837 protein-coding genes, 5 tRNA genes, 1 other RNA gene, 5 pseudogenes and 4 riboswitches (2 of these 852 only partly in view) are annotated in these 920480 nt (G+C 71.5%); of the genes and pseudogenes, 429 read left to right on the top strand and 419 right to left on the bottom strand.

The features are described 5' to 3' along the window. The 3 genes in view from KY5_RS13285 to KY5_RS13275 are tightly spaced (at most 47 nt apart) and all read right to left on the bottom strand, a layout consistent with a single transcriptional unit that may run on beyond the window. Positions 1-161: the beginning of a dipeptide/oligopeptide/nickel ABC transporter permease/ATP-binding protein gene (locus KY5_RS13285; RefSeq protein WP_098242443.1), read on the bottom strand. The gene continues 1906 nt to the left of window position 1, outside the view; only the first 161 of its 2067 coding nucleotides appear in the window; the start codon lies at positions 159-161; the stop codon falls past the left edge of the window. After that, positions 161-1120, bottom strand: coding sequence for an ABC transporter permease (locus KY5_RS13280; protein ID WP_098242442.1), 960 nt, complete (start codon positions 1118-1120; stop codon positions 161-163). The genes KY5_RS13285 and KY5_RS13280 overlap by 1 nt, the downstream gene beginning before the upstream one ends. Positions 1121-1167: 47 nt before the next feature. Beyond that, a complete protein-coding gene (locus KY5_RS13275; RefSeq protein ID WP_098242441.1) occupies positions 1168-2811 on the bottom strand; it encodes an ABC transporter substrate-binding protein in 1644 nt (547 codons plus the stop codon). Between the two features lie 149 nt (positions 2812-2960). Between KY5_RS13275 and KY5_RS13270 the strand changes: the two genes are divergently transcribed. Next, positions 2961-3689, top strand: coding sequence for a FadR/GntR family transcriptional regulator (locus KY5_RS13270; RefSeq protein WP_199843562.1), 729 nt, complete (start codon positions 2961-2963; stop codon positions 3687-3689). Positions 3690-3743: 54 nt separating this feature from the next. On the opposite strand, the gene KY5_RS13265 is transcribed toward KY5_RS13270, so the two are convergent. Next, the gene (locus KY5_RS13265) at positions 3744-5831 is read right to left on the bottom strand and encodes an ATP-binding protein (RefSeq protein ID WP_098242439.1); all 2088 of its coding nucleotides are present in this window, start codon (positions 5829-5831) and stop codon (positions 3744-3746) included. A gap of 444 nt (positions 5832-6275) precedes the next feature. On the opposite strand from KY5_RS13265, the gene KY5_RS13260 reads away from it, so the two are divergent. Then, entirely contained in the window at positions 6276-7331 is a 1056-nt protein-coding gene (locus KY5_RS13260; RefSeq protein WP_098242438.1) for a PP2C family protein-serine/threonine phosphatase, read from the top strand. Between the two features lie 12 nt (positions 7332-7343). On the opposite strand, the gene KY5_RS13255 is transcribed toward KY5_RS13260, so the two are convergent. Together KY5_RS13255 and KY5_RS41770 are read right to left on the bottom strand one after the other, a co-directional pair. Beyond that, entirely contained in the window at positions 7344-8024 is a 681-nt protein-coding gene (locus KY5_RS13255) for an AIM24 family protein (protein WP_098242437.1), read from the bottom strand. A 14-nt stretch (positions 8025-8038) separates the two neighbouring features. Then, entirely contained in the window at positions 8039-8326 is a 288-nt protein-coding gene (locus KY5_RS41770) for a hypothetical protein (protein WP_159072522.1), read from the bottom strand. Here KY5_RS41770 and KY5_RS13250 point away from each other — a divergent pair. Then, entirely contained in the window at positions 8325-9149 is an 825-nt protein-coding gene (locus tag KY5_RS13250) for an isocitrate lyase/PEP mutase family protein (protein ID WP_098247226.1), read from the top strand. The two genes, KY5_RS41770 and KY5_RS13250, sit on opposite strands and share 2 nt — an antisense overlap. Here KY5_RS13250 and KY5_RS13245 read toward each other — a convergent pair. Next, positions 9143-9532: a hypothetical protein gene (locus KY5_RS13245; RefSeq protein WP_199843058.1), complete on the bottom strand. Its 390-nt coding sequence runs from the start codon at positions 9530-9532 to the stop codon at positions 9143-9145. The genes KY5_RS13250 and KY5_RS13245 overlap by 7 nt on opposite strands. Positions 9533-9772: 240 nt before the next feature. On the opposite strand from KY5_RS13245, the gene KY5_RS13240 reads away from it, so the two are divergent. Continuing rightward, complete coding sequence (locus KY5_RS13240) at positions 9773-10504, top strand: alpha/beta fold hydrolase (protein ID WP_098242436.1); 732 nt, start codon at positions 9773-9775, stop codon at positions 10502-10504. A gap of 11 nt (positions 10505-10515) precedes the next feature. Here the strand turns inward: KY5_RS13240 and KY5_RS13235 are convergent, their stop codons facing one another. The 4 genes from KY5_RS13235 to KY5_RS13220 all read right to left on the bottom strand — a co-directional run bounded on the left by KY5_RS13235 (position 10516) and on the right by KY5_RS13220 (position 13107). Then, complete coding sequence (locus KY5_RS13235) at positions 10516-10905, bottom strand: hypothetical protein (RefSeq protein ID WP_098242435.1); 390 nt, start codon at positions 10903-10905, stop codon at positions 10516-10518. 162 nt (positions 10906-11067) lie between these two features. Continuing rightward, entirely contained in the window at positions 11068-11478 is a 411-nt protein-coding gene (locus KY5_RS13230; protein ID WP_098242434.1) for a hypothetical protein, read from the bottom strand. 352 nt (positions 11479-11830) lie between these two features. Beyond that, positions 11831-12400, bottom strand: a complete 570-nt coding sequence (locus KY5_RS13225; protein WP_098242433.1) for a hypothetical protein — start codon at positions 12398-12400, stop codon at positions 11831-11833. A gap of 254 nt (positions 12401-12654) precedes the next feature. Then, complete coding sequence (locus KY5_RS13220) at positions 12655-13107, bottom strand: hypothetical protein (RefSeq protein ID WP_159072521.1); 453 nt, start codon at positions 13105-13107, stop codon at positions 12655-12657. Positions 13108-13886: 779 nt separating this feature from the next. On the opposite strand from KY5_RS13220, the gene KY5_RS13210 reads away from it, so the two are divergent. Further along, on the top strand, positions 13887-15359 hold the full coding sequence (locus tag KY5_RS13210; RefSeq protein ID WP_098242430.1) for a membrane-associated oxidoreductase: 1473 nt from the start codon (positions 13887-13889) through the stop codon (positions 15357-15359). Positions 15360-15401: 42 nt separating this feature from the next. On the opposite strand, the gene KY5_RS13205 is transcribed toward KY5_RS13210, so the two are convergent. Continuing rightward, complete coding sequence (locus KY5_RS13205; protein ID WP_098242429.1) at positions 15402-15596, bottom strand: DUF397 domain-containing protein; 195 nt, start codon at positions 15594-15596, stop codon at positions 15402-15404. Further along, positions 15578-16420 carry a helix-turn-helix domain-containing protein gene (locus KY5_RS13200; RefSeq protein ID WP_098247225.1) on the bottom strand — a complete coding sequence of 281 codons (843 nt, stop codon included), beginning with the start codon at positions 16418-16420 and terminating at the stop codon, positions 15578-15580. Before KY5_RS13200 ends, KY5_RS13205 begins: the two co-directional genes overlap by 19 nt. 115 nt (positions 16421-16535) lie before the next feature. Between KY5_RS13200 and KY5_RS13195 the strand changes: the two genes are divergently transcribed. Further along, positions 16536-16760, top strand: coding sequence for a hypothetical protein (locus KY5_RS13195; protein WP_159072520.1), 225 nt, complete (start codon positions 16536-16538; stop codon positions 16758-16760). Then, on the top strand, positions 16757-16978 hold the full coding sequence (locus KY5_RS13190; protein ID WP_098242427.1) for a hypothetical protein: 222 nt from the start codon (positions 16757-16759) through the stop codon (positions 16976-16978). The genes KY5_RS13195 and KY5_RS13190 overlap by 4 nt, the downstream gene beginning before the upstream one ends. A gap of 17 nt (positions 16979-16995) precedes the next feature. Here the strand turns inward: KY5_RS13190 and KY5_RS13185 are convergent, their stop codons facing one another. Together KY5_RS13185 and KY5_RS13180 are read right to left on the bottom strand one after the other, a co-directional pair. Continuing rightward, positions 16996-17400, bottom strand: a complete 405-nt coding sequence (locus KY5_RS13185; RefSeq protein WP_199843057.1) for a PIN domain-containing protein — start codon at positions 17398-17400, stop codon at positions 16996-16998. Further along, on the bottom strand, positions 17397-17666 hold the full coding sequence (locus KY5_RS13180; protein WP_098242426.1) for a hypothetical protein: 270 nt from the start codon (positions 17664-17666) through the stop codon (positions 17397-17399). Before KY5_RS13180 ends, KY5_RS13185 begins: the two co-directional genes overlap by 4 nt. 116 nt (positions 17667-17782) lie before the next feature. On the opposite strand from KY5_RS13180, the gene recO reads away from it, so the two are divergent. Together recO and KY5_RS13170 are read left to right on the top strand one after the other, a co-directional pair. Further along, positions 17783-18532: a DNA repair protein RecO gene (gene recO / locus KY5_RS13175; RefSeq protein WP_055549887.1), complete on the top strand. Its 750-nt coding sequence runs from the start codon at positions 17783-17785 to the stop codon at positions 18530-18532. Positions 18533-18558: 26 nt separating this feature from the next. Beyond that, complete coding sequence (locus KY5_RS13170) at positions 18559-19380, top strand: isoprenyl transferase (protein ID WP_098242425.1); 822 nt, start codon at positions 18559-18561, stop codon at positions 19378-19380. Positions 19381-19504: 124 nt separating this feature from the next. Here KY5_RS13170 and KY5_RS13165 read toward each other — a convergent pair whose 3' ends face one another. The 4 genes from KY5_RS13165 to KY5_RS13150 form a co-directional block, all read right to left on the bottom strand. Beyond that, positions 19505-19906 carry a Fur family transcriptional regulator gene (locus KY5_RS13165; protein WP_055549890.1) on the bottom strand — a complete coding sequence of 134 codons (402 nt, stop codon included), beginning with the start codon at positions 19904-19906 and terminating at the stop codon, positions 19505-19507. Positions 19907-19984: 78 nt separating this feature from the next. After that, the gene (locus KY5_RS13160) at positions 19985-20875 is read right to left on the bottom strand and encodes a metal ABC transporter permease (protein ID WP_098242423.1); all 891 of its coding nucleotides are present in this window, start codon (positions 20873-20875) and stop codon (positions 19985-19987) included. A gap of 11 nt (positions 20876-20886) precedes the next feature. Beyond that, on the bottom strand, positions 20887-21669 hold the full coding sequence (locus KY5_RS13155; RefSeq protein WP_098242422.1) for a metal ABC transporter ATP-binding protein: 783 nt from the start codon (positions 21667-21669) through the stop codon (positions 20887-20889). 32 nt (positions 21670-21701) lie between these two features. Beyond that, positions 21702-22664 (bottom strand): metal ABC transporter substrate-binding protein, encoded by a 963-nt coding sequence (locus KY5_RS13150; RefSeq protein ID WP_098242421.1) that lies wholly within the window; start codon positions 22662-22664, stop codon positions 21702-21704. A 232-nt stretch (positions 22665-22896) separates the two neighbouring features. Here KY5_RS13150 and KY5_RS13145 point away from each other — a divergent pair, with 232 nt between their 5' ends. Together KY5_RS13145 and KY5_RS13140 are read left to right on the top strand one after the other, a co-directional pair. Beyond that, complete coding sequence (locus KY5_RS13145) at positions 22897-24279, top strand: glycine--tRNA ligase (RefSeq protein ID WP_098242420.1); 1383 nt, start codon at positions 22897-22899, stop codon at positions 24277-24279. A 93-nt stretch (positions 24280-24372) separates the two neighbouring features. Further along, positions 24373-24579: a hypothetical protein gene (locus tag KY5_RS13140; protein WP_098242419.1), complete on the top strand. Its 207-nt coding sequence runs from the start codon at positions 24373-24375 to the stop codon at positions 24577-24579. Here KY5_RS13140 and KY5_RS13135 read toward each other — a convergent pair. Continuing rightward, entirely contained in the window at positions 24549-25379 is an 831-nt protein-coding gene (locus KY5_RS13135) for a helix-turn-helix domain-containing protein (RefSeq protein ID WP_098242418.1), read from the bottom strand. The two genes, KY5_RS13140 and KY5_RS13135, sit on opposite strands and share 31 nt — an antisense overlap. A gap of 78 nt (positions 25380-25457) precedes the next feature. Here KY5_RS13135 and KY5_RS13130 point away from each other — a divergent pair, with 78 nt between their 5' ends. The 3 genes from KY5_RS13130 (at position 25458) to KY5_RS13115 (ending at position 27630) form a co-directional block, all read left to right on the top strand. Further along, entirely contained in the window at positions 25458-25883 is a 426-nt protein-coding gene (locus tag KY5_RS13130) for a hypothetical protein (RefSeq protein ID WP_098242417.1), read from the top strand. Between the two features lie 255 nt (positions 25884-26138). Then, the gene (locus KY5_RS13120; RefSeq protein WP_234362717.1) at positions 26139-26789 is read left to right on the top strand and encodes a class I SAM-dependent DNA methyltransferase; all 651 of its coding nucleotides are present in this window, start codon (positions 26139-26141) and stop codon (positions 26787-26789) included. 271 nt (positions 26790-27060) lie between these two features. Beyond that, positions 27061-27630, top strand: coding sequence for a VOC family protein (locus KY5_RS13115; protein WP_098242416.1), 570 nt, complete (start codon positions 27061-27063; stop codon positions 27628-27630). 16 nt (positions 27631-27646) lie between these two features. On the opposite strand, the gene KY5_RS13110 is transcribed toward KY5_RS13115, so the two are convergent. The 5 genes from KY5_RS13110 to KY5_RS13090 form a co-directional block, all read right to left on the bottom strand. Further along, the gene (locus tag KY5_RS13110; protein ID WP_098242415.1) at positions 27647-28132 is read right to left on the bottom strand and encodes an isochorismatase family protein; all 486 of its coding nucleotides are present in this window, start codon (positions 28130-28132) and stop codon (positions 27647-27649) included. Between the two features lie 19 nt (positions 28133-28151). Next, positions 28152-28736: a TetR family transcriptional regulator gene (locus KY5_RS13105; RefSeq protein WP_098242414.1), complete on the bottom strand. Its 585-nt coding sequence runs from the start codon at positions 28734-28736 to the stop codon at positions 28152-28154. Positions 28737-28760: 24 nt separating this feature from the next. Further along, entirely contained in the window at positions 28761-29777 is a 1017-nt protein-coding gene (locus KY5_RS13100) for an aldo/keto reductase (protein WP_098242413.1), read from the bottom strand. A 111-nt stretch (positions 29778-29888) separates the two neighbouring features. After that, positions 29889-31358, bottom strand: coding sequence for an MFS transporter (locus KY5_RS13095; RefSeq protein WP_098242412.1), 1470 nt, complete (start codon positions 31356-31358; stop codon positions 29889-29891). Between the two features lie 68 nt (positions 31359-31426). Then, positions 31427-31912, bottom strand: a complete 486-nt coding sequence (locus tag KY5_RS13090; protein WP_234362716.1) for a hypothetical protein — start codon at positions 31910-31912, stop codon at positions 31427-31429. A gap of 106 nt (positions 31913-32018) precedes the next feature. Here KY5_RS13090 and dusB point away from each other — a divergent pair, with 106 nt between their 5' ends. Beyond that, the gene (dusB, locus tag KY5_RS13085) at positions 32019-33152 is read left to right on the top strand and encodes a tRNA dihydrouridine synthase DusB (protein WP_098242411.1); all 1134 of its coding nucleotides are present in this window, start codon (positions 32019-32021) and stop codon (positions 33150-33152) included. A 68-nt stretch (positions 33153-33220) separates the two neighbouring features. Here the strand turns inward: dusB and KY5_RS13080 are convergent, their stop codons facing one another. Beyond that, on the bottom strand, positions 33221-34495 hold the full coding sequence (locus tag KY5_RS13080) for a cytochrome P450 (RefSeq protein WP_098242410.1): 1275 nt from the start codon (positions 34493-34495) through the stop codon (positions 33221-33223). 31 nt (positions 34496-34526) lie between these two features. Continuing rightward, entirely contained in the window at positions 34527-35915 is a 1389-nt protein-coding gene (locus tag KY5_RS13075; RefSeq protein WP_098242409.1) for a glutamine synthetase family protein, read from the bottom strand. Between the two features lie 375 nt (positions 35916-36290). Here KY5_RS13075 and KY5_RS13070 point away from each other — a divergent pair, with 375 nt between their 5' ends. After that, the gene (locus KY5_RS13070) at positions 36291-37082 is read left to right on the top strand and encodes an acetoacetate decarboxylase family protein (protein ID WP_098242408.1); all 792 of its coding nucleotides are present in this window, start codon (positions 36291-36293) and stop codon (positions 37080-37082) included. Positions 37083-37095: 13 nt separating this feature from the next. On the opposite strand, the gene KY5_RS13065 is transcribed toward KY5_RS13070, so the two are convergent. Beyond that, positions 37096-38610, bottom strand: coding sequence for an APC family permease (locus tag KY5_RS13065; RefSeq protein ID WP_098242407.1), 1515 nt, complete (start codon positions 38608-38610; stop codon positions 37096-37098). Positions 38611-38804: 194 nt separating this feature from the next. Here KY5_RS13065 and KY5_RS13060 point away from each other — a divergent pair, with 194 nt between their 5' ends. Next, complete coding sequence (locus KY5_RS13060; RefSeq protein WP_098242406.1) at positions 38805-39383, top strand: MarR family winged helix-turn-helix transcriptional regulator; 579 nt, start codon at positions 38805-38807, stop codon at positions 39381-39383. A 129-nt stretch (positions 39384-39512) separates the two neighbouring features. On the opposite strand, the gene KY5_RS13055 is transcribed toward KY5_RS13060, so the two are convergent. Both KY5_RS13055 and KY5_RS13050 read right to left on the bottom strand, forming a co-directional pair. Beyond that, positions 39513-40280 (bottom strand): gamma-glutamyl-gamma-aminobutyrate hydrolase family protein, encoded by a 768-nt coding sequence (locus tag KY5_RS13055; protein WP_098242405.1) that lies wholly within the window; start codon positions 40278-40280, stop codon positions 39513-39515. Further along, positions 40277-41791 carry an aldehyde dehydrogenase gene (locus tag KY5_RS13050; protein ID WP_098242404.1) on the bottom strand — a complete coding sequence of 505 codons (1515 nt, stop codon included), beginning with the start codon at positions 41789-41791 and terminating at the stop codon, positions 40277-40279. Before KY5_RS13050 ends, KY5_RS13055 begins: the two co-directional genes overlap by 4 nt. Positions 41792-41925: 134 nt before the next feature. Here KY5_RS13050 and KY5_RS13045 point away from each other — a divergent pair, with 134 nt between their 5' ends. The 6 genes from KY5_RS13045 to KY5_RS13020 all read left to right on the top strand — a co-directional run bounded on the left by KY5_RS13045 (position 41926) and on the right by KY5_RS13020 (position 48143). Further along, the gene (locus tag KY5_RS13045; protein ID WP_098242403.1) at positions 41926-43449 is read left to right on the top strand and encodes an aldehyde dehydrogenase; all 1524 of its coding nucleotides are present in this window, start codon (positions 41926-41928) and stop codon (positions 43447-43449) included. Continuing rightward, entirely contained in the window at positions 43442-44362 is a 921-nt protein-coding gene (locus KY5_RS13040) for a 3,4-dihydroxyphenylacetate 2,3-dioxygenase (protein ID WP_098242402.1), read from the top strand. The genes KY5_RS13045 and KY5_RS13040 overlap by 8 nt, the downstream gene beginning before the upstream one ends. Then, positions 44359-45222: a fumarylacetoacetate hydrolase family protein gene (locus KY5_RS13035; RefSeq protein WP_098242401.1), complete on the top strand. Its 864-nt coding sequence runs from the start codon at positions 44359-44361 to the stop codon at positions 45220-45222. Before KY5_RS13040 ends, KY5_RS13035 begins: the two co-directional genes overlap by 4 nt. Before the next feature lie 41 nt (positions 45223-45263). After that, a complete protein-coding gene (locus tag KY5_RS13030; protein ID WP_098242400.1) occupies positions 45264-45455 on the top strand; it encodes a ferredoxin in 192 nt (63 codons plus the stop codon). Positions 45456-45458: 3 nt separating this feature from the next. Next, positions 45459-46658 (top strand): NAD(P)/FAD-dependent oxidoreductase, encoded by a 1200-nt coding sequence (locus tag KY5_RS13025; protein WP_098242399.1) that lies wholly within the window; start codon positions 45459-45461, stop codon positions 46656-46658. A gap of 120 nt (positions 46659-46778) precedes the next feature. Continuing rightward, on the top strand, positions 46779-48143 hold the full coding sequence (locus tag KY5_RS13020; RefSeq protein WP_098242398.1) for a vanadium-dependent haloperoxidase: 1365 nt from the start codon (positions 46779-46781) through the stop codon (positions 48141-48143). 107 nt (positions 48144-48250) lie between these two features. On the opposite strand, the gene KY5_RS13015 is transcribed toward KY5_RS13020, so the two are convergent. From KY5_RS13015 to KY5_RS12910, 23 genes are all read right to left on the bottom strand, one after another. After that, the gene (locus KY5_RS13015; protein ID WP_098242397.1) at positions 48251-49477 is read right to left on the bottom strand and encodes a tyrosine-type recombinase/integrase; all 1227 of its coding nucleotides are present in this window, start codon (positions 49475-49477) and stop codon (positions 48251-48253) included. 78 nt (positions 49478-49555) lie between these two features. Continuing rightward, on the bottom strand, positions 49556-49744 hold the full coding sequence (locus KY5_RS13010) for a helix-turn-helix domain-containing protein (RefSeq protein ID WP_098242396.1): 189 nt from the start codon (positions 49742-49744) through the stop codon (positions 49556-49558). Positions 49745-50109: 365 nt separating this feature from the next. Then, complete coding sequence (locus tag KY5_RS13005; RefSeq protein WP_098242395.1) at positions 50110-51657, bottom strand: YfjI family protein; 1548 nt, start codon at positions 51655-51657, stop codon at positions 50110-50112. A 118-nt stretch (positions 51658-51775) separates the two neighbouring features. Then, positions 51776-52690 carry a DNA primase gene (locus tag KY5_RS13000; RefSeq protein WP_199843055.1) on the bottom strand — a complete coding sequence of 305 codons (915 nt, stop codon included), beginning with the start codon at positions 52688-52690 and terminating at the stop codon, positions 51776-51778. 87 nt (positions 52691-52777) lie between these two features. Continuing rightward, positions 52778-53284, bottom strand: coding sequence for a single-stranded DNA-binding protein (locus KY5_RS12995; protein WP_098242394.1), 507 nt, complete (start codon positions 53282-53284; stop codon positions 52778-52780). Between the two features lie 12 nt (positions 53285-53296). After that, the gene (locus KY5_RS12990) at positions 53297-53608 is read right to left on the bottom strand and encodes a hypothetical protein (RefSeq protein ID WP_098242393.1); all 312 of its coding nucleotides are present in this window, start codon (positions 53606-53608) and stop codon (positions 53297-53299) included. Continuing rightward, the gene (locus KY5_RS12985) at positions 53608-53943 is read right to left on the bottom strand and encodes a hypothetical protein (RefSeq protein WP_199843054.1); all 336 of its coding nucleotides are present in this window, start codon (positions 53941-53943) and stop codon (positions 53608-53610) included. The genes KY5_RS12990 and KY5_RS12985 overlap by 1 nt, the downstream gene beginning before the upstream one ends. Further along, the gene (locus KY5_RS12980; protein WP_098242392.1) at positions 53940-54140 is read right to left on the bottom strand and encodes a hypothetical protein; all 201 of its coding nucleotides are present in this window, start codon (positions 54138-54140) and stop codon (positions 53940-53942) included. Before KY5_RS12980 ends, KY5_RS12985 begins: the two co-directional genes overlap by 4 nt. Positions 54141-54144: 4 nt before the next feature. Beyond that, positions 54145-54750 (bottom strand): hypothetical protein, encoded by a 606-nt coding sequence (locus KY5_RS12975; protein ID WP_098242391.1) that lies wholly within the window; start codon positions 54748-54750, stop codon positions 54145-54147. An 11-nt stretch (positions 54751-54761) separates the two neighbouring features. Beyond that, positions 54762-54956: a hypothetical protein gene (locus KY5_RS12970; protein ID WP_098242390.1), complete on the bottom strand. Its 195-nt coding sequence runs from the start codon at positions 54954-54956 to the stop codon at positions 54762-54764. Positions 54957-55086: 130 nt separating this feature from the next. After that, positions 55087-55299 (bottom strand): hypothetical protein, encoded by a 213-nt coding sequence (locus KY5_RS12965; protein WP_098242389.1) that lies wholly within the window; start codon positions 55297-55299, stop codon positions 55087-55089. 53 nt (positions 55300-55352) lie between these two features. Beyond that, positions 55353-55604 carry a hypothetical protein gene (locus KY5_RS12960; RefSeq protein WP_098242388.1) on the bottom strand — a complete coding sequence of 84 codons (252 nt, stop codon included), beginning with the start codon at positions 55602-55604 and terminating at the stop codon, positions 55353-55355. A 141-nt stretch (positions 55605-55745) separates the two neighbouring features. Continuing rightward, positions 55746-58004, bottom strand: a complete 2259-nt coding sequence (locus tag KY5_RS12955; protein WP_098242387.1) for a cell division protein FtsK — start codon at positions 58002-58004, stop codon at positions 55746-55748. A gap of 141 nt (positions 58005-58145) precedes the next feature. Then, positions 58146-59633: a DNA cytosine methyltransferase gene (locus KY5_RS12950; protein ID WP_098242386.1), complete on the bottom strand. Its 1488-nt coding sequence runs from the start codon at positions 59631-59633 to the stop codon at positions 58146-58148. A 28-nt stretch (positions 59634-59661) separates the two neighbouring features. Further along, on the bottom strand, positions 59662-59994 hold the full coding sequence (locus KY5_RS12945) for a hypothetical protein (RefSeq protein ID WP_098242385.1): 333 nt from the start codon (positions 59992-59994) through the stop codon (positions 59662-59664). Then, complete coding sequence (locus KY5_RS12940; RefSeq protein ID WP_098242384.1) at positions 59991-60977, bottom strand: DUF2637 domain-containing protein; 987 nt, start codon at positions 60975-60977, stop codon at positions 59991-59993. The genes KY5_RS12945 and KY5_RS12940 overlap by 4 nt, the downstream gene beginning before the upstream one ends. Next, positions 60974-61177 carry a hypothetical protein gene (locus KY5_RS12935; RefSeq protein ID WP_098242383.1) on the bottom strand — a complete coding sequence of 68 codons (204 nt, stop codon included), beginning with the start codon at positions 61175-61177 and terminating at the stop codon, positions 60974-60976. The genes KY5_RS12940 and KY5_RS12935 overlap by 4 nt, the downstream gene beginning before the upstream one ends. Beyond that, entirely contained in the window at positions 61174-61467 is a 294-nt protein-coding gene (locus KY5_RS12930) for a hypothetical protein (RefSeq protein WP_098242382.1), read from the bottom strand. The genes KY5_RS12935 and KY5_RS12930 overlap by 4 nt, the downstream gene beginning before the upstream one ends. A gap of 97 nt (positions 61468-61564) precedes the next feature. Beyond that, on the bottom strand, positions 61565-62338 hold the full coding sequence (locus tag KY5_RS12925; protein ID WP_098242381.1) for a DUF4097 family beta strand repeat-containing protein: 774 nt from the start codon (positions 62336-62338) through the stop codon (positions 61565-61567). A gap of 96 nt (positions 62339-62434) precedes the next feature. Beyond that, positions 62435-62605 carry a pRL2-8 gene (locus tag KY5_RS12920; RefSeq protein WP_098242380.1) on the bottom strand — a complete coding sequence of 57 codons (171 nt, stop codon included), beginning with the start codon at positions 62603-62605 and terminating at the stop codon, positions 62435-62437. Beyond that, positions 62605-62781 (bottom strand): hypothetical protein, encoded by a 177-nt coding sequence (locus KY5_RS41765; RefSeq protein WP_159072519.1) that lies wholly within the window; start codon positions 62779-62781, stop codon positions 62605-62607. The genes KY5_RS12920 and KY5_RS41765 overlap by 1 nt, the downstream gene beginning before the upstream one ends. Positions 62782-62860: 79 nt before the next feature. After that, positions 62861-63043 carry a hypothetical protein gene (locus KY5_RS12915; RefSeq protein WP_098242379.1) on the bottom strand — a complete coding sequence of 61 codons (183 nt, stop codon included), beginning with the start codon at positions 63041-63043 and terminating at the stop codon, positions 62861-62863. A gap of 92 nt (positions 63044-63135) precedes the next feature. Next, positions 63136-63597, bottom strand: coding sequence for a hypothetical protein (locus KY5_RS12910; RefSeq protein WP_098242378.1), 462 nt, complete (start codon positions 63595-63597; stop codon positions 63136-63138). A gap of 572 nt (positions 63598-64169) precedes the next feature. Here KY5_RS12910 and KY5_RS12905 point away from each other — a divergent pair. Further along, complete coding sequence (locus KY5_RS12905; RefSeq protein WP_098242377.1) at positions 64170-64940, top strand: XRE family transcriptional regulator; 771 nt, start codon at positions 64170-64172, stop codon at positions 64938-64940. Continuing rightward, positions 64937-65410: an NUDIX domain-containing protein gene (locus tag KY5_RS12900; protein ID WP_098242376.1), complete on the top strand. Its 474-nt coding sequence runs from the start codon at positions 64937-64939 to the stop codon at positions 65408-65410. Before KY5_RS12905 ends, KY5_RS12900 begins: the two co-directional genes overlap by 4 nt. On the opposite strand, the gene KY5_RS12895 is transcribed toward KY5_RS12900, so the two are convergent. From KY5_RS12895 to KY5_RS12880, 4 genes are all read right to left on the bottom strand, one after another. Beyond that, a complete protein-coding gene (locus KY5_RS12895) occupies positions 65398-65967 on the bottom strand; it encodes an HD domain-containing protein (RefSeq protein ID WP_199843053.1) in 570 nt (189 codons plus the stop codon). The genes KY5_RS12900 and KY5_RS12895 overlap by 13 nt on opposite strands. Positions 65968-65978: 11 nt before the next feature. Further along, positions 65979-66425 (bottom strand): GntR family transcriptional regulator, encoded by a 447-nt coding sequence (locus KY5_RS12890; protein WP_098242374.1) that lies wholly within the window; start codon positions 66423-66425, stop codon positions 65979-65981. A gap of 296 nt (positions 66426-66721) precedes the next feature. Further along, positions 66722-69457, bottom strand: coding sequence for a pyruvate, phosphate dikinase (gene ppdK, locus KY5_RS12885; RefSeq protein WP_098242373.1), 2736 nt, complete (start codon positions 69455-69457; stop codon positions 66722-66724). Between the two features lie 417 nt (positions 69458-69874). Continuing rightward, on the bottom strand, positions 69875-71143 hold the full coding sequence (locus KY5_RS12880) for an ROK family protein (protein WP_098242372.1): 1269 nt from the start codon (positions 71141-71143) through the stop codon (positions 69875-69877). Positions 71144-71264: 121 nt separating this feature from the next. Between KY5_RS12880 and KY5_RS12875 the strand changes: the two genes are divergently transcribed. Then, positions 71265-72719 carry an MGH1-like glycoside hydrolase domain-containing protein gene (locus KY5_RS12875; protein ID WP_418952766.1) on the top strand — a complete coding sequence of 485 codons (1455 nt, stop codon included), beginning with the start codon at positions 71265-71267 and terminating at the stop codon, positions 72717-72719. After that, on the top strand, positions 72716-74680 hold the full coding sequence (locus tag KY5_RS12870; protein ID WP_098242371.1) for a glycogen debranching N-terminal domain-containing protein: 1965 nt from the start codon (positions 72716-72718) through the stop codon (positions 74678-74680). The genes KY5_RS12875 and KY5_RS12870 overlap by 4 nt, the downstream gene beginning before the upstream one ends. A 25-nt stretch (positions 74681-74705) precedes the next feature. Here the strand turns inward: KY5_RS12870 and KY5_RS12865 are convergent, their stop codons facing one another. From KY5_RS12865 to KY5_RS12855, 3 genes are read right to left on the bottom strand one after another with little or no spacing between them, the layout of a single operon-like run. After that, positions 74706-75542: a carbohydrate ABC transporter permease gene (locus KY5_RS12865; RefSeq protein WP_098242370.1), complete on the bottom strand. Its 837-nt coding sequence runs from the start codon at positions 75540-75542 to the stop codon at positions 74706-74708. A 5-nt stretch (positions 75543-75547) separates the two neighbouring features. Further along, the gene (locus KY5_RS12860) at positions 75548-76465 is read right to left on the bottom strand and encodes a carbohydrate ABC transporter permease (protein ID WP_098242369.1); all 918 of its coding nucleotides are present in this window, start codon (positions 76463-76465) and stop codon (positions 75548-75550) included. Between the two features lie 5 nt (positions 76466-76470). Further along, positions 76471-77727 (bottom strand): ABC transporter substrate-binding protein, encoded by a 1257-nt coding sequence (locus KY5_RS12855; RefSeq protein ID WP_199843052.1) that lies wholly within the window; start codon positions 77725-77727, stop codon positions 76471-76473. Positions 77728-77919: 192 nt separating this feature from the next. Between KY5_RS12855 and KY5_RS12850 the strand changes: the two genes are divergently transcribed. Beyond that, positions 77920-78504 carry a hypothetical protein gene (locus KY5_RS12850; protein ID WP_234362715.1) on the top strand — a complete coding sequence of 195 codons (585 nt, stop codon included), beginning with the start codon at positions 77920-77922 and terminating at the stop codon, positions 78502-78504. A 51-nt stretch (positions 78505-78555) separates the two neighbouring features. Continuing rightward, the gene (locus KY5_RS12845; protein WP_098242368.1) at positions 78556-78993 is read left to right on the top strand and encodes a group III truncated hemoglobin; all 438 of its coding nucleotides are present in this window, start codon (positions 78556-78558) and stop codon (positions 78991-78993) included. A gap of 75 nt (positions 78994-79068) precedes the next feature. Here KY5_RS12845 and KY5_RS12840 read toward each other — a convergent pair whose 3' ends face one another. From KY5_RS12840 to KY5_RS12815, 6 genes are all read right to left on the bottom strand, one after another. Then, positions 79069-79992 (bottom strand): oxidoreductase, encoded by a 924-nt coding sequence (locus KY5_RS12840; RefSeq protein ID WP_098242367.1) that lies wholly within the window; start codon positions 79990-79992, stop codon positions 79069-79071. Positions 79993-80106: 114 nt separating this feature from the next. Then, positions 80107-80883 (bottom strand): SDR family NAD(P)-dependent oxidoreductase, encoded by a 777-nt coding sequence (locus KY5_RS12835; protein WP_098242366.1) that lies wholly within the window; start codon positions 80881-80883, stop codon positions 80107-80109. Between the two features lie 85 nt (positions 80884-80968). Then, a complete protein-coding gene (locus tag KY5_RS12830) occupies positions 80969-81553 on the bottom strand; it encodes a TetR/AcrR family transcriptional regulator (RefSeq protein WP_098242365.1) in 585 nt (194 codons plus the stop codon). Between the two features lie 33 nt (positions 81554-81586). Next, a complete protein-coding gene (gene nirD / locus KY5_RS12825) occupies positions 81587-81937 on the bottom strand; it encodes a nitrite reductase small subunit NirD (RefSeq protein ID WP_098242364.1) in 351 nt (116 codons plus the stop codon). Further along, positions 81934-84522 carry a nitrite reductase large subunit NirB gene (gene nirB / locus KY5_RS12820; protein ID WP_234362714.1) on the bottom strand — a complete coding sequence of 863 codons (2589 nt, stop codon included), beginning with the start codon at positions 84520-84522 and terminating at the stop codon, positions 81934-81936. Before nirB ends, nirD begins: the two co-directional genes overlap by 4 nt. 1 nt (position 84523) lies before the next feature. Further along, a complete protein-coding gene (locus KY5_RS12815; RefSeq protein WP_098242363.1) occupies positions 84524-85741 on the bottom strand; it encodes an NAD(P)/FAD-dependent oxidoreductase in 1218 nt (405 codons plus the stop codon). A 494-nt stretch (positions 85742-86235) separates the two neighbouring features. Here KY5_RS12815 and KY5_RS12810 point away from each other — a divergent pair, with 494 nt between their 5' ends. From KY5_RS12810 to KY5_RS12805, 3 genes are all read left to right on the top strand, one after another. Continuing rightward, positions 86236-87615, top strand: a complete 1380-nt coding sequence (locus KY5_RS12810) for a ferric reductase-like transmembrane domain-containing protein (RefSeq protein ID WP_098247215.1) — start codon at positions 86236-86238, stop codon at positions 87613-87615. Between the two features lie 70 nt (positions 87616-87685). Beyond that, positions 87686-87877: a hypothetical protein gene (locus KY5_RS41760; RefSeq protein ID WP_159072518.1), complete on the top strand. Its 192-nt coding sequence runs from the start codon at positions 87686-87688 to the stop codon at positions 87875-87877. A gap of 87 nt (positions 87878-87964) precedes the next feature. Further along, complete coding sequence (locus tag KY5_RS12805) at positions 87965-88747, top strand: sulfite exporter TauE/SafE family protein (protein WP_098247214.1); 783 nt, start codon at positions 87965-87967, stop codon at positions 88745-88747. Positions 88748-88756: 9 nt separating this feature from the next. Here the strand turns inward: KY5_RS12805 and KY5_RS12800 are convergent, their stop codons facing one another. The 4 genes from KY5_RS12800 to soxR all read right to left on the bottom strand — a co-directional run bounded on the left by KY5_RS12800 (position 88757) and on the right by soxR (position 91747). Beyond that, entirely contained in the window at positions 88757-89452 is a 696-nt protein-coding gene (locus KY5_RS12800; RefSeq protein ID WP_098242362.1) for a class F sortase, read from the bottom strand. Positions 89453-89572: 120 nt separating this feature from the next. Further along, positions 89573-90124, bottom strand: a complete 552-nt coding sequence (locus KY5_RS12795) for a hypothetical protein (protein WP_098242361.1) — start codon at positions 90122-90124, stop codon at positions 89573-89575. A 306-nt stretch (positions 90125-90430) separates the two neighbouring features. After that, positions 90431-91228 carry an aminotransferase class IV gene (locus KY5_RS12790; protein ID WP_098242360.1) on the bottom strand — a complete coding sequence of 266 codons (798 nt, stop codon included), beginning with the start codon at positions 91226-91228 and terminating at the stop codon, positions 90431-90433. A gap of 9 nt (positions 91229-91237) precedes the next feature. Then, the gene (gene soxR, locus KY5_RS12785) at positions 91238-91747 is read right to left on the bottom strand and encodes a redox-sensitive transcriptional activator SoxR (protein WP_098242359.1); all 510 of its coding nucleotides are present in this window, start codon (positions 91745-91747) and stop codon (positions 91238-91240) included. A 63-nt stretch (positions 91748-91810) separates the two neighbouring features. Between soxR and KY5_RS12780 the strand changes: the two genes are divergently transcribed. Further along, the gene (locus KY5_RS12780) at positions 91811-92485 is read left to right on the top strand and encodes an NADPH-dependent FMN reductase (protein ID WP_098242358.1); all 675 of its coding nucleotides are present in this window, start codon (positions 91811-91813) and stop codon (positions 92483-92485) included. A gap of 6 nt (positions 92486-92491) precedes the next feature. Here KY5_RS12780 and KY5_RS12775 read toward each other — a convergent pair whose 3' ends face one another. Both KY5_RS12775 and KY5_RS12770 read right to left on the bottom strand, forming a co-directional pair. Then, a complete protein-coding gene (locus KY5_RS12775; RefSeq protein WP_098242357.1) occupies positions 92492-93877 on the bottom strand; it encodes a sensor histidine kinase in 1386 nt (461 codons plus the stop codon). Beyond that, complete coding sequence (locus KY5_RS12770; protein ID WP_098242356.1) at positions 93877-94611, bottom strand: hypothetical protein; 735 nt, start codon at positions 94609-94611, stop codon at positions 93877-93879. The genes KY5_RS12775 and KY5_RS12770 overlap by 1 nt, the downstream gene beginning before the upstream one ends. A 326-nt stretch (positions 94612-94937) precedes the next feature. Between KY5_RS12770 and cutA the strand changes: the two genes are divergently transcribed. The 3 genes from cutA to KY5_RS12755 all read left to right on the top strand — a co-directional run bounded on the left by cutA (position 94938) and on the right by KY5_RS12755 (position 96246). Then, a complete protein-coding gene (cutA, locus tag KY5_RS12765; RefSeq protein WP_098242355.1) occupies positions 94938-95294 on the top strand; it encodes a divalent-cation tolerance protein CutA in 357 nt (118 codons plus the stop codon). Continuing rightward, positions 95291-95737 (top strand): gamma-glutamylcyclotransferase family protein, encoded by a 447-nt coding sequence (locus tag KY5_RS12760; RefSeq protein WP_234362712.1) that lies wholly within the window; start codon positions 95291-95293, stop codon positions 95735-95737. The genes cutA and KY5_RS12760 overlap by 4 nt, the downstream gene beginning before the upstream one ends. Before the next feature lie 218 nt (positions 95738-95955). Then, positions 95956-96246 carry a DUF6355 family natural product biosynthesis protein gene (locus KY5_RS12755; protein ID WP_098242354.1) on the top strand — a complete coding sequence of 97 codons (291 nt, stop codon included), beginning with the start codon at positions 95956-95958 and terminating at the stop codon, positions 96244-96246. Between the two features lie 40 nt (positions 96247-96286). Here the strand turns inward: KY5_RS12755 and KY5_RS12750 are convergent, their stop codons facing one another. Then, complete coding sequence (locus KY5_RS12750; RefSeq protein WP_098242353.1) at positions 96287-98560, bottom strand: molybdopterin oxidoreductase family protein; 2274 nt, start codon at positions 98558-98560, stop codon at positions 96287-96289. A gap of 683 nt (positions 98561-99243) precedes the next feature. Continuing rightward, positions 99244-99855 carry a SanA/YdcF family protein gene (locus KY5_RS12745; RefSeq protein ID WP_418952866.1) on the bottom strand — a complete coding sequence of 204 codons (612 nt, stop codon included), beginning with the start codon at positions 99853-99855 and terminating at the stop codon, positions 99244-99246. A 315-nt stretch (positions 99856-100170) separates the two neighbouring features. On the opposite strand from KY5_RS12745, the gene KY5_RS12740 reads away from it, so the two are divergent. From KY5_RS12740 to KY5_RS12720, 5 genes are all read left to right on the top strand, one after another. Then, entirely contained in the window at positions 100171-101061 is an 891-nt protein-coding gene (locus KY5_RS12740; protein WP_098242351.1) for a sirohydrochlorin chelatase, read from the top strand. A 57-nt stretch (positions 101062-101118) separates the two neighbouring features. Next, positions 101119-102438: a deoxyguanosinetriphosphate triphosphohydrolase gene (locus KY5_RS12735; protein ID WP_098242350.1), complete on the top strand. Its 1320-nt coding sequence runs from the start codon at positions 101119-101121 to the stop codon at positions 102436-102438. 135 nt (positions 102439-102573) lie between these two features. Then, positions 102574-103836, top strand: a complete 1263-nt coding sequence (locus tag KY5_RS12730) for an NAD(P)/FAD-dependent oxidoreductase (RefSeq protein ID WP_098242349.1) — start codon at positions 102574-102576, stop codon at positions 103834-103836. A 43-nt stretch (positions 103837-103879) separates the two neighbouring features. After that, on the top strand, positions 103880-105778 hold the full coding sequence (dnaG, locus tag KY5_RS12725; RefSeq protein ID WP_098242348.1) for a DNA primase: 1899 nt from the start codon (positions 103880-103882) through the stop codon (positions 105776-105778). Positions 105779-105896: 118 nt separating this feature from the next. Further along, complete coding sequence (locus KY5_RS12720; RefSeq protein WP_098242347.1) at positions 105897-107186, top strand: RNA polymerase sigma factor; 1290 nt, start codon at positions 105897-105899, stop codon at positions 107184-107186. A gap of 99 nt (positions 107187-107285) precedes the next feature. Here KY5_RS12720 and KY5_RS12715 read toward each other — a convergent pair whose 3' ends face one another. The 4 genes from KY5_RS12715 to KY5_RS12700 all read right to left on the bottom strand — a co-directional run bounded on the left by KY5_RS12715 (position 107286) and on the right by KY5_RS12700 (position 113185). Then, complete coding sequence (locus KY5_RS12715; protein WP_098242346.1) at positions 107286-109205, bottom strand: ABC transporter ATP-binding protein; 1920 nt, start codon at positions 109203-109205, stop codon at positions 107286-107288. Further along, positions 109205-110938, bottom strand: coding sequence for an ABC transporter ATP-binding protein (locus KY5_RS12710; RefSeq protein ID WP_098242345.1), 1734 nt, complete (start codon positions 110936-110938; stop codon positions 109205-109207). Before KY5_RS12710 ends, KY5_RS12715 begins: the two co-directional genes overlap by 1 nt. A gap of 165 nt (positions 110939-111103) precedes the next feature. Then, positions 111104-112543, bottom strand: coding sequence for a xylulokinase (locus KY5_RS12705; protein ID WP_098242344.1), 1440 nt, complete (start codon positions 112541-112543; stop codon positions 111104-111106). 339 nt (positions 112544-112882) lie between these two features. Next, a complete protein-coding gene (locus KY5_RS12700; protein WP_055545590.1) occupies positions 112883-113185 on the bottom strand; it encodes a YtxH domain-containing protein in 303 nt (100 codons plus the stop codon). A gap of 214 nt (positions 113186-113399) precedes the next feature. Here KY5_RS12700 and KY5_RS12695 point away from each other — a divergent pair. The 3 genes from KY5_RS12695 (at position 113400) to KY5_RS12685 (ending at position 113800) form a co-directional block, all read left to right on the top strand. After that, positions 113400-113472 (top strand) — tRNA-Asn (locus tag KY5_RS12695). A gap of 5 nt (positions 113473-113477) precedes the next feature. Further along, positions 113478-113550: transfer RNA gene (locus KY5_RS12690), tRNA-Asn, on the top strand. 176 nt (positions 113551-113726) lie between these two features. Beyond that, positions 113727-113800 (top strand) — tRNA-Ile (locus KY5_RS12685). 142 nt (positions 113801-113942) lie between these two features. On the opposite strand, the gene KY5_RS12680 is transcribed toward KY5_RS12685, so the two are convergent. Genes KY5_RS12680 through KY5_RS12670 form a run of 3 tightly spaced genes read right to left on the bottom strand, consistent with a single transcriptional unit; the run spans position 113943 to position 116883 of the window. Continuing rightward, on the bottom strand, positions 113943-114140 hold the full coding sequence (locus tag KY5_RS12680; RefSeq protein ID WP_098242343.1) for a hypothetical protein: 198 nt from the start codon (positions 114138-114140) through the stop codon (positions 113943-113945). Positions 114141-114176: 36 nt separating this feature from the next. Beyond that, complete coding sequence (locus KY5_RS12675) at positions 114177-115703, bottom strand: FAD-dependent oxidoreductase (protein WP_098242342.1); 1527 nt, start codon at positions 115701-115703, stop codon at positions 114177-114179. A gap of 28 nt (positions 115704-115731) precedes the next feature. Beyond that, positions 115732-116883, bottom strand: coding sequence for an FUSC family protein (locus KY5_RS12670; RefSeq protein WP_098242341.1), 1152 nt, complete (start codon positions 116881-116883; stop codon positions 115732-115734). A 380-nt stretch (positions 116884-117263) separates the two neighbouring features. On the opposite strand from KY5_RS12670, the gene KY5_RS12665 reads away from it, so the two are divergent. Further along, complete coding sequence (locus KY5_RS12665) at positions 117264-118745, top strand: aminotransferase class I/II-fold pyridoxal phosphate-dependent enzyme (RefSeq protein ID WP_098242340.1); 1482 nt, start codon at positions 117264-117266, stop codon at positions 118743-118745. 51 nt (positions 118746-118796) lie between these two features. Here the strand turns inward: KY5_RS12665 and KY5_RS12660 are convergent, their stop codons facing one another. After that, entirely contained in the window at positions 118797-119837 is a 1041-nt protein-coding gene (locus KY5_RS12660) for a YihY/virulence factor BrkB family protein (protein WP_098242339.1), read from the bottom strand. A gap of 196 nt (positions 119838-120033) precedes the next feature. Between KY5_RS12660 and KY5_RS12655 the strand changes: the two genes are divergently transcribed. The 3 genes from KY5_RS12655 to KY5_RS12645 are packed head-to-tail and all read left to right on the top strand — an operon-like array spanning position 120034 to position 123266. Next, the gene (locus tag KY5_RS12655; RefSeq protein WP_098247212.1) at positions 120034-120435 is read left to right on the top strand and encodes a TOBE domain-containing protein; all 402 of its coding nucleotides are present in this window, start codon (positions 120034-120036) and stop codon (positions 120433-120435) included. 60 nt (positions 120436-120495) lie between these two features. Further along, complete coding sequence (gene modA / locus KY5_RS12650; RefSeq protein ID WP_098242338.1) at positions 120496-121293, top strand: molybdate ABC transporter substrate-binding protein; 798 nt, start codon at positions 120496-120498, stop codon at positions 121291-121293. A gap of 32 nt (positions 121294-121325) precedes the next feature. Continuing rightward, entirely contained in the window at positions 121326-123266 is a 1941-nt protein-coding gene (locus KY5_RS12645; RefSeq protein WP_098242337.1) for an ABC transporter permease, read from the top strand. Between the two features lie 30 nt (positions 123267-123296). Here the strand turns inward: KY5_RS12645 and KY5_RS12640 are convergent, their stop codons facing one another. From KY5_RS12640 to KY5_RS12625, 3 genes are all read right to left on the bottom strand, one after another. Continuing rightward, complete coding sequence (locus tag KY5_RS12640) at positions 123297-123851, bottom strand: hypothetical protein (RefSeq protein WP_098242336.1); 555 nt, start codon at positions 123849-123851, stop codon at positions 123297-123299. A gap of 82 nt (positions 123852-123933) precedes the next feature. Continuing rightward, complete coding sequence (locus KY5_RS42510; protein WP_234362710.1) at positions 123934-125901, bottom strand: GAF domain-containing protein; 1968 nt, start codon at positions 125899-125901, stop codon at positions 123934-123936. 47 nt (positions 125902-125948) lie between these two features. Next, the gene (locus KY5_RS12625) at positions 125949-126986 is read right to left on the bottom strand and encodes a rod shape-determining protein (RefSeq protein WP_098242335.1); all 1038 of its coding nucleotides are present in this window, start codon (positions 126984-126986) and stop codon (positions 125949-125951) included. Between the two features lie 494 nt (positions 126987-127480). Between KY5_RS12625 and KY5_RS12620 the strand changes: the two genes are divergently transcribed. Next, positions 127481-131152: a S8 family serine peptidase gene (locus KY5_RS12620; RefSeq protein ID WP_098242334.1), complete on the top strand. Its 3672-nt coding sequence runs from the start codon at positions 127481-127483 to the stop codon at positions 131150-131152. A gap of 107 nt (positions 131153-131259) precedes the next feature. Here KY5_RS12620 and KY5_RS12615 read toward each other — a convergent pair whose 3' ends face one another. Continuing rightward, positions 131260-132711 carry an acyl-CoA synthetase gene (locus KY5_RS12615; RefSeq protein ID WP_098242333.1) on the bottom strand — a complete coding sequence of 484 codons (1452 nt, stop codon included), beginning with the start codon at positions 132709-132711 and terminating at the stop codon, positions 131260-131262. Between the two features lie 226 nt (positions 132712-132937). Between KY5_RS12615 and KY5_RS12610 the strand changes: the two genes are divergently transcribed. Both KY5_RS12610 and KY5_RS12605 read left to right on the top strand, forming a co-directional pair. Then, complete coding sequence (locus KY5_RS12610; protein WP_098242332.1) at positions 132938-135364, top strand: glycosyltransferase; 2427 nt, start codon at positions 132938-132940, stop codon at positions 135362-135364. Then, complete coding sequence (locus KY5_RS12605; protein WP_098242331.1) at positions 135361-136617, top strand: acyltransferase family protein; 1257 nt, start codon at positions 135361-135363, stop codon at positions 136615-136617. Before KY5_RS12610 ends, KY5_RS12605 begins: the two co-directional genes overlap by 4 nt. A gap of 357 nt (positions 136618-136974) precedes the next feature. Here KY5_RS12605 and KY5_RS12595 read toward each other — a convergent pair whose 3' ends face one another. The 4 genes from KY5_RS12595 to KY5_RS12580 all read right to left on the bottom strand — a co-directional run bounded on the left by KY5_RS12595 (position 136975) and on the right by KY5_RS12580 (position 140834). After that, a complete protein-coding gene (locus KY5_RS12595) occupies positions 136975-138093 on the bottom strand; it encodes an epoxide hydrolase family protein (RefSeq protein ID WP_098247211.1) in 1119 nt (372 codons plus the stop codon). A gap of 78 nt (positions 138094-138171) precedes the next feature. After that, entirely contained in the window at positions 138172-139248 is a 1077-nt protein-coding gene (locus KY5_RS12590) for a YeiH family protein (RefSeq protein WP_098242329.1), read from the bottom strand. Continuing rightward, positions 139248-139817, bottom strand: coding sequence for a cysteine dioxygenase family protein (locus KY5_RS12585; protein ID WP_098242328.1), 570 nt, complete (start codon positions 139815-139817; stop codon positions 139248-139250). Before KY5_RS12585 ends, KY5_RS12590 begins: the two co-directional genes overlap by 1 nt. Before the next feature lie 111 nt (positions 139818-139928). Beyond that, entirely contained in the window at positions 139929-140834 is a 906-nt protein-coding gene (locus KY5_RS12580; protein WP_098242327.1) for a LysR family transcriptional regulator, read from the bottom strand. Positions 140835-141065: 231 nt separating this feature from the next. On the opposite strand from KY5_RS12580, the gene KY5_RS12575 reads away from it, so the two are divergent. Beyond that, positions 141066-141362, top strand: a complete 297-nt coding sequence (locus KY5_RS12575) for a hypothetical protein (protein WP_098242326.1) — start codon at positions 141066-141068, stop codon at positions 141360-141362. Here the strand turns inward: KY5_RS12575 and KY5_RS12570 are convergent. From KY5_RS12570 to KY5_RS12525, 10 genes are all read right to left on the bottom strand, one after another. Further along, positions 141352-141960 carry a hypothetical protein gene (locus tag KY5_RS12570; RefSeq protein WP_098242325.1) on the bottom strand — a complete coding sequence of 203 codons (609 nt, stop codon included), beginning with the start codon at positions 141958-141960 and terminating at the stop codon, positions 141352-141354. The genes KY5_RS12575 and KY5_RS12570 overlap by 11 nt on opposite strands. Beyond that, positions 141941-142744: an FkbM family methyltransferase gene (locus KY5_RS12565; protein WP_098242324.1), complete on the bottom strand. Its 804-nt coding sequence runs from the start codon at positions 142742-142744 to the stop codon at positions 141941-141943. The genes KY5_RS12570 and KY5_RS12565 overlap by 20 nt, the downstream gene beginning before the upstream one ends. A 10-nt stretch (positions 142745-142754) precedes the next feature. Then, positions 142755-143006 carry a Trm112 family protein gene (locus KY5_RS12560; RefSeq protein ID WP_098242323.1) on the bottom strand — a complete coding sequence of 84 codons (252 nt, stop codon included), beginning with the start codon at positions 143004-143006 and terminating at the stop codon, positions 142755-142757. Further along, a complete protein-coding gene (locus KY5_RS12555) occupies positions 143003-143911 on the bottom strand; it encodes a hypothetical protein (RefSeq protein ID WP_098247210.1) in 909 nt (302 codons plus the stop codon). The genes KY5_RS12560 and KY5_RS12555 overlap by 4 nt, the downstream gene beginning before the upstream one ends. 17 nt (positions 143912-143928) lie before the next feature. Next, complete coding sequence (locus KY5_RS12550) at positions 143929-144675, bottom strand: class I SAM-dependent methyltransferase (protein WP_234362709.1); 747 nt, start codon at positions 144673-144675, stop codon at positions 143929-143931. Continuing rightward, positions 144672-146054 (bottom strand): condensation protein, encoded by a 1383-nt coding sequence (locus KY5_RS12545; protein WP_098242322.1) that lies wholly within the window; start codon positions 146052-146054, stop codon positions 144672-144674. The genes KY5_RS12550 and KY5_RS12545 overlap by 4 nt, the downstream gene beginning before the upstream one ends. Further along, on the bottom strand, positions 146051-150448 hold the full coding sequence (locus tag KY5_RS12540) for an alpha-(1->3)-arabinofuranosyltransferase (RefSeq protein WP_098242321.1): 4398 nt from the start codon (positions 150446-150448) through the stop codon (positions 146051-146053). The genes KY5_RS12545 and KY5_RS12540 overlap by 4 nt, the downstream gene beginning before the upstream one ends. Further along, positions 150445-151173: a class I SAM-dependent methyltransferase gene (locus KY5_RS12535; protein ID WP_199843051.1), complete on the bottom strand. Its 729-nt coding sequence runs from the start codon at positions 151171-151173 to the stop codon at positions 150445-150447. The genes KY5_RS12540 and KY5_RS12535 overlap by 4 nt, the downstream gene beginning before the upstream one ends. After that, positions 151170-152336, bottom strand: a complete 1167-nt coding sequence (locus KY5_RS12530; protein WP_098242320.1) for a glycosyltransferase family 4 protein — start codon at positions 152334-152336, stop codon at positions 151170-151172. Before KY5_RS12530 ends, KY5_RS12535 begins: the two co-directional genes overlap by 4 nt. Positions 152337-152600: 264 nt before the next feature. Further along, on the bottom strand, positions 152601-153635 hold the full coding sequence (locus KY5_RS12525; protein ID WP_098242319.1) for a DUF3068 domain-containing protein: 1035 nt from the start codon (positions 153633-153635) through the stop codon (positions 152601-152603). Positions 153636-153861: 226 nt separating this feature from the next. Between KY5_RS12525 and KY5_RS42135 the strand changes: the two genes are divergently transcribed. From KY5_RS42135 to KY5_RS43230, 3 genes are all read left to right on the top strand, one after another. After that, positions 153862-154014, top strand: coding sequence for a hypothetical protein (locus tag KY5_RS42135; RefSeq protein ID WP_199843050.1), 153 nt, complete (start codon positions 153862-153864; stop codon positions 154012-154014). A gap of 6 nt (positions 154015-154020) precedes the next feature. Next, a complete protein-coding gene (locus KY5_RS12515; protein ID WP_098247207.1) occupies positions 154021-155352 on the top strand; it encodes a helix-turn-helix domain-containing protein in 1332 nt (443 codons plus the stop codon). A gap of 113 nt (positions 155353-155465) precedes the next feature. Further along, positions 155466-156101, top strand: a complete 636-nt coding sequence (locus KY5_RS43230) for an SCO2400 family protein (RefSeq protein WP_098242317.1) — start codon at positions 155466-155468, stop codon at positions 156099-156101. 296 nt (positions 156102-156397) lie between these two features. On the opposite strand, the gene KY5_RS12505 is transcribed toward KY5_RS43230, so the two are convergent. Beyond that, complete coding sequence (locus KY5_RS12505) at positions 156398-156865, bottom strand: MarR family winged helix-turn-helix transcriptional regulator (protein ID WP_098242316.1); 468 nt, start codon at positions 156863-156865, stop codon at positions 156398-156400. Between the two features lie 115 nt (positions 156866-156980). Between KY5_RS12505 and KY5_RS12500 the strand changes: the two genes are divergently transcribed. Together KY5_RS12500 and KY5_RS12495 are read left to right on the top strand one after the other, a co-directional pair. Continuing rightward, positions 156981-158012, top strand: a complete 1032-nt coding sequence (locus KY5_RS12500; protein WP_098242315.1) for an NADP-dependent oxidoreductase — start codon at positions 156981-156983, stop codon at positions 158010-158012. Between the two features lie 102 nt (positions 158013-158114). Beyond that, on the top strand, positions 158115-158543 hold the full coding sequence (locus KY5_RS12495; RefSeq protein ID WP_098242314.1) for an organic hydroperoxide resistance protein: 429 nt from the start codon (positions 158115-158117) through the stop codon (positions 158541-158543). A gap of 85 nt (positions 158544-158628) precedes the next feature. On the opposite strand, the gene KY5_RS12490 is transcribed toward KY5_RS12495, so the two are convergent. Continuing rightward, entirely contained in the window at positions 158629-159789 is a 1161-nt protein-coding gene (locus KY5_RS12490; RefSeq protein WP_098242313.1) for a serine hydrolase domain-containing protein, read from the bottom strand. Between the two features lie 75 nt (positions 159790-159864). Next, complete coding sequence (locus tag KY5_RS12485; protein ID WP_418952765.1) at positions 159865-162447, bottom strand: M14 family zinc carboxypeptidase; 2583 nt, start codon at positions 162445-162447, stop codon at positions 159865-159867. 145 nt (positions 162448-162592) lie between these two features. On the opposite strand from KY5_RS12485, the gene KY5_RS12480 reads away from it, so the two are divergent. Beyond that, positions 162593-163414 carry an EI24 domain-containing protein gene (locus tag KY5_RS12480; RefSeq protein WP_098242311.1) on the top strand — a complete coding sequence of 274 codons (822 nt, stop codon included), beginning with the start codon at positions 162593-162595 and terminating at the stop codon, positions 163412-163414. Here the strand turns inward: KY5_RS12480 and KY5_RS12475 are convergent. Together KY5_RS12475 and KY5_RS12470 are read right to left on the bottom strand one after the other, a co-directional pair. After that, positions 163369-164619, bottom strand: a complete 1251-nt coding sequence (locus KY5_RS12475) for a pyroglutamyl peptidase (RefSeq protein ID WP_418952764.1) — start codon at positions 164617-164619, stop codon at positions 163369-163371. The genes KY5_RS12480 and KY5_RS12475 overlap by 46 nt on opposite strands. A gap of 81 nt (positions 164620-164700) precedes the next feature. Further along, complete coding sequence (locus KY5_RS12470; RefSeq protein WP_098242309.1) at positions 164701-164955, bottom strand: hypothetical protein; 255 nt, start codon at positions 164953-164955, stop codon at positions 164701-164703. Positions 164956-165116: 161 nt separating this feature from the next. Here KY5_RS12470 and KY5_RS12465 point away from each other — a divergent pair, with 161 nt between their 5' ends. Together KY5_RS12465 and KY5_RS12460 are read left to right on the top strand one after the other, a co-directional pair. Beyond that, on the top strand, positions 165117-165707 hold the full coding sequence (locus tag KY5_RS12465) for a TetR/AcrR family transcriptional regulator (RefSeq protein ID WP_098242308.1): 591 nt from the start codon (positions 165117-165119) through the stop codon (positions 165705-165707). 361 nt (positions 165708-166068) lie between these two features. Next, complete coding sequence (locus KY5_RS12460) at positions 166069-166731, top strand: LysE family transporter (RefSeq protein ID WP_199843049.1); 663 nt, start codon at positions 166069-166071, stop codon at positions 166729-166731. Between the two features lie 65 nt (positions 166732-166796). Here the strand turns inward: KY5_RS12460 and KY5_RS43055 are convergent, their stop codons facing one another. After that, complete coding sequence (locus tag KY5_RS43055) at positions 166797-168746, bottom strand: phosphotransferase (protein ID WP_324961759.1); 1950 nt, start codon at positions 168744-168746, stop codon at positions 166797-166799. A gap of 58 nt (positions 168747-168804) precedes the next feature. Here KY5_RS43055 and KY5_RS12445 point away from each other — a divergent pair, with 58 nt between their 5' ends. Together KY5_RS12445 and KY5_RS12440 are read left to right on the top strand one after the other, a co-directional pair. Continuing rightward, positions 168805-169623: an NAD(P)-dependent oxidoreductase gene (locus KY5_RS12445; protein ID WP_098242307.1), complete on the top strand. Its 819-nt coding sequence runs from the start codon at positions 168805-168807 to the stop codon at positions 169621-169623. A 31-nt stretch (positions 169624-169654) separates the two neighbouring features. Continuing rightward, positions 169655-170080, top strand: coding sequence for a RidA family protein (locus KY5_RS12440; RefSeq protein ID WP_098242306.1), 426 nt, complete (start codon positions 169655-169657; stop codon positions 170078-170080). On the opposite strand, the gene KY5_RS12435 is transcribed toward KY5_RS12440, so the two are convergent. Beyond that, positions 169997-170620, bottom strand: a complete 624-nt coding sequence (locus tag KY5_RS12435; protein ID WP_234362708.1) for a TetR/AcrR family transcriptional regulator — start codon at positions 170618-170620, stop codon at positions 169997-169999. The two genes, KY5_RS12440 and KY5_RS12435, sit on opposite strands and share 84 nt — an antisense overlap. A gap of 144 nt (positions 170621-170764) precedes the next feature. Here KY5_RS12435 and KY5_RS12430 point away from each other — a divergent pair, with 144 nt between their 5' ends. Next, entirely contained in the window at positions 170765-173218 is a 2454-nt protein-coding gene (locus tag KY5_RS12430; RefSeq protein WP_098242304.1) for a glycoside hydrolase family 3 protein, read from the top strand. 66 nt (positions 173219-173284) lie between these two features. On the opposite strand, the gene KY5_RS12425 is transcribed toward KY5_RS12430, so the two are convergent. Together KY5_RS12425 and KY5_RS12420 are read right to left on the bottom strand one after the other, a co-directional pair. After that, complete coding sequence (locus KY5_RS12425) at positions 173285-174274, bottom strand: aldose epimerase family protein (protein WP_098242303.1); 990 nt, start codon at positions 174272-174274, stop codon at positions 173285-173287. A gap of 22 nt (positions 174275-174296) precedes the next feature. Beyond that, the gene (locus KY5_RS12420) at positions 174297-175208 is read right to left on the bottom strand and encodes an SGNH/GDSL hydrolase family protein (protein ID WP_098242302.1); all 912 of its coding nucleotides are present in this window, start codon (positions 175206-175208) and stop codon (positions 174297-174299) included. Between the two features lie 358 nt (positions 175209-175566). On the opposite strand from KY5_RS12420, the gene KY5_RS12415 reads away from it, so the two are divergent. Beyond that, complete coding sequence (locus tag KY5_RS12415) at positions 175567-176061, top strand: DUF3145 domain-containing protein (RefSeq protein ID WP_055554651.1); 495 nt, start codon at positions 175567-175569, stop codon at positions 176059-176061. A gap of 80 nt (positions 176062-176141) precedes the next feature. Here KY5_RS12415 and fabF read toward each other — a convergent pair whose 3' ends face one another. From fabF to KY5_RS12390, 5 genes are all read right to left on the bottom strand, one after another. After that, positions 176142-177404 carry a beta-ketoacyl-ACP synthase II gene (fabF, locus tag KY5_RS12410; protein ID WP_098242301.1) on the bottom strand — a complete coding sequence of 421 codons (1263 nt, stop codon included), beginning with the start codon at positions 177402-177404 and terminating at the stop codon, positions 176142-176144. Between the two features lie 69 nt (positions 177405-177473). Continuing rightward, the gene (locus KY5_RS12405; protein WP_098242300.1) at positions 177474-177722 is read right to left on the bottom strand and encodes an acyl carrier protein; all 249 of its coding nucleotides are present in this window, start codon (positions 177720-177722) and stop codon (positions 177474-177476) included. 98 nt (positions 177723-177820) lie between these two features. Further along, positions 177821-178822 (bottom strand): ketoacyl-ACP synthase III, encoded by a 1002-nt coding sequence (locus tag KY5_RS12400; protein ID WP_098242299.1) that lies wholly within the window; start codon positions 178820-178822, stop codon positions 177821-177823. A 28-nt stretch (positions 178823-178850) separates the two neighbouring features. Continuing rightward, positions 178851-179762 carry an ACP S-malonyltransferase gene (locus KY5_RS12395; protein ID WP_098242298.1) on the bottom strand — a complete coding sequence of 304 codons (912 nt, stop codon included), beginning with the start codon at positions 179760-179762 and terminating at the stop codon, positions 178851-178853. Between the two features lie 89 nt (positions 179763-179851). Beyond that, positions 179852-181084 carry a PucR family transcriptional regulator gene (locus tag KY5_RS12390; protein WP_098242297.1) on the bottom strand — a complete coding sequence of 411 codons (1233 nt, stop codon included), beginning with the start codon at positions 181082-181084 and terminating at the stop codon, positions 179852-179854. Positions 181085-181143: 59 nt separating this feature from the next. Here KY5_RS12390 and KY5_RS12385 point away from each other — a divergent pair, with 59 nt between their 5' ends. After that, positions 181144-181806: a pirin family protein gene (locus tag KY5_RS12385; RefSeq protein WP_199843048.1), complete on the top strand. Its 663-nt coding sequence runs from the start codon at positions 181144-181146 to the stop codon at positions 181804-181806. Between the two features lie 82 nt (positions 181807-181888). Here the strand turns inward: KY5_RS12385 and KY5_RS12380 are convergent, their stop codons facing one another. Together KY5_RS12380 and KY5_RS12375 are read right to left on the bottom strand one after the other, a co-directional pair. Next, on the bottom strand, positions 181889-182710 hold the full coding sequence (locus KY5_RS12380; RefSeq protein ID WP_098242295.1) for a serine hydrolase domain-containing protein: 822 nt from the start codon (positions 182708-182710) through the stop codon (positions 181889-181891). Between the two features lie 19 nt (positions 182711-182729). After that, positions 182730-183212 (bottom strand): GNAT family N-acetyltransferase, encoded by a 483-nt coding sequence (locus KY5_RS12375; protein WP_098242294.1) that lies wholly within the window; start codon positions 183210-183212, stop codon positions 182730-182732. Positions 183213-183308: 96 nt separating this feature from the next. Here KY5_RS12375 and KY5_RS12370 point away from each other — a divergent pair, with 96 nt between their 5' ends. Then, a complete protein-coding gene (locus KY5_RS12370) occupies positions 183309-183839 on the top strand; it encodes a MerR family transcriptional regulator (protein ID WP_234362707.1) in 531 nt (176 codons plus the stop codon). A gap of 6 nt (positions 183840-183845) precedes the next feature. Next, entirely contained in the window at positions 183846-184919 is a 1074-nt protein-coding gene (locus KY5_RS12365; protein ID WP_098242292.1) for an aldo/keto reductase, read from the top strand. A gap of 32 nt (positions 184920-184951) precedes the next feature. Here the strand turns inward: KY5_RS12365 and KY5_RS12360 are convergent, their stop codons facing one another. The 7 genes from KY5_RS12360 to KY5_RS12330 all read right to left on the bottom strand — a co-directional run bounded on the left by KY5_RS12360 (position 184952) and on the right by KY5_RS12330 (position 192741). Further along, positions 184952-186178 carry an acyltransferase family protein gene (locus KY5_RS12360; RefSeq protein WP_098242291.1) on the bottom strand — a complete coding sequence of 409 codons (1227 nt, stop codon included), beginning with the start codon at positions 186176-186178 and terminating at the stop codon, positions 184952-184954. Further along, positions 186175-187338, bottom strand: coding sequence for an alpha/beta hydrolase (locus tag KY5_RS12355; RefSeq protein ID WP_098242290.1), 1164 nt, complete (start codon positions 187336-187338; stop codon positions 186175-186177). The genes KY5_RS12360 and KY5_RS12355 overlap by 4 nt, the downstream gene beginning before the upstream one ends. Before the next feature lie 157 nt (positions 187339-187495). Continuing rightward, a complete protein-coding gene (locus tag KY5_RS12350) occupies positions 187496-188173 on the bottom strand; it encodes a response regulator (protein WP_098242289.1) in 678 nt (225 codons plus the stop codon). Then, entirely contained in the window at positions 188170-189537 is a 1368-nt protein-coding gene (locus tag KY5_RS12345) for a sensor histidine kinase (protein WP_098242288.1), read from the bottom strand. The genes KY5_RS12350 and KY5_RS12345 overlap by 4 nt, the downstream gene beginning before the upstream one ends. 137 nt (positions 189538-189674) lie before the next feature. Continuing rightward, positions 189675-190562 (bottom strand): DUF4429 domain-containing protein, encoded by an 888-nt coding sequence (locus KY5_RS12340; protein ID WP_199843046.1) that lies wholly within the window; start codon positions 190560-190562, stop codon positions 189675-189677. 75 nt (positions 190563-190637) lie between these two features. After that, entirely contained in the window at positions 190638-191849 is a 1212-nt protein-coding gene (locus tag KY5_RS12335; protein ID WP_098242286.1) for an alpha/beta hydrolase, read from the bottom strand. A 274-nt stretch (positions 191850-192123) separates the two neighbouring features. Beyond that, positions 192124-192741: a TetR/AcrR family transcriptional regulator gene (locus KY5_RS12330; protein WP_098247204.1), complete on the bottom strand. Its 618-nt coding sequence runs from the start codon at positions 192739-192741 to the stop codon at positions 192124-192126. Positions 192742-192944: 203 nt separating this feature from the next. Between KY5_RS12330 and KY5_RS12325 the strand changes: the two genes are divergently transcribed. The 3 genes from KY5_RS12325 (at position 192945) to KY5_RS12315 (ending at position 195560) form a co-directional block, all read left to right on the top strand. After that, a complete protein-coding gene (locus KY5_RS12325) occupies positions 192945-194561 on the top strand; it encodes an MFS transporter (protein WP_098242285.1) in 1617 nt (538 codons plus the stop codon). A 206-nt stretch (positions 194562-194767) separates the two neighbouring features. Then, positions 194768-195205: a peptidase inhibitor family I36 protein gene (locus KY5_RS12320; protein ID WP_098242284.1), complete on the top strand. Its 438-nt coding sequence runs from the start codon at positions 194768-194770 to the stop codon at positions 195203-195205. Between the two features lie 49 nt (positions 195206-195254). After that, the gene (locus tag KY5_RS12315; RefSeq protein ID WP_098242283.1) at positions 195255-195560 is read left to right on the top strand and encodes a small hydrophobic protein; all 306 of its coding nucleotides are present in this window, start codon (positions 195255-195257) and stop codon (positions 195558-195560) included. Between the two features lie 54 nt (positions 195561-195614). Here the strand turns inward: KY5_RS12315 and KY5_RS12310 are convergent, their stop codons facing one another. Next, a complete protein-coding gene (locus tag KY5_RS12310; RefSeq protein ID WP_098242282.1) occupies positions 195615-196448 on the bottom strand; it encodes a potassium channel family protein in 834 nt (277 codons plus the stop codon). Between the two features lie 109 nt (positions 196449-196557). Further along, a complete protein-coding gene (aceE, locus tag KY5_RS12305) occupies positions 196558-199290 on the bottom strand; it encodes a pyruvate dehydrogenase (acetyl-transferring), homodimeric type (RefSeq protein WP_098242281.1) in 2733 nt (910 codons plus the stop codon). Positions 199291-199660: 370 nt separating this feature from the next. Between aceE (KY5_RS12305) and KY5_RS12300 the strand changes: the two genes are divergently transcribed. From KY5_RS12300 to KY5_RS12275, 7 genes are all read left to right on the top strand, one after another. After that, positions 199661-200092, top strand: coding sequence for a DUF3052 domain-containing protein (locus tag KY5_RS12300; protein WP_055551818.1), 432 nt, complete (start codon positions 199661-199663; stop codon positions 200090-200092). 211 nt (positions 200093-200303) lie between these two features. After that, positions 200304-200771 (top strand): peroxiredoxin, encoded by a 468-nt coding sequence (locus KY5_RS12295; RefSeq protein ID WP_098242280.1) that lies wholly within the window; start codon positions 200304-200306, stop codon positions 200769-200771. A gap of 198 nt (positions 200772-200969) precedes the next feature. Beyond that, on the top strand, positions 200970-201545 hold the full coding sequence (locus KY5_RS12290; RefSeq protein WP_055545611.1) for a TerD family protein: 576 nt from the start codon (positions 200970-200972) through the stop codon (positions 201543-201545). Between the two features lie 105 nt (positions 201546-201650). Continuing rightward, positions 201651-202226 carry a TerD family protein gene (locus tag KY5_RS12285; RefSeq protein ID WP_098242279.1) on the top strand — a complete coding sequence of 192 codons (576 nt, stop codon included), beginning with the start codon at positions 201651-201653 and terminating at the stop codon, positions 202224-202226. Positions 202227-202380: 154 nt separating this feature from the next. After that, on the top strand, positions 202381-202521 hold the full coding sequence (locus KY5_RS42130; RefSeq protein WP_199843731.1) for a hypothetical protein: 141 nt from the start codon (positions 202381-202383) through the stop codon (positions 202519-202521). Between the two features lie 160 nt (positions 202522-202681). Next, positions 202682-203827, top strand: coding sequence for a DUF475 domain-containing protein (locus tag KY5_RS12280; RefSeq protein WP_098242278.1), 1146 nt, complete (start codon positions 202682-202684; stop codon positions 203825-203827). A gap of 153 nt (positions 203828-203980) precedes the next feature. After that, positions 203981-204718 carry a TerD family protein gene (locus tag KY5_RS12275; protein WP_098242277.1) on the top strand — a complete coding sequence of 246 codons (738 nt, stop codon included), beginning with the start codon at positions 203981-203983 and terminating at the stop codon, positions 204716-204718. 33 nt (positions 204719-204751) lie between these two features. Here KY5_RS12275 and KY5_RS12270 read toward each other — a convergent pair whose 3' ends face one another. Then, positions 204752-205630, bottom strand: coding sequence for a TerD family protein (locus KY5_RS12270; RefSeq protein WP_098242276.1), 879 nt, complete (start codon positions 205628-205630; stop codon positions 204752-204754). A gap of 246 nt (positions 205631-205876) precedes the next feature. Here KY5_RS12270 and KY5_RS12265 point away from each other — a divergent pair, with 246 nt between their 5' ends. The 4 genes from KY5_RS12265 to KY5_RS12250 all read left to right on the top strand — a co-directional run bounded on the left by KY5_RS12265 (position 205877) and on the right by KY5_RS12250 (position 210649). After that, positions 205877-207046 carry an HpcH/HpaI aldolase/citrate lyase family protein gene (locus tag KY5_RS12265; protein WP_098242275.1) on the top strand — a complete coding sequence of 390 codons (1170 nt, stop codon included), beginning with the start codon at positions 205877-205879 and terminating at the stop codon, positions 207044-207046. Positions 207047-207112: 66 nt separating this feature from the next. After that, positions 207113-209584 (top strand): phosphoribosyltransferase, encoded by a 2472-nt coding sequence (locus tag KY5_RS12260; RefSeq protein WP_234362706.1) that lies wholly within the window; start codon positions 207113-207115, stop codon positions 209582-209584. Positions 209585-209625: 41 nt separating this feature from the next. Further along, positions 209626-210426 carry an HAD family hydrolase gene (locus tag KY5_RS12255; RefSeq protein WP_098242273.1) on the top strand — a complete coding sequence of 267 codons (801 nt, stop codon included), beginning with the start codon at positions 209626-209628 and terminating at the stop codon, positions 210424-210426. A 10-nt stretch (positions 210427-210436) separates the two neighbouring features. Next, positions 210437-210649: an FmdB family zinc ribbon protein gene (locus tag KY5_RS12250; RefSeq protein WP_098242272.1), complete on the top strand. Its 213-nt coding sequence runs from the start codon at positions 210437-210439 to the stop codon at positions 210647-210649. Positions 210650-210740: 91 nt separating this feature from the next. On the opposite strand, the gene KY5_RS12245 is transcribed toward KY5_RS12250, so the two are convergent. From KY5_RS12245 to KY5_RS12225, 5 genes are all read right to left on the bottom strand, one after another. Continuing rightward, the gene (locus KY5_RS12245; protein ID WP_098242271.1) at positions 210741-211715 is read right to left on the bottom strand and encodes a sugar kinase; all 975 of its coding nucleotides are present in this window, start codon (positions 211713-211715) and stop codon (positions 210741-210743) included. After that, positions 211712-212368, bottom strand: a complete 657-nt coding sequence (locus KY5_RS12240) for a bifunctional 4-hydroxy-2-oxoglutarate aldolase/2-dehydro-3-deoxy-phosphogluconate aldolase (protein ID WP_098242270.1) — start codon at positions 212366-212368, stop codon at positions 211712-211714. The genes KY5_RS12245 and KY5_RS12240 overlap by 4 nt, the downstream gene beginning before the upstream one ends. A 23-nt stretch (positions 212369-212391) precedes the next feature. Continuing rightward, positions 212392-212910 (bottom strand): DUF4383 domain-containing protein, encoded by a 519-nt coding sequence (locus KY5_RS12235; RefSeq protein WP_098242269.1) that lies wholly within the window; start codon positions 212908-212910, stop codon positions 212392-212394. A 222-nt stretch (positions 212911-213132) separates the two neighbouring features. Further along, entirely contained in the window at positions 213133-214500 is a 1368-nt protein-coding gene (locus KY5_RS12230) for a hypothetical protein (RefSeq protein WP_098242268.1), read from the bottom strand. A gap of 213 nt (positions 214501-214713) precedes the next feature. Beyond that, positions 214714-215577, bottom strand: coding sequence for a DUF4097 family beta strand repeat-containing protein (locus KY5_RS12225; RefSeq protein WP_098242267.1), 864 nt, complete (start codon positions 215575-215577; stop codon positions 214714-214716). A 174-nt stretch (positions 215578-215751) separates the two neighbouring features. Here KY5_RS12225 and KY5_RS12220 point away from each other — a divergent pair. Continuing rightward, a tRNA-Val gene (locus KY5_RS12220) sits at positions 215752-215823 on the top strand. 60 nt (positions 215824-215883) lie between these two features. Here the strand turns inward: KY5_RS12220 and KY5_RS12215 are convergent. Beyond that, positions 215884-216138, bottom strand: a complete 255-nt coding sequence (locus tag KY5_RS12215) for a hypothetical protein (protein WP_098242266.1) — start codon at positions 216136-216138, stop codon at positions 215884-215886. A 151-nt stretch (positions 216139-216289) separates the two neighbouring features. Next, the gene (locus KY5_RS12210; RefSeq protein WP_098242265.1) at positions 216290-216652 is read right to left on the bottom strand and encodes a hypothetical protein; all 363 of its coding nucleotides are present in this window, start codon (positions 216650-216652) and stop codon (positions 216290-216292) included. 363 nt (positions 216653-217015) lie between these two features. On the opposite strand from KY5_RS12210, the gene KY5_RS12205 reads away from it, so the two are divergent. Next, positions 217016-217687 carry a YceI family protein gene (locus tag KY5_RS12205; protein WP_098242264.1) on the top strand — a complete coding sequence of 224 codons (672 nt, stop codon included), beginning with the start codon at positions 217016-217018 and terminating at the stop codon, positions 217685-217687. 86 nt (positions 217688-217773) lie between these two features. Here KY5_RS12205 and KY5_RS12200 read toward each other — a convergent pair whose 3' ends face one another. The 5 genes from KY5_RS12200 to KY5_RS12180 all read right to left on the bottom strand — a co-directional run bounded on the left by KY5_RS12200 (position 217774) and on the right by KY5_RS12180 (position 220258). Next, complete coding sequence (locus KY5_RS12200) at positions 217774-218148, bottom strand: peptidase inhibitor family I36 protein (RefSeq protein WP_098242263.1); 375 nt, start codon at positions 218146-218148, stop codon at positions 217774-217776. A gap of 65 nt (positions 218149-218213) precedes the next feature. Further along, the gene (locus tag KY5_RS12195) at positions 218214-218783 is read right to left on the bottom strand and encodes a hypothetical protein (RefSeq protein ID WP_234362705.1); all 570 of its coding nucleotides are present in this window, start codon (positions 218781-218783) and stop codon (positions 218214-218216) included. An 8-nt stretch (positions 218784-218791) separates the two neighbouring features. Further along, positions 218792-219172, bottom strand: a complete 381-nt coding sequence (locus KY5_RS12190; protein WP_234362704.1) for a hypothetical protein — start codon at positions 219170-219172, stop codon at positions 218792-218794. Positions 219173-219423: 251 nt separating this feature from the next. Continuing rightward, positions 219424-219756 carry a hypothetical protein gene (locus KY5_RS12185; RefSeq protein WP_098242262.1) on the bottom strand — a complete coding sequence of 111 codons (333 nt, stop codon included), beginning with the start codon at positions 219754-219756 and terminating at the stop codon, positions 219424-219426. A 142-nt stretch (positions 219757-219898) separates the two neighbouring features. Then, the gene (locus tag KY5_RS12180) at positions 219899-220258 is read right to left on the bottom strand and encodes a hypothetical protein (RefSeq protein ID WP_098242261.1); all 360 of its coding nucleotides are present in this window, start codon (positions 220256-220258) and stop codon (positions 219899-219901) included. 149 nt (positions 220259-220407) lie between these two features. Between KY5_RS12180 and KY5_RS12175 the strand changes: the two genes are divergently transcribed. Both KY5_RS12175 and KY5_RS12170 read left to right on the top strand, forming a co-directional pair. Continuing rightward, positions 220408-221277, top strand: a complete 870-nt coding sequence (locus KY5_RS12175) for a hypothetical protein (protein WP_199843041.1) — start codon at positions 220408-220410, stop codon at positions 221275-221277. A 113-nt stretch (positions 221278-221390) separates the two neighbouring features. After that, a complete protein-coding gene (locus KY5_RS12170; protein ID WP_098242260.1) occupies positions 221391-221618 on the top strand; it encodes a DUF2277 domain-containing protein in 228 nt (75 codons plus the stop codon). Between the two features lie 73 nt (positions 221619-221691). Here KY5_RS12170 and KY5_RS12165 read toward each other — a convergent pair whose 3' ends face one another. Further along, entirely contained in the window at positions 221692-222303 is a 612-nt protein-coding gene (locus KY5_RS12165) for a DedA family protein (RefSeq protein ID WP_098247201.1), read from the bottom strand. A 230-nt stretch (positions 222304-222533) separates the two neighbouring features. Between KY5_RS12165 and KY5_RS12160 the strand changes: the two genes are divergently transcribed. Further along, positions 222534-223184: a superoxide dismutase family protein gene (locus tag KY5_RS12160; RefSeq protein WP_098242259.1), complete on the top strand. Its 651-nt coding sequence runs from the start codon at positions 222534-222536 to the stop codon at positions 223182-223184. Positions 223185-223266: 82 nt separating this feature from the next. Here KY5_RS12160 and KY5_RS12155 read toward each other — a convergent pair whose 3' ends face one another. The 4 genes from KY5_RS12155 to KY5_RS12140 form a co-directional block, all read right to left on the bottom strand. Then, positions 223267-223719 carry a DoxX family protein gene (locus KY5_RS12155; RefSeq protein WP_098242258.1) on the bottom strand — a complete coding sequence of 151 codons (453 nt, stop codon included), beginning with the start codon at positions 223717-223719 and terminating at the stop codon, positions 223267-223269. A gap of 48 nt (positions 223720-223767) precedes the next feature. Next, a complete protein-coding gene (locus KY5_RS12150; RefSeq protein ID WP_234363169.1) occupies positions 223768-225714 on the bottom strand; it encodes an FAD/NAD(P)-binding protein in 1947 nt (648 codons plus the stop codon). A gap of 202 nt (positions 225715-225916) precedes the next feature. Next, the gene (locus tag KY5_RS12145; protein ID WP_098242256.1) at positions 225917-227593 is read right to left on the bottom strand and encodes an alkaline phosphatase D family protein; all 1677 of its coding nucleotides are present in this window, start codon (positions 227591-227593) and stop codon (positions 225917-225919) included. 104 nt (positions 227594-227697) lie between these two features. Beyond that, positions 227698-228345, bottom strand: a complete 648-nt coding sequence (locus KY5_RS12140; RefSeq protein ID WP_098242255.1) for an HNH endonuclease family protein — start codon at positions 228343-228345, stop codon at positions 227698-227700. 486 nt (positions 228346-228831) lie between these two features. Between KY5_RS12140 and KY5_RS12135 the strand changes: the two genes are divergently transcribed. Next, on the top strand, positions 228832-229413 hold the full coding sequence (locus tag KY5_RS12135) for a TMEM165/GDT1 family protein (protein WP_098242254.1): 582 nt from the start codon (positions 228832-228834) through the stop codon (positions 229411-229413). A 256-nt stretch (positions 229414-229669) separates the two neighbouring features. Next, positions 229670-230338, top strand: coding sequence for an HAD-IA family hydrolase (locus tag KY5_RS12130; RefSeq protein WP_098242253.1), 669 nt, complete (start codon positions 229670-229672; stop codon positions 230336-230338). Between the two features lie 59 nt (positions 230339-230397). On the opposite strand, the gene KY5_RS12125 is transcribed toward KY5_RS12130, so the two are convergent. Next, positions 230398-231369, bottom strand: a complete 972-nt coding sequence (locus KY5_RS12125) for a peptidoglycan-binding protein (protein ID WP_098242252.1) — start codon at positions 231367-231369, stop codon at positions 230398-230400. Positions 231370-231539: 170 nt separating this feature from the next. On the opposite strand from KY5_RS12125, the gene KY5_RS12120 reads away from it, so the two are divergent. Continuing rightward, positions 231540-233624 carry an MDR family MFS transporter gene (locus KY5_RS12120; RefSeq protein WP_098242251.1) on the top strand — a complete coding sequence of 695 codons (2085 nt, stop codon included), beginning with the start codon at positions 231540-231542 and terminating at the stop codon, positions 233622-233624. Here KY5_RS12120 and KY5_RS12115 read toward each other — a convergent pair. The 4 genes from KY5_RS12115 to KY5_RS12100 form a co-directional block, all read right to left on the bottom strand. Further along, positions 233607-234161, bottom strand: coding sequence for a GNAT family N-acetyltransferase (locus KY5_RS12115; RefSeq protein WP_098242250.1), 555 nt, complete (start codon positions 234159-234161; stop codon positions 233607-233609). The two genes, KY5_RS12120 and KY5_RS12115, sit on opposite strands and share 18 nt — an antisense overlap. A gap of 128 nt (positions 234162-234289) precedes the next feature. Then, the gene (locus KY5_RS12110) at positions 234290-234631 is read right to left on the bottom strand and encodes an antibiotic biosynthesis monooxygenase family protein (RefSeq protein WP_098242249.1); all 342 of its coding nucleotides are present in this window, start codon (positions 234629-234631) and stop codon (positions 234290-234292) included. Between the two features lie 60 nt (positions 234632-234691). After that, entirely contained in the window at positions 234692-235186 is a 495-nt protein-coding gene (locus tag KY5_RS12105; RefSeq protein WP_098242248.1) for a hypothetical protein, read from the bottom strand. Continuing rightward, a complete protein-coding gene (locus KY5_RS12100; RefSeq protein WP_199843040.1) occupies positions 235179-235826 on the bottom strand; it encodes a hypothetical protein in 648 nt (215 codons plus the stop codon). Before KY5_RS12100 ends, KY5_RS12105 begins: the two co-directional genes overlap by 8 nt. A gap of 289 nt (positions 235827-236115) precedes the next feature. Between KY5_RS12100 and KY5_RS12095 the strand changes: the two genes are divergently transcribed. Beyond that, a complete protein-coding gene (locus tag KY5_RS12095; protein ID WP_098242247.1) occupies positions 236116-236508 on the top strand; it encodes an FHA domain-containing protein in 393 nt (130 codons plus the stop codon). A gap of 44 nt (positions 236509-236552) precedes the next feature. Here KY5_RS12095 and KY5_RS12090 read toward each other — a convergent pair whose 3' ends face one another. Both KY5_RS12090 and proP read right to left on the bottom strand, forming a co-directional pair. Further along, positions 236553-237221: an O-methyltransferase gene (locus KY5_RS12090; protein ID WP_098242246.1), complete on the bottom strand. Its 669-nt coding sequence runs from the start codon at positions 237219-237221 to the stop codon at positions 236553-236555. A 306-nt stretch (positions 237222-237527) separates the two neighbouring features. Then, complete coding sequence (gene proP, locus KY5_RS12085; RefSeq protein ID WP_418952763.1) at positions 237528-238967, bottom strand: glycine betaine/L-proline transporter ProP; 1440 nt, start codon at positions 238965-238967, stop codon at positions 237528-237530. Between the two features lie 538 nt (positions 238968-239505). Here proP and KY5_RS12080 point away from each other — a divergent pair. Beyond that, the gene (locus tag KY5_RS12080; protein ID WP_234363167.1) at positions 239506-241557 is read left to right on the top strand and encodes a bifunctional glycosyltransferase 87/phosphatase PAP2 family protein; all 2052 of its coding nucleotides are present in this window, start codon (positions 239506-239508) and stop codon (positions 241555-241557) included. Here the strand turns inward: KY5_RS12080 and KY5_RS12075 are convergent. Both KY5_RS12075 and KY5_RS12070 read right to left on the bottom strand, forming a co-directional pair. Further along, the gene (locus KY5_RS12075; RefSeq protein ID WP_234362703.1) at positions 241508-243133 is read right to left on the bottom strand and encodes a DUF2029 domain-containing protein; all 1626 of its coding nucleotides are present in this window, start codon (positions 243131-243133) and stop codon (positions 241508-241510) included. The two genes, KY5_RS12080 and KY5_RS12075, sit on opposite strands and share 50 nt — an antisense overlap. A 192-nt stretch (positions 243134-243325) precedes the next feature. After that, positions 243326-244582 (bottom strand): cytochrome P450, encoded by a 1257-nt coding sequence (locus KY5_RS12070; protein WP_098242243.1) that lies wholly within the window; start codon positions 244580-244582, stop codon positions 243326-243328. Positions 244583-244832: 250 nt separating this feature from the next. On the opposite strand from KY5_RS12070, the gene KY5_RS12065 reads away from it, so the two are divergent. After that, on the top strand, positions 244833-246002 hold the full coding sequence (locus KY5_RS12065) for a steroid 3-ketoacyl-CoA thiolase (protein ID WP_098242242.1): 1170 nt from the start codon (positions 244833-244835) through the stop codon (positions 246000-246002). A 149-nt stretch (positions 246003-246151) separates the two neighbouring features. Then, the gene (locus KY5_RS12060; RefSeq protein WP_098242241.1) at positions 246152-247366 is read left to right on the top strand and encodes an alpha/beta hydrolase; all 1215 of its coding nucleotides are present in this window, start codon (positions 246152-246154) and stop codon (positions 247364-247366) included. A gap of 86 nt (positions 247367-247452) precedes the next feature. On the opposite strand, the gene KY5_RS12055 is transcribed toward KY5_RS12060, so the two are convergent. From KY5_RS12055 to KY5_RS12025, 7 genes are all read right to left on the bottom strand, one after another. Beyond that, positions 247453-247908: a transglycosylase SLT domain-containing protein gene (locus KY5_RS12055; RefSeq protein WP_234362702.1), complete on the bottom strand. Its 456-nt coding sequence runs from the start codon at positions 247906-247908 to the stop codon at positions 247453-247455. A gap of 363 nt (positions 247909-248271) precedes the next feature. Then, positions 248272-249108 (bottom strand): ECF transporter S component, encoded by an 837-nt coding sequence (locus tag KY5_RS12050; RefSeq protein ID WP_098242239.1) that lies wholly within the window; start codon positions 249106-249108, stop codon positions 248272-248274. Further along, on the bottom strand, positions 249105-250859 hold the full coding sequence (locus tag KY5_RS12045) for an ABC transporter ATP-binding protein (RefSeq protein ID WP_098242238.1): 1755 nt from the start codon (positions 250857-250859) through the stop codon (positions 249105-249107). Before KY5_RS12045 ends, KY5_RS12050 begins: the two co-directional genes overlap by 4 nt. After that, the gene (locus KY5_RS12040; RefSeq protein WP_098242237.1) at positions 250856-252010 is read right to left on the bottom strand and encodes an energy-coupling factor transporter transmembrane component T; all 1155 of its coding nucleotides are present in this window, start codon (positions 252008-252010) and stop codon (positions 250856-250858) included. Before KY5_RS12040 ends, KY5_RS12045 begins: the two co-directional genes overlap by 4 nt. A 19-nt stretch (positions 252011-252029) precedes the next feature. Further along, complete coding sequence (locus KY5_RS12035) at positions 252030-252707, bottom strand: SCO2322 family protein (RefSeq protein ID WP_098242236.1); 678 nt, start codon at positions 252705-252707, stop codon at positions 252030-252032. After that, positions 252704-253939: a prenyltransferase/squalene oxidase repeat-containing protein gene (locus tag KY5_RS12030; protein ID WP_098242235.1), complete on the bottom strand. Its 1236-nt coding sequence runs from the start codon at positions 253937-253939 to the stop codon at positions 252704-252706. Before KY5_RS12030 ends, KY5_RS12035 begins: the two co-directional genes overlap by 4 nt. Before the next feature lie 121 nt (positions 253940-254060). Beyond that, positions 254061-254186: riboswitch (cobalamin riboswitch) on the bottom strand. A gap of 46 nt (positions 254187-254232) precedes the next feature. Next, positions 254233-255288: an MBL fold metallo-hydrolase gene (locus KY5_RS12025; RefSeq protein WP_098242234.1), complete on the bottom strand. Its 1056-nt coding sequence runs from the start codon at positions 255286-255288 to the stop codon at positions 254233-254235. Between the two features lie 190 nt (positions 255289-255478). Between KY5_RS12025 and KY5_RS12020 the strand changes: the two genes are divergently transcribed. The 6 genes and pseudogenes from KY5_RS12020 to KY5_RS43050 all read left to right on the top strand — a co-directional run. Further along, entirely contained in the window at positions 255479-256945 is a 1467-nt protein-coding gene (locus tag KY5_RS12020) for an aldehyde dehydrogenase (RefSeq protein WP_098242233.1), read from the top strand. After that, positions 256945-257178, top strand: coding sequence for a ferredoxin (locus tag KY5_RS12015; protein WP_098242232.1), 234 nt, complete (start codon positions 256945-256947; stop codon positions 257176-257178). The genes KY5_RS12020 and KY5_RS12015 overlap by 1 nt, the downstream gene beginning before the upstream one ends. Positions 257179-257419: 241 nt before the next feature. Then, complete coding sequence (gene lanKC, locus KY5_RS12010; RefSeq protein ID WP_098242231.1) at positions 257420-260152, top strand: class III lanthionine synthetase LanKC; 2733 nt, start codon at positions 257420-257422, stop codon at positions 260150-260152. Between the two features lie 47 nt (positions 260153-260199). Then, positions 260200-260325 carry a SapB/AmfS family lanthipeptide gene (locus KY5_RS12005; RefSeq protein WP_098242230.1) on the top strand — a complete coding sequence of 42 codons (126 nt, stop codon included), beginning with the start codon at positions 260200-260202 and terminating at the stop codon, positions 260323-260325. Positions 260326-260441: 116 nt separating this feature from the next. Further along, entirely contained in the window at positions 260442-262169 is a 1728-nt protein-coding gene (locus KY5_RS12000) for an ABC transporter ATP-binding protein (protein ID WP_098242229.1), read from the top strand. Positions 262170-262561: 392 nt separating this feature from the next. After that, positions 262562-263575, top strand: a pseudogene (locus KY5_RS43050) (ATP-binding cassette domain-containing protein); the annotation flags it as partial. 309 nt (positions 263576-263884) lie between these two features. Here the strand turns inward: KY5_RS43050 and KY5_RS41750 are convergent. Both KY5_RS41750 and KY5_RS11990 read right to left on the bottom strand, forming a co-directional pair. Beyond that, positions 263885-264493: a response regulator transcription factor gene (locus tag KY5_RS41750; protein WP_159072517.1), complete on the bottom strand. Its 609-nt coding sequence runs from the start codon at positions 264491-264493 to the stop codon at positions 263885-263887. 143 nt (positions 264494-264636) lie between these two features. Next, entirely contained in the window at positions 264637-265257 is a 621-nt protein-coding gene (locus tag KY5_RS11990) for a TetR family transcriptional regulator (RefSeq protein WP_098242228.1), read from the bottom strand. A 212-nt stretch (positions 265258-265469) separates the two neighbouring features. Here KY5_RS11990 and KY5_RS11985 point away from each other — a divergent pair, with 212 nt between their 5' ends. From KY5_RS11985 to KY5_RS11975, 3 genes are read left to right on the top strand one after another with little or no spacing between them, the layout of a single operon-like run. Beyond that, entirely contained in the window at positions 265470-266888 is a 1419-nt protein-coding gene (locus KY5_RS11985) for a glycosyltransferase family 4 protein (RefSeq protein ID WP_098242227.1), read from the top strand. Further along, positions 266882-267634 (top strand): class I SAM-dependent methyltransferase, encoded by a 753-nt coding sequence (locus KY5_RS11980; RefSeq protein ID WP_055544696.1) that lies wholly within the window; start codon positions 266882-266884, stop codon positions 267632-267634. Before KY5_RS11985 ends, KY5_RS11980 begins: the two co-directional genes overlap by 7 nt. After that, positions 267631-268701, top strand: a complete 1071-nt coding sequence (locus tag KY5_RS11975; RefSeq protein WP_098242226.1) for a prenyltransferase/squalene oxidase repeat-containing protein — start codon at positions 267631-267633, stop codon at positions 268699-268701. Before KY5_RS11980 ends, KY5_RS11975 begins: the two co-directional genes overlap by 4 nt. Before the next feature lie 159 nt (positions 268702-268860). Here KY5_RS11975 and KY5_RS11970 read toward each other — a convergent pair whose 3' ends face one another. Next, complete coding sequence (locus KY5_RS11970; protein ID WP_098242225.1) at positions 268861-269160, bottom strand: hypothetical protein; 300 nt, start codon at positions 269158-269160, stop codon at positions 268861-268863. 128 nt (positions 269161-269288) lie between these two features. Between KY5_RS11970 and KY5_RS11965 the strand changes: the two genes are divergently transcribed. Further along, on the top strand, positions 269289-269834 hold the full coding sequence (locus KY5_RS11965; RefSeq protein ID WP_098242224.1) for a hypothetical protein: 546 nt from the start codon (positions 269289-269291) through the stop codon (positions 269832-269834). A gap of 7 nt (positions 269835-269841) precedes the next feature. On the opposite strand, the gene KY5_RS11960 is transcribed toward KY5_RS11965, so the two are convergent. From KY5_RS11960 to KY5_RS11940, 5 genes are all read right to left on the bottom strand, one after another. Then, complete coding sequence (locus tag KY5_RS11960) at positions 269842-270852, bottom strand: LLM class F420-dependent oxidoreductase (RefSeq protein WP_098242223.1); 1011 nt, start codon at positions 270850-270852, stop codon at positions 269842-269844. A 111-nt stretch (positions 270853-270963) separates the two neighbouring features. Continuing rightward, positions 270964-271839, bottom strand: coding sequence for a hypothetical protein (locus KY5_RS11955; protein WP_098242222.1), 876 nt, complete (start codon positions 271837-271839; stop codon positions 270964-270966). 183 nt (positions 271840-272022) lie between these two features. Then, a complete protein-coding gene (locus KY5_RS11950) occupies positions 272023-273054 on the bottom strand; it encodes an N-acetylmuramoyl-L-alanine amidase (protein WP_098242221.1) in 1032 nt (343 codons plus the stop codon). A gap of 22 nt (positions 273055-273076) precedes the next feature. Then, complete coding sequence (locus KY5_RS11945) at positions 273077-273670, bottom strand: class I SAM-dependent methyltransferase (protein ID WP_098247198.1); 594 nt, start codon at positions 273668-273670, stop codon at positions 273077-273079. 448 nt (positions 273671-274118) lie between these two features. After that, positions 274119-275873, bottom strand: a complete 1755-nt coding sequence (locus KY5_RS11940; RefSeq protein ID WP_098242220.1) for an MFS transporter — start codon at positions 275871-275873, stop codon at positions 274119-274121. A 240-nt stretch (positions 275874-276113) separates the two neighbouring features. On the opposite strand from KY5_RS11940, the gene KY5_RS11935 reads away from it, so the two are divergent. From KY5_RS11935 to KY5_RS11925, 3 genes are all read left to right on the top strand, one after another. Next, on the top strand, positions 276114-278288 hold the full coding sequence (locus tag KY5_RS11935; RefSeq protein WP_098242219.1) for an acyl-CoA dehydrogenase: 2175 nt from the start codon (positions 276114-276116) through the stop codon (positions 278286-278288). A 14-nt stretch (positions 278289-278302) separates the two neighbouring features. Continuing rightward, entirely contained in the window at positions 278303-279493 is a 1191-nt protein-coding gene (locus KY5_RS11930; protein ID WP_098242218.1) for a lipid-transfer protein, read from the top strand. A gap of 107 nt (positions 279494-279600) precedes the next feature. Next, complete coding sequence (locus tag KY5_RS11925; RefSeq protein ID WP_098242217.1) at positions 279601-281067, top strand: MFS transporter; 1467 nt, start codon at positions 279601-279603, stop codon at positions 281065-281067. A gap of 67 nt (positions 281068-281134) precedes the next feature. Here the strand turns inward: KY5_RS11925 and KY5_RS11920 are convergent, their stop codons facing one another. The 4 genes from KY5_RS11920 to KY5_RS11905 all read right to left on the bottom strand — a co-directional run bounded on the left by KY5_RS11920 (position 281135) and on the right by KY5_RS11905 (position 284860). Beyond that, the gene (locus tag KY5_RS11920) at positions 281135-281767 is read right to left on the bottom strand and encodes a response regulator transcription factor (protein WP_098242216.1); all 633 of its coding nucleotides are present in this window, start codon (positions 281765-281767) and stop codon (positions 281135-281137) included. A 167-nt stretch (positions 281768-281934) separates the two neighbouring features. Beyond that, the gene (locus KY5_RS11915) at positions 281935-283158 is read right to left on the bottom strand and encodes a sensor histidine kinase (protein WP_418952762.1); all 1224 of its coding nucleotides are present in this window, start codon (positions 283156-283158) and stop codon (positions 281935-281937) included. 32 nt (positions 283159-283190) lie between these two features. Then, positions 283191-283913: an ABC transporter permease gene (locus tag KY5_RS11910; RefSeq protein ID WP_098247196.1), complete on the bottom strand. Its 723-nt coding sequence runs from the start codon at positions 283911-283913 to the stop codon at positions 283191-283193. Further along, positions 283913-284860, bottom strand: a complete 948-nt coding sequence (locus KY5_RS11905; protein ID WP_098247195.1) for an ABC transporter ATP-binding protein — start codon at positions 284858-284860, stop codon at positions 283913-283915. Before KY5_RS11905 ends, KY5_RS11910 begins: the two co-directional genes overlap by 1 nt. A gap of 249 nt (positions 284861-285109) precedes the next feature. Here KY5_RS11905 and KY5_RS11900 point away from each other — a divergent pair, with 249 nt between their 5' ends. Genes KY5_RS11900 through KY5_RS11890 form a run of 3 tightly spaced genes read left to right on the top strand, consistent with a single transcriptional unit; the run spans position 285110 to position 288033 of the window. Continuing rightward, complete coding sequence (locus tag KY5_RS11900; RefSeq protein WP_098242215.1) at positions 285110-285964, top strand: MaoC/PaaZ C-terminal domain-containing protein; 855 nt, start codon at positions 285110-285112, stop codon at positions 285962-285964. A gap of 25 nt (positions 285965-285989) precedes the next feature. After that, entirely contained in the window at positions 285990-287066 is a 1077-nt protein-coding gene (locus tag KY5_RS11895) for a Zn-dependent alcohol dehydrogenase (RefSeq protein WP_098242214.1), read from the top strand. Between the two features lie 25 nt (positions 287067-287091). Continuing rightward, complete coding sequence (locus tag KY5_RS11890) at positions 287092-288033, top strand: 3-oxoacyl-ACP reductase (protein WP_098242213.1); 942 nt, start codon at positions 287092-287094, stop codon at positions 288031-288033. A 92-nt stretch (positions 288034-288125) separates the two neighbouring features. Here the strand turns inward: KY5_RS11890 and KY5_RS11885 are convergent, their stop codons facing one another. Continuing rightward, positions 288126-288305: a hypothetical protein gene (locus tag KY5_RS11885; RefSeq protein ID WP_098242212.1), complete on the bottom strand. Its 180-nt coding sequence runs from the start codon at positions 288303-288305 to the stop codon at positions 288126-288128. A 47-nt stretch (positions 288306-288352) separates the two neighbouring features. Continuing rightward, positions 288353-289492 (bottom strand): hypothetical protein, encoded by a 1140-nt coding sequence (locus tag KY5_RS11880; RefSeq protein ID WP_098242211.1) that lies wholly within the window; start codon positions 289490-289492, stop codon positions 288353-288355. Between the two features lie 256 nt (positions 289493-289748). Here KY5_RS11880 and KY5_RS11875 point away from each other — a divergent pair, with 256 nt between their 5' ends. The 4 genes from KY5_RS11875 (at position 289749) to KY5_RS11860 (ending at position 293869) form a co-directional block, all read left to right on the top strand. Continuing rightward, entirely contained in the window at positions 289749-290810 is a 1062-nt protein-coding gene (locus KY5_RS11875; RefSeq protein ID WP_098242210.1) for an ABC transporter substrate-binding protein, read from the top strand. Positions 290811-291013: 203 nt separating this feature from the next. After that, positions 291014-291865, top strand: coding sequence for a Nif3-like dinuclear metal center hexameric protein (locus KY5_RS11870; protein WP_098242209.1), 852 nt, complete (start codon positions 291014-291016; stop codon positions 291863-291865). Continuing rightward, complete coding sequence (locus KY5_RS11865) at positions 291862-292605, top strand: zinc ribbon domain-containing protein (RefSeq protein ID WP_199843558.1); 744 nt, start codon at positions 291862-291864, stop codon at positions 292603-292605. Before KY5_RS11870 ends, KY5_RS11865 begins: the two co-directional genes overlap by 4 nt. Positions 292606-292618: 13 nt before the next feature. Continuing rightward, complete coding sequence (locus tag KY5_RS11860) at positions 292619-293869, top strand: bifunctional RNase H/acid phosphatase (protein WP_098242207.1); 1251 nt, start codon at positions 292619-292621, stop codon at positions 293867-293869. 10 nt (positions 293870-293879) lie between these two features. Here KY5_RS11860 and eda read toward each other — a convergent pair whose 3' ends face one another. Beyond that, positions 293880-294506 carry a bifunctional 4-hydroxy-2-oxoglutarate aldolase/2-dehydro-3-deoxy-phosphogluconate aldolase gene (eda, locus tag KY5_RS11855; RefSeq protein WP_098242206.1) on the bottom strand — a complete coding sequence of 209 codons (627 nt, stop codon included), beginning with the start codon at positions 294504-294506 and terminating at the stop codon, positions 293880-293882. 110 nt (positions 294507-294616) lie between these two features. Continuing rightward, positions 294617-295423, bottom strand: coding sequence for a peroxide stress protein YaaA (yaaA, locus tag KY5_RS11850; RefSeq protein ID WP_098242205.1), 807 nt, complete (start codon positions 295421-295423; stop codon positions 294617-294619). 442 nt (positions 295424-295865) lie between these two features. On the opposite strand from yaaA, the gene KY5_RS11845 reads away from it, so the two are divergent. Beyond that, positions 295866-297311, top strand: coding sequence for an RNB domain-containing ribonuclease (locus tag KY5_RS11845; protein WP_098242204.1), 1446 nt, complete (start codon positions 295866-295868; stop codon positions 297309-297311). Here KY5_RS11845 and KY5_RS11840 read toward each other — a convergent pair. Then, positions 297293-297934: a hypothetical protein gene (locus tag KY5_RS11840; protein WP_098242203.1), complete on the bottom strand. Its 642-nt coding sequence runs from the start codon at positions 297932-297934 to the stop codon at positions 297293-297295. The two genes, KY5_RS11845 and KY5_RS11840, sit on opposite strands and share 19 nt — an antisense overlap. Further along, positions 297931-298797, bottom strand: a complete 867-nt coding sequence (locus tag KY5_RS11835) for a MerR family transcriptional regulator (protein ID WP_098242202.1) — start codon at positions 298795-298797, stop codon at positions 297931-297933. Before KY5_RS11835 ends, KY5_RS11840 begins: the two co-directional genes overlap by 4 nt. Positions 298798-298948: 151 nt before the next feature. Between KY5_RS11835 and KY5_RS11830 the strand changes: the two genes are divergently transcribed. The 7 genes and pseudogenes from KY5_RS11830 (at position 298949) to KY5_RS11800 (ending at position 303251) form a co-directional block, all read left to right on the top strand. After that, positions 298949-299380 carry a DUF4260 family protein gene (locus tag KY5_RS11830; RefSeq protein ID WP_098242201.1) on the top strand — a complete coding sequence of 144 codons (432 nt, stop codon included), beginning with the start codon at positions 298949-298951 and terminating at the stop codon, positions 299378-299380. Next, positions 299373-299930 carry a TetR/AcrR family transcriptional regulator gene (locus tag KY5_RS11825; protein ID WP_234362701.1) on the top strand — a complete coding sequence of 186 codons (558 nt, stop codon included), beginning with the start codon at positions 299373-299375 and terminating at the stop codon, positions 299928-299930. Before KY5_RS11830 ends, KY5_RS11825 begins: the two co-directional genes overlap by 8 nt. 42 nt (positions 299931-299972) lie before the next feature. Then, positions 299973-300920, top strand: coding sequence for a helix-turn-helix domain-containing protein (locus tag KY5_RS11820; RefSeq protein WP_098242199.1), 948 nt, complete (start codon positions 299973-299975; stop codon positions 300918-300920). A gap of 19 nt (positions 300921-300939) precedes the next feature. Then, positions 300940-301722 (top strand): annotated as a pseudogene (locus KY5_RS43225) (DMT family transporter); the annotation flags it as partial. A gap of 109 nt (positions 301723-301831) precedes the next feature. Next, positions 301832-302236, top strand: an RNA gene (gene rnpB / locus KY5_RS11810) — RNase P RNA component class A. 509 nt (positions 302237-302745) lie between these two features. After that, entirely contained in the window at positions 302746-303078 is a 333-nt protein-coding gene (locus KY5_RS11805; protein WP_098242198.1) for a non-heme iron oxygenase ferredoxin subunit, read from the top strand. Beyond that, entirely contained in the window at positions 303075-303251 is a 177-nt protein-coding gene (locus KY5_RS11800) for a hypothetical protein (RefSeq protein ID WP_267894272.1), read from the top strand. Before KY5_RS11805 ends, KY5_RS11800 begins: the two co-directional genes overlap by 4 nt. Before the next feature lie 365 nt (positions 303252-303616). On the opposite strand, the gene KY5_RS11795 is transcribed toward KY5_RS11800, so the two are convergent. Further along, the gene (locus tag KY5_RS11795; RefSeq protein WP_159072516.1) at positions 303617-304414 is read right to left on the bottom strand and encodes a hypothetical protein; all 798 of its coding nucleotides are present in this window, start codon (positions 304412-304414) and stop codon (positions 303617-303619) included. A gap of 72 nt (positions 304415-304486) precedes the next feature. On the opposite strand from KY5_RS11795, the gene KY5_RS41390 reads away from it, so the two are divergent. Both KY5_RS41390 and KY5_RS41745 read left to right on the top strand, forming a co-directional pair. Then, positions 304487-304657 carry a hypothetical protein gene (locus KY5_RS41390; protein WP_199843038.1) on the top strand — a complete coding sequence of 57 codons (171 nt, stop codon included), beginning with the start codon at positions 304487-304489 and terminating at the stop codon, positions 304655-304657. Between the two features lie 200 nt (positions 304658-304857). After that, positions 304858-306036 (top strand): hypothetical protein, encoded by a 1179-nt coding sequence (locus KY5_RS41745; RefSeq protein ID WP_159072515.1) that lies wholly within the window; start codon positions 304858-304860, stop codon positions 306034-306036. A gap of 359 nt (positions 306037-306395) precedes the next feature. On the opposite strand, the gene KY5_RS42125 is transcribed toward KY5_RS41745, so the two are convergent. From KY5_RS42125 to KY5_RS41385, 6 genes are all read right to left on the bottom strand, one after another. Continuing rightward, a complete protein-coding gene (locus tag KY5_RS42125) occupies positions 306396-306572 on the bottom strand; it encodes a hypothetical protein (RefSeq protein WP_199843036.1) in 177 nt (58 codons plus the stop codon). Next, entirely contained in the window at positions 306569-307306 is a 738-nt protein-coding gene (locus KY5_RS11780) for a hypothetical protein (RefSeq protein ID WP_234362700.1), read from the bottom strand. The genes KY5_RS42125 and KY5_RS11780 overlap by 4 nt, the downstream gene beginning before the upstream one ends. Then, positions 307303-309645: a hypothetical protein gene (locus tag KY5_RS11775; protein ID WP_234362699.1), complete on the bottom strand. Its 2343-nt coding sequence runs from the start codon at positions 309643-309645 to the stop codon at positions 307303-307305. Before KY5_RS11775 ends, KY5_RS11780 begins: the two co-directional genes overlap by 4 nt. A gap of 50 nt (positions 309646-309695) precedes the next feature. After that, a complete protein-coding gene (locus tag KY5_RS41740) occupies positions 309696-310241 on the bottom strand; it encodes a hypothetical protein (RefSeq protein ID WP_159072514.1) in 546 nt (181 codons plus the stop codon). A 366-nt stretch (positions 310242-310607) separates the two neighbouring features. Next, positions 310608-310733, bottom strand: a complete 126-nt coding sequence (locus KY5_RS42940; RefSeq protein WP_267894271.1) for a hypothetical protein — start codon at positions 310731-310733, stop codon at positions 310608-310610. A gap of 24 nt (positions 310734-310757) precedes the next feature. Further along, positions 310758-311258 carry a UvrD-helicase domain-containing protein gene (locus KY5_RS41385; RefSeq protein ID WP_234362698.1) on the bottom strand — a complete coding sequence of 167 codons (501 nt, stop codon included), beginning with the start codon at positions 311256-311258 and terminating at the stop codon, positions 310758-310760. Positions 311259-311665: 407 nt separating this feature from the next. Between KY5_RS41385 and KY5_RS11760 the strand changes: the two genes are divergently transcribed. The 5 genes from KY5_RS11760 (at position 311666) to KY5_RS11740 (ending at position 319681) form a co-directional block, all read left to right on the top strand. After that, a complete protein-coding gene (locus KY5_RS11760) occupies positions 311666-312877 on the top strand; it encodes a hypothetical protein (protein ID WP_098242190.1) in 1212 nt (403 codons plus the stop codon). A gap of 535 nt (positions 312878-313412) precedes the next feature. Then, entirely contained in the window at positions 313413-314066 is a 654-nt protein-coding gene (locus KY5_RS11755) for a hypothetical protein (RefSeq protein ID WP_098242189.1), read from the top strand. A 22-nt stretch (positions 314067-314088) separates the two neighbouring features. Next, entirely contained in the window at positions 314089-317184 is a 3096-nt protein-coding gene (locus tag KY5_RS11750; protein WP_098242188.1) for a hypothetical protein, read from the top strand. Further along, on the top strand, positions 317181-318551 hold the full coding sequence (locus KY5_RS11745; RefSeq protein WP_098242187.1) for a protein kinase domain-containing protein: 1371 nt from the start codon (positions 317181-317183) through the stop codon (positions 318549-318551). Before KY5_RS11750 ends, KY5_RS11745 begins: the two co-directional genes overlap by 4 nt. 71 nt (positions 318552-318622) lie before the next feature. Beyond that, the gene (locus KY5_RS11740; protein ID WP_098242186.1) at positions 318623-319681 is read left to right on the top strand and encodes a hypothetical protein; all 1059 of its coding nucleotides are present in this window, start codon (positions 318623-318625) and stop codon (positions 319679-319681) included. A gap of 80 nt (positions 319682-319761) precedes the next feature. Here KY5_RS11740 and KY5_RS11735 read toward each other — a convergent pair whose 3' ends face one another. The 6 genes from KY5_RS11735 to KY5_RS42495 all read right to left on the bottom strand — a co-directional run bounded on the left by KY5_RS11735 (position 319762) and on the right by KY5_RS42495 (position 325833). Next, entirely contained in the window at positions 319762-322194 is a 2433-nt protein-coding gene (locus KY5_RS11735; RefSeq protein WP_234362697.1) for a preprotein translocase subunit SecA, read from the bottom strand. 331 nt (positions 322195-322525) lie between these two features. Continuing rightward, a complete protein-coding gene (locus KY5_RS11730; protein ID WP_098242185.1) occupies positions 322526-322837 on the bottom strand; it encodes a hypothetical protein in 312 nt (103 codons plus the stop codon). Positions 322838-322964: 127 nt separating this feature from the next. Next, positions 322965-323795 carry a hypothetical protein gene (locus KY5_RS41735; RefSeq protein WP_159072513.1) on the bottom strand — a complete coding sequence of 277 codons (831 nt, stop codon included), beginning with the start codon at positions 323793-323795 and terminating at the stop codon, positions 322965-322967. Continuing rightward, entirely contained in the window at positions 323792-324364 is a 573-nt protein-coding gene (locus KY5_RS11725) for a ParA family protein (RefSeq protein ID WP_234362696.1), read from the bottom strand. The genes KY5_RS41735 and KY5_RS11725 overlap by 4 nt, the downstream gene beginning before the upstream one ends. Further along, on the bottom strand, positions 324327-324563 hold the full coding sequence (locus KY5_RS42500; protein WP_234362695.1) for a hypothetical protein: 237 nt from the start codon (positions 324561-324563) through the stop codon (positions 324327-324329). The genes KY5_RS11725 and KY5_RS42500 overlap by 38 nt, the downstream gene beginning before the upstream one ends. 406 nt (positions 324564-324969) lie before the next feature. Further along, positions 324970-325833, bottom strand: coding sequence for a hypothetical protein (locus KY5_RS42495; protein ID WP_234362694.1), 864 nt, complete (start codon positions 325831-325833; stop codon positions 324970-324972). Positions 325834-326322: 489 nt separating this feature from the next. On the opposite strand from KY5_RS42495, the gene KY5_RS11715 reads away from it, so the two are divergent. Next, positions 326323-326577 (top strand): DUF6332 family protein, encoded by a 255-nt coding sequence (locus KY5_RS11715; protein WP_098242184.1) that lies wholly within the window; start codon positions 326323-326325, stop codon positions 326575-326577. Between the two features lie 11 nt (positions 326578-326588). Here the strand turns inward: KY5_RS11715 and KY5_RS11710 are convergent, their stop codons facing one another. The 6 genes from KY5_RS11710 to KY5_RS41730 all read right to left on the bottom strand — a co-directional run bounded on the left by KY5_RS11710 (position 326589) and on the right by KY5_RS41730 (position 331517). After that, positions 326589-327017 (bottom strand): hypothetical protein, encoded by a 429-nt coding sequence (locus KY5_RS11710; protein ID WP_098242183.1) that lies wholly within the window; start codon positions 327015-327017, stop codon positions 326589-326591. A gap of 50 nt (positions 327018-327067) precedes the next feature. Continuing rightward, positions 327068-328519 carry an NDP-hexose 2,3-dehydratase family protein gene (locus tag KY5_RS11705; RefSeq protein ID WP_234362693.1) on the bottom strand — a complete coding sequence of 484 codons (1452 nt, stop codon included), beginning with the start codon at positions 328517-328519 and terminating at the stop codon, positions 327068-327070. Then, positions 328516-329349, bottom strand: coding sequence for an NAD-dependent epimerase/dehydratase family protein (locus tag KY5_RS11700; protein ID WP_159072512.1), 834 nt, complete (start codon positions 329347-329349; stop codon positions 328516-328518). The genes KY5_RS11705 and KY5_RS11700 overlap by 4 nt, the downstream gene beginning before the upstream one ends. 32 nt (positions 329350-329381) lie before the next feature. Next, positions 329382-330572: a macrolide family glycosyltransferase gene (locus KY5_RS11695; protein WP_159072511.1), complete on the bottom strand. Its 1191-nt coding sequence runs from the start codon at positions 330570-330572 to the stop codon at positions 329382-329384. Next, positions 330559-331275 carry a flavoprotein gene (locus KY5_RS11690; protein ID WP_234362692.1) on the bottom strand — a complete coding sequence of 239 codons (717 nt, stop codon included), beginning with the start codon at positions 331273-331275 and terminating at the stop codon, positions 330559-330561. The genes KY5_RS11695 and KY5_RS11690 overlap by 14 nt, the downstream gene beginning before the upstream one ends. Before the next feature lie 101 nt (positions 331276-331376). Continuing rightward, positions 331377-331517 (bottom strand): hypothetical protein, encoded by a 141-nt coding sequence (locus KY5_RS41730; protein WP_157877745.1) that lies wholly within the window; start codon positions 331515-331517, stop codon positions 331377-331379. Between the two features lie 340 nt (positions 331518-331857). On the opposite strand from KY5_RS41730, the gene KY5_RS11685 reads away from it, so the two are divergent. The 15 genes from KY5_RS11685 to KY5_RS11615 all read left to right on the top strand — a co-directional run bounded on the left by KY5_RS11685 (position 331858) and on the right by KY5_RS11615 (position 352126). Beyond that, positions 331858-333198 carry a macrolide family glycosyltransferase gene (locus KY5_RS11685; RefSeq protein ID WP_098242180.1) on the top strand — a complete coding sequence of 447 codons (1341 nt, stop codon included), beginning with the start codon at positions 331858-331860 and terminating at the stop codon, positions 333196-333198. Further along, positions 333195-334502, top strand: coding sequence for a macrolide family glycosyltransferase (locus tag KY5_RS11680; protein ID WP_098242179.1), 1308 nt, complete (start codon positions 333195-333197; stop codon positions 334500-334502). Before KY5_RS11685 ends, KY5_RS11680 begins: the two co-directional genes overlap by 4 nt. Then, positions 334499-335767: a cytochrome P450 family protein gene (locus KY5_RS11675; RefSeq protein WP_098242178.1), complete on the top strand. Its 1269-nt coding sequence runs from the start codon at positions 334499-334501 to the stop codon at positions 335765-335767. Before KY5_RS11680 ends, KY5_RS11675 begins: the two co-directional genes overlap by 4 nt. Next, positions 335764-336744, top strand: a complete 981-nt coding sequence (locus KY5_RS11670) for an ATP-binding cassette domain-containing protein (RefSeq protein WP_098242177.1) — start codon at positions 335764-335766, stop codon at positions 336742-336744. Before KY5_RS11675 ends, KY5_RS11670 begins: the two co-directional genes overlap by 4 nt. Beyond that, positions 336741-337631, top strand: coding sequence for an ABC transporter permease (locus tag KY5_RS11665; RefSeq protein WP_098242176.1), 891 nt, complete (start codon positions 336741-336743; stop codon positions 337629-337631). The genes KY5_RS11670 and KY5_RS11665 overlap by 4 nt, the downstream gene beginning before the upstream one ends. 12 nt (positions 337632-337643) lie before the next feature. Continuing rightward, positions 337644-338954: a macrolide family glycosyltransferase gene (locus KY5_RS11660; RefSeq protein ID WP_098242175.1), complete on the top strand. Its 1311-nt coding sequence runs from the start codon at positions 337644-337646 to the stop codon at positions 338952-338954. Beyond that, complete coding sequence (locus KY5_RS11655; RefSeq protein ID WP_098242174.1) at positions 338951-340018, top strand: glucose-1-phosphate thymidylyltransferase; 1068 nt, start codon at positions 338951-338953, stop codon at positions 340016-340018. Before KY5_RS11660 ends, KY5_RS11655 begins: the two co-directional genes overlap by 4 nt. Continuing rightward, on the top strand, positions 340015-340995 hold the full coding sequence (rfbB, locus tag KY5_RS11650; RefSeq protein ID WP_098242173.1) for a dTDP-glucose 4,6-dehydratase: 981 nt from the start codon (positions 340015-340017) through the stop codon (positions 340993-340995). Before KY5_RS11655 ends, rfbB begins: the two co-directional genes overlap by 4 nt. After that, a complete protein-coding gene (gene rfbH, locus KY5_RS11645) occupies positions 340992-342305 on the top strand; it encodes a lipopolysaccharide biosynthesis protein RfbH (RefSeq protein WP_098242172.1) in 1314 nt (437 codons plus the stop codon). The genes rfbB and rfbH overlap by 4 nt, the downstream gene beginning before the upstream one ends. Before the next feature lie 23 nt (positions 342306-342328). Next, entirely contained in the window at positions 342329-343591 is a 1263-nt protein-coding gene (locus tag KY5_RS11640; RefSeq protein WP_098242171.1) for a nucleotide disphospho-sugar-binding domain-containing protein, read from the top strand. 161 nt (positions 343592-343752) lie between these two features. Then, positions 343753-345654: a hypothetical protein gene (locus KY5_RS11635; RefSeq protein ID WP_159072510.1), complete on the top strand. Its 1902-nt coding sequence runs from the start codon at positions 343753-343755 to the stop codon at positions 345652-345654. Then, complete coding sequence (locus tag KY5_RS11630; RefSeq protein ID WP_098242169.1) at positions 345647-347677, top strand: TOMM precursor leader peptide-binding protein; 2031 nt, start codon at positions 345647-345649, stop codon at positions 347675-347677. Before KY5_RS11635 ends, KY5_RS11630 begins: the two co-directional genes overlap by 8 nt. A gap of 11 nt (positions 347678-347688) precedes the next feature. Next, positions 347689-349254 carry a SagB family peptide dehydrogenase gene (locus KY5_RS11625; RefSeq protein ID WP_098242168.1) on the top strand — a complete coding sequence of 522 codons (1566 nt, stop codon included), beginning with the start codon at positions 347689-347691 and terminating at the stop codon, positions 349252-349254. After that, a complete protein-coding gene (locus KY5_RS11620; protein WP_098242167.1) occupies positions 349251-350906 on the top strand; it encodes a SagB family peptide dehydrogenase in 1656 nt (551 codons plus the stop codon). The genes KY5_RS11625 and KY5_RS11620 overlap by 4 nt, the downstream gene beginning before the upstream one ends. Next, positions 350906-352126, top strand: coding sequence for an FAD-dependent oxidoreductase (locus tag KY5_RS11615; RefSeq protein ID WP_234362691.1), 1221 nt, complete (start codon positions 350906-350908; stop codon positions 352124-352126). The genes KY5_RS11620 and KY5_RS11615 overlap by 1 nt, the downstream gene beginning before the upstream one ends. 20 nt (positions 352127-352146) lie before the next feature. Here the strand turns inward: KY5_RS11615 and KY5_RS11610 are convergent, their stop codons facing one another. Next, the gene (locus tag KY5_RS11610) at positions 352147-352710 is read right to left on the bottom strand and encodes a LuxR C-terminal-related transcriptional regulator (RefSeq protein ID WP_159072509.1); all 564 of its coding nucleotides are present in this window, start codon (positions 352708-352710) and stop codon (positions 352147-352149) included. A 638-nt stretch (positions 352711-353348) separates the two neighbouring features. On the opposite strand from KY5_RS11610, the gene KY5_RS11605 reads away from it, so the two are divergent. Both KY5_RS11605 and KY5_RS11600 read left to right on the top strand, forming a co-directional pair. Next, complete coding sequence (locus tag KY5_RS11605) at positions 353349-354650, top strand: cytochrome P450 family protein (protein ID WP_098242165.1); 1302 nt, start codon at positions 353349-353351, stop codon at positions 354648-354650. Next, positions 354647-355735 carry a methyltransferase gene (locus KY5_RS11600; RefSeq protein ID WP_098242164.1) on the top strand — a complete coding sequence of 363 codons (1089 nt, stop codon included), beginning with the start codon at positions 354647-354649 and terminating at the stop codon, positions 355733-355735. Before KY5_RS11605 ends, KY5_RS11600 begins: the two co-directional genes overlap by 4 nt. Here the strand turns inward: KY5_RS11600 and KY5_RS11595 are convergent. Continuing rightward, on the bottom strand, positions 355710-355937 hold the full coding sequence (locus tag KY5_RS11595) for a response regulator transcription factor (protein ID WP_098242163.1): 228 nt from the start codon (positions 355935-355937) through the stop codon (positions 355710-355712). The two genes, KY5_RS11600 and KY5_RS11595, sit on opposite strands and share 26 nt — an antisense overlap. Positions 355938-356196: 259 nt before the next feature. On the opposite strand from KY5_RS11595, the gene KY5_RS11590 reads away from it, so the two are divergent. The 4 genes from KY5_RS11590 to KY5_RS11575 all read left to right on the top strand — a co-directional run bounded on the left by KY5_RS11590 (position 356197) and on the right by KY5_RS11575 (position 369495). Next, positions 356197-357483 carry an MFS transporter gene (locus KY5_RS11590; protein ID WP_098242162.1) on the top strand — a complete coding sequence of 429 codons (1287 nt, stop codon included), beginning with the start codon at positions 356197-356199 and terminating at the stop codon, positions 357481-357483. Beyond that, entirely contained in the window at positions 357480-360791 is a 3312-nt protein-coding gene (locus tag KY5_RS11585) for a type I polyketide synthase (protein WP_098242161.1), read from the top strand. The genes KY5_RS11590 and KY5_RS11585 overlap by 4 nt, the downstream gene beginning before the upstream one ends. Continuing rightward, positions 360788-368713: a non-ribosomal peptide synthetase gene (locus KY5_RS11580; protein WP_098242160.1), complete on the top strand. Its 7926-nt coding sequence runs from the start codon at positions 360788-360790 to the stop codon at positions 368711-368713. The genes KY5_RS11585 and KY5_RS11580 overlap by 4 nt, the downstream gene beginning before the upstream one ends. A 281-nt stretch (positions 368714-368994) precedes the next feature. Further along, positions 368995-369495, top strand: a complete 501-nt coding sequence (locus KY5_RS11575) for a hypothetical protein (protein WP_098242159.1) — start codon at positions 368995-368997, stop codon at positions 369493-369495. Between the two features lie 100 nt (positions 369496-369595). Here the strand turns inward: KY5_RS11575 and KY5_RS11570 are convergent, their stop codons facing one another. Then, positions 369596-370354: a hypothetical protein gene (locus KY5_RS11570; protein ID WP_159072508.1), complete on the bottom strand. Its 759-nt coding sequence runs from the start codon at positions 370352-370354 to the stop codon at positions 369596-369598. Positions 370355-370492: 138 nt separating this feature from the next. Between KY5_RS11570 and KY5_RS11565 the strand changes: the two genes are divergently transcribed. Further along, positions 370493-371437, top strand: a complete 945-nt coding sequence (locus tag KY5_RS11565; protein WP_199843034.1) for a phosphotransferase family protein — start codon at positions 370493-370495, stop codon at positions 371435-371437. Positions 371438-371458: 21 nt separating this feature from the next. Here KY5_RS11565 and KY5_RS11560 read toward each other — a convergent pair whose 3' ends face one another. Continuing rightward, positions 371459-372271, bottom strand: a complete 813-nt coding sequence (locus tag KY5_RS11560; RefSeq protein ID WP_418952761.1) for an SAM-dependent methyltransferase — start codon at positions 372269-372271, stop codon at positions 371459-371461. A 56-nt stretch (positions 372272-372327) separates the two neighbouring features. Next, positions 372328-372855, bottom strand: a complete 528-nt coding sequence (locus KY5_RS11555; RefSeq protein ID WP_098242157.1) for a DoxX family protein — start codon at positions 372853-372855, stop codon at positions 372328-372330. A 279-nt stretch (positions 372856-373134) separates the two neighbouring features. On the opposite strand from KY5_RS11555, the gene KY5_RS11550 reads away from it, so the two are divergent. Beyond that, entirely contained in the window at positions 373135-373461 is a 327-nt protein-coding gene (locus KY5_RS11550; protein WP_098242156.1) for a hypothetical protein, read from the top strand. Between the two features lie 15 nt (positions 373462-373476). Here the strand turns inward: KY5_RS11550 and KY5_RS11545 are convergent, their stop codons facing one another. The 3 genes from KY5_RS11545 to KY5_RS11535 form a co-directional block, all read right to left on the bottom strand. Then, a complete protein-coding gene (locus KY5_RS11545; protein WP_098242155.1) occupies positions 373477-374361 on the bottom strand; it encodes a PhzF family phenazine biosynthesis protein in 885 nt (294 codons plus the stop codon). Between the two features lie 103 nt (positions 374362-374464). After that, complete coding sequence (locus KY5_RS11540) at positions 374465-374935, bottom strand: lamin tail domain-containing protein (RefSeq protein WP_098247188.1); 471 nt, start codon at positions 374933-374935, stop codon at positions 374465-374467. Positions 374936-375041: 106 nt separating this feature from the next. Beyond that, positions 375042-375815: an SDR family oxidoreductase gene (locus tag KY5_RS11535; protein WP_098242154.1), complete on the bottom strand. Its 774-nt coding sequence runs from the start codon at positions 375813-375815 to the stop codon at positions 375042-375044. Positions 375816-375947: 132 nt separating this feature from the next. Between KY5_RS11535 and KY5_RS11530 the strand changes: the two genes are divergently transcribed. The 3 genes from KY5_RS11530 to KY5_RS11520 all read left to right on the top strand — a co-directional run bounded on the left by KY5_RS11530 (position 375948) and on the right by KY5_RS11520 (position 380135). After that, entirely contained in the window at positions 375948-377582 is a 1635-nt protein-coding gene (locus tag KY5_RS11530; RefSeq protein WP_098242153.1) for an alkaline phosphatase D family protein, read from the top strand. A 133-nt stretch (positions 377583-377715) separates the two neighbouring features. Next, on the top strand, positions 377716-379005 hold the full coding sequence (locus tag KY5_RS11525) for a Bcr/CflA family multidrug efflux MFS transporter (RefSeq protein ID WP_098242152.1): 1290 nt from the start codon (positions 377716-377718) through the stop codon (positions 379003-379005). Further along, entirely contained in the window at positions 378960-380135 is a 1176-nt protein-coding gene (locus tag KY5_RS11520; protein ID WP_234362690.1) for a serine hydrolase domain-containing protein, read from the top strand. The genes KY5_RS11525 and KY5_RS11520 overlap by 46 nt, the downstream gene beginning before the upstream one ends. A gap of 29 nt (positions 380136-380164) precedes the next feature. Here the strand turns inward: KY5_RS11520 and KY5_RS11515 are convergent, their stop codons facing one another. After that, a complete protein-coding gene (locus tag KY5_RS11515; RefSeq protein WP_098242151.1) occupies positions 380165-380662 on the bottom strand; it encodes a GNAT family N-acetyltransferase in 498 nt (165 codons plus the stop codon). Positions 380663-380737: 75 nt separating this feature from the next. On the opposite strand from KY5_RS11515, the gene KY5_RS11510 reads away from it, so the two are divergent. Beyond that, a complete protein-coding gene (locus tag KY5_RS11510) occupies positions 380738-381754 on the top strand; it encodes a small ribosomal subunit Rsm22 family protein (protein WP_098242150.1) in 1017 nt (338 codons plus the stop codon). A 1-nt stretch (position 381755) separates the two neighbouring features. On the opposite strand, the gene KY5_RS11505 is transcribed toward KY5_RS11510, so the two are convergent. Next, positions 381756-382256, bottom strand: a complete 501-nt coding sequence (locus KY5_RS11505; protein WP_234362689.1) for a hypothetical protein — start codon at positions 382254-382256, stop codon at positions 381756-381758. Positions 382257-382444: 188 nt separating this feature from the next. Between KY5_RS11505 and KY5_RS11500 the strand changes: the two genes are divergently transcribed. Then, complete coding sequence (locus tag KY5_RS11500; RefSeq protein WP_098242148.1) at positions 382445-384445, top strand: glycoside hydrolase; 2001 nt, start codon at positions 382445-382447, stop codon at positions 384443-384445. A gap of 4 nt (positions 384446-384449) precedes the next feature. Here the strand turns inward: KY5_RS11500 and ddaH are convergent, their stop codons facing one another. Next, a complete protein-coding gene (gene ddaH, locus KY5_RS11495; RefSeq protein ID WP_418952760.1) occupies positions 384450-385283 on the bottom strand; it encodes a dimethylargininase in 834 nt (277 codons plus the stop codon). A gap of 218 nt (positions 385284-385501) precedes the next feature. On the opposite strand from ddaH, the gene KY5_RS11490 reads away from it, so the two are divergent. Then, positions 385502-386146: a TetR/AcrR family transcriptional regulator gene (locus KY5_RS11490; protein ID WP_098242146.1), complete on the top strand. Its 645-nt coding sequence runs from the start codon at positions 385502-385504 to the stop codon at positions 386144-386146. Here KY5_RS11490 and KY5_RS11485 read toward each other — a convergent pair. Continuing rightward, positions 386121-386987 carry a glycerophosphodiester phosphodiesterase gene (locus tag KY5_RS11485; protein ID WP_098242145.1) on the bottom strand — a complete coding sequence of 289 codons (867 nt, stop codon included), beginning with the start codon at positions 386985-386987 and terminating at the stop codon, positions 386121-386123. The two genes, KY5_RS11490 and KY5_RS11485, sit on opposite strands and share 26 nt — an antisense overlap. 168 nt (positions 386988-387155) lie before the next feature. Between KY5_RS11485 and KY5_RS11480 the strand changes: the two genes are divergently transcribed. Next, on the top strand, positions 387156-387881 hold the full coding sequence (locus tag KY5_RS11480) for a bifunctional DNA primase/polymerase (protein ID WP_098242144.1): 726 nt from the start codon (positions 387156-387158) through the stop codon (positions 387879-387881). A gap of 21 nt (positions 387882-387902) precedes the next feature. Here the strand turns inward: KY5_RS11480 and KY5_RS11475 are convergent, their stop codons facing one another. From KY5_RS11475 to KY5_RS11440, 8 genes are all read right to left on the bottom strand, one after another. Continuing rightward, positions 387903-388847: a hypothetical protein gene (locus tag KY5_RS11475; protein ID WP_234362688.1), complete on the bottom strand. Its 945-nt coding sequence runs from the start codon at positions 388845-388847 to the stop codon at positions 387903-387905. Between the two features lie 119 nt (positions 388848-388966). Next, a complete protein-coding gene (locus tag KY5_RS11470; RefSeq protein ID WP_159072507.1) occupies positions 388967-389308 on the bottom strand; it encodes a hypothetical protein in 342 nt (113 codons plus the stop codon). Positions 389309-389386: 78 nt separating this feature from the next. Then, on the bottom strand, positions 389387-390244 hold the full coding sequence (gene efeU / locus KY5_RS11465) for an iron uptake transporter permease EfeU (protein WP_098242141.1): 858 nt from the start codon (positions 390242-390244) through the stop codon (positions 389387-389389). A 4-nt stretch (positions 390245-390248) separates the two neighbouring features. Then, complete coding sequence (gene efeB, locus KY5_RS11460) at positions 390249-391544, bottom strand: iron uptake transporter deferrochelatase/peroxidase subunit (protein ID WP_098242140.1); 1296 nt, start codon at positions 391542-391544, stop codon at positions 390249-390251. Positions 391545-391559: 15 nt separating this feature from the next. Further along, the gene (gene efeO, locus KY5_RS11455) at positions 391560-392726 is read right to left on the bottom strand and encodes an iron uptake system protein EfeO (protein ID WP_098247186.1); all 1167 of its coding nucleotides are present in this window, start codon (positions 392724-392726) and stop codon (positions 391560-391562) included. Between the two features lie 196 nt (positions 392727-392922). Beyond that, positions 392923-393780, bottom strand: a complete 858-nt coding sequence (locus KY5_RS11450; RefSeq protein WP_098242139.1) for a heme ABC transporter ATP-binding protein — start codon at positions 393778-393780, stop codon at positions 392923-392925. Next, positions 393777-394862: a FecCD family ABC transporter permease gene (locus KY5_RS11445; RefSeq protein WP_234363165.1), complete on the bottom strand. Its 1086-nt coding sequence runs from the start codon at positions 394860-394862 to the stop codon at positions 393777-393779. The genes KY5_RS11450 and KY5_RS11445 overlap by 4 nt, the downstream gene beginning before the upstream one ends. A gap of 5 nt (positions 394863-394867) precedes the next feature. Continuing rightward, a complete protein-coding gene (locus KY5_RS11440; protein WP_098242137.1) occupies positions 394868-395881 on the bottom strand; it encodes a heme/hemin ABC transporter substrate-binding protein in 1014 nt (337 codons plus the stop codon). A gap of 135 nt (positions 395882-396016) precedes the next feature. On the opposite strand from KY5_RS11440, the gene KY5_RS11435 reads away from it, so the two are divergent. Both KY5_RS11435 and KY5_RS11430 read left to right on the top strand, forming a co-directional pair. Then, complete coding sequence (locus tag KY5_RS11435; protein WP_098242136.1) at positions 396017-397474, top strand: HtaA domain-containing protein; 1458 nt, start codon at positions 396017-396019, stop codon at positions 397472-397474. 66 nt (positions 397475-397540) lie between these two features. After that, positions 397541-399067, top strand: a complete 1527-nt coding sequence (locus tag KY5_RS11430; RefSeq protein WP_098242135.1) for an HtaA domain-containing protein — start codon at positions 397541-397543, stop codon at positions 399065-399067. A 58-nt stretch (positions 399068-399125) separates the two neighbouring features. Here the strand turns inward: KY5_RS11430 and KY5_RS11425 are convergent, their stop codons facing one another. Beyond that, complete coding sequence (locus KY5_RS11425; RefSeq protein ID WP_098242134.1) at positions 399126-399794, bottom strand: heme oxygenase (biliverdin-producing); 669 nt, start codon at positions 399792-399794, stop codon at positions 399126-399128. 236 nt (positions 399795-400030) lie between these two features. After that, complete coding sequence (map, locus tag KY5_RS11420; protein ID WP_098242133.1) at positions 400031-400888, bottom strand: type I methionyl aminopeptidase; 858 nt, start codon at positions 400886-400888, stop codon at positions 400031-400033. A 68-nt stretch (positions 400889-400956) separates the two neighbouring features. Here map and KY5_RS11415 point away from each other — a divergent pair, with 68 nt between their 5' ends. Beyond that, entirely contained in the window at positions 400957-401190 is a 234-nt protein-coding gene (locus KY5_RS11415; RefSeq protein ID WP_098242132.1) for a hypothetical protein, read from the top strand. Positions 401191-401256: 66 nt separating this feature from the next. On the opposite strand, the gene KY5_RS11410 is transcribed toward KY5_RS11415, so the two are convergent. Both KY5_RS11410 and KY5_RS11405 read right to left on the bottom strand, forming a co-directional pair. Continuing rightward, a complete protein-coding gene (locus KY5_RS11410) occupies positions 401257-402525 on the bottom strand; it encodes an MFS transporter (protein WP_098242131.1) in 1269 nt (422 codons plus the stop codon). A 58-nt stretch (positions 402526-402583) separates the two neighbouring features. Then, complete coding sequence (locus tag KY5_RS11405; protein WP_098242130.1) at positions 402584-403186, bottom strand: hypothetical protein; 603 nt, start codon at positions 403184-403186, stop codon at positions 402584-402586. 79 nt (positions 403187-403265) lie between these two features. On the opposite strand from KY5_RS11405, the gene KY5_RS11400 reads away from it, so the two are divergent. The 3 genes from KY5_RS11400 (at position 403266) to KY5_RS11390 (ending at position 405362) form a co-directional block, all read left to right on the top strand. Continuing rightward, positions 403266-404357 (top strand): sialidase family protein, encoded by a 1092-nt coding sequence (locus tag KY5_RS11400; RefSeq protein WP_098242129.1) that lies wholly within the window; start codon positions 403266-403268, stop codon positions 404355-404357. Positions 404358-404366: 9 nt separating this feature from the next. After that, positions 404367-405095: an NADPH-dependent F420 reductase gene (gene npdG / locus KY5_RS11395; protein ID WP_098242128.1), complete on the top strand. Its 729-nt coding sequence runs from the start codon at positions 404367-404369 to the stop codon at positions 405093-405095. 78 nt (positions 405096-405173) lie between these two features. Continuing rightward, positions 405174-405362, top strand: a complete 189-nt coding sequence (locus KY5_RS11390) for a hypothetical protein (RefSeq protein ID WP_098242127.1) — start codon at positions 405174-405176, stop codon at positions 405360-405362. A 13-nt stretch (positions 405363-405375) separates the two neighbouring features. Here the strand turns inward: KY5_RS11390 and KY5_RS11385 are convergent, their stop codons facing one another. After that, on the bottom strand, positions 405376-406185 hold the full coding sequence (locus tag KY5_RS11385; RefSeq protein ID WP_098242126.1) for a site-2 protease family protein: 810 nt from the start codon (positions 406183-406185) through the stop codon (positions 405376-405378). 104 nt (positions 406186-406289) lie between these two features. Between KY5_RS11385 and KY5_RS11380 the strand changes: the two genes are divergently transcribed. Then, positions 406290-406892, top strand: a complete 603-nt coding sequence (locus KY5_RS11380) for a DUF6578 domain-containing protein (protein ID WP_098242125.1) — start codon at positions 406290-406292, stop codon at positions 406890-406892. A gap of 211 nt (positions 406893-407103) precedes the next feature. Next, positions 407104-410595 (top strand): AfsR/SARP family transcriptional regulator, encoded by a 3492-nt coding sequence (locus tag KY5_RS11375; protein ID WP_098247185.1) that lies wholly within the window; start codon positions 407104-407106, stop codon positions 410593-410595. A 44-nt stretch (positions 410596-410639) separates the two neighbouring features. Here KY5_RS11375 and KY5_RS11370 read toward each other — a convergent pair whose 3' ends face one another. The 3 genes from KY5_RS11370 to panB form a co-directional block, all read right to left on the bottom strand. Then, positions 410640-411467: an ABC transporter permease gene (locus tag KY5_RS11370; RefSeq protein WP_098242124.1), complete on the bottom strand. Its 828-nt coding sequence runs from the start codon at positions 411465-411467 to the stop codon at positions 410640-410642. Continuing rightward, positions 411464-412492 carry an ATP-binding cassette domain-containing protein gene (locus tag KY5_RS11365; RefSeq protein ID WP_098242123.1) on the bottom strand — a complete coding sequence of 343 codons (1029 nt, stop codon included), beginning with the start codon at positions 412490-412492 and terminating at the stop codon, positions 411464-411466. The genes KY5_RS11370 and KY5_RS11365 overlap by 4 nt, the downstream gene beginning before the upstream one ends. 118 nt (positions 412493-412610) lie before the next feature. Beyond that, a complete protein-coding gene (panB, locus tag KY5_RS11360) occupies positions 412611-413492 on the bottom strand; it encodes a 3-methyl-2-oxobutanoate hydroxymethyltransferase (protein WP_098242122.1) in 882 nt (293 codons plus the stop codon). 211 nt (positions 413493-413703) lie between these two features. On the opposite strand from panB, the gene KY5_RS11355 reads away from it, so the two are divergent. From KY5_RS11355 to KY5_RS11340, 4 genes are all read left to right on the top strand, one after another. Beyond that, complete coding sequence (locus KY5_RS11355; protein WP_098242121.1) at positions 413704-415299, top strand: MFS transporter; 1596 nt, start codon at positions 413704-413706, stop codon at positions 415297-415299. A gap of 89 nt (positions 415300-415388) precedes the next feature. Continuing rightward, a complete protein-coding gene (locus tag KY5_RS11350; RefSeq protein ID WP_234363164.1) occupies positions 415389-416021 on the top strand; it encodes a TetR/AcrR family transcriptional regulator in 633 nt (210 codons plus the stop codon). A gap of 227 nt (positions 416022-416248) precedes the next feature. Then, entirely contained in the window at positions 416249-417277 is a 1029-nt protein-coding gene (locus tag KY5_RS11345; protein ID WP_098242120.1) for an endonuclease/exonuclease/phosphatase family protein, read from the top strand. A 160-nt stretch (positions 417278-417437) separates the two neighbouring features. Then, the gene (locus KY5_RS11340; protein ID WP_098242119.1) at positions 417438-418652 is read left to right on the top strand and encodes an MFS transporter; all 1215 of its coding nucleotides are present in this window, start codon (positions 417438-417440) and stop codon (positions 418650-418652) included. 10 nt (positions 418653-418662) lie between these two features. Here the strand turns inward: KY5_RS11340 and KY5_RS11335 are convergent, their stop codons facing one another. The 3 genes from KY5_RS11335 to KY5_RS11325 all read right to left on the bottom strand — a co-directional run bounded on the left by KY5_RS11335 (position 418663) and on the right by KY5_RS11325 (position 422823). After that, the gene (locus tag KY5_RS11335; protein ID WP_098242118.1) at positions 418663-420420 is read right to left on the bottom strand and encodes an NAD+ synthase; all 1758 of its coding nucleotides are present in this window, start codon (positions 420418-420420) and stop codon (positions 418663-418665) included. Positions 420421-420533: 113 nt separating this feature from the next. Then, positions 420534-422174, bottom strand: a complete 1641-nt coding sequence (locus KY5_RS11330) for a multicopper oxidase family protein (protein ID WP_098247183.1) — start codon at positions 422172-422174, stop codon at positions 420534-420536. A 166-nt stretch (positions 422175-422340) separates the two neighbouring features. Next, positions 422341-422823, bottom strand: coding sequence for a hypothetical protein (locus KY5_RS11325; protein ID WP_098242117.1), 483 nt, complete (start codon positions 422821-422823; stop codon positions 422341-422343). Between the two features lie 70 nt (positions 422824-422893). Between KY5_RS11325 and KY5_RS11320 the strand changes: the two genes are divergently transcribed. The 3 genes from KY5_RS11320 to KY5_RS11310 are packed head-to-tail and all read left to right on the top strand — an operon-like array spanning position 422894 to position 425947. Beyond that, positions 422894-424360, top strand: coding sequence for an APC family permease (locus KY5_RS11320; protein WP_098242116.1), 1467 nt, complete (start codon positions 422894-422896; stop codon positions 424358-424360). 49 nt (positions 424361-424409) lie between these two features. Then, entirely contained in the window at positions 424410-425150 is a 741-nt protein-coding gene (locus KY5_RS11315; protein WP_098242115.1) for a DUF998 domain-containing protein, read from the top strand. Continuing rightward, a complete protein-coding gene (locus KY5_RS11310) occupies positions 425147-425947 on the top strand; it encodes an alpha/beta fold hydrolase (protein WP_098247182.1) in 801 nt (266 codons plus the stop codon). The genes KY5_RS11315 and KY5_RS11310 overlap by 4 nt, the downstream gene beginning before the upstream one ends. 127 nt (positions 425948-426074) lie before the next feature. On the opposite strand, the gene KY5_RS11305 is transcribed toward KY5_RS11310, so the two are convergent. The 4 genes from KY5_RS11305 to KY5_RS11290 form a co-directional block, all read right to left on the bottom strand. Beyond that, positions 426075-427130 carry a LacI family DNA-binding transcriptional regulator gene (locus tag KY5_RS11305; protein ID WP_098242114.1) on the bottom strand — a complete coding sequence of 352 codons (1056 nt, stop codon included), beginning with the start codon at positions 427128-427130 and terminating at the stop codon, positions 426075-426077. Between the two features lie 94 nt (positions 427131-427224). Further along, entirely contained in the window at positions 427225-428862 is a 1638-nt protein-coding gene (locus tag KY5_RS11300; RefSeq protein WP_098247181.1) for an extracellular solute-binding protein, read from the bottom strand. Between the two features lie 72 nt (positions 428863-428934). Continuing rightward, positions 428935-429798, bottom strand: coding sequence for a carbohydrate ABC transporter permease (locus KY5_RS11295; RefSeq protein WP_098247180.1), 864 nt, complete (start codon positions 429796-429798; stop codon positions 428935-428937). Positions 429799-429827: 29 nt separating this feature from the next. Then, entirely contained in the window at positions 429828-430682 is an 855-nt protein-coding gene (locus tag KY5_RS11290) for an ABC transporter permease (RefSeq protein ID WP_098247179.1), read from the bottom strand. 348 nt (positions 430683-431030) lie between these two features. Here KY5_RS11290 and KY5_RS11285 point away from each other — a divergent pair, with 348 nt between their 5' ends. Beyond that, entirely contained in the window at positions 431031-432002 is a 972-nt protein-coding gene (locus KY5_RS11285) for a hydroxyacid dehydrogenase (RefSeq protein ID WP_098247178.1), read from the top strand. Between the two features lie 674 nt (positions 432003-432676). Here KY5_RS11285 and KY5_RS11280 read toward each other — a convergent pair. Then, a complete protein-coding gene (locus KY5_RS11280; RefSeq protein WP_199843030.1) occupies positions 432677-433312 on the bottom strand; it encodes a DUF305 domain-containing protein in 636 nt (211 codons plus the stop codon). Next, positions 433309-433968, bottom strand: a complete 660-nt coding sequence (locus KY5_RS11275; RefSeq protein ID WP_098242113.1) for a DUF3105 domain-containing protein — start codon at positions 433966-433968, stop codon at positions 433309-433311. The genes KY5_RS11280 and KY5_RS11275 overlap by 4 nt, the downstream gene beginning before the upstream one ends. A gap of 148 nt (positions 433969-434116) precedes the next feature. On the opposite strand from KY5_RS11275, the gene KY5_RS11270 reads away from it, so the two are divergent. Then, on the top strand, positions 434117-434557 hold the full coding sequence (locus KY5_RS11270; protein WP_098242112.1) for an RrF2 family transcriptional regulator: 441 nt from the start codon (positions 434117-434119) through the stop codon (positions 434555-434557). Positions 434558-434600: 43 nt separating this feature from the next. On the opposite strand, the gene KY5_RS11265 is transcribed toward KY5_RS11270, so the two are convergent. Then, positions 434601-435818 (bottom strand): globin domain-containing protein, encoded by a 1218-nt coding sequence (locus KY5_RS11265; RefSeq protein ID WP_098242111.1) that lies wholly within the window; start codon positions 435816-435818, stop codon positions 434601-434603. A gap of 303 nt (positions 435819-436121) precedes the next feature. Between KY5_RS11265 and KY5_RS11260 the strand changes: the two genes are divergently transcribed. Further along, complete coding sequence (locus tag KY5_RS11260; RefSeq protein WP_055547224.1) at positions 436122-437483, top strand: glutamine synthetase family protein; 1362 nt, start codon at positions 436122-436124, stop codon at positions 437481-437483. Between the two features lie 126 nt (positions 437484-437609). Here KY5_RS11260 and KY5_RS11255 read toward each other — a convergent pair whose 3' ends face one another. Beyond that, positions 437610-438038 carry a VOC family protein gene (locus KY5_RS11255; RefSeq protein ID WP_098242110.1) on the bottom strand — a complete coding sequence of 143 codons (429 nt, stop codon included), beginning with the start codon at positions 438036-438038 and terminating at the stop codon, positions 437610-437612. 107 nt (positions 438039-438145) lie between these two features. Between KY5_RS11255 and KY5_RS11250 the strand changes: the two genes are divergently transcribed. From KY5_RS11250 to KY5_RS11235, 4 genes are all read left to right on the top strand, one after another. Beyond that, entirely contained in the window at positions 438146-441190 is a 3045-nt protein-coding gene (locus KY5_RS11250) for a bifunctional [glutamine synthetase] adenylyltransferase/[glutamine synthetase]-adenylyl-L-tyrosine phosphorylase (RefSeq protein WP_098242109.1), read from the top strand. 417 nt (positions 441191-441607) lie between these two features. Beyond that, on the top strand, positions 441608-442336 hold the full coding sequence (gene uppS, locus KY5_RS11245) for a polyprenyl diphosphate synthase (protein ID WP_098242108.1): 729 nt from the start codon (positions 441608-441610) through the stop codon (positions 442334-442336). A gap of 19 nt (positions 442337-442355) precedes the next feature. Next, a complete protein-coding gene (locus tag KY5_RS11240) occupies positions 442356-443402 on the top strand; it encodes a terpene synthase family protein (RefSeq protein ID WP_098242107.1) in 1047 nt (348 codons plus the stop codon). A 6-nt stretch (positions 443403-443408) separates the two neighbouring features. Further along, a complete protein-coding gene (locus KY5_RS11235; protein ID WP_098242106.1) occupies positions 443409-444785 on the top strand; it encodes a cytochrome P450 in 1377 nt (458 codons plus the stop codon). Here the strand turns inward: KY5_RS11235 and KY5_RS11230 are convergent. The 7 genes from KY5_RS11230 to KY5_RS11200 form a co-directional block, all read right to left on the bottom strand. Further along, complete coding sequence (locus KY5_RS11230) at positions 444769-445644, bottom strand: phosphatase PAP2 family protein (RefSeq protein ID WP_098242105.1); 876 nt, start codon at positions 445642-445644, stop codon at positions 444769-444771. The genes KY5_RS11235 and KY5_RS11230 overlap by 17 nt on opposite strands. A 105-nt stretch (positions 445645-445749) precedes the next feature. Then, a complete protein-coding gene (locus tag KY5_RS11225; RefSeq protein WP_267894270.1) occupies positions 445750-446775 on the bottom strand; it encodes a LacI family DNA-binding transcriptional regulator in 1026 nt (341 codons plus the stop codon). Positions 446776-446800: 25 nt separating this feature from the next. Next, a complete protein-coding gene (locus tag KY5_RS11220) occupies positions 446801-448441 on the bottom strand; it encodes a glycoside hydrolase family 13 protein (protein WP_098242103.1) in 1641 nt (546 codons plus the stop codon). A gap of 44 nt (positions 448442-448485) precedes the next feature. Then, complete coding sequence (locus KY5_RS11215; protein ID WP_098247176.1) at positions 448486-449394, bottom strand: sugar ABC transporter permease; 909 nt, start codon at positions 449392-449394, stop codon at positions 448486-448488. A 14-nt stretch (positions 449395-449408) separates the two neighbouring features. Next, the gene (locus KY5_RS11210; RefSeq protein WP_098247175.1) at positions 449409-450287 is read right to left on the bottom strand and encodes a carbohydrate ABC transporter permease; all 879 of its coding nucleotides are present in this window, start codon (positions 450285-450287) and stop codon (positions 449409-449411) included. A 62-nt stretch (positions 450288-450349) separates the two neighbouring features. Further along, positions 450350-451645 (bottom strand): extracellular solute-binding protein, encoded by a 1296-nt coding sequence (locus KY5_RS11205; RefSeq protein WP_098242102.1) that lies wholly within the window; start codon positions 451643-451645, stop codon positions 450350-450352. A gap of 135 nt (positions 451646-451780) precedes the next feature. Further along, positions 451781-453220 carry an alpha-amylase gene (locus tag KY5_RS11200; protein ID WP_098242101.1) on the bottom strand — a complete coding sequence of 480 codons (1440 nt, stop codon included), beginning with the start codon at positions 453218-453220 and terminating at the stop codon, positions 451781-451783. A 165-nt stretch (positions 453221-453385) separates the two neighbouring features. Between KY5_RS11200 and pulA the strand changes: the two genes are divergently transcribed. Both pulA and KY5_RS11190 read left to right on the top strand, forming a co-directional pair. Then, complete coding sequence (pulA, locus tag KY5_RS11195; RefSeq protein WP_324961499.1) at positions 453386-456106, top strand: pullulanase-type alpha-1,6-glucosidase; 2721 nt, start codon at positions 453386-453388, stop codon at positions 456104-456106. 89 nt (positions 456107-456195) lie between these two features. Continuing rightward, the gene (locus KY5_RS11190) at positions 456196-457803 is read left to right on the top strand and encodes a fused response regulator/phosphatase (protein WP_098247174.1); all 1608 of its coding nucleotides are present in this window, start codon (positions 456196-456198) and stop codon (positions 457801-457803) included. On the opposite strand, the gene KY5_RS11185 is transcribed toward KY5_RS11190, so the two are convergent. From KY5_RS11185 to KY5_RS11160, 6 genes are all read right to left on the bottom strand, one after another. Continuing rightward, positions 457800-458315 (bottom strand): GNAT family N-acetyltransferase, encoded by a 516-nt coding sequence (locus KY5_RS11185; protein WP_098242099.1) that lies wholly within the window; start codon positions 458313-458315, stop codon positions 457800-457802. The genes KY5_RS11190 and KY5_RS11185 overlap by 4 nt on opposite strands. 10 nt (positions 458316-458325) lie before the next feature. Then, positions 458326-459072, bottom strand: coding sequence for a TetR/AcrR family transcriptional regulator (locus KY5_RS11180; protein ID WP_098242098.1), 747 nt, complete (start codon positions 459070-459072; stop codon positions 458326-458328). A 91-nt stretch (positions 459073-459163) separates the two neighbouring features. Next, a complete protein-coding gene (locus KY5_RS11175) occupies positions 459164-460234 on the bottom strand; it encodes a PDR/VanB family oxidoreductase (protein ID WP_098242097.1) in 1071 nt (356 codons plus the stop codon). Between the two features lies 1 nt (position 460235). Beyond that, on the bottom strand, positions 460236-461141 hold the full coding sequence (locus KY5_RS11170) for a metal-dependent hydrolase (protein WP_098242096.1): 906 nt from the start codon (positions 461139-461141) through the stop codon (positions 460236-460238). Positions 461142-461202: 61 nt separating this feature from the next. After that, positions 461203-463155: a hypothetical protein gene (locus KY5_RS11165; protein ID WP_098242095.1), complete on the bottom strand. Its 1953-nt coding sequence runs from the start codon at positions 463153-463155 to the stop codon at positions 461203-461205. A 215-nt stretch (positions 463156-463370) separates the two neighbouring features. Beyond that, entirely contained in the window at positions 463371-466502 is a 3132-nt protein-coding gene (locus tag KY5_RS11160) for an alpha-N-acetylglucosaminidase (protein ID WP_098242094.1), read from the bottom strand. 141 nt (positions 466503-466643) lie between these two features. On the opposite strand from KY5_RS11160, the gene KY5_RS11155 reads away from it, so the two are divergent. After that, positions 466644-467021, top strand: a complete 378-nt coding sequence (locus tag KY5_RS11155) for a hypothetical protein (protein ID WP_234362687.1) — start codon at positions 466644-466646, stop codon at positions 467019-467021. A gap of 12 nt (positions 467022-467033) precedes the next feature. On the opposite strand, the gene KY5_RS11150 is transcribed toward KY5_RS11155, so the two are convergent. From KY5_RS11150 to KY5_RS11140, 3 genes are read right to left on the bottom strand one after another with little or no spacing between them, the layout of a single operon-like run. Continuing rightward, on the bottom strand, positions 467034-468383 hold the full coding sequence (locus KY5_RS11150) for a DUF1996 domain-containing protein (protein WP_098242092.1): 1350 nt from the start codon (positions 468381-468383) through the stop codon (positions 467034-467036). A 32-nt stretch (positions 468384-468415) separates the two neighbouring features. Next, entirely contained in the window at positions 468416-469066 is a 651-nt protein-coding gene (locus KY5_RS11145; protein WP_098242091.1) for a LuxR C-terminal-related transcriptional regulator, read from the bottom strand. Continuing rightward, on the bottom strand, positions 469051-470328 hold the full coding sequence (locus tag KY5_RS11140; protein ID WP_098242090.1) for a sensor histidine kinase: 1278 nt from the start codon (positions 470326-470328) through the stop codon (positions 469051-469053). Before KY5_RS11140 ends, KY5_RS11145 begins: the two co-directional genes overlap by 16 nt. A gap of 231 nt (positions 470329-470559) precedes the next feature. On the opposite strand from KY5_RS11140, the gene KY5_RS11135 reads away from it, so the two are divergent. Next, positions 470560-472770 carry an MMPL family transporter gene (locus KY5_RS11135; RefSeq protein ID WP_199843028.1) on the top strand — a complete coding sequence of 737 codons (2211 nt, stop codon included), beginning with the start codon at positions 470560-470562 and terminating at the stop codon, positions 472768-472770. Between the two features lie 61 nt (positions 472771-472831). On the opposite strand, the gene KY5_RS11130 is transcribed toward KY5_RS11135, so the two are convergent. The 5 genes from KY5_RS11130 to KY5_RS11105 form a co-directional block, all read right to left on the bottom strand. Further along, on the bottom strand, positions 472832-473824 hold the full coding sequence (locus tag KY5_RS11130; protein ID WP_098242089.1) for an NAD-dependent epimerase/dehydratase family protein: 993 nt from the start codon (positions 473822-473824) through the stop codon (positions 472832-472834). A gap of 62 nt (positions 473825-473886) precedes the next feature. Continuing rightward, the gene (locus KY5_RS11125) at positions 473887-474471 is read right to left on the bottom strand and encodes a winged helix-turn-helix domain-containing protein (protein ID WP_098242088.1); all 585 of its coding nucleotides are present in this window, start codon (positions 474469-474471) and stop codon (positions 473887-473889) included. Between the two features lie 385 nt (positions 474472-474856). Then, positions 474857-475885 (bottom strand): glutamine synthetase, encoded by a 1029-nt coding sequence (glnII, locus tag KY5_RS11115; protein WP_098242086.1) that lies wholly within the window; start codon positions 475883-475885, stop codon positions 474857-474859. Between the two features lie 182 nt (positions 475886-476067). Then, positions 476068-476538 (bottom strand): hypothetical protein, encoded by a 471-nt coding sequence (locus KY5_RS11110; protein ID WP_098242085.1) that lies wholly within the window; start codon positions 476536-476538, stop codon positions 476068-476070. A 164-nt stretch (positions 476539-476702) separates the two neighbouring features. Then, on the bottom strand, positions 476703-477071 hold the full coding sequence (locus KY5_RS11105) for an arsenate reductase family protein (protein ID WP_098242084.1): 369 nt from the start codon (positions 477069-477071) through the stop codon (positions 476703-476705). A gap of 168 nt (positions 477072-477239) precedes the next feature. Between KY5_RS11105 and KY5_RS11100 the strand changes: the two genes are divergently transcribed. The 5 genes from KY5_RS11100 to KY5_RS11080 all read left to right on the top strand — a co-directional run bounded on the left by KY5_RS11100 (position 477240) and on the right by KY5_RS11080 (position 481962). Further along, the gene (locus tag KY5_RS11100; protein ID WP_098242083.1) at positions 477240-477542 is read left to right on the top strand and encodes a hypothetical protein; all 303 of its coding nucleotides are present in this window, start codon (positions 477240-477242) and stop codon (positions 477540-477542) included. Between the two features lie 138 nt (positions 477543-477680). Next, the gene (locus tag KY5_RS11095) at positions 477681-478643 is read left to right on the top strand and encodes an alpha/beta fold hydrolase (protein WP_098247172.1); all 963 of its coding nucleotides are present in this window, start codon (positions 477681-477683) and stop codon (positions 478641-478643) included. A 141-nt stretch (positions 478644-478784) separates the two neighbouring features. Beyond that, positions 478785-480125: a DUF2252 domain-containing protein gene (locus KY5_RS11090; protein WP_098242082.1), complete on the top strand. Its 1341-nt coding sequence runs from the start codon at positions 478785-478787 to the stop codon at positions 480123-480125. A gap of 61 nt (positions 480126-480186) precedes the next feature. Continuing rightward, on the top strand, positions 480187-481158 hold the full coding sequence (locus KY5_RS11085; protein WP_098242081.1) for an asparaginase: 972 nt from the start codon (positions 480187-480189) through the stop codon (positions 481156-481158). A 69-nt stretch (positions 481159-481227) separates the two neighbouring features. After that, positions 481228-481962, top strand: coding sequence for a dienelactone hydrolase family protein (locus KY5_RS11080; protein WP_098242080.1), 735 nt, complete (start codon positions 481228-481230; stop codon positions 481960-481962). A gap of 18 nt (positions 481963-481980) precedes the next feature. On the opposite strand, the gene KY5_RS11075 is transcribed toward KY5_RS11080, so the two are convergent. Then, complete coding sequence (locus KY5_RS11075; RefSeq protein WP_098242079.1) at positions 481981-483132, bottom strand: HAD family hydrolase; 1152 nt, start codon at positions 483130-483132, stop codon at positions 481981-481983. Positions 483133-483343: 211 nt separating this feature from the next. Here KY5_RS11075 and KY5_RS11070 point away from each other — a divergent pair, with 211 nt between their 5' ends. The 6 genes from KY5_RS11070 to KY5_RS11045 all read left to right on the top strand — a co-directional run bounded on the left by KY5_RS11070 (position 483344) and on the right by KY5_RS11045 (position 488776). Then, a complete protein-coding gene (locus tag KY5_RS11070) occupies positions 483344-484201 on the top strand; it encodes an AraC family transcriptional regulator (protein ID WP_098242078.1) in 858 nt (285 codons plus the stop codon). Positions 484202-484206: 5 nt separating this feature from the next. After that, positions 484207-484647 carry a VOC family protein gene (locus KY5_RS11065; RefSeq protein WP_234362686.1) on the top strand — a complete coding sequence of 147 codons (441 nt, stop codon included), beginning with the start codon at positions 484207-484209 and terminating at the stop codon, positions 484645-484647. Between the two features lie 28 nt (positions 484648-484675). Beyond that, positions 484676-484863: riboswitch (cobalamin riboswitch) on the top strand. A 65-nt stretch (positions 484864-484928) separates the two neighbouring features. After that, positions 484929-485972: an ABC transporter substrate-binding protein gene (locus tag KY5_RS11060; RefSeq protein WP_098242077.1), complete on the top strand. Its 1044-nt coding sequence runs from the start codon at positions 484929-484931 to the stop codon at positions 485970-485972. Beyond that, on the top strand, positions 485972-486994 hold the full coding sequence (locus tag KY5_RS11055) for a FecCD family ABC transporter permease (protein ID WP_234363163.1): 1023 nt from the start codon (positions 485972-485974) through the stop codon (positions 486992-486994). The genes KY5_RS11060 and KY5_RS11055 overlap by 1 nt, the downstream gene beginning before the upstream one ends. 68 nt (positions 486995-487062) lie before the next feature. Beyond that, positions 487063-487848: an ABC transporter ATP-binding protein gene (locus KY5_RS11050; RefSeq protein ID WP_098247170.1), complete on the top strand. Its 786-nt coding sequence runs from the start codon at positions 487063-487065 to the stop codon at positions 487846-487848. Positions 487849-488011: 163 nt separating this feature from the next. Then, a complete protein-coding gene (locus KY5_RS11045; protein ID WP_098242075.1) occupies positions 488012-488776 on the top strand; it encodes a metallophosphoesterase in 765 nt (254 codons plus the stop codon). Between the two features lie 59 nt (positions 488777-488835). Here the strand turns inward: KY5_RS11045 and KY5_RS11040 are convergent, their stop codons facing one another. From KY5_RS11040 to KY5_RS11030, 3 genes are all read right to left on the bottom strand, one after another. Next, positions 488836-489438: an exonuclease domain-containing protein gene (locus KY5_RS11040; protein ID WP_098242074.1), complete on the bottom strand. Its 603-nt coding sequence runs from the start codon at positions 489436-489438 to the stop codon at positions 488836-488838. A gap of 24 nt (positions 489439-489462) precedes the next feature. After that, the gene (locus KY5_RS11035; RefSeq protein WP_098242073.1) at positions 489463-490206 is read right to left on the bottom strand and encodes an MgtC/SapB family protein; all 744 of its coding nucleotides are present in this window, start codon (positions 490204-490206) and stop codon (positions 489463-489465) included. A 118-nt stretch (positions 490207-490324) separates the two neighbouring features. Then, positions 490325-490822, bottom strand: a complete 498-nt coding sequence (locus tag KY5_RS11030) for an FBP domain-containing protein (protein ID WP_098242072.1) — start codon at positions 490820-490822, stop codon at positions 490325-490327. A 566-nt stretch (positions 490823-491388) separates the two neighbouring features. Between KY5_RS11030 and KY5_RS11025 the strand changes: the two genes are divergently transcribed. Together KY5_RS11025 and KY5_RS11020 are read left to right on the top strand one after the other, a co-directional pair. Beyond that, positions 491389-492360 carry an HAD-IIA family hydrolase gene (locus KY5_RS11025; protein ID WP_159072506.1) on the top strand — a complete coding sequence of 324 codons (972 nt, stop codon included), beginning with the start codon at positions 491389-491391 and terminating at the stop codon, positions 492358-492360. 142 nt (positions 492361-492502) lie between these two features. Continuing rightward, positions 492503-493066, top strand: a complete 564-nt coding sequence (locus KY5_RS11020) for a DUF3291 domain-containing protein (RefSeq protein ID WP_098242070.1) — start codon at positions 492503-492505, stop codon at positions 493064-493066. A gap of 108 nt (positions 493067-493174) precedes the next feature. On the opposite strand, the gene glnA is transcribed toward KY5_RS11020, so the two are convergent. Continuing rightward, on the bottom strand, positions 493175-494584 hold the full coding sequence (glnA, locus tag KY5_RS11015) for a type I glutamate--ammonia ligase (protein WP_055548296.1): 1410 nt from the start codon (positions 494582-494584) through the stop codon (positions 493175-493177). Positions 494585-494833: 249 nt separating this feature from the next. Here glnA and KY5_RS11010 point away from each other — a divergent pair, with 249 nt between their 5' ends. Beyond that, a complete protein-coding gene (locus KY5_RS11010; RefSeq protein ID WP_098242069.1) occupies positions 494834-495301 on the top strand; it encodes an RDD family protein in 468 nt (155 codons plus the stop codon). 103 nt (positions 495302-495404) lie between these two features. On the opposite strand, the gene KY5_RS11005 is transcribed toward KY5_RS11010, so the two are convergent. The 5 genes from KY5_RS11005 to lipB all read right to left on the bottom strand — a co-directional run bounded on the left by KY5_RS11005 (position 495405) and on the right by lipB (position 499622). Continuing rightward, the gene (locus KY5_RS11005; RefSeq protein ID WP_098242068.1) at positions 495405-496271 is read right to left on the bottom strand and encodes a maleylpyruvate isomerase family mycothiol-dependent enzyme; all 867 of its coding nucleotides are present in this window, start codon (positions 496269-496271) and stop codon (positions 495405-495407) included. A 214-nt stretch (positions 496272-496485) separates the two neighbouring features. Beyond that, complete coding sequence (locus KY5_RS11000; RefSeq protein WP_098242067.1) at positions 496486-497193, bottom strand: DUF4191 domain-containing protein; 708 nt, start codon at positions 497191-497193, stop codon at positions 496486-496488. A gap of 30 nt (positions 497194-497223) precedes the next feature. After that, a complete protein-coding gene (locus KY5_RS10995; RefSeq protein ID WP_098242066.1) occupies positions 497224-497427 on the bottom strand; it encodes a hypothetical protein in 204 nt (67 codons plus the stop codon). Positions 497428-497730: 303 nt separating this feature from the next. Beyond that, positions 497731-498696 carry a lipoyl synthase gene (locus tag KY5_RS10990; protein ID WP_098242065.1) on the bottom strand — a complete coding sequence of 322 codons (966 nt, stop codon included), beginning with the start codon at positions 498694-498696 and terminating at the stop codon, positions 497731-497733. A 128-nt stretch (positions 498697-498824) separates the two neighbouring features. Next, positions 498825-499622 (bottom strand): lipoyl(octanoyl) transferase LipB, encoded by a 798-nt coding sequence (gene lipB / locus KY5_RS10985; protein WP_098242064.1) that lies wholly within the window; start codon positions 499620-499622, stop codon positions 498825-498827. A 216-nt stretch (positions 499623-499838) separates the two neighbouring features. Here lipB and KY5_RS10980 point away from each other — a divergent pair, with 216 nt between their 5' ends. Beyond that, on the top strand, positions 499839-501284 hold the full coding sequence (locus KY5_RS10980; protein WP_098242063.1) for a regulator: 1446 nt from the start codon (positions 499839-499841) through the stop codon (positions 501282-501284). A 160-nt stretch (positions 501285-501444) separates the two neighbouring features. On the opposite strand, the gene KY5_RS10975 is transcribed toward KY5_RS10980, so the two are convergent. Together KY5_RS10975 and KY5_RS10970 are read right to left on the bottom strand one after the other, a co-directional pair. Beyond that, on the bottom strand, positions 501445-502776 hold the full coding sequence (locus KY5_RS10975) for an NAD(P)/FAD-dependent oxidoreductase (RefSeq protein WP_098242062.1): 1332 nt from the start codon (positions 502774-502776) through the stop codon (positions 501445-501447). A gap of 655 nt (positions 502777-503431) precedes the next feature. Continuing rightward, positions 503432-504340 (bottom strand): TIGR01777 family oxidoreductase, encoded by a 909-nt coding sequence (locus KY5_RS10970; protein WP_098242061.1) that lies wholly within the window; start codon positions 504338-504340, stop codon positions 503432-503434. A 60-nt stretch (positions 504341-504400) separates the two neighbouring features. Between KY5_RS10970 and KY5_RS10965 the strand changes: the two genes are divergently transcribed. After that, positions 504401-504889 (top strand): GNAT family N-acetyltransferase, encoded by a 489-nt coding sequence (locus tag KY5_RS10965; RefSeq protein ID WP_098242060.1) that lies wholly within the window; start codon positions 504401-504403, stop codon positions 504887-504889. 70 nt (positions 504890-504959) lie between these two features. Continuing rightward, a complete protein-coding gene (locus KY5_RS10960) occupies positions 504960-506105 on the top strand; it encodes a PP2C family protein-serine/threonine phosphatase (RefSeq protein ID WP_098242059.1) in 1146 nt (381 codons plus the stop codon). Between the two features lie 47 nt (positions 506106-506152). Here KY5_RS10960 and KY5_RS10955 read toward each other — a convergent pair whose 3' ends face one another. Further along, complete coding sequence (locus KY5_RS10955; protein WP_098242058.1) at positions 506153-506800, bottom strand: TetR/AcrR family transcriptional regulator; 648 nt, start codon at positions 506798-506800, stop codon at positions 506153-506155. A gap of 122 nt (positions 506801-506922) precedes the next feature. Here KY5_RS10955 and KY5_RS10950 point away from each other — a divergent pair, with 122 nt between their 5' ends. Both KY5_RS10950 and KY5_RS10945 read left to right on the top strand, forming a co-directional pair. After that, positions 506923-507717 (top strand): SDR family NAD(P)-dependent oxidoreductase, encoded by a 795-nt coding sequence (locus tag KY5_RS10950; RefSeq protein WP_098242057.1) that lies wholly within the window; start codon positions 506923-506925, stop codon positions 507715-507717. Between the two features lie 20 nt (positions 507718-507737). Further along, entirely contained in the window at positions 507738-508580 is an 843-nt protein-coding gene (locus tag KY5_RS10945) for an SDR family NAD(P)-dependent oxidoreductase (RefSeq protein ID WP_098242056.1), read from the top strand. Between the two features lie 23 nt (positions 508581-508603). On the opposite strand, the gene KY5_RS10940 is transcribed toward KY5_RS10945, so the two are convergent. Continuing rightward, complete coding sequence (locus KY5_RS10940) at positions 508604-509125, bottom strand: DUF4240 domain-containing protein (protein WP_098242055.1); 522 nt, start codon at positions 509123-509125, stop codon at positions 508604-508606. Positions 509126-509259: 134 nt separating this feature from the next. Here KY5_RS10940 and KY5_RS10935 point away from each other — a divergent pair, with 134 nt between their 5' ends. Beyond that, on the top strand, positions 509260-510186 hold the full coding sequence (locus KY5_RS10935) for an SDR family oxidoreductase (protein WP_098242054.1): 927 nt from the start codon (positions 509260-509262) through the stop codon (positions 510184-510186). Here KY5_RS10935 and KY5_RS10930 read toward each other — a convergent pair. From KY5_RS10930 to KY5_RS10900, 7 genes are all read right to left on the bottom strand, one after another. Continuing rightward, positions 510177-511148 (bottom strand): helix-turn-helix transcriptional regulator, encoded by a 972-nt coding sequence (locus KY5_RS10930; RefSeq protein WP_098242053.1) that lies wholly within the window; start codon positions 511146-511148, stop codon positions 510177-510179. The genes KY5_RS10935 and KY5_RS10930 overlap by 10 nt on opposite strands. 82 nt (positions 511149-511230) lie before the next feature. Continuing rightward, complete coding sequence (aceE, locus tag KY5_RS10925) at positions 511231-513927, bottom strand: pyruvate dehydrogenase (acetyl-transferring), homodimeric type (protein WP_098242052.1); 2697 nt, start codon at positions 513925-513927, stop codon at positions 511231-511233. 299 nt (positions 513928-514226) lie between these two features. Further along, on the bottom strand, positions 514227-514850 hold the full coding sequence (locus KY5_RS10920; protein ID WP_098242051.1) for a GntR family transcriptional regulator: 624 nt from the start codon (positions 514848-514850) through the stop codon (positions 514227-514229). 136 nt (positions 514851-514986) lie between these two features. Further along, complete coding sequence (gene sucB / locus KY5_RS10915) at positions 514987-516759, bottom strand: 2-oxoglutarate dehydrogenase, E2 component, dihydrolipoamide succinyltransferase (protein ID WP_098242050.1); 1773 nt, start codon at positions 516757-516759, stop codon at positions 514987-514989. 60 nt (positions 516760-516819) lie between these two features. Then, entirely contained in the window at positions 516820-518208 is a 1389-nt protein-coding gene (lpdA, locus tag KY5_RS10910) for a dihydrolipoyl dehydrogenase (protein ID WP_055553754.1), read from the bottom strand. 298 nt (positions 518209-518506) lie between these two features. Beyond that, entirely contained in the window at positions 518507-520054 is a 1548-nt protein-coding gene (locus KY5_RS10905) for a leucyl aminopeptidase (protein ID WP_098242049.1), read from the bottom strand. A gap of 158 nt (positions 520055-520212) precedes the next feature. Next, entirely contained in the window at positions 520213-520995 is a 783-nt protein-coding gene (locus KY5_RS10900; protein WP_098242048.1) for an adenosylcobinamide-GDP ribazoletransferase, read from the bottom strand. Between the two features lie 66 nt (positions 520996-521061). Between KY5_RS10900 and KY5_RS10895 the strand changes: the two genes are divergently transcribed. Beyond that, positions 521062-521904: a hypothetical protein gene (locus KY5_RS10895; protein ID WP_234362685.1), complete on the top strand. Its 843-nt coding sequence runs from the start codon at positions 521062-521064 to the stop codon at positions 521902-521904. Between the two features lie 634 nt (positions 521905-522538). Here the strand turns inward: KY5_RS10895 and KY5_RS10885 are convergent. Together KY5_RS10885 and cobT are read right to left on the bottom strand one after the other, a co-directional pair. Then, a complete protein-coding gene (locus KY5_RS10885; RefSeq protein ID WP_098242047.1) occupies positions 522539-524305 on the bottom strand; it encodes a phosphatidylglycerol lysyltransferase domain-containing protein in 1767 nt (588 codons plus the stop codon). A 102-nt stretch (positions 524306-524407) separates the two neighbouring features. Then, entirely contained in the window at positions 524408-525511 is a 1104-nt protein-coding gene (cobT, locus tag KY5_RS10880) for a nicotinate-nucleotide--dimethylbenzimidazole phosphoribosyltransferase (protein WP_098242046.1), read from the bottom strand. A 217-nt stretch (positions 525512-525728) separates the two neighbouring features. Between cobT and KY5_RS10875 the strand changes: the two genes are divergently transcribed. Continuing rightward, positions 525729-526799 (top strand): class I SAM-dependent methyltransferase, encoded by a 1071-nt coding sequence (locus KY5_RS10875; RefSeq protein ID WP_098242045.1) that lies wholly within the window; start codon positions 525729-525731, stop codon positions 526797-526799. Between the two features lie 28 nt (positions 526800-526827). Here the strand turns inward: KY5_RS10875 and KY5_RS10870 are convergent, their stop codons facing one another. Then, on the bottom strand, positions 526828-528042 hold the full coding sequence (locus tag KY5_RS10870) for a bifunctional adenosylcobinamide kinase/adenosylcobinamide-phosphate guanylyltransferase (RefSeq protein WP_098242044.1): 1215 nt from the start codon (positions 528040-528042) through the stop codon (positions 526828-526830). Positions 528043-528142: 100 nt separating this feature from the next. Between KY5_RS10870 and KY5_RS10865 the strand changes: the two genes are divergently transcribed. Then, complete coding sequence (locus KY5_RS10865; RefSeq protein WP_098242043.1) at positions 528143-528385, top strand: hypothetical protein; 243 nt, start codon at positions 528143-528145, stop codon at positions 528383-528385. A gap of 102 nt (positions 528386-528487) precedes the next feature. Here KY5_RS10865 and KY5_RS10860 read toward each other — a convergent pair whose 3' ends face one another. The 3 genes from KY5_RS10860 to KY5_RS10850 all read right to left on the bottom strand — a co-directional run bounded on the left by KY5_RS10860 (position 528488) and on the right by KY5_RS10850 (position 531087). Next, positions 528488-529546: a S1C family serine protease gene (locus KY5_RS10860; protein WP_098242042.1), complete on the bottom strand. Its 1059-nt coding sequence runs from the start codon at positions 529544-529546 to the stop codon at positions 528488-528490. 138 nt (positions 529547-529684) lie between these two features. Further along, positions 529685-530407, bottom strand: coding sequence for a class I SAM-dependent methyltransferase (locus KY5_RS10855; RefSeq protein ID WP_098242041.1), 723 nt, complete (start codon positions 530405-530407; stop codon positions 529685-529687). A gap of 59 nt (positions 530408-530466) precedes the next feature. Beyond that, positions 530467-531087, bottom strand: a complete 621-nt coding sequence (locus KY5_RS10850) for a DUF3043 domain-containing protein (RefSeq protein ID WP_098242040.1) — start codon at positions 531085-531087, stop codon at positions 530467-530469. Between the two features lie 291 nt (positions 531088-531378). Between KY5_RS10850 and KY5_RS10845 the strand changes: the two genes are divergently transcribed. From KY5_RS10845 to KY5_RS10825, 5 genes are all read left to right on the top strand, one after another. Further along, the gene (locus KY5_RS10845; RefSeq protein ID WP_098242039.1) at positions 531379-532173 is read left to right on the top strand and encodes a PspA/IM30 family protein; all 795 of its coding nucleotides are present in this window, start codon (positions 531379-531381) and stop codon (positions 532171-532173) included. Between the two features lie 26 nt (positions 532174-532199). Then, entirely contained in the window at positions 532200-532478 is a 279-nt protein-coding gene (gene pspAA / locus KY5_RS10840; protein WP_098242038.1) for a PspA-associated protein PspAA, read from the top strand. A 154-nt stretch (positions 532479-532632) separates the two neighbouring features. After that, complete coding sequence (locus KY5_RS10835) at positions 532633-533886, top strand: sensor histidine kinase (protein WP_199843026.1); 1254 nt, start codon at positions 532633-532635, stop codon at positions 533884-533886. Further along, positions 533883-534563, top strand: coding sequence for a response regulator (locus KY5_RS10830; protein ID WP_098242036.1), 681 nt, complete (start codon positions 533883-533885; stop codon positions 534561-534563). Before KY5_RS10835 ends, KY5_RS10830 begins: the two co-directional genes overlap by 4 nt. A gap of 175 nt (positions 534564-534738) precedes the next feature. After that, positions 534739-537885, top strand: a complete 3147-nt coding sequence (locus KY5_RS10825) for an efflux RND transporter permease subunit (RefSeq protein ID WP_098242035.1) — start codon at positions 534739-534741, stop codon at positions 537883-537885. A gap of 64 nt (positions 537886-537949) precedes the next feature. Here the strand turns inward: KY5_RS10825 and nadA are convergent, their stop codons facing one another. Beyond that, a complete protein-coding gene (gene nadA / locus KY5_RS10820; protein ID WP_199843024.1) occupies positions 537950-539146 on the bottom strand; it encodes a quinolinate synthase NadA in 1197 nt (398 codons plus the stop codon). A 246-nt stretch (positions 539147-539392) separates the two neighbouring features. Here nadA and KY5_RS10810 point away from each other — a divergent pair, with 246 nt between their 5' ends. Further along, entirely contained in the window at positions 539393-539749 is a 357-nt protein-coding gene (locus KY5_RS10810) for a HesB/IscA family protein (RefSeq protein ID WP_098242032.1), read from the top strand. A gap of 112 nt (positions 539750-539861) precedes the next feature. Here the strand turns inward: KY5_RS10810 and KY5_RS10805 are convergent, their stop codons facing one another. Further along, complete coding sequence (locus KY5_RS10805; protein ID WP_098242031.1) at positions 539862-541355, bottom strand: hypothetical protein; 1494 nt, start codon at positions 541353-541355, stop codon at positions 539862-539864. A 193-nt stretch (positions 541356-541548) separates the two neighbouring features. Then, positions 541549-541791: a hypothetical protein gene (locus KY5_RS10800; RefSeq protein ID WP_098242030.1), complete on the bottom strand. Its 243-nt coding sequence runs from the start codon at positions 541789-541791 to the stop codon at positions 541549-541551. A 136-nt stretch (positions 541792-541927) separates the two neighbouring features. Between KY5_RS10800 and KY5_RS10795 the strand changes: the two genes are divergently transcribed. Beyond that, a complete protein-coding gene (locus KY5_RS10795) occupies positions 541928-542902 on the top strand; it encodes a carbohydrate kinase family protein (RefSeq protein WP_098242029.1) in 975 nt (324 codons plus the stop codon). Between the two features lie 5 nt (positions 542903-542907). On the opposite strand, the gene KY5_RS10790 is transcribed toward KY5_RS10795, so the two are convergent. Continuing rightward, entirely contained in the window at positions 542908-544284 is a 1377-nt protein-coding gene (locus KY5_RS10790; RefSeq protein WP_098242028.1) for a cysteine desulfurase/sulfurtransferase TusA family protein, read from the bottom strand. A 344-nt stretch (positions 544285-544628) separates the two neighbouring features. Between KY5_RS10790 and coxB the strand changes: the two genes are divergently transcribed. The 4 genes from coxB (at position 544629) to KY5_RS10770 (ending at position 549098) form a co-directional block, all read left to right on the top strand. Then, positions 544629-545588, top strand: a complete 960-nt coding sequence (gene coxB / locus KY5_RS10785; RefSeq protein ID WP_098242027.1) for a cytochrome c oxidase subunit II — start codon at positions 544629-544631, stop codon at positions 545586-545588. Then, positions 545585-547321, top strand: a complete 1737-nt coding sequence (ctaD, locus tag KY5_RS10780; RefSeq protein WP_098242026.1) for a cytochrome c oxidase subunit I — start codon at positions 545585-545587, stop codon at positions 547319-547321. Before coxB ends, ctaD begins: the two co-directional genes overlap by 4 nt. Continuing rightward, positions 547318-547716, top strand: a complete 399-nt coding sequence (locus KY5_RS10775) for a cytochrome c oxidase subunit 4 (RefSeq protein WP_055550079.1) — start codon at positions 547318-547320, stop codon at positions 547714-547716. Before ctaD ends, KY5_RS10775 begins: the two co-directional genes overlap by 4 nt. Before the next feature lie 134 nt (positions 547717-547850). Next, positions 547851-549098 carry a L,D-transpeptidase gene (locus KY5_RS10770; RefSeq protein ID WP_098242025.1) on the top strand — a complete coding sequence of 416 codons (1248 nt, stop codon included), beginning with the start codon at positions 547851-547853 and terminating at the stop codon, positions 549096-549098. Between the two features lie 95 nt (positions 549099-549193). Here the strand turns inward: KY5_RS10770 and KY5_RS10765 are convergent, their stop codons facing one another. After that, on the bottom strand, positions 549194-549595 hold the full coding sequence (locus KY5_RS10765) for a hypothetical protein (protein WP_098242024.1): 402 nt from the start codon (positions 549593-549595) through the stop codon (positions 549194-549196). 181 nt (positions 549596-549776) lie between these two features. Between KY5_RS10765 and KY5_RS10760 the strand changes: the two genes are divergently transcribed. The 6 genes from KY5_RS10760 (at position 549777) to KY5_RS10735 (ending at position 556937) form a co-directional block, all read left to right on the top strand. Beyond that, on the top strand, positions 549777-550397 hold the full coding sequence (locus tag KY5_RS10760) for a cytochrome c oxidase subunit 3 (RefSeq protein WP_055566234.1): 621 nt from the start codon (positions 549777-549779) through the stop codon (positions 550395-550397). A gap of 75 nt (positions 550398-550472) precedes the next feature. Next, positions 550473-551282 carry a c-type cytochrome gene (locus KY5_RS10755; RefSeq protein ID WP_098242023.1) on the top strand — a complete coding sequence of 270 codons (810 nt, stop codon included), beginning with the start codon at positions 550473-550475 and terminating at the stop codon, positions 551280-551282. Beyond that, positions 551279-552337: a ubiquinol-cytochrome c reductase iron-sulfur subunit gene (locus tag KY5_RS10750; protein ID WP_098242022.1), complete on the top strand. Its 1059-nt coding sequence runs from the start codon at positions 551279-551281 to the stop codon at positions 552335-552337. The genes KY5_RS10755 and KY5_RS10750 overlap by 4 nt, the downstream gene beginning before the upstream one ends. Continuing rightward, positions 552334-553968: a cytochrome b gene (locus KY5_RS10745; protein ID WP_098242021.1), complete on the top strand. Its 1635-nt coding sequence runs from the start codon at positions 552334-552336 to the stop codon at positions 553966-553968. The genes KY5_RS10750 and KY5_RS10745 overlap by 4 nt, the downstream gene beginning before the upstream one ends. 160 nt (positions 553969-554128) lie before the next feature. Beyond that, positions 554129-555193 (top strand): anthranilate phosphoribosyltransferase, encoded by a 1065-nt coding sequence (gene trpD, locus KY5_RS10740; protein WP_098242020.1) that lies wholly within the window; start codon positions 554129-554131, stop codon positions 555191-555193. Positions 555194-555278: 85 nt separating this feature from the next. Continuing rightward, a riboswitch (SAM riboswitch) is annotated at positions 555279-555396 on the top strand. A gap of 164 nt (positions 555397-555560) precedes the next feature. Then, entirely contained in the window at positions 555561-556937 is a 1377-nt protein-coding gene (locus KY5_RS10735) for an aminotransferase class V-fold PLP-dependent enzyme (RefSeq protein WP_098242019.1), read from the top strand. On the opposite strand, the gene KY5_RS10730 is transcribed toward KY5_RS10735, so the two are convergent. The 7 genes from KY5_RS10730 to KY5_RS10700 form a co-directional block, all read right to left on the bottom strand. After that, positions 556886-558085 carry a glycerate kinase gene (locus KY5_RS10730; RefSeq protein WP_098242018.1) on the bottom strand — a complete coding sequence of 400 codons (1200 nt, stop codon included), beginning with the start codon at positions 558083-558085 and terminating at the stop codon, positions 556886-556888. The two genes, KY5_RS10735 and KY5_RS10730, sit on opposite strands and share 52 nt — an antisense overlap. Before the next feature lie 17 nt (positions 558086-558102). Further along, a complete protein-coding gene (locus KY5_RS10725) occupies positions 558103-559515 on the bottom strand; it encodes an SLC13 family permease (RefSeq protein WP_199843022.1) in 1413 nt (470 codons plus the stop codon). 213 nt (positions 559516-559728) lie between these two features. After that, positions 559729-560391, bottom strand: coding sequence for a response regulator transcription factor (locus KY5_RS10720; protein ID WP_098242017.1), 663 nt, complete (start codon positions 560389-560391; stop codon positions 559729-559731). After that, on the bottom strand, positions 560388-561902 hold the full coding sequence (locus KY5_RS10715) for a sensor histidine kinase (RefSeq protein WP_199843020.1): 1515 nt from the start codon (positions 561900-561902) through the stop codon (positions 560388-560390). Before KY5_RS10715 ends, KY5_RS10720 begins: the two co-directional genes overlap by 4 nt. Next, positions 561823-562125, bottom strand: coding sequence for a small secreted hydrophilic protein (locus KY5_RS10710; RefSeq protein WP_098242015.1), 303 nt, complete (start codon positions 562123-562125; stop codon positions 561823-561825). Before KY5_RS10710 ends, KY5_RS10715 begins: the two co-directional genes overlap by 80 nt. A gap of 93 nt (positions 562126-562218) precedes the next feature. Next, on the bottom strand, positions 562219-562500 hold the full coding sequence (locus KY5_RS10705; RefSeq protein ID WP_098242014.1) for an Lrp/AsnC family transcriptional regulator: 282 nt from the start codon (positions 562498-562500) through the stop codon (positions 562219-562221). After that, positions 562497-563228: a rhomboid family intramembrane serine protease gene (locus KY5_RS10700; RefSeq protein WP_098242013.1), complete on the bottom strand. Its 732-nt coding sequence runs from the start codon at positions 563226-563228 to the stop codon at positions 562497-562499. Before KY5_RS10700 ends, KY5_RS10705 begins: the two co-directional genes overlap by 4 nt. A 128-nt stretch (positions 563229-563356) precedes the next feature. Here KY5_RS10700 and KY5_RS10695 point away from each other — a divergent pair, with 128 nt between their 5' ends. From KY5_RS10695 to KY5_RS10675, 5 genes are all read left to right on the top strand, one after another. Then, positions 563357-563596, top strand: a complete 240-nt coding sequence (locus KY5_RS10695) for a hypothetical protein (RefSeq protein WP_055550048.1) — start codon at positions 563357-563359, stop codon at positions 563594-563596. A gap of 34 nt (positions 563597-563630) precedes the next feature. Then, positions 563631-564980, top strand: a complete 1350-nt coding sequence (locus KY5_RS10690; protein WP_098242012.1) for an NYN domain-containing protein — start codon at positions 563631-563633, stop codon at positions 564978-564980. A gap of 270 nt (positions 564981-565250) precedes the next feature. Further along, entirely contained in the window at positions 565251-566285 is a 1035-nt protein-coding gene (locus tag KY5_RS10685; protein WP_098242011.1) for a C40 family peptidase, read from the top strand. A 226-nt stretch (positions 566286-566511) separates the two neighbouring features. Beyond that, positions 566512-567549: an NlpC/P60 family protein gene (locus KY5_RS10680; RefSeq protein ID WP_098242010.1), complete on the top strand. Its 1038-nt coding sequence runs from the start codon at positions 566512-566514 to the stop codon at positions 567547-567549. A gap of 37 nt (positions 567550-567586) precedes the next feature. After that, positions 567587-568789, top strand: coding sequence for a hypothetical protein (locus tag KY5_RS10675; RefSeq protein ID WP_199843018.1), 1203 nt, complete (start codon positions 567587-567589; stop codon positions 568787-568789). Here the strand turns inward: KY5_RS10675 and KY5_RS10670 are convergent. Next, the gene (locus tag KY5_RS10670; protein ID WP_098242009.1) at positions 568746-569984 is read right to left on the bottom strand and encodes a glycosyltransferase family 87 protein; all 1239 of its coding nucleotides are present in this window, start codon (positions 569982-569984) and stop codon (positions 568746-568748) included. The two genes, KY5_RS10675 and KY5_RS10670, sit on opposite strands and share 44 nt — an antisense overlap. 128 nt (positions 569985-570112) lie before the next feature. Here KY5_RS10670 and KY5_RS10665 point away from each other — a divergent pair, with 128 nt between their 5' ends. Next, on the top strand, positions 570113-571255 hold the full coding sequence (locus KY5_RS10665) for a glycosyltransferase family 4 protein (RefSeq protein WP_098242008.1): 1143 nt from the start codon (positions 570113-570115) through the stop codon (positions 571253-571255). Positions 571256-571423: 168 nt separating this feature from the next. Here KY5_RS10665 and KY5_RS10660 read toward each other — a convergent pair whose 3' ends face one another. Beyond that, the gene (locus KY5_RS10660; protein ID WP_098242007.1) at positions 571424-573220 is read right to left on the bottom strand and encodes an AMP-dependent synthetase/ligase; all 1797 of its coding nucleotides are present in this window, start codon (positions 573218-573220) and stop codon (positions 571424-571426) included. A 298-nt stretch (positions 573221-573518) separates the two neighbouring features. Between KY5_RS10660 and KY5_RS10655 the strand changes: the two genes are divergently transcribed. The 6 genes from KY5_RS10655 (at position 573519) to KY5_RS10630 (ending at position 578400) form a co-directional block, all read left to right on the top strand. After that, positions 573519-574289, top strand: coding sequence for a metallophosphoesterase family protein (locus KY5_RS10655; protein ID WP_098247167.1), 771 nt, complete (start codon positions 573519-573521; stop codon positions 574287-574289). Positions 574290-574362: 73 nt separating this feature from the next. After that, positions 574363-574803, top strand: a complete 441-nt coding sequence (locus KY5_RS10650) for an SRPBCC family protein (protein WP_098242006.1) — start codon at positions 574363-574365, stop codon at positions 574801-574803. 49 nt (positions 574804-574852) lie between these two features. After that, positions 574853-576016 (top strand): ArsA family ATPase, encoded by a 1164-nt coding sequence (locus tag KY5_RS10645; protein ID WP_098242005.1) that lies wholly within the window; start codon positions 574853-574855, stop codon positions 576014-576016. A gap of 34 nt (positions 576017-576050) precedes the next feature. After that, positions 576051-576530, top strand: a complete 480-nt coding sequence (locus KY5_RS10640; protein ID WP_098242004.1) for a DUF5304 domain-containing protein — start codon at positions 576051-576053, stop codon at positions 576528-576530. A gap of 52 nt (positions 576531-576582) precedes the next feature. After that, positions 576583-577536 carry an ROK family glucokinase gene (locus tag KY5_RS10635; RefSeq protein ID WP_098242003.1) on the top strand — a complete coding sequence of 318 codons (954 nt, stop codon included), beginning with the start codon at positions 576583-576585 and terminating at the stop codon, positions 577534-577536. A gap of 102 nt (positions 577537-577638) precedes the next feature. After that, positions 577639-578400: an endonuclease/exonuclease/phosphatase family protein gene (locus tag KY5_RS10630; RefSeq protein WP_098242002.1), complete on the top strand. Its 762-nt coding sequence runs from the start codon at positions 577639-577641 to the stop codon at positions 578398-578400. On the opposite strand, the gene KY5_RS10625 is transcribed toward KY5_RS10630, so the two are convergent. The 4 genes from KY5_RS10625 to KY5_RS10610 all read right to left on the bottom strand — a co-directional run bounded on the left by KY5_RS10625 (position 578397) and on the right by KY5_RS10610 (position 581614). Beyond that, positions 578397-579392, bottom strand: a complete 996-nt coding sequence (locus tag KY5_RS10625) for a CU044_5270 family protein (RefSeq protein ID WP_098242001.1) — start codon at positions 579390-579392, stop codon at positions 578397-578399. The genes KY5_RS10630 and KY5_RS10625 overlap by 4 nt on opposite strands. Next, on the bottom strand, positions 579385-580005 hold the full coding sequence (locus tag KY5_RS10620) for an RNA polymerase sigma factor (protein ID WP_098242000.1): 621 nt from the start codon (positions 580003-580005) through the stop codon (positions 579385-579387). Before KY5_RS10620 ends, KY5_RS10625 begins: the two co-directional genes overlap by 8 nt. A gap of 177 nt (positions 580006-580182) precedes the next feature. Beyond that, positions 580183-580842 (bottom strand): hypothetical protein, encoded by a 660-nt coding sequence (locus KY5_RS10615; RefSeq protein WP_098241999.1) that lies wholly within the window; start codon positions 580840-580842, stop codon positions 580183-580185. Then, positions 580835-581614: an alpha/beta hydrolase gene (locus tag KY5_RS10610; protein ID WP_098241998.1), complete on the bottom strand. Its 780-nt coding sequence runs from the start codon at positions 581612-581614 to the stop codon at positions 580835-580837. Before KY5_RS10610 ends, KY5_RS10615 begins: the two co-directional genes overlap by 8 nt. Before the next feature lie 156 nt (positions 581615-581770). Between KY5_RS10610 and KY5_RS10605 the strand changes: the two genes are divergently transcribed. From KY5_RS10605 to KY5_RS10585, 5 genes are all read left to right on the top strand, one after another. Then, positions 581771-582547, top strand: coding sequence for a lysophospholipid acyltransferase family protein (locus KY5_RS10605; RefSeq protein WP_098247166.1), 777 nt, complete (start codon positions 581771-581773; stop codon positions 582545-582547). Between the two features lie 28 nt (positions 582548-582575). Next, positions 582576-583823 (top strand): MacS family sensor histidine kinase, encoded by a 1248-nt coding sequence (gene macS, locus KY5_RS10600; RefSeq protein WP_098247165.1) that lies wholly within the window; start codon positions 582576-582578, stop codon positions 583821-583823. 122 nt (positions 583824-583945) lie between these two features. After that, positions 583946-584590 (top strand): response regulator, encoded by a 645-nt coding sequence (locus KY5_RS10595; RefSeq protein WP_098247164.1) that lies wholly within the window; start codon positions 583946-583948, stop codon positions 584588-584590. 154 nt (positions 584591-584744) lie between these two features. After that, on the top strand, positions 584745-585773 hold the full coding sequence (locus tag KY5_RS10590; protein ID WP_098241997.1) for a 6-phosphofructokinase: 1029 nt from the start codon (positions 584745-584747) through the stop codon (positions 585771-585773). A 149-nt stretch (positions 585774-585922) separates the two neighbouring features. After that, positions 585923-586927 (top strand): 2-hydroxyacid dehydrogenase, encoded by a 1005-nt coding sequence (locus tag KY5_RS10585; protein ID WP_098241996.1) that lies wholly within the window; start codon positions 585923-585925, stop codon positions 586925-586927. Here the strand turns inward: KY5_RS10585 and KY5_RS10580 are convergent. Continuing rightward, a complete protein-coding gene (locus KY5_RS10580; protein ID WP_098241995.1) occupies positions 586870-588759 on the bottom strand; it encodes an anthranilate synthase family protein in 1890 nt (629 codons plus the stop codon). The two genes, KY5_RS10585 and KY5_RS10580, sit on opposite strands and share 58 nt — an antisense overlap. 265 nt (positions 588760-589024) lie before the next feature. Between KY5_RS10580 and KY5_RS10575 the strand changes: the two genes are divergently transcribed. Together KY5_RS10575 and KY5_RS10570 are read left to right on the top strand one after the other, a co-directional pair. Beyond that, positions 589025-590374: a class II 3-deoxy-7-phosphoheptulonate synthase gene (locus tag KY5_RS10575; RefSeq protein ID WP_098241994.1), complete on the top strand. Its 1350-nt coding sequence runs from the start codon at positions 589025-589027 to the stop codon at positions 590372-590374. Positions 590375-590553: 179 nt separating this feature from the next. Further along, positions 590554-590787, top strand: coding sequence for a (2Fe-2S)-binding protein (locus tag KY5_RS10570; protein ID WP_199843016.1), 234 nt, complete (start codon positions 590554-590556; stop codon positions 590785-590787). An 11-nt stretch (positions 590788-590798) separates the two neighbouring features. Here KY5_RS10570 and bfr read toward each other — a convergent pair whose 3' ends face one another. Beyond that, positions 590799-591278, bottom strand: a complete 480-nt coding sequence (gene bfr / locus KY5_RS10565; protein WP_098241992.1) for a bacterioferritin — start codon at positions 591276-591278, stop codon at positions 590799-590801. A 165-nt stretch (positions 591279-591443) separates the two neighbouring features. On the opposite strand from bfr, the gene KY5_RS10560 reads away from it, so the two are divergent. Beyond that, complete coding sequence (locus KY5_RS10560) at positions 591444-592076, top strand: sulfite oxidase-like oxidoreductase (protein ID WP_098241991.1); 633 nt, start codon at positions 591444-591446, stop codon at positions 592074-592076. A gap of 36 nt (positions 592077-592112) precedes the next feature. Here KY5_RS10560 and KY5_RS10555 read toward each other — a convergent pair whose 3' ends face one another. From KY5_RS10555 to thiO, 6 genes are all read right to left on the bottom strand, one after another. Beyond that, positions 592113-592607, bottom strand: a complete 495-nt coding sequence (locus KY5_RS10555) for a DUF4396 domain-containing protein (protein ID WP_098241990.1) — start codon at positions 592605-592607, stop codon at positions 592113-592115. A 92-nt stretch (positions 592608-592699) separates the two neighbouring features. Beyond that, positions 592700-593614 carry a deoxyribonuclease IV gene (locus KY5_RS10550; protein ID WP_098241989.1) on the bottom strand — a complete coding sequence of 305 codons (915 nt, stop codon included), beginning with the start codon at positions 593612-593614 and terminating at the stop codon, positions 592700-592702. Between the two features lie 60 nt (positions 593615-593674). Then, positions 593675-595621 carry a Stk1 family PASTA domain-containing Ser/Thr kinase gene (gene pknB, locus KY5_RS10545; protein ID WP_098241988.1) on the bottom strand — a complete coding sequence of 649 codons (1947 nt, stop codon included), beginning with the start codon at positions 595619-595621 and terminating at the stop codon, positions 593675-593677. Positions 595622-595756: 135 nt separating this feature from the next. Then, positions 595757-596551: a thiazole synthase gene (locus KY5_RS10540; RefSeq protein WP_098241987.1), complete on the bottom strand. Its 795-nt coding sequence runs from the start codon at positions 596549-596551 to the stop codon at positions 595757-595759. A gap of 7 nt (positions 596552-596558) precedes the next feature. Next, a complete protein-coding gene (gene thiS / locus KY5_RS10535) occupies positions 596559-596780 on the bottom strand; it encodes a sulfur carrier protein ThiS (protein WP_098241986.1) in 222 nt (73 codons plus the stop codon). Further along, positions 596777-598012 (bottom strand): glycine oxidase ThiO, encoded by a 1236-nt coding sequence (thiO, locus tag KY5_RS10530; protein WP_098241985.1) that lies wholly within the window; start codon positions 598010-598012, stop codon positions 596777-596779. Before thiO ends, thiS begins: the two co-directional genes overlap by 4 nt. After that, positions 598010-598123: riboswitch (TPP riboswitch) on the bottom strand. Its footprint overlaps the gene before it by 3 nt. A gap of 183 nt (positions 598124-598306) precedes the next feature. Between thiO and KY5_RS10525 the strand changes: the two genes are divergently transcribed. The 5 genes from KY5_RS10525 (at position 598307) to KY5_RS10505 (ending at position 602690) form a co-directional block, all read left to right on the top strand. Next, a complete protein-coding gene (locus KY5_RS10525; protein ID WP_234363161.1) occupies positions 598307-599470 on the top strand; it encodes an NAD(P)/FAD-dependent oxidoreductase in 1164 nt (387 codons plus the stop codon). A gap of 137 nt (positions 599471-599607) precedes the next feature. After that, on the top strand, positions 599608-599973 hold the full coding sequence (locus tag KY5_RS10520) for an Rv2175c family DNA-binding protein (RefSeq protein WP_098241983.1): 366 nt from the start codon (positions 599608-599610) through the stop codon (positions 599971-599973). Between the two features lie 96 nt (positions 599974-600069). Beyond that, a complete protein-coding gene (thiE, locus tag KY5_RS10515) occupies positions 600070-600738 on the top strand; it encodes a thiamine phosphate synthase (protein WP_098241982.1) in 669 nt (222 codons plus the stop codon). Positions 600739-600841: 103 nt separating this feature from the next. Then, positions 600842-601759, top strand: a complete 918-nt coding sequence (gene metF, locus KY5_RS10510) for a methylenetetrahydrofolate reductase [NAD(P)H] (protein WP_098241981.1) — start codon at positions 600842-600844, stop codon at positions 601757-601759. 52 nt (positions 601760-601811) lie between these two features. Then, positions 601812-602690, top strand: coding sequence for a hypothetical protein (locus tag KY5_RS10505; protein ID WP_098241980.1), 879 nt, complete (start codon positions 601812-601814; stop codon positions 602688-602690). Between the two features lie 18 nt (positions 602691-602708). Here the strand turns inward: KY5_RS10505 and KY5_RS10500 are convergent, their stop codons facing one another. From KY5_RS10500 to KY5_RS10480, 5 genes are all read right to left on the bottom strand, one after another. Continuing rightward, a complete protein-coding gene (locus KY5_RS10500; protein ID WP_098241979.1) occupies positions 602709-604235 on the bottom strand; it encodes a phytoene desaturase family protein in 1527 nt (508 codons plus the stop codon). A 60-nt stretch (positions 604236-604295) separates the two neighbouring features. Further along, positions 604296-604910: a DUF4126 domain-containing protein gene (locus KY5_RS10495; protein WP_098247163.1), complete on the bottom strand. Its 615-nt coding sequence runs from the start codon at positions 604908-604910 to the stop codon at positions 604296-604298. 386 nt (positions 604911-605296) lie between these two features. Next, complete coding sequence (locus KY5_RS10490) at positions 605297-605917, bottom strand: TetR/AcrR family transcriptional regulator (RefSeq protein ID WP_098241978.1); 621 nt, start codon at positions 605915-605917, stop codon at positions 605297-605299. 47 nt (positions 605918-605964) lie between these two features. Continuing rightward, entirely contained in the window at positions 605965-608049 is a 2085-nt protein-coding gene (locus KY5_RS10485; protein WP_098241977.1) for a YhgE/Pip family protein, read from the bottom strand. Next, positions 608021-608815: an ATP-binding cassette domain-containing protein gene (locus KY5_RS10480; protein ID WP_098241976.1), complete on the bottom strand. Its 795-nt coding sequence runs from the start codon at positions 608813-608815 to the stop codon at positions 608021-608023. The genes KY5_RS10485 and KY5_RS10480 overlap by 29 nt, the downstream gene beginning before the upstream one ends. Before the next feature lie 161 nt (positions 608816-608976). Between KY5_RS10480 and KY5_RS10475 the strand changes: the two genes are divergently transcribed. The 3 genes from KY5_RS10475 (at position 608977) to KY5_RS10465 (ending at position 611124) form a co-directional block, all read left to right on the top strand. Then, positions 608977-609504, top strand: coding sequence for an SAV_6107 family HEPN domain-containing protein (locus KY5_RS10475; protein WP_098241975.1), 528 nt, complete (start codon positions 608977-608979; stop codon positions 609502-609504). A 96-nt stretch (positions 609505-609600) separates the two neighbouring features. Continuing rightward, positions 609601-610437, top strand: coding sequence for a methyltransferase (locus KY5_RS10470; RefSeq protein WP_199843014.1), 837 nt, complete (start codon positions 609601-609603; stop codon positions 610435-610437). A 276-nt stretch (positions 610438-610713) separates the two neighbouring features. Further along, the gene (locus KY5_RS10465; protein WP_098241974.1) at positions 610714-611124 is read left to right on the top strand and encodes a DUF3040 domain-containing protein; all 411 of its coding nucleotides are present in this window, start codon (positions 610714-610716) and stop codon (positions 611122-611124) included. A gap of 188 nt (positions 611125-611312) precedes the next feature. Here KY5_RS10465 and KY5_RS10460 read toward each other — a convergent pair whose 3' ends face one another. From KY5_RS10460 to KY5_RS10445, 4 genes are all read right to left on the bottom strand, one after another. Then, the gene (locus KY5_RS10460) at positions 611313-613748 is read right to left on the bottom strand and encodes a transglutaminase TgpA family protein (RefSeq protein ID WP_098241973.1); all 2436 of its coding nucleotides are present in this window, start codon (positions 613746-613748) and stop codon (positions 611313-611315) included. Between the two features lie 61 nt (positions 613749-613809). Continuing rightward, a complete protein-coding gene (locus KY5_RS10455; RefSeq protein ID WP_098241972.1) occupies positions 613810-615177 on the bottom strand; it encodes a DUF58 domain-containing protein in 1368 nt (455 codons plus the stop codon). Further along, entirely contained in the window at positions 615177-616196 is a 1020-nt protein-coding gene (locus KY5_RS10450; protein WP_098241971.1) for an AAA family ATPase, read from the bottom strand. The genes KY5_RS10455 and KY5_RS10450 overlap by 1 nt, the downstream gene beginning before the upstream one ends. Positions 616197-616385: 189 nt before the next feature. Then, on the bottom strand, positions 616386-616943 hold the full coding sequence (locus KY5_RS10445) for a beta-class carbonic anhydrase (RefSeq protein WP_098241970.1): 558 nt from the start codon (positions 616941-616943) through the stop codon (positions 616386-616388). Positions 616944-617412: 469 nt separating this feature from the next. Here KY5_RS10445 and rsmH point away from each other — a divergent pair, with 469 nt between their 5' ends. From rsmH to KY5_RS10360, 16 genes are all read left to right on the top strand, one after another. After that, the gene (rsmH, locus tag KY5_RS10440) at positions 617413-618372 is read left to right on the top strand and encodes a 16S rRNA (cytosine(1402)-N(4))-methyltransferase RsmH (RefSeq protein WP_098241969.1); all 960 of its coding nucleotides are present in this window, start codon (positions 617413-617415) and stop codon (positions 618370-618372) included. Positions 618373-618435: 63 nt separating this feature from the next. After that, positions 618436-618966, top strand: a complete 531-nt coding sequence (locus KY5_RS10435; RefSeq protein ID WP_098241968.1) for an FtsB family cell division protein — start codon at positions 618436-618438, stop codon at positions 618964-618966. A gap of 4 nt (positions 618967-618970) precedes the next feature. Beyond that, entirely contained in the window at positions 618971-620926 is a 1956-nt protein-coding gene (locus tag KY5_RS10430; protein WP_098241967.1) for a peptidoglycan D,D-transpeptidase FtsI family protein, read from the top strand. A gap of 13 nt (positions 620927-620939) precedes the next feature. Next, positions 620940-622592, top strand: coding sequence for a UDP-N-acetylmuramoyl-L-alanyl-D-glutamate--2,6-diaminopimelate ligase (locus tag KY5_RS10425; RefSeq protein ID WP_098241966.1), 1653 nt, complete (start codon positions 620940-620942; stop codon positions 622590-622592). A gap of 4 nt (positions 622593-622596) precedes the next feature. Further along, positions 622597-624003, top strand: coding sequence for a UDP-N-acetylmuramoyl-tripeptide--D-alanyl-D-alanine ligase (locus KY5_RS10420; protein ID WP_098241965.1), 1407 nt, complete (start codon positions 622597-622599; stop codon positions 624001-624003). Beyond that, a complete protein-coding gene (gene mraY / locus KY5_RS10415) occupies positions 624000-625070 on the top strand; it encodes a phospho-N-acetylmuramoyl-pentapeptide-transferase (RefSeq protein ID WP_098241964.1) in 1071 nt (356 codons plus the stop codon). The genes KY5_RS10420 and mraY overlap by 4 nt, the downstream gene beginning before the upstream one ends. Next, positions 625067-626488 carry a UDP-N-acetylmuramoyl-L-alanine--D-glutamate ligase gene (murD, locus tag KY5_RS10410; protein WP_098241963.1) on the top strand — a complete coding sequence of 474 codons (1422 nt, stop codon included), beginning with the start codon at positions 625067-625069 and terminating at the stop codon, positions 626486-626488. Before mraY ends, murD begins: the two co-directional genes overlap by 4 nt. Positions 626489-626536: 48 nt before the next feature. Further along, the gene (ftsW, locus tag KY5_RS10405; protein ID WP_098241962.1) at positions 626537-627847 is read left to right on the top strand and encodes a putative lipid II flippase FtsW; all 1311 of its coding nucleotides are present in this window, start codon (positions 626537-626539) and stop codon (positions 627845-627847) included. 6 nt (positions 627848-627853) lie between these two features. Continuing rightward, entirely contained in the window at positions 627854-628948 is a 1095-nt protein-coding gene (murG, locus tag KY5_RS10400; RefSeq protein WP_098241961.1) for an undecaprenyldiphospho-muramoylpentapeptide beta-N-acetylglucosaminyltransferase, read from the top strand. Between the two features lie 14 nt (positions 628949-628962). Next, complete coding sequence (locus KY5_RS10395) at positions 628963-629754, top strand: cell division protein FtsQ/DivIB (protein WP_098241960.1); 792 nt, start codon at positions 628963-628965, stop codon at positions 629752-629754. 275 nt (positions 629755-630029) lie between these two features. After that, positions 630030-631250 (top strand): cell division protein FtsZ, encoded by a 1221-nt coding sequence (gene ftsZ, locus KY5_RS10385; protein ID WP_098241959.1) that lies wholly within the window; start codon positions 630030-630032, stop codon positions 631248-631250. Continuing rightward, positions 631247-631978, top strand: a complete 732-nt coding sequence (gene pgeF, locus KY5_RS10380) for a peptidoglycan editing factor PgeF (RefSeq protein ID WP_098241958.1) — start codon at positions 631247-631249, stop codon at positions 631976-631978. The genes ftsZ and pgeF overlap by 4 nt, the downstream gene beginning before the upstream one ends. A 6-nt stretch (positions 631979-631984) precedes the next feature. Beyond that, complete coding sequence (locus tag KY5_RS10375) at positions 631985-632704, top strand: YggS family pyridoxal phosphate-dependent enzyme (RefSeq protein ID WP_098241957.1); 720 nt, start codon at positions 631985-631987, stop codon at positions 632702-632704. Positions 632705-632828: 124 nt separating this feature from the next. Further along, positions 632829-633464 (top strand): cell division protein SepF, encoded by a 636-nt coding sequence (locus tag KY5_RS10370; protein ID WP_098241956.1) that lies wholly within the window; start codon positions 632829-632831, stop codon positions 633462-633464. Positions 633465-633532: 68 nt separating this feature from the next. After that, positions 633533-633823, top strand: a complete 291-nt coding sequence (locus KY5_RS10365; protein WP_055548024.1) for a YggT family protein — start codon at positions 633533-633535, stop codon at positions 633821-633823. A 46-nt stretch (positions 633824-633869) separates the two neighbouring features. Next, a complete protein-coding gene (locus KY5_RS10360; protein WP_098241955.1) occupies positions 633870-634982 on the top strand; it encodes a DivIVA domain-containing protein in 1113 nt (370 codons plus the stop codon). A 201-nt stretch (positions 634983-635183) separates the two neighbouring features. Here the strand turns inward: KY5_RS10360 and ileS are convergent, their stop codons facing one another. Continuing rightward, the gene (gene ileS, locus KY5_RS10355; RefSeq protein ID WP_098241954.1) at positions 635184-638315 is read right to left on the bottom strand and encodes an isoleucine--tRNA ligase; all 3132 of its coding nucleotides are present in this window, start codon (positions 638313-638315) and stop codon (positions 635184-635186) included. A 590-nt stretch (positions 638316-638905) separates the two neighbouring features. Between ileS and KY5_RS10345 the strand changes: the two genes are divergently transcribed. The 4 genes from KY5_RS10345 (at position 638906) to KY5_RS10330 (ending at position 642298) form a co-directional block, all read left to right on the top strand. Continuing rightward, complete coding sequence (locus tag KY5_RS10345) at positions 638906-639964, top strand: TraR/DksA family transcriptional regulator (RefSeq protein ID WP_098241953.1); 1059 nt, start codon at positions 638906-638908, stop codon at positions 639962-639964. Between the two features lie 78 nt (positions 639965-640042). Next, positions 640043-640786 (top strand): signal peptidase II, encoded by a 744-nt coding sequence (gene lspA / locus KY5_RS10340; RefSeq protein ID WP_098241952.1) that lies wholly within the window; start codon positions 640043-640045, stop codon positions 640784-640786. A gap of 106 nt (positions 640787-640892) precedes the next feature. After that, positions 640893-641834, top strand: coding sequence for an RluA family pseudouridine synthase (locus KY5_RS10335; RefSeq protein WP_098241951.1), 942 nt, complete (start codon positions 640893-640895; stop codon positions 641832-641834). Then, positions 641831-642298, top strand: a complete 468-nt coding sequence (locus KY5_RS10330) for a GNAT family N-acetyltransferase (protein WP_098241950.1) — start codon at positions 641831-641833, stop codon at positions 642296-642298. The genes KY5_RS10335 and KY5_RS10330 overlap by 4 nt, the downstream gene beginning before the upstream one ends. Positions 642299-642343: 45 nt before the next feature. Here the strand turns inward: KY5_RS10330 and KY5_RS10325 are convergent, their stop codons facing one another. Next, complete coding sequence (locus KY5_RS10325) at positions 642344-644710, bottom strand: glycosyl hydrolase family 95 catalytic domain-containing protein (protein ID WP_234362684.1); 2367 nt, start codon at positions 644708-644710, stop codon at positions 642344-642346. 341 nt (positions 644711-645051) lie between these two features. Here KY5_RS10325 and KY5_RS10320 point away from each other — a divergent pair, with 341 nt between their 5' ends. After that, positions 645052-646638: a Na+/H+ antiporter gene (locus KY5_RS10320; protein ID WP_098241949.1), complete on the top strand. Its 1587-nt coding sequence runs from the start codon at positions 645052-645054 to the stop codon at positions 646636-646638. Between the two features lie 45 nt (positions 646639-646683). Here the strand turns inward: KY5_RS10320 and KY5_RS10315 are convergent, their stop codons facing one another. Beyond that, positions 646684-647775, bottom strand: coding sequence for a mechanosensitive ion channel family protein (locus tag KY5_RS10315; RefSeq protein WP_098241948.1), 1092 nt, complete (start codon positions 647773-647775; stop codon positions 646684-646686). A gap of 43 nt (positions 647776-647818) precedes the next feature. On the opposite strand from KY5_RS10315, the gene KY5_RS10310 reads away from it, so the two are divergent. After that, entirely contained in the window at positions 647819-648388 is a 570-nt protein-coding gene (locus KY5_RS10310; protein ID WP_098241947.1) for a dienelactone hydrolase family protein, read from the top strand. A gap of 42 nt (positions 648389-648430) precedes the next feature. Here the strand turns inward: KY5_RS10310 and KY5_RS10305 are convergent, their stop codons facing one another. The 4 genes from KY5_RS10305 to KY5_RS10290 form a co-directional block, all read right to left on the bottom strand. Next, positions 648431-650086 (bottom strand): alkaline phosphatase D family protein, encoded by a 1656-nt coding sequence (locus KY5_RS10305; protein WP_098241946.1) that lies wholly within the window; start codon positions 650084-650086, stop codon positions 648431-648433. A gap of 124 nt (positions 650087-650210) precedes the next feature. Next, positions 650211-651029, bottom strand: a complete 819-nt coding sequence (locus KY5_RS10300; protein WP_098241945.1) for a DsbA family protein — start codon at positions 651027-651029, stop codon at positions 650211-650213. 41 nt (positions 651030-651070) lie between these two features. Further along, entirely contained in the window at positions 651071-651757 is a 687-nt protein-coding gene (locus KY5_RS10295) for a hypothetical protein (RefSeq protein WP_098247160.1), read from the bottom strand. Between the two features lie 78 nt (positions 651758-651835). Then, complete coding sequence (locus KY5_RS10290) at positions 651836-653164, bottom strand: DUF2252 domain-containing protein (RefSeq protein ID WP_098241944.1); 1329 nt, start codon at positions 653162-653164, stop codon at positions 651836-651838. A 180-nt stretch (positions 653165-653344) separates the two neighbouring features. Between KY5_RS10290 and dnaE the strand changes: the two genes are divergently transcribed. Then, positions 653345-656887: a DNA polymerase III subunit alpha gene (gene dnaE / locus KY5_RS10285; RefSeq protein WP_098241943.1), complete on the top strand. Its 3543-nt coding sequence runs from the start codon at positions 653345-653347 to the stop codon at positions 656885-656887. A 78-nt stretch (positions 656888-656965) separates the two neighbouring features. Here dnaE and KY5_RS10280 read toward each other — a convergent pair whose 3' ends face one another. Continuing rightward, positions 656966-657145, bottom strand: a complete 180-nt coding sequence (locus KY5_RS10280; protein WP_055550308.1) for a hypothetical protein — start codon at positions 657143-657145, stop codon at positions 656966-656968. Between the two features lie 329 nt (positions 657146-657474). On the opposite strand from KY5_RS10280, the gene KY5_RS10275 reads away from it, so the two are divergent. The 4 genes from KY5_RS10275 (at position 657475) to KY5_RS10260 (ending at position 661478) form a co-directional block, all read left to right on the top strand. Further along, on the top strand, positions 657475-658707 hold the full coding sequence (locus tag KY5_RS10275; protein ID WP_098241942.1) for an NYN domain-containing protein: 1233 nt from the start codon (positions 657475-657477) through the stop codon (positions 658705-658707). 117 nt (positions 658708-658824) lie between these two features. After that, positions 658825-659805: an ABC transporter ATP-binding protein gene (locus KY5_RS10270; RefSeq protein WP_098247159.1), complete on the top strand. Its 981-nt coding sequence runs from the start codon at positions 658825-658827 to the stop codon at positions 659803-659805. Between the two features lie 139 nt (positions 659806-659944). After that, on the top strand, positions 659945-660754 hold the full coding sequence (locus KY5_RS10265; protein ID WP_418952865.1) for an ABC transporter permease: 810 nt from the start codon (positions 659945-659947) through the stop codon (positions 660752-660754). Positions 660755-660788: 34 nt separating this feature from the next. Then, positions 660789-661478 carry a DUF2567 domain-containing protein gene (locus tag KY5_RS10260; protein ID WP_098247158.1) on the top strand — a complete coding sequence of 230 codons (690 nt, stop codon included), beginning with the start codon at positions 660789-660791 and terminating at the stop codon, positions 661476-661478. 355 nt (positions 661479-661833) lie between these two features. Here KY5_RS10260 and ybaK read toward each other — a convergent pair whose 3' ends face one another. From ybaK to KY5_RS10235, 4 genes are all read right to left on the bottom strand, one after another. After that, a complete protein-coding gene (gene ybaK / locus KY5_RS10250; RefSeq protein WP_098241940.1) occupies positions 661834-662337 on the bottom strand; it encodes a Cys-tRNA(Pro) deacylase in 504 nt (167 codons plus the stop codon). 52 nt (positions 662338-662389) lie between these two features. Then, positions 662390-663136 carry an LON peptidase substrate-binding domain-containing protein gene (locus KY5_RS10245; protein WP_098241939.1) on the bottom strand — a complete coding sequence of 249 codons (747 nt, stop codon included), beginning with the start codon at positions 663134-663136 and terminating at the stop codon, positions 662390-662392. A gap of 2 nt (positions 663137-663138) precedes the next feature. Next, entirely contained in the window at positions 663139-664110 is a 972-nt protein-coding gene (locus KY5_RS10240) for a hypothetical protein (RefSeq protein ID WP_098247157.1), read from the bottom strand. A gap of 636 nt (positions 664111-664746) precedes the next feature. After that, complete coding sequence (locus KY5_RS10235; RefSeq protein WP_098241938.1) at positions 664747-666321, bottom strand: oxidoreductase; 1575 nt, start codon at positions 666319-666321, stop codon at positions 664747-664749. A 163-nt stretch (positions 666322-666484) separates the two neighbouring features. Here KY5_RS10235 and hisD point away from each other — a divergent pair, with 163 nt between their 5' ends. The 10 genes from hisD to KY5_RS10190 all read left to right on the top strand — a co-directional run bounded on the left by hisD (position 666485) and on the right by KY5_RS10190 (position 674215). Then, a complete protein-coding gene (hisD, locus tag KY5_RS10230; RefSeq protein ID WP_098241937.1) occupies positions 666485-667816 on the top strand; it encodes a histidinol dehydrogenase in 1332 nt (443 codons plus the stop codon). Continuing rightward, positions 667813-668931: a histidinol-phosphate transaminase gene (locus tag KY5_RS10225; RefSeq protein ID WP_234362683.1), complete on the top strand. Its 1119-nt coding sequence runs from the start codon at positions 667813-667815 to the stop codon at positions 668929-668931. The genes hisD and KY5_RS10225 overlap by 4 nt, the downstream gene beginning before the upstream one ends. After that, complete coding sequence (gene hisB / locus KY5_RS10220; protein ID WP_098241935.1) at positions 668928-669521, top strand: imidazoleglycerol-phosphate dehydratase HisB; 594 nt, start codon at positions 668928-668930, stop codon at positions 669519-669521. Before KY5_RS10225 ends, hisB begins: the two co-directional genes overlap by 4 nt. Before the next feature lie 4 nt (positions 669522-669525). Further along, positions 669526-669690, top strand: a complete 165-nt coding sequence (locus KY5_RS42120) for a hypothetical protein (RefSeq protein ID WP_062781233.1) — start codon at positions 669526-669528, stop codon at positions 669688-669690. A 17-nt stretch (positions 669691-669707) separates the two neighbouring features. Continuing rightward, entirely contained in the window at positions 669708-670349 is a 642-nt protein-coding gene (hisH, locus tag KY5_RS10215; protein WP_098241934.1) for an imidazole glycerol phosphate synthase subunit HisH, read from the top strand. After that, a complete protein-coding gene (priA, locus tag KY5_RS10210; RefSeq protein ID WP_098241933.1) occupies positions 670346-671074 on the top strand; it encodes a bifunctional 1-(5-phosphoribosyl)-5-((5-phosphoribosylamino)methylideneamino)imidazole-4-carboxamide isomerase/phosphoribosylanthranilate isomerase PriA in 729 nt (242 codons plus the stop codon). Before hisH ends, priA begins: the two co-directional genes overlap by 4 nt. Beyond that, complete coding sequence (locus tag KY5_RS10205) at positions 671071-671472, top strand: RidA family protein (RefSeq protein ID WP_098241932.1); 402 nt, start codon at positions 671071-671073, stop codon at positions 671470-671472. Before priA ends, KY5_RS10205 begins: the two co-directional genes overlap by 4 nt. Then, complete coding sequence (gene hisF, locus KY5_RS10200) at positions 671469-672224, top strand: imidazole glycerol phosphate synthase subunit HisF (RefSeq protein ID WP_098241931.1); 756 nt, start codon at positions 671469-671471, stop codon at positions 672222-672224. Before KY5_RS10205 ends, hisF begins: the two co-directional genes overlap by 4 nt. Positions 672225-672346: 122 nt before the next feature. Further along, entirely contained in the window at positions 672347-672955 is a 609-nt protein-coding gene (locus tag KY5_RS10195) for a winged helix-turn-helix domain-containing protein (protein ID WP_098241930.1), read from the top strand. 9 nt (positions 672956-672964) lie between these two features. Then, complete coding sequence (locus tag KY5_RS10190) at positions 672965-674215, top strand: MFS transporter (RefSeq protein ID WP_234362682.1); 1251 nt, start codon at positions 672965-672967, stop codon at positions 674213-674215. Between the two features lie 10 nt (positions 674216-674225). Here the strand turns inward: KY5_RS10190 and KY5_RS10185 are convergent, their stop codons facing one another. Both KY5_RS10185 and KY5_RS10180 read right to left on the bottom strand, forming a co-directional pair. Next, on the bottom strand, positions 674226-674621 hold the full coding sequence (locus tag KY5_RS10185; RefSeq protein ID WP_098241929.1) for a VOC family protein: 396 nt from the start codon (positions 674619-674621) through the stop codon (positions 674226-674228). A gap of 10 nt (positions 674622-674631) precedes the next feature. Continuing rightward, a complete protein-coding gene (locus KY5_RS10180) occupies positions 674632-675267 on the bottom strand; it encodes a TIGR03085 family metal-binding protein (protein WP_098241928.1) in 636 nt (211 codons plus the stop codon). A gap of 82 nt (positions 675268-675349) precedes the next feature. Between KY5_RS10180 and hisI the strand changes: the two genes are divergently transcribed. From hisI to lgt, 11 genes are all read left to right on the top strand, one after another. Then, positions 675350-675736 (top strand): phosphoribosyl-AMP cyclohydrolase, encoded by a 387-nt coding sequence (hisI, locus tag KY5_RS10175; protein ID WP_098241927.1) that lies wholly within the window; start codon positions 675350-675352, stop codon positions 675734-675736. An 11-nt stretch (positions 675737-675747) separates the two neighbouring features. Further along, positions 675748-677250 carry an anthranilate synthase component I gene (locus KY5_RS10170; protein ID WP_098241926.1) on the top strand — a complete coding sequence of 501 codons (1503 nt, stop codon included), beginning with the start codon at positions 675748-675750 and terminating at the stop codon, positions 677248-677250. 7 nt (positions 677251-677257) lie between these two features. Continuing rightward, complete coding sequence (locus KY5_RS10165; RefSeq protein ID WP_098241925.1) at positions 677258-677905, top strand: TIGR02234 family membrane protein; 648 nt, start codon at positions 677258-677260, stop codon at positions 677903-677905. Positions 677906-678030: 125 nt separating this feature from the next. Then, positions 678031-678252, top strand: a complete 222-nt coding sequence (locus tag KY5_RS10160; RefSeq protein WP_098241924.1) for an HGxxPAAW family protein — start codon at positions 678031-678033, stop codon at positions 678250-678252. A 99-nt stretch (positions 678253-678351) separates the two neighbouring features. Further along, positions 678352-678777, top strand: a complete 426-nt coding sequence (locus KY5_RS10155) for a DUF2752 domain-containing protein (RefSeq protein ID WP_098241923.1) — start codon at positions 678352-678354, stop codon at positions 678775-678777. A gap of 188 nt (positions 678778-678965) precedes the next feature. Then, positions 678966-679775: an indole-3-glycerol phosphate synthase TrpC gene (trpC, locus tag KY5_RS10150; RefSeq protein WP_098241922.1), complete on the top strand. Its 810-nt coding sequence runs from the start codon at positions 678966-678968 to the stop codon at positions 679773-679775. 9 nt (positions 679776-679784) lie between these two features. Next, on the top strand, positions 679785-679931 hold the full coding sequence (trpM, locus tag KY5_RS42115; protein WP_199843006.1) for a tryptophan biosynthesis modulator TrpM: 147 nt from the start codon (positions 679785-679787) through the stop codon (positions 679929-679931). Between the two features lie 151 nt (positions 679932-680082). Further along, positions 680083-681366, top strand: a complete 1284-nt coding sequence (gene trpB, locus KY5_RS10145) for a tryptophan synthase subunit beta (protein WP_098241921.1) — start codon at positions 680083-680085, stop codon at positions 681364-681366. After that, the gene (gene trpA, locus KY5_RS10140) at positions 681363-682178 is read left to right on the top strand and encodes a tryptophan synthase subunit alpha (protein ID WP_098241920.1); all 816 of its coding nucleotides are present in this window, start codon (positions 681363-681365) and stop codon (positions 682176-682178) included. The genes trpB and trpA overlap by 4 nt, the downstream gene beginning before the upstream one ends. Positions 682179-682240: 62 nt before the next feature. After that, positions 682241-683026, top strand: coding sequence for a DsbA family protein (locus tag KY5_RS10135; protein ID WP_098241919.1), 786 nt, complete (start codon positions 682241-682243; stop codon positions 683024-683026). Positions 683027-683111: 85 nt separating this feature from the next. After that, complete coding sequence (gene lgt / locus KY5_RS10130; RefSeq protein WP_098241918.1) at positions 683112-684074, top strand: prolipoprotein diacylglyceryl transferase; 963 nt, start codon at positions 683112-683114, stop codon at positions 684072-684074. Between the two features lie 104 nt (positions 684075-684178). Here lgt and KY5_RS10125 read toward each other — a convergent pair whose 3' ends face one another. The 7 genes and pseudogenes from KY5_RS10125 to KY5_RS10095 all read right to left on the bottom strand — a co-directional run bounded on the left by KY5_RS10125 (position 684179) and on the right by KY5_RS10095 (position 691976). Continuing rightward, on the bottom strand, positions 684179-685018 hold the full coding sequence (locus KY5_RS10125) for an HpcH/HpaI aldolase/citrate lyase family protein (protein WP_098241917.1): 840 nt from the start codon (positions 685016-685018) through the stop codon (positions 684179-684181). Next, entirely contained in the window at positions 685015-686202 is a 1188-nt protein-coding gene (locus tag KY5_RS10120; protein ID WP_098241916.1) for a CaiB/BaiF CoA transferase family protein, read from the bottom strand. Before KY5_RS10120 ends, KY5_RS10125 begins: the two co-directional genes overlap by 4 nt. Next, entirely contained in the window at positions 686199-687110 is a 912-nt protein-coding gene (gene rbsK / locus KY5_RS10115; RefSeq protein WP_098241915.1) for a ribokinase, read from the bottom strand. Before rbsK ends, KY5_RS10120 begins: the two co-directional genes overlap by 4 nt. Further along, the gene (locus tag KY5_RS10110) at positions 687107-688495 is read right to left on the bottom strand and encodes an ADP-ribosylglycohydrolase family protein (protein ID WP_098241914.1); all 1389 of its coding nucleotides are present in this window, start codon (positions 688493-688495) and stop codon (positions 687107-687109) included. Before KY5_RS10110 ends, rbsK begins: the two co-directional genes overlap by 4 nt. Continuing rightward, positions 688492-689700, bottom strand: a complete 1209-nt coding sequence (locus KY5_RS10105; protein ID WP_098241913.1) for an ADP-ribosylglycohydrolase family protein — start codon at positions 689698-689700, stop codon at positions 688492-688494. Before KY5_RS10105 ends, KY5_RS10110 begins: the two co-directional genes overlap by 4 nt. Next, positions 689684-690966, bottom strand: a pseudogene (locus KY5_RS10100) (ADP-ribosylglycohydrolase family protein). Before KY5_RS10100 ends, KY5_RS10105 begins: the two are co-directional and overlap by 17 nt. After that, entirely contained in the window at positions 690963-691976 is a 1014-nt protein-coding gene (locus KY5_RS10095; protein ID WP_098241912.1) for an ADP-ribosylglycohydrolase family protein, read from the bottom strand. Before KY5_RS10095 ends, KY5_RS10100 begins: the two are co-directional and overlap by 4 nt. 257 nt (positions 691977-692233) lie before the next feature. On the opposite strand from KY5_RS10095, the gene KY5_RS10090 reads away from it, so the two are divergent. The 9 genes from KY5_RS10090 to KY5_RS10050 all read left to right on the top strand — a co-directional run bounded on the left by KY5_RS10090 (position 692234) and on the right by KY5_RS10050 (position 704910). Then, the gene (locus KY5_RS10090) at positions 692234-692965 is read left to right on the top strand and encodes a VIT1/CCC1 transporter family protein (RefSeq protein ID WP_098241911.1); all 732 of its coding nucleotides are present in this window, start codon (positions 692234-692236) and stop codon (positions 692963-692965) included. A gap of 309 nt (positions 692966-693274) precedes the next feature. Beyond that, a complete protein-coding gene (gltB, locus tag KY5_RS10085) occupies positions 693275-697846 on the top strand; it encodes a glutamate synthase large subunit (protein ID WP_234362681.1) in 4572 nt (1523 codons plus the stop codon). After that, positions 697839-699299 (top strand): glutamate synthase subunit beta, encoded by a 1461-nt coding sequence (locus KY5_RS10080; protein ID WP_098241909.1) that lies wholly within the window; start codon positions 697839-697841, stop codon positions 699297-699299. Before gltB ends, KY5_RS10080 begins: the two co-directional genes overlap by 8 nt. Positions 699300-699649: 350 nt before the next feature. Next, positions 699650-700915, top strand: coding sequence for a sugar ABC transporter substrate-binding protein (locus KY5_RS10075; RefSeq protein WP_234362680.1), 1266 nt, complete (start codon positions 699650-699652; stop codon positions 700913-700915). 48 nt (positions 700916-700963) lie between these two features. Next, positions 700964-701956, top strand: a complete 993-nt coding sequence (locus tag KY5_RS10070; protein ID WP_098241907.1) for a carbohydrate ABC transporter permease — start codon at positions 700964-700966, stop codon at positions 701954-701956. Continuing rightward, positions 701953-702786 (top strand): carbohydrate ABC transporter permease, encoded by an 834-nt coding sequence (locus tag KY5_RS10065; protein ID WP_418952757.1) that lies wholly within the window; start codon positions 701953-701955, stop codon positions 702784-702786. The genes KY5_RS10070 and KY5_RS10065 overlap by 4 nt, the downstream gene beginning before the upstream one ends. A gap of 156 nt (positions 702787-702942) precedes the next feature. After that, positions 702943-703170: a hypothetical protein gene (locus KY5_RS10060; RefSeq protein ID WP_098241906.1), complete on the top strand. Its 228-nt coding sequence runs from the start codon at positions 702943-702945 to the stop codon at positions 703168-703170. A gap of 23 nt (positions 703171-703193) precedes the next feature. After that, positions 703194-704303, top strand: coding sequence for a hypothetical protein (locus KY5_RS10055; RefSeq protein WP_234362679.1), 1110 nt, complete (start codon positions 703194-703196; stop codon positions 704301-704303). 250 nt (positions 704304-704553) lie between these two features. Next, positions 704554-704910 carry a hypothetical protein gene (locus KY5_RS10050; protein WP_098241905.1) on the top strand — a complete coding sequence of 119 codons (357 nt, stop codon included), beginning with the start codon at positions 704554-704556 and terminating at the stop codon, positions 704908-704910. A gap of 14 nt (positions 704911-704924) precedes the next feature. Here KY5_RS10050 and KY5_RS10045 read toward each other — a convergent pair whose 3' ends face one another. Next, positions 704925-705659, bottom strand: coding sequence for an SDR family NAD(P)-dependent oxidoreductase (locus tag KY5_RS10045; RefSeq protein ID WP_098241904.1), 735 nt, complete (start codon positions 705657-705659; stop codon positions 704925-704927). Positions 705660-705770: 111 nt separating this feature from the next. On the opposite strand from KY5_RS10045, the gene KY5_RS10040 reads away from it, so the two are divergent. Then, a complete protein-coding gene (locus KY5_RS10040; RefSeq protein ID WP_098241903.1) occupies positions 705771-706493 on the top strand; it encodes a VWA domain-containing protein in 723 nt (240 codons plus the stop codon). Positions 706494-706696: 203 nt separating this feature from the next. Here the strand turns inward: KY5_RS10040 and KY5_RS10035 are convergent, their stop codons facing one another. Both KY5_RS10035 and KY5_RS10030 read right to left on the bottom strand, forming a co-directional pair. Next, positions 706697-707623 carry a tyrosine-protein phosphatase gene (locus KY5_RS10035; RefSeq protein ID WP_098241902.1) on the bottom strand — a complete coding sequence of 309 codons (927 nt, stop codon included), beginning with the start codon at positions 707621-707623 and terminating at the stop codon, positions 706697-706699. Positions 707624-707828: 205 nt separating this feature from the next. Beyond that, a complete protein-coding gene (locus tag KY5_RS10030) occupies positions 707829-708308 on the bottom strand; it encodes a MarR family winged helix-turn-helix transcriptional regulator (RefSeq protein WP_098241901.1) in 480 nt (159 codons plus the stop codon). A gap of 117 nt (positions 708309-708425) precedes the next feature. Here KY5_RS10030 and KY5_RS10025 point away from each other — a divergent pair, with 117 nt between their 5' ends. The 4 genes from KY5_RS10025 to KY5_RS10010 all read left to right on the top strand — a co-directional run bounded on the left by KY5_RS10025 (position 708426) and on the right by KY5_RS10010 (position 713183). Further along, on the top strand, positions 708426-709883 hold the full coding sequence (locus tag KY5_RS10025; protein WP_098241900.1) for an MFS transporter: 1458 nt from the start codon (positions 708426-708428) through the stop codon (positions 709881-709883). Between the two features lie 244 nt (positions 709884-710127). Beyond that, entirely contained in the window at positions 710128-710331 is a 204-nt protein-coding gene (locus KY5_RS10020; RefSeq protein WP_030362889.1) for a cold-shock protein, read from the top strand. Positions 710332-710473: 142 nt separating this feature from the next. Beyond that, on the top strand, positions 710474-712090 hold the full coding sequence (locus KY5_RS10015) for a DEAD/DEAH box helicase (protein WP_098241899.1): 1617 nt from the start codon (positions 710474-710476) through the stop codon (positions 712088-712090). A gap of 244 nt (positions 712091-712334) precedes the next feature. Then, positions 712335-713183, top strand: coding sequence for a pentapeptide repeat-containing protein (locus KY5_RS10010; RefSeq protein ID WP_098241898.1), 849 nt, complete (start codon positions 712335-712337; stop codon positions 713181-713183). A gap of 170 nt (positions 713184-713353) precedes the next feature. Here KY5_RS10010 and KY5_RS10000 read toward each other — a convergent pair whose 3' ends face one another. After that, entirely contained in the window at positions 713354-714250 is an 897-nt protein-coding gene (locus KY5_RS10000; protein ID WP_098241897.1) for a hypothetical protein, read from the bottom strand. Positions 714251-714530: 280 nt separating this feature from the next. On the opposite strand from KY5_RS10000, the gene KY5_RS09995 reads away from it, so the two are divergent. Both KY5_RS09995 and KY5_RS09990 read left to right on the top strand, forming a co-directional pair. Then, on the top strand, positions 714531-715307 hold the full coding sequence (locus tag KY5_RS09995) for a S1 family peptidase (RefSeq protein WP_418952756.1): 777 nt from the start codon (positions 714531-714533) through the stop codon (positions 715305-715307). Positions 715308-715517: 210 nt separating this feature from the next. Then, positions 715518-718622, top strand: a complete 3105-nt coding sequence (locus tag KY5_RS09990; RefSeq protein WP_098241895.1) for an endo-alpha-N-acetylgalactosaminidase family protein — start codon at positions 715518-715520, stop codon at positions 718620-718622. A gap of 113 nt (positions 718623-718735) precedes the next feature. Here KY5_RS09990 and KY5_RS09985 read toward each other — a convergent pair whose 3' ends face one another. Further along, a complete protein-coding gene (locus KY5_RS09985; RefSeq protein ID WP_098241894.1) occupies positions 718736-720490 on the bottom strand; it encodes a glycoside hydrolase family 35 protein in 1755 nt (584 codons plus the stop codon). A 128-nt stretch (positions 720491-720618) separates the two neighbouring features. Here KY5_RS09985 and KY5_RS09980 point away from each other — a divergent pair, with 128 nt between their 5' ends. The 7 genes from KY5_RS09980 (at position 720619) to KY5_RS09950 (ending at position 729891) form a co-directional block, all read left to right on the top strand. Next, positions 720619-721527 carry a helix-turn-helix domain-containing protein gene (locus KY5_RS09980; protein WP_055551731.1) on the top strand — a complete coding sequence of 303 codons (909 nt, stop codon included), beginning with the start codon at positions 720619-720621 and terminating at the stop codon, positions 721525-721527. A gap of 11 nt (positions 721528-721538) precedes the next feature. After that, complete coding sequence (locus KY5_RS09975) at positions 721539-721883, top strand: chorismate mutase (RefSeq protein WP_098241893.1); 345 nt, start codon at positions 721539-721541, stop codon at positions 721881-721883. A 76-nt stretch (positions 721884-721959) separates the two neighbouring features. Then, a complete protein-coding gene (gene pepN / locus KY5_RS09970) occupies positions 721960-724488 on the top strand; it encodes an aminopeptidase N (RefSeq protein WP_098241892.1) in 2529 nt (842 codons plus the stop codon). Between the two features lie 139 nt (positions 724489-724627). Continuing rightward, positions 724628-725479 carry an SDR family oxidoreductase gene (locus KY5_RS09965; RefSeq protein WP_098241891.1) on the top strand — a complete coding sequence of 284 codons (852 nt, stop codon included), beginning with the start codon at positions 724628-724630 and terminating at the stop codon, positions 725477-725479. A gap of 156 nt (positions 725480-725635) precedes the next feature. Next, complete coding sequence (locus tag KY5_RS09960; RefSeq protein WP_098241890.1) at positions 725636-727096, top strand: pyridoxal phosphate-dependent decarboxylase family protein; 1461 nt, start codon at positions 725636-725638, stop codon at positions 727094-727096. Then, positions 727093-728532: a lysine N(6)-hydroxylase/L-ornithine N(5)-oxygenase family protein gene (locus KY5_RS09955; RefSeq protein ID WP_098241889.1), complete on the top strand. Its 1440-nt coding sequence runs from the start codon at positions 727093-727095 to the stop codon at positions 728530-728532. Before KY5_RS09960 ends, KY5_RS09955 begins: the two co-directional genes overlap by 4 nt. Positions 728533-728694: 162 nt before the next feature. Next, complete coding sequence (locus tag KY5_RS09950) at positions 728695-729891, top strand: GDSL-type esterase/lipase family protein (protein WP_098241888.1); 1197 nt, start codon at positions 728695-728697, stop codon at positions 729889-729891. A 4-nt stretch (positions 729892-729895) separates the two neighbouring features. Here KY5_RS09950 and KY5_RS09945 read toward each other — a convergent pair whose 3' ends face one another. Continuing rightward, entirely contained in the window at positions 729896-731698 is a 1803-nt protein-coding gene (locus KY5_RS09945) for a bifunctional metallophosphatase/5'-nucleotidase (protein ID WP_098241887.1), read from the bottom strand. Between the two features lie 141 nt (positions 731699-731839). Between KY5_RS09945 and KY5_RS09940 the strand changes: the two genes are divergently transcribed. Continuing rightward, the gene (locus KY5_RS09940; protein WP_098241886.1) at positions 731840-732568 is read left to right on the top strand and encodes an SIMPL domain-containing protein; all 729 of its coding nucleotides are present in this window, start codon (positions 731840-731842) and stop codon (positions 732566-732568) included. A gap of 120 nt (positions 732569-732688) precedes the next feature. Continuing rightward, complete coding sequence (gene pyk / locus KY5_RS09935; RefSeq protein ID WP_098241885.1) at positions 732689-734125, top strand: pyruvate kinase; 1437 nt, start codon at positions 732689-732691, stop codon at positions 734123-734125. A 17-nt stretch (positions 734126-734142) separates the two neighbouring features. On the opposite strand, the gene KY5_RS09930 is transcribed toward pyk, so the two are convergent. The 3 genes from KY5_RS09930 to KY5_RS09920 form a co-directional block, all read right to left on the bottom strand. After that, positions 734143-736038: an alkyl/aryl-sulfatase gene (locus KY5_RS09930; RefSeq protein WP_098241884.1), complete on the bottom strand. Its 1896-nt coding sequence runs from the start codon at positions 736036-736038 to the stop codon at positions 734143-734145. A gap of 108 nt (positions 736039-736146) precedes the next feature. After that, on the bottom strand, positions 736147-736935 hold the full coding sequence (locus tag KY5_RS09925; RefSeq protein WP_098241883.1) for a hypothetical protein: 789 nt from the start codon (positions 736933-736935) through the stop codon (positions 736147-736149). Positions 736936-737020: 85 nt separating this feature from the next. Further along, positions 737021-737103 (bottom strand) — tRNA-Leu (locus tag KY5_RS09920). Positions 737104-737196: 93 nt separating this feature from the next. Between KY5_RS09920 and KY5_RS09915 the strand changes: the two genes are divergently transcribed. Then, a complete protein-coding gene (locus tag KY5_RS09915; protein ID WP_055547609.1) occupies positions 737197-737859 on the top strand; it encodes an ANTAR domain-containing response regulator in 663 nt (220 codons plus the stop codon). A gap of 82 nt (positions 737860-737941) precedes the next feature. Here KY5_RS09915 and KY5_RS09910 read toward each other — a convergent pair whose 3' ends face one another. From KY5_RS09910 to KY5_RS09870, 9 genes are all read right to left on the bottom strand, one after another. Next, positions 737942-738658 (bottom strand): ABC transporter ATP-binding protein, encoded by a 717-nt coding sequence (locus tag KY5_RS09910; protein ID WP_098241882.1) that lies wholly within the window; start codon positions 738656-738658, stop codon positions 737942-737944. Further along, on the bottom strand, positions 738658-739479 hold the full coding sequence (locus KY5_RS09905) for an ABC transporter ATP-binding protein (RefSeq protein ID WP_234362678.1): 822 nt from the start codon (positions 739477-739479) through the stop codon (positions 738658-738660). Before KY5_RS09905 ends, KY5_RS09910 begins: the two co-directional genes overlap by 1 nt. 4 nt (positions 739480-739483) lie before the next feature. Further along, on the bottom strand, positions 739484-741328 hold the full coding sequence (locus tag KY5_RS09900) for a branched-chain amino acid ABC transporter permease (protein WP_098241881.1): 1845 nt from the start codon (positions 741326-741328) through the stop codon (positions 739484-739486). 5 nt (positions 741329-741333) lie between these two features. After that, a complete protein-coding gene (locus tag KY5_RS09895; protein ID WP_098241880.1) occupies positions 741334-742263 on the bottom strand; it encodes a branched-chain amino acid ABC transporter permease in 930 nt (309 codons plus the stop codon). Positions 742264-742427: 164 nt separating this feature from the next. Then, positions 742428-743684, bottom strand: a complete 1257-nt coding sequence (locus tag KY5_RS09890; protein ID WP_098241879.1) for a branched-chain amino acid ABC transporter substrate-binding protein — start codon at positions 743682-743684, stop codon at positions 742428-742430. Positions 743685-743975: 291 nt separating this feature from the next. Beyond that, entirely contained in the window at positions 743976-744575 is a 600-nt protein-coding gene (locus KY5_RS09885; RefSeq protein WP_234362677.1) for a Tat pathway signal sequence domain protein, read from the bottom strand. After that, positions 744566-744970, bottom strand: a complete 405-nt coding sequence (locus tag KY5_RS09880; protein WP_098241878.1) for a hypothetical protein — start codon at positions 744968-744970, stop codon at positions 744566-744568. Before KY5_RS09880 ends, KY5_RS09885 begins: the two co-directional genes overlap by 10 nt. 130 nt (positions 744971-745100) lie before the next feature. Continuing rightward, positions 745101-745595, bottom strand: coding sequence for a PaaI family thioesterase (locus KY5_RS09875; protein ID WP_098241877.1), 495 nt, complete (start codon positions 745593-745595; stop codon positions 745101-745103). Positions 745596-745670: 75 nt separating this feature from the next. Further along, positions 745671-747950, bottom strand: coding sequence for an FdhF/YdeP family oxidoreductase (locus tag KY5_RS09870; RefSeq protein ID WP_098241876.1), 2280 nt, complete (start codon positions 747948-747950; stop codon positions 745671-745673). Between the two features lie 124 nt (positions 747951-748074). Here KY5_RS09870 and polA point away from each other — a divergent pair, with 124 nt between their 5' ends. From polA to KY5_RS09850, 5 genes are all read left to right on the top strand, one after another. Continuing rightward, positions 748075-750816, top strand: a complete 2742-nt coding sequence (gene polA, locus KY5_RS09865) for a DNA polymerase I (protein WP_098241875.1) — start codon at positions 748075-748077, stop codon at positions 750814-750816. Between the two features lie 393 nt (positions 750817-751209). Next, positions 751210-752160 carry a serine hydrolase gene (locus tag KY5_RS09860; RefSeq protein ID WP_098241874.1) on the top strand — a complete coding sequence of 317 codons (951 nt, stop codon included), beginning with the start codon at positions 751210-751212 and terminating at the stop codon, positions 752158-752160. Positions 752161-752342: 182 nt separating this feature from the next. Then, positions 752343-754145: a lytic transglycosylase domain-containing protein gene (locus KY5_RS09855; RefSeq protein ID WP_098241873.1), complete on the top strand. Its 1803-nt coding sequence runs from the start codon at positions 752343-752345 to the stop codon at positions 754143-754145. Between the two features lie 172 nt (positions 754146-754317). Beyond that, on the top strand, positions 754318-754452 hold the full coding sequence (locus KY5_RS41375) for an SPW_0924 family protein (RefSeq protein ID WP_107102075.1): 135 nt from the start codon (positions 754318-754320) through the stop codon (positions 754450-754452). An 18-nt stretch (positions 754453-754470) separates the two neighbouring features. Continuing rightward, on the top strand, positions 754471-755469 hold the full coding sequence (locus tag KY5_RS09850; protein ID WP_098241872.1) for a DUF3068 domain-containing protein: 999 nt from the start codon (positions 754471-754473) through the stop codon (positions 755467-755469). Here the strand turns inward: KY5_RS09850 and hrpB are convergent. Together hrpB and KY5_RS09840 are read right to left on the bottom strand one after the other, a co-directional pair. Further along, positions 755466-758039: an ATP-dependent helicase HrpB gene (hrpB, locus tag KY5_RS09845; protein WP_098241871.1), complete on the bottom strand. Its 2574-nt coding sequence runs from the start codon at positions 758037-758039 to the stop codon at positions 755466-755468. The genes KY5_RS09850 and hrpB overlap by 4 nt on opposite strands. A gap of 4 nt (positions 758040-758043) precedes the next feature. After that, entirely contained in the window at positions 758044-758865 is an 822-nt protein-coding gene (locus KY5_RS09840) for a class I SAM-dependent methyltransferase (protein ID WP_098241870.1), read from the bottom strand. 356 nt (positions 758866-759221) lie between these two features. Between KY5_RS09840 and rpsA the strand changes: the two genes are divergently transcribed. Further along, positions 759222-760733 (top strand): 30S ribosomal protein S1, encoded by a 1512-nt coding sequence (gene rpsA / locus KY5_RS09835; protein ID WP_098241869.1) that lies wholly within the window; start codon positions 759222-759224, stop codon positions 760731-760733. 174 nt (positions 760734-760907) lie between these two features. On the opposite strand, the pseudogene KY5_RS09830 reads toward rpsA, so the two are convergent. Further along, positions 760908-761207: pseudogene (locus KY5_RS09830) on the bottom strand (sheath polysaccharide-degrading enzyme); the annotation flags it as partial. A gap of 297 nt (positions 761208-761504) precedes the next feature. Here KY5_RS09830 and KY5_RS09825 point away from each other — a divergent pair. From KY5_RS09825 to KY5_RS09810, 4 genes are all read left to right on the top strand, one after another. Then, positions 761505-762443 carry a PAC2 family protein gene (locus KY5_RS09825; protein WP_098241868.1) on the top strand — a complete coding sequence of 313 codons (939 nt, stop codon included), beginning with the start codon at positions 761505-761507 and terminating at the stop codon, positions 762441-762443. Between the two features lie 23 nt (positions 762444-762466). Next, positions 762467-763072: a dephospho-CoA kinase gene (coaE, locus tag KY5_RS09820; RefSeq protein WP_098241867.1), complete on the top strand. Its 606-nt coding sequence runs from the start codon at positions 762467-762469 to the stop codon at positions 763070-763072. 45 nt (positions 763073-763117) lie between these two features. After that, the gene (locus KY5_RS09815) at positions 763118-763501 is read left to right on the top strand and encodes a DUF3592 domain-containing protein (RefSeq protein WP_098241866.1); all 384 of its coding nucleotides are present in this window, start codon (positions 763118-763120) and stop codon (positions 763499-763501) included. Positions 763502-763578: 77 nt separating this feature from the next. Then, positions 763579-763995 (top strand): tetratricopeptide repeat protein, encoded by a 417-nt coding sequence (locus tag KY5_RS09810; protein ID WP_098241865.1) that lies wholly within the window; start codon positions 763579-763581, stop codon positions 763993-763995. Here KY5_RS09810 and KY5_RS09805 read toward each other — a convergent pair. Further along, on the bottom strand, positions 763992-764279 hold the full coding sequence (locus tag KY5_RS09805; RefSeq protein ID WP_098241864.1) for a DUF6343 family protein: 288 nt from the start codon (positions 764277-764279) through the stop codon (positions 763992-763994). The two genes, KY5_RS09810 and KY5_RS09805, sit on opposite strands and share 4 nt — an antisense overlap. A gap of 124 nt (positions 764280-764403) precedes the next feature. Between KY5_RS09805 and KY5_RS09800 the strand changes: the two genes are divergently transcribed. From KY5_RS09800 to KY5_RS09790, 3 genes are all read left to right on the top strand, one after another. Further along, positions 764404-765330: an acyltransferase domain-containing protein gene (locus KY5_RS09800; RefSeq protein WP_098247152.1), complete on the top strand. Its 927-nt coding sequence runs from the start codon at positions 764404-764406 to the stop codon at positions 765328-765330. 69 nt (positions 765331-765399) lie between these two features. Further along, a complete protein-coding gene (locus tag KY5_RS09795; protein WP_098247151.1) occupies positions 765400-766089 on the top strand; it encodes a class I SAM-dependent methyltransferase in 690 nt (229 codons plus the stop codon). A gap of 143 nt (positions 766090-766232) precedes the next feature. Next, on the top strand, positions 766233-766667 hold the full coding sequence (locus KY5_RS09790; protein WP_098241863.1) for a DoxX family protein: 435 nt from the start codon (positions 766233-766235) through the stop codon (positions 766665-766667). A gap of 26 nt (positions 766668-766693) precedes the next feature. Here the strand turns inward: KY5_RS09790 and KY5_RS09785 are convergent, their stop codons facing one another. Then, a complete protein-coding gene (locus tag KY5_RS09785; protein ID WP_098241862.1) occupies positions 766694-767152 on the bottom strand; it encodes an RNA-binding S4 domain-containing protein in 459 nt (152 codons plus the stop codon). Between the two features lie 136 nt (positions 767153-767288). Between KY5_RS09785 and KY5_RS09780 the strand changes: the two genes are divergently transcribed. The 7 genes from KY5_RS09780 (at position 767289) to KY5_RS09750 (ending at position 774683) form a co-directional block, all read left to right on the top strand. Then, positions 767289-768641: a M20/M25/M40 family metallo-hydrolase gene (locus KY5_RS09780; protein ID WP_098241861.1), complete on the top strand. Its 1353-nt coding sequence runs from the start codon at positions 767289-767291 to the stop codon at positions 768639-768641. Continuing rightward, the gene (locus tag KY5_RS09775; protein WP_098241860.1) at positions 768638-770170 is read left to right on the top strand and encodes a YfcC family protein; all 1533 of its coding nucleotides are present in this window, start codon (positions 768638-768640) and stop codon (positions 770168-770170) included. Before KY5_RS09780 ends, KY5_RS09775 begins: the two co-directional genes overlap by 4 nt. A 19-nt stretch (positions 770171-770189) precedes the next feature. Then, positions 770190-770957, top strand: a complete 768-nt coding sequence (locus KY5_RS09770) for a uracil-DNA glycosylase (protein WP_234362676.1) — start codon at positions 770190-770192, stop codon at positions 770955-770957. Between the two features lie 9 nt (positions 770958-770966). Beyond that, the gene (locus KY5_RS09765) at positions 770967-772157 is read left to right on the top strand and encodes a nitrate/nitrite transporter (RefSeq protein ID WP_098241859.1); all 1191 of its coding nucleotides are present in this window, start codon (positions 770967-770969) and stop codon (positions 772155-772157) included. 25 nt (positions 772158-772182) lie between these two features. Further along, positions 772183-773136: a prolyl aminopeptidase gene (pip, locus tag KY5_RS09760; RefSeq protein WP_098241858.1), complete on the top strand. Its 954-nt coding sequence runs from the start codon at positions 772183-772185 to the stop codon at positions 773134-773136. An 88-nt stretch (positions 773137-773224) separates the two neighbouring features. Then, positions 773225-773536 (top strand): hypothetical protein, encoded by a 312-nt coding sequence (locus KY5_RS09755; protein WP_098241857.1) that lies wholly within the window; start codon positions 773225-773227, stop codon positions 773534-773536. Between the two features lie 115 nt (positions 773537-773651). Further along, positions 773652-774683, top strand: a complete 1032-nt coding sequence (locus tag KY5_RS09750) for a glycoside hydrolase family 6 protein (protein WP_098241856.1) — start codon at positions 773652-773654, stop codon at positions 774681-774683. 84 nt (positions 774684-774767) lie between these two features. On the opposite strand, the gene KY5_RS42490 is transcribed toward KY5_RS09750, so the two are convergent. The 5 genes and pseudogenes from KY5_RS42490 to KY5_RS09730 form a co-directional block, all read right to left on the bottom strand. Continuing rightward, positions 774768-775217, bottom strand: a complete 450-nt coding sequence (locus KY5_RS42490; protein ID WP_234363157.1) for a GNAT family N-acetyltransferase — start codon at positions 775215-775217, stop codon at positions 774768-774770. A gap of 96 nt (positions 775218-775313) precedes the next feature. Beyond that, positions 775314-775556, bottom strand: a pseudogene (locus KY5_RS43220) (RidA family protein); the annotation flags it as partial. Between the two features lie 164 nt (positions 775557-775720). Then, entirely contained in the window at positions 775721-776803 is a 1083-nt protein-coding gene (locus tag KY5_RS09740; protein WP_098241854.1) for a hypothetical protein, read from the bottom strand. Beyond that, the gene (locus KY5_RS09735) at positions 776800-778071 is read right to left on the bottom strand and encodes an MFS transporter (RefSeq protein ID WP_098241853.1); all 1272 of its coding nucleotides are present in this window, start codon (positions 778069-778071) and stop codon (positions 776800-776802) included. Before KY5_RS09735 ends, KY5_RS09740 begins: the two co-directional genes overlap by 4 nt. A gap of 19 nt (positions 778072-778090) precedes the next feature. Beyond that, positions 778091-779044 (bottom strand): metallophosphoesterase family protein, encoded by a 954-nt coding sequence (locus KY5_RS09730; protein ID WP_098241852.1) that lies wholly within the window; start codon positions 779042-779044, stop codon positions 778091-778093. A 229-nt stretch (positions 779045-779273) separates the two neighbouring features. On the opposite strand from KY5_RS09730, the gene KY5_RS09725 reads away from it, so the two are divergent. The 4 genes from KY5_RS09725 to KY5_RS09710 all read left to right on the top strand — a co-directional run bounded on the left by KY5_RS09725 (position 779274) and on the right by KY5_RS09710 (position 785339). Beyond that, complete coding sequence (locus tag KY5_RS09725; RefSeq protein ID WP_098241851.1) at positions 779274-782408, top strand: DEAD/DEAH box helicase; 3135 nt, start codon at positions 779274-779276, stop codon at positions 782406-782408. Next, entirely contained in the window at positions 782405-783967 is a 1563-nt protein-coding gene (locus tag KY5_RS42930) for an SWIM zinc finger family protein (RefSeq protein WP_324961191.1), read from the top strand. The genes KY5_RS09725 and KY5_RS42930 overlap by 4 nt, the downstream gene beginning before the upstream one ends. 130 nt (positions 783968-784097) lie before the next feature. Next, positions 784098-784538, top strand: coding sequence for a hypothetical protein (locus KY5_RS09715; protein WP_098241850.1), 441 nt, complete (start codon positions 784098-784100; stop codon positions 784536-784538). Between the two features lie 24 nt (positions 784539-784562). Then, the gene (locus KY5_RS09710; protein WP_098247148.1) at positions 784563-785339 is read left to right on the top strand and encodes a nucleotidyltransferase domain-containing protein; all 777 of its coding nucleotides are present in this window, start codon (positions 784563-784565) and stop codon (positions 785337-785339) included. Positions 785340-785390: 51 nt separating this feature from the next. On the opposite strand, the gene KY5_RS09705 is transcribed toward KY5_RS09710, so the two are convergent. Together KY5_RS09705 and KY5_RS09700 are read right to left on the bottom strand one after the other, a co-directional pair. Continuing rightward, entirely contained in the window at positions 785391-785879 is a 489-nt protein-coding gene (locus KY5_RS09705; protein WP_098241849.1) for a DUF3574 domain-containing protein, read from the bottom strand. 170 nt (positions 785880-786049) lie between these two features. Next, positions 786050-786589: a 2'-5' RNA ligase family protein gene (locus KY5_RS09700; RefSeq protein WP_234362675.1), complete on the bottom strand. Its 540-nt coding sequence runs from the start codon at positions 786587-786589 to the stop codon at positions 786050-786052. Positions 786590-786791: 202 nt separating this feature from the next. On the opposite strand from KY5_RS09700, the gene KY5_RS09695 reads away from it, so the two are divergent. Next, complete coding sequence (locus tag KY5_RS09695) at positions 786792-787865, top strand: phosphatidylinositol-specific phospholipase C domain-containing protein (RefSeq protein ID WP_098241847.1); 1074 nt, start codon at positions 786792-786794, stop codon at positions 787863-787865. Positions 787866-787896: 31 nt separating this feature from the next. Here the strand turns inward: KY5_RS09695 and KY5_RS09690 are convergent, their stop codons facing one another. Beyond that, on the bottom strand, positions 787897-788853 hold the full coding sequence (locus KY5_RS09690; RefSeq protein ID WP_098241846.1) for an endonuclease/exonuclease/phosphatase family protein: 957 nt from the start codon (positions 788851-788853) through the stop codon (positions 787897-787899). 119 nt (positions 788854-788972) lie between these two features. On the opposite strand from KY5_RS09690, the gene KY5_RS09685 reads away from it, so the two are divergent. From KY5_RS09685 to KY5_RS09665, 5 genes are all read left to right on the top strand, one after another. Further along, positions 788973-790361 carry an amidohydrolase gene (locus tag KY5_RS09685; protein ID WP_098241845.1) on the top strand — a complete coding sequence of 463 codons (1389 nt, stop codon included), beginning with the start codon at positions 788973-788975 and terminating at the stop codon, positions 790359-790361. Positions 790362-790516: 155 nt separating this feature from the next. Beyond that, on the top strand, positions 790517-791200 hold the full coding sequence (locus KY5_RS09680) for a DUF899 domain-containing protein (RefSeq protein WP_098241844.1): 684 nt from the start codon (positions 790517-790519) through the stop codon (positions 791198-791200). Positions 791201-791385: 185 nt separating this feature from the next. Further along, the gene (locus tag KY5_RS09675) at positions 791386-791580 is read left to right on the top strand and encodes a hypothetical protein (protein ID WP_199843002.1); all 195 of its coding nucleotides are present in this window, start codon (positions 791386-791388) and stop codon (positions 791578-791580) included. Between the two features lie 341 nt (positions 791581-791921). Further along, positions 791922-792932, top strand: a complete 1011-nt coding sequence (locus KY5_RS09670; RefSeq protein WP_324961178.1) for a thiamine pyrophosphate-dependent dehydrogenase E1 component subunit alpha — start codon at positions 791922-791924, stop codon at positions 792930-792932. Between the two features lie 17 nt (positions 792933-792949). Continuing rightward, positions 792950-793963 (top strand): alpha-ketoacid dehydrogenase subunit beta, encoded by a 1014-nt coding sequence (locus KY5_RS09665; RefSeq protein WP_098241843.1) that lies wholly within the window; start codon positions 792950-792952, stop codon positions 793961-793963. A 135-nt stretch (positions 793964-794098) separates the two neighbouring features. Here KY5_RS09665 and KY5_RS09660 read toward each other — a convergent pair whose 3' ends face one another. Together KY5_RS09660 and KY5_RS09655 are read right to left on the bottom strand one after the other, a co-directional pair. After that, positions 794099-794425: a hypothetical protein gene (locus tag KY5_RS09660; RefSeq protein WP_418952755.1), complete on the bottom strand. Its 327-nt coding sequence runs from the start codon at positions 794423-794425 to the stop codon at positions 794099-794101. A 179-nt stretch (positions 794426-794604) separates the two neighbouring features. Then, positions 794605-795096, bottom strand: a complete 492-nt coding sequence (locus tag KY5_RS09655; RefSeq protein WP_234362674.1) for an ATP-binding protein — start codon at positions 795094-795096, stop codon at positions 794605-794607. A 157-nt stretch (positions 795097-795253) separates the two neighbouring features. Here KY5_RS09655 and KY5_RS09650 point away from each other — a divergent pair, with 157 nt between their 5' ends. Together KY5_RS09650 and KY5_RS09645 are read left to right on the top strand one after the other, a co-directional pair. Next, positions 795254-796114 (top strand): helix-turn-helix domain-containing protein, encoded by an 861-nt coding sequence (locus tag KY5_RS09650; RefSeq protein ID WP_098241841.1) that lies wholly within the window; start codon positions 795254-795256, stop codon positions 796112-796114. 94 nt (positions 796115-796208) lie between these two features. Further along, a complete protein-coding gene (locus KY5_RS09645; RefSeq protein ID WP_234363156.1) occupies positions 796209-796424 on the top strand; it encodes a DUF397 domain-containing protein in 216 nt (71 codons plus the stop codon). Positions 796425-796447: 23 nt separating this feature from the next. Here the strand turns inward: KY5_RS09645 and KY5_RS09640 are convergent, their stop codons facing one another. The 5 genes from KY5_RS09640 to KY5_RS09620 form a co-directional block, all read right to left on the bottom strand. Continuing rightward, positions 796448-797146 carry a protein-tyrosine phosphatase family protein gene (locus KY5_RS09640; RefSeq protein WP_098241839.1) on the bottom strand — a complete coding sequence of 233 codons (699 nt, stop codon included), beginning with the start codon at positions 797144-797146 and terminating at the stop codon, positions 796448-796450. 190 nt (positions 797147-797336) lie between these two features. Beyond that, complete coding sequence (locus tag KY5_RS09635) at positions 797337-798293, bottom strand: hypothetical protein (RefSeq protein ID WP_098241838.1); 957 nt, start codon at positions 798291-798293, stop codon at positions 797337-797339. Further along, complete coding sequence (locus KY5_RS09630; protein ID WP_098241837.1) at positions 798290-800473, bottom strand: PEP/pyruvate-binding domain-containing protein; 2184 nt, start codon at positions 800471-800473, stop codon at positions 798290-798292. Before KY5_RS09630 ends, KY5_RS09635 begins: the two co-directional genes overlap by 4 nt. 193 nt (positions 800474-800666) lie before the next feature. Beyond that, a complete protein-coding gene (locus KY5_RS09625; RefSeq protein WP_098241836.1) occupies positions 800667-801146 on the bottom strand; it encodes a DUF1772 domain-containing protein in 480 nt (159 codons plus the stop codon). A gap of 119 nt (positions 801147-801265) precedes the next feature. Next, positions 801266-802039 (bottom strand): DUF2293 domain-containing protein, encoded by a 774-nt coding sequence (locus KY5_RS09620; RefSeq protein ID WP_098241835.1) that lies wholly within the window; start codon positions 802037-802039, stop codon positions 801266-801268. 43 nt (positions 802040-802082) lie between these two features. Between KY5_RS09620 and KY5_RS09615 the strand changes: the two genes are divergently transcribed. Together KY5_RS09615 and KY5_RS09610 are read left to right on the top strand one after the other, a co-directional pair. Further along, positions 802083-802730: a uridine kinase gene (locus tag KY5_RS09615; RefSeq protein WP_098241834.1), complete on the top strand. Its 648-nt coding sequence runs from the start codon at positions 802083-802085 to the stop codon at positions 802728-802730. Between the two features lie 176 nt (positions 802731-802906). Then, entirely contained in the window at positions 802907-803326 is a 420-nt protein-coding gene (locus KY5_RS09610) for a CBS domain-containing protein (protein WP_055554307.1), read from the top strand. Positions 803327-803329: 3 nt separating this feature from the next. On the opposite strand, the gene KY5_RS09605 is transcribed toward KY5_RS09610, so the two are convergent. After that, complete coding sequence (locus KY5_RS09605) at positions 803330-804475, bottom strand: magnesium and cobalt transport protein CorA (RefSeq protein WP_098241833.1); 1146 nt, start codon at positions 804473-804475, stop codon at positions 803330-803332. 157 nt (positions 804476-804632) lie between these two features. On the opposite strand from KY5_RS09605, the gene KY5_RS09600 reads away from it, so the two are divergent. Next, positions 804633-805475 carry a methyltransferase domain-containing protein gene (locus KY5_RS09600; protein ID WP_098241832.1) on the top strand — a complete coding sequence of 281 codons (843 nt, stop codon included), beginning with the start codon at positions 804633-804635 and terminating at the stop codon, positions 805473-805475. Positions 805476-805572: 97 nt separating this feature from the next. Here KY5_RS09600 and KY5_RS09595 read toward each other — a convergent pair whose 3' ends face one another. Both KY5_RS09595 and KY5_RS09590 read right to left on the bottom strand, forming a co-directional pair. Further along, a complete protein-coding gene (locus tag KY5_RS09595; protein WP_234362673.1) occupies positions 805573-806490 on the bottom strand; it encodes a carbohydrate kinase family protein in 918 nt (305 codons plus the stop codon). Further along, entirely contained in the window at positions 806487-807392 is a 906-nt protein-coding gene (locus KY5_RS09590) for a pseudouridine-5'-phosphate glycosidase (protein WP_098241831.1), read from the bottom strand. The genes KY5_RS09595 and KY5_RS09590 overlap by 4 nt, the downstream gene beginning before the upstream one ends. A 152-nt stretch (positions 807393-807544) precedes the next feature. Here KY5_RS09590 and KY5_RS09585 point away from each other — a divergent pair, with 152 nt between their 5' ends. Next, positions 807545-807910: a cupin domain-containing protein gene (locus KY5_RS09585; protein ID WP_055554299.1), complete on the top strand. Its 366-nt coding sequence runs from the start codon at positions 807545-807547 to the stop codon at positions 807908-807910. Between the two features lie 10 nt (positions 807911-807920). Here KY5_RS09585 and KY5_RS09580 read toward each other — a convergent pair whose 3' ends face one another. The 3 genes from KY5_RS09580 to KY5_RS09570 all read right to left on the bottom strand — a co-directional run bounded on the left by KY5_RS09580 (position 807921) and on the right by KY5_RS09570 (position 810813). Continuing rightward, a complete protein-coding gene (locus KY5_RS09580) occupies positions 807921-809183 on the bottom strand; it encodes an MFS transporter (protein WP_098241830.1) in 1263 nt (420 codons plus the stop codon). A 75-nt stretch (positions 809184-809258) separates the two neighbouring features. Further along, complete coding sequence (locus KY5_RS09575; protein ID WP_098241829.1) at positions 809259-809855, bottom strand: methylated-DNA--[protein]-cysteine S-methyltransferase; 597 nt, start codon at positions 809853-809855, stop codon at positions 809259-809261. 61 nt (positions 809856-809916) lie between these two features. Further along, entirely contained in the window at positions 809917-810813 is an 897-nt protein-coding gene (locus KY5_RS09570) for a glycerophosphodiester phosphodiesterase (protein ID WP_098241828.1), read from the bottom strand. 276 nt (positions 810814-811089) lie between these two features. On the opposite strand from KY5_RS09570, the gene KY5_RS09565 reads away from it, so the two are divergent. The 6 genes from KY5_RS09565 to KY5_RS09540 all read left to right on the top strand — a co-directional run bounded on the left by KY5_RS09565 (position 811090) and on the right by KY5_RS09540 (position 819646). Then, positions 811090-811962 carry an MHYT domain-containing protein gene (locus tag KY5_RS09565; protein WP_098241827.1) on the top strand — a complete coding sequence of 291 codons (873 nt, stop codon included), beginning with the start codon at positions 811090-811092 and terminating at the stop codon, positions 811960-811962. A 62-nt stretch (positions 811963-812024) separates the two neighbouring features. After that, positions 812025-814163 (top strand): excinuclease ABC subunit UvrB, encoded by a 2139-nt coding sequence (gene uvrB, locus KY5_RS09560; RefSeq protein ID WP_098241826.1) that lies wholly within the window; start codon positions 812025-812027, stop codon positions 814161-814163. A gap of 157 nt (positions 814164-814320) precedes the next feature. After that, a complete protein-coding gene (locus KY5_RS09555) occupies positions 814321-814899 on the top strand; it encodes a TerD family protein (protein ID WP_098241825.1) in 579 nt (192 codons plus the stop codon). A gap of 64 nt (positions 814900-814963) precedes the next feature. Further along, on the top strand, positions 814964-817174 hold the full coding sequence (locus tag KY5_RS09550; RefSeq protein WP_098241824.1) for a TerD family protein: 2211 nt from the start codon (positions 814964-814966) through the stop codon (positions 817172-817174). 282 nt (positions 817175-817456) lie between these two features. Next, on the top strand, positions 817457-818461 hold the full coding sequence (locus tag KY5_RS09545; protein ID WP_098241823.1) for a TerC family protein: 1005 nt from the start codon (positions 817457-817459) through the stop codon (positions 818459-818461). An 84-nt stretch (positions 818462-818545) separates the two neighbouring features. Beyond that, positions 818546-819646, top strand: a complete 1101-nt coding sequence (locus tag KY5_RS09540) for a calcium:proton antiporter (protein WP_098241822.1) — start codon at positions 818546-818548, stop codon at positions 819644-819646. Positions 819647-819664: 18 nt separating this feature from the next. Here KY5_RS09540 and KY5_RS09535 read toward each other — a convergent pair whose 3' ends face one another. Beyond that, positions 819665-820981 (bottom strand): MFS transporter, encoded by a 1317-nt coding sequence (locus tag KY5_RS09535; RefSeq protein ID WP_098241821.1) that lies wholly within the window; start codon positions 820979-820981, stop codon positions 819665-819667. A 107-nt stretch (positions 820982-821088) separates the two neighbouring features. On the opposite strand from KY5_RS09535, the gene aroQ reads away from it, so the two are divergent. Further along, positions 821089-821553, top strand: a complete 465-nt coding sequence (gene aroQ, locus KY5_RS09530; RefSeq protein ID WP_098241820.1) for a type II 3-dehydroquinate dehydratase — start codon at positions 821089-821091, stop codon at positions 821551-821553. A gap of 16 nt (positions 821554-821569) precedes the next feature. Here the strand turns inward: aroQ and KY5_RS09525 are convergent, their stop codons facing one another. Together KY5_RS09525 and KY5_RS09520 are read right to left on the bottom strand one after the other, a co-directional pair. Then, on the bottom strand, positions 821570-822226 hold the full coding sequence (locus tag KY5_RS09525) for an MBL fold metallo-hydrolase (protein WP_098241819.1): 657 nt from the start codon (positions 822224-822226) through the stop codon (positions 821570-821572). A 10-nt stretch (positions 822227-822236) separates the two neighbouring features. Then, positions 822237-822920 carry a maleylpyruvate isomerase family mycothiol-dependent enzyme gene (locus KY5_RS09520; RefSeq protein ID WP_098241818.1) on the bottom strand — a complete coding sequence of 228 codons (684 nt, stop codon included), beginning with the start codon at positions 822918-822920 and terminating at the stop codon, positions 822237-822239. A 222-nt stretch (positions 822921-823142) separates the two neighbouring features. On the opposite strand from KY5_RS09520, the gene uvrA reads away from it, so the two are divergent. Together uvrA and KY5_RS09510 are read left to right on the top strand one after the other, a co-directional pair. Then, positions 823143-826235 carry an excinuclease ABC subunit UvrA gene (uvrA, locus tag KY5_RS09515; RefSeq protein WP_098241817.1) on the top strand — a complete coding sequence of 1031 codons (3093 nt, stop codon included), beginning with the start codon at positions 823143-823145 and terminating at the stop codon, positions 826233-826235. A 108-nt stretch (positions 826236-826343) separates the two neighbouring features. Further along, a complete protein-coding gene (locus tag KY5_RS09510) occupies positions 826344-827111 on the top strand; it encodes a crotonase/enoyl-CoA hydratase family protein (protein ID WP_098241816.1) in 768 nt (255 codons plus the stop codon). Positions 827112-827120: 9 nt separating this feature from the next. Here KY5_RS09510 and KY5_RS09505 read toward each other — a convergent pair whose 3' ends face one another. Beyond that, on the bottom strand, positions 827121-827690 hold the full coding sequence (locus KY5_RS09505; protein WP_098241815.1) for a YceI family protein: 570 nt from the start codon (positions 827688-827690) through the stop codon (positions 827121-827123). Between the two features lie 100 nt (positions 827691-827790). On the opposite strand from KY5_RS09505, the gene KY5_RS09500 reads away from it, so the two are divergent. After that, positions 827791-828648, top strand: a complete 858-nt coding sequence (locus KY5_RS09500) for a helix-turn-helix transcriptional regulator (RefSeq protein ID WP_098241814.1) — start codon at positions 827791-827793, stop codon at positions 828646-828648. Here KY5_RS09500 and KY5_RS09495 read toward each other — a convergent pair. Continuing rightward, positions 828638-829585 carry a carbohydrate kinase family protein gene (locus KY5_RS09495; RefSeq protein ID WP_098241813.1) on the bottom strand — a complete coding sequence of 316 codons (948 nt, stop codon included), beginning with the start codon at positions 829583-829585 and terminating at the stop codon, positions 828638-828640. The genes KY5_RS09500 and KY5_RS09495 overlap by 11 nt on opposite strands. Before the next feature lie 173 nt (positions 829586-829758). On the opposite strand from KY5_RS09495, the gene KY5_RS09490 reads away from it, so the two are divergent. Next, positions 829759-830184, top strand: coding sequence for a Rieske (2Fe-2S) protein (locus KY5_RS09490; protein WP_098241812.1), 426 nt, complete (start codon positions 829759-829761; stop codon positions 830182-830184). Positions 830185-830208: 24 nt separating this feature from the next. Here KY5_RS09490 and KY5_RS09485 read toward each other — a convergent pair whose 3' ends face one another. Next, complete coding sequence (locus KY5_RS09485; protein ID WP_055543890.1) at positions 830209-831174, bottom strand: hypothetical protein; 966 nt, start codon at positions 831172-831174, stop codon at positions 830209-830211. A 224-nt stretch (positions 831175-831398) separates the two neighbouring features. Between KY5_RS09485 and KY5_RS09480 the strand changes: the two genes are divergently transcribed. Next, positions 831399-832058: a papain-like cysteine protease family protein gene (locus tag KY5_RS09480; RefSeq protein ID WP_098241811.1), complete on the top strand. Its 660-nt coding sequence runs from the start codon at positions 831399-831401 to the stop codon at positions 832056-832058. Between the two features lie 5 nt (positions 832059-832063). Further along, on the top strand, positions 832064-832900 hold the full coding sequence (locus KY5_RS09475; RefSeq protein ID WP_098241810.1) for a hypothetical protein: 837 nt from the start codon (positions 832064-832066) through the stop codon (positions 832898-832900). 69 nt (positions 832901-832969) lie between these two features. On the opposite strand, the gene KY5_RS09470 is transcribed toward KY5_RS09475, so the two are convergent. Further along, the gene (locus KY5_RS09470) at positions 832970-833902 is read right to left on the bottom strand and encodes a L,D-transpeptidase (RefSeq protein WP_234362672.1); all 933 of its coding nucleotides are present in this window, start codon (positions 833900-833902) and stop codon (positions 832970-832972) included. A 159-nt stretch (positions 833903-834061) separates the two neighbouring features. Here KY5_RS09470 and KY5_RS09465 point away from each other — a divergent pair, with 159 nt between their 5' ends. The 15 genes from KY5_RS09465 (at position 834062) to KY5_RS41365 (ending at position 850488) form a co-directional block, all read left to right on the top strand. Next, positions 834062-834583: a SigE family RNA polymerase sigma factor gene (locus KY5_RS09465; protein WP_098241808.1), complete on the top strand. Its 522-nt coding sequence runs from the start codon at positions 834062-834064 to the stop codon at positions 834581-834583. Next, positions 834573-835187, top strand: coding sequence for a L,D-transpeptidase (locus KY5_RS09460; RefSeq protein WP_098241807.1), 615 nt, complete (start codon positions 834573-834575; stop codon positions 835185-835187). Before KY5_RS09465 ends, KY5_RS09460 begins: the two co-directional genes overlap by 11 nt. Positions 835188-835235: 48 nt before the next feature. Next, on the top strand, positions 835236-837272 hold the full coding sequence (gene uvrC / locus KY5_RS09455; protein WP_098241806.1) for an excinuclease ABC subunit UvrC: 2037 nt from the start codon (positions 835236-835238) through the stop codon (positions 837270-837272). After that, positions 837269-838204 (top strand): RNase adapter RapZ, encoded by a 936-nt coding sequence (gene rapZ, locus KY5_RS09450; protein ID WP_098241805.1) that lies wholly within the window; start codon positions 837269-837271, stop codon positions 838202-838204. The genes uvrC and rapZ overlap by 4 nt, the downstream gene beginning before the upstream one ends. Next, positions 838201-839223: a gluconeogenesis factor YvcK family protein gene (locus tag KY5_RS09445; protein WP_234362671.1), complete on the top strand. Its 1023-nt coding sequence runs from the start codon at positions 838201-838203 to the stop codon at positions 839221-839223. The genes rapZ and KY5_RS09445 overlap by 4 nt, the downstream gene beginning before the upstream one ends. Then, entirely contained in the window at positions 839214-840215 is a 1002-nt protein-coding gene (whiA, locus tag KY5_RS09440; RefSeq protein WP_098241804.1) for a DNA-binding protein WhiA, read from the top strand. The genes KY5_RS09445 and whiA overlap by 10 nt, the downstream gene beginning before the upstream one ends. Before the next feature lie 213 nt (positions 840216-840428). Then, positions 840429-843386, top strand: a complete 2958-nt coding sequence (locus KY5_RS09435) for a M14 family metallopeptidase (protein WP_098241803.1) — start codon at positions 840429-840431, stop codon at positions 843384-843386. Between the two features lie 188 nt (positions 843387-843574). Then, positions 843575-844585 carry a type I glyceraldehyde-3-phosphate dehydrogenase gene (gap, locus tag KY5_RS09430; RefSeq protein ID WP_098241802.1) on the top strand — a complete coding sequence of 337 codons (1011 nt, stop codon included), beginning with the start codon at positions 843575-843577 and terminating at the stop codon, positions 844583-844585. Positions 844586-844690: 105 nt separating this feature from the next. Then, a complete protein-coding gene (locus tag KY5_RS42475) occupies positions 844691-845902 on the top strand; it encodes a phosphoglycerate kinase (protein WP_098241801.1) in 1212 nt (403 codons plus the stop codon). A 6-nt stretch (positions 845903-845908) separates the two neighbouring features. Then, positions 845909-846694, top strand: a complete 786-nt coding sequence (gene tpiA, locus KY5_RS42470; protein ID WP_055543902.1) for a triose-phosphate isomerase — start codon at positions 845909-845911, stop codon at positions 846692-846694. Between the two features lie 125 nt (positions 846695-846819). Further along, positions 846820-847050, top strand: coding sequence for a preprotein translocase subunit SecG (gene secG, locus KY5_RS09415; protein WP_030784160.1), 231 nt, complete (start codon positions 846820-846822; stop codon positions 847048-847050). Between the two features lie 158 nt (positions 847051-847208). Then, entirely contained in the window at positions 847209-847544 is a 336-nt protein-coding gene (locus tag KY5_RS09410) for an RNA polymerase-binding protein RbpA (protein ID WP_003957010.1), read from the top strand. A gap of 168 nt (positions 847545-847712) precedes the next feature. Beyond that, entirely contained in the window at positions 847713-849365 is a 1653-nt protein-coding gene (gene pgi, locus KY5_RS09405) for a glucose-6-phosphate isomerase (protein ID WP_098241800.1), read from the top strand. A gap of 70 nt (positions 849366-849435) precedes the next feature. After that, positions 849436-849912: a DUF2087 domain-containing protein gene (locus tag KY5_RS43215; RefSeq protein WP_098241799.1), complete on the top strand. Its 477-nt coding sequence runs from the start codon at positions 849436-849438 to the stop codon at positions 849910-849912. 111 nt (positions 849913-850023) lie between these two features. After that, complete coding sequence (locus tag KY5_RS41365) at positions 850024-850488, top strand: MmpS family transport accessory protein (RefSeq protein WP_159072504.1); 465 nt, start codon at positions 850024-850026, stop codon at positions 850486-850488. 59 nt (positions 850489-850547) lie between these two features. Here KY5_RS41365 and pgl read toward each other — a convergent pair whose 3' ends face one another. The 5 genes from pgl to tkt are packed head-to-tail and all read right to left on the bottom strand — an operon-like array spanning position 850548 to position 857125. Next, positions 850548-851327, bottom strand: coding sequence for a 6-phosphogluconolactonase (pgl, locus tag KY5_RS09390; protein ID WP_098241797.1), 780 nt, complete (start codon positions 851325-851327; stop codon positions 850548-850550). After that, the gene (opcA, locus tag KY5_RS09385) at positions 851324-852358 is read right to left on the bottom strand and encodes a glucose-6-phosphate dehydrogenase assembly protein OpcA (RefSeq protein WP_098241796.1); all 1035 of its coding nucleotides are present in this window, start codon (positions 852356-852358) and stop codon (positions 851324-851326) included. The genes pgl and opcA overlap by 4 nt, the downstream gene beginning before the upstream one ends. Next, positions 852355-853878 carry a glucose-6-phosphate dehydrogenase gene (zwf, locus tag KY5_RS09380; protein ID WP_098241795.1) on the bottom strand — a complete coding sequence of 508 codons (1524 nt, stop codon included), beginning with the start codon at positions 853876-853878 and terminating at the stop codon, positions 852355-852357. Before zwf ends, opcA begins: the two co-directional genes overlap by 4 nt. A gap of 5 nt (positions 853879-853883) precedes the next feature. Continuing rightward, the gene (tal, locus tag KY5_RS09375) at positions 853884-855002 is read right to left on the bottom strand and encodes a transaldolase (protein ID WP_098241794.1); all 1119 of its coding nucleotides are present in this window, start codon (positions 855000-855002) and stop codon (positions 853884-853886) included. Between the two features lie 35 nt (positions 855003-855037). Further along, the gene (gene tkt / locus KY5_RS09370; protein ID WP_098241793.1) at positions 855038-857125 is read right to left on the bottom strand and encodes a transketolase; all 2088 of its coding nucleotides are present in this window, start codon (positions 857123-857125) and stop codon (positions 855038-855040) included. Positions 857126-857511: 386 nt separating this feature from the next. Between tkt and KY5_RS09365 the strand changes: the two genes are divergently transcribed. From KY5_RS09365 to KY5_RS09355, 3 genes are all read left to right on the top strand, one after another. Beyond that, positions 857512-858465, top strand: coding sequence for a heme o synthase (locus KY5_RS09365; RefSeq protein WP_098241792.1), 954 nt, complete (start codon positions 857512-857514; stop codon positions 858463-858465). 130 nt (positions 858466-858595) lie between these two features. Further along, positions 858596-858943, top strand: a complete 348-nt coding sequence (locus tag KY5_RS09360; protein WP_098241791.1) for a hypothetical protein — start codon at positions 858596-858598, stop codon at positions 858941-858943. Positions 858944-859045: 102 nt separating this feature from the next. Continuing rightward, on the top strand, positions 859046-860143 hold the full coding sequence (locus tag KY5_RS09355; RefSeq protein WP_098241790.1) for an amidohydrolase family protein: 1098 nt from the start codon (positions 859046-859048) through the stop codon (positions 860141-860143). On the opposite strand, the gene KY5_RS09350 is transcribed toward KY5_RS09355, so the two are convergent. Both KY5_RS09350 and KY5_RS09345 read right to left on the bottom strand, forming a co-directional pair. Continuing rightward, complete coding sequence (locus KY5_RS09350) at positions 860123-861112, bottom strand: COX15/CtaA family protein (protein WP_199843544.1); 990 nt, start codon at positions 861110-861112, stop codon at positions 860123-860125. The two genes, KY5_RS09355 and KY5_RS09350, sit on opposite strands and share 21 nt — an antisense overlap. Positions 861113-861155: 43 nt before the next feature. Then, positions 861156-863876: a tetratricopeptide repeat protein gene (locus tag KY5_RS09345; RefSeq protein ID WP_159072503.1), complete on the bottom strand. Its 2721-nt coding sequence runs from the start codon at positions 863874-863876 to the stop codon at positions 861156-861158. Between the two features lie 240 nt (positions 863877-864116). Between KY5_RS09345 and KY5_RS09340 the strand changes: the two genes are divergently transcribed. Continuing rightward, the gene (locus KY5_RS09340) at positions 864117-865268 is read left to right on the top strand and encodes a glycosyltransferase family 4 protein (RefSeq protein ID WP_234362670.1); all 1152 of its coding nucleotides are present in this window, start codon (positions 864117-864119) and stop codon (positions 865266-865268) included. On the opposite strand, the gene KY5_RS09335 is transcribed toward KY5_RS09340, so the two are convergent. The 3 genes from KY5_RS09335 to KY5_RS09325 are packed head-to-tail and all read right to left on the bottom strand — an operon-like array spanning position 865227 to position 869133. Further along, positions 865227-867413, bottom strand: coding sequence for a glycogen debranching N-terminal domain-containing protein (locus KY5_RS09335; RefSeq protein ID WP_234362669.1), 2187 nt, complete (start codon positions 867411-867413; stop codon positions 865227-865229). The genes KY5_RS09340 and KY5_RS09335 overlap by 42 nt on opposite strands. A gap of 29 nt (positions 867414-867442) precedes the next feature. Further along, the gene (locus KY5_RS09330) at positions 867443-868213 is read right to left on the bottom strand and encodes an ABC transporter permease (RefSeq protein ID WP_098241786.1); all 771 of its coding nucleotides are present in this window, start codon (positions 868211-868213) and stop codon (positions 867443-867445) included. Then, the gene (locus KY5_RS09325; RefSeq protein ID WP_098241785.1) at positions 868210-869133 is read right to left on the bottom strand and encodes an ABC transporter ATP-binding protein; all 924 of its coding nucleotides are present in this window, start codon (positions 869131-869133) and stop codon (positions 868210-868212) included. The genes KY5_RS09330 and KY5_RS09325 overlap by 4 nt, the downstream gene beginning before the upstream one ends. Before the next feature lie 111 nt (positions 869134-869244). Here KY5_RS09325 and KY5_RS09320 point away from each other — a divergent pair, with 111 nt between their 5' ends. Further along, positions 869245-870024 carry a formate/nitrite transporter family protein gene (locus KY5_RS09320; RefSeq protein WP_098241784.1) on the top strand — a complete coding sequence of 260 codons (780 nt, stop codon included), beginning with the start codon at positions 869245-869247 and terminating at the stop codon, positions 870022-870024. Here KY5_RS09320 and KY5_RS09315 read toward each other — a convergent pair. Next, the gene (locus KY5_RS09315) at positions 870021-870812 is read right to left on the bottom strand and encodes an aminoglycoside N(3)-acetyltransferase (RefSeq protein WP_098241783.1); all 792 of its coding nucleotides are present in this window, start codon (positions 870810-870812) and stop codon (positions 870021-870023) included. The two genes, KY5_RS09320 and KY5_RS09315, sit on opposite strands and share 4 nt — an antisense overlap. Positions 870813-870973: 161 nt before the next feature. Between KY5_RS09315 and KY5_RS09310 the strand changes: the two genes are divergently transcribed. The 8 genes from KY5_RS09310 to KY5_RS09275 all read left to right on the top strand — a co-directional run bounded on the left by KY5_RS09310 (position 870974) and on the right by KY5_RS09275 (position 877564). Beyond that, positions 870974-871705 (top strand): helix-turn-helix transcriptional regulator, encoded by a 732-nt coding sequence (locus tag KY5_RS09310; protein WP_199842997.1) that lies wholly within the window; start codon positions 870974-870976, stop codon positions 871703-871705. Further along, entirely contained in the window at positions 871702-873126 is a 1425-nt protein-coding gene (gene sufB / locus KY5_RS09305; RefSeq protein ID WP_098241781.1) for a Fe-S cluster assembly protein SufB, read from the top strand. Before KY5_RS09310 ends, sufB begins: the two co-directional genes overlap by 4 nt. Before the next feature lie 86 nt (positions 873127-873212). Further along, a complete protein-coding gene (gene sufD / locus KY5_RS09300; protein ID WP_098241780.1) occupies positions 873213-874394 on the top strand; it encodes a Fe-S cluster assembly protein SufD in 1182 nt (393 codons plus the stop codon). Then, on the top strand, positions 874391-874708 hold the full coding sequence (locus KY5_RS09295; protein ID WP_098241779.1) for a bifunctional 3-phenylpropionate/cinnamic acid dioxygenase ferredoxin subunit: 318 nt from the start codon (positions 874391-874393) through the stop codon (positions 874706-874708). Before sufD ends, KY5_RS09295 begins: the two co-directional genes overlap by 4 nt. Before the next feature lie 7 nt (positions 874709-874715). Further along, positions 874716-875480 (top strand): Fe-S cluster assembly ATPase SufC, encoded by a 765-nt coding sequence (gene sufC, locus KY5_RS09290; RefSeq protein WP_098241778.1) that lies wholly within the window; start codon positions 874716-874718, stop codon positions 875478-875480. After that, positions 875477-876733, top strand: coding sequence for a cysteine desulfurase (locus KY5_RS09285; protein ID WP_098241777.1), 1257 nt, complete (start codon positions 875477-875479; stop codon positions 876731-876733). The genes sufC and KY5_RS09285 overlap by 4 nt, the downstream gene beginning before the upstream one ends. Positions 876734-876749: 16 nt before the next feature. After that, on the top strand, positions 876750-877229 hold the full coding sequence (sufU, locus tag KY5_RS09280) for a Fe-S cluster assembly sulfur transfer protein SufU (RefSeq protein ID WP_098241776.1): 480 nt from the start codon (positions 876750-876752) through the stop codon (positions 877227-877229). Further along, positions 877226-877564, top strand: a complete 339-nt coding sequence (locus tag KY5_RS09275) for a metal-sulfur cluster assembly factor (protein WP_030564757.1) — start codon at positions 877226-877228, stop codon at positions 877562-877564. Before sufU ends, KY5_RS09275 begins: the two co-directional genes overlap by 4 nt. A gap of 55 nt (positions 877565-877619) precedes the next feature. On the opposite strand, the gene KY5_RS09270 is transcribed toward KY5_RS09275, so the two are convergent. After that, the gene (locus tag KY5_RS09270; RefSeq protein ID WP_159072502.1) at positions 877620-878720 is read right to left on the bottom strand and encodes an oxidoreductase; all 1101 of its coding nucleotides are present in this window, start codon (positions 878718-878720) and stop codon (positions 877620-877622) included. A 143-nt stretch (positions 878721-878863) separates the two neighbouring features. On the opposite strand from KY5_RS09270, the gene KY5_RS09265 reads away from it, so the two are divergent. The 6 genes from KY5_RS09265 (at position 878864) to KY5_RS09240 (ending at position 883488) form a co-directional block, all read left to right on the top strand. After that, positions 878864-879184, top strand: coding sequence for a DMT family transporter (locus KY5_RS09265; RefSeq protein ID WP_055543925.1), 321 nt, complete (start codon positions 878864-878866; stop codon positions 879182-879184). Further along, complete coding sequence (locus KY5_RS09260; protein WP_098241774.1) at positions 879184-879747, top strand: TetR/AcrR family transcriptional regulator; 564 nt, start codon at positions 879184-879186, stop codon at positions 879745-879747. Before KY5_RS09265 ends, KY5_RS09260 begins: the two co-directional genes overlap by 1 nt. 97 nt (positions 879748-879844) lie before the next feature. Continuing rightward, positions 879845-880834, top strand: coding sequence for a 2,3,4,5-tetrahydropyridine-2,6-dicarboxylate N-succinyltransferase (gene dapD / locus KY5_RS09255; protein WP_098241773.1), 990 nt, complete (start codon positions 879845-879847; stop codon positions 880832-880834). A 137-nt stretch (positions 880835-880971) separates the two neighbouring features. Next, a complete protein-coding gene (locus KY5_RS09250; protein WP_234362668.1) occupies positions 880972-881592 on the top strand; it encodes a hypothetical protein in 621 nt (206 codons plus the stop codon). Positions 881593-881710: 118 nt separating this feature from the next. After that, a complete protein-coding gene (locus KY5_RS09245; RefSeq protein ID WP_098247140.1) occupies positions 881711-882265 on the top strand; it encodes a SigE family RNA polymerase sigma factor in 555 nt (184 codons plus the stop codon). Next, the gene (locus tag KY5_RS09240) at positions 882262-883488 is read left to right on the top strand and encodes a hypothetical protein (protein ID WP_098241772.1); all 1227 of its coding nucleotides are present in this window, start codon (positions 882262-882264) and stop codon (positions 883486-883488) included. Before KY5_RS09245 ends, KY5_RS09240 begins: the two co-directional genes overlap by 4 nt. On the opposite strand, the gene dapA is transcribed toward KY5_RS09240, so the two are convergent. Continuing rightward, entirely contained in the window at positions 883485-884375 is an 891-nt protein-coding gene (gene dapA / locus KY5_RS09235) for a 4-hydroxy-tetrahydrodipicolinate synthase (RefSeq protein ID WP_098241771.1), read from the bottom strand. The genes KY5_RS09240 and dapA overlap by 4 nt on opposite strands. A 190-nt stretch (positions 884376-884565) precedes the next feature. Between dapA and KY5_RS09230 the strand changes: the two genes are divergently transcribed. From KY5_RS09230 to KY5_RS09205, 6 genes are all read left to right on the top strand, one after another. Continuing rightward, positions 884566-884931, top strand: a complete 366-nt coding sequence (locus KY5_RS09230) for a hypothetical protein (protein WP_098241770.1) — start codon at positions 884566-884568, stop codon at positions 884929-884931. After that, positions 884928-885194 carry a DUF4235 domain-containing protein gene (locus KY5_RS09225; protein ID WP_098241769.1) on the top strand — a complete coding sequence of 89 codons (267 nt, stop codon included), beginning with the start codon at positions 884928-884930 and terminating at the stop codon, positions 885192-885194. Before KY5_RS09230 ends, KY5_RS09225 begins: the two co-directional genes overlap by 4 nt. 88 nt (positions 885195-885282) lie before the next feature. Continuing rightward, positions 885283-886062, top strand: coding sequence for an SDR family NAD(P)-dependent oxidoreductase (locus tag KY5_RS09220; RefSeq protein ID WP_098247139.1), 780 nt, complete (start codon positions 885283-885285; stop codon positions 886060-886062). Between the two features lie 61 nt (positions 886063-886123). Beyond that, entirely contained in the window at positions 886124-886924 is an 801-nt protein-coding gene (locus KY5_RS09215; RefSeq protein WP_098241768.1) for an SGNH/GDSL hydrolase family protein, read from the top strand. 95 nt (positions 886925-887019) lie between these two features. Further along, positions 887020-887817 carry an antibiotic biosynthesis monooxygenase gene (locus tag KY5_RS09210; RefSeq protein WP_098241767.1) on the top strand — a complete coding sequence of 266 codons (798 nt, stop codon included), beginning with the start codon at positions 887020-887022 and terminating at the stop codon, positions 887815-887817. A gap of 97 nt (positions 887818-887914) precedes the next feature. Further along, complete coding sequence (locus tag KY5_RS09205; RefSeq protein ID WP_098241766.1) at positions 887915-888658, top strand: SRPBCC family protein; 744 nt, start codon at positions 887915-887917, stop codon at positions 888656-888658. An 11-nt stretch (positions 888659-888669) separates the two neighbouring features. Here the strand turns inward: KY5_RS09205 and KY5_RS09200 are convergent, their stop codons facing one another. Continuing rightward, positions 888670-890508 (bottom strand): endonuclease/exonuclease/phosphatase family protein, encoded by a 1839-nt coding sequence (locus KY5_RS09200; RefSeq protein WP_098241765.1) that lies wholly within the window; start codon positions 890506-890508, stop codon positions 888670-888672. Positions 890509-890740: 232 nt separating this feature from the next. Between KY5_RS09200 and KY5_RS09195 the strand changes: the two genes are divergently transcribed. Beyond that, positions 890741-892195, top strand: coding sequence for a hypothetical protein (locus tag KY5_RS09195; protein ID WP_098241764.1), 1455 nt, complete (start codon positions 890741-890743; stop codon positions 892193-892195). A gap of 88 nt (positions 892196-892283) precedes the next feature. Here KY5_RS09195 and KY5_RS09190 read toward each other — a convergent pair whose 3' ends face one another. The 4 genes from KY5_RS09190 to KY5_RS09175 form a co-directional block, all read right to left on the bottom strand. Next, entirely contained in the window at positions 892284-892733 is a 450-nt protein-coding gene (locus KY5_RS09190) for a hypothetical protein (protein ID WP_098241763.1), read from the bottom strand. Positions 892734-892759: 26 nt separating this feature from the next. Further along, positions 892760-893923, bottom strand: coding sequence for a S1 family peptidase (locus KY5_RS09185; RefSeq protein ID WP_234362667.1), 1164 nt, complete (start codon positions 893921-893923; stop codon positions 892760-892762). A 66-nt stretch (positions 893924-893989) separates the two neighbouring features. Then, positions 893990-894127 (bottom strand): hypothetical protein, encoded by a 138-nt coding sequence (locus KY5_RS42465; RefSeq protein WP_234362666.1) that lies wholly within the window; start codon positions 894125-894127, stop codon positions 893990-893992. Positions 894128-894455: 328 nt separating this feature from the next. Continuing rightward, positions 894456-895223, bottom strand: a complete 768-nt coding sequence (locus tag KY5_RS09175) for an SDR family NAD(P)-dependent oxidoreductase (protein ID WP_098241761.1) — start codon at positions 895221-895223, stop codon at positions 894456-894458. Between the two features lie 122 nt (positions 895224-895345). Between KY5_RS09175 and KY5_RS09170 the strand changes: the two genes are divergently transcribed. Further along, entirely contained in the window at positions 895346-896800 is a 1455-nt protein-coding gene (locus tag KY5_RS09170; protein WP_098241760.1) for an alkaline phosphatase PhoX, read from the top strand. 34 nt (positions 896801-896834) lie between these two features. Here KY5_RS09170 and KY5_RS09165 read toward each other — a convergent pair whose 3' ends face one another. After that, complete coding sequence (locus tag KY5_RS09165; RefSeq protein WP_234362665.1) at positions 896835-899441, bottom strand: protein kinase domain-containing protein; 2607 nt, start codon at positions 899439-899441, stop codon at positions 896835-896837. 631 nt (positions 899442-900072) lie between these two features. Between KY5_RS09165 and KY5_RS09160 the strand changes: the two genes are divergently transcribed. The 3 genes from KY5_RS09160 (at position 900073) to KY5_RS09150 (ending at position 903163) form a co-directional block, all read left to right on the top strand. Next, positions 900073-901659, top strand: coding sequence for a TROVE domain-containing protein (locus KY5_RS09160; RefSeq protein WP_098241758.1), 1587 nt, complete (start codon positions 900073-900075; stop codon positions 901657-901659). Positions 901660-901736: 77 nt separating this feature from the next. Next, the gene (locus KY5_RS09155) at positions 901737-902756 is read left to right on the top strand and encodes a 1-aminocyclopropane-1-carboxylate deaminase (RefSeq protein ID WP_098241757.1); all 1020 of its coding nucleotides are present in this window, start codon (positions 901737-901739) and stop codon (positions 902754-902756) included. A 179-nt stretch (positions 902757-902935) separates the two neighbouring features. Further along, positions 902936-903163, top strand: coding sequence for a CarD family transcriptional regulator (locus KY5_RS09150; RefSeq protein ID WP_055549867.1), 228 nt, complete (start codon positions 902936-902938; stop codon positions 903161-903163). A gap of 80 nt (positions 903164-903243) precedes the next feature. On the opposite strand, the gene KY5_RS09145 is transcribed toward KY5_RS09150, so the two are convergent. From KY5_RS09145 to KY5_RS09105, 9 genes are all read right to left on the bottom strand, one after another. Continuing rightward, positions 903244-904482, bottom strand: coding sequence for a TerD family protein (locus tag KY5_RS09145; RefSeq protein WP_199843540.1), 1239 nt, complete (start codon positions 904480-904482; stop codon positions 903244-903246). Between the two features lie 65 nt (positions 904483-904547). Then, positions 904548-904769, bottom strand: coding sequence for a hypothetical protein (locus KY5_RS09140; RefSeq protein WP_098241755.1), 222 nt, complete (start codon positions 904767-904769; stop codon positions 904548-904550). Between the two features lie 72 nt (positions 904770-904841). After that, a complete protein-coding gene (locus KY5_RS09135; RefSeq protein WP_098241754.1) occupies positions 904842-905831 on the bottom strand; it encodes a zinc-dependent alcohol dehydrogenase family protein in 990 nt (329 codons plus the stop codon). Further along, entirely contained in the window at positions 905828-906697 is an 870-nt protein-coding gene (locus tag KY5_RS09130; RefSeq protein ID WP_199842996.1) for a carbohydrate ABC transporter permease, read from the bottom strand. Before KY5_RS09130 ends, KY5_RS09135 begins: the two co-directional genes overlap by 4 nt. After that, positions 906694-907647, bottom strand: coding sequence for a carbohydrate ABC transporter permease (locus tag KY5_RS09125; RefSeq protein WP_234362664.1), 954 nt, complete (start codon positions 907645-907647; stop codon positions 906694-906696). Before KY5_RS09125 ends, KY5_RS09130 begins: the two co-directional genes overlap by 4 nt. Beyond that, positions 907644-909011, bottom strand: coding sequence for an ABC transporter substrate-binding protein (locus KY5_RS09120; RefSeq protein ID WP_098241753.1), 1368 nt, complete (start codon positions 909009-909011; stop codon positions 907644-907646). Before KY5_RS09120 ends, KY5_RS09125 begins: the two co-directional genes overlap by 4 nt. Positions 909012-909088: 77 nt before the next feature. Beyond that, positions 909089-909859 (bottom strand): DeoR/GlpR family DNA-binding transcription regulator, encoded by a 771-nt coding sequence (locus KY5_RS09115; protein ID WP_199842994.1) that lies wholly within the window; start codon positions 909857-909859, stop codon positions 909089-909091. A 217-nt stretch (positions 909860-910076) separates the two neighbouring features. After that, the gene (locus KY5_RS09110; RefSeq protein ID WP_098241751.1) at positions 910077-911291 is read right to left on the bottom strand and encodes an alpha/beta hydrolase family protein; all 1215 of its coding nucleotides are present in this window, start codon (positions 911289-911291) and stop codon (positions 910077-910079) included. A gap of 194 nt (positions 911292-911485) precedes the next feature. Continuing rightward, positions 911486-912295, bottom strand: coding sequence for an NAD-dependent epimerase/dehydratase family protein (locus KY5_RS09105; RefSeq protein ID WP_098247135.1), 810 nt, complete (start codon positions 912293-912295; stop codon positions 911486-911488). Positions 912296-912589: 294 nt separating this feature from the next. Here KY5_RS09105 and KY5_RS09100 point away from each other — a divergent pair, with 294 nt between their 5' ends. The 3 genes from KY5_RS09100 to KY5_RS09090 all read left to right on the top strand — a co-directional run bounded on the left by KY5_RS09100 (position 912590) and on the right by KY5_RS09090 (position 916119). After that, positions 912590-913540 carry a 5-dehydro-4-deoxyglucarate dehydratase gene (locus KY5_RS09100; protein ID WP_098241750.1) on the top strand — a complete coding sequence of 317 codons (951 nt, stop codon included), beginning with the start codon at positions 912590-912592 and terminating at the stop codon, positions 913538-913540. After that, entirely contained in the window at positions 913537-914703 is a 1167-nt protein-coding gene (locus tag KY5_RS09095) for a hypothetical protein (protein WP_098241749.1), read from the top strand. The genes KY5_RS09100 and KY5_RS09095 overlap by 4 nt, the downstream gene beginning before the upstream one ends. Before the next feature lie 63 nt (positions 914704-914766). Beyond that, the gene (locus KY5_RS09090; RefSeq protein ID WP_098241748.1) at positions 914767-916119 is read left to right on the top strand and encodes a S28 family serine protease; all 1353 of its coding nucleotides are present in this window, start codon (positions 914767-914769) and stop codon (positions 916117-916119) included. Here KY5_RS09090 and KY5_RS09085 read toward each other — a convergent pair. Further along, a complete protein-coding gene (locus tag KY5_RS09085) occupies positions 916094-917317 on the bottom strand; it encodes an MFS transporter (RefSeq protein WP_098241747.1) in 1224 nt (407 codons plus the stop codon). The genes KY5_RS09090 and KY5_RS09085 overlap by 26 nt on opposite strands. Positions 917318-917460: 143 nt before the next feature. Between KY5_RS09085 and KY5_RS09080 the strand changes: the two genes are divergently transcribed. The 5 genes from KY5_RS09080 to KY5_RS09060 all read left to right on the top strand — a co-directional run. Continuing rightward, a complete protein-coding gene (locus tag KY5_RS09080) occupies positions 917461-918051 on the top strand; it encodes a TIGR03086 family metal-binding protein (RefSeq protein ID WP_098241746.1) in 591 nt (196 codons plus the stop codon). 257 nt (positions 918052-918308) lie between these two features. Further along, the gene (locus KY5_RS09075) at positions 918309-919103 is read left to right on the top strand and encodes an HAD family acid phosphatase (RefSeq protein ID WP_098241745.1); all 795 of its coding nucleotides are present in this window, start codon (positions 918309-918311) and stop codon (positions 919101-919103) included. Positions 919104-919249: 146 nt separating this feature from the next. Further along, positions 919250-919981, top strand: coding sequence for a CPBP family intramembrane glutamic endopeptidase (locus KY5_RS09070; RefSeq protein ID WP_098241744.1), 732 nt, complete (start codon positions 919250-919252; stop codon positions 919979-919981). 41 nt (positions 919982-920022) lie between these two features. Then, on the top strand, positions 920023-920367 hold the full coding sequence (locus tag KY5_RS09065; protein ID WP_098241743.1) for a PadR family transcriptional regulator: 345 nt from the start codon (positions 920023-920025) through the stop codon (positions 920365-920367). Continuing rightward, positions 920364-920480, top strand: the beginning of a protein-coding gene (locus KY5_RS09060; RefSeq protein ID WP_199842992.1) for a hypothetical protein. 639 nt of this gene lie beyond the right edge of the window; 117 of the gene's 756 nt are visible here — the first part of the coding sequence; its start codon is at positions 920364-920366; its stop codon lies beyond the right edge, outside the window. The genes KY5_RS09065 and KY5_RS09060 overlap by 4 nt, the downstream gene beginning before the upstream one ends.

Raw genomic sequence — 920480 nt, 5'->3', positions numbered from 1 at the left:
GGGTCGTGCGGGGCGATGAGCGGCGCGAAGAGCGCCACCAGGACGACCAGGCCGACGACGCCGACCGCGACGCGGGACAGGACGGGCAGCTTGCGCAGCGAGCGGATCCGGATGCCGGGGACGGCGAGGCGGTCGGCCAGCGCCTTGCGTGAGGTGACCATCAACTCGCCCCCCTCAGGCGCGGATTGACCAGGAGATGGAGGACGTCGATGACGAGGTTGACGACGACGAAGCCGACGGCGGTGGTGATGACGACGCCCTGCACGACGGCCGGGTCGCCGTTCTTCACGGCGTCGATCATCAGCTTCCCCATGCCGGGCAGCGAGAAGATCGTCTCGATGACGACCGCGCCGCCGAGCAGGTAGCCGACGCGCAGGCCGAGGACGGTGAGCGGGTTGATGAGGGCGTTGCGCAGGACGTTGCGGCCGACGACCACGACCGGGGGCAGTCCGCTGCCGATGGCCGTACGGACGTAGTCCTTGTCGAGCTCCTCGACCACGGCGGTGCGGATGATGCGGGTGAGGCCCGCCGCCACCGGCAGGGAGAGCGCGAAGGCGGGCAGCGTCATGGTCTTGAGCCAGCCGGTGAAGGAGTCGCCGGGGTTGATGTAGCCGCCGGTGGGGAACCAGCCGAGGTCCACGGCCAGGTACTGGATCATCAGGAGCGCCAGCCAGAATCCCGGCGCCGCGACGCCGGTCAGCGAGACGACGCGGATCAGCTGGTCGGGCAGCCTGTCGCGGTAGATCGCGGCGGTCACGCCGAGGGTGAGCGAGAGGACGACCGCGATGCCGAGGCCCAGGAAGGTGAGCTGCATCGTGAGCGGCAGCGCGGTGGTGACCTGGTCGAGCACGGGGGAGCGGTTGAGGACGCTGATGCCCATGTCGCCCTGGAGCAGGTCGCCGACGAAGGCGACGTAGCGCACGGGCAGCGGGTCGAGCAGGCCGTTGTCCTCCCGGAACTGGTGGAGCTGCTCGGGCGTCGGGTTCGCGCCCTGGAAGAACGCGGAGGCCGGGTCGACGTCCGAGAACCGCATCACGAGGAACACGAACAGGACGATGCCGAGCAGCAGCGGGACGAGCAGGGCGATGCGGCGGGCCAGGATTCTGAGGACAGCGGTCACGGCGTACGACTCCTGAGCTGGCTACGAGCACGTGAACTGGCCGTGGGTCAGGCCCACTTGGCCTGGAGCAGATTGATCCCGGGATACGGCTGGGCCTTGACGCCGGTGATCTTCTTGGGGTCCCAGGCCGTCATGAGTTCGTTGTGCACGACCGGATAGAGCACGGCCTGCTCCGCGACGACGTCGATGTAGTCCTGGATCATGGCCCGCTTCTTGGACGCCTCGGGCTCGCGGGTGGCCTGGTCCATGTCCTTGAAGAGCTTCTTGGCGACGGAGGCGTCGGCCCAGCGCGCGTAGCCCATCCAGATGTTCTCGGGGCCGTAGTTGTAGTGCATGATCAGGTCCGCGTCGAGCCCGAACTGGTTGGGGTTGGAGGCGGCCGCGACGACCTGGAAGTCCTTCTTCTGGTCCAGCTTGGTGAAGACGGCGGTGGTCTCCTGCGGATCGAGGGTGACGTCCACGCCGAGCTTCTTCCAGCCGTCCTGGATGGTCGGCAGGCAGTCCACGATCCAACTCACGTTCACCGCCATGAGGTTGATCTTCAGACTCTCGACCCCGGCGTCCTTGAGGAGCTTCTTCGCCTTGGCCAGGTCGTACCCGTAGACCGTCTTGGCGGGCCGGTAGGAGGGGTTGGACTCGTTGAGGAAGGACGTCGACGCCTTGCCGTGGCCCTTGAGCGCGGCCTCGATCATCTTCTCGCGGTCGATGGCGTAGTGCAGGGCCTGGCGCACGCGTACGTCGTCGAACGGCTTGTGCGCGGTGTTGAAGAGCAGGAACAGGTTGTTCATGCCCGCGCCGCCCTCGACGGTCAGGCCGCCCTTCTTGAGCTGCTCGATGTTGGCGTACGGGATGTTGTCGGCGATCTCCGCGTCCGCGCTGCCGCCCGAGATCTTCGCCACGCGCGGCGCGGCGTCCACGATGGTCAGCCAGTTCATCTTCTTGAAGGCGGCCTTGCGCGGGCCGTTGTAGTCGCCGAACGCCTCGAAGGTGGTGTTCGACTTCGCGTGGTGCGCGGTCTGCCGGTAGGGCCCCGAGCCCACCGCCTTGCCCTTGGTCGCGTCGTCCCAGGCGCCCGGCTTCGAGAAGACGTGCTTCGGCATGATCTTGGCGAGGGAGAGGCGGGCCGCGCCGTCGGGGAAGGGGAACTTGAGGATCAGCTCGACGTTCGTCGCGTCGACCTTCTTCACCTCCTTCAGCCAGCTCGCGAAGAAGCCCTTGGCCAGGGTCTGCGTCTTCGGGTCGAGGATCCGCTCGAAGACGAAGACCACGTCGTCGGCGGTGACGGGCTTGCCGTCGTGCCACTTGGCGCCGGGGCGCAGCGCGAACTTCCAGGTGGTCGCCTTCAGGTCGGCGGGGAGCTGGGTGGCGAGCGCGGGGTAGGGCTCGCGGGTGATCGGGTCGGTGCCGAGCAGGCCCTCGTAGATGTGCTCGTTGCCCGCCATCGCGAAGGCCGACGCGGTCTGCGTCGGATCCCAACTGCCGTCGTTCCCATAGCCGATGACGGCCGTGAGCGTGGCGTCGCCGCCCTTGCCGCCGCCCCCGGTCTCGTTCGTCGACTCGGGCCCCGACGAGCAGGCGGAGAGCGTGGTGGTGATGGCGGCGGCCGCACCGAGGGCACCGGTGTACTTGAGGAAGGAGCGGCGGTCCGGCGCGACTCCGTGGTCCGTGGTCCGGGGGGTCTGGTCGCTCACTGTGTCTCCCTTGAGAGATCCCACGTCCTACGTCGTGGTGGCGTGGCGACGATAGGAGCGGTCAGGGACCCGGTCAAGAGATCGCGCAGGGATCCGAATGCGGCGAAGTCGTACCGGAGGTGGGACGTGGGATGTCACCCGTGCCTACGATGACTCGCATGCCCATGGAGCCAGTCCGAGAGCGGCGTGTGAGCGGTCAAGTGCGGCGTGCGGTCGTGCAGTTGATCCTGGAGAGAGGGCTGCGGCCGGGGTCCCCGCTGCCCACGGAGACCGAGCTGATGGAGGCGCTCGGCGTCAGCCGCAACTCCGTGCGCGAGGCGCTCAAGGCGCTCCAGGCCCTGGACATCGTGGAGATCCGGCACGGCTACGGAACGTATGTCGGGCAGGCGTCCCTCACCCCGCTCGCCGACGGTCTGACCTTCCGGGCGCTCGTCGGGGTCCGCGACGACGACCACGCCCTCGCGGAGATCCTTGAGGTGCGCGAGGTCCTGGAGGAGGGCCTGATGCGACGGGTCGCGGGGTCGCTCACCGACGCCGAACTGTGCGCCCTGGAGGAGCTGGTGGGGCGCATGGAGCGCGCGGCGGGGACCGGCATGGCCTTCCCCGAGCTGGACCGGGAGTTCCACGAGACGCTCTACCGCTCGCTGGGCAACGAGCTGGTGCCGCAGTTGCTCGGCGCGTTCTGGCACGTCTTCCACCGGGTCGCGGGCGCGCGCGGCTGGTCGAACGATCCGGCGCCGGACGTGACGGTGCGCAGGCACCGGGACATCGTGACCGCGCTGCGCGCCCGGGACGTGGTCCGCGCGCAACGGGCGATGGCGGACCACTTCCGGGGCATCGGGGAGCGGGCGGGGCAGGGGATGCGGGGGGTGGGGTGAGGGGGCGTACGGGGCCTGGCGCGGCCTCACGGGTCTCACGGGTCTCATGGGGCCTCATGGGGAGGGGGCGAGTGCGTAGTCGAGGCCGTCCTCCGGGTCGGTGTCCAGGCCCGACCCGTAGGCGACCTCGTACGCCGCGTCGCCGATGCACTCCCTGATCCGCAGCTCCGACCGCTCGCGCGCGGCGAGGAGTTCGGGCATGCCCATCTGGGGCAGGCCGACGGTCTGCCAGATGCGCTGGCCGATGCCGAGCAGCCGGGCCGCCCGTACCCCGTGGCCGGAGTCGGCGGTCGTCGACGCGAGCAGGTCCACGGCCATCCCGACGCCGACGGTGTCGTGAAGGAGCGCCTTGCCGCGCAGGGCGGCCCTGGCGTGGGCGGCGGCCTCCGCGGGGCGGCCGAGACCGACGGCGGCCAGGGCGCGGGTGTACTGGGCCCAGGCGTGCATCCACCGCTCGCCGAGCTTCTCGCACCGGGCGCACAGCGCGTCGGCGACCTCGGCGGCGGCCGCGAACTCCCCCCGGTGGACGTGCACGAACGAGGTGGTCACCTGGTTCAGGAACCGGGCCGCGGGAAAGGCCCCGCCCCCGTGCGGGGGCTCCGGCGCCGAGGCGAACACCGCGGCGGCCGCCGCTTGGTTGCCGCGCAGGGTCTGCGCGGCGCCTTCGAGGTAGGCCGCGGCGGCGGCCGCGTCCGGGTCGGCGCTGTCCGCCACGGCCTCGCGGAACACGGCGGCGAGCCGCCAGGCCGTGCCGGTGTCGCCCTGCGCGATGGCCGCGACCCCGCACGCCCACACGGCTTTGGCGCGCACCGGACCCGGCTCGTCGCACAGGTCGAGCGCCCACCCCAGATAGTGCCTGCCCTCCCGCGTGAACCCGCAGGCGAACCAGAAGAACCAGAGCGCCCCCGCCATCTCCAGGGCGGTGCGGCCCTGGCCCTCGGACAGGCAGAACTCCAGCGCCGTACGGAGGTTGGCGTGCTCGGCCGCGAGGCGGTTGTACCAGTCGACCTGGTGCGGCCCCAGCCACTCCGCGTCGGCCTGGAGCGCCAGATCCAGGTGGTGGTCCCGGTGCGCGCAGCGCGCCGTGTACTCCTCGTCCAGCTCGCGCAGCCAGTGGACTCCGTACTCGCGGACGGTGTCGAGCATGTCGTAGCGGGGCGGGCGTTCCCCGCCGTTCGAGCGGCGGCGTACGAGGGACTTGGCGACCAGACCGTCCAGGAGCTGTTCCACCTCACCGGCCGGGATCGGGCCGCCCGCGCCCACCGCACGGGCGCCGCCCAGGTCGAAGCCGCCGTTGAAGACCGAGAGACGCGCCCACAGCAACCGCTCCAGGGGCGTGCACAGCTCGTGGCTCCAGCCGATGGTGGTGCGCAGGGTGCGGTGGCGCGGCAGCGCGGCGGTGCCGGTCCCGGTGCCCGCGACTTCGGTGAGCGCGTCGAAGCGGTGCTGGATCCGGTCGGCGAGCTGCTCCAGGGATAGCTCGGCGAGCTGGGCGGCGGCGAGCTCGATGGCCAGCGGGATGCCGTCGAGGCGGCGGCAGACGGCGGCGGCGGACGCGCGGCGCGCGGCGCACAGCTCGAATCCCGGCAGCGCGGTCGCGGCGCGTTCGGCGAAGAGCGTCAGGGCGTCGCTGTGCTCGGGCGGCGCGTCACGCCGCGCGGGCGGGCGGGGCACCGGCAGCGGGTCCACCTCCATGCCGCGCTCGCCGCGGGCGCCGAGCGGCTGTCTGCTGGTGACCAGGATCCGCAGGCCCGGCGCGGTGTCGAGGAGTGTGCGGGCGAGGCGGGCGCAGTCGGTCACCAGGTGCTCGCACGAGTCGAGGACGAGGAGGAGCTGCTTGTCGGCGAGCCACTCGGCGACCAGCTCCTCGGGCGGCCGCAGGGTCGGGTCGGCCAGGTTCAGCTCTTCGAGCAGGACGTGCCCGAGCAGGGAGGCGTCGCGGAGCGGGGCCAGCTGGACCAGGCGCGCGCCGTCGGCGTACTCGTCCTGGAGCCGGTGGGCGGCCCGCAGGGCGAGACGCGACTTCCCGACGCCGCCCACCCCGGTCAGGGTCACGAGGCGGGTCCGCGTCAACAGGTGGCTGATCTCCCGCAGTTCGGCTGCCCGCCCGACGAAACTCGTTGTCTCAGAGGGGAGATTCATGATCCGTAGTCTCCTCCGCGAGGGGTGGCGGGGGTGCGTGCTTGCCGCAAGTCGAGCCCTGGCGAGGGCGATGCGCTCAATTTCCCGCACGGGAGGACCAGCTCCTGTCATCCCTGCGCCTGCTGTGATCAACCGGTGGTGGGGGTCGATCTCCTGAGCCATAGTGGCCGTTCACCGAGCGGAGCTACGGAGAGTACGGAGAGTCAGGAGGGCCTGCGCATGGCCATCCGTGAAGGGTGGCGTGAGCGAGGGCGCGCCGGTGCCGCGCGTGTCGCCGCCCGTGCCGTCCGTGTCTCCCGTGCGGTCCGTGTCTCTCGTGCCGTCGGTGTCTCCCGCGTCTCCCGTGTCTCCCGTGTCTCCCACGGAGGGTGGCGTGAGCAGTGCGGTACCGGTACCGGTACCGGCCGTGACGGGTGGGGCGCGGGAGCCGCCCGCGTACTTCCCATGACCGTCTGCTCCGTCCTCGCCGCCCCCGGAGTCTTCGCGGGCTGGGAACCGGCCACCGCCGCGCTGCTGATCGGCCCGCTCGCCACGTGCCTGCGGTTCGGCGTCGCGCACACGGCCGCCACGGTCTGCTGGACCGCCCTCCTCGCCCTCCTCGCCGGGGCGGGGCGCGGCTTCTCTGCGTCGCCGCCCTTCCCCCTCGACTTCCTCGCGCTGCTCACCGGCGGCGGGCTCGCCGTCACCGTCGCCGCCCGGCGCACCGGGCAGGCAGCCGCGCTCGCCAGGGCCACCGAGGTGGCGCGGGCGGCCCAGGGCGCGATCCTGCGCCCCTTCGCCGAACGGATCGGCGACATCGACGTCTGCACCCGGCACTACTGCCCCGTCCAGGGGGCGACGGTGGGCGGCGACGTGTACGACATCGCCCACACGCCGTACGGCACCCGGGTGTTCATCGGCGACGTGCGCGGCCACGACCTGGACGCGCTGCGGATCTCGGCCGGGGTGCTCAGGGCGTTCCGCGACCTCGCCTACCTCACGCCCCGCCTGACCGACCTGGCGAGCGCACTGGACGCCCGCATCGGCGCGGAGCTCGGCCCCGAGGACTTCGTGACGGCGCTCTTCGCCGAGTTCGTGCCGGGCGAGGTCAGACTGGTCAACTGCGGCCACCCCGCACCGCTGCGCGTGGGCCAGCTGACGAAACTCCTCGAACCCCCGGACCACACCGCGCCGTTGGGCCTAGGCCCCCGGCCCACCCTGTGGCGCGGGTGGCTGCAGCCCGGGGACAGGGTGCTGTTCTACACGGACGGCCTGAGCGAGGCACGGGACGCGACCGGCGCCGACTTTCCCCTGCTCCAGGGAGTCACGCAGGCACTGACCACACCACTCCCGTGCGACGCGCTCGACACGCTGTACGCCCTCCTGACCGGTCACACGGGAGCGCCGCTCGTTGATGATGTGGCGTTGGTGCTGTGCCAGCCTGCCGAGGTGGCGGAGCCGCCCCCGGTCCCGGCCGCCGAGCAGTCGGCGCCGGGGCGGACCCCCGCGCCCCGCTGCTGACCGGGCCCCTCCTCAGTGCTGCTGCGGCTTCTGCGGAGTCGCCTCGCTCGGGCGGACGATGACGTGGCCCTCGCCCTGGAGCATCAGCTGGACCGCCTCGCCCGAGCCGCCGCGGATCATCGAGCCGATCGACTGCGAGCGGTGCAGGGAGGTGCCGAGGCCGGCGGTCCAGCCGACGACCGCGTCCGTGTCGACGTACACCGGCTGGTCCTTGGTGACCGGGATGACCAGGGGGTTGCCCTCGCAGATGAGGCCGAGGCGGCCCGTGCCGGTGAAGACGCTGTTGAACAGGCCGCCGCCGGTGATGCCCGCGCCCTTCACCGTCTCGATCTTGTACGAGAGGGTCGCGTCGAAGCAGAGGACGTTGCGGCCGTTGACGGTGAGGACGTCGCCGGGCTCGACGTCGACTATGAAGCAGTTCTGCGCCTCGTGCGCGAACCACGCCTCGCCCTGGCCGCGCACGGCCATCAGCGGCAGCCCCTCGCCGGTCACCGCCCGCTTGAGCAGACCACCGACGCCGCCCTGGCTCTTCCGCTCGAACTGGAGGCTGCCCCGGTAGGCGATCATCGCGCCCTGGCGCGCGAGCATCTCGCCGTTGACGGCGTACTTGATGGACTTGGCGTTCTGGAGGGTCATGCCGGGCACGTGGGCCGGCTGTGCCATGTGGTCGCTGGAGAACAGGTCACTCTTCATGCCCACATCTTGGGCTATGGCTTGTGTGCGCGGAAGCGCGGTGCCCCGCTCCGCGGATGAAGGTCCACCGCCACCTCAGTGAAGCCCACGGCCTTCAGGCGGTCGGGGAGCCCGGCCGGGGACACCGTGTTCATGGTGTCCCTGATGTGCAGCATGGTGAAGCAGACGACGGACGAGTGCGCCCCAGCGCTCCTGGAGGAGCCGCGCGGTCCGCTCGTCACTTCCCCGTCCGCGAGGAGTGACGCGCCGACCGGGCGCACTTCGGCCCGCACCGAAGCGTCGCGCCCGTACGTTCGTGCCATGACGCTTCGGTACGAGGAGTTCCGCGACCTGCACCACCGCACCGGTGCCCCCCTGGTCCTGCCCAACGCCTGGGACCACGCCTCGGCCGCCGCGCTCATCGCCGCGGGCTTCCGCGCGATCGGTACGACCAGTCTGGGCGTGGCCGCAGCCGCGGGACTCCCGGACGGGGCGGGTGCCGCCCGCGCGGACACCGTACGGCTGGCCCGCGGCCTGGCCCGCACCGACGCCCTCGTCACCGTCGACATCGAGGGCGGCTTCAGCGACAGACCGGAGGAAGTCGCCACCCTGGTCCGCGAGTTGGCGGACGCCGGAGTCGTCGGCGTGAACATCGAGGACGGCCGCCCCGACGGCACGCTGCGCGAGACCGGGCACCAGAGCGAGATCCTCCGGGCCGTACGCGAGTCCGTGTCCGACCGGCTCTTCGTCAACGCCCGCACGGACACGTACTGGCTGCCGGGCGCCGGGGCGGCGGCGGAGACGGCCGACCGGCTCGCCGCCTACCAACAGGCGGGCGCGGACGGGGTGTTCGTCCCCGGTTTGTGGGACGTGCGGGCCGTCGCGGAGCTGGTCGCGGGCCTCGGCGCCACCCCGCTGAACGTCCTCCACGCACCGGAAGGACCTTCCCTCGCCGAGCTCGCGGAGGCGGGCGTCCGGAGGGTCAGCACCGGCTCGCTGCTGTTCCGCGCGGCGCTCGGCGCGGCGGTGGCGGCGGCCGAGTCGGTGGCCCGGGGCGTCCCGGTGCCCGCCCGCGTCCCGTCGTACGACGAGACGCAGGCGCTGTCCGACGCGGCCGCCCCATGGGCGTCAGCCCCGGGTCAGTAGGCGACCTTGCCCGTTCCGTCGTTTCCGCCGGAGAACTCCAGGTAGAACTCCCACCCGTTCGGCACGTTGTTGCCGATCACCTTCCACTCGCCCGCCTTGGCGTACTGGTAGTCCCCGCAGCCGTGGCGGTAGCAGACCTTGACGTGGCGGTTGTAGTTCACCTTGATGTTGATGTCCGCGCAGTTGCTGGTGGTCCTGGCCCAGGCGGTACCGGCGGGCCAGATCGCGGTGCTCCCGTCGCCGACGGCCTTGTAGTTCTTCGCGCTGCCGTAGCAGGACTGGATCTGGGCCCCGCCCTTCGGCGCGTCGGCGCTCGCCGCCGTGGCGGTCGCGGCGGCCATTCCTCCTCCGAGCATGACGGCGGTCAGCGCGATCGGAGCCATGCGTGAACGTATGCGCACGAGTGTTTCCCCCTGTGGTCATCGATGGTCATCGACGGTTGTCCGTGGTCGTCGGCGTACTCGCCGACGAGCGGAGAAGTTACGCGGGGAGCGCGGTGGCAGGCGTCAACCCACGGGTGTCGATCAGGGGTAAACCTGGGCGTTAGCCGGGTGCGGAGTAAACCGTCGCGGCAGTGGAATCCCCGACGAAGTAGGGTGCTGTCCGGGGGGAATTGGTAACTGATGACAGCGGCAGACGCGGTACCCATCGTCTTCGTCCACGGGACGCGCTTCAGCGCGGGCCAGTGGAGCGTGCAGTTGGCCGCGCTCCGGGACGAATTCCCGGTAGTGGCGGTCGACTTGCCCGGTCATGGAGAGCGCTCGGCCCAACCCTGGAGCCTGCGCGCCGCCACGGAGATCATCGCTTCTGCGGTGGACGCGCTCGACCGCGGTCCCGCCCTGGTCGTCGGGCACTCGCTCGGTGGATACGCCTCGCTGGAGTTCGCGCGGCACTGCCCGGAACGACTGCGCGGGCTGGTCCTCGCGGGAGCCAGTGCGGCTACCCGTGGGCTCTGGACAGCGCCCTATCGCTGGGTCGCCAGGCAGGTGCCCCGTGTGTCGGCGGACCGGCTGACCCGGTGGAACGATCGGTTGCTGCGGCGCCAGTACCCACGGGAAGTGGTGGAGGCGACCATCCGTTCCGGCTATGCCTTCCATGCCCTGCCGGCGGCTTGGGGCGAAGTGCTCGGACGCTTCGACGTGGGGGCGATGCGTCATGTGAAGGCTCCGGTCCTCATCCTCAACGGCGAGAAGGACACCCTCTTCCGCGCGGGCGAGGCGGACTTCGCCCGCGCGCATCCGCACGCTCGCGTCGAATTGATCCCGAGGGCCCGACACCTCGCGAACTTCGACGACCCGGCCGCTTTCACTGACGCCGTCCGCCGCTTCGCCCGGCAGCTGCCTGCTGTCGGCTGAGTGGGAAAGAATCAAGATTCCCGGATCGCTCGCGTGATTTCCTCGCCTGTTGACGCGACGGCGACTTCCCATCCGTCCCTGATGCTCTCAGGTAGACATTCACGGTCTTCGTCTCGACTGAGGACCACCGTTCCACCAGGCAGGATGAGGGAGGATTCCGTCCGCCGTACGAGCTCGACGATGACGTTCATGATCTCATCTCCCCCGAGATGGTTGATTGTGATGTTGGTGTCGGAGCTGAAGTGAATATCCGCACTCCCCCCATCGCTTCCTGCCTTGATCTGGAGGAAATTCTCGTCCCTCGCCGTCACGTAGGGGTCAAGGGCTTCGTGCGCGACTTCCTTGTCCAGCACGGCTGGTTCACCGTCCACGAACCGGCACACGAAGATGTCGTAACTCACAAATCCCTCCAATGGTGAATGCCAGATGCGATGTGCCGCTCAATCGCTCCGCCCGGTGCCACCGCAACCTGCCTTCCAGCATGCGGGGTGAGGGGTGTGCCCCCGCTCAAAAGCAGGGGCACACCTTCAGCGACTCACACTCTCAACCTGCCGCAGAGCCTGCTACGCCAGCGGATGCGTGAAAGGTCCGGCAATCCGCTCCAAGGTTTCCAGCGTGATCTCCGGGACGAAGACGGAGTCGTCCGCCATGCCCGCGGGAAGGTGCTCGCGCATGCCGTCCGGACAGAGGAACCTGCCGTCGGCAAGGAGAACACCCGTACCGGTCTGGTTGATCAAGCCGATGACGACCTTCCACACCTCGCCGGCCTGCGGGCGCTCGACAGCAATGATGCCGTCCGAGACGCTCACTTCCGCCTCGCTGCCGTCAGGGGCCCGCACCCAGAATTCCGGAGAATCCTCAGCGGCCCTTCCCGGCGCGGCGTCGTACGCGGCCAGGAGCGGCCTCACCGTTTCGATGTCCACCCTGGACATCTCGCCGTCCACGAACCTGTAGAGGGTCAAGCCGTAGCTCATGATGGTGCCTTCTTGCCTCTGTCTCAGGAATCCACGTGCCCGGCCCGCTTTGGCGTACTGGTCAAAATAGGCCAAGGCGGCAGCGGGCGCCCCGCTCGAAGCGGGGCGCTTGCCCTTCGAACGAGGCGATCGCGAACTCGGCCGCCGCGATGAGCTTCCGCACCGTGCCGTTCTTCTCCCGTTTCGGAGCCGGTTCAACTCCGTTACGAAACGCTTGAGTTGAAGCTCGTTGAACATGGTGTCGCCGACGGAGAAGACTCCGCTCATGACGCTCCCGTCCGGAGCCGCTCGGCATGCCGAGAGGAAGCTTTCGTCCAAGTCGCCGAGACGCGGGCGGGGGTAAACCTGGGCGTTAGTCGGGAGTGCGGGTAAACCCGTGCGGCAGCGGGGGGCCGGTACGTGGGGGGTCCCAAGCGTTCGAGGTGCGGGTGTACGTCAGTCGGTCCTTGTTGCCCTCGTTGACGCGTCGCAGTGTGTTCTCGCTCAGCAGGATCAGCGTTGAGGCGGTCCCTGTCGCACAGGAACTGGGAGGTTTGCCCGAAGCCACCGTCGACTCGCTCAGCCGGAGGCTGCTGAACGTGGCGGACTCCAGCTTTGCCGTGAAGACGCAGTGGTACGTGCGTCCTTGGCCCAGCGGGCCGTCCGCCGTCAGCGTCATCACCGTGTCAGCCACGCCGCCCGGCCGGATCACGAGCCTCCGGGTGTGTTTGCCGAGGTCGTTGCGGAGCGTGGCCCGCCAGGTGCCGAGGTACATGTCCAACGGGCCGGCCGCAGGCTCGGTCTTCACCGCGGTGTCCTCGTGGTGGTAGGCATAGGCGCCGAAGGCGATGGCCATGACGGCGGCGGCCGCGGCCAGGACGAGTCCACGGCGCGGCCTCTCCCCCGGCCGAGGCTTTTCGGGCGGGCCGAGGGGCTCCAGCAAGGCCGGAGCGGACGTTGAGCCGACGCCCGCCCTCTCCGTATCCCCCCTCCGAGCCTCCGCCCTCCCTGTCTCCGGAGCCGGTGCCGCTTCCGTTGCTCTCGCGGACAGACGGTACGTACGGACACCGATGACTGCGGCGGCGGCCCTGCGCGGCAGCGTGAGGCTCCGCGCCGGAGGAAGGGCGCGGTCACGGCTCGGGCGTCGGTCGACCCCGATCGTGGCCGCGGCGGCCCGGCGGAGCAGTGTGGGCCGGGTCATTCGGTGCCGCCCGGGTCCGGGCGCCGGGGTCCGGTCTGCTCGTTGGGCGGCCCGATCGTCGGTGGCTGGAGGCCATGCGGCTGAGTGCTCTGCGGTGCGTTGGAGTCGCCGATGACGATCTCCGCCAGCCGGGAGTGTTTGAGTTGCACGAGGATCAAGGGAGCTGACGCCCCGACGGCGAAGGTCGCGAAGCCCCCACTGACCTGGCCCCAGGAGGCCATGAGCATCGCCACCCCGGCCCCCAGCACGGTGTGCACCACTGCCGCGATGCTCTCGCCCGCGATGTCGTAGAACGTGCCGAACGCGGGAGGCCCCTCCGTCGCGGGCTGCTCGGACAGCCGGAACTCCCGCCGCCGCACGAGCCATTCGGACATGCAGTCGTACGCGTGCACGATCCCCCGTGCCGCTCCGCCTGCTGCGCCGATCAGAAGCAGACTCGCAGTGTCCACGTGTCCTCAGCCCATGCAGCGAGACTCGGATGGTCGATGCAAAAGGCTACGGACCTCCTCATCGCATGAGAAGAGGACCGCCCGAGTCGCCACGCGTGCGCCGGGTGGCGTGGGCTGAACCTGGGGCCGGTCGGTGCCGTCCGGCCTCGACGCCATCGCCCCCGCGGGTCGACGACTCGCAGCTGTTCCGCGCGGCGCCAAACGGCCGGCGTGCGGCTCAACTCGCAGGATCCGACCAGCCTTGTACTTCAACGGTGAACGGGCGCATGTCATCTTCCGATTCCACGGCCTGGAATCCGGCGGATCGAAGAATCCCTACCATCGCGGCGCACATGGCGGAGCCTACGGCTCCGTTGTGTTTGACGGCGGGTGCTTGCAAGTCCTGCTTCATGAGGCTCTCGCCAGCGGCGTCCCGAAGGGATTGGCCGGCATTCCACTGGACGAAAACCCCTCCCGCCGCGTCGGCCCCGAGGTCGCACTCGATCTCCGCGCCCGGCGGGCTTGCCGGAGTCCGCATGTCCAGCAGAGCGGCGGGGATACCGGCCCGCTCCAGCTCTTGTCGTACGTGAGCGGCGAGACTGTTCCTGGCGGATGTGACGTCGGGAGATGCCTTCTCGTATCCGGGGTCGGACAGAGGCATGTGATGACTCGTTTCGGTGGCGGGTTTCCGGATGGGTGTCAGGGCGGGTGGTGGGGCCTGAGCGGCCCCACCACCGGTCAGGCCGGTTTCCTCCCGCAGCGGCACTGGCCCCCCGGCGCCTTCGCCTAGAGTCGCGCCGGTGGACATCAGTCAACTGACCGGCGCCGAGCGGCGGGTGTGGGAAGCGTACGCGCTCGGGGGTTCCGTCGACTTCCGGGTGCGGCCGAGGGAACCCGCGACGTCCGGTGCCGAGTGGGGACCCGAACGGACCGTGCGGGCCGAGGTGTTGAGGGCGTTGCTCGTCGGTGGGCCGCGCGTGGAGGGGGAGGTCCCGTTCCTGCGGCTCCATGGTGCTCGTATCAGTGGAGTGCTCGACCTTCAGTACGCGGAGGTCGCGGTCCCCCTGCACATGTGGGCCTGCCACTTCGACGAGGAACTCGACCTGTACGGGGCGCGGTTGCGGCAGATCAATCTGGGGTGGTCCGTGCTGCCCGGCATGAACGGGACATCCCTCCGGGTGGACGGCTCCCTGCGGATGACCGGGTGCCGGGTCCGTGGGCCCGTACGGCTCGGTGGCGCGCGGATCTCCGGGGCGGTGTTCCTGGAGGGAGCGCACCTCGGCGAGGAGGGCGTCGCGCTCGACGAGCCCGTCCTCGCGCTCAACCGCACCACCATCGACGACGACCTCCAGGCCGACGGGGGCCTCGTCGTCCATGGCATGGTCCGCCTCGCGGGCGCGGTGATCGCCGGGAACATCACCTTCGACGACGCGGTGCTGAGCAACCCCGGGGGTACGTCCCTGCACGCGTCCGGCCTCAACGCCGGATCCGGTCTGCATGCGATGCGGCTGAGGGCGGAAGGACGCGTCAACCTGCCGGGCGCGCGCGTCGCGGGCCCTCTCAACTTCGAGGATGCCCGCCTCTCCAATCCCGGCGGCACCGCCCTGCGTGCCAGCGGACTGGTCACGGGCGTGCTCGACCTGCACGTGGCCGAGCGCATCGACGGCGCGGTCACCCTGCGCGGCTGCCAACTCGACCTCCTGCACCTGGCCACCGAGATGTGGCCGGACAAGGTCCGTCTCGACGGCCTGACGTACACGCGGCTCAGTCCGCACGAACCGGCGGAACGGTGGCTTCGGGTGCTCGAACGGGACGTTGACGGGTACGTTCCGTACGCGTACGAGCAGCTCACCGCGGCGTATCGCCGGCTCGGCGATGACGGGGCGGCCCGCACCGTGCAGCTTGCCAAGCAGCGGAGGCATCGGGCGACGCTTTCCTGGTACGCCAGGACGTGGGGGTATCTCCAGGACTGGACCGTCGGCTATGGCTTTCGGCCCACGCGGGCGGCGGTGTGGTTGCTCTCGCTGCTGCTGGTCGGGGCGGTGACGTTCGCCGTGCATGAGCCGTCCGCGTTGAAGCCTGAGGAGGCGCCGGAGTTCAATCCGGTCTTCTACACGTTGGACCTGCTGCTGCCGATCGTCGACTTCGGGCAGGAGGGTTCGTATGCCGCGCAGGGGGCGTATCAGTGGTTCGGGTACGCGTTGGTGGTGCTGGGGTGGACGCTTGCGACGACGATCGCGGCGGGAGTTTCGAGGGCGATCAGCCGTCAGTAGCCTGCGGGTTGGTGGGGGCTGGTCGCGCAGTTCCCCGCGCCCCTAAAGGGGCGCCCACCCGATGAACGTGGACCAGGCCTTGGCGCCGATCACCAGGGTGGGACCCTGTGGCACTTTGCTGTCTCTGACAGGGACTACGCGGGGGACTCCGTCGGCCACCTCGACGCAGTCGCCACCCTGGCCGTTGCTGTAGCTGCTCTTGCGCCAGCGTGCGGTGCTCAGGTCGTACTCGTGCATCGTCTGTAGTCCTCAGCCGCCGATTCGACCAGGGCGAGGGACGCCTCCGGCGACAGCGCGGCGCCCCTGAGTAGATCGTATGTGCGCTGCGCGTGCTTCACCACTACCGGTTCGTCGACGAGGGTTCCCGAATACTCCGTTTCTGTATAGAGCGTTGGCGGGGCGTCGTCGAACTCCATGAGCTTCAGAGCTCCGCCCATGCAGGCATGTGCTCCCCCCTCGTACGGAAGCACCATCACCAACACCTGCCGCTCCCGCATCAGCGCCGCGACATGGTCCAGCTGCTGTGCCATCACGGTCGGCCCGCCCACCGGGATGTACAGCGTGTTCTCGTGCAGGACCACCCAATACTCGGGCCTTGTAGCGTCCTTGAGGATGCCCGCCCGCTCCATGCGGGCGGTGACGATGTCCTCCACGTACGCGTCCGTGACGAACGGGTTCGCCGCGAGCGTCACCGCGTGTGCGTACGCGGCGGTCTGGAGCAGGCCAGGGACGAGCGTCGGTGCGAACTCGCAGATCCGTGTGGCCAGGGCTTCGAGCTCGACGACCGCCGCGAAGTAATCCGCATAGCGCTTGTCGTCGATCAATTTGCGGCACATCCGCTCGAAAAAGCCGTCGGTTTGCAGGGCCTCGTCGATCCGCTCCGCCACATCCAGCTGTGGTTTTCGAATTGCCTGCTCGAACTGCCCAATGTACCCACCGGAGACAAAAACCCGCGCCCCCAGCACCGACTGGGAGAACCCCGCGTCCTCACGCCTCCGCTTGAGCTCCGCGCCGAAGAACTCCCACGCCGCCTGTCGTGATCCACGCGAACCATTGGCCATGGCCAACCGCCTCCCCATGCCCCGCAGTTGTAGCGGACAGACTCCTGCCGAGTGTAGGTGGACTCCGTCACCGTAGGAGGGCGAAGAGTGAAATCCACAGCCCGAGGGGAACCACGTGAAAGCGGAATCGAAGCACCACGCAGTGGCATGTATCGAACAGGCGGAGGATACCGTGAAGGAATTGCGCGACGCGCTCACGCGGGCGGGAATTACCCTGCCGTCATTGCGGATCGACCAAGCCTCGCTCGCTCGCGAAGCGCCCTGCCCGCGCATCGAATTGGGCGGTTGTTCCGCCGATGTGGCGGCTCGCCTGGCCGCCGCGTTGAGGAGTGCGGCGTGAACCTTCCCCTGCCGGTAGGCGCGTACGTCGTGGACACCCGGAGCGGTCGCATCGGCAGGGTCATGGGCCACGAGGGGCCCTACGTGCAGCTGCGCCCGTACGGCGGGGGCAGGGAGTGGGACTGTGCGCCGGAGGCGGCCCGCACGGCGACCACGGAGGAGCGGATGCGCGCGGCGACGGCGTATGCGAACGCGCGGAGCCGGGGGGAGGTGCCTTGAGTGTGCCCTCCGGGGCTTCAGCGCAAGGGCCAGACTCTGACGTGCTTACCGGCCGGGCCGAGGTGATCCAGGAGGTGTTGGATGTCGTCGGGGTCCGAGGTGAAGACTCGGGCTCCGAGCCGCGCGGCGATCACCGCGACGGCGCCGTCCACCGGGTCGGAGGTGTCGGCCTGCCCTAAGAGCTCGCCGATGCTCCGGGCGAGGGGGTGGTCCAGGGGCGGCACGTCGCAGCCACTGAGCAGGCATGCGATCTGGGTCTGGCGGGCGCCGTCCCGCCACGCCTGGGACACGACGGACGCGGGTACCAGGGGCATGCCACCGGCGGTCAGATAGGAGCGATGCGTTCGCCAGAAGGCGACCTGGTTCCGCTCGGCGGCGATCAGGGCCCCGGCGTCGTACACGAACGGCTTCAGAGTGCTCACGCGGCGCCTCGCGACTGGTTCCCCGTGTGCTCGGAGCGTGTGGCGTCATCCATGACGGCGTCCACCCATTCCTGTTCCTCCGGTGTCGGGGGATCGAGGCGCGCCATGGCCTCCTCCGCCGCGGCCAGCCCGGCTTCGATCTTCGCGGCGTGGTCGGCGGCCCGTGACAGCCAGGCGGAGACGCTCAAACCTTCGCGTTCGGCAGCAGACTTGGCGGCCTCGAGCGTCTCGCTGGGGATGGTGATGGTGACGCGTTCCAGGCTCATACTCTGAGTCTTACCGGCGTGGCCGGTGCCGCCCCAGCCGGACCGGCCACGTTCACCGGTACGAGGTAGGACGGCCTCGGCGCCGCGCACGCGGTCCCGTGCGCGAGAATGGGCCCATGAGCCTGTTCCGCGACGACGGCATCGTGCTGCGCACCCAGAAGCTGGGTGAGGCGGACCGCATCATCACGATACTCACGCGCGGTCACGGCCGCGTACGCGCTGTCGCGCGCGGGGTGCGGCGGACCAAGTCGAAGTTCGGGGCGCGACTCGAACCGTTCTCCCACGTCGACGTGCAGTTCTTCGCGCGCAACAGCGAACTGGTCGGGCGCGGGCTCCCGTTGTGCACGCAGAGTGAGACGATCGCTCCGTACGGTAGCGGGATCGTCACGGACTACGCCCGCTACACCGCCGGTACGGCCATGCTGGAGACGGCGGAACGGTTCACCGACCACGAGGGCGAGCCCGCCGTGCAGCAGTACCTCCTGCTCGTCGGCGGGCTGCGGGTGCTCGCCCGCGGGGAGCACGAGCCCCATCTCGTCCTGGACGCCTTCCTGCTCCGCTCCCTCGCCGTGAACGGCTACGCGCCGAGCTTCAACGACTGTGCGAAGTGCGGGATGCCCGGGCCGAACCGGTTCTTCTCGGTCGCCGCGGGCGGCTCGATTTGCGTCGACTGCCGGGTGCCGGGCAGCGTCGTACCCTCGGCGGAGGCCCTCACGCTCCTCGCCGCCCTGCTCACCGGCGACTGGGCGACGGCGGACGCGTGCGAGGCGCGGCACGCCAGGGAGGGCAGTGGGCTCGTTTCCGCCTATCTGCATTGGCACTTGGAGCGCGGACTGCGTTCCCTGCGGTACGTAGAGAAGAACTGAAGCCAGTAGCTAGGAGAGAGTCCCCCATGGCACGACGCGGAATCCTCGGACGGTCCCGCCGTGAGTACACGACCCCCGAGCCGCACCCCTCGGGCGCGCGGCCGCCGAAGATCCCCGGTGAGCTGGTGCCCAGGCACGTCGCCATCGTCATGGACGGGAACGGCCGGTGGGCCAAGGAGCGCGGTCTGCCGCGCACCGAGGGGCACAAGGTGGGTGCCGAGCGCGTCCTCGACGTGTTGCAGGGCGGCATCGAGATGGGCGTCGGGGCGATCTCGCTCTACGCCTTCTCCACGGAGAACTGGAAGCGGTCGCCCGACGAGGTGAAGTTCCTGATGAACTTCAACCGCGACTTCATCCGCAAGACCCGCGACCAGCTCGACGAACTCGGCATCCGGGTGCGCTGGGTGGGGCGGATGCCCAAGCTGTGGAAGTCGGTCGCCAAGGAGCTGGAGATCTCCCAGGAGCAGACCAAGGGCAACGACAAGCTGACCCTGTACTTCTGCATGAACTACGGGGGCAGGGCCGAGATCGCGGACGCGGCGCAGGCGCTCGCCGAGGACGTGAAGGCGGGGCGGCTCGACCCGTCCAAGGTCAGCGAGAAGACCTTCGCGAAGTACCTGTACTACCCGGACATGCCGGACGTCGACCTGTTCCTGCGCCCGAGCGGCGAGCAGCGCACCTCCAACTACCTGCTCTGGCAGAGCGCGTACGCCGAGATGGTCTTCCAGGACGTGCTGTGGCCGGACTTCGACCGGCGCGACCTGTGGCGGGCCTGCCTGGAGTACGCCGCGCGCGACCGCCGCTTCGGTGGGGCCATCCCCAATGAGCAGCAGATCGCCGAGAGCTAGGCGCTCCGCGGGACATACGGTCCACGTCTGCGGGTTGGTGGGGGCTGGTCGCGCAGTTCCCCACGCCCCTACAGGGAAGGGCCCGCACCGTCAGGACGGTGCGGGCCCTTCCCTGTAGGGGCGCCTACTTGCTCGCGCACTCCGCGCACGTCCCGAAGATCTCCACGGTGTGCGCCACGTTGACGTACCCGTGCTCCGAGGCGATCGCCTCGGCCCACTTCTCGACGGCGGGGCCCTCCACCTCGACGGCCTTGCCGCAGACGCGGCAGACCAGATGGTGGTGGTGGTCGCCGGTGGAGCACCTGCGGTAGACCGTCTCGCCCTCGCTGGTGCGCAGCGCGTCGACCTCGCCCGCGTCGGCGAGCGACTGGAGGGTGCGGTAGACCGTGGTGAGGCCGACGGAGTCGCCCTTGTGCTTGAGCATGTCGTGCAGCTCCTGCGCACTGCGGAACTCGTCCACGTCGTCGAGCGCCGCCGCCACTGCCGCCCGCTGGCGGGTCGACCTGCCTCGAACCGGGGCTCCCACGGTTACCTCCTCGTGTCTGCGCTCTGGTCTCGTGCTCAAGCCTGCCGGGCCATTGTGCCAGGTAAGCCTGAGCTCAGGTCAGAGCTTGGCCCCCGCCTGCGCCGGAACCGCGCACTCCGCGGGGTCGCCCCCGGCCTGGGCGGCCGCCGCCGCACGGGCTCTGCGCCTGGCCAGCGGCGTCGCGAGGATCGTCAGGGCGATGAAGACGCCGATGGTGAGGAGGACGATCGTCGCGCCGGGCGGTACGTCCTGGTAGTACGAGGTCACGGTGCCGCCGAGCGTCACCGCGACGCCGATCGCCACCGAGACCGCGAAGGTCGCGGCGAAGCTCCGGGTGAGCTGCTGGGCGGCCGCGACCGGCACCACCATCAGCGCGGAGACCAGCAGCAGGCCCACGACGCGCATGGCGACGGTGACCGTGACCGCGGCGGTGACGGCGGTGAGCAGGTTCAGGGCGCGCACGGGCAGGCCCGTCACGCGCGCGAACTCCTCGTCCTGACTGACCGCGAAGAGCTGCCGACGCAGACCGACCGTGACCAGGACCACGAAGGCGGCCAGCAGGCAGATCGCCGAGACGTCCTCCTCGGAGACCGTGGAGAGCGAGCCGAAGAGGTACGACTGGAGGTTCGCGTTCGAGCCGCCGGGGGCGAGGTTGATGAACATGACGCCGCCCGCCATGCCGCCGTAGAACAGCATCGCGAGCGCGATGTCGCCGCGCGTCTTGCCGTACCAGCGGATCAGCTCCATCGCGACGGCGCCGACGATCGCGACCGCCGTCGCCATCCACACGGGCGAGGTGGAGAGCAGGAAGCCGAGGCCGACACCGGTCATCGCGACGTGGCCGATGCCGTCGCCCATCAGGGCCTGGCGGCGCTGCACCAGGTAGATGCCGACGGCGGGCGCGGTGATGCCGACCAGGACGGCGGCGAGCAGGGCCCGCTGCATGAAGGCGTAGTTGAGGAGTTCCATCGCCGGGGTCCTTAGGTCAGCAGGCCGGTGCGGACCGGCTCCGCGTCGGCGGTGTGCGGGTGGACGTGGTCGTGGCCGGGCAGCGCGTGCTGGCCGACGGCCTCCGGGGGAGGACCGTCGTGCAGGACGCAGCCGTCGCGCAGGACCACGGCGCGGTCGATGAGCGGTTCGAGCGGGCCGAGTTCGTGCAGGACCAGCAGGACCGAGGTGCCCTTGGCGACCTGCTCGCGCAGCGTCGCGGCGAGGATCTCCTGGCTGGCCAGGTCGACGCCCGCCATCGGCTCGTCCATGATCAGCAGCTCCGGCTCGGCGGCGAGCGCGCGGGCGATGAGCACGCGCTGGTGCTGCCCGCCGGAGAGCGCGTCGACGGAGTCCTTGGCGCGGTCGGCGAGCCCCACCAGGTCGATGGCGCGGGCCACGGCCTCGCGGTCGGCCTTGCGCAGGACGCCGAAGCGGGCCCGCGAGAGCCGCCCCGACGAGACGACCTCGGTGATGGTGGCGGGCACGCCGCCCGCGGCCGTGGTGCGCTGCGGGACGTACCCGACGCGGGCCCAGTCGCGGAACCTGCGGCGCGGGGTGCCGAAGATCTCGACGTCGCCGCCGGTGGCCGTGACCTGGCCGATGATCGTGCGTACGGCCGTGGACTTGCCCGAGCCGTTGGCGCCGAGCAGCGCCACGACCTCACCGCGCCCGACCCGCAGGTCTATGCCGCGCAGGACGGGGCGCGAGCCGAGCTCGGCCGTCACCTCGCGCAGGGATACGACGGCCTCGTCGGTGTCGGCCTGCTCGCTCATGGCTCGTGCCTCCGTAGCCGCGGGGGTGGGGGTCACTTGGCGCCCAGGGCCTTCTGCAGGGCCTTGAGGTTGGACTCCATGACCTGGATGTAGTCGTCGCCCTTGGACTTGTCGGTGATGCCCTCGATGGGGTCGAGCACGTCGGTCTTCAGGCCGGTGTCCTTGGCGAGGGTCTGCGCCGTCTTGTCGCTGACGAGCGTTTCGTAGAAGACGGTGGTGACGCCGTCGGCCTTCGCCATCTTCTGGAGGTCCTTGACGCGCTTGGCGCTGGGCTCGGCCTCGGGGTCCAGGCCGCTGATGGCCTCCTCGGTGAGGCCGTAGCGCTCGGCGAGGTAGCCGAAGGCGGCGTGGGTGGTGATGAAGACCTTGCTCTTGGTGTTCTTCAGGCCGTCCTCGAAGGACTTGTCCAGGCCACCGAGCTTCTTCACCAGCTTCGCGGTGTTCTTCTCGTACGTCGCCGCGTTGTCCGGGTCGGCCTTCTCCAGGGCCTTGCCGACGCCCTCGGCGACCTCGGCGTACTTCACCGGGTCCAGCCAGATGTGCGGGTCGGCGCCCTCGTGCGAGTGGTCGTGGCCGTGATCGTCGTGGTCGTGCTCGTCGGCGTGCCCGCCGACCTCGTTGCCGTGCTTCTCCGTGCTGGTCAGCGATGCGGCGTCGACCTTGGTCTTGATGCCGGACTGGTCGATCGCGTCGTCGACGGCGGGCTGGAGGCCCTTGAGGTAGAGCGCGACGTCGGACTCCTCGAGCTGTCCGCGCTGCTGGGCGGAGACGTCCAGGTCGTGCGGCTCCTGGCCGGGCTCGGTGAGGTTGGTGACGGAGACGTGGCTGCCGCCTATCTGCTCCGCGAGGTACTGCATGGGGTAGAACGACGCCACCACGTCGAGCTTGCCGTCGTTGTCGCTCGCGGCCGACGTGGAGCACGCGGTCAGCGCGGTGAGGCCGAGGACGGTGGCGGAGGCAAGGGCGGCGGTGGGTATGAGGCGTCGTACGTTCATGACACTCATTTTCAACAAATGTGGAAACGATTGTCAACAAGCCCTCGGTTTGGACGTGTGTGGGGAACCGATTTGATTAGGGGGGTAAGGCCGCCGGTAACCTGAAGCATTCGCTCCCGAAGCCGCTGCTCCGGCAGTACTTGCTTCGCCCACCCGTCTCCCGACCGCCACCCCCCAACGAGGCGCTTCGCGCCGCACCTGCCTTATCCGACGTCGCAATGAAGAGAGCACCGTGGCCGCCGACAAGATCGACACCATCGTCAGCCTGAGCAAGCGCCGTGGCTTCGTTTTTCCCTGCAGTGAGATCTACGGCGGCCAGCGTGCCGCCTGGGACTACGGGCCGCTCGGCGTCGAGCTGAAGGAGAACCTCAAGCGCCAGTGGTGGCGCTACATGGTCACCTCGCGCGAGGACGTCGTCGGCATCGACTCGTCGGTGATCCTGGCGAGCGAGGTCTGGCAGGCCTCCGGCCATGTCGCGACCTTCTCCGACCCGCTCACCGAGTGCCTCTCCTGCCACAAGCGCCACCGCGCCGACCACCTGGAAGAGGCGTACGAGGCCAAGCACAACCGCCCGCCGGCCAACGGCCTCGCGGACATCAACTGCCCCAACTGCGGTACCAAGGGCCAGTTCACCGAGCCCAAGCAGTTCTCCGGCATGCTCGCCACGCACCTCGGCCCGACCCAGGACAGCGGCTCCGTCGCCTACCTGCGCCCCGAGACCGCGCAGGGCATCTTCACCAACTTCGCCCAGGTCCAGCAGACCTCGCGCCGCAAGCCGCCGTTCGGCATCGCGCAGACGGGCAAGTCCTTCCGCAACGAGATCACGCCCGGCAACTTCATCTTCCGGACCCGCGAGTTCGAGCAGATGGAGATGGAGTTCTTCGTCAAGCCGGGCGAGGACGAGCAGTGGCAGGAGTACTGGATGGAGCAGCGCTGGAACTGGTACACCGGCCTGGGCCTGCGCGAGGAGAACATGCGGTGGTACGAGCACCCGAAGGAGAAGCTCTCCCACTACTCCAAGCGCACCGCTGACATCGAGTACCGCTTCCAGTTCGGCGGCAGCGAGTGGGGCGAGCTGGAGGGCGTCGCCAACCGCACCGACTACGATCTGACCGCGCACTCCAAGGCGTCCGGCCAGGACCTCTCCTACTTCGACCAGGAGGCGGGCGAGCGCTACACCCCGTACGTCATCGAGCCCGCGGCCGGTCTGGGCCGCACCATGCTCGCCTTCCTGCTCGACTCGTACTTCGAGGACGAGGCGCCCAACGCCAAGGGCAAGCTGGAGAAGCGCACGGTCATGCGCTTCGACCACCGCATCGCCCCGGTGAAGGTCGCGGTCCTGCCGCTCTCCCGCAACCCGGAGCTCTCGCCCAAGGCCAAGGGCCTGGCGACGGCGCTGCGGCAGAACTGGAACATCGAGTTCGACGACGCGGGCGCCATCGGCCGCCGCTACCGCCGCCAGGACGAGATCGGCACGCCGTACTGCGTGACGGTCGACTTCGACACCCTGGACGACAACGCGGTGACCGTGCGCGAGCGCGACACCATGAAGCAGGAGCGCGTCTCCCTCGACCAGATCGAGGGCTACCTCGCCACCCGCCTCGTGGGCTGCTGACGTTCGTACGTTCTCTGAGTGAAGTCGTGAAGCCTTGAGGAAGCCCCCGGTTCCGGGTTATGGAACCGGGGGCTTCCGTGCACACTGGGGCGCATGCTTCCCCTCACCACGAGCAAGGTCAGCAGATGGGACCAGCACGGGCGCGAGCACGTCGTGCAGGTCCAGAAGGCGGGCAGGCAGCGGGAGTTGAGCTGCGGGACCTGCGGGTGGCGCAGGAAGGCGCAGTTCCTGCCGTGGCTCAAGGCCGAGGAGCACCTGACGCAGGAGCATCAGGCGACGGTGGACCCGTCGGCGGGCTGAGTACCAGAGGTCTGAGGGGTCTGTACGAGGACGGCGGCGTCCTGCGGCCGCGGGGCGAGCAGCAGCGTCATGCCGTACGCCCGGGGCGTGCCCTCGCCCCCCGGCGTGAGCTCGACCGTCCGAGGGGCGAAGTCGCCGACCGACCGGCACGTCCACCAGTCCGCCAGGTCAGGGCGTACGGAGTCGAGCCGTCCGGCGAGCCGCCCGAGGTCCTCGGCTTCGGGGCGGCGGTCCGCACGGGTGCGGAAGTGCCGGTGCAGGTCCATCGCGACGGGCTCCCAGTCGGGCAGTACGCGCTGGTGCGGGGCGTCCCCGACCAGCAGGAGCAGCAGATTGCGCCGGTCCTCGGGGAGGTCGTCGGGGTCGGGCCACACGGCGGCGTACGCGCGGTTCCAGGCGAGGATGTCCAGGGCGGGGCCGAGCAGCAGCGCCGGACTGTCGGGCCAACAGTCCAGCACGGCACGGAGGTTCGGGTCGTACGAGGTGGTGCGCCCCTCCGCGGCGGGGGCGAACCCGGCGAGGGCCAGCGCGTGCCGGTGGGCCGCCTCGTCGAGCCGGAGCGCGCGGGCGACCGAGTCGAGGACCTGCCGCGAGGTGTCCACGCGGCCCTGTTCGATCCAGGTGTACCAGGCCACGGAGACGCCGGAGAGCGCGGCGACCTCCTCGCGGCGCAGCCCCTTCGCGCGGCGCCGTGGGGTGTGCGGCAGTCCGACGTCGCCGGGGGAGAGGAGCTCGCGGTAGGCGCGCAGGAACCCGCCGAGCCGCTGCCGGAGCGCGGTGGTTGCCGTGGTCGTCTCCATGACCTCAGCCTATGACCCGTACTCACCCCCATGGTTGCCCCGCTGGTCGGGCCGCGCGCGGGGCCCGAGGCTTGCCCCATGACCGAAACCCCTGTGATGTGGCGCCGCCGCAACGACTCCACGGACCTGACCGAACCCCGCCCCTTCATCCGCGTCTACACGGGCCCGGGCACCCTGGACGCCCTGGCGTCGTCCTACGAGCGGCTGCTCGGCACGGAACGCGACATGTGGTTCGCCTACCCCGAGAAGAACCTCGCCCTCGCCGTGGTGGGCGCCTTCCTCCTGATCGAGGGCACGGAGGAGACCCTGGCCCCCTTCCGCGCGACCCACGGCACGCTGCTCGTCGACTCGGCGCAGGCGTACCTGGAACGCCTCGTGCGGGAGGGCGCGGAGATCACGGACCCGCTGATCAAGGTCCCGACGGGCTCGGGCTTCACGGCCCGGCACCGGGACGGCACGGTGATCGAGTACGTGGAGCACCGGCCGACGGAGGAGGGGCTCTAGGGCCTGTCGTCAAACTCCCGTCTGCCCCGCGACGTCTGGCACGCACGCTCGCGGCGTTGCCGGAATGCCCGAGTAGGTCCACTACGAGGACATCCCGGCGCCTTGCGATCGCACGCACCAGACGCCGCGGGGCCGCCCTTCGGGCGACGACGGGAGTTTGACGACAGGCCCTAGGCCCTGTCCGGCGGGGATGTCAGTGGCACCCCCTAGGGTCCGCCTGTGACTCGATCCGTGACTTCCTCCGTGACTTCCTCCGTGACCCCTTCCGCGGCCCCCTCCTCCACCCACCTCGGTGAGACGGCGGACGCCTACGACGCCATCGCCACCGTGTACGCGGGAATGCCCCGCGACGACCTCGAAGCCCCCTCTCTGGACCGCGCGTGGATCGCCGCGTTCGCCGACCACGTGCGGACCGAAGGCGCGGGACCCGTAGCGGAGTTGGGCTGCGGCCCCGGCCCCGTGACGGCGCTCCTGCGGGACCTGGGTCTGGACGCCTTCGGCGTGGACCTGTCGCCGGTGATGATCGGCCTGGCGCGCGCCGCTCACCCGGACATCCGTTTCGAGGTCGGCTCGATGGACGCCCTGGACCTGCCGGACGGGGGCCTGTCCGGCGTCGTCTCCTGGTACTCGGTGATCCATACGCCCCCGGCGCAACTCCCGCCCTACTTCGAGGAGTTCCACCGGGTCCTCGCCCCCGGCGGCCACCTCCTGCTCGCGTTCTTCGAGTCGGAGGGCGCCCCGGTCACCCCGTTCGACCACAAGGTGACCACGGCGTACCGCTGGCCGGTGGACGGCCTCGCGGAGCTGGCGACGCGGTCCGGCTTCACGGAAATCGGCCGCATGCTGCGGGAGCCCCGTGAGGGGGAGAGGTTCCGCAGGGGTCATCTGTTGATGCGAGTGGTGTGACGCCCCGGAGCGCTCCGTAAGTTAATTAACGTTCAACTACTTTTCGCCACTGCCCGTGCGCCGGGTCGGCCTCGGCCATCCGGCTGCCGACGTGCGGAGGCGGGGTGGAGGGGTGTCGCTCCGGCGCCCCGGAGGCGCCGTCCCGGCGTGCGGACAATGACCCGAATTGATTTAACATTCAACCTAAGTGAGGCGCATGCTGGTCAGTGGGTCGATCGCCCCCTCGGGGGCCCGGCCCAACACCCCATCTGACCAAGGGAGATGACCCGACATGACGCAGACCATGACCGAGCCCCGGACCGAGCTCAACGCCTCCCGGACCCAGCCCCTCCGCCTCCACCATCACGCGTGGATCACCGACGACCAGGAAGCCAACCGGCACTTCTACGAGGACGTGATCGGCCTGCCCCTGGTGGCCACGTGGACCGAGCGCGAGGTGCTGTCCGGGGCCGAGCGCGCCTACTGCCACACCCTCTACGGCCTGGCCGACGGCAGCGCGCTCGCCTTCTTCCAGTTCGCCGACCCCAAGGACCAGGAGGAGTTCAAGACCGGCATCAACACCACCCCCCTGCGCCACATCGCCTTCAAGGTCGAGGCGGAGACCCAGGACGCGATCCGTGAGCGCGTCACCGCCGCGGACTATCCGCAGGCCAACCCCCACGTGCTCGACCACGGCTTCTGCGTCTCGCTGTACATCACGGACCCCAACGGCCTGATCCTGGAGTTCGCTGTCGACCACCCCGACGTGGAGAAGATCGACGCGGAACGACGCGCCACGGCCCACGCCGACCTCGGCCGCTGGCTCGCGGGGGACCACACCAGCAACAACAACTGGCGCTGACGCCTGACGCCTGACGTCACGGACCGGCTGGGTCGAAGACGACGTCCTTGGTCGTGACCGTCCCGGCCGTCCGGCCAGGCGCGCTCTGGCGGCTCCAGTACAGGTTCGTGTGCGCGATGACCTGGTCCGGTGGCGGCGCACCCCACGCCGTCTTGTCGACTGTGGTGTGGGCGTCGCCGACCAGCGCCGCGTCGTACCCCCTGACGAACGCGCCGTGGAGCGTCGAGCGGACGCACGCGTCGGTCTCCGCGCCGACGACCACGAGCCGCCCCACCCCGAGCCCCGAGAGCACGGCCTCCAGCGTGGTGTCCTCGAAGGAGTCGCCGTAGCTCTTCCCGACGAGCGGCTCGGCGTCCTCGGGGGTGAGCTCGGGGACGATCCGCCAGCCGTCGCTCCCCTTCACGAGCCCCTCGTCGTCGTGCTGGACCCACACGACAGGAACCCCTTCCTGCCGCGCCCGCTCGACGAGGTCGGCGAGCGTCGGTGTGAGCGTTGGGAGCAGTGCGGCCTTCGCGGTGCCTTCAGGCCCGCAGTCCCCGCACCGTCAGATCCACTACCGCCGTGAAGGCCGCCTCGATGCCGGGGCGCGACCAGTGCGGGGCGTACGACGGGTCGTGGAAGCGGCCTGTCGCGTCGAAGACCGCGCGGGCCGAGCGGGCCGGGTCGGGGGAGGTGAAGTCGCCCCGGACGACGCCCTCTTGGACGATCGTCGTGAGCTGGCCTGTGAGGTCGTCGATGTGGGCGTCCACCACGCCGCCGTTCTCCTCGGTCAGCACCGTGTAGGTGGCGAAGAGTTCGGGGTCGTCGCCGGCCTTGTGCTGCTTCGCCTCGAAGAGGGCCGCCAGCCAGTGGCGGAGCTTCTCCTCGGGAGGCTCGGTGCCCTCGACGATCGCGGAGAGGATCACGGAGGTACGGTCCAGCCAGCGCCGCGTCACCGCGCCGCGCAGCTCCGCCTTCGTACGGAAGTGGCGGTACACCGTGCCATGGCTCACCCCCAGGGCGCGGGCCACGTCGACCACCGTGGCCTTGGCCGCGCCGTGCCTGCGCAGGACCTCCTCGGTCGCTTCGAGGATGCGCTCGGGGGTCAGGGGGGCCGCGGTTGCCATGGCTAGACCGTACCCGGGGGACGGTCAGCGCTCGCTGTCGAGGTGTGCCATCTGGGACTCCGGGTAGCGGGCACCGGCCGCGGCGTCCGCGGGGACGGCCGCCTCGATCGCGGCGAGGTCCGCGTCGTCCAGCGTCACGTCGAGCGCGCCGAGCGCCTCGTCGAGCCGGTCGCGGCGGCGGGCGCCGACCAGCGGCACGATCGACGCCCCGTGCCGGGGACCCTGCGCGAGCACCCAGGCGATCGCGGTCTGCGCGACGCTGACGCCCTTCTGCTCGGCGATCTTGCGCAGGGCGTCGACCAGGTCGAGGTTGCGGTCGAGGTTCTCGCCCTGGAAGCGGGGGCTCATCGAGCGGAAGTCGTTCGCGGCGAGCTTGCGGTCGCGGGTGAAGTGGCCGGAGATCAGGCCGCGCGAGAGCACCCCGTACGCCGTGACGCCGATGCCGAGCTCGGCGACCGTCGGCAGGATCTCCGCCTCGATGCCGCGCGAGATCAGCGAGTACTCGATCTGGAGGTCGGAGACGGGAGCGGTGGCCGCCGCCCTGCGGATCGTGTCGGCGGCGACCTCGGAGAGGCCGATGTGCCGGACGTGGCCCTTCTCGACGAGCTCGGCGATGGCGCCCACCGTCTCCTCGACCGGGACGTCCGGGTCGATGCGGGCGATGCGGTAGACGTCGATGTGGTCGACGCCGAGGCGCTGGAGGGAGTACGCGGCGAAGTTCTTCACCGCGGCCGGGCGGCCGTCGTAGCCGGACCAGCCGCCGTCCGGGTCGCGAAGGGCGCCGAACTTCACGCTGGTCAGCGCCTGTTCGCGACGGGCCGCGGGGGCGGTGCGCAGGGCCTCGCCGATCAGCATCTCGTTGTGGCCCATGGCGTAGAAGTCGCCGGTGTCCAGGAGCGTGACGCCCGCTTCGAGGGCGGCGTGGATGGTCGCGATGGACTCCGCGCGGTCGGCTTCGCCGTACAGCGCGGACATGCCCATGCAGCCCAGGCCGAGGGCGGAGGTACGGGGGCCGTTGTTTCCGAGGGTGAGAGTACGCATGTGTCCACCATGACATGACAGATGACAGATTTCAATATCTGTCATCTGTCATGTGTCACCCGCCATTCGTTACTCGTCATCCGTCATCCGTCATCCGTCATCCGTCATCTGTCATCTGTCGCTCGGGGTGGTGGCCTCCCGCGCCGTCGCCGCGACCTCCGGCTCCTCCAGCCGCTTCGCCGTACGCTCCGCCGTCCCCCGCGCCCACCGCCCGCTCGTCACCGCTCCCAGCAGCAGGACCGCGACGCCGCAGCCCGTGATGATCCACCAGGCGGGTCGGCTCGCCGCAGTGAATTCCTTCGCGTACGAGGAGGAGGCGACGCCCGACGCCAGGACCGCGCCGATCACCGCGACGCCGAGGGTCTGGCCGATCTGGCGGCTGGTGGAGGCGACCGCGGCCGCGACGCCCGCCTGGGCGCGCGGCATCCCCGCCACCGCCGTGTTCGTGATGGGGGCGTTCACGAAACCGAAGCCGAGTCCGAACAGGACGTACGCGAGGAAGCGGGTCCCCGGCTCGTCGGCCGCCTCGAAGGCGGCGAAGAGGATCCCGGAGACGGTCATCGCCACCCCGGCGATCAGCAGCGAGAGGCGCGGGCCCCGGCTGCCGACCAGACGGCCCGACAGCGGTGCGCAGACCAGCGTCATCGCCGCCATCGGCAGCATCCACAGGCCCGCGTGCAGCGCGTCGAGGCCGCGTACGTCCTGGAGGTAGAGCGTCGAGAGGAACAGGAAACCGCCGAGCGCCGCGAACGCGCAGACCGCGATCACTGTCGCTCCGCTGAACGGTGCCGAGCGGAAGAAGCGCAGGTCGATGAGGGGTTCCGCGCGGCGCGGCTCGTACAGGACGAGCCCGGCGAGGCCGAGCAGCGCGGCGCCCGCGAAGGCCAGGATCAGCGGTGACGTCCAGCCCGCGCTCGGCGCCTCGATGATCGCGTACGTCAGCGCGCCGAGCAGCACGATCACGAGCAGCTGCCCCACGGGGTCGGGGCGGCGCGGCTTCGGGGCGCGGGACTCGGGGACGTACCGCATGGTCAGGAAGAGCGCGGCGAGGCCCACCGGCAGATTGACCCAGAAGATCGAGCGCCAGCCGACCGAGTCCACGAGCAGCCCGCCCACCAGCGGTCCCGCCGCCATGGAGATGCCGACGACGCCGCCCCAGACGCCGATGGCGCGGGCCCGCTCGCGCGGTTCGGTGAAGGTGTTGGTGATGATCGACATCGCGACCGGGTTGAGCATCGAGCCGCCGACCGCCTGGATCATGCGGAAGGCGACCAGGGATTCCAGGTCGGGCGCGAGCGAGCAGAGCACCGAGCCGACGGTGAAGGTGACGAGGCCCGCCTGGAAGACCTTGCGGCGGCCTATTCGGTCGGCCGTCGACCCCGCCAGCATGAGGAGCGAGGCGAGGACGAGCGTGTACGCGTCGATGGTCCACTGCATGCCCGAGACGCTCGCGTCGAACTCCCGCCGCATGGTGGGGAGCGCGACGTTGAGGATGGTGTTGTCGAGGCTGACGATCAGCAGGCTCATGCAGCAGATCGCGAGGACGAGCAGGCGTCTGCGATGGGTGAGTTCATCGGGCATGTATCTGACGGTAGCCCTCTCGGCGGGTCTCGGCCCGGCCGCCCGTCGGGGGTGAGGCAGGGTCCGTCTCAGCCGGACGGGCGGGCATCCCCTCCGCGCCTGCGGCCGGGCCACATGTCGCCGTACGCGGCGTCCATGAACTGGACCTGCGGGCCGCGCAGCACGGACGTGTCGGCCGTCTCGCCTCCGGCTACCTCGGCGAGGCGGGACGCATACCGGTAGGCCGCGCCTCGAAGGGGTTCGCTCCTGGCCGCCAGGTCGATCTCCGCCTGGGCGAGCCAGAGGTCGTCGACGAGCCGGCCGAGCGCGGCATCGGCCTCGGTCCCGCGACCTTCCGGGTGCGTGGACGCCCTCTTCTCCACCTTCGAGGCGAGGGCCACGAACTTCAGCACCGCGCCCTTGAGCTCCGCACGGTGAGCGGCGGATTCCTGTACGTCGAGCTGCCGGGCGCTCACCCGTGAGACGAGGTACTGACCGAACAGTGACCCGCCCGCGCCGAGCACCACCCCCGCGAGAGAAAACAGCGCCGGCCCCAAGGTTCCCCAAGATCCCATACCGGGAGCGTAGGGCGGTCCACCGGAGCTCTCGGGGGAGGGTGGGGCGGGCACCTGGGGAGTGAGGGACAATGGAGGGTCCCGTCGTCCGTCCCGGAGAGCATCGATGCCGTCCCAGCCGCTGTCCATCGGCCCGCACACCGTGCGGCCGCCCGTCGTGCTCGCCCCCATGGCGGGCATCACGAACGCGCCGTTCCGGACGCTGTGCCGGGAGTTCTCCGGCGGCAAGGGTCTCTTCGTCAGCGAGATGATCACGACGCGCGCCCTGGTCGAGCGCAACGAGAAGACCATGCAGCTGATCCACTTCGACGAGACCGAGAAGCCCCGGTCCATCCAGCTGTACGGCGTCGACCCCGCGACGGTCGGCAAGGCGGTCCGCATGATCGCCGAGGAGGACCTCGCCGACCACATCGACCTGAACTTCGGCTGCCCCGTCCCCAAGGTCACCCGCAAGGGCGGCGGCTCCGCGCTGCCGTACAAGCGGCCCCTGCTACGCGCGATCCTGCGCGAGGCGGTCGCGGGCGCCGGTGACCTGCCGGTCACGATGAAGATGCGCAAGGGCATCAACGACGAGCACATCACCTTCCTCGACGCGGGCCGGATCGCCGTCGAGGAGGGCGTCACGGCCATCGCCCTGCACGGCCGCACGGCCGCCCAGCACTACGGCGGCACGGCCGACTGGGACGCCATCGCCCGCCTCAAGGAGCACGTCCCCGAGATCCCTGTCCTGGGCAACGGAGACATCTGGTCGGCCGCCGACGCGGTGCGGATGATGAAGGAGACCGGCTGCGACGGCGTCGTCGTGGGCCGTGGCTGCCTGGGCCGCCCCTGGCTCTTCGGCGACCTGGTCGCCGCCTTCGAGGGCACGGGCGCGCCCAAGGCCCCCGACCTGCGCGAGGTCTCGAAGGTCATGCTGCGCCACGCCACCCTCCTCGGCGAGTGGATCGGCGACGAGGCGCGCGGCGTCATCGACTTCCGCAAGCACGTGGCCTGGTACCTGAAGGGCTTCGCGGTCGGCTCCGAGATGCGCAAGCGCCTCGCGATCACCTCGTCCCTCGCCGAACTGGAGGACGGGCTCGGCGAGTTGGACCTCGACCAGGCGTGGCCGACCGGCGCGGACGGCCCGCGCGGCCGCACATCGGGCAACAACCGCGTGGTCCTGCCGGACGGCTGGCTGAAGGACCCGTACGACTGCGCGGGCATCAGCGAGGACGCGGAACTGGACACGTCGGGCGGCTGAGCAGGGCCCCGCAAGGGGCGCGGGGAACTGCGCGGCCAGCCACGTCCGGCCCGCGGAGAACCGAGCACCTACACGAGCGTCACCGTCACCGGCAGTTCCTTGATCCCGTTCACGAAATTGGACCGCACCCGCCGCACCTCCCCGTCCAAGCGGATGCCCGCCAACCTCGGCAGCAGCTCCTCGAACATGATCCGCATCTCCAGGCGGGCCAGCGAGTTGCCCAGACAGAAGTGCGGGCTGCCCTTGCCGAAGGTGACGTGGTCGATGTTCTCGCGGGTGACGTCGAAGCGGTACGGATCGGGGAAGACGTCCTCGTCGCGGTTGCCGGACGCGAACCACAGCACGACCTTGTCGCCCTTCCTGATCAGCTTGCCGCCCAGCTCCACGTCCCGGGTGGCCGTGCGCCGGAAGTGGTAGACGGGCGAGGCCCAGCGCAGGCACTCCTCGACGGCGCCGGGGATCAGCGAGGGGTCGGCGACGAGCTTGGCGCGCTCCTCGGGGTGCTCGATGAGCGCGAGCATGGAGTGCGAAATGGCGTGCCGCGTCGTCTCGTTGCCCGCGACGACGAGCAGCAGGAAGTAGTTGTCGAAGTCGGTGGGGGAGAGCGGGACGCCGTCCCTGGGGGAGCTGTTGACCAGCGTGGTGACCAGGTCGTCGCCACGGCCGCCACGCCGGGCTGCCGCCAACTCCCTTCCGTACGCGAAGACTTCGAGCGAGGCGGGGGAGCGGAACGGCAGATCGCGGTAGCGCTCGCTCTCCGCGCTTTCGAGCAGGACGTCGGCGTAGTCGGGGTCGGTGTTGCCGATGATGCGGTTGCCCCAGTCGATGAGCTGCTGGGTGTCCCCCTCGGGGACGTCGAGCATCCGCGCGAGCACGTTGATCGGGAAGTCGGCGGAGACCTCCCTGACGAAGTCGAAGGTGCCCTTGGGCAGGGCGGCGTCGAGCGTGCGGGCGGTGAGGCCGCGCAGGAAGTCCTCGTACGTCGCGACGGCCCGGGGCGTGAACCGCTTCTGCAGGATGAGCCGCATGGCCCGGTGCCGCATGCCGTCGGTCTCCAGCAGCGACCGCCGCAGCGCGATGTAGTCCTCGTCGACCTCTTCGAGGTTGGTGAAGCGCTCGGAGGTGAAGGTGTCGGGGTCGCGGTCCACGCGGACGATGTCCGCGTGCCGGGTGACGGCCCAGAAACCGGAGTTGGGCGCGGGCTCGGGCTGCCAGTGGACGGGGTCCTCGCGGCGCAGCACGTCGAACATCCGCCAGGGCAGGTCGCCGTCGGTGAACCGGTCGTTGTCGGCGAGGTCGACGTCGCCGATGGCGAGGGGCGGGGGGCCCGCGGCCGTACGCATGGCTGTACTCCTTCGTGCGTTCGCGAAGCGGTCAGATGAGGAAGGCGTACTCCGTGAACTCCCAGTCCGTCACTGCCTGTTGGAAGCGTTCGAGCTCGTTGCGCTTGTAGGTGAGGAAGGCCCCGGTGAACTCCGCGCCGAGCAGTCCGGTGAGCGCCTCGTCGGCCTCCAGGGCGTCGAGCGCGGCGGTGAGCGTGCCGGGAAGGCGGGGCGCGGAGCTCTCGTCGTAGCCGTAGCCCTCCAGTGGGGCGGGCGGCTCGGGCTTGTCGCGGATGCCGATGAGCAGCGCGGCGACGGCTCCGGCGATCATCAGGTACGGATTGGCGGACGCGTCGCCGAGGCGCAGCTCGATGCGGGTGCCCGCGCCGCGCTCGGGCGGTACGCGGACCATCGCGCTGCGGTTGTCCAGGCCCCAGTCGACCAGCCAAGGAGCGAGGGTGTCGGGGCCGAAGCGCTTGTAGGAGTTGACGGTCGGGTTGAGCAGGGCGGTGAGCGCGGGGGCGTGCGCGAGGACTCCGGCGATGGCGTGCCGGGCCGTGGCGGAGAGCCCGTCGGGGGCGTCCGGGTCGTCGAAGACGTTGCGCCCCGAGGCGTCGACCAGCGAGATGTGCAGATGGAACCCGGAGCCGCCGAGGCCGTTGAACGGCTTGGCCATGAACGTGGCGAGCCGCCCCTCGCGGCGGGCGGTCTCCTTGACGGCGGCCTTGAAGCGGAAGGCGCGGTCGGCGGCGTCCAGGGCTTCGGAGTGGGTGAGGTTGATCTCGAACTGGCCGCCGTCGAACTCGTGGTTTCCCGCGATGACGCCGATGCCGAGGTCGGCCAACTGGCGCAGGGTGCGCAGGAGATGACCGTCCGGGTCGCCGCGCCTGCCCGCGCTGTAGACGTTGCCGGTGGCGCCGCCGTACGGGGTCCAGCCGCTCGGGGCCGCGGGGTCCGCGTCGCACAGGAAGTACTCCAGCTCGGGCCCGACGACCGGGGTGAGTCCGGCGCCGTCCGTGTACTGGGCGGTGCGGTCGAGCACGCGGCGCAGCAGGGCGCGGGGGGACTCCGGGGCGGGTTCGCCGGTGCGGGGGTCGATGGTGTCGCCGAGGCACCAGGAGACGCCGGGCTCCCAGGGCAGGGGCTGGAGGGTGCGCAGATCCGGATGTACGCAGATGTCCGGCAGGCCCGCGTCGAGTCCGCCCGTGACCGGGACGACGTCGCCCCTGGGAGTGGTGTGGTAGACGGCCCGGCAGAAGGTCAGCCCGTGCTCGCAGGCCCCCGGCAGTTGCCCCACCAGGATGTCGCGGCCCCGGTCGGCCCCGATGAGATCGGGATACACGACCCGCACGACATCGATCCCCCGCTCCTCCAGCCCCCGCACGGCCTCCCGGACTTCCTCGCCCCTGCCGTCCTGCCCTCGTGCGCTCGCTTCGCTCATCCGTGTCCCAGCCTTTCCGGTGAGGGAGGAGGGGGCGGTCCATCGTTTGACTTCAAACGATATGAAGCGCGGAGTTGATGCGCAAGGGGTCACTCCCCAATCCGCGCGGAACGCGCCGATGGGCAGGGGTAGTTGATCGGCGTGGCGCCCTGCGTTTCCCGTGCCGTGGCTCGCGCCCTCGTTCTCGCCCCTCGGCACCGGGGGCTGTGCCCACCCGTTCCGCCGTGCGGAACAATTGCCCACAGCGGGAGCGGCGACGGTCCGCCCCACGCCCAACCCGGCGAGACCCGCACCGTGACAACGTCGCCCCGCCCGAATATCGTACGGGCTCAAACGAATGCCCTCACGTCCGCTCGACGGCGAAGGAGCCCCCAGATGGCCGGAGTTCAAGGATTCTTCCCGCCCAAGAGCGCCACCGGCAGGTCCTCCCTGGTGCCCCCGCCCCCCTGGCACTACTCGGGCGACCTCCTCACCGTCGAGTACCGCACCGACCCCGCCAGGGTCCGCGAACTGCTCCCCGACCCGCTGGAGTTGGCGGAGAGCGACCCCGGAGCCGTCGCACTGATCTGGGCCGACTGGCAGTCCTGCGGCGCGACCCGCGCCGAACTCCTCGACCCCGTACGGGCCCAGTACAAGGAGTGCTTCGCCGTCGTACGGTGCGGATATCGAGGCAAGACGTACTCCCGGTGCGTGTACATCTGGGTCGACAAGGACTTCGCCATCGCCCGAGGCAACCACCAGGGCTACCCGAAGAAGCTCGGCTCCATCCACCTGACCCGCCCCCACCCCTACGGCCCCGCCCCCCGCATCGAGCCCGGCGCGGCCTTCGGCGCCACGCTCGCCGCAGCGGACCGCAGGCTCGCGCAGGCCGTGGTGACCCTGCGCGAACCCTCGGAGAGCAACGGCTTCGTCAACGCCCACCCCATGGCCCACCACCGCCAACTCCCGGCCATCGACGGCAAGGGCCTCGCCCTCGACGAGCTGATCTCCTCGGGCGCCGCCGCCTTCGAGGGCGGCCAACCCTGGGCGGGCGACGCCGACCTCGACCTCTTCGACGCGCCCACGGAGGAACTCGCCGCGCTCTCCGTCGAGGAGCCGATCGGCGCGTACTACCGCCAGGTGGGCGTCACTTGGGAGGGCGGAACGCTGCTGGAGAGGGGTCTGTGACGGAAGGAACGGGCTACCCGTCCCCAGCAGCCCCGCCCTCGGCAGGCCCACCCCCAGCAGCCCCACCCCCCGAGCCCCCGATCCCCGCATAGGCATCGGGCCGCACCCGCCGCAGCCAAAGCCCCCACAAGCTCCCCGCCCCCGCCGCGATCAGAATGAGGCACGGCAGCACCCACCGCAGCGGATTGCCCGACGAAACCCCCAGCTGGACACTGAAGTTGGTGAGCGCGAGCCAGAAGATGACGGCCAGCGCGGCGCCCGAGAGGAGTGGCGCGATCAGCCGGTGCCACAGCGGCTCGGTCAGTTCGGGGCGGCGGACGAAGTAGGCGACGACGGACGCGGACGTGGCGAAGAGCAGCAGGATCACGCCGAGGGCGCCGAGGTTGGTCAGCCAGGTGAAGACGTCGGCCACCGGGTCGCGCCCGGCCAGCGCGAACACCCCGATGACGACGACGGTGACCGCGGTCTGCAACAGGGAGCCGCGGTGCGGAGAGGTGTGCCGGGGGTGCAGCACGCCGAGCGCACGCGGCAGCACGCCCTCCCGGCCCAGTGAACGGGCGTACCGGGCAACGGCGTTGTGGAAGGAGAGCAGCGCCGCGAGCAGGCTGGTGATCAGGAAGAGCTGGGCGAAGTCGGAGAAGACCGTGCCGAGGCTGGAGTCGCTGAGGGTGAACATCATCCGGGGCCCTTGCTCGGCCGCGACCCGGTTCGCGTGGGACGTGCCCGCACCGCTCACCATGGCCCACGCGGTGGCCGCGTAGAAGACCCCGATGAGCCCCACCGCGATGTACGTGGCACGCGCCACCGTCCGGCGCGGATCACGGCACTCCTCGCTGTACAGGGCGGCCGACTCGAAGCCCATGTACGCGGCGAAGACGCAGCACAGCGCCACCCCGAGGGAGCCGTCCGTGGCGGCGCCCCAGGTGAGGGGCGTGGCCGAGACGCCCTCCGGGGCGTGCGTGAACTGGCCGATGTCGAAGACGAGTACGGTGCCGAACTCCAGGACGAGCAGGACCGCGAGCACCCGCACGCCCACGTCGACGCGCCGGTAGCCGAGCGCGCCGACGACCACCGTGCACGCGAGCACGAGCACCCACCAGGGGATCTCCACGCCGGTGCGGGCGTCGATGAACTCCGCGGTGGTGGCGCCGAAGAGGCCCGCGATGCCGATCTGCATGGCGTTGTACGAGAGCAGCGCGACGAAGGCCGCGCCCACGCCGGGCGTACGGCCGAGCCCCTGCGCGGTGTAGGCGTAGAAGGCCCCCGCACCGGTGATGTGCCTGCTCATCGCCGCGTAACCGGCGCTGAAGAGCCCGAGCACGACGGCTGTCATGAGGTAGAGCAGGGGTATCCCGAGGACGCCCGTGACACCGAGGGACTGCGGGACACCGCCCGCGGCGACGGTGAGCGGCGCGGACGCGGCGACGACGACGAAGACGATGCCCGCGACGCCGATGCGGCGTTCGGGGACGGTGGTGGCGGTGAGGGGAGGTGCGGGCGAGGCCGAGCCTTGATGGTCGAGAGCCATGACGGGACTCCGGGGAGAGGAGGGCGCATCCACGGGGAACGCGATATCGTTTGAGCCCGTACGAATTCGAATGGCGCTGATGGTACGGACGCCCCTGTGCCCGGGCAAGAGTCCTCAAGAGGTCTTGGGAGACTGGAAACGCACACGGGCATCACCGGAACCACCCCAAGCCGTCGGACCGAGGAGACACGCACGTGACGGGCCAACGCTCCATCCGCGACACCGAGAAGGCGGTCAGGGCCAAGCTCGGCGGCACCCCCGTCAAGCACGAGCAGATGGCCGCCGTCTCGAACATCTACCGAGCGGCCTCCGCCGTCCGGCAGCACTTCGAGAACTCGGTGCTGCGCGGCGCCGAACTGACCTGGACGTCGTTCGTGGTGCTCTATGTCGTCTGGATCTGGGGCGAGATGGAGACCCGGTACGTCGCGGAGGAGGCGGGCATCTCCAAGGGCACGCTCACCGGCGTCGCGAGGACCCTCGCGGGCCGCGGCCTCCTGGAGCGCCGCGGCCACCCCGACGACGGGAGGCTCGCGCTGCTTCGCCTCACCGACGAGGGGGAGCGGCTGATGGGGGAGGTGTTCCCCGCGTTCAACGCGGAGGAGGTCTTCGTCACCGAGGGGCTGACCGACGCCGAGTGCGAAGTCCTCGCGGACCTGCTGCGGAAGATCGTCGTGCGTACGGAGGACAAGGGGGAGGAACGTCGCCTGGAGCTCCTTGACGGGGCGGAGCCTGCCCCGCGCAGGAGCGGTCGCCGGGCACGCGTGGACGGCTGAGACGGGCCCCGTAAGGGGCGCGGGGAACTGCGCGAGCGGCCACGACGTGCGCGCGGTCGCGTCTGCCTCCGGCGGGAGTACGGCGAGTGCGGCTCTGACCTCGGTTGCTCGCGCAGTTCCCCGCGCCCCTTACGGGGCGCCCCAGCTCCCCGCCGACCGGACCAGCCCCGTGAACAGCCCCTGCTGCGACGCATCCGTGGCCGCCGTGTCCTCCGGGTGCCACTGCACCGCCGCGAACCACCCCGCCCCGCCCACGAGTTCGAGCGCCTCCACCGTCCCGTCCGCCGCCCACGCCGTGGGTTCAAGGCCCCGACCGGCCAGGTCCACGCACTGGTGGTGGTAGCAGGAGGCATCCACCTTCTCGGCGCCGAGCGCACGCGCCACCGTGGAGCCGGCGGCCACCCGTACCGGATGCACCTTGTGGCGGTGGTCCGAGGCGGGCCCGCCCATGTCCTGCCGCAACGTGCCGCCGAGCGCGACGTTCACCACCTGCATGCCCCGGCAGACCGCGAGCGTCGGCAGGCCGCGGGCCAGTGCGCAGCGGGCGAGCGCGAGATCGAAGTCGTCCTGCGCGTCGTCCACGTCGTACACGGAACGGTGCACGTCGGACCCGGTGGCGTACCGCCAGGGCGCGAGGTCCCCGCCCCCTGGCAGCAGCAGCCCCGCGCAGCGGGCGAGGCGGGCGGCGGCCTCGTCGGGCGGGCCCGGATGCATCATGAACGGCTCGCCGCCCGCGCGGAACACCGCGTCGGCCAGGGCCCGCGCGGTGACGACGGCCGCGTAGCGCAGGGCGGAGGTCGAGGCCGCGTACCGCTGGGGGAGGGCGATCAGGGGGCGGGTACGGGGCCGGGGGCGGGTGTGGACGTCACCGCGGCCGGGGACCGGTCCTCGGCTCACAGCTGGATCCACGTCGTCTTGAGCTCCGTGTACTTCTCCAGGGCGTGGGCCGACTTGTCCCGCCCGTGCCCCGACTGCTTGTAGCCGCCGAAGGGCACCGTCAGATCACCCTCCTCGTAGCAGTTGACCCAGACCGTGCCCGCCCGCAGCCGTCGCGCCACCGTGTGCGCGGCCGACAGGTCCGAGGTCCACAGACCCGCCGCGAGCCCGTACTCGGTGTCGTTGGCGAGCGCGACCGCCTCGTCCAGGGTCTCGAAGGTGAGCACGGAGAGGACGGGGCCGAAGATCTCCTCGCGGGCCAGGGCCATGCCGGGGGTGACCCGGTCGAGGACGGTGGGGTCGAAGTAGGCGCCGCCGGGGACGACGTGGCGCGGCGAGCCGCCCGCCCGCAGCCGCGCCCCCGCGTCGGCGCCCCTGCGCACGTGCTCCTGGACGGTCGCGACCCGGGCGGCGCCCGCGAGCGCGCCCATCTCGGTGGCGGGATCGAGCGGATCGCCGACCCGCAGCGTCCCGGCCCGCGCGACGACCGCGTCCGTCACCTCGTCGGCCACCGAGGCGTGCACGAGGAGGCGCGAGGGCGCCGTGCACATCTCGCCCTGGTTGAAGAAGATCCCCCAGGCGGCGGTGGCCGCCGCGGTCGCGAGGTCGGGGGCGTCGGGCAGCACGATGTTCGGTGACTTGCCGCCGAGTTCGAGCCAGACCCGCTTGAGGTTGGAGTCGGCGGCGTAGCGCAGGAAGTGCCTGCCGACGGCCGTGGACCCGGTGAACGCGATGACGTCCACGTCCGGGTGCGTGCCGAGCGCGCGGCCCGCGGTCGGCCCGCCGCCCGCGACGACGTTCAGGACGCCGGGCGGCAGACCCGCCTCGTCGGCGATCCTGCCGAGCGAGAGCGCGGAGAGGGGCGTGAGTTCGGAGGGCTTGAGGACGACCGTGCAGCCCGCGGCGAGCGCGGGGGCGACCTTCCAGGCGGCGAGCGTGAGTGGGAAGTTCCACGGCACCACCGCGCCCACCACGCCCGAGGGCTCCCGGGTGACGAGCGCGAGCGCGCCGGGGCCGGTGTGCGGGGACTCGTCGGTGAGCTTGTCGGCGAGCTGGCCGTACCAGCGGAACGTGCCTGCGAGCGCGCGCAGTTCGACCCCGTGGGACTCGGTGATCGGCTTGCCGTTCTCCAGGGTGACGGTGAGGGCGAGTTCGGCGCGGTGCTCCTCGACGAGATCGGCGATCCGCAGCAGCACACGGCCGCGTTCGACCGGGGACATGCGCGGCCAGGGCCCGCTGTCGAAGGCGCGGCGGGCGGCGGCGACCGCGAGGTCCACCTCCTTCTCGCCGCCGTCGGCGACGAGTGCGACGACGCGTCCGTCGCGCGGTGAGACGACGGGGAACGCGCTGCCCGAGCCGTCCACGTCCGCGCCCGCGACGCGGTGCCTGGTGGGCAGGCGGGGGATCAGGGCGTCGGCCTCGCCGAGCCAGTCCTGGTGGCCGCGGGCGGCCGGGGCTTCGTCGTGCGGCATGGCTGCCTCCCGGAAGGGTCCGGCATTTCGTTTGAGTTCAAACGGTATCTCAACAGGCTGATGCCTACGAGGGGTTGACCCCGCGGTCCCGCCGCTCCTAACGTTGTTTGGGTTCAAACGAACTGGAGGTCGCGATGGCTCCCCCCGAGCTCCCTGACACGGCGACCGTCGCCGGTGTCCCCGTCGACACCCGGCACTGGATCGGCGGCACCCGCGTCGCGTCGGTACGGGACGCCACGGATTCCGCGACCGCCGCCACCTTCACCGACCACTCGCCCATCGACGGCGCCCCGCTCGCCGAGATAGCGCGCGGCGGCCCCGGCGAGGCACGCGCCGCCGTGGCCGCCGCCCTCGAAGCGTTCCCCGGCTGGGCCGCGACGCCCCCCGCCGAGCGCGCCAGGTCGCTGCACGCCGTCGCCGACGGGGTCGAGGCCCGCGCCGACGAGCTCGCCCGCGTCGAGACCGCCGACAATGGCGCCCTGCTCCGCTCGCACCGCCGCGGCGTCATGCCCCGCGTCGCCCACAACCTGCGCTACTTCGCCGACCGCCTCCTCGCCCTCGGGCACGACGACTTCGACACGCGCGGGCACACGAACCACGTCAGCTGGGACCCGGCGGGCCCCGCCGTCCTCATCACCCCGTGGAACGCCCCGCTGATGCTGGCCAGTTGGAAGATCGCCCCGGCGCTCGCCGCGGGGAACACCGTGATCCTCAAGCCCGCCGAGTGGACCCCGCTGACCGCCTCGCTCTTCGCGGACATCACCCACGACGCGGGCCTGCCGCCCGGCGTCTTCAACGTCGTGCAGGGGTACGGTCCCGAGGCGGGCGCCCCTCTCGTCGCCGACCCCCGCGTACGCCGCGTCAGCTTCACCGGATCCGTGCCGACCGCGCGCCGCATCGCCGCGGCCGCCGCCGAGAACCTGGTGCCGTGCAGCTTCGAACTGGGCGGCAAGTCACCGCTGTTGGTCTTCGCCGACGCCGACCTGGAGCGCGCTGCTGACCTCGCCGTCGAGCAGTACGACAACGCGGGCCAGGTCTGCCTCGCGGCCACCCGCATCCTCGTCGAGGAGCCGGTGCGGGACGCCTTCCTCGGCCTGTTCATGGACCGGGTAGCGGAGTTGAGGCAGGGCGACCCGCGCGACGAGGCGACCGGCATCGGGCCCAACATCCATCCCCGGCACATCGACCGCGTCGACGGGTTCGTGCGCCGAGCCCTGGAAGCGGGCGCCAAGGCTGTCATAGGCGGCGGCCCCAACACCGAGCTGGGCGGTACCTACTACCTGCCGACCCTCCTCACCGACGTCGCCCAGGACTCCGAGATCGTCCAGGAGGAGGTCTTCGGTCCCGTCCTGACCCTCCAGACCTTCCCCGAGGGCGACGAGGACGAGGCCGTGCGCCTGGCCAACGGCACCCGCTTCGGCCTCGCCGCCACCCTCGCCACCGGCGACCGCGCCCGCGCCGAGCGGATCACCGCGCGCCTCGTCGCGGGCACGGTCTGGGTCAACTGCTTCTTCGTACGCGACCTTTCGGCACCCTTCGGCGGCTCGCGCCAGTCCGGCGTGGGACGCGAGGGCGGCGACTGGTCCTTCGACTTCTACTGCGATCTGAAGAACACCGTGACCGCACCAGGGGGATGGGGGGAGGCCCGCCGTGGGTGAGATCGTCGGGGCGGGCCTCCTCGCCCACGTGCCGACCATCGTGCTGCCCGAGCAGACCCGCAAGGAACTCAACGAGGGCCGCGAGATCAGCCTCGTCCCAGGGCTGCGCAGGCTGCGTGCCGAGGTCTTCGAGGAGCTCGACTACGACACCGTGGTCGTCCTCGACTCGCACTGGGCCACCACCGTCGAGTTCGTGGTCACCTCGCACCGGCGCCGCGCCGGACTCTTCACCTCCGAGGAGCTGCCGCGCGGCATGTGCCGGATGCCGTACGACTACCCGGGCGATCCCGAACTCGCCCGCAGCATCGCCGACTTCGCCGACCGGCACGGCACCTGGATCACCCCGATCGAGGATCCCTTCCTGCCCGTGTACTACGCCACCATCAATCTGTGGAAGTACCTGGGCGACGGCCTCCCCGACAAGAAGTGGATCTCGATCGGGGTCTGTCAGACCGGCGATGTGGAGGACCACCTGCGCCTCGGCCGCGCGCTCGCCGACGGCGTCGCGGCGCTCCCGGGCCGCCGGGTCCTCCTCATCGCGTCCGGAGCGCTCTCCCACACGTTCTGGCCGCTGCGCGAACTGCGCGCGCACGAGTCCAGCGACCCGTCCCACATCCGCACCCCCGAGGCCCGCGCCGCCGACGAGCGCCGCATCGCGTGGTTCGAGCGCGGCGAGCACGCCCAAGTCCTCGCCACCATGCCGGAGTTCCTCACCCACAGGCCCGAGGCGCGCTTCGGCCACTACCTGATGATGATCGGCGCGCTCGGCGAGGACCGCTGCACCGCGCCCGGCCGCCCCTACAGCGCCTACGAGAACTCGGTCGGCACGGGCCAGATGCACCTGTGGTTCGACCGCCCCGCCGAGGGCTGGACCGGCACCTCGGACCCCGACCCGAGTGAGGCCGCCGCATGACCTCCCGAGCCACCACCATCGAGTACCGCCGCGTCCTGCTCGACGGGGCCGCCGTCCAGGTCGTGCGCGAGGGCGACGAGCTGATCGCCCCCGACGGCCGAACGGTCAAGGCGTCCGAGGCGCACCACCTGCCGCCCGTCACCCCCTCCAAGGTGATCGCCGTCCACCTCAACCACCGCAGCAGGGTCGCCGAGTTCGGGGTGACGCTGCCGCCCGCGCCCACCTACTTCCACAAGCCGGTCTCCGCGCTCAACAGCCACGGCGGCGCCGTCGTGCGCCCCGAGGGCTGCAAGTACCTCAACTACGAGGGCGAGATCGGCATCGTCATCGGCCGCACCTGCCGCAACGTCGCCCCTGCGCAGGCGGGTTCGTACATCGCGGGCTTCACCGTCGCCAACGACTACGGCCTGCACGACTTCCGCGACACCGACGCCGGTTCGATGCTCCGCGTCAAGGGCTCCGACACGCTCTGCCCGCTCGGCCCCGGCCTGGTCACCGGCTGGGACTTCCACGGCAAGTACCTGCGGACGTACGTCAACGGCGAGCTCGTGCAGGACGGTTCGACCGACGAGATGGAGTGGGACATGCACTACCTCGTCGCCGACATCGCCCGCACCATCACCCTGGAACCGGGCGACGTCCTGCTCTCCGGGACGCCCGCGGGGTCCCGCCCCGTCCGCCCCGGCGACACCGTCGAGGTCGAGGCCGAGGGCCTCGGCCGCCTCACCAACCACATCGTCACCGGCCCCACGGCCATCCGCACCGACGTCGGCGCCCAGCCCACCGAGTCCGAGGAGGTCCGCTCCACGGCCCTCGGCGGCGACTGGGAACTGAGAGGCGTCCGCGCACCGCGCCGCTAGCACGACAGGCCCCATATCCCGTACGCCTGAACGGAGTTCAGATGGTCAAGGTCACCGTCGACATGGATGTCTGCCAGAACCACGGGCAGTGCGTCTTCGCCGCGCCGGACATCTTCCGGATCGACGAGGACGGCCGCCTCGCGTACGTGGCGTCGCCCGACGCCGCGCTGCGCGACGACGCGGAGGACGCCGCCGACGTCTGCCCGTTGCAGGCCATCCGGGTCGAGGGCTGAGGCATGGCGGGGGCGGGCATCGCCGTCGTCGGGGCCTCACTCGGCGGTCTGCGCGCCGCCGAACAACTGCGTGCCGCGGGCTGGCGCGGCACCATCACGCTCTTCGGGGACGAGCCCCATCTGCCGTACAACAGGCCCCCGTTGTCGAAGGAGGTGCTCGCGGGCGAGGCGCCCGCTTCCGGCACCCAACTGCGTCGCCGCCCGAGCGTCGAGGACGTCGAGTGGCGACTGGGCACGGCCGTCGCGACAGCCGATCTCACCGCGCGAACACTCACGCTGGCCGACGGCCGTGTCCATCCGTACGAGGGTCTGGTGGCCGCGACGGGGGTGCGGCCACGCAGGCTCCCGCTGCCCGGGGGCCCGCCCCGGCACGTCGTCCGCACGCTGGAGGACTCGGCGGCCCTCGCCGCGGAGCTGGTGGCGGGCGCCCGGGTACTGGTGATCGGTTCCGGCTTCATCGGCTGCGAGGTGGCCGCGACCGCGCGCACGGCGGGCTGCGAGGTCACGGTCGTCGCCCCGGAGTCCGAGCCGATGGTCCTCGCGATCGGCGAGGACCTCGCACGGGCGCTGCGCCACCGCCACGAGGCACGCGGCGTGCGCTTCCGGATGGGCCACCTGGCCACCGCGCTGACGCCCCGGGGCGCGGTGCTCGACGACGGCACGGAACTCGACGCCGACGTGCTCGTCGAAGCGGTCGGCTCCCTGCCCAACACCGAATGGCTCGCGGCGACCCCCGGACTCGACCTCACCGACGGCATCCTCTGCGACGCCCACCTGCGCATCGGCGGCCTCCCGCACGCGGTGGCCGTCGGCGACGTCGCCCGCTTCCCCAACCCGCGCTACGGCCCGCTCCCGCGCCGCGTCGAACACTGGTCGGTCCCCGGCGACACCGCACGCCACGCGGCCCGCACCCTCCTCGCGGCCCTCACCGACACCTCGCGCGACCCGGCCCCCTGCGCCCCGCTCCCGTCCTTCTGGAGCGACCAGTTCACCCTCCGCCTCCAGTCCTTCGGCCAGCCCGCACTCGCCGACCGCGCCGAACTCCTCTCAGGAGACCCGGAGTCGGCGGACGGCGACCTGCTCTACGGCTACTACCTGGGCGAGCGGCTCATCGGAGTGGCGGCGCTCGGCGGCCCGGCAGCGGCGGCGGCAGCGGCCCGCCACCGCGCGGAACTGATGACCCTGCCCGAGCCGGTGGTCTGACAGAATCCGCCCCTCCGGCGCCGCGATCGAGCCAACCACCGCGAATGCGTTGACGTGACCGACCCGTGTGCGTGAGGTTCTCCAGCGCTGGTCAGGTCGATCAGCGGGGAGGGGTTCACGATGACGTCATCCGGCATGTCCACCGACCGGCTCAGACCGAGCCGACGGACGGTTCTGCTCGGCCTCGCGGCCTCCGCGGCCACGTCGGTGGTGGCGGCGCCCACGGCGTGGGCGGATCCGGCGCCGTACGAGGCGGTCCACTACTGGAGCAAGATCTTCGAGGACACCGTGAAGAAGGTGGGCGGCGCGCCGGGCCCGATCACCCGCGCCGTGGCCATCATGCACCTGTCGATGTACGACGCGGCGAACTCCGTCACCCCCATCGGCCGCCCCTACCTCGCCAAGCAGCCGCTCTCCGGGCCCACGTCGCTGAACGCGGCCATCGCCACCGCCGCGTACACGGTGCTGCGCGGCCTGTTCCCGTCCGTCTACTTCGACGGGAACTACGGCTTCGCGCTGTCCCAGGACGCCGCGTCCGTGCCGCAGGCCGACAAGGACCGAGGGGCGGTCCTGGGGCGGGCCGCCGCCGAGGCGCTGCTGAAGGCGCGCGCCGACGACGGTTCGAACGCCTCCGCCACGTACACGCCCGACGGCGTGCCGGGGGCCTGGCGGCCGACCGGGCGTGAGGCCGCCGCGACGCCCCAGTGGGGCAACGTACGGCCGTTCGGCCTGACCGCGCCCGCTCAGTTCCGCCCCCCTCTGCCCGGCGGCTTCACCACGTACGACGCCCTGCTGCGCAGCACGCAGTACGCGGACCAGGTCAACGAGGTGCGCGTGCTGGGCGGGCACGCCGACACCCCGGTCACCCAGGTGACCCGCACCGCCGACCAGACCCAGATCGCGGGCTTCTGGGCCAACGACCTGGACGGCACCTACAAGCCCCCGATGCAGCTGTTCCAGCACACGCGCATCATCGCCCGCAAGTACGCGCTGAACGTCACCCAGAACGCCCGGCTCTTCGCCCTGCTCGGCGCCGCGCTCGCCGACGCGGGCATCGCCTGCTGGGACGCGAAGTACAACACGGCCATCGACCTGTGGCGGCCGGTGTCCGCGATCACCCTCGCCGACACCGACGCCAACGCGTCGACCCCGCACGACCCGGCCTGGCGCCCGCTGTCCTCGTACGCCGACGGCACGAGCTTCACGCCGCCGTTCCCCGCGTACGTCTCCGGGCACGCCACGTTCGCGGGCGCGTGGTCACGCGTCCTGCAGACCCACTTCAACACCGACGCCATCACCTTCTCGGCGACGACGACGGACACTTACGAGGGCGGCATCACCCGCCGCTTCACCACCCTGTCCGCGGCGGCCGACGAGAACGCCCGCAGCCGCGTCTACCTGGGCGTCCACTACCGCTGGGACTCCGAACAGGGCCTGCGGCTGGGCGACTCGGTCGCCCGGCACGTCACGGACACGCTGCTGTAGCCGCACGGCATGCCGAAGGGGCAGCACCTCCGCACAAGGTGTGCAAGCCGACTTCCTGACCTGGGAAGTCGGCTCTTCCCTCGCCTCTGAGGGCACTTTAAGGGCACTCAGTTGAGAGCCGCCTCCATCATGTCGGCCGTCTCGTCGACGTCTGCCTCCCAGAGATGGGTGTAGACGTTGAGCGTGATCGACGGCTTGGCGTGACCGAGTCGCCTCTGGACCTGCTTCGGCGTCGCCCCGTTCTTGATCAGCACCGACGCGTAGAAGTGCCGCAGGTCGTGCAGCGTCGTGTCCTCGGGAACGCGAACCTTGCTGCCGGACCTCTCCAGGTAGGCGTTTGCCCGCTTGATGTTGCGCGCCCACACCTTCGACCAACTGCCGCGTCGGATCGGCTGCCCCGTCGCACTGGTGTAGAGCAGCCGCACACGACGCCACACGGGTTTCCGCGGGTTCGTCCGATCCTCAATGCTTACGACCTGTGGCGGGAATTGCTCGCGATGCCGCGCGACCTCGTCGATGACAGAACGCCCTTGCGGAACTGTCCTGTAGCTCTGCTTGGTCTTCGGCTCTCCGAGGTACGGCACCCCCTTGTCGGGACCGATCATCTGCTGCTTCACCGTGACCGCCTCGGCTGGCTCCGAGTCTTCCAGTCCGAACAACTCCCCTTGCCGAAGCCCCGTGGCGGCGGCCTGCTTCACCAGCGCCCGATAACGGGGCGACGCCGTGACGATCAGCGCCTTCGCGGCATCCGGGTGGAGTGGGTGAATCTCCGGATAGAAGATTTCGGGAGGCTTCAGCCCTTCCCAGGGATACTTCGGGATGATGCCTTCCTGGTGGGCCATCTTCAGGATGCTCGTGCAGACATTCCAGGGCGTCGCAAAGGTCGACGGGGCGATGACCGTGGACCGCTCTTTGATCCACTTCCGGCCGTCAGTGCGCTGGATGCTACCGATCTGCCGGTTGCCGAACATCGGATAAATGTGTAGTCGTAGGGCCCGTTCGACGTTCGTGTCGGTCCGCTCACGATGTACGGCCGTCTCCTGCCAGCGCTCAGCGACAGCCTTGAACTTCTGCTTGCCAAGCTCGCGGTTCACGAACGTGCCGCCATCGAGTTCGGTCTTCACCTTGGCGGCCCTGGACTCCGCGGCCGTCCTCTTCTCGAAGTTCTCCTTGCACTGCTTGCCGGACAGATCTCGGTAGCGCACCTGCCAGCGCTTCCCGACTCCATGCTCTGCGCTGGGGTACACGGTCGCCGTTTTTGTGCTGTGTGCTTCGCACGGCTTGCCGTCGGCTGACGGTCGGGACAGGTGCCAGCGGTCATACACGTCCGCCATCGGCTCCCCTCCCGCCAGAGCAAGCCGAGGCAGCCATGTAGTGACTTGCTCTTTGGTGAGGTTCGGCGCTGTTTCGGGTCATGCTGTGCATCGGCCTCCGATCTCTGCTGCGTCGTACTTGTCGAGCGCTTCGGCGTCGTACAGGACATGTCGTCCGCGCCGGATGAAGCACTGCGGGCCAGTTCCGGCGTAGCGCCAGTAGCGGACCGTCGCGGGCGACGTCCGGTAGCGCTCGGCGACTTCCGCAGTCGTCAGGTACTTCCTCATGACGTCCTTCCTGTGGCGAGCGACCAGCGCGCAGCCGCCGCCAGGGCTGACTTTCTGAGCGAGTGCCGCCGCACAAACCGCAAAATCCGCAGAAATTGCGCGGATGGCTGCTGACCTGCGGTGATGCGTTGTGCGGGTGTCGGCCGGATAGCCCCGCAGAAATACGCGATATTCCGCAAAAATCAGGGGCGCAGCACGGAGGATCGGGCCGGGGAGCCGGGCCCCTGATTTTTGCGGAATATTGCGGGATTGTGCGGCGGGCCTCACGGCGAGGTGGCGTGAGGCTCCGCCCCAGATCAGCGAGCCTGTCGAGGGTTATTGCGGATTTTGCGGTTTGTGCGGAGGGGGTCGTGCGGCTGAGGCAGTCACACGGCGGCTTCCCGCAGGGTGGGGTGGATGCGGTAGCGGGGTGCGGGCGGTCGACCTCGGGTTCCGGTGCGTTGGGGTTGGTAGCTGCGGAGGTAGCCGTGCTCTTCGAGCAGCGCGGTGGCCGGTTCGAGATCGGCGACGTTGGGGAACTCGCTGCGGGACAGCTTGGTGAACAGGTCCCGGCGGCTGACGTCCTCCCAGCCCTCCGAGCGCAGCGCCTCAAGGACGGCGCGGGCGCGGCCCACGGTCGGGTCGGCGCCCATGACGTCGAAGACGGCGAGCGCGTGGGCGGTGAAGTACTTCCCTAACGTGATCGCATCGCGCATGGTGGCTTCGGGAACCGGCTTGGTGTGGCCGGTGTCGAGGTGTTCGGCAAGGTGCAGGAGCGCGGCCATCCGGGCAACCGCTCCGGCGACCTTGCCAGCCCAGTTGGCGATGTGCCCCAAAGCGCCGCCGCGGGCGGCAAGTTGCGGCTCCACTTGCTGCTGATAGGCGATCAGTGCTTGGTCTGCCTCTGGGCTCAACTGGATGACGGCCGGGTCGGTCCATTCCGCCAGAAACAGCGTGAGCGCGACGATGTTGCGCTCGTAGGTAGCGACCGCTTCGGCCGGGATCGGCTCGGTGATGACCTCCCGCTGTCCCACCAGGGAAGTGGGCAGCGAGTACAGGAAGCGGGCCAAAAGGCCGCGCCCGTCGAATCCCTTGACCTTGGCGATGTCGCGCAGCACGTCGGGCTGTACGGCCAGGCCGATGGTGAGCGCGGGGTGGTCGATGTACTCGCGGCGAGTCTGCCGGTTGACCCGAAGTCGGTCTCCGGCATGGCCTTTAAGGAAGACCTCCATGTTGGGGGCGCCGGAGTAGCGCCCGGCAATGATGTCGAAGATCCCGCCTTCAGCCGACATCACCGCCAAGCGCCCGCCCTGCTCCGCGATGAGCGAGGTGACCGTCTCAGAGGTGGAATCGTCGGCCAAGAGCAGCGGTTCGACGGGCACGGACACCGATTCGGCGGTCTGCGCGAGCCCGATGGCCTCAGACACCAGTTCCTCGCGCTTGCCACCTTCGGCATTGACGGCCTTGGCGGCAGCCTTGTCGGCTGCCTCCTTGGCCAGCCGCGCGGTCAGGGCCGCTTCCACGATGGCGGGGGCCATGGCGGACTTGAGCCGCTCTTCCGCCTCATAGAGCGGGTCGGTCAGCAGGGTGAAGACTGCGGACTTGCGGTTGGCCGGTGGCAGCGCGCACACCACGTAGAGGTTGGTGGGCTCGCGCCAGTTGCCTCGCACGTGGACGACCGCACGACCGCCGGATGCGGTGGCAAGCACCGACAGTGCGACGGAGCCCGCGAGATCGACGGGCGTCTGGGTCTCCTGCGCGACCGCTGTCACGAACTGCCGCAGCCAGCCGGGGAAAACGTGCGCGGGGAAAGCTGGAAGCTCGCGCCGGGCGGTGAGCGGGATCGGCTCCTCCCACACGGGCTCGGCGGGCGCCGGTTCGTCGGGGGGATTCTGCCCGACCCACAGATCGGTGTCCCCAGGCCGGGTGTTCATGAGGTGCCCCGCTTCTGCGAGTCAGAACAGGGTGCTGGAAGAGCGACGGCGGCGGCATCCTTCGGGGAGCCCACAGGCCCCCGTGTCGGGCCATGCCGGGCGGCATGAGGACGGATCGTCATGCCTCGCTCCGAGGGGCGAGGCCCATGCCGTTGGTGACGGCGCGGCGTGCATAGGGCTCGGGTACGCCGACCGCGACGGCGGCGGCCACCATCTCCTCGCCCAGGGCGTTCAGGCCGCACGGGCCGGGGCATTGGCCGTGCTGCGCGGCGGTGAAGCGGGCGACTTGGAACGTTTGCGATCCGGCGCCGGATTCGGTGTGCGCGCTGATCAGGGCGAGTCCGTTTTCCAGGCCGGTGCGGACGTAGCTGTCGGTGTGGCGGCATCCGGTGGCCACCGATCGGTCCCAGGCGGCCCGGGTGCTGGGGGAAGAGGCCAAGCCCGCGCGCAGCGGGTTGGCCTCTTGTCGTACGGCCAGGGCCCGCACCGCGTCGGGCAGGGGGGCCATGCGGCCGGTGCCGGGGCCGAGCCAGCGGGCGTAGGCCATGCGGGACTTGATGTCGACGCCGGGCCGCACCCCGTGGGCGGTGGGCATGGTGCCCACATAGATCCAGTGCTGCCCCCGGGTGGTGGGCACGGTGCGGGTAGGCGGCAGATGCGCGTGCGCCCAGGTGATCGCGTCGGCGTGGTCGAGGTCGACGACGGTGAGGCGGACGCCGGCCGGGTGGTAGGCGACGGCGGCGGCCTGGCGCCACGCGGTCGCCCACGCCGTGGACGTGAGGACGTCGGGGTTGGTGGTCGCGGCGGCCCAGGCGTGGCAGGGGTGCGGGCAGGTGCAGGGTCCGGCTTGCTTCATGTTCGGGCGGCCGCCGCACGCGTTCTTGGCGCAGGCGGGGCAGTTGTTGAAGGGGGCCTTGCCCACGCGCAGCGGCAGGACGGGAACGCCCCGGGAGGCGAGCGCCAGAGCGACGGCGAGGGGCTGGGTCGGCTGTGGCTGGCTACGGTCTCGCCGGGTCGGGGTGGAGTGGGTCATGCTGGGGTTCTCCTGCTCTCTTGGAGGGACTGGAGATCCGGGGCGGGGTGCAGGCTTTGGCGAGACGGCACCCCGCCCCGGGCGTATCTAGAACGGCGGTTCGTCGCTGTACTTCGCATCCGCAGCGGCGCCCGCCGCGGCCGTGCCAGGTGTGCCCCATCCGCTGGTGGCCGGTGTGCCGGTGTTCCAGGGGTCGGCGGCCGGGGAGGACGCGTTGGGGGCGCCGCTGCGGATGCGTTCGACCTTGGCGGTGGCGAAGCGCAGTGAGGGCCCGATCTCGTCGACTTCGAGGCCGAGCATCGAGCGGTTCTCGTTCTCGGGGGTCTGCCAGTTGTGCTGGCGCAGACGGCCGGTGACGATGACGCGCATCCCCTTGGTGAGGCTGTCGCCGATGTGCTCGGCCAGGTCGCGCCAGGCGGTGCAGCGCAGGAACATCGCGGTCCCGTCGCGCCACTGGTTGGTGGCCTTGTCGAAGGTGCGCGGGGTGGAGGCCACGGTGAACTTGACCATGGCCGCGCCGCTGGGGGTAAAGCGGAGTTCGGGGTCGTCGGTGAGGTTTCCGACGACGGTCAGGGGGGTCTCTCCTGCGGACATGTCGGGGGCCTTTCAGACGGTGACGGTGAGCGGGTAGGTGGACGCGCGGGCGAAGTCGCGGAGCACGGCTGCGGGGACTTCGTAGATCTCGGTCAGGTCGCCGGCGTTGCTCCAGAAGCCGGAAGCCCAGTGGACGTAGATCACCTGGAGTTCGGCGCCGGTCCGGTCGGTGACGGTGTGGATCTGGAGTGAGTCCACGACCGTGTTCGGCTGCCGGACGGCCTGACGGATCTGCGACAGCGCCGCCCTGACGGCCAGGGGGCGTCCCGCGCAGGACGTGCCGTCCCACTGCAGGTACTTGATGGGGGCGAGGGGCTGGGACATCAACGTCCCTCCTTCGGCGTGGTGGGGAGGGTGAGGCGGCGGGCGGCGGCGTGCAGCTTGGCGTCCAGCACGGCCGGGCCGTGGTCAGTGATCGAGTGGAGGGCGACGGCGGCGGCGATGATGACGTCGGCGAGTTCCTGCGCGACGTCGCCGGGGGTGTGAGTGATGCCCTTGCGGGGGTTCTGGCCGGTGGCGCCGATGTAAGCGGCTGCGGCTTCTCCGGCTTCCTCGCTGACCTTGAGCAGACGCATGGAGAGTTCGTGCTCGGTCCGGCCGTTCGCCTTGTCCAGGGCGGCGGTGATGCGGGCCACGACGGGCCACAGGGCGGCGCTCACGCGCTCACCTCCAAGATGTCGGTGCGGATGACGGCGAAGGTGTCGTGGACGGCGTCGTAGTGGACGTGGACGGGTGCGAGGGTCTCGCCGCGCGCTTCGGTGGCGCGGTGCGCGGCATCGAGGGAGGCGCGGGGGTTGCCTGCGGGGTAGTCGGCGAGCTTGACCGGGTGGTGTCCGGCGCAGTCGCGGCAGGGCATGGCGTTACTCCTTGCTGGTCTGGCTGGCGGGGAGTTGGGGCAGGCCCGCATCCGTGAGGGCGCGGGGGTCGTAGCCGGGCAGGGCGGCGCGGGTGAGCATCGCGGTGGCGAGCTGTTCGGCGTAGTGGGCTCCGGCGCGGGCGGATTCGATCTGGGCTCCGGCGCGGAGGGCCTCCACCCGTTCCAGGTGGGCGTGTTCCTCGCGCCGCTGGCCGGTGTGGCGTTCGTGGGCGAGGCGGTCGTGGCGCTCGGTGCGCCAGTAGCGGGCGGCGAGCCCGTAGGCGGCGGTGGTGGCCAGCACCCACAGCAGGAGCGGCAGGGGCAGACCGTCGGTGTATCCGGCGACGCCGGTGAAGGCGAGCGCGCCGGAGGCGGCGAACGCGGTCCCGGCGATGACGGGGTCTCCGGCCCGGCCCACGGAGGCGCAGGCCCCGGCCGCGGCGGCGGCCAGGGCGAGCGCGGCCATCAGCACGGCGTTGCCGACGGAGTGTTCGGCGCCGTTCGCGTTCCAGATGCGGGCCAGGATCAGCACGGTGGAGGTCGCGATGACGGGGGCGGCCTTGGGGGCGATGTGGGCGAGCCAGTGCCGGGCGATGATCTGGTCATGCATGGCCGCGCCTCCTAACTTCCGGCGTTCTGCACGGCGGTGACGACGGCGCTCATCAGGTCGTTGACGGTGGTACGGGCGCCGGTGCCGGAGAGGTAGAAGCCGAACAGCACCGCGATGAGCGCGGCCCCGGCGCCCAGGGCCTTGAAGCGCAGGAGCAGGGCGAGCAGGACACCGAAGAGCACGACCAGGGACAGGGTCAGGGCCATGACGGACGCCTCCCTTCCGGGAGTTGGGTAGTGGGCTCGGGGGCGGGTGCCGTCTCGCCGTCTGCGGGGCAGGTGGCGGCGGCGATGCCGAGCAGGACCGCCAGGGCGGCCAGGCGCAGGACGCGGGCCATCAGCGGCCGCCGTGCCGCTTCTTGCGGGCATCGATGCGGGCGGCGGCTTTGGCGTTCTCCCGCTCCTGCGCGAGTTCGCGGATCCGGGCGGCCTTGGCCAGCACGGCCTTGTTGGACTTGCCGCGCGCATCGCGGCGGGCGGCGCGGGCGGCGAGCAGGATGATGCGGGCGCCCTCGCGGGCGTTGTAGGGGTCGTTGTCGGTGAGCGCCATCAGGCGTACTCCTCCACAGAGTTGGACCGGGACAAGGGGGTGGTGGCGCCGGGTCAGCGGGTGCCGTCGCGGTAGGTGCGCGAGAGCCGGTTGTAGAGGTGGCGGCCGACCCGGATGCGCTTGCCGACGGTGTGGCAGCGTCGGCACGGCTTGCCGCGCTTGGGGCGGCCCTTGCGGTCGGTCCGGGTCAGATGGCCGAAGCCGCGGCACTTGCGGCAGGTCCCGAACGGCGAGACCACACACCACATGCTGTAACAGAACGTGACGGCGAGAAGGGAGGCGATAGCGAGCAGGGCAGGGGGCATCACGGGCCCTCCCGGGCGGGTTTCAGGGGTTTGTGCAGGTGGGGTGCTATCTACTAGCGGGCAGTTCAGGGTGGGTTTTGTGTGCTAGCGGGGGTGCTACCGGTAGCAGGGGTGGGTGCTACCGGTAGCAGCGGTGGCGGGCTATGCGGCGCCGGGCCTTTCGCTACGCTCCGTGATTGCCTTGAGGAGATCGGCGCGGACGATGCCGCGTCGGGTGGTGCGGCTTCCCTCGTCGGTTGTTCCGGCCACGTCGCGGGCCCGGATGCCGTGGGGCTTGAGTGCGCTGGTGACGTTTTCGCTCTTCCAGCCCTCGTAGACCTCGGGGCGCAGTTCGGCGAGCCGGGCGGCGATCCGCTCGTTCCACACCCGCTCTTCCTTCTCCGGCACGACGGCGGCGACGTCGGCGAGCAGGTCATACGTCGCCGTGGTCTGCTCGGGTTCCTCCCCGAGCGCGTAGCCGGAGAGCAGACCTGCCTTCTCGCGGGCGGCGCGGGCACGGGCGGCGATGCGCTCGGCGGCGGTGCCATCGACGTAGACCGAGCCGACGATCCGGGCGTCCGAGCCCTCCCCGATGAGGTAGTGGATGCCCTTGTCGCCCCAGGCGAACATGGTCGCCCGCACCCCGCGCTTGTAGGAGGACGTGCCGAGCACCATGTCGTTCTCGGTCTGGCCCATGACCTTCAGGCACATCCGCAGTGACGCGTTCGCGCTGATCCCGGTGGGCAGCGACTTCGCGTCGGGACGCTGGGTGGCGAGGAGCAGCACGATCCCGGTGGCGGGACCGCGCTTGACCAGGTCGGTGGCGATCTCCTCGAACTCCTTGCCGTACTTGTCGTGCTCGAAGAGCACCTGGCACTCATCCACGCCGATCACGATCGGGTGCAGACCCAGGGAGCGCTTGGAGGCCAGGTCGCTGGTCACCTTCGACTCGGGGCAGATGTCCCGGGGCAGCGAGCGGATCACCTTGGTGCGACGGCGCAACTCATCGCGCAGCGCGCGGAAGTCGCAGATGGCGTACTCGATGACCTCGTCGTCATCCCCCGCGCCGTGGCGGTGGGAGACGGCGTTGCCGACCGGGTCCAGGTCGCCGGTGCCCTTCATGTCGTAGGTGTGCAGCTCGGCGCGCGGGTCCAGGGCGGCGATGAGCATCAGCAGCCGCAGCAGGAACGTCTTGCCCATCCGGGGGATCGCCCCGATGACCCCGGCGACGTACATGAGGGTGAGGTCGACCCAGCGGCCGCGCTGGTCGGTGCCGTAGGCGGCGGGCTTGAACAGGTCGACCGTGCCCGACTTGGCCAGCGGCCAGGCGGGCTTCTTGGCCTTGGACATGTCCTGATCCCCGACCCACAGCACCAGGCGCCCGGTGTGCTCATCGGGCACCGCTTCGGGCCACACGCAGCCCAGCGGGCGGCGCAGACCGGAGGCGAGCCGGTCACGGCGCTCGATGACGTCGGTGACGGTCACGCCGTAGGGGAGGTTGCCCTCCGCGCGCCAGCCGGGTCCGTCCCGGGTGATCGGGGCGGTGAACTCGAAGCCGTCCCGGCCCTTGCCCTGGGCCTGGTTGATGGCGGGGATCCCCAGCGAGCCGAGCGCCCGCAGCACGATGTCACTGGTCAGCTTGACCGCCTTGGGCATCTCCACCGCCCGGTGGATGACCGGAACGTCCGCGCGACGGCCGTTGAACCCGAGCGCCATCACCAGCGCCGACACGGAGAGGGCCTGAAGCCAGTAGGGGGCCAGCACGTACATCGCCAGTGCCGTGGTGAGCCCGACGAACAGGCCGACCACACTGATCAGCACGCGCAGTCGCACGCGCCGGTCCCGCTGGCGCGACAGCGTCAGGTACTCGGCCGCGTCCTCGTGCCGCACGGCGGCCAGGCGCACCGGCTCACCCTCGCGGTCGGCGACCCACCGCAGAGTCGTGCCGACGAACCTGGCCGCCCCGGTGGGGGCCTGAAGGGCCAGGCGCAGGACGTAGACCGGGGAGCGCAGCGCGTGATACCCGGCGGCATGCGCGTAGTGCCGGGCCACCCACCCAGTCGCGGTCTTCAGCTCCGCCCACGAGCGCAGCCAGATCGGGATGACGTCCAGACGCTTGGCGCCCACGAGGCGACCCAGGTAGCCGGGGCCGACCGCGCGGGCCGCCTGGTCGACCATCACCGTCGTGTCCGGGTCGCCCGACTCCGCCTCCGGTACGGACGCGTTGGGGTCGGCCGACTCGGCCCCGACCGAGTCGGCGTCGGAGTCGGTTCCCGAGTCGGGGTTCGGATCGGGCGACCCGGACCGGGCGGCGCGGGCCGACTCCATGTCGACCACCGTGCCGTTCGGGTCGGCGTCGGGGTCGGGGGGCATCTCGCCTTCGAGCCAGTCGAAGAATTCCTTGTCGTCGGGGTGCTTCACTGGTGAGCCCTTCCACTTCGGGTGTGAGGGATGGCGGGCCCGGCCGTGTGCTGTGAGAGGTGGACGGCCGGGCCCGTGTGCTGAGGATGAACCGCTCGGGAAGGGGCAAGTGCTACAACCTGTAGCCCTTGCCGCTCTTGCCTAGGCGGCGTTGGCTGCGGTACGGGCGAGGGCGTCGGCGACCCGTTGGCCGACCCATTGGGCGACGTTGCAGGAGACGGCGTTCCCGGCCTGCATGGTCTGTTCGCCCTTGTTGCCGTGGACGACGTAGGTGTCGGGGAAGCGCTGTGCGAGGAGCTGTTCGCGGGGCTGGATCATCCGGTAGTGGCAGTCCTCCAGCGCGGGCGCGGGACCGAGCAGTGCGGCGGAGTCGACCGTGCCCAGGGTGTGCAGGGGCTCGGCAGCCGACTTGGTGGCCGCGTTGCGGTAGGGGATGACCAGCCAGTGATGGCGCCCCTGTCCGGTGACGGTGTCCACCGGGGCGGTGACCGGGCGGGCGGTGGCGTTGCGGCGCAGGGTGACGATGAACGAGTCATCGGCCTGCGGCGGGGTGAGGAGGGCCTCGAAGCCCTTGGGGTTGGCCAGCCGGGTCCGCATCGGCTCACTGGTCGTGGTGGAGGTGGTGTTCCAGGTGCCGCCCGCCGGGACCAGGACCGCGTCGCCGATTCTCACCGTGCGGGCGGCGAGCGGCGCGGCGTCGGCGGGCGTGGCCCGCCCGTCGTGGCCGCCGTGGTTGACGGTGAGCACCATGCGCTGCTGACCGAGCAGGGACAGGCCGGCGCGGATCCGCTTGACGGTGTTCGCGGCGAGCGGGCGCAGCTTGTGCGCGGCCCGGTCCCCGATCCGCACCCCCAGGTTCGTCCAGTCGATGATGGAGGCGGCCGGGCGTACGTAGGGTTCCACGAGCGCGTGACGGCACGCGGCGCGGGGGCAGCGGTAGTCGTATTGCTGTTTGTACTTGCCCACCCGGCGGCCGTTGCGCCACGACTGCACGGCCGCCACGTCCTGCCCGCACTCGGGGCACCAGGCGAGCGGGGTGGGCCGCAGGTCGGGCTCGGGGACGTCGGTGCGGGTGAACACCACATAGATCCGGTCGCGCCACTGGGGAGCGGCCGGGTTGTCGGGCCCGCCCACGTGCGCGGAGGACACCGACACGATCTGGGAGCGGTAGCCGAGCAGTTCCATGCCCTTGCGCCACCAGTCGAACAGCTCCCAGTCGACGACGAACTCCAGGACGTTCTCGCACAGCACCGCCCGGTAGCGGTGCACTTCGGTGGCCCGGATGACGTCGTAGGCGGTCGCCCGGGTCCGCTCCCACGCCGCGTCCGCGACGTGGCCGTGTTCTTCCAGGTCGAAGGCGAGCTGGCCATGGGTGCGCTTACGTCCGCCCGCCGGGGAGATCTCGGTGCAGATCGGCGAGGCCCACAGCACGTCCGTCTTGGGCAGGCGCCGCATGTCGTAGTTGTTGATGTCGGCGATCAGGTGATCGGCGTCCGGGTGGTTGGCCGCGTGCGTCTCGATCGCCCGCTGCCAGTGGTTCGCGGCGAGCTTGAGGTCATACCCGGCGGCGACCAGGCCCGTGGAAGAGCCGCCCGCGCCGCAGAACAGATCGGTGAACGTCAGGCTCATGCCCAACTCCCATACAACTCCGTGGTGGTCACAGCTCGAACAGGCCCGACGCCTCGACAGCCGGGGCCGCCTGCTTGCGCGCGGCGCGGGCGGCGGCGGCGTGGCACTTCGGGCACCACGCCACCAGGTCCGTGGCGGGCAGCGCGGCGGCCGCCACCGGGGTGGCGAGCGGGTCGGTGGGGGCGGCGATGAGCCGAATCCGGCGCCCGTGGTGCTTGCTGGTGTAGTGGTCGTGCTCGCGCGGGCAGCGCCCGCCGCCCTTGGCGTGCGGGTTGCCGCACGCCCCGGTGCACTGGCAGCGGAAGCCCGCCGCCACCATCACCGGACGCCAGGTGGCGGTGCCGGTCAGGGGCTCGCTCATGCCGCCACCCCCTCACCGGTGTTGGTGGTGTCGACGGCGTGCAGTGCCTTCTTGGCGCGCTCGGCGGTCAGCAGGTCGCGGATCTGCCGGGCGGGCTTGGCGCCGCAGCGCAGGGCCTTGCGCAGCGCCTCCGCGTTGTCGACCCCCTCATCACTCCAGGCCGCCGTCAGCGTCCGGGCCTCGGCGAGCAGGGTGTCCGGGCCGCGGCGCGGGCTCTTGCCCGTGCGGCGGCGCGCGCCGGACGCGGCCTTGCGCCGCCGGTTCGGGTCGGTCTGCTCGTCGTTCGGCGTCACCTGCTCGTCCTGCCGCTCTTCCTCGTCGGCGGGGGCGAGTTCGCCAAGACGGAGCAGGACGCGGGCGCGCCGTGGTGTCTTCGAGCGCCAGCGGCGACCGTGCCGCTCGCGCAGGTCCGCGCGGGCCAACTGCCGCTCCCGCTCACGGGTGAGCGCATCGGCGTAGGAGGTGATCTCCCACAGCGTCATGCGCCGCCACAGCGCGAACGTCGTGACCGGGGCGAGCAGCCAGCGACTTGCCCGGATCTTGTCCATCCGGCGTCCGGTCACCGCGCCGATCCGTACGGCGTAGATGTGTGCGCCGATCTCGGAAAAAACCACCCACAGCAGCGGCATGGTGCCGTGCGCGATCTTCGCCCACAGGCTGTGCCCGGCCGCCACGTTCAGCCCGCACGTGATCAGGGTGAGGACCCAGGGCACGAACCGGACCCAGGCCAGCGCCATGTCCATCCGGATCAGCAGGAGGTTGGCGACGGTGAACACCGGGATGGCCACGTCGATACCGACCGGCAGCATCCACGGCGAGGCGAACCCCCAGCGCAGCGCGGCAGCCGATACGGCATCGAACGAGGCGATGAAGCCGAGCGAGCCGACCCCGGCCGCAGCCGCGGCGCCGATCCCGGCCAGCCCCAACTCCGGCCGCGTCAGCGGCGGGACTGCGGAACGCTCGGTGGTGGCGAGGGCGGTCATCGGGCACCGCCCCCCACAGGGCGCAGCCGACGCTCATCGAGCAGCCATCCGGCGAAGTGGGCGAGGCCGCCCCCGGTGATCGCGTACCGCCACAGCGGCTCACCGGTGGCGAACGTGAGAACGGTGGCGCCCACCATGATGAGCGAGCCGACCACGATGAGCACCAGGGGCCAGCCCTGCGGGGAGAGCTGATCCTTCATGCCGCCGCCCCCTTGCGGACCCGCTCGCGACGGGGCGTCGCCGGGGACAGGGGTACGACGTTGAAGAGTTCCGGCGCGTGCGCCTCGATCGCTTCGGCGGCGATGCGGACCGCGTCGTCGGGCAGGTGCGGGTTCTCCGCGAGGATGTCGCGGGCCGCGTCCAGACGGGCCGCGCGCTCCATCTCGCTTTCGCCCTCCACCCCCAGCCACAGCTCAAGCGGCGTGCCCAGGGCGAGTTCGACGAAATCAGTACTGGTGACGGCCACCTGGCCGCCGACGTAGCTACGCATGAGGACTCCTGATGGGGAGGGACGGGAGAAGGGGCCGGGCGAGGTGCAGGCTTTGGCGAGACGGCACCCGGGCCCGGCCCGGAGAGGGGCGGCAGGTTCAGTTCCTGCGGACCCGGCCGGAGAGGCTGTCCGCGCCCACCCGCAGGTGGCCGGTGCCGAACAAGCGGACATTCCCCGAGACGCTGTGCGCGCCCAGAGAGCCGGACGCGGCGGGGGTGGCCTTCACTTCGATGTCGCCGGAGGTGGTGTGCAGTTCGGCTTGGCGACCGTCGTACAGGTTGATGTCGATGTCGCCGGAGACGCTCTGCGCGGTGACCGTGCCGGTGGCCCGGCCCACCACCACATCCCCCGACGTGGTGCGGGCCGTGAGCGTCTGCACCCCATCGGCGTGCAGATCGCCGGAGACGGACCGGAACTCCAGCGCGTCGACATAGCCGAAGACCTTGGCATCGCCGGAGGTGGTGACGAACGCCAGGGAGGACCCGGCGGGCAGGAACACGTTCGCCGTGATCGGACTGACCGTGGCCATGCCCTGCGAACTCCCGCTGATGACACGACCGTTGACGATGCTCACGCCGGTGACCGACCCGTACACGGTGCCCATGCTCTGCACGACGCGGTGACCGCGGACGCTCTGCGTCATCACGTTGCCGGGCATCTCCGGGACCTCGATGCCGAAGGCTTGCCCGTTCTGCTCGGTGCGGGCCCCGCGCACCGCGTCCGCGGCGGGGCCGGTGCTGTCGTCGGTTTCCAGGTAGACGCGGGCCTTGCCGAATTGAGTGCCGACGTGGACGTGCACGTGACCGACCGGCAGGGACAACCCCAGCACGACCGGACCGGACGTCGCGGAGACGAAGGTGCGTTCAGCCATGACGAACTCCAGGAAGGAGGAAGAGGAGAAGGACTGCGAAGCGGGACCGGCGCCCCGGAGGCGGGCCTCAGACGGTGGCGATGAGCAGCGCGGCGATCACCACCAGATGGACTCCTTCTTGGGCACCCGGCCTTCGGGCGGGCAGCCGTTGTACGCGTGATCCAGGCACCCCGCGCACTCCTGATCAGGAGCAAGGCGGCGGTGGATGCTCTTGTCGTAGGCGTGCGACCAGCACTGGCGGCACTGCCCCGGGGGTGGAGGCTTCATCAGCGGGACCAGCCGCGCTGCTCCGCCTCATCGAGGTTCTCGTTGAGGCTGGCGTGCGCCGCATCCTCACGCTGGTGATTGCCCAGCAGGTGCGCGTCCGCCGCCATCTCCGACTCCAGCTGCATGCTCTGCGCCAGATCGTCGTCGGACAGATCGCTACGGTTGAACAGACCCATGACGGGCTCCCTTCGGTCAGGTTGGAACGCTGAGCGGTTCCCCTCACCGCCCGTGCGAGACGGGCGGATTGGGCAGCCGTCAGTCGTCGATCTGCTCGGCGGTGTAGTCACAGCGGTCGACGACGAAGCCGCTCCCGCCGATTCGCGAGTCGTTGGCGAGGGTGTCTCGAGCGTGCTCCGGCGTGGACGCAATCACGTCCGCCGTCACGGTCCCGGGCAGTCCGTCGACCGCCACGCTGAGCGTGACCTTGTACTTGCTCATGGGAGTCCTCTCGGTTTGGGGGATTCGGTCGCGCCCCGGGCCCGAGTCGATCGGCGCCCTCGCGGCGTGGGTTCCGGGGCTGATCAGGGCATTCAGGCGGCGGGGACGTAGATGCCGCGGGCACCGGCGGTGCGCAGCGCGGTGTGCGCCTGACGGGCCCGCAGACCCGCCGCGTCCAACTCGCTCTCCGCCGCGTCTCCCAGCGCCATCGCGGCGTCCACCGCTTCCTGCGCGGCCGCGAGGAGTTCGCTGTCCTGCGTGGTCATGTAGAGGGTGTCCATGGCGCTGGTGACGGCGGTCCGGGCCGCGTAGCGGGCCTGACGCGCTTCGGCAGTGTCGGCCTGCGCCTCACGGCGGGCCACGAGCTTCAGGTACTGCTGTTCGCGGTGGCGAGCCAGCGCGGTAAGCAGTGCGGGAACCGCGGCCGCCAGAGCCTGCCTGCGCTGTTCGGCGGTGGCCTTCTGCGCGGTGCGGGCGGTGGTCAGGTACTGCATGAACCCGGCGACGACGGCACCGGCGAGCGTGCCGAGCACCGCGATAAGCGTGGCGGTCATGTGAACTCCCAGGCAGTAGAGGGAACTTCCGACTCCCCTCTGCGCGGCTCGTGCGAGACGAGCCGCGGAGGCAATCGGTCGCAGCGTATGAGCCGCGAAGACTTTGAAGTGCGCTGTGCCGCACACGGGGACAGAACCCGTGCGCGTCCGCCCTCTTGCTTGCCGAGGTGAGGCGGACTGACCTCCAACCCATCGACCACCCGTGATCAGGCGGCTGGGTCGGCACTCTGTTGAGTTCTCAAAGCGGTTCCGCTCCCAGCCCGTCGGCGTGCGACGACGTCGCCTTCCCGGGTCTTCCGACTGGTGCGGGTACTGCGGTTCGTGCGGCTCCGCCGGTACAGGCGGGCACTGTCGAGATGAGGAACATGTATTACGTGTTCCTCATCATGCAGAGCGAGGTTCGCGCCGTCAAGCCCTATGGCCGTTTGGGGTTCTGCGAGTCGCTCGCCTCGATGTGCCTACAGACTGGCCTGGCGATCGAAGACGATCGACCTCGCACATGTACGACTTGTGGACGACTTCGCTACGGTGAAGTCGTCCCAAGTCGTCCCAGTCAGGGGGGTGTTCGCGGCATGCCTAACGAGAGGCTCCGAGGCGCGATCGTCGAGAGCGGGATGACGTTCGAGCAAGTGGCCACGAGGTTGGGCGTCTCAGCGAAGACGGTTGAGCGTTGGATCGGCGAGCCCAACCGAAAGCCGTACCGACGCTTCCAGTACGCGACCGCCTCGCTCCTGCAGCGCGAGGTGTCCTACTTGTGGCCGGAGGAGCGGACCTCGGCCGAAGTTGCCGAAGCCGGGAACGCTGAGCTGATCAAGCTCTACCCGCACCGATCCGTCGTACCGAACCGTTTGTGGCCACAGCTCTACGCGCAAGCGACGCAGTCCTTCGATGTGCTCGTTTACTCCGGCTTCTGGCTCACCGAGGATGCTACGTTTCATCGGATCGTCAAAGAGAAATCGGCTGTCGGTGTCTCGGTCCGCTTCATGCTGGGAGACCCGGACTGTCTAGCTGTAGCCGTTCGTGGCGAGGATGAGGGGATCGGTCTCGCCATGGCGGGCAAGATTCGAAACGCTCTCATCAACTACAGTCCGCTCTTCGGGCTTCCAGGAGTTGAGTTCCGCCTCCACAGCACGACGCTCTACAACTCGCTCTACCGAGCGGACGACGAGATGCTCGCCAACGGTCACCTCTACGGGGTCGGTGCGTATATGGCTCCCGTGCTGCATCTGCAACGAGTGCCCGGTGGCGAACTATTCGATGCCTACGCTGAGAGCATCGAACGGGTCTGGGAGTCAGCTAGGCCCATTTCCTCACCTGCTGACTACGGAGGTCTCCACGCATGAGCCGAATCGACTATTTCCGTGACCCGAACGCGCCCGAGGCTAATTCTGTTGTCCCGTCGGTCACAGCGGTTGTCCGTGATGAGGTCGGGCGTGTTCTGCTCATCCACAAGACCGATAACGATCTGTGGGCGCTCCCCGGTGGCGGTCACGACATCGGCGAGCGCGTCGGTGACACCGTCGTACGAGAAGTTGTAGAAGAGACCGGAATAACCGTCGAGATCGACGACATCGTGGGCCTCTACACCGACCCACAGCATGTACTTGCCTACGACGATGGCGAGGTGCGACAACAGTTCTCGATCTGCTTCAGTGCGCACCCGGTCGGTGGCTCGCTGCGGACAAGCAGCGAATCGAAGGAGGTCCGCTGGGTCAACCCAGCGGACCTCCACACCTTCGACATTCACCCATCCATGCGGCTGCGTATCCAGCATGGACTGGATGCCTCCCGTGGAAAGCCCTACATCGGCTGATCTACGGCCGGGGCCTGAGCAAGGCGGCCCTCCACTCGCCCCACAGCTGCATGAATCTCGGGTGCCGCACGTTGAATGAAGCGGCCGACGACGGTGTCCGGACCGTATCTCTGCACGATCTCGTCAAGCCGCTTAGCCGCTGTGGTGTGTGTGCCGTTCGGGGTGGTTGTCATGTCGCAGAAGAGGAGCGCGTCAACGAGGGCAGGGCGCTCTAGCTCGAACTCACTCTCCAGTTCTCGCCTGAGACCACGCTCCTCAGCTTCCAAGAGAGCGCAGGAGTGATGGGCCACGAGCCGGATCACTCGCTCGTTGGCCCGCTCTTGGCTGCGGAGGAACCGGGCTCCGTCGAGAGGGTGGAAGCCGGTGACAGCGATCCGCGGTGCGTATCCGATGTCGTGCAGTACGGCGGCAGCTTCCAGCAACTCCGCCTCGTCGCCCAGGATCGAACTCAAGGATCGAGCGCGCTTGGCGACCCCCAAGGAGTGGGCCCATCTGCGTGGCAGCGGATCGGACAGTAGCGATTCGGAGAGCGAGTACGCCCACTCAGTCAGTCCCATGGCGGCCAAGGCTACGACCGCCCGCCGGAAGTGGGGAGAGCACGAACGGTGCGTCCCTTGCCGTGGACAGTGTCAAGCAAGCCAGTTCCCTCCATCTGAGCAAGACCACGGCGCACCGCGGTACGGGATACGCCAAATCGTTCGCAGAGCTTGGCCTCAGACGGGTACTTATCCCCGACCACGAGCGAGTCCTCTTCGATTACCGAGATCATGCGGTCCACTAGGGGGCGACGGTCGCCGCCCTGAGAGACGCGCCAGCCAATCCCAGGGGCAGACTCCAGGACACCATCGGCCTCCAAGGCCTTGAGAGCCCGGCGGATCGTGTTGCGCGCGACTCCATGCGTGCGTACAAGGTCAGCCTCAGACGGCAGATCATCGACGATCTCGCCCCCTTCGATCCCCTTCCGAAGGGCCTCCGAGATCACCAGGTAGGTTCCGCGCGGACTGGCCTCCGACACTTGAGCTCCTCTCGCGTCTCTCCGTTGCTCGCTGCCAAGAGTCCCACGGTCGCACGGGATAGCGGGAAGCTGCTCCAGAGGGCACACGGAGGGCACAACGCCTTCAGGCGCGTTCAACGGCAGCCAACGCCAGCAAACACCATTTTGCCTGGTCAGGGGCCCATCTTGACAGTCTCCGCTGACTATGCACGAAGGGGCAGCACCTCCGCACAAGGTGCTGCCCCTTCATCGCGAACCGGAACCGCCGCCGCATCGGTACTGAGGGTCGGGGACACGGCGACGGTCCCGGAGTCTGGCTACCGGTGGTCGCTGCCCACCGAGTGGGAGGCCGCGCGACCGGCCTCGAGGCGCGCCACCGGGATCCGGAACGGCGAGCAGGAGACGTAGTCCAGGCCCACCTCGTGGAAGAAGTGCACGGACTCCGGGTCGCCGCCGTGCTCGCCGCAGACGCCGAGCTTGAGGTCGGGGCGGGTCTCACGGCCCGCCTTGGCCGCGTCGCGGACCAGCTTGCCGACGCCGTCCTTGTCGATCGTCTCGAAGGGGGAGACGCCGAAGATGCCCTTCTCCAGGTAGGCCGTGAAGAACGAAGCCTCCACGTCGTCGCGGGAGAAGCCCCAGACGGTCTGGGTGAGGTCGTTCGTGCCGAAGGAGAAGAACTCCGCGGCCTCCGCGATCTGGTCGGCGGTGAGGGCCGCACGCGGGAGTTCGATCATCGTGCCGAGTGCCAGCTTCAGCTCGACGCCGGTGGACTCGACGACCTCCGCGATGACCTGCTCGGCCTCCTCGCGGACGATCTCCAGCTCCTGGACGGTGCCGACGAGCGGAATCATGATCTCCGCGCGCGGGTCGCCCTTGGCCGTCTTGCGCTCGGCCGCGGCCTCGGCGATCGCACGGACCTGCATGGTGAACAGGCCGGGGATGACCAGACCGAGGCGTACGCCGCGCAGGCCCAGCATCGGGTTCTGCTCGTGCAGGCGGTGGACCGCCTGGAGCAGGCGCAGGTCGTTCTCGTTGGCGTCCTTGCGGGACTCGGCGAGCGCGACGCGGACCGAGAGTTCCGTGATGTCGGGCAGGAACTCGTGCAGCGGCGGGTCCAGGAGGCGGACGGTGACGGGCAGGCCGTCCATCGCCTCGAAGAGCTCGATGAAGTCCTGCTTCTGGAGCGGCAGGAGCTCCTTGAGGGCGTCCTCGCGCTCGTTGTCCGCGTCGGCGAGGATCAGCCGCTCGACCATCTCGCGGCGCTCACCGAGGAACATGTGCTCGGTGCGGCACAGGCCGATGCCCTGCGCGCCGAAGCGACGGGCACGCAGCGCGTCCTCGGCGTTGTCCGCGTTGGCGCGGACCCGCAGGCGCCGCACCCGGTCCGCGTACGCCATGATCCGGTGCACGGCGGCGACCAGCTCGTCGGCGTCGTCGGCGCCCGCGTGCATGCGGCCCTCGAAGTACTCGACGACGGGGGAGGGCACCACCGGCACCTCGCCGAGGTAGACCTTGCCGGTCGAGCCGTCGATGGAGACGACGTCGCCCTCCTCGATGACGGTCTCGCCCACCGTCATCCTGCGCCGCTTGGTGTCGACCTCCAGGTCCTCGGCGCCGCACACACAGGTCTTGCCCATGCCGCGCGCCACGACGGCCGCGTGCGAGGTCTTGCCGCCGCGCGAGGTCAGGATGCCCTCGGCCGCGATCATGCCGTCGAGATCGTCGGGGTTGGTCTCGCGGCGGATGAGGATGACCTTCTCGCCCGAGCGCGACCACTTGATCGCGGTGTACGAGTCGAAGACCGCCTTGCCGACCGCGGCACCGGGCGACGCGGCGATGCCCCGGCCCAGCTGCTCGGTCTTCGCGCTCTCGTCGAAGCGCGGGAACATCAGCTGTGCCAGCTGGGCGCCGTTGACGCGCTGGAGCGCCTCGGCCTCGTCGATCAGGCCCTGGTCCACCAGCTGCGTCGCGATGCGGAACGCGGCGCCCGCGGTGCGCTTGCCGACGCGGGTCTGGAGCATCCACAGCTGGCCGCGCTCGATGGTGAACTCGATGTCGCAGAGGTCCTTGTAGTGCGTCTCGAGGGTCTCCATGATCTGCATGAGCTGGTCGTACGACTTCTTGTCGATCTGCTCCAGATCGGCGAGCGGCACGGTGTTGCGGATGCCCGCCACCACGTCCTCGCCCTGCGCGTTCTGGAGGTAGTCGCCGTAGACGCCCTGGTGGCCGCTGGCCGGGTCGCGGGTGAACGCGACGCCGGTGCCGGAGTCGGGGCCGAGGTTGCCGAAGACCATGGAGCAGACGTTGACCGCGGTGCCGAGGTCGCCGGGGATGCGCTCCTGGCGGCGGTAGAGCTTGGCGCGGTCGGTGTTCCACGACTCGAAGACCGAACGGATCGCGAGGTCCATCTGCTCGCGCGGGTCCTGCGGGAAGTCCCGCCCGGCCTCCGTCTTGACGATCTTCTTGAACTTGGTGACCAGCTTCTTGAGGTCGGCGGCCTCCAGGTCGGTGTCGACCGCGACCTTCTTGGCCTCCTTGGCCTTCTCCAGCGCGTCCTCGAAGAGTTCGCCGTCGACGCCGAGCACGGTCTTGCCGAACATCTGGATGAGCCGGCGGTAGGAGTCCCACGCGAAGCGGTCGTCGCCGGACTGCTTGGCGAGCCCCGTCACGGACTTGTCGGAGAGCCCGATGTTCAGGACGGTGTCCATCATGCCGGGCATCGAGAACTTGGCGCCCGAGCGCACGGAGACGAGCAGCGGGTCGTCGGCCTGGCCGAGCTTCTTGCCCATGTTCTTCTCCAGGGCGTCGAGGTGCGCACTCACCTCGTCACGCAGCTCGACGGGCTCCTCGCCGCTGTCGAGGTACGTCTTGCACGCCTCGGTGGTGATGGTGAAGCCCGGGGGGACGGGCAGCCCGAGATTCGTCATCTCGGCGAGGTTCGCGCCCTTCCCGCCGAGGAGGTCCTTGAGGTCCTTGTTGCCCTCGGTGAAGTCGTAGACGAACTTCACGCTCTCGCTCGTGTGAGCTACGTGGGGATCTTTGTTTTCCGACACGGGTCTCGACTCCTCGAGAGCTCGGTGGCTGCCCTGACGGCGAGGAACATACCCAGATCGAAGGCGCCTGGGTACGTCCACTTGTGCGTCATGAGGACGTAACCACTCGTCCGCCACTAGATCGAAAGTGACGGAGCGGTAACCCTCGAAGGCTCAATGCATTCACTTCTTGAACGATCAACCCCCGTAGACCTGGGCATTTGCTCAAATGAGCAACTCCAACTCAGATGTGAGTTCACCTCATGAATGATCGAGCAGTGGCACTCAGTGCCACCCCTTGGAGAAGTGCAGTCGGCGAAGAAGCGCTCATCTGAGCGCAAGGGCTATCAGGGGTGGCGAGAATCACGCTGTTTGAAGCGGTCGAATGTCAGGATCCGGACCTCCCGCGCCCACGGGGAGAGACGCCGCGCGCCGCGACTACACACCCAGCGCGAGGAGCCGCTCCTCCACCCGCTCGGGGGCGTAGAGGTGCTCGACCACGAGCGTTCCCGCGCCGACGAGGGCCGCGTGCTCGCCGAGGCGCGAGGTGACCACGTCCAGATGGGCCGTGGAGCGGGGCAGCGCCCGCTGGTAGAGCAGCTCGCGCACGCCGGTCAGGAAGGGAGTTCCGGCCAGATCTCCGGCGATCATCAGAACGCCCGGGTTCAGGAGCGTCACCACGGTCGCGAGGACCTCGCCGACCTGCCGCCCGGCCTCCCGCGCGAACCCCACCGCGGTGGGGTGCCCCGCCTCCAGGAGCTCCCGCACGTCCGACCCCGACGCCGCGGGCACGCCCGCCCCGGTCAGCCTGCGGGCCACCGCGCCGCCGCTGGCCACGGCCGCGAGACAGCCGTACGAGCCGCACCTGCACAGCGCTTCCGCGCCCCCCGGCACCCGGATGTGGCCGATGTCGCCCGCGCCCCCGTCCACGCCCCGGTAGACCTCGCCGCCGACGACGACGCCGGAGCCGATCCCCGTGGAGACCTTGACCAGGGCGAACGACGGGCAGTGCGGGTAGTGGGCGCGCTGTTCGCCGTACGCCATGAGGTTGGCGTCGTTGTCGACGAGGACCGGCAGGTCGGCGGGCGCGCCCGTGCGCCCGGTGAACGCGCGGCGCAGCCGGCCCCTTATGTCGTAGCCGTCCCAGCCCGGCATGATCGGCGGCTGCACGACGCGCCCCGACGCGGTGTCCACGGGGCCCGGCACGGCGAGCCCGATCCCGCACACCGAAGCGGCCGGATGTCCCGTCCCGCGCAGCAGCTCGGCGAAGCGGGCGCCCAGCTCGCCGAGGACCGCGTCGGGTCCTTCCTCGACGGCCAGCGGGCCCGTGTGCTCGGCGAGGACCGCACCGCCCAGGGAGAGCAGGGCCACGCGGGCGTGCCGGGTCTCCAGGGCGGCCGCCAGCACCACGGCATGCGCGTCGTCGAACTCCAGGCGCAGCGCGGGCCTGCCGCCCAGCGGTGACCCGGCGGGACCACCCGCGCCCTCCCGCAGCCACCCGGCGCGGAAGAGCCGGTCCAGGCGCTGTCCGACGGTGGCCCTGGAGAGCCCGGTGACCTGCTGGAGGGCGCCGCGCGTGGTGGCGCGGCCGCTGCGCACCAGGTGGAGGAGGTCCCCGGCGCCCTCGGCCCGCAGGGCGACCCGCGCACCGGGGTGCGCCCGTGTCCGCCCCGGGCCTTCGGCGTCCGTGCGCCCTCCCGTGCCCATGTGCCCTCCTTGTGCTCCCCAAGTTCCCGTAATACACGGGGTTTTGCGCGCCAACTGGACGTAACCCTAGGGTAGAGAGTGCCTAACTGACAGGGCGTCGAACATCCCGAGGAGGCGTCGCGTGGACCGCAGTGCGACCACCCGGCAGGACGGGCACCGCGCCGCCGCGCCGGGACGGGTGCTGCGGGAGCTGGGCGCCCAGGTGCTGTGGGCCAACTGGACGGGGGCGTCCACCGTGCCGTCCCGTGAGCTGTACCCCCACCAGTGGTCCTGGGACTCGGCGTTCATCGCCATCGGCCTGCGCCACCTCTCCCCGCTGCGCGCCCAGTTGGAGCTGGAGACGCTGCTGCGCGCCCAGTGGGGCGACGGCCGCGTCCCGCACATCGTGTTCAACGACGCCGTGCCGCTCGACGCCTACTTCCCGAGCCCCGACTTCTGGCGCTCCACGACCGCGGGCCGCGCGGCGGGCGCGCCCGCCGGGGTCCAGACCTCGGGCATCGTCCAGCCGCCCGCGCACGCGCTCGCCGCCTGGCTGGTGCACCGCGCCGACCCCGGCCTGTCCAGAGCCCGTTCGTTCCTGGCCCGCCTGCGGCCGAGGCTCGCCGCCTGGCACCGCTATCTGCTGTGCGCCAGGGACGCGGGCGGCGCCGGGCTCGCCGCCGTGGTGCACCCCTGGGAGCAGGGCATGGACAACAGCCCGTGCTGGGACGGCCCGTTGAGCCGGGTCGAGCCCGCGGACCCGGCCGCCTACCGCAGGGCCGACCTGGACCACGGGGCGCCCGAGGACCGGCCGACGGACCTGGACTACGGCAGGTACGTGCGGCTCGCCGAGGTCTATCGGGACCGGCGGTACGCGGACGCCGAGGGGCCCGGCGCCTTCGCGGTCGAGGATCCCGCGTTCAACGCGCTGCTGATCGTCTCGGAGTGCGCGCTCGCCCTGATCGAGCGCGAACTGGCCGCCGATGACGCGGAGTCGGGCGACTCGGCCGAGTCGGCCGCGCTTGCCGAGTCGGCGGCCGAGCGGCGGGAACGCGCCGACGCGCTGACCAAGACCCTGGTGGACCGCCTCTGGGACCCCCGGCGCGGCCTCTTCCTCTGCCGCGACCTGTGCGCCCCCGGGCGGGACGGCGAACTCGTCCCCGAGCGCGGCGTCACCGGGCTCATCCCGCTGGTCCTTCCCGGACTCGACCGTGACATCACCGCCACCCTGGTGCGCACCGCGTGCGGCCCGCACTTCGGACTCGAAGGCCCGGCGCGGCTCGTGCCGAGCTACGACCTGACGGGCCCCGCCTTCGACCCCCGGCGGTACTGGCGCGGACCCGCCTGGTTCAACACCAACTGGCTCCTGGAGAAGGGGCTGCGGCTGCACGGCGACCACCCGCGCGCGGACGGGCTGCGCGACGCGCTGCTCGAAGCGGCGGTCACCTCCGGGTTCGCCGAGTACGTCGATCCGTACACCGCACGGGGGAGCGGCGCGCGCGGCTTCGGCTGGACCGCGGCGCTGGCCCTCGACCTGCTGCTCGACGACAGCCGGAGCGGGCGGGGCGGGCTCTTGGGAGAAGAGGTGTGGTCATGAGCGATCGGCACCGGCTGCTCGTGCGGGGGCGGACCTTCGCGGCCGTCGGCACGGGCGGTGACATCAGCGGGGTCGGCGCGGTGCGCGGCACGGCGGCGGGCCCCGACGGCCTGTTCGTACGGGACGCGCGGCACCTGAGCCGCTGGCAGCTCACCGTCGAAGGGGCGGTGCCCGAGATCCTCGCGCCCGTGGAGACGTCGGCCGCGGCGGCCGACCCGGCGCGCTGCGTCCTGGTGCCGCGCGGCGGCCGCCAGGAGCCGCCCGCCTACACGCTCTTCCGCGAACAGGCCGTCGCCGACGGAGTGTTCACGGAGTCCCTGCGGGTGCGGAGCAACCGCCCGGTGCCGACCCGGGTCGGGCTCGCGCTGACCGTGGACGCCGACTTCACCGACCAGTTCGAGCTCCGCGCCGACCACCGCACCTACACCAAGCCGGGCGCCGTCAGGTCCCGGCTGCCGCTGGAGGGCGGCGAGGGCGTCGAGTTCACCTACCGGCGCGGCGAGTGGTGCTCGCGCACGACGGTGACCGCGGAGCCCGCCCCGGACGGCATCGAGGAGACCGGCACCGGCGCGCGGCGCCTCGTATGGAACCTGGAGCTCGACGCGCACGGATCCGCTGAGGTGGCACTGCGTGCCGCCGCGTATCCGCACGGCGCTCCGGGGCCGCGTGCGACGGGCTCGCCCGAGCAGGCCGTGCGCCAACTCGCCGAGATCCAGGCGGAGTACGCGTCGGGGGTGGCGCTGCCCGCCACCTGGCCGGAGCTGGCGGCGGCCTGCGCGCGGGGCCTCGCGGACCTCGCGGTGCTCCAGGTCCCCGCGCAGGGCCCGGACGGCGAGGAGCTGCGGGTGCCGGGCGCCGGAGTCCCGTGGTTCCTCACCCTCCTGGGCCGCGACGCCCTGCTGACCTCGCTCTTCGCGCTGCCCTATCTGCCCCGCCTGGCCGCCGCGACGCTGCCCGCGCTCGCCGCCACCCAGGCGACCGAGGACGCCGAGGGCGGGGTCGCCGAGACCGGCAAGATCGTGCACGAGGTGCGCCACGGCGAGCTCGCGCACTTCGGGCAGGTGCCGTTCGGGCGCTACTACGGCTCGGTCGACGCGACGCCGCTCTTCCTCGTCCTGCTCGGCGCGTACACCGAACAGACCGGGGACCGCGCCACCGCCCACCGCCTCCAGGCGCACGCCAGGGCCGCCGTCGGCTGGATGCTCGACCACGGCGGGCTCACCTCGCGCGGCTACCTCGTCTACCGCGCGGACCAGGGCGGCCTCGCCAACCAGAACTGGAAGGACTCGCCCGGCGCGATCTGCTCCGCCGACGGGGAGAGGGCGACGGGCCCCGTCATGGCGGCAGGCGCCCAGGGGTACGCGTACGACGCCCTGCGGCGCACCGCGTGGCTCGCGCGGACCGTCTGGGACGACACGGTATACGCGGAGCTGCTCGCGCGGACCGCCGCCGACCTGCGGGACCGCTTCCAGCGGGACTTCTGGATGCCGGAGCGGGGCTTCCCCGCGCTCGCGCTCGACGGCGAGGGCCGCCGGCTCGACGCGCTCGCATCGGACGCAGGGCACCTGCTCTGGTCCGGGCTGCTGGACAAGGAGTACGGGGAGGCGGTGGGCCGCCGCCTCCTGGAGCGCGACTTCTTCTCCGGCTGGGGCGTACGGACGCTCGCGGCCGGACAGCCCGCGTTCCACCCGCTCTCCTACCACCGGGGCTCGGTGTGGCCGCACGACAACGCGCTGATCGCGCTCGGCCTCGCACGCTACGGCCTGCACGACGAGGCCCGCGCGGTGGCCCGCGGCCTGCTCGACGCCGCGTCCACGGGCGGCGGCCGCCTGCCGGAGGTCCTCGCGGGCTACGACAAGGGGGCGTATCCGGTCCCGGTGCCGTATCCGCACTCGTGCGTACTCGAATCGCGCTCGGCCGCGGCGCCGTTGGCCCTGCTGACGGCGGTGGGCGGGGTGTGACACGCCCACCCCGGCCCCGCCCGCCTCAGTCGTCGATCCCCGACCTCTCCACCCCCGCCACGATCCACCGCTGGAAGAACAGGAACACCACGAGCAGCGGCACGATCGACACCGCGGCGGCCACGAACAGCACGTGCAGGCGGATGACCTGGGACGTGTTGAGCGTGGCCAGGGCGACCTGGACCGTCCAGGCCTGGCGGTCCTGGCCGATGACCAGGGGCCACAGGAAGGAGTTCCAGGCGCCGATGAAGACGATGGTGCCGACGGCCGCGAAGACCGGGCGGGAGTTGGGCACGACCACGCGCCAGTACGTGCGCCAGTAGCCGAGCCCGTCCACCCGTGCCGCGTCCTCCAACTCCCTGGGGAAGCCCAGGAAGTACTGGCGGAAGACGAAGCACGCGAAGGCCGAGAAGAGGGTGGGGACGATCAGGCCGCGGAGCGTGGAGACCCAGCCCAGCGACGAGACGAGGACGAAGCTCGGGACGAAGGTGACGGCCGCGGGGACCATCATCGTGCCGAGGATCGCGTAGAAGACCTGGTTCGCGTAGCGGTAGGGGATGCGGGCCAGGCCGTAGCCCGCGAGGGAGGCGAGGACCAGCGTGCCGAGGGTCGTCGCGACCGCGATCAGTGAGGAGTTGAGCAGGGAGCGGGCCATCGGGACCGTCGGGTCGTCGAAGAGCTCCGACAGGTTCGACCAGTGCAGGGTGGAAGGGAAGAAGGTCCAGTCGGGGGAGGTGATGTCCTCCTCGGACGCGAGACCGTTGCGTACGAGGAGGTAGAAGGGGACCAGGAAGAGCAGCGCGAGGGCGATGAGCAGTACGACTCGCAGCGCGCGGCCCACCCGGACCAGGGCGTCGTCCATGCTTGTCAGTCCTCCTTCCTGCCGAGGCCGAACCAGCGGGCCTGGCCGACCGTCACCACCGCGATGATCAGGGCGAGGAGCACCGCGCCCGCGCTTCCGAGTCCGAGGTTCTGTTCCCGGCCCAGCGCCGTGTAGTAGAGGTAGACCAGCGGCGGGCGGGCGTAGGGCGGGTAGCCGCTCGAGTTGGAGAGCAGGTTGTAGAACTCGTCGAACGACTGGAAGGCGTTGATGACGAGCAACAGCGTCACGGCGACCGAGGTCGCGCGCAGTTGCGGGAGCGTGATGTGGCGCAGGACCTGCCAGCCGGGCCGCGCGCCGTCCACCGCCGCCGCCTCGTAGAGGGTGGGCGAGATCCGTTGCAGGCCCGCGAGGAACAGGATCATGTAGAAGCCCGCCTGGAGCCAGAGCCGTACGGTGACGATGACCAGCCAGTACCAGGGCGGGTCCGTGGTCGAGAGCCACGCGGTCTGGTCGGCGCCGAACCAGCCGAGGACGGTGTTGGCGAGCCCGAACCGCACCCCGTTGAAGATCGACAGCTTCCAGATGAGCGCCGCCACGACGTAGCTGCACGCCGCCGGGAGGAAGAAGACGGAGCGGAAGAACGCCTGCGCGCGCCGTATCCGGTTCACCATCAGGGCGAGCGCGAGCGAGAGCACGAAGGTCGTTGGGACGATGAACGCCGAGAAGACCGCGAAGGTGACGAGGCTGTCGGTGAACGCCTCGTTCCGCAGCATCGAGGTGTAGTTGTCGAAGCCGATGAAGTCGGTCGGCGAGACCGTGTTGTGCGCGTCGAAGAAGCTGAGGTAGACGCTCCAGGCCAGCGGCACGTAGGTGAAGACGAGCAGGCCGAGCGCGAAGGGGCCGACGAAGACCCAGAACCACAACGTGCGGTTCTGGGTGCCCCACGTCTTGTTCCCCGACATCCGCCTCACGACTTCTTCTTGACGCGGTCGAGCTCAGCCCGCACCTTGCGCACCACCGACTTCAGCTCGCTCTCCGGGTTCGCGCCCGACTTGATGATCCGGCTCAGCGCGTCCTGGTAGGCGGTGCGGCTCGCGGGCGTCCACAGCAGGGGCTCCGCGTAGCCGTACTCGGTGGAGTAGCGCACGGCGTCCGCCGCAGGGCCCTCCTTCAGCTTGTCGGCCTTCTTCGCGAGGGAGAGCCTGGCCGGGATGTGGAAGCCGTAGGAGAGCGCGAAGTCCTCCTGGTACTCGGTGCCGTCGACCCACAGCCACTTCACGAAGTCCTTCGCCTCCTTGCGGTGGTCGCCCCGGGCGCTCACCGCCGCCCCGTACGCGCCGACGGGCAGCGACGGCTTGCCGTCCGCGCCGTCCGCGGGGAGCGCGAGCACGCCGAAGTCGTCGCCGAGCGCCTTCCGCACGGCGGGCAGCGCCCACAGGCCGCACCACTGCATGGCGGTCAGCCCCTGCGTGAACGCCGAGGGGTCCGACCAGTCGGAGGGCGCGCCGAGCAGGAGCGACTTGTCGGCGTACAGCTGGCGCAGCTTGCCGAGCGTCCTCGCGGCCGCCGGGTCGTCGAAGCCGACCTTGCCGTCCTCGGTCACGGAGGACAGGCCCGCCGCGTACAGCGGGGTGATGGCGAGCGCGCCCGCGCCGCCGTCGTTGCCGAGGAAGAGGCCCTTCACCTTCTTCGTGGTGAGCGCCTTCGCCGCGTCGACCAGCTCGTCCAGGCTCTTCGGCGGCTCGACGCCCGCGTCGGCGAGCAGGCTCTTGCGGTAGTAGAGCAGGTGCATGTCGACGACCTGCGGGACCGCCCAGATCTTGCCGTCGTACGTCTTGGGGGCGAGGACCACCGGATTGAAGTCGTCCTTGACCCCCTCGAAGAGGTCGGTGAGGTCGACGACCTGGCCCCGCTGGATCTGGTCGAGGGTGGGGCCGTTGACTTCGAAGACGTCGGGGCCCGAGTCGGTGAGCAGGGCGGCGGCGGTCTGCTCGTCGTAGTTGCCGGGCCGCCACTGCACGCTGACGTCCGCCTTCTTGTACGCGGCGGCGTACCGCTCGACGGCCTGCTCGGCGCCCGGTTCGCCGTACTGGTGGTACCACTGCGAGAGCTTCGGGCCGCTGCCGCCCGAACCTCCGCCGTCGCGGCCGGTGTTGGACCCGCACGCGGTGAGCAGTCCGAGCGCCGCGCCCGTCCCGAGCAGTGTCCTGCGGCTGATGGTCATGCTGGTCGTCCCCCTGCGTGATGTCGGTGTCTCGGTACGCATCCGGCCCAACGATCAACCATGGACGGGGATTACGACAGGGGTGTTGCGGCCGAGTGTCGTCGTCAGCGGCCCGTCAAGGAGTGCGCGCTCGGTGTATGCACCACGTCAACGCCGGTGACGGCGCCCCCCGGCCGTCCTACGGTGCCGCACATGGGACACAACAGGACCACACGGCGCGCACGCGGAAGCGGTGCCCTCGCGTACGGCGCGTACGGCGATGTGCTCGATGCGGGACGGGAGGTCACGGCCGACCGGCGCTGGGCCGCCGACGTGCGGGACGCCTGCTTCTGCGCGCTCGTGCTCTTCGGCCTCGTCCTCCTGGTCGACTGGGCCAACGGCACGCTCGGACCGCTCAGGTTCGTCCTGTGGGCCGGGCTCTCCGGGCTCCTCTACCTGGTGCTGCACCCCGTGCGCGTGACGGCGGGGCCGGGATGGCTCGCCGTGCGCGGTCTCGGGCGGCGCAGGCACGTCTGCACCGGGCTGCTCACCGCCGTGCGGCACAGCCAGGGCGTCGCCGCGCGCCTGGTCCTGTGCGACTCCCTCGGTAACCGCGTCGAGATCGACCCCCAGGTGCTCGTCGACAACCCGCTGCTCCTGCACCGCCTGGACACCGGCGCCCGCGCCGCGCGGGAGGCCGGGCTGCTCAGGACCGGCTGCGTCGAGCTGCGGCGCCTGACGGCCCGCGTCGACGGGGCCGCGGCGCGGGCCGTCTTCGAGGCGTCCGACCTGCACTGACGGGGACCTTCGGCCCTGGGAGGCGGTGGGCGCGGGGCGGAGCGTGGAGACATGGACATCTCCACGCGCGACGACCTCGACGTCCTGCTCCGCCGCTTCTACACGGCCGCTTTCGCCGACCCGCTGATCGGCCCGTTCTTCACGGAGGTCGCGGGGACCGACCTCGACGTCCATCTGCCGCGCATCACCGACTTCTGGGAGCGCGCGCTGTTCCGTACCGCCGCATACCGCCGCAACGCCTTCGCCCCGCACTCCGCGCTGCACTCCGCGCGCCCGCTCACCGCCGAGCACTTCGGGCGCTGGACGCAGCTGTGGCACGCCACGGTCGACGGGCTGCACCAGGGCCCGAACGCGGACCGCGCGAAGGCGCAGGGGGAGCGGATCGCGCTCGCCATGCTGCGCAGGCTCGGCGGCAAGGACGTGTCCACGGCGGGGGAGGGCCCGGGCTTTGTTCCGCTCGCGGCGGTGGAGCTGCGGGCGGCGGCGTAGGAGGCGTACGACGGGGTGGGGATACGGCGAGGCGGGGCGTACGGCGGCGTGCGGCGCGGCGCCCGGGGGACGTGATCAGATCTTGAGCGCCTCGTACGTCACGCCCGTCAGATCCTCCGACGCGGCCCACAGCCGTTCGCCCGCCACGTCGTTCAGCGTCCACTTCGCCCGCCAGGACCTGGTGGGCGCCCCGCGCACGCCCCAGGCGGGACCGGTGAACCAGTCGGGCTTGACCCGCGGCGCGGTGGCCGCGTACAGCGTGGGCAGCGCGCCCGTCTCCGCGGGCTGTCCGATGATCCGGTTGCCGAGTTCCATGACGCGCTCGGCGGTCCTGCGGCCCTCCATCCGGGGGCCCGTGGCCTGGAGGTTGGTCGATGCGTAGCCGGGGTGGGCGGCGGCCGCGACGACCTCGGAGCCGACGGCGGCCAGGCGGCGCGCCAGCTCGTGGACGAAGAGGAGGTTGGCCGTCTTGGAGCGGCCGTAGGCGATCCAACGGCGGTAGTGGCGCTCGCTGTTGAGGTCGCCGATGTCGATGTTGCCCAGGGCGTGGGCGCCGCTCGACACGCTGATGACCCGGGCGCCCGGCGTCCCGAGGAGATGGGGCAGGAGCAGCCCGGTGAGCGCGAAGTGGCCGAGGTGGTTGACGCCGAACTGCGTCTCGAAGCCGTCCGCCGTGCGCCGGTAGGGCAGCGCCATCACGCCCGCGTTGTTGACGAGCAGATCGAGGCGCTCGTCCGCGTACGCCTCGGCGAACTGCCGCACGGACGCCAGGTCCGCGAGGTCGAGCTGCCCGAACTCGACGTCGGCGTCCGGCACTTCGGCCCGCAGCGCGTCCACCGCGCGCGTGCCGCGCTCCGCGCTGCGGCAGGCGAGGACCACGTGGGCGCCGCGGCGGGCGAGCTCGCGGGCGGTGACGTACCCGATGCCGCTGTTGGCGCCGGTGACCACGGCCCGGCGGCCGCTCTGGTCGGGGATGTCGCGCGCGGTCCAGGCGGGCATGGCAGGGCTCCCTCGGTAGGGGATGTATCGGATGCTCGCCGCAGGGTAAGGCAGGGCGGGTCCGAGAGGGAGCCCGGCCCCGGGACCGGGCCGCATGGGCCGGGTGCCGAGGGGTCAGGCCGCCGCGCCGCCGTCGATCACCAGGTCGGCGCCGACCACGGAGCCCGACTCGTCCGCGGCCAGGTACAGCACGGCGGCGGCGACCTCCTCGGTCGTCGAGACGCGGCCCAGCGGGTTGCTCTCCTTGATGCGGGCCGCGCGGTCGGCCTCGGTCTCGCCGGGGCGGAACGACATGGTGGTGTCCGAGGAGCCGGGGCTGACGGTGTTGATGCGGACGCCGTCCCTGATGTGCTCGGCGGCGGCCGCGCGGCTCAGCGCGGAGACGGCTGCCTTGGTGGCCCCGTAGGCCGCCGTGCCGGGCACGCTGGTGTGGGCGCCCAGGGTCGAGCCGATGTTGACGATCGCGCCGCCCGTGGACTGGGTCCGCATCTGCCGCACCTCGGCCTGCAGCGCGAGCAGGACGCCGGTGACGTTGATGTCGAGCATCGTCCGCCAGTCGTCCTCGGGCAGTTCGGCGACGGGCTGTCCCGCGCGCAGGACGCCCGCGTTGTTCACGGCGACGTCCAGCGAGCCGAAGCGCTCGACGGTGGCCTCGACCAGGGCCGCGAGGTCGGCGGAGCGCGAGACGTCGGCGGTGCGGGCCAGGGCGGTGCCGCCCGCCTCCTCGATGAGTCCGACGGTCTCCTTCAGCGGGCCCTCGGAGCGGCCCGCGACGACGACGGAGGCACCCTCGGCGGCGAACGCGAGCGCCATGGCCCGGCCGAGGCCGGAGCCGCCACCGGTGACGAGGACGGTGCGGCCGGTGAAGCGGGTGCGGGGTGCTGCGGTCATGATGAACTCTTTTCTTGACTGATCGGTCCAGTATTGGGGCATGAAAAAGGGGTCAATGGAAAAGGGTCACGGGGGAGGGGGTGGCTCAGTCCAGGAGGGTCAGCGCCTGCTCCACCGCGTCCCGCACCCGCGCCGGGTCCGCGGACGCCTTGCCGACCACGCGAAGGCCCTGCATCAGGACGAGGAGCATCCGGGCCAGCGTCAGCGGATCGCGGTCCTGGGGCAGCTCGCCCTGTGCCCGGGCGCGGACGAGCGCGGAGTGCAGCAGGGTCTCGATCCGCTCCCAGCTGCGCTCGACCGTGCGGGCGGCCGCCTCGTCGTGCGAGGCCAGCTCGGCCGCCGTGTTGGTGATGAAACACCCGCTCAGGCGGCGTCCTTCGGTCATGGACTCGGCGCCGAAGCGGCGCACCACCGCGCGTACGGCGGGCAGTGCGGGCCCCGGCTGGGAGAGCTCGGCGAGCAGGGTCGGGTCCTGGTTCTCGCCGTAGCGGTCCAGGGCCTTCAGGTACAGGTCGTGCTTGTTGCCGAAGGTCGCGTAGATGCTGGCGCGGCCGATGCCGAGCTCCTCGACGAGGTCGGCCATCGAGGTCGCCTCGTAGCCGCGCCGCCAGAACAGCTCTAGGGCCGACTGGAGCGCGGCGTCCGGATCGAATTCCTTGGTCCTTGCCACGAGGAGGACGCTACGCCGTTCTGGAACGATCGGTCAAGCAATTTGCGTCGGGTAGACGGTAACCGACACCGCGTCGTCGTCCAGGCAGCGCCCGGTCTCCAGGTCGAAGCGCTGCTTCAGGAGCGGCGACGCCACGAACGGGCGCCCGCGCTCGGAGCCGACCAGGCCCCGCGAGAGCACCGCCGCGCCCGTGAAGGGGTCCCGGTTGTCGATGGCGTACGCGCGGCCGTCCCTGCCGAGGAAGAGCGCGGCCTGTCGGCCGTCGGGCAGCAGGGCCGCGACGCCACGGCCCGGGATGAGAAGGTCCAGGCCGCAGGCGGTGAACCAGCCCTGGTCCAGGTGGAGCTGCACCGTCAGGTCGGTGGTCTCGGGCGCGAGGGTCACGGGGCGACACTTCCTTCCAGGGGGCGGGTGCCGAGGGACAGCAGGGGCAGGTCCGGCTTGATCTGGCGGCGCTCGGGCACGAACCGGACCGTCGGGTCCGGGGTGCCCGGCGCGTTCACGAAGGACACGAAGCGCGCGAGCCGCTCGGGGTCGTCGAGGGTGTCGGCCCACTCGTCGCGGTAGTGCGCGACGTGGTCGGCCATCAGGGCGTCCAGTTCGGCGCCGATGCCGAGCGAGTCGCGCACGACGACGTCGCGGACGTGGTCGAGGCCGCCTTCGATCCGCTCCAGCCAGGTCGACGTGCGCTCCAGGCGGTCGGCGGTGCGGATGTAGAACATCAGGAAGCGGTCGATGAGGCGCACCAGGCCCGCGTCGTCCAGGTCCTGGGCGAGCAGGTCGGCGTGGCGCGGGGTGGCGCCGCCGTTGCCGCCCACGTACAGGTTCCAGCCGCTCGCCGTGGCGATCACGCCGAAGTCCTTGGACTGGGCCTCCGCGCACTCGCGGGCGCACCCGGAGACCGCCGACTTCAGCTTGTGGGGCGCCCTGAGGCCCCGGTAGCGCAGCTCCAGGTCGATGGCCATGCGCACCGAGTCCTGCACGCCGTACCGGCACCAGGTCTGCCCCACGCAGGATTTCACGGTGCGCAGCGCCTTGCCGTACGCGTGTCCCGACTCGAAGCCCGCATCGACCAACCGTGTCCAGATCATGGGCAGTTGCTCGACGCGCGCGCCGAACAGGTCGATGCGCTGACCGCCGGTGATCTTCGTGTAGAGCCCGAAGTCCCGTGCCACCTCGCCGATGACGATGAGCTTGTCGGGGGTGATCTCGCCGCCGGGGATGCGGGGCACCACCGAATAGGAGCCGTTCTTCTGGAGGTTGGCGAGGAAGTGGTCGTTGGTGTCCTGCAGGGCGGCCTGCTCGCCGTCGAGCACGTGCCCGCCCGCGCCGATCGTCGGGGCCAGCGAGGCGATGATCGAGCCGACCGCGGGCTTGCACACCTCGCAGCCCTCGCCGCCGCGCGCCGTCTCGCGCCCGTGCGCGTCGAGCAGCGCGCGGTAGGAGGTGATCCGCAGCGCCCGCACGATCTCGTACAGCTCCTGGCGGGTCTGCCCGAAGCAGCCGCACAGCCCGTCGTCTCCGCTCTTCGGCAGGAGCTGCCCGATCACCTTCAGGCAACTGCCGCAGCCCGTACCCGCCTTGGTGCACTTCTTCACCTCGGGCAGCGAGGAACAGGCGTGGATGGCGTCCTTGGTGACGTTGTGGCAGTTGCAGATCACCGCCGATCCCGGCAGCGCCTCGGGGCCGAGCGCGGCGGCCGGGCCCGCGCCCGCGGGCAGCACCAACTGCTCGGCGGGCAGCGGCGGTACGGTCCCGGTCAGCGGGCGCAGCAGGCCGTACGCCTCCGCGTCGCCGACCAGGATGCCGCCGAGCAGCTCGCCGCCCGCGCCCATCACCAGCTTCTTGTACGTGCCCGAGCGCGAGTCGGCGTAGACGACGTCGAGGCATCCTTCCGCCGTGCCGTGCGCGTCGCCGAAGGAGGCCACGTCCACGCCGAGCAGCTTCAGTTTGGTGGACAGGTCGGCGCCGGTGAAGCCCGCGCACTCCGCGTCGGCGATGGCGGCGGCCGCCGTCTCGGCCATCTCGTAGCCGGGCGCGACCAGGCCGTAGACGCGGCCGTCCGATGCCTGCGCGCACTCGCCGATCGCGTACACGGCGGGGTCGCTGGTGCGGCACAGTTCGTCGACGGTGATGCCGCCACGCTCGCCGACGAGGAGGCCGTGGTCGCGGGCGAGCTGGTCGCGCGGACGAACGCCCGCCGAGAACACCACCAGATCGGTGACGAGTTCACTCCCGTCGGACAGCCTCATCCCGCGTACGGCGCCGTCCTCGCCCGTCACGATCTCCTGCGTGCCGGTGCCGGTGTGCACGGTCAGGCCCATGCCGGTGAGGGTGCGCAGGAGCGCCGCGCCGCCGCCCTCGTCGACCTGGACCGGCATGAGCCGGGGTGCGAACTCCACGACGTGCGTGGCGAGTCCGAGCCCGCGCAGGGCACCGGCCGCCTCCAGGCCGAGCAGCCCGCCGCCGACCACCGCTCCGGTCTTCGCGCGCGCCTTGGCGTACTCCTCGATGGCGAGCAGGTCCTCGATGGTGCGGTAGACGAAGCAGCCCGTCGCGTCCTTGCCCGGCACGGGCGGGACGAAGGGGTAGGAGCCGGTGGCCAGGACGAGCGTGTCGTAGGCGACGACGCGACCCGAGCGCGCGGTCACGGTCCGCGCGTCCCTGTCGAACCGCTCGGCGGCGTCGCCGACGTGCAGTTCGATGCCGTGCCGCTCGATGAACTCCCGGTCGGTGAGGGAGAGTTCATCGGGCGTGCGGCCCGCGAAGTACGAGGTGAGCTGGACGCGGTCGTAGGCGGGGCGCGGCTCCTCGCACAGCACCACGATCCGGTGCGTGGCGGTGAGCCCGCGCTCGGCGGCCGCCTCCAGGAAGCGCTGGCCGACCATGCCGTGGCCGACGAGCACGAGGGTGGGGCGGCGGTGGTCGGGGGAACTCTGGGAGCTCGGCATGTCAGCGGGGATCGGCATGTCAGCGGCCTCCGTCGTGGGTGAGCAGGTGGAGCAGGGGGGTGTCGTCGTCGGGCAGCGGCTCCTCGGCCTCCCAGGCGCGGGCGAGCGCGCCGACCGCGTCGAGATCGCCGAGCAGGACGCCGCCGACGAGGCGGTCGCCGCGGACGACGACCTTGCGGTACGTGCCCCGGGTGGCGTCGGCGAGCCGCACGACGTCGTCGTCGGGGCGCGGCTCCAGGTCGCCGAAGACCGCGAGGTCCAGGGGGCCGGGGCCCGCGAGGGTGAGGCGGGTGAGGGTGCGGGTGCCGGAGTAGGGGCGGGGGCGGTCGGACCCGGCCGTCGACAGGAGGTCGTCGGCCAGCGCGTCGGCCTGTTCCACGGCGGGCGTCGCCAGGCCGTAGACGCGGCCCGCGTGCTCCGCGCAGTCGCCGATCGCGCGGATGTGCGGGTCCGACGTCCGCAGCCGGTCGTCGACGACGATCCCCGTCCGTACGTCGAGTCCCGCGGCCCGCGCCAGACCGGTGCGGGGGCGGACGCCGCAGGCCAGGACGGTGACGTCGGTGCCGAGTACGTACCCGTCGGCGAGTTCGACCCGGCGGACGGCGCCGTCGACCACGCCGACGGCGCGCACGCGGCACTCGGTGTGCACCTCGACGCCCAGGCCCGTCAGGTGGTCGTGCACCAACTGGGACGAGTCCGGGTCGAGTTGACGCTGCATGAGGCGTTCGGCCTGCTGGAGGAGGACGACCTGAGCGCCCCTGCGGGCCAGCGCGCGGGCGGCCGAGACGCCGAGCAGTCCGCCGCCGATGACGGCGACGCGGACGCCGGGGCCCGTCTCGGCGGACAGCGCGAGACAGTCGTCCATGGTGCGGAAGGCGTGGACGCCGCAGGGGAGTTCGGCGGCGCCGGGCGCGAACAGGCCGCGCAGCGGCGGCAGGACGGGGTTGGCGCCCGTCGCCAGCACGAGCGTGCCGTACGGGACGACGGTGCCGTCCGCGCAGTGCACCCGCCGCTCGGCGCGGTCGACGCGGACGGCGCGGGTGCGGAGCGTGGTGCCCGGTGGGGTCGGCAGGGCGATGACGTCCGGGGCGTACCGGCCCGCGAGGACCTCCGCGAGCAGGACGCGGTTGTACGGGGCGTGGGCCTCCTCGCCGATCAGCACGGTGTCGTCGCCGAGCCGCTGCGCTACGCGGGTGCCGGCCGGGCCCGTGCCGATCACCACTGCCGTGGATGTCATGTCCCGCAGCCTGCGGGGTGGGTGTTACCCGGTCGGGGCCGGGTTGTTTCCCTCGGGGAACGGTGTTCTCAGTGAGGGGGGCGTGGGGGTGTGAGGGCTTGGTTGCTTCACTGTGCCGCCGCGGTGTCCGCTCCTGTGCCGCCGCTGCGCGGCGGATCCACGCCCACCCGCCCACCCGACGCTCCGCACCGAATCCGCGAGACCAGGCGATTCTCCGCACCGCCCCGCCCGGCACGCCGATCCTCCGCACCGACCCGCGCACCACGCACCAGTTGCTTAACCCCCCTTCAGCCGATCCTCAAGGCCGCCTTAAGGATCCCGGATGCGGCGTCGACCAGCCGTTTTCCGGTGTCCCCCGCGCCTAATGTGCCGCCGTGACCACCGAGGCAGCCGAACCCCGACTCGACGCGTATCCGGCGTTGTCCGCCTACCTGAGCCGGACGGAACCCACCGGGACCGCGCGGCCCGCAGCAGCGTCAGTGCCGACACCGCCGATGCCCGCCGAACCGCCCCGGACGGGCTCGGTGCGGGAGCCGCGTGCGCGGGGCGCCGCCGCCCCGGTCGCGCCCCTCCGCGTCCCGCCCGCCGCCCTCCGCACCGGCGTCCTCGTCGGCGCGGTCGCCGTCACCGCTCAGTGGGCCGCGCAGGCCGAGCCGTCCGCGCGGCTCGACGTGCTGTTCGCCACCGGGGCGCATCTCACGGGGCTGCTCGCCGGGTACGGGATCCTCGTCATGCTCTTCCTGATGGCCCGCGTGCCCGCCGTCGAGCACGGCGTCGGTGCCGACAGGCTCGCCCGGCGGCACGCGCTCGGCGGGCGTCACGTGCTGAGTCTCTGCGCGGCGCACGCCGCCCTCGCGCTCTGCGGGTACGCCGCCCACGCGGGGACCGACGTCCTGAGCGCCGCCGCCGACCTGCTCGGCTACCCGGGCATCGCCGCCGCCACCGTCGGCACCGCCCTGCTCGGCGCCGTCGGCGTGAGCTCCGCCCGTGCCGTGCGCCGCCGCGTCCCGCACGAGACGTGGCGCGCCGTCCACCTGCTCACCTACCTCGGCGCCGCCCTCGCCTTCGCGCACCAGCTCGCCGGGCCCGACGTCGCGGGCAGCGTCCTGACCCTCTGGCTGTGGGCCCTCGCGCACGCCACCGTCGCCGTCCTGCTGGTCTGGTACCGCCTGGTCGTCCCCGTACGGCAGGCGCTGCGGCACAGCCTGCGGGTCATCGACGTACGGACGGAAGGTCCCGGCGTCGTCTCCGTGGTCGTCCAGGGCATCGGGCTCGACGGACTGCGGGCCGAGCCGGGGCAGTTCTTCCGCTGGCGCTTCCTGCGGCGCAGGCTCTGGCACACCGCGCTGCCCTTCTCGCTCTCCGCGCCCGTCCGCGACGACACTCTGCGCATCACCGTGAAGGCGGCGGGCGACCACACCCGGCGGATACGGCGCCTCAGGCCAGGCACGCGCGTCCTCGCGACCGGCCCTTTCGGCGCGCTCACCGCTCACCGCCGTACGAAGCGCAAGGTGCTGCTCCTGGCGGGCGGCGTCGGCATCACGCCGCTGCGGGCCCTCTTCGAGACGCTGCCGGGCGGCCCCGGCGACCTCACGCTGCTCTACCGAGCGGGCAGCGCCGAACAACTCGTCCTGCGCGAGGAACTGGAGGCCATCGCCGCGAGCAGACAGGCGGGCCTGCACTTCCTGCTCGGCCGCTCCGACGCCGCCTTCGACCCACTCGCCCCCCAGGCCCTGTGCAACCTCGTACCCGACCTGGCCGAACACGACGTCTACCTGTGCGGCCCACCGGGGATGACGGCGGCGGCGACGACGGCACTCCTCCGTGCGGGCGTCCCGCAGGAGCGCATCCATGCCGAGTGCTTCACGCATTGAGTCCGAGCGGGGGCTGCGAGCTGCGAGTCCCGACCCCCGGCACCCGCCCCCCACCCCAAGAGAGCTGATCATGGGACGCCACCGCAGACCCGTCGCCCCGGCCAAGAGCCCCACCCGCGCGGCCCGCCGCAGGCTTACCGCTGGGCTTGCCGGTGCGAGTGCGCTCGTTGCCACCGTTCTCGCCCTCACCGTCGACCCGGCGGCGCCCCCTGCCCCCGACCGCGCCCCGGCCACGGTCCCCGAACCCCAGGCGGCCCCCTGAGCACCAGCCGGCCCAAAAGCTCAGAAGTCGCTCAACTCTCACCGGTTCCGTGGACGTCGTGATCGCCGCGTCCATAAGGTCATGATCATGCCTGACATATCCCTGACCACGGTCGTCGTCCTCTGCCTCGCCGCCCTCGCGGCGGGCTGGATCGACGCCGTGGTGGGCGGCGGCGGACTGCTGCTGCTCCCGGCCCTGCTGCTCGGCCTGCCCGGCTCCACCCCGGCCGCGCACGCCCTCGGCACCAACAAGGCCGTCGCGATCGTCGGGACCACGGGCGCGGCCGTGACGTACGTCAGGAAGACCCCCGTCGACGTGCCGACCGCCGTCCGCATCGGCCTCGCCGCGCTCGCCGGGTCGATGGGCGGCGCCTTCTTCGCGGCCGGGATGAGCACCGAGGTGCTCAAGCCCGTGATCATGGTGGTGCTGCTCGCCGTCGCCGCCTTCGTGATCCTCAGGCCCGCCTTCGGCACCGCGCCGTCCGCCGAGCCCGCCTCCCCGAAGCGGATCCTCGCCGCGATCGGCCTCGCGGGCCTCGGCATCGGCTTCTACGACGGCCTCATCGGGCCCGGCACCGGCACCTTCCTGGTGCTCGCCCTGACCGCGGTGCTCCACCTCGACCTGGTCGCGGCGTCCGCCACCGCCAAGATCGTCAACTGCTGCACCAACGCGGGCGCCCTCGCCATGTTCGCCTGGCAGGGCGCGGTCCTGTGGCAGCTGGCCGGTCTGATGGCCCTCTTCAACCTCGTGGGCGGCATGGTCGGCGCGCACACCGCGCTGAAGAAGGGCAGCGGCTTCGTCAGGATCGTGCTCCTGACCACCGTCCTCGGGCTCGTGGTGAAGATGGCGTACGAGCAGTGGCTCGCGTAGCCCGTCGCCTCAGCGCACCGCGGTGAGGTGCGCGAAGACCACCACGTTGCCCTGGTAGCCGGTCTTCTTCGAGTACGTGCCGCCGCAGGTGATCACCCGCAGCTCGGGGCGGTGCGCGGCGCCGTACACCTTCTCGTCGGGGAAGTCGGCCGCGTCGTACACCTCGTTCGCGTCGACGGTGAAGACGGCCACGCTGCCGTCCCTGCGCTCGACCTCGATCGTGCGCCCCTTGTGCAGCGCGCCCAGCTCGTAGAAGACCGAGGGGCCCTCCTTGTTGTCGACGTGCCCCGCGACGATGGCCGTGCCGCGCTCGCCGGGCGTGGTGCCCGCCTCGTACCAGCCCGCGAGGTTCTCGCGCTCGGGCGGCGGTACGTCGAGGCTGCCCTGCGGGGTCAGACCGAGCCCCATCAGGGGCGCGTCGACGCCGATCGCGGGGATCCGCACCCGGTCGGGGGGCGAAGGGGGGAGCGGCGCGGGCCCCGCGTCGTCCCGGTGGACACCGGGGTGGGCCGCCGCTGCCTGCGCGGCGGAGGGCTGGGGCGGCGGGTGCGACTCGGCGCCGCTGTGCAGCAGCCACGCGCCGGAGCACAGGGCGACGACGGTGACGGCTCCTATGACGGCGTTGCCGGTCTTCTTGCGGGTACGGGACCGGGTGCCCGTGCGGGCCTGCGCACGCGTCCGGGACGCGCGGGGTGTGCGACGCATACGGCCTCCCCCTCGGGTTCGGTCGGTCCTGTCGTCCCTCGTCCCCCTCCCGGCCCGCGAGGGGACACGGGCCGGAAGGGGGCAGGGGTGGCGGTACCGGTGGACAGCGGAGGGTGTCCGTCAGATCCTGTCGCCTCTCGCCCGGCGGTGCAGGAGCCAGGTACCGCCCGCGGCGGCGACGGCAAGGGCCGCCACTCCCGCCGCGGTCTGTACGGGTTCGGGACCGAGTGCGCCGCCGACCCCCGTCTTCACATGTCCCTTCGGGTGCGGCTGCTGCCGCTCCCCGGCGTCGGCCGTGGAGGTGACCGTGACCATCAGATCGCCCGCCACCTGCTTGTTCTTGGTCGCGGGACCGCCCGCGCCCGAGCACTTCGCGACGATCTCGTAGGTGCCGGGCTGCGCGGAAGGCGGGACCTTGAACTGTCCGACCGCGTCCTCGGGGTGCGTGCTCGGCGCCAGCGTGAACGGGCCCGCGCCGACCGCGCTCGCGTCGCCCGTCGCGGTCCCGCCCGCGCCGCAGGCGGTGGTGTTCACGGTGACGGTGGAGCCGGGGGAGACGGTGGCCGGATGAATCTCCAGGCCCCCGCCTGCCGCGGCGGACGCGGGGGCGGCCAGCGCACCCGTCGCCGCTACGGCGAGCGCGGTACCGGACAGCAGGCGGGCGATGCGCATGGTGCGAGTTCCTCCGAGACCTCCGCGCGGGCCCGTCCCGCGGCACCCCCAAGTGCCGCTGCGTCGGTCGAACCCCGCACTGCCGAGGTAAGTGGCACTCGCCCCCGCACGCCTGCTGATGCCTCATCAGAAACCCGCCGATCTCCCGGTCCGTGACACTCCACCGAGAGCGTTCCAGCAGGTCACCGGCGTACGGAGGGGAAGAGTCCGAAGGACGCGGGCGACGGCTGTGAATGGGTGACCCGGGGCCTGACCGGGGTCGTGGCCGGGGCGTGGCCGAGGTTCTGCCCCCGGGCTCCAGCCGCCTCAGATCGTGTCCCAGGGCACCCCCGCGTAGATCCCCGCCACCTTCTCCATCAACGCCCCGTCGATGTCGTACGCCGTGTCGTCGATCCGTCGCACCGGACTGACCCCCCACGAATTGGTGACGAAGGCCGCCGCGTACGACGGGAGGTCGGCGAGGGTGACCGGGGCGTGGCGGGTGGGGAGGCCGCTGGCGGGCAGAGCGGCCTCGAGCAGTTGCATCGTGATGCCGGAGAGGTGGGGCGCGCTCGGCCACACGATCCCGGTGCCGTCGAAGAAGGCGATGTTCGTGACGGCGCCCTCGCTGACCTCCCCGCCGGGCCCGGTGAGCAGCGCCTCGTCGAAGCCCGCGCGCCGCACCAGCTCGGTATGCCTGGCCTGCGCGAAGCCGCCCAGGTGCTTGATGTGCGCGAAGGGCCGCTGGTAGGGCACGGACCGCAGCGCCTGCGCGCGGTCGGTCATCGCGGCGGGCAGCTCCGTGGGCGGCCTGACGGTGATCATCAGGGAGGGGGCGCCTTCGGGGGCGTGCACGTGGACGCGTACGGACGCGTCGGTGATGTCGTCGCGCAGGACGTGCCGGATCAGACCGCGCACGTGATCCCCGTCGATGCCCTGTCCGAAGAGCTCGCGGTTGGCCGCGTCGAGGCGGGCCAGATGGAGGCCGATGCCGCGCACCTTCCCGCCCCTGATCTGCATCGCGGTGAAGTGCCCCGTGTTCACGGTGGCGGGATGGAGCAGCGTCTCGGCGGTGGCGGGGCGGCCGTCGATCTCGATGCGCCGCACCTGCGGGGTCGTTGTCATGCCGCCACGCTACGAGGCGTCCGGCGCCGCCGGCCCACGGCCCCCGGCGGCGGACGGGCCCCGCTCCTCGACGAACCGGCGCGCCCCGGGGCCGCGCGCGCCGAGGTCGTCCCTGGGGTTGGACAGCGCGCACTTGGTGAGCGAGAGGCAGCCGCAGCCGATGCAGTCGCTGAGGCTGTCGCGCAGCCGTTGCAGGGTGCGGATGCGGGCGTCGAGGTCGGCGCGCCAGCGCTCGGAGATCAGCGCCCAGTCCTCGCGGGTCGGCGTGCGGTCCTCGGGGAGCAGACCGAGTACGTCGCGGATCGTGGCCAGCGGGATGCCGATGCCCTGCGAGGTGCGGATGAAGGCCACCCTGCGCAGCGTGTCGCGGCTGTAGCGGCGCTGATTGCCCCCGGTGCGGCGGCTCTTGATGAGCCCTTCGCGTTCGTAGAACCGCAGCGCGGAAGGGGCGACACCGCTGCGCCGGGCGATCTCGCCGACGGTGGCTTCCTTGGCGTCCGGTGCGAGGTGCGAGGTCATGCGGGCAGGGTAACCGCGAGATCGTCTTGACCTGAAGCGCGGTTGAGGTACGAGGCTTGCCGCATGACCGAAACCACGTCACCCTCCGTCACCGCCGAATCCGCTTCCTCCGCAGCCGAGTTGGCCGCCGAGTTCGCCGCGGCGTCCGCGTCCGTGTCCGCCGCCCCGCTCCGCGTCGCCGTCGTCATCGGCAGCAACCGGGAGGGCCGCTTCGGCCCCGTCGTCGCCGAGTGGCTGCTCGCCAGGGTGCGCGAGCGGACCGACCTCGCCGTCGACGTCGTCGACCTGGCCGACGCCGATCTGCCCACGTCCCTCTCCTTCAGCCCGTCGGACGCCGTGAGCGCCGAACTCGCCAAGGTCACACCGAAGTTGGCGGCCGCGGACGCGTTCATCGTCCTCACTCCCGAGTACAACCACTCCTACCCGGCGTCCCTGAAGAGCCTCATCGACTGGCACGGCGCCGAATGGCAGGCCAAGCCCGTCGCCTTCGTCTCCTACGGCGGACTCTCCGGCGGCCTCCGTGCCGTCGAACACCTGCGCCCGGTCCTCGCCGAACTGCACGCCGTGACGATCCGCGACACCGTCTCCTTCCACAACGCGGGCGCGCTCTTCGACGACGCGGGCAACCACCGGGACCCGGCGAGCGCGGACGCGGCGGCCAAGACGCTGCTCGACCAGCTGACGTGGTGGGCGTGGGCGCTGCGCAGCGCCAAGGAGGTGCGTCCGTACGGAAGTTGACCCGACTCAGGCCGCCTCCGAGTCTGCGGGGGCGCCGCGCGGCGGCCGGGCCATCGGCAGGTGGACGACCGCGACCGCCCCGCCGTCCTCGGCGTTGGACAGGTCGACGCGGGCGCCGATCACCTGGGCCTGGCCGAGCGCGATGGTCAGGCCGAGCCCGGTGCCCTGACCGCGCTCGCGCGCGCCGGTCTGGAAGCGCTGCGGGCCGTCCTCGAGCAGGTGCTCGGGGAAGCCGGGGCCGTGGTCGGCGACCGTGACGCGCGCCCCGCGGACCCGCACGTCGACGGAGCCTCCGCCGTGCTTGCGGGCGTTGGCGACGAGGTTGGCGAGAATCCGCTCCAGGCGGCGCGCGTCGGTGCGTACGAAGACGTCCTCGGTGTTCCCGGCGTCCTCGGCGGACCCGCTCCGGCCGGCGTCCCGGTCGGTGTCGCCGTCCGCTCTCCCTTCGGCGTTCCGGTCGGTGAACCGCACCGTCCCGTCGTCGTAGCCCGCGCGCTGCACGATCCCCTCGACCAGGCGCCCCAGCGGATGCACGTCCAGGTCGGGCTTCTCCACCTCGGCGTCGAGCCGCGCCACCTCCAGGAGGTCCTCGGTGAGGGTGCGCAGGGCGTGCACCCGGTCGCGCACCAGCTCGGTGGGGCGGCTCGGCGGCAGCAGTTCGGCCGCGGTGTGCAGCCCGGTCAGCGGCGTACGCAGCTCGTGCGCGACGTCCGCGGTGAAGCGCTGCTCGGCCTCCAGGCGCTGCTGCAGCGACGCGGCCATCGTGTCGACGGCGGTGGCGAGCTCCGCGACCTCGTCCTTGCCGTGCCGCACGCCCGGCGGTCGCGGATGGTCGATGCGGGCGTCGAGGTCGCCCTGGCTGATCCGGCGCGCGGTGGCGGCGGCGGTGCGCAGCTCGCGGCTGAGCCTGCTGGAGAGACCCGCGCCGCCGAGCGCGGCCAGACCGACGACGCCGGCACCCGAGACGATCAACTGCTGGTCGAACTCGGCCATCTCGTCGGCCTGTTCCCGCAACGACTCGCGCACGGAGAGCACCTGGTCGCCGACCGGACGCGCCGCCCATACGCACGGATCGCCGGACCCCATGTCGAGGTACGTGGTGCGCTGCCCGGCCAGCGCGGCATCGCGCAGCGGCTTCGGCAGATCGGGCGAGTCGACGGCGGCGCCCATGTCGTCCTGGTCGACCTGCCCGGTCAGCTCGTACAGCTGACGCACCCGCACCAGCTGGGCGACCGCCCCCGCCCTGGCGTTGTCGGACACCTGGTCGAGCCGGGCGTAATGAATGAGCACCCCGATGGCGACGGCGACGACCGCGCAGCCCGCGGCGAGCAGCGCGGTGATCTTCCAGCGCAGTCCGAGGCCGTTGAGCGTGGCGCGGGCTCCGCGCGCCATCAGTGCCCGCCGGGGGAGTCGGAGGGGACGGGCGGCCGGGAGGGCTTCGGCGACGGGGTCTCCTTGAGGGCCGGGGTCCCCTTCGGGTCCATCGGCTTCTTGTAGTTCTTGACGTCGCTGAGCGTGGACATCCGCATGCCGTCCCAGTGGAAGCGCACGGCCTGCTCGCCGCCGTCCGCGCACGGCGTGCGCACCAGCAGATCGGGGCCGATCGTCTCGACGCTCAGGTTCCGCCCCGAGGTGAACAGGATCGGATAGACCTTGCCGCCGTGCTCGGTGTAGACGACGAGCACGTTCCGCCCGCTCTCCGTGTCCGCGGCCACGAGCAGCTCGGGCTTCTTGTCGCCGGTCAGGTCGGTGAACACGGGCGGCCGCAGCCCGGCCTGCCCCGGGCGGTCGATCATCTCCCGGTCGGCGAGCGGCTTCGCGCGCGGATCGGCCCGGAGGATCGCCCGTACGTCCATCGACGCGAGCCCGCCGGAGCCCACCTTCGGCAGCCCCCTGAGCGGCTGGGGCGGCGGCTGGCGCGCGGCCGCGTCGGCGCCGGGCGCCTCGGACGACTTGCCCGCCCAGGCGGGCCAGACCGACGCGGGGCGCGGCTGCACCGAAACGGACGGCGCGGCCTCTCCGGCGCCGAGGCCGTCGGTCCTGCCGCATCCGGAGAGCGCGAGGACCGCCAGGACGGCGAAGGGGGCGGCGCACAGGGCGAGCCGGTGGCGGAGGAACGGGTTCATGGAGGGGGACCGTCGAGGTGGGGAGCGGGGGTCGGGCAGGCGTGGCGGTGGCCGGTCCCGGGACTGCGCTGGGGATTCGGCAGTGGACCGGCCACCGCCTTCGACGCTAGGAAGCGTCCGTCACGGACATCGGGAGGTTGTGTAACAGCTGCGCCTAGGAACGGTGGAACCACCTGATTCGGGACCTTCGGATCGGGCCCTAGGGCCCGCGCCCCGGGCCGGTGGACTTCGGGAAGGATCACCGCTACGACTTCTCGAAGAGACCGCTTCTTGAAGAACCGACTTCTTGAAGAACCGACACGACGTCCGTAAGAACGAGGTGCCCCGTGCCAGAACCGACCGCGTCCGCCGCGCCCGCCGTGCCTACCGTGCTCACCGTCCTGACCACCACGGACACCGAGGAGAAGGCGGCAGATCTCGCCCGCGGAGCGGTGCACGCGCGCGTGGCCGCCTGCGCTCAGATCGGCGGCGCACCCGTCACCTCCGTGTACCGGTGGGACGACGGCATCGAGACCGCGCGGGAGTGGCAGGTGCTGTTCAAGACGACCGCCGCGCGCTACGCCGCCCTCGAGGCGTGGCTGCTCGATGCCCACGACTACGAGACGCCGGAGATCATCGCGACCACGGTGGTCCGGGGGAGCGCGGCCTATCTGGAGTGGGTGGAGCGGGAGACGGCGGAGTGACCCCGCCGCGGGCGGCGGACCGGCTGCCGTTCTTCGTCTACGGCACGCTGCGGCCGGGGGAGTGCAACCACGCGGCGCTGCTGACCGGCCGGGTCGCCCGCGAGGACCCGGCCCTGCTGCCGGGCGCTGTCCTCTACGAGGGACCCGGCTATCCGTACGTCGTGGAGGCGCCCCGGGCAGGGCCCGTGCACGGCGAGTTGGTGACCGCGCTGCCGTCCGCCCACGACCGGCTGCTCGTCGCGCTCGACCTCCTGGAGGAGTACGCGCCGGGCGATCCCCGCAACCTCTACGAGCGCGTGGCGCGCGAGGTGACCCGCGCCGCCGACGGCGCGGCGGTCCGCGCCTGGGTCTATGTGGCGGCGCCCCGCGTCGAGGCGCGGCTGCGGGCGTCGGGCACGGTGATCGAGGGCGGCGACTGGTCGTCCTTCCGGCTCCGGAAATGAGAGCGGACCGGCAGCCTCACGGGATCACCCCCTGAACTCGCGGCACGGGAGACGAAACCCGCAGCTCAAACACGCTCGACCTCGATCTGATGGACTCCATCACTCGTACGAGCGAAGTGGCGCGACCACCCAGAGTGATTGAGTGGAAGCTCTCCGTGTGCACCGCTCGGTGCGCACATCGGTGCGCGAGCACCTCGTCCTCAAGAAGGAGCCGCCTCATGCGAGTTCGCCGTTCCCTGCCGGCCCTCATCGGCGCTCTTGCCCTCGGCCTCGGAATGTCCATGGCCTCCTCGGCGACCGCTTCCCCGGGGGCCGTCAAGGATCCCTGCGGATACTTCGCGACGGCCAGCGACGCCTACTACAACCACTGCACGAGCGACGGTTCGCACATCGTGATCGAGATCGACGACTGGGGCCCCAACTCCGAGCAGTGCGTGGGCCCCGGCGTGACCTGGATCGGCTCGGCATCGGACGTGAGCGGCGCCTGGTACACGGGCCGCCTCTGCTGATCAGCGACACCTCCGCGTGACGGCGGGTCCGGGGACGCTCTCAGCCCCGGGCCCGCTCGACGCCCCGGGCCCGCTCGACGCGCACCGCGCACACCTTGAACTCCGGCATCCGCGACACGGGGTCGAGTGCCGGATTCGTCAGGGAGTTGGCCCGCCCCTCGCCCGGCCAGTGGAACGGCATGAACACGGTGTCGGAGCGGATGTCCGCCGTGACCCGCGCGGGAGCGACGGCCCGCCCGCGCCGCGAGATCACGGCGACCGGCTCGTCCTCGACGACACCGAGCCGCGCGGCGAGCCGAGGATGCAGCTCCACGAAGGGCCCTGGAGCGGCCGAGTTGAGCTCGTCGACCCTGCGCGTCTGCGCCCCCGACTGGTACTGCGCGAGCACCCGCCCCGTCGTGAGCAGCACCGGATACTCCGCGTCCGGCTCCTCGGCCGCCGCGCGGTGCGCCACCGGCACGAACCGGGCCCGCCCGTCCTCGGTGGCGAACCGGTCGAGGAAGAGCCGTGGCGTCCCGGGATGCGGGGCCGTCTCGGCGCCGTCGGCGACATCGGCGCCGGGGGAGCCTCCGGCGTCGGAGGAGGGCCCGGCATCGGAGGACGGCCCGGCGTCGGAGGACGGCCCGGCGGCCGGGCCTGGCGCTTCCGGGTTCGGGCGTGACGGTTCAGGGTCCGGGTATGACGGTTCCGTGTCCGGGCAGGGCCAGAACACTCCCTCCCCCTCGCCCTCCGCGAGCCGTGCGTACGAGATCCCCGAGTAGTCCGCGGCCCCGCCCGCGCTCGCCCTGCGCAACTCCTCGAAGACCTCCTCCGGTTCGGTGGGGAACCCCTTGCCGTGCCCGAGCCGGTCGGCGAGGCCGTGCAGGACGTCCAGGTCGCCGCGGACCCCGGGCGGCGCCGACACCGCGCGGCGCCGCAGCAGCACCCTGCCCTCCAGGTTGGTCACCGTCCCGGTCTCCTCCGCCCACTGCGTCACCGGCAGCACCACGTCCGCCAGTTCGGCCGTCTCCGACAGCACGACGTCCGCCACCGCGAGGAAGTCCAGCGACCGCAGCCGCCCCTCCACATGGGCTGCCCGCGGCGCCGACACCACCGGGTTGGAGCCCATGAGGAGCAGCGCCTTGACGTCCCCGCCGAGCGCGTCGAGCAGTTCGTACGCCGACCTGCCGGGGCCCGGCAGCGACTCCGGGTCCACGCCCCACACTCCGGCGACGTGCGCCCGCGCCGCCGGGTCGGTCAGCTTGCGGTACCCGGGCAACTGGTCGGCCTTCTGCCCGTGTTCCCGCCCGCCCTGTCCGTTGCCCTGCCCGGTCAGACAGCCGTACCCGGACAGCGGCCGCCCGGCCCGCCCCGTGGCGAGGCACAGGTTGATCCACGCCCCGACGGTGTCGGTCCCCTTGGACTGCTGCTCGGGCCCGCGCGCGGTGAGCACCATCCCCGACCCGGCGTCGCAGAAGAGCCGCACGGCGTCGCGCAGTCGGGGTACCGGCACGCCGGTGATCCGCTCGACGTGCTCGGGCCAGTGCGCCATCGCCGCCGCCCGCGCCTCCTCCCATCCGCTGGTCCGCTCCTCGATGTACGCCTCGTCCGTACGGCCCTCGGCCACCACCAGGTGCAACAGGCCGAGCGCCAGGGCGAGGTCCGTCCCCGGCCGCGGGGCCAGGTGCAGGTCGGCCTGCTCCGCGGTGCGGGTGCGGCGCGGGTCGACGACGATCAACGTCCCGCCGTTCTCCCGCAGTTCCGTCAGGTACCGCAGCGCGGGCGGCATCGTCTCCGCGAGGTTCGACCCGACGAGGATCACGCACCCGGTGCGCGGGATGTCCTCCAGCGGGAACGGCAGCCCCCGGTCGAGCCCGAACGCCCGCTGACCGGCCGCGGCCGCCGACGACATGCAGAACCGTCCGTTGTAGTCGATCTGCGACGTGCCGAGCGCCACCCGCGCGAACTTGCCGAGCGCGTACGCCTTCTCGTTCGTCAGACCGCCCCCGCCGAACACCCCGCAGGCGTCCGCGCCGTACTCCGCACGCGTACGGGAGAGGCCGTCTGCGACCCGGTCAAGCGCCTCCTCCCAGGTGGCGGGCGCGAGCTTGCCCGTGGCGCGGGACCGGACGAGCGGTTCCGTCAGGCGCGCCCCTGAGGAGAGCAGCGCGGGGGCCGTGCGGCCCTTGCCGCACAGGGCTCCCTTGTTGACGGGAAACCCGCCGCGCTCCACGACCTCGACGCCTCCGCCGGGGGCCGCCGTCAGGCCCATCCCGCACTGCAGGGCGCAGTAGGGACAGTGGGTCGGGGTCACCGGTGCGGAGGTGGGGTGCATGCGCCCCACCGTCCCCCGCGCGTGTTACACGCCCCGACGCACCCGCGTTACACCCCCGACAACCCACCCTCAGCCCCGCCCGCCATCCACTGTGAGGTGGCAGCGCCCCGTCAGGGGCGCGGGGAACTGCGCGAGGACGGACCGGGTGCCGCACCCGGCAGCGGAGCCGCACGAGGCAGACGCGTCTCCGCCGAAGGCCCGGGGGGCCAGCCTCCATCGTCGACCGCGGACCGGCGTGGGCTGAGTGCGCAGTTCCCCGCGCCCCTGAGGGGCGCTTCCGTGCTCTGTGTCGTGGGGTGGTTGTGCCCCGTCAGGGGCGCGGGGAACTGCGCGAGGACGGACCGGGTGCCGCACCCGGCAGCGGAGCCGCGCGAGGCAGACGTGTCTCCGCGGAAGGCCGAGGGGGGCCGGCCTCCATCGTCGACCGCGGGCCGGTGTGGGCTGAGTGCGCAGTTCCCCGCGCCCCCAAAAAGGGCGCTTCCGCGCTCTGTGCCGTGGGGTGGCTGTGCCCCGTCAGGGGCGCGGGGAACTGCGCGAGGACGGACCGGGTGCCGCACCCGGCAGCGAAGCCGCGGGAGGCAGACGCGTCTCCGCCGAAGGCCCGGGGGGCCGGCCTCTATCGTCGACCGCGGGTCGGCGTGGGCTGAGCGCGCAGTTACCCGCGCCCCTGAAGGGGCGCCCCCTCAGCGCTTCGAGGCCAACGCCCGTTGCACGCCAGGCTCCCGCGGACCCAAGAAACGCGGATCCGGTCGAAACGCTGCGTCCACCACCGCCTTGCCCGCCGCGAACACCTCCCGCGCACCCCCGTAGTACCAGGTCGCGTCGTGGACCGCGTCCACCCCGACCCCGTACGACGAGACGCCCGCCGCGTCGCACAGCGCCACCGCCCTGCGTATGTGGAAGCCCTGGCTGATCAGCACCGCACGGTCCACGCCGAAGATCTTCTTGGCGCGGACGCAGGAGTCCCAGGTGTCGAAGCCCGCGTAGTCGCTGACGATCCGGCGTCCGGGCACGCCGTGCTTCTTCAGGTACGCGCGCATGGCGTCCGGTTCGTCGTACTCCTCGCGGCTGTTGTCACCTGTGACCAGCACGACCTCTATCCGGCCCGTGCGGTACAACTCGGCCGCCGCGTCGAGCCGGTGCGCGAGGTACGGCGAGGGCTCGCCCCGCCACAGCCCGGCTCCGAAGACCATCGCGACCCGGGTGCGCGGCGCGTCCGCGACCGTGCCGATCCTGTCGTCCGTCGTCACGAACAGCCACGTCGCGGGCAGCAGGCCCAGCACGCACAGCGCCATCACCGCCTGCACGGCCCGCCGCTGTCCCTTTCTCGTGCGCGGCAGCCGGAGCCGCGCCACGCCCTTCGGCGGCCACAACCGCCGCGCCCACCCCGTCCGTTCCACCAGTGATCCGCCCCCCGAGCCCATCGGACCTCCCCGATCCGACCACTGCGACAACCGTAGGCGACCTCACCGACACATCGGATGGCCCGCGCCCCTGAAACAACCCCGAGATCGCCCCTGACTCCGCCCCGACCCACCCCGTGAGCCCCCGGAAAACACTCGTCACGGCCGCGCAACGCCACCGCAACCTGCCCCGCCCATGCTCGGTCCATGACGCCGTCGAACCCTCTTCGCGACGAGTCCGGCAGCACTCACCTCGACAGTACGGCGCAACTCATGGACCGCATCACCAGCCAGCTCGGCAGCCAGCTCCGGCGCGTCTCCCCGGACGGCGGACGCCGCCCCGACCCGTCCGCGCCCCTCGTCCTGGTCGCCCACGGCAGCCGCGACCCGCGCGCCCTCGCCACCGTCGAGGACCTCGCCGAGCGGGTCCGCGAACTGCGCCCGGGGCTCACCGTCGGGATCGGCCACATCGAGCTGACCGAACCGCTGCTCACCGACACCCTCACCGGCCTGCGGCCGGGCCCCGCCGTGCTCGTGCCGCTGCTCCTCGGCCGGGGCCAGCACGTCAAGCGCGACCTGCCCGCGGCCGCCGCCCGCGCCCCGCACCTCGACTGCCGTGCCGCCGCCCCGCTCGGCCCGCACCCGCTGCTCGTGGACGCGCTGCACGCCCGGCTCACCGAGGCGGGCTGGCCCGCGCGGCCGGGCGCCGCCGCGCGCCGCCACCTCGGCGTGGTCCTCGCCGCCGCGGGCTCCCGCGACCCGGAATCGGCCCTCGACACCGACACCGCCGCCGGGCTGCTCGCCGAACGCCTCGGCGTGCCCGTCGTCCCCGCCTACGCGGCGCCCACCGCCGCCTGCGCCCGCAGCGTGCCGGGAGCGCTCCGGGCCCTGGCGGCCGAAGGGCGGCACCGCGCCGCCGTCGCCGCGTACTTCACCGCGCCGGGCAGGTTCGCCGCGCAGACCGCCGGCGCCGCGCCCTGGATCGCCGCGGCGCCGCTCGGCGCGCACCCGGCGCTCGCCCGACTCGTCCTGCACCGCTACGACCACGCGAGGACCGCGCGCCCCGTGGCCGAAGGACGCCGCCTGTCCCGGGTCTGACCGAGTCCGACCGGAGCCAGATCATCCTTTGTCACCGCTTGCGTCTACTGTCGGTGCATGGAAGGCACAGCATCGAACGCGCAGGGCGACGACTTCGGCGCCTATGGCGTCTATGACGAACCCGCCGTCGAGCGATGGGCGGCCGAGCCCGACAAGAGGCCGGGGCGCACGGCCTTCCAGCGCGACCGCGCGCGCGTGCTGCACTCCGCCGCGCTGCGCCGTCTCGCGGGAAAGACCCAGGTCGTCACGCCGGGCACCCGGAGCCAGGCGTGGGACGCCAGCGCGCGCACGCGCCTGACGCACTCCCTGGAGTGCGCGCAGGTCGGCCGCGAGCTCGGCGCCGCCCTCGGCTGCGACCCCGACCTGGTGGAGACGGCCTGCCTCTCGCACGACCTGGGCCACCCGCCCTTCGGGCACAACGGCGAGCAGGCGCTGAACGAATTCGCGGCGGACTGCGGCGGATTCGAGGGCAACGCCCAGTCGCTGAGGCTCCTCACCCGCATCGAACCGAAGCGCTTCGTGCGCTCCGACGACACCGACGAGCTCGTCAGCGTCGGCCTCAACCTCACCCGCGCCGCCCTGGACGCCGCCACCAAGTACCCCTGGCCGCGCGGCGCCCACCCAGCCGACCCCGAATCGCCCAAGTTCGGGGTCTACGAGGACGACAGGCCCGTCTTCGACTGGGTCCGCAAGGAGGCCCCCGGCCACCGCACCTGCTTCGAGGCCCAGGTCATGGACTGGTCGGACGACGTCGCCTACTCGGTGCACGACGTCGAGGACGGCCTGCACGCGGGGCACATCGATCCGAACGCGCTGCACGCCGAGCCCGAGCGCAGGGACATCTACGAGGTGGCGCTCGGGCGCTACGTCCCCGAGGACACCGACCCCGAAGAGCTCGCCGCGGCCCTCGACCGGCTCCTCGACCAGGACTGGTGGCCGCACGGGTACGACGGATCAGCCGTCGCCCAGGCCCGGTTGAAGGACGCCACCAGCCAGCTCATCGGCCGCTTCTGCCTGGCCGCGGAGACCGCCACGCGCGCGAGGTACGGCACGGGCCCCCTCACGCGGTACGCGGCGGAGCTCGTCGTGCCCCGCGCGGCGCGGTACGAGTGCGCGGTGCTCAAGGCCGTCGCCGACCGCTACGTGATGCAGCGGCCCGCCCAGGAGCGGCTCCGCGCCGATCAGCGCATCGTCGTGGCCGAGCTGGCGGACGCGCTCACGGCGCGCGCCCCCGAGGGCCTCGACCCCCAGTTCCGCGCGCTCTACGACACAGCGTCCGACGACCGGGCCGCCCAGCGCGTGGTCGTCGATCAAATCGCCTCACTCACGGACGCGGCGGCCCGCGCCCTGCACCATCGAATGACGGCGAGACGGTAGGAAAAACAGCGGTAAGTGACCATGGAGTGACCACAGGGCGTGACGAAATGTGGCCAGTTGGGGCCACGCCCCCTTCCCCCATCACGCTCTGTGCGGGACGCTCCCTGTGGCGGTTCGGTTATGAGGAGGCATCAAGTGGTCGACGCGGATCAGACGTTCGTCATTGTCGGAGGAGGTCTGGCCGGCGCCAAGGCGGCCGAGACACTCCGTGCCGAGGGGTTCACCGGCCGGGTGATCCTCATCGGTGACGAGCGCGACCACCCCTATGAGCGCCCGCCCCTGTCCAAGGGCTACCTCCTGGGCAAGGAGGAGCGCGACAGCGTCTTCGTGCACGAACCGGGGTGGTACGCGCAGGCGGACATCGAGCTGCACCTCGGCCAGACCGTCGTCGCCATCGACCGCGCGGCCAAGGCGGTGCGCCTGGGCGAGGGCACCGTCATCCACTACGACAAGCTCCTCCTCGTCACCGGCGCCGAGCCGCGCCGCCTCGACGTCCCCGGCACGGAGCTCGCGGGCGTCCACCACCTGCGCCGCCTCGCGCACGCCGACCGCCTGCGCCACGTCCTCGCCGCCCTCGGCAGGGACAACGGCCATCTGGTGATCGCGGGCGCGGGCTGGATCGGCCTGGAGATCGCCGCGGCCGCCAGGGAGTACGGCGCGGAGGTCACCGTCGTCGAGCCCGAGGCGACCCCGCTGCACGCAGTCCTCGGCCCCGAGGTCGGCCAGATGTTCGCCGACCTGCACGCCGAGCACGGCGTCCGCTTCCACTTCGGCGCGCGGCTCACCGAGATCACCGGACAGGACGGCATGGTCCTCGCGGCCCGCACCGACGACGGCGAGGAGCACCCCGCGCACGACGTGCTCGCCGCGATCGGCGCCGCCCCGCGCACGGCGCTCGCCGAGTCCGCCGGCCTGGAGCTCGCCGACCGCGCGCACGGCGGCGGCATCGCGGTCGATGCCTCGCTGCGCACCTCCGACCCGGACATCTACGCGGCGGGCGACGTGGCGGCCACCGCCCACCCCCTCTACGGCGACAGGCTCCGCGTCGAGCACTGGGCGAACGCGCTGAACGGCGGCCCCGCCGCGGCCCGCGCCATGCTCGGCAAGGACGTGACGTACGACCGCGTGCCCTACTTCTTCTCCGACCAGTACGACGTCGGCCTGGAGTACTCGGGCTGGGCGCCCCCCGGCTCGTACGACCAGGTGGTGGTCCGCGGCGACACCGGCAAGCGTGAGTTCATCGCGTTCTGGCTGCGCGACGGGCGGGTCCTGGCGGGGATGAACGTGAATGTGTGGGACGTCACCGAACCCATCCAGGAGCTCATCCGCAGTGGCAGGCGGCCGGATCCCGACGCCCTCGCGGACCCTTCCACCCCCCTGGCGTCGCTCCTGGCGTGAAGGCCCGGGCAGGAGTGTCACAGCGGAGCCGTAGTATTCCTACGTGGCAGGCAGGATCAATGACGAGGACGTGAAGGCGGTTCGGGACGCGGTCCCGATCGACGCCGTGGTCTCCGACTACCTCCAGCTGCGCAGCGCGGGCGGTGGAAACCTCAAGGGCCTGTGCCCCTTCCACGACGAGAAGTCCCCGTCCTTCCAGGTCAGCCCGAGCAAGGGTCTCTTCCACTGCTTCGGCTGCCAGGAAGGCGGCGACACGATCGCCTTCGTGATGAAGATCGACCACCTCACGTTCTCGGAGACGGTCGAGCGCCTCGCCGCCAAGGCGGGCATCACGCTGCGGTACGAGGAGGGCGGGTACAACCCGACCAACCAGCGCGGCGAGCGCATCCGCCTGGTGGAGGCCCACAAGATCGCCGCGCAGTTCTACGTGGACCAGCTGGAGAGCCCCGAGGCCGAGATCGGCCGCGCCTTCCTCGCCGAGCGCGGCTTCGACCAGGCGGCGGCCGCGCATTTCGGCGTCGGCTACAGCCCGGCGGGCTGGGACCACCTCACCCGCTTCCTGCGCGGCAAGGGCTTCACCGACAAGGAGCTGACCCTCTCCGGGCTCTCCCAGGAGGGTCGCCGCGGCCCCATCGACCGCTTCCGCGGCCGCCTGATGTGGCCGATCCGCGACATCGGCGGCGAGGTCGTCGGCTTCGGCGCCCGCAAGCTCCGCGACGACGACAACGGCCCGAAGTACCTGAACACCCCCGAGACCCCGATCTACAAGAAGGGCCAGGTGCTCTACGGCGTCGACCTGGCCAAGAAGGAGATCGCCAAGTCCTCCCGCGCGGTCGTCGTCGAGGGGTACACGGACGTCATGGCCTGCCACCTCGCGGGCGTCCCCACCGCCATCGCGACCTGCGGCACGGCCTTCGGCGGCGACCACATCAAGATCCTGCGCCGCCTCCTGATGGACAACGGCTCGGCGCGGGTGATCTTCACCTTCGACGGTGACGCGGCCGGTCAGAAGGCCGCGCTGCGGGCCTTCGAGGACGACCAGAAGTTCGCCGCCGAGACGTACATCGCCATCGCGCCCGACGGCATGGACCCCTGCGAGCTGCGCCTGGCCAAGGGCGACGAGGCCGTCGCCGACCTGGTCCAACCCCGCACGCCGCTCTTCGAGTTCGCGCTCCGCCAGATCGTCTCGCGGTACGACCTGGAGACCCCCGCGGGCCGCGCCGCCGCCCTGGACGAGGCGGCGCCCGTGGTGGCCCGCATCAAGAACAGCGGCGCACAGCACGAGGTCGCCGTCCAGCTCGCCGGGATGCTCGGCATCCTGGACACCCAGTTCGTGGTCAAGCGCGTCGCCCAGCTGGCCCGTTGGGCCCGCGACCGGGGCGGCAGGGGCCCCGCCCCGCAGCAGAGCAGGCCCCCGCAGGCGTACGCCGAAGGACCGCCCGCGCCCAGCGGCCCCGCGCTCACCCTGCGCAGCCCCGCCCACCGCACCGAGCGCGAGCTGCTCAAGCTGGCCCTCCAGTACCCGCAGTTGGTCTCCCCGGCCTTCGACGCGTACGGCGTGGACGAGTTCACCGCCCCGCCCTACGCCGCCGTGCGCCAGTGCGTGGAGGAGGCGGGCGGCGCCGAGGCGGGCATCGCCGAACCGCAGGCCTATCTGGCCCGCGTGCTCGACGCGGCCCCCGACGACACGGTGCGCCGCATGGTCACCGAGCTGGCCGTCGAGGCGATCCTGCGCAAGACCGTCGACGAGATGTACGCGGGCATCCAGCTCGTCCAGGTCCGCCTGCGCGCCGTGGACCGCCGCATCAGGGACGTCCAGGGCAGCCTCGCCCGGCTCGGCGCGGGCGGCGACCCGCAGCATCTGGCCGCCGTCCAGAACGAGTTGTGGGTCCTCCAGCAGTACGCCCAGGCACTGCGCGAACGAGGTTCCGACGCCCTCTGAGGCGTGACGCTCGGGCCAACGGTTACCCGTCGGGTAATCACGCGGTCACGGACCGGACTCAAAAAGTCACCGCACGCCCCTCGTGGCGGCCGCGTGTCGTGCCCCACACTGGGTTCCGGTGCCTGAGTCCTCGGAGCGCGGCCGGCCCGCTGACAGCGGGTCCGACACCCCCGCGGTTCCACACATCGTGTCCGGGACGGACAGCGGCGAGGCCGTCGTCCCTCTCCCGTTGCCGCACGCCTCAGCTGCGATCACCCTGGAGGTCGCCCCCGTGCAGACCCAGACCCTCACCCAGACCGACACCGCCGCGCACGCGGAAGCGGAAGCGGACGTCCTGGAGGCAGTCCCGGCGCAGAGCCGGGCCACCCGGCACCCGGAGGTTCAGGAAGCGGAGGCCACGGAAGAGGCCGAAGCACCGGGTCCGCCGGACGCCCCCGAGTCCCTGGAGCCCGAGACCATCGAGCTCCCGGTGCCCCGCAGCCGCACCGACACCGGCGGCCCCTCCTCCGACCTGTTCCGCCAGTACCTGCGCGAGATCGGGCGGATCCCGCTGCTGACGGCGGCGGAGGAAGTGGAACTCGCCCGCGGCGTGGAGGCGGGCCTCTTCGCCGAGGAGAAGCTGAGCAACACCCCCGACCTGGACTCCCAGCTCGCCCTGGACCTCGACAAGCTGGTCGTCATGGGCCGGATGGCCAAGCGCCGCCTCATCGAGGCGAACCTGCGCCTGGTCGTCTCCGTCGCCAAGCGCTACGTGGGCCGCGGACTCACCATGCTCGATCTCGTCCAGGAGGGGAACCTGGGCCTGATCAGGGCGGTCGAGAAGTTCGACTACGCCCGCGGCTACAAGTTCTCGACGTACGCGACGTGGTGGATCCGCCAGGCCATGTCCCGCGCCCTGGCCGACCAGGCGCGCACCATCCGCGTCCCCGTGCACGTCGTGGAGCTCATCAACCGCGTCGTACGCGTCCAGCGCCGCATGCTCCAGGAGCGCGGCTACGAGCCCACGCCCGAAGAGGTGGCCGCCCACCTGGACCTGCCGCACGAGCGCGTCAGCGAGGTCCTGCGCCTGGCTCAGGAGCCCGTCTCGCTGCACGCCCCCGTCGGCGAGGAGGACGACGTCGCGCTCGGCGACCTCATCGAGGACGGCGACGCGACGTCTCCCGTCGAATCAGCGGCGTTCCTGCTGCTGCGCGAGCACCTGGAGGCGGTCCTCTCCACGCTCGGCGAGCGCGAACGCAAGGTGGTCCAGCTCCGCTACGGCCTCGCGGACGGCCGCCCCCGCACCCTGGAGGAGATAGGCCGCATCTTCGGCGTGACGCGCGAACGCATCCGCCAGATCGAGTCCAAGACCCTCAACAAACTCCGCGACCACGCGTTCGCGGACCAGCTGAGGGGCTACTTGGACTGAGACAGGGCGCCCCGCAGGGGCCGCCCGTAAGGGGCGCGGGGAACTGCGCGACCAGCCACGACGGACCGGCACACGCAGCGCCCCTAAGCCCCCACGGCGCTAGTCGACTTCGGCCACGGCCTGGGCGAACTGCGCGGCGTACAACCGCGCATACGCCCCGTCCGCCGCCAACAGCGCGTCATGCGTGCCCTGTTCCACGATGGCCCCGTTCTCCATGACCAAAATCGTGTCCGCGTCACGGATCGTGGACAGCCGGTGCGCGATGACGAACGAGGTCCGCCCGTGCGCGAGACGGGCCATCGCCTTCTGGATCAGGACCTCCGTCCGTGTGTCGACGGAACTCGTCGCCTCGTCGAGCACGAGGATCACCGGGTCGGACAGGAACGCCCGCGCGATGGTGATGAGCTGCTTCTCGCCCGCGCTGACCCCCGTGCCCTCGTCGTCGATCACGGTGTCGTACCCGTCGGGAAGCGTCCGTACGAAGCGGTCGGCGTGGGCGGCGCGGGCCGCCTCCTCGATCTCCTCGCGGGTGACGTCCTTCGCCGCGCCGTACGCGATGTTCTCCGCGATCGTGCCGCCGAACAGCCAGGTGTCCTGGAGCACCATGCCGATCCCGGAGCGCAGTTCGTCGCGCGACATCTTGGCGACGTCGACCCCGTCCAGGGTGATGCGCCCGCCCGTGACCTCGTAGAACCGCATGAGCAGGTTGACGAGCGTCGTCTTGCCCGCGCCCGTCGGGCCGACGATGGCCACCGTGTGTCCCGGCTCCACCACCAGGGACAGGTCCTCGATGAGCGGCTTGTCCTTCTCGTAGCGGAAGGACACGTGCTCCATCTCGACCCGCCCGGTCAGCCGGTCGGGGCGCTCCCCGGGCACCGGGTCGGCCTCCTGCTCGTCGGCGTCGAGGATCTCGAAGACGCGTTCGGCGGAGGCGACGCCCGACTGCACGAGGTTCGCCATCGACGCGACCTGCGTGAGCGGCATCGAGAACTGCCGCGAGTACTGGATGAACGCCTGCACGTCGCCGATGGACAGCGACCCCGAGGCCACCCGCAGACCGCCCACCACGGCGACGAGCACGTAGTTCAGGTTCGAGATGAAGAACATCAGCGGCTGCATGACACCGCTGTTGAACTGGGCCTTGAACCCGGCCTCGTACAGCTGCTCGTTCTGCTCGGCGAACGCCTTGGCCGACTCCTCCTGGCGCCCGAACACCTTCACCAGGGTGTGCCCGGTGTACATCTCCTCGACGTGCGCGTTCAGCTTGCCGGTGGTCTTCCACTGCTGCACGAACTGCGGCTGCGACCGCTTGCCGACCTTCGTCGCCACGAAGAACGACAGCGGCACGGTGATCAGCGCCACCAGGGCGAGCAGCGGCGACACCCAGAGCATCATCACGAGCACGCCGATGATCGTCAGCAGCGAGTTGATGAGCTGGCCCATGGTCTGCGTCAGCGTCTGGTTGATGTTGTCGAGGTCGTTGGTGGCCCGGCTCAGCACCTCGCCGCGCTGGCGCTTGTCGAAGTACGACAGCGGAAGCCGGGACAGCTTCGCCTGGACGTCGCCGCGCATGCGGAACACCGTCTTGTTGATGGCGCGGTTGGAGAGCCGGGTTGCCACGGCCATCAGAAGGCCCGCCGCCAGGAACGTACCGAGCGCGAGCAGCAGGACCTCGCCGACCGCGCCGAAGTCGATGCCCTTGCCCGGGGTGAAGTCGACGCCGGAGAGCATGTCGGCCATGCCGCCGTCGCCCTTGTCGCGCAGGCCGTCGATGGCCTGCTCCTTCGAGAGCCCCTCGGGCATGCCGCGGCCCACGATGCCCGCGAAGAGCAGGTCGGTGGCCTTGCCCAGGATCTTGGGGCCGACCACGGTCAGCGCGACGCTGAACACGGCGGCCGCGAGCATCCCCAGCATCGTGGCGCGCTCCGGCCTGAACTGCGAGAGCAGCCGCTTGCCGGAGTTCTTGAAGTCCATCGAGCGGGAGTTGGGGCCCATCATCGCCCCGCCGTGACCAGCCATTACGCGGCCTCCGCTTCCGTCAGCTGGGAGAGCACGATCTCCCGGTAGGTCTCATTGCTCTCCATCAGCTCGTGATGGCGCCCGGTGCCCACGACCCGGCCCTCGTCGAGGACCACGATGCGGTCCGCGTCCCGGATCGTGGAGACGCGCTGGGCGACGATGACGACGGTCGCCTCCGCGGTCTCCCTGCCGAGCGCGGCGCGCAGGGCCGCGTCGGTGGCGTAGTCGAGCGCGGAGAAGGAGTCGTCGAAGAGGTAGATCTCCGGGCGCTGGACCAGGGTGCGCGCGATCGAGAGGCGCTGGCGCTGGCCGCCGGAGACGTTCGTGCCGCCCTGGGCGATCGGTGCGTCGAGACCCTCCTCCAGGCCCTCCACGAAGCTCTTGGCCTGGGCGACGTCGAGCGCGTGCCAGAGCTCCTCGTCGGTGGCGTCGGGATTGCCGTACCGCAGGTTGCTGGCGACCGTGCCCGCGAAGAGGTACGGCTTCTGCGGGACCAGGCTCACCGAGCGCGCGAGCAGCGCGGGATCGACGGTGCCCACGTCCACGCCGCCGACCAGGACCTCGCCCTCGGTCGCGTCGATCAGCCGGGGCACGAGGCTGAGCAGCGTCGACTTGCCGCTGCCGGTCGAGCCGATCACGGCGGTCGTCTCGCCGGGCCGCGCGACCAGCTCGACGGCCTTGAGCACGGGCTCCTCGGCGCCGGGATAGCGGAAGCCCGCCCCCCGGATCTCCAGGTGCCCGTGGCTGCGCAGTTCGCGCACCGGGGCGGCCGGGGGCACCACGCTGCTCTCGGTGTCCAGGACCTCCTCGATGCGCTCGGCACAGACCTCCGCGCGCGGCACCTGCATGAACATGAAGGTGGCCATCATCACGGACATCACGATCTGCATCAGGTACGCGAGGAACGCGGTGAGCGCGCCGATCTGCATGTGGCCGCTGTCGATGCGGTGCGCGCCGAACCACACCACCGCGATCGAGGACACGTTCACGACCGTCATGACGATCGGGAACATCAGCGCGAGCAGCTTGCCGGTGCCCAGCGATACCTCGGTGAGGTCCGCGTTGGCCTTGCGGAACCTGTCCTTCTCGTACGTGTCGCGGACGAAGGCGCGGATGACGCGGTTGCCGGTGATCTGCTCGCGCAGCACCCGGTTCACCGAGTCGAGGCGCACCTGCATGGTGCGGAACAGGGGCCGCAGGCGCCGCACGATCAGGCTGACGCTGATGCCGAGGACGGGCACCACGGCGACGAGGACCGCGGAGAGCGGCACGTCCTGGCCGAGCGCCATCACGATGCCGCCGACGCACATGATGGGCGCGGTCACCATCAGCGTGAACGACATCAGGACCAGCATCTGCACCTGCTGGACGTCGTTGGTGGTCCGCGTGATCAGCGAGGGGGCGCCGAAGTGGCCCATCTCGCGCGCGGAGAAGGACTGCACGCGGTCGAAGACGGCGGCCCGGACGTCACGCCCGAGGGCGGACGCGGTCCGCGCGCCGTAGAACACGGCGCCGACGTTGCAGACCATCTGAGCGATCGTGACGGCGATCATGATGCCGCCGAAGCTCAGGATGTAGCCCGTGTCCCCCTTCACGACACCGTTGTCGATGATGTCGGCGTTGAGGGTGGGCAGGTAGAGCGCGGCGCACGTCTGCAGGAACTGCAGGAGCACCAGCAGGGCGATGGGTTTCTTGTACGGACGCAGGTACGTCCGCAGGAGTCGTATGAGCACGCTCGGTCTCTCGAGGAGTCGGGTGTCGGCCGGTGGGCGAGGTCGCCCCCATACTCCGACACCCGACCGGTCGCCGTGCAACCGATTAACCCATGACCGGGTCAAATTTCAGCCCGGGTACAGAACTGGGCTCACTTAAGGATCTACGTACGTGTGTGCGCCCTCTCAGGAGGCGGGCGGCGCGAAGGCCCCGGGGTGCGACTGCTCCCGCACCGTCGCGTACTGCTGCCGCACCGCCTGTCCCACCGCGAGCTCATCGCCCGGCTCGAAGACCTGGGCGGCCGCCCCCTGCCAGAGCGGCAACCGGCCGGTCAGCGCCCACGCGGCCTGCCGCGCGGCGCCGATCGCCGCGTAGTCGGCGGGCTGCGGCACCACGACCTGGGTCCCGAACATCATCGGCGCCACGGCCTGCACGGCGGGCAGTTCGGCGGCGGCCCCGAGCAGGAACACCCGCCGGACCTCGACCCCGCGCCCGCGCAGCACGTCGAGCGCGTCGCCGAGCCCGCAGAGCATCCCCTCGAAGGCGGCCCGCGCCAGGTGCTCGGGCTTCATCGACTCGCGCCGAAGCCCGGTCAGCGTGCCCGCGGCGTGCGGCAGGTTCGGCGTCTTCTCGCCCTCCAGGTAGGGGAGGAAGACGAGGCCGTGCGCGCCGGGTGTCGACTTCATCGCGAGCGCGGAGAGCTCCTCCAGGTCCGCGGTCCCGAGCATCTCGGCCGTTCCGCGCAGCACCCGCACGGCGTTGAGCGTGTGGACCACCGGCAGGTGCATGCCGGTGGCGTCCGCGAGCGAGGTGATCATCCCGCCCGCGTCGGCGAGCGCCTCGTGGTGCACGGCCATCACGGACCCCGAGGCCCCGAGCGACACCACGGCGTCGCCCTGCTGCACCCCGAGCCCGAAGGCCGCCGCCATCGTCTCGCCGGTGCCCGCCGATATCAGCAGCCCCTCGGGAGTGGTCCCCGCGGCCTCGGCAGGACCGATCACCTCGGGCAGCATCGCCTGGTGCCCCAGGGCCAGTTCGACGAGATCGGGGCGGTACGTGCCGGTCGCCGCCGACCAGTAGCCGGTGCCGGAGGCCCCGCCTCGGTCGGTGGTGCGCCGCGCGGGCCTGCCGAGCAGCTGCCACACGAGCCAGTCGGGAGCCTGCATCAGGGCGGCCACGCGCTGCGCCGCCTCCGGCTCGGTCCTGGCCAGCCAGCGCAGCTTCGTCACGGGCAGCGCGGCCTGCGGGACACAGCCCACGGCCTGCGCCCAGGCCTCGCGGCTGCCGAGCCCGTCGACCAGGTCGACGGCGGCGACCTGCGCCCGCCGGTCGTTGCCGACGAGCGCGGGCCGCACGGTGTTGCCGTGCTGGTCGAGCGCCACGAGCGCGTTCTGCTGCGCGGAGACGCCGATCGCCTGTACGCCTTCGAGCAGCCCGCCGCCCGCGGCCTCGCCGAGGGAGAGCAGCCAGGCCTGTGGATCGACGTCGACAGGACGGCCGCCACCCTCCGAGCTCTCCAGCGGGTGCGGGGCATAGCCCTGCTTGAGTACGGCGCCCGTGTCCGTGTCACAGACCACGATGCGCGTGAAATCGGGCGAACTGTCCAACCCTGCGACTATCCCCATGCCAGGAATTCTGCCGCACCGCGAGACGTATCCCGTACCCCTGTTCCCCCTCGGGTCCCCTCCGGGTGGTGCCGACTAGGGCCTGTCCGGCGGATCATGGCGCTGTCGCGGGGTCTGGCACGCACTCCCCCAAGCTCTCGGCTCCGCTCGAGCAGGGAGGTACCCCCTCCGGCGTTGTCGTCGGTTGCCAACTTCCCCAAGCTCTCGGCTCCGCTCGAGCAGGGGAGGCCCCACTGCGTTGCCGCCCTCCTCCGCCTTGCAGCTGCACGCACCAGACCCCGCTCGCCTGCACCGGACGGTGGACGCCACCCGAGCGCGCCCTGATCCGCCGGACAGGCCCTAGGTGTTGCTGGTGCCCCAGTCGTCCTCGGCGTCGCCCTGCCCGCGCTGGCGCAGCGACCGCACCCGGTCGGCCACCGAGTCGGGCATCTTCTCCCCGACCTTGTCGGACACCGAGTGGAAGGCCTTGCCCGCCACCTCGCGGCCCTGCTGCGTCGCGGACTCGACGGTGTTGCGCACGGCCGGGTTCTGGGAGATCCCCCTGGCCGACTTCTTCAGCTGCTCGTAGCGCTCGCGTCCGGCCCGGGTCCCGAGTACGTACCCGAGAGCCAGTCCCGCGACGAATGTGAGCCGGTAGCGCATGACTGCCACCCTTTCCTTGCGTCGGCGTCGCTCGTCTGTCACTCGTTGTTGATCGGCTGGTGATCGCTCGGCGACCGCTCGCCGATCGGCTGGCGATCGGCCGGGGGATACCGATTGGCGGAGCACCCCCCTGCTTGCGCTAATGTATGTGTCGCAGCGAGCGCCCGCCGCCTGGAGAGTTCCCAGGTAGGTGCGTTCGATGCGAACGAGACGATCCCCTGTAGCTCAATTGGCAGAGCAGCCGGCTGTTAACCGGCAGGTTACTGGTTCGAGTCCAGTCGGGGGAGCTCGGTCTCCTGTAGCTCAATTGGCAGAGCAGCCGGCTGTTAACCGGCAGGTTACTGGTTCGAGTCCAGTCGGGAGAGCTGTGACGAAGGGCCCCTGAGATGACCCTCAGGGGCCCTTTTTCGTGCCTGATGGAACCATGCGGGCAGCACTGCGGTCCTCATGGTCGAGCGATGCCGACCATCCGAAGCAGGAGATCGTATGAGCGGCTATGCTGCGGCAGACGGCGCGCACAAATGTGCGCGACGCGCCGTTAGGGGCGGTAGCTCAGCCGGTTAGAGCAGCGGACTCATAATCCGTCGGCCGTGGGTTCGAGTCCCACCCGCCCCACTCAAGCAGAAACGATCTGACCTGCAGAAACGACACGCTGTAGGTCATTCGTTTCGGTGTGCGGGCCGCTCGGTTCCCCCGGGGGGATGAAGCCGGGAAGTCATGTTCGGATCCCGGCCCGGCCGCCGGTGGGCGCTGTCCGTCAGTCGCCGTTGGCCTGTTCCTGCGCTTCCTGGTTGGGTGTGAGCGCGTCGCCGCTCTCGCCGCGGCGCCGGTCCTTCTCCTTCCTGTGGCGCGGGTCCACCTCGGCCTCCTCGAACTCGTCCAGCACGCTCTCCGCGGCGGTCTCGGCCGGGCGGTCTTCGTCGTGCCGCTCGTCGTGTCGCTCGTTGTGGGACATGGCACTCCTCGACGGGTCGGATGTCGCGTTGACGGGTCAGATGTCGCGTTGTTCCAGCGGTCGGGTGGCCGGGCCCTGGATCACCCGGCCTTCGGGGGTGAAGCGCGAGCCGTGGCACGGGCAGTCCCAGGAGCGTTCCGCCGCGTTGAACGCTACGAGGCAGCCCAGGTGCGTGCACCGTGCGGACACGGCGTGCAGCGCCCCGTCCGGGTCGCGGTAGACGGCGCGGCGGCGGCCGTCGAGCCGTACGACGGCGCCACTGTCGGGCGGCAGCTCCTCGACCGAGTCCACGCCGGGGGAGCGCAGCCTGTCGCCGACGAAGTGGCGGGCGACGTCGGCCTGTTGGCGCAGCAGTCGGGGCGCGTCTCGAAGGACCGGGCCCACTCGGCGAGGTTCGTACAGGTCCTTCCACGGCGGCTGCTCGCGCCCCGTGATCAGAGCGGTCAGGAGCGAACCCGCCATGATGCCGCCGCTGAGGCCCCAGCCGCCGAAGCCCGTCGCGACGTAGGCGTGCCGGGCGGCGGGGTGCAGCAGCCCCACGAGCGGCGTGCCGTCGCTGGGGAAGACGTCCTGCGTGGCCCAGCGGTGACACCGTCGCGCGCCGGGGAAGTGTGCGGCGGTCCATGCCTCCAGACGGGCGAAGCGCTCGGTCGTGTCACCGGTGCCCGGGGTGAACTTCTCGCCCGTGACGATCAGCAGGCGCCCGCCGTCCTCGCGGGGGACCGTGCGTACGGAACGGGTGTCGTGCTCCGGGGTGATGTACATGCCCTGCGGGTCGCGGTCGGCGGGGATCGGCGCGGTGACGACGAGCTCCCTGCGCGGGGCGAGCCGGGCGAACAGCAGTGCCCGGTCGAAGACGGGGTAGTGCGTGGCGACGACGACGTCGCGGGCGGTGACCCGCGCGCCCGACTCGGTCGTCACCCGGCACGGATGCCCCTCCTTCAGGCCGACCACGGGACTCTGCTCGTAGATCTGTGCGCCGTGGGCGCGCAGGTCGTCGGCCAGGGCGAGGAGGTACCTGCGCGGATGGAACTGGGCCTGGTCCTGGACGCGCACCGCGCCCGCGACCGGGAACGGCAGACCGGTCTCCGTCACGAACGAGGCGGGCAGGCCCGCTTCCCGGGCGGCGGCCGCCTCGGCGCGCAGCTCGGCGACGCGGTCGGCGGAGCGGGCGTAGGTGTAGGCGTCGCGCCGCTCCCACGCGCAGTCGACGTCCAGCAGGTCGACCACGGCGGCGGCGTGCTCGATCGCCTCCGTCTGGGACCGCGCGTACAGGCGGGAGGCCTCCGCGCCGCGGGTGCGCCGCAGCCGGTCGTACACCAGCGTGTGCAGTGCGGTCAGCTTCCCGGTCGTGTGTCCGCTGACACCCGCGGCGATCCTGCCCGCCTCCAGGACGGCCACGCGGCGCCCGGCGCGGGCCAGTTCCCACGCGGTGCTCAGTCCGGCGACGCCCGCGCCGATCACCGCGACGTCCACGGTCACGTCGCGGTCCAGCGGTGCACCCGGACCACCGGGCGCGGATTCGATCCAGTACGAACCGGGAACGGGAGGTTTCTTGGTCATGGCCCGCGAGTCCCCCGGCGGACGAGCCTCACGCATCGCTCGCGCGGGTCCGGCCGGAGTGGTCCGTCGCCGCCTCCAGATCGTCGAGGAGACGGGTCGTCGCCGCGATCAGCTCACCGAGCGAAGCGGTGGTGCCGTGCTCGGGGTCGGTGAGGAGGGACGCGAGGCGGGTGCCCGCGTCCCGTGCCGCATCGAGCGCGCGATCGGCCCGGTCCTCGTCCCCGCGCCCGCCCGCGGACCTGTCCGCGTCCACCGCGCACACGTCCGCGGCCGACCGCAGCAGCGTGGCCAGCGCGCCGAGGGCCTGCTCGGTGGGCGCGGCGAAGCGCGGGTTCTCGTGGGCGGTCTCGGCCAGCGAGCGCAGGGCCGCCGCCAGCTGGTCCGCCACGCGGTCCCAGGGAACGTCGACCGGCGGAGGGCCGGGCGGCGAACGGCGCATGCGGCGGCCCGGGTTGAGACGGCGGCTCTCGTCGGCGTGGCGTCGCGCGGAGCGCAGCTCGGCCACGGTGGCGCCGAGGCCGAGCGCCCGCCCGTGCCAGTCCTCCGCGTCCGCCGCGTCGTACCCGTGCTCGATGCCGTCCGCGACCTCGCGCAGCAGCCCGGCGCAGTCCGCCGGTACCCGGGTGCGCAGCCGCCAGGCGCCGCCGGTGTGGACGGGGGGCAGCACGAGCGCGTTCACCAGGACACCGATGACGGCACCGAGCAGGGTCTCCAGGAGCCGGTGCAGGATCTCCACCGGTGCGTACGAGCCGTACGTCAGGACGAACAGGGCGGCCGTGGGCGCGTACCAGCCCTGGTCGCCGAACCGGCCGTAGGTGCCGATCAGCACCGTGACCGGCATCGCCAGGGCCAGCGCGGCCATCGCGTCGCGGGTGAGGGCCGCCGCGGCGGCGGCGACGAGGGTGCCCGTCGCGACGACCACGAACTGCTGTCCCGCCGAGCGGAGCGAGCGGTACACCGTGTGATGCACCAGGACCACCGCGGTCCACGGCGCGAGGATCGCCAGGGGCGCGCCCCACCACCAGCCCGCCACGGCCCAGGCGATGAGCGCGGCGGCGGCCGCCTTCAACGCCTGGACGGCCGTGCCCCGTTCCGGGCCCGCCGACGTCACGGCCCGGCGGGCGGAGCGGGCCACGGCCCCGGCTTCCGCCGTGAGCAGGTTCCATGGCGTGTGTGGCATGGCGCGGTCCTCCGCGGTCGGGTGCCTTGCGGCTCAGGGCAGCGGGGTGCCACCGGTCGTGTCGGGGTTCTCGGGGGTGGGGGAGCCGGTCCGGGCCGGGGCCCGGTGGACGTGGGCAGGGGCCGTTCCGGCGGGGTGAGCGGGGTCCGTACCGGCCCCGGGGCCACCGGGCTCACCCCGGATTCCGTCGTCCACCAGCATCTGGGTCGGCCCTTCGGTGCATCGGAGTGCCCACCGCACCACACTTCATGCGGCCCGTCGTGCACGCCTCTCCGAGGGCCGCGCCACGGGCGGCCCGACCGGCAGCCGTCGCCACCTCGAAACGGTGACGCCCACCGCGGGTCCGTGAGAACACGGCTCGACGGGGAACGCGTCTGACCATGTCCCTGGATCACACGCGGGCCCCCGTCCTCGAGGCGCTCGACGCCTACCGCCGGGCCGACATGCTGGCCTTCACCCCGCCGGGCCACAAGCAGGCCCGCGGCGCCGACCCCGAGGTGCGCAGGATCCTCGGCGACGCCGTCTTCCACGGAGACCTGCTGGCCTCCGGCGGCCTGGACGACCGGCGGCTGCGCGGCGGGTACGTGCGGCGGGCCGAAGAGCTCATGGCGGACGTCGTGCACGCCGAGCACACCTTCTTCACCACCTGCGGAAGCTCCCTGTCCGTCAAGGCGGCCATGCTGTCGGTGGCCGGGCCCGGCAGCCGGCTCCTCATCGGCCGTGACGCGCACAAGTCCGTGGTGTCGGCGCTGATCCTGTCCGGCATCGAACCGGTGTGGGTGGAGCCGTGCTGGGACGCGAAGCGTCATCTGGCGCACCCGCCGTCCGCCGCGGACTTCGAGGCCGCCTTCGCGGCCCACCCGGGAGCCACGGGCGCCCTGGTCACGAGCCCCACGCCGTACGGCGGTTGCGCGGACCTGCGGGGCATCGCCGAGGTCTGCCACCGGCGTTCGCGCCCGCTGATCGTGGACGAGGCGTGGGGCGCGCACCTGCCGTTCCATCCCGAGCTGCCGACCTGGGCGATGGACGCGGGAGCCGACGTCTGCGTGACCAGCATCCACAAGATGGGCAGTGGCCTCGAACAAGGGTCGGTGTTCCACCTCCAGGGCGACCTCATCGCGCCGGACGTGCTGAAGAACCGAGCGGACCTGTGGGGAACCACGAGTCCCTCGGTCCTCATCTACGCGGGCCTCGACGGATGGCGGCGTCAGATGGCGCTGCACGGCCGTGAACTCCTGACCCACGCCCTGGACCTCGCCGCCGAGGTGCGCGCGGACATCGAGGAGATCGAGGGCATGCACGTCAACGACGCGGCGGACTTCTGCGGTCCCGGCCTCGCCGCCGACCTCGATCCGCTTCCCGTCGTCGTCGACCTGGCGGCGCCCGGCCTGTCCGGTTACCGGGCCGCGGACTGGCTGCGTGAGCACCGGGGCATCAACGTCCACATCGCCGACCACCGCCGCGTCAACGTCCAGATCACCCATGCGGACAGCGGGGAGACCACGGGACCGCTGCTCCGTGCGCTCCGGGACCTGGCCGATGCGGCGCGCGGCTGGGACGCGGCGCCCGTCGTCGAGATGCCGAGCCCCGACGAGCTGCGGATGGAGCAGGAACGCCTTCCCCGGGACGCGTTCTTCGGCGGTACTCAGGACGTGCCCGTCGAGGAGGCTGCGGGCCGCGTGGCCGCCGAGATGGTGACCCCCTACCCGCCGGGGATTCCCGTCGTCCTGCCGGGCGAACGCCTCACCGAACCTGTTCTCGCCTATCTGCGCTCGGGCGTCGAAGCGGGCATGAACCTGCCCGACGCCGCCGACCCGGCCTTTCGAACGGTGCGTGTCACCGACGGACGCGGGCGGCCGTGAGGGGCGACCGCCCGTGCCTCGACGGCCCGTGCCCCGCCCGGCCGCGCCCCCTCAGGAGGCCGGGCCCGGCCCGGAGGATCGGCGGCGTGGCCACTTGCGGGTGTCCCGCGGTTCCACGTAGGGCTCCGTGTCCTCGGGCATGCCGCCGCTGATCGCGCGCTGGCGGGCCAGCTCCGCGTCGAATTCCAGCCCCAGCAGAATGGCCAGATTCGACAGCCACAGCCAGATCAGGAAGATGATGACCCCGGCCAGGGTGCCGTACGTCTTGTTGTACGAGCCGAAGTTGGCGACGTAGAGCGCGAAGCCGCCCGACGCGATCAGCCACAGCACCACCGCGAGCGCGCTGCCGGGGCTCAGCCAGCGGAAGCCGGGGCCGTGGACGTTGGGGGCGCGCCAGAAGAGCAGCGCGATCATCAGGATCACCAGGACCAGCAGGACGGGCCACTTCGCGATGGACCAGGCCGTGACCGCCGCGTCGCCCACGCCGATGGTGTCACCGGCGCGCTCGGCGAGCGGGCCGGTGAACACCACGATCACCGCGCTGGCCGCGAGCAGGACCATCAGGACCACCGTCAGGGCGATGCGGAGCGGGGTCAGCTTCCACACCGGGCGCCCCTCCGGGAGGTCGTAGACGGCGTTGGAGGTGCGGATGAAGGCCGCCACGTACCCGGAGGCGGACCACACGGCGAGCACCAGACCCACGATCGCCATCACACCGCTGGTGCCGCCGCTGTCCCGCAGTTGTCGCACGGCGTCGCCGAGCAGGTCACGGACCGCGCCCGGCGCGAGTTCCTGGAGGTTGTCCAGGACCGAGCGGGTCGCCGACTCCCCGATGACGCCGAGGATCGAGACCAGGACGAGGAGCGCGGGGAACAGCGACAGGACGCCGTAGTAGGTCAGGGCCGCGGCCCGGTCGGGCAGGTCGTCGTCCAGGAACTCCTTGCCGGTACGGCGCATGACCGCCCACCAGGAGCGCGCGGGCAGCTCGGTGGGCTCGTCGGGGGCGGCCTGCTCGACTTCGGGGTCCGGTCCCGTGCCGAGAGCCGGTTCGTCTTCCTCGCGACCGTTCTTGTGCCTGCCGAAGAGTGCCATGCGAGGGCGAGTTGACCGGTTCGCGGGGCGTATGCGCGGAGCCGGGCGACGCCGTGTGCGGCCAGGTCGTTGTACGTCGCCTTTGGGTCAGCGCCCGGCCAGGCCCTTGGAGGTTCCTCCTAGGGGGCTTGCATTTACGATGGAGATCCGTCTCAAGTTTTCCAAATGCGAGGCAATCGCGCTTATCTTGTCGCACATGCAGTCCTACACGATTGGGCAGGCCGCGCGTCTGCTCGGTGTCAGTCCCGATACCGCTCGGCGATGGGCGGATGCCGGTCGGGTCGCCACGCACCGCGATGAAGGCGGGCGCCGACTCATCGACGGGCAGGACCTCGCCGCCTTCTCCGTCGAGGTCGGGCAGAACGGGGGCGGTGCGGGTGAGGAGGAGGTCTCGTACACCTCCGCCCGCAACGCCTTTCCCGGCATCGTCACCGCCGTGAAGCTCGGTGACGTGGCCGCCCAGGTGGAGATCCAGGCCGGGCCCCACCGGCTGGTCTCGCTGTTGACCCGGGAGGCGGTGGAGGAGCTCGGCCTGGAGGTCGGGATGCAGGCCACGGCCCGGGTGAAGTCCACCAACGTGCACATCGACAGGACCTGACCGACGACGCCCGGCCGCCGCTCCCGCACCTCTCCGTACTTCCGCAAGGAGTTCCGTCCCATGTCCCCGAAGCACTCCGCGCTCACCGCCCGCCGCGGTGCCGCCGCCGTCGTGACCGCCGCCCTGCTCGTCCCGCTCGCCGCCTGCGGCAACGATGACGACGACGCGAGCAAGAAGGGCGGGGGCGGCAAGGACGTGAACCTCACCGTTCTCGCCGCCTCGTCGCTCACCGACGTCTTCGCCACCGCCGAGAAGGTGTACGAGAAGGAGTACCCCGGCACCAGGCTGACGATCTCCCCGGCCGGGTCCCAGGAGCTCGCCGCGCAGGTCAAGCAGGGGTCGCCCGCCGATGTCCTGGTGACCGCCGACACCAAGACCATGGACGGGCTCAAGGGCGAGACCGGCACGCCCACCGTCATCGCCAAGAACCGGCTCGTGATCGCCACGCGCGAGGGCAATCCGGACAGGGTCAAGACGCTCAAGGACCTCGCGAACAGCAAGCTGAAGGTCGTCCTCGCCGACGACACCGTGCCCGTCGGGCGCTACAGCAAGCAGGTGCTCGACGCGCAGAAGATCACCGTGAAGCCCGTCTCCAAGGAGGCGAACGTCCGGTCCGTGCTCAGCAAGGTCGAGCTCGGCGAGGCCGACGCGGGCATCGTCTACAAGACGGACGCCGCCACCGCGACCGACAAGGTCGACGCCGTGGAGATCCCCGACGACCAGAACGCCGTCGCCTCGTACCCGGCCGCGACCCTCAAGGGCTCGAAGAACGGCGACGCCGCCGCCGCGTTCGTGAAGTGGCTGAGCACGCCCGAGGCGCAGAAGATCCTGCGGGACGCGGGCTTCCAGAAGCCGTAGTCCAGCCGTAGCCGAGCCGTAGTCGAGCCGCCATGATCCCGAACCGGTCCCGTTCCCGGACCCGTACGCCGCTGACGCTGGCCGTGCCCGCCCTGCTCGCCGTCGCGTTCCTGCTGATGCCGCTCGTCGGCATCCTCGCGCGGACCGAGTGGGGCCGGCTCGGCACGCACCTGACCACGCCCGGGGTCACCCAGGCGCTCAAGCTCTCGCTCGTCGTGTCCTTCTGGGCGCTCGGTCTGTCCCTGCTGCTCGGGGTGCCGCTCGCCTGGCTGCTCGCGAGGGTCGACTTCCGGGGGAAGGCGCTCGTACGGTCCCTCGTGCTGCTGCCGATGGTGCTGCCGCCGACCGTCGGCGGCGTCGCGCTCCTGCTCGGGTTCGGGCGACGCGGGCTGCTCGGGCCCTGGCTGGAGAACACCTTCGGGATCGTGCTGCCCTTCCACACCTCCGGTGCGGTGGTCGCGGCGACGTTCGTGGCGATGCCGTTCCTGGTGATCAGTCTGGAGGGGGCGCTCGGCGGGCTGCGGCCCGGTTTCGAGGAGACGGCGGCGTCCCTCGGGGCCTCTCCCGTACGGGTGTTCCTCACCGTCACGCTGCCGATGGTCGCCCCCGGGCTCGCCGCGGGCGCCGCGCTGACCTGGGCGCGGGCGCTCGGCGAGTTCGGGGCCACGATCACCTTCGCGGGCAACCTGCCGGGCACCACGCAGACCCTGCCGCTCCAGGTGTACCTGCTGCTCCAGGACTCGCCGGAGGCCGCGACCTCGCTCTCGCTGCTGCTCCTCGCCATCGCCATGGCCGTGCTCGTGGGGCTGCGCGGGCGGTGGACGGCGGGGGCCTCCTCCGTACGCGTACGGGGCGCCGATCCCGCGGCGGCGGACGACGGCGACGTGGCCGTGGAGCCGCCGCACCGGATCGTGACGTCCGAGGCGCCGCGGGACAAGTGGGCGCTGAGCGCCACCGTCACCGGCTACAACGAACTCACCCTCGACGCCGAGCCCGGCACCACCATCGCCGTCGTCGGGCCCAACGGCGCGGGCAAGACGACCCTGCTGCGCGCCCTGCTCGGCCTCACCCCGCGCGCCAACGCGGAGCTGCGGCTCGGCGAACGCGACGTCACCGCGCTGCCGCCGCACCGGCGCGGGGTCGCCTGGGTGCCCCAGGAAGGCGCGCTCTTCCCGCACCTGACCGCGCTCGGCAACACGGCGTACGGGCTGCGCGCCCAGGGCGTCCGGCGGGCGGAAGCCCGCGCGGCGGCGCGGGAGTGGCTCGACCGGCTCGGCGTCGGGCACCTCGCGCACCGCAGGCCCGCGCAGTTGTCCGGCGGGCAGGCGCAGCGGGTCGCCCTTGCGCGGGCGCTCGCCGCGCGGCCCCGGCTGCTGCTCCTCGACGAGCCGCTCGCCGCGCTCGACCAGACCACGCGGGCCCATGTGCGGCACACGCTGCGGCGGCACCTCGACGGTTTCGGCGGGGTCTGTCTCATCGTCACGCACGATCCCGTCGAGGCGGTCTCGCTGGCCGACCGGGTCCTCGTACTCGACGAAGGGCGTACGTTGCAGGACGCGCCGCCCGCCGAGGTGGCCAGGCACCCGCGCTCGCCCTGGGTGGCGCGGATGCTCGGCCGCAACGCGTGGCCCGGCACGGCGGACGCCGAGGGGAACCTCGGGCTCGCGGGGGAGGGGCGGCTCGTCGTGGCGGACCCGCTCGGTGCGGGGACGCGGGCGCTGGCCGTCATCGCGCCGGAGGCCGTCTCCGTGCACCGCGAGAAACCGGCGGGCAGCCCGCGCAACGTGTGGCCCGGCACGGTGCGGGAGATCACGTCCGCGGGGAGCAGGCTGCGCGTCCTGATCACCTCGGACCGGGCGCCCGACCTGGTCGCCGAGATCACGCCGCAGGCCGCGCTCGAACTGGGGCTCGCGGACGGGGCCGAGGTGTGGACGAGCGTGAAGGCGACGGAGGTCTCGGTCGTGGAGCTCTGAGGCGCGGCTCCGGGCTCCGGGCCCGGGCCGTCATCCCTCGCGGGTCAGGTCGTAGGTGTCCATCTCGATCATCAGGGTGTCCATGGTGGGGTGCACCCAGAGGACCAGCGTGTAGAGGGTCGAAGGGCAGCGCAGGTGGGCGACGGCGGACTCGGTGAGCCGGACCCTGCCGTCGCCGAGGTCGGTGATGCCCTCCGGCGCGGGGACGTCGGCGAGCCACGCCGCCAGCTCCGGGCCGAGGCGGGCGGTGTACGTGGTGGCCACGCCCGACGTGACCTCCTTGCGGCGCAGGACATCGGCGTACGCGGCGAACTGGAGGACGTCGGCGATGTGCTGGTCGAGGCCGATCCAGGACAGGCCCTCGTTCTCCTGCACGTCGTACGTGCCGTCGGGCAGGCGCAGGCGGTGGCGTACGACCCAGCCGGTGGGCCCGGTCCCCGAGAGGACGCGGCCGATCTCGAAGCCTTCCGGGCTGCCGTCCGCCAGGCACACGACGACGGTGCGTCTGCCGTGTTCGGTTCTCAGGAAGAGCTGCCGGTGCGCCAGTACCTGCTCGAGCGACCGGTCGATCTTGGGCGAACCCACGTGTACCTCCCGACGGCGACAGGTGGGTGACTGTACGCGGTCATCTCTCCCCTGGACACGGGGCGCGGTGCGTGGTCCCCGCCTACAGCGGCGCCTGCCAGGTCACCGTCGTGCCCGCCTCCACGCCGTCCGTGGCGCCGTCGTCGTGCACCGTCAGGCGTACGCCGGTCCTGCCGTCCGGCAGCGTCGCCCGCGCGTCGACCGTGACGTCGACGCGGCTGACGCCGGTGCGCCGGGACGTGGCGGCGAGGGCGCGGCGCAGGGCCGCGAGGAGGTGGCCCGCCACCGGCTCCGTGACCTGTGTGTCGACGGCGCCCGCGAACTGCGTCGACGGCTGGATGCCGAGCACGGCGGCCGCGCCCGCCGTCTCGCGCAGGACCTTGCCCCGGAAGGTTGTCGGGGCGTCGGCGGGCGGCTGCTGGAGCGCGAAGATGGCCGTACGGACTTCCTGGATGGTCGACTCCAGCTCGTCCACGGCGTGGTCGAGGGTGGACTCGACCTTGGCCGATCCCGCCCTGCGGCGGGTCGACTCCAGCATCATGCCGGTCGCGAAGAGGCGCTGGACGACCAGGTCGTGCAGGTCCCGCGCGATGCGGTCGCGGTCCTCGAAGACGGCGAGCCGCTGTCGGCTCTGCTGGGCGTCGGCGAGCACGAGGGCGAGGGCGGCCTGCGAGGCGAACTGGGTGGCGAGCAGCCGCTCGGCGGCGGTGTAGGCGGGCGCGCCGCGCCGCCGGGGCAGCGCGAGCGTCCCGATGAGCCGCCCGCCCGCCTGCAACGGCAGCATCATGCTGGGCCCGAACCGTGCGCGCACGTGCGTGGTCATGCGCGGGTCGGTCGCCGAATCCTCGATGAACACGGGCTCCCCACCGAGCAGTTGCTCCAGCACGGCGCTCCCGGGCTCGATGGTGGTGCCGATCAGGTCGTTGGGGCTGAGGCTGGGGGGAGTGGGGCTGGGGGCGCCGGGGGCGTTCCTCGGCTGGGCCGGGCCGAGAGGGCCGTCGGTGCGGGCGCCCTGCCCGGGTTCCGCGTCGCGGGCCGTGTCCGGGGCGGGTGCGGGGGTGGTGCGGCTCTCGGGCCTGGTCTCCTGTGCTTGAGGGGGTGGCTGGTGGGTCGGGGTGTGTGGGGGGTTGGTGTGCGCGTCCTGCCCGGGTTCCGCCTCGCGGGCCGTGTCGGGGGCGGGTGCGGGGGTGGTGCGGCTCTCGGGCCTGGTCTCTTGTGCTTGAGGGGGTGGCTGGTGGGTCGGGGCGTGTGGGGGGTCGGTGTGGGCGCCCTGCCCGGGTTCCGCCTCGCGGGCCGTGTCGGGGGTGGGCGCGGGGGTGGTGCGGCTCTCGGGCCTGGTCTCCTGTGCTTGAGGGGGTGGCTGGTGGGTCGGGGTGTGTGGGGGGTCGGTGTGGGCGCCCCGCTGGGATCCGGTGTGGGCGCCCCGCCAGGACTTCGTGCCCCAGCCGTGCGGGGCGCCGTCCGTGGCGGCTGCGACGATCGTCATGCCGCCCGCCTCCGTGGGCTGCAGGATCACGCCCGCCGCCGCGCCCGCGAGCACGCGCGCGCGGTCCGCCACCGTCATCAGCGCGTCCGCCGCCTCCTCACCCGTGAGGAGCGCCGTGGTGACCGCGGCCGCGCCCTCGATCCAGCGCTCCCGCTGGCGGGCCGTCTCGAACAGGCGCGCGTTGCCGATGGCGATGCCCGCCTGGCCCGCCAGGACCTTCAGGAGCTGCCGGTCGTCCTCGGTGAAAGCGCCCCGCTCCTTGCGCGCGAGCAGCAGGTCGCCGAACGCCTCGTCGTGGACGTGGATCGGCACGCCGATGACGTCCGACGCCGAGGCGGGCCCCGCCGGTGGCCTCTCGCCCGCCACGTACAGCTCCGCCGGGCCCCCCGCGCCCGCCGTGCCGACGGTGAGCGTGCCGTACCCCGCCCCGGTCAGCCGGGCCGCGCTGTCCACGATGTGCTGGAGCGTGGCGTGCAGTTCCAGGTCGGTGCCGACGGTGAGGACCGCCTCCAGGAGCGGAGGGACGGACGGCAGCGGTGCTTCCGCTCCTGCGGGCAAGGGCATCTCGGTTGCGTATTCCGTGTGGGGGTCGGGCACGTGCGTCGTGCCGGTCAGCCGGACAGCGGGTCCAGGACCAGCGGCTGGATCTTGCCCTCCAGCATCGCACCGAGCCCGAGCACCGCGCACACATCCGGCCTTTCCGCGATATGTACGGGCATTCCGGTCGCATCCCGCAGCATCTGGTCGAGGCCGGGAAGCAGTGCGCTGCCGCCGACCATCATGATTCCCCGGTCGGCGAGGTCGGCCACCAGGTCGGGCGGGCAGTCGCGCAGCACCTTGCCGATGCCGTCGAGCACGGCGGTGAGCGGGGTGTGGATCGCGTCGCGCACGGCGGCCGTGTCCACCTGGACCGAGCGCGCGAGGCCCGTTGCGACGTCCCGGCCGTGGATCTCCGTGGACTCCGGCCCGTGCGGGGTCAGGCCGTTGCCGCTCAGCGCGAGCTGGAGGGGCCGTACGGACTGCGAAGGCAGCATCAACTCGTGCTGGTGGCGCAGGTGTTGCACGATCGCGTGGTCGATGGCCTCGCCGCCCACGGGAATGCGCTGGGCCGTCACGATCGAGCCGAGCGAGAGCACCGCGACCTGGGTCGTCGCGGCGCCGCAGACCAGGATCATCGTCGCCTCCGGCCGCTCCACGGGCAGCCCGCAGCCGACCGCCGCCGCGATGAGCGTGTCCACCAGCTCGACCCGGCGCGCCCCGAGTCCGACCATCGTCTCGACGGCGGCACGCTGGGCGAGCGGGTCCGCGTCGTGCGGGGTGCAGGCGGCGGCGCGCAGCCTCGGCTTGCGGCGCAGGGTGCGGCGGAGCTTCTCGCCGAGGAGGTGACGGAGCATCCGCTGGGCCATCTCGATGTCGACGACCGTGCCGCCGGAGACGGGCCTGACGACCCGGATGTAGCCGGGCGTACGCCCCGTCATCTGCTCCGCGAACTGGCCGACGGCGATGAGCGCGCCCGTCCGTGTGTTCACGGCCGCGGCGCTCGGCTCGTCGACGACGAGACCCGCGCCCTTCACGAACACGCGTGTGCGAGCGGCCCCCAGGTCGACGGCGATATGGCAGCGGCGCAACTGCTCCAGACTGACGGTCATGGCAGATCCTCCCGAGAGCGCAGACCGTACGGACCGTCGGACGGCGGTCCTGTCTCGCATCGTGCGGTGGGCGCGGGCGGCGCGCGCGCTGGGCTGAGCCGGGCGGGGTGCCGCCGCACGGGTGGTCTTCGAGGCGTCGCAGGCAGGGCGTCCCGCGCCCCGCTCGGGGCGAACGCCCCTGACGGGAGGGCTCTCTGACGGCGACTGTGACGGCGACTGTGACAGCGGCGGTGACGGTACGCCCCGGTACCAACGGCCCCCGATCCCCCGATCCCCCGATCCCCCGACCCCCGGTTCCAGTGGACCCGGACAGCCCCGTAGCGAGAAGGCGGATACTCGCCGATCTGACACCTCCGCGTACGCCCCCTGGCGGGAACGTGCCCTGGCGGCTTTCCGCCACTTCCCGTCAACTCCCCTGTAACACAAGGACCCTGACACTCTTCGCAGCACTCGGGCACCACCCCCGCCCGGGTCCGACGAAGAGAGGCAGCCCCATGACCAGAGCCCCCGCCCGGCGAAGAGCCGGGCTCGCGGCCGCCACCGGTCTCGTGTTCGCCCTGCTTCCTGCCGGGCAGAGCGCCACCGCCGAGCCCGGCCCCGACGGTTCCGCGCCCCAGGCCACCCGCACCCCACGCGCCGCCGAGACCGTCACCCTGATCACCGGGGACAAGGTCACCGTCCACCGCCTTCCCGGCGGCAAGCGGTCCGTCACCGTCGAGCGGCCCGCGGGGGCGAGCGGGGCCGTGCGCAGCCGGATATCGGGCGGGCACATCACCGTCGTGCCGGACGAGGCGCTGCCCCGGCTGCGTTCCGGCACCCTGGACGAGCGTCTGTTCGACGTGACGGAGCTGATCAGGCAGGGCTTCGCCGGGCCCGGCGCCAAGGCCCTGCCCCTCATCGTCACGTACGACAAGGGCGCGAGCCGGGCCGCGCGCGTCCTGCCGCCCGGCGCGGAGAAGGTGCGCTCGCTGCCCAGCGTGGACGGCGCGGCCGTCAGCGCCGAGCGGCCAGGCGCGCTCTGGCGGTCCGTGCGCGACAAGGCGTCCGGCATCGACAAGGTCTGGCTCGACGGACGCGTCGAGGCCGACATGGCGCGGAGCAACGAGCAGATCGGCACCCCCGAGGCGTGGGAGGCCGGGCTCACCGGGAAGGGCGTGAAGGTCGCCGTCCTGGACACGGGCGTCGACACCGGGCACCCGGACCTCAAGGGCCGGGTCAGTGAGACCAAGAGCTTCATCCCCGGCGAGGAGGTCGCCGACCGCAACGGCCACGGCACCCACGTCACCTCGACCGTGGGCGGCAGCGGCGCCGCGTCCGACGGCGGCAAGGAGAAGGGCGTGGCACCCGGCGCGACGCTCGCCGTCGGCAAGGTGCTCAGCGACGAGGGCTTCGGCAGCGAGTCGGAGATCATCGCTGGCATGGAGTGGGCCGCCAAGGACATCGATGCCAAGGTCGTGTCGATGAGCCTCGGCTCCTCGGAGGCCAGCGACGGCACCGACCCGATGGCCGCCGCGGTGAACTCCCTGACCAAGGAGACCGGCGCCCTCTTCGTCATCGCTGCGGGGAACACCGGCGCGCCCTCCTCCATCGGCTCGCCCGGCGCCGCCGACTCCGCGCTGACCATCGGCGCCGTCGACTCCGGCGACACGGCCGCGTACTTCACCAGTCAGGGGCCGCGCGTCGGTGACCACGCGCTCAAGCCCGACCTGTCGGCGCCCGGCGTCGACATCCTGGCCGCGCGCTCGCAACTGGTCGAGGGCGACGGCTTCTACACCGAGATGAGCGGTACGTCGATGGCGACTCCGCACGTCGCGGGCGTGGCCGCGCTGCTCGCCGAGAAGCATCCGGACTGGACGTCCGCGCGGCTCAAGGACGCGCTGATGTCCACCTCCGAGCAACTCGACGCTTCCCCGTACGAGGTGGGCGCGGGCCGCGTCAGCGTGCCGGACGCCGTCGGCTCGAAGGTCACCGCGAGCGGCAGCGTCGACTTCGGCTTCTACGGCTGGCCGTACGACGCCAACAAGCCCGTCACCAAGACCCTGACGTACGCCAACTCATCCGATGAGCCCGTGGAGTTGAGCCTCGCCGCGCAGGGAGCGGCGGACGGTGTCGTCCACCTCGCCGACGCCACACTCACCGTCCCCGCGCACGGCACCGCGTCGACCTCCGTCACCGGTGACGGAGCCGAGGCGGCCGTGGGCAACACCAGCGGCCGCGTGGTCGCGAGCGCGGGCGGCAAGGAGGTCGCCCACACCGCGTTCGGCCTGGTCAAGGAGGAGGAGCGGTACACGCTCACCGTCCACGTCAAGGACCGCGACGGCGCGGCGACCGCCGCCGACCTGGTGGTGCAGCAGCTCGTCAAGGACACCGACCCCTTCCCGGCGGCCGTCGGCGACTCCGGCACGCTGGAGCTGCGCCTGAAGCCGGGAACGTACGCGCTCTCCTCCTTCCTCGACGTGCGCGGCGGCAACGGCAAGGACTCCCTCGGCCTCGGCTTCCTCGCCGACCCGCAGGTCGAGCTCGACCGGAATCGTGAGATCACCCTGGACGGGCGGAAGTTGAGGCAGATCAAGGCCGACGTCGACCGCCGCACCGAGACCCGTCAGCTCCTCATGGAGTACGACAGGAAGGCCGGCGGCGCCGAGCTCCAGGGCGCCGTGCAGGTGCCCGTGAAGTACGACAGCGTCTTCGCGGCGCCGACCGCGAAGGTCACCGAGGGCAGCTTCGAGTACCGCACGGTCTGGCGCCTCGGCAAGCCGCTCGTGGACGTGAAGGGCGTCGGGGACGCCGTCGCCCAGCCCGGCGGGACGATCGCCGAGGGCCGCCACCGCTGGACCTTGGTGGACGCCGGTGACGGCACCCCCGCCGCATACGAGGGCAAGGACGTGCGCGGCAAGGCGGTCGTCGTCCGGCGTACGGCGGGAGTCACCCCCGCGCGGCTCGGCCAGGCGGCCCAGGACGCGGGCGCCGCCGCCCTGTTCGTGACGGACGATCAGCCGGGGCGACTGAACGCCTGGTTCGGCACGGACGACAACGCCGACCGGCCGCTCCAGATCGCCACGGTCGACGCGGCGGACGGGGCCGGGCTCATCGCCGCCGCCGGTTCCGGCCGCAAGGTCGAGAGCACCGGCACACCCAACACGCCCTATGTGTACGACCTGTCCGAGGGGCACGAGGGCGCCGTGCCGAAGGACCTCGTCTACCGCCCCTCCAAGCGTGAACTGGCCGTGGTGGACAGCACGTTCCACGCGGTGAAGCCCGCTGCGGGCGGTGAGTACCGGTACTCCCTCACCGATACCTTCCCGATCGGCATCGGCTTCCAGGAGAAGATCGACTACCCGACCGAGCGGACCGAGTACGTCTCCACGGGCGCGGGGCAGAAGTGGCACGAATCCGTGTCCACCGGGCCCGGCGCCCTGGAGGAGCGCAGCGGGCTCGTCACCTACCGGGGCGGCAGGCACACCGAACTGAACTGGTTCAAGCCCGTGCTGCACCCGTGGCTCGGCACGGGCCTCGGCTGGGGCCAGACGCGCACCGGCAACAACCTGGAGTTCAACGTCCCGGGCTGGGGCGACTCCGGGCCCGACCACACCGGCTTCGGCGACGTGTGGAACGAGGACTCCATGACGCAGAACAGCGAGGTCTTCGTGGACGGCGTGAGCGCCGACCGGCGCAAGAGCTCGGCCGTCTACGTGTGGGACGCGGATGCCGCCGAGCGGACGTACAAGGTCGTGACGGATACGACGCTCGATCCGCAGCGGTGGGTCCTCGGCACGAAGGGGCACGCCGAGTGGACGTTCAGGTCGAAGGAGACGGCGGCGGACAAGAAGACGTTCCTGCCGCTGCTGAACCTCGGGTTCGACGTGGACACGAGCCTCTCGGGCGAGGTGCGGGGCGGGCGGACCGTGCCGGTCGGGATCTTCGCCGAGTACGTCAAGGGGGCGGGGGGCGCCGGGGTCATCGGGGGCGGGGAGTTGTCCGTCTCGTACGACGAGGGCACGTCCTGGACGGCCGTCTCTCTGGACCGGGACGGCAAGAAGGCCGCCTGGGAAGGCAAGTTGAAGGTTCCCGGTAACGCTACGTCCGTGTCGTTGCGAGCCTCCGCTAGCGACGACCGGGGCGGCTCCGTGTCTCAGGAGGTCATCCGGGCGGTGGGGGTGAAGTAGGGGACTTCCCCCACCCCGCCCCTTCCCGAAACCAAGGGCTCCGCCCCTGGACCCCACAAGATGGCCTCAAACGCCGGCCGGGCTGGAAGATCCAGCCCGGCCGACGCTCACTGACGCGGCAGCGCCCGCTTCATGATCTTGCCCATGTCGTTGCGGGGCAGCGCCTCCAGATAGCGCACGGACCTCGGCCGCTTGTGCGGGGCGAGGTTCGATGCCACCAGGGTCGCCAACTCCTCTTCCGAAGGCGGCGCTTCGGGGCCGGCGGGGACGATCCATGCCACGATGCGCTCGCCGAGATCGGGGTCGGGCTCCCCGGTGACGGCCGCCTCGCGCACCCCGGGGTGGGCGAGGAGCGCGTTCTCGATCTCGCCCGCGCCGATCTTGTAGCCGCCGCTCTTGATCAGGTCGGTGGCCTTGCGGCCGACGATGCGCACGTAGCCGTCGGGGTCGCGCACCGCCATGTCGCCGGTGCGGAACCAGCCGCCCGCCGCGAAGGCGTCGGCGGTCGCGTCGGGGCGGTTCAGGTACTCGGTGAAGAGGTTGGGGCCGCGCACCTGGATCTCGCCGACCGACTCGGGCCCGTCCTCCGTCAGCTCCGTGCCCGCCTCGTCGACCAGGCGCAGTCCGACGCCGGGCAGGGGCACGCCGACCGTGCCCGCGCGCGGCTCGCCGTCCGCGCGGACGCTGGTGATCATCAGCGTCTCGGTCATGCCGTACCGCTCGATGACGTGGCGTCCCGTGGCGCCCGTGATCCGCTCGTGGTCGTGCACAGGGAGCGCCGCGGAGCCGGACACCAGGAGCCGCGCACCGGCAAGGGCCTTCGCCAGTTCCGGGTCGCCGGGCAGGGCTTCGGCGATGCGGTGGTGCATCGTGGGGACGCCGAACAGCATCGTCGCGCCCGAGGTGAGCTCGCGCGTCACGCCCTCGGTGCTGAACCGGCCGAGGTGGCGTACGGAGCCGCCGCGCCGCAGCGGGCCGAGCACGCCGAGGATCAGACCGTGCACGTGGAAGAGCGGCAGGCCGTGCACGAGCACGTCGTCGCCGGTCCACTGCCAGGCGTCCGCGAGGGCGTCCAGGGTCGAGGTGATCGCGCGGCGCGGCAGGACGACGCCCTTGGGCGGGCCGGTGGTGCCCGAGGTGTAGACGATCAGGGCGGGGGCCTCGGGGTCGGGGTCGGCGGGGAGGGCCCCGGCGCCGGTGTCCGTGCCCGGCCGTACGTCGATGTCGTGCCGCGCGAGACCCGCGAGCGCCGACGGCAGTTCGGCCCCCGGCTCGGTCAGCACCAGCGACGGCGCGCTGTCGCCGAGGATGTGCGTCAGTTCGGAGTCGCCCGACTTCGGGTTGAGCGGCACGGCGGGCACCCCGGCGAGCAGCGCGGCGACCGCGCCGACGGTGGTCTCCAGGGAGGGCGTCGCCCACAGCGCCACCCGCCCGGCGTCGCGCAGCCGTTCCGCCAAGTCGCCTGCGGTGGTGGCCAGTTCGGCGTAGGTGAGGGAGCGTTCGCCGAATCGCAGGGCCTCGCCGCGTGCGGTGGTCAGGGCCGGGAAGAGGGGATCCACGTTGTCGTACTCCTCAAGTTCTGTTCGTCGTGAGTGCGTTGACGGGGCGGCCGGTGCGATGCCTGTGCAGTCTCTGCACCGGCGCGTAATGAGAGCGTTACGCCGTTGAAGGTGCGGTGTCACAGTGATCGTTGAGGCTGATGTGACCGATTGCCCGCATTCGAGCACATCAGCGAGCAGCAGTCCGGTCCTCCCCCCACGATCCGAACAGGATGGGACCACCTTCATGTCCGACGTTCTGAGGCGTCCCGACGCCCGTCAACAGGTGCTCATACCGCACCAGTCCACCACCTCCGATCCCGCGCCGCCGAGCCACCCCCACGTGCTCGCGGTCGGCGCGCCAGGACCCGGCAGGGAACAGCTCACCCGCACGCTCCGTCTCACCGGACACGAGGTCACGCACGCCGTGCCCGGTGATGTGCAGCGCCGGGTCAGGCAGGCCACGCCCGACGCCATCGTCGCCCTCGACGACGGCCCCGACGGGCGGCGCCAGGGCACCGACGTCATCGCCGAGGTCCGCGCGGAACCTGCCGGGCGGGCGCTCCCGCTGCTCATGGTCACCGCCCCCGAGGCGCCCGCGGCGGTCGCCGAGCTGCTGCGGCACGGCGCCGACGACTGCGTTCCCGAGGCGTCCGACCCGGTCGAGCTCTCGGCCCGGATAGCGGCCAAGCTGCACCGGGTCCCCGTCCCCGTCGACCAGCTGCTCCTCGACCCGCGCACCGGCCTGTACTCGGCGCCGCACTTCATGGCCGAACTCGACCGCGAACTCCAGCGGCCCGCCGCAGCCCGGCGCGGCGGCGTGCTCGCCGTGGTCCGCGTCGCCGAGACGGCGGCCCTGGAGACCCGGCTCGGGCCGCGCGTGCGCCGCGAGGTCGCCGAGCGGCTCGCCCAGGTCGCCGAGCGTCTCGGCAGCGTCTGCGACCGGCTCGGCTGGGACGAGGCGGGTCGCCTCCTCCTCCTGATGCCGGGCGTCGACGAGGACACGGCGGCCGCGAGCCTGCGGGAGTTCGCCTCGGCCGCCGCGGGGACCCGGTTCGTCGTCGCCGACGAGAACGTCCGGCTCACCCCGGCCGTCGGCTGGACCCCCCTCGCCGCCGGCACCGAGAGGGGCGCGGGCGCGCGGGCCGTCGAGCAGGCGCGGGACGCCGCCGAAGAGGCCCTGCGCCACCGCGACCTGCGCCCGGTGCGCTACGAGCCGTGGATGCGCGCGGCCGCCGCGCCGGGCCACCGCCGCGCCCGGCGCGGCCCGCGTGCCCTGCTCGCCGCGATGACGCCGCTGCTCTCGCCGGTCCTGATGCTCGCGCTCGGCGTGGGCGCGCCGTTCCTGCTCTACCAGCAGGCGTACGACATGGGTTGGGACCTGGCGTCGGTCGCGTACTGGGTGGTGGTCGCGGGCCTGGTGACGTCCGCCCTGCTCATCCTCCTCGAATGCCTCTACTCGCTCGACGCGAAGCAGCGCCCCGCGGCCGCCGCGCAGCCCTACCCCGCGGCCAGCGCGGTCATCGCCGCGTACCTGCCGAACGAGGCGGCGACGATCGTCGACACCGTCGAGTCGTTCCTGCGCCTGGACTACCCGAACGAACTGGAGATCGTCCTCGCGTACAACACCCCGCACGCGCTGCCGGTGGAGGAGACCCTGCGGGACATCGCGCGCCGCGACCCGCGCCTGGTTCTGCTGCCCGTGCCGGGCAGCACCTCCAAGGCGCAGAACCTCAACGCGGCCGTGACGCGGGTGCGCGGCGAGTTCGTCGGGATCTTCGACGCCGACCACCATCCGGCGCCCGACGCCTTCCGGCACGCCTGGGACTGGCTGTCCCACGGCTACGACGTCGTCCAGGGCCACTGCGTCATACGCAACGGCGACAGCTCCTGGGTGGCGCGCCTGGTCGCCGTCGAGTTCGAGGCGATCTACGCGGTCAGCCACCCGGGCCGTACGCGGCTGTACGGCTTCGGGGTCTTCGGCGGCTCCAACGGCTTCTGGCGCACCGACCTGCTCGCCCGCACCCGGATGCACGGCTCGATGCTCACCGAGGACATCGACTCCACGATGCGCGCCCTGAACGAGGGCGCCCGCATCGCCATGGACCGCACCCTCATCTCGCGCGAGCTGGCGCCCACCCTGCTGCGGCCGCTGTGGAACCAGCGCTCGCGCTGGGCGCAGGGCTGGCTCCAGGTCTCGCTCACACACCTGTGGCGCGGGCTGCGTTCGCCCGTGTTCACCCGGCGCCAGAAGACCGGGCTCTTCGTGCTGCTCGGCTGGCGCGAGGTCCAGCCGTGGCTCACGTTGCAGATCCTGCCCATCCTGCTGCACGCCGCCTGGCGCGCGGGCGGCGTCGACCGGCTCGACTGGGCGGTGCCCGTCTGCCTGATGGCGGCGGCCTTCACGCTCTCGGCGGGGCTCGTGCAGGCGGCCTTCGCCTGGCGGCTCGCGGTGCCCGAACTCCGGTTCCACAAGGGCTGGTTCTGGCGCTACCTCCTCGTGTCGACGGTCTTCTACACGCACTTCAAGAACACCGTGGCGCGGGCCGCGCACCTGAAGGAGGTGCTCGGCGACCGGCAGTGGCGGGTCACGCCGAGGGCCCTGTCGGCGTCCGATCCCGCCGGAGCCGGAGCCGGAGCCGGAGCCGGAGCCGGAGTCGGGGGTCGTTCGTGACCTCGCTCGTCGCGCCCGAGGCCCCGGCGCGCCCCGCCCCGCCCGCGCGCCCGGCCCCCGCCACCCGGGGCCGGGCCCTCGAACTCCAGGGCTTCCGCGGCCTCGCCGCGCTCAGCACGGTCGTCTTCCACGTGTGGCAGCAGTACTACCGGTACGACGCGGCGGGCGCGCACCCGCCCCTCGACAACCCCTACGTCGGGGCGCTCGTCTCCCTCGAAGTCATCGACCTCTTCTTCGTGATGTCCGCGTACCTGCTCACGCTGTCGTACGCGCGCGCCGCCATCGACGGCGCCGAAGGATCGGTCAGGCCGTGGCGGGTGTTCCTCTTCCGGCGCGCCATCCGCATCCTGCCGCTGTACTTCCTCGCGGTCCTCGTCGTCTGGTCGATGCGCAACCCGACGCTGCCCGGCGACTGGCGCGACCTCGTCCAACACCTGACGTTCACCCACGTCTTCGACCGTGGGCGGATCTTCTACACGCTCGGCCCGACCTGGTCGCTCTCCCTGGAAGTGGCCTTCTACCTCGCCCTGGTGGTGCTCGGGCCGCTCGCGGTCAGGGCCTGTCGCGGGCTGCGGACCCGGCGGGCGCGGGTGGCGCTGTGCGCGTCGGGCTGCGTCGCGCTCTTCGCGCTGCCCGCCGGATGGATCGCGTACGCGCACTACGTCCGGCACGTCCCGCACACCGACTGGCCGGTGTACTTCGGCCCCCAGGCCCGCTTCGGCTCGTTCGCCGCGGGCATGGCCCTCGCCGTACTGCTCACCGCGCTCGGTGACGGACGGGGCAGGATCGGCGCGCGCTGGGTGACGGCGCTGTCCGTCGCGGCGTTCGGCGGCCTGTACGCCCTGTCGTACCTCTCCGCACCGGAGAACTTCGCGCACACCTTCTACCACCCGCTGGCCGCGCTGCTCTGGTCCGTGCTGCTCTTCGCGACGCTGCGCGTCCGGCGGCGGGAGCGTGAACGGGTGCGCTGGCACGGCCTGTTGCGGGCCCGCTGGGTCACCGCCGTGGGGCTCATCAGCTACAGCCTCTACATCTGGCACGAGCCGGTGATGCTGGAGCTCGACAAGGCCGGGCTGCTGCCGTCGTCGGGCGGCGGGTTCCCGGTCGCGGCGCTCGTGGTGGTGCTCGTGGCCCTGGCCGTCGGTACGGCGAGCTACTGGCTGGTGGAGTACCCGGCGAGCCTGCTCGGCAGGGCGAAGGACGCCGGTGGCGCATCGCGGGACTTCTATCCGGAGGGCTCCACCACCCGCTGAACACGGCGGCGCCGCCTCTCCGTGGGACGGGGAGAGGCGGCGCCGCTGCGGACCGCGCGTGACGTCAGACCAGCCAGCCGACGAAGTGGACGAGACCGGCGAGGACGTCAGTGATGAGGTTCATGGTGGCGCTTCTCCTTGATGCTTCCGTGTGGGACTTTCGGGACCAACTCCCCGGTCCCGTTTGGGACATGGACCGGGAGCGCGGTAACGGTCTGCAGCCCGTCGCTTGCGCACCGTAAGCATCGTCAATCACGGGGGCCCCGCGCAATTCCTGGCGTGACGATCACCTGTTCCAGGGAACAACTGCCCAGTCGTTCCCATCCGTTGTTCGGATCCGCTCTCCGTCCCGTACGGCTACCGGTAGTCCGCGAAGAACTCCCTGATCTCCGTGAGGAGCAGGTCAGGGGCCTCCAGGGCCGCGAAGTGCCCGCCCTTGTCGTAGTCGCGCCAGCGCACCACGTTGTTGGCCTTCTCCTCGTCGCGGCGCAGCGCGACGTCCTGGACGGTGAACTGCGCGATGCCCAGCGGTACGGACGACGGCTCCTGCTCGCCCCAGTTCGCCGCCTCCTCGTAGTAGACGGCGGCGGAGGAGGCCGCCGTATTGGTCAGCCAGTAGATCGTCACGTTGGTGAGCAGTACGTCGCGGTCGACCGCCTCGTCGGGCAGCTCCTTCTCCAGGTTCGTCATGTCCCTGAACTTGTCGACGATCCAGGCGAGTTGACCGACGGGGGAGTCGCTGAGGCCGTACGCGAGGGTCTGCGGCCTGGTCGACTGGATCGCGATGTAGCCCCCCGCCTCGCTCATGAACTCGTTCATGCGCCGCACCCTGGCGCGCTCGCGGTCGGTGAGCGTGGGGTCGTCCTCGGTGGCGCTGGGGTAGGTGGTGCCGCCGTTCACGTGGAGGGCGACGACGTGCTCCGGGTCGACGACGCCGAGCTCGCGCGTGACGCCGCTGCCGATGTCGCCGCCCTGCGCGCCGTACCTGCCGTAGCCGAGCCTGCGCATCAGCTCGGCCCAGGCGCGGGCGATGCGGCGGGTGTTCCAGCCGCTCTCGGTCAGCGGTCCGGAGAAGCCGAAGCCGGGGAGTGAGGGGATCACCAGGTGGAAGTCGCGGGAGAGCGGTCCGATCAGTTCCAGGAACTCCACGACCGAGCCGGGCCAGCCGTGCGTGAGGAGCAGCGGCAGCGCGTCCGGACGCTCGGAGCGGACGTGCAGGAAGTGCACGCGCTGTCCGTCGATCTCCGTGGTGAACTGCGGGAACGCGTTGAGCTTCGCCTCCCACGCGCGCCAGTCGTAGCCGTCGGCCCAGTACGCGGCGAGCTCCTTGAGGTAGTCGACGGGGGTGCCCCGCGCCCAGCCCTGGCCGGGCGTCTCGGCGGCCCAGCGGGCGCGGGTGACGCGGTCGTTCAGGTCGTCGAGCTCGGCCTGCGGGACGTCGACGCGGAAGGGGTGGATGCCCGTGTTCGTGTTCATGTCCGAACCGTAGAAGCCCTTGCGGACACGTTCTGTCCGCAAGGGCTTCCGATGGTGAAGTGTCCTGCTCGGGGGTGCTCAGTACGTCAGGACCACACCCACGTACGAGATCCCGGCGATCATGACCCACGAGCAGAGCCCGAGTGCCGCGACGCGTCCGCCGGTGCGGGTCAGGGACGGCAGGTCCACCGCGCTGCCGAGCCCGAACAGGGCGGCGGCGAGGAGGAGTTCCTGCGCCGTCTGGGCCACGTCGATGGCGCCGCCGGGCAGCACGCCCGTGGTGCGCAGGGCGACCATCGCGAGGAAGCCGACGACGAAGAGCGGTACGAGCGGCGGCTTCTTGGTGCCGGTGGCCGCCGTCTGCCCCTCGCCGGAACCCGCCCGCGCCCTGGCCCTGACCGAGAGGGCCACCGCGGCGACCAGCGGAGCGAGGAGCGCGACCCGCATCAGCTTGACGAGGACCGCGTCGCCGAGCGCGCCGGAGCCCGCCGTCTGCGCGGTCGCCACGACCTGCCCCACGTCGTGCACGCTCGCCCCCACCCAGCGCCCGAACTCCGGGTCGGTGAGGCCCAACGGGCCCTGGAGCAGCGGGAGGACGGCGATGGCGAGGGTGCCGCAGAGCGTCACCAGGGCCACCGAGGTCGCGGTGTCCCGCTCGTCGCTCTCCGAGACCTCGCTGACCGCGCCGATCGCGGACGCGCCGCAGATCGAGTAGCCGGTGGCGATGAGCAGCGGCTGGTCGCCGCGCAGGCCCATGCGGCGGCCGAGCCACCAGGTGCCGAAGAAGGTCACGGCCACCACGCTCAGCACCATCGCGACCGACGCCCAGCCGAGGCCGAGCACGTCGTCCAGGCTCAGTTTCAGGCCGAGCAGCACGATGCCGACGCGCATCAGTCGCTTGGCCGCGAAGGTGAGCCCCGTCTTGCCGGGGCCGCGCACGAACATCCGGGCCCGGCCCGGGAGATGGGCCGCGACGATGCCGAGGACCACGGCCGCCGTGAGCATCGGCACGCCGGGCAGGAGCTGGTGCACGCCCCAGGCGAGCGCGACGCCGAGCGCGGCGAGGGCGAGTCCCGGCGGCTTCCCCTTGGGGCGTACGACCGCCGAACTGACGCTCTGCGTACGGGACTTGGCGCGCTCTCCGAGCAGCGCCATTACCGGTCGGCCGGAAGCTCGTACACCCGGCGCACGCTGCTGCCGAGGCGGGCGATGTCCGCGCCGTAGATGTGCAGGGATATCGCGCGCGAGCCGCAGGCGTTCCACACCCGGTGGATGTCGCCGGGCGGCGCGAAGCCGCAGACCGCGCCCTGCGGGTTGACCACGTCCTCGGTGGCGAGCAGCCGGGCGGGGCCGCCGGTCTCGTCGGCGGGCACCAGACGGTAGCGCCGCTCGTGCTCCTCGCCCTCGTGCACGCCCGTGACGCACCACGACACGTGGTCGTGGACGGAGGTCCGCTGCCCCGGCAGCCAGACCAGGGCCACGATCGAGAAGCTGCCGTCCTGTTCGGCGTGCAGCACGTGCTGGCGGTAACACTCGGAGTCGCCCTCGCACTGCTCGTCGGTGAGCAGATCGGCGGCGCCGAGGTGCGGCGCGAGGCGCTCGCCGACCAGGTACGCGGTCAGGTCGGGCGGCAGGCCGCGGCCGACGGCCTCGCGCACGTCGGCGACGAGGGAGTCCAGGCGTGCGGTGGTCCGGGCGGCCCGGTACGCGGTCGTAGTGGTCATATGAGCAGCGTCGTGGCGCCCCGTCCATCACGTCCAACGACAGTTCTTTCGCCGTACTGAAACTTCTGCTTATGGACGGGGCGGACGGGGGCGCTCTCGGCCCGCTCCGGTTCAGCAGCCGACGCGGTTGGCCGCCACCGATTTCAGTACGTCGACGACGAGCGCGGTGGCCGGAATGCGCAGATGGTCCTTGAGGACGTACGCCGAGACCTGCCGCCGGGACGCCGGGTCCAGGGCGCGGCCCGTCACCTTCCTGTGGCAGAGGAAGTTCAGTACGAGACCGGGCATCATCGCCACGCCGAGCCCCTCGGCGACCAGGCTCTGCACCACCAGGTTGTCGTCGGTGGTGAACGCGATGTCGGGCGCGAAGCCGAGTTCGGCGCACTCGTGCAGGAAGTTGGCGCGACAGCGCGGGCAGCCCGCGATCCACCGCTCCTGCGCCAGTTCGGCGAGCTTGACCGAACGCCGCCTGGCCATGGGGTGCCCGCTCGGCATGAGGACCGTCAGCTGGTCCTCCATCAACGGGATCTCCACCAGCTCGTCCGGCACCTCTTCGTGCAGGCCGGGATAGGTGAAGGCGAGCGTGACGTCGCACTCGCCGCGCACCACGCGCCGCAGCGACTCCGGCGGCTCGTCCTCCAGGAGCTCCACGCGCACCCCGGGATGCCCGGAGGCGAGCATGGCGAGGGCCTCGGGGATGAGGGTGGCGTTGGCGCTGGGGAAGGCGCAGACCCGCACCCGGCCCGAACGCAGCCGGGTGATCGCGTTCATCTGCTGCTGCGCGGTGGAGATGTCGGCCAGGATGATCCCCGCGTGCCGCGACAGCGCCTCACCGGCCTCGGTGAGCCGCATGGCGCGCCCGACCCGAGTGAACAGCGGTGTCCCCACGGACCGTTCGAGGGCCTTCATCTGCTGGGTGATCGCCGGTTGTGTGTAGCCGAGCGAGCGGGCGGCCGCCGAGTACGACCCGGCCCGGACCACTTCGTGAAACGTCTTGATGTGCCGTGAGTCGAACACCGGTGAATCATAAGCAGATGTTGGAAGGGTCGAACAAGGGTGGGGTTGCGGCTTGGGGGTCCCGCCCGGCGGGGGCGGGGAGCGGCACGGGACGAAGGACGGGAGTGTGAACGGCGCGCGCCCGGGCCCCGGTCGCCTCCGTGCGCCGGTCGCAACGCGTATCTGATCCACTACTGTGGGTCACTTCAGTGGATCGCCGAGGGGGCGGTCCGCGAGGTGGAGGGCACACGCATGAGGCGACGACGCATCACCACGGTTCTCGGGGCGCTGGCGGCGGCCACGGCGCTCGCGGTCTCCGTGCCGAGCTCGGCGTACGCGGCGCAGGGGGTCCTGATCGTCAACGGTCAAGCCTACGAGGACCCGAGCGGCTGCTACTCCGTGGACTGGTTCCCGACCTCGGTGACCAACCACACCGACGCCATCGCCGAGGTCCACTCGGGCCCGGACTGCACGGGCCAGGTCGAATGGCTGGTGTACCCGGGCGAGACGTACCACACGGAGACGGCGCAGAGCGTCTTCATCCTCTGACGTGTGACTCCACACGCTGAAGCAGCCCCCAGGTGAACTCCGCGACGCAGCGCCGGAGTTCACCGCCGGGGCCGGGCGCGGAGAACGCGAGGCGCCAGCGCGTCGGCGCCGTCCCCTCCATGGGCCTCGCGGGCGCGAACGCGCGGGCCGCCTCGTCGACCGTGCACGACCACGGGGTCAGGTCGTCGACCGTGCGCAGGGTGGGACCCGTCGCCCCGGGCGCCCGCACCAGCCACTCGTTCCACACCGCGCCGTTCGGCGCGAGCAGCACCTCGAAGCGCAGCCCGGGCCAGAGCGGGACCGGCCAGAGCAGCGCCTCGCACTCCAGGTCGCCCATCGCCCTGCGGGCGGTCGACTCGGGGACGCCGAGGACCGAGCGGTAGCGCGCGGCGGCGCCCCGGGACCTGGCCGATCTGGTCATCGCCTGCCAGCGCCGGTTGGCCTCGCGCATCTCGGCGATGGAGACGCCCAGCAGGTGGCGTGCGCTCTCCACGAGGTCCGGGTTGTGGTCGGCCATGCGGCGCAGCAGGACCAGCTGGAAGTCGAGCGCGGTGAAGGGGCCGGGGGACGCGGCGGAGCTAGCGGACATGTGCCCCATCGTCGCGCACGGGGAAGGCTCCCGGGCGGCGGCCTTCGGGCAGGAACAGCACCGAGTTGACGTACCGGGGATGCCTCGGCGTGAGCACCCGGCGCAGCAGCCCCTGGGTGACGACGTACGACGTGCCGGACTGGTGCGCCTCCAGGTCGAAGGCGCCCAGCGGCAGCCAGGTGTCGTGCGGAAGGACCCAGCCCCGGTAGCCGTGGTGTCCTGTCAGGAGCTCCACGATCGGCGTGATCGGCTGGATCCGGGACTCCAGCTCGATGAAGATCGCCGGACGGTCGCGTGCGATCAGCTCGTGCGCGCCGCGAAGGACCGGCAGCTCGTTGCCGTCCACGTCGATCTTGACGAAGTGGACGTCCCGCAGGCCGAGACCGTCGAGGGTCAGGCACGGTACGTCGACGGCGGTGGCGTGGATGTCCCGGCGGATGAGCGAGGAGACGCCCCGCTCCCCGCTGTCGCCCCTCGGCAGCCAGAGCCGCGCCGTGCCGGGGCGGTCCGTCGCGGCGGCACGGACCACGCTGACGTTGTCCGGCGTACTGGATGCGAGGAGCCGCGCCAGATGCGGCACGGGTTCGACGGCCACCACCCGCTCCGCGCGCGCGGCAAGCCGCGCCGACCAGGGGCCGTACCAGCCGCCGACGTCCACGGCGGTGCCGCAGTCCGGCGGGCAGAGGTCGGCGAGGCGGGCCAGCTCGGGCTCGAAGCGCGGATAGACGAGGCGGGCCAGGGCGGCGACCAGGCGGTCGGGGACGTAGGGCGCGACGCGCGCGGCGAAAGTCATGGGGCCCCCGTCACGGCGAGATCGGTGGGATCAGCTTGAGCAGTCGTTCGTGCTCGTCCTCGGGGACCTGCTCGCCGGAGGACGGCAGGAGCTGCGGGACCCCGTCGACGATCGGGTAGCGGCGCCGCAGCCGGGGGTTGTAGAGGGCCTCCGCCGGTACGGGCTCGGCCGCGCCGAGCGGCTCCGTCGGGCTCAGCAGGTGCAGCGGGCCCTTGTCCAGCGGACAGGCGAGGATCTTCAGCAGCGGGTCGTCGGGGTTCATCCGCTCGTCAACTCCTTGGTGGGGGGCGTGGGTCGGGGAGCCGTGCCGTCGTGCTTCGGCATGGCGAGGAGCACGCAGACCGCGAGCACCGTGCCCGCGATCCGCAGTGCGAGCCGCACCGGCTCGTGCGGCAGCGCCTCGCCGAACGCCAGCGTCCCGAGTACCGCCGTGAACAGCGACGTAACCGTCGTGCACACCGGGACGATGAGCGAGGCCCGGCAGCGCTGGAGCGCCGCCTGCGACATGACCAGGCCGAACGCGCCGGTGAACAGCAGCAGATACGGGTAGGGCGAGCGCAGCAGGTCGACGAGCGCGCCGCCGATGCCCTCCGTCGTGAGGTAGCTCGACACGCCCTTGATGGCCAGCGAACTCACGCCGTACAGCAGGCCCACCGCGACCCCGTACTCGACGCCCGCCGTCGGCATCCGGTGCCGGTGCTTGGCGCGGCGCTCGGCGGTCGAGTACAGCCAGAGGCCCGCCGCGAGCGAGGGCAGGCACACCGTGAGGACCAGGGGCGCGGGCGCGCCGTGGCCGACCGTGTCGGAGTTCTCGCTCAGCGAGAGGACGACCATCAGGAGCGCGAGCAGGATCGCCCCGACCGCGTACCGCTCGCGGCCCGAGGTCTGCTCGCCGAGCAGGACCGAGGAGAGCAGGAGGAGCAGGACCAGGCCCGATACGAAGATGCCCTGCGCGGCGGCGATCGGCAGCGTGCGGTAGACCGCGAGCTGCGCGCCGAAGCCCGCCGCGAGGGCCAGGGAGCCGCCGATCCACAGCGGACTGCCGAGCACCTGGCGCAACAGGCGGGCCGGGTTGCGGACGCTCACCGACGGCATCGACGTCAACGCCCGCTTCTCCAGGACGAATCCGGTGCTGTAGAGCACGTTCGCGAGCAGCGCCGCGGCCACACCCCACCACATGGGACTCAAGTCCTTCGGGCGTGCAGCAGCAGGATCGAGGCGGCGCTCGGCACGGCGCAGGCCAGCCGGTCCAGAGCTCTGAGCGGGCGTGGCACGCCGTGGAAGGGCGCGCCCGCGAGGCTCACGACCTCGAAGCCGGACGCCGCCACGAACGCGCGCAGGGCGCGGGCCGTGTACAGCCGCAGGTGGCCCACGACCTCCTTGCCCGGACGGCCGTGGATGCCCCGCAGGCTCACCTCGGAGAAGACCGGCTGCACACCCGCCAGGAGCAGGCCCCGGTTGTACCAGGCGGCGAGGTTGGGGGTGGACAGCATGAGGTGCCCGCCCGGCCTGAGGACCCTGCGCAGTTCGTCGAGGGCGCTGTCCGGGTCCACCAGGTGCTCGATCACCTCGCTGAACAGGACGGCGTCCGCCGCACCGTCCGCGAACGGCAGCCCGCCGTCGGTGAGTTCACCCCGTACGACGTGGGGGAGGAGGGCGTGGGCGCGCTTGAGCGCGTCCTGCGACCAGTCGACGCCGATGAGTCGGTGGCCCGCGAGGAGGGGGGCGGCGGTGGCCGCCGCCGTGCCGTCGCCGCAGCCGATGTCCAGGATGGTGGCGGGGGTCGTACGGGCCGTGGCGGGGCCCAGCGCGGTGGCGAGGATGCGGGCCTGGCGGAGGGTGCGGGCGTCGCCCGAGGCGACGGGGACCGCCGGGTTCTCGTAGAAGTCCCGCAGGCCCGGGGGGCGGTGCCGTGTCAGCTGGGTGGTCACTGCGGGGCCTCCTCCGTGTGCTCCGTCGCGTGCAGGTAGTGCTCGAACAGGTCGCGCAGGTGCGCCCCGTCGCCGTGGCTCAGCAGCGTCTTCGACCAGCGCAGCGCCACGTGCAGGCGGCCCGCCGTCGACGCCGTCGTCACGGTGAGGCCGCGCGGGAGGCGGGCGGGGGCGGAGAACCACACGGCGTGGGCGCGGCCCGCGTCGCCGAAGTCCAGGGCGTAGGGGATCCGGCCGATGTTGCTCAGGAGGGTGGTGGACGTCCAGGGGGCCGCGGCTCTGCGCAGCGCCCTCGTCACGGCGGCTCTCAGGGTGACGGGGAGCACGGGGGCCGTCAGGAGCGTGGCGCCGTGGCCCAGTTGGGGGCGGGCCAGGGCCTTGAGGGCGCGGGTGCGGTCCGATGTGCGGCTCAGGAGGTCGCGGATGGCTTCGGGGGTCCAGTCGTCCCTCCCCAACTCGGCCGCGCCGAAGGGGACTTCGACCAGGCGGGTGCCGTTTCCTATCGGCATCGTGGCGTCCCTGGGGCGGTCGTCCACGGGCATCGTGATGCGGAAGGGGCGGGGGCGGGCGCCGTGTTCGCGGTTCCAGTGGGCGATCATCAGGGCGGTCGCGACCATGAGCTGGTCGTTGACGGTGAAGGGGGATCCCTTGGGGCGGCGGGGCACGGGGAGCTCCGCCACCAGCATGCCGTTGCCGGGGGAGGGTTCCGGGGCGCCCTTGGCGACCCTTGCGGGTGGCGACCAGCCGGAGGGCGCGTCGGAAGGCGGCTGGGGCGCGGCCTCTTCGGTGGTCGTACGGGAAGGGGGCGCGGCAGGGGCGTTGTCCTTGCCGCCGTACAGCTCGGCGGCCGTCGCCAGGACGCGGAGGCAGGCCGGGCCGTCCAGGGCCGTGTGGTTGATCGTCAGGAAGAGGACGGAGCCCCGTGTTTCCGTCGCAGGAGGGCGCTCGCCTTCGTGTGGAGCGGGGCCGTCCGCCGTCCCGGGAGCCGCCACCACCTCCAGGCGGATCGGTGGGGAGGAGGTCAGGGGCGGGGCTTGGGAGAGGGCGCGGTCTCTGGCTCGTTTCAGGGCGTCCGGTTCCGGGGGCGGGAAGGAGACCGGCTCGGTGTCGGGTTCCCCGGTCAGTTCCCACTCGTAGCGGCGGCGGTACCACGGGCCCTTCGCCTCCCGCATCAGGATGCGCGGGTGGCGGCGCAGGGCCTCGTGGAAGGCGGCCCTGAGGCGGTCGGGGTCCGGGGTGCCGGGCAGGTGCACTTCTATGTGTACGGTCTCCGGCTCCTCCTCCTGGAGGCAGTGCCGGGAGACCTCGTCCACCACGGGGAACGGCACCCGGGTGGGGCCGTTCTCCGCGTGGTGTGCCGGGTGGTCGAGTGCGGTCATGTGTCCTTCCCCGTCTCCGGCGTGCTGGGCGCTGTCCGTTGCCTGCGGCGCGGGAAGCGGATCGTGGCCCTTCCCGGCGGGGCCGGGTCCGGCTGGGCGGACGAGGGGCCCCTGGCCGAGACCGTGGGGCCCGCGGGGCCGTTCTCGCCGCGGTGGCGCCGGGGCAGCGGGGGCGTCCGGTCGCCCAGGTCGAGCGTGGGAGCGTTCGACGGCGCGTGGGACGGCGGCTCGGGGGGCGGTTCCTGCTCCAACGTATCCGCGGTGCGGGGGCGTGTCTGCTCCCGTACGGTCACCAGCGCCGCGAACAGGGCGATGAGCGCGAGGAGTTGGGCCGCGGGGCCGAACGCCCCCTCGTCGGAGGCGATGGGCTCGCCCGCGCCCGTGGCCGCCGCGATGCCCGCGCCCGCCATCGCCACGAAGGCGATCGGCACGAGCAGCGCGTGGCGGTACCGGGCGAGCAGGGCCAGGGCCGGGACCAGGAGGGCGAACGGGCCCGCGACGACCGCCGCGATCAGGGTGAGCGCCACCGTGCCGAGGACCGGTCCCGGGGCGGGCGGGGGCGGGGCGGGGGTGTCCGGGTTGGGGTCGCGGCGGCGGATCACGACCAGCGCGATGAGGGCCAGGATCGCCACGCCGGAGAGGATCAGGCCGATCTCGTAGAGCTGCGAGGGCTCGTAGGTGAGCTTGACGGTGCCGCCCTCGCCCTGGGGCACCAGCCAGCCCTGCTGCCAGCCGTCGAGCCGCAGCGAGGTCAGCTCCTTGCCGTTGAGCGTGGCCTTCCAGCCGTCGTTCACGTTCTCGTACGTGGTGAGGTACGAGGCCGCGCCCGAGCCGACCTTCAGCTCGCGGCGGTCGCCGAGCCAGTCCTTGACCTGGAGGTCGCGGGAGGTCTCGTCGAGCCGGTCGGGGGTGCCGGTGGTCAGGGACGCGTCCATGACCGTGAGCGGGCCCGCGTCGCCCGTCTCCACGCTGTGCGCCCCGGCGTCCAGGCGGACGGTGTCCGCCTTCTTGCCCTCCTGGCAGAGCGTGATGTCGACCGGGCGGCGGTCCGTGAGGTCCTGGACCTTGCCCTTGGCGCTCGTCTCGAAGAGCTCGCCGTCGACCGACATCGTCGGGCCCTGGCCGCAGGGGAGGCTGAAGGTGTCGGTGGGGTCGGGCTGGGGCGTGCGGTACTTGTCGAGGGCGGGGACGTAGACCTCGGTGAGGCCCACGGGGAGCTGGAGGTTGTCGTCGGCCACCGGGTTGTGGACGGTCAGCGGCGCCGTCTCCGTGATGGTGATGTCCATCTCGTCGGTGGTGATCGGGGCGAAGCGGGCGTTGCCGTTCTCGTCCACGCCCGCGGTCGCCGCGCCGTCCGGCGAGCTGATCTCGATCTTCTCGGGGCGGGTGGAGAGGCCGCCGGCGGCGGGCAGCACGATCTCGCCGACCGGTTGCTTGTCCGGCCACTTGAGGTGGATCACCGGGCGGTCGGTGGTGCCCGCGATCCAGCCGGTGGTGAGGTCGCCGTCGGTGAGGTTGCGCGGTGACAGGTCGCTGCCCAGTCGCGCGGTGGAGTCCGCCGTCGCGATGATCTGCTGCTGTTGCTCGGGCGCCACCTTGTAGAGCAGCTCGTCGAGTTCACGCCCCGGCACGGCGACCGCGCTCGCCTTCACCGTGTACTCGCCGCCCTTCGCCGTGGTGAAGCGGCGGTGCAGGCCCGACTCGGTGTTCACCGGCGAGAGGGCGCCCGGGTCGGAGGAGCGGTGCAGGGAGTAGGTCGTCGACTTCGCGTCCGTCGACTTCTCGGCGTCCGTGGGGAGTTGGAGGAGCTTGGTGACGCGTACGTCGGGGATGCTGATCTCCGCGAAGCCCGCGCCTGTCAGGCCGGGCTTGGCCTCCTGGGTGTCCAGGATCGTGATCTTGATCCATTTGGTGGAGCCCGGCTTGGCCTTGACGCGCTGGGCCGTGCCGTTGGGCTGGAGGTTGCTCGTGACGCTGCCGCGCGAGGTCTCCACGCGGATCCGGGTGGGGGCCGCGCGCACCCCGCCGTCCTGCGGAAGCGGTGTGACGCGGAAGGAGGGGGGGACGTCGATCGCCGAGTTGAACTCGGCCCGGAGCCACTCGCCCTTCGCCGACTCCGCGTTGCCCTCCGCCCAGGCCGTGGCCGGATTGCCGTCGAAGGCGTTCACCGGGTCGTACTGCGGCAGGTGGAAGAGCCAGTTGCCGTAGGAGGAGGCCGTCACCGACTTCGCGCCGCGCAGCTCCGCCGTCGTCTGGTGCTCGACGCCCTTGGTCGGCAGGATCTGGTGCGGCTTCTTGCCGGGGTCCTGGAGCGCGTCGGGCGCGTTGCGTTCGTCACGGCCGTACGTGTACGAGGTGTTGGAGTTGACCAGGCCGAAGCGGGTGTCGGCGCGGCGCAGGCCGTCACCGACCGCCTGTAGCCCGGGAGTTCCGATGCCGGGGTGGTTGTCGCCGGTCAGGACGGTGGGGCGGTCGCGCATCGCCGGGTCGGCGGAGAGCGGGAGCAGGGACTCGGGCCCGCCGCTGACCACCGCCGTGTTGGACACCGGCTTCAGGCCCGCTTGTCCGGGACGCCCTGCGCCGGAGCCGGGCGCGTAGATCTCCACCGCGCGCTGGCGCGAGTAGAGGCCCTCCACCTGGATGGGGGTGTCGTTCGCGATCCTGCCGCCGGTCTCCGTCGGGCCGAAGCCCGTGACGCGGCGGTAGCCGGACTCCGTCAGGGTGCGCTTGACGGTCGAGGTCGGCACGTTGCCGATCTGGTCGGGGTCCAGGTCGTTGCGTACGACGACGTAGTGCAGGCCCGCGCGCTGCAAGTAGTCCTGGAGGCCGGGGACTTCGGCGCCGGTCATCAGGGCCTGCTCGACCGCGTCCATCGCGCGGCGGTTGCCCGGCGTGCCGAACGGCACGTAGTCGCGCTGTGCCCAGCGGGAGTCGGCGAGCACGTCGAGGGGCTGGTCGATGGGGGAGCCCCAGGTGTAGATGCCGTGCGCGGTGGCGGGCACGACCAGGGCGCGCGAGTCGGGGGAGTACTTCTCCAGCCAGTCGGCGGTGGTCTGCCAGTACGTGGGGAGCTTCTGGAACGAACCCGGTTGCAGGATCGAGCCGTTGAGGTACGGCCAGGCGAGCCCTGGGAGGACGAGGACCGCGGCGATCAGGGGCGCGTAGCGGCGGCCGCGCACCGGGCGCGCCCCGCGTGCCTGGGAGGCGACGCCCACCAGGTGCATCAGACCGAGGACCAGCGCGAGGGCCAGGCCCGTCTGGAACTTGTAGATGTTGCGGAACGGGACGAGCCCGCCGTTCAGCCAGGACTGGACGGTGCCGTGGAAGGGGGCGCCGAACGCGCCGCCGTAGCCGGCCAGGGTGACCAGGACGACCGAGAGGACGGTCAGGACCAGCCAGCGGCGCTCGGGCAGGTCGCGCCGGGCCAGGCCCGCGAGGCCGAGCGCGGCGGCGAGGGCCGAGCAGACGATCGTGACGACGGCCGTCGCCACCGTCCAGCCCGCGGGCAGCCACGCCTCGCCGAAGTGCAGGTAGGCGACCCAGTTGCCCGCGCCGCGCAGCGTCTCGGTGGCCGACATCGTGCCGGTCGTGGTGGCCGAGTTCTCCACGTACGGAAGGAAGTTCTCGCCGTAGATGCCGAGCATCAGGAGGGGGACCACCCACCAGGCGGTCGCCAGGACGACGCCGGGGACCCACCAGGTGATCAGCTTCCGCTTGCGCGGCCCTTTCGGGCGCGAGAGGAGATAGAGGCCCACGGGGAGCAGGGAAGCGAGGGTCGCCGCCGCGTTCACGCCGCCCATGAAGGGGATGATCAGCGCCGAACGGCAGGCCGCCAGGCGCGCGCTGATCCGCTCGTTGGTCAGCGGCAGCAGCACCCACGGCAGCACCGCGCCGGGCAGCGCGGCCGCCGACGTCGAGCCGACCACGACGGTGAACGTCGGCCACAGCGCGTACGCCACGGCGCCGAGGAGCCTGCTCGGTCTGCTGCCGATGCCCAGGCGTTCGGCGAGCCGCAGCGCGCCCCAGAAGGCCGTCGCCACGATCAGCGAGAGCCAGAGCCGCTCGGCGAGCCACACCGGCAGCTGCACGAGCTTGGCCAGGCCGTAGAACGGCAGCATCGGGAAGGTGTAGCCCGCGTACTGGTCCTGGATCCCGCCGAAGCCGCCCCTGTCGTGCCACAGCTGGCCGAGGTCGGAGAGGAACTGCCAGGGGTCGACGGCGACACCGAGCTTGGTGTCGAACGTCATCCGCCCGGGTTTCACCGCGAGGAAGAGCACGAACACCACGGCCCAGAACCCCAGGAGCCAGCGCCGCGAGCGCGGCCCCCCCGAGGGTTCAGGCGCCTGGGTGGTGGGCCTGACGGCCGCCGGGGGTGGGGCCTGGACCGTGGTCATGGACACCGCCTGAGGATGAGGAGAAGGTTCCAGGTCGCGAACTCGCGCACTCCCGGCACCTTGGTGATGGCCCCGGCCAGGAACGGCCAGTAGCGGGAGCGTGCCGACACCACGGCCACGTCGTCACGGGCCCGCACCTGGCGCAGGGTCGTGCCGACGTGGTGGGCGTAGAGGTTCTCGCCGAGGGTGTGTTTCGCGGCCTTGCCGGTACGTCTTTCGTAGCGGGCGCGGGCCCGTTCGGCGCCCAGGTAGTGCCAGGGCGCCCACTCGTGACCGCCCCAGGGGGAGAGCCAGTTGGTGAACGAGACGTAGATCAGGCCGCCGGGTCTGGTGACCCTGACCAGCTCGCTCAGGAAGGTCTCCGGGTCGTCGACGTGCTCCAGGACGTTCGAGGAGAACGTGACGTCGGCGACGCCGTCCGCGAGCGGCAGCAGATAGCCGTCCGCGACGACCGACCCCTCGGGCGGCTTGGTGCCGTGCGCCGTCATCTCCGAGAGGTCGGGCTCGAAGAGGAAGCTCTGCGCGCCGCGCCGCCGGAACTCCTCCGTGAAGTAGCCGCCCCCGCCGCCCACGTCGACGACGACGCGGTCCTTCACCGGCACGTACGCCTCGACCTGGTCGGCGGCGTCGCGGGCGAGCAGGGTGTAGCAGTGCTCCGGCTCCCGCTGTTCGCGCAGGAAGGCCCGGAAGAGGGTGACGGAGCGCCGCAGCGAGGGATCCTTCACGCAGACCCCTGGGGTTCCTGTCGGGGGCCCACGGCCTCCGCCGCCACCGCCTGGAACTGCCGGACCGTGTTGGCCCAGCGGAACCGCGCGGCGCGCTCGCCGGCGGCCTTGCCGAAGGTCTCGCGCCGCTCGGTGCTCAGCGCCAGGGTGCACCAGGCGGCGGCGAAGGAGCTCTCGCCCCGGGCGAGCAGTCCGGTGACGCCGTCCTCGATGGAGTCGCGTACGCCGGGGACGTCGAAGCCGATCGACGGCGTGGAGCGCGTCGCCGCCTCGGTGATGACGAGGCCCCAGCCCTCCACGGCCGACGGATGGAGCAGCAGCCACGCCTCGCAGAGCAGCCGGTGCTTCTCCGCCTCGGTGACATGGCCCCTGAACTCCACGCCGGGGCCCGCGAGTTGTTCGAGCCGGCCGCGCTCGGGCCCGTCTCCCACGATCACCAGGCGGCCGCCGGTGACGGGTCTGACGCGCTCCCACAGGCGCAGGAGCAGGTCGATGCGCTTGTACTCGACGAGGCGTCCCATGGCGAGGAACAGCGGCTCGTCGGAGCGGGCGTGCAGCGGCCCGGGCTCCTCGACGCCGTTGTGCACGATGCGGATGCGCTCCCGTTCGACCCCGATCGTGCGCAGGGCCGTGGCCGTCGACGGCGAGACGGCCACCAGGAGATTGCCGCGCTGCGCGCCCGAGAGGGCCCAGTGTTCGAGTCTTCGGCCGATCCGGGCGGCGGGGGCGAGCGCGCCCTGGAAGCGCATCCCCCACAGGTCGGTGTGGACGTGGTTGACCAGGCAGAGGGTGGGGCCGCGGTGCCACAGCGGTGCCAGGTACGGCATGCCGTTGCAGACCTCGACCAGGAGATCGCAGTCGCCGACCTGCCGGGTGAACGCCGAGCGCGCCCGCAGGTAGTGGCCGAGGTCGCCGCCCGCGGACACCACGCGGTAGTCACGGAAGGCGGCCGGGCCCCCGCATAACAGGGTGACCTGGTGCCCCTGTCTGCTGAGCCCGTCGGCGAGCTTGTCGACGAGGAGTTCGGAGCCGCCCGCGGCCGGGTTGCTGAGGTCGCGGTGGGCGAGGAAGACGATCCGGCGCGGTTGTGGGGGAGGCGCCGAAAGGTACTCCGCGCGGCGTGGGGCGGCCGCGCGCAGCGAGGACGGTACGTGCTGGGGCATGCGTGCTCCAACTCGTCTCAGGGTGCGGAACTGTGGGGGGCGGTCGGGCGGAACGGTCCTGCGGTGTCGCTGTTCGTGCTGTCCAGCCGTGCTGCCGGGCGTGCCGCGAGGCCGTGGGGGTGGCCCTGCGGAGGTGCTGTGCCCGGCCGGTGCGGGGGCGGTGCGCGGACTGTGCTCGGGTGGGGTGGACAGTTTTCGCCGCCCCGTTCGGCGCGGCTACTCACGGAGGTGATAATTTCCGGGCTTTTAAGAGCTGACGTCTCATCACATCGTGGTGGGTTGCAGGGCGGTTGGGGACGTATCAGGATTCGGACTCTTCGGCTCCGTCGATTCATCGTCCCTTCCGCGGCCGTTCGCCCCGTCGTCGCTCCGGCCGCGCAGGACCAGGACGATTCCGGCCACCGCGAGCACCGCGCCGAGGATCACGGCGACCAGCGGCAGCGTCTGTCCGACCAGCTTCAACCGGCTGCTGTCGTCGTCCGCGAGCTTCACCTGGGCCTTCTGCGTGGCAGGGGTGAACGCGATCCGCTCGCTGTCGAGAAGCACCGTCGCGTCCTTGCTGGAACCCGGCGCGCGCAGCGTCTTGCGGGGCCCGATCGCGGCGTAGATGATCCGGCCCGTGCGCTGGTCGGCGACGAGCTCGATGCCGTGGTTCGCGTAGTACTCGTCGGCCATCACCTGGCTCTTCCTCGGCTGCCCGACCAGTCGGCCCGGCACCTGCCGGGTACCCGTCTTGGTGGCCTTCACGGAGCCGGTGAAGCGGTAACCCTCGTACCCCTGGACCTTCTTGGTGCCCCGGTAGGTGAGCGGCACCGTCGCCCCCAGCGTGTTGTCCCACCAGCGGTAGGAGCGCTTCTCCACGTCGAAGGGGAACTTCAGGTACGCCTCGCCCTCGAAGTACGGCTCCTCGCCGCAGCAGTGCACCGGCGCGTTCGTCTTCCGGTCGGTGACCCAGCGCTCCAGGGTCCACTGGAGCGAGTCGTGCGGATCGGCCGCGGGCAGCGACTTGTCGGGGTCGATGGAGGTGGACACGTCCCAGATCGCGCGCCCGCTGTCCTCGCTGTCCTCGACGTCGCCGCGGACCTGCCGGGTGACCGTGAGGTTCTTGTCGTGGACCGTCTTGATCTTCTCGGTGTCGAAATAACTCCCCTTGCCCTTGAAGACGGTGACGACGTCGATGTCGACGGGGGTGCGTTTCGCGCGTGGCTCCACGTACCAGGCGAGCATCGGTGCGAGGACCAGAAGGAACGCGCCAAGGCCGAGAAGGATCAGCGAAAGCGGTGAGGCGGTGCGGCGCATGGGGTCACTCCTGGGCTGAGGGCGGGAGAGTGTTACCGAGCCGTATGGGCCGGGAACCGTAGGCGCACCCTTGACGAGGTGTCAATGCATTGCCGAGACTGGGCACTTGCCGGACGGGGCCCGGTGCGAAGCGTGCGACGAGGACCGCGGACGGATGCGTCCCGGCGCGCGCGAGGACTGTCTGACCAGGGTGGGGACGACCTCCGACCGAGAGGCTGACCCTCGCATGCACCGACTGCTCGCCGCTTCACTCACCGTCGCCGCCGGGGCGCTGCTCGCCGTGGGCGCCGCGCTCGGAATCGTCGCGCTCCTCGACGCCACGCCGGATCAGCCCAATACGCCCCTTGTGCACTACGAGGCACCCGCGCGGGGGCAGTGAGTGACCGTGCCCGCCACCGAGACCTCGCCCGCCGCCGAGAGCCAGGCCCACGCCGCGGGGCGCTCCGCCTGGCGCGACGTGCCCCCGATACAGGTGCGGCAGTTCGCCGCGCTCGCCATGGAGGAGGTGCCCGCGCTCGCCCAGGACATCCTGCGCGAGATCCGGGCCGAGTACCCCGGTCTGCCCGTCGTCCTCGACGACTCGGGCGAGCCGATGGCGCTCATCGGGATACGCCGCGCCCTGGAGGGCTTCGTCCAGCAACTCGCGTCCCAGGAGGGGCGGCCCCGCTACCACCTGGAGGTCTTCCAGGAGTTCGGCCGCGGCGAGGGCCTGCACGGCCGCAGCCTCGACTCGCTCCAGGCGATCTACCGGCTCGGCGTGCGGCTCGCCTGGCGCAGGCTCGCCGAGATCGGCCAGCAGATCGAGATCCCGCCGCCCGCCATGTACGAACTCGCCGAGGCGGGCTTCGAGTACCTCGACGGCCTCGTCGACCAGTCCGTACGCGGCTACGCCGAGGCCGCGGCCCGCGAGGCGGGCGAACGGCTGCGGTTGCAGCGGAAGTTGATGGAGCTGCTGCTCGCCGAGCGGCGCCCCGAAGGCGGCGGCGCGCACGGCGTGCTCGCGGGACCGCTGCCCGGCTCGGGCCAGGGCGCGGCATCGGGCCCTGGCCACGCCTCGCTCGGCAACGGCCTCGGCGAACGGGCCGCCCGGGTCGGCTGGCAACTGCCCGAACGCGTCGCCGTGGGCGTCCTGTTGCGCCCCGCGCGCGAGGCCGTCGCGCCCGCCGTCGGGCAGGGCGTGCTGCTCGACATGGAGGCCGAACAGCCCCGCATGGTCGTGCCCGACCCCGACGCGGCGGGCCGCCCCGAACTGCTGCGCCGCGCCATGGCGGGCTGGTCGGGCGCCATCGGACCGCCCGTGCCGCTCGCCGACGCGGCGAAGTCGCTGCGCTGGGCGGAGGCCGCGGTACGGCTCATGGAGCGCGGCCTGCTGCCCGCGGGCGAGGTCCTGCACTGCACCGAGCACACCGAGGCCCTCGTCCTGCTCCAGCCCGAGGAACTCATCGAGGACCTGGCCCGCCGGTGCCTCGCACCCCTCGCCCACTGCGGGCCCGCGCACGGCCGCCGCCTCGCCGAGACGCTCCTCGCCTGGCTGGAAACCCGCGGTGGCGCCCCGGAGGTGGCGGCCCGGCTCGGCGTCCACCCCCAGACGGTCCGTTACCGCCTGCGCCAGATCAGGGAGCTGTGGGGCGACGAGATCGACGACCCCGACCGTCGCTTCGAACTGGAACTGGTCCTGCGGGCGCGGCGGTTGCGGGGGCAGCTGGGCAGGGCGTAGCGGTGAAACCCGGCACGGGCCGGGCCCGACGCGCCGGACCATTCGATTCCGCACACAACTTTCACAGGGGCGGCTTCCACTGTTCCCGGCGCGGCACCTAGCCTCCATGCCTCATGGACTACTGCCACCCGTGCCGCAGGCACCTCAACGGCGCCCTCGCCTGCCCGGGGTGCGGGACTCCCGCCGAGGCGTGCCGGGAGTACGCGCGGTCGGTCGCGGTACGGGAGGAGCGCGACGAGGCGTACGAGGAGGAGGCCCCACGCGCGCGTGGGCGCGGCCGGGGCCGGAGGGGGCATCGGCGCAGGCGCCGCAAGGTGCTCCTGGTCACCGCGGGGCTCGCGCTCGCCGCGGGTGGGCTGAGTCTCGCGGAGCTGGGGACGGAGGGGGGCGCGGACGAGCCTGTGGGGGCGTCGGCGCCGGACGGTGAGGCGGCTGCCTCCGGCGGTCCGACGTCGAGGCCCCCGTCGGCGCCGACGCCCTCTTCCGCCTCCGCCGCGGCTCCCCCTCCCTCCTCCTCTTCCTCTTCTCCCTCCTCCTCCCCTTCCTCCTCCGCTTCCGCGCGGGGGGTGAAGGGTGGTCAGGAGTCCGCCGTCGAGCAGACGGCATCAGGGAAGCCGGGCGACGTCGGCCCCGGCGCTTCCGCCCCGCCCGGATCCTCCCCACCGGAGGCCCCCGCCCCCTCGACCCACCCCACCTCACCCCCCGACCCGTCGGAGTCGTGCGACCGCTTCTTGTGGTGGTGCACGTAGCGTCGACTGCGTCCGCGGCTGATTCGTGGTTGCTCGCGCAGTTCCCCGCGCCCCTGATCGGGCCGCCTCCGCAGTGTTTCGCCTGCGGGCGCGTCGTGGCTGCTCGCGCCGTTCCCCGCGCCCCTGGCGGGGCCCGACGGCGGGGGCGAATTCAGGGGCGCGGGGAACGGCGCGAAACCCCGGGTGGCTCATGCCTGACGAGGCCAGGAAGCCAGACGGCTAAGGGGCGCGGGGAACTGCGCGACCGGCCCCGCACGGCACGAGCGTGACCCGCAGGCCAACCCCGGAGCGGACCCTCAAGCCCCCTCCCCAAGCATCCTCCGCAAAAGCCCCCGCAACGACACCCGCTCCTCACGCGAAAGCTCGGCCAACGGCTCCCGCGCGAAGTTCAACGAGTCCCGAAGCCCCCGCGCGACCCGCACCCCTTCCTCCGTCGGCGCCGCCAGCTTCACGCGCCGGTCCGCCGGGTCAGGACGCCGCTCGACGAGACCACGCGCCTCCAGGCGGTCGATGATCCCCGTGATGTTGGACGGCTCGCACTTCAGCTTCTTGGCTATGCGCCGCATCGGCATCGGCTCGATGGAGAGCAGGCCGAGCACCCGCGCCTGCGCCCCGGTGAGCGAGTGCTCGGACGCCGCCTCCTCGTACTCCTCGTAGTAGCGCGCCACGACCGTCCCGATGAGCTCGACGACCTCAAGGGTCAGCGGGTCGGTGCGCGGCGAGGGCGAGGGAGCGGCGGAGGACGGGGAGCTACTGGTGGCCATGGTCTCCAGGCTACCCGGTTACTTGACATCATGAAATATCTAGGCGCATGGTTGTTTCAGAACATGAAGTATTTCTGAGGCCAGTACGAGGCCAGTATCTGGAGGACGCCCCCCCATGTCCGTCACCCCCGAGCAGCTCCCCTCCGTTAGCCGCGAATGGCACCTCGTGCGCCGCCCGAGCGGCTGGCCCGTGCCGGAGGACTTCGCGCTGCGCGAGGTCCCCGTCACCGCCCCGGCCGAGGGCCGCGTCCTCGTGCGCAACCTGCACTTCTCCGTGGACCCGTACATGCGGGGCCGGATGAACGACGTGAAGTCCTACATCCCGCCGTTCCAGCTGGACCACCCCATGGAGGGCGGCGCGGTCGGCGAGGTCATCGCCTCCAACGCCGAGGGCTTCGCGGTCGGCGACCACGTCCTGCACTTCGCGGGCTGGCGCGAGTACGCCTCCGTCCCCGCGCAGCACGCCACGAAGGTGGACGCGCAGGCCGCGCCGCTCTCCGCGTACCTCGGTGTGCTCGGCATGACGGGCCTGACCGCGTACGCGGGCCTGCTCGAAGTGGCCTCCTTCAAGGAGGGCGACTCCGTCTTCGTCTCCGGCGCGGCCGGTGCCGTCGGCGGCCAGGTCGGCCAGATCGCCAAGCTCAAGGGCGCCTCGCGCGTCATCGGCTCGGCGGGCTCGGACGAGAAGGTGAAGCTGCTCGTCGAGGAGTACGGCTTCGACGCGGCCTTCAACTACAAGGACGCCAAGCCGGTCGTCGAGCAGCTCAAGGAGGCCGCCCCCGACGGCGTCGACGTCTACTTCGACAACGTGGGCGGCGAGCACCTGGAGGCCGCCATCAGCCGCATGAACGTGCACGGCCGCGCCACCATCTGCGGCATGATCGCGGGCTACAACGACACCGAGCCGACCCCGGGCCCGCGCAACCTCGCCATGGTCATCGGCAAGCGCCTGCGGCTCCAGGGCATGCTCGTGCAGGACCACAACGCGCTCCAGCCGCAGTTCGTCCGCGAGGTCGGCGCGTGGGTGCGCTCGGGCGAGCTCAAGTACCGCGAGACGGTCGTCGAGGGCATCGAGAACGGCGCTGAGGCGTTCCTCGGCATGCTCCGCGGCGAGAACACCGGAAAGATGATCGTCTCCCTCGGCTGAGCCACCGGTCCCGTGGACAGGTTTCCGGTATCCGATAACCTAATTCCACAAGCCGTGGTTGTGGGCGCGCACCACGTCACATCTCAGGAGGAACAGCCACTCATGTCCATCCAGAAGATCGACGTCAAGTACACCGCCGTCGCCACCGCGGAGAACGGCCGCGACGGCCGGGTGGCCAGCGACGACGGCAAGCTCGACGTCGTCGTGAACCCCCCGAAGGAGATGGGCGGCAGCGGCGCGGGCACCAACCCCGAGCAGCTCTTCGCGGCGGGCTACAGCGCCTGCTTCCAGGGCGCCCTCGGCGTGGTCGCCCGCAAGGAGAACGCCGACATCTCCGGTTCGACCGTGACCGCCAAGGTCGGCATCGGCCAGAACGAGGCCGGTGGCTTCGGCCTCGAGGTCGCGATCACCGCCTCCATCCCGAACGTGGACGCGGCCACCGCGCAGTCCCTCGTCGAGAAGGCGCACCAGGTGTGCCCCTACTCGAACGCCACGCGCGGCAACATCAAGGTCGAGGTCTCGGCCGCCTGACCTCATCGGTCGGCCGTTCGATCGCTCGTACGAGAGGGCCGCATCCCGGCGGGGGTGCGGCCCTCTCGTCGTGCGGGGCGACCGGTCAGCCCGTCGCGAGCGCCGCCTCGTGCACCGCGCGCGCGAGCCGCGCGTTCTCCGGCGCCGGACCGCCCGGGAACGCGAACCGCCGCCGCGTGTAGCCGTACGTGAGAGCGGCGCGCGGATCCGCGAACGCCTGCGAGCCGCCCGCGCCGCTGTGCCCGATGGAACCCGCGCCGAGGAACGGGTACCAGACCTCCGACGTGGCCTGGAAGCCGACCGCGAACACCTTGTGGGCCCGCGCCACCAGGTCGTACCCGATCGACTGGACCTGCCCGAAAGCGGCCAGGGTGTCGGGCTTCAGGAGGGCCTCGCGCCCGCCGATGCCGGTGACCGCCGCCGCGTACATCCCCGCCAGGCCGCGCGCGGACGCCACGCCGCCCGCCGACGCGGGCCCCTTGGCGCGTACGGCACGGGAGTTGGGCAGGGCCTCCAGGTCGGTGGGGTGCGCGGCGTTGCGGTTGAAGGCGATCGAGGCGAGGGTGTGCGGCCCGGTCGGCTGCGCCTCGATGAGCTCCCGCTGCTCGGGCGTCGGGACCATCGGCAGCACGGAGTGGAAGCGGCCCTCGTGCTCCTCGGGCAGGCCCAGGAAGAAGTCGAGCCCGAACGGGGCGCGCACGCGCTCCTCGTACACCTCCCGCAAGGTCCGCCCGGTGGCCCGGAACACCACCTCGCCCGCGAGCGCCCCGATGGAGAGCGCGTGGTAGCCGAACGCGGCGCCGGGACGCCAGAACGGGCGCTGCGTGGCCAGGCGCGCGGCGATCGCCCGGTCGTCGGCGAGCTCGTCCGGCGAGAACCCGGCGTCGGCGCCCACGACGCCCGCGCGGTGCGCGAGCAGCTCCCGAAGCGTCACGGCGCCCTTGCCCTCGGCGGCGAACTCCGGCCAGTAGTAGGCCACTTCGCGGTCCAGGTCGAGCACGCCGTCCTGGACGAGCAGGGCGACGACGAGGTGGGCCGCGCCCTTGGTGGAGGAGTACACCCCGTAGAGCGTGTCGCGGTCGGTGTCGGGCCCGACCCACAGGTCGACGACCTCGCGCCCCTCGACGTAGGCGGACAGCTGGCCCGCGTAGTGCGGCTCCTGGCCCGCGAGGACGGCGGTGAACTCGTCGCGCACGGCCTCGTATCCGTCGGCGACGGTGCCCTGCACTCGGATCTCACGGGTCATGGTGATGGCCTCCAGGGCGCGGCGGAATGATCTCTGTCCGGTCAACCGCCGCGCCCCCGAAGGTATTTCCCGGCCTCAGCCGACCGTCAGCAGCGCCCTTCCGACCTGCGGGAACATTCCCTTGGGGTGGTCGCGGAAGAGCGGTTCGGTGCCGAAGAGGACCACGCCCGTGCGGCCCGAGGTCCCGCTGATCACCGAGGCCCTGCCCGCGGCGGCCGAGGGGCCTCCGGTGCCGTCGTCGGTGGCCCGCCAGTGCCCGGACACCAGCGGGTTCCCCGTGCCGTACTTCTGCTCCACGCGCACCGAGGGGCCGAGGCCGGTGAACCACATCGGCGCGTAGACGAAGCTGTGCTCCGGCGCGCCACCGGTGATCGCGCCGCCCGAACTCGTCACCTTGACCACGCCGTTGGCGTCACCGTTGCCCGCCACGGGCTTGGCGGCGAGCAGCTTCGCGTCGGCGTTGAGCGCGGCGCCGGTCTCGCCCCGGCCGACCAGACCGCCGCCCTCGGCGAGGAACCGGTCGAGACCCGCCTTCGCCGAGGCGTTCAGCTCACCGCGATCGAGCCCGGCGGAGACGAACAGGACGTCCGTCGTGCGCCAGTCGAAGCCCGCGTTGAGCACGGCGTTGGACACCGGCACCACGTCGAAGTTCATCTCCCGCAGCGCGAACAGCTCGCCCGGCGTGACGGCCGCGGCGACCCGGGTGCGGTGCAGCGCGGCGCCGCCCTCGGCCTTGGTGGCGTCGAAGGACACGTCGTACTTCTCGGCGGCGACGGTCGCGGCACGGCGCGCGGACGACGGCAGGACGGCGTTCCCATCCCGGTCGCGGCGCACCGAGACCCCTTGCGCGAGAAGGGAGTTGAGCGCGGCGATCTCGCGCGGGTCGTCGAGCCGCAGGCGCAGGTTCCCGCGCGGGGCCACCTGGCCGACGCGGGAGGCGGCGTGCACCGGACGCGCGCGCACGCCGTCCAGGTCACCGCCCTTGACCGCGTCCACGCTCGCGCCCCACAGCCGCCCGAGACTCCACCCCGAGATGTCGTACATGGTCGACACCTTGTCGCTGATGTCCCGCCCGTCGGCCAGCATCACGTTCGCCAGGCCCCGCTTGGGCTGGTGCATGTCGACGACGTACGAGCCCTTGGCGTACGTACGGCCGCCGAGCCGGAAGGAGTGCTTCGCGCGCTCCACGCGGACGTCGTTGGCGAGCAGGTGGTCCACCAGGCGCGCGGCGGCCGTCGCCGATCGCTGGCCCCGGCCCCCGGCCGGAATGACGTACGCGCGGGGGAACTCGGTCGTGTAGACGTCCTCGGGCCCGATGCCCGGCACGCCGGGAACCGTCTCCTCCGAGACCGGCACCTGCTGCGCGCCCGTCGCGCCCCGCCGGAAGACCTCGATCTGGTCGGCGATCACCGAACGGCGGTGTGCCGCGGTGTAGTCGAGGGTGGCGCGCATGGCCGCGCCCGCGATGTCCACGTTGATGGCGGCCCTGCGGCGCAGCTCGGCGGCCGGCTGGGTCTCGTACTCCTCGTTGTTCACCTGCATCGGGAACTCGATGGTGTGCGTGGCGACCGCGCCGTGGAAGGGCATGTACTGCGGGGTGAAGATCGGCGGCCAGTCGTCCCAGCCCTCCTGCTGGTCGCGGAAGGGGATGACGGGCGGCTTCACGCCGTCCTTCTCCTCGGTGTAGCCGAGGCCCTTGATGGCGGCCTCCATGCCGAGGGCGTTGGCGTAGGAGTTCTTCAGGAAGAGGTCGTACTCGTAGTTCTCGCCGTGCGGGGGAGTGGTCGGCTCGATCAGCGTGCCGTTCACGTACCCGTGCAGGTCGATCATGACGGCGGGCTGCTTGGCGATGGCGATCTGCCGCACCGCGCGGGCCTCGGGCTGCGACGCGGTGATGAAGTCGCGGTTGAGGTCGAAGCCGTTGGCGTTGGCGCGGGTGCCCGCTATGCGCCCGTCGGGGTTGGTGGTGATGTTGAAGTAGAGGCGGTTGTGCGCGAGGAGGTCCTTGCTCCTGGCGTCCTTCGCCTTCGCGAGCTTCCCTATGAGCTTGAGGGCCGCGTCGGTGCCCTCCCACTCGTTGCCGTGGATGTTGTTGTTGATGAAGACCGGCGTCTTGTACGAGGACTTGATCGCCTTGTCCTCGGCCGCCGCGGCGGGGGAGTCCTCGATGCGCTCGCGCATCCGCTCCTGGCGGGCCGTCTCACGCGCGGACTCGGGCGCGGTGACGGTCACGAGGTAGAGCTGGTGACCGCCGGCGGAGCGGCCCGCTATCTCCACGCTCACGCGGTCGCCGACGCGCTGGAGGGCGTTCAGCTTCGGGGCTATGCCGTGGTACGGCGTCAGCCCCAGTTTTATCGACTTGTCGGCCGGGTTCTCCGGTGGTGGATCGAGCTCGCGCACGCGGGGATAGCCGCGCCCCTTGTCGCCGGTGAGCTCCGGGGCTCCGGCCCCGGCTCCGGACTGGACCCCGGCGAGGGCGCGGTCGGCGGCCGCCTCCGGAGCCCGGGCCGCCCGGTCGGCCCCCAGCGGCGAGCCCTCGCGGGTGACCGGGCGCGGTGTCGGATCCGCGGTGGCGCTGCCCGGGGCGAACGCGGTGAAGAGCAGCGCGCCCGCGGTGGCGGCGGCGGTGACCAGAACGGGTCTTGATGGCCGGGACATGCCCATATGTACCTCCGGGAGATCGATAAGCGAGGTCTTACCCGTTCAACTCCCGTACAACAAGAGGGCCTTGCGTCCCGCCTGTGACAGTCCTGGCACACGGCAGCGCGCAAGCCCCCGGCCACCTGCGGCTAAGGTGTGCCGCATGCGCGATCTGGGTGTGGGCTTCGGCTACTTGATGAAGGGGCAGCGCTGGGTCGCCCAGCACGGCAAGCAGTACGGATGGGGGCTGCTGCCCGGCCTCATCACGCTGGTCCTCTACGCGGCCGCGCTCGTCTCGCTCGCCCTGTGGGGCGTCGATCTCGTCGGGTGGGCCACGCCCTTCGCGGACGACTGGTCATCGCCCTGGCTCGGCCTCTTCCGCGGCTTCCTGACGGCGCTCCTGTTCGCCCTGGCGCTGCTGCTCTCCGTCGTCACCTTCACCGCGGTGACGCTGCTCATCGGGGAGCCGTTCTACGAGTCGCTGTCCGAGCAGGTCGACATCTCCGAGTGCGGCCACGCCCCCGAGTCGGGGCTTCCGCTCTGGCGCGACCTGTGGATCTCCGCCCGCGACAGCCTGCGCATCGTCGTGCGCGCGATGGTGTGGGGCATCCTGCTCTTCGCGCTCGGCTTCATCCCGGTCGTCGGCCAGACCGTGGTCCCGGTGATCGGCTTCTGCGTGACCGGCTTCTTCCTCGTCGAGGAGCTCAGCGCGGTCGCGATGCAGCGCCGGGGCGTCCAACTCCGCGAGCGCCTCGCCCTGTTGCGCGGCCGCAAGCAGCTCGCCTGGGGCTTCGGGGCGCCGCTCGCCGTCGCCTTCCTCGTGCCGTTCGTCGCCGTGTTCCTGATGCCGGGCGCGGTCGCGGGAGCGACGCTGATGGCACGGGACCTGCTGGGCGAGAACGGCTCGGACGGCGACGGCTCACGTGACGCCGTCGGCAGTCAGGACGACGACGATGCGGCGGCCCCGAGGATCCCCCGCACCTGAGCGACGATGTCGAGCCGGTTCCGTACGAACTCGGGATCGGTCACGGCACCCGTCGCCGGATCGGTGTTGCCCGCGCCGAACTGCAGGACGGGCGTGTGGACGTGGCCGCCGGGCAGCCGGTCGTGCAGCCCGAGCCGGTCGCGCAGGAGCGTCGCCCGGTAGGCGATCTCGTTCGACAGGTAGTTCCCGCCGCCGCCCTCACGGGCCGTGGACCCCTCGGTCGGCCCGTCGGGCCGGACCACGGGCCCGGTGCCGCCCGCCGGGATCTCCGTCACCGACGTGTTGTCGTACACCGGGAAGCGTCCGGTGTCGGCGGCCACGATCTCCTTGTACGGGAGGGTCGTCGACGTCCACTGCGGCTGCGAAGCGGGATCGCTCACCGGCACGGTCTCCGTGCGGGAGAGGTTCTCGTTGTCGGGGAAGCCGCCCCGCCAGGCGCCGTTGGTCCGCTCGATGTCGAACTTGCCCACGCGCCCCTGGCTGATGGTGGTGAACAGGTCGACGCGCGGCAGCTGCGGCCGCAGCGCCCGCTCCACGGCGCCGTCCGCGAAGTCCTGCCAGCGGACGGGGAAGGTGACGGCCTCGATGCGCGCGGGCCCTTCGGCGGTCCGGATCGTCGTGCCGTCAAGGGCGAGCGCGGCGGCCCCCGACGGATTGCTGATGCGTACGTCCCTGTCCAGCGTGAACGGGTCGAAGCCGGTGACCAGGATGCGCTTGGTGTGCTTGTGCCCCCGGGGGTAGGTGACGGCGTCCTGCCCGCGCGAAGAGGTCTCCAACACGCCGATCAGCCGGGCCCGTTGCTTCTCCGAGAGCCGGAAGCCGCTCGGCTCCCACTGCCGCAGCTCCCGCGTCATCCCGAGCCTGGCCCAGTAGAGCGGCCGGTCGTCGTCCCTGCTGAGGTCTCCTCCCGATGGCCCGCGCCCCTGCACCCGGTCCACGGCCCGCCGCCACAGGTCGCCGCCCTGGCCCGCGACGAGCCGCCGGGCCTGCGCGTAGGAGCGGGTCTTGGCGAGGGCCCGCGCCAACTCGGGCGCGCGGCGGTCGAATCCGCTGCGGCGCAGGATCTCCTGCGGCGCGGCCCGGTCGAGCCGCTGCTCTTCGGCGGTGGCCGTGGACGCGGACGTGGGTGCGGCGGAGGCGGGGGCCGAGGCACCGAGCCCGACCAGCAGGGCGGCGGCGCCGAGGGCGCCTATACGAGGGAACACGCGAATCCTTCCGTGGCCGGTCACCAGTGGATCAGTGACTGGTGAGGTGGCGGAAGTATCGCGGGACGGAAGGGGTGAGCGCTACGGCGCGTCACGGGTGAACCGGCGCCGCGCGGCCAGCGCGAGCAGCACGCAGCCGAGCGCTCCGACCAACAGGTCGGTCCACTCCGGGGCGTTGGCCTCCCGCAGCAGTGCGGAGACGCCGAAGCTGGTGTTCCAGCCCGACTCGGTGATCGCGGAGCCGAAGCCCTGTACGACCAGGATGAAGCCGAAGAGGGCGAGCAGCCCTCCGGCGGAGGACTTCTTGGGCTGGGTGGCATGGGGCCGTGTGGACATGCGTATCTCCCCGAGTGCGGTGCGGCGGTGGCACCGTCGACTGTTCCGATGCGGTCGCATCAGATCATGCATCGGAAGCGGGATATGATGCAACCGCATCAGAACGCGGGGGTGCGCGTCAGATACGGCGGATCCCCACGCCCGACGAAAGGCGTCCGCACGTGCCCAAGCAGGTCGACTACGAGGACCGGCGCCGCCGCATCGCCGAGGCGGTCCGCCTGCTGATCGCCCGCTCCGGGATGGAGTCCGTCAGCCTGCGCGACGTCGCCGCCGAGGCGCAGGTCTCGATGGGCGCGGTCCAGCGCTGCTTCCGCACCAAGGACGAGATGCTGCTCTTCGCCCTGGAGGACATCTCGCAGCGCGTCGCCGACCGTGCGAAGGCCCGCATCGAGGCGTCGGACACACCGCAGTCGGCCGCGACCCTCCTGGACCGCTCGCTCTCCGCGCTCGCCCTGGTCGACCCGGAGGACAGGACGGAGGCCCAGGTCTGGGTGGCCTTCGTGGCCCACGCGACGGTGAGCGCCCCCCTCGCGGCGGTCCTGCGAGACACGTACGCCAAGCTGCACGACCTCCTGGTCTGGCTACTGGACTACGGCAGATCCACCGGCGAGTTCCGCGACGACGTGAACGCGAAGGCGGAGGCCCACACCCTCCTGGCCCTGACGGACGGCCTCACCGCGCAGGTGCTGGTGGGCCACATGACACCGGAAGACGCACGGCGGGTGTTGCGCTCCCGAGCGGCCCGGCAGTAGACGGGGCACGGGGGCACTGCCTTAGGGCCGCGGGGAACTGCGCGACAAGCACGGGTGGCGCGGGGGCAATTCGGGCACGGGGGTGTTGCCTTAGGGGCGCGGGGAACTGCGCGACAAGCCCCGCACGGCCCGGGGGCAACTGTGAGACCGGCCACGAGGCAGGGGCGCGGGGAACTGCGCGCTCAGCCACAACGCACCCGCAGCCAAATCGGTTGCCGCACCCACCCCCTCCCCGCGAAGCTCAACGCATGACCACGCCCCCGGCCCCCGCCGCCCCGCCCCTGACGCCCCCCGACGCCCGGTCGGCGGCGCGGCGCCAGCAGCAGGTCGGCCGACACCGGAGGCCAGCCCCCGCGCACGCGTGAGCGCCGTCCTGGTCGCGGGACTCCTCGCCGGATACGGCATCGCCATGCCGGTCGGCGGCGTCGCGACCTATCTCGTAGCCCTCACGGCCCGCACGTCCCTGCGGACCGGCGCCTGCGCCGCCCTCGGCGTCGCGACCGCCGACGGGCTCTACGCCCTCGTCGCAGCGATCGGCGGCACCCGGCTCACCCACCTCCTGGCACCGCTGATGACTCCGCTGCGCTGGGCATCGGCCCTGGTCCTCCTCGCGCTCGCCGCACGCGGGGCGATCACGGCGATCCGCCAGTACCGGGAGCGCACCGGCGCAACCGGCACCGGAACCGGCACCGGCACCGGCACCGGCAGGACAGGAACCCCCGTAGGCCCCACCCGCGCCTACGCCGCCCTGCTCGGCATCACGCTCCTGAACCCCGCCACGGTCGTCTACTTCGCCGCACTCGTCCTCGGCAGCCCGGCCACCACGTCCCTGACGGGACCGGAACAGGCACTGTTCGCGCTGGCCGCGTTCGCCGCGTCGGCGAGCTGGCAACTGCTCCTCGCGGGCGGCGGCGCCCTCCTGGGCCGCGCGCTCACGGGCAGCAGGGGCCGCCTGCTGACGGGGCTCGCGTCGAGCGCGCTGATCGCGGGCCTCGCGGGGCATCTGCTGGCGTCGGCGGGGTGAGGCGAACCAGCCACCCCACCCCACCCCACTCCACTCCACTCCACCTCACCCCACCTCGCCGCCCCTCACCTCACCTCGCCGTCTCCCAACTCACCGTCCCCCGACGTCAGTTCCCCGATGACATGCCGCGCCGTATCCGCCATCCACAGGTTCGTCTCCCGGTAGTACGAGAGTTCGTTGACGGCGATCGTCAGCGCCCAGCCACGACCCCGCGCCCACATGGCGTCGTCCGTGGCGGGGCCGAGCGCGGCGCGGAAGGACCGGCGGGCCTCGCCGTCCATCAGGTACCACGCGGCGATCAGGTCGACCGCGGGGTCCGCCGTGCCCATGCACTCGAAGTCGATGACGGCACTGAGTCGGCCCCGCGCGACCAGGACGTTCCCCGGCTGGAGATCCCCGTGCACCCAGACGCCGGGCCCCTGCCACGGCGCGGCGCGCAGCGCGGCGTCCCACACGGCGGTGACGGCGTCGGTGTCGACGACCCCGCGCAGCCCGGCGATCACCGCGCGCGTGTCGGCGTCGCGCGAGGCCAGCGGGTCGCCTCGGTAGGAGGCGGGCGCACCGGCCGTATCGAAGCCGCGCAGGGCGGTGAGGAACGCGGCCATGTCCTCGGCGAACAGGGCGGGTTCGGCGAGCGGCCGCCCCGCGACGGGCGTCTCGCCCTCCAGCCACCGGAAGACGGACCACGGGTACGGGTAGCCCTCGCCCGGTTCGCCCATGGCGAGCGGTGCGGGTACGGGCACCGGCAGCGCCCCCGACAGTCTGCGCAGCCACTCGTGCTCGCGCCGCGCGCTCTCCGCGTCCCCCGCCCGGCGCGGCAGGCGCACCACCATGTCCGTGCCGAGCCGGTACATCACGTTGGACGTCCCCGCGGATCCCACGAGCCGCACGGGAAGACCGGCCCACGCCGGGAACCGGGCACCGACCAGGCGGCGTACGAGGTCTTCGTCGATGTCGGGTTCGTCGGCGTGCGTCTTCGGTGCGGTGGACATGGGCGACCTTCCTGTCGAGGTTGTCGGCGTTGTCGGAGACATCGGTGCGGCCGGTGCTGTCCGTACGGGCTGCGGGAAGGCGCGACCGGCCGGACAGGCCGCCCGCAGCGCTCGGAGGAACGGTGCCACGGCGGGCGGCGCCGAGTGACCCCGTGGCGTGGCCGCGTACACGGCGCGGGCCGGCGCGCCCTCGTCGCGCAGGGGGACCAGCGCGATGTCCTGGCGTACCGACTCGGCGGCGAGCGCGGGGATCAGCGTCACCCCGAGCCCCGCCGCGACATACCCCTGCTTCGCGGTCCACTCCGCGACGACGTGGGCGACGCGCGGCCGGAGCCCGTGGCGCACCGCCGCGTCCAGGAGGGTCCCCTCGATCCGGGAGCTGCCGGATATCCACTCCTCGGCGGCGAGTTGGGGAAACCGCACCTCGGGCAGCGCGGCCAGCGGATGACCGGAGGGCAGCGCGACGTACAGCGGTTCGTCGAGGAGGTGGTGCAGCTCGTACGCGTCGGCGGGCAGCGCGCCGCCCGTCGTCGACACCACGGCGAGGTCGAGCCCGCCGTCCGCGACACGGGCGAGGAGCGCGGGCGTCAGACCCTCCTCGCGGACGAGCGTCACCCCGGGACGCGCGGCGCGGAACCGCGCGATGGCCCGGGGGACGAGCCCCGCGTCCGCCGTCGCGAACGCGCCGACCCTCAGCAGCCCACCCGTCGCGTCGCGCAGCGCCGTCAACTCCCGCCCCAGCGAGGTCAGTCGGGACATGACGTCCGTCGCGTGCGGCAGCAGCGCACGCCCGTGCGCGGTGGGCCGTACGCCGCGCGGCAGCCGGTCGAAGAGAGGTGCGCCGCCCAGCGCCGCCTCCAGCGCGGCGATCTGCCGCGAGACGGCGGACTGGGTCCATCCGAGCTCGCGCGCCGCCACGGTGAACGACCCGTGCCGGGCCACGTCGAGGAAGGTCCTGAGCCAGACGGTCGAGAGGTCGGGGGGAGCGGTGTCCGCCGGGCGTGCGGCATGCGGGTTCGGCATGGCTCACATGCTAGGGATTCGCTTGTCGCATCCCGGTGCCGGGCCTAGCGTCTCAGGCATGGAAAAGATCGCATTCCTCGGGCTCGGCCACATGGGTGAGCCGATGGCCCGCCAACTCCTCACCTCTCCGTACGAGTTGATTGTCTGGAACCGCACCGCCGCGAAGGCCGACGCCCTCGTCGAGGCGGGCGCCACCCGCGCCGCGAGCCCCGCGGAGGCCGTGCGCGACGCCGACGTGGTCATCACGATGCTCGCGGACCCCGCCGCCGTACGCGAACTGGCCGACGCCGTCGTCCCCGCGCTGCGCCCCGGCGCGTACTGGGTGGAGATGTCGACCGTGGGCCCCGACGTCGTGGCGGAGCTCGCCGCGCTCGTCCCCGCGGGGGTCACGCTGGTCGACGCCCCCGTGATGGGCAGTACGGACAAGGCCGCCGCCGGGCAGCTCGGCATCCTCGCGGGCGGCGAGGCGGCCCGTGTCGAGCACGTGCTCGCCCGCTTCGGCCCCGTCACCCGCACCGGCGCCCTCGGCTCCGGCGCCGCCCTCAAGCTCGTCGTCAACACCGCGGTCCTCGGTGGCGTCGCCCTGGTCGCCGAGGCCATGAAGCTCGCCGACGCGTTCGGCCTCACGGAGGACACCGCGAGGGACGCCCTGGCCAAGGGACCGCTCGGTGGCGCCGTAGCACGGGCCTTCGCGGACGGTGTGCACTTCGGCAGCGACCTCGCCGTCAAGGACGTCGCCCTGGCCACCGACTCCGCCGAACTCCCCATGATGGAAGCGGCGTTGGCCCACTACGAAGCGGCGGCCGCCATCCCCTCGCTCGCCCACGAGGACGTCGCCCGCGCCGTCCCGCACATCCGCGGCCACCGCGCCCCGTGACCCCCGCCGACCGCACCGGAGGAACCCGACCATGCTGATCACCCTCGACGACCCGGCCGGGGCACCCCGCCCCCTCGGCCCCTACTCCCAGGTCGCCCGCGTCCAACTACCGGACGGGAGCGCCCTGTTGTACCTCTCGGGCCAGATAGCCGAGGGCGCCGACCTCGCCGCGCAGTCCCGCGGCGTCTTCGAGGCGCTGGCCGCCCTGCTCGACGCCCACGGCGCCACCCTCGCCGACGTGATCAACATCCGCACGTTCCTGACCGACCTCGACGGACTGCCCGAATACGCCGCCGTACGCCGGGAGTTCCTCACCGGCACGCCGCCCACCAGCACCACCGTCGAGGTCCCTCGGCTCTTCCGTCCCGAGGCGCTAATCGAGGTCGAGGTGGTGGCCGCCGTCGCCGCCGCTTCCCGCTCCGCCGGTCCGCTCCCTGCTGCGGGGCTCGCCCAGTAGCGCGAGGAAGTTCCTGAACGCCCCCGGCATGTCCACCGATTCGGGGTCGAGCAGCCACTGGTACTGCAGCCCGTCCATCACCGCCACGAGCAGCGGGGCCGCGGCCTCCGGGGTGAGCCCGCCGGGCAGCCGGTCCCCGTACTCGGCGCGCAGCACCTCGGTGAAGTTCTCGCGCACCGCCCCGTACCGCTTGGTGAAGAACTCCCGGGCCGGGTGCCCGTCCGTGACGCTCTCGCCGAGCAGTGCCGAGAAGGTCTGCACGAGCCCCGCGCGCATCGTGTTGTACTCCACCAGCGAGCCGAGCAGATCGAGCCGCCACTGGCCGCGCGGCACCGCGTCCCACTGGTCGCGGGCCTCCAGGACGGCGACCAGCAGGGCCTCCTTGGTCGGGAAGTAGTGCAAAAGTCCCTGCTGGGTGAGCCCGACCCGCTCGGCGACGGCCCCGAGGCTCGCACCCCGGTAGCCGCGCTCGGCGATCACTTCCAGGGCGGCACGGAGGATCTCCGCGCGCCGCTCCTCGCTCCTGGCCCTCGCCGCCATGGCCGGTACCCCTTCCCCGTTGGTCCCGAGAGGACCGTACGACATCTGTTAATAACAGCAAGGTAACGAAACCTACCGCTCTACAGGTACCCGATGCACGATGGAGGGAACGGAACGGACTTCTACGCACGAGGAGGCACCGCCATGGCGGGACGCAAGGCCACCGAGGACACACGGGCTGACCGGGCCCGCGAGGCCGTCGTCGACGCGGCACTCGGCAGGCTCGACCTCGACGCCAAGGCCCGGCTGCTCGGCGGCCGGGAGGTGTGGTCGCTGCACGCCCTGCCGGAGATCGGCCTCAAGTCCCTCGTGCTGTCCGACGGCCCGATCGGCGTGCGCGGGGTCCGCTGGACCGCCGACGACCCCTCGATCGCGCTGCCCTCGCCGACCGCGCTCGCCGCCACCTGGGACCAGGACCTGGCCCGCCGCGCGGGCGCGCTGCTCGCCCAGGAGGCGCGGCGCAAGGGCGTCCACGTCCTGCTCGCGCCCACCGTCAACCTGCAGCGCTCCCCGCTCGGCGGCCGCCACTTCGAGGCGTACAGCGAGGACCCGTACCTGACCGGCGTCATCGGCACCGGCTACGTCCAGGGCGTACAGAGCGGCGGCGTCGGCACGACCGTGAAGCACTTCGTCGGCAACGACGCCGAGACCGACCGCTTCACCGTCGACAACACGATCGGCGCGCGGGCCCTGCGCGAGCTCTACCTCGCCCCCTTCGAGGCGATCGTCGAGAACGCCCACCCCTGGGGCATCATGACCGCCTACAACCAGGTCAACGGCGTGACCATGACCGAGCACCGGTACCTGGTCAACGAGGTCCTGCGCGGCGAATGGGGCTTCGACGGCTGCAACGTCTCCGACTGGGTGGCCGCCCGCTCCACCACCGGCGACATCGAGGGCGGCCTCGACCTCGCCATGCCGGGCCCGCGGACGGTCTACGGCGAGCCGCTCGCCGCCGCGGTCAGGGCCGGGGAGGTCGAGGAGGGGACCGTCGACGAGGCCGTCCGCAACGTCCTGCGCCTCGCCGCCCGCGTCGGCGTCCTGGACGGCGCCGAACCGGTCGTCGCCGAACCGCCCGCCGAGATCGACGGCGAGGCCCTGGCCCGCGAGATCGCCCGGCGCTCCTTCGTCCTCGTACGCAACGAGGGTGGCGTGCTCCCGCTCGCGTCCACCGGCAGCGTCGCCCTCAGCGGCGCCGCGGCCCGTGACGCCCGCATCCTCGGCGGCGGCTCGGCCACCGTCTTCCCCGCCCGTACGGTCTCCCCGCTCGACGGCCTGACCGCCGCCCTGCCCGACGGCTCCCTGAGCTACGCCGTCGGAGCCGACCCCAGCGACGAACTCGCCCCGGCCGACCAGGGGTTCGCCCTGCGCGCCCGCTGCCGCGACGCCGCGGGCGAACTGCTCGGCGAGGGCAGCCTGCCGACCGGCCAGGTCCAGTGGATCGGCGACGACCTGCCCGCGGGCGTCACCCACGAGACCATGGCGAGCATCGAGGTGAGGGGCACCTTCACCCCGCGCGAGAGCGGCGAGCACTCCTTCGGCACGCGCGGCCTCGGCGCCTTCACCCTCACCGTCGGCGGCGAGGTCCTCTACGACGGCGTCCAGGAGATGGACTCCGACGCCGACCCCTTCGAGGCGTTCTTCGGCTCGCCGGTCGAGCGCGGCAAGGTGACGCTCACCGCGGGCGAGCCCGTCGAGATCTCCCTCCTGCACCCGCTGGACAAGGAGTACAAGGCCCCGCTGCCCGGCGTCATGTTCTGCCTCGTCCACCTCGGCCCGCGCCGTGACCCCGACGAACTGATCGCCGAGGCCGTCGAGGCCGCGCGGAACGCCGACACCGCCGTCGTGGTCGTCGCCACCACCGAACGCGTCGAGTCCGAGGGCTTCGACCGCAAGGACCTCGCGCTCCCCGGCCGTCAGGACGACCTCGTTCGCGCCGTCGCCGAGGCCAACCCGAACACCGTGGTCGTCGTCAACTCCGGCTCCCCGGTGGAGCTTCCGTGGCGCCACGACGTCGCCGCGGTCCTGCTCGGCTGGCTCCCCGGGCAGGAGGGCGGCGCGGCCCTCGCCGACGTGCTGCTCGGCGCCGAGGAGCCCGGCGGCCGACTCCCCACCACCTGGGGCGACCTCGCCGCGGCGCCGGTTACCGACGTCACCCCGGTCGACGGTGAACTCGCCTACGACGAGGGCGTGTTCATCGGCTACCGCGCCTGGGAGAAGGCGTCGGCCACCCCCTCGTACGCCTTCGGTCACGGCCTCGGCTACACCGACTGGACGTACGAGTCGCTGACGGTCGAGGGTGCCACGGCCACGATCGGTGTCCGCAACTCCGGTCAGCGCACGGGCCGCGAGGTCGTCCAGGTCTACCTGGCCCCCGCCGACAACGACGGCACGCGCCCCGCCCGCTGGCTCGCGGGCTGCGCGAGCGTCGAGGCGGCACCGGGCGAGAGCGTCGAGGTCACCGTCGAACTCCCGCGCAGGGCCTTCGAGATCTGGGACGAGAACGCCAACGCATGGGCTTACCAAGGCGGTTCATACGAGGTGGAGGCGTCCCACTCGATCGCGGACCGCCGCCTGACGGAGACACTGATCGCCTGAGAGGGGCGGGAGCCCCGTCAGGGGCGCGGGGAACTGCGCGAGCAACCACGAAGCACCCGCAGATGTTCACCGACCCGAGAAACCGTAAACGGTCTCCGACGAGAAGACCCCACCCGGTCGCAGAACCGTCGAGGGAAACCCGGGCCTATGGGGAGAGTCGGGAAAGTGCTGGGTCTCCAGCGCGATCCCGCCCCCCGGGGCGAACGGCAGGTCGGGCGCGAAGTGGTCAGCCGTGTACAACTGAAGCCCCGGCTCGGTCGTGGACACGGTCAGTACCCGCCCGGACCCGGGGTCGCACAGCGAAGCCACCTCGACGGGCTCGGCCGTGCCCCCCTTGTCCAGTACGTAGTTGTGGTCGAGGCCGGGACCTACCGCCCGCGCGGAGCGGAAGTCGAACCGGGTCCCGCCCACCTCCTCGTACGCCCCCGTGGGAATCCCGGAGCCGTCCACCGGGGTGAGCCGGGACGCCGCGATCCGCACCTCGTGCCCCAGAGCACTGCCCGCCCCCGCCCCCGCGAGGTTCCAGTACGTGTGGTTGGTGAGGTTCACGACGGTCGGCGCGTCCGTCGTCGCCTCGTACGCGATCCGCAGCGCGCCCGCCCCGTCGAGGGAGTACGTCACCGCGACCGCGAGGCGCCCGGGATAGCCCTCCTCGCCGTCGGGGGAGACCCGCGAGAGCCGCACCCCGTGCGCGCCGTCCGGCTCCGCGTCCCAGACGTGCTTGTCGAAGCCGCGCTCGCCGCCGTGCAGGGCGTTGGGGCCGTTGTTGCGCGCGAGGCGGTACGTGCGCCCGTCCAGCGCGAAGGCACCGCCCGCGATCCGGTTCGCGTACCGCCCCACCAGCGCCCCGAAGTAGGGACCGGGGTGCGCGAGATACCCCTGGAGCCCCTCGAACCCCAGCGCCACCTGCGCGACTCGCCCCGAGCGGTCGGGAACTTCCGCCGACTGCACGATGCCGCCGTACGTCAGGACGCGTACCCGCACCCCGCCCCTTTCCAGGGTCCAGCGGTGGACGGGCGTGCCGTCGGGGAGCGTCCCGAAGAGTTCACTGCGCATGATCGCGAGACTACGCGGTGCCCTACCTCGCGGGTTTCGCCGCCGTGACCTGTCGGTAGGCCAGCTCGGCCAGGCGCGACTGGCCGTTCTTGCTGGGGTGGAACCAGTCCCAGTGGCTCAACTGGTCGCCGTCGAAGCGGTAGTCGAACACCGCCCCGCCGTCGTACCGGCAGTGCTTGTCCTTCCCGCACACGTCCTCGAGCACCTCGTTGTACGCGACCACCCGGTCCCGCACCGAGTCGCGCCGCTCGCTCGCCGCCGCGTCCAGATCGTCCGGCTCGGCCAGCATCGAGGAGCAGATGCCCAGCTTCCACACCTGCTTGCCCAGCGGATTGGTGCGGCCCTGGGACCAGAGCCGCTTCAGGTCGGGGACGGACGCGACGTACACCTGGGTCCTGGGCAGCGAGCGGCGCAGCGTGCGCATGGCCTCCTCGAAATCGGCCCGGAACTCGGCGACCGGCGTCATCGAGGCCGCCGTCGAACGGCAGGCGTCGTTGGCGCCGACCATCACCGTCATCAGCTCGGGCCGCTCGGTCGCCGCCTGTTCGATCTGGCCGTTCAGGTCGGACATGCGGGCGCCGGTCTTGGCGTGGTTCCAGCTGTGCGAAGCGGCCCGCCGTTTCCCGAGGAGACGAGTCGCCAGGCTGCGCACCTCGCTGTCCGTGCCGGTCGCCCAGGACACCTCGGGGCAGTCCGAGAGCACCGAGCAGGCGTCGAAGCCACGGGTGATGGAGTCACCGACCGCGGCCAGCGAACGGGGCGAGGTGTCCCAGGTGGGCGTGGGTTTCGGGGAGGGCTTCCGCTGCGCTGCCGACCCGCCGGGAGCCGAGGCGTCGCCGCCCTGCGCGTCGCACGCCGTGAGGGCGGTGGTGCCGAGAAGAGCCGCCGTCGCGACGGCGACGACGGCACGCGAGCGGTGCCTGCGATTTCGCATCCCCTGGTCCCCTCTGTCGTTCAACGTGACGTCATGCGCGTGCCCGGGGTTGCGCCCCGCCGGGTGAAAGGTCGGAGTTTCCTGGCCTCCGGACCGACGGTACGTCACACTCCTTGCGCCGCCGCACGGTAGCCTCGGCCCGTAGCTGCCCGGCCTCTGCTGTCACGGCGGCGACAGGGCGGATGATCCACCCGGTGACGCACCGCCGCATTGGTTCCGCTAAATTACATCACGTCAGATCTGTCCCCTTTTTCTGGTTTTCTCTAGTCTTCGGGAAAATTGCTTCTTGGGGAAAATCGCTCGGCACGGGCGCGAGGCCGCTGGGGAAGGCGAACCTCGACCCACACTGGAGGTCCCGGTGACGACACGTGGAGTTCTGTACGTGCACTCCGCTCCGCGCGCGCTGTGCCCACACGTCGAGTGGGCTGTCGCGGGCGTACTCGGCGCGCGCGTGAGCCTCGACTGGATCAGGCAGCCCGCGGCGCCGGGCACCTGGAGATCCGAATTCTCCTGGCAGGGCTCGGTGGGCACCGCCTCCAAGCTCGCCTCCGCGCTGCGCGGCTGGGATCTGCTGCGCTTCGAAGTCACGGCGGAGCCCTGCGCGAGCGCGGAGGGCGAGCGCTACAGCGCCACGCCCGAGCTCGGCATCTTCCACGCCGTGACCGGCATCCACGGCGACATCCTGATCCCGGAGGACCGGCTGCGCGCCGCCCTGGCCCGCTCCCAGCGGGGCGAGAGCGTCCTGGAGGCCGAGCTCGCCAAGCTGCTCGGCAAGCCCTGGGACGACGAGCTGGAGCCGTTCAGGTACGCGGGCGAGGGCGCGCCGGTGCGCTGGCTGCACCAAGTGGTGTGACGCAGGACTGAGACGACGCGAAGGGGCCCCACCGCTCGGTGGGGCCCCTTCGCGTCACGCGTGATGTACGTCCTGCCGGGTCAGACGCTCCGGAACGCCAGGACGACGTTGTGGCCGCCGAAGCCGAACGAGTCGTTCAGCGCCGCGATCCTGCCCTCGGGCAGCGGGCGGGCCTCGTCGCGGATGATGTCCGCGTCGACCTCGGGGTCGAGGTTCTCGATGTTGATCGTCGGCGGGGCGATGCGGTGCTTGAGCGCGAGGACCGTGGCCACGGTCTCCACGCCGCCCGCGCCGCCGAGCAGGTGACCCGTCATCGACTTGGTGCTCGCGATCGCCATGTGGTCGACGTCGTCGCCGAACGCCTGGCGCAGCGCCTTGATCTCCGCGACGTCGCCCTGCGGCGTCGAGGTCGCGTGCGCGTTCACGTGCACGATCTCGGCGGGCTTGAGGTCGGTGGTGTCGAGCAGGTGCTGCAGCGCCGCGGCGATGCCGTTGCCGGACGGCTCGGGCTGCGTGATGTGGTGCGCGTCGGCCGAGATGCCCTGGCCGACGGCCTCCGCGTAGATCTTCGCGCCGCGGGCCTTGGCGTGCTCCTCGGACTCCAGGACGATCACACCGGCGCCCTCGCCGAGCACGAAGCCGTTGCGGTCCGCGTCGTAGGGACGCGAGGCGCCCTGCGGGTCGTCGTTGTTCTTGGACATCGCCATCATGTTGCCGAACGCGACGATGGGCAGCGGGTGGATCGCCGCCTCCGTGCCGCCCGCGACGACGACGTCGGCGCGGCCGGTGCGGATCATCTCGATCGCGTAGCCGATGGCCTCCGCGCCCGAGGCGCAGGCCGACACCGGGGTGTGGACGCCCGCGTGGGCGCCCAGCTCGATGCCGACGTTGGCCGCCGGGGAGTTGGGCATCAGCATCGGCACGGTGTGCGGGGAGACGCGGCGTACGCCCTTCTCCTTGAGCACGTCGTACTGGTCGAGCAGGGTGGTCACGCCGCCGATTCCGGAGGCGATGACCGCGCCGAGGCGGTTCGGGTCCACCGAAGTGTCCTCACCCGCCTTGGCGGTGTAACCCGCGTCGGCCCAGGCCTCCTTCGCCGCGATCAGCGCGAACTGCGCCGAGCGGTCCAGCTTGCGGGCCTGCGGGCGCGGGATGACCTCGCCGGGTTCCACGGCGATCTGACCGGCGATGCGGACGGGCAGCTCGGCTGCCCAGTCCTGCTCCAGCAGGCTGACGCCGGAGCGGCCGGCGAGCAGCCCCTCCCAGGTCGAGGCTGCGTCACCACCCAGCGGTGTGGTTGCGCCGATACCGGTGACGACCACGGTGCGATTGGTCGAGTTCACAGGAAATTTCTCCACGGTGTTGAGGGGATCAGCGGCGCCACCGCCGGGTGGCGACTGAGCACGCCTGGATCAGGCCTGGTGCTCGAGGATGTACGAGGTCGCGTCGCCGACCGTCTTGAGGTTCTTGACGTCGTCGTCCGGGATCTTGACGTCGAAGCGCTCTTCGGCGGCGACGACGACCTCGACCATGGACAGCGAGTCGACGTCCAGGTCGTCGGTGAAGGACTTGTCCAGCTGGACGTCCTCGACCGGGATGCCGGCGATCTCGTTGACGATCTCGGCGAGACCGGCGACGATCTCTTCCTGAGTGGCGGCCATGTTGGCGCTCCTTCTTATGTATCCAGGGGGTGTGGCGCCCGCCGCGGCAGCGGCAGGTTGGTTACAGCTGTCCGGATCGGGTGATCCGGACGTGATGCCTAGGGGAGGGTAACGACCGTGGCGGCGTACACGAGACCCGCCCCGAAGCCGATGACGAGCGCGGTGTCGCCGCTCTTCGCCTCGCCGGTCGCCAGAAGCCGCTCCATGGCGAGCGGAATCGAGGCGGCCGAGGTGTTGCCGGTGGTGCGCACGTCACGGGCGACCGTGACGTGTTCCGGCAGTTTCAGAGTCTTCACCATCGAGTCGATGATTCGCTCGTTGGCCTGATGCGGAATGAAGACATCCAGGTCGTCCGCGGTGATTCCGGCCGCGTCCAGCGCCTGCTGGGCGACCTTCGCCATCTCGAACACGGCCCAGCGGAAGACCGCCTGGCCCTCCTGCGTGATGGCAGGGAACTTTTCGGGGGAGCCCTCGCGGTACTCCTCCCAGGAAATCGTCTGCTTGATCGTGTCGGACTTGTCGCCCTCGGATCCCCAGACCGTCGGGCCGATCTTCGGCTCCTTGGAGGGGCCCACGATGACCGCGCCCGCGCCGTCACCGAACAGGAACGCCGTCGCGCGGTCGTTCAGGTCGGTGAGGTCGCTGAGCCGCTCCACGCCGATGACGAGGACGTACTCGGCGGAACCCTCGACGACCATGCCCTTGGCGAGCGTCAGTCCGTAGCCGAAACCGGCACAGCCCGCGGAGATGTCGAACGCGGCGGGCTTGCCCGCGCCGATCTTGTCCGCGATCTCTGTGGCGATCGCCGGGGTCTGCTTGAAGTGCGAGACGGTCGAGACGATCACGGCACCGATCTGCTCGGGCGTGATGCCCGCGTCCGCGATGGCCTTGCCGGACGCCTCGACGGACATCGCGGCGACGGTCTCCTCGTCGGAGGCCCAGTGACGGGTCTCGATGCCCGAACGGGACCGGATCCATTCGTCGGACGAGTCGATCGTCTCCAGGATCACCTCGTTGGGCACGACACGGGTGGGCCGGTAGCCGCCGACGCCCATGATCCGTGCGTACGGGGCACCCTGGCTGGGCTTGATCTTCGACATGCGCTGCGGCTCCTTGTCTCTCGTCGGCTCAGGAATACTCGGCGACGAGCGTGCGGGCCGCGTCGAGGTCGTCGGGGGTCTTCACCGCGAGCGTCTTGACGCCCTTGAGCGCGCGCTTGGCCAGGCCGGTCAGGGTGCCGCCGGGGCAGACCTCGATCAGCGCGGTCACGCCGAGCTCCTGGAACGTCTCCATGCACAGGTCCCAGCGGACCGGGTTGGCGACCTGGCCGACCAGGCGGGAGATCACCTCGGTGCCGTCCGCGACCACCTGGCCGTCGCGGTTCGAGACGTAGGTGAGCCGGGGGTCGGCGACGGTGAGGTCACCGGCGGCCTCCTCCAGCTTCGCCACGGCGGGAGCCATGTGCTCGGTGTGGAACGCACCGGCGACCTTGAGGGCGACGACCTTGCGGACGCCCTCGGGCTTGTCCTCCGCGAGGGCGGCGAGCTGCTCGAGCGTGCCGGCGGCCACGATCTGGCCCGCGCCGTTCACGTTCGCCGGGGTCAGCCCCAGCTTCTCCAGGTGCGGGACGGTGACGTCGGGGTCGCCGCCGAGCAGCGCGGCCATGCCGGTCTCCGTGACGGCGGCGGCATCGGCCATGGCCAGGCCGCGCTTGCGTACGAAGCGCAGGGCGTCGTCGTCGGTGAGCACACCGGCGTACGCGGCGGCCGTGATCTCGCCGACGCTGTGTCCGGCGACGGCGCCGGGCGTGATGTCACCCAGTGCCGACGCGGAGAGCAGCCCGGCCGCGACAAGGAGCGGCTGGGCCACGGCGGTGTCGCGGATCGCGTCCGCGTCGCCTTGCGTGCCGTAGTGGGCAAGGTCGAGCCCGATGGCGTCCGACCAGGCGGCAAGCCGGTCGGCGGCACCGGGGAGATCGAGCCAGGGGGTCAGGAAGCCGGGCGTCTGAGCGCCTTGGCCGGGAGCGACGAGTACGAGCACTCTCACACTCTCTCTTGTGGACGGTAGGGGCCGCCCGTGGGGACAGGGACGAAGAACGGCTGGGGGAATTGTAGGGGGCCGACAAAACCCTACGATTGAGGATCGCCGTCGGCCAGCCGCCCCAGGATCAGCGCGATCCGCAGCGTGAACGCGGAGCGCACATCGGAAGGTGACCAACCGGTGACGTCAGTCACACGTCGGAGCCGGTAGCGCACGGTATTCGGGTGCACGAAGAGCATGCGTGCCGCGCCTTCGAGGCTGCTCGCCTGCTCCAGATAGACACTGAGCGTTTCCAGGAGCGCGGAGCCCGCTTCCTCCAGTGGTCTGTAGATCTCCTCCACCAGCTGCTCGCGGGCCGCCGGATCCCCCGCCATCGCGCGCTCCGGCAGCAGATCGTCCGCGAGGACGGGCCGAGGGGCGTCCTGCCAGGCGGCGCTCGCCTTGAGCCCGGCGGCCGCGGCCTGTGCGGAGCGGGTGGCGGCGAGCAGGTCGGGCACGATGGGACCGGCCACCACGGGACCGGCGGCGTAGGGCCCGATCAGCGCCTTCGCGACCGCCAGCGGATTGTCGTTGCCGCCCGCGATGACGACCAGGCGGTTGCCGAGCACACCGGTCAGGACCTGCAGCTTCGCGTGCCGGGCGGCCCGGCGGATGGCCTCTACGGTGAGCTCGCTGTCGCCGTCGGGAGCGGTGCCGAGGACCACACAGACGTGGTCGGGGGAGTTCCAGCCGAGCGCGGCGGCGCGGGACACGGCGCCCTCGTCGGCCTCCCCGGAGAGCACCGCGTTGACGACGAGCGATTCGAGCCTGGCGTCCCAGGCACCGCGTGCCTCGGCGGCCTGCGCGTACACCTGCGCGGTCGCGAAGGCGATCTCGCGGGCGTACACGAGCAGCGCCTCGCGCAGGGTGGACTCGTCGCCGGGGGCCGCGACCTCGTCGATCGCGGACTCCATCACTTCGATCGTCGTACGCACCATCTCCACGGTCTGGCGCAGGGTGATCGCCCTGGTCAGCTCGCGCGGAGCGGTGCCGAAGACATCGGTCGAGATGGCCTGAGGCGCGTCCGGATGCCGGAACCACTCGGTGAACGCGGCGATACCGGCCTGGGCGACCAGACCGATCCAGGACCGGTTCTCCGGCGGCATGGCCCGGTACCAGGACAGCGTCTCGTCCATGCGCGCGATCGCCTGCGCCGCGAGGCTGCCGGACGACTTCTCCAGGCGCTTCAGGGTCGCGGCGTGCGCGTGGGGGTTGCGGCGGGCGTCCTGGCGGGACCCCGGCTCGGGCTCCTGATGGGCTGCGTTCGCTGAGGGTTCGGGCACGGGGACAAGACTGCCTTATCGGGGCGGGGACATGCGGTGCCGGGGCTAACGTGGGATGCGTGATTGATGTGCGGCGCTCCGGCGACCGGTACCGCGGCGGGGAGGCGGCGGCCGGTATCGAGTCCTGCCACGCCTTCTCCTTCGGGCCCCACTACGACCCCGACAACCTCCGCTTCGGCGCGATCCTGGCCTGCAACGAAGAGCGCCTCGACCCCGGCGCGGGCTTCGACGAACACCCGCACAGCCACACCGAGATCGTGACCTGGGTGGTCTCCGGCGAGCTCACCCACCGCGACTCGGCGGGCCATGTGTCGCGGGTCGCGCCCGGTGACGTGCAGCGTCTCTCAGCGGGCGGCGGCGTCCGGCACGTGGAACGCAACGACGGCACCGAGCCCTTGGTCTTCGTCCAGATGTGGCTGGCCCCGCTCGAACCCGGCGGCGAACCGTCCTACGAGGTGGTGCACGGCATCGCCGACTCCACCCCGTACGAGGTCCCCGCGGCGGGCGCACTGCTGCACGTGCGCCGCCTCGCGGCAGGGGAGCGCCTCGCCCTCCCGGACGCGCCGTTCGTCTACGTCCACGTGGTGCACGGCGAACTGACCCTGGGCCCCGACCGACTGGGGCCGGGGGACTCGGCGCGGATCAGCGGGGAGGCGGGCTCGGAGGGGGTGGCTTCCGCTGCCGCGGAGCTATTGATCTGGGAGATGGCGGGCGCCCTTTAGGGGCGCGGGGAACTGCGCGCCCAGCCCACAAGAACGGCCGGTCGGCAGCGAACCGCCCCCGCCACGGCGAGTGGCCGCCCACCTACCCGCGAAGCTCGGCAAGCACCGCGTCGGTGAACGCGGGCCACACCTCGACGGCCCACGGCCCGAAGGGCCGATCGGTCAGCGCCACACACGCTGCCCCCGCGTCCGGGTCGACCCACAGGAACGTACCGGCCTGCCCGAAGTGCCCGAAGGTCCGCGGCGAGGACGAACTCCCCGTCCAGTGCGGCGACTTGGAGTCCCGGATCTCGAACCCGAGCCCCCAGTCGTTGGGGTTCTGGTGCCCGTACCCCGGCAGTACGCCCTTCAGCCCCGGATACGTCACCGTCATCGCCTCGGCCACCGTCCGCGCGTCGAGCAGCCGCGGCGCCTGCACCTCGGCGGTGAACCTGACCAGGTCGTCGACGGTGGACACGCCGTCCTTGGCGGGCGACGCCCCGCCCTCCAGCGCGGTGGCGCTCATCCCGAGCGGCTCAAGGACCGCCTGGCGCAGGTACTCCGCGAAGTCCATCTCCGTCGCCTTGGCGATGTGGTCCCCGAGCACCTCGAAGCCCGCGTTCGAGTACAGCCGCCGCGTCCCGGGCCCCGACGTCACCCGGTGCTCGTCGAAGGCGAGCCCACTGGTGTGCGCGAGCAGGTGCCGCACGGTGGAACCCTCGGGCCCCGCGGGCTCGTCGAGCTCGATCGCCCCCTCCTCGTACGCGACCAGCGCCGCGTACGCCGCGAGCGGCTTGGTGACCGAGGCGAGGGCGAAGCGCTGCCCGGTCGGTCCACGGGTTCCGACGACCGTGCCGTCCGCGCGGACGACGGCTGCGGCAGCGGTCGGGACCGGCCAGTTCTCGATCAACGCCAGGCTCTGCATGCCCCCGAGCCTAAGCGCCCTACAGGTTCAGCCGCATCGAGGGGTCGGGCTTGCGCACGAATCCGAGCGAGGCGTAGAGCGGCTCCGCGTCGGCGGACGCGTTGAGGTCCACGCTGACCGCCCCGCGCTCCCTGAACCAGTCGAGCAGCGCCTCCATGCAGGCCCGCGCATGCCCACGACGCCGCTGGTCCGGGTCGGTGGCCACGCTGAAGACGTGGCCGACCTTCCCGTGCGGATTGCCCGCGCGCCCGATCCGGTACTCGAGCGTGCCGACCACCAGCGCCGCGAGCCGCCCCGGGCGCTCGGGGTGATCGATGACGAACGCCGCGAGATCCCCCTCCGACTCCCCGAGCCGACGCCGCACCGTGGTCACCGACTCCGCGTGCCAGCTGGTGTCCGACTCGGCGGACGAGCGGGCCCCGAACACCGAATCGATCATCACCTGCCGCAGTCTGAGCAGTTCCCCGGCATCCTCCGGCGTGGCACGACGCACTTCACTCATGCCCCCGCACGGTAGTGACCAAGAAGTGAGACGTCTCCCGGATTTCCTCCGCAGCCGCTTGCTTGGAGCGCACTCCAAGGTTCTAGCGTGAGGGGCATGACGGTGATGGAGACCACGCTCGCACCAACCCCCACCCCCACCCCGGCCCCCACCCCGGCCCCGACCCCAGCTCCGGCCCCGGCGCCCGCCCCCGCCAACGGGGCGGACCCCTGTCGCTCGGTGCCCACCGGGTCGCCGCGCCCCGACGGTCAGGACCACTACACGATCAGCGAGGTCGTCGCCTTCACCGGCCTGACGGCCTACACCCTGCGCTGGTACGAGCGGATCGGCCTGATGCCCCACATCGACCGCTCCCACACGGGCCAGCGCCGCTACCGCAACCGCGATCTGCGCTGGCTCGCCCTCGTCGGTAAACTCCGCCTCACCGGGATGCCCGTGGCCGACATGGTCCGCTACGCCGAACTGGTCCGCGAGGGCGATCACACCTTCGCCGAACGACAGGACCTCCTCGAGCAGACCCGGCGCGACGTCCGCACCCGGATCGCCGAACTGCAGGACACCCTCGCCGTCCTCGACCACAAGATAGACACGTACGCGGACGCCCGCCGGGCGTCGGAAAGGCCCTGACACCACATGACGACCGAGAACACGAGGACCGAGAACACGACGACCGGGGCCGCGAGGGCCGAGGGCATCGCGCGGGTGCGGCTCGGTGCAGAGGGGCCCGAGGTCGGTGTCCAGGGCCTGGGCTGCATGGGCATGAGCTTCGCCTACGGACCCACCGACGCCGACGAGGCCCGCGCCACCCTGGAACGCTCCCTGGAGCTCGGCGTCACCCTCTACGACACCGCGGACGTCTACGGCATGGGCGACAACGAGCGTTTCCTCGCTCCCTTCGTCAAGGCCCACCGCGACGAGATCGTCCTCGCGACCAAGTTCGCCCTGGCCATCGACCCCGCCGACCCGACGAAGCGGTTCATCGACAACACCCCCTCCTACATTCGCTCCAGCGTCGACGCCAGCCTGCGCCGCCTGGACACCGACGTCATCGATCTCTACTACCTGCACCGCCGCAGCCCCGACGTGCCCATCGAGGAGACGGTCGGCGTGCTGGCCGAACTCGTCGCCGCGGGCAAGGTCAAGCACCTGGGCCTGAGCGAGGTCACGGGCGCCGAACTGCGCGCCGCCCACGCCGTCCACCCCATCGCCGCCCTCCAGTCGGAGTGGTCGCTCTTCAGCCGTGACATCGAGCGGGGCGTGGTCCCGGCCGCCGCCGACCTCGGCGTGGCCCTCGTGCCCTACTCGCCGCTCGGCCGCGGCTTCCTCACCGGTTCGTTCGTCAACGCCGACAACGAACTCGGCGAGGACGACTTCCGCCGCCAGCAGCCCCGCTTCACCGGCGCCAACGCCTCGGCCAACGCGGCCCTCCTCGCCCCCGTCCGCACCGTCGCCGACGCCCACGGCGCGAGCCTCGGCCAGATCGCCCTGGCCTGGGTCCAGCAGCGGGCCACGGTCCACGGCCTCCCCGTCGTCCCGATCCCCGGCACCCGCAAGCGCGTCCGCGTCGAGGAGAACACCGCGGCCACCCGCATCACCCTCACCGATGACCAACTCGCCCTCCTCGACCCGATCGCCGACGCCGTCGCGGGCGACCGCTACGCCGACATGACGTTCACCTCGGCGGCCCGGGAGCAGCTGGGGGCGTAGCCGGTGTTCCGGCCCCCTGCGGGCCCCGGCGCTCACGCGAGCCCCAGTGCGAAGACCGCGAACCCGGCGGCCAGGAGCCCGGCCAGCGCCCGGCGCGCATGCGTCGCCCGCTTCCACGGGGCCTCGAAGCCGCGGGCGTACCTGGCTATCAGCACCAGGAGCGCCGCGAAGACCGGTAGCCAGGCGACCCGGGCGGCTATCCAGCCGAGCGTGTCGGGTCCCGAGGTCAGCCCCGGCACCGTGCCGAGGAACGAGCCGGGGACGGCCGCGGCGAGCAGTGCCGTCTGGTGCCAGCACAGGATCGTCATCGCCGACAGGTTGATGACGACGACCGGAGCCCACAGGGCGGGCCTGCGCAGCAGCTTGCCGATGCGGTCCCGCAGCAGGATCGCGGCGCCGCTCTGCGCGGCGGCCAGGGCCAGGACGAGCAGCGACGGCGGATGCGAGTTCGTCCTGGCCTCGCCGGGGACACCGACCATCGAGGCCGGGTAGTGAAAGACGAGGAGCAGGGCGGCGAAGAGCGCCGTACCCCCGGCGAGCAGCAGCCACGCGCCGCGCCTGCCGAGCCTCTTCTCGCTCCAGCAGACGCCCAGTTGATAGGCGAACAACCAGCCGGGCAGCAGGTTCAGCAGACTCAGCCAGGAAGGCATGGCGTCCGCGAACGGTCCGTAGCGCAGGAAGTCCACGGCGGCCACAGAACCGAGCAGGGGCACCGCGGCCCAGCCCCTCATCCGCTCCGCGGCGCGTATGCACCACGGTGTCAGAGCCGTGATCACCGTATAGACGCCCACGAACCACAGCGGTTGGATGACGAGCGTCGACCCGGTGCGCAGTGTCGTGCCCGGCACCCCCATCGCGTACAGGACCGGGATCAGCGCGGCCCACACGGCCGTCACTCCGAGGACGGGACGCCCCAGCCGCGCCAGACGTCCGCGCAGCCAGCCGCCCGTGGACTCGCCGCGCGCCACCGCCCTGCGGTACGACAGCGCGGAGGCATAGCCGCCGACGAGGAAGAAGATGCCCAGCATCTGCAGCACCCAGCTGATGGGGGCGAAGAAGCCGAACGAGGCCAGTGGGCTCGCGTTGTGCAGCGCGCCCTGGGAGTCGAGGGTGAAGCCGCCGAGGAGCCAGTGCCCGGTCGGCACGGCGAGCAGCGCCAGGGCCCGCAGTCCGTCGATGGCCCGGTCGCGGTGGGCGGGGGTCTTGGCGTCGACGGCGGACACGGCCGCGCGCAGTCCGCTCAGGGTGGGAAGGCTCATGTCCGCTCTCCGGTGTGTCGGGCGCCGACGGTGGACGGGTCCGCGTCGGCGATGCGGGCGAAGGCCCGCAGGGAGTCGGTGCCGGGGGCGAAGTAGCCGGTGTGGCCCTCGGCCCGCTCGGCGGGGACGTGACGTGCGCCGAAGTCGGCGGCGGTCGGGTCCTCGCCGTGGCCGAGGCCGAACAGCTCGACGTTCGGCACCTTCCCGATCCAGTCGCTGTCGTCCTTGGCGGCCCACACGCGGGCGGTGGTGTGCAGATCGGCCACGCTGTCCGCACGCATGCCGGGGGAGCCGAGGACCACCAGGTCGGCCGCGGGCAGCTTCGGGGCGGCGAGGCCGCACACCACCGAGCCGTAGCTGTGGCAGAACACGGAGGGCCGCGGCGCACCGATCGCTGTCAGGCCCCGCACGAAGCGGGTGAGGCGCGGGGCACCGGCGGCCGCGAGCCGCCCGGACGCGGCATCGGGGCCGATGCCGACCGGCGTGGTGTACCCCACCCAGGCCACCACGGCGGTGCGCTGGTCCGCCGAGGCGCGCAGGGCCCGGCTCATGCCGGCCGGGGTGCCGTACTCGTCGTGGGTGCGGTCGAAGGTGCTCAGGTCGATGTCGGATCCCGGCACGACGACCGAGACGTGCTCCGCGCCGGCCAAGTCGCCGTACACCTCGGCGACTTGGCCGCGCCCTCGCGGGTCGAACGCCAGTATCTGGCGGCCGGGCGTGAGCAGTTCCGTGTAGCGGGTGACCAGGGAGCGGGCCCGCTCGTGGTCTTGCAGGGTGAGGTCGGGGTCGGTCGAGCGGGCCTGCTCACGGGCGCGCTCGGCCTTCAGATAGCGGGAGTTGGCCTCGTACCGGAGGGGCGCGGGCACGCCGTCCAGATTGCCGACGACCGAGGGATGGCGGGCCACCAGCTCCCGTCGCCGTGCGTCGCTCAACGAGCCGAAGAACGCGGCGACTCGGGCCGGAGAAGCGGTCGCCGGGTCCGGAAGGCGCAGCCCCAGCGTGTGGTCCGCGCGCCAGGACGCGGTCCCGGGCGGCGGTCCGGTGAGCGGCTGCTGTTCGTTGCCGAGGGCCCAGCCCGCCGTGCCGGTCACGACCGTCGTGGTCAGGGCGGCGGCGACCAGTGCCCTCTTGCTCCGTGCTTTCCAGGACCGAAGCCGCATGGCTCGTCTCCCTCCCCGTTTCGTGGCGCGCTGTGGCCTGACGAAGGGAAAGGTAGGAAGACGGTGGGCGGCGGCACGTCACACCGAGGAGCCAACTCTCAGGTGATACCGGGGTATGCGGTGGTGATACCGAGGTAGGGGGTCGGCCGCGGGAGAGCTACTGCTCGCCGGGGGTGACCAGGCCCGACTCGTAGGAGAAGATCACGGCCTGGGCGCGGTCGCGCAGCCCCAACTTGTTGAGCACGCGGCCGATGTGGGTCTTGACCGTCTGCTCGGCCAGGACGAGGCGCTCGGCGATCTCCTGGTTGGACAGGCCGCGCGCGATCAGCACCAGTACCTCGGTCTCACGCGGTGTCAGTCCGTTCAGCCGGAGCGACTGGTCCTGACGGGGCGCCTGCCGCTGCTTCGCGAAGTCCGCGATCAGACGACGGGTCACCGACGGGGCGAGCAGCGCCTCCCCGGACGCCACCACGCGCACGGCGGAGATCAGGTCGGCGGGCGGCGCGTCCTTGAGCAGGAAGCCGGAGGCTCCGGCACGCAGCGCCTCGTACACATAGTCGTCCACGTCGAAGGTGGTCAGCATGAGGACCTTCGGCAGGTGCACCACGCCGGGCGGCGGGTTCAACAGGGCGCGGGCGGCGGCCAGTCCGTCCATCTCCGGCATCCGGACGTCCATCAGGACGACGTCGGGATGGGTGCTTCGGCTGACCTCGACGCCCAGCTTGCCGTTCGGTGCCTCGCCCACGACGTCGATGTCGCTCTGTGCCGCCAGCAAGGCGGCGAATCCCGCCCGCACCATGGCCTGGTCGTCGACGATGATCACGCGGATGGTCATGCGCTGCCGGAGTCCTTCGGGAGGAGGGGGAGTCGGGCGGCCACGCGGAATCCGCCGTCGGGCAGCGGTCCGACATCGACCGTGCCGCCGACCAACCGTACGCGTTCGCGCATGCCGACGAGTCCGTGTCCCGTGCCGCCGCCCTCCAGCGGGGCGGCGGTCGCCGTGGGCGGGCCGTTGACCACGAGGATCAGCAGGGACTCGTCGTCGAGGTTGAGTGTGATCTCGGTACGGGCGCCCGGCGCGTGACGCATCACGTTCGACAGGGCTTCCTGCACGATGCGGTACGCGGACAGGTCGACGGCCGGTGTCACCTTGGCCAGGTGCGTGAGCAGGGCCAGTTCGGGACGTGACAGGTCGATCGGTATGCCGGCCCGCACCGTGGCCTCGACCAGGTGCGGCAGGCGGTCCAGGCCGGGTTGCGGCGACCGCTCGCCGTCCACGCCCTCGCTGCGCAGGACCGCGAGCAGGCGGCGCATCTCGGTGAGGGACTCCCGAGCGCTCGCCGCTATGCTCCCGAACTCCTCGCGCGCCGCGTCGGGAAGGCCGTCGAGCCGGTAGGGCGCGGAATCCGCCTGAACGGTGATCACCGACATGTGGTGGGCGACGACGTCGTGCAACTCCCGGGCGATGCGCGCCCGTTCCTCGAGGAGCGTGCGCTGCGCGCGCTCGGCCTCGCTGATGGTCTCCTGCTCGACGAGCTTGCGCCGGGCGTCCCCGCGCTCGCGCAGCAGCGCGCCGAGCAGCAGCACGGCGCCGCTGAGCACGATCTGCAGGACGGCGGTGTCCTGACTGTCCGTCCCGCTGAACGGCCCGAGTACGAACCCGGTGGCCACGGTGACCAGCCAGACCCCGAGGAGCGTACGGCGGCTCTCGCGCAGCGACAGGGCGCAGCACAGGACCACGTACCCCACGATGATCATGGGAGTCCAGGGCGCGGGGCGGCTGGGGTCCGCGGACATCGTCGCGATCGCCCCGCAGACGTCCGCGACGATCACGATCCACCACGCGGGCAGCGGCCGGGTGACCGCGAGGAGCAGCGGGGCGGACTGGGCGACCGCGAGGCCACCGGCCAGGCCGCCGTTCACCCCGTAGTCGTGCGTCAGCACTTGGACGGTGACCGGGATGAGGACGGCGATGAAACCCAGCGCCACCCCATAGGGCAGCATGCGCACCCAGCGGTTGGGCGCGCCCGCGAGGAGTGACTCGGTCGACTTCGCGGGCGTCGCGAGTGAGCTTCCGGCCGCCCGCAGACCGTCGATGACGGCCGCGGCCGCACGCCGCGGGGTGGGCCCGTGGCTCCCCGGCTCGTAGTCGGGTCGGCGCGGGTACTGGTTCGGTGGTGGTGTCGATGCGCTGCTCATGGCCTGTTCAGCGTAGGCAGGAAGTCACCCTCGTGCCGTCATACCGGGGAGCTGGACCGCACCTCATACCCAGGTATCACGCAGGGCCCCCATGCCCCGACATCCCGCACGCCCCCGGCGCCGCCGCACGGGCCCACTCACAATTCCGCGAGCAGCTCGGCCTTCTTCGCCGTGAATTCCTCGTCGGTGATCAGGCCCGCCTGGTGCAGCTCGCCCAGGTGCCTGATGCGCTCGGCGATGTCCGCGGGATCGCGCCGGACGGCCGGTGTGGTCGCCGCGCTCGTGGCGACGCCGCCTTCGGGCGTCAGCAGGGCGGGGCCCGAGGCCCGCACCGCCGCGAGCACCGACGCGGCGAACGGCAGCGACTCGTGGACCGGGCCGTAGCCGAGCCCGAACACCACGGCCGCCGGATCCTGGTCCGCCTGGCCCGGCCGGGTCACGGGAGCCTCGCGGGGCAGCAGCCGCAGATGCCCCTCGAAGATCTCCGGGGAGCGCCACTCGATGCCGCACAGATCGGTGATCGGAAAGCTCTGGTCACCGGCCTTCCACTTCGCCGACGACGCGCCCGTCCAGAACCACCGGAAGGACACGAGCTTGCCGTCGAAGGACGCCTTCCCGTCGTACGCCTTGAACTGCAGGGGAGCCTCGGGCGCGGCCACCAGATAGCGATCGGTCGGCTCGCTGTCGGCCGAGGTGAGCTGGGCCCGCAACTCGTCCGCGTAGTACTCGGCGAGCGTCTCCCGCTCCGCGGGCAGCACCAGCCGGTACGGATCGCAGCCGTCCTTGAGCTGGCCTGCGGCGGCCTCCATCAGAGGATCCGCGCCCGGTCTCGGCACGGCATGCAGGACGACGGTCCCGCGCTTGCCCGGGGAGAGTGTCACCGCCGCGATCGCCTCATGCGGGATACGCCGTTCACCGAGTGCCTGGAAGAGCTTCGGTGTGCGGATTCCCCGTTCGAAGCGGATGAGCACGGAGTCGGACTCGAACTCCCAGGCGGCATGAAATCCGGCCAGTACGTCACCCATGCGGCTCATCGTAGGCGGCACGCGCGCCTCCGTCCCTCCTGCGGCGGGCCGCTGTTTCATCGATTTCTACGCGCGTCAGGCCACCGCGCTGTCGGAAATGCCCTTCCGACAGGCCGCGTCCCCGCTCGCGCACCGCACTCCGTAGTACGAACCAGTGCCGATTTCGGCGAAGTTGCGCAGGCTCTCCGTGCCCGGCTCGAAATAGCCCGTGTGCCCCGCGGCGCCCGCCGCCGACAGCACCCTGGCACCGAAGCCGCCGGACACCGGGTCGGCACCGTGGCCGAGCCCGCCGACCTCCATGTACGGCACATCCTGAATCCAGTCGTCGCTGTCCCGGGTGGCCCAGATCCGGGCCCCCGTACCCAACTGCCCCGCCCTGTCGGCTCGCATGCCGGGGCTGCCCGCGACCGCTATGTCGGTCACCCGGGAGGGCAGCTGACGCGCGGCCACACCGCACACCACGGAGCCGTAGCTGTGGCAGTACAGCGCCACCGGGGTCCTCCCCGGCAGGCCACGCACCATGGAGTCGAGGCGGACGGCCCCGTCCTCGGCGCGCATGGCCGTGGCCGCGTCCACGCCGATGCCGACGGGCGCGGTGTAGTCGGCCCAGGCGATCACGGCGGTACGCGTGTCCGGCTTCGCCGAGCGCTCCGCGCGGTAGAGCGCCCTCGCCATGCCCACCGGAGCCGAGTACTTGCGGAACGTGCGCTCGAAGGTCAGCACGTTCGTGTCGACGCCGGGCACCACGACGGAGACCCGCTGGGCCTTGTCGAGGTCTCCGAAGACCTCGGCCATGCGACCGGAGCCCATGGGGTCGAAGGCGATGACGTGGCGTCCGGGGCGCATCATGACCCCGAAACGCTTCATCCTGCGCTCGGCCTCCTGCTTCCCCACGGGGGAGAGGCGTTTGTCGTGCATGCGCTCCCGCTCGACCTTGCGGGCCTGCCCCAGGGCGATGTGGTTCGCGCGGTAGCGCAGCGTGACGGGCGCACCGTTCATGTTGCCGACCGCGAGCGGATAGCGGGCGGCCAGCCGGTCGCGCTGTTTTCCGTTGAGCGAGGCGAAGAAGTGGCTGAGGCGGCCCGCGGGGGAGTCCGGGTCCGGCAGCGCGTGCCCGTCTATGCTCCCGCGCTCCCACGCGGAGAGCGCGGCTTGGAGAGGGGACGCGTCGCCTCTGTTGTGCCGCACGGCGGTCCAGCCCGTCGTCGCCAGCATGACGAACACGACGGCGAGCGCAAGCAGGGCGCGCCATGCGTTGAGTTGGGGGGATGAGTCGAAGGAAGTCACTGCGGAACACCCTAGGAGAACCGTGATGCCTACCGTGCATCGCGTGAGGCAGATCACGTTTCTGGAGGGGTAATTGAGGCAAAGCGGGCGCATCTTGAGCGTTCTCGTCACACTACGTAGACAGCGCATGCGCTCGGCGCGACAAGGTTGGGACTCACCATGGGTGCGCGCGTGATGGCTCAACGTGTGCGCGGATTCCGCATGTTGGACTTCTACGGGGCGCTGTCGAGCCGTTGCCGCTCGTGCCTGTCACGTGTGCGACTGTCGCGTACGCCTACGGAGTGCGCCAGTTCTCCGCGAGGGCGGGCCCCAAGCGGTCGAGGTACTCCTCGGTGAGCGCGCGGATCGAATCCACGCTGAGGTCCTCGCCCGCGCCCCACAGTCGTCCCGTGACGCGCATGACTCCGCTGAACGCGGCGACGGCCACGCGCGGTCGCGGATCGGAGTCCACGTCGAGGCCCTCGCGCTCGGCGATGAGGTGTGCGATCTCCTCCTCCATCTCGATGGAGTGGCGCAGGTGGACCGCGAGCAAGGAGGGGGTCGACTCGATCATCTGGTAGGTGCGCATGTGGAGTTCGACCGGGACGACCTCCTCGATGGACTGCCCCATCGCCTCCCAGGCGCCGAGCACGGCGCCGCGCATCGCCACGAACGGCGCCTCGTCGGCGGGCCGTTCGCGCAGTGCCTGGACGAATCGCGCCTCCACCATGTGCTGCACGGCGAAGACGGTCTCCTCCTTGTTGGTGAAGTGCCGGAAGAACGTGCGCTGGGAGACGTCGACGGCCTCGGCGATCTCGTCGACAGTGGTCTCCTCGTACCCCTTGGTCGTGAAGAGTTCGAGCGCCGCACGCAGGAGCGCGTCCCGGGTGCGCTGCTTCTTGAGCTCGCGCAGGCCCGGCCTCGAGGGCTCGCCGGACGTGTCGTCGGGGCCCTCCGGTGGAGGTCCCGCGGGGTCCGCTGCTCGCTGCTCGGTTTTCACGCCATGGTCCTCTTTTCCGCCCGTTTGCCCAGCTCACCATACCTGTGAGCTACGTGACAGCTACCGACTTGTGAAATTGTTTGTCAACTGTCAGCGGCTGTCATTAGCCTCGCTGCATGACTAGTCAGACCACCGTCGACAAGGCGGACAAGGCGCCGGAGCCCGCCTCGGCTCCGGCCCCGGCCAAGGGGCTTCGCGGCCACCCCTGGCTGACGCTCTTCTCCGTCGCGATCGGCGTGATGATGGTCGCCCTGGACGGCACCATCGTGGCGATCGCCAACCCCGCCATCCAGAAGGATCTCGGCGCCTCGCTCGCGGACGTCCAGTGGATCACCAACGGCTACCTGCTCGCGCTGGCCGTCGCGCTCATCACGGCGGGCAAGCTCGGTGACCGTTTCGGCCACCGGCAGACGTTCCTCATAGGTGTGGTCGGCTTCGCCGCCGCCTCCGGCGCGATCGGCGTCTCCGGGAGCGTGTCCCTGGTCATCGCCTTCCGCGTCCTCCAGGGCCTGTTCGGCGCGCTCCTGATGCCGGCCGCGCTCGGTCTGCTGCGGGCCACCTTCCCCGCCGAGAAGCTGAACATGGCCATCGGCATCTGGGGCATGGTCATCGGCGCCTCCACGGCGGGCGGCCCGATCCTCGGTGGTGTGCTGGTCGAGCACGTCAGCTGGCAGTCGGTGTTCTTCATCAACGTGCCGGTCGGCATCGTCGCCGTGGTCTTCGGCCTGGTGATCCTGAAGGACCACCGCGCGGAGAACGCGCCGCGGTCCTTCGACATCCCGGGCATCATCCTGCTCTCCGGAGCGATGTTCTCCCTCATCTGGGCGCTCATCAAGGCCGGTGACTCCTGGGGCTGGGGCAGTGGCAAGACCTTGGCGTTCCTGGGCGCCGCCGTCGTGCTCTTCGTGGTCTTCGCCCTCTGGGAGACCAAGGTCAAGGAACCGCTCATTCCGCTGGGCCTGTTCCGCTCCGTGCCGCTCTCCGCGGGCACGGTCCTGATGGTGCTGATGGCCTTCGCCTTCATGGGCGGGCTGTTCTTCGTCACCTTCTACCTGCAGAACGTGCACAACATGAGCCCGGTCGACAGCGGCCTGCACCTGCTGCCGCTGACGGCCATGATGATCATCTCGTCGCCCATCGCGGGCGCGCTGATCACGAAGTTCGGCCCGCGGGTGCCCCTGGTGGGCGGCATGGTGCTCACGGCCGTCTCGATGTTCGGCATGACCACCCTGACGACCGACAGCGGCACACCGGTGATGTCGGTGTGGTTCGCCCTGCTCGGTCTCGGCCTCGCTCCGGTCATGGTCGGCGCCACCGAGGTCATCGTGGGCAACGCCCCGCTGGAGCTCTCCGGCGTCGCGGGCGGTCTTCAGCAGGCGGGCATGCAGGTCGGCGGCAGCCTCGGCACCGCGGTCCTCGGCGCCGTCATGTCCAACAAGGTCAACGCCGAGCTGGCGGGCAACTGGAAGGACGCCGGGCTGCCGGCCGCGCCGCCGCCGGGTCTGGACAAGGCCGCCGCGATCGGCGCGGTGCCCGAGCAGGTGGCCAAGGCCCCGAACGTGAACCCCGGCATCCTCGCCAAGATCACGGACGCGGTCCACGACACGTTCATGTCGGGCATGGGCCTCGCCTTCACCGTCGCGGGCATCGTCGCCGTCATCGCGGCCTTCGTCGCCGTACTGACCAAGCGGGGCGCCAACGCCGACGCGGGCGCGGGCGTCGGGCACATCTAGGCGTCCTCGACGCCTTTCCGGGGCGAGCGCGGTCGGACCCGACCCCGTTTCGGGGATAACCCCTCAGGGACAACCTGGGGGGTTTTCGCCTATCCGGGTGACGCACATTCGTACCCCTTCCGATGGCGCGGTCGGTCGGTCCACAGTGCAGACATGGCGATCCGCACGACGCGGACAACTGAGCCATACGACACGGGGGTTGAACCATGCGCACCACCATGCCCACTGCTGCCACGACCGTCGCGATCGCCGCACTCGCCGCGGCGATCCTGACACCCGCACACGCCGGGGCCGCGACGTTGCCCACGCACGCCGGGGCCGCGGCTCCGCCGACGCGGGCCGGAGCCACGGCCCCGCCCAGGCTCACCGGCTGCGGACCCGGCGAGCTCTGCCTCTGGGAGAAGGCGGGATTCAAGGGCGTTCGGCAGACCTTTGAGCTTTCCGACATCGACATCGAGAGCTGCGTCGCGCTGCCGGAGGGGGGCAGCGCGGAGGCGCTCGCGAATCGCACGGGCCGGCCCGTCACCGTGTACCAGTCGGCGGAATGCGCCGAGACCGGAGAGTTCAACACCTACCCGGGCAGCGGCACCTGGGCGCCCGAATCTCCTTATCGCGTACGGGCCTTCAAGGTCTGGGAAAGCTGAATGGGGGTACTCGCGGAGCCGAGCCCGAACGGGCCGACTCGAAGGAGTGATGATGGCGGGCTTCGGACACACCACGCGCAAGCACCCCCGCTCACGCGGCCGTACGTGGTCGCGGACCGGGCCGGACCGCGCGACGCTCGGGATCGTCGGAGTCATCTGCGCGGTCGCTGGATTCTTCGTGCTGGGGATCGTCCTCGGCCCCCTGGCGATCGTCTGCGGCTGGCTCGGCATGGGCCGTAGCTGGACCGGCGCCCGCCCGGTGCCGGCCCTGGTCGCCCTGGTACTGGGCGCGATCGACACCGTCCTCGCGCTCATATGGATAGCCGGGATGACCACCATGAACGGCATGTTCTGACCGGAATTCCCAGCCGGATTCCCAGTTGAATTCCGACCCGGATTCGGACCGGCGTCAGGACACCCCCGTCCCGCCGAGGGCCTCCGTCCCCGAGACAGCGGCCCCGGCGGGAGCGGGCCCGGGCACCACACCCGCCTCCGAACTCGCCTCCGAGCCCGGCCCCAACGAGCCCGACAACGCCGTCACTTGGGCGCGCAGCGCCTTCACCTCCGCCGTCAGCTCCTCGATCGCGGCCGTCTGACGCCGCTCCTCGACATCGTCCTTCTCGAAGCGGGCGATGAACCAGGCAGCGATGTTCGCGGTGACGACACCGAGGAGCGCGATGCCGGACAGCATCAGGCCGACGGCGATCACCCGGCCGAGCCCGGTCGTGGGCGCGTGGTCGCCGTAGCCGACGGTCGTCATCGTGGTGAAGGACCACCAGACCGCGTCACCCAGCGTCTTGATGTTCCCGTTCGGTGAATCACGCTCCACCGAGAGCACCGCCAGGGAACCGAACATCAACAGGCCCACCACCGAGCCCGCGACGTACGTCGTCAGCCTTATCTGCGACGCCATCCTGGCCCGGCGGCCGACCAGCATCAGCGTGGAGACCAGCCGCAGCAACCGCAGCGGCTGCAGCATCGGAAGGATCACGGCGACCAGGTCCAGCCAGTGGGTGCGGACGAACTGTCTGCGGTGATCGGTCAGGAGGAGGCGTACGAGGTAGTCCAGAGCGAACGAAGCCCAGACGAACCACTCCACCACCGTGCAGGTCCTGGTGACGGCCCTGCTCGCGTCGGGCGCCACGATCGGCACGGCGTAGGCGACGGCGAACGCCACCGCGAGCGCGAGGAGCGGACGTTGGGTGCGGCGCTCCCAACGGATCTGGGCCGGTTGTTCCTTCATGGCCGCATCGTAGGAAACGCCCGAGGGCGACGGGACCTGTGGCCCGCCGCCCTCAGGAGGAGACGTATGCTGCGCGCCGGGCTCTGGTGCCCGGCGTGTGCGACCGCCCCTACGCGTCGCCCCCGGCGGCGCCCGGGTCGGCGGCCGTGACGTCGAGGAGCTGGTAGCGGTCGATCGCCTGCTTCAGGACGGAGCGGTCGACCTTGCCCTCGCGGGCCAGTTCGGTCAGCACGCCGACCACGATCGACTGCGCGTCGATGTGGAAGTAGCGCCGGGCCGCGCCACGCGTGTCGGCGAAGCCGAAGCCGTCCGCGCCGAGCGACTGGTACGTGCCGGGCACCCAGCGGGAGATCTGGTCGGGGACGCTCCGCATCCAGTCGGAGACGGCCACGAACGGACCCTCGGAGCCGGACAGCTTGCGCGTGACGTACGGGACGCGCTGCTCCTCCTCGGGGTGCAGGAGGTTGTGGCGCTCCACGTCGACGGCCTCGCGGCGCAGTTCGTTCCAGGAGGTCGCCGACCAGACGTCCGCCTTGACGTTCCACTCCGACGCGAGGATCTGCTGCGCCTCGACCGCCCACGGCACCGCCACGCCGGAGGCCAGGATCTGGGCCGAAATGGCGCCCTGCTCACCGGACTTGAAGCGGTAGATGCCCTTGAGGATGCCGTCGACGTCCACGTCGGCGGGCTCGGCCGGGTGCTGGATCGGCTCGTTGTAGACGGTGAGGTAGTAGAAGACGTCCTCACTGTCGGGGCCGTACATCCGGCGCAGGCCGTCCTTGACGATGTGCGCGATCTCGTAGCCGAAGGCGGGGTCGTAGGCGACACACCCCGGGTTGGTCGAGGCGAGCAGCTGCGAGTGCCCGTCCGCGTGCTGCAGGCCCTCGCCGGTCAGGGTCGTGCGCCCCGCGGTCGCGCCGAGGACGAAACCGCGCGCCAGCTGGTCGGCCATCTGCCAGAACTGGTCGCCGGTGCGCTGGAAACCGAACATCGAGTAGAAGACGTACACGGGGATCAGCGGCTCGCCGTGGGTGGCGTAGGCCGAACCCGCGGCGATGAGGGACGCCGTGCAGCCCGCTTCCGAGATGCCGTCGTGCAGCATCTGGCCCGTCGGCGACTCCTTGTAGGCGAGGAGCAGATCGCGGTCCACGGCCTCGTACTGCTGGCCGAGCGGGTTGTAGATCTTCGCGCTCGGGAAGAACGCGTCCATGCCGAAGGTGCGGTACTCGTCGGGGGCGATCAGCACGAAGCGCTTGCCGATCTCCTTGTCCCGCATGAGGTCCTTCAGGATGCGGACGAACGCCATCGTGGTGGCGATCGACTGCTGGCCCGAACCCTTCTTCGCGGTCGCGTACGTCTTGTCCTCGGGCAACTGGAGCGGCTTCGAGCGCACCACGCGGGTCGGGACGTAGCCGCCGAGGCTCTTGCGGCGGTCGTGCATGTACTGGATCTCTTCGGAGTCGCGGCCCGGGTGGTAGTACGGCGGGGCGCCGTCCTCCAGCTGCTTGTCCGTGATCGGGATGTGCAGACGGTCGCGGAAGCCCTTGAGGTCGTCGACCGTCAGCTTCTTCATCTGGTGCGTGGCGTTGCGGCCCTCGAAGTTCGGGCCGAGGGTCCAGCCCTTGACCGTCTGGGCGAGGATCACGGTCGGCTGGCCCTTGTGGGCCTTGGCCGCCGAGAACGCCGCGTAGACCTTCTTGTGGTCGTGGCCGCCGCGGCCCAGGTGCAGGATCTGCTCGTCGGTCATGCCCTCGACCATGGCGCGCAGGCGCTGGTCGTCTCCGAAGAAGTGGTCGCGGATGTACGCGCCGGTCTCCGTGGCGTAGGTCTGGAACTGGCCGTCGGGCGTGGTGTTCAGCTTGTTCACCAGGAGGCCGTCGCGGTCCTGCGCGAGCAGCGGGTCCCAACTGCGGTCCCAGACCAGCTTGATGACGTTCCAGCCGGCGCCGCGGAACTGCGACTCCAGCTCCTGGATGATCTTGCCGTTGCCGCGCACCGGGCCGTCCAGGCGCTGCAGGTTGCAGTTGACGACGAAGGTGAGGTTGTCCAGGCCCTCACGGGCGGCGATGGAGAGCTGGCCGAGCGACTCGGGCTCGTCCATCTCGCCGTCACCGAGGAACGCCCAGACGTGCGACTTGGAGGTGTCGGCGATGTCGCGCGCCTCCATGTAGCGGTTCATCCGCGCCTGGAAGATCGCGCCGAGCGGTCCGAGGCCCATGGAGACGGTCGGGAACTCCCAGAAGTCCGGCATCAGCCGCGGATGCGGGTACGACGAAAGGCCGTTGGGCGCCTTGGACTTCTCCTGCCGGAACGCGTCGAGCTGCTGCTCGGAGAGCCGGTCGAGGAGGAAGGCGCGGGCGTAGATGCCGGGGGACGCGTGCCCCTGGAAGAAGATCTGGTCGCCGCCGTCGCCCTCGTCCTTGCCCCGGAAGAAGTGGTTGAAGCCCACGTCGTAGAGCGAGGCGGAGGAGGCGAAGGTGGCGATGTGACCGCCGACCCCGATGCCGGGGCGCTGGGCGCGGGAGACCATCACCGCGGCGTTCCAGCGGGTCGCGTTCAGGACCTTGCGCTCGATCTCCTCGTTTCCGGGGAAGAACGGCTCGTCCTTGGTGGCGATCGTGTTGACGTAGTCGGTGCTGCGCATCTCCGGCACGGCGACGCGCTTCTCCCGCGCGCGCTCGATCAGCCGGAGCATCAGGTAGCGGGCCCGTTCACGGCCGCGTTCGTCGACCGCGGCATCGAGGGAGTCGAGCCACTCCTGGGTCTCTTCGGGGTCGAAGTCCGGGACCTGACTCGGCAGGCCGCCAATGATGATCGGGTTGCGATCGGAGCCGGAAGCCACGCTGTTCCTTCGCTGTTGAGGGCCTTCGCCTGGGTTCTGCCTGGCCGTGCGCCGTTTCCCCCATCGTGGACCGCGGGGGCGCAAACGTCATCTCTACCGAGAGGTAACCGAGGCGGTGATCCGGCGACCCTGCGGTAGGCTCGGCCAAATCGCAACGATACGCCCATCCTGCCTAGCCGCTTCGCAGAGCCGTTCGGTCCCGGACGGATGTGGCGGCAGTTGCGGCGACACGGTCGGGAACGTCACCGTTTCGGCGGTCTCGGCCGCCGGGTACTTGCGCGATCCGCCCCGCCCGTGTGGACTACGGCCAACGCCCCGCGCACGCGCGTGGCTGACAGGCATTCCCAAAAACATGATCAGGAGGCAATCCGTGAGCGCGACCGCGGACCACGCGGAGACGAACCTGGCCGTAAGGCTTGGTTTCCAGCCCGACCAGGTGGTCCAGGAGATCGGCTACGACGACGACGTCGACCAGGAGCTCCGCGAGGCCATCGAGCAGGCCACAGGCACAGAGCTCGTCGACGAGGAGTACGACGACGTGGCCGACGCCGTGGTGCTCTGGTTCCGTGAGGACGACGGGGACCTGACTGATGCGTTGGTGGATGCCATCGCGTACATGGAGGAGGGCGGCTCGATCCTGCTGCTGACTCCGAAGACCGGTCGTGACGGCTACGTCGAGCCGAGCGAGATCGGCGAGGCGGCCACCACCGCGGGCCTCTCCCAGACCAAGAGCATCAACGCCGGCAAGGATTGGAACGGCAGCCGGCTGATCACCCCCAAGGGGGCGGCCAAGAAGCGGTGACGCTCCGCTAGGGACGCGGTTTCTCGTGCTGCGGGTCCGTTGTGGCTGATCGCGCAGTTTCCCGCGCCCCTTCAGGGCGAGTTTGCCGAGGCCCCCGCCGACATTCACGTCGGCGGGGGCCTCGCGCATGCGTGTGACGTGATCGACGCACGTAGGGTGGTATCACCCGAACAGCCCCATCCGAGGGGCTCCGTCGAAGGGATGCGTACTCATGGAGCTCGCTGGAATTGCGACCGGCACCAAGGCGCCGGAATTCGAGCTGAAGGACAACCACGGCCGGTCCGTGAAGCTCTCCGACTTCCGCGGCGAGAAGAACGTGGTGCTGCTCTTCTACCCGTTCGCGTTCACCGGCGTGTGCACCGGCGAGCTCTGCGCGCTCCGCGACGAGCTGCCGAAGTTCGTCAACGACGACACCCAGCTGCTCGCCGTGTCCAACGACTCCATCCACACCCTGCGCGTCTTCGCCGAGCAGGAGGGCCTGGAGTACCCGTTGGTCTCCGACTTCTGGCCGCACGGCGAGGTCTCGCGCGCGTACGGCGTCTTCGACGAGGAGAAGGGCTGCGCGGTGCGCGGCACCTTCATCATCGACAAGGAGGGCATCGTGCGCTGGACCGTCGTCAACGCCCTGCCCGACGCCCGTGACCTGAACGAGTACGTCAAGGCGCTCGGCAGCCTGTGAGAGGCGCTCGGCGCCCTGTGAGGTGACGGGGCCCGGGCACGCCCGCAGGACCCTGAATCTCCTCAGGGGTGACACCCTGTGATTCTTCAGGTGCAGAGCCTGTGGCGGCCGGGAACCGGTCACTAGGATCCAGTCGTTGATCCGATGGCAACGCAACGCTTGGGGCTCCCCGCCCCTGGACACCAATTGGGAGGACTCGTGGGAGTCAGCCTCAGCAAGGGCGGCAACGTATCTCTGAGCAAGGAGGCGCCGGGCCTGACCGCAGTCCTGGTCGGCCTCGGCTGGGACGTGCGGACGACCACCGGCACCGACTTCGACCTCGATGCCAGCGCGATCCTGACGAACGCGGAGGGCAAGGTCAGCAGTGACCAGAACTTCGTGTTCTTCAACAACCTGAAGAGCCCCGACGGCTCCGTCGAGCACACCGGTGACAACACCACCGGTGAGGGCGAGGGCGACGACGAGGCGATCAAGGTCGACCTGGCGGCGGTCCCTGCCGACGTCGAGAAGATCGTGTTCCCTGTGTCGATCTACGACGCCGAGAACCGCCAGCAGTCGTTCGGCCAGGTGCGCAACGCGTTCATCCGCGTCGTGAACCAGGCGGGCGGCGCGGAGATCGCCCGTTACGACCTCTCCGAGGACGCCTCGACGGAGACCGCCATGGTCTTCGGCGAGCTGTACCGGCACGGCGCCGAGTGGAAGTTCCGCGCGGTCGGCCAGGGCTACGCCTCGGGCCTGCGCGGCATCGCGCAGGACTTCGGCGTCAACGTCTGAGCCGAGTCACCACCCCTTGCCCGTCGTCCGGCGCCGCACACACACCAGTGCGGCGCCGGACGTGCTCACCCTGCAGTACCCGTCACCCCGGGGAGGACCATCACCATGGGCGTCACGCTCGCCAAGGGAGGCAATGTCTCCCTCTCCAAGGCCGCACCGAATCTCACCCAGGTCCTCGTAGGGCTCGGCTGGGACGCGCGTTCCACCACCGGCGCGCCCTTCGACCTCGATGCCAGCGCCCTGCTCTGCAACGCGGGCAAGGTGCTCGGCGACGAGTGGTTCGTCTTCTACAACAACCTCAAGAGCCCCGACGGCTCCGTGGAGCACACCGGGGACAACCTCACCGGTGAAGGAGAGGGCGACGACGAGTCGCTCCTGATCGACCTCTCCAAGGTGCCCGCCAACTGCGACAAGATCATCTTCCCCGTCTCGATCCATGACGCGGACAACCGCGGTCAGACGTTCGGGCAGGTCAGCAACGCGTTCATCCGTGTGGCCAACCAGGCCGACGGTCAGGAGCTCGCGCGCTACGACCTCTCCGAGGACGCCTCCACGGAGACCGCGATGATCTTCGGCGAGGTGTATCGCTACGGGGGAGAGTGGAAGTTCCGTGCGGTGGGGCAGGGGTACGCGTCGGGTCTGCGGGGAATCGCTCTAGACTTCGGCGTCAACGTTTCGTAAAGGGTCACGCACGCAGCGTGGCCTCGGCGACGAAGACGGAGAGTCACCTGCTGCGCCTGGAAACGAGGCAGATGACTCTCCGGGAACCCGCCGCCCGAAGGACGGGAGTCTGTTCATTATGCCCAAGGAACCGCAGTCGACCGGCTTACGCCCCATGGGTCATGTCCTCATGTACTGCGCCGCGCTCGCCGCAGGTGTGGTGCTCGTCGTCACCGGTGGAGCCACTCCGGTGGAGGCGTCCGGTTACGTCTCTCCGTTCCTGCTGATCTTCGAGGGGGCGAGGGCGCACAGGTGACGGAACAAGCCCGTGGGCCTCGCTCCGCGTCCGGGGAGGGTCGCCCTCTCCGGACGCGTAGCGGGACCTCTACACTTCGGGGTCAACGTTTCGTAAAGCAGGGGACCGCCGCGGGGGAGACCGCTAAACGGGAGCCCGTACACACACGATTGGGTAGCCAGTGCTTCTGAAAACCTTCGGCTGGTCGTTCGCGGTCACCGCGCTCGGCCTGGTGGCCGCGGTGTTCTACGGGGGGTGGACCGGGTTCGGCGTCGTGGCGATCCTGTCCATCCTCGAGATCTCGGTGTCCTTCGACAACGCGGTGGTCAACGCCGGGATCCTGAAGAAGATGAATGCCTTCTGGCAGAAGATCTTCCTCACCATCGGTGTGCTGATCGCCGTCTTCGGCATGCGGCTCGTGTTCCCCGTCGCGATCGTGGCCATCAGCGCAAAGATCGGCCCGATCGAAGCTGTGCGGCTCGCGCTCAACGACAAGGACAAGTACCAGCAGCTGGTGACCGACGCTCACCCGTCGATCGCCGCGTTCGGTGGCATGTTCCTGTTGATGATCTTCCTCGACTTCATTTTCGAGGACCGTGACATCAAATGGCTGAGCTGGATCGAGCGCCCGCTCGCCAAGCTCGGCAAGGTCGACATGCTGTCGGTCTGCATCGCGCTCATCGCGCTCATGGTCACCGCGATGACCTTCGCCACCAACGCCCACCAGCACGGCGGCGCGCACGTGGACAAGGCGCAGACGGTCCTCATCGCCGGTATCGCGGGTCTGATCACCTATCTCATCGTGGGCGGCCTCTCCGGCTTCTTCGAGAACAAGCTCGAGGAGAGCGAGGAGCGCGAGCACGAGGAGGAGGAAGAGGCCAAGAAGAGCGGCAAGAAGGTTCCTGCTGTCGTGATGGCGGGCAAGGCCGCGTTCTTCATGTTCCTCTACCTCGAGGTCCTGGACGCGTCGTTCTCCTTCGACGGCGTCATCGGCGCCTTCGCGATCACCAACGACATCGTCCTGATGGCCCTCGGCCTCGGCATCGGCGCCATGTACGTCCGTTCGCTCACGGTCTACCTGGTCCGCCAGGGCACCCTCGACGACTACGTCTACCTGGAGCACGGCGCGCACTACGCGATCGGCGCCCTCGCCGTGATCCTCCTGGTCACGATCCAGTACGAGATCCACGAGGTGATCACCGGATCCGTCGGTGTCCTCCTGATCGCCTGGTCCTTCTTCTCGTCCGTGCGCCGCAACCGCGCGCTGGCGGCGGCGGAGGGAAAATCGGGGGCGGGCGAGAAGCCTGAGGTCTCGTCCGGGGTCTGACACTGTCCGAATCCCGCGCCGCCGTGTCCGGTTCCGGTTTCCGGAGTGTGACGGCGGCCGGGGTGAGGAACGCTCTTTTCGGGGCGGCCGTCGAGGAGATGTCCTCACGGCCGCCCCGTATCCGTACGGGGCACGAGGGCACTTGGGGGCGGCATGTCCTTCTGGGACGGTCTGTGGCGTGGGCGTTCGATGGACTACGAATCGGGCAGCGCCGCGACCAACTCCATCGAACTGACCAAACGACACCCGACGGTCTCGCTCAGCAAACAGGGCGCGGCCAGCGGCAACCTGCGCGTCAACCTCTCCTGGCAGATGCGCACCTCCGACCTCCTCGGCAAGCAGCGCGGCGGCGGTCTGCTGCGCCACCCCTTCCAGATGTTCCGGCCCGAGCCGGTCCAGGCGCACACGCAGAGCATGGTCAACGTCGACCTCGACCTCGGCTGCCTCTACGAGCTCACCGACGGCGAGAAGGGCGTGGTGCAGCCGCTGGGGCACTTCTTCGGGAGCCTCAACTCGCCGCCGTACGTGAAGGGCAGCGGCGACGACCGGTTCGGTTCGGGATCGGGCGAGACGCTCTACGTCAACCTCGACCACCGCGAGTCGATCAAGCGGCTGCTGGTCTTCGTGTACATCTACGACCAGACCCCCGCCTTCGACCGTACGCACGCCAAGGTCACGCTCTACCCCAGCAACGGCCCGCGGATCGAGATCGACCTGGACGAGCGCCAGCCGCAGGCCCGCTCGTGCGCCGTCGTCTCCATCGAGAACGTCAAGGGCGAGCTGGTGGTGCGCCGCGAGGTGAAGTTCGTCTACGGCTTCCAGGCGGAACTCGACCGGCTGTACGGCTGGGGCCTGCAGTGGGGCAGGGGCTACAAGTCGAAGGTGGGCTGAGCGGCCTGCACCGGCAAGAGCCCGGAAGCAGCGTCAGCGGGGCAGGAACTGCGGGCCCTGCGGAGGCAGCCGGAAGTTCGGGTCCGGCATCGGGGCGACCGGCTGCGGATAGCCGTACGACGGCTGCGCGACCGGCGCGGCGGCGACGACCGGCGTGGGCTGGGTGGGAGCCGCCGGAGGGTAGCCGTACGCGGGCTGGGGCGCCGGGTGCCGGGGCGGCGCGGGCGGATAGCCGTACGCGGGCTGCGGGGCCGTCTGCGGGGCGGGCTGCGCGATCGACGGCTGGTGCGCGGGCTGCTGCGGCGGCAGCGGGAACGAGGCGGGCGGCGGGGGGAACGCGGCGGGCGGTGGCTGGGACCCGGCGGAGTCCGTGTCGTCCACCGAGATCCCGAAGTCGGACGCCAGACCTTCGAGGCCGTTGGAGTACCCCTCGCCGAGGGCCCGGAACTTCCAGCCCTCGCCGCGCCGGTAGAGCTCCCCGCAGATCAGCGCGGTCTCCTCGCCGGTCTGCGGCGTGATGTCGAAGTACGCCAGCGGTTCGGCGTCGGTGACTGCCGCGTCGTACAGCAGGATGCGCAGTGCCGGTACGTGCTGGAAGGAGACGCCCTCCGCGGACGCGGCGAGGAGCACCCGGCTCACGGCCGGGTCCATGCCCGCCAGATCCGTCTGGATGGTGTCGGTGAGCCCCTCGGCCACCCGCTTCTTGCCGAGCCGCCAGACCTTGCCCGCGGGGTGACGCGGCTGGTTGTAGAAGACGAAGTCCTCGTCGGAGCGGACCCGTCCTTCGCCGCCGAGGAGCAGCGCGGAGGCGTCGACGTCGGGGACGCCCTGGCCCGGGGTCCAGCGCAGCACGGCGCGGACCGCCGTGGCTTCGAGCGGGACGTTCGACCCCTTCAGCATGGCGTGCGTCATGCGGTCATCCTGCCTTCCCCCGCCCCGGCGGGACAACGTGGGGGCCTCACCGGCCCGGTCGCGTCGACAGGCGCCTGACCTGCGAGGGGCAGGGGCGTGCGACGGTTGTGTGGTCTGCGTGTGTGTCTTGGCCGGGTTACCTGAAGTTCATGCCCGGTGGGAACCCCCGACAGGCCTCTCTACGTACTATTACCGGCCACATCATGTCGGGCCGCGTCGACGAAACAGGCGATAGCAGGGGATCTCATGCGTCATTTCGGGCACATCGCCCCAGAGGTGCGACAGCGCCTCTTCCACCGGGAGCCGGGTGCCTTCAGCGCGGACTCCGCCCCACACCTGCTCGCGCCCGCCCTCGGCGGCACGCTCTACAGCCCCGCGACCCGCCCCCGCCTCGCCGACGACATCCTGAAACAGGCCGGGCGCGGAGTGACCTCCATGGTGCTGTGCCTGGAGGACTCCATCGACGACGCGGACGTCGCGGCCGCCGAGGAGAACCTGGTCCGGCAATTCTCCGACCTGGTGGAACGCGGCGTGGAGCCGCCGCTGCTCTTCATCAGGGTGCGGGTCGCCGAACAGATACCCGACCTGGTCAACAGGCTCGGCCCGGGCATCGGATTGTTGTCCGGATTCGTACTGCCCAAATTCACCGAAGAGCGGGGCGTGCCCTTCCTGGAGGCGCTCACCGAGGCGGCGGGCGGCACGCCGGAGGGCCGCAGGCTGTTCGCCATGCCCGTCCTGGAGTCGCCCGAGCTGCTGCACCTGGAGAGCCGCGCGGAGACGCTCGCCGGGATCGCCCGCACCGTCGACAAGTACCGCGACCGGGTGCTCGCCCTGCGCCTCGGCGTCACCGACTTCTGCTCGGCGTACGGCCTGCGCAGGCCGCCCGACATGACCGCCTACGACGTACAGATCGTGGCGTCCGTCATCGCGGACGTGGTGAACGTCCTGGGCAGGGCCGACGGCACGGGCTTCACGGTGACCGGGCCCGTGTGGGAGTACTTCCGGGTCCAGGAGCGGATGTTCAAGCCGCAGCTGCGCCGCAGCCCCTTCCTGGAGGGCCGCGCCGACGAACTGCGCCAGGCCCTCATCGAGCACGACATGGACGGGCTGCTCCGCGAGATCGAGCTCGACCGCGCCAACGGACTGCTCGGCAAGACCTGCATCCACCCCTCCCACGTCCTGCCCGTGCACGCGCTCTCGGTGGTCAGCCACGAGGAGTTCAGCGACGCCGAGGACATCCTGCGCCCGGAGCGGGGCGGGGGCGGCGTGCTGCGCTCCTCGTACACGAACAAGATGAACGAGGTGAAGCCGCACCGCGCCTGGGCCGAGCGGACCCTGCGGCGTGCCGAGGTCTTCGGCGTCGCCAGGGAGGACGTCGGCTTCGTGGAGCTGCTCGCGGCAGGGATACCCGGTTGAACCGCCGGAACCCCAGGCTCCATCGCCGGGCTCGCCGGCTGATCGAACATATCGAACATGAGGAACATGACGTACGTGACTGAAGACGCGGTGTGGTCGGGTACCTGGGTCGCCGAGCGGCTCGGGGTCGGACTCGAGGGCGACGAGGGGCTTCGCGGCCTGCTTGGGCTCGCGCTGCGCCGCAACCCCAAGCGGGCGCACCTCCTGGTGTCGAACGTGCTGGGCAAGCACGTGCCGCAGCGCCCCTCCGTCGTCCACGCGGCCGGGCACGATCTCGGCGTCCGGGTGCGGGAACTGCTCGGCGACGTGGAGGCCCGGCGCGCCGTCGTCCTCGGCTACGCGGAGACGGCCACCGGCCTCGGCCACTCGGTCGCGGACGGCCTCGGCCTCGCGCCGTACCTGCACTCCACCCGGCGCCCGGTCGAAGGCGTCGAGCGCGCGGGCGGCTTCGAGGAGTCCCACTCGCACGCCACCTCGCACCTGCTGCTGCCGGAGGACCCCGGGCTGCTCGCAGGGGACGGGCCGCTGGTCCTGGTCGACGACGAGTTCTCCACCGGCAACACGGTCCTCAACACCATCCGCGCCCTGCACGAGCGCTTCCCGCGCGGCCGTTACGTCATCGTGGCCCTCGTCGACATGCGCTCGCCGGACGACCGGGGGCGCCTCGCGGACTTCGCCCGCGAGATCGGCGCGCGCGTCGACCTGATCGCGACGGCCTCCGGGACGGTCCGGCTGCCGGACGGCGTCCTGGAGAAGGGGCAGGCGCTGGTCGCCGAGCACGAGAGCGCCGCGGTGCCGCGGCCGCGCGGGGAGCGCGCCCAGGTCGCCCGCGTCGAGCTGGACTGGCCGCGGGAGATACCCGACGGCGGCCGGCACGGCTTCACCCCCGCGCACCGCGCCGCGCTCGCGGCGGCGCTGCCCGGCATGGCGGCCCGCGTCGCCGATGCCCTGGACGGCGGCGCGCGCCGCGTGCTCGTCCTCGGCTTCGAGGAGCTCATGTACGCGCCGCTCGCGCTCGGCGTGGAGCTGGAGCGGCGCGGCGGCGCCGAGGTGCGGTTCTCCACCACGACCCGCTCGCCGGTGCTCGCCGTGGACGACCCCGGCTACGCGATCCGCACGCGCATCGCCTTCCCCGCGCACGACGACCCGGCCGACGGGCCGGGCACCCGCTACGCCTACAACGTCGCGGGCGGCGGCTTCGACGCGATCGTCGCCGTCGTCGACTCGGCCGCGGACACCCCCCAACTGCACGCACCCGACGGCCTGTTGGCGCAGCTCTCCGCGCACACGGGGCAGGTCCTGCTGGCCGTCATCCCGTCGTACGTCCCGTCGTGCGCTCCCTCGTACGACTCGTCGTGCGCCCCCGAAAGGCCCACCATGCTCCCCGAGCCCCTCCGCGGTCCCACCTTCTCCTCGTACGCGCCCGAGGACGTCGGCTGGCTGCTCCAGGACCTCTCCGACGTGACGCTCGAAGCGCCCACGGAGGAGCGCGAGGAGGCGATACAGAGCGGCGGCGCGCACTACGCCGAGTCGCTGCCGGTCGAGTACCAGCCGAGCGCCCAGTACCAGGACCTCTTCCGCGCCGCGCTCGACACCTCGGCCGCGCGCATCGCCCGCGCCGTCGGCACCGTCACCGAGACCGTGCTCGCCGAACGGTCGCCGCGCCCCGTCCTGGTGTCGCTGGCCCGCGCGGGCACCCCCGTCGGCGTCCTGATGCGCCGCTGGGCCGCGCACCGGCACGGCCTCGACCTGCCCCACTACGCCGTCTCCATCGTGCGCGGCCGGGGCATCGACGCCAACGCGCTGCGCTGGCTCGCCGCCCACCACGACCCGGCCGACGTCGTCTTCGTCGACGGCTGGACGGGCAAGGGTGCCATCACCCGCGAACTGGCCGACGCCGTGCGGGAGTTCGAGGAAGGCGGCGGTCCCGCCGGGTTCAGCCCGGAGATCGCGGTGCTCGCCGACCCCGGTTCGTGCGTCCGCACCTACGGCACCCGCGAGGACTTCCTCATCCCCTCCGCCTGCCTCAACTCCACGGTGTCCGGGCTCATTTCGCGCACCGTGCTCCGCGCCGACCTGGTCGGGCCCGACGACTTCCACGGCGCGAAGTTCTACCGCGAACTCGCGGACACCGATGTGTCGGGCGACTTCGTCGACACCGTCGCGGCCCGCTTCGGGGAGGTCGCGGACGCGGTGGACACGCAGGTCAAGGAGGTCCTCGCCGCCGATCGCGCACCCACCTGGGAGGGCTGGGCCGCCGTCGAGCGGATCAGTGAGGAGCTGGGCATCCACGACGTGAACCTCGTCAAGCCCGGCGTCGGTGAGACGACCCGCGTGCTCCTGCGCCGCGTCCCCTGGAAGATCCTGGCCCGCGCGGGCGCGGGCGCCGACCTCGACCACGTGCGGCTACTCGCCGAGCAGCGCGGCGTGCCCGTCGAGGAGGTGGCCGAACTCCCGTACACCTGCGTCGGGTTGATCCACCCCAAGTACACGCGCGGCGCGACGGGCGCGGACGGCAGGGCGGTGGCGGCCAAGTGAGCGAAGTGAGTCGGGCGAGTCGAGTGAGTCAGGCGAGTCACGTGAAGCGGATCGTCGCGAGCGACCTCGATCGCACGCTCATCTACTCGGCCGCCGCGCTGGGTCTGACCATGCCCGACGCCGAAGCGCCGCGCCTGCTCTGCGTCGAGGTGTACGACAGCAAGCCCCTGTCGTACGTCACCGAGACGGCCGCCGGACTCCTCGACGAACTGGGGCGCTCGGCCGTCTTCGTGCCGACCACGACCCGCACCCGCGAGCAGTACGGACGCATCCATCTGCCGGGGCCCGCACCGGAGTTCGCGATCTGCGCCAACGGCGGGCATATCCTCGTCGACGGCGTGTCCGACCCGGACTGGCAGGCCCGGGTGGCCCGCCGTCTCGCCGACGAGTGCGCCTCGCTCGACGAGGTCCGCGCGCATCTGGTGCGCACCGCCGACCCGGCCTGGCTGCTCAAGGAGCGTGTCGCGGAGGACCTCTTCGCGTACCTCGTCGTCGAGCGCTCGCTCCTTCCCGACGGCTGGGTCAAGGAGCTCGCCGCCTGGGCGGAGGGGCGCGGCTGGACCGTCTCGTTGCAGGGCCGCAAGATCTACGCGGTGCCGAAGCCGCTCACCAAGAGCGCGGCGGTACGGGAGGTCGCCCGGCGGGTCGGCGCCGAGGAGGTCCTCGCGGCGGGGGACTCGCTGCTCGACGCGGATCTGCTGCTCGCGGCGGACCGGTCCTGGCGGCCGGGGCACGGTGAGCTGGCGGACACGGGGTTCGTGGCGCCGGGGCTCACGGTCCTGCCCGAGCGCGGGGTCGCGGCGGGGGAGGAGATCCTGCGGGCTTTCCTCCGGGCGGGCTAGCCTTCGCGGTATGCCTCGTTACGAATTTCGATGCCGGTCCTGTGGGGACACGTTCGAGTTGAGTCGGCCCATGGCGGAGTCGTCCGCGCCCGCGGTGTGCCCTGTCGGGCATGAGGACACGGTGAAGCTTTTGTCTGCTGTTGCTGTCGGGGGGTCCTCGGCGCCGTCCGCCCCCTCCGGCGGGGGTGGGGGCGGTTGTTGTGGTGGGGGCTGCTGCGGCTGAGGGCGTCGGTGAGGGGAGTCGGCTGCGGGTTCGTCGTGGCTGGTCGCGCAGTTCCCCGCGCCCCTGACGGGGTGTCCCCCTGCGCGTGCCTCTAGCGGACCACCGTGCCGGGGCCCGATCCCAGCAAGTCCAACTCCGCCCGCGTGGGCGCCCCTTCCCAGTCGCCGTGTGACGCCACCGCGAACGCGCCCGTGGTGACCGCGCGGTCCAGGCGGGTCGGTACGTCCGTGCTGTCGAGCAGCGCCGAGAGGTAACCGGCCACGAACGCGTCGCCCGCGCCCACCGCGTCCACGGCCCGCACCTCGCGGGCCGGGGCGTGGAGTGCGGCGTCGGCCGTGTGAGCCGTCGCGCCGTCCGCGCCGAGCTTGACCACGACCTCCCGGACGCCGCCGTCGACGAGGGACTTCTCCGGGGCATCGGTGGGGCCGTTCTCCGGCAGGCACAGCGGCAGCTCGTCGTCGGAGGCGATGAGGACGTCGACGTACGGAATCCACTCGCGCAGTTCGGCCGCCGCCTCCTCCCGGCTCCACAGCCGGGAGCGGAAGTTGACGTCCAGGCACACCTCGGTGCCGTGCTCGCGCGCGAGCCGCAGTGCGTGGCGGCAGGCGTCGCGAGCCGAGGGACCGAGCGCCGGGGTGATGCCGGTCAGGTGCAGCACGCGCGGCGGCCGGGGCGCGGCGAAGGCGGCGGGCACGTCGTCCGGCGACAGACGGGATCCCGCGCTGCCCGCGCGGTAGTAGTGCACCCGGGTCACCTCGGGCAGCCGCGGCTCGAACAGGATCAGGCCGGTCGGGGCGGCGGGGTCACGGGTGGCGGCGGTGACGTCGACGCCCTCCGCGCGCAGCGTGCGCAGGACCAGCTCGCCCGCCTCGTCGTCGCCGACCGCGCCCGCCCAGCGGACGGTGTGGCCGAGGCGGGCCAGGCCGATGGCCACATTGCTCTCGGCGCCCGCGACGGAGACGTTCATGGCGCCGCCCAGCTTGAGCGGGCCGCTGCCGCGCAGCGCGACCATGGTCTCGCCGAGGGTGAGGACGTCGGGTCCCGCGTCGCAGGGCGCCGCGGTCATCGGCGTACCGCCTCCTCCGGAGCCTTGACGGGCTCCGTCACCTTCACGAACTCCGCCGCCCGGGCGCGCAGCGCGCCCAGGTCGCCGCCGTCCGCCGCGTCGCCGATCAGTGGGGAGCCGACGCCCACCGCGACCGCGCCGAGTGCCAGGTACGCCTCGGCGGCCGCCGCGTCCACGCCGCCGACCGGCACGAAGGGGGTGTCGGGGAAGGGGGCGCGCAGTGCCTTGAGGTAGCCGGGGCCGCCCATCGCCGACGCGGGGAAGATCTTCAGCGCCGTCACGCCCGCGGTCCGGGCCGCGATGACGTCGGTGGGCGTCAGGACGCCGCCGAGGACCGGGAGGCCGAGGCGCCCCGCCTCCTCGACGCCCGCGCCGAGACCGGGCGTGACGATGAGGTTGGCGCCCGCGTCGGCCGCCCGGCGCGCGTCGTCCGCGGTGAGGACGGTGCCCGCGCCGAGCCAGGCGTCCGTGCCCAGTTCGGCCCGCGCCCTGCGCAGGACGGCCAGGGCGTCGGCGCCGCTGAGGGAGACCTCGACCAGCGGGACTCCGGACTCGACGAGCGTCATGACCGTACGGAAGGAGGCGTCCGGGTCGGTGCCGCGCACGATGGCGACGAGGCGCCGGGCCCGGAGAGCCGCGGGGAAGTCGAGCATGTCCCCAGATTCGCACAGCCGTTTCAGCTGGTCCGATCCGGGTGGCGGGCCCTCCAGTACGGGTTGTCGTGCGGCAGCCCGCCGCTGACCCGGCCGTACATCCCGAAGGTCATGAGCAGCACGCCCACCACGAAGCTGAACAGGACGTTCTGGATCCGGAACGCCAGGAAGTTGTAGCGGGTGTCGAGCAGGGCGAGATTGACGAAGCCGCTGAGCAGGAACAGGACGCCGAGCGTCATGTTCAGCGTCGACGCGGTGTTGCCGCCGATCACCATGCCGACGAAGAGCAGCAGACCGACGGCGATGGACAGGATGCTCAGCGCGCCGTTGGTGTTGAGCCCCGCGACGGTGTCGCCGCGGGTGTCGAAGAAGCCGATCCTGTCGATGAGGCCGAGGACGCCGAAGGCGAGCAGGACGAGCCCCATCAGGCCCGCGCCGACGCGGTAGACCTTGCTCAGCCGGTGGTCGACGGGCAGGTCCTCGTCGAGGATGATGCGGCGCCTGTGGCCCTTGGGCTTGGAGTGGAGCACATGCGTGGCCATGTCCGCCTCCTTGGTGCGCGCGGAGGCCGTGCTCGTCGTACCGACTGGCTGGCGTACTACGGCGCGGCCGTGCGTGACTCCAGGATCCGCCCGTGGGCCGACGACCGCCAAACGCAGCGGCCGCATCCCGCGATGTCAGGCCCCCTGACCTCGGCTTTCAGGCCCCCTGACCTCGAATGTCAGGCCCTCTGGCCTCGGCTGCCAGGCCCTCTGGCCTCGATGTCAGGCCCCCTGCCCCCGCTCCTCCCGGATCTGCGCGACCACGCGCGCCACCGTCGAGCGGACCGCCTCGGTCTCGGTCAGGAAGTGCCAGTAGTCGGGGTGGCGGCCCTCCAGGGAGGCCACCGCGCGGTCCAGGCGCGCCACGGAGTCGTCCAGCGGGCGCGCGTGGCGCGGCTCGGGCGTCTGGCGGCCCGCCATCGCGAGGCGCTGCGCGTCCCTGATGGCGAAGCGGGTGCGCTCTATCTCCTGCTGGGGGTCCTTCGAGACGGCGTTCAGCCGCCGCAGCCGGTCCCCGGCCGCCGAGACCGCCTCGTCCGTCGAGTTGAGCAGCGCCCGCACCGTGGAGAGCAGCGAGGTGGCGTCGGGCCAGCGCTGCTCCTCGCGGGCCTGCCTGGCCTCCTTGAGCTTGGCCTCGGCCTGTCGCACGTTCTCCCCGGCCTGCTCGGGGACCTGCTGGAGGTCCTGCCAGCAGGCGACGGAGAAACGGCGTCTGAGCTCGCTGAGCACCGGCTCGACCTGGCCGCTGCGGGTGGTCAGGGCCTGCGCGCGCGTCCGCAGCGACACGAGGCGCCGGTCGATCTCGGCGGCGCGCTCCGGCAGCCGCTCGGCCTCGGCCCGCACGGCCTCCGCGTCGCGCAGCACGCGGTCGGCGCGCTGAAGCGTCTCCGCTACGCCGTGCTGCCCCGCCCCCTGGTTGAGCTTGGTCAGCTCGGGGCCGAGCGCGGCGAGCCGGGCGGCGAGGTCGTCGGCCTTCAGCCCCGCACCGCGCACGGCGTCAAGGGCGTTGCTCGCGGCGAGCAGGGTCTGGCGGGCCCGCTCGATCGCGGGGGCGAGCCGGGCGAGCTGCGTCTCCGCCTTGTCGAGCAGCGGGCCGAGGCCCTGCTGGAAGCGCTCCAGGTCCTGCTTGACCTTGCCCAGCTCGTCCTTGGCCCGGGTGAGCTCGGTCCTCGCCTGGGCGGCGACCGAGGTGTCCAGGTCGTCCCTGTCCAGGTCGTGGGCGTCCACGGCGCTGATGTACTGGTGGCTGACCTCGTCGATGCGCCGTCCGACGGCCTCGAAGTCCGACACGGCGCGCTGCGCGGCGGGCGAGGAGTCGACGGCGACGATCGTCTCGACGGAGATGCGCAGGTCGCGCTGGGCGGTGTCCAGCTCGTAGAAGGCGGCGGCAGCGGCGTCCTTCGCGGCCTGCGCCTCGGCGCGCACGCTCTCGCCCCGGCCGCCGAACCACCGGCGCGTGCCGCCGCCCGCGAAGGCGGCGGGAAGGGTGGCGGCGAGGAGGGGCAGGGGGAGCAGGACGAGGGCGAGGACGTCGCGCAGCGGCCCGCCGGGGCGCGTCCTCGCGTGAGGCAGGCGTACGTGACTGGGCACGTGTACCGATCCGGTCCCGGCGTGACGAGGCACGCGTACCGAGTCAGTCCCTGCGTGACGAGGCACGCGTACCGAGCCGGTCCCGGTCCCCGCGCGCCCTCCGTCCGGTGTGTACGGCTGCGAAGGTGTCGCCGTCACTATCCCTCTCCCGTGCTGTCATCCGCCCTGCCCGGTGTCACATTCTCCCACCGGTTAGACGAACGCACGGGTCGGTTAGTTCGCGGTGCGCACGGTGACTTTGCCGTCGGTGCTGTGGACGGACACCCGGTGCGGGCTGTTGTCGTCGCGCGGCACGGATACGTCGACGGCTCCGTCGGAGGTCTCGGTCCGTACGTCGTAGGCGACCTTGCCCCCGTTCTTCTTGCTCTTCCCGCTCGGGACCGCGATGTCGACGGAGCCGTCCTTGCTGCGGGCGTCGACGCGGTCGGGCACGTCGGCCAGCTCCAGCGAGACGGAACCGTCCTTGGAGCTGACGGCCACCTGGCGCGACGTGACGCCGCGCGCGGTGATCGAGCCGTCGGAGCTGCCCAGGTCGAGGGGGCCGACGGAGTCCTCGACGGTGATGGAGCCGTCGGAGCTGCGCAGGCTGAGCGGCCCCCGGGAGCCCTTGACGCTGACGGAGCCGTCCTTCGTGTCCACCTTCAGGGCCTCGTGGAATCCGTTGGCGGTGACCTGACCGTCCTTGTTCTCGACGGTCACGGCGACCCCGCGGGGCACCTCGACGCGGTGCTTGGCCGAGCAGTTGACGATGACGCCGGAGCACGTCATGCCCAGCTTGAGCCGGTCCCCGGCCATCTCCCACGTCACCTTGGTGTCGCCGCCGAGCACGGACCGCCCGTCGAACCACCGGGTCACCTTCAGGTCCTTGCCGCCGCTGCCCGCCGGGACCAGTTCGAGTGCGGAGTTGCCGGACTCGACGGTCAGCGTCTTGCCGGGCAGCGCGAACGTCCGGTGCTCCGGCTCGCTGTCATCCGCCGCGTCGGCCCCGCACGCCCCGACGAGCGCCACGAGCGCGGCGGTTCCGGTGGCGGCGGCAAGGGTGCGGACGACGCGTGGACGCCGGGTACGGACGGACATGGGGTCCCCCTGAGGATGATCTTGACTTCTCCGCGAGACTCTACGGGCCGCCCCACACCGGGAGAATCCGGACTGCCACCGGGTGCGTGGTGGGGTTAACCCCCCGGAGCGGAGCGCGGGAACAACGGGTTTGCGAGGCACCGCCATCGGCAAGGTAGGCTGTCGATTCGTCCCGGGCGCGTAGCTCAGGGGTAGAGCGCCTCCCTTACAAGGAGGATGTCGGCGGTTCGAAACCGTCCGCGCCCACCGGGTCTGAACAGCGACGGAGCCCCGTACCGAGCAAGGTACGGGGCTTCGTCGCGTCGTTCACGCGGGGTCCGGGGGCGCCGGGTCCTCGCCGTAGAAGCCGTCCAGCTGTGCGTTGAGCTCCGCCAGGTCGGGGTGTTCGGCGATGTCGCGGACCTCTGCCGCGGTCAGGGCCTCCGTCAGCTTGCGCATCGACCGGGCCGCGAGTCCCGCCTCCGCCGTCCTTTCGAGCTCGGCGGCCCGTTTGCGGTGGAGGCCGGCCAGGATGCGGAGTTGGCGGGCGCGCAGTTCGTACGGGTCGACGGGCTCGCTCATGTGCTCTGCTCCTTCTCGGGACTTCGACGAGGTCCTTCTCCGGGACTTCGGCAAGGTGTCGACAGGGTCGCACGAAGTCCTGAACGGAGCAGGAGCCGCGAACAGGAAGTCCCCCTCCCGCCCGAAGGCGAGAGGGGGACGGCCGAGTGGCTCAGATCTCGCAGGCCGTGGGGACCCAGCCCTTCATGCCCCGGTAGGCGATGGGGGACCAGCGGTTGTCCTCGTCCCAGCCGCAGAGGTTGCGGTAGGTCTGGCCGCTGGAGACCGTGCACGCGGTGAACTTGGCCTTCGCGCCCTTGGGGAAGAGGCCGACCGCCGTGCCGTTGAGCTTCTTGGTCTTGCGGATCTTCACGCTCTCCTTCGCCTTGACCGTCATGCCCTTGCCGGGGCACGACCCGGAGGAGACCGCCGTAGGCGCCGCCTCGGGCGTCGCGGCACCTGCCGCGACGGTTCCGGCTGCGAACGTTGCCCCCGTCATCGCCACCACACTCAGCAGCGAAGCGAACTTCTTCACGAACTAACCCCGTTCGGTCATGGGTTGGGCGCCCTCGGGCGCTCTTGATCAGACAGGAGCCTAGGGACAGGGGGCGGGTGACCGAGGTGAGGGGAGGACTCGGTCACACAATCACCTCATGATCCACTCGGCGTGCCCAAGTCGATCCGGGGAGTCGTCCGCGTGATGACTCTGCGTGATGGAAGTCGGCGGTCATCGGTGGGCGCTGCCGGAACGTGCGGCCGTGCCTCCACATCATGTCGATCCTGTGCATCTTTGCCGTCGGCGCCATGGAAGCCGGACGAGGCCGCCCATCTCGCAAGGGGGCGCCTTCGGAGGTCGTGATAACACGGAGTAATCAATTCCGAAGGAGGGCACGGTCTCATGGGTATCTTCAGCCGTCGTCAGACCGACACCGTCGAGCCGGGCTCGGGCGGCGGGGCCGGTGCGTCTCTCGCGCAGGCCGGGGGCGCGGGTGTCGCGCTCGATCCGGCGCTTCGGGCGCTCGACGGGCAGTGGACCATCGACCGTCCGCACAGCCGCATCGGGTTCTCCGTGCGACACGCGATGGTCACCACCGTGCGGGGCGCCTTCGCCGACTACGACAGCGCGTTGTCCTTCGACGGCGGCAACCCCGCCGCCTCGCGGGCCGAACTCGTCATACGCGTCGGCAGCGTCGACACGGGAGTGGAGCAGCGGGACGCGCATCTCGTGGGGACCGACTTCTTCGACGCGCGGCGCTTCCCGGAGATGGCGTTCCGGAGCACCTCCACGCGGCACGAGGGCGGGGAGAGTTTCCGTATGACGGGGGACCTGACCATCCGCGACGTCACCAGGCCCGTCGAGCTGCAGCTCGACTACCTCGGCTCGGTGCTCGACCCCTTCGGCTTCGAGCGCGTCGGGTTCGACGGCACCACCACCATCGACCGCACCGAGTGGGGCCTCGTCTACAACCAGCGCCTCAAGGCGGGCGGCACCATGGTGAGCGAGAAGGTCCGCCTGCAGTTCGACATTTCGGCGGTACGGGCCGGGGCGCAGGGCGGGACGACGGGCTGAGGCCCCCGGGAGGTCGGGCCGGGGGCCTCGGGTTCGTGCTTCCCGTCAGCGGCGGGACCGTGCGGAACCGTGGGTCGCCCGGAGCGTCAGCACTCCATCTTCCACGTGTGGGAGTCGCCGCTGTCGTTGCCCCAGCTGTTGGAGTTGATCTCCTGGCCGGGGCCGAGGCAGACCGTGCCGAAGCCGATCAGGCCCGGGTTCTCGTAGACCTGGACGTGGTCCTTGATGCCGGGGCCCGAGATGCCGTGGTTGGCCCAGGAGGAGTCCTGGTCCTGGATCGGGTCCTCCCAGTCGTGGTCGTCGCCCGACCAGTTGGTGCGCTGGCCGCCGAAGTCCGCGTCGGTCCAGGCGCAGAACTGGCCGCTCGGGCAGGAGGCGGCCTGGGACGTGCCCGACGCGGCGAGCGCGGTGCCGATGGCGAGGAGCGTGGCGGCCAGGACGGCCGTGGGCTTGGTGATCATGTGTGGGGGTCTCCTGGAGATGGTCGGTGGTGGTCTGCCGTGGTCGGCGACCGGAGGGCGGGGGATCAGCCGTCGCCGTGTGGGCTCGGGACGTTCGGGGACGCGCGGAGCACCGACTTCGAGCGGGCCAGGGCGTGGGCGCGAAGCCGCCGCCAGTCGGCCAGTTCGGTGCGGTGCAGGGCGCGGACCGATGCGAGGTCGCGGTGGCGGTGGGCCGCCTCCGGCTTGAGGTTGTTGACGACGGTCGAGACGTGGAACCAGCGCCGCTGGTCTCCGTAGAGCGTCTGCTGGGCGGCGGCCAGGCAGCCGTCGGTGTGGGCGCGCACGGAGTAGCCGGTGGGCAGGGTGTGGGACAGCTCCGTGCGGCCCGCGCCGAAGAGGGCGTCCGAGACGCGCTCGTCCCGCCTCATCGCCGCCCGGGTGGTCCCCGGCCGCTGCCCCGCGCGGGGCGGGGTGAGGCCCTGGTGCGTCAGACAGCGGTCGGTGAGCCGCTGTTGGGCGGCCCTGATGACGTCGTCGGGCGGCAGTACGCGCGGAGTGGCCGAGGGGACCCGGGCGCAGCCGCCGACGAGCAGCAGAGCGCACAGGGCGAGGAGGAGGACCGCGGCGCGGGGCCGGACGGTGGTGGTGTGCACGGTGGAGGTCAGCCCGGCTCGCAGCCCATCGTCTCGTGGCTCACGCCGTCCAGTTTGGTGGCCCAGGCCGTCCAGTTCTCGTCGTAGTCGTCCGCGCGGATCTCGCGGTAGACGCAGCTGCTGCCCGCTCCGTAACTGATGGCGTAGACAGTGCCGTTGTAGCGGGACTCGAAGGAGTAGGCGCTGCGCTGCGTGCCGTTCTCGGCCTCGGCGTAGCCGGGCGGGCCGTAGCACCAGGACTGGCCCATCATGCCCGGCTGGCTCCAGAAGCAGACCCGGCCCGGGGGCGTGGCGAGGTGCGGAGCGGTCGGCTCCGCGGTGGCGGACGGGGCGAAGGCGGTCAGCAAAGCGGCGAAGACAGCGGTGGTCGCGGCGGCTCTCAGGCGCATGCGGATGGCTCCCCAGGTGCGGTCAGAACCGGCGCGATCATCGCGCCGGGCATGACCTCAATCCCCGCCGTTCTCGCGGGTAAGCCTGGTGTCACCCGGATCGGTGAGTAGTCGTACCGGCCGGTCCGCCGGTAAGGGGCGCCGCACGCGGCTGTGCCGCCCGTCACGGGACGGGCGGCACGGGGCCGACGGCACGGAGCGGACGGCCCATCGGCGGGCGCGCGGGACGGCCGTCGCGCCCTGGCGCGGTGTCAGCGGCCGGAACCGGGGTGGGTCCTGCGGTACCTGCGGTCCCAGCGCTCCTGGCGTTCCTTGCGGATGCGGTAGTCGCGGTAGGTCTTGGGGTAGCCCCCGCCACCTCCGCCCCCGCCGCCTCCACCCATCCCTCCGGCGCCGCCCGAACCGCCGCCCGCGCCGCTCGAACCGCCCGAGCCACTCGCGCCGGAGCTGCTCCTGCCGCTTCCACCGCCTTCGTAGAAGCGCACCAGATAGAAGAGGAGTGCCGCTGCGGCCAGCCACAGCAGCGGTTGGTTGAACCCCAGGCCGATGAGGGCCAGGATCGCGATGACGATGAGTACGTTCATGGCTGCACCTCCGCGGCTCGCAGGGGTGGCCCCCTGATTCACGGGGGCGGGATGTGTCGGGCCCGCGGCGCGGCGTCCTGACGGTTCAGGAGAGCGGGCCCGATCCGTAGGAGAAGGAGTCAACGCCCGCCGCCTGCGGCTGTCAATGGCTTGCGGGCAGCGAGCCGTCCGTCGTCTCGTGGGCGTGCTTGAGGCGGGCCCTCGCGTGCACCGCTTCGGGCCCCGAGACCTGTTCCCAGAAGCGGTGGCAGCTCACGAAGACCGCCAACTCCCGCTCCCGCGCGCGCAGTTTCTCGACCTCGGCCTGTTCGTCCGGGGTCCAGCCGGGGGACGCGGGCCGCTCCACCTTGCGCCAGCCGCCGGTGTCGCTGAAGCCGTCGAGCGGCTCGACGGACCAGGGGAGCCGCTTGAGCAGGGCCAGGAGCTCGGAGCGGACCTGATGCAGTTCCTCCTGGCCGGCGAGGAGGTCGCTCGGGAATTCATGGGAAGGGGTTGGAGGCACGCGGTAATGCTACTCCTGTTCGAATTTCATGGGCGAGTGATACGAGGGGCGAGTCCTGGGCTGTCCGGAATGCTTCACTGACCGGACGTACGACGTAACAGGGTGGATCGGGACGTATGCGGAAGGGCTGAGCGCCGGTGGAGGGGTCCGTGGCGGGTGCCGTGGTGGGGTCCGTGGTGTGGATCGGTGGGCCCCCGGGGGCGGGCAAGACGACGATGGCCCGGCTGCTCGCCCGGCGGTACGGGCTGCGCCGCTACAGCGCCGACGTCCACACCTGGGAGCACCGCGACCGGGCGCTCGCCGCGGGGCACGCGGCGGCCGCGCGGTGGGAGCGGCTCCCGCCCGACGAGCGCTGGTCGCGGCCGCCGGACGAGCTGCTCGCGATGTCCCTGCACCACGAGCGCGGTCCGATGATCACCGAGGATCTGCGCGCGCTGCCCCGCGCGCCGCTGACCGTCGCCGAGGGCACGCCCGTCACCCCCGGGGTCGCGGGGGCGGGCGACCACTCGGTGTGGCTGATGCCGACGCCGCAGGTGCAGCGCGCCCGGCTCGCCGAACGCGGCATCGGGGCGGGGGTGTCGGCGCTGTACCGGCTGCTGCTGGAGGAGATCGAGGCCGAGGTGGCGCGGGCCGGTGCCCGGACGCTCGTGGTCGACGGGACGCGGAGCGTGGCGGACACCTTCGCCGAGGTCGAGAAGCTCTTCGCCGACGCGCTGGCGGTGGGGCCGCTGGCCGGGAGCGCGGTGGAACGGGCGCGGCTGCTTCGGTACGCCAACCGCGCGGTCGTCCGCCAGCACGCGGCGTACTTCGCCCGCCCCTGGACGGTCGGGGACCTCGCGGGCACGGTCCGGCTCCTCGCCTGTGAGTGCGGTGCCGCGAGCTGCGATGCCGAGGTGCCGCTGGCCCTCGCCGACTTCCCTGATCCGCCGGACGATCCCGCTCCCGGCGCGGACGAACCTGCCTTCCCGCCGGTTCTCGCGCCGGGGCACGGGCCGGGCGGCGGGACACCGGGACGCTAGGCCGCCGAGAGCCGGGCTGTCGGCTGACGGCCGCCAACCGTCGTGGAGCGGTGCTTGCCAGGTGCCCCTGCGAACCCCCGCCGTCCCGCCCCGCGCGGTGGCAAGCTGGAAGCATGTGCCGAAGCATCAAGACGCTCCGTCCGCCCGCCATCCCCGAGGACGCCACCGAGGAGGAGATCCGGGCCGCCGCGCTTCAGTACGTGCGGAAGGTGTCCGGGTTCCGTGCGCCCGCCGCGCACAACCGCGAGGTCTTCGACCGTGCGGTCGATGCCGTCGCCGAGGCGACCGCCGAGTTGCTCGGCGGGATCGAGGTGCGTGGGGCGGCCGCACGCACCTCTTAGGGGCGGCCGCACGCACCTCTTAGGGGCGGCCGCACGCGCCTCTTAGGGGGCGACCGCCGGTCGGCTCAGGAGGTCAGCTCGTCGACGGGCGGGGGCGGCGGACCAGGAAGGCCGCGCCCGCGCCCGCCGCGAAGAGCGCGAGCAGGGAGACGCCCGTGGCCAGCCAGGTCGCGCCGAGCCACTGGCCGCCGAAGTAGCCGAGGGCGACGCTGTACCCGGCCCAGGCGATGCCCGCGAGCACCGACCACGGCAGGAACTCGCGCACCTTGCGGTGGGCCGCGCCCGCGCCGAGGGAGACGATCGAGCGGCCCGCCGGGGCGAAGCGCGCGATGACCACGAGGACGCCGCCGCCCCGCGCGAGCGCCGTGCCGAGCCGCTCCTGCGCGCTGGTCAGGCGGCGGGAGCGGGCGATGGCGCGGTCGAGGCGTGCGCCGCCGCGCCAGGCGACGCGGAAGGCCGCCAGGTCGCCGAGGACCGAGGCGGTGGCCGCGCAGAGCGTCAGGAGCAGGATGTCGGGCACGCCGTGCGGGACGCCCGCGGTTCCGGCGGCGGTCGCCGCGGTGGCCGCCATGATGACGAGCATGCCGCTCGGCAGGACCGGTACGAACACGTCGAAAAGGACGGAAACCGCCACGACGGCGTAGATCCATGGGCTGCCGGTCAGCGCCCCCACACTCTCAAGCACCACAACTCCCCGTGACTCCCCGTTCGGCAGCGCGTTGCCGCTGTGTCGCGGGGAGCGGCGTGGGCGGCCTGGTGACAGCTGTACAGCGTACGCCGCGCGCCCGGTCGTAGATCCGCTGGGGGCTCAGATGTTCGCCACGTCACGTTCACCCGGCTGCCACCCCCGATGCGGCGTACCGCCCTCATGTCCCGTACGAACGTTGCAGGGACCGGCGATGACAGGAGCGGGCGATGGTGGCAGGGATGGTGGCCGGTGCGGTGGCGGCGGCGGTGCTGGCCGCGGGCGGCGGCGTGCCCGACGGCGCGGACGGCGGAACGGACGGCGAGCTGTCCAGCAGCGTGGCCGTCGCCGCGGTGGCCGACCAGTACTGGATGCGGGCGGAGGCCAGGTTCGCGCCGCCCACGGCCTTCATCCCCTCGCCCGCGGTGACGTACGAGCAGGGGCTCGTCCCCGCCGCGTCCTGGATCAGCGTCGAACAGCGCGTCGACGAGCGCGGCACCACCGTGACCGCGCGGGTGCGGGGCATGACGCCGGGCCACGCGTACGGCGTGCACGTCCACCAGAACCCGTGCGGCGCGAGTCCGGAGGCGGCCGGTGGGCACTACCAGCACGTGCAGGACCCGGTGCAGCCGTCGAAGGACCCGGCCTACGCCAACCCGGACAACGAGGTGTGGCTGGACTTCACGGCGGGCGCGGACGGCTCGGGGTCGGCGAGCGCGCACCACCTCTGGGGGTTCAGGCCGGGCGGCGCGGGCTCCGTCGTCCTGCACCGGGAGCCGGGCGGCGCGGGCGACCGGGTGGCGTGCTTCACCGTGCCGTTCGGGTCGCCGCCCGGGGAGTCCGTGGAGGCCGGGGAGACCGTGGAGCAGCCCGCAGTGTGACGTGGCGTGACGCGCACAGGGAGGAGCCCCCTCCCTCGTACCGGGTGCGTACGAGAAAGGGGGCTCCTCCGTGCGTCGAGGCTCAGGCCGCGACCGGCGTCCGGTCGGACGCCTTGTCCTCGTCGCGCTCGCCACGCGCCGAGAAGAGCCGGTCGATACCGAACGCGCCGGAGCCGGTGAAGACGAACAGGAGCATCGCCCAGCAGAAGATCGCCGACGGCTCGCCGCCGTTCTGCAGGGGCCACAGGGCCTCCGGCTGGTGGACCTTGAAGTAGGCGTAGGCCATCGAACCGGACGAGATGAACGCCGCGGCGCGGGTGCCGAGGCCGAGAGCGACCAGGGCGCCGCCGACGAGCTGGATCACTGCCGCGTACCAGCCGGGCCAGGTGCCCGCGTCCACGGTGCCGCCGTTGCCGTCCGCGCCGCCGAGGACGCCGAAGAGCGTGGAGGCGCCGTGGCAGGCGAAGAGCAGGCCGATGACTATGCGGAACAGCCCGAGGGCGTAGGGCTGGGCGCTGTTGAGACGTCCAGTCATGGTGGGGACTCCTTCGGTTTGGGGACGGAACCGAGCGGAGGGCCTAGATTAGGGGAACCTAATTAGTGCTTGCAAGTTCAACATTCGGTCAGTCGGGTGCTCCGCTCGGGCGGCGGCGCGGGCCGCGGGCGGTGGCGCGATATGACCTGTTGTGGCGCGCAGCGCGGCCCGCGCCACCGCGTCCGCGTCCGACAGCGTCACCGAGTCGACGCCGGGCCTGGCGCCCGCCGCGGTCACCCAGTGCACCCCTTCTGTGGGCACCCCGAACGCGAACCGGCGTGCGTGCGCGCGGCCTTGACGGTCCCTCAGGTGATACGGGCGCGGCGTCACGTCGAGTCCGCCGGTCTCGTGTCCGTCGACGGCATGGGGGCGGCACCGGCCGCCGTCGAGCAGCCGTCCGAGCAGTTCGTCGGCGGTGCGGCGCAGGTCGGGCTCGGGCAGCCGGGCCTCGATCAGTGTGGTGACGCGCACATCGGAGCCCGGTACGTCGGGGGAGTGCGCGAGGAACCCGGCGCCGTCCGGGCGCACGGTGAGGCGCGGGCCGAGCACGTCGAGGACCCCCGCCTCGATCAGTGCCGTCATCTCTTCCGTGCGGCGGCGCGGCGGGCCGATGGACAGGAACGCGTTCAGCGGTGTGTACCAGCGGTCGAGGTGGTCGCGGCGCGAGATGCCGGACAGGCCCCCGTGGTCGACGATGAGTCTGAGTTCGTTGCGCAGGTCCCTCAGGACGTCCAGTGCGGCCTTCAGGGGGCCCTGCGCGTTGCCGAGCGCGGCCTGTGCGGCGTCCTCCCGCAGCAGGGTGAGCAGCCAGGCGCGGTGTGCTTCCGGGGAGGTGAAGCCCTGGTCGGGGTGGGGGTGCGAGAGGCGGTCCCAGGACCAGCGGTCGGCGTCCTCGATCCCGAACTCCGCGAGGACCAGGGCCTCTTGGGGTGATTGGTGGTCCGTGGCGAGAAAACGCTCACGGAACGGTTCGGCGGGGCGGGTGAGCCGGGTCGGTCCGCCTTCGTGCTCCGTGAGCAGCGTGGTGTAGTAGACCGTTTCCACCTCTTTGGCCACCAACGGCCATATCTCCCCCAGGAAGTCGGGGGCGTCCCCGCTGTCCGCGCGCTTGCGGAAGCGGGCTATCACCTCGGGCGTGAGGACCGCGGGCCTGTGCCGCCCGTACGGGCCCTTCGCGTTGTCGCCGCGCGCCTGGTAGGGGACGCCGCGCCGCGAACCCGCGTACAGGCGCGGCTCGTGGCCCGACGGCTCGTAGCGCAGGCCGCCCGCCGCGTCGCGCAGGTAGCGGCCGCCTCGGGCCTCGGTCAACAGGGCCATGTGGTCGAAGAAGTTGAGGCCGAGGCCGCGCAGCAGGACGGGTTCGCCGGGGGCGATCGAGGACAGGTCGAGGTCGGCGGGGTTGGCGGGCGGGAAGTGGCGCAGGCCGTGCCGTGCGGCGTGCTCCGCCAGGTGCTGTTGGGCGCGGTCGGCGCGGTCGGCGCGGGTGGGGAGGTGGCCCTGCGCGAGGACGACCGCCGAAAGCCCGGACAGTTGCAGGCCGTTGTCCAGTGTCAGGGTCTGGGGTCCTTCTTCGGTGCTCTCGTCGAGGCGTACGGCGCGTGCCGCGTGGACCCGGACGTGCACGCTGTCGGGGGCGTGGCGCACCGTTTCCGCGAAGACCCACTCCAGGTAGCGGCCGTAGCAGGCGCGGGTCGGGTAGTCGTCGGGTCCGAGCCCGGGCGCGTGGCCGTCGGCCGCCCATTCGTACAGGCTGGGGCCCGGGCGTATCGGTCCCGAGCAGTCGACGCTCTCGTCGGTGAAGAGGGTCACCTGTGAGGCGACCGTGTTCATCAGGAGCTCGGGCGGTTGTGCCGTGCGCCAGACGCGGCCGGGGCCGGGCGGGCTGGGATCGACGACGTGGACCGTCAGCCGTGTCCCGGCCAGGAGTTCGGGGGCCGACGCGCAGATCCGTTCCAGCACGCTGGTGCCGCGTGGGCCCGCGCCGACCAGGGCGATGGCGGTCGCTTCCGGTGCGGGGGAGCGGGGTGCGGGTGGGAGCGGCGCGGGTGCAGGTGCGGACAAAAGCGTGACTCCCGGGGCATAGGGAACGCTGGAAGCGGATGGTCCGCATCATCATGCCGGTGGAACCCCTGATGCCGAACCCCTGGCCAAGGATCCATTTCCGGGTGTGGGGTGTGTCACGAGTGGCGGGCGCGTCTTACGAGAGCTTCCTCTCGTCCGCCGTTTCCAGGCTGACGCCGCCGCCCCTGCGGGCGCGTGCCTGGTCCAGCCGCAGGTGGGCCGTGCGGGCTCGCAGCGTCAGTGTCATGAGTTGGTTGCCGAACCACGGGCCGCCCGTCCGGCGCCAGTCGATGCCCGCTTGCGTCACGTTGGCGTGCCGGGCGAAGCGGCGGCCCAGGGCGCGGCCCACGCGGCTCCAGCCGAAGCGGAAGCCGAGCTTTATCGACGTGGGAATGGAGTTGTGGACGGGGGAGCAGGTCAGCTGGAGCACGCGGGACGTGGGGGCGCCGCCCTCGGGCCAGCTCGGCTCGGCGACGTAGGCGTGGTGGACGTCGCCGGAGAGGACGCACACCGTGGCGGGGGCCGTCGCGCCCGAACCCGCCTCCGCGATCAGGGCGGTGAGCGCCTCGAAGGACGGCGGGAAGGCCGCCCAGTGCTCCAAGTCCGAGCGTCTTCGCAGGTCTTCGCCGAACCGGGCCCACCGCTCGCCGCGCTCGCCACGGCACAGCGCGGCGTTCCAGCCCTCGGCGTCGTGGATGAGGTGGGGGAGCAGCCAGGGCAGCGAGGTGCCGATGAGGAGGTGGTCGCAGTCGCCCGCCAGGGCCTGTTCGCGCAGCCAGCGGGCCTCGTCGGCGTCGAGCATGGCGCGCCCGCCCTCTTCCAGGACGCGGGCGGCGCGGGTGTCGACCATGAGGAGGCGCACCCGTCCGAAGTCCCGCCGGTAGCTCCAGCGGGTCGCGGTGGCGTCCGCGTCGGCCGCGGCGGCGAAGGCGCGGAGGGTGTCCGTGCCGTCGGGGGTCGCGCGCACGGCGGCGTAGAGCTCGTCGCTCTCCAGCTCCTCCGGGCGGAGATTGCCCAGGTGCTGGTGGACCCAGTACGACATCAGGCCGCTCAGGACGCGCTCGCGCCACCAGGGCGTGGCCCGCATCTCGGCCAGCCAGGCCGCACTGGTGTTCCAATCGTCGATCACGTCGTGGTCGTCGAAGATCATGCAGCTGGGCACGGTGGAGAGCAGCCAGCGGACCTCGGGGTCGAGCCAGGACTCGTAGTAGAGGTGGGTGTACTCCTCGTAGTCCGCGACCTGGACGCCCGGGGGCTCGGACAGGTCGCGGCGTGCGGCGAGCCAGCGCTGGGTGGCCTTGGAGGTCTGGTCCGCGTACACCTGGTCGCCGAGCAGGAGCAGGACGTCGGGGCGCTCCGTGCCGGGGGCGGCGGAGATGCGGGCGGCCAGGGTGTCCAGGGCGTCGGGGCCAACGGGGTCTCTCCTGCTCGAGCGGAGCCGAGAGCTTGGGGAAGGATCGTGTTCGCCGGAGGGCGGGGCGGCCCAGCGGCAGGAGCCGAAGGTGACCCGCAGCTCCTCGTCGCCGGTGGTGGAGGGGGTGCGGATCGTGCTCGCGGGGAAGGGGGAGTCGGGCGGCGGCCAGACGGGCTGCTCGCCCAGGTGCACCTCGTAGGCGGTCTCGGTGCCGGGGGTGAGGCCCGTGACCGGTACCAGCGCGTAGTGGTGGCCCGCGATCTGGAACGTGCGCGCGGTGCCGCGCGCGCCGTCCGCGCACCGCACCTCCGCGGCGCAGGGCCGGTCGGCCTCGACCCAGACGGTCGCCGTGTCACCGTCGACGTACCTCAGCAGCGGACCAAGGCGCAGCCGTGCCACAGATGATCACTCTCCTCCGTCGTCCCGTACGGTACGGAACGACGGAGGAGGGCGGGGCGGTTCCGGGATTTCGGCAGCCCTTGAGGATCAGCAGCCCTTGAGGATCAGCAGCCGTTGAGGATCGAGGAGAGGGCGGTCTTCTCCTCGGAGTTCACCGAGAGCTTGTAGTAGTGCTTCACGTCCACCCACATCCGGGCGTAGTAGCAGTGGTACGAGGCGGTGGGCGGCAGCCACTCGGCGGGGTCCTTGTCGCCCTTGGCCTGGTTGACGTTGTCGGTGACGGCGATCAGCTGGGGCCGGGTCAGGTCGTTGGCGAAGCCCTCGCGCTGCGCGGTGGTCCAGGCGTTGGCGCCGGACTTCCAGGCCTCGGAGAGCGGCACGACGTGATCGATGTCGAGGTCGGACGCGGCGGTCCAGGTGGCGCCGTCGTAGGCGGACTTCCAGGTCCCCGAGGTGGCGGCGCAGCTGGAGTCCTGCTGGACGTTGGTGCCGTCGCGCTTGAGGACGACCTCGCGGGTGTTGCAGGCGCCGGACTGGGTGCTCCAGTGCGGGAACTTGTCGCGGCTGTAGCCGTCGGACGAGCCCTCGGCCTTGACCGTGAGCCCGCCGAGGTAGGTGCGGGCGGTGGCGGCGCTGACCGGGGCCGGGGGAGCGGCCTGGGCGGGCGAGCCGGTGAGGAGGGTGGCCGCGGAGGCGAGGACGACGGCGGCGGAGGCGTAACGGGCATATCGACGCGCGTAGACAGCGGACATGCGAACTCCCTAGGTGTGGGGGGAAGTTGGCCGGTGGGGCGGCCATGGTCGCGTTGCTGGGTTACCTGTGGATGTGCATCCGATGACAGGGTCGCGTCAATCGGGTGCGGACTTCAAGAGTTCTGGCGCCGTGTCATATGTGCCGTGTGCGGCCGCAGTTGTCCCGCAGTGATCCACGTCACTCGGGCAGGGGGCGAAAGGCCCTGGTCGGGGGTGGTCCGGGGTCCCGTACTATGGATGGCGCAGAAGGGGAGTAGCTCTTCGCCGGACCGTCGACATACTGCTCAGCTCGTCTGAGCCGGCGCCCGGAGGCAGGCCCCACGGGGCAGGCCAGCGAGACCTTCGGCAACGCAGTGCCTGACGTACGCGCCCGTGTACGTCACGACGCGCACATCCGTGTGCGTCCGTGTGCGCTGCCGTGCCGAGGTGTCGTACGCGAAACGGTGAAACACTCTCGGCGGGGCAGCCCGACCGATTGAGGAACCCTTGATCAGCATCAGCGTGATGGCGCTCGTCTTCGGCGTCGTCTTCCTTGCCGAGCTGCCGGACAAGACGGCGCTGGCGGGTCTCGTCCTCGGCACGCGCTACCGCGCCTCGTACGTCTTCGTCGGCGTCGCCGCCGCCTTCACCGTCCACGTGGTGCTCGCCGTCGCGGCGGGCAGCGTGCTCACCCTGTTGCCGCAACAGCTGCTCCACGCGCTGACGGGCGTCCTCTTCCTCGGCGGCGCCGCGATGCTCCTGCTCAAGGGCGGCGATGACGACGAGGAGGTCAAGGAGCCCAAGGACCAGAGCTTCTGGAAGGTCTCGGGGGCGGGCTTCATGCTCATCCTGGTCGCCGAGTTCGGCGATCTGACGCAGATCATGACCGCGAACCTGGCCGCCCGCTACGACGACCCGATCTCCGTCGGCCTGGGCGCGGTGCTCGCGCTGTGGGCGGTCGCGGGACTCGGCATCGTCGGCGGCAAGGCGCTGATGAAGCGGGTGCCGCTGGCGCTGATCACGAAGATCGCGGCGGTGCTGATGCTCGGGCTCGGCGTGTGGAGCCTGTACGAGGCGATCGCGGGCTGATCCCGTGGCGCCCGGCTGATTCCGTGGCGCTTGTCCGAGTCGGTCCGTTTCGTGCCGCTTGACCGCCGTGACCTGCGGCGTTGGCTTTTGCGGCCCTCGTTTTGTACCGTGCAGGAACAAAGTGGCTCCGCCCGTATTCCCTGACCGGCGGGCGGGGCTGCCTTGGATCTCCCTGCATCTCTGCTCCGCGCCTTCGGAGCCTCCGGCTGCGGAACGCGCGGACCAGCACACGCCCTCTGCGCTCTGGAGTACGCCGATGACGGCCACGACCGCCGCCCCCGCCCTCACCGCCCGGGCCGTCCTCCTCGACATGGACGGCACCCTCGTCAACTCCGACGCCGTCGTCGAGCGCTGCTGGCGGCGCTGGTCCGAGAAGCACGGACTCGACTTCGACGAGGTCATCGAGGTCGTCCACGGACGGCAGGGCTACGCCTCCATGGCGGTGCTGCTGCCCGAGCGGCCCATGGCGGAGAACCACGCCGAGAACCGCGAGATGCTCGCCGCGGAGACCTCCGACATGGAGGGCGTCGTACCGGTCCCCGGCGCGCCCGCCTTCATGGCGTCCCTCGTGGGACTGCCGCACGCGCTCGTGACCTCCGCCGACGTGCCGCTGTCCACCGGGCGGATGGCCGCGGCGGGCCTCGCCCTGCCGGAGGTGCGGGTGACCGCCGAGAGCGTCGGCGCGAGCAAGCCGGACCCCGAGGGATTCCTCAAGGGCGCAGCCGAGCTCGGCTTCGACCCGGCGGACTGCGTGGTCTTCGAGGACTCCGAGGCGGGCATACTCGCCGGTCGTGCCGCGGGCATGCGGGTCGTGGGCGTGGGGCCCAGGGCCGCGCGGTTCGGGCCGACCGTGCACGTGGACGACCTGACGGGGGTGCGGGTCGCGGACGCGGGTGAGGAAGGGCTCCGGCTGACCTTCGGCTGAGGCTTCTCCGAGGACTTCCCCGAGGGTTTCTGCGTGGGGCGTCCTCGTGGGCTGGGGGGCTAGGGCTCCTCCGTCTCCGACTCCAGGCTGCGGCGCGTCTCGTCGCCGTACTCGCCGAGGCGGTCGCCGGTGAGCCCGCGGGCCCACTGGTAGCGCGTCACGGCGTAGGTGACCTCGGGGCCGTACGTCCCGTCCGGCTCGCCCTCGTACAAGTACAGCTGCGCGAGCCTGCCCTGGAGCTCCTTCACGCGCGGGCCCTCGTCGCCCTCGCGCAGCACGGCGCCCGCGGACCTGCTGGGCTCCGACGCACCCACCGAACCCGTCGCGCGGGCCGTCGGCAGGCTCGGCGGCGCCGACGTCCGCCGCTCCGAGCGGCTCGGCGACGGCGGCGGCCGTGTCGCGCTCGGTGTGACGGACGGGACGCGTGAGGGGGGAGCGGACGGTCGCTCCGCCGAGGGGGAGGGCGTCGGGCGGCTCGCGGGCGTGCGCGGAGCCGCCGCCGTCGGCGCGTCGGGCAGCGCGAGGTCCCTGGTCGGCCGGTCGGCCGCCGAGGAGAAGAGTCCGGTCGTGAAGACGGTGGCGGCGGTCACCGCAGCCACCGCGACGGCCCCGGCGAGCAGCATGTAGCGGCGCTTGCGGGCCGCGTCGCCGCCCGGATCCCCGGTCCCGCGCCCCTCCCCGTTCCCCTTTCCGTCCCCGCCCTCGGCGGGAGACCCGCCCCCGTCCTCGTACGCGGGGGACGGCGTGCTCGCGGCGGTCCGCTCCCGGTCGCGGGAGGCCGCGAAGAGGCGCACGTCGGCCTGGTCCGACGATCCTTCGGGCTCCGGCAGCGACACGTAGGGCCTGATCCGCAGCGGATCGAAGTCCTCCGCGGCCGCCGCCTCCGTGGACCGCGTCCTGCGTGCCTGCTCGGCGGCCCGCCGGGTGCAGCCGCACTCCGGGGCGCTCCCCGCCGCACGCGTCGCCCCGCACTCGGGACACTGCTGCCCGCCCTGCCCGCCGGGTGTCTCCTGTGCGTCCTGTCCACTCATGGGCCCCCGCCCCTCTCGTGTCGCGACCGCCCCGAGAACTCCAGCGATTATGCAGACCCCGCTCCCCCTTCAACAGGCCATAACCGGCGAGTCGGACCAGGATGGAGAGGGAGGCACTGCGGCAGGTGCCCGCAGCAAGGGCCCCGGGCGGCGCCCTCAGGAGGTTGTCCATGACGCAGGACGCGAGCGCACGGGCCGCCGGGCCGGAACCCAGACCCGAACCCGTTCCCGTACCCGTCCCCGGACCGCCGGTGGACGGTCACGCGCACGGCGGGGTCCTTGTCTCCATCGGCGCGCTGCTCCTCGGCATGCTGCTCGCGGCCCTCGACCAGACCATCGTCTCGACCGCGCTGCCGACCATCGTCAGCGACCTCGGCGGCATGGACCACCTGTCCTGGGTCGTCACCGCGTACATGCTCGCCGCGACGGCCGCGACACCGCTGTGGGGCAAGCTCGGCGACCAGTACGGCCGCAAGAAGCTGTTCCTGACCGCGATCGTGATCTTCCTGGTGGGCTCGGCGCTCTGCGGCATGGCGCAGAACATGCCGCAGCTCATCGGCTTCCGCGCCCTCCAGGGCCTGGGCGGCGGCGGGCTCATGGTGCTCTCCATGGCGATCGTCGGCGACCTCGTCCCACCGCGCGAACGCGGCAAGTACCAGGGCCTGTTCGGCGCGGTCTTCGGCGCGACCAGCGTCCTCGGACCGCTGCTCGGCGGGCTCTTCACCGAACACCTCAGCTGGCGCTGGGTGTTCTACGTCAACCTGCCCATCGGCGTGATCGCCCTCGTCGTCATCGCGACCACCCTGCACATCCCGGTGCGCGACACCAAGCACACCATCGACTACCTGGGCACCTTCCTCATCGCGTCCGTCGCCACCTGTCTGGTGCTCGTCGCCTCGCTCGGCGGCACCACCTGGGGCTGGGGCTCGCCGCAGATCATCGGGCTCGCGGTGCTCGGCGTGCTCCTCGCGTTCGCGTTCGTCTCCGTGGAGAGGAAGGCCGTGGAGCCGGTGCTTCCGCTGAAGCTCTTCCGGATCCGCACCTTCACGCTCTCCGCCGTCATCAGCTTCATCGTGGGCTTCGCGATGTTCGGGGCGATGACCTACCTGCCGACGTTCCTCCAGGTCGTGCAGGGCGTGACGCCCACCATGTCCGGCGTCCACATGCTGCCGATGGTGGCGGGCATGCTCCTGTCGACGACCGCCTCCGGCCAGATCGTCAGCCGTACGGGCCGCTGGAAGGTCTTCCCCGTGGCGGGCACGGCGGTGACGACGCTCGGCCTGCTCCTGCTCCACCAGCTGAACGAGAACAGCCCCACCCTGGAGATGAGCGCCTACTTCTTCGTCTTCGGCCTCGGCCTCGGCCTGGTCATGCAGGTGCTCGTCCTCATCGTGCAGAACGCCGTCAGTTACGAGGACCTGGGCGTGGCCACGTCGGGCGCGACCTTCTTCCGTTCCATCGGCGCCTCCTTCGGCGTGGCGATCTTCGGCACGATCTTCACCAACCGGCTCGGCGACAAGCTCACCGACGCCCTCGCAGGGCAGCGGTTGCCGCCGGGAGTGAGCGTGGGCGCGCTGGAGTCGGACCCGCGCGGCATCGCGCGGCTCCCCGCCGATCTCCGCCCGAGCGCCCTGCACGCCTACGCCTCGTCGATCACGGACGTCTTCCTGTACGCGGCGCCGGTCGCCCTGGTCGCCTTCGTCCTCGCCTGGTTCCTGAAGGAGGACCCGCTGCGCGGCTCGGTCACGGCGCCCGACCCCACCCAGACCCTCGCCAGCAACCCCGTGGAACGTTCGTCGTACGACGAGTGCGCGCGGGCCCTCTCCGTGCTCGGGACGCGGGAGGGACGCCGCGAGATCTACGAGCGGATCACCGAGCGCGCGGGCTACGACCTGCTGCCCGCGGCCAGTTGGCTGCTCCTGCGCATGGCCAGGCACGGCACCGTCGAACCCGCCGTGCTCGCCGAGGGCACCACGGTGCCGCTGACCGTCGTCACGGCGGCCGCCCGCCAGGTCGAGGAGCGCCGCCTCGCCGAACGCGAGGGCCTGGAGATGCGCCTGACCGAGCGGGGCAGGGAGGTCGCGGACGGACTGGCCAAGGCCCGCGAGGAGTCCCTGTCCGAGCTGCTCGGCGACTGGTGGGGACCGGAACGGCCCACCGACCTGACCCGGCTCGTCGAGGAACTCAGCGCGGGACTGTGCGGTTCGGAGTCGGAGCGGCCCCAGGACGGGGCGGCGTCAGCGCGCGTCGGCTGAACCCGGGGCGAGCTTCTTGCCGTACCAGTGGTCGGCGAACTGACGGTCCACGACGACCGGCTCGATCTCCTCGTACCCGTGCCGCGCGTACAGGGCACGGGCCTCCACCAGGTCGGTGCGGGTGTCCAGGACGATGCGCTCCGCGCCGAGCGCGCGGGCCGCGTCCTCGGCGGCGGCCAGGATGACGGGGGCGCCGCCCTTGCCGCGCAGGTCCTCCCGTACGAAGACGCGGGTGAGCTCCGCGGTCGCAGGGTCGAACAGTCGCACGCCCGCAGTGGCCCCGGGCTCGCCGCCGTACCGCCCGATGAGCAGCACCCCGTCCGGCGGCGCGAGATCGGCCCCCGTCTCCGCGGCGACCTCGCGCTCCAGCTCCTCGGGGTCCGTGGGACGGCCCTCGTGCAGTTGGTACCAGCGGTCGCTGACCTCTGTGTAGTACGCGCGCCAGAGCGCGGCGGCGGCGGGAGAGTCGTACGGCTCGGGGGCGACGGTCCAGGAGGCGGCGCGGAGCGGGGAGTTGGCCGGGGAGTCGGTGGTCATGGTGCCATTCTGGGGCGCGACGGGCGGCGCCCCGCAAGCGGGTTTGCTCGCGGGGCGCGATCTTGCCGGTGCCGGTGCCGGTGCCGGTGCCGGTGCTGGTGCCAGTGCCGGTCGCCGTCCCGTGCGGGTCAGCTCTTGGGCGCGGCCTGCTGGACGACCTCGAAGGACCAGAGGGTGGATCCGGAGGCGGCGGGCTTGGGCCGCTCGCCGCCCTCGCCCCCACCGTCGCCCTGCGGGCCCTGCTGGTGAGCGGCCTTCATGGGACCCTCCATCCACGCCTGGAAGGCGGCCTCGTCGCGCCAGCGGGTGTAGACGAGGTACTGGTCGGTGCCTTCGATGGGGCGCAGCAGTTCGAACCACTCGAAGCCGTCGGAGTTCTCCACCGAGCCCGCGCGGGAGGAGAAGCGCTTCTCCAGGACTTCGCGCTGTTCCTCGGGGACGGTGAGGGCGTTGATCTTCACGATGCTCATGCGGCCATCCTGCCGCACGGGCCCGGTCCTGGTGCCGTCGGTGCGGTCCTAGACCTAGACCTAGACCTGGAGCAGGCGCTCGGTCGTCTCGCGGTAGTCGCGGAGGGCCAGGCGGAGCTGTTCCGTGTCGGTGGCTCCTGTGGCTCCTGTGGCTCCTGTGGCTTCGGTGGTTCGCGGCGGGGCCGTCGGGTCCGTCGGGTCCGTCTTCTGTTCCGTCCGTTCCGTGGTTCCGGTCGCTTCCTTGTGGGCGAGGGCCGGGTCCGGGGCGAGGGTCGCCTCGGGGGCGGTCGCCGTGGGAGGGGCGGAGGGGGAGGGTGCCGCCTCGCCGCGCGGGGTTTCCCGGGCGGGGGAGTGCGGGGTGGACTGCCAGGACGTGCGGATCGTGCGGCGGCGTTCCGCCAGGGCCGCCGTGAGGTGCTGGATCGCGTCCTCCAGGACGCGATCGGCGTCCTCCACGGCTTCCCGAGGGCCGTCCACGAAACCGCCCACGGCGTTCTGGAGGCGCAGGATCAGCTTGTCGCGTTCTCCGGACGGGAAGAGCGCTGTGTCAGCCATGCTGAACTCCCCTTCGGGTGATGCCGGTCGAGCGCTTGCCGGTCGTGTGCTTGTCGGAGCCGGGGCGCGTGGTGGAGCGGTCGCCCTTGTCCTCGAGGAGGTCGTCGAAGAGCGCCCGCGCCTCGACCATCGCCGCGCGCAACTCCTCGGTCCCTGCCTTGTTCTCCTGGGTGCCCGTCGCGCCGAGGGCCGCGCGGTGCACGCTGCGGTAGCCGTGGACGTGGTGGGCGTGGTGCACGGAGAGGGCGTCGAGCTGGTCCTCGTAGTGACCGCTGTCGGGGAAGCCGCGGGCACCGGCCAGTTCGGCGACGAGCCGGTCCGCCTCCGCCACCGCCTCGCTCGGCGATTCGACGAAGCGCTCCTGGGCGACGGTCCAGCGGGCCGCGTACCGTTCGCGCGCCGCGGGGTCGAGCGGCAGCGTCCGCAGCGAGCCGTGCCGCTTCACACGCTCGCCGAGGTCGCGCTCGGCGGCCCTGGTGTCGCCGTCGTGCCGGGCTACGGCCCGGTCGTACTCGGGTCCGAAGCGCCGCTTCAGGCTGCGCCCGCCGCCCGTGCGCCTGCCGCGGGCCACCGCGACGCCCGTGGCGGCCGCTAGGACCACGACGACCGCGATCAGCACGATGATCATGACTGTGGACATGGGTGAGTGCCTTCCCGGGGGAGTGGGCCTGAGTGCCGGGGCCCGCGTGCGGCCCCGGCGCGTGTCCCCGGGGCGAGTTGCCAGGAAGCGCCGCGTCAAACGGAGGTAAACGGCGGGCCGGGTCGGCTTCTGCTAGCCGATCCAGGACGCGAAGTTCACTCCAGGTGGCTTGCGTTCAGTCATGGGGGCATTGTCCCAGGGAGGGTGTGCTGGTGCGGGTGGCCGACCTAAGATGCGGCGGCGCGGTGAGTCGTTGGTTGTGTGGCGTGAGTCGAAGGAGCGTACGTACGTGCTGGAGCTGACCATGGCCTCGGTGTCCGGGGCCGATTCCGGTGCGACCGCGGGCATGCACATGGCCGACGCGTCGAGCGAGCCGGGCGCGGTGCTGCGGGTGGGGCGTGACCGGGGCGTGTGCGGGCTCGTGACGCCCGACGACTGGCTGTTCGTCTCGCGGGCGCACCTGGAGTTCCGCTGCGGGCCCGACGGGGTCTGGGCGGTGACCTGGCTGCGCGGCTCGAACTCCGACCCGGCGTCCGAGGTGCGGGTGGTGTCGCAGGGAGTGGCGCGGCCCCTCGCGTACGGGGCGACGGAACCGCTTCCCCGAGGCGGTTCCGGCGAGGTCGTCATCCAGGACAGGTGGGGGCCGCGCAGCGTGAACGTGGGCTTCTTCCACGAGAGTTGAGCGTGAGAGGGGGCGAGGTGGTCGCCCCCGGTGCGGGCGGTCGGTCAGTCGCTCACGCGGGCCAGCGCGAAGCCGTCGTACCCCTTGGTGCCCACCGTCTGCAGCGCTGTGGCGCTCAACTTCGGGTGGTTCGCCATGAGTTCCAGCGCGGCGCGGGTGCCCCGCACGCTCGCGTCGGTGCTGGTGCCGTCCGTGACGGCGCCGCCGCGGACGACGTTGTCGAGGACGATCAGGCTGCCGGGGCGGGTGAGTTCGAGCGCCCACTCCACGTAGTGCGGGTTGTTGGCCTTGTCCGCGTCGATGAAGACGAGGTCGAAGGGCTCGGGGTGCTCGGCGGCGAGCGCGGTGAGCGAGTCGAGGGCGGGGCCGACGCGGACCTCCGCGAGCTTGTCGAGTCCGGCGCGGGCGAGGTTGCCGCGGGCCACGGAGGCGTGCTCGGGGCTGTATTCGAGGGTGACGAGGTGGCCGTCTTCGGGCAGTGCGCGGCCCAGCCAGATGGTGCTGTAGCCGCCGAGCGTGCCGATCTCCAGGATGCGGCGGGCGCCCTGGATCTGGGCGAGCAGCTGGAGCAGTTTGCCCTGGTTCGGGGCGACGTTGATGTGCGGGAGTCCGGCCTCGTCGCTGTCGCGCAGGGCGGCGGTCAGGGCGTCGTCGTGCGGGGTGAGGAGGCCGGTGAAGTAGTCGTCGACGGAGTTCCACTGTTGCTGAGTCATGTGGTGCGTACGTTCCCTTCGACTGCCTAGTTAGTTTCCCTAAGGAGGCTACTGGGGGAGCGGTCGATTGTCAGTGGGGGTGCGCATGCTGGGGTCGGTGGGGGTGAGTCTGTGCCTCCCTCGGGCTGCTGGAGGCGGGTGCCATGCCTCGGGGCTCCGCCCCGGACCCCGCTCCTCAATCGCCGGAGGGGCTGAATTTGCCTCCCTCGGGCACTTGGAGCCGGGTGCCGTGCCTCGGGGCTCTGCCCCGGACCCCGCTCCTCAATCGCCGGAGGGGCTGAATTTGCCCCGCCCGGGCCCCGTTCCTCAATCGCCGGAGGGGCTGGATGTGCGCCTCAGGGCCATCGCCTCCCTCTCCGTTTCCACCGCCGGAGGCGAACCCGGCAGTGGGGCGCGGGCCGATTCCGTCATGAACCAGACCGCTATTCCGCCGATCACCGCCGCGGCCATCATGTAGTACGCGGGCATCATCTTGTCGCCGGTCGCGCCGATCAGGGCCGTGACCACCAGGGGGGTCGTGCCGCCGAAGATCGAGACGGAGATGTTGAAGCCGATCGAGAGGGAGCCGTAGCGGACCTTCGTGGGGAAGAGCGCGGGGAGGGTCGACGGCATCGAGGCCGTGAAGCAGACCAGGAGGAGGCCGAGCGCGCCGAGGCCGAGGGCGATCGCCCAGAGGGAGCCCTCGCGGATCAGGAGGAGGGCGGGGACGGAGAGCAGGAAGAAGCCCGCGCAGCCCGCGGCGATCACCGGGCGGCGGCCGACGCGGTCGGTGAGGGCGCCGGCGAACGGCTGGACGCACATCATCAGCGCCATCACGGCCAGGATGACCAGGAGGCCGTGCGTCTCGTCGTACTTCAGCTCGCTGGTGAGGTAGCTGGGCATGTACGAGAGCAGCATGTAGTCGGTGACGTTGAAGACCAGGACCAGGCCCATGCAGAGGAGCAGGGCCTTCCACTGGCCCGTCACCATGTCGCGCAGCCGCACCTTGGCGCGGGTCTGCTCGTTCTTGTGGGCCTTCTCCAGCTCGGCGGCGAACGCCGGGGTCTCTTCGAGTTTCATGCGCAGGTAGAGGCCGATCAGGCCCATCGGACCCGCAATGAGGAACGGGATGCGCCAGCCCCAGGAGAGCAGGTCGTCGGAGGAGAGCAGCGCCGTCATCAGGGTGACGAGGCCCGCGCCACCGATGTAGCCCGCGAGCGTGCCGAACTCCAGCCAGCTGCCGAGGAAGCCGCGCTTCTTGTCGGGGGCGTACTCCGCGATGAACGTGGAGGCACCGGCGTACTCGCCGCCCGTGGAGAAGCCCTGCACCAGGCGGGCGAGCAGGAGCATGATCGGTGCCCAGACGCCGATCGTGGCGTACGAGGGGATCAGGCCGATCGCGAACGTGCCCGCCGCCATCATGATCATGGTGAGGGCGAGCACCTTCTGGCGGCCCACGCGGTCGCCGAGCGGGCCGAAGACCATGCCGCCCAGCGGGCGGATCAGGAAGGCCGCGGCGAAGGCGCCGAAGGTGGAGAGCAGCTGGGCGGTGGGGTTGCCCGAGGGGAAGAAGACCTTGCCCAGCGTCACGGCGATGTAGCTGTAGACGCCGAAGTCGAACCACTCCATCGCGTTGCCGAGGGCGGCCGCCTTCACCGCGCGCTTGACCATCGCGGGATCGGTGACGGTGACGTCCTGGGCTGTTCCGTGCCGGGGCCGCGCGGCGGCTCCGGTCTCGCTGGGTGCGATGGCTGTGGCGCTCACCAAGGGTTCGCTCGCCTGCTCTCGGTCGACGACAAGGACAGGGCCGCCCACGGAAACCGGGGCGGCCCGAAAGCGACCATAGGTGCATCGGCCATCGTTACGGTCGGTGCCCGGCCGACCGCGCAGGGCCGGAAAACCGCTGCTATCCAGGTCAAACGGCGTTTCCATCGGTAGTGCGGACAAGTCGCCCTTGTGATCTATGTCGCGGAGCGGGGCGGGAACCGCACGTCAGGAACCGGACGGCCGGGTACTCGGCGGGGCGGCGGTGAACAAAAGCCGATAGAAAGCGGTATGGCCGCCAGGTGAAATGGCGGCGGCGAGCGTCTCACCACAGGGGTGAGCGCGGCTTCGCACGAGCGTGATTCCGCATGAACGTGATGTCGCACGAGCGTGATTCCGCAGTAGCGCCACTCCACACGAGCACGACTTCCCGGGCCCCTTTCGGGCTCGCGGGAAGGCAGGACCGCAGACATGACAGATCTGGCGGGAGGGCCGAGAGCGCGTGGTGAACAGGGAGCAGCACAGAGGACACGGCAGTGCCCTGAGGGCGGGGCGGCCCGACGGTCCCGAGGCGCGGATCGGCGCGATCCGCGTCGCCCTCTGGCTGATCGCCGCGCTCCTCGCGGCCCGGCAGGCGGCCGTCGTACTGCGTACGCCGAGGACCGAGCGCTTCACCGATCTGGAGACCTGGATCGGCCCCGAGGGCGTCCTGCACGTGAAGGGCTCCCTCTACGACGCGGACAAGTTCACCGGCACGCCGTTCTCCGGTCTCGTCCTCAAACCCCTGGCCCGTTCGGCCGAACAGGCGCTCGGCTGGGGCTGGACGTTCGGCACGCTCGGCCTGGTCGTGGTCATCGGGCTGCTCGCGGCCCGCGCCCTGCCGCAGCCGGTGTCGCGGCGCACCGCGCTGCTCGCCGCGCCCGTGGCGATCAGCCTGCTGATCCTCTCGCTGCCGGTCCGCAACGCCCTCTACCTCGGCCAGACCAGCATCATCCCGGTCCTGCTCGTCCTGCTCGGCCTCTTCGCGGTCCGCGGTGAACGGGCCAGCGGCCTCCTGATCGGCGTGGCCGCGGCCCTGCAGCCCACGATGCTGCTCTTCGCCGGGCTGCTCTGGTTCACCGGACGCAAGCGGGCCGCCGCCTCCACCGGCCTCACCTTCGCCGCCTGCACCGCGCTGGCCTGGGCCGCGCTGCCGCGCGACTCCTGGACGTACTGGGTCCATCACCTGGCGGGCGCGGGACTCGGCGCGAACCCGGACGCCAACGCCAACCAGTCGCTGCACGGCATGCTGCTCAGGTTCGGCATCAGGGGCCCGCTGGAGACGGGGCTCTTCCTGGGGCTCGGCGCCGTCGTCGTCTTCTTCGGCGTGCGCCGCGCGGTGCGCTACGCCAAGGACGGCCAACTGCTGCTCGCCACCGCGATCACCGGCTGCGTCGCCGTCGTGGTGTCACCGACGACCTGGCAGCACCAGCTCCTGTGGGTGCTCTTCGCGGTGGTCGGCAGGGCGGGCACGCGGCAGTCCGACCGGTACGTGTGGCCGGTGGCCGTCGTCCTGGTGTCGACGCTGCCCGCCACGATGATGCTGCCGAACGTGCCGGTCACCGAGCCGGTCAGGGACAACGTCGTCCTGGTCGCCGCGCTCGCCGCCGCCGTCGTGGTGCCGTTCCTGTCCCGTACGCATCCGCAGTACCGGAGCCCGATCCCCACCGACTACGCGGCGCCCGTCCCCGCCCGCTGGAAGCGGGTGCCGCTCGTCCCGTTCTGGCGGCGCGTGCTTACCCGTCCGAACCTGCTCCTCGAACTGCTCCTGATCCGCGTCGGCTACTCCGCGTACCAGCAGGTCAGGCTGGCCGCGACGGGCGGCACCATCTCCGGGGGCCGGACCACCGCCGAGCGGCACGGCGAGCAGGTGCACGCCATCGAGCGGTTCCTGCACATCGACGTCGAGCACTGGTTCAACCACCTGACGGCGCGCACCGGCTGGCTGGAGAGCTTCTTCAACTTCTACTACACGTCGTTCCACTTCGTGGTGCCGCTGACCGTCCTCGCCGTCCTGTACGCGCGCAGGCCCGCCGAGTACCGCTGGGCGCGCTCCGCGCTCGGCTTCGCGACGGTCCTCGCCCTCATCGGCTTCTGGGCCTATCCGCTGGCCCCGCCGCGCCTGATGCCGGAGCTCGGCTTCATCGACACGGTGCACGGCGTCCAGGACTTCACCCAGCCGAACTACGGCACGCTGACCGACCTCACCAACCAGTACGCGGCGATGCCCTCGCTGCACTTCGGCTGGTCCCTGTGGTGCGGTCTGGTCATCGCGATCGTCGCGCCCAGGTGGTGGATGAAGGCGCTCGGCCTGCTGCACCCGTTCTTCACGGTCTGCGCGATCGTGGGGACCGGCAACCACTGGGTGCTCGACGCGGTGGGCGGCGCGGCCGTGGTGGGCGCGGGCTTCGGCCTGACCTACCTGCTGTCGGGGCCCCGGGTGCGCCGGCCGCTCGGGGCCGGGGCAGGGGCCGATACCGGAGCCGAGGCCGAGGCGCCGGCCGTCAGCGACATGTCGAAGGACGTCCCCGCGAAGGACCGTACCCCGAGCTGATCTTGTAGGTGCCGGGCCCCGGCACCGAGAGCCGGGTGAACTCGCCGTACTGCTTCAGGCACGCGCCCTCGGCCCGCAGCCAGGGCGAGTACACCAGGCGTACGGTCACCGAGCCCCGCTTCGGCACCCGGACCACCATGTCGGAGCCGGTGGAGCGCACCACGGAGGCGGGTTCGGAGACCAGCGGCACCGAGTTGCGCACCCGGTAGATCCGCCAGTTCGCGTCCTTCCACACCGGTTGCAGCCAGGTCGGCTCGCCCGCCACGAGCGCCGCCTCGGCCTCGGCGGGGCCGTCCGGCCTGCCGAGGGGCAGGACCACGTAGCCGACGGCCCACCGGTCGAGCCAGGCCCGGTAGGTGGTGGCCGAGAACGTTCCGTCGTAGAAGAGGCGGCCGCGTTCGATGTCGAGCTGGCGGTTCCAGCCGCGCGCCATGTTCACGTACGGCGAGAGGGCGGTGGCCTCGCGGTGGTTGCGGGCCGGGACCACCTCGACGCGGCCCCGGTCGGCGCCGAGGCGTTCGAGCTCGCGCACCACGCCCTGGGTGTCGGCCGCCCACTTCGGCACCTTCGTCGACACCATCAGGTCGTCGACGGTCTTCTGCACCACCCAGGCCGACGACAGGACGAGCGCGACCGCGAGCACGACGCGCCCCAGCCGGGCGAGGCCGGGCGCGAGCAGCGCCGCGAGCAGCGCGGCGGGTCCGAACAGCTCCGCGAGCCGCTCCACGTTCGTGCCGATCGGGGAGGGGATGAGGAACGTCAGGACGGTGCCGAGCGCGTACATGCCCGCGCCCCACCGCAGCACCCGCCAGTGCGCGGGCGCCGCGAGGACGAGTGCCAGGCCGAACAGCGCGGGCGGGAAGATCCGGTCGAAGGCCATCGGCTGTTCGCCGTTGAAGGGGAAGAGCACCGTCGTGGTCGCCACCACCGCGAACGGCGGCACGATCAGCGCCGCCGCGCGCGCCCAGTCGCGTACGAAGAAGTAGCCCGCGCCCGCGACGACCAGGAAGAGCCCCGCGACCGGGGACGCCATGGTGGCGAGCGTCGCGCAGAGCACGGCGACGGCCACGCGACGCTCCCGCGCGAGGACCAGACAGGCCCCGAGGCCGAAGGCGAGACCGAGCGCGAACGTGGTGCGCCCGGAGGCGACGTTGCACCACACCCCGAGAGAGGCGAGCACGGCGGGCCCCAGCGGCCTGCGGATCCCGGAGCGCTGGACCAGCGCGGCGGCCAGCCAGGCGCCCGCGATCCCGGAGAGCACCGTCACGGTCTTCACGCCGACGAGTGCCATCAGATACGGCGAGATCAGGCTGTAGTTGGCGGTGTGCATGCCGCCGTACCAGAAGAGGTTGTAGGCGGCCGCCCCGTGCTCGGAGGCGAACCTCGCCCAGGCCTCCTGCGCGGCGAGGTCACCGCCGCCGGTCGCGAGGAACGCCGCCCACACCGCGTACAGGGGAAGGGTGGGGACGGTGGCGAGGAGCGGAACGCGGTGGCGGCGGCAGAACGCTCGGAAGGCGGAATTCCGGTCGGCGGGCGAACTGCCGGGCGGGGCGATCGATACGTCGGCAGAAACCACGGCCACCGTTTCCGTTCGAAGTCTTGGGACGGCAAGGTTCACCTCTCAAGACGCCTTGTGCAACGGAAACGTTGGTTTCGTGTCGGGAGTCGACCGGATACATCCGTTTGCGCCGTGCGGCCCTCCGGGGGAGGCGGGGGCGGGCGTGAGAGGGATGCCCCCGCCTCCCTCTCAGACGGGTCGGGAAGCGGGTCAGGAGGCGGGCCGGCCCGCGCTGACCTGGAGTTCCTTGACCCCGTTGAGCCAGGCGGAGCGGAGCCTGCGCGGGTCGGAGACGAGGCGGAGGTCCGGCAGGACGTCCGCGATGGCGTTGAAGAGGAGGTTGATCTCCAGGACCGCGAGGGACTTGCCGAGGCAGAAGTGCGGGCCTCCGCCGCCGAAGCCGAGGTGCGGGTTGGGGTCCCGGGTGATGTCGAACGTGCCGGGGTCATCGAAGACGTCGGGGTCGTGGTTGGCCGAGGAGTAGAAGACGCCGACCCGGTCGCCCTTCTTGATCGACGCGCCGCCGAGCTCGGTGTCCTGGGTGGCCGTGCGCTGGAAGGAGACCACCGGGGTGGCCCAGCGCACGATCTCCTCCGCCGTCGTCTCGGGGCGCTCGCGCTTGTAGAGCTCCCACTGCTCGGGGTGGGTGAGGAAGGCGTGCATGCCGTGGGTGATGGCGTTGCGGGTGGTCTCGTTGCCGGCCACCGCGAGCAGGATCACGAAGAAGCCGAACTCGTCGGAGGAGAGGTTCCCCTCGTCCTCGGCGGCGACCAGCTGGCTGACGATGTCCTTGGCCGGGCACTCCTTGCGGGCCGCGGCGAGGTTCATCGAGTACGAGACGATCTCCATGGCCGCCTCGGCGCCGATCTCCTCCGTGATGGCGTACTCCGGGTCGTCGTACGCCACCATCTTGTTCGACCAGTCGAAGATCTTGGAGCGGTCCTCCTGGGGGACGCCGATCAGCTCGGCGATGGCCTGGAGCGGGAGTTCGACGGCGACGTTGGTGACGAAGTCGAAGGAGCCGTCGGGGCCCGCCTGTTCGAGTGCCGTCTCGACGATGGAGCGGGCGCGGTCGCGCAGCCTCTCCTCCAGCGAGCGGATGGACCGGGGCGTGAAGCCGCGCTGCACGATCTGGCGGACGCGGGTGTGCTCCGGCGGGTCCATGTTGAGCATGATCATCCGCTGGACCTCGATCTGGTCCCTGCTGATCGACTCGTTGAAGCGGATGACCGCGGTGTTGACGTGGGAGGAGAACACCTCCGGGTGCGTGGAGACGTACTTGACGTCCTCGTGCCGCGTGACGGCCCAGTAGCCCGTGTCGTCGAAGCCGGATATCCGGTACGGCTGGGTGATCCAGCGCACCGGCTCGGTCTGCCGCAACTGTGCGAACTCCGGCAGGGGAACGCGGTCTTGGAGCAGGTCGGGGTCGGTGAAGTCGAACCCGTCGGGCAGCGCTGGACAGGGCATCGGCAACTCCAGGCGTGTGCTGAGTTCTGACGGTCCATCAGGAGATGGCTCGAAAGGTAGTAACGGGTTCTACAAGAGGCAAGGCCCACAACCGGACTGATTGCGTGTGGGTCTCGCGCAAGATGCATGCAAGACCCTTGCGGCGCCGGGGGTCCGCTCAGCAGACTGCACAGCAGAACTAGAACGCGTACTAGTTCCTCTCGCGAGGCGCCGGGACGGCTCGCGGGACGTGGAGGGAGAGGACGAGCCCATGGCCGCGGAACCCGTCATCGTCGAAGCAGTACGCACGCCCATCGGCAAGCGCGGTGGCGCGCTCGCCAATCTCCACCCCGCCTATCTGCTCGGTGAGACCTATCGCGAACTCCTCGGCCGCACCGGCATCCACGCCGACTGCGTCGAGCAGATCGTCGGCGGCACGGTGACGCACGCCGGGGAACAGTCCATGAACCCGGCGCGCACGGCCTGGCTCACGATGGGGCTTCCCTACGAGACCGCGGCGACCACCGTCGACTGCCAGTGCGGCTCCTCGCAGCAGGCCAGTCACATGGTCGCCAACATGGTCGCGGCCGGGGTCATCGACGTCGGGATCAGCTGCGGCGTGGAGGCGATGTCACGGGTGCCGCTCGGGTCGGGGTCCAAGCACGGTCCCGGCAAGCCCTTCCCCGACGAGTGGAACGTCGACCTGCCCAACCAGTTCGAGGCGGCCGAGCGCATCGCCCGCAAGCGCGGGCTCACCCGCGAGAACGTGGACTCCCTGGGCCTCATCTCGCAGGAGCGGGCCGCCACGGCCTGGGCCGAGGAGCGCTTCAAACGCGAGACGTTCGCCGTCCAGGTGCCCACCACGGAGGAGGAGCAGTCCGGGGGGCAGGGCATGTGGCGGCTCGTCGACCGTGACGAGGGGCTGCGCGACACGACCATGGAGGGCCTGGAGCGCCTCAAGCCCGTCATGCCGACCGCCGTGCACACGGCGGGCAACTCCTCGCAGATCTCCGACGGTTCGGCCGCCATCATGTGGGCGTCCAAGCGGATGGCGCGGGCCCTGAAGCTGAAGCCGCGGGCGCGGATCGTCGCCCAGGCGCTGGTCGGCGCGGATCCCCACTACCACCTGGACGGGCCGATCGACGCGACGCGGGCGGTGCTCGGGAAGGCGGGGATGTCCCTGAAGGACATCGACATCGTGGAGATCAACGAGGCGTTCGCCTCGGTGGTGTTGAGCTGGTCGCAGGTCTTCGGGCAGGACCTGGAGAAGGTGAACGTCAACGGGGGCGCGATCGCGCTCGGGCATCCCGTGGGGGCGACGGGGGCACGGCTCATCACCACGGCGTTGCATGAACTGGAGCGCAGGGACAAGGAGTTCGCGTTGATCACGATGTGTGCGGGGGGTGCGGTGGCTACGGGGACGATCATTCAGCGCCTGTAGTCCGGGGTCGGTGTCTGTCACCGGCTCCGCCGAGTTCGTCCTCAAGCGCCGGACGGGCTGACACCCCGCCCCCGGGTGGTGGTGCGTACACCCCTGTCCGGGGGACTCTCGGATGTCGGTGCGGGCGGGGGGTTCGTAGCGTCTGGGGCATGGACACTTTCGCTTCCGGACATTCCCGTTCCGTACGTCGAGGGGGTGCCGCCCTCGTCGCCCTGCTGCTTGCCGGACTCGTCGCCGCGCCCGTCGCGCAGGCCGGTACCCACCATGTCGTGCGCGCCGACCGGGGCGATCTCCTGAAGGTCACCCCGGTCGCCGACCTGAGCCGCGCCGAGGTCGTGGCCTTCCTGGCGAAGGGGAAGGTCGGTACGGGCACCGTGCGGTACGGGGTGACGGCGTACCGGCTCACCTATCGCACCGTGGGCACGGACGGCGGGTCCACCACGGCCACCGGCCTCTTCGTGTTGCCCAAGACCTCGTCGTCGCGGGCCCTCGGGCTCGTCTCCGACACCCACGGGACCATGGTCCACCGTGACTACGCGCCCTCCGTGGGGGAGGACTTCGGGCGGCTCAGTCCTTATCTGCACGCCGCCGCGGGCAAGGCCGTCGCCGCCCCCGACTACCTCGGGCTCGGCAAGGGGCCGGGCGTCCATCCGTACATGGACACGCGCTCGGCCGTGACCGCGTCCCAGGACATGCTCCGCGCCTCGCGCGCCGCGGCGGGGCGTGCGGGCCGGGTCCTGACCGGTGACCTCTACCTCACCGGGTTCTCACAGGGCGGTCAGGTCGCGATGGCACTCGCCCGGGAGCCGGGAGCGTTCCGGGTGCGTGCCGTCGCGCCCGTCAGCGGGCCCTACGAACTCTCCCGTGAGGAGATTCCCGCGCTCTTCGACGGCCGGGTCAACGACACCAGCGGCGTCTTCTACACCGCGTACTTCCTGGTGGCCCAGAACCGGCTGCACCCGCTCTACAAGAACCCCGCCGAGGCGTTCCGCGCGCCTTACGCGGACCGGGTCGAGCGGCTCTTCGACGGGCGGCACGGAGAGGAGGACGTCCTCGGGGCGCTCCCCAAGTCGGTGAAGGAACTGCTCACGCCCGGCTTCTACGAGCGGATGCGGCACCCCACCGGCGGCCTCAAGGAGGCGCTGGAGGCCAACGACGGCGTCTGCGACTGGAAGCCGCGGGTGCCGGTGCGGCTCTACGCGGCGCGGGGCGACACCGACGTACCCATCGGGAACGCCCGCGGCTGCGCCGCCGACCTCGCGTCCCACGGGGTGCGGGCGCCGGTCATGGACCAGGGCCGCGTCTCCCACAGGGAGTCGGCGGGGAAGGCGGCGCCGAAGATCGCGCGGTGGTTCGCCAGGTAGGGGGGACGGGCGTACGAGAGAGGCGGCAACCCCCGCACGTGGGGGTTGCCGCCTCTCTCGGTGGCTCAGTGGCAGCTCGCGGCGGCTCAGTACCAGCCGTTGGCCTGCCAGAAGTTCCACGCGCCGACCGGGCTGCCGTAGCGGGAGTTCATGTAGTCCAGGCCCCACTTGATCTGGGTCGCCGGGTTGGTCTTCCAGTCCGAACCGGCCGAGGCCATCTTCGAGCCGGGCAGCGCCTGGACCAGGCCGTAGGCGCCGGAGGAGGAGTTGGTAGCGGTGTGGTTCCAGCCGCTCTCGTGGGCCACGATGTTGCTGAACGCCTGGTACTGCGCGGCGTCCGGGATCATCTGCTTCGCGACGGCCTGGGCGGACGCGGGGGCGGCGGCGGGGGCGGCGGCCGGGACGGCGGCCTTCGCGGTGGTCGGGGTGGCTGCCTGGGCCGGGGCCGCGGCGAAGACCATGCCGGTGGCGGCTGCGGCGACGAGGCCGCCGGTGATGGCCTTCTTCGGGGAAGCGATGCGGCGGATGAGCGAGGCGGACACAGAGGACCTTCCGGTGGGGGACGGGGCTGTCGCCGTGCACGCCGTGGATCGCGGGGGATCCGTGGGGGATCCCGGGGGGGGGACATGCGGCGGCGCCGCGACCCGGGTGGGTTCGTCGGCGCCGTGCGACTCCTCCAGAGAAGCAGGGCTGTTACCCCGCCGCAATGACCCCATTTACTAGTGGAAGTCGCACCCGCGCCGAATGTCCATCGTGTGATGTGGCTCTCAATGCCCAGGTCAGCGCGGTGATTGACGCATGCACATCAAGGTGCGCGTACTACGAGCCCTCTTCGTAGAGGACCAAAGTCCTGTGGGCCGCCTCACCACGGAGGGGCCCCGATGTAACGGAACGCGCAGGCGTCCCTACGGCTTGGGGGCCTCGAATGTGACCGGCGCCTCGAACGCCGCCCGGCGCGTGGCCCGGCGCAGCGCCTTCAGGACCGCGGGCCCGAGCGTGAGGCTGAGCAGCACCGTGACGACGGCGCGCGGCAGGTCCCAGCCGAGCGAGGTGGCCAGGCAGTACGCGATGAAACGGCCCAGGTTGTCGGCGAGCGGGTCGCCGGGCACGAAGGAGACGCCGGTGGCGAGGCCCCCGAGGTAGGGCCAGCCCTGCAGGTTCATGACCGTGCCGTACAGGACGGAGGAGACCGCTCCGTACGCCGCGAGGAGCCACAGTTCGCGGCGGCCGCGCAGGGTGTCGGGGCCCGGCAGCAGCCCCGCGCCCATGCAGACCCAGCCCATCGACAGCATCTGGAAGGGCATCCACGGGCCGACGCCGCCGGTCAGCAGCGCGGAGGCGAACATCGACACCGACCCGAGGACGAATCCGAAGCCGGGCCCGAGCACCCGGCCGCTCAGCACCATCAGGAAGAACATCGGCTCGATGCCCGCCGTCCCCGCGCCCAGCGGCCGCAGCGCGGCGCCCGCGGCGGCGAGCACCCCGAGCATCGCGATGGCCTTCGCGTCGAGGCCGACGTCCGCGATGGTCGCCACCACCACGGCGAGCAGCAGCGGGAGCAGCGCCGCGAACAGCCACGGCGCGTCCTGCGCGTGATCGCTGAGGCCGGAACCGGCACCGGCGAGGAGCGGCCAGCCGAAGGCGGCCACGCCCACGGCGGTGACCAGGGCGAGCGCGGCGATCGAGCGGCGGCCCAGGCGGATGGGGCGGGCCTGCGCCTGGCCGGTCGGCGCGGCCGTCACGACGGGTCCTGTCCGGCCGCGCCGAGGGCCCGGCGCACCTGCGACACGGTCAGCCACTCGTGCGGCGCGAGGATCTTGGTGACCTGCGGCGCGAAGGACGGCGACGAGACGACGATCTCCGGCGTCGGGCCGTCCGCGACGATCTCGCCGTCCGCGAGGATCACCACGCGGTGGGCGATCTCGGCGGCCAGCTCCACGTCGTGCGTGGCGAGCACGATCGCGTGGCCCTCGGCGGCGAGCCCCCGCAGCACGGTGGCGAGCCGGGCCTTGGCCGCGTAGTCGAGGCCGCGGGTCGGCTCGTCGAGGAGGAGCAGGGGCGGGCGCGCGGTCAGGACGATCGCCAGGGCGAGCGCGAGGCGCTGGCCCTCGGAGAGGTCCCGGGGGTGCGTGTCGTCCGCGATGCCCGGCAGCAACTCGCTCACCAGGGCGCGGCACGCCCCGGGCGCCGCGTCCGCGTCCCGGTCGGCCGAGGCGCACTCGGCGCCCACGGTGTCCGCGTACAACAGGTCGCGCGGCTCCTGCGGGACCAGACCGACGTGCCGGATCAGCTGACGTGGCGCCGTGCGGTGCGGGGCGGCGCCGCCGACGCGGACCGTGCCCGACGTGGGTTCGAGGAGGCCGACCAGGGTGGAGAGGAGCGTGGACTTGCCCGCGCCGTTGCGTCCCATCAGGGCGACGGTCTCACCGGGCGTGACGGCGAGGTCGACCCGCCGCAGCGCCTCGACGCGCCCGCGCCGGACGGCGAGCCGGTCGACCAGGGCGGCGTGGACCGAGGCCCCTGGCTCCCGGTGCGCACCGGTCGGCGCGGCCGCGCGGGCCCTGCGCAGGCGCGGCCGGCGGCCGGGTGCCGGGTCGCCGGTCTTTCCTGCCGCGCGGTCCCCCGACGGGCGCGGGCGATCGCCCGGTGCGTGCTCGCCCGGACGTTCCGGCGCCGCCTGCGCGAGGCGCTCCCGCAGCGGGCCCGCCTTGCGGCGGGCGTCGCGCACCGTCAGGGGCAGGGGGGACCAGCCCGCGATCCTGCCGAGGGCCACCACCGGGGGGTGGACGGGGGAGCGGGCCATCAGCGTGGCGGGGTCGCCGAGTACCGGGGGCTCGCCGGGGGACGCGAGCAGCAGGACCTGGTCCGCGTACTGGACGACGCGTTCCAGGCGGTGCTCGGCCATCAGGACCGTGGTGCCGAGGTCGTGGACGAGGCGTTGCAGCACCGCGAGCACCTCTTCGGCGGCGGCCGGGTCCAGGGCGGAGGTCGGCTCGTCGAGGACGAGGACCTGCGGGTGCGGGGTGAGGACCGAGCCGATCGCGACGCGCTGCTGCTGGCCGCCGGAGAGCGTCGCGATGGGGCGGTCGCGCAGGTCGGCGAGGCCGAGCAGGTCCAGGGTCTCCTCGACGCGACGGCGCATCACGTCGGGGGCGAGCCCGAGCGACTCCATGCCGTACGCGAGTTCGTCCTCGACGGTGTCCGTGACGAAGTGCGAGAGCGGGTCCTGGCCCACCGTGCCGACGACGTCGGCCAGTTCGCGCGGCTTGTGCGTACGGGTGTCGCGGCCCGCCACCGTCACCCGGCCGCGCAGGGTGCCCCCGGTGAAGTGCGGCACGAGCCCGCTGACCGTACCGAGCAGCGTGGACTTGCCGACCCCCGAGGGGCCCACGAGCAGCACGAGCTCGCCCTCGGGGACGGTGAGATCGACCCCCCGGACGGTGGGCCCGGCACTTCCCTCGTACGTCACGGAGACGTCCTCGAAGCGGATCATGACGTCTCCTTGGGGACCGTGGGGGAGGAATCGGCGGGCACCGGCGCGACGAAGGCGGGCAGCAGGCCGATCAGCACCGCGGCCGCGGGCCACAGCGGCAGCGTCGGCGCGACGAGCGGCACGACGCCGGGTTGCAGGGCGGCGACGCCGTACGACGAGGCGAGGACCATCAGCCCCGCGACGGCGATCCCCGAACCGGCGACGGCCCAGGCCCTGGCGCCCCACCGGTCGGGCCGGTAGCGGGTGCGCACGGCCCTGCGGCCGCCGAGCCTGAGCCCGCCGAGCGCGGCGAGCAGCCCGGCGGCGAGGACGGGCAGGCCGTACGCGGCGCCCTGCGCGGTCAGCAGTCCGTACGTCCCGACGCACACGCCCATGAGTCCGCCGAGCGTCAGCACGGCGGTGGCCCTGCGCACCGCGACGGGCACGGCGGCGCTGCGGCCGAAGCCGCGCGCGTCCATCGCGGCGGCCAGCGCGACCGAGCGTTCGAGCGCCCCTTCGAGGACCGGCAGCCCCACCTGGAGGAGCCCTCTGATGCCGCTGTCGGGGCGCCCGCGCAACCGCCGCGCGGCCCGCAGCCGCTGCACGTCGGTGATCAGGTTCGGCGCGAAGGTCATCGCCACCACGACGGCGACCCCGGCCTCGTAGAGCGCGCCGGGCAGCGACTTGAGCAGCCGCGCCGGGCTCGCCAGGGCGTTCGCGGCGCCGACGCAGATCAGCAGGCCCGCGAGCCTGATGCCGTCGTACAGCGCGAAGAGCAGCCCCTCCGCGGTGACCCGGCCGCCGATCCGGACCCCCTTGGCCCAGTCGGGCAGCGGGACCTCGGGCAGTGTCACGAGGACGTGCGTGCCGGGGATCGGCGAGCCGAGCACGATCGCGAAGACGAGCCGGATCCCGATCACGACCAGGCCGAGCTTCACGAACGCGCCGTACGACTTCGCCCACGGCGCGGACGAGCGCCGCGCGGCCACCACGTATCCGGCGACGCCGATCAGCAGGCCGATCAGGAGCGGATTGGTCGTGCGCGACGCGGCGGTGCCGAGGCCGAGCGCCCAGATCCACCAGGCGCCCGGATGCAGGGCGTTGCTCCGGTGGGCCGCGGGGGCCAGGCGCCGCCCGAGGGCGCCGGGCGCGCCGCTGCCGTGGTCCGTCATCGTGCTGTCCTCGGCCGCGTCAGCCGCGACGACGGCGGGCCTGCCAGAGCGCGGCGCCGCCGAGCACCACGACGGCGGCGATCCCGGCGATCAGACCGACGGAGGGCCCGCCGCCGTCGCCCGCGTCGCCGTCGGCCCGCGCGGGTGAGTCCTTCTTCGACGTGCCGTCGCCGGACACCTGGTCGCCGCAGCCCGACTTCGGGTAGCCGGAGATGGCGCAGAGCAGGGCGTTGCTGTCGTAGCGCAGCGGCTTGGCGACGGAGGCGAGGGCCTCGGCGCTGGTGGCGTCCTCGCCGACCTGCGCGCAGGCCGTCCTGGCCGCGGGCGGCTTCTCGCCCTTGGGGGCGTCCCCCGGCCGTCCGAAGTCGATGACGAGGGCGACCCGCTTGCGGCCTTCCCGTGCGGGCCTGTCCGCGCAGATGTCGTCGAAGTCCGCCGTGCCGCGCGGCGCGGCGGAGTCCTTGGAGTCGTCGGAGACCGAGAAGCGGAAGCCCTGGACGTCGCCGTCGTCGGGTCGTGCGGTGCCGGGGCCCTGCGTGGCGTACGTCCAGCTGTCGCCGTCGCGCTCCCAGAACGACCAGTAGCGGTATCCCACGGCCTGGGCGGGCGCGGCGGCGATGACGCCGAGCGTGCAGAGCAGTGCGGCGAGGAGCGCCACGGCCTGCCGCCGCGCGCGCCGCGCACGGCCCGCGGTCACGGCTGCTGCTTCTTGCGGTTGCCGCTGTAGAGGAAGCCGATGCCGATGCCGGCGACCATGCCGACGCCGATGATCCACCAGACGCTGACGCCGCCGCCGTCGTCCTTCTTCTCGTCCGAGTCGGAGGCGGAGCCGGTGGGGGACTTCGACGCGGACCGCGGGGCCGGGCCCGTGGCGTTGAGCTGCTTCACCAGGTCGGCGCCGCCGAAGTCACGGGCGTCCATCCCCGCCGCGTTGGCGGCGAAGACCAGCTGGGCGTAGGCGGCGGGACCCGACTGCTTCGCCCAGTCCGCGGAGTTCTTCGCGAGCCACTCGGCGGACTTCTTGGCCCGCTCCTTCTGGTCGGCGGCCGCGAGCGCGAGCACCGCGTCGGCGGTGTTGCCGAAGTCGGGCTTGTCCTTGGCGCCCGGCATCGAGGACATCAGGTGGTCGTCGGTCTTGCCGAGGGTGTCCAGGAGGTAGCCGACGCCGTTGCTCGCCGCCTGCGTCGCGGTGTCGGGCTTCGCGCACTTGGACCCGGTGGCGTCGCGGTCCTTGGGCGGCTCCACGACGAGGCCCCTGCCGAGGCTGCCGAGCACACCGGCCGCGGTGGCGTCGGCGTTCGGCGAGAGCTTGCCGGACTTGGGGTCGGCGAGGCCGAAGGCGCCGCCGTCCTTGTCGCAGTCCATGACGAGCTTGGGCAGCGCGTCGTAGGCGGACTTGCCGTCCTTGGACTTCACGTCGGCGGGGTTCTCGCCCGCCGCGACGAGGGCGCCGATCACGATGCCGGTGGAGTTCGCGTCGGTGGGCAGGCCCGGGTTGTAGCCCCAGCCACCGTCCGTGTTCTGTACGGACTTCAGCCACTCGACGCTCTTCTTGAGCGTCTTGTCCTCGTGACCGACTCCGGCGAGCGCCTGCACGGCCGCGGCGGTGGAGTTGCTGTCGACCGCGGTCTTGGAGTCGCACGGCGCGCTCGCGTCCGCGCGGTACGCCGCGAAGCCGCCGCTCGCGCACTGCTGCCCGGTCAGCCAGTCGATGGCCTTCTCGGCGGGCTCGACGCCCTCCATGCTCTGGGCGAGCAGGGCGTACGACTGGCGGAAGACGCCGTCGAACTTGGGGTCGGTCTTGCCGTAGAGGCCCGAGGGGAGCGCGGCGGGCGACGGCGAGGCGTCGTCCGCGAAGGCTGCCGGTGCTGCGGCCGAGCCGAACACGGCGACGGCGGCCAGGACCGCTGCGCTGCGGCGAACGTTCATGATGCGGCGGGTTGCCTCTCCCTGCGGGGAGCGGGGCGGCACGGACCGTTGCGAGCACGGCTTCCGGGCGGCTCCGGCTCCGTATACCTCGACGGTGCCGCTCATCGGGGTCCGATGAAGCGAGCCGGTCACGTTCCGCACCGGGCATTCCGGCTCTCCGCTGGAAGCGGTCATACGGCTGCGGGTCAGCGCCGGATTCGCACCGGCTTCCCCCTGTACGGGCGTGAGGACGACGCGCCCACTCTACCGGCCCGTACCAGGAGCGGCCGGGCACGGGATCCACGCCCGGGGATTCACACCGCCACGTACGTCACCGGGTCGCCGCCCGGCACGACCTCGGCGCGGCCCAGCTTCACCAGGCGCCGCACATGGGCCTCCGCTTCCGATACGGCGATGTTGCGCGAGCCGTAGGGGATCTCGGCCCAGGGCCGGTTCCACTCCATGTGCTCGGCGAGCTGCCAGGCGGTGCGGGGCTCGGCGAGGAGGGCGCCCAGCCCGGTGAGGCGCTCCTCGTGGTGGGCGACGAGCGAGCCGACGCGGGCGGGGGCGTCGGTGAAGGCGTGCTGGTGGGCGGGGAGGATCTCGGCCGGGTCGAGGCGGGCCACCCGTTCCAGGGAGTCGAGGTAGTCGCCGAGGGGATCGGTGACCGTGGCGTCGTCGGGGTCCTCGTACAGGCCGATGTGCGGGGTGATGCCGGGCAGCAGGTGGTCGCCGGAGAAGAGGCGGCCGTTGCCCCTGAGTCCGGCCGGGTGGTCCTCCTCCAGGTGCAGGCAGACGTGGCCGGGGGTGTGGCCCGGGGTCCAGATCGCCCGCAGGCGGCGGCCCGCCAGGTCGAGGAGCTCGCCGGGGACGATGTCGCGGTCGGGCAGGGCGGGGTCGAGGCCGGGGAGCCTCCTGGGGCGGCCCTCCTCGGCGGCGCGGACCAGCGGCGCGACGTGCTCCTCGGGGGCGCCCGCGGCCGTGAGCTTCGCCGCCATGTAGGCGTACCACCGCTCGGGCGGGTTGGAGCGGGTGCGGCGCACCACGGAGGCGTCCGCCTCGTGCATCGCGATCCACGCGCCCGACGCCTCGCGGACCTTCGCGGACAGGCCGTGGTGGTCGGGGTGGTGGTGGGTGATGACCACGCCGTGCACGTCGGCGACGGCGACGCCGCACGCGGCGAGCCCGTCGGCCAGCGTGTGCCAGGAGGCCGGGTCGTCCCAGCCGGTGTCGACGAGGACGGCGCCGCGGTCGGTGTCCAGGAGGTGGACGAGGGTGAAGCCGAGGGGGTTGTCGGGGATCGGGACCTTGATGCTCCAGACGCCGCCGCCGTGCTCGATCACCGGCGGGTCCGTCACCTGCGGGGTCATGAGGGCCTCGTCTCTCGTCGCCGGGTGCCGTCACTATAACTAGAACTAGTTTCAATAGTCGCCCAAGTCGACGGAATGGGCGGCCGGTTGCGCGTCCGTTCCGTGGACTCCGCCAACTAGAACTGGTATCAGTTCTGAAACAGTGTCAGGAAGTCGGTGTCGGAAAGCGCTCCGCAGGAGGCAGTCAGCCATGACCGAGCTCGTGGAACACGGACAGCTGTTCATCGGCGGGGAGTTGGTGGACCCGCTCGGCAAGGGCGTCATCGACGTCGTGTCGCCGCACACCGGAAAGGTCTTCGCCCGCGTGCCGCACGCGGCCCCCGCCGACGTGGACCGCGCCGTCGCCACCGCCCGCAAGGCGTTCGACGACGGGCCCTGGCGCCGCATGACCCTGGACGAGCGGATCGAGGTCGTCACCAAGATCAAGGACGGGATCGCCGTACGCCACGAGGAGATCGCCCGCGCCATCAGCTCGGAGAACGGCACCCCGTACACCTCCAGCGTGATGGTGCAGGCGCTCGCCGCGATGATGGCGTGGGACGCGGCCATCACGGTGGCCCGCGACTTCACCTACGAGGAGGCACGCGACGGCGTCCTCGGGAAACTCCTCGTGCGGCGCGAGCCGGTGGGGGTGGTCGCGGCCGTCGTCCCCTGGAACGTCCCGCAGTTCACCGCCGCGGCCAAGCTCGCCCCCGCGCTGCTCGCCGGGTGCCCGGTGATCCTCAAGACCTCGCCCGAGGCACCCCTGGACGCCTACATCCTGGCCGAGATAGCCGCAGAGGCCGGGCTGCCGCAGGGCGTCCTCTCCGTCATCTCCGCGGACCGCGAGGTCAGCGAGTACCTCGTCGCGCACCCCGGCGTCGACAAGGTCTCCTTCACCGGATCCGTCGCGGCGGGCAAGCGCGTCATGGAGGTCGCGGCCCGCAACCTCACCCGGGTCACCCTGGAGCTCGGCGGCAAGTCCGCCGCGGTCATCCTGCCGGACGCCGACGCGGCCACCGCCGTCGCGGGCATCACCCCCTTCGCCTGGATGATCAACGGCCAGGCGTGCGTGGCCCAGACCCGCATCCTCGTGCCGCGCACCCGCTACGACGAGTTCGCCGAGGCGTTCGCCGCCGCCGCGTCCGCCCTCAAGGTCGGCGACCCCCTCGACCCCGCCACCGAGCTGGGCCCGCTCGTCGCCAAGAGGCAGCAGCAGCGCTCCCTGGACTACATCCGCATCGGCCAGGAGGAGGGCGCCAAGATCCTCGCGGGCGGCGGCCGCCCGGCCGGGCTCGATCAGGGGTGGTACGTCGAGCCGACGCTCCTGGGCGGCGTCGACAACTCCATGCGCGTCGCCCGCGAGGAGATCTTCGGCCCCGTCATCTGCCTCCTGCCGTACGGCGAACAGGACGAGGCGGTGAAGATCGCCAACGACTCCGACTACGGGCTCAGCGGCAGCGTGTGGACGGCCGACGTCGAGCGCGGCATCGACGTCGCACGGCAGGTGCGCACCGGGACGTACTCCGTGAACACCTTCAGCCTCGACATGCTCGGGCCCTTCGGGGGCTTCAAGAACTCCGGTCTGGGGCGGGAGTTCGGGCCCGAGGGGTACGCCGAGTACTTCGAGCACCAGATGATCCACCTCCCCGCCGGATACGAGGGGAGTGGCGCCTGATGGGGGACCGCTGGCACGTCGAGGTCGACCGGTCGGTCTGCATCGGCTCCGGGATGTGCGTGGGCACCGCGCCCGACGGCTTCACCCTCGACACCGCCCGTCAGTCGCATCCCACCCACCCCGACACCGACGCCAACGAGAAGGTGCTCGAGGCCGCCGAGGGCTGCCCGGTCGAGGCGATCACGATCACCCTCGCCGACAGCGGAGAGGTCGTCTTCCCGCCGGAGGACTAGCCCTGAGGACCAGCCCGGAGGGCGGCTTCGCCCCCTCAATCACCCGATGCCCGCGTCGAGTTCGAACCATCGCGACGCGGGCATCGCCATGTGTCGATCCTCTGGATATTCTGTGTGCTCGAACAAGGGCGAACGCCACTTTACGCATGCGTTCCGCATGGTGATCTGGTGACAGTCGTTACTGTTCCGCCCGTTTCCGTCCTGGAAATCTCTCTGCCACGCCGAGCAGGGAGGGGACACCATGGACAAGCGGTACGAGGTCTACTGTCTGGCCGACAGATTCTTCTACGAGACCCCGGACCGGCTGTCGTCCACGGGCACCCGAAGCGGTGCCCGCGCGTTCCCCGTATCCCAGCGCCCGGTGCCCGAAGGGTGGCGCTCCGCACGCGCCGGTGACTGGTTCTCCCTCGTCCCGATCGGCGACGACGGGGCCCCGCTCCCCACGCCCCAGCAGGGCTGGAAGATCCACGTCTCCGCCACCCTGGAGAACGCCGACCGGATCGCGGCCCTCGTGTGGGACCACTGCGTGCCGCGCTCGGTCCCCTTCAAGTTCGTGCCGGCCAAGCACCTGCTGCACCTGCGCAACAGCAAGTACGCGGGCCGTGACATGAGCGGCAAGTTCGCCACCGTCTACCCGGCCGACGAGAACCAACTGCACGAGCTGCTCGATGAGTTGGGCAAGCTCCTCGAAGGGTTCGAAGGGCCGTACATCCTCACCGACCTGCGCTGGGAGCAGGGGCCGCTGTACGTCAGGTACGGCGCCTTCACCCGCCGCATGTGCGACGACGGCAAGGGCACCCTCGTGCCCGCCGTGGAGGACGGCGAGGGCAAGCTCGTGCCCGACGACCGGGGCCCCGCCTTCAAGGTCCCCGCGTGGGTGAAGCTGCCCGACTTCCTCGAACCGGCGCTCGCCGCGCGCAACACGACGACCGTCGGCGACCTGCCGTACCGCATCGAGAAGGCGCTGCACTTCTCCAACGGCGGCGGGGTCTACGCGGGCACCGACACCCGCGACGGCAGCAAGGTCGTCCTCAAGGAGGGCCGTCCGCACGCGGGCCTCGCCTCCGACGGCGCCGACGCCGTGGCCCGCCTCGAACGCGAGCGGGACGCCCTGCAGAAGCTCTCCGGGCTCGGTGTGGCGCCCGAGGTGCGCGACTGGTTCCTCCTCGGCGAACACCGCTTCCTCGTCATGGACTTCCTGGAGGGCTCCACCCTCAACTCCTTCTTCGCGCACCGGCATCCGCTGTGCACCAGCGAGCCCGACGCCGCCGACATATCGGAGTACACGGCCTGGGCGCTGCGCATGCACCGGGCCGTCGAGGAAGCCGTCACCGCCGTGCACGAGCGGGGCGTCGTCTTCAACGACCTGCACCTGTTCAACATCATGGTCGCCCCCGACGAACAGTCCGTCTCGCTGCTCGACTTCGAGGCCGCGGCGGCCGTCGGCGACGAGGGGCGCCAGATCGTCGCGCACCCCGGATTCCTCGCGCCGCCGGACCGCACGGGCGTGGACGTCGACCGCTACGCACTCGCCTGCCTGCGGCTCGCCCTCTTCCTGCCGATCACCACCCTGCTCTCCATCGACCGGGGTAAGGCCGCGCACTTCGCGCAGGTGATCGCCACCGAATTCCCCGACGTGCCCGCCGAGTTCCTGGCCGAGGCCGTGGCCGAGATCGAGCGTGGCGCACCCGGCGGGGACGGCGGGACCCCCGGGGCCAACGGGGACGAGCGGGCGCCGGTCCGCGGAGCGGGAGACACGGAGGCCCTGGAGAGCGGCCTCCCGAAGGGGGGCGCGACCGGCGCCGCCGGGCCCGCGGCGCGGGTGGCCGCACCGCTGGTCGACCCGGCCGACTGGCCCTACAGCCGCGACTCGATGGTCAAGGCCATCCTCGCGTCCGCCACCCCGGAGCGCGACGACCGGCTCTTCCCCGGCGACATCGCGCAGTTCGCCGACGGCGGCGGGCTCGGCCTCGCGCACGGCGCGGCCGGTGTCCTCCTCGCCCTCGCCGAGAGCGGCGCGGAACGGTACGAGGAGGGTGAGCGCTGGCTCCTCGACCACAGCCGACCCGCCCCGGCGGGCACCCCGTTGGGACTCCACGACGGACTCGCGGGCATCGCCCACGTCCTGGACAGGCTCGGCCACCGCGAGCGCGCGCTGGACCTGACGGAACTCATCCTCCAGGAACGCTGGCAGCGCCTCCCCTCCGACCTGTACGGCGGCCTCGCCGGAGTCGGCCTCGCCCTCGACTCCCTCGCGGAGAGCACCGGCGAGCGCACGCTCGGCCAGTACGCGCTGCGCGCCGCCGAGCTGCTCGGCGAACGGCTCGCCTCCGAAGAGCCGCCGAAGAACGGCAGGCGCAGGGCCGGACTGCTGCGCGGCGCCACCGGGCCCGCCCTGCTCTTCCTGCGCCTGTACGAGCGAGGCGGCGACCCCGCCCTCCTCGACCTCGCGGCCCGCGCCCTGCGTGCCGACCTCGACCAGTGCGTGACCCAGAAGCGGGACGGCAGCCTCGCCGTGAACGAGGGCTGGCGCACCATGCCCTACCTCGGCGACGGCAGCGTCGGCATCGGCATGGTCATCGACGACTACCTCGCGCACCGCGACGACGAACGCTTCGAGGCGGCACGTCCCGGCATCCTGGCCGCGGCGAGCTCCCGCTTCTGCGTGCAGCCGGGCCTCTTCCAGGGGCGGGCAGGACTGCTCCTGCACGTCAACCGCAGCACCACGCCGGGCATCACGCCCGAGGACGTGGCCGCGCAGATCGAGGAGCTCGGCTGGTTCGCGATGTCGTACGCGGGCCAACTGGCCTTCCCCGGCAACCAGATGCTGCGCCTCTCCATGGACCTCAACACCGGGACGGCGGGCTGCCTCCTCGCGCTCGCCAGCGCGCTCGGCGACACCGGAGCGCACGTCCCCTTCCTGCCGCCGATCCGGCGGCCCCAGAGCCGGTCCCGCGACACCGCGGGGTCGTGACACCGCCCATAGGGACCTCACAAGTCCCCCTAAAGAGAGGGAAGTTCATGGCACTTCTCGACCTGCAGAGCATGGAATCCGACGAGCTGACCGGTGGCGGTCACGGTGGCGGCGGCAGTGTGGCCAGCCTCCTGCTGTGCTGGAGCGACGCGAGCATCGTTCTGTGTCTCTGATGCCTCGCCGCATCTGACCGACACGGTCTGAAGGCCCGGGCGGCGCCCCGTGAGGGGCCCGCCCGGGCCGACCGTTGTGAGACCTGCGCGACGAAGGCGACGAGGACCCGGACCGCATGGCGACGACGACCCCCCGTCCGCACCAACCCACCCACGACGCACACCTGTTGGGCGCGGCCGCCCGCCACAGCGCCCTCCGCTGCGTGATCCTGGCGCTGTGCGCCCTGGCGAGCGCGGGCGCGGGACTGCTCCTGCCGCTCGCGATCGGCCGCGCCCTGGACGCCGTCCTGACCGGACACCTGACGGGCGCGGCTGACGCCGACGCCACCCGCTGGATCGCCGCGTGCGCCGCGCTGATCACCGCGAGCGCCGTCCTCGACGCGCTCGACGGCGTCCTCACCGGCACCACCAACGCCCGCACCACCGCCTGGCTGCGCGGCCGCGTCACCGGACACGTGCTCGCCGTCGGACCGCGCACCACCGCGCGCTTCGCCCACGGCGACCTGGTGGCGCGCCTCATCGACAACGCGGCGCACGCGGGCATCGCGCCCGCCACCTTCGCCGCGCTCCTGGCCGCCCTGGTCACGCCCGTCGGCGCCGTGGTGGCCCTCGCGCTCATCGACGGCTGGCTCGCCGCGGTGTTCCTCGTCGGCGCGCCCGTGCTCTTCCTGCTCCTGCGGACCTTCGTGCGCGTCTCCTCCGACTGCGTGGCGCGCTACCAGCGGGTCCAGGGGAACATCGCGGGACGCCTGAGCGAGGCGATCGGCGGGGCGCGCACCGTCGCCGCCGCGCACACGCAGGACAAGGAGGCGGCGCGCGTCCTCGGCGAACTGCCCGAACTCGGCCGTCAGGGACGGCGGATGTGGCGCCTTCAGGGCCGCTCCCAGGCGCAGGCCGTCGCGGTCGCGCCGCTGTTGCAGATCGCGGTCGCCGCGGTCGCGGGGCTGCTGCTGCTCCGGCACCGCATCTCGGTCGGCGACCTGCTCGCCGCGTCCCGGTACGCGGTGCTGGCCACCGGGATCGGCATGCTCGTGGGACAGTTGGGCGGTCTGGTGCGGGCCAGGGCCGCGGCCCGCCGCCTGGAGGAAGTCCTCACCGAACCCCCGACGTCGTACGGCGAAGCAGAACTGCCCCCCGAGGGCGGCCTGTTGGAGCTGCGCGGCGTCATGGCGAGCCGGGGCGGACGTACCGTCCTCGACGGCGTCGACCTGACGGTGCCCGCGGGCACCACGCTCGCCGTGGTCGGCCGCTCGGGCGCGGGCAAATCGCTGCTCGCCGCGCTCGCCGGGCGGCTCGCCGACCCCGACGAGGGGGAGGTGCGCCTCGACGGGGTCCCGCTGCGCTCGCTCGGCAGGCAGGAGCTGCGCCGCGAGGTCGGCTACGCCTTCGAGCGGCCCGCGCTGCTGGGGACGACCCTGGAGGACACGATCGGCCTCGGCGCCCCGCGTCCGACGCCGGGACGGATCCGCGAGGCGGCCCGCGCCGCCCGCGCCGACACCTTCATCACCCGCCTCCCCGACGGCTACGCCACCCCTTGCGGACAGGCGCCGCTCTCCGGCGGCGAGTCCCAACGCCTCGGTCTGGCACGGGCGTTCGCGCGCGGCGGGCGGCTGCTGATCCTGGACGACGCCATGTCCAGCCTGGACACGGTCACCGAACACCACATCGCCGACGCGCTGCTCCACCACACCCCGCACCGCAGCCGCCTGATCATCGCCCACCGGGCCGCGACGGCGGCCCGCGCGGACGCGGTGGCCTGGCTCCACGAGGGCCGGATCCGGGCGGTGGGCACCCACGAGGAACTGTGGGAACGCCCGGAGTACCGGGAGGTGTTCGGCGCGTGAACCCTCCCCACGCCCAGGGTCCCTACCGCCGTGGCGTCCGCTTCCTGTGGCGCAAGTGGCCGGTGGTGCTGCGGCTCGCGCTCTGGTCCGTCCTGGAGACCGGCCAGACGTTCCTCACCGGGTACGCCCTCGCGCGCGCCCTGGACGACGGGTTCCTCGCGGGCCACGAGGCGGTCGGCCTCTGGTGGCTCGGCGGGGCCGGGCTCGGTGTGGTGGTCGCCGCCTACGGCACGAGCCGCGTGTACCGCGCCGTCGCCGACCTGGTGGAACCGCTCAGGGACTCCCTGGTGCGCCAGGTCGTCGGGCGGGGCCTGCACGACGCGGACAGTGCCGCCGTGTCCCGGCTCACCCAGCAGGTGGAGATCGCCAGGGACACCTTCGCGGGCCTGATCATGGTCTCCCGCTCCTTCGTCTTCACGGCGGTCGGCGCCCTGGTCGGCCTCTTCTCCCTGGACCCGCTCCTGCTCCTGGTGGTCGCGCCGCCGCTCCTCGCGGGCATCGCCCTCTTCGTCGCGACGCTGCGTCCGCTGGCCCGCCGCCAGGAGGAGTTCCTCGTCGCGGACGAGGAGCTGGCGGCCCGGCTGGGCGTGGTCTGCCCCGGGTTGCGGGACGTCACGGCGGCGGGCGCGGAAGACGACGTCGCCGCCGACCTGGGCCGGGGCGTCGCCCGGGAGTACAGGACGGCCGCGGCCCTGGCCCGCTGGGGCGTCCTGCGCACCGCGTCCCTGGCGATCGGCGGCCAGCTCCCCCTGATCCTGCTCCTGACCACGGCCCCCTGGCTCCTGGACAATGGAGTGACCCCGGGCGCCCTGGTGGGAGCCCTGGCCTACGTCACCCAGGCCCTGCTCCCCGCCCTCCACAACCTGGTCCACGGCCTCGGCGCGAGCGGCTCCCGCCTGGCGATCGTGCTGCGGCGGCTCATGTGGGAGGGGCCGGGGAGCGGTGGCGGCGCCGAGGCGGGCCGCGCGGGTCAGGGGCCCGCGCTGGAGCTCTCCTCCGTCACCTTCGCCTATGGTCCGCACGCCGAGCCCGTGCTGCGGAACCTGGGGCTCAGTGTGGCCAGGGGCGAGCACCTCGCCGTGGTGGGACCCAGTGGGATCGGGAAGTCCACCTTGGCCGGAATTGTTGCCGGGTTGCTCGTGCCGGACGCGGGAGAGGTGCGTGTGGAGGGCGCTGGGGTGCGTGGGGAAGGAGCCGTCGGGCGGCGCGTGCTCATTCCTCAGGAGGCGTACGTCTTCACGGGGACGCTCAGGGAGAACCTGGAGTACCTGCGGGCGGAGCCGGTGCCGGAGTCCGAGCTGACCGGCGCGGCCGAGGCCGTGGGACTCGCGCCGCTCGTCGCCCGCCTCGGCGGGCTCGACACCGAGCTCGTACCGGGTGAACTGTCGGCGGGGGAGCGCCAGTTGATCGCGCTGACCCGCGCGTACGTCGCGTACGCCCCGCTCGCGATCCTCGACGAGGCGACCTGTCACCTCGACCCGGTCGCGGAGTCCCGCGCCGAGCGCGCGTTCGCGGCGCGCCCCGGCGGCACCCTGGTGGTGATCGCGCACCGCATCAGCTCGGCCCGCCGCGCCGACCGGGTCCTGGTGATGGACGGGGTGCACGCCCTGTGCGGTCGGCACGACGAGCTGATGGAGCGTTCGCCCCTGTACCGGGACCTCAACGGGGCCGGTGACTGGGGCGGGGGCCGGGGCGGTGACCGGGGCGGCGTCGCCTCAGACCCAGCCCTCGCCCTGCGAGATCCTTATGGCGTCGATCCTGTTCCGCGCCCCGGTCTTCCGGGTGATCGCGGCCATGTAGTTGCGCACCGTTCCGTTGGAGAGATGGAGACTGTGGGCGATCTCGGCGACAGAAGCGCCTCGCGCGGCGAGTGACAGGACGCTCAACTCCCTTTGCGTCAGCGGCATTTGGGCGGCCTTGAGGAAGCCGAACCCCAGGGAGTCGTCGACGAACCGCTGGCCCGCCGCCACCTGTCTGATGCCGGTGATCAGCCGTTCCGGCTGGCTCGCCTTGTTCACGTAGCCGAGCGCGTCCGCCTCCGCGGCGCGGCGCAGCTGCCCCGGCCGGTTGGCCGTGGCGAGCACCAGGACCCGGCAGCCGCGACCGTGCGCCGAGGGCCCGGTCAGCTCGGTGAGCGGCGTGAGCGCGTACGTCGACTCGTCGTCGAGATCCACCACGCAGAGATCGGGTCGTACCGTGCGCTGCCGACCGTGAGCCTGTGACCACGGCGCATGGAACACCTCCAAGTCAGGTTCCCGGGCGAGACGTTCCGCCAGGGCTAATCGCAGTAGACAGGCGTCGTGCACGAGAAGTACCCGGATCACGCTCTGCCCCTCCAGCTCCCGCTCCGGTTGCCCCCTTCAAGGACGCAGACCATTAATAGCGGTGAGTACCCCCGTAGTGACACTGAGAACTGGCCAAGGGGGTGTTTGGGGGCGCATTTGCCGGGCGCCTGTGCGCCCCCCTGTCACGCTCGGGGGGTCGCCGTGAGGTCGATCAGGCGGCAGACCGTCTCGATGTCGATCTTCACCTGGGCGATCGACGCCCTTCCGGAGAGCCAGGTGATCAGCGCGGAGTGCCAGGTGTGCTCGATCACCCGCACCGCCGAGAGCTGCTGCGCGGTCGGCGGCTCCGCCAGTCCCATCGCGTCCAGGATGATCGCCGTGGTCAGCCGCGAGACGGTGTCGACCTCGGGGCTCACCGACCGGTCGGCGAAGGTCAGGGCCCGCACCATGGCGTCCGCGAGGTGCGGCTCGCGCTGGAGGGCGCGGAAGGCGCGCATCAGCGTCTCGGCGACCCGCTCGGCGGGGGTCTCGCCCGCCGGGGGGCGCTTCCTGATCGTGGTGTGCATGTGCTGCAGCTGGTCCTGCATGGTGGCGACGAGCAGGTGCACCTTGGAGGGGAAGTAGCGGTAGAGCGTGCCGAGCGCGACGCCGGCGGCCTCGGCGACCTCCCGCATCTGCACCGCGTCGAACCCGCCCCTGCTGGCCAGTTGGGCGCTCGCGTGCAGGATGCGGCGGCGGCGCGCCTCCTGGCGCTCGGTGAGGGGCGGCGTCGCAGGGCTCCCTGTCTTGGCTTCCGCTGTCATGTGCTGCCCCTCCGAAAACGCCTCACGAGATCGCACAGCATGGCAGGGAGCCCGCCGTGGCGCGAATCACCTGATCCGGGCCTTACAGCTCGCCTACCTGCCGGTAGATTCAGAGCTCGTTCAGCGATCATTCAGCGATCAAGTCTGAAACTTGTTCTAGATTACCGTCCCGGCGTAACCTCGCGGACAACTGCAGGAGAAGGGGACCGAGAGTGACCGCTGAGGCCATGGAGGCAGGCCCCCGGAAGGGCTCGGCCGCCGAAGGTGATCGTCCGTTGCGCATCGCTCTCCTGACGTACAAAGGGAACCCGTTCTGCGGGGGACAGGGCGTCTACGTACGCCACCTGTCGCGCGAGCTCGTCCGGCTCGGCCACACCGTCGAGGTGATCGGCGCGCAGCCCTATCCGGTGCTCGACGAGGGCGAGGGCCTCGAAGGGCTCAGCCTCACCGAGCTCCCGAGCCTGGACCTCTACCGCTCGCCCGACCCCTTCCGCACCCCGGGGCGCGACGAGTACCGCGACTGGGTGGACGCCCTCGAAGTGGCGACGATGTGGACCGGCGGCTTCCCCGAGCCCGCCACGTTCAGCCTGCGCGCCCGCCGTCATCTGCGCGCAAGGCGCGGCGAGTTCGACGTCGTGCACGACAACCAGACCCTGGGATACGGCCTGTTGGGCGACCTCGGCGCCCCCCTGGTCACCACGATCCACCACCCCATCACCGTCGACCGGCGGCTCGAACTCGACGCCGCGCCCGACCTCAAGCGCCGCATGTCGGTGCGCCGTTGGTACGCGTTCACCCGCATGCAGAAGCGCGTCGCGCGCCGCCTGCCCTCGGTGCTCACCGTCTCCGGCACCTCGCGCCAGGAGATCATCGACCACCTCGGCGTACGCGACGACCGCATCGACGTCGTCCACATCGGCGCCGACACCGACCTCTTCTCGCCCGACCCCTCGGTCGCCGAGGTGCCGGGCCGGATCGTGACGACCTCCAGTGCCGACGTCCCCCTCAAGGGCCTCATCCACCTGGTCGAGGCGCTCGCCAAGGTGCGCACCGAGAACCCCGCCGCCCATCTCGTCGTGGTCGGCAAGCGCGCAGAGGACGGCCCGGTCGCCCAGGCCATCGAGCGGCACGGCCTCGCGGGCTCGATCGAGTTCGTCAAGGGCATCACCGACGCCGAACTCGTCGACCTGGTCCGCTCGGCGCAGATCGCCTGCGTCCCCTCCCTGTACGAGGGGTTCTCGCTGCCCGCGGCCGAGGCGATGGCCACCGGCACCCCGCTCCTCGCGACCACCGGCGGCGCGATCCCGGAGGTCGCGGGCCCCGACGGCGAGACCTGTGTCGCGGTGCCGCCCGGCGACCCGGAGGCGCTCGCCCTCGGCCTGAACCGGCTCCTCGGCGACGCCGGGCTGCGGGCCAGGCTCGGCGCGGCGGGACGTGCGCGGGTGCTCGACAGGTTCACCTGGGCCCGCGCCGCCCAGGGCACCGCCGAGCTCTACCGCGCGGCGATCGACCGCTCCGCGGGACGCGGCGCCACCCGTGCCGTCGCACGCGGCCACGCCCTCCCGGCCGCCACCGCCGCGGCCGCCCCCGAAGTTGCAGGACCTCACCACGAAAGCAGGGCCACGTGCTGACCGTCGACTTCACCCGCTTCCCGCTCGCCGCAGGCGACCGCGTGCTCGACCTGGGCTGCGGCGCGGGCCGGCACGCCTTCGAGTGTTACCGGCGGGGCGCCCAGGTGGTGGCCCTCGACCAGAACGCCGAGGAGATCCGCGAGGTCGCCAAGTGGTTCGCCGCGATGAAGGAGGCGGGCGAGGCCCCCGCGGGCGCGACGGCCACCGCGATGGAGGGCGACGCGCTCAACCTGCCCTTCCCCGACGCCTCCTTCGACGTCGTGATCATCTCCGAGGTCATGGAGCACATCCCGGACGACAAGGGCGTCCTCGCCGAGATGGTCCGGGTCCTCAAGCCCGGCGGCCGCATCGCCGTCACCGTCCCGCGCTACGGCCCCGAGAAGGTCTGCTGGACGCTCAGCGACGCCTACCACGAGGTCGAGGGCGGCCACATCCGCATCTACAAGGCCGACGAACTCCTCGGCAAGATGCGGGAGTCGGGCCTCAAGCCGTACGGCACGCACCACGCGCACGCCCTGCACTCGCCCTACTGGTGGCTGAAGTGCGCCTTCGGCGTCGACAACGACAAGGCGCTGCCGGTGCGCGCGTACCACAAGCTCCTGGTCTGGGACATCATGAAGAAGCCGCTCGCCACCCGGGTCGCCGAGCAGTTGCTCAACCCCGTCGTCGGCAAGAGCTTCGTGGCGTACGCGACCAAGCCGCACCTTCCCGTCGCCGCCGCGGAGTCCGTGGCGGACGCCAAGTGACGAGCCCCGAGCGGACCGAACACCTCGTCCTGCCCGGCGTCCTGACGGCCGATCAGGCCGCGGCGACGGTCCGCGGCATCCTCGCCGTGCAGCGCGAGGACGGCGCCATCCCGTGGTTCAGGGGCCACCACCTCGACCCGTGGGACCACACCGAGGCCGCCATGGCCCTGGACGCCGCGGGCGAGCACGCGGCCGCCGAGCGGGCCTACGACTGGCTCGCGCGCCACCAGAACCCGGACGGCTCCTGGTACGCGGCCTACCGCGACGGCGATCCGCACGACATCACCGACCGGGGCCGCGAGACCAACTTCTGCGCGTACCTCGCCGTCGGCGTCTGGCACCACTACCTCGCCACCGGCGACGAGTCGTTCCTCGACCGCATGTGGCCCGCCGTGGTCGGAGCCGTCGAGTTCGTCCTCGCGCTCCAGCAGCCAGGCGGCCAGATCGGCTGGAAGCGCGAGCCCGACGGCACGCCGGTGACCGACGCGCTGCTCACCGGCTCGTCCTCGATCCACCAGGCGCTGCGCTGCGCGCTCGCGATCGCCGAGCAGCGTGACGAGGCCCAGCCCGACTGGGAGCTGGCGACGGGCGCGCTCGCGCACGCCATCCGCCACCACCCCGAGCGCTTCCTCGACAAGGACCGCTACTCGATGGACTGGTACTACCCGGTCCTCGGCGGCGCCCTGACCGGCGCGGCGGCCAAGTCCCGCATAGAGGAGGGCTGGGACCGCTTCGTCGTGCCCGGCCTCGGCGTGCGCTGCGTCGTGCCCAACGCCTGGGTGACGGGCGGCGAGAGCGCGGAACTCGCCCTGGCGCTCTGGGCGTTGGGCGAGTCGGACCGGGCCCTGGACATCCTCCAGTCCATCCAGCACCTGCGTGACCCGGCGACGGGTCTCTACTGGACGGGCTTCGTCTACGACGACGAGGCGGTCTGGCCCGAGGAGCTGACCACGTGGACGGCGGGGTCGTTGCTCCTTGCGGTTGCCGCGTTGGGCGGGGACGAGGCGACGTGTGCGGTGTTCTCCGGGGAGCGGTTGCCCGGGGGGCTGGATCCGGATTGTTGCTGAGGCCCCTCGCGGGGCGGCCGCGGGTTCGCTCGGGCTGAGCGCGCAGTTCCCCGCGCCCCTAAAGGGGCCCGGAAGCCGGTCGCGCCCCGAAGGGGCGCGGGGAACTGCGCGCTCAGCCACGACGCAGCCGCAGACGAGCGACGCGTCCCGCGGAGCGCTTCAGTAGCGGCGCAGGCGGCCCGCTATCGCGTGGCCGATGAACAGGTACACGATCGCCGCCAGGCCGTAGCCCGCGACGACCCTCGCCCATGCCGCGTCGAACGTGAACAGGTCGTGCGACCAGCCCGCGAGCCAGCGGGCCACGTCGTGCACGAACTGGACGAGGTCGTTGGCGCGGTTCGCGTCGAGGAGGTACATCAGGATCCACAGGCCGAGGATGAAGGCCATGACGTCCGCGACGATCGCGATGACCCTCGCTGCCTCGTTGGTGCCACGGGTGTTCCGGGTTCGGGGAGACATGAGGGGCGGGTACCGGGCCTGCCCCCGTTGAAACCCGGAAGGAACCCGTACGGGCTCGCCCGGGTGGCGGCACCCCGCGGCCGGGGTGAGGCTGCCGGGAGGACCGCTCACCTCAGGAGGCCGCTGCCGTGCTCAGCCCCGTATCCGTCCGCCGCGCCGGAGTCTCCCTCACCCTGTGCTGCACGCTCCTGGTGGGCGCGACCGCCTGCAACGACGACGACAAGGACAGCGCGGCGACGCCGACCGGGTCCAGCTCGGCAGAGAAGCAGAAGTTCGCCAAGACCCGCTTCGTGGCCAACGCGGGGCTCGCGGCGGGGGCGACGTACCAGTGGATCGTGAAGCCGTTTCGCGCGGGGAAGTTCAAGAGCGGCGCGGACGGCCGCAGGTTCGCCCTGATCAAGGCCGGTCTCGCGGGCGCCTTCACGTACAACAGGCTGAAGGCGGCGACGAAGAACGCCCAGGGCGACCCGACCCTGGCCAAGGCCGTGGCGCCCCTCTCGGCGGGCATCGACGCGCTGAAGGACCTGCCGTCCAAGCTCCGCAAGGGCGAAGGCACGGACTCGATCGTGAACTCCTTCGACGGCATCATCAACGACGTGAAGGGCGCGGGGAGCAGCGCGGGCGCAGAGGTCAAGGACAAGGTGCCGTCGGCGGGTGAGCTCGCCAAGGGGTAGGCGGCGCCTAGGAGTTGAGTTCGGCCAGGGTGCGCAGGGTCAGTGGGTCGGGGGCCAGTACCAGCAGGTCCGTCACCGGGCCCTTGCGCCACAGCTCCAGGCGCTCGGCGATGCGGGCGCGCGGCCCGACCAGCGAGATCTCGTCGGCGAAGGCGTCCGGCACGGCGAGCACCGCCTCCTGCCTGCGCCCGGCGAGGAACAGCTCCTGGATGCGCCTGGCCTCCTCCTCGTATCCCATGCGCGCCATCAGGTCGGCGTGGAAGTTGCGGGCGGCGTGACCCATGCCGCCGATGTAGAAGCCGAGCATGGCCTTGACCGGGAGCAGGCCCTCGGCGACGTCGTCGCAGACCTTGGCGCGGGCCATGGGGGCGATCAGGAAGCCTTCCCCGAGGCCGGTCAGCGACGCCTCGTACGCATCCGTCCTGGTCGGCGACCAGTACAGCGGCAGCCAGCCGTCCGCGATGCGGGTCGTCTGCGCGATGTTCTTGGGACCCTCGGCGCCGAGGAGGATCGGCAGGTCGGGGCGGAGGGGGTGGGTGATCGGCTTGAGCGGCTTGCCGAGGCCCGTGCCGTCCTCGCCCCGGTAGGGATGGGCGTGGAAGCGTCCGTCGAGCTCCACCGGGCCCTCGCGTCGCAGGACTTGGCGGATCACGTCGACGTACTCACGCGTCGCGGTCAGCGGCGACCTGGGGAACGGCCGCCCGTACCAGCCCTCCACCACCTGCGGCCCGGAGAGCCCGAGCCCGAGCATCATGCGGCCGCCGGAGAGGTGGTCGAGGGTGAGCGCGTGCATGGCGGTGGTGACGGGCGAGCGCGCGGCCATCTGTACGACCGCCGTGCCGAGCCTGATCCGTGAGGTCTGTGCGGCGATCCAGGTCAGCGGCGTGAAGGCGTCGGATCCCCAGGCCTCCGCCGTCCACACGGAGTGGTAGCCGAGCCGCTCGGCCTCCTGGGCGAGCGTGACGTGGCCGGGGTCGGGGCCGCGCCCCCAGTACCCGAGTGCGAGCCCGAGCCGCATGCGCCCTCCCAGTCCCGTATCTGACGAACTGTCAGTTCACTGTCGGGTGGCGACTGTACGACAACGGCCCCCCGCCCGGAAGGGCGAGGGGCCGCGAGGTGTCGGCGACGATCAGCCGCGCTGGATCCCCGTGGTGTCCTGGAGGACGCCGCGACGGCCGTCCTGCGTCTGGGCCACCAGGCCGGGGCCGCGCTGCTCGACGGCCAAGTACCAGGTGCCGGGCGCCAGTTCGGCGATCGGCGTGGGCGAGCCGTCCTCCGCGTACAGCGGACGCGGCACCGGCACGGCGAACCAGAACGGCGAGAAGTCACCGGCGGGCGCCTGCGCCTGCGCGGGCGGCGGGGTCTGCCCGGCCTGCGGCTGCGGCTGACCACCGAAGGACTGACCGCCCTGCGGCTGACCGGGCTGGCCCGGCTGGCCGCCGTACGGAGCACCCTGCTGCGGGGCGCCCGCACCCGGGTAGCCGTAGCCGCCCTGCGGCTGGCCGCCGTAGGGCTGCGGGGTCATCGGGCGCGGGGCGCCCATGAGGGGGGCCTTGAGGGCCGGGACGATCAGCGTGGTGATCGCGCCGGCGGCGAGCACCAGGGCGCCGATCAGGCCGAGGATGAGGCCGACACCGGCGTCCGGGGAGTCTCCGCGGGCGCCGAGCGAGCTGTCGAAGAAGAAGCCGTAGGACTGGTCGGTGTCGAAGATCGCGCCGAGGGAGCTCCACGCGGCGGCGATGGTGAACGCCACACCGAGCTGGCCGAGGTCGAGGCCCACGATCTTGCGCTGCTGCGGCAGCGTGCGGCCGACGACGATGAGAGCCGCACCGATGATGCCGAGCAGGTACACGCTCAGCAGCAGGTTGCCGTTCTCCCAGGCGTTCGGCAGCTTGTCGCTGGGGGCGCCTTCGATGTCGAGGGTGTCGAGGAACGAGGCGATGAAGAGCAACACCGCTGCTCCGATCACCACGCCGTCGCCTCGAGTGAGGGAGCGGAAATTCACTTCAGGGTCCTTCGTCAGTCGTCTCGTCAGTGGAGGCGTCGCTGTCGCCGTAGTCGCGGTCGTGTCGCGGTGCGCGAAGCGCGGGGGTGGCCCCTCATCGTATGGAGGACAATATCGTCCGGACGGGCGGGGTGTCTGCTCGGGATAAAGACGTCCACGCTTCGACCACGGGGCCTTCTCGGCCTACCCGCGGAGGAATCCCACGATTCCGTCAGAGATCCCCTGCGCCGCCTTCTGCCGCCACGCGCCGCTCGTCAGCTGCGCCGCGTCCTTCGCGTCGCGCATGTTGCCGCACTCGATGAACACCTTGGGGACGGTGGAGAGGTTCAGGCCGCCGAGGTCCTTGCGGGTGTCGAGGCCCGTGCCGCCGCCGATGTAGTTGGAGGGGGCGCTGCCCGTGGCGTGCAGGAAGCTGCCCGCGATGCGTTCGCCCAACTCTTTGGAGGGCGCCACGATCGGCGTGGTGTCGGCCGATCCGGCCTTCACCTTTCCCGGCATGATCACGTGGAAGCCGCGGTTCCCGGCGCCCGAGCCGTCGGCGTGGACGGAGACGACCGCGTCCGCGTGGAGCTTGTTGCCGATCTGCGCGCGTTCGTCGACGCACGGGCCCCAGGGGCGGTCGCCGTCCTGGGTGAACTCGACCGTGGCGCCCTGCTTCTCCAGCAGGGTGCGCAGTCGCCGGGACACGTCCAGGGTGAACTTGGCCTCGGTGTAACCGGCGTTGGTGGAGGTGCCCGTGGTGTCGCACGCCTTGCGGTTCGTCCCGATGTCGACCTGGCGGTTGATCTCGGAGGCGTGCTGGAAGTTGCCGGAGTTGTGGCCGGGGTCGACGACGACGATCTTGCCCTTGAGTGGGCCGTCCGCGGCGGGGCGCCGGGCGGGCGGCTTCGTAGTCGAATCGTTGCCGTCGCCCTTGCCGTCATCGCCCTTTCCCTTCCCTTCTCCACCTCCCTTGTCGGACTTGTCCGGGTCGGGATGCGAGGGGGAGGACGGGGCGGACCCGGACTCCGGCGGTGTGGCCTGCCGCGACGAGGAGCTCGACGCGGGCAGCGACCGGTCGGGGCCGCCGTCGTCGGAGCCGCTGGTGGCCTGGTAGACCAGCCAGCCCGCGAGGCAGGCCGGCACCAGCGCGGCCACCGTCACGGTCAGCGGGCGCCTGCCGAAGCGGCGCCTCGGCGGCGGGGAGGGATCGAATTCCGGACCTACGTACGACACGAGGGCGAGCCTATCCGCGAGGTCAGGTCCCCGCTCCCGTTCGGCGCAGCACGCGCAGCGAGTCCACCGCTGCGACCTCGGTGAACGCGCCGGACTCCAGGGCCCTGAGGTAGACGCGGTACGGGGCCTGTCCGGTCATGATGTCGACCGGGTCGGGGAAGACGTCGTGGATGACGAGGAGGCCGCCGTCGGCGAGGTGCGGGGCCCAGCCCTCGTAGTCGGCCGTGGCGTGCTCGTCGGTGTGGCCGCCGTCGATGAACACGAAGCCGAGCGGTCCGCCCCACGCCTTCGCCACCTGCGGCGAGCGGCCGACGATCGCGATCACGTGGTCCTCGATGCCCGCCGCGTGCAGGGTGCGGCGGAAGGTGGGCAGCGTGTCCATCCGGCCGACCTCGGGGTCCACCGTCTCCGGGTCGTGGTACTCCCAGCCGGGCTGCTGCTCCTCGCTGCCGCGGTGGTGGTCCACGGTGATCGCGCTCACTCCGCCCCGGCGTGCGGCGTCGGCGAGCAGGATCGTGGAGCGCCCGCAGTACGTGCCGACTTCGAGCAGCGGCAGCCCGAGCGTGGCGGCTTCCGCCGCGGCCGCGTACAGGGCGAGGCCCTCGCCCCGGGGCATGAACCCCTTGGCGGCCTCAAAGGCGGCGACGATCTCCGGCTCGGGCTCGATGGCCACGGGGTCCTCCTGGGCGGGTGGGGTGGGCGCACCATGATGCACGGTGCGCCATGGCCCGGCTGGACGGGGGCGCCCCTTTTCGTTGCCGGGTGCGGGTGGGGGGTCCGTCCTCGCGCAGTTCCCCGCGCCCCTGACCGGGTGTGCCTGGTGGGGGCGTGTATTTGGGGGCGCGGGGAACTGCGCGCTCAGCCCAAGCCGGTCCGCGGATTCTGGCCCCGGGGCCTTGGTGGGGTCGCGTCTGCCGTGTCCGGGGTCGTTGCCGGGTGCCGGTCGTGGTCCGTCCTCGCGCAGTTCCCCGCGCCCCTAAAGGGGCGCGGGGAACTGCGCGACAAGCCGCAGCGGGCCCGCACGCGACGAACGACCCCCCTGCCCCCCGCCCCTGCCCCGCAGGTCACGCGGGGACGTCGCTCCCGTCCTGCGTCGGGGACCCGGCCCCGGCCAACGCCAAGTCGACCCGCACCGCCCGGTCGTCCCCGGGATGCGCCGCCGCGGAGGCATGCGGCGCGTGCCCGCTGGCCGTGGCCGCGAGGACGTAGGAACCGTCCGCGGGCACCGCCAGGGAGTAGCGGCCCTCCGCATCCGTGAGGGCGGCACCCGCCTGCTTGCCGCGCCGGTCGATCAACGTCACCTTGGCCCGCGCGAGCGGCCCCCCGTCCGCGCCGTGCACCTGCCCGTGGAACCCCGCGAGGACCTCCGTGGCGCGCTCCAGGTTGGCGTCCTCCTCGCTGCTCGCGCGCAGCTGCGGCTTGGTCGAGCGGCGTGCGGAGGGGAGGAAGAGGGCGAAGAGCAGACCGACCGCGACCGCGCCCGTGGCGATCAGGAACGAGACGCGGAAGCCGTGCAGGGTGGGCACGTCGACACCGCCGACGTGGTTCGCCGTGTTGGCGAGGACCATGCCGATGACCGCGCTGGACACGGACGTACCGATGGAGCGCATCAGGGTGTTGAGCCCGTTGGCCGCGCCGGTCTCGGACGGGTCGACCGCACCGATGATCAGGGCGGGCAGCGAGGAGTAGGCGAGGCCGATGCCCGCGCCGACGGCCACCGAGATGACGACGGTCTGCCAGGCGGCGCTCATCAGGCCGAGGCCCGCGCCGTAGCCGATCGCGATGATCAGCATGCCGAGGATCAGGGTGACCTTCGGGCCGTACTTCGCCGAGAGGCGGGCGTAGACCGGCGCCATGAACATCATCGTCAGGCCGAGCGGCGCCACGCACAGGCCCGCGACGACCATCGACTGGCCGAGCCCGTAGCCGGTGGCCTCCGGCAGCTGGAGGAGCTGCGGAAGGACCAGTGAGATGGCGTAGAAGGCGACACCGACCATGATCGAGGCGAGGTTGGTGAGCAGCACCTCACGCCGTGCCGTGGTGCGCAGGTCGACCAGCGGCGCCTTGACCCGCAGCTCCATCAGGCCCCAGAGGAGGAGCACGACGGCAGCGGCGCCGAAGAGTCCGAGCGTGGTGCCCGAGCTCCAGCCCCAGTCGCTGCCCTTGGTGATGGGCAGCAGGAAGAGGACGAGCCCGGCGGAGAGGCCGATCGCGCCGAGCACGTCGAAGCTGCCCGGTGCGCGCAGCGGGCTCTCCGGCACGAACAGGAAGGTGAGCACCATGGAGAGGACGCCGAGACCGGCGGCGCCGAAGAACAGCGCGTGCCAGTCGGTGTGCTGCGCGGTCAGGGCGGCGAGCGGCAGTGCGAGGCCGCCGCCGACGCCGACGGACGAGCTCATCAGCGCCATCGAGGAGCCGAGCTTCTCGCGCGGCAGCATGTCGCGCATCAGGCCGATGCCGAGCGGGATGGCGCCCATCGCGAAGCCCTGGAGCGCGCGGCCGACGATCATCACCACGAGATCGTCGGTGAATCCGCAGATCAGCGAGCCGACGACCATCACGGCGAGGCTGCTGAGCAGCATCCGGCGCTTGCCGAAGAGGTCACCGAGGCGCCCCATGATCGGGGTGGACACGGCACCGGCGAGCAGGGTCGAGGTCATGACCCAGGTGGCGTTCGAGGGCGCGGTGCTCAGCAGGGTCGGCAGGTCCTTGATGACCGGCACGAGCAGGGTCTGCATGACCGCGACGACGATGCCGGAGAAGGCGAGAACGGGGACGACTCCGCGTATGCCGCGTGGTGGGGTCGCGGTCATCGACATTGCGTGGGGCCTCCGGGCGGAAGGTGGTGCGTGGCAGGGGTACGTGTAGGCCGAACCCGTTACCCAGGGCGACTATTCCGACGTTTGGCGTACCCGGTGAACTCTTGACCTTCTGTTAACCGGTTCATCATCCGGCGCCCGGAGCGCTCGCGGAAGACGACCCGTATCTGACCTTCCGTCAGATTGAAACGTGTTCTAGTCTGGCCGCCGTCCCGGCAGCTGCTACCGGCGAGGATGCGCATGGGGATCGGAATCACGCAGGAGCAAAGGGAGTTGGCCTCGGCCGTGCGCGGCTGGATCGCGCGCGCCGTGCCACCCGAGGAGAGGCGCGCGCTGCTCGACGAGCCCCACGGGGGCGGCCGCCCCGGCTACTGGGACGGACTCGCCGAGCAAGGGCTGCTCGGGGTGCATCTGCCCGAGGAGTGCGGCGGCGGAGGCGGTGACCTGCTCGATCTCGCCGTCGTCCTGGAGGAGGCGGCCTTGGCCGCGCTCCCCGGGCCGTACGCGGCGAGCTCCCTGGCCGCCACCGTCCTGCACCGCGCGGGCGCCCGCGACCTGGCCGCCGGGCTCGCCGACGGCACCCGCATCGGCGCCGTCGCCCTGGGGCCCGGCACGCTCACCGCCGTCAGCGTCCCGGACGGCTACGTCCTGGACGGCACCGCGCCGCCCGTGCTCTCCGGCGGCGACGCCGACCTGCTCGTCCTGGCCGCCGCGTCCGCCGCGGGCCCGGTCTGGCTCGCCGTCGACGCCGACGCGCTGACCGTACGGACGCAGGAGAGCGCCGATCCGACCCGGCCGACCGCCGAGGTGAGCGCGCGGGCCGCGCACGTGCCCGCGGGGCGGCTGCTCGCCCTGGACGCGGCGACCGTGCGCGACCTGGCCGCTGTCGTGCTCGCCGCCGACGCCTGCGGCACCGCGGCCTGGGCGCTGCACACCGCGGCCGAACACGCCAAGGTGCGCGAGCAGTTCGGGCGGCCCATCGGGCAGTTCCAGGGCGTCAAGCACCTCTGCGCCGACATGCTCGTCCGCGTCGAGCAGGCCCGCGCCCTGGCCTGGGACGCGGCCCGCGCCGCCGACGAGCCGCCCGAGGTGCGCGGTCTGGTAGGCGCCCTCGCCGCCGCCACCGCGCTGGACGCCGCCCACTCCTGCGCCAAGGACTGTGTGCAGATCCTCGGCGGCATCGGCTTCACCTGGGAGCACGACGCGCACCTGTACCTGCGCAGGGCGGTCGTGGCGCGCCAGCTCTTCGGCGCCGGTGACGCGCACCGGCAGCGCGCCGTGCGGCTCACCGAGGGCGGTGCGCGCAGGGAGCTGCGGCTCGCGCTGCCGCGCGAGGCGGAGGCGTACCGCGCGCGGGCCCGCGAGGTGATCGCCGGGGCCCGCGGACTCGACCCCGCGGCGGCCCGCAAGGCCCTCGCGCCCACCGGCTACGCGGCCCCGCACCTGCCCGAGCCGTACGGCATCGGCGCGGGACCCGTCCAACAGCTCGTCATCCAGGAAGAGTTGGCGGCGGCGGGCGTCAAGCTCAGCGAACTCGGCATCGCGACCTGGGTGGTGCCTTCCCTCCTCGCGTACGGCACGGAAGAACAGCGGGAACGCTTCATCGCGCCCACTCTGCGCGGCGAGTTGCTCTGGTGCCAGCTCTTCAGCGAGCCGGGCGCGGGCTCCGACCTCGCCTCGCTGCGCACGAAGGCCGAACGCGTCGAAGGGGGCTGGCGCGTCAACGGCCAGAAGGTGTGGACGAGCGCGGCCCAGTGGGCGGACCACGGCATCCTGCTCGCCCGCACGAACCCCGACGCCCCCAAGCACAAAGGGCTCACGTACTTCCTCGTCGACATGAAGGCCGCGGTCTCCGAGGGGGGCCAGGGGATCGACGTCCGCCCGCTCAAGGAGATCACCGGCGACTCCCTCTTCAACGAGGTGTACTTCGACGACGTGCTGCTCCCCGAGGACGCGGTGGTCGGCCGGGTCGACGACGGCTGGCGGGTGGCCCGCGACACTCTCGGCAACGAACGCGTCCACATGGCCGACCAGTTGACCTTCGACACCGGCCTCGAAGCGCTCATCGCCCGCGCCGCAGACCTGGACGGCTCCTACCGCGCCCGCATCGGCGCGCTCGCCGCGGAGGCGCACGCGCTCGCCTGCATCGGCCTGCGGACCACCACCCAGCAGGTGGCGGGCGCGGAGCCGGGCGCGGGCGCCTCGGTGCGCAAGCTCGTCCAGACCCCGCACCAGCAGAAGGTCGCCGAACTCGCCCTCGAACTGCTCGGCCCCGCGGGCGCGGTGCGCGAGGGCGCGGGGGAGCGGGCGCTGCACGGCTTCCTGATGTCGCGCTGCCTGACCATCGCGGGCGGCACCACCCAGGTCCAGCTCAACGTCGTCGCCGAGCGGATCCTCGGCCTGCCGCGTGACTGAGAGGAACAGCAGAGATGAAGGCGTACATCGTCGGCGTCGGGATGACCAAGTTCGAGAAGCCCGAGACGCGTGACTGGCAGTACTGGGACATGGCGAAGGAGGCGGGCACCAAGGCCCTCGACGACGCCGGGATCTCCTACGAGGACGTGGAACAGGTCCCCGTCGGCTACTGCTTCCAGGTCTCGACGGCCGGGCAGCGCGCCGCCTACGAACTGGGGCTGACCGGCGTCCCCGTCTACAACGTCAACAACAACTGCGCGACCGCGTCGACCGCGCTGATGATGGCGCGGCAGTTCGTCGAGGGCGGCCTCAACGACTGCGTGCTGGCGCTCGGCTTCGAGAAGATGGCGCGCGGCTCGCTCGGAGGCGGCGGCGAGGGCGACTTCAAGACGTCACCCGTCGCCCGCCACTACGGGATCATGGCCACGCGCCACGGCTTCGAGATGACCCCGCCCACCGCGCAGATCTTCGGCAACGCGGCCCGCGAGCACATGGAGAAGTACGGCACGACCGAGGCGCAGCTCGCCGCGGTCGGCGCCAAGAACCACCGGCACTCGGTGAACAACCCCTACGCCCAGTTCCAGGACGCGTACACCGTCGACGAGGTCCTCGCCGCCAAGACCATCCACCGCCCGCTCACCAAGCTCCAGTGCTCCCCGACGTCGGACGGCTCGGCGGCCGCGGTCGTCGTCTCCGAACGCTTCGTGGAGCGGCATGGCCTCGAAGGCCGCGCCGTGGAGATCGCCGCCCAGGCCATGACGACGGACACCGGCGAGTCCTTCGCGTCGGGGTCGTGCGTCGACGCCGTCGGCCAGCCGATGTCACGGGAGGCCGCGCGTCAGGTGTACGACAGGGCGGGGCTCGGCATCGAGGACGTGGACGTCATCGAGCTGCACGACTGCTTCTCCGTCAACGAACTCCTGACGTACGAGGCGCTCGGCATGTGCGCGCCCGGTGAGTCCGGCAAGCTCGTCGAGAGCGGCGCGACGACCTACGGCGGCCGCTGGGTGGTGAACCCCTCGGGCGGTCTCATCTCCAAGGGCCACCCCCTCGGCGCGACGGGCATCGCCCAAGTCGCCGAACTGACCTGGCAGTTGCGGGGCGAGGCGGCGGCGCGACAGGTCGAGGGGGCGCGGGTGGGGCTCGCGCACAACATCGGGCTCGGCGGGGCGGCGGTGGTGACGCTGCTGCGACGGGAGGCGTGAGACCACCGAGTAGGAGCGGCCCGAGAAGGGGTCCCGAGACCTAGGGCTACGGCCCGAGGACTCGTGGAGCGAAATCCCGATGCCCAAGGCACTCATCCCTTGAGAAGATGACTGTCATGGCTCAGACGTCCCCCGACACTTACATAACCGCCGACCCGCCCACCGCCCCCGGCAAGAAGTCCGCCCCCATGTGGGCCGTGCTGCTCGCCGCCTGTGCGGGACAGTTCCTCGTCGTCCTCGACGTCTCCGTGGTCAACACCGCGCTGCCGTCGATGCGGGCCGACCTCGGCATGAGCCCCCTGGGGCTCCAGTGGGTCGTCAACGCCTATTCCATCGCCTTCGCGGGCTTCATGCTGCTCGGCGGGCGCGCCGGTGACCTCTTCGGGCGCAAGCGGATGTTCCTCGTCGGGCTCGCCCTGTTCACCGCGGCCTCGCTCGCGGGCGGGCTCGCGCAGGCCGACTGGCAGTTGCTCGCGGCGCGGGCCGTGCAGGGCCTCGGCGCCGCGGTGCTCGCCCCCTCGACCCTGACGATCCTCACCTCCGCGGTGCCCGAGGGCCCGGCGCGGGTCAGGGCGATCGGCACCTGGTCCGCGGTGGGCGCGGGCGGCGGCGCGGCCGGTGGCCTGGTCGGCGGCGTCCTGACCGACCTGCTGTCCTGGCGCTGGGTGCTGCTGATCAACGTGCCGATCGGCGCGCTGGTGATCCTCGCGGGGGCGGCCTGGCTGAGCGAGAGCCGCGCGAGCGGCACGCGCCGGATCGACCTGCCCGGCGCGATCCTGGTGACGGCGGGGCTCGCGACCCTGGCGTACGGCATCGTGCAGACCGAGCAGAAGGGCTGGACGGCGGCGGAGACCCTGCTGCCGCTGGCCGCGGGGCTCGTGCTGCTCGCCGCGTTCCTGCTGGTGGAGGCGCGCACCAAGGAGCCGCTGATGCCGCTGAAGCTCTTCAGGGTGCGCTCGGTGTCGGCCGCGAACGCCGCGATGTTCGTGTGCGGCGGCGGCATGTTCGCCATGTGGTACTTCATGACGCTGTACGCCCAGAACGTCCTCGACTACTCGCCGATGAAGGCGGGCCTCGCGCTCATCCCGTCGTCGCTGACCATCGTCCTCGGCTCGAAGCTCGCGCCGCGTCTGATGCCGGTGATCGGCGCCAAGAACGTCTCGGTCATCGGCATCGTCATCGCGGCGGCCGGGTTCGGCTGGCAGTCGACCATGACGGCCGACGGGGCGTACGTCACCGCGATCATGCTGCCCGGCATCGTGATGATGCTCGGCGCGGGCCTCGCCTCCACGCCGCTCGCCTCGCTCGCCACGTCGGGCGCGCAGCCGAAGGACGCGGGCCTCGTCTCCGGCCTGATCAACACCTCGCGCACGATGGGCGGTTCGCTGGGCCTCGCGGTGCTCTCCACGGTGGCGGCGACCACCATGGCCGGTTCGACCACGCCGCAGGCGCTGACCGAGGGCTACGCGGCGGCGTTCCGTACGAGTGGGTTCATCCTGCTCGCGGGGGTCGTGGTGATGCTGCTGTGGATGCCGGGGGAACGCTCCTCCGCTCGGCGGCGCGGCGGGAACTGAGTCCGGCGCGGGCGCGTCGTGGCTTGTCGCGCGGTTCCCCGCGCCCCTTCGGGGCGCCCACGACGCGTCACAGCCAGCCCCGCTGCCTCGCCTCGCGGACCGCTTCCATGCGGTTCCGCGTGCCGGTCTTGCCGATGGCCGCCGACAGGTAGTTGCGCACCGTCGACTCCGACAGGTGCACCTTGCCCGCGATGTCGGCGACCGTGGCCCCGTCCACCGCGGCCTTCAGGACGTCCGCCTCGCGGGTGGTCAGGGGGCTGGGGCCCGCGCTCAGCGCGGCGGCGGCGAGCGCCGGGTCGATGACGGTCTCGCCGCGCAGCGCACGGCGGATCGCCTCGGCGAGATCCTCCACGGGCCCGTCCTTGACCAGGAAGCCGACCGCGCCCGCCTCCATCGCGCGGCGCAGATAGCCGGGCCTGCCGAACGTGGTGAGGATCAGGACCCGGCAGTCGGGGCACTCCTCCCGCAGATCGGCCGCGGCGTCCAGGCCGCTGCGGTTCGGCAGCTCGATGTCGAGCAGGGCCACGTCCGGGCGGCTGTCCAGGGCCGCGGAAACGATCTCGTCCCCCGCCCCGACCTGCGCGACGACCTCGATGTCGGGCTCCATCCCGAGCAACAGCGCGAGCGCGCCCCGCATCATGCCCTGGTCCTCGGCGAGGAGGACTCTCACGGACTTCATCGGGCGGTGGTCCCGCGGCATCTCTGTCACGGGACGAGGATAGAGCGGCGGGGCGCCGCGCCCGCTCGACCGGGGCCGCCGCACCCGCCCGGGGTCCGTCCCGCCCGCGGGTGCGTACCGGCGTGTGGCGCGCAGGCGCATGGACGGGCCGTGCGGAGGGCCGGACCCAGCGCGCACCCCGGGGGCGGCTACGCCGGGACCGGATCCGTCTCAGTGACCGGGAGTTCCGCGGTGACGCGGAAGCCCGTGCGCGGTGCGGGGCCCGACTCCAGGGAGCCGCCCGCCGCGGCGAGCCGTTCGGCCAGGCCCTTGAGGCCGCTGCCCGGCGGGCCCTCGCCCGTGCCGCGTCCGTCGTCGGTGATCGTGAGCCGGGTCCGTTCGGCGGTCCCGGTGACCTCGATGTCGCAGCGGGCCGCGCCGGAGTGCCGTACGACGTTGGTGGCGGACTCGCGCACCACCCAGCCCAGGAGCGTCGCCGTCTCCGGGGCGAGCGGCGGGCCCGACTGGCGTACGACCGCCTCGATGCCCGCCGCGCCGAGCAGATCGCGGGCACGGTCGAGCTCCGTGGCGAGGCTGCCCTCGCGGTAGCCGGTGACGGCCTCGCGGATCTCGGTGAGCGCCTGCCGCCCGACGGACTCGATGTCGGAGACCTGGCCCAGCGCCGCGTCCAGGTCGCGCGGGGCGAGGCGGCGAGTGGCCTCGGCCTTCACCACGATCACGGAGAGCGTGTGGCCGAGCAGGTCGTGCAGGTCGCGGGAGAAGCGCAGGCGTTCCTTCTCGACGGCGGTGCGGGCCAGTTCCTCGCGGGCGGCGCGCAGCTCGCGGACCGTCTCGGAGAGGGAGAGGATCGCCGCGGTCACCATCACGGACAGGAACGTCCCGTACGCGATGTTCGCCGCGCCCCACCCCTCCCTGATCCCGCCGATGACGCCCGCGAGGGCGCTGAGCCCGAGGCCGACGGGGCCGAGCCCGCGGCCCCGGACGACGGCTCCGGTGGCGAGGCCGAGCAGCGGGAAGAACATCAGCCAGTTGCCGCCGTAGCCCGCGGCGAGGCCGATGGTGATCGCGGCCAGGGCGCCGAGCGCCCAGAGAGTGGCGGGCGCGGTCCGCGACTTCTTGTCGAAGGCGCGGAACACGACGGCGATGTAGAGGGAGTTGAAGGCGAGCAGGCCCACGCCCGCGATCCACGGGTTGGGGGTCTTGCCCTGGAGCAGGTGGGAGAAGGCGCCCATGCCCATGAGCAGCCAGGGCAGCAGGGCGAAGCCGTTGGGCGGACCGAGCTCCTCCGGGATCTCGCCCGCCTTCTTCTTGGCGCGCCACGCGGGCTTGGCCTCGGCCCAGTCGGCCTTCCACGCCCGGCGGGCGTCCTGCCACTCCCGCATCCGGCAGGTGGTCCGGTGCTTCCAGGACACGACGGTCCCCTCTCCCATGACGCGGAGCCCGTTCACACGGTCCGCGCGGCCCTGCGGTACGAGACCACAGCGTACGAACCGAAGGCCAGCAGCCAGGCGGCGAGCACCGCGACCGTGCCGAGCCCCGGCGCGTTCCCGTCGGCCGCGGACCAGCCGAGGTCGGCGAAGCGGTGGGCGGGCGTGTACGCGCCGATCGCGCGGAGCCAGCCGGGGAACTCGCTCACCGGGAACCACAGGCCGCCGACGACCGCGAGCCCGAGGTTGCAGGCCGTGTTCACCACGCCGGTGGTCTGGGCCGTCAGGCGGTAGCCGTTGCCGATGCCGAGCAGCGTGAAGGGCAGCGCGCCCAGCCAGAGGAAGAGCAGCAGCGCCAGCCACTGTCCCGCGCCCAGCCGTACGTCGTTGACCAGGGCGCCCGCCGTGAGCACCACGGCGACGGAGGGCAGCACCGTCATGGATCCCGCGAGGGCCCTGCCGACCACCACGTCCCGCGGCCGCATCGGCGTGATCCGCAACTGCCGCAGCCAGCCGATCGACTTGTCCTCGGCGACGCCGGTGCCGGTGGCGAGCGCCGAGCCGAGCGCGCCGTACGCGGCCATGCCGACCATGGTGCCGGTCTTCCAGCCCTGGTCGCCGTCGCCGCCGCCGATGTTGGTGAACAGGAGGTACATCAGGACCGGCATGCCGGTTCCGAAGACCACGAAGGTGGTGTCGCGCAGGGTCCTGCGCACTTCGAGCCGGACGTAGTCGATGATCATCGCGCGGTCTCCAGAGGCGTGGCGTGGGCGGAGGTGAGGGCGAGGAAGGCGTCGTCGAGGGAGGCGGGCGCGACCTCGATGCCGCGGACCGCGCCGAGCGCGGCGAGCGCCACGACCGTGGCGTCCGGGTCCTCGGTGCGCAGCCGGGCCCGGTCGCCGCGCACCTCCAGGGAGAGCACGCCGGGCAGTTCGGTGAGGCCCTCGGTGGGGCGGCCCGCCAGGTCGAAGGCGACCAGGCCGCCGCCCGCCGCACGGCGCAACTGCTCACCGGTGCCGTCGGCGACGATCCGGCCGCGGTCGATGACGAGGATCCGGTCGGCGTGCGCGTCCGCCTCCTCCAGGTAGTGGGTGGAGAAGAGCACGGTGTGGCCGCGCAGGGCGTAGCTCCGCATCGAGGTCCAGAAGGCGTGCCGTGCCTCGACGTCGAGGGCGGCGGTCGGCTCGTCCAGGACGACGAGCGAGGGGTCGCCGGCGAGCGCGACGGCGAACCGCACCCGCTGCATCTGGCCCCCGGACAGCTTGTCCACGCGCCGGTCCGCGAGTTCGGCGATGCCCGCGAGGCCGAGGGCCCGGTCGAGGGGCATCGGCGCGGGGTAGGTGCGGGCGACGAAGCCGACCAGTTCGCGGACGGTGACGCGGGGCACCTGGCGGCCCTCCTGGAGCATCGCGCCGACCCGTCCCTCGGCCACGGCCCGCGCGGGGGAGTGCCCGAAGAGCCGCACCGAGCCCGCGTCCGGCTCGTTCAGGCCGAGCAGCAGGGAGAGGGCGGTGGACTTGCCCGCGCCGTTGCGGCCGAGCAGCGCGACGGTCTCGCCGGTGCGTATCTCCAGGTCGAGGCCGTCCACGGCGCGGACGGCGCCGAAGCTCTTGACCGCCTGCGAGAAGGCCACCGCGGGCCCGGCGTGTGGTGTCTCCGGAGGGGCTCCGGCCGCTGTCTTCGTCATGACCACGACGCTACGAACCAGGGGCGGTCCGACGGCAGATGCGCCTGTACGGACTCGGCGGGTACAAATGTCACAACGGCACATCTGACGTTGCGTCAGGAGTCTTCACAAGTCTCCGGGCCTCGGCTATACATGGGATCGCCGGACTGGAACGCGTTCTAGAACGGCCCAGTTGCGACCTCGGTGCGGCCGACGGTGCGGACGGCCGCACCGAGGTCTTCTGCTACCGCCCCAAGGAGCTGCCGCCCCATGCCCATTGACGCCGCGAAGGCCGTGGCCGCCGAGCCCCGGTCCGCCGAGATCGCCTGGGACCACAAGGACATCCAGCTCTACCACCTGGGCCTCGGCGCGGGACTGCCCGCCACCGACCCCGACGAGCTGCGCTACACGCTGGAGTCCAAGCTGCACGTCCTGCCCAGCTTCGCCACCGTCGCGGGCGCGGGCATGGGCGTCGTCGGCGGGCTCTCCGCCCCCGGCATCGAGGTGAACCTGGCGGCCGTCCTGCACGGCGGACAGGCCATCACGCTGCACCGTCCCATCCCGTCCGACGGCAGGGCCACCAGCACCTCCAAGGTCGCCGCCGTCTACGACAAGGGCAAGGCGGCCATCCTCGTCCTGCGCACCGAAGTCGCCGACGCCGACGGGCCGTTGTGGACGAGTGACGCCGAGATCTTCGTACGCGGCGAAGGCGGCTTCGGCGGCGAACGGGGCCCCTCCGCCCGGGTCCCGGCCCCCGAGGGCGACCCCGACGCGGAGGTCGAGCGCCCCGTCCGCGAAGACCAGGCACTGCTCTACCGGCTCTCCGGGGACTGGAACCCGCTGCACGCCGACCCCGAGTTCGCCAAGCTCGCGGGCTTCGACAAGCCGATCCTGCACGGCCTGTGCACCTACGGGATGACCCTCAAGGCCGTGGTGGACACGCTGCTCGGCGGCGACGTCTCCCGGGTGCGGAGCTACCGCACGCGCTTCACCGGGGTCGTCTTTCCCGGCGAGACCCTGCGGATCCGCATGTGGCGCACCGAGGGCCGCGTCCAGGCCACCGTGACGGCGGTCGAGCGGGACGACGCGCCGGTACTCGCCGACACCGTCGTCGAGCACGCCTGATTGTCCGTATGAGAGGAGCCGCACCATGCGCGCAGCCATACTGCACGAGATAGGCCAGGACAAGCTGGAGGTCCTCGACGACGTCGAGGCGGCGGGCTTCGGCCCGGGCAAGGTCAAGATCAGGGTCAGGGCCACCGGGCTCTGCCACTCAGACGTCTCCGCGATGAACGGCGTGCTGCCGCAGCCCGCCCCCTTCATCCCCGGACACGAGGGCGCGGGCGAGATCATCGATGTCGGCGACGGCGTGACCGGGCTCGCCCAGGGCGACCGGGTGCTGCTGTGCTGGCTGCCCGCCTGCGGCGCCTGTCCCGCCTGCAAGCGCGGCCAGACCCAGCTGTGCCTCGCCGGGTTCATGAACGCGGGCACCCCCAACTTCAAGCGCCCCGGCGGCGACGTCTTCGGCTTCGCGGGCACCGGCACCTTCACCGAGGAGGTCGTCGTCGACGCGGGGTGCGCCGTGCCGATCCCCGACGACGTGCCCTTCGACATCGCGGCGCTGATCGGCTGCGGCGTCACCACCGGGCTCGGCGCGGCCATCAACACCGCCGACGTGGCCGCGGGGTCGTCCGTCGCCGTGATCGGCTGCGGCGGTGTCGGCATCTCCGCGATCCAGGGCGCGCGGCTCAAGGGCGCGGCCCAGATCGTCGCCGTCGACCCGGTCGCGTCCCGCCGCGAGGCCGCCCTGAAGTTCGGCGCCACCGAGGCCGTCTCGCCCGACGAACTCACCGACGCCAAACAGCGGATCACCGCGGGCGAGGGCTTCGACTACGTCTTCGAGGTCGTCGGCAAGTCCGCCACGGCCCGTACCGCGTACGAGACGACCCGGCGCGGCGGCACCCTCTGTGTCGTCGGCGCGGGCGCCATGGACGACCACCTCCAGCTCAACATGTTCGAGCTGTTCTTCGACGAGAAGAAGATCCTGCCGTCCATGTACGGCGGCGGCGACGTCCTCACGTCGTACGAGCGGGCCATCGCGCTGTGGCGGGCGGGCCGCATCGACCTGGAGGGCCTGATCACGCACCGCGTGCGGCTCACCGAGATCAACGAGGCGCTCGACCAGATGCGGACGGGCGCGGCCCTGCGCACCTGCATCGAGATCTGAACCGCCAAGATCTGAGAGGACTTTGATGTCACTGCCACTTGATGGTCTGTCCGCGATCGTCACCGGGGCGGGCCGTGGGCTCGGCCGCGCCGAGGCGCTGGAACTGGCCGGGCTCGGCGCGAGCGTCGTCGTCAACGACTTCGGGCAGCCGGGCCGGGACGGCTCGGGCGAGGCGTCGGCGACGCCCGCGGAGGAGGTCGCCGCCGAGATCAGGGCCGCGGGCGGGCAGGCCGTCGCCCACACCGGCGACGTCGCGGACCACGAACAGGCCCGCGCGCTGGTCCAGTTGGCGATCGACACGTACGGAAAGCTCGACATCCTGGTCAACAACGCGGGCATCCTGCGGGACCGGATGATCTTCTCGATGAGCGAGGCGGAGTGGGACTCGGTCATCCACGTCCACCTTAAGGGCCACTTCAGCACGACGCACTTCGCGGCCGCGCACTGGCGCGAGCGCTCCAAGGCGTCCGGCGGCCCGGTGTACGGGCGGATCGTGAACACCTCGTCGGAGGCGTACCTCGCGGGCTCCGCGGGCCAGCCCAACTACGCGGCGGCCAAGGGCGGCATCGTCGGGCTCACCACGTCGACGGCGCTCGCGCTCGCCAAGTACGGGGTGACCGCCAACGCCATCTGCCCGCGCGCCCGTACGCGGATGACCGAGGACGTCTTTCAGGGCTTCCAGGAGCCGGGCGCCGGTCAGCTCGACCCGCTGGCGCCCGAGCACGTCTCACCGCTGGTCGGCTATCTGGCGTCGCCCGCCGCCGCCAAGGTCAACGGACAACTGCTCGTGGTGCACGGCGGCATGGTCGCCATCGTCGAACGGCCCAAGGTGGCGGCCAAGTTCGACTCGGCGAAGGAGACGTTCACCTTCGACGAGCTGGACGAGTTGATCTCCCCGTACTACGCGGACCGGCCGCCGAACGAGACGTTCGCGGCGGCGGAGGTGCTCGGCCTCAAGAGGGGCTAGTACGACCTCACGAGGGGCTGGTGCGAGAGGAGTCGAGGGGACGCGCGAGGGCCCGGCACCGGAGGGTGCCGGGCCCCGTCGAGTGCGTCGGGTCAGGACGCTTCGTCCTGCCTGCGGTGCCGCCCGCGCGGCGCCGCGACCTCGTCGTGCTCGGCCACCGGGCCCCGGTGCTTGCCCGCACCGGAAAGGCGGCTAGCGAGGCCGGAACGCGCGGGCGCCGCTTCCTGCGGCTCGGTGTTCCACTGGGTCTCCGTACTGGTCTCGGTCGTCATCAAACTACTCACCCCGTAAGAAGATCGTTCGGTACAGCCGGGCGAGTCTAACCGTCAAGGATCCGCCCGGTGAGAGGCGCCTCCTGCAAGGGCACGGGCCGGGCCGCCACGGGCTTCGGTGGATCGTCGGCGGACGCCTCTGACCTGCGTGGATCCCCTTCGGCCGGCGTCGGAGGCGGCGGCGCCGCGCGCAGCCGGGCGACACCGCACGGCGCCGCGTCCGTCGCATACGGCAGACACAGCTCGCCCTCCCGCGTCCACCACCCCGAACCCGTCAACCACCCGGGCGGCGCGGCCAGTTGGTGCAGTACGCGCTCGGCGGGCCGCCAGGTGCCGAGCCAGCTGCCCGAAGGCCCGTCGATCCGCAGCGCCACCGCGCAGGCCTCCGGCGTGAGCACCTGTCCCGGCTGGACCGCGAACGGCGTCAGCGCGAGACCGGGCAGGCGCAGGGACTCGGGGAAGCGCACCGGGCGCGTACCGCCGAGGACGCCCCAGCCGACGCGGTCCTCGCCGGGGGCGTCGGAGCGGAGCAGCAGCAGTCCGCTGTCGCGGTCCGCGAGCAGCAGCCGGTCGTCGCTCTCCTCGGAGATCTGGAGCAGCGGGGAGACCTCGCCGCCGCGCTCCAGGTCGACCGCGACCGTCTTGACGCGCCCGTCGAACTCGCGGTCGAGGGCGAGCAGCCGGTCCGTGCCGTCCAGCCAGACGCCGCCCGAACAGCGCCCGGGGATCTCCGCCAGGTGCTCGGGCCCGAAGGATCCGCCCGCCACCAGCCAGACCGCCGATGAACGCTCGCCCGCGGCGATCGCGTAGGCACGGGTGCCGCCGGGCGCGGGCGGCAGCAGGCTCAGCTCGCCGCACTCCACGGCCCCCAGCGGCACCTCGCCGGTGCCGGGGCCCGTCGGGTAGAGCAGCGTGAAGACGTGCCTCGCGTCCACCACGCGGTGGATGAGGACCCGGCCGTCGGCCATCGGCAGCACCTCGGTGCCCGGCTCCTCCGGCTGGTTTCCGGGCAGCGGCACCGCGTAGGGCTCCGCCGAGCCGAGCGTCCAGCGCTCGGGGTACCAGGAGTCCGGCGCGTCCATGCCACGGGCCAGGCGTGCCGCGTACGACCCGTCCGCCGCGATCGTGCAGCCCGCCGTGCGGGTGGGGCCCAGGGAAGGGACCGGCGCGGGTGGCGCTGTCGTCATGGTGGGTGACACCTCCGGCCCCGAAGCTAGTTTTCGTCCGCACTGACGTGGCATCGGTGGCTGTTCACTTCACACAGAAGGGTGGCGATGTGACGATTCGCCTGAGGGGGCGGGCACCGGTGTGCTGCGCAGGGGGCGGTTGTGCCGTACGGCAGGGGCGGCTGTGCCGTACGAGAAGGCTCCGCTTAAGGTTCCGTTTAAAGTTAGGTGAACCTAAGCTCGGCTGGATCCGAGCAGCGCACCCCCTGGAGTCCCGATGTCCGTGTCCATCCGGTCCGTACGGCGCAACCGCCGCGGCGCCGCCGCCGTAGCCCTCGCCGTGACCGCCGCGCTCTCCCTCGCGGCCTGCGGGTCGGGCGACGACGGCTCGGGCAAGTCAGAGAACGGCAGCGGCAGCAAGGCCGTCGCCCAGGGCGGCGACGACTTCGCCAAGGCCGCCGAGCAGACCGCCGAGATGGGCACCACGGCCAAGCCCGGCGAGTTCCCGCGCACCCTCACGCACGCCCGCGGCAAGACCGAGCTCAAGACGCGGCCCGAGCGGGTCGTGGTCCTGGACGTCGGCGAGCTCGACAACGTCGTCTCGCTCGGCGTCAAGCCGGTCGGCTACGCGCCCACCGAGGGCGACGACGGCGTCCCCGGCTACCTGAAGAAGGAGGCCGGCAATCCCAAGGACGTCGGCACGATCAACTCCCTCAACCTGGAAGCCATCGCGAACCTCAAGCCCGACCTGATCCTCGGCAGCGAGCTGCGCGCCGCCAAGCTCTACCCGCAGCTCTCCAAGATCGCCCCCACGGTCTTCTCGATCCGCCCCGGCTTCACGTGGAAGGAGAACTACCTCCTGAACGCGGCCGCGCTCGACAGGACGGCGAAGGCCAAGGAGGAGCTCTCCGCGTACGAGAAGCGGGCGAAGGCCCTCGGTACGGAGATCGCCGAGGCGCACGACGGCAAGAAGCCGACGATCACGATGCTCCGCTACATGCCGGACCGCATCCGCCTCTACGCCAAGGCGTCCTTCATCGGCACGATCCTCGACGACGCGGGTCTGCCGCGGCCCAAGAACCAGCAGGTCAACGACCTCGCCGTGGAAGTGAGCCCGGAGAAGATCGACCAGGCCGACGCGGACTGGATCTTCACGGGCGTCTACGGCGACGCGAGCAAGACGGACCGCTCCGGGGCCGAGAAGAATCCCCTGTGGAAGAAGCTCGGCGCGGTGAAGAAGGGCCAGGCGAAGGACGTCCCGGACGAGACGTGGTACCTCGGCCTCGGTGTCACCGCGGCGGACTCCGTCCTGGATGACCTCAAGAAGAACCTCGGGTAGGGCCCCGTCAGGGGCGCGGGGAACTGCGCGCTCAGCCGGCGAAAGGCCGCAGGCGCGTCTGCTCAGCACTCGGCAGACGCGCCTGCGGCTTTTTCGTGGTTGCTCGCGCAGTTCCCCGCGCCCCTGACGGGGCCCTCCGTGGCGGCTCCATAGCGCTAAGTAACCCGCACCGGCCGAGCGCAGCGGGAAGGTAGCCTTTCCCCGTGCCCCGTCTGTCAGAAGTAACCGCCGCGCTCGACGCCCTGTGGCCCGCCGAACTGGCCGAGAGCTGGGACGCGGTCGGCACGGTCTGCGGCGACCCCGACGCCGAGGTGTCGCGCGTCCTGTTCGCCGTCGACCCCGTCCAGGAGATCGCCGACGAGGCGGTGCGGCTCGGCGCCCAGCTACTGGTCACCCACCACCCGCTCTACCTGCGGGGTACGACCACGGTCGCGGCGTCCACCTTCAAGGGCCGGGTCGTCCACGACCTGATCAAGAACGACGTCGCGCTGCACGTCGCGCACACCAACGCCGACCGCGCCGACCCGGGCGTCTCCGACGCGCTCGCGGGCGCCCTCGACCTGCGGGTCGTACGCCCCCTCGTGCCGGACCCCGCCGACCAGCGGGGCCGTCGCGGGCTCGGCAGGATCTGCGCGCTCGAACACCCCCTGACCCTGAGCGAGCTGGCCGAGCGCGCCGCGAAGCGGCTGCCCGCCACCGCGCAGGGCATCAGGGTCGCGGGCGACCCGGAGCGGCTCATCCGCACGATCGCGGTCAGCGGCGGCTCCGGCGACAGCCTCTTCGACGACGTGCGCGCCGCGGACGTCGACGCCTTCCTCACCGCGGACCTGCGCCACCACCCGGCGTCCGAGGCCCGCGAGCGCACGCCGCTGGCGCTCCTCGACGCCGCGCACTGGGCCACCGAGTGGCCCTGGTGCGAGCTGGCAGCGGCCCAGCTCGACGAGATTTCCGACCGGCACGGATGGGGCCTTCGCGTCCACGTCTCCAAGACGGTCACCGACCCCTGGACCGCCCACGCGGCCTCACCTCACGAATCAACAGGAGCCCCCAACTGAACGCCGCGCCCGCCGACCAGATCCGACTGCTCGACGTCCAGGCCCTGGACGTACGCCTGCAGCAGCTCGCGCACAAGAAGAAGTCGCTGCCCGAGCACGCCGAGATCGAGTCGCTGACCAAGGACCTCACGCAGCTGCGCGACCTGCTCGTCGCCGCGACGACCGAGGAGAGCGACTGCGCCCGCGAGCAGACCAAGGCCGAGCAGGACGTCGACCAGGTCCGCCAGCGCGCGGCCCGCGACCAGCAGCGCCTGGACTCGGGCGCGGTCACCTCGCCCAAGGACCTGGAGAGCCTCCAGCGGGAGATCGCCTCGCTCGCCAAGCGCCAGGGTGACCTGGAGGACGTCGTCCTGGAGGTCATGGAGCGCCGCGAGTCCGCGCAGGAGCGGGTCGGCGAGCTCACCGAGCGCGTCTCCTCGGTCCAGTCGAAGATCGACGACGCGACGGGCCGCCGCGACGCCGCCTTCGAGGAGCTCGACGGCGAGGCCGCGACGGTCGGCAAGGAGCGCGAGGTCGTGGCGGGTTCGGTCCCGGCCGACCTGCTCAAGCTGTACGACCGCCTGCGCGAGAAGGCGGGCGGCATCGGCGCCGCCAAGCTCAACCAGCGCCGCTGCGAGGGCTGCCGCCTCGAGCTCGACATCACCGAGTTCAACGAGGTGAAGGCGGCGTCCCCGGACACGGTGGTCCGCTGCGAGAACTGCGCCCGCATCCTGGTCCGTACGTCCGAGTCCGGCCTGTAAGGACCCCCTGTCCATGCGCGAGTTCATCGTCGAGGCCGACGGCGGCTCCCGGGGCAACCCGGGGCCCGCGGGCTACGGCTCCGTGGTCATCGACGCCACCACGGGGGAGACCCTGATGGAGGCCGCCGAGTACATCGGCGTCGCGACGAACAACGTCGCCGAGTACAAGGGCCTGGTGGCGGGCCTCAAGGGGGCCCACCAGCTGGACCCGGACGCCTCGGTGCACGTGCGCATGGACTCCAAGCTCGTCGTCGAGCAGATGTCGGGACGCTGGAAGATCAAGCACCCCGACATGAAGCCGCTCGCCGCCGAGGCCGCGCGGATCTTCCCCGCGTCCCGGGTGACGTACGAATGGATCCCGCGCGAGAAGAACAAGCACGCCGACCGGCTCGCCAACGAGGCGATGGACGCGGGCAAGCGCGGGCAACGCTGGTCTCCGTCGGCGTCCACCGCGGAGTTCGACGCGCGGGCGGCACGCGCGGCCGCCGAAGCTCCCTCGGGACCGCCGGGAGACGCGGCCGCGGGCGCGGCGAAGGCGCGCGCCGCCCTGAGCACGGCGTCACGCGGGGCGTCGAACGCCGACGCGCACGCCGCGCGCAACGCGGCGGCCCCGCCCGTCGGTTGGGCCGCCCCCGCCGACCTGGGAGCCCCCGCGACCTTCGTCCTGCTGCGGCACGGCGAGACCCCGCTCACGCCCGAGAAGCGGTTCTCCGGGAGCGGCGGCTCCGACCCCTCCCTCTCGGACGTGGGCCGCGAGCAGGCCGAACGCGCGGCGGCCGCGCTCGCCGCGCGCGGCACGATCCAGGCGATCGTCTCCTCGCCGCTCAAGCGCTGCCAGGAGACCGCGCACACCGTCGCCGCGCGCCTCGGACTCGACGTGCACCTCGAAGAGGGCCTGCGCGAGACGGACTTCGGGGCGTGGGAGGGGCTGACGTTCGGCGAGGTGCGCGAGCGCCAGCCCGATGAGCTGACCGCTTGGCTGGCCTCGCCGAAGGCGGCGCCGCCCGGGGGAGAGTCGTTCGCGACGGTCTCCCGCAGGGTGTCGGCGGCGCGCGACCGCCTGACCGAGGCGTACGCGGGGCGCACGGTCCTGCTCGTCACCCACGTCACGCCGATCAAGACGCTGGTGCGCCTCGCGCTCGGCGCCCCGCCGGAGTCCCTGTTCCGCATGGAGCTCTCGGCGGCCTCGGTGTCGGCGGTGGCGTACTACGCCGACGGCAACGCGTCCGTACGGCTCCTGAACGATACGTCGCACCTGCGCTGAGCGGCGCCGGTCAGCGGAGCGACGCCGCCTCGCGCGCCAGGGACTCGACACGGCCCCAGTCCTTCGCCGCGACGGCGTCCGCGGGAAGCATCCAACTGCCGCCCACGCAGCCGACGTTCTTCAGCGCGAGGTAGGCGGGTGCGGAGGCCGGGGTGATCCCGCCGGTCGGGCAGAACCGGGCCTGCGGCAGCGGGGCGCCGAGCGACTTCAGGTAGGCGGTGCCGCCCGCGGCCTCGGCGGGGAAGAACTTCATCTCGCTGACGCCGCGCTCGAGCAGCGCCACGACCTCGGACGTCGTCGAGACGCCGGGCAGGAACGGTACGCCGGAGCCCTGCATCGCCTCGAGCAGCGTGTCCGTCCAGCCGGGGCTGACGAGGAAGCGGGCGCCCGCCTCCACGGAGTCGGAGACGTTCCGCGCCGAGATGACGGTGCCCGCGCCGACCACCGCGTCCGGCACCTCGGCGGCGATGGCCGAGATGGCGTCGAGCGCGACGGGCGTGCGCAGGGTCACCTCGATCGCGGGCAGGCCGCCCGCGACCAGGGCGCGCGCCATCGGCACGGCGTCGTCGAGGTCATCGACGACGACCACGGGGACGACGGGGGCGAGATCGAGCACGGAGGGCACGGAGGAGGTCATAGGGGCATCCTGCACCGACGTACGCAGCATGCGCAAAGGTGGTTGCACATGCTGCAACGGTGTCGTGCGTGATGCCTCAGTGGGTCTGGTGCGTCAGTGGAGCTCGCGCCTCAGTGGATCTCGCGCACCACCACGTCCAGGGCCCACGGCTTGCCCGCCTTCGCCGGAGCCTCGGCCTCCACGACGTGGCCCAGGTCCCGCAGCGCCTCGACCAGTTCGGCCGGGTCCTTCGGCCGGGTGCCCGTGGTGAGCAGGGTCCGGACGATGCGCCCCTTCGTCGCCTTGTTGAAGTGCGACACGACGGACCGCTTCTCGGCGCCCGTGCTCGGGTCGATCTGCGCGTGCAGCACCCGCACGGTCGCGGTCCGTCCCGCGACCTCGCCCTTCGGCTTCCACGCGGCCGCGTACGCCGAGGAGCGCAGGTCGAGTACGAGTCCGTCGCCCGCCGCCTCGGGCATGACGGAGGCCATCGGCGTACGCCAGTGGGCGCCGAGCGCGCCGATGCCCGGCAGCTTGACGCCCATCGAGCAGCGGTAGGACGGGATCCTGTCGCCCACCCCGACGGCGCCCCACAGGCCCGAGAAGACGAGCAGCGAACGGTTGGCGCGGCGCTTGGCCGCGGCGTCGAGCGAGGCGAGGTCCAGGGCGTCGTACAGGACGCCCGTGTAGATCTCCCCTGCGGGCCGCGCGCCCGCCGTGCGCAACTCGACGTTCTTCGCGACCTCGCCGCGCAGGCCCTCGCTCAGGCCGAGTACGTCCCGTGCCTTCTCCTCGTCGGCGGCACACAGCTCGACCAACTCGTCGAGCACCGCCTGCCGCGCGTCGGCCAGCCCTCGCAGGGACAGCGACTCCGGCTTGAGGGGGGTGCCCCGGCCGGAGGGGGCCTTGCCTTCGGAGGGCGGGAGCAGGACGAGCACGGTGGACTCCTTGGGGGGTGGGGAGGGGGGTGCGGCCCCCGCGAAAGCGTACGACTTCTTTGACGGGTGTCCCGCGCACCTGTCTCCGTTTCTGCGTAGTGGGTGGGTGGGGGAGGTGGTGGTGTCTCCCCGACGTCCGGTGTGATGTCACACGGGGTTTCGCGCAGTTCCCCGCGCCCCTGAAGGGGGCCCCCGCCCGGTGGTCCGGTGCGGGGCCGCGGCGGTATGTCCGTCCTCGCCGTCCCAGATGGCCGCCACACTCCGGGCACCTCGGGGCGTGGCCACATGTGCTCCGGGCGGACATACCGCCACGTCCCCTCCGGTCGAACAGCGACCGCGGCCCGGTGGGGGCCGGGAACCCCCACCGGGTCGCAGTCGCGGCCCCGCCCCCGAGACGAACCCCACCGCGCACACCCGAGCCCCGCGACCTACGCTCAATGACATGCCCCGGCGCCACCTCCACGTGACCGGCGCGGCGGAGGCCCCCCTGCGGGTCGCGCTGCGTGATCTGCGTACGACGCTCGACGTGCCCGAGGACTTTCCCGACGACGTCCTCGCGGAGGCGGCGCACGCCGCCGTCAACCCCCGGCTCCCCGAGCACGACGCCACCGACATCCCCCTGTTCACCATCGACCCACCCACATCCGTCGACCTCGACCAGGCCATGCACCTGTCCCGCCGAGAAGGCGGGGGCGGATACCGGGTGCGGTACGCGATCGCCGATGTCGCCGCGTACGTCACCCCCACCGGCCCCCTCGACGCCGAAGCACACCGGCGCGTCACCACCCTCTACTTCCCCGACGAGAAGATCCCCCTCCACCCCACCGCCCTGAGCGAGGGCGCCGCGAGCCTGCTCCCGGGGCAGACCTGCCCCGCCGTCCTGTGGACGATCGACCTGGACGCGGAGGGCCGCGCCGAGCGGACCGACGTGCGTCGCGCCCTCGTACGCAGCCGGGCCAAGCTCGACTACGACAGGGTGCAGAGGGCCATCGACGACGGCACGGCGGAAGAGCCCCTCGCCCTGCTCCGGGACATCGGGCGACTGCGCGAGCAACGGGAGGTCGACCGGGGCGGCATCTCCCTGAACGTCCCCGAGCAGGAGATCGTCGAGCGGGCGGGAAGGTACGAGCTGGCCTTCCGCGCCCCCCTGCCCGCCGACGGCTGGAACGCCCAGATCTCCCTGCTCACCGGCATGGCCGCCGCCGAGCTCATGATCGGCTCGGGGACGGGCATCCTGCGGACCCTGCCGACCGCCCCCCACGGCGCGGTCGGCCGCCTGCGCCGTACCGCGGAGGCGCTCCGCATCGACTGGCCGCACCACGTGCCGTACGCGGAGCTGGTGCGCTCGCTCGACCCGCGCGAGTCGCACCACGCCGCGTTCCTCCAGGAGTGCACGACGCTGCTGCGCGGCGCGGGCTACACGGCGTTCAGCGGCGGCGCGGTCCCCGAGCTCACCACGCACGCCGCGGTCGCCGCGCCCTACGCCCACTGCACCGCGCCGCTGCGCCGTCTCGTCGACCGCTACGCGTCCGAGCTCTGCGTCGCGGCCTGCGCGGGCGCGGGCGTCCCGCAGTGGGTGCTCGGCGCGCTCGACACGCTGCCCAAGGAGATGGCGGACGGGACCAGGCGCGGCAACACGGTGGAGCGCGCGTGCGTGGACATCGTCGAGGCGGCGCTGCTCAAGGAGCGGGTCGGCGAGATCTTCGACGCGGTGGTGGTGGACGTCAAGGAGGGCGAACCGGCCGTCGGTACCGTGCAGTTGAGCGATCCGGCGGTGGTGGCCAGGATCGAGGGCGGCACGGCGAAGCTGCCGCTGGGGGAGCGGCTGCGGGTCCGGCTCACCCAGGCGGACCCCGGGACGGCGAAGGTTCAGTTCGCGCCCGCGTGAGGGTGGTCGTGGCGGGGGAGGGCCGCGAGCCGCTCCCGTAGCGCGGTGGTGAGTCGCTCGGGCTCGTCGGCGTGCAGCCGTACCGTCGTCACCTCGCGCCGCTTGCCGAGGAATCCGACGGCGGTGACGGGCCCGGTCAGCTCCAGGGTGAGTGACGTCGTCGAGCCGACCGGCAGGTCGAGCACCCCGTCCGCGGGCTCGTGCGTGAACCTCCGCTCGGCGCGCACGGCCGCGATCCGCGCGAGCGGTATCCGCAGGTCCCGGTGCGCGCCCTGGCGCACCCGCAGCGCGTCGGGAGACAGGACGTGCGGGCGGGTCACGGACGCGGCGTGGATGCCGAGCAGCAGGACCACGCTGTAGACGTCGATCACCAGCATCACGGTGTGGGCGGTCGGCCAGTTCCGGAGCAGCACGGACATCCCGTACGCCTCGACGACACAGACGAAGGTCAGGCCGTACATGACCGCCGTCTGGCCGCGGGCGTGCCCGAAGGCGAGGTCGCCCGCGCCGCGCATGCCGTGCCGCCGTCGGGTCACCCACATCGCGAGGCTGGCCAGGACGCGCAGCTCGTGTCCGACGAGCCACCGCACGGGCTGCGGCACGGGTGTCGTGCGCTCCTTCATCGGGACCCCCTCCCGTCGGGCTCCCGGGGCGCGTCGGGCCGGTCCGCCACGCGCCGGGCGAGCAGTCCCATCGCGCGCTGGACGGCCGCGGCCTGCGCGGGTGCGAAGTCGGCGAGGAAGGCTTCGAGGAACCCGTCGTCGCGGACCGCGCGGCCCTCGGCGAAAGCCTGGGCGCCCTCGCTGCCGAGGTGTGTGAGGAGCGAGTCGGGCAGGGCGTCGACGAGCGTCCGCGCGGCCTCGTCCACGGCGGACCGGGTGCGCGGGTCCGCGAGGTCGGCGTCGGCGAGGGCGTCGAGCCGTTCGTACACCGCGTGGGCCCGCTCGACGGCACCCGGCGTACTGAGGGCGGGGCGCAGCGCGGTGAGGAAGGCGTCGCGGTCCTGCGGCGAGGCGGTCGTGTCGAACAGGGCGAGGAACTCGCGGTCCTTGGCGGCCATCGCGGACTCCGGGCGGGTGTGTCCCGCCGTCGCGCGTGCCATCTCGCCGAAGAAGGCGGCGAGTTCGGGGGAGACGGGCCCTTCGGGCGAGAGGCGCCCGTGCTCCGCGTCGTCGAGGAGCGAACGCAGCCGTTTCCTGCGCTCGCGGATCGCGGCTTCCTGTCGTGCGAGGTCCGCGTCCAGTTCGGCGAGGACCTCGGCGAGGTCGCGGCCCGCGTCGTCCGCGAGCACGTCCCGCACCTCGGAGAGGCCGAGACCGAGCTCGGTGAGGCGCAGGACGCGGGCCAGGGCGACGGCGTGCCGCAGCCCGTACTCGCGGTAGCCGTTGGGCCGTCGTTCGGGCTCGGGCAGCAGGCCCAGGTGGTGGTAGTGCCTGATGGCACGCGTGGTGACGCCGACGAGTCCGGCGAGCTCTCCGATCCGCATAGGCCCAGTAGAAACGTTGACGCTGCGGAAGGGTCAAGGGCGACCTGCGGGGGCGGACGGATTCCCCGCCTACGGAAGCCTTGACGGCTAACTCTGTTAGCCATAATGTTCTGGCTAACGCAGTTAGCCATCGGCTTCCGAGGGGGACCCCATGAGCACACCGACCCAGACGCCCCGGGCAGCCACTCCCGCCCGCACCTCGAAGTCGACCCGCGTCCGCCGCGCCGCCTGGCTCGTCAACGCCCTCTTCTGGTCGGCCTTCGCGGTGCTCGAAGGCGTCAACCACGGCTGGCTCGCGGGCCTGCTCGCCGGGTTCTTCCTCATCGCCCCCGACCTGACGTTCCTCGTGGGCCTGCGCGACGCGCCGAGGATGGCCCGCGGTCAGCTCCCGCCCCGCGCCGTCCCGTACTACAACGCGGCCCACCGCGCCCTGGTCCCCGTCGCGCTCATCGCGCTCTTCCCCTTCTCGCCCGTCGCCTGGCCCCCGGCGTTCGCGGCCCTGTGCGGCTGGCTCGCCCACATCTCGTACGATCGCGCCTTCGGCTATGGACTCCGTACGAAGGAAGGGTTCCAGCGTGGCTGACAAGCACCGGACCGGCGATCTCCCGACCTGGGGGGAGCACCTCACCCCCCGCGCCAGGGAGATCGTCGCCGCCGCCCGCGAACTCCTGGAGGAGTCCGGCGCCGAGAAGCTCACGATGCGCTCGCTCGCCGACCGGCTGGGCATCAAGGCGCCCTCGCTCTACAAGCACTTCCCCGACAAGTCCGCGGTGGAGGTCGAGCTGATCGCGCAGCTGCTCGACGAGTCGGCGCGGGCCTGCGAGGAGGCGGAGGCCGCGGCGCCGGGCTCGCTCGAAGCCCTGACCGACGCCTACCGCGCGTACGCCCTGGGCCACCCCCACCTCTACCGCCTGGCCACCGAACGCCCGCTCCCGCGCCACGCCCTGCCGCCGGGCCTGGAGGACCGGGCCGCGGCCCCTCTCGTGCGGGCCTGCGGCGGCGACGTCGACCTGGCGAGGGCGGCCTGGGCCTTCGCCCACGGCATGGTCATCCTGGAGATCCACGGCCGCTTTCCCGAGGGCGTGGACCTCGGAGCGGCATGGAAGACGGGCACGCGCGCGTTGGACCGCTGACAGGGGCAGGGCGAGCGGGCGACGGGACAGCGGGGGCGCGGGATGGGCGTTGGCACGGATGACGGAGGGCTGCTGCCCGAAGCGGCCCCACGCGGCGACGCGGCCCACGCGACCGACGTACCCGACCCGGCCGCCACGATCGGAACGGACAGCCGGCGTCGGCGACGAAACCCCCGCGAGCACGCCGTATGGACCCGCACCCCCCTCGGTCCCGGCGGCCCCGCCCTCGACCTCCTGACCGCCCGCTTCGACCGGCACCGCTACGCCCCGCACTGCCACGAGGAGTTCAGCGTCGGCATCGGCGTCAGCGGGCACGAGGTCATCGACTACCGAGGCGGCACGCTGCACCTGGGCCCGGGATCCATCGTCGTACTCGCCCCCGGCGAGGTGCACACCGGCGGCCCCGGCGCGAGCGAGGGCTACGCCTATCGCGCCATGTATCCGGCGGCGCACCTCCTCGCCGAGGGCACGGCGACCCCGCCGTACTTCCGCGACCCGGTGGTGAACGACCCCGAACTGGCCGCCGCCCTGCGCGCCGCGCACGCCGAACTGAGCGTCGGCGCCGACCCGTTGGAGGTCGAGTCGCGCCTCCCGTGGCTGTTCGCCGCGCTCGCCCGCAGGCACGGCACCGCTGTGCCGAGCCGCGCCCCCGTCTCCGGCGCCGACCGCATCGCCCGCGTCGTGCGCGAGAGCCTGGCGGACGGACTGCTCGCCCCGCCGTCCCTCGCCGACCTCGCGGCGCCCCTCGGCCTGTCCCGCTACCAACTCCTGCGCGCCTTCCGCACGTCGACGGGCCTGCCGCCCTACGCCTGGCTCGCGCAGTACCGCGTGACTCGGGCCCGCGCCCACCTGGAGGCGGGCCGCACCCCCGCGCAGGCCGCCGCGCTCGTGGGCTTCGCCGACCAGGCGCACCTCACGCGCTGGTTCCGCCGCGTGCTCGGGGTGACGCCCGCGGCGTACCGCAACAGCGTTCAAGACGCCCGGCGCTGACACGGCCGAAACTGCCCCCATGACGGCACGTGGCTGGTTCCTGTTCTCGCTCATGGGTGTCCTGTGGGGCATCCCGTACTTCATGATCAAGGTGGCGGTCGACAGCGGCCTGACACCGGCGACGGTGGTCTTCACGCGCTGCGCCCTCGGCGCGGCCATCCTGCTGCCCTTCGCGGTACGACAAGGGGGACTGCCCCGCGCACTGAGGACGCACTGGCGGCCCATGCTCGCCTTCGCCTGCGTGGAGATCCTCGGGCCGTGGTGGACCCTGACCGACGCGGAGCGCCACCTCTCCAGCTCGACGGCCGGACTCCTCATCGCCGCGGTCCCGATCATCGGCGCCCTGCTCGCCCGCTTCTTCGGCGACACCGAACGCCTCGGCGCGCGCCGTCTCACCGGCCTCGGCCTCGGTCTCGCGGGCGTCGCCGTCCTGACCGCGCCCCAGCTGACGGGCGGCGACGCCTGGTCCCTCACGGAGGTCATGCTGACCGCGCTGGGCTACGCGATCGCCCCGCTGATCGCCGCCCGCCACCTGCGCGAGGTCCCCACCCTCCAGCTGGTCGCCCCCTGCCTGGCCCTGGCGGCGCTGGTCTACGCCCCTGCGGCGGCGCTCTCCTGGCCGGGGACGCTTCCGGACGCCCCGACCCTGGCGTCCCTCGCGGGCCTCGGCGTCGTCTGCACGGCCCTGGCCTTCGTCCTCTTCCTCGAACTGATCCGCGAGGCGGGCCCCACGCGGGCGGTCGTCTTCACCTACGTCAATCCGGCCGTGGCGGTGGCGGCGGGCGTCACCTTCCTCTCCGAGCCCCTGACCGCCGACGTCATGGCCGCCTTCGCACTGATCATCGCCGGATCGTTCCTGGCCACGGCGCGGGCACCCGGCGTACGGCGGGTACCATGGTCGGCACGGCAGACGAGCCGGGCGGACGGCCGCGTGAAGACCCCTTCGGGGGCGCTTCCCGAGGAACGTCCGGGCTCCACAGGGCAAGGTGGTGGCTAACAGCCACCCGGGGTGACCCGCGGGACAGTGCCACAGAAAACAGACCGCCGAGGGCTCAGGCCCCCGGTAAGGGTGAAACGGTGGTGTAAGAGACCACCAGCGCCTGAGGTGACTCAGGCGGCTAGGTAAACCCCACCTGGAGCAAGGTCAAGAGGAGCCACTTCGGTGGCTCTGCGCGGACGTTCGAGGGCTGCCCGCCCGAGTCCGCGGGTAGACCGCACGAGGCCGGCAGCAATGCTGGCCCTAGATGGATGGCCGTCTCCCCGGCCGCCGCGAGGCGCCCGGGCGACAGAACCCGGCGTACAGCCCGACTCGTCTGCCGCTCTTTATTTTCACAGGTCAGAGGTCATGTTTCCTCACTCAATAAACTGTTTGGGGCGAATCCGAGTCCGCGTATTGTCGCCCCTGTCCACCGCTCATGTGGAAGAGCTGGGCATTCCGGGCGTTGAAGGTGGTCTAACTCCGATCTGGAGCGGACATTCAGGCGGCGGGTGAATCGGAAGTTCATGTACGAGGTGTCTGCCCTGCGGGTTCACAGCCGAGGGTCTGCTCGTTGGTTTCCGGATCGTGCGGCGGCACCACGCGGCCGACGCTGCTCTGAGCGCGGACGACGTCTGTGCACGTCACGCGGAGGTGGCACGCCGACCTGTCCCTGAGGCGCGCCCTAGGTCCATATGCCGAGGCCAGTTTCGGGCTGCGGGCAGGTTCCTGAGCCTGGCCACGTCGCTAGCGTGAGCGGTCTGCAAGGTCACGCGCGTGACGCTGCTGACCTGCCCGACGTACCCCGGTGGAGCAGATGACCGCTGCCTGGAGTCCCCGAGGAGTTTGATGTCCATCGACGGTTACACGTACCTCTGCCGGTTCGACGCGCTGGAGGAGGGCGTTCCGCGGCGGTTCGAGGCTGAGGGCGTGCCCGTCTCGCTGGTCCTGACTGGGGAGGAGCTCTTCGCGATCTACGACGTGTGTTCGCACAGTGCCGTCTCGCTCTCCGAGGGCGAGGTGGAGGGGTGCACGGTCGAGTGCTGGCTGCACGACTGCCGCTTCGACCTGCGCACCGGCAAGCCGCTCGACCCACCGGCCTCGCGGCCCGTGCCGGTGTATCCGGTGCGGATCGAGGGTGGTCGCGAATACGTCGATGTCGTGTCGCGGAGTGATGGATGACCGAACCTTCGGGCGATCTCGCGGGAGAGCGGGCTGACGCCGTCCGCAATCGGGCCCGGTTGTTGGAGGCGGCCGCCTGGCTGGTGGCCGAGCGGGGTGCGGAGCATGTGACGATGCACGAGGTCGCGCAGGTCGCGGGGGTGTTCTCGATCATGCGGGCCAGCGGCAGGTAGTTCTGTTGGGTCCGGTGGAAGGGTTCCAGGACCAGGGGCATCGTTCGCCGTAGTGCTGTCCAGTCGCGCTCTTCCGTACACGGCCAGCGGGAAGGTGGCGAAGTCCGCGCTCCGTGCGGAGACCGAGCCGTTCACGGACACTGTGTTCGACCTGCGTGCTCCGGTGCGCGACAGGAGCTGACCTCACCGCGCAGGTCGGCGCGACTCCAGGATGTTGCGGATCTCGGTCATGGCGGTGAACACCTTGGACCATCCGGTGAAGCAGGCTGCATGGTTCAGCAACGCGCCGATCTCGTCATTGGTGAGTCCGCGTGGCCGACAGGTCTCCCTTGATCGTTGTTGTCTGGTGCGAGCAGCCTCGTGAATTAGGCGACAAGGTCCAGGGAGCCGTACGCGACGTCGATAAACGCGTCTCGTACTGCCTGAAAACGCTCCAGGAGTGGGTCTCGAACAAGGCTGCCAATCATCTCGTCCCAGAACACAACACTGTTAGCCACCTCAAGTACGTGCTTAATCTGTTCCGTGTCCATGGCGTGGCTGTCCTGCAAGAGGAACTCCAAGAAGTCAAGCTTTTCCCACCGTTCCTCATCCTCCAGCCGGCCCCACTCGCATAAAAGGTTCCAAGCGGCGTGCGCGGAGTTGTGGTGTGGGTCCTGGCACCACTCTGCGTTGCGAGGGCACCAGGCGTCCTCCAGAGCATTGAGCGCAGACCTCAGTACAGCTCTGCGAAGTGCCAGTTTCTCCAATTCGGTGCACTGCTTGGCCACCTTCTCCAACTGGCGGAGAACCGGCAGGGGCCCCAGAACTGCAACGTTAGCCCGTGCCTGGACCACAGCGGTCGCTTTCTGATCCAACAGCTCCCGCCGGGAAGCGATAGGAATATCTGGGAGCGCGGTGACGGTCCGAACGAAGACGTCTACTGCGCTGAGAAATGCGCTGTAGGCCGATCGACGCGCACTCTCCAGTGACTCCTCGCGTGCCGCACGCTCCTGGAGTTGGGCGGCCGCCACAGTGGCTTGAGACTGATCAGCGCCCGCCGCCACCGTGGCGCTAGCGGCCTTGTCTGCGCTGCGTCTCGCCCAGTACGCAGCGAGGAGAGTGGCCGGCACCGTGATGAGGGTGGTTAGTGCGCTCGTCGCCGCTACAGCTTCTTCTAGTTGCACGACACGCATCGTGATGCGTGAGCCTGCCTGCCAGAGCAATAGGGAGGATCACCTGCGTGTGGCTGGCGCGCCATGCTAGAAGGCTGCGGCGCCTTGGAGATCCCCGCCGACCCCGGCCTGACGATCGTCACCTACACCCTCGCCCCCGACTCGCCGCAGGCTGCCGCGTTCCTCCGGCTCCAGCAGCACATGCCGGCTCTGGCGAAGGCGCCGGGCGTGGAGGCTGGAAGCAGCTCACTCTGAGATAACCGTTCCGAACTACGGCTCGACCCCACGGCATAGCGTCATTCGCAGAAGGAGCCGGCGACGCGCCCTCTGGTGAGTTCGTCGACAACTGCGCGAATATCCCAGCAGTATGCCGCTGCCCGCACGCGGGTGTAATCGGCGAGAGAATCAGCTCCGTTTTGTCGACACGCGTAGGCAGTCGACGGAAGACTGCCCCGGTGTCCTTCCTCGTCACCCTTGTGACCGTCCCGGTGGTGCTGATCATTTTCGCAGCGACAGCCGCCGTCCTAGATCCGTTACGCCGCCGTATCCGGATGCGCCGTCACCAGTACGCTCAGCGCCTCTCCGAGCGTCTGTTCAACGAAGCACGCCGAGTGCTGCCGCGCGTCCTGCCGGAGCGTCCTGAACCGACCGCGAACATACCGCTGTGCCTCGTGCGATGGTGGGACGCCTTCCTCGCCCTCACACCAGGCCGAGTCCTGCTGCTTCTTCTCGTCGTGCTGCTTGTCCGTGGCGCCGCTGGTTTGCCGGGCGGAACCGAGTCCGAGAACGATGGCGATCCGCTCGATCCGTTCACGCACCTCGCCAAGGGAGTGTGGGACGCAGCTAGTTGGACAGGGCGGAAGCTGACCGACGTCCCTTCGGTGTGGACAGGTATCTCCGAACATCCGGGCTCCGTGATCACAGGCCTCGCCCCGGTTATCACGGTTTTGGCAATCATCACGGCCGTCTGGCTGGTCTCGCCTGGCTTGACGGCGTTCGGCGGATGGGGTGAGCCGGATGCAACGCGTCCCGCTGCCGCAGTTTCGAAGCAGACGGTCGAGAGACGGTACGGGCCGGTTGCTGTCCTGTTGAGCACCGCTACGCGCTGTGGACGTGCGTACCTGCGTACCGCTGAGACCCCACCGCTGGACATGCCGCAGGTGTCCGTCCGTGCCTGCGAACGGGTCATCCGAAGGGCCTGGCGTACTCGCCACGGCAAGCCGCGCAGACACCGCCGACGTGAGCTCAAGCTCCACGCGGCCAAGGTGGTTGGAGCTCTTCGGGCTGCTGAGGCCCAGCAGGACATCGATCCCGGCCCGGCGCTTCAGAAGCTCGCTGGCATGCTGGTCACGATCACTGAACGCTACGTCGAGGGTCGCGTCGGCGAACTTCTCGACGCGGACGAGCTGAGTGGTATCGACCCGGTGACCGAGCACGGTATGCCGCGCATTGTGGGAGCGGGCGGCGTCGTGGTTCTGGCGATGTGGGGAGCCCACATGCTCGGATTCCCCGAAGGCGTCTCAGGGCCCTTTCTAGGTCTGGTTGTCACTGGCTCTGTCGCCTTGTTCTTCCGCCATAGCATCCCCGGTCCTTCGGACCTCCTCGACATCCTGCGTAGCGCCGACCGAAGGTGACATCGCTATTCACCCGAATGGGCGCGGTACACGTCCCACCGACCCCCACTACCGCGCGCGACGCATGATCGCCATGCAGAACCTGCTCTTCAGCTGGCCCCCTGCACCGCCCTCGCCGCAGCCCAACGACGCCGCCCGCCTGCGCGTCGAGCTATCGACCCGCATAAGGGCCGTACTTTTCATCGACCGATAGGGGGTCACGGTTCACGGAACGGCGACAGCAGGTATGAAATCGACTACTGCGCTAAACGTCGGCCTCAATCAACGGTGCAGTCCGTCGGAGGGCTTTGGCTCCCAATTCCCGCAGCGCCTGATTTTACTCCTGCAGTGGCCTCAGCCTGGCAGCAACTCGCCGGTAGTTACGAGGCAGGGCTGTGGCCGTGGTTACGGTAGGGCACCTCGTCCGGATGCAGACGGAGCCTGGCCAGTCGCCACGCGGCGTCCGAAGAGATCTCGTAGTGGCGGGTCCTTCGGATGCGGCGAGCGAGCAGGCTGGTGCGCGGCGCCAGTAGCCAGCGCAGCAGGTTCAGGCTCACTCCGCTTCCTCGGCGGCGGAGATTTCCTCGGCGAGTTGCCGGTGGCCGAGAGTGGTCATCGCGCTGCCCAGGATTTTCAGGAAGTCGCGCGCATTGTCTTCAGTGAGCTTGTTGATGAACGTGTGCAGTGTGTGGGCGACGAGGACCCAGCGGGAATCTGGGTGCCACTCATGGATCTGTCGTACAAGCTCTTCGGGATCGCTTCCCTCTGGTGGGCCGCCCAGTCGGGGGGAGCTCTGGATGAGCGCGTACAGGCGTGCAGCGGACGGGTCCGCGAGGAGCTCGTTGCGGAGGAACTCCACGCGGGCGCGCGCCTGACGGCGGTCCATTTCGTCGAGTTCGAACTCGTGACGGGCCCGTTCCCTAAGACGGGCGCTCTCTGCTGCGTCGTCGTCGACGCGCAGGGTCGCGCTGATGTTGAGCAGTTCAACACCGTCGCAGGTGAAGGGGAGTTGGTCGCATAGTGCTGCTGCGAGTTCTTGTTCCGCCGCAGCGACACGGAGTACTGACTCGCTGCCCAGTTGTTTTTCCACCAAGAGGCGGGCAGCGCGGCTTGCTGCATGCCGGGCGTCCGGGTTGATCGGACCCTGCGGTGAGTGACGCCACTCGACGCGGATGACGGCATCGAATGACAGGCCTGCCTCACGGCTTCCCGGCCGGTCATGAAAGACGGATGTCCACGTCTGGCTGCTGGGCTCGGAAGGGTGGTTGCGGCGCGTGCGGCGTCGCATCATGCGGATTCTTTTTCGCTGTCGGCTTGAGCCAGAGTCTGCTGGAAAGTCTCGATGATGCCGTCGTCGAGCAGCTGCGCGAGCTCGGTGTACACGGCGCGGTGCGCCTGCCCAGCGGAGGGGAGCTCGATACGGCCTGCTGATTGTTCGAGCGCGGCGGCCTTGGCCCATTCCCGTGCGGTCGCCCGCAGCCGGTCGCGGGCGTTCTCGCCCGATGTTCCCGTCGGGTCAGTGAGCTTCACCGCTGCGCTGAAGATCTTCAGTACGTCAGCGTGGGCGTGTGGGTGGCTGAGAGCCGCGTCCAGCCATAGACGCACGACCGCTGATGCCTGGCCATCTCTTTCGAAGCCTTGAGTGCCCTGAAAGAGGGCTCGCCAGCCGACGATGAGATCGGTAACGGAGGCCGTGAATTCCGCCTCGTCGCTGTGGGGGAGGAGGGCGGGGAGCGTAGGAGCATCGGGGTGTGTCGACTCGGCCAGAGCCCTGAAGGCTGCCTGCCCAGCTTCCAGTTTGGTCCCGCCGTCTCTGCACCAGTCGATGACGTAGCCGAAGAGAGTCCGGCGCGCGCTTGGATCACTCCACAGGCCGTGCACCGCCTTTTGGAGCGCTTGACGCACTTCCCCGTCTCCCGAGCCGGCCGCATGGCGCAACCGCCGCAGTGCCTTGCCGGTGTAGAGGACGCCGAACTCGCCGGCACACACCTCCACTGTGGCCAACTGCTGCGCGGCGTTGTCGGTTCTGGCCCACTGCAGCAGCATTTCGTGGATGTAGGAGCCGCTGGCGGTCTGCAAGCAGGCTGATGTGAGGAGTTCTACCGCCGTTGTCCAGAGCGGTGTGTCGTGCCAGCGCCTGACCAACTGGCGCAGGGGTTCTTGTCGGCGATGACGTACAGCCCACCGTAAGGCGAAGCTCCCGATGCGCTCGGCCATCGCCTGCCGTTCTGCGTCGGTGAGTGTTTCGAGCGCCGCTTTGGGCTTCTTCAAGGGGGCATCGGCCAGCCACTCCAGGAATTTCACCCGTGACAGGGGCCGGTCCACCCAGAAGTACTCCAGTGCCGCGTCGTCCCATTCGGGGCGGTTGAAGGTGATGGTGTCGTCGGCCTGCAGTTCGGCCCCGATCGAGTCGACCATTTCAATGACGCCGGGATCCTGCTGTCCCTCCAGGGAGGGGTCACTGTCCCCGAAGACGGATGCCAAGGTGGCAGTGCTGGCGTAGACGTGCGCCACGGACGCTCCACGCAGGGTGGCGCAGGCCAGCAGGAAGTTGCGCTGGAAGCTCGTACGGCCGGACTCCTTGTGCCAAGACAGGAGTTGGGGACGCCAGTTGTTACGGGCCGCGATGACGCTGAGGACCTGTCGGTCGAAAGGCGTGTCGGCGCCGTTCTTCCGTTTACGCGCCAGGGCCTCCAGGTTGGGCAGGCTGCTGTCGCGGGCATGGTGCGCGTCCAGAATGAGGCTGACGATCTCCAGGGCCTCCACCGGGGGCTGCCCGTTCAGCAAGGCGACGATGTCGTCATCGGTCAACCATTGTTCGACCGGTAGGTCAGGCGGCCCCTCCGCGCCCAGCCACTTGCGGGCGATCTCCAACGGCGATGGTGCCCCCAAGGAGGGCTTGATCCCGTCAGGCGCACTGCCGCCTACCCGGCGCCACTGCTCGGGTGTGGTCAGCACCACGAGCCGGGCACTGCGCCGTTTCAGCGTGTACTGCAAACGCTCGATCGTTGCACCGAACGTGCTGGCCACCTTGAAACCGTCCTCATCGGGCGGGAGTTCGAGCAAATAGCCGCGGTTCTCCACCTGAGGCAGGCGACGCACGGGGAACTCCAGACCACCGCCGAAGCCGAGCGGCCCCACACGCACAGCCGGGAACTCATGACGTAACTCCGCGAGGAGCGCGCACGCGGTGGCCGTGCGACCTGTGCTCGGCTTCTGAGCCAGCACCACAACGGAGCCGGGGTTCCTCCACCACCCGTAGATATCGTCGAAAGAGTCGCCTCCCTCGGGGCGCACATAAACGGTGCGGAGCGCATCAAGGTAGGTGTCTGAAAGCTCGTTGTGGTCAAGCGGGTTCTCGAAACTCGCGTTGACTTTGAGAGCATTCATTTCACCCAGGTTGAGCAGAGCCATCTGCCGAAGATGCTTAACCGCCTCCGTGTCCAGCAGGGACTTGAGACGCTCCTGCAGTTCGTTATCCAGGTGCACACTCGCGTCCGGCGATTCCGGGTCCGGTGTGTGCGGCGCGGCCGTGGATGTTAATGCACCGGAATCTCCCCAGCGTGGGCCTTCAGACTGCTGGCCGTTCTCGTGAGGGAGCCCCAGTCTGTAGTCCTGCTGATCATTCACTCATACCCCCGTGGTGTGCCGCTTCCGGAATCCGACTCGGCCTGCGGGCTCTATCCGAGAGTGCCGTCGATTTCGAGTGCAGTGAGCTCGCCGCCTTGACGTACGACCTTGGTCTGCTGCTCGATGTCGGCCGACGCCTCGGCGGTCACCCGCCCAACCTTGACCGCCCGGGCCACTCCGTCTGCCTCGACCTCGTCAACGCTCTGCCTCACCCTCACGCCCGGCGCGGAACGCCGTTCGCCGACGAAAGACAGCGACTGCCCGTAGATCGTCTCCAGGTCGTCGCGCAGCGCGCTCATTGCGAGCAGTAGGTGTTCGTCATCGGCTCGAATGAGAGCGGGATTGCGGTGGTAGACAGCCAATTCCCGGGCCACAGTTTCCAGTCGGCGAATCCGCTCCTCAGTCAGCTCCTCATCGCGGATACGCAGGGAAGCTGAGGGTTCAGCCAGGACTGTACTCGCTGTCGAATCGATCGGCGCATCGGCGCTATTTCCGCCACGACGGTCGAGCACGGCACCGATACGTCCGAAGAGGAACGCGAATATCTGCGGTATGGCTGAAGTCGCCACTGTCGCTAGCGACAGCTGATCTCCCATTGAATCCCCCGAACAGTGAACTTAGGTCACGGCAAAGTCGCAAGATCCCATCAAGGCTACGAGTGTCCATGAGCTGGAGGCAAAGGCTCATTCCCGCCAAACATGTAGCCGTCATATTCAGTCAAGGGAATCCGTGTTCCAGGGAGCGGCTTAAGATTCGCACGAACGTTCTCGAATTGTGGTGTGAGTTAAGTGTTGTGCCGTCTGGGGTTGAAACGCGTCACATGTGGCCGATCCTTCGGCGTGATGGTGGGAATGGGAGGCGGTGACAACTGGGTATGCGGCCCGAGCGAATGGCGCAAAGAGGGCACTGCGGTCGCCCGTGGGGCCTTCATGAGGCAGGTTGCTCTCCGTGTCGGCGCGTACTTAGCTGCGCGCGCTGGTGTGCCACCGCTCTTCCCTGGCGGCTTGGTTGCGCGAGGCCCCGAGTTGCTGGTTGGCGGCGGGTCTGCCGTAGGACAGGGCTCCCGCGATCCCGCGGTGGGTGAGCATCAGGTAGTTGGTGGTGTCGTCTGGTCAGCCCCGCTCGGTGAGGTGCTGGGGAGCCGCATCCAGGCACGCATGGCCGGCGGGCAGGGTGGAGTTGAGGAAAACGTGTACCTCCCCGTCAGTGTGCTCACCGACCGCCTCTTGCTGCAGCTCGGGACGGATCTTGTTGAGAACGGCGACGACGGGCAGAGAGCAGCGATGGTTCTCGTGCTTGGTGATGGGGGTCAGTTGGGGGTGGACGACGGCGCCCTGTCCGGAGGGGTAGATCTTCTGTATGGAGTCGCCGAACAGTCCGACGACGCACGAGTGGTGGCCGGCTCCGGCGATGTGGTCCAGCAACAGGCGGATCGTCTTCGGGGAGGTGTTTTGGTACTCGTCGACGAAGATGATCGGGTAGCCGTCAGCGATGAGGCGCGTGAGTTTGGGATGCTGGGTCACCATGCGTAGCGCGAGATCGATGACTTCGTCGTGGGATATTTTCCCCCGTTCCAGGCGACGTCGGCGGTCGACGTACTGGACTGGCGACATCCCAGGCTGCCGCTCTGAAGACCTGCTCCGACGCCCCAGGCGAGGTCTTGTCCAGTGGTGCCATCCGTCGAGGGACACCCGTCGTCCTGCAGTGAGGCAGAGTCAGGCGGCTATGAAGCGGACCCAGTTCGACGACGCGGACGGACTTCCTCAAACATCTAGATCGACCAGCGATCCGGGCCATGGCGTCCGTGTCGATCCCGGCCCGAAGTCTGCCTGTGATCGGATTTGCCCGCAGTCCTCCTATCGGATCGGCTACCTTATGTGCTGAGAGTGGTGCTGGGGGTGACAGGAGCGACCGGGAGTGACAACTTTCCCTGCGTAGACAATCCATCCTCGCATGCGTATAGGGGTTCAACCTCACCGGGAACCTCAACCTAGAGTCAGGGTGCAACCAGGACGATTCAATGATTGACGAGCAGCTTGGACTGGATACGGCAGCGGCCGAGCAGACTGTCGTTTCTGTATTCAGGCAGATTGTTGCTGTCCTTGCGAGCCGGTCCAACGCGGCGATCGATGACGTTGCCCTGTTCCACCTGGCGAACACGTTGTTCGCTGCGTTTGCCAGGGCGGGGGAGGACGGCCTCACAACAGAGCAGATCAAGACGGCCTGCGCCGCCTTCCCGGACGAGCTAGTCAAGGACCGCCTGAGCGTGCTGAAAGGGCTCGGCGCGATCCAGCCTGCCTTTGACAAGCCCTACCAACGTGAGTACCGGGCCTCCTTCACCAGCTACGTCTCCATGCTGTTCGTCCAGCGGATGTTGGCCCGCGGAGGTCAGTCGGAACTGCACCAGCTTCTGACGATGGAGAAGATCAGGCTGGAAGGCGGGGAGAGCACAGCCGAGGAAGCCCTTGAGGTAGTGGTCGGTATCACCACCGCACTTCGACTGCTCGTCGCCGAACTCGTAGCGCTGACCGTCAGCGGCACGGTGGAAAACCTGCGGGAGCGCGCGCCACTGCTATGGAACGCCAAGTCGCTGATCGACCAGGCGTCCGCAGTGCACGAGATCCTGTTGCAGTTCTGGCCCGCACTCAGCCGTAAATGCGGCGAACTGCGCTCGGCGATCGCCGCCTACGAAGATGCCTCGACGAACGCCTCGGCCCGTCTCATGGCAGCAGCGGGAACTTCCCGGGCCTTGAATCTCCTACCCCCCGAGATGTGGAAGCGCTTCGCGAACCGCGCATCGGTGGACGAGCTCGCGGCGGTCCTGGCCGATCAGGTATTCGACGCGCCATCCCCATGGCACGACGTCGCTGACCTCGCGGAGGCCGTGGCCCGCACGTCACAGACAACTACCAACCGCCCGACACCACCGCGGTCCCCAGTTCCCGATAACAAAGAACAGCCCTACCAGGAATGGAAGGACGCCGAGGCCGAACGGCTGGCGGCAATCGCCGAGGAAGCGCTCAGCGGCGAGGACTCTGTGGCAGTGGAACACCTTCTGTCGGACATCGGCTGGGTAACAGCACGCCGCCTACTGTCCGACCTGACCGCCGCGAGCAACAACGACCGACTCCCCTACCGACTGACCTGGACCGGCCCGGTCCAGGTACGGGCAGGCAGTGTGCCGTCCTGGCTCACCTGGGGCGTATTCGAACGAGTACGGAGACCCGCGTGAGTGATCCGGACGAGGCACTGTGGTGGGCGAGGGTGCGGGCCGAAGGCCCGCTGCGCATGCCGGCAGCCACAAGAACACCGGCAGGCATGCTGCGCGTAGTGGAGCAGGATGGTGAGAGCTTCTGGCTGGTGCCCCGCCCACCCGACGACGTCACTCCAGCCGTGCTCCGCGAACTGCAGATGCCCTTGCTCTCCGTGAGACACCCCAACGAGACCAACCGGGTCCTTGCTGCAGCGCTGCGCTGCTGCTGGACCGATGTTCAGGCAAGCCCCTGGCCAGGCCAGTCGGCAACGATGCACGAGGTACTGGACGTCGTGGACCAGCTCATCCCCGGACGCGAAAGAGAAATTCTGCACCGCTTCGCAATGGGAGCATTCCGCCGCCTGCACACCAGTCGGTGGTTGTACATCGATGGCCAGGCGCAGACAGTCCGTCTTGGGCCCTGGACAGCCACCTGGCCCGACCAAGACATCTCCCTACTGCGGGACCTATGGCGTGAAATACCGCCCCCTCGACCTCCCGGGCAGGCGCACCGATGAGCGGCCTCTTCGACGACATGCTCCAGCCGCTCGGCGACAAACAGCGCGACGCGCTGGTCTCAGCCTGGGCCGCCCTTGAGTACGGCAGCGAGCCTGCAAGCGAAGCCGCGCTTCCCGCCCTCCGAGACGCGGCACTGCGTCACCAGCTCGAACAAATGCTGCACATGACCGGCCGCACGCTGGTCCCCGCAGGCGCCAACCTCTGGACATCGGGATACCGGGACGACATCGCTGCAGAACTCGTCGCGAATGGCTGGGGGATACTGCCGCCGCTGGAAAGAGCCGCGCTGATCCTGGTACTGATCCACTCAGTTGCGATCCCCCGAGCAGAAGGACGCCTGAGTGGGGACAACTGGCAGTCGAACCACCCCACGACACCGACCCAGCTGCGGAAACTCTCGCAGATCCACGGGCAACTGCGCCTGTCTGAGGCCCTGCAACGACTGCGCGCAGCAGGCCTGGTCCGCACGGCGCGCGTACCAGACCACGAGACACCAGGATCCTCCTACATTCCCGGGCCCGCACTACGCCGACTCACACCAGCCGCGCGCCAACGACTCCAGGAAAACCTGATCCTGGCCGTGGGCCCGGATACCGCGCTCGCTACCGCGATCACGGTCCGCCGGAACCTCGGCAACCCCCAGAAATGACGAATTCCCCAAGGAACGGTGCATGGACAAAAAAGAGCCGCCGAAAGACATTGTCGGCGACCGTGTCCTGGTCGGCCTCCAGAGCGTGCGAATCTCCAGGCTCTCCACCCACCCCATCCCGCTGGCAGCCAGCACCCTCATCGCCGTGGCAGGACAAGGGCCGAAAGACTCCAACGGAGCAGGGAAGTCGTCACTCCTGGCCCAGATCAGCTTGCTGCATGCCGACGAACAGTGGCGATTCAGCTCCGGCGCACCCGCCGCAGTCGACCTGCTGTTCAACTCCGAAGACGCCGGCGGCGAGGAGCACTGGGGCAACGCCGACTACGGATACCTCATCGGCGTGTTTGCACCCCCCATGGGCGCCCTCGCCCAGTTGCAGGCCGGCGCCCTGACCGTGTGGATCCGGATCGACAGAAACAGCCAAAAAGGCAGCCCCCGGCTGAAACTGCGCTGGCAGGAAGGACTGCTTCTACCCGCTGGAGACAGCGAAGCCGAACGGGAACAGTCCGCGGACTCGGTGTGGCACGCCCTGCCTCCACAGGCCGGACGATACGACGTGGCGGCCCGCGACCTTCCGTACACGCTCTACGGGGACCACGTGCGCTGCGTGTCGTTCCTGTCGACATCGGTACGGGCCAGTGCCGCCCCCAACCTCCTCGCCCAGCCACTCAACGAGATCTCCGAGCGGCGGATCTTCGAGGCAATCGCCGTACTCACCGGCATTGAGCACGAACTACAGCAGGAACGCCAGGCACGCCGCAACGAGTACGACCGCCTCCAAAAGGCCAGCAAAGCCGAGTCCGACCTCGCCACATGGGAAGAGCAGACTCAGATCACCGAAGAGGGCATCGAGGCCCGCGATCAGGCGCGCAAGGACGTTATCGACGCCGCTGACCGCTGGCGGTCACATACAGCACAGGTGCTGTACAACGCCCTCCAACGCGATGCCGACATCCAATCCGAGATAGCCGGGGCCGACGCCGAGATCGAACAGGACAAGCGCACAGCGCACGAGCTAGCCAGGCGAGCGAAGGAACTGGCCGACGACGAGGCATTCACGAAAAGACAGAAGGCCGCGCAGAGCACATTCACAAAGCTCGACGACGCCGACCGCGACCTGGGCGAGCAGGTGGCAACTCTGCAACAGCAGATCGAAGAAGCCGACGGCTGGTGGCGTGAGGCAAAACTCAATGCCCGTGACGCCGACGGCCGCGACGAACCAACCGCCCAACGAGAGCGTGCCGACGCGGGCGCCGAGTTGGACAAGAGGGTCAAGGCAGTCGGAGTGGCGGAGAAGGCACTATCCGACGCCGAGGAAGGCTTGGAGGACGCGGGAAGCGGCAAAGACCTGGCAAGACAGCAGATCGACCTCCTCGCAACCGAGAGAATCGAGGCCATCTGTCTCCTTGACGCCGTTGCCCTCACTGATCAGCAGAGGCCAAAGTGGGAGCCGGCCCTGTGGCCGTACTGTGCAGCCGCCGTCGTGGACCACCACCATCTCAAGATGGCCAGTGACCTCCTCGCGGACCTGCCCGGCTCGATCTTGATCGCGGCCAATCTGACCGCAGCCCCAAGGAACGCTGACCTCCCGTGCAACACCAACTCGGACTACGACCTGAGCGGTTTCCTCGCGTCACTGGACTTGCGAGTCACAGCCCACGCCAACCCTGACCGTGTCTACGATGATGCGGGCATCGTGACGATCGGCGGTTTTCCCCGGCCCGTGACCGACCGCGCCGCCCGCATCGCCGCTGCACGAGACCGCGTCCGTCAGGAATTCGACAGTCACCGGGAAGCCGTGCGGATGCAGAAGGCCGCCGAGCAGCAAGTCGCCGGTGCTGAGCGCAGACTGAACGGCGTAAGAGCCGCAGCCGAAGCCGTTGAGTTGCAGAGAAAGATCAGCACTCTGCAGGCGGAAGACCAGGCCGCCCGAGACAAGCGCGCGAAACTGGCCCCTGACCTCACTGCCGCAGCTGCCGAACGGGACGAGGTGCTCCGTCTGGAGGGGCGCCGCGAAAACGAAATCAAGTCTCTGCGCGCACAGAAGGCTGCCCTCGACGAAACCACCAGAGAGAGGCAAGAAAAACGGGGAAGTCTCGAAAAAGAGCAAGTACAGCTGGACCTCGCCGGACTGAGAGCCCGCTGGAACGGTACGGACGAGTCCGCTCGAGACTACCTGCTAGCCCTGCCGGAAACCCAGCAAGCCTGGACGCCTGAAGACTGGTGGGAAGAAGCCAAGACTCTGATCAACACCGCGATATCCAACTGCTTCCCTCCAGCCGCCTCTCACACCAGACCGAAAGAAGTCACCAGCCTGCTGACCGAGTTCAGCCAGCGCGGCCCAGACAGCAGCACAAAGGCACAAGCGGCCTTCCCCGCGTTGCGCCACGCGCTGCACGTCTACCTGCGCCAGCACGAAGACACCGACCAGTACGAGCGCCAACAGATCGCCCATCAGCGCAAGGAGCGCCACGAGAGCCTGGCTGCCGCGCGCATCGGCCACGGGGAAGCCGTCCAGGCCAGCCGAGCTCACCGAGGCGCGCTCGCCTCTGCCATCAAGCAGAAGCTGGAAGACGTCAAAGCCGCGTTCGACCGGCTCGATATGACCCACGGCGGATACGGAGCCTCACTCCAATACGACGAACCTCTCCCTCCAGCCCACCCCACCGAGAACTGGGAATGGAAAGTCACGCCGACGTGGCGGCGCGCCCGCAGACGCCATCACATCCCCTACAATCGGCGGGCCAACACCGCACAGATCGATGATCGGGCGATCAAACTCGTGTGCGCCGCTGCAGCGGCGAGCGGCACCGGTCGGCCCCTCGTCCTCGTTCTCGACGAACTCGGCCGCAATCTCGGCAAGCAGCACCGCCGGGAGGCGGTCGCCCTGCTCGGCCAGATCGGCAGGGAGAGCGGCATCACCGTCGTCGGGGCACTGCAAGACGACATGGAGTCCTACGCCATCGACGCCTGCGGCGAATACATCAAGCTACGCCGCAGCTCAGACTCCAGCCCGTACAACGAGCAACCCGTCGTCGTCGGCTACGACGAGCACGCCCCACGTGTCGAACTGCTCCGGGCCTGGCTGACCGGCAACGAGTACCGGGATGCGGTATGACCGCCCGCTCCCGCCCGCGTGGCTTCGCGATGCGTCACCTCAGCGTCTATCCCGGCCTCACCACATACGCAGTTCCCCTGCCCGATGGTGACTACAGCACCGACCGCCACGGTAATCCCAAGATCGCGCGTGTCACTCTGGAGCCGGAAGGTTTCCCCGCACCGCACCGCCCGGACGGCCTGACCGACAGCCAGTGGGCCTTTGCCACCAACGGCCCCCGCCGATGGCAGTCCGCCGTGACCACATTCGGCGACCGTGCCGAGGAGATAGCCGCAGAGCTTGCGCGCAACGGATGCATAGTCCTCGAATGCGACTTCCGCGACGCCCGCGTGGTCCTGCCGCCCCGTGGCTGGGCTCCCCATCCTGACCTGCATGCGGCCCAGCAAGAGCGCACCAGCCAGCGCGCTGCCCAAAGGGCCGCTCAGGACAACGAAGCACGCCGTCTTTCCGCCGAACTCGCCCGCGATCCCGCCGCCCGACCATTGCAAGCCATCCTCAGAGCACAACGGCACGGTGCCTACCGTGACCACGTCATCGAGGCCGCCCGCGTCCTTCTCGCCGACGAGACCATGACCGGCATGGGCGAGGTCGAGCCCTGGGCTCCTGTGCAGTGGCTCAAGCGTGGAACGAAGTCCGACTACGAGAAGGACCAGGAGCCGCTTGCTGAGGGCGGCCAGGGCGCTGTTTTTGGCGGCGTGCACAAGCACGCCCGCATTCCCGTCGCTCTGAAACAGCTCCGCTACGGTGATGAGGGCTCTGTGCACCGCATGGGTCGCGAGATCTCCATCGGTCACCTGTACGGACAGCACCCGAACGTCATGCCGGTGCTTGACTCTGACCCAGATGGTCGATGGTTCGTCATGCCGCTTGCGAACGGCAGCGCAGCCAGCCACGCGGAACGTCTGCGGCGGGAGACCGGAGCTCTGCGGGACCTTGTCACAGCGGTCTGCGAAGGACTGCGCCGTCCGCACGCCGACGATCGGATGCACCGCGACATCAAGCCGGCAAACGTCCTCCTCCTCAACGGCACGTGGGTCGTGGCGGACTGGGGGTTGGGACGTCAGCCCCGAGGAGAGACCAGCGTTCCCCACCGAACGCGGACCGGCACCGGCTTCGGGTCCGAGGGGTTCGCCGCGCCTGAGCTGGCATCCGGAAACCCCCATCACGTGGCGTCCAGTGCTGACATCTACAGCATCGGACGACTCATCGCAGCCATCCTGACCGGAGAGCGTCCCGAGCAGAATGTCTCCCTGCTACCCGCGAACGGACCATGGCGAGCCGTAGTAGAGGAGGCAACCCGCCACAAACCGACCGACCGCCCGCAGGACGTGGACGAACTCCTGCGCCTGCTCAAGGACATTTCGTGACTGTTCCCACACTGTCTCAGCGTTGCCAGCCACTGAGCTTGGTCCGCCCCAGCTAAAGGATCACCTTGTCGATGACGCGCATCGCGCTAGAGCCGTACTTCCTCCACCAGGATCAGGTTCAGTCCCTCCTCGGCGAACAGCGGACGGAGTCCGCGCGGGCGAGGGCCGCTCGCAGAAGCGAGCCCGAGGCGGCGCTGCCCTACGTACTCGCAACAGAACTGGCAGAAGTTCTGTCCTCGTTGGGGGTTCGTGAGCTCGCCAGGTGCCTCCTGGAACAGGATCTGCAGGCAGGGCAAATCATCGGCGCTGAGCTGGAATTTACGTTCCAGCGGGACCGAGAACACGATGCCCCGGGCTTCAAGCCGGTCAGCTTCACGGCTGTTGTCGACGCGGGCGAACCGGTGCGCGTCACTGGCACTTTCAACTCGGCAAGAACCGCCAGCTCGTCCGCGGCCGGGAGCCTTGCCGGAAGCAGACGGGCCTACCTGATCGGCACGGTCACCAGTCTCAGCGCGGCGCAAATTGAGCTCAGGCCAGTCTTCATCGGCATTAGGTCGTTCATCGGTAACCATGCCGCCGTCGAGCTCCCGGCGCCCGGAGCGCGGGTGTACCCCAGCGATATCGGCCAGTTCTGCGGGATCGACTTCGCGTCACCCCTCACAGAGGCCGAGAGGGAAGCGGTCCTGCGCGTGCCCGAAGAAGTGGTGAAACACGCCTTCGCCGGGCTGATCGGCGAGTCGTACGTTCCGAAGGACTGGGGCGGTGAACGTTCCGATCTCTACACATCGCGGGTGTTCGCCCGTGGCCACCAGGTTTCGGCTGCCTGGCTGTTCAAAGGACCCGGTCACCCCCGCGCAATGGACGTTAAGGCCTTGGGTAAGAACGGCGACCAGATCGACCGTCTGTTCACCGAGCCCGCAGAGCTACTCGTTCTGCAGCACTGCCACCAGATCAAGCCGAGCGTGGTGGGCATGATGGACGCCTACGCCCACGACGCCCGGCGCCCCCGCTCCTACATGATCATCGACGGGGCGGACACCGGACGTATTCTGAGGTCGCTGGGCCTGCTCCCGGCAATCTCAGCAACTCTGCCTCTGCAGAACCAAGGATCGGGAGCCCCAAGGCACTGAGCTCTTTCAAGGATCACGATCGCGCCCTGCGTGATGCTTGCGGCTACTTCAGGTACGGCGTTCGGTTGAGGGCCGGAGGGCTACCGCTTCCGCTTCGGTCTTTTCTGCTTGGACTTGGTTTTGCCCGTGTTGCGCGCCGGGTGCTTGGCGTTGGGATGGATCGTTCGCTGCAAGTCCGAGGCGGGCCGCAATGTCCTCACTGTCGCGGTGACGGAAGTGTCGAGCGGTCCGATGTGCCCGTCGTAGAGGATGTCCCGGAGGTCGCCGGTCGGTTCGTCGTACAGGAAGACAACGCCTCGCGGGAGATTGAGCTGGTGCTTCTTCGCACGCACATAGTCCATGACCCGCTGCTTGGCAGCGGCAGGTTCTTCTCCGGCAGGGCGAGTAGCCCAGACGAAGAGCCATCCTTCGGCGGGGTCGGCACTGGCCGTGATGGGGACGGTGATACTGCGGCCTTGGCCGTTCGGCGAGGGGTTGTTGAGGAGCTCGGCGCCGTAGCGAGCGAACTTGTGCTGAGCGGTGTGGGCACCGGACAGGAGTGTGGTCCCGATGCTCAGCCAGCCCGTGACGTTGCGCTCTTGTAGTTCATCGACGAGGGACGCGGTTGGGGTCGCGGCCATGTGTGGTTTGAGGGCGGATGCGGCTTCGGGACCCGCCTCATGCCTAGTGTGGAACCACTGGTCGAGAGCGTCGGTGCGGCTCGTCACGATGGCCGGCTTCTGTGAGCGGTAGCGGCGCAACTCGGCTGGCGACGGCTCGGGGATGAACGGGAACGCGGTGCGCACCTGTGCCGGGTCAGGCTCAACCCAAAGGCCCGCCTCGAAGAAGTGCAGGAACAGGTCCAGCTCGTCCGGTGCGCTGAACATGAGCGTGACGTTCGGGTTGCGACGTCGCCGTAGGTAGAGCAGGAACTCAGAGGGTCGGTCGACGAGTTCTGTGATCAGCTCAAGGTCGTGCAGTGACACTGTCCATGGGATGTTGTCGGCGCTGAGCAGCTCCGCCCGCACCAGCTCCGCGGTGGCAGTGAGCACGGGCGAGATGTCATCGAGGCTGACTGCGATCGTGTGGATCTCGCGGATGTGACTGAGGTCTACCCACCCCTCGTCCTCAATGCGCAGGCCTCCGTCCTGCTCGATTCCGTCCCGGATCCGACCAGCTTGCTCGGCGGCTTTCGTGACGATGCCGGTCAGATCATTGCGGATCCGTGTCTTCTTGCCGCCACGGGACAGTGCACTGAACGCGACGGCTTTGTCTTCGATGACAATGGCGACGTCGTCGATCAGGACGAGGTGGTCGCCCTCGACGCGCTTGGTGTACTTCGCCGGGTCAGCGTTTGCCGCCTCCGTGGCGTTCGCGGGCACGTAGTACTCGAACCCGTCCCGGTAGCGGGCTCCGGGCAACACGCGACCCAGGGCGTCTCGGGTGCGGACTTCGAGGAGGTCTCCACGGTGCTTCGCGTACTTGTTCCATGCCGCCGAGGTCTTGAGATGCTCTTCCAGATTCTCGCGGACGGCGAAGACATGGAGCCCTGGGTGGGGCAGCATCAGGCGTTCGTCAGTGGTGACGATGAGCGGTCGGGTCCGCAGCGGATTCTGGCCGGCGGTGAACGCGTTGACGACTTCTGCAGGCGTCGCTCCTGCCAGATCCAGTCGGAACCGCTCGATGACTGCTTTGACCTTGTCCTCAGCGATGCTGGTATGTCTGACGACGTCTTCGATGGCCACAGTGGCCTCGACGGCTTCAGGCTCGAACATCGTCATGAGGCTGGACCGTGCGAGGTCCATGACCCCATCGTCAGCTCGCCCGGTCTCAGCGGACGCCATCGCTTCAGACACAGAGTCACGCATCGCGTCTATGCGATGGTTCATGCTCACCACCTGGAGGTCATGGCACGCGTCGAGAACCGCTAGGGCGTCAGACGCGTCGAAGCCGAGCTCGGCGACAAGAGCCGCCCGCACTTCCGGGTCACCGTCCAAGAGCGCGCGGTTGGTCGTCTCGACCATCTCCGGGTAGGACGAATTTCGCATCCACACCTCGCCCCCTTGGACGAGCAATGACACCAGAGCGAGCTTGTCGGTCGGATCCGCAGCGGCGAAAGAGCGCAGCTGAGCCAAGTGGAGAAGCTTGTCGATCTCCTCCCGCGCCGTCGATACGAAGTGGCTCATCTCCTGCTCCGCGACCGGACCCTGGGGGGAGGCTGTGACATCTGCCGCCTCCTGCGGAGGCACGAGAGCGGTCAACGCGAGTAGTTCGAGTGGCGCGGCACTGGAATCCGCGGTGACCGGCATCATTCCTGCGGGGACCAATGGCAAGAACGCCAGACGAGCCACCTCGATGAGCCGTATCGGGTCGAAGCGTCGTACCTTCGAGGCGAACTCGTCGACTGCTTCGTCGACTGTTTCACCGACAGCTACGGCAGGATCGTCGCCCGCATGGAACTTCCCCATGAGCGCCATGAGGGAGGCCCAGGAGTCAATGATTACCTTCGCGTGCGGGTCGAAAACTGGTGACACCGCACCAGCGTGACGCTTCCGCTTTTTGCGTGCCTCATGACGCTTCGTTCGAGAACCCACGGTGCAACCTCACCACACATCGAGGATGACGAGCCAACCGTTTCTCTTGCTCGTTGACGTGCTCGTAGTCGCGAACGCTCGGCAACGGAGTGCCGAACGATCGAAGATCGTGCTTTCGTCATTGCCGCCACTTTGTGACTCCTGGCGGCTACCAGCGAGACACGGGGGTAGAACCCCAATCGATCTCGCCGGTCCTCGGTGGCCTGCACAGCACAGAGGACTACGGGGCGAGAAATTCCAGGGCAGTTGAGGGGTCGGGCAGGCAGACGGTTTATGGAGCCTGTGGTTTGAACGGGGTGAGGTCCGGTGGGTAGCCCTTGGCGCGGAGCCAGATGTCGAGGGCTATGGCGACGATATCGCCGTGTGGCGTGCCATGGTCGGCGTTGTAGCGGCGGATGCGTCGCTGGAGCTGGAGGATGTCGGGGACGGCGTAGTTGAGCTGTCCGCGTTTGATGTGACGGTCGGCGATGACCGCCGCGGTCTCAGCATGTGGGGTGAGCGGATCGTCGGTGGGTTTGGACTGGGCTCCGAGCGCGTCGGCTATGTCACGCAGGCGACGGGCGTGGTGGGAGAGATCGGGCACGGAGGTTCCTCCGGTCGGTCTGACTAGGCGGCTAGTTAGCCGCCTAGTGGCCTATCGGGATAGTCGGCGGGAAGGAGCGGCCGCGCACTCAGCGAAGTGGCGGCCACCCCGTGTGCCGTACGGCGTGTCAGAAGCCGCGGGCGGTGAGCCATTCGTCCAGGGCGACCGAGACGATGTCGCCGATGGGCAGGTGGTCGAGTTCGTTGTCCAGCGCGAAGCGCTTGATGCGCTTCTTCAGCTTCAGCGCGGTCGGCACGGAGGAGTCCAGGCTCTCGCGCGTGATGATGCGCTGGTTGAGAACGGCAGCTGTGTTGGGAATGTCCTTGGGGCAGCCGGGTCCCTGAGCCCACGGGGCTCCCTCGCTGGGTGCTGCCTCCGATCGCGCGTTCTGCTCCTGGTGAGATACCGGAACATCGCTCCTCACCGGGAAGGCCGTACCGCCTGGGACCGGAGAAACGGCGTGCCGCACGGCAACCTCGGCGGTCGGTGGCACCCCAGCTGTCGTGGGGATGGCGTGAGACAGACCGGCCTGCGGAACCTGCTCGATCAGCTGTGTGGACTGAGCCGCAGGCGCTGCGGGCACGGCAGAATGAGCCGCGAACTGCCCGTGCCCATGCGTCGAATGCCCAGAGTGAGCAGACTGCATGGTGGGCACACCTGCGGCCGGGTGATCCCGCTGGGCGGTCGGTGCCTGCACGGGGGCGCTCGGTACGGCATCGACGGTCGGCTTACCCTGCGCCCCGGTCTCCACGGGGGCCGTGGAAGGCCGCTGGGCCTCGGCCTCATCGACGGCCGGATGCCCTTCGCCCTGGGCCTCGGCCTGTTCGGCGGCGAACTGTTCCGGCGTGAGCTCGGCGGCTGGCGGAGGGGGCGGCGGGGTGGTCTTCTGGGCTCCGCCCAGGGCGCGCCCGCCGGTGCGGCGGGCGGGCGGCTTCGGCCTGTCGTTCTTCTCGCTCATGCGGTGAGTTCCTTCATCAGGTTGGCGTACTCGCTCAGTTCGGTGGGGATCTCGCCGAAGGCCTCCATGTAGTGCACCCAGGAGTGGATGGTGGTCTCGGCGAGCGGGAACGGCTCGTCGCGGTCCGGGCCGATGCCCTCGCACTCGGCGGGCTCCAGCAGCTGGCCCTTGGCCCGGCCGGGCAGGCTGGTGCGGTCGTCGGCCTTGACCATGACCACGTGGGCGGTGACGCCGTGGGGGTTGCGGGCGGCGGCGCGTTCGGCCTCGTCGAAGGTAGCCACCAGCTTGCGGCGCTCGATCTTGGTGGGGGCGACCGGCACGAGCAGCAGGTTCGCTTCGGTAACAGCCTCGTGGAAGATGCGGGCGCTGCCGCCGCCGGCGTCGACCACGATCGCGCCGAACTCGGCGCGCTTGGCACGGATGTACTCGGCGATGTCGTCGAACGGGTACCGCTCGACAACCAGGTTGGCCGGGGCAGTGCTTGCGCGGTGACCTGATCGTCGTGATCGGCCGTGGGTGGAGGGGGTGAGTTCACGCTGCGGACTCCCATTCGCTGCGGGCTTCGGCATGGGCGGCCAGCTCGTCGTAACTGCGCTGGTCGGCGGGGGTGATGAGGATCAGTCGTCCATCGGTGGCGATCCGCCAGTCGGGAGCGGCGCGGCCGGTGACCGGATCGAGGACGCAGCCGTCCGGGGCGTGCCACGCGGTGGGAATCTCGTCGGGGCGTGGCGTGGGAACCACGACCTGGCGCCCGTCGCGGACGATCACCACGGCCTTGCTGCGGTGTTCCGACAGCCGCTCCAGCGCCCGTTGGTGCGCCGCGCGTTCGGCGGCGTGTACCGCCTTGCGCCGGGATGCGACGCCCGCGGTCCCGTGCCGCGCCGCGACTGCGCCCCATCCCCGAGCCAGCTCGGCGATCTCTTCGGCCGCAGCCTCCGGAGGGTGCCCACCGAAGCCCTCCAGAGCATGAGGTGCCAGGGTCCAGGTCTCACCGCTGTGGGGTGGACAAGGCCGTGGTCGGCCAGGCGCCGCAAGGTGCGGTAGAGGGTGGCGCGGGAGACGGAGGACGAGCCGACAAGCTCGGCGACCGTCTGCGCCGCACGGGCGTGCAGTGCACCGATGATCACCAGTGCGGCGCTGCCGAGACCGCGGTGGGCGAAGGCGTCGTGGCCCATCAGCCGGCCGATGACGGTGGAGTCGAGGTCGGCCGTCGTGCCCGTCTCAGAGGTGGGCCACTCCTCAAGTGCCAGGTCGGGGGGGGGTACTGAGTGGTTCGGAAACGAGATTGCGCTACGGGGATGCTGTGGCGGTCGGGGCTGCCCTCGGCGAGATACCAGGTGGAGCCCTCGCGGCCGTGGCCGATGCGCAGACGCCGCAGCCAGCCCCGTGGTTTGAGGACGGTCTCGTAGACGACCCGGAGGGTGGTGCGGGATATCCCCGCTTCCTCCGCGGTCTGCCGCTCGCTGGCGTGGTGCAGGGGACTGCCCGCGATCTCGGCGAAGTTCAGATGCGCCCGCAGGACCCGCAGTGCGGTCCGCCCACGTTCCCCACGCCAGGGCGTCGTCTCGATGCGGTCGCGCAGCGCGGCAAGCACCTCGTACGAGTGGTGCCGCGATTCCAGCACCGTCGTACTGCTGACCGCAGCCGAGGCACTGGCCCACACCCGGCCGATGTACACCAGGGCACGTGATTGCCCAGAGCGCAGCGCGATGCTTTGGGCGTGCCGCCCGCCTTCGTGATCGGGGTGCAGCAAGAGCTGCGTCAGCTGGTCGACGGTGCCGCCGACGCGAGCGACATGGCAGGCGATGGCCCACGTGATCCGGTGCCCGTGCTCGGCCACGCCCTGACGGCTATCGCGCAGGGACACGCTCTGGCCGTCGGAGGCGAGCTTGCTGTAACTGCCCGCCGCGTAGCGGCCGGTGAGATCCCCGAGCAGGATGAGATCGGCTGCAGCCGTAGGCAGCTGGTGAAGACCCAGTCGCTCGCCTGGGTGAAATGGCCGTCGGAGAGAACCTGTCTGGTAGGTGCTGTATGGCACTGTGGAGCCGTCCCGCAAGGACAGAGACGCCACCCAGGCCCGCTAAAACCACGGGTGGTGTCCGGTACCGACCTCCAATCGGTGCCAGCGATGCCTCCAGGATGGCCATCCTGGAGGCATTCGTATGTCTGGCTCCGGTGCTGGAGGCAGGCGTCCCCATCGCGGCTCGACCGAGATCGATTCCGAGTGCGTCAGCGGGTCCACAGCCTGATCAACGCCTTCTGACCTGGGCCGACTCGGACCAAAACAGAGGGCGATTGCCTCTGATCGGCTCCGAGCAGCTCGGTTCGAATCGGGGTCGAATCAGAGCGGTTTCCTCTGACTGCCTCCGGTCGCCTCTGCAACCCGACCTAGCAGGTCACAGCCGATCCGATCTGCGAAGCCGCAGGTCAGAAAGGTGCGTCAGGAATACCCGGCGTACAGCCCGACTCGTCTGCCGCTCCACTCCTTACCCTTCAGGGCCCCGCGCCCCCGTGCGAGACTCGCCCCATGGACAAGGGTCGCGAGTCGCGCTGGGAGAAGGACGCGATGACCGTCGAGATCATGTTCGCGTTGATCAGTGCGGCGTTCGTCGCGGGTGGGGTGTTCTTCGTCGTCCTCGTGCCCGCCCTGGTCTGGGACCTGTCGGCCGGTGTCGACAAGGGGTTCCAGGTGGTCGCCGGGGTGTTGGGGCTCGGGGCGGCCGGGTGGCGGGTGGTTCATGTGTTGGGGCGGTACGACCGGTATCGGCGTGCGGGGCGCTGACTTCGGGCGGGTCAGGCGTCGGGCGCTCCGTCCGCCCCTAGCGCTTTGAGCACCGCCGGTGCCTCGTCCGCGTGTACGCGGAGTTCCGTGCGGCCCGTGGGGGAGCGGAAGGCCACCGTCGCGCTGTCGGCCGAGGTCATCTCCAGGGCGGGGACGGTGAAGGGGACGGCGTTGTGGTTGCCCTTGCGGGGTTGCCAGAAGACGGGGCCGGTGGGGCCGGAGGGCCCGGAGGGTTTGCCGCCCAGCAACAAGTGGCCGTTCTCCCAGGTGTTCTCCGTGAGTTCCGCGTCCTTGAGGTCCGCCGGGACGCGGACGTCCTTGCCCTGGGCCAGGCGGGCCAGGCGGCGTTTCCTCAGGCGGTTCTGGACGGGGCCGACCGGGGCCAGGTAGGCGAGGGCCTCCAGGGTGACGCGGAAGAGTCCTGCGAGGAGTTCGCCCATGGGGTTCGCGCCTTTCGCCCGGATTGGGGGGAGTGTGGGGGTGCTCGATGTTACGCGGGCGAGCGGGGGATCTCCGTCGTCAGGAGGGAGGCCAGCAGGGAGCGGGCCTGCACGTTCACGTAATGGCCGTGCTGGGTGAGGGAGTTGAGCTGGCCCGGAGTGAGCCAGGCGAAGTCCGGTGGTGGTGTCGTGGGGGCCGTGGACTCGTCCGCCTCCACGATCAGGTAGCGGCTGCGGGCGCGCAGGAACCTGCCGCCCTCCTCGGAGAGGACCGTGTCGAAGAGGACCGAGGAGGGTGGCGCCTGAAGGACGGACGTCAGGAACGGGGGCTGCCGGTCCGGGGGCAGGTGCGCGTGGTTGGCGGGGGTGCACTGGACCGTGGGGCCCAGTTCCACCGTGTCGAGGAAGCCGCCCTCCCTGCGCGCGTGGGCCAGGACGTGGCGTACGCCGCCGAAGCGCCGGGTGACGAAGGCCGTGACGCCCGTGCCGAGCGGGCGGAACAGGGGCTGGGTCCACTGGGGGACCTCGCGGCCCTGCGCGCGTACGGAGACGCCCACCACCTCGAAGTAGCGGCCCTGTTCGTGGGCGATGGACCAGCGGTCGCGGTGCCAGCCGGTGACCGAGGACAGCGGGGTCAGCTCCGCCCGCACGTCGCGCAGCGACCGTTCCTCGGTGAACCAGGACCTGACCTCCGCGTCGGAGCGCAGGGCCGACGCGGACTCCGGGGCGAAGGGGAGGCAGGCGAGCACCGAGCGGGAGTCCATGTTGACGACGTCGTCGTGGCGCAGGAGTTCGCCGAGCTGGCCCAGGGTGAGCCAGAGGTATCCGTCGCGGACCGGGACGTCCCGGTCCGTCTCGACCACCATGTTGCGGTTGGTCTTGTGGAAGAACCACGAGCCGTGTTCCGACTGGAGCACGTCGGTGAGGACGCGGCCGCGCGCGGGGCCGACGAAGTGGTCCAGGTAGGCGACGTCGCGGCCCCTGTGCACCTTGGTGTAGTTGCTCCGGGTGGCCTGGACCGTCGGGGAGAGCTGCACCAGGCCCGCGTTGCCCGGCTCCATCTTCGCCTGCATCAGGAAGTGCAGCACCCCGTCGAACTCCCGGGCGAGCAGGCCCAGGATGCCCACCTCGGGCTGGTGGATGATCGGCTGCTGCCAGCCGTGCGGCGCGGAACCGCCGACCTCGGCGCGCAGTCCCTCCACGGAGAAGAAGCGGCCGCTGTCGTGCGCGAGGTTGCCCGTGCCGGGGGTGAACGACCAGCCGGACAGCGCGTCCAGCGGGACCCGGTCCACGAGGTAGCCGCCGGTGCGGGCCCGCGCGGCGAGGAGGTCGGGCACCCGCGTCGTACGCACGCCCGATCCTGAGCCCTCGCGGGCGAGGACGGAGCGGGCCAGGCGGTCGGCGAGGCAGGCGTCACCGCGTGGGCGCAGGGCGGTGGGCCGGGGTGTCGCGTCGGACGTCGTGTGCGGTGCTGCTTCCATGAACTGCCGTGTGGGCGTCATGCGGTCCCTCCTCCGCTCGGCTCGGTTGGGTGAGTCTTCCCCTCGTCCGGCGCTCCGGCGCCGATGTAGCGGTCGAGGAGTCCGTCGGGGTAGTCGGGGCCCAGGCCGAACTCCCGTGCCTCGGGGACGAGTGAGCACATCAGGCGGGTGGAGACCCGCAGCGTCTCGGGCGGCACGTCGTGGAAGCGCCGGCGCGCCCTGCGGCCGAGCCGTTCCTCGACCCCGGCCACCAGGCGTTCGGCGGGTACGGGGGTGCCGGACGCCACGTTGACGACGCGGCCGTGCACGCCGAGGGCGAGCAACCGGTCGAGTACGACGAGGAAATGGCGTACGTCGAGGAGGTCGCGGGAGGCGCCGCGGTGCACGGCGACCTCGCCCGACCTGATCTGGCGCACCAGCGAGGGCACCAGTTGCTTGGCGTTCTGCTGGGTGCCGACGAGGTGGCTGAGCCGCAGCGTCAGCCAGCGGGCGCCCGAGTCGGCGACGACCCGTTCCATGGCGAGCTTGTGCCTGCCGTACGCGGAGAACGGCGCGGGTGAGCCGTCCTCGCGGCCCTCGCCCTCCCTGCCGTACAGGCCGCCCGCGGCGGAGGAGAGGAACACCAGGGTCCTGTCGTGTTCGCGGCACCGCTGTGCCGTACGACGGATCAACCGCTCCTCGCGACCGAAGCACTCCTGTGAGGTCTCCGCGGTGTCCGAGACCCCGGCCGCCACCAGCGTCGCGGTCGGGGCCGATGTCCTGGCGGCGAAGTGGCGGCCCGCCTGCCGGGCGACGAAGCCGCCGCCGATCACTTCCACGCAGGTCACGCCCGTGACTTTCGCGCCGGTCACGCCCGTACCTTCCACGCCGGTCACTTCCGCCTTCATGACGCCGCGAGCCCCTGTTCCACCGCGTCGGCCGCGGCTCCCGCTCCGCCGAAGCCCCGGATCTCCTCGCGCACCGCGCCGACGCGCGCCCGCACGTCCTCGGAGGAGTGCAGCCGCCGCACCGCGGCGCGTACGGAATCGGGGGAGACCGCGCGCAACGGGAGGGCTCCGCCCAGGCCGAGCTCCATCAACCGCCGCGCGTTGCCCGCCTGTTCGCGCAGGCGGGGCACGACCAGCGAGGTCACCCCGTGGTAGAGACACTCCATCACCGTGGCCATCCCGCCGTGGTGGACGGCGAGCGACGCGTGGTCGAGCACCGCCCGCTGCGGGACCCAGGCGTGTGCCGTCACGCCGTCCGGCAGCGGTCCGAGTTCCGCCGGGTCGATCCGGTCGCCGACAGCGAGCACCACGCGCCACTCCGAACCGGCGAACCCCTCGGCCACGGTCGTGAAGAACTCCGGGTGGGCGGTGTCGATGGAGCCGAGTGTCACCAGGGCGAGCGGGCGGCCGTCCGCAGGGGGAGGCGTCCAGGCGTCCCCTGCCGACGCGGTGAGGGGGGCGAGCGCCGGGCCCGCGAAGGTGAACTCCGGTCCAAGCTCGGCGCCGCCCGGCTGGAACAGCCTCGGTGTCAGGACGAGGCCGCCCGCGAGCCGGGCGGACAGATGGGCGCGCGCGCCACCGCGCACACCGTGCTCGGTGAGGAACGCGTCGAGCACGGCGAGGAACTCCCCGGCCACCGGGTTGGCCCCGGGAGTGCCGGGCTCGGCGAGCGACCAGTGCGTGGGTGACGCGGTGTACGTCCACACCTGCGTCACGGGGATGTGCCACTTCGCGGCGAGGACGCTGCCCGCGCCCGCCGGGTCCTCGGTGAGGACGAGGTCGGGACGGTCCTCATCGAGGCTCCGGGCCAGGGCGGGGAGCGTGGCGCGGGCGTCGTCGAGGTAGAGGAGGGGGAGGCGGTGCACCTCGCGCGGCCAGTCGGCCGGGTCGGTGGGCAGCGAGGAGCGGAGGAGGACGGGCGTGGCCCCGGCGGAGCGCACGAGCGGGGCGAACTCCTCCGTGGTCACGTAGCTGACCCGGTGTCCGCGGCGCGTCAACTCCGCCACCACGCCCAGGAGCGGACTGATGTGGCTGTGCGCGGCGGCGGTACAGACCGCCACGTGCGCCGTACGGCTAGACCCGGCCACTGCTCTCCAGAGGATCGGCGGGGTCGGCGGGGCTGTCGGGACTGGTGGGGCCGGTGGTTCCGGGCGCTCCGGCAGGTCCGGCAGGTCCGGCGTGCGTCTCCGTCGCCTCGCCGTCCGGCTTCGACATCCGTACGCGCAGCTCTTCCAGGCTCCCGATGAGGCGCGGCAGCGGCACCGGCTGGTTGCCGTCGCGCTTGCCGGTGGTCATGCTCAGGCCGGTGACGGGCGGGACGAGCGTCACGTTGGAGCGCTCGGCGAGCGCGGCGCGGTGGCCGCGCATGGCGGCGCTCTCCCAGCCGCCGGGCGGCAGCGCGGCCGCGAGCGCGATGGGCGCCTCGGTGCACTGGAGGGCCATCACCGCCGGGGTGTCGGCGAGGCCGAGGGCGAGGCGCGCGATGAAGTGCATTCCCGCGGGATACACCGCGACGGCGTCGGGCCAGTTTGCCAGTTCCACATGGAGTTTCCGCGCCTGCGGCTCCTCGGACCAGGCGTCCTCGAATACGACACGATTGGTGAGTACGGAAAGTCCCTCGCGCGTGACGAAGCGCTGTGCGGACCGGGTGAGGACAATCCGCAATTCGGTCTTCGGGTAACTCACCTGAAACCAGTTGACCCAGAGCGGCAGGAAACTCGCATTCGAAGATCCGGTGCCGACGAGAAGGAGTCTCTCAATTCCTGTCGGAGGTGCCTGGGTGCCAGGCATTCCCCAGTCTTCTTCACGTGGCATGACGTACTCCGGATGGTGGGAGGGAGGGGCGAATGCCGCCCGGGGGGACCCGGGCGGCACACGCGAGTGGACCTGCGTCAGCAGCCGCACCACGAGCAGCAGCAGGAGCAGAGGATGGCCTGCGCCTCGTTGTTGTCCGTGTCGTCCTTGAGGAGCTCGTCCTCGGTCAGGGCGTCCACGTCGAGCAGGTCATCGGCGAGCAGGTCAGCGATCGGCACGACTGTCTCCTTCACTGTGCGATGAGAAGACCGGGGAGCGGGACAGCTCTCCGGGGCCGCCGCGTCATGCGAGCGGCCGACCTCATGATGTCCGCGCCGAATAGTGAATTCTTCAGCCGCTCACCTGGTTTCTGGGACCCCGTTCCTGTGGGAGTCGCGGCCGGATCTCCTACTCAGGTGGGAGGTGCGGATCTCAACCCCTGGGTGGGGCGCGGAACATGACGGGTACGAGGGCTCGAACCACCTACCAGTACGGATAATTCCTTTGCTACGGTGCGGTTCTGAATTCCCCGCAAGTGTGGGTGCGAGCACTGTCCGTCCGGAGATAGCAGGTGGAACGATGTCCCATATCGCCTTCTTCAACATTCCTGGGGCCGGTCATGTCAATCCGACCGTGGGAATCGTCGAGGAACTCGTGGCGCGAGGACACCGCGTCAGCTATGCCGTGACGGCACAACAGGGCGCCGAGGTCGCGAAGGCGGGCGCCACGCTCGTGCCGTACGAGACGACGATGAAGCGCTTCCGGGCCACCATGACCAAGCTGGAGGACAACGACCGCTTCACGACCGGCGACTTCGTCCAGGTGCTGCGCGGTCTGCTCCAGGAGACCGAGGCCCTGCATCCGGCCCTCGACCGCGCCTTCGCCGACGACCGGCCCGACCTCCTTGTCTACGACGGCCTGTCCGGCTGGACGGGGCGGCTGCTCGCGGAGAGCTGGGGCATTCCCTCGCTCCGCAGCATTCCGACGCTCGCGACGAACGAGCACTGGTCCCTGGCGAGCGACGGCGAGTACGCGTCGTTCGACGGCGAGCACGCCGGACTGAACGAGCTGTACCGCGACATCGGCGTGATGCTGGAGCGGCTCGGCGCGGGCCTCTCCACGCAGGAGTTCTTCGCGTCCAACGACCGTGGCCCTGCCGTGGTGTTCATACCCAAGGAGTTCCAGTACCGGGCCGAGACGTTCGCCGACGACTTCCACTTCGTGGGGCCCGGCTGGAACGAGCGGAAGCTCGACGGCGACTGGCGCCGCCGCGGTGACGGTGACGGCGAACGGCCCCTGGTCATGGTGTCGTTGGGCACGATCCACAACGACGACGTGGCGTTCTTCCAGGGCTGCGTGGACGCCTTCGCCGACGCGGAGTGGGACGTGGTGATGGCGGTGGGCGGCCAGGTGGACGTGGACCGTCTGGTGGGGGTGCCCGAGCACGTGGAGGTACGGCGGCACGTGCCGCTGCTGCGGGTGCTGCGCGAGGCGGATCTGTTCGTGACGCACGCGGGGATGGGGAGCGTGATGGAGGCGCTGTCGTTCGGTGTGCCGATGGTGACGGTGCCGCAGATGGCGGAGCAGCGGGCGAACGCGGACCGGGTGGTGGAGCTGGGCGCGGGCGTGCTGCTCCACCGCAACGACGTGTCGGCCGAGTCGCTGCGGCACGCGGCGGAGTCGGTGATGGGCGACCCGGGGTTCGCGGAGCGGGCCGGGGTGATGCGCGGGCACATCGAGCGGTCGGGCGGCGCGGCAGAGGCGGCCGACGTGATCGAGTCGCTGCTCGCAGCGGGGGCCGGGTCTGCGGGCGAGGCGGAAGCGGCCGCTTCCGGAACCGTGCAGGCCGGAGCCGAAGCTGGAGCCGAAGCCGCTTCCGCTTCCGCTTCCGAGACCGCGCAGGCCGGAGCCGGACGATGAGCGGCGAGGGGCGCGGCGCGCACATAGCCTTCTTCTCGCTGCCCGGCAGCGGGCACGTGAATCCCACCCTCGGCGTCGTCGAGGAACTGGTCGCACGCGGCCACCGCGTGAGCTTCGCCGTGACGGAGCGGTTCGCCGGGGCCGTCGAGGAGGCGGGCGCGCGGCTCGTCCCGTACGAGTCGACGATGGACGGGCTCCCCGCCAAGGACGACCCCGCCGACCGCGCGGAGCGCTTCGGCAGCGACGACCTGGTCAGGGTGTTGCACGACCTGCTGCGCGAAACCCTCGCCGTACTGGGCCCGTTGGACCGGTTCTGCGCCGAGGACCGCCCCGACCTGATCGTGTACGACGACCCGTCGGGCTGGGGCGCCAGGATCGTCGCCGCGCGCCGGGGCATCCCCGCCCTGCCGTACCGGACCACGTTCGCCGCGGGCGAGGAGTGGTCGCTGGCGGAGCACCACACGGACGTCGACGTGTCGGACCCCGAGATCGTGCGGATCTACCGGGGCATCGCCAAACTGCTCGCCCGCGTCGGCGTGCGGCTCCAGCCGCAGCAGCTGATGTCCGGCAGCGACAAGGGGCCCGCCCTGGTGTTCGTGCCCCGGGACTTCCAGTACCGGGCCGAGACCTTCGGTGACGACTTCCACTTCGTGGGCCCCTGCCTGGCCCGGCGCGCGTCCGAGGGCGGCTGGCATCGCGCGGGCCGACCGGATGCCCAACGCCCCCTCGTACTCGTCTCGTTGGGGACCATCCACAACGGGGACCTCTCCTTCTACCAGCGGTGCGTGGACGCCTTCGCCGACGCGGAGTGGGACGTGGTGATGGCGGTGGGCGATCAGGTGGACGTGGACCGTCTGGTGGGGGTGCCCGCGCACGTGGAGGTGCGGCGGCACGTGCCCCAGCTCCAAGTGCTGCGCGAGGCGGATCTGTTCGTGACGCACGCGGGGATGGGGAGCGTGATGGAGGCGCTGTCGTTCGGTGTGCCGATGGTGACGGTGCCGCAGATGGCGGAGCAGCGGGCGAACGCGGACCGGGTGGTGGAGCTGGGCGCGGGCGTGCTCCTTCACCGGAACGACGTGTCGGCCGCATCCCTGCGGGCCGCCGCGCGTTCGGTGCTGGACGACGCGGGGTTCGCGGAGCGCGCCGGGGCGCTGCGCGAGCGCGTCGAGCGGTCGGGCGGCGCGGGCGCGGCGGTCGACGTGATCGAGTCGCTGCTCGCCGCCGAGCCCGCCGGAGGTGCCGAGTCCGTCGGGGGTGCCGAGCCCGTGGGGGCTGCCGGGGCCGGGACCGGAGCCGGGCGATGACCGTTGCCGCCCCGATCGACCACCCCGCCTTCTTCGGCGACCAACACGGCTACTACGAGCGCGTACGCGAGGACGGCCCGGGCCCCCGCCTGGTCCGCAACCCGCACGGACTCGAATACTGGCTGGTCACCCGGCACGCCGATGCCAAGGCCGTGCTGCTCGACGCCCGGTTCTCCAAGGAGCCGAGGCGCGCGGCGCGCGCCCTGAGCGAGGCGGGGTACCCGGATCAGGGCCCCGGCAGCTTCTTCCTTCCCCTGGTCAACAGCGATCCGCCGGACCACACCCGGCTCCGCGCGCTCGTCTCCGGCGCGTTCACCCCGCGCCGCGTCGCCGAACTCGGGCCCCGCGTCGAGGAGATTACCCACCAGCTCCTCGACGAGATGGACCGACTCCACGTACCCGGCACGGAGTCCGCCCCCGTCGACCTCATGGCCGCCCTCGCCTTCCCCCTCCCCGTCCTCGTCATCAGCGAGCTCATCGGCGTGCCGCACCGCAGCAGGGCCGCCCTGATCGGCTGGGCCACGCGGATGCTCACCGTCTCGGGGGCGGCGGGCGGCGGTCCCGGCGAGCGGACCCGGCGGCTCGGCCTCTGGTTCGGCTCGCTGGTCGGCGCGCGGCGGCCCGGCGTGCGCGTGGAGCGGGCGCCCGAGGAGCAGCCCGATCTGCTGAGCGCGCTGATCGCGGCGCACCACCAGGAGGACCGGCTCTCCGACGAGGAACTCGTCAGCCTGCTCGTCCTGTTGCTGGTGGCCGGGCACGAGACGACCACCGGCATGCTCGGCAACGCGGTCGACGCGCTGCTGCGCCACCCCGACCAGCTCGCCGGGCTGCGGGCCGAGCCGGAGCTGCTGCCGGGCGCCGTCGAGGAACTCCTGCGCTACGAGACCTCGTTGGCGCGGACGACCCTGCGCGTGGCCCGCGAGGACGTCGAGGTGGCGGGCGCCGTCATCCCGGCCGGTGCCATCGTCAGCGTCTCGCTCGCCGCCGCCAACCGCGACCCGGACGTCTGCCCGGAGCCGGGGCGGCTCGACATCACCAGGGAGCGCGCGCCGCACCTGTCGTTCGGCCACGGCATCCACTTCTGCCTGGGCGCCCCGCTGGCCAGGCTCCAGGTGCGTACGGCGCTCGGCGCCCTGCTCACCCGCTATCCGGACCTCGCCCTCGCGGATCCCGGCCAGCCGCAGCACTGGCGGCCCGTCGGCGACATGCGCGGGCTGCTCACGCTGCCGGTGCGGCTCACCGAAGCCCCCGGAGCGGCGGCATGATCGACGTACACGACCTGCACAAGCGGTTCGGCGCGACGCCCGCCCTCGGCGGCGTCGACCTGAGCGTCGCGCCCGGCACCGTCTGCGGTCTGCTCGGCCCCAACGGCGTGGGCAAGACGACGCTGGTGCGCATCCTGGCCACCCTCGCGCGGCCCGACGCGGGCAGCGCGCGCGTCGCGGGGCACGACGTGGTCACCGAGGCCGCCGCCGTGCGCTGCCGCATCGGGCTCACCGGGCAGTACGCGTCGGTCGACGAACTCCTCAGCGGCCGCGACAACCTGGAGATGTTCGCCAGGATGTACCGGATGCGCGGCGCCGCCGTGCGCGGGCGCGCCACCGAACTCCTGGAACGCTTCGGGCTCGGCGACGCGGCCCTGCGCCCCGTGCGCACCTACTCGGGCGGCATGCGGCGCAGGCTCGACCTCGCCGTCAGCCTGATCGTGTCGCCCGCCGTGGTCTTCCTCGACGAGCCGACCACAGGACTCGACCCGGAAAGTCGTGGCGAACTCTGGGACAGCGTGCGGGAGTTGGTGCGCGGTGGCACCACCGTGCTGCTCACCACGCAGTACCTGGAGGAGGCCGACCACCTCGCCGACCGCATCGCCGTGCTCGCCAACCCCGAAGGGTCGGGCGGCCGCGTCATCGCCGAGGGTTCGCCCGACGAGCTGAAGGCGTCGCTCGGTACCGAGCACATCGACCTGACGGTCCGCGACGCGCGTCAACTCGATCTGGCCGCAGAGGTGTTGGAGCGCGCGGGTGGCGGGCGGCGGGCCGAGGTCAGGGCCGAACTCCGCAGGGTGACCGTCGCCGCGGGCACGGGCGAGGCCCACGGCACCGTCGTACTCGCCGCCGCCCTGCGGGAACTGGCCGCCACGGGCATCGAGGTCGAGGACCTCGCGCTGCGCCGCCCCACCCTCGACGAGGTCTTCCTCAGGCTCCTCGGCGACGCACGCCGCACCCAGGAGGCAGCACGGTGAACCCCACCGCCGTCGACACCCCGGCCACCGCAAGGCCGCGCCCCCCGCTCGCCGGGGTGCCCCTCGCCATCAGCCCCGACGAACCCTGGTACGTCCGGCTGCGCTGGTGCGCGGGCGATGCCGCGACCATCACCCGGCGCTATCTGATCCATCTGCGCAGCGCCCCCGAGCGCGCTCTCATGGCGCTGCTCCTGCCCCTCATCTTCACCGTGCTCTTCGTGTACGTGCTCGGCAGCAACATGCGCTCTCCCGATGGGAGTTCGTACGTCGACTTCCTGCTGCCCGGCATGCTCGCGCAGATGACCGTCTTCGGCGTGTCCGCGAGCGCGGGCGTCGTGGTCGAGGACAAGGAGAAGGGCGTCATCGACCGCTTCCACTCGCTGCCGATGAGCCGCGCGGGCGTGCCCGTCGGGCAGTCGCTCGCCGAGATCATCGGCGGCGCGATCAGCCTGCTCGTCATGGCGGGCTGCGGGCTCCTCGTCGGCTGGCGCCCGGGCGGCTCGGCGGCCGGGATCACCGGGGCCTTCCTGCTGCTCGTCCTCGCCCGCTACGCCTTCAGCTGGCTGGGCATCTGGCTGGGCCTCGTGGTGCGCTCGCGCGCGGTCACCGACCTCATCGGCATGCTGACGTTCCCGCTCACCATGGTCTCCAACATCTTCGTGCCCGCCGACGGGATGACGCCCGCGCTGCGCCTGGTCGCCGAGTGGAACCCGGTGAGCACGATCGTCTCCGCCACCAGGAGGCTCTTCGGCGACCCCATGGCCGTGCCGCCCGACGCCGCCTGGCCCAGCGCCCACCCCGTCGCCGCCGCGCTCGGCTGGTGCGCGGTCCTGCTCGCGGTCTTCGGGCCGCTCGCGGTGCGCGCCTTCCACACCCCGCGGTACTGAACGGAGCACGTCATGGCACACATCGGCTTCTTCAACATCCCCGGCTTCGGGCACGTCAACGTGACCCAGGGCCTGGTGGCCGAACTCGTCGCCCGAGGACACCGGGTGAGCTACGCGGTGCCCGCCGCGTACGGGGCGGAGATCGAGCGCGCGGGCGCCCGCCTGGTGCCGTACGACACCACGCTCACCGACCCCAGGGCCACGCTCGCCGCGACCGCGGACCCCGACCGGCTCACCACCGTCGACTACGTCCACAACCTGCGCGGGCTGACCCGCGAGACCCGCGCGATCGTGCCCCCGCTGCTCGACGCGTTCCGCGCCGACCCGCCGGAGCTGATGCTCTACGACGGGGTGCTCGGCTGGGCGGGACGCGTCGTCGCCGACGCGCTCGACGTGCCCGCGATCCGCTGCGTGCCGACGCTCGCCGTCAACGAGCACTGGTCGCTGGCCTCGGCGGGATACGCCTCGTTCGACCCCACCGACCCCGAACTCGCCGCCGTCTTCGGGGAGATGGGCGCGCTCTTCGCGGAGCTCGACGCGCTGGGCGCGGCCCGGGACTTCTTCGGAGCGGGCGCGGGCGGGAACGCGGACGAGGCCGGGCCGCGCACCCCCACCCTGGTGTTCCTGCCGCGCGCCCTCCAGCCCGCGGGAGACACCTTCGACGACAGTCACCACTTCGTCGGCCCCTGCGCCGCGCCCCGCACCCTCGACGGCGACTGGACACCGCCCGGCGACGGCCGCCCCGTCGTCCTCGTGTCGCTCGGCACCGTGCAGAGCGGAAGGCCCGGCTTCTTCCGCGCCTGCGTCGACGCCCTGCGCGACACCGACTGGCATGTGGTGATGGCCGTCGGCGCGCAGGACCCGGCCGGGCTCGGCCCGCTCCCGCCGCACATCGAGGCACACGCCCACCTGCCCCAGCAGGCGGTCCTGCGGCACGCCGACGCGTTCGTCACGCACGCGGGCATGGGCAGCGTCCTGGAGGCGCTGAGCAGTGCCGTCCCCATGGTCACCGTCCCGCAGATGGGGGAGCAGCGGGCCAACGCGGACCGCCTCGCCGCACTGGGCGTCGCGCTCCCGCTGCACCGCGACGCGCTCGACCCCGCCGCGCTCAGGGACGCCGTCGCCCGGCTGCTCGCCGACCCCACCGCGCGCGAGCGCGCCCGCGCCCTGCGCGAGCACATCCGCGCGGCGGGGGGCCCGGCGCGGGCCGCGGACCTCGTCGAGCGTCAACTGCCCCTCGTACAGGCCGTATCAGCCGTATCAGCCGTGTCGGCCCCATCCGCCGTGTCCGCGGCGACCGCCCGTACGGAAGGAGAGTCGTGAAAGCGCTCGTGCTGGCGGGAGGCGCGGGGACGCGGCTGCGGCCCATCACCCACACCTCCGCCAAACAACTGGTGCCCATCGCCAACAAGCCCGTGCTCCACTACGGCCTCGAAGCCATCGCGGACGCCGGGATCAAGGAGGTCGGCATCGTCGTCGGCGACACCGCCGCGGAGATCGAGCGGGCCGTCGGCGACGGCTCCGCCTTCGGCCTCGACGTGACCTACCTGCCGCAGGAGAGCCCGCTCGGCCTCGCGCACGCGGTGCTCATCGCCAGGGACTTCCTCGGTGACGACGACTTCCTCATGTACCTCGGGGACAACTTCATCCTCGGCGGCATCACCTCCCTCGTGGACGGCTTCCGCGCCGAGCGGCCCGACGCGCAGATCCTGCTGACCCGGGTGGCCGACCCCAGCGCGTACGGCGTCGTGACGCTCTCGGAGACGGGCCGGGTCACCGGCCTCGAGGAGAAGCCGGAGCGGCCCAAGAGCGATCTCGCCGTCGTCGGCGTCTACCTCTTCACGCCCCTCATCCACCGCGCCGTACGGGCCATCTCGCCCTCCGAGCGCGGCGAGCTGGAGATCACCGACGCCATCCAGTGGCTGATCGACGAGACCAGGGACGTCCGTCCCGCCATGATCAGCGGCTACTGGAAGGACACCGGCAGCGCCGCCGACATGCTGGAGGCCAACCGGCAGGTGCTCGAACAACTGGAGCCGTGCGTCGAGGGGCTGGTCAGCGCCGACAGCGAACTCATCGGCCGGGTACGGATCGGTCCCGGCGCCGAGGTGCGCGGCTCGCGCATCGTGGGACCCGCTCTGATCGGCGCGGGGACCTCCGTCGTCGACTCCTACGTGGGGCCCTCGACCTCCATCGCGGAGAACTGCCGCATCCAGGACAGCGAGATCGAGTTCTCCATCGTCCTGAACGACTCCTCGATCACCGGTGTGCGTCGCATCGACGCCTCGCTCATCGGCTGCCACGTCGAAGTGGCCCCCGCTCCACGCCGCCCCGCAGCCCACCGCTTCATGCTGGGTGATCACAGCAAGGTGCACATCACGTCATGACCGTTCGCTACCTCGTCACCGGCGCCGCCGGATTCATCGGCTCGCACTTCGTCCACGACCTGCTCGGCCCGGGATCGCCCGCCGACGCCCAGGTGACCGTCCTCGACGCGCTGACCTACGCGGGCGACCGGGCCCGCATCGCCGCGCTCGACGCCGACCCGCGGCTGCGGTTCGTGCACGGCGACATCACCGACGCCGCGCTCGTGGCCCGCCTGATCGGTCCCGGCACGGTGATCGTGAACTTCGCCGCGGAGACCCACGTCGACCGGTCGATCGCCGACTCCGGCGCGTTCGTCCGCAGCAACGTCCTGGGCACCCACACCCTCCTGGAGGCGGCGCGCGCCGCGGGGGCGGGCACCTTCCTGCACGTGTCCACCGACGAGGTGTACGGCTCGATCGACCAGGGCGCCTGGACCGAGCAGTCGCCGCCCGACCCGAACTCGCCGTACGCCGCGTCCAAGGCCGCCGCCGACCTGCTGGCCCTCTCTTACGCGCGCACCCACGGCCTCGACGTCCGCATCACCCGGTGCAGCAACAACTACGGCTCGCGCCAGCACCCCGAGAAGCTCATCCCGCACTTCGTGACGACGCTGCTCGACGGCGGGTCCGTGCCGCTGTACGGGGACGGCGAGAACGTCCGCGACTGGCTGCACGTCAGCGACCACTGCCGGGCGATCCGGCTCGTCATCGAGCGCGGCGCGCCCGGCGAGGTCTACAACGTCGGCGGCGGCACCCAGCTCACCAACCGCGCGCTCACCGGCATGCTCCTCGACGCGTGCGGCGCCGACTGGAGCGCGGTGCGCCGCGTCGAGGACCGCAAGGCCCACGACCGCCGCTACTGCGTCGACGACGGCAAGCTCCGCGGCCTCGGCTACCGCCCCCGCGTCCCCTTCGAGCGCGGCCTCGCCGAGACCATCGACTGGTACCGGGCCCGGCACCGGGCGGGCGACGTCCTCGACCCGGCGGGCGCACGATGAACGCGGAGCTCGCCAGACAGCGCGTCCTCGACGCCGTACGCGACTACCAGGAGGCCGTCGACGGCGCGGCGGAGCCCTTCGACGCGGGCGTCAGCGAGGTCTGGCCGTCCGGCGCGGTGCTCGACGCCGATGACCGCGCCGCCCTGGTCGAGGCCGCCCTCGACCTGCGGATCGCCGCGGGTCCCGCGTCGCGCCGCTTCGAGTCGCTGTTCGCGCGGAAGATGGAACGCCGCAAGGCCCACCTGACCAACTCGGGTTCCTCCGCCAACCTGCTGGCGGTGAGCGCGCTGACCTCGCCGCAGCTCGGCGAGCGGCGGCTTCGCCCCGGCGACGAGGTGATCACCGTCGCGGCCGGGTTCCCCACGACGGTCAACCCGATCCTCCAGAACGGCCTCGTGCCGGTCTTCGTCGATATCGAGCTCGGTACGTACAACACCACGGCCGACCGGGTCGCCCGTGCCATCGGACCGCGCACCCGCGCCGTCGTCATCGCCCACGCGCTCGGCAACCCCTTCGAGGCCGCGGAGATCGCCGACCTCGCCGACGCGCACGGACTCCACCTGGTGGAGGACAACTGCGACGCGGTCGGGGCCCGTTACGACGGGCGGCTCACCGGCACCTTCGGCGCGCTGTCCACCGTCAGCTTCTACCCGGCACACCACCTGGCGATGGGGGAGGGCGGCTGCGTCCTCACCTCGGACCTGGCGCTCGCCAGGATCGTGGAGTCACTGCGCGACTGGGGCAGGGACTGCTGGTGCGAGCCGGGCGAGAACGACCGCTGCCTGAAGCGGTTCGGCCAGCGGATGGGCACCCTGCCCCCGGGCTACGACCACAAGTACATCTTCTCCCACGTGGGCTACAACCTGAAGGCCACCGACCTCCAAGCAGCGCTCGGCCTGTCCCAACTCGCCAAGCTGGACGCCTTCGTGGCCGCCCGCAGACGCAACTGGACGCGGCTGCGGCAGAGCCTGGACGGGGCGCCGCACCTGATCCTGCCGCGCGCCACCGAGCGCGCCGAACCCAGCTGGTTCGGGTTCGCCGTCACCGTCGAGCCCGAAGCTCCCTTCACCGCACGGGAGTTGATCGCCCACCTGGAGAGCAGGGGAGTCGGCACCCGTCGGCTCTTCGCGGGCAACCTCACCCGGCACCCCGCCTACGCCGACACGCCGCACCGGATCTCCGGCGAGCTCACCAACAGCGACATCGTCACGTCCGGGACCTTCTGGGTCGGCGTCTACCCGGGCCTGAGCGACGAGATGCTCGACCACATCGCCTCCACCGTCAAGGAATTCCTCGCCGCCCGCGGCTGACCCGCCAGGAAGGGAGCGCCTCCATGCGTGTCCTGTTCGTCGTCTTCCCCGCCACCGCGCACACCTTCCCCGTCGTTCCGCTCGCCTGGGCGCTGCAGAACGCGGGCCACGAGGTGCGCGTCGCCACCCACCCCGACATGACGCGCCCCGTCACGGAGGCCGGACTCGCCGCGGTGCCGCTCGGCAGGGGCGACGAGCTCGACGAGATCATCGCGTACAGCCGCGACCCCGCCCTCCTCGACGGCCTCGCCGGTGACCTCGCCGCCGACCCGAAGGACTGCCCGGACTGGGGCGAGAAGTGGTTCAAGCTGACCCGGCTCTTCGCCCGGCTCCGCCCGCTCCTGGAAGACCTCGCGGGCACGACGGTGCGCTGGCGGCCCGACCTCGTCCTGTGGGACCCGTTCTGTCTGCCCGCCGCCATCGCGGCCCGGCTCAGCGGCGCCGCGCACGCCCGGCTCCTGTGGGGCCAGGACACCGTCGCCTGGCTCCGCGGTCGCTCGCTGCGCTACCGCACCGAGCAGAACGCCGACGCCGCCTGGCCCGAGCCCCTCGAAGAGGTCATGCAGCAGCTCCTGGAACCGTACGGCCTGCCGTACGAGGAGGAGCTGCTGCTCGGCCAGTGGACCATCGACCCGATGCCGCCGGGCCTTCGCCCCTCCGTCCCCGCCGACCTGCGCTACGAGAACATGCGCTGGATCCCGTACAGCGGCGGCGCGGTGGTGCCCGACTGGCTGCACGCACGCCCCTCGCGGCCGCGGGTCTGCCTGACGCTCGGGGTCGGCGGCCGGGGACGTCAGCTGTTCCGGGAGAGCGGCGTGCCGGTCGCCGACGTGCTCGCCGCCACCGAGGGCCTCGGCGTCGAACTGGTCGCCACGCTCACCCCCGACCAGACGGAGGGCGTGACGATCCCCGACCACGTACGGGTCGTCGACTACCTGCCGCTCAGCCAGCTCCTGCCGGACTGCGCGGCCGTCGTCCACCACGGCGGGGAGGGCACGTTCTCCGCCGCCGCCGCGCTCGGCGTGCCCCAGCTGATCGTGCCGATGCCGTACTGGGGCGAGCGCGCCGCCGCCCGCTACGCCACCGAGCGGTACGCCGGACTCACCCTGGAACCGGCCGGGTTCAGCCCGGACGCGCTGCGCGACGCGCTGGGCAGGCTCGTGTCCGAGCCCCTGTTCCACAACGGCGCGGCCGTGCTGCGCCAAGAGCTCGCGGCGCTGCCGGGACCCGCGGACCTCGTGCCCGTCCTGACCGAGCTGACCCGCAAGCACGCGCGGACCTCCTGACCCCCGCGGCCCCCGGAACGGAGAAAGGAACCCCCACCGGAGTGGGAGCCGGACCCGTGACTCCGTCCGGCGGGCGGACCCGAGAAAGCAGTCCAGGGACGGACGATCTCGACGGCGCCCGCTGGCACGATCACGATCACTGAGAAGAGGAGCGAGCCACCATGCACAGCGATGTCGCGGCCTTGTGCCCCCGGATGAGGGCCGGAGTGTTCTTCACCCCGACCCCCGAGGGCGACGGTGTCCTGCTGACCAACGGCAGCGACGTCGTCACCTTCCAGGGGGCCTCCACCTACACCTGGCTGGAGAAGCTCTCCCCGCATCTGAACGGCGGCCACAGCGTCGGCGACCTCACGTCGGGACTGCCGCCCGCCAAGCGCCAGATGGTGGAGCGGCTCGTCGGCGCGCTGCACGAGGCGGGCCTCGTCCGCGACGTGGCAGCGGACGAGCCGCACACGCTCTCCGAGGAGGTCGCCTCGGCGTACGCCTCGCAGATCGCGTTCGTCGAGGCGTTTTGCACCTCACCCGCCCGCCGCTTCCAGCGCTACCGCGAGAGCGCGCTCTGCGTGGTCGGCGCGGGGGCCGTGTTCACCGCGCTCGTCGAGGCGGTCCTGCTCTCGGGCGCGGCCCGGGTGACGGCGCGGCCCGTGACGGACGATCCCGGGGACCGCGCCAGGCTCGACGCGCTCGCCGCGTCGGCGGGGGACCACGACCCGGGGCAGCGCCTCACGATCGAGCCGCTCGACGGCGCGGACCTCACCGTGGTGGCCCGCGACGCCGATGTCCTGCTCGTCGCGACGGACTCCGCGCGACCGGCCCTCTTCGCCGCCCTCGACGAGGCGTGCGGGGCCGCGGGGACGATGTCGATCACGGCCACGGTCGTGGGCGACGACGCGTGGATAGGGCCGGTGTGCGCGCCGGAGCGGGCGGCGGGAGCGGCGCGCTGGCCGAGCCTGTGGCGGCGGATCGGCGAGGACGGCTCCACGGGCCGCTTCCTGACGGGGCCCGTGCCCGGCATCATCGCCAACCACCTGGCCTTCCGCGCCTTCGAGTACGTGACAGGGGTCGCCGACGACGCGGAGGACACCGCGGCCCCCGCCCGGGTCGTTCACCTCGACCTGGAGACTCTCCAGACGGTCACGCACGCCCTGTCCCCGCACCCTGCCGACTCGCCGTCGGAACGCCTGTCAACTCACGCCGATGGCAAGGCGGTTGACCCCGCCGAGCTCGCGGAGCGGGTCGCCGCCGTCACCGACGCCCGGCTCGGCGTGCTCGCGCCGGTGACCGAGGAGCACCTCGACCAGTTCCCGCTGCGCGTCGTACGGCTCGCCGTCGACGACCCCGGACGTCCGGGCGAGCGCTTCGACGTCTGGGGCGCGGGCACGGACTTCGACGCGGCCAGGGACGCCGCCCTGCGGCACGGCCTCGCGGCGTACGCGGCGCGGGTCGCGGCGCCCGGGCCCGCGCGCGGCATCGCCCTCGCCGACGGAGGGGAACGACAGGTGCCGGTCCGGGCCGATTCGGCGTCCACCGGCGTCGCGGCCGGGGTCACCTGGGCCGACGCCGTGGAGCAGGGCCTGCTCGACCACGTCCTGAGCGGCCTCCCGTCCGGCGCGGTGCCGGAGTCGGCGCACGCGCTGGACCTCGCCGATCTTCCACTCACCGACACCGCACGGCGCTTCCACGGTCTGCTCGCCGCGATCGGCGGCGAACTGCGCGCGTACGCGGTGGACGCGCCGGACGGCGCGTTCGTCCGCACGGTCGCCCTGGACGGCGAACTCGTCGCGCACGGCGCCGGGTTCACCGCGGACGAGGCGATCGAGTCGGCGCTGGGGCATCTCCTCCTGAGCCACCAGGCGGCCGCGGCGGACCAGCCCCAGTACGCCCCGTCGTCCGCGGTGCGCCTGCGGACCGGTGCCCGCGAACCGGGCGAAGGGCGCTACGGCCCCCTGGTCGAAGCCCTGCGCGCGCGGGGCAAGGAGCCGGTCGCGGTCCCGCTGGACGGCGACGCCGCCGTCACCGGCGTACTCCCGCACCTGCTCAAGGTGGTGCTGCTCGATGGCTGAGCGCACCCCGCCCCGCCCCATGGTCGCCCTGGTCGGCGACGGGGGTCTCCTGGACGAGGCGGTCGCCGCCGTCGCCGCCCGCGCCTTCGACGTCGTACGCCCGGACGGCGCCCTCGCCGCTCCGGACGGCACCGCCCCGGCCCTGGCCGGCTGTGCCGCGGTCCTCGTTGTCGGCGACGCCCCCCGCGCCGAACTCCTCGCGCGGGTGCGCGAGGCGGCCGGGCTCGCCGGGATTCCCTGGCTGCCCGTGACCACGGCCGCGGACGCCGTGCACGTCGGGCCGCTCGCCGGGACGCCCGACGGCGGCTGCCCGGAGTGCGCCGACTGGCGGCGCAGGCTCGCGCGCGACAAGGCGCGGGAGTACGAGGCGCTGCGCGAGCGGCACGGCGCCGCGCTGACCGAGCGGCCGTCGGCGCTGCGCACCAGGGCCGCCGCCGCCGTGGCCGCCGAGCTCGCCGTCGACCTGCTGGCCAAGGCCCTCGCGGGTGAACAAGCGTGTGCGGAGCGGGAGTTCGCAGGGCGCAGGCCGGGCGACCGGTTCCTGAGCGTGGACCTCGCGTCCCTCGCGGTCGGCTCGCACCGGTACCTCCCCTACGCGCCGTGCGAGGTGTGCGGCGGTCTGCCGCAGGACGCCCCCGACGACGCCGTGATCGAGCCCGCCGAGCGCCCCAAGCGGGCCCCCGACGTGTTCCGCACGCAGGACGTCATCGCCCGCGCGGACGAGCTGTACGACCTGTACGTGGACGGCGCTGCGGGTGTCGTGCCGTCCGTCGACGACGAGCGTTCGGGGCCGCTGCCGCGCGCCGTCGCACCCCTGAGCTCGCTGCGCGGCAACAGCTCCCAGCACGGCTGGGGCCGCACCCTCGACTACCGGTCGTCGCGGATCACCGCCGTCCTGGAGGCACTTGAGCGCTTCGGCGGCGAGCAGCCGCGCGGCAGGCGCACCGCCGTCACCGCGAGCCGTCGCGAACTGGGCGAACAGGCCGTCGACCCGCGCGAGTTCGGGCTCTATCCGGACGAGCGCCACGACCTGCCCGGCTTCCCCTACGTGCGCTACGACGACGACCTGGTGATGCCCTGGGTCTGGGGGTACTCCTTCGGTCGCGGTGCGCCGGTCCTGGTGCCCGAGCGGTACGCGTACTACGCGGCGCACAGCCACGAGGAGCCGCGCTTCGTCTACGAGATATCCAACGGCTGCGCACTCGGCGGCTGTCTGGAGGAGGCGATCCTGTGCGGCCTCCTCGAAGTCGCCGAGCGGGACGCCTTCTTGATGACCTGGTACGGCCGCATGCCCATTCCCCGCGTCGACCCGGGCTCGGCGCGCGACCGCCGCATCCCGATGCTCATCGAGCACCTGCGCCAGCGGACCGGATACGAGATCCAGCTCTACTCCGCCACCCTGGAACAGGGCGTGCCCTGCTTCTGGGCGGTCGGTCTCGACGCCCTCGACGATCCGGGCAGGCCGAAGGCGCTGTGCGCCGGAGGCTCCGGGCTCACCGCCGAGAAGGCCGTCGTCAACGTCCTGCACGAGATGGCGCACCTCCTGGAGCACGCCAAGATCTACGACGCCGACGAGCGCGAGCGCGCGGCCGCCATGGTGCGCGATCCCTCACTGGTCAAGATCATGGGCGACCACTCGGTGCTCTACAGCCACGAGGACGCCTTCGACCGCTTCGACTTCCTGCTCTCGCCGCGCCCCGCCCGGCCGTTCAGCGACTTCGATGCGGCGTGGAAGTGGCCGGAGCACACGGACCTGCGCGACGACCTGGGCGAGATGGTCCGCCGCTACGCGGACCACGGCATGGACGTCATCGTCGTCGACCAGACCACCCCCGAGCACCGGGCGGGCGGCTTCGCCTGCGTCAAGGTGATGGTGCCCGGCACCCTGCCGATGACCTTCGGACACCGCAACCGGCGGGTGGACGGCCTGCCGAGGCTCCTGAACACGCCGTACGAACTGGGGTACACCGAGCGCCCGTTGACCCCCGCCGACATCAACCCGCACCCGCACCCGTTCCCGTGAGGAGTCCCGCGATGACCCTCACGAAGGACGGGGGGACGACGCCCGGCGAGCGCTTCTGGCGGCGTTCGCTGTACGACTACGCCGCCATGACCGCCGAGGCGCCGGGCGGCAGGGAGGGCGGCCCCGCGGAGCCGGAGCGGTTCCGGCGGTTCGGGGAGCTGCCGCGCTTCCCGCTGCCCGCGCCGCCGTCCGCGCTGGCGCCCGGGGGACAGGTGCCGAGCGCGGACTTCCACTCGGCGCTGCTCCACTACACCAACGGTGTCCTGCGCACCGAGTTCGGCCCGACCGCCCGCTGGCCCTACCACCGGGCCACCCCGTCGGCCCGCTGCTTCGCGCCCGTCGACACCTATCTGTGGACGCCCGGGCACGACGGGCTGCCCGCGGGCCTGTACGCCCACGACGCGGCCCACCACGCCCTGGTCCAGCTCAGGACCGGCGACTTCGAGGACGTGCTCGGCAGGGCGCTCGGGGCGCACATCGACGGCGCGGTCGGCATGCTGCTGCTCTCCACGGTGTTCTGGCGGACCGCCTTCCGCTACGGCAGTTACGCGTACCGCCTCTGCGCGCAGGAGACCGGCCTGGTCGCCGGGAACGCGCTGCTCGTCGCGGACGCGCTGGGCGTGGCGGGGCAGGTGCACCACCAGTTCGTCGACGGTGCCGTCGAGCGGCTGCTCGGCGTGCGCCCGCCGCGGGAGAGCGTGGCGCTCGCCCTGCCCCTGTACGCGCGGGGCGGCTCCTCGCGCCGCAGGTCCGCGCCGGTCGCCGAGGCGGAGCTGGTGACGGTCGAGCCCGTCGAGCTCCCTGTGTCGTCGCCGCCGGGGAACGGCCTCGAAATCTGCCCGGAACTCGTCGAGTTGGACCGCTCGGCACGGCTGACCGACACGGCGTCGTTCGGCTCGCTGCCCGCCGATCCGGCCGTTGGGGAGGGCGCGCACGCGGCGTCGTCGCGCGCACCGCTGCCCGACCTCGCCGCGACCCTGCGCGGCCGTACGTCCGGGAGCCCCGTGTTCCGCGCGGCGGGGCCGCCGGTCCCGGCGGGGGCGGTGCGCAGGGTCACGGACCGCCTGCCGTACGCGTACGCGTCGGACGCGCGGCCGCACGGCACGCCGTCCCCCGTCAGGGCCCACCTGTGGACGAACCGCGTCGACGGCATGCGGGCCGGTCTCCACGAGCTGACGCCGGACGGGCCCGTGCACCAGGGGGAGCTGCCGCCGGACCGGCTCGGGGTGGCCGCGCCCAACATCGACTACCGGTCCGTGCACGCGGTGTTCTTCCTCTCAGGCCCGCGCGAGGCCGCCCAACTTGCCTTCGGGGACCGGGGGTTCAGGATCCTGCACCACGAGGCGGGCGTGCTGGCTCAGCGCGTGTGCGTGCTGAGCGCGGCCGAAGGGCTCGCCGCGCGCATCCACAACGGGTACGACGCGGCCGTCCTGTCCCGCGCCCTGTCCCTGCCCGAGGGGCACGAGCCGCTGTTCCAGATAGCGCTCGGCACGCCCGGACCCGACGAACGCTGCCTGCTGCCCGTCCCCGGCCAGACCCCTGTGGGAAGCCCGCGCCCGGAAGGGGCCCACCAGTGACCGCACCCGCCACGACCGAGCAGACCCTCGGCGCCGCCGCCCTCCGCTTCCTCGGCACCGGACACTTGCCGCCGGACGCGCTGCCCACCGCCGACACGGGCCTCATGCCACCGCTCTACAAGAGCTACCCGGACGCCCCGCGCCATCCGCTGACCTCACCCGGCGAGGCGCCGGGAGCCACCCCGGGGGAGCGGCTCTCCTGGCTGCTGCGGCAGACGGGCGGGCTCACCCGGATGCGGTGGATGAGCGGCATCATGCCGACCGGCCTCGCCACCACGTCGACGGAAGCGGCACGCGAACGGCGGGTGATCCTCGCGCCGGGACGCCCCGGCGCGGCCTCCGGATCCCGCTATCCCGTCGAGGTGTACGTCGCCCACTGCGACGTGGACGGCACGACTGCCGGGCTCTCCCACTACGACCCCGCGCACCACGCGCTGGAGCGGCTCAGGAGCGGCGAGGGGCGGGACCTGCTGCTCACGCATCTCGCCGAACCGCCTTCCCTGCGCCCGGAGTTCGTTCTCCTGCTGAGCAGCGTCCTATGGCGGAACTCCGCGAAGTACGGCTCGTTCGGCTACCGCCTCCAGAGCCTGGACTGTGGCGTCGCGGTGGCGCAGGTGGTGGCCGCCGCCGAGAGCGCCGGGCTTTCGGCCGAGGTCCATCTGCGTTTTCACGACCGGGAGTTGGACCGGCACGTGGGTCTTGACCCGCTGGCGGAGAGCGTGTTCGCGGTGGTGACGGTGCGCGGTTCCGGGGGCGGCGCGGAGCCGGTGACGTCGTCGGCGTCGTCCGTGCCCTCCGCGTCGTCGGCGTCGTGGTGGCGGAGCGACGTCCCGGCCGAGCGCCCGGCACCCCGGCCGCTGACCGGCACCCCCGCCGTCGCGGAAGCGGCCGCGCTGCACGAGGCCATCCTCGACGGATCTCCGGGCGGTACCGGGGGTGAGGGGATCGCGGGTTCCGAGACTCCCGATCCCGCGACCCCCTCACCTCCCGCGACCTCAGGCCCCACCATCCCCTTGCCTCCCGTACACCCCGCCCCCGCACGCGGATTCACCCGGCGTCGTACCGTCTACGGCTACCGCCCCGCCCCGGTGCCGCCCGAGGTCCTCGCCTCCCTGTACGCCACCGCCACCGCGCCCGTCCGCTCCGACCTGCCGTCCATGCCGGACGGCGACGGGGAGCCCGTCAGGATCGGCGGGGTCATCCGTGGCGTGCCTGGGGTGGCCACGGGGGCGTATCTCTACGACCGCGCGTCGCACGCGCTGAGGCCCACCCGTGGGGCCGACGCCGCGCGGGCCGTGTTGCACGCGGCCAAGAGCCCGATGCTGGCCGACGAGTGCCGTACCGCGACCGCGACCCTGGTGGTCTGCGGGGATCCGCGCGGCGGGGTCGTCGCGTACGGCGACCGGTGGTACCGCATGCTCAACATCGCCGCGGGCACCGCCGCGCAGCGCGTCGCTCTCGCCGCGGCCGCCGCGGGGCTCGACAGCCACGTGCACTGTGACTTCGACCTGACGGGCATCGCGGACGCGCTCGGCCTGCCCGCGCCGCTGACGCCGCTCGTCCTGGTGACGGTGGGGCGCGCGGCCCCCGACAGGACCGATCCGCAGCTGCCCCTGCGGGGCACGATCACGAGTGAGAGGGACAGCGCCTGATGGAGTCCATGGAGTCCTACGACGTGGTGGTCGTGGGGGCGCGGAGCGCGGGTGCCGCGACCGCGATGCTGCTCGCCAGGGCGGGGCACCGCGTGCTGCTCCTCGACCGCGCCAGGTTCCCCAGCGACACGCTCTCGACCCAGCACGTCCACCGTCCCGGCCTGCGCCTGCTCGACCGGTGGGGTCTGCTGGGCCCGTTGCGGGAGGGGGGCTGCCCGCCGGTCCGCCACATCTCGTACGCCCTCGAGGGCGAGCTCATGCTCGAAGGCCCCGTCCCGGTGGAGGAGGGCATCGACGCCGTGTACGCGCCGCGCCGCTACGTCCTGGACGGCCTGGTCGCCGACGCGGCGGTCGCCTCGGGCGCGGAGTTCAGGGACGGCTGCACGGTCACCGGGGTGCTGACCGGCGACGACGGGCGCGTCACCGGGGTCACCTGCCGCACGGACGGCGGCGCGACCCAGGAGATCGGGGCCCGCCTGGTGGTCGGGGCGGACGGCATGCGCTCCACGGTGGCCCGTCTCGTGGGGGCCCGGACGGAGCGCGAGGACGCCCCGATGACGTGTGTGTACTACGGGTACTGGGCGGGGCTGCCCGCGCAGTTCGAGGTCCACGAGCGCACGGGCAGGCTGATCGGCGTGGTGCCGACGCACGACGAACTCACCCTGGTCGCCGCCTACTTCCCGCAGGCGGAGTTCCCCGACGTCCGCAGGGATCCCAACCTCGCGTACGCGGAGGCCCTGCGCAGCACGGCACCGGACCTGGCCGAACGGGCCGCCGGCGCGCACCGCGTGGAGCGGCTGCGCGGCACCGGCAGCCAGTTCAACTTCTTCCGGCAGGCCACGGGACCCGGCTGGGTGCTCGTGGGCGACGCGGGCTGTCACAAGGACTCGATCACCGGTACCGGTATCAGCGACGCCTTCGAGCAGGCGGCGGCGCTCGCCGACGCGGTGGCCGAGGGGCGGGGCGAGGAGTCCGGCAAGGGGCCGGGGGAGTGCTTCGCCGACGCGGCGGCACTGGACGCGGCGCTGCACGGCTTCGCGGCGGCCCGCGACCGGTTGATGGAGCCCCGCTACCAGATGGCTCTGGACAGTGCGGGGCTCCAGGTGACCGACGAGAGAAGGGGATTCCTGCGGTGGATCGCGAGCGACCCGGGTTCCACGCGCGCGTTCCTGTCGGTGGCGGTGAGCCACGTCGACGCGGCCCAGTTCTCCCCCGCGTGAACCCGGCAGGAGCAGGCGGGTCAGGCCGCGGGGCAGGCCCGGACGAGCCCCGTCTCGTAGGCGAGGATGACGGCCTGGGCACGGTCGCGCAGGCCGAGTTTCTGGCACAGGTGGTAGAGGTGCGACTTGACGGTCGCTTCGCTGAGGGTCAGCTTCTGGGCGATCTCGCAGTTGGAGTGCCCGTTGGCCACCAGGGACAGCACGTCGCGCTCGCGGTGGGTGAGCCTGGACAGATGGGACCCCGGCACCACCGTGACGCCGGGCGACCGGCTGACCAGACGGTTGATGAGGCCCACGGCCGTCGGCGACTTGAGGAGCATGGCGCCCGCGGCGATCTCGCGGATGGCGGCGGCGAGCGTATAGGGGTCACCGTTCACCGGAAGCACCCCGCGCACACCACCTCTGAGCGCCGAGAGAAGTTCGTCGTGCTCCAGCGAATCGCAGAGCATCAGGACGCCGGCGCCGGAGGACGCCAACTCCGGGCAGGAGCGGAGTGCTTCGGCCACCGCGATGCCGTCCATAACGAGTGGATCATGGCTGACCACCACCACGTCGGGCTGTTCCGCCCGGAGGGTCTGTGCCACGTCCGCCGCGTCCCAGACCTCCGCGACCACGGAGATGTCGGGCTCTCGCGCAAGGACTCCGATGAGTCCGGCCCGCGCTAGATGGCGCGAGTCGCAAACGGCAATCCGGATACAATTAACAGGAGCTATTTGACGCATAGGCTGTCCCCCGCCTGATTGTTCACAGCTTTCTGGCCGCGCTATTACCCAGTATTCACCGCCGCTGAACGGCGGATGAAATTGAGGTCTCCGTGGGTGTGGACCCGTCCGAACGCGTCCGAACTCGCGTTGACTGGTCTGGACCACGAGAGTGATCAGTACAGTACTCGACTGACCGGGGCTGGTCCAGATTGCTCAACGTCTTTACTGACGTTCACCGGCGGACAACTCCCGGCGCGCTTGTGATCGTTGATCTTCCGGCGTCGAGTGTGTCCCGTCACACTTCGGCCGCGCTCACACCGCTGTATCAGCATTCAACTCGCGGCCGCTATTCATTCTTTATCGGAGGCCCGCGCCACACGCGGGGGCGGAGACCGGCCGCCGGCCTCAGCCTCGGGTCGGAGGGGCGATCCCCTGTTCCAGACGGACGACACGGGCCGCGCACGGTGCGATCGTGGGCCGGTCGCCCGGGACCAGGAGAGACAGATCAGGAGATGCGGATGCCGGTTCAGTCGCGGTCCGAACCGTTGGCCGGATTCAGCCCCTACGTCCTGCTGACGCGGCCCGAGGAGACGCACCGGCTCATCCGCGCCGAGCCACCCGTCAGGCTCGTCCGCGAGGAGAGCGGCTTCACCTACTTCCTGGTGTCGGGCCACGCGGAGGCACGCAGGGCGCTGCGCGACCCGCGGCTCTCCAACGATCCGCGCCGCCTGGGCCACGCGTCCGGCGCCGCCGTCGCGTACTCACCCATGGCCAACGACGATCCGCCCGCCCACACCAGGCTGCGCCGACTCGTCTCGCACGGGTTCACCCGGCGCAGGATCGCCGCGCTCGAACCCCGCATCGAGCGCACGGTCGCGGAGCTCCTCGACGCCGTGACGCCCGCGGGACACGCGGACCTGATCGCCGACTTCGCCTTCCCGCTGCCCGTCCTCGTCATCAGCGAACTCCTCGGCATCCCCACCGCCGACCGCCCGGCCTTTCGCACCTGGGCCTCGCGCACCCTCTCCGTGGAGACGGGTCCCCGCACGCGCGACGAGCGGTCGCGCAGGCTGCGGGCGTACTTCGGCGGGCTCGTCGAGGAGAAGCGGGCAGGCGTACGGCACGACGTACCGGCGGACGAGCAGCCCGACCTGCTCAGCGCGCTGCTCGTGGCACAGGAGGACGGCGGGCTCAGCGACGAGGAACTCGTGGGCCTCGCCATGCTGGTCCTCGTCGCGGGCCACGAGACCACCACCAACCTCATCGGCAATGGCCTGCTCACGCTCCTCGCCCACCCCGACCAGTTCCGTGAGCTGCGCGAGGATCCGGCGCTGCTGCCCGGCGCGGTGGAGGAACTGCTGCGCTTCGAGGGGTCCGCGGGGCAGTCCTCGCTGCGGGTCGCCGTCGAGGACGTGGAGCTCGGCGGGACGCTCATCCCCGAGGGGTCCGTGGTGAACGTGGGCCTGTCCCTGGCCAATCGGGACCCGGACGCCTTCGGGGGAGAGCGGAGCGCGGGCGCGGGCCCCGACCGCTTCGACATCCGGCGCGCGCCCAACCCCCACCTCGCCTTCGGGCACGGCATCCACTTCTGCCTCGGCGCGCCCCTGGCCCGCGCCCTCGCGTCGTGCGCGTTCGCGGCGCTCTTCGCGCGGCTGCCGGGACTCGCCCTCGACGTACCGCCCGCGGAGCTGCGCTGGCGGCAGATCAGCATCCTCTGCGGCCTGACGCGCCTGCCCGTGTCGTTCCGACCAGGACCCGGCCCCGCAGGCCGCCCCGAAGACCGTCCCGCCATCCGATCCGAAGGAGCGAGCGCAGAATGACCACGGCCGACGCCGCCACGGAACACGAGACCGCCCACGACCACGCGGCCGCCCCCGCCTTCGACCCCGGCGCCGCCGCGCACCTCTACCGGCTCGCCTTCGGCTTCGTACCCGCGCAGATGATCCACGTCGCGGTGCGGCTGCGCCTGCCCGACCTGCTCGCCGACCGCACCTGGAGCGCGGCCGACCTGGCAGCGGAGGCGGGCGTCCAGGCGCAGGCGCTGCGCCGCGTGCTGCGCGGCCTCGCCTCGCTGGGCGTGGTGACCGAGACGGACGAGGGCGGCTTCCACCTCGCGCCCGCCGGGCAGCTGCTCCGCTCGGACGTGCCGCACTCGCTGCGGCCCATGCTCCTGCCCTACTTCGACGAGGGCATCTGGGCCGCCTGGGGCGGTCTCCTGGACGCCGTGCGTACGGGAAGGCCCTCCATCGAGACGGTGACCGGCGGCCCCGTCTTCGCGTACTTCGAGCAGAACCCGGAGCTGGGGGCCCAGTTCCACGCGGCCATGGCGGTCAGCGCGCAGGCGGAGGCGTGGGCCGTCGCGGAGGCGTACGACTTCTCGGACGTCGCCACCGTCGTCGACGTGGGCGGCGGCGACGGCACCCTGCTGACCGGACTGCTCACCCGGCACCCGCACCTGCGGGGCGTGCTCGCCGACACCGCACAGGGCGTCGCGGGCGCCGTGGACCGGTTCGCCGGGGCGGGCCTGGGGGAGCGGTGCGACGTCGTGGCGGGGGACTTCTTCGCGTCCGTGCCGCCGGGCGCCGACCGCTACGTGATCAAGAGCGTGCTGCACGACTGGGACGACGACCGCTGCGTGGACCTGCTGCGCAACTGCCGGGACGCGATGAGCGACACGGGACGGATCATGGTCGTGGAGATCGTGGCGCCCCCGGTCGTGGACACGGGCACCGACCCGTTCCTCGCGGTGAGCGACCTCACCCTGATGGTGCTCACGCCCGGCAGGGAGCGCACCGCCGCGGAGTTCGACGAACTCTTCCGGCGCGCCGGGCTCGAACTCGTCGCGCGGAGCGAGCCCTTGGGATTCAGTGGCTACCGGATCATCGAGGCCCGCAGTTCTCGGTGAGGCTCAGCCGGATGAGATGCGCCACGGTGGGCGCGGAGCGCTTGTTCCTGATGCGCCGCAGATAGGTGCTCACGGTGTGCACGCTGATGCCCATGCGTCTGGCCACTTGCTTGTGGGAAAGTCCCGCCGCGATATGCGCGAGCACCTGACGTTCCCTGAGGGACAGGGCCGGTGCGCTCTCGGGACGACTGTGTGCTGGCATTTTCCCTCCGTGAGGGACTCTCAACTCTGCTGCGGTCAGGGCCGCGACTTGATCTAACCATGGTCACGAGCAAACACAAAGGAAACCTTGCATCCCGAGGGGTGAGACGGACCTATTGACTCCCCGCCTAGTTGTCAAGTCACCAATTCGGGGGACTTTAGGTGTCGTTCGGCGCGAGTGAGTGTGAAGACGGTCTCGGCTGACGGCGGCCGTGCACGACCAGTGAGTGGCAGCCCATCAGCGGACCAGGGGGGAACGCTTGCGGCACTTTCGCCTGCTTGTCGTCGGCAACGGCGTCTCGGCGTACGGCAGTTATCTGAACATGGTCGCCCTGAACGTCTTCATCTACGAGGTGACCGACAGCGCGCTCGCCGCGGGCCTCTTCATGGCCGTACGCCTCCTGACGAGTGTCGTGTCCGGCTGGGCCAGCGGCCGCCTGGTCTCCCGCTACGACCGGAAACGGCTGATGGTCGGCGCGGACCTGACCCAGGGCGCCGCCATGGTGGCCCTGCTCGTCGCCCCCGACGGGGCGCGCGCCGGGCTCCTCTACGTCCTGGCCGTCGTGACCGGATTCTGCTCCACCCTGTCGGGTGTGGCGCTGCGCAGCAGCATCCCCGAGATCGTCGGCGGCGAGCTGCGCCTCCGGGCGAACGCGCTGCTCGCGACCGGGCGTTCCCTCGCGATGATCGCCGGGTTCGCCTCGGCGGGCGTCCTGGTCGCACAGCTGGGCTACACCGCCGCCATCGCCCTGGACGCCGCCACCTTCGCGGTCTCCGCCAGTGTCCTGTTCTCGCTGCCCATCCGTACGAACGCGGGACGGCGGGCGAAGTCGGACGCGGTGGGGAAGGGCGCGGGGGCAGCGGCGAGCGGCAAGGAGGAGCGTGAGCCGAGCACCGGTTCGCTCATGCTGCTGCGCGCCGCCCCCGTGCTCGCCGTCATGATCGTGGTGCGGGCCGCCGACGGCCTCGGCTCGTCGTCGCACAACGTCGCCCTGCCCGTCTACTCCAGCGGCCTCGACCCCTCCCATCCGGCCACGTTCATCAGCCAGTTCTGGGCGACGTGGGCGATCGGCAACATCGTGGCGCAGCAGATCTGCAGCCGCTTCGCCGGGCGCGGGAAGTGGCAGGGGCCGGGGGAGCGGGCCTTCGCGATCGGCTCGTGCGTCATGTCGGCCGCGTTCATCGTGGTCTTCACCGGGCTGCCCACGGTCGCGGCGATCGCGGCCGCGCTGGTGGCGGGGATGGCCGACGGTCTCACCGAGACCGCGTACGTCACCCGGCTCCAGGCGGCGCCCGACGAGCAGCGCGGCCGGCTCTTCGGCCTCTCCGCCTCCGTCGAGAACACCGGCTTCGGCCTCGGGATGCTGGTCAGCGGCGCACTCCTGGACCGCTACTCGCCGCTGCACGTCGTGGGCCTGCTGCACGGCGTGGCGATCGTGCTGTGCGCCGCGCTGTTCGTGGTCCTGGTGCGGCAGGGGCGCCAGGGGGAGGCCGCGTCCGCGCCGCCCGCCGAGCGTACGGAGCCCGTGGAGAAGGAGATCCGATGACAGGCCACCGTCACCACGAGCACCACCACTCGCCCGCCCCGCGCGACGCCGTCGCCGTCGTCGGGATGTCCTTCCGGCTGCCCGGCGCGGACACCGCCGAGGAGTACTGGCGCACGATCCACGACGGCGCCGACCGCATCCGCCGCTTCACCGAGGCCGAACTCGCGGCGGCCGGAGTCCCCGAAGAGCGCTACCGCGCGGCCGAGTTCGTCGGCGCGAGCGGCGTCCTCGAGGACATCGCGGGCTTCGACGCGGGCTTCTTCGGGATGAGCGCGCAGGAGGCCCGCATCACCGATCCGCAGCACCGGCTGTTCCTGGAGTGCGTGCACCACGCCCTGGAGGACGCCGGGTACGCGGGCACCGCCCAGGCGTACGACGGCTGCGAGGTCGGTGTCTACGCGAGCACCGGCTACCACCTCTACTCCCTCCAGACGTACCTCCTCAACAACGTCCTGCGAGGCGGCGTCGACGACTGGGTGGCCGGACTCCAGGTCACCGTCGGCAACTTCACCGACTTCACCGCCAACCGCGCGGCCTACCGCCTCGGTCTGACCGGACCCGCCGTCAACGTCCAGACGGCGTGCTCCAGTTCGCTCACCGCCGTGCACCTCGCCGCGCGCTCCGTGGCCACCGGCGAGTGCGACATCGCCGTCGCGGGAGCCACCGCCGTACACGTGCCGCAGGTCATCGGCTACGAGTACGTCAAGGGCTCCATCCTCTCCAAGAGCGGCACGCTGCGGCCCTTCGACGCCGACGCGGACGGCACCGTCGGCGGCACGGGCGTCGTCGCCGTCGTCCTCAAGCGACTGGACGAGGCCGTCGCCGACGGCGACCACATCCACGGCGTGATCCGCGGCTCGGCCGCCAACAACGACGGCGCGGGCAAGCGGACCTTCACCGCGCCGAGCGCCGAGGGCCAGCGGGCGGTCATCCGGCGCGCCCTGGACAGGGCGGGCGTCGACGCGGCCACGGTCGGCTACCTGGAGACGCACGGCACCGGCACCTTCAAGGGCGACCCCATCGAGTTCGACGGCGCCACCGCCGCGTTCCGCGAGGACACCGACGCGAGGAACTACTGCGCGCTCGGCTCGGTGAAGGCCAACATCGGTCATCTCGACGTGTGTTCGGGCCTGGCAAGCCTCGTCAAGGCGCTGCTCGTGCTGCGGCACGGCGTCATCCCGCCGATGGCCAACTTCCGCCGCGCCAACCCCGCACTCGACCTCGCCGCGAGCCCGTTCCACATCCCCGAGGCCGCGCGCCCCTGGCCACGGGGCGACGTGCCGCGCAGGGCGTGCGTCAGCTCGTTCGGGGTCGGCGGCACCAACGTCCACGTCGTCCTCGAAGAGGCACCCGAGCCCGCCCCGCGCCCCGCCGAAGCGCCGCGCCCGCCCGGCGTCCTGCTGGTCGCGGGCCACACCGCGGCGGCGCTGACCGACAACGCCCGCGCCCTGCGCGACCATCTGCGCGCGCACCCCGGCACGCACCCCGCGGACCTGCTGACGACGATGGCCACGGGCCGCGCCCACCGCAGGCACCGCATCGCGCTGCGGGGCGACACCGTGGGCGCGCTCACCCACGCCCTCGACACCTGGCTCGCCGACCCCCGCCCCGCCGACGGCGGCACCGACGGGGCCGACACCGGCTTCCTCTTCACCGGCCAGGGCAGCCTCCACCGGGGCGCGGCCCGCCCCCTCTACGACCGCTTCCCCGTCGTACGGGAGGTCCTCGACACCTGCGAGCGGCAGTACCGCGCGCTCACCGGCGACGAATCCGGCCTGCTCGACGTCCTGCTCGGTGAGCCGGGCAGGGCCGGAGCGGACACCGATGACGTCCTGCCCACCGACCTCGCGCAGCCCGCGCTCTTCGCGTTGCAGTGCGCGCTCGTCGCGCTGTGGCGGACGGCCGGCATCGCGCCGCGCGTGGTGGCCGGGCACAGCGTCGGCGAGTACGCGGCGCTGCACGCGACGGGGGCGCTCTCCGCCGAGGACGGGCTGCGCCTGACTGTACGGCGCGGGGAGCTGATGCGGCGGCACTGCGCGCCCGGCGCGATGGTCGCCGTCACGCTCGACGAGCGCGCCGCGCGCGACCTGGCCGCCGAGGTGCCGGGCGTGACGCTCGCGGTCGTCAACGCGGCCGACAGCCAGGTGCTCGCGGGCCCTGCCGAAGCGATGGCCCGCCTGACGGAACTGCTCGCCTCGCGCGCCGTGCCCGCCAGGGCGCTGCCGGTGCGGCAGGGCTTCCACACCGCCCTGATGGACCCGGTGCTCGACGGGCTGCGCGCACTGCTCGCGACGGTCGAACTCCGTCCCTGCGACGTGCCGTTCGTGAGCGGACTGGACGGGCGCACCAGGGCGCGGGGCTGGCTGCCGGACGCCGACTACTTCGTACGGCAGGCGCGTGAGCCCGTGCGGTTCGCCGACGTGCTCGCCGAGCTGGGCGCGGCGCACCCGGAGGCGGGCGCGCTGGTCGAGATCGGCCCGCACACCACGCTCAGCGGTCTCGCGCGGCGGGCCCTGCCGGGCGTCACGGCGCGGCCGACCCTGCGGCGCGGCGCCGGGCTCGCCCCGCTCTGGGACGCGGCAGCGGACCTGTACGGGGCGGGCGCGCCGCTCGACTGGCGCCCCTTCCTGGCAGGGACGGGCCGCAGGATCCCCCTGCCCGGCTACCGATTCCAACACAAGGACTACTGGACAGGACCGGAGAACTTCCTTCCCCGGTCCGCACAACGGGCAAGGGATGGGGCCGAAGTGGGACAGGACGAGGCAGCGGTCGAGCGCGTGCTCCAGCACGTCGTCAAGGTGACCGCGAAGCACCTCAGCTACGACACGAGCGAGATAGCCGAGGACGCGTCGTTCTTCGACCTCGGCGCCGACTCGCTCCAGATGATCGGTGTGCTCCGCGAGCTGGAGGAGGAGCACCGGGTCAAGGTGTCGATGCGGGAGCTCTTCGAGGAGGCGGGCACGGCGCGGGGGCTCGCCGTGATCATCGTGGGGAAGGCGGGGGGTGGCGGGGCGCCGGTGACGGGGGCTCCCGCCGTGCCCGCGCCCGTGCCGTCGGCGCGTGAGCCCGAGCCCGAGCCGTTCCGGGCGCCTGAGCCGGTGGCCGTGCCCGCGCCGGTGGCCGCGCCCGAGGCCCCGTCCGCGGTCGGCGCGCCCGCTCCGGCCGCCGCCCCGGTCGAGTACGCCACCCGCCAGGAGGTCCAGGACCTCGTGCGCCAGGTGCACCAGCTCTCCCAGATGCAGCTCCAACTGATGGGCCAGCTCTCGCAGTTGCTGGCGGCCCAGACGGCGGGGAGGGCGGACCGGTGACCGGGACCGACTCCGCGTCCGACTCCGTGTCCGTCTCCGCGGCGGTCGACCAGGACCTCGCCGCGATGGCCGAGCTCTCGCGGCGCATCACCGAGCAGATCGGTACGCCGCCCCAGGCGCCCGCCGAGGCCCCCGCGCCGCGCCCCGCCCAGCACGGGCCCCGCCTGGAGGTGCCCCGCGCCTCCGGCATGGTCCGCGGCGGCGCCCCCGACTCCCAGCGGACCCACCTCGACGACCTGGTGCGCCGCTACACCGCCAAGACGCCCACCTCGAAGCGGATCGCCCAGCGCTACCGCAGGGTGCTCGCCGACAGCAGGGCGGCGGTCGGCTTCCGCAGCAGTACGAAGGAGATGCTCTACCCCATCGCGGGGCGGCGGGCGAGCGGCTCCTGGCTGGAGGACGTCGACGGCAACCGGTACGTCGACATCACCATGGGCTTCGGCGTGCTGCTCTTCGGCCACGAGCCCGCCTTCGTCGCCGACGCGGTCCGCGAGCACCTCTCGCGCGGCATCCAGCTCGGCCCGCGCAACGTGGAGACCGGTGAGGCCGCCGAACTGCTCGCCGACCTCACCGGCATGGAGCGCGTCGCCTTCGCCAACTCCGGTACGGAGGCGAACTCCGCCGCCATCCGGCTCGCCCGCGCCGCCACCGGACGCTCCCGCATCATCACCTTCGAGGGCGCCTACCACGGCCACAACGACAACGTGCTCGGCCGCTCGCCGCGCACCGGCGGCGAGGGCCTGACCACCGTCCCGATGTCCGCGGGCGTCCCGCACAACGCCGTCGCCGACCTGCTGGTCCTGCCGTACGGCAGCGCGGAGAGCCTCGCCGTCATCGAGCAGCAGGCCGGGGAGATCGCCGCGGTCGTCGTGGAGCCCGTGCAGAGCCGCCACCCCGCCCTCCAGCCCGCCGATTTCGTGCGCCGCCTGCGCGAGCTGACCCGGCGGCACGGCATCGTGCTGCTCTTCGACGAGATGCTGACCGGCTTCCGGCCCGCGCCGCGCGGCGCCCAGGAGCTCTACGGGGTCACGCCCGACCTGGCCACGTACGGCAAGCTGCTCGGCGGCGGCTTCCCCATCGGAGCCATCGCGGGCCGCGCCGACATCATGGACGGCATCGACGGCGGCCACTGGAACTACGGGGACGACAGCTATCCGGCGGCCGACACCACGTTCTTCGGCGGCACCTACATCCAGCATCCGGTGTCGATGGTCGCCGCCCGCGCCGTGCTGAGCCACCTCAAGGAGCACAGCCCGCGCCTCCAGGAGCGCCTGAACGCACGGACCGACGAACTCGCCCGTACGCTCAACGCCTTCTTCGAGGCGGAGGAGTTCGCCCTGAGCATGAGCCACTTCGGCTCGATGTTCCGCTTCGAGCACCGCGCGGACATGGAACTCCTCTACCACCACCTCATGCTGCGCGGCGTGCACGTGTGGGAGTGGCGCAACTTCTTCCTGTCCACCGAACACACCGACGCGGACGTCGAGTTCATCGTGGACGCGGTGCAGGGGTCCCTGCGGGAGCTGCGCGAGGCGGGGTTCTTCCGGGGGACGCGGAAGCAGCCCGCCGCCGGGCCGGTCTCGGCACCGGCTCCCCGGACGGCGTCCGTACCGGCGCCCCGGGTCGAGCCCGCGCCGGAGCCGCGCCCCAAGCCCGTCGCCTGGAACGGCGCGGCCGCGTCCGCGCAGGCGCGGCCCGCACCCCTCCCGGTGGCGGACGCGCCTCAACGCGCAACCCGACCCCTCGACTTCGGTGTCTACTTCTTCGGCGACTACCCCCAGGACGAGAACGCGCCGCGCCGCGGCAAGTACGACCACCTCCTGGAGACCGCCCGGTTCGCCGACCGCAACGGCTTCCACTCGGTGTGGATCCCCGAGCGGCACTTCCACTCCTTCGGCGGCCTGTTCCCCAACCCGGCCGTGCTCGCCGCCGCGCTCGCCGGGGAGACGGAGCGCGTCCGGATCAACGCGGGCTCGGTGGTGCTTCCGCTGCACGACCCGATCCGCGTCGCCGAAGAGTGGTCCATGGTCGACAACCTCTCCGGCGGCCGCATCGGCATCGGCTGCGCGAGCGGCTGGCACGCCAACGACTTCGTGTTCTTCCCCGGGCGCTTCGGCACCCACAAGGAGAAGATGTACGAACAGGTCGAGCAGGTAAGGCAGTTGTGGCGCGGTGACCCGGTGCGGCGCACCACGGGCGACGGCGAGGCGGAGCTGCGCCTCTTCCCGCGCCCCGTGCAGGACGCGCCGCCCATGTACACGGCCGTGGTCGGCAACCCCGCGTCCTACGAACTGGCGGCCCGGCACGACCTGGGCATCGTCACCAACCTCATGACGCAGGGCGTGGAGCAACTGGGCGAGAACATCGCGCTCTACCGCCGTACGCGCGCCGCGCACGGTCTGGACCCCGACACCGGACGCGTCGCGGTCCTGCTGCACACCTACCTCGCCGACGACCACGCGGCGGCCCGCGCCGAGGCACGCGATCCGCTCTCGCGCTACATGCGGGCGTCGCTGTCCCTGTTCGGCGGGGTCGCCAACAGCCTGGGTCACCAGGTCGACCTGTCGGCGATGTCCGACGACGACCTGGACGTGGTCTTCCGCCGCGCCTACGACCGCTACTGCGACCAGCGGGCCCTCATCGGCAGCCCGGAGAGCGTGCGGCCCGTCGTCGACGGGGTCCGTGCCGCGGGTGCCGACGAGGTGGTGGCACTGGTCGACTTCGGCGTGGACCCGCCCGCGATGCGGGAGGGCATGCACCGCCTGAACGAGCTGCGCCGCACGTGCACGACGCCTTCGTCGGCGCATCCGGCACCCACTCGGCCCTCGGTCCGGGTCTCGGCCCCGACCTCGGCTCCCACCCCGGCCCCGGCCCCCGACCCCGGCGCCCCCCTCTCCCCGGGCCAGCAGCGCATCTGGTTCCTGGAGCGGATGCTGCCGGGCCGTACCGCGTACAACGAGGTCAAGGCCATCGAGCTGGACGGGGATCTGGACGTCACCGCCCTGCGTGCCGCCCTCCGCGCCCTCGCCGAGCGGCACGAGCAGTTGCGGACCGTGTTCCGTGAAGTGGGCGGCGCGCCGCAGCAGTTCGCACGGGCGGCCGGTGACGTGGACTTCGCCGTGGTGGACGGCACGGGTCCCGGGGATGCCGTCGCCGAGCTCCTCAAGGCCGAGAGCGGTCGCCGCTTCGACCTCGCGGGCGGACCACTGTTCGTCACGCGCCTGGTCACGCTCGGTGCGGCGCGGCACGTCCTCGTGCTGTCCCTGCACCACATCGTGATGGACGCGGTGTCCGCGGGCGTGCTCGCCCGTGACCTGTCCGCCCTCTACCGCGCCGAACTCGCGGGCGCCCCCGCGGCGGAACTCCCCGCCCTGCCCCGCACCTACGCCGACCACGCCCGCGAACAGCTCGCCGCGCTCGACGCCGCGAAGGGCGCCGAGGACCTGGCGTACTGGAAGAAGGCGCTCGAGGGCGAGCTGCCCGTCCTCGACCTGCCCGCAGACCGCCCGCGCCCCGCCGTCCTTTCCTCCAACGGCCGCGCCCTCTTCCGCACTCTGGACCCCGAACTCAGTGAGAGTGTGCGGAAGTTGGGAAGGCGGCGGCGCAGCACCCTCTTCATGACGCTGCTCGCCGGGTACGCCGCCGCCCTGCACCGCGTCACCGGGCAGGACGACCTGGTGATCGGCACCCCGATGTCCGACCGCACCTCCGCGTACGAGAACGTGGTGGGCTTCTTCGTGAACACCCTGGCGCTGCGCCTCGACCTCTCGGGCGACCCGGACTTCGGCACGCTGCTCGACCGGGTGCGCGCCGTCGCCCTGGACGCCTACGACCACGCCGACGTGCCCTTCGAGGCGGTCGTCAAGGAGCTGGCGCCCGCACGGGCGATCGACAGGACCCCGGTCTTCCAGACCCTCGCCGAGTTCGAGACGGCGGACCCCTTCGTCTTCGACCTGCCCGGCGTCCGCGCCACACCGCTCGACTCGGGCCCCGACAAGGCGTTGACCGACCTCAGCGTGTACTTCACCGACGGCGCTGACGGCATCCGCTGCCACCTGGAGTACTGCACCGACCTCTTCGACGAGGCGACCGTCGACGCGCTCTTCGGGACGTTCCGTGACGTGCTCGCCGCCGCCGTGCGCGACATCGGTACGCCCGTCGGGGGACCGGCGCGGGCGCCCGAACCCCTCGTGCCCGAGGCGTGGCGCGCGGGCCCGGTCAGGCCGCGCACGCGCAGCACCGTCGACGCCCTGACCGCACGCTGGGCCGAGGCCGCCCCGCACCGCATCGCCGTCAGCAGCGGTGAAGTGACGCTGACCTACCGGGAGTTGAACGAGCGGGCCGACCGGCTCGCGGCCGTCCTGCGGGAGGAGGGCGGCGGCGCCGACGTCCCCGTCGCGCTCTGGCTGCCGCGCCACACCGACCTGGTCGTCGCCATGCTCGCGACGCTCAAGTCGGGCCACGGCTATGTGCCGTTGGACCCCTCCATCGGCAGGGCCAGGGGTGCGGCCGTACTCGCCGAGTGCGGCGCGCGGGTCGTGGTGACCGGTGGCGGGCGGTCCGACGTGCCCGACCTGCCCGCCGGTGCCAAGACGGTCGACGTCCACGCCGGCCCGATCCGGCTGGACGCGGCGCCCCCGCAACCCGTGGACCGGGACCCCGAGTCCCTCTGCGTCGCGATCTACACCTCCGGCAGCACCGGCGCCCCCAAGGGCGTCGCGCTGCCGCACCGCGCCGTCTCCGACCTGTGCCAATGGCAGCACGAACGCTTCGGGTTCAGCGCGCAGGACCGTGCCGCCGCCGTGTGCAGCCAGAGCTTCGACGCCGCCGTCCTGGAGATCTGGGCCGCGCTGACCGCGGGCGCCACGGTCGTCATCGCCGACGACACGGTCCGCAGGGACCCGGCCGCGCTCGCCCGCTGGTACGCCGAGCAGCGGATCACCTTCTCCATCCTGCCGACCGCGCTCGGCGAAGCGGTCCTCGCGCTCCCCGACGACCAACAGCCGCCGCTGCGCCACCTGTTGCTCGGCGGTGACGTCCTGCGCACCCGGCCGCGCCCCACCGCTCCGTACGAGACCGTCAACGTCTACGGGCCCACCGAGGTGACCGTCCTGTGCACCACGCAGACGGTGACACCCCTGGCGCCGGGCGCGGCGGACCCGGACCCGATCCCGATCGGCTTGCCCGTCGACAACGTCACGCTGCGGGTCCTCGACGCGGACGCCCGCGAGGTCCCGGCGGGGGCGCCGGGGGAGCTGTACGTCGGCGGTCCCGGAGTGGCCACGGGGTACCTGGGTCGCCCGGACCTGACCGGGGAGCGCTTCGTACGCGATCCCCTCGACCCGGCGGGCGGCCGCCTGTACCGCACCGGTGACCTGGTACGACGGCGTGCCGACGGGGCCCTGGAGTTCCTGGGCAGGTCCGACGACCAGGTGAAGATCCGTGGCTACCGGGTGGAGCCCGAGGAGGCGTCGCGGGCGCTCAACGGTCTGGACGGGGTGGCCGACGCGGTCGTCCTGCCCCGCCGCGACCGGCGCGGCGACGCGTACCTCGCCGCGTACGTCGTGCCCGCGGCCCCCGCCACGGGACGCGAGCGGGAGCTCGCCGACCGGCTGACGGCGGACCTGTCGCAGCGGCTGCCCGACTACCTGGTCCCGCACGCCTGGTCGGTCCTGCCCCGACTCCCACTCTCCGGCAACGGAAAGCTGGACAGGGCGGCCCTGCCCGACCCGTCCCTGGTCACCGCGACGGCGGCCGCGCCGCCCGAGCGGAAGGAACCGGCAAAGGCGGCTGGGACGGGGGCCGTCGAGGAACGCCTCGCGCGGCTGTGGGCCGACGAGTTCGGCGTGACCCCGGCGTCGATAGCCCCCGACGCCTCGTTCTTCGACCTGGGCGGCCACTCCATCACGGCGATCCGCCTGGCCAACAGCGTGCGGGAGGAGTTCGGCAGGGAGTACCCGATCGCCCGCTTCTACGAAGAGCCCACGTTGGGCGCGATGGCGGCGTTCCTGGGTGGGGGCGGGGTGGGCACGGCCGAGGCGGCCCGCGAGGAGCCCGGCTCTGCGGCGGGCTCTGTGGCGGGCCCGGCGGTGGGCTCTGTGGCCGGGGGCGTGACTGGTTCTGGCACCGGTGGGGCGGCTGTCGCTGGGGCTGGCCTGGTGACTGGTTCTGTGGCTGCCTCTGGGATCGGCCCGGCGGTGGGCTCTGTGACCGGGGATGTGACCGGCAGGGCGGCTGCCTCTGTGGCGGGCCCGGCGGTGGGCTCTGTGGCCGGGGGCGTGACTGGTTCCGGTACCGGTGGGGCGGCTGTCGCTGGGGCTGGCCTGGCGGCTGGTTCTGTGGCTGCCTCTGGGACCGGTCCGGCGGTGGACTCCGTGACCGGCAGGGCGGCCGCCTCCGCGGCGGGCCCGGCGGTGGACTCCGCGACTGGCTCCGCGACCGGAGCCGCGATCGGCTCCGCGACCGGCCCGGCGGCCGCCTCCGCGGCCGGAGACGCGGCCAGCTCCGCGACCGGCCCGGCGACCGGCTCCGCGGCCGGCGACACCCTCGCCTCCGCGACCGGCCCGGCGACCGGCTCCGCGGCCGCCGCAACCCCCGCCTCCGCGACCGCCGCAACCCCCGCCGACATCCTCGACCGCGCCCCCCTCACCGCCCAGCAGCGCGCCTTCATCGACCGGCACCGCACCCACCCCCGCCCGCAGATCTACAACGTGGCGATGCGCCTCACCCTCACCGGCGACCTCGACGTACCGGCCCTGCGCGCCGCGCTGAGTCAACTCGTCGCCCGGCACGAGGCGTTGCGCACCCGCTTCGTCCAGGACGGGGGCGAGTGGTGGCAGGAGGCGCTGCGGCCGAGGCCCGTCGAACTGCCCGAGGAGGACCTCCTCGCGCGGTGCGGCACCGTCGACGACGCCCTGGAGGAGGCGGAGCGCATCGGCGCCGAGACCGCGGCCGCGCCCTTCGACATCGAGGCCGAACTCGCGCCGGTGTTCCGGCTGTTGCGCACCGGGCCCGACCGCAGGGTGCTGCTCTTCGTGCTGCACCACGCCGCGTGCGACGGCTGGTCGGTCAGCATCCTGCTGCGCGAACTGGCCGCGCTGTACCGGGCCGCCGTCACCGGCGTCCCGCACGGCCTCGCGGAGAGCGTGCCGCAGCCGGGCGAGTACGCGCGCTGGCAGCTCGAACACTCCCGTACGCAGGACAAGGACCGCCTCGTCGACCACTGGGCCAGGGAACTGGCCGACGCGCCCTTCGAGTTGGCGCTGCCCCTGGACAGGCCGCGCCCCGAGGAGCTGAGCGGCGCGGGCGACGTCGTCCTGTTCACCGTCCCCGCAGCGGTCCGCGCCGACGTCGAGGCGCTGGCGCGCAGGCACCGTACGACGCCGTTCGTGGTGACGGCCGCGGCGTTCGCGCGTCTCGTCGGCGAGGTGTCGGGGGAGAGCGACACGGTGCTCGGCATCTCCTACGCCAACCGCGAGCGCCGCGAGTTCGAGGCGCTCGCCGCCTGCACGGTCTCCTCGTTCACACTGCGCGTGCGCGGCGGCGAAGCCTCCTTCGGACCGCTCGTCGACCAGGTGGCGCGCAGTGCCGTGGCGGCGATCGACCACGCGGCACCGATCCGTGCCGTGGCGGCCGAACTGACCGCCGCGCTCGGCAGGGAGGTCCCCGACCGGCTGCCGCTCGGCTTCCAGTACCAGAGTTCGCTGGAGACGGAGATCGACCTGCCGGGGGTGACCACGGCGGTGGAGGACCTCGCGGTCTCGGGTGCCCGTTCGGAGTTCAACTTCGGTCTGATTCCGACGGGGGACGTGCTCTCCGGCTACCTGGAGTACTCCAGCGACCTGTGGGACCGCTCGACGGTCGAGGCCTGGACCGACGCGTACGTCGATCTGCTGGCGAAGGAGGTCGCCGCCGCGCTGTGACGCGGGCGGGGGGCCGACACGGCTCGACCGGTATTGGTCGTGACATGTCAAGGATCCCGGGGACGGCCTTGCCGTCCCCGGGATCCTGTGCCTCAATGGGCAGCGATCCGGAGTGCTGACGACCCGTCAGGGCGAGCGAAGGGCACCCGCGTTCCGCACCGACATCTCCCCCCCCACATCTCCACCCCCCACATGATCGGTCCCCACCTGATCAGCTTCACCTGATCAACCGCACCTGCTCCACCCCCGCTTGATCCCCCCACCATGAAGGCAGGTCCTCCATGCGACACGGCAGATTCGGCACGGGCGGCACCGGACGCACGGCCCGCACCGGCATAGGCGCCGCACTGGCCGCGGGCGCGCTCGCCGCCGGTGCCCTCGCGATGGCACCCGCGGCAGGCGCGGTGGAGCCGCAGTCCGCCACCCTCTCCTTCGACTGCGGGTCCTACGGCTCGGGAACGGCGACGCTCACCGCCGCCCAGGACGGCACCAACGCGACCATCGAGGTGTCCACCTCCGCGATCACCGCTCCCATCGACATCGGCGCGGGCTCCGTCAACTCGACGCTCACCCTGACCAAGAACGGCAGCGGCACCACCGACTTCACCGGCAACGCCAACCCGGCCATCCCCGCGGGCGGCGCCGTCTCCACGGGACCGCTCAAGGGGACCGTCGCCTCGGGCGACAGCCTCGAAGGCAAGTCCCTGAAGATCGTGGTCCTCGGCATCACCGTGACCTGCAACGCGACGTCGGCGCAGACACCGGGGCCGTTCGTGTTCTGACCCACGCGTCCTGACGCGCGCGGCACGGCACGCACGCCGGGCGGCTCCCCGGGGACGGGAGCCGCCTTCCGCCGTGTCCCGCGCTGTCCGGCCCCGCCGGTCACGCCCCGGTGGCCAGCGCGCGCCAGTACTGCTCCTTGCCCTCGTCGCGAACGACGTAGCCGAGGCCCCGCGCCATCCCCGTCAGGTCCCGCGCGTCCTGCCCGGCGTCCCGCTTCAGCGCGGCCTTCCGCGCCGCGAGCAGCGCGTGCACCTCGGCGGGCAGGTCGGGGGTGCCGGGGATCCAGCGGTGGAAGTGCGACGCGTAGGGGTCGCCGTCCCGCCACGGGTAGCCGTGCGCGCGGAACGCCTCGGCCAGCGCGGCGGCGCGCGGCGCGTGCCCGCCGCGCACGAGTTCGCCGGAGTCGGCGTCGAGCAGTACGAGCTCCTTGCCGTCGACGAACACCGCGGAGACGTCCGCCCGTCGGAAGGTCCGCGGCTCGTCGCCCCGCTTGATCCGGACCTGTGTGTCGGTCAGCTCCAGCGTCATGTCCTCGGCGAGCGCGATGAAGGCGAGGACGACGCCCGCCGCGAGCCCGGCCACCATGACGAGCCCGGTCTGCCAGAGCGCGTCGAGCCCGCCGACGAACTCGACGGCGTTCCGCCAGGGGAGCACCGGCGATCCGGAGGCCCAGCGGGCGAGCCGGGGCAGCGCGAGGCCGAGCACGAGGCCGACGGCGGGGAGGCCGACGAGCAGCAGGAGCAGATCCCCGCGCGGGTGACCGAGCGAGGTCGTCCCCCCGCGCACACCCGCACGCGCGCCCTTCTGCCCTACGCCCTCTCCTGCCCCTTCTCCTTCGCGGAACCGTTCGTCCAGCATCCCGTGGTGCTCCGTTCGTCCCCGTGGGCGCGCCGCCGTCGACCGCCTTCCCCCGGGACGCTAGGGCTCCGGCACCGCCCGTCGCTGCCGCCGAAAGTCGCTCGCGGCCCTACTTCGGTAGCGAGTACGGTGCCGGTCATGCTGCCCGAGGTGATCACTGAGGAGGACTGGGACCGCGTCGTCCCCGACGAGACGGTCATGCGGCCCGGTGCCGCCGACCTCTGCGCCGGGCTCGGTCTCGCCGGGGCGTCCCTGACCCGCTACCCGGAGGGCTCGCAGCCGGTCTACGCCGTCGGTGACGAGCACGTGCTGAAGCTCTTCCCCGCGGCCGCCGCTCAGGACGGCATCACGGAGGCCCGCGTGCTGAGCCACGTCGAGGGCCGCCTCCCCGTCCCCACGCCCCGGGTGCACGCCGCCGGGGCGTACGAGAACGGCTGGCGCTACGTCCTGATGTCCCGCCTGACCGGCGAGGACCTCGCCACCGCCTGGCCGCGCGCCCCGCGCGCCGCCCGGGAGCGCGTGGTCACCGAGGCCGCCGAGACGCTCGCCGCGCTGCACGCGCTCGACCCCGAGCCGCTCGCCGACGTCCTGGGACCCGGCGACTGGGGCGCGTTCCTCGAACGGCAGCGGTCCCGCGCGGTCGAGCGGCAGCGCGAGCGCGGACTCTCCCCGGAGTGGCTCGACCAGATCCCCGACTTCCTGGCCTCCGTCACCCTGCCGTGCGCCACCGACGGCGCGGCGGCTCAACACGCCCTGCTGCACACCGAGTTCATGCGCCAGCACCTGACCGTCGAACCCGCCGACGGCTGGCGGCTCACCGGACTCCTCGACTTCGAGCCCGCCATGATCGGGGACCGGGCGTACGACTTCGTGGGCGTCGGCCTCTTCGTCACGCGCGCCGAGCCGGGGCTGCTCGCGCGCTTCATGAAGGCGTACGGCAGGACGTACGATCCGCGCCAACTCCTCGCGTACACCCTGCTCCACGTGTACAGCAATCTGCCCTGGTACCTCCGGGAACTGCCCGCCCCGCCCGCACCGCGTCTCGACGCGCTCGCCGAGACGTGGTTCGGACAGGGGACGTAGGGGGCGTAGGAGATGTAGGCGTCAGTCGACGACCGGCACCAAGGTCAGATACGCGATGCCCAGCACCCCGCGGTAGCCGCGCAGCCAGCTGGCACGCTGGGTGTCGACCTTCGCGCGCGTCTCGGCGGCCAGCGGGTGGTCGGGGTGCGAGGCCAGCCACTCCTCGGCGTCGGAGCGGTAGGCGGATTCGAACTCCTCCCACTCCTCGTCGTTCGCCGCCTCCACCCACAGCGGGCGGAACCCCGCCTCGATCGCCGCGTCCACCAGGTCGCCGAGGGAGAGGTGTTCGTCGGCGCGGGCGTCCGGCCACATCGCGGCGAGCTCGGCGGCGGTCGGCGTGCGCTGCCAGAACCCCTCGCCGAGCACGACGCGGCCGCCGGGGTTCACCAGGCCGCGAAGGGCACGCAGCGCCTCCACCGTGGCCAGGGGCAATGCGGCGGAGCTGAGGGCGTGACCGGCGCCGAGGCAGAGCACGACGTCGGCGGGGCCGTGCGCGGTGTCGGTGGCCGACTCCTGGACGAACTCGACGCGCCCGCCGAGCCCGCGCTCCTCGGCGTTCGCGCGCCCCCGGGCCAGGTCCTCCCCGTTCAGGTCGATCCCGACCCCGCTGGCCCCCGGCGCCTCGTCGAGGATCCGCAGCATCAACTCGCCCCACCCGCACCCGAGATCGAGCACGGAACGCGGCTCGCTCGCCACGAGCCGCTGGACCATCCGTCCCGCACGCGCCTCGGAGAGCGGCCCGTGAAAGGCGAGCCGTGTGAGTCGTGGGGGTCCGTCCTGGGCGGGGGAGTCGGGGGTGCCTGGAGCGGTGGGAGTGCTGGAATCCATGGTCATGGCCGTGGACGCTAACGTGCCGATGGCTCCGGTGGACAACGAATTTGCGGTGCCCCTTACGAGCCCTCTCCCTCGTCCACCGTCCTCTTCCTGGCCCCCAGCGTCATGAGTACGCCGATCGCCGTGCCCGCGAGGGCCGCGGGGACCATCCAGGTGCGGTTGAGGGCGTGGCCCAGGGCGTGGTCGGCGGAGTAGCGGCCGGGGCCCGTCACCGCGAGGGCCGCCGCGGTCAGGCCGAGGAAGGCCGGGTACTCGTAGCCGCCGCCCTGGCTGAAGAAGCCGTTCGGCGCGTGGACGGCCGTGGCGCCCGCCATCGCCCCTGCCGCCGCCGCGCCCGCCGCGGGTGTCGCGAGGCCCAGCGCGAGCAGGACGCCGCCGCCCGCCTCCGCGACCCCCGCGACCATCGCGTTCAGCTTGCCCGGCGCGTACCCGACCGACTCCATGAAGGCACCGGTGCCCTCGATGCCCCCGCCGCCGAACCAGCCGAACAGCTTCTGGGCGCCGTGCGCGGCGAGCACCCCGCCGGTCCCCGCGCGAAGCAGCAGCAGGCCGAGGTCGCGTCGGTCGAGGCATGAGCAGGTCATGGGGACTCCCGGGTCTCTCCGAGGGCGGTCGGGTCCCTCCCACCGTCCATCGGGGCGACGCGGCGCACCCTGTGCACGGGGCCGTCCGGGTGACACACGTCCGGCCCCGTCAGGGGCGCGGGGAACTGCGCGCTCAGCGCGCGACGAGCCGCAGTCGCGTCTGCCGAGGGCCCGGCAGTCGCGGCTGCGGCTCTTTCGTGGTTGCTCGCGCAGTTCCCCGCGCCCCTGACGGGGCCCGTACCGGTGGCGCCGGGGATGCCCCGGTGTGACCGTGGCCCCATGAGCATCCAAGTGAACCGGCTCGCCGACCCCCTGGTCCGCGCCTTCGTCACCGCCGTGAACGCCCACGACAAGGACGCCTTCAACGCCCTGCTCGCGCCCGGCGCGACCATGGCCGACGACGGCTCCGACCGGGACGTCGCCGACTGGACCGAGCGGGAGATCTTCTCCTGCAACGGCCACATGGACGTCGAGTCGGAGTCGGACGGCGGCCGCACGCTGCTCGTCTCGTACCGGAACGACACCTGGGGCGAGATGCGCACGAAGTGGAGCTTCACCGTCGACGACGCGGGCAGGATCTCCCGCTTCGAGACCGGCCAGGCCTGACGCCGAGCGGGAGCGTCAGGACGGGATGCGCACCGCCGAGCCGGTCACCCGCACCCGCTCCTCCCCGTCCCGCAGCGTCACCGTCAGCACCCCGGGCCTGCCCATGTCCGCGCCCTGGTACAGGGTGAGCTCCGCGTCGGCCGGTACCAGGCCGAGTTCGCGCGCGTAGGCACCGAAGGCCGCGGCCGCCGCGCCCGTCGCCGGGTCCTCCACGACGCCGCCGACCGGGAACGGGTCGCGCACGTGGAAGACGAAGTCGCTCTCGCGCCACACCAGTTGGACGGTGGTCAGGTCCAGGCGGCGCATCAGCGCTTCGAGGCGCGCGAAGTCGTACGAGAGGTCGGCGAGGCGCGCCCGTGTCGCGGCGGCGAGCACGAGGTGGCGGGCGCCCGCGAACGCGATGCGCGGCGGCAGGGCGCCGTCCAGCTCGTCCGCGCCCCAGCCGAGCGCGGCGAGCGCCTCGGTGACGTCGTCCCCGGCGGCCGCCTCGACGCGCGGCGCGACGCTGGTGAGCGTGGCCCGCAGCACGTCCGCCGCGCCGGAGACCGTCACCGGCACCGTGCCCGCCCGCGTCGCGAACACGAACTCACCTGCTCCGTCCCGCTCGGCGAGCGCCACCGCGGTGGCCACGGTGGCGTGTCCGCAGAAGGGGACCTCGGCCTTGGGGCTGAAGTAGCGGACGGCGTAGGCCCGTTCGGCGCCGGCCGGGTCCGGGGTGAGGAACGCTGTCTCGCTGTAGCCGAGTTCGGCCGCGATCGCGAGCATCGCCGCGTCGTCCAGGCCCGCCGCGTCGAGGACGACCCCGGCGGGGTTGCCGCCCGCGGGGTCGGTGGTGAAGGCGGTGTAGCGCAGCACGTCGGGTCCGGTGCCGGGGGAGTCCGCGGCGTTGTTCGTCGTCATGTCGCAGGGCAACCACTCCGCGCCCCGGGAGATTCCCGCGGCCCCAACCGCGGGTTCCGGTCCTTCGCGGAGCGGTCGCCCTGCCCCCTCCCCTTCGTGATGGTCAGTGGCAGTTCTTGTACCCGTGGTCGCCGCGCGTCCAGGAGCAGGAGTCCTGGAGCGAGCCGCTCGGCTTGACGAGGCGGGCCTTGTCGCTGGTGTTGTTCCAGACGTAGCTGCCGCGGCCCCAGTAGCGCACGCCCGAGGCGTTGGACCCCTTGCCGGTGCGGACCTTGACGGTCTTGCCCGCGCCGATCTTGTAACTGCCGAAGGTGTACGTGTAGCCGGTGTTGTCCTTGAGCTTGTAGCCCTTGAGCTGGACCGCGGAGCGGGAGCTGTTGTGGATGTTCACCCACTCCGCGTTCAGCGAGGAGTTGCTGCGGGTGTCACGGCCCGGGCTGTCGTACTGGATGTATCCGAGGTGCAGTCCGCCCTGGTGCCGGGCGGCCGCCGCCGACGCGGGCGAGGCGGCGAGCAGCGACACCGAAAGGGCGGTGGCCGCGAGGACGGCGGGGGCGGCGGTGCGTATGCGCAAGGCGTGCTCCAAGTGTGAAGTTCTCGTGGAGAGAAGCTGAGCATACGGGGTGCGCTGAGCGGGATTGAGGCGGTAGGTCCGATTCCACTTGTGTAGGTTTCCGGCCTCAGCCCCGCCCGACGTACGGCATGTTGGTCGCGAGCACCGTCGCGAACTGCACGTTCGCCCCGAGCGGCAGCTCCGCCATGTGCCGCACCGTGCGCGCCACGTCGGCCACGTCCATCACCGGCTCGGCCGCGAGCTCGCCGTTGGCCTGGAGGATCCCCGACTGCATGCGCTCGGTCATGTCGGTCGCCGCGTTGCCGATGTCGATCTGCCCCACCGCGATCCGGTACGGACGGCCGTCCAGCGAGAGGGACTTGGTCAGGCCCGTCAGGGCGTGCTTCGTCGCCGTGTACGCCACCGAGTGCGGGCGCGGCGCGTGCGCGGAGATCGAGCCGTTGTTGATGATCCGCCCGCCCTGCGGCTCCTGCTCCTTCATCTGCCGGAAGGCGGCCTGCGCGCACAGGAACGCGCCGTTGAGGTTGGTGTCGACGACATGGCGCCAGGCGTCGTAGGGGAGTTCCTCGACCGGGACGCCGCCGGGACCGAACGTACCGGCGTTGTTGAAGAGCAGGTCCAGGCGGCCGAAGCGCTCGCGCACGGCCGTGAAGAGCGCGGCCACGTCCTCGGGCCGCGCCACGTCGGTGCGCACGCACAGGGCGGCGCCGTCCTTCGCGGCGGCGAGGGCGGCCGTCTCCTCCAGGGTCTCCGTGCGGCGGCCCGCGAGCGCCACCGACCATCCGGCGGCGAGCAGTTCGAGGGCGACGGAGCGGCCGATCCCGGAGCCCGCTCCGGTCACCACGGCGGTCTTCGTCGGTGCAGTTGGCTCAGCGTTCATGGCCCCGCAGCGTACGGGAGGGCTGTCCACGCGGACATCATCCGACCGCCATGCGGCTGTTGTGTACGCGACAGTCGGGCGTCGTCCCCCGCCACTTCCATGCACCTGACACCAATCGTCAGGGGAGGGCCCATGACACCCGCAGGCCAGCACCACGCACCCGAACTCAAGGCAGCGGCACGCCACGTGGGGCGCCGCCGGTTCCTCACCGTCACGGGGGCCGCCGCCGCGCTCGCCTTCGCCACCGAGCTGCCCACCGCGGGCGTCGCGAGCGCCGCCGAGCTGGACGGGCGCAGGATCAAGGACAACCCCTTCACCCTCGGTGTCGCCTCCGGCGACCCGCTGCCCGGCTCCGTGCTGCTGTGGACCCGGCTCGCGCCCGCCCCCTACGAGCCGGGCGGCGGCCTGCCCAAGGAGCGCGTCGCCGTCCAGTGGGAGCTCGCCCACGACGCCCGCTTCCGGCGCGTCGCCAGACGCGGCACGGTCACCGCCCACCCGGAGTTCAACCACAGCGTGCACGTCGAGGCCGAGCACCTCGACGCGGGCCGCACCTACTACTTCCGCTTCAAGGCGGGCACGTGGGTCAGCGAGACGGGCCGCACCCGCACCGCGCCCCCGGCCGGCAGCCGCCCCGGCCCCCTCACCCTCGCCGCGGTCTCCTGCCAGGCGTACCACGACGGCTACTTCACCGCGTACAAGCACCTGGCACAGGACGACGTCGACGTCGTCTTCCACCTCGGCGACTACCTCTACGAGTACGCGGTCAACGCGGTCGGCGGCGCCCGCAAGTACACCGACCGCACGCTGCCCGCGCACTACAACAAGGAGACCCAGACCCTGGAGGACTACCGCCTGCGGTACGCCCTCTACAAGTCCGACCCCGACCTGCGCGCCGCCCACGCGGCCCACCCCTTCGTCGTCACCTGGGACGACCACGAGGCCGAGAACAACTACGCGGACGACATCTCCGAGAACGACGACCCGCCCGCCGAGTTCCTGCTCCGCCGCGCCGCCGCCTACCGCGCGTACTGGGAGAACCAGCCGCTGCGCCGCCCGCAGCTGCCCAAGGGGCCCGACGCGCAGCTCTACCGCCGCCTGGTCTGGGGCCGCCTCGCCCAGTTCGACATCCTCGACACCCGGCAGTACCGCTCCGACCAGGCGTACGGCGACACGGCCCACGCCCCGGGGCCCGAGTCGGACGACCCGGCGCGCACCATCACCGGCGCCACCCAGGAGCGCTGGCTCATCGACGGCTGGCACCGCTCGCGCGCGCAGTGGAACCTCGTCCCGCAGCAGGTCACCTTCTCCCAGCGCAAGCTGGACCTCACCGCGCAGGCGAAGCTCTCCATGGACGCCTGGGACGGCTACCGGGCCTCGCGGCAGCGGGTCCTCGCGGGCGCGAAGGCGGCGGACCTGGACAACCTCATGATCCTCACCGGAGACGTGCACGTCGGCTACGCCTTCGACATCAAGGCCGACTTCGACGACCCGTCGTCCAAGACCCTCGGCACGGAGATCGTCGCCACGTCCATCGCCAGCGGCAAGGACGGCGCGGACAAGCCCGCGAACTGGGAGACCTACACCAAGGCCAACCCCCACATGAAGTTCTACAACGGCCGCCGCGGCTACGTGACGGTCGGCCTGGACAGGGAGGCGGCGCGGGCCGACTTCAAGACGGTCTCGGCCGTCACGACGCCGGACGCCCCCATCAAGACGGCGGCGTCCTTCGTCACGGAGGCGGGCGACCCTGGCCTCAAGCCCGCATAACAGCCCCTCCGGCGTTTGAGGAGCGGGGTCTGGGGCGGCGCCCCAGGAGACGGCGCTCGGGACGGAAATCGGTCTGTACCACCCACCCAGAGCTGCGACCATGGTCGGGACTGAACCAACTGGGAGGGGCGCGATGCCTGAGCGCGGGCAGACCACGGAAGAGCACGAGATACGGACGGCGACGGGGCCGAAGAACCCCGTCGCCGTCCGCAGGACCGGCGCACTCGTCACCCTCGTCCTCGGCGGCCTCACCGCCGTCCCCCCGCTCTCCATGGACATGTACCTGCCGGCCCTGCCGGAGGTCACCGACGCGCTCAGCTCCCCCGCGGCGACCGTCCAGCTGACGCTCACCGCCTGCCTGATGGGCATGGCGCTCGGCCAGCTCGTCGTCGGCCCGATGAGCGACAAGTGGGGGCGCCGCCGCCCGCTCCTCATCGGCCTCCTCGTCTACATCCTGGCCACCGCGATCTGCGCCTTCGCGCCCACCGCGGAACTCCTCATCGGCTTCCGCCTCCTGCAAGGACTCGCGGGCGCGGCGGGCATCGTGATCGCCCGGGCGGTCGTCCGTGACCTGTACGACGGCGTGGAGATGGCCCGGTTCTTCTCCACCCTCATGCTGATCTCCGGCGTCGCCCCGGTCGTCGCGCCCCTGATCGGCGGCCAGGTCCTGCGCTTCACGGACTGGCGGGGCATCTTCGTCGTCCTCACCGGCGTCGGCATCGCGCTCACCGCCCTCGTGTGGCGGTGCCTGCCCGAGACGCTCGCCCCCGAGAAGCGGCACGGCGGCGGCACCGTCGAGGCGCTGCGCACCATGAAGTCGCTGCTCGCCGACCGCGTCTTCACCGGCTACATGATCGCGGGCGGCTTCGCGTTCGCCGCCCTGTTCGCGTACATCTCCGCGTCGCCCTTCGTCATCCAGGAGATTTACGGCGCGTCCCCGCAGACCTTCAGCCTGCTCTTCGGCGTGAACTCCGTCGGCCTGATCGTCGTCGGCCAGATCAACGGCAAGGTCCTGGTCGGCAGGATCAGTCTGAACAAGGTGCTCGGCTTCGGCCTGAGCGTGATCACCCTCGCCGCGACCGCGCTGCTCCTGATGACCACGGGCGTCTTCGGCGAGGTCGGGCTCGTTCCGGTCGCGGCCGGACTCTTCGTCCTGATGTCGGCGATGGGCCTGGCCATGCCGAACACCCAGTCCCTCGCACTCGTCCGCACCCCGCACGCGGCCGGTTCCGCTTCCGCGCTGCTCGGCACCACGTCCTTCCTCATCGGCGCCATCGCGTCGCCGCTCGTCGGCATCGCGGGCGAGGACACCGCCGTCCCGATGGCCGTCGTCCAACTGGTCTGCGCGCTGGCGGCCATCGCCTGCTTCGTGGGACTGTGCCGCCCCTGGCAGCACAGGGCCACGGAGGGAGTGGACCACTGACCGCACCACGGCTCCTGCGCACCGGCACCCCGGACCGCGCGGGCCTCGACCCCGACGAGATCGGCCGCCTCGTCTCCGAGGTGCGCGAGCTGACGCGCGGCCCGCGCCCCTGGTGCGCGGGCGCCGTCGTCCTCGCGGGCCGCGGCCCGGTGATCGCCGCCGAGGCGGCCGAGGGCTGGGCCGTGCGCTACGCCTCGTACGACCCGGAGACCGACGCGGGCGTCGAGCTGCCCCGCGAGTGGCGGGTGCCGATGCGCACGAGCACCCCCTTCGACCTGGCCTCGCTCACCAAGCTCTTCACGACCGTCGCCGCCGTGCAGCAGCTGGAACGCGGCACGCTCGGCATCGACGCCCTCGTGGGGGCGTACGTCCCGGAGTTCACGGCCGCCGCCGCGCACGGCATCACGGTGCGCCAGCTGCTCACCCACACCTCGGGCCTGCGGCCCGAGCTGCCGCTGTACGACTGCCCGGACGCCGCCGCGCGCCGCGTCGCCCTGCGCAGGGAGGAGCCGGTCACCGAGCCGGGCACCTACGTCTACTCCGACCTGAACATGCTGCTGCTCCAGCACGTCCTGGAGCGGCTCACCCGCCGCCCCCTCGACGTCCTCGTGCGCGAGGGCATCACCCGGCCCCTGGGCATGGCCGACACCGGCTTCGGCCCGCGCCCGGACGCCGCGGCCACCGAGGACCAGCGCAGGCCCTGGGCGAAGGCCGACCGGGGGATGCTGCGCGGCACGGTCCACGACGAGAACGCCTGGGCGCTCGGCGGCGTCGCCGGGCACGCCGGGCTCTTCTCCACCGCCCGCGACCTCGCCGTGTTCTGCCGCACGCTGCTGTGCGGCGGCTCGTACGGCAGGGCCCGCATCCTCGGCCCCGACTTCGTGGAGCTGATGCTGACCGCGCCGGGACTCGGCTTCGGCATCGACCAGCCGTGGTTCATGGGACAGCTCGCGGGCGGCGGCGCGGCGGGCCACACGGGCTTCACCGGCACGTCCTTGGTCCTCGACCCGGTGACGGACACGTTCCTCGTGCTGCTCGCCAACACCGTGCACCCGGTGCGCAGGCCCGCCGACAGCGCGCCGAGGGCGGCGGCGGCCACCCGCCTCGCGCGGGCGGCCCGGGGGCGGTAGCGGCTACAGGGCGCGGGCTACAGGGCGGGCTACAGGGCCCTGCGGAAGCAGACCCGGTGGTGCCCGGGGCCGTCGTAGTCGCTGTGCACGGGAAGACCGTCGACCTCGCGGTCACCCGGTTCGAGCGTGAAGCCCATGGCGCGGTGGAACGCGATGGAGCGGGTGTTGCGCGGCGAGGTGATCGACCGGACCTCCGTGCGGCCCGCGGCGGCGGCCCCGCGGAAGAACTCCTCGTAGAGCGTGCGGCCCACGCCCCGGCCGCGCAGCTCCGGGGCGACGCCCACGAAGTGGATGTACGCGCCGTGGTCGTCGTCGGCGGAGTACAGGCCGACGAGGAACGCCCTGACCGCGCCGTCCTCCTCCACGATCAGGCTGGTCTGCGAGAAGAACTGCAGAAACAGCTTCGGCAGCAGCAGGGACAGTTCCCTGGACTGCTCGGGGGAGTGGGTGGCATCCCACCAGGTCTGGACGCGATCGACGATCGCGCCGTGGTCGGACACCCTGGCCCGGCGTACCTCTGTGCTCATGACGCTCCTTCCCACACCTTCTCGCGCCGTTCACCGTCGGCTCGTGCTTCCCTCCTACCCCCGTAGAATCACGGGGTGAACGCCCCGATCTCCCCGGCTTCCCCAGCCTCCCCCGCCGACACGCTGCGCACCGCGCTCGCCGGGCTCCTCGACGGACTGCCGCCCAAGCAGGCGACCCAGGCCGTCGACCGGCTCATCGCCAACTACCGGGGCCGCACACCGACCGACGCACCGATCCTGCGCGACCGCGCGGACGTCGCGGCCTACGCCGCCTACCGCATGCCCGCGACCTTCGAGGCGGTACGTTCCGCGCTCGACGCCCTCGCGGACGCGGCGCCCGAGGGCTGGGCGCCGGGCAGTCACGTGGACGTGGGAGGCGGGACCGGGGCCGCGACCTGGGCGGTCGCCTCGACCTGGGCGGGGGAGCGGCCCGTGACGGTCCTCGACTGGGCCGAGCCCGCGCTGGCCCTCGGCCGTGAACTGGCGGGCGCGGAGCCCCGCTTGAAGGCCGCGCGGTGGCAGCGCTCCCGTATCGGAGCATCGCTCGCCATCGAGAGCACCGATCTCGTCACGGTGTCGTACGTCCTCGGCGAGCTCACGGAGGCCGACCGGGCCTCGGTCGTGGAGGCGGCGGCGGACGCGGCCGCGCAGGCCGTCGTCATCATCGAGCCGGGCACCCCGGACGGCTACACGCGGATCATGGAGGCGCGCGAGCGCCTGATCGCCGCCGGTTTCCGGATCGCCGCGCCCTGCCCGCACAGCGCGGCCTGCCCCATCGAGCCCGGCACCGACTGGTGCCACTTCTCGGCCCGCGTCAGCCGCTCGTCCCTGCACCGCCAGGTCAAGGGCGGCTCACTGGCGTACGAGGACGAGAAGTTCAGCTACGTCGCGGCGGTCCGCTTCGACCCGGTGCCGCCGTCGGCCCGGGTGGTGCGCCGCCCGCAGATCCGCAAGGGCCAGGTCCTCCTCGACCTGTGCGGGGCCGAGGAGGAGCTGCGCAGGGAGACCGTGACCAAGCGCCACGGCCCCCTCTACCGCGCGGCGCGCGACGCCGACTGGGGCGACGCGTGGCCGCCCCCGTCGGCGGAGTGACTCACGCGCCCCAGGTGCCCTGGTCGACGGCGCAGTTCCAGCCGGTGCCGTGCACGGCGAACTTGACCTTGTAGGACCGGGTGTTCAGCAGGTGCGTACGCACCTTGACGCCGAGCTTGGCCTTGCCCTTGAAGGACTTGTCGAAGACCGAGACGGTCTTCGACGTCCTGCGGGTGACCTTGCCGCCCGTCGGCGTCGCCTTGCCGAAGCGGACGTTCTTGACGTTGGTCACCGTGAACGTGACGTTCTTGATGCTCGAACGGCTCTTGTTCTTGATGCCGAAGTACAGTCCGCCGTTGGTCACCCAGCCGTTGCGGTCGATCTGGAAGCGCGACGTGTAGACGATGTCGATCGGGCATCCGGCGACGGCGCGCGGCGCGGCCTTCGCCGACGCGGCCTTCGGAGCGGTCGGTCCTGTCGCGGCGGACGCGGACCCGGCGAGACCGAGCTGTGCGGCCGTGAGTGCCCCCGCGGTGGCCAGGACCGCGGCGGACGTGCGCATACGGTTCACTGCGCTGATACCTCTTTCCCCCTGGGCCCCTGTGGACCCAACTTTTTGGTTGTGGTGATGCGTTCACACAGGACGGTCGATGTCACTGCGCGTCCGTATTGTTAGCACGTCCCCGGCCAGTTGGCTGAACTGACCCTCTTCTTAAGAGGTTCTTAGACCCGGCGACTATCCACATCCCCATGCCCACCAAGATCAGTTCTCCAGGCCATGCCCGCAGGCGCTCGGACACCCGCTTCCTCGCCCTGTCCCTCGCCCTCGCGCTCACCGCGGCCGGTGCCACCACGTACGCCTTCACCGCGGGCGCGGGACAGCCGCGCGGCAGCCGCGTCGAACTCGCCGTCCACGGCGGCACCGCGGTCGTCGACACCGCCACGCTCGCCGTCCGCGCCCGCACCGGTGACGGCCGCGACCTCACCCTCTCCGACGCCTCGGGCACCGACCTCGGCGCCCCGGGCCCGGTGACCCGCACCGGCGAGGACCGGGCCCGCTGGAGCTACCCCGAACGCGGCATCGACGTCACCGCCCGCACCGACCACGGCCGCCTCTCGCTGCGCATGAAGTCGGCCCGCGACACCTCCGTCAGCTGGCCCGTCACCGGCACCGACGCCGCGTCCACCTCGCTCCAACTCCCGCGCGGCGAGGGCCTGGACGTCCCCGTCGACGACGCCTTCTGGACCACGGGCAAGGGCGGACTCGGCGGCAGCACCGTCGACGTGGGCGAAGGTCTGACGCTGCCGCTGTGGGGCTACTCCCTCGGCGGGCGGACCGGCGTCAGCTACCTCACCCCCACCGACATCGGCACGACCCTCGGCTTCACCGCCCCCGGCGGGCGCCTGCGCACCACGGCGCGGCACACCTTCGACGGCGGCGACGGCACCCGCGACTACACCGTCACCTTCGCCCTGACCGACGGCAACGCGGTCGCGCCCGCCGCCGACTACCGCTCCTACCTCGCCGAGCGCGGCCGGCTCGGCAGCCTGAAGCGGAAGATCGCGAAGAACCCCGCCACCGGCAAGCTCCTCGGCGCCTTCCACGCCTACACCTGGGGCGAGGCCCGCACGGCGGACGGCGTCGAGCGGCTCCGCAAGCTCGGCGTCGACCGGATGTGGCTCGGCTACGACGGTGAGCCCTACCCGGACGGGGCGGCGGTGAGCGCCGCCAAGAAGGCCGGATACCTGACAGGACCCTACGACTCCTTCGCCAACGGCCAGGACCCGAAGAGCGCCGACGCCCCCAACTCGCGCTGGCCCGGCACCGTGTACCCCGACTTCTGCGTACGCGACGCACACGGCAAGCCCGAGACGGGCTTCGGCGGCCGGGGCTGCTACCTCAGCTCGGCGGCCTTCGAGAAGGCCGAACCCCGCCACCACTACCTCGCGGACCGCACCCGCGCCATGGTCGCGGGCGGCGCCGACAGTTACTTCCTCGACGTCGACGCCACCGGCGAACTCTTCCGCGACCACGGCAAGGGCCACCGCATGACCAAGGCCGAGGACCGCGAGCACCGCCTCGCGCGGATGCGCCGCATCGCGGAGACCGGCAAGGGCCTCGTCCTCGGCTCCGAGACCGCCCAGGCGTGGGCGAACCAGGTGCTCGCCTTCGACCACGGCGGCGGCACCCCGGCGGCCGACGGCCTGTGGGCGCTCCAGAAGGACCGCGAGAAGTGGGGCGGCTACTACCCGGAGAACGCCCCCGGCGTCTTCTTCAAGCCCGTCGACCTGCCCGCCGACCTCGCCAAGGCGATGTACGACCCCCGCTACCGCGTCCCGCTCTACGAGACCGCTCTGCACGGCTCCCTGGTCAACACCGAGCGCTGGGAGCTCGGTTACGAGAAGCTGCCGGACCAGAAGAAGGACCGGGCGCTGCTCGCGATGCTCGACAACACCCCCCTCAACTACGTCCTGGACGGCCCGTCCCTGACCAAGCACGGCGCCGAACTGGCCGCGCTCCAGAAGTACTTCTCGCCGCTGCACAAGGCGGCGGGCACCGAGCCCCTGACCTCCTACCGGCGACTGAGCGCGGACCGCACGGTCCAGCGCACGGTGTTCGGCAGGGGCACGCTGACCGTCACGGCCAACTTCGGCACCAAGGCGTACGAGGGCCTGCCGGGCGGCTGCGTCGACGCCCGCCTCAAGGGCGACGACGCACCGCGCAGGCTCTGCCCGGGGAAGCTGGGCTGAGCGCCTAGCTCCGCAGCTCCTGCGTACAGCACTTCACGCTGCCGCCGCCCTTGAGCAGCTCGCCGAGGTCCACGCCGATGGGTTCGTAGCCGCGCTCGCGCAGCGGCTCGAAGAGGCCGATGGCGGCCTGTGGGAGCAGCACGTGGAGCCCGTCGGACACGGCGTTGAGCCCGAGCGCCACGGCGTCGGGCTCCTCGGCGATCAGCGCGTCGGGGAAGAGCCGCCTCAGGACGGTGCGGCTGCCGGGGGAGAAGGCGGGCGGGTAGTACATGACGTCGTCCGCCGCGTCGTCCAGGACCGCGAGCGCGGTGTCCAGGTGGTAGTAGCGGGGGTCGACCAGATCGAGCCCGATCACCGGGCGGCCGAAGAACTCCTGCGCCTCGCCGTGCGAGAGGGGGCTGGCCCGGAAGCCGCGCCCGGCCAGGACGTACGAGGAGGTGACGGCGAAGTCGCCCTCGCCCTCGTTGATGTGGACGGGTTCGTGGATCTCGGTGTAGCCGTGCGTCCTGAACCACTCCAGGTGGGCGTCGGCCTCCCCCTCGCGCTCGCGGTAGGCGAAGCGCGCGCCGAGCACGCGGCCCTCGACGACGGTCGCGCCGTTGGCGGCGAAGACCATGTCGGGCAGGTCCGCTCTGGGAGTCAGTTCTTCGACGGTGTGGCCGAGCGAGCGGTACACGTCGCGCAGGTCCTCCCACTGGGCGACGGCGAGCGGCACGTCGACCGGTTTGGCGGGATCCATCCAGGGGTTGATGGAGTACGTGACCTTGAAGTGTGCCGGTGGGCACATCAGATAGCGCCGGGGTGTGGCGCACCGAGGAGAGCGAGGAAAACGGGACAACGAAGGCTCCTCACGTACCGCAGGGTCGGATGCTGCCCCTGCCGGGGGCAGTTGCTGCCCATAGTGCGGTCTGAGGAGCCTTCGCGCTGTGCACCGAACGGGTGGTTGACGTCACGCTGCTGCTCCTGGGGTGCGGGAGGGATCTCCGCGCTTCGAGCCGAGCGAGACGTACCGTCTTGTCGAGACGGTACGTCTCGCTCGCTGCTACATTCGATGCCATGGCCCAGAAATCAGCCCCCGACTCCACGCGCCGCAGCGAACGCTCGCGCCGCGCGATCTACGACGCCGCCCTCGCCCTCGTCGGCGAGGTCGGCTACGGCAAGCTGACGATCGAGGCCATCGCGGCCCGCGCCGGCGTCGGCAAGCAGACGATCTACCGCTGGTGGTCCTCCAAGGGCGCCGTCCTGCTCGACGCCTTCCTCGACCTCGCCGAGCAGGCGTCCCGCGCCGCGAGCGAGAACGCGGGCCGGGAGGAGGTCGCCACCGAGATCCCGGACTCCGGCGACCTGGAGGCCGACCTCAAGTACGTGATGCGGGCCACCGTCGACGAGTTCAACGACCCCAAGTACGACGCCCCCTACCGCGCGCTCGCCGCCGAGGGGCTGCTCAACCCCGAGCTGGGCGCCGAGTTCGTGGAGAAGCTCCTCGAACCGCAGCTCCAGCTCTTCGTGAAGCGGGTGCGCCAGGCCCAGGACGCGGGCCAGGTCGCCCCCGGCGTCGACCCCCGCATCGCCCTCGAACTGTGGGCGGGCCCGCTCGCCCAGCGCTGGCTGATGCGATCGGGCCCGCTCACCCACGCCTACACCGACAAGCTCGTCGAGTACGCGCTCTACGGCATCACGCCGCGCCCCGCCGCGTCCTGAGCGCGGACCTCGTCGACGCGGCGATCGGGGTGCGCGACAGGAGCCCCGGCGCATCCGTGATGATGCCGTTGCAGCCGAGCCGCAGCGCCCGGTCGCGCTGCGCGGGCGTGGTCACCGTGTGCGCCCACACCCGGGGGATCCCCGAGTTCACCGCGCGGATCAGATCGCTGTCGCGCGCCTTGTAGTCCACGTCGAGCACGTCCACGTACGACGCCCAGTGCTCGGGCCGGTCCGCGCGCATCTGCGTCTTGGAGCGCCACAGCTGGGCCAGCAGGCCCATCTGGTGGGCGCGTTGGGCCACCGCCGGGTTGTTGGAGTTCACGAAGACCGAGCGGGTCAGGCCGCGCGAGCGGATCAGCGTGGCGAGGCGCTTGAGGCTCTGCGGGTCCTTGGCCTCCAGCATCAGCATGATGCGCCCGCCGAACCGGTCGAGCACCTCCGCGACCGTCGGCGGGCGCTCCGGGCTCCAGAACCCCGGCAGATCCATGCCGGGGCGCACCAGGACGTCCTGCCACGACGCGCTGTCCAGGTCCCGCACCGGGCCCGTCTCGTACGTGGTGCGGTCCAGGGTCGCGTCGTGCATGACCACCAGCGTGCCGTCGCGCAGTATCCGGGTGTCGAAGTCGATGACCTGGGCGGTGCCGCGTTCGTACGCCGCGGCGAGGCCCGACATGCTGTTCTCGGGCACCTCCAGGGCGCCGCCCCGGTGTGCGGTGTAGACGACGCTGGGGAGCGCGTCCACCGTCAGGGGGCCGCCGCCCCATTCGATCGGGGCGAGGAAGCCGCTCGGTGCCGTGAGGGTCAGCGTCGTGAGAGCTGTCAGCACAGTCCTGATGACCATGGCGACACCGTAGGGGGGTAAATCCCCTCTTAGTACGCAATGACGCGCGAAGCAGTCCGGCGCCTTGGATCACCCCAGGTACCCCGGATGTGGGCTCCGGCCCCCCGGGGCGCAGGATGGTGGGACCATGGGTCATGCTTTCGGCACAACGGCGAGGTGAGGGGCTAGATGGGCGCGGAGTACGGTAGCCGGTCCGGCGTACAGGGCAGGATTTCCCAGTGGCTGCGTCGCCGCCCCAAGGACACGACGGCCGACGACCAGGCCCGCGTGGACCTGCTCCTCGCCGCCGCGGCGGCCGGACTGCCGCTCGCACCGGCCGCCTACCCGTCGGGCTACCGATGTTCCTGCGACCGGATCGGCTGTCCCACGCCCGCCAGGCACCCCGTCTCCTTCGCCTGGCAGACGCAGTCCACGACCGACCGGGGCCAGGTCGAGCGGTGGGCGCGCCACCAGCCCCAGGCCAACTTCATCACCGCGACCGGCATGGTCCACGACGTCCTCGACGTGCCGCTGAGCGCCGGGCGCGTGGCCCTCGAACGGCTGCTCGCCGCCGGTATCGAGGTCGGTCCCGTCGCCGAGTCGGGTGATGACCGGATGCTCTTCCACACCGCCACCCGCGGCACCCCCGAGGACGAGGACGAGTGGTGGCCCTGCGAGCTGGACTGCCACCCCGAGACGATGGACGAGCACCCCGGCCTGCGCTGGCACTGCCGCGGTTCGTACGTCCTGGTGCCGCCCGCCAGGCTCCCCGGTGACCTGGGCATGCGCTGGGTGCGCGGCCCCGAGCACCCGCTGCCGGACCCGCTGACGCTCCTGGAGACGCTCACCGACGAGTGCGCCAGGGTCGCGGGCGAGCCGCAGGACGACGTCGCCGCCTGGCCCTCGCGCCGCTGAGCGCGGTCCGGCGCGGGGCCGCTACTCGCCCCGGGCCCCCGTGAGCCCCTGGATGCGGCCGAGGAACGCCACCTTCTCGCCGCCCGACTTCTTCGGGTCCACGACGACCTGGTTGGACGCCCTGTTCAGCGTCAGTGACTGCTTGACCTCGCCCTTGAGCAGGGCCTTCGCGTCCGCGTCGACCTTCGGGCTCAGCCCCTTGGACGCGGTCTGCCGCTCGTAGTGGCGGGTGGCGAAGAACACCAGCGCGCCGCCGTCCTCGGTGCGCAGCCCCAGCGGCGCGAACGTGCCGCCGTTCTGCGGCTCGTCGATGTACTGCACGGCGAGGCCCGCCCGCTGGGAGTTCCGGTCGCGGAACGCCTTCCAGCGCGACGTGTGGTCGCCCGGCGCGAAGGCGTCGCCGCCGGACTTCAGGTACGACGTGTACTCCTTGCCGAGGTCGGACGGCGCGAGCGCGAGGTCCTTCGCGCCCGTCGTCACCGGCTGCGCCCAGCCGTCCTCGTCCTTCTTCAGCTCGGGCATCTTCTGCGGCGAGACCAGGTTCAGGTACGTCGCGCGCCACAGCTCGTCGGGGCCGCTCTTGGTGAAGACCCACAGCCAGCGCAGGTCCGAGCGGCGGGTGGCCTTGGAGTCGGCGAGGAACCAGCGCGGCCAGCCGGCCTTCTTCGGGATCGAGTACTTCACGTCCGTCAGTTCCAGCGGCACCGCGCCGGGGTTGCCGCCGGGGTGCTGGACGCCGCGCGACTTCAGGCCCGCCTGGTTGATGGCGCCGAGGGGGCCGGTGATCCGGGCGGCGTCGAGGGCCGGATCGTACGCCTTGTCCGCCTTGTTGTACGCGGTGAGGAAGTCATCGAGGGCCTTGGCGGCCTCGGACTTGGTGGCGGAGGGCACGACCTCGCGCTCGCCGTGCACGGTCACGCATCCGCTCGCCGTCAGCGCGAGGGCCGACACCGCCGCCGACGCCATGAGAGGCCGATTGAGACCGCGAACCCTGCGAACCTTGCTCATCGGAATGTCCTCACCTACCCCTTCCCGGGGCCGAACCCTACCGGGGCCGGGAAGGGGCGTGGCCAGGAGGTCCGAACTCAGGGGGTTTGCAGGTTCCCCTCGTAGACCCAGGCGCGGTAGCTCGTGCCGTTGGGGTCGCCGTAGTACCACTTGTTGCCGTGGCTGTTCTTCTTGTAGCAGCGGGCGTAGAAGCCCTCGAAGGACGACAGCTTCTTCTTCTTGGTGTAGCTGGAACCCGGCCCGGTCCACGTCTGGGCGCCGAACGAACTGGCGATCATCTGCTTGTTCTTGATGTTCACCGAGCAGGCGGAGCCGCCGACGGCCGACGCGCCGGTCGCCGTCATCAGCGTGCCGCCGAGCGCCATGGCCGTGGCGGCGGTCACCGTGGCCAGGGTTTTCCCGAGACGGGAACTACGCATGAAATGTCCCTCGTGATTGGTTGATCGGTTGATGAACGGCGATCATAGGCACGGGAGTTCGGGCCGGGACAGGCGGGGTCAGCCCTGTTCCGGAACCGTTGCCTTCTCCGGCGCGGGAGCCTTGTCACGGGCCGCCCGCCGCGTCGGCGCGAAGAAGAACGCCAGCGTCGGCACCAGGTAGAGGAGCCAGACGACGACCTGCAACACCGTCGGATCGGGCTGGAAGTTGAAGACGCCCTTGAGGAGCGTGCCGTACCAACTGTCCGGCGGGATCGTCGCGCTGATGTCGAACGCCTTGTCCCGCAGGCCGCCGATGAACTCCGCCTCCTGGAGGTCGTGCACGCCGTACGCGAGGACGCCCGCCGCCACCACGACCAGCATCGCGCCGGTCCAGGTGAAGAACTTCGCGAGGTTGATGCGGACCGTGCCCTTGTAGAAGAGCCAGCCGAGCGCGACCGCGGTCAGCAGCCCCAGGATCACGCCGATCAGCGGCGCGTGCGAGCCGTCGCTGGAGGCGCGCACCGACGCCCAGACGAACAGGGCCGTCTCCAGGCCCTCCCGGCCCACCGCGAGGAACGCGGTCGCCACCAGCGCGGCCGTGCCCATCTGCAGGGCCGCGTCCAGCTTGGCGCCCAGCTCGGCCTTCAAGTGCCGCGCCGTGCGCCGCATCCAGAAGACCATCCACGTCACCAGGCCCACCGCGACGATCGACAGGGAGCCGCCGAGCGCCTCCTGCGCCTCGAACGTCAGCTCCTGCGAGCCGAAGGTCAGCGCGCAGCCGAAGCCGAGCGCCAGCGCCACCGCGACGCCGATGCCGACCCAGATGGGCACGAGCGCGTCCCGCCGCCCGGTCTTCACCAGGTACGCGATGAGGATGCAGACGACCAGGCTGGCCTCCAGGCCCTCGCGCAGGCCGATCAGATAGTTGCCGAACATCGGCTCACGCCTCCCGGGTGAACAGGCCCCTGCCCCACCAGTCGTCCTTGCCGCGGACGCCCGGCGGGACCGCGAAGACCGCGGAACCCACGTGCTGGATGTACTCGTTGAGCGCGTCGGAACGCGCCAGGTTGCGCTGCACCGGGATGAAGCCCTTGCGGACGTCCCGCTGGTACGCGAGGAAGAACAGGCCCGCGTCCAGGCGGCCCAGGCCGTCGGTGCCGTCCGTGAAGGAGTAGCCCCGGCGCAGGATCGTCGCCCCGTGGTTGGCGTCGGGGTGCGCGACGCGGACGTGCGCGGTGGGCTTCATCGCCTTCAGGAACGGCTCGTCGTGCTCCTTGGCCTTGCCGACCGGGGCGCCCTCGCCCTTGTCGCGGCCGAAGATGTCCTCCTGCTCGCCGAGCGGCGTGCGGTCCCAGGTCTCGATGTTCATCCGGATGCGGCGCGCCACCAGGTAGGAGCCGCCCGTCATCCAGCCGGGACCGTCCTTCTCACCGACCCACACGTGCTCGTCGAGGCGCGCCGAGTCGTCGCCGGAGACGTTGCGCGTGCCGTCCTTGAAACCGAAGAGGTTACGAGGGGTCTGCGCGCCCGGCGTCGTCGACGAGGTCTTGCCGAAGCCCAGCTGGGACCAGCGCACGGCGACCTTGCCGAAGCCGATGCGCGCGAGGTTGCGGATGGCGTGCACCGCGACCTGCGGGTCGTCCGCGCACGCCTGCACGCACAGGTCGCCGCCGCTGCGCGCCTTGTCGAGGTTGTCGCCGGGGAACTTGGGGAGGTCCACCAGGGCGTCGGGCCGCTTGTCGCCGAGCCCGAACTTCTCGAACAGGGAGGGCCCGAAGCCGATCGTCAGGGTGAGCCGGGACGGCTTGAGGCCGAGCGCCTCGCCGGTGTCGTCCGGCGGCGCCTCGGCGAGCCCGCCGTACGCGCCCTCGCCGATCGCGTGCCCCTCGGTCATCCGCGCCGCGGCCTTCGTCCAGTCCTTGAGGAGCTGGACGAACTCCTCGCGGTCGTCCGTCTTCACGTCGAACGCCGCGAAGTGGAGCCGGTCCTGGACCGCGGTCGCGATGCCTGCCTGGTGCGCGCCGTGGAAGGCGACGGCCGCCCCCGATTCGGCGGCGGGCGCCACCTCGTCGCCGGTGCGGACCATCGCCACCGCGCCGCCCGCCGCGGCCGCGCCGAGCGCGAGCCCGGCGCCGCCGAAGGCGAGCAGTGCACGTCTGGACGGCGCGGGGGAGTTGCCCTCGGCGGTGGCCGCTTCGGGCGCGGTCCCCGGCTCGTTTGTGGTGATCTCAGCCATCGTTCCCCCTTGCCGCTACTTGGACTTGGCGACGGCCGCCGCCAGCTTCGACAGCGGCTCCGCGAGCGCGTTGACGCCGTCCTGCAGTTCCTTGCGGTCCGCCTTGCCGACCTTGTCGTACGAGGTGAACTCGTAGGAGTCGGCGCCGCCCTCGCGGTGCTTGTCCAGGAGCTTGCTCAGGGCCGCGAACTGCTTGTCGAGCTCCTTGGCGAGCTTCGGGTCGTTCTCGGCGGCGACGGGCTTGAGCAGCTCGTAGGACTTCTCCGCGCCCTCGACGTTGGCCTTGAAGTCGACCAGGTCGGTGTGCGAGTAGCGCTCCTCCTCGCCGGTGACCTTGCCGGTGGCGACCTCGTCCAGGAGCTCCTTGGCGCCGTTGGCCATGGAGGTCGGGGTGATCACGGCCTTGCCGACCCGCTTCTGCCAGTCCAGGAGGTCCTTGTCGAGCTGGGTGGCGAGCGCCTTCTCGCGCTTGCCGATCTTCTTGTCCTTCCACAGGGCGCGCTCCAGACGGTGCCAGCCCGTCCAGTCCTTCTCCACGTCCTGGCCCTCCTCAAGACCGTCCTCGCGCACGTCGACCTTCGGGTCGATGTCGCCGAAGGACTCGGCGACCGGCTCGGTGCGCTCCCAGCCGATGCGCGAGAGGGCGTACGCCTTCTTCGCCGCCGCCAGGTCGCCCTTGCGCACGGCGTCGGTGAACGTCTTCGTCTTCGGCAGCGTCTCGTCGGCCTGCGCCTGTGCGTAGGCGCGGTACTCGGCGACGGCCTTGTCCAGGCGCGGGTCGCGCTTGGCGGTCTTGGTGCCGCCGGTGACGGTGACCTCCTGGCGGATGCCGTCGCCCTTCATGCCGGGCTTGCAGGCGATCTCGTACGACCCCGCCTTCACCTCGGCGGTCAGCTTCTGCTTGGTGCCGGGGCCGATGTTCTCGCGCTCGCTGACGATGCGGTCGTCGGGGAAGAGGATGTAGACCTCGGTGACCTTGGAGCCCTTGTTCTCGATGGCCAGCTCGACGTGACCGGCGGAGAGCTTCTTCTTGGAGACGTCGCACTTGTCGTCGGTGGCGATCACGCTGACGCTGTTCGCCCCGCCGCTCTTGGCGTCGCTCTTCTCCGTGCAGCCGGTGACGGCGGTCAGGGCCGCCGCGGTGGCGACGGCGGTGACGACGGAGACGCGGGCGGGTCGCACGGGTCGCATAGAGGGCTCCAAGGCGGTTCAAGGACGGGCGCAGACCCCACCGCAGGCCGGTGAGGCGGACCTAACTTAACTGAGCCTTACCTCGGTGATACCCGCCTGTTCCGTGATTCAGCTCTCACGCTTCACCCGCGCTCACAAACCGATCACAAGGGCTTGATGAGTCGCCCATGACCAGGCAAAGCAAAGGTCAAGCAGGGAGTTCCGGGCCCCTGAGCGGGGCGACCACGGGGGCGCCGGTGCGCGGGTGCGGGAAGACCTCCACCGGCTGCCGGTACACCTCGCTGAGCAGCTCCTCCTCGAACACCTCGGCGGGCGCGCCCTCGGCCGCGACGCACCCCGCGCGCAGCACCGCGACCCGGTCCGCGTACGCCGCCGCGAGCCCCAGGTCGTGCAGGACCACCACGACCGCGTCCCCCTCGGCCGCCCGCTCCCGGCAGATCCGCAGGACCAGCTCCTGGTGGCGCAGGTCGAGCGCGGCCGTCGGCTCGTCGAGCAGCAGCAGCGGGGCGCGCTGGGCGAGCACCCTGGCGAGCGCGACCCTGGCCCGCTCGCCGCCGCTGAGCGCGGAGAAGGGACGGACGGCGAAGTCGCCCACCTCGGTGGCCGCCATCGACTCGCGCACGATCCCGTCGTCGTCATCGGCGAGCCGCGTCCCCGCCCAGGGCGCGCGGCCCATCCGGACGACGTCCTCGACGGGGAAGGGGAAGGAGAGCGCGGCGGACTGCGGCAACACCGCGCGGCGAAGGGCGAGTTCGGCCGCGGGCCACTCGGGGGCCGGTCTCCCGCAGATCCGGACGACACCCTCGGCCGCGGGCAGGTCGGCGGCGAGCGCGGCCAGCAGGGTCGACTTCCCCGCGCCGTTGGGGCCGACCAGGGCGAGCACCTCGCCGGAGCGCGCGGCGAGCGAGACCCCGCCGAGCACCTCGCGCCCGCCGAGCCGCACCCGCAGTCCTTCGGCGGCGGCGAGCACGTCGCCCGGCGCGCTCGGGCCCGGAAGGGCGCGCTCCCGCCCCGCGAAGAGCCGCCTGCCCCACTGCCCGATCATGCCCAACCACCTTGCTTGCGACGGGTCCTGCGCAGCAGCCAGAAGAAGAACGGGCTGCCGAAGAGGGCGGTCAGCACGCCGAGCGGCAGCTCGGCGGGCGCGGCCACGGTGCGCGCGGCCAGATCGGCCGCGACCAGGACCAGCGCTCCGCCGAGCGCGCTCCCGGGCACGAGGAAGCGGTGCCCGGGGCCTGCGGCCATCCGCAACAGGTGCGGCACGAGGAGGCCGACGAAGGTGATGATCCCGGCGACGGCCACCGCGGCCGCGGTCAGCAGGGCCACCACGAGGACGAGCACGAGCCGCAGCCGCTCCACGTCCACGCCCAGGTGCCGCGCGGGCCGCTCGCCGAGCGCGAGCAGGTCCAGCTTCCGCGCGGAGAAGGGTGCGACGGCGAGCCCGAGCAGCGCGCACGGCAGCACCGCGAGCACCTTGGGCCAGGTCGCCTGCGCGAGCGAGCCGAGCTGCCAGAAGGTGATCTGGCTGATCTGCGCGTTGTCCGCGAAGAAGACGCACAGGCCGATGAGCGCGCCCGCGAACGCGTTCACGGCGATGCCGGTGAGGATCAGCGTGACGACTTCCGTACGGCCGCCCTCGCGTGCCATCGCGTACACGAGCAGGACGGTCGCGAGCCCGGCGACGAACGCGCAGACGGTGATGGTCCAGTTGCCGAAGAAGCTGAGGCCGAGCGCGATGGAGGCGACCGCGCCGACCGCCGCGCCCGAGGAGATCCCGATCACGCCGGGCTCGGCCAGCGGATTGCCGAACACGCCCTGCATCAGGGCGCCCGCGCAGCCGAGCGAGGCGCCGACGAGCAGCGCGAGCACGACGCGCGGAAGCCGCACGTTCCACAGCACGCTCTCGCCGACCCGGTCGAGCGCGGCCCCGCCGAGCCCGATCCGGTGCTGCACGGAGCCGAGCACGTCGCCGAGCGGGATGCGGTAGGCGCCGGTGCCCGCGGAGATGAGACAGAGGAGTACGAGGGCGGCCACGAGCCCCACGGTCAGCGGGAGCGCGGCGCCGCGACGGCGCCGTGGGGCGCCCTCGGGCGGCGCGGGCGCCTCGGCGTCGGCGGCTCGGGTCAGGACGCTCACTCGCCGCCCCCGTAGAGCTGGTCCACCAGGGACTTGAGGACCTGGTCGGTGCGCGGCCCGTAGTTGAGGAGGACCCCGTCGTCGATCGAGACGATGCGCCGGTCCAGGCCCGCGGGGGTCTCCGCGACGCCCGGGACCTTGAGGAGCCCGTCCACGCCGTCCACCGAGTCGAGCCCCTTCCGCATGACCAGGATCGCGTCGGGCGCGGCCTTGGCGAGTGCCTCACTGGTGATCGCGGTGAAGTCCTTCTTCAGCCCCGACTCCTTGCCCGCGTCGACCGCGCCCGCCGCCTCCAGGAGCGAACTCGCCCCGGACGCACGGCCGCCGAGCAGATAGACGGAGGCCGAGCCGCGCAGATAGAGGAAGGCGACCCGCGGCTTCTTCGCGCCCTTGTCGGCGGGGATGTCCTCGCGGACTGCCGCGATCCGCCGCTCCGTACGCCTCGTCAGCTCGGCGCCCGACTTCTCGACGCCCAGGGCCTTGGCCACCGCCGCGATCCGCGGGCTCACGTCGCCGAGGCCCTTGGCCGGGTCGAACACGACGAGCGGGATGCCCGCGTCACGGATCTGGTCGACGGCCTCGGCGGGCCCGGTGGTGGTGTCCGCGAGGACGACGGTCGGCCTGAGGGAGAGCACGCTCTCCGCCGAGACGTCATGGGCACGTGTCACCACCGGCAGCTTCTCCGCCTGGTCGAAGGTGGCGGTGATGTCGCGCGCCACGACGTTCTTCCCGAGTCCGAGGGTGAACACGATCTCGTTGAGGCTGCCGGTGAGCGGCACGATGCGGCTGGTGTCCCTCACCGTCACCTCGTGTCCGTCGGCGGAGGTGACGGTGGCGGGCAGTGCGGGCTCGGGCCGCGTCTTCAACGGCTCGACGCGGTCGGGTGCGGCGGCTTTCGCCTGCGCCTTCTCCGCTCCCGTGCCGCCGCTGCCGTCCGACGTCTGGCACCCCGTGAGGCCGAGGGCGAGTACGGCGGCCCACGCGCCTGCGATGCGGAGTGAGCGCGGCATACGCACCGAAGTCCACCGTCCTGTCGTGCTGTTGAGGTCCGAGGTGCCGGGGTTCCCGGTGGTGGGGTTCCCGGCCGGGATGATCGTAGTTTAGGTTAGCCTTACCTTATTGGCTAGCCCTGGAGGGGTCCCCCCATGCCGTCGTCGAGACAGGCGCGCGCCACCGCCCGCGCCGGATCCGTGGCCGTCCTGACCGCGCTCGTCGGAGCACTGCTCCCAGCGGCCACCGCGCACGCCGAGAGCCGCGCGGTGCAGGGCGGACGGCTCGACTGGGGCATCAAATCCTCGTTCCAGAGCTACGTCACCGGGCCCATCGCACAGGGGAGTTCGACGCTTCAGGGCGGCGCCGCCACGGTCGGCGGCAGTCAGTTCCGCTTCCACTCGGCGAAGGGCTCGTACGACCCGGACAGCGGGGCGTTCCGTGCCGGGTTCTCGGGCGGGGTGCGCTTCACCGGGCACAAGAAGGGCGGCTCGTACGAGCTCGACCTCACGATCAGCCGCCCCACCGTCAAGGTCTCCGGCGGCTCCGGCACGCTCTACGCCGACATGGTCAGCAAGGAGAAGGGCACCGGCAAGGTCACATCGACCGCGCAGGTACCGCTCGCCTCGCTCAACATCTCCGGCATCGACATGAAGGGCGGCACGGGCCCGATCGCCCTCAACAACCTGCCCGCGACGCTCACTTCACAGGGCGCCAGGGCCTTCGCCGGGTACTACACGGCGGGCACCGCGCTCGACCCGGTGAGCCTGTCCACGGACCTGACCGCCGCCGCGAAGCCGGGCGGGAAGAAGCCGTCCAAGGACGCGAAGCCGCCCAAGGACGAGAAGTCGTCCGGGTCGGACAAGAAGAAGGCTGCGGGCCGCATCGAGGACGCCGCCGTCGACTGGGGCGTGCGCCGGACCTTCCGCGAGTACGTCACCGGATCCATCGCCAAGGGCGAGTGGAAACTGTCCGAGGGGGCCCAGGACGGCGGCGCGCTCTTCCGCTTCCCCCAGGGCGCGGGGACGTACGACGAGAAGAAGGGGACCCTCGCGGCGGACTTCGCGGGAACCCTCCGCTTCACCGGCGAACACGGCCTCGACCTCGCGCTCAGCAAGGTCGCCGTCGAGGTGGAGGACGGCAAGGGCACGCTCAGCGCGAACGTCGAGAGCAAGGGCGACAGGGGTGTCTCCCTGAAGAAGGCGCCCCTGGTCACCTTCGCCGCCCCGGCCAGGGACCTGAAGCCCGAGGACGGCCTCGTCGCCCTCACCGAGGTGCCCTCGAAGCTCACCGCCGACGGCGCCAAGGCGTTCGGCGGCATGTACAAGGCGGGCTCCGCCATGGACCCCCTCTCGCTCGCCGTCGCCCTCGACGGCGACGCGAAGCTGCCCGCGCTGCCCGACCTCGGCTCGTCCGCGAAGCCCGCGCCGCAGAAGGCGAAGGCCGCGGAGCCGAAGACCGAGAACGCCGCCGAGTCCTCCGACTCCTCGTCGAACGCCGTGCCGATCGGCATCGGCGCGGGCGTGGCGCTGCTGCTCGCCGCGGCGGTCGCGTTCGGTGTCGTACGCAAGAAGCGCGCGGCGTCGGACGCCCCGACGCCCACGGACTCCTGACCCCCGCACACACGCTCTCCCTCTCCCTCACCCCTCCCTCTCCCCCTCCCAAGGAGAAACCTGATCATGGCCGCCAACCGTCGACCCATAACCCTCGCGGCAGCCGTTGCCACCGCCGTGACGCTCGGCGCGAGCGCCCTCGCCCTGCCCGCGCTCGCCGCGGACGGCGACAAGGCCGCGCCGCCGAAGTTCGAGCTCAAGAACGGCACGCTGGACTGGGGGCTCAAGGACTCCTTCCGCAAGTACGTCGCGGGCATGGCCCACGGCACCATCGAGGCCACGGACGGCGCCCAGCAGGCGGCCGGCAACGGGGTGTTCACCTTCACCGACGGCACGGGGACCTATGACTCCGGGCCGACGCACGCCACCGACGTCGCCTTCAAGGGCAGCGTCCGCTTCGTCTCGAAGATCCACACCTTCGACATCAAGATCGCCGACGTGAAGGTCCACACGACGGGCAAGACCGGTGCCATCCGGGCCGACGTCACCCTCAACGGCACCACCCAGAACGACATCGACCTCGCCGAGCTCGACCTGGGCGCGGTCGGCCCCGGCCGGGGCGACGGCGGCGCGATGGTCTTCAAGGACATTCCCGCGACGCTGACCGCCGACGGCGCCAAGGCGTTCAACGGCATGTACGCGAAGGGCGAGAAGCTCGACCCCGCGACGCTCACGGTGACGGCGGGCGCCCCGGTGACCGAGGAGCCGACCGAGAAGCCGACCGAGCCCACCAAGCCCCCGAAGCCGACCGTCGACCCGACCGAGCCCACCACCGAGCCCACCACCGAGCCCACGGACAAGCCGACCGCCGAGCCCACGGCCAAGCCCACCTCGGGCACCGAGGAGCCCGCGGACAAGGTCGTCGAAGGCAGCCTCTCCTGGGGCCTGAAGCAGACCTTCCGCACGTACATCTCGACCGGTGGCAGCGTGTCCGTCGCGGGCGGCGCCAAGAAGGTCTCCAGCGGCTACACGTTCCCGTACGCCAAGGCCGACGTGGACTCCGACGCCAAGAAGGTCGACGCGTCCTTCGGCGGCAGCGTCCGCTTCCGGTACAAGGCGCACGGCATCGACATGAGGTTCAGCGACCTCAAGGTCCGGGCGAACGGCTCCGCGGGCACCCTGCTCGTCGACGTCAGGACACCCACGGGCACCAAGAACGACGTGAAGTTCGCGAAGCTCGACCTCTCCAAGGTCTCGTACGTCCCGAAGAACGGGGTCGTCCTGTTCGACAAGGTCCCCGCGACCCTCACGAAGGCGGGCGCCCAGCAGTTCGTCAACCGCGGCACGCGTCCCTACGAGCCCGGCGAGAAGCTCGACCCGGTGACCCTCGCGCTCTCCTCGAAGGCGGGCGCCGGCCTCCCGGCGGGCGGCGGAGAGGCAGGCGGCGGCGAGGCGGGCGGCACCGGCACCACGGGCTCCGGTTCCGTGGGCGGCGGCGGATCGGTCGGCGGCGGTTCGGTCGGCGGCGACACGGGATCCCTGGCCTCCACCGGCGCCTCCGTCCCCTCGACGGCACTGCTCGGCGCGGCGGGCGCGGCGGTGGCAGCAGGCGCAGCAGCGGTCTTCGCGGCCCGCCGCAACCGGGGGTATTAGCCCCTCCGGCGTTTGAGGAGCGGTGTCTCGGGGGCGGAGCCCCGAGACACCGGCCCCGTCAGGCACTCAGCGGGAACTCTTCCCCGAGCTCACGGAACACCGCCGTATTCAAAGCGAAAGCGTTCTTGCACTCGTCCACGATCCGCTTCCTCTCCAACTCGTCCGCGACCACCTCGTCGATCCCGTCGAGCAGCTCGCGGTAACTCCGCTTGAACGCGGCCGGGTTGGAGATGCCCTCGAAGACGTAGAACCGGACGCCGTCGCCCTTGCGCGCGAAGCCCCAGGTCTGCTCGGCCCTGCCCCGGATGATCTGGCCGCCGGAGAGGTCGCCGAGGTAGCGGGTGTAGTGGTGGGCGACGTACCCGCCGGGCCAGGTGCGCGCGCACTCGGCGACGCGGTCCGCGTACGCGGCGGTGGCGGGCAGCGGGGTGAGGCCCGTGCGCCAGTCGGCGCCGCGCAGGTGCGCGAGGTCGCGCTCCAGCTCGCTCACGCGCAGCAGCTCGGGCTGTATGAAAGGTCCGGCGACGGGGTCGTCGCGCAGGGACTGCGCGCCGTCCTCCAGGGCGCGGTACACGAACCACAGCTGTTCCGTGTAGCGCGTGTAGGCGTCGACGCCGAGCCTGCCGCCGAGCATGTCGCCCATGAACGTGGAGGTCTCGGCCTCGGTGTGCTGCTCGTGCGACGCGGTGCGGATGACCGTGGAGAAGGGCGTGAGCGGCGTGTCCATGAGGGACCTCCAGAGGGAGCCGGGCGATGACGGGATGGCGGAAGCCGGTGCGATCCCTGCAGATCATGGCAACTTAGGCTTACCTAAGTCAACCGGTTCCCGACGTCCTGTCGGTAAAAAAGTTACCCGCTCACGCCGCCCGGAACCACGAAGATCCGGATCCATCGATCGGATCCGGATCTTCGGCGGGGCGCGAGCGCCGGGCCCGGCGCGGAATGGGGCGGCGCGGGGCGGACTCAGGGCAGCGTGAGGATCTCCGTGCCCGTCTCCGTCACCACGAGCGTGTGCTCGAACTGCGCGGTGCGCTTCCTGTCCTTGGTCACGACGGTCCAGCCGTCCTCCCACATGTCGTATTCGTACGTGCCGAGCGTCAGCATCGGCTCGATCGTGAACGTCATGCCGGGCTTGATGGTGGTCGTGGCGTGCGGGCTGTCGTAGTGCGGGACGATCAATCCGGAGTGGAAGGACGTGTTGATCCCGTGACCGGTGAAGTCGCGCACCACTCCGTAGCCGAAGCGCTTGGCGTACGACTCGATGACCCGGCCGATGATGTTGATCTGCCGGCCGGGTTTGACGGCCTTGATGGCGCGGTCGAGGGACTCGCGGGTCCGCTCGACGAGCAGCTTCGACTCCTCGTCGACGTTGCCGACGAGGTAGGTGGCGTTGTTGTCGCCGTGCACGCCGCCGATGTACGCCGTGACGTCGAGGTTGATGATGTCGCCGTCGTTCAGGACGGTGGAGTCGGGGATCCCGTGGCAGATGACCTCGTTGATCGAGCTGCACAGCGACTTCGGGAAGCCGCGGTAGCCCAGCGTCGAGGGGTAGGCCCCGTGGTCGCACATGTACTCGTGCGCGACGCGGTCGAGCTCATCGGTGGTCACACCGGGCGTGATGTGCTTCGCGGCCTCTTCCATGGCGCGGGCGGCGATGCGGCCCGCGGTGCGCATCAGCTCGATGGTCTCGGGGGTCTGCACCTCGGGCCCCGTGTACGGGGTCGGCGCGGGTTTCCCGACGTACTCCGGGCGCCTGATGTTGCCGGGTACGGAACGGATGGGGGAGAGCTCCCCTGGGACGAGCGGTGACTGGCCAGACATGCCAGCGAGTCTAGCCAGCCGAGGTGGGGCAGCATGGCGTCAGAGAACGGGGACGAGAGGAGCGGGTCATGGCGCTGTTCAAGAAGCGGACGGTCGGCAAGCCGGGCGAGTGGTTCTACTGCCTGGAGCACGGGAAGGTCGAGGAGGGTCCCGACTGTCCCGGCAAGGACCGGATGGGGCCCTACGCGTCCCGCGAGGAGGCGGAGCACGCGATGCAGACCGCTCGGGAGCGGAACCTCGAGTGGGAGAACGATCCCAAGTGGCATGACTCTCGCGTCCGCGGCGAGGACGGCGACGCGTAGCTGCTTCCTGGGCTGGTCGGGCCTCCGCGGGCCGGTGGGGGCTGATCGCGCGGTTCCCCGCGCCCCTTACGGAGCCACGCGTTCCCTGCGGCGCAGCGCGTCCGGGTCCGTCGTCGCGTCGTACGAGATCAGGCGGGGCAGCGCGGCCGCCAGGATGCCCACCGAGGCCACGCAGGCCAGGCCGCCTGACCAGATGGCGGAGCGGGTGCCCGTCCAGCCTGCCGCCGCGCCCGCGCGGACCTGGCCGAGCTGGGGGCCCACGCTGTAGGAGAGGACCTCGATCCCGGCGAGCCTGCCGCGCAGCTCGTCGGGGATCGTCTGGTTCCAGATGGTCGAGCGGCCCAGCCCGCTCAGCATGTCGCCCGCGCCCGCGAGGGCGAGACAGGCGAGGACCACCCAGACGTTCGAGAACCAGCCCGCGGCCGTGATGGCGAGGCCCCAGCCCGTCGCGCCGAGGACCACGAGCAGTCCGTGCCGCCGCACCCGCGAGGTCCACCCGCTGGTGAGACTGAGCAGCAGCGAGCCGACCGCTCCCGCCGCGTACATCAGGCCGAGGGCCCACTTCGCGTCCAGGTCGTCCGCGAGGAACGGGAAGATCGTGTTGGGGAAGGCGAAGAACATCGCCGCCATGTCGATCGCGTACGTGCCGAGCAGCACGGGGCGCGACCACGCGTACCGCGCGCCCTCCGCGAGGCCCTTCAGCGACGGCTTCTCCGCGTCGTGCGCGGCGGGCGCGGGGGAGAGGCGGGTGCACAGGGCGACCGAGAGGGCGAAACAGACGGCCGTGACCGCGTACGCCGAGGCGTGACCCGCGTACGCCACGACGATGCCCGCGAGCGAGGGGGCCGCGATGGCGCCCACGTTCCAGCGCAGCGAGTTCAGCGCGGCGGCCGCCGTCAGCTGGTCGTGCGGCACGATCCGCGCCATCAGCGAGTCGAGGGCGGGCCGTTGCAGCCCGGCGAGCGCGGAGACACCGGCCGCCACGACGTACAGCGGCCACAGCAGCGGCTCGGGCAGCAGCGCGTTCACCAGCAGGACGACGGCGAGCAGCCCGAGGCCCGCCTCGGTCAGCAGGATCACCTTGCGCCGGTCCACGGCGTCGGCGAGCGCACCCCCGTACAGCCCGAAGACGATCAACGGCACGAGCTCCACCGCGCCCATCGCGCCGACGGCGAGCGGCGAGTCCGTCAACTCCTTGATCTGCAACGGCAGGGCGACCAGCGCCATGAAACTGCCGAAGGTGGTGACGAGCCCCTGCACCCACAGCAGCCGGAAGTCACGGGTGGACCGCCAGGGGGAGAGGTCGGGCAGGATCGAGGAGACGGAGAGAGGCACGAAAAGCCATGCTCAGTGCAGGCGGGTGCGCGGGCAACTCAATTTCCTCGGACCTCGATCACCACCGCGTGGGCGGCGGCGAGGTCAGGTGGTCGGCGAGGCGGGAGAGGCGGTCGCGGAAGCGGTGGCGGGTCCGGGGGGTGGGGAGGGCGTTCTCGCCCGTTGCCGCGCTGACCAGGTGCTGGACCGTGTCGAGGTCGAGGTCCGTGTCGGTCGGTACGGCGAGTGCCTCGTGCGAGAGCGCGTCCAGGTCGCGGTCGCCCGAGCCGAGCGCGAGCACCGTCGCCCCGGCCCGCCGCGCGTCGTGCACGCGCGAGAGCAGTCCCGCGTCCGGCGCGTCCGGTGCCACGACGAGCAGCGTCTCCCCGCGCCGCGCCGCCTCGATCCGGCCGAGCCCGGTCGACAGGTGCGCGGGATCTCCTGGCAGGATCCGGTGCCGTACGAGCGTCGGCGTCAGCTCCGGCGTGCCCGACCAGGCCGCCTCGTCCACCAGGTGCGCGGCCAGGTGCCACGGCTCGTACACCTCGGTGCCCACGAGGAGCAGCCCGCCGCCGTGCGGCAGCACGGAGGAGCGCAGCGTCCCCGCGAAGCGGCGCGTGGCACCGGGCCACTCGGTCCCTGCGAGCACTTCGCGCAGCAGCGCGACCCTTACGGCGTCCATGGCGTCGCATCCTGCCCGAACGGGCCAGTCGTGACCGGAAGTTCACCGGGAATTCCCCCGGAGCGGGGAAGGGCGGGGGATGACCGATGAAACATCTGTTCCCTTCCGGGCGGGCCGCGAGGGATACGCGAGCTTCCGCATACCCGCCGTCGTGCGCACGGCGCACGGCACCCTGCTCGCCTTCTGCGAGGGCCGCGTCGGCTCCCAGGACGACTTCGGCAACATCGACGTCGTCCTCAAGCGCTCCGCCGACGGCGGCCGTACCTGGGGCCCGCTCCAGATCGTCGGCAAGAACGGCGCCGACCTCGCGGGCAACCCCGCCCCCGTCGTCCTGGACACCGGACGCGTCCTGCTCGTCCAGGTCAGGAACGCCGCCGCGGCCACCGAGGACGCCATCCGGCGAGGCAAGGTGTCCGCCGCCGACGGGCGCCGCGTCTGGGTGCAGCACAGCGACGACGACGGACTCACCTGGTCGGCCCCGCGCGAGATCACCGGGCAGGTGAAGAAGGCGAGTTGGCGGTGGTACGCGACCACGCCGGGGCACGCCGTCCAGCTGAGCACCGGCCGTGTCGTGGTCCCCGCCAACCACTCCCTGCCGCCGTCCGGCACCGACACCGGCACCGAGGGCAAGTACAACGGCGGCCACTGCCTGCTCAGTGACGACGCGGGCGCCACCTGGCGCATCGGCTACATCGACGACAACGCCAACGGCTACATCAACGTGAACGAGACCACCGCCGCCGAACTCCCCGACGGACGGCTCTACTTCAACACCCGCAACGACTCCCCGGCCCCCGGCACCCGCGCCGACGCCCACTCGCTCGACGGCGGCCGGAGCCTGGTGAAACCCTTCCGTCCGCAGGCCTGCCTCACCGGACCCGTCGTCGAGGGCAGCGTCCTCCAGCTCCGCGACCCCGACGTCCTGCTCTTCTCGGGCCCCGCCGACCCCGGCTTCCGCGCCCTGATGACCGTGCGCCGCAGCCACGACGCGGGCACCACCTGGGAGACCGCGCACACGGTCGACGGGCTGCCCGCCGCGTACTCCGATCTCGTACGCGTCGACGACGACACGGTCGGACTGCTCTACGAGACGGGAGACTTCAGCGCGTACGAGACGATCACCTTCCGGCGGATACCGGTGCCCGGACTGACCGGGGAGACCGATGAGTAAGGTCGCCCCATGACCTCTACAGACAGTGCGCAGAACGCCACAGGGAACGCCCCCGCGAAGGCCCCCGCCAAGGACCCCTGGGAGCTGCCCGACGTCTCCGGCCTCGTCGTCGGCGTGCTCGGCGGCACCGGTGACCAGGGGCGCGGGCTCGCCTACCGGCTCGCAAGGGCCGGGCAGAAGGTGATCATCGGCTCGCGCGCCGAGAACCGGGCGCGGACCGCCGCCGACGAGCTGGGCCTCGGCGTCGAGGGCGCCGGGAACGCGGAGTGCGCGCGGCGCAGCGACATCGTGATCGTCGCCGTGCCGTGGGAGGGACACGGGAAGACCCTGGAGTCCCTGCGCGAAGAGCTGACCGGCAAGCTCGTCGTCGACTGCGTCAACCCGCTCGGCTTCGACAAGAAGGGCGCGTACGCCCTCAAGCCCGAGGAGGGCAGCGCCGCCGAACAGGCCGCCGCCCTGCTCCCCGAATCGCGGGTCACGGCCGCCTTCCACCACCTCTCCGCCGTCCTGCTCCAGGACGCCTCGGTCGAGGAGATCGACACCGACGTGATGGTCCTCGGCGAGAGCCGCGCCGACACGAACGTGGTGCAGGCGCTCGCCGCCCGCATCCCCGGCATGCGGGGCGTCTTCGCGGGCCGCCTGCGCAACGCCCACCAGGTCGAGTCGCTGGTCGCCAACCTGATCTCGGTCAACCGCCGCTACAAGGCGCACGCGGGGCTGCGGGTCACCGACGTCTAGGGACGTGCGGGGCCCCGGCGGGCATGGGGGACACTGGACGGGTACGCGTCCACGCTGCACCGACAGGAGCCGACCCCCATGCCCCGCCTCGCCATCTACGCCCTCGTGGTCTGCGCGCTCGCCGTCGCCGCTGCCGTGATCTCCTTCGTCCAGGGCAGCTGGCTGGGCATCGTCTGGGTGCTGCTCGCGGGGCTCTCCTCGAACATGGCGTGGTTCTACCTGCGCCAGGAGAAGGCACGGCGGGCCTCGTCCTCGCCCACCGGCTGACGCCGAAGGGCGCCTACCGGCTGAAGCCGTCGGGCGAGGGGACCTGCTGCGAGCCGTCCCAGAACCGGTAGAGCTTCTGACCCCAGTAGCTGTCGTCGGCGCTGACGCCGAGCCCGCGCAGGATCGCGTCGATCGCGTCGAAGAACACGTGGTTGACCGCAGGGAGCCACAGGACGGCGAAGACGGCGATCAGGCCGAACGGCGCGAACGGCTCCACCTGGCGGCGGATCCTGTACGACAGCCAGGGCTCGATCACGCCGTACCCGTCCAGGCCAGGAACGGGCAGGGAGTTCAGGATGGCCGCCGTCACCTGGAGCAGCGCGAGGAACGCGAGCGCGTAGCGGAACGCGTCCGGCACCCCGTCGAGCGCGTCGAGCCAGAACGGCGCGGTGCACACCACGGCGAACAGCACGTTCGTCAGCGGGCCCGCCGCCGAGATCAGGCTGTGCTTCCACCGGCCGCGGATCCGGCCGCGCTCGATGAAGACCGCGCCACCGGGCAGGCCGATGCCGCCCATGATCACGAAGATCACCGGCAGCACGATGCTCAGGAGCGCGTGCGTGTACTTGAGCGGGTTGAGCGTCAAGTACCCCTTCGCGCCGATGGAGATGTCGCCGCTGTGCAGGGCCGTGCGCGCGTGCGCGTACTCGTGCAGACAGAGCGAGACGATCCAGGCGGCCGTCACGAAGAGGAAGACGGCGACACCCGGATTGTCCGCGAAGCCGGTCCAGGTGGCCCATCCTGCGACCGCCGTGACGGCGGCGATCCCCAGGAAGACCGGGCTGATCCGCCGGTCACTGCTGCGGGCGGGGGCGGTGGTCATGGGGCGGGGCTCCTGGCGTACGAGATCCTGGCGTGCCCGACCGTACCGGGCGCACGCGGAAAACGTCTCGCACTCGGCCCCGAGTTCCGGGGAGGCTTGGGGTCATGACTCTGCGCGGGGTGTGGAAGGTGCTGTACGCGGACTGGCAGATGGAGTGCTGCGGGACCCCGTTCGCGGTGGGGGACGAGGTGGCGTGGCCGCTGCTCGTCCTGGCGGACGGCGGGGACGGCGGGGACGGCATGGACGGCTGGCAGGAGGAGTTCAGCGAGATCGAGGGGCCCGTGGTGGCGCTCGACTCCTTGGCGGGGGACTGGCTGGCGGACGACACGGACGGGGACGACGAGGAGCCGTGGGAGGCGTCCGTCGTGCGGGCGCACGGGGTGACGGTCCCGTGGAACCACGCGCCCCCGCGCCCCGCGCGCGCCACGCTCAGGGGCCTGCTCTCCGTGGAGCGGCACGGCGGCCGCTGGCCCGACACGGTCGGCAGGGTCCGCGCCATCCACGTGGTGACCCAGGGCTTCGCGGAGACGAGCGAGGGCTCGCGGACGTACGCGCCGGTGCCCGGCGAGCGCTGGCTGCGCCCGGTCGAGCTCTGCCCGAAGTGGTTCCAGGGGGAAGAGCTCTCGCGGACGACGACGGGGCCGGGCTACCGGCGGAGCGAGACCGGGGTCCTGGTGGAGCTGGAGGTCCCGGACGACGCGGGCTGAGCGGGAGAGCGGGAGCGGGAGCAGGAGCCGGGGGAGAGACGAGAAGGGACGGGGGACCGGGGTGGGCCGGAAGTGCGGGGGACGGCGGGGGGACCGGCAGGCGCGCGGCCGCTGCGACGGCGGCGGGCGCCGGGCCGGACGGAGTCCGCGGCGCCGGTGTCGCGGAGGCGCGGAGGCGCAGGTGGAGGTGAACGGGGGCGCGGCCCCGGAGATGGGCCTGGAGGTGGAGGTGAGCCGTTCCGGAGCCAGGGACAATGGTCCCGTGCGCTACCGCGTCCTCGGCACCACCCAGGCCCTGCGCCCCGACGGCACCGCCCTGCCCGTCGGCGGCGCGCGTCTGCGCGCCCTGCTCACGGTGCTCGCCCTGCGCGTGGGCCGCACCGTCTCCGCCCCGGTCCTGGTCGACGAGGTCTGGGCCGGGGATCCCCCGGCCGACGCGACGGGCGCGTTGCAGGCGCTGGCGGGCCGCCTCCGCAGGGCCCTCGGCGCGGGCGCGGTGGTCTCGGCGGACGGCGGCTACCGCCTGTGCGCGGTCCCCGACGACGTGGACGTGTTCCGCTTCGACCGGCTCGTCGGCGAGGGCACGAGGGCCCTCGCCGACGGCGACGCGGCGAAGGCGGCCGCCCTCCTGGACGACGCGCTCGCCCTGTGGAGCGGCGAGCCCCTGCCCGACCTGCCCGAGCGCACGGCGGAGGCCGCGCGCTGGGGAGCCCGCCGCGTCGACGCGCACCGCGCGCGGGCGACGGCGGCGCTCGCACTCGGCGAGGCGGAGTACGTGCTGCCCGAGCTCACCGCGCTGTGCGAAGGACAGCCGCTGGACGAACCGCTCCAGGCCCTGCGGCTGCGCGCCCTGCGTGACGCGGGCCGCCCCGCCGAGGCACTCGCGGCCTACGAGGACATCCGCACCGTCCTCGCGGACCGCCTCGGCACGGATCCGGGGCCTGAACTCCGGGCGCTGCACCAGGAGTTGCTGCGGGGGGACGGGTGCGAAGCGGGTGCGTACGAGAGAGTCGGCGAGGTCGTCGGCCCCGCCCCGGACGCACCGGCCGGTCCCGTCGCACCGGCCGACCCCGTCGTACGCGACAGTGGCGAGCCCCGACCTCGCCGCCCCCTCGCCCCCCGCCCCCTCGCCCCCCGCCCTCCCGGCAACCTCCGCGCCCGGCTCACCTCCTTCGTCGGGCGGGAAGGGGACATCGGGGCGCTGCGCGGGGACCTCGGGCGGGCTCGGCTCGTGACGTTGATCGGGCCCGGTGGCGCCGGGAAGACGCGGCTTTCGCAGGAGGCCGCGGAGACGGTGGCGGGCGAGGTGTCCGACGGCGTGTGGCTGGCCGAGCTCGCGCCTGTCGAGGACCCGGACGACGTACCCGCCGCCGTGCTCACCGCGCTCGGCGCCCGCGAGACCGTGCTGCGCGGCGCCGGTGCCGAGGAGCTGCGGGCCATCTCGGAGCGGAGCGGCGAGGACCCCGTCGCGCGGCTCGTCGAGCACTGCGCGGCCCGCCGCATGCTGATCATCTTGGACAACTGCGAGCACGTCATCGACGCGGCTGCCCGGCTCGCCGAGGAGCTCCTCGCCCGCTGTCCGGGCCTCACGGTCCTGGCCACGAGCCGCGAACCCCTCGGCGTCCCCGGCGAGTTGCTCCGCCCCGTCGAGCCGCTGCCCGAACCCGTCGCGCTGCGGCTCTTCGCCGAGCGCGGCGCCGCCGCGCGGCCCGGGTTCGCGGTGGCGGGCGACCCCGAGGCCGTCGCCGAGATCTGCCGCCGTCTGGACGGTCTGCCGCTCGCCATCGAACTGGCCGCGGCCAGGCTGCGGATGCTCACCCCGCGCCAGATCGCCGACCGCCTCGACGACCGCTTCCGGCTGCTCACCAGCGGCGCCCGCACGGTACTGCCCCGCCAGCAGACCCTGCGGGCCGTCGTCGACTGGTCCTGGGACCTGCTGGACGCGCCCGAACGGGCCGTGCTGCGCAGGCTCTCGGTCTTCGCGGGCGGCTGCGACCTGACCGCGGCGGAAGAGGTCTGCGCGGCCGGGGGCGAGGCGCACGACGTCGCCGGCCTGCTCGGCTCGCTCGTCGACAAGTCCCTCGTCGTCGCGGCCCCTTCGCCGGTCTCCGGCGGCGGCATGCGCTACCGGCTCCTGGAGACCGTCGCGGAGTACGCGGGGGAGCGGCTCGACGAGGCGGGGGACCGGGCCGCGGCCGAGCGCGCGCACCTCGTGCACTACCGCGAGGTCGCCAGGACCACCGATCCCGAACTGCGCGGCCACGGCCAGCACGCGGCCGTGGAGCGGCTCGAGGCGGAGTACGAGAACCTGCGCACCGCCCTGCGGCACGCGGTCGCCGCACGGGACGAGCAGGAGGCGCTCTGCCTCGTCCTCTCGCTCTCCTGGTACTGGCAGATCCGCGGTCTGCGCATGGAGACCAGGAACTGGTCCCTCGACGTCATGTCCCTGGGCCCGGACCCGTTCGCCAGGCCCGTCGTCCCCGCGCCCCCGCTGCACGAACCGTGCACGGCCGCGCCGCCGCCGATGAGCCCCGACGTCCTCGTGGAGGCCCGCAGGGGCGCGCACCTGCTCCATCTCTCCTGCATGGACATGGAGGTGGACGTGATGCACTGGCAGTCGCCCGCGTCCCAGGAGAAGCTGCTCGGCATCAGGGAGGCCTACCGCCCAGGGCTCCCGCAGACCTGTCGTTCGCCCGGCAACCTCTGGTTCTTCGCCATCCTGCTCGGCGGTGAGATGGGGCTGTTGCAGGAGACCATCGACGAGACCGTCGCCGCCTGCCGCGAGTTCGGCTACGCGTGGGAGCTCGCCGCCGCCCTGCAGATGCGCGCCAACATGCTCGCCAACCGCACCGACTGGTCGGGCGACGCCATCCGCGACGCGGACGAGGCGCTGAGCGTGTTCCGGCGCCTGGGCGATGTGTGGGGCATCGCCGAGGCGCTCTCGGCGCGCGGCGAGGCGCGGGAGCGGCGTGGTGAACTGGCCCTCGCCGCGCAGGACTTCTGGGCCGCCGTCGAGTACGCCGAACAGGTCGGCGCGCTGACCCAGGTCGCCTTGCTCAAGGCCCGCCTCGGCTCGCTCCTCACCGACGCGCCCGAGGAGCGGGAGGACTTCGCGCGGGGCGAGGCGATGCTGCGGGAGGTCATCGACAACTCCGGCCGCCACCACACGGGCGAGGCGCTGCCCGCCGCGCGGATCTACCTCACCATCGCGCTCGGCCGCAGCGGCCGCTTCGACGAGGCACGTGAGCATCTCCGGCTCCTCGGCATGGAGTTCAGCGCCATCGGCTACGCGGTCTTCGAGAGTTCCGTGCTCGGCATCACGGCCTGGATCGACGCGCTGGACGGACGGTACGCGCGGAGCGTCGCCGGGGTGGGCGAGGCCTTCGTGAAGGCGCTCGACCCGCTGTCGCGGATGGTCGCCCCGCAGATGGTCGCCGTCCACCTGTGGATCGCCGCGCTCGCCCTGTCCGGGGCGACGGACGGCGCCCGCGCGGACGACGCCGCCAGGCTCCTGGGAGTCGCCGACCGCGAGCTGCCGCCCGCGCACGTGGCGAACAGCATGGAGCGGGAGATCCGCGCGCACGCGGAGGGGACGGTGCGGGCCGCGCTCGGGGACGAGGCGTACGACGCCGCGTACGCACAGGGCGGCGGCCTCACCGTCGAGGAGGCCGCCGCCCTGTGCGTCGTGGCGTCGTCCGGATGACCCGGTGACCGGTTGCCCGGCCCGTCGCCCGACCGGTGCTCCGGTCAGTTCTTCGTGCGGAACTTGTGGATCGCGATGGGCGCCATCACCAGGGTGAGCGCCACCGACCAGCCGATCGTCACCCACAGGTCGTGCGCGACGGGGCCGCCGACCATCAGGCCGCGCGCGGAGTCCGCGAGCGAGGAGAGCGGGTTGTAGTCGGTGAAGCCCTGCAGCCAGCCGGGCATCGACTGGGTCGGCGCGAAGATCGACGAGCCGAACTGCAGCGGCATCAGGACCAGGAAGCCCATCGCCTGCACCGACTGGGCGCTCTTCATCGAGACGCCGAGCACCAGGAAGATCCACATGATGGACGTGCCGAAGAGGGCGGAGAGGCCCACGGCGGCGAACAAGCCGCCCCAGTGGGTGATGTCGAAGCCCACGAGGACACCGACGATCATCATGATCGTCGTCGCGATGAGGAGCCGCATCAGCTCCACCACGATCTTGGCGAAGAGGACCGAACCCTGGCCGATCGGCAGGGTCCTGAAGCGGTCCATGATGCCGTTCTGGAAGTCCTGGTTGAAGCCGGTGCCGACGGCCATGGCGATGTTCATGCTCATCATCGCCATCATGCCGGGCACCACGTACTGCACGTACTGGTCCTGACCGCCGCCGAGCGCCTGGCCGATGGAGCCGCCGAAGACGTACACGAACAGGAGCGTGAAGACGATCGGCATCAGGACCGCGTCGAACATCGACTCGGGGTCCTGGCGGATCCAGAGCAGGTTGCGGCGGACCAGGGCGCTGGTGTGTCTGACATGGCCGCGCAGGCCGATGCGGGCGTCGGCCTGCCCCGTCTTGAGGGGGGCCGCGAGAGTGGTGGCGCTCATACGGCGACCTCCTCCAGTTCCTTTTCGCTGGGGCGTGCGTCCTGCGGAGCACTGGCCTTCTGGCCGGTGATCGACAGGAACACCTCGTCCAGGCTGGGCAGTTCGGTGGCTATCGAGCCGATCGTGATGCCGCGCGCGGTGACCGCGCCGACCACGGCGGTCAGCTGCTCGTCGCTGAGGATCGGCACCAGGACCGTGCCGGTCTCGGTGTCCACCGTGGAGGTGGCGATGCCGGTCAGGCCGAGGTCGTCGAGCGCGTTCGCCAGCGGGCGGAGCTCCAGCGGGTCGGCCGGGCGGACGCGCAGGGTGCGGCCGCCGACCTTCGCCTTGAGCTCGTCGATGCCGCCGTTGGCGATGACCTTGCCGCGGTCGATGACGGTCAGCTCGGAGGCCAGCTGCTCGGCCTCCTCCATGTACTGGGTGGTGAGCAGCACGGTGACGCCGTCGGCGACCATGCGCTTGACCTCGGCCCACACCTCGTTACGGGTACGGGGGTCGAGGCCGGTCGTCGGCTCGTCCAGGTAGAGGACGGCCGGGCTGCCGATCATCGACGCCGCGAGGTCGAGGCGGCGGCGCATGCCGCCGGAGTAGGTGCTCGCCGGGCGCTTGGCCGCCTCGGTCAGCGAGAACCGCTCGAGGAGGCCGTCGGCGCGGGCCCTGGACTCCTTGCGGGACAGGTCGAGCAGCCGCCCGATCATGTACAGGTTCTCGCGTCCCGAGAGCTTCTCGTCCACCGACGCGTACTGGCCGGTCAGGCCGATCACGCGGCGCAGCTGTCGGGGCTGCTTCAGTACGTCGTACCCCGCTACGAGGGCGGTGCCCGAGTCCGGGGTGACGAGGGTGGAGAGGCAGCGTACGAGTGTGGTCTTGCCCGCGCCGTTGGGCCCGAGCACGCCGAGGACGGTGCCTTCGCGCACGTCGAGGTCCACGCCGTCCAGTGCCTTGGTCTCGCCGTAGTGCTTGACCAGTCCCCTCACGGTGACGGCACTCTCTGCGCCGCCGGGGTTCTTGTCGATTCGCGTCATGGAATACAAGGTGCCATCCCCCACCGACAAACCACCGACATCCCACCGACAGGCGAGAAGAAGGCAGCCCGTCGACGGGGGAATCGACGGGCTGCCGTGGTGCCGCGATGGTCTCGAATCAGTGGACCGCGTGTTCCGGCGCCGGGAACGTTCCGCCCACCACGTCCTCGGCGAACGCCTTGGCCGCGCCGGACATGACGCCCCGCAGATCGGCGTACTGCTTGACGAAGCGCGGCATCTTGCCGCCGGTCAGGCCGAGCATGTCCGTCCAGACCAGGACCTGCGCGTCGCACCCGGCGCCCGCGCCGATCCCGACGGTCGGGATGTGCAGGGAGCGGGTGACCTCGGCCGCGAGCTCCTCGGGGACGAGTTCGAGGACGACCGCGAACGCGCCCGCGTCCTGCGCCGCCTTGGCGTCGTGCAGCAGCCGGTGCGCGGCCTCGTCGCCGCGGCCCTGCACGCGGTAGCCCATGGTGTTCACGGACTGCGGGGTCAGGCCGAGGTGGGACATGACGGGGATGCCGGACTGGACCAGCAACTCGGTCTGGGCCAGGGAGCGTTCGCCGCCCTCCAGCTTGACCGCCCCGACGCCCGCCTCCTTGACGAGCCGGGTGGCCGAGCGGAGCGCCTGGACCGGTCCCTCCTGGTAGGAGCCGAACGGCAGGTCGCCGACGATCAGGGCACGCGACGTGCCCCGTACGACGGCCGCCGACAGCATGGTCATCTCGTCGAGGGTGACGGGCACGGTCGTCTCGTACCCGAGGTGGCAGTTGCCCGCCGAGTCGCCGACGAGCATGACGGGGATGCCCGCCTCGTCGAAGACGGACGCGGTCATCGCGTCGTAGGCGGTGAGCATGGGCCACTTCTCGCCCCGCTCCTTGGCGGCGGTGATGTCGCGCACAGTGATGCGCCGGGTGCCCTTGCCGCCGTACAGCGCCTTGCTGCTGTCGGGGCTCCTGGGGGCGTCGGCACTGTTCTGGGCAGCCGAAAGCTGCGTCATCGCAACGGCTCCTTCTGTCATCTCGAGGCGCCCTGACGGCGTCCCCGGATCCCCTCCATGGTGGCATCACGTGCCGCCCCGGGGCTAGTGGGTCCGCCGGTAACCCGGGCCACGCCCCGTACCGGCCACTGGGTAAAGCCGTACCGGGCCACGGGTAAATTCTTTCCAATACGAGACGGTCTCGTATCGAAATGCTCCTAGGCTGGACGGCATGCCAACTCCTGCCGTACCCGCCTCGCCCCGCATCCCGGAAGCCGTGCACCGGCGCCGCTGGGCGATCCTCGGGGTGCTCATGCTCAGCCTGTTGATCGTGGTGCTCGACAACTCGATCCTGAACGTCGCCATCAAGACGATCTCGACCCCGGCGCCCACCGGCCTCGGCGCCACCCAGGGCGAGCTCGAATGGGCCATCAACGCCTACACGCTCGTCTTCGCGGGCCTGCTGTTCACCGCGGGCCTGCTCGGCGACCGGCTCGGCCGCAAGAGGGTCCTGCTCGGCGGCCTCGTCGTCTTCGGCCTCGGCTCGGCGCTCGCCGCGGAGTCCGCCTCACCCGTCCAACTCATCGCGTTCCGCGCGGTGATGGGCCTCGGCGCGGCCTTCGTGATGCCCGCGACCCTCGCCATCCTGATGAACGTCTTCGAGCGCGACGAGCAGCCCAAGGCCATCGGCATCTGGGCGGGCGGCGTCGGCCTCGCCATCGCGATCGGCCCGATCACCGGCGGCGTGCTGCTCGACCACTTCTGGTGGGGCTCGGTCTTCTTCGTGAACGTGCCGATCGTGCTGATCGCGCTCGCCCTGATGGTCTGGCTGGTGCCCGACTCGCGCGACCCCAAGCCGGGCCGGATCGACCTGGTCGGCGTCGCGCTCTCCGTCGTCGGCCTCGTCCTGCTCGTCTACGGCATCATCAAGGGCGGCCAGCTCGCCGACTTCACCGACCCGGCCGTCCTCGCCACCATCGCCGCGGGCCTCGCCGTGCTCGTCGCCTTCGTGCTGTACGAGAAGCGCAGCGACCACCCGTCCATCGACATCGCGTACTTCAAGAACCGGGTCTTCTCCGCGGCGATCAGCGCCATCGCGCTCGTCTTCTTCTCGCTGATGGGCGTGACGTTCTTCGCGGTCTTCTACACCCAGAGCGTGCGCGGCTACTCGCCGCTCCAGACCGGTCTGCTGATGCTCCCGCTGGCCGCGGCCCAGCTCATCTTCGCGCCGCGCGCCCGCCTCGTCGTCGACCGCTTCGGCGTCCGCGCGGTGTGCACCGGCGGCCTGCTCCTGGTGGCGGCGATGCTGGTGGCCTTCACGGCCCTGGAGGCCGATACGCCGATCTGGCTCCTGGAGGTCATCTTCTTCCTGATGGGCACCGGCATGGCGCACATCATGACGCCGACCAGCGTCGTGATCATGCAGGCCCTGCCGCGCGAGAAGGCGGGCTCCGCGTCCGCCCTCAGCAACACCTTCCGGCAGGTCGGCGGCGCCCTGGGCATCGCGGTGCTCGGCTCGGTGCTCTCCGCGGCGTACCGCAGCGGCGTCGAGGACAAGCTGACCCTGCTGCCCGCGGGGGCGCGGCACGCGGCGGGCGAGTCGATCGAGGCGACGCTCGGCGTCGCCGCGAAGCTCGGCCCGCGCGGCGAGCCGCTGGTGAGCGCGGCCAACGACTCCTTCCTGCACGCCATGCACGTCACGGCGCTGTGCGGCGCGGGCGTCGCGCTGATCGGTTCGGTGATCGTCTTCCTGTTCCTGCCGGGGCGTACGCCGAAGCCGGACGAGCCCCAGGAGAAGCCCGAGCCGGTGGGCGCTTCGGAGCACTGAGGGAGAATCGTCCCCGGCCAGCCGCGCGAAGAGACGGAGATGACGTGGTCCACACCGCCAAGGGAACGCACGCCGCGAACGGGGCACCCATCGGCAGGGGGGCACCCGCGGGCAAGGGCGTGCCCGTCGCGCGGGGCGGCCGCGGCCGCCCCAGGAGCGAGGCCGTGGAACAGGCGATCATTGAGGGCGTGGTGCGGCTCCTGGAGGACGGCGTGTCGCTCACGGAGCTGTCCATCGAGCGGATCGCCCGCACCGCGGGCGTCGGCAAGGCCACCATCTACCGGCGCTGGGACGGCAAGGAGGCACTCTTCGTCGACGTCCTGCGCGTCTTCGAGGAGCCGGACCCCGAGCTGCCGGGCACCTCGGTGCGCGACGATCTCGTGGTCATCCTGGAGGGCCTGCGCCGGCGCGGCCTCACCATGCGCTCCTCGGTGCTGCTGCACAACGTCTTCGCGCAGATGAAGGCCCTCCCCAAGCTGTGGGACGCCTACCACAGCACGGTCATCGACCCCCGCCGCCGCACCATGGTCGAGGTGCTGCGGCGGGGCATGGCCGAGGGCGTGCTCCGCACGGACGTCGACATCGAGATGGCCAACGACCTGTTCGTCGGCCCCATGCTGCTGCGCACGGTGATGCGCCCCGACGCGCCGCTCGACGACGACCTCGCGGAGCGGATCGTCGACACCGTCCTCGAAGGGCTGCGACCGCAGGCGGCGTCCTAGCGCGCGGAGCCCGGGCCGTCCGCAGCCGCCTCCGCCCGGCGTACGGAGTATGCGCATTTCGTCACAGAGCCGACTCCGCGCCGCCGGTCAGGAACTCGCCGCGCCGCCTTGTTCGTCCTCGTGCCAGTACGGCCGTCGCGGACGGCAGAGACGCACCCGATCATCGCCTAGGGTTTCAGGGGGCGGGACAGACGGTGTGCACGGCAGGCAGTGAGGCGACGAGAGTTATGGCGCAGGCGTACAAGACGGAGACGGACAGCGACGGCTCGGGGCCCGAGCGTCCGGGGTCCTGGTTCCGGCGCCTGCTCGACGGCTGGCGCGGCGACCCCGGCATCTGGCGGCGCGGCCTGGTCACCGCGGGTGCCGCGCTCCTGATCGCCCTGGTCATGCTGTTCCACGCGCAGATCCCCAACAACATCGGCAACCTCGGCAGCCTGACCGAGACCTTCCTGCCCTGGCTCGGCGTCTTCATCCCGGTGATCGTCGTCATCGGGGTGGTGCGCAAGTCCGCCACCGCCCTGATCGCGGTGCTGCTGCCCACGGTCATCTGGATCAACCAGTTCGGCGGCCTGATCAGCGACAAGTCGGGCGGCGAGGGCGACCTGACCGTGGCCACGCACAACGTGAACGCGGACAACACCGACCCGACGGGCACGGCCCAGGACGTCGCCGCTTCCGGCGCGGACGTGCTGGCCCTCGAAGAGCTCACCGCGGACGCCGTGCCGACGTACGAGAAGGCGCTCTCGCGCATCTACAAGTACCACTCGGTCAAGGGCACGGTCGGCGTGTGGAGCAAGTACCCGCTGGCCGACACCAAGCCCGTGGACATCAAGCTGGGCTGGGTCCGCGCGCTGCGGACCACCGTCGACACCCCCAAGGGCGAGGTCGCCGTCTACGTGGCGCACCTGCCGTCGGTGCGCGTGAAGCTCGACGCGGGCTTCACCGCCAACCAGCGCGACGAGAGCGCCGACGCGCTCGGCGAGGCCATCTCCAAGGAGCGGCTCGGCAAGATCATCCTGCTCGGCGACCTGAACGGCACGATGAACGACCGCGCCCTGAACGGCGTGACCGCGCAGATGCGCTCCACGCAGGGCGCCGCGGGCAACGGCTTCGGCTTCAGCTGGCCCGCGTCGTTCCCGATGGCCCGCATCGACCAGATCATGGTCAAGGGCGTCGAGCCGGTCTCCTCCTGGACGCTGCCCAAGACGAACAGCGACCACCTGCCGATCGCGGCGCGGGTCGAGCTCTCCGAGTAACGGCCCGGCACGGAGCGGGCCCCACGGACCGGGCCCCACGGACAGGGCCCCACGGACAGGGCCCATGGAATACGCGGTGCGCGCGGCTTTGTTCCGTACGTAAACTAATGGATTCGCCCGGCTCCGGGCCGCCCCCTGCTTCCGTGGAAGGTACCTCCCCATGCCCCTGGCCCTGCTCGCCCTCGCCGTGGGCGCCTTCGGCATCGGCACGACCGAGTTCGTGATGATGGGCCTGCTGCCCAACGTCGCCGACGACCTGCACATATCCATCCCGACCGCGGGACACCTCGTCTCCGCGTACGCCCTCGGCGTCGTCATCGGCGCCCCGCTGCTCGCCGCCGTCACCGCCAAGATGCCGCGCAGGCGCGTACTGATCGGTCTGATGGCCCTGTTCGTGGTGGGCAACGCCCTGTCGGCCGCCGCGCCCGACTACCACTGGCTGATGGCCGCCCGGTTCCTCAGCGGACTGCCGCACGGCGCCTTCTTCGGCGTCGGCGCCGTCGTCGCCACCGGCCTCGTCGGCCCCGAGCGCAAGGCCCGCTCGGTCTCCCTGATGTTCCTCGGCCTCACCGTCGCCAACATCGTCGGCGTCCCCGTGGGTACGGCGATGGGGCAGCAGCTCGGCTGGCGCGCCACGTTCCTCGGGGTGAGCGCGATCGGCATCGCCGCCGTCGCCGCGCTCGCCCTGCTCGTCCCCGCCGACCACGGCCACGGCGAGGCGGTCGGCCTGCGCGGCGAGCTGCGGGCGCTGCGCAGCGTGCCGGTCTGGCTCGCGCTCGGTACGACGGTCGCGGGCTTCGGCGCGCTCTTCTCCGCGTACAGCTACATCACGCCGATGCTCACCGACTCGGCGGGCTACGCCGAATCCAGCGTCACCCTGCTGCTCGCCCTCTTCGGCGTGGGCGCCACCGCGGGCAACCTGCTCGGCGGCCGCCTCGCCGACCACTCGCTGCGGGGCACCCTCTTCGGCGGCCTGACCTCGCTGGCCGTCGTCCTCGCGCTGTTCCCGCTCCTGATGGGCGCCGGGTGGAGCGCGGCGCTCGCCGTGGTGCTGCTCGGCATGGCGGCGTTCACCACGGGCTCGCCCCTGCAGCTGATGGTCATGGAGAAGGCGGCCGCGGCCCCCTCGCTCGCCTCGTCCGCGAACCAGGCGGCGTTCAACCTCGCCAACGCGGGCGGTGCCTGGATCGGCGGCCTCGCCCTCGCCGCGGGCTTCGGCGTCACGTCCCCCGCGGTGACGGGCGCGCTGCTCGCGGTGCTCGGACTCGCGGTCGCGGGCGCCGCCTACCTGGTCGACCTGCGCTCGCCGGTGGCGGGCACGGAGCGCCTGGTGGCGACGGGGGCTCCGGTCAAGGAGCCGTCCCGCCACCACTGAGTCGCGCGGCTCAGCCCGTCGCCGACTCGCGCCAGCGGTTGGTGATGGGCAGCCTGCGGTCCTTGCCGAAGCCCTTGGCGGAGATCTTGGTGCCCGGCGGGTACTGGCGGCGCTTGTACTCGGCGGTGTCGACCATCCGCAGCGTCTTGACCACGAGCTCCCTGTCGTAGCCCGCGGCCACGATCGCGTCGGCGCTCTGGTCGCGGTCGACGTAGAGCTCCAGGATGCCGTCGAGGACGGGGTAGTCGGGCAGCGAGTCCGTGTCGACCTGGTCGGGCCGCAGCTCCGCGCTCGGCGGCTTGCTGAGGGAGTTCTCCGGGATCGGCGGGAGCTGTCCGCGCTCCTCGGCCGCGCGGTTGCGCCACCGCGCGAGCCGGAAGACCGAGGTCTTGTAGACGTCCTTGATCGGTCCGTACGCCCCGACGGAGTCTCCGTAGAGAGTCGAATACCCCACCGCTAGCTCGGACTTGTTGCCCGGTGCGAGCACGATGTGGCCCTCCTGGTTGGAGAGCGCCATCAGCGTCGTGCCGCGCAGGCGCGACTGGAGGTTCTCCTCGGCGAGCCCGGTCAGACCGAGCGATCCCATGTACGCGTCGAACATCGGGGCGATCGGCACGGTCCGCAGCGGCAGCCCGGTCCGCCGCGCCAGCTCCTCCGCGTCGGTGATCGAGTGCTCGGAGGAGTAGCGGGAGGGCATCGCGACACCGTGCACGTTCCGCGCCCCGAGCGCGTCGCAGGCGATGGCCGCGGTGAGCGCCGAGTCGATGCCGCCGGAGAGCCCGATCAGGACGCTGCTGAACCCGTTCTTCGCGGCGTACGCGCGCAGGCCCACCACGAGCGCCGAGTACACCTCCTCATCGTCGTCGAGCCGCTCCGCGTACCCGCCGGTGAGCTCCGCCTCGTACGCGGGCAGCGGCTCGGCGGAGACCGTGACGTGCTCGACGCGCAGACCGTCGTCGACGACGCCGGAGGGCACCTCGCCCGCCGCGGGCAGCTCCAGGTCGAGCACGACGCAGCCCTCGGCGAACTGCGGCGCACGCGCGATGACGCCGCCGTCCTTGTCGACGACGATCGAGTCGCCGTCGAAGACCAGCTCGTCCTGGCCGCCGATCATCGCGAGGTAGGCGGTGGTGCAGCCCGCCTCCTGGGCGCGCTTGCGCACCAGCTCCAGGCGCTGGTCGTCCTTGTTCTGCTCGTACGGCGACGCGTTGATGGAGAGCAGCAGGCCCGCGCCCGCCGTACGGGTCGCGGGCACGCGGCCGCCGTCCTGCCAGAGGTCCTCGCAGATGGCCAGGGCCACGTCGACGCCGTGCACGCGCACCACCGGCAGGGTCTCGCCCGGCACGAAGTAACGGAACTCGTCGAAGACGCCGTAGTTGGGCAGGTGGTGCTTGGAGTAGGTCAGGACGGCCTCGCCGCGGTGCAGCACCGCGCCCGCGTTGCGCGGGGCGCCCGCGGGCTGGCCGAACCTGGGTTTCGCCTCGTCGGTGCGGTCCAGGTAGCCGACGACCACCGGCAGCTCGCCGAGGCCCTCGTCGTCGAGGCGCGCGGCGAGCGCGTGCAGCGCGTCCCGCGAGGCCCGGACGAAGGACGAGCGCAGGGCGAGGTCCTCCACGGGGTACCCGGTGAGTGCCATCTCGGGGAACGCGACGAGATGCGCCCCCTGCTCGGCGGAGTGCCGGGTCCAGCGGACGATCGCCTCGGCGTTCCCGGCGAGATCTCCGACGGTCGAGTCGATCTGATTCAGGGCGAGACGTAGTTGGGGCACGGGGTCCAGTCTAATCGTCAGAGCGACGCGATGTCCTGCCGGACGGCGGGGACGGGGCGCGGGTGCGGGCTCGCTCTGGTTGCTCGCGCAGTTCCCCGCGCCCCTTCCAGGGGCTACTTGCGGTAGCCGAGGACCGTCATCATTCCTGCCTCCGCGTGGTAGACGTTGTGGCAGTGGATCATCCACAGGCCCGGGTTGTCCGCGTCGAAGTCCACCGTCAGCGTGCCGTTCGGCAGGACGATCGCGGTGTCCTTGCGGGGGCCGCCCGCCGCGTTCGCCAGGGCGAAGGTGTGGCCGTGCAGGTGCACGGGGTGCCACATCGACGTCGAGTTGGCGAAGACCAGGCGGACCCGCTCGCCCGCCCGCACGGGGTGGCGCTGGCCGGGGGAGTACGGCTTCTTGTCGAAGGCCCAGTCGTACTTCGCCATGCCGCCGGTCAGCTGGAGCCTGATCGTGCGGTCCGGCTTGCGGGACTTCAGCGCGACGGATTCGTGCGACCGCAGCTTGTCGGCGGTCAGGAGACGGCCCGTCAGCTCCTCGGGCCGGGTGGAGGCGGTCGGCGCGGCCCCGCCGCCCGTGCGCAGCACCGCGAGCGCCACTGCCTTCTTGCCCTCGGCCACGGCGGTCAGCGGGAAGGTGCCGTCCTTGGCCGTGACGAGCACGTCGTACCGCTCGCCCATGCCCAGGAGCAGGGCGTCCGTCTTCGCGTGCGCCACGGGGAAGCCGTCCGTGTGCGTCACCGTCATCTCGTGGCCGCCGAGCGCCACCCGGAAGGCCGTGTCACCGCCCGCGTTGATGAGGCGAAGGCGGATGCGGTCGCCGGGGCGGGCGCGGAACTGCGAAGGGCCCTTCGGCGCCCGCCCGTTGATCAGGTAGTGCGGGTAGGCGACATCGCCCGCGTCGCCCCCGAGCAGGTCGCTCTTGGCGCCCATCATCATCCGCGAGGGCCCCGAAGGCTTCGGCGACGGGGCCTTGCGCGCCGAGGTGAAGGACATGTTCGACATGTCGTGGCCGCCGCCGTGGTCCATGCCGCCCGAGCCGTCCTTCTCGCCGCCCATGTCGTGGCCGCCCATGCCCTTGCTGAGCTCGGCGAGCACGCCGTCCGGGGTGGAGCCGTCCACCCCGTCGACCCAGTCGTCGAGGACGATCACCCACTCCTTGTCGTACGTCAGGGGCTCCTTGGGGTCCTCGACGATCAGCGGCGCGTACAGCCCGCGGTCCTGCTGGGTGCCGGAGTGCGGGTGGAACCAGTACGTCCCCGGGTGCGGCACCGCGAAGCGGTAGGTGAAGTCGCCGCCGGGCCTGATGTCCTTCTGGGTGAGGCCGGGGACGCCGTCCATGTCGTTGCGCAGGGCGATGCCGTGCCAGTGCAGGGACGTGGCCTCGGGGAGGTGGTTGGCGAGGGTGAGCGCCAGGGTGTCGCCCGCGGTGACGCGGACCTCCTTGCCCGGCAGCCCTTCGCCGTACGCCCACGTCTTCACCTGGGGGCCGCCCAGGTCGAGCTTGGTCTCCATGGCCATCAGGCGGACCTCGCGGACCTTGCCGCCGCGGGCGCGCTTCTTCTCCGCGGCGGCGACTTCCTCGCCCGCCGGGTCGACATAGCCCTCGGGGCCTGCCGCGTCGCCGTGGCCGCCGGATTCCGTGCCGGAGCAGGCCGCGAGGACGCCCGTCCCCGCGACGGCCGCCGCGGCGCCGAGCAGGGTGCGGCGGGAAACGGCGTGCGGGCCTTCCGCGGGCAGGACGGCTTTACGCATGACGGTTTTACGCATGGCTGTCTTACGCATGACTGGGTGACACCTCGTCGTGATGGTGCGTGCGAATGGGCGCATCCGCTGCTTCTGGTACACCGCTCGACCCCTGTGGGTTCCCATCGGAACCGCACGGGTTTCCCGGGCAGCGCGAAGCAGCTGGTGGGGCGGCCTAAATGCGCAGCACGGACAGACGGGCCAGACGTATCCGGGGAGGCGGCGGATCGGGCCGCAGGGTGTGGGGTAGCCGCCCGGACGCGGGCAGCTGGGCGAGGGTCCCGCCGGGCCGCAGCAGCCCGGCCCGCACCAGCAGGACGAGCGTGAAGGCGCCGAGCACCGCCAGGCACACGGACAGCGGATCCATGCTCATGCCGTCGTGCGGCTCCGGGGCGGGCGCGGCCATACGCACGGCTCGCTCGCCGTGCCGAGGGCCGTCGCCGTCCCTCTCGTGCGCCGCGGGCGCGGGCTCGTGCGCCGCGGGCGCGGGCCCCGCCATGTCGTGCCCCATCGGCGACGACACGGCGGCGGGCGTGCTCGCGCCACCGTCGTGACCGCCCGAGGGATGCCCCAACGTATGCATCGTGACGATCCCGAGGAGCAGGGCGGCAAGCAGCATCAACTGCCCGTACCCCGTGCGGCTCCTGGTCCTCGCCATGCGGCGAACCCTACCCCCGCTGGGTATTGCGCGACATGCGGGCCCCCGGTACTCGGACGATCATGAGCGCATGACGCGTACGGACGAACCGGCACAGACCGGAGAAGGCACCCTGCCGGAGCCCGACCCCGCCATGCCGAGGCAGGTCATCTCCTGGGTGACGCTCGCCCTCATGACCACCGCGTCCGTGGCCAGCCTGCGCCCCTCCCCGTCGATGGCCATCTACGGGCTCGCCGCGGTCTTCCTCTACCTGCTGCCCGCCGTCGTCTTCCTGCTCCCCACCGCCCTGGTCGGCGCCGAACTGGCCTCCGGGTGGTCCGGCGGCATCTACCGGTGGGTGAGCGAGGCGCTCGGCAAGCCGCTGGGGTTCGTCGCCGTGTGGTGCCAGTTCGCCATGACCATCGCGTACTACCCGAGCCTGCTCGCCTACGTCGCCTCGACGTTCGCGTACGTCATCCACCCGAGCCTCGCCGAAAACGGCCTCTACGTAGCGATCGTCATCGTCGTCATCTACTGGACGGGTGTGTGGATCACCTCGCGCGGCACCAGGACCGTCGCGGGGCTCTCCTCGCTCGGGCTCGTCATCGGCACGCTCATCCCCGGCGTCGTCCTCGTCGTGCTCGGCCTCGTCTTCCTGGGGCAGGGCAACGCGTCCGCCGCCCCCATGTCCCCCGACCACTGGCTGCCGCCGTGGACCGGGCTCGCCAGCCTGGTCCTCATCGTCAACAACTTCCTCTCCTACGCGGGCATGGAGATGAACGGCGTCCACGTGTCGTCGCTGCGCCGCCCCCGCACCGAGTACCCGCGCTCGATCTTCCTCGCCACCGGCCTCGTCCTGCTGATCTTCATCCTTCCGGCCCTGGCCATCAGCTGGGTCATGCCGTCGGAGCAGCTCAGCCTCACCGCGGGGCTCATGCAGGCGTTCCAGGCGTTCTTCGACCACTTCCACGTCGGCTGGATGACGAAGATCGTCGGCATCATGCTCGTCATGGCCGCGCTCGGCGGCATGCTCACCTGGCTCGCCGGTCCTTCCAAGGGGCTGGTGACGCTCGCACGGCAGGAGGGCTATCTGCCGCCCTTCCTGCAGAAGTTCAACAAGGCGGGCGTGCCGCGGAACATCATGGTCGCCCAGGGCGTGGTCACCACCCTGATCGGCGTCCTCTACGCCTTCAGCGATGACGTCTCCAGCGCCTACTGGATGTTCTCGGTCATCACCGTGCAGATCTATCTGATCGCCTACCTGCTGATGTTCGTGTCCGTCGTACGGCTGCGGACGTCCCAGCCGCACGTGGCGCGCGGCTTCGTGGTGCCGGCCGTGACGCTCGTCGCGGGCGTCGGATTCGTCGCCTCGCTCCTCGCCCTCGCCATCGGCTTCGTGCCGCCCGACCAGTTCGGCAAGGGGCCGCTCTGGCGCTATCTGCTGATCGTCGGCGGCGGTCTGCTCGCGCTCGGCGTCCTGGCGCCCGCCGCCTTCCTCACGTTCCGCAAACCCGGCTGGATCCACCCCGACCACAGGGCACTCGATGGAACCAAATAGCATTTGTCGACCGATGTCATCACCCACGACGACTGTCACGGCAGAGGCCATGTCCCCACGGAAACAGCCGCGCGACACCCCTCGCGCACGCCCCGCCGTCCGGTCCGTCGCGCTCCTCCTGCTCCTCGGTGCCCTGGCGTACAGCACGTGGCTCCTTGAGGTCTTCCTGCCCACCGGCCTCTCGCCGCTGAGTTCGTACGTCAGTGAGCTCGCGGCCGAGGACCAGCCGTACGGGACGTTCTTCCGCACGGCCGACCTGCTCGGCGGGCTCTTCGTCCTCCTGGGCGCGGCGGCCGCGCTGATCCGGCTGCCGCACAGGGGCCTGACCACGGCGGGCTGGGCCGGTCTCGTGCTGTTCGGGGCCGCCACGGTCGCCGACTCACGACTGCCGCTGAGCTGCGCGCCGGCCGCCGACGCGGCCTGCGTCGCCCGGGAGCGTGCGGGCGACGTCCCCTGGACGCACGCCGCGCACGCGTTCAGCAGCAGCATCGCGATCGTCGGGGCGCTGGTCGGCATGGTGCTCCTCACGGTCGTCGCCCGGCGCCGCGCCGACGCCCTGCCGCTGCTCGCGCGCACCGGGCCCGCCGTCGTCGCCGTCGAACTGGCCGCCACCGTCTGGACCCTGGCATCCGTCGCCGCGTTCGACGCCGGGCATGGGACCTGGGGGCTCGGCGTGGCCCAGCGGCTCCAGCTCCTCTCCATCGCGGTGTGGATCGCGCTCCTCGCGTGCTCGCTGCCGGCCACCGCGGCGGCCAGGGGATCCACCGGGGCGGCGGTGCGGCGGGGGTGACGTTCGTACGGATCGGGGGAGTGCCGCACCACGTCGAGGTGACCGGCAGCGGTCCCGTCTGCGTGCTGAGCGTCGGGCTCGGGCTCGGCTGGTTCGACTGGGACCCCGTGGTGCCGCTGCTCGCGCCCTCCCGCACCGTCGTCCGCTTCGACCGCCCCGGGCTCGGTCTGAGCGGCCACGCGCGCGTGGCGCCCACCCTGCGCGGCGAGGCCGAGCGGATCGGCGCCGTCCTCGACGCGGTGGGGCTCGGCGGGCGGCGGGTCACGGTGGCGGGGCACTCGCTCGCCGGATTCCACGCGGAGGCGTTCGCCCGCCTGTACCCGTGGCGGACGGCGGCCCTCGTCCTGGTCGACTCCAGCGTGGAGGAGCACCCACGCGTCCGGCTGCCGCGCGCCCCACGGATGGCCTGCACGCGCGCGTGCGCGTCGGTGCTGTGTGCGGCCGGGGTGCCGAGGGCGACGGGCCCCCTGCTGCGGCGCCTGCTGGCACCTCACCCCCAGGCCCGGGTCTACGGAACCAGCCGTGTGTGGCGGGCCGCGGTCATGGAGTACGCGACGTACGGCGACGTGGCGACCGAACTCTTGGCCCTGCGCCGCGAGTTCTCCCTCCCGGCCGACCTGCCGGTGACGGTCCTGGCCGCCCACTCGGGCGGATCCCGCCGCTGGCTTGCCCGCCAGCACCGCCTGGCCACGGTCCTCGAGGCGACGTTCCTCGTCGCGGAGCCGTCCGGCCACCTGGTCATGCGGGACCGCCCCGCGGACGTGGCGGAGGCGATCCTGACGACGGGCCCCCGTTAGGGGGCGCGGGGGACTGCGCGCTCAGCCGAAGAAGAGCCGCGGTCGCGTCTGCCGGGTGACCGAGCAGTCGCGACCGCGGCTTCTTCGTGGTTGCTCGCGCGGTTCCCCGCGCCCCTGACGGAGCACGTCAGCCCGCAGGCCCCTGGAGGGGTCGGACGCTGTCGCGGATGACGATGTGCGTCCCCAGGACGTGGCGCTCCTGGCCCGCACGCGGCGAGCCCGAGAGGGCCTGGCGTACGGCTACGCGGCCCATCTCCTCGGCGGGGATGTGCACCGTGGTCAGCCCCGGCGTGATGTCGCCCGCGACGGGGTCGTCGTTGTAGCCGACCACCGACATGTCGTCGGGCACCCGGAGCCCGTACTCGCGCAACGCGATGATCGCCGCCGCCGCGGCCCGGTCGTCGCCCGCGAAGACGGCGGTGAACTCCGGCTTGCCTTCCGCCTTTTCGAGCAGGTCCCGCATCGCCCGGTAGCCGTTGTTCTGCCCGAAGCCGACCCCGTGCAGGATCGCTTCGGAGCGCGGCACGCCGTGGTCCGCGAGCGCGCGGAGGTAGCCGACGACCCGGTCCTCACCGGTGGTGTTCCCCGGCTGGAAGCCGAGCAGCGCGATCCGCCGGTGGCCCGCGCCCAGGAGGTGGCTGGTCACGGCGTGCGCGCCCGCCTCGTTGTCGTACTCCACGACGAGCGCGGGCACGTCGGGCGCGGGCGCGGGGCGCCCGCACAGGACGAGCCGCGAACCCGCCGCCGCGAGGACCTCCGCGTAGCGCGCCATCCGCTGGCGGTACTCGTCGTCCTGGATGACGCCGCCCACCAGGACCACCGCCTCGGCGGCCTGCTCGCGCATCATCTGGACCAGGGCGAGCTCACGGGCGGGATCGCTGCCCGTGGAGGAGACGAGGGTGAGGCGGCCCCGCTGGGCGGCCTCCATCTCCACGCCCTGCGCGACCCCCGCGTAGAACGCGCCCACCACGTCGAACATGAGCACGGCGATCGTCTTGCGGCCCGCGCCCGCCAACGCGCGCGCGTGCGCGTTGGCGACGTAGTCCAGGTCCTTGACCGCCCGCAGCACCTTGGCGCGCGACGCCGTCGACGTCGGGTAGTTGCCCGCGAGCACCCGCGAGACGGTCGCTACCGAGACGCCCGCCCGCGCGGCCACTTCGCGGATGGTGACCCGCTCGCCCATGTCTCTCCCTCATCCGGCAACCAGCTTGATCCGGGGCGGAGTTGCCCCCACGGCGGCCCGCCCCGGACCCATCATCCCGTGCCGTGCCACCGCGTCAGTGCGCGGCCTCGTACTCCTTGAGGAACTCCTCGGCGGCGCGCTTGCCGCCCTGTGACCGCCACTTCTGGTGGACGGCGTCCCAGTCCGAGAGCTTCTTGCGCCCGGAGACGATCGCCGTGACGCCGTCCTCGATGATCTGCTGCATCGAGGCGCCCTGCCGGTTGTACGTGTCCGACATCAGGCCCCAGTGGTCGTCGGGCACCAGGAGCGGCACGACCTTCTTCTCCCAGGCGTGCAGCCGCTTGGTCAGGTCGGGGTAGCCGGGGAAGTACAGGGGCTGCGGCGCGTCCATGAGGTAGGGGAAGGGGAGGTTGGTCTTGGAGTCGACCAGGCCGAGGGACGTGGCGACCGGGTCGCCGTCCTTGTTGTATGTGAAGTGGGTGCCCTCCACGCCGTAGTGCATCAGCTCGTACTCCTTCGAACCGAACGGCGAGGCCAGCCAGTTGAGGACGCGCAGCATCAGCTTGACGCGGTCCTTGGACGCCTTCTTGATGACGGTGTAGCCGAAGCAGCCGCGGTTCTGCTGGTAGACGGGCGTGACGCCGTCGACCGCGTAGGGCTCGGCGACGTCCAGGGTGAACTCGTCCTTGATGCCCTGGGCGTTGGAGATGACGGCGCCCCAGCCGTCGGTCATCGAGCGGACGGTGCCGTTGTAGAACTGGGTCTTCAGGTCCACCTGCGAGATCGAGGTGGCGTCCGGGTTGTACGAGCCGTCCTTGCGCATCTTCGCCATGAATTCGAGCGCGGCCCTGAACTCGTCGGTCCCGTACATGTCGGTGACCTTGCCGCCCTTGATCTGCCACTGGTTGGGCGCGCCGTGCCACATCGCGTGGTAGAGGTACCCGAAGAAGCCGACCGTGGACGCGCCGAGGGTGAACTTCCGTCCCCGCGAGCCCTCTTGGGCCATGGCCTGGAAGTCGGGAGCGGACATGCCGGGCTCGTACCCGGCCTTGTCGAACGCCTCGCGGTTGATGAACATCGCGCCCTGCACCTTGGCCCGCTCGATCGGCAGCCCGTAGATGCGTCCGGCGATGTGGCCCATGCCCTCCCAGGCGTACGTGGGGATGTTGGCGAGGTTGGGGTAGTCGTCGATCGCGTCGCCCGACAGGTGGTCGCTCAGGTCCGCGCAGCGCGACTTCACGAACTGCGACTCGCGCGGCAGCACGTATCCGCCACCGAAGTTGATCATGTCGGGCAGGTCGTCGCCCGACATCAGCGTGGACATCTTGGCGCGGAAGTCCGCGTCCGGTACGACGGTGAACTCGACCTCGACGCCCAGGGCTTCGTTGACGGCCTGCCAGTACTTGTTCTGACCGGCCGGCTTCGGCGGCGTGCCGTAGGTGATGGTCATGACCTTGATCTTCTGCTTGCCGTCGCCGGGCTTCTCGGCCATGGCCCGCACGAGCTCCTCCGGGTACTTCGTGTACCCGGGCTGGACGCCCTCGGCGGTCGGCGCCAGATCGGGGGTGGGGCCCTTGGCGGGGGTGTACTTCGGCCAGGGCACCACCTTCTTGCCCGCGTTGGAGACGTTGCCGCCGCCGCTGGAGTCGGTGGAACAGGCGGTGAGGACGGACGGGGCGGCCAGCGCGGCGCCGCCGACGGCTATGGAGCGGAGCAGGGTGCGCCGCGACATCGAGGAACCGGACACGTGAATGAGCCCTTCTGGACGACGAGTTGCCTTCTGGACGACGAGTGGGGGGAAAACTCAGCTCTTGATGGCGCCGGTGAGCACGCCCTTGGTGAAGTACTTCTGGAGGAAGGGGTAGACGAGCAGGATCGGCACGGTGGCGATCACCAGGACGGCCATCTGCGTCGTCTGCGGGGCGGAGACCATGCCCGCCTCGCTCAGCCCGGTGTCGGCGATCTGCGAGCCGCCGATGACGTAGGTGCGCAGCACCTGGGAGAGGGGCCAGTGGTCCGACTCCATGTAGATCGAGGCATGGAACCAGGCGTTCCAGTAGCTCACGGCGTAGAAGAGGGAGACCACCGCGAGGGCCGCCTTGGACAGCGGGAGCACGATCCGCCACAGGATCTGCCAGTCCCCGGCGCCGTCGAGCCGCGCCGCCTCGTACAGCTCCTCGGGTATGCCCTGGAAGAAGCCGCGCAGCACGATCAGATTGAAGACGTTAATCAGGACGGGTGCGACGAGAGCGGCATACGTATCCAGCATCCCCATGCCCTTGACCAGGAGGAACGCGGGGATCATGCCGGGCGGGAAGAGGAAGGTGAAGAGGATGAGCAGCAGCACGGGCTTGCCGCCGAAGACGCCGGGACGGGCCAGGGCGTACGCGAGGAACGTGGTGCACGCGAGCGAGAAGAGCGTGCCCACGACCGTCAGGCCGACGCTCACTCCGAGCGCCTTGGTGACGATGCCGCCCTCCAGGATGTTCCGGTAGGCGCGCAGCGTCGGATCGCTCGGCCAGAGCACCCAGCCGCCGTTGTCCACGACCTCCCGGTTGGAGGCGAGCGACGTCGAGATGATCACCAGGAACGGGATCAGCACGAGACCGAGTACGACGAGGACGGCGACGCCCTTCGCGGCCTTGGTCGCGAACCGGGGCTTCTCCATCCAGGCGGGCCTGGTGACGTGGCCGGTACTCACTTGTAGACCCCCTGCTCGCCGAGCCGGTGGGCGACCCGGTTGGCGGTGAAGACGAGCACCGCGCCGACGACGCCCTTGAACAGTCCTGCCGCCGCCGCGTATCCGGTGTCGCCGCCGACGATGCCCTGCCAGAAGACGAAGGTGTCGAGCACCTCGCCGACCTCGGGGCCCACCGACTGCCGCTGCAACAGCATCTGTTCGAAGCCGACCGAGAGGATGTCGCCGAGCCGCATGATCAGCAGCAGGATGATGATGGGCCGGATGCTGGGCAGCGTGACGTGCCAGAAGCGGCGCCAGGGGCCCGCCCCGTCGATGGCCGCGGCCTCGTACTGCTGCTCGTCGACCTGCATGAGCGCGGCGAGGAAGATGATCGTCCCCCATCCGGCGTCCTTCCAGATCACCTCGATGACCACGAGCGGCTTGTACGCCTCCGGGTTGCCGATGATGTCGACGGTGTGCAGCCCGGAGTCGCTGAGGAAGGTGTTCAACAGGCCCGTGTCGCTGAGCACTTGCTGGAAGAGCGCGACCACGACGACCCACGAGAGGAAGTGCGGCAGATAGATCACGGACTGCGTGAAGCGGCGCAGCAGGTCCGAGGTCAGGCTGTGCAGCAGCAGGGCGAGCGCCAGCGGGGCCGGGAAGAAGAAGGCCAGTTGCAGTACGGCGATGAAGAGGGTGTTCCACGTCGCGTGCCAGAAGTCCGGATCGCCGAACATCCGCGAGAAGTTCTCCGTGCCCACCCAGGGGCTGGCCCACAGGCCGTCGAAGGGCACGTACTCCTTGAAGGCCACGGCGTTGGCGATGAACGCGCCGTAGTGGAAGACCAGGAAGTACGCGATCCCCGGCACCATGAGCAGCACCAGGAAGCGGGTGCGCTGAAACCGCTTCCACAGCTCACCACGCCCGAGTTTCCTACCATTTGAACCACTATTACTTCGCTTTGGCGGCTTCACCGCCTCGGTTTCCGCCCGGTCCTTCGTCACCGTCGGCACGGCAACCCCTCCGTCGTCGGAATAAGGTGCCCGGAATCTAAAGCGGTTACTGCCCTTGGTCAACCCCCTTAGGCCGCCCATCTCTTGACCACCCTCCCGCCTTGGTCCTAGCCTCCAGTGCGCTGGTGAGTAACCGGTTACTACGAGGGACGGTCACGCGTGGCAGAACAGGCAGAGGCGAAACGGGGGCCGGTCGCGGCCCTGGCCATGGGCGTCGAGGTCGCGGAGCGCGTGTTCGCGCCCGATCTGCGCGAACGGCTCGCTCGCAGCGTCGAATTGAGCCCGACAGTCCTCGCCGACGGTCTCGCCACCCTGGCGGCCCGCGCGGTGCTCGCCGACACGGAGATCCTGGTCACCGGCTGGGAGTGCCCACCGCTCACCGCGGAGGTACTGGCCCACGCGCCCCGCCTCCGGGCGATCGTGCATGCCGCGGGCTCGGTCAAACCGATGGTGACGGAGGCGGTGTGGGACCGCGGGATCGTCGTCTCCTCCGCGGCGGACGCCAACGCGGATCCGGTGGTGGCGTTCACGCTGGCGGCGATCACGTTCGCGGCGAAGGGGGCGTTGCCCGCGGCCGCGAACTATGCCCGGGGGTGGCCGTCGTTCACCGTCCGCACCGGGGCGGACGCGCGGACGATCGGGGTGATCGGCGCGTCGCGGATCGGGCGCCGGGTCATCGCGGCGCTGCGGGCGTCCGACGCGGGGTTCCGGATCCTGCTCACGGATCCCTACGTGACGTCCGCGGAGGCGGAGTCACTGGGAGCGGAGCTCGTGGACCTCCCCGAACTCTGCCGCCGCAGCAGCATTGTCACGATCCACGCGCCCCAACTCCCGGAGACCCGCGGCCTCTTGAGCGCGTCGATGCTCGGTCTCATCCCGGACGGCGGTGTCGTCATCAACACGGCTCGCGGATCTCTGGTGGATACGGAGGCGTTGGCGCGGGAGTGTGCGGTGGGGCGTCTGGACGCGTTCCTGGACGTGACGGATCCCGAGCCGCTGCCTCCCGGGCATGCGCTGCTCCATCTGCGGAACGTGTTGGTGACTCCGCATGTCGCGGGGGCGCAGGGGAGTGAGGTGCGGCGGCTCGGTGAGTACGCGGTCTCCGAGGTGGAGCGCTTGACCCGGGGGGAGCCGATGCGTGGGCGTCTGCGCCGGGAGGACCTGCCCCGCTTGGCCTGACGCGGCGGCCGGAACCCACGGCGTCTTCCTCGGCACCGGGTCTGCGCCCGCCCGCCCCGTGGCTTGCGCCGCCGTCCCCGCCCCTCGGCACCGGGGGCTGTGCCCACCCGTTCCGCCGTGCGGAACAATTGCCCACAGCGGGAGCCCCCCCCGGTCACCGGGCGGCCCTTGTCTGGGCGCCCACAGCGGGGAGCCCCCGGTCACCGGGAGCCCCTGGGTCACCGGGCTGCGCACAGCGGGGAGCCCCTCGGTCACCGGGCTGTGTACAGCGGGGAGCCCTCGGTCACCGGGCTGCCCGCAGCGGGGCGGCGCCCGGCGCCTGGGCGCTCACTGTGGGGAGCCGTCCGGCCGCCGGTCCGTCACAGCGGGGAGCCCTCCCCAGGGGCGCCGGCGGCGCGGTGGTGGGGGGGGTACCCCCACCGGGCCGCGGCCGCCTCTCGAGCTGAGGGGACGTGGCGGTATGTCCGCCCGGAGCACATGTGGCCACGCGCCGAGGTGCCCTGAGTGTGGCGGTCATCTGGGACGGCGAGGACGGACATACCGGCGCGGCCCCGCCCCACGACAGACGAGGGGCGCCCCCCACCGGCCCGCAGCCGCCGCTCAACGCGACGGGTACCGCGAGGGACGACGCGTCGGTGCGGACCCGCCCCGCACCGCCCCGCACCCGAGCCCCCCTACACCCCGGCGCCCCGCGCCTTCAGCATCGACGCCATCAGCGCGATCTCCGACTCCTGCGACTCCACCATCCCCCGCGCCAACCTCCGCTCCACATCAACCCCGCACCGCTCCACACACCCCTGAGCCATATGCACCCCACCCCGGTGGTGCCGAGTCATCAACCGTAGATACAGCACCTCCGCCTTCTTCCCCTTCAGCTCACCCAGCCGTGCCAGCTCCGCGTTCGTCGCCATCCCCGGCATCAGCGCCCCGTCCTCACCCGCCGGCGCGTCCCCCATCCCCATCCACTCCATCGGCGCCCCCTCCGGCACCTTCGGCAGCTCCCACAGGTCCAGCCAGCCGAGGAGCATCCCGCGCTGGTTCGCCTGTGTCTGGGCGATGTCGTACGCGAGCCGCCGCACCTCCTCGTCGTCGGTGCGGTCGCGCACGATGTAGGACATCTCCACGGCCTGCTGGTGATGGACGGCCATGTCCCGCGCGAAGCCCGCGTCCGCGGACGAACTCGGGGGCGGACCGCCGGAGTCGGAGCCGTCCGTCGCGGCGACGGCGGCGGTGATGCCGCCCGCCACGAGGACCGCCGCGGCGACGGAGCCGACGATCCAGTTCGTCCGCGTGGTCGTGCGCGGCCTCACCGCGCCAGACCGTTGGTGCAGGCCGCACCCGGCTCAGGGGTCTGCTTGCCCTGGACGTACTTGGAGAAGAACTCCTTGACCTTGGGATCGTCCGCCCCGGTCACGGTCCGCTGGTGCGCCCACGCGGTCAGCATGACGGGGTCCTTCTGGTCCTTGACGGGGCTCATCAGCGAGTACGGCGTGGCCTTGACCTTGGCCGCGAGCTTCTTCAGGTCGGCGGGCTTCGCCTGGTCGTTGTAGGTGACCCAGACGGCACCGTGCTCCAGCGAGTGCACCGCGTTCACCTCGGGGAGTTCCTTCTCGTAGACGTCGCCGTTGCAGTTCATCCACACCTGGTTGTGGTCACCGCCGACGGGAGGCGTCATCGGGTAGTCGACCTTCTTCGACACGTGCGTACGCCCGAGCTTGCCCCAGACCTTCTCGCCGTCGGCGTTGACCTTGGCCGCGGGCCACGCCTTCGAGTCCGTCGACGAACCGTCGCCGTCGGACGCCTTGGAGAAGAGGACGAAGCCGCCCACGCCGAGCGCCGCGACGACGACCGCGCTGACGGCCACCGTGACGGCGCGCCCCCGGCGTTCACGTGCGCGGTCCGCCCGGCGCATCTCCTCTATCCGGGCCTTGCGGGAGGCGTTGCTCGTGTTCTTGGCGGAGCCCATGGTGTGTCCTTCTGCGAAAGAAGCGAACGGGACGTAGAACAGTTCGGCTGGACGTGGAACAGATCAGCTGATCGTAAGGGCGATGGGTGCCGGGACTGTAGGCTCTCCGAAATTTGAACCCGGGATGCGCATTACCTACGCTCGTGGAATGCGCCTCATGCGATCCACCGACCTGGCCCTGCGCGCCCTGATGCGTCTGGCCGTGGCGGGCGACGGGGCGCCCACGACGCGCGAGGTGGCCGCCGACATGACGGTCCCGTACACGCACATGGCGAAGGTCGTCGCCGAGCTGCAGAAGCTGGGCCTGCTGGAGGCCCGCAGGGGCAGGGGAGGCGGCCTCACCCTGACGGAGGCGGGCCGCAAGGCGTCGGTGGGCGAGCTGGTCAGGTCGTTCGAGGGCGAGGGCGACGTGGTGGAGTGCGAGGGGGCCACGCCCTGCCCGCTGAATTCCGCGTGCCGCCTGCGCGGGGCACTGCGCAGGGCCCAGGAGGCGTTCTACGCCTCGCTGGACCCGCTCACGGTGGAGGACATCGCGGCGTCCCCGACGGGCCCGCTGCTCCTGAGCATCACGTCCCGCGACAGGACCTGAGCCGCCCCCTCACCTGGACCGCCCCCTCGCCTGGCCCACCCCCTTACTCGGCCTGCCCCAGCCACAGGTCGGGCCCGAACACCTCGTAGTGGATGTCGGCCGGAGCCACTCCCCGCCCGATGAGCTGGGTCCGCACGTCCCGCATGAAGGGCAGCGGCCCGCACAGGTACGCGCGCGTGCCCGCCAGGAGGGGCGGCAGGGCGGCGAGGTCGACGCGCCCGGTGAGCACGGCGGGGTGCTCCCGCTCGGCGCCGGGCCGCTCGTAGAAGAAGTGCGCGGCCGCGTCCGGGAGCTTGCCCGCGTACGCCGCGTGGTCGGCGCGCAGCGCGTGCTCGGCGGGGGAGCGGTCGGCGTGCACGACGGTGACGGGCGCCCGGTGCCCCGCTGCGGCCAGCTGCTCCAGCATGGCGATCATCGGGGTGACGCCGATGCCCGCGGACGCCAGCAGCAGGGGAGTGTCCGCGTCGCTCTCGTCGAGGACGAGGTCTCCGTAGGGGGCGGAGAGCCGCAGCACCGCACCTTCCCGCACGCGCGCGTGGAGGTATCCCGAGACCTCGCCGTCCGGTGACGCCGCGCCGCCCCGCACCCGCTTGACGCTGATCTGCCGCAGGTCCGAGCCGGGCGCCGAGGAGAGGCTGTACTGACGTATCTGCCGCGCCCCGTCCGGCAGTTGGACCTGCACGGAGACGTATTGCCCCGGCCGGAAGTCCGGCACGGGGAACGCCGCGGCGGGCCGCAGCTGGAACGTGGCGACCTCCGGCGTCTCCTCGACGCGCCCCACGACCTCCCACTCCCGCCAGGTGTCGTCCGCGGTGACGCCCTGCTCGGCGTAGAGCCGGGCCTCGATGGCGATGAGGGCGTTGGCCATCAGCCAGTAGACCTCGTCCCAGGCGGCGGCGACCTCGGGCGTGACGGCGTCGCCGAGCACCTCGACGATGGCCGCGAAGAGGTGCTCGTGCACCACGGCGTACTGATCGGGGGCGACGCCGAGCGAGGCGTGCTTGTGCGCGATGCGCCGGAGCATCACGTCGGGCCGCTCGTCGGGGTGCTCCACCAGGTGGGTGGCGAACGCGGCGATGGACCCGGCGAGGGCCTGCCGCTGGGTGCCCGCGGCCTGGTTGCCGCGGTTGAAGAGGTCCCGAAGGAGCTCGGGGCGGGCCGTGAAGAGCCGGTCGTAGAAGCGCCCGGTGATGTCGCCGATGGCCCCGCCGACGACGGGGAGGGTGGCACGGACGGTCGCGGCGGACGTTTCTGACAGCAACGGGGCTCCTCGGGCCGGGCGAGAGGGGCGGATAACCGTCCCCTTGTCGGTTTCTGACCGTATATAAGTTGCATCTGAGATGCAACTTATAGAGGGGTGCTCCTGGAGGGCCGGAGGAGCGGGGGCGGCCCGCTGTTACAGAGGCGCGGTTCAGCAGGCACTATGGGCACAGGGCGGCACGGCACGGGCGGGTACGCGGTCGGCAACGCGCTCGAAACGGTGTGGTGGGATGCTCATGTGCCCCGATGTGTCCGCGGCGCGGGCGCAGGCGGCCTGACCAGCAAGGATGGGTGGAAGCGGAAGATGGACAAGCAGCAGGAATTCGTGCTCCGGACTCTTGAGGAGCGCGACATCCGGTTCGTACGCCTGTGGTTCACGGACGTCCTCGGCTTCCTGAAGTCGGTGGCCGTGGCCCCGGCCGAGCTGGAGCAGGCCTTCGACGAGGGCATCGGCTTCGACGGCTCGGCGATCGAAGGTTTCGCCCGGGTGTACGAGTCCGACATGATCGCCAAGCCGGACCCCTCGACCTTCCAGGTGCTGCCCTGGCGCGCCGAGGCCCCCGGCACCGCCCGGATGTTCTGCGACATCCTGATGCCGGACGGCTCCCCGTCCTTCGCGGATCCGCGCTACGTGCTCAAGCGCGCCCTCGCCAAGACCTCCGACCTCGGCTTCACCTTCTACACCCACCCCGAGATCGAGTTCTTCCTGCTCAAGGACAAGCCGCTCGACGGTTCGCGGCCCACCCCCGCGGACAACTCCGGCTACTTCGACCACACCCCGCAGAACGTCGGCATGGACTTCCGCCGCCAGGCCATCACGATGCTCGAATCCATGGGCATCTCGGTCGAGTTCAGCCACCACGAGGGCGCCCCCGGCCAGCAGGAGATCGACCTGCGCTACGCGGACGCGCTCTCCACCGCCGACAACATCATGACGTTCCGCCTGGTCATGAAGCAGGTCGCCCTGGAGCAGGGGGTCAACGCGACCTTCATGCCGAAGCCGTTCTCCGAGCACCCCGGCTCGGGCATGCACACGCACCTCTCCCTCTTCGAGGGCGACCGCAACGCGTTCTACGAGTCGGGCGCCGAGTACCAGCTCTCCAAGGTCGGCCGTTCCTTCATCGCGGGCCTGCTGCAGCACGCCGCGGAGATCTCCGCCGTCACCAACCAGTGGGTGAACTCCTACAAGCGCATCTGGGGCGGCTCCGAGCGCACGGCGGGCGCGGGCGGCGAGGCCCCCTCGTACATCTGCTGGGGCCACAACAACCGCTCGGCCCTGATCCGCGTCCCCATGTACAAGCCCGGCAAGACGGGCTCGGCCCGCGTCGAGGTCCGCTCGATCGACTCGGGCGCGAACCCCTACCTGACGTACGCGGTACTGCTCGCCGCGGGCCTCAAGGGCATCGAGGAGGGCTACGAGCTGCCGCCCGGCGCCGACGACGACGTGTGGGCCCTCTCCGACGCCGAGCGCCGCGCGATGGGCATCGAGCCGCTCCCGCAGAACCTCGGCGAGGCGATCGCGCTCATGGAGCGCAGCGAACTGGTCGCCGAGACGCTCGGTGAGCACGTGTACGACTTCTTCTTGCGCAACAAGAAGCAGGAGTGGGAGGAGTACCGCTCCGAAGTCACGGCCTTCGAACTCCGCAAGAACCTGCCGGTTCTGTAGGGCCCCGTCAGGGGCGCGGGGAACTGCGCGCTCAGCCCGGAAAAGAGCCGCGGTCGCGTCTGCCGGATCACCGAGCAGACGCGACCGCGGCTCTTCTTTGGTCGCTCGCGCCGTTCCCCGCGCCCCTTACGGGGCGATTGCCTCCCGCAGGGGCGTTGTCGCACGGACCCGGTACTCCTGGATGGCCCAGCCGTTGCCGTCCGGGTCCTTGAAGTACATGAACGTCCCCCCGTCCTGCGGAGCGTGCGCCACGGGCTCGGACACGTCGAGGCCACGCTCGGTCAACTCCGCGTGCGCGGCCTTCGCGTCGGCGACGCAGAGCTGGAGGCCCTGGTACGAGCCCGCGGCAGGGGTCGGTCCGTCCATCGTGTCCCAGAGCGTGTCGGCCAGGGCGATGGAGCAGCCGGAGCCGGGCGGCGTCAGCTGGACGATGCGCATGCCCGGCATGACCTCCGTGTCGATGTCGACGTGGAAGCCGAGCTTGTCGCGGTAGAACGCCATGGACGCGTCGATGTCGCTCACGGGCAGCGGGATCACTTCGAGTGTGTACTCCATGAACCGCAGTACACCAGGGACCGGGCCCGCTGTCTCCCCGCGCGGGCGGAACTCGTCGGCGAGGCCGTAGGCTCTGGCCAGGAGTGATCGAACGGAGGCGCGGGACCATGACGCTGCCGCACGAGGGGGAGAGCGCGAAGCGCCCGCTGAAAGGGGGGTGGCGGGAGACGGGGGGACGCAGGAGCAGCACGTTCACGCGGCTACTGCGGCACGGATTCACCGATCCGTCGGCGGCCGAGCGGCTGCTCGACGCCCCGGACCTGGACACGGTCCGTGACGATCCGCTGCTCCTCGACGCACTCGGCGCCACCGCCGACCCCGACCTCGCGCTGCTCGGACTCGTCCGGCTCGTCGAGGGCCAGGAGGACGAGGTGGGCCGCCGCGAGCTGCTCGACACCCTGGTCACCGCCAAGCCGCTGCGCGACCGCCTCCTCGGCGTGCTCGGCGCCTCCGAGGCGCTCGCCGACCACCTGGCGCGCCACCCCCGCGACTGGCGGGCCCTCGTCACCTACGAGGCGGTCGACCTGCACCCCGGCGTCGAGGAGTTCGAGCGGGGCCTGGCCGAGGCCACGGACCCGGTGTCGCTGCGCGTCGCCTACCGCCGCTGTCTGCTCGCCATAGCGGCCCGTGACGTGTGCGGCACCACCGACGTCGCCGAGGCCGCCGCCGAGCTCGCCGACCTCGCCACCGCGACGCTGCGCGCGGCGCTCGCCATGGCCCGCGCGGCCGCGCCCGCCGACGCCGCGCAGTGCCGCCTCGCGGTCATCGCGATGGGCAAGTGCGGTGGCCACGAGCTCAATTACGTCTCGGACGTCGACGTCATCTTCGTCGGCGAGGCCGTCGAAGGGGCCGACGAGGGCAAGGCGCTGCGGGCCGCGACCCGGCTCGCCTCGCACATGATGCGGATCTGCTCGGAGACCAACGTCGAGGGCACCATCTGGCCGGTCGACGCGAACCTGCGCCCTGAGGGCCGCAACGGCCCGCTGGTGCGCACCCTCAGCAGCCATCTCGCCTACTACCAGCGGTGGGCGAAGACCTGGGAGTTCCAGGCGCTGCTCAAGGCCCGCCCCGTCGCGGGCGACCTGGAGCTCGGCGAGGAGTACGTCGCCACGCTCGCGCCGCTCGTCTGGCACGCCGCCGAGCGCGAGAACTTCGTGGCCGACGTGCAGAAGATGCGCCGCCGCGTCATCGAGAACATCCCCGCGGGCGAGGTCGACCGGGAGCTGAAGCTCGGCCCCGGCGGGCTGCGCGACGTCGAATTCGCCGTACAGATGCTGCAGTTGGTGCACGGCCGCAGCGACACCTCCATCCGGAGCGGCTCCACGCTCGAAGCGCTCGCGGCGCTCGGCGCTGGCGGGTACGTGGGGCGCGTCGACGCCGCCCAGCTCGACGACGCGTACCGCTTCCTGCGCGCCCTGGAACACCGCATCCAGCTCTACAAGCTGCGGCGCACCCACCTGGTGCCCGAGGACGACGCCGACCTGCGCCGCATCGGCCGTTCGCTCGGCATGCGCACCGAGCCGATCACCGAGCTGAACCGCGCCTGGAAGCGGCACACCTCCGTGGTGCGCAGGCTGAACGAGAAGCTCTTCTACCGTCCGCTGCTCGACGCCGTCGCCCAACTCGCCCCTGGCGAGACCAGGTTGAGCACCTCCGCGGCCCGCGAGCGGCTCGTCGCGCTCGGCTACGCGGACCCGAGCGCCGCGCTCAGGCATCTGGAGGCGCTCGCCTCGGGGGTGTCCCGCAAGGCGGCCATCCAGCGCACCCTGCTGCCCGTCCTGCTCGGCTGGTTCGCGGACTCGGCCGACCCGGACGCGGGCCTGCTCGGCTTCCGCAAGGTCTCCGACGCGCTCGGCAAAACCCCGTGGTACCTCCGGCTGCTGAGGGACGAGGGAGCCGCCGCCGAGAACCTGGCGCGGGTGCTCTCCGCCGGACGGCTCGCCCCCGACCTGCTGCTCCGCGCCCCCGAGGCCGTCGCCCTGCTCGGCGACCAGCGGGGCCTCGAACCGCGCGGCCGAGGCGCCCTCGAACAGGAGGTCCTGGCCGCCGTGCGCCGCGCCGACGGCGTCGAGCAGGCGGTGACGGCGGCGCGCGGCGTGCGCAGGCGCGAGCTGTTCCGGACCGCCGCCGGCGACATCATCGGCTCCTACGGCACGGAGGAGAGCCCCGCGGAGGCCGACCCCGGCGCCCTGGTGGACCGGGTCGGGGACGCCATCTCCGACCTGACGTCGGCCACCCTCGCGGGCACGCTGCGCGCGGTCGTCCGCGACGGCTGGGGCGACACGCTGCCGACCCGCTTCGCCGTGATCGGCATGGGCCGCTTCGGCGGCCACGAGCTGGGCTACGGCTCGGACGCCGACGTCCTGTTCGTGCACGAGCCGCGCGAGGGCGCCGACGAGCAGGAGGCGGCGAAGGCGGCCGCCAAGGTGGTCGCCGAGATGCGCAGGCTCCTCCAACTCCCCTCCGCCGATCCGCCGTTGCTCATCGACGCGGACCTGCGCCCGGAGGGCAGGAGCGGCCCCCTGGTGCGTACGCTCAAGTCGTACGCGGCCTACTACCGCCGCTGGTCCCTGGTCTGGGAGTCCCAGGCGCTCCTGCGGGCCGAACCGGTGGCGGGCGACGAGGAACTCGGCCGCGCCTTCCTCGACCTCGTCGACCCGCTGCGCTACCCGGCCGAGGGTCTCGGCGAGGACGCGATCCGCGAGGTCCGCCGCCTCAAGGCCCGGATGGAGGCGGAGCGGATGCCGCGCGGCGCCGACCCGACCCTGCACGCCAAGCTGGGCCGAGGCGGCCTCTCCGACGTCGAATGGACCGTCCAGCTCCTGCAGTTGGAGCACGCCTGGGCCGAGCCCGGCCTGCGCACGACCCGCACTCGCGAGGCGCTCGCCGCGGCCTGCGCGGCGGAGCTGATCTCGACGGAGGACGCGGCGATCCTCGACGAGGCCTGGGTGCTGGCGACGCGCGTGCGGAACGCGGTGATGCTGGTGCGCGGCCGCGCGGGCGACACCTTCCCCTCCGACGGGCGCGAACTGGCCGCCGTCGCGCGCTACCTGGGCTACGACAGCGGGCACGTCGGCGACATGCTCGACGACTACCGGCGGATCACCCGCAGGGCGCGGGCGGTCATGGAGGAGCGGTTCTACGGGGCCTAGGGCGCACCGAAGCGTTTCGGCGCATTGCCTCGATCCGGCACGCCGGCCCGGCCGTGCCGGTCCCGGCGGACGCGGCCGAGCGGCATGATCGCCCTCCGCTTCCGGTGCCGGAGCCGATGCGGCTGACGGTAGGGGCAAAAGTGCCACCGACCGGCCGGAGCGCGGACCGTGCCGCGGGACCATCGCACTTCGGGGGCGCGTCGTGAGCGCCCTCGGCAAGAGCCGTAGCGGCCTCCGATGAGAGGTGGGCGCGCGACGAGCGCCCCCCGGACGCGCCTTTGCAAGCCGGGCGGAGCCGATCAGGATTTCCAGGGCAAGCCGCGGTCGGCACAACCTCCCCCCCCTCCCCTGCTCGTCGAGCCCGCTCGGTACGTGCCGGCCCGCATGCTCTGGTCCCAGGCGATAAGGAAGTGCCCGATGAGTACTCCTCCGCGCGACCTCCCCGACTCGACGGCCCTCGCCTCGGACAGAGGGCCACGGCACGTCGCCTTCATCGTGGACGGCAACCGCCGTTGGGCGCAGGCGCACGGCCACCCCGTGGAGCACGGCCACCAGGTGGGCGCGGACAACGTCTGCCGCGCCGTTCGCTGGTGCGAGTCCGTGGGCATAGAGACCACCACGTGGTGGCTGCTCTCGACGGACAACCTCAACCGCTCCGCGCCCGAACTCCACAAGCTCCTGGACATCATCTCCGAACTGACCAACCGTCTGGCGGCGGTCGGTCACTGGAGGATGCGTCACCTCGGGGACCCCCGGCTGCTCCCCGAATCGCTGGCGACCGCGCTGGGCGACGCGGAGGCCACCACCTGCCACAACCAGGGTCCCCAGATCAACTTCGCGGTCGGCTACAGCGGCCGACAGGACATCCTCGCCGCGGCGCGCGTCGTCGCCCACCAGGCGGTGACGTCCGCCGGCTTCTCCGTGTCCGAGAGGTCGTTCGCGCAGGCCCTGTCCACCTGCGGGTTGCCCGATCCGGACCTGGTGATCCGCACCTCGGGCGAACAGCGCCTCTCCGGGTTCATGCTCTGGCAGGCGGCCCTCTCCGAGCTCTATTTCTGTCCCGTTCTGTGGCCCGACTTCACCCAGTCCGACCTCCACCGCGCCCTCGCCTTCTACGGCAACCGTCAGCGGCGTTTCGGAAAGTAGCGCAGGAAGGAACCGCAGCATGCTTGAGATGCCTCTTCCGTTCCCCGGCCCCGGCCCCAGGACGACTGGCGACATCCCCGGTACCTTTCACCCCCTGAAACCCTGGCTGCTCTCCCATCTGGGAAAGGGCCGTGAGACCTACCCCGCTCACCCGCGCACCGACCAGCTGGAGTCCGCCGTACTCACCTGGGCGGCGGATCTCGGGATGAGCAAGGAGCACGTCCGGATAACGGCCGAGGCGACCCCCGGCCACCTGGTCGGGCTCTTCGCCCCACAGGCCCCGTGGCACGTGCTGTTCCCGCTGGCCAAGCTGCAGATGATCCTGTTCTGGCTGAACACCGTCGACCTCGGCGGGGACCAGCCGGTCGGCCGTCTCATGGAGCCCGTGAGGGAAACCCTGGAGAGCGGGCACGCGCCGTCCGGCGGGCCCGACATCCTCAGGCCGATCGCCAGTCTCCGCGACGACATCGTCGCCGCGGGAGGGGCCGAGCTGGTCCCCGGCTTCACCGAGCTGCTGCTGGGATTCCTGCACGAGTACACGTTCCGGCAGGCGTGGGAGAGCGGGGAGCCCCTCCCGAGCCTTGACCAGTACCTGAAGCACAGGACGCGCACGGCGGGCATCGTTCTCGGCATGTGGGTGCAGCGACTCCAGCCGGGCCTCGTCGGGCCGGGGGAGCGGCTGCCGGGGCCCCTGCTCCAGCTCATGAAACAGGGCAGCCTGCTCGTCGGTCTCGACAACGACCTGCACAGCTGCCACGTGGCCGCCGAATCGGGGGAGAGGCTCAGTCTCATCGGCGTCATCTGCCAGGAGTACGGAATTCCCGTGGACATGGCCTTCTCCTGCGCGCTCACCCTCAACGCGGCGATGCGTTTCGAGAACGCCAACACCGTCGAGTCGATCTGCGCGGACACCTCCCTGCCCGAAGCGGTCAGGAGGCATGCCCGGGCGATCTACTACTGGGTCGACTCCGTGTACACGTGGTCCTTGGAGACGCCCCGCTACGGCTTGGGGAGCACCGATGCGCAAGAACTCGTGAGCCCCTCCTGCCTCCTGGGCGGGGAGTGAGCGGACATGGCGAGCTTGCGTTCGGTCCCCATCGCCCCCAAGGCGCTCCCCGTCGTCGGTCATCTCCTCCCGCTGCTGCGGAACCCGCTGGAGTTCATCAACTCCCTCTCCGCGCACGGGGAACTCGTCCGCATCCAGCTGGGCCCCTTCACGCTGGTGATGATCTGCGACCCGGAACTGACCCGGCAGGCCCTGGTCGACGACCGCGTCTTCGACAAGGGCGGCCCGATCTTCGACCGGGTGCGGGAGGTCGTGGGCGACGACGGCCTCGCCAGTTGTCCGTACAGCGCGCACCGGCGGCTGCGCCGACTGGCCCAGCCCGCCTTCCACCCGGCACGATTCCCCGGCTACGCGAAGGTCATGAGCGCCTGCGTCGAGGAGGTGGCCGGGTCCTGGCGTGCCGGGCAGGTCCTGGACGTGCCCACCGAGATGATGACCATCACGTCCAAGATCACGGCCACCACCCTGTTCTCCGCCGCGTTGCCGCCGAGCGAACTCGGCCAGGTCCTCGTCGACGTGAAGACCTTCTTCGACGGCTTCTACCAGCGCATGTTCATGGTCCCCCCGCTGGACAGGATCCCCACCCAGGGCAACCGCACCCACGTGCGTGCGCGCATGCGCCTGCGCGCCGCCTTCGACGAGATCATCACCGGGCGCCGCGCCGAGGGCGTCGACCACGACGACCTGCTCTCGGCCCTGATCGCCGCCCACGACACCGAGGACGGCAGTCCCGGCATGACCGACGCGGAGATCAGCGACACGGTCGTCACCATCTTCCTCGCCGGTACGGAGACCGCCGCCTCCCTCCTGGCCTGGGCGCTCGACCTGCTGGCCAGGAACCCCCGGATCGAGCGGCGGCTGCACGCCGAGGTGGACGCCGTCCTGGCCGGAGCCACGGCCACCCACGCCGACCTGCCACGGCTGGAACTGACGCACCGCGTCATCACCGAAACCCTCAGGCTGCGCCCGCCGGGCTGGATCTTCACGCGCACCGTCACCGCCGACACCCGCCTCGGCGGGCACCTGCTGCCCGCGGGGAGCTGCGTCGCCTACAGCCCCTACCTCATCCACCACCGCCCTGACCTCTACGACGACCCCGAGGTGTTCGACCCCGACCGCTGGAACCCGGAGCGTCCCCAGCCGCCCCGCCACGCCCTCGTCCCCTTCGCCTCCGGTGCCCGCAAGTGCATCGGCGACACCTTCGGCATGACCGAGGCCGTCCTCACCCTCGCGACCATCGCCGCCCGGTGGAACCTGGCACACCTGCCGGGCGACCGACGGGTCCGCCCCGCTCTGGGGCTGGCGCTGCGGCCCCGCAAGCTGCACCTGCGGGCGACGCCCCGCACCGTCGGCAAGGACGGGAGGATCACCGAAGCGGCGTGAGCACCGGTTCGCCCTCGACCGCCACCTCGCGCGGCAGCGCATAAGGCATCGAGCCGTACCAGAGCCGCGCCACCGCGAACCCGAAGGCCAGGCAGATCATGCCGCCCACCGCGTCGAGCCAGAAGTGGTTGGCGGTCGCCACGATCACGACGAGCGTCGCCGTGGGGTAGAGCAGGCCGAGCACCTTCACCCACGGCACGGAGGCCAGGGCGAAGATCGTCAGGCCGCACCACAGGGACCAGCCGATGTGCATGGAGGGCATCGCCGCGTACTGGTTCGACATGTTCTTCAGGTCGCCCGACGCCATCGAGCCCCACGTCTGGTGGACGACCACGGTGTCGATGAAGTGCGTGCCGTTCATCAGGCGCGGCGGTGCCAGCGGGTACAGGTAGTAGCCGACCAGGGCCACCGCCGTCGTCGCGAAGAGGACGAGGCGGGTGGCCGCGTACCGGCCGGGGTGCTTGCGGAAGAGCCACACCAGAACACCGAGCGTCACCACGAAGTGCAGCGTCGCGTAGTAGTAGTTCATGCCGACGATGAGCCATGTCACCGAGTCCACGGCGTGGTTGATGCTCTGCTCGACGGCGATCCCCAGGTCGTGCTCGACCCGCCAGATCCAGTCGGCGTTCCGCAGGGCCTGCGACTTCTGTTCCGGCACCGCGTTGCGGATCAGGGAGTACGTCCAGTAGCTCACCGCGATCAGCAGGATCTCGAACCACAGCCGGGGGCGGCGGGGAGTGCGCAGCCGCCGCAGGACGCGCGCGGAAGTCCGCCCATTGCGGTCGTCTTCCGTGCCCGCGATGGGTGATGTGGTCGAGCCCTGCCGGCCCTCAAGTGTCGTCACGGTCGTCTCACCCATAGGAGCAAAGTCTGCCAGATCCCCGCCCTTCGACCGATCATCCCCTGGTCGGGTTCGGACCGCATTCTCTCCGCCCGAGGGACGAGCCGGGGCCCCGGGACGCCCCTAGGGGCGCCGGGGAGCCGAAGCGGTTGAACCGCGAACGACCAGCTCCGGCATGAAGACGAATTCGCTGTGCGGCGCGGGGGTGCCGCCGATCTCCTCCAGGAGCGTGCGGACCGCGGCCTGACCCATCGCGGGCACCGGCTTGCGCACCGTGGTCAGGGGCGGATCGGTGAACGCGATCAGCGGCGAGTCGTCGAAGCCGACCACCGAGACGTCGTCCGGCACCTCCAGACCGCGCTGGCGCGCCGCCCGTATCGCGCCGAGCGCCATCATGTCGCTGGCGCACGCGATCGCCGTGCAGCCCCGGTCCATCAGCGCCGCGGCCGCCGCCTGGCCGCCCTCCAGGGTGTACAGGGAGTGCTGCACGAGATCGGTCTCGATCTCGTCGGGGGAGAGGGCGAGCTGGTCCTGCATCGTGCGTACGAAACCCTCGATCTTTCGCTGTACGGGCACGAACCGCTTCGGGCCGAGTGCGAGCCCGATGCGCGTATGACCGAGGGAGACGAGGTGGGTGACCGCGAGGCGCATCGCCGCGCGGTCGTCGGGCGAGATGAACGGCGCCTGCACCTTGGGCGAGAAGCCGTCGACCAGGACGAAGGGCACGCCCTGGGCCCGCAGCTGTTCGTAGCGCTGCATGTCGGCCGAGGTGTCCGCGTGCAGCCCCGAGACGAAGATGATCCCGGAGACCCCGCGGTCCACCAGCATCTCGGTCAGCTCGTCCTCGGTGGAGCCGCCCGGGGTCTGGGTCGCGAGCACCGGCGTATACCCCTGCCGGGTAAGCGCCTGTCCGATGACCTGCGCGAGCGCGGGGAATATCGGGTTCTCCAGCTCCGGCGTGATCAGTCCGACCAGGCCCGCGCTGCGCTGGCGGAGCCGGACGGGGCGCTCGTAGCCGAGCACGTCGAGTGCGGCGAGCACGGACTGACGGGTGGCCGCGGCGACGCCCGGCTTGCCGTTGAGCACGCGGCTGACCGTCGCTTCGCTGACCCCCGCCTGGGCTGCGATGTCGGCTAGCCGTGCGGTCACAGGATTGGACTGTACCGGTCGCATCTCAGGCTGCCCACCAGACCGTTGAATCGGCGGGGAGCACGGTCTCGGCGGTGCCCGGCGCGAGGTCCGCGCTCGCCAGGAGCAGGGTGCCGGGGGTGGGCAGCGTGACCTCGGAACCGGTGAGGTTCACCGTGCAGACGAACGCACCCGCCGCGGTGGCGCGGCGGAACGCGAGGACGCCCTCGGGGGCCGCGAGCCACTCGATGTCACGGCCCCCGCCGAGCGCCGGGTGCTCGCGGCGCACGGCGAGCGCGCCGCGGTAGAACTCCAGGGTCGACGCCGGGTCGCCCGTCTGCGCCGCCACCGACAGGTCCTTCCAGTTCGCGGGCTGCGGCAGCCAGCTCGGGCCTCCGTCGGCGGGCCCGAAGCCGAACGGCGCGCGCTCCCCGGACCACGGCAGCGGCACCCGGCACCCGTCACGCGTGCCGTCCTGCCCCGCGGAGCGGAAGAACGCCGGGTCCTGGCGCACCTCGTCCGGCAGCTCGGTGACCTCGGGCAGGCCGAGCTCCTCGCCCTGGTAGAGGTAGGCCGAGCCGGGCAGCGCCAGCATCAGCAGCGTGGCCGCACGGGCCCGGCGCAGGCCGCGCGCCTCGTCCCCTGCGGCGAAGCGCGTGGAGTGGCGTACGACGTCGTGGTTGGAGAGCACCCAGGTCGCGGGCGCGTCGACGGCGTTCATCGCGACCAGGGAGCGGTCGATGACGGCGCGCAGCGCGGCGGCGTCCCAGTCGGTGGTCAGGTACTCGAAGTTGAACGCCTGGTGCAGCTCGTCGGGGCGCAGGTACAGGGCGCTGCGCTCGACGGTGGGGGTCCACGCCTCGGCGACGGCGATGCGCTCGGGGCCGTACTCCGCGAGGATCCCGCGCCAGTCCCGGTAGATCTCGTGCACGCCGTCCTGGTCGAAGTACGGCACGGCCTGGTTGCCGAGCAGCCTGACCTGCTCGTCGTGGCCGATGTCGGGCAGACCCGCGGCCTTGACCAGGCCGTGCGCCACGTCGATGCGGAAGCCGTCGATGCCGAGGTCGAGCCAGAAGCGCAGGACGGAGCGGAACTCGTCGTGTACGGCGGGGTGTTCCCAGTTGAAGTCGGGCTGCTCGGGGGCGAAGAGGTGCAGGTACCACTGGCCGTCCTCGACACGGGTCCAGGCGGGGCCGCCGAAGATGGACTCCCAGTCGTTGGGCGGCAGTTCGCCGTCCTGGCCCTTGCCCGCGCGGAAGTGGAAACGGTCGCGCAGCGGTGAGCCGGGCCCCTCGCGCAGGGCCTGCTTGAACCACTCGTGCTGGTCCGAGCAGTGGTTGGGCACGACGTCGACGATGACGCGCAGGCCGAGCGAGTGCGCCTCGCGGACCAGGTCGTCGGCGTCGGTGAGGGTGCCGAACATCGGGTCGACGGCGCGGTAGTCCGCCACGTCGTATCCGGCGTCGGCCTGCGGCGAGGCGTAGAAGGGGGAGAGCCAGACGGCGTCGACACCCAGGTCGCGCAGGTGGGGCAGGCGGGCGGTGATGCCGGGCAGGTCGCCCATGCCGTCGCCGTTCCCGTCGGCGAAGCTGCGCGGGTAGACCTGGTAGATGACCGCGTCGCGCCACCACTCGCGGACGGGCGCGGAGTCGGCGGTGGCGGGCGCGGCGGTGACGTGCTGGGTCATGAAGTCCCTTAGGAGTGCGGGGAGTTACCGGAGCTGATGAGGTGTCAGGATTTGGTGCCGCCGGCCGTGAGGCCCGACACCAGGTTGCGCTGGACCAGGAGGAAGACGAGCGTCGCCGGGATCAGGATGAGCACCGAGGCGGCGGTCATCATGGCCCAGTCCGCGCGGGACTCGGTGGCGAAGGTGCGGATGCCGACGGCCAGGGTGTAGTGGTCGGCGCCCATGAACTGCGAGGCGTAGGCGACCTCGCCCCACGCGGTGAGGAAGCTGTAGAACGCGGTGACCGCGAGGCCGGGCTTGGCCAGCGGCACGATGAGCCGCCAGAACGTGCCGAACGGGGTGAGGCCGTCGACCCGTCCCGCCTCGTCGATCTCGTGCGGGATGGTGTCGAAGTAGCCCTTCATCATCCACGCGCAGAAGGGCACCGCCGTCGTCGCGTAGGTGAGGATGAGCCCCAGGTAGTTGTCGATCAGGTCGAAGCGCGCCAGGAGTTCGTACAGCGGCACGATCAGGACGGCCATCGGGAACATCTGCGTGACCAGGAAGGACCACATCAGCTGCTTGTGCCCGGGGAACCGCATCCGGGACACGGCGTAGCCCGCGCTCGCCGCGAGGAACACGCCGAGCAGGGTGGTGCCGCCCGCGACGATCACCGAGGCGCCGAACCACTGCGGGAAGTCGGTGTCGGTGAGGACCTTGGCGTAGTTGTCGAGGCTGAGGTTGCTCAGCACCTCGCCGGGGCTCTGCCAGGCGGTCTTGGGGCCGAGCGAGATGAAGACGATCCAGACGACGGGGAACGCGGCGACCAGGCTCGCCAGGATCAGCGTGCCGTGCAGCGCCACCGAGGCGAGCGTGGAGCGCTCCTCGCGGCCGCGGACCTTCTTGGCGCGCGGCGCGGCGGTCTTTGCCGGGGCCGCGACGGAGGCGGGGGAGTGGGTGGTTGCTGAGGTCATGGTGACGGGCCCCCTCACGCCTGCTCGGTCTTGAGCTGGCGGCGGCGGTAGAAGGTCGAGAAGGCGAGGAGGAGGGCGAGGATCACGATTCCGTAGGTGGCCGCGCCGGAGTAGTCGGACACTCCGGTGAACGCCTTGCGGAAGGCGAAGGTCACGAGGATGTCCGCCTCACCGGTCGTGTTCTGGCCGAGCAGGAGGTAGATCACCGCGAACATGTTGAACGTCCAGATGCAGCCGAGCAGGACCACGGTGTTGGTCACCGGGCGTAGTCCGGGCAGCGTGATGTTCACGAACCGCTGCCAGGGGGACGCGCCGTCCATCTCGGCGGCCTCGTACAGCTCCTTGGGGATGGACTGGAGTCCGCCGAGCAGCGCCACCATGTTGAAGGGGACGCCGATCCAGACGTTCACCATGATGACGGCGGTCTTCTGGGCGAACGGGGTCGCCAGCCAGTTCTGGGCGGGCAGGCCGACCGCCGTGATCATGTCGTTGAAGACGCCGTACTGCGAGTTGAGCATCAATCGCCAGGCGAAGACGCCGACGAAGGCGGGCACCGCCCACGGCAGGATGAGCAGGGCGCGGTAGAGCAGCTTGGCGCGCATCCTGCGGTTGAGCAGGAGCGCGAGGCCCATGCCGATCGCGATGTGCAGGACGACGCAGGACAAGGTCCAGATGACCGTCCAGATCAGGCGCGGGTAGAAGTCGCCGTCCGCGCCGGAGAGGACCGACCAGTAGTTGTCGAACCAGACCATCTTGTACGTGGCGGGGGCGTGGAAGGCCCCGATGTCCCGCGCCACGTTCGCCTCGTTGGCGTCGGTGAGCGAGAGGTAGAAGCCGTAGCCCAGCGGATAGAGGACCAGGACGGCCAGGACGATGGCGACCGGCGCCACCATCGCCCAGGCGTACCAGTGCTTCTGCCAGGAGCGGCGAAGTGCGGTGATCACGTGAGTCTGCCTCAGCTGCCGATGGTGTAGCCGGGCAGCAGCTTCTTGAAGTCCTTGGCGGCCGCGTCCAGGCCGGACTTCACGGAGACGTCACCCTGGAGGATCTTCGTGTACTGCTGCACCAGCGGCGTGAAGAGGCTGCCGACCTGGGGCAGCGCGACGCGGGGCCGGGCGGTCTTCATGATCGGGTGGAAGCCCTTGATGCGGGCGTCCTTGGTGACCTCGGGGGTGTACGCGGACTCGCGGGTCGGCAGCGTCGCGGTCTCCTCGGCGACCTTCTGCTGGCTCGTCGACGAGGTCATGAACTGGGTGAAGAGGTAGGCGGCGTCCAGGTTCTTCGAGCCCTGGTAGACGGTGAGGTCGTGGCCGCCGGTGGGGGCCTGCGGCTTGCCCGTGGAGCCCGCGGGGACCGGGGCGAAGCCCAGGTTGGACTCGTCGCCCTTGAACGCCTTGCCGGAGAGGTCGTCGGTGACCGACCAGGGGCCCTGGACCAGCATGGCGACCTCGCCGTTCTTGAACGAGGTCTGCATGTTGTCGTAGGAGTTGGCGAAGTCGACCTTCGCGGACGCCTGGTCGTAGACCTTCTTCGCCGTGGTGACGGCCTTGACGGCCTCCGGCGAGTTGATCGTGATCTTCTTGGTCTTCGTGTCGGCGAGGTCGGTGCCCTCGCCGTAGAGGAAGGGCAGCAGGAAGTAGGAGTCGGGGTTGAGGTAGGTGCCCTCGACGCCGGTCTTCTTCTTGATGGTCTTCGCCGTCTCGATGAACTCGTCCCAGGTGGTGGGCGCCTTCTCGATGCCCGCCTTCTTGAAGAGCTTCTTGTTGTAGAGGATCCCGAGGGTGTCGGTCACCGAGGGGACGCCGTACGTCTTGCCCTGGTACTTCGTGGTGTTCAGCGGTCCTTCGGTGAAGTCGTCCGTGCCGCCCTTGAGGGCGAGGGTGCCGTCCAGCGGGGCGATGTAGTGCAGCGAGGCGTACTCGGGGATCAGGCCGACGTCGGCGCGCATCACGTCGGGGGCGCCCTTGCCGGTCTTGGCCGCGGACTTGAACTTCTGCTCGATCGACGCGAACTCGACGTTCTCGTAGTCGACCTTGATCTTCGGGTACTTCTTCTCGAAGTCCTTGATCAGCTGCTTGTAGACCGGCGCCTCGGTCGTGGCGTCCGAGGTGTCCCAGTAGGTGAGGGAGCCGGAGATGTCCTTGGCGTCCTTCGCCTTGCCGGTCGAGCCGTCGTCACCGTCGTCGCCGCAGGCGGTGGCGGTGAGCGCAAGGGCGCAGACCGCGGCGGCGATCGATATGCCACGTCGCATAGTGAACTCCTGAGGGATGGACCCGCTGTGCCGTCCGTCCCTTCGACGGCCGCCGGGCTGGAGGGAAGTTAACAGTCCTGCAAGGTCTTGCGAAAGACCTTGCAGGACACTTTCTGTGCGACTCCCGCGCGGCTTCTAGCGGTGGATCGCCACCGCGCCCATCGCGGGAACGGTGATCTCGGCCGATCCGCCGGAGACCGTCACGCTGCTCGCGCCGCCGTCGATGACGTTCTCGTACGTCCCGTCCGCGAGGTTCGTCGCGAAGGTGTACGTGGCGTCGGCGGACGTGTTGTTGAGCGCCATGAAGCCCTTGTCGCCCCTGCTGAAGCCGATGACGTCGGACGACTTGGCCTGGAAGTTCGTGTAGCTCGCGCCGTCGGTGGCGTTGTGGAAGGCCACCGCACCCTTGACCCCGGCGTCCCGGTCCAGGCAGGTCCAGCCGCCCGAGCAGTCCGTGTCGGTGACGAAGCCGTCCGCGTTCGGCGGCGCGCCGTCGGAGTCCGACCAGGTGAAGCTGGCGTAGACGGACGGGGTGCCGTAGCCGCGGCCCAGCTGGAAGATGTTGGCGAGCCGGGTGACGGCGCCGTCCTTCAGGCCCAGGGTGTAGCCGTTGCGGTCGGTGTCGTGATTGGTCACGAAGGTCGCCGACTTGTCGGCGGGCACGAAGCCCCAACTCTCGCCGAACGTCTCCAGGTTGGAGATGTCGCCCCTGAACTGGTCCTTCAGCTTGCTCGCGTACGTGAAGTCCAGGACGTCACCCGTGCCGTAGTAGTCGCCGGGGGTGGGGGTCGCGCCCGGGTAGACCTCCTGGAAGACGTACGGCTTCGCGCCCGAGGAGGTGGGCTCCAAGTAGCCCTCGATCGCGGCGAGATCGGCCGCGGGGATGTGCTTGGCGGCGTCGACGCGATAGCCGTCGACGCCGATGCCGGTGAGCTTGTTCAGATAGCCCGCGATGCCCTTGCGGACGTTCTCCTCCTCGGTCTCCAGGTCGGGCAGGCCCAGCAGTTCGCAGTTCTGGACCTCGCTCAGGTTCGACCAGTCGTCGATCGTGAGGTCCTCGTCCTCGCAGTCGTCGCCCTGGTGGTAGTCGCCCGGATCCCAGTCGGGGGTGTCGTACTTGTTGGAGATCTTCGTGCCGCCGTACCCGGTCCCCGGCTGCGCGGAGGTGTGATTGATCACCGCGTCGACGTAGACCTTGACGCCCGCGCCGTGGCAGGTGGCGACCATGTCCCTGAACTGCCGCTCCGTACCGAACCGGCTGTTCAGGCCGTACGAGTAGGGCTGGTACACGTCCCACCAGTTGAGCCCTGCGGCCTTCAGGGACTCGGCGGGCGGCGCGACCTGGACGGCGCCGTAGCCCGCCGGGTCGAGGACGTCGGTGCACTCGGCGGCGACCGACTTCCAGTTCCACTCCCAGAGGTTGGCGATCGTGTCGCCGTTGGGCACGCCGGTGTCGGCGGCCCGCGCCGTCGCGGGGGTGGCGGGCAGGGCGGAGAGGCCACCCAGGGTCAGGGCGCCCGCCGCGAGCAGTCTCGCGGCGCGCCGTCGTGGCCGCGGTCGTGGGGGTGTGGGCATGCTGCGGCTCCTTCACGTTCACGGTGGGGGGCAACGTCGTTCCGTCCGGACCGAGTTGCGTGTCGTGGTGAGCGTGGAGGGGCGGGCGGGGCCCAGTCAATGCGTCGACTGGAAATTCTTGCAAGGTCTTGCTGCAAGGGGAACTTGGCGGTACGTTCCCCGGTCATGGCCCAGCACAGGCACCGCACCGTGGCGGTCACCGGCATCGTTCTCGCGCTCGTCGCGGCCCTCTTCGCGGCGATACCGGCGGGCGCGGCGCCGCCGCGGGAACCACGGAAGGCGGCCGCCGGCCCGGTCGACCTGACGAAGTCGACCGCGCAGTGGATCGACCGCGCCACCGTGGCCCTCCCGGAGGGCGGCGGGGACACGGCCACCACTCGGCTCGTCGCCGACCCGGACGGCGAACTCGCCGTGCGGGACGGTGAACTCACCGGCAGCGGCGCGGAGTTCGCCCTCCGCGAGATCCCCGGCGGCCTGTCGCCCGCCCAGCGCGCGAAGTTCCCGCACCTGGCGGCCTACACCGCCTACGAGGTCGAGGGCCGTGACCGGGACCGCGTCGCCGACGCCCTCACCGGCCAGGTGATCCTCACCCAGCACGCGGCCGACGGCACCCTCGTCACCGCCACCGGCGTCCAGACCCAGGGCGTGCTCGACGACCTCTACGCCGCCCGCGCCACGCAGGCCGAACTCGGGCCCGTCTTCCGTCACGGCGAGGTCACCCTCTCCGTCTGGGCCCCCACCGCACAGTCCGTCTCCCTCGAACTCGGCGGCGAGCAGGCTCCGTTGGCCATGGAGCGGGACGGCGCAAGCGGCGTCTGGTCCCTGACCGGACCCAAGCGCTGGACCGGCAAGACCTACCGCTACGTCGTCAAGGTCTGGTCGCCGAGCGCCCGCGCGGTCGTCACCAACAAGGTCACCGACCCCTACTCGCTCGGCCTGACCGCCGACTCCACCCACAGCATCGCCGTCGACCTGGACGCCGAGTCCCTCGCCCCGCACGGCTGGTCGACCCTGCGCAAGCCCAAGGCCGTGCCCCTGAGCGACGCGCGGATCCAGGAACTGCACATCCGCGACTTCTCCGCGTCCGACCGCACGGCCGAGGCCCGCCACCGGGGCACCTACCTCGCCTTCACCGACACCCGCAGCAAGGGATCACGCCACCTCAGAAAGCTGGCACGGGCCGGAACGTCGTACGTCCACCTGCTGCCCGCCTTCGACATCGCGACCATCCCCGAACGCAAGGCCGACCAGCAGAGCCCCGACTGCGACCTCGCCTCCTACGCCGCCGACTCCGACAAGCAGCAGGAGTGCGTGGGCGCCGTCGCCGCCGACGACGCCTACAACTGGGGCTACGACCCGTACCACTACACCGTGCCCGAAGGGTCGTACGCCACCGACCCCGAGGGGACGCGGCGCACCGTCGAGTTCCGGAAGATGGTCAAGGCGCTCAACGGCCAGGGGCTGCGCGCCGTCATGGACGTCGTCTACAACCACACGGCGGCGAGCGGCCAGGACCCCACGTCCGTCCTCGACAGGATCGTGCCCGGCTACTACCACCGCCTCCTGGCCGACGGCACCGTCGCGAACTCCACCTGCTGCGCCAACACCGCGCCCGAGAACGCCATGATGGGCAAGCTCGTGGTCGACTCCCTGGTCACCTGGGCCAGGCAGTACAAGGTCGACGGATTCCGCTTCGACCTGATGGGCCACCACCCCAAGGCCAACATCCTCGCCGTGCGCAAGGCCCTGGACGCGCTCACCCCCGAGAAGGACGGCGTCGACGGCAAGCGGATCATCCTCTACGGCGAGGGCTGGAACTTCGGCGAGGTCGCCGACGACGCCCGCTTCGTCCAGGCCACCCAGAAGAACATGGCGGGCACCGGCATCGCGACCTTCTCCGACCGGGCCCGCGACGCGGTGCGCGGCGGCGGCCCCTTCGACGAGGACCCGGGCGTCCAGGGCTTCGCCAGCGGCCTGTACACCGACCCCAACTCCTCGAAGGCCAACGGCACCGAGGCCGAGCAGAAGGCCCGGCTCCTGCACTACCAGGACCTCATCAAGGTCGGCCTCACCGGCAACCTCGCCGCCTACACGTTCACCGACTCGTCGGGCCGCAGGGTCAAGGGCTCCGACGTCGACTACAACGGCGCGCCCGCCGGATACGCTGCCGCCCCCGGCGACGCACTCGCCTACGCCGACGCGCACGACAACGAGACGCTCTTCGACGCCCTCGCCTTCAAACTGCCCAGGTCGACGTCGGCCGCCGACCGTGCGCGCATGCAGGTCGTCGCGCTGGCGACCGCGACCCTCTCGCAGGGCCCCGCGCTCTCCCAGGCGGGCACCGACCTGCTGCGCTCCAAGTCCCTCGACCGCAACTCCTACGACAGCGGCGACTGGTTCAACGCCCTGCACTGGGACTGCCGCGACGGCAACGGCTTCGGGCGCGGACTGCCACCGGCCGCCGACAACAAGGCCAAATGGCCCTACGCCAAGCCCTTGTTGACGTCGGTGCGGGTCGGCTGCGCGGATATCCGCAGGACGTCCGCCGCGTACCGGGATCTGCTGAGGATCCGTACGACCGAGCCCGCCTTCCGCCAGCGCACCACCGCGGACGTGCAGCGGACCCTCTCCTTCCCGCTGTCGGGACGCGAGGAGACGCCGGGGGTCATCACCCTGCGCGCGGGCAGCCTCGTCGTCGTCATCAACGCCACCCCCGACACCCGTGAACAGCGTGTGCGAGCGGTCGCGGGACAGGCGTACGCGTTGCACCAGGTGCAGGCGAAGGGCGCAGATCCTATCGTCAAGTCCGCCAGGTACGAAGAAAGTTCCGGGATCTTCACTGTTCCCGGTCGGACCGTGGCTGTCTTCTCCCGGAACGTGCACTAGGGCGCTAACTTGGTCGGGCAGGCCCGCGGGGGGTCTGCCCCACACCCCCAAAGAGGCCCCGCGTGAGCGTCAACGGCAAGGCAGACACCATGATCCTGGTGGTCGACGACGTCGCCGCCAGCCGATATGCCCTCGGCGCTGTGCTGCGCAGGGACGGCCACCGCGTCGTGCTCGTCGCGAGCGCGGGCGAGGCCCTGGTCGAACTCGACGTGCGCCAGCGCGCGGGCGAGCTGCCCGACGTGGCCCTCGTCGACGTCGGGCTCCCCGACATGAACGGCTTCGAGCTGTGCCGCCGCATGAAACAGTCACCGCTGATGGCGGCGCTGCCCGTCGTGCACTTCTCGGCCGCCCAGATCGCCCCCGCCGACCGGTGCCGCGGCCTCGACGCGGGCGGCGAGGCCTATCTGACGGTGCCCGCCGAACCGGAGGAGATCCAGGCCGTCGTGCGCGCCGCGGCCCGCGGCGCCCGGCACCGCAGCGACGCCGAGGCGCACGCCGGGCACCTCACCCAGCTCGCCGAGACCATCCTCCACGTGCAGTCGGCCCGCTGTCCGACCGAACTCGCCGAGGCCGCCGCCGTCGGCACGGCACGCATCACCCGGTGCCCCGCCGCCGCCTTCGTCCTCGGCGAGGACGGCATCCTGTACCGCGGCCTTTCGCTGCGCAGGTCCACCGTGTCCCTGCCCGACGAAGGCGCGCACGACGCGGTGGCCCGCCTGGCCCGGCGCGTCATGGCGGGCAGGACGGGCGTGCGCACCACCGTCGTGCCCGCCCCGCTCTGGCCGCCCGGCTTCTTCCACGCCGAAGGGCCCGGCGGCACAGGACCGCAGGACGGCGCCCGGCTCGCGCTCGCCCGCGCCCGCGAGGGCTGCGAGCCCGTCTGCCTCGCCGTCCCCGCGTACGCCCAAGGAATCTCCCCCGACACCGGGCGTCTCGTGGGGCGCCTCGCCCACGCCACCGCGCTCGCCGCGGAGCGACTGCTCATGTACGAAGTGGAACGCCACATCGCCCTGACCCTCCAGCGCAGCTTCCTGCCGACGCACGTCCCGCAGGTGCCGGGCACGGAGGTCGTCGTCCGCTACGAACCGGCCTCCCGCGACACGGAGATCGGCGGCGACTTCTACGCCGCGCTGCACACCTCGCAGGGCCTGCTCACCGCCATCGGCGACGTCGTGGGGCACTCCCTGGACGCCGCCACCGTGATGGTCGAGATCCGGCACGCGCTGCGCGCCTACTGCGTCGAGGACCCCGACCCGGCCTCGCTCGCCCACCGGCTCGACACCATGTTGCAGCGCTACCACCCCGAGCGGACGGCCACCCTGTGCCTCGCGCTCGTCGAGCCGGAGACGGGACGCACCCGCGTCGCCAACGCCGGACACATCCCGCCGCTCGTCGTCGGCGAGGACGGCACCGCCCACTACCTCGAAGCCAGGGGCCCGCTGCTCGGCCTCGGCCTCGGCCGCCCCGACCCCACGGAGACGGTGCTGCGCCCCACCGACCGGCTCCTCATGGTCACCGACGGCCTCATCGAGACCCGGGGCACGGACCTCGCCGTCTCCATGGAGCACCTGCGCGCCGCCGCGGCCGACGTGCCCCCGGGCGTCACCGCCCTGTGCGACACCCTGCTCGCCTGCTTCGGGCACGACAGGGAGGACGACATCGCTCTTCTCGCCGTACGCCTGACGGGCACCGCCTAGCGGAGCCGCTTCTCCAGGAGCGTCACGCCGTAGGTGCTCCCGTCGGGCGCCACCTTGCCCGCGAGCTCGCCGACCGCCGTGTACCCGGCCTGCTCGTAGTAGGTGCGCAGCCGGGGCACCGTCGTCACGCAGTCCAGGCGGCACAGGTCGCGGCCCGCAGCGGCGATGCGCCGCTCGGCAGCCGCGAGCATCGCGCGGCCCGTGCCGGGGCGCGCTCCGCGCCGCGTCATCAGCCGGTGCACATAGCCCGCGTCGGGCGGCCGCACCCCCCAGGCCGCCTCGTCGTCCCACCACACCTCGTACGCCCCCGCGACCTCGCCGCGGTCCTCGGCGAGCCACACCTCGTGGGCGCCCGACCCGATCAGCCGCCGGAAGTGCCGTGCGTCCTTGCCGCCCGGCTTCCACTGCTCGATGCCGCGTTCCAGCATCCAGTGGGCCGCCTCGTCGTAGAGGCCGACCAGGATCGATGTGTCGTCGACCGCCGCGTCGCGGAAGGTCAGTTGCGCCGTCATGGCCCGACTCCTACCGCACCTCGGCCGACGCCTGAGGCACCAGCGTGACGAGCCGGCCGATCAGCTCCCCGAAGGGCCCGTCGGCCGGCTCCGCGGCGAGGATGCCGCGCAGGACCCGGGCCATCTCCTCGTCGTAGGCGGCGCTCACCGCGGCGAGCGCCGCGAAGTCGTGCACCAGTTGCAGCTCGAGCTCGGCGCGCGGGATGCGCCGTCCGTCCAGCCAGATCAGCGCCGTCGACTCGGCGAGCGACACCCAGGAGCGCACGACGAGTTCGAGGCGGGCGGGCGGGTCCGTGATCCCCAGGTGCTTGAGGATCTCGTCGTACGCCGCCTGCCGCACCGAGTCGATCAGCGCGTTCGTCGTCGACGCCGTGTCGATCGCACAGGCCCCGCCCGTGGAGACCGAGGAGACCGCGGGGCCGCCCCGCATCAACGCGGAGAAGCCGGGCCCGTGCTCGTCGACGAAGGCGAGGAAACGTCCCATGACGCGCAGCAGGCGCGCGCCGAGCGGCCCTTCGTGCGGTTCCACGAACCGCTCGGCCAGGTCCTCGGCGGCCCGGCGCAACGCCGCCTCGTACAGGCTGAGTTTGCCGGGGAAGTAGTGGTAGACCAGCGGGCGCGAGATGCCCGCGGCCGCTGCTATCTCGTCGATGGAGACGTCGTCGGGGGAGCGGTGGCTGAACAGTTCGAGCGCGACCCCGATCAACTGCTGCCGCCGCTCCTCGACACCCATCCTGCGGCGCACCCCGGTAGTCATGCGAACACCTTACCGAGCGGAACCGGCCTCCCGACGGGCCGGTCCCGTACGGCAGTTCACAGGTACGGCATGTCTCACATGTCCAGGGGGCTCACATGTCCAGGACGATCCGTTCGCCGCGCGCACGCGAGACGCAGATCAGCATCGAACCGTCCCGCTCCGCGTCCGTGAGCAGCTCGTCGCGGTGGTCGACCTCCCCTTCCAGGACTCCCTGTCGGCACGTCCCGCAGAAGCCCTGCGCGCACGAGTACGCTGTGTTCGGCAGCTCGGCGCGGACGGCGGCGAGCACCGTGGAGTCGGCGGGGACCGCCACCGTGCGTCCGCTGCGCCGCAGTTCGACCTCGAAGGCGGTGTCGCCGCCGGTGGCGGCGCGCGGCGTGAACCGTTCCAGGTGCAGCGTGCAGTCCGCGGGCAGCGCCTCGGCGACGGCGTCCATGAGCGGCTCGGGCCCGCACACGTACACCGCGGTGCCCGGCGCGCGGTCGGCCAGGAAGACGGCCGGATCCGGCAGCCCGTCCTCGTCCTGCGCGACGACGGTGACCCGCTCGCCCGAGGGGCCGCCGAGCTTCTCGACCTCTTCGAGGAAGGGCATCGAGGCCCGCGAACGCCCCCCGTACAGCAGCCGCCAGTCCGCCCCCGCCGCGTCGACGGCCCGCAGCATCGGCAGGATCGGCGTGATCCCGATGCCGCCCGCCACGAAGACGTACGACGGCGCTTCGGTGAGCGGGAAGCGGTTGCGCGGCCCGCGCACCTCCACCTCGACGCCCTCGCGCAGCTCCTCGTGCACCTCGCGCGAGCCACCCCTGCCGCCCTGCCCGGCGGGGATCAGGCGGGTCGCCACGGTGTACGAGGAGGAGTCCTCGGGGTCGCCGCAGAGCGAGTACTGCCGCACGAGCCCGGACGGCAGGACGAGGTCCAGATGGGCGCCGGGCCGCCACGCGGGCAGGCGCTCGCCCGTGAGCCGCAGTTGGACGACGCCGTCGGCGACGCTCTCGTGCCGGGCCACGCGCAGCCGCAGCGCACGCGAGCGCGGCTGCCCGGAGACCGGCTCGTCCAGGGCGGGCAGCGGCCACAGCGGGGAGGCGTCGATGCGGCGGCGCATGGCCCGCCGGGTGAGCAGGGCGACGCCCGCGACGAGGGCGACGGTGCGGATGCGGGGCATGTCAGGCGGCGCCCTTCTCGGCGGCGGTGGCGGCGGGGGACGAGGCGAGATAGGCGACGGCCTGTGCCGTGCTGCCCTCCTGGGAGGGGTGGTAACTCCGGCTCAGATAGCGGGGGATGGACCGGATCATGGCTCCGGTGGTGGGCAGGGTCCCCGCGCGCCCGCTGCGGTAGAAGTCCGTGAAGCTCGCGCGGCCGTCGACGAGCGTCGGGTCGTTCTCCATGAAGAACCGCGCGCCGCGCTGCCACAGGAAGACCAGCGCGCTGAAGGCGGTGGCCCAGGTCCTCGCCCGGCGCCGGTAGCTCCCGTCGACGTGCATGAACAGCTCGAAGGCGACGGACCTGTGCTCGACCTCCTCCGCGCCGTGCCAGCGCAGCAGGTCCAGCATGGTCGGGTCGGCGCCCCTGCGGTCCAGCTCGTCGGCGTTGAGCACCCAGTCGCCGAGGAAGGCGGTGTAGTGCTCGATGGCCGCGATCATCGCGACCCGCTCCATCAGCCACCATCGGCGCGCCTTGCCGGGCGGCAGCGTCCGGTCGCCGAGCAGCTTCTCGAAGAGCCAGTCGACCTGTGCGGTGTACGGCGTCGGGTCGAGCCCCTGCTCCTTGAGGTGCGGCAGGACCTCGTCGTGGGCCTGCGAGTGCATGGCCTCCTGGCCGATGAACCCGATCACGTCCTCGCGGAGCCGCTCGTCGCGGATGAGCGGGAGCACCTGCTTGTAGACGTGCACGAACCAGCGCTCGCCCGCGGGCAGGAGCAGGTGCAGCACGTTGATGGTGTGCGTGGTGAACGGGTCGTTCGGGAGCCAGTGGAGCGGTGTCTTCTCCCAGGAGAAGGAGACGTTGCGTGCCTTGAGCGGTATGTGCTCGGACGCGAGGGGCTTGGGCGCCCGGCCCTGCGTATTAGACATGGCGTCAATGTACTGATGGGTAGTCGCGGGGGTACAGGGGTCTGCGGCGGGAACTTTGCGCCTACCGCAAGGTCGAGACCTTCCGGCCGTCGGCCAGCTCGCCGCTGAGCCGGGCCCTGGTGCCCCGCTCCGTCCGCACGGCGAGCACGTGGCCGCTCACGCGCTCGCCGCCGGAGGCGGTGACCGACGTGACGTCCCTGCTGCCCGCGCCGAGCAGGTACCAGTTCCCGGCGCGCGACTTCCACAGGACGCCCGCGAGGACCAGCGGATCCCTGCTGCCGCACGCGGGCGAGTCCTCGGCCTTCGCCGCGACCGCCCCGGTGGGGCCCGACGTCTGGAACTGCGCGAGGATCCGGCTGCCGCCGCCCTGCCAGGTGTCGGCGCGCGTGCAGACCCACGCGGCCGCGCCGTTGGCCTCGGGCAGCGTCTGACGGGCGTACGCCCAGGAGTTCACGGACCGTACGCCGTGCGAGCGCACCGAGGCGAGGGAGCACGCGGACTTGGCCCACTGCGCGGGCGTCGCCTCGCGCGGGGCCCCCGGCCGTCCCGACGTGAGGTGGGCCGGGACGAGTTCGCCGAGGTCGCTCGACATCCGGACCGTGCCGGAGTTGTCGCGAAGGCGCAGCGCGTTCCACGAGGTGCACTCGCGGGCGGTCGCCGGACTGGCGAAGGGGTCGGTGACGCCGTCCGCCGAGCGGTGCAGGGGCAGCGCCTTCGCGGCGGGCTTCAGCAGATCGCTCACCGCGGCGGAGCCGATCCAGGGGGCGGTGAGGTAGCGGACGTTGCCGTCGGCGCGGCTGACCACCACGGCGTTCGCCTCCGCGCCGGTCGCGCCGTCCACCCGCGCGAAGTCCAGGGCGGCGCCGCTCGTGCCCTCCTTCGGCTCGGCGTACCGGGCGATGCGCAGGCCGTCGTAGAGCAGCACGACCCGCGTCTCGTCCACGTCACCGGCGAAGAGCAACTGCGCGGGCCCCGGCGGTGCGCCCGCCGGGGTGCCCGGCGTGGCGGAGACCTGAACGGACTCGCCGGGCCGCGCCCACACGGCGAGCGCGCGCCGCAACAGCGCCTGATCGCCGACGAGATCGCCGCGCGCGGGCCACACGGAGAAGTCCGTCCGCGCCGAACGCTTCCACGAGCCCGCGGCGGCGGTCGTCAACTTGCCGGGATCCAGGGCGGCTTGACCCGCCGGATTGCGGGCGTAGGGAGGGGCGGCGGCGCCGTCGGGGCTCCAGCCGTCACCGGGCAGCCCGAGCAGCGCCCCGCACACGAGCGCGGCCGCGGCAGCCACGCCCGCGGCCTTCATGTGCTGCCTGCGCCGCATCAGGTCCGTCGGCCGCGCGTGCAGCGAACAGGGGTCGAACTCCGGCGACTCCAGGAGCTCGTACCCGGCCTCGACGTCATCCGCCTCCGCGAGCGCGTCACCGGGGTCCGCGCAGCCCGCGGCGGCGAGCAGGTCGAACACGTCGGAGTCGTCGAGCCGTTCGAGACCGCGCAGCACGTACGCCGCGCGTGCGGCACCGGACAGCGCGGAGAGCCGCTGGTCCAGGTCGAGCTCGTCGGAGCCGCCGGACCGGGGGAAGAGTCGCAGGCCCCGCACCTGCGGCAGCAGCGGCGGCAGTTGGGACCGCTTGGGCCACGCCTTCCACGTCAGCGGCAGTCCCGCCTCCAGCGCGGTGCGCACCACCCGCAGTCGTACGTAGGCGTAGCCCGGGTCACCGTTGCGCCGCTCGCGCTCGCGCGCACCGCGCTGCGCCGGGACGACGACCTCGTCCGCCGACTTCCTGCCGCGCGGCAGCGCGCGCTGCGCCAGGGCGTGGGCGGTCAACACGCGGCGGTTGCGCCCGAGGCTCGGCGGCAGCACGAGGTAGGCGATCCTGACGAGCCGCGGGTAGTGCTCGACGAGGGCGGCCTCGGCCTGTTCCACGTCTACGGGCGCGGTGGCGCTCGCGCTGGCGTTGGCGTTGTTCCGGGGCTGGGGGTGGGGCTTGGGGTGGGTCTGCGCTTTCGACGACACGTTCAGCTAAACGAGGGAATGGTGAGATGGTCACCTTGCCTGGCCCCTGGGCCTCGCTTTCGGGTGACTGGCCCGCCGCTTCGCGCCGGATGCCCACCCACCCGTTGATCCGCACCGGATCGCGCTTCATACCGCCACGTCCCCTCACGTCGAGAAGCGGCCGCGCACCGGTGGGGGTGGGGGTGTGAAGGACCACCCCCACGGGGCTGCGCCGGTTACCCGAGACGCCACCGGCTGAACTCCGCCAGTCCCTTTGCCCCGTCGCCCCCGTTCGTCGCGCTCATGAACAGGCCCACGTCCATCCCGGCCCCTGCGGCCCCCGGCACCGTCACCGACGCCACCGTCCGCCACGTCTGACCGTCGTCCGTCGAGCAGGAGCCCGTGAACACGCCCCCCGGCCCCCGCGTCAACCGCAGCAGCACCGGTGCCTTGATGCCCGTGATCCGCTTGTAGGTGTCCAGGGTGCCGTCGCCGTTCGTGTCGTAGGAGAGGACGACGCCGTTGGCAGGGGTGACCGCGAGGTCGACGAAGCCGTGGGAGCCGGGGGTGGGGAGGGAGTTGCGGGTGATGATGCCTGCTCGGGCCCAGGGGCCTGTCGTCTCCTGGGAGTCGACACGGACGGTTGCGGAGACGCCGTCCGACAGGGCGGCCTCCCGGTACAGGGAGCCGAACTCCGTCGTTCCCTTCCACAGGTCGGTGCCGCCGCCGTGGATCGCGAATCGGCCGTCCAGTTCGCCGAACACGGCGCCGTTGTTGGAGTAGGTGCGCCAGCCGTCGGTGAGGGGTCCGGCTTCGAACAGCGCTCCCTCGGCCACTGCTCGTACCCTCGCTTCTCCCTGAGGCCCGTATCGCACGGAGAGTTCGTACGGGAGGGGGCGCAGCGGGCGGTCGAGCGGGGTTCCCGGTGTGCGGACCCGCCAGGCCGCACGCCCTGTGCCGCCGGGTGCCACCCGGTCCAGGGCGACGGGGCCTGAGGGGTCCGCGTCGACGCCGGTCAGGGTGAAGTCGACGCGACCCGTGGCGCGCAGGCCGTTGACGTTGTGGAAGAGCGCGGTGACGCGTCCGTGGCCGCCGGGCGGCAGGGCGGGCGGGTCGGCGGTGACCTCCAGCGTGCCCTGGTAGGGGGCGCGGGCGAGTACGTTCCTGATGCGTGAAGCCGTGCGGTACGCGTCGGCTGTCGGCCGCAGTGTGTAGTCCTTGCGTGCGCGCGTCCACGGCTCCTCGACCGCGAACCAGTCGACCGCCTTCGGCTCGCGGCCCGTGGCCAGAGCGTCGGAGAGCTCGTCGAGCCACCGCTGCCACCGGGGGACGTAGAAGTCGCCCATGAGTCCGTGCCACTCGCGGTTGCCGTAGTCGTGGAGCTTGCCGGCGTCGGAGGTGTCGCGGCCGCCCCAGACGGTGATGAGGACCTTCGCCGTTCGTTCGAACTCGGCGCGTTCCGCGTCCGTCGTGCCCATCCGTCTGGCCGCCTCGATCCAGGGGCCGAGCAGGAAGGCGGGGACCGTTCCCGTCAGTTCCTCGCCGAGGCGCATCAGGCGTAGCCACAGGGTGGACAGGGCGGTGAAGGCGGTGCGGTCGCCACGGGTGTAGGCGCGTCGCAGTTGCGGCAGGAGCTGGCGGCTGCGGTGGGCCAGGGCCTGGCGGGCCACGTCCACCAGGTCGTAGCGGTAGGCGGCGCTGCCCCGCAGCGCCCCGCGCACCCCGAGCAGCCCGGCGAACGCGGCGTCGAAGCGCCCGGGGTCGTAGGTGAGGGCGCGCGGCGCGTACTCGGCGGCGCGGTTGGCCGCGAGGTCGGGGCGAGCGGCGAAGAGGGAGTCGTGGGCGTCACTGCGTTCCACGGCGGTGTGCTGGTAGGCGGTGTCGTGCAGGGCCCGCCAGGCGGCGCGCGCCTCGTGGTCGCGGCCGCCGTAGCGGAAGTCGGCGTACGAGGAGAACCAGTCGGCCCGGTCCACCGCGGACTTCGTCCAGGCCAGTTCGGAGAAGAGCTCGAAGGCGGCGGGGTCTCTGTCGGTGGCCTCGGGCATGAACGCGGTGCCCACCAGGGCGCTGTCCGCCTTGTCGCGCCAGGCGAAGAACCGCTCGTTCCAGAGGTGGGTGCGGGCGCCGATCGTGGTGCGTCCGCCGAAGTTGGGGATGGTGCCGAAGGCGTACGGCGTGCCGCCCCAGTCCTTCTCGCGGTCGGTGACCTTCGCGTACCGGTCGCTGACGCCGTCCACGATCAGCATCCGCTTCTTGTCGACGGCGTCGAGGAGCGCGGGCAGCGGGTTGGCCTCCCAGCCGAGGATGACCCAGGTGGCGCCGGGCCGCGCGGTGCGCAGGGCCTTCTCCACGCCGCGCGCCGCCGCGGGCACGGGTACGTCACCGGCGGTGCCGCCCTCGTGGAGCAGGTCCATCTTGAAGTACGAGGCGGGGCCGAAGAGTTGTTCCTGGTGCCGGTAGAAGGAGGCGGCGACCTCGGCGAAGGCGGTGGTGCGCGGGTCGAGCCAGTCGGGCCGCTTGAAGCCGTGCCAGACGCCCTGCGGCACGACGTGGGCGTCGCCGCCGTTGCGCTGGACGAATCCGTCGGGCACGTTCCCGTAGTAGCCGGGGAGGACGGGATTGATGCCGAGTTCGCGCAGCCGCCGCACGATGCGCTGGCCCAACGCGACCCGGTCGGCGATGAGTTGGTCCGAGAGCGGCCCGCCGTACCCGAAGAGGTTCTGCAGCAGCCACCACGGCTGGTGCGAGGGCGCGGGCAGCCAGGCCCTGGCCTCGGCGTCGGTGTAGCCGAAGTCCTTGAGTACGCGGTGGTAGACGGCCTCGGTGCCCGCGATCACCAGGACCTCGTTGCAGCCGTGCAGGGCGAGTACGTCGATCATCCGCTCCCAGTACGTCCAGTCGGCGTACGGCGCGGTGTACCCGTCGTTGGTGTCGTTGAGGGCGAAGCGGTGGGGGAGCGAGGTGGTCCGCTCCAGCGGCCCGGCGGGGGCGGGCAGCCGGTGTGGCAGGTCCAACTGGCTGCCGTTCCAGGTGATGTGGGCGCCGCACACGTACTTCAGGTACCAGTGGACGCCGGTGAGCAGCACCGCGGGCGTGGTGCCCGACACCTCGATCCGTCCGGTGGTCCCGGTGACCCGGAAGCGGTCCTCGCGGCCCCGCGCGGGGACGAGTCTGAGACGGATCTGTTCCGCGTGATGCGGCAGGAGTCTGTTGAGTGCCGCGCGCGCGGAATCCGTATCGAAGGAAGGGCCCCCTGCGGGTCCACCGGGCCCGGTGGCGTGGGCCGTCGGCGCCACCGCGCCCACGGCGGCGCCGAGGCCGAGCGCTCCTGCGGTGCCGAGGACGGTACGGCGGGATGGATCGGACATGTGTACCCCCTGTGTTGAAGGACCCGGCGCACGGTAATCGCGTGGTCCCCCGTGCTCAACGGTGCGGAAGAAGATGGCGAGTTCGGCTCGCCGGAAGGGTCTGGTGGGACGATGAGTCCAGCGCGAAGTGCGCTTTTGGGCATGACGATGGGAGTGCTGCTCGCGGTGGCGGGGTGCGGCTCACAGGGTGACGGCACACCGGACACGGCGAGCGGCAGCCTGGAGCAGCTGGCGGCCAGGGCGCGGTGCAGGCCCGAGGTCCAGACGGACGCGGCCGAACTGCGGCAGGCCACCTGTGACAAAGGTGCCCGGCACTACGTGCTCGTAACCTTTACAAACGCCCGTGGCCAGGCCGAATGGCTCGACGAGGCGAACGACTACGGGGGCACGTACCTCGTCGGCGGGAGCTGGGTCGCGGTCGGCACCGCCCGGGACATCTCGGCGCTGCGGCAGCGGCTCGGCGGAGCCGTGGTGGCCGCCGCGTCCCTGCACGGCGGCCACCACGGCCATGGGGGATGAGCGCCAGGGTGATCAGGCGCAGCGCTGCCCGGAGTTGACGCAGCTCGCGACGCGCCGCATCAGCTTCTGGTCGAAGACGTTGATGAAGTCACCGTGGTCGGTGACGGGTTTGTGCAGCTGCTCGGGGAACGAGTCGACGGCGAACCCCGGGCCCGGCGGCACGTCGTAGACGATGCGCTGCACCAGCTGGGGGATGGCCCGGAAGCCTTGGGGGCAGGCGCCGGTGCGGGGGTCGGCGAAGGCCACGTGCGTACGGTGGTTGGCGCTGTCGGTGTTGCGGCCGTCCCAGCAGCTCTGGAACCTGAAGGTGCGCACGACGTCGCTGCCCCGGGGGCAGATCGGGTACTTGTCCTTCAGCTGACGGTTCTCGAATCCGGTGCAGCTCCAGGAGGCGTTGGCGTTGGCGTCGCCGTTCGTGAACGCCTTGGCGTCACCGGTGATGATCCGCAGGAAGCGCGGCATCGCGACGACCTTTCCCGTCGGATTTCCGGTGAACTTCAATGTGACGGAGGCCGGGGTCTGGATCTCGCCGACGTTCTGGTCCTTGCCGCCGCCGTCGGCTCCCGCGTCGTTCTCGTCCTTTCCGTTCCGCAGCCGCAGGACGGGCCAGTAATAGGTCGACTTGTCTGCCTGATTGCGGCAGCTCGTCCTGCCGTTCGCGAGATCCTGATCGCTGGAGAAGGCGTCCGTCGCCTGATTTCCGACGTAATCGTGCATGTGGTGAGCGCCATTGCTCACGCCGGGCGCGACGATGACGTTGTCGGGATTGAATTTGCCGTTCGCGTTCCGACCGCATTGCGTGGTGAAGGTGCCGCGGGAGGCGCCGCGGCGTTCCCTGGGGCGTTCGGCATTGGGCCGGATGGACGTGATGTCCACGAAGTCAGCGGCCTCGGGTCCGTTGCCCTTCTGCGGTGGTCGCTGCTCCTGGTCGGCCGCGCGCAGGGTGCACGGCGCCATGCCGTCCAGGCCGTCGGGCCGTGCGCCTGCCTGTTCCATGGACCGCCCGATCTCGCCGAGCGTGCCCCTCCGCTGCTCTTCCAGCGGAGGGAGCACGGACTCCTTGTCCTGTGTCCTGCCGAACGCGTCGTACGCCTGCGTGATCTGGGTGTCCAGATCCGCGAGCCGCCGATCGACCTCGCCGCGCGCCGCGTCCGGCACGTCGGGAAGCTGATTGGCCACGTCCGGGCAGCTGATGGTGGACACCTGCTGCCCGGCGCTCTGTGGGGGAGGCTGATCCGCGCCTTCTTCGGCGTTCGCGTAGACGTTCACGGCGATCAGTCCGCCGCCGCCCAGGAGTAACGCCGCGGACGCGGCGACCATGCGTCGCGCCAGCCTCGATCGTTTTCGTGAGGTACGTCCCATGGGGTTACATACGCATCAGGAATCCGAGGCGTTCAGCGTCCCTGGTCCAAATACGCAAGCACCGCGAGCACACGCCGATTGTCGTCGTCGGAAACGGGGAGATCGAGTTTCCCGAAGATGTTGGACGTGTGTTTGGCGATGGCCCGTTCCGTGACCACGAGTTGCGCCGCGATCGCCGCGTTCGACCGGCCCTGCGCCATGAGTTCGAGGACCTCGCGCTCGCGCGGGGTGAGCGCGCCGAGCGGCTGGTCGGCGGAGCGCCGGGAGAGGAGCTGCTGGATCACCTGCGGGTCCATCGCGGTGCCGCCCGCCGCCACCCTGCGTACGGCGTCGATGAACTGTGCGGCGTCGAAGACCCGGTCCTTGAGGAGGTAGCCGACGCCGCCGGTGCCGTCGGCGAGCAGCTCGCGGGCGTACAGCTGCTCCACGTGCTGCGAGAGGACGAGGACCGGCAGGCCCGGCTTGGCCCGGCGCGCGGCGAGCGCGCACTGGAGGCCCTCGTCGGTGTGGGACGGCGGAAGCCGGACGTCGACGACGGCGACGTCCGGCTGCAACTCCGCGAGGGCCTTGGTGAGTTCGGGCCCGCTCTCCACCGCGGCGGCGATCTCGAAGTCGAATGCCTCCAGCATCCGCACCAGGCCGTCGCGCAGCAGGAAGAGGTCTTCGGCTAGGACAACTCGCAAGGGATCTCCATGGTCACCATGGTCGGGCCGCCAACCGGGCTGCTGACGGCCAGTACGCCGTCGAATGTACCGAGTCGGCGTTCGATCCCGCTCAGCCCTGATCCGGTGCCGAGGGCGGCGCCGCCCTTGCCGTTGTCGGTGACCGCGATGCGCAGCATGCCCTCGGAGTGGTGCAGGTCGACCCAGATGCGGTCGGCGCCCGCGTGCTTGATGACGTTCGTCAGGGACTCGCTGACCGCGAAGTACGCCGCCGACTCGACCGGCGCCTCGGCCCTGCCCCGCAGTTCTACGTCGACCTCGGTGCTGACGGGGAGCCGCAGCGCGAGGGCCTTGACCGCGTCGCCGAGGCCGCGTTCGGCGAGGACCGGCGGGTGGATGCCGCGGACCAGGTCGCGCAGTTCGGTGAGGGCCTCGCCGGAGTTCTGCCTGGCCTTGGCGAGCAGTTCCTTGGCCTTGGCGGGGTTCGACTCGACGAGCGCCTCGATGGTGCCGAGGTCCATGCCCATGGCGACCAGTCGGGCCTGCGCCCCGTCGTGCAGATCGCGCTCGATGCGGCGCAGCTCGGCGGCCGAGGTGTCCACGGCGTCGTGCCGGGTCTCCGTCAAGTGGTCGACGCGCAGCGCCAGTTCACGCTCGCGCATGCTCGTGGTGGGGGCGATGAACGTACGCGCGAGGCGGAAGTGGGTGCGGATGAGGGCGGGGTTCACGAAGATCCCGAGGACGAACAGGGCCGTGCCGAGCGCGGCCGCGTAGTTCGCGTCGGTCTGCGAGGTGACGTGGATGAAGGCGTACCACTCGCCGCCGCCCGCGTTGTAGATGGGCTCCCACACGCCGAAGGCGAGCACCCAGCCGTACAGCATGTAGAGGAGCAGCGCGGGCGCGAAGATCGCGACGACGAAGCCCGCGGTCATGTCGACGAGCAGCCACTGCAGATCGCGCCAGGTCGCCGGGTCCTTCAGCATCAGGTGGCAGCGGTCGACCTGTCCCATGAGTCCCCGCCGCATGTTCGGCGGGAAGGGCCGGTACGGGATCGGTATGTGGACGTCCGACCACTCACCGGCCTGGACGCGGCGCAGGTTGGCGTACTTGCGCAGGTAGGTGAGCACCAGCGGTGTGGTGAGCACGCCGATGCCCAGGGGGATGAAGGCGATCGCCAGGACCGCGTTGACGAAGAAGATGATCCCGCCGGCCAGCGAGACGACCGCCAGATACAGGCCGCGCGCACCCGCTATCACGGCCCCTCCCACCCGTGATGTCCCCATGATGTCCCTCTCCTCGAGCTGCCTGTCAGAAGGACAGTCTCCCTGGTCACGGGGGTGCGGGTCACTGGGTCCCCCACCCGGGCGGGGGTGTACCTGACGACACCCCCGGGGCCTCGCCCTGTGCTTCGGGGAGAGGGGGTCTCGGCGGCTGGGGCGTCGGGCCCCGGATTCCTAGCGTGAGTGGCGTCTTATCCGACGTTTACTCACGCAGACTTATGGGGGCGGAACGCCATGCGGCGCAACCTCGCGGCACGACTCGGTGTGTGGAGCGCACACCACAGGAAGACGGCCATCCTCGGCTGGCTGCTCTTCGTGGTCCTCGCCACGGTCATCGGCGGGGCCTCCGGCATGGTCACCGCCTCCGAGGACGAGATGGGGGTCGGCGAATCGGGCCGGGCCGAGACGATCCTCAAGGACGCGGGCATCGACGAGCCCGCGGGCGAACTCGTCATGGTCGGCACGCGGACGGCCGACGGCTGGCGGGACGCGGCGGCCGACCTGTCGAAGGCGCTGACCGCCACCGGCGAGGTGCGCGACGTCCAGGCGCCGCTGCCCTCGAAGGACGGCAAGGACGCGCTGCTCCGCTTCGAGATCAAGGGCCCGTCCGACGAGGCCGTCGACCGCGTGCAGCCCGTGCTCGACGCGGTCGCGCGGGCCAAGGAGGACGGGGCCGCGGACGGCGTCTCCGTCTACCAGTTCGGCGACGCGAGCTCCCAGAAGCACCTCTCCGACCTGCTCGCCGACGACTTGAAGAAGGCCGAGTTCACCGCGGTGCCGCTGGCCCTCGGCATTCTCCTGGTCGCCTTCGGGGCCGTGGTCGCCGCGCTGCTCCCGGTGGGCCTCGCGCTCACCGCGTGCGTGGGCGCCTTCGGTCTGCTCTCGCTCGCCAGCCACCAGCTGCACCTGTTCGAGACGACCTACTCGGTGATGTTCCTGATGGGCCTCGCGGTCGGCGTCGACTACTGCCTCTTCTACCTGCGGCGCGAGCGCGACGAGCGGGCTGCGGGGCACGACGCGGACACCGCGCTGCGGATCGCGGCGGCCACCAGCGGCCGGGCCGTCCTGGTCTCGGGCCTGACGGTGATGGTCGCGATGGCGGGCATGTTCCTCTCCGGCCTGCTCCTCTTCAAGGGCTTCGCGCTCGCCACCATCCTCGTGGTGTGCGTGGCGATGCTCGGCTCCGTCACCGTCCTGCCCGCGCTGCTCGCCGGGCTCGGCGACCGCATCGACGCGGGCCGCATCCCCTTCCTGAACCGGCGCTCCCGGCGCGGCGCCCACGCCGGTGGCGCCATGGCGGGGCGCGTCCTGCGGCCCGTCCTGAACCACCCGAGGTTCTTCGCCGTCGCCGCCGCCGTGGTGCTGCTCGCGCTCGCCGCGCCCGCGCTCGGCATGAAGACCGAACAGCTGGGCCTGGAGAAGCAGTTCGGCTCCGACGCGCCGCTCTCCGTCTCGTACGAGAAGATCACCGAGAAGTTCCCCGGCGGTCCCGCCCCGGCCAGGGTGGTCGTCGAGGCCGACGACATCCAGGCGCAGCCGGTGCGCGCCGCGCTCGGCTCGCTGACGAAGAAGGCGGGCGAGAACGCCGAACTCACCGTCCACAAGGCGTCGAACGTCGCCGAGATCGCGGTCCCGCTGCCGGGCGACGGTACCGACGCCGAGGCGAAGAAGGCCCTGCGTGAACTGCGCGACGACACCGTGCCCGCGGCCTTCGACGGGGTGGAAGCCCACGCCTACGTCGGCGGTGACCTGGCCTCGTCCGAGGACTTCAGCGACCAGCTCAGCAAGGGCATCGTCCCGGTCTTCGCCTTCATCGCCGCGGTGACCTTCCTCCTGATGCTGTTCAGCTTCCGCTCGCTGGTGATCGCGGTGACGTCGATCGCGCTCAACCTGCTGTCGGTGGGCGCCGCCTACGGCGTGATGACCGCGGTCTTCCAGCACGGCTGGGGCGCGGAGCTGATCGGCTCGGAGAAGGTCGGCGCGATCGAGAACTGGATGCCGCTGTTCGTCCTGGTCGTCCTCTTCGGACTCTCCATGGACTACCACGTCTTCGTGGTCTCCCGGATCCGCGAGTCCCGCGACCGGGGCATGGACAACCGCTCGGCGATCCGCGAGGGCATCACCCGCACGGCGGGCGCGGTGACGGGGGCGGCCGTGATCATGGTGGCGGTCTTCGCGGTCTTCGGCACGCTGTCCATGCAGGACATGCAGCAGATGGGCGTGGGCCTCGGGGTGGCGGTCCTCCTGGACGCGACGCTGGTCCGGATGATCCTGCTCCCGTCCCTGATGACCCTCCTGGGCGACCGCAACTGGCACACCCCGCGCTGGCTCTCCTGGCTGCCGAAGGTCTCGCACGGCGAGGAAGAGGCGCCCACGTCGTGGGCAGGCGTTCCGCACGGTGGATCCCGGCCCAGTGATAACGCCCCGGTGCCGACCAACCGTTGACGCGACAGGGCCTTATGGCGTATCCCCGGCGCGGAGGAATCCGCGCCGGGGGTACACCACGTCAAAGCCCCAGCACCTTCGCCTCCTTGGCGGGGTCGAGCCCCACGACCGGCCGGTCCCCCCGCTGGGGAGCGACCCCGCCGAGGCTCCGGAGCCAGTCCCACGTGTCGCGCACGGTCTCGGCGACGGGCCGGGCCCGCAGCCCCGCGGCCACCGCCTTGTCCACGGACGTGACGTGCAACGTGTCGTACAGCTCACCGACCGGAGGCACCCACACCGGCAGCTCCATCCACGGCTCGATCCCCGCGGCGGCGATCACCTCGGGCGACGTCCACCGCAGCTCCGCGTCCTCCGCCCCCGCCACGGCGACACACGCCTCGAGAAGCTCCCCCATCGTCGTGTGCGCGACGGGCGAGACCAGGTTGTAGGGGCCGTGTAGCCCGGCCGCCGCCGCGTCGACGATCCACTCCGCGAGATCCCGTACGTCGATGTACTGGATGCCCATGTCCCGGGGCCCGGGGGCGAGCACGGGACCTCCCCGCGCGACCCGGTTCAGCCACCACGGCAGCCGCCCGATGTTCTCGTACGGGCCGAGGATCAGCCCCGCCCGCGCGAGCAGCGTCCGCTCGGCTCCGAACTCGGCGAGGGCGGCGAGCTCGCCGCCCCGCTTGTCCTCCGCGTACGCCGTCGCCCCCGCGTCCGGATCGCCGTCCACCACGGGGAAGTCCTCGGCGGATCCGGCCGCGCCGGGATAGCGGTACACGGATCCGCTGGACACGTAGACGTACCGCCCCGCGCGGCCCGCGAGCAGCCCGGCCGACTCGCGCACCACCCGCGGCGCCGCCGACCAGGTGTCGACCACCACGTCCCACTCGCCGTCGGCGAGCGCGGCGAGGCCGCCGTCGGCAAGGCGGTCGCCGTGCAGGGCCCGGGTGCCCTCGGGCGCCGGGTGATGACCGCGGTGGAAGACGGTCACCTCCCAACCCCGGGCGAGGGCCGCCTCGGTGACCGCGCGTCCCACGAACTCCGTACCACCCAGCATCAGAAGTCTCATGACCTCGACTCTGCCGCCGGACCCCCGCCCGGGGGAACCCGTTTCTGCTCGCGGCAGACGGATCAGTGCTGCGTCGAGGCGCCGACGGAGGGCGGCGCGTACTTGTAGCCGACCCGTCGCACCGTCTGGATCGTCCTGCGGTGGTCGGCGCCGAGCTTGCGGCGCAGCCTGGCGATGTGCACGTCGACGGTGCGTCCGTCGCCCACGTGGCCGTAGCCCCACACCGTGGTCACCAACTGGTCGCGGGTGTGCACCCGGTGGGGGTGCGCGACGAGATGGGCGAGCAGCTCGAACTCCAGGTACGTGAGGTCGAGCGCGCGCCCGTCCACCTCGGCGGCGCGCTGCACCGTGTCGATCCTGACGGGCCCGGTGGCGGCGGGCCTGACGTCGGGGACGACGGGTTCCGCGGCGACGGGCTCCTGCCCGGCGGGCACCAGGACGAGGTAGCCGACCATCGGGGGCTGTCCGGGCAGGCTCGGCAGGGTGTGCTGCGGCGCGGGCAGCCAAGTGGCGCCCGGCGGCAGGAAGTCGGAGATCTGCACGACCTCGTCGGGGGCCACGGCCCGCAGTCGTCCCCGGGCGGGGGAGACGGGAGCGGTGAGGGCGGAGGAGGAGGCGGAGACGGAGAAGGAACGGGAGTTCGCCATGGTGGAGTCAGCTCTTTCGCGCGAAGAAGGAGTCGTCGAGAACGAGACGTACGTCGTGCGCGTCAGGCGAAGGCCGGGTGAACGGCTTTAGAGGGCCCGCGCGTTCATCGCGGGGCAACACACCCGGTCGAAGTCGTGGTGCTGACGGGAAGGCCAGAACGGCTCGAGGTCATGACGACCTGTCGAGGTGATCCGGTGGCTTCCCATGACCCCTATTGAAGCAGATGGGACGGTTACCGGCAGTTCCCTCTCGCCCAGTGATACGGCCGCTTGGCGCCTCTTGGCCGGAATTGCACCCCGCTCCGGGTGGGCCAGCTCACGCCGTCGTACGACGAGGGGGCGCCCACCGGAATCGATGGGCACCCCCTCGTCGTACGCGTCGGGATCAGACCTGCCCGGCCTTCTCCAGGGCGGCGCAGCAGGTGTCGACCAGGAGCCGCGTCACGACGTACGGGTCGACGTTGGCGTTCGGACGGCGGTCCTCGATGTAGCCCTTCTGCTCCACCTCGACCTGCCACGGGATGCGGACCGAGGCACCCCGGTCGGAGACGCCGTACTTGTACTCGTCCCACGGGGCGGTCTCGTGCAGCCCGGTGAGGCGGTCGTCGATGCCCGCGCCGTAGTTCTTGACGTGGTCGAGGGGCTTGGAGCCCTCGCCGAGGGCCTCGCAGGCGGTGATGATCGGCGCGTAGCCCTCGCGCATCGCCTTGGTGGAGAAGTTGGTGTGCGCGCCCGCGCCGTTCCAGTCGCCCTTGACCGGCTTGGGGTCCAGGGTCGCGGAGACCTTGAAGTCCTCGGCGGTGCGGTAGAGCAGCCAGCGGGCGATCCACAGCTGGTCGGAGACCTCGAGCGGGGCGAGCGGGCCGACCTGGAACTCCCACTGTCCCGGCATCACTTCGGCGTTGATGCCGGAGATGCCGAGGCCCGCCGTGAGGCAGTGCTCCAGGTGCGCCTCGACGATGTCACGGCCGAAGATCTCGTCCGCGCCGACGCCGCAGTAGTAGCCGCCCTGCGCGGCGGGGAAGCCGCCGACGGGGAAGCCGAGCGGGCGGTCGCCCTCGAAGAAGGTGTACTCCTGCTCGATGCCGAAGATCGGCTCCTGCGCGCCGAAGCGGGCCTCGACCTCGGCGAGCTCGGCACGGGTGTTGGACTCGTGCGGCGTCATGTCCGTGTTGAGGACCTCGCACAGGACGAGGATGTCGTCGCCGCCGCGGATCGGGTCGGGGCAGGTGAAGACGGGCTTGAGGACGCGGTCGGACGCATGACCCTTGGCCTGGTTCGTGCTGGATCCGTCGAAGCCCCACAGCGGGAGCTCGGCGCCCTTCGCCTCGTCCGCGAGGATCTTCGTCTTGGAGCGGAGCTTGGCGGTCGGCGCGGTGCCGTCGATCCAGATGTACTCAGCCTTGAAGGTCACGGGGCCTCATCCTTAGAACGTTCGGTACGGCGCAGAACGTGCGGGTGCTGCGGTGCCGTGGTGATGTGCGGCAGCCTGGCAACCGGCGATTTCCCGACCGTTGCTCTGATGTGAACCCCGTGTTACCTGGGGCGACTGTGGCTCAGCTCACGCGACGCCCCGCTCGGTGCTCTGTCCGGGCCTCACTTGATGACGGCGTTGGCCGCCGCGATGGCCAGGCCGATCGTCGCGTCCGCGCCGCCGATCAGGACGGCCGAGCGCCGCCGGTAGCCGACGCGCAGCGCCGCGGTCGTGCCCCAGGCGAAGAGGAGCGCGGCGTTCAGGAGCAGTCCGGTGTACGTGACGGGGGACTCGGGCCAGCCGAAGGCGCCCGCGAGCAGGAGCAGGATCACCGTGGGCCAGCAGGCGACGATCACCGGCCACTCGTCGACGAGCGTCAGGGCCAACTGGCGCCAGCGGTGGATGCCCGAGCCCGGCCGGTGCGTGGACATGTGGTGCGCGTAGCCGTGCGCGAGCGCGGCCGTGCCCGCGGTCACCATCACCCAGGCCGCGTCGTAGTAGGGCGTGTAGGGGGTGCCCTCCGACTGGAGCGCCGCGAGCAGCGCGCTCGCGAGGACCGTTCCGTATACGCCCCCGAACATCCAGCTCCGCACGGCGCGCTCCTTTCCGTCCGCCGGATCGTGCGTCCGGTCGTGGACTGTGGAGCCCTCAACGCTAGGCAGCTGTTTGTAACGGTTTGCCGGGGATTGGCCATCGACCTGCGGTCAGGTTCGGCTCAGCGGGACGAGGTCGGCGGGCCGGGATCAGCGGGACGGGTTCAGCGGGACAGTGCGTCCCGCACCGCCTCCTCGGTCCGCGCCACCACGGCCGTGCCGTCGTCCGCCGTGATGATCGGGCGCTGGATCAGCTTGGGGTGCTCGGCGAGCGCCCCGATCCAGCGGTCGCGGCCCGACGCGTCGCGCGGCCACGCCGCACGGTCGGCGAGGCCGAGCTCCTTGGCGGCGGCCTCCTGGGTGCGGGTGATGTCCCACGGTTCGAGGCCGAGCCGGTCGAGCACGGCGCGGATCTCGTCCTCGGTGGGCACGTCGTCCAGGTAGCGGCGCACGGTGTAGTCGGCGCCCTCCGCGTCGAGCAGGGTGAGGGCGCTGCGGCACTTCGAACAGGCGGGGTTGATCCAGATCTCCATGCCGCACACGCTACCCGCGAATCACCCGCAACAGAGCTCGCGGCGAGGTCTTGTTCGAATACCTCAAAGCCCGTCTGGCCAGCGGCGATTGTCAGTGCCGCGCAGTAGAATCACAGTAGTGTTCGAGGGCGCCCGACGGGGGGTCCTGACCGCGACAGGAGGATGCCTGTGCCCGCTGCCGCACTCACATCGAAGACGAAGTCCACGCCGAGGTCCGTGCTGTTCGACCTGCCCTACGTGCCACGGGAGAAGAAGGCCCTGCCGGCCGGACGCCCCCGGGAGTGGTACATCACCCACAACCGCCGCCTCAAGGCCATGCGCCTGGCCATCGCCCTGCTCGACTCGGGCGTGTGGATGCCGAACCAGGCGAAGAACACGACGATACGGAGCATGGCGGAGGACATCGGGATCCACCCGCCCTCCGACATCACGTGCCACATGGTGCGCGCCCTGATGCGGTACAGCCGCTGAGCGGTGCGGCGAAGGCGTCGAGCAAGTGCCGGGCCCGCCGGGGGAGTTGCCCCGGCGGGCCCGGCACTTCGCGCGTTTCCCGGACGGCCCCGGCAGGGGCCTGTGCGGACAATTGTGCGACGGGGCATGCTGTGCCACATGACCCAGCAGCAACCCGTCGGCGAGCTGCCGCTCCTGACCACCGCCCAACTCCCGGACGGCGCCCGCTTTCCCGTCCGCGCCCTGCTCGCCCCCGCCCCCGACCGCTTCCTGCCGTCGGGCTCGGGACCCGCGCCGGGGCCGCCGCCCGCGCCCGCCGTGCTGATCCTGCCCGCGATGGGCACGCCCGCCCGCTTCTACCGACGCTTCGCGCGCCAGCTCCACGACGAGGGGCTCACGGCGCTCACCGTCGACCTGCGCGGCCAGGGCGAGTCGACCCCGCACGTCACCGACCGCGCGGCCCTCGACCACGGCTACCGCGCCGTCGTCGAGGAGGACCTGCCCGCGATCGTCTCGGCGGTCCGCGCCGAGCTCGGCCCCGAGCCGCCCCTGCATCTGCTCGGTCACAGCCTGGGCGGTCAACTCGTTCTGGTGCACGCCGCGTTGGGCGTCGGGCCCGGCGTCGACGGGGTGGTCCTCGTCGCCTCGGGTTCCGTGTGGTTCCGGGCGTACGGACGGCTGCGCGGGCCCGCGCTGCTCCTCGGTGAGCTGTTCGCCGCTGCGGCGTCGACCGTCCTCGGCCGCTGGCCCGGCAGGCGGTTCCGTTTCGGCGGCGATCAGCCCAAGGGCGTCATGCGCGACTGGGCGAGACAGGGGCGCACCGGCCGCTACTCGGGCAAGGGCTCCGCGCTCGACTACGAGGCGGCGCTGCGCGCGCTCGACCTGCCGGTGCTCGCCGTGTCCGTGGAGGGCGACACCTTCGCACCGCCCGGCGCGCTCGACCACCTCGTCGGCAAGGTTCCGGCCGCCCGCCTCACCCGCCGCCACTACACCGCCCACGAGGCGGGCGGCCGCCTCGACCACTTCGCCTGGACCCGGGCGGGCGGCGCGCTCGCCAAGCAGGTCGCGGCGTGGGCGACCGCCGAGGAGGCACCCGGGGGCGCTGAGCAGGGGCGCCGATGAGGGGCCCGGCGTCGCTCACCCGTTCGGCGTACCCGGCATGCGCAGGCGACCGCGGCCGCATTGGCTGCTGATGAGGGCAGGCCGACGCCCGCGAGGCACCCCGTGCCCGCCGCGAGCGCGAGACGCGAGAGGGGAGCGAGCATGGCGACCCAGGAGGAGCGCGCCCGTGCCGGCAAGGCGGCCCGCAAACGCGCCTCACGCTCCTCGCACGCGGCCTGGATCCCCTCCGCGGACCGCCCCGACCCGGTGGCCGTCCTGGAACGCCAGGGCGTGGACCGCGTCCAGGAACTCCTCCCCATCCGCTACGGCAGGATGGCCGCGTCCCCGTTCGCCTTCCTGCGCGGCGCCGCCGCCGTCATGGCGGGCGACCTCGCCGTACTGCGGCACACCGGCCTCACCGTGCAGCTCTGCGGCGACGCCCACCTGCTCAACTTCGGCGTCTTCGCCTCGCCGGAGCGCGCCCTGCTCTTCGACCTCAACGACTTCGACGAGACCTGCCAGGGCCCCTTCGAATGGGACGTCAAACGGCTCGCCGCCAGCGTCGCGGTCGCCGCACGGGGGAACGGGGCGGGCGAGAACGCGGCCCGCGACGCCGCCCAGGACGCCGTGACCGCCTACCGCAAGGGCATGCGGCGCCTGGCCGGACTCGGTGAACTCGCCGTCTGGTACGAGCGCGTCGACGCCCGCGAGGCGCTGGACCTCATCCGCTCCCCGCGCCACCGCAAGCGCGCCGAGGCGGGCCTCGACCACGCCCGGGGGCGCACCAGCCTCCAGGCGCTCGGCAAGCTCACCGAGGTCGTGGACGGCGCGCGGCGCATCATCCACGACCCGCCGCTGCTCGAACCCGCGGGCGCCCCCGACCTGGCCGCCCTGCGCAAGATCTTCGGCGACTACCGCTCCACGCTCTCCGAGGAGCGCCGCCTCCTGCTCGACCGCTACCGCTTCGTCGACGCCGCCCGCAAGGTCGTCGGGGTCGGCAGCGTCGGCACCCGCTGCTACATCGTGCTGCTCGCCGGGCGCGACCCCGGGGACCCGCTCTTCCTGCAGATCAAGGAGGCGGTGCGGTCCGTCGTCGAGGAACAGCTGCCGAGCGGGCCCTACCTCCACCCCGGGCACCGCGTGGTGGCGGGCCAGCGGCTGCTCCAGGCCGCGGGCGACATCTTCCTCGGCTGGATGACGGGGCCCCAGGGCCGCGCCTTCTACTGGCGCCAGCTGCGCGACATGAAGGGTTCCGCGGACATCACCGCCATGTCGACCGCCGAACTGCGCTGGTACGCCGGGCTCTGCGGCACGGCCCTGGCCCGCGCCCACGCCCGCTCCGGCGACCGCCTGGCGATAGCCGCCTACCTGGGCGGCTCCGACACCTTCGACCGCGCCGTGGCGGACTTCGCGCTGCGCTACGCGGCACAGAACGCCCGCGACCACGCGGCCCTGACCACGGCGATCGAATCAGGAGTGATCGGCGCGCTGCCGGGAGTCTGACAAGGGGTGTGACAGGGGGCGCGACAGGGGGTGCGACAGGGTGTGTGATAAGCACACGCACATGGCGAAGACCGTTTCTGTGTTCACCCTCGGCGGCACCATCTCCGCGCGCGGGGGCGGCAGTTCACCCCGGCTGACCGGGGCGCAGCTCCTCGCCGACACGGCGGGCGCGGCGCCCTCGGACATCGAGGTGGAGGTCCACGACGTACGGAAGCTGCCCAGCTCGTCGCTGGCCTTCGAGGACGTCGCCGACCTCGCGGAACACGTCGACGCGGCGCGCGCGGCGGGGCACGGCGTCGTCGTGGTGCAGGGCACCGACACCCTGGAGGAGACCGCCTTCCTCCTCGACCTGGCCTGTGCGCCCGGCACTCCGGTGGTCGTGACCGGGGCCATGCGCCGCCCCGACCTGCCCGGCGCCGACGGGCCCGCCAACCTCGCCGCCGCCCTCGCGGTCGCCGCGGACCCCGGCTGCGCGGGACTCGGCGTCCTCACGGTCATCGCCGACGAGATCCACGCGGCACGCCACGTCCGCAAGACGCACACCACGTCCGTGGCGACCTTCGCGTCACCGGGCGCGGGCCCCCTCGGCGCGGTCGTCGAGGGCAGGCCGCGCGTCCTGCTGCGCCCCGCGCGGCCCACCGTCACCCGTCCGCTGCCCCTGCGCGGCAGCGCCCGCGTCGCCCTGGTCACGCTCTCCCTCGGCGACCGGGGCGAACTCCTCGACGCGGTGGACGAGCGATTCGGCGGCCTGGTCGTGGCGGCGTTCGGGGCGGGCCACGTGCCGACCTGGCTGGTCGAACCGCTCACCGCGCTCGCCGCGCGCATGCCCGTGGTCCTCGCCTCACGCACCGGCGCGGGCCCGCTGCTCGCCCACACCTACCGGGGGCCAGGATCCGAGTACGACATGCTCGGCCGCGGCCTCGTCTCCGCCGGGACGCTGGACGCCCCGAAGGCCCGGCTGTTGCTGTACGCGCTCCTCGCGGACGGCGCCGACCGGGCTCAAGTGGCCGACGCCTTCGCCGCGTTGGCGTAGGCGCGCCCCGCTCTGCTGAGGGCTAAGTTCCGCCCGATACGGGCCCGATGATCACTACAGTCCCGACCCATGACGACGATCACCACCCGCACGGTCGCCTACCCGGCCGACGGGCTCACGATGACCGGGCACCTCGCGCTGCCCGCCGGGACCGGCCGCGTGCCCGCGGTCCTGCTCGGTCCCGAAGGCGCGGGCCTCAACGACGTCCAGCGCCGCAGGGCCGACGCCCTCGCCGAACTGGGCTACGTGGCGCTCGCCTTCGACCTCCACGGGGGCGGCCACTGGTTCACCGATCCGCAGGAGATGCTGGCCCGCACCACCCCGCTGCTCGCCGACCCCGACCGCATGCGGGAGATCGGCCACGCGGCACTGGACGTACTGCGCGCCGAACCGCGCACCGACCCCGACCGCATCGCCGCCGTGGGCTACGGCACCGGCGGCATCATCGCGCTGGAACTCGGGCGCGACGGCGTCGACTTGAAGGCCATCGGGACGGTCAACGGCCTGGCCACGGGCCGCCCCGGAGAGACCGCGCGCATCCGCTGCCCCGTGTGGGCCGGGGTCGGCTCCGAGGACCCGATCATGTCCCCGGCCCACCGGGAGGCGTTCGCCGCCGAGATGCGGGAGGCGGGCGTCGACTGGCGCCTGGTGGTCTACGGCGGCGCCCAGCACGCCTTCCACCACCCGCCGGTCGACCACGAGCAGACCGTGCTCCCCGGCGTCGCCCACCACCCGCTGCACGCGCGGCGGGCCTGGCGCGATGTCGTCGAACTGCTCGCCGAGTGCCTGCCGTTGGGGGACTGACCCGCGCGGCGAGGGAGGTCAGCCGATCTGGTCCGGCGTGACCGTCAGCCACCGCTTGTCGGCGGTCACCTTCTGGCCCAGCTCGCGCTGCCGGTCGGCGTTCTCCTTCTTCATGCCGTCGAGCTGCTTCATGTACGAGTCCTTGCGGTTGACCCACACCCGCACACCGCCGTGGGCGACATCGGCCGAGTGGAACAGCATCGGGCCGTCGCTCGCCGGGGTGTCACCGGCCGCGAGGATCGGCTTCCGCCACTCGTCGATGTAGGTGTTGATCGCCGCGGGCTTGCCCTCGTACCAGGTCAGCGGCGCCCACAGGTGCGGCGTCAGCTCGCGCTTCGCCAGCTTCGCGCGGTCCTTCTCGCCGAAGCGGCCCTCGGCGATCTCCTTGCGGGAGCTGGTCACTTCACCGGTCCTGCGGTCCTTGAGCTGCATCGAGACGCCGATGACGTTCTGCGGCTTCACGCCGTAGCCGTACGCGGGGTCGGCGAGCACCATGCGCACCAGGTCCTCGCTGGCCGCGCTGACCACGTACACCTCGATGCCGTGCGCGGTCAGCGTCTTGTAGAGCTGCTGCATGCCGCGCGAGAACTCGGGCGCCTTCACCTCGGTCTTCGTCGGCTTGCCGTCCTCGAAGTACTCGGCGGGGATCGGCTTCTTGTACGCCAGGAGCTCGTCGACGTACCCCTTGAGCTCCTTCAGCGTGAAGCCGGCGAAGATCTGCGCGGCCCAGGGGTAGCAGACCTGGTCGTCGACCTCGCACAGCCGGTTGTAGTAGCTGTAGAGGCTCTCCTTGTGCCCCGCCGTGTCCTTGAAGGGGATGATCTTCAGGGACGGGTCCATCGTCTTGCGGGTCAGGACGCCCTTCATCTCCAGGAAGGGGAGAAGGGACTCCTCCAGGTCGTTGCGGTACGTCGTGTTGTCCGCGTCGAAGACGGCGTACGCGCCCTTGTGGTCGTTCTTCGCGATGACCTTGCCGAGCTTCTCGGCGACGGGCTTCGGCCAGTGCGAGAGCTCACCGGCCGCGCTGTCCGCCGCCCGCGCGGTCTGCGCCGCGGAGCCCGCCGCGTTCGCCTCGGAGGTCGGCCAGAGCGCGCTGCCCGCGAGGACGGCGGCGGCGAGCGCCCCCAGAGCGCCGATGAGGGCGGGCTTGTTCTTTGCTCGTACTGCCATGTCTGCGGTGTCCTGCCGTTCCTGAGAGCGGTGTGCGGCCCCGTCCGGAGCGGCGCGCAATGGTACGAGGCCGCGCCGTCGTTTCCCATGATCGAAGTCACCGTGCGCGCCGGGCATGGAGCAGGGGAACACGGGTAGTCGAACCGGACGCCGAGAGCGCGGCGGAGGCCGCCGCCGGGACCGTGTCAGTGGTGCCGCGCATACTGGTCGCATGGGCTCCCAAGAGTTCGTCAGGGCCGTCCCCCGGCTGGACGGCATGGTCGTCTCGGCGGTCGGCTACCGCACCGCCGGACAGCGCCCCGCCCTGCACCGGGGCCTGCCCTCGCCGTATCTGACCGTGATCTTCTCCCTCGACGGACCCATCGCCACCGGCAGCACACCGGACCGGGCGACCGGCGGGGACGCGGTGCGCACCGACATCGTCCTGGGCGGCCTGCACCAGAGCCCCGCCTACGTCGTCCAGCCCGAGCACGAGGCGGGCATCCAGCTCGCCGTGCACCCCCTGGCGGCCCGCGCGCTGCTCGGCCTGCCCGCCGCCGCACTGGCCGGGGAGCTCGTCACCAGCGGCACGGACGTCCTGGGCGGACAGGCCGCGGAGATCCGCGAGCGCCTCTGCGGCCTGGACCGCTGGGAGGACCGCTTCGCCCTCCTCGCCGACTACCTGCGGCGGCGCGCCGCCGCCGAAGGGGCGGGTCCGGTGCGCCCCGAGGTCGCGGAAGCCTGGGCCTGGCTCGCCAGGCACCGGGGCACGGGCACCGTCGGCGGTCTCTCCCGGCACGTCGCGCTCAGCGAGCGCCGTCTCACCTCCGTGTTCCGCGCGGAGACGGGTCTGAGCCCCAAGCAGGCCGCGCGCCTGATGCGCTTCCAGCACGCGAGGGCCGCGGTGGTCCGCTCCGTCGCGGCGGGCGCGGGCCCCGACCTCGCCCGGGTCGCCGCCGACACCGGTTATTACGACCATTCGCACCTGGTCCGCGACTTCCAGCAGTACACGGGGGCGAGCCCGACCCGCTGGCTGGCCGAAGAGTGCCGGAATATCCAAGCCGGGGCGCACGGCACGGGCGAAGACTGAGAGCCATGAACACCACACCTGACACCATGCCCACGACCGCCCCCGCGCCCACCATCTGGCCGGGCCTCCAGGCGAACGACGCCCCGGCCCTGATCGACTTTCTCGTCGGCACCGTCGGCTTCCTGCGCACCGCCGTCTACGAGGACGGCGACCGCGTCGCCCACGCCCAGCTCGACTGGCCCGAGGGCGGTGGCGTCATGCTCGGCTCGTACGACCCCTCGGCGCCCGAAGGCACCTGCGGAACGCCCGGTACGGCGGGCGCCTACGTCGTCACCGACCGGGTCGACGAGCTGTACGAGCGCCTCGTGGCGGCGGGCGTGCGCGTCACCACGGAGATCGAGGACAAGCCGTACGGCAGCCGGGAGTTCGGCATCCTGGACCCGGAGGGAAACCGCTGGTCGTTCGGCACCTACCGGGGCGAGCCGAGGCCCGGAGCCGCCTCCTGAGCGGGCGTGACGACGCCGTGAGCAGGCGTGATAACTTGCGCAAGCCAGTCAAACCCACACCTGGGCCAGGGAATCCGGTGCGAATCCGGAACTGACGCGCAGCGGTGAGGGAGAACGGGCGGGGCCACGGCCACTGGGCGTCCACGGACGCCCGGGAAGGCGCCCCGCCCGGTCGATCCCCGAGTCCGAAGACCTGCTGGCGCCTCCGCTCGCACACCGGGCGGCGGAGGGCGTGACGCAGGCCAGGCTCCGCGTATGAGCCGTGAGACTCAAGGGATCGCGTGTCCTCGAAAGCTGCCCGTATACGTAAGTTCGCCCTGCTCTGCGCCGGAGCGCTCGCGCTCACGGCATGCGGCGGCGGTGCCGCGCAGAAGACGGCGGGGGCGGGGGAGAAGGCGCGGGGCTACCCCGTGACGGTCGCCTCCTGCGGCAAGAAGGCCGAGGTCAAGGCTCCGCCGCGGCGCGCCGTCTCCCTCGACCAGGGCTCCTCGGAGATCCTGCTCTCGCTCGGCCTCGCCGACCGCATGGTGGGCACGGGCACCTGGACCGACCCGGTCCTGAAGAACCTGGCGAAGGACAACGCCGGGGTGGAGCGGCTCGCCGACCGCTACCCGTCCCTGGAACGGGTCCTCGCCAAGGAGCCGGACTTCGTCAGCGCCTCCTTCCTCTACACGGTCGGCAAGGGCGGCGTCGCCGACCGTGCCAAGTTCACCGAGCTCGGCGTCCCCGTCTACGTCTCGCCCACCGACTGCGCGGGCAAGGACAACGACGGCGGCGGCGACGGCAAGCGCGTCAAGACCCTCACCATGGACACCGTCTACGGCGAGATCCGCGACCTCGCGAAGGTGTTCGACGTCGAGAAGCGCGGCGAGAAGCTGGTCGCCGGGCTGAAGGGCCGCGTCGCGAAGGCCACCGAGGACATCGACGCCTCCGACGCGACGCTCCTCTACTGGTTCGCCAACTCCGACGCCCCCTACATGGCGGGCTGCTGCGGCGCCCCCGGCATCATCACGCGCGAACTCGGCGCGAAGAACGTCTTCGACGACACCCGCGAGGAATGGCCCCAGATCAACTGGGAGACCGTCGCCGACCGCGACCCCGACGTCCTCGTCATCGGCGACCTCACCCGCAAGTCCCAGTCCGCGGAGAGCGCCGCGGCGAAGATCGAGTTCCTGGAGACCAACCCGGCTACCAGGAACCTGACCGCCGTGAAGAAGAAGCGCTACGTACTCCTCAGCGGCCAGGCCATGAACCCCACGATCCGCACGGTCGACGGCATCGAGCAAGTGGCGGCGGGGCTGCGGAAGTTCGGGCTCGCCCAGTGATCTCGGCCGCCCTCGCGCGACAGTGGCTGCTGTGGCTCGCGGGGCTCGCCGCGCTCGTCCTCTCCGTGGCGGTCGCCGTCACCATCGGGCCCGCGGACATCTCCGTGCCCGACGTGTGGGCGGCGCTCGCCGCGCACCTCGGCTGGGGCGAGGCACGGCTCACCCCGATCAGGGACGGCATCGTCTGGAACCTGCGGATGCCGCGCACCCTGCTCGCCGCGGTCTGCGGCGCCGGACTCGCGGTCTGCGGCGCGGTCATGCAGTCCCTGCTCCGCAACCCGCTCGCCGACCCCTTCGTGCTCGGGGTGTCGTCCGGCGCGTCCACCGGGGCGGTCGCGGTCGTCGTGCTCGGCGTGGGCGGGGGAGTGGTGTCGGTCTCGGCGGGCGCCTTCGTCGGAGCGCTCTGCTCCTTCGCCCTGGTACTGCTCCTGAGCCATACGCTGGGCGGCTCGACGGACCGCGTGGTCCTCTCCGGCGTCGCGGCGATGCAGCTCTTCTCGGCGCTGACCTCCTTCTTCGTCCTCACCGCCGCGGACGCGGAGACGACGCGCGGCGTGCTGTTCTGGCTGCTCGGCTCGCTCAGCGGGGTCGGCTGGACGGACGTGTGGCTGTGCGCGGCGGTGCTCGCGGCCGCGCTCCTCGTCTGCCTCGCGCACGCCCGCACCCTGGACGCCTTCGCCTTCGGCCAGGAGGCGGCCGCCGCACTCGGCGTCCGCGTCGCCCGCACCCGCCTGGTCCTGCTCTGCACGACGGCGCTGCTCACCGCGGCGCTGGTGAGCAGCGCGGGCGCGATCGGCTTCGTCGGCCTGGTCCTGCCGCACGCGGCCCGCGCGCTCGTCGGCTCCGGCCACGCCCGCCTCCTGCCGGTCACGGCGCTCGCCGGCGCGGTCTTCCTCGTCTGGGTCGACACCCTGGCCCGCACGGTCCTCGACCCGCAGGAGGTCCCGGTGGGCGTGGTGACGTCGCTGATCGGCGTACCGGCGTTCGTGGTCGTGCTGTACCGGACGAGGAGGGCGACGTGACGTACGCGTACGAGGCGTACGAGGGGGAAGCGGGGCCGCGCGTTGGGGGTGCCTCCGGCGGGGCGGGGCTGCGCGATGGGGGTGTCTCGGGCGAGGCGGGTCTGCGTGCCGAGCGCGTCTCGCGGGAGGCGGGCGGGCGCCTGGTCGTCGACGGGGTGAGCATCGCCCCGCCCGAGGGCGCGACCGTGGGACTCCTCGGCCCCAACGGCTCGGGCAAGTCCACGCTCCTGCGCATCCTCGCGGGCGTCCTCGCCCCGGCGTCCGGAGTGGTCACCCTGGACGGCCGCACGCTGGCCGACACGGGCCGCCGCGCCGTGGCGCGCAGGATCGCCGTAGTCGAGCAACACTCCGACACCCAGGTCGAGTTGACGGTGGGGGACGTCGTACGCCTGGGCCGCGTGCCGCACCGCCGCGCCTGGTCGGCGCCCTCGCCCGAGGACGAGCGGGCCGTCCGGGACGCCCTGGACCGCACCGGCCTGACCTCCCGCGCCACCCAGTCCTGGCACACCCTGTCCGGCGGTGAACGCCAGCGCGTCCAGATAGCCCGCGCGCTCGCCCAGGCCCCCCGCGAGCTCCTCCTGGACGAACCCACCAACCACCTCGACATCCAGCACCAGCTCGACCTGCTCTCGCTGGTCGCCGACCTCCCCGTCACCAGCGTCATCGCGCTGCACGACCTCAACCTGGCGGCGATGTTCTGCGACCGGCTGCTCGTCCTGAAGGAGGGCAGGGCGTACGCGGCGGGCACGCCCGACGAGGTGATCACGGAGAAGCTGATCGCGGAGGTGTACGGGGTGCGGGCGGTGGTGACGCGGGAGGCGGGGGCTTTGTCGGTGCGGTTCCTGCGCGATTGATCAAGGCCACCCTCTCGCGGCCGAAGCCACCCCCTTGCGACCCAAGCCAACCCTCGGTGATCCAGGCCAACCCCTTGCGGCCCAAGCCAACCCCTTGTGATCCAGGCCAACCATCCGTGGTTGGCCCTTCACCCGCCCCGAGGCGCCCGCCTAGGTTCACCGCATGCCAGTGATTGCCCATGTGAGCGACATCCACATCGACACCGACGACGGCGGCCACAGCGTGGACCGCACCCGCGCCGTCATGACCTACCTGAACGACCTGCCGTACGACCTGGACGCGGTCATCGTCACCGGTGACGTCGCCGACCACGGCACCCCCGCCGAGTACGCGGCGGCCCGCGAACTCCTCGCCTCCCGCCACCCGTTGCTGGTCTGCCCCGGCAACCACGACGAGCGCGCCGCGTTCCGCGAGCACCTGCTCGGCGAGGTGCCCTCGGCAGGCCCGGTCAACCAGTCGTACGTGACGGACGGCTTCACCCTGGCCGTGTGCGACACGTCGGTCCCCGGCGAGCACCACGGCCGCCTCGACGGCGAGACCCTGGACTGGCTGTCGGCCCTCCTCACCGACACCCCGCCCACCCGTCCCGCCCTGATCGCCTTCCACCACCCGCCGGTCCCGCTGCACACGCCGTACGTCGACGTCATCCGCCAGCGCGACGAACACCGCCTCGCCGAACTGACCGCCCGCCACCCGAACGTGACGGCCTTCCTCGCGGGTCACGCGCACACGCCCGCGGCGACGACGTTCGCGAACCGCCCGCTCCTGGTGGCCCCCGGCGTGGTCTCCACGCTCCGCCTCCCCTGGGAACACCAGGAACACGAGGGCCACCACGTCCACCGGGACCTGCCGCCCGCGGCCGCCTTCCACGTCCTGGACGAGGAGTCGCGCCTGACGACGCACTTCCGCCCGGTGCCGCTGCCGTAGGGCACCGGCGGTTCCTCCCCGACCACGCCGTACGTCGACGAGACCTACAGGCACGAGACCTACAGGCAGCCCTCGGGCAAGGAGGCCCCACCGGCGCACAGATGCTTGAGCGCCGCGGCGAAGGAGTAGCAGTCGAAGAGGGCGGAGTGCTCCTGCCCGTGCCCGGAGACGACCGGCTCGGGCAGTCCGAGTACGTCCCACAGGCGCCCCACGTTCGACGACGCCGTGGCCGGGGCCAGGGAATTGATCCAGGGCCTGATGTTCACGAAGGCGGCATCGAGACAACTGTTCTCGATCCTGTCCCCGCGCCCTCGCGCCCACCCCACGTTCTCCCCGAGGACGACCATGTCGTTGCCGTACGACAGCACGGTCTGCCCCTTGCAGAACCCCAGGAAGTCCCCCAACACCTCGGCGGGCGGCCGCCCTTCGCGGTCCAGTTCCTCCTGCCCGATGCCGGTGAGCCCGGTGAAGTACGCGGACAGCTCCGGATTGACGACGGGCCGGACCAACGCCTCGTACTCCTCGACCACGTCGAGGTCCTCACTCAACCGCAAGGCGCCGACCTGCACGATCTCCCGAAGCTGCCCGGCCGCGGACCAGTCCCGCTCCAGGGCGCCGGGCCACGAGGTGAACTCCAGGTCGAACACGACGAAGGTAGACATCTCGGCATCCTCCCAGCACTGCCCTCACTCGTCGACGGAATCCTCCCGACGGCACGCCACGACGCCCGGGACGTCGGCGAACCGGACGGTCAGGGCGCCGAGATCGCCCCGGCCGACCACGTGGATGAGCACCTCGGTGGGGCGCTCGTCCTCCGGCGAGGCCGGGCCCGCCGCGCTGCCGTCCGCGGAGAGGGTCCGCAGCTCGGCGACGGCGAACCCGGCGTACTCGCACTGTTCGAGGAGGTCGCGCAGCAGGCGGGGGCGTTGCAGATAGGTGATGCGGTACCCGGCGGGAACGGACCGCAGGGCGGACAGCCGGTGGGCCAGGGGCCTGACCCCGTACGAGACGAGGAAGTAGGCGGCGGTCGCGAGCACCGCGAGGAGGGGGAGCCCCGCGGCGGCCGCCGACCCCACCGCCGCCGTCAGCCAGATCGTCGCCGCGGTGGTGAGCCCCTGGACCGAGCCCCGCTGCACGAAGATCACGCCCGCGCCGATGAAGCCGAGCCCCGAGACGATCTGCGCGGCCATCCGGGAGGGGTCGAGGGAGACCGTCCCGGAGTGCAGGACGTCGGTGAAGCCGTACTTGCTCACCAGCGTGAACAGGGCCGCGCCGACCCCGACGACGGTGTACGTACGCAGCCCGGCGGCCTTCTGCCGGATCTCGCGCTCCAGCCCGATGATCCCCGACAGCAGGAAGGCGACACCGAACTCACCCACCTGCAACCAGCCCTGCCCACCGGGCTCCACCCCCACGTGCGCCGCCACCACGTCCGTACCTCCTCCACTCGGCTCATTCCTTACGTCCCTCCACTGTCGCCGATCGAGGACGAGGACAGGACCGAGCCAAGTCGGGCCGTTGGGTCGCCGGGCCGCCGGGCCGCCTGGCTCAGACGAAGAGTCGCTCCAGGAAGGCGTCGAGGTGTCCGCGCGTGCGCTCGATCTGCTGCTCGACGGTGAGGGACTCCTCCATGCGGCCGCCGGGCGCGGGCTGCTTCTTGCCGCGTACGTAGAGGGAGCAGTCGAGGTCGGCGCAGATGTAGAGGCCGACCGAATTGCCCTCACGCCCGGCCCGCCCCGCCTTGCGGGCGCTCATCAGGGAGACGCCGCTGCCGGGATGACTGGTCAGGCAGAGCGAACACATGCTGCGGCGCAGGAAACCGCGCTTGGCGGAGGGGGAGCGCAGGGTCACACCGATCACCTCGTCACCGCGTTCGGCGACGAGGTAACTGCGGTCGGGCGCGGACAGGTCGAACCATCCCAGGAAGTCCAACGCGTCCCAGTGGTCGATGTCGGCAAGCTGCTTGGGCAGGGGGAGGCGCTTGGCCTCGCCCTTGGAGCAGTTGACGAACGAGGAGCGGATGTCGTGCTCGGTCAGGGTCTTCATGACGGGTCCTCACGGGCCTTACGGCTACGAGACGTATGGGGGCGGAGTCCTGATGTGCGGTCGGTCGGTCTCCGGGCGTCGCGCAGCCCTGCGACCCGCGCGGCGAAGGGCCGCACAGGGGAGGGCATGTCATCGCATGACGATGCCGCAGGGAGAAGAGAGGTGAGAGGTAAGAACCGAGAGGCTTTACCGCGCGCCGCAGGAGAACGAGGGCACACGGCCGGAAGCAACTATGGCCGCAACAGCTTCAGCACGGTCCATGTCTCTCGCCTCCTTCCGGGCCGGGGCGCGCGGTGCGCGTCGACGCCGAGCGCGTCGAGTGGGGCGGGGCGCCTGTCGGTGGGGCCGCCGCGGGTGATCACTGGAACGGTACATCGCCCGACGGGGCGAGCGCGAAGCATTATTGACCACCCCCCCGTGGCTGGGCGCCGCCCTCTCCGGACGCGCCCGACGCCCCCCTCGGGGGGTGGCACGCGGGGCGCCGCCCTCTCCATCGGAGCAGGTCACCAGCGTCACGCCGAGGCGTGCACGTTCTGTCCAAAAATGCCCGACCAAGATCCGCCGACGTGCTCCTGCTCGACCTCGACGGAGTCGTGACGATCGGGGACCAGGCACTGCCGCACGCCGTTGACGCCCTGCGCGCCGCCCGCACGGACGGGCTGAGCGCCGTCTACGTGACCAACAACGACCAGCGCGCCCCGCACGCCGTCGCCGCCCATCTCACCGGCCTGGGCGTGCCCGCCGGTGCCGGTGACGTCGTCACCGCCGCGCAGGCCCTCGCGCGGCTCGCCGCGGCCGATCTCCCCACGGGCGCACGGGTGTTGACGGTGGGCGGCGAAGGACTGCGTGCCGCGCTGCTCCAGGGCGGTCTGACACCGGTCGCCTCCGCCGACGAGTCCCCGCTGGCGGTCGCCCTGGGATACACGACCGCCCTCGACTGGGCCGCGCTGACGGAGATCTGTCACGCCGTCAGCCAGGGGCTGCCTTACTACTCCACGTGCGCCGACCCGGTGCTGCGCACGCCTCGGGGGCTCGCCCCCGGTGTCGGCGCCGCGGTCGCCGCCGTCACCACCGCCACCGGTCGTACGCCCCAGGTGGCGGGGAAGCCGGCGCCCGCGCTGCACCGAGAGGCGACCGCCCGCGGCCGTGCCGACCGGCCGCTCGCCGTCGGCGACCGCCTGGACACCGACATCGCGGGCGCCCACGCGGCAGGCGCCACCACGCTCCTCGTCCTGACCGGCACCACCCGTCCCGCGGAACTCCTCGGCGCCCAGCCGGGACAACGCCCCACCCACATCGGCCGCGACCTGCGCGACCTGCTCGTCGCCCACCCCACCGTGCACGGCGCCAACGACGGCTTCACCTGCGCGGGCTGGCACATCACCCACCACCCACCGACCCACCACCTCACCGTCACCGGCGAGGGCCGCGACCCACTCGACGGCCTGCGCGCCCTGTGCGCCGTGACCTGGGCGGCGACGGACACCGGCACCCACCTCCCGGACCCCGCCCCGGCGCTCGCGCGACTCGGCTGGTGACACCCCGGACGGACGAGCAAGCGGTCACTGGGGGCTCATAAGACCTATGTGGGAAGCCACTTGGACAGGAAAAGCGCAACTTAGACAGGGCTCGGGAAGGCCGCTACCTTCACCTGGTCTTCGGCCAACCAGGGAGAGACGCATGCCCCATCTTGCTCTGTACACGTTCGGCGTCCTGAAGTCACCGCTCGCCGACCCCACCCCTCTCACGCACGAGTTCTACGACATCGGTGAGGCCGTCTACCGGACGTTCAGCCAGCAGCCCGGATACCTCGCCCGTGCCGAAGCGGTGGACGGCGACCGGGGCCAGCTCTTCGGGGCGGACTGGGGCGCATGGGGAGAGTTCACCGTACCGACCTGGTACGACAAGGGCCGCACGACGGAAACCACGGCCCTGGCCACGACCCTCTCCCTCTGGACCGATCTGCGCCTCGCCTTCGACGCCATCTACACCGGCATTCACCGTGAGGCACTGAACAGGCGTTACGACTGGTTCGAGAGGACGGGGCACGCGAACTACGTGTTCTGGTGGGTCCCCGACGGCGCGATACCCACATGGCAGGCCGGAGTCTCCAAACTGGAACACCTCCACGCCCACGGCTCCGCACCGCACGCCTTCACGTTCCACCAAGCGTTCACCCCGGACGGAACTCCGGCCGGGGCGAAGGACATCGGCATCGGACCGAAGAGCGCCCGGGCCCGCTGACAGCCGACAGCTGACAGCGAAGGCCGTCACCCTCAAGTGGGTGACGGCCTTCACTGTGACGTCTGGGGCTGATTCAGGGGCACCGTGTCGTCCGGTGCGCCCCGCTTCCTAGATGTCGAAGTACAGCTCGAACTCGTGAGGGTGCGGCCGCAGCTGGATCGGGGCGATCTCGTTCGTGCGCTTGTAGTCGATCCACGTCTCGATCAGGTCGGGGGTGAAGACGCCACCGGCCAGCAGGTACTCGTGGTCCGCCTCGAGGGCGTCGAGGACGGCCGGGAGGGAGGTCGGGACCTGGGCGACGCCCGCGTGCTCCTCGGGGGCCAGCTCGTAGAGGTCCTTGTCGATCGGCTCCGGCGGCTCGATCTTGTTCTTGACGCCGTCCAGGCCCGCCATGAGGAGCGCCGAGAACGCCAGGTACGGGTTCGAGGACGGGTCCGGCGCGCGGAACTCGACGCGCTTGGCCTTCGGGTTGGAGCCCGTGATCGGGATGCGCATGGCGGCCGAGCGGTTGCGCTGGGAGTAGACCATGTTGACCGGGGCCTCGAAGCCGGGGACCAGGCGGTGGTACGAGTTCACCGTCGGGTTCGTGAAGGCGAGGAGCGAGGGGGCGTGCTTGAGGATGCCGCCGATGTAGTAGCGGGCGGTGTCCGAGAGGCCCGCGTAGCCCTGCTCGTCGTAGAAGAGCGGGTCGCCACCGGCCCAGAGGGACTGGTGGACGTGCATGCCCGAGCCGTTGTCGCCGAAGATCGGCTTCGGCATGAAGGTCGCGGTCTTCTCGTTGCGCCAGGCGACGTTCTTCACGATGTACTTGAAGAGCATCAGGTCGTCGGCCGCGGCGAGCAGCGTGTTGAACTTGTAGTTGATCTCGGCCTGGCCCGCCGTGCCCACCTCGTGGTGCTGGCGCTCGACCTGGAGGCCGTTCTTGTCGAGTTCGAGGGAGATTTCGGCGCGGAGGTCGGCGAAGTGGTCGACCGGCGGCGCCGGGAAGTAACCGCCCTTGTAGCGGACCTTGTAGCCGCGGTTGTTCTCGACCGCACCGGTGTTCCAGGCGCCCGCCTCGGAGTCGATGTGGTAGAAGCTCTCGTTCGCCGACGTCTGGAAGCGGACGTTGTCGAAGACGTAGAACTCCGCCTCGGGACCGAAGTAGGCGGTGTCCGCGATGCCGGTGGAGGCCAGGTACGCCTCCGCCTTCTTCGCCACGTTGCGCGGGTCACGGCTGTACTGCTCGCCCGTGATCGGGTCGTGGATGAAGAAGTTGATGTTGACGGTCTTGTCGCGGCGGAAGGGGTCCACGCGAGCCGTCGACAGGTCGGCGCGGAGCGCCATGTCGGACTCGTGGATGGCCTGGAAGCCACGGATCGACGAACCGTCGAAGGCCAGCTCCTCGTCCGGGTCGAACGCCGCCGCCGGGATCGTGAAGTGCTGCATGACACCGGGCAGGTCGCAGAATCGGACGTCGATGAACTTGACGTCCTCGTCCGCGATGAACTTCTTCGCGTCGTCGGCGTTCTGGAACAACATCCAACTCCTCCTACTCCCGTCCGGGGTGGGACGGGGTTACGGCTCGTGGTGCGGCCAGTGCGGGGCACACGCTGGGACCCGACCATAGGGACGGGGGATTTCTCAAGCATGACCCATTTGTTTCGCCGAAGTTAACCGGCCCGGGTGCGCCAGGACCCGTCGCGGGCCCGCTTCCGCCCTCACCGGCCCGCTTCCCGTACGACCCCGCGCGTCCCCGTACGAAAACGGGCGCAGTACCGTGGACGGGTGGACAACAGGCAAGCAATCGGATCGTGGCTGTCAGGCCCGCGCGCGGCCGCGGAGGACGCCGGTGTCGACTTCGGGTACCGGGGCGAGCAGCTCGGCCTCCCGGAGGAGGGGCCGGGCTCGATCGCCCGTCCCGGCCGCCGCATCGGCGCCATCGCCGTGGACTGGGGCCTGTGCATGGTCATCGCATACGGCCTGTTCGCCCGCGGCGACCAGCAGGCGATGGGCAACTGGGCCCTCGGCATCTTCTTCGTGATGAGCGTGCTCACCGTCGGCACGATCGGCGCGACGCCCGGCAAGGCGCTCTTCCGGCTGCGCGTCGTCGCCGAGGGCGGCGACCGCCTCCGCTTCGGCTGGGTCCTGCTCCGCAGCGTCCTGCTGTGCATCGCCATCCCGGCCCTGATCTGGGACCGCGACGGCCGCGGCCTGCACGACCGCCTCGCGCGCGCCGTCCAGATCAGGATCTGACGGCCCCCCTCGTCACCTGACGGCCCCCCTCGTCACCTGGCGGCCCTCTCGTCACCTGGCGGCCCCCGTCATCTGGCGGTCCCCGTCCGCGGCACGCCCACGATCAGTGGACGATCGACACGATCCGGCAGACCGCTTCGGCCAGGCGCCGGTCGCCCTCGATCCTGACGCGGGTCAGGGCGGTGTCGGGATCGATGCCGCGCGTGCACAGGCGCCAGGCGGTCTCCGCGTCCAAGCGCACGATCGCGGCGGGACGTTCGCCGTCCGGCTCGGCGAGAGACCAGCCGCCTCCCGTGGCCCCCGTGGCCGTTGCCGTCCAGACGCCCCCGGCAGGGCCGTCGATCTCCACCCGCGCCCGGGTACCGATCGGCGCGTCGACCTCGCGCAGCGTGTGCGGCAGGGCCCGCATGAACGTGTCGAGGACCACCGACAGGAACCGCGGATCCGCGTCGGTGCCCTGGCCGACGGCGTGCCGGATCTGCTGGCGGTGAGTCCAGAACTCGGTGAAGTCGCGCGCGCTGTCCAACCACATGGGCGCCGGGTCGACACCGGCCCAGGACACTCCCAGTGACGGGGCGTCGGGGTCTGTGGCCCGGAAGAACCGGGAGACTTGCGCCCCCACCAGGTCAAGGGTGTCGACGAGCGCGGCCGGGCTCACCCGGCGGTGGGCATCGACCCACTCCTGGTTGATGCGGTGGATGAACGTCTCCAGGGTGTCGCCCGGCGCGAAACCGGGACCGTCCCGATGGCCGTCCCGGTCCCGGGCGAGGCGTCCGTAGAAGTCGCCCAGGACGTGTGCGGCCAGATCGCGGACGGTCCAGCCCGGCACGGCCTCCTTGCTCCAGTCCGCCGCCGCCAGGCCGCGGAGCGTGACCATCAGCGCGGCCTGCTCCGGGGCGAACAGGGGACGGGCATCGATCGGAGCGCCGAGCCAGGGATGACCGGGTACACCAGGGAGCCGGGAGTCCATGACCCAAGCCTGCCGACCGTGCGCTCCGGCGGCCACCGAATATCCCCTTGCTGCCAGGAGGGCGCGGCACGCCAACGTCGTACGCCACGCGGTACGCCCACGCCGCACGCCGACGCCGTACGACGAAGGCCCCGGAACCGACCGATCGGTTCCGGGGCCTTCGTCGTACGGAGAGGCGACGGCCGCAGCGGGGGCGGCGACGCTTTGTCGGCGACTACTTCATCTTCGGGCCGCCGCGCGGCATGCGCGCGCCCTTGGGCATGGGCCCCTTCGGGAGCGGCATATTGGACATAAGATCACCCATCGCACGCAGCCGGTCGTTGGTTGCCGTGACCTGAGGACCCGTCAGTACGCGGGGGAGCTTCAGGAGCGTGGTGCGCAGCTTCTTGAGGGAGACCGTGTCGTCCGTGGTGCCGACGATGACGTCGTGCACCGGGACGTCCGCGACGATGCGCGCCATCTTCTTCTTCTCGGCGGCCAGCAGGCCCTTGACCCGGTTCGGGTTGCCCTCGGCCACCAGGACGATGCCCGCCTTGCCGACGGTGCGGTGCACCACGTCCTGGCTGCGGTTCATCGCGATCGCCGGGGTGGTCGTCCAGCCGCGGCCGATCTTGTCGAGCACCGCTGCCGCCGCGCCGGGCTGGCCCTCCATCTGCCCGAAGGCGGCACGCTCGGCCCTGCGTCCGAAGACGATCGCCATCGCGAGGAAGGCGAGCAGGAATCCGAGAATGCCCAGGTAGACCGGGTGACCGAGCCAGAAGCCGATCGCGAGGAAGACACCAAAGGTGACGATTCCCACAGCCGCGATGATGAGGCCGATCTTCGGGTCGGCCCGCCGGGTCATCTTGTAGGTGAGGGCAATCTGCTTGAGTCGCCCTGGTTCCGCGGCCGAAGCCGCCGCGGTGGTTTCCTTCCTCGCCATGCTGTGAAGTCTACGTGCCCCCGGTACCGACTACGACGTGCGGGTTGTCACGGCCTCTTCAAGCACGCGCTGCGCCTCGACCCGGTCCTTGGCGCGGCGCCGGTCCTCGAGCACGGAAGTCCAGGCGTTGCGGCGTGCGGTGCGCTGGCCGCCGCTCAGCAGCAGCGACTCGACGGCGCGCAGGGCGTCGGTGACGGACGGGATCGCGGTGGCGCGTACGGGCGCGGCCTGCATGATGGGGCCCTCCTGGGGAGCGGCTCGGGTGGGGGAGCGGCTATGGGTAAGGCTGTACGTGCGGTAGTACCAGGGTCACTGATTGGTGTTACCAGGGCGTGACCGACCGGTCAAACACCGATGAAACCTTGACGCGAGGGGCCAAAACGCTGACGCGGCCCATACGGTCCCGTTCACCTGCGGGGATCGTATGGGCCGCGTCATTACGGCCACTACTGGCTGGTAGTCGCTTGTGCGCCGATTCACACGGTGCGTGCGCGCCCGGCATGTGCCCGCGTCACGCGGCGCACGAGGGCGCTCGCGTCACACCGCCTGCGAGGCGACGTACGCGCCGCGCTTCTCGATGGCCATCTGGTACAGCCGTCCCGCGCGGTACGAGGAGCGGACCAGCGGCCCCGACATCACTCCGGAGAAGCCGATCTGCTCGGCCTCGTCCTTCAGCTCCACGAACTCCGCGGGCTTCACCCAGCGCTCCACGGGGTGGTGGCGCGGCGTGGGTCGCAGGTACTGGGTGATGGTGATGAGCTCGGTGCCCGCCTCGTGCAGCTGGCGCAGCGCCTCGCTGACCTCCTCGCGGGTCTCGCCCATGCCCAGGATCAGGTTGGACTTGGTCACGAGACCGGCCTCGCGGGCCTTCGTGATGACCTCGAGGGAGCGCTCGTAGCGGAAGCCGGGGCGGATCCGCTTGAAGATGCGCGGCACCGTCTCCACGTTGTGCCCGAGCACCTCCGGGCGGGACGAGAAGACCTCGGCCAGCTGGTCGGGCTCGGCGTTGAAGTCCGGGATGAGCAGCTCGACCTTGGTGTAGCCCTCGGCGCGCTCCGCCGTCATCGCGTGGATCTGGCGCACGGTCTCCGCGTACAGCCAGGCGCCGCCGTCCTCCAGGTCGTCGCGGGCGACGCCGGTGATCGTGGCGTAGTTCAGGTCCATCGTGACGACGGACTCGCCGACGCGGCGGGGCTCGTCGCGGTCGAGGGCCTGCGGCTTGCCCGTGTCGATCTGGCAGAAGTCACAGCGCCGCGTGCACTGGTCGCCGCCGATGAGGAACGTGGCCTCGCGGTCTTCCCAGCACTCGTAGATGTTCGGACAGCCCGCCTCCTGGCAGACCGTGTGCAGACCCTCGCTCTTCACGAGCTTCTGCAGGGCGTTGTACTCGGGGCCCATTTTCGCCCGGGTCTTGATCCACTCGGGCTTGCGCTCGATGGGGGTCTGGGCGTTCCGGACCTCCAGGCGCAGCATCTTGCGTCCGTCGGGTGCGACTGCGGACACATCGGCTCCCTATTAGCTGGCGTAACTTCGATTCTGCGGCGCACACCAGGGTACGCCCGTGATGTCGTTGGGCTTACTTCTGGCCAACCTCTGGCCAAGGGGGTGCATTCCCCCGAGCCGGTGCGGATCTATGCGGAGGCGGGCTCCACGTCGCGCGGCTTGAGCTCCGCGTTCTCCAGTACGTCCCGCAGGTGCCGCTCGGCGACGGGCAGCACGTCCGCGATGGTGATCTCGCGGTCCAGCTCGTACGCGAGCGAGGTCACGCCCGCGTCGCGGATGCCGCACGGGATGATCCGGTCGAACCAGGTGTTGTCCGGGTTCACGTTGAGCGCGAAGCCGTGCATCGTCACGCCCTTGGCGACGCGGATGCCGATCGCGGCGATCTTGCGGTCCTCGCGGCGCTGGCCCGCGTTGGACGGGGCGTACTCCGGACCGTTGAACCGGGCGTCGAACTCGTCGTCCTGGAGGCGCGGGTCGAAGTCCAGGGAGAGGCCGCCCAGTGCCGGGCGCCGCTCCACCGGGTCACCGAGCACCCAGACGCCGCTGCGCCCCTCGACGCGCGAGGTCTGGAGGCCGAACTCCGCACACGTACGGATAAGTGCCTCCTCCAGACGCCGCACATGTGCTACGACGTCCACCGGGCGCGGCAGTTTCTGGATCGGATAGCCGACCAGCTGCCCCGGTCCGTGCCAGGTGATCTTGCCGCCGCGGTCCACGTCGACGACGGGGGTGCCGTCCAGCGGGCGCTCGCTGTCCTCGGTGCGGCGGCCCGCGGTGTAGACCGGCGGGTGCTCCAGGAGCAGGCAGGTGTCGGGGACCTCGTCGGCGAAGCGGGCGGCGTGCACGCGGCGCTGCTCGTCCCACGCCTCTCGGTACTCCACGGCGTCCGGGCCGAAGCCCAGTCGGACGAACCGAAACTCACTCACGGCAGTGCCTCCCTGAACGTTCACCGTGCACATATCGCGCCTCTGCCACTGTACGGGCCCCTTCGACCGGCAACTCCGACCCGGGTTCCTCACACGATCGGATGAATGACGGGCCAAGGGCCCGACGAGGGCCCTGACGGCCGCTACATTCACGCCGTTCACGAGGCCATAAGGGCTGCTCAAGGCAGGCCCGAAAGGCAGGAGACCGCACAGCCGATGACGGAACGACCCCCGCAGCGCACCCCCAACCGCCAGCTAGCCGCGCTCATCTCGGAAGCCGGTTTCTCCAATGCGGGCCTCGCGCGCCGCGTCGACCAGCTCGGGCTCGAACACGGCCTTGACCTGCGGTACGACAAGACGTCCGTGACCCGCTGGCTGCGTGGCCAGCAACCCAGAGGCACCACGCCCGCGCTGATCGCCGAGGTGTTCACGCGGCGGCTCGGGCGGCGCCTGTCCGCACAGGACCTCGGCCTCGACGCGTGCGCGCCGGTCTACGCGGGCCTGGAGTTCGCGGCCTCCCCCGAGGAGGCCGTCGACATCGTCGGCGGCCTGTGGCGCAAGGACTCCGGCAGCCACGCGGAGCTGCGGAAGATCGCGTTCACCCCGGCGGGCCTCGTCGTGCCGAGCAGGGACTGGCTGATCGGCAGAGCCGACGAACGGGTGGGGCGCGGGGAGAGCGAGAGCGGCCACTCGCGCGTGCCGGTCCAGGGCCGCCCCGTCGTGCCCCGGCAGCGGCAGGGCTCCGAGCGGGGTCCCGGCCAGCGGGTCACCAGCGGCGACATCGCGGCACTGCGCGCCGTCGGCGAGCTCTTCCGGGCCCTCGACCACGCCTACGGAGGCGGGCACGCGCGCCAGGCCCTGGTGCGCTACCTGGAGCACGAGGCCGAGCCGATGCTGCGCGGCACCTACGGCGAGCAGGCCGGTCGGCGGCTCTTCGCGGCCGCCGCCGACCTGACCCGGCTCGCGGGCTGGACCTCGTACGACATCGCGGCGCACGGCCTCGCCCAGCGGTACTACGTCCAGGCCCTGCGCCTCTCGCAGGCCGCGGGCGACCGCGCGTACGGCTCGTACGTCCTGGTCACCATGAGCCGCCAGGCCGTCTACCTGGGACACGGGCGCGAGGCGGTCCAGCTGGCTCGCGTCGCCCAGCAGGGCGTCGGTTCGTCGGCGCCGCCCGTCGTCCAGGCCCTGCTCTACTCGGCGGAGGCACGCGGGCACGGGGTGCTCGGCGAGGTGCGGGCCTGCACGGCGTCCCTGGTGCGGGCCGAGCGCTCGCTCGAAGCGGCACGGCCCGGCGACGAAGTGCCGCACTGGGCACGGTTCTTCGACGAGGCGCAGCTCGCGGACGAGTTCGGGCACAGCTACCGCGATCTGCAGCAGTACCGCGCGGCGGCCCAGTACGCCGAGCGCTCCCTCCAGTTGCGGGCGCCCGCCTTCGCCCGCAGCCGCCTGTTCTGCCGGGTGGTGCTCGCCACCGCGCGGCTCGGCCTCGGCGAGCTGGAGCAGGCGTGCCAGCTGGGCGCGGAGGCGGCGCAGGCCGCGGGCGAGATGCGGTCGGCGCGGGCGCACGAGTACGTGCGCGACTTCGAACGGCGGCTCGAACCGTACCGGGACGCGGCTCCGGTGCGGGGGTACCGCGACCGGGTCGCGGCGCTGGGGTAGCCCCGCGGCGCGGGACTCACCTCAGGCGCGCCCCCTCCGCCGAGGACAACGCCTCGATGCCACCGGCAAGGTGCGACGCACTTCGGTCCTCGCGGGAAGGGAAAACCCCCGCGTGGGGGGCGCGGGGGTTTCCGGGGGAGCGGGACAGAGGTCGGATGGGTCAGGCTGCCGAGGGCAGGGTCTCCGGGGCGTACGCCGTGGTGATGCCGAAGTCCGTGAGAGCGGCGTGCGCGGCCCGTCGGCCCGAGTCGAGCGCGCCCTGCACCGTGCTGGTCTGGCGGTGGTCGCCGCACACGTAGAGCCCCGAGAGCAGCCGCACCGGGCGGTGCACGTCGTGCGGGGGCGGCATCGCGGGCACCGCCTCGCGGGTGTGGTGCACGGCGAGCAGCTCCCAGCGGTCGGTCGCGGTGCCGTACAGGTCGGCGAGGTGGGTGAGGACCGCGCGCTGGTCGGGCGGCGGGCCGAGCACCGTCGAGGAGACGAGCACGCGGTCCGCGGGCGCGCGCGAGGGGTCGACCCGGCTGATCACCGCCGTGTGGGCGACCGGGCCCGCGCGGTCCGCGTCCAGGAGCAGCGCGGGTCCGTCGAGGGGCGGCTCGGGCGCGGTGTGGTGCACCACCGTCATCTCGTGGAACGGCGGTACGCGCAGACCCGGCAGGAGTTCGGCGGCCGCGCGGGCGTCGGTGGCCAGGAGTACGGCCCGGCAGCCGATCTCGCCGTGGTCCGCGGTGGCGACGCGGGACGTGGAGACCGAGGTGACGCGCACGCCGGTGTGGACCGTGCCCGGTGGCAGGGCGGCGGCGAGGAGCTCGGGCAGGACGTCGGCGCCGCCCTCGGGCAGGCAGAGGCGGCCGCTCGCGAAGGCGTGCAGGGCGAGGTCCGCGCACCGGCTCGATGTGGTCAGGTCGGGGTCGCACAGGAGTGCGGAGAGCAGGGGGCGCAGGAAGCCCTGGATGGTGCGTGAGGGGAGTCCGCGCGCGGACAGGGCGTCCCCCGCGGGGAGTTCGCGGCGGGACAGGAGGCGGTCCACAGGGGTCGCCGCGAGGCGGGCGAGTGCGGCGCCGAGCCGTGCCTGGTCGAGGGGGCCGCCCAGAGGGCCGCCGGGGGGAGCGGCTCGCGGTCCGCGGGGGGCGCTCGCGAGGGCGCGCGCTGCGGTGAGTGCGCCCCTCGCGCTCCGTGCGGGCACGGGCTCCGCCGCGCGGTGGTGTCGGCCCTCGCTGTGCACGAGGAGGCCGGGGGAGAAGGGGCGCAGGACCAGTGAGTCCAGGCCCGGGGTGCGGCGCAGTTCCGGATAGGAGGTGGTGAGCAGTTGCCCGATCCTGTCGAGCCGGAACCCGTCCATCTTCTCGGTCGACATGCGGCCGCCGACGCAAGGGGCGGCCTCCAGGACGGTGGTCGTTACACCGGCGCTGGTCAGCCGGTGCGCGGCCGAGAGCCCCGCGGCCCCGGCTCCCACGATGACGACGTCGGCATGGTGCGCAGGCTCTAGCACGTGCCCCTCCAGAGGTCGCGCGGGCTTGTGGGGGCCTGATGCCCCCGACAGGGCTCCGGAATCCACGAGTTCGGGTCGAGGGTAGGAGCGGGGCGCTGCGGGGGGAGTCGCGCATGCACCGGGCACGGTCGCACGGGGGTCGCGTCGGGGCGGTTCCTTGGGTGCGGGTCTTGCGCCTTGGGTTCGGCTGTGGGGCGGGGCCGCGGGGGTATGTGCGTACTCGCCGTCCCAGAGCATTGCCAATGGGTTTGCTTCCTTGCCTCGTTCACTTATGTGCTCCGTGCGCACATACCCCCACGTCCCCTCACGCGGGCTCGCGACCGCGGCCCGGTGGGGGTTCCCGGCCCCCACCGGGCCGCGGTCGCGATGGAGAGCTGAGGGGACGTGGCGGTATGTCCGCCCGGAGCACATGTGGCCACGTCCCGAGGTGCCCGGAGTGTGGCGGCCATCTGGGACGGCGAGGACGGACATACCGCCGCGGCCCCGCACCGGACCACCGGGCGGGGGCCCCTTCAGGGGCGCGGGGAACTGCGCAAAACCCCGATGTGACACCGCACAGGACATAGGGGGAGATACCACCACCTCCCCCACCCACCCGGCGGGGAACTGCGCAAAAACCCCGTGTGACACCGCACCGAACACGGGGTCGTACCCGCTACCGCGCCGCTCTGAGCGTTTCCTCGATCCCCGGGAACGCGAACGTGAAGCCCGACTCCAGGAGCCGCGTCGGCAGGACCCGTTGGCTGCCGAGCACGTCACCCGCCATCTCTCCGAGCACGATGCGGAGCACCGCCGCGGGCACCGCCAGGAACGTGGGACGGTGCAGGACGCGCCCCATCGCGGCCGTCACCGCACGGTTGGTGAGCGGTTCCGGAGCCGTCAGGTTCACCGGTCCCGACAGCACGGGCGTGTCGATGAGGTGGCGGAGCGCGGCCACCTCGTCGTGCAGCGAGATGTAGCTCCAGTACTGCCGTCCGTCGCCGAGGCGTCCCCCGAGCCCCGCCTTGAAGAGCGGGAAGAGACGTCCCCAGGCCCCGCCCCCGCGGCCCACCACCAGGCCGTTGCGGGCGACGACGGTCCTGATGCCCGCCTCCCGCGCGGCGGCGGTGGCCTCCTCCCACTCCACGCACAGGGACGGCAGGAAACCGTCACCGGCGGGGGCGCTCTCGTCGACCGCGCGCTGTCCGGTGTCTCCGTAGTAGCCGATCGCGCTCGCGTTCAGGAACACTTCCGGCCGCTCGTGCTCGTCGAGCGAGGCGACGGCGGAGGCGAGCGCCGCGGTGCCGAGCACCCGGCTGTCGCGCAGCTCCCGCTTGTAGGCCGCCGTCCAGCGGTGGTCGCCGATGCCCGCGCCCGCGAGGTTGACCACCGCGGTGCACCCGGCGAGCCCGGCCGTGTCCACGCGCCCCTGCTGGGGAGCCCAGCGCACCTCGTCCTTCGTACGGGGCGCCCTGCGCACGAGGCGCACCACCTCGTGCCCGTCCTCGGTCAGGGAGCGGGTCAGCGCCGTACCGATGAGCCCGGAGGCGCCGGCCACGGCGACGCGGGACCGTGTGGTTTCCATGGGCCCATCCTGCCCCCAAAAACGACCGTGAGGCCCGTGGCGCCGCCGTACAGTGGCGCCATGCCGGACATGCACATACGCACCGCCCTGCCCGGGGACGACGATGCCCTCGCCCGCCTCGACCGTGCCACGTGGTCCACGCTGCACGCGGTCCAGCCGCGCCCCCAGCCGCCGTACGAGCCCTTCTTCAACGACCGTTTCGGCCCGCGCGACCACCTGGTCGCCGAGGTGGACGAGCGGATCGTCGGCTATGTGAAGCTCGGCTATCCCACGCCGCTGCTCGTCAACGCGCACGTACGGCAGATCCAGGGCTTCGTCGTCGCGGAGGAGCTGCGCGGCAGGGGCGTCGGCAGGCGCCTGATCAGGGCGGCCATGGACGAGGCCCGCAGACAGGGCGCGGTCCGCATCACGCTGCGGGTGCTCGGGCACAACACCCCGGCCCGCAAGCTCTACGAAGCGGAGGGCTTCGTGATCGAGGGCGTGCTGCCCGGCGAGTTCCTGCTCGACGGCGCGTACGTCGACGACATCCTCATGGGCCGTCCCCTCTGACCTGGAGGGCACCGCACCCGACGGACCGGCCCGGGGTGCGGTGTCCCGCCCGCCGTAGGAGCGTGAAGAGATGATCAGGGCTGCGGCCAGACGGCGCGACGCGGAGCAGCGCGACTGGCTGCTGCGCGGCACGCCGCCCCCGCCCTGGGTGCGCTGGCCGCCGCCGCTGCTGCTCCTGGTGATCGTCCTCGTCCAGCTGGTCACCCCGAAGACGGTGGACCTGAGCTTCCTGGTCGCCGCCGTCCCGCCGCTGGCCGCCCTCTCGTACGGCCCCGCCGCCACGGCGGTGCTCGGCGGCGGGGTGGTCATGCTGCTCTCGCTGCCGGGCTTCGGCCTGGGGCATCCCGGCAGCAGCGACGAGCTGACCATCAGCTTCATCGCGCTGCTCAGCGTCCTCTTCGCGTGGGTGCGCAGCCGCCGCGAGGCCCAGCTCGTCACGGTCCGCACGGTCGCGGAGGCGGCCCAGTTCGCGGTCCTGCCGCCGCTGCCGGAGCGGGTCGGCAGCGTCGGGTGCGCGGGCCTGTACGAGGCGGCGCAGCACGAGTCGCTCGTCGGCGGGGACTTCTTCGACGTCCGCAGGGGGCCGACCGGGGTGCGGGCGGTGATCGGCGACGTGCAGGGCCACGGGCTCGCCGCCGTCGGCACGGTCGCCGCGCTGCTCGGCGCGTTCCGCGAGGCGGTTCTCGACAAGCCGGGCATCGAGGGCGTCGCCGCCCGTCTCGACCGCAGGCTCGTGGTGGACTCTGCGGGCGACGAGCACGCCGAGCTGTTCGCGACGGCGGTGCTCCTGGAGTTCCCCGACGACGCGTCCGTCGTACGCGTGGTCTCCTGCGGTCACCCGCCGCCGCTGCTGCTGCGCGGCTCCGAGGTCACCGAGCTCGTCGTCCCCGCCGGGGCCCCGCTCGGCCTCGGCATCGCGGGCCTGGCCCCGCCCGAACAGCTGACCGTGCCGCTGCTCGCGGGCGACCTGCTGCTCGCCCTGACCGACGGCGTGAGCGAGGCGCGGGACGCGACCGGCACGTTCTACCCCCTGCCGGACCGCCTCGCCGCCATGCTCAAGGCGGACCCCTCCCTCCTGGACACGCCCCAGGCCCTCACGGAACGGGTCTGGTCGGACGTGGTGGGCTACGCGGGCAGCGTGCGGGACGACGTGACGATGATGGTGTTCGCGCCGAGCGCGGCGGGCGAGGGTGAGGGCGAGTCGAGGGGCTTCTAGCCCGCCCGGACTCCCAGCCCACCTGGACTCCCAGCCCACCTGGATTCCTAGCTCGACCGCGTCAACAGCCCCATCCCGCCCGCGAGTTCCCGCAGGCACCGCACCGCGAGTTCCGCGGGGGAGTCCGGGCCCGTGACGTCCGCGTCCGACTCCGCCCAGGTCTCCAGGGCGATCCGGATCGCGTCCGTCGCCGCGGCCGCCGCAAGGCGGACCTGGAGGGCGGGGGCGCCGGGGCCCGCGAGGGCCGCCACCACGGGCCTGAGCCGCTCCTCGGACTCCTGGTTCACGCGGTACCAGACCGCTCGCAGCGCCGGGTCGTCCACTGCGGCGCGCAGCAGCCCGCGGGCCTGGCGCAGACCGTCCGCGGCGGCCGGGTCCCGCGCGGCGAGCGCCTCCGAGATCGCCGCCTCCAGGGCCTTCGGCAGCTCCGCGCCCGGCTCGGTCGCGGCGAGCAGCGCGCGCCAGCGCTCCCCGCCGACGGCGAGCAGCGGGGCGACCGCGTCCTGCTTGGTGCGGAAGTACCGGTAGAAGGTGCGCAGCGCGACCCCGGACCGCTTCGCGATCGCCTCGGCCGTGGTGCCGTCGGTGCCGTGCTCGGTGAAGAGCGCGGCAGCGGCGTGCGCGATCTCCAGCTGGGTGGCCAGCTTGCGGCGCTCCGTGAGGGAGAGGGGCGGGGGCGGCGACTGGGTGCTCACCCGTCGAGCTTACGTCGAGCGAGCCACCTTGGCATGTTCGGCCTAAGTGGCACATTGTGCCATCCGGGCGTACCGTGTAGCCGAAGGCAAGATTGCGAGAGTGGGAGAACGCCATGAGCGCCATGCAGACCCTGAACCGCTACGAAGGACGCCGCGCCCTGGTCACCGGCGGCGGCTCCGGCATCGGGCAGGCCACCGTGCTGCGGATGCTGGCCGAGGGCGGCACCGTCGTCGCCGCCGACGTCAGCGAGGACGGTCTGAAGGACACCGTCGCCAAGGCCGGTGCCGACGCCGGGCGCCTGACCACCGTCGTCGTGAACATCGCCGACGAGGACTCGGTCCGCGCGGGCGTCGCCACCGCCGTCGAGGCCCTCGGCGGCCTGGACGTCCTGGTGAACGCGGCGGGCATCCTGCGCTCCTCGCACACCCACGAGACCACCCTCGACGCCTTCAACCAGGTCATCGGGATCAACCTCACCGGCACCTTCCTGATGATCCGCGAGGCGATCCCCGCGCTGCTCGAAGGCCACGGCTCCGCGGTGGTCAACTTCAGCTCCACCTCGGCGATGTTCGCCCACCCGTACATGGCGGCGTACGCGGCGAGCAAGGGCGGCATCCAGTCCATGACGCACGCCCTGGCCAGCGAGTACGGCAAGCAGGGCATCCGCTTCACCGCCGTCCAGCCCGGATCCATCTCCTCCGGCATGACCGACGGCTCGGGCGCCAGCAAGCAGAGCGTCGGCCCCGGCCTGCCCGAGGACGCCGACATGAGCCTGTTCGTGAAGCTCGCGCCCGCGCTCGGCCAGGGCTTCGCGGGCCCGGAGACCGTCGCCTCCGTCGTCGCCATGCTCGCCTCGGACGACGGCCGCTTCATCACGGGCACCGAGGTACGCGTCGACGGCGGCACCCACTTCTGAGCCGCGGAGGCCACCCGATCATGAGCAGCGCAGCAGAGACCTTCGGCGGCAAGGTCGCCGTCATCACCGGGGCGTCGGCGGGCATCGGCGCCGGGTTCGCCCGGCACGCCGCGTCCCTCGGCATGAAGCTCGTCCTCGCGGACATCGCCGCCGAGCGCCTGACGGCGTTCGCCGACGAGCTGGCGGGCGCGGGCGCCGAGGTCGAGGCCGTCGTCACCGACGTCGCGGACCCGGCATCCGTCGACGCGCTCGCCGACCGTGCCTACGAGCGGTTCGGCGCGGTCGACCTGCTCCTCAACAACGCCGGGATCATGGCGATGGGCTACTCCTGGGAGATCCCGGCCGAGCGCTGGGACGCGGCCCTGCGCGTCAACGTCGGCGGGTACGTCAACGGCGTCCGCTCCTTCGTGCCGCGCCTGATCGAGCGCGGCACCAAGGCGTGGATCGTCAACGTCTCCTCCGTCGGCGGGCTCTTCCCGAGCCCCCTGATGGCGCCGTACAGCGTCACCAAGTTCGGCACGCTCGCGCTCACCGAGTCGCTCGCGTACGAACTGCGGATGAAGGGGGCCGACATCCAGGTCTCCGTCGTCCTGCCCGACTCGGTGCGCAGCGAGATCTTCCGTGCGGCCGAACCCGGCGAGGGCACCCCGCCCGAGGTCGCGGGCTTCAACGACATGCTCCAGGCGCGCGCCGACGCCCAGGGCATCACCGCCGACGAGCACGCCCGCCGCTGCTTCGAGCAGCTCGCCGAGGGGCGCTACTGGGTCACCCCGCAGCCGGAGATGATCGACGCGGGCCTGCCGCCGCGCACCGAGATGATCCTCGCCCGGGCGAATCCGGAGCTGGACCTCGGCGCGGTCTAGCCCCCGGGGGCCCGCCCGTCCCCTCAGTCGGCCATGAACCGGCTCCACAGCCGCGGATAACGCTGCGCCATCACCGCGTCGTCCTCGAAGTCGATGGCCGTGCCCTCCGGCTCCGGGGGCGCGGGCGGGATGCCGAGGTCCGGGGCGACGACGCCGGTGAGCTGCTCGTAGGCCTCGTCGGCGGCGTAACCGAGCTCCTCGCCGTCGCCGTCGAGGTCCTCGTCGAAGTCGTCGAGGAGGTCGGCGAGCGCGTCGGGATCGTGCACCGCCCCCTCGAAGACCTCCCTGCCCTGGCCGATCAGCCAGCACCGGAAGTAGTCGAAGGCGTCGTCGCTCGTGCCGCCGAGCAGCACCCAGGCGGCGCCCCACAGGTCCCAGCGGTAGGCGCGGTTGTAGCGCACCTCGAAGTGACGGGCGAAGTCGAGGACGGAGTCCGGATCGGACCGCACCAGTCTCTCGACGAGCAGCTCGGCGTGGTCCTCGGGGTCGCCGCCGGCGGCCTCGCGAGTACCGTCCACGATCTCCCAGAACTCCGTCTCGTCCATCACGGGTCAAGCATCGGCCCTGGAGAGTGGGGGCGCACGCGGAGTGAGCCGGAATGCGGCTGTCTCGTTATGCGTGCACATGCCCATGGAAAAACCGACAGGGGTTGTCGGCTTTTGGTGGAAGCCTCAGGAGCATGGACACCACGCAGAGACTGACCGGGAAGATCGCCCTCGTCGCGGGCGCCACCCGCGGCGCGGGCCGCGCGATGGCCGTGGAACTGGGCCGCGCGGGAGCCACCGTCTACGTGACGGGACGGACCACCCGCGAGCACACCAGCGAGATCGGCAGGAACACCGAGACCATCGAGGAGACCGCGGAGCTGGTGGACGCGGCGGGCGGCAAGGGCGTCGCCGTGCCCACCGACCACCTGGAGCCCGAGCAGGTCGAGGCCCTCGTCGAGCGCGTCGAGAGGGAACAGGGCCGCCTCGACATCCTCGTCAACGACATCTGGGGCGGCGACGTCCACGTCGAGTGGGACAAGAAGATGTGGGAGCACGACCTCGACAAGGGTCTTCGCATCCTGCGCCTCGGCATGGAGACCCACATCATCACCAGCCGCTACGCGCTGCCGCTGCTCATCAAGAACCCCGGCGGCCTGGTCGTCGAGGTCACCGACGGCACCGAGGAGTACAACCGCGCCAACTACCGCAAGCCCTTCTACTACGACCTCGCCAAGGCGGCCCCGCTGCGGATGGCGCACGACCTCGCCAAGGAGGTCGAGGAGTACGGCTGCACGGCGCTGTGTCTGACCCCGGGCTGGCTGCGCTCGGAGTTCATGCTCGACACCGCCTTCAAGGTGACCGAGGAGAACTGGCAGGACGGCTGCGAGCAGAACCCGCACTTCGCGATCTCCGAGACGCCGACGTTCGTGGGCCGCGCCCTCGTCGCGCTCGCCGCCGACCCGGACGTCAAGCGCTGGAACGGCGCCTCGCTCTCCAGCGGCTCACTCGCCAAGGAGTACGGCTTCACGGACGTGGACGGCTCCGCGCCGGACGCCTGGCGCTACATCGCGGAGGTCGAGCAGGCGGGCAAGGAGGCGGACGTCACCGGCTACCGGTAGAGCGCGGCCGCCCGCGCCGCCGCGTCCGCGAACCGCTCGCGCAGGGCGGCGGGTTCGAGCACCTCCGCCTCCGGGCCGAGCGCCATCAGCTGCGTGTACGCCACGTCCTCGTTCTCGACGGGCAGGGTGATCGTCACCCTGCCCGTCGCGTCGGGCTCGCCCGCCGCCTCCAGCGCCTCGCGCGTGGCGACGGCATCGGTGGCGTGCGGCAGCCTCCGCACGCCCGCCTCGGTCAGCCGCACCACCACCTCGGCCCGCAGGATCGCCCGCGCGAACTGCGCCGCCCGCTCGTCCCAGAAGCCCGGCAGGTCGAACTCCTCGTCGCGTACGAAGCGTTGCTCGCCCGCGGCGACCGCGGTGAAGCGGTCGATGCGGTACACCCGGTAGGTCCCGGAGTCGGTCACCCGCGCGCACAAGTACCAGACGCCCGCCTTGAGCACGAGGCCGTACGGCTCCAACTCCCGTTCCACCTCGGCGTCCTGGCGCCGGTAGCGGACGTCGATCAGCCGGTCGTCCCACACCGCGTCGGCGACGGCGGGCAGCAGCTCGGGCGCGGGCGTCTCCTGGAACCAGCCGGGGGCGTCCAGATGGAAGCGCTGCGCGGCGTTCTGCGAGGCGTCGCGCAGGGACGGCATCAGCGCCGCGGACACCTTCAGACGGGCCGCCGACGCCGCGTCGTCCAGACCCATCTCGCGCAGCGCGCCCGGCACCCCGGACAGGAAGAGCGCCTCGGCCTCGCTGCGGCCGAGCCCGGTGAGACGGGTGCGGTAGCCCCCGATCAGCCGGTACCCGCCGGTCCGCCCCCGGTCGGCGTAGACCGGGACCCCCGCCTCCGACAGCGCCTGGGCGTCGCGCGTGATGGTCCGCTCGGACACCTCCAGCTCGGCGGCGAGCTCGGCGGCGGTCATGGAGGGCCGTGCCTGGAGCAGGAGCACCATCTTGATGAGGCGGGCAGCGCGCATGGCACCCATGATGCCGGTACGGGCACACGCGTGAGGGCCCCCGCCATCGGGCGGGGGCCCTCACAGATGTCCAGCCGAAGGCTTACAGGCCGTACTTGGCCCGGGCCTCCTTCACCGCGGAAGCGGGCACCTCACCGCGGCGGGCGAGCTGCGCGAGCGCCGCGACGACGATCGACTCGGCGTCCACACCGAAGTGACGGCGCGCCGCGTCCCGCGTGTCGGAGAGGCCGAAGCCGTCCGCGCCGAGCGAGGAGTAGTCCTGCTCGACCCACTGCGCGATCTGGTCGGGGACCTGGCGCATGTAGTCGGAGACGGCGAGCACCGGGCCCTGCGCGCCTTCAAGTGCCTTGCGGACGAACGGGATGCGCTCCTCGCCGCGCAGCAGCGCCTCGTCCGCCTCAAGGGCGTCGCGCCGCAGCTCGGTCCAGGACGTCGCGGACCACACGTCGGCGGCCACGCCCCACTCCTCGGCGAGCAGCCGCTGCGCCTTGAGCGTCCAGTGGATCGCGGTGCCGGAGCCGAGCAGCTGGATGCGCGCGGCGTTGGCGGCGGGCGAAAGCCCGGCGGTCTCGGCCGTGTTGAAGCGGTACAGGCCCTTGACGATGCCCTCGTCGACGCCCGAGGGCTTCGCGGGCTGCGGCATCGGCTCGTTGTAGACGGTGAGGTAGTAGAAGACGTTCTGGTCCTCGCCCTCGGCCGCCTCGCCGTACATGCGGCGCAGGCCCTCCTTGACGATGGCCGCGACCTCGTAGGCGAACGCCGGGTCGTACGAGAGCGCCGCGGGGTTGGTCGCCGCGATCACCGGCGAGTGGCCGTCCGCGTGCTGCAGACCCTCACCCGTCAGCGTCGTGCGACCGGCCGTCGCGCCCACCAGGAAGCCGCGGCCCAGCTGGTCGCCGAGCTGCCACATCTGGTCGGCGGTGCGCTGCCAGCCGAACATCGAGTAGAAGATGTAGAAGGGGATCATCGCTTCGCCGTGCGTCGCGTACGACGTGGAAGCGGCGATGAAGTCCGCCATCGAACCGGCCTCGGTGATCCCCTCGTTGAGGATCTGGCCGTCCTTGGCCTCCTTGTAGTACATCAGCTGGTCGCGGTCGACCGGCTCGTACGTCTGGCCCTTGGGCGAGTAGATGCCGAGCGAGGGGAAGAGCGACTCCATGCCGAAGGTGCGCGCCTCGTCGGGGACGATCGGCACCCAGCGCTTGCCGGACTCCTTGTCGCGCACGAGGTCCTTGACCAGGCGTACGAACGCCATGGTCGTGGCCACCGACTGCGTACCCGAACCCTTGTCGAAGGAGGCGAACGCCTTCTCGGCGGGGGCGGGCAGCGGCGCGAGCGGCTGCGTGCGGCGGGCCGGGGCAGGGCCGCCGAGGGCCGCGCGGCGCTCCTGGAGGTAGCGGACCTCGGGGGAGTCGGCGCCGGGGTGGCCGTAGGGCACCTGGCCGTCGACGAAGTCGCTGTCCGGGATCGGCAGACCGAGCAGGTCGCGCATGTCTTTGAACTCGTCCACCGAGAGCTTCTTCATCTGGTGGTTGGCGTTCTTGGACTCGAAGCCCTTGCCGAGGGTGAAGCCCTTGACCGTCTGCGCGAGGATCACGGTCGGCGCGCCCTTGTGGGTGAGCGCCGCACGGTAGGCCGCGTAGACCTTGCGGGCCTCGTGGCCGCCGCGCGAGAGGTGGAAGCACTCGCTGATCTTGTCGTCGCTGAGCAGCTTCGCCATCTCGGCGAGCGCGGGCTCGGCGCCGAAGAAGTGCTCGCGGATGTACGCGGCGTCGCGCGTCGCGTACGTCTGGAACTGCGCGTCCGGCACCTCGCGCAGGCGGCGGACCAGGGCGCCGGTGGTGTCGAGCTGGAAGAGCTCGTCCCAGGCGTTGCCCCACATGATCTTGATGACGTTCCACCCGGCGCCGCGGAACTGGGCCTCAAGCTCCTGCACCACGCGGAAGTTGGCGCGGACCGGGCCGTCGAGGCGCTGCAGGTTGCAGTTGATGACGTACGTGAGGTTGTCCAGACCCTCACGCGCGGCCAGTGCGAGGGCCGCGGTCGACTCGGGCTCGTCCATCTCGCCGTCGCCGAGGAACGCCCACACGTGCGAGGCGGAGACGTCCTTGATGCCGCGGTTGGTGAGGTACCGGTTGAAGCGCGCCTGGTAGATGGCGGAGAGCGGGCCGAGCCCCATGGAGACGGTCGGGAACTCCCACAGCCAGGGCAGACGGCGCGGGTGCGGGTAGGAGGGCAGGCCGTTGCCGCCCGCCTCCTGCCGGAAGTTGTCGAGCTGCGCCTCGTTCAGGCGGCCGTCGAGGAAGGCGCGGGCGTAGATGCCGGGGGAGGCGTGGCCCTGGATGTACAGCTGGTCGCCGCTGCCGTCCCCCTCCTTGCCCTTGAAGAAGTGGTTGAAGCCGGTCTCGTACAGCCAGGCCGCGGACGCGAAGGTCGCGATGTGGCCGCCGACGCCGTGCTTGGAGCCACGGGTCACCATCGCGGCCGCGTTCCAGCGGTTCCACGCGGTGATCTTCCGCTCCATCTCCTCGTCACCGTCGATGGACGGCTCGGCGGAGGTGGGGATGGTGTTGACGTAGTCCGTCTCGAGCAGCTTGGGCAGCGCCAGGCCCGCGCCCTCGGCGCGCTCCAGCGTGCGGCGCATCAAGTACGCGGCACGGTGCGGCCCGGCCGCCTGGGTGACGGCGTCCAGGGAGGCCTGCCATTCGGCGGTCTCCTCGGGGTCGCGGTCCGGGAGCTGGTCGAGCTCGCTCGGCTGGATTGCGGAGGGGTCGGTCATTGCGCCGCCTTCCTGAGTCGGAGGGGGTCCCCTGTTCGGTAAGGGGTGGGGGTGCCCGGTTCTTGGCAGGACAGGGCGTGAGGCTCTGGTGAGAGCCCGTCGGAGACTCTAACTCCGTGATCGATGATCGATCAAAGGGTTGAAGGGAAAACTCCTCCATATCGAGAAAGTCGGCATCCGGTGCCAGCAAATCGGGCACGCGGTGCCTTCGAATTGAAGGATCTATGCAGGTGAGAGCACGTTTGCCGGTCGCGGGCCTCGGATGAGCGGGGGCTCCCGCAAAGGCCCCGCGGAGCGGCTCAGGCCCGCGGCGCGCAGCCCAGGACGTGGGACTTCACCAGCTCCGCGATGGCGGGATCGCGGCGCCGGAACGCCGAGACGAGGGCCTCGTGCTCCTCCGCGTACGACTGCTGGACCGTGCCGAGCCAGCGGATGGAGAGCGCGGTGAACACCTCGATGCCCAGGCCCTCCCAGGTGTGCAGGAGCACCGAGTTGTCCGCGGCCCGCACCAGCTCGCGGTGGAAGCCGACGGTGTGCCGCACCTGCCCGGTGCCGTCCGCGGCCCTGTCCGCCTCGTAGAGGGCCGCGACGTGGGGCTCCAGGGCCGAGCAGTCCTCGGCGAGCCGCTCCGCCGCCAGCTCCGCCGCGATGGCTTCGAGCCCCGCCCGCACCGGGTAGCTCTCCTCCAGATCGGCGGCGGTCAGGTTGCGTACGCGTACGCCCTTGTTGGGGGCCGATTCGATGAGCCGCAGCGTCTCCAGCTCGCGCAGCGCCTCGCGGACCGGGGTCTGGGAAACCTCCAGCTCCACCGCGATCCGGCGCTCCACGATGCGCTCGCCCGGCTTCCAGCGCCCGCTGACGATCCCCTCCACGATGTGCTCGCGGATCTGTTCGCGCAGCGAGTGAACGACGGGCGCGGTCATGTGGGCTCCTCCGGCAGGGGCTCTGGACCCCAAGGGCGTTTGACCCCTAGACAATACGGCGACGCCCCCGTCCGGAAACCTCTGGACGGGGGCGTACGCGCTGATGAGACGAGTGTTACAGCGTCTCCCTGGTGACCTACAGGCCGAGCTCGACCTCGAACTCGCCGGCCTCGAGGATCGCCTTGACCGCGGTCAGGTAGCGGGCGGCGTCCGCGCCGTCCACCAGACGGTGGTCGTAGGAGAGCGACAGGTACGTCATGTCACGGACGGCGATGGTCTCGCCGAGGTCCGGGTGGTTGATGACGACCGGACGCTTGACCGTGGCACCGATGCCCAGGATCGCGGCCTGGTTCGGCGGCACGATGACCGTGTCGAACAGGGCGCCGCGCGAACCGGTGTTGGAGATGGTGAAGGTCGCGCCGGACATGTCGTCCGGCGTGAGGCCGCCACCGCGCGCCTTGCCCGCCAGCTCGGCGGTCTTCTTGGAGATGCCGGCGATGTTCAGGTCGCCCGCACCCTTGATGACCGGCGTCATCAGACCCTTCTCGGCGTCCACGGCGATGCCGATGTTCTCCGAGTCGAAGTACGTGATGGTGCCTTCGTCGTCGTTGATCCGGGCGTTGACGACCGGGTGGGCCTTCAGCGCCTGGGCGGCGGCCTTGACGAAGAACGGCATCGGGGAGAGCTTGACGCCCTCACGAGCCGCGAAGGAGTCCTTCGCCTTGGCGCGCAGCTTCATCAGCTTGGTGATGTCGACCTCGACGACCGAGGTCAGCTGGGCCTGCGAGTGCAGCGCCTTCATCATGTTGTCGCCGATGACCTTGCGCATGCGGGTCATCTTGACCGTCTGGCCGCGGAGGGGGGAGACCTCCAGGGCCGGGGCCTTCGACGCGGCCGGAGCAGCGGCGGCGGCCGGAGCCGGAGCCGACTTCTTGGCCTCGGCGGCGGCGAGCACGTCCTGCTTGCGGATGCGGCCACCGACGCCGGTGCCCTTGACCTCGGAGAGGTTCACACCGTTCTCGGACGCGAGCTTACGGACCAGCGGGGTCACGTAGGCACCGTCGTCGGCCGGGGTGACCGGGGCCGGGGCGGCGGGAGCGGCGGGCTGGGCCGGGGCCGGAGCCTGAGCCGCGGGCTTGGCCGGAGCGGCCGGGGCGGCAGCGGCGGGCGCGGCCGGGGCGGCGGGAGCCGGAGCCGGAGCAGCGGGGGCCGGAGCGGCGGGGGCGGCCGGAGCCGGAGCCTCGGCGGGCGCGGCCGGAGCGGCGGCGGCCGGAGCGGCAGCGGCGGGCGCGGCACCCGGCGCACCGATGACGGCGAGCTTGGCGCCGACCTCGGCGGTCTCGTCCTCACCGACGACGATCTCGAGCAGCACGCCCGCGACCGGCGAGGGGATCTCGGTGTCGACCTTGTCCGTCGAGACCTCCAGGAGGGGCTCGTCGGCCGCGACCTCCTCGCCGACCTCCTTCAGCCAACGGGTGACGGTGCCCTCGGTGACCGACTCACCGAGCGCGGGCAGCGTGATGTCGGTGCCCTCGGCGGAACCACCGGCGGCCGGAGCGGCAGCGGCGGGCGCCTCGGCGGCCGGAGCCGGAGCGGCGGGGGCCTCGGCGGCGGGGGCCTCGGGGGCGGGCTCGGCGGCCGGGGCCGGAGCCTCGGCGGCGGGGGCGCCGGAGCCGTCGTCGATGACGGCCAGCTCGGCGCCGACCTCGACGGTCTCGTCCTCGGCGACCTTGATGGAGGCCAGGATGCCGGCGGCCGGCGAGGGGATCTCGGTGTCGACCTTGTCGGTCGACACCTCGAGCAGCGGCTCGTCGGCCTCGACGCGCTCGCCTTCGGCCTTCAGCCAACGGGTGACAGTGCCCTCGGTGACGCTCTCGCCGAGCGCCGGAAGGGATACGGAAACCGCCATGGTTTCGGTTGCTCCTTACGAAATTGCGGAAGTCTGGTCGTCGCGCCCGATGACTGGGGGTCAGTCGTGGGAGTGCAGCGGCTTGCCCGCCAGGGCGAGGTGGGCCTCGCCCAGCGCCTCGTTCTGCGTCGGGTGGGCGTGGATGAGCTGGGCCACCTCGGCCGGCAGCGCTTCCCAGTTGTAGATCAGCTGGGCTTCGCCGACCTGCTCGCCCATGCGGTCGCCGACCATGTGGACGCCGACGACGGCACCGTCCTTGACCTGGACGAGCTTGATCTCGCCCGCGGTCTTGAGGATCTTGCTCTTGCCGTTGCCCGCGAGGTTGTACTTGAGGGCGACGACCTTGTCCGCGCCGTAGATCTCCTTGGCCTTGGCCTCGGTGATGCCCACGGAGGCGACCTCGGGGTGGCAGTACGTCACCTTCGGCACGCCGTCGTAGTCGACGGGAACGGTCTTGAGACCGGCCAGGCGCTCTGCCACCAGCATGCCCTCGGCGAAGCCGACGTGCGCGAGCTGGAGGGTCGGCACCAGGTCACCGACGGCCGAGATCGTCGGCACGTTGGTCTGCATGTACTCGTCGACCAGGACGTAGCCGCGGTCCATGGCGACGCCCTGCTCCTCGTAGCCGAGACCGGCCGAGACCGGGCCGCGGCCGATGGCGACCAGGAGGACCTCGGCCTCGAAGGTCTTGCCGTCGGCGAGGGTGACGCGCACGCCGTTCTCGGTGTACTCGGCCTTCTCGAAGAACGTGCCGAGGTTGAACTTGATGCCGCGCTTGCGGAAGGCGCGCTCAAGAAGCTTGGAGCTGTTCTCGTCCTCGACGGGCACGAGGTGCTTGAGGCCCTCGATGACCGTGACGTCGGTCCCGAAGGACTTCCACGCCGAGGCGAACTCGACGCCGATGACGCCGCCGCCCAGGATGATCGCGGACTCCGGGACGCGGTCCAGGGTCAGCGCGTGGTCCGAGGAGATGATCCGGTTGCCGTCGATCTCCAGGCCGGGCAGCGACTTCGGCACGGAGCCGGTCGCGAGGAGGACGTGGCGGCCCTGGACACGCTGGCCGTTCACGTCCACGGAGGTCGGGGACGAGAGCTTGCCCTCGCCCTCGATGTACGTCACCTTGCGGGAGGCGACGAGACCCTGGAGGCCCTTGTACAGGCCGGTGATCACGTCGTCCTTGTACTTGTGGACGGCCGCGATGTCGATGCCCTCGAAGGTGGCCTTCACGCCGAACTGGTCGGCCTCGCGCGCCTGGTCGGCGATCTCGCCGGCGTGCAGCAGCGCCTTCGTGGGGATGCAGCCGTTGTGCAGGCAGGTGCCGCCGAGCTTGTTCTTCTCGATCAGTGCGACGTCCAGGCCCAGCTGCGCTCCGCGCAGGGCCGCGGCGTAACCGCCGCTACCGCCGCCGAGGATCACTAGGTCGAAAACGGTGCTGGCGTCGTTCGCCACGTCACGTCCTCCATGCATGTGCGCCGTACGCCGGACCCCGTCTTCGCGGGGGACGACCGGTCGGTCGGCTGGTATTCGGCCGCTCTTGTTTCGGCCCTTTGGTGGGGGCCCTGTCCTGCCGAGAACCCATCTTCGCACTTGTCGGCGGGAGACGGGACGCCGGGCCGGGGTGTGAGACGTCGGAGCGACGGTCTCCAGGGCCTACTGCCGCGTACGAACGTACGGATTTCGTCGAGGGCGAAATCGCCCAGGGCTCCGGACGGGGAACGTCCGGAGCCCTGGACCGACGTACGGAGAATCAGCCGAGGTCGCCCGCGGCGGTGTGCTCGGCGAGCGCGACCAGGGTGCGGACCGCGGTGCCGGTGCCGCCCTTGGGCGTGTAGCCGAACGTGCCGCCCTCGTTGAAGGCCGGGCCCGCGATGTCCAGGTGCGCCCAGGTGATGCCCTCGCCCACGAACTCCTGGAGGAAGAGGCCCGCCACCAGGCCGCCGCCCATGCGCTCGCCGATGTTGGCGATGTCGGCGGTGGGGGACTCCATGCCCTTGCGCAGGTGGGCGGGGAGCGGCATCGGCCAGGACGGCTCGCCCGCCTCCTCGGCGATCTCGTGGACCGAGGTGCGGAACGCGTCGTCGTTGGAGACGATGCCGAAGGTGCGGCTGCCGAGCGCGACCATCATGGCGCCGGTCAGCGTCGCCACGTCGACGATCGCGTCGGGCTTGTCCTCGGAGGCCTTGGCGATCGCGTCGGCGAGGACGAGACGGCCCTCGGCGTCGGTGTTCAGGACCTCGACGGTCTTGCCGCTGTACATCCGCAGGACGTCGCCGGGGCGGGTCGCGGAGCCCGAGGGCATGTTCTCGGCGAGCGCCAGCCAGCCGGTGACGTTCACCTCGAGGCCCAGGCGCGCGGCGGCCACGACGGCGGCGAAGACGGCGGCGGCACCGGCCATGTCGCACTTCATGGTCTCGTTGTGCCCCGCGGGCTTGAGCGAGATGCCGCCCGAGTCGTACGTGATGCCCTTGCCGACGAAGGCGAGGTGCTTCTTCGCCTTGGAGCTCGTGTACGAGAGCTTGACCAGGCGCGGCGGGGCGTCCGAGCCGACGCCGACGCCGAGGATGCCGCCGAAGCCGCCCTTGGTGAGCGCCTTCTCGTCGAGCACCTGGACCTTGATGCCGTGCTCCTTGGCGGCCGCGGTGGCGACCGCGGCGAAGGCCTCGGGGTCGAGGTCGTTCGGCGGGGTGTTGATGAGGTCGCGGGCGCGGTTCATCTCCTCGGCGACGGCGACGGCGCGCTCGACGGCGGCCTTGTACGCCTTGTCGCGGGGCTTGCCGCCGAGCAGGGCGACCTCGGCCAGCGGGGCCTTGGCGTCCTTGCCCTTCTTCTTCGTGTCCTTGGCGTCGCCCCGGTCCTTGTAGGCGTCGAAGGAGTAGGCGCCGAGCAGAGCGCCCTCGGCGATGGCGCCGATGTCCCCGGCCTGGTCGACGGGGAGCGCGAAGCCGGCCTTCTTGACGCCGGTCAGGGCGCGGGCGGCGGCACCGGCGGCGCGGCGCAGCGCGTCCGTGCCGTACGTCTCGTCCTTCTCGGGGACCTCGCCGAGGCCGACCGCGACGACGACCGGAGCCTTGAAGCCGGAGGGCGCGGGAAGCTTCGTCACCTCGCCCTCGCCGCCGGAGGCGCCGAGGGTCTCCAGGACGGACGCGAGCTTGCCGTCGTACGCCTTGTCCACGGCCTCGGCGCCGAACGCGACGACCAGGCCCCCCTTGGATCCAGCGCCCTTGGCGACACCGACGACGATCGCGTCGGCGCGCAGGCCGGACGCGGCGGCGGTGCTGAGAGTCAGAGCAGTCACGGTGGTGAGGTCCTCTTTCAGTGAGTTGCGACGGGCTTGTGGGGTGGTGAGCCCGTCGCGAGCCTACGCCCGTGAGCGCTGCGGTGCGCCTCACTGTGTGTGTTCATCGTGGTGTCGCGTACGCCGGGGTTTCGTACGACCTGATCTCGATCCGCGTCTCAGCCGAGCGCGAGGACGATCAGCGAGGCGGTCGCCGCCGTCTCCGCGAGGCCGCCGAAGACGTCCCCGGTGACGCCTCCGAAGCGTCGAACGCAGTGCCGCAGGAGCAGCTCGGCGGCGCCGCAGGCCAGCAGCGCGGCGGCCGCGCAGCGCACCGCGTCGTACGCCCCGAAGAGCGCCCCCGCGCCCCCCGCGGCGGCCACCACGACGGCCGCGACGAGCAGCGCGCGGCCGCGCGGGACCACGCCGGCCACGGCGGCGCCGAGCCCCTCGGGACGGGCCGGTGGCACCCCCGCGCGGGCGGCCAGGGTGAGGGCGAGCCGGGCCGTGACCGCCGAGACGACGGCGGCCGCCGCGCCCCTGGCCCACGAGGCGTCGTACAGCTGGAAGAACACCGCGACCTGGGCGAACAGCACGAAGAGCAGCGTGATGACGCCGAACGGGCCGATGTCGGACTGCTTCATGACGCGCAGCGCGTCCTCGGCGGGCTTGGCGCTGCCGAGGCCGTCGGCGGTGTCGGCGAGGCCGTCGAGGTGCAGACCGCGGGTGAGGGCGGCGGGGACGGCGGCGGTCGCGACGGCGGCGACGAGGGGGCCCGCGCCGAGGGCGAGGAGCGCGCCGCCCGCGGCGGCCGAGCACAGGCCGATCACCAGACCGGCGAGGGGCGCCCACTGCATGCCCGCGCGGGCCGCTCCGCGGTCCCAGCGGGTGACGTGGACGGGGAGCGCGGTGAGGGTGCCGAAGGCGAAACGTATGCCGTCGGCGGGGGAGGTTCTGGACACCGCGGCAGGCTACCCCGGGGAACGTCCCGCCCTGCGGATCGCTCTTCGGGGACGGAGGATGAGCCCATGGGTGACTGGTGGTACCGGAACATCGTCGAGCCGGGGAAGCTGCCGCTGCTGCTCGCGCTGCTCTCCTTCGTGGGCTCCTTCCTGGTCACCAGGACCATCACGCGGCTGATCCGCGCGGGCAAGGGCCCCTTCAGGAACATCAGCTCGGGCGACGTGCACATCCACCACGTCGTGCCGGGGATCTTCCTGATGCTGGTCGGCGGCTTCTGGGGGGTGGCGGCCGGGCGGCACGGCGCGGGGCCGCTCTACGCCGCGGTGATCTTCGGGATCGGCGCCGGGCTCGTGCTCGACGAGTTCGCGCTGATCCTCCACCTCGACGACGTCTACTGGAGCGAGCAGGGCCGCAAGAGCGTGGAGGTCGTGATGCTGACGGCCGCCCTCGTGGTGCTCGTGCTCACCGGCTTCACGCCGTTCGGGGTCAACGACCTCTCGGGCACCGAGCGGCACAACCGCGCCCTGTTCGCGCTGAACGTCGGCATCAACTGCGCCTTCGCGCTGATCGCGCTCCTCAAGGGCAAGCTGCGCACGGCCCTGATCGGCATGGTCGTGCCGTTCGTCGCGCTGGTCGGCGCGATCAGGCTCGCCAGGCCGGGGTCGGCGTGGGCGCGGCGGTTCTACGGCAACCGGCCCCGGGCCAGGGCCCGTGCGGGACTGCGGGCCTTCCGGCACGACCGGCGCTGGGCGGGCCCGCGCCGCAAGTTTCAGGACGTGATCGGCGGCTTCGCCGAGCCGGGGCCGTCGGTGGGCGCGGCACCGGAGGCCGGATCCACCGCCGGATCCACCGCCGGGTCCGAGCCGGATCCCGAGCCGGATCCCGAGCGGGTGTCGCGGCGCCGGTGACGCAGCGCGGAGATGGCGCACAGCACGGCGACGGCCACGATGGCGGCCAGGTGCTCCTTGCCCGCGAGGTTGTTCTTGACGACCACTTCGAGCACCATCACGGCGCTCACCAGGGCCGCCGTGAAGTACGCCCGGTAGCGCCAGCAGACGAACACGGCCAGGCCCACGACGGCCGCCGAAGGCCCGGTGTCGACGACCTGCGCGTCGGAGGCGGGCAGGCCGAACGGGTTCCCGGTGCCGAGGTCGATGCCCACGCGCGCGTAGAGCGTCCCGGCGAGCGTGGCCGCGTAGCCGATGACGAGCGTGCGCCACCAGCCGAGACAGATCTCCGCGATCCCGAACACCAGCAGGATCTGCGCGAGCGCGCCCCACACGGGCAGGTCGAGGGCGGGGACGAAGAGGGAGAGCGGGGTGCGCAGGAGCGCGAGCCAGAGGGGCTCCTCGGCGCGCACGGAGCCGATGTTCTGGATGAACTGGTAGCCCCAGGGCTGGTTCTGCACGTACTGGAAGGCCGCCGTCAGACAGACCGCCGCCAGCGTCATGGGCACCGCCCGCCACCGCCGGGCCACGAGGGCGGCCCGCACGGTGGAGAACAGGTGTCCCCACTCGGCGCGGGCGCAGCGGGCCAGTGGGCTCATCGTCTCGACTCCAGGTGTTTGCGGTGCAGCCACTTCGGCAGTCCGGGGGCTTCGAGGAAGCCCTCGGCGCGCGCGGACGCGATGCCGATGCGCAGCAGGTCACCGCTCTTCTCGAAGAGGAGGAACCGGGGTTCCCAGATCGGCCGGTACTTCGCGTTGGCGCGGTAGAGCGACTCGATCTGCCACCAGCGGGAGAAGAAGCTGAGCAGCGAGCGCCACATGCGCAGGACCGGGCCCGCGCCGAGTCGCGAACCACGTTCGAAGACCGACCTGAACATGGCGAAGTTGAGCGAGACCTGAGTGATCTTGATCTCGGGGGCGCGCTGGAGGAGTTCGATCACCATGAACTCCATCAGGCCGTTCTCGGAGTCGCGGTCGCGCCGCATCAGGTCCAGGGAGAGCCCGTGCGGGCCCCACGGCACGAAGGAGAGCACCGCGCGCAGTTCGCCGTCGCCGTCGGTGCATTCGAGCATCACGCACTGCCCGTCCGCCGGGTCGCCGAGCCGCCCGAGCGCCATCGAGAAGCCGCGCTCGGTGGCGCCGTCGCGCCAGTCGTCGGCACGCTCCAGGAGGTAGGCCATCTCGTCGGCGGGGATGTCCTCGTGGCGGCGGATGCGGACGGTGTACCCGGCGCGCTTCACGCGGTTGTACGCCTGGCGGACGGTGCGCATGGCACGGCCCTCCAGGGTGAACTCGCTGATCTCCACGATGGCTTCGTCGCCCAGCTCCAGGGCGTCGAGGCCGTGCCGGGCGTAGATCGTGCCCGCCTCCTCGCTCGCGCCCATCACGGCGGGGAGCCAGCCGTGCTCGCGGGCCTCGGCCAGCCACGGCTCGATGGCGCCGGGCCAGGCCTCCGGGTCGCCGATGGGGTCGCCGGACGCCAGCGAGACCCCGCCCACCACGCGGTAGGCGACCGCCGCCTTGCCGGTCGGGGACCACACGACGCTCTTCTCGCGGCGCAGCGAGAAGTAGCCGAGGGAGTCGCGCTCGCCGTGCTGGTCGAGCAGGGCGCGCAGCTTCTCCTCGTCCGTCTCGGTGAGCGGGTCGACGGCCCTGCGGGAGCGGAACGCCGCGTACAGGACGGCACAGAGCAGCAGCGCGCTGAGCACGTTGATGGCGACGTTGACCCACCCGGGGGTGGTGATGCCCTCGAAGCGCTTGTCGTCGGCGGCCAGCGAGACCAGGCGCATGACGCCGTAGCGCCAGCGGTCCAGGAAGGTCGAGCGGTAGTCGTCGTGGGCGGTGTTGGTGAGGGTGACCAACAGTGTCGCGATCAGCGAGGTCACCAGGAGCCCGCCGACCGCGACGGCGGAGGCCAGCTTGGGGTTGGAGCGGTCGCCCTTCGCGTAGAACTCCTTGCGCCCGACGATCAGCGACGCGACGAACGCGGCGGTCAGGACGAGCGAGATCCAGTTCTGCGCGTACGCGCGGATCTCCGGGAAGATCATCGCGAAGGCGAAGAGCAGCAGGAAGAGCCCGCTGAGCACGAGGTTGAGGATCCATGCGGCGCGCTTGCGGCGCCGCATGGTGATCGCGAGGAACAGGGTGAAGAGACCGGAGGCGAAGCCCGCGGTCAGCAGGTACGGAGTGAAGTAGTTCTCCGTGTTGTGCTGCCGCAGGTCCTGCCCCAGGGAGACCCAGACCGCGCTCAGGAAATTGATGAAGGTGACGGCGCGCAGATACCAGACGGCGAAGCCCGCGGCTCTGCGCCGCGTGGTGCTGCGGCGTAGTTCTCGGCGCCCGATGTTCTGCTCATCTCCCATGAAAGGGGATCATATGGGGTTTCGTCCATTGGAGATGATCTAGGGGTTCCCCGGGGGTAGCGAGGGGTACCGGGGGTTCTGCCCGGTTCGGGGCGCTCCGGGCTATTCCGGCTGCTCGGCGTCCGTGACGGCGGTCTCCTGCGGCTCGGTCTCCTTGTCCTCGGCCCGCTCCGGCAGCTCCGCCGAGAGCGCCGCGGCGGCCTGCACGAGCGGCAGCGCGAGCAGGGCCCCCGCGCCCTCGCCGACCTTGACCCCGTGGTTCAGGAGCGGTTCGAGGGCCATCCGGTCCAGCGCCTTCGCCTGCGCGGGCTCCCCGCTGTCGTGCCCCGCGAGCCACCAGTCGGGCGAGCGGAAGGCGATCCGCTGGGCCACCAGCGCGGCGGCGGACGCCACCACGCCGTCCAGGATCACGGGCGTACGGCGCACCGCGCACTGCAGCAGGAACCCGGTCATCGCGGCCAGATCGGCCCCGCCCACCGCGGCGAGCAGCTCCAGCTGGTCGCCGAGCACGGGCCTGGCCCGCCGCAGGGAGTCCCGCACCGCCGCGCACTTGCGCATCCACGCCAGGTCGTCGATGGCCTCGCCGCCCCGGCCCGTCACCACGGAGGCGTCGGTGCCGCAGAGCGCGGCGATCAGCGTCGCCGCGGGCGTCGTACCGCCGACGCTGATGTCGCCGAGGACGACCAGGTCGGTACCGGAGTCCGCCTCCTCGTCGGCGACGGCCATGCCCGCGCGCACCGCCTGCTCGGCCTCCTCGGCGGTCAGCGCGTCCTCGATGTCGATGCGGCCCGAGCCGCGCCGCACCCGGTGGCCCGCGACCTCGGCGGGCAGCTCGCCGGGGTCGCAGTCGAGCGCCATGTCGACGACCCGGACGGGCACGTCGAGGCGGCGCGCGAGCAGCGCGACCGGGCTCGTGCCCGAGAGCACGGAGCGCACGAGGTCGGCGGCGCCGCCCGCGGGCCGTGCCGATACGCCGAGTTCGGCGATCCCGTGGTCGCCCGCGAAGAGCACCGCGCGCGGCCGCTCGACGGGGCGGACGGGGACCGCCGACTGGGCCGCCGAGAGCCACTCGCCGAGTTCGTCGAGGCGGCCGAGGGCCCCGGGCGGCAGGACCTGCCGCTCCCTGCGTTCCTCGGCGTCGCGGCGCACCCCGCCGTCGGGCCGCTCGATCAGGTCGGTGAAGTCGTCGAGATTCAGCGAGCTCATTCGGCGAACAGTACCGGGAGGCGGGGCGATGACGCTCGGACGGTCCCGGGGGCGCCGGGTCGGCGAAGTGACGGACTGTCAGGGCCGCTCGTGGCGCGACCGCGATCCGGTCGCGCCATGTGATCAATTGGACGCACGGCGTCATCACCCCGGTGCCACCGCTCCCTTCGCGGTCCGACCCCGCGGCCCCGCCACCCCCACCCCAGGAGGTACGACCATGACCACGGATGTCGCCCAGCGGGTCGCCGAGCGCCGCCCCGCCTACCTCGCCGAACTCGCCCTGGGCACCGAGCGGTTCCACGAGCCGCGCCGCACCGAGTGCCCCTGGTGCGGTTCCTCGCGGCTGCGGGTCAGGCTGCGCACCACCGACCTCGTCCAGCACAAGCCGGGCACCTTCACGCTCGACCGGTGCGACGCCTGCGCCCACACCTTCCAGAACCCCCGCCTCACCCCCGAGGGGCAGGACTTCTACCGTGCGGACTCCTACGACGGCCCCGGCGCCGCGGAGACCGAGAAGCTCCTCGGCGCCGAGCCCGGCACCAGGCGCCAGCTCTCCCGCGCCCGCGCCCTGCGCGCCTTCGACGAGCCCGAGTGCTGGCTGGACGTCGGCACGGGCCGCGCGCGCTTCCCCGCTCTGGCCCGGCAGATCCTGCCGTACACCTCCTTCGACGGGCTCGACCCGGGCGACGGCGTCGAGGAGGCCGTGCGGCGCGGCCGCGTCGAGGAGGGCCACCGCGGCACCCTCACCGAGCTGGCCGACTCCCTCGCGGGCCGCTACGACGCGATGAGCATGTTCCACTACCTGGCGCACCGCCCCGACCCGCGCGAGGAGCTCAGGGCCGCGAGGACCGTGCTGCGCCCCGGCGGCCATCTGATGATCGAGGCCCCCGACCCCGAGTGCCGCTACACCGGGCTGCTCGGCAAGTGGTGGGGCTCCTTCCGCCAGCCGCGGCACCTGCACCTCGTGCCGCTCGGCAACCTGGAGAAGGAGCTGACGGAGCTCGGCTTCACGGTCGTCGGCGTTGAGCGCCGCGCGCCGCACGTGCCGTCCGACCTGGCGACGGCCGTGGCGCTCCTCCTCGAAAGCCGCTTCCCGAAGGCCGACGTCCCCTGGCGGGCCAGACCCGCGACGCCGCTCCAGCTCACGCTGCGTCAGGCCGCGCGGTGGACCTCCGCGCCACTGGTCGCCGCCGCCCGCGCCCTCGACAGGACCCTGCCCCCGCTCCTCACCCGCACCGGCTTCTCCAACGCCTACCGGGTCATCGCGCGCAGGGGCGACGACGCCTGACCCGGCCGCCCGGCGGGCGGCACCGGGGTCAGCCGCGCAGCGGCAGGGCCTGGCCCGCCACCACGAGGAGTACGTGCTCGCACTCGGCCGCGAACGCCGCGTTGAGACGGCCCAGTTCGTCGCGGTAGCGGCGGCCGGAGGCGGTGGCGGGGACGATGCCCGAGCCCACCTCGTTCGAGACGGCGACGACGGTGCGGCGCGTCGCGCGGACCGCGGCGGCGAGGTCGGCCACCCGCGCCCGCAGCTCGCGCTCGCCGCCGCCCGCCCACTCGGCGTCGTCCCACGCCCGCACCTCGTCCATGACGTGCGTCAGCCACAGGGAGAGACAGTCGATGAGCAGCGCGGGCCCGTCCTCGGCGAACAGCGGCACCAGGTCGCAGGTCTCCGTCGTACGCCACGAGCCCGGCCGCCGCTCCCGGTGCAGGCTCACCCGCTGGGCCCACTCCGTGTCGCCGTTCCTGGTCCCGCCGGTCGCCACGTACAGCACCTCGGGGAAGGACTCCAGGCGCCGCTCGGCCTCCACGGACTTGCCCGAGCGGGCACCGCCGATGACCAGCGTGCGGCGCGGCACGTCGGGCACGTCCTCGTACGCGCCGACCACCAGCGTCGTGCCGTCCGGCACGGCCCGCGCGCCCGCGGCCGCGAGACGGCGCGTCAGCTCCCGGCCCGGCGGCGCCTCGTGGCCGATGTGGACCGCGACGACGTCGGTGGTGGGTCCCACCGCCCCGGCGGCGCGCAGCCGGGCCAGGCCGTCGGGGCGCCCGACGACGTCGGCGACGACCATCTCGTACGGAAGGTGCTCGGCGGCCCCGTTCCCCTCGGCGAGCCCCGCGGGGGCCCCGCCCGGCGGCAGGTACAGGAGCCGCTCGCCGTCGGGGCCCGTCACCTCGTACCCGGTGCCCGGCGCGTCCAGTGCCACCGCCCGCACCCGGTGCCCGGTGAGCAGCGCGAGCTCCCGCCCGTCGGCGACCCGGCCGGGCTGCGGAAGGCCCGCGGGGACCTCGACGGCGGGTCCGTCGTGTGGGTGGGAGAGCAGGACCTGGCGCACCCCGCCGAGCGAGTGCCCGGCGCGGGCGGCGGCGAAGGCGGCGCCGGGCGTGAGGTCGAGCAGCAGGACGCCGTCCACGAGCAGCGCCGTCGCCGCGCGCGCCGCCCCGCCCAGAGCGGTCGCGCAGGCCGCGCAGGGGCAGCCGGACAGGGGCAGTCCTTCGGGGGCACCGGTGCCGAGCAGAGTCAGTTCCACACGAAGATCCTCCCGCGTCGGGTCCAGGGCCGCGCGCCCGGCTAGGCTTCAGGCGGATTCAGGCGGTTCTCAGGCCGCTACGGACCTTCGGGAGGCTGACATGGCGGCATGGACGTGGCGGTTCGAGAAGGCGGACGGGACAGAGGTCCAGCCCGCGGTGCAGCCCGAGGAGTTCACCACCCAGGGGGACGCGGAGTCCTGGGTCGGTGAGTACTGGAAGGAACTGGCCGACGGCGGTGCCGACCAGGTGCGGCTCTTCGAGGACGCGAGCGAGATCTACGGCCCGATGAGCCTGCACGCCGAGGCGGCGGCGGAGCCGGAGTCGGAGGAGTCGCAGGCGTAACCGGCGCTCGGCGCTCGGTGCGCGGGAGGCGGTGGCCGGAGTCCGGCCACCGCCTCCCGCACGTTCCGGCCGGGCCCCGCCGGGGGAGTGCGCGGGACGGGGCTACATCTCGCCGAGGGTGACCTCGGCGGACTTCTCGTCGCCGTCGCGTACGTACGTCACGCGCGTCTTCTGCCCCGGCCGGTCACCGGCGAGCACCTCGGAGAGCGACTCGATGGTGGTGATCGGGTCGTCGCCGAGCTCGGTGACGATGTCACCGGGCCGCAGCCCCGCGTCGTCGGCCGCGCCGTCCTCCTTGACCTCGACGACGGCCACGCCCGCGGGACGGTAGTCCTCGCCGAGGACGGTGCGGCCCGTGATGCCGAGCGCGGCCCGGCCCGAGTCGGTGACCTTGCCGTCCTTGACGATCTGGTCGGCGACGGTCTTCACCATCGAGGACGGGATGGCGAAGCCGATGCCCGGCGCCGCGCTGTCGCCCATGTCCGGGTCGGTCGCGGCGAGCGTCGGGATCCCGATGACCTGCCCGTCGAGGTCCACCAGGGCGCCGCCGCTGTTGCCCGGGTTGATCGCCGCCGAGGTCTGCACCATGTTGCCGATGGTGGCCCCGGTGCCGCCGCCCCTGCGGCCCTCGCTCACGGTGCGCCCGGTGGCCGACACGATGCCCTGGGTGACGCTGGAGGAGAGGCCGAGCGGGGACCCCATGGCGAGCACGATCTGTCCGACCCCGGCCTTGGTGGAGTCGCCGAACGTTGCCGCCTTCAGACCGCTCGGCACGTCCTTCAGCTTGATCACGGCGAGGTCCTGCTCGGGATAGGCCGAGACGAGGTCGGCGGTCAGCGCCTGCTCGCCGGTGGCCGTGGTCACCTTGAAGGACTTCTCCTCGCCCACGACGTGGGCGTTGGTGACGATGTGCCCCTTGTCGTCGTAGACGACCCCGGAGCCGAGGCTGTCGCCGGCGTCGATCTGGACGACCGACGGCAGGACGTCCTTGATCACCTTCTGGTAGTCGTCCTGGAGGTCGTTGGCGGCGGCGGGGGCGGCCTGCGTGGTGGAGCCGCCGGAGTCGCCGGACCCGGAGGAGGCGCAGCCGCCGACGAGGGCGGCTGCGGCGAGGGCGGCGACGAGGGGCACGGAGAGGGCGCGGGTGTGGGAGGCATCCATGCCCCGAGTGTCCGTATTGCCCCAACGCGTCGCTCGCGTCGCGGGGCAAACGGGTGGGTGCCCCGAAAGGGGCGCGGGGAACTGCGCGACCAGCCACATCCGACCCGCAGACGCGGCACCGGCCTTCCGGCGGAGCGACTAGTCCCGCACCCCACACAGGTGCAGCAGAGCAGCGACCCGCCGATACGGGTCGATCCGCCCGGCCCGCTCCTCCGCGGCGAGCAGCGACTCCAGCTCCGACTCCGGCGGCAGCACGGGGTCGTCGCCCACGGTGTCCGTGAAGACCCGCACCCCGTACCAGACCTGCAACGGCGCCGCGATTCCCGCCAGCGTGGCGGTCAGCGCGTCGAGCCGGTCCGCCCTGGCCTCGATGCCGAGCCGGTTGCGGTACCTGGCGGAGTCGAACGCGGCGAGCGCCCCCGCCCAGTCACCGGCCAGGCCCGGCCGCATGGCCAGCGCCTCCGCGTTGCGCACCAGGAGCGAGAGGAGGCCGCCGGGAGCCAGCATCCTGGCGAGCCCGGCGAGCAGCGCGTCCGGCTCCTCGACGTACATCAGGACGCCGTGGCAGAGCACCACGTCGAAGCTGCCCGGCAGGAAGTGCACCCCGGTCTGGTGCCCGTCGCCCTCGACGATCCGCACCCGGCCTCGGATGCCCTCGGGCTCCCCGGCGAGCGCCGCACGCGCGGCGGCGATCATCTCGGAGTCCTGCTCGACACCCGTCACCTTGTGCCCGGCACGGGCCAGACGCAGTGCCTGCGTCCCCTGGCCCATGCCCACGTCGAGCACCCGCAGCCGCTGCCCCACGGGGAAGCGCGCGGCTATCTGCTCGTCGAGCTGCCGGGCCACCAGCTCCTGACGCACGGCATTGCGCAGACCGCCCAGCTTCGTCAGCCAGGCGGTGGCCCCGCCGGTGAATCCGCTCAGGGCCGCTCTCCGCGCTTGACCTGCGGCTTCGGCAGCCGCAGCCGACGCATCTGGAGCGTGCGCATCAGGGCGTAGAAGACGGCGCCCTTCTTGGGCTCGCTCGGGAAGCGCTCGGCGAGGCGCTTCTTCAGGCGGAACGCGGTGGAGATCGAGTCCCCGATGATCAGCACGATCACGAAGAGCCAGAGCAACAGCGCGATGTTCTGCAGCTGCGGGACGCGGACCATGCTCAGGACGAGGATGATCACCGCCATCGGCAGGAAGTACTCGGCGATGTTGAAGCGGGAGTCCACGAAGTCGCGCGCGAACTTGCGCACGGGACCCTTGTCACGAGCGGGCAGATACCGCTCGTCACCACTGGCCAGGGCCTCGCGCTGCTTGGCCATCTGGGTGCGGCGCTCGTCGCGCTGCCGCTTCGCCGCCTCCTTGCGCGTCGTCGGCGTGTTCGTCACGCTGCGGCGCTGCGACTGGGCCATGGAGCGCTTGGGGGTGGGGCGGCCCTTCGGGGCCTGCGGGTCACGGGGCTGCTTGGAGTCGGTCACCGGCGCGGCCGGGGCCTTCTCTTCCTTGGATCGGCTACGGAACACAAAATCCAAGGGTACGGGGTGCGGACGCATGGACCCCCGCCCACGGGGGAACGATCCGGCAACACCGGGCGTCTTGATTTACGTGCCTAAGGGGACGTAGCAGGCGGTATCCAGCCGGTTCACGGTCGGTTCCCCGCCTGTTTCGGGGTCGGCTCACAGGGGTGCACCTACTCCTTACGCCGGAGCGGTGGCGGACGCAGTCGTCCTTGGGGATGAGCGCATCCGCACGCGAACAGTGCGGTAATGGATGCAGGGCCCGTACTGTGGGTTCTGAGCAGTACCTGGAGCTGGAAGTCCGTCAGAAGGGGGCGCGCGAAGCCCATGAGCGGTGTCATGAAGCGTATGGGGATGATCTTCCGCGCGAAGGCGAACAAGGCCCTTGACCGGGCCGAGGACCCGCGCGAAACCCTCGATTACTCGTACCAGAAGCAGCTCGAGCTGTTGCAGAAGGTGCGCCGTGGCGTCGCCGACGTGGCGACGTCCCGCAAGCGCCTCGAACTGCAGCTCGCCCAGCTGAACAAGCAGTCCTCCACCCTCGAGGACCAGGGCCGCAAGGCGCTCGCCCTCGGCCGCGAGGACCTGGCCCGCGAGGCCCTGTCCCGCCGTGCCGCGCTCCAGCAGCAGGTGACGGACCTGGAGACGCAGCACCAGACGCTCCAGGGCGAGGAGGAGAAGCTCACTCTGGCGGCCCAGCGCTTGCAGGCCAAGGTCGACGCCTTCCGTACGAAGAAGGAGACGATCAAGGCCACCTACACCGCGGCGCAGGCGCAGACCCGCATCGGCGAGGCCTTCTCCGGCATCTCCGAGGAGATGGGCGACGTCGGCATGGCGATCCAGCGCGCCGAGGACAAGACCGCGCAGCTCCAGGCGCGGGCCGGCGCGATCGACGAACTGCTCGCGTCCGGTGCCCTCGACGACTCCTCCGGGCTTGCCAAGGACGACATCCAGTCCGAGCTCGACCGCCTCTCCGGTGGTACAGATGTAGAGCTGGAACTGCAGCGCATGAAGGCCGAACTGGCCGGAGGCTCCAGCGGCGGCAAGCAGGCGATCGAGGGCGGCCAGGGCCAGTCCCAGACGCCGCAGCCGCAGGACACCCCGCGCTTCGACAAGCAGTAGCCCTACGCACGTCCGAGGAGGACGACATGATCGTACGGATCATGGGGGAGGGGCAGGTGAAGCTGGCCGACGGCCACTTCGCCGAGCTGAACAAGCTGGACGACGAGCTGCTCGAGGAGATGGAGAGCGGCGACGAGTCCGGCTTCCGCCGCACGCTGCACGCGCTCCTGGACAAGGTCCGGGAGCTGGGCACCCCCCTCCCGGACGACGCCCTCGAACCCTCGGAACTGATCCTCCCCGCCCAGGACGCCACCCTGGACGAGGTCAAGGACATGCTCAGCGACGACGGCTTGATCCCGGGCTGACAGGGGCGCCCCGCAAGGGGCGCGGGGAACTGCGCGCCCAGCCCCCACGGCCCGCGGCCGAACGAAGATCCCGCTCCGGGTGACAGCACCGCCGCGGGGGCGGATGCACGAGACCCCGTCCAGGCCGCCGCCCGGGCCCCGTAACGTGGAGAGAGTGACCACTCTCGTACGAGGCCGCGGCTGGGCCAGAACGCACCCGCTCGCGGTGGACGCGGCCGTCGCGACCGTCGTCCTCATCTGCATGGTCATCGGCTCCTTCGCCGAGCCCAACGGCCAGCGCGGCCCCACCTGGGGCACCCGCACCCCGGACCTCCCGAGCCTGCTCCTGATGGTCCTCGGCGCCGTCCTCCTGGTCTTCCGGCGCCGCGCGCCCTGGTCCGTGCTCGGCGCGACCTGCGCCGCCTCCATCGCCGAACTGCTCACCGGCGGGCCCCGCGACCCCGTGGTGATGTGCGCCGTGGTCGCGCTGTTCACCGTGGCCGCGCGCACCGACCGGTCCACGACCTGGCGGATCGGTCTGATCACCATGGCGGGTCTCACCGGCGTCGCGATGCTCTCGGGACCGCTTCCCTGGTACTCCCAGGAGAACATCGGCATCTTCGCCTGGACCGGCATGGCCGCGGCCGCGGGCGACGCGGTGCGCAGCCGCCGGGCCTTCGTCGCCGCGATCAGGGAGCGCGCCGAACGCGCGGAGCGCACCCGTGAGGAAGAGGCGAGGCGCCGCGTCGCCGAGGAGCGGCTGCGCATCGCCAGGGATCTGCACGACGTGGTCGCCCATCACATCGCGCTGGTCAACGTGCAGGCGGGCGTCGCGGCGCACGTCATGGACAAGCGGCCCGACCAGGCCAAGGAGGCGCTCGCGCACGTGCGCGACGCCAGCCGCTCCGCGCTCAACGAACTCCGCGCCACCGTCGGCCTGTTGCGCCAGACCGGCGACCCCGAGGCGCCCACGGAACCCGCCCCCGGCCTGCACCGCCTGGACGAACTGGTCGACACCTTCCGCAACGCGGGCCTGCCCGTGGAGGTGGCGATGGGACAGGTCGGCCTCGACCTGCCCGCCGCCGTCGACCTCGCCGCCTTCCGGATCATCCAGGAAGCGCTCACCAACGTGCAGAAGCACGCGGGCGCGGCGGCCAAGGCCGAGGTCAGCGTCGTACGCGTCGGGCCGAACGTGGAGGTGACCGTCCTGGACGACGGCCCCGGCGCGGGCCAGGACGGTCAGGACGGCAAGGGCGACAAGGGTGACAAGGGCGCCGCGGGGCACCTCGAAGGCGGCGGGCACGGTCTGATCGGCATGCGCGAACGCGTCGGCGCGCTCGGCGGCCGCTGCTCGGTCGGGCCCCGCTACGGAGGCGGCTTCCGCGTCCATGCGATCCTGCCCGTCACCGCCAAGGGAGGCACCGCGTGACGATCCGGGTACTGCTCGCCGACGACCAGGCGCTGCTGCGCAGCGCCTTCAAGGTGCTCGTCGACTCCGAGCCCGACATGGAGGTGGTCGGGGAGGCGTCCGACGGGGCGGAGGCGGTCAGGCTCGCCACGTCGGAGCGGGCCGACGTGGTCCTGATGGACATCCGCATGCCCGGCACGGACGGACTCGCCGCCACCCGCCTGATCAGCGCCGACCCGGCCCTCGCCCACGTACGCGTGGTGATGCTGACGACGTTCGAGGTCGACGAGTACGTGGTGCAGTCGCTGCGCGCGGGCGCCTCGGGGTTCCTCGGCAAGGGCGCGGAGCCCGAGGAACTGCTCGGCGCGATCCGCATCGCGGCCGCGGGCGAGGCGCTGCTCTCCCCGGTGGCCACCAAGGGCCTGATCGCCAAGTTCCTCGCGCAGGGCGAGGGTTCGGACGGCGAGGGCGCGGTGCGCGGTGAGCGCCTCGACGCGCTCACCGGACGCGAGCGCGAGGTCCTCGTGCAGGTGGCGGGCGGCCACTCCAACGACGAGATCGCCGAGCGTCTGGAGGTCAGCCCGCTCACCGTGAAGACCCACGTGAACCGCGCGATGGCGAAACTGGGCGCGCGGGACAGGGCCCAACTCGTCGTCATCGCCTACGAATCGGGCCTGGTCCGTCCAAGGGTGGAGTGAGCGCGGGGGTGGCGTACTGCGCCCGCAGTAGGCGCGGCGTAAGAACGGGTCCCTGGGGTGAGGCTCGATGCCTTCCCCATGGCCGAGGGTGTGGGGTGGGCATCCGGCCTGCCGGAGGCAGTGACCTCCCGGAGCCCGCCGCTTCCCCCCGCGTACGCCACAGAGAGAGACCCCCATGTCCTGGCTGTCCAGGTTCAGCCTTGCCCAACGGGCACTGGTCGGGCTGATGTCGATCATCGCGATCGTCTTCGGCGCCATCGCGATACCGCAGCTCAAGCAGCAGCTGCTGCCCACCATCGAACTGCCCATGGTGTCCGTGCTCGCCCCCTACCAGGGCGCGTCCCCCGATGTGGTCGAGAAGCAGGTCGTCGAGCCGCTCGAGAACAACATCGACGCGGTCGACGGCATCACCGGCATCACCTCCACGGCGAGCGAGGGCAACGCCGTGATCATGGCCCAGTTCGACTACGGCAGCGGCACCAAGCAGCTCGTCGCCGACGTCCAGCAGGCCGTGAACCGGACCCGCGCCGAACTCCCCGACGACGTCGACCCGCAGGTCGTCGCGGGCTCCACCGACGACATCCCCACCGTCGTCCTCTCGGTCACCTCCGACAAGGACCAGCAGGCGCTCGCCGACCAGCTCGACCGCACCGTCGTACCGGCCCTGAAGGACATCGACGGCGTCGGCCAGGTCACCGTCGACGGCGTGCGTGACCTCCAGGTCAACGTCACCCCCGACGACAAGAAGCTGGCCAAGGCGGGGCTTTCGACGGCCGCGCTCGGCAAGGCGCTCCAGGCGGGCGGCGCCACGCTCCCCGCGGGCTCCTTCGACGAGGACGGCAAGAACCGCACCGTCCAGGTCGGCGGCGGCTTCACCTCCCTCAAGCAGATCCAGGACCTGCGGGTCGCGCCCGAGGCCAAGCCGGGCGAGCGGCCCGGCAAGCCCGTGCGCCTCGGCGACGTCGCCACGGTCGAGCAGGAGCAGGCCACCGCGACGTCCATCACCCGCACCGACGGCGAGCCCAGCCTCGCCGTCTCGGTCACCATGGACCACGACGGCAGCGCGGTCGCCATCTCCGACGCGGTCAAGGACAAGCTTCCCGACCTGCGCGAGGACCTCGGCTCCGGCGCCGAGCTCACGGTCGCGAGCGACCAGGGCCCGGCCGTCTCCAAGTCCATCAAGGGCCTCACCACCGAGGGCGCGCTCGGCCTGGTCTTCGCGGTGCTCGTCATCCTGGTCTTCCTCGCGTCGATCCGCTCGACGCTGGTCACCGCGGTCTCCATCCCGCTCTCGGTCGTCCTGGCCCTGATCGTCCTGTGGACCCGCGACCTCTCGCTCAACATGCTGACGCTGGGCGCCCTGACGATCGCGATCGGCCGCGTCGTGGACGACTCGATCGTGGTCCTGGAGAACATCAAGCGCCACCTCGGCTACGGCGAGGAGCGCCAGGAGGCGATCCTCAAGGCGGTGCGCGAGGTCGCGGGCGCGGTGACGTCCTCGACCCTGACGACCGTCGCCGTGTTCCTGCCCATCGGTCTGACCGGCGGCATGGTCGGCGAGCTCTTCGGCTCGTTCTCGCTGACGGTCACGGCGGCGCTGCTCGCCTCCCTGCTCGTCTCCCTCACGGTGGTGCCGGTCCTCTCGTACTGGTTCCTGCGCGCTCCCAAGTCGATCCAGGGGGTCGACCCGGAGGAGGCGCGCCGCACGGCGGAGGAGAAGGAGCGGCGCAGCAGGCTCCAGCGGCTGTACGTCCCGGTCCTGCGCTTCGCGACCCGCCGCCGCCTCACCAGCCTCGGCATCGCGATCGTGATCCTGGTCGGCACCTTCGGCATGGCCCCCCTCCTGAAGACCAACTTCTTCGACCAGGGCGAGCAGGAAGTCCTCTCCATCAAGCAGGAGTTGAAGCCGGGCACCAGCCTCGCCGCGTCCGACGCCGCGGCCAAGAAGGTCGAGAAGATGCTCTCCGGCCTCGACGAGATCAAGGACTACCAGGTCACGGTCGGCTCCTCCGGGTTCATGGCCGCCTTCGGCGGATCCACGGACACCAACCAGGCGTCGTACACCCTGACCCTCAAGGACAAGGCGTCGTACGACAAGACGCAGGACCTGGTCGAGAAGAAGCTCGGCGAGCTCTCCGGCATCGGCCGGACCAAGGTCTCGGCCGGTGACGGCTTCGGCAACCAGGACCTCAGCGTCGTGGTGAAGGCCGCCGACGGGGACGTGCTGCGCAAGGCGTCCGACGAGGTGCGCGCTGAGGTCGCGAAGCTCGACGACGTCACCGACGTGCAGAGCGACCTGTCGCAGAGCGTCCCGAGGATCTCGGTCAAGGCCAACGACAAGGCGGCGGCGGCCGGGTTCGACCAGTCGACCCTCGGTCAGGCCGTCGCCCAGGCGGTGCACGGCACCACCAGCGGCAAGGCTACCCTCGACGACACCGAGCGCGACGTCGTGATCAAGTCGGCGAAGCCGGCCGCGACCCTCGACGAGCTGAAGAAGCTGCCGCTCGGTCCTGGCCTCAGGCTCGGCTCGATCGCCGAAGTGAAGCTGGTGGACGGCCCGGTGTCGATGACCCGCATCGACGGGGCCCGGGCCGCGACGATCACCGCGAAGCCGACCGGTGACAACACCGGCGCGGTCAGCGCGGACCTCACCAAGAAGCTGGACGCGCTGAAGCTGCCCGACGGCGCCACGGCCTCGATCGGCGGCGTCTCCGAGGACCAGGACGAGGCGTTCGCGTCCCTGGGCCTGGCGATGCTCGCGGCGATCGCGATCGTCTTCATGCTCCTGGTCGCCACGTTCCGCTCGCTGGTCCAGCCGCTGATCCTGCTGGTCTCCATCCCGTTCGCGGCGACCGGCGCGATCGGCCTGCTCGTCGTCACGGACACCCCGATGGGCGTCCCCGCGATGATCGGCATGCTGATGCTCATCGGCATCGTGGTCACCAACGCGATCGTGCTGATCGACCTCATCAACCAGTACCGCAAGCAGGGTTACGGCACGGTCGAAGCGGTCGTCGAGGGCGGTCGCCACCGACTGCGCCCGATCCTCATGACGGCCCTGGCGACGATCTTCGCCCTGCTCCCGATGGCCCTGGGCATCACGGGCGAGGGCGGCTTCATCGCCCAGCCGCTCGCGGTGGTGGTGATCGGCGGCCTGATCACGTCGACCCTCCTCACCCTCCTCCTGGTCCCGACGCTCTACGCGATGGTGGAACTCCGCAAGGAGCGCAGGGCGAAGAAGAAGGCGGCGAAGCGCGGAGCGCCCGAAAGGGGCGCGGGGAACTGCGCGACCAGCCACGAAGCACCCGCAGATGTGCACTGAGAGCTGAGAACGCGTAAGGGGCGCCCGCAATAGCGGGCGCCCCTTACGCGCGAGAAAGGCAGGACTACGGAAGCGCCAACATCCGCTCAAGAGCCAGCTTCGCGAACTGCTCGGTCTCGCGGTCGACCTCGATCTGGTTGACGAGGTTCCCCTCGGCGAGGGACTCCAGGGTCCAGACCAGGTGCGGCAGGTCGATGCGGTTCATGGTCGAGCAGAAGCAGACCGTCTTGTCGAGGAAGACGATCTCCTTGTCCTCGGCGGCGAACCGGTTCGCCAGGCGGCGTACGAGGTTGAGCTCGGTGCCGATGGCCCACTTGGACCCGGCGGGGGCCGCCTCCAGGGTCTTGATGATGTGCTCGGTGGAGCCCACGTAGTCGGCGGCGGCCACGACCTCGTGCTTGCACTCCGGGTGCACCAGGACGTTCACGCCGGGTATCCGCGCGCGCACGTCCTCGACCGACTCCAGCGAGAAGCGCCCGTGCACCGAGCAGTGCCCGCGCCACAGGATCATCTTCGCGTCGCGCAGCTGCTCGGGCGTCAGGCCGCCGTTCGGCTTGTGCGGGTTGTACAGGACGCAGTCGTCGAGCGAGAGGCCCATGTCGCGCACGGCGGTGTTCCTGCCGAGGTGCTGGTCGGGCAGGAAGAGGACCTTCTCGCCCTGCTCGAAGGCCCACTCCAGGGCGCGCTTGGCGTTGGACGACGTACAGATCGTGCCGCCGTGCTTGCCGGTGAAGGCCTTGATGTCGGCGGAGGAGTTCATGTACGACACCGGCACGACCTGCTCGGCGATCCCGGCGTCGGACAGGACGTCCCAGCACTCGGCGACCTGCTCGGCGGTGGCCATGTCGGCCATCGAGCACCCGGCGGCCAGGTCGGGCAGGACCACCTTCTGGTCGTCCGTGGTCAGGATGTCCGCGGACTCGGCCATGAAGTGCACGCCGCAGAAGACGATGTACTCGGCCTCGGGCTTGGCGGCCGCGTCCTTGGCCAGCTTGAAGGAGTCGCCGGTGACGTCCGCGAACTGGATGACCTCGTCGCGCTGGTAGTGGTGGCCGAGCACGAAGACCTTGTCCCCGAGCTTCTCCTTGGCGGCGCGGGCGCGCTCCACCAGGTCGGGGTCGGAGGGCGACGGCAGATCGCCGGGGCACTCCACGCCGCGCTCGCTCTTCGGGTCGGCCTCGCGGCCGAGCAGCAGCAGGGCGAGCGGCGTCGGCTGGACGTCGAGTTCCACGGGGGACTGGGCGGTGGTCACGACACGCACCCTTTCTTTTCTGCAGACGAGCCTTTTCGTCTAACTGACGTTATCTATCATAACCGCTTCACGTCAGTTTGACGATGGCCATAGTGTCGATGTGACGAATTCGCGCGACCGAGGCCCGGTGCCCCACGGGATGCCATGTGCGAGCATGAAGGGGTAAGACGAAAGCGCTCGGCCCGGAATGAATCCGCGGCCCCGCCGGTTGCAACCGTCGGCAAGCAGTCTCCGAACAACCCGGGAGAGAAGCAGATGTCCGTATCGGACGAGACCACCACCGTGAGCGACGGCATCCTCCTGTCCGAGGCCGCCGCGGCCAAGGTGAAGGGCCTCCTTGAGCAGGAGGGCCGGGACGACCTGGCGCTGCGCGTCGCCGTTCAGCCCGGCGGCTGCTCGGGCCTGCGCTACCAGCTGTTCTTCGACGAGCGCTCGCTCGACGGCGACGTCGTCAAGGACTTCGACGGCGTGAAGGTCGTCACCGACCGGATGAGCGCTCCCTACCTGGGCGGCGCGTCCATCGACTTCGTGGACACCATCGAGAAGCAGGGCTTCACGATCGACAACCCGAACGCCACGGGCTCCTGCGCCTGCGGCGACTCCTTCAACTAGTCCGCGGGCCGGGTGATCCGGTCCACGGCCCGAAGGCGTACGCGTAAGGCGGCGGCCCCCCGAAATGTCGGGGGGCCGCCGCCTTTTGCGCAGGCACCGGGGTGTCCCGGCGCTACTTCCGCGGCACGTTCCTGCCCGTCGCGTCGACGACCTTCCGGTCACCGAGCGGCTTGTCGAGCTTCACCGTCTTCGAGATCTCCTTGGCCATCATGATGCAGACCTTGCCCTGCTGCTTGGTCTCGGTGACGGTGACCGTCACGCGGTCCCCGTCCTCCTTCGCCGACGCCGCGTAGTCGCTGCACGCGCCGCCCCAGAAGCGCACGGTCAGCGAGGCGCCGTCGGCGCTGTAGGACTCGATGCCCGCCTTGCTCGTCTCCTTCTTGTCGCTCGTGTTGCTCGGCGACGTGAGGAACTCGGGGTCGACCGCCGGGTGCGTCACCGTGAAGGTGTCCTGCGCGCCCTGCGGCTTCACCTCGAAGAGCCAGGACGGTACGAGGGCCTGCCTGCCGTCCACGAAGTGCGTCGCGAGCCCGAAGACGGCTCCGCTGACCTCGACCGGACGAGGCTTCGGGTGAGCGGACGACGGCCCGCACGGCGCCTGCTTGTCGCCGCCGCTGCCGCCCTCCGCCCGCGTGCTGTCGTCCTTGTGCGGCACGGGGGTCGCGCAGCCGCCGATGCCGACCCCGCCCCCGCCGTTGGTCGAGTTCAGCCGGTCCAGGGTCGCCCTGGCGCTGATCACCGGATAGGTGGCGCCCTTGTCGGGGGCCTTCAACAGGCCGCTGCCGCCGACCACTTGACCGTCGGAGCCGACCTGGATGCCGGTCGACCAGCCGTACGTCGGCAGGCCGCCGATCTTCGGATCGGCGTTCACCACCCGTACGGCGCCCATGAGTTGACCGGCGTCCAGCTTCGCGTCGTCCTGGCCGAGCGCCTTCAGGACCGGCGCCGCGGCCTTCTTGGCGGCCTGCTCGCCCACCGCGTCCCCGCTGTCGCCGTTCGGCGCGGTGGAGGTGGACGAACAGGGCTTGGCCTTGGGGCAGTTGTCGCTCCCGCCGATGCCGTGACGGGAGTACGTCCAGGTGCCCGGCGCCTGCTTGGTCACCTGGAGGGAGGGGCCCGTGCCGTCCTTGTCCTGGCCCACCCGCCAGGCGCCGTCCTGGCTCGTCGGCGTCCCGGAGATGCCGAGCGCCTTCGCCAGGTCGCTCACCTCGCCCCGGGTGACCTCGCCCCGCGCGTGGTAGACGGGCGCCGAGCCGGGTCCCTCGGGAAGCTTCCCCTTCGCCTTGTACGTGACGCCGCTCGGGTCGGGCTCGCCGGGCGCGATGCTGTTCGTGCTGCCCGTACCGCCCGTGCCGTCCGTACCGCCGGAGCCGCTGTCCTTCGCGCCGTCCGTGTAGCCGTCCAGGGCGAGCGGCGGCGGAGTGCCGTCGCTCCCCGCGGGCGCGCCGTCGCCGCCCCGGTCGCCGCTGCCGCCGGACGCGGACGTGGCGAAGTACGCGCCACCGCCGCCGATCAGCAGCACGGTGGCCGCGACCGAGGCGACGGCGAGACGTGAACGCCGCCGCTGTGGCTCGGCCGCCTCTTGATCGGATCGCTCGGTGCTCACCGCATCGCTCCTTCGCTGCACTGCTGTCCCGGGAGACCCACGGAAAGCTGCAGGTGGGCCTCGTCGTATCTCACATCCCCTTTACGGGGGACGGCGATGGGACGCGGCAGGGGAGCGCACGGTTCCCTGAACGCGCGCCGGAGCCCGGAACCAGCCCGGAACCAGCCCGGAACCAGCCCGGAACCAGTCTCTCTCAGTCCCCGTATTCGGACATTCCGTCGAGGATCCGCGCCGAGGCGGGCGGGACGGTGATCCCGTGGATCAAGGAGGGCGGTACGGGCGCGGTGGCGCCGGCGGCAGGGACCACCCAGTGCGGGGCCATGCGGGCGCAGTCCCCGCGCAGGGACTCCAGGGTCTCCGGGGCGAGTTCGCCGGGGTGCTGTGCGACGGAACGCTGTGCGGCGGAATGCTTCGAGACGTGCGAGAGAGCGGCCATACCGGAACCGTATGCATCCCGCCCAGTACGAAGAAAGCCCTACTATCGGGTAGTTTTTGCCACTTCAGTGGCAGCGCCCCGACCCGGTAGCGTGAACTGTCAACCCCTCGCCTTTCGCCCTCGGGAGCATCCAGCCGTGCGTATCGCAGTCACCGGCTCCATCGCCACCGACCACCTGATGACCTTCCCCGGCCGCTTCGCCGACCAGTTGGTCGCCGATCAGCTGCACACGGTCTCTCTCTCGTTCCTGGTAGACGCCCTGGACGTACGAAGGGGAGGCGTCGCAGCGAACATCACCTTCGGCATGGGGCAGCTCGGCACGAAGCCCTTCCTCGTCGGCGCCGCCGGGTCGGACTTCGACGAGTACCGCGCCTGGCTCGACCGGCACGGCGTGGACACCTCGGCCGTCCGCATCTCCGAGACGCTGCACACCGCGCGCTTCGTCTGCACCACGGACGCCGACCACAACCAGATCGGCTCCTTCTACACCGGCGCGATGAGCGAGGCCCGACTCATCGAGCTGCACGCCGTCGCCGAGCGCGTCGGCGGCCTCGACCTCGTCCTGATCGGCGCCGACGACCCCGAGGCGATGCTCCGCCACACCGAGGAGTGCCGCTCCCGCGCGATCCCGTTCGCCGCGGACTTCTCGCAGCAGATCGCGCGCATGGACGGCGAGGAGATCCGCGTCCTCCTGGACGGCGCCACCTACCTCTTCTCCAACGAGTACGAGAAGGGCCTCATCGAGTCCAAGACCGGCTGGACCGACGCCGAGATCCTCTCCAAGGTCGGCCACCGCGTGACGACCCTCGGCTCGCGCGGCGTGCGCATCGAGGCCGTGGGCCAGGACCCGATCGAGGTCGGCGTGCCGGAGGAGGAGGCCAAGGTCGAGCCGACCGGCGTCGGCGACGCGTTCCGCGCGGGCTTCCTCTCGGGCCTGGCCTGGGGCGTCTCGCACGAGCGCGCGGCCCAGGTCGGCTGCATGCTCGCCACCCTGGTCATCGAGACCGTCGGCACCCAGGAGTACGAGCTGAAGCGCAGCAACTTCATGGACCGCTTCACCAAGGCGTACGGCCACGAGGCCGCCACCGAGATCAAGGCGCACCTCTCCTAAGCCGCTCACGAGCTCCGGCGGACCACGTAGGCGACTCCGCGGTCCGCCGGCCGCTCACCCACGTACTCCTGCTGCCGCGTCCAGCACCACGCGGGAATGTCCACCGCGGCGACCTCGTCGTCCGCGAGCACGGTGACGGTGCCGCCCACCCGCACCCGCCCGATCGCCCTGGCCAGTTCGATGACCGGCAGCGGGCAGCTCATCCCGAGCGCGTCCACGGTCACGGCGTCGGCGTCCCCGCTGCCGCCCTCGACCGGCGCCCCCAGCGTGTCCCGCACCCCGCGCACCACCCCGGGCAGCACGTCGAGGAACCGCTCGACCTCCGCCTCCTCCGTGCCCAGCGGCAGCGAGACCCGTACGTTCCCCTCGCTCACCACCCCCATGGCGCGCAGCACGTGGCTCGGCGTCAGCGTCGAGCTGGTGCACGACGAGCCCGACGACACGGAGAAGCCCGCCCGGTCCAGCTCGTGCAGGACCGTCTCCCCGTCGACATAGAGACAGGAGAAGGTGACCAGGTGCGGAAGGCGCCGCACCGGATCGCCCACCACCTCCACGTCGGGCACGAGAGCGGGCACCCGCGCCCTGATCCGCTCCGTCAGCTCCCGCAGCCGCGCGCCCTGCGCCGCCGCCTCGGCCCGCACCGCCCGCAGCGAGGCGGCCGCCGCGACGACGGCCGGGATGTTCTCGAAACCGGCGGCCCGCCCCGACTCCCGCTCGTCGACCGCGCCCGGGGGAGCGAACCGCACCCCCTTGCGTACGACGAGGAGTCCCACGCCCGAGGGACCGCCCCACTTGTGGGCGCTTCCCGTGAGCAGCGACCAGTCCCCTTCGACGGGGCCCCAGGGCAGCGACTGCGCCGCGTCCACGAGGAGCGGCACCCCGGCCGCGCGGCACGCGGCGGCCACCTCGGCCACCGGCTGCTCGGTGCCCACCTCGTGGTTGGCGGACTGCAGACAGGCCAGCGCGGTGTCCGCGCGCAGCGCCGCGGCGTACGCGTCCGGGTCCACGGCCCCGCCCCGGTCCACCGGCACCTCGGTGACCGCCCCGCCGTCCACCTCATGGGCCGCGGCCGAATGGAGCACCGACGAATGTTCGACCGCAGACACGATCAGGTGGTCTCCGACGCGCCGCCGCCCGGCCAGCGCGCCCGCGATCCCGGAGTGCACGGCGCGGGTCCCCGACGAGGTGAAGACGAGCTCGTCGGGCCTGCACCCCACGGAATCGGCGGCCGCCTCGCGCGCGGCGTCGAGCAGCAGCCTGGCCCGCCGCCCCTCGCGGTAGAGCCGCGCGGGATCGGCCCACCCCTCGTCGAGCGAGGCCATCAGGGCCTGCCGGGCAACGGGATGCAGGGGAGCGGAGGAGGCGACATCGAAGTAGGACACGCCCCCACGCTAAGACGTCAACTGGAGGGAGCGCCCCGACGGGGCGTCCCTTAGGGGCGCGGGGAACTGCGCGACAAGCCACGACGGACGTGCGGTCGCGAACCGGGAGACCCCGCCGAGTCACTGGGCGTTCCGACCCCCCGTCAGAAAGCCGCCGACGGCGCGGCGCCCACCCTTCGGAGTGACCCGCGGCGCGTTAGGCACCCTCCCCGCGCGACCCCAAATAGCGTCCAGTAGGGTTTGGTCCGCATAAACATCCAAACCCCTGCCCGCAGCAGGGCGGCGACCGACCAGCGAGAAGGCCGCAGCCGACAGCGCGGGCGAGACTCTCGGGAAGGCGCTACGTGAGTCCCAACGGCTCCGACCGCTCGTCGCGGCGCCCGATGCGGCGGAAGCTGCCGCAGGTGCTGACTGCGGGCCTGATCCTGGCGACCGCCACAGGTTGCACATACAAGGATTTCCCCCGCCTTGGAATGCCCACCCCGGTAACGGAAGAGGCTCCGCGGATTCTCTCCCTCTGGCAGGGCTCGTGGGCGGCAGCGCTCGCCACGGGCGTGCTGGTCTGGGGCCTGATCCTGTGGAGCGTCATCTTCCACCGGCGCAGCCGCACCAAGGTGGAAGTACCTCTGCAGACGCGTTACAACATGCCCATCGAGGCGCTGTACACGGTCGTCCCCCTCGTCATCGTCTCCGTGCTGTTCTACTTCACGGCACGTGACGAGTCGAAGCTCCTCGCTCTCGACGACAAGCCGGCCCACACGATCAACGTGGTCGGCTACCAGTGGAGCTGGGGCTTCAACTACGTCGAGAACGTGAAGGGTTCCGAGGGCGACGCCAAGAAGTCCAAGGACCTGGACGCCATTCCGGAGCGTTTCCGCAAGGACTTCCCGGCCAACGCCGGTGGTGTCTACGAGGTCGGCACGCCCGGCGAGCGGAACCCCCAGAACGGCAACCCCGGCCCGACCCTGTGGCTCCCCAAGGGCGAGAAGGTTCGCTTCGTCCTCACTTCGCGTGACGTCATCCACTCCTTCTGGGTGGTGCCGTTCCTCATGAAGCAGGACGTCATCCCGGGCCACACCAACGCCTTCGAGGTGACTCCGAACAAGGAGGGCACCTTCATGGGCAAGTGCGCCGAGCTCTGCGGCGTCGACCACTCCCGGATGCTCTTCAACGTCAAGGTCGTCTCTCCCGAGCGCTACCAGAAGCACCTGGAAGAGCTCGTGAAGAAGAACCAGACCGGTTACATCCCGGCCGGCATCGAGCAGACGGGCCACGAGAAGAACCGGGAGACGAACAACCTGTGAGCATCCTCAACGAACCCCAGGGTGCCGCGGCAGCAGAGGACTCGTACGAGAACGAGCTGCCGGTACGGCGCAAGCAGCCGGGCAACGTGGTCATCAAGTGGCTCACCACCACCGACCACAAGACCATCGGCACGATGTACCTGGTCACGTCGTTCGCGTTCTTCTGCATCGGCGGTCTGATGGCGCTCTTCATGCGCGCCGAACTGGCCCGTCCCGGCACGCAGATCATGTCGAACGAGCAGTTCAACCAGGCGTTCACGATGCACGGCACGATCATGCTGCTGATGTTCGCGACGCCGCTGTTCGCGGGCTTCGCGAACTGGATCATGCCGCTGCAGATCGGCGCCCCCGACGTCGCCTTCCCGCGACTGAACATGTTCGCCTACTGGCTGTACCTGTTCGGCTCGCTGATCGCCGTCGGCGGTTTCCTCACCCCGCAGGGTGCGGCCGACTTCGGCTGGTTCGCCTACAGCCCGCTGTCGGACGCGGTCCGCTCGCCGGGCATCGGCGCGGACATGTGGATCATGGGTCTGGCCTTCTCCGGCTTCGGCACGATCCTCGGCTCGGTCAACTTCATCACCACGATCATCTGCATGCGCGCGCCCGGCATGACGATGTTCCGGATGCCCATCTTCGTGTGGAACGTCCTGCTGACCGCCGTCCTGGTCCTGCTGGCCTTCCCGGTCCTGGCCGCCGCGCTGTTCGCCCTGGAGGCGGACCGTAAATTCGGTGCCCATGTCTTCGACGCGGCCAACGGCGGCGCCTTGCTATGGCAACACCTCTTCTGGTTCTTCGGCCATCCAGAGGTGTACATCATCGCGTTGCCGTTCTTCGGCATCATTTCCGAGGTCATTCCGGTCTTCTCCCGCAAGCCGATGTTCGGCTACATGGGTCTGATCGGCGCGACCATCGCGATCGCCGGTCTCTCGGTGACGGTGTGGGCCCACCACATGTACGTCACGGGCGGCGTGCTCCTACCGTTCTTCTCCTTCATGACGTTCCTGATCGCCGTGCCAACGGGCGTGAAGTTCTTCAACTGGATCGGAACGATGTGGAAGGGGTCCTTGTCCTTCGAGACCCCGATGCTGTGGGCGGTCGGCTTCCTGATCACCTTCACCTTCGGTGGTCTGACGGGCGTCATCCTGGCCTCGCCGCCGATGGACTTCCACGTCTCCGACTCGTACTTCGTGGTGGCGCACTTCCACTACGTGGTGTTCGGCACCGTGGTGTTCGCGATGTTCTCCGGCTTCCACTTCTGGTGGCCGAAGTTCACCGGCAAGATGCTCGACGAGCGCCTTGGCAAGATCACGTTCTGGACGCTGTTCGTGGGCTTCCACGGCACGTTCCTGGTGCAGCACTGGCTGGGCGCCGAGGGCATGCCGCGTCGGTACGCGGACTACCTCGCCGCCGACGGCTTCACCGCGCTGAACACGATCTCGACGATCTGTTCGTTCGTGCTCGGCCTGTCGATCCTGCCGTTCTTCTACAACATCTGGAAGACCGCCAAGTACGGCAAGAAGGTCGAGGTCGACGACCCGTGGGGCTACGGCCGTTCGCTCGAGTGGGCGACGTCCTGCCCGCCGCCGCGGCACAACTTCCTCACCCTGCCGCGCATTCGCAGTGAATCCCCGGCATTCGACCTGCACCACCCCGAGATCGCCGCGCTCGACCAGCTCGAGAACGCCGGTCACGGTGACAAGGCGCTCGCGGGCACCAAGGAGGCCGGCAAGTGAAGATCCAGGGCAAGATGTTCATCTGGCTGAGCGTCTTCGTCCTCGCCATGGCGATCGTCTATGGCGTGTGGTCGAAGGAGCCCGCCGGTACCACGGCGCTCTTCCTGGCCTTCGGTCTGTGCATCATGATCGGCTACTACCTGGCCTTCACGGCCCGGCGGGTCGACGCGGCCGCACAGGACAACACGGAGGCCGACGTCGCGGACGAGGCCGGCGAGGTGGGCTTCTTCAGCCCGCACAGCTGGCAGCCGCTCTCGCTGGCCGTCGGTGGCGCGCTCGCCTTCATGGGCGTCGTCTTCGGCTGGTGGCTGCTGTACTTCTCGGCCCCGATCATCCTGATCGGCCTGTGGGGCTGGGTGTTCGAGTACTACCGCGGCGAGAACCAGACCCAGTGAGTCTGTAGTTCCCGCACCGCACCGCAAGGGCCCGGACACTCCGCGAGGAGCGTCCGGGCCCTCGCGCGTACGGGGGACCCTCGGACGGGTCACTCGCCGCGCCGGACCTGACCAACCTTCATACCGTGTGTTTTATGAGCCACTCACCGCGAATCCGCACGGTCCTGAGCTGCACGATGCTGGTGGCCGCCCTCGGTGCGGGGGCCACGGCATGCGGCAGCTCCGACGGCCACCCGCTCTCGGCGAAGCCGTACGACGCGGCCGGCCAGATCGCCTTCAACGGCCCCGTGGGCAGCCAGAAGGCGGATCCGGACAAGCCCCTGGAGGTGACCGCCCAGGGCGAGGACGGGCGCATCACCGACGTGACGGCCACCGACGAGCTGGGGCGGTACGTGGCGGGCGAGCTCTCCGCCGACGGCGCCCGCTGGCACAGCACCGCGCCGCTGGCCGCGGGCGCCCACTACTCGGTACGGGTGAGCACCGAGGACGAGGAGGGGTCGCCGGGCCGCAAGGTCATGGCCTTCGACACCACCGAGGCCGCCAAGAAGAAGCAGCTGAAGGTCACCTTCGGCCCCGACGCGGGCAAGTACGGCGTAGGCCAGCCCGTCACGGCCAAGCTCAGCGCCCCGGTGAAGGGCAAGGAGGCCAGGGCGATCGTCGAACGCGCCCTGCGGGTCCAGTCGATGCCCTCCACGGAGGGGTCCTGGTACTGGGTGGACAGCGAGACGCTGCACTACCGCCCGAAGGAGTACTGGCCCGCCAACGCGACCATCAACGTCTCCAGCAACCTCGAGGGCATCAAGGTCAACGACAAGCTGTGGGGCGGCGAGGCCAAGCCGCTGAAGCTGACCACGGGCGACAAGATCGTCGCCGTGACGGACGCCTCGTCGCACTGGATGACGGTCTACCGCAACGGCGAGGAGATCAACTCCATCCCCGTCACGACCGGGAAGCCCGGCTACTCCACCCGCAACGGCGTCAAGGTGGTCCTGGGCAAGGAGTACGTCGTCCGCATGACGAGCGCCAGCATCGGCGCCTCGGACTTCTACGACAAGCAGGTCTACTACGCGACCCGCGTCACTGATTCAGGTGAATATGTCCACGCCGCGCCCTGGTCCGTGGGCTCCCAGGGCTACGACAACACCAGCCACGGCTGCACGGGCATGAGCACCGGGAACGCCGCCTGGTTCTACGAGACCGTGCGCCAGGGCGACATCGTCTCGGTCGTCAACAGCTACGGCGAGGACATGGATCCGTTCGGCAACGGCTTCGGCGACTGGAACCTCGGCTGGAAGAAGTGGCGCGCGGGCAGCGCGCTCCTGAGCGGCACCAAGGAGGGCCCGGCGGCGGTCGACGCGGCCCGACTGCGGCCGGAGGTCTAGCGGCGCCGCAGAACAGCACGGAGGGCCCCGCGCGACGGCGCGGGGCCCTCTGCCGTGATCGGACCGCCGGGGCCTGGCCCCGGCGGCCGGGTGGTTCAGGCCTCGACGGCGAGCCTGGTGCGCAGCAGGGCGGCCAGGGCGGCCGCGAACTCCACGGGCTCGACCGGAAGGGTCACCGCCGCTTCCGCGCGGCTCCAGGTGGCGAGCCAGGCGTCCTGCGGGCGCCCGATGAGCAGCAGCGTGGGCGGGGCCCGGAAGATCTCGTCCTTGATCTGGCGGCACACGCCCATGCCGCCCGCGGGCCTGGCCTCGCCGTCGAGCACACAGACGTCGATGCCGCCCCGGTCCAGCTCCTTGAGCACGGCCGCGGGCGTGGCGCACTCGACGAACTCGACCTCGGGAACGTCCGTCGCCGGCCTGCGTCCGGTGGCCAACCGGACTTGCTCGCGGGTGCTCGCGTTGTCGCTGTAGACCAGCACCGTGGCGGTCGGCTGCATTGTTCCTCCGATACGTCGAGCTGCGTCATGGGACGGGAACCGATGCGCGGATGCTACTCCTCCCGACACCCCGTCAACAGCGGTTCGCACGGCCCTCCGATGGGCCATCCGGGCAGGACACACCCCGCAGACACTCCGAACGGCACCCCCCGGGGTGAGAGCGAGATAAGCGACCGACATAATGTCGGTCGTGGCGACAGCAACGACAGTAGATACCGGGCACGCGCACCCGCCGGTCAATCGACCGAACCTCACCAGCGTCGGAACCATCATCTGGTTGAGTTCCGAGCTGATGTTCTTCGCGGCCCTCTTCGCGATGTACTTCACCCTGCGATCGGTGACAGGTCCTGATCACTGGAAGGAAATGGCTTCGGCCCTGAACTTCCCGTTCTCGGCGACGAACACCACCATCCTGGTGCTCTCTTCCCTCACGTGTCAGCTAGGCGTGTTCGCCGCTGAGCGTGGTGACGTGAAGAAGCTCCGGATGTGGTTCATCGTCACCTTCATCATGGGTGCGATCTTCATCGGCGGTCAGGTGTACGAATACACCGAGCTGGTCAAGCACGAGGGCCTCTCGCTCTCGTCGGACCCGTACGGCTCGGTCTTCTACCTGACCACCGGCTTCCACGGACTGCATGTGACAGGCGGCCTGATCGCCTTCCTGCTGGTCCTCGGCCGCACCTACGCGGCCAGGAGGTTCACCCATGAACAGGCGACCGCAGCCATCGTCGTGTCCTACTACTGGCACTTCGTCGATGTGGTCTGGATCGGCCTCTTCGCCACGATCTACATGATCAAGTAATCGGCGAGTCGCCGACGCGACGTACCGAACATTCCAGAAGCATCGACGCAGAAGATCCTGACACCGGGGTAATCCGTGAAAAAGCTCTCCGCACGACGACGCCATCCGCTGGCGGCGGTCGTCGTCCTACTCCTCGCGCTGGCGGCCACCGGGGGGCTGTACGCCGCGTTCGCGCCGGCGGACAGGGCACAGGCCGATGACACCGCCCAGTCCCTCGCCATCGACGAGGGCAAGAAGCTCTACGCCGTGGGCTGCTCCAGCTGCCACGGAACCGGCGGTCAGGGCTCCTCCGACGGTCCGAGCCTGGTGGGCGTGGGCGCCGCCGCCGTCGACTTCCAGGTCGGCACCGGCCGCATGCCGCTCCAGCAGCAGAGCGCCCAGGCGCCCAAGAAGAAGGTCATCTACAACCAGGCCCAGATCGACCAGCTCGCGGCGTACATCTCGTCGCTGGGCGCCGGTCCCTCGGTCCCGACCGAGAAGCAGTACAGCCCGGACGGGGCGGACATCGCCAAGGGTGGCGAGCTGTTCCGCACCAACTGTGCCCAGTGCCACAACTTCACCGGTGAAGGTGGCGCGTTGACGCACGGCAAGTTCGCGCCTCCGCTGGATGATGTCTCCCCGAAGCACGTCTACGAGGCCATGCAGACCGGTCCGCAGAACATGCCGTCCTTCCCCGACACGACGATGCCGGAGAAGGAGAAGAAGGAGATCATCGCGTACCTCGACGCGGTCAACAGCGAGAAGACCGAGAGCCCTGGCGGTCTCAAGCTGGGTGGTCTGGGTCCGGTCAGTGAAGGCCTGTTCGGCTGGATCTTCGGTCTCGGCTCGCTGATCGCGGTCGCCGTGTGGGTCGCCGCTCGGACCGCAAAGGCCAAGAAGTCATGAGTAGCCAAGAGATTCCAGAAGAGAAGAACCTGCCCAGCGCGCAGGACACCGAGCACGGCTCGGTGGCGGTCGCGGACGAGAACCCGTTCGCCGACCCGGGCCTTCCGCCCCACGAGCACCGTGTCCAGGACATCGACGAGCGGGCCGCCAAGCGTTCCGAGCGCGCGATCGCGTTCATGTTCACGCTGTCCATGCTGGCGACGGTCGGCTTCATCGCCTCGTTCGTGGCCATCCCGGCCGACAAGAGCGTCTACATCTGGCCGATCGGTCACATCAGCGGCCTCAACTTCGCCCTGGGCATGACGCTGGGCGTGGCGCTGTTCTGCATCGGCGCGGGCGCGGTCCACTGGGCCCGCACCCTGATGTCCGACGTGGAGATCGCCGACGAGCGGCACGCCATCGCGGCCGAGCCCGAGGTCAAGGCCAAGGTCATGGCCGACTTCAAGGCCGGTGCCGAGGAGTCGCAGTTCGGCCGGCGCAAGCTGATCCGCAACACGATGTTCGGCGCGCTCGCCCTGGTCCCGCTCTCCGGTGTCGTCCTGCTGCGCGACCTCGGTCCGCTGCCGGAGGACAAGCTCCGGCACACCAAGTGGGCCAAGGGCAAGATGCTCGTGAACATGAACACGCACGAGCCGCTGCGTCCCTCGGACGTGCAGGTCGGTTCGCTGACGTTCGCGATGCCCGAGGGCATGTCGGAGCACGACCACGACTTCCAGACCCAGATCGCCAAGGCCGCCCTGATGATCGTCCGGATCCAGCCGGAGAACATCAAGGACAAGCGCGAGCTGGAGTGGTCGCACGAGGGCGTCGTGGCGTACTCCAAGATCTGCACCCACGTGGGCTGCCCGATCTCCCTGTACGAGCAGCAGACGCACCACGTCCTCTGCCCGTGCCACCAGTCCACCTTCGACCTCTCCGACGGTGCCCGAGTGATCTTCGGCCCGGCCGGTCACGCCCTGCCGCAGCTGCGCATCGGTGTGAACGAGGAGGGCTACCTCGAGGCGCTCGGCGACTTCGAAGAGCCCGTCGGTCCTGCCTTCTGGGAGCGCGGATGAGCACCTCGACTGCTTCGAACGACAATCGGCAGAAAGCGCCCGCCGGTGAGCGGGTGGCGGACTGGGCCGACGGCCGCCTGGGGATCTACTCCCTGGCCAAGGCCAACATGCGCAAGATCTTCCCGGACCACTGGTCCTTCATGCTCGGCGAGATCTGCATGTACAGCTTCATCATCATCATCCTCACGGGTGTGTATCTGACGCTGTTCTTCCACCCGTCGATGAACGAGGTGGAGTACGCGGGCAGCTACGTCCCGCTCCAGGGTCAGCTGATGTCCGAGGCGTTCAACTCGACCATGCACATCTCCTTCGATGTGCGCGGTGGTCTGCTGATCCGGCAGATCCACCACTGGGCGGCGCTGATCTTCCTCGCGGCGATGTTCGTGCACATGATGCGCGTGTTCTTCACGGGTGCCTTCCGCAAGCCCCGCGAGGTCAACTGGCTGTTCGGCTTCCTGCTGTTCGTCCTCGGCATGTTCACCGGCTTCACCGGTTACTCGCTCCCGGACGACCTGCTCTCCGGCACCGGTGTCCGCTTCATGCAGGGCGCGATCCTGTCCGTCCCGGTCATCGGCACGTATCTGTCGATGTTCCTGTTCGGCGGGGAGTTCCCGGGCGGCGACTTCGTGGCGCGGTTCTACTCGGTGCACATCCTGCTGCTGCCGGGCATCATGCTCGGCCTGATGGTGGCGCACCTGATCCTGGTCTTCTACCACAAGCACACGCAGTTCGCGGGCCCCGGGAAGACCAACAAGAACGTCGTCGGCATGCCGCTGCTCCCGGTCTACATGGCCAAGGCCGGAGGCTTCTTCTTCCTGGTCTTCGGTGTCATCGCGGCCATCGCGGCGATCGCCTCGATCAACCCGATCTGGGCCCTCGGCCCGTACCGCCCGGACCAGGTGTCCACCGGCGCCCAGCCCGACTGGTACATGGGCTTCGCCGAGGGTCTGATCCGTGTCATGCCGGGCTGGGAGATCAACGCCTGGGGCCACACGCTCGTCCTGGGCGTGATGATCCCGCTGGCGGTCTTCCCGCTGGTCCTGGTGGCCATCGCGGTCTACCCGTTCATCGAGTCCTGGGTCACCGGGGACAAGCGCGAGCACCACATCCTGGACCGCCCGCGCAACGCCCCGACCCGTACGGCCTTCGGTGTCGCCTGGATCACGGCGTACTTCGTGATGCTGGTGGGTGGTGGAAACGACCTGTGGGCCACGCACTTCCACCTGTCGCTGAACGCCATCACCTGGTTCGTCCGGATCTTCTTCTTCGTCGGACCGGTCATCGCCTTCATCGTGACCAAGCGGATCTGCATGGGTCTCCAGCGGCGCGACAAGGACAAGGTGCTGCACGGGCGCGAGTCCGGCATCATCAAGCGCCTGCCGCACGGTGAGTTCATCGAGGTCCACGAGCCGCTCAGCCAGGAGCAGCTGCACACCCTCACGGCGCACGAGCAGTACCAGCCGCTCGAGATCGGCCCGACGGTCGACGAGAACGGCGTCGAGCGCAAGGTGTCCGGCTCCGAGAAGCTCAGGGCCAAGCTCTCCAAGGGCTACTACGGGGAGGACAACCAGATCCCCAAGGCCACCGCCGAGGAGTACAAGGAGATCACGAGCGGCCACGGCCACCACTGATCAACCGAAGCTCTCGAAGCTCTGACCACAAGGTCGCCACGGCAGGAGCCCCGTCCATTGCATGGACGGGGCTCTTTGCCGTCCCGGGGGCTGGATAGGGTGGTCCCACCCCCTTGTCGAGGGGCGCGTCTTCATACTTCGAGAAACCCCAGGAGCGGCCATGAGCGCTGTGACCCCCGCAGGAGGCACTACCGCGGCGGGCCGTTCCTGGCCCGACGTACTGAACGGCCTGCTCGACGGCCGCGACCAGAGCGCCGACGACACCGCGTGGGCCATGGACCGCATCATGCGCGGCGAGGCCACCGACGCGCAGATCGCGGGCTTCGTGGTCGCGCTGCGCGCCAAGGGCGAGACCGTCGAGGAGATCTCCGGGCTCGTACGGACGATGTACGAGCACGCCAACGTGATCGAGGTGCCGGGGGAGACCGTCGACATCGTCGGGACCGGCGGGGACGGGGCCAAGACCGTCAACATCTCGACCATGTCCGCGATCGTCGTCGCGGGCGCGGGGGCGAAGGTCGTCAAGCACGGCAACCGCGCCGCCTCCAGTGCCTCGGGCTCCTCCGACGTACTGGAAAAGCTCGGGGTCAACCTGGAGCTGCCGCTGCACCGGGTCGTCGAGGTCGCGGAGGAGGCGGGGATCACCTTCTGCTTCGCGGTGAAGTTCCACCCGGCGCTGCGGCACGCGGGCGCGGCGCGCGGCCAGTTGGGGATCAGGACCGTCTTCAACCTGCTCGGTCCGCTCACCAATCCGGCCAGGGTGCGGGCCCAGGCGGTCGGCGTCGCCGATCCCCGGATGGCGCCCATCGTGGCGGGCGTCTTCGCCGAGCGCGGGCACTCCTCGCTCGTCTTCCGCGGCGACGACGGGCTCGACGAGCTGACGACGACGGGCACCTCCCGCGTCTGGGTGGTGCGCGACGGTGTCGTGCGCGAGGAGTCCTTCGACCCGCGGGACGTCGGCATCGAGCTGGTGGAGATCTCCGCGCTGCGCGGCGCGGACGCCTCGTACAACGCGGAGGTCGCGCTGCGGCTCCTGGACGGCGAGACGGGACCCGTGCGGGACGCGGTGCTGCTCAACGCGGCCGCGGCGCTCGTGGCTCTGAAGCCGACCGACGAGCCGTTCGCGGAGCAGATCAGGGCGGGCATGGCGCGGGCCGCCGAGGCGATCGACACCGGGTCCGCCAAGCGGGCCCTGGAGCGCTGGGTGGCGGCCAGCAACCGCTGAGCGGGCCGCCGGTGTGACGCACGGCGCAGTCCGGATCCTGGACTGCGCCTTGCGCGCCGAAGATCGTGTGGCAGGATGCTGCACAGGTCATGAGTGACAGCGACTACGGCCCCGGCCCGCTGTCCGGCAACCCTCCGTCCGTGGCGGGGTGCCCCGGGTGAAGACCAGGTCGTACGCAGCAAGGCGTATGGCAAGCGCGGACCCCTCGCAACCCTGGGGTCCTGGTCCTCAAGGGAGCAGTCTCGTGAGCAAGCGAATGTGACAGGGCTTCCACGCCCCGCCTCCGCACACCCTTTTTCACCTTTCTCCTGCGCTGTCGACCGACGTCCGGCGCAGTGATCTCGCCTGCCTCTCACGGGAGTTCGCCATGTCTGTTTCCGCCGTTGCCGTCGACGCGTCCGTCTGTGCCCAGCCGCTGCCCGTGCTCGGCGCGGACGTCACCGTTCCGCTGGTCACCGGTGGTGAGGTGACGTACGCGGCGCTCGACTACGCGGCGAGCGCGCCCGCGTTGCAGCGGGTGTGGGACGACGTGGCGGCCTACGCCCCCTACTACGGCAGCGTGCACCGCGGGGCCGGGTACCTGTCGCAGCTCTCCACCGACCTCTTCGAGAACTCCCGCGCGACGGTCGCCGAGTTCCTCGGGTGCCGCGAGGACGACCAGGTGATCTTCACGCGGTCGACCACCGACTCGCTGAACCTGCTCGCCGCCGCGCTGCCCGCCGACTGCCAGGTCTTCGTCTTCGAGACCGAACACCACGCCTCGCTGCTGCCGTGGCGGGACGCGCGGGTGACCTACCTCAACGCGCCGCGTACGCCGGACGAGGCGGTGCAGACGCTGGAGCGGGCCCTTGCCGACCGTGACCCCTACGGCCCGGCCCTGGTCTGCGTGACCGGCGCCTCCAACGTCACCGGCGAGCTGTGGCCGGTGCGCGAGCTGGCCGCCGCCGCGCACGCGCACGGCGCCCGCATCGTCCTCGACGCCGCGCAGCTCGCACCCCACCACCCCGTCTCCATCGACGAGTTGGACGTGGACTGGGTCGCCTTCTCCGGCCACAAGCTGTACGCGCCGTTCGGCTCCGGCGTGCTCGCGGGGCGCTCCGACTGGCTGCGCGGCGCCGAGCCGTACCTCGCGGGCGGCGGGGCATCGCGGAAGGTGGCGCGGCGCGCCGACGGCGGCGTGGACGTGGAGTGGCACGACACCGCCGCGCGGCACGAGGCGGGGTCGCCCAACGTCATCGGCGTCTACTCCATCGCCGCCGCCTGCAAGGCGCTGACCGAGGCCGGATTCGACGAACTGGTCGCCAGGGAGCGGTACTTGATCGCGAAGGTGCGCGAGGGGCTCGCCGAGGTGCCCGCCGTGCGCGTGCTCTCGCTCTTCGGTGACGACGCGCCGCGCGTGGGCGTCATCTCCTTCGTCGTGGACGGCTGGAACAGCTCGCACTTCGCCGCCGCGCTCTCCGCCGAGTACGGGATCGGCGTGCGCGACGGTCTGTTCTGCGCCCACCCGCTGGTGCGCACCCTGCTCGGCAGCGAGCCCGACGAGCCCGGCGAGTGCGGCGCGCCCGAGGCCGCGCCCGGCGAGAAGTCGCTCAACGCCATCCGCGTGAGCTTCGGCGCGGGCACCCCCGACGAGCACGTCGAGCGCTTCGTGCGCGCCGTCAAGGAGCTGGTGGCCGACGGCGCGCGGTGGAGCTACCGCACCGAGGACGGCCGCTGCGTGCCGGACACCAGCGTCGCCGCCTGACCCGGCAGGCGCGAGCCGAGCTGGATCATCCGCAGGGCCCGCTCGGTCGCGTCGGTGAGGAACTCGCCGCCCCTGCCGAGCGCCTCGGTCAGGGAGACGGGGGCGGGCAGGATCGCGCTGTAGGCGTCGACACCGGCGGCCCGCACGTGGTGCGCGCCCCGGCCGATCGTGCCCGCGAGCACCAGGACCGGTCGGTCGAACATCTTGGCGCGGCGGGCCACCTCGGCGGGGATCTTGCCGCGCGGGGTCTGGTGGTCGAGGGCGCCCTCCGCCGTGATGACCAGGTCGGCGCGGGCGAGCCTGGCGTCCAGGTCGAGCTGGTCGAGCAGCACGTCGAAGCGGGGGAGCAGGGCGGCGCCGAGGGCCGCGAGTCCTGCGCCGAGTCCGCCGGACGCGCCCGTGCCGGGGCCCAGTGAGAGGTCGGCGCTGACGCGCAGGTCGCGCGTCAGGACGTACGCCCAGTGGTCGAGGCCGGCGGCGAGCTCCTCGACCTGGCGGGGGGTGGCGCCCTTCTGGGGGCCGAAGACGCGGGCCACGCCGCGCTCGCCGCACAGGACGTTGAAGGGGTTGCAGGCCACCTGGATGTCGGTGGCCGCGACGCGCGGGTCGATGCCGGTGGTGTCGATGCGGTTCAGGCGCGTCAACTCCCTTCCGCCGTGCGGCAGTTCCCAGCCGTCCAGGTCCAGGAGGCGGGCGCCGAGGGCCTGCAGCGCCCCGGCGCCGCCGTCCGAGGTGCCCGAGTCGCCGCAGCCGACCAGGATCCGCCGGGCGCCCGCGTCCAGGGCGGCGCGGATCAGCTCGCCGACGCCGTACGTCGTGGTGGCGCCAGGGTCGCGCAGATCGCGGGGGACCAGGGAGAGGCCCGCCACGGCCGCCATCTCGACGACCGCGGTGCCGTCGGGCAGCAGCGCGAAGTGCGTGCCGATCGGCTGGCCGACGGGGCCGGTGGCGGGCAGCGCGACCAGGCGGCCGCCCTCCGCGGCGGCCAGCGCGCGTGCCGTGCCCTCGCCGCCGTCCACCAGCGGGATCAGGTCGGTCTCGGCGTGCGGGACGACACGGCGTACGCCCGCGGCGATGGCCTCGGCCGCCGCGCCCGCGGACAGGGATTCCTTGAAGCCGCTGGGGGCGATGGCGAAACGGGTCAGCATGAGGGTCTCCCAGGGATCTAACGGACGGGGACGCCGAGCAGCGGCCAGAGCGTGACGGCGCACAGCAGGACGAGCGCGGCGGACAGCGGGGCCAGGACGGCGGAGAGCCGCAGCAGGTCGCGCGGGGTGTAGGTGGGGACGCCGGGGACCTCGGCGAAGAGCGTGACCGGCTTGGCGGAGGCGGGCAGCGTGTGGCAGAAGCCCGCGGCCGCGGTGGAGGCGAGCGCCGCCGCGACCGGGTTCACGCCCGCGCCGACGGCCGCCGCGACGACCAGCGGGACGAGCACGGAGGAGCGGGCGGAGCGGGACTGGAGCACCAGGTGCGCGGCCGTGCTGACCGCGACGACCACGGTGAGGAACAGCCACGGGGGCAGGTCCAGGGGCAGGCCGCCGACCAGCCACGTGGCCGCGCCCGAGTCGGCGAGCGCGACGCCCATCGCCATCGTCGCCGCCATGAAGAGGAGCAGGGACCAGGGGACGGTCTTCAGCGCGTCCTTGAGGCGTACGGTGCCGAGCGCGGGCGACGAGGCGACGACCGCGCCGATCAACGCGACGACGGCGGGCGGCACTTGGTGCAGGGGTTCGCTGCACCAGAGCACGACGACCGTGGCGAGCAGCAGGGCGCAGCGCGTCTCCGCGGGCTCCCAGGGGCCGGTGACCGGCTGTTCGCTGTGTTCCTGGAGCTGGTCGAGGGTGATGCGGACCGGGCCCTTGCGGTCGGCGCGCCGGGTGGTCGTCAACAGGACGGCCTCCGCCGCCAGATGGGATGAAGCCACGGCCAGGGGCAGACCGAGCAGCAGCCACTGGGTGAAGCCGACGCGCTCCCCGGTCGCCTCCCAGAGGACCGACACGGTGATCAGATGTGCGCCCGCTCCGATCAGGGTCGCGACGGCGGACAGCAGGATCACGGTCGGAAAGAGCAGTGCGAGCATCACGACCAGTCGTTTCCGGTCGGCGAGGACCTTGGCGAGGGCCAGGAAGACGGGCAGCGCGAGCGCGGCGCGTCCCGAGGTGGCGGGCACCGCGAAGGCCGTCACCACCAGCGCGGCGGTGGTCAGGTGGGTCAGCTGCCGTACGCTGCGCGCCCCGCTGACCAGGAACGCCGCCGCCCGCCCCGAGAGGCCGCTGCGCGCCACCGCGGCCGCGAGGACGAAGGCGCAGATCAGCAGCCAGACCGTCTCGTCGCCGAGGGTGCCGAAGAGGGTGTCGCTGCTGATCACCCCGGTCGCGGTGAGGGCGAGGCCCGCGCCGAGGGCGATGTAGGTGTCGTCGATCGGCGTGCCGATCCAGGCGCAGGTCGCCAGGGCGAAGACGCCGAGGGTCAGGCGGGCGTCGGCGCCGAGGCCCGGGAAGTTCCCGGGGACCAGGAGCAGCGCGCAGACGCTGAGCGCGATGCAGAGGGTCACGGCTTGGCGCGGGTTCAGGGTCACGCCGTTCAGCGTGCGGCGGCGCCGTGAGCCCTCAATGAGCCGAAGATGAAGGGAACTTCACCGAAGGCCCCGTAAGGGGCGCGGGGAACTGCGCGAGCAACCAGAGAAAAGCCGCAGTCGCGTCTGCCAGGTTGCTCGGCAGACGCGACTGCGGCTTTGCGTGCGCTGAGCGCGCAGTTCCCCGCGCCCCTTACGGGGCCCCGCCCCTCCCGCTCACTCCGGAAGCCGATAGCCCATGCCCCGCACCGTCTCCACCCGCTCCGCGCCCAGCTTCTTGCGCAGCGCGCGTACGTACACGTCCACGATGTTGGAGCCGGGATCGAAGTCGTACCCCCAGACGTGCGACAGGATCTGCTCCCGCGAGAGCACCTGCCCGGGGTGGCGCAGGAAGAGTTCGAGCAACACGAACTCACGTGCCGTCAGGTCCACCGTCCGCTCGCCCGAACGGGCCCTGCGGGTGCGCAGGTCCAGCGTGAGTTCCCCGCTGCGCAGCACCGTCACCTCGGGCGCCCGCGCCGCCGTGCGCAGCCGGAGCCGGACCCGGGCGAGCAGCTCCTCGAAGCGGAACGGCTTGGTCATCCAGTCGTCCGCGCCGCCCTCCAGGCCCGCCACGGTGTCCCGCACCGAATCGCGCGCGGTGAGCACGATGACGGGGGTGGTCACCCGGGCCTCGCGCAACTGCCGCAGGACCGTGAAGCCGTCCTTGCCCGGCAGCCCGATGTCCAGGACGACCAGGTCGAAGCCGCCCGTCAGGGCGTAGTCGTGGGCGCTGTCGCCGTCGCCGACCACGGTGGTGGTGAAGCCGTTGGCGCGCAGGCCCTTCTCGACGAAGGAGGCGATGCGCTCCTCGTCCTCCACGATCAGGATCCGGTTCACGGGTGCGCTGTCCCTTCCTGCGACTGCCTCACGAGGACGAAGGTGGCGCCGCCGCCGTCCGTCGGGCGCAGCTCCACGCGCCCGCCGTGGCCCTCGGCGATCGCCTTCACGATGGCGAGGCCGAGCCCCGCCCCGGTGGCACGGGAGCCGCGCCGCGCGGTGCCGCGCCGGAACCGCTCGAAGATCACCGCGGCGTCCTGCGGCTGTACGCCGGGTCCCGTGTCGGCGACGTACAGCTCGACGCGTCCCTCGCACACCCGCGAGCCGATGCTGACGCGCTGGCCGGGAGCGGTGTGCTGGACGGCGTTCTGGGCCAGCTGCACCATCGCCTGGGTGATGCGCTGGGGATCGAGGTCGGTCTCGGCGTCGGCGACCTCGGCGAGGGCCCAGTCGCGCTCGCCGAGCGCCCGCGCCTTGACGAAGACGTCCGCGGTCAGCTCGGCGAGCTGCACCGGCTCCGGGGTGACGAAGTCGGGGCGCTCGGCCTTGGCGAGCAGCAGCAGGTCCTCCACGATCCGGCTCATCCGGTCCAGCTCCTCCGTCACGATGCGGACGGTCTCCTCGCGCTCGCCGGGGTCGTCGCCCATGAGCTCCAGATGGCCGCGCACGATGGTGATCGGGGTGCGCAGCTCGTGGCCCGCGTCGTCGACGAACTCGCGCTGCGCGGCGAAGGCCCGCTCCAGGCGGTCCAGCATGCCGTTGAACGTCTCGGCGAGGGCCGCGATGTCGTCCCTGCCCTGGACCGGGATGCGCTGGGTCAGGTCCTGCTCGGTGAGCTGGGCCGCGGTCGTACGCACCAGGCGCACCGGTTTGAGGATGCGGCCCGCGACGGCCCAGCCGATGCCCGTCGTCATCAGGAGCGCCACCCCGGAGATCGCGAGCAGCATGGTGAACACGTCACCGGCCTTGGCCTGTTCGCCCGCCGGGTGGAAGGCGACGACGAACGCGGCCGCAGGGTGGCCGCCGCTCGGCGCGATCTCCACCTTCGCCCAGCGGACCTCGCCCCGGTCGCGGTGGAGGGTGCCGGTCGCGTCGGGGGACTCGAAGACCGTCCGCAGCGCGGCGGGGTCCTCGGCGAGCGGATGGGCGATCCTCGGCTCGCGCGCCTGCTCCTTCTTCGCGGGCGCCCCGCCGGGCCTGCCGACCAGGCCGAGGAGCTCCTCGTCGGGGTCGGCGTACTGCCGGGACAGGAAGAGCCTGAGCAGGGGGTCGGGGGCGGTGAACCGCTCGCCGGTGTGCGGGTCGACGCCTTCGCGGGCCAGGTTGGTGAACTCCCCGGTCTCCTGGGCGAGGAGCCCGTCGATGCGGTGGTCGACGTCGCGCAGCAGGACGGAACGGGTGGTGGCGGCGACCGCGGTCAGCGCCACGGTCATCACCACGAGGAGCCAGAGCAGGATGCGGACACGGGCCGATATCCAGCGGTGCGGGCGCTCAGCCGTCGTCACCGGGGCCGTCGTCGTCGTTGTCGCCCCGGCCTTCGCCGCCTTCGTTGCCGTCGTCGTCGTGGTCATCGCCCGAGGAATTCTCGCTCACCGGCGGCGGCGAGACCTTCTCGTCGCTCGGCGTCGGCCGGGGCGTGGTGGGCTTCGACGACGGGGAGCCGCTCTCCAGCTGCACCTTGGGCGGTGCCTTGGGGGACTCGGGGCTGTCGGTCAAGGCGTAACTGGTCGCGGCGATGCCCAGCGGGATCGCGACGACGGCGGCCAGGGCGGCCATGCGGTGGGAGAAGACCATGACAGTGAGGGTGGCCGACGTACCGGGGCGCCAGGATGAGCGGCGGATGAAGAAACCCTCATGCGGACGGCCCGGCGGCCCGAGGAGCGGTGGTTACGAGTCGAGGCCGATCGCGAACGCCGCTTCCAGGTCGTGCTGGGAGTACGTGCGGAACGCGACATGCGTGTCCGTGCCCTCCACGCCGGGGATCTTGCTGATCCGGCCGGGGATGACGTCCGCGAGGTCGTCGTGGCGCGTGACGCGGACCATCGCGATCAGGTCGTACGTACCGGTCACGGAGAAGACCTCGCTGACGCAGTCGAGCGCGGCGATCGACTCGGCGATCTCCGGAATCCGGTCCACGCTGGTCTTGATGAGCACGATCGCGGTGATCACGGCTGGCTGTCTCCCTCGGTGGCCGGTGCTGTGCCCTTCACCTTAGCCCTCCACCCATAGACACCCCACGCGTACAGGAAACCGAGGGAGAAGCCCACCAGGTGGGCCAGATAGGCCACTCCCGTGCCCTGGCCGCCCTGCCCCGCCGCGAGCCACTGGATCGCCACCCAGAACGGCAGCACCAGCCAGGCCGGAAAGCGCAGTGGCAGGAAGAAGAGGAACGGGAAGAGGCTGGTGACGCGTGCCTTCGGGAAGAGATAGAGAAAGGCGCCGAGGACGGCCGAGATCGCCCCCGACGCCCCGACCAGCGTCTTGTCGGATCCGGCGTGCGCGGCCGCGTAGGCCAGGAGCGCGAAGTATCCGCAGACGACGTAGAAGAGCGCGTACGGGAGGTGGCCCATGCGGTCCTCGACCATCGCACCGAAGACGTACAAGAAGAGCATGTTCCCGAGCAGATGAAGCCAGCTTCCGTGCACGAAAAGAGCGGTCAGCGGTCCCAGGGCGGCACGCGGGACACCGCTGAACAGTTCGACGGGTACCACTCCCCAGCGCTCGAAGTAGGTCTGCTCCGCGGCGAGCAGCCGGGCGCCGTCGCCGTACCCGGGGTTGAGCCCGGACACCGGGGAGAGAACGAAGACCAGGCAGCAGACGACGATCAGTCCGTACGTCACGGGGGCGGACTGCCCCCGGAGCATCCGGCCCGCCTTCGAACCCCATGTGTTGATCATGAACAGAGCATGACGTAACGGGCGCTACCTGCACAGACCGCCATGCCGCGCCGGAGGCCGCCGCGTGGCACCCCTTACAGGCCTTAGGGTTACGGGCAATACGTAGCCGACGAAAGCGAACAGCCACGATGACGGTTCCCCTGCCGACCGACTCCACCCGGTGGCGCTGCACGCTGTGCGGCAATCTCACGCGTTTCGACGTGACCCGCACGTCGAAGGTCGTCGAGTATGTCCATCTCGACCTGGCCGGTGAGTCGAACGTCGAGGAACGCGAGGTGGTCAGTGAGACCATCGAGTCCGTGCGCTGCCGCTGGTGCAACGCAGTGGATCAGGTGGAACTCGTGGACAGGCCGGGCACCGACTCCTGAGGGAGCGGGGCCCGCACAGCTAGTGGGGTGACGGATGGTGGAGAGCGCGAGCGGGGAGCCGGACGACGGCGCCGCTGAGGTGCTCGACCGCCCGCTGCCCGACGGGGTGCGTCGGCGGGTCGTCCAGATCGCGTCGGACGGCTTCGGCGGGCTCACCCTGACCGAACTGCCCGCACAGCTGCGGCAGTACGCCCGCTTCACGCCCACGCGGCGCGCGAAGTTCGCGGGCAACGCCATGGCGGCGGCGCTGGAGAGCGACACGCTCTTCCGGCAGCGCATCGCCGAACGTCTCAGAGAGGCCCAGCCCGAGCTCGCGGGCGCCCTGGACGCGGGCTCACCGCCCCCCGCCGCCGACCCCCTCGACGTCGCGGCCGCGGCCTACGTGCTGCGCCCCACGGGCTGGGTGAAGCTGGTCACCGCGGCGGGCGAGGAGGCCCAGCGGGCCGACGCCGAGCGCGTCGACGAGGAGACCAGGGCCGAGCTGGAGCGGCTGCGCGAGGAACTCGCCGCCGCCCGCGACCAGACGAGGGCGGAGACCGAGCGGCTGCGCACGGAACTCGAATCGGCGCGCAGGGAAGCCGAATCGATGCACCGCAAGCTGCGCGGGGCCCTCAGCGACGTCAAGCGGGGCGAGGCCGCGCTGCGTAAGGTGGCCGGTGAGATCGAGTCGGTGCGCGCCGAGGGGCAGGCCCAGGTGTCCGCCGCGGAGAGCGAGACCCGGCGCGTCAAGGCGCGGCTCGCCGAGACCGAGGCCGCCCTGGAGGCCAGCCGCAGGGCCGCCCGCGAGGGGCGCAGCGTCGAGGACATGCGGGTGCGGCTGCTGCTCGACACGGTCCTGGAGTCCGCTCAGGGGCTGCGCCGCGAGCTGGCCCTGCCGCCCGTGTCGGTGCGGCCCGCGGAGACCGTGGACGCCGTGGAGCCGGGCCGGATGTCGCCCAAGGACATCGCGGCGCGCGCGCTCTCGGAGAACGACCCGGCGATCCTCGACCAGTTGCTCGCCCTGCCCCAGGCCCACCTGGTCGTGGACGGCTACAACGTCACCAAGACCGGCTACCCCACGATGCCGCTGGAGAAGCAGCGGCTGCGCCTGCTCGGCTCGCTCTCGCAGCTGGCCCTGCAGTCGGGCGCCGAGGTCACCTGCGTCTTCGACGGCGCCGAGCTGGCCGCGCCGGTGCTGCTCGCGCCGCCGCGCGGGGTCAGGGTGCTCTTCTCCAAGCCCGGCGTCACGGCGGACGAGCTGATCCGCCAACTGGTGCGCGCGGAGCCGCCGGGGCGGCCCGTGGTGGTCGTCTCGACCGACCGCGAGGTGGCCGACGGGATCGCCAAGGCGGGTGCGCGCCCGGTGGCTTCGGTGGTGCTCCTCAAGCGGCTTTCGCGGGGCTAAGGGTGCGCACGTAACTCCTGTGCCCTATGCCCGGATTGAGGCGCGCCGCACGCGACGTAGCGTCAAAAGATCATTACTGGCTGTGGGTTGTCGGTAAAGAATGCATTCGGTGGGCCACTTTTTCCTGGTCAGGATTTGAACTGATCACAAGAAGGTCACTAATGTCTCGCCTCGAACCTCCGCTCGGTTGATCACCCATCCGGGGTGACGGCGGCGGTACCCGCCCACCGGGTCTTCGGTAGGCGGCTGGAGGAAGAAGGAGCCGCCTTCGTGGCGTCCCACCGTCGACCCAAGCAGCCGAGCCGCACCCGCGTGAGCGTGCTGACCGCGACCGCCGCCGCTGCCGTAGCCCTCACCTCGCAGGGCGCCGCCCAGGCCGCACCGAAGCCGAGCAAGGACGAGGTCAAGTCCAAGGTCGACGCACTCTACGAAGACGCGGGCCGGGCCACCGACAAGTACAACGGGGCCAAGGAGAAGCAGGAGAAGCTCGAGAAGCAGATCGGCGACCTCCAGGACAAGGTCGCCCGCGGCCAGGAGGAGCTCAACGACCTGCGCGGCGGCCTCGGTTCGATGGCCAGCGCCCAGTACCGCTCCGGCGGCATCGACCCTTCCCTGCAGCTCTTCCTCTCCTCCGACCCGGACAACTACCTCGACAAGGCGTCCGCCCTCGACCAGCTGAGCAGCAAGCAGGTCGAGTCGCTCAAGAAGATCCAGGAGAAGCAGCGGGACCTCGCGCAGCAGCGCAAGGAGGCCGCGGGCAAGCTGGACGACCTCGCGGACACCCGCAAGGAGCTCGGCCGCAAGAAGCAGGAAGTCCAGGGCAAGCTCGGCGAGGCGCAGAAGCTCCTCAACACGCTGACGGCCAAGGAGAAGCAGGCCCTCGCCGCCAAGGAGCAGAAGCGCGCGAGCCGCGCCGCCGACAACCGCGCGGACCTCGGCAAGGAGGCCCCGGCCTCGAACCGCGGCGCCGCCGCCCTGGCCGCCGCTGCCACCCAGCTCGGCAAGCCGTACGTCTCCGGCGGCTCGGGCCCCAACTCCTACGACTGCTCCGGGCTCACCCAGTGGGCGTACGCCCAGGCCGACGTGTCCATCACCCGGACCACGTACACCCAGCAGAACGACGGCACCAAGATAGGCCGCAGCGAGCTCAAGCCCGGCGACCTGGTGTTCTTCAACAACCTCGCGCACGTCGGCTTCTACGCGGGCAACGGCCAGGTGCTGCACGCCCCCAAGCCCGGCGCCGTGGTGCGCTACGAGTCGATGGCGTACCTGGGCACCTTCCAGTTCGGCGTCCGCGTCGCCTGACCCCGACGTCAACGCGCTGCCGACACCGCCCAAACGGGCGAATTCCGGCAACTCCCGCTGACCCCGCGCCCCGTTGATGACCTGCGTCTGAGGCGGGGCGTCGGGCTGTCCGCGCGCTTTCCGCACCCCGCGAGGTCTTTGGCCCCTCCGTAGTCGCACGGCTACTGTCGGCGCGCATTCCCCCGGACAGGCGGGGGTCCTTCAGCGGAAGGGAGAGCGGCGTCCCGTGGGGTCCCATCGCCGTCCCGCACAGCCCGGTCTCGACCGGAGCACGCGCGTCACCGTTCTTTCCGCTGCCGCGGCCACCGCGGCAGTGGCCTTCGGCGCGGCGCCCGCCGGCGCAGCGCCGCAGGACAAGCCGTCCGACACCCGGGCCCAGGTGGACCGGCTCTACGAACAGGCCGAGCAGGCCACCGAGTCGTACAACAAGGCCGACGAGCGCGCGGACAAGCTGCACGCGCAGGTCGAGCGGACCAAGGACAGCGTCGCGCGCGGCCAGGAGCGCATCAACACGATGCGCGGTGCGCTCGGTTCGCTGGCGGGCGCGCAGTACCGCGAGGGCGGCATCGACCCGTCCCTGGCCCTGATGCTCTCCTCCGACCCGGACGGCTACCTGGAGAAGGCCGCCGCCCTCGACCGCATCGGCTCCCGGCAGGCGGGCGCGCTCAAGGACCTCCAGCAGGCCCAGCGCGCGCTCTCGCAGCAGCGCGCGGAGGCCACCCGCAAGCTGGCCGAACTGGAGAAGAGCCGCACCGCCGTCGCCCGCCACAAGCGCACCGTCGAGCACAAGCTCGCCAAGGCCAGGCGGCTGCTCAACTCGATGCCGAGCAAGGAGCGCGAGGAGTACGACAGGTCGTCGCGCTCCGGCGAGGGACGCGCCGAGCTGCCCGACCTGGCGGGCGCGGACGCCGCGTCCTCCTCGCGCGCCGCCGCGGCCATCGCCGCCGCACGGAGCGCGGTCGGCCGCCCCTACGTGTGGGGGGCCAACGGCCCGTCCGGATTCGACTGTTCGGGCCTCATGCAGTGGTCGTACGCCCAGGCCGGGGTCGGCCTGCCGCGCACCTCGCAGGCCCAGCGGTACGCGGGACGCCAGGTGCCGCTGTCCCAGGCGCGGCCCGGCGACCTGGTCGCCTACCGCGACGACGCCAGCCACATCGGGATGTACGTGGGCAACGGCCAGGTGGTGCACGCCCCCTACCCCGGCGCCGCGGTGCGCTACGACCCGGTGGGCATGATGCCGGTGTCGTCCGTGACCCGGGTCTGACCCGCGGCCCGGAGGCGGCGCACCGTACGATCGGAACGTGGCTGGTCACGGGCGTGGGTCGGGGAGGGTGGCGCTGTGCTTCGCGCTCTGCCTCGCCGTGCTCGCCGGATGCGGCGGCGATCCGGTCCCGGACGCCGCGGGACGCGAGGTGCGGGCGCTGCTCGAACAGCGCGCGCACGCCGTCCTGACCGGGGACGAACCGGCGTACGAGCGCACCGAGCGGCCGACGGCCGGCGCGCCCGACCTCTTCGAGAACGTCCGCGACGTGCCGCTGAGCTCCTGGGAGTACCGCCTGACCCGCCTCGACGACTCGGGCGCGAAGGCCACGGCGAGTGCCCAACTCCGCTACCGCGTCAAGGGCTACGACCGCGCCCCGCTCACCGCCGAGCGCACGCTCTCCCTGGAGCGGGACGACGGTCGGTGGTACGTCACCGCGGAGCGGCCCGCGAAGAAGTCGGGCGAGCAGCTCTGGGACCAGGGGCGGGTGACGGCCGCGCGGGGTGAGCGGAGCCTGGTGCTCGGCGTCGGCCGGAGCGCCGCGGAGCTGCGCACCCACCGCGAGGTCGCCGACCGCGCGGTGCCCGCGGTGCGCGCCGCCTGGCCGGGCGACTGGCCCGAGCGGGTCGTCGTCCTGGTGCCCCGGTCCCTCGACGGCATGGCGGGGCTCCTCGGGGCGCCCGCCTCCGGGTATCGGGGGATCGCCGCGGTCACCACGGGCGAGGCGGGCGGTTCGCGGCGCTCGCCCGCCGACCGGATCATCGTCAACCCCGAGGCGTACGGCGTCCTCGGCGACTTCGGCAAGCAGGTCGTCCTCACCCACGAGACGACCCACGTCGCGACCCGCGCGCAGACCTCGGCGGCCACCCCGCTCTGGCTCTCCGAGGGCTTCGCGGACTGGGTGGGCTACCGGGGCACCGGGCGCACGGCGGCGCAGGCCGCGCCCGAGCTGCGGCGCGCGGTCCTGGCCGGGCGGCTGCCGAAGGAGCTCCCCGAGGACGACGACTTCGGCTTCGGGGGCGACGCGGACGCTCTCGCGCAGTCGTACGAAGGGGCGTGGCTGGCCTGCCGGATGATCGCGGAGCGGTGGGGCGAGCGGAAGCTCACGGATTTCTACCGGGCGGTGGGCGAGCACAAGCAGCGGCCGGGGGCGGTCGAGGACGCGCTGCGGGACGTCCTGGACACCACGCAGGGGGACTTCACGGCGCGCTGGCGTACGTATCTCCGCTCGGAGCTCGGCTGACCTGCCCCGGCATCGACCGCCGCTCCTCGGCGCGCGGTTCGGACACCGTCTGCCGCCAGAGGGTGCGGCAGCCCAGCAGCGTTGCCGCCACGAGCAGACCGTTGCGTACGAGGAGCAGCGCGATGCCCAGCGGATCGCTCGCCACCACGTGGGAGAACCACACGGGGAACTCCAGGAACGTCACGAAGGTGGCCACCAGGACCAGCCGGGCGGGCCGTTCCATCCGGCTGGTGCGAAAGGCCAGGCAGACGGCGGCGGCCCCGACCAGCCACAGCAGGTACTGCGGGCTGATCACCCGGCTCGTCGTCGTGAACAGGAGCACCGCCACGAAGGCCGCGTCCGCGAGCGTGCTCGCCGACCTGGCCCTGGCGCGAAGGCGCCACACCAGGAGCCAGCCGAAGGCCGCCGCCGACAGGACCTGCGCCACCGTGCTGACCAGCGGGACGTAGGGGCCGAGGAACTCCACCGAGCCGTAGTTGAGCCGCACCTCGCCCTGCCAGCCCAGGTGCCGCGCGAGGTGGAAGACGAGGGCGCCGAGTGATTCCACCTCGGTGCCCCGGTCCCGCTGGAAGGTGAGGAAGGCGAGCGCCCCCGGCATCGCCACCAGGAACGTCAGGGTGACCCCGACGGCGGTGCCCGCGGCGGCGGTCCAGGAGCGGCGGGTCGCCCGGCCGCGCGGGGTGCCGACGAGCAGCAGCACCGGCCACACCTTGAGCAGCGCGCCGAACCCGGCGAGCGCCCCCATGGCACGCGGGTGCCTGGCCCCCGCGAGCAGGGCGGCGACGGCGACGGCGGTCACCAGGACGTCGTAGCGGGCGTACACGATGGGGCCGAGCAGCGCGACGCCCACCACCCAGAACCAGGCGCCCCGCGGCGACTTGCCGGGCCGTCGGCCCGTGTACAGGAGCAGCCCGCACACGGCGGCGTCGGCGAGCAGGCAGAGCACGAAGAAGGCGGTGGCATAGCTCAGGAAGGGCAGCAGGGCGGGGGAGAGGATCGCCAGGGCGGCGGCGGGCGGGTACTGCCAGGTGACGTCGTCGAGCGGGAAGGTGCCGGTGCGCAGGACCTCGTACCAGCCCTGGTAGATGACGGAGACGTCGCTCGTCACGTCGGGGCCAGGGGCCGTGAACACATGGAGGACGCAGAGCAGCAGGACGGTCCTGGTCAGGACCCAGACGGTCAGGATGCGCGCCATGCGTGCCTCGCCCCTTTTCACATACTTACGTGTGATTCAGGACGTCATGATGCCGGGGGGAACCGACCGAGGGCCAAGAGGCTGGGCCGTTCGGTGCGTACCGGCGGCTTTCGGTACTGTCGGGCGCGATGCACAAGACCCTGATCGTCACGAACGACTTCCCGCCCAGGCCCGGTGGCATCCAGGCGTTCCTGCACAACATGGCGCTGCGCCTGGACCCCGAGCAGATCGTCGTCTACGCCTCCACCTGGAAGCGCGGCCGCGAGGGCGCGGAGGCCACCGCCGCCTTCGACGCCGAGCAGCCCTTCCCGGTCGTACGCGACCCCACGACGATGCTGCTCCCCACGCCGCGCGTCACCCGCCGCGCGGTCTCCCTGCTGCGCGAACACGGTTGTACGTCGGTGTGGTTCGGTGCGGCGGCGCCGCTCGGCCTGATGGGCTCCGCGCTGCGCGGCGCCGGGGCGACCCGGCTCGTCGCCACCACGCACGGGCACGAGGCGGGCTGGGCCCAGCTGCCCGCGTCCCGCCAACTCCTGCGCAGGATCGGCGAGTCGACGGACACGATCACCTATCTGGGCGAGTACACGCGCTCGCGGATCGCCCCCGCGCTGACGCCCGCCGCCGCGGACCGCATGGTCCAACTGCCGCCCGGCGTCGACGAGAAGACCTTCCACCCGGACTCGGGCGGCGCCGCCGTGCGGGCCAGGCTCGGCCTGACCGACCGCCCCGTGGTCGTCTGCGTCTCGCGCCTCGTGCCGCGCAAGGGCCAGGACACGCTGATCCTCGCCATGCCGAGGATTCTGGCGCGGTCGCCCGAAGCGGTGCTGTTGATCGTCGGGGGCGGCCCCTACGAGAAGGACCTGCGCAAGCTCGCGGTCGAGACCGGGGTCGCGGACTCCGTGCGCTTCACGGGCGCGGTGCCCTGGGAGGAACTCCCCGCGCACCACGGCGCGGGCGACGTCTTCGCCATGCCCTGCCGGACGCGGCGCGGCGGCCTGGACGTGGAGGGCCTCGGCATCGTCTACCTGGAGGCGTCGGCGACGGGCCTGCCGGTCGTCGCCGGCGACTCCGGCGGGGCACCGGACGCGGTGCTTGACGGTGAGACGGGCTGGGTGGTCCGGGGCGGCTCCCCGGAGGAGGCCGCCGACCGGATCACCGCGCTCCTCGAAGACCCTGAGTTGCGTCAGCGCATGGGGCAGCGGGGGCGGGAGTGGGTCGAGGAGAAGTGGCGCTGGGACTTGCTGGCGCAGCGGCTCAAGGATCTGCTGTGACGCCTACTGGGCTGCCACTCCGCTGGTCGCGCGGCTGACTGCCGCATGGGGCTGATCGCGCAGTTCCCCGCGCCCCTTAAGGGGCGCGGGGAACTGCGCGAGCGACCACGACGGACCCGCGGTCGCAGCACAGCCAACGCCCCACGGCGAGTGGGCGCCCCGCCAACGCTACCCGCGGTAAATCGCCTCGATCTCGTCCGCGTAGTCCTTCGCCACCACATTCCGCTTCAATTTCAGCGAAGGCGTCAAGTGGCCGGACTCCTCCGTGAACTGCGACCCGAGGATCCGGAACTTGCGTACGGACTCCGCCTTGGAGACCGCCGCGTTGCCGTCGTCCACCGCGCTCTGGATCGCCGCGAGCAGGTCCGCGTCGTCACGGAGCGAGGCCGCCGTGGCGTCGGCGGGCTTGCCGTGCTCGGCGGCCCACCGGCCGAGGAACTCGTCGTCGACGGTGACGAGCGCGCCCACGAACGGGCGGCCGTCGCCGACGACCATGCACTCGGCGACCAGCGCGTGCGCGCGGATGCGGTCCTCGATCACGGCCGGGGCGACGTTCTTGCCGCCCGCGGTGACGATGATCTCCTTCTTGCGCCCGGTGATGCGCAGATAGCCGTCCTCGTCGAGCGTGCCGATGTCGCCCGTGTGGAACCAGCCGTCGGCGAGGGCCTCCTCGGTGGCGCCCTCGTTGTTCCAGTACCCCTTGAACAGGTGCTCGCCGTGGAGCAGCACCTCGCCGTCGTCGGCGATCCGCACGACGGAGCCCGGCAGCGGCTGGCCGACCGTGCCGATCTTCTGGCGGTCCCAGGGGTTGAAGGCGGTGGCGGCGCAGGACTCGGTCAGGCCGTAGCCCTCGAGGACCGTGAAGCCGATGCCGCGGAAGAAGTGGCCGAGGCGCTCGCCGAGCGGGGCGCCGCCGGAGATCGCGTACTCGCCGCGGCCGCCGAGCACCGCGCGCAGCTTGCTGTAGACGAGCTTGTCGAAGACCTTGTACTTGATCTTCAGGCCGAGCGAGGGCCCCGCGGGGGTGTCGAGCGCGCGGCTGTAGGCGATCGCCGTGTCCGCGGCCTTGTCGAAGATCTTGCCCTTGCCGTCGGCCTGCGCCTTGGCGCGCGCCGAGTTGTAGACCTTCTCGAAGACGCGCGGGACGCCGAGGATCATGGTCGGCCGGAACGACGCCAACTCGTCCGTGAGGTTCTTGACGTCGGGCGCGTGGCCGAGCTTGATCGGCGCCATCAGCGCGGCGACCTCGACGAGCCGTCCGAAGACGTGCGCGACGGGAAGGAAGAGGAGGACCGAACAGTCGCCCGTGCGGAACAGGGGTTTGAGGCGCTCCACCACGTTGCCGCACTCGGCGAAGAAGCTGCGGTGCGTGAGGACGCAGCCCTTGGGGCGGCCCGTGGTGCCCGAGGTGTAGACGATGGTGGCCGGGTCGTCGGCGCCCGCGACCGCGCCGCGCTCGTCGACGGCCTCGTCCGTGACGTCGGCGCCCGCGCGGTTCAGCTCCTCGATGCCGCCCTTGTCGATCTGCCAGACGTCGGCGAGCGAGGGCAGCCGGTCGCGCACGGACTCGACGGCCGCGGCGTGCACGTCCAGCTCGACGAAGCAGGCCACGGCGCCCGAGTCGCCGAGGATCCACTGGATCTGCTCGGCCGAACTCGTCTCGTACACCGGCACGGTCACCGCGCCCGCGTACCAGATGGCGAAGTCGAGGAGGGTCCACTCGTAGCGCGTGCGGGACATCAGGCCCACGCGGTCGCCCGGCGCGACGCCGGAGGCGATCAGACCTTTGGCGGTGGCGCGCACCTCGGCGAGGAAGGTCTTGGCGGTGACGTCCTGCCAGCGGCCTTCGGTCTTGCGGCCGATGACGGCGACATCCGGGTGCTGCGCGGCATTTCTGCGGACGATGTCGGTCAGATTGCCGTCCGCAGGGACCTCGTACAGGGCCGGAAGGCTGAACTCGCGCAAGACTGCTGCTCCTACATAGGGCGCCGGCGCCACGACGTTGTGTGCTGCGACGGTGCGGTCCAAGATCGGGCAGGTGCTCGAGCGGGGGGAGGGCCGAGCACTACTGGACTGCCCGGACGTTACCCATCGGTATGGCTTGTTCGATAGGGGGGCAGGCCCAGATGTTCGGTGCGTCACACGTCGTTGTGGTCTGAATCGCACAGTACGCCACCGTCTTCCCGACTCGGAAGTAACCGCAGGTCCGGCCGCTGCCCAGGGCCCCTACCCGTCGCGCGGTGCCCGTCCTAGGGTGATCGGCATGCCAGCTTTCCGGGTCAATGTGGTCAGTGACGTGCACGGCAACGCGGCGGACCTCGCCCGCGCGGGGGACGGCGCGGACGCGCTCGTCTGCCTCGGCGACCTCGTGCTCTTCCTCGACTACGCCGATCACTCGCGCGGGATCTTCCCCGACCTGTTCGGCGCCCGGAACGCGGGCCGCCTCGTGGAGCTGCGCACCGCGCGGCGCTTCGAGGAGGCCAGGGCGTTCGGCGCGGAGCTCTGGGCGGGCGTCGACCGGCGGCCCGCGATCGAGCGCGCGGTGCGCAAGCAGTACGCCGAGATGTTCGCCGCCTTCCCCACGCCTACGTACGCCACCTACGGCAATGTCGACATGCCGACCCTGTGGCCGGAGTACGCGGGGCCCGGCACCACCGTCCTGGACGGCGAGCGCGTGGAGATCGGCGGCCGCGTCTTCGGCTTCGTCGGCGGCGGCCTGCGCACCCCCATGCGGACGCCCTACGAGATCAGCGACGAGGAGTACGCGGCCAAGATCGAGGCCGTCGGCGAGGTCGACGTGCTCTGCACCCACATCCCGCCGGAGATCCCCGAGCTCCTCTACGACACCGTGGCCCGCCGCTTCGAGCGGGGCAGCGTCGCGCTGCTCGACGCCATCCGCAGCACCCGTCCGAAGTACGCGCTCTTCGGCCATGTGCACCAACCCCTCGTCCGGCGCATGCGGGTCGGCGCGACGGAGTGCGTGAACGTCGGGCACTTCGCCGGGTCCGGCAGGCCCTGGGCCCTGGAGTGGTGACACCGCGGCGCGCGGTAGCCTTCACGCGGTACACACCGTCTTATCCCGTACCGCATCTGGAGGAGCCACAGCGATGGCGGAACACACCAGCTCGAGCATCACGATCGAGGCGGCACCGGCCGAGGTCATGGGAGTGATCGCCGACTTCGCGCGTTACCCGGACTGGACGGGAGAGGTGAAGGAGGCCGAGGTCCTCGCCACCGACGAGCAGGGCCGCGCCAAGCAGGTCCGCCTCGTCATGGACGCGGGCGCGATCAAGGACGACCAGACCCTCGGCTACACCTGGACCGGCGACGACGAGGTCAGCTGGACCCTCGTCAAGTCGCAGATGCTGCGCTCCCTGGACGGCTCCTACCTCCTGAAGCCCGCGGGCTCCGGCACCGAGGTCACCTACCGGCTCACCGTCGACGTCAAGATCCCGATGCTCGGCATGATCAAGCGCAAGGCCGAGAAGGTCATCATCGACCGCGCCCTGGCGGGCCTCAAGCAGCGGGTGGAGACGAGCAAGGCGTGAGCTGACGCCCTCGGCGTCCTCCGACACCGCTGACGTACGGTTCACCCTTATGCGCACCCTCCTCGTCACCGGCCCCGGCGGCGCCGGGCGTACCACCGTCGCCGCCGCCACCGCGCTCGCCGCCGCCCGCGCGGGCCGCAGGACCCTGGTGATCTCCGCCGACCGCACCGACACCCTCGGTGCGGCGCTCGGCGCCCCGGACGCGCACCCCGGCCTCACCGCGCTGCGGCTCACCCCCGACGACCGGTTCAGGGACGACCTGGTCGCCCTCCAGGAGCGGGCCGGATCCGTCTTCGAGCTGCTCGGCGCCGACCGCCTCGACGGCGAGGAGTTGACCCCGCTGCCCGGCGGCGACGAGCTCGCCCTGCTGCGCGCCCTGCGGGACGCCGCGCGCGAGGACGCCCACGACACCGTGGTCGTCGACCTGCCCGCCGCCCCCAAGGCCCTCGCCGCCCTCGCCCTTCCCGAGCAGCTCCGCCGCTACCTGCGCAGGCTGCTCCCGCCCGAGCGGCAGGCGGCCCGCGCGCTGCGCCCGATGCTCGGCCGCCTCGCGGGCGTCCCGATGCCCGCCGCCTGGCTGTACGAGACGGCCGCCCGCTGGGAGGACGAACTCGCCGCCGTCCAGGCCCTGGTCGAGGCGCCGGACACCACCGTCCGCCTGGTCGCGGGGCCGGGCCCCGGCGGCGCCGACGCGCTGCGCGCCGCCACCGCGGGACTCGCCCTGCACGGCCTGCGCACCGACCTCGTGATCGCCAACCGGATCCTGCCCGACGCGTCCGCCGACACCTGGCTCGCGGCGCTCGCGGCCCAGCAGCACAAGACGCTCGCGGAGTGGGAGACGGCGTACGACCGGGTCGTCCGCGTCCCGCACCTGGGCCGTGACCCGCGCGGCGCCGACGAGCTCGCCGCCCTCGGCGTGCCCGCGCCGGACGCCGCCCCCGGCCCCGTCGCCTGGCCCGTCACCGAGGCCACGGCCGAGGACGGCGGCGGGCGCGTGTTCGTGTGGCACATCCCGCTCCCCGGTGTCGTACGCGAGGAGCTCGGCCTCATCAGGCGCGGCGACGAACTCGTCGTCACCGCGGGCCCCTTCCGCCGCATCGTCACCCTGCCGTCCGCGCTGCGCCGCTGCACCGTCGCGGGCGCCGGGCTCCGCGAGGGCGAGCTGCGCGTGCGGTTCACGCCCGACCCGGACCTGTGGCCGCGCGACCGGTGAACGTGCTACCGCCATTCGGGTAACGTCGTAAGACATGAGCGATGCCACCGAGCGGGACACCCCCGAAGTCGACGCCGACGCCTGGGAGAAGGCGTGCGCCGAGGACCTCGCGGCGGAGAAGGCCCGGCGCCGCGCGCAGTACGGCCCGCCGCCCGGGTCGGCCGCCGAGGAGCTGCGCAAGCTCGTTGACGCCGTGTCCGACAAGCTCTCCGGGCTCCAGGCGCCGCTGCTCGGCGCCGTCGCGCAGGGGGCCGTCGAGCAGACCCTGAAGCAGGTCGTCAGAGAGGCGAAGGCCGTCGTCGAGCCGGTCATCGAGCGCAACCCCGACGTCTTCGACCACCTCGCCGCCGCGGGCTCCGAGCTGCTCGCCGCCTACCGCTCGGCGGTCACGGGACAGGAGGGCCGCTGGACCCGGGACGACGACGAGGCGAGCGGCGGCGCACGGGGCGGCGCGCGCGGCGACGACCGCCCCGACGAGGGGCCCTCGTCGGGCGAACACATCGATCTGGACTGACCCCCCTCGGGTACGGTGGGCCGTAGCGGGGCTCGATCGAACTGAGGGATTCATGGGACTCACCATCGGCGTCGACATCGGCGGCACGAAGATCGCGGCCGGCGTGGTCGACGAGGACGGCACCATCCTCTCGACCTTCAAGGTGCCGACCCCCGGTACTTCCGAGGCCATCGTGGACGCGATCGCCTCCGCCGTGGAGGGCGCGCGGGCCGGTCACGAGATCGTCGGCGTCGGCATCGGCGCCGCCGGCTACGTCAACCGCCAGCGCTCCACGGTCTACTTCGCGCCCAACATCGACTGGCGCCAGGAACCGCTCAAGGACGAGGTCGAGAAGCGCGTCGGCCTCCCGGTCGTCGTGGAGAACGACGCCAACGCCGCCGCGTGGGGCGAGTACCGGTTCGGCGGCGGCAAGGGCCACCGCAACGTCATCTGCATCACGCTCGGCACCGGCCTCGGCGGCGGCATCATCATCGGCAACAAGCTGCGCCGCGGCCACTTCGGCGTGGCCGCCGAGTTCGGCCACATCCGGATGGTCCCGGACGGCCTGCTCTGCGGCTGCGGCAGCCAGGGCTGCTGGGAGCAGTACGCGTCGGGCCGCGCCCTCGTGCGGTACGCGAAGCAGCGCGCCAACGCCACCCCGGAGAACGCCGAGTACCTGCTCTCGCTCGGCGACGGCACCCCCGACGGCATCGAGGGCAAGCACATCTCGATGGCCGCACGGCAGGGCGACGCGGTCGCCGTCGACTCCTACCGCGAGCTGGCCCGCTGGGCCGGTGCCGGTCTCGCCGACCTGGCCTCGCTCTTTGACCCGTCCGCCTTCATCATCGGCGGCGGCCTCTCGGACGAGGGCGAGCTGGTCCTCGACCCGATCCGCAAGTCCTTCAAGCGCTGGCTGGTGGGCAGCAACTGGCGCCCCGAGGCCCAGGTCATCGCCGCCCAGCTGGGCAACAAGGCGGGCCTGGTCGGCGCGGCGGACCTGGCGCGGGAGCCCGATCCGGTCATGTGACTCTGTGACGGGGGCGCCGCCCATCGCGCCGCGCGCTCGTCCTCAAACGCCGGACGGGCTGGTTCTCCCCAGCCCGTCCGGCGTTCGCGTATCTTGATCGCCATGCCGACGAGCTCGACCTCCTCGCTTCCCAACTCCCGCACCGAAGCAGACGGTTCGGCCGTCATCCGGGTGCTCAGCTACAACATCCGCTCGATGCGCGACGACACCGACGCGCTCGCCAGGGTCATCGCCGCCTGCTCCCCTGACCTGGTCCTGATCCAGGAGGCGCCGAGGTTCTTCCGCTGGCGCAAGAAGCTGGCCAGGCTCGCGCGCGCGGCGGACCTGGTGATCCTCTCCGGCGGCGGCAGCGCGGCGGGCCCCGCGCTGCTCTGCTCGCTGCGCGCGACCGTCGAGCGGACCGAGGACGTACTGCTCCCGCTCACCCCCGGCCTGCACCGGCGCGGCTTCGCCACCGCCGTCGTCCGCTTCGGCGGGGCCAGGATCGGCGTCCTCAGCTGTCACTTGAGCCTGCAGAAGGACGAGCGGTACGCGCAGGGCGGGCTGCTGCTCGACCGGCTCGCGGAGCTGGGCGTGGCGCACGCGGTCGCGGGCGGCGACCTCAACGAACGCCCCGAGGGACGGACGTTCCGCCGTCTCGCCTCGGCGCTCCAGGACTGCTGGGCCGTGCGGCCCTGGGGCGGCGAGCAGACCTCGACGCCCGTCGACCCGCACCAGCGCATCGACGCGCTCTTCGCCACCTCGGACGTCGAAGTCCTCGGCTGCGGCGTGCCGTCGGACCTGCCTGGGGTGACCGGGACGGACCTGAGGGCGGCCACGGACCATCTGCCGGTCCTGGCCGCCCTCAGGGTGCCCGCGGCCTAGGGCCGCTGCTTGGCCTTGTCGGTGATCGCCCAGCTGTCCAGGTAGGAGAGCTGGGTGTACACCTTCCTGTCCTTGCCGTCACCCGAGGACCGCTCGTCGCGGAAGCCCAGGAACTGGTACGTCCGGGCGTCGAAGATGAAGAAGCCGCCGTACGGGGTGCCCTTCACCGTCGGGTCGTCGTAGGTGATCGCGACGCCCGTGCGGCCCTTCGCGTCCTTCTGGTTCGGGACCGCCTTCACCCCGGGGACCATGCCGAGCGCTTCGTACGCGGCCGGGCGCAGGCCCTCCGGCATCACGGGGACGAGCTTGAGGAGCCCGGCGAGGCTGAAGTGGATGTCCGACCACTCCTGGTCCGTGATCTCGTCCAGGGAGTCGTTCTTGTCGTGCGGACCCGTCTTGTGGAGCAGCGAGAGGATCAGCTTCTCCGGGTCCTTCGGCAGCTTCTTGAGGGTGCCCCAGTCCTGCGGGGGCCACGACGACTCGTTCTCCTTGAGGGGCTCTGCCCACCACCCCTTCCCGATCTCCATGACCCAGGAGCGCTTCGAGCCGTCCACGGAACGCCAGTTCTCGTCGACGTGCCGCGTGACCTTGCCCGTCTTGTCCTCGGTCTCCTTGATGATCTCCTTCGTGTAGATGAACTGGTCGTCGTGCGGGGCGACGGTCCTCTCGTGCGCGCGCTCGTACGCCGCCGCGCCGTTCAGCACGGCGCGCGCGCTGACGTTGCGCATCGAAGGGGCGCTGCTGGCGGGCGGGTTGGCGCGGGGCTCCTCCTGGTCGTCGCCGTTCACCGCGACCAGGACCGTGCCCGTCACCGCGGCCGCGACGGCTCCGGCGACGGCGAGGCGCAGCCCCGGGCGGCGCCACGCCGGGCGCGGCGGGGCGGCCGTCTCGTTCATCGCGGCGAACAGACGCACCCGCGCGCGGTGGCGCGTGTCGTCGTCGAGCGGGGGAGCCCCCGCCTCCCAGTCGCGCAGTTCATCGAGCTCATTCATGGGCGTGTGCCTCCTGGAACGCTGTCGGATCGGATCCGCCCAGTGCTTCGCGCAATGTGCTGCGGGCCCGGTGCAGCCGGGACCTCACGGTGCCGACGGGCACCCCGAGGGCCTGGGCCGCCTCCTCGTAGCTGAGGTCGGCCCACGCCACGAGCAGGACCACGTCGCGGTGGCGCGGGGAGAGGGAGGCCAGGGCCGCCGCCAGTTCGTGGCGGATGCCCCGGGCGCCCGCCCGGGCGACCGCGCGCTCGGCGACCGGCTCATCGTGCTGCACCGGCGCGGGCACCTGGGCCAGCGCCTTGAAGCGGCGGGCCTCGGCCCTGCGGTGTCTGCCGATGAGGTTGGTCGCGATGCCGAACAGCCAGGGGCGGGCGTCGGCCCGCGCCAGGTCGTAGCGGTGGCGCTGCTTGAAGGCGGTGGCGAAGGTGTCCGCCATCAGGTCCTCCGCCGCCTCGGGACCGAGCCGACGTGCCGCGTACCGGTACACGGAGTCGGCGTGCCGGTCGAAGAGGACGGCGAACCGCTCGGGCTCGTCCCGGGACCGCTCGATTGACCAGGCGTCACTCTGCTCGCGACTGCCCGCGCGGAGGGGGACGCCGGGTTCGACGGTCATCGGGGCTCCTTTCGTTCGTCTGAACGCCTCGAAGGCTTGGGCTCGTGCGGGTGGTTCACCTCTCCTTCGCCGCTCGCCGGGATCGGGTTCCATCGCGCTGCCGAAGGGATGCCGAAGGGATGCCGAAGGGCCCGCCCGGAGAGTGTCCGGACGGGCCCTTCGGGGGTGTCGGTGGTGTCAGACGACCGCGCCGCGCCCCGGGTCGTCCTCGTCCTCGTCGTCCTCGCCGCCCATCCGCATCACGAGCGTGGCGAAGCCGCCGAGGAAGCCGCCGATGCCGAGGGTGGTGAGCCACCACGTCATCTGCCAGCCGAGCAGCACGGCGAGCAGGATCAGCAGCGGCCCGCCGATCACCGCGAGCCAGGCGAACTTGGCCGTCACGTCCGCCGGGGGCAGCGGGGGCGGCTCCGGCGGTACGAAGTGGCCCTCGTCGTCCGCGTCGAAGTCCGTCTCGGAGGGCTCGGGCGTGGAGTAGTCGCGCGGGCCGCCGACTCCCGGCGCGAAGGAGACGGAGCTGCCGAGCGGCTTGTCGGTGCCGGACTTGGCGTCGGGGTCCGGTTTGCCGGGGCCGCTCGCCGAGCCGTTCGTCTCCGGTTCGAGCAGTGCCAGGTCCTCGACCGACTTGAAGGGCTTGGCACCCGGCGGGTCCGCGGGCTCCTCGCCGTACCCCGCGACGATCGCCTGCCAGGCGGCGTCCTCGTCGATCGGCAGCCCGTCGTCGGGCGCCTCGCTCTGCTCGGGGCCCTGCTCGGGCTCGCGCGGCTGCTCCTCGCCGCCCTCGCCCTTGGGGGTCTTCTCCTCGCGGCTCTCGTCGCGGTCCGCCTCGTGCTCAGCCACCGGTGGCCGTCCCTTCCTTACCGACGCTGGGGGCGAGCCGGCCGATGAACGTGTGACTCTCCTCGAAAATCCGGTCCGCGTCGTGGTCCAACGTCGCGACGTGGTAGCTCTGTTCCAGCAGGACCTCCCGGACGTCCGTGGAGGACACCCGGCTGAGGACCCGGGCCGAGTCGGCGGGCGGCACCACGTGGTCCTGCGGGCTGTGCAGCACCACCAACGGCTGGGTCACCTGCGGCAGTTCGGCGTCGACCAGGCGGAAGAAGCGGCGCAGGGAGTGCGCGGCGTGCAGCGGCACCCTGTCGTAGCCGAGCTCCTTCGAGCCGGGCTTCGCGATGTCGCTCGCGATGCCCTTGGTGGAGGGGATGAGGTGCCGCGCGACGGGCAGCGCGTGCGCCGCCAGGCCGTGCACCTTGTTCCCCGGATTGACCAGGACGAGGCCGCTGATCGCGTCCCCGTGCTTGGCCGCGAGGCGCAGCGCGAGCGCCCCGCCCATGGAGAGCCCGAAGACGAAGACCCGCTCGCACCGCTCGAGCAGCACCCGCAGCTCGCGCTCCACCTCCGCGTACCAGTCCTGCCAGCCGGTGACCTGCATGTCCTCCCAGCGGGTCCCGTGCCCCGGCAGCAGGGGCAGCGAGACGGTGAGGCCGCGCTCCGCCAGATACTCGGCCCAGGGGCGCAGCGACTGCGGGGATCCGGTGAAGCCGTGGCAGAGGAGGACGCCGACCTCGCCGCCTTCGTGGCGGTACGGCTCGGCTCCGGGGAGGACCGGCACCTTCGGTCTCCTTCGTGAGAGGGGGAGGGGGGTTCATGGCGAATCGAGGAGTACTTCACCGTACGCGACCGGACTGACACCGACCAGGGTCGTCGGGCCCATTGCCCGCGCCCCGGGTTAAGGTCTGATCCACAGACACAGGAGGCACTCGGTTTGATCTACGGCGCAATGAAGGTTGCCATCGGAGGGCCCCTGAAGCTCGGCTTCAGGCCCTGGGTGGAGGGCCTTGAGAACGTTCCCGCCGAGGGCCCCGCGATTCTGGCGAGCAATCACCTGTCCTTCTCGGACTCCTTCTTCCTCCCCGCGGTCCTCGACCGCAAGGTCACCTTCATCGCCAAGGCGGAGTACTTCACGACGCCCGGTGTGAAGGGCAAGCTCACGGCCGCCTTCTTCAAGGGCGTGGGCCAGCTCCCCGTGGACCGCTCCGGCGCGCGCGGCGCGGGCGAGGCGGCCATCAAGAGCGGCATCGAGGTCCTGGAGCGCGGCGAGCTCTTCGGCATCTACCCCGAGGGCACGCGCTCGCCCGACGGCCGGCTGTACCGCGGCAAGCCCGGCGGCCTCGCGCGCGTGGCGCTCGCCACCGGCGCCCCCGTGCTGCCCGTGGCGATGATCGACACCGAGAAGATCCAGCCCCCCGGCAAGGTGATGCCGAAGCTGATGCGCCCCGGCATCCGCATCGGCAAGCCCCTCGACTTCACGCGCTACCAGGGCATGGAGCAGGACCGCTTCGTGCTGCGCGCGCTGACCGACGAGGTCATGTACGAGATCATGAAGCTGTCCGGCCAGGAGTACGTCGACGTGTACGCGACGGCCGCGAAGCGCCAGATCACCGAGGAGGCCAAGGCGGCCAAGGCGGCGGAGAAGGCCGCCGAGAAGGCCGCGGAGAAGGCCGCCGCGGAACAGGCCGAGGCAAAGGAACGGTCCGGCTCCTAGCCGCGTCCGTTCAGGGGTGGGGGACGACATGGCCAAGCGCGAGAGAGTCATGAGGATGTCGGTCGAGCAGCCGCTGTGGCGCGCGCTCACCGGCTACCGCGTCCTGACGATGCTCTACGCGATCGCGCTCTTCGTGCGGGCGTACGACGAGTTCGACCGCCCCTGGGTGGCCTGCGCGTACTTCACGGTGCTCGCCGCCTGGACGCTCGGCACGCTGCCCCGGGTGGCGAACGCGGCGAGCTGCACCAAGCGGTTCCTCGTCGTGGACCTGGCCGTCGCGCTGACCGGCATCCTGCTCACCCCGCTCGCCGACTCGCGCCAGCAGGTCGTCGGCGAGGGCCCGACGCTGCCCTCCATATGGACCGCGGGCGCCGTCCTGGCGTACGCGATCAAGGGTGGCTGGCGGTGGGCGGCCTGCGCCTCCGCGCTCGTCGGCGTCGCCAACATCGTGCAGCGCGGCGAGCTCACCCAGTCCACCGTGCACAACGTCCTGCTCGTCTGCATCGCCTCCATCGCCATCGGCTACGTCGTCGAGGTGGCCCGCGCCTCCGAGCGCACCCTCGCCCGCGCCCTGGAGATCGAGGCAGCGACCCGCGAGCGCGAACGGCTCGCCCGCGACATCCACGACAGCGTCCTCCAGGTCCTCGCGATGGTGCAGCGGCGCGGCAGCGCCATGGGCGGCGAGGCCGCCGAGCTCGGCCGGATGGCGGGGGAGCAGGAGGTCGCGTTGCGCGCCCTGGTCGCCGGGGGCCTGGTGCGCACCTCGCACGCGTCGGAGGACGCCTCGCAGGGCGCTCTCGTGCGCGTGGTCGAGGAACCGGACGGAGGGCCGGACGGGGAGCAGGACGACGCGGCCCCCTGCGACCTGCGCTCCCTGCTCTTCCCGTACGCGGGGTCGAAGGTGACCCTCTCGGAGCCCGGGGCACCGGTCCACCTCCCGCCCCGCGCGGCCAGGGAGCTGGCGGCCGCTGTCAGTGCCGCACTGGACAATGTCCACCGGCACGCGGGAGCGGACGCGCACGCCTGGATCCTCGTCGAGGACGAGCCGGACGCGGTGATCGTGACGGTGCGCGACGACGGCCCCGGCATCCCGGAGGGACGGCTCGCCGAGGCCGAGGGGGAGGGGCGCCTCGGGGTCGCCCTGTCGATCCGGGGGCGGCTGCGGGACATCGGGGGCACGGCCGAGCTGATCTCGGTACCGGGCCAGGGCACGGAAGTGGAATTGCAGGTCCCGCGCGTGGCGCGGGAGGCACGGGGGAAGGCGGGAAGACCATGACGAGCGAGCGAGAGCGGGGAAAGCCGGTGGAGCAGGTGGCGGGCGCCGGGGGGAGCGCGGGCACGGGCGCTGAGGAGAGCGCGGGTGCGCGCGCCCATGGCGGCGCGGGCGCGATCAAGGTCATGGTCGTCGACGACCACCCGATGTGGCGCGACGCGGTCGCCCGCGACCTGGCGGAGGCGGGCCTCGACGTGGTCGCGACGGCGGGCGACGGCGAGCAGGCGGTCCGCCGCGCGCAGGCCGCCGCCCCCGACGTCCTGGTCCTCGACCTGAACCTGCCGCTGAAGCCGGGCGTCCAGGTCTGCAAGGAACTCGTCGGCGCCAACCCGGCCCTGCGCGTCCTCGTCCTGTCCGCGAGCGGAGAGCACGCCGACGTCCTGGAGGCGGTCAAGTCGGGCGCCACCGGCTATCTCCTGAAGTCGGCGTCCACCGAGGAGCTGATCGACGCGGTGCGCCGCACGGCGGTCGGCGACGCCGTCTTCACCCCGGGCCTCGCGGGCCTGGTCCTCGGCGAGTACCGCAGGCTGGCCTCCGACTCCTCGCCTGGCACCCCCGAGGAGCAGAAGGCCCCGCAGCTCACCGACCGCGAGACGGAGGTGCTGCGCCTGGTCGCCAAGGGCCTGAGCTACAAGCAGATCGCCGAGCGCCTGGTGATCTCGCACCGCACCGTGCAGAACCACGTCCAGAACACCCTGGGCAAGCTCCAGCTGCACAACAGGGTGGAGCTCGTGCGGTACGCGATAGAGCGCGGCCTCGACGACGCGTGACCCTCCGTGCCGACGCGCGACCCCTCGTACGAGTGAACACACGTGATCAACTGCCCTGTACCGCCCAGGAATTGACCATTCGCCCTGTCCCTGAGTGACCTGGATCACCATTAGCGTGACTCGCATCAGGTCACTGAGGCGAAGGGACTTTTCCATGCGGGTCGGAGTACTGACCGGAGGCGGCGACTGCCCCGGGCTCAACGCCGTCATCCGGGGCGTCGTCCGCAAGGGCGTGCAGGAGTACGGCTACGACTTCGTCGGCTTCCGGGACGGCTGGCGCGGTCCCCTGGAGGGCGACACCGTCCAGCTCGACATCCCCGCGGTCCGCGGCATCCTGCCGCGCGGGGGCACCATCCTCGGTTCGTCGCGCACCAACCCCTTCAAGGCGGAGAACGGGGTCCGCCGCATCAAGGAGAACCTCACCAAGTACGAGGTCGACTCCCTCATCGCGATCGGCGGCGAGGACACGCTCGGCGTCGCGGCCCGGCTCACCGACGAGTACGGCGTACCGGTCGTCGGCGTGCCCAAGACCATCGACAACGACCTCTCCGCCACCGACTACACGTTCGGCTTCGACACGGCGGTCGGCATCGCGACCGAGGCGATCGACCGCCTGCACACCACCGCCGAGTCCCACATGCGCGTCCTGGTCGTCGAGGTCATGGGCCGCCACGCGGGCTGGATCGCGCTGCACTCGGGCCTCGCGGGCGGCGCCAACGTCATCCTCATCCCCGAGCAGCGCTTCGACGTCGACCAGGTCTGCGCCTGGGTGACCTCGCGCTTCAAGGCGTCGTACGCCCCGATCGTGGTCGTCGCCGAAGGGGCGATGCCCAAGGACGGCGAGATGGTCCTCAAGGACGGGACGCAGGACTCCTTCGGGCACGTCAGGCTCTCCGGCGTCGGCGAGTGGCTGGCCAAGGAGATCGAGGGCCGCACCGGCAAGGAGGCGCGCACCACGGTGCTCGGCCACGTCCAGCGCGGCGGCACGCCCAGCGCCTTCGACCGCTGGCTCGCCACCCGCTTCGGGCTGCACGCGATCGAGGCCGTCAAGGACGGCGACTTCGGGAAGATGGTGGCGCTCCAGGGCACGGACGTCGTCCGCGTCCCGATCGCCCAGGCCACGGCGAAGCTGAAGACGGTGGACCCGGCGCTGTACAAGGAGGTCGGGGTCTTCTTCGGCTGAGCGTGGCGGCCCCGTAAGGCCGGGCGCCCCGCAAGGGGCGCGGGGAACTGCGCGCTCAGCCCCCAGCGCCCCGCAGTCGAAAGAACCACGCAGGGACGGCACCCCGGCTCCAGGTGCCGTCCCGGAGGCGATTACCTAGACTCCCGCCCATGGAGATCCTCGCATTTGGTGTGCAGTCGGACGAAAAGCCGCTGATCGAGAAGGCTTTCGCGGGCCACCACGAGGTCCGCTGCCTCGACGTCTTCCTCAACGAGGACACCGCTCCCATCGCCGCCGGCTACGAGATCGTCTCCTCCAGCGTCAACGCCACCCTCAACAACCGGGTGCTCCAGACCCTCGCGGCCGGCGGCACGCAGCTGATCGCCCAGCGCTCCACCGGGTTCAACAACATCGACCTCCAGGTCGCCGAGCGCCTCGGCCTGACCGTCGCCCGCGTCTCGTCCTACTCGCCGTACTCGGTGGCCGAGTTCGCCTGGACCCTCGCGATGGCCGTCAACCGCCGCATCGTGCGCGCGAGCAACCGCACCCGCGACTTCGACTTCCGCCTCGACGGCCTGATGGGCCGCGATCTGCGCGGCCGCACCGTCGGCGTGCTCGGCACCGGCAAGATCGGCGAGGCGTTCACCCGGATCGCGCACGGCTTCGGCATGAACCTGCTCGGCTGGGACGTCGCGCGGAACCCGGCCTGCGTCGAGCTCGGCATGACGTACGTCGAGAAGGACAAGCTCTTCGCCGAGGCCGACCTGATCAGCCTGCACGTCCCGCTGCTCCCCGCGACGCAGCACATCATCGGCGCCGACGCGCTGCGCATGATGAAGGACGACGCGATCCTCGTGAACTCCAGCCGAGGCGGTCTGATCGACACCGAGGCGCTGGTCGCCGAATTGCGCGCGGGGCGCTTCACGGGCGTGGGCCTCGACGTGTACGAGGCGGAGGCCGGGCTCTTCTTCCTCGACAAGTCCCTGGAGGTCGTCGAGGACGACACCCTGGCCCGCCTCGTCACCTTCCCCAACGTCGTGGTGACCTCGCACCAGGCGTACTACACCGTGGACGCGGTCGGCCAGATCATCGACACCACGGTGCGGAACGTCCTGGACTACCGGGCGGGCCGCCGCTCGGAGAACGTGCTGGTCCCCGCGGCGCCCAAGAGCTGACCGAGCAGCTCCCGCACGATCGCCGCGCCGCGCAGGGTGAGCACCGACTCCGGATGGAACTGCACGCCTCCGAAGCCGGGACCGCGCACCGCGTGCACCTCGCCGTTCGCCGCGTCCCTGCTGACCTCGACGCCGTGCGCGGCCAGCTCGGCCGCCGCCTCGTCGTCGCAGCGCGCCACGAAGCTGTTGTAGAACCCGACCGTCTCGGGCCGCCCGAACAGGTCGACGCGGGTCTGCGCGCCCTGGTGGGGCACGTCCTTCCTGACGATCTCCAGGCCGAGCTCGGCCGCGATCAGCTCGTGGCCCAGGCAGACGCCGAGAACGCCGTGCCGGTGCTTCCCGATCACCTCCGCCGCGAGCGAGCGCAGGAACCGCATCTTCGGATCGGTGAGGTCGGACGGGTCGCCGGGGCCCGGACCGAGCACGACAGGCCCCTCGTGCGCGAGGACCTCCTCGCGCAGCCCCGGCTCGTCGTAGCGGCGCACGGAGACGGTCAGCCCCGACGAGCGCAGGACGTGCGCGAGCATCGCGGTGAACGTGTCCTCGCCGTCCACGACGAGCGCGTGCCCGGCCAGCTCGCGCGACGGCTCCTGCATCCGCAGCCAGAACGGCGCGAGCCCGGACCGCCGCCCGTCCAGGGCCGCCCGCACGCGCGGGTCGTCGGCAAGCGCGGGGCGCGCGTCCTCGTGCCGCGGCCTGCCGGGACGTACGCCCAGGGCCGCGAGCACCCCCGCGGCCTTCGCGTGCGTCTCGGCGACCTCGCCCGCCGGATCCGAGCCGCGCACCAGCGTCGCGCCGACCGGGACCCGCAGGCGCCCGGCAGGGGAGATGTCGGCGGTACGGATCAGGATGGGGGAGTCCAGGGTCTGCGCGCCGCCCGCGTCACGGCCGATGAGGGCGAGGGCCCCCGCGTAGTAGCCGCGGCCCCCTGCCTCGTGGCGCTCGATGACCCGGCAGGCGTTCTGCACGGGAGAGCCGGTGACGGTCGCCGCGAACATCGTCTCCTTGAGGACCTCGCGCACGTCCAGCGACGACTTGCCCCTCAACTCGTACTCGGTGTGCGCGAGATGGGCCATCTCCTTGAGGCGGGGGCCGACCACGACACCGCCCATGTCGCCCACCGTGCACATCATCTTGAGCTCCTCGTCGACGACCATCGAGAGCTCCTCGATCTCCTTGCCGTCGGCGAGGAAGGCGAGCAGGTCCTCGGGGGTCGGCCCCTCGGCGGGGTAGCGGTAGGTTCCGCTGATGGGGTTCATGACGACGGTCCCGCCGGACATCCGCACGTGCACCTCGGGGCTGGCGCCCACCAGCGTGCGCTCCCCGGTGTGCACGACGTACGTCCAGTAGGCGCCCCGCTCGCCGAGCAGCAGCCGCCGGAAGAGCGCGAGGGCGTCGGCCCTGCCGAAGCCGGGGATCTCCCCCTCGTACGTGCGGCGGATGACGAAGTTGGCCCCCTCGCCCCGGCCGATCTCGTCCCGCAGGACGCGCTCGACGATGCGCCCGTAGTGCTCGTCGTCCACGTCGAAGGCCCCGCCCTCGACCCGCACCTCGTGGGAGGGCAGCGCGTCGAGGGCTTCGTCGAGCGGGAGTTCGTACGTCTGCTCGGGGGCCAGGACCGTCAGCGGCGTGCCGTCGTCGCGGACGTCGAAGCCGCGCTCCCTGATCTGCCGGAAGGGGACGAGGGCGAGGCCCTCGGGGATGTCGGCGAGCCGTTCGTAGGTGGCCGTCGGACCGGTCAGGACCTCGACCGTGTCGTGGTCGCGCCCCGGCGTGCGGCGGCGGAGCAGGGCGAACGGGCGGTCGTCGGCAAGGAGTTCTGTCAGCTGCATCGGTGTGGTTCCTTCTCACGGGGAGAGGAACGGCCCGGGGCGTGGAACGCGGAAGGCCGCCCTCTCGGGCGGCCTTCGCGAGTCTGTGGGTACGCGCAGTCAGTGGGCCGCCGGTTGAGCGGGCCACCACCAGTTTCGGATCGTCGTCTGCGCGAGCATGTGCCGCACCCTAGCGCATCGGCGCGCCGCTCTCCTGCGTGTCGGCTCCGTCTCACTTCGTGAGCGGGTGAAGGGGCGGGGCGCATCACCCCGTAATGTTGACGGGGTGACCGTGAACGCTAAGACCACCACCGGTGGCAACACCTGGCGAGACCTTCCCGCGGCGCAGCAGCCCGAGTACCCCGATGCCGAGGCTCTGCGCGATGTGATCGCGGACCTCGAGTCGTATCCGCCGCTCGTCTTCGCGGGCGAGTGCGATCAGCTGCGCGCCCGACTGGCGTCCGTTGCCAAGGGCGAGGCGTTCCTGCTCCAGGGGGGCGACTGCGCCGAGGCCTTCGACGCCGTATCGGCCGATCACATCCGGAACAAGCTGAAGACGCTGCTCCAGATGGGCGCCGTCCTCACGTACGCGGCGTCCGTGCCCGTCGTGAAGGTGGGCCGCATCGCGGGGCAGTACTCGAAGCCGCGATCCAAGGGCACCGAGACCCGCGACGGGGTGACGCTCCCGACCTACCGGGGCGACTCCGTCAACGGCTTCGACTTCAACGAGAAGGCCCGGATCCCCGACCCCGAGCGCCTGAAGCGGATGTACAACGCCTCCGCGTCGACGCTCAACCTGGTGCGCGCCTTCACCACGGGCGGCTACGCGGACCTGCGCCAGGTGCACGCCTGGAACCAGGACTTCGTGAAGTCCTCGCCGTCCGGCCAGCGCTACGAGCAGCTCGCGCGCGAGATCGACAACGCGCTCAACTTCATGCGCGCCTGCGGGACGGACCCGGAGGAGTTCAAGACCGTCGAGTTCTTCGCCTCGCACGAGGCGCTGCTCCTGGACTACGAGTCGGCGCTGACCCGCGTGGACTCCCGCACCGGGCGGCTGTACGACACGTCGGGCCACATGGTGTGGATCGGCGAGCGCACCCGCCAGCTGGACCACGCGCACGTCGAGTTCGCCTCGAAGATCCGCAACCCCATCGGCATCAAGCTCGGCCCGACGACGACGGCCGAGGAGGCGCTGCAGTACATCGAGCGCCTCGACCCCGACCGGGAGCCGGGGCGGCTGACCTTCATCGTCCGCATGGGCGCCGACAAGGTCCGCGACAAGCTTCCCGAGCTCGTCGAGAAGGTCACCGCGTCCGGCGCGACCGTCGCCTGGATCACCGACCCGATGCACGGCAACACGTACGAGGCGGCATCGGGCCACAAGACCCGCCGCTTCGACGACGTGCTCGACGAGGTCAAGGGCTTCTTCGAGGTCCACAAGGCGCTCGGCACGCACCCGGGCGGCATCCACGTCGAGCTCACCGGTGACGACGTCACCGAGTGCGTGGGCGGCGGCGACGAGATCTTCGTCGACGACCTGCACCAGCGCTACGAGACGGCCTGCGACCCGCGGCTCAACCGCAGCCAGTCGCTGGACCTGGCGTTCCTGGTCGCGGAGATGTACCGGGACCAGTAGGTCGCTTCGGAGGGTTCTCTTCGTACGGTTCTCTTCGTACGTACGAGTGGGGCGCGGATCCATGTGATCCGCGCCCCACCGTCGTACCCGGGGCTTTTGTGTGCCCGATGTCGCGGGTAAGGTTAGGTTAGCCTCACCGATCAATCGGGACGGCGCCACCGATAAGTGCTGTCCGGGAGGTGAACCGCGTGTACGTCTGCAACTGCTTCGGGGTCACCGAGGCGCAGGTGAAGAAGCACGCGGAGGACGGTGCCTGCACCCCCCGCCAGATAGCCTCGGCCTGCAAGGCGGGCACGGACTGTGGTTCGTGCGTACGACGCATCCAGGCGCTGCTCGGCCGTGGCGCGTGCCCCCGCAGGGAGCTCGTGGAGCAGGGCGAGCCGGTGCTCTCCGGGCTCGACGAGGCGGCCTAGCCGCCGACGGGCTAGCCCTCCGGCTGCTCGATCAGCTGCGAGATGTAGAGGGCCTCGCCCAGCTTCTCGACCAGTTCCAGCTGGGTGTCGAGATAGTCGATGTGGTGCTCCTCGTCGGCCAGGATCGACTCGAAGATGTTCGCGGACGTGATGTCTCCCTTGCCGCGCATCACCTCGATCCCGCGCTTGAGGCGGTCGATCGCCTCGACCTCGACCTGCCGGTCGGCCTGGAACATCTCGGTGACCGTCTGGCCCACGCGGACGTGGAAGAGCCGCTGGTAATTGGGCAGGCCGTCGAGGAAGAGGATCCGGTCGGTGAGCACCTCCGCGTGCTTCATCTCGTCGATCGACTCGGACCTGGTGTATTTGGCGAGCTTGGTCCAGCCGAAGTTCTCCTGCATCTTGGCGTGGAGAAAGTACTGGTTGATCGCCGTCAGCTCGGCGGTCAGCTGCTCGTTCAGAAACTCGATGACCTCGGGGTCGCCCTGCATCGCAGAGGCTCCTTCCACGCGGGTGACTGGGCAGGTAGCGCGCATCCTTGCACCGGCGTTCGGAAGCCGTCCAGTAAGTGCACGCTTAGTAGGAGTTGCCCGAATCCGCCTATGCCGGGCTTCGCCTGGTCACGTCCACCGCCCCGGGTCTGTCAGGATGGAGGCATGGGTCAGCCGGCGGAACGCGCATCTGGAGAGGCAGCGGAGCCGGAGCTTCCGCCGGGTCAGCGGCTGCAGCGCGGCTGGCCGGTCACGCACTACGGGCCCGTGCCGAAATTCCGCGCCGAGCGCTGGGAGTTCAGGGTCTTCGGGGCCACCGCCGACGGCGAGAAGCACTGCTGGACGCACGAGGAGTTCTCCGGCCTGCCGTACGACACGGTCGTGGCCGATCTGCACTGCGTGACGAAGTTCAGCATGCTGGGCGCCGAATGGGGTGGTGTACCGGCCCGCGCGCTCCTGGAGATCGCACCGCCCGCGCCCACCGCCACCCATGTGATGGTCTGGGCCGAGTACGGCTTCAGCTCGAACCTGCGGATGGCGGACTTCCGGTCCGAGCGCACGATCTTCGCCACCCACAAGGGCGGCGAGCTGCTCACCGCCGAGCACGGCTTCCCGCTGCGGCTCGTGGTGCCGCACCTGTACGCCTGGAAGGGCCCCAAGTGGGTCAGGGGCATCGAGTACATGACCGCCGACCGCCGCGGCTTCTGGGAGGAGCGCGGCTATCACAACGTCGGCGATCCCTGGCGCGAGCAGCGCTACTCCTACCAGGAGGAGCCCGGGGACGGCCCCGAGCTCTAGTCCCGCTCTAGTCTCGCGCGGCGCTGTCGTGCCAGGTCAGTGGTGGTACTGGTGCACCACGGCGTGGCCCTTGCCGCGGCCGATCATCCACTTGTTCACCGGTGTCGTGATCACGAACGCGGCGGCCAGGGCGATGGCCAGGACCCACCAGAACATCGCGTCCCCGAGGTGCGCGTCCATGGCGCCGGGCCAGAGTGCGATCACGCCGTTGTCGATCAGCTCCATCGCGGCGATGGACAGGGTGTCGGCGGCGAGCGCCACCCGGAACGCCGTCTTGAAGTCGACGCCCGCCTTGCGGATGCCGCGCAGCGTGAGGGCGTAGCCGAAGGCGAAGGCCAGGACGATCGCGAGGATCATCGTGGGCATGTTGCCCCAGCCGAGCGCGGTGCCGATGATCATGCCGAGCACCTCGCCGATGGCGCAGCCGGTGAGGCAGTGCAGCGTGGCCTGAGCGGCCATGCGCCAGCTGACCTTGCCGATGCCGTGCGCGTGGCCGTGGTGCGCGTGCTCGGCGTGCGTGTCGTGCTCCATGAGGATCCCCCAACGTCGGATAGCGGTTCCTGCCGCCTGGCAAGAACCGTATACCCCCCAGGGGTATTCCTCAAGGGATCTTCGCGGGCCCTCTAGCGCCCCCTCAGCTCCTTCAGGCGCGCCACGTCCGCCGCGTGCCCCTCCTTGCCGCCCGGCGTCTCGATGACCAGCGGCACGCCCTCGGTGGCGGGGTGGGTCATCAGCTCGCGGAACGGCTCCTCGCCGATGTGGCCGGTGCCGATGTTCTCGTGGCGGTCCTTGTGGGCGCCGACCACGTCCTTGGAGTCGTTGGCGTGCACGAGCTTCAGACGGCCCTCGCCGACCGTGTCCACCAGCAGGTCCAGGGTCTGCTTCATGCCGCCGGGGCCCGCCAGGTCGTGGCCCGCCGCGAAGATGTGGCAGGTGTCCAGGCAGACGCCCAGCTTGGGGTGGGAGTCCAGCGCCTCGAAGTACGGTCCGAAGTCCCAGGTGCGGGAGCAGAGCGAGGAACCCTGGCCCGCGGTCGACTCCAGGAGCAGGAACGGGTCGTCGTCGTGCGTCAGCTCGTCGAGCAGCGGCAGCATGCGGTCGCGCACCTGCCGCAGGGCCACCGCGCGCTCCCGGCCGCCGGTCGCCGAGCCGGTGTGCACGACGACGCCGAGGGCACCGATCGCCCTGGCCCTGCGCAGCGAGTGGCGCAGGGACTCCACGGACTTCTCGACGGTGGCCTCGGTGTGCGAGCCGAAGTTGATCAGGTAGGGCGCGTGGACGTACGCCGGGATGTTCTCGGCGGCGCAGGCCGCGCGGAACTCCTCGTCCTGCTTCGGGTTGCCGGGCGGTGTCGCCCAGCCGCGCGGGTTGGCCACGAAGACCTGGACGGTCTCCGCGGCCAGCTCACGGGCGTACGAGAGGCCGACGGACGCGAGCCCTCCGGCCACCGGGACGTGGCCGCCGACGGGATTGCGGGACGCGCCCTGGGGCGGTGTGCTGTTCGGGGACGGCGTGCTGGGGGACTTGTCGCTGCTCACGCCGTCCAGGGTGGCACGCGCGCGGGGTGATCCCGCCAGCGGTCCACCCCGGCCGGGGGCTCAGCGGATCGTGATGGTGATCGACGAGCCCTTGGGCGCCTCGTCGCCGCCCTCCACCGACTGCTCCTTCACGGTGTCCCCGAAGAGGCCGAGCAGCCCGCGGTCCTTGTCCACCTCGAAGCCCGCGCCCTCCAGCTTGGAGGTGGCCTCGCCGACGCTCATGCCGGTCACGTCCGGGACCTCGACCATCACCGGGCCCTTGGAGATCGTCAGGGTGACCGTGTCGCCCTCGGCGAGCTCCGTGCCCTCGACGGGGGACTGCTTGGCGACGCTGCCCTTGTCCTCGTCGGAGAAGGCCCGCTTCTCCGCGATCTCGACCTTGAGACCGGCCTCCTCCAGCTCGGAGACGGCGTCCTCCTCGGAGTCGCCCGTCACGTCAGGGGCCGAGATCGGGGCGCCCTTGGAGACGACGAGGGCGACGGCCGAACCCGCCTTGCGCGTGAACCCGGCCCGCGGCTCCGTGCTGATCACGGTGCCCCTCTTGACGTCCTCGTTGAACTTCTCGGTGACCATGCCCGGTTCGAGCCCGGAGCTCTTCAGCTCCTTCTTCGCCGTCGCGAGGGCGATGCCCTTGACGTCGGGGACCTTCACGGTCTCCGGCCCTCGCGAGACGGTCAGCGTCACCCTGCCGTTGTCACGGATGCGCTCACCGGCCGCCGGATCGGTGGCCATGACGGTGCCGCGCTTGTCGGTGTCGCTGTACGCGTGCTTGACCTCCTTCACGTCGAGCCCGGCCTCGTCGAGGCGCTTCTTGGCCTGCGCCTCGGTCTTCGTGAGGAGCGGCGGGACCTTCGTGAACTGGCCGGAGTTGATGTACCAGACGCCCGCGCCGAGCCCCAGGACGAGGAGCACGGCGGTGATCACCGCGACCGTCCGGCGGCGCGGGTCGAGCCGCCTTCGCGAGGCCCGCGCGGGGGCGGGCGGCGCGGGCGGCGGGGTGGGCAGGACGCTGGTGCGGTTGAGGGCGTCCTGGTCGTCCTGCCCGCTCTCCTCGGGGAGCGCCAGCTGGACGGAGCGCGCCGCGCGCGGGATCACGTGCGTACGGTCGTCGGCGTTGTCGTGGTCCGCGTGCGCCTGCGGCGGCACCGCGTCCAGCTGCTCCTCGGTGAGGGCGGACCGGGCCTGCCGCAGTTGCGCGAGCAGCGCCACCGCGTCGTACGGACGGACGTCGGGGGTGCGGGCGGTGGCGGACGCGACCAGCTCGTCGAGTTCGTAGGCGAGGCCGGGGACGGCGGCCGACGGGGGCGGCACGTCCTCGTTGAGGTGCTGGTAGAGCACCTGGGCCGGGGAGTCACCGGAGTGCGGCTTGGCGCCGGTCAGCATTTCGTAGAGCACGACCCCGCAGGCGTACACGTCGACGCGGGTGTCCGACGTGCCGTGCTCGATCTGCTCGGGGGCGAGGTAGGAGACGGTCCCGAGGACGGTGCCGGTCGTGTTCGTGACGGTGTCCACCGCGCGCACGAGCCCGAAGTCGGCGACCTTGACCCGGCCGTCGTCCCCTATGAGCACGTTCTCCGGCTTCATGTCGCGGTGCACGAACCCGGCGCGGTGCGCGGCGCCGAGCGCCGCGAGGACCGGCTCCAGGATGTCGAGCGCGGCCCGGGGGCGCAGGGCTCCGCGGTCGCGCAGGACGTCACGCAGGGTGCAGCCCGCGATGTACTCCATCGCCAGATAGACGTACGAACCGTCCGTGCCCTGGTCGAAGACGCCGACCACGTTCGGATGGGAGAGGCGGGCGACCGACTTGGCCTCGCGGATGAAGCGGTCGACGAAGGTGGCGTCGGCGGCCAGCGTCGGGTGCATCACCTTGAGCGCGAGCACGCGGTCGAGGCGGGTGTCCACGGCCCGGTAGACCGTGGCCATCCCGCCGACCGCGATGCGCCCGTCGATCCGGTAACGGCCGTCGAGCAGCTGCCCGACGAGCGGGTCCTGAAGGGTCGTGTCCACGGAGGGGAGTCTACGAGCCACCACCGACACGCCGTCCCGTCCGGGGGGATTCACAGCAGTAATGCAGCCGAGCTGTAACAGGCCCCCCGGGGAGCCGGGCCTCCCGGCGGCCGGGCCCCTGAGCGGCCGGGCCCCTCAGAACGCGGGCCGCTCCGGATCGAGGCGTGCCATGCCCTCCTCCGGAGAGGACGCCTCCGCGAAGTGCCGCCGCGGGATCCGCCCGGCCCGGTGCGCGAGACGCCCCGCCTCGACGCCGTGCCGCATGGCCTCGGCCATCAGGACCGGCTCCTGCGCCCGGGTCACCGCGGAGGCGAGCATCACACCGGCGCAGCCCAGCTCCATCGCGAGCGCCGCGTCGGACGCGGTGCCCGCGCCCGCGTCCAGGATCACCGGCACGCGCGCGTGCTCCACGATCAGCTGGAAGTTGTGCGGATTGCGGATGCCGAGCCCGGAGCCGATGGGGGAGCCGAGCGGCATGATCGCCGCGCAGCCCGCGTCCTCCAGCTTCCGCGCGAGGACCGGATCGTCGTTGGTGTACGGGAGCACGGTGAAGCCGTCGTCGACCAGGACCTCCGCGGCGTCCAGGAGCTCGATCGGGTCGGGCAGCAGGGTGCGCTCGTCCGCGATGACCTCCAGCTTCACGAGGTCGGTGCCGAGCGCCTCACGCGCGAGACGGGCGGTGAGGACGGCCTCGCCCGCGGTGAAGCAGCCCGCCGTGTTCGGCAGGACGCGGATGCCGAGCCGGTCGAGGACGGAGAGCACGGAGCCCTGCACGCCCGGGTCGAGGCGGCGCATCGCGACGGTCGTCAGCTCGGTGCCCGACGCGACGAGGGAACGCTCAAGGACGTCCAGGCTCGGTGCCCCGCCGGTGCCCATGATCAGGCGCGAGGAGAGGGTCAGACCGCCGATGCCGAAGGGGTCGTCTGCCATGGTCGCTTCAGCCTCCCTGGACGGCGGTGAGTACTTCGACGCGGTCGCCCGAACTGAGCGCGGTGCTGGACCAGCGCGTGCGGGGCACGACGGTTTCGTTGAGGGCGGCGGCCACTCCGGAGTGGGCCGTCGTGAGGGTGGCGACGAGGGCGCCGAGCGTGGTGCCGGGGGCGACGTCCCGTACGTCCCCGTTGAGGGAGACCGAGAAGGACAGCGGTGTGGTGGTCATGCGGGCTGCTCCGTAAGGGCGGCAGAAGTGGCGGCAGAGGTGGCGGGAGGAGGCGCGGTGGGGGAGTCGGCGAAGCGCCGTGGTGTGAACGGGCGGGCCTCGTCCGGCAGTTCACCGGTGACCAGGGCGTGCGCCAGCACGTCACCCGTGATGGGCGTCAGCAGGACGCCGTTGCGGTAGTGGCCGGTGGCCAGCTGAAGCCCGGGCAGGCGCGTCGGGCCGAGCATCGGCGCGTTGTCGGGGGAGCCGGGGCGCAGGCCCGCGCGGGTCTCGGTGAGCGGCAGTTCCGTGATGCCGGGGACGAGCTCGTGGGCGTCCCTGAGCAGCTCGTAGACGCCGCCCGCGGTGACCGTGGTGTCCCAGCCCAGCTCCTCGCTGGTCGCGCCGACCACGAGCTCGCCGTTCTCCCGGGGCACCAGATAGACGTGGCTGCCGCGCACCACGGCCCGCACGGTGCGGCTGAGGAACGGCGCGTACGCCCTCGGCACCGTCAGCCTGAGCACCTGCCCCTTCACGGGGCGCACGGGCGGCAGGACGTCGTCGGGAACGCCCGCGAGGCGCCCGCTGAGGCTGCCCGCGGCGAGCACGACCTGCCCCGCGGTCAGCTCGGTGCCGTCCGCGGTGACGACGCCGCGGGCCCGGTCGCGGACGACGGAGAGGCGCTCGGCCCAGGCGCGGTGGAAGACGACACCGGCCCGCTCGCAGGCCACCAGAAGGGCCGCGGTCAGCCGACGCGGGTCGACCTGGTGGTCGCCGTCGACCCGCAGCCCGCCGCGCACGCCCGGGGCGAGCATCGGTTCGAGGCGGCGGCACTCGCGGCCGGTCAGCCACTCCGACGCGAGCCCCGAATCGCGCTGCAACGCGTGCAGTTCGCGCAGATGGGCGCGGTCGTCGGAGTCGAGCGCCACGGCGAGCGTGCCGCACGCGCGGTAGCCGATGTCGTGACCGCTCGCCTCGGTCAGCTCGGCGGCGAAGTCCGGATAGCGCCGCGCCGACGCGAGGTTGAGGCCGAGCAGGGTCTGCTCGCCGTAGTGCAGCTCGGTGACGGCGGCCAGCATGCCCGCGGCGACCTGGGCCGCGCCGCCGCCGGGTGCGGGGTCCACGACCGCGGTGGACAGGCCGCGCTGGGCCGCCCGCCAGGCCGTGACCAGGCCGATGATGCCGCCTCCCACGACGAGGACGTCAGCGGTGGCGGACGGTGTCGCGGGCGGTGGTGTCGTAGGTGAATGCATGGGCGTCCAGCCCCTCCCTTCGCCGGCATGACCCGGATCAGGTTCGTACGGTCGGAGGCCGTCCCAGCCTCCCTCTCAGCCCGGTGCGTCCGGGCTCCCGCGAGTGCTCTGCACCGCCAGCCTAGCCCGTCGCTTCCGGCCGCAGTAGGGGAGCTGTCCGGGTATGCGCAGTGACGGTGTGTCAAAGATCTCCTCCGTGCCCTCTGAGGCCGGGCGGGGGCGCGGTCCTAAGGTGATCGGGTGAGCGAGCAGCAGAGGCACGCAGAGCGGCACGTCGTCATCGTCGGTGCGGGGATGGCCGGTGTGCAGACCGCCGTCGCCCTGCGCGAGCAAGGGTTCGCGGGAACGGTGACCCTGATCGGCGCGGAACCCCATCAGCCGTACGACAGGCCGCCGCTGTCCAAGGCGGTGCTGCTCGGCAAGGCGGAGGGCTCCGCGTTCGACATCGACTTCGAGGCGCTCGGCATCGCCCTCGACCTGGGCCGCGAGGTCACCGGGGTGCGCCCCGCCGACCACGAACTGGACACCGCCACGGGTCCCGTCGCCTACGACGTCCTGGTCCTCGCGACCGGCGCCGCCCCGGTCAGGCTGCCCGGCACCGAGGGCGTTCCCGGCGTCCACCTCCTGCGCACCCTCGACGACGCCGAGCGGCTGCGCCCCGTCCTCGCCGAGCAGCACGACGTCGTGGTCGTCGGCGCGGGCTGGATCGGCGCCGAGTTCGCCACCGCCGCGCGCGAGGCGGGCTGCGGGGTCACCGTGGTCGAGGCGGCGGAGCGGCCGCTCGCGGGCGCGCTGCCCGCCGAGGTCGCCGCTCCCATGGAGGGCTGGTACGCGGACTCCGGAGCCACGCTGCGCACCCACGCGCGCGTGGAGCGCGTCGAGCCCGGCGTCGTGGTCCTCTCCGACGGCACGCGGCTGCCCGCGGGCGCCGTGGTGGTCGGCATCGGCGCGCGCCCCGCGACCGACTGGCTCACCGACTCCGGCATCGAGCTCGGCGCCCACCGCGAGGTCCTGGCCGACGAGCGCCTGCGCACCTCCGCGCCCGACGTGTACGCGGTCGGCGACTGCGCCTCCTTCCCCTCGGGCAGGTACGGCCAACGCCTGCTCGTCCACCACTGGGACAACGCGCTCCAGGGCCCGCGCACGGTGGCGGCGAACATCGTCGGCGAGGACCCCGCCGCGTACGACCCCGTGCCGTACTTCTGGTCGGAGCAGTTCGGCCGCTTCGTGCAGTACGCCGGTCATCACGCGTCCGCCGACCAGCTGGTGTGGCGCGGTGACCCGACGACCGCGGCCTGGTCCGTGTGCTGGCTCCGCGAAGGCGCCCTGGTGGCGGTCCTGGCAGTGGGCCGCCCCCGCGACCTGGCCCAGGGCCGCAAACTCATCGAGGCATCAGCCCACCTGGACCCGACCCTGGCGGCGGACCCGTCGACCCCCCTGAAGAAGGCCCAGCTGTAGCCCCGCAAGGGGCGCGGGGAACTGCGCGCCCAGCCCCCACGACCCGCAGCCGAAAGCGACGCCCCAGGCAAGCCCTCGCCCCCGACCAGATGCGGCCCGGTTTCCGGCCCCCGGCCAGAGATGGCAGGCTTGACCACGTGACCGAGATTGACGCAAAGACCGATGCTCTCGTCCCCGCCTGGCTCCACCTCCCCGACATCGCCGAAATGCTCGATGTCGAGGTGACGCGTGTGCGCCAGCTGGTCAAGGAGGGCCAGCTGATCGCCGTACGCCGTGGTGAGAACCGCGCGCTCCAGGTGCCGGCCGCCTTCATCGACGGCGACAAGGTCGTCAAGGGCCTCGCCGGCACCCTGACGCTCCTGAGGGACGACGGTTTCTCCGACGAAGAGATGCTCGAGTGGCTCTTCACCGCCGACCCGACCCTGCCCGGCACCCCCGCGCAGGCCCTGAGCGAGAATCGCGGCACGGAGGTGAAGCGTCGAGCCCAGGCGCTTGCCGTCTGACCTGAACGAACCGTTCGACGCGGGGGCCGAGGGAGGTGCGCACCGCACCGCCCGCGGCCCCGTGCGCACCGAAACCGACAACGGGGGGACCTCTCCATGGCCACCAAGCCCGCGCCCGCACGGCTCGCCGACGCCCGGCTCTACCTGTGCGTGGACGCCCGCAAGCGCCAGGGAGACCTCCCGGAGTTCCTCGACGCCGTCCTCGCGGGCGGCGTCGACATCGTGCAGCTGCGCGACAAGGGCATGGAGGCGGGCGAGGAGCTGGAGCACCTCCAGGTCTTCCGCGACGCCTGCCGCAGGCACGGCAAGCTCCTCGCGGTGAACGACCGCGCTGACGTCGCGCACGCCATCGGCGCCGACGTGCTGCACCTGGGCCAGGGCGACCTGCCCGTCCCCGCCGCCCGCGCCATCCTCGGCGCCACCGGCGACGACGTGCTCGTGGGCCGCTCCACGCACGCCGAGTCCGAGGCCGCGGCGGCCGCCACGCAGGACGGCGTGGACTACTTCTGCACCGGGCCGTGCTGGCCCACGCCGACCAAGCCGGGGCGCCACGCCCCCGGGCTGGACCTGGTCAGGTACACGGCCTCGCTGGGCACGGACCGCCCGTGGTTCGCGATCGGCGGCATCGACGCGGGCAATCTCGACGAGGTGCTCGACGCGGGCGCCACCCGGGTCGTGGTGGTCCGCGCGATCACCGAGGCGGACGATCCCGGCGCGGCCGCCGCCGATCTCGCCAAGCGGCTGCGCGCACGAACGTCTGTGTGAGCAACAGCCCGGGAGTGTCCGATCCGTGGACAACAGCCCGGCAAAGCGGACAATTCGCGGATGCGTGGTTGGGGGACCGGCGCAGCCTGGCTAACCTGCGGGTATGGCCCTAGGCACAGCTTCGACCAGGACTGACCGTGCGCGCACGGTGCGCGACATGCTCGCGACCGGTAAGACGACGTTTTCCTTCGAGTTCTCCGCGCCGAAAACGCCGAAGGGCGAGCGGAACCTGTGGAACGCGCTGCGCCGGGTCGAGGCGGTCGCGCCTGACTTCGTCTCCGTGACGTACGGGGCGGGCGGCTCGACCCGCACGGGGACGGTCAAGGAGACCCAGCAGATCGTCGCCGACACGACGCTGACGCCGGTCGCCCATCTGACCGCGGTCGACCACTCCGTGGCCGAACTGCGCAACATCATCGGGCAGTACGCGGACGCGGGCATCAGGAACATGCTCGCGGTCCGCGGCGACCCGCCCGGCGACCCCCTCGGTGACTGGATCGCCCACCCCGAGGGCCTCACCTACGCCGCCGAACTGGTCGAACTCATCAAGGAGTCGGGCGACTTCTGCGTGGGCGTCGCGGCCTTCCCCGCGATGCACCCGCGCTCGCCCGACTGGGAGTCCGACACCCGCCACTTCATCGACAAGTGCCGGGCCGGGGCGGACTACGCGATCACCCAGATGTTCTTCGACCCGGAGGAGTACCTGCGGCTGCGCGACCGCGTCGAGGCCGCGGGCTGCCACACTCCGATCATCCCCGAGATGATGCCGGTCACCAACGTCCGCCAGCTCGAACGGCTGCCCCAGCTCAGCAACGCCGTGGTCCCGGCCGAGTTGAAAGAGCGCATCCTCTCGGTCAAAGACGATCCCGCCGCTGTACGCTCCATTGGCATCGAGTTCGCCACGGAGTTCTGCGCGCGGTTGCTGGCCGAAGGCGTGCCGGGACTGCACTTCATCACGCTCAACAACTCCACGGCGACGCTGGAGATCTACGAAAATCTGGGCCTGCACCACCAGGCCTGAACGGCCGTACCCCGGTACCCACGGGGAACAGCGGTAGGGGAGAGGGGCGTACATGGGCTGGGCGGTCCTCTACATCGCGTTCGGATTCGTCGCGCTGTGGCTGCTGGGCGAGGTGCTGTTGCAGTACAAGGCCAGGCTGCGCTGGCGGCTGCTGGCCTTCGTGGGCTTCCTCGGTGTCGTCCTCGGCGTGCTGATGCCGTCGGTGTGGGTGATCGGCCTCGGCGCCATTGCCTTCGCCACCGGCCAGACCTATGTGACGCTGTCGTTCCGCAAGGGCTTCTCCACCGGCTGGGCGCTCGGCGGCCAGCCGGGTCTCAGCAAGCGCCGCAGGGGTTCCTCGCGGGGCGCCGCCGCGCAGGGGGCGGAGGCCAAGGACCCGACACTCCAGGTCTCCGACCTGGAGTTCGAGGTACCGCCGCCGCCCGCACACGACCCCGGGGGACTCGGCGACCCCGGGATATACGAGCCGGAGCCGCTGCCGGACGACACCGGCCAGTACGGGGTGTACAGCGACGCGGCGTACGAGCGCCAGGCGGGCACGGACGGGGCCCACCAGGGCGACGGCTACGGGTACGACGCCGCGGCCTTCGCCGGGTACGACCAGCAGGCGTACGGGTACGACGAGACCGGGCAGCAGCAGTACGCCGCGTACTCCGACCCCTACATCGGCACGCAGACCTACGGCGCGGGGCAGGGCTACGACGCCTACGGCGACCAGCAGCAGTACGCGCCGTACGGCGGCGACACCTACGGCGGGCTCGGCGAGACCTACCAGGAGACGCCGCCCGGCGGGGTCTGGGTGCCGCAGCAGCGCAGCACCGACGACCCCTACGGCGGCGAACTCCCGCCGGAGCAGCCCTATCCGTACCAGGGCGGGAACACCGGCGGTTACGACAACTCCGGCTACAACGAGCAGCAGTACCGGTACTGAGCCCGGTCCCGGGGTGGCTCACTGCGAGCCGCGGAACTCCGGTCCCTCGACGATCAGACCGGCCACCAGCGTGCCCGACATGCCCGCGTGCGGCAGGCCGCCGCCGGGGTGGGACCAGCCGCCGACGGCGTAGAGCCCTTGCACGCGCGTGCTGTTGGCCGGGTGCAGGTGCCTGCCGTCGGCCGCGGCGAGCGTCGGGGCGGGCACCGCTCCGCCGTCGGCGCCGGTGGCCTCCGCGATGTCCGACGGGGTGCGGACCTCATGCCACAGGAGCCGCTCGCGCAGACCGGGCACGGCCCGCTCTGCGTGGGTGATCAGCTGCTCGGCACGCGCCGCGAAGACCTCTCGCGAGGCCCGGTCGTCGGCGGCGGCACGGTGCGCGGGCACCGTCGCGGTCAGGGTCACCGCCTCGTGCGCCCCGTCCGGCACCGCTGCCGGGTCGTCGGGACGCGTCACGGCGACCGTGGGCCGGTCCGCCATGGCGTCGCCGCCGCCGAACAGGGCCGCCAGCTCGGCGGCGCGGTCCGCCGCGTGCACCACGGTCCGATGCGGGGTGCCCTCGGGGCGGGATCCTGACAGGGCGAGCAGGACCGTCAGGCGGCTGGGCATGCCGGACCGGGCCGGTGCGTCGTCCGCCGCGCGCGGGTCCACGCCGGGCAGCAGCCCCTCCAGGGCGGCGGGGGCGACACCCGCGACGACGAAGTCCGCGTCGGTCACGCTGCCGTCCGCGAGCTCGACGCCCGCGGCCCGGCCGTCCTTCTCCACGATCCGCGTCACCGCGGCACCGAACTCGAACTCGACCCGGCGGGCCAGGCACCGCTCGTACACGGCCCGGGCCAGGGCGCGCATGCCGCCCGCCACCGACCAGACGCCGAAGGTCTGCTCCAGATACGGCAGGATCGCCGCGCTCGCCGGTGCCGTCCGCGGATCGAGGCCCGCCCCGAGCGCGAAGTGCTCAAGAAGGGCGCGCAGTCGGGCGTCGCCGCCCAGCTCGAACTCGGCGATCTCGCCGAGCGTGACCGCACGCCGCTCGCGGCGCAGCAGCCGCTTCCTGGCCACCGAGGGGTAGGGCTCGCGCTCGGCGAACACCTTCCAGTCCGCCCACAGCGGCTCTTCGAGGAGCGGGCGCCGGGTGCGGTCCCAGGCGTCCCGCGCGCGGTTCATGAAGGCCGCCCAGCGGGCGCCCGCGCCGTCCCCGAGCGCCGCGTCCAGGGCCTCTCCCACGCCCGCGCGTGAGGCGTTCGGCAGGTCGGCCGTGGTGCCGTCGGCGAAGACGTGGCGCGCGGCGGGCTCGACCTGGGAGAGCTCGACGCACTTCTCCAGGGGCTCCTTGCCGGTCTTGACGAACAAGTCGCGGTAGACCGCGGGGAGCTGGAGCAGCGCCGGTCCCGTGTCGAAGGCGAAGCCGTCCCGCTCGACGCGGCCGAGCGCGCCGCCGTACGTCCGCCCGCGTTCGTACACCACCACCCGGTGGCCCGCGACGGCCAGCCGGGCGGCGGCCGTCATCGCGCCTATCCCGGCGCCGATCACCACAATCCGTGCCATGCCAGGGACTGTATCGGCCGCCACTGACAGTCACGCCGGAGCCCCGGCCCGAGGCGGTCGTCAGGGCGGCGGCGGCCCGGTCCGGCCCGCGAGCAGCTTCTCCTCGCGCCGCTGCGCCCTGCGCCGCAGGAACCGCCGGATCCGCGAGACCAGGAAGAACAGCAGGACCAGGCCGATCAGCAGCAGCACGGCCGCGATGATCGCCGCCGCCTCCGGATAGAACATCGCGAAGGTGATGATCCCGCCGACCCCCAGGTCCTCGGCCGTGCTCATCACGAGGTTGCTGAACGGCTCGGGCGAGGTGTTGATCGCCATCCGCGTGCCGGTCTTCACGGCATGGCTGGCCAGGGCTGTCGACCCGCCCACCGCCCCCGCCGCCAGGTCCGGGAGAGACCCGCTCTGCCCCGCGAGCAGCGCGCCGACCACGGCGCCGGACACCGGTCTGATCACGGTGTGCACGGTGTCCCACACCGAGTCGACGTACGGGATCTTGTCGGCCACGGCCTCGCAGAGGAAGAGCACACCGGCGACGATCAGCACGTCGGGACGCTGGAGCGACTCGGGCACCTCGTCGGTGAGCCCGGTCGCGCCGAAGACGCCGAGCAGCAGGACCACGGCGTACGCGTTGATCCCGCTCGCCCAGCCGCTGGTGAACACCAGGGGGAGTACGGACACGGACGCGATCGTAACCAGTTGAGGATCCATCGGCCTGGGGTTGAGTGCCTGGGCCTGAGTATCCGTACCTAGTGAAGGAGATGAGTAGCTGCGCGGATAGGCCCCCACCTGCGAAGACGGAAGAGTGTGGGGCACGGAGAAGGGCGCAGCGCCGGTACCGCCGACACGGGGCGGCGGAACGGTGCGGCGCCCTTGGCCGCTCCTCCCGCCGAAAGGTGGGAGCGAGACACGGGGGTGACTCGGGGGACGACCACACGGGGGTCGCACGGGGGTCACGGGGGAACAAGAGAAGAGCACCGGCCCGGTGCCACCTGGAGAACCAGGAGGCACCGGGCCGGTGTCGTTCCCCGGAGGCGTCGAGGGGGCTTCGAGGGGCCGTGAGGGACCTACGCGCGCGTGCCGCTGACCCGGCCCTGGAGCAGCCGGGAGAGCGCCGCGTGCACATCGTCGAGCGAGCGCTCCGGCTGGAACGCCTGCCAGTCGAGGGCGGCCACGAGCACCATGCCGACGAGCGCGGCGGCCGTCAGCGGGATGTCGATCTCCTCGCTCAGCTCGCCGTTCTCGACGCCCGCCCGAAGGACGTCCTCGACCACCGCGACGGCCTGCTGCCTGACCACGAGGAGCGTGGACTGCCAGGCCCGGTTGGTCCGCCAGAGCTCGGCCACGTACAGCTGGGTGAAGGCCGGGTAGCGGTTGATGAAGACCAGACCGGCCCTGATCATCGCGTCCAGCGCGTCGACCTTGGTGCCGTCGTTCCTGTCGGCCTCGTCGGCCGCCTCCTTCAGGGAGGCGGTCAGCAGGCCGACGCCGTGCCGCAGCAGCTCTTCGAAGAGGACCGACTTGCTCGCGAAGTTGTAGTAGACCGTGCCCTTCGCGACCCCGGCCCGTTCGGCGATCTCGTCGACCGTCGTGGCCGAGAAGCCCTGTTCCGCGATGAGGGTGACGGCGGCCTCGTAGAGCTTCTGCCGGGTGGCCTCGCGGCGGGTGCTGCCTGCGCTGCTGTCCATGGCCCTGATTCTCACAGGTCTCGCCGGGCCGCCAGGACCCGCCGTGCTCACAGGCTCAGCTCCGGGTGCAGCCGGTCCAGGGTCCACACCTGCTTGCGGCGCGCGGAGAGCGCGGTGAGCGCCAGGGCGCCCAGGGTGAAGGCCGCGAGGACCGCACAGCCCTGCCAGACCGGGCCGAGGCCGCCGCCCGTGATGAGTCTCCGGAGAGCCTCGACGACGTAACTCATCGGCAAGAAGGGATGGATCGCGCTGAAGAAGCCGGGGCTCGTCTGCACCGGATACGTACCGCCCGCCGAGGTCAGCTGGAGCATCAGGACGGCGAGCACGAGGATCCGTCCCGCCGCTCCGAAGCGGGCGTTCAGCCACTGCACGATCGCCGCGAAGCACGCCGTCACCAGGCAGAGGAAGCCCACCGTCCCGGCCGCCCGCGCCATCTGGAGGCCGAGGCCCCAGTGCAGGACCGAGAGCAGCGCCGCCGTCTGGAGCACGCCGAGCGCCGCCACCGGGAGCCAGCCCGCGAGCGCGATGCGCCACGCGGAGGCGCCCGCGGCGAGCGCGCGCCGGTTGAGCGGCTGGATCAGCATGTACGCCACCATCGCGCCGACCCACAGGGACAGCGGGATGAAGTACGGCGCGAAGCCCGTGCCGTAGTTGGGCGCCTTGTGCATCGACTGGGAGGCCAGTTGCACGGGGTCGGCCATGACGTCGGTGCGCGCGTCACGGTCCTTCTTGTCGTAGTCGGGGATCTTCTTGACGCCGTCGTGCAGCCCGCCCGACAGCTCCGCGGAGCCGTCGGCCAGCTTGAACAGGCCGCCCTTGAGGTCGCTCGCGCCCGTCTCCAGCTTGCCGACGCCCGCGTCCAGGTCGCTGGCACCGGTCTGGGCGGTGCCGAGACCCGTGTGCAGCTTCGCGGCGCCCTTGGTGACCTTGCCCGCGCCCTTGTTGAGGTCGTTGATCTGGGTGACGGCCGATTCCAGGTCCTCGTCGAGGTGCGGCGCCCGGTCGGCGAGGCGCTGCGACTGCTTCTGCAGCGCGGCGAGGTTCTTGTCGAGCTGCTTGACGTCGCTGTTCTGGTCCTTGACCAGGGTGTCGAGGTCGTCCGCGATGGTCGAGACGTTCGCGGCGGCCGCCTTCACGTCCTTGAGCTTGGGGCAGAAGGGGGCGGCCACGGGCGCCTGCTCGCACTGCTCCGCGTAGAAGCGGTTGATGACCCGCTGACCGTCCTTGGCCCCCTTGGCGGCCTCCGGCGCGAGCCTGACCCAGTCGGCCAGGTTGCGGCGCATCGCCTTGGAGGAGTCGGCGGCGAGCTGTGCGCTGTCCCCGATGGTCTTGCCGTTGTCCTTCAGGAAGGGCCGCACCTGGTCCGCGGTGCCGTTCACCTTGTCGGCGAGCTTCTGTGTGCCGTCCGAGACCTTCTTGGCGCCGACCTCCAGATCGCCCGCGCCCTTGTGCAGCTTCTTGACGCCGCCTGCCAGGTCGCCGCTGCCGTCCTTGGCGTCCTTGAGGCCGTTCGCGAGGTCCTTGGAGCCCTTCTTCGCCTTGCCGATGCCGCCGTCGAGCTTCTCGGCGCCGTCGGCGGCCTTCTGCGTCGCGCCGTGGATGTCGGAGAACGAGACGAAGATCTTGTCGAGGAAGCCGCGGGACGCCTTCGTGGACGCGGCGGAGCGCACCTCGGAGAAGACCGTCCGGGAGATCTGCCCGACGATGTAGTTGTTGGCGTCGTTCGTACGGACCCGAAGGGCACCCGTCTCCGGAGAGTCCCCCGAACTGGACGCGATGCGCTTGCTGAAGTCCGACGGCATGGTCAGCGAGAGGTAGTACGTGCCGTCCTCGACGCCCTTGCGCGCCTCTTCGTCGCTCACCTCGTGCCAGTCGAAGGTCTTGCTGTCGCGCAGCTTCTCGACGATGTTGTCGCCCGCCGCGAGCTTCTTGCCCGCGGCGGACGCTCCCTTGTCGTCGTTGACGAGCGCCACGGGGATGCGGTCGAGGCGGCCGTAGGGGTCCCAGAAGGACCACAGGTACAGCGCGCCGTACAGCAGCGGCAGGAGCAGGAGCGCGACGAGCGCGGCGCGCGGCAGCTTCCCCCTGCCGAAGCGCCTGAGCTCAAGCGCGGCCAGCTTCGGCGAGCGCATCCGCCGTCTCCTTGTCGTCGTCGGTGCGTTCTTCGGTGCTGTTCCGGTCCGCGGCGTCCTGAGCGCCGGTGCGCACCACGACCGCGCCGTCGGGCGCCTCGCTGCACACGGCCACGACGGTCGTCCCGCTGTCGGCCAGGGACTTCAGCAGGGCCCACGCCTCGGCCCGTTCGGCGTCCGAGAGCTTCAGGTCGGTGTCGTCGACGCCGAGCACGCGCGGCCTGCCGATCAGGGCGAGGGCGATGGAGAGCCGCAGGGCTTCAAGGCGCTCCAGGTCGCGCACGGAGGTCCGCCGCCCCTTGGGGAGCTTCTCCATGTCGAGCCCGGCGGCGATCAGCGCGGTGTCGATCCGCAGCTTCGCCTCGTTCGCGCGCTCGGCGCGCGGCCGCAGGAGTCCCCGCAGCGAACCGCTGAACCGCCGCTCCAGGAGCGCCCGTTCGCGCAGGTGCTCGGCGACGGTCAGCGCGGGGTCGAGATCGGTGACGCCGGGCACGGGCCCGAGCCCGCTGATCCGGCGCACCCCGGCCAGTTGCTTGGGCAGCCGCAGGCGGCCGACGGACGCCCTGCCCTCGGTGGCGCGCATGCGTCCCGTCAGGGCCAGCAGCAGGCAGGTGCGGCCGGATCCCGAAGGGCCTTCCAGCGCGATCAGCGAGCCGGACTCCGCGTCGATGTCGATGCCTCGGAACGCCCAGCCGCGCGGGCCCTTGAGCCCGAACCCCTCGGCTGTGACGGCGGCTCCGCGCACGCCGTCGGTCGGACCGTCCACAGTTCCCCCCTGCCCCTCCTTTTGAACTGACTGGTCAGTTCAAAAATAAGCCCGAACCCTCGATCGAGGCAAAGCCGCAGGTCAGGGCCGATTGTCAGTGGCGTACTCCACGATGGGCACATACGGCCACTGCGCCGTCACACGACGACAGGAGGTTCGTCATGGCCAGGAGTTCCACAGCAGCCGCACACCGGCACAGCGCCGTCGGCCCTGTTTCCTCACTGACCGGCCCGGCGAGCGATGTCCACCCCGTCCTGCGCCGCGCGACCGCCCCGCCCGCCGCCCTCGAACTGCTCGCCCAGGCCCGCGCCGGACTCGACGAGGCCGCCCGCCTGGACACGTCGAACGAGCGCTATGCCACTGCCCACCTCGCCGCCCTGCGCACCGCGGCCGCCGTGCTCGCCGCCCGCGGCAGGCCGGAGACCACCCCACGCCGCAGGCAGCGCATCCGAAGCGCCTGGGAAGTGCTCCCCGAGATAGCCCCCGAACTGACCGAGTGGAGCGCCCTGTTCGCCTCCGGCGCCGCCCGCAGGGCCCGCGCGGAGGCGGGCATCCAGGGCGCGGCCACCGTCCGCGACGCCGACGACCTGCTCCGTGACGTCGCGATGTTCCTGCGCATCGTCGAGCGGATGCTGGTGCTGCAGCCCGTGCTGCCCCAGCCCAGGCAGGAGCCGCCGGACGTGGGCTGACCGGCGCGTGCGCGCCGCGGGACGGTGGCCGGGGCACCGGGCACCAGGCAATAAGGTGGGGGCAACCGAATCCCACGCGCCGAGGAGTCAACTGCCGTGTCGGACCCGATGCGCCCGCCCGCCTCTCACCACAGCCCGCAAGCGGCGTCGCAGCGCTCCGACCCCCCTCGTCCGCGCGCCTCGCTGCGGACCGCCGTGGTCTGGGACGTCCTGAAGGACGCCCTGGACCGTCGGGTCAAGGTCACGGGCCGGGAGTCCCGCACCGAGCTCGACGTGCTGGACACGGGAGGCGGCAGCGGCAACTTCGCGGTGCCGGTGGCCCTGCTCGGCCACCGCGTCACCGTCGTCGACCCCAGCCCGAACGCGCTCTTCGCCCTGGAGCGCAGGGCCGCCGAGGCGGGTGTCGCCGATCGCGTACGCGGCGTGCAGGGCGATGTCCTCGGCCTCTTCGACGTCGTCGAGCGCGGTGGCTTCGACGCCGTCCTGTGCCACGGCGTCCTGGAGTACGTCGACGACCCGGCCGAGGGCGTCCGCCTCGCCGTCGACGCGCTGCGCCCCTCCGGTGTGCTCAGCCTGCTCGGCGCGGGCCTCGGCGGCGCCGTGCTCGCGCGCGCCCTCGCCGGGCACTTCAAGGAGGCGCAGGCCGCCCTCACCGACCCGGCGGGACGCTGGGGCGTGGGCGACCCCGTGCCCCGGCGCTTCACCGCCGACCAGCTCACCGAGCTGGTCGAGGCGGCGGGCGTGCGCGTCGACGCGGTGCACGGGGTGCGGGTCTTCGCCGACCTGGTCCCCGGCGTCCTCGTGGACACCGAGCCGGGCGCCCTGGAGGCCCTCCTCGCGCTGGAGGCCGCCGCCGCCGAACTGCCCGCGTTCCACTCCGTGGCCACCCAGCTGCATGTGCTCGGTGAGGCGCGGGAGCCCGCCGAGGCATGAGGTGCGTGTGCGGCTGCCCCGCTGATCAGCGACGCAGCCGCACATGGAGTACGCCACAGGCCCCCCGAACGGGCTACCGGCGCCGTATGATCGAGGGACACCGTCCTGCATGACGGTTCGGCCGCTGGGGAATGCACGCTTCAGCGAGCCGGAGCGATGTGCAGGGTCCGGTTTGGCGAAGTTGGCGCAGAGGGGCGGGTTTCACGGGGGCGATTCCCTGCCTATCCTGAAGGGGACCCCCGGTCGCCCCGGCGACTGCACGATGAGGAGGACTCCGTGCCGCTCTCGGAGCACGAGCAGCGCATGCTCGAGCAAATGGAGCGAGCGCTGTACGCCGAAGATCCCAAGTTCGCGACAGCGCTTGAGGGAAGCGGGCTGCGTACGTACACCCGGAAGCGGGTCTACCAAGCGGTCGCGGGCTTCCTGGTGGGCATCGCCCTTCTCATGGCCGGAATGGTCGCCCAGCAGATCTGGATCAGCGTGGTGGGATTCCTCGTCATGCTGGGCTGCGCGGTGCTCGCCGTCACCGGTTGGCGCAAAGCGCCGAAGCCGGGCGAACAGCCTTCGGGCGCGGCCGCGGCGCAGGGTGGGGCACAGCCCCGTCGGGGGACCAGGCAGCGCCGCTCCGTGATGGACCGGATCGAGCAGCGCTGGCAGCGCCGCCGAGACGAGCAGGGAGGCCAGTGAGGCTGGCGCTTCCGCGCTGAGCCGAGGGTCCCGACCCGACATACATGTGTGAGGGGTGACCGCCCACGGGCGGTCACCCCTCACACATGTCTTCGTATCCCGCACCGCAGCCGTGACCGGCCCGCCCGGCCCTGGCAGCGGCACCCGACGGCGCCGGTCCCGGAGCGGGACCGGCGCCGACCAGTGCCTCAGCCCTGCTGCTCCGCCTGCGCCCGCCGCGACGGCCTGCGCTTCAGCAACGCCGCCGACCACGAGGCGAGACGCTCGCCGCAGCGCGTGCTGAACGCCGCCCAGCGGTCCGACGCCGCCCACACCACCCGAGCGGCCGAACGCGGCGCGAGCGTCGCCCGCAGCCTGGCGGACCGGTTCACCGAGGCCCGCAGCCCGTCGCGTACCCGTCGTACGTCATCGGAGAGGCCCGCGGGGAGCTGCGGCCGCGGAGCGTAGAGCACCTGCTCCACCGCGGCCGCCACCCGGTGCACGGCCTCCGCCGGAGCGCCGGACAGCTCCCCGATGCGGACGATCCGCGCCGCCGCCTTCCGGGGCGTCTGTGACTCGTCCGGCGGAATGCCGTGGTCCCAGGCCGTGTCGATCACCTCGAGCCAGGCGGCCAGGGTCCGCGCGGCCGCGTCCGCGTCGGTGCGCCCGGTGGCTCCCAGGCGGACGGCCCGCACCCTGGTCCGCCACAGCAGCGGCAGGAAGGGCACCGCGAGGAGCACCAGGGCCGCGAGCCCCACCCCCACGATCATCGCGAGAGGCGGTCCTTCACCGCCCGAACCGGCCACGACCTGCGGGGCCGCGCTCGAGCAGCCGCCCTGCTTGCGCTGGTCGGGCGGGCAGCTGTCGGACGCCGAGGGAGCCGTGGAGGGCTCGGCGGATGTGGAGGGCTCCGGGGTGTCCGGGTCGCTCGCGTCGCCGGACGGCCTGTCCGAGCGGGTGTAGTCGGGCACCGAGCCACGAGTCGGCGTCGGCTCGAAACGGGTCCAGCCCACGCCCTCGAAGTACAGCTCGGGCCAGGCGTGCGCGTCCCGCAGGCCGACCGACATCGAGCCGTCGGCCTGTGAGGACCCCGGCGTGAAGCCCACCGCGACGCGGGCCGGGATCCCCAGCGTCCGCGCCATCGACGCCATCGCGAACGAGAAGTGGACGCAGAAGCCTTCCTTCTGCTCCAGGAAGCGGCCGATCGCGGCGGGACCGCTGCCCGCCCGCACCTGGGTGTTGTACGTGAACCCGCCGTCCGAGGCGAAGTAGTCCTGGAGCTTGACCGCCTGCTCGTACGGATTGGCGGCGCCCTTGGTGACCTTGCGGGCCGTGTTCGCGACCACCCCGGGCAGCGAGTCGGGCACTTTGGTGAACTCGCGGGCCAGGTCCGGCGGGGGAGCGGGCGCGTCCGCGAGCTGCTCGGCCGTGGGCTCCACGATCAGGCTCTTGACCTTGTACTGCGCGCCGCTGGTGGTCTGGCCGCGGTCACCGACCAGGGCGCGGCCCACCGGCTCGAACCGCCAGCGGCCGTCGATCTCCACCTGGCTGGCGGGGAACGGCATGGGCAGCCAGTTCTGCGCGTAGCTCTCGGCGGCCGAGATGTTCGTCTGGACCTCGGTCCTGCGCACGTCGGGGTTGAGGCCCCGGGGGTCGGGAAGCGGTGTGGGCACGTCCTCGATGCTCCGGACGGTCGTCTTCCACGTCGTCCCGTCGAACTGGTCGAGCGAGACGATCCGCAGATACATCTCGTCGGTCTGCTCGGCGTTCGTCCGGTAGGAGATGACCTCGCGGTCCTCCGGCTGGTTCAGGCTGTCCTGGAGCGCGACCAGCGGATTGACGGCGGAGATCGTGCCGCCACCGCCCCGGCCGCCGACCCCGCCACCGCCCGGGCCGTCCAGGAGGCCGCCGTCGAGGGCGGGCAGGCCGAGCGGCACCACCAGGGCGATGCCCAGCGCGACGGCGCCGATGCGCCGCCCCGTGCGGATCGGCGCGATCGCTCCCGTATTGCTCTCCAGACCGCCGGAGACCCGTCCGGGTGCGCGCGCCGCGCCGCCGAAGACCCGGCCCCACTGGGAGAGCCGGTCGCGGCCCTCGGCCAGGAGCAGCAGCAGATAGCCCGCGGAAGCGAGCAGGAACCACAGCCATCCGGCGCCGTCTCCGGAGAGGCCCGCCGCGACCGAGTACAGCGCGAGCAGCGGGAGCCCGGCCGGGGCCGCCGTACGGAACGTCACCGCGAGCGCGTCCACCGCGAGGCCGATCACCAGGACGCCGCCGACCAGCATCAGCCGGATGCCGTCGCTGAGCGGCGCCGGGATCGCGTACCGCCCGACGTCCTCGCCGCCCGCCTGCAGCAGCACACCGAACCGCTGGAACACCTCGGGGCCGGGAAGCACTCCCGCGATCGCCTGCTCGCGGGCGAAGACCAGCGTGAGCAGCAGCAGCGTCACCAGTGCCTGCACGGCCACGGTGACCGGCCTGGCCAGCGGGATCCGCCGGGTCAGCGCGCCCACCCCGCTCTGCAGCGCGAGCAGGATCACCGCCTGTAGGTACCACGTCGCAGGATCGACGAGCGGCAGCAGCGCGCTCGATGCCATCAGCGTGGCCGCGGTGGCACACAGCGCGAGTCGCGTGCGTCCACTCATGACCGTCCCCCCACTGTCGTCGTTCTCCCACGCACCGGCGCGACGCCCGTGTGCGAGCCCGTCATCCCCAGCCCCCGGTGGTCGTGCCCGTCGCGGGCGCCGGGCCCGCGCTGGCGCGCGCGTGGTCCGCCTGGCGCCACAGGTCACCGAAGCCCGCCCCCGGCGGGACCAGCAGGGCCGTCCAGCCCGCCTCGCGCAGCATCCGCACGCGCGCGTCGCCCGCGCCGGACGGCTCACCGCCCGCTCCCCGCGCCCAGCCCTCGCTGTCCAGGACGAAGGCGACCGCCGAGCCGCTGCGCTGCCGCATCTTGGCGACCACCGTGGCCTGCTCCTCGTCGAGATCGCCCAGGAAGGCGACGAGGAGGCCCTCGTTCCCGCCGCGCAGCACGTCGTACGCCCGGGAGAGCCCGGTGCTCTCCGAGTGGTCGATCACCGCGAGGGTGTCCATCATCAGTCCTGCCGCGTCCGCCGACTCCTGGCTGGCGCCCGCGAAGCCGTCCGAGCCCTCGCCGGGCACGGAGGTGCCGGTGTCGGTCAACAGGCGCACCGAGAAGCCCCGTTCGAGCATGTGCACCAGGGCGGACGCGGTGCCCGACACCGCCCACTCGAAGGCCGAGTCGGGGCCCGCGCCGCGGAAGCCGACGCCCCGGGTGTCCAGGAGCACCGTGCAGCGGGCCCGCTGGGGCTGCTCCTCGCGGCGCACCATCAGCTCGCCGTAGCGCGCGGTGGAGCGCCAGTGCACCCGGCGCAGGTCGTCGCCGTGCCGGTAGCCGCGCGGGATGACGTCGTCCTCGCCGGCCAGCGCGAGCGAGCGGTTGCGCCCGTCTCCGTACCCCTTGGCCTCACCCGTCAGGCGCACCGGAGGCAGCGCCTCCACGCGTGGGATGACCGTCAGGGTGTCGTACGTCGAGAAGGAGCGCGTCAGTTCGCACATGCCGAACGGGTCGGTCAGACGCAGCTGCAAGGGGCCGAGCGGATAGCGTCCGCGCAGGTCGGAGCGGACGCGGTAGGACACCTCTCGGCGGCCGCCCGCCTCGACCCTGTCCAGCACGAAGCGGGGCCGGGGCCCCAGCACGTAGGGCACCCGGTCCTGGAGCATGAGCAGGCCCGTGGGCAGCCGCGAGACGTTGTCCATGCGCAGGTGGACGCGGGCCTCCGAGCCCGCGGGCACGCGCGCGGGGGAGAGCCTGCGGCTGCCCGCGACGCGGTAGCGGGTGCGGAAGAGCACGAGGGCGCAGACCAGCGGAAGGACCGCGAGCAGCAGCCCGACGCGCAGCAGATCGCTCTGGCCGAGTACGTAGGCACAGACGGCGGCGGCGATGCCGGCGGAGAGGAAGGAACGTCCGCGTGTGGTCAGGCCCGCGAGAGCCGTGCGCAGTCCGCCCTTCTCGTCCTCGGTGGCGGCAGACGGGCTCCCCCCGGCCGTCATCACAGCCTCCGTGCGCCGGGCGGCTGCTGACCGAAGTAGCCGTTGTTGGGCTGTGCGGCGGCGGGCACCGGGGTGCGCTGCAGGATCTCCAGGACGACCGATTCGGCCGTACGCCGGTTCAACTGGGCCTGCGCGGTGGGCAGCAGGCGGTGGGCGAGGACGGCGACGGCGAGCGCCTGCACGTCGTCGGGCAGCGCGAACTCCCGGCCGCTGAGCGCGGCGGAGGCCTTGGCGGCCCGCAGCAGGTGCAGCGTGGCGCGCGGCGAGGCCCCGAGTCTGAGCTCCGGGTGGTTGCGGGTGGCGGCGACCAGGTCCACCGCGTACCGCCGCACGGAGTCGGCGACGTGGACCGTGCGCACCGCGTCGATGAGCTTCACGATGTCGTGGGCGTGTGCCACCGGCTGGAGGTCGTCGAGGGGCGAGACGCCGCCGTGGACGTCCAGCATCTGCAGCTCGGCCTCCGGGCTGGGATAGCCGATCGAGACGCGCGCCATGAAGCGGTCGCGCTGCGCCTCGGGCAGGGGATAGGTCCCCTCCATCTCGACGGGGTTCTGCGTGGCCACCACCATGAAGGGACTGGGCAGTTCGTACGTCTGTCCGTCGATGGTGACCTGGCGCTCCTCCATGGACTCCAGGAGCGCGGACTGCGTCTTCGGAGACGCGCGGTTGATCTCGTCGCCGATCACGATCTGGGCGAAGATCGCGCCCGGTTTGAACTCGAAGTCCCTGCGCTGCTGGTCGAAGATCGACACACCGGTGATGTCCGAAGGCAGCAGGTCCGGCGTGAACTGGATGCGCCGGACCGAGCAGTCGATGGACCGTGCGAGCGCCTTGGCCAGCATGGTCTTGCCGACGCCCGGCACGTCCTCGATCAGCAGGTGCCCCTCGGCGAGCAGCACGGTCAGCGAAAGCCGTACGACCTCTGGCTTGCCCTCGATCACACCCTCCACCGACGCGCGCACACGCTCCGCGGTCGTGGTCAGATCAGTGAGGCTCGCTCGATCGTCATAGGTCGTCACCCGGCCCTCCTCGGCCCGTTCTCCGGGCCGTCGCTGCACGCGCGCGGCCCGGTCCACCCCGAATTACCCGGCACCTCGCGTGTGGTTCCGCGTGATGCCACCCCCGCATTGTTGTTGGGCATGGAGGGTCGTGTCACTCGCCTGTGGATAACTGGCGCCGATTTGTCGGGTCTTACGACCGTTTGTCAGTCACGCAGGGTCGACCTCTCGCAGCAGACCGGTCGTCACATCGAACACGAATCCGCGGATGTCGTCGGTGTGCAGGAGGAACGGCGAGGTCCGCACGCGCTGCATCGACTGCCGCACGTCCTGGTCGACGTCGCGGAAGGACTCCACCGCCCACGTCGGCCGCTGGCCGACCTCGTTCTCCAGGTCCTGGCGGAATTCCTCGGTGAGGGACTCCAGGCCGCAGCCGGTGTGGTGGATGAGGACGACGCTGCGGGTCCCGAGGGCGCGCTGGCTGATGGTCAGGGAGCGGATGACGTCGTCGGTGACCACGCCGCCCGCGTTGCGGATCGTGTGACAGTCGCCCAGCTCGAGGCCGAGCGCGTCGTGCAGGTCGAGGCGGGCGTCCATGCAGGCGACCACGGCGACGTGCAGCACGGGCCTGGCGTCCATGCCGGGATCGGTGAACCCGGCGGCGTACCTCTCGTTCGCTTCGACCAGACGGTCGGTGACGGAACCGACGACTATGTCGCCGATCGGCTCTACGGGGGTGTTGCCCGAAGGAGATGCGGAAGTCGACATACCTATGACGTTAATGCGGGCTGATCGACTGAGCCCGCTGTGAGAAGGGACAAAGAACGTCAAAGACTCTTGTTGTGAGGTAACCCACAGGGGGTCACGCGACTTCGGCCGAACGGGTGAGCGTGCCGGATTCGCTCCCCGCTCCGACCCCCGCTCCGACCCTCGCCCCGACCCCCGTCCCGACCCCGCCCGGACCCGCGCGGCGACGCGCAGGCCGGTTGATTGACCGGGAGACACGGTGGACTAAAGTGACGCGAAGCGGGAGGCGTGACCAGCTCCCTGCTGGACTGAACATCACGGGGATTCCGTGGAATCCCCCCACGTGCGCGGCGCGTACGTACGGCTCGGCCTCCTCCCGCTCCCGGTCGGCTGACGCCACTTCCCCGGCGCCAGCGGTCCGTTCCCCTTCACGGAGCGGGCGGGGACCCGGCAGTGCGTGCGAACGCCGCGCCGGACCTGAGAGGGCCCCTTGAGCGACAACAGCCGACACGTCCCGGTGATGCTCCAGCGGTGCCTGGACATGTTGGCCCCCGCGCTCGCCGAGCCCGGAGCGGTCGTCGTCGACTGCACCCTCGGCCTCGGCGGCCACAGCGAGGCCCTCCTCGCCACCTTCCCCTCGGCCCGCCTCATCGCCCTGGACCGCGACAAGGAAGCGCTGCGCCTGTCCGGCGAGCGCCTCGCGCCCTACGGCGACCGGGCCACGCTGGTGCACGCGGTCTACGACGAACTCCCCGACGTGCTGAAGCGCCTGGACGTCCCGCGCGTGCAGGGCGTCCTCTTCGACCTCGGCGTCTCCTCCATGCAACTCGACGAGGCGGACCGGGGATTCGCGTACGCCCAGGACGCGCCCCTGGACATGCGCATGGACCAGACGACCGGCATCAGCGCCGCCGAGGTACTCAACACCTACGCCCCGGGCGAACTGGTGCGGATCCTGCGGCAGTACGGCGAGGAGAAGCAGGCCAAGCGCATCGTGAGCGCCGTCGTGCGCGAGCGCGACAAGGAGCCGTTCAGCAACAGCGCGCGTCTGGTCGACCTCATCCGCGACTCCCTGCCACAGGCCGCCAAGCGCACCGGCGGCAACCCGGCCAAGCGCACCTTCCAAGCCCTGCGCATCGAGGTCAACGGCGAACTGAGCGTCCTGGAGCAGGCCATTCCGTCGGCCGTGAAGGCCCTCGCCGTCGGCGGCAGGATCGCCGTCCTGTCGTACCACTCCCTCGAGGACCGTCTGGTCAAGCAGGTCTTCGCGGCCGGTGCCGCGAACACGGCGCCGCCCGGACTGCCCGTCGTCCCCGAGCGCTACCAGCCGCGCCTCAAGCTCCTCACCCGAGGCGCCGAACTTCCCACCGAGGAAGAGGTCGCGGAGAACCGCAGAGCCGCCCCCGCGCGGCTGCGCGGCGCCCAGCGCGTCCGCGAGGACGTCGGGTGAGCCGGGCGCCGCGACCAGGCCCCACGAGCAGAGTCCGCTGACCAGAGTCCGCGAGGAGGCTCCATGAGCAAGAAGCCCGAGCTGCGGGGGAGGGCCGCCCGCCTCGCGCGGCTGCTGCCCCAGGGCCCCAGCCAGGCCGCGCGCACCCCCTTCGTGCTTCTTGTCGTCCTGCTCCTCGGCGGCGGACTGATCACCCTCCTCATCCTGAACTCCTCGCTGAACGAGGGCTCCTTCCAGCTGAGCGAGCTCAAGAAGGAGACCAAGGACCTCACCGAGGAGGAGCAGGAGCTCCAGCGCGACGTGGACGGCTACGCCGAACCGGACGCCCTCCAGCGCCGCGCCCGCGAGCTCGGCATGGTCCCCGGCGGCGACCCGGCCTTCCTCGACCCCGACGGAACCGTGCGCGGCATCCCCGGCGCCGCCGCCCTGCCCTCCGGGCTGCACCGCTCCGATCCGCGCCCGCAGGAGGTGGCATCGCCGCCCGCCTCGGTCTCGGTGCCGCCCGCCCCGCCCCGGTCCCCGACCCCGTCCGCGCCGTCGGCGGCGCCCCAGCAGGCCACGCAGTCCGGCCCCACGACGACATCCGGCAGGTGACCAAGTGACGGACCGCCAACCCCCGCGGCGCAAGGTGCCGGGGCCCGCGAGGCCCGCGCGTCCCGGTGCCCCGCGGCGCCCGGGACAGGGCGGCTCCCGCCCCGCCGCGCGCCGCCCCGCCTCCGCCAAGGCCCGCACCATCCGCCTGGGCAGCCCGAGGCCCCGCCTGCGCATGGTCAGCCTCGGCCTGACACTGGTGATGCTGGCCTTCGTCGTACGGCTGCTCCAGGTGCAGGCGGTGGACGCGAACGCGTACGCGGCCAAGGCCGAGAAGAACCGCTACTTCACGCACACCCTGGCCGCCGAGCGCGGCCGCATCACCGACCGCGGCGGCGTCGAACTGGCCGCCAGCGTCGACGCGTACGACATCACGGCCGACCCCACGCTGTTCACGCCGAAGGAGATGAAGGTCGAGGACGCGCCCGAACAGGCGGCCGCGCTCCTCGCCCCCATCCTCGGCAAGGACGCCGCCGAGATCACCAAGAAACTGAAGACCCCCGACACGCGCTACGTGCTGCTCGCCCGCCGCCAGACCCCCCAGGTCTGGAAGCAGATCAAGGACCTGCGCGGCGCGCTCGCCGAGAAGGCGGGCACCGACCCGAAGTCGCCGAACGTGCTGGCAGGCGTCCTCGCCGACCCGAGCAGCAAGCGGGTCTACCCCAACCACGACCTGGCCGCCGGGATACTGGGCTGGGTCAACGCCGACGGCAAGGGCGCGGGCGGCCTGGAGCAGCAGCTCAACAAGCAGCTCGCGGGCGAGGATGGCAAGATCAAGTACGCGCAGTCGGGCGGCCGTCAGGTGCCGACGGCGGGCAGCACGGAGACGCCCGCGGTGCCCGGCTCCGACGTCGAGCTCACCATCGACCGCGACATCCAGTGGGCCGCGCAGGACGCCATCACCGAGCAGGTGAAGAAGTCCAAGGCCGACCGCGGCTACGTGATGGTCCAGGACACCAGGACCGGCGAGGTGCTCGCGATGGCGAACGCCCCCGGCTTCGACCCGAACGACCTCTCGCAGGCCAACGGCGCGGCCCTGGGCAACGCGGCCCTCCAGGACGCGTACGAGCCGGGCTCCACCTCCAAGGTGATGTCGATGGCCGCCGTCCTCGAGGAGAACGCGGCCACGCCCGGCACCCACGTCACCGTGCCCAACCGGCTGCACCGCGGCGACCGCCTGTTCCAGGACGACATCGACCACCCCACCTGGCACCTGACGCTCAACGGAGTGCTCGCCAAGTCCAGCAACATCGGCACCATCCTCGCCACCGGCGAGATGGGCAAGTCGCAGCGGGAGTCCAACGAGATCCTCTACTCCTACCTGCGCAAGTTCGGCATCGGCAAGGAGACGGGGCTCGACTTCCCCGGCGAGACCCCCGGCATCCTCGCGCCGCCCCAGAAGTGGTCCACCTCGCAGCAGTTCACGATCCCCTTCGGCCAGGGCCTGTCGATCAACGCCATGCAGGCGACCTCGGTCTACCAGACCATCGCCAACGGAGGCGTCCGCATCGAGCCCACGCTCGTGCGCGGCACCAAGGGCCCCGACGGCCGCTTCACGCCCGCGCCCAAGCCGAAGAAGACCCGGATCGTGAGCGACAAGACCGCGCGCACGGTCTCCAAGATGCTGGAGTCCGTCGTCGACGACGTGGAGGGCACCGGAAACTCCGCCCGGATCCCCGGCTACCGCGTCGCGGGCAAGACGGGTACGGCCAACCGGGTCGATCCGGAGACCGGCCGCTACAAGGGCTACACCTCGTCGTTCGCGGGCTTCGCGCCCGCCGACAAGCCGCGCATCACCGTCTACTGCGCCATCCAGAACTCCACCAAGGGCAGCTACTTCGGCGGCGAGATCTGCGGCCCCATCTACAAGAAGGTCATGCAGTTCTCCCTGAAGACCCTCCAGGAGCCCCCCACAGGAAAGGGCCCGGCCCGTCTCCCCGTCACCTTCAAACCCGGTGACTGACCAGGAACCGCTCGTGACAACGATCACCCCTGACCCGGGGAACCGCCCCCCGCCACACCGCCCGCTTCGCTCTGAAGCGGGTGCGCCCGGTACGCTCACCGCCGTGCCACACGCTGATCAGTCCCAAACCACCCAGAAGGGCGTTCCCGTGACATATCCGGGGCCGCCGCGGCCGGTCCAGGTCTCCCCGACCTCACTGACGGAGCTCGGGAGCCAGCTGGGCGTCGCCGTCGAGGGCGACGCGGAGATCACCGGCATCACGCACGACTCCCGCGCGGTGCGCCCCGGCGACATCTACGCCGCGCTGCCCGGCGCGCGGATGCACGGCGCCGACTTCGTCGCCCAGGCCGCCGACCTCGGTGCGGGAGCGATCCTCACCGACCCGACCGGCGCCGAGCGCGCCGCGGTGACCGGCCTGCCGGTGCTCGTCGTCGACGACCCGCGCGGCCGCATGGGCGAGCTCGCGGCGACGGTCTACGGCCACCCCGGCCGCGACCTCCTCCAGATCGGCATCACGGGAACGTCGGGCAAGACCACGACGGCGTACCTCGTCGAGGGCGGGCTCAAGGGCCTGCGCGCGACCGGTCTCATCGGTACGGTCGAGATGCGCATCGGCGAGGAGCGCATCAAGTCGGAGCGCACCACCCCCGAAGCCACCGATCTGCAGGCGCTGTTCGCGGTGATGCGCGAGCGCGGCGTCGAGGCGGTCGCCATGGAGGTCTCCAGCCACGCCCTGGTGCTCGGGCGGGTGGACGGCTGCGTCTTCGACGTCGCCGTCTTCAACAACCTGAGCCCGGAGCACATGGAGTTCCACTCCGGCATGGAGGACTACTTCCAGGCCAAGGCGCAGCTGTTCACCCGGCGGCGCTCCCGGGTCGGCGTGGTCAACTTCGACGACGAGTACGGCCGCAGGCTCATCACCGAGTCCGAGGTCCCCGTCACCACGTTCTCCGCGGAGGGCCACCCGGACGCCGACTGGCGCGCCGAGGACGTCGAGGTCGGGCCGCTCGACTCGACGTTCGTCGCGGTCGGCCCCAAGGGCGAGCGGATCACCGCCAAGTCGCCGCTCGCGGGCCCCTTCAACGTCGCCAACACGCTCGCCGCGATCGTCTCGCTGGCCGTCGCGGGCATCGACCCGCAGCAGGCCGCCGACGGCGTCGCCGCGGTGCCCGGCGTGCCCGGCCGCCTGGAGCGCATCGACGCGGGCCAGCCCTACCTGGCCGTCGTCGACTACGCCCACAAGACGGACGCCGTCGAATCGGTCCTGCGCGCGCTGCGCAAGGTCACCGAGGGCAAGCTGCACATCGTGCTCGGCTGCGGCGGCGACCGGGACAAGACCAAGCGGATGCCGATGGGCGCGGCCGCGGCCCGCCTCTCCGACACCGCCGTACTGACCTCCGACAACCCCCGCGGTGAGGACCCCCTCGCGATCCTCGCCACGATGCTCGCGGGCGCCGCCGACGTGCCGGCCCACGAGCGCGCCGAGGTCGCCGTCTTCGAGGACCGTGCCGCGGCCATCCGCGCGGCCGTCGCCCACGCGGGACCGGGCGACACCGTCCTGGTCGCGGGCAAGGGCCACGAGCAGGGACAGGACATCGCCGGGGTGGTGCGTCCCTTCGACGACCGCCAGGTGCTTCGCGAAGCTATCCAGCAAACCCAGGGATGAAGTTGTGATCGCCCTCTCCCTCGCCGAGATCGCCACCGTCGTCGGCGGGCAGACGTACGACATACCGGATCCGGCCGTTTCGGTCACCGGACCCGTGGTCCGGGACTCCCGCGAGGTGGCGCCCGGCAGCCTCTTCGTCGCCTTCGTCGGCGAGCGCGTGGACGGCCACGACTACGCCGCGGACGTCGTCGCGGCGGGTGCCGTGGCCGTCCTGGCGTCGCGGCCCGTCGGGGTGCCCGCCATCGTCGTCGACGACGTGCAGGCGGCGCTCGGCGCCCTGGCGCGCCACGTGGTGGAGCGGCTCGGCGCGACCCTGGTGGCGCTCACCGGGTCCGTCGGCAAGACCAGTTCCAAGGACCTGCTCGCGCAGGTCCTGCGGCGCCACGCGCCCACGGTCTGGACGCCGGGCTCGCTCAACAACGAGATCGGCCTGCCGCTGACCGCGCTCAGCGCCACCGACGAGACGCGGTTCCTCGTCCTGGAGATGGGTGCGCGCGGAATCGGCCACATCCGGTACCTCACCGGCCTCACGCCGCCGAAGATCGGGCTCGTCCTGAACGTCGGCACGGCCCACATCGGCGAGTTCGGCGGCCGCGAGCAGATCGCGGAAGCGAAGGGCGAGCTGGTCGAGTCGCTGCCCGCGGACGGCGCCGCGGTCCTCAACGCGGACGATCCGCTGGTGCGCGCGATGGCGGCACGCACCAAGGCGCGCGTCGTGCTCTTCGGAGAGGCCGCCGACGCCGACGTACGAGCGGAGAATGTCCGTCTCACGGAGAATGGACAGCCCGCTTTCACGCTGCACACACCCTCCGGGTGCAGCGACGTGACCTTGCGGCTGTACGGTGAGCACCACGTGTCGAACGCGCTTGCCGCGGCCGCCGTCGCCCATGAGCTGGGCATGTCCGTGGACGAGATCGCCCTCGCGCTCTCCGAGGCGGGCACGCTGTCCCGCTGGCGGATGGAGGTCACCGAGCGCCCGGACGGCGTGACTATCGTCAACGACGCCTACAACGCGAACCCCGAGTCCATGCGAGCCGCCCTGCGCGCGCTCGTGGCCATGGGCAAGGGACGTCGTACGTGGGCGGTGCTCGGTCAGATGGCCGAGCTCGGGGACGAGGGGCTCGCCGAGCACGACGCGGTCGGACGCCTTGCCGTCCGGCTCAACGTGAGCAAGCTCGTGGCAGTCGGGGGCAGGGAAGCGTCCTGGCTCCAACTGGGCGCATACAACGAGGGTTCGTGGGGTGAGGAGTCGGTGCACGTGTCCGACGCACAGGCGGCGATCGGCCTGCTGCGCAGCGAGCTGCGCGCAGGAGACGTCGTGCTGGTGAAGGCGTCCAGATCGGTCGGCCTCGAGAAGGTCGCCGCGGCGCTGTTGGAGAACCACACCGAGGGCGAGGTCTCCGGCCGATGAGGCAGATCCTCTTCGCGGGTGTGATCGGGCTCTTCCTGACCCTGGTCGGCACTCCGCTGCTGATCAAGCTCCTGGCCCGCAAGGGCTATGGCCAGTTCATCCGGGACGACGGCCCGCGCGAGCACCACAGCAAGCGCGGTACGCCGACCATGGGTGGCATCGCCTTCATCCTCGCCACGCTCATCGCGTACTTCCTCACGAAGGTCATCACCGGCACGGAGACCACGCTCTCCGGCCTCCTGGTGCTCTTCCTGATGGCGGGCATGGGCCTCGTCGGCTTCCTCGACGACTACATCAAGATCGTCAAGCAGCGCTCGCTCGGTCTGCGCGCCAAGGCGAAGATGGCGGGCCAGCTGATCGTCGGCATCGGCTTCGCCGTGCTCGCGCTGAACTGGCCGGACAACCGCAACCAGACCCCGGCCTCCACCAAGCTGTCGTTCGTCACGGACTTCGGCTGGTCGATCGGCCCGGTCCTGTTCGTGGTCTGGGCGCTGTTCATGATCCTCGCGATGTCGAACGGCGTGAACCTCACCGACGGCCTCGACGGACTCGCCACCGGCGCCTCCGTGATGGTCTTCGGCGCCTACACCTTCATCGGTGTCTGGCAGTACCAGGAGTCCTGCGCCAACGCGAACACGCTGACGAACCCGCAGGCCTGCTTCGAGGTCAGAGACCCGCTCGACCTCGCGGTCGTGGCCTCCGCGCTCATGGGCGCCTGCTTCGGCTTCCTGTGGTGGAACACCTCGCCCGCCAAGATCTTCATGGGCGACACCGGTTCGCTCGCCCTGGGCGGCGCGCTCGCGGGTCTCGCGATCTGCTCCCGCACCGAGCTGCTCCTCGCGCTGCTCGGCGGCCTCTTCGTCCTGATCACCATGTCGGTGGTCATCCAGGTCGGCTCGTTCCGCCTCACCGGGAAGCGCGTCTTCCGCATGGCGCCACTCCAGCACCACTTCGAACTGAAGGGGTGGTCCGAAGTCCTTGTGGTGGTCCGCTTCTGGATCATCCAGGGCATGTGCGTGATCGTCGGCCTGGGACTCTTCTACGCGGGATGGGCAGCCGAAAAGTGACCACTGGGTCCGAGTGGCAGGGCAAGAACGTCACCGTCGCCGGTCTCGGTGTGAGCGGCATCAGCGCCGCCCGCGCCCTGGCCGGCCTCGGCGCGTCGGTGACCGTCGTGGACGGCGGCTCCGGAGAGGCGCATCAAGAACGCGCCGCCTCTCTTGAGAGCGAGGGCGTTTCCGTACGCCTGGGGGACGCGGACACGCTTCCCGAGGGCACCGACCTGGTGGTCACCTCACCCGGCTGGAAGCCGTCGTCACCGCTCTTCGCGGCGGCCGCCGCGGCGGGCGTGGACGTGGTCGGCGACGTCGAGATCGCCTGGCGCCTGCGCGGCCCCGACGCGGCCCCCTGGCTCGCCGTCACGGGCACCAACGGCAAGACCACCACGACGCGGATGCTCGCCTCGATCCTCGAAGCCGCGGGCCTGCGGACGGCCGCCGTCGGCAACATCGGTACGCCGATCGTCGACGTCGTCCTCTCCGAAGAGCCCTACGACGTCCTCGCCGTCGAGCTCTCCTCGTACCAGCTGCACTGGGCGCCCTCGCTGCGCGCCCACTCCGCGGCCGTCCTGAACCTGGCGCCCGACCACCTCGACTGGCACGGCTCCATGGAGGCGTACGCCGCCGACAAGGGCCGCGTCTACGAGGGCAACCAGATCGCCTGCGTCTACAACGTGGCCGACAAGGTCACCGAGGACCTGGTCCGCGAGGCCGACGTCGAAGAGGGCTGCCGCGCCATCGGTTTCACGCTGAACGCGCCCGCGCCCTCGCAACTGGGGGTCGTGGACGGCATCCTGGTCGACCGTGCCTTCGTGCCGGACCGCCAGAAGCAGGCCCAGGAGCTCGCCGAGATCTCCGACGTCCAGCCGCCCGCGCCGCACAACATCGCCAACGCGCTGGCCGCCGCCGCCCTCGCGCGCGCCTTCGGCGTGCAGGCCACGGCCGTACGCGACGGGCTGCGCGCCTTCCGTCCCGACGCGCACCGCATCGAGCACGTCGCCGACGTGGCCGGTGTCGCCTACGTCGACGACTCCAAGGCGACCAACACCCACGCCGCGGAAGCCTCGTTGGCGGCCTACGAGTCGATCGTCTGGATCGCGGGCGGGCTCGCCAAGGGCGCCACCTTCGACGAGCTCGTCACCAAGTCCGCCGAGCGGCTGCGCGGCGTCGTCCTGATCGGTGCCGACCGCGAGCTGATCAGGGAAGCCCTCGCGCGACACGCGCCCGAGGTCCCGGTCGTCGACCTCGACCGCACCGACACTGGTGCGATGTCCGAGGCGGTGCGCCGGGCGGCAGAGCTGGCCCGGCCGGGGGACACCGTTCTGATGGCCCCGGCCTGCGCCTCCATGGACATGTTCACCAACTACAACAAGCGTGGTGAAGCGTTCGCGGACGCCGTCCGCGAACTCGGCTCCACGAGCGCCTGACCGGGCTTTCTGCCCGGCGGGCGCCGGGCACACCCTTGGGAGGGGAACGTGGCCAGGTCTTCCGTGCGGGTCGCCAAACGACCGGCTCCGGTACGCGCCAGAGGAGCCTCCCACCCTCCGGGCGACCGGGGGCCCCGGCGGCTCTACGACCGGGTCCGCAAGGCCTGGGACCGGCCGCTGACGGCGTACTACCTCATCCTGGGCAGCAGCCTGCTGATCACCGTGCTCGGCCTGGTGATGGTCTACTCGGCCTCGATGATCCAGGCGCTGCAGCTGAACCTGCCCGCGTCGTACTTCTTCCGCAAGCAGTTCGTCGCCGCCGTGCTCGGCGCGATCCTGCTGCTCGCCGCGATGCGGATGCCCATCAAGCTGCACCGGGCGCTCGCCTATCCGATGCTCGCGGTCACCGTCTTCCTGATGGTCCTCGTGCAGATCCCGGGGATAGGGCGCAGCGTCAACGGCAACCAGAACTGGATCTACCTGGGCGGGCCCTTCCAGCTCCAGCCCAGTGAGTTCGGCAAGCTCGCCCTCGTCCTGTGGGGCGCGGACCTGCTCGCGCGTAAACACGACAAGCGCCTGTTGACCCAGTGGAAACACATGCTGGTGCCGCTCGTCCCCGTCGCCTTCATGCTGCTCGGGCTCATCATGCTCGGCGGCGACATGGGTACGGCGATCATCCTCACGGCGATCCTCTTCGGCCTGCTCTGGCTGGCGGGCGCGCCCACACGGCTGTTCGCCGGCGTGCTCGGCATCGCGGGTCTGCTCGGTGTGATCCTCATCAAGACGAGCCCCAACCGCATGGCCAGGCTCGCCTGCATCGGCGCCACGGAGCCGGGCCCCGGCGACCAGTGCTGGCAGGCCGTGCACGGCATCTACGCCCTGGCCTCCGGCGGATTCTTCGGTTCCGGACTCGGCGCGAGTGTGGAAAAATGGGGTCAACTGCCGGAACCGCACACCGACTTCATCTTCGCCATCACCGGGGAGGAACTCGGCCTGGCGGGGACACTGTCGGTGCTCGCCCTGTTCGCGGCTCTAGGCTATGCGGGTATCCGCGTGGCCGGACGCACGGAGGACCCCTTCGTGAGGTATGCCGCGGGAGGCGTGACCACCTGGATCACGGCCCAGGCCGTGATCAACGTCGGTGCGGTGCTCGGTCTGCTGCCGATCGCCGGTGTCCCGCTCCCGCTGTTCTCCTACGGGGGTTCGGCCCTGCTGCCGACCATGTTCGCCGTCGGGCTCCTCATCGCTTTCGCGCGATCGGACCCCGCAGCGAAGGCGGCCCTTGCCATGCGGCAACCTCGGGTGAGATGGAACACGATGCGACGGCGCGTCAAGGCGCGTTCGTCCGGAGAGCGGTGAATTTCGGTGCATGTCGTACTCGCCGGTGGGGGGACCGCCGGCCACATCGAGCCCGCGCTCGCCCTCGCGGACGCCCTGCGGAGGCAGGACCCGACCGTGGGCATCACGGCCCTGGGCACGGAGCGTGGACTCGAGACCCGGCTCGTACCCGAGCGGGGCTACGAACTCGCGCTGATCCCGGCCGTACCCCTGCCGCGTAAGCCCACCCCTGAGCTGATCACCGTCCCGGGACGGCTGCGCGGCACCATCAAGGCGGCCGAGCAGATCCTGGAGCGCACCAAGGCGGACTGCGTGGTCGGCTTCGGCGGCTACGTCGCGCTGCCCGGCTACCTGGCCGCCAAGCGGACCGGGACGCCGATCGTCGTGCACGAGGCCAACGCGCGCCCCGGGCTCGCCAACAAGATCGGTTCGCGGTACGCGTCCGGGGTGGCCGTCGCCACCCCCGACAGCAAGCTGCGCAACTCCCGCTACATCGGCATCCCGTTGCGGCACACCATCGCCACCCTCGACCGGGCCAGGGTCCGCCCGGAGGCGCGCGCCGCCTTCGGCCTCGACCCCAACCTGCCGACCCTGCTCGTCTCCGGCGGTTCGCAGGGCGCGCGGCGGCTCAACGAGGTCGTCCAGCAGGTCGCTCCCGTGCTCCAGCGCGCGGGCATCCAGATCCTGCACGCGGTCGGTCCGAAGAACGAATTGCCGCAGGTGCAGCAGATGCCGGGGATGCCCCCTTACATCCCGGTACCGTACGTGGACCGGATGGACCTCGCGTACGCCGCTGCCGACATGATGCTCTGCCGCGCGGGCGCGATGACCGTGGCCGAACTCTCCGCCGTCGGGCTCCCCGCCGCCTACGTCCCGCTGCCGATCGGCAACGGCGAACAGCGGCTCAACGCCCAGCCGGTGGTCAAGGCGGGCGGCGGACTGCTGGTCGACGACGCGGAACTGACGCCCGAATGGGTCCAGGGCAACGTCCTGCCCGTGCTCGCCGATCCGCATCGGCTGTACGAGATGTCCCGCGCCGCCTCGGAGTTCGGCCGCAGGGACGCCGACGAGCTGCTCGTCGGCATGGTGTACGAGGCGATTGCGTCACGCCGTAACGCGTGAGAAGGCAGGGGACCGTGGCCGGACCGACCACCGCCGAACGGCAGCAGAAGAAGTCCGGCCCGCCCCGCCCGCCGCGCGTCCGGAGGATGCGCGTGCCGCGCACGCGCCTCCTGATCGTGGCCCTGGTGCTCGCCCTCCTCCTCACCGGGGGCGGCGTCTGGGTGCTGTACGGCTCCCAGTGGCTGCGTCTGGAGCGCGTGACCATCTCCGGCACCCGGGTGCTGACCCCGGAAGAGGTCCGCGAGGCGGCGGACGCCCCCGTGGGGGACCCACTGATTTCGGTCGATACGGACGCCCTTGAGGGCCGGCTGCGCTCGAAATTGCCCCGAATTGACTCGGTTGACGTCGTGCGGTCCTGGCCGCACGGAATCGGCCTCAAAGTGACGGAACGTAAGCCGGTTCTCCTCATCGAAAAGGGCGGAAAGTTCGTCGAAGTGGACGCCAAGGGAGTGCGATTCGACACGGTCGAGCGCGCGCCGAAGGGCGTACCGCATCTCGAATTGACGCCGGATCACGAGAACGGCGCGGCCAGCCTGCGCAGGTTCGGCCCCGACCGGCTGCTGCGCGAGGCCGTGCGGGTCGCCGGTGACCTGCCCGAAGCGGTGGCCAAGGACACTCGGAACGTCAAGGTCCGTTCGTACGACTCCATCTCGCTGGAGTTGAGCGGCGGGCGTGACGTCGCGTGGGGCAGTGGCGAGAAGGGGCGGGCGAAAGCCTCCGCTCTCCTCGCCCTGATGAAAACGACGCCCAAGGCACGGCACTTCGACGTGAGCGTCCCCACCGCCCCGGCCTCGTCGGGGAGTTGACGTGCATCACCGCAGGCCAGCACCCTGGTTCGGCATCGCTATGGCTGATCACATAGGGTGAAAAGAAAAACGGGAGGTTCGGCGTGTTCGTTGAACGTGCGCCACTTGTCGACTTAGTGTCCTGTTCGGAAGAGTCCAGGGAACAGACACACTGGTAACCCTAAACTTCAGCGTTAGGGTTCGGGTCGGCGTTCGGACCGTCCCATTCGGCATCAGTCGCCGCCTCGCATCGATGCGAAACGGCGACACGTAACTCGAGGCGAGAGGCCTTCGACGTGGCAGCACCGCAGAACTACCTCGCAGTCATCAAAGTCATCGGTGTCGGCGGCGGTGGTGTCAATGCCATCAACCGGATGATCGAGGTCGGTCTCAAGGGCGTCGAGTTCATCGCCATCAACACCGACGCGCAAGCCCTGTTGATGAGCGACGCCGACGTCAAGCTCGACGTCGGCCGTGAACTCACCCGCGGCCTCGGCGCCGGCGCCAACCCGGCCGTCGGCCGCAAGGCCGCAGAGGACCACCGCGAGGAGATCGAGGAGGTCCTCAAGGGGGCCGACATGGTCTTCGTCACCGCCGGCGAAGGCGGCGGCACCGGCACGGGCGGCGCCCCCGTCGTCGCCAACATCGCGCGCTCGCTGGGCGCCCTCACCATCGGTGTGGTCACCCGGCCGTTCACCTTCGAGGGCCGGCGCCGCGCCAACCAGGCCGAGGACGGCATCGCGGAGCTGCGCGAAGAGGTCGACACCCTCATCGTCATCCCCAACGACCGGCTCCTGTCCATCTCGGACCGCCAGGTATCCGTCCTCGACGCCTTCAAGTCGGCGGACCAGGTCCTGCTCTCCGGTGTGCAGGGCATCACCGACCTCATCACCACGCCCGGCCTGATCAACCTCGACTTCGCCGACGTCAAGTCGGTCATGTCCGAGGCCGGTTCGGCGCTCATGGGCATCGGCTCGGCCCGCGGCGACGACCGCGCGGTGGCCGCCGCGGAGATGGCGATCTCCTCGCCGCTCCTCGAAGCGTCCATCGACGGAGCGCGCGGCGTGCTGCTCTCCATCTCCGGCGGCTCCGACCTCGGTCTGTTCGAGATCAACGAGGCGGCCCAGCTGGTCAGCGAGGCCGCACACCCCGAGGCCAACATCATCTTCGGTGCCGTCATCGACGACGCCCTGGGTGACGAGGTCAGGGTCACCGTCATCGCGGCCGGCTTCGACGGCGGACAGCCACCGTCCAAGCGGGACACCGTCCTTGGCTCGGCGTCCGCCAAGCGCGAGGAACCGGCACCGGCCTCCCGGCCCGCCGAATCCTCCCGCCCGGCCTTCGGCGGCCTCGGCAGCGTCACGCCGCGCGAGGAGCCCGCGACCCCGGAGCCCGCGGAAGCGGCCCCGGCGGGCGAGGCCCCGTCCGCGCCCGCGACGCCGCCGCAGGTTCCGCCGGCCCGTCCCTACCAGGACAGCCAGGCCGAAGAGCTGGACGTGCCGGACTTCTTGAAGTGATAAGCAAGCACAGCACCGAGAGCGGCGCGCACTTCGCCTTCACCGACAGGTGGGGCGGAGTGAGCGCCGTTCCGTACGAGGAGCTCAATCTCGGCGGGGCGGTGGGCGACGACGCCGAGGCCGTGCTCACCAACCGCGCTCTTGCCGCCAAGTCGCTGGGCATCGACCCGACCAGGACGGTCTGGATGCGCCAGGTGCACGGCCGCGACGTCGCCGTGGTCGACGGGCCCTGGGGATCCGACACCGAAACCCCCGCCGTCGACGCGGTGGTGACCGCCCGTAGGGGGCTCGCCCTCGCCGTCCTCACCGCCGACTGCACGCCCGTCCTGCTCGCCGATCCGGTCGCCAAGGTCGCGGCCGCGGCACACGCCGGGCGCCCCGGCATGGTGGCGGGCGTCGTGCCCGCAGCCGTCGAGGCCATGGTGGAACTCGGCGCGGACCCGGCCCGCATCGTCGCCCGGACGGGACCCGCCGTCTGCGGGCGCTGTTACGAAGTGCCGGACGCGATGCGCGCCGACGTGGCCGCCGTCGAGCCCGCGGCGTACGCCGAAACGAGCTGGGGTACGCCCGCGGTCGACGTGACGGCGGGCGTGCACGCGCAGCTCGAAAGGATCGGCGTGCGCGACCGGGAGCAGTCGCCGGTGTGCACGCTGGAATCCGGAGACCACTTCTCGTACCGCCGCGACCGCACCACCGGTCGTCTCGCGGGCTATGTCTGGCTGGACTGATAAGGCATGACGGACCGAAAGTCTGAACTCGCGGCCAATCTGGCGGCGGTCGAGGAGCGCATCGCCGCGGCGTGCGCGGCGGCCGGGCGCAAGCGGGAAGAAGTGACCCTGATCGTGGTCACGAAGACCTACCCCGCGAGCGATGTGCGGATCCTGTCGGAACTCGGTGTGCGTCACGTCGCGGAGAACCGCGACCAGGACGCGGCGCCGAAGGCCGCGGAATGCGCCGATCTTCCCCTTACCTGGCACTTCGTCGGTCAACTCCAGACCAACAAGGTGCGTTCCGTGGTCGGTTATGCCGATGTGGTGCAGTCTGTGGACCGTCCCAAGCTCGTCACAGCTTTGTCGAAGGAAGCGGTCCGCGCGGAGCGCGAGCTCGGCTGCCTGATCCAGGTCGCGCTCGACGCCGAGGAGAACGGCCGGGGCGAGCGCGGGGGCGTAGGACCCGGCGGAATCGAAGAGTTGGCCGATCTCGTGGCCGGGGCACCGGGGCTGCGGATCGATGGTCTGATGACCGTCGCACCGCTCACCGGACCGTACGCGGGACGGCAACAGGCGGCGTTCGAGCGGTTGATGGAATTCGCAACCCTCATGCGCGCGGCTCATCCTGCTGCGAACATGGTGTCGGCAGGGATGAGTGCGGACCTCGAACAGGCCGTTGCGGCCGGGGCGACACATGTGCGCGTCGGTACGGCGGTACTCGGAGTCCGACCCGGGCTCGGGTAACGTCGCCAAGAAGTCGGACCACAGCAGAAAATATGGTCATTCTCGCTGTTGGGCGGGGATACCTCGTGGATCGCGGGCAGTTGGTGACGACAGCCGATCCACCACAGAGCGGAGGACTCAGAGCATGGCCGGCGCGATGCGCAAGATGGCGGTCTACCTCGGCCTCGTGGAGGACGATGGGTACGACGGTCCGGGGTTCGACCCCGATGACGAGTTCGAACCCGAGCCGGAGCCCGAGCGGGAGCGCAGGCGGCACGAACCGCCACATCAGGCGCACCAGTCCCATCAGTCCCAACGGGACGAATCGGTACGAGTGGTGCAGCCGCCCGCCCAGCGCGAACCGGCCGCCCATTCCGCCTCGCTGGCCGCGGAATCGGGACGTCCGGCACGAATCGCCCCCGTGGCATCAATCACACCTGAACGCCAGAGCCTGGAGAAGAACGCACCGGTGATCATGCCCAAGGTCGTGTCCGAGCGGGAGCCCTACCGCATCACCACATTGCACCCGCGGACCTACAACGAGGCCCGTACCATCGGGGAACACTTCCGTGAGGGCACTCCGGTGATCATGAATCTGACGGAGATGGACGACACGGACGCGAAGCGACTTGTCGACTTTGCCGCCGGTCTGGTCTTCGGTCTGCATGGCAGCATTGAGCGAGTGACGCAGAAGGTGTTCCTGTTGTCGCCTGCTAACGTCGATGTAACGGCGGAGGACAAGGCTCGCATCGCAGAGGGCGGGTTCTTCAACCAGAGCTGAGACGCAAGTGACGCAGTAGCAGTACCGGATCGAGTAGCACAGAAGCATGGGGAGAGGGAAGCGCGAAGATGGGCGTTGTTGGACAGGTGCTCTACATCGCGTTGATGTGTTTCCTCATCGTGCTGATCTTCCGGTTGGTCATGGACTACGTCTTCCAGTTCGCCCGCTCATGGCAACCCGGCAAGGCGATGGTGGTCGTTCTGGAGGCCACCTACACTGTCACTGATCCACCGCTCAAGCTTCTGCGGCGGTTCATTCCGCCGCTGCGTCTCGGGGGCGTGGCGCTCGACCTGTCCTTCTTCGTATTGATGATCATCGTCTACATCCTGATCACCATTGTGAGGTCGGTGTTGGTGTGAACGATACGGTCTTGCCGAATGCCGACGACTACGTTGAGGTGAAGAGATGCCGTTGACCCCCGAGGACGTGCGGAACAAGCAGTTCACGACCGTCCGCCTCCGAGAAGGCTATGACGAGGACGAGGTCGATGCCTTCCTCGATGAGGTCGAAGCCGAACTGACCCGCCTGCTCCGCGAGAACGAGGACCTGCGCGCCAAGCTGGCCGCGGCCACCCGTGCCGCCGCGCAGAACCAGCAGCAGGGCGGAATGCGCAAGGGCCCCGACGGGCCCCAGGACCAGCGTGGTCCCGGCGCCCCCGTGCCTGCCGCAATATCGGGTCCGCAGCCGGTCCCGCCGCAGCAGCAGCAGATGGGCGGCCCGATGGGCGGCCCGCCGCAGCTGCCGGGTGGTGCGCCGCAACTGCCCGCAGGCCCCAGTGGGCACGGCCCGCAGGGCGGTCCGCAGGGTCCCGGCCCGATGGGTCAGGGTCCGATGGGTCAGGGTTCGATGGGTGGCCCGATGGGCGGTCCCATGGGCGGCCATGGTCCGCAGATGCCGCAGCCCGGTCAGGGCCCCGGTGGCGACAGCGCCGCCCGTGTCCTCTCCCTCGCGCAGCAGACCGCTGACCAGGCGATCGCGGAGGCCCGTTCCGAGGCCAACAAGATCGTCGGCGAGGCCCGTTCGCGCGCCGAGGGCCTCGAGCGTGACGCCCGTGCCAAGGCCGACGCCCTGGAGCGGGACGCGCAGGAGAAGCACCGCGTCGCGATGGGCTCCCTGGAGTCCGCCCGCGCCACGCTGGAGCGCAAGGTCGAGGACCTGCGCGGCTTCGAGCGCGAGTACCGCACGCGTCTGAAGTCCTACCTGGAGTCGCAGCTGCGTCAGCTGGAGACCCAGGCCGACGACTCGCTGGCCCCGCCGCGCACTCCGGCCACCGCCTCGCTGCCGCCGTCCCCGGCGCCTTCGATGGCTCCGGCCGGCGCGGGTGCCCCGTCCTACGGCGGCAACCAGTCGATGGGCGGCAACAACCAGCCCACCGGTGGTCCGTCCTACGGCGGCCAGCAGCAGATGTCCCCGGCGATGACCCAGCCGATGGCACCGGTGCGGCCGCAGGGCCCGGCTCCGATGCAGCAGGCTCCGTCGCCGATGCGTGGCTTCCTCATCGACGAGGACGACAACTGACGGGCGATACCACGCCGTAGGCGTCGGCAGCGTTCAGGGCCGGGCCCCCAGATCTTCTGGGGGCCCGGCCCTTTTGTGTCCCCTTCTCCGGCCGGGGCGCTGGTGCAGAAACGTTCATCTGTGCGTGGGTACGCAACGCCGAAGGCCCGGTCCCGCCAAGATCTTTGGCGGGACCGGGCCTTCGTACGGCTATGCGTACCTCTACGCCTTGCGGAGGCGGAACGTCAGCTTCAGGGAGTCGTCGGTGAACGGCTGCCCGAAGGTGTCGTCCGCCTCGCCCTGAGCGAAGTCCGTGGCGAGGACCTCGTCCGAGATGAGCTCGGAGTGGTCGGACAGGGCGGTGATGACCGCCGGGTCCGTGGCGGTCCAGCGCAGGGCGATCCGGTCCGCCACGTCCAGGCCGCTGTTCTTGCGGGCCTCCTGGATCAGGCGGATCGCGTCACGGGCGAGACCGGCGAGCCGCAGCTCCTCGGTGATCTCCAGGTCGAGCGCGACCGTGGCACCGGAGTCGGACGCCACCGACCAGCCCTCGCGCGGGGTCTCCGTGATGATGACCTCGTCCGGGGCCAGCGTGACCTTCTCGCCGTCGACCTCGACGGACGCCGTGCCCTCGCGCAGCGCCAGGGAGAGCGCGGCCGCGTCGGCCTCGGCGACGGCCTTGGCGACCGCCTGGACGCCCTTGCCGAAACGCTTGCCCAGGGCGCGGAAGTTCGCCTTGGCGGTCGTGTCGACCAGGGAACCGCCAACTTCGGAGAGCGACGCCAGCGAGGAGACATTGAGCTCCTCGGTGATCTGGGCGTGCAGCTCCGGGTTGAGCGTGTCGAAGCCGGACGCCGCGACCAGAGCGCGCGACAGCGGCTGGCGCGTCTTGACGCCCGACTCCGCGCGCGTGGCCCGGCCGAGCTCGACCAGACGGCGGACGAGCACCATCTCCTTGGACAGTTGCGGGTCGATGGCGGAGAGGTCCGCCTCCGGCCACGAGGCAAGGTGCACGGACTCCGGGGCGTCCGGGGTGACCGGCACGATCAGGTCCTGCCAGACGCGCTCGGCGATGAACGGCGTCAGCGGGGCCATCAGCTTCGTGATCGTCTCGACGACCTCGTGCAGGGTCCGCAGGGCCGCCTTGTCGCCCTGCCAGAAGCGGCGGCGGGAGCGGCGCACGTACCAGTTGGAGAGGTTGTCGACGAAGACCGACAGGAGCTTGCCCGCGCGCTGCGTGTCGTAGCTGTCCAGGGCCTGGGTGACCTGGTCGGTGAGGGCGTGCAGCTCGCTGAGGAGCCAGCGGTCCAGGAGCGGGCGCTCCGCGGGCGCCGGGTCGGCGTCACTGGGGGCCCACTTCGACGTACGGGCGTAGAGCGCCTGGAAGGCGACCGTGTTCCAGTACGTGAGGAGCGTCTTGCGGACGACCTCCTGGATGGTGCCGTGGCCCACGCGGCGTGCCGCCCACGGGGAGCCGCCCGCGGCCATGAACCAGCGCACCGCGTCGGCGCCGTGCTGGTCCATGAGCGGGATCGGGTCCAGGGTGTTGCCCAGGTGCTTGGACATCTTGCGGCCGTCCTCGGCGAGGATGTGGCCCAGGCAGACCACGTTCTCGTAGGACGACTCGTCGAAGACCAGGGTGCCCACGGCCATGAGCGTGTAGAACCAGCCGCGGGTCTGGTCGATGGCCTCCGAGATGAACTGCGCCGGGTAGCGGCTCTCGAAGAGCTCCTTGTTCTTGTACGGGTATCCCCACTGCGCGAACGGCATCGAGCCCGAGTCGTACCAGGCGTCGATGACCTCGGGGACGCGCGTGGCCGTCTCCTGGCAGGTCGGGCAGGGGAAGGTGACCGCGTCGATGAACGGGCGGTGCGGGTCGAGCTCGGACTGGTCGGTGCCCGTGAGGTCGCTGAGCTCGGCGCGCGAGCCGACGCAGGTGAGGTGGTCGTTCTCGCAGCGCCACAGGGGAAGCGGGGTGCCCCAGTAGCGGTTGCGGGAGAGCGCCCAGTCCACGTTGTTGTTCAGCCAGTCGCCGAAGCGGCCGTTCTTGACCGAGTCCGGGAACCAGTTGGTCTTCTCGTTCTCCTGGAGGAGACGGTCCTTGATCGCCGTGGTGCGGATGTACCAGGACGGCTGCGCGTAGTAGAGGAGCGCCGTGTGGCAGCGCCAGCAGTGCGGGTAGCTGTGCTCGTACGGGGTGTGCCGGAAGAGCAGGCCGCGGTCCTGGAGGTCCTCGGTCAGCTTTTCGTCCGCCTTCTTGAAGAAGACACCGCCGACGAGCGGTACGTCCTCTTCGAAGGTGCCGTCGGGGCGGACCGGGTTCACCACGGGGAGGCCGTACGCCCGGCAGACCTTGAGGTCGTCCTCACCGAAGGCGGGGGACTGGTGGACCAGACCCGTACCGTCCTCCGTCGTGACGTACTCCGCGTTGACCACGAAGTGCGCCGCAGCGGGGAACTCCACCAGCTCGAAGGGGCGTTGGTAGGTCCAGCGCTCCATCTCGGCACCGGTGAAGGACTCGCCGGTGGTCTTCCACTCCTCGCCGAGGGCCTTCTCCACGAGGGGCTGGGCGACGACGACCTTCTCCTCGCCGTTGGTCGCGACGACGTACGTGACGTCGGGGTGCGCGGCGACGGCGGTGTTGGAGACCAGGGTCCAGGGGGTCGTCGTCCAGACCAGGAGGGCGGCCTCGCCCGCGAGGGGCCCCGAGGTGAGCGGGAACCGGACGTAGACGGAGGGGTCGACGACCGTCTCGTAGCCCTGCGCCAGCTCGTGGTCCGAGAGGCCCGTGCCGCAACGGGGGCACCAGGGGGCGACGCGGTGGTCCTGGACCAGGAGGTCCTTGTTGAAGATCTCCTTCAGGGACCACCAGACCGAGTCGATGTACTCGGGGTTCATGGTGCGGTAGGCGCCGTCGAGGTCGGTCCAGTACCCCATGCGGGTCGTGAGCGCGGCGAAGGCGTCGGTGTGCCGGGTCACGGACTCGCGGCACTTGGCGTTGAACTCGGCGATGCCGTACGCCTCGATGTCCTTCTTGCCGTTGAACCCGAGCTCCTTCTCGACCGCGAGCTCCACCGGCAGGCCGTGGCAGTCCCAGCCGGCCTTGCGGGCCACGTGGTAGCCGCGCATGGTGCGGAAGCGGGGGAAGACGTCCTTGAAGACGCGGGCCTCGATGTGGTGGGCGCCCGGCATGCCGTTGGCGGTCGGCGGGCCCTCGTAGAACACCCACTCGGGGCGGCCCTCGGACTGCTCGAGGCTCTTGGCGAAGATCTGCTGCTCGCGCCAGAAGTCGAGCACGGCGTGCTCGAGGGCGGGCAGGTCGACCTGGGCGGGCACCTGGCGGTACTGCGTCATCGATCCTCCGGCGGATGTGCTGCCTTCCGTCGGAGGGACGAGAGTCGTCACGCCCTGTCAGGCGCGCTCCCGCGGTACCACCCTCCTTGGCTCTCCGGAACGGGGTCTGTGCCGGTGAGCCCCCTCATTGGGGTCGCGATACCGGGTCTACTCGCCTTCGCTGAGGGCGTCGGCTTTCTTCCGGCGGCTCCGGGGTGATCTTCACGTCGCGCTGGCCCCCGGGCTCACACCGTCCCCGGGTCGCTCATGGCTGCGTACGCCGCTACTCGTCCCCATCCACGCTTCTCGCTGTCGCCCAGTGTACGGCGCCCGGACGGGGGCGGCCGACCGGTTTTCCGGGAGCCCTCCGGGGCGCGGGTCCACGCGCGCCGAGTGACCCGAATGGCCAGACGCGGACGGAGCGGATCCGGACGTGCCCCGGCCTGCGGATTACCCGGCAGGGAGTTGGGCACAACGCATGCAGACTCGCCGCGCCGCACCCGTGGGGCCGGCGAATCTGGCGGCGTGCCCCGTTGCCGCGGGCCTGAAGTCGATTTATCGTCCCAGCACGATTCGCGAGCAAGATCACAATATGTGAAGGGGCCGCGGCCATGGTGGCGAAGAAGACCGCCGTACAGCAGTCGGCGTCCGGCAGATCCACAGGCGCGGCCGCGGCGACGGCCAAGGACGTGAGCGGAAAGAAGAGCGCGCACGGAGCCAATGGCGCGCACCCGACGGGTGGCGCGCACGGCACGCGTGCGACCGCGACGGCGAAGGCGTCCTCGGAGGAGGGGGCGGAGCCATCGGCGCCCAAGGCGGCGGCGAAGAAGAGCGTCGCCAAGAAGACCGTCGCCGAGAAGGCGGCCGCGAAGAAGGCGGCTGCGAAGAAGGCGGTGCCTGAGGAGGCCCCGGCGAAGAAGGCCGCTGCCAAGAAGGCAGGGGCCAAGAAGGCCGTTGCCAAGAAGACGGCCGAGAGCGAGGCGGTGGCTCCGGAGAGCGCGGTCGACGACACTCCTGAGAGCGCTGCCAAGAAGGCCGCCCCTGCGAAGAAGGGGGCTGCCAAGAAGACGGCCGCCAAGAAGAGCACCACGCACAAGAGCACGGCGAAGAAGAGCACGGCGAAGAAGACGGCCGCGTCCGTGGCCGAAGGTGCGGCTGAGGCCGCGGAGACGACGGGAGCCACGACGGTGGTTGCGAAGAAGACTCCGGGCACGGCGACCGCAGCGAAGAAGCCGACGGCGGTGCCCAAGGCGCGCGCCGCCGCCGTGGAGCCCGGCGAGCTGGCGGTGCGCCCCGGCGAGGACCCCTGGACCCCGGACGAGGTCGAGGAGGCCCGCGCCGAGCTCCAGAGCGAGGCGCTGCGGCTCGGCAGCGAGATCGCCTCGTCTGAGGAGTCCCTGGCCGGTCTGATGCGGGACTCCGGAGATGGGGCGGGCGACGACGACGCGGACACCGGCACGAAGAACATCACGCGCGAGCACGAGATGTCCCTCGCCGCCAACGCGCGCGAGATGCTCGAACAGACCGAGCGCGCCCTGGAGCGGCTCGACGCGGGGACGTACGGGCTCTGCGAGAACTGCGGCAACCCGATCGGCAAGGCGCGGATGCAGGCCTTCCCGCGCGCGACCCTGTGCGTGGAGTGCAAGCAGAAGGAGGAGCGGCGCTACTGAGTGCGGCCTGGGCGCTTGGGGCCGTACGCGTGTGCCGTACGCTCGTCCCCAGTCAGGTACCTAGGTTGAGGGACTCACGTGGCAGAGGCGGAGCGCATCATCGGTACGCCGGACATCCCTGAGGCGGCTGGGGCCGAGCCGGAGCGGTCCGTTCCCGGCTCGGACGCGGCCGCGGCGGCTGAGCCCGCCGCGGAGTCCGACGGCGCCAAGGACGCCACGGACGCCAAGGGGGCGTCCGAGGGGTCCGACGGGTCCGAGGGGGAGTCCAAAGGCGCGGCGGCGGGCACGTCCGGCGATGCGGCGGACGGTGCGGAGGCGGACGGGCCGAAGGACAAGGGAAAGCGGAAGATCGCCGTGCTGTTCGCGGTGGCCGTCTTCGCGTACGCCCTGGACCTGATCAGCAAGATGATCGTGGTCGCCAAGCTGGAACACCACGAGCCGATCGACGTGATCGGTGACTGGCTCCGGTTCAACGCGATCCGGAACGCGGGCGCCGCCTTCGGGTTCGGCGAGGCCTTCACGGTGATCTTCACCTGCATCGCCGCGGGCGTCATCGTGGTGATCGCCAGGCTCGCCCGCAAGCTCTACAGCCTGCCGTGGGCGATCGCGCTCGGCCTGTTGCTCGGCGGAGCCCTCGGCAACCTCACGGACCGCCTCTTCCGCTCGCCCGGCGTCTTCGAGGGCGCGGTGGTCGACTTCATCGCCCCCAAGGGCTTCGCGGTCTTCAACCTCGCCGACTCGGCGATCGTCTGCGGCGGCATCCTGATCGTGCTGCTGTCCTTCCGGGGTCTGGACCCCGACGGGACCGTCCACAAGGACTGAGGCTCCTGCCACAGGGGCTGTGGAGGCTCCCGGCGGGGGCCTGCCGTGCCGGGAGCGCGGGAGCCTGTGGTGCGGGAGTGTCGGTGGGCTCCTGCATACTCAATGGGTGAGCACGATTCCCGAGATCCGTACCCTGCCCGTCCCGGATGGCCTTGAGGGCGAGCGCGTCGACGCCGCCATCTCGCGCATGTTCGGGTTTTCCCGTACGAAGGCCGCCGAGCTCGCCGCGGCGGGGAAGGTCTCGGTCGACGGCTCGGTGGTCGGCAAGTCCGAGCGGGTGCACGGCGGCGCCTGGCTGGAAGTGGAGATGCCGCAGGCGCCCGCTCCGGTGCAGATCGTCGCGGAGCCCGTCGAGGGCATGGAGATCGTGCATGACGACGACGACATCGTCGTGATCGTCAAGCCGGTCGGCGTCGCCGCTCACCCGAGCCCGGGCTGGACGGGGACGACCGTGATCGGCGGCCTCGCGGCGGCCGGGTACCGGATCTCCACCTCCGGAGCCGCGGAGCGCCAGGGCATCGTGCACCGCCTCGACGTCGGTACGTCGGGGCTGATGGTGGTCGCCAAGTCCGAGCGCGCGTACACGTCACTGAAGCGCCAGTTCAAGGAGCGCACGGTCGACAAGCGCTACAACGCGCTGGTCCAGGGCCACCCCGACCCGATGAGCGGTACGATCGACGCTCCCATCGGCCGGCACCCGAACCACGACTACAAGTGGGCGGTCACGGCCGAGGGCAAGCCCTCCGTGACGCACTACGACCTCATCGAGGCCTTCCGCGCGGCCTCCCTGCTCGACATCAAGCTGGAGACGGGGCGCACGCACCAGATCCGCGTCCACATGTCGGCCCATCGACACCCTTGCGTCGGCGACCTGACGTACGGCGCCGACCCGACCCTCGCCAAGCGGCTCGGCCTCACCCGCCAGTGGCTGCACGCGGTCAGGCTCGGCTTCGAGCACCCGGGCGACGGCCAGTGGGTGGAGTACGAGAGCGGCTACCCGGACGACCTCCAGGTGGCGCTCGACCGGGTGCGAGCGGAAAGCTCGTGAGCGGCACGGCCGTTCGCGTCGCGGAGAGCCCGGAGGACCTGGAGTCCTGCTTCGCGGTCCGCAAGGAAGTCTTCGTGGCCGAGCAGCAGGTGCCCGAAGACCTCGAGTACGACGAGTACGACGCCAGGGCGGTGCACGTCCTTGCCGTCCGCGACGACGGCGTGCCGCTGGGCACGGGACGGCTGCTCACCGGTGCCGCGGCCGCCGCGAAGAACGGCGGCGACGCGGGCGTGGGCGCCCTCGGCCGACTCGCGGTGACGCGGGCCGCACGAGGGCTCGGCATCGGCGCGGCCCTGGTGCGGGCGATCGAGGACGCGGCACGCGCGCGTGGCTTGACGGCGGTGGACCTGCACGCGCAGACGCACGCCCTGGGCTTCTACGAGCGCCTCGGCTACGAGGTGTACGGGCCCGAGTTCCCGGATGCGGGCATTCCGCACCGCGCGATGCGCAAGTCCCTGGGCTAGCCGCGTGTACCGCTCCGACGTCCGTCGGAGCGGTCACGGAGTGCGTCAGGAAGGCAGCCCCCAGCGTGTCCACGCGCCCGCGGAGGGGACGTCGCGCGGTCCCTCCTGCGCCCTGCCACCACGCGGGGTGACCAGCGCGGTCGCGCCGCGCGGCAGGCGCACCGAGATCCTGCCCGGCGCCGTCTCACGCCAGGGCAGCAGACGGCCGCGGTGGTCGCGCACCGTGATCTCGCCCGTGATGCCGTGCTGCAGCGTCAGCGGGGCTCCGGCCTCGCTGTGGACCCGCACCCAGCGCGTCGCACCCCCCGAGCGGTCCGCGTCGACGAGGAAGGCGCCGGGCGTGCGCAGCGACGCGATGGAGGCGTCGGGCCAGCGCGAGGAGACCGAGGGGAAGACCTTCACCACCCCCTCGTGTCCCTGCACGGCCATGTCGAGCATCGACTGCGCGGCCGAGAGCGGGCTCTCCAGAGCGAAGTTCTTCCCTTCCCGGTACATGGTGTTGGCCGTCATCGCGCAGTCCGCGACGACGTTCAGGTCGGTGAAGAACGTCAGGTTGTCGAGGGCGTTCTCCGGCTCGTCCATGACGGAGTACATGGAGGACGCGGTCGCGTAGCTGTAGCCGTGCCAGAGCTGCTGCATCGAGACCCAGTGGGCCATGCTGCGCCGCATCACGTCACGGTCGGCGGGCCGGTCCCAGGTGCGCTCGCGGAGCGGGTAGAGCCACAGCAGGTGCGAGTGGTGGCGGTGCGAGTCGGCGAGCGGGACGCCCTTGCCGATCATCACGCCGTCCGCCGGGTCCTCGGCGTAGGGGGTGAGACGGGTGGCGATGTCCTGCCACACCCGCGCGCGTGGATGGTCGGTCTTGAGGATGCGGGCCACTTCGATGAGCGTGCGGGCGCCCCAGCGGATCAGCGACAGGTCGTAGGTGCAGTCGGCGGCGTTCGCGTACTCGGGGGAGCGGGTCTCCAGGAGGTGCAGCTTGCCGTCCGGGCCCTCGTGCAGGAAGTGCGCGTAGAAGTTGATCGCCCTGGTGAGGACGGGGAAGAGGACGTCGCGCAGGATCGTCCTGTCCAGGGAGTGCTGGTAGGCCTGCCAGACGTTGTGCATGGCCCAGGTCAGGTTGCCGAAGTTGTCGGAGACGTGGCCGCTGCCCGGCGCGCCCACGTCGTAGGTGTCGCCCGCGCGCAGCTGCCAGTCGGAGGGGTGGCCGAGCGCATAGCTCTCGCCGTCGCGGTACGGGGCGGGGACGGAGGTCGGCAGGTTCTTCTCGAAGCGCGCGAACGTGCTGGTGACCGAGTCGAGTTCGGGGTGGTTGGAGCCGTGGATGGGCGCCATGCCGATCTGGACGTTGAGGTTCCACCACACGGCGGTCCAGTTGTTGCCGACCTCGGGGAACCAGGGGCCCCACTCGGAGATCGTCGGGCCGCCGGAGCGGGTCGACGCGGCGAGCTTGTAGAGCTGGGCGAGGTAGAAGGACTGCAGCCGTTTGTCCGGTACGGACAGGAAACTGCGCCGGTAGTAGCGGTGCCACCAGCTCCGGTGCCGGGTCAGCAGCTCGTCGAGGTCGGACGAGAGTGTCCGCTCGACGGCGCGGCGGGCCTCGCGGGTCGTTTGCGACACATCGCCGGGGTGGCGGTAGACGAGGTGCGCGGCGAGCAGTCTGCCGGTGCCGTCGCGGCGTTCGCGCCACGCGGTGGTCCAGCCGCCGCCCGCGAGCAGGGGCTGCTGGACGTATCGAACAGATCCCTCGCCGATCTCGGGGTCCGGGTTCGGGGTGTACTCGGGGGGCTTCCCCGATGTGCGGGTGGTCGCGGCGGGCAACCATTGGAATGTCCAGGCGGAGTCCTCCTCTCCGGCGCTCGGCCTGGTCGATACGAGCAGCGCGCTGCTGTCGTTCTGCACGAGTGCCGTGAACGCCACACTGCCGGCGGTGGTGGTCACGGTGCCGCGCAGTTCGGCGTCGTACAGGTCCAGTGTCCAGTCGACGGAGGTGATGTTCCCGCGCAGAGTCAACGTGAAGTACCCGATGGGCAGCCGCGAATAGCCGATGCCGCCGCGCCACTGGCCGCGCTGGTCCTGCACCTGGGTGTGGCTCAGCATCAGCTTGAGGGTGTTCGCCGTCCTGCCCGCGTACAGCTGGGCGCCGAGCAGGCCGTTGGCGAGGAAGGGCCCTTCCTGCCAGCCGGTCGGCAGTCGCCGCCACACCATGGCGGCGGCCCGCACCGCCGCCTCGTACGGGTCGGCCCCGTCGTCAGCAGCCGTGTGCGCAGCGGAGGTTGGGGACGGGCCCGCCCAAGCGGTGGCGGAGGAGGCGGTCCACAGGGCGGTGCCCGCGGTGGCGGTCGCGGCGGTCGCGGCGGCGGTGGAGACGAAGCGTCTGCGGGAGAGGGGGCGGTGTTCGGGGCGGTTCATGCGGTGAGCTCCTTGCGGGAGAGGGCGACAGAGGGGCTCACGCCGAAGCCGAGGGCAGGGCCGGGGATGGCTCGGTGCGAGACGGGCATGCGGGCTCCAGACAGATATGTGTCGTGGGTTCTCGTCCCTGAATCCCTCCGCATCGTGCCCGTGGCGCGGCCCAACCGGAAGACCTCGGAGGCCACGTTCTTGCCTGATTCATCCGAGGACTGTTCATCCCCGTGAATGGCGAGGTCATCGCCGCGAGTGAGAGAGGAGGGGGCATTGGTCCGGTTCGCGGTGAATGCGTGGCAGGGTTGAGGTCTTGATCGTCCGAGTCTCGACCGCCGGAGGGCGCTTCCGTGGATCAACTGGCGCTGCTGCTCATCTTGTTGCTCGGTGCCGTGGTGACCGTGCCGCTGGGGGAACGGCTCGGGCTGCCCGCGCCCGTTCTGATGACCCTGGCCGGCATCGGCATGGCCCTGCTGCCGTTCGTGCCCAATGTCGAGATTCCGCCCGACTACATCCTTCCGCTGGTGCTTCCGCCGCTGCTCTACGCGTCCGTGCAGCGCACCTCCTGGAGACAGTTCGCGGCCAACAAACGCCCTATCTTTCTGCTCGCCGTGGCGCTGGTGTTCGTGACGACGGCGGCGGTCGCGGCGGTGGCCAGCTCGGTCGTCCCGGGGCTGCCGATCGCCGCGGCCGTCGCGCTCGGGGCGCTCGTCGCGCCGCCCGATCCGGTCGCGGCGACCGCCGTCGCGGGCTCGCTCGGGCTGCCCCGCAGGCTCGTGTCGATCCTGGAGGGCGAGGGGCTCTTCAACGACGTCACGGCGATCGTGCTCTACCACGTGGCGATCGCGGCGATGGTGAGCGGGACGTTCTCGTGGCCGTCCGCGGTGGGGCAGTTGGTGCTGTCCGCCGTGGTCGCCGTCATCGTCGGCCTCGTGCTCGGCTGGCTCACCAACAAGCTCATGGGGCTGCTCGGCGACGCCACCTTGCAGACCGGCCTCACGCTGCTCGTGCCCTTCGTCAGCTATGTGCTCGCAGAGGAGCTGCTCGGCTCCGGGGTGCTCGCGGTGCTCACCACCGCGCTGTACCTGGCCGAGCAGGCCGTCGACGCCGACGACGTGCTCGGGCGGATCACCGGGCAGACGTTCTGGCAGATCGTGGACACGCTGGTGACCGGAGCCGCGTTCGGGCTCATCGGCCTGGAGCTGCACAACGTCTTCGGGACGGCGGACGGCCGTGAGGCGGAGATGTTCGGCTGGGGCGCGGTGATCGTCGCGGTCGTCGTCGGCGTACGGCTGCTGTGGCTCCTGCCTGCCACCTGGCTCGCCAAGCGGCTGCACAAGCGCAGGGACTACGACGAGGACATTCCGACCACCTGGCGCGAGACCGTCGTCATGTGGTGGGCGGGGATGCGCGGGGTGGCGTCCGTCGCGCTGGCGCTCGCCATTCCGCTCAAGACGGACGACGGGGCGCCGTTCCCGGCCCGTGACGAGATCATCTTCATCGCGTTCTGCGTCATCATGGCGACCCTGGTCGCCCAGGGGCTCACGCTGCCCTGGCTGGTGCGGAAGCTCGGGGTGCGCGCCGACACCGACGCGGAGCGCGAGCTGGAGCGCGAGCTCGCGGTGCGGGCGGCCAAGGCCGCCAAGCGCCGCCTCAAGGAGATCGAGGAGGTCGAGGAGCTCCCCGAGGAGGTCGCCGAGCGGCTGCAGCGCGGGGCGTTCGACATCGGGGCCAGGATCAGCCCGGACGTGGTCGACGAGGAGCGGCGCGAGCGGTACGCCAAGCGCGTCGACCGGTTCAAGGCGGTCCAGCGGATCCAGCGCGAGATGATGTCGGCCGCCCGGCACGAGGTGCTCGCCGCGCGGAGCGAGCCAGGCGCGGACCCGGAGATCGTCGACCGGGTCCTGCACCACCTGGACGTACGCAGTCTGCGGTGAACCGGCCGGGCGGTCCCGGCCGGTCCACCGGTCGAGGCCGGTCCGCTAGCCCCGCCCTGTGCGCGGGATCTCGGGGGAGACGGGGTGCGGGCGGGTGCCGTTCGGGGTGGGTTCGGCCCAGGCCGTGTTGACCTTCGGCAGGGCGTAGGGATGCCGGTCGGTGAGCCAGCGCACCAGCTGCTCGCGGACCGTGACCCGCACCGTCCATATGTCGTCCGCGTCCTTGGCGGTGACCAGGGCGCGGACCTGGATCGTGTTCGGTGTGGTGTCGGTGACGGCGAGGCCCCAGTCCCTGCCGTCCCAGGCCCCGCAGTCGCGCAGGACGTCGTGGAGCTTCTCGCGCATCTGCACGATCGGCGCCGAGTGGTCCAGCTGGAAGAAGACGGTGCCGGTCATCTCGGAGCCGCCCCGCGACCAGTTCTCGAAGGGCTTCGACGTGAAGTACGACACCGGCATGGTGATCCGGCGCTCGTCCCACGTGCGTACGGTCAGGAAGGTCAGGGTGATCTCGTCGACCGTGCCCCACTCGCCGTCCACCACCACGGTGTCCCCGAGCCGCACCATGTCGCCGAAGGCGATCTGCAGCCCCGCGAAGAGATTGCCGAGGGTGGACTGGGCCGCGACACCGGCGACGATGCCGAGGACGCCCGCGGAGGCGAGCAGCGAGGTGCCCGCCGCCTGCATCGCGGGGAACGTCAGGAGCATCGCGCCGACCGCCACGACGCCGACGATCGCGGTGAGCACGCGCTGGATGAGCGTCACCTGCGTACGCACCCTGCGGACGCGGGCCGGATCGCGGTGGGCCGCGGCGTAGCGGGTGTACGAGGACTCGACGACGGCGGTCGCTATCCGCACCACCAGCCAGGCGGTGGAGCCGATCAGGACGAGGGACAGGACCCGGCCGATGGCGGCCGAGTGGTCCTCGATGATCTTCGTTTGGCGGTACGAGCCTCTCAACAGGGCCGTGCACAGGACGACTTGCAGGGGGACGCGGCAGCGGCGCAGCAGGCCCCACAGCGGGGTCTCGTGATGCCGTTCGTCGGTCCGGCGCAACAGCACGTCGGCCAGCCAGCCGACGACCACCGTGAGCACGACCGAGCCGCCGATCACGATCAACGGACGCAGTACGTTCTCCATGCCTCCGAGGGTAGGGGGCAGGGGCGGATGGCACGATGGCCCCATGAACATCATGCTTTTCCATTCGACGTACGGGCTGCGGCCCGCGGTGCACGCGGCGGCGGACCGCCTGCGCGCCGCAGGTCACGAGGTGTGGACCCCGGACCTCTTCGAAGGCCGCACTTTCGACGACGTCGAGGAAGGCATGGCCTTCAAGGACGAGCTCGGCAAGGACGAGCTCCTGAAGCGGGCCATCCTGGCCGCCGCGCCCTACTCCGAGCGCGGCCTGGTCTACGCGGGCTTCTCCCTGGGCGCCGCGACCGCGCAGACGCTCGCGCTCGGCGACGACAAGGCCCGCGGCCTGCTGCTCCTGCACGGCACGTCCGACATCGCGGAGAACGCGACGGTGGACGAGCTGCCGGTGCAGCTGCACGTGGCGGAGCCCGATCCGTTCGAGACGGACGACTGGCTCAGCGCCTGGTACCTGCAGATGCAGCGGGCCGGGGCCGACGTGGAGGTCTACCGCTACGCGGGCGCCGGGCACCTCTACACCGACCCGGACCTGGACGACTACGACGCCCAGGCCGCGGAGGCGACGTGGCGCACGGCGCTCGGCTTCCTGGAGACCCTCTGAGCGGTCAGGGGATCTGAGCGGACCTGAGCGGATCCGAGCGGATCAGCGCACGGGAGCGTCCGCCCGCTCGACCTTCTGCGTGCCGCTGAGCGTGCGGTACGAGCGGGCCCAGGACGAGGTCGCCTTCGGGTCCTTGCGGTCGGAGAGGGTGTAGTAGTCCATCTGCGAGCGCTCGGCGGTGACGTCGAGGACGCCGTAGCCGTGCGAGTCCATGTCCAGCCACTTCACATGGCGGTTGGCCGCCTTGATGGCGCCGACCGCGACCAGTGAGAGCGTGTGCGGGGCGACGTGCAGCAGGTCGTCCACGTTGTCGGAGGTCACCGACGTGACCACGAACTCCGTGGCGACCGAGCGCGACAGCGGGTAGGTGGCCGCCTTGGCGGGCACGTCGTTCGCCCAGGCCATGTGGATGTCGCCGGTCAGGAAGACCGTGTTGCGGATGTCGTTGTCGCGCAGGTGGCTGAGGAGTTCCTTGCGGTCGTCCGTGTAGCCGTCCCACTGGTCGGCGTTGATGGCCAGGCCCTCCTTGGGCAGGCCGAGCAGCTCCGCGAGGGGCTCGAGGAAGTGGGCGGGCAGCGAGCCGAAGGCCACCGGCGAGATCATCACCGAGGTGCCGACCAGCTTCCAGGCCGCGTCCGAGGCGGCGAGCCCCGACTTCAGCCAGTCGAGCTGGGCGCGGCCCGTGATCGTACGGTCCGGGTCGTCGACCTCGCCGCTGCCGAAGCCCGCCTGCTCGGAGCGGAACGACCGCAGGTCGAGCAGGTGCAGATCGGCCAGCTTGCCGTAACGGACGCGGCGGTAGACGGTGCCCTCGGTGGAGGGGCGCACCGGCATCCACTCGAAGTAGGCCTGCTTGGCCGCCGCCATGCGGTGGTCCCAGCCGCCCTCGGTGTCGCCCGAGTGGTTCTCCGCGCCGCCCGACCAGGCGTTGTCCGCGAACTCGTGGTCGTCCCATATCGCGATGACCGGGTGCGTGGCGTGCATCGCCTGCGCGTCCTGATCGGTCTTGTGGACGCCGTGCCGGGTCCGGTAGTCCGCGAGCGTGAGGATCTCGTGCTTCGGCTCGTGCTGGCGTACGACGTTCTCTGCGGAGGGGTACTCGCCGGTCTTGTACTCGTAGATGTAGTCCCCGATGTGCAGGACCGCGTCGAGTTCGGTGCGGGCCGCGAGATGGCGGTACGCGGAGAAGTATCCGGCCTCCCAGTTGGCGCACGACACCACGCCGAAGCGGACGCCGGGCGCGGCCGCGTCGTGCGCCGGGGTGGTGCGGGTGCGGCCCACGGGGGAGTGGACGTCCCCTACGGAGAAGCGGAAGTAATAGGTGGTCGCCTGGCGCAAGCCCCTTACGTCGGCCTTGACCGTGTGGTCCGACGCGGCCCGTGCCGTGGTGCTCCCTCGGCCGACGACCCGGGTGAATCCCTTGTCCTCGGATATCTCCCACCGCACCTCGGCCTCGGGCCCCTTGCCCGAGCCCGGCACGGCGTCAGGCGTGGGCGTCACACGGGTCCACAGCAGGACGCCGTCGGGCAGCGGGTCTCCCGAGGCGACTCCGTGGTGGAACGCGGGCCCTTCGGCGGCGTGCGCGGGCACGGCGGCGAGCGGGGCGAGCACGGCGGTGGCGGCCGCCGCCTTCACGACGCTACGGCGTCTGGGCGTCAGGGAGTTGGCAGGTGAGTCTGCGTTCAATCGACTGGTCACGGGCGATTACCTTACTGATCAGTAATCGCAAAGAGCGGGCGAACTCCACGAGTTCGCCCGCTCTTTTGCCACGCGCCTTCTCGGCGCGGGGTGTTGTGCGTCAGTTCAGCCGGTTACGTCCGGTTCAGCCCTTGAGGGCCTTGTCGATCGCGGTCTTGTAGTCCTCGACCGTGCTGGGCGCGTTCTTCGAGCCGGGTCCGGTCAGCTGCTTGCCGTCCATGACGAAGGAGGGCGTGCCCTGGACGCCGTCCTTGTTGTCGTCGAACTTCTGCGACATCTCCAGGGCCCACCGGTCGAAGGTGCCGTTCTTGACGTCCTTCTCGAACGTCTTGCTCTTCTTGAGCGCGGGCACCTCGTCGGCGATCTTCAGGAGCACCGCGTCGTCCTTGAACTTGTCGTCCTGCTCCGAGGGGTGGTTCTCCTTGGAGAAGAGCGCCTTCTTGTACTCGAGGAAGGCGTCGTCGCTGACGTTCAGGGCCGCGCCGAGCGCGCTGAGCGCGTTGCGGGAGCCCTCGCCGGGCAGGTTGCGGTCCAGGAAGGTCGCGCCGATGAACTGGATCTTGTACTTGCCGTCCTCGACGTCCTTCTCCAGGGTCGGGCCGACCGTCTGCTCGAAGGCCGCGCAGACCGGGCAGCGCGGGTCCTCGTAGACCTTGAGGGTCTTCTTCGCGGACTCCTTGCCGATGACGACGGTCGTGCCGTTGTCGCCCGCGGTGTTCGCGGGCTTGACCAGCTTGGCGTCCTTCGCCTCTTCCCAGTAGCCCGGCTTGTTGGACTGCATGACGGCGTAGCCGACGCCGCCGGCTATCGCCAGGACGCCGACGATCGAGACGCCGACGATGATGCCGCGCTTGCGCTTCTCCCGCCTGCGCTCGGCTTCCTGCTGGGCGCGGATCCGCTCACGGGCGGCGGACTTGGCGGCCTGGCTGTTGCGCTTGCTCATGATCTTTTTCTCCGAGTGGGTGTACTGCGTGGGGGCTGTGCTCAGGCGAAGACGGCCGAGCACGGCGGTCCACGCCGCCCCACGAAGTGCACGAGAAGGCGCGTCCGTACGGCCCGCACCCGGCGCTCGGGGCGTGGCAGGCGGCGTACGGGAGCGGGAGGCGAGGCCACCGAGGCGACCGCGATGAGCAGCGGCCGGAACGTGGCGGCGGCGACCGCGCGCAGCAGCTGGCCGAGCGCCCGCTCGCCGCGCCGCAACCAGGCCGCCGCGAGAAGGCCCACGCCGACGTGCGCGCCGAGGAGCAGCCAGGCGGCACCGGGGTCGGCGTCGGAGAGCAGCGCGGCGGCGGTGTCGTGCCCCTCCGCGGTCATCCGGGCCAGCGGGGTGCCGAGCGGAGTGCCGCCGCACAGTACGTCGAAGCCGACGGAGCGCAGCGGGCCCGCGACCGGGCCGCCCGCCTCGCCGTAACAGACGTGCTGGCCCGCGGTGAAGACCGTGTCGGCGGCCAGCTCCAGCGGGATCAGCAGGGCGGCGATGCGCCCGTAGCCGCGCTCGCGCCCCGCCATCGCGTACGCGATGGCGAAGACGGCGGCGGCGATCGCCGCGACGGTGGTCAGCGGCAGGGGGACCTGGGACAGCAGCACGTGCGACGCGGCGGAGAGCGTCACGACGAGCGCCGTGAACAGCGCCGCGCGCACGGCTCTGAGCTGGGTCCCTGATATGTCCATCGCCCAGGAGTGTGCCATGTGTTCCTGTAGGAGGTCCCTAAAGGGTGCCTATGAGTTCCACAAGGGCCCGCGAACGCTTCAGAGACCCGGAATCCGACCGTTGCGGAACAGGTCGACGAAGATCTGGTGGTCGCTGCGCGCGCGTGCCCCGTAGGTGTGCGCGAAGTCCACGAGCAGGTCCGCGAAGCCGCCCTCGTCGGCCGCGATCGCGGCGTCGATGGCCCGCTCCGTGGAGAACGGCACCAGGTCCGAGTGCCCGCTCTCGTCGTCCGCCGCCGCGTGCATCGTGGCGGTGGCGCGGCCCAGGTCGGCGACCACCTGGGAGATCTCGTCCAGGTCGTCGATGTCCGACCAGTCCAGGTCCACCGCGTACGGCGAGACCTCGGCGACGAGCTGGCCCGCGCCGTCCAGCTCGGTCCAGCCGAGCCACGGGTCGGCGTGCGCCTGGAGGGCGCGCTGCGAGATGACCGTGCGGTGCCCCTCGTGCTGAAAGTAGCCGCGCACGGCCGGGTCCGTGATGTGCCGCGAGACCGCCGGGGTCTGGGCCTGCTTGAGATAGATCACGACGTCGTTCTCCAGGGCGTCGCTGTTGCCCTCGAGGAGGATGTTGTACGAGGGCAGGCCCGCGGAGCCGATGCCGATGCCGCGGCGGCCGACGACGTCCTTCACGCGGTAGGAGTCGGGGCGGGTCAGCGAGGACTCGGGCAGCGTCTCCAGATAGCCGTCGAACGCGGCGAGCACCTTGTAGCGCGTGGCCGCGTCCAGCTCGATGGAGCCGCCGCCCGCCGCGAAGCGCCGCTCGAAGTCGCGGATCTCCGTCATCGAGTCGAGCAGCGAGAAGCGCGTCAGGGAGCGGGCGTCGCGCAGCGCGTCCAGGAGGGGGCCCTGGGCGGTGTCCAGGGTGAAGGGCGGCACCTCGTCGCTCTTGGCGCCCGTCGCCAGGTCGTGGACGCGCTCGCGGTAGGCCGCCGCGTAGACCCGGACCAGGTCGGCGATCTGCTCGTCGCTGAGCGCCTTCGAGTAGCCGATCAGGGCCATGGAGGCGGCGAAGCGCTTCAGGTCCCAGGTGAAGGGGCCGACGTACGCCTCGTCGAAGTCGTTCACGTTGAAGATCAGGCGGCCCTGGGCGTCCATGTACGTGCCGAAGTTCTCCGCGTGCAGGTCGCCGTGGATCCACACGCGGCCCGTGCGGTCGTCCAGGTAGGGCCCGCCGTGCTGCTCGCGCTCCAGGTCGGCGTAGAAGAGGCAGGCCGTGCCCCGGTAGAACGCGAAGGCGGAGGAGGCCATCTTCCGGAACTTCACCCGGAACGCGGCGGGGTCCGCGGCCAGCAGCTCGCCGAACGCGGTGCCGAAGACGGCGAGGATCTGCTCGCCGCGCTGTTCGGCAGTGGGCTGCGGGACGGACATCGCTGGGTGCCTCCTGGTACAGGGTGGTGCGTGGCTTGGGGGACTGGTGTCTCGACCGGTCCAACGCACGACGGTACCCCCGAGTGCCCGGCGACTGTCAGTGCTCCGGATTAGACTTCCACGCTGTCCCCCCAGACTGTCCGCAGCCTGTCGCCCAGCGTTCTCCGGAGGCCTTCCGCCGTGACCAAGCCGCCCTTCACGCACCTGCACGTGCACACGCAGTACTCCCTGCTCGACGGTGCCGCGCGGCTCAAGGACATGTTCGACGCGGCCAACGAGATGGGCATGACGCACATCGCGATGTCCGACCACGGCAACCTGCACGGTGCGTACGACTTCTTCCACTCGGCGCAGAAGGCGGGCGTGACGCCGATCATCGGGATCGAGGCGTACGTCGCCCCGGAGTCGCGTAGGAACAAGCGGAAGATCCAGTGGGGCCAGCCGCACCAGAAGCGCGACGACGTGTCGGGTTCGGGTGGTTATACGCACAAAACGATCTGGGCGGCGAACCAGACGGGGCTGCACAACCTGTTCAAGCTGTCCTCGGACGCGTACGCGGAGGGCTGGCTGCAGAAGTGGCCGCGCATGGACAAGGAGACCATCTCGCAGTGGTCGGAGGGCCTGATCGCCTCCACCGGCTGCCCTTCCGGTGAGCTCCAGACCCGACTGCGCCTCGGCCAGTTCGACGAGGCGGTGAAAGCGGCCGCCGAATACCAGGACATCTTCGGCAAGGACCGGTATTTCCTGGAGTTGATGGACCACGGCATCGACATCGAGCGCCGGGTCCGTGACGACCTGCTGAGGGTCGGCAAGAAACTCGGCATTCCGCCGCTGGTGACGAATGACTCGCACTACACGTATGCGCACGAGTCGGTGGCGCACGATGCTCTGCTGTGCATCCAGACGGGTAAGAACCTTTCCGACCCGGATCGTTTCCGGTTCGACGGGACGGGTTATTACCTGAAGTCGACGGACGAGATGTACGCGATCGACTCCTCGGACGCGTGGCAGGAAGGCTGCCGGAACACGCTGTTGGTGGCCGAGCAGATCGACACGACCGGCATGTTCGAGAAGCGCGACCTCATGCCGAAGTTCGAGATCCCGGAGGGCTTCACCGAAGTCACCTGGTTCCAGGAAGAGGTCCGGGTCGGCATGGAGCGCCGCTACCCGGGCGGTGTCCCCGAGGACCGGCAGAAGCAGGCCGAGTACGAGATGGACATCATCATCCAGATGGGGTTCCCCGGGTACTTCCTCGTGGTCGCCGACTTCATCATGTGGGCCAAGAACAACGGCATCGCGGTCGGCCCGGGACGAGGCTCCGCGGCCGGTTCGATCGTCGCGTACGCCATGGGCATCACCGACCTCGACCCGATCACGCACGGACTGATCTTCGAGCGGTTCCTCAACCCCGAGCGCGTCTCCATGCCCGATGTCGACATCGACTTCGACGAGCGTAGGCGCGTCGAAGTGATCAGGTATGTGACGGAGAAGTACGGGGCCGACAAGGTCGCCATGATCGGCACGTACGGAAAGATCAAGGCGAAGAACGCCATCAAGGACTCCGCGCGCGTGCTCGGATATCCGTACGCGATGGGCGACCGCCTCACCAAGGCGATGCCCGCCGACGTCCTCGGCAAGGGCATCGACCTCTCCGGCATCACCGACCCCAAGCACCCGCGCTACAGCGAGGCGGGCGAGATCCGGGGGATGTACGAGAACGAGCCGGACGTGAAGAAGGTCATCGACACCGCGAAGGGTGTGGAGGGCCTGGTCCGGCAGATGGGTGTGCACGCGGCCGGCGTGATCATGTCCAGCGAGCCGATCGTCGACCACGCGCCGCTGTGGACGCGGCACACCGACGGCGTCACCATCACGCAGTGGGACTACCCCCAGTGCGAGTCGCTCGGCCTGCTCAAGATGGACTTCCTGGGCCTGCGCAACCTGACCATCATGGACGACGCCGTCAAGATGGTGCGGGCCAACAAGGGCATCGACCTGGAGATGCTCTCCCTCGAACTGGACGACCCGAAGACCTTCGAACTGCTCTGCCGCGGTGACACGCTCGGTGTCTTCCAGTTCGACGGCGGTCCGATGCGCTCGCTGCTCCGCCAGATGCAGCCTGACAACTTCGAGGACATTTCCGCCGTCTCGGCCCTGTACCGGCCGGGCCCGATGGGCATGAACTCGCACACGAACTACGCCGAGCGCAAGAACGGCCGCCAGGAGATCACGCCGATCCACCCGGAGCTCGAAGAGCCCCTGAAGGAGACGCTGGGCCTCACCTACGGCCTCATCGTGTACCAGGAGCAGGTGCAGAAGGCCGCGCAGATCATCGCGGGCTACTCGCTCGGCGAAGCCGACATCCTGCGCCGCGTGATGGGCAAGAAGAAGCCCGAGGAGCTGGCGAAGAACTTCGTCCTCTTCCAGGAGGGCGCGAAGAAGAACGGCTACTCGGACGCGGCGATCCAGGCCCTGTGGGACGTCCTGGTGCCCTTCGCCGGATACGCGTTCAACAAGGCGCACTCCTCCGCGTACGGCCTGGTCACCTACTGGACCGCGTACCTGAAGGCGAACTACCCCGCCGAGTACATGGCCGCGCTGCTCACCTCGGTGAAGGACGACAAGGACAAGTCGGCCGTCTACCTCAACGAGTGCCGCCGCATGGGCATCAAGGTGCTCCCGCCGAACGTGAACGAGTCGGTGCACAACTTCGCCGCCCAGGGCGACGACGTGATCCTCTTCGGCCTGGAGGCCGTGCGCAACGTCGGGACGAACGTGGTCGAGTCGATCATCCGGTCGCGCAAGGCGAAGGGGAAGTTCACCTCCTTCCCCGACTACCTCGACAAGGTCGAGGCGACCGCCTGCAACAAGCGCACTACGGAGTCGCTGATCAAGGCGGGCGCGTTCGACACGATGGGGCACACCCGCAAGGGCCTGACCGCGCAGTACGAGCCGATGATCGACAACGTGGTCGCGGTCAAGCGCAAGGAGGCCGAGGGGCAGTTCGACCTCTTCGGAGGGATGGGGGAGGAGTCCGGGGGCGACGAGCCGGGCTTCGGGCTCGACGTGGAGTTCTCCGAGGACGAGTGGGAGAAGACGTATCTGCTCGCCCAGGAGCGGGAGATGCTCGGTCTCTACGTCTCCGACCACCCGCTCTTCGGTCTGGAGCACGTCCTGTCGGACAAGGCCGACGCGGGCATCGGGCAGCTGACCGGCGGTGACTTCTCCGACGGCTCGGTGGTCACCATCGGCGGCATCATCTCGGGCCTCCAGCGCAAGATGACCAAGCAGGGCAACGCCTGGGCCATCGCGACCGTGGAGGACCTCGCGGGCTCCATCGAGTGCATGTTCTTCCCCGCCACCTACCAGCTGGTGTCGACCCAACTGGTCGAGGACGCCGTGGTGTTCGTCAAGGGGCGCCTGGACAAGCGCGAGGACGTGCCGCGCCTCGTCGCGATGGAGATGCAGGTCCCCGACCTGTCGAACGCGGGCACGAACGCCCCCGTGATCATCACCATTCCGACGGTCAAGGTGAGCCCGCCGATGATCACCCGCCTCGGCGAGGTCCTCAGCCACCACCGGGGCAACAGCGAGGTGCGGATCAAGCTCCAGGGGGCGCAGAAGACCACCGTGCTGCGGCTCGACCGGCACCGGGTCAAGCCGGACCCGGCGCTCTTCGGCGATCTGAAGGTGCTGCTCGGCGCGTCCTGCCTGGCGGGCTGATCGGGTACCGACTGACGTACGTACGTCGCGAGGGGCGCACCCGGACCGGGTGCGCCCCTCGCATGTGCCCGGGGGCCGTCAGTTGTGGCCGAAGCGCCGCTGGTGCTTGCGGGCGACGTCCGCGGGGCTGCCCTGGGCCTGCGACTGCAGCGGCGACTGGGCCTCGGTCGCGGTCGACTTGGACTGCTCCTGCGCCTGCTCGGCCTGCGAGGCGCGGTTCTGCTGGCCGCCCTGCTTGCGGTTCTTGTTCTTGGCCATGGTGATCTTCCTCCTGAGGGGGATCTGGGGGCCAGGACGCGACCAGATTCACATATGGCATCAAGGTGCGCATTTCGGAGAATTACCGTGCGTAATAAGGGCCGTCGAAGAGTGAACCTCGGATACGCCACGCCGAAGATCGAGTTCGGGCCGTTAACCTCTGCCGGGTCGGGCAGACTCGAAGGAAACCCGACGCGGACCCACACCCTGATTCGTTGCCCTTGCGGGGTGTCTTCGTGGGCCTTCGAGGGAACGTCCAGGAACCTCCGGGCACTTTTCGGGAACTTCCATGAACACCAGGGAATCTCCAGGGAAAGAGGGTGGATCGCGTGGACCGCTGCATCGTCCTGGTGGACGCCGGGTATCTGCTGGGTGCCGCCGCGAGTCTCCTCGCGGGCGAGCCTTCCAGGTCCCGGATCACCGTCGATCACACCGCCCTGATCCAGGGCCTTCGCGAGCGCGCGGAATCCGACACCGAGCGCCCTCTGCTGCGCATCTACTGGTTCGACGGCGCGCCCGACCGGGTGCCGCAGCCCGAGCACCGGCGGCTGCGCGTGATGCCCCGGGTGACGGTCCGCCTCGGTGCCCTGACCCGGAGCGACGGACGGTGGGCCCAGAAGGGTGTCGACGCCGCGATGCACGCCGAGCTGACCGAGCTCGCCCGCAACCGCGCCTGCTCCGACGTCGTGCTCGTCACCGGTGACGGCGATCTGCTGCCCGGAATGATGGCCGCCAAGGAGCACGGGGTCGCCGTCCACCTGTGGGCCGTGCAGGCCGCCGACGGGGACTACAACCAGTCCGAGGACCTGGTCGCCGAGGCCGACGAGCGGCGCGTGCTCGACCGGGCCTGGATCACCAAGGCCGTACGCCCCAAGGAGCTCACCGGCGTCTGCGCGCCGCCGCCCGTGCCGCGCCCCGAGATCGCCGCGATCCTCTCCGCGCCGCTGCCGGAGTCCGCCCTCGCGGCCGCCGCCCAGCGCGCCGAGGAGGCCCCCGCCCGGCACCCGGAGACCTCGACCAACGGCGACGGCGGCGAGCACCGGATGCCCCCGGGCAAGGGCGTGCCCACCCCCAAGGACCTCGCCGCGCTGCGCGGACCCGGCACCCAGCCCGCGCAGCACCCCGCCAACGCGACGCTGCGCTGGTCCTCCGACAAGGGCTGGGTCGAGCGGCCCGGCGGCGCGCCCGAGGGGCCCGAGATCGCCGCCCTGCCCACCCTCGCCCAGCTGACGACGGCCGAGCAGCGCTGGGCCGACCGCGAGGAGGACATCACCACCGTCGGCGGCGACCCGTACGAGGTGGGACAGGTGTTCGCACGGCGCTGGATGGCCCGCCTCCCCGAACAGCACAACCTGCAGAAGCTGTCGACGATGTACCCCCGCATCCCGCACCGCGTCGACGGCGAGCTGCTGCGCTACGCGGCACGGTTCGGCCTGCTCGCCCACAAGGACGACCAGATCGACGAGCACGACCGGTACGCGATCCGGGCCGGTTTCTGGCGGGAGATCGACGTGCGCACGGCCGCGGAGCACGCGCCCGCGGGGGACCGCGCCGGTGACTGACACGGGGCGCCCGGGGCGCCCCGGGGGTCGTCCGTGCCCGCGGACCCCGTAGGCTCGTCCTTCGTGAGTACGCGCCCGGCACCGGCAGTCCGACAGGGACTCCGTCAGGAACTCGGCATCGACGCCGTCTGCGCGGTGCGCGACCTGGTCAAGACCTACCCGGCCGCCCGCGCCCGGCGCGGCAGGCCCGCGACGCCCGAGGTCCGCGCCACCGACGGGATCGACCTGACGGTCCGGCGCGGCGAGATCTTCGGCCTGCTCGGGCCCAACGGCGCGGGCAAGTCCACCCTCGTGCGCCAGCTGACCGGCCTGATGCGGCCCGACAGCGGCACCGTCGAGATCCTCGGCCACGACATCGTGCGCCATCCCGAGCGGGCCGCGCGGATCCTCGCCTATCTCGGGCAGGAGTCCACCGCGCTCGACGAGCTGACCGTGTCGCTCGCCGTCGAGACGACGGCGCGGCTGCGGGGGCTGGACGTACGGCAGGCGCGGGGCGAGCGGGACGCCGTCCTGGAGGAACTGGGGCTCACCGAGCTGGCCTCGCGGCCGCTGAAGAAGCTTTCCGGCGGGCAGCGGCGGCTCGCCTGCTTCGCCACCGCGCTGGTGGGGGAGCGACCGCTGCTCGTCCTGGACGAGCCGACCACCGGGATGGACCCCGTCGCGCGGCGGGCCGTCTGGGCGGCGATCGACCGGCGTCGGGCCGAGCGGGGGACCACGGTGCTCCTCGTGACGCACAACGTCATCGAGGCGGAGACCGTGCTCGACCGGGTCGCCGTGCTCGACCGGGGCAAGGTCATCGCCTGTGACACTCCGGCCGGGCTCAAGGAGCAGGTCGCCGACGAGGTCCGGGTGGAGCTCGTGTGGCGGGAGCGGGCGCCGCTGGACGTTCCCGAGGTGGCGGCGTTGCGATCCTCTGCGGTGGAGTCGGGGCGGCGGTGGTCCTTGCGGCTCGCTCCTGACGAGGCGCGTGCCGCTGTCGCGGCGGTTACCGGTGGGGCGGCGTTTGCCGCTCTTGACGATTTCACGTTGGCCACGCCCAGCCTGGAGGATGTCTATCTGGCGTTGGGTGGCAGTGGGCGGGGGCTGGTGAAGGCGTGACTCTTGCTGCGGCTTGGTGGGGCGGTTCCTGTGCCGCCGCTTCGCGGCGGATCACTCCCGCCCGCCCACCCGTTTACCCGGCACCGAACAGTGCCTGTAGGAACAGAGACGGAAGGGTTGTCCGGTGAGTGCGGTTCCCTTGGAAGCCGCCGTGCGGGTCGACAGCGGCCGCGCGGAGCACGACCTTGACGGGCCCGCGCCCCTCGGGCCGCCCGCCCGGCTCTTTCCCGCGCTGTCCGCCGTCTACCGCGCCCAGCTGTCCCGGGCGCGGGTCGCGCGGATACCGCTGCTCTTCGTGGCGACCTTTCAGTCCGTCGGGATCATGATCCTGATGCGCGGCGTCGTCGACGGGGGCGGGGAGGCGCGGGCGGTCGTCGCCGGTTCCTCCGTGCTCGTCGTCGCGTTCGTCGCGCTCAACCTGCTCGCGCAGTACTTCGGGCAGCTGCGGGCCGACGGCGGGCTCGACCACTACGCCACGCTGCCCGTGCCGCCCGCCGCCGTGGTGCTCGGCGCCGCGGCGGCGTACGCCTCCTTCACGGTGCCCGGCACCGTCGTCACGGCGATTGTCGGCTGCGGGCTCTTCGGGCTTCCGCTCACGCACCTGTGGGTGCTCGTCGCGGTGATCCCGCTCGCCGGTGCCGCCCTCGCGGGGCTCGGCGCCGCGCTCGGGCTGCTCGCGCCGCGGCCCGAACTCGCCACGCTGCTCGGTCAGATGGGCATGTCGGCGGCGCTGCTGCTCGGTGTGCTCCCGGCCGACAGGATGCCGACGGTGCTCCAGTTCGCGCGTGACCTGCTGCCTTCGACGTACGGCGTGGAAGCCTTCGCCCGCACGTTCGGGCCCGATCCGGACTGGGCGGTCGTCGCCCTCGACCTGGCGGTCTGCGCGGGGGTCGGCGTCGCGTCGCTGGCCGTCGCCACCTGGGCGTACCGCCGGGCGGCCGTCCGGTGACGCGCCGCACAGGGAGTACTGGCACGATGTGTGGGTGACCGCACCGCTGACACCCTCCCAACCGCCGCACGACGAGCACGCGAACGACCCTTGGCAGGCACCCGCGCAGACGTCGGGAGCCACGACTCCTTACGGATACGAGGAGGACGGGCCCGGCATGAAGACCGAAGTGCGGCAGGCCGCGGTGCTCGCGGTGGCGGTGGCCGTCAGCGGCATCCTGGTCGGCCTCCTGTGGCTGTGGCTCACGCCGCGGGTGCCGCTCATCTCGGACGGCAAGGCGGTGTACCTCAAGGACACCGAGGGCGAGCAGGCGATCGCGATCGACGGAACGTTCACCCTGCTCGCGCTCGGCTTCGGCGTGGTCTGCGGAGTGGTCGCCTTCCTGCTGCGCAGGCGCGGCGGGCTCCCGCTGGTCGTCGGGCTCGCGATCGGCAGCCTCTGCGGGGCGCTGCTCGCCTGGCAGCTCGGCAAGTGGTTCGGTCCCGAGACGGACGTCGTCGCGCACGCCAAGGCGGTCGGCAAGGGCGTCGTCTTCGACGCGCCGCTCGAACTCAAGGCCAAGGGCGTCCTGCTCGCCTGGCCGGTGGCGGCGCTCGCCGTGCACCTCGGTCTCATGGCGCTGTTCGGGCCCCGGGACCCCGAGCCGTATCCGGCGCCCTACGCGGGACACGCGCCCTACGAAGGGCCCCGGAGCGACGGCCGTCCCGAGGGGACGGGTTCCTAGGCCCTGTCGTCACACTCCCGTCTGCCCCGCGACGTCTGGCACGCACGCTCGCGGCGTTGCCGGAATGCCCGAGCAGGCCCACTACGAGGACATCCCGGCGCCTTGCGATCGCACGCACCAGACGCCGCGGGGCCGCCCTTCGGGCGACGACGGGAGTGTGACGACAGGGCCCAGGCGGGCGACCGCCCCGTCGAGCGCGGCAACCGCGCTCTCAGGCGGGGCGCTTGCCGTGATTGGCCTTGCGCTTCTTCGCCCGCCACTTGCGCATGCGCGTCTTCTTCGACATGCCCTGGGTTCTTAGTCCCGCCCCGCGCGGGTGTCGAGGGCTCTTTCACGTCGTACGGGCGGGGCGGGGTCAGGCCCGGCCCACCGGCGCCAGGACCGCGTCCGTGAGCGCCGCGAGGTCGGCCGGTGCCAGCTCGACCTCCAGGCCGCGGCGGCCCGCCGACACGCAGATCGTGGCGTGCGCCGACGCCGAGTCGTCCAGGACCGTACGGAGCCTCTTGCGCTGGCCGAGCGGGGAGATGCCGCCCCTGACGTAGCCCGTGGTGCGCTCGGCGGCCGCCGGGTCCGCCATGACGGCGCGCTTGCCGGAGACCGCGGCGGCCAGCGCCTTCAGGTCGAGGGAGCCCGCGACGGGCACGACGGCGACGGTCAGCTCCCCGTCCACCTCGGCGACCAGCGTCTTGAAGACCCGGTCGGGCGAGACGCCCATGGCCTCGGCGGCCTCGTCGCCGTACGAGGGGTGGGCGGGGTCGTGTTCGTAGGAGTGCACGGTGAAGGCGGTGCCCGCCGCGGCGAGCGCCACCGTCGCGGGCGTGCCGCCCGCTCCCGCCTGCTTCTTCTGCTTCTTGGCCATGGTTGCTCGTGCCTTACGTCGCTCGTGGCCGTGCGCCCGTGGGGACCGCACGTCAGTTGAGGCTGGTGGTGCCCCGCGTCAGTTCCGTCGCGGGCAACGACGGCAGGTTACGGATGATCGCGGTCTCGGCGCGCAGCAATTTCAGCTCGTCCCGCAGGCGCGCCGCGGTGTCCTTCGACTCCAGGAGCCGCTGCTTGGTGGGGGTGTCGAGGACGGCCGCTGCGGCGACCAGGTACGACACGACGGACGGCTCGTCCGGCAGCTCGGCGGCGCTCGACAGGGAGCGCTCGCGCGCGCCCGCGAGCCGCTTCTGGTAGGAGCGGAAGGCGCGCAGCACGCCCTCGGCGAGGGCTCCCGCACCGTCGCCCAGCTCCTCGGGCACCTCCTCGACCTCGGCGGTGAGGAAGGCGCCCGAGGCGTCGACGGAGTGGATCCGGACCCGGGTCGTGCCGGTGGCGAGCACCTCGTAGCCGCCGTCGTCGCGTTCCCTGATGGTCGCCGCGTCGGCCACGCAGCCCATCGCGTGGAAGGACTTCAGGGGGTCGTCGCCGAAGCCGGCGGCGGGGCCGTGCTCGGGGAGCGTCGTCTGATCGGGGAGGCCGGGCGCGCTCGGCGCCACCTCCAGGCCGTCGCGGATCGCGACGACGGCGAACTGGCGCTGCTCCTCCTCGGGGGTCTTGAGCAGCTCGCGCATCATGGCGCGATATCGCTCCTCGAAGACGTTCAGCGGCAGGACGAGGCCGGGGAACAGCACCGAGTTGAGCGGAAAGAGCGGAAGCCGGGTGGTCACGACCGGCAAGCCTAATGCTCACCGGGGCGCGCGCGGTCCCGCGGAGTGCGCAGCGGGGTCATCGACGCGACTTCTATGCGTACGCCGTCGCGCAGTTCCAGGAACTGGCCGAGCGGATCGTCCGCCATCCGGTCCCAGGGGAAGGACGTCGCGTACGGGCCGATCAGGCGGAGTTGTTCGAGGGCGTCCTCCCAGCGCTCCAGGCGCACCAGGACGTAGGTGAGGAGGTTGCGGACCTCGGCGGGCCAGGGGTCGCCCTCGTCGTACTCCCTGGAGAGGGCGATCGCGAGGTCGGCCGCCGCGTCGAGGCGCCCGCGCGGCAGCTTGCCGGAGGGGCTGGTGAGGTAGGCGAAGGCGGCGCGGGCCGGGAGGACCTGTATCAGCGATCCCGGCAGCGCGTCCTGGGCGGCGCGCTCGGCGAAGTCGAAGCATTCGCGGTGCGAGCCGTACCAGGCGGCGGAGAGATACTGCAGGGCCGAGGCGTGGCAGCCGTAGTGGTACGAGGAGCGGCGCACGGCCTCCTCCCACAGCTGCTCGAAGACGGTGTGGGGGGCGTGCGTGCCGCGTGCGTGGTCGAGGGCGATCCGCCAGGGCACGGGATCGCGCGGATCCGCTTCGGCGGCGGCGCTGAGCAGCGGGCCCGCGTCCCTGAGCAGCTCGGCGCGGGCCGGTGACTCCCAGCCGCGCATCACGGCGAGCTCGGCCTTGAGGAGCAGGGCGTCCGGGTCGTGCGGGGACGCGCCGAGCCAGTCGTCGAACCACTCGGGGCGGGAGCGGGCGAAGGCGGCGAGCCGCGTCGTGTAGCGGTCGCGGTTCTCCCACTCGGCGGCCTCGCGGGAGGTGGCGAGGAGCTTGGCCGCGGGCCCGTAGTCGCCCCGGCCCGCGGCGACGAGCGCGGGGGCGAGGCGCTCGTCGGGGACGTCGAGGAGCACCTCGTCGTCCGGCGGCAGCCCGGCGGCGAGCCGCGGGGTGTGCCGGATCATGCGGGCGGTACGGATGAAGGCACGCAACACCGTGCCCTCCTTTACGCCTCAACCGGCCCCGCTCGCGCGGACTCTCCGGTCACCGTCGTGGTTGCTCAATTGTTGGTTGCGCAGGGATGACGGTCCAGGGGTGGGGAAGGTTGCCTACGGGTGGATAACGGTTCGGCTGCTCGGCGCCCCGTAAGGGGCGCGGGGAACTGCGCGCCAAGCCACGACGCTCCCGCGGCGGCGGACCGACCTGGCGTCGGCGGTGGCTGCTCCGGTCCGGTCGGCGGTCGGCGCGGCCGGGTCGTGCCGGGGGGTGTATCGGGACCGTCCAGGTCCCGGGGCCTTTGAGGGGCGCGGGGAACTGCGCGCCAAGCCACGACGCTCCCGCGGCGGCGGACCGACCTGGCGTCGGCGGTGGCTGCTCCGGTCCGGGCGCCGGTCGGCGTGGCCGGGTCGTGCCGGTGACTTACCGGGACCGTCCAGGTCCCGGGGCCCGTGAGGGGCGCGGGGAACTGCGCGCCAAGCCACGACGCTCCCGCAGCAGCGGACCGACCCGGTGTCGGCGCTGGCTGCTTCGGTCCGGGCACCGGTCGGCGCCGCCGGGTCGTGCCGAGGGCGTACCGGGACCGTCCAGGCCCAGCGCAGCGCCTAGCTGCGGCGCAGCAGTCGCGTCGCCCCCGCCGCCACCGTCGTGGCGAGGATCCAGCCGAGCAGGATCAGGACCGCGGCGAACCACTGCCAGCCGCCGCGTAGCTGCCAGTAGCTGTCCTGGCCCAGGTCGATGACCGGCAGGAGCAGGTCCAGGGTGAACAGGGCCGGGTTCCAGTTCGGGTGTTCGCCCGGTTTGATCGCGGGGTGGTCGGCGCGGGCGAAGGCCACCGCGCTGATCGCCCACAGCACGGCCATCCAGACCGCGGCCCGCCCTGGCCGGTAGCCGTACGCGACCGTCCAGTCCTGCGCGTACCCCCACAGCTTCGCCGCAAGGGGCAGCGTCTCGCGGCGTCTGCGCTGCTTGGCGAGGAGGACCTCGCGGGCGTCCGCGTCCTCGCCGCCGTTGCGCAGGACGGTCGCGAGCTTCTCGTACGGCTCGGGGTTGTACTCCGCGGTCGCGGCCGCCACCCAGCTCAGCCGCAGGGAGAGCGGGAAGCTGCCCTGCGGGACGAGGTTCTCGTAGGTGAAGCCGCCCATCTGCAGACAGCCGGGGCCGGGCCAGCTCGCCGACCTGTCGATCAGGGTGACGATCTTGGCGCCGGACAGCACGACCTTGCCGCGCTGCGGCGCCTCGCCGAGGAAGCGCAGTTCGGGCGTCTGGACGCGGCGCATCGACAGCTCCTGGTCGTTCTGGAGCGTGAAGCGGGCCTGCGTGAGGTCCATGGCGTCGCCGAACCTGCCGTCGTCGAGGCGGATCCCGCCCTGGCACTCGAAGCGCTGCACGCGCGTGCCACGCGCCGGAGTCGTGCCGCTGGTCAGGGACGGGTTGCCGAGGCCCGCCGGGGTCAGGTAGAGCGAGCGCTCCACGGTCAGCTGCGGGGCGTTCAGGGCGCGCCTGCCGTAGGGGTTGGTGAGCAGGCTGCCGCGCAGGCTCAGCGAGACGCCGATCTTCGCGCCGCGCAGGCTGAGCATGCCGTGCGACTCCATCATCTCGGCCTGGAAGTCCTGCCCCACCGAGAGGCCGTCGCCCAGGATCGAGTTGCCGCGCCGGTCGCGGTAGACCACGGCCTGGTTGAGCAGCAGGTCCGTGCCGATGTGGGCGTCGGTCAGGCGCATGCCGTTGTGGATCCGGCAGCGCGGCAGGTGCAGGTCGCCCTCGGTGTGCAGGCGGGCCGCCTCGAAGCGGGGGACCGCGCAGTCGACGAGCCGGAGCGTGGTGAAGCGGCTCTCCGGAAGGACCATCTCCTTCTCGAAGCGGCAGTGCTTCATCTCGGTGTACGGGACGACCGTGCCGCCCGCGAGGTCGAGCACGTCGGTGATCTGCACGCCCGCGAGCTTCAGCGAGGAGACCCGGCCCGCGAGCGCGGGCGGCCCGTCGAGCAGCAGCCAGCACACGATGCGCGCGCGCACGCTCCGCTCGGGCCCCCAGGGGTGGCCGCCGTGCGGATCGTCCACGGTCGCGTCGCCCGACCTGAGGTCGTAGACGCTGCCGTTGCGGAAGGCCTGCCACATGCCGATCTCCGCGGCGGTCAGTCCGTCCGGCGGGTCCCCGATGCCGGTGCCGTCGGCCACTGCTTCCGTCCTCCCCGTGCCACGTGCGCTTGTGCTTCGTACACCTGTTCATGCCCGTTCCGTGACGGCCTGAACGCTAGTGGTGAACGTGCGGTTCCGGGATCCATATCAGCCAGTGATACGCGCGTTCGGCGCCGAAGGAAGGTCTGAGAGAATTGGCCATGTGATCTCTCGAATCGATCTGCGCGGCGATGCCCTCACGGAGTTTCCGTCGGGGGCCGCCCTGCGCGCCCTGCTGCCCCGTGCCGACTTCGACGTCGCGGCCGCCCTGGAGAAGGTGCGGCCCATCTGCGAGGACGTGCATCATCGTGGCGACGCGGCGCTGATCGAGTACGCGGAGAAGTTCGACGGCGTCCGTCTTGAGCAGGTCCGCGTGCCCGCGGCCGCGCTCGCCGAGGCCCTGGCGGGACTGGACCCCGAGGTCCGCGCGGCCCTTGAGGAGTCCATCCGCCGCGCCCGCACCGTCCACCGCGCGCAGCGTCGCGCCCCGCACACCACCCAGGTCGTCCCGGGCGGCTCCGTCACCGAAAAGTGGGTACCCGTGGAGCGCGTCGGGCTTTACGCGCCCGGCGGCCGCTCGGTCTACCCCTCCTCGGTGATCATGAACGCGGTCCCCGCGCAGGAGGCGGGCGTCGAGTCGATGGCGCTCGCGTCCCCGCCGCAGGCCGACTTCGGCGGACTGCCGCACCCGACGATCCTCGCCGCCTGCGCGCTCCTCGGCATCGACGAGGTGTACGCGGTCGGCGGCGCCCAGGCCGTCGCGATGTTCGCGTACGGCACCGAGAGCTGCGCCGCCGCCAACATGGTCACGGGCCCCGGCAACATCTGGGTCGCGGCCGCCAAGCGCTACTTCACCGGACGCATCGGCATCGACACCGAGGCGGGCCCGACCGAGATCGCGGTCCTCGCCGACGACACCGCCGACCCGGCGCACGTCGCGGCCGACCTGATCAGCCAGGCCGAGCACGACCCGCTCGCGGCCGCCGTCCTGGTCACCGACTCCGTGGCGCTCGCCGACGCCGTCGACAAGGAGCTGGCGCCGCAGGTCGCGGCCACCAAGCACGTCGAGGACCGGATCGTGCCCGCGCTGAGCGGCCGTCAGTCCGCGATCGTCCTCGTCGACGGCCTGGAGGAAGGACTCAGGGTCGTCGACGCGTACGGCGCCGAGCACCTGGAGATCCAGACCGCGGACGCCACCGCCGTCGCGGACCGCGTCAAGAACGCGGGCGCGATCTTCGTCGGCCCCTGGGCGCCGGTCTCCCTCGGCGACTACTGCGCGGGCTCCAACCACGTCCTGCCCACCGGCGGCTGCGCCTGCCACTCCTCGGGGCTCAGCGTCCAGTCGTTCCTGCGCGGCATCCACATCGTCGACTACTCCCGCGAGGCACTCGCCGACGTCGCGCACCACGTGGTGACGCTCGCCGAGGCCGAGGACCTGCCCGCGCACGGCGCGGCGGTCAAGGCGAGGTTCGGATGGAAGGTGCCCACCACGTGAACGTCCGGATCGACGACCTTCCCGTACGCGACGAGTTGCGCGGCAAGTCCCCCTATGGTGCGCCCCAGCTCGACGTACCCGTACGCCTGAACACCAACGAGAACCCCTACCCGCTGCCCGAGCCGCTCGTCGAGCGCATCGCGGAGCGGGTGCGCGAGGCCGCCCGCGACCTCAACCGCTACCCCGACAGGGACGCCGTCGAGCTGCGCACCGAGCTCGCGCGCTACCTCACCCGCACCGCGGGCCACGAGGTCGCCCTCGCCAACGTGTGGGCGGCCAACGGCTCCAACGAGGTCATCCAGCAGCTCCTGCAGACCTTCGGCGGTCCCGGGCGCACGGCCATCGGCTTCGAGCCCTCGTACTCGATGCACGGCCTGATCGCGCGCGGCACCGGCACCGGCTGGATCTCGGGGCCGCGCCACGACGACTTCACGATCGACGTGGCCGCCGCCACCGAGGCCATCGCCGAGCACCGGCCCGACGTCGTCTTCATCACGACGCCCAACAACCCCACGGGCAACGCGGTGAGCGCCGAGACGGTCCTCGCGCTGTACGACGCCGCGCAGGCCGCCAAGCCGTCGATGGTCGTGATCGACGAGGCGTACGTCGAGTTCAGCCACGGCGACTCGCTGCTCCCGCTGATCGAGGGGCGGCCGAACCTCGTCGTCTCGCGCACCATGTCGAAGGCGTTCGGCGCGGCCGGCCTGCGCCTCGGCTACCTCGCCGCCGACCCCGCGGTCGTCGACGCGGTGCAGCTGGTCCGCCTGCCCTACCACCTCTCGGCCGTCACACAGGCCACCGCGCTCGCCGCCCTGGAGCACACCGACACGCTCCTGGGATACGTCGAGCAGCTCAAGGCCGAGCGCGACCGCCTGGTCACCGAGCTGCGCGCGCTGGGCTACGAGGTGACCGACTCCGACGCCAACTTCGTGCAGTTCGGGCGATTCGACGGCGAAGGCGCCGCGCACGCCGTGTGGCAGCGGATCCTCGACCGGGGCGTCCTGGTCCGGGACAACGGAGTGCCCGGGTGGCTGCGGGTCTCCGCGGGAACCCCCGCCGAAAACGACGCGTTCCTCGATGCGGTACGCGAACTGAAGAAGGAGCAGAGCGCATGAGCCGCGTTGGACGGGTCGAAAGAACCACCAAGGAGACGTCGGTCGTCGTCGAGATCGACCTCGACGGCACCGGAAAGGTCGACGTGTCGACCGGGGTCGGCTTCTACGACCACATGCTCGACCAGCTCGGCCGCCACGGCCTCTTCGACCTCACGGTCAAGACCGAGGGCGACCTGCACATCGACTCGCACCACACCATCGAGGACACCGCCCTCGCCCTCGGCGCCGCCTTCAAGCAGGCCCTCGGCGACAAGGTGGGCATCTACCGCTTCGGCAACTGCACGGTCCCGCTCGACGAGTCCCTCGCCCAGGTGACCGTCGACCTGAGCGGCCGTCCGTACCTGGTGCACACCGAGCCCGAGAACATGGCGCCGATGATCGGCGCGTACGACACGACGATGACCCGGCACATCCTGGAGTCCTTCGTCGCGCAGGCGCAGATCGCCCTGCACGTGCACGTGCCGTACGGGCGCAACGCCCACCACATCGTGGAGTGCCAGTTCAAGGCCCTGGCCCGCGCCCTGCGCTACGCCGCGGAGCACGACCCGCGTGCCGCCGGGATCCTCCCCTCCACGAAGGGCGCGCTGTAAAGCCATGACCGGTCTGAACACCATCCTCATCGTCGTCGGCCTGTTCCTGATCGGCGGCGTCATCTCCTTCGTCAAGCAGGGGATGCCCAAGAGCCTCATCACGCTCCTCTCCATCGGCGCCGTGATGTGCCTGGCCGCGGGCATCCTGCGGCTGGACTACTGGAACTGACGGGAGGCGTACACGAGATGAGCACTCCCAAGAAGGTCGTCGTCTTCGACTACGGCTTCGGCAACGTCCGCTCCGCCGAGCGCGCCCTCGCGCGCGCGGGCGCCGACGTCGAGATCACCCGCGACTTCGACACGGCCATGAACGCCGACGGCCTGCTCGTCCCCGGCGTCGGCGCCTTCGCCGCCTGCATGGAGGGCCTCAAGGAGGCGCGCGGCGACTGGATCGTCGGGCGCAGGCTCTCCGGCGGCCGTCCCGTGATGGGCATCTGCGTGGGCATGCAGATCCTCTTCGCGCGCGGCATCGAGCACGGCGTGGAGACCGAGGGCCTGGACGAGTGGCCCGGCACCGTCGAGCCGCTGAAGGCCGACATCGTGCCGCACATGGGCTGGAACACGGTGCAGGCATCGGCGGGGTCCCCGCTCTTCAAGGGCCTGGACGACGACGCGCGCTTCTACTTCGTGCACTCCTACGCCGTGCACACCTGGTCCCTCGAAGTCGCGAACCCGGTGATGCGTGCCCCGTACGTGCACTGGTCCACGCACGGCGAGCCCTTCGTGGCGGCCGTCGAGAACGGCGCCCTGAGCGCCACCCAGTTCCACCCCGAGAAGTCCGGCGACGCCGGCGCCCAGCTCCTCACCAACTGGATCGGAACCCTGTGAGCACTCTCGAACTCCTTCCCGCCGTCGACGTCCGTGACGGCCAGGCCGTACGCCTCGTCCACGGCGAGTCCGGCTCGGAGACGTCCTACGGCTCCCCGATGGAGGCCGCCCTCGCCTGGCAGCGGTCGGGCGCCGAGTGGCTGCACCTGGTCGACCTGGACGCCGCGTTCGGCACCGGCGACAACCGCTCCCTGATCGCCGAGGTCGCGGGCGCCATGGACATCAAGGTCGAGCTGTCCGGCGGCATCCGCGACGACGACACGCTCGCCGCCGCGCTCGCCACCGGCTGCACCCGCGTCAACCTCGGCACGGCCGCGCTGGAGACCCCGGAGTGGGTCGCCAAGGTCATCGCCGAGCACGGCGACAAGATCGCGGTGGGCCTCGACGTACGCGGCACCACGCTGCGCGGCCGCGGCTGGACCCGCGACGGCGGCGACCTCTACGAGACCATCGAGCGCCTCAACGCCGAGGGCTGCGCGCGCTACGTGGTCACCGACATCGCCAAGGACGGCACGCTGCAGGGTCCCAACCTGGAGCTCCTGCGGGGCGTCTGCGCGGCGACGGACCGTCCCGTGGTCGCGTCCGGCGGGGTCAGCAGCCTCGACGACCTGCGCGCCATCGCCGAGCTGGTCCCGCAGGGCGTCGAGGGCTCGATCGTCGGCAAGGCGCTGTACGCGAAGGCGTTCACCCTCGAAGAGGCGCTCGCCGCGGTGGCCTCGTCATGAGCGACGTCGTACGCCGGGTGAACTCGGGCGGCCCCTGGGAGGACGCCATCGGCTACTCCCGTGCCGTCGAGCTGCCCAACGGCCTCGTCCTGGTGGCGGGCTGCACGTCCGTGGTGAACGGCTCCATAGACGCGGGCACGCCCTACGAGCAGACGGTCAACGCCTTCCAGGTCGCCTTCGACGCCCTGAAGAAGCTGGGCCTCGGCCGCGAGCACGTGGTGCGCACCCGCATGTACGTCACGCACGCGCGCGACGTCGACGACGTGGGCCGCGCCCACAAGGAGCTCTTCGACGACGTGCGCCCCGCCGCCTCGATGCTCATCGTCTCCGGCTTCATCGACCCCAGCCTGGTCGTCGAGGTCGAGGTGGAGGCGTACCGGGGAGCTGAGACGTCATGACCCTCTCCGTACGCGTCATCCCCTGCCTCGACGTGGACAACGGCCGCGTGGTGAAGGGCGTCAACTTCCAGAACCTGCGGGACGCGGGCGACCCCGTCGAGATGGCCAAGGTGTACGACGCCGAGGGCGCCGACGAGCTCACCTTCCTGGACATCACGGCCTCCTCCGGCAACCGCGAGACGACCTACGACGTGGTCCGCCGCACCGCCGAGCAGGTCTTCATCCCGCTCACGGTCGGCGGCGGCGTGCGCACCGCGGAGGACGTCGACAAGCTGCTCCGCGCGGGCGCCGACAAGGTGGGCGTGAACACGGCCGCCCTCGCGCGCCCCGACCTGATCCGCGAGATCGCGGAGCGGTTCGGGCGGCAGGTGCTCGTCCTCTCGGTGGACGCGCGCAGGACCCCCTCGGGGAGCTTCGAGGTCACGACCCACGGCGGCCGCGAGTCCGCCGGGATCGACGCCGTCGAGTGGGCGCACCGGGCCGCCGAGCTGGGCGCGGGCGAGATCCTGCTCAACTCCATGGACGCGGACGGCACCAAGGACGGCTACGACATCGAGATGATCTCGGCGGTCCGCAAGCACGTCACGGTGCCGGTGATCGCCTCGGGCGGCGCGGGCCGCCTGGAGCACTTCCCGCCCGCCGTCGCGGCGGGCGCGGACGCGGTGCTCGCCGCTTCGGTCTTCCACTTCGGGGACCTGCGGATCGGCGAGGTCAAGGAGACGCTGCGGGGGGCGGGGCATCCCGTCCGCTGAGCCTCGCGTGGTGTGAGCCCCGGTTTCCCTGGTGGGAGCCGGGGCTCTTCTTCGTGGAGTTAGGAAGCGAAAGTTGCGCAATTTATATTGCGCAACTTTTCTTTCGTACTTACGGTGGGGGTATGGACGACAAGCAGGAGTCGCGGCCGCCCGCGACCCGCCGGATCACCGACGTCGGCACGCTGAAGGCATTCGGGCACCCGTTGCGCCTGAAGCTCTACGGCACGCTGCGGGTGGCGGGTACTGCGACCGCCTCGCAGCTCGCGACGCAGGTCGACGAGGCCGTCTCGCTGGTCAGCTACCACCTGCGCAAGCTTGCCGAGCACGGCCTCATCGAGGAGGCCGACGCTCAGAGCGGGGACGCGCGGGAGCGGTGGTGGCGCACAGCGCAGGAGGCTCTGAGCTTTCGCCACGAGGACTTCAAGGACACCCCGGAAGGCGCCGCCGTCCACGCGTCGGTCATCAGGTCACTGATCGCCCACCACCGTGAGCAGTACGAGACTTACCTAGACCAGCAGGCATCCTGGGGCGAGGAGTGGCGCAGGGCGGCCGACCAGTCGGACTTCCTCGCCCGCCTCAATTCCGCCGAACTCAGCGAGCTCAACACCGAGATCCACGCCCTGATCAAGACGTACGAGGAGCGGGGCAAGGCCGCGGAGGCCGCCGGTGACACCGAGGGGCGCGAGAACGTCGCTGTGCACCTGGCCAGCTTCCCGTTCCGGAACTTCTGAGGGCCCGCCGTGACCACCACTCGCATACCCTCGGCCCCCGGCGTCGCCGAACGCCCCGCCCACCGCGACCCCAACGTCCTGCGCTGGCTCGGCGCCTACACCGCATCGATGATCGGCGACAGCGTCTACTTCGTGGCGCTGTCCTGGGCCGCGGCCCGCAGCGGCGGCGCGGCGCAGACCGGGCTCGTGCTCGCCGTCGGCGCGGTGCCGCGCGCGGTGCTCATGCTCGGCGGGGGCGTCATCGCCGACCGCTTCGGCCCCCGCCGCGTGGTCATCGGCAGCGACGCGGTGCGCTGCGCGGTGGTCCTCGCGGTTGCCGCGCTGCTCCTGGTGGCCGCCCCCGGAATCTGGGTGCTCGCCGCCGTCGCCCTCGTCTTCGGGGCCGTGGACGCGCTCTTCCTGCCGAGCGTGGGCGCCCTGCCGCCGCGCATCACCGCGCCGGGGCAGCTCGGCCGGGTGCAGGGCCTGCGCGGCCTCGCCCAGCGCGTGGCCACGGTCTGTTCGGCGCCGCTCGGCGGCCTCGCGGTCGCGGTGGGCGGGCCCGCGGCGGGGTTCGGGGTGGCCGGGGTGCTCTTCGCCGTGTCCCTGCCGCTGCTCATGACCGTACGGATGCGGGAGCTCGCCCCCGACGAGCGGGCGGGGGCCGCGGACACCGCGCGGCGCCAACTGGCCGACGGGCTGCGGTACGTGCGGGGCCACCGCGTCCTCGCCCCACTGGTGGTCACGATCGCGGTGAGCGAGATGGGCTTCGCCGGGCCGGTCAACGTGGGCCTCGTGCTGCTCGCCGACGAGCGTGGCTGGGGCGCGGCGGGGATGGGGTGGATCCTCGCGGGCTTCGGCGTGGGCGCGGGGACCGCGTCGCTGCTGCTCGCCGTGCGGCGGCAGGTGCCACGGGCGGGGCTCGTGATGTCGTGGGCGGTGCTGCCGGGAGCGGTCGCGCTCGGCGGGTTCGCGTTCGCGCCGTCCGTGGCGGCCGGAGTGGTGGCCGCGTTCTTCGTGGGGCTGTGCCTCGGCCTCGGCGGCGCGCTCGCCGGGGCGCTCCTGCAGACGGTCACCGACCCCGCCTACCTGGGCCGCGTCACCTCGGTGAGCAGCCTCTTCACCATGGGCGTGCCGCCGCTCAGCTACCCCCTCACCGGTGTCGCGATCGGCGCCTGGGGTGCGGGCCCCGTCTTCGTCACGGGAGCGGTCATCACCCTGACGGGCGGCGTGATCGGACTCTGCTCCCGCCCCCTGCGCCGCGCCGAACTCCCGCGCTGATGCGGCGAGTTCAGCCGATCGGCTGAGAGATCTGCACCAGATTGCCGACCGTGTCGTCGAGCACCGCGGTGAGCACGGGGCCCTGCCGCGTCGGCGGCTGCGGGAAGGTCACGCCGAGTGCGCCGAGGCGGGCGTACTCGGCGCGCACGTCGTCGACCGAGAAGACGACGCACGGCAGGTCCGCCGCCCGCAGCGCCGCGCGGTACGGCTCGGCGATCGGCCCGTGGCCCGGCTCCAGGAGCAGCTGCAGGTCACCCTGCGCACCGGCCGCCCCCACCGTGACGAACGGGAAGCCGCCGCCCCCGTCCACGTGCATCCGGGTCTCGAAGCCGAGGACGTCCGTGTAGAAGGCGTGAGCCTTGACGACATCGTCGACATAGAGACTCACCATGGCCACTTTGATCATGGCTTGGATCCTAGAGTCCGAGCTGCTTGGAGTCGTGCAGCGTGGCGATCGCGTCCTTGTCGCCGTCCAGGGCCACATCGGCGACGTCCTGCCGCCCGTACACGAACATCAGCAGCTCGGCGGGCTCACCGGTCACCGTCACCACCGGCGTCCCCCGGTGCGCCACCGCCGTCCTGCCGTCGGGGCGGCGCAGCACCAGGCCGGTCGGCGCCTTGCGGCCCACCAGGCGCGCGGTGCGCTCCAGACGGGACCAGAGGGCGTCGGCGAACACCGGGTCGAGCTCGCGCGGCGTCCAGTCGGGCACGGCCCTGCGGACGTCCTCGGTGTGCACGTAGAACTCGACGGCGTTCGACGCCTCGTCGATCTGCTTGAGCGAGAAGGGCGAGAAGCGCGGCGGCCCCGTCCTGATCAACTGGATCAGTTCCTCGTACGGCTTCGCGGCGAACTCGGCCTGCACCCGCTCCAGGCGCCCGGCCAGCTGCTTGATCAGGAGCCCGCCCGCGGCGTCCGCGCGGCGCTCACGCACCACCACGTGGGCCGCGAGGTCCCGGGTCTGCCAGCCCTCGCACAGGGTGGGGGCCGCGGGGCCCTGCGCCTCCAACAGATCGGCGAGGAGAAGTCGTTCACGCTTGGCATGGGTCGACATGCCAGCCAGCCTACGACCGCCCACGCGGTCCGGACAGTGGACGCACGCGGGGCGCGGGCGGGGAGCGCGGCACAATGGGCCCATGACCAGCGTTCCCCCGCCCAGCAGCAGCCTCGACCCGGAGATCGCCGCGCGCCTGAAGCGCGGCGCCGACGGGCTCGTCCCCGCCATCGCCCAGCAGTACGACACCGGTGAGGTGCTGATGCTCGGCTGGATGGACGACGAGGCGCTGCACCGCACCCTGACCACGGGCCGCTGCACCTACTGGTCGCGCAGCCGCCAGGAGTACTGGGTCAAGGGCGACACCTCCGGCCACTTCCAGTACGTCAAGGAGGTGGCCCTGGACTGCGACGCGGACACCGTCCTCGTCCAGGTCGACCAGGTCGGCGCGGCCTGCCACACCGGCACCCGCACCTGCTTCGACACCGACGTGCTTCCCGTGTCCCACACGGCCGCGCCCGGTCAGTAGGGTCTGCTCCCATGGACCTCGAGACCTTCCGCAAGCTGGCGGCCGACCGCCGCGTGCTCCCCGTCAGCCGCAGGCTCCTCGCGGACGGCGACACCCCCGTCGGCCTCTACCGCAAGCTCGCCGCCGAGCGTCCGGGCACCTTCCTCCTCGAGTCCGCGGAGAACGGCCGTTCCTGGTCCCGCTACTCCTTCGTCGGTGTCCGCAGCGCCGCCACCCTCACCGCCCGCGACGGCGAGGCCCACTGGCTCGGCACCCCGCCCGTCGGCGTCCCCACGTCGGGCGACCCGCTCGCCGCGCTGCGCGCCACCGTCGAACTCCTGCACACCCCGCGCGACCTGGCGGCCGGGATGCCGCCCTTCACCGGCGGCATGGTCGGCTACCTCGGCTACGACATCGTGCGCCGCCTGGAGAAGATCGGCCCGGGGGAGCGGGACGACCTGCGGCTCCCCGAGCTGACCATGCTGCTCACCAGCGACCTCGCCGTACTCGACCACTGGGACGGCTCGGTCCTGCTGATCGCCAACGCGATCAACCACAACGACCTCGACACCGGCGTCGACGAGGCGTACGCCGACGCGGTCGCCCGGCTCGACGCCATGGAGGCCGACCTCTCCCGGCCCGTCTCCCAGCCCCCCGCCGCCCTGCCGCCCTCCGAACTGCCCGTGTACACCGCGCTGTGGGGCGGCGAGCAGTACCAGGAGGCCGTCGAGGACATCAAGGAGCGCATCCGGGCCGGTGAGGCCTTCCAGGTCGTGCCCTCGCAGCGGTTCGAAACCCCGTGTACGGCAAGCGCGCTGGACGTCTACCGGGTGCTGCGGGCCACCAACCCCTCGCCGTACATGTACCTCTTCCGCTTCGACGGGTTCGACGTGGTCGGCTCCTCGCCCGAGGCCCTCGTCAAGGTCGAGGACGGGCGCGCCATGGTGCACCCCATCGCGGGGACCCGGCACCGGGGCGCCACCCCGCAGGAGGACCAGGCGCTCGCCGAGGAACTGCTCGCCGACCCCAAGGAGCGCGCCGAGCACCTCATGCTCGTCGACCTGGGCCGCAACGACCTGGGCCGGGTCTGCGAGCCGGGATCCGTCGAGGTCGTCGACTTCATGTCCGTCGAGAAGTACTCGCACGTCATGCACATCGTGTCGACCGTCACCGGCCGGGTCGCCGGGGGACGCACCGCCTTCGACGTGCTCACCGCCTGCTTCCCGGCGGGCACCCTCTCCGGTGCCCCCAAGCCCCGCGCGATGCAGATCATCGACGAGCTGGAGCCCTCCCGGCGCGGCCTGTACGGCGGCTGCGTCGGCTACCTCGACTTCGCGGGCGACTCCGACACCGCGATCGCCATCCGCACCGCCCTGCTCCGCGAGGGCACGGCGTACGTGCAGGCGGGGGCGGGTGTGGTCGCCGACTCCGACCCCGTCGCCGAGGACACCGAGTGCCGCAACAAGGCCGCCGCCGTCCTGCGCGCCATCCACACGGCGAACCGGCTGCACGCGCGTTCGGACCGTGAGGGATAGTGGACAGGTGACTTCCGCAGTACCACCGCCCCGTACCGAGGCTCCCGCCGAGAGCCGAGAGCAGCGCAGCAGCAGGCGGAGCATCGCCGCCGCGCTGTTGCTCGGCGCCGTCGGCGCGGCCCTCGCCCTGCTCGCATCGCGCCAGGACTGGGCGCACGGCACCGCTTCGGTGGCGGGCGGCTCCCTGCCGCTCTCGGCCACGGGAGGCGACGTCACCGGCGTCCCCGCGACCCTCGCCATAGTGGGCCTCGCCTCCCTCGTCGCGGTCTTCGCGGTCCGCCGCACCGGACGCGTCCTGGTCTCCCTGCTGCTCACGCTCAGCGGCGCGGGCACGATCGCGGCCGCCCTCCTCGGCGTGGACGACCGGGCCGCCCTCGACGAGAAGGCCGCCACGGCGTCCGGCGACGCCGCCGCCACCATCGGCGACCTGAGCCACACGGGCTGGCCCTACGCCGCCGCCGCCGCGGGCGTCCTGCTCCTGCTCGCGGGCCTGCTCGCGCTCACCTACGGCCGTGGCTGGCCCGCGATGTCGGGCCGCTACGAACGCGACGGCTCGCCCAGGCCCCGCAAGCCCCGCCGCGCTCCCGACCCGGAGCGTCCCGAGGAGATGTGGAAGGCCCTCGACCGCGGCGAGGACCCGACGCGCGAGACCTGATCGGCCCGACGCGCGTAGCGTGACCCCGCGCTCAGGTCATGGGCGCGAGTACGGGACAATGGCCGCGAGCGTCCGACTCGCGGTGGGCTTCCCCCATCACCACGCACAGCAACGAGGAGCAAGTCATGGCCAGCCACGGACACACCCCGGCCGCCTGGACCGGTGTCATCATCGCCTTCATCGGTTTCTGCGTCGCGGGTGCCTTCATGGTGATGGCGAACGTGCCCGGGTTCTGGGCCGGCATGGCGATCATCGTGATCGGCGGCATCGTGGGCGGTGCCATGCGCATGGCGGGCCTGGGCCAGACCAAGCGCCCGCAGCGACAGGTCGCGGGCTCCGAGAGCTGACCTTCGGCGCACCCGAGAGGCGGTCCGGCAGTCGCCGGGGCCGCCTCTTGTGCGTCCGCCTGCCGGGCGGTGGCACCCCGCGCGGGGCAGAATGCTCGGGTGACCGCCGAAACCGAGAGCGCAGCGCCCGCCGTCCTGACCCGTCTGCTCGTGCCGGCCGGTGTGCTCGCCTCGGTCGTCGGGGCCTTCGCCTACGTCGGCGCGGTCGACCCGAACGAACCAGGCCACTACCCCGCCTGCCCGCTCCTGCGCCTCACCGGCATCTACTGTCCGGGCTGCGGCGGCCTGCGCAGCGCCCACGCGTTCGTCCACGGCGACTTCACCGCGGCGCTCGGCGCCAACGCGATGGCCGTCGCCGGATACGTCCTCTTCGCCGTCCTGTGGACCGTGTGGGCGATCCGGGCGGCGCGCGGGAAGCCGCTGCGGATCGAGTTGGGGCCGGTGCAGCTGTGGAGCGTCGGCGGGCTGATCGCGCTCTTCACCCTCGTCCGGAATCTCCCGTTCGGATCGTGGCTGCACCCCTGACGGCGCACGCCGCGGCACCGGTGGGAACGCACGTTGAGGCACCGGTGAAAGACACAGGTCACGGGCGTGCCGACTGTCCAGGTCGTGGGACTCTCGTCAACCGGATGCGGAGCCTTCGCCCTCCTGCGGATACCATCGCAGTGACTAGCTTGACCGTCAGCTCAACTGTCAGGAAGGGGGCCGCTCGCGTGAGTGTGCTCGACGAGATCATCGACGGAGTCCGTGCCGACCTCGCGGAGCGGCAGGCGCGCGTCAGCCTCGACGAGCTCAAGGAGCGCGCGGCCAAGGCGCCCGCGGCCAAGGACGGCGCGGCAGCCCTGCGCGGCGACGGCGTCAAGGTCATCTGCGAGGTCAAGCGCTCCAGCCCTTCCAAGGGCGCGCTCGCCGCGATCGCCGACCCCGCGGGGCTCGCCGCCGACTACGAGGCGGGCGGCGCCGCCGTCATCTCCGTGCTCACCGAGGAGCGCCGCTTCGGCGGTTCGCTCGCCGACCTGGAGGCCGTCCGCGCCAAGGTCGACATCCCGGTGCTCCGCAAGGACTTCATCGTCACCTCCTACCAGCTGTGGGAGGCCAGGGCGTACGGCGCGGACCTCGCGCTGCTCATCGTGGCCGCCCTGGAGCAGCCCGCCCTGGAGTCCCTCATCGAGCGTGCCGAATCGATCGGCCTCACGCCGATCGTCGAGGTGCACGACGAGGACGAGGCCGAGCGCGCCGTGGACGCGGGCGCCCGCGTCATCGGCGTCAACAACCGTGACCTCAAGACCCTCAAGGTCGACCGCTCCACCTTCGAGCGGGTCGCGCCGGAGCTGCCGGACAGCGTCGTCAAGATCGCCGAGTCCGGCGTGCGCGGGCCGCACGACCTCATCGCCTTCGCCAACGCGGGCGCCGACGCGGTGCTCGTGGGCGAGTCCCTGGTCACCGGGCGCGACCCGAGGGGCGCGGTCTCCGACCTGGTCGCCGCGGGCGCCCACCCGGCCCTGCGCCACGGACGGAGCTGACCCACCCCGATGACCGCCTTCGCCCGCCTCGCCCCCGGCTGCCGCCCCCGCGGCTGCCGCGCGCCCGCACGGCGCGTCAGGGGCAGGCGGGTCAGGTACCACATCGGCGCGGAACCGGGCCAGATCCCCGGCATGCGATGGCAGGGCGGCGCCTGAGCGCCGCCGAGCTGATCAGCGCCCCGTAAGGGGCGCGGGGAACTGCGCGACAAGCCCACGTCGGGCCGCGGTCGCAACAGAAGCCTGACCAGCAACGGCGCCAAGGCGAACACCGTCCAGGCCCAGTGCAACGTCAACGCGAGGTTTCCGCATGCCCAGCGAGTTCTTCATTCCCGACTCGTCCAGCCAAGTGCCCAACGAAGACGGCTACTTCGGCGCGTTCGGCGGCAAGTTCATCCCGGAGGCCCTCGTCGCCGCCGTGGACGAGGTCGCCGTCGAGTACGAGAAGGCCAAGCACGACCCCGAGTTCGCCCGCGAACTCGACGACCTGCTCGTCAACTACACCGGCCGCCCCAGCAGCCTCACGGAGGTGCCCCGCTTCGCGGAACACGCGGGCGGCGCACGGATCTTCCTCAAGCGCGAGGACCTGAACCACACCGGCTCGCACAAGATCAACAACGTGCTCGGCCAGGCCCTGCTCACCAAGCGCATGGGCAAGACCCGCGTGATCGCCGAGACCGGCGCGGGCCAGCACGGCGTCGCCACGGCCACCGCCTGCGCGCTCTTCGGCCTCGAATGCACCATCTACATGGGCGAGATCGACACCGAGCGCCAGGCACTCAACGTGGCCAGGATGCGCATGCTGGGCGCCGAGGTCGTCGCCGTGAAGTCCGGCAGCCGCACCCTGAAGGACGCCATCAACGAGGCGTTCCGCGACTGGGTCGCCAACGTGGACCGCACGCACTACCTCTTCGGCACCGTCGCGGGCCCGCACCCCTTCCCCGCCATGGTCCGCGACTTCCACCGCGTCATCGGCGTCGAGGCCAGGCGGCAGATCCTGGAGCGCGCGGGACGGCTGCCCGACGCCGCCGTCGCCTGCGTGGGCGGCGGCTCCAACGCTATCGGCCTCTTCCACGCCTTCATCCCCGACGCGGACGTCCGCCTCATCGGCTGCGAGCCCGCCGGGCACGGCGTGGAGACCGGAGAACACGCGGCCACGCTGACCGCGGGCGAGCCCGGCATCCTGCACGGCTCCCGCAGCTACGTCCTCCAGGACGAGGAGGGCCAGATCACCGAGCCCTACTCGATCTCGGCCGGACTCGACTACCCCGGCATCGGCCCCGAGCACGCCTACCTCAAGGACAGCGGCCGCGGCGAGTACCGCGCGGTCACCGACGACGCGGCGATGCAGGCCCTGCGGCTCCTCTCCAGGACCGAGGGCATCATCCCGGCCATCGAGTCCGCGCACGCGCTCGCGGGCGCGCTGGAGATCGGCAAGGAGCTCGGCACGGAGGGGCTGATTGTCGTCAACCTCTCCGGGCGCGGCGACAAGGACATGGACACGGCCGCGCGCTACTTCGGCCTGTACGACACGGACGCCGCCGTCGAGGCGGACGCGGCGGCCACCGCGGAGATCGAGGGGGACGCCAAGTGAGCGGCAACATCAACCTGTTGGACGACACCCTCGCGGCCGCGAAGGCCGAGGGCAGGTCCGCGCTCATCGCCTATCTCCCGGCCGGGTTCCCGACCGTGGACGGCGGCATCGCGGCGGTCAAGGCCGCCTTCGACGGCGGCGCGGACGTGGTCGAGGTGGGCCTGCCGCACTCCGACCCGGTGCTCGACGGCCCCGTCATCCAGACCGCCGACGACATCGCGCTGCGCGGCGGCCTCAAGATCCGCGACGTCATGCGCACGGTCCGCGAGGCCTTCGAGGCCACCGGCAAGCCGGTGCTCGTCATGACGTACTGGAACCCGATCGACCGCTACGGCGTGGAGCGCTTCACCGCCGAACTCGCCGAGGCGGGCGGCGCGGGCTGCATCCTGCCCGACCTGCCCGTCCAGGAGTCGGCGCTCTGGAGGGAGCACGCCGACAAGCACGGCCTGGCGACGGTCTTCGTGGTCGCGCCGAGCAGCAAGGACGAGCGGCTCGCCACGATCACCGCGGCCGGTTCCGGCTTCGTCTACGCGGCGTCCCTGATGGGCGTCACCGGCACCCGCGCCTCCGTCGGTGAACAGGCGCAGGAGCTGGTGGGGCGCACCAAGGCCACCACGGACCTGCCGGTCTGCGTCGGGCTCGGCGTCTCCAACGCCCGCCAGGCCGCCGAGGTCGCGGGCTTCGCCGACGGCGTGATCGTCGGCTCGGCCTTCGTCCAGCGGATGCTCGACGCCGAGGACGAGCAGGCGGGGCTCGCCGCCGTGCGGGCGCTCGCGGGCGAACTCGCGGACGGTGTGCGCGGCAAGGCATAACCCGTACGGGTGGATTCGGACCGGGGAGGCACGCTCGTGCCTCCCCGGTTCGTTGGCGGGGTGTGAGTGAGAAGAACCGTGAGGGAAAGCGATCGGCCCGCGAGCGGCTGGCGGAAGAGCGAGAGCGGCAGAAGGCCCGCGACAAGCAGCGCAGAGGGTTGGTCGTCGGAGCCGCGGTGGTCGGTGTGCTCGGCCTCGCCGCGGTGGTGGGCCTGCTCGCCGCCAATTCCGGTGGTGACGACACGAGCGACACGTCGTCGGGCCCCGTCGTCGTGCCCAAGGGGGCGAACGGCAAGGACCAGTTGTCGCTCCCGCTCGGCAAGGGGAGCGCCAAGTCTACCCTCGACATCTGGGAGGACTTCCGCTGCCCGGCCTGCAAGCAGTTCGAGGACGCGTACCGCTCGACCATCCACGAGCTCGCCGACAAGGGCCAGCTCAAGGTCGAGTACCACCTGGCCACGCTGATCGACAAGAACCTCGGCGGCAGCGGCTCGCTCCGCGCGGCCAACGCGGCGGGCTGCGCCCAGGACGCGGGCAAGTTCCCTCCGTACCACGACGTCCTCTACAAGAACCAGCCCGAGGAAGCCGACGACGCGTTCAGCAAGAACGCCAAGCTGATCGAGCTCGCGGGCCAGGTGGACGGGCTCGTCACGGACTCCTTCAAGAAGTGCGTCGAGGACGGCAAGCACGACAGCTGGGCCACCGCGTCCAACAAGGCCTTCCAGGACGCCAAGCTGCGGGGCACGCCGACGGTGCGGCTCGACGGCAAGGACATCTTCGGCGACCAGCAGAACCCGCTGACCCCCGCGAAGCTGAAGAAGATGGTGGAGGACGCGAACAAGGGCTAGCGCCCGCCGCCGACGCTCCCGTTACGGACCCGTAGCCGGGCTGATTGCCGTCCCCGCCGCCCGGCACGGTAGCGTCGGACCTGCCATGGACCTTGCCTTCATTCCCAGTCCGTCGCGCGGTGTGGTCGATCTCGGCCCCATTCCGTTGCGCGGCTACGCGTTCTGCATCATCATCGGCGTCTTCGTGGCCGTCTGGCTCGGCAACAAGCGGTGGGTCGCCCGCGGGGGCCAGTCCGGCACCGTGGCCGACATCGCCGTGTGGGCCGTGCCGTTCGGCCTCGTCGGCGGGCGGCTCTACCACGTGATCACGGATTACCAGCTGTACTTCAGCGAGGGCCGTGACTGGGTCGACGCCTTCAAGATCTGGGAGGGCGGCCTCGGCATCTGGGGCGCGATCGCACTCGGCGCGGTCGGCGCGTGGATCGGCTGTCGTCGGCGCGGCATCCCGCTCCCCGCCTGGGCCGACGCGCTGGCCCCCGGCATCGCGCTCGCCCAGGCGATCGGCCGCTGGGGCAACTGGTTCAACCAGGAGCTGTACGGCAAGGCCACGGACGTGCCGTGGGCCCTGAAGATCACCTCGGCGGAGGACGGCCGGGTCCCCGGCACGTACCACCCGACCTTCCTGTACGAGTCGCTGTGGTGCGTCGGCGTCGCCGTCCTGGTCATCTGGGCCGACCGCCGCTTCAAGCTCGGGCACGGCCGGGCGTTCGCGCTGTACGTCGCCTCGTACTGCGCGGGGCGCGCCTGGATCGAGTACATGCGCGTCGACGACGCCCACCACATCCTGGGCGTCCGCCTCAACGTGTGGACCGCGATCGTGGTCTTCGTGCTCGCGGTCGTCTACCTCGTGGTCTCGGCGAAGATCCGCCCCGGCCGCGAAGAGATCGTCGAACCCGCCGCGGTCGCCTCCGGCGAGGTGGACGGGGACGATGCCTCTGCGGATGAGCCCGCGGCGGACAAGAAGGAGCCCGCGGCGGACAAGAAGGAGCCCGCGGCCGAGAAGAAGGAACCCGCGGAGGACGCGGCGGAGTCGGCCGAGAAGAGCTGACGTTCTCTCAGCGTCTGTACGTCGACGGGGCCGCCGGATCATGGGATCCGGCGGCCCCGTCGCGTTGGCGGTGGGGGCGGATCGCCGTCGCGGCAGAACAGAGGTCAGCCCCTGCGGGACAGGGACAGGGCCAGGGTTCGGCGCGCGCCCTCCACCACCGCCCTGTCCACGAAGCGGCCGTCCGGCAGGGCCAGTGCTCCCTCGTCCGTCGTCGCCGCCTTGGTGATCTCCTCGGCGCGTTCGACCTCCTCGGGAGTGGGCAGGTAGGCCCGTTCGATCACCGGGAGTTGGCGGGGGTGGATCGCCGCCCGGCCCAGGAAGCCGAGCGCGCGGCCCCGGGCGCAGGACGCGGCGAGCCCTTCGAGGTCGCGGATGTCCGGGTGGACCGACTGGGCGGGCGGGGCCAGACCCGCCGCGCGCGCGGCCACCACCACGCGCGAGCGCGCCCAGTCCAGCCCCACCTCCTCGCGTACGCCCAGGTCGGCGCGGAGGTCCGCCTCGCCGATGGAGAGGCCGTGCAGGGCGGGGTGCGCGGTGGCGATGGCGAAGGCGTGCTCCAGGCCGAGCGCCGATTCGATGAGGGCGTGGAGGGCGGGGGCGCCGCCGTCGGCGGGGGCCGCGCGTTCCGCGACCCGGATGACGTCGGCGCGCGAGGTGACCTTGGGCAGCCGCAGCCCGGCGACGCCGGGGAGCGGGGCGATCGCGCGCAGGTCGGCCTCGGCGAGCGGACCGTCCAGGGCGTTCACGCGGACGTGCACGGGGACGGGAGGGGGCTCCGCGAGGAGTTCGGCGGTGGCCGACCTGGCGTACTCCTTGCGGTCGGGGGCGACCGCGTCCTCCAGGTCGACGATCACCACGTCGGCGCCCGCGAGGAGCGCCTTGGCCACCACACCGGGACGGTCCCCGGGGACGTACAGCCAGGTCAGGGGGTGTGGAGCGGTCACAGGGCGCCCTCCTTGCGCAGCGTGGTGATCTCCCGTTCCGTCAGGCCGAGCTCGGTGAGGACCGCGTCCGTGTCCGCGCCGTGCGGGCGGCCCGCCCAGGTGATCGCGCCGGGGGTCTCGGAGAGGCGGAAGAGGACGTTCTGCATGCGCAGGGGGCCGAGTTCGGGGTCCTGGACCGTGGTGATCGTGTCCAGGGCCGCGTACTGGGGGTCTGTCATGACATCGCGTACGTCCTGGACGGGGGCGACCGCCGCCTCGGCCTTCTCGAAGGCGTCGATCACCTCGGCGCGGGTGCGGCGGGCGATCCAGGAGCCCACGGCCTCGTCGAGGACGTCCGCGTGCCGCGCGCGGTCGGCGCCCGAAGCGAACCACGGTTCGGCGATCAGTTCGGGGCGGCCGACCAGACGCATGACGCGCTCCGCGACGGACTGGGCCGAGGTGGAGACGGCGACCCAACCGCCGTCCGCCGTGCGGTAGGTGTTGCGGGGCGCGTTGTTGGCGGAGCGGTTGCCGGTGCGGGGCTGTACGTGGCCCAACTGGTCGTACCAGAGCGGCTGGGGGCCGAGGACCGTGAGGATCGGCTCGATGATCGCCATGTCGACGACCTGGCCGCGGCCCGTGCGGTCGCGCCCCGCGAGCGCCGTCATCACCGCGTACGCCGTCGCGAGGCCCGCGATCGCGTCGGCGAGCCCGAACGGCGGGAGCGTCGGCGGGCCTTCGGGATCGCCGGTGATCGCGGCGAAACCGCTCATCGCCTCCGCGAGCGTGCCGAAGCCGGGGCGGTGCGCGTACGGGCCGAACTGGCCGAAGCCGGTGACGCGGGCGAGGACCAGACGGGGGTTGGCCGCGCTCAGTTCGGGCCAGCCCAGGTCCCACTTCTCCAGGGTGCCGGGGCGGAAGTTCTCGACGACGACGTCGGCGGTGGCGGCCAGGCGGAGCAGCGTGTCGCGGCCGCCGGGCGACGACAGGTCGAGCGTCATCGTGCGCTTGTTGCGGCCGAGCAGCTTCCACCACAGGCCGACGCCGTCCTTGGAGGGGCCGTGGCCGCGCGAGGGGTCGGGACGGGTGGGGTGCTCGACCTTGATGACCTCCGCGCCGAAGTCGCCGAGCATCGTGGCGGCGAGCGGCCCCGCGAAGAGGGTGGCCAGGTCGAGGACGCGCAGGCCGGTCAGCGGAGGCGTCATGAGGCGACCTGCGCCTCGCCGTCGATCTCCGAGCGGTACGGCATGGAGGCCGACGCGCCGGTCCGCTGGACGGAGAGCGCGGCCGCCGCCGAGGCCCAACCGAGCGCGTCGGCAACGGAGTTGCCCTCGGCGAGCGCCACGGCGAGGGTGCCCGCGAAGGTGTCGCCCGCGCCCGTCGTGTCGACCGCGGTGACCCGGCGCGCGGGCACCACGACGGGATCGGCGCCACGGGCCGCGTACAGACTGCCCCGCGAACCCAGGGTGATCACGACCTCGGGGACCTGGGAGAGGAGCGCCCCGGCCGCCGCACGCGGGTCGTCGGCGATGCCGGTGAGCGCGGCCGCCTCGTGCTCGTTGGGCAGCAACAGGTCGGTGGCCGCGAGGAGTTCGGGCGGCAGGGGCTGCGCGGGGGCCGGGGTGAGCACCGTGCGTACGCCGTGCCGTCGGGCGGCCTGCGCGGCGGCGAGGACGCCGTCGAGCGGGACCTCCAGTTGGAGAAGGAGTGCGTCGGCCGAGGCGATCAGGCCCTCGTCGCCGGGGGCGAGCGCGGTCAGCGTGCCGTTGGCGCCGGGGATGACGACGATCGAGTTGCCTCCGTCGTCGTCGACCACGATGTGCGCGGTGCCGGTCGCCGTCTCGACGGTGCGCAGCAGGTCGGTGTCGACGCCGGAGTGTTCGAGCGCCGACCGGAGCCGGGTGCCGTGGGCGTCGGTGCCGACCGCACCGATCATGGAGACGGTGGCGCCCGCGCGGGCCGCGGCGACGGCCTGGTTGGCGCCCTTGCCGCCGGGGACCGTGCGGAACTCGCGTCCCGTCACGGTCTCGCCGCGCTGCGGGGCCTTCGCGACGTACGCGACGAGGTCCATGTTGGCGCTGCCGAGGACGGCGATGTGGGGCGTGGGGGTCATGAGCGGTGCGCCTCCCGGGCGGTGAGTTCTGCGAGGGTGTCGAAGCCGATGCCGTCGAAGTCGCCGATGGACGTGGCGAGTCGGTTCTTGAGCGGGGCCGTCCAGTGGTCCGGGATCCTGTCCGGGCGACCGGCGAGCAGGCCCGCGACGGACCCCGCGGTCGCGCCGTTGGAGTCGGTGTCCCAGCCGCCGGAGACCGCGCGGGTGAGGGAGCCGGTGAAGTCGCCGTCGGCGTGGGTGAGGGCGGCGGCGAGCAGGGCGGCGTTGGGGATGACGTGGACCCAGTGGTGGTCGGCGTGGGCGGCGTGCAGCCGGTCGACCACGCGGTCGAAGTCCCGCTCCTCCTCGGCCAGTTGGATCCCGTGCCGGACGGCGAGGGCGAGCCGCGACCGGGGCGGTACGACGGAGAGCCCGGCCCGCAGGCAGTGGTGCACGTCGCCGCGTCCTGCCGCCGCCTCGGCGATGGTGGCCGCGGCGAACTCCGCGCCGTGGACGCCGTTCGCCGTGTGGGTCAGGGTCGCGTCGCGGTGGGCCTGTGCGGCGGCCGCGGCCGGGTCGCCGGGGTTGGTCCAGCCGTGCACGTCGGCGCGGATCAGGGCGCCGATCCACTCGCGGAACGGGTTGCGGTGGGTGGCGGTGCGCGGGGGCTCGATGCCGGTGAGGAGGTTGCGGTACGCGACGCGTTCGGCGGTGAAGGTGCGGCCCGCGGGGAGTTCGTCCAGCCAGAGCCGTGCCACGTCCGTGGTGGTGAAGGTCTTTCCGTGGCGCTGGAGGAGGATGAGGTTGAGGAGGGGGTAGTTGAGGTCGTCGTCCTCCGGCATGCCGTCGATGTTCTCGGCGAGGGAGGTCTTTGCGGAGCGCTTGTTCCAGGGGTACGTGGCCCTCAGTGCGGGTGGGACGCCTCTTTCCGTGAACCATGTGCGCAAGGGCCAGTTGCCTGTGGCCTTGGCGAGGCTTCTGATGCCGTCCAGGGGGAGCTTCTCGACCGGCTTGCCCAGGAGGCATCCGGCTGCTCTGCCCAGCCAGGCTGCGTGGAGGCGTGGGAGCAGCTCCTGTGTCGTCGTATCGGCACTCGGCGACGGGGCGTTGTGCCCACCCTTCCCCAAGCTCTCGGCTTCGCTCGAGCAGGGGAGACCCCACTCGCCCTGCGGCCCGCCTGCCCACAACGGGGCAGCCGCCGCCAGTTCGTCCAGGAGTTGTTCCGCCAGGGCTCTGAGGTGGGCCGGGGTCGGACCAGGGGACGCGCCCGCGCGAGCAGGTGCCTCGTGGCCGCCCGCCGTCAGCCAGCGCGAACGTACCGATGCGACGTCACGGCCCTCCAGTTCCGCCTGTCGGAGCTCGTGGCCGATCAGGTCCTCCGGCTGGACCCAGGTCAGGCGGATCACCGGGCGGCCGTGAGCGACGCGAAGGCGGATTCGTGGGCGCGGCGGTGACGTACGTCGCGGGTGAAGACTTCGCGCGCCACGTCCGTGAGGACTCGCGCCGGGGCGTGCAGGTCGAGGCGGCTCGCCTCGGACACCGTCTTGGACCACTCGCGCGGGATTGCCGCCTCGCCGCGCAGGGCGCCCACGAGTCCGCCGCTCATCGTCGCGATGGAGTCGCAGTCCCTGCCGTAGTTGACCGAGCCGAGGACCGTGCGGCGGTAGTCGCCCTCGCCGACCAGGAGCATGCCGAGGGCGATGGGGAGTTCCTCGATGGAGTGCAGCCGGGAGGGGCGGCGGGCGCCGAGGGAGGGGGCGCGGTAGTCGGGGCCGACGGTGTCGAACGGGGCGACCGCCGCGCGCAGCGGGGCCAGCGCCGTCTCGAAGTCGCGGTGCGGCGCCGCCGCTTCGGCCACCGCCTCGATCGCCGCGCGCGTCCCGTCCTTCGCCAGGTCCAGGCAGGTGCCGATCACCGAGTCCGGGGTCGCGCCCGGCGCGCAGGCCGCCGCGACCGCCGCCGCGAAGACGCCCGCCGCCTCGCGGCCGTACGACGACTGGTGGGCGCCCGCGACGTCGAGCGCCTCGGCGTAGGCGGCCGCCGGGTTCGCCGCGTTGACCAGGCCGACCGGCGCCATGTACATCGCCGCACCGCAGTTGACGATGTTGCCGGTGCCCGCCTCGCGCGGGTCGACGTGGCCGTAGTGGAGCCGGGCGGCGAGCCACTTCTCGGCGAGGAAGATCCGGTGCAGGGGGATCGCCTCGGCCTCCAGTTCGGGGATCCAGCGGGGCGTCGTCATCAGGTCGGGGACCAGGTGGTCGGCGACCGCGTACGCGTCGAGGTGATCGCGGACGGTGTCGTAGACGCGGACGAGGGCGTGCGTCATCAAGGTGTCGTCGGTGACGTGGCCGTCGCCCTTGTGGTACGGCGCGATGGGCCGTGCGGTGCGCCACCGGTCGCCGTTCCAGGGGCCGACGACGCCCCGGACGCGGCCGCCGTGCCGCTCGGCGATCTGCTCGGGGGCGTACCCCTCGACGGGACCGCCGAGCGCGTCGCCGACCGCCGCTCCGACGAGGCTGCCGGTGATGCGGTCCGCCAGATCCGGGCTGCCGGGCGTCGGAGCGCCGGGTCCCGGGGCGCTGGATGCCGGAGTGCTAGGTGTGGGCGTCATGTCGGAATTGTCCATCTGGAGTGGTCGGTTCCGTGGGTTCCGCGCGGCTCAACTGTCCGGCGAGTTCCACCAGGTCGGTGCCCACGAGGTGGGGGAGCGCGCAGCCGGACAGGGTGCGGCAGGCGGCACGCCAGCTCTCGGGGATCGCGGCGGCCGTGCCGAGCGTGCCGGTCAGCGCCCCGGCGAGGGCGGGCGCGGAGTCGGCGACGCGGGACAGGCACGCGGCGGCGGGCACCGCCTCGTGGATGCGGCCGCGTGCCGCGGTGGTCAGGGCGAGGGCGACGGGGACGGTCTCGGCGGCGGCGATGCCGTAGCTGTAGACGTGGTCGACGATCTGATGTTCGAGGAGCGGTACGAGGGCGAAGGCGCCGCCGTCGTCCTGGGTGGCCTCGGCGCGGGCGAGCTTGACGGCGTGGCGGGCGTTGCGGCCGATCTCCGTGTGCTCGGGGAGCTGTTCGAGCGCGCTGTCCACCGCGGTGTCGACGTCGGCACCGCCGAGCGCGGCCGCGATCGCCGCCGCCATCGCGCGGGCGCCGTGCACCCCGTCCCCGTCCTGGGTGTAGCGGGCGTCGAACTCCGCGAGGGCGGCGGCCTGTTCGGGTCGTCCCGGGTGGACGAGGGCCAGCACGCAGGCGCGTACACAGGCGGCGTCGTCGAAGTAGTGCGGGTTGTCGTGGCCGGTGGCGGGCGGGCGCAGGCCCGCGCGAGGTTGCCGAGGCCCGCCCGCACGGAGATGCGGGCGCGCAGCGGGAGCACCGCCGATTCGACCTCGGGGGCGCGGGCCGCTGCCGCGGAGACTTCGGCGGCGAGGGTGTTCCAGGAGAGGTCGAGGGTGGCCCGTACGCGGCGGTCCGCGCCCAGCGCCGTGCCGAGGGTGCCGTCCGCGGCGCGGAGCAGGGACTCGGCGGTGAAGGCCGCCCATTCGGCGTCGTCCGACGGGCCGAGGCGCAGGGGCTCGGGTGGCTGGTTCAGGGCGATGGGGACGGGGAGGGTGGTGGTGGCGTTCTGTTCCGCGAAGGTGTCGAGTTCGCGGGTGAGTCTTCGTGTCCACTCGGGCATGCGGGCTGCTCTGTGCCTTGCCGCGGGCCAACCGGCGGCGTCGCCTGCGGACAGGCCCAGTAGGAGCCCTTCCGTGAGTTGGCTGGTGCCCCCTTGAGCGGTGCTCGGCGACGGGGGCTGCGCCCACCCTTCCCCAAGCTCTCGGCTTCGCTCGACCAGGGGAGACCCCACTCGCCCTGCGGCACGATTGCCCACAGTGGTCCTCACGCTTCTCCCTCCTCGGAGTCCGGTGTCAGCAACTCCGCGATGTCCAGTACGTGATGGCCGCGCATCGACGGGAGGCAGCTGCCGCGCGCCGGGCCGATCGCCCCCGACCAGTCGAGGGGGATCGCCGAGGCGCCGCACGTGGCGCCGGAGAGCGCGCCCGCCACCGCCGCCGTCGTGTCCGCGTCGCGGCCCATGTTGACCGCGGTCAGGACGGCCGCGGCGAAGTCGCCGCGCGCCGCCGCGTACGCCCCGAAGGCGAGGCCCACCGCCTCGGGGGCGAGGTCGGTCCAGGGGTACCCGCCGATCACCACCGCGGAGCGGACCGCGCGCTCGCCCCGGTCGGCGACCGCCACCGCGCGGCGCAGCGAGCGGGAGGTCCAGCAGTCGTCGGGGATCGCGGCGAGCGCCGCCGCCACCACGGCGTCGACCCGCGCGCCCGCCATGGCCGCCGCGACGCCCGCCGCCACCGCCTGGCCGCCGTAGATGCCCTCGCCGTCGTGGCTGACCGAGCCGTCGATCGCGACGAGGCGGGCCGCCTCGCGCGGGCGGCCCGCCGCGAAGACGCCGAAGGGCGCGGCCCGCATCGCGAGGCCGTCGCTCCACGCGTGCCGGTGCTGGGCGGAGATGGGGGCGGCGAGGCCCCTGCGCAGGTTCTCCAGGGTGCCGCGCTCGCTGAACCCCGCGCCGCGGAACGGGCCTTCGTCCAGGTCCGCGATCCACTGGTGCCAGGCGGTCTCGACGTGCGCGACCGTCAGGGCGGAGCCGTGCCGGGCGAGCAGCAGCCCGGAGAAGATCGCGTACTCGGTGTCGTCCGTGCCCGCCGGGTGCTCGGCGACGTATCCGGTGATGCGGCCCCAACGGCGGCGGATCTCGGACGGCTTCATGTTCTCGGCGGGGGCGCCGAGCGCGTCGCCGACCGCCAGGCCGAGCAGCGCGCCGCGCGCCCGTTCGCGGAGGTCGTCGGCGTCGCCGGGCGGCGGGACCGAGGGAACGCGTGCGGTGGTCGGCATGGCGTGCCTCCCTTGAGCGCGGGACCGCGGGGCGCGGTGCTTGGAGCATGTCTGCCACGCGGTGCGCTCACACGAGCACACCTGAGCTCAGATCACTCCTTCGCTCGTCGAGAGGGGCCGGTCCGGGTGACGCGAGGGCCCCGCCGGACCCCTTCGTGCGGCGCGTTTTCGCAGGTAAGTACGGCCTTCCTTGCTGGCGGGGGATTTTTTTCGCGCGTACTTTCGAGGCTGTCCAAGCACGCAAGAGGGGGCCGACCATGGCGATCATCGAGAACGAAGCGACACTGCACGAGGCGCACCGCGACAACCACACCCACCGGGACGTGAACGGCGGCTGGCTGCGCCCCGCGGTCTTCGGCGCGATGGACGGCCTCGTCTCGAACCTGGCCCTGATGACCGGTGTCGCGGGCGGCGCCGTCTCGCGGGAGACGATCGTCATCACCGGCCTCGCGGGGCTCGCCGCCGGTGCCTTCTCGATGGCCGCGGGGGAGTACACCTCCGTCGCCTCGCAGCGCGAGCTCGTCCAGGCCGAACTGGACATCGAGCGCCGGGAGCTGCGCAAGCACCCCAAGGACGAGGAGCGGGAGCTCGCCGAGCTGTACGCCTCGCGGGGCGTCGAGCCCGAGCTGGCCCGCGAGGTCGCCAGGCAGCTGTCCAAGGATCCCGAGCAGGCCCTGGAGATCCACGCCCGCGAGGAGCTCGGCATCGACCCGGGCGACCTTCCCTCGCCGACCGTCGCCGCGGTCTCCTCGTTCGGTTCGTTCGCGCTGGGCGCGCTGCTTCCCGTACTGCCGTACCTGCTCGGCGCGACCGTGCTCTGGCCCGCCCTGCTCCTCGCCATGATCGGGCTCTTCGCGTGCGGTGCCGTGGTGGCCAAGGTGACGGCGCGCTCGTGGTGGTTCAGCGGGCTGCGGCAGCTCGCGCTCGGCGGTGCGGCCGCCGGTGTGACGTACGCCCTGGGCAGCTTGTTCGGGACCGCCGTAGGATAAGGCCGTGCAGGGCTATACGGGACCTTGTATAAGTAGCCGTTACTCGGCGGTTTCGATTCCATGACCACCGGGCATGAGCCGTAAGCGCTGCGGGCAATGAGGCTCGTGCCGCGCTGGGCCTCCGGTCATCGATCTGTCCGCAAAGGTCCCCTCTCCGCCGCTCCCCACCTCAGCGGGCGGTGTCCACATGGTGGAATGAGCTATCCGCTTTTCGAGAAGCGTTCCATCATGTAACCTGCACGAAATTTCGCCAGGGCCAACGTCGTCCCTCGCTTTGCCGCATATGCCACGACGACGACGGGAGTGCCGATGCGTACCCACGCCTGGTCGCCCATGGACGGTCGCCCCGCCCCCCAGGGGATGTACGACCCCCGTAACGAACACGACGCCTGTGGTGTCGGGTTCGTGGCCACCCTCACCGGTGTTGCCAGCCATGAACTGGTCGAACAGGCGCTGACGGTACTGCGCAACCTCGAGCACCGCGGCGCCACCGGGTCCGAGCCGGACTCCGGCGACGGCGCGGGCATCCTGCTCCAGGTGCCGGACGCCTTCCTGCGCGAGGTGGCCGGATTCCACCTCCCCGACGCCGGTGCCTACGCCGTCGGCATCGCCTTCCTGCCGGTGGACACCGCGGGCACCACGGACGCCGCCGTCTCGCAGATCGAGACGATCGCCTCCGAGGAGGGCCTGACCGTCCTCGGCTGGCGCGACGTCCCCGTCGCCCCCGAGCTGCTGGGCGCCACCGCACGCTCGACGATGCCCGTCTTCCGGCAGGTCTTCGTCGCCGACGGCGACAGCGCGGGCCTGGAGCTCGACCGCAAGGCGTTCGTGCTGCGCAAGCGCGCCGAGCGCGAGGCGGGGACGTACTTCCCCTCGCTCTCCTCCCGCACGATCGTCTACAAGGGCATGCTGACCACCGGCCAGCTCGAACCCTTCTTCCCCGACCTCTCCGACCGCCGTTTCGCCACGGCCGTCGCCCTGGTCCACTCCCGCTTCTCGACGAACACGTTCCCGAGCTGGCCGCTCGCGCACCCCTACCGCTTCGTCGCGCACAACGGTGAGATCAACACCGTCAAGGGCAACCGCAACTGGATGCGCGCCCGTGAGTCGCAGCTCGCCTCGGACCTCTTCGGCACGGAGAAGCTCGACCGGATCTTCCCGATCTGCACGCCCGACGCCTCCGACTCCGCGTCCTTCGACGAGGTGCTCGAACTCCTGCACCTCGGTGGGCGTTCGCTGCCGCACAGCGTCCTGATGATGATCCCGGAGGCCTGGGAGAACCACGCCTCCATGGACCCCGCGCGACGCGCCTTCTACCAGTACCACTCCGCGATGATGGAGCCCTGGGACGGCCCGGCGTGCGTGACGTTCACCGACGGTACGCAGGTGGGTGCCGTTCTCGACCGCAACGGCCTGCGCCCGGGACGCTACTGGGTCACCGACGACGGACTCGTCGTCCTCGGCTCCGAGGTCGGCGTCCTCGACATCGACCCGGCCAAGGTCGTCCGCAAGGGCCGCCTCCAGCCCGGCCGCATGTTCCTCGTCGACACCGCCGAGCACCGCATCGTCGAGGACGACGAGATCAAGGCCGCGCTCGCCGCCGAGAACCCGTACCAGGAGTGGCTGGAGGCGGGCGAGATCGAGCTCTCCGACCTGCCCGAGCGCGAGCACATCGTGCACACGCACGCCTCCGTCACGCGCCGCCAGCAGACCTTCGGCTACACCGAGGAAGAGCTGCGCGTCATCCTCGCGCCGATGGCCAAGACCGGCGGCGAGCCGCTCGGTTCCATGGGCACGGACACCCCGATCGCCGCCCTCTCCGCACGCCCGCGGCTGATCTTCGACTACTTCACGCAGCTGTTCGCGCAGGTCACCAACCCGCCGCTCGACGCCATCCGCGAGGAGCTCGTCACCTCGCTGCACTCCTCGCTGGGCCCGCAGGGCAACCTGCTCGACCCGACCGCGGCGTCCTGTCGAAGCGTCACCCTGCCCTTCCCGGTGATCGACAACGACGAGCTGGCCAAGCTCATCCACATCAACGCCGACGGCGACATGCCCGGCATGAAGGCCGCGACGCTCTCCGGCCTCTACCGCGTCGGTGGCGGCGGCGACGCGCTCGCCGCCCGCATCGACGAGATCTGCTCCGAGACCGACGCCGCCATAGAGGCGGGCGCCCGCCTCATCGTGCTCTCCGACCGGCACTCCGACGCCGAGCACGCGCCGATCCCCTCGCTGCTGCTCACCGCCGCCGTCCACCACCACCTCATCCGTACGAAGCAGCGCACCGAGGTGGGCCTGCTCGTCGAGGCGGGCGACGTGCGCGAGGTCCACCACGTGGCCCTCCTCATCGGCTACGGCGCGGCCGCCGTCAACCCCTACCTCGCGATGGAGTCCGTCGAGGACCTCGTCCGCGCGGGCACCTTCCTGCCCGGCATCGAGCCCGAGCAGGCCATCCGCAACCTGATCTACGCCCTCGGCAAGGGCGTCCTGAAGGTCATGTCCAAGATGGGCATCTCCACGGTCGCCTCCTACCGGGGCGCCCAGGTCTTCGAGGCCGTCGGCCTCGACGCGTCCTTCGTGGAGCGGTACTTCAGCGGCACCACGACGAAGATCGGCGGCGCGGGGCTCGACGTCGTCGCCAAGGAGGTCGCCGCCCGGCACGCCAAGGCGTACCCGGCGTCCGGCATCCCCTCGGCGCACCGCGCCCTGGACATCGGCGGCGAGTACCAGTGGCGCCGCGAGGGCGAGCCGCACCTGTTCGACCCGGACACGGTCTTCCGCCTCCAGCACTCCACGCGCAGCCGCCGCTACGACATCTTCAAGCAGTACACGGGCCGCGTGAACGAGCAGTCCGAGCGCCTGATGACGCTGCGCGGCCTGTTCGGCTTCAAGTCGGCGGACCGCAAGCCGATCTCGATCGACGAGGTCGAGCCGGTCTCCGAGATCGTCAAGCGGTTCTCGACCGGCGCCATGTCGTACGGCTCGATCTCCCGCGAGGCGCACGAGACGCTCGCCATCGCCATGAACCAGCTGGGCGGCAAGTCCAACACCGGTGAGGGCGGCGAGGACCCGGAGCGCCTGTACGACCCGGCGCGCCGCTCGTCCATCAAGCAGGTCGCCTCCGGCCGCTTCGGCGTGACCAGCGAGTACCTCGTCAACGCCGACGACATCCAGATCAAGATGGCGCAGGGCGCCAAGCCCGGCGAGGGCGGCCAGCTGCCCGGCCACAAGGTCTACCCGTGGGTCGCCAGGACGCGTCACTCGACGCCCGGCGTCGGCCTCATCTCGCCGCCGCCGCACCACGACATCTACTCCATCGAGGACCTCGCCCAGCTGATCCACGACCTGAAGAACGCGAACCCGCAGGCGCGGATCCACGTGAAGCTGGTCTCCGAGGTCGGCGTCGGCACGGTCGCCGCGGGCGTCTCCAAGGCGCACGCGGACGTCGTCCTCATCTCCGGACACGACGGCGGCACCGGCGCGTCGCCGCTGACCTCGCTCAAGCACGCGGGCGGCCCCTGGGAGCTCGGCCTCGCCGAGACCCAGCAGACCCTGCTGCTCAACGGCCTGCGCGACCGCATCGTGGTGCAGACCGACGGCCAGCTCAAGACCGGCCGCGACGTCATCATCGCCGCGCTCCTCGGCGCCGAGGAGTTCGGTTTCGCCACCGCGCCGCTCGTCGTCTCCGGCTGCGTCATGATGCGCGTCTGCCACCTGGACACCTGCCCGGTCGGCATCGCCACGCAGAACCCGGCGCTGCGCGAGCGCTTCTCCGGCAAGGCCGAGTACATCGTCAACTTCTTCGAGTTCATCGCCGAAGAGGTCCGCGAGATCCTCGCCGAGCTCGGCTTCCGCTCCATCGAGGAGGCCGTCGGCCACGCCGAGCTGCTCGACACGGAGAAGGCCGTCAGCCACTGGAAGGCGCAGGGCCTGGACCTGGAGCCGCTCTTCCACGTGCCTTCGCTGCCCAAGGGCGCCGTCCGGCACCAGGTCACCGTCCAGGACCACGGCCTGGAGAAGGCGCTCGACAACGAGCTGATCAAGCTCGCCGCCGACGCCCTCGCCGCGTCCAGCGCGACGGAGGCGCACCCGGTGCGCGCCCAGGTCGCCATCCGCAACATCAACCGCACGGTCGGCACGATGCTCGGCCACGAGGTGACGAAGAAGTTCGGCGGCGCGGGCCTGCCGGACGACACCATCGACATCACCTTCACCGGCTCCGCCGGCCAGTCCTTCGGCGCGTTCGTGCCGCGCGGCGTGACGCTGCGCCTGGAGGGCGACGCCAACGACTACGTGGGCAAGGGCCTTTCGGGCGGCCGCGTCGTGGTCCGTCCAGACCGGGGCGCCGACCACCTCGCCGAGTACTCGACGATCGCGGGCAACACCATCGCGTACGGCGCGACCGGCGGCGAGCTGTTCCTGCGCGGCCGCACCGGCGAGCGCTTCTGCGTCCGCAACTCCGGCGCGACGGTCGTCTCCGAGGGCGTGGGCGACCACGGCTGCGAGTACATGACCGGCGGCCACGCGGTGATCCTCGGCGAGACGGGCCGCAACTTCGCGGCCGGCATGTCGGGCGGCATCGCGTACGTGATCGACCTCGACCGCGACAACGTCAACGCGGGGAACCTGGCGGCCGTCGAGCCCCTCGACGAGACCGACAAGCAGTGGCTGCACGACGTCGTGCGCCGCCACCAGGAGGAGACGGGCTCGACCGTCGCCGAGAAGCTCCTTGCCGAGTGGGCCGTGTCCGTGGACCGCTTCAGCAAGATCATCCCCAGTACGTACAAGGCAGTGCTCGCCGCCAAGGACGCCGCCGAGCGAGCTGGACTCTCCGAGTCCGAGATCACCGAGAAGATGATGGAGGCGGCGACCAATGGCTGATCCCAAGGGCTTTTTGAACCACGGCCGCGAGGTCGCGCAGACCCGCCCGGTCGGCGAGCGCGTCCAGGACTGGAACGAGGTCTACGTTCCCGGCTCGCTCCTCCCGATCATCTCCCAGCAGGCCTCGCGCTGCATGGACTGCGGCATCCCGTTCTGCCACAACGGCTGTCCGCTCGGGAATCTCATCCCCGAGTGGAACGACTACGCCTACCGCGAGGACTGGCAGGCCGCGCAGGAGCGGCTGCACGCCACCAACAACTTCCCGGAGTTCACAGGAAGGCTCTGCCCGGCCCCGTGCGAGGCGGCGTGCGTGCTCGGCATCAACCAGCCGGCCGTCACCATCAAGAACGTCGAAGTCTCCATCATCGACAAAGCGTGGGAGACCGGTGACGTCGCCCCGCAGGCGCCCGAGCGGCTCTCCGGCAAGACCGTCGCCGTCATCGGCTCGGGCCCGGCGGGCCTCGCCGCCGCCCAGCAGCTGACCCGGGCGGGCCACACGGTCGCCGTCTACGAGCGCGCCGACCGCATCGGCGGCCTGCTGCGCTACGGCATCCCCGAGTTCAAGATGGAGAAGCGGCACATCAACCGCCGCATCGAGCAGATGCGCGCGGAGGGCACCAAGTTCCGTACGGGCGTGGAGATCGGCCGCGACATCGACGCGGCCAAGCTGCGCAAGCGCTACGACGCCGTGGTCATCGCCGCGGGCTCGACCATCTCCCGCGACCTGCCGGTGCCGGGACGCGACCTGAACGGCATCCACTTCGCCATGGAGTACCTGCCGCTCGCCAACAAGGTCCAGGAGGGCGACTTCGTGGCGCCCCCCATCACGGCCGAGGGCAAGCACGTCGTCGTCATCGGCGGCGGCGACACGGGCGCGGACTGCGTGGGCACCGCCCACCGCCAGGGCGCGGCCTCCGTGACGCAGCTGGAGATCATGCCGAAGCCGGGCGAGGAGCGGGCCGCGGGCCAGCCCTGGCCGACCTTCCCGATGCTCTACAAGGTGACCTCCGCGCACGAGGAGGGCGGCGAGCGGGTCTACTCCGTCTCGACCACGCACTTCGAGGGCGACGAGGACGGCAACGTCCAGTTCCTGCACCTGGTCGAGGTGGAGTTCGTCGACGGCAAGCTGACCCAGAAGCCGGGCACGGAGCGCAGGATCCCGGCCCAGCTGGTGACGCTCGCGATGGGCTTCACGGGCACGGACCGCGAGAACGGCCTGGTGGACCAGTTCGCCCTGGAGCTCGACGAGCGCGGCAACGTTTCGCGCGACGCCGATTTCCAGACGAACGTGCCCGGTGTCTTCGTGGCCGGTGACGCGGGCCGCGGCCAGTCGCTCATCGTGTGGGCGATCGCCGAGGGCCGCTCGGCGGCACGCGGTGTGGACAGTTTCCTCACCGGTGCGAGTGATCTTCCGGCCCCGATCCGTCCGACGGACCGTGCCCTGACGGTCTAGCCCGTACGGTTCTTTCCGTACGACCCCTCATTCGTCCCGCACAACGGTGTGCGGAACTGACGCGGCGCCCGCTTTGTCCCCGACCGGACGGAGGCGGGCGTCGTCGCGTTTCGGCCTGTTCCTGTCGGTACGCGCCGGGCCCGCACCACGCGCCGCCGTGACGCACGCGTTGCATGGTGCGCAATGGCATGAGCGCATGTTGCGTCACCCGCAACCCTCATTACGGTTCGGCCGCTTATCCCAATGGGTCTAGACCGCCTAGGTCAGGTGTGACCACAATCGCTCCCACCTATCGGAACCTGGAGGGGGCCGGCATGAATCGACGTGTCATCGCCGCTGGTTGTATCGCCATGAGTCTCGGACTGACCGCCACGGCGTGCGGTGGGGATGACGGCGACTCGGGTGACAAGGCCACCGACGGCAAGGGCAAGACCCTGACCGTATGGATCATGGAGGGGACCAACCCCGACGCGCGGCCGTTCTTCAAGGAGGCCGGGGCGGCCTTCGAGAAGAAGACCGGCGCCAAGATCCACGTCGAGTACCAGCAGTGGGCCACCGCGCAGAAGAAGTTCACCACCGCCATCGAGGGCGGCGAGGACCAGGTGCCCGACGTGGCCGAGGTCGGCACGACCTGGGTGCCGCAGTTCGCCGAGACCGGGGGTCTCGTCGACGTCACGGACAAGGTCAAGGAGTCCGGCCTCAACGACGACCTCGTCGAGGGCCTCAAGGACGCGGGCACGCTCGACGGCAAGCAGTACGGCATGCCGTGGTACGCGGGTGTCCGCTCGATCGTCTACCGCAAGGACATCTTCGAGAAGCACGACCTGAAGGCCCCGACCACGTGGAAGGAGCTGGAGGCGACCGCCAAGACGCTCAAGGAGAAGGAGCCGAAGATGGTCTCCTTCCCGGTGGCGGGCGGTGCCGAGATGTTCGCGGCCCCCTTCATCTGGGGCGCGGGCGGCGAGCTCGCCACCGAGTCCGGCGGCACGTGGAAGTCCGGCGTCAACTCGCCCGAGGCCATCAAGGGCATCGAGTACTACACGGGCCTCGCCACCAAGGACAAGGTCTCTCCCGCCAAGGTCAACACCTGGACGGAGAAGGAGGTCGGCGACGCCTGGAACAAGGGCGAGATCGCGATGTCGGTCGGCGGCAACTGGACCCCGAAGGCCATCGTCGACGCCAACAAGGACCTCAAGGGCAAGCTCGGCGCCGTCCCGATTCCGGGGGAGAACGGCGGCATGAGCAAGTCCTTCCTCGGCGGCTCCTACCTGTCCACCTTCAACACGGACAAGAAGGACCTCGCCTGGGAGTTCGTGAAGATGCTGACCACCGGCGAGTTCGCCGCCAAGTGGGCCGAGCAGACCAACTACTTCCCCGGTCAGAACTCCGAGCTGAAGAAGATCGAGGCCAAGAAGGACCCGCTGGTCGAGCCGTTCGCCAAGCAGATGCTGGAGGCCGGCGCGACCGTCCCCAAGACCAAGGCGTACGGCGAGATCCAGGCCTCCAAGGTCATCCCCGGCATGATCCAGTCGATCCTCACCGGCAAGTCGTCCGTCAAGGACGCCGCGGACAAGGCCGCCAAGGACATGGACGCGATCTTCGCCAAGGACAAGTAGACAGGGGCGAGTTCGGCACGTGAAGGACACTGGGAAAGACACGACACCGTGAAAGAGACGCTCGTCGAGGGCGGGCCGGAAGCTCCGGCCCGCCGCGGCCCCCCGAAGTCCGACGGCGGCGCCGAGTCGGCCCGCCGCCGCAAGAAGCTCGTCACCCTCACCCGCCCCTGGCTCCTGCTCGCACCCTCCCTGCTGGTCCTCGCGGGCCTGCTGCTCTGGCCGCTGATCCAGGTCGGCAAGCTCTCGATGCAGGACTACGAGGTGAAGTTCGGCGGCGGCGTCGGGACGTTCACCGGCTTCGACCACTACACCGATCTGCTCTCCAGCAGCCTGCTGTGGAAGACGGTCCTGCCCAACACCGTCTTCTTCGCCATCGCCTGCGTCGGCCTGACCGTCGCGCTCGGCACGCTCGTCGCGCTGCTCCTCAACCGCCTCGGCGCCTTCTGGCGGCTCATCTGCTCGATCGCGATCCTCGCCGCCTGGGCGATGCCCGCGGTGACCGGGACGTACGTCTGGATCTGGCTCTTCCAGCCGCAGGACGGCATGGTCAGCCAGATCGCCGGATCGCTCGGCCTGATCGACCCGGAGACCACCAACTGGTTCACCGAGCGCGGCCCGTTCTACGCGATCGCGACCCTGAACGTGATCCACCACGGGTTCCCGTTCGTCGCCATCACCGTCCTCGCGGGACTCATGACGATCCCCAAGGAGCTGTACGAGGCGGGGGAGTTGGACGGCGCCAACGCCTGGCAGCGGTTCTGGAACATCACGGTGCCCACCATCAAGCCCGTCTTCCTCGTGGTGACCATCCTCTCCACCATCTGGGACTTCAAGGTCTTCACCCAGATCTATCTGCAACCCGGCGGCGACGGCTCCAACGAGGACGTCTACAACCTCGGCGTCTTCTCCTACATCCAGGCCTTCGCCAAGAACGACTACGGCACGGGCGCCGCGGCCGCGGTGCTGCTCACCGTGCTGCTCCTGCTCATCACCGTCGTCTACATCCGCACGCTGTTCCGGCAGGGGGAGGAGGACCTGTGAGCATCCGCCGCACCACACTCGCCTCGCGCGTCGGCCTCCCGGTCGCGGTCGCCGCGCTCCTGGTCTTCACGCTCTTCCCCGTCTACTGGATGATCTCCACGGCGCTCGACCCGAAGGCGTCCCTGCGCGGCTCGGACGTGCTGCCGAGCGGCATCAGCTTCGAGCACTTCACCTACGTCTTCGACAAGGGCAACTTCGGTACGTACCTGCTGAATTCGGCGCTCGTGGGTCTCGCCACGATCGTCGCGGCGGGCCTGCTCTCGCTCTTCGCCGCCATCGCGGTGGCGCGCTTCAAGTTCCGCTTCCGCACCTCCGTACTGATCATGATCCTGATCGTGCAGATGGTGCCGCTCGAAGCCCTGGTCATCCCGCTCTTCATCCAGATGCGGGACTACGACATGCTCAACTCCCTGCTCGGCTTGAGCGTCGTCTACATCGCGCTCTCGCTGCCCTTCGCGATCTGGACGCTGCGCGGCTTCGTCGCCACCGTCCCCAAGGAGGTCGAGGAGGCCGCCTACATCGACGGGGCGTCCTGGCCGAGGATGTTCTGGTCGGTGCTGCTTCCGCTGGTCGCGCCGGGGCTCGTGGCCACGTCGATCTTCGCGTTCATCACGGCGTGGAACGAGTTCGTCTTCGCGTACACGTTCATGAAGGGCAGCGACAAGTACACGGCGGCCGTGGGCATTTACCAGTTCTTCGGTGAGAACTCCACGGCCTGGGGCCCGGTCATGGCCAGCTCCACGCTGGTCACGCTGCCGGTGATGATCTTCTTCGTGGTCATCCACCGCAAGCTCGGCTCCGGCCTCGCCGCAGGTGCGGTCAAGGGCTGACCGGCTGTTCTCCGGGAGGCGTCCGGGGTCCTGTACGACGGGGCCCCTGGCGCCTCCTCCGCGTTCGCCCGCCGGGTCGCGCTCTATTGACTAAAAGTCAATTCGGGGCCAGTCTCAGGGCCGTACCCAGCCCTTGACGGCGCCGCGGGAGGCCGAATGAGCACCGAAGCACGGGAGCGACGGGAGCAGCTGAGCGCGGAGCTGCGGGACGAACCGGCGGAGTCCTTCGGGCAGTTGGCGCCCGACCAACTGGCGACGCTCGCCGACGCGCTGAAGCGACAGCGCGAGAGCAGGGCCGCGGGGCTCAACGAGGCCGCCGAGGAGGCACTGAAGCTGGTGCCCGCGCTGGCCCGCGGACCCGTCCGCCGGATTCTCTTCCGATAGCCGAGCGGAGCGAGGAGCGAAGCATGGACACCATGGACAAGCTCAGCGGCAGGGCCGAGACCCTCAAGATCGCCCGCCTCCTGGAGGTCGAGCCGGACGCGCTCGCGTTCCTGCGGACCCTGCCCGTCGACGACGTACGACGCTTCCGCGAACAGAGCGTGGCGGCACTCTTCGACCGGGCCCCCGAGATGCTCGACCGCATCGCCTCCGCGACCAAACTGGTGCCCGCCGGAGTCGCGGCCGCCATCTCGCAGAAGGCCCTCGGACCGCGCCTCGCCGCGGCCGTCGCGGGACGCCTCGAACCGGCGCGGGCCGCCGACATCATCGAGAAGCTGCCGGTGACCTTCACCGCCGAGTCCTGCGGACACCTCGACCCGCGCCGCATCAAGGGCATCGTCGACCGGCTCGACGAGAACCTCGTCGTCCGCATCGCGGTGGCCCTCGCCGAGCGGGGCGACCACCTGACGATGGGCCGCTTCGTCGGCCATCTGCCGGACTCCGCGCTGCGCCGCATCCTGCCGCAGGTGGACGACGCCACCGTCCTGCGGACCGGCTTCGCCATCGACGTGCCCGAACGGCTGGGCCAGATAATCGAGTTGATGGGTCCCGAGCGGCTCGCCTCGGTGATCGCGTCGGCGGCGGGCGAGGACCTGTGGCCCGAGGCGCTCGCCGTGGCAGGCATGGTGACCGGCGAACAGCGCGGCCGCATCGCCTCGCTCGCCGCGTCCCAGCCGCAGGACCGGCTCGACTCCCTGGTGACGACGGTGGCCGCGCAGGACCTGTGGGAGTCCCTCCTGCCCCTGGTCGCGCTCCTCGGCGAGGACGAGCGCCGGGCCGTCGCCGCGCTGCCGTCGCTGCGCGGTGCCGACGTGCTCGGGGGCGTCGTGCGCGCGGTCGTCGCCACGGGCCTGTGGGCGGAGTTCCTGCCCCTCGTCCAGGTGCTCCCCGAGGATTCCCGCAAGACGGTCGCCGACACGGCGGGCGCGTTGCCTTCGGCCGACTTGGACGCGCTCGCTCTCGAGGTCGACAAGCGGGACCTGTGGGACCTGGTCATGCCGCTCGTCGAGCTGATGGACGACGAGGCGAAGACCCGCATCTTCGAACTCCCGGCGTTTCAGGAACAGGCCCCGTAAGGGGCGCGGGGAACTGCGCGAGCAACCACGAACAAGCCGCAGTCGCGTCTGCCGAGATCCCCGCAGACGCGGCTGCGGCTTTTCGCGCGCTGAGCGCGCAGTTCCCCGCGCCCCTGACGGGGCGCTCACCCGAATGGCGCAGGCAGGATCGATGCGGCAGACCCGTCCGGGGGACATCACGCATCCCCGCCCCACCCGGAGGGCAAGGCACAGGCGGACCCGGCCAACCCCACCTACGGAAAAGGACTTCATGCGCCTCCGCACCACCGTCGCCGCCGCCCTCGGCGCCCTCGCCCTCGTCATCACCCTGCCGACCTCGGCGAGCGCCGCCACCGGCGACTTCTCCTACCGGTTCACCGGTCTCGACGGCACACCCCAGTCGGCCACCCTCCAAGACCCGCAGAGCCCCGGCTGCGTCGTGCTTCCCGAGGTCGCCGACCCGGGCTCGTCCGAGCCCGCTTTCGCCCCGCACAACGACACCGACGTGTGGGTCATGGTGTTCACCGAGCCGAACTGCACGGGTGACTCCTGGACGCTGCGTCCGCACGGGAACCCCGCCACGGACCGCCTCAAGCTGCGCTCGGTGTTCCTGACCGACCGCCACTGAGCCCCCCCCGGCGCTCACCCCGTCGTCGAACCGCCGTCCACGGTGAACTCCGCTCCCGTGACGTACGACGACGCGTCCGACGCCAGGAACAGCACCAGCTCGCCGACCTCCTCCGGGCGGCCCATCCTGCCCAGCGGCAGATGCGACCAGTCCCGCCCGGCGGAGGCCGCGGCGACCATCGGGGTGTCGATCGCACCCGGATGGACCGAGTTGACCCGGATCCGGTGCTTCGCCAAATCGAGCGCCGACGACCGGGTCAGCCCCCGCAGCCCGAACTTCGAGGACCCGTACGCCGCGTGGCCCGCGATGCCGACGAGACCGGCCGTCGACGAGACGTTGACGATCGAGCCGCCGCCCGCCTCCTTCAGCGCGGGAAGCACCGCCTGGATGCCGAGGAACGGCCCGAGCAGATTGACCCGGAGCAGGGTCTCGAAGTTCTCGTACGTCTCGTCCTCGACGGACGCCGTGCGCCACAGCGCGGCGTTGTTCACCAGGACGTCGAGGCGCCCGAAGGCGTCGAGGGCGCCCGCCACGGCCGACGCCCAGCTTCTGGCGTCCGTGACGTCATGACGGACGAACACCCCTTGGTCCCCCAGGGACGCGGCGACCTCCCTGCCCTCCTCCTCCCGCACATCGGTGAGCGCCACCCGCGCCCCGGCCTCGGCGAACAGCCGCGCCTCCGCCGCGCCTTGGCCGCGCCCCGCACCCGTGATCAGAACCGTCCTGCCGTCCAGGCCGTGGAACCGCATGGGACCTCCTCCGCGGTGGGAGCCGCTCCGTCGTATGACTAGGAGGAATACTTCTAGTAGTCATGTGTCGGAGAGGGAAGTAGTACGACACAGGGGAGAACGGAGCGGCACATGGAACCGGCGATCAGCCTGCGCAAGGTGGAGGACTCGGCGCCCGCGCTGGTCAGCCTGTACAAGAGTGCGGGGGTATCGCTGCGCAAGCACGGTCTGGCGGGTGCGCGGGCAGCGGTCTATCTCGTCGTGGACTACTCCGGGTCCATGCGGCCCTACTACAAGGACGGCAGCGTGCAGGCGCTCGCCGACCGCGTACTGGGTCTGTCCGCGCACCTCGACGACGACGGGACCGTGCCCACGGTCTTCTTCTCCACGGACGTCGACGCGGTGACGGAGATCGCGCTCGGCGACCACCGCGGCCGGATCGACGAGATCGTCGCCGGGCTCGGGCACATGGGCAAGACCAGCTACCACCTGGCGATGGACGCCGTCATCGACCACTACGTGGACAGCGGTTCCACCGCGCCCGCGCTGGTGGTCTTCCAGACCGACGGCGGTCCCCTCAACAAGCTCGCCGCCGAGCGCTATCTGTGCAAGGCGGCGAAGCTGCCCCTGTTCTGGCAGTTCATCGGCTTCGGCGATCCGACGAGCAAGCAGTTCGACTACCTCCGCAAGCTCGACGAGCTCGCCGTGCCCGCCAAGCGCCCGGTGGACAATGCGGGCTTCTTCCACGCGGGGAACGACCCCCTGAAGGTGCCGGACGACCGGCTGTACGACCAGTTGGTGGGGGAGTTCCCCGCGTGGCTCGCGGCGGCGCGGGCGAACGGGATCGTGGACTGAGGGCGGCTAGGGCCTGTCCGGCGGATCATGGCGCTGTCGCGGGGTCTGGCACGCACTCCCCCAAGCTCTCGGCTCCGCTCGAGCAGGGGAGACCCCACTGCGTTGCCGCCCTCCTCCGCCTTGCAGCTGCACGCACCAGACCCCGCTCGCCTGCACCGGACGGTGGACGCCACCCGAGCGCGCCCTGATCCGCCGGACAGGCCCTAGTCGACCATGCGCTGACGCAGCTTCAGGATCGTGCCCGCGTCGAGGCCGAGCCCCTTGGTGAGGTAGCCCTGGAGGCCGCCGTACCGCGCGGTGGCCTCGTCGAGCGCCGTGCCGAGGTAGTCGGTGCGGACCTCCTGGAGCGGGATGATGAGGTCCGGGTTCTGCATCAGCCCGCCCTGCTTGAGCGCCTCGCGGAGCTTCGCGTCGTACGCGGCGCGGTAGGTGTTGGAGGCCAGGTAGTCGCCGGTGGCCGTCCTGTCCGGCACACCGACGAGCCGCAGCAGCAGGTACGTCGTCCAGCCGGTGCGGTCCTTGCCCGACGTGCAGTGGTAGAGCAGCGGCGCACGGCTGCCCGCGATGTCGCGCAGCGTGGCCGCGAACTGCGCGCGGTTGGTCGCGTCGGTGACGAAGGTGCGGTAGACGTCCCGCATGAACGCGGCGGCCTTGCCGTTGCCGAGCATCTCCTCCTGCTTGACCGGGTCCTTGGAGCCGATCGCGGTGAGGAGCTGGGTGTACAGGCCGTTGTCGGTGATCGCCCGTGAGGTCGGCGCGAGCCCGTCGGGCAGCCGGTCCGCGCCGTCGTACTGGACCTCGGCGGGCACCCGGAAGTCGATGACCTTCTTGAGGCCGAGACGGGAGAGCGTGCCGAGGTCGGCGTCGGTGAGCTTGCTGAGGGCGTCGGCGCGGAAGACCTGTCCGGTGCGGACCCGCTCCCCGTCGTAGGTCCGATAGCCGCCCACGTCCCGTACGTTGACGGCGCCCTGGAGCGGGATCTGGTTCTGGTACGCGAGGGTCGCGGAAGCGGACGCGGCCCTGGACGGGGGCGCGACGGGATCGGCGGGGGCCGCCCAGGCGGGCAGCGTGCCCAGGGCGAGAGCGGAGATCGCGAGGCCGGTCGCGGTACGGGTACGAGAGATGCGCATCGGTCCGCCTTCCCATCGGTAGCGGTGCTCTGTCGCGACCTCCCAACCAAGCGGTTGTTTGGGTGGGTGGTCCGGGGAAGGTAGCGAGGCGCCCGCGAAGGCGGAAGGGGTGCGCGCCGGATACTGACGAATCGTCAATTCTGTACAGGGCGCTTGTAGTTGAGGAGCCGACGCCTCCCTTTGGGGAGGTTCCGGGGTGGCGGAGTCAGCTCTCCGTGAGGCGGGCCGCCGCGCGGCGCTGGCGCTCGGCGGCGCCCGTCAGGAACCGGGTGACGGTCTCCAGCTCGCCGGTCGTGAACTCCTCGTAGAGCTCACCGACTTCGCGGGCCCAGTCCTCGAAGATCTCCTCCAGGCCCGTGAGCCGCTCCTGTTGGATCTCGATGAGCACGCGCCGCTTGTCGGTGGGGTGCTTGACCCTGCGGACGAAGCCCTTGCCCTCCAGGCGGTCGACGAGGCCGGTCACCGAGGCGGGCGCGAGGGCGGTGCGCTCGGCGAGCTCCTTGGCGGTGAGGGGGCCGTCGCGCTGGAGCAGGTCGAGGGTCTTCGTCTCGGTGGCACCGAGCCCCTGCCTGGCGGCGACCGCGGAGTGGAACATCACGGTGACCGCGCTGCTCTCGCGCCCGGCGGTGTTGAGCCGCTCGACGACGGCGGCGCGCTGCTCCTGCGGGTCCCTGTCGGTGGCCATGAGGGAACCCTAGCCCATATTTCGTTCGGCCGAACGAAAGACTTGTGATCACGGTGGGCCGCGTGCAACTCTTTCGTTCGGTCGAACGAAATAAATGGCAGAGCCCTTGGAGGCGACATGCCCACCACGCGCACCACCCCCACACCGCACGCCGCACCCGCCCCGGACGGCGCGAGTCATCCGCACCCGCACCGCTGGGCCGCGGCCGCCGTCATGATGGTCGCCGCGCTCATGGACCTGCTCGACGTCACCATCGTCAACGTCGCGATCCCCTCGATCGGCCGCGAACTCGGCGCCTCCGAGAGCGCCCTCCAGTGGATCGTCTCCGCGTACCTCCTCGGCTTCGCCGCGACACTGATCGTCTCCGGGCACCTCGGCGACCGCTACGGCCGCAAGGCGCTCTTCCTCGCGGGCACCGCCGGATTCGGGATCGCGAGCCTGGCGTGCGGGGTCGCGCAGTCGCCCGGACAGCTCGTCGCCGCGCGCGCCGCGCAGGGCGTCATGGCGGCGCTGCTCATGCCGCAGGTGCTCGGTTCCTTCCGGACCCTCTTCCAGGGCAAGGAGCGGGGCGCGGCGTTCGGGATGTACGGGGCCGTGGGCGGCTTCGCCTCGGCCATCGGTCTGCTGCTCGGCGGCGTGCTCACCGACGCGGACCTCTTCGGCTGGGGCTGGCGCTCGGTGTTCCTGGTGAACCTGCCCGTGGCGGCGGCGACCTTCGTGGCGGGGCTCCTGCTCGTACCGGCCACCAAGGAGCGGTCCGCGGGCCGCCCCGACGTCCTCGGCAGCCTCGTCCTCGCCGCCTCGCTGGTGGCCGTCGTCCTCCCCCTCGTGCAGGGCCGCGTCAACGGCTGGCCGCTGTGGGGCTGGGTCTGCCTGGCCGCGGGAGTGCTCGGGCTCGTGGGTCTCGCCGTGGTCGAGGGCCGCCGACGCCCGGGCGCGACCGTGCCGCTGCTGCCCTCCCGCGCCTTCGGACTGCCCGCCTTCTCCGTCGGCGTCGCCGTCCAGCTCCTCTTCGCCCTGGGCATGCAGGGCTTCTTCCTGATCCTCGCGATCTGGTTGCAGGGCTCCGAGGGCTACACCCCGATGCAGGCGGGCGTCGTGACCGTCGCCTTCTCCGTCGGCGGATTCCTGACCGCACCGGTCGCCGACAGGATCGCGGCGGCGTACGGGCGCCTCGTCCTGGTCGCCGGATCGCTGCTCATGGCGGGCGGGTTCCTCTGGGTCTGGGCGGCGGTCGCCGGATCCGCGGACCGGCACACCGGGGCGTGGCCGCTGGTGCCCGGACTCGTGGTGGCGGGTGCCGGGCTCGGCTTCCTCGTCGTACCGCTGGTGAACGTGGTCCTGTCGGCGGTGCCCGCGGAGATGGCGGGCGGGGCCTCGGGGATCTTCTCGACGGCTCAGCAGTTCGGCGGGGCCCTTGGCGCGGCGGTGATCGGCACGGTCTTCTTCGGGCACGCGTCGAACGGCCTGACGGGCGCGCTCACCGCGGCGATGCCGTGGGTGGCGGCGGGCTTCGGGCTCTGCGCGCTGCTCTGCCTGGCGCTGCCTCGCCGGGCGGTGACCGGCGCGGGTTGAGGGCGGCGCGGGCGCCCCGTACGGTGGCGTACGTCTCGCGGGGACCCGGGAACACGGGGTCCCTGCGGCATGTTAAAGTTATGTGTTGCAGTTTTGGTACCCATGAACTTTATGTGCGCCTGACGGGAATGCTCCGAGGGCGCATTATTGTTTTTTCCGGTTCTCTCCGGATGGGGGTCATTGCAGCGCTGGAGATTCACAATTCGGTGGCTCTCCATACTCTGCCCCTGTTGAGGAGATTGACATGGCAACCGGCACCGTTAAGTGGTTCAACTCGGAAAAGGGCTTCGGCTTCATCGAGCAGGACGGCGGCGGCCCCGACGTCTTCGCCCACTACTCGAACATCGCGTCCTCGGGCTTCCGTGAGCTCCTCGAGGGCCAGAAGGTCTCCTTCGAGGTGACCCAGGGCCAGAAGGGCCTGCAGGCCGAGAACATCGTTCCTGCCTGATCGCCACAGCGCGCGAACCTCACAGCCGAGGCCCGCACCGGAAGGTGCGGGCCTCGGCTTGCGCTGTCATCGGGCCCAACCGGGCCCAGAGCCGCACAGGCTCAGAGGTCCGGAAGTCCAGCGACCAGGAAGGCATTACTGCATGAACCGCTCCGAACGCCCGGCACGCCCCGCCCGCAAGCGCCCCACGAACGCGGCGGGAAAGGGACGTCCGAACGGCCAGGCGAAGAGCGCCGGGTATTCCGCCAAGAAGCCCGGAAGCCGCAAGCCGAAGCCGGCGCAGGGCGGCGAGTTCGCACTGCCCGAGAGCATCACGCCCGCGCTCCCGTCCGTCGAGGCGTTCGGCGACCTGGACATGCCGGAAGCACTCCTGAAGACGCTGGCAGCCCAAGGCGTGACGGCCCCCTTCCCGATCCAGGCGGCCACCCTCCCCAACTCCCTCGCGGGCCGCGACATCCTCGGCCGCGGACGCACCGGCTCCGGCAAGACCCTCGCGTTCGGCCTGGCCCTCCTCGCCCGCACCGCGGGGCACCGCGCCGAGTCGAAGTCCCCGCTCGCCATGGTCCTGGTCCCCACGCGCGAGCTGGCCCAGCAGGTGACGGACGCCCTCACGCCGTACGCGACGTCGGTGAACCTGCGTCTCGCGACGGTCGTCGGCGGCCTGTCGATCACCAAGCAGTCGGGCACGCTCCGCCGCGGCGCCGAGATCCTCGTGGCCACCCCCGGCCGCCTCAAGGACCTGATCGAGCGCGGCGACTGCGACCTGTCGCGGGTGCGTACGACCGTCCTCGACGAGGCCGACCAGATGGCCGACATGGGCTTCATGCCGCAGGTCACCGCGCTGCTCAAGCAGGTCGAGCAGGGCGGCCAGACCATGCTGTTCTCGGCGACGCTCGACAAGAACATCGACCGCCTGGTCCGGATGTTCCTCAACGACCCCGTCGTGCACTCCGTGGACCCCTCGGCGGGCGCGGTCACGACGATGGAGCACCACGTGCTCTACGTCGCCGACGAGACGGACAAGAAGGCCGTCGCCCTGCGGATCGCCGCCCGCGAAGGCCGCGTGATCATGTTCCTGGACACCAAGCGCGCCGTGGACCGCTTCACCAAGCGGCTGCTCGCCAACGGTGTACGGGCCTCCGGCCTGCACGGCGGCCGCTCGCAGCCGCAGCGCAACCGCACGCTCGACCAGTTCAAGACCGGTCAGGTCACCGCGCTGGTCGCCACGAACGTGGCGGCGCGCGGCATCCACGTCGACGACCTCGACCTCGTCGTGAACGTCGACCCGCCGACCGACCACAAGGACTACCTCCACCGCGGCGGGCGCACCGCGCGGGCGGGGGAGTCCGGCAGCGTCGTGACCCTCGTCCTCCCCGACGAGAAGCGGGACATGACGCGGCTGATGTCCGACGCGGAGATCCGCCCCAACACGGCACGGATCACGTCCTCGGACGAGGAGCTCGTGCGGATCACCGGGGCGCGGGAGCCGTCCGGCGTGCCGGTCGTCATCGAGACGCCGCAGCAGCCTGCCGCGCAGCCTTCGCAGCGCCGGCGTCGGCCCCGTCCCGCGGGGCAGGGCGGTGGCGGCGGCCAGGGGGGCCAGCGCAGGGCGCCTCGCCAGGGGCAGGGCGGCTCCGGCTCCGCCGGTGGCGCGGGCCGTTCCGCTTCCGGCGGCGCGGGCCGTTCCGGCTCCGGCGGCGCGGGTCGTGCGCGGCGCGGCGGCGGCCAGAGCGGTGGGGGTCGCCGCAGCGCGGCGTAGCGCCTCTGCGGTTCCATGGTCCGGGTGGGTTCTTGCCACCCGGACCCTCTCTCGGCGACGGGGGGCCTGCGAGGGCTGTATGCCCCCGCGGCGCCCCCTCGGCACCGAGGGCTGTGCCCACCCTTCCCCAAGCTCTCGGCTTCGCTCGAACAGGGGAGGCCCCACTCGCCCCGCGGAACATCTGCCCACAGCGGTGAGCCGCCGCGGCCCCGCACGACACGACGCCCTGAAGGAGCCCCACCCCATGCCACCCGAGCTGCCCCTCCTCCAGGACGATCGCGCCGGGCTGCGCGCGGACTGCGGTGACTGTTTCGGGCTGTGCTGCGTGGCGCTCGCCTTCTCCGCCTCCTCCGACTTCGCCGTGAACAAGGACGCGGGCAAGCCCTGCACCAACCTCCGGACGGATTTCCGCTGCGGCATCCACCGCGACCTCAGGACCGAGGGCTTCCGCGGCTGCACCGTCTACGACTGTTTCGGCGCGGGCCAGCACGTCTCCCAGGGCACCTTCGACGGCACCGACTGGCGTCAGGATCCGGCCACCGCCCGCCAGATGTTCGACGTGTTCCCGATCATGCGGCAACTGCACGAACTGCTCTGGTACTTGACCGACGCCCGGAGCCGTCCTCAGGCGGCCCCGATCGCCGCGGACCTCGCGAAGGCCCAGGCCGAAACGGAGCGCCTGACCCAGGGCACGCCCGAGGCACTCGCCGAGACCGACGTGGCCGGGCACCGGCAGGACGTCAACGTCCTGCTCCTGCGCACCAGCGAGCTCGTACGCAAGGACAAGAGCAAGGGCAAGGGCGGCAAGAAGAAGCAGCGACGAGGCGCCGACCTCATCGGAGCCAGGCTCAGGGGCGCCGACCTCAACGGAGCGGACCTGCGCGGCGCCTACCTCATCGGGGCCGACCTCAACGGCGCCGACCTGCGCACCGCCGACCTGATCGGCGCGGACTTCCGCGACGCGGACCTGCGGGGCGCCGACCTCACCGGCGCGCTGTTCCTCACCCAGTCGCAGGTGAACGCGGCAAAGGGCGACGCGACCACGAAACTCCCCGACACCTTGCAGCGCCCCTCCCATTGGGACGCGGCCTAGGCCCTGTCGTCACACTCCCGTCGTCGCCCGAAGGGCGGCCCCGCGGCGTCTGGTGCGTGCGATCGCAAGGCGCCGGGATGTCCTCGTAGTGGGCCTACTCGGGCATTCCGGCAACGCCGCGAGCGTGCGTGCCAGACGTCGCGGGGCAGACGGGAGTGTGACGACAGGGCCTAGGCGTCGCACTCCAGCACGCTCCGGCAAAGCGCGCACCGCACCCGGACCCGCCCCCGGGCGGGCACCCGAATCCGCTGCAGGCAGGTGGGGCAGGGAAACGAGACCCGGAGCGCCCCGAGCCCGTCGGTGGAGAAGACGTACCCCGCCCCGCCCCGGACCCCCGCCCCGTGGTCGGCCGCGTACCGCCGGTCCTTGGCGTACCGCCGCCGCCCGGCCCACCCCGCCGCCGTCAACGGCGGCTGCTGCTCGTCGCGTCGGGCCTGCGCGAGCCCCTTGGTGTAGGCGGTGTAGGCCTGCGCGCTGGTGAACCACGTCTCTGGTGCCTCGCCGAAGGCCAACGCCCGCTTGGCCAGGACGTATCCGAACTCCTCGGGCGTGAGGTAGCCGAGCTTCTGGGAGGAGGCGCCGTCCTCGCGGTAGGCGTCGAGAAGCAGCCAGCCCGCGCCGAGGTAGGTGGTCGCGGTGTCGGTGAGGATCTCGTTGTCCCGGGTGCCGGGGAAGGACAGGTCGAGCCGGTGCAGATACACGTGCATGACCTCGTGGGCGAGCGCGGCCCCGATGTCGCGCCGGTGGGTGCGGAAGCGGTCGTTGAGCTCGATGAAGTACTCGGGCCCCGCGGCGAGTTCGACGTACGCGGCGTGTTCCATCCCGCGGAAGCTGACGATCATGCGGGCGTCGGGCAGGCGCAGGTGCCGGACCATCTCGCGGGCGATCCGCTGGACGCCGAGGTGGAGGTCGTCCTGGTCGCTGAAGGCGACGTCGGCGGGGGAGACGCTGGTCTCGAAGGTGTGCACGGTGTCGTACGAGAGGCGTTTGTAGAGCGCGGTGATCGCGGCGCGCACCGTGTCCAGATGGGGATAGCCGTGTACGACGGGACCGCCGCTGTCAGCCACGACCGTACCCCCTGAAGGCGCGTCGGATCAGCTCAACCGGCCTCCACTGTACGGCGGTTGTGGCCTGTCGCCGGGGTGCCGCGTCGGGCGGCGCGACACGCCGTGGCCGGAAACCGCCCCTTGTCCTGAGCGGACATCGATCTCCATAATCCGCAACAACGCTTTGGCGGGCTCATGCCATCCACGCGCATCCAGCGGTGACGGCGAGGGCCCGTTCGGGCGTGTGACCCCCCACGAACCCCCCACGAAGGGAAGTCAGTTGAAGACCAAGCTGCGTGGAGTGAAGAGAGCCGCAACCCTCGGTGCGATCGCCCTCGCCACCGTGAGCCTTCAGCCCATCGCCGCCCAGGCGGCTCCTCACCCGGGCCCCACCCCCGGTGAGCGCGTCGTCGGCGGCACCCCCGCCGAGCAGGGTGAATTCCCGTTCATGGTCCGTCTGTCGATGGGCTGTGGCGGCGCTCTGTACGCCAAGGACGTCGTGCTGACGGCCGCCCACTGTGTGGACGGCTCGGGCGACAACACCAGCATCACCGCCACCGGTGGCGTCGTGGACCTCGAGAGCCCCGACGCGATCAGTGTGAAGTCCACCAAGGTCCTCCAGGCCCCCGGCTACGACGGCAAGGGCAAGGACTGGGCGCTCATCAAGCTCGAGAAGCCGATCGACCAGCCCACGCTGAAGATCGCCAAGGACGACAAGCTCAACGAGGGTGACTTCACCATCGCGGGCTGGGGCGCCGACAAGGAGGGTGGCGACCAGCAGCGCTACCTCCTCAAGGCGACCGTCCCGTTCGTCAGCGACGCCGACTGCGAGGCCGCGTACGGCGCCGACCTCACGCCCGGCGAGGAGCTGTGCGCGGGCAAGCTCGCCGAGGGCGGCACGGACACCTGCCAGGGCGACTCCGGCGGTCCCATGTTCCGCAAGGACGAGGCCGGCGAGTACATCCAGGTCGGCATCGTCAGCTGGGGCAACGGCTGCGCGCGGCCGAAGTTCCCCGGTGTCTACACCGAGGTGTCGACCTTCGCCGCCGACATAGAGAAGGCGGCGTCCGGGCTCTGACGGCCCCCGCTGCCCGCATCTGAGGGGCATCCGAACGGCATCCGCACGGCCCCGGCGCGGGGCGTCTGCGACGGCAGGCGCCCCGCGTCGTCGTGTCCACCGCGGGGCACGCGGTAAGTCCAAGACCTGTCCCTCCTTTGTCCATGGGCGCGTTCACCCCGCCCGGCGCATCGTGATCGGCACGAATTCCGTTCCATCGAGGAGTGCCGCATGCTGCCGTCAGACACGTCCGGACCGAGCCGCAGGGCCGTGGTGGCCACGGGCGCGATCGCGGGGATGGGCGTCGCCGTCGGGGCGGGCGGCAGCGCGTTCGCCCAGGGCGCCCGCGGCAGGCCGGGCGACGAGGTCGTCCTGCGCTCGGCCGACCTGGAGGTGCGCGTCGCGACCGCCTTCCCGCGCGTCGTGTCCTACACCGACCGCGCGAGCGGCGCCGTCCTGCACGGCCGCACCGACGCCGTGGCGACGGTCCTGATCGACGACGCCGAGCACACCCCGAAGGTCACCGCCGATCCCGGCAGGTCCCGCATCGCGTACGCACTCGCCTTCGACGGCGGCACCCGCGTCGACGTGGAGATCGCCGTCGAGGGGCGCAAGGTCCACTGGCGGGTCACGAAGATCGCGGACACCGACGCGCTGCGGATCGGCACGCTGCGCGTCCCCGGCCTCGCCCTGCTCTCCGTGCGCAGCGACCAGCCGGGCGCCGCCCTGCTCGCCGCCAAGGTGCAGCTGGACAAGGCCAAGAGCGGCGACACCCTCGTACGGCCCACGAAGGACACCCCTCCGGAGGCGGCGACCGGCTGCGCCTACGCCGTCGTCGCGCACGACGAGCTGGGCGGCGCGATCGAGACGAACACCGTCTACGACAAGCCCACCAGCGAGGCGGGCACCACCTGGGAGAACGGCCGCCTGTGGCGCGAGACCGTGAAAACAGGTGACTACGTAGAGGCCCGCCTGACCCCGGGACAGTGGACGCACCGCGCGGCGACCGCACCCGTGGGAGCCACCGAACCCCTGCCGTACGCCACCGTCGTGATCACCGGCGACAGGAACGGCGACGGCAAGGTCGACTGGCAGGACGCCGCGATCGCCCTGCGCGACATCATGGTGAATCCGCTCGGCGCCGACGAGCAGCACCTGCGGGTCGTCCCGCACATCCCCTTCAACTTCGCCTCGCAGGCCACCAACCCGTTCCTCGCCACGCTCGACAACGTCAAGCGGATCCACCTGGCGACCGACGGCCTGCGCCAGTACACGCTCCTCAAGGGCTACCAGTCCGAGGGCCACGACTCCGCCCACCCGGACTACGCGGACAACTACAACGAGCGCGCGGGCGGCCTGAAGGACCTGAACACCCTGGTCCGCGCGGGCAAGAAGTGGAACAGCGACTTCAGCGTGCACGTCAACGCCACCGAGTCCTACCCCGTGGCGAACGCCTTCTCCGAGAAGCTCGTCGACAAGACCAACAAGCAGTGGGACTGGCTGGACCAGAGCTACCGCATCGACCAGCGCCGCGACCTGGTCTCCGGAGACATCGTCAAGCGCTTCGCCGACCTGCGCGCCCAGACCGACAAGGGCCTCAACACCCTCTACATCGACGTGTTCCGCGAGTCGGGCTGGACCTCCGACCGGCTTCAGCGGGCCTTCCGCGAGCAGGGCTGGACGATCACCACGGAGTGGGGCCACGGCTTCGAACGCTCCGCGATCTGGTCGCACTGGGCCACCGAGCCCGACTACGGAGGCGACACCTCGCGCGGCATCAACTCCCGCCTGATCCGCTTCGTGCGCAACCACCAGAAGGACGTCTTCGCCGACAAGTGGCCCACCCTCCTCGGCATCGCCCGCATGGGCAACTTCGAGGGCTGGGTCGGCAAGACCGACTGGAACGCGTTCTACGACCTGATCTGGACCCACTCGCTGCCCGCCAAGTACCTCCAGGCGTACCCCATCAAGAGGTGGGACGAGCACGAGATCGCCTTCTTCGGCGACGCCCGCTCCGGAGCGGCCACGACGGTCTCCGACGCCTCGGGCAAGCGCCGCATCACCACGGACGGACGCGTCGTCTACGAAGACGGCCGCTATCTGCTGCCCTGGGAGCCCCGCAGGGCCCACGACCCCGCCAAGCTGTACCACTACAACCCGGCGGGCGGCAGCAGCAGCTGGCAGGTGCCGCGCGCGTGGGCGAGCCGGTCCCGGCTGGCCCTGTACCGGCTCACCGACCAGGGGCGCGTCTTCGACGGATACGTCTCCGTAGTGGGCGGAAAAGTCGCCCTCAAGGCCACCGCGAAGCAGCCCTACGTCCTCTACCGCGAGCGCGCCGCCGAGCTGCCCGACCCGCGCTGGGGCGAGGCGACCGGGCTGCACGACCCCGGCTTCCACTCGGGCGACCTCAAGGGCTGGCAGGTCAGCGGGCCCGCCACCGTGCGGCGCAGCGAGCTCGGCGACTACGAACTGGTCGTCGGCGCGGGCGGCGCGGCATCCGTCGCACAGCGCCTCACCCGCCTCAAGGCCGGGTCCTACGTCGCCTCCGTGCAGGTCGAGGTCGGAGAGAAGGCGGGGGAGCGGCGCAGGGCCGCCCTGGAGGTGCGCACCGCCGACGGCGTCACCGCGGCCAACTTCACCGAGACGTCCACCGCGGGCAACTACGTGGCGGCCGACCGCAAGCACGGCACGCGCTTCCAGCGCATGTTCACCTACTTCACCGTCCCCGAGGGCGGCGGCCCGGTCCGCCTCACGCTGCGGGCCGCGGCGGGCGACGCGCGTGTGCGCTTCGACAACGTCCGCGTCACCGAGGCGGCGCGCCCCGCGAAGCGGCCGCGCGCCACGCTGGTCCGCGAGGACTTCGAGCACGTGCCCCAGGGCTGGGGCCCCTTCGTGAAGGGCGACGCGGGCGGCGTCACCGACCCGCGCACCCACATCGCGCAGCGCCACGCCCCCTTCACCCAGCGCGGCTGGAACGGCAAGGAGATCGACGACGTCATCGACGGAACGAACTCCCTGAAATCGCGCGGCGAGAACACCGGCCTCGTCTACCGCACCGTCCCGCACACCGTCCGCTTCGCCCCGGGCAAGCGCTACCGGGTTTCCTTCCGGTACGAGAACGAGAAGGCGGGCCAGTACGTGTGGGTTTCGGCCGTCGATGAACCCGGTGCCCGTGAGCTGGACCGCAAGGAGCTGCCGGTGGCGACCGGGCCCACGACGTTCTCGTACGAGTTCACGGCCCCGGGCGCGGGGGAGGCGTGGGTCGGTCTGCGCAGGACCGGGGACGACGGGACGGCGGAGTTCGTGCTGGACGCGTTCACCGTGACGGAGCTGTAGGGGGCCGGGAACCCGGGGCTCCGCCCCGGACCCCGCTCCTCAAACGCCGGAGGGGCTGAATCTCCAGCCCGTCCGGCGTGTGAGGACGGACTCGGCGAAGCCGGTGATCTTCCTCAACCCAACGCCACCTTCTCCCCGCCCCCCTCCAGCTCCAACACCCACACCTCATTGGCCCCCGCCCGCAGCACGGGCCCGGGAACGTACAGCGACGTCTGCGGCCCCACCGCCCAGTACCGCCCCAGGTTGAACCCGTTCAGCCAGACGAACCCCCGCGTCCAGCCCGGGAGTTCGAGGGACGCGTCACCGGGGGAGTCGACCTCGACGACGCCCCGGTACAGACCGGGTCGGCCCTCCGCCGCACCGGTCGCCGGAACGCCCCGTACCGCCGACGCCGAGTCGAACGCGTCGAGGCGCAGCGCCCGTGCCCGCACCCCGTGCAGATACTGGCGTTCGTGCAGGATCCCGCCGGTGATGCCCTTGGACTCGCCCGTGCGGGGGCCGTAGTTGACCCTCCCCAGGGACTCCACCCACAGCTCCACGCGCGCGTGCCCGGCCACGGGGGTCTCCAGGGCCGGGGCGTCCTCGGTCAGGACGCCGACCCGGTGCCCGTCGACGTACGCCACCGCACGGTCCCGCAGGCCCCGCACGCTCAGCGGGTAGGGGCGGCGCGGGCCCGGCACGGTCAGCGCGTAGCGGACCAGGCCGCGGTCCACGTCGAGTTCCTCGAACGTGGGCGGGACGGCGTGCTCGGTCTCCGGGGTGCCGAGCGACTCCAGGACGGCGTCGAGCGACGACCAGTCCGTGAGGGACGCCGACGCGGGGGAGCCGAGCGCGGGCGGCGCGGGGGGCGGTTCCGGCAGGGGGCCTGTGGCGTACTGCGCGAGGACCTCCCTGAAGCGCCAGAACTTCGCCGTCGGGCGGCCGAACTCGTCGACGGGCGCGTCGTAGTCGTACGACGTCACGTCCGGCTGCAGCTCCCCGTCGTGCAGCGCCCCGCCGCCCCGGTTGGCGCCCGCCCAGCCCGCGAAGTTCGTGCCGCCGTGCGCCATGTAGAGGTTCACGGAGGCCCCGCACTCCAGGATCTCGCGCAGCGCCGCCGCCGCGTCGTCGGCGTCCCGCACGACGTGGTCGGTGCCCCAGTGGTCGAACCAGCCGCACCAGAACTCCATGCACATCAGCGGCCCTTCGGGGCGGTGGGCGCGGAGCGTCTCGAACGCCTTGCGCGCACCCGACCCGAAGTTGGCCGTCGCCAGGACCCCGGGCACCGAGCCGCCGGTCAGCATGTGGTCCTCGGGCCCGTCCGAGGTGAACAGGGGGACCGTCACCCCCTCGGCGCGCAGCAGGTCCGCGAGGTGGCGCAGGTACACCTGGTCCGAGCCGAAGCTGCCGTACTCGTTCTCGACCTGCACCATGATCACCGGGCCGCCGTCGCCGCCCCGACGGTACTGGCGCGCCACCACCTGCGGCAGCAGCCGCCGGAACCAGCGGGTCACGTGCCCCAGGTACTCCTCGTCACGGGTACGCGCGCGCGGGCCCACCGCACCGGTCAGCCAGTGCGGAAGGCCGCCGTTCTCCCACTCCGCGCAGATGTAGGGCCCAGGGCGGACGATCGCCCACAGGCCCGCCTCGTGCGCCGCGTCCAGGAACCGGCCGAGCGCCTCCACGTCGTGGAACGTGCCGGGGCGCGGCTCGTGCAGGTTCCACGGGACGTACGTCTCCACGCAGTTGAGCCCCATGGCCCGCAGCATGGCCAGACGGTGCCCCCACTGCGCCTCGTGCACCCGGAAGTAGTGCAGCGCGCCGGAGAGCAGCCGCACGGGGCGCCCCTCCAGCTCGAAATCGTCCTCGCCGACCCTGAACCCGTCCATCGTGTCCTCTCGCTCACGTACTGCTCGCCCACGATCACCTCTGGCGGGCGGCAGGGTCCATGGACAAAGATCGAGCCGGGTTGGACGCAAAGAGCGGGCCAACGGCCGGACGAAAGGGGCGGAAGCGGATGTACCACACGTGGATGCGGTATTTCACTCCCAGTCCGGCCCACCACCGGCTCGGCCTCGCCTGTCTCGGCGTCGGCCTGCAGCACGGCCTCCTGCCCACCGTGGGCCCCCGCACCCTCGACCACCACGTCGCCGTCGTCGTCAGCGCGGGCGGCGGCTGGTTCCGCGGCCCCGACGGCAGACGCACGACGGTGACCGCGCCCGCCCTGATCTGGCTCACCCCCGGCGTCCGCCACCACTACGGGCCCGACCCCGACACCGGCTGGGACGAGTGCTTCGTCGACTTCACGGGCCCCGCCACCGCCACGTACACCGAACTCGGCTACATCGAACCCACCCGCCCCGTCGTGCCCCTCTCCGACGCCGCGGGCGCCCGCGCCGCCGTCAGCCGCATCGCCCGCGCCGCCCGCCGCGGCAACCCGCTCCTCGAAGTCGAGACCGGCGCCGCCGTCCACGAACTCCTCGTCGCCCTGCGCCGCGCCCGTGCCGACATCGCCCCCGACGGCGACCCCGTCCTCCAGGCCCTGGCCCGCGACGCCTTCCAGCCGCTCTCCGTCGCCGAACACGCCGCACGGCACGGCATGACCCCCGCCGAACTGCGCACCGCCGTACGCCGCGGCGCGGGCTGCAGCCCCAAGGACTACCTCCTCGGCATCCGCCTCGGCCGCGCCAAGGAACTCCTCGCCGCCACCGAACTGCCCGTCGCCGCCGTCGCCCGGCGCGTCGGCTACGACGACCCCGCGTACTTTTCCCGCCTTTTCACCCGCCGCGTGGGCATGGCCCCCGTCCGCTTCCGCGAACAGCAGGGAAGGGCCGTACCCGGCGGCTGGTCACAGCAGATACCCGACCCCGAGCACCCGCCGATTTTGCGCTCTTCCGCCGCCGGGGGCACCACCGGGGCAACGTAGGCTCGTCCACCATGACCACCAGCCACACGAGTGACACGAACGGCGCGGCCGTCCCCGACGGCCAGGACGAGAACGTGCGCGCCGAACTGTCCCGCCTGCGCGAGAGCATCGACAACATCGACGCGGCCGTCGTCCACATGCTCGCCGAACGCTTCAAGTGCACCCAGCAGGTCGGCCACCTCAAGGCCAACCACCACCTGCCGCCCGCCGACCCGGCCCGCGAGGCCCGCCAGATCGCCCGCCTGCGCGAACTCGCCGAGAACGCCAGACTCGACCCGGCCTTCGCCGAGAAGCTGCTCAACTTCATCATCGCCGAGGTCATCCGCCACCACGAGACGATCGCCAAGTCGTCCTAGCGGCAGGACCCGCACGCCACGGGGCCCGAGACCCGGGTCCTACACCGATGTCGGTGCCATCGGGCAGCATGGGCCCATGCCCGTACTGACGCGCGACGAAGCGCAGACCCGAGCCCAGCTCATCGACGTCCACCGGTACACGGTCCGGCTCGACCTCACCCAGGCCGCGGACCCCGGAGCCGACACCTTCGACTCCCGTACCGTCATCCGGTTCAGCGCCCTCGCGGACGGCGCCACCTTCGTCGAGCTCAAGCCCGCCGAGCTGCGCTCCGTCACCCTCGACGGGCGCCCCCTCGACCCCGCGGGCCTCACGGACAACCGCCTCGCGCTCGAAGGACTCACCCCCGGCGAACACGAACTGCGCGTCGACGCCACCATGCGCTACTCCCGCACCGGCGAAGGCATGCACCGCTTCACCGACCCCACCGACGGCGAGACCTACACCTACACCCAGCTCTTCATGGAAGACGTCCAGCGCGTCTTCGCCGCCTTCGACCAGCCCGACCTGAAGGCGGTCTTCGAGCTCTCCGTGACCGCGCCCGAGGGCTGGACCGTCCTCGCCAACGGCGTCACGGAGCACCTCGGCGACGGGACGTGGCAGGCCGCGGCCACCCCGCTCATCTCCACCTATCTCGTCGCCGTCGCCGCGGGCCCCTGGCACTCCGTACGCACCGAACACCGCGGGCTGCCCTTCGGCATCCACTGCCGTCGCTCGCTCGCCCCCTTCATGGACGCCGACGCCGACGAAATCCTCGACGTCACGCGCGCGTGCTTCGACCGCTACCACGAGAAGTTCGACGAGCCCTACCCCTTCGACTCCTACGACCAGGCGTTCGTCCCCGAATTCAACGCCGGCGCCATGGAGAACCCCGGACTCGTCACCTTCCGCGACGAATTCATCTACCGCTCCGCCGTCACCGACACCGAACGCCAGACCCGCGCCATGGTCATCTCCCACGAGATGGCCCACATGTGGTTCGGCGACCTCGTCACCCTCAGGTGGTGGGACGACATCTGGCTCAACGAGTCCTTCGCCGAGTACATGGGCTTCCAGACCACCGCCGAGGCCACCCGCTTCAAGGACCCCTGGACCGACTTCGGCGTCGCCCGCAAGTCCTGGGGATACGACGCCGACCAGCGCCCCTCCACCCACCCCGTCGCCCCCGACCCGGACGCCGTGCCCGACACCGCGTCCGCCATGCTCAACTTCGACGGCATCTCCTACGCCAAGGGCGCCTCCGCACTGCGCCAGCTCGTCGCCTGGCTCGGCGAGAAGGACTTCCTCGCGGGCATCAACACCCACTTCGCCCGGCACAAGTTCGCCAACGCCACCCTCGCCGACTTCATCGAATCCCTCGCCCACGCCACCGACCGCGACGTGCACGCCTGGGCCGCCGACTGGCTGCGCACCACCGGCGTCGACACCCTCACCTCGCACGTCGAGAACGAGGGCCGCCACTGGACCCTCACCGTCGACCGCACGGGCCGGCGCCCCCACCGCATCGCCGTCGGCGTCTACGACCGCGACCTCGCCGACGCCCGCACCCTGGTCCTGCGCGAACGCTTCGAGACGGACCTGCCCGCGACCACCGCCGCCGCATCCCGCGACGGCGGACGCCCCGCCCTGATCGTCCCCAACGACCAGGACCTCACCTACGCCAAGATCCGCCTCGACGAGGCATCCATGGAGACCGCCCTGCGCGGCATCTCCGGCGTCCCCGACGCCCTCACCCGCGCCGTCCTGTGGAACAGCCTGCGCGACATGGTCCGCGACGGCGAACTCGACGGCGCCGACTACCTCGCCACGGCGCTCGCCCACCTCCCCGAGGAGACCGACCTCGCCATCGTGCAGGGCGTCCTCACCTTCGCCACCGCCCACATCGCGGGACGCTTCGCCACCCCCGACGAGCGGACCGCCGCCCTCGCCACCCTCGGCGACCTCTGCCGCGACCTGATCCGCCGCACCGAGGACGGCACCGACCCCGGACTGCGCCTGACCGCGGTGCGCGGCGCCATCGACGTCGCCACCCAGGCCGCGCCGCTCCAGGCATGGCTCACCGAAGGCACCGTGCCCGGCGGCCCCGAACTCGACCCCGAGCTGCGCTGGCGCGCCCTGGCCAGGCTCGCCGTCCTCGGCGCCACCGACGAGACGGCCATCGCCGCCGAACTCGACAGGGACCCGAGCGCCACAGGACAGGAAGGCGCCGCCCGCTGCCGCGCCGCACTGCCGGAACCGGCCGCCAAACAGGCCGCGTGGGAGGCCATGTTCGCCTCCGACGGCCTGTCCAACTACCTCTTCACCGCCACCGCACAAGGCTTCTGGCAGCCCGAACAGGCCCACCTCCTCAAGGAGTACGTCCCCCGCTTCTACCGGGAAGCGGTCGCACTCGCCGACCGGCGCGGCCCCGCCATGGCCGAGGCAGCGGGCCGCTACGCCTTCCCCACGCCGTTCGTGGACGCCGAGACGCTCCGCCTGGGCGAGGAGTGCCTGCGCGACGCGGCACCCACCCCCGCCCTGCGCCGTAAGCTCGCCGACCAACTCGACGACCTCGCACGGGCGTTGCGCGTCCGGCAGGGCACGGCGAAGCAGGTCGGGGAGGGCTGACGCAGATCACTGGTCCTAGGCCCCGAGGCCCAGGACCACTGGTCCCAAACGACGATCCGGCGCACCGCGGGCCCGGCCTAGGCTCGATCAAGAGCCGGGCCCGCCGGTCCGGCCGCCACCAGGACCAGAAGGAGCCCCTGTGATCGTCGTGACCGGCGCCACCGGAAACGTGGGCCGCGCCCTCGTCGGCCAACTCGCCGCGCAGCGGATACCCGTACGCGCCCTCACCCGCGACCCCGCGCGCGCCCACCTCCCCGAAGGCGTCGAGACCGCCCGCCTCGACCTGTCCGAACCCGCCTCCCTCGTTCCGCTGTTCACCGGCGCGAGCGGCCTCTTCCTCCACCTCCAGGCCACCGGAGCGGGCGGCGAACACACCGCCGCGCTCCTCGAAGCCGCCCGCGCGGGCGGCGTCCGGCACGTCGTCGTCCTCTCCTCCAGCATCGTCGGGGACGGCGCCGACCAGAGCCACCCGCTGTACGTCGTCCACGCCGCCCTGGAAGAAGCCGTACGCGAAGCGGGCTTCGACTGGACCTTCCTGCGCCCCGGCGCCTTCGCCACCAACTCCCTGCAATGGGCCGCGCAGATCCACGCCGGCGACACCGTCCGCGGCCCCTTCGCCGACTTCGCGGCCAACCCGATCCACGAAGCCGACATCGCCGCCGTCGCCCTGCGGTCCTTCCTCGACGACACGCACCGGGGCGCCACCCACCGCCTCACCGGACCCGAAGCCGTGACCCACCAGGAGACCATCCACGCCATCGGCCGGGCCATCGGCCGCGACCTGCGCTTCGTCGAGATCCCGCCCGAAGAGGTCACCCCCGACATCTTCCCGCACGTGCCGCCCGCCATCCTGCCCGAACTCCTCGCCTCGTTCGGCCAGTTCGTCGGCCAGGCACCGGAGATCACCACCACCGTCGAGACCGTCACCGGCCGCCCCGCCCGCACCTTCGAGGAATGGGCGCGCGACCACAAGGACGACTTCCGCGGCTGAGTCAGGGGCGCCTTAGCACCACACGGCACCCCCACACGTTTTCTCCGCACGGCAGTACCACTTTCGGGTTCCGTTCGTTGGGGTATTCGGGCGCGCCGCCCGCGCGACGTACAGGCTGGTGCCCCTGTACGCGCGCACCCGAAGGACACCCGCCCCATGAGCACCCCGCGCACCCCGCCGCCCCTCGCCGGAGGCGCCCAAGGCCCCCAAGAACTCGGCCCGTTGCTCGCCGTCGCACTTGACGCCCTGCGCGAAGGAGCGGCCGCCCGCGGCGGCCCCCTCCCCGCCGGCGGCCCCGACGCCGTCACCGGCCGCGTACACGCCGCCGCCCACCCCGTCCTGCCCGAACACGGCACAGGCCCCGACGACGCCCTGCGCACCCTCGTCCACGCCGTCGCCGAAGGCGCGGCCGACCCCGCGGACCCGCTGTGCGCCGCCCACCTGCACTGCCCGCCGCTCGCCGTCGCGGCCGCCGCCGACCTCGCCGCCTCCGCGCTCAACCCCTCCATGGACTCCTGGGACCAGGCACCCGCGGCCGCCGCGCTCGAAGCCCTCGTCACCCGCGCCATCGCCGCCGAGATCCACCCCGAAGGCGACGCCCTGGTCACCACCGGCGGCACCGAAGCCAACCAACTCGCCCTGCTCCTCGCCCGCGAGGCCGCCACCGGACACGGCCCCGTCCGCGGCCCCGTCCAACTCCTCGTCGGCGACAACGCCCACCACTCCCTGGCCCGCGCCGCCTGGCTCCTCGGCCTGCCCGAACCGGTCGCCGTACCCGCCCCCGCGGGCACCCTCGACCCCGCAGCGCTCGACGAGGCCCTCACCGAACTCGGCGGCCCGCCACGGCGCTTCCTCGTCGCGGCCACCGCGGGCACCACCGACGCCGGACTCATCGACCCCCTCGAAGAGATCGCCGACCTGTGCGCCGTCCACGGCGCCCGCCTCCACGTCGACGCCGCCTACGGCGGCGGCCTGCTGTTCAGCGACACCCGCAAAGCCCTGCTGCGCGGCATCGAACGCGCCGACACCGTCACCCTCGACCTGCACAAACTCGGCTGGCAGCCCGCGGCCGCCGGACTCATCGCCGTCCGCGACCCCCGCGACCTCGCCGCCCTCACCCACCGCGCCGACTACCTCAACGCCGACGACGACACCGAAGCGGGCCTGCCCGACCTCCTCGGCCGCTCCCTGCGCACCACGCGCCGCCCCGACATCCTCAAGATCGCCGTCACCCTCAAGGCACTCGGCCGCCAAGGACTCGGCGCCCTGGTCGACCAGGTCTGCGACCAGGCAACCGAGTTCGCCGACCTCATCGAGGCCCACCCCGGCTTCGAGCTCTACGACACCCCCGCCATCAGCACCGTCCTCTTCCGGCCCACCCGCGCCGACGACCACCACATCGCCCACGTGCGCAGGACCCTGCTCGCCGAAGGGACCGCCGTCCTGGGCCGCGCCGACCTCGACGGCTGCCGCTGGCTCAAGGCCACCCTGCTCAACCCGCACACCACACCCGACGACCTCGCCGCACTCCTCAAACTCGTCGAACTCGTCGCCCCCGCCGAACCCGTCCAAGCGGCACCCCCGTCCACCGCCCCGGAAGGAAACACCCCCCGATGACCGGCACGCCCGACCACCCCGACCCCACGCCGCTCACCACGCCCGAAGACCCCCGCGACCTGGTCGGCATCGGCATCGGCCCGTTCAACCTCTCCCTCGCCGCCCTCGCCGAGCCACTCGGCGAACTCGACACCGTCTGCTACGAACAGCGGCCCGCCTTCCACTGGCACCCCGGCCTCCTCATCGACGGCGCCACCCTCCAAGTCCCCTTCCTCGCCGACCTGGTGACCCTCGCCGACCCCGCCAGCCCCTGGTCCTTCCTCAGCTACCTCAAGACCCGCGAGCGGCTCTTCCCCTTCTACTTCGCCGAGCGCTTCCACATCCAGCGCGCCGAATACGACGCCTACTGCCGCTGGGTCAGCGAGCACCTCCCCGGACTCCACTTCGGCCACCAGGTCGACGCCGTCCGCTGGAACCCCGAACGCGCCCTGTTCGAAGTCGACTTCACCCAGCTCGACGCCGACGGCGAAGCCGAGGCGCTCGGCCGCACCCACACCAGGAACATCGCCCTCGGCGTCGGCACCGCCCCCTACGTCCCCGAACCCCTCAAGCCCCTCGCCGAAGCCCCCACCGTCCCCGTCCTCCACGCCGCGGACTACCTCGACCACCGCGAACTGCTCCTGAAGGCCGAACACATCACCGTCATCGGCTCGGGACAGTCCGGCGCCGAAATCTTCCTCGACCTGCTCCGCGCCCGCCCCGCGGGCCGCGAGAAGATCCACTGGCTGGCCCGCACCGAAGCCTTCGCACCCATGGAGTACTCCAAGCTCGGCCTGGAACACTTCACCCCCGACTACACCCGCTACTTCCACGCGCTCCCCGAAGCCGTACGCGACGGACTCGTCCCCCACCAGTGGCAGCTCCACAAGGGCATCGACGCCGACACCATCGCCGCCATCCACGACGAGCTCTACCGGCGCACCCTGCACGGCGGCTGGCCCGACGCCGTCCTCACCCCCGGCGTCTCCGTGCGCACCGCGGGCCGCGTAGCCAACACCCGCGTCGAACTCCACCTGGAACACCTCCAGCAGGGCACCCGCTCCCGGCTCACCACCGACGCCGTCGTCCTGGCCACCGGCTACCGCGAGCGGCCCATCGACCAGCTCCTCGCCGGACTCGACCCCTACATCCGCAAGGACTCCTCCGCCAGGCCCCGCATCGACGAGCAGTACCGCCTCGTCCTCGACCCCTCCGTCACCGGCGCCGTCTACGTACAGAACGCCGAACGCCACACCCACGGCGTCGGCGCCCCCGACCTCGGCCTCGCCGCCTGGCGCAGCGCCACCATCCTCAACGCCCTCACCGGCCGGAACCCCTACCCCCTGCCCCAGCGCACCGCGTTCACCAGCTTCGGCCTCACGACCCCCGAAGCACCCGCGGGCGCCGCAGGACGCATCGGGGAACAGCGCGGCAACCTCGTACGCCTCAAGAGCTGACGCCCGCCTCCGGCACCCCCGGCCCGCAGGGGACGCGAGCCGGGGAGCCCCGGAAAAGGGAGGGAATGTCCGCCCCGAAGCGCCGCGACGGCGTCGAATATTCCTTCGGGAAAGTTGCTCCGCGGCGAAATATCCGGCCCCGCCCCGCCGGTTCGGACGACCGTGAACACCGACACCACGGCCTCCTGGACCGCAGCCTTCCGCTCCGCCGTCATCAGCCCCTACGAGGACATCGAGCTCCTCCCGCTCCGCGCCTTCTCCGCACAGACCGTCCGTCAGATCATCCGCCTCGACGGCGGCGGCAGCGCCCTCCGCATCCGCCTCAGCAACCGCTACGGCTCGGCACCCCTCCACATCGGGGGCGCCCGCCTCGCCAGACGCACCGAAGGCAGCGGCATCGAATCGGGCAGCGACACACCGCTGCGCGTCGACGGCGCCGAGGAGTTCACCGTCCCGGCCGGCGAGGACATCGTCACCGACCCCGTCGAACAGACCGTCGCCGCCGGTGACGAACTGGCCGTCAGCCTCTGGCTGCCCAGCGACACGGGCCTGACCACCTATTCCCTCGTGCCCCTGCGCACCGGCTACGCCGTCCCCGGCAACGCGCTCGCCGCCACCACCCTCGACGGCGCCGAAGGACTCGAAGAGCTGGACACCCGCCACTTCATCAGCGGCGCAGACGTCCTCGCCCCCGCGGGCACCGCCATCGCCGTCGCCTTCGGAGACTCCTGGTTCGAAGGCAACGGCACCACGCCGGACACCGACCACCGCTTCCCCGACCTGCTCAACAACCGCCTGCGCGAAGCCGCAAGCGGCACCACGACCGGCCTCGTCGACTGGGTCGTCAACCAAGGACTCTCCGCCAACCGCCTGCTCACCGACGAGGTCGGCGAACACGCCCTGGCCCGCCTGCGACGCGACGTCCTCGACGTACCCGGCGTCACCCACGTCCTCGTCCACTTCGGCCTCAACGACCTCGGCATCCCCGGCCAGGAGGCCCACCCCGCCAGCGCGCCCATCCCCTCCGCCACCGACCTCATCGCGGGCCTCACCACCCTCGCCGAGCGCCTGCACGCCGCGGGCCTCACCGCCATCGCCACCACCCTCGGCCCCTACAAGGACACCGTCTACGACGGCTACGCCACCCCCGAAGGGCTCGCCATCGGCCGCGAGGTCAGCGACTGGATCCGCAGCGCCGACAGCCCCTTCGACGCCTACGTCGACTTCGACGTCGTCGCGGACCCGGCCGACCCCGACCGGATCCGCGACGACTACGACAGCGGCGACGGCCTCCACGTCAACGACGCGGGCGCGCAAGCACTCGCCGACGCGGTCGACCTCGCCTCGCTGAAGGTCTGACGCCTCAGAACACCGGCGTACCGTCCCGGGTCAGCTTCCAGTCCACCGACGCGAACTGACCCGGGTCGACCGTCCCCTTCGCCTTCACCCAGCCGATGATGGTGTTCCGGATCTCCTCCGAATTCGCCCACACCTGCTTGGCACCCGCCACATGCGGGAAATTCCCGCCACCGCTCGCCCGGTAGTTGTTCACCGCGAGCACGAACTGGGCCTTCGGATCGAGTTCCTTTCCCTCGAACGCCAGCTTCGCGATCCGCGACCCCGCGGGCTTCGCGATGTCGATCTCGTACGTCAGACCGCTCACCGCGTCGTAGTTGTAATCCGGGATGTTCTCGGCATTCGTCAGCTTCGCCGGATCCACCGGACCACCCGCGGGCGTCCGCACGTAATAGCGCGCCGAGAACTCCAGATACTCCTTCAGTTGCGCACCCGTGAGCACCCGCGCCTCCAGGGTGTTCTCGAACGGATACAGGCCCGCCGCGTCCTTGATGGTCACATCACCGGCTGGTATCCGCGCCGTACGCGAGAAGCACGAAGCCTGCGAAATCACCGGCAGCGCCGCGTACGCGCCACCCTTGAGCGCCGCCGCCACCGTCTCCTTCTGCACCTGATTGATCAGGTCGATGATCGGGACGTCCTTGAACGGGCCCTCGGCCGTGCTCATCGCCGCCGTCGACGTACCGATGACCTGGTTGACGTACGCGACGACCTTCTCGTGCTCATCGGCGAGCAGCCGCGTGACCTTCCTGTCCTCCTTGGCCGTATTGGAGTTCAGGACCTTCGCGCCCACCTTCTCCACCGTCCAGCGGCCCTTGGCCCACACCAGATCGAAGTCGAACAGCGTCAGCCGCTGCCCCCACTTCAACGGCTCGGAAAGAACGACCTTCTTGCCCGTCTCCTTGTTCTCCACGAAATACTCGGGAATCTCCGTGTGCGCGTGCCCCACCAGGATCGCGTCGATCCCCGGCACCTGCTCCGCCACCAGACCCGCCGCGTTCTCCACGTACGGCAACTGATCGCCGTACGACGACGTGCCGCTCGACCCGGAGTGCGCCGCCACGATCACCACGTCCGCGCCCATCGAACGCAGCCTCGGCACCCACTTCGCCGCCTGCTCCTCAAGACCGGGGAACGTCATCTTTCCCCGCACGTTCGCCTTGTCCCAGATCGCGATGCCCGGATTCGTCAGACCGAGGACCGCCACCTTCACGTCCCTGCCGTGCGGGGTACGAAGACGCTTCATGAAATACGGCGGGAAAGCGGGCTTCTGCGTCTTCGCGTCAAGAGCGTTCGCCCCGAGCAGCGGGAAATCACACTGCTCCTCGAACTTGCGGAGCACCGGAATTCCGTAATTGAACTCGTGATTGCCGAGCGCCGCCGCGTCGTACCCGATCGCGTTCATCGCCTGCGCCATCGGATGCACCGGACCGTGCTTCGCGGTGATCGGATCGACCTTCGCGTAGTAGTACGACAGCTGCGTGCCCTGAATGGTGTCGCCCGCGTCGATGAGGAGCGTGTTGCGGCGGCCCTTCTCCGCACGGACCTCGTTCACCAGCGTCGAGATCTTCGCCAGGCCCACGTCGTTGTGGTCCTTGTCGTCGAACTCCTTGTCCGTGAAGTAGTCCCAGTTGAAGACGTTGCCGTGCAGATCCGTCGTGCCGAGCACGGTGAACGAGTAGCGCTTCTTCCGCCGGTCCTGCTTCCCGTGCCCATGGGCCGCGGCGGGCGCCGCGGCCGCCCCCGTGAGCGCCACGCCCACACCGGTGGCGGCGGACGTGCCCAGGAACTTCCTGCGGTTCAGCGGCATTTCTCGTACTCCTCGGTCGACCCGTGTAACGCGCGTAGACAGCGCGCGTAGATTCTGACCCGACAGCCATACCCGCAACAGACCCCGCAGGTTGCGATCCGGTGACTGTCCGATACGTCCACATGATGCGAAGGTGGCCCCATGGATACGCCCTCCGCCCCCACCCCCTACGGCACCCCCGACGCCCCCCGCGTCGCCGTACGCGGCGAAGCCCACCTCGAAGTCGACCCCGAGATCGCCCGCATCGGCATCACCGTCAGCGCCCGCGGCACCGACCGACGCGACACCCTGGGCGACCTCACCCGCCGCAACGCCACCGCCCTCGACCTCATCAAGACCTACGGCGAAGGCGTCGAGAAGCTGGAGACCGGCACCTTCTCCATCAGCCCCGAACCCGCCAAACACGGCCGCGGCGAACGCGTCCGCGCCTACCACGGACGCGTCCACCTCACCGCCGAACTCAACGACTTCACCGCACTCGGCGAACTCACCACCCGCCTCGCCGACCTCGACCTCACCCGCGTCGACGGACCCTGGTGGGCCCTGCGCCCCGACTCGCCCCACCACGGCCTCGCCCGCCAACAAGCCGTACGCGAAGCGGTCACACGCGCCCGCGAATACGCCGAAGCCCTCGGCACCTCCCTCGCCGCCCTCGTCGAACTCGCCGACATCGGCGCCGAGAACACCCCCTCGTACGGCTACGGCGCCCCGGCCGGCGGCATGCGGGCGGCCTCGTACGGGGGAGCGGCCGGCCTCGGCGCGGACGCCCCGGCCCTGGACCTCGAACCGCAACGCCAGCACGTCTACGCCACCGTCAACGCCCGATTCACCATGGCGCCACCCGAATTGGGGACAGGAACAGCGCGCTGAGCGCTCATCGGAGCACCTCCCCGCACAATTCAACACTTGTCAATAACCCTTCACGCAAAGGTTGTTGAGTAGTCATGCCCGACCAAATCTCTACCGACCGGTAAGCCCTAGGCTCGAACCATGCGCCGAGCAAAAATCGTTTGTACCCTGGGACCCGCCACCGACTCGTACGACCAGATCAAGGCCCTGGTCGAAGCCGGAATGGACGTAGCCCGCTTCAACCTCAGCCACGGCACCTACGCCGAACACGAGGAGCGCTACCAGCGCGTACGCAAGGCCTCCGAAGAGACAGGACGCAGCCTCGGCATCCTCGCCGACCTTCAAGGCCCGAAGATCCGCCTCGGCCGCTTCAGCGAAGGCCCCGTACTCCTTGAACGGGGCGACGAGTTCACCATCACCGTCGAAGAAGGCGTCCAAGGCGACCGCCAGAGCTGCGGCACCACCTACAGCGGCCTCGCCGAAGACGTCACCACCGGCGAACTCGTCCTCGTCGACGACGGCAAAGTGACCCTCGAGGTCACCGCGGTCGACGGGCCACGAGTCACCACCACCGTCATCGAAGGCGGCATGGTCTCCGACCACAAGGGCCTCAACCTCCCCGGCGTCGCCGTCTCCGTCCCCGCACTCTCCGACAAGGACGAAGCAGACCTCCGCTGGGCACTGCGTTCAGGATTCGACGTCATCGCCCTCTCCTTCGTACGCAGCGGACGCGACATCGAAGACGTCCACCGCATCATGGACGAAGAAGGCCGCCGACTCCCCGTCATCGCCAAGGTCGAAAAGCCCCAGGCCGTCGACAACATCGAAGACATCGTCGCCGCCTTCGACGGCATCATGGTCGCCCGCGGCGACCTCGGCGTCGAAATGCCCCTGGAACAGGTTCCGATCGTCCAGAAGCGCGCCATCAAGCTCGCCAAGCGCAACGCCAAACCCGTCATCGTCGCCACCCAGATGCTCGACTCGATGATCGACAACTCCCGCCCCACGCGCGCCGAGGCATCCGACGTCGCCAACGCCGTCATCGACGGCACCGACGCCGTCATGCTCTCCGGCGAGACCAGCGTCGGCAAATACCCCGTCGAAACCGTCAAGACCATGGGCCGCATCGTCGAAGCCGCCGAGGAAGACATCCTCGCCAAGGGCCTGCCGTCCCTGACCGAACGCAACAAACCCCGCACCCAAGGCGGCGCCGTCGCCCGCGCCGCCGCCGAAATGGGCGACTTCCTCGGCGCCAAGTTCCTCGTCGCCTTCACCCAGTCCGGCGACACCGTACGACGCCTCTCCCGCTACCGCTCACCCATCCCGCTCCTCGCCTTCACCCCCGACGCGGCCACCCGCTCCCAGCTCAACCTCACCTGGGGCGTCGAGACCTTCCTCGGCCCGCACGTCGAATCCACCGACGCCATGGTCGACCAGGTCGACGAGATGCTCCTCAAGATCGGCCGCTGCCAAAAGGGCGACACCGTCGTCATCACGGCAGGATCCCCGCCCGGAGTCCCCGGCTCCACCAACCTCGTCCGCATCCACCACATCGGCGAGGACGACAGCCCCAAGTAGGCAGCCCTCAACGGGGATCAGGGCGTCACGATGGGGAAGTCCGGATCGGGCTTCCCCACGACGGCGAGCAGCTTCGCGAGCAACGAGACGTCACCCTCCACCTCGATGTCCCCGAGCCCCTTGCCCGCCAGCATCGCCAGCAACTGCGGCTTCGTCATGGTGAGAGTGACACCGGCGGCCGGATCGGCCTTGGTGTCGCTCCGGTACGTCAACACCCCATGGCGCAAGGTCAGATGCCAGATCTTCCCGAGCGCGGGGAGACTCCAGTCCATCCGCGACTCCAGATCCCACGCCTTCGGACCGACGATCCGGATCGCCACCGAATCAATCAACTGGTCCACGTCCAACGCCATCAACACGTCCGCACTCACCACGGACACCGGCGACTCCTTGACGCCCTCACGCAACTCCCGCGCACCCGAGAGATAGAAGTTCCGCCACACCGCGTTCTCGGACCCCTGACCCAACCTCGTATAGACGGCGGCGAGCTCGGACTTCGCGGCCCTGTGCCCCGGATCCGCGAACACCACATGATTGAGCAGCGTCGCCGCGAACCGTAGATCACCCTCGCGCGCGAACGACCGCGCCTTCGCGACCGTCGCCGAACGACCGCCCAGCGCCTTCACGTATCGCTTCGCCTCGGCGACCGGCGGATGCTCCCACAAATGCGCGGGATTCCCGTCGAACCAGCCCATATAACGCTGATAGATCCCCTTCACGTTATGGCTCAGCGACCCGTAATACCCACGATTCGCCCACACCTCCGCGAGCGCCGGAGGCAACTCGATCTCCTCCGCGATCTCCCGCCCCGTCATTCCGGCATTGATCATCCGCAGCGTCTGATCATGCATGTACGCGTACAGATCCCGCTGCTGTTCGAGGAGCTCGACAATGACGTCCCCGCCCCACGTCGGCCAGTGATGCGAAGCGAACGCGACGTCGGCCTTCCCGTCGAAGAGCGCGACGGACTCGTTCAGGTAACGCGCCCACTGCCGGGCGTCCCGCACCTGCGCCCCGCGCAACGTGATGATGTTGTGCATCGTGTGCGTCGCGTTCTCCGCCATGCATACGGCACGCAGCTCGGGCAGCAGGAAATTCATCTCCGCGGCGGCCTCGGTCCCCGGCGTCATCTGAAACTCGAACCGCACGCCGTCGAGGGTCTCCGTCTGCCCGGTCCGCGTGATGTCCTTGGTGGGCGGAATCAACCCGATGGAACCCAGGGAAACGGTCTGGCCGAGCCCACAACCGATCTGCCCCGCGGCCGACTTGGGCAACTGCGCGCCGTACATATAGCCGGAACGCCGCTGCATCGCCATCCCCGCGTACACGTTCTCGGAGACGGCGTGCTCCATGAAGCCGTCGGGCGCGAGAATCGGCACGTCGTCGGTGCGGTGGGGGAGGACCCCACGGCAGCCGCCGAAGTGGTCGACGTGGGGGTGGGTGTAGATGAGCGCGGTGACTTTCCTGTCGCTCCGGTGCGTGCGATAGAGCTTCAGCGCGGCGGCGGCCGTCTCGGCGGAGATCAGGGGATCGATGACGATGACGCCGGTATCGCCCTCGATGAGGGTCATATTGGAGAGGTCGAGCCCGCGCACCTGATAGATCCGGTCGGCGACCTTGTACAGCCCTTGCTTCGCGACGAGCTGCGACTGCCGCCAGAGGCTCTTGTCGGCGGTCTTCGGGGCGTCGCCCTTGAGGAACCGGTAGGCGTCGGCGTCCCAGACGACCTGCCCCTTGGCGTTCTTCACGACGCCGGGGGTGAGGGCGGCGATGAACCCCTTGTCGGCGTCGGCGAAATCGTCGCCGCCTTCGTCGTCGCCGGTCGCGGAAGCGGTCTGGGGGTTCATGGCAACGGCTGCTGCGGCGGCGCCCGCTGCGGCGGCGATGAAGGCGCGGCGGTTCAAGGGAGTCATAGGGCCGAAGTTCGCAGTGAGGTGCGGGGGCGGCAAGGGGGATGGCGGGGAATTGGGGCAGGTCCCAGGGGCGGTGGGGGAGGGCAGTGATCCGTCCTATTGCCCGGGTCAGTGTTTGGGGCCTACGTGGGTGTCCATGAGGGCGACTGAGGCTTTGCGGGCGATGGAGATGTTGTACGGGTTGCCGTGGCGGGTGCAGTGAGTCCAGACGACGCCCAGCTTGTCGAGGGTGTCGGTGCAGAGCTGGCGGATGTCGTTCGAGACGTTGGTGAAGAAGTACCGGGGGTACTCGTAGCGCTTGCGTTCACCACCGACCATGCGGGTCGTCCAGTTGGTGATGCGGCAGCCGTCGGAGTGGATGAGCCCCCGGATGAAGTCCCAGGGGTGGGCGTCGACGATTTCCTGTTGCCAGGGTTCCAGGGCGATGGTGCGCTCGTGTTTTCGGCCGGGGCCGTGCTGGGGGAACATGCACCACAGGTGGTTGGAGTAGACCTTTACGTTGCGGCAGCCGGTCCGGCGGACGCGGCAGACCGAGTTGTCGGGGAACACCGCGCGCATGGCTACTTCGCAGAGATCCATGAGCCCGGGCCATGCCTCGGCGCAGACGATCATCAGGCTCGGGACGCGGTGGGCGGAGTACCGGATGATGTGTCCGTCGCCGAGGTAGAGACCCAGGAGATACGCGTACGCGCCTTTATCGAGCTCGCGGCCATCGCAGCGCGGGCATTTCGGGTTGTGTCTCCCCGGACACTCGCCGCGTTTGGCTCGGTCCGTGTGCTTCCAGTAGCCGATGGTGCCGAGCGGAACGTTCAGCTCGCGTGCGACCTGAGCGTTCTTCGCCCCGCCGCGCAGCAGGGTGAGGGCCTTCTGCCGTACTTCTGTGCTGTGGAAGTGCATGCGGCAACTCTGTGCCACTAGAAGTGGCTGTGTGTAGCAAAGAAGCGGAGTTCCACGAGAACGTGGAGCTCCGCTTCTTTGGAAGTGCCGGGTGCGGGATTCGAACCCGCAAGCCCTTTCAGGCAGAGGTGTTTGAGACCTCCGTGTATACCGTTCCACCAACCCGGCCAGCCGATGCCGGAAGTGTACCGGGTCACCGCACACCATCGCAGCTAGGTACCCTGCAAGGGCAGCGCACCTGCCATGAACGAGGAGCCCCCCGTGACCGCCCCCGAGTCGCCCCAGCCCACCGACGCGTCCGCGTCGGACGACGACAAGTCGCACGTGCCTCCGCTGACGACCCGCGTCGTCATCGCCGAGGACGAGGCCCTGATCCGGCTCGACCTCAAAGAGATGCTGGAGGAAGAGGGGTACAGCGTCGTCGGTGAGGCCGGTGACGGTGAGAAGGCCGTCGAGCTCGCCCGTGAGCACCAGCCGGACCTGGTGATCCTGGACGTGAAGATGCCCGTGATGGACGGCATCTCCGCGGCCGAGAAGATCGCCGAGGAGTCCATCGCCCCGGTGCTCATGCTCACCGCGTTCTCGCAGCGCGACCTCGTCGAGCGGGCCCGTGACGCGGGTGCCATGGCGTACCTCGTGAAGCCCTTCAGCAAGAGTGACGTCGTTCCGGCGATCGAGATGGCCGTCTCGCGGTTCACGGAGCTGAAGACGCTCGAGAAGGAGGTCGCGGACCTCTCGCAGCGCTTGGAGACGCGGAAGCTGGTGGACCGGGCGAAGTCGGTGTTGCAGACGGAGTACGGCCTGACGGAGCCTGCCGCGTTCCGGTGGATCCAGAAGACGTCGATGGACCGTCGTCTGTCGATGCAGCAGGTCGCGGAGGCGGTCATCGAGGACGCCGAGGAGAAGAAGGCGTCCAAGGGCTGAGTGCCCGCTGAAGCGCTGAAGGCGTACGAACGAGGCCCGCACCCCACTTCGGGGTGCGGGCCTCGTTCGTATGCGGAAGAGCTCAGTCCTCGCCCAGGTACGCCTTCCGCACGGACTCGTCGTGCAGCAGGTCACTGCCCGTGCCGGAGAGGACGATCTTGCCGACCTCCATGACGTGGCCCGCGTCGGCGAGGGAGAGCGCCGCCTGGGCGTTCTGCTCGACGAGCAGGATCGTCGTGCCTTGGGCCTTGAGCTCGGCGATGGTCGCCATGATCTTCTGCATCATGATCGGCGAGAGGCCCATGGAGGGTTCGTCGAGCATGAGGAGCTTGGGCTGGGACATCAGGGCGCGGCCCATGGCGAGCATCTGCTGTTCGCCGCCGGAGAGGGTGCCCGCGGCTTGCTTCTTCCGTTCTCCGAGGATGGGGAAGAGTTCGTAGGCGCGGTTGATGTCCTTCTCGATGCCTGCCTTGTCGGAGCGGAGGTAGGCGCCGAGGCGGAGGTTGTCCTCGATGGTCATGCGGGGAAAGATGTGGCGGCCTTCGGGGGAGTGGGCGAGGCCGAGGGCGACGATCTGGTCGGCGCGGTATTTGCGCAGGGCCTTGCCGTTGAACCTGATGGAGCCGCCGACCGGCTTGAGGAGGCCGGAGATGGTGCGGAGCGTGGTGGTCTTGCCCGCGCCGTTGGTGCCGATGAGGGTGACGACTTCGCCGGCCTCGACGGTGAACGAGATGCCTTTGACGGCTTCGATCTTGCCGTAGGCGACGCGGAGGTCCTCGACCTCAAGGAGTGCGGTCATCAGTTGTTCTCCTCGAAGGGCTCGCCCAGGTACGCGGCGATGACGCGGTCGTCCTGTTGGACCGTTTCGCTGGATCCTTCGACGAGTTTTTCGCCCTGGACGAGGACGGCGACGCGGTCGCAGAGGTTGAAGATGAAGCGCATGTCGTGCTCGATGACGAGGACGGCGATGCCCATGTCGCGGATGGCGAGGACGAGTTCCTCGGTGGCGCGGGTTTCCTGCGGGTTCATTCCGGCGGTGGGTTCGTCGAGCAGGAGGAGGCCGGGTTCGCTGGCGAGTGCGCGGGCGATCTCCAGCTTGCGCTGTTCTCCGTAGGGGAGGTTGCGCGAGAGGTGTTCGGCTTTTTCCGCGAGGCCGACGAATTCGAGGAGTTCCATGGCGCGGGCCTTGGAGGCGGCTTCGGCCTTGTGGAATCCGGGGCCGCGCAGGAGTGCGGACCAGAGTCCTTCCTTGGTCCGTGTGTGGCGGCCGACGAGCACGTTTTCCAGGACGGTCATGTTGGCGAAGAGCCGGATGTTCTGGAAGGTGCGGGCGATTCCTGCGGCGGTGACCTTGAAGGATTTGGCGGGCAGGACGGTGCCTTTGTAGCGGACTTCGCCTTCGGTGGGGATGTAGAGGCCGGTGAGGCAGTTGAAGAAGGTGGTTTTCCCGGCGCCGTTGGGTCCGATGAGGCCGACGATTTCGCCGCTGCTGACGGTGAGGTCGACGGAGCGTACGGCGGTGAGGCCGCCGAAGCGCATGGTGACGCCGCGGGCGTCGAGGACGGTCTCACCGGCCGGGGTGGCCTGGGTCGTGTCCTCTTTGGTGATGTCTGTGGGCATGGGTTCAGACCCCCGTCTTGCTGAGGACTGTGGGCGGCGGCGTTTCTCCGGGGTCCAGTTCGGTCTCGTGGAATTCGAGCTGGCGGCGGCGGTTGGGGATGAGTCCTTCGGGGCGGAAGCGCATGAGGAGCGCGAGGGCGAGTCCGAAGGCGAACAGCTGGTAGTCGCCGAGGAATTGGAGCTTGTTGGGGATGAGGTAGAGCAGTGAGGCGCCGACGAGGGGTCCGCTGATGGTGCCCATGCCGCCGAGGACGACGGCGGCGAGGAGGAAGGCGGAGTTGGGCGGGACGGAGTTGGCGAACTGGTACTGCTCGGGGGTGACGGTGTAGGTCACGTGGGCCTGGACGGTTCCGGCGAGTCCGGCGAGCGAGGCGCCGAGTGCGAAGGCGATGAGTTTGACGCGGAAGCCGTTGATGCCCATGGCGAGTGCGGCGGTCTCGTCTTCGCGGATGGCGACCCAGGCGCGGCCGATGCGGGAGTCTCCGCTGCGGCGGAAGACGAGGACCACGACGAGCGTGATGAGCAGCATCAGGAAGAAGTAGTTGGCGAAGCGGCCGATGGTGAAGCCGGCGATGCTGTGTTCCAGGCCGAAGTCGAAGCCGAAGATCTTCAGGTTCGGGATGGAGGCGATGCCGTTGGATCCGTTGGTGATGTCGGGTCCGGAGGAGCCGTCGGAGTTGTTGGCGGCGAGGCGGAAGATCTCTCCGAAGCCGAGGGTGACGATGGCGAGGTAGTCGCCGCGCAGGCGCAGGGTGGGTGCGCCGATGAGGACGCCGAAGACGAGTGAGGCTCCGGCTCCGACGAGGATGGCGCCCCAGAAGGGGAGGTGGATGTCGAAGGGCGAGGTGGGTGCTCCGGAGACCATGGAGGCGGCGTAGGCGCCGACGCCGAGGAAGGCGACGTATCCGAGGTCGAGGAGACCCGCGAGGCCGACGACGATGTTCAGGCCGAGGGCGACGGTGGCGAAGATGAGGATGTAGACGCCGATGGTGGCGTACTGGTCGTCGCTCTGGGTGAAGGGGAAGGCGGCGGCGGCGAGGAACGCGCCGATGAGGGTGATGTTGCGGTGGCGCGCGGTGAAGGTGGAGATCTGTGCGACGAGTCCGGCTTTGGAGAGCGCGGCGAAGCCGAAGCTGACGGTGATGAGGAAGCCGATGAAGAGTTCGTCGTACTCGGTGCCGATGCCGTAGGTGAAGACGAGCAGGCCGACGGCGAGGGCGGCGATGATGGCGAGGATCTCGACGGAGGAGTTGAGCTTGCGCGGCGGCGCGGGTTCGTCGGCGTGGAAGGCGCTCTTGACGATGGTGAGGCCGTTGCGGGCGCGGTGTTTGAACTGTTCCCAGCCGCTGTCCTCGGGGTCGACCGGGTAGGTGTGCGGTCGTGGGAAGGGCAGGGCGAGGGCGCCGGTGAACGAGGCGAGGGTGGCGATGGCGACGATCCAGCCGCCGGGTTCGAGGTTGGCGAGTCCGCCGAGCTTCTTGGAGATGGCGAAGATCGTGTACCAGGCGGTGGCGAAGGCGGCGAGCGAGGCGAACTTGAGGGCCGCGTCGGTTCCGCCGGGGGCGAGTGCGCGCAGGCCCTTGATGCCGTAGGACGCGAGGCCGTACACGGTGGTGAGGGCGCCCGCGATGAGGACGAGCCATTGCAGGCCGCCGGGGTAGCCGTAGACGGTGAGGTCGCCGGGGAACGCGGCGGTCCAGGTCCAGGCGAGGAAGGCGGAGATGACGGTGAGGATGCCGCCGCCGGTGGCGAGTGCGCGGGCGGTTGTTTCGGGGAGGGGGATGAGGCCGGTGGGGGCCTGGTCCTGGTGCGGGCGGGGGCTGTCGGCCGCTGTGTTCTGTGTGGTCATGGATGTCACGCCCTGTCCGCGACGCGCTCGCCAAGGAGCCCTTGGGGCCTGACGAGGAGTACGACGATGAGGAGTACGAACGCCCAGACGTCGGCCCAGGCCTGGCCGCCGAGTTTGTCCATGCCGGGTACGTCGCTGATGTACGCGGTGGCCATGGATTCGGCGAGGCCGAGGACGACGCCGCCGATCATGGCGCCGTAGATGTTGCCGATGCCGCCGAGTACGGCCGCGGTGAAGGCTTTGAGGCCGAGGATGAAGCCCATGCGGAATTCGACCTGGCCGTATTTGAGGCCGCGGGCGACGGCGGCGATGCCGGCGAAGGCGGCGCCGATGGCGAAGGCGACGACGATGACGCGGTCGGTGTTGATGCCCATGAGCTTGGCGGTGTCGGGGTCCTGGGCGGTGGCCTGCATGCCGCGGCCGACGCGGGTCTTCATGACGAAGTAGCCGAGGGCGACCATGCAGACGGGGGCGGTGACGAGCAGGAAGATGTCGCCGGGCTGCATGGTGACGGAGCCGATGTGGATGGCTCCGCCGGGGAGTTCGGGGAAGGAGCGGGCCGATTTGGCCTCGGGGTACCAGGCCCAGACGGCTTGTTGGAGGGCGAGGGAGAGGCCGATGGCGGTGATGAGCGGCGCGAGGCGTGGTGCGCTGCGCAGGGGCCGGTAGGCGAAGCGTTCGGCGCCGACGGCGATGGTGGTGGAGACGAAGATGGCGCCGATCAGCATGAGGGGGACGGCTGCCCACATGCTGGTGCCCGCGGGCAGCCACAGCCAGACGGTGAGGGCGCCGAATCCGCCGGTCATGAAGATCTCGCCGTGGGCGAAGTTGATGAGCTGGACGATGCCGTAGACCATTGTGTAGCCGATGGCGATCAGGCCGTACATGGATCCCAATAGCAGGCCGTTGACCAGCTGTTGCGGCAGTTCGTGCACCGCAGGTCCTCCGAGTCTTTCGATGTCGTGCGGCCGTTCAGCTGCGGCTCATCGGCCGGTGTGCGGCCGCACGTTCCAGGTGGCGAGTGCGTCGGATGCGACGCCGCGCGGGGCGCTGGCTCGCAGCGCCCCGCGCGGACGTGTCGTGCGCTGCGGGTTCGGCGTCAGTTGGAGCCGGTGTAGGTGCCGGACTCGACGGCCTTCCAGCCGGCCTTGGGATCGGTCGACTTCACCTGGTACACGGTGAGCTGCTTGTTGGTGGCGTCGCCGTACTCGTCGAAGGCGACCTTGCCGGTGACGCCGTCGAAGGAGACGTTCTTCATGGCGTCGATGACCTTGGAGCGGGTGTCGTCGCCGGTGGGGAGCTTGCCGTCGTTGTCGTCGACGACCTTCTTGACGGCTTCGATGATCGCCCAGGCGCTGTCGTAGGAGTAGCCGCCGTAGGCCTCGTAGGCCTCCTTGTAGCCGGCCTTCTTGTAGTTGGCGATGAACTCCTTGGCGGAGGGCAGCTGTTCGACGGGCTGGCCGACGGAGGTGGCGTAGTCGCCGACGCCCTGCTTGCCCGCGAGCTTGATGAAGTCGGCGCTGTAGATGCCGTCGCCGCCGACGAGGGGGGCCTTGGAGCCCGCCTGCTTCATCTGCTTGCTGAGGGGGCCCGCCTGGGGGTATTCGCCGCCGTAGTAGACGAGGTCCGCGTCGGAGTTGCGGATCTTGGTGGCGACGGCGCCGAAGTCCTTGGTGTCGGGGTTGATGTGCTCGGTGCCGACGACCTTGCCGCCGAGCTTGGTGAACTCGTCCTTGAAGGTGGCGGCGAGGCCCGCGCCGTAGGTCTTCTTGTCGTCGACGACGAAGACCTTCTTCTTCTTGCCCTTGTTGTACAGGTACTGCGCGGCGAACGGGCCCTGGATGGCGTCCGTGGTCGCGGTGCGGAAGTACGACTTGTACGGGCGTACCTTCTTGCCGCCGTTCCAGTCCGGGCCCTGGGTGAGGGCCGGGTTGGTGTTGGCGGGGGAGACCTGGACGAGCTTGGCGTCGTCGAAGACCTTCTGCATGGACTCGGCGACGGAGGAGTTCAGGGGGCCGACGGCTCCGAGGACGTCCTTGTCGGCGACGAGTTTGGTGGCGTTGGTCTGGCCCGACGAGGGCTGCCCCTGGTCGTCGAGGGGCTCGACCTTGAACTTCACGCCGTCGACGTAGTTCTTGGAGTTGGCCTGCTTGGCCGCGAGGTCGACGGAGTTGCGGATGCCGAGGCCGAGCGCGGAGAGGTCACCGGTCAGCGGCGCGTCGACGCCGATGACCACCGTGGTGCCGCCGCCCCCGGCATCGTCGCCCTTATCGTCGTCGCGCGAGCCACAGGCGGTGAGGGTGAGTGCCCCCGCGGTGAGTGCAGCGGTGATGGCTATGAGCGAACGTTGACGCACGATCAGTCCTTTCCCCTGGCACGGCTGTCCCTTGTTGGGATGCCGAGTCGAGCGCGGAACCGAACTGACAGGAATCCGGTGGGCGCGGTGACTGGCCGTGACTCTAAGGGCGCCTTTGTGCCAGGTGGAGTGGTCGGACCAAGGCTGTGACGCTCTTGTTATGCCACGGAGTATTCCGGGCTGGAACGCAGGGGGTGGTTGGGCCTGAATAGGACGTTGTTCGGACGATCTCGGCGTATCCGCATGCTGAGAATCTCCAGGACAACTGGCAGGACTGTAAGGGTGTTTGACTCATGACACCCGTGTTCGCGGGCATGCGGCGGTCAACGCCCCGGAAAGATCATTCGCGTATTCCGGACCCAGGATGTAACTCTGCTTCTCGTTTGCGCGCGTATTACGCAGCGTTACTTCCAGGAAAGGGAGTCCGGCATTCCGTGGCACTTCTCCGCATTCGCGGATGTGCATCTTGATGATCAACTTTCGTGGGGTTCCTGATTCCACCGTGAAGGGGGTGGGTGGTGACGTGTCCGCCGACAGTGCCGCCGAGGGCTGGGCGACGCGCCGGACGGTCACCGGCGGTCCCGACTCCTGGGCGAAGGTGACGGCGAAAGTGAAGTCCCGCTCTCCTGCGCGCGGTCGGGACATCTCGCCGGAGTACGTCACGGCCACGCTCTGCGACGGCCAGGGCGGGGCGGGCTCGGGCGGCGGCTCGGGGCGGGTCAGGTAGAGGGTGAGTCCGGCGGCGCCGACGAGCACGGCCGCCGCGACGGCGAGCGCGGTGCGGCGGTGGCGGATCCGGCGCGGATCGAGCCGCACGGGTGCCGCGGTGAGGGTCTCGTGGTCGTAGGTGTCCTCGCCCGGCTCGATCGGGCCGATGGCGTTCACACCCACGGCCCGCCGCTCGGTCCGCCGTCGCGGTAGCGCTGGGCGCACCGCTCGCGGGCCTGTCTGTCGAGCACCTTCCGCCCGGCCGCGGCCGAGTGGCGCTCGCGCTCGGCGCGGGCGGCGTCCAGGACGTCGCGCAGGATCATGTACTGGCCGTTGGACAGGCCCATCGACTGGTAGTCGCCGTAGGTGTCGTCGCCCGATGCGTAGATCTCCCGCGCCCACTTGGTGATGATCTTGGTGCAGAGCTGGGCGGGGGGCGTGGCGCGGGTGCTGGGAGTGGCGCGGGTGCTGGTGCTCGGGGATCCATCGGTACCGGAGCTTCCGCATCCGGTGGCGGCGAGGGCGGTGCCGAGGACGGCGGCGAGGGTGGGCGCACAGAGCTGTATCCGGTGCCTCATGCACCGACGCTAGACCGGACGCGCACGCTCCGACAATGCGTCGCTCCTGCCTGGATGCAGCGGTGCCCCGCGCGGTCCTGTCGGACGGCACGGGGCACGCGGTCCGGCGGTACGGGTCGCCCGCCCCGCGTCAGCTCGCCGCGCCGCCCGCGGTGCCGAGCGGCGGCTGCCCTCCGGCGTCGCGCAGCATGCACGTCAGGCGCGCGCTGCAGACCCGCTTGCCCTGCTCGTCGGTGATCGCGATCTCGTACGTCGCGGTCGAGCGGCCCCGGTGCAGGGGCGTGGCCACGCCGGTGACCAGGCCCGAGCGGGGGCCGCGGTGGTGCGTGCAGTTCAGGTCGACGCCGACGGCGAGCTTTTCGGCGCCGCCGTGCAGCATCGCGCCGACCGAGCCGAGGGTCTCGGCGAGCACCGCGGAGGCGCCGCCGTGCAGCAGGCCGTACGGCTGGGTGTTGCCCTCGACCGGCATGGTGCCGACGACGCGCTCCGCGGACGCCTCCAGGATCTGGACGCCCATGCGGGTGCCGAGGTGGCCCGCGGAGAAGAGGGCGGGCAGGTCGACACCGAGCGCCGCGTACTCCTCGATGACTTCCTGCGGGAACTTCACGCTGTGCTGCTCGCCCATGGGGCCCGGCTCCGTTCGACGTCGATCACTGCCACAGTCGTTGGCACTGTCACTGGCACTGTCCTGAGCGAACGCTCAGTCGACCGGGGATTGTTCCAGGCGTACGACGACGGACTTGCTGGCAGGGGTGTTGCTGGTGTCGGCGGTGGCATCGAGCGGCACCAGGACGTTGGTCTCGGGGTAGTAGGCGGCCGCGCAGCCGCGGGCCGTGGGGTAGTGCACGATCCGGAATCCAGGGGCGCGCCGCTCCACGCCGTCCTGCCACTCGCTGACCAGGTCCGCGTACGTCCCGTCGGCGAAGCCCAGGTTCCGGGCGTCCTCGGGGTTGACCAGGACGACGCGGCGGCCGTTCTTGATGCCTCGGTAGCGGTCGTCGAGGCCGTAGATGGTGGTGTTGTACTGGTCGTGCGAGCGCAGCGTCTGGAGCAGCAGGCGGCCCTCGGGCAGGGCCGGGTACTCGACGGGCGCGGCCGTGAAGTTGGCCTTGCCGGTGGTCGTGGGGAAGCGGCGCTCGTCGCGCGGGGCGTGCGGCAGGGCGAATCCGCCGGGGGCGGCGACCTTGGCGTTGAAGTCCTCGAAGCCGGGGATGACGCGCGCGATGCGGTCGCGCACGGTGGCGTAGTCCTTCTCGAACTCCTCCCAGGGCGTGCGGGAGTCCTCGCCGAGGACGCGGCGCGCCAGGCGGCACACGATGGCGGGCTCGGAGAGCAGCTGCTTGCTCGCGGGCTCCAGGCGTCCGCGCGAGGCGTGCACCATGCCCATGGAGTCCTCGACGGTCACGAACTGCTCGCCGCCTCCCTGGAGATCGCGCTCCGTGCGGCCGAGCGTCGGCAGGATCAGGGCGCGCGCGCCCGTGATCGTGTGCGAGCGGTTCAGCTTGGTGGAGACGTGCACGGTCAGGCGGGCCTTGCGCATGGCCGCCTCGGTGACCTCCGTGTCGGGGGAGGCCGCCACGAAGTTGCCGCCCATCGCGAAGAAGACCTTCGCCTCGCCGTCGCGCAGGGCCCGGATGGCGCGGACGACGTCCAGGCCGTGGTGGCGCGGCGGCGCGAAGCCGAACTCCTTCTCCAGGGCGTCGAGGAAGGCGGGCGCGGGGCGCTCGAAGATGCCCATCGTGCGGTCGCCCTGCACGTTCGAGTGGCCGCGCACCGGGCAGACGCCGGCGCCGGGGCGGCCGATGTTGCCGCGCAGGAGCAGGAAGTTGACCACTTCGCGGATGGTGGGCACGGAGTGCTTGTGCTGGGTCAGGCCCATCGCCCAGCACACGACGGTGCGCCGGGAGGCGAGCACCAGGCGCAGCGCCTCCTCGATCTCGGCGCGCTCCAGGCCGGTCGCCGCGAGGGTGTCGTCCCAGTCGGCGGCGCGGGCGGCGTCGGCGAACTCCTCGTACCCGTGGGTGTGTTCACGGACGAAGTCCTCGTCGACCGCGCCCTCGGTGTCGAGGATCAGCTTGTTCAGGAGGCGGAAGAGGGCCTGGTCGCCGCCGAGGCGGATCTGCAGGAAGAGGTCGGTCAGGGCGGTGCCCTTGAGCATGCCCTGGGGGGTCTGCGGGTTCTTGAAGCGCTCCAGGCCCGCCTCGGGCAGCGGATTGACCGTGATGATCTTCGCGCCGTTGTTCTTCGCCTTCTCCAGGGCGGAGAGCATGCGCGGGTGGTTCGTGCCGGGGTTCTGCCCGGCGACGATGATCAGGTCCGACTGGTAGAGGTCCTCCAGGAGGACGCTGCCCTTGCCGATGCCGATCGTCTCGGTCAGCGCGGAGCCCGACGACTCGTGGCACATGTTCGAGCAGTCGGGCAGGTTGTTCGTGCCGAGCTCGCGGGCGAACAGCTGGTAGAGGAACGCCGCCTCGTTGCTGGTGCGTCCCGAGGTGTAGAAGACGGACTCGTCGGGGCTCTCCAGGGCGGTGAGCTCCTCGGCGACGATGTCGAAGGCGCGCTCCCAGGAGACGGGTTCGTAGCGCTCGGCGCCCTCGGCCAGATACATGGGGTGGGTGAGGCGGCCCTGCTGGCCCAGCCAGTACCCGCTGCGGGTCGCGAGGTCCGCGACGGGGTGCGCGGCGAAGAAGTCGGGGGTGACGCGGCGCAGCGTGGCCTCTTCGGCGACGGCCTTCGCGCCGTTCTCGCAGAACTCCGCCTTGTGCCGGTGGTCGGGCTCGGGCCAGGCGCAGCCGGGGCAGTCGAAGCCGTCCTTCTGGTTGACCCGCAGCAGCGTGAGCGCGGTGCGGCGCACGCCCATCTGCTGCTGCGCGATGCGCAGCGTGTGCCCGATGGCGGGGAGGCCCGCCGCGGCGTGCTGCGCCTCGGCGACCTGCGGCGCGTCCTGGACCGGATCGCCCTTGGGCGGCTTGCTTGCCATGGTCGGCTCCCCTTCGAGCACGTGCGTGAGCTATGTCTCCGATACTCCCACGCACCGGTGACAATGCCGGGGGTCGGGGCTGCCTGGGGCCGGAGTGTCAGTGGGGCGTGGCAGGATCGGGGACGTGGCAGAAAAAGCAGCGAAGAAGAAGTCCGAGACCGCGACGAAGCCGAGTGGCGAGCAGCGTCCGCGCCTGCTCCTCATGGACGGGCACTCCCTGGCGTACCGGGCGTTCTTCGCGCTGCCCGCGGAGAATTTCACGACGGCGACGGGCCAGCCGACGAACGCGATCTACGGCTTCGCGTCGATGCTGGCGAACACGCTGCGCGACGAGGCGCCCACGCACTTCGCGGTGGCCTTCGACGTCTCGCGCAAGACGTGGCGCTCCGAGGAGTTCCCCGAGTACAAGGCGAACCGCTCCAAGACCCCGGACGAGTTCAAGGGGCAGGTCGAGCTGATCGGCGAGATGCTCGACGCGATGCACGCGGTGCGCTTCGCGGTGGACGGCTTCGAGGCGGACGACGTCATCGCCACGCTGGCCACGCAGGCGGAGGCGGCGGGCTTCGAGGTGCTGATCGTCACCGGCGACCGGGACTCCTTCCAGCTGATCACCGAGCACGTGACCGTGCTGTACCCCACCAAGGGCGTCTCCGAGCTGACCCGCTTCACCCCGGAGAAGGTCGAGGAGAAGTACGGGCTCACCCCCAGCCAGTACCCCGACTTCGCGGCGCTGCGCGGCGACCCGTCGGACAACCTGCCGGGCATCCCCGGTGTCGGCGAGAAGACCGCCGCGAAGTGGATCAACCAGTTCGGTTCGTTCGCCGACCTCGTGGAGCGCGCCGAAGAGGTCAAGGGCAAGGCCGGGCAGAACTTCCGCGACCACCTGGACGCGGTGAAGCTCAACCGCCGTCTGACCGAGATGGTGCGCGACGTCGAACTGCCCAAGACGGTCGCCGAGTTGGAGCGCGCTCCGTACGACCGTACGACGCTGGCGATGGTCCTGGACACCCTGGAGATCCGCAATCCGTCGCTGCGCGAGCGGCTGCTCGCCGTCGACCCGGGCGCCGAGGAGGCCGAGCAGACCCCGGCCGAGCCGGGCGTGGAGCTGGACGGCAAGGTGCTCGGCACGGGCGAGCTCGCACCCTGGCTCGCCGAGCACGGCACGGCGGTGCTCGGTGTCGCCACGGTCGACACCTGGCAGCTGGGCGCGGGCTCGGTGACGGAGGTGGCGCTGGCCGCCGCCGGGGGAGCGGCCGCCTGGTTCGACCCGGCCGCGCTTGACGAGGCCGACGAGAAGGCGTTCGCGGCGTGGATCGCCGACGCTCACAAGCCGAAGGTCCTGCACAACGCGAAGGCCGTGATGCGGGTCTTCCCCGAGCACGGCTGGCGGGTCGACGGCGTCTCCATGGACACGGCGCTCGCCGCGTACCTGGTCAAGCCGGGCCGCCGTTCCTTCGCCCTGGACGCGCTCTCCCTGGAGTACCTGGGCCGTGAGCTGGCGCCCGCGTCCGCCGCCGAGGGGCAGCTCGCCTTCGGTACGGAGGAGGACGACACGGCCGAGGCCGAGTCGCTGATGGCGCAGGCCCGCACCGTCCTCGACCTGGGCACCGCCTTCGGCGAGAAGCTCCAGGAGGTCGGCGCGAGCGACCTGTTGACGGACATCGAGCTGCCGACGTCCACGCTCCTGGCCCGTCTGGAGCGGCACGGCATCGCCGCCGACCGCGCCCATCTGGAGGCGATGGAGCAGCAGTTCGCCGGCGCGGTGCAGCAGGCCGTGAAGGAGGCGCACGAGGCCGCGGGGCACGAGTTCAACCTGGGCTCGCCCAAGCAGCTCCAGGAAGTCCTCTTCGGCGAGCTGAACCTGCCCAAGACGAAGAAGACGAAGACCGGTTACACCACGGACGCCGACGCGTTGGCCTGGCTCGCGGCCCAGACCGAGAACGAGCTTCCGGTCATCATGCTGCGCCACCGCGAGCAGGCGAAGCTGCGCGTCACCGTCGAGGGCCTGATCAAGACGATCGCCGCGGACGGCCGCATCCACACCACGTTCAACCAGACGGTCGCGGCGACGGGTCGTCTCTCCTCCACCGACCCGAACCTCCAGAACATCCCCGTGCGTACGGACGAGGGCCGGGCGATCCGCCGCGGCTTCGTGGTCGGCGAGGGCTTCGAGTCCCTCATGACCGCGGACTACAGCCAGATCGAGCTGCGGGTGATGGCGCACCTCTCCGAGGACGAGGGCCTCCTCGAGGCGTTCACCTCCGGCGAGGACCTGCACACCACGGTGGCCTCGCAGGTGTTCGGCGTGGACGGCTCCGACGTCGACGCGGAGATGCGGCGCAAGATCAAGGCCATGTCGTACGGCTTGGCGTACGGCCTCTCGGCGTTCGGTCTCTCCCAGCAGTTGAACATCGACGCGGGTGAGGCGCGTGCGCTGATGGACACGTACTTCGAGCGGTTCGGCGGGGTGCGCGACTATCTGCGCCGCGCGGTCGACGAGGCGCGTGCCACGGGCTACACGGAGACGATGCTGGGCCGCCGCCGGTATCTGCCCGACCTCAACAGCGACAACCGCCAGCGCCGCGAGATGGCCGAGCGGATGGCGCTCAACGCGCCGATCCAGGGCACGGCGGCGGACATCGTCAAGATCGCGATGCTGAACGTGCATCGCGCGCTGACGGAGGCGAAGCTCGAGTCCCGGATGCTGCTCCAGGTCCACGACGAAATCGTCCTGGAGATCGCCGCCGGGGAGCGCGCGAAGGTCGAGGAGCTGGTCCGCAGGGAGATGGCCGGTGCGGTGTCGCTGCGGGCGCCGTTGGATGTGTCGGTGGGGGTCGGGGCGGACTGGGAGTCTGCGGCGCACTAGCCCTCCCGGGCGGGGAGGCGGATTCCGGGGCTGGCCCGCGCCGGGTGGGTTTTGCCCTCCCGGGCGGGGAGGCGGATTCCCGGCTTTGTCCGCTCCGGGTGGGTCCTGCCCACCCGGGGCGGGGGCGCTTGCCGCGTCGCCGTACTGGTCTGCGGCCGCGTCGTGGCCGCTCGCGCAGTTCCCCGCGCCCCTTTGGGGCGCCTTCCCCGGCGCGCTCCTGCGCGGGCGGGGGGCGCAGTGGGGCGAGCCCCGCAGGGGCGCGGGGAACTGCGCGCCCAGCCACGACGCACCCGCAGGTTCCCACCGGCCCAAGCTCCAGCTCCACGCAGTGGGTCTCACCCGCGTGGCCCCCGGCGGGACGCACCGCCCAAGGCCCAGGGGCCAGGATGAACCATGGCCCTTCACCTGCGAAAGCGCCGCACGGCCATCGTCGCGGCGCTCACGACGGCTCTTCTGGCTCCGATATCCGCGACCGCGGCCGACGCCAGTTCTCAGCAGGGCAGAGCGCTCTGCACGGCACGCCGCGATCCCGCTCTCGCCGCCCGGATGTCCCATGACATCCGGGCGGCGCTGTCGTCGAGGACCGGCAGCGTCTCCGTCGCCGTGCACGACACCCGCACCGGACTGTTCTGCCAGTTGGCGGGCGGGCGGCGTTACGACGCGGCGAGCGTCGCCAAGGTCATGATGATGGAGGCCACGCTGCGCCGCGCCCAGGAGTGGCGGCGCGGCCTCACCGCGTGGGAGCGACGGAAGATCCGCCCCATGATCACCGGTTCGGACAACAACGCGGCCCGGCGGATCTGGAACGACCTGGGCCACCCCTACCTCTCCCGTTTCCTGCGCCGCGTCGGCACCACCGCCACCAGCCTCGGCCCGTCCCGCCTCTGGGGCCTGACCCGGACCACCGCGGCCGACCAACTGCGGCTGCTCGGCGTCCTCACCGGCGCCCGTGACGTGCTCAAGCCGACCGCGCGCGCCTACGGGCTGCGGCAGATGGCCGACGTCCGGCGCGACCAGCGCTGGGGCGTGCCCGCGGGCATGCCGCGCGGCATCCGCGCCCACCTCAAGAACGGCTGGCTGCCGCGCGCCACCCACGGCTGGCGGGTGCACAGCGTCGGCGCGTTCACCGGCGGCGGCCGCACCTACCGGATCGTCGTCCTCTCGCACGACAACCCGACGATGGCGTACGGGGTGCGTACCGTGGAACGCGTCGCACAGGCCGTGCACCGGGGCCTCAACAAGGGGCGTGCCGTGGGGCAGGGGCTCACCCCGGAGGACGAGATCAGCGAGGTGCCCGACGGCTCGGTCCCCGAGACCGCGGACGACGTCGACCCGGCCTCGTAACAGCCCTGTCCCCGTCTCACGGCCAACTGGTGAATATCGGGCACGAACGGGTTCTAGCACGCCGCAAGTTGTCGTAGTGTCGCCTGAGTCGCCCCGCTGGGGAGCACGCGCGTACGAAGGCAAGCGTGTACGGAGGCGGGCGCGGCGCGCAAGTGTCGACAATGGGGAGGGGTGGCTCGGTCATGGCGCCGGTTATCGGCAGGCGGCTGCGCAGAGGAGCGGTGACCACCGCGGTGGCCGCGGCGGCGGTGGCGGCACTCGCCGCGTCGGGGGCTCCCGGAGCGACGGGCGTCCCCCGCGACGAACGGGCCGCGGGTGCCGCGGACACGCCCCCACCGGTCGGTGACTCCGCGACCGGCAACTCGCCGTACTACACGGACCTGCCGCCCCTGCAGAGCCCCGTCCCGCCGACCGGCGCCCCGCCGAACGGCGGCGACAAGGAGGCCGAGGCGGGCCTGCCCGCCACCGTCCTGGACGCGTACAAGAAGGCCGAGTCCGAGCTCGCGGACGCCAGGCCGGGGTGCAACCTCCCCTGGCAACTGCTGGCCGCCATCGGCAAGGTCGAGTCGGGCCAGGCCCGCGGCGGCCGCGTCGACGCCAACGGCACGACGCTCACCCCGATCCTCGGCCCGGTCCTGAACGGCAACGGCTTCGCGAAGATCACCGACACCGACAAGGGCGCGTACGACGGCGACACGACGCACGATCGCGCGGTCGGCCCCATGCAGTTCATCCCGTCGACGTGGGCCACCTCCGGCAAGGACGGCAACAACGACGGCAAGAAGGACCCCAACAACATCTACGACGCGGCGCTCGCGGCGGGCTACTACCTCTGCGCGAACGACCGTGATCTGGCCGTCGAGGCCGACCTGCACAAGGCGATCCTGAGTTACAACCGCTCTACGGAGTACCTGAACACGGTCCTGTCGTGGCTGGAGTACTACCGCAAGGGCACCCACGAGGTCCCGGACGGCAAGGGCGTTCTGCCGGACGACCGCAGCGACACCCGCTTCCCGTCCAACGGCTCGGGTCCCGGCGCGAAGCACCCGGGTACCGCCGCGAAGAACCCGACGCCGAAGCCGAACACGGGCGGCAAGACGCCGGGCGACAAGAGCCCCGGCGGCAAGCCCCCGGGGAAGGGCGACGGCGGCGGCACCAAGCCCACGCCGCCCGGCGACGGCGGCTCGCAGAAGCCCGGGCCCTCCCCGGCCGAGCGGGTCGACGTGCTGGCGAACGCCGGTACGGGAGACCTCGTCGCGAAGACGGGCGACGCCTTCACCGAGCGCGTCGCGGTGCGCGCGGAGGCGAAGTCGGGTGCGTTCGTGGCCAAGGTCAAGGTGAAGTTCACCGTCGTCGGTGACACGGACGCCCGCTTCGCGGGCGGTGCGAAGAGCGCCACGGCCACCACGGGCATCACCGGCAAGGCGACCGCCCCGGTGCTCGAAGCGGGGCACAAGAGCGGCGAGTTCGTGGTGCGCGCCACGGTCGTGGGCCGCTCGCTGCCCGGCGTCGACTTCGACGCCGAGGTCGCCGCACGCCAGGCCGACGCGCTCGCCAGGACCAGCGACAAGGCGCTGACCTGCGAGGCGGGCAAGGAGTTCGCGGACAGGGTCGAGGTCAAGGCGACGTACAAGGGCAAGGTCGCGGACGGTGTCGCGACCACCGCCACGCTGGTCAAGTCGGCGACGGACGCGACCGTCAACGACAAGGGCCCCTACTTCAAGGACGCGGACGGCAAGCCGGTCCGCACCCTCAAGGGCCTCAAGACCGACGCGAACGGCGTGCTGAAGCTCCCGAAGATGTACGCGGACGACGCGGCGGGCACGTACCTGCTCCGCGTCGCCACGGCCGGCGGCGGCACGCTCACCGTCGAACTGAAGGTGACCGCGGCGGAGCCCGACGCGACTCCCTCGCCGAGCACCTCGTCGAGCGCCTCCCCGACCACGTCTCCGAGCGCCTCCACGAGTCCTTCGCCCAGCAGCTGACCGGGCGGCCGTCCGGCCGCCGCGCGACTCCTCGGAACCGCCCCTGCGCCACCCACGGCGCAGGGGCGGTTCCGTGTTGGTGCAACGTGTTCTCATCTGACCCGTCCGTTGCTACGGTGCCCGCCCTGACGCCCTATCAGTTCTGGCCGCACGCCGAATCGGGAGGCCCCGTATGCGCGCCCTCATCGCCGCCGCCACCGGCCTCGCCGTCGCGTTCGCCCTGGTCCTGACGATCACGGCGATCGGCGCCCCACCGGGCGAGACGTCGCCCAAGCCGCTCCTCACCACTGTCCCCAAGCACCCATAGACGTAGGGAGGTCGCGCGATGCGCCGCAAGGCCAGCCTCGTCCTGCTCGCCTTCGCCGTGTTCTTCACGGCCATGTCCCCGCTCATGCGCTGGTACGCCTTCCCGCGCCTGGCCAAGATCCCGCCGAGCCAGTACCAGAACGCGGTCCTGGAGGCGAAGAACCCGACGCTCATCGACTACGGCTCCATGTCGGCCAAGAAGGTCGACAAGGTCACCATCGTGCAGACCCTCAAGGGCAACGTGGAGGCGTCGGAGAAGATCGAGAAGAGCGCCGACCGCGACGTCGTCGTCTGGGACGCCCTCTCCTACATCCAGGACGCCGACGGCAAGATGGTCTCCAAGGTCCCCGAGCGCTACATCTTCGACGCGCACAGCCAGGAGCCCGTGCACGCCACGGGGGAGGCGGTCGACGGCGACCCGGTCAAGCGCGAGGGCATCGAGTTCAAGTGGCCCTTCCTGACCGAGAAGAGGGACTACGAGTACTTCGACGCACAGGCCCGCATCACCCGGCCCATCCACTACAAGGGCACCCGGACCTTCCGCGGCGTGAAGGTCTACTACTTCGAGCAGACCATCCCCTGGACCAAGGTCTCCTTCCCCAAGACGATGCCGGTCAAGGGCATCACTCCGGAGTCCCTCGCCAAGACCGGCACCACCCGCTGGTACACCACGGTCCGCAAGTTCTGGGTCGAGCCGACCACCGGGGCGCCCGTCTACGGCGAGGAGATCCAGAAGAACGAACTGCGCGGCGGCAGCCTGCTCGGCGGCCGCGACAAGGTCACCGTCTTCGCCGGGCACGTGAAGATGCGCGAGGACTACATCGAGAACACCGTCGACCTGGTCACGTCCCAGCGGGTCCTGGTGCTCCTGCTCACCTCGTACCTCCCCTGGGGCTTCCTCGGTCTCGGCATTCTGCTGCTCGCGCTCTCCCTCTGGCTGGAGGCCCGCAGCCGCAGGCCGGGCGACCCGGAGCCCACGGCGTCCAGCGATCCCGAACCCGAACCCGTCAACGCCTAGGCGCCGGAGCCCCGCTGGGCCTGGCGGGCCTTGGTGTACCGAGTGGGGGCGGCCGTCGCCGGATCCTCGGGCCACGGATGCCTCGGATAGCGCCCGCGCAGCTCGGACCGCACCGCCCGGTACCCGCCGTCCCAGAAGGACGCGAGATCGGCGGTGACGGCCGCGGGGCGCCCCGCCGGGGACAGGAGGTGGACGACGACGGGGGCCGTGCCGCCCGCGATCCGCGGGGTCTGGGCGAGGCCGAACATCTCCTGGAGCTTCACGGCGAGCACGGGCTGTTCGGGGTCGGAGTAGTCGATCCGGATCCTGGACCCGCTCGGCACCTCGAACCGCTCGGGGGCCAACTCGTCGAGGCGGGCGGCCTCGCCGGTCGCCCACGGCAGGAGCCGCGCGAGCGCCTGCCCGGCGTCGATCCGCCCCAGGTCGGCCCGGCGCCGCGCCGTGGACAGCTCAGGCTCCAGCCATTCGTCCACGCGCGCGTGGAGGGCCTCTTCCGCTACGTCGGGCCAGGGCGGCCCGAGCCGCAGGTGCAGGAAGGCGAGCCGCTCGCGCAACTCCCGGGCGCCCCGCGACCACTTCAGGAGCCCGGTGCCCTCCTCCCGCAGTCCGGCGACGAGACCCTCGCGCACGAGGGCGGGGTCGGGGTTCTTCAGAGGTCGCACCGTGAGCTCCACCGCGCCCAGGCGCTCCACGTGCCGGGTGACGAGGTCGCCGCCCGACCAGGCCACCTCCTCGCCCTCGGAGCGCAGCGGGGCGGCCGCGCGCCGCGCGACGTCCTCGTCGATGTGCCCGCCGAGCAGCACGCGCGCGTGCCCCGCGCCCACGGGCCGGTCGGCCACCGCGACGCTGATCCACTCCGCGCCCGCCAGCGCGGACCCCTGGCGCGCCTCGGCCCGGGTGCCGCCCGCCATCAGATAGACCCCGCCGCCCACGGCGCGCGCCACCCGCTCGGGGAACGCGAGAGCGGCCACCATCCCGGCGACCCGCTCATCGGTGCCACCGCGCTGCTCCCGGTCGGGGCCGGTCCGCTCCCGTTCGCCGCCGGGCGCCGACGCGGTGAGGCGCCGCGCCTCGGTACGCCAGCGGGCCGCGTACCCGTCCCCGCCGCGCCGCGCCGAGCGCCACGCCCCCGCGAGGTCGTCCCCGTACTCACGGGGCGGCTCCTCGCTCAGCAGGGCCACCACCTCCGCCGCCCGCCGGGTACCGACGAGGGGAGCCGCGTCGAGGAGGGCGCGGGCCAGCCGCGGATGCAGGCCCACCCGGGCCATCCGCGTGCCCCGCCCGGTCACCCGGCCGGTCTCCGCCTCCACGGCGCCGACCGCCGCGAGGACGTCCCGCGCCGCCGCCAGCGCACCGGCGGGGGGCGGGTCGAGCAGGGCGAGCCCGGAGGCGTCGGGATCGCCCCAGCAGGCCGCCTGGAGGGCGAACGCGGCGAGGTCCGCCACCTTGATCTCCGGTGCGGGGAAGCGCGGCAGGCGCCCGTCCTCGGCCTCCGCCCAGCACCGGTAGACGGCACCCGGCGCCTCACGCCCGGCGCGGCCCGCCCGCTGCCGCCCTGCCGCCTGCGAGGCCCGCACCGTCGCCAGCGCGCTCAGCCCGCGCGCGTGGTCGACGCGCGGCTCGCGGGCCAGGCCCGAGTCCACCACCACCCGCACCCCGGGCACCGTCAGGGACGACTCGGCCACGGACGTGGCGAGCACCACCCGCCGCCGTTCGCCCCCGGCGAGCACCGCGTCCTGCACCGCGGCGGGCGCCCGCCCGTGCACCTGAAGCACCTCGACGTCCCCGAGCCCGCCCAACTGCCCGGCCACCCGAGCGATCTCACCGACCCCCGGCAGGAAGCACAGGACGTCGCCCGCGCGTTCGGCGAGGGCCCGCCGCACCACCGACGCCACATGGGTCAGCAGCGCGGGGTCGACCCGCATGCCGTGCGGCGGCCGCACGGGGCGGGCGGGCGGCGCCCACACCACCTCCACGGGGTGCGCGATGCCCCGGGCCTCCACTACGGGAGCGTCACCGAGGATCCGCGCCCAGCCCTCGGCGTCGGTCGTCGCGGACGCCGCCACCAGGCGCAGCTCAGGCCGCAGCGCGGCGCGCACGTCCACCAGGAAGGCCGCCACGGTGTCCGCGTCCAGATGCCGCTCGTGGCACTCGTCGATGATGACGACGTCCACGCCGCTCAACTCCTGGTCCCGCTGGAGCCGTTGCAGCAGGACGCCGGTCGTGACGACCTCCACGCGCGTGCGCGGCCCCACCTGGCGCTCGCCGCGCACGGTGTACCCGACGCGCTCGCCCGGCTTCTCGCCGAGCAGCCACGCCATCCGGCGCGCGGCGGCCCGTGCGGCGATGCGCCGCGGCTCGGCGACGACGACGCGGCGCTCCTGGGCGTCGTCAGGACCGCCGGGCAGGCCGTCGAGCAGACCGGCGAGGGCCAGCGGCACCAGCGTCGTCTTGCCCGTCCCGGGCGGGGCGCACAGCACGGCGCTGCCCGGCCCCTCCAGAGCGGCACGGAGGGCGGGCAGCGCGTCGCGTACGGGCAGGTCCAGGGCGTCGTAACGGAGAGCGGTCACGCACTCAGTCTCGTACGCACACGTAGATGGCCGTCCCCGGGATCAGGTTTCCGCGCAGCGGGGACCAGCCGCCCCACTCCTGGGTGTTCCAGGCGGGCCACTCCGGCTCGGCGATGTCCACGAGCCGGAAGCCCGCGGCGACGATGTCGCGCACCCGGTCGCCGATGGTCCTGTGGTGCTCCACGTAGACGGCGTTGCCCTGGTCGTCCTGCTCCACATAAGGAGTGCGGTCGAAGTAGGAGGCCGCCACGGAGAGGCCCTCCGGGCCCGGCTCGTCGGGGAACGCCCAGCGGAAGGGGTGCGTCGCGGAGAAGACGAAGCGCCCGCCGGGGCGCAGCACGCGATGCACCTCCTTCAGGACGAGGACGGGCTCGGCGACGAAGGGCAGCGCTCCGTAGGCGGAGCAGGCGAGGTCGAAGGAGCCGTCCTTGAAGGGCAGCACTCCGGCGTCGGCCTGCACCAGCGGCACCGTGCCGCCGATCCGCAGCGCGTGCTGGAGCTGGCGGTGCGAGAGATCGAGGGCGACGGGACGGGCGCCCTGGGTGAGGAGCCAGCGCGAGCACTGGGCGGCACCCGCGCCGATCTCCAGGACGTCCTTGCCCTTGAGGCTCTCGGGCGGACCGAGGAGCTCGGCCTCCACCTCGTCGAGCCCCTCGGGGCCCCACACGAAGCGGTCGTCCCCGAGGAACGTGCCGTGCTCGATCTGGTACTCGTCGGCGTTCCGGTCCCACCAGCCGCGGTTCGCGCGGCTGCTCTCGGTGACGTTGGCGTCACGCCGGGTGGCTTCGGGCTCGGGCAGCTCGGACTCTTGGATGATCGGCTCCATCGTCGTAATCTTCCGTATCCTTCGTCGAATCTCGGCGCGAAGGGGGCGCTGTGCGGCCCGTGTGGCCTCAGTCGACAGGAATTGTGCCGGGTATGCGGTGTTCCGCCCCGGGTGTGCGCCTTCGCGCATTGACCCTGTCCGGCTGCCCCCGTATGCTACAAGTTGCGCTGCGAGCCTGCGCTCCTCAGACATAGCAGGCTGCGCTCGCGTCTGTTGTATGTCCCCTCGGTTGTCGAGGCGCCTTCCGTTTCGCGGAAGTCGCGCTTCCTAGGCTGTCCGGCTTCTTCAGAGCGAAATCGGCTCCGGCGCGTTGCAGTACCTACGACTTCAATGTCCGTACCGGAGCCCTTACCCACATGACGAGCAGCACCGAGACCACCGCCACCACCCCGCAGGTAGCGGTCAACGACATCGGTAACGAGGAAGCCTTCCTCGCCGCGATCGACGAGACGATCAAGTACTTCAACGACGGCGACATCGTCGACGGCGTCATCGTGAAGGTCGACCGGGACGAGGTCCTGCTCGACATCGGTTACAAGACCGAAGGCGTCATCCCGAGCCGCGAGCTCTCCATCAAGCACGACGTCGACCCGAACGAGGTCGTCGCCGTCGGTGACGAGATCGAGGCCCTGGTTCTCCAGAAGGAGGACAAGGAAGGCCGTCTGATCCTGTCCAAGAAGCGCGCTCAGTACGAGCGTGCCTGGGGCACGATCGAGAAGATCAAGGAAGAAGACGGCATCGTCACCGGTACCGTCATCGAGGTCGTCAAGGGTGGTCTCATCCTCGACATCGGCCTCCGTGGCTTCCTGCCGGCCTCCCTCGTCGAGATGCGCCGCGTCCGCGACCTCCAGCCCTACGTGGGCAAGGAGCTCGAGGCCAAGATCATCGAGCTGGACAAGAACCGCAACAACGTGGTCCTGTCCCGCCGTGCCTGGCTCGAGCAGACCCAGAGCGAGGTCCGTCAGACCTTCCTCACGACCCTGCAGAAGGGCCAGGTCCGCTCCGGCGTCGTTTCCTCGATCGTCAACTTCGGTGCGTTCGTGGACCTCGGCGGCGTCGACGGTCTCGTGCACGTCTCCGAGCTTTCCTGGAAGCACATCGACCACCCCTCCGAGGTTGTCGAGGTCGGCCAGGAAGTCACCGTCGAGGTCCTCGACGTGGACATGGACCGCGAGCGCGTGTCCCTGTCGCTCAAGGCGACGCAGGAAGACCCGTGGCAGCAGTTCGCCCGCACGCACCAGATCGGGCAGGTTGTTCCCGGTAAGGTCACCAAGCTCGTTCCGTTCGGTGCGTTCGTGCGCGTCGACGAGGGCATCGAGGGCCTGGTCCACATCTCCGAGCTGGCCGAGCGCCACGTGGAGATCCCGGAGCAGGTCGTCCAGGTCAACGACGAGATCTTCGTCAAGGTCATCGACATCGACCTCGAGCGTCGCCGGATCTCGCTGAGCCTCAAGCAGGCCAACGAGTCCTTCGGTGCCGACCCGTCGGCCGTCGAGTTCGACCCGACCCTGTACGGCATGGCCGCGTCCTACGACGACCAGGGCAACTACATCTACCCCGAGGGCTTCGACCCCGAGACGAACGACTGGCTCGAGGGCTTCGAGACCCAGCGTGAGGCTTGGGAGGGCCAGTACGCCGAGGCGCAGACGCGCTTCGAGCAGCACCAGGCCCAGGTCATCAAGTCCCGCGAGGCGGACGCCCAGGCCGAGGCCGAGGGTGCGGCGGCTCCGGCCGGCGCCGCTCCGGCCGCGTCCGGCGGTGGCGGCGGCGGTTCGTACTCCTCGGAGTCGGACGACAACTCCGGCGCCCTTGCTTCGGACGAGGCGCTTGCCGCGCTTCGTGAGAAGCTTGCCGGCGGTCAGAGCTGAGGCTCGCCTCTAGGCGGTTGTAGCTGAACGTTGCGGGCCCGTGCCTCCTTCTTGGAGGTGCGGGCCCGCTTCTTTGCGTTTCGGGTGCGGCTCTGTGGGGGCTGGGCGCGCAGTTCCCCGCGCCCCTAACGGGCTCGTCCCTTCGGGACCTTGCCCTCAGGGGGTCACCGTGATGTTCAGATGCAGGCCGTAGCCGCCCCCGGCGGTGAGCACCGCCTTCGGTGAACCGGTCATCGTGACGCGGGAGTTCGCGCTCGCCGCCACGGACGTCTTGAAGTTCCCGGAGTACGTTCCGTCGGCGAGGTGGATCGTGTCGCCGGGGGAGGCGTCGGCCAGGGCACTCTTCAGCTCGGCCGCGGTGGAGACCTCTACGGTCCGCGCGGGGGCGGGTGAGGCGGTCGCGGCCGTCGCCAGTCCTCCGGAGGCGGCCGCCGTGGTGAGCAGGGCGGTCAGGAGCGTTCGTCGGGTGCGCATGGGGGGTGGCCTTCCCGTCGGTGTGGAGTTTGTGTATGTGAACCATGAGTTCGCATATGAACGTAGGGGCGTGGCGTGTCCTCGTCAAGGTATGGACCAGGGTGGGGCGGGCCGTGAACTCGGCGTCCTCCCGGGGGTGTTCACGCGCACGAACATCAACGCCGTTGCCTGTCACGGGAAGGGGACCTCAAGAAGGGCCTTAAGGGCGGGTGAGAAGTCGCTGTGAAGGGACGCGGGCGGGAATGCCCATGTCGTCCCGTGCGTTCTTCTTTACGAACACGAGGAGGAGCGGTCACAGTGCTTGATCCGCAGGGTTTGTACGCATGGGAGCCGAAGGGCCTCGCCGTCGTCGACATGGCGCTCGCCCAGGAGTCGGCCGGTCTTGTCATGCTCTACCACTTCGACGGATACATCGACGCGGGCGAAACCGGCGACCAGATCGTCGAGCGGCTCACGGACAGCCTCCCCGGGCAGGTGGTGGCGCGCTTCGACCACGACCGGCTCGTCGACTACCGCGCCCGCCGCCCGCTGCTCACCTTCCGGCGCGACCGCTGGACCGACTACGAGGTGCCCACGCTCGACGTGCGCCTCGTCCAGGACGCCACGGGAGCGCCCTTCCTGCTGCTCTCCGGGCCCGAGCCCGACATCGAGTGGGAGCGGTTCGCCGCGGCCGTCAAGGAGGTCGTCGAGCGGCTCGGCGTGCGCCTCTCGGTGAACTTCCACGGCATCCCCATGGGCGTGCCGCACACCCGCCCCGTCGGCCTCACGCCGCACGGCAACCGCACCGACCTGGTGCCGGGCCACCGCAGCCCCTTCGACGAGGCGCAGGTGCCCGGCAGCGCCGCCTCCCTGGTCGAGTACCGCCTCCTCGAGGCGGGCCACGACGTGCTCGGCGTGGCCGCGCACGTGCCGCACTACATCGCGCGCTCCGCGTACCCGGACGCGGCCCTCACCGTCCTGGAGGCGATCACCGCCGCCACCGGTCTGGTGCTGCCCGGCGTCGCGCACGGACTGCGCACCGAGGCGCACCGCACCCAGACCGAGATCGACCGGCAGATCCAGGAGGGCGACGAGGAGCTCGTCGCGCTCGTCCAAGGACTTGAGCATCAGTACGACGCGGCGGCCGGGTCCCAGGAGCGGGGCAACATGCTCGCCGAGCCGATGGACATCCCCTCCGCCGACGAGATCGGCCGTGAATTCGAACGCTTCCTCGCCGAGCGGGAGGGCGACGCGTAAGGGCAGGGCCTAAGCTGCCGGTCATGCTGAAGGTGGGCCTGACCGGCGGTATCGGCGCCGGCAAGAGTGAGGTGTCGCGGCTGCTCGTGGCGCGCGGTGCCGTCCTGATCGACGCGGACAAGATCGCCCGTGAGGTGGTGGAACCGGGAACTCCGGGTCTGGCGGCGGTCGTTGAGGCTTTCGGGCGGGAGGTGCTCGCCCCGGACGGTTCGCTGGACCGTCCGAAGCTGGGTGGCATCGTCTTCGCCGACCCGGAGAGGCTCGCCGTACTGAACGCGATCGTGCACCCCCTCGTCGGCGCCCGCTCCGCCGAGCTCGAGGAGTCCGCGTCCGGTGTCGCGGTGGTCGTGCACGACGTGCCGCTGCTCACGGAGAACGGCCTCGCGCCGCTGTACGACCTGGTGGTCGTCGTCGACGCGAGCCCCGAGACCCAGCTGGACCGCCTGGTGCGGCTGCGCGGCATGAGCGAGGACGACGCCCGCGCGCGGATGGCCGCGCAGGCCACGCGCGAGAAGCGCCTGGAGATCGCGGACGTCGTCATCGACAACGACGGGCCGATCGACGGGCTCGCCGAGCGGGTGGGCGCGGTCTGGGAGGACCTCGCGCGGCGGGCGCGGCAAGAGTCGTAGCAGTAGTCGTAGGGGTGCGGCGGCAGGGCGTAGGGGAGGCGGGCGGTGGTCGTACTCGCGGCGCTGACGGCGTTCGGTGGTCTTGTCGCGGTCCTCGCGGGCGCGTACGGCCTGCGGCAGACCCGGCGCATCAGCGCCGCGGGAGCCGTGGCGCAGGCCCTGGTCAAGGCCGCGCCACCGGGTGCCGAGCGGCCCACGTTGCAGTTCGAGACGGTGGACGGGCGGGTCGTCGAGGTCGTCTCGCCCGTCCCCTCCACCCGGCGCAGACCGCTCGCGTCGGGCGACCGGGTGCGCCTCGCGTACGACACCGAGGACCCGCGCGAGACGGTGCTGCTCGGCGGCGAGCGCACGGGGCTCGACCGGGCCTTCGTGGGCGCGGGGCTGGCGCTGGTCGTGCTGGGCGCCGTGCTGGTGGTCGTCGCGCTCTGACCGTTCTCCGTGCGCGGGGTGGAATAGGCGGGACCGCGGCGGGCGTTGAGGCCGGTGAGAGAGGGAAGGAATGCAGCGTGCCTGACATCACCCCGGAGACGCACGTCATCGACTTCCGTGCGGCGGAGCAGCTCCTGGCCGCGCGGGATCCGCGTGGTGCGGTGAAGCTCCTGGACACGGTCATCGCCGCCCACCCCGAGAACACCGCGGCCCGGCTGCTCCGGGCGCGCGCCTTCTTCGCCGCCGCGCAACTGCGCGCCGCCGAGCTGGAGTTCAGCATCGTCCTGGAGCGCGAGCCGGACAACGCGTTCGCGCACTTCGCGCTCGCCCGCACCTACGAGCGCGGCTCGCGCCAGGAGCAGGCGCGGCGCCATTTCCGGCTCGCGGCCGCGTTGGACCCGCAGCCGGAGTACCTGGCGGCCGCGCGGTTCGACGACGGCGCGCGCCGCGAGGACGGCACGACGCGCCGCGACGAGGGCGACGGCGCGGGCTAGGACGTGCCGGGCGGCGTCCTCGGCGGTTCGTACGGCGGGATGTCGCGGCCCGGCTGGTAGTGCGGGCCCTGTCGCAGACGGCGCACGACCACGGCCAGATCGGTGACGACCACCAGGCAGAGCACGCCGCAGGCCACCGCCCACCCCGTGCGCCCGGTGAGCGCGAAGACGGTCGTGCCGAACGCCGCCCAGATCAGACCCCATACGCTGAACCAGAGGCGCATGCGCAGCGGGCTGCGCGCGGTCACCGGTTCACTGCCTGTGCGCTTCAGGATGCGGCTCATGAGAGGTCATCTCCTCCTTCCAGGGTAAGAGGGTGAGAACGTGCTGGAGGCGTTGCGGGCCGACGAACAGCTCGCGGGCTGGCTCGGGGGCATGGAGAGCGCGGGCGGGCCACCGGCGCGGGCGGTGCTTCCGGAGGCCGACGAGCTCCCGGAGACGCTGCTCGACCTCGCCGTCCCGCACGAGGACGTCAACGGTCTGGTGGCGCTGCGCGACCGGCTGTGGGAGGACGAGGAGGCGCGGCGGCTGCTCGACCGCTGCGTCGACGCGCTCGTACGCGACATGGGGAAGCCCGGTGGCACCCCGGAGTTCCCGGTGCTGCCCGACGGGCTCGGGGAGCTCGGGCGCTGCTTCTTCGTGTACGTCTATGTCGCGGCGCTGCCGTACGCGCGGGAGTACCACCGGGGCCGGGGCATACCCGATGAGGTGTCGCGCCGCACGCTCGCCGACCTCGGTCGGCACCTGGCCGTGCACCGCAGGGCGCGCGGCGGCCGTGGCCTGCTCGTGCCGGGCTGGAACGGGCTGCATTTCCGGGGCGAGCTCTATCAACTGGGGCGGCTCCAGTTCCAGCGGGCCGTGCTGGGGGAGCGGATGGGTGGCGCGGTGGCCCGAGCTGGTGCTCGTGCTGGTGGTGGTGCCGGGCGCGTGGTGGGCCCGGGGGACCCCTGTCTCAACCTCCACATCACCGACTACCGGGGGCCGTTGAGCCCCGAGGCCTGTGACCGCTCCCTCGATCTGGCGCGGGAGTTCTTCGCGCGGCACTTCCCCGAGGAACGATATGAGACAGCCGTGTGCCACTCCTGGCTGCTCGATCCGCAGCTGAGGCGCTACCTGCCCGCGGATTCGAACATCGTCCGCTTCCAGGACCGATTCCACCCGGCCGACGGCTATGGGCAGGATCCGGACGACAGCACTCCGGTCGGCTTCGTCTTCGGCGACCGCGACCTCGCCGTGGACCGGCTGCCCAGGCGCACCACGGTGGAGCGGGCGGTCGGCGACCATTTGCGGTCCGGTGGGCACTGGTACGGAGGGCATGGCTGGTTCTCGCTGTAGGAGGCGGGTCGGCCGGGGAGGCGGGAACGGGCCGCGCGGGCGCTTCGTTGGCGGGGCATGGGTGTGGAGATGCGTGAGGGATATGAGGGGACGGGCCCCGGCGCGATCACGCCGGACGGCTGCGCGGTCGAGCTGTACGCGCGCCTGTCCGTCGGGGAGGAGCCCGACGTCATCGCCGGGGCCGTGCCGTCCGGGGCGCACATTCTCGAACTGGGCAGCGGCGCGGGGCGGGTGACCCGTCCGCTGCTCGCCCGGGGTTTCCGGGTGACGGCCGTGGACGAGTCGGCCGAGATGCTGGCGAAGGTCGCCGAGCTCGACGGCGGGGTGCGTACGGTCCGCAGCCCGATCGAGAAGCTGGACCTGGAAGAGAGGTTCGGCGTGGTGATGCTCGCGTCGTTCCTGGTGCACAACGGCGACGTGGCGGTGCGGCGCGGACTGCTGCGGACCTGCCGGAACCACGTCACGGACGACGGGTGTGTGCTGATCCAGCGGGAGGGCGCGGACTACCACACGAACCTGCCGAGGGAGCGCGTCGATCCGGGCGGCTACACCATCCGGATCGTGTCGGCGGACCCGGTCGGCGACGGCGTGAACGAGGTCCGCGCGGAGTACGTCTTCCCCGACGCCGTCTGGACCCAGACGTTCCGCGCCCGTCCGCTCACCACGGCACAGTTCGAGGAGGCGTTGGCGGAGGCGGGCCTGAAGGTCGACACGTACCTGACGGACGACGGGACGTGGGTGCGGGCGGTGCCGGTGTAGGAACCTGCGGGGAAGGGGCGGTGGCAGCGGCGGATCGTGCCGGTACCGGCGGGAGAAGTTCCTTGTCGGAGCGATGAGTTCGGTGCCGCGGGTCGGTCTACCTCTTTGACAGCACGACGACCCCCGCGCATCAGGAGCCCCTCATGGCCAGCACCGCCACCACCGTCGCCGCAGCCACCGCGTCCCCCGCCCGCGGCCGCGCCCACCGCATCGCGCTGCGCACCTTCCAGGTCCTGTTCGCCGTGTTCTTCGGCGTCGCGAGCGGCGTGCCCAAGCTGATCGCGCATCCGACGGCGGTCGAGTCCTTCGACAAGCTCGGCTGGGGCGCGCCCGGCATGTACACCATCGGCGCCCTCGAACTGCTCGGCGGCATCGCGCTGCTGATCCCGTTGCTGTCCTCGCTCGCCGCCACGGCGTTCATCGGCCTCATGATCGGCGCGTTCGTCGTGACCGTCACCGCGCTCGGCGGGGAGAACGCGGCCACGCCGCTGGTCCTGATCCCGTTCCTCGCCTGGATCGCCTGGGCGCGCCGCGACAGGACCGTCGAGCTGATCGCCCGCCTGCGCGCCCGCTCGTGAGCCCCGCGCCCTTCGCCCGGGGCGCCTCAGCCCTCCGCGCCGCGCAACCGCTCCATCTCGCGGCGGTCCCGCTTCGTGGGGCGGCCGGTGCCCCTGTCGCGTACGCCCGCGGGGGCGACCGCCTCGCGGGGCGGGGGCGGCGGGCTGTTGTCCACGTAGCACTCGACGGCCACCGGCGCACCGACCCGCTTGCGGATCAGGCGCTTCACGATCACGACCCGCTCCCGGCCGCCCGCCTGGCGAAGCCGCACCTCGTCGCCGACGTGCACGCCGTACGACGGCTTGACCCGCTCGCCGTTGACCCGCACGTGGCCGCCCTTGCAGGCGGCGCCGCCGCTGGAGCGGGTCTTGACGAGGCGGACGGCCCAGATCCAGCTGTCGACGCGTACGGATTCCCCGCCCGCTCGGCCGCTGCCCGGTGCGCCGCCGTGGCCACCGCCGTGCCCGCCGCCCTGTCCGCCACCGCCTGAAGTCTCCGAAGCCATGCACCGACCTTAGTCCGGCCGCGGAGCGGCATCGTCGGCTCCCGGCGAGCCGTCCGGAAACCGCTGACCCCCGCCGCCGATAATTCGGACCCATCACGACAAAACGGTCCGGACACGACTCCCAGGGGTGCTGCCCATGAAGCTCGAAGCCACTGTCGACGGTCTGATGGACGGGTTGCGCGCCGACCTCGAACGGCTCGCGGCGATCCCCTCGATCTCCTTCCCCGGCTTCCCCGCGGGCCCTGTGGAGGAGGCGCACGACCTGCTGGCCGGGCTGCTGCGGGACGCCGGAGTCCCGCACGTCGAGCGCCTCGATCTGCCCGACACCGCCCCGGTGATCTACGGCGAGATCCTGCCCCCGACCCCCGACGCGCCCACCGTCCTGCTGTACGGGCACTACGACGTCCAGCCGCCCGGCGACGAGGCGCTCTGGCAGTCGCCGCCGTTCGAGCCGACCCCGGTCGAGGGCGGTCTGCGCGCCCGGGGCATCGCGGACGACAAGTCGAACGTCATCGCGCACCTCGGGATGCTGCGGGCGTACGGAGGGCGGCCGCCGGTCGGGATCAAGATCGTCATCGAGGGGCAGGAGGAGTACGGCAGCGCCTTCGACGACTATCCGCCCAGCGACCCCGAGCGGTTCGCGTGCGACGCGATGGTCATCGCCGACCTCGGCAACCTCAGGCCGGGCACCCCGACCCTCACCACCGGCCTTCGCGGCGCCTGCGAGGTGGTCGTGGAGGTCAGGACGCTCGACGAGCCGCGCCACAGCGGGGAGTTCGGGGGCGCCGCGCCCGACGCGCTCCTCGTGCTCCTCAAGGCGCTCGGCACGCTGCACGACGTGCACGGGGACGTCGCGGTCGAGGGGCTGCGGCGCGAGGAGTGGGACGGCACGACGTACACCGAGGAGGAGTTCCGCGATCTCGCGGGGGTGCGCGAGGGCGTGCCGCTGATCGGCAGCGGCAGCCTCGGCGAGCGGCTGTGGAGCGGGCCCGCGATCACCGTCATCGGCCTGGACGCGCCGAGCGTCGAGCACGCGGCCTCGGCCGTCGTCCCCTACGCCCGCGCCAAGCTGAACCTCCGCTTCCACCCGCGCCAGGACCCGCAGGAGGCGCGGGGCAGGCTCGTCGACCACCTGCGCTCGCTCAGGCCCTTCGGGGTGCCGCTCACCGTCACGCCCGGCGACACCGGGCCCGGCTACGAGGCCGCCACCGGCGGGCCCGCCTACCGCGCCGCGCTCGCCGCGCTGAAGGAGGGCTGGGGCGAGGACGCCTCGTACGTCGCGACCGGCGGATCCATCCCGCTGGTCAACGGCCTCGCGAAGGCGGCGCCCGGCGCCGAGGTGCTGCTGTTCGGGGCGCAGGACAGCATGTGCAACCTGCACGCCCCGAACGAGCGCGTCCTCTTCTCCGAGCTGCGCAACACGGTCGTCGCGATGTGCGCGTTCGTCCGTGAGTTCGCCGCGGACCACCGGCCGGGAGGCGGCGCGTGAGCGCCACGGAGGCGGAGCGCGAGACCGGCGCCGAAGAGCCGCCGCGCAAGGGGAAGTTCACCTTTCCCAGCGCGCTGACCGTCCTCGCGATCGTCACCGTCGCCGTCTGGCTGCTCGCCTTCCTCATCCCTTCAGGGCAGTACGACCGCAACGGCTCCGGCGCCCCCGTGGAGGGCACCTACCACCGCGTCGACTCCGGGCAGTCCTTCGTCGACCGTCTGGGCGACCTCTTCCTCTCCCCGGTCAACGGCCTCTACGGCATCCAGGACGAGAAGACGTCCCTGGTCGCGCCGGACAACGTCGGCGCGCTGTACGGCAGCGCGGGCGTCTTCCTCTTCGTGCTCGCCATCGGCTCCTTCATCACCGTGGTCTTCGCGACCGGCGCCCTGGACCGCGGCATCGGGCGGCTCGCGCACCGCCTTCGCGAGCGCGGGGCGCTGCTGATCGCCGGGGTCATGGCCGTCTTCTCCGTCCTCGGCACGGTGGAGGGCTTCGCCGAGGAGACCCTCGGCTTCTACGGCCTGATCGTGCCGCTGATGCTCGCCCTCGGCTACGACAGGATGACCGCGGTCGGCGCGATCATCCTCGGCGCGGGCGTCGGCGTCCTGTGTTCGACGGTCAACCCCTTCGCGACGGGCGTCGCCTCGTCCGCCGCCGACATCTCGCTCGGCGACGGCATCGTGCTGCGCTTCGCGATGTGGATCGTCCTCACGGGCGTCACGATCGCGTACGTCATCCGGTACGCGAAGCGCGTACGCAAGGATCCCGAGCGCTCCCTGTCCGGGTTCCTGCCGGGCGACAGGGAGCAGTCCGCCACCGAGACGGACGAGGTGCCGGGGCTGACCGGGCTGCACAAGGCGGTGCTCGTCGCGACGGGGCTCGTCTTCGCCTTCATGATCTTCTCGGTGGTGCCCTGGTCGAGCGCGCTCACGGGCAAGGCGGACGCGAAGCCGTACGGATTCGAACTGGGCTGGTCCTTCCCGCAGTTGGCGGCGCTCTTCCTCTGCGCCGCGGTCCTGGTCGGGGTCGTCGCGCGGATGGGCGAGCAGAAGCTCAGCTCGACGATCATCCAGGGCGCGGCCGACTTCGTCTCGCCCGCGCTCGTCATCCTGCTGGCCCGAGGCGTCACGACGATCATGAACAACTCGAAGATCACCGACACCGTGCTCCACTCCATCGAGGGCGTCGTCAAGGGCACCTCGTCCGGGATCTTCGCCGTCATCGTCTTCGTCGTGAACCTGCCGCTCGCCTTCCTGATCCCCTCCACGTCGGGCCACGCGACGCTCGCCATGCCGATCCTCGCCCCGCTCGCCGACTTCGCGGGCGTCTCGCGCGCGGTCGTCGTCACGGCCTGGCAGGCGGCCAGCGGCTGGATGAACCTGTGGGTGCCGACGACCGCCGTGACCATCGGCGGGGTGGCCCTGGCGAAGGTCGGCTACGACAAGTACCTGCGGTTCGTCTGGCCGCTGCTCGCGATCCTGTTCCTGCTGATCTGCGGGTTCGTGGCGCTGGGGGCCGCGGTGACGTGAGCGTACGTACGGTGGAGGCATGGAGGACACGGAGGACATGGAGGAGAGGGAGGGGCTGGGCGAGCTCGACGCGAGGCTGACCGACTGCCGTGCCTGTCCGCGTCTCGTCGACTGGCGCGAGGAGGTCGCGCGCACCAAGCGCGCGGCCTTCGCCGACCAGGAGTACTGGGGGCGGCCCGTGCCCGGCTTCGGCCCGCACGACGCCTCGCTCCTCATCATCGGCCTCGCGCCCGCCGCGCACGGCGCCAACCGCACCGGGCGGATGTTCACCGGCGACCGCTCGGGCGACGTCCTCTACCGGGCGATGTACGACGTCGGCCTCGCCTCGCGCCCCACCGCCGAGAGCGCCGACGACGGCCTGACCCTCCACGGCACCCGCATCACCTCACCCGTGCACTGCGCGCCGCCCGCCAACAAGCCGACTCCGGAGGAGCGCGACACCTGCCGCCCCTGGCTCGTGGGCGAACTGCGGCTGCTGGCGCCGCGGCTCAGGGCCGTGATCGTGCTCGGCGCCTTCGGCTGGCAGGCCGCGCTGCCCGCGTTCGCGGAGGCGGGCTGGACGGTGCCGAGGCCCCGCCCCACGTTCGGCCACGGGGCGCGGGTCACGCTGGACGGCGGCGCCGCGCCCCTGGACCTCTTCGGCTGCTTCCACGTCAGCCAGCGCAACACGTTCACCGGCCGCCTCACCCCCGAGATGCTGCGGGACGTGCTGCGCGACGCGGCCTCGGCGGCGGGCCTACGCCCGGACGGCCCAGCAGAGGGGGCCGGGGCGGGCGGCGCTTCCTAGCGTGAGGGCGTGGACGACACTCCGGCAGTCAAGCCCTCCGCCGCCGCGTACCGCAATCTGGTCGTGGCCACCGTCGGCTTCACACTGACCTTCTGGGCCTGGGACCTGATCGCGCCGCTCGGCAGTGACTTCAAGGACCGGCTCGGGCTGAGCTCCTTCCAGCAGTCGCTGCTGGTCGCCGTGCCCGTGATCGTCGGCTCGCTCGGCCGCGTCCCGGTCGGCGCGCTCACCGACCGCTACGGCGCCCGGCTGATGTTTCCGCTGGTCTCGGCGCTCACCATCGTCCCGGTGCTGCTGATCATCCCGGCCAGGGGCAGCTACGGCACGATGCTCGCCGTCGCCTTCCTGCTCGGCCTCGGCGGGACGACGTTCGCGATCGGCGTCCCGCTGGTCAACTCCTGGTTCCCACCCGCCCACCGGGGCTTCGCCATCGGTGTCTTCGGGATGGGCATGGGCGGTGTGGCGCTCTCCGGATACTTCACGCCGCGCATCGCCGAGCACGGCGAGAACCTTCCGTACGTCGTCGTGGCGATCGCGCTCGCCGCCTTCGCGCTGCTCTCCGTCTTCCTCATCAGCGACCGCCCCGACCGGCCCGTGCCCACCACGTCCCTCGGCACCCGGCTCGGGCAGGCGGGGCGGCTGCGGGTCACCTGGGAGCTGTCCGCGCTCTACGCGATCGGCTTCGGCGGCATCGTCGCCTTCGGGGTGTACCTGCCCACCTACCTCAAGACCTGGTACGACCTGTCGCCCACGGACGCCGGGACCAAGGCGGCGGGCTTCGCGCTCGTCACCGTGGTCTTCCGGCCGATCGGCGGCTGGCTGTCCGACCGGATCCACCCGGCCACGGTCACCGCCTTCGCCCTCGCGGTCGTCGCCCTCTTCGCCGTCGTGCAGGCTTTCGACCCGACACTGAGCCCGGTGGGCACCCTCAGCTTCCTGGTGATGGCGGCGGGCCTCGGCACCGCGAGCGGCAGCGTCTTCGCGCTCGTCGCGCAGGTCACCCCGCAGCCGCAGGTCGGCTCGGTGACGGGCATCGTGGGCGCGGTCGGCGGTCTCGGCGGCTTCGTACCGCCGCTGGTCATGGGGGCGATCTACAGTGCGAAGGACTCGTACTCGATCGGCTTCATGCTGCTCTCCGACCTGGCGCTCGCGGGCTGCGTGTACGCCTACGGGCGGATGCGAAACGCGAAGGCGGACTGACCCCGGGGCCGGTTAGGGTGCCGCGATGGGCCTCTATCCGGACATCGAACCCTACGACCACGGCATGCTCGACGTCGGCGACGGCAACCGCGTGTACTGGGAGGTCTGCGGCAATCCGCTCGGCAAGCCGGCGGTGGTGCTGCACGGCGGCCCCGGATCGGGCTGCACGCCCTTCTTCCGCCGGTACTTCGACCCCGACGCGTACCGGATCGTCCTGCTCGACCAGCGCGGCGCGGGCCGGTCCACGCCGCCCGCGAGCGATCCGGCGACTGACATGGGCGTCAACACGATGAAGCACCTGCTCGCCGACCTGGAGCTGCTGCGGCGTCACCTGGCCGTCGAGCGGTGGCTGGTGTGGGGCGTCTCCTTCGGGTCCGTCCTGGGCCTTCGGTACGCGCAGACGCATCCCGACCGGGTCTCGGAACTGGTCCTCACGGGCGTCGCCACGGGCAGCCGCGCCGAGGTGGGTCTCCTGACGCGGGGGCTCGGGCGGATCTTCCCCGAGGCGTGGGAGACGTTCCGTGCCGGGGTGCCGGAGGGGGAGCGGGACGGGGATCTGGCCGCGGCCTACAACCGCCTCCTCGAATCGCCGGACCCCGAGGTCCGCGCGCGGGCCGCCCGGTCCTGGACGGACTGGGAGACGGCGTGCGAGCCCGCTCCGCCGAGGTCGGTGCCGCGTTACGAGGACGCGGCGTTCCGGGCCGGTTTCGCGCGCACGGTCACGCACTACTTCGCCCATGACCACTGGCTGGGCGGCGACGAGGTGGTCCTGCGGGACGCGCCCTCGCTCGCGGGCATCCCCGGGGTGATGGTGCAGGGGAGCCTGGACTTCGGGAACCTCCTCGGTACGTCGTGGCGGCTCCAGCGGGCGTGGTCCGGCAGTGAGTTGATCCTCGTGGACGACGCGGGGCATAACGCGGGGGCGCGGGGGGTCGCGGAGGAGTTGGTCTCGGCGACGGATCGGTTCCGGCCCAGCTGAAGTCTTTTGTGGCGGGTGTGTCATCACCGGCTCCGCCGAGTTCGTCCTCAAGCGCCGGACGGGCTAGGGGGTCTGGTCGAGGTCTCCCGTGGCGGGTGTCGTCACCGGCTTCGCCGTGTTCGTCCTCAAGCGCCGGACGGGCTTGAACGTCTGGCTGAACTCCCCCGTGGTGGGTGTCATCACCGGCTCCGCCGAGTTCGTCCTCAAGCGCCGGACGGGCTTGAACGTCTGGCCGAACTCGCCCGTGGTGGGTGTTGTCACCGGCTTCGCCGTGTTCGTCCTCAAGCGCCGGACGGGCTGGGGATTGGCCTCGCACCGGCTGCAATCGTCGCCCCGCCGACAGGCGGTCAAACCCCCGCCAGGGGGACCCACTTGGGCCCTCACCCCGCCGTCGGAGTGATTTTCGGGGGCACCGGCGCCGACCCGGCCGGGAACGGGCCGCCGGGGCGGCGAGGTCGCCGCACACTCCGGGAAACGCGCCGGGCAGGTCCGGCGCCGAGCCCTGGAGCCGCCCGGTGTCCCGACCACCCGCCCGCGCCCGCCGCCCCCGCGGCTCCCGCCTCACCCGGTCCCTGCTCATCGGCGCCCTCCTGCTGGGCGCGGTGGCGACCGGGTGTGGTCAGGAGAGCGCGGCGGGCGCGGGGGAGCCCGCGCCCGCGCCCGCCGCTGCCGCCGCGCCCGCCTTCTGGGTCGACCCCTACAGCGCCGCGGCCCGCCAGGCCACCACGTGGCGGCGGCAGGGACGTACCGGGCAGGCCCGCCTCATCGAGCGCATCGCCGGGCGCCCGCAGGCCGTCTGGCTGAACAGGGACGGCGCGGAATCCGTCGTGCGCTCGCACGTCGGCGCCGCGGCCAGGGCCCGGCGCACCCCGGTCTTCGTCGCCTACTTCATCCCGCACCGCGACTGCGGCGCGTACTCATCGGGCGGCGCGCGCGACGCCGCCCAGTACCGGCGGTGGATCGACGGATTCGCCAGGGGGCTCGGCAACCGGAGCGCGTACGTGATCGTCGAACCGGACGCCGTGGCCCAGCTGGTGGCGGGGTGCCGCGGGGCGAACGCGCGCGAGCGCTACGGCCTGCTCGCCCACGCGGTCCAGCGCCTCAAGCGCCAGCCGCACACGAGGGTCTACCTCGACGCGGGCAACGCAGGATGGATCCCCGACCCGCGCCGACTGGTCGCCCCGCTGCGCAGGGCCGGTGTGGCACGGGCCGACGGGTTCGCGCTCAACGTGTCCAACTACCTGACCAACAAGGTGAGTTCGGACTACGGCCACCGGCTCGCCGGGGCCCTCGGCGGCGGCAAGCACTTCGTCATCGACACCAGCCGCAACGGCAACGGCCCCTTCCGGGGCGATCTCGCCTGGTGCAATCCGCCGGGCCGCGCCCTCGGCACCCCGCCCACCGCGCGCACCGGCGTCCCCGCGCTCGACGCCTATCTGTGGATCAAGCGGCCGGGCGAGTCCGACGGGACGTGCAGGGGCGGGCCGAGGGCCGGGCAGTGGTGGCCGCAGTACGCGCTCGGACTGGCGAGCAGGGCCAGGGGATAGAGAGCTAGAGAATTAGGGAGCTAGGGAGCTAGGGAGCTAGGGAGCTAGGGAGCTAGGGAGCTAGGGAGCTAGGGAACGGCTGCGCTACGGGCGCCAGTCGTAGCGGACGTCCGGCTCGCGCTCCTCGTTGCCCGAGCCGTCCGTCCGCTCGGTCGCCACGAAGCCGTGGCGTTCGTAGAAGCGGTGCGCCGGGCCGTTGACCTGGAACGTACGGAGCCAGAGCCCCGCCGGGCACCGCTCCTTGGCCAGTGCCACGAACCGGTCGCCGATGCCTCGCCCCCGCCACTCGGGGGCGAGGTAGAGCTGGCTCAGCTCGTCGCCGTCGAGCACCATCATGCCGACGGCCTCGCCCCCGGCCTCCGCGATCCAGGTGCTGCCGCGCACCACGACGACGTGCTGGAAGAACTCCCGCACCGCGGCGGCGGAGTGGGCCCTGCGCACGCTCGGCAGGGCGGCGTCGAAGGAGCGCAGATAGACGTCGGCGACGGCCGCGCCGTCGGCCTCGGTGGCCAGGCGCAGGGCGACGTCGTCCACGGCGGCCGCCGCCTCCTCGGCCCGGGGTCCGTCGGGGACCACCGCGGTGGCGGTGATCTCCACCAGCTGGCCCGGGTAGCCCAGGCAGGCCGTGCCGAGCAGCGTCGAGGTGTGCGGGCCCGCGTGCAGGTCGGTCCCGCGGACCACCTCCCACGCCTCGCTCAGCAGGGCGGGTTCGGTGCTGACCACGTACACCGTGCTGGCCACGACCTGCGACAGGTCGCTGCCGACCGCGCGCAGCGCCTCGTCGAGATTGGCGATCACCTGCTCGGTCTGGCGCGCCACGTCACCCTCGCCGACGAGCTTGCCCTCGGGGTCCAGCGGGACGGAACCCGCCATGAAGGCGAGGCGGGTACCGGCTTCGACGACGGCGGCGTGGGCGTATCCGGGAGGCGGGAAGAGGGTGGGCACGACGGTCCGGTCAGTGGTCATGGAGTGATCGTGGGGTGCGGCGGACGGCGGCCGCACCTCATTTTCGTATGAGGATCAGCTTCGTATGAGGATCAGCGCACCGCCGCCGGTGAACTCCCGCCCCGTACCCGCAGCGTGGGCTCTCCCGAGCCGTCGGCGGGCGTCGACCAGATGTCCTGCTTGCGCCCGCCCTCGCCCGGCAGGGCGTACGCCAGGGTGCCGTCGTCCAGCCAGGCGGCCTGGTCGTCGACGCTGCGCCGCTCCGCCAACGGGTGTTCCCGCATGGTGTGCAGGTCCAGCACGTACAGCCGCCACGGGTCCCGAGTCCCCTCGCGCACCCGCTTCTTGAAGGCGATGCGGGTGTTGTCGGGGGAGAGGGAGGGGCATTCGACGTTCGTGCGCAGCGCGGTCGCCGCCCACTTCTTCATGTCGCCGCGCACGAGGTAGGTCTTGCCCTTGGTCGAGACGGTCGCGTAGAAGCGGTTGTCGTCGTCGGCGAAGGTGACGCCCCAGTAGTTGACGTCGGGCGCGTGGTAGCGGCGGCCTTCGACGGTGAGGGGGATCTCCTCCATGTTCTTGATCAGGTAGCCGGTGCGGGTGTCGAGGATCGAGGTGCGGGTGGAGAAGGACGAGCCCGCGTAGGAGTCGCCGGTGGCGAACATCGTCCAGGACAGCATCCGGCCCGACGCCGAGACGCGCGCCCTGTTGGGGATGCCGGTGAGCGCGATGCGGCGCTTCTCGCGCAGGTGCTCGTCCAGGACGACGGCGTACGACTTGGGCGGGATCCCGGCGCGGCGCTGGAGGCAGAGGCCGGTGCCCGCGGCGGCGTAGAAGCGCTCGCAGGAGGGGCCTCCCGTGGTGCGGGCGTCCTTGCGGGAGGTGGTCGAGGCGCGGGTGGTCCCGGCCTTGCGGGCCGCCCCGTCCGGTGCGGGCAGGCGGGCGACCCGGCCCGCGCCCGCTTCGGTGCTGCGGAAGTAGAGGTGACCCTGGTCGAGGCCGAACTCCGATGCGGTGTCGGCCGACTGGGCGCGCTGGGAGGCGTGCAGGGTGTACGCCACGGCGACGCCCGCGAGAACGGCGGCGGCCACCGCGACGGCGACGATCCGGGCGCGCAGCGACCGCGGTCCCGCGGAGGGCGGGGAGGGAGCGGAGGGTGCGGAGGGGAGCGAGGTCATGCCTGCCTCTCGGTTCGGGGGAGCAGGACGGCCGCCCCGGCGAGCGCCGCGGTGAGCGCGACGCACGCGCAGGTCAGCGCGGGTGCCACGCCCCACAGCGTCCACGCGGCGCCGAATCCGGCGGCGGCGACCAGCCGGGCGATGGCCTGTCCGGTCTGGAGTACGGCCATGCCGCTGGCCCGGCGTTCGGGGGCCACGACGGGGGTGACCAGGGCCATCAGGACCCCGTCCGTCGCGGCGTAGAAGACGCCGAGCAGCAGGAGTACGCCGATGAGCAGGGGCCATCCTTCGGTGGGCGCGAGCAGCAGGACGTACCCGCCGAGCAGGGCCGCGTGCCCGGCGAGGAACGGCACGCGCCGCCCGGTGCGGTCGGCCAGCCGCCCCGCGGGGATCGCGAGCAGCAGGTAGACCGCGGCGGCGCCGAGTGGGAGCAGCGGGAACCACGAGATGGCGAAGTCGAGCCGCCGCTGGAGGAGGAGGTAGAGGAACGCGTCGCCGATGGTGGCCGCGCCGAGCAGGGCCGCGGCACCGAGGATCCGCCGGAAGGCGGGCACGCGCAGCAGGTCGAGCGCCTTGCCGGGGGGCTTGGCCACGGGCCGGGCCGGGGCGCCGGTGTGCTGGTGCGGCCGGCTCGGGACGAACGCCATCAGCATCAGTACGCCGAGCAGCCCGAAGCAGAAGCTGACCACGAACACGGCGTCGTACGCGTCCGCCGTCGCCCACAGGAGCGCGAACGCGGCGAGCGGCCCGAGCAGCGCGCCCGTGGTGTCCATCGCCCGGTGCACGCCGAAGGCGCGGCCGAGTGCGTCGGGCGGACTGCTCAGCGAGATCAGCGCGTCGCGCGGCGCGGTCCGCACGCCCTTGCCGACGCGGTCGGCGGCGAGCGCCGCGCCGATGCCCGCGGTGGCGCCGCCCGCGAGCAGCAGCCCGAGCCGGGAGAGCGCGGAGAGGGCGTAGCCGCCGCCCGCCACGAGCTTGTGCCGACCGCCCCGGTCCGCGGCGTATCCGCCCGCGAGGCGAACCAGGGCGGTCACGCCGTTGTAGAGCCCGTCCAGGAAGCCGAACTGGAGCGGGGAGAGGCCGAGTTGGAGGACGAAGTAGAGCGGCAGGACGGCGGTGACCATCTCCGAGGAGATGTCGGTGACGAGGCTGACGGCGCCGAGCGCGAGGACGGGCCCCGCGACCCGGCCGCGTCGGACCTCGGACTGCTCCGGGGCCTTGGCGGCCGGGTCGCCCTGGGCGAGGGCGCCGGTGGATGCGAGGTACATCGCGGTGCTCCCGACGGCCTCAGCGGCAGGTGTAGTTCGGGCTGGTGTCCTTCGTGGAGCCGTCCGTGGCGACGAGGTTCCAGGAGAAGCCGGTGTCGGTGAAGTTCAGCTTGACGACGCCGAAGGTGTCGGTGATCCGCTTCTGGCTGTTGGGCTGGACTTCCTCGATGTCGTACGGATTGGCGCCGCCCATGCCGCCGAGCAGCTCGACGATGCCGTTGGCGTCGGCCTTGCCGTCCGGGTTCTGCGGGGCGAACCGCTCGTAGTGGTGGTCGTGGCCGTTCAGGACCAGCTCGGCCTTGTTGTCGTAGAGCAGCTTCCACACCGGGCGGCTCACCGGGTCGTTGCCGTGCTCGCCCGAGGAGTAGAGGGGGTGGTGCCAGTAGGCGGCCACGCACTTCTTGGAGTTGGCGGCGAGGTCGTCCTTGAGCCAGTCGATCTGCTCGTCGTCGTCGAAGCTGTTGGAGTCGAGCGCGATGAAGTGCCAGTTGCCCTGGTCGAAGCTGTAGTAGCTCTCGCCGTCGGGGTAGGCGACGGACCCGAAGTAGGACTTGTAGCCCTTGAGGGCGCCCGCCGGGTCGTACGTCTCGTGGTTGCCGGGGACGGGCTTGGTCTTGCTCTTGAAGGCTCCCCAGGACTTGTCGTAGTACTTCTGGAAGTCCTTCAGACGCGCGTCGTCGTACTGGTTGTCGCCCATGGTCATCACGAACGACGGGTTGATCTGCTTGACCAGGGCCGCCGTCTTCGGGTGCTTGCAGCTGCTGCTGCTCGACGTGCACTGTTCGGCGATGTCACCGGCGGCGACCGCGGTGAACGCGGCCCTGGGCGCGGCCTTCGGGGTGGCGTCGGCCTCTCCGGCGGGCGACCAGAGGAGCACGCCGCCGATCAGGGCGAGCGCACCGCCCGCCGCGACGGGGATGCCCCAACGGGCTTTGTGGGCAGGGGAATTCGAGGTGCGTGGGGTGGGCGGCATGTCCGTCTCCTAGATCGGCTTGGGGGTGCCGGTGGGGGTGGTGCGGGGCCGTCCCGAGGAATCCTGGCGACATGCCATGACCGCGTCAAGGAGGTGGGAGGATTATTGTTAGGAAACTTTCCTACCCGGACTCTGCCCGGCGTCGGGGAAGGGCCGCCCGAGTCTGGCCTAGGGTGGCGTGCGGGGAACGAGCAGAGGCTGAGCACGAGCCGAACAGAGGTTGAACGGGATGGCGGCGGCGGACGGGACGGCGTGGCCTGCGGGGCCTGCGGCCGCGGAGGCGCTGGTGCGTGGCTGCGCCGCGGTCTTCCTGCCGGGGGAGGTGCCGAGGGAGGGGCGGGTCGCTTTCTGGGGGGAGGGGCTTGCCGCGCTCTCCGGCGTACGGGGAGGGGGTTCTGCCGTACGTGGGGGGCGTGCTGTCGTGCGTGACGGGCGCTCTGCCGTGCGTGAGGGGCAGCCCTCCGTGCGTGACGGGCGCTCCGCCGTGCGTGAGGGACAGCCCTCCGTGCGTGACGAGCTGTCTGCCGCCCGTGAAGAGCACGCTCCCGTACGGGACGAACTCCCTGCCGCACGGGAAGAGGAACTCATCGTCGCGCGCAAGCACGGCAAGGGCGCCAGGGCCAGGACCGTCCACGCGCTCCTGCTGCCCGTGGCCGACGCCGTCCCGCTCCTGTTGCGCACCGCGCACCCGCACCCCGCCGGAGCCTGTTGGGCCGCCGCGGCCCGGCACGCGCTGCACCTGGCCGCGCGCGGCAGACTGCTGCCGGGGCTCGCCGCGGGGGACCTGGACGCGTGGCGGGCGGGACCGCTGGACGAGTCGGACGTCAGGCAGCTGCGGGGGATCGCCGCCGCGCTGCCCGCGGAGGCGCACGCCGTGCCGCTGCCGGGCGCCGGGCCGCTCCGGGTGCCGGAGCCGTTCGCGCTGGTCAGGGCCTTCGTCGACGCGGTGGTGGACGTCCTGCCGCGCACACCGGCGGCGGCGTACGCGGTCGGCGCGCCCTTCGCGGCCCGCGCGCCCCAGCGGCTGCGCGGCCCGGCCGTGCACGAGTGGGCGGCGGAGGTCGCCGCCGGGGTGGACGCCGGGGTGCGGGTGTCGCTGCGGCTGGACCTACGGGCGCACGAGGTGTTCGACGGGGCGGACGCGGAAGGTGTCGAAGGGGGTGACCGTGACGGGGCCGACGGGGCCGACGGGGCCGACGGGGGTGCGGCCGGGGCGCCGCGAGTCCCGCGTGCCGCCGTGGCGAGCCCCGCGGCCGCCGTCGTGCAGGTGCACAGCCTCGCCGACCCGACGCTCGTCACGGACGCCGCGCTGCTCTGGTCGTCGGGCGCCGACCACTTCGGGCCGCGGGCCCGCGTCGACACGCTGCTCGCGATCCGCCGCGCGGCCCGCGTGTGGCCGCCGCTCGCCCGGCTCCTCGCGCGGCCCCGGCCCGACGTACTCCCCCTGAACGAGGAGGAGTTGAACGACCTCCTCGCCGCCGCGGCGGCGCGGCTCGGCGCGGCGGGCGTCGCCGTGCACTGGCCGAGGAAGCTGACGCGCGGCCTGACCGCGACGGCCGTGGTCAGGGCCGCGCCCGGCACGGCCGCCGACAACTTCGACTTCTTCAAGACGGACGAACTCCTCGAATTCCGCTGGCAGTTGGCGCTCGGCGGCGAGACGCTGACCGAGGCGGAGATGGAGGAACTCGCCGAGTCCACCCGGCCCGTGGTGCGGCTGCGGGACCAGTGGGTGCTGGTCGACCCCGAACTCGTACGCAAGGCGCGCAAGCGGGACCTCGGCCTGCTCGACCCGCTGGACGCGCTGTCCGTCGCGCTCACCGGCACGGCTGAGGTGGAGGGCCGCCCGGTACCGGCGGTCCCGGTCGGCGCGCTCGCCGGACTGCGCGAGCGCCTCGCGGGCGACCCCGCGCCGATCGCGCCGCCGCCCGGCCTCACGGCGACGCTGCGCGACTACCAACTCCGGGGCCTGGCCTGGCTGGACCGCATGACGTCCCTCGGTCTCGGCGGCTGCCTCGCGGACGACATGGGCCTCGGCAAGACGGTCACGCTGATCGCACTGCATCTGCACCGGGCGCGATCCGGCGTCGCCGCGGGGACCGCGCCGACCCTGGTGGTCTGCCCGGCCTCGCTGCTCGGCAACTGGCAGCGGGAGATCGAACGCTTCGCGCCCGGCGTGCCGGTGCGCCGCTTCCACGGCACGGCCCGCACCCTGGCCGGCCTGACGGGCGGCTTCGTCCTCACGACGTACGGTACGATGCGCACCAGCGCCACCGAACTGGCGGGCCACACCTGGGGGTTGGTGGTCGCCGACGAGGCGCAGCACGTCAAGAACCCGCACGCGGCGACGGCGAAGGCGCTCCGCGCGATCCCCGCGCAGGCCCGCGTCGCACTCACCGGCACGCCCGTCGAGAACAACCTCTCCGAACTCTGGGCGCTGCTCGACTGGACGACACCGGGCCTGCTCGGCTCGCTGAAGGCGTTCCGCGCCCGGTACGCGCGCCTTGCGGAGGGCGGCGAGTACGCCGAGAACGACGAGGCGATGGCGCGCCTGTCCCGCCTGGTCCGCCCCTTCCTCCTGCGCCGCAAGAAGTCCGACCCCGGCATCGCCCCGGAACTCCCTCCGAAGACCGAGACGGACCACCCGGTCACCCTCACCCGCGAACAGGCCTCGCTCTACGAGGCGGTGGTGCGCGAGACGCTCGCCCGCATCGAGGCGTCGGACGGCATGGCGCGGCGCGGCCTGGTGATGAAGCTCCTGATGGCGCTGAAGCAGATCTGCAACCACCCGGCGCAGTACCTGAAGGACGGCGGAGCGAGCCCGAACCGCTCGGGCAAGCTGGAACTCCTCGACGAACTCCTCGACACGATCCTCACCGAGTCGGAGAGCGCGGGCGCCGTCCTGATCTTCACGCAGTACGTGGAGATGGCGCGGCTCCTCGAAGCGCACCTCTCGTCCCGGGGCATCGGCACCCAACTCCTGCACGGCGGAACGCCGGTGGCGCGCCGCGAGGAGATGGTGGACCGCTTCCAGTCGGGCGAGGTCCCGGTCTTCCTGTTGTCGTTGAAAGCGGCGGGCACGGGCCTGAACCTGACCCGCGCGGGCCACGTCATCCACTACGACCGCTGGTGGAACCCGGCGGTCGAGGAGCAGGCCACCGACCGCGCCTACCGCATCGGCCAGACCCAGCCGGTCCAGGTGCACCGGTTGATCACGGAGGGCACGGTGGAGGACCGCATCGCCGAACTCCTTGCGGCGAAGCAGGCGTTGGCGGACGCGGTGCTCGGCGACGGCGGCGACGTGGCCCTCACCGAACTCTCGGACGCGGAGCTTTCGGACCTGGTGGCGCTGAGGAGGACGGTGTGACGCGGCGCGAAGGCTCCGGCGAAGGCACCCGCGAGGGCTTCCCTCGGGGTGACGGCTCCCGCCGGGGCCACGGTCTCGGCTGGGCCAGCGGGATGAGCGAGACGAGCCGGATGGGCAGCGGCCGCGTCTTCCCCGCGCTGCCCGCGCACACCGACCCCGAGGTCCCGTTCGCCGCGACCTGGTGGGGCAACGCGTGGATCCGCGCCCTGGAGGACACCGCCCTCGACCAGGCCCGCCTGGCCCGCGGCCGCGCCTACGCCCGCGAGGGCTCCGTGGACACGATCACGGTGGCGCCCGGCCGCATCGTCGCGTACGTCCACGGCAGCCGCCCCCGCCCCTACCGCGCCGAACTCCGCCTGCGCACGCTCACCCCCGAGGACTGGACCCGCTTCCTGGACGTGGTGGCCGCGGACCCCGCGCACATCGCGGCGCTCCTGGACAAGGACATGCCGCGCTCGCTGGCGGCGGCAGCGGACCGGGCCGGGGTCCAACTCCTCCCCGCGGGCCGCGAGTTGGCCCCATCCTGTAGCTGCCCCGACCGAGGGAACCCCTGCAAGCACGCGGCGGCCCTCACCTACCAGACGGCCCGCCTCCTGGACGCGGACCCCTTCGTCCTCTTCCTGATGCGCGGCGGCGAGGAGGCGGACCTCCTCGACGAACTGGCGCGCCGCAACGCGCAGGAGACGGCGCGGGAGGAGCGGGAGGCGCTGACGGGCGTCGGCCTCGCGGGCCGCCCCCGCGAGGCCGACCCACCCCCACCCCTGTCCCCACCCGAACCGACGACGCCCACCGAGGCCGTGGCGCGGCCAATGCCCACCGGGGCTGCGGCGCAGACCGTGCCCGAAGGGGACGAGGCCCGCGACGAACAGCCCCAGCCCCAGCCCCAGCCACAGCCGGAACCCCCTGCCCCCGCCCCGCCCCTCCCAAGCACCCTGGCCCGAGAAGCCCTGGCAACGACGTACCGCCCTCCCCTCCCGCCCCCACCCGCACCCCCGTCCCGCCCGGGCGACCCCCCGGTCCTCCCGACGACCCCCGGTGCCCCCGACCCGACGGCGCTGGAGTTCCTGGTGACGGACACGGCGGCGCGGGCCCACGCGTACCTGACGACGGGAGCGGACCCTTTCCCCTCGGCGATGGAGCCCTGGCACGACGCGGTGCGCCTGGCGGCCTCCCACCCCGGCCTGACGGGCCGCCGCACGTTCAGCCGCCAGTTCACCGACCTGGCGGACTCGGTGGACCGCACCCCCAAGGAACTGGCCAGGGCGGCAGCGGCCTGGCGCCAGGGCGCGGAGGACGGCCTGGCGACCCTGGAATCCCCCTGGGACCCCCCGGCGGGCCCCTTCGACCGCGCCCGCGGCGCCCTGGTGGCGGCGGACCTCCCTCGCATGACGATCCACCGCAACCACCTCACCAACGCGGAGGGCACCCTCCAACTCCGCTACGGCCAGGACGGCCGCTGGTACCCGTACCTCAGTGAGCCGGGTGGCGGTGACTGGTGGCCGGAGGGGGAGGCGGATGTGGATCCGGTGGGGGCGGTGGCTGGGGTGCTCGAGGGCTAGGTAGTGGGGGGCGTTACTGGAGCCGACTGAGCGACGTTCCGCAGCTGATGAGCTGTGGCCTCCGGCGGACGGCATCGGGGGCAGTACGGTGAAGGTCGTGCAGATCTAGACGGTGAGGGAAGGGGGCTCGGTGGACGCCGAGTTGACCGCATTGGCCGCTGCGGGGGCGACCGCGCTCGTGCAGCAGATGGTGACCGATGGGTGGGAGGGCGTGCGGGGGCGGGTTGCCGCGCTCTTCTCGCGGGGGAGCGGGGACGAGGAGGGCGCCGTCGCCGGGGAGTTGGAGGAGGCGCGGGACGAGGTCGTCGCCGCGCGGGACACCGGCGATGTTGCCGTCGCCGATGACGTGCGGGCCGAGTGGCGCTCCCGCCTGCGGCGCAGGTTGGCTGCCGATCCGGATGCCGTCGCGGAGTTGCGCGCGCTGCTGGCCGAGTTGGGGCCTGATGACGGGCCATCGGGCAGTGTCGTGCACAACTCCATCAGCGGTGGAGTGCAGCACGGCCAGGTCATCCAGGCCCATACGGTGGGGGACCTCACCATCGGTGACAGCCGTGATCGTCAAGGGCGTTGAGGGAGTCGGTCCGTGCAGTCCGCCATGAGTGAAGAAGCCTTTCTCGACCACGTCGCCGACCGGCTCGGGGCCCTTCCCGGCGTGCTCGCCGTCACCCTCGGCGGCTCGCGCGCGCAAGGGACTCATTCGCCCGAGAGTGACTGGGACACTGCCGTCTACTACCGGGGACCCTCGTTCGACCCCGACGAGTTGCGCAAGGTCGGCTGGGAGGGCGAGGTCTCCGGGATCGGGGAGTGGGGCGGCGGTGTCTTCAACGGCGGGGCCTGGCTCACCGTCGACGGGCGGAGCGTCGACGTGCACTACCGCGATCTCGACGTCGTCGAGCACGAGCTGGCGGAGGCCGAGGCGGGGCGGTTCCGCTGGGAGCCGCTGATGTTCCATCTCGCGGGAATTCCCAGTTACTTGGTCGTGGCCGAGCTCGGTGTCAACCAGGTCCTCAGGGGCGAGCTGCCCCGCCCCGGCTACCCGGCCGCCCTGCGCGCCGAGGCCCCCGGCGTCTGGCTCGGCCGGGCCCGCATGCGTCTTGCGTACGCCCGAGCCAACAACGCCCCGCGCGGCCACCGCACCGAGGTCGCGGGCGCCGTCGCCGTCGCCGCCATGGAGGCGGCCCACGCGGTGCTCGCCGCGCGCGGCGAGTGGGTCACCAACGAGAAGCGGCTGCTGGAGAGGGCGGGACTGCGGGGCGTGGACCACGTGCTCGCGGGCGCCCGTGCGGGCACAGGCGGCGAGCCGCTGGTCGGGGTGATCGACGAGGTCGAGCGGTTGATCGAGGCAGCCGCGCAGGCCGCGTCGGGCAGCTGAGCTCCGGTGCGGCGCCCCGTGTGGGCGCCGCCCGTACGGCGACCGCTCCGCTCAGAAGTCCACCCGAGTCCTGTCATCCAGCCGCGCCACGGAATCCTGCGCGAACGCCTTCTCGTAATCGCTGCGGATCTCCTCGATCTGGACGTCCCGCTTCTTCTCCTCGGCCGTCGGGTACAGCAGGATCAGCTCGTACGAACGCTCGCGCTCGATCTTGCCGTTGGAGTCGCGCCACTGGCCGCGGCCGTCCTGGATGGTCAGCCCGTCGGGGAAGCCGGGCGTCACTTCCTTGTCGATGAAGGCCATGAACTGCTTGTCGGTGACGGCGGGGCCGCCGTCGGGGCGCTCGGTGCCGAAGAAGAGCCGCGTCTCGTGGAAGGGCTTGCCGCGGGTGACCGTCGTGGTGGCCGCCGTCGAGGACGACGGGCCCGTCCCGTCGTCCAGCGAGGCGTATGCCGCGGGCGCGCCGACCGCGAGGACCGCCGTCACGGCACCGGCCACGGCGAGACGGGTGCGGGAGATGCGAGAGAGGGTGAGAGCCACGGGGCGGGTCCCTTTCGGTCAGGAGTACGGGCGGTCGACCCCCGCGGGTGCGGGAGCCGCAGACCCATAACGGCGGCAAACCGTAGCGGACACGCGCGTCGCATCCGCCCCGTTTCCGGCGATGTGGCCTGATTCCCGCCCGCCGGATTCACACCCGCTTCGCGCGCCCGTCACAGAGAGCCGTGCCGGTCCGGCCCCAACCCGTACGTCTTGAGGTCCCGCCACCCCGTCCCCGGCCCGTCCGTCACGATCAGGTGGACGGTGCTCACGTGGCTGACGAGTGGCAGGTACGGGGCGAGTTCCTGTTCCAGCGCGTCGTAGGCCGCCTCGTACGTGTCCGGGCCCTCGTGGTTCGCGAGGGTCAGGTGCGGCGCCAGGGGCGGGGTGAAGACGCCCCGGTAGGGAACCGCTTCCGGCCAGCGTTCGGTGAGGGCGCGGGTGAGGGCGCGCAGGGGGTCCTCGGGCTCGGGCGGGAGGTAGAGGACGCCCGGGTAGCGGCGGAACTCCGTGAACTTCAGCGTGAAGGGGGCCGCCGCGGTGAAGAGCGAGGTCAGGGCGCGGTCCGTCGACGGGGTGAGGCGCGCGGCGTCGAGGAACGGGTAGAGCACCGTCACATGGGCCGGGAAGTCCGCTCTCACCAGCGGGTTCGCCTCGGGGATCCGGATCGACAGGGCCATGTCGCCGGGGAGGTCGGGCCAGCCGTCGTCCATCGGGTCCTTTCGTAGCGGGCTCGCACGACCCGCCATCGTGTCATGTCACTCCGGTGCGCTCGGATCCCGCCCATGGCCGTAAGCCGCCGTCTTCCCCTGCGTCACTCGACTCCCTTACCTTGCGGGGGACTTGGCCGCTCCGGCCGGTCGGTGGAGACGAGTGGGCTCGGCGGATGCCGGTGGGTGAGGAGTGGTCGGTGTGATGGTGGGGCGCAGAGGTGCGGGTGGGCTGCTGGTGGGGGCCCTGGTGAGCTGGGCCGTCCTCGGTGGCGCGGTGTCGTCAGGGGCGGCGGGTGATTCCGGCGCCGACGAGCCCGCGCCGGGCCCCGCGGATTCCGCGTACTCCGCCACCACCGGCGTCGGGGTGCACAACGCGTACGAGAAGGGGAAGTACCCGTACTTCGCCGATGCCCTCGACTCGGGCGCCGGGATGCTCGAACTCGACGTGTGGACCAATGTGTTCGGCAGCGGATGGCGGGTGTCGCACAGCAATCCGCTGGGCAACGACAACAACTGCGAGAACGCGCAGAACCCCGGCGAGCTGCGCACCAAGCCCCGCAACCAGAGCCTCGCCGGGTGTCTCCAGGACATGCGCAGCTGGCACGACGCCCACCCCGGCCACCGGCCCGTCCTCCTCAAGGTCGAGATGAAGGACGGGTTCCAGGCGCGCGGCGGGCGCGGGCCCGCCGAACTCGACGCGCTCCTGAAGAGCAAGCTCGGCGACGCCGTGTACCGGCCGGGACAGCTGGCCGGAGGGCACGCCACCCTCGACGAGGCCGTACGCGACAAGGGCTGGCCGGGACGCGCCGAACTCGCGGGGAAGTTCGTGGTCGAGCTGATCCCCGGCACCGTCGAGCAGGGCAACCCCGCCGACACCCTGTGGACCGACCGCGAGTACGCCACCCATCTGCGCGACCTCGCGGGCAGGGGACGGCTCGGCGACGCCGCCGCCTTCCCCGCCGTGCTCGGTGCGGAGGCGGGCGATCCGCGCGGGCGCTACACGGACGCGACGATCCGGCCGTGGTTCGTGCTGTTCGACGGGGACGCCTCCGCGTACGCGGGCGGCGGCATCGACACCCGGTGGTACGCCGACCGGCGCTATCTCGTCGTCATGACCGACGCCCACAAGGTGGCCCCCGCCATCGACGGCACGCATCCGACGGAGGCACAGGCCAGGGAACGGGTCGCCCTGCTCGCGGGTCGGCACGCCAGCATCGTGTCGGCCGACTGGACGCCGCTGCCGGACGTGCTCTCGATGGTGCTGCCGCGCGGCTGAGCCCACCGACAGGCCCCGTCGCCGACGACCCTCAGGGCTGGATCCGCGCCCACACCGGCGCGTGGTCCGAACCCGGCGCGTCCCTGCGCACCGCGGGGTCCCCGTCCGCGACCGAAGGCAGCGCCGCGGAGGAGGCGCCCGGCGCGCCCGTGCCCGCCGTGCGCACGTGGTCGAGCAGACCGCGGCTCATCAGGATGTGGTCGATGAGTTCGCGGCGACCCGCGTGGATGCGGGAGAAGCGCTGCTCGGCCGGGATCAGCGGGGCCACGTCCCACAGCCGCGCCGCGTCCCCCTTGTCGGGGTGGTCGTGGCCCGGCGTGCCGATCTCGGATCCCGGCGGGCCGAGCAGGAGCTGGGTCGTCGCGGCCGCCACCTCGTCGTTGAGGTCGCCGAGCACGGCCACGTCGTGCTCGCGGCCGTCGCCCTTCAGGAGCTCGTCGGCCAGGGCGCGCACCACGGTCGCCTCGGCCGTGCGCCGGTACAGGGCGTACGCGCCGTACCGTGCGCGCTCGCCCTCGTCGTGCGGCTGGAAGCGGCCGCCGGGATAGGAGATCAGCTTCGACTTGAGGTGGCAGACCACCGCGTCGAAGAAGAACGCCCGCGTCGACACCGTCACCGCGAGCACCCCGCGGCCCGCCCGCGCCACCGTCCCGCCCGAGTCCTCGCTCTGCACGGGGCGCAGCCGCTCGGGGAAGGCGACCCGGTCGGCGACGACGAAGACCGGCAGGCTGGTGAGGAAGCCGACCCGGATGCCCCGGTCGTCCGGGTGCTCCGAGAGCGTGATGTGCCAGGTGCCTTCGAGCAGGGCGGTGAGGTCTTCCAAGGCGGCCGGGTCGCCGACCTCCTGGACGCCGAGGACCTGCGGTTGCAGCGCGTTGATCGTCGCCGCGAGCGAGGCCAGCTTCGTCTCGTACGCCGTCTTGTCCTTGGGGCCGAAGGGGCCGCCGGGGCGGTAGAGGTTCTCCAGGTTCCAGGTCCCAATGATCATGGCCGACTCCTCGCCGTGCGCTGTCCGGGCTCGACGTGCCCGCGAACTGGGCTCAGCGTGCCCGCGAATCCACCCGCGCGACAGAGTGGCCGGATGCGCACTCCCGCTACCTTGAAGAGATGACGCCGTCTCCCGCACAAGGCCCCGCTGCACTCGTCGCCGAGGACCGCTTCGATCTCGTCGTGACGGGCTGCGCGGTCCTGGTCCACGGGCCCGACGAGGAGATCTCCTTCGCCGAGGACGCGGCGGCCCTCGTACGCGACGGGGTCGTCGTCGCCGTCACCTCGGCGGCCGAAGCGGCCGCTCTCGACGCCGCCGAACGCATCGACGGGCGCGGCACCGTCGCACTCCCCGGCCTGATCAACTGCCATACGCACGCGCCGATGGTGGCCCTGCGCGGCGTCGCCGAGGACCTGCCTGCCGACGAGTGGTTCAACGACTGGATCTGGCCCATCGAGTCGCAGCTGACCGATCGCGTGGTCGAACTCGGCACCCGGCTCGCCTGCGCCGAGATGATCCGGGGCGGCACCACCACCTTCGCCGACCACTACTTCGCGATGGACACGGTGGCCGCCGTCACCGAGGAGAGCGGCCTGCGGGCCGTGCTCGGCCAGGCGTACTTCAGCTCGCAGGGGCCCGAAGGGCGGGCCGCCTCGCTCGACTTCGCGCTGCGGCGGCAAGGCGCGGCGGGCGGCCGCATCACCACCTGCCTCGCGCCGCACGCCCCCTACACCGTCGATCGGGACGACCTCGCCGCGACCGCCGAACTCGCCGGGGAACACGGCCTGTTGGTGCACATCCACGCCGCGGAGGACCGCGCGCAGACCGACAACAGCCTGGCCAGGCACGGCCGTACGCCCCTGGAGATCCTGGAGCGCGCCGGGCTCCTGGACGGCGACCTGCTCATCGCCCACGCCACGGGACTCGATCCGGCGCGCGACCTGCCCGTGCTGCGCCGCGCCACCGGACGCGTCGCCGTGGCCTGCGCGCCCCGCGGCTATCTGAAGTTCGGCTGGGACACCACACCCGTGCGGGCCCTGCGCGACGCGGGCGTCCCGGTGGGCCTGGCCACCGACGGCGCGGCGTCCAACAACACCCTCGACGTGTGGGAGTCCATGACGCTCACCGCGCTCGTCCAGAAGTACGTCGAGCGCGACCCGACGTGGCTCACCGCCCGCCAGGCCCTGCACCACGCCACCCTGCAGAGCGCGCGGGCCGTCGGGCTCGGCGAGCGGGTCGGGAGCATCGCCGCGGGCCGCCGCGCCGACATCGTCCTCGTCGACCTGACGGGCCCGCACACCCAGCCCGTGCACGACCTCGCCGCCACCCTCGTGCACAGCGCCCGCTCCTCCGACGTGCGCACCACGATCGTCGAGGGCCGGGTCCTCATGCGTGACCGCCGGCTCCTGACCGTGGACGTGCCCTCCGTCGTCGGGGAGTTGACGGAGCTGCTGCCCGCGCTCGTCGACCGGAGCCACGGCAGACGCATCCAGGAGTACGAGACGTAGGGTCTTCACCCCTCTGACCTGCGACGCAAGGAATCCCTGAACTTTTTCCGGAAATTCCCGCCAGGAACCGATGAGTTCCGCGCACCCCCTGGGTCCACCCCTCTGGAGACACACGCGTGCAGACAAGCGCGGCCGAAGGGTGGAGGAGAAAGACCATGGGACTTCCGGACATCGTCACGCGCGAGGAGTGGCTCGCGGCGCGTGAGGAGCTGCTCGTCAAGGAGAAGGCCGCCACCCGTGCGCGCGACGCGCTCAACGCCGAGCGGCGCGGGCTGCCGATGGTCGAGGTCGACAAGGAGTACTACTTCGACGGCGCCGACGGAAAGGCGACCCTGCTCGACCTCTTCGACGGCCGCGACCAACTCGTCGTCTACCACTTCATGTTCGCCCCCGAGTGGGACGCGGGCTGCCGCAGCTGCTCCGGATTCCTCGACCAGATCGGGCACCTCGCACACCTGCGGGCCAGGGGCACGAACTTCGTCGCGGTCTCCCGCGCGCCGTTCACCACGCTGCTGTCCTTCAAGGCCCGGATGGGCTGGACCGTGCCCTGGTACTCGACCAACGGCGGCGACTTCAACTACGACTTCCAGGCGTCGTTCCCCGAGGAGCCGCGCGACGTACCGGGGATCAACTGCTTCCTGCGCGACGGCGACCGGATCTACCACACGTACGGCACGTTCGCCCGCGGCCTGGACGGCATCGGCTTCACCACCGCCCTGCTCGACCTCACCGCGCTGGGCCGCCAGGAGGAGTGGGAGGAGCCCAAGGGGCGGGCCTCCGCGCTCGGGGCGCCCGCGGGCAGTGCGCGAGTGCGCTACCACGACGAGTACGAGGACTGAGTCGCCTCCCTGAGCCGGGGGCTCGGGGAGAACCCTGGACATTGCCTCAACTCCGTGTCGGTTCGGTCACGTTGCGAGCCCTGAGGGGTGTCGCGCGCGTTCTCATCAGTACGAGCGCCGGTATATCTCGGGACCGCTCGGTACAGCTCGGTACGACCGAACGCATCGCACGGGGGAGCAGGATCATGATGAACGGACGAGTGGTGTTGGAGCGGTTTCCCGCGGGCGGACCGCGCGGGTCGTGGCCGGCCGAGGAGTTCGCCAGGGCCCGCCGCCAGGAAGGGCAGCGCGCGGAGGTCGTGATGGACCTCGCCACCGACGCCTTCCTGGTGATCGTGCGCGATCAGGAGGGCGCCGAACCGATGGCGGCCGTCGCGTGAGACGGCCGAGGGGCCAAGAGGCAGCGGCCCATCAGCAACTACCGCCAGACGGAGGGCGGCGCGGCTCCGCCGTTCTCTGATCCGGCCGATCCGGCCAATCCGGTCCCCGTCCCGGAACGGGAAACGGGCACCGTCGCGGTGGCCGCCCGGCGGGGGCAGGGCGCGTGCGCACAGCGCCAGGGCGTACCCGGTGCACGCCCGGGGCGCCCGCCACAGCTGACGATGACCATGAGCCATCCGGACGGTTGCAACCCCGGGCAACTCTTGCCCGGTCGGCGCGGTCGGCAGTGGCATGACCCACGGACGCGACTCCACACCCGTACAGGCAGAGGAGTTATTCCGTGACCGACACCCTCCGGACATCCGGGGTCTCCCGCGCGCACGGCCTGGACGGGCCCGCGCTGCTCGACGCGTACCGCACGATGCGTACCATCCGTGACTTCGAGGAGCGGCTCCACGAGGAGTTCGCGACCGGCGACATCCCCGGCTTCGTCCACCTCTACGCGGGTGAGGAGGCATCCGCGACCGGCGTCTGCGCCCACCTCGACGACGAGCGCGACGTGCTGGCATCCACCCACCGGGGCCATGGCCACTGCATCGCCAAGAACGTCGACGTGAAGGCGATGATGGCCGAGATCTACGGGCGTACGACGGGCTCCTGCCACGGCAAGGGCGGCTCGATGCACATCGCCGACCTCTCCAAGGGCATGCTCGGCGCCAACGGCATCGTCGGCGGCGGACCGCCCCTGGTCTGCGGCGCCGCGCTCGCCGCCAAGGTGCGCGGGGACGGCGGCGTGGCCGTCGCCTTCTTCGGTGACGGTGGCAGCAACCAGGGCACCACCCTGGAGTCCCTCAACCTCGCGTCGGTCTGGCACCTGCCCGCCGTCTTCGTCGCCGAGAACAACGGCTACGCGGAGGCCACGGCCGCCGAGTGGTCCGTCGGCGGCGGCTCCATCGCGGCCCGCGCCGCGGCCTTCGGCATGCCGGGCGTGACCGTCGACGGCTTCGACTTCTTCGCCGTGCACGAGGCGGCGGGCGAGGCGGTCGAGCGGGCCCGCGCGGGCGGCGGCCCCACCCTCATCGAGGTCGGACTCACCCGCTACTACGGGCACTTCGAGGGCGACCAGCAGACCTACCGGGCGGACGAGGTGCAGCGCGCCCGCGCCGAACTCGACTGCCTCACCCGCTTCCGCACCGCGGTGACCGGCACCGGCGAGCTCACCGCGGGGCAGCTCGACGCCATCGACTCCGAGGTGGCGACGCTGATCGACGAGGCGGTCGCGGAGGCGCGGGTCGCGCCCCTGCCCACCCGGGCCGACCTGGAGACGGACGTCTACATCTCGTACACCTGAGGGGAGTTGGCCGACGCATGGCACGCAGCATCAGCTACCGCGAGGCGATCAACGAAGCACTGGCGCAGGAGATGGAGCGCGACCCCTCGGTCATCGTCATGGGTGAGGACAACGCGGGCGGCGCGGGCGCGCCCGGCGCCGACGACGCCTGGGGCGGCGTCCTCGGTGTGACGAAGGGGCTCCAGCCTCGCTTCCCCGGACGGGTCCTGGACACCCCGATCTCGGAGTCCGCGTTCATCGGCGCGGCGATCGGAGCCGCGACCCGCGGCCTGCGGCCGGTCGCCGAGCTGATGTTCATCGACTTCATGGGGGTCTGCTTCGACCAGATCTTCAACCAGGCGGCGAAGTTCCGGTACATGTTCGGCGGCAAGGCCGTCACGCCCGTCGTCATCCGCGCGATGTACGGGGCGGGCCTGCGCGCCGCGGCCCAGCACTCGCAGGCGCTGTACCCCGTCTTCACCTCCGTGCCGGGACTCAAGGTCGCCCTGCCGTCCTCCCCGTACGAGGCGAAGGGGCTGATGATCCAAGCGATCAGGGACGACGACCCGGTGATCTTCTGCGAGCACAAGGCGATGTACGACGTGGTGGGCGACGTGCCCGCCGAGAGCTACACGATCCCCTTCGGCGAGGCGGACGTCGTGCGCGAGGGCCGGGACGTCACGGTCGTGGCGCTCGGCCGCATGGTCTCCGTGGCCTGCGAGGCGGCGGACGGCCTCGCGGCCTCCGGGGTGCGCTGCGAGGTCATCGACCCGCGCACCACCAGCCCGCTGGACACGGAGACCGTCATCGAGAGCGTCGGGCGGACCGGGCGCCTCGTGGTCGTCGACGAGGCGGGGCCGCGCTGCGGCATGGCCGCCGACATTTCCGCGCTCGTCGCCCGCGAGGCGTTCGGCGCGCTCCAGGCACCGATCGAGACGGTCACCCCGCCGCACACGCCCGTGCCGTTCAGCCCCGCGCTCGAAGACCTCTACCTGCCGGACGCCGGGCGGGTGGCCGCAGCGGTCAAGACCGTCGTCGAATGGAAGCCGTGACGGTGGGGGGGACAACCGACGAGGCGGTGTCGGGTGCCCTCTAAGGGGCGCGGGGAACTGCGCGCCCAGCCCGAACGGCCCCGCACGATCAGAGCCGACGAACACCCCCGAATTCCGCTCAACCCAGCGGAGCGCTCACGCGCTGAGGGCCCCCGACCACCCGGGCGCGGTCCCCGCGGCCCGGCACAACGCGAGATACAACGGAATCGGCGGCGTATAGGGAACGTCGCCCTCCGGACGATGGATCAGCACCGGACGGCACTCCGCTTCATGGACCACCGCCCCCGCCGAGTACGCGACGAGCGAAGGCCACTCCATCGCGACATCGGAGTCCGCGGGCACGATCCACCACCAGTGCGAACCGTCCTCGTACACACACCCCACGCGGGGCAGCCGGGACATCAGGCCGGGGCCGAGCGAGGCGGGCACCGCGACCGCGTCGCAGCCCAGGGGATCGGTCATTCCCTCGGGCAGGCCGAGCCGCTGGGGAGACGGCGGCGAGGCTCTGGTCGCCTTTCGCCGCCGGGAAAGCCGGACCAAGGTGTTCAGATCCAACGGTCGCACCGTACCCGCGCTCACTTGCCCCCCGCCCGCGTCACTGCCACGTTCGATTCATCCGTTCCCCGCGCACGCCGTTCTGGTCACCACTGCGCGCACGCCGTTCTCGGCAACTCCGCCCACACCGTGAGCCCGATACCGGGCCCCGCGTCGTGGACGCCCCAAGCGCTGCTCACCGCATCGACGAGAAGCAGTCCCCTCCCGTGTTCCTCGTCGGCCCCCCTGTGCGCCGGGCGCGGCATGCCTGAACCGCATCCGTCGTCACGTACGGCTATTCGCAGTTTCTCCGGATCCGCGCAGAGCTCGCAGATGATCCGCCGGCTCGCGGTGTGCACCACGGCATTGGTGACCAGTTCGGAGACGATCAGAGCCGCCGCGTCGCAGGCGTCGTCGTCGCGCACGGCCCACTCGTCGAGCTGCGCACGCGTCAGCCGTCTGGCCTGTGCGGCGGAGCCCGGAAGCGGGGCGAGAGCGAAACTGACGCAGACCTCGGCGGCGTCCTCGGGCCGGTACTCGGCGAGATCGCCAAGACGGCCTCCGACGGCTTCGGTTCCTAACGGCGCGGGCGGAGTCACGCTCTCCACTATCGCCCCGCCCGGAACACCTTGGCAAGAGCCACTCTGAAAAGTGCACAGTGGCGTGTTCCTCCGAGACGGCGCATGGCACACTGCTCGCAACAGCTCGCGGTGCGGTGTGAGTTGAAGCAACGCGGAGTAGGTGGAGGTAGGAGACGTGAGCGAACCGCGGTCCGCGCCGACCGTCGGACAGGTCGTTCTCGGTCGTCGCCTGCAGGATCTGCGCGAGCGCGCGGGCCTCAAACGCGAGGAGGCCGCGAAGATCCTGCGCGTCGCCCCCGCCACCGTCCGCCGGATGGAGACGGCCGAGGTCGCGCTGAAGATCCCGTATCTCCAGCTGCTCCTGAAGTCGTACGGCGTCGCGGACGACGAGGCGGATTCCTTCGTCCTGCTCGCCGAGGAGGCCAACAAGCCGGGCTGGTGGCAGCGGTTCCACGACATCCTGCCCGGCTGGTTCAGCATGTACGTCAGCCTGGAGGGCGCCGCCAGCCTCATCAGGTCCTACGAGCCGCACTTCGTGCCCGGACTGCTCCAGACCGAGGAGTACGCCCGCGGCGTGATGCGCTCCGGCGCGATCGGCCAGACCAGGCCCGCGGACATCGAGCGGTACGTGGCGCTGCGCATGGAGCGCCAGTCGCTGCTCACCCGCGAGGACGCGCCCCGGCTCTGGGTGGTGATGGACGAGACCGCGCTGCGCAGGCCCGTGGGCGGACCCGATGTGATGCGCGAGCAGTTCGACAAACTGCTCGAAGCAACCGAAATGCCCCATGTCACGCTTCAGGTCGCGCCCTTCGCGGCGGGGCCGCACCCCGGGACGTACGGACCGTTCGTGCTGTTCCGGTTCGCCGTGGCGGAGCTGCCCGACATGGTCTACAGCGAGTACCTGACCGGTGCCGTCTACCTGGACGCGCGCACTGAGGTGGCCACCCACCTGGAGGTCATGGACCGCATGGCGGCGCAGGCCGCCACCGCACAACGCACGAAGGAGATCCTCCGCGATCTCCGCAAGGAGCTGTGACATGGACCGACATCGAGCCGGAACGCGCCCTGCCGGTCCGCGTTCACCAGGAGCCCGCGACGACTCGCGCAGTGAGTCCCGGATATACAACGGCATGCCCGCCCGCGACCTCGGCAACGACGGCTGGCACAGGCCGTGGAGCGGCGGCAACGGCGGCAACTGCCTGGAGGCCATGAAGCTGGCCGACGGCAGGGTCGCGGTGCGTCAGTCCACTGACCCGGACGGTCCGGCGCTGATCTACACGCGTGGAGAGATCACCGCGTTCATCCAGGGCGCGAAGGCGGGCGAGGCGGACTTCCTGCTCTCGTGACCAGGGCCTAGGCCCTACAGGGCCTAGCGCCACGACCACATCCTGCGGGGCGCGTCCACCAGGCGGCTGACCGCGACGACCGGCAGCGGCGGCTGCCGCGCGTGGTGGCGGCCCAGGCTCAGCGCGTAGAAGATCTGCTCGATGGAGGGCGGTCCGACCGCGAGGTTGCGCAGGGTCGCGTGCGCCGGGGACTCCTCGCCCGTGCGGACGAGGTACGCGGCGGCCATCGCCCCGGTGCGCCCGACCCCCGCGCCACAGTGCACGAACACCGGCCCCGGGGACGCGCGGACGACGTCGAGGAAGCGGGCGACCTGCGCGGGCGGCGGCGTCTGGCCGTCCCGGATCGGCAGCCGCACGGCCCGCAGTCCCGCCCGGCGCGGCTGGTCGAGCTGCGCGGCGCTCAGGTCCTCGGCGCGCAGATCGACGACGGTGGCGAAGCCGAGCCGCGCCAGACCGCGGTACCCCTCGGTCGAGGGCGCGGCGCCCCGCCACAGCCGCCCCTCGGCGTCGACGGGCCCGAAGTGGTGGATGCCGGTGACGTGGAGGGCGCCACGGGGCTGATCCGTGGTGGCGCGCGCCACGTCGGTGAGCGCGAGCACGCCGAGGGTGCCGGTGGCCCAGAGCGCGAGATAGCCGAGCAGACAGCCCGCGACGAGACGCAGGCCGGTGCGGAGCGCGCGGCGGGGGAGGGGCGGGGGGAGCGGAGTGCTGAGGGAGGCCATGGGGGACCAGGGGGTCGGGACCGGGAGACGGGATCGGGAGGTGGGGCCGGGAGGTGGGACCGGGAGGTGGGATCGGGAGGTGGGATCGGGAGGTGGGACCGGGTGGCGGGGCGGGGAACAGGCGCGGGGTGCACTGGCAGAGTAACCCCCGCCCGTGTAAAGGGAGTTGGCCGATCCCGGAGGCGTCCGCTCAGTCGTCGTCCGGGTCCGTGTCGCCGATGCCGAGCACCGTCAGATGTGCCTTGTCCAGCTCCGTGTCCTCCAGGCAGCCGCGCAGCCGCATGCGGTCGTGGTCGGTGAGGGCGGGGCGTACGACGCCCGCGTAGAGGTCGTCGTCGAGCGGGCCGAGCGCGGCGTGCCGCAGGGGCGCGGACGTGGCGTCCCTGCACCGCTCCCAGAGCTGGTGTGCGGCCAGGGACCGCCGCTCCGCGGTGGCGTCGCCGCCGCGCATGTCGACGCGGAGCAGCACGGACGTCGCCGCGGCGGCGTTCTCCTGGCCCTCGCGGGTCTGGGTGAGCTCGGCGAGGCCCACGACGAGCCCGGCGAGGAGCGCCGCGCCGACGGCGGCGACGGCGAGCAGGCGGCCGGTCCTGCGCCGGTCGCGCGGGCCGCCCGGTGGGGGAAGGTCGTCGAGCCCGGCCCCGGGCGGCGGCGCCGCGAGCACGGCGAGCCGCCCCGCGAGCCGCCGTTCGGCGACGGGCCGCGCGGTCACGGCGGCGATCCGCTGCACCAGCCAGGCCAGCCCGGACAGGAGCGCGCCGGTGACCATGAGCACCGGGACGAAGACGTAGGTGCGGGTGCCGCCAGGGTCCTGTTCCGGTCCTTGCCCCTCGTCGAGCCAGCGGAAGGCGCCGGGGGCCGGGTCCTGGCGGAGTCGCGCGAGGAGATCCGGCGGGTGCGGGTGCGGGTGCGCGTGTGGCCCCGGGTGTGCGTGTGGGGCGGCATCGCGCAGCTGCATCTCGACGCGCCGCTCGATGCGTGCGAGGCGCCCGAGCAGCACCGCCCCCAGCAGCAGCACCTCGACGACCACGAGCAACACCCCGCACAGGATGGCCCGTTGCCACTGCCAGCGGTACAGGTAGATGACGAGGTAGCAGGCGGCCCCGGCGGCCGATGCCCCGCCGAAGACGTAGGCGAGCCGCCTCACCGCTCCGCCTCGGGCCGCGCGGCCGTGTCCGTGAGGGGCGCTTCCGCCCGTGCCAGGCGTACGCCGTCCAGGCGCACCTCACCGGTCGTACCGTCCAGCGTCAGGCTGCTGCCCGGCGGGACGCGCCGCACCGCGTCCGGTACGCCGACGACCGCGGGCAGCCCGAACTCCCTTGCCAGTAAGGCCAGATGGGACAGCGGGCTGCCGGTCTGCGCGATCAGCCCCGCGAGCCCCGGCAGCAGCGGGGCGAGCGCGGGATCGAGGGTGCGTACGACGAGAACCGCGTCCGGCGGCCGTACCCCCGTGCCGTGCCACGCGATGCCCGCGGCGCGCCCGCCGGAGACGCCGCGACCGTCGCCCTCGTCACCGTCGTGGCGCGTCGGCCGTTCGGCCACGACGGTGCCGCCGTCGGTGAGCCGGAACGCGTCGGGCAGCGGCGCGGAAGCGCTCCCCGGCAGGCGCTCGCCGAAGTCACCGGGCAGCGGCCCGCCCGCCAGCGCGTCCATCAACTCGCCCCAGCGCAGCAGCCCGACCCGGTCGGCCCCGCCGAGCGCCGCGCCCCGCGCCGCGAGCCGCCTGCCCGCCTCGCGCACCAGCCGGACCTGCAACTCCTGCGTCCAGCGGACGCGCAGTCGCAGGGCCTCGCGCGGCGGCAACGACCCGACCGGGGGAGGCGGCGCCAACTCCGCCGCGCCGACGGCCTGTTCGGGGAGTCGTACGTCATCACGCAGACTCGGCGGTACCAGCGCGAGCACCACCGGGTCCGTCGCCGTGATCCGGTGGTCGGGCAGCCCGTGGGCGCGGCCGCGGGCGAGCGCGCCGAGCGCCGCACCGGCCGCCGTCGCCGTGCTCGACTCCGTGAGCAGCGCCCCGCACAGGGCCTCCTGGGCGTGCAGCGGCACCAGGGCCGCACGGGTCCAGCGGAGCGTGGCCGCCAGGGCGGGTGGCGGGAGTTCGGCGGGCGGCGGTGTCTCGGCGAGGGCACGGTCGATGTCCGCGCAGAGGTCGAGCGCGAGACCGGGCAGCGCGGTGCTGAGGCGGCCCACGCGCCAGGCCGCGGCGAGTCTGCGGGCGCCCGGCGCCGGATTCAGGAGCGCGAGCCAGGGGTGCGCGGGCGGGGCCGCGCCCAGGAGCCGTAGATCCGCGGCGGCGCGCCCGCCGACCGAGGTGACCACCGGTGTGCCGCGCAGGGTGCGGCGCGGTGCGGAGGCCCCGATGTCGAGCGCGGCGGCGAGCCCGCGCGCCATCGGAGCGATCCACAAGTCCTCTTCCAGCGGCTCCAGTTGGTCCGGCAGCGTCTCGGCGACGGGGCCGGGCCCGAGCAGGCGCGCGCCGCGCGGAGGGCGGGCGGCCAGCGCGGTGATGGGCCTGCTCTGGAAGAGCCAGAGGCGCCCGCTCGCCTCGTCGAAACCGAACTCGATGTCCTGCGGCCCGCCGAACACCCGACGGGCGCGCCGGGCGAGCCTGGCCAGGCGGCGGAGCTCGGCGGGGGTGAGGAGGGGGCCGGGTCCGGGTGGTCCGTCGCTCGGCAGGTCCGTGCCGGACGGATCCGTGTCGGGCGATTCGGCGCCGGGTGGTTCGGTGCGCAAGAGCCGTCCGCCACGGCTCAACCAGTGGTTCGTGCCCGCCTGTTCACCGCCGACCAGCGTCTCGGGACCGCCCCGCACCGCGCTCACCAGCATCCGGTCGGACCGCCCCGCGACGGGATCCGCGCCGAACAGCACGCCGCCGACGCGCGCGGCGAGCATCGGCTGTACGAGGACGGCCATCGGGGCCACCGTGCCGTCCGGCCGCCGGGCCGACGCGACCACGGTGCGTACGGCCGCGCGGAACTCCGTCCAGCCGCGTACGTCGAGGACGGAGGTGAAATGCCCTGCCAGGGAGGACTCCTGCGTGTCCTCCTGTGGCGAGGAGGAGCGGACGACCAGCGGCAGCGCGCCGTCCCGCGACAGCTCGCGCCAGGCCGGACGCAGGCGGTCGTCGCCGCCCGCGTCCTGGCTTCCGCCGCGCGGCACGACGAATCCGGGCAGTACGGGAAGCCCCGCGCGGGCGGCGCGCGCCAGACGCGCGGCCTTGGAACCGGTGAGAGGGACGAGCGCGGCCCGTGCGTCGTCGAGCCGCAGCACGGCGGGCGCGGGACGCGCGGGCCGGAACGCGGGGCGTTCGTCGAGCGTTGTCATCGGGCACCCTCCAGGACCGGCCGCCAACAGGGGGGACGCGCTGGGGTGGCCCTGCGCCTGACGGCGGAACGAAGGATCGCGGCGGGCCGCCCGAAGGGCCCCTATCGCGGCCCCGAGGGCGACATGCCGTTCCTTCCAACGATCCCGCCCCGGCTCGCATTCCCCGAGGGCGAGGGGGAGTTGGCGCCGCCGGTCAGGTCAGCGCGAGGATGAACGACGCCGTGGCGCCGAGGGAGGCGACCCCGCGCACGTGGTTCCACGCGGTCCACTCACTGACGTACGTACGCCAGTACTCGGCGCCCTCCGCGCTCTCCGGATCGACCTTGGACAGGGCCTCGTTGCGCGGGATGTTCGCGGCGATCGTCACCCCGAACGAGCCGACCAGATACAGCGCGCAGCCGAGCAGCAGCTCGACGGTGCCCTCGTCGGGCCAGAGCACGAACGTCACGACGGCGAGCACGGCGCACAGTCCCGCGGCGCCGAGGAACACGGCCATGAACGCCGGGGTGACGGCGGTGACGTTGATCCGGTTCATCGCGGCGATGCCCTGCGCGGGGGGCAGTGCGGCGAGTCCCTTCATCACGAAGGTGGAGAAGGCGCAGAAGACCCCGGCGGCGAGGCCACAGGCGAGCGCGCCGAGCACGGCGAGCACGAAGTACGGACCGTCGATCATGGCAACTCCCGTGGGTCTGGGGCCGTTACGTCACGTAGGTGCGCCACGTCTGCGGCACCCGCGCCGGACGGGCGGCCCTGCCGCCAGTGATCCTCCACGGCGAGCCCCGTCACCACAAGTCAATTGCCAACGGGCTTCGGTGGCCATGTGTGACCCTCGCCCTCGCATGCGCGGGCGTCTCGCCCCGGTTGCCCCGGCGCCTCGCGCCACGCGCGCAACGTCGCCGCCACGGCGGGCGCGATCCGCCGCCGCGCCTCGCCACGGGGCACACCGCTCATCAGCAGCCGGTCGTAGGGCGTGGCCGTGTGCCGCACCGCGGCGCCGACCGCCGCCGTCACGGCACCCTCCGACAGTGCCCGGCCCGCCGCGCTGCGCCCCACCCGGCCGCTGCCCCGCTCCGCGGCGTGCGCGGCGATCGCGCGGGCCCTGTCCTCGGGGCAGCCGGGGAAGAGCCGTCCTATCTCGGCGGCGAACGCCTCGGTGAACCGCACGTCCCGCGCGGCCCGCCGCACCGCGTCCCGCGCCCTGCGCCGCGCCCGTGCCTCGGCGTCCGCCAGGCACCGCTCCTCGGCGTGGGCGAGTGCCGCCTCCTCGACGAGGACGCCCTGCCGCTCGTACCGGGCGCGGCGCCGGTGGAAGCGGACCACCACCGCCCAGAGCCCGCTGCCCTCGCGGGCCCGCCGGGTGAGCGCCGTGTCGCCGCGCGGCAGATAGACCAGGTGCCCGAGGTCGGCGCAGTCCAGGCAGCGCGGCTCCCCGCCTTCGAGGACGAGCAGCCGCAACGGCCCCGAGCGGCACTCCGCGCAGCGCCTGCGCTTCAGCGGCTGGAACGCCAGGAGTCCGGGGCGGGCGGGGGACGTCGGAGAGGAGGGGGAGACCGGGGAGCTCGCCATGCCCGTCTCATTCCCCGTGCGGGAGCCACGGCATCATGGGCCCGTGCGACTCGAACCGATCACCTGGGAACGCCTGACCGACACCCTCGCCGACCGGCTGCTCGACCTGAAGACCGGCGACGGGAGCCCCTGGCCGCGCGTCGCCGTCGACGGGGCGCGGGCGGGCGGGACCGGCGAGCTGGCCGCGCGCCTCGCCGACGCGCTGCGGCTGCGCGGACGCACCCCGCTGGTGGTCGGCACGGAGGGGTTCCTGCGGCCCGCTTCGCTGCGGTACGAGTACGGGCACGAGGACGTGGAGGCGTACTACAGCGGGTGGTTCGACACCGGCGCCCTGTGGCGCGAGGTCTTCGGCCCGCTCGACCCGGGCGGCACGGGGCGGGTCCTGCCCGACCTCTGGGACCCGGCGGCCGATCGCGCGACCCGCAGTCCGTACGTCGAACTCCCGCCCGGCGGCGTGCTGTTGCTGCACGGCCCGCTGCTGCTCGACCACTGGTTCCCCTTCGACCTGAGCGTGCACGTGCGGCTCTCGCCGGGGGCGCTGCGGCGCCGCACACCCGAGGGCGAGCGGTGGACGCTCCCAGCCTTCGAGCGGTACGAGAGGGAAGTGGACCCCGCGGGCCGCGCCGATGTCGTCGTACGGGCGGACGATCCACGGCATCCGGCGTGGAACGGCGCACCGGACGCGGGGTGACCCCGGGGACGCGGCCCGCCCCACCCTGCTCCGCCCCGCCCTGCTCCGCCCCGCCCTGCCCTCCGGCCCGAGCGGTCTCCGGATGCGGGCGTTCGGGGGCGCGGCGAGAATGAGGGCGCCGGGATCAGCGGTGCCCTCGCGCCGCGCCGGAATCCGCCCGGCAACGGGAGGCACCAATGACCACCGCCGGAGACATCATGCACCGGGGAGCCCAGTGGATCCCCCGGCACGAGACGCTCGACCGCGCGGCCCAGCTGATGCGCGAGCTCGACGTGGGCGCGCTGCCCATCAGCGACGAGAACGAACGCCTCTGCGGCATCCTCACCGACCGCGACATCGTCGTCGGCTGTGTGGCCATGGGCCACGACCCGTCCCGGGTCACCGCGGGTGACATGGCCAAGGGGACACCGCGCTGGATCGACTCGGGCGCCGATGTCGACGAGGTCCTCCGGGAGATGCAGGGCCACCAGATCCGCCGCCTGCCGGTGATCGAGAACAAGCGGCTCGTCGGCATGATCAGCGAGGCCGACCTGGCCACGCACCTGACCGACGACCAGCTCGCGGGCTGGGTCGAGAGCGTCTACGCCAAGGGCTGACGTTCACAGCCATCCGTTCCTCCGGAAGCCGCGGTACAGCGCGAAGCAGGTCGCCGTGATCACGGACATGACCAGCGGATAGCCGTACCTCCAGTGCAGTTCGGGCATGTGCTCGAAGTTCATGCCGTAGAGGCCGCAGGCCATCGTCGGGACCGCGACGACCGCCGCCCATGCGGTGATCTTCCGCATGTCCTCGTTCTGCGCGACCGTCACCTGGGCGAGGTGGGCCTGGAGGATCGAGTTCAGCAACTCGTCGAAGGCGGCGATCTGTTCGGTGGCCCGCTTCAAGTGGTCGTCCACGTCCCGGAAGTACGCCTGTATCTCCGGGGCGATGGCGCGCATCGGCGTGCTGGCGAGCACCTGGAGCGGGTGGCCGAGCGGCACCACCGCCCGCTTCAGCTCCAGGAGTTCACGCTTGAGCTGGTAGATGCGGCCGGGGTCGGCCCGCGCGCCGTCCGGGGCGAACACGTCCGTCTCCACCTGGTCGATGTCCGACTGCACGGCGTCCGTCGCCGCGAGGTAGTCGTCCACCACCTGGTCGGCGATGGCGTGCAGCACCGCGGCGGGTCCCTGGGCGAGCTGCTCGGGCGACGCCTCCAGCTCCTCGCGCAGCGGGCCGAGCGAGCCGTGCCTGCCGTGCCGCACGGTGATGACGAAGTCGCGGCCGACGAAGACCATGATCTCGCCGGTGTCCACCACCTCGCTGGTGGCGGTCAGTTCGGTGTGTTCCACGTAGCAGACGGTCTTGAACACGGCGAACAGCGCGTGGTCGTACCGCTCGACCTTCGGGCGCTGATGCGCGTGCACCGCGTCCTCCACGGCGAGCGGGTGTAGGTCGAAGAGGTCGGCGATGCCCGCGAACTCCTGCTCCGTCGGCTCGTGCAGCCCCAGCCAGACGAAGCCGTCGTCGGTCTTGCGGATCCGCTCGACCGCCTCGACGAGGGTGTCGACGGAGGGCTGGCGCACACCCCTTCGGTACGACACGCAGTTGACCACCGACGAGCCGAGCGGGGAGCGGGCCGGGTGGCTCAGGTCGACGCGTGAGCGGCGCCGGCCCAGGCGCGCGACCTTACGGAGGCGGCCGACCTTGCGCAGACTCGAGACTTTGCCAAGGCTCCCTACCTTCCGAAGGTTGCCTGCCATGGACATGAGGGGCTCCTCGCGCTGGTGAACGCCGGTGATGTGGCGTGCCAGTTTGCCAGTCCGGGCCGGGACCTCGCTGGGGCCTGTGGGAACGGAGTATTCCGCTCCGGAATGCCCGGTTCTGCCTCCCGGGGCCAAGCCGGGCAACTGGGATGATCAGGGCATGACGCGAATCGACGGCCATCTCCTCGACGCCCGGCAGCCCCTCGACCACCGGCAGCCCGGGGCAGGTCGGTCCGACCTGCGACAGGCCGGGACGGTGCGGCGCCGCGACGCCTTCGCCGCCCTCTTCGACCCCATGACCTTCGGACACATCGAACGCCTCGGCATCGGCCCCGGCTGGCGCTGCTGGGAGGTCGGGGCGGGCGGCACCTCCGTGGTCTCCTGGCTCGCCAAGCGGGTCGGGCCCACCGGCAGGGTCCTGGCGACCGACACCGACACGTCCTGGCAGACGCGGGCCGCGCGCTCGCCCCTGGAAGTGCGCGTCCACGACGTCGCCGCCGACGCGCCGCCCGTGGAGGGCTTCGACCTGGTGCACGCGCGGCTCGTCCTGGTCGACGTCGCGGACCGGGACCGGGCGCTCCAGTCGATGCTCAGGGCGCTGCGGCCCGGCGGCCGCCTCCTGATCGAGGAGGCCGACCACGCGCTCCAGCCCCTCGCCTGCCCCGACGAGTACGGCCCCGCACAGGAGTTGGCGAACCGCCTGCGCCACGGGGTGCGCGCGCTGCTCGCCGAGCGCGGCGTCGATGCCGCGTACGGCCGCGCACTGCCCCGCCTGCTGCGCGAGAACGGCCTGCGCCGCGTCGAGTCCGAAGTCCACATTCCGCTCACCTCTCCGGCCTGCGCCGCGCTGGAGACCGCGACGCTCCAGCACCTGCGCGCCGACCTGATCGCCGCGGGTCTCGCGACGGCGGAGGAGGTCGACGACCACTTGGCGAGCGTCGCGGAGGGCACCCTCGACCTGGCCGCGTCGCCGCTGATCGCCACATGGGGGAGGAAGGGGTAGCACCTGCCGTTCGGGCGGGACCCGAAGGGGCGCGGGGAACTGCGCGACCAGCCACGACGCACCCGCGGACGAAGACCGCGTTCCGTGGGTCACCGAGTCAGCGCTCCACGGCCCCGGGGGGCCTGCCTCCCGCCCGCGTCACCGCCCGCGCCCCCGCCCCGCACCCCTGCTCCGCCGCGGCGACGAGGTCCGCGCCGCCGAGCAGCGCGGCGAGCAGCGCGCCGGTGAACGCGTCGCCCGCCCCCGTGGAGTCCCGTGCGCGGACGGGCACCGAGGAGGCCCGGCCGCGTACCTCGCCGCCCCACGCCACAAGGGCCCCGTCCGTGCCCAGCTTGACCACCACCGAGGGGAAGCGGCGGCTCAGCTCGCACGCCGCGTCCGACGGATCGGGCAGCCCGGTCAACAGCTCCGCCTCCGCCCTGCTGGGCACCAGCGTCTCCACCCCCTGCACCGCCGCGAGGAACCGCTCCACGCCCAGCCGGGCCAGGAACCCCGCCGACGCGGGATCCACGCTCACCGGCACCCCACGCGCGCGTGCCGACGCCAGCGCCTCGGCGGCCGCCGCGCGGCTCTGTGTCCCGAAGAACAGATAGCCGGACAGATGCAGCCGTGCGACGCCGTCGAGGAGCGAGGGCGACCAGTCGTCGGGGGAGATCCGCAGCGAGGCGCCGTTGTCCGAGAGGAACGTCCGCTCGGCCGCCGCGGCCGCGTCCACCAGACAGATCACCGTGCCGGTCGGCTCCCGCGGATCTATCACGAGCCGAGGCCGCACCCCCGCGCGCGTGAGCGCCGCCTCGTGCCACGCCGCGGAGTCCGCGCCGACCCGCCCGAGCAGGCGTACGTCCGGACAGCCCCAATGCGCCGCCCAGCACGCCACGTTGCCCCCCGCGCCGCCCGGCACCGTACGGATGTCCGCCGCCGTGTCGGTCCCCGGCGCGAGCGGCGTCCTGTGCAGCGCGACGACGTCCGTGACGACGTCCCCCACCACAAGGAGGCCGCCGGGCCGCACCGTCACCGCCCGGCCCAGGCCGTCGCGATCCGCGCCCCGAGCCGTACGTTGCCGCGCACCGCGGCGAGGTTGGCCTCCAGGGACGCGCCTTCGGTGCGCCGGACCAACTCGTCCAGCAGGAACGGCGTGATGGCCTGCCCGGTGATGCCCCGCTCCTCGCACGCCGCCAGCGCCTCGGCGAGCACGCGCGCGTGGAGCACGGGGTCGAGCTGATCGTCGCGCGGCACCGGATTCGCCACGATCAACGCCGTGGCGGGCCCGTCGAGCGCGTCCTGGGCGCGCATCACCTCCGCGATCTCACCGGGCGCGCGCAGCGTCCAGTCCACCGGGTGCCCGGAGTCGGCGAGGTAGAAGCCGGGGAAGCGGTCCGTCCGGTACCCCGCGACCGTGACGCCGAGGGTCTCCAGGCGCTCCAGCGTCGCCGGTACGTCCAGGATCGACTTCACGCCCGCGCACACCACCGTGATCCGGGTGCGGGCGAGCAGCCCCAGGTCGGCCGACTCGTCCTGGGTGACGGTCCACTCGCGGTGCACCCCGCCGAGCCCGCCCGTGGCGAACACCCGCAGCCCTGCGCGGGCGGCGAGCAGCGCCGTGGCCGAGACCGTCGTCGCCCCGCTCGCGCCCGTGGCGACGGCGAGCGGCAGATCGCGGTGGCCCAGCTTGCGGATGCCGTCCTCGTTCGCGACCCGCTCCACCTGCTCCTCGTCCAGGCCGACATGGGGGCGCCCGTCGAGCACGGCGATCGTCGCGGGGACGGCGCCCTCCTCCCGTACGACCGCTTCGAGTTCCTCGGCCACCTGGAGGTTGCGCGGGCGCGGCAGGCCGTGCGCGATGATCGTGGACTCCAGGGCCACCACGGGCTGCCGCTCCGCGACCGCCGTCTGCACCTCGTCGGACACCACCAGCACGGGCCTGCCTCCTGCCTGTCGGGTCTCCCTCTCATCCCTGGCGGTCGGCGCGGCCCGTCAAACCCCGCTGACGAGACGTACGGGCCCGGTTGACCGGACGCGTCAGGACCCGGCAGGGACACGGCAGAAGGGCCCGGCTAGGGTGACCGGCCATGACCACGAATGATCAAGCTGTCGCGTCCTTCGCCGTGCACATCCCGGACGTCGACCTGGAGGCCGAGCCCCTGGACCCGGAGCAGATCGTCTCCGGCGACCCCGTGGTGACCGGCAAGGTGCTGTGGGAGTCGGCCGACGGCAAGCAGCTGCGCGGCATCTGGCAGATCACCCCCGGCGTGGTCACCGACACCGAGGCCAACGAGCTCTTCGTGGTCGTCAGCGGCCGCGCCACCGTCGAGGTCGAGGGCGGCGCCACGCTGGAGATCGGCCCCGGCGACGCGGCGGTGCTCCGCGAGGGCGACCGCACGACCTGGACGGTGCACGAGACGCTGCGCAAGGCGTACCACATCACGTTGCCCTGACCGTCCCGCGTCAGCGCGCCGGCCTGACCGCCCTGCGTACGGCGAGTCCGGCCATCGGCAGCAGCACGCAGGCCCCGACGAGGTTGAGCCAGCCGTAGCTGGCCCGCGCGACGATCAGGCCCGCGAGCGCGCCGCCGATGCCCGCCGACGCGTTCATGGTGAGGTCCGAAAGGCCCTGCACCGCGGCCCTCGCGGGGCCCTCCACCGAGTCGGTGAGCAGCGCCGATCCTGCCACCAGGCCCGCGGACCAGCCGAGGCCGAGCACGAAGAGCCCGGCGGCGGTCTGCCCGTGGCTCGGCCCCGCCGTGCCCGCGAGCAGCGCGGCGCAGCTCAGCAGCCCGACCGCGAGGCCGATCACGGCGAGCCTGCCGAACCGGTCGGAGAGCCAGCCGAGCACCGGCGAGAACGCGTACATGCCCGCGATGTGTCCGCTGATGACGAGGCCGACCAGTTGCAGGCTCGCCCCGTGGTGCCCCAGGTCGACCGGGGTCATCACCATGATCGAGACCATCACCGTGTGCGACACGGCCACCGTCACCAGGGCGAGCCGGGCCATCGGCGACCCGGCCACCGCGGCGACGGCGGCCCTCAGCGAGCGGCTCTCCGCGGAGTGGTCCTCGTCCGGGGCCAGGGCGCGGGCGGTGAGCAGCGGGTCGGGGCGGAGCAGCACCGCCACCACGAGCGCGGCGACCGCGAAGATCCCGGCGGCGAAGAGGAAGGGGCCCGCCTTCTCGGGGACGGCCGTGCCGGAGAAGAGACGGCTCGTCGGCGCGGCGATGTTCGGGCCGAGCACCGAGCCGATGGTGGTGGCCCAGATGACGTGCGAGATGGCGCGGCCGCGCCGGTCGGGCTCGGCCAGGTCGGCCGCGGCGAACCTGGCCTGCAGATTGGCGGACGAGCCCGCTCCGAAGGCTGCCATGCCGAGCAGCAGCAGGGGGAAGTTCCCCACGACCGAGGCCAGTACGACGAGTCCCGCCCCCAGCGCGCCGATCAGATACGCGAGGACCAGGCCGGGCCTTCGGCCCCGCGACGTCATCAGCGCGGCCAGCGGCAGCGAGAGCAGGGCGGTGCCGGTGACGGACGCCGTCGGCGCGAGCCCGGACAGTGCCTCGCTCCCGCTCACCTCGGTCGCGAGCACCGGGGCGAGCGCGATGCCGATCGGCACTCCGAGGCCGCCCAGGATCTGGCTGGCGATCAGCACCGCGTTGGTCCGGCGGCGCAGGGCGGGGAGCGCCTTTGGCGATATGCCGGGGGCGTCGAGGGTCGAAGTCACCGACGCAGTGTGCCAGGGCGTACGTACGGGCGAAACGTAGTTGTCACAGTCCGCCAGGACCGCCGGGTGAGCCGGTCAGAACAGCGGCTGCGGCAGCACGCCCTCGAGGGCGAGGAGCTGCCGCTTGGTCTCCAGACCGCCCCCGAAGCCGCCGATGCCCCCGTCGCTCTCCACCACGCGGTGGCACGGCACCACGACCGGCAGCGGGTTGGCCCCCATGGCGAGGCCCACGGCCTGCGCCGCGCGCGGCTGACCGACGCGGCCGGCCAGGTCGCCGTAGCCCACCACCGTGCCGAACGGCACCCCCGATGCCAGCTCGCGCAGCACCTGGCGGTTGAAGCCGGAGATCAGCGACCAGTCGAGCGGCAGCTCGAAGTCGCGCCGCTCGCCCGCGAAGTACGCCGCGAGCTGGCGTATGGGCTCGGCGAGCAGCGGGGAGCCTGGCTCATGGACAGGCTCGGCGCCCAGTCGGGAGCCGAGCCGCTCCAGGACCGTGTCACGCACCGCGTCGGTGGCGTGGAAGGCGACGGTGACGAGTCCTTCACCGGTCGCGGCGAGCAGCAGCGGGCCGATGTCGCTGCCGACGACGGCCCAGACGACCTGACGGCCGCCCTGTTCCTGCCCCTGTTCCTGCCCCTGTTCCTGCCCCTGCTCCTGCGCGTGGGAGTTCATGCCGACCACCGTACGACCGCCCACTGACAACGCGGTGCGGCGGTCGTCGGCCCGGCCGCCGTCAGCCCTTGCGCAGTGCCTTGCGGACGACGTCAGGCGTGTTGGTGATGATCCCGTTCACCCCGAACTCCGCCGCGCGCACCGCGCTTGCCGCGTCGTTGACCGTCCAGGTGAAGATCTCCAGGGGCTTGCCGTGCGGGCCCTTCTGCGCGTGGATCGCGTCGACGTAGTCGGCCGAGATGGCGGTGTGCGTCGAGTTGATCTGGTCGGCGAACTCCGCGTACGCGGGCAGTTGGGCGGCCGTGGGGGTGCCGAGGAAGCCGGTCTTCACATCGGGCCGCAGCGCGTGCACGGTCTTCACACTGTCGGCGCTGAAGCTCTGGACGACCAGCTTGCTCTTCACGTGGTGCCGGTCGAGCCAGCCCGTGTCGCGCAGCACCCGCAGGCCCTGCTTCTCGATGCCCGGGTAGAGCTCGGGCTTCTTGAACTCGAAGACCAGGCTCTGGTGGTTGCGCGAGACCCGCCGCATGTACTGCTCCAGCGTCGGCACGCGCTGGCCCGCGAACTTCGGGCTGAACCAGCTGCCCGCGTCCAGCTGCCTGATCTCCGCGGCCGTGAAGTCACCGACCTTCCACGGGGCGCGGTCGGGGAAGACCTCCTCGACGTTCGTCGTCCGCTTCAGGGTGTCGTCGTGCATGATCACGAGCTCGCCGTCCTTGGTCCGCTGGACGTCGTTCTCGACCCAGCGGAACCCCATGTCACGGGCCTTGTCGATGGCCGCGAAGGTGTTCTCCGGCGCGTAGGCGGAGGCACCCCGGTGGGCGACGACCAGCGGCCTGTCGTGGTGGGCGGCGCGGGACGCCGTGGGGGTCCCCGCCGTGGCGGAGGCGGTGGGGAGGACGAGTGTGCCGGCTCCGATGAGGGCGGCGACGGTGGCAGCGGCAGCGCGTGCGTACACGGGTACTCCTCGCGTCGTGAGATCGCGGACCGGTCGAGAGTGACAGTCCGGGGTCAACGGGAGACAGGTGCAGGATGGCCACAGGTTGAACGGAGTCTCCAAAGACGGGGACCCCGCGCGCGGGGACTGCGATTCTTTGCCGGAAAATCGTTCGTACGTTCCGGGGTGAGCTTTACTCTCTGCCTCAGCCGACGGTCTTTCAGATGGACGTCGACAGAGGGGGCGGACGGGGCGTTCCGGAGAATTTGGGCACAACAGGCGGAAGGGCAACCGCGCATGCAGGGCACGGTCGACGGGTTCAGCTACGGAGTCGTCACACCGGTGGTGGCGTACCTCATGGCTTGTCTGGGAGGGGCGCTCGGCCTGCGCTGCACCACCAGATCGCTGCTCGTCGCCCGCTCCTGGCGGCCCGGCTGGCTGGCGCTCGGCTCGGCCGCGATCGGGTCGGGGATCTGGACCATGCACTTCGTGGCCATGATGGGCTTCACCGTCGAGGAGGCCCCGATCCGCTACGACAAGGCGCTGACCTTCGCGAGCCTCGCCGTCGCCATCGTCATGGTCGGCATCGGCGTCTTCATCGTCGGCTACCGCGGCGCCACGGGCACGGCCCTGTTCACCGGCGGGACCATCACGGGGCTCGGTGTCGCCTCGATGCACTACCTCGGAATGGCCGGTATGCGTCTGCGCGGGACGCTGGAGTACAACACCCTCGTCGTCACCGCGTCCGTGGTGATCGCCGTGGTCGCCGCCACCGCGGCTCTCTGGGCGGCCGCACAGGTCAGGGGATTCCTGTGGAGCCTGGGCGCGAGCCTGGTGATGGGCCTGGCCGTGAGCGGCATGCACTACACCGGCATGGCCGCCCTCAGCGTCCATCTGCACGGCTCGGGCTCCCTGCCGCCCGGTGACTCGCCCGCGGAGATCCTCGCGCCCATGATGATCGGCCCGCTCGCCTTCCTGCTCCTCGCGGGCGTCATCGTGATGTTCGACCCGCTCATGGTCCTCGGCGGCCGTCCCGAGACCAAGGAGGCGGCGGCCCGGGCCCGCTCGGGGCCCTCCTACTCCGTCCCGCGCTCGGGCGACCGGCACGTCCCGCCGCCCCGGCGCAGGTCCCGGCAGCGGCCAGGCTCCCGCACTCCGCAGAACTGGTGACGGGACGCCGCTGAGCGGCCGATCGGACCCGGTTGTCAGTGCGGGGTCGTACGGTGGTTTCCATGCGGCCCGTATCGAAGATCGAACGCACGGTGGCACCTTTCGAGGTCGTCAGCCCGTACCAGCCAAGCGGTGACCAGCCGGCGGCCATCGCCGAGCTGGAGCGGCGCATCCGCGCAGGTGAGAAGGATGTCGTCCTGCTCGGCGCGACCGGCACCGGCAAGTCGGCCACCACCGCGTGGATGATCGAGAAGCTCCAGCGCCCCACGCTCGTGATGGCGCCGAACAAGACGCTGGCCGCCCAGCTGGCGAACGAGTTCCGCGAGCTCCTGCCGAACAACGCCGTGGAGTACTTCGTCTCGTACTACGACTACTACCAGCCCGAGGCGTACGTCCCGCAGTCGGACACCTACATCGAGAAGGACTCCTCGATCAACGAGGAGGTGGAGCGCCTGCGCCACTCCGCGACGAACTCGCTGCTCACCCGCCGCGACGTGGTCGTGGTCGCCTCGGTCTCCTGCATCTACGGCCTCGGCACCCCGCAGGAGTACGTGGACCGGATGGTCCCGCTCAAGGTCGGCGACGAGATCGACCGCGACCAGCTCCTGCGCCGCTTCGTCGACATCCAGTACACGCGCAACGACCTGGCGTTCACCCGCGGCACCTTCCGCGTCCGCGGCGACACCATCGAGATCTTCCCGGTCTACGAGGAACTGGCCGTCCGCATCGAGATGTTCGGCGACGAGATCGAGGCGCTCTCCACGCTGCACCCGCTCACCGGCGAGGTCATCAGCGACGACGACCACCTCTACGTCTTCCCCGCCTCGCACTACGTGGCGGGGCCCGAGCGCCTGGAGAAGGCGGTCACCGGCATCGAGAAGGAGCTCGGCGAGCGCCTCGCCGAGCTGGAGAAACAGGGCAAGATGCTGGAGGCGCAGCGCCTGCGCATGCGCACCACGTACGACCTGGAGATGCTCCGCCAGATCGGCTCCTGCTCCGGCGTCGAGAACTACTCGATGCACTTCGACGACCGCGAGCCGGGATCCGCCCCGAACACCCTCATCGACTACTTCCCCGAAGACTTCCTCCTGGTCCTCGACGAGTCGCACGTGACGGTCCCGCAGATCGGCGCGATGTACGAGGGCGACGCCTCCCGCAAGCGCACCCTCGTCGACCACGGCTTCCGGCTGCCCTCGGCGCTGGACAACCGCCCCCTGAAGTGGGAGGAGTTCCTCGGCCGCATCGACCAGACCGTCTACCTCTCGGCGACCCCGGGCAAGTACGAGCTCTCGCGCGGTGACGGCTTCGTCGAGCAGATCATCCGCCCCACGGGCCTCGTCGACCCCGAGGTCGTCGTCAAGCCCACCGAGGGGCAGATCGACGACCTGGTGCACGAGATCCGCCAGCGCACCGAGAAGGACGAGCGCGTCCTGGTCACCACGCTCACCAAGAAGATGGCCGAGGACCTCACCGACTACTTCCTCGAGCTGGGCATCCAGGTCCGCTATCTGCACAGCGACGTCGACACGCTGCGCCGCGTCGAGCTCCTGCGCGAACTGCGCGCCGGTGAGTACGACGTCCTGGTCGGCATCAACCTCCTGCGCGAGGGTCTCGACCTGCCCGAGGTCTCCCTGGTGGCGATCCTCGACGCCGACAAGGAGGGCTTCCTGCGCTCCGGGACCTCCCTGATCCAGACCATCGGCCGCGCGGCGCGCAACGTCTCGGGCCAGGTCCACATGTACGCGGACAAGATCACCCCGGCGATGGAGAAGGCCATCGACGAGACCAACCGGCGCCGGGAGAAGCAGATCGCGTACAACAAGGAGAAGGGCATCGACCCGCAGCCCCTCCGTAAGAAGATCAACGACATCGTGTCGGCGATCGCGCGCGAAGAGGTCGACACCGAAGAGCTCCTCGGCTCGGACTACCGCAAGCCGAAGGAGGGCAAGAGCGCCAAGGCCCCGGTGCCCGCGCTCGGCGGCAAGGCGGCCAAGCCCACCAAGGCCAAGGCGAAGAAGTCGGCGGACGCCGCGCCCACCGACCGCCCCGCGGCCGAACTGGCCGAGCAGATCGAGGAGATGGCCGAGCGCATGCGCGCGGCCGCCGCCGACCTGCAGTTCGAGATCGCCGCGCGACTGCGTGACGAGGTGTCGGAGATGAAGAAGGAACTGCGGCAGATGCGGGAGGCGGGCCAGGCGTAGAAGCGCTGCTGGGGGAGGGGTTTCGGCGTACTGGCCGGTCTGTTGCAAGACCGCCACAAAGTCCCGACCGGAGTGCGGCCGCGCCGGGCCCACTGCATAGGGTGCTGGGCAACCGCAAGAGGCGGTTGCCCAGGCAGTTCGAAGAAGGGGACAGCGCGTGACGGTCAACATGACCAAGGGCCAGGCCATCAGCCTGCAGAAGGACGACGGGGGCGCCCTGACCGCGGTGCGCATGGGCCTCGGCTGGCAGGCGGCCCCGCGCCGCGGCCTGTTCGGTACGCGTACGCGCGAGGTGGACCTGGACGCTTCGGCGGTGCTCTTCGCCGACAAGCAGCCGCTGGACGTGGTGTTCTTCCGTCACCTGGTCAGCGACGACGGCTCGGTGCGGCACACCGGTGACAACCTGGTGGGCGGTGTCGGCCAGGGCGGCGACGACGAGGCGATCCTCGTCGACCTGCAGCGGGTCCCGGTCCACATCGACCAGATCGTCTTCACGGTGAACTCGTTCACCGGCCAGACCTTCCAGGAGGTGCAGAACGCGTTCTGCCGCCTGGTCGACGAGACCAACGGCCAGGAGCTGGCCCGCTACACCCTCGACGGCGGCGGTCAGTACACCGCGCAGATCATGGCCAAGGTCCACCGCGCGGGCGCGGGCTGGCAGATGACGGCCATCGGCACCCCCGCCAACGGCCGCACCTTCCAGGACCTGATGCCGACGATCCTGCCGCACCTGTAAGCGACGTCCGTACGCACCGAGGGAACGAGGGCTCGACGGGGGCCCGCGAGGGGGAACGAAGGCGATGACGGCTGAGCTGGTGCGGGGGCAGAACCACCCGCTTCCCGGGACCCGCCTGGAGATCCGCGTCTCGGCCGGCAAGCCGGTCGTGGCGGGCGCCACGCTCGGCGACGAGCGGGGCAGGATCCACGGCGTCGCATGGGTGGCCCACCCGGGATCGCCCACGCTGCCGGGGCTCGAGGTGTCCCAGCAGGCGGCCGCGGACCACCGCCTCGCCGTGGACCTCGACGCCGTGCCGGACACCGCCCACCGGGTCAGCGTCCTGCTCGCGCTGCCCGTGGGCATCGGGGGCCCGGTCAGCTTCAGCGCGCTCGCCGCGCCCTTCGTCGCGGTCACCGGACTCGACGGCACAGGGATCGCCAGCTACACCATCACCGACCTGGGCGCCGAGTCCGCCGTCGTCGCCCTGGAGCTCTACCGCCGCCAGGGCGCCTGGAAGGTCCGCGCGGTCGGCCAGGGCTATGCGGGCGGCCTCGCCGAGATGCTCACCGACCAGGGCCTGCCCGGCGCCGCGGAGCTGGCGGGCACGATCGACGAAGCGGTGGCGCAGGGCCTGGCCCGCTCCGTGGCCGCGCCCCCGCCGCGCCCCGCGGACGACACCCGCGTACGCACCGCCCCGCAGGGCCGGACTCCGCAGGTCGGGCAGGGGATCCCATCGGGCAGCCAGGTGGCTCCGCCGGGCGGGCAGATCGCCCCGTCAAGCGGGCAGGCACCCCCGGCGGGCGGGCAGGTGGCGCCGCAGGGCAGCCAGGCGGCCGCGGTGAGCGGCCAGGAGCCCCCGCAGGGCAGCCAGGCGGTCCCGACAAGCGGCCAGGCGGTCCCGCAGGGCGGCCAAGCGGCCCCGACGAGTGGGCAGGCGCCCTCCCAAGGCGGGCAGCTGAATCCGCCGGGCGGGCAGCCGGGCCACACCGGTCGGGCCGACCAGGACCAGGGCGGGGCCGCTTCGACGTCCCCGTCGCCCGCACCGCTCCAGCAGCCGGGCGACAGCGTCCCCACCGGAGGCCCCGTCGACTACACCCACCCCCGCCGACGGACCACCGCGGCCCCGCCCGCCGCGCCCCCGACGCCCCCGCCCCCGGGCCAGGCCGCGCAGCCCGTCGCGGGTGATGCCACCGGCTGGTCGATGGACGAGCGGCTCTACAACCAGGTGTGGGGCATGTTCGAGGACCTGGCGCGCACCACCGCGGCGTACCGCAGTGCCGTCGACTTCGCCGACTCCCGTAGGGAGCAGGAGATCGACAAGGCCCTCTCCGACCCGCGCGGTCGCATCGGCGGCGCGGGCGACGCCGCGCGTGACGCGGCCCGCGCCAAGCACGCCGACCTGGTCGGCCAGGCCAGGGCCACCCTCGACCGCGACCTGGCGCAGCTCGCCGCCGAGGCCGACGTCGTGGAGCCCGCCCTGCCGCCCGCCTTCGCGGCGTGGAGCAGCCCGGTCTGGCACGCCTACCGCGCGCCCATGGAGATCCCGATGGCGCTGCGCCTGGGCGACCTCCATCTGCCCGAGCGGATCGACCTGCGGATCCCGATGCTCGTCAGGCTGCCCCTGGAGCGCGGCCTGTGGATCGACAGCGGCAAGGCGCTCACCAACACCTTCACGGACTCCGCCGAGCTGCGGCGCCTCGCCGTGGACTCCGCGGTCACGCACACCGCGCGGCTGCTCGCGGCCTATCCGGCGGGCGAGTTCACGGTGCACGTCATCGACGCGGCGGGCTCCGGCGCGGGCGCGTTCGCGCCGCTGGTGACCTCTGGCGTGCTCGCCGGGCCCCCGGCCGCCGGGGCCGAGGGGGTCTCCGCCGTCCTCGCCGGGCTCACCCAGCGCGTGGACCTGGTGCAGATGGCGATCCGCGGCGCCGCCGCCGACGCGCTGCCCCCCGACCTGGACACCGCCGAGCAGCTCCTGATCGTCAACGACTTCCCGCACGGCTTCGACGACCGAGCGGTGACCCAGCTCCGCTATCTCGCGGACGAGGGCCCGGCGGTCGGCGTCCACCTGATGATGGTCGCCGACCGCGAGGACGCCTCGGAGTACGGCCCGCTCCTCGACCCGCTGTGGCGCGCACTGCTCCGCCTGACGCCCGTGCCCGACGACCATCTCGCCGACCCATGGGTCGGTCACACGTGGACGTACGAGCCGCCGCCGATCCCCGCGGGCAGCCGGATCCTGGAGCGGATCCTCGACCAGGTGGCCACCGCCCGGCGCAACGGCGGCCGCTGACGCACCCCCGTGGGGCGGCCGCTGGCGCGTTGCCGGTAAAGCGACTTTGGACCCCTTCTGACCTGGTCCTTTGGCTCTTGCTTGCCGTCGCCTTTACCAACCCTTGGTATTTCGCGTACGCTTCTACCTGCGGAGGGGAGTACTCCCGGCTGCGACGTGCCCGTCAATACGGACCGCCATCGGTCCCGGGGCGTCGGCCCGACTTGGCGGTGACCGCCTCGGGTGGAAGAGACCTCCGGCAGCGACGACGCTGATCAGTAGCCGTACGACGCCGGAGGCGCAGTGGACGTTTCTATGACCATGTGGGTGACGACCGTTCTCGGTCTGTGTGCCCTGATCGCGGTCGACTTCTTCATCGGGCGCAAGCCCCATGACGTGTCGATCAAGGAAGCCGGAATCTGGACGATCGTCTGGATCGTGCTCGCCGGACTCTTCGGCGTCGGCCTGCTGGTCGCCGGGGAGACCCAGGCGTCCGGTGAGTTCTTCGCGGGCTTCATCACGGAGAAGTCCCTCTCCGTGGACAACCTCTTCGTCTTCATCCTGATCATGGCGAAGTTCTCGGTGCCCTCCCACCTCCAGCAGCGCGTGCTGCTGTTCGGTGTGCTGATCGCCCTGGTCCTTCGTGCGATCTTCATCGCCGCCGGTGCCGCGGTGATCGCCAACTTCTCCTGGGTCTTCTACATCTTCGGCGCCTTCCTGATCTACACCGCCTGGAAGCTCATCCAGGAGGCGCGCGCCGACGAGGAGGAAGAGGACTGGGAGGAGAACCGCCTCCTGAAGTCCATCGAGAAGAAGTTCGGCGTCTCCGACCGGTACGAGGGCACCAAGCTCTTCGTCCGGAAGAACGGCAAGAAGATCATGACGCCGCTCATGGTCGTCATGCTCGCCATCGGCACCACCGACGTGCTCTTCGCGATGGACTCCATCCCGGCGATCTTCGGCCTCACCCAGGACCCGTACATCGTCTTCACCGCGAACGCGTTCGCCCTGATGGGTCTGCGACAGCTGTACTTCCTCATCGGCGGACTCCTCAGGAAGCTGGTCCACCTCAGCTACGGCCTGTCGGTGATCCTCGGCTTCATCGGCGTGAAGCTGGTGCTCCACGCCCTGCACGAGAACGGGGTGAGCGTCCCCGAGATCTCCATCCCCGTCTCGCTCGGCGTCATCTGCGGTGTCCTGGTGATCACCACGGTCACCAGCCTCTTCGCCTCCAAGAAGCAGGCGGAGAAGGACGCGGCCGAGGCCGCCGCCGCGGGCGACAACCCGAAGGACAGCATCGAGGCCTGACGGCCCGCCTCCCGCCCTCTCGGGGGCGGGAGGCGACGGCGGCACCAAGTAGCGGCACCCAGGCGCCCGGGGCAGCATCGAGTCATGGTCACTCGGCTCCGGGCGCTCGGCATGCAGTGGACGACAGTGGTTCCGCTCCTCGCGGTCGTCCTCCTCGTCTTCACCTGGGGGCGCGATCTGCCCGGCGCGATCGTCGCCGTGGTGACGCTGATCCTCGCCGGAGCGGTGCTCTCCGCCGTCCACCACGCCGAGGTGATCGCCCATCGCGTCGGCGAACCCTTCGGCTCACTCGTCCTCGCGGTCGCGGTCACCATCATCGAGGTGGCACTGATCGTCACCCTCATGGCCGACGGCGGCGACAAGAGCTCCACGCTCGCCCGCGACACCGTCTTCGCCGCGGTCATGATCACCTGCAACGGCATCGTCGGACTCTGCCTCCTGGTGGGCGCGCTCCGCCACCGCGTCGCCGTCTTCAACCCCGAGGGCACCGGCGCCGCCCTCGCGACCGTCGCCACCCTGGCCACGCTCTGTCTGGTCCTGCCGACCTTCACCACCACCAAGCCGGGCCCGGAGTTCACCACCGCCCAGCTCACCTTCGCCGCGGTCGCCTCGCTCGTCCTGTACGGCATCTTCGTGACCACCCAGACCGTGCGGCACCGCGACTACTTCCTGCCCCTCACCAAGCAGGGGGAGGTCATCGACGCCGACAGCCACGCCGAGGGGCCCTCCTCGCGGGACGCGAAGCTGAGCCTGGCGCTGCTCGCGTTCGCGCTGATCGGCGTGGTCGGCCTCGCCAAGGGCGTCTCCCCGACCATCGAGTCCGGCGTGGAGAGCGCGGGCCTGCCGCACGCCGTGGTCGGCGTGATCATCGCGCTCCTCGTGCTGCTCCCCGAGACGATCGCGGCCGCGCGCGCCGCCCGCCGCGACCGCGTGCAGACCAGCCTGAACCTCGCCCTCGGCTCCGCGATGGCCAGCATCGGACTGACCATCCCGGCCGTCGCTGTCGCCTCCGTGTGGCTGTCGGGTCCGCTCGTACTCGGCCTGAGCTCGACCCACATGGTGCTGCTCGCGCTGACCGTGATCGTCGGCACGCTCACGGTCGTGCCGGGGCGCGCCACGCCGCTTCAGGGCGGCGTCCACCTGGTGCTGTTCGCGGCGTTCCTGGAACTCGCCATCACTCCGTAGCGGGTCACCGTCCGGGGATCACCCCGTGGCGGCCGCCGGGTCCGGCGCCGCCACCGGCCGGGTCTCCGGAAGCAGCGCGAAGCACCCGAGGCTCAGCAGGGCGACGCCCGACAGGTACGCGGCCACGCCCCACGGCTTCCCGTCGCCCTGCGCCAGCGCCGTCGCCACGATCGGGGTGAGCGCCCCGCCGAGCACCCCGCCCAGGTTGTAGCCGACGGCGGCGCCCGTGCAGCGCACCCGGGGCTCGTACAGCTCGGGCAGATAGGCCGCGACCACGGCGAACATCGTGATGAACGCGAGCATCGCCACCAGGAAGCCGACGAACATCGGCAGCGGCTCACCGGTCGAGAGCAGCGCGACCATCGGGAACATCCACAGCGCCGACGCCGCGCACCCGATGAGGCACAACGGCCGCCGTCCGTAACGGTCGCCGAGCACCGCCACCACCGGTGTCAGGGCGCCCTTGACCACCACGGCCGCCATGACACAGGCCAGCATGACCGTACGGCTCACTCCGAGGTGCTCCACTCCGTAGGCGAGGGACCACGTCGTCACGGCGTAGAACACGGCGTATCCCACCGCCATCGCGCCCGCCGTCAGGAGCACCAGGCGCCAGTGTCCGCGGACCACTTCGGCCAGCGGTACGCGCGCGTGCTGACGCAGTCGCAGGAAGTCCGGGCTCTCCGCGAGGGAGGTGCGCAGCGCGAGCCCGGCCGCCGCGAGCAGGCCCGCCACCCAGAACGGCACGCGCCACCCCCAGGCCGCGAACTGGGCGTCGGTGAGCGTCGCGGAGAGGGCCAGCATGATGCCGTTGGCCAGCAGGAAGCCGACCGATGGGCCGATCTGCGGAAAGCTCGCCCACAGCCCGCGCCGCTCGGCGGGCGCGTGCTCCACGGTCAGCAGCACCGCACCTCCCCATTCGCCGCCGAGCCCGAGACCTTGCAGGAAACGCAGCGCGAGGAGGAGCAGGGGAGCGCCGATCCCGATCGACTCGTACGTCGGCACGCAGCCGACGGCGACCGTGGCGATGCCGGTGAGGAGCAGCGACCCGATGAGCACGGGCCGCCGTCCGTGCCGGTCACCGATGTGCCCGAAGACGACGGACCCGAGCGGCCGCGCCACGAAGCCCACGCCGAAGGTCGCGAAGGCGGCGAGGGTCCCCGCCAGCGGGGAGAACGTCGGGAAGAACAGCGGGCCGAGGACGAGCGCGGCGGCCGTCCCGTAGATGAAGAAGTCGTAGAACTCGATGGCGGTCCCGGCGAGCGAGGCGGCGGCGAGCCGGGGGAGCGACGGTGGTGCGGTCGGGACGGGTTCGGTGGGTTCGGCGGTGCGCATGCCGCGTGAACTACCCACAGTGACGGTCGGTTACGGGGTGTCGCAGGGGGCGTGCGGGGGTGCGGAGTCCACCTCCGCGTACGCGGGCGCCGTGATAGACCTCGACCATGACGCGCAGCCTCGCCACCGCCCCGATCATGATCCTCAACGGCCCGAACCTGAACCTGCTCGGGCAGCGCCAGCCGGAGATCTACGGCTCGGACACGCTCGCCGACGTCGAGGCGCTGTGCGCGAAGGCCGCTGCCGCGCACGGCGGCACCGTGGACCTGCGACAGAGCAACCACGAGGGCGAGTTGGTCGACTGGATCCACGAGGCGCGCGAGCACCACGTGGGCATCGTCATCAACCCCGCGGCCTACTCCCACACGTCCGTCGCGATCCTGGACGCGCTCAACACCTGTGACGGGCTGCCGGTGTTGGAGGTGCACATCTCCAACATCCACCAGCGGGAGACCTTCCGGCACCACAGTTACGTCTCGCAGCGCGCCGACGGTGTCATCGCTGGCTGCGGTGTGCAGGGGTACGCGTTCGCGGTGGAACGGGTGGCGGCGCTGGTCGCCGCCGGGGCGTGACGCGTACCCCCTGACCTCACCAGCCCCGCGCGCGCCACTCCGCGAGGTGCGGGCGCTCGGCGCCCAGCGTCGTGTCGTTGCCGTGGCCGGGATAGACCCACGTCTCGTCGGGCAGCGTCCCGAAGATCTTCGTCTCGACGTCGTCGATGAGGCTCGCGAAGGCCTTCGGGTCCTTCCACGTGTTGCCGATGCCGCCGGGGAAGAGGCAGTCGCCGGTGAACACGTGCGGGTGGCCGTGCGGGTCGTCGTAGACCAGCGCGATCGAGCCCGGCGTGTGGCCCACCAGGTGGCGGGCCGTGAGCTCGACCCGGCCGACCGTGACGGTGTCCCCGTCGTCGACCAGGACGTCCGTCGGCACCGGGATGCCCGGGGCGTCATCGCGGCCCGCGTAGGTCCGCGCGCGCGTCGCCCCCACCACGGCGGCGAGCGCCTGCCAGTGGTCGCCGTGCTGGTGCGTGGTGACGAGGGACGCGATGCCGTCGTCGCCGATCAGCGTCAGGAGCGTCTCGGCGTCGTTCGCCGCGTCGATCAGGAGCTGCTCGCCGGTGGCCCGGCAGCGCAGCAGATAGGCGTTGTTGTCCATCGGTCCGACCGCGACCTTCGAGATCATCAGGTCCTGCAGTTCGTGCACGTCCGAGGGTCCGCCGACCTTCACCGCTCCGCTGTACGTCATGTCGGCCAGCCTATAGCGGGGGCAGGTCGGGGAGGAGGCCGCCTTCGGCCGTGAGTGCGGAGCCCTCGCGGCGGCCCGCGAGCCAGCCGACCAGGTCCGCCGGGGTCCCGGAGACGGTGATCTCGGGGTCCCCCGCGCGTCCCGTGCTCCACGCGTGCGTGCCGTCCGTGATCCGGGTGGGCGGCACCGCGGGGTTCCCGCCGAAGCGCGCGGAGAGGAACGTGATCTCCCGCTGTGTGAACTCCGCGGGGAGGTCCTCCAGCTCGTACCCGATGCCGAGGTCGACGTGGTGCAGCTCGATCTCGACCCACCGCCGGAAGGGCACCCGCGACGCGGAGTCGGTGATGCCGTTGCGCATCTCGATGGTGCGGGACCAGTCCGCGGGAACGGCGGCCTGTGCCTCGAAGCGGGCCGCGCTCTCGCGCACGTCGTCGAGCTGCGCGGCCAGCGGCCGCGGGGCGTCCCGCTCGATGTCCGCGTCCCGCACCTCGGCGCTGGCGTACATCGGCCGTCCGGCCAGCACGTTCACCAGCGCGTCCGCGTTCCGCGCGAGGTGGGCGAGGACGTGGCCGACGGTCCAGCCGGGAAGCAGTGACGGTTGGGCTGTCGAATCGTTGTTCAGTTTCGCCGCTGCGGTGAGCAGTCGGTCGGTCGCGTCACGTACAGACGCCAGGTCGCGCACATGATCAATCATGCGCTCGACGATAGCCCCGCCACACGTTCGGGTGAAGGTCTCCGGGCGGGCCCGCAAATCGAATGCACGTGCTATATGGTCGAGTGCGGCATCGGGCATTCTTGGTGGTCCGGGTTTGTTGTGAACAAGGGAAGCAGCCCGGCGTTGTCAGTGGCTCGCCCTAGTCTGTGAACGACGGGGGTTTCGCCCCTGTCACCACTCTCAAGAAAGGTGCGGACCGGCGTGGCCGACCGTCTCATCGTCCGTGGCGCGCGCGAGCACAATCTCAAGAACGTCTCGCTCGACCTCCCGCGTGACTCCCTCATCGTTTTCACCGGTCTCTCCGGGTCGGGCAAGTCCTCGCTCGCGTTCGACACGATCTTCGCCGAGGGCCAGCGGCGGTACGTGGAGTCCCTCTCCTCGTACGCCCGGCAGTTCCTCGGCCAGATGGACAAGCCCGACGTCGACTTCATCGAGGGCCTCTCCCCGGCGGTCTCCATCGACCAGAAGTCGACCTCGCGCAACCCGCGCTCGACGGTCGGCACCATCACCGAGGTCTACGACTACCTGCGCCTGCTCTTCGCGCGCATCGGCAAGCCGCACTGCCCCGAGTGCGGGCGCCCCATCGCCCGGCAGTCGCCGCAGGCCATCGTCGACAAGGTCCTCGAGCTGCCGGAAGGCAGCCGATTCCAGGTCCTCTCGCCTCTGGTGCGCGAGCGCAAGGGTGAGTTCGTCGACCTGTTCGCCGACCTCCAGACCAAGGGTTACAGCCGCGCGCGGGTCGACGGCACGACGATCCAGCTCTCCGAGCCGCCCACGCTGAAGAAGCAGGAGAAGCACACCATCGAGGTGGTTATCGACCGCCTCACGGTGAAGGACAGCGCCAAGCGCCGCCTGACCGACTCCGTGGAGACCGCGCTCGGCCTCGCGGGCGGCATGGTCGTCCTGGACTTCGTGGACCTCCCCGAGGACGACCCCGAGCGCGAGCGCATGTACTCGGAGCACCTCTACTGCGCGTACGACGACCTGTCCTTCGAGGAGCTGGAGCCCCGCTCCTTCTCCTTCAACTCGCCCTTCGGCGCCTGCCCGGACTGCTCGGGCATCGGCACGCGCATGGAGGTCGACCCCGAGCTGATCGTCCCCGACGAGGACAAGTCGCTCGACGAGGGCGCCATCCACCCCTGGTCGCACGGCCACACCAAGGAGTACTTCGGGCGGCTCGTCGGCGCCCTCGCCGACGCGCTCGGCTTCTCCACCGACATGCCCTGGGCGGGTCTGCCGCAGCGCGCCAAGAAGGCCCTGCTCAACGGCCACAAGACGCAGATCGAGGTCCGCTACCGCAACCGGTACGGCCGCGAGCGGGTCTACACCACCGCCTTCGAAGGGGCCGTCCCCTTCGTCAAGCGCCGGCACAGCGAGGCCGAGAGCGACGCGAGCCGCGAGCGCTTCGAGGGCTACATGCGCGAGGTGCCCTGCCCCACCTGTGAGGGCACGCGCCTCAAGCCGATCGTCCTGGCCGTCTCCGTGATGGGGAAGTCCATCGCCGAGGTCTCCGCGATGTCCATCAGCGACTGCGCGGACTTCCTCGCCGAGCTGAAGCTGGGCGCCCGCGACAAGAAGATCGCCGAGCGCGTCCTCAAGGAGGTCAACGAGCGGCTGCGCTTCCTGGTCGACGTCGGCCTGGACTACCTCTCGCTGAACCGCGCCGCGGGCACCCTCTCCGGAGGCGAGGCGCAGCGCATCCGCCTGGCCACCCAGATCGGCTCCGGCCTGGTCGGCGTGCTCTACGTCCTGGACGAGCCGTCCATCGGCCTCCACCAGCGCGACAACCACCGGCTGATCGAGACCCTGGTCCGCCTGCGCGACATGGGCAACACGCTCATCGTCGTCGAGCACGACGAGGACACCATCAAGGTCGCCGACTGGGTCGTCGACATCGGCCCCGGCGCGGGCGAGCACGGCGGCAAGGTCGTGCACAGCGGCTCCATGAAGGAGCTCCTCGCCAACGACAAGTCCATCACCGGGCAGTACCTCGCGGGCAAGAAGTCCATCCCGATCCCGGACGTGCGCCGCCCCGCAGACCCCTCCCGGCAGCTCACGGTGCACGGCGCCCGCGAGAACAACCTCCAGGACATCGACGTCTCCTTCCCGCTCGGCGTCCTCACGGCCGTCACGGGCGTCTCGGGCTCCGGCAAGTCGACCCTGGTCAACGACATCCTCTACACGCACCTGGCAAGGGAGCTGAACGGCGCCCGTTCCGTTCCCGGCCGCCACACGCGCGTGGAGGGCGACGACCTCGTCGACAAGGTCGTGCACGTCGACCAGTCGCCGATCGGCCGCACCCCGCGCTCGAACCCGGCGACGTACACCGGAGTCTTCGACCACGTCCGCAAGCTCTTCGCGGAGACCACGGAGGCGAAGGTGCGGGGCTACCTCCCCGGGCGCTTCTCCTTCAACGTCAAGGGCGGTCGCTGCGAGAACTGCTCCGGTGACGGCACCATCAAGATCGAGATGAACTTCCTGCCGGACGTGTACGTCCCGTGCGAGGTCTGCCACGGCGCGCGCTACAACCGCGAGACCCTTGACGTGCACTACAAGGGCAAGTCCATCGCCGAGGTCCTCGACATGCCGATCGAGGAGGGGCTCGCCTTCTTCGAGGCGGTCCCGGCGATCGCGCGTCACCTCAAGACGCTCAACGACGTCGGCCTCGGGTACGTACGCCTCGGCCAGTCGGCGCCCACCCTCTCCGGAGGCGAGGCCCAGCGCGTCAAGCTCGCCTCCGAGCTCCAGAAGCGCTCCACGGGCCGGACCGTCTACGTGCTCGACGAGCCGACCACCGGTCTGCACTTCGAGGACATCAGCAAGCTCATCACGGTCCTCTCCGGGCTGGTCGACAAGGGCAACACGGTCATCGTCATCGAGCACAACCTCGACGTGATCAAGACCGCTGACTGGGTCGTCGACATGGGCCCCGAGGGGGGCAACGGCGGCGGTCTGGTCGTCGCCGAGGGCACGCCCGAGGAGGTCGCGGGGGTGCCGGCCAGCCACACCGGCAAGTTCCTGCGGGACATCATCTCGTCGGACCGGATCAGCGACGCGCTGCCCTCGCAGGGGCGCAAGCCCGCCAAGAGGGCCCCGGCGAAGAAGTCCGCCGCGAAGAAGGCGGTCGCGGCGAGCGCCACGGCCACCAAGAAGACGGCCACGGTCAAGACGGGCACGGCAGCCAAGAAGGCGGCCACTCCGAAGAAGGCGGCCACCGCCAAGGAGACGGCAGCCAAGAAGACCGCAGCCAAGAAGACGGCCGCCAAGAAGACGACGCGGGCCCGCAAGGGCTGACCGGTCCCGGACCCGTACCACCGGCTCCGCCGACCGGCCGAAGCGCACCGCCCCCTCGGAGGGCGGTGCGCTTCCGTCGTACACGGGGTCGTGCATACGCTTGACCCCATGTCGGTACGCAGCGAACGCGCAGGCACCGTCACCACCATCGTGCTGTCCCGCCCCGCCGCGCGGAACGCCGTCGACGGGCCCACCGCCCGCGCCCTGGCCGACGCCTTCCGCGCCTTCGACGCCGACCCGGACGCCGCCGTCGCCGTCCTGTGGGGCGAGGGCGGCACGTTCTGCGCGGGAGCCGACCTCAAGGCCATCGGCACCCCGGACGGCAACGAGGTCACCGAGGACGGGGACGGCCCCATGGGCCCCAGCCGGATGGTCCTCTCCAAGCCGGTGATCGCGGCGATCGCGGGCCACGCCGTCGCGGGCGGACTCGAACTCGCCCTCTGGTGCGACCTGCGGGTCGCCGAGGAGGACGCCGTGCTCGGGGTGTTCTGCCGCCGCTGGGGCGTGCCCCTCATCGACGGCGGTACGGTGCGGCTGCCCCGGCTGATCGGTGAGGGCCGCGCCCTCGACCTGATCCTCACGGGCCGCCCGGTGGCCGCTGCGGAGGCCCTCGGCATGGGCCTGGTCAACAGGACCGTCCCCACCGGCACCTCCCGCGCCGCGGCGGAGGCACTCGCCGCGGAGATCGCCGCGTTCCCGCAGACCTGCCTGCGGCACGACAGGATGTCTGTCCTCGAACAGGCGGGGCGGCCCGAACAGGAGGCGATGGCGGGCGAGTTGCGGCACGGCCTCCGCTCCCTCGCCGAGGCGGCGGAGGGCGCGGCCCGGTTCGCCGCGGGGGCGGGGCGGCACGGGGCGTTCACGCAGGACGACTGAGAGGGAACGTCAGCCCTCCCGCGCCACCGGCTCCAGGAACTGCATGTCCAGCTGGATCTTGACCACTTCGCCGAGCAGCCCCGGGGCGAAGTCGAGCCCGAAATCGCCGCGCCGGATCTCGCCGGACGCCTCGAACCCCGCGTGCCTGCGGTCCTGGCCGGGGAAGCCCTCGACGCCGCCGAACTCCACGGCCAGCGTCACCGGGCGCGTCACCTCGCCGATGGTCAGTTCGCCCGCCATGCTCCACTCCTCGCCCGCGCCCTCGATCAGGGTCGAACGGAACGTCATCGTCGGGCGCTTCTCGACGTCGAGCAGATCGGACGCGCGTACGTGCGCGTCCCTGTCCTTGTTGCCCGTGTCGATCGAGGCCAGCGCGATGGTGGCGGTCACCGACGAGGTCGCGGCGGTCTCGCCCACCACGAGCTCGGCCGTGACGTCGGCGAAGCGGCCGCGCACCTTGGAGATGCCGAGGTGGCGGATGGAGAAGTTCACGGCGGAGTGGAAGGGCTCGATCTCCCAGCGGCCCGCGGCCAGCGGCAGCGCGGGCGAGGCGGTCGTGTCAGTCGCGTCAAGAGTCATGCGCCCACCTTGCGGCGTCTCCCGGGGGCGAGGAAGGCCGAGCCGATACTGGTAGTGACAGGGCCACGATCCGCCCGGCACCGGCTGATACGTTCGAACGGTGAGCGACAACGAGCTGGGCGTTTTCCTGCGCGCGCGCAGGGAGGCCGTGACCCCCACCGAGGTCGGCCTGCCCAGCGGCCCGCGCCGCCGCACCCCGGGCCTTCGCCGCTCCGAGGTCGCGACCCTCGCGGGGATCAGCGTCGAATACCTCACCCGTCTCGAACAGGGCAGGGACCGCCATCCGTCCCCCCAGGTGCTCGCCGCGCTCGCCGACACGCTGCGGCTGAGCATCGAGGAGCGCGTCCATCTGCGCCGCCTGGAGAAGGAGATGGGGCCGGGGCACCCCTGCTGCCCGGCCGCGGTGCCCCCCGCCGACTCGGTCAGGACCACCGTGCGCGCCATCCTGGACAGCCTGGAGCCCGCGCCCGCCGTGCTGCTCAACCGCCTCGCCGACGTCCTCGCCTGTACGAGCGGTTACCGGCGGCTCGTCGAGCCCCTCGGCGTACTGGACGAGGAGCGCCCCAACCTCGCCCGGTTCGTCTTCACCGACGAGCGGGCCCGCCTCGCCTACCCCGAGTGGGACCGCGTCGCCGACGACCTGGTCGGGCACCTCAGGACCGAATCCATGCTCGACGACCCGCACGTCGCCGGCTTCACGGACGAGTTGACGATCATGGCGGGCGCCCCGTTCGCCGACCGTGTCGCGGGCGCGCCCGCGCTGCCCCGGCGTACCGGCGTCGAGCGGCTCAGCCACCCCGACGAGGGTGGACTCCGGCTCTCGTACGAGACGCTCGCGCTGCCCGACACCGATCCGCAGCGCCTGATCGTCTACGTCCCCGCCGACGAGGCCACGGCCGCCGCCCTCGACCGCCTCAACGGCCGCAGGCCCGGCGGCCTGCACGCGGTCAACGGCTGAGTTCGGCCGCGTACGGAGGCTCCGCGCCCGCCCGTGAGCAGGTGATCGCCGCCGCGTGCGCGGCGAACCGCAGGACGTCCGACCAGCCGTCGGCGCCCAGCGCGGCCAGCGCCCCGGGGGAGAGCGCGTCGCGGGCCGCGAGGCCGTGCAGCAGCGCCGCGTTGACGGTGTCGCCCGCGCCGATCGTGTCCACCACGTCGACGGGCTCGCCCGGCACCCTCAGCTCCCCGCCGTCCCTGGTGTGCAGCCGCAGGCCCTCGCCGCCGCGCGTGACGACCACGGCGGCGGGCCCCGAGGCCAGCCACTCCCGCGGAGTGCCGCCCAGCCAGTCGGCGTCCTCCTGCGACAGCTTGAGCAGCGAGACGGAGGGCAGCCAGCTCTTGAACCGCGCGCGGTACGTGTCCGCGTCGGGGATCAGACCGGCCCGGATGTTGGGGTCGAGCGTCGTGAACACCCCGCGCGCCGCCGCGTCGCGCAGCAGCTCCTCGTACGCGCTCGCGCCCGGTTCCAGGACGAGCGAGCAGGTGCCGAAGGACATCGCCCGCACCCCGTCGGGGAGTTCGGCGGGGGCGGCGAAGAGCCGGTCGGCCGTGCCCTCGACGTAGAAGGAGTAGCCCGCCGAGCCGTCCGCGCCGATCGAGGCGACGGCGAGCGTCGTCGGCTCGACGCCCCGCTGGACGTACGACAGGTCGACCCCCGCGGCCCGCAGCCCGTCGAGCAGCGCGTCGCCGAACGCGTCCCGCGAGACGCGCGAGCAGAAGGCGACGGGGGAGCCGAGCCTGCCGAGCGCCACGGCGGTGTTGTACGGGCCGCCGCCGAGCCGCGGCGAGAGCGGCGCCAGGGCGGCGGGGCCCGCGGTGGTGGAGCCGGGGGCGCCCGCGGGGGCCTTCCCCTGCTGGACGAGGTCGATCAGGGCCTCTCCTGCGACGACTATCACGGGTGGTTCCTCTCGGGCTCGGCGTCCCGCTCAGGCTAGGGCGTGCGAGGGCGCCCGGCCGGAAGCGGGCAGTACTCGGGCACGCTCGTGCCCGACCCGGTCGGAACGTCTCGCACCGGTATGGTCTGATCCGTCACCGACGCACACGTACGCCCCTGACCTGTGGAGACACCATGTCCGGCACGCCCCACGCCCGCCGCACCGTGCTGCGGGCCGCCGCTCTCGCCCCGGCCGCAGGGCTCGGTCTGACCGCCTGCTCGTCCGGCGGCGACGGCGGTTCGCGGTCGGCGCCCACCGCCCCGGTGGAACTCGGCGCCTCCGACGAGGTGAAGGTGGGCGCCTCGAAGCTGTACACCGACCAGAACGTGGTCGTCAGCCGGATCTCGGCCGACGAGTACAAGGCGTTCAGCACGATCTGCACGCACGCGCAGTGCCCGATCAACAAGCTGGAGGGGCACAAGCTCATCTGCCCCTGCCACGGCAGCCAGTTCGACGCGACGAACGGCAAGGTGTTGCACGAACCGGCCGTCAACCCGCTGCACGAGCTCCCCGTGAAGGTCGAGAAGGGCAAGATCGTCGCGGGGCCCGAGAAGAGCTGAGGCCCCCGCCGGGAGCGGATCCCGCTACTCCCAGTCCCACTCGATCCCCAAGATCCCCGCCCGCACCTGCGGCTCCACCAGATGCACCGAGCGGTGGCTGCCGCTCAGCGTCAGCTGCTGGCGGTTGCCGCGCGGGGCGGCCGCCGAGTGCTGGGTGAAGCGGTGGCACCGCACGGGCAGCGCCTGTTCGTCGAAGCGGACCTGCAGCGCGTACTGCCCGCCCGCGTAGGTGAAGCCGCGCTGGTACTCCGTGGCCACGCCCGCCGTGCCGTCCTCGAAGCCGTAGCCGAACAGATGGGTGTCGCCCGCGCGCAGCCGCGCGTCGAAGAGCAGCTCGGCGACGAGCACCCCGGTGCCCCGGTGCCAGCGCACGCGTCCCGTACGGCAGTTCTCCAGGGCGCGCACCGCGATCCGTTCGGGGGCGCACCCCGGATCGCCGTGGTGGATGGCCACATAGCGGTCGACGCCGTCCTTGTGGGCGCGCACGATGTGCTGCGACTGACGCCCGAGCAGCTCGCGCCGCGCGCCGATCCGCAGCCTCTCGTGCTGGCCGATGGTGTGCAGACCGCCGTCGACGGGGGAGCCGAGCTCGTCGAGGAGGGCGCGCAGGACGTCGGACGCCTCGACCAGGGAGCGGTACGAGCGGGCCGCGGGGCGCTCCCTGTCGGCGCGGCCCGACGGCGGCGCGAGCAGCCGGATCAGCGACTCCTCCGGAAGCTGGAGGATCTCCTCCAGGGCGCGTACGGCCCGCAGCGACTCGGCACGCTGGGGGCGGCGCGCGCCCTGCTGCCAGTAACTCAGGCTCGTCACGCCGACCGTGACCCCGTGCCGGGCCAGATGGTGCCTGACGCGTTGCAGAGGCAGTCGTCGTACGGCGATCGCGGTGCGCAGCGCGACGTGGAAGGGTCCCGTGCGCAGGGCCGCCTCCAGGTCCGCGGGCGCTTCGTCTCCTTCGGCCGCGCCGTCGGCGAGCCGTGTGCCGTGCCGCAAGATGGACCCTTTCTGTGAACGTTCACTTATCCCGTTCCGGCGTTCGCGCCGGTCGGAGCGGGTTGCCAGGTCGGCGCACGACCCGTGTTCACATCCGTACGCCGCCGTTCACGTCCCAAGTCATTCCGCATTGAAGCGTGTTGACCTGCACTCGACAACACTCGATGCTCAATCGCAGCGTCCGGACGCGCTCCTCCAACCCCACCCCGCTCGGGAGGAACGCGATGCGCCACTCACACAGCACGAAGAGCAGTCCCGGCAGACGGAGACGCCTTTCCGCCGTCGCCGTCGTCGCGGCCGCGCTCTTCGCCGCTCCCACCGCCGCCGCCGCGGCCGCCCCGCTCGACCCCGCCCCCGCACACCGGGCGACGACCGCCACGGCCGCGGCCGACCCGTCCGTACTCGCCGCCAAGCGCCTGAACATCACCATGCAGGCCCAGCAGAAGACCAACTGGTGCTGGGCCGCGGCGGGCAACACCATCGCCACCTTCATGGGCCGCAACTACAGCCAGAACCAATTCTGCAACGCGGCCTTCGGTCGCAACCAGAACACCGAGTGCCCCAACAACCAGGCCACGCTCGGCAACGTGCAGACCGGTCTGCGCTGGGCGGGCATCAACTCGGGCTCGTACGTGACCGGTTGGCTGCGCTACCCCACCGTACAGGCGGAGATCAACGCGGGCCGCCCTGTCGAGACCCGCATCCAGTGGTCCAACGGCGGCGGTCACATGCACGTCATCTACGGCTACGACGACGCCAACAGCTGGGTCTACTGGGGCGATCCCTGGCCCTCCAACGACCGCTACAACTGGGCCTCGCACGCCTGGTACACCGACAACAACACCTTCTCCTGGACCCACTCGCTCTACCGGATCGGGGCGTGAGAGCGATGACCCGTCAGCTTCCCCGCCACCTCCTGAAGGCGGTGCTCGCCGGTAGCGCCGCGACCCTCGTGCTCGGCGTCGCGGCCCCCGCCGCCACCGCCGACTCGGGCCCCGCCGCCCCCTCGGCGGCCTCCCGCGACGCCGCGCACGAGGCGGCCGCCGCGCCAGGGACCCTCGACACGCTCTCCCGCTTCTTCGCCCGCGAGGGAGCGGTCACCAAGGCCGCGGCACAGCCGCGGATCCAGGGCCGGGCCGTGCCCGTGTACTACCTCTCCCCGGACTTCGTCGCGGGCAAGAAGGGCGCGTCGATCGCCCGCCTGGAGTTCCTCGCCAGCAAGGCGGTCTCCTCCGACGGCCAGGAAGCGTCCCTGTGGACCGTCAAGGAGGGCGGCGACTGGCAGGTCGTGAACATCGCCACCGGGGACGACGAGACCCACTACGCGCGCGTAGGCGCGGAGAAGGTCCCGGGAGGCACCGTCTTCCACGAGCCGCAGATCAACGCCTGGTACGTCCAGGACGGGGACCACGCGCGCGTGCTGCCGCTCGACAAGGACGCGGTGCGTGCGGTGGGCGCGGAAGGCACCTCGGTCGCCGCCTACCGCAAGCGCGTCCAGAAGGCGTACGGCGACAAGCTGCCGGGCTCGGCGTACGAGAAGTCGGGCAAGGCGGGCGGTTACGACACCCCGAAGCCCGTGCGGAAGCCCGCTCAGGAGTCCGCACAGGAACCCGCGCAGGGCCCGGTCACGGTGGCCTCCTCGATAGCGGGGGCGGGCGCGCTGCTCGCCCTCGGCATCTCGGGTACGGCCCTCGTGCGGCGCCGCGCGGCGCGCCGACAGGGCTGACCCGGCACGGGGGAGCGGCGACCGGGACGCCGGTCGCCGCTCCCCCCTGTGCGCCTGTGTGCCCGTGCGTCAGCTCAGGGCGCTGCCCGCACGCCACTCCTTCCAGCCCACGTTCCAGTTCCCGTAGCCGTTGCCCGTCGCCACGGTCTCCTTGGAGCCGACCACCCGCACGATGTCCCCGGGGATCACCTCGTCGTAGAAGCGCCGCGCGGTCCCGTCGGTGGCCAGACCTATGCAGCCGTGCGTGACGTTGCGCTCGCCCGCCGTGGCGTTCGCGTTCGGGTTCTCGTGCAGGTAGGTCCCCGAAGTCGTCAGGTGCACCGCGTAGTTGTAGTAGTCCTTGTACGCCTTTCCGTAGCCCACGGTCCGGGAGTCCATGAGCACCCGCGACTGCTTGTCGAGGACGACCATCGTGCCGTTCCAGGTGTCCATGCCCGGCGCGCCCGCGGTGACCTTCACCCGGCGGGTCCTGCCGTCCTTCACCACCGTCATCGTGTGGGTCCGCACGTCCACGGTGGCGACCAGCGAGCGGCCCACCGCGAACGTCCTCGTCGTCCCCGCGCCCGCCCGCACGGTGACCTTCGTGCCGGGCTGCCACGGTTCGCGCGGACGGAAGTCCACGCGCTGCCCGTCGTGCAGGTTGCGGTCCTTGACCCAGCTCCACGACCCCGTGACGCCGGGCCGTGCCGTCACCTTGAGCCGTCGCTCGACCGAGGCCCGCTCGGCGACCGGCACCGGCCTGGCGAAGGTGAGCGACACCGGCATGCCCACCCCGACGGTCTGCCCGTCCGTGACGTTGAGCCGCGCGCCCTTGAGCGCGGCGGGCTCCGCGACGGGCTTGGGCGCCGCCTTCTTCTTCCCCGACGTGCCCCGGTCCGCCGCCGTCGTGGGCGCGGGCTTCGGGTCGGCCGCCCGCTCGTCCGTGCCGCCGCCCGCGGAGCAGCCCGCGAGCACCAGCGAGCAGAGCGCGGCCGCGCTCCACGCGCGCGTGGCGCGTCTCATCGTGATTCCTGTGGTCATCGCTCCCCCTGGGCTGTGCTTCGATGTACGCGACGTTTCGGCGTACGCGACCTGTACGCACGGGGGAGGCCGCGGGTTGCGGACGAGACGCGGGAATTTCCGATCACGTGATCCGGCCGGGCCGGACGGGGGCGCGGGGGCATGACGGAGGACGAGTTCGACGCGTTCTACGCCGCCGCCTTCCCGCGCCTGGTCGGCCAGTTGTACGCCCTGACCGGGGACCACGGCGAAGCGCAGGACGTCGTCCAGGAGGCGTTCGTGCGGGCCTGGGACCGCCGCGACAGCTTCCTCGCGGACCAGGCGCCCGAGGCGTGGATCCGCACCGTTGCCCTGCGCCTGGCGGTCAGCCGCTGGCGCCGGGCCAGGCGCTGGCTCGACCTGGTGCGCAGGAACCCGCCCGCCGACCGCGTCCCCGGTCCAGGGCCCGAGCACACCGCCCTCGTCCAGGCGCTGCGCACCCTCCCCGAGGCGCAGCGCACGGCCGTCGTGCTGCACCACCTGTGCGACCTGAGCGTGGAGCAGGTAGCCTCCGAGACCGGCTCGCCCGTCGGGACGGTCAAGGCCCGCCTCTCGCGCGGCAGGGCGGCGCTCGCCGCGCGGTTGTCCGCGGAGCCGGAAGGCGGCGACGAGCGGAGCGCGAAGGAGGACGGCCGTGTCCGATGACCTGAGTGCCGCGCTCCACGACCTCGCGGCCGACCACCGCACGCCCCCTCCGGTGCCCGGCGCGGAGATCCGCCGCCGCGCGGTGCTGCGCCGCCGCAGGCGCCGTACCGCGGTCGCGGGAGGTGCCCTGGTCACGGCCGCCGTGGCGGTGACCGTCACCGTCGGCCTGCTCTCCGGCTCCGACAGCCGCCCCGACAGGACCCCGGCACCCGTCGCCACCCAAGGCCACCGCAAGGTCGTCGCCACCCTCGACCTGGACAGGCACCGGATGACGGTCGACGGCAGGACCCTGCCGGTCTCCGCGGGCAGTGCCCAACACCCCACCCCCACAGGCCGGATGACGGTCACCGCCGTCCACCGCGAGAAGCGCATGCCCGCGGGGGACACCGGCCTCGGCGGCGAGTACGACCTGAAGCTGCCCTGGGTCGTCGAGCTGCGCACCCCCGAAGGCCGCGCCAACTACCTCGTCGCGCTGACCTACGACGAGAAGGCGCCGGGCACCAGGGACATCACCCGGGGCTGGATCGGCCTGCGCACGGACGACGCCCGCTGGCTCCACGACCGGCTCGAACCGGGCGACGTGATCATGGTCCGGGCCGGCTGAAGCGGACGCTGACCCGCACTGTCACCCCTCGCCAGTAGGCTGTCCGACATGGCCGACCCTTCCAGCTACCGCCCCAAGCCGGGACAGATCCCCGACGCCCCGGGGGTCTACAAATTCCGCGACGAGCACCGCCGGGTGATCTACGTCGGGAAGGCCAAGAGCCTGCGCCAGCGCCTGGCCAACTACTTCCAGGACCTGGCCAATCTCCACCCGCGCACGCGCTCCATGGTGACGACCGCCGCGTCCGTCGAGTGGACCGTGGTCACCACGGAGGTCGAGGCCCTCCAGCTGGAGTACTCCTGGATCAAGGAGTTCGACCCCCGGTTCAACGTCAAGTACCGCGACGACAAGAGCTATCCCTACCTCGCGGTGACGATGAACGAGGAGTTCCCGCGCGTGCAGGTGATGCGCGGCCAGAAGAAGAAGGGCGTGCGCTACTTCGGCCCCTACGGCCACGCCTGGGCGATCCGCGACACGGTCGACCTGCTCCTTCGCGCCTTCCCCGTACGCACGTGCTCCGCGGGCGTGTTCAAGAACGCGGCGCGCACGGGCCGCCCCTGCCTGCTCGGCTACATCGGCAAGTGCTCGGCCCCCTGCGTGGAGCGCGTCACCCCCGAGGAACACCGCGAACTCGCCGAGGACTTCTGCGACTTCATGGCGGGCCGCACGGGGACGTACATCCGCCGTCTGGAGCGCCAGATGGCGGACGCGGCCGAGGAGATGGAGTACGAGCGTGCGGCGCGCCTGCGCGACGACATAGAGGCGCTCAAGAAGGCGATGGAGAAGAGCGCCGTCGTCCTCGCCGACGCCACCGACGCCGACCTGATCGCCCTCGCCGAGGACGAGCTGGAGGCCGCCGTCCAGATCTTCCACGTCCGGGGCGGCCGCGTGCGCGGCCAGCGCGGCTGGGTCACCGACAAGGTCGAGGCGGTCACCAGCGGCGACCTCGTCGAGCACGCGCTCCAGCAGCTCTACGGGGAGGAGCGCGGCGACGCGGTGCCCAAGGAGGTCCTCGTCCCCGCGCTGCCGGACCCGCTGGAGCCGGTCCAGGAGTGGCTGACCGAGCGCCGCGGGGCGAACGTCTCGCTGCGCATCCCGCAGCGCGGCGACAAGAAGGCCCTCATGGAGACCGTCGCGCGCAACGCCCAGCAGTCCCTCGTCCTGCACAAGACCAAGCGCGCCTCCGACCTCACCACGCGCTCGCGCGCGCTGGAGGAGATCGCCGCCGCCCTGGATCTCGACGGCGCCCCGCTGCGCATCGAGTGCTACGACATCTCGCACCTCCAGGGCGACGACGTCGTCGCCTCGATGGTCGTCTTCGAGGACGGCCTCGCCAGGAAGAGCGAGTACCGCCGCTTCCAGATCAAGGGCTTCGAGGGCCAGGACGACGTCCGCTCCATGCACGAGGTGATCACGCGCCGCTTCAAGCGCTACCTCGCGGACAAGGAGAAGACGGGGGAGTGGTCGCCCGAGGACGCCGAGGAGAGCGGCGAGGTCCCGGCGAACGGCGGACTGACCGAGGAGGACGGCCGCCCCAAGCGCTTCGCCTACCCGCCCCAGCTCGTCGTGGTCGACGGCGGCCAGCCGCAGGTCGCGGCCGCCCAGAAGGCCCTCGACGAGCTCGGCATCGACGACATCGCGGTCTGCGGCCTGGCCAAGCGCCTGGAGGAGGTCTGGGTCCCCGGCGAGGACGACCCGGTGATCCTGCCGCGCACCAGCGAGGGGCTCTACCTCCTCCAGCGCGTGCGTGACGAAGCCCACCGCTTCGCCATCACCTACCAGCGCGCCAAGCGCGCCAAGCGCTTCAGGGCGGGCCCGCTGGACGCCGTGCCCGGCCTCGGCGACGCGCGCAAGCAGACACTCATCAAGCACTTCGGTTCGGTGAAGAAGCTTCGATCCGCGACAATCGACCAGATCTGCGAGGTACCGGGCATAGGCCGCAAGACGGCCGAGGCCATCGTGGTGGCCCTCGCCCAGGCGGCACCCGCCGCACCCGCCGTGAACACGGCGACCGGAGAGATCATGGAAGAGGAGGAGTCCGTGACCGCGGGCTCCTCGGAGGAACGACGGGGGCAGGAGACATGAGCGAGCACGACGAAGGTGGAGAGCAAGTGAGTACGGGCATGCCCAGCGAGACGCCCGCGGTGCCGGACGCGGCGATCCCGGAGCTGGTGATCATCTCCGGCATGTCCGGCGCGGGCCGCAGCACGGCGGCCAAGTGCCTGGAGGACCTCGGCTGGTTCGTGGTCGACAACCTGCCGCCCGCGCTGATCCCCACCATGGTGGAGCTCGGCGCCCGCTCGCAGGGCAACGTCGCCCGCATCGCCGTGGTCGTCGACGTCCGCGGCAGGCGCTTCTTCGACAACCTCCGCGAGTCCCTCGCCGAGCTGGAGTCGAAGAACGTCACGCGCCGCATCGTCTTCCTGGAGTCCTCCGACGAGGCCCTGGTCCGCCGCTTCGAGTCGGTGCGCCGCCCGCACCCGCTCCAGGGCGACGGACGCATCGTCGACGGCATCGAGGCCGAGCGTGACCTGCTGCGCGAGCTGCGCGGCGACGCCGACCTGGTGATCGACACCTCCAGCCTGAACGTGCACGAGCTGCGCGCCAAGATGGACGCCTCCTTCGCGGGCGAGGAGGAGCCCGAGCTGCGGGCCACCGTCATGTCCTTCGGCTTCAAGTACGGCCTGCCGGTCGACGCCGACCTGGTCGTGGACATGCGCTTCCTGCCCAACCCGCACTGGGTCCCCGAGCTGCGCCAGTACACCGGCCAGAACGAGGAGGTGGCGGCGTACGTCTTCAACCAGCCCGGCGCCAAGGAGTTCCTCGACCGGTACGCCGAGCTGCTCCAGCTCATCGCCGCGGGCTACCGCCGCGAGGGCAAGCGGTACGTGACGATCGCGGTCGGCTGCACGGGCGGCAAGCACCGCTCGGTGGCCATGTCGGAGAAGCTCGCGGCGCGCCTCGCGTCCGAGGGCGTGGAGACCGTCATCGTCCACCGGGACATGGGGCGCGAGTGAAGCCGACCCGCCGGACCGTCCGCCTGAGCCGTCTGGGCCGCAAGCGGGGCACCCAGCCGAAGGTGGTCGCGCTCGGCGGGGGCATGGGCCTGTCCGCCTCGCTCGCCTCGCTGCGCCGGATCACCGGAGCCGGAGACCTCACCGCCGTCGTCACGGTCGCCGACGACGGCGGCTCCAGCGGCCGCCTGCGCGACGAGCTCGGCGTGCTGCCGCCCGGGGACCTGCGCAAGGCCCTCGCGGCGCTGTGCGGCGACGACGACTGGGGCCAGACCTGGGCCCGCGTCATCCAGCACCGTTTCCAGTCAAAGGGCGACCTGCACGAACACGCGGTCGGCAATCTCCTGATCGTCGCCCTCTGGGAGCAGCTCGGCGACCACGTCCAGGCGCTCGATCTGGTCGGCCGCCTGCTCGGCGCGCAGGGCAGGGTCCTTCCCATGTCGGCCGTGCCGCTCGAACTCCAGGCCCTGGTCAAGGGCCACGACCCGGAGCGACCCGACGACGTGGACACGGTGCGGGGGCAGGCCACGGTCGCCCTCACCCCGGGCGAGGTGCAGTCCGTGCACGTCGTCCCGCACGACCCGCCCGCCGTCCCCGAGGCGGTCGCCGCCGTCCTCGACGCGGACTGGGTGGTGCTCGGTCCGGGGTCCTGGTTCTCCTCGGTGATCCCGCACCTGCTCGTGCCCGAACTGCTCGACGCGCTGAACGAGACGAAGGCCCGCAAGGTCCTCTCGCTCAACCTCGCTCCGCAACCCGGAGAAACCGATGGCTTCTCTCCGCAGCGTCATTTGGAGGTTTTGGCCCGACACGCCCCTAAACTCGCCCTGGACGTGGTGCTGGCCGACGAGGCCGCCGTGCCCGACCGTGAGTCACTGACCGATGCCGCGAAGCGGTTCGGCGCCACGGTCGAGCTGGCGCCGGTGGCCCGGCCCGACGGGACTCCGAGGCACGATCCGGAGCTCCTGGCAGCCGCGTACGACCGTATTTTTCGGATGCATGGAAGGATCGGCCCATGGCGATGACGGCAGCGGTGAAGGACGAGATCTCCCGGCTCCCCGTCACCCGGACCTGCTGCAGGAAAGCAGAGGTCTCGGCGATCCTGCGCTTCGCGGGCGGCCTTCACCTGGTGAGCGGCCGCATCGTGATCGAGGCGGAGCTGGACACCGCGATGGCCGCCCGGCGGCTCAAGCGGGACATCCTGGAGATCTTCGGGCACAGCTCGGAGCTGATCGTGATGGCGCCCGGCGGGCTGCGCCGCGGCTCGCGCTACGTGGTGCGCGTGGTCGCGGGCGGCGACCAGCTGGCGCGTCAGACGGGCCTCGTGGACGGCCGCGGCCGTCCCATCAGAGGGCTGCCGCCGCAGGTGGTCTCGGGGGCCACCTGCGACGCCGAGGCGGCCTGGCGCGGGGCGTTCCTCGCGCACGGCTCGCTCACCGAGCCGGGGCGTTCCTCCTCCCTGGAGGTCACCTGCCCGGGCCCGGAGGCGGCGCTCGCGCTCGTCGGCGCGGCCCGCAGGCTCCAGATCGCGAGCAAGGCGCGCGAGGTGCGCGGCGTGGACCGCGTCGTCGTGCGCGACGGGGACGCCATCGGCGCCCTGCTCACCCGGTTGGGCGCGCACGAGTCGGTGCTCGCCTGGGAGGAGCGGCGGATGCGGCGCGAGGTGCGCGCCACCGCCAACCGCCTGGCCAACTTCGACGACGCGAACCTGCGCCGCTCGGCCCGCGCGGCCGTCGCCGCGGGCGCCCGTGTGCAGCGCGCCCTGGAGATCCTCGGCGACGAGGTGCCCGAGCACCTCGCGGCCGCCGGACGCCTGCGCATGGAGCACAAGCAGGCATCCCTGGAGGAGCTGGGCGCGCTCGCCGACCCGGTGCTGACCAAGGACGCGGTCGCGGGCCGCATCCGCCGCCTGCTCGCCATGGCCGACAAGCGCGCCCAGGACCTCGGCGTCCCGGGCACGGAGTCGAACCTGGGCGACGAGCTCGCCGACAGCCTCGCCGACAACATGGCGGTCTGAGGCATGGCGGTCCGAGGCGCGGCGGTCTGATCCTGCTCGTCGCCTACGTCACGTACGTCTCATAGGCCGCCGGTGTCCCCCAGGGCACCGGCGGCCTACGTATGCCCGTCTTGATCGCCCCTTGTACCCCTTCCCGCCATATTGACATGATCATGAAGTGTCACGAGCCTGGCGTCCGCGCACAAATGTGCCGGACAACCGCAAGGGGGGCTCATGAGACGAAGAGCGAGCGCGAGATCGGTTCTCGCGGCGGGCGCACTGCTCGTCGGCGGCCTCGCCGCCGCACCGCACGCCCAGGCCAGTGGCGCCGCGAAACCGGCCGCCGACGACCCGGCGGCCGTGAAGGTGTACGAGGCCGAGGTCACCAAGAAGCAGATACCGATCCTCATCGAGGCGGGCCAGGACGCCCGTGAACTCGCCGGACAGGCACCGAAGAGCGGCACCGCCCGCGTCGAGGTCTATCTGACCGAGGGCCAGGCCAAGGCGGTCGAACGCCAGGGGGTCGAGCTCAGCGAGCAGAAGGTCTCCGCCGCGGCGGAGAAGCGGCTCAAGGCCGCGGGGGACGGTGTCTTCCGGCCCTACAGCGGCAAGGGCGGGCTCCAGGAGGAGATCGTCAAGACCGGCCAGGCCCACCCCGACCTCACCAAGGTCGTCTCCATCGGCAAGACGCTCCGGGGCAAGGACATCCTCGCGCTCAAGATCTCCAAGGGCGCCAAGAAGTCCAAGGACGGCTCCAAGCCGTCCACGCTCTACATGTCCAACCAGCACGCGCGCGAGTGGATCACCCCCGAGATGACCCGCCGCCTGATGCACCACTACCTGGACAACTACGGCAAGGACCCGCGCATCACCAAGCTCGTGAACTCCTCCGAGCTGTGGTTCGTGCTCTCCGCCAACCCCGACGGCTACGACTTCACGCACGCCGCCGACGGCAACCGCCAGTGGCGCAAGAACCTGCGCGACATCGACGGCGACGGCAAGATCGCTCCCGGTGACGGCGTCGACCTCAACCGCAACTTCGCCTACAAGTGGGGCTACGACAACGAGGGTTCGTCCCCCGACCCCTCGAACGAGACCTACCGGGGCACCGGACCGATGTCCGAGCCCGAGACCAAGGCGCTCGACCGCTTCGAGAAGCGCATCGGCTTCACGTACGGCATCAACTACCACTCCGCGGCCGAACTCATCCTCTACGGAGTGGGCTGGCAGGTCGCCACGCCGACCCCGGACGACGTGCTCTACAAGGCGCTGGCCGGTACGCCGGAGAAGCCCGCGATCCCCGGCTACCACCCGCAGGTCTCCTCCGAGCTCTACACCACCAACGGCGAGGCCGACGGCCACGCGGGCAACGTCAACGGCATCTCGATGTTCACCCCGGAGATGTCCACCTGCCAGACCGCGTCGAACATCGACCCGAACGACGCGTGGAAGCCCGAGGACTGCGCGTCCGTCTTCACCTTCCCGGACGACGAGAAGCTGATCCAACAGGAGTTCGCGAAGAACGTGCCCTTCGCGCTCGCCGTCGCCGAGACGGCGCTCCACCCCGACCAGCCGGTCTCCGTCACCGGCATCGACGCCCCCGACTTCACCCCTGACACCTTCGCCACGTCGTACGCGCGCGGCAAGGACCAGGAGGTCGCCGTCACCGCCCGCAAGTCGGTGCGCGACAAGAAGCTCAAGTACCGCGTCAACAACGGCCGTACGCAGGACGAGGGACTCAAGCCCTGGAAGGGCGGCGAGACCTACGGAGGCGACGACAACCTCTACTTCGACGAGTACCGCGCGAAGGTCGAGGGCGCGCGCGTGGGCGACAAGGTGGAGGTGTGGTTCACCGGCCGTACGAAGAAGGGCCGCACCGAGAGCGCGCACTTCACGTACACCGTGGCCGAGCGGCCCAAGGCCGACACGCTCGTCGTCGCCGAGGAGGGCGCGAGCGCGACGCAGACCCAGAAGTACGTCGACGCGGTGAAGGCGAACGGCCGCACCGCCGCTGTCTGGGACGTGGCCAAGCAGGGCGTACCGCACCCGCTCGGCGTCCTGTCGCACTTCTCCGCCGTCGTGCACTACACCGGTGACCCGGTCCCCGGCGCCGCCACCCAGCTCGCCCTGCGCGACTACCTCAACGAGGGCGGCAAGCTCGTCGAGTCCGGTGAGCGCACCGGCGGCAACGTCGACCTCGGCGAGGCGCTGACCGACGACTTCGCGCAGTACTACCTCGGCGCGTACGAGCGGCTGAACGCGCCCGGCGTCACCAGCTTCGCCGGCACCGGTGCGCTGGCCGGGGTGAACACCCCGCTCGCGGGCACCGACACCAACCCGCTGGACAAGGCGGGCCGCTTCACCGTCACCTCCGACAACCTGCCCGCGCAGCAGTTCCCGCAGTTCAAGAGCGCGGCGGCGGGCTCCTACCCGGGCCTGTCCAACCCGTACGCGCCCTTCGAGGGACAGGGCATGGCCTCGGCCACCCACGCGGACCAGGACTGGAAGCGGCTCACCCACACCATCGACCTGACCGGTGTCACGGCCGCCGACCGGCCCGAGCTGCGGGTCGCGCTGAACTGGAACCTGGAGACCGGCTACGACCACGGCGTCCTGGAGGCGCACACCACGGGCGCCGACGACTGGACGACGCTCCCCGACAAGAACGGCAACTCCAAGAGCACCGTCCCCGCCGAGTGCGAGGCCGGGTTCCTCATCAACCTCCACCCCTTCCTGCGCCACTACCTGACCCCCGGCGCGAGCGCCTGCACGGCCTCGGGCACCACCGGCGCCTGGAACAGCTTCACCGGCTCCTCCGGCGGCTGGAAGCCGGTCGCCTTCGACCTCAGCGCCTACGCGGGCAAGAAGATCGAGGTCTCCCTCAGCGCCATCACCGACCCGTCCACCGGAGGCCGCGGCCTCTTCGCCGACAACGCGCAGCTGGTCGTCGGCGGCAACGCGGTCCAGACCGAGGGATTCGAGACGTCGCTCGGCTCCTGGAGCGTCGCTCCCGCCCCTGCCGGAAGTCCCCACGTCACGGGCGACTGGGCCCGCACCGGCGAGCTCTACCGGTCCTATGCGGCGGTCACAGCGCGTGACAGCGTGCTCCTCGGCTTCGGGTTCGAGCAGGTGCCCGGAAGTGCCGAAAGAGCCGCTCTTATGGGCGCCTCCCTGGCACATCTGCGCGGCTGACGCTGCGTAATCGGGACCAAGGTCCCGGTGGCCCGTATTCCTACTGGGGGGTACGGGCCACAGTGCCGCCCGGAGGCCCTCTCGATGTCACCTCGGAGCCCTTGGAGAGGTAGGGTCGGAGGCGGTCGGGGACATCCCATACAACTCGCCGGCGTCTAAAACCGGCGTACCAACGAGGAGATCGGTTCGTGACGATCCGCGTAGGCATCAACGGCTTTGGCCGCATCGGTCGCAACTACTTCCGCGCGCTGCTCGAGCAGGGTGCGGACATCGAGATCGTGGCTGTCAACGACCTGGGTGACACCGCGACCACCGCTCACCTTCTGAAGTACGACACCATTCTGGGCCGCCTCAAGGCCGAGGTGTCGCACACCGAGGACACCATCACCGTCGACGGTCACACCATCAAGGTGCTGTCCGAGCGCAACCCCGCCGACATCCCGTGGGGCCAGCTGGGCGTCGACATCGTGATCGAGTCCACGGGCATCTTCACCAAGAAGGCCGACGCCGAGAAGCACATCGCCGGTGGCGCGAAGAAGGTCCTCATCTCGGCTCCGGCCAAGGACGAGGACATCACCATCGTGATGGGCGTCAACCAGGAGAAGTACGACGCGGCCAACCACCACGTCATCTCCAACGCCTCCTGCACCACCAACTGCGTGGCGCCGATGGCGAAGGTTCTCGACGAGAACTTCGGCATCGTCAAGGGCCTGATGACCACGGTCCACGCGTACACCAACGACCAGCGCATCCTGGACTTCCCGCACTCGGACCTGCGCCGCGCCCGCGCCGCCGCCGAGAACATCATTCCGACCACGACCGGTGCCGCCAAGGCCACCGCCCTGGTCCTGCCCCAGCTCAAGGGCAAGCTCGACGGCATCGCGATGCGCGTCCCGGTCCCGACCGGTTCGGCCACCGACCTGGTCGTCGACCTGCAGCGCGAGGTCACCAAGGACGAGGTCAACGCCGCGTTCAAGAAGGCCGCCGACGACGGCGCGCTCAAGGGCATCCTCTTCTACACCGAGGACCCGATCGTGTCGTCGGACATCGTGAGCGACCCGGCCTCCTGCACCTTCGACTCCTCCCTGACCATGGTCCAGGAAGGCAAGACGGTGAAGATCCTCGGCTGGTACGACAACGAGTGGGGCTACTCCAACCGTCTGGTCGACCTCACGGTCTTCGTCGGCGGTCAGCTCTAATCACCAGAGCAGGCACCTCGATGTGAGCACAGGGTCCGGGCCGCGCAACGCCGCGCCGTCCGGGCCCTGTCGCGTGCCGAGCCAGCCCAATTAGGAGTCCAGTACATGAAGACGATCGACGAACTTCTCGCCGAAGGGGTCGACGGCAAGCGGGTCTTCGTCCGCGCCGACCTCAACGTGCCGCTCGCCGAGGGCAGCATCACCGACGACGGCCGCATCCGCGCCGTCCTGCCGACCGTCAAGGCTCTCGCCGACGCGGGCGCCAAGGTGGTCGTGGCCTCGCACCTGGGCCGCCCCAAGGGCGCCCCGGACCCGGCCTTCTCGCTCCTTCCCGCCGCCGAGCGGCTCGCTGAACTCCTGGGCGCGCCCGTGGCGTTCGCGCAGGACACCGTCGGCCCCGCCGCGCACGAGGCCGTGGACGGCCTGCAGCCCGGCCAGGTGGCCGTCATCGAGAACCTTCGCTTCAACGCGGGCGAGACCAGCAAGGACGACACCGAGCGCGGCGAGTTCGCCGACCGGCTCGCCGCCCTCGCCGATGTCTACGTAGGCGACGGTTTCGGCGCCGTGCACCGCAAGCACGCCTCCGTGTACGACCTCCCGGCCAAGCTGCCGCACTACGCGGGCTACCTGATCGCCACCGAGGTCGGCGTCCTCAAGAAGCTCACCGAGGACGTCAAGCGCCCCTACACCGTCATCCTCGGCGGCGCCAAGGTCTCCGACAAGCTCGCCGTCATCGACGAGCTGCTCGGCAAGGCCGACCGGCTGCTGATCGGCGGCGGCATGGCGTACACCTTCCTCAAGGCCAAGGGCCACGAGGTCGGCATCTCCCTCCTCCAGGAGGACCAGATCCCGGTCGTCACGGAGTACATGGAGCGCGCCGAGAAGAACGGCGTCGAGCTCGTCCTCCCCGTCGACGTCCTGGTCTCCACGGACTTCCCCGACCTGAAGACGAAGGCCCCGGCCGACTTCGAGACCGTCGACGCGGACAGCATCCCCGCGAACATGGAGGGCCTGGACATCGGCCCCAAGTCCCGCGAGCTCTTCGCCGAGAAGATCGCCGACGCCGAGACCGTCTTCTGGAACGGGCCCGTGGGCGTCGCCGAGCACCCCGACTACGCGAACGGCACCGCCGCCGTCGCGCGGGCCCTGCTCAACTGCGACGGCTTCACCGTGGTCGGCGGCGGCGACTCCGCCGCGGCCGTCCGCAACCTGGGCTTCGACGAGAATGCCTTCGGCCACATCTCGACCGGCGGCGGCGCCTCCCTCGAATACCTCGAGGGCAAGACGCTCCCCGGCCTCGCCGCACTGGAGAACTGACACTTCATGACTGACAAGACCACGCGCACCCCGCTGATGGCGGGCAACTGGAAGATGAACCTCAACCACCTCGAGGCCATCGCCCACGTCCAGAAGCTCGCCTTCGCCCTGGCGGACAAGGACTACGAGGCCTGCGAGGTCGCCGTCCTGCCGCCCTTCACCGACCTGCGCTCCGTGCAGACCCTGGTGGACGGCGACAAGCTCAAGATCAAGTACGGCGCCCAGGACATCTCGGCGCAGGACTCCGGTGCCTACACCGGCGAGATCTCGGGCCCGATGCTGACCAAGCTGAAGTGCACCTACGTCGCCGTGGGCCACTCCGAGCGCCGTCAGTACCACCACGAGACCGACGAGATCTGCAACGCCAAGGTGAAGGCCGCCTACAAGCACGGCCTGACCCCGATCCTCTGCATCGGCGAGGGTCTGGACATCCGCAAGGCGGGCCAGCAGGTCCAGTACACGCTGAACCAGCTCGACGGCGGCCTCAAGGACCTCCCGGCCGAGCAGGCCGAGTCCATCGTCATCGCCTACGAGCCGGTCTGGGCGATCGGCACCGGCGAGGTCGCGACCCCCGAGGACGCGCAGGAGGTGTGCGGCGCGATCCGCGGCCGCCTCGCCGAGCTGTACTCGCAGGAGCTCGCCGACAAGGTGCGCATCCAGTACGGCGGCTCCGTGAAGTCCGGCAACGTCGCGGCGATCATGGCGCAGCCCGACGTGGACGGCGCCCTGGTGGGCGGCGCGGCCCTCGACTCGGACGAGTTCGTCAAGATCGTGCGCTTCCGCGACCAGTGAGTATGCGCTAGCGGCAATACGTCGTACCCTTGCGGGGGCCGGGCGGCTTCGAATTTCCGAGGCTCCGGCCCCCGTCGTCGATACAGAGTCGATTCAGATCCGAGGAAGTTGGTCCAGCCGTGGTTATGGGGTTCTCGATCGCCCTGATCGTCTTCAGCGCTCTGATGATGTTGCTGGTGCTGATGCACAAGGGCAAGGGCGGCGGTCTCTCCGACATGTTCGGTGGCGGCATGCAGTCGTCCGTCGGTGGTTCCTCCGTCGCGGAGCGCAATCTCGACCGCATCACCGTCGTGGTCGGTCTGCTGTGGTTCGCGTGCATTGTCGCGCTGGGCCTGCTCATGAAGGCGAACAACTAGCGCCAGGCACTGTCCGCTTGTCCGGTGCGGGCTCGCGTGCGCGGCTTATCATGGGGCTTGCGTCCGGGGTGGGGTGTAACTCCCCACGCTGGACGCGCGTTGGGCCTTACGTAAACTGAGGCGCCCGCAGCAGCACCATCACGCAGGGAGTTACGACCGTGGCAAGTGGCAACGCGATCCGAGGAAGTCGGGTCGGGGCGGGGCCGATGGGCGAGGCCGAGCGCGGTGAGTCCGCGCCGCGACTGCGCATCTCCTTCTGGTGCTCCAACGGGCACGAGACGCAGCCGAGCTTCGCCAGCGACGCGCAGGTTCCCGATACTTGGGACTGTCCCCGCTGCGGCTTTCCGGCCGGTCAGGACCGGGACAACCCGCCGGACCCGCCGCGCACCGAGCCGTACAAGACGCACCTGGCGTACGTGCGGGAGCGGCGCAGCGACGCGGACGGCGAGGCGATCCTCGCGGAGGCACTCGCCAAACTGCGGGGCGAGATCTAGTACTTGAGAATCGGCCGGACACCGAATAGGTGTCCGGCCGGTTTCTTATCTCCGTACGTGTATGGACAGACGGTTTCAGACATCTCATACCGCCCTCTGATCGATTAGGTTGGAGAGTGCAGCGGGGTAATTGACGTACGCGGGTACGAGAGAAGGCTGAAGTCCGAGATGAACGCAGATAGCCGCACGAGGCTCGACCAGACGTCCGAGTGGGCGGCGCTGAGCAAGCACCGCGAGCAGCTCGGGGAGGTGCAGCTGCGCGATCTTTTCGCCGCGGATCCGGCGCGCGGTACGGCGTACACCCTCCAGGTCGGTGACCTGCACATCGACTACTCCAAGCACCTCGTCACCGGCGAGACGCTGACGCTGCTCCGTGAGCTCGCCGCCGCGACCGACGTCTTCGGGCTGCGGGACGCCATGTTCCGCGGCGAGAAGATCAATACGACCGAGGACCGTGCCGTCCTGCACACGGCGCTGCGCGCTCCGCGGGACGCCGTGATCGAGGTCGACGGCGAGAACGTGGTGCCCGCGGTGCACGCGGTCCTCGACAAGATGAGCGCCTTCTCGGAGCGCGTCCGCTCCGGGGAGTGGACCGGGCACACCGGCAAGCGCATCAAGAACGTCGTCAACATCGGCATCGGCGGCTCCGACCTCGGTCCCGCGATGGCGTACGAGGTGCTCCGCTCCTTCACCGACCGCGACCTCACGGTCCGCTTCGTGTCGAACGTGGACGGTGCGGACCTGCACGAGGCCGTGCGGGACCTGGACCCGGCCGAGACGCTGTTCATCATCGCCTCGAAGACCTTCACCACCATCGAGACGATCACGAACGCGACGTCCGCGCGCGACTGGCTGCTGACCGGTCTGAAGGCGGATCAGGACGCCGTCGCCAAGCACTTCGTGGCCCTTTCGACCAATGCCGAGAAGGTCTCCGACTTCGGCATCGACACGGCCAACATGTTCGAGTTCTGGGACTGGGTCGGCGGGCGCTACTCGTACGACTCGGCGATTGGTCTCTCCTTGATGATCGCCATCGGCCCTGACCGCTTCCGCGAGATGCTCGACGGTTTCCACCTCGTCGACGAGCACTTCCGCACCGCGCCCGCCGAGTCCAACGTGCCGTTGCTGATGGGCCTGTTGGGGATCTGGTACGGCAACTTCCACGACGCGCAGTCGCACGCGGTCCTGCCGTACTCGCACTACCTCTCCAAGTTCACCGCGTACCTCCAGCAGTTGGACATGGAGTCCAACGGCAAGTACGTCGGCCGGGACGGCAAGGAGGTCGGCTGGCAGACGGGCCCGGTCGTCTGGGGCACGCCGGGCACCAACGGCCAGCACGCCTACTACCAACTCATCCACCAGGGCACGAAGTTGATCCCGGCCGACTTCATCGGCTTCGCCGAGCCGGTCGCCGACCTGCTGCCGGGGCTGGTCGCCCAGCACGACCTGCTGATGGCCAACTTCTTCGCGCAGACGCAGGCGTTGGCGTTCGGCAAGACGCCGGACGAGGTGCGTGCCGAGGGCGTCGCGGAGGAGCTGGTCCCGCACAAGACGTTCAAGGGCAACCACCCGACGACGACGATCCTCGCGAAGTCGCTGACGCCCTCGGTGCTCGGCCAGCTCATCGCGCTCTACGAGCACAAGGTGTTCGTGCAGGGCGCCGTGTGGAACATCGACTCCTTCGACCAGTGGGGCGTCGAGCTCGGCAAGGTCCTCGCCAAGCGCGTCGAGCCCGCGCTCACCGAGGGCGCGGAGGTGCCCGACCTGGACGGGTCGACCACGGCGCTGGTGGCCAAGTACAGGGATCTGCGCGGGCGTTAATGGGATGCGGGCGCACCGCCCGGCGGGTGACACTGCTTCGGCTCTGTCACCCGCCGGGAGGGACCCCGTCATGGACCAGCTGCTCGCCGCGCTCGCCGACCCGGAGAGACTCCGGCTGTACGCGCGCATAGTCCTCGACGAACTCCCGCCCCGCGAGGCGGAATCGCCCGTCGCCCGCAAGCACCTGGGCCGCCTGCTCGCCAACGGCCTGGTGGAACGCCTCCCGGACGGCTCGCTCCGCGCCGACCCCGCCGTCTTCCGCCGCGCACCGGGCCAGGTGGACGCCCACCCCACCGTGCCACGCCGCCTCACCGGCTTCTTCGCCCACGGCCGCCTCACCACCATCCCGGTCCGCCCCGTGGTCCGCCACGAACTCCTGGTCCACCTCACGGACACCCTCTTCGACGCCGACCGCAGCTACAGCGAACGCGAGATCAACGACGCGTTCCGCACGGTCCACGACGACACGGCGGCGTTGCGGAGGTATTGCGTGACGGATGGGCTGCTCGTGCGGGAACGGGACGGCAGCGCTTATCGGCGCTGGTAGGCGGCCAGGTCCACCCGAATGGGCCGCGCGGGGGCGGTCCCGCTGGTGAGTGGGGCCGTGGGCGGTGATTCTGGCGGCAGGAGAGCCGCCTCGCCACCCGGAGAGCCCACGATGTCCCCACCTCCCGCGTACCCGCCGCAGGGTGGCCCTCAGGGCTGGGCCACGCCTCCCGTCCCACCGCACAAGAAGCGCAGGAAGTGGCCCTGGGTTCTGCTGGTGCTGCTGATCCTGCTGGTGGGCGGCTGTGCCGCGTTCATCGCGGCCGTCGGCCATGAGGTTGACAAGGAGTCCAAGCGTGAGGTCACCGTGGAGTACGAGGTCACGGGCGACGCGGAGGACGTCACGATCACGTACTCGGCGTACGGCGATGGCAACCTGTCGCAGAGCCAGGTGAGCGGTGTGGATCCGCCGTGGTCGAAGACGCAGAAGACGAAGGGGTTCGTGAAGGGCGGGTCTCTGGTGGTGACCACGGGGGCGTCCGGAGGCTCGGTGCGATGCGAAGTCACCGTTGATGGTGCGACGCGTACGGCCACGGCCAGTGGGGCTTTCACGACTGCCCTCTGCGACGGCTTCTGAGAGAGGGAGGGCCCCGCACCACCTGGTGCGGGGCCCTCGTCACGTACAGCGGATGGCGCTCAGGCCACCGACGGCGGGTACAGCTCCGGGGGGAGCTGGGAGGCTGCCGCGGTGTCCAGGAGCCACAGCGTGCGTGAGCGGCCGTAGGCGCCTGCTGCGGGGGCCTGGATCTCGCCCGCGCCCGAGAGGGCGATGGCCGCGGCCTTCGCCTTGTCCTCGCCCGCCGCGAGCAGCCAGACCTCGCGGGCCGACCTGATCGCGGGGAGCGTGAGCGTGACGCGGGTCGGCGGGGGCTTCGGCGCGCCGTGCACGCCGACCACCGTGCGTTCCGTCTCGCGCACCGCGGGGAGCTCGGGGAAGAGCGAGGCGACGTGCGTGTCGGGGCCGACGCCGAGCATCAGGACGTCGAAGGTCGGCACCGGGCCGTGGTCCTCGGGGCCCGCGGCCGCGGCGAGTTCGGCCGCGTAGACCTCCGCCGCCGCGTCCGCCTCGTACGGGCCGTCCGACGCGGGCATCGGGTGCACCCGCGCCGGGTTCAGCGGCACCGAGTCGAGCAGGGCCTCGCGGGCCTGCGTGTAGTTGCGCTCGGGGTCGCCGTCCGGCAGGAAGCGCTCGTCGCCCCACCACAGGTCGAGCCGCGACCAGTCGATCGCGTCCCGCGCGGGGGCCGAACTCAGCGCCGCCAGGAGGCCGTTGCCGTTGCGGCCGCCGGTGAGGACCACCGACGCGTAGCCCCTGGCGGACTGCGCGTCGACGATCTTCGTGATGAGACGGGCCGCCGCGGCCCGCGCCATCAGCTCCTTGTCGCGGTGGACGACGAGCTGCGGTGCCCCCGTCACTTCGACGCCGCCTTCTTGGCGGCGGTCTTCTTCGCCGGTGCGGCGGCCGCCTTCTTCGGCTCGTCGGCGGCCTTCTCACCGGTCGGCGCGGCCGACTGCTCCGCGGCCTCGCCCAAGCGGTCCACGCCGAACTTCAGCGCGGAGGCGTAGGTGTCGTCCGGGTCCAGGCGCCGCAGCTCCTCCGCGATCAGCTCGGACGTCTCGCGGCGCTTGAGCGCCACCGCGCGGTCCGGCTGGCCCTGGATGGAGAGCGTCGCGAGCGAGCCGTCGGCCCGGTCGAGCACGATGGGACCGCAGTCGGTCTCCATGCGTACGCCGGTCAGGCCGGGCCCCGCGGACAGCGAGCGCTTCACGGGGACGTCGAGCCGGTCGGCGAGCCACATCGCGAGCAGCTCGCAGCTCGGGTTGAACTCCTCGCCCTCCACCTCGACGCCGGTGACCTTGCAGGTCACCTGGTCGAGCGCGGCCGCGAGCATCGAGCGCCACGGCGTGATCCGGGACCAGGACAGGTCCGTGTCGCCGGGGGTGTACGCGTCGGCGCGCGCGGTCAGCTCGTGGATCGGCTGCTCGGCCGCGTAGGTGTCCGTGACGCGGCGCTGGGCCAGCGCCCCGAGCGGGTCCTTGGCGGGGTCCAGCGGGGCGTTCACCGGCCACCAGACGACCACCGGGGCGTCGGGCAGGAGCAGCGGCAGGACGACCGACTGGGCGTGGTTGATGACCTCGCCGTACAGCCGCAGGACCACCGTCTCGCCGGTGCCCGCCTCGACGCCCACCCGCACCTCGGCGTCGAGCCGCGACGTGGTGCGGTCACGGGGCGAGCGCGCGGCGCGCTTGATGACCACGAGGGTGCGCGAGGGGTGCTCGCGGGACGCCTCGTTGGCGGCCTTCAGGGAGTCGTAGGCGTTCTCCTCGTCGGTGACGATGACGAGGGTGAGCACCATGCCGACGGCCGGGGTGCCGATCGCCCTGCGCCCCTGCACGAGCGCCTTGTTGATCTTGCTGGACGTGGTGTCCGTAAGGTCGATCTTCATGGCCGACGCCAGCTCCGTCCGTCTCGTGCGAGCATTTCGTCCGCCTCGGTCGGGCCCCAGGTGCCTGCCGGGTACTGCGCGGGCTTGCCGTGCTTGTCCCAGTACTCCTCGATCGGGTCGAGGATGTTCCAGGACAGCTCGACCTCCTCCGTGCGCGGGAAGAGGTTGGCGTCGCCGAGCAGGACGTCGAGGATCAGCCGCTCGTACGCCTCGGGGCTGGACTCGGTGAAGGACTCGCCGTACGCGAAGTCCATCGACACGTCCCGGATCTCCATGGAGGTGCCGGGCACCTTGGAGCCGAAGCGGACCGTGATGCCCTCGTCGGGCTGGACGCGGATGACGATCGCGTTCTGCCCGAGCTCCTCGGTGGCGGTGTGGTCGAAGGGGGAGTGGGGCGCGCGCTGGAAGACCACCGCGATCTCCGTGACCCGTCGGCCGAGCCGCTTGCCGGTGCGCAGGTAGAACGGGACGCCCGCCCAACGGCGGTTGTCCACCTGCAACTTGATGGCCGCGTAGGTGTCGGTCTTCGACTTGGGGTCGATGCCGTCTTCCTGGAGGTAGCCGACGGCCTTCTCGCCGCCCTGCCAGCCCGCGGCGTACTGCCCGCGCACGGTGTCCTTGCCGAGGTCCTTCGGCAGCTTCACCGCGCCGAGCACCTTCGCCTTCTCGGCGACGAGCGCGTCCGCGTCGAAGGAGGCGGGCTCCTCCATCGCGGTCAGGGCCATCAGCTGGAGCAGGTGGTTCTGGATGACGTCACGGGCGGCGCCGATGCCGTCGTAGTACCCGGCGCGGCCGCCGATGCCGATGTCCTCGGCCATCGTGATCTGGATGTGGTCCACGTACGACCGGTTCCAGATCGGCTCGAACATCTGGTTGGCGAAGCGGAGCGCCAGGATGTTCTGGACGGTCTCCTTGCCGAGGTAGTGGTCGATCCGGAACACCTGGTCCGGGGCGAACACCTCGTGCACGATCGCGTTCAGGTCCTGGGCGGACCTCAGGTCGTGGCCGAACGGCTTCTCGATGACCGCGCGGCGCCAGGAGCCCTTGGGGGCGTCCGCCAGCTCGTGCTTCTTGAGCTGCTGGACGACCTGCGGGAAGAACTTCGGGGGCACCGAGAGGTAGAAGGCGAAGTTGCCGCCCGTGCCCTGCGCCTTGTCGAGGTCCTGGATGGTCGCCTTGAGCTGCTCGAAGGCGTCGTCGTCGTCGAAGTTGCCCTGGACGAAGCGCATGCCCTGGATGAGCTGCTGCCAGACCTCCTCGCGGAAGGGCGTGCGCGCGTGCTGCTTGACGGCGTCGTGCACCTCCTGCGCGAAGTCCTCGTCCTGCCATTCGCGGCGGGCGAAACCGATGAGGGAGAAGCCCGGCGGAAGCAGACCGCGGTTGGCGAGGTCGTAGACGGCGGGCATCAACTTTTTACGGGACAAATCGCCCGTGACGCCAAAGATGACCAGGCCCGACGGCCCCGCGATACGCGGGAGCCGTCGGTCTGCGGCGTCACGCAGCGGATTGCTGCTTGACAAGGTGGTCAGCCCTTCGAAGGGGCGAGGCGCTCGAGCTCGGCCTCGGTGGACTTGAGCAGGTCGTTCCAGGCGGCCTCGAACTTCTCGACGCCTTCGTCCTCAAGGAGCTGCACGACGTCGTCGTACGAGATGCCGAGCTTCTCCACCGCGGCGATCTCGGCGCGCGCGGCGTCGTAGGTGCCCGCGATGGTGTTGCCGGTGATGGAACCGTGGTCGGCGGTGGCCTCCAGGGTCGCCTCCGGCATGGTGTTCACCGTGTTGGGCGCGACGAGGTCGTCGACGTACAGGGTGTCCTTGTACGCCGGGTCCTTGACGCCGGTCGAGGCCCACAGCGGACGCTGCTTGTTGGCCTGCGCCTTGTCGAGCGCGGCCCAGCGGTCCGAGGAGAAGACCTCCTCGTACGCCTCGTACGCGAGACGGGCGTTGGCGAGCGCGGCCTTGCCCTTGAGGGCCTTGGCCTCGTCCGTGCCGACGCCGTCCAGGCGCTTGTCGATCTCGGTGTCCACGCGGGACACGAAGAAGGACGCCACGGAGTGGATCTTGGCGAGGTCCAGGCCGCGCTCCTTGGCCTTCTCCAGGCCGGCGAGGAAGGCGTCCATGACCTCGCGGTAACGCTCCAGCGAGAAGATCAGCGTGACGTTGACGCTGATGCCGAGGCCGATGACCTCGGTGATCGCCGGGAGACCCGCCTTGGTGGCCGGGATCTTGATGAGCGTGTTGGGCCGGTCCACCAGCCAGGCCAGCTGCTTGGCCTCGGCGACCGTGGCCGCCGTGTTGTGGGCCAGGCGCGGGTCGACCTCGATGGACACGCGGCCGTCCTGGCCGCCCGTCGCGTCGAAGACCGGGCGCAGGATGTCGGCGGCGTCACGGACGTCCGCCGTCGTGATCATGCGGATGGCCTCTTCGACGGTGACCTTGCGCGCGGCGAGGTCGGCGAGCTGCTGCTCGTAGCCGTCGCCCGACGAGATCGCCTTCTGGAAGATCGACGGGTTGGTCGTGACGCCCACGACGTGCTGCTGGTCGATCAGTTCGGCGAGGTTGCCGGACGTGATCCGCTTGCGCGACAGGTCGTCCAGCCAGATCGCGACGCCCTCTTCGGAGAGGCGCTTCAATGCGTCTGTCATGGGAAATACATCTCCTACTTGGTCGTATGTCGGCGTCAGCGCTGAGCGGCGTCGATCGATTCCCGCGCGGCGGCGGCTACGTGATCGGCGGTGAAGCCGAACTCGCGGAACAGGACCTTGCCGTCCGCCGAAGCGCCGAAGTGCTCCAGCGAGACGATGCGTCCGGCGTCGCCCACGAAGCGGTGCCAGGTCAGGCCGATGCCCGCCTCGACCGCCACGCGCGCCTTGACGGACGGCGGCAGCACGCTGTCGCGGTACCCCTGGTCCTGCGCCTCGAACCACTCGACGCACGGCATCGAGACGACGCGCGTCGCAACGCCCGCGGCCTGCAGCTGCTCGCGCGCCTCGACGGCGAGCTGGACCTCGGAGCCGGTGCCGATGAGGACGACCTGCGGCTCGCCGCCGTCGGCCTCGAACAGGACGTAACCGCCCTTGGCGGCGTCCTCGTTGCGCTCGTACGTCGGCACGCCCTGGCGGGTCAGCGCGAGGCCGTGCGGGGCGCCCTTGCCGAACTCCTTGGTGTAGCGCTTGAGGATCTCGCGCCACGCGATCGCGGTCTCGTTGGCGTCGGCCGGGCGGACCACGTTCAGGCCCGGGATGGCGCGCAGCGAGGCCAGGTGCTCGACCGGCTGGTGCGTCGGGCCGTCCTCGCCGAGACCGATGGAGTCGTGCGTCCAGACGTACGTCACCGGGAGGTGCATCAGCGCGGAGAGGCGGACGGCGTTGCGCATGTAGTCGGAGAACACCAGGAAGGTGCCGCCGTAGATGCGGGTGTTGCCGTGCAGCGCGATGCCGTTCATCTCCGCGGCCATGGAGTGCTCGCGGATGCCGTAGTGGATCGTGCGGCCGTACGGGTCCGCCTCCGGCAGCGGGTTGCCCGCGGGCAGGAAGGAGCTCGTCTTGTCGATCGTCGTGTTGTTCGAGCCCGCGAGGTCGGCGGAGCCGCCCCACAGCTCGGGGATGACCGCGCCGAGCGCCTGGAGGACCTTGCCGGAAGCGGCGCGCGTGGCGACGCCCTTGCCGGTCTCGAAGGCGGGGAGCTTCTCCTCCCAGCCCTCGGGCAGCTCGCCCGCGGCGACACGGTCGAACTCGGCGGCGCGCTCGGAGTTGGCGGTGCGCCAGGCGGCGAAGCCCTTCTCCCACTCGGCCTTGGCCTCGCGGCCCCGGTCGAGGGCCTTGCGCGTGTGCGCGAGGACCTCGTCGGAGACCTCGAAGGTCTGCTCGGGGTCGAAGCCGAGGACGCGCTTGGTGGCGGCCACCTCCTCGTCGCCGAGCGCCGAGCCGTGCGCGGCCTCGGTGTTCTGCGCGTTGGGGGCGGGCCAGGCGATGATCGAGCGCATCGCGATGAAGGACGGCTTGTCCGTCACGGCCTTGGCGGCCTGGATCGCGGCGTAGAGGGCGGCCGGGTCGAGGTCGCCGTCCTCCTTGGGCGCCACGCGCTGGACGTGCCAGCCGTACGCCTCGTACCGCTTGAGGGTGTCCTCGGAGACCGCGGTCTCCGTGTCGCCCTCGATCGAGATGTGGTTGTCGTCCCACAGCAGGATCAGGTTGCCGAGCTTCTGGTGGCCGGCCAGCGAGGACGCCTCTCCGGAGATGCCCTCCTGGAGACAGCCGTCACCGGCGATGGCGTAGATGTAGTGGTCGAACGGGGAGGAGCCGTCGGCCGCCTCCGGGTCGAAGAGACCGCGCTCGTAGCGGGTCGCCATCGCCATGCCCACGGCGTTGGCGACGCCCTGGCCGAGCGGGCCCGTCGTCGTCTCCACGCCCACCGTGTGGCCGTACTCCGGGTGGCCGGGGGTCTTGGAGCCCCAGGTCCGGAACGCCTTCAGGTCGTCCAGCTCCAGGCCGAAGCCGGCCAGGTACAGCTGGATGTAGAGGGTCAGGGACGAGTGGCCCGCGGAGAGCACGAACCGGTCGCGACCGGTCCACTCGGCGTCCGCCGGGTCGTGCCGCATCACCTTCTGGAAGAGGGTGTACGCGGCGGGCGCGAGGCTCATGGCCGTACCGGGATGGCCGTTGCCGACCTTCTGTACGGAATCCATGGCCAGGACGCGAGCGGTGTCAACGGCTCGCTGGTCCAGTTCGGTCCACTCGAGGTCTGTGGTGGTCGGCTTGGTGCTCACCCTGAGTCAGGGCTCCTCTCCACATGTCGAATGCCGGCGATGTAGATCCCACCGGCCGATGTCGAGCCTACCGCTGGTGGAACGTGCATTTTTTCGAGTCATTCCAGACTGCCGGGACACGCGGGGATCCGCCTCCTGAAAGGAAAGGGCGGGGATTCACCATGTGAATAAAGGGGTGCTCATGTGACCGCTCAAAGGGTCGTCGACACCGCTCATGTGACCGCCCGGCGCGTCGCCCGCGCCGTGCGCCCGGTCGCTCAACACGACCCCACCCCCGCGAAGGGCGAGGTATGGGCAACGTCTACAGTGGCGTGGTACGCGCGAGCCTTTACCGGATCTTCATGTCTGAAGGTGCTGGTCGGCTCGCTGGGATGTCTCTGTCAGGGGTGTGCGTGACGGCCGTTGAATCCCGTCCAGCGGGGGTTTCCGGGACGGACATTAGCCCGAGCCATCGGCCGTTCGGGGCCCGTGTCAAGGCGTTCGTGGCGCTGACCAAGCCGCGGATCATCGAACTCCTCCTCATCACCACCGTTCCGGTGATGTTCCTCGCCGAGCAGGGCGTGCCGGACCTGTGGCTGGTCTTCGTGACCTGCCTGGGCGGCTACCTCTCGGCAGGTGGCGCCAACGCGCTCAACATGTACATCGACCGCGACATCGACGCCCTGATGGACCGCACGTCGCAACGACCGCTGGTCACCGGCATGGTGAGCCCGCGCGAGTGCCTCGTCTTCGGCATCACCCTCGGCGTCGTGGCCACGCTGTTGTTCGGCCTCGCCGTCAACTGGCTCTCCGCCTGGCTCTCGCTCGGCGCGCTGCTCTTCTACGTGGTCGTCTACACGATGATCCTCAAGCGGCGCACCTCGCAGAACATCGTGTGGGGCGGCATCGCGGGCTGCCTGCCGGTCCTCATCGGCTGGTCCTCGGTCACCAACTCCATGTCGTGGGCGCCGATCATCCTCTTCCTCGTCATGTTCTTCTGGACGCCGCCGCACTACTGGCCGCTGTCCATGAAGGTCAAGGACGACTACGCGCGCGTGGGCGTGCCGATGCTGCCGGTCATCGCCTCCAACAAGGTGGTCGCCCGCCAGATCGTCATCTACAGCTGGGTCATGGTCGCCGTCTCCCTGCTGCTCCAGCCGCTCGGTTACACCGGCTGGTTCTACACGGCGGTCGCCCTCGTCACCGGTGGCTGGTGGCTGTGGGAGGCGCACGGGCTGCAGAACCGGGCCAAGGCGGAGGTCACGGGCGGGAAGCTCAAGGAGATGCGGCTCTTCCACTGGTCGATCACCTATGTCTCGCTGCTGTTCGTCGCTGTGGCGGTTGACCCCTTCTTGCGGTAGCTCGTTCGTCCTCGGGCCGGACCTGGCTGAGCGCGCAGTTCCCCGCGCCCCTTAGGGGGCGCCCCTGCGTGGCCCACGCCACGTGGTCCACCCGTCGCCACATGGGCTACTCGTCGGTAGCATCCTGGCCATGGCAGACACAGAGCAGGTGGACGACAGCAAGCAGGCCGTCAAGGACGAGCGCCGGGCGGCCAAGCTGGCCCAGCAGATCAGTTCCTTCGCGCAGGCGCACGGCGGCGCCGAGGGGCAGATCGCGTACATCGGCCGGAAGGGCTCCCGCATCGTGCTCGTCGGCGACGACGGCGGCTGGGGCGATCTGGTCGCGCCCACCTACGCCGTCGCGCGCAGCGCGGTCGAGAAGTCCGGCATCACCGTCCACGAGGACTTCGACGGGGACTTCGCCGCCAAGGTGGAGACGGGCCCCTACGAGTGGACGCGCATGGCGGGCATCCAGATCGGCGGCCCGAGCAACGGCTGAAGCCGTTGTCGAACGTTCTGCCGAGACTGACCGAAAGCAACACCTGACACCCGGGTCACCCGTTAGGACCGTAGGAGCAAGGTCCACCCAGCGGGAGCCCGCATGATCGAAACGCCGTCACTGGTGGATCAGTACTGCCATGGCGTTCTCCGTACGGAGCTGGGCCTCGGCACCTTCGAGGCCCACCTCGGCCGGGGCGAGGGACCGCCCGCCCCCGGCACCACCTTCTTCGACACCCAGACCGGCTTCGCGGTGCGCCGCTGGTGTCCGCCGCTGCTCGGCCTGGAGCAGCACTGCCCGCCCGCCCGCTATCTCGCCCGCCGCCGCGAACTGGGCGTACTGGAGTCGGGGCGACGCCTGCTGCGCGGCAGCGGCATCACCACCTACCTCGTCGACACGGGGCTGCCCGGAGACCTGACGGGTCCCGGCGAGATGGCCTCCACCGGGGACGCCGAGGCCCGCGAGATCGTCCGCCTGGAATTACTGGCCGAGCAGGTCGCCGACACCTCGGGCACCGCCGACTCGTTCCTCGCCAATCTCGCCGAGTCCGTGCACGCGGCCGCCGGGGAAGCCGTCGCCTTCACCTCGGTCGCGGGCGTGCGGCACCCGCTCGCGCTCGCCGCGGAGCCGCCGGGGCCCGGCGAGGTGCGCGGCGCGGTCGTGCGCTGGCTCGCGGGGCGGCAGGTCGGCGGCGAACTGACCGACCCGGTGCTGCTGCGGCACCTGCTGTGGGTCGCCGTGGCCTCAGGACGTCCCCTGCAACTGCACGCGGGCGCCGGAGACCCCCAGACGTACTTCGGGGACTTCGCGCGGGCCACCGCGGGGCTCGGCACCGACCTGGTGCTCCTGCACGGCTATCCGTACCACCGCAGCGCCGCGCACCTGGCTGCCGTCTTCCCGCACGTGTACGCGGACCTGGGGCCCGCCCTGGTGCGCACCGGGGCCCGTGCGGCGGCCGTGCTCGCGGAGATCCTGGAACTGGCGCCCTTCGGCAAGCTGCTGTTCTCCAGCGGCGCCCACGGGCTGCCCGAACTGCACGTCGTCGGCGCGAGCCTGTTCCGGGAGGCGCTCGGCCGGGTGCTCGGCACCTGGGTCGCCGAGGGGGCCTGGTCGCTCGGCGACGCGCAGCGCGTCGCCGGACTCATCGCCGCGGGCAACGCCCGCCGGGTGTACGGACTCTCAGACGGACGAGAGCTGTGAGTCGTCGGCCTGGGCGGGCAGCCCCGCCGTACCCACGGGGCGCTCCCGCAGCGCGAGCAGCACCCGCACCACGCCGATCCACACCAGACACGAGCCGAACATGTGCAGGCCGACCAGGACCTCCGGCAGGTCCGTGAAGTACTGGACGTAGCCGATGGCGCCCTGCGCGAGCAGGATCAGGAACAGGTCGCGGGTGCGCGAGAGCGGGCCGCGCGGGGCGTCGACCGCCTTGAGGACGAACCACAGGGCGAACGTCAGCGTCACCACGATCCACGCGAGCACCGCGTGCAGCTTGCTGACCGTCTCCCAGTCGAAGCCCATCCTCGGCACCTCGCTGGAGTCGCCCGCGTGCGGACCCGAGCCCGTCACGACCGTGCCGACCGCGATGAGCAGCACGGAGGCCGCGACCAGGAACCAGACGAGCTGCGCCACGGCCTTGCCGACCAGCGGACGCGGCTCCGCGTCGCCCTCGCGGGTGCGCTGCCACATCGTGACGGCGACCGCGATCAGGGCGGAGGAGAGCAGGAAGTGGGCCGCGACCGTCCACGGGTTGAGGCCGACGAGGACGACGATGCCGCCGAGCACGGCGTTGCCCATGACCAGCCAGAACTGGATCCAGCCGAGCCGGGTCACGCTGCGCCGCATCGGCTTCTGCGAGCGCGCGGCGATGATCGCCCAGCCGACGGCGGCGCACAGCACGTACGTCAGCATGCGGTTGCCGAACTCGATGACGCCGTGGAAGCCCATCTCGCTGGTCGCGGTCAGGGAGTCCTCGGTGCACTTGGGCCACGTCGGGCAACCGAGGCCGGAGCCGGTCAGCCGGACGGCACCGCCCGTCACCACGATGAGCACGGTCATCGCGAGGGAGATGAAGGCCGCCTGCTGGACGGTCCGCCGGCTGGGAGTCCAACGCTCGGCGATGAAGGCGAGCGGGTTCCGCACGGCTTGAGCGACGTCGTCTCGGGTCACGTTTGGCACGCGCCCTATCGTAGGGGGCCGCTTGTGCAACCTTTCACGAGGGGGACGACTTACCCCAGAGCGACCGGTGGATCCGGGTGGCGCGGGCCCGCAGCTCCCCCGCCTCCGCGGGGTCCGTGGCGCAGTCGGCGAGGAATTCGTACACCGCGACGAGCGAGGGGTGGTCCTCGCCCAGGCTGGCGACGAAGATGCGCTCGGCCGTGCGCAGTTCGCGCTCGGCGCCCTCGCGATCGCCCGCCGCGCGCAGGACGGGACCGAGCCGCGAGAGGGTCTTGGCCCGGTAGTGGTGGTCGGGTCCGTACGCGGTGACGTAGATCTCCTCGGCCTCGCGCAGGGTGTCGATGGCCCGGTGCAGATGCCCCTGCGCCCATTGCAGCGAGCCCAGTTTGTTGAGACAGGCGGCGTAGGTGTGGGCCTCCGTCGTACGGCGCTTGCCGAGCAGGGCGAGGACGGGGCAGAGCAGTTCGTGGGCCCGCGCGAGGTGCGCCTGGGCCTGTGCGCGCAGCGTGCGCTTGCGCAGCGGATTGCGGGTGCGCCGGGACGCCGCCTTGCACTGCTGGCCCTTGCGGCGCAGCACGTCCGCGAGGAACTTGGCGACCTGCGCGGTCTCGAAGTCCTCCTCGCCGCGCTTGGTGCGGAACACCTCGTGCGCCGCCGTGAGCTCGCGCTCGGCGGTGTCCAGGTCGCCGCGGTCCTGCGCCACGATGCCGACGTCGCGGCGGAGCATCGCGCGGAACACGACGTGCTCCTCCAGACCGGTGGAGCCCCCGCCGCCGACGAGGTCACCGGCCCGCTCGTAGCAGTCGAGCGCGTCGATGTGCCGACCGGCGTTGCGGTGGATCATCCCGGCCTCCTGCTCGGTGACCGCCCAGTCGATGACCTCCCAGCCCGAGCCCTGGAGCTCGTAGATGCGCAGCGCCGCCTCCAGATAGCCGCTCGCCTCCCGGAAGCGGTTGCGCTCGCGCAGGATGCCGCCGAACTGCCGACAGCACTGCGCCCGCACCTGCTGGAAGGCGTCGTCGTCCTTGTGGGCGTCGCACAGGGCGAGGGCCTTGCCGCAGGCCGCCTCGGCCGTGTCGAGGTGGGCGAGGAGGTAGTGCTGGCGCGCGATGGCCAGATGGGCCGTCGCCAGGCACTGCTCGGATCCCGTGCCCAGGCCGCGCAGCTCCGCCTCCCGGGCGAAGTAGGCCAGCGCGCTCTTCCACTCGCAGCGGTGGTTCTGGTAGCTGCCCGCCCGGTGCAGGAGGCGCACCAACGCCTCGGGGTCGCGGGCCGCGCCCAGTTCGCCGTCGTTGTCGGCGGCCCAGGCGGGCTCGGCGGTGACCGCGTCGACGTGCGGCATGAGCCGGTCGCAGGCCACCCGCGATTCGAGCTGGTCGGGGGCGAGCGGGAAGGCCGCCTCGATCAGCCGGACCGCCGCCTGCGACCACTCCAGGCGCTCGTGCCCCGTCAGCCGGGACCGGATGAAGATCTGCACCCGGGGGTGGATTCCGTACGTCACCGGTTCCGTGCGGCCGTCGCCGTGGCGGGTCATCAGGGAGTGGTCCACCAGCTTGAGGACGAGCCGGGTGAAGGCCAGCTGGTCGTCCATGACGAGCCGCAGCCGGTCGGGCAGGACCGAGCGGTAGCGGAAGAGCGTGGCGCGCGGCACGTCCTCGGAGGCCAGGAAGCTGCACAGCCGCATCAGGTCCTCGGCGGCGGGCTGCTGCGCGCCGATCCGCTCGATCGCCAGCTCGAAGGTCTTGGCGTCGCTGTCGGCGCTCTGCGCGGAGAGGCGCCGCAGGTACTCCTCGAAGTCCTCGTCCTCGACGCCGATCTCGGCCTGCTCGATGTACGCCCCCGCCTGTTCGAGGGCGAGCGGCTGCCAGCCGAGCTGCCGGCCGAGGCCGCGCAGCCGCTCGTCGGCGGTCGAACCGGTCCGCTTGCGCAGGAAGGCCAGGCCGTCCTCCTCGTCGTACACGGTGAGTTCGACGGGGTCGGGGCAGAGCCCGGTCCAGCCCTCGCGCAGCTGGGTGGTGATCAGGATCTCGCCGACGCCCTCGGGCGGCAGCAGGGGCTGTAACCGCCGCTGGTGGTCGACGGGTCCCTCGTCGGGCTGTTCGGCGCCGTCGAGCTGGACGTTGTCGTAGACGAGGAGCCAGTCCGGATGGTCGCGCAGCCAGCTCCACAGCCGGGTCAGGACGACGGTCTTGGACTCGTGGTAGGTGATGCCGATCAGGGTGGCGAGTTCGAGCAGGTCGCACAGGAGCCGGTCGGGGCTGGTCGCGTTGAGCCAGCGGGTGAGGCTGTGCTCGGCCAGCGTGCCGTGCGCGTACGCCGTGGCCAGCTGGGACTTCCCGACGCCGCCGGTGCCGTGCACCACGCTGACGCGGCGGCCCTTGGGGCCCTTCTCGGGGCGCAGGGTCCGTTCCAGACGGGCCATTTCCTTCTTGCGGCCCACGAAGTACCGCGAGCGGAAGGGGAGGTTGTTGGGCGGTACCGCGCGCACGGCGGCGCCCTCGGCCGTCGCGCTCTCCTGCGCGGCGGGACGGGCGACGAGGACCAGGGAGAGGACGGCCAGCACGATGAGCGCGACGAATACCACGAGGACCGGGCCGCTCGTCTTCTCCTTGATGATCCCCATCAGGGCGATGGCCAGGGCGGAGACCGCGGTGGTGCCGGTGGCGAGCCGCCTGATGCCGACGGCGAAGCGCCTGCGCGTGACCGCGAATTGCTTGCGGACGCCGGTGAATGCGCCGGAAATGGATACGGACATCAGTTCCCCCTGTCTGCCTCCCCCGCGCAGTGCGCAGTACAGTCCCATTCTCGGGGGAAAGCCGTACCCTCCGGAATATCGCCGCAGTGGAATCTGAGGGCGGAATCTGGGGCTAGCATCTGCGCTTCGCGGATTCGACGGTACGGAGGCGGCATGGACCTCGGCACAAGGGATCGACACCCGGGGGGCGGGATGGATATCGCGTTGGTCCACTGGTCCTTTCCGCCCAGCGTGGGCGGGGTGGAATCCCACCTCTGGGACTATTCACGGCTGTTGGCGCGCGAGGGGAACCGCGTCACCGTGCTCACCGGGACGCCGGGCGCGCAGTGCCCGGGTCAACCGGGGGTGGAGGTGCTCACCCACCCGGCGCTCGACCTGGCGCGGCTTGACCCGGGCCCCGACGACGCGCGGCGGCTCACCCGGTGGTTCGCCGACGTGCTCGGCGAGCGCGGCATCAGGCTGGTGCACTGCCACAACCTGCACCACTTCAGCGCGGCCCCCGCCCAGGCCGTCGAGGCCCTGCGGGGCCCGCTGCGACTCGCGCTCTGCCACACGTACCACAGCATCTGGGGCGAGCCGGGACACGGGGAATCCGTGCTCACCGCGGACCGCTGGGACCGGCACTACGCCGTGTCCGAGTTCATGCGCACCGCCTGCGCCGACGTCCTCGGCGTGCGCGCCGAGCGCACCTACCTGGGCATCGACACCGCTCCGTACGCGCGCGTGGCCCCTCTCGACGTCGAGCCGCAGCCGGGTACGGTGCTGCTGCCCGCCCGCCTGATCCCCGACAAGGGGGCGCTGCTCGCGGTCCGCGCGCTCGACCTGATCGTCCGCCGCGGGATGTGTGTATTCACCCCCCGTCTGCTGCTTACGGACACCCGTCAGACGGTCGATTTCCACGGCGAGAAGATCGGATTCAGGGAGCGCGTCGAAAAGGAGATCGAAAAGCGTGATCTGAAGCCGTACGTGGAATTCGTCGAGGCCGGTGTCGATCAAATGCCTGATCTCTATGCGGAGTCCACGGTCGTCGTCTATCCCTCGCTTTTCGACGAGCCGATGGGGCTCGCCCCGCTGGAGGCGATGTGTGCGGCGCGGCCCGTCGTGGTGACCCGGATGGGCGGCCTCGACGAGGGCGTCGACAACGACGGGGTGATCGGCTACCTGGTGCCCGACAGGGACGAGGAGCAGCTCGCCGCGCGGCTCGCCGAACTCCTCGACGACCGGGGGACGGGCCGCCTGATGGGCCTGCGCGGACGGACCCACGTGACCGGGCACTTCGATCTGCGCAAGATCTACCTGGAGCGCATGCAGGACGAGTACCGCGCGCTCCTCGCCGCACCGGACGGAGCGTCAGCCGGGCAGGTGGGGACCGGCGCCCGCGCCGGTGTCTGAACCGGCGCCCCCGCCGGTGTCCACCTCCCAGCCGTCGGGCAGTCCGGTCACCGTCGTACGCCCCGCGTGGTCGATCCGCACCGAGAGGTCCGCGCCCGCCAGGCGCAGTCCCGACACGGTGAGCGGCCCGAGCAGGCCAGGGGGGAGCGGGCGCAGCCGCAGCCTGCGGCGCGGGGCGTCGGGGCACAGGCCGAGCAGCGCGCCGAGCACCGCGACGCCGGACGCCGCCGACCAGCCCTGCGGGCGGCAGGCGGCCGGGTAGGCGAGCGGTGCGGGCGAGGTCCCGGTGCGGGCGTCGCCACCGTACAGCTCCGGCATCCGGTACGAGAAGTGGACGGCAGCGTCGAGCAGTCCGTCGGCGAGCAGCGCGGCCTCGGCGGGGCGGCCCGCCGCGCACAGGCCCTGCACGGCGATCGCCGTGTCGTGGGTCCACACCGAACCGCCGTGGTAGCTCAGCGGGTTGAAGCCGGGCACGGCGGCCGACCGGCTGCGCAGGCCCCAGCCGGAGTTCAGCTCGGGCGCGGCCAGCCAGGCGGCGACGTCGGCGCAGCCGTCCCCGTCGAGGATCCCGGTGGCGAGCAGCTGGCCCATGTTGGAGGCGGGGCCCGTGACCGGATCGAGGTCGCGGCCCACCGCGATGGCGACGTACCGGGGCGCGGGCCCCTCCTTGGCGTCGATCCAGAAGGCGTCGGCGAAGCGGCGGCGGAGCGCCGCGGCCCAGGTGCGCAGCCTCCTGGCCCGCGCCGTCGCCCGGCGCGAGTGCAGCAGGTCGGCGAGGCCCGTCGCGGCCTCGTAGGCGTAGCCCTGCACCTCGCAGAGGGCCAGCGGGGGCTCGACGCGCCGCCCCGCCGCGTCGCGCACCGCGTCGGCGGAGTCCTTCCAGGACTGGTGCAGGAGCCCGCCGGGGCGCGGGTAGTAGCGCAGCAGGCCGTCCTCGTCCTTGCCGCAGGTGCGGACGATCCAGGCCATCGCGCGCTCCGCGTACGGCAGGAGCGCCTCGACCTCGGCGGCGGGCAGGCCCCAGCGCCAGGCGTCGACCAGTAGCGAGACGAAGAGCGGGGTGGCGTCGACGGAGCCGTAGTAGTGGGCGGGGAGCAGCAGCCCGTGGCCGTGCCGGGACTCGGCGGGGCGCAGCTCGTGCAGGATCCGCCCCGGCGCCTCCTCGCGGAAGTCGTCGTGGACCGTGCCCTGGCGGCGGGCGAGGGTCCACAGGGTGCCGCGGGCCAGTTCGGTGCCGAGCGGCAGCAGCATGCGGGCCGACCAGAGGGAGTCCCTGCCGAAGAGCGTCAGGTACCAGGGGCAGCCCGCGGCGATGAACTGGTCGTCGAAGCGGGCGCTCCCGCGTCCCGCGCGGTCCGCGAGCCGCAGCGCCCGCAGCTCGGCGAGTCCCTGGCGGACCAGGCCGATCAGGCGCCGGTCGCCGCGGACCACCGGATCCGACCAGGGCACGTGCGGGGACGCGGCGACCGGGTGGCCCGGCGGGTCGGGGGTGGCACGGCCCGTGATGGTGAGCCGGATCAGCCAGGAGCCGCCCGGCGCGAGCTCGACCCGCGGCCAGGTGAAGGTGCCGTGCGTCGGGCCCGCGGCGGTCACGGGCCCGTCGGGGCACTCGACGGCGCGCACCCGGACCCGGCCCGTGGGGGAGCGCCAGACGAGCGCGGGGCCTCCGGCGCGCGGGGCGGACGGGGCGACGGCAGGCCCGGTGAGGCCGCGCTTCACGTCGGCGATGTCGGCGAGATCGGTGGCCGCGGTCAGTGCGACGCGCAATCGGCGGACGACGGTGCCGACGTTGCGCAGCAGGACCGTCTCGCCCGCGCCCGCGGTGCGCTCGCGCTCGATGATCACCGTCGGGTCGTCCGTGGGGTCGCCGGGGTAGCGGTGCACGGAGGTGAAGCGGACCCGGTCGGGGCCGAGCGGCTGGACGCCGACGGGCTCGGGCTCACGGCCGTCGAGCAGCAGGCACAGCGTGTGCAGGAGCCGCCGGTCGTGGTCGTAGAAGCCGTCGGCCCGCGCGCCGCGGAGCTGGCCGTCGCGGGGCGACGCGGCGAACGCGGGGGCCGCGACGCAGATGACCACGTCGTGCAGCAGCGGCTGCAGGGCGCGGGCTGCCCGCGATGGTCCGGGTAATTCCGGGGTGTCGGCCACGGAACGGGAGTGCCCGTTCCGCGCTCACGTCACTCCCAGCGGAAGAACCTGGCCGCCGCGCCGAGCCCGGCGACCGCCCAGACCGCCAGGATCCCGAGGTCCCCCCACGGCATGCCCGCGCCGTGCCGCAGGACGTCGCGCAGCCCGTCGGAGAGCGCCGAGATGGGCAGCAGACCGAGGACCGACTGCGCGGCGTCGGGGAACTTGTCGAGCGGGACGATCACGCCGCCGCCCATCAGGAGGAGCAGGAAGACGAGGTTCGCGGCGGCGAGCGTCGCCTCGGCCTTCAGGGTGCCCGCCATCAGCAGACCGAGCCCGGAGAACGCGGCCGTGCCGAGCACCAGGAGCAGCAGTACGGCGAAGGGGTTGCCGTGCGGCGACCAGCCGAGCGCGAAGGCGATCACCGTGAGCAGGACGATCTGCAGGACCTCGGTGACCAGGACGGACAGGGTCTTCGCCGCCATCAGGCCCCAGCGGGGGAGCGGCGAGGCGCCGAGCCGCTTGAGCACGCCGTACCGCCGCTCGAAGCCCGTCGCGATGGCCTGGCCCGTGAAGGCCGTCGACATCACGGCGAGCGCGAGGATGCCGGGCGCGAGGAAGTCCACGGCCTTGCCGTCACCGGTGTCGACGATGTCGACCGTGCTGAAAAGCACGAGCAGGAGCGTCGGGATGACGACGGTCAGCAGGAGCTGCTCGCCGTTGCGCAGCAGCATCTTCGTCTCGAGGGCCGCCTGCGCGGCGATCATGCGGGACAGCGGGGCGGCGCCCGGCTTCGGCGTGTACGTACCGGCGGCGCTCATCCGCGCAGCTCCTTACCCGTGAGCTCCAGGAAGACGTCTTCGAGGGTGTGGCGTTCGACCGAGATGCGGTCCGGCATGACCCCGTGCTGGGCGCACCACGAGGTGACCGTGGCGAGCAGTTGCGGGTCGACCCTGCCGCTCACGCGGTAGGCGCCGGGGGTCAGTTCGGCCGCGGCCGAGTCCGGCGGCAGCGCCTTGAGGAGCGAGCCGACGTCCAGGCCGGGGCGCCCGGTGAAGCGCAGGGTGTTCTCGGCGCCGCCCCGGCACAGCTCGTCGGGGCTGCCCTGGGCGATCACCTTGCCCGCGTCGATGATCGCGACATCGTCGGAGAGCTCCTCCGCCTCGTCCATGTGGTGCGTGGTGAGGATGACGGAGACACCGTCGCGGCGCAGATCGCGCACGAGGTCCCAGGTGGCCCGGCGCGCCTGCGGGTCCAGACCCGCGGTCGGCTCGTCGAGGAAGACGAGCTCGGGCCTGCCGACCACGGCCATGGCGAGCGCGAGGCGCTGCTGCTGGCCGCCGGACAGGCGCCGGTAGGTGGTGCGGCCGCAGCTGCCGAGGCCGAGGCGCTCGACGAGGTCGCCCACGTCCAGCGGGTCCGCGTGGAGCTTGGCGACGTGGCGGAGCATCTCGTCGGCGCGGGCGCCGGAGTAGACGCCGCCGGACTGGAGCATCACGCCGATCCGGGGCCGCAGCGCGGCGGCCTCGCGGTCCGGGTCGAGGCCGAGGACGCGCACGGTGCCGGAGTCCGGCTTCCGGTAGCCCTCGCAGGTCTCGATGGTGGTGGTCTTGCCCGCACCGTTGGGGCCGAGGACGGCGGTGATGCCCGCCCCGGCGCTGAGGTCGAGACCGTCGACCGCGGTCTTGTTTCCGTACCGCTTGACCAGACTCTCGATCTGGACGACGGGCTCGCTTCGCATGGTGAGCCAGTCTAGGGACGGGTCCGAGGTCCCGGGCGGGCGGGGCGCCGGTCCTCTTCCTGGTGACCTTTTCCGGCCGTACGGGGACGAAGCGGGGCCTAGCGTCGATGCGTGACCAGCATCGCGGAGAACGTCGAGGAGACATCCGAGCAGGCCGCCCACAAGGCGCACGACCTCCGGCGCGCCCCGCGCTACTTCGTCTCTGCCGTCCTCGCGGGCGCCTACATCGGGATCGGCGAGGTGCTGCTCCTGGTGGCGGTCTCGCCGTTCGTGGCGGCGGGCTCCCCGGCGGTGAAACTCCTCGAAGGAGCGGTCTTCCCGATCGCGCTGACGATCGTGATGTTCGCGGGCGCGCAGCTGTTCACCAGCAATGTGATGGTGATGCTGATCGGCGCGCTGACGGGGCGCACGGGCGCGCGCGACCTGGTCGGCAGCTGGGCGCTGTCGCTGGCGGGGAACTGCGTCGGGGCGTTCGTCTTCGGCGCGATGGTGCACGCCTCGGGCGTGACGTCGACGCCCTCGGCGCGCGCGATGCTCGCCGGGATGGTGCACGGCAAGGAGGCGCTCGACGGCGGCCAGCTCTTCTGGCGGGCCGTGCTCTGCAACTTCCTCGTCTGCCTGGCGATCTGGATGTTCTACCGGGCCAAGGGGGACGGCGCGAAGATCTTCGTGCTGTGGATCCCGGTCCTGGTCTTCGTCGCGGTCGGCTTCGAGCACTGCGTGGCGAACATGGCGCTGTTCGCCCTCGCGATCCTGGACGGCGGCGCGGGCTTCGCGGAGCTGGGCAGGAACCTGCTGTTCACGGTGGTGGGGAACGTGGTCGGGGGCGGTCTCCTCGTCGCGGGCTCCTACTGGTTCATGGGCCGCCCCGAACGCGAGGAGGACCTCTAGGCGGGGGCGGCCAGCCACCGTTCGGCGTAGGCGACCGCGTCCGCGAGCGGGAACAGCCGCGATGCGGCGGCGCCCACCCGTCCTCGTACGACCTCCGTGTCCCGCTCGAAGGCCGCGCCGAGCTCCTCGAAGCGGTCGCTGGGGAACGCCGGTTCCCGCACGGTCGTCCACCGGCGGCCCCGGGGCGTCATGGCCGCGAAGGAGTTCTCGGTCTCGGGGCCGGGGATCCGGTACTGGGCCAGGTGGAAGGCGGTGCAGGAGCCGTAGCCCGCGCCGAGCAGCAGGACCCGGGCGCCCGCCTCCTCCAGCCGGGCCAGCGGGCTGCGCTCGCCGAAGCTGCAGTCGCGGGCGTGCCCCGCGGTGATCGTGGCGGCCCCGGGGCCGAGGGCCGCGAAGGACGCCTGCGGATGGGCGCTGCGCAGGGCCCCGGGCCAGGTGCGCACGGCCTCGGGGACGACGCCGACGCCGAAGCTGGGCGTGATCAGCGGGTCGTACGCGGGGAGCGTCGCGCGGAGCACCTCGGGCCAGCCCTCGGGCATGGGCGGGTTCTGCCACGCCGAGGGCTCGGAGTTGTCTCCCGTGTGGGTGGGGACCACCAGAGTGCCGTCGGCGCCGAGGGCGTCGAGGAGCCCCTGGACGAGTGCGACCTGCCCGCCGCTGACCCAGCCGAGCGAGCTCAGCGAGGTGTGCGCGAGGAGGGTCTCGCCGGGACGCACACCGAGCTTCGACAGCTCGTCCGCGAGTGAGGCGCGCGTGCACAAAGGGCCGGTGGGAGGGGGTGTCGACATGGTCAGGGAGTCTCCAGGAAGTGCCTGGTGAGCGCCACCGGTTTGATCGATCAGTGATCGTTTCCGCAGGTCAGCTTAGGTATGCCTAAGTGATGCAGCGCACCGGCCGGTGATCCGGGCGCGGGTTGTCAGGCTCTGAGGAATTACGCAACAATGGCGTTGTGAAAAACGTTGGCGAGGCTCCGCAGGAGGAACTCGCGGCTGGGTCGCGCTCGGATCGCTCCACGCGCAACCGGGTCGCGCGGTCCATCCTGGATCACGGCCCGTCCACCGTGGCCGACCTCGCCAAGCGGCTCGGCCTGACCCAGGCCGCCGTCCGCAGGCACCTCGACGCACTCGCCCATGAGAACGTCGTCGAGCCCCGCGAGCAGCGGGTCTACGGGGCACGGACCAGGGGCAGGCCCGCCAAGGTGTTCGCCCTGACCGACTGCGGGCGCGACGCCTTCGACCAGTCGTACGACAAGCTGGCCGCGGACGCGCTCCGGTGGATCACCGAGCACCACGGCGAGGGCGCGGTCGTCGCGTTCGCCAAGGCGCGGATCGCCGCCCAGGCCGAGACGTACAAGAAGGCGATCGAGGCGGTACCCGCGGAGCGGCGCACCGAGGCTCTGGCGAAGGCATTGACCACCGACGGGTACGCTGCTACGGCGCGTAGCGCACCGGTCGGCGAGCAGCTCTGCCAGCACCACTGCCCGGTCGCCCACGTCGCCGAGCAGTTCCCGCAGCTGTGCGAGGCGGAGACGGAGATGTTCTCCGCGCTCCTGGGCACCCACGTCCAGCGCCTCGCCACGATCGCCCACGGCGACGGCGTCTGCACGACGTTCATCCCCCGAAGCACCACGCAACACCCCCATTCAGCATCAGCAAGCACCGCCGGGAGGAACCCCGCATGACTCTCCCTATCGAGGAGACTGCCCACCCCGAGCTCGAGGGTCTGGGCACGTACGAATACGGCTGGGCCGACTCCGACGCGGCTGGTGCCTCTGCCAAGCGCGGCATCAGTGAGGACGTCGTCCGGGACATCTCCGCGAAGAAGTCCGAGCCGGAGTGGATGACCAAGCTCCGCCTCAAGGGCCTGCGGCTGTTCGACAAGAAGCCCATGCCCAACTGGGGCTCGGACCTCTCGGGCATCGACTTCGACAACATCAAGTACTTCGTGCGCTCCACGGAGAAGCAGGCGGCGTCCTGGGAGGACCTGCCCGAGGACATCAAGAACACGTACGACAAGCTCGGCATCCCCGAGGCGGAGAAGCAGCGCCTCGTCGCCGGTGTCGCCGCGCAGTACGAGTCCGAGGTCGTCTACCACCAGATCCGCGAGGACCTGGAGGAGCAGGGCGTCATCTTCCTGGACACCGACACGGCGCTGAAGGAGCACCCGGAGCTCTTCAAGGAGTACTTCGGGACCGTCATCCCCGTCGGCGACAACAAGTTCGCCTCGCTGAACAGCGCCGTGTGGTCCGGCGGCTCGTTCATCTACGTCCCCAAGGGCGTGCACGTCGAGATCCCGCTCCAGGCCTACTTCCGCATCAACACGGAGAACATGGGCCAGTTCGAGCGGACCCTGATCATCGTGGACGAGGACGCCTACGTCCACTACGTCGAGGGCTGCACCGCGCCGATCTACAAGTCGGACTCGCTGCACTCCGCGGTCGTCGAGATCATCGTGAAGAAGGGCGGCCGCTGCCGCTACACGACGATCCAGAACTGGTCGAACAACGTCTACAACCTGGTCACCAAGCGCGCCGTGGCGTACGAGGGCGCGACCATGGAGTGGATCGACGGCAACATCGGTTCCAAGGTCACCATGAAGTACCCGGCCGTCTACCTCATGGGCGAGCACGCCAAGGGCGAGACGCTCTCCATCGCCTTCGCGGGCGAGGGCCAGCACCAGGACGCCGGTTCCAAGATGGTCCACATGGCGCCGAACACGTCCTCCAACATCGTCTCCAAGTCGGTGGCGCGCGGCGGCGGTCGTACGTCGTACCGCGGCCTCGTCGAGATCGGTGAGGGCGCCGCCGGATCCAAGTCGAACGTGCTCTGCGACGCGCTGCTCGTCGACACGATCTCGCGCTCGGACACCTACCCCTACGTCGACGTCCGCGAGGACGACGTCTCCATGGGCCACGAGGCCACCGTCTCCAAGGTCTCCGACGACCAGCTCTTCTACCTGATGAGCCGCGGTCTGACGGAGTTCGAGGCCATGGCGATGATCGTGCGCGGCTTCGTCGAGCCGATCGCCAAGGAGCTGCCCATGGAGTACGCCCTGGAGCTGAACCGGCTGATCGAGCTGCAGATGGAGGGTTCGGTCGGTTAACACCGGCCGCGTCCCGGCCGGCCGAGACCGGCCGGGCCCCCGCAGCTACTGACTTCTTTACGCAGAGAGAGAGCACGACGACAGCCATGGCTGAGGCTCAGAACATCCCGGTCGGTTCGACGACCGCAGGATCGATCGCGGTGGCCGCCGAGTCCACCGTCGCGACCCGCATGAGCGCGCCCCCGTCCTACGACGTGGCGGACTTCCCCGTGCCGCACGGCCGCGAGGAGGAGTGGCGGTTCACGCCGCTGGAGCGCCTGCGCGGTCTGCACGACGGCACCGCGGTGGCCGACGGCGGCATCCGCGTCGAGGTGAGCGCCCCCGAGGGCGTCACCCAGGAGACCGTCGGCCGGGACGACGCGCGCGTGGGCAAGGCGGGCAAGCCCGTCGACCGTGTCGCGGCGCAGGCGTACTCGTCCTTCGAGAAGGCCTCGGTCGTGTCCGTCCCCAAGGAGACGGTCCTCACCGAGCCGATCCGGATCACCGTGCACGGCGAGGGCGGCACCGCCTTCGCGCACCAGGTGGTCGAGCTCGGCGCGTTCGCCGAGGCCCTGGTCGTCATCGACCACACCGGTGACGCCGTGCTCGCCGCCAACGTCGACTTCGTCGTCGGCGACGGCGCCAAGCTCACCGTCGTCTCCGTCCAGGACTGGGACGACACGGCGGTGCACATCGCCCAGCACAACGCGCTGATCGGCCGCGACGCCTCCTTCAAGTCCGTGGTCGTCACCTTCGGCGGCGACCTGGTCCGCCTGCACCCGCGCGTCAACTACGCGGGCACCGGCGGCGAGGCCGAGCTCTTCGGCCTCTACATCACCGACGCGGGCCAGCACCAGGAGCACCGCCTCCTGGTCGACCACAACACCCCGCACTGCAAGTCGAACGTCGTCTACAAGGGCGCGCTCCAGGGCGACAACGCCCACGCGGTGTGGATCGGCGACGTCCTCATCGAGGCCGCGGCCGAGGGCACGGACACCTACGAGATGAACCGCAACCTGGTTCTGACCGACGGCGCCCGGGTCGACTCGGTGCCGAACCTCGAGATCGAGACCGGCGAGATCGTCGGCGCGGGCCACGCCTCGGCGACCGGCCGCTTCGACGACGAGCAGCTCTTCTACCTGCAGTCCCGCGGCATCCCGGAGGACGAGGCGCGCCGCCTGGTCGTCCGCGGCTTCTTCGCCGAGCTGGTCCAGCAGATCGGCCTGCCCGACGTCGAGGAGCGCCTCATCGCGAAGATCGAAGAGGAGCTGGAGGCGACGGTCGCATGACCTTCGTACGCGCCTGTGGCCTGAGCGAGCTGTCGGAGGACACCCCGAAGCGGGTGGAACTCGACGGCACGCCGGTCTCGGTCGTCCACACCGAGGGCGAGGTGTACGCGATCTACGACATCTGCTCGCACGCGAACGTCTCCCTCTCCGAGGGCGAGGTGGAGGACTGTCAGATCGAGTGCTGGCTGCACGGCTCCAGCTTCGACCTCCGCACCGGCAAGCCGTCCGGCCTTCCCGCGACGCGCCCCGTCCCCGTATACCCCGTAAAGATCGAAGGGGACGACGTGCTCGTCTCCCTTTCCCAGGAGTCCTGAGGCACCCATGGCAACGCTTGAAATCAAGGACCTGCACGTCACCGTCGAGGCCGACAACGCCACGAAGGAGATCCTCAAGGGCGTCGACCTGACCGTGAAGCAGGGCGAGACGCACGCCATCATGGGCCCGAACGGCTCCGGCAAGTCGACGCTCGCCTACTCCATCGCGGGTCACCCCAAGTACACGATCACGAAGGGCACCGTCACCCTCGACGGCGAGGACGTCCTGGAGATGTCCGTCGACGAGCGTGCCCGCGCGGGCATGTTCCTGGCGATGCAGTACCCGGTCGAGGTCCCGGGTGTGTCCGTCTCCAACTTCCTGCGCACCTCCGCCACCGCGATCCGCGGCGAGGCGCCCAAGCTGCGTACCTGGGTGAAGGAGGTCAAGGGTGCGATGGAGCAGCTCCAGATGGACCCGGCCTTCGCCGAGCGCAACGTGAACGAGGGCTTCTCCGGCGGTGAGAAGAAGCGCCACGAGATCCTCCAGATGGAGCTCCTCAAGCCGAAGATCGCGATCCTCGACGAGACGGACTCCGGTCTGGACGTCGACGCCCTGCGCCAGGTCTCGGACGGCGTCAACCGCGTCCGTGAGACGGGCGAGGTCGGCACCCTCCTCATCACGCACTACACGCGCATCCTGCGCTACATCAAGCCCGACTTCGTCCACGTCTTCGCCAACGGCCGCATCGCCGAGTCCGGCGGCGCCGAGCTCGCCGACAAGCTCGAGGCCGAGGGCTACGAGGCCTACACGAAGGGCGGCGCATCTTCGTGACACAGCTGCCGGGCCTCCTCGACACCGAGGCGATCCGCAAGGACTTCCCGATCCTGGATCGCCAGATCCACGACGGCAAGAAGCTCGTGTACCTGGACAACGCGGCGACCTCCCAGACGCCCCGCCAGGTCCTCGACGTACTGAACGAGTACTACGAGCAGCACAACGCCAACGTTCACCGCGGCGTGCACGTCCTCGCCGAGGAGGCCACGGCGCTGTACGAGGGCGCCCGTGACAAGGTCGCGGAGTTCATCAACGCGCCCAGCCGCGACGAGGTGATCTTCACGAAGAACGCCTCCGAGTCGCTCAACCTCGTGGCCAACATGCTCGGTTGGGCCGATGAGCCCTACCGCGTGGACCACGAGACCGAGATCGTCATCACGGAGATGGAGCACCACTCCAACATCGTTCCGTGGCAGCTGCTCTCGCAGCGCACCGGCGCGAAGCTGAAGTGGTTCGGCCTGACCGACGACGGTCGGCTCGACCTCTCCAACATCGACGAGATCATCACGGAGAAGACGAAGATCGTCTCCTTCGTGCTCGTCTCCAACATCCTGGGCACGCACAACCCGGTCGAGGCCATCGTGCGCCGCGCCCAGGAGGTCGGCGCGCTCGTCCTGATCGACGCCTCGCAGGCCGCCCCGCACATGCCGCTCGACGTGCAGGCGCTGCAGGCCGACTTCGTGGCCTTCACCGGCCACAAGATGTGCGGCCCGACGGGCATCGGCGTGCTGTGGGGACGGCAGGAACTCCTGGAGGACCTGCCCCCGTTCCTCGGCGGCGGCGAGATGATCGAGACGGTGTCGATGCACTCCTCGACGTACGCTCCCGCACCGCACAAGTTCGAGGCGGGCACGCCCCCGGTCTCCCAGGCCGTCGGCCTGGGCGCGGCCGTGGACTACCTGTCCGCGATCGGCATGGACAAGATCGCCGCGCATGAGCACGCGATCACCGAGTACGCGGTCAAGCGGCTCCTTGAGGTCCCCGACCTCAAGATCATCGGCCCCTCCTCGGCCGAGGACCGCGGCGCCGCGATCTCCTTCACGCTCGGCGACATCCACCCGCACGACGTGGGCCAGGTCCTGGACGAGGAAGGCATCGCGGTCCGCGTGGGTCACCACTGCGCACGGCCCGTCTGCCTCCGTTACGGAATTCCTGCGACCACGCGAGCGTCGTTCTATCTGTACTCCACGCCCGGCGAGATCGACGCTCTCGTCGACGGCCTGGAGCACGTACGGAACTTCTTCGGCTGAGGGGCTGGCTGGGAACGTGAAGCTGGATTCGATGTACCAGGAAGTCATCCTGGACCACTACAAGCACCCGCACGGGCGTGGTCTGCGCGATGGCGACGCCGAGGTGCACCACGTCAACCCGACGTGCGGCGACGAGATCACGCTGCGCGTCAAGTACGACGGGTCGACCATCGCCGACGTGTCGTACGAGGGCCAGGGCTGCTCCATCAGCCAGGCCAGCGCGTCCGTCCTGAACGACCTCCTGGTCGGCAAGGAGCTCGCCGAGGCGCAGAAGATCCAGGGCGTGTTCCTGGAACTGATGCAGTCCAAGGGCAAGCTGGAGCCGGACGACGCGATGGAGGAGGTCCTGGAGGACGCCGTCGCGTTCGCCGGGGTCTCCAAGTACCCGGCGCGCGTGAAGTGTGCTCTGCTGAGCTGGATGGCGTGGAAGGACGCGACGGCGCAGGCGCTCGGTACCGACGCCGCCGACGACGTCGCTGAGAGGAAGACCGCATGAGCGAGAACGAGACCCTGACCACGAAGCCCGCTTCCGAGGAAGAGGTCCGCGAGGCGCTGTACGACGTCGTCGACCCCGAGCTGGGCATCGACGTCGTCAACCTCGGCCTGATCTACGGCGTCCACGTCGACGACGCGAACATCGCCACGATCGACATGACGCTGACGTCGGCGGCCTGCCCGCTGACGGACGTCATCGAGGACCAGGCGAAGTCCGCCACGGACGGCATCGTCAACGAGCTCCGGATCAACTGGGTCTGGATGCCGCCGTGGGGCCCGGACAAGATCACGGACGATGGGCGCGAGCAGCTGCGGGCGCTCGGGTTCAACGTCTGAGTCCCCCTGAACACGCGGAAGCCCCCCGGACATGGTCCGGGGGGCTTCCGCGTGTTCAGGACCGGGACGCCTCGGTCAGTGTGTGCGCCAGCCCCTCCCCGCGGATGCGGCGGTCGATGTAGAGCAGGGCCGTCACCAGGGGCAGGAAGACCGTGGCGAGGAGTTGGGTGAGCAGGGTGCCGAGCAGGCCGAGCAGGGCGTACAGGCCGAACTGGGAGCGGAGTTGGTCGAAGAGGAGTTCTGAGGTGTCCGTGTCCGGGGTCACCGCGGGGGGCTCCGGTGCGGCGAACTGGAGGGGGAGCCGAAATGCCAGGGAGACGATCACCACGATGACTCCGGCGAGCAGCGAGATGCCGAACGTGCGCCACCAGGCGCCGCGTACGAGGCGTGCGGAGCGGCGCAGTGCCGTCAGGGGGCCCGCCGATTCCAGGACCGCCGCCGCCGGGGCGAAGGCGAACAGGACGTAGAGCCAGGCCGCCAGCGGGAGCGTGAGGAGGAAGAGGAGGAAGACCAGGCCGAAGGGGGCGGTCGAGTCCGTCATGACCGTGACGAAGAAGGAGACGAGGAGCAGCGCGAACGTCGCGAGGGGCAGCAGCAGGACCAGGGCGAGCAGCAGCGTCACGGCCGTCACCGACGGCGTGCGCGACCACGCCTTGTGCCACACCGCGCGGAACGTCGTGGGGCGGCCGAGCACCGCCTCGTGCAGGGTCGCGGCGCAGGCGGCCTGGATGAAGGAGTTGATGGCCAGGCTCGCGAGCAGGCCCGTCGCCCAGACCGCTCCGAACGCCATGAGCAGCGGTCGTCCGTGCTCCCAGGAGAAGGTGGCGCCCGGCTCGTACATGGCCCGGAAGTCGTCGCGGGTGGCGGCGTACGCGAGCAGGAGCGCGCCCGTCATGACCGCGGCGAGCAGGCCGTACGCCGCGGCGGCGGTGCCGAAGAGCGGCTTGGCGTAGCGCCGCATCGTGGCGAACGCGCCGCCCAGGACGTGGTCGACGCCCAGGGGTGCCAGGGGTATGACGCCCGGTTTCGGGGGTGGCGGGGGCGGTGGGCCCCAGGGGTTCGGCTGCCAGCCGTGAGGGTGCGGGTGCCGGCCCGGCGGGTTCGGGTTCCAGCTCTGCGGTCCTGGCTGCGGTCCCCGCCCCGATGTGTCCGACATCGCTCTTGCGCTCCATGGTTCGCGTCGTACGCCCTGTGGCCCCCCACAGTGATCGCGTCACCTTAGCCGGTCCAACCGGTTCGACCGGTGCGGGATCCCGCGTTTGCGTACACCCGTACACATCGATATGTACACTCGTACGCATGGGATACGCACTGCTGGCCGGGGCCATCGCCGCGGAGGTGGCCGGGACGACCGCCATGAAGTACAGCGAGGGGTTCAGCAGGCTGTGGCCCTCGCTGATCACGGTCGCGGGGTACCTGCTCGCCTTCACGCTGCTCGCGCAGACCCTCAAGACCCTCTCCGTGGGCACCGCCTACGCGATCTGGGCGGGCATCGGCACCGCGGCCGTCGCCGCGATCGGCATGCTCTTCCTGGGGGAGGCCGCCAATCTCGTCAAGGTCGCGGGCATCGCGCTCGTGATCGCGGGCGTCGTCGTGCTCAATCTGGGCGGGGCGCACTGATGGGCCGTCGCTACGACCCCGACCGTCGCCAGCGGATCATCGACGCCGCGATCCGGGTGGTCGGGCGGAAGGGCATCGGCGGGCTCAGCCACCGTTCGGTCGCCGCGGAGGCGGACGTGCCGCTCGGCTCCACGACGTACCACTTCACGACCCTCGACGAACTGCTGGTCGCCGCGCTGCGACAGTCCAACGAGGGCTTCGCGAAGGTGGTGGCAGCGGGCGGCGCGTTCGCGGACCCGCGGGCCGACGTCGCGGGCGAGCTCGCCCGGCTGCTCGGCGAGTGGTTCGCGGGGGAGCGGGCCGGGATCGAGCTGGAGTACGAGCTCTACCTCGCCGCCCTGCGCAGGCCCGCGCTGCGCCCGGTGGCCGCCGAATGGTGCGCGGGGCTCGCCGAGTTGCTGGGGCGGCGCACCGACCCGGCCACCGCGCGCGGCCTCGTCGCCCTGATGGACGGGATCTGTCTGCAGGTGCTGATCACGGGCGGCGAGTACGACGAGGTGTACGCGCGGGAGACGTTCGCGCGGCTGTTGAGGCCGGAGCCGGGCGCGGCGCCGGATGCTTGACCGCCCGCTGTCGGCGCTCTCGGCGCTCCCGGCGCGGGGTGGCCCGGACCCTGAGACCGGTTCGCCCGTGCGGCGTGCCTCCGGTTAGGTTTCACCCATGACCGACACGAATGCTTCTCGCACCACCGGCGCCGTCGCCGCAGGCCTCGCCACCGTCACCACCGACGGCACCGTTCTCGACACCTGGTTCCCCGCGCCCGAGCTCGCCGCCGAAGCGGGCCCCGCGGGCACCGAGCGGCTGTCCGCCGAGCGCGCCGTGGAGCTGCTCGGCGAGGGTGCCGCCAAGGCGATGGGCCCGGACGCCCGCCGTGGCGTGGAGATCATCGCCGTACGTACGGTCATCGCGTCCCTCGACGACAAGCCGCAGGACGCCCACGACGTGTACCTGCGTCTGCACCTGCTCAGCCACCGCCTGGTCAAGCCGCACGGCGTGAACCTGGACGGACAGTTCGGCTTCCTGCCCAACGTCGCCTGGACCTCGCTCGGCCCGGTCGCCGTGGACGACGTCGAGAAGGTCCGGCTCAACGCCCGCGCCGAGGGCCTGCACCTCGCCGTGACCTCCATCGACAAGTTCCCGCGCATGACGGACTACGTCGCGCCGAAGGGCGTCCGCATCGCCGACGCCGACCGCGTCCGCCTCGGCGCGCACCTCGCCGAGGGCACGACCGTCATGCACGAGGGCTTCGTGAACTTCAACGCGGGCACGCTGGGCACCTCCATGGTCGAGGGCCGCATCTCCGCCGGCGTCGTCGTCGGCGACGGCTCGGACATCGGCGGCGGCGCCTCCACCATGGGCACCCTGTCCGGTGGCGGCAACGTCCGCATCGTCATCGGCGAGCGCTGCCTGATCGGCGCCGAGGCGGGTGTCGGCATCGCGCTCGGCGACGAGTGCGTCGTCGAGGCCGGTCTGTACGTCACCGCCGGTACCCGCGTCACGATGCCCGACGGCCAGATCGTCAAGGCCCGCGAGCTCTCCGGCGCCTCGAACATCCTCTTCCGCCGCAACTCGGTCACGGGCACCGTCGAGGCCCGCCCGAACAACGCGGTCTGGGGCGGCCTGAACGAGGTCCTGCACAGCCACAACTGACCGGCTCCGCCAGTCCTGTCGAGGGCGCCCTTCCCCCACGGGAGGGCGCCCTCGCGCGTTCGCGTACGTATGCTGCGCGGACGACAGCGGGATGACACGGGATGACACGGACGACAGCGGTGCGACAGGAGATGGGCATGAGCAGAGCGGGGATCAGAGCCGTGGCGCTGGGGGCGGTGGCCGTGGTCGGGCTCGTGGCCGGGTGCGGTCAGAGTGCCGGGCAGGACGGGGCCGCGGGGCGGGAGAAGAGCGCGGGGCACGGTGCCGCGCAACAGGTGGACCGGGCCGTCGCGGGCGATCACAGCTATCCGCTCCAGAAGAGCGACATTCCCTGGAGCGGTAGCCCGAGTCCGTTCAACGCGCAGGTCAAGCTGGCCGACGGGCGGCGCGTGGCCATGCACTACCTGAGCAAGAAGGGGCTCTTCGTGCAGGACTACAGCCCCCGCGCGAAGGGGTGGTCCAAGCCCGCGGTCGTCTACAAGACCACGACCGACGCCTGTCAGGGGATCACCCTCAAGGCCAAGGACGGCACCGTCGCGGCCTTCGGGGACTTCGGCGTGTACTGCGCGGACGGCGAGCCGCCGACCGAGTCCGTCGCCGCGGTCGCCACCGGGCGGCTGACCACGTGGGACAAGCACCTCACCAAGAACTTCGACGGCTGGGAGAAGATCGCCGTCGCCGCCGGGGGCAAGAAGGTCACCTTCAGCGGGGGCGGGGAGACGCTGCGCTGGACCAAGGCGGCGGGGTTCCCCGGCTGAGCACGGGGCCGATCACGGCCGTACGAAGTTTCTTCGAGACGCAGGCATAGCGGGGGACGACCGGGCCCGTCCAGAGGAGTGAGGGGGCAGCAGGCCCGCCGGGGAAGAGAAGGTGACGATGGATGCCGAAGGGCAGGAGAGTTTCCGGGAGTTCGTGCGGAGCAGATCCGGCACGCTGCTGAGGACCGCCGTGCTGCTCAGCGGCGGCGACCGGCACGCGGCCGAGGACCTGCTCCAGAACGCGCTGGTCAAGGCCGTCGGCCGCTGGCACCGCATCGACGAACCCGAGGCGTACGTACGGCAGGTCCTCTACCGCCAGCAGATCGGCCGCTGGCGGCTGAAGTGGCCGCGGCGCGAACTGGCCGTCGCCGAGCCGCCGGAGACCCCCGTGGCCGGGGACGGCGCGTCCGCCGCGGAGCTGCGGATCGTGCTGCGCGGGGCGCTCGCCAAGCTCACCGCGCGGCAGCGGACCGTCCTCGTGCTGCGCTACTTCGAGGACCTGCCCGAGGCGGAGGTGGCCGCGCTCCTGGGCTGCTCCGTGGGCACCGTGCGCAGCACGACGCACCGCTCCCTGGCCCGGCTCAGGGGCCTGGCTCCCGAGCTCGCCCGGCTCGAAGGGCCCGGCACCGGGGCCGGGTCCCCCGACTTCTCGCCCGTGGAGGTAGGACCGTGAACGTCGAAGACCTGATGCGCGACGCGCTGCGGGAACAGGCGGAGCGAGACGCGCCGGTGCCGGGGGACCTCGCCGACCGGGTGCTGAGCGTGCGGCGGCGGCGCCGGGTGCGCGCGATCGCCGGCACGTCGCTCGCCGCGGTGGCGGCCGTGGTGGCGGTGGCGGTGCCGGTCATCGGCGCGGACTCCGAGGCGCGCGGCCCGCGCCCGGCGAGCGAGCTGCGCGACGGTGACGTCGTCGCGCACCCCGACCAGTCGCCGCCCCGTGACCTGATCGCCGCGGGCGGCACCGCGCTCGCCGCGTTCAGCACGAACTCCCGCGTCAAGCAGCCCGACGGCGACGCCCTGATCACCCGGACCTATCAGCTGCTCGACCAGAAGACGGGCCGCTACCGGAAGGCCGAACGCTGGTCCTTCCTCGACGTGGCGCCCGGCATGCGCACCGCGGCCGTGCTCGAACGCGGCCTGCCCACCCAGCGGATCGGCCTGCTCGACCTGCTCACGGGCAAGGTCGAGCGCTGGATCCCGGTCGAGCACGGGGTGGGGGGCGTCGAGTTCTCGCCCGACGGCAGGAAGCTCGTCGCGACGACGTACGAGAACGATCCGGACCTGCTCGACATGGACCAGCCGATCCACAACGGCAAGGAGGAGGAGCCGGGCCCCGCCGAGCCGAGCAGGACCGGCTTCTACGTCGTCGACGTGGCGTCCGGCGAAGCCCACTGGAACAAGGTGGCGATGACCTCGCCCGGCGATCGCGGGATCGCGGACATCAACACCCGCCAGGACTTCGGCTTCAGCCAGGACGGGTCCCTGGTCTACACGGGGCTCACCAGGGCGCCGAACCAGCAGTACTACGACTTCGACGGCCGCAAGCGGAGCGCTCCCGCCAGGGAGAAGCACCTGCTCTGGTACGTCGAGGCCCGGCTCTCCCCGAGCGGGAAGCTCGCGGCCGGTGATTTCGCGGGCAGCGGCAGGAAGACGGCCTCCGAGGTGATCGACCCGCTCACCGGCAAGCGCGTCGCCAAGGTGCCGGGACAGCAGCTCCTCGCCTGGGTCGACGACAAGCGGCTGATCGCGTGGGACATCGCGCCCGGCACGAGCGAGTACCGCAACCGGCTCGTCCTCGTCACCATCGGGAGCGAGAAGACGGTGCCGCTCAGCGGCTTCCTCTCGCCGAAGGCCGACGCGGACGGGCGCTGGACCCCGGTGTTCGCGGCGCGCTAGCCGACCGCGTCGTACGCCGCCCGCAGCCCGTCGGTCACCTCACGGCCGGCGGGCAGCAGCGGTGCCCGCACCGGGCCTGCGGGCAGCCCGAGCGCCCCGAGCAGCGCCTTCGCGGTGACCGTGCCGGGCAGGCCCGACGCCATCATGAGGTCGATGAGCGGGGTGGCCGCGAGCTGCCCGCGGCGCGCCCCCGCCGTGTCGCCCGCGTCGAACGCGTCGAGCACGGACCGCAGGTGACGGGGGATCACATTGGCGACCGTGCTGATGTAGCCCGCGCCGCCGACGGCGTACAGCGCCAGGTCGTACTCGTCGCAGCCCGCGTAGTACGCGAGGTCCGTGCGGCCCATGACGCGCTGGCTGGCGAGGATGTCGTACGCGCAGTCCTTCACGCCCACGATCCGCGGATGCTCCGCCAGGCGAAGGAGCGTCTCCGGCGCGATGCGGGTGCCGGTGCGGCCGGGGATGTCGTAGAGCAGCACCGGGAGCCCCGATCCTTCGGCGACCGCGAGGAAGTGGGCCGCCACGGCGTCCTGCGGCGGCTTGCTGTAGTACGGCGTGACCACCAACAGGCCGTCCGCGCCCGCCTTCTCGGCCGCCCCTGCCAGCTCGACGGTGTGCCGGGTGTCGTTGCTGCCGACGCCCGCGACGACCCGGGCGCGGCCCGCCACCGCGTCGGCCACCGCGCGCACGAGCGCGGACTTCTCCGCGTCGGACGTGGTCGGCGACTCGCCGGTGGTGCCGGACAGGACGAGCCCTTCGCAGCCGTCGGTCACCAGGCGGTCGGCGAGGCGCTGCGCGCCGTCCAGGTCGAGGGCGCCCGCGTCGGTGAAGGGCGTGATCATCGCGCACAGGGCGCGGCCGAAGGGGGCCGGGGTCCGGGAGGTCATGAACGCAGTGTTCGGTACGCGTCACTGAAGCTCCACTTAATTCTCCTACGAGGTGGTGGGCGTGAACGCTAAAAGATCGCGCGTGCCGGGGGTAGCCGGGCCGGGTGCGGGTACCCGGTCGGCACCGCGCTCCCCGTGGCGGGGCGCGAGAGACACGAACGAGGAACGGACGAGCCGAGGAGGCGCACCCATGGCGAACACGCCCAGGAACCCGAAGGAACTCCTTGCGCAGGCGGACGTCGCGTCCCGCGCCAAGCACGGGGCGGCGGTGGTCAAGGACCAGATGCGCGACACCGCGGCACAGGTCAAGGACAAGGTGGCCGAGGGCGCCGCGCACGCCGAGGAGTACCGCGCCGTGGCCCAGGTCGAGGAGAAGGTCGCGGAGGCCGCGCGGCGGGTGCGCGAGGGCACGCCCGAGCCGGTGCGGGCCGCGGCGGACAACGTCGCACGGACCGGCGGCAAGCACCCTCGGGCGCTCCTGGCGGTCGTGGCGGGCACGGGCGCGCTGCTCGCCTGTGCGGCACTGCGCCGCCGCAGGCGGGGCGAGCGGGCATGAGCCCGCTCAAGCTGCTCTACAAGCCGGTCGGCGCGGGCTTCGGCATGCTGGGCGGCGCGCTGGCGGGCGCGCTGTTCAGCCGCGTCTGGAAGGCGGTCGCGGGCGAGGACGACGCGCCTGACGCCCACGACGAGGAGCGCGCCTGGCGCGAGATCCTCGCCGCGGCCGCGCTCCAGGGCGCGATCTTCGCCGTGGTCAGGGCCGCCGTGGAGCGCGGCGGCGCGGTCGGCGTGCGGCGCCTCACGGGGAGCTGGCCCGGCTGACGGGGAGCCGCCCCGGCCGGCCCCGGCGGCTTCTGGCATGATCGGCGCGGGCGCCGACAGGCCGGACGTACAGAGGCTTGAGGCACAGATGGAAACCAGCAGCAACGACAGCATCCGCGACGGCGGCCGTGCCGGTGAGGAGCGCGTCGCCCTCGTGACCGGGTCCTCGTCGGGGATCGGCGCCGAGATCGCCCGGCGCCTGGCCGCCCGGGGGATCCGGGTGGTCGTCAACTCCGCGCGCTCCGTGGCGGCGGGCGAGGAACTGGCGGCCGAACTGCCCGACGCGGTCTACGTCAGGGCGAGCGTCGCGGACGAGGCCGACGCCAAGCGGCTCGTTCAGGCAGCCGTCGACGCGTACGGCCGCCTGGACATCCTGGTCAACTGCGCGGGCGCCACCCGGTTCATCGACCACGACGACTTCGAGGCCGCGAGCCCCGAGGTGTGGCGGGAGCTGTACGACGTCAACGTCATCGGCGTCTGGCAGACGATCACCGCGGCCGTCCCGCACCTGCGGGCGAGCGGCGCGGGCAGCATCGTGAACATCTCGTCGCAGGCGGGGGTGCGGCCCGGTGGCAGCTCCATCCCGTACGCGGTGAGCAAGGCCGCCGTGAACCACATGACCAAGCTGCTCGCCAAGACGCTCGGGCCCGCGGTGCGCGTCAACGCCGTCGCGCCCGGCATGATCGACACGCCGTGGTTCGACGGGGTCGAGGGCGTGGAGGCCGCGATGGAGGCCGTCGCGGAACGGCTGCCGCTGGGGCGGGTCGGCCGCCCCGAGGACATCGCCGAGGCCGTGGTCGACCTGGCCAACTCCTCGTACATCACGGGCGAGGTGCTGCTCGTGGACGGGGGCGGGCACCTGCTGTGACGCGTCGCGCGCGCCGCGGCCCCGCGTTGACGGGGTCGCGCGGCCGGAGCAAGCTCAGGCCATGAGCACGAGGCAGCAGTACCCTTTCGCGCGCTACGTAGCGATCGGCGACAGCCAGACCGAGGGGCTGGGGGACGGCGACGAGAGCCATGGGTACCGGGGGTGGGCCGACCGGTTCGCGGAGATCCTCGCGGCGGGCAATCCGGACCTCACGTACGCCAACCTCGCCGTGCGCGGGCGCGTCACCGCCCGGGTCAAGGCGGAACAGCTGGGCCCGGCCCTGGCGTTGAAGCCGGATCTCGTCACCGTGATGACGGGCATGAACGACCTGGTGCGGCCGGGCTTCGACGCCGCGCGGGTGGCCGCGGACATCGAGGAGATGTTCACCGAACTCACCGGGGCGGGCGCCCGGGTGGCCACCGTGACCTTCCCGGACATCGGGCGGATCTCCCCGCTCGCGCGGCGCGCGCTGCCCCGGGTCCTGGATCTGAACGCGCGGATCCGCGCGGCGGCCGACCGGCACGGGGTGGCCGTCCTCGACACGTTCCCGCACCGCGTCACCACCGACCCCCGGCTGTGGAGCAGGGACCGCCTGCACGCGAGCCCGCTCGGCCATGCCCGGATCGCCGCGGGCGTGGCGGACGTCCTGGGCGTGCCGGGTCACGAGAGCTGGCTCGAACCGCTGCCGCCGCTCGCCCCGCAGTCGGTGTTCGACGAGGTCACGGCGGAGGCGCGCTGGTTCGCGGGCTTCATGGGGCCGTGGGTGTGGCGGCGGGTGCGGGGCCGTTCCTCGGGGGACGGCCGCGAGGCGAAACGCCCCGCGCTGGCCGCGGTGACCCTGCCGGATCGCGAACGGGCTTGACCTCAATCTTGGTTGAGGTCGGAGTGTAGGGCGTGCCCGGGACGGTCATCGGCCCGGGCACGGCACGCACACCGAGACGGATGGATGGGACAGCCATGTCTACGACCCAGGAACCGGCCAAGACCGCGAGCACCACCCCGAGCGCCACGTGGAGCGCGACCCCGGGCGCGACCCTCCGCACCGGCACCCACCCCGACCCCGCCCGCCCCGACGTCGGACTCACCTTCGTCAGCACCTGGAGCACGGGCTCGCCCGAGCGGCAGCGGGCCACGCTGGACGCCATCGCCACGGCCTGGAGCACCAGGGACTGGCCGCACGAGGGACTGCTGTCGTACGCCGTGTACGCGGGCGCCGACGGTGACACGGTCCTGCACCACTCGCAGTGGCGGGACGAGGACGCCTACCAGGACTTCTTCGCGAGCGCCGCCAACGGCAGGGACGCGCGGAACACCGACATCGACGCCGCGGTGCCGGGCATCGAGCGCCTCGGTCTGCTCAAGACGCGCCTGTACCGCAGCTGGACCGGTGCCGCGGAGCGCGCGGACCGGGAGCCCGGTGCGATCGTGATCGTGCGCGTCGCGTTCGAAGGGCCCGACGCCGACCGCCAGCGGGCCTGGGTGGACGGGGTGATGGACGCGCTGGAGGGCGACGGGACGGCGGGCGGCGGGCTGCTCGCCGCGCACTTCCACCTCAGCACCGACGGCAGGCAGGTCGTCAACTACGCGGAGTGGACCGACGAACAGGCCCACGTCGACGCGCTCTCCGCCGCGGGCGAGGGGGTGGGAGCGCCGACGGCCCGGTGGCGGCGCGTGCGGGAGTTCCCCGGCGTCCTCTCCGATGACTCGGTCGCCCGCTACCGGTTGGCGCACACCTTCGTACCGCGCGGAGCGTAGATCCCCGGCGCCGGACCACCGACCTCCGAACGCGCCTGGACAGCGGCCCCGGTCGGCGGGACGGTGGATCGGCGCAGGGCGATGCGAGGGGGACGGCATGAGCGGCACGGGCACCGGCAAGGAATTCGAGATAGTCAGGGAGTTCGAGGTCGACGCGTCGCCCGCCGAGGTCTGGGACGCCCTCACCACCGGCGCCGCGGGCTGGCTCAGGCCCCTGCGGTACGAGCCCAGGGAGGGCGGCGCCGCCCCCTCCGGCGGCACCGTGACGTGCTGGGACCCGCCGCACCGGCTCACCGCCCGCGTGGAGGACCCCGACCGCGTCCCCGGCCAGACCCTCAACCAGCTCGACCACACCGTCGAGCCGCGCAACGGCGGCCGCCGCTCCTGGGTGCGCTACGTCCGCAGCGGCGTCTTCACCGGTGACCGCGACGCGCAGTACGACGCCGTCGCCAAGCACACCGACTTCCGGCTGCACACCCTGTGCGAGTACCTCGCGCACTTCAAGGGCCGCCCGGCCGTGCACTCCGCGATCACCGGGCCGCCCGCGTCGGCCGCGCCGGACGCCTTCGTCAGGCTCGGCCGCGCGCTCGCCCTGCCCGACGACGCGTCCGAAGGGGCCCGCGTCCGGGTCAGGACGCCCGGCGAGCCGCTCGACGCGGTCATCGACTTCCGCAGCAGGTACTTCCTGGGGCTGCGCGCGGACGACAGCCTGCACCGCTTCTTTGGCCGCAACCACTTCGGCCTCCCGGTGACCGTCAGCGTGCACGACTTCGGTGCGCACGCCGACGGCAAGCGCACCGAACTCGCGTGGCAGGACTGGCTGGACCACCTCTACGGATGACCGACGGCCGCCTACGGGCGGAAGCGCAGCACCTGCGGGTCGTGATCGCTGTTCTGCTCCGCGAACTCCGCGTTGATGTGCACGCTGTCGTAGGCGAAGTCGCGTCCCACGCCGGGGCTCGTCAGGATCTGGTCGAGCACCTGGGAGTTGCCCTGGTAGACGTACGAGTAACGCTCGCTCCTGGGCAGCGACTTGGCGGCCGAGCGCAGCGCGCCGCCGTCCTCAAGGGCCTTGGTGGCCGCCGAGAACTCGAAGTCGTTGATGTCGCCGAGCACCACGACGTCGGCGTCGCGCTGGACCTTGCGCAGGTCCTTCACGAAGCCGTTGACGACCTGCGCCTGCCGCAGCCGCTTGGTCTCCGAGGAGCGCACCGGCGGCTGGTGGTGCGAGGTGAGGCCCTCGTCGCCGCCCTTGGAACCGAAGTGGTTGGCGATCACGAAGACCGTGCGGCCGCGGAAGACGAACTCACCGGCCAGCGGCTTGCGGCTGTCCGCCCACGCCGCGTCGCCGGGCGCGATCCGGCCGGGGGAGTGGGTCAGCGCGGCCCGGCCCCCTTCGCGTACGACACCGGTGGGGGTGGTCGCGTCGCCGGGCGCCCGCTCGGTGAAGGAGACCCGCTCGGGGTTGTAGAGGAAGACCTGGCGGATGTTGCCGCCGGGCTCGCCGCCGTCCTTGTTGTTCTCCGGGTCGACGGAGCGCCACGCGTAGCGCGGGCCGCCCGCCGCGACGATCGCGTCCGTGAACTTCTTCAGGGTCGCCGCCGCGGAGACGGTGCCGTCGTTCTTCGCGCCGGTGTCGTCCTGGATCTCCTCGAGGGCGAGGACGTCGGGCGACGCGAGGTGGGCGACGACGGCGCCCGCGAGCGCGTCGAACTTCTGCTGCGGGTCGCTCGGGTCGAGGTTCTCCACGTTGTACGTGGCCACGGCGAGCTCACCCTTGCCCTGCCGCTTCGTCCGCTCGCGCGCGAGGCCCTTGTCCTCGACCTCGCCGAGTTCGCGGGCGACCAGCGTGTAGCCGCCGAACTGGTTGAAGTCCAGGGGGCCTTCGGTGCGGCCGCTGAGCACGTCACCGACGTTCGCCTTCGGGAAGGGCTGCTGGGAGACGGGCGCGAGCTGCTGGATCTGCAGCCGTCCGCCGTTCTGCGCGCCGTAGGAGCCGTAGACGGTGCCACCGCGCCGGTTGGGGTTCTCGTGCTTCTTCACCGTCACCCAGAGCTCGTTGTACGCGTCGGTCGCGCCGACCACGCGCGAGCTGCCCACGCGGACGTTCATGCCCTCCAGGGACTCGTAGAAGTCCAGGGCGTACGAGCGGGGCCGCAACGGCAGACCGTTGACGCTGTTGTCGTGCGCGGGGTCACCGGCGGGCGCGTACGCGGCGGGCACCGACTTCGCGTCGATCCTGACCGGCGCGGGCAGCTCGTTGCCCGACGACGTGACGGTCACCGTCGGCTTGGTGATCTGGGTGAGCGACTGGTTGCCGGAGGCCGCGCCCCCGGGGACGTACTCCCCGACCGTGCCGGAGACCAGGACCGCGTCGCCCGGCGCGACCGTGACCGGCGCCGAACCGGTGAAGACGAAGACGCCCTCACTGGTGGCCGGGTCCTTGTCGGCGTCACCCGCGGCGGACTGGATCCAGAAGCCCTTGGAGCCGTAGCCCCGGACCCCGGTCACGACGCCCGCGACGTCCGTGACCTGCTGCCCGGCGAGCGGCGAGACACGCGTGGTGCCCTGGATGTCGTGGATGGCGACGGTGTCGGCCGAGGCGGCGGACGAGGTGGACACGAGCAGTCCCGCGGCGAGCGCGGTGGCGACGACGGCGCCGACGGCGGCTGATCTCGGTATGTGGGGCATCAGGGAACTCCGGGTGAGGGAAGGCGGCGAGGACCGCGAGCGCCCCGCGGGCGCTCTACGCGCGTCAATCTCTTGCGTGGCCAGGGGAGTTGTCAAGGTTGTCCGGGTGCCCATTCCTCGTACGTCTTCTGACAGGGACATGAACCGGGCGGCACCCGGCCAAATCCGTCTAGGCTTGCGCCTTGCCGAGACCTACCTACGGCGCCCCGCACCCCCGGAGGAGAACCAGCAGATGTCCGTAAGCCCCGCCACCCTGCCGCCGGTGCTGCTGCACTCCGAAGCGGAGCTCGCGCGGGCCGCGCTCGCCACGCCGCTGCTCTCCCGCGCCGTGCGGCTCGCCCGCTGGGCGGGACCCGAGACCCGGGTCGGCGCGGGCGGCGAGCTGGTCGACGCGCAGCTTCCGGCGGCCGCCGCCGAGCTCGGCCTGGAAGCGGATGACCCCGACGCCGCCGCGTACGCGAGCGAGGCCTGGCGCGTCGCCGTCGACACGGGCCTCATCGAGGTCACGGACGCCGAGGAGGAGGGCGCGGAGGGCACCGTCGCCGCGGGCGAGGAGCTCGCCCTGCTCGTCGCGGGCGGCCCCCAGGACGTCCTCGGCATCTGGCTCGGCGCCCTCGACACCGTGTACGCGGACGCCACCGTGCCCGACATGGAGGACCTCCTCGACGTCCTGGAGGAGAACGGCGAGGTCGACTTCAGCGAGCTCGGCTGGGACCCGCAGGCCGAGGCCGACTTCCTGGACGGCGTGCTCGGCAACCTCTACCTGCTGACCGTCGGCGACGCCGCGGGCGGTGAGGGCCCGGTGCCGCTGCCCGCGCTCGCCGCCTCGATGATCGTCCCCGACGACATGGGCGAGCCCACCGACGACATCCTGGAGCAGGTGTCGGACGCGATGATGAAGCTCGACGACCAGTTCCGGCTCTTCGAGCCGCTCGGTCTCGTCGAGTACCAGCCGGTCGACGAGGCGCTGATGGCCGAGATCGACGAGGCGGCCGAGGAGCCCGCCCCCGTCGACGACGAGGACGTCAGCCGCTACGGCATGGTCCGCCTCACCCCGCTCGGCCTCTACGGCATCCGCGCCCGCATGCTGGAGGCGGGCGTCGACGCGCCCGCCGTCGGCGACCTCGCGGACAAGGGCGCCGACGCGCTGCTCGACGGCACCTCCGGATTCCCGCCGCACGCCGCGCAGGCGGAGATCGAGCTGTGGCTCGCCCGGCACGAAGTGCTGGGCGCCGCACGGGATTTGCTGACCGCGGCGCGCGGCGGCGACGAGGGCGCGCCGTTGCGGCGGCTGCGCTGCCAGCAGGCGCTCTCGCTCGTCGGCGACGAGGCCGAGCCCGCGCTGCGCGAGGTGCTCGACGACCCCGAGCTCGGGGGCCTCGCCCGGGTGTGGCTCGCCGAGCACGGCGCGACGGACGTGCCCGCGCCCTCGGAGGACCTGGTCTTCTGGCTGACCATCGACACGCTCGCCGCGCAGCTGGCCGCCGAGGGCAACTCGGACGAGCTGCAGGGCCTGGTCGAGGGCCTCGCCGAGCAGCACAGCGGCTTCTTCGCCACGGCGTGGCGGGTGGAGCACCCCGCCACGGCGGACGTCCTCGACGCGATGGGCCGCCTCCACCCCGACAAGAAGGTGGCGAAGGAGGCCCGCAAGGCGGCGTTCAAGGCGAGGTCTCAGCAGGGCCTCTGAGGCAGGGCCTCCAAGGGGGCTTCGCCCCCTTGACCCCCAGTCCTCAAACGCCGGACGGGCTGATTTCCAGCCCGTCCGGTGTCTTACCTCAGCACTCGTAACGGGTCGTGTGCTTGAACGACGACGTCGCCCCGTCGAACCCGTACGTCCCCCGGTACGCCGGCGGATTCTGGTACTCGCCCACGATCGTGATCGTGTTCGCGCAACTGCCCTGCCCGGCCCGCTTCGCGTCCAGGCGGATCGTCTCGCCGATCGTGCCGCCCGTGATGTCCCACGGGGCGCCGCAGATGCCGGAGGTGATCCGGCCGCCGGTCACCACGTGCGGATAGGTGTTGGGGTTGTACTTCACCTCGATGGCGAACGTGACCTGGCCGCTGTGGAGCGTCAGCTTGCAGTCCGTCGAGAGGGACTCGGCCGACACGTCGGCGGCCTGCGCGGCGAACGCCTCGTCGCGCGTCTTGACCTCGGCGCCCTGCGGATTGTGGAAGCGGTGCTCCGTCCGCGTCTGGCCCTTCTGCTTACGTGCCTGAGTGGTCATGGGAAACCCTCCTTCCGTCCTGACCGTCAGGCCAGCAGCTCGGCGATCTCCACGCGCAGCAGCGCGCGGACATTCTCGATGTGGTTGGCGACGGTCACGGTCGAGGACCCGGCGAAGAGCAGGCCCACCGCGACGTCGTCCTGCGAGGTGATCAGCGAACCGGAGTCGCCGCCCGCGGAGATGTTCGTGGTGAGGATCTGGTCCTTGAACCGGGCGGTGCCCGCCGTGCCGTAGTTGACGTCGATGGTCGCGTCGACCGCGATGATCCGGCCGAAGCTGATGTTCGTCGTCCTGCCGGTCTTCTTCACCAGGTCGCCGACGGCCACGTTGGCCTTGCGGCGCCAGGCGCGCGGCGCACCGCTGAAGTACTGCTCGCGCGTCGCGTCCTGGAAGTCGACCGCGCCGAGCGCCGCGTCGACCACGTTGTTGTGCCGCTCCAGCGGGATCTGCGGGGCGAACTGGATGGTGATGAACCGCTCCAGGGTCGCGATGCGGTCCGCCGGGTCCTGCCCGCCGTCGAAGACGCCGGGCTGCACGATCGCGCTGCCGAGCTGCGCCCGGTTGGAGTCGGCGAGCACGTGGTTGTTGGAGAGGACGTAGAACTTCGCCGGTACGCCGAGGCCGGAGCCGGGCGGGTCGACGGAGGCGCCGGGCAGGAAGTCGTAGACGACGCTGCCGAGCGTGCCCGCGGTCACCCGGACGTTGCCGATCGAGAAGCCCGAGGGGCACGGGCGCATCCGGCGCTTGAGCAGCTGCGGCTCGAACGCGCCGCGTCCGATGAGCTCTTCGAGCTGCGGCTGGCCGAGGCCCGCGAGCTGTTCGCTGACGCTGCCGTCGGGGCCGTACGTCACCGAGGAGCGGTCGTCGGCGCGGCGGCCGCCCGGCCTGCTCTGGCCGCGCTGTGCCGCGATGTGGCCGACCGCGATGACGTCGGTCGGGGTGCCGTCGTCCATCTGGCGCGGGATGACGTCCCGCTCCGGGAGCATGGACTCGGGGACCTTCTGGGTGACGAACACCAGGACGGCGGGTTCGCCGGTGGGCTCTCCGTCGGTCCACTTCACGCCGTGGCCGAAGCCGACCACGTTCGCGAGCGGCTGCTGCGGCCGCAGGAAGTCGGACATCGCCTGCTGGCGGGAGCTGTCGCTGACTTGACCGCCGGTGGGTCCTCGCATCAGTTCGGGCTGGCTCACCACGCCAGACCACCTCTTCCTCTTCGAAGGGTGGGAGTCCCGGACGGTGCCCGTGCGTCGCTCTCGCTACGCCTCGCCGTGCCGCGCGTCGACCTCGCCGATGGCGAGTACGCGTACGGGGACACCTTCGAGCACTTCCGGAACCACGTCTTCGTCACGGAGCCGGTCACGGGGCACTCGGTGGGTGACAAAGACGACGATCACGTCCTGACCCAATGGGGCCTCCCCTGCTCGAGCGGAGCCGAGAGCTTGGGGAACCTCGTCCCTTCCGATGCCGACGCCGGTGACATTGGCCAGCCTCATCAGCCGGCTCTCATGGAGGCTGCGTGCCTGATGTGCGTCCACTCGGCTCGCCTCCCCGTGCGGGTGGTGCGGCGCTGCACGTGGTGATGTCTATTGCGGCGCGCATCGCGGGTCAAGGTGTTCTGCGCTGATTCTTCGCTTTACGGGTGATCCGCTCCTGTTGACCTTGTTTACGAAGTCCCTTCCGGCCGGCCACCGCTCCGTACCGACGTCGACCCTTGGCCAAGGCTCAAGTGCGCAGATGTGAAGCGCCGTTGAGGTCGAGGACCGTGCCCGACGCCCATTCGGCCACCGGCGACGCCAGCCACAGCACCGCCGCCGCGATCTCCTCGGCCGTGCCCGTGCGGCCGAACGGGCTCTGCGCACGGATCGCCTCGCCCTCCGCCCCGCCGAGGCGGTGCGCGACCCGCTCCGTCGCGAAGAATCCGGGCGCCACCGAGGCCACCGCGATCCCGTGCGGCGCGAGCGACACGGCGAGCGACTGGCCGAGCGCGTGCACCGCCGCCTTCGTCGCGCCGTACGCCGGGTGGTCGGGCTCGCCCCGGAAGGCGCCGCGCGAGCCGATGTTCACGATCCGGCCGCCCGACCCCTGGTCGATCATGCGGCGGGCCGCGAGATGGCTGAGGTTCGCCGTGGCGAGGAGGTTGACCGAGACGTGCTGCTGCCAGAGCGCCGCCCATCGCTCGTACGACGTCTCGGCGAGCGGATGCGGCAGGTTCACGGCGGCGTTGTTCACCAGGACGTCGATGCCGCCGAGCGCCCCGGCCGCACGGTCCGCGACGTCCGCCGCGCCCGCCGGGTCCGACAGGTCGCCGCCGACCAGGACGTGCCCCTCGCCGGTCAGCGAGGCGAGTGTCGCCCTGGCCTCCTCCTCGCGCGATCCGTAGTGCACGGCGACCCGGTCGCCGTTCTCCGCGAAGGCCACGGCGAGCGCGCGGCCCAGACCCCGGGAGGCTCCGCTGACAAGGACGCGGCGACCGGTGGCTGGCAGGTTCATGGAAGGAGGCCCCTCGACGTCGAACAGTGTTCAACCGCCGTTTATACGCGAGCGGGACGGTGGCGCCGACAGCAGCCCGGTCGTACGTTCCCGCCATCGCACTCCGGCCCTCAGGAGAAACCATGTCGCTCACCCGCAGGGACTTCACCAGATCCTCCGCGCTCACCGGCGCCGGGGTCGCCCTGGCCGGCAGCGTCGGCGCGCTCGCCACCGCTCCCGGCGCCCTCGCCGCGACGGACGTCCACGAGACGGCGGAAGAGGACGCCCAGGGCCACGGTCACCACCACGACCCCGGCTACGGTCCCCTCCTGCCCGACCCCGAGGGGCTCCTCGCGCTGCCCGCGAAGTTCTCGTACCGCGTCATCACGCACAGCGGGAAGACGAAGCTGGAGAGCGGCGAGTTCACCCCCTCCAACCACGACGGCACCGCCGCCTTCCGGGGCCCGCGCGGCAGCACGCTCCTCGTCAACAACCACGAGCTGAGCGGTCCCCGGTCCAAGTGGAAGAACCCCGTCCCGCTCACCGAGGGGCTCGTCTACGACCCGGCCGCGTCCGGCGGCTGCACCGTCGTCGAGGTCGGCCGCGACGGGCACGTCGCCGAGTGGGTCGGCATCGCGGGCACCGCCACCAACTGCGCGGGCGGCAGCACTCCTTGGGGCACCTGGCTGACCTGCGAGGAGACCGAGGACAAGGCCGGTCACAACGGCATGACCAAGGACCACGGCTACGTCTTCGAGGTCGACCCCGTCGACGCCCGTGCCAACCGCGCGCCCAAGCCGATCAAGGCGCTCGGCCGCTACGCCCACGAAGCCGTCGTCGTCGACCCCAAGCGTGGCCACCTCTACCTCACCGAGGACGCCTCGGGCCCCAACGGCCTGTTCTACCGCTGGACCCCGCCGCACGGCTTCGAGCACGGCCGGGGCAGGCTGCGCACCCTCGCCGACGACGCGGGCGTCCTGAAGGCCCCCAAGTGCTACGACTCCGGCGGCCGCTTCGTCGACGACCTGTCCCGCGCCACGAAGATCGGCACGGTGTACGGCGTGGACTGGGTGGAGGTGCCCGACCGCGACGCCCGCACGGCCCCGGTGCGCCAGCAGTTCGACGACGGTGACATCACCCGCGCCCGCAAGCTCGAAGGCATGTGGTGGGGCGACGGCGGCGCCTACATCGTCTCCTCCTTCGCCCGCGCGGAGAGCCCGGTCCAGCACGACGGGCAGGTGTGGTTCTACCACCCGGGCCGCCGCACCCTGACCCTGAAGGTGCTGCTCGGCGTCAACCCCGACCCGGGCGAGGACGGCGCCTTCGACGGGCCCGACAACATCACCGTCTCGCCGTACGGCGGACTGGTCATCGCGGAGGACGGGGACGGCGTCCAGCACCTGTTCGGCGCGACGGAGAGCGGCCGCACGTACCCGATCGCGCGCAACGAACTCAACGCAGGTACCCCGGAGAAGCCCGAGTACAGCGAGTTCACCGGCGTCACCTTCTCGCCCGACGGCAGGACGCTCTACGCCAACATCCAGACGCCCGGCATCATGCTGGCGATCACCGGACCCTGGAAGCGGCAGCGGCGCTGACGCGCGGGTCCCGGCGCAAGGGGGCGGGGCGGCGTCAGGCCGTGGTGTTCCGCGGACCCCGGAGCGTGTGCAGCGTGCGGTCCGCGCAGACGTGGACGAGGCCGCCGCCGGCCGCCGCCAGGGTCATGGGGGACGCGGCGGGCACCGGGGCCGCCCAGGCCACCTCGCCCGTACCGGCCTTCAGCGCGTGGACCCCCCACGTGCCCCCGCGCCCCTGCTCCGGCCCCGAGACCAGGACCAGACCGTCGGAGACCAGCGGCACACCCTCCTCGATCCACTCGTAGCCGGGCCGCGACCAGCGCCTGCGGCCCGTACGCGCGTCCAGCGCCTCGATGCCGCCGGGCCCTCCGGCGATCACCAGACCGTCCGCGGCGCGCGCCGTGACCGTCGTGCCGGACTCCACGGGCCGGTGCCACACCGTGCGGCGGCTGCCCAGGTCGACCGCCTCGATCCGGTCGTCCGAGGCGAAGTAGCCGATTCCCTCGGCGCCGGGATGGACCTGGGGACGGCGGGCGCCGTTCTCGACCTCCCGCTCCAGCGTGCCGTCGGACGCCCTGAGGACGACCAGCGGGTCCCCCTGCGCGTACCGGTCGGTGCCCGGCTTGCCGGGATCCTTCGCCGCGGCCGCCACGGCTATCCGCCCGCCCGCGTCGTCCACGCCGATCACTCCCGCGGGCCGCCCTTCGTGGAACCAGAGCTCGTCCCCCGTACGGGAGTCGAAGCCGTACGCCCGCCACGGCCGGGTGTCGTACGGGGCGTACGTGAGCAGGCAGGCGACGCCGTCCGACACGGTGAACAGGCCGTGGCTGCCCTCCAGTTCGCTGTTCGGGGCGTCGAGGGGGCGCGGTGGCCGGTGCCGGTTGCGCAGCAGGACGCCCGACGTCCACGCCCTGCGGCCGCCCGCCGCGCGCAGGGCGATCAGCTCCGGCTCGAACCGGCTGTCCCGGAGCACGTAGACCAGATCGCCGTCCGCCCGCACACTCCGCAGGTTCTCCTGCGGGTAGGTCCAGCGCACGGTGTTGGTCGCCGCGTCCAGGCGGGTCAGCCCGGCGTCGTCGAGCACGTACAGGTCGTCGCCGCCGCGCAACAGGGCGCCGCCGGACGCGACGTCACCGATGTCACGGCTCCAGATCACCTCACCGGCGGGCGGCCGGGGCGCCCGACGCTTCCCCGCGCGGGTCCCGCCGTCGGTGCCGCCGTCGGTGCCGTCCCCGCGCAGCAGGACACCGGCCGTCGTGGTCCCCACGGCCGCGAGGGCGGCGCCGCCCCAGGCGAGGAGGCGGCGGCGGGAGGAGCGGGGTGGGGGTGGGGGCGGGGGGTCGTTGCGCGGGGCGGTTTCCCTGGCATGCCCGGTTTGCCCCGTCTCTATGGGGTCCGTTGAGTTCGGTGAGTCCGGTGAACCTGGTGAGCCGGGTGAAGCCGGTGAGTGCGTTGAGTCCGGTGAAGCTGGTGAGTGCGGTGAGCCCGGTGAAGCCGGTGAGTCCGGTGAGCCCGGTGAAGCCGGTGAGTCCGGTGAACCCAGTGAAGCCGGTGAGTCCGGTGAACCCAGTGAAGCCGGTGAGCCCGGGGAACCCAGTGAAGCCGGTGAGCCCGGTGAATCCGGTGAGTGCGTTGAGCCCGGTGAACCCGATGCGTCCGGGGGCCCCGCCGCATCCGTGGGCTCGCCGGTCCCCACAGGACCCCTCGGCCCCACCAGCCCCACCAGTCCCACCAGCGCCGACACTGCCCCGTCCCCGTCCCCGTCCTCACCCTCGCCTCCGCCAGACGCCTCCTCCCCCTCCCCGAGCAGCTCCGCGACCGCGTCCTCCCTGCGTCGGATCAGTCCGGCCACCGGCTCCTGCTCCCACCACGGCTCGTCCGGCGCGCGCTCGCCGCACCAGGCGAGGACCTCGGGGACCGTGGGCCGGTCCGCGGGGTCCCTGGCGAGGCAGCGGCCGAGGAAGGCGACCCAGTCGGGGCAGGGGGCGCCAAGCAGGTCGGGCTCGTCGTGCAGCGTGCGGTGGAGGACCTCGGGCGCGCCGCCCGTGCCGAACGGGCCGCGCCCCGTCGCCGCGACCGCGAGCACCGCGCCGAGCGCGAACACGTCGGCGGCGGGCCCCGGCCGTGCGCCCCTGTCCAGTTGCTCGGGGGAGACGAAGCCGGGGGAGCCGATCGCCTCGCTCCCGGCGGTGAGGCTCGCGTCGGCCGCGCTCTTGGCGATGCCGAAGTCGATGATCTTGGGCCCGTCGCGCGTGACGACGATGTTGGACGGCTTCACGTCACGGTGCACGAGCCCCGCCGCGTGCACCGCCCCGAGGGCCTTCGCGAGCGCGGCGCCCAGCGTGGCGAGTTCGGCGGGACCGAGCGGCCCGTGCGCGGCGACCGCCTTCGGCAGCGCGGGCCCCGCGCAGAATTCGACGGCGAGCCACGGCTGTTCGGCGTCCGGACCGGCGTCGACCACGGCGGCGGTGTACGGCCCCGTGACGGCCCGCACGGCGAGCGCCTCGCGGCGGAAGCGCTCGCGGAAATCCGGGTCGGCGGCGAGGTGCCCGTGGACCGTCCTGACGGCGACCGGCCGTCCCGACGCGGACCGCGCCAGGTGGACGCGGCCCATGCCGCCCTCGCCGAGCAGCGAGACGATCCGGTACCCGCCGACCTCCACGGGCTCTCCTTCCAGGGGCCCCCGGCCCCTCGCACGACAGACGACATGACGGACTACCCGACGGACTGTGCGACGCCCGTGAGGCATCGTACGGTTGCGTCCGCCGGGAAATCGCCGGGAGGCCGGTGGCCGCGAAAAACCTTTGGCGCCCCGCGAGTTCGCTCTCCTAAAGTGAGGAACGTCCAGGTGCGCAGGCAGGACCTACTTCCACTCATCATGGGGAGGAGGCGGGTTCGAGTCCCGTCACCGGCATTTCGGGCCGGTGTAGCTCAGGGGTTGAGCGCCATCGTCGGTTCCGCCGAAAAGAACTCTGGACACCCATAACTCCATGTTCCTTCCCGCACCTCCCGGTGCGTCGGCCGCGGCTGCTTCCCCTCCTGGGATCACGCCGCCGCCAGCCTTGATCTCGGGGGGCTCAGCGGCTGGTGTGCGCCCGGTGCGCAGGCCGCGGATACTTCTCTTGCTCAGATGGTTGCGGGTTCGAATCCCGTCATCGAATACGGTTCGGTGTAGCTCAACCCGGTAGAGCATCCGATATGAATTCCGTCGCCGACCTCTGAACTCGGGCGCACTCCTGCCGCATGATGCCTCCCCCCGCAACGTAAAGCACGATGAATTCGGGGGAATTCTCATGGCACGCTTCAACACCAAGTCCTTCAAGGCGTTCGTCGCCTCTCCCGTGAAGTCGACGGGCCGCACCACGCACACGTACGAGGGCGGCACCGGACACCTGCGCGACGCGCGCTCCGAACTCTTCCTGCTCGCGGTCGCCAACTTCGTGTCCCAGCGGACCTTCTACGAGACCGGGGGCCGCCGCGACGACCGCTTCGCCACGCTCGTGCGCCGCCTCGCCGTCGAGGACCCGGCGTGGACCGCGGGCCTGCTCGGCTGGCTGCGCGGCGACGGCAACATGCGCACGGCCTCCCTCGTCGGCGCCGCCGAGTACGTCAAGGCACGCCTCGACGCGCACGCCACGGAAGGACCCACGGGCCGTCAGGTCGTCGCCTCCGTGCTGCGTCGCCCCGACGAGCCCGGCGAGTTCCTCGGCTACTGGACCTCGACGTACGGCCGGAACGTCCCCAAGCCCGTCAAGCGCGGCATCGCCGACGCGGTGCGCCGCCTCTACGGCGAGAAGTCGCTCCTGAAGTACGACACGGCGTCCAAGGGCTACCGCTTCGGCGACATCCTCAACCTGGTGCACGCGGCCCCCGACCCGGACAAGCCGTGGCAGGGCGCCCTCTTCCGGTACGCGCTCGACCGGCGCCACCACCCGGAGACGGCCGTGCCGCCCGAGGGCGCGCGCGTGCTCGCCGCGCACCGCGAGCTGATGGCGCTGCCCGTCGCCGAGCGGCGCGCGGTGGTCACCGGGCCCGGCGGCGCCGAGCGGCTCGCCGCCGCGGGCATCACCTGGGAGGCGCTCGCGGGCTGGCTGCACGGGCCGATGGACAAGGCGGCCTGGGAGGCCGTCATCCCGTCCATGGGTGCCATGGCGCTGGTCCGCAACCTGCGCAACTTCGACGAGGCGGGCGTCTCGGACGAGGTCGCCGCGGGCGTCGCGGACCGGCTCGCGGACCCCGAAGTCGTCGCGAGGTCGCGGCAGTTCCCCTTCCGCTACCTCGCCGCGTACCAGCACGCGCCGTCGCTGCGCTGGTCCTACCCGCTGGAGCGGGCGCTCGGCCACTCGCTGGCCAACGTGCCGTCGCTGCCCGGGCGCACGCTGATCCTGGTCGACCGCTCGGGCTCGATGTGGTCGCCGCTGTCTGACCGCTCGCAGCTCAACCGGGCCGACGCGGCGGCGATCTTCGGCACCGCCCTCGCCCTGCGGGCCGCCGACGCGGACCTGGTCCAGTTCGGCACCACCAGCGCCCGGGTGAAGTACCGCGCGGGGGAGTCCGTCCTGAAGGTGCTCGACCGCTTCGGCGACCTCGGCGGCACCGACACCACCGGGGCGGTGCGCCGCTCCTACAAGAAGCACGACCGGGTCCTGATCGTCACCGACGAGCAGGCGACGTACCACCACCACGGCGACCCGACCGAGCAGGTCCCCGGTCACGTGCCCGTCTACACCTGGAACCTGGCGGGATACCGCGCGGGCCACAGCGCGTCCGGCACGGGCAACCGCCATGTCTTCGGCGGCCTTTCGGACGCGGCGTTCCGCATGGTGCCGCTGCTGGAGGCGGGCCGCGACGCCGACTGGCCGTGGCGGGACGCGGCCTGAGACGGGGCCCGCCGGTGCCCTTGTCCCTCCCGGAGCCGGGGATCTAACGTCACGATCCCCGACTCCGGGAGGCTCCCGTGTCCGCACCCCTCGACACCTACCCGCGCTATCCGCTCCTCTTCGGCCCCTCGCCCGTGCACCCCCTGGAGCGGCTCACCCACCGTCTCGGCGGCGCCACGCTCTGGGCCAAGCGGGAGGACTGCAACTCCGGCATCGCGTACGGCGGGAACAAGACCAGGAAGCTGGAGTACCTGGTCGCCGACGCCCTCGCGCAGGGCTGCGACACGCTCGTGTCGATCGGCGGCGTCCAGTCCAACCACACCCGCCAGGTCGCCGCGGTGGCCGCCCGCGCCGGGCTCAAGTGCGTGCTGATCCAGGAGAGCTGGGTCGACTGGCCGGAACCCGGCTACGACAAGGTCGGCAACATCCAGATCAGCAGGCTCGCGGGCGCCGATGTGCGCCTGGTGCGGGCCGGGTTCGGCATCGGCGTCAAGGAGAGCTGGGAGCGGGCGGTGCGCGAGGTCGAGGAGGCGGGCGGCAGGCCGTACGCGATACCGGCGGGCTGCTCGGAACACCGGCTCGGCGGCCTCGGCTTCGCGCAGTGGGCGTACGAACTCGCCGAGCAGGAAAGGGACCTGGGGGTCTTCTTCGACACCGTCGTCGTCTGCTCGGTGACCGGATCCACCCAGGCGGGCATGGTCGCGGGCTGCGCCGCGCTCGCCGAGGAGGGCGGCAGGCCGCGGCGCGTCCTCGGCATCGACGCCTCCGCCGAGCCGGACCGCACCCGCGAGCAGATCACCAGGATCGCCCGCTCCACGGCGGAACTCATCGGTGTGTCCCGGGACGTGGCGGCGGACGTCGAGCTCGACGAGCGCTATCACGCGGGCACCTACGGCCTCCCCGACGAGGCGACCCTCGACGCGATGCGCCTGGCCGCGCGGACGGAGGGCATGGTGACCGACCCGGTCTACGAGGGGAAGTCGATGGCGGGCCTCGTCGACCTGGTGGCCAGGGGCGAGATCCCGCGCGACGCGACCATGCTCTACGCCCATCTCGGCGGGCAGCCCGCGCTCAACGCCTACAGCACGCTTTTTTGAACGTACGGAGTGTGATGGGCGGGGTGCGCAGCGTTACCCGCGTAGCCCGTTCGGGTCGTGTCCGGGGCCACCGGGCAGTGTGCTGCGGCTGCGTTTTGTGTGTCTGTTCCATACCGATGTGAGGGCGGTGTGAGCTCGAAGCATGGTGCGCCGGGTCTCCGGGGGCGCATACTGCGAACATGACGAGGCCCCCCGGCTCGCGCCGCCACCTGCCGAACAGTCCCTTCAACGTGCCCGCTCCGCCCGCACCACCCGTTGAGCAGTTCGCCGTGGGCGACCGGGTCTCCCACGACCAGTACGGACTCGGGAGGATCGTCGGCGTCGAGGGAGAGGACGCGGTGGTCATCGACTTCGCCGGGCGTCAGGGACGTTTCCTGAGCCCCTACCCGAAGCTGGCCAAGCTGTGAGTCCGACTGTGACCTGACACACGTGAGGGGCGGCGGACCGTGCATGCGGTCCGCCGCCCCTCACGTGTGTCTCCCGGCCCTTACAGCGCCTGCGCCGAGGGCTTCACCATGCCGCGCACCGTGCGGGACTTCACGAACTGCCCCATCGCGGTCATCTCCCACTCGCCGGTGAACTGCTTGATCAGCTTCGCCATCATCACGCCGGTCTGCGCCTCGGCGTTGGTCAGGTCGAAGCGGACCAGCTCCTCGCCGGTCGACGCGTCGATCAGGCGGCAGTACGCCTTGGCGACCTCCGTGAACTTCTGTCCCGAGAACGAGTTCACCGTGAAGACCAGGCCCGTGACCTCCTGGGGGATACGGCCGAGGTCGACGACGATCACCTCGTCGTCACCGCCGCCCTCGCCCGTGAGGTTGTCGCCGGAGTGCTTGATCGCGCCGTTCACGATCGAGAGCTTGCCGAAGTAGCAGCTGTCCACGTGGTTGCGCTGCGGGCCGTACGCGATGACGGACGCGTCCAGGTCGATGTCCTTGCCGCGGAACGCGGGCTCCCAGCCGAGGCCCATCTTGACCTGCGAGAGCAGCGGACGGCCGCCCTTGACCAGGGACACCGTCTGGTTCTTCTGGAGGCTGACCCGGCCCTTGTCCAGGTTGATCTTCCCGGCGCCGGGCGCGGGCGCGGCGGGGGCCGGGGGAGCGGCGGGCGGTGCCGGAGCGGCCAGGCGCGGGTCGGAGACGGGCGGCGGCGGGCCCTGCACGGGCTGGCCCACCGGGGGCGCCATCGGAGGCGCGGGAGCGGCGGGAGCGGCTGCCGGAGCGGCCGGAGCGGGCTCCTCCACCGAGACGCCGAAGTCCGTGGCGATCCCGGCGAGGCCGTTGGAGTACCCCTGGCCGACGGCACGGGCCTTCCACGCGCCGTTGCGCAGGTAGATCTCGACGATCACCAGCGCCGTCTCGGTGCCGAGCTGCGGCGGGGTGAAGGTGGCGAGCACCGAGCCGTCGTCCGCGTTGCGGATGGTGGCCGTGGGCTCGACGCCCTGGAAGGTCTGGCCCGCCGCGTCCGGGCTCGCGGTCACGACGATCTTCTCGATGCCGGGCGGCACGGCGGCCGTGTCCACGGTGACCTTGTCGGGGGTCGTGCCGCCGCCGGACTGGTAGGTCACACCGGGGCCCGAGGGCTGGTTGAAGAAGATGAAGTCGTCGTCGGAGCGCACCTTGCCGTCGGCGGTGAGCAGCAGGCCCGATACGTCGAGCCGCACGGGGGCGGCGACGTCCACCGCCACGCGGGCGGCGGTCAGCGGGATGTTCGAGCCGGGGGTCATAGCTGTCATGCCGGGAGTAACGAACGACCCGGCTTTGCCGTTCCCTTACCCGCGGCGGGTTTTTCTCAGCCCTGATTGCGGGCGTGCGACCGTGCCGAGCGCTCGTTGCCGCGCTTGTAGTTGCCCGTCCAGCGGGCCATCACCAGCTGCGGGTCGCCGCCCTCGGCCTCGGCGAGGAACCGCTCGGCGCGCGCCCCGCGCAGGGTCCCCGCCGCACGGGCGCCGTGGGTGATGACGACGCTGCCGTCGGGGCGCTGTTCGTAGGTGAATCCATGAGGTCTCGGCATGGCCGGGAGCGTATGTCCCGGCCGCGCCGAGCGGTACCGGATTTACGGCGCCACGATGCGCGGCACCGCGGCTTACGGCACCACGACGATCTTGCGTCCCGCCCCCGAGGCGAACCGGTCGAGCGCCTGCGGGTAGGAGTCGAGCGGCAGCCGGTCGCTGATGAACACGTCCGGGTCGAGCACCCCGCCCGCGAACAGCTCGGCGGCCCGCTCGTAGCTGTGCAGGACCGCCATCGATCCGGTGATGGTGATCTCCTGGTTGTAGATGCGGTACGGGTCGATGCTGACCCGCGTCGCGTAGTCCGAGACGCCGAATTGCAGGAACGTTCCGGCCTTGGCGACCCGGCCGAGACCGTCCTGGATCGCCGCCGCGTTGCCCGTCGCGTCGATCACCACGTCCCAACCCTCGGGCCTGTCGAGTTCGTCGGGCCCGGCAGCCGACCCGGAGACGCCGAGGAGCTTCGCCGTCGCGAGCCGCTCGGGGTTGAGGTCGACCACGTCGACGGAGGCGGCGCCGGTCCGCTTGGCCAGCTCCAGCATCATCAGGCCCATCGTGCCCGAGCCGTAGATCAGGACGTGCGCGCCGAGCCTGGCCCGGAGGACGTCGTAGCCGCGCACCGCGCAGGAGAGCGGCTCGATGAGGGCCGCGTCCTGGGTGCGTACGTGGTCGGGCAGCCGGACGCAGTTGGCGGCGGGCGCGAGGGCGTACTGGGCGGCGCCGCCCGCGGTGGTCACCCCGATCGCGGCCCACCGCTCGCAGAGGTTGCCGCGCCCGACCCGGCAGTAGCGACACTCGTGGCAGTGCAGCGACGGGTCCACGGCGACGCGGTCGCCGACCGCGAGACCGCTCACGTCACGGCCGAGCGCGGCGACGGTGCCCGCGAACTCGTGCCCCGGCACCACGGGGAGCGTCGGGGCGAACTCGCCCTGGCGGATGTGCAGATCGGTGCCGCACAGGCCGCACGCGGCGACCTCCACGACGACCTCGCGGGGCCCTGGCGTGGGGTCCGGCACCTCGCCGACGACGACCTTGCCCACCGACTCGACGATCGCGGCCTTCATTTCACAGCTCCCAACGACAGGCCCTGGACCAGCTTGTCCTGGGCGGCGAACCCCGCGGCGAGCACCGGCAGGGAGATCACGAGCGACGCGGCGCACACCTTCGCCAGGAACAGGCCCTGGCTGGTGATGAAGCCGGTCAGGAAGACGGGCGCGGTCTGGGCGACGACGCCGCTGAGCACCCGGGCGAAGAGCAGCTCGTTCCAGCTGAAGATGAAGCAGATCAGCGAGGTCGCGGCGATCCCTGGCAGCGCGATGGGCGCCACCACGCGCGTGAGGACGGTCGGCAGCCTGGCCCCGTCGATCTGCGCGGCCTCGATGATCGCCTTGGGCACCTCGGAGAGGAACGACTGCATCATCCACACCGCGATCGGCAGGTTCATCGAGGTGTAGAGGATGACGAGCAGCCAGATGTTGTCGAGCAGACCGGTGTTCTTGGCGAAGAGGTACAGCGGCAGCAGGCCCGCCACGACCGGCAGCATCTTCGTCGAGAGGAAGAAGAAGAGAACGTCCGTCCACTTCTTCACGGGCCTGATGGACAGGGCGTACGCGGCGGGCAGCGCGAGCACGAGCACGAACAGGGTCGAGACGACCGACGCCACCGCCGAGTTGATCAGCGAGGGCCAGGGGCTCGCGCCGCCGCCCGCACCGAAGAAGTCGCGATAGCCGTCCAGGGTCAGGGGCGCGGCGAGCGAGGGCGGGTTGGTGGCGGCGTCCTGCTCCGAGTGGAAGGACGTCAGGGCCATCCACGCGATGGGCAGGAAGAACAGGATCCCGGCGAGCCAGGCCACGAGGCCGAGCGCCCGCCCCTTCGCGGGGGACTTCGCGGCGGACTTCGTAGAGGTCGAGGAAGAGGTCGAGGAACTCAACGTGACACCTCCTCACGGAAGAGGGACGAGACGACCCGCAGGGCGAAGGTCGCGATGATGATCGAGCCGATGACGACGAGCACGCCCGCCGCGGAGGCCAGACCGTTCTCGTGGGCCTGGTAGAAGCTCTGGTAGACGGTGTAGGGCAGGTTGGCGGTGCCGAGGCCGCCCGAGGTGATCGTGAAGACGGCGTCGAAGTTCTGCACGATGTAGATCGAGCCGAGCAGCGCGCCCAGTTCGAGGTAGCGGCGCAGGTGCGGCAGCGTCAGATGGCGGAAGACCTGCCAGTTGTTCGCGCCGTCCATGCGGGCGGCCTCGATGAGTTCGGTGTCGCGGCTCTGCAGCCCCGCGAGCAGGATCAGCATCATGAAGGGCGTCCACTGCCACACCAGGGACGCCTCGATGGCGAGCAGCGGGGTGTCGGAGATCCAGTCGGGCTGGCTCGCGCCGTCGCCGCCGACCCAGTGCAGGAGCCCGTTGAAGAGCCCGTACTCGGGGTTGTAGAGCACGTGCTTCCACAGCAGCGCGGCGGCCACGGGCACCAGCAGGAACGGCGCGATGAGCAGCGTCCGCACGATCCCGCGCCCCCGGAACCTCCGGTCGAGGAGCAGGGCGAGGCCGAGCCCGATCACCAGGCTCGCGATGACCACGGAAGCGGTGAGCAGGATCGTCGTCAGGACGGACTTGCGCAGGTCGGGGTCGGTGAGGACCTCGGTGTAGTTGGCGAATCCGGTGAAGCTGCGGGCGTCCGGGTAGAGGGCGTTCCAGTCGAAGAAGGAGATCACCAGGGTCGCCACGAACGGCAGTTGGGTCACGACGACCATGAAGATCAGGGCGGGCAGGAGGGGGGCCCTGGTGGCCCAGGCGCGCAGCCGTCCCGGTGGCCCCTGCTTGCGGGCGGTGGGCACGCGCGCGTGCCCGGCGGCGGTGGTGCTCGCGGTGGCGGTCATCGTCCCTCGTACTCCTCGGAGATCTTCTCGGCGAGGTCCTGTGACTTCTCCAGGGCCGACGCGACGGACTGGCGTCCCGCGATGGCCGCGCTGATCTCCTGGGAGACCTTGGTGCCGAGGTCGGTGAACTCGGGGATGCCGACGAACTGGATGCCGGGCGCGGGCCGCGGCTGTAGTCCCGGGTCTCGGGGCCTCGCGCCCTCGATGGCGGCGCGGGTGACGTCCTGGAAGGCGGCGGCTTCCTTGCGGTAGGCGGGGTTCGCGTAGGTGGACGCGCGCTTGCCCGCGGGCACGTTCGACCAGCCGATCTTCTCGCCGACCAGTTCCTCGTACTCCTTACCGGACGCCCAGGAGATGAACTTCCACGCCTTGTCGGGGTTCTTGGACGCCTTCTGCAGGCCCCACGCCCAGGTGTAGAGCCACCCGGAGCTCTTCGTCCGCTCCACCGGCGCGGCCACATAGCCGATCTTGCCCTTGACCGGGGACTTGGCGGCTTCGAGCGATCCGGCGGCGGCCGTCGCGTCGTACCACATGGCGGTCTTGCCCTGGGTGAGGTTGTTGAGGCACTCGGCGTAGCCGGACTGGGCGGCCCCCGACTCGCCGTGCTCGCGCACGAGGTCCACGTAGAAGCGCGTTGCCTTCTCGAACTCGGGGGAGTCGAGCCGGGCCTTCCAGCTCTTGTCGAACCAGGTGCCTCCGAAGGTGTTCACCACGGTCGTCAGCGGGGCCATCACCTCGCCCCAGCCGGGCAGTCCGCGCAGACAGATGCCCTTCATTCCCGGCCGCTCGCCGTCCACTTGGGCCGCGAGCTTCGCCACCTGCCGCCAGGTGGGCTTCGCCGGCATGGTCAGGCCCGCCTTCTCGAAGACGTCCTTGCGGTACATCAGGAAGGACGACTCTCCGTAGAAGGGCTGTCCGTAGAGCTTGCCGTCGTCGCCGGTCAGGGACTGGCGCATGGGCGGCAGGATGTCCTTCTCGTCGTAGCCCTTGTCCTGGTGGGCGTACGAACCGACGTCGTGCAGCCAGCCGTTCCTGGCGTAGATGGGTATCTCGTAGTTGCTGAGCGTCGCCACGTCGTACTGCCCCGCCTGGTTGGCGAAGTCCTGGCTGATCTTGTCGCGGACGTCGTTCTCGGGCAGGACGGTGAAGTTCACCTTGATGCCCGTCTCCTTGGTGAAGTGGGCGGCGGTGAGCTTCTGCAACTCCACCATCTGCGGGTTGTTGACCATCAGCACGTTGATGGAGTCGCCGCCTGAACCGGTTCCGCCCGCGCCGGTCCAGCATCCGGCGAGCAGCGGGGCGAGCAGCGCCCCTGCGGCGGCCGCGGTGAGCGCGCGCGGCCTGGGTCGGCTCCGGGTTCGCATGAATCGCTCCTGGACATAGAGGGACCAATGGGATGGGTGAGGGCGTGCGGGAGTGGGGAAGGAGGGCGGAGGTGGCGTCAGGCGCGGACGACCTGCGGCCCGAGCAGGGAGTACCGATGGGCCTCGGAGGCGGGCAGCCGGGCACCCGTGACGATCGCGTCGAGGTCGCCGACCCCCGCGAACCGGCAGAAGCTGCTCGCCCCGAACTTGGTGTGCACGCCCAGGAACACGGTGCGCCGCGAGGCCCGGATGGCCGCCGCCTTCACCTCGCTGACCGCCGGGTCGGGCGTGGTGAGGCCGTGCTCGCGGGAGATGCCGTTGGCGCCGATGTACGCCAGGTCGATGACGAACCCGGCGAGCATGCGGGTCGTCCAGTGGTCGACGGTGGCGAGCGTGCCGGGCCGCACCCGGCCGCCGAGCAGCAGCACCGTGACGTTCTCGGCCTCGGCGAGCGCGCCCGCGGTGGCGAGCGAGGCGGTGACCACGGTCAGCGAGCGGCCCGCCGAGGCCGCGGGCAGCGCCTCGGCGACCAGCTGCGGGGTGAAGCCCTCGTCGACGAAGACCGTCTCGGCCTCGCCGAGCAGTTCGGCGGCGGCCGCCGCGATGCGCCGCTTCTCCGGGACGTGCATGGTCGTGCGGAAGGCGAGGGTGGTCTCGAAGCCCGCGCTCTCCACGGGGTAGGCGCCGCCGTGGGTGCGGCGGACCAGACCGTGGTCCTCCAGGGCCCGCAGATCGCGGCGGACGGTCTCCTTGGCGACACCGAGCGCGGCGGCGAGCGCGGTCACGTCGACGGAGCCGGAGTGGCGCGCCGCGCTGACGATCTGCCGCTGACGCTCTTCCGCGGTCATCGGTGCCACCTCTTCCCCGGGGTCGTGCGGTGCCCGTTCGGGCCCTGTGGGGAAGTTCTACAGCGCGCGCCCCAGGGGTGAACAGGCTCGCAGGGTGCGCGATGCTGCCCGCATGTGCCCGTTTGGCGGGGCGACGGCCTGTGGCGCGGGCGTCGGGCGTGCCCGTTTCGGGGGTGAGGGATGCCCGTTCGCCGCCCGCTCGGCGGGCGGGCCCGGGTCAGGGGCGCTCGAAGGCGACCTCGGGGGCGGCCGGATCGGGACCGTCGAGCAGCGGCCGGGGGATGCCGCGCAGCTCCTGGTCGAAGAAGGCCCCGACGTAGGCGCGGGTGAGCCGCTGGGAGCGCTCGCCGGAGAGGGGCGCGCCGGGCAGCGCGGCGCCGAGCTGGTCGAGCAGGACCGGGGCGTCGGTGAAGGTGAAGTGTCCTGAGCCCTTGACCGTCAGCCACCGCTTCCAGCCGTCGAGGCCCCGCCAGGTGCGGTCCCAGCTCACGTCCCTGCCGCCCGCGCTGTGCTCGTCGCGGGTGCCGAGCATCAGGAAGGGGCGCCCCGCGAGCCCGGTGGGCGGTGTGTAGAAGGTGCCGTCCATGTTCAGGCCCGCCCGCACCCGCCGGTCGGTGGTCATGACGGCGAGCGCGGCGGCCCCGCCCACGGAGTGGCCGCCCGCCCCGATCCGGGCGGGGTCGATGAGACGGGAGTACCGCCAGGTCGCCTCGGGTCCCGTGAGGCGGTCGATGACGTACGAGAGGTCCTTCGCGCGCCCCGTGGTGACGGTCCTGAGCGCGCCGGGCTCGGCGAGTGTCCGACAGGCCGCGCAGGTCAGCGTCCGGCCGCCGGGGAACGCGGCGCCCGCCGCCTCGTAGGCGTGGTCGACGGTGGCGACGACGTAGCCGCGGCTCGCGAGGTCCTCGGCGAGGTGGGTCAACGTGGCGCGGGGCGTGGTGAATCCGGGCGAGAGCAGGACCAGCGGGAACCGTCCCTGGAGGGGGCGCGCGTCGGTGCGCGCGAAGGCGCGGGCGCCGCTGTAGGCGGCGGCGGACACCTTGCCCGCCATGTGGCCGGACTTCAGGAGGAGTTGCGCCTCCTTCTCGGTCATGTAGCGGGCGGGGCGCCCCGATCCGGGCAGTGCGGGGAGGCCGGGCAGTGCGGGGTAGTACGCGGAGACCATCAGCTCCCGCGCGCCCGCCGAGGACACCCAGGGGTCGCGGCGGCTCTCGTCGACGAGGTGCAGGGTGTCGCGGCCCACCGCGAACGGCCCGGTGGGCCGGGGCAGTTCGGCCCTCGCCGTGGCCGCGGAAGACGTCGCCCCGCCACCCGCCGCGCCGTGCGGCGTCGCGGCCAGGGAGGCCCCGCCGTCGGCCAGGGGCAGCGTCAGGGCCAGGGTGAGCAGCGGAACGAGGGCACGGCCGTGTGGGGTCTTCCGGGTTTCGCTCATGCAAAGAAACGCTAGGGCGCCGGTGCCCGGTGCCGCGTCGCCCCTGAGCAGGAAACGGAATGAATCCTTCGTCGAGAGAACGGCGACGTCATGGGACGAACGTCAGAGATCGCGGGCGCCGAACGTCGATCGAACAGGGAGCCCGAGGTCGGTTCGCGGGCGATCCGTTCGTCGCCCAGTTCGCAAACCGTTCGTCAGTACGGCCACACCGGCGGGTTCGTGCAGAAGTGGCCGCCCAGGTGCGCGTGGTCCGGATTGGCCGGGTCGAGCTCGCCCTGCTCGGCGACCAGCTTCTCGGCGTACTGCTCGGAGTCGTCCTGCGGCTCGTAGCCAAGGGCGCGGGCCGACGAGAGGTCCCACCACAGCCGGGTGTTGGCGGAGGAGCCGTAGACGACGGTGTGTCGCACGTCCTCGGCGGTGAGCGCGGCGTGGAAGAGCCGTGCCCCGTCGCCGGGGCTCATCCACACGGACAGCATCCGTACGTTCGTCGGTTCCAGGAAGCAGGAGCCGATGCGGACCGAGACGGTCTCGATGCCGTGCTTGTCCCAGTACAGCTGGGCGAGGTCCTCGCCGAAGGACTTCGAGAGGCCGTAGAAGGTGTCGGGGCGGCGCGGAGTGCCGACCGGGATCAGCGGCTGTTCGCCCCGGGGGCGCGGGGTGAAGCCCACCGTGTGGTTGGAGGAGGCGAAGACGACGCGCCGCACGCCCTCCTCGCGGGCGGCCTCGTAGAGGTTGTACGTCCCCTCGATGTTCGCCTTCAGGATCTTGTCGAAGGTGGACTCCAGGGAGATGCCCGCGAGGTGGAGCACGGCGTCGACGCCGCGCACGGCCTCGCGCAGCGCGTCCCGGTCGGCGAGGTCGGCGGTGACGGCGTCCGGCTCGCCGGGCAGGGGGCGCACGTCGAGCAGGCGCAGCGTGTGGCCGTAGGCCGGCAGGAGCCCGCGCATCAGGGTGCCGAGGCCGCCTGCGGCGCCGGTGAGCAGGACGGTGCGGGGAGCGGGCATGCGGGTCTCCTCGTGCGCGGCCGCGCGGGCCGCGTGCTGTCGTGCGGCCGCGCGGGCCACGTACTCATCCGCGTACAGGATTCACATCCATGGACACGCTAGGGATCTCGGTCGCGCCGCGTCAAGGGTCCCGGCGGCGTGGCCCGTGAGCACGTGCGGAGTCGTTGCGGAGCCGGAAAATCCGCTCCCGCGTGGGGAGTTCGCGCGCTTGACCGGCGTCTGGGGGGCGGCTTAGCGTGAGTGCGTTCAGGGATATGGACATGGATCAGAAACGTGCACGCCTAGGGAGAGCCCGTGACGTCAGCCCCCCTCGCCACTCGACTTCGCGTCCCCAGCGGGCCGTTGTTCTTCCCGGTCACCGCGTTCGGGCCCGACGGATCCGTCGACGTCGACGTCTTCCGCGCCCACGTGCGCCAGGGCGTCGAGGCCGGTGCGGCGGCGGTGTTCGCCTGCTGCGGCACGGGCGAGTTCCACGCCCTGACACCCGAGGAGTTCCAGGAGTGCGTCGCCGCCGCCGTCGCGGAGGCGGCGGGCCGCGTGCCGGTCGTCGCGGGCGCCGGATACGGCACCGCGCTCGCCGTGCGCTACGCCCGCCTGGCCGAGGAGGCGGGCGCCGACGGACTGCTCGCCATGCCGCCCTACCTCGTCGTCGCCGGACAGGAGGGCCTGCTCGGGCACTACGCCGAACTCGCCGCCGCCACCTCGCTCGACGTCATCGTCTACCAGCGCGACAACGCCGTGTTCACCCCGGAGACCGTCGTCGAACTCGCCCGCGTCGAGCGCGTCATCGGCTTCAAGGACGGCCTCGGCGACATGGACCTGATGCAGCGCACGGTCTCCGCCGTGCGCGCCGAAGGCCCTGACGACTTCCTCTACTTCAACGGCCTGCCCACCGCCGAGCTGACGGGGCTCGCCTACCGGGGCATCGGTGTCAGCCTCTACTCGTCGGCCGTCTTCTGCTTCGCGCCCGACATCGCGCTCGCCTTCCACCGGGCGTTCAACTCCGGTACGCGGGAGGGCGACGCGGCCGTGAACCGCCTCATCGACGGTTTCTACCGGCCCTTCGTCGAACTGCGCGCCGAGGGGCGGGGCTACGCCGTCTCGCTCGTCAAGGCGGGCGTGCGGCTCGGCGGCCTCGACGTGGGCCCCGTCCGCACGCCGCTGCACGAGCCCGCCGACGACCACGTCAAGCGCCTGGCCGAACTCGTCGAGCGGGGCAGGGCGTTGCTGCGGGAGGACGCGTGAGGGCCGCCGCGTTCCTCTACCCCTGGGACGTCGTCGGCGACCCCGATGCCCCCGCGCGCCTGGCGGGGCTCGGCGTCCGGCAGGTCACCCTAGCCGCCGCCTACCACTCCACGCGCGCGCTGACCCCGCGCCACCCGCGCCACCGCGTCGTCACGGCCGCGCACGCGTCCGTGCTTTACCCGCCGGGGGCGAGGTGGCAGGGGCGCGCGCCACGGCCGTACGCGGCGGGGGACTGGGCGCGCGGCGACGCCTACGGAGAGGCGGCCGAGGCCCTTCGAGGCGCCGGGATCGAGGTGCACAGCTGGGTCGTCCTCGCCCACAACTCCCGCCTGGGCGGCGACCACCCGGCCACCTCCGTCGTCAACGCCTACGGAGACCGCTACCCCTGGGCGCCCTGCATCGCCCAGCCCGCCACGCGCGCGTACCTGGTCGACCTCGCCGCCGAGGCCGCCGTACGCCCCGGAGCGCGCGGCACGGAACTGGAGTCCTGCGGCTGGTACGGCCTCGCGCACCTGCACGCCCACGACAAGATCGCGGGCGTCCCCCTGGGCGAGGCGGGGCAGTACCTGATGTCGCTCTGCTTCTGCTCCTGCTGCCGGGAGGGGTACGACGGGCAGGGTCTCGACCCCGACGCGCTCGCGTCCGCCGTCCGCGAGGGCCTGGAGCCCGTGTGGCGCGGCGAGGCCGAGGACACGGGCTGGGAGTCCGTCGAGAAGCTCATCGGCGCCCGGCCGGCGGCGGCCACGCGCGCGTGGCGCGAGGAGAGGGCCCGTACGCTCCAGGAGGCCGCGGTCGGCGCCGTCCGCGCGGCGGCCCCTGACGGCTTCCAGGTACTGCTGCACGCGGACCCGGTGCCGTACCACTGCGGCGCCAACGCGGGCGTCGACCCGGCGCACGTCCTGTCCGTGGCCGACGGCGTGGTGGTGCCCTGTGCGGGCGGCGCGCAGGCGCTGCGGCCCTTCGCCGCCCACCGGCGGGCAGGGGTGGTCCTTGCCGCCAACCTCACCGTGGTGAGCGGCATGGGCGGCAGCCCCGCCACGCTCGCCGCCGACGCGGCGCGGGCGGCGGACCTCGGGGCCACCGAACTCCGTCTCTACCACGCGGGACTGGCCTCGGACGCCGACCTCGCGCAGGTCGCGGAGGCCCTGTCACCCGCGCGGTGATCGCCGATACGATCCGCGCACCACGACCATCGCTCCAGTGATCAGGGGACAGAGGGAGACAAGGTGCGCAACAAGGGGATATCCGCGCTGGCCTGTGCCGGACTGATGGCGGGGGTCGCCGTGCTCGGCGGCGCGGTGCCCGCCACCGCGGGGACCGGCGCGGCGGCCCGGGCCGGTGACGCGGCGACCGACATCCGCGGACAGCTCGAGAAGATTCCCGGCATGACGGTCGTCTCCGTCGCCGACAAGGAGGGCTTCCCTCTCTACACGCTCACGTACGCCCAGCCCGTCGACCACCGCAAGCCCCAGGGCGCCACCTTCACCCAGCGCGCCACGCTCTGGCACAAGGACACGGGCAAGCCGACCGTCCTCTACACCGGCGGCTACACCCTCGCGGGCGGCACCACCGCGCTCACCAAGCTGATCGACGCCAACCAGGTCAGCGTCGAGCACCGCTACTTCGCGCAGTCCCGGCCCTCCGGCGCGGCGGGTGACGACTGGTCCAAGATGACCGTCCAGCAGGAGGCCGCCGACGAGCACCGGCTCACGAAGGCCCTGCGCACGATCGAGCGGGGCAAGTGGCTGGGCACCGGCGCCAGCAAGGGCGGCATGACGGCGACGTACCACGAGCGCTTCTACCCCGAGGACCTCGACGCCGTCGTCGCGTTCGTCGCGCCCAACGACGCGAACAACCGCGACGACAGCGGCTACGAGCGCTTCTTCAAGACCGTCGGTACCCAGGAGTGCAGGACCGCGCTCAACGCCGTACAGCGCGAGATGCTCGTACGCCGCGACGCCCTGCTCCCCAAGTTCGAGGCGGACGCCGAGACCAACGGCGACACCTTCGAGGAGACCCTCGGCACCACCGACCGCGCCTACGAGTTCGCGGTCCTCGACCAGGTGTGGAACTTCTGGCAGTCGGGCACCGCGGCGGACTGCCCGACCGTGCCCGACGCGAAGAAGGCCACCGACGACGAGCTCTACGACTGGTCGAAGAAGCACGGCTTCAGCGTCTACCAGGACGAGACCCTCGGCACCAACGGCACGGGCCCCTACTACCGCCAGGCCGCCACCCAACTCGGCTGGGCCGACCTCAAGTTCAAGCACCTCAAGGACGTCCGCCATCACCCGGACATCTACCAGCCCAACTCGGTCCTGCCCGCCGCCATGCGCGGCACGTACGAGAACAAGACCATCGCCGACGTCGACCGCTGGGTGCGGACCAAGGGCCAGCGGATGATGTTCGTCTACGGCGAGAACGACCCGTGGAGCGCGGAGAAGTTCACCCCGAGCCACCGCGACTCCCACCGCTACGTGGTGCCGGGCGCCAACCACGGCGCGTCGATCGCCAAGCTGCCCGCCGCCGAGCAGGCGGAGGCCATCGCGACGATCAAGCGGTGGGCGGACGTGAAGTAGCCACATCCCCCGCCCCCTTGGCGCCTCCGAACCTCAGCAGGGGCGCGGCGATCAGCAGCCGCGCCCCCGCGAGCACCGGGAGCAGGATCGCGATGTCGACGCTCTCCACGAGCGCCGCGCCCGCCGCGATGCCGATCGCGGTGGGCGTGAACATCAGGGTGTTGGCGGTCGCCGCCACCCGGCCGAGCAGTGCGTCGGGCGTCTCGCGCTGGACCGCCGTCAGGGCCGCGATCAGGACGCAGGGCAGGCCGATGCCGTTGGTGAGGCTACCGGCGAGGGCCGTGGCGTCGTGCGGCACCGCAGTGAGCAGCGCGGAGACTCCCGTCAGAGCGATGCCCGTGCCGCCGAAGCGGCGCGCGCCGAACCGCCGGAGCAGTGACCCCGACGCCACGCCCACCGCGACGGACCCCACGCCCTGCACGACGTAGAGCACGCCCGTGTACGTGGGGGAGTGGCCGAGCCGGTCGACGACCGCGAAGAGCGTCGCTCCGGTGATCCCGGAGGTCAGCATGGTCAGGCCGCCCGCCGTCACCAGGGGCCGCAGCCGCTCGTGCCGCCACAGGTACCCGGCCCCCTCCACGGTCCGCGCCCGCAGCGACGCGCGCTCGCGCGCCGGGACGGACTCGCGCACCCGAAGGAGTGCGAACATCCCGGCGGCGAGCACGAACGTGACGGCGTCGAGGAGCGCCACCGGCGCGCCTCCGTAGGCGGCGAAGAGGCCCGCGCCCGCGAGCGGCGCCACCAGCTTCATGCCCTCGTTCGCGGACATCCGCAGACCGTTGAAGTCACCGAGCAGCTCCTTGTCGACCGCCGTCGCGACCAGGGCTGCCTCCGCCGCGTCGGTGACGACGCCGCACGCCCCGTACACGAAGAGCACCGCGAACAGGATCCAGAGCCGTCCCGCGTCGTCGACGGAGGTCAGGGACAGGAGCAGGACGGCGAGCGCGAGATTGGCGGCGACGAGGAGCGGCCTGCGGCGGGTGCGGTCGGCGAGGGTGCCGAGCAGCGGGCCCATGAGGGTGGGCGCCCACAGGGCGAACTGGCAGAGCGCGGCGAGCCCGTCGGAGCCCGTCAGGTCCTTCACCCAGATCCCCGATGCCAGCCACAGCGCGGAGCTCCCGAAGCCCGAGACCACCACCGCGCCGAGATAGAGCCCCGCGTTGCGGTCCCGCAGGACCCGCACGATCGTCGATGTCATGCCGACCGATGCTGGTTCCTAAGGCCCCCCGGACGGAATCGGGCGGATTGCCTAGCGATCCGCGATGAGTTCGGGCCACCGGACCGGTCTACCAGGGGAGAGCTACCGACAACGCCCGCTCCACCGACTCAGAAGGACCTGTCATGACCGACACGCTCGACCTGGGGCCGCAGGCCCGCCTCGTGGCACGCATCGCCGACCGCGTCGCGGACGAACAGCTCACCGGGCCCACCCCCTGCCCCGACTACGCGGTGCGCGAGGTGCTCGGCCATCTCCTCCACCTCTCCCGCGCGTTCGCCCAGGCCGCCCGCAAGGACCTCGGGCCCGAGCTCGACAGGGACCCGGGGAGCTCCGTGCCGGAGCTCGAATCCGGCTGGCGCGCCGAGCTGCCCAAGGCGCTCGACGCCCTCGCCGACGCCTGGCGCGACCCGGCGGCCTGGCAGGGCATGACCCGTGCGGGCGGCATCGACCTGCCGGGCGAGGTCGCGGGGCTCGTCGCCGTCGACGAACTCGTCGTGCACGGCTGGGACCTGGCGCGCGCCACCGGCCAGGAGTACGCGCCCGACGTGGCGAGCCTGACGGCGGCCAAGGCGCTGCTCACGCCCGCCGAGGGCGGGGACGGCGACGAGGGCGGCCTGTTCGGCACGCCGGTACCGGTGCCGGACGACGCGCCGCTCCTGGACCGGGTCATCGGGCTGAGCGGCCGCGACCCGCGCTGGACGCCGGTGAGTTGAGGAGGAGCGGGGAGCGGGCGCCGGGGGCTCCCGGCGCCCGTGGGTCGGGCAGGGATCGGCCAGGGATCGGGCAAGTACCGGGCAGGGGTGGGGCAGGACCCGGGCAAGGTCCGGGCAATGCTCGGGCATCAGCCGGGCATGGAGATCTGGTATCGATCGATTAAAAGGTCTCCCAAAGGGGCTCCCCACATCCGGGTCAATGCGCGTAGACAGTCGGTGACCTGCCCGATCCACGAACCGACCCGGAGATCGCATCCATGCGGAAGTCCCTGCGCGTGGCCGCCCTGGCCACCACCTGTACCGTCGCGGGCGCCGTCCTGTACGGCACCGTCGCCACCGCCGACCAGGACCGGCCCCGCGCCACCAAGGAGCCCCACAACATCGGCCTGCTCGTCGGCGAGATCGACGCGTACTACGGCGCGACCAAGGGTGCCGACGGCGTCTGGAAGTCCTCGCCCGACAGCCCCTACGCCAAGGACCTGGCCCGCATCCAGGCCAAGGCGAAGAAGGACATCAAGAAGGCCGCGCGCAAGGCCCACCACGGCCACGGCAAGAAGCCCGCGATCGTCCTGGACGTCGACGACACCGCGCTGCTCAGCTTCGACTACGAGAAGTCCACCAACTACACGTACAACAACGACAGTTGGGACGCCTACGTCAAGGCGGCCAAGCGCCCGGCCGTGTTCGGCATGCCCGAACTGGTGAAGTACGCCAAGAGCGAGGGCGTCGAGGTCTTCTTCCTCACCGGGCTCGCCGAGTCGCAGCGCGAGGGCGCCGTCACCAACCTCGCGAAGGCGGGGTACGACACGCGCCTCGACCGCACCCACGTCTTCACCAAGAACAAGGCGAACCCCCCGGCCTACCTGAGCCACTGCGCCACGCCCGGGGCCTGGAAGTGCGACACCGTCCAGTTCAAGGAGGGCACCCGCAAGCACATCGAGTCGACGGGCTACGACATCGTCGGCAGCTTCGGCGACCAGGTCTCCGACCTCGCGGGCGGCTACGCGGACAAGACGTACAAGCTCCCCAACCCGACGTACTTCGTGGGCTGAGCCCGTCCCTCCCCACTCTGCTCAGCGTCGCGAGATAGGTTGCATTCCTGACTAGCTAGCTCTACGGTCTAGGTAGCTCAGACGCTCAGGGCTGCGCGGCACAGGACACCACAGGTGCCGCGCGGCCCCCAGGGAAGGGGGATCCCATGACCATCTCGCCGGACTTCTCGGCCGCGGCCACGACCGTCACGGCCGCGCTCGCCGCCTATCTGCTGCTCGGTGAGCCCTGGCTCGGCCGCCGCGCGTACGGCTCGCTGGCCCGCCGCAGGGACACCGAACCCCGCGCCCTGGTCCGCTACTTCACCTTCGTGCTCGCCCTGTGGTGGGCCCTCGCCGCCGTCGCCTTCGCGGCGCTGCTGCTCTCGCCCGCCGTGTCCGCCGCCGACTTCGGCCTCACGATGCCGGAGCGCCCCGGGTACGCCGTCGCCATCGTCCTGATCATCGGGGCGGCCGCGGTGGCCTCGGGGCGGAACTTCCGCGACCTCGCCGCGCAGGGCAAGAACGTGCCGGGGATGGCCGCCATCGAGGCGATGCTGCCGCGCACCACCGAGGAGCGCAGGCTCGCGACCGCCGTCGCCGTGACCGACGGCATCTGCGCCGAACTGGTCTACCGGGGCCTCCTGATCGCCTTCGGCGTCGGCGCGCTCGGTCTCGACCTCTATGCGGCGGCGGCCCTTTCCGTCCTCGTCTACGCGGTCGCCGGTTACTACCAGGGCCGCCAGGGCGTCCTCGTCTTCGGCATCTTCGGCGCGGTGCTCACCGGTCTCTACCTCGCGACGGGCAGCCTGCTCGTCCCGGTCGCCGTGCACGTGATCCTCTCGCTGCGCGACCTGATGCTCCCCGCCCCTGACATGCTGCGCGGCGCGCCCGCCGCCTGACCCCGAAAGGCCGTCGTCCCCATGCTGAGAGGCAGACCGCAGTGACCGCCGACCGTCGCGCCAGCTGGTTCAAGGGCGTGCTCGACCTCCTCGTGCTCGCCGGCCTCACCGACGGCGAGAGCTACGGCTACGAGATCGCCAAGCAGCTCGGCGCGGCGGGCTTCGGCCAGATCAAGGGCGGCACGCTCTATCCCGTCCTCAACCGCCTGGAGGAGGCGGGCCTGGTCGACGCGGAGTTCCGGGCGACCGAGAAGGGCCCGGGACGCCGCTACTACCGGCTCACCGACACGGGCCGGGAGACCCTCGGCGAACAGGGCGGCCTGTGGCTCGCCTTCGACGCCTCCGTACGTGACGTCCTCGCGAGGGCGGGAGTGGATCCACGATGAACACCCGTTTCGAGCAGGACGGCTACCTCATCGACCTGGCCGAACGGCTGCGGGCGCACGGCCTGCCCGCCGATCGCGTCCAGGCGACCGTCGCGGACCTGGCCGCCCACCTG

Origin of the sequence: Streptomyces formicae (genome assembly GCF_002556545.1) — a bacterium.
Classification (GTDB): Bacteria; Actinomycetota; Actinomycetes; order Streptomycetales; family Streptomycetaceae; genus Streptomyces; species Streptomyces formicae_A.
The sequence above is the reverse complement of the archived record's forward strand: the minus strand, read 5'-3'. Positions and strand labels throughout refer to the sequence as shown.

Coding starts and splice junctions, on each gene's coding strand:
- KY5_RS11490 (WP_098242146.1), top strand. CDS start 385,502: ATGGCCCAGAAATCAGCCCCCGACTCCACGCGCCGCAGCGAACGCTCG.
- KY5_RS10500 (WP_098241979.1), bottom strand. CDS start 604,235: ATGGCACGGATTGTGGTGATCGGCGCCGGGATAGGCGCGATGACGGCC.
- KY5_RS11480 (WP_098242144.1), top strand. CDS start 387,156: ATGGGCGCGGAGTACGGTAGCCGGTCCGGCGTACAGGGCAGGATTTCC.
- KY5_RS12670 (WP_098242341.1), bottom strand. CDS start 116,883: ATGCCACACACGCCATGGAACCTGCTCACGGCGGAAGCCGGGGCCGTG.
- KY5_RS11205 (WP_098242102.1), bottom strand. CDS start 451,645: ATGCGACGTGGCATATCGATCGCCGCCGCGGTCTGCGCCCTTGCGCTC.
- KY5_RS12125 (WP_098242252.1), bottom strand. CDS start 231,369: ATGAGTGGACAGGACGCACAGGAGACACCCGGCGGGCAGGGCGGGCAG.
- panB (WP_098242122.1), bottom strand. CDS start 413,492: ATGACGCAGCTTTCGGCTGCCCAGAACAGTGCCGACGCCCCCAGGAGC.
- KY5_RS10360 (WP_098241955.1), top strand. CDS start 633,870: ATGCCGTTGACCCCCGAGGACGTGCGGAACAAGCAGTTCACGACCGTC.
- KY5_RS12795 (WP_098242361.1), bottom strand. CDS start 90,124: ATGCGCATCGCCCGCCTGCTGTCCGGTACCGCGCTCGCCGTAGCGGCG.
- KY5_RS13010 (WP_098242396.1), bottom strand. CDS start 49,744: ATGAGGAAGTACCTGACGACTGCGGAAGTCGCCGAGCGCTACCGGACG.
- KY5_RS10715 (WP_199843020.1), bottom strand. CDS start 561,902: ATGACCACGACGACGACGGCAACGAAGGCGGCGAAGGCCGGGGCGACA.
- KY5_RS09870 (WP_098241876.1), bottom strand. CDS start 747,950: ATGGCAAGCAAGCCGCCCAAGGGCGATCCGGTCCAGGACGCGCCGCAG.
- KY5_RS12805 (WP_098247214.1), top strand. CDS start 87,965: ATGCCTGACATATCCCTGACCACGGTCGTCGTCCTCTGCCTCGCCGCC.
- KY5_RS09960 (WP_098241890.1), top strand. CDS start 725,636: ATGAGCACCCCGCGCACCCCGCCGCCCCTCGCCGGAGGCGCCCAAGGC.
- KY5_RS11080 (WP_098242080.1), top strand. CDS start 481,228: ATGACGACGATCACCACCCGCACGGTCGCCTACCCGGCCGACGGGCTC.
- KY5_RS10105 (WP_098241913.1), bottom strand. CDS start 689,700: ATGACGCCCACACCTAGCACTCCGGCATCCAGCGCCCCGGGACCCGGC.
- KY5_RS09220 (WP_098247139.1), top strand. CDS start 885,283: ATGGAAACCAGCAGCAACGACAGCATCCGCGACGGCGGCCGTGCCGGT.
- KY5_RS10035 (WP_098241902.1), bottom strand. CDS start 707,623: ATGCGCATCTCTCGTACCCGTACCGCGACCGGCCTCGCGATCTCCGCT.
- KY5_RS13090 (WP_234362716.1), bottom strand. CDS start 31,912: ATGGGATCTTGGGGAACCTTGGGGCCGGCGCTGTTTTCTCTCGCGGGG.
- KY5_RS10850 (WP_098242040.1), bottom strand. CDS start 531,087: ATGCGTCCGCACCCCGTACCCTTGGATTTTGTGTTCCGTAGCCGATCC.
- KY5_RS12240 (WP_098242270.1), bottom strand. CDS start 212,368: ATGCTCGACTTCCCCGCGGCTCTCCGGGCCCGGCGCCTCGTCGCCATC.
- KY5_RS11920 (WP_098242216.1), bottom strand. CDS start 281,767: ATGCCGCGGGACCACCGCCCGATGAAGTCCGTGAGAGTCCTCCTCGCC.
- KY5_RS10845 (WP_098242039.1), top strand. CDS start 531,379: ATGAGCGGTGTCATGAAGCGTATGGGGATGATCTTCCGCGCGAAGGCG.
- KY5_RS13240 (WP_098242436.1), top strand. CDS start 9,773: ATGACAGCGGCAGACGCGGTACCCATCGTCTTCGTCCACGGGACGCGC.
- KY5_RS09465 (WP_098241808.1), top strand. CDS start 834,062: ATGACGGAGGACGAGTTCGACGCGTTCTACGCCGCCGCCTTCCCGCGC.
- KY5_RS12995 (WP_098242394.1), bottom strand. CDS start 53,284: ATGTCCGCAGGAGAGACCCCCCTGACCGTCGTCGGAAACCTCACCGAC.
- KY5_RS41760 (WP_159072518.1), top strand. CDS start 87,686: ATGGGACGCCACCGCAGACCCGTCGCCCCGGCCAAGAGCCCCACCCGC.
- KY5_RS10670 (WP_098242009.1), bottom strand. CDS start 569,984: ATGGCGCGCATCCTGACCGTCTGGGTCCTGACCAGGACCGTCCTGCTG.
- KY5_RS11440 (WP_098242137.1), bottom strand. CDS start 395,881: ATGCCGCGCTCACTCCGCATCGCAGGCGCGTGGGCCGCCGTACTCGCC.
- KY5_RS11780 (WP_234362700.1), bottom strand. CDS start 307,306: ATGATGCGACGCCGCACGCGCCGCAACCACCCTTCCGAGCCCAGCAGC.
- KY5_RS12895 (WP_199843053.1), bottom strand. CDS start 65,967: ATGGGACTGACTGAGTGGGCGTACTCGCTCTCCGAATCGCTACTGTCC.
- aceE (WP_098242052.1), bottom strand. CDS start 513,927: ATGACCGACCCCTCCGCAATCCAGCCGAGCGAGCTCGACCAGCTCCCG.
- KY5_RS11085 (WP_098242081.1), top strand. CDS start 480,187: ATGGCGAAGACCGTTTCTGTGTTCACCCTCGGCGGCACCATCTCCGCG.
- KY5_RS11045 (WP_098242075.1), top strand. CDS start 488,012: ATGCCAGTGATTGCCCATGTGAGCGACATCCACATCGACACCGACGAC.
- KY5_RS12870 (WP_098242371.1), top strand. CDS start 72,716: ATGAGCGATCGGCACCGGCTGCTCGTGCGGGGGCGGACCTTCGCGGCC.
- KY5_RS09795 (WP_098247151.1), top strand. CDS start 765,400: ATGCGTGAGGGATATGAGGGGACGGGCCCCGGCGCGATCACGCCGGAC.
- KY5_RS09675 (WP_199843002.1), top strand. CDS start 791,386: ATGATGAACGGACGAGTGGTGTTGGAGCGGTTTCCCGCGGGCGGACCG.
- KY5_RS12270 (WP_098242276.1), bottom strand. CDS start 205,630: ATGACGCACGCCATGCTGAAGGGGTCGAACGTCCCGCTCGAAGCCACG.
- hisF (WP_098241931.1), top strand. CDS start 671,469: ATGACCCTCTCCGTACGCGTCATCCCCTGCCTCGACGTGGACAACGGC.
- KY5_RS10030 (WP_098241901.1), bottom strand. CDS start 708,308: ATGGCCACCGACAGGGACCCGCAGGAGCAGCGCGCCGCCGTCGTCGAG.
- KY5_RS09575 (WP_098241829.1), bottom strand. CDS start 809,855: ATGAACTCCCACGCGCAGGAGCAGGGGCAGGAACAGGGGCAGGAACAG.
- KY5_RS11220 (WP_098242103.1), bottom strand. CDS start 448,441: ATGACCCAGCACGTCACCGCCGCGCCCGCCACCGCCGACTCCGCGCCC.
- KY5_RS12735 (WP_098242350.1), top strand. CDS start 101,119: ATGGAAGGCACAGCATCGAACGCGCAGGGCGACGACTTCGGCGCCTAT.
- KY5_RS12425 (WP_098242303.1), bottom strand. CDS start 174,274: ATGCGCAGTGAACTCTTCGGGACGCTCCCCGACGGCACGCCCGTCCAC.
- KY5_RS12855 (WP_199843052.1), bottom strand. CDS start 77,727: ATGACCATCAGCCGCAGGACACTGCTCGGGACGGGCGCGGCGCTCGGA.
- KY5_RS09505 (WP_098241815.1), bottom strand. CDS start 827,690: ATGACTCTTGACGCGACTGACACGACCGCCTCGCCCGCGCTGCCGCTG.
- KY5_RS10700 (WP_098242013.1), bottom strand. CDS start 563,228: ATGATCAACACATGGGGTTCGAAGGCGGGCCGGATGCTCCGGGGGCAG.
- KY5_RS12950 (WP_098242386.1), bottom strand. CDS start 59,633: ATGAGCCTGACGTTCACCGATCTGTTCTGCGGCGCGGGCGGCTCTTCC.
- KY5_RS11020 (WP_098242070.1), top strand. CDS start 492,503: ATGCCCCATCTTGCTCTGTACACGTTCGGCGTCCTGAAGTCACCGCTC.
- KY5_RS11760 (WP_098242190.1), top strand. CDS start 311,666: ATGATTGACGAGCAGCTTGGACTGGATACGGCAGCGGCCGAGCAGACT.
- KY5_RS11170 (WP_098242096.1), bottom strand. CDS start 461,141: ATGTCTAATACGCAGGGCCGGGCGCCCAAGCCCCTCGCGTCCGAGCAC.
- KY5_RS09325 (WP_098241785.1), bottom strand. CDS start 869,133: ATGCGAAGCGAGCCCGTCGTCCAGATCGAGAGTCTGGTCAAGCGGTAC.
- KY5_RS10375 (WP_098241957.1), top strand. CDS start 631,985: ATGACGGACCGAAAGTCTGAACTCGCGGCCAATCTGGCGGCGGTCGAG.
- KY5_RS13150 (WP_098242421.1), bottom strand. CDS start 22,664: ATGAACGTACGACGCCTCATACCCACCGCCGCCCTTGCCTCCGCCACC.
- KY5_RS10625 (WP_098242001.1), bottom strand. CDS start 579,392: ATGAATGAGCTCGATGAACTGCGCGACTGGGAGGCGGGGGCTCCCCCG.
- KY5_RS11030 (WP_098242072.1), bottom strand. CDS start 490,822: ATGAAGACCCTGACCGAGCACGACATCCGCTCCTCGTTCGTCAACTGC.
- dapA (WP_098241771.1), bottom strand. CDS start 884,375: ATGACCTCCCGGACCCCGGCCCCCTTCGGCCGCGCCCTGTGCGCGATG.
- KY5_RS10195 (WP_098241930.1), top strand. CDS start 672,347: ATGGACGACAAGCAGGAGTCGCGGCCGCCCGCGACCCGCCGGATCACC.
- KY5_RS10180 (WP_098241928.1), bottom strand. CDS start 675,267: ATGTCGACCCATGCCAAGCGTGAACGACTTCTCCTCGCCGATCTGTTG.
- KY5_RS10310 (WP_098241947.1), top strand. CDS start 647,819: ATGAACATCATGCTTTTCCATTCGACGTACGGGCTGCGGCCCGCGGTG.
- thiS (WP_098241986.1), bottom strand. CDS start 596,780: ATGACCACCACACCGCTGTCCTTCTCGGTCTCCCTCAACGGGGACGTA.
- KY5_RS13100 (WP_098242413.1), bottom strand. CDS start 29,777: ATGCGTACTCTCACCCTCGGAAACAACGGCCCCCGTACCTCCGCCCTC.
- KY5_RS11305 (WP_098242114.1), bottom strand. CDS start 427,130: ATGGGCGAGCGGGTCACCATCCGCGAAGTGGCCGCGCGGGCGGGCGTC.
- KY5_RS13075 (WP_098242409.1), bottom strand. CDS start 35,915: ATGAGCGAAGCGAGCGCACGAGGGCAGGACGGCAGGGGCGAGGAAGTC.
- KY5_RS09860 (WP_098241874.1), top strand. CDS start 751,210: ATGGCCCTTCACCTGCGAAAGCGCCGCACGGCCATCGTCGCGGCGCTC.
- KY5_RS10445 (WP_098241970.1), bottom strand. CDS start 616,943: ATGTCGACTTCCGCATCTCCTTCGGGCAACACCCCCGTAGAGCCGATC.
- KY5_RS09170 (WP_098241760.1), top strand. CDS start 895,346: ATGTCGCTCACCCGCAGGGACTTCACCAGATCCTCCGCGCTCACCGGC.
- KY5_RS11040 (WP_098242074.1), bottom strand. CDS start 489,438: ATGTCTACCTTCGTCGTGTTCGACCTGGAGTTCACCTCGTGGCCCGGC.
- KY5_RS09665 (WP_098241843.1), top strand. CDS start 792,950: ATGGCACGCAGCATCAGCTACCGCGAGGCGATCAACGAAGCACTGGCG.
- KY5_RS11235 (WP_098242106.1), top strand. CDS start 443,409: ATGGCGAGCTTGCGTTCGGTCCCCATCGCCCCCAAGGCGCTCCCCGTC.
- KY5_RS42510 (WP_234362710.1), bottom strand. CDS start 125,901: ATGCCCTTGCCCGCAGGAGCGGAAGCACCGCTGCCGTCCGTCCCTCCG.
- rpsA (WP_098241869.1), top strand. CDS start 759,222: ATGACGAGCAGCACCGAGACCACCGCCACCACCCCGCAGGTAGCGGTC.
- KY5_RS11405 (WP_098242130.1), bottom strand. CDS start 403,186: ATGGACGCCGTAAGGGTCGCGCTGCTGCGCGAAGTGCTCGCAGGGACC.
- KY5_RS42940 (WP_267894271.1), bottom strand. CDS start 310,733: ATGCTCACCCACCGCGGGATCGCGGGAGCCCTGTCCTACGGCAGACCC.
- KY5_RS11525 (WP_098242152.1), top strand. CDS start 377,716: ATGCCTGAGCGCGGGCAGACCACGGAAGAGCACGAGATACGGACGGCG.
- KY5_RS10695 (WP_055550048.1), top strand. CDS start 563,357: ATGACGGTTCCCCTGCCGACCGACTCCACCCGGTGGCGCTGCACGCTG.
- KY5_RS11130 (WP_098242089.1), bottom strand. CDS start 473,824: ATGAGACTTCTGATGCTGGGTGGTACGGAGTTCGTGGGACGCGCGGTC.
- KY5_RS12715 (WP_098242346.1), bottom strand. CDS start 109,205: ATGGCTGGTCACGGCGGGGCGATGATGGGCCCCAACTCCCGCTCGATG.
- KY5_RS09620 (WP_098241835.1), bottom strand. CDS start 802,039: ATGGCGAGCTCCCCGGTCTCCCCCTCCTCTCCGACGTCCCCCGCCCGC.
- KY5_RS12940 (WP_098242384.1), bottom strand. CDS start 60,977: ATGACCGCCCTCGCCACCACCGAGCGTTCCGCAGTCCCGCCGCTGACG.
- KY5_RS11685 (WP_098242180.1), top strand. CDS start 331,858: ATGTCCCATATCGCCTTCTTCAACATTCCTGGGGCCGGTCATGTCAAT.
- KY5_RS12295 (WP_098242280.1), top strand. CDS start 200,304: ATGGAGCTCGCTGGAATTGCGACCGGCACCAAGGCGCCGGAATTCGAG.
- KY5_RS13140 (WP_098242419.1), top strand. CDS start 24,373: ATGCTTCCCCTCACCACGAGCAAGGTCAGCAGATGGGACCAGCACGGG.
- KY5_RS10525 (WP_234363161.1), top strand. CDS start 598,307: ATGGCCGGTGTGCAGACCGCCGTCGCCCTGCGCGAGCAAGGGTTCGCG.
- KY5_RS11600 (WP_098242164.1), top strand. CDS start 354,647: ATGACCACGGCCGACGCCGCCACGGAACACGAGACCGCCCACGACCAC.
- KY5_RS09070 (WP_098241744.1), top strand. CDS start 919,250: ATGACCATCTCGCCGGACTTCTCGGCCGCGGCCACGACCGTCACGGCC.
- rfbH (WP_098242172.1), top strand. CDS start 340,992: ATGAACGCGGAGCTCGCCAGACAGCGCGTCCTCGACGCCGTACGCGAC.
- KY5_RS11200 (WP_098242101.1), bottom strand. CDS start 453,220: ATGCCCACACCCCCACGACCGCGGCCACGACGGCGCGCCGCGAGACTG.
- KY5_RS11070 (WP_098242078.1), top strand. CDS start 483,344: ATGGGCTCCCAAGAGTTCGTCAGGGCCGTCCCCCGGCTGGACGGCATG.
- KY5_RS12130 (WP_098242253.1), top strand. CDS start 229,670: ATGACGGCCACGACCGCCGCCCCCGCCCTCACCGCCCGGGCCGTCCTC.
- KY5_RS12205 (WP_098242264.1), top strand. CDS start 217,016: ATGGGTATCTTCAGCCGTCGTCAGACCGACACCGTCGAGCCGGGCTCG.
- KY5_RS12115 (WP_098242250.1), bottom strand. CDS start 234,161: ATGACCACCGACTCCCCGGCCAACTCCCCGCTCCGCGCCGCCTCCTGG.
- KY5_RS09105 (WP_098247135.1), bottom strand. CDS start 912,295: ATGCCCGCTCCCCGCACCGTCCTGCTCACCGGCGCCGCAGGCGGCCTC.
- KY5_RS11075 (WP_098242079.1), bottom strand. CDS start 483,132: ATGGCAGTACGAGCAAAGAACAAGCCCGCCCTCATCGGCGCTCTGGGG.
- KY5_RS10980 (WP_098242063.1), top strand. CDS start 499,839: ATGACGGAACGACCCCCGCAGCGCACCCCCAACCGCCAGCTAGCCGCG.
- KY5_RS12585 (WP_098242328.1), bottom strand. CDS start 139,817: ATGACCACTACGACCGCGTACCGGGCCGCCCGGACCACCGCACGCCTG.
- soxR (WP_098242359.1), bottom strand. CDS start 91,747: ATGACCTCGCACCTCGCACCGGACGCCAAGGAAGCCACCGTCGGCGAG.
- KY5_RS11570 (WP_159072508.1), bottom strand. CDS start 370,354: ATGCTGGACGAACGGTTCCGCGAAGGAGAAGGGGCAGGAGAGGGCGTA.
- KY5_RS10690 (WP_098242012.1), top strand. CDS start 563,631: ATGGTGGAGAGCGCGAGCGGGGAGCCGGACGACGGCGCCGCTGAGGTG.
- KY5_RS11560 (WP_418952761.1), bottom strand. CDS start 372,271: ATGACCATGGATTCCAGCACTCCCACCGCTCCAGGCACCCCCGACTCC.
- KY5_RS09275 (WP_030564757.1), top strand. CDS start 877,226: ATGAGCGAGAACGAGACCCTGACCACGAAGCCCGCTTCCGAGGAAGAG.
- eda (WP_098242206.1), bottom strand. CDS start 294,506: ATGACCTCCTCCGTGCCCTCCGTGCTCGATCTCGCCCCCGTCGTCCCC.
- KY5_RS09640 (WP_098241839.1), bottom strand. CDS start 797,146: ATGGCCTCCCTCAGCACTCCGCTCCCCCCGCCCCTCCCCCGCCGCGCG.
- KY5_RS09435 (WP_098241803.1), top strand. CDS start 840,429: ATGAGACGAAGAGCGAGCGCGAGATCGGTTCTCGCGGCGGGCGCACTG.
- KY5_RS11095 (WP_098247172.1), top strand. CDS start 477,681: ATGACCCAGCAGCAACCCGTCGGCGAGCTGCCGCTCCTGACCACCGCC.
- KY5_RS10020 (WP_030362889.1), top strand. CDS start 710,128: ATGGCAACCGGCACCGTTAAGTGGTTCAACTCGGAAAAGGGCTTCGGC.
- KY5_RS12005 (WP_098242230.1), top strand. CDS start 260,200: ATGGCACTTCTCGACCTGCAGAGCATGGAATCCGACGAGCTGACCGGT.
- bfr (WP_098241992.1), bottom strand. CDS start 591,278: ATGCAGGGCGACCCCGAGGTCATCGAGTTTCTGAACGAGCAGCTGACC.
- KY5_RS13265 (WP_098242439.1), bottom strand. CDS start 5,831: ATGAATCTCCCCTCTGAGACAACGAGTTTCGTCGGGCGGGCAGCCGAA.
- KY5_RS12800 (WP_098242362.1), bottom strand. CDS start 89,452: ATGCGTCGCACACCCCGCGCGTCCCGGACGCGTGCGCAGGCCCGCACG.
- KY5_RS13020 (WP_098242398.1), top strand. CDS start 46,779: ATGACGTCATCCGGCATGTCCACCGACCGGCTCAGACCGAGCCGACGG.
- KY5_RS09490 (WP_098241812.1), top strand. CDS start 829,759: ATGTCCGGCACGCCCCACGCCCGCCGCACCGTGCTGCGGGCCGCCGCT.
- KY5_RS09520 (WP_098241818.1), bottom strand. CDS start 822,920: ATGATTGATCATGTGCGCGACCTGGCGTCTGTACGTGACGCGACCGAC.
- KY5_RS13000 (WP_199843055.1), bottom strand. CDS start 52,690: ATGACCCACTCCACCCCGACCCGGCGAGACCGTAGCCAGCCACAGCCG.
- KY5_RS09565 (WP_098241827.1), top strand. CDS start 811,090: ATGCAGGGCACGGTCGACGGGTTCAGCTACGGAGTCGTCACACCGGTG.
- KY5_RS12350 (WP_098242289.1), bottom strand. CDS start 188,173: ATGACCATCCGCGTGATCATCGTCGACGACCAGGCCATGGTGCGGGCG.
- KY5_RS12835 (WP_098242366.1), bottom strand. CDS start 80,883: ATGACCGCAGCACCCCGCACCCGCTTCACCGGCCGCACCGTCCTCGTC.
- KY5_RS11065 (WP_234362686.1), top strand. CDS start 484,207: ATGAACACCACACCTGACACCATGCCCACGACCGCCCCCGCGCCCACC.
- KY5_RS11400 (WP_098242129.1), top strand. CDS start 403,266: ATGACCGATGAAACATCTGTTCCCTTCCGGGCGGGCCGCGAGGGATAC.
- KY5_RS11880 (WP_098242211.1), bottom strand. CDS start 289,492: ATGACGACAGCGCCACCCGCGCCGGTCCCTTCCCTGGGCCCCACCCGC.
- KY5_RS12320 (WP_098242284.1), top strand. CDS start 194,768: ATGCGCACCACCATGCCCACTGCTGCCACGACCGTCGCGATCGCCGCA.
- KY5_RS11210 (WP_098247175.1), bottom strand. CDS start 450,287: ATGGTGGCGCCGGTCGCCATCGTCCTGGCCGTCCTGGTCCTCTATCCG.
- KY5_RS10010 (WP_098241898.1), top strand. CDS start 712,335: ATGCCACCCGAGCTGCCCCTCCTCCAGGACGATCGCGCCGGGCTGCGC.
- KY5_RS12400 (WP_098242299.1), bottom strand. CDS start 178,822: ATGTCGAAGATCAAGCCCAGCCAGGGTGCCCCGTACGCACGGATCATG.
- KY5_RS09525 (WP_098241819.1), bottom strand. CDS start 822,226: ATGACGTACAGCGGAGCGGTGAAGGTCGGCGGACCCTCGGACGTGCAC.
- KY5_RS11090 (WP_098242082.1), top strand. CDS start 478,785: ATGGCGACCCAGGAGGAGCGCGCCCGTGCCGGCAAGGCGGCCCGCAAA.
- KY5_RS10665 (WP_098242008.1), top strand. CDS start 570,113: ATGCACAAGACCCTGATCGTCACGAACGACTTCCCGCCCAGGCCCGGT.
- KY5_RS11890 (WP_098242213.1), top strand. CDS start 287,092: ATGTCACTGCCACTTGATGGTCTGTCCGCGATCGTCACCGGGGCGGGC.
- hisB (WP_098241935.1), top strand. CDS start 668,928: ATGAGCCGCGTTGGACGGGTCGAAAGAACCACCAAGGAGACGTCGGTC.
- KY5_RS11930 (WP_098242218.1), top strand. CDS start 278,303: ATGAAGGCGTACATCGTCGGCGTCGGGATGACCAAGTTCGAGAAGCCC.
- KY5_RS11715 (WP_098242184.1), top strand. CDS start 326,323: ATGGACAAGGGTCGCGAGTCGCGCTGGGAGAAGGACGCGATGACCGTC.
- KY5_RS09945 (WP_098241887.1), bottom strand. CDS start 731,698: ATGCCGCTGAACCGCAGGAAGTTCCTGGGCACGTCCGCCGCCACCGGT.
- KY5_RS11925 (WP_098242217.1), top strand. CDS start 279,601: ATGACTGTCATGGCTCAGACGTCCCCCGACACTTACATAACCGCCGAC.
- KY5_RS10160 (WP_098241924.1), top strand. CDS start 678,031: ATGGCCAGCCACGGACACACCCCGGCCGCCTGGACCGGTGTCATCATC.
- KY5_RS12275 (WP_098242277.1), top strand. CDS start 203,981: ATGTCCTTCTGGGACGGTCTGTGGCGTGGGCGTTCGATGGACTACGAA.
- KY5_RS12170 (WP_098242260.1), top strand. CDS start 221,391: ATGTGCCGAAGCATCAAGACGCTCCGTCCGCCCGCCATCCCCGAGGAC.
- KY5_RS12250 (WP_098242272.1), top strand. CDS start 210,437: ATGCCTCGTTACGAATTTCGATGCCGGTCCTGTGGGGACACGTTCGAG.
- KY5_RS11470 (WP_159072507.1), bottom strand. CDS start 389,308: ATGCGTAGTTCCCGTCTCGGGAAAACCCTGGCCACGGTGACCGCCGCC.
- KY5_RS41385 (WP_234362698.1), bottom strand. CDS start 311,258: ATGTCGCCAGTCCAGTACGTCGACCGCCGACGTCGCCTGGAACGGGGG.
- KY5_RS10885 (WP_098242047.1), bottom strand. CDS start 524,305: ATGGGAGATGAGCAGAACATCGGGCGCCGAGAACTACGCCGCAGCACC.
- KY5_RS13250 (WP_098247226.1), top strand. CDS start 8,325: ATGACGCTTCGGTACGAGGAGTTCCGCGACCTGCACCACCGCACCGGT.
- KY5_RS09475 (WP_098241810.1), top strand. CDS start 832,064: ATGACCCGTCAGCTTCCCCGCCACCTCCTGAAGGCGGTGCTCGCCGGT.
- KY5_RS12070 (WP_098242243.1), bottom strand. CDS start 244,582: ATGCCCTGTCCAGCGCTGCCCGACGGGTTCGACTTCACCGACCCCGAC.
- KY5_RS09245 (WP_098247140.1), top strand. CDS start 881,711: ATGGATGCCGAAGGGCAGGAGAGTTTCCGGGAGTTCGTGCGGAGCAGA.
- KY5_RS10860 (WP_098242042.1), bottom strand. CDS start 529,546: ATGGATGCCTCCCACACCCGCGCCCTCTCCGTGCCCCTCGTCGCCGCC.
- KY5_RS09135 (WP_098241754.1), bottom strand. CDS start 905,831: ATGAAGGCCGCGATCGTCGAGTCGGTGGGCAAGGTCGTCGTCGGCGAG.
- KY5_RS12045 (WP_098242238.1), bottom strand. CDS start 250,859: ATGATCCGCTTCGAGGACGTCTCCGTGACGTACGAGGGAAGTGCCGGG.
- KY5_RS11960 (WP_098242223.1), bottom strand. CDS start 270,852: ATGCGGCTCGGGCTCGCACTCGGGTACTGGGGGCGCGGCCCCGACCCC.
- KY5_RS11705 (WP_234362693.1), bottom strand. CDS start 328,519: ATGACGCCCACACGGCAGTTCATGGAAGCAGCACCGCACACGACGTCC.
- KY5_RS12225 (WP_098242267.1), bottom strand. CDS start 215,577: ATGTCCGTCCGTACCCGGCGTCCACGCGTCGTCCGCACCCTTGCCGCC.
- KY5_RS12440 (WP_098242306.1), top strand. CDS start 169,655: ATGCTGATCACCCTCGACGACCCGGCCGGGGCACCCCGCCCCCTCGGC.
- KY5_RS10475 (WP_098241975.1), top strand. CDS start 608,977: ATGGCCAGGAGTTCCACAGCAGCCGCACACCGGCACAGCGCCGTCGGC.
- KY5_RS10930 (WP_098242053.1), bottom strand. CDS start 511,148: ATGCGCGCTGCCCGCCTCATCAAGATGGTGCTCCTGCTCCAGGCACGG.
- pspAA (WP_098242038.1), top strand. CDS start 532,200: ATGATCGTACGGATCATGGGGGAGGGGCAGGTGAAGCTGGCCGACGGC.
- KY5_RS11515 (WP_098242151.1), bottom strand. CDS start 380,662: ATGAGCACAGAGGTACGCCGGGCCAGGGTGTCCGACCACGGCGCGATC.
- KY5_RS12215 (WP_098242266.1), bottom strand. CDS start 216,138: ATGAGCGAGCCCGTCGACCCGTACGAACTGCGCGCCCGCCAACTCCGC.
- KY5_RS10965 (WP_098242060.1), top strand. CDS start 504,401: ATGCCGGACATGCACATACGCACCGCCCTGCCCGGGGACGACGATGCC.
- KY5_RS09930 (WP_098241884.1), bottom strand. CDS start 736,038: ATGACTCCCTTGAACCGCCGCGCCTTCATCGCCGCCGCAGCGGGCGCC.
- KY5_RS11390 (WP_098242127.1), top strand. CDS start 405,174: ATGCCCCGCCTCGCCATCTACGCCCTCGTGGTCTGCGCGCTCGCCGTC.
- KY5_RS11150 (WP_098242092.1), bottom strand. CDS start 468,383: ATGGGACGTACCTCACGAAAACGATCGAGGCTGGCGCGACGCATGGTC.
- KY5_RS12500 (WP_098242315.1), top strand. CDS start 156,981: ATGTCCGTCACCCCCGAGCAGCTCCCCTCCGTTAGCCGCGAATGGCAC.
- KY5_RS13115 (WP_098242416.1), top strand. CDS start 27,061: ATGACGCAGACCATGACCGAGCCCCGGACCGAGCTCAACGCCTCCCGG.
- KY5_RS09625 (WP_098241836.1), bottom strand. CDS start 801,146: ATGATCGACGGTCCGTACTTCGTGCTCGCCGTGCTCGGCGCGCTCGCC.
- KY5_RS12545 (WP_098242322.1), bottom strand. CDS start 146,054: ATGACCGCACTCGACCACCCGGCACACCACGCGGAGAACGGCCCCACC.
- KY5_RS11845 (WP_098242204.1), top strand. CDS start 295,866: ATGCCCCGGCGCCACCTCCACGTGACCGGCGCGGCGGAGGCCCCCCTG.
- KY5_RS10075 (WP_234362680.1), top strand. CDS start 699,650: ATGAGTCTCGGACTGACCGCCACGGCGTGCGGTGGGGATGACGGCGAC.
- KY5_RS41375 (WP_107102075.1), top strand. CDS start 754,318: ATGCGCGCCCTCATCGCCGCCGCCACCGGCCTCGCCGTCGCGTTCGCC.
- KY5_RS11175 (WP_098242097.1), bottom strand. CDS start 460,234: ATGCCCCGCATCCGCACCGTCGCCCTCGTCGCGGGCGTCGCCCTGCTC.
- KY5_RS09080 (WP_098241746.1), top strand. CDS start 917,461: ATGACCGACACGCTCGACCTGGGGCCGCAGGCCCGCCTCGTGGCACGC.
- KY5_RS09975 (WP_098241893.1), top strand. CDS start 721,539: ATGACCACCAGCCACACGAGTGACACGAACGGCGCGGCCGTCCCCGAC.
- KY5_RS11885 (WP_098242212.1), bottom strand. CDS start 288,305: ATGACGACCGAGACCAGTACGGAGACCCAGTGGAACACCGAGCCGCAG.
- KY5_RS12030 (WP_098242235.1), bottom strand. CDS start 253,939: ATGAACGTTCGCCGCAGCGCAGCGGTCCTGGCCGCCGTCGCCGTGTTC.
- KY5_RS10710 (WP_098242015.1), bottom strand. CDS start 562,125: ATGGTCTTCTCCCACCGCATGGCCGCCCTGGCCGCCGTCGTCGCGATC.
- pepN (WP_098241892.1), top strand. CDS start 721,960: ATGCCCGTACTGACGCGCGACGAAGCGCAGACCCGAGCCCAGCTCATC.
- KY5_RS10640 (WP_098242004.1), top strand. CDS start 576,051: ATGAGCGATGCCACCGAGCGGGACACCCCCGAAGTCGACGCCGACGCC.
- KY5_RS09160 (WP_098241758.1), top strand. CDS start 900,073: ATGGCACGCTTCAACACCAAGTCCTTCAAGGCGTTCGTCGCCTCTCCC.
- KY5_RS11135 (WP_199843028.1), top strand. CDS start 470,560: ATGCGGCGCAACCTCGCGGCACGACTCGGTGTGTGGAGCGCACACCAC.
- KY5_RS12575 (WP_098242326.1), top strand. CDS start 141,066: ATGAGGCGACGACGCATCACCACGGTTCTCGGGGCGCTGGCGGCGGCC.
- KY5_RS09685 (WP_098241845.1), top strand. CDS start 788,973: ATGACGCCGTCTCCCGCACAAGGCCCCGCTGCACTCGTCGCCGAGGAC.
- KY5_RS10205 (WP_098241932.1), top strand. CDS start 671,071: ATGAGCGACGTCGTACGCCGGGTGAACTCGGGCGGCCCCTGGGAGGAC.
- macS (WP_098247165.1), top strand. CDS start 582,576: ATGGCCAAGCGCGAGAGAGTCATGAGGATGTCGGTCGAGCAGCCGCTG.
- KY5_RS12845 (WP_098242368.1), top strand. CDS start 78,556: ATGGACATCTCCACGCGCGACGACCTCGACGTCCTGCTCCGCCGCTTC.
- KY5_RS12355 (WP_098242290.1), bottom strand. CDS start 187,338: ATGCGGCTTCGGTCCTGGAAAGCACGGAGCAAGAGGGCACTGGTCGCC.
- KY5_RS10620 (WP_098242000.1), bottom strand. CDS start 580,005: ATGACCGTCGAACCCGGCGTCCCCCTCCGCGCGGGCAGTCGCGAGCAG.
- KY5_RS12430 (WP_098242304.1), top strand. CDS start 170,765: ATGGCGGGACGCAAGGCCACCGAGGACACACGGGCTGACCGGGCCCGC.
- KY5_RS13035 (WP_098242401.1), top strand. CDS start 44,359: ATGACCTCCCGAGCCACCACCATCGAGTACCGCCGCGTCCTGCTCGAC.
- KY5_RS12285 (WP_098242279.1), top strand. CDS start 201,651: ATGGGCGTCACGCTCGCCAAGGGAGGCAATGTCTCCCTCTCCAAGGCC.
- KY5_RS09900 (WP_098241881.1), bottom strand. CDS start 741,328: ATGACCACACAGAACACAGCGGCCGACAGCCCCCGCCCGCACCAGGAC.
- KY5_RS09510 (WP_098241816.1), top strand. CDS start 826,344: ATGTCGGTACGCAGCGAACGCGCAGGCACCGTCACCACCATCGTGCTG.
- KY5_RS09875 (WP_098241877.1), bottom strand. CDS start 745,595: ATGGGCGAGCAGCACAGCGTGAAGTTCCCGCAGGAAGTCATCGAGGAG.
- KY5_RS41735 (WP_159072513.1), bottom strand. CDS start 323,795: ATGAGCGAGAAGAACGACAGGCCGAAGCCGCCCGCCCGCCGCACCGGC.
- KY5_RS12065 (WP_098242242.1), top strand. CDS start 244,833: ATGGCCGCGGAACCCGTCATCGTCGAAGCAGTACGCACGCCCATCGGC.
- KY5_RS09855 (WP_098241873.1), top strand. CDS start 752,343: ATGGCGCCGGTTATCGGCAGGCGGCTGCGCAGAGGAGCGGTGACCACC.
- KY5_RS12660 (WP_098242339.1), bottom strand. CDS start 119,837: ATGGCACTCTTCGGCAGGCACAAGAACGGTCGCGAGGAAGACGAACCG.
- KY5_RS43230 (WP_098242317.1), top strand. CDS start 155,466: ATGGACTACTGCCACCCGTGCCGCAGGCACCTCAACGGCGCCCTCGCC.
- KY5_RS11275 (WP_098242113.1), bottom strand. CDS start 433,968: ATGGGCTCCGCCAAGAACACGAGCAACGCCTCCCGCAAGGCCCGGATA.
- KY5_RS11005 (WP_098242068.1), bottom strand. CDS start 496,271: ATGGACTCCCGGCTCCCTGGTGTACCCGGTCATCCCTGGCTCGGCGCT.
- KY5_RS09770 (WP_234362676.1), top strand. CDS start 770,190: ATGGAGGACACGGAGGACATGGAGGAGAGGGAGGGGCTGGGCGAGCTC.
- KY5_RS12625 (WP_098242335.1), bottom strand. CDS start 126,986: ATGACCGTCAGTCTGGAGCAGTTGCGCCGCTGCCATATCGCCGTCGAC.
- KY5_RS09605 (WP_098241833.1), bottom strand. CDS start 804,475: ATGTCCATGGCAGGCAACCTTCGGAAGGTAGGGAGCCTTGGCAAAGTC.
- KY5_RS11555 (WP_098242157.1), bottom strand. CDS start 372,855: ATGACCTGCTCATGCCTCGACCGACGCGACCTCGGCCTGCTGCTGCTT.
- KY5_RS10970 (WP_098242061.1), bottom strand. CDS start 504,340: ATGGAAACCACACGGTCCCGCGTCGCCGTGGCCGGCGCCTCCGGGCTC.
- KY5_RS09805 (WP_098241864.1), bottom strand. CDS start 764,279: ATGAGCCGCATCCTGAAGCGCACAGGCAGTGAACCGGTGACCGCGCGC.
- KY5_RS10895 (WP_234362685.1), top strand. CDS start 521,062: ATGGGTGACTGGTGGTACCGGAACATCGTCGAGCCGGGGAAGCTGCCG.
- KY5_RS12655 (WP_098247212.1), top strand. CDS start 120,034: ATGCAGTCCTACACGATTGGGCAGGCCGCGCGTCTGCTCGGTGTCAGT.
- KY5_RS42130 (WP_199843731.1), top strand. CDS start 202,381: ATGGGTCATGTCCTCATGTACTGCGCCGCGCTCGCCGCAGGTGTGGTG.
- KY5_RS11415 (WP_098242132.1), top strand. CDS start 400,957: ATGGCGCTGTTCAAGAAGCGGACGGTCGGCAAGCCGGGCGAGTGGTTC.
- KY5_RS12315 (WP_098242283.1), top strand. CDS start 195,255: ATGATGGCGGGCTTCGGACACACCACGCGCAAGCACCCCCGCTCACGC.
- KY5_RS13170 (WP_098242425.1), top strand. CDS start 18,559: ATGGCACGACGCGGAATCCTCGGACGGTCCCGCCGTGAGTACACGACC.
- KY5_RS11190 (WP_098247174.1), top strand. CDS start 456,196: ATGATCCTGGTGGTCGACGACGTCGCCGCCAGCCGATATGCCCTCGGC.
- KY5_RS10630 (WP_098242002.1), top strand. CDS start 577,639: ATGCCGACGAGCTCGACCTCCTCGCTTCCCAACTCCCGCACCGAAGCA.
- KY5_RS13130 (WP_098242417.1), top strand. CDS start 25,458: ATGACCGAAACCCCTGTGATGTGGCGCCGCCGCAACGACTCCACGGAC.
- KY5_RS09250 (WP_234362668.1), top strand. CDS start 880,972: ATGAGCAGAGCGGGGATCAGAGCCGTGGCGCTGGGGGCGGTGGCCGTG.
- KY5_RS13135 (WP_098242418.1), bottom strand. CDS start 25,379: ATGGAGACGACCACGGCAACCACCGCGCTCCGGCAGCGGCTCGGCGGG.
- KY5_RS11230 (WP_098242105.1), bottom strand. CDS start 445,644: ATGGGTGAGACGACCGTGACGACACTTGAGGGCCGGCAGGGCTCGACC.
- KY5_RS12930 (WP_098242382.1), bottom strand. CDS start 61,467: ATGCGTAGCTACGTCGGCGGCCAGGTGGCCGTCACCAGTACTGATTTC.
- KY5_RS13230 (WP_098242434.1), bottom strand. CDS start 11,478: ATGAGCTACGGCTTGACCCTCTACAGGTTCGTGGACGGCGAGATGTCC.
- KY5_RS12745 (WP_418952866.1), bottom strand. CDS start 99,855: ATGGCGCTGTGCGTGCTGGGCCTGCTGCCCGCGACGTGGCTGTTCGTG.
- KY5_RS10995 (WP_098242066.1), bottom strand. CDS start 497,427: ATGCAGGCCGCGCCCGTACGCGCCACCGCGATCCCGTCCGTCACCGAC.
- KY5_RS10490 (WP_098241978.1), bottom strand. CDS start 605,917: ATGGACAGCAGCGCAGGCAGCACCCGCCGCGAGGCCACCCGGCAGAAG.
- KY5_RS12595 (WP_098247211.1), bottom strand. CDS start 138,093: ATGAACACGAACACGGGCATCCACCCCTTCCGCGTCGACGTCCCGCAG.
- KY5_RS10555 (WP_098241990.1), bottom strand. CDS start 592,607: ATGGAGCACGACACGCACGCCGAGCACGCGCACCACGGCCACGCGCAC.
- KY5_RS09690 (WP_098241846.1), bottom strand. CDS start 788,853: ATGATCATTGGGACCTGGAACCTGGAGAACCTCTACCGCCCCGGCGGC.
- KY5_RS09190 (WP_098241763.1), bottom strand. CDS start 892,733: ATGACCACTCAGGCACGTAAGCAGAAGGGCCAGACGCGGACGGAGCAC.
- sufB (WP_098241781.1), top strand. CDS start 871,702: ATGACTCTCCCTATCGAGGAGACTGCCCACCCCGAGCTCGAGGGTCTG.
- KY5_RS12325 (WP_098242285.1), top strand. CDS start 192,945: ATGACTAGTCAGACCACCGTCGACAAGGCGGACAAGGCGCCGGAGCCC.
- KY5_RS09980 (WP_055551731.1), top strand. CDS start 720,619: ATGTACCACACGTGGATGCGGTATTTCACTCCCAGTCCGGCCCACCAC.
- KY5_RS10950 (WP_098242057.1), top strand. CDS start 506,923: ATGCAGACCCTGAACCGCTACGAAGGACGCCGCGCCCTGGTCACCGGC.
- KY5_RS09600 (WP_098241832.1), top strand. CDS start 804,633: ATGACGCGAATCGACGGCCATCTCCTCGACGCCCGGCAGCCCCTCGAC.
- KY5_RS09225 (WP_098241769.1), top strand. CDS start 884,928: ATGAGCCCGCTCAAGCTGCTCTACAAGCCGGTCGGCGCGGGCTTCGGC.
- pgi (WP_098241800.1), top strand. CDS start 847,713: ATGAACGCAGATAGCCGCACGAGGCTCGACCAGACGTCCGAGTGGGCG.
- coaE (WP_098241867.1), top strand. CDS start 762,467: ATGCTGAAGGTGGGCCTGACCGGCGGTATCGGCGCCGGCAAGAGTGAG.
- KY5_RS10730 (WP_098242018.1), bottom strand. CDS start 558,085: ATGCTGACCCGTTTCGCCATCGCCCCCAGCGGCTTCAAGGAATCCCTG.
- KY5_RS12560 (WP_098242323.1), bottom strand. CDS start 143,006: ATGAACCCCGACGACCCGCTGCTGAAGATCCTCGCCTGTCCGCTGGAC.
- KY5_RS12815 (WP_098242363.1), bottom strand. CDS start 85,741: ATGACATCCACGGCAGTGGTGATCGGCACGGGCCCGGCCGGCACCCGC.
- KY5_RS11755 (WP_098242189.1), top strand. CDS start 313,413: ATGAGCGGCCTCTTCGACGACATGCTCCAGCCGCTCGGCGACAAACAG.
- KY5_RS12780 (WP_098242358.1), top strand. CDS start 91,811: ATGACCGAAACCACGTCACCCTCCGTCACCGCCGAATCCGCTTCCTCC.
- KY5_RS13105 (WP_098242414.1), bottom strand. CDS start 28,736: ATGGCAACCGCGGCCCCCCTGACCCCCGAGCGCATCCTCGAAGCGACC.
- KY5_RS11435 (WP_098242136.1), top strand. CDS start 396,017: ATGCCGTCGTCGAGACAGGCGCGCGCCACCGCCCGCGCCGGATCCGTG.
- KY5_RS11750 (WP_098242188.1), top strand. CDS start 314,089: ATGGACAAAAAAGAGCCGCCGAAAGACATTGTCGGCGACCGTGTCCTG.
- KY5_RS10645 (WP_098242005.1), top strand. CDS start 574,853: ATGCGCACCCTCCTCGTCACCGGCCCCGGCGGCGCCGGGCGTACCACC.
- cobT (WP_098242046.1), bottom strand. CDS start 525,511: ATGAGCTCGCTGAATCTCGACGACTTCACCGACCTGATCGAGCGGCCC.
- KY5_RS13015 (WP_098242397.1), bottom strand. CDS start 49,477: ATGGCGGACGTGTATGACCGCTGGCACCTGTCCCGACCGTCAGCCGAC.
- KY5_RS10170 (WP_098241926.1), top strand. CDS start 675,748: ATGGACCTCGAGACCTTCCGCAAGCTGGCGGCCGACCGCCGCGTGCTC.
- KY5_RS09840 (WP_098241870.1), bottom strand. CDS start 758,865: ATGGAGCCGATCATCCAAGAGTCCGAGCTGCCCGAGCCCGAAGCCACC.
- KY5_RS12810 (WP_098247215.1), top strand. CDS start 86,236: ATGCCCGCCGAACCGCCCCGGACGGGCTCGGTGCGGGAGCCGCGTGCG.
- KY5_RS11140 (WP_098242090.1), bottom strand. CDS start 470,328: ATGGGGACATCACGGGTGGGAGGGGCCGTGATAGCGGGTGCGCGCGGC.
- KY5_RS09125 (WP_234362664.1), bottom strand. CDS start 907,647: ATGACCGCCACCGCGAGCACCACCGCCGCCGGGCACGCGCGCGTGCCC.
- KY5_RS11660 (WP_098242175.1), top strand. CDS start 337,644: ATGGCACACATCGGCTTCTTCAACATCCCCGGCTTCGGGCACGTCAAC.
- sufD (WP_098241780.1), top strand. CDS start 873,213: ATGGCTGAGGCTCAGAACATCCCGGTCGGTTCGACGACCGCAGGATCG.
- KY5_RS12245 (WP_098242271.1), bottom strand. CDS start 211,715: ATGACCGCGGCGCCCTGCGACGCGGGACCCGACGTCCTCACCCTCGGC.
- KY5_RS13245 (WP_199843058.1), bottom strand. CDS start 9,532: ATGGCTCCGATCGCGCTGACCGCCGTCATGCTCGGAGGAGGAATGGCC.
- lanKC (WP_098242231.1), top strand. CDS start 257,420: ATGGACAAGCGGTACGAGGTCTACTGTCTGGCCGACAGATTCTTCTAC.
- KY5_RS12645 (WP_098242337.1), top strand. CDS start 121,326: ATGATCCCGAACCGGTCCCGTTCCCGGACCCGTACGCCGCTGACGCTG.
- hisI (WP_098241927.1), top strand. CDS start 675,350: ATGACCAGCGTTCCCCCGCCCAGCAGCAGCCTCGACCCGGAGATCGCC.
- KY5_RS11545 (WP_098242155.1), bottom strand. CDS start 374,361: ATGACGACGAACAACGCCGCGGACTCCCCCGGCACCGGACCCGACGTG.
- KY5_RS09985 (WP_098241894.1), bottom strand. CDS start 720,490: ATGGACGGGTTCAGGGTCGGCGAGGACGATTTCGAGCTGGAGGGGCGC.
- uvrB (WP_098241826.1), top strand. CDS start 812,025: ATGCGGCCCGTATCGAAGATCGAACGCACGGTGGCACCTTTCGAGGTC.
- KY5_RS09585 (WP_055554299.1), top strand. CDS start 807,545: ATGACCACGAATGATCAAGCTGTCGCGTCCTTCGCCGTGCACATCCCG.
- KY5_RS12370 (WP_234362707.1), top strand. CDS start 183,309: ATGACGGTGATGGAGACCACGCTCGCACCAACCCCCACCCCCACCCCG.
- KY5_RS11365 (WP_098242123.1), bottom strand. CDS start 412,492: ATGACGCGAATCGACAAGAACCCCGGCGGCGCAGAGAGTGCCGTCACC.
- KY5_RS10290 (WP_098241944.1), bottom strand. CDS start 653,164: ATGTCCGTCCCGCAGCCCACTGCCGAACAGCGCGGCGAGCAGATCCTC.
- KY5_RS11500 (WP_098242148.1), top strand. CDS start 382,445: ATGCCCACCAAGATCAGTTCTCCAGGCCATGCCCGCAGGCGCTCGGAC.
- KY5_RS10095 (WP_098241912.1), bottom strand. CDS start 691,976: ATGCCGACCACCGCACGCGTTCCCTCGGTCCCGCCGCCCGGCGACGCC.
- KY5_RS11380 (WP_098242125.1), top strand. CDS start 406,290: ATGACTCTGCGCGGGGTGTGGAAGGTGCTGTACGCGGACTGGCAGATG.
- KY5_RS10560 (WP_098241991.1), top strand. CDS start 591,444: ATGGGTCAGCCGGCGGAACGCGCATCTGGAGAGGCAGCGGAGCCGGAG.
- KY5_RS11125 (WP_098242088.1), bottom strand. CDS start 474,471: ATGGCGAACTCCCGTTCCTTCTCCGTCTCCGCCTCCTCCTCCGCCCTC.
- KY5_RS10090 (WP_098241911.1), top strand. CDS start 692,234: ATGGCGATCATCGAGAACGAAGCGACACTGCACGAGGCGCACCGCGAC.
- KY5_RS12960 (WP_098242388.1), bottom strand. CDS start 55,604: ATGCCCCCTGCCCTGCTCGCTATCGCCTCCCTTCTCGCCGTCACGTTC.
- KY5_RS09780 (WP_098241861.1), top strand. CDS start 767,289: ATGAAGCTCGAAGCCACTGTCGACGGTCTGATGGACGGGTTGCGCGCC.
- KY5_RS10300 (WP_098241945.1), bottom strand. CDS start 651,029: ATGAGCAAGCGCAACAGCCAGGCCGCCAAGTCCGCCGCCCGTGAGCGG.
- KY5_RS09110 (WP_098241751.1), bottom strand. CDS start 911,291: ATGAGCGAAACCCGGAAGACCCCACACGGCCGTGCCCTCGTTCCGCTG.
- modA (WP_098242338.1), top strand. CDS start 120,496: ATGTCCCCGAAGCACTCCGCGCTCACCGCCCGCCGCGGTGCCGCCGCC.
- KY5_RS11155 (WP_234362687.1), top strand. CDS start 466,644: ATGACGATGGGAGTGCTGCTCGCGGTGGCGGGGTGCGGCTCACAGGGT.
- KY5_RS11340 (WP_098242119.1), top strand. CDS start 417,438: ATGCCCCTGGCCCTGCTCGCCCTCGCCGTGGGCGCCTTCGGCATCGGC.
- KY5_RS12090 (WP_098242246.1), bottom strand. CDS start 237,221: ATGACTCAGCAACAGTGGAACTCCGTCGACGACTACTTCACCGGCCTC.
- nirB (WP_234362714.1), bottom strand. CDS start 84,522: ATGCCGATCCCCGCTGACATGCCGAGCTCCCAGAGTTCCCCCGACCAC.
- KY5_RS11680 (WP_098242179.1), top strand. CDS start 333,195: ATGAGCGGCGAGGGGCGCGGCGCGCACATAGCCTTCTTCTCGCTGCCC.
- KY5_RS11895 (WP_098242214.1), top strand. CDS start 285,990: ATGCGCGCAGCCATACTGCACGAGATAGGCCAGGACAAGCTGGAGGTC.
- KY5_RS09115 (WP_199842994.1), bottom strand. CDS start 909,859: ATGACCGCGGAAGAGCGTCAGCGGCAGATCGTCAGCGCGGCGCGCCAC.
- KY5_RS10650 (WP_098242006.1), top strand. CDS start 574,363: ATGGCGGAACACACCAGCTCGAGCATCACGATCGAGGCGGCACCGGCC.
- KY5_RS11690 (WP_234362692.1), bottom strand. CDS start 331,275: ATGCCTGGCACCCAGGCACCTCCGACAGGAATTGAGAGACTCCTTCTC.
- KY5_RS12935 (WP_098242383.1), bottom strand. CDS start 61,177: ATGAAGGATCAGCTCTCCCCGCAGGGCTGGCCCCTGGTGCTCATCGTG.
- KY5_RS13200 (WP_098247225.1), bottom strand. CDS start 16,420: ATGGCCAATGGTTCGCGTGGATCACGACAGGCGGCGTGGGAGTTCTTC.
- KY5_RS12260 (WP_234362706.1), top strand. CDS start 207,113: ATGACGTACGTGACTGAAGACGCGGTGTGGTCGGGTACCTGGGTCGCC.
- KY5_RS09740 (WP_098241854.1), bottom strand. CDS start 776,803: ATGACCTCGCTCCCCTCCGCACCCTCCGCTCCCTCCCCGCCCTCCGCG.
- KY5_RS11180 (WP_098242098.1), bottom strand. CDS start 459,072: ATGACTACCGGGGTGCGCCGCAGGATGGGTGTCGAGGAGCGGCGGCAG.
- KY5_RS12915 (WP_098242379.1), bottom strand. CDS start 63,043: ATGAGCAAGTACAAGGTCACGCTCAGCGTGGCGGTCGACGGACTGCCC.
- KY5_RS11260 (WP_055547224.1), top strand. CDS start 436,122: ATGGACAAGCAGCAGGAATTCGTGCTCCGGACTCTTGAGGAGCGCGAC.
- KY5_RS09175 (WP_098241761.1), bottom strand. CDS start 895,223: ATGAACCTGCCAGCCACCGGTCGCCGCGTCCTTGTCAGCGGAGCCTCC.
- KY5_RS09150 (WP_055549867.1), top strand. CDS start 902,936: ATGACGAGGCCCCCCGGCTCGCGCCGCCACCTGCCGAACAGTCCCTTC.
- KY5_RS09470 (WP_234362672.1), bottom strand. CDS start 833,902: ATGAGACGCGCCACGCGCGCGTGGAGCGCGGCCGCGCTCTGCTCGCTG.
- KY5_RS12900 (WP_098242376.1), top strand. CDS start 64,937: ATGAGCCGAATCGACTATTTCCGTGACCCGAACGCGCCCGAGGCTAAT.
- KY5_RS12155 (WP_098242258.1), bottom strand. CDS start 223,719: ATGACTGGACGTCTCAACAGCGCCCAGCCCTACGCCCTCGGGCTGTTC.
- KY5_RS12840 (WP_098242367.1), bottom strand. CDS start 79,992: ATGCCCGCCTGGACCGCGCGCGACATCCCCGACCAGAGCGGCCGCCGG.
- KY5_RS09265 (WP_055543925.1), top strand. CDS start 878,864: ATGGGATACGCACTGCTGGCCGGGGCCATCGCCGCGGAGGTGGCCGGG.
- KY5_RS10765 (WP_098242024.1), bottom strand. CDS start 549,595: ATGCAGCCGACCGCCACGGTGCTGGTCTACAGCGACAACGCGAGCACC.
- KY5_RS12590 (WP_098242329.1), bottom strand. CDS start 139,248: ATGGCGCTGCTCGGAGAGCGCGCCAAGTCCCGTACGCAGAGCGTCAGT.
- map (WP_098242133.1), bottom strand. CDS start 400,888: ATGTCTGGCCAGTCACCGCTCGTCCCAGGGGAGCTCTCCCCCATCCGT.
- KY5_RS11800 (WP_267894272.1), top strand. CDS start 303,075: ATGACCGAACCTTCGGGCGATCTCGCGGGAGAGCGGGCTGACGCCGTC.
- KY5_RS12105 (WP_098242248.1), bottom strand. CDS start 235,186: ATGGCTGACACAGCGCTCTTCCCGTCCGGAGAACGCGACAAGCTGATC.
- sufC (WP_098241778.1), top strand. CDS start 874,716: ATGGCAACGCTTGAAATCAAGGACCTGCACGTCACCGTCGAGGCCGAC.
- KY5_RS13155 (WP_098242422.1), bottom strand. CDS start 21,669: ATGAGCGAGCAGGCCGACACCGACGAGGCCGTCGTATCCCTGCGCGAG.
- KY5_RS11675 (WP_098242178.1), top strand. CDS start 334,499: ATGACCGTTGCCGCCCCGATCGACCACCCCGCCTTCTTCGGCGACCAA.
- KY5_RS11000 (WP_098242067.1), bottom strand. CDS start 497,193: ATGGCGAGGAAGGAAACCACCGCGGCGGCTTCGGCCGCGGAACCAGGG.
- KY5_RS12770 (WP_098242356.1), bottom strand. CDS start 94,611: ATGAACCCGTTCCTCCGCCACCGGCTCGCCCTGTGCGCCGCCCCCTTC.
- KY5_RS09315 (WP_098241783.1), bottom strand. CDS start 870,812: ATGTCGACACCCCCTCCCACCGGCCCTTTGTGCACGCGCGCCTCACTC.
- KY5_RS11255 (WP_098242110.1), bottom strand. CDS start 438,038: ATGGAGTACACACTCGAAGTGATCCCGCTGCCCGTGAGCGACATCGAC.
- tpiA (WP_055543902.1), top strand. CDS start 845,909: ATGACTGACAAGACCACGCGCACCCCGCTGATGGCGGGCAACTGGAAG.
- KY5_RS11550 (WP_098242156.1), top strand. CDS start 373,135: ATGAGCATCCAAGTGAACCGGCTCGCCGACCCCCTGGTCCGCGCCTTC.
- KY5_RS09540 (WP_098241822.1), top strand. CDS start 818,546: ATGGTCACTCGGCTCCGGGCGCTCGGCATGCAGTGGACGACAGTGGTT.
- KY5_RS10770 (WP_098242025.1), top strand. CDS start 547,851: ATGAGCCACTCACCGCGAATCCGCACGGTCCTGAGCTGCACGATGCTG.
- KY5_RS10370 (WP_098241956.1), top strand. CDS start 632,829: ATGGCCGGCGCGATGCGCAAGATGGCGGTCTACCTCGGCCTCGTGGAG.
- KY5_RS11575 (WP_098242159.1), top strand. CDS start 368,995: ATGCGACACGGCAGATTCGGCACGGGCGGCACCGGACGCACGGCCCGC.
- KY5_RS11745 (WP_098242187.1), top strand. CDS start 317,181: ATGACCGCCCGCTCCCGCCCGCGTGGCTTCGCGATGCGTCACCTCAGC.
- KY5_RS10635 (WP_098242003.1), top strand. CDS start 576,583: ATGGGACTCACCATCGGCGTCGACATCGGCGGCACGAAGATCGCGGCC.
- KY5_RS09215 (WP_098241768.1), top strand. CDS start 886,124: ATGAGCACGAGGCAGCAGTACCCTTTCGCGCGCTACGTAGCGATCGGC.
- KY5_RS09120 (WP_098241753.1), bottom strand. CDS start 909,011: ATGCGAACCCGGAGCCGACCCAGGCCGCGCGCGCTCACCGCGGCCGCC.
- KY5_RS12435 (WP_234362708.1), bottom strand. CDS start 170,620: ATGGCGGCGAGGGCCAGGAGCGAGGAGCGGCGCGCGGAGATCCTCCGT.
- KY5_RS12190 (WP_234362704.1), bottom strand. CDS start 219,172: ATGCGCCTGAGAGCCGCCGCGACCACCGCTGTCTTCGCCGCTTTGCTG.
- KY5_RS11835 (WP_098242202.1), bottom strand. CDS start 298,797: ATGCGGATCGGAGAGCTCGCCGGACTCGTCGGCGTCACCACGCGTGCC.
- KY5_RS12530 (WP_098242320.1), bottom strand. CDS start 152,336: ATGCCCCAGCACGTACCGTCCTCGCTGCGCGCGGCCGCCCCACGCCGC.
- KY5_RS10040 (WP_098241903.1), top strand. CDS start 705,771: ATGGAACCGGCGATCAGCCTGCGCAAGGTGGAGGACTCGGCGCCCGCG.
- KY5_RS09660 (WP_418952755.1), bottom strand. CDS start 794,425: ATGACCGATCCCCTGGGCTGCGACGCGGTCGCGGTGCCCGCCTCGCTC.
- trpD (WP_098242020.1), top strand. CDS start 554,129: ATGAGCGCTGTGACCCCCGCAGGAGGCACTACCGCGGCGGGCCGTTCC.
- KY5_RS11485 (WP_098242145.1), bottom strand. CDS start 386,987: ATGGTCATCAGGACTGTGCTGACAGCTCTCACGACGCTGACCCTCACG.
- KY5_RS13270 (WP_199843562.1), top strand. CDS start 2,961: ATGACTCGCATGCCCATGGAGCCAGTCCGAGAGCGGCGTGTGAGCGGT.
- KY5_RS09260 (WP_098241774.1), top strand. CDS start 879,184: ATGGGCCGTCGCTACGACCCCGACCGTCGCCAGCGGATCATCGACGCC.
- KY5_RS11595 (WP_098242163.1), bottom strand. CDS start 355,937: ATGCCAGCACACAGTCGTCCCGAGAGCGCACCGGCCCTGTCCCTCAGG.
- KY5_RS10325 (WP_234362684.1), bottom strand. CDS start 644,710: ATGAACCGCCCCGAACACCGCCCCCTCTCCCGCAGACGCTTCGTCTCC.
- KY5_RS12525 (WP_098242319.1), bottom strand. CDS start 153,635: ATGCGCCGCACCGCCTCACCGCTTTCGCTGATCCTTCTCGGCCTTGGC.
- KY5_RS10295 (WP_098247160.1), bottom strand. CDS start 651,757: ATGGACATATCAGGGACCCAGCTCAGAGCCGTGCGCGCGGCGCTGTTC.
- KY5_RS42135 (WP_199843050.1), top strand. CDS start 153,862: ATGCACCGACTGCTCGCCGCTTCACTCACCGTCGCCGCCGGGGCGCTG.
- KY5_RS12495 (WP_098242314.1), top strand. CDS start 158,115: ATGTCCATCCAGAAGATCGACGTCAAGTACACCGCCGTCGCCACCGCG.
- KY5_RS11970 (WP_098242225.1), bottom strand. CDS start 269,160: ATGTCTCCCCGAACCCGGAACACCCGTGGCACCAACGAGGCAGCGAGG.
- KY5_RS10945 (WP_098242056.1), top strand. CDS start 507,738: ATGAGCAGCGCAGCAGAGACCTTCGGCGGCAAGGTCGCCGTCATCACC.
- KY5_RS41770 (WP_159072522.1), bottom strand. CDS start 8,326: ATGGCACGAACGTACGGGCGCGACGCTTCGGTGCGGGCCGAAGTGCGC.
- KY5_RS13255 (WP_098242437.1), bottom strand. CDS start 8,024: ATGAAGAGTGACCTGTTCTCCAGCGACCACATGGCACAGCCGGCCCAC.
- KY5_RS11905 (WP_098247195.1), bottom strand. CDS start 284,860: ATGACGAAGACAGCGGCCGGAGCCCCTCCGGAGACACCACACGCCGGG.
- KY5_RS11370 (WP_098242124.1), bottom strand. CDS start 411,467: ATGAGCGCCACCACTCTCGCGGCCCCCCTCAAGACGGGGCAGGCCGAC.
- KY5_RS10485 (WP_098241977.1), bottom strand. CDS start 608,049: ATGCGCTCGCCGAAGCTGGCCGCGCTTGAGCTCAGGCGCTTCGGCAGG.
- KY5_RS12060 (WP_098242241.1), top strand. CDS start 246,152: ATGGACACTTTCGCTTCCGGACATTCCCGTTCCGTACGTCGAGGGGGT.
- KY5_RS12970 (WP_098242390.1), bottom strand. CDS start 54,956: ATGGCCCTGACCCTGTCCCTGGTCGTGCTCTTCGGTGTCCTGCTCGCC.
- KY5_RS12445 (WP_098242307.1), top strand. CDS start 168,805: ATGGAAAAGATCGCATTCCTCGGGCTCGGCCACATGGGTGAGCCGATG.
- KY5_RS10590 (WP_098241997.1), top strand. CDS start 584,745: ATGCGGGTCGGAGTACTGACCGGAGGCGGCGACTGCCCCGGGCTCAAC.
- KY5_RS12380 (WP_098242295.1), bottom strand. CDS start 182,710: ATGCAGAGCCTGGCGTTGATCGAGAACTGGCCGGTCCCGACCGCTGCC.
- KY5_RS41740 (WP_159072514.1), bottom strand. CDS start 310,241: ATGGGAGATCAGCTGTCGCTAGCGACAGTGGCGACTTCAGCCATACCG.
- KY5_RS12480 (WP_098242311.1), top strand. CDS start 162,593: ATGCGCGATCTGGGTGTGGGCTTCGGCTACTTGATGAAGGGGCAGCGC.
- opcA (WP_098241796.1), bottom strand. CDS start 852,358: ATGAAGATCGACCTTACGGACACCACGTCCAGCAAGATCAACAAGGCG.
- KY5_RS12470 (WP_098242309.1), bottom strand. CDS start 164,955: ATGTCCACACGGCCCCATGCCACCCAGCCCAAGAAGTCCTCCGCCGGA.
- thiO (WP_098241985.1), bottom strand. CDS start 598,012: ATGCATTCACCTACGACACCACCGCCCGCGACACCGTCCGCCACCGCT.
- KY5_RS11270 (WP_098242112.1), top strand. CDS start 434,117: ATGCGCCTCATGCGATCCACCGACCTGGCCCTGCGCGCCCTGATGCGT.
- KY5_RS09925 (WP_098241883.1), bottom strand. CDS start 736,935: ATGCACTTCCACAGCACAGAAGTACGGCAGAAGGCCCTCACCCTGCTG.
- KY5_RS09230 (WP_098241770.1), top strand. CDS start 884,566: ATGGCGAACACGCCCAGGAACCCGAAGGAACTCCTTGCGCAGGCGGAC.
- KY5_RS09700 (WP_234362675.1), bottom strand. CDS start 786,589: ATGGACGACGGCTGGCCCGACCTCCCCGGCGACATGGCCCTGTCGATC.
- pip (WP_098241858.1), top strand. CDS start 772,183: ATGGGCCTCTATCCGGACATCGAACCCTACGACCACGGCATGCTCGAC.
- KY5_RS12705 (WP_098242344.1), bottom strand. CDS start 112,543: ATGGGGATAGTCGCAGGGTTGGACAGTTCGCCCGATTTCACGCGCATC.
- KY5_RS11505 (WP_234362689.1), bottom strand. CDS start 382,256: ATGCGCACGTCCGCCGCGGTCCTGGCCACCGCGGGGGCACTCACGGCC.
- thiE (WP_098241982.1), top strand. CDS start 600,070: ATGGCCACCAAGCCCGCGCCCGCACGGCTCGCCGACGCCCGGCTCTAC.
- KY5_RS09645 (WP_234363156.1), top strand. CDS start 796,209: ATGCCCGCCCGCGACCTCGGCAACGACGGCTGGCACAGGCCGTGGAGC.
- KY5_RS11300 (WP_098247181.1), bottom strand. CDS start 428,862: ATGTCGCGGCGCACCCTGCTCCGCTCCATAGCCGTCGGCGGCGCCGCG.
- KY5_RS09630 (WP_098241837.1), bottom strand. CDS start 800,473: ATGACAACGCTCGACGAACGCCCCGCGTTCCGGCCCGCGCGTCCCGCG.
- KY5_RS11605 (WP_098242165.1), top strand. CDS start 353,349: ATGCCGGTTCAGTCGCGGTCCGAACCGTTGGCCGGATTCAGCCCCTAC.
- KY5_RS12025 (WP_098242234.1), bottom strand. CDS start 255,288: ATGACCCCGCAGGTGACGGACCCGCCGGTGATCGAGCACGGCGGCGGC.
- KY5_RS11295 (WP_098247180.1), bottom strand. CDS start 429,798: ATGGAGAAGCCCCGGTTCGCGACCAAGGCCGCGAAGGGCGTCGCCGTC.
- KY5_RS12160 (WP_098242259.1), top strand. CDS start 222,534: ATGGTGGCAGGGATGGTGGCCGGTGCGGTGGCGGCGGCGGTGCTGGCC.
- KY5_RS12570 (WP_098242325.1), bottom strand. CDS start 141,960: ATGGGGCACATGTCCGCTAGCTCCGCCGCGTCCCCCGGCCCCTTCACC.
- KY5_RS12860 (WP_098242369.1), bottom strand. CDS start 76,465: ATGTCGGGGAACAAGACGTGGGGCACCCAGAACCGCACGTTGTGGTTC.
- KY5_RS10735 (WP_098242019.1), top strand. CDS start 555,561: ATGTCTGTTTCCGCCGTTGCCGTCGACGCGTCCGTCTGTGCCCAGCCG.
- KY5_RS10365 (WP_055548024.1), top strand. CDS start 633,533: ATGGGCGTTGTTGGACAGGTGCTCTACATCGCGTTGATGTGTTTCCTC.
- KY5_RS12420 (WP_098242302.1), bottom strand. CDS start 175,208: ATGCGAAATCGCAGGCACCGCTCGCGTGCCGTCGTCGCCGTCGCGACG.
- KY5_RS11375 (WP_098247185.1), top strand. CDS start 407,104: ATGGGCCTGGAGGTGGAGGTGAGCCGTTCCGGAGCCAGGGACAATGGT.
- npdG (WP_098242128.1), top strand. CDS start 404,367: ATGACCTCTACAGACAGTGCGCAGAACGCCACAGGGAACGCCCCCGCG.
- KY5_RS12365 (WP_098242292.1), top strand. CDS start 183,846: ATGACGACCGAGAACACGAGGACCGAGAACACGACGACCGGGGCCGCG.
- KY5_RS13070 (WP_098242408.1), top strand. CDS start 36,291: ATGGCCGGAGTTCAAGGATTCTTCCCGCCCAAGAGCGCCACCGGCAGG.
- KY5_RS41765 (WP_159072519.1), bottom strand. CDS start 62,781: ATGGGTCTGTTCAACCGTAGCGATCTGTCCGACGACGATCTGGCGCAG.
- ybaK (WP_098241940.1), bottom strand. CDS start 662,337: ATGGCCAAGAAGCAGAAGAAGCAGGCGGGAGCGGGCGGCACGCCCGCG.
- KY5_RS10435 (WP_098241968.1), top strand. CDS start 618,436: ATGAGCAAGAAGCCCGAGCTGCGGGGGAGGGCCGCCCGCCTCGCGCGG.
- rapZ (WP_098241805.1), top strand. CDS start 837,269: ATGAGCGAGCACGACGAAGGTGGAGAGCAAGTGAGTACGGGCATGCCC.
- KY5_RS12790 (WP_098242360.1), bottom strand. CDS start 91,228: ATGACAACGACCCCGCAGGTGCGGCGCATCGAGATCGACGGCCGCCCC.
- KY5_RS11635 (WP_159072510.1), top strand. CDS start 343,753: ATGCACAGCGATGTCGCGGCCTTGTGCCCCCGGATGAGGGCCGGAGTG.
- KY5_RS12910 (WP_098242378.1), bottom strand. CDS start 63,597: ATGACCGCCACGCTTATCGCGGTGCTCGGCACGCTCGCCGGTGCCGTC.
- lgt (WP_098241918.1), top strand. CDS start 683,112: ATGGACCTTGCCTTCATTCCCAGTCCGTCGCGCGGTGTGGTCGATCTC.
- KY5_RS12040 (WP_098242237.1), bottom strand. CDS start 252,010: ATGACGGACCACGGCAGCGGCGCGCCCGGCGCCCTCGGGCGGCGCCTG.
- KY5_RS12565 (WP_098242324.1), bottom strand. CDS start 142,744: ATGACTTTCGCCGCGCGCGTCGCGCCCTACGTCCCCGACCGCCTGGTC.
- KY5_RS43055 (WP_324961759.1), bottom strand. CDS start 168,746: ATGCCGAACCCGCATGCCGCACGCCCGGCGGACACCGCTCCCCCCGAC.
- KY5_RS11860 (WP_098242207.1), top strand. CDS start 292,619: ATGCGCGAGTTCATCGTCGAGGCCGACGGCGGCTCCCGGGGCAACCCG.
- KY5_RS09910 (WP_098241882.1), bottom strand. CDS start 738,658: ATGACCGCACTCCTTGAGGTCGAGGACCTCCGCGTCGCCTACGGCAAG.
- KY5_RS11450 (WP_098242139.1), bottom strand. CDS start 393,780: ATGATCGGGCAGTGGGGCAGGCGGCTCTTCGCGGGGCGGGAGCGCGCC.
- KY5_RS10750 (WP_098242022.1), top strand. CDS start 551,279: ATGAGTAGCCAAGAGATTCCAGAAGAGAAGAACCTGCCCAGCGCGCAG.
- sucB (WP_098242050.1), bottom strand. CDS start 516,759: ATGGCGGTTTCCGTATCCCTTCCGGCGCTCGGCGAGAGCGTCACCGAG.
- KY5_RS09535 (WP_098241821.1), bottom strand. CDS start 820,981: ATGCGCACCGCCGAACCCACCGAACCCGTCCCGACCGCACCACCGTCG.
- KY5_RS12865 (WP_098242370.1), bottom strand. CDS start 75,542: ATGGACGACGCCCTGGTCCGGGTGGGCCGCGCGCTGCGAGTCGTACTG.
- KY5_RS11240 (WP_098242107.1), top strand. CDS start 442,356: ATGCTTGAGATGCCTCTTCCGTTCCCCGGCCCCGGCCCCAGGACGACT.
- whiA (WP_098241804.1), top strand. CDS start 839,214: ATGGCGATGACGGCAGCGGTGAAGGACGAGATCTCCCGGCTCCCCGTC.
- KY5_RS11710 (WP_098242183.1), bottom strand. CDS start 327,017: ATGGGCGAACTCCTCGCAGGACTCTTCCGCGTCACCCTGGAGGCCCTC.
- KY5_RS09075 (WP_098241745.1), top strand. CDS start 918,309: ATGCGGAAGTCCCTGCGCGTGGCCGCCCTGGCCACCACCTGTACCGTC.
- tal (WP_098241794.1), bottom strand. CDS start 855,002: ATGACAGACGCATTGAAGCGCCTCTCCGAAGAGGGCGTCGCGATCTGG.
- KY5_RS12965 (WP_098242389.1), bottom strand. CDS start 55,299: ATGGCGCTCACCGACAACGACCCCTACAACGCCCGCGAGGGCGCCCGC.
- KY5_RS41390 (WP_199843038.1), top strand. CDS start 304,487: ATGCTAGAAGGCTGCGGCGCCTTGGAGATCCCCGCCGACCCCGGCCTG.
- KY5_RS09790 (WP_098241863.1), top strand. CDS start 766,233: ATGGCCAGCACCGCCACCACCGTCGCCGCAGCCACCGCGTCCCCCGCC.
- KY5_RS10580 (WP_098241995.1), bottom strand. CDS start 588,759: ATGCAGCTGACAGAACTCCTTGCCGACGACCGCCCGTTCGCCCTGCTC.
- KY5_RS10800 (WP_098242030.1), bottom strand. CDS start 541,791: ATGGCCGCTCTCTCGCACGTCTCGAAGCATTCCGCCGCACAGCGTTCC.
- KY5_RS09145 (WP_199843540.1), bottom strand. CDS start 904,482: ATGACCCCCGGCTCGAACATCCCGCTGACCGCCGCCCGCGTGGCGGTG.
- KY5_RS11740 (WP_098242186.1), top strand. CDS start 318,623: ATGACGCGCATCGCGCTAGAGCCGTACTTCCTCCACCAGGATCAGGTT.
- dusB (WP_098242411.1), top strand. CDS start 32,019: ATGCCGTCCCAGCCGCTGTCCATCGGCCCGCACACCGTGCGGCCGCCC.
- KY5_RS11945 (WP_098247198.1), bottom strand. CDS start 273,670: ATGCCCCGGGGCGAGGGCCTCGCCCTGTACGCGGCCGCGGCGGAAGCC.
- KY5_RS11990 (WP_098242228.1), bottom strand. CDS start 265,257: ATGACAGCGGAAGCCAAGACAGGGAGCCCTGCGACGCCGCCCCTCACC.
- KY5_RS10875 (WP_098242045.1), top strand. CDS start 525,729: ATGACCACGGATGTCGCCCAGCGGGTCGCCGAGCGCCGCCCCGCCTAC.
- KY5_RS11320 (WP_098242116.1), top strand. CDS start 422,894: ATGACGCGTACGGACGAACCGGCACAGACCGGAGAAGGCACCCTGCCG.
- KY5_RS09990 (WP_098241895.1), top strand. CDS start 715,518: ATGCTGCCGTCAGACACGTCCGGACCGAGCCGCAGGGCCGTGGTGGCC.
- KY5_RS10240 (WP_098247157.1), bottom strand. CDS start 664,110: ATGATCCGGCACACCCCGCGGCTCGCCGCCGGGCTGCCGCCGGACGAC.
- KY5_RS12110 (WP_098242249.1), bottom strand. CDS start 234,631: ATGAGCATCGTGAAGATCAACGCCCTCACCGTCCCCGAGGAACAGCGC.
- KY5_RS12540 (WP_098242321.1), bottom strand. CDS start 150,448: ATGACCACGGTCCAGGCCCCACCCCCGGCGGCCGTCAGGCCCACCACC.
- KY5_RS10045 (WP_098241904.1), bottom strand. CDS start 705,659: ATGCGGTTCCACGGCCTGGACGGCAGGACGGTTCTGATCACGGGTGCG.
- rfbB (WP_098242173.1), top strand. CDS start 340,015: ATGACCGTTCGCTACCTCGTCACCGGCGCCGCCGGATTCATCGGCTCG.
- KY5_RS12990 (WP_098242393.1), bottom strand. CDS start 53,608: ATGTCCCAGCCCCTCGCCCCCATCAAGTACCTGCAGTGGGACGGCACG.
- KY5_RS10280 (WP_055550308.1), bottom strand. CDS start 657,145: ATGGCCAAGAACAAGAACCGCAAGCAGGGCGGCCAGCAGAACCGCGCC.
- KY5_RS10540 (WP_098241987.1), bottom strand. CDS start 596,551: ATGGCAGACGACCCCTTCGGCATCGGCGGTCTGACCCTCTCCTCGCGC.
- KY5_RS11900 (WP_098242215.1), top strand. CDS start 285,110: ATGCCCATTGACGCCGCGAAGGCCGTGGCCGCCGAGCCCCGGTCCGCC.
- KY5_RS11330 (WP_098247183.1), bottom strand. CDS start 422,174: ATGCGTAAAGCCGTCCTGCCCGCGGAAGGCCCGCACGCCGTTTCCCGC.
- KY5_RS13050 (WP_098242404.1), bottom strand. CDS start 41,791: ATGCCGCACGACGAAGCCCCGGCCGCCCGCGGCCACCAGGACTGGCTC.
- KY5_RS11355 (WP_098242121.1), top strand. CDS start 413,704: ATGCCAACTCCTGCCGTACCCGCCTCGCCCCGCATCCCGGAAGCCGTG.
- KY5_RS11615 (WP_234362691.1), top strand. CDS start 350,906: ATGGAGTCCATGGAGTCCTACGACGTGGTGGTCGTGGGGGCGCGGAGC.
- KY5_RS11805 (WP_098242198.1), top strand. CDS start 302,746: ATGTCCATCGACGGTTACACGTACCTCTGCCGGTTCGACGCGCTGGAG.
- KY5_RS11185 (WP_098242099.1), bottom strand. CDS start 458,315: ATGACGGCGCAACTGACCTTCCGCGACGCGGCGGTCGACGACACATCG.
- KY5_RS11425 (WP_098242134.1), bottom strand. CDS start 399,794: ATGGACACGCCGCTCACGCCCTTCTCCACGGTCATCCGCACCGCGTCG.
- KY5_RS11215 (WP_098247176.1), bottom strand. CDS start 449,394: ATGACCTCAGCAACCACCCACTCCCCCGCCTCCGTCGCGGCCCCGGCA.
- KY5_RS09610 (WP_055554307.1), top strand. CDS start 802,907: ATGACCACCGCCGGAGACATCATGCACCGGGGAGCCCAGTGGATCCCC.
- KY5_RS10655 (WP_098247167.1), top strand. CDS start 573,519: ATGCCAGCTTTCCGGGTCAATGTGGTCAGTGACGTGCACGGCAACGCG.
- KY5_RS11640 (WP_098242171.1), top strand. CDS start 342,329: ATGCGTGTCCTGTTCGTCGTCTTCCCCGCCACCGCGCACACCTTCCCC.
- KY5_RS12310 (WP_098242282.1), bottom strand. CDS start 196,448: ATGAAGGAACAACCGGCCCAGATCCGTTGGGAGCGCCGCACCCAACGT.
- KY5_RS12675 (WP_098242342.1), bottom strand. CDS start 115,703: ATGACCAAGAAACCTCCCGTTCCCGGTTCGTACTGGATCGAATCCGCG.
- KY5_RS12100 (WP_199843040.1), bottom strand. CDS start 235,826: ATGTCCACAGTCATGATCATCGTGCTGATCGCGGTCGTCGTGGTCCTA.
- KY5_RS13205 (WP_098242429.1), bottom strand. CDS start 15,596: ATGCACGAGTACGACCTGAGCACCGCACGCTGGCGCAAGAGCAGCTAC.
- KY5_RS12485 (WP_418952765.1), bottom strand. CDS start 162,447: ATGTCCCGGCCATCAAGACCCGTTCTGGTCACCGCCGCCGCCACCGCG.
- KY5_RS12850 (WP_234362715.1), top strand. CDS start 77,920: ATGGGACACAACAGGACCACACGGCGCGCACGCGGAAGCGGTGCCCTC.
- KY5_RS12345 (WP_098242288.1), bottom strand. CDS start 189,537: ATGAGCAGCGCATCGACACCACCACCGAACCAGTACCCGCGCCGACCC.
- KY5_RS12975 (WP_098242391.1), bottom strand. CDS start 54,750: ATGCATGACCAGATCATCGCCCGGCACTGGCTCGCCCACATCGCCCCC.
- KY5_RS10060 (WP_098241906.1), top strand. CDS start 702,943: ATGAGCACCGAAGCACGGGAGCGACGGGAGCAGCTGAGCGCGGAGCTG.
- uvrC (WP_098241806.1), top strand. CDS start 835,236: ATGGCCGACCCTTCCAGCTACCGCCCCAAGCCGGGACAGATCCCCGAC.
- KY5_RS12755 (WP_098242354.1), top strand. CDS start 95,956: ATGCGAGTTCGCCGTTCCCTGCCGGCCCTCATCGGCGCTCTTGCCCTC.
- KY5_RS12020 (WP_098242233.1), top strand. CDS start 255,479: ATGACCGAGCTCGTGGAACACGGACAGCTGTTCATCGGCGGGGAGTTG.
- KY5_RS12505 (WP_098242316.1), bottom strand. CDS start 156,865: ATGGCCACCAGTAGCTCCCCGTCCTCCGCCGCTCCCTCGCCCTCGCCG.
- recO (WP_055549887.1), top strand. CDS start 17,783: ATGAGCCTGTTCCGCGACGACGGCATCGTGCTGCGCACCCAGAAGCTG.
- KY5_RS09850 (WP_098241872.1), top strand. CDS start 754,471: ATGCGCCGCAAGGCCAGCCTCGTCCTGCTCGCCTTCGCCGTGTTCTTC.
- KY5_RS10760 (WP_055566234.1), top strand. CDS start 549,777: ATGTCGGTCGTGGCGACAGCAACGACAGTAGATACCGGGCACGCGCAC.
- KY5_RS09680 (WP_098241844.1), top strand. CDS start 790,517: ATGGGACTTCCGGACATCGTCACGCGCGAGGAGTGGCTCGCGGCGCGT.
- KY5_RS13005 (WP_098242395.1), bottom strand. CDS start 51,657: ATGAACACCCGGCCTGGGGACACCGATCTGTGGGTCGGGCAGAATCCC.
- KY5_RS09195 (WP_098241764.1), top strand. CDS start 890,741: ATGTCCGTAAGCCCCGCCACCCTGCCGCCGGTGCTGCTGCACTCCGAA.
- KY5_RS11530 (WP_098242153.1), top strand. CDS start 375,948: ATGACACCCGCAGGCCAGCACCACGCACCCGAACTCAAGGCAGCGGCA.
- KY5_RS10025 (WP_098241900.1), top strand. CDS start 708,426: ATGCCCACCACGCGCACCACCCCCACACCGCACGCCGCACCCGCCCCG.
- KY5_RS09345 (WP_159072503.1), bottom strand. CDS start 863,876: ATGTCCGTATCCATTTCCGGCGCATTCACCGGCGTCCGCAAGCAATTC.
- KY5_RS12920 (WP_098242380.1), bottom strand. CDS start 62,605: ATGAAGCCTCCACCCCCGGGGCAGTGCCGCCAGTGCTGGTCGCACGCC.
- KY5_RS12185 (WP_098242262.1), bottom strand. CDS start 219,756: ATGAACGTACTCATCGTCATCGCGATCCTGGCCCTCATCGGCCTGGGG.
- metF (WP_098241981.1), top strand. CDS start 600,842: ATGGCCCTAGGCACAGCTTCGACCAGGACTGACCGTGCGCGCACGGTG.
- dapD (WP_098241773.1), top strand. CDS start 879,845: ATGACCGACACGAATGCTTCTCGCACCACCGGCGCCGTCGCCGCAGGC.
- uppS (WP_098242108.1), top strand. CDS start 441,608: ATGAGTACTCCTCCGCGCGACCTCCCCGACTCGACGGCCCTCGCCTCG.
- KY5_RS10595 (WP_098247164.1), top strand. CDS start 583,946: ATGGTCGTCGACGACCACCCGATGTGGCGCGACGCGGTCGCCCGCGAC.
- KY5_RS12880 (WP_098242372.1), bottom strand. CDS start 71,143: ATGGGCACGGGAGGGCGCACGGACGCCGAAGGCCCGGGGCGGACACGG.
- KY5_RS10345 (WP_098241953.1), top strand. CDS start 638,906: ATGGTGGCGAAGAAGACCGCCGTACAGCAGTCGGCGTCCGGCAGATCC.
- hisH (WP_098241934.1), top strand. CDS start 669,708: ATGAGCACTCCCAAGAAGGTCGTCGTCTTCGACTACGGCTTCGGCAAC.
- KY5_RS12000 (WP_098242229.1), top strand. CDS start 260,442: ATGGCGACGACGACCCCCCGTCCGCACCAACCCACCCACGACGCACAC.
- KY5_RS11585 (WP_098242161.1), top strand. CDS start 357,480: ATGACAGGCCACCGTCACCACGAGCACCACCACTCGCCCGCCCCGCGC.
- trpM (WP_199843006.1), top strand. CDS start 679,785: ATGACCGCCTTCGCCCGCCTCGCCCCCGGCTGCCGCCCCCGCGGCTGC.
- KY5_RS12750 (WP_098242353.1), bottom strand. CDS start 98,560: ATGCACCCCACCTCCGCACCGGTGACCCCGACCCACTGTCCCTACTGC.
- KY5_RS13025 (WP_098242399.1), top strand. CDS start 45,459: ATGGCGGGGGCGGGCATCGCCGTCGTCGGGGCCTCACTCGGCGGTCTG.
- KY5_RS11105 (WP_098242084.1), bottom strand. CDS start 477,071: ATGGAGATCTGGATCAACCCCGCCTGTTCGAAGTGCCGCAGCGCCCTC.
- pulA (WP_324961499.1), top strand. CDS start 453,386: ATGGCCCAGCACAGGCACCGCACCGTGGCGGTCACCGGCATCGTTCTC.
- KY5_RS12740 (WP_098242351.1), top strand. CDS start 100,171: ATGACGCCGTCGAACCCTCTTCGCGACGAGTCCGGCAGCACTCACCTC.
- KY5_RS11385 (WP_098242126.1), bottom strand. CDS start 406,185: ATGACCACCGCCCCCGCCCGCAGCAGTGACCGGCGGATCAGCCCGGTC.
- efeU (WP_098242141.1), bottom strand. CDS start 390,244: ATGTTCGGCAACTATCTGATCGGCCTGCGCGAGGGCCTGGAGGCCAGC.
- KY5_RS12945 (WP_098242385.1), bottom strand. CDS start 59,994: ATGAGCGAGCCCCTGACCGGCACCGCCACCTGGCGTCCGGTGATGGTG.
- KY5_RS42120 (WP_062781233.1), top strand. CDS start 669,526: ATGACCGGTCTGAACACCATCCTCATCGTCGTCGGCCTGTTCCTGATC.
- KY5_RS09085 (WP_098241747.1), bottom strand. CDS start 917,317: ATGACATCGACGATCGTGCGGGTCCTGCGGGACCGCAACGCGGGGCTC.
- KY5_RS11630 (WP_098242169.1), top strand. CDS start 345,647: ATGGCTGAGCGCACCCCGCCCCGCCCCATGGTCGCCCTGGTCGGCGAC.
- KY5_RS09735 (WP_098241853.1), bottom strand. CDS start 778,071: ATGTACCTCGCATCCACCGGCGCCCTCGCCCAGGGCGACCCGGCCGCC.
- KY5_RS09480 (WP_098241811.1), top strand. CDS start 831,399: ATGCGCCACTCACACAGCACGAAGAGCAGTCCCGGCAGACGGAGACGC.
- KY5_RS09730 (WP_098241852.1), bottom strand. CDS start 779,044: ATGCCGCCCACCCCACGCACCTCGAATTCCCCTGCCCACAAAGCCCGT.
- KY5_RS10505 (WP_098241980.1), top strand. CDS start 601,812: ATGGGCTGGGCGGTCCTCTACATCGCGTTCGGATTCGTCGCGCTGTGG.
- trpB (WP_098241921.1), top strand. CDS start 680,083: ATGCCCAGCGAGTTCTTCATTCCCGACTCGTCCAGCCAAGTGCCCAAC.
- KY5_RS13180 (WP_098242426.1), bottom strand. CDS start 17,666: ATGAGCCTGGAACGCGTCACCATCACCATCCCCAGCGAGACGCTCGAG.
- KY5_RS09355 (WP_098241790.1), top strand. CDS start 859,046: ATGATCGAAACGCCGTCACTGGTGGATCAGTACTGCCATGGCGTTCTC.
- KY5_RS09695 (WP_098241847.1), top strand. CDS start 786,792: ATGGTGGGGCGCAGAGGTGCGGGTGGGCTGCTGGTGGGGGCCCTGGTG.
- KY5_RS12700 (WP_055545590.1), bottom strand. CDS start 113,185: ATGCGCTACCGGCTCACATTCGTCGCGGGACTGGCTCTCGGGTACGTA.
- KY5_RS11475 (WP_234362688.1), bottom strand. CDS start 388,847: ATGGCGTCGGCGGCGGTGTCGGCCCTCGCGCTGACGGCGAGCGGATGC.
- KY5_RS11830 (WP_098242201.1), top strand. CDS start 298,949: ATGAGCACACCGACCCAGACGCCCCGGGCAGCCACTCCCGCCCGCACC.
- KY5_RS09360 (WP_098241791.1), top strand. CDS start 858,596: ATGGCAGACACAGAGCAGGTGGACGACAGCAAGCAGGCCGTCAAGGAC.
- aroQ (WP_098241820.1), top strand. CDS start 821,089: ATGACGCGCAGCCTCGCCACCGCCCCGATCATGATCCTCAACGGCCCG.
- KY5_RS12405 (WP_098242300.1), bottom strand. CDS start 177,722: ATGGCCGCCACTCAGGAAGAGATCGTCGCCGGTCTCGCCGAGATCGTC.
- KY5_RS12665 (WP_098242340.1), top strand. CDS start 117,264: ATGTCCCTGGATCACACGCGGGCCCCCGTCCTCGAGGCGCTCGACGCC.
- KY5_RS10460 (WP_098241973.1), bottom strand. CDS start 613,748: ATGAGTGGACGCACGCGACTCGCGCTGTGTGCCACCGCGGCCACGCTG.
- KY5_RS12980 (WP_098242392.1), bottom strand. CDS start 54,140: ATGCCCTGCCGCGACTGCGCCGGACACCACCCGGTCAAGCTCGCCGAC.
- KY5_RS12140 (WP_098242255.1), bottom strand. CDS start 228,345: ATGTCCGCTGTCTACGCGCGTCGATATGCCCGTTACGCCTCCGCCGCC.
- KY5_RS10015 (WP_098241899.1), top strand. CDS start 710,474: ATGAACCGCTCCGAACGCCCGGCACGCCCCGCCCGCAAGCGCCCCACG.
- KY5_RS12200 (WP_098242263.1), bottom strand. CDS start 218,148: ATGATCACCAAGCCCACGGCCGTCCTGGCCGCCACGCTCCTCGCCATC.
- pyk (WP_098241885.1), top strand. CDS start 732,689: ATGCGCCGAGCAAAAATCGTTTGTACCCTGGGACCCGCCACCGACTCG.
- KY5_RS10960 (WP_098242059.1), top strand. CDS start 504,960: ATGATCAGGGCTGCGGCCAGACGGCGCGACGCGGAGCAGCGCGACTGG.
- KY5_RS10050 (WP_098241905.1), top strand. CDS start 704,554: ATGCGCCTCCGCACCACCGTCGCCGCCGCCCTCGGCGCCCTCGCCCTC.
- KY5_RS09270 (WP_159072502.1), bottom strand. CDS start 878,720: ATGTCGGACACATCGGGGCGGGGACCGCAGCCAGGACCGCAGAGCTGG.
- KY5_RS11325 (WP_098242117.1), bottom strand. CDS start 422,823: ATGGCGAGGACCAGGAGCCGCACGGGGTACGGGCAGTTGATGCTGCTT.
- KY5_RS12340 (WP_199843046.1), bottom strand. CDS start 190,562: ATGGGTGACGTACTGGCCGGATTTCATGCCGCCTGGGAGTTCGAGTCC.
- KY5_RS11940 (WP_098242220.1), bottom strand. CDS start 275,873: ATGTCGATGACCGCGACCCCACCACGCGGCATACGCGGAGTCGTCCCC.
- KY5_RS11565 (WP_199843034.1), top strand. CDS start 370,493: ATGCTGCCCGAGGTGATCACTGAGGAGGACTGGGACCGCGTCGTCCCC.
- KY5_RS12490 (WP_098242313.1), bottom strand. CDS start 159,789: ATGACCCGTGAGATCCGAGTGCAGGGCACCGTCGCCGACGGATACGAG.
- KY5_RS10120 (WP_098241916.1), bottom strand. CDS start 686,202: ATGACGCCTCCGCTGACCGGCCTGCGCGTCCTCGACCTGGCCACCCTC.
- KY5_RS12680 (WP_098242343.1), bottom strand. CDS start 114,140: ATGTCCCACAACGAGCGACACGACGAGCGGCACGACGAAGACCGCCCG.
- rbsK (WP_098241915.1), bottom strand. CDS start 687,110: ATGACCCCCACGCCCCACATCGCCGTCCTCGGCAGCGCCAACATGGAC.
- KY5_RS10935 (WP_098242054.1), top strand. CDS start 509,260: ATGGACACCACGCAGAGACTGACCGGGAAGATCGCCCTCGTCGCGGGC.
- KY5_RS12235 (WP_098242269.1), bottom strand. CDS start 212,910: ATGGCCACGCATGTGCTCCACTCCAAGCCCAAGGGCCACAGGCGCCGC.
- KY5_RS13080 (WP_098242410.1), bottom strand. CDS start 34,495: ATGCGTACGGCCGCGGGCCCCCCGCCCCTCGCCATCGGCGACGTCGAC.
- KY5_RS11535 (WP_098242154.1), bottom strand. CDS start 375,815: ATGAACGCTGAGCCAACTGCACCGACGAAGACCGCCGTGGTGACCGGA.
- KY5_RS11725 (WP_234362696.1), bottom strand. CDS start 324,364: ATGCCGAAGCCCGCAGCGAATGGGAGTCCGCAGCGTGAACTCACCCCC.
- KY5_RS11290 (WP_098247179.1), bottom strand. CDS start 430,682: ATGGTGCCGGGGATCGCGTACTTCCTGGTCTTCCACTACGGCGCGTTC.
- KY5_RS12015 (WP_098242232.1), top strand. CDS start 256,945: ATGGGGGACCGCTGGCACGTCGAGGTCGACCGGTCGGTCTGCATCGGC.
- KY5_RS13030 (WP_098242400.1), top strand. CDS start 45,264: ATGGTCAAGGTCACCGTCGACATGGATGTCTGCCAGAACCACGGGCAG.
- KY5_RS11625 (WP_098242168.1), top strand. CDS start 347,689: ATGACCCTCACGAAGGACGGGGGGACGACGCCCGGCGAGCGCTTCTGG.
- KY5_RS12610 (WP_098242332.1), top strand. CDS start 132,938: ATGTCCGACGTTCTGAGGCGTCCCGACGCCCGTCAACAGGTGCTCATA.
- KY5_RS12120 (WP_098242251.1), top strand. CDS start 231,540: ATGACGCAGGACGCGAGCGCACGGGCCGCCGGGCCGGAACCCAGACCC.
- KY5_RS13045 (WP_098242403.1), top strand. CDS start 41,926: ATGGCTCCCCCCGAGCTCCCTGACACGGCGACCGTCGCCGGTGTCCCC.
- mraY (WP_098241964.1), top strand. CDS start 624,000: ATGAGGCAGATCCTCTTCGCGGGTGTGATCGGGCTCTTCCTGACCCTG.
- KY5_RS09955 (WP_098241889.1), top strand. CDS start 727,093: ATGACCGGCACGCCCGACCACCCCGACCCCACGCCGCTCACCACGCCC.
- KY5_RS43215 (WP_098241799.1), top strand. CDS start 849,436: ATGGACCAGCTGCTCGCCGCGCTCGCCGACCCGGAGAGACTCCGGCTG.
- KY5_RS09940 (WP_098241886.1), top strand. CDS start 731,840: ATGGATACGCCCTCCGCCCCCACCCCCTACGGCACCCCCGACGCCCCC.
- KY5_RS09210 (WP_098241767.1), top strand. CDS start 887,020: ATGTCTACGACCCAGGAACCGGCCAAGACCGCGAGCACCACCCCGAGC.
- KY5_RS12905 (WP_098242377.1), top strand. CDS start 64,170: ATGCCTAACGAGAGGCTCCGAGGCGCGATCGTCGAGAGCGGGATGACG.
- KY5_RS12775 (WP_098242357.1), bottom strand. CDS start 93,877: ATGGCGCGCGGAGCCCGCGCCACGCTCAACGGCCTCGGACTGCGCTGG.
- KY5_RS12265 (WP_098242275.1), top strand. CDS start 205,877: ATGCGTCATTTCGGGCACATCGCCCCAGAGGTGCGACAGCGCCTCTTC.
- KY5_RS09905 (WP_234362678.1), bottom strand. CDS start 739,479: ATGCCCACAGACATCACCAAAGAGGACACGACCCAGGCCACCCCGGCC.
- gltB (WP_234362681.1), top strand. CDS start 693,275: ATGCGTACCCACGCCTGGTCGCCCATGGACGGTCGCCCCGCCCCCCAG.
- KY5_RS12925 (WP_098242381.1), bottom strand. CDS start 62,338: ATGGCTGAACGCACCTTCGTCTCCGCGACGTCCGGTCCGGTCGTGCTG.
- KY5_RS12620 (WP_098242334.1), top strand. CDS start 127,481: ATGACCAGAGCCCCCGCCCGGCGAAGAGCCGGGCTCGCGGCCGCCACC.
- KY5_RS09880 (WP_098241878.1), bottom strand. CDS start 744,970: ATGAGGCACCGGATACAGCTCTGTGCGCCCACCCTCGCCGCCGTCCTC.
- KY5_RS09200 (WP_098241765.1), bottom strand. CDS start 890,508: ATGCCCCACATACCGAGATCAGCCGCCGTCGGCGCCGTCGTCGCCACC.
- KY5_RS11345 (WP_098242120.1), top strand. CDS start 416,249: ATGGCGCAGGCGTACAAGACGGAGACGGACAGCGACGGCTCGGGGCCC.
- efeB (WP_098242140.1), bottom strand. CDS start 391,544: ATGGCTGAGATCACCACAAACGAGCCGGGGACCGCGCCCGAAGCGGCC.
- KY5_RS11820 (WP_098242199.1), top strand. CDS start 299,973: ATGGGCGTTGGCACGGATGACGGAGGGCTGCTGCCCGAAGCGGCCCCA.
- KY5_RS10920 (WP_098242051.1), bottom strand. CDS start 514,850: ATGACCGCGCCCGTCGTTCACTCGCTGCGCGAACAGATCCGCGAGCAC.
- KY5_RS09785 (WP_098241862.1), bottom strand. CDS start 767,152: ATGGCTTCGGAGACTTCAGGCGGTGGCGGACAGGGCGGCGGGCACGGC.
- secG (WP_030784160.1), top strand. CDS start 846,820: ATGGGGTTCTCGATCGCCCTGATCGTCTTCAGCGCTCTGATGATGTTG.
- KY5_RS42475 (WP_098241801.1), top strand. CDS start 844,691: ATGAAGACGATCGACGAACTTCTCGCCGAAGGGGTCGACGGCAAGCGG.
- KY5_RS10810 (WP_098242032.1), top strand. CDS start 539,393: ATGTCCGTATCGGACGAGACCACCACCGTGAGCGACGGCATCCTCCTG.
- KY5_RS12360 (WP_098242291.1), bottom strand. CDS start 186,178: ATGAGCCTTCCCACCCTGAGCGGACTGCGCGCGGCCGTGTCCGCCGTC.
- KY5_RS11875 (WP_098242210.1), top strand. CDS start 289,749: ATGTCCGTGTCCATCCGGTCCGTACGGCGCAACCGCCGCGGCGCCGCC.
- KY5_RS11840 (WP_098242203.1), bottom strand. CDS start 297,934: ATGAAGGAGCGCACGACACCCGTGCCGCAGCCCGTGCGGTGGCTCGTC.
- KY5_RS13260 (WP_098242438.1), top strand. CDS start 6,276: ATGACCGTCTGCTCCGTCCTCGCCGCCCCCGGAGTCTTCGCGGGCTGG.
- KY5_RS41365 (WP_159072504.1), top strand. CDS start 850,024: ATGTCCCCACCTCCCGCGTACCCGCCGCAGGGTGGCCCTCAGGGCTGG.
- KY5_RS10745 (WP_098242021.1), top strand. CDS start 552,334: ATGAGCACCTCGACTGCTTCGAACGACAATCGGCAGAAAGCGCCCGCC.
- KY5_RS11250 (WP_098242109.1), top strand. CDS start 438,146: ATGACGCTGCCGCACGAGGGGGAGAGCGCGAAGCGCCCGCTGAAAGGG.
- KY5_RS09205 (WP_098241766.1), top strand. CDS start 887,915: ATGAGCGGCACGGGCACCGGCAAGGAATTCGAGATAGTCAGGGAGTTC.
- KY5_RS11935 (WP_098242219.1), top strand. CDS start 276,114: ATGGGGATCGGAATCACGCAGGAGCAAAGGGAGTTGGCCTCGGCCGTG.
- KY5_RS10315 (WP_098241948.1), bottom strand. CDS start 647,775: ATGGAGAACGTACTGCGTCCGTTGATCGTGATCGGCGGCTCGGTCGTG.
- KY5_RS13095 (WP_098242412.1), bottom strand. CDS start 31,358: ATGCCCGATGAACTCACCCATCGCAGACGCCTGCTCGTCCTCGCGATC.
- KY5_RS09725 (WP_098241851.1), top strand. CDS start 779,274: ATGGCGGCGGCGGACGGGACGGCGTGGCCTGCGGGGCCTGCGGCCGCG.
- KY5_RS13065 (WP_098242407.1), bottom strand. CDS start 38,610: ATGGCTCTCGACCATCAAGGCTCGGCCTCGCCCGCACCTCCCCTCACC.
- KY5_RS09295 (WP_098241779.1), top strand. CDS start 874,391: ATGACCTTCGTACGCGCCTGTGGCCTGAGCGAGCTGTCGGAGGACACC.
- KY5_RS11670 (WP_098242177.1), top strand. CDS start 335,764: ATGATCGACGTACACGACCTGCACAAGCGGTTCGGCGCGACGCCCGCC.
- KY5_RS10585 (WP_098241996.1), top strand. CDS start 585,923: ATGGAGATCCTCGCATTTGGTGTGCAGTCGGACGAAAAGCCGCTGATC.
- KY5_RS09710 (WP_098247148.1), top strand. CDS start 784,563: ATGAGTGAAGAAGCCTTTCTCGACCACGTCGCCGACCGGCTCGGGGCC.
- KY5_RS12375 (WP_098242294.1), bottom strand. CDS start 183,212: ATGAGTGAAGTGCGTCGTGCCACGCCGGAGGATGCCGGGGAACTGCTC.
- KY5_RS09330 (WP_098241786.1), bottom strand. CDS start 868,213: ATGAGCGCCGCCGGTACGTACACGCCGAAGCCGGGCGCCGCCCCGCTG.
- KY5_RS10865 (WP_098242043.1), top strand. CDS start 528,143: ATGGCGGCATGGACGTGGCGGTTCGAGAAGGCGGACGGGACAGAGGTC.
- KY5_RS10825 (WP_098242035.1), top strand. CDS start 534,739: ATGTCCTGGCTGTCCAGGTTCAGCCTTGCCCAACGGGCACTGGTCGGG.
- KY5_RS10185 (WP_098241929.1), bottom strand. CDS start 674,621: ATGATCAAAGTGGCCATGGTGAGTCTCTATGTCGACGATGTCGTCAAG.
- KY5_RS09550 (WP_098241824.1), top strand. CDS start 814,964: ATGACGGCTGAGCTGGTGCGGGGGCAGAACCACCCGCTTCCCGGGACC.
- KY5_RS09140 (WP_098241755.1), bottom strand. CDS start 904,769: ATGCCGAGACCTCATGGATTCACCTACGAACAGCGCCCCGACGGCAGC.
- KY5_RS10940 (WP_098242055.1), bottom strand. CDS start 509,125: ATGGACGAGACGGAGTTCTGGGAGATCGTGGACGGTACTCGCGAGGCC.
- KY5_RS10055 (WP_234362679.1), top strand. CDS start 703,194: ATGGACACCATGGACAAGCTCAGCGGCAGGGCCGAGACCCTCAAGATC.
- KY5_RS11315 (WP_098242115.1), top strand. CDS start 424,410: ATGTCCCCACGGAAACAGCCGCGCGACACCCCTCGCGCACGCCCCGCC.
- KY5_RS13160 (WP_098242423.1), bottom strand. CDS start 20,875: ATGGAACTCCTCAACTACGCCTTCATGCAGCGGGCCCTGCTCGCCGCC.
- KY5_RS10455 (WP_098241972.1), bottom strand. CDS start 615,177: ATGACGGCCGGGGGGAGCCCGTCTGCCGCCACCGAGGACGAGAAGGGC.
- KY5_RS11430 (WP_098242135.1), top strand. CDS start 397,541: ATGGCCGCCAACCGTCGACCCATAACCCTCGCGGCAGCCGTTGCCACC.
- KY5_RS10080 (WP_098241909.1), top strand. CDS start 697,839: ATGGCTGATCCCAAGGGCTTTTTGAACCACGGCCGCGAGGTCGCGCAG.
- KY5_RS11160 (WP_098242094.1), bottom strand. CDS start 466,502: ATGTCCGATCCATCCCGCCGTACCGTCCTCGGCACCGCAGGAGCGCTC.
- KY5_RS11285 (WP_098247178.1), top strand. CDS start 431,031: ATGGGCGTCGAGGTCGCGGAGCGCGTGTTCGCGCCCGATCTGCGCGAA.
- ileS (WP_098241954.1), bottom strand. CDS start 638,315: ATGACGCAGTACCGCCAGGTGCCCGCCCAGGTCGACCTGCCCGCCCTC.